The organism is Acinetobacter sp. QJM3NY_42, from assembly GCF_056173745.1.
Genome location: NZ_CM149689.1, coordinates 115,343 through 1,038,088 on the forward strand (window position 1 = coordinate 115,343; position 922,746 = coordinate 1,038,088).

The window sequence follows — 922,746 nt, forward strand, 5'->3', positions numbered from 1 at the left end:
GTTCTTGTAAAATAGTGGCGGTTGCCTGAAGCTGATGCGGATCTTTCTGTTCAATGGCCTGCTGTAAGTCAGTCTGAGCCTGCTGTAACTTTGCTACATAGCCTTGGGTTTTATATTGCATATCTGCCACATCGCGGGCCATATAGAATATATTGCCGTTTGCGAGTTCGGAAGATGGGGCAGGTTTTGTTGCAGGAGCCTGGCTGTGTTCACTATACACTGCTTCAGATTCATCCTGTTGCATCTGGTCACAACCTAGTAATAGCAGACCTGAAGTAAAAATAATAAAAGGAAGTAAAGCCCCTTGCAGTAACTTTTTCATGTTCCACGGTATTTCCATTAAATATTGTTTTTTAATATATGGATAAAATGTGGAGATAAAACTTATTGTTGCAAAGCGATAACACTTTTATTAACCCTCAAAGTTAAAAAGATGCCGAAGCACCTTTTTTGTAGAACCTATTAAATAAAGCTTAATGATGAACTACTTTAATAACCTGATGTGAACGGGTATTAATCAGTACATAATCTCCATTAACTTTAATCCATTGCTGGTTTCTTGCGGGCTTGGATAAGTTTTTATAACGTTTATGGTCAATCTGGTTCGCATGAGAGTAATATTGTGCAGGAACTTTATCACCTGTTTTCCAGTTTACATGGGATGAAGCATGCCGGTTTACTTTAGCTTGATGCTGATAATGAGACTGGCTCTGATCTTGATGAGTATGATGGGCACGTTCAGGGGCAGCCATAGCCACTGTGGCACTTAGGCCGGTAACTAGAGCAAATAGGGTGGTCTTAATATAGTGTTTCACGTGGAACCCCGGTTTCAATAAATATTTTGATAGTTATATTAAAAGCTTTGAATTCCCAGTGAAGATGAAGGATGAATAGTAGATTTATTAAAACTATGGATAAATATAAAAATTAATTTTTATTGAAGAATTCTATCCTGATCAGTGACATTTTCTAAAAAGAGGGAGTCGCTGCTCTCCCTCATATTTTTTAATTATCGTTTTAGTTCCGTCTCAATCGCATCAATTAGGCGCGGGTCATCTGCAGTGATATCTGGTGCGAAACGAGCTATAACTTCTCCATTTTTATTGATTAGAAATTTTTCGAAATTCCAAAGTACTTCCGGTTTAGGATTTGGAGTCAGGCCATAATCTACCAGATCTTTCCACCAAGGGCCTTCACCAATCCGTTCTGGCTGTGCCGTAGTCAGCGTCTGGTAAAGCGGATGTTTATCTGGGCCGGCTACTGAAATTTTGGCAAACATTGGAAAAGAAACATCATAAGTGAGTGAACAAAACTGCTGAATTTCTTCGTTAGAACCCGGCTCCTGTTCTAAAAAATTATTAGCTGGAAAACCCAGCACTTCGAATCCCTGATCTTTTTTCTCACGGTAGAGCTTTTCAAGTCCTTCATATTGCGGAGTCAGTCCACATTTTGAAGCAGTATTGACAATGAGTAAGACTTTACCGGCAAATTGATCAAGTGTAATTTCTTCACCTTGTATGGTTTTAATAGAAATATTAGAAATAGAGGTCATATAGGCATCCCTAAATAAAATAAATTAAAGTTTTAACCTATTCTTTTTAGCCGCAAATTTATCTGGCAGCAAGCTGTTTTATTAATTGTTAAACAGGGCAGGCTATTTTAGCCTGCCCTTAAATTATTATTGAGCTGATTGAGCTGATTGAGCTGATTGAGCTGATTGAGCTGATTGAGCTGATTGAGCTGATTGAGCTGATTGAGGGTCTACTTTTGCCTGAAGTTTCTGTACATCATGCATAATCTCTTTTTGTACATCCATCACCTGCTGTTGTAGCTCTTTAATCTTGGCTTCATCTGGTTTAGCTTCAGTACTTAACTTGGTTAATTCCAGTCCAAGTTCATTTGAATGAATAAACTTATTGCGCAGTTCATGAACTTCCTGACTTTTTAGTGACAGCTTTTTAAGCTCACCATTAAATTCAGTCATAAAACCCTGCATTTTCTTCATTATATCCATAACCTGCTCACGGTTATTAGCTTGAACTGCCTTCATCATCTGATCTTGGTAATCTATAGCAGCTTCAGCTTTAGAATTTGCCAATGCTTGTAATCTGTTCAGGTCATTACGGATATCTTCATGATTATCTTTTGTCATGCTGCCTGTAGTTGCAGGAGCAGTAGTATTGGCTGTATTAGTTGCGGTAGTTGTCTGCGTGTTTTCTGAAGCAGCTGGTTCAGTTTGTTTATTACAGCCAGCAAAAGCTAAACATGCCATACAGGCAGTAGTAAGAAGTAATTTTTTCATTAAAATAGATATCCTGTTTAGAAAATAATATTAAATTTTGAATCATCAACTTTCTTATTAAAAAAGAAGTGTTGTATTAAAAACTAATCACTTATTTAAACATGCTTTTATTATAGGAAAGACCAAGTTTACTTTTTATACTTAAAAAATATACGTTAAGTTAAAAGATCTTAAAATAGCTTAGATTATAAAATATTATTCCTACAGTTATTAATCAGGACCTCAGCTGTAAGGGGGTATGTTGCGTGTAGCGTTTAAAAAAGGCAATAAAGCTAGAACTATGTTGGTAGCCGAGCTCATAAGCAAGACGCTTGATAGAAGCACCTTGGCGAATCTGGCTGATTGCATAAATAATTTTGGCGCGGTTACGCCACTCAGAAATTGACAGGCCAAGTTCCTGCTGGCTTAAACGTAAAATCTGTCGTTCACTCAAGCTGAATCTTTTAAGCAAGGTTTGTAAGCTATACTGAAAAAGTTTCGGATCTGCCAGTTGCTGGAGTACAGGAAGCAGTACTGTATGATGACTTTGAGGCAAATAGTCATCATAAATCTTGGCCTGTAGCAACTGGTCAAACAGTACCTGTATAAGATGAGAATAAACCGGACCAGGGGCGCCGGAAGACTGTTCTAGAATTTCTCTAACCAGAGCTAAAAGAAAAGGACGAATACTTAAAGTTTTAACCTCTCGGGGTAACTGGTCACACAAACTTGGATGCACCCGTATACAAATAAAATGGGTTACGCTGTGGTCCAGTGCAATAGAACAATGTTCAGTCTGGGGAGGAAGCCATAAAGCATAATTAGGCGGCGCTAAAAAAGTCTGTTTCCCGGTCTGGATTTCCAAAATACCATCTAGGCTAAAATTAAAATCTCCCCAGAGTGAAGAGTGAGAAGCCACAATTTCATTTTTCTCATAAAAAAACTGATCAATCTCGATTAACTCATCCAGGGCAGAATACTGTCTTTTCATTTTTTGAATACCGAGCCAAGATGTCCTCTATACAGTATAGATGTCTGAAAAACAGTATTTCAATTATTTCAGACTTCTAGAACAATACTGGATTGAATGATTAAAGAGCATAGAGATGTCAAGTGTTTCCCGTAACCCGGCGTGGGCATTTGTTTTGCCAGTCATTGCTGTCATGATCTGGTCATTAAATATTGTAGTTACACGCTATGCAGCAGATTTGATTTCTCCTGTCAGTATCAGTTTTTATCGCTGGCTTATTGCATTTCTCATTCTGACACCATTTATGCTGGGCAAGGTCTGGGAACAGCGTCAGCTGATAATGCAGCACTGGCTACAGCTGGCGGTACTGAGCGCTTTTGGGATGGTACTGTATCAGGGACTGGCATATACCGCGGCACATTATACCACTGCTACCAATATGGGACTGATTAATGCTTTCATTCCCGTATTCACCATTCTGGTTTCTTTTTTTATTCTCAAAGATATACCCAATCGCTTCGCGATTATGGGCAGTATCCTGTCATTTTGCGGACTGATTTATGTAATGGCTCAGGGGAACCTGTCGGCACTCTGGCAAAGTGGCGCGCACTGGGGTGATCTGCTTATGGTAGTTGCCGTGTTCTTCTATGCCTTTTATGGTGTTTTCCTGAAAAAATGGCAATTAAAGATTCCTTTATTGATCAGCCTTTATATTCAGATCGCTTTTGCGCTGATCTATCATTTACCTTTTATCGCGTGGCTAGGTCTGGACAGCTTGAATACAGCTAACTTGGGCAGCGTGCTATATGCAGGTATTTTCCCTTCACTGATTGCGCCTTTTGTCTGGATGCTGGCTGTACAGCAGATTGGCCCTAACCGCACCAGTATTTTTATGAATTTGATGCCAGTTTTTACCGCAATCATTGCCAGTTTATGGCTGGCTGAAAGCTGGACAATTTATCATACGCTGGGCGGAGTCCTGATACTCATAGGTGTTGTGATGGCACAGAAAAAAACCTGTCGAACATGAGCGTTGGTCATTCTCTGGTCATATTTGATCTTTAGATTATTAAGTAGTGCCTAAAAGTTAAACATACGAGAGATTTTATCTAAGCTTAGACTAAGGTCTGATCAGATACTGAGCCCCAGTATAATTGTGGAGATTTTTTTATATTTAGAAAAAGCCTTAAATAAATAAAGACATATTTTGAATTGTTTAGCCATATTGATTAGTATTGATCATAAAAAGCTCTATGTACAAGATAAATAATATATTTGTTTTATTTTAAAATTATATTTATAATACACATTAAGCAGTATTGTTAAGTTTTACTTCACATTAAGTGAATATAAAGTTGTAATAGACCCTCTGGATGTGTCAACACATCCCTTTTTATACTCAGCCATTCCTATCTATATGGCTGAGTTTTTTTTGTCTTAAATTTAAGTAGAAAGCTTGCACAGTTCTTAAAAAGCTTGGGGCTTATCTCAGGCTCTAATAATTTCACCTGTAATCGCATCAATAATACGGCTAGGTTGCTGGCTTAAACCGAGATCCCCATTGAGATAATTCAGCTCAGAACCAAAATACTGGCTGGCTTCCTGTAAGGTACGTGCCGGTTCTAGACCTGCAGGGTTAGCACTGGTAGAAACAATAAAACTGTTAAAAGCATTACAGAGGGCTACACATAGCGGGTGATTGGTGACCCGTACTGCAACTTTAGGATGCTGGCCACGTATCCATACAGGAATCTGCTCATCCGCTGGAAGCAGCCAGGTAGTTGCCCGCTCGGTCACTGAGCGCTGGGTCCATTGCTGGATAACTTGCTGTTGACGCTCCTGGTTTAATGACACTAATAAGTGTTCAACCTGCGAGAGCTGGCCAGCCAGCAAAATAACTCCTTTTTCAATAGGACGTTGTTTCAGGCGCAATATTTCATGGAAGGCCGCTTCATTATATGGATCACAGCCGAGCCCCCAAACAGCTTCGGTGGGGTAGGCTAAAACTTTGCCCTGGCTGAGACATTCTGCTGCTTCTGTCACAGAGGTGGTGATCATATATTCTATTTACCTTAGAGCTGAAAACAGGGTTATTGTGAACCTTAAAAGCCCGGACGGCAACGCAGATAGCGCCCAGATTGCTGAACACATAGTCCAAGTAACTCAAGTTCCATCAGATGTCCGGTCAATTCAGCCGCAGATAATGGCAATTTAAGAGCAATCTGGTCTAGATCCAGTCCTACCCAGTCTAGTTGTTGGTACAGTTCAAATAGATGTTCAGGTACCTGTGCCGGCTCGGGTACACTGCTTACCTTTTGTTGCTGGCTATGCCACTGGGTCGGTAAAGCCAGATCTTCAATCAGCTGTTCCGGATGATCTACCAGTATGGCGCCTTCACGGATGAGTTGATGACAGCCTTGATGATGCTCGCTGTAGATATGGCCGGGAATGGCAAAAATAATCTTACCCTGATCGGCGGCACGCTGTGCAGTAATCAATGAACCACTTTCTAAAGCGGCTTCTGCCACCAGTACACCTAGACTCAAACCACTAACAATACGGTTACGGCGTGGAAAATGATGCTTGAGTGGTTGGGTTCCCGGTAAAAACTCACTGACGATTGTACCGCCGTATTGAAGTATCTGTTCTTGAAGCTTACGGTTATGGGCTGGATAGACCAGATCCAGTCCGGTTCCGACTACAGCAATAGTACGCTGATGCTGCAATGCCCCTTGATGTGCTGCCTCGTCAATTCCCAAGGCAAGTCCACTGGTAATATAAAACCCTTTTTCACTCAGATAATACGCAAAGTCGTAGGCTACTTGCCGGCCATGCGGGCTTGGTTTGCGACTGCCTACAATCGCGATCTGGGGTTGACTTAAGGCTTGAGCAGAACCTTGGCCAAACAGGATCGGAGGCTTATCTGTATAAGGGTGCAGCTGCTGCGGATACAGTATATCTTCCGGCACTAAAATAAAATCGCAACTTGCCAATACCCGTTGGGTCAGTTGCTCAAACTCAGCCTGACCGGTTGCGCTATAAAATTCCTGTGCCCGCTTGGAATGATTGGCATGCAGTTTTAAATTGCCCCAGCGCGCTAATGCTGCCGGAGTGGTTGCCTGTTCAGCACTGCCAAAATACTCAACCAGCTGGTTAAAACTTGAAACTGAATGCTGGACCAAATACCACAGCTTCAGACTGTGATAATGAAGCTGCGATAATTCGGCAATCATAATAATGCTCCAGCCTTACTCTGCCATTGGCGGCGCCTGGATGCCAGAACCTACTTTGATAGGTAGGGCGCTGTCCAGTACATAAGCATAGCTCAACTGGTCAAAAGTACGGAAAATCATAATATTACCAACTTTTTGACTTGGCAGTTTGATTTGTTCACGGGTTTTCGGATCACGTACAACTTCACCCTGCTGATAGACACTAAATACCTGACCGGACTGAACACCATGAATATTGCCCCGGTTAACAGTTACCACACTGTGTCTGGCTGCCGTACCGATTGATCCCATCACCCGAATCACCTGACCGCCTTCAGTTACCTGATGGTCAATTGTTGGATAGAACAGGGTAGGCAACATAGGATCATATTCTGGCATGACCCGATCCCCACGACGGACTTCCCCATTATAACTTTGCGTTAATTCTAGCGTAGTAATATCCTGTTCATTCTGCACAGCTACGCCGGAAGCCACCTGAAGCAGCTCTACACCGGCATTATATGACTTGCCATTAGCATCGGTGAATATGTAAGGCTCACCCTCACGATAAACTGCATAACGCTGACCAACTTGCAGACCATTACCGCGTGCATAAACGGTTTGACCGGCAGCAGCCAATACCCGGTTATCAGCCGTGCCTAAAATATAGGGGGTATTGATCACTGAATCTGGTGACATTATCAGGGTGCGTTCCAGCCAGACCCGAATATGTTCAAGTGGAATAACTGGAATAGCATTATTTAGGGATTCAACACGAATTTGTGGCTGCATACTGGTCTGGCCACCATAACGGCGAATAATGCCTTCACAGCCGTCACCTTCATCTTTACCGATCAGCGGTCGTCCGTCTAGAGTACACAGCAATAAACGGTCGCCCGGATAAATCCAGTGTGGATTCTTGACATGTTTGTTGCTGGCCCAGATTTCTGGCCAGCGCCACGGCTTACTCAAGAATTTTCCGGCGATATCCCATAAAGTATCCCCTCTTTTGACCACATAAACATTAGGAGCACTGGCTTTTAAAGAGGGCGGATTTATATTACGGCTGGCTGCTTCAGCCATGCCAGGCATGATTATTCCCAAACTTGAACAGATTGCGAGAGCAATAAACTGCTTTTTAAACCCCAAGGCACGAAGTGCGCTGCCTTTGAAAACTTTTTTCATTATCATAATTCCTAAAAATTATGTCTGTAGTTGCGTTATAATAACGACCTTACACACATTTTTTAATGAAGTTTTCCTTCATTTATTTGGTTTTGCAATACTGGCAACAAAAGAGGACGACTGTATGGCCTTATTACCTATTTTAAGTTTCCCAGACCCGCGTCTTCGTACCCTTGCCAAGCCAGTCGAAGAAGTGACAGATGAAATTCGCCAGCTTGCTGCAGATATGTTTGAAACCATGTACGAAGCGCCGGGCATTGGCTTGGCTGCAACACAGGTTGACCGTCATATTCAGTTAATCGTGATGGATTTATCTGAAGAAAAAAATCAGCCAATGGTTTTTATTAACCCTAAAATTACACCGCTTACTGAAGATACCCAGCCTTATGAAGAAGGCTGTTTATCTGTGCCACAAATATACGACAAAGTTGAGCGTCCGTCACGTGTCAAAATTGAGGCCCTTAACCTTGAAGGTAATGCCTTCGAGATCGAAGCTGACGGATTGCTGGCTGTGTGTATCCAGCATGAAATGGACCATCTGAACGGTAAGCTTTTTGTAGATTACCTTTCTCCTCTTAAACGGCAGCGTGCCCGTGAAAAAGTTGAAAAACTGGTGCGTTCAAGACAGAAGGAAAAGGTTGCAGCAAGACGCTAGTGGTTGAACTGTCTGAATAATCTTTTAATAAGGCCCAATTTAATTTGGGCTTTGCTATACTGGGGCTCCAGTAAAATTTTGAGATTCAAAATTTGTTGATGCGTCATGGGTTACTGCTGTCAGTCATAGCAGTATGTTTACAGATCGCGGTATTTTTACAGCCTCTGCTGCCCCAGCAGTATCAGGTTGCGCCTGTCTGTGAAACGATTACCCGTGCATTGTTACTGAACCATACCGTACCTCATGCTGAGCATTCAGCCGCATCTCATAGTCATCAGCATAATCTTCAGAAAGATTCAGCTTCTGAACACCATCACCATGATGCTAATCATCAATGCCAGTATTGTACTGTCTATAGCAATCTGGTATTGCCGCCTGAACTGGATATAAAAGAAGTCCTGGATCGTATTCAGGTTCGGCTGCTCGCTTTCCAGAAGACATTCAGTCATGTCTGGTTTGTACTCCAGCGGCTATTTTTATTACCTCAGGGGCGAGCTCCTCCAATCTCTGCATAAACAACTTTTTCTCTGGGCCTCACTGGTCCAGGTCACTGTTTATTTGTATTTTTAGAGAGATTGATATGGCTCGGCCAAAATTCTTTTTACAGCCTTTATCGGCTGCAATTTTCATTGCCTGCTATTCAGGTACATTATTTGCCGAAACCGAGACCAGTGTGCAGACTCTGGCCCCTATTATAATAACTGCCCAGCAGGGTAATGAGGCTAGTGGACTGATTGTGCAAGCTGATCCTAAAAAGCCCATTCAGCCTGTACCTGCGACAGATGGTGCAGATTATCTACAAAGTATTGTTGGCTTTAGTGCCATCAAAAATGGGGGAACCAATGGCGATGTGACCTTTCGGGGCATGTTTGGCTCACGCATCAAGATTCTGACTGACGGTACGGAAAATCTGGGAGCCTGTCCGTCACGTATGGATGCACCAACTTCTTATATTCAGCCGGAAAGTTATGACCAAATTTCGGTCATTAAAGGGCCGCAGACCGTACAATATGCACAGACCGGTTCAGCAGCCACTGTAATTTTTGAGCGTAAGCCAGTCCGTTTTAATGAAGATCAGCATTATCAGGGTCAGGCCAGTACCATGCTGGGTTCATTTGGCCGCCTTGATCACAATGTAGAGGCAGCAGTTGGTGACGAAAATAAATACATTCGTTTAAATGCTAACCGCTCAAAGTCAGACAGCTATAAAGATGGGGATGGTAATACTGTACCTTCCGCATGGGAGCGCTGGAATACAGATTTGGCCCTGGGCTGGACACCAGATGAACAGACCTGGCTTGAATTGACAGCTGGAAAATCAGATGGCGAGGCTTTATATGCCGGCCGTGATATGGACGGTTCCCAGTTTGCAAGGGAAAGTTTAGGCCTGCGTTTTGAAAAGAATAATATTAATGATGTGATTAAGAAAATTGAAGGGCAGGTAAATTATAGCTATAACGACCATATTATGGATAACTTTAGTTTGCGTACGCCTCCATTGGTTGAAATGACCCATAGTGGTATGACCATGCTGATGCCGGATCCGCAAGAGATGCAGGTGACTCGCCGTACTCTGAATACTCGCCTTGCAGTCACTACGGCATGGAATCAGGCAAATATCATCAGCGGTATAGATTCTCAGCACAATCATCATGCAGGCGGCATGACCTCCATGATGATGAATATGCCATTGACGACCAATATGAAGTTTCAGTCTTATGGTGCGTTTAGTGAGCTGAGTTATCCCTTCAATGAACATTACAAGCTGGTTACCGGTGCACGGATTGATCAGATCAAGATAGATGCATTAAAACTTGATGAGAACCGCAAGGAAACTCTACCAAGTGCTTTTGTCCGGCTGGAAGGCCAGCATCCAGAGCATGATGCTAAAACTTATATCGGTCTGGGCTATGTCCAGCGTGCACCGGATTACTGGGAGCTGTTCAGTACTGCTCACGGTAACACAGGTATGGGCAAACCAACCTTTAATGATTTGGATACTGAAAAAACCTTGCAACTGGATCTGGGCTATCAGCATCAGCATGGTGCTTTCAGCTCATGGCTTTCTGCTTATACCGGTCTAATTAATGATTATATTTTAATTAGCTATCATGACCATCCAGCTGCTGGCGCACATGGGCATGGTTCAAACTTTAGTGCAGGAGCAAAAAATATTGATGCAGTGATTGCAGGGGCTGAAGCAGGAGTTGGTTATCAGCTTACTGATGCAGTACAGGCTGATTTAAGTACCATGTATGCTTGGGGTAAAAATACTACAGATCATACCCCATTGCCTCAGATAGCTCCTTTAGAAGGACGCTTTAACCTTCGCTATGTTCAGGATAAATATACTTTGGGCTTACTTTGGCGGATGGTGGCGCAGCAGGACCGGATTAGCCTGAACCAAGGGAACATCGTAGGATATGATCTGCAAAAAAGTAAAGGTTTCAGCACGTTGTCATTAAATGGCTCTTATAGCCTGATGCAGCATGTCGATCTGGCTTTAGGTATAGATAATGTGCTCAATAAAACTTATACCGAGCATTTAAATCGGGCTGGAAGTTCAGGCTTTGGTTTTGCCAGCCATGAACAGTTTAATAATATGGGCCGCAATTATTGGGCACGTGTGAGTATAAAGTTCTAATCATTTCGCATCTATAAAAGTAAATGAAGACAAAAAAGCCATTGCTGTAAAACAATGGCTTTTTACTATTTGGAGGTAAGCAAAGATACTTTAGGAAAGGCTTTTATAAAACTTGAATAGTAAGAAATTGAGCTTTATAGCGTATTTTGTATGTTTGAACAGCACTTTGGCGAATAGGAAGACAAAAATAGAATTAATATTGAACAATAAGCTTGATATTGAAAGTAATTTTTTAAATAAAATATATATAAAACAATATCTTAATATTAATTTGGCTAAATTTTAAATAGGAGTCTTTATAAAATAAAAGAATAATCAAAATAAATTATTATTAAATAACAATAACTTATTTTTTTATTGGTTTGAAAAATAAACACACGATAAAAAATGTTTTTTAGAAGTGTTGCAACGATACTGAAATGCTGTAGAATGCACATCCATCGGCGGTGATGAAGATTAAAACTTCTGATAAAACAGCAACTTAGTTAAATATAGTTAAGTCGGGTTTTGTTAGATAGGTTTAAAATAATCTGAATTACCAGTTGACTTTCTGAAAAGAAAGCGTAATATAGCCGACCTAGCTTGCTGCTGACGAAGCAGTAAGAAGATCATTAAGAGAATATGAAGAACAACTTGTGTGGATTTTTACTGATTGATCGATCGAAATAATTTTCATTGATTGAATGGTAGAAATTTCTCGAAGTTTATTTGAGTAAATTTTTAGTCAGAAGATTAATGAGCCAGAATTGGTACCTTGTCTATAAATAAGGTACAAATGATTTTAACTGAAGAGTTTGATCATGGCTCAGATTGAACGCTGGCGGCAGGCTTAACACATGCAAGTCGAGCGGATGAAGGTAGCTTGCTACCGGATTCAGCGGCGGACGGGTGAGTAATGCTTAGGAATCTGCCTATTAGTGGGGGACAACGTTCCGAAAGGAGCGCTAATACCGCATACGTCCTACGGGAGAAAGCAGGGGACCTTTGGGCCTTGCGCTAATAGATGAGCCTAAGTCGGATTAGCTAGTTGGTAGGGTAAAGGCCTACCAAGGCGACGATCTGTAGCGGGTCTGAGAGGATGATCCGCCACACTGGGACTGAGACACGGCCCAGACTCCTACGGGAGGCAGCAGTGGGGAATATTGGACAATGGGGGGAACCCTGATCCAGCCATGCCGCGTGTGTGAAGAAGGCCTTTTGGTTGTAAAGCACTTTAAGCGAGGAGGAGGCTACCTAGATTAATACTTTAGGATAGTGGACGTTACTCGCAGAATAAGCACCGGCTAACTCTGTGCCAGCAGCCGCGGTAATACAGAGGGTGCGAGCGTTAATCGGATTTACTGGGCGTAAAGCGTGCGTAGGCGGCCAATTAAGTCAAATGTGAAATCCCCGAGCTTAACTTGGGAATTGCATTCGATACTGGTTGGCTAGAGTATGGGAGAGGATGGTAGAATTCCAGGTGTAGCGGTGAAATGCGTAGAGATCTGGAGGAATACCGATGGCGAAGGCAGCCATCTGGCCTAATACTGACGCTGAGGTACGAAAGCATGGGGAGCAAACAGGATTAGATACCCTGGTAGTCCATGCCGTAAACGATGTCTACTAGCCGTTGGGGCCCTTGAGGCTTTAGTGGCGCAGCTAACGCGATAAGTAGACCGCCTGGGGAGTACGGTCGCAAGACTAAAACTCAAATGAATTGACGGGGGCCCGCACAAGCGGTGGAGCATGTGGTTTAATTCGATGCAACGCGAAGAACCTTACCTGGCCTTGACATACAGAGAACTTTCCAGAGATGGATTGGTGCCTTCGGGAACTCTGATACAGGTGCTGCATGGCTGTCGTCAGCTCGTGTCGTGAGATGTTGGGTTAAGTCCCGCAACGAGCGCAACCCTTTTCCTTATTTGCCAGCACTTCGGGTGGGAACTTTAAGGATACTGCCAGTGACAAACTGGAGGAAGGCGGGGACGACGTCAAGTCATCATGGCCCTTACGGCCAGGGCTACACACGTGCTACAATGGTCGGTACAAAGGGTTGCTACACAGCGATGTGATGCTAATCTCAAAAAGCCGATCGTAGTCCGGATTGGAGTCTGCAACTCGACTCCATGAAGTCGGAATCGCTAGTAATCGCGGATCAGAATGCCGCGGTGAATACGTTCCCGGGCCTTGTACACACCGCCCGTCACACCATGGGAGTTTGTTGCACCAGAAGTAGGTAGTCTAACCGCAAGGAGGACGCTTACCACGGTGTGGCCGATGACTGGGGTGAAGTCGTAACAAGGTAGCCGTAGGGGAACCTGCGGCTGGATCACCTCCTTAACGAAAGATTGACGATTGGTAAGAATCCACAACAAGTTGTTCTTCATGACGATGTATCTGAGGGTCTGTAGCTCAGTTGGTTAGAGCACACGCTTGATAAGCGTGGGGTCACAAGTTCAAGTCTTGTCAGACCCACCACTACTGACGAAAGCAGTAATGCAGAAAAACAGATATGTTGACTTATTGATAAGCTGGGGACTTAGCTTAGTTGGTAGAGCGCCTGCTTTGCACGCAGGAGGTCAGGAGTTCGACTCTCCTAGTCTCCACCACGAATCAAACATGATTTGATTCGAAGCTAAAGATTACAGAATTTAGTAAATGGAAGGTTCAAGAATCCTGGTTTATTAACTTCTGTGATTTATCACAGTTGACTGCAGTCCGACGAGGATGCAGTGAATCATTAACAGATTGGCAAATTTGAGTCTGAAATAAATTGTTCAACTCATTCAATAGACGTTACAGGGTAACCTGTTAACTAACGTAGATTGAACTGAGAACTAGCAAATTAACTGAATCAAGCGTTTTGGTATATGAATTTAGATTGAAGCTGTACAGTGCTTAAATGCACAGTACTCTAAACTGTAATGTTGAAGTTGCTCCTTGTAGGTAACGTCGACTGTTTGGGGTTGTATAGTCAAGTAATTAAGTGCATGTGGTGGATGCCTTGGCAGTCAGAGGCGATGAAAGACGTGATAGCCTGCGAAAAGCTTCGGGGAGGTGGCAAATATCCTGTGATCCGGAGATGTCTGAATGGGGAAACCCACTTACCATAAGGTAGGTATTGCATGATGAATACATAGTCATGCAAGGCGAACGAGGGGAAGTGAAACATCTCAGTACCCTCAGGAAAAGAAATCAATTGAGATTCCCTCAGTAGCGGCGAGCGAACGGGGATCAGCCCATTAAGTTATGTGTGTTTTAGCGGAATGCTCTGGGAAGTGCAACCGTAGAGGGTGATAGTCCCGTACACGAAAGGGCACACATAATGATGACGAGTAGGGCGAGGCACGTGAAACCTTGTCTGAATATGGGGGGACCATCCTCCAAGGCTAAATACTCCTGACTGACCGATAGTGAACCAGTACCGTGAGGGAAAGGCGAAAAGAACCCCTGTGAGGGGAGTGAAATAGATCCTGAAACCGCATGCATACAAGCAGTGGGAGCACCTTCGTGGTGTGACTGCGTACCTTTTGTATAATGGGTCAGCGACTTATATTCAGTGGCGAGGTTAACCGAATAGGGGAGCCGTAGAGAAATCGAGTCTTAATAGGGCGTCTAGTCGCTGGGTATAGACCCGAAACCGGGTGATCTATCCATGAGCAGGTTGAAGGTTGGGTAACACTAACTGGAGGACCGAACCCACCGTCGTTGAAAAGCCGGGGGATGACTTGTGGATAGGGGTGAAAGGCTAATCAAACTCGGTGATAGCTGGTTCTCCCCGAAAGCTATTTAGGTAGCGCCTCGGACGAATACCATTGGGGGTAGAGCACTGTTTCGGCTAGGGGGTCATCCCGACTTACCAAACCGATGCAAACTCCGAATACCAATGAGTACTATCCGGGAGACAGACTGCGGGTGCTAACGTCCGTAGTCAAGAGGAAAACAATCCAGACCGCCAGCTAAGGCCCCAAAATCATAGTTAAGTGGGAAACGATGTGGGAAGGCATAGACAGCTAGGAGGTTGGCTTAGAAGCAGCCACCCTTTAAAGAAAGCGTAATAGCTCACTAGTCGAGTCGGCCTGCGCGGAAGATGTAACGGGGCTAAAACTATGTGCCGAAGCTGCGGATGCACATTTATGTGCGTGGTAGGGGAGCGTTCTGTAAGCCGATGAAGGTGGATTGAGAAGTCTGCTGGAGGTATCAGAAGTGCGAATGCTGACGTGAGTAACGACAAAACGGGTGAAAAACCCGTTCGCCGAAAGACCAAGGGTTCCAGTCCAACGTTAATCGGGGCTGGGTGAGTCGACCCCTAAGGCGAGGCCGAAAGGCGTAGTCGATGGGAAATTGGTTAATATTCCAATACTTCTGTGTAATGCGATGAGAGGACGGAGAAGGTTAGGTCAGCCTGGCGTTGGTTGTCCAGGTGGAAGACAGTAGGCATGCATCTTAGGCAAATCCGGGGTGCTCTATGCTGAGAGTCGATAGCAAGCCAGTTTACTGGCGAAGTGGCCGATACCATACTTCCAAGAAAAGTCTCTAAGCTTCAGTTACACAGGAATCGTACCCGAAACCGACACAGGTGGTCAGGTCGAGTAGACCAAGGCGCTTGAGAGAACTCTGCTGAAGGAACTAGGCAAAATGGTACCGTAACTTCGGGAGAAGGTACGCTGCTGATGGTGATAGGACTTGCTCCTTGAGCTGTCGGCAGCCGCAGAAACCAGGCCGCTGCAACTGTTTATTAAAAACATAGCACTCTGCAAACACGAAAGTGGACGTATAGGGTGTGATGCCTGCCCGGTGCTGGAAGGTTAATTGATGGGGTTAGCGTAAGCGAAGCTCTTGATCGAAGCCCCAGTAAACGGCGGCCGTAACTATAACGGTCCTAAGGTAGCGAAATTCCTTGTCGGGTAAGTTCCGACCTGCACGAATGGCATAATGATGGCGGCGCTGTCTCCAGCAGAGGCTCAGTGAAATCGAAATCGCTGTGAAGATGCAGTGTACCCGCGGCTAGACGGAAAGACCCCGTGAACCTTTACTGCAGCTTGACACTGAACTTTGACCTTACTTGTGTAGGATAGGTGGGAGGCTTTGAAGTAGGGACGCCAGTTCCTATGGAGCCATCCTTGAAATACCACCCTGGTAATGTTGAGGTTCTAACTCTGACCCATAATCTGGGTCGAGGACCGTGTCTGGTGGGTAGTTTGACTGGGGCGGTCTCCTCCTAAAGAGTAACGGAGGAGTACGAAGGTGCGCTCAGCGTGGTCGGAAATCACGCGTAGAGTATAAAGGCAAAAGCGCGCTTAACTGCGAGACCCACAAGTCGAGCAGGTACGAAAGTAGGTCTTAGTGATCCGGTGGTTCTGTATGGAAGGGCCATCGCTCAACGGATAAAAGGTACTCTGGGGATAACAGGCTGATACCGCCCAAGAGTTCATATCGACGGCGGTGTTTGGCACCTCGATGTCGGCTCATCTCATCCTGGGGCTGAAGCAGGTCCCAAGGGTATGGCTGTTCGCCATTTAAAGAGGTACGCGAGCTGGGTTTAGAACGTCGTGAGACAGTTCGGTCCCTATCTACCGTGGGCGCTGGAAATTTGAGAGGATCTGCTCCTAGTACGAGAGGACCAGAGTGGACGAACCTCTGGTGTACCGGTTGTGACGCCAGTCGCATCGCCGGGTAGCTATGTTCGGAAGGGATAACCGCTGAAAGCATCTAAGCGGGAAGCCTACCTCAAGATAAGATTTCCCCGTGACTTTATGTCACCTAAAGAGCCGTTCAAGACCAGGACGTTGATAGGTTGGATGTGGAAGCATAGTGATATGTGAAGCTGACCAATACTAATTGCTCGTGAGGCTTGACTATACAACACCCAAACAGTTGTATACAAAGCATCAATCGATTCATAAATATGCAATATCCCTTGATTCAGCCTGATGCTGGAACATACAATTCAGACCCAGATCTGCCCTCTGTTAATAACTCATTTGGACTAAAGTACGGCATATACTGCACCGCAGTTAAATCAGACCCGAACAAGTCCATCAACAGTTGTGCTGGCGACCATAGCAAGAGTGAACCACCTGATCCCTTCCCGAACTCAGAAGTGAAACCTCTTAGCGCTGATGGTAGTGTGGGGTTACCCATGTGAGAGTAAGTCATCGCCAGCTCATTATTCCGAAAAGCCCCCTCATTGAGGGGGCTTTTTTTATACTTAGAGGGTTTATATAAAATAATAGTTAATTTGAGATATCATTTTTCAGTTCAATATCTCTTTAGTCTTATAAATTTGGCTTATATCCTTAAGTAACTGTTAAAATTCATAAATTTAAATATAGACTGGGTAGTTTTTTAAATTTTTTGATTTAAATGTTGATTTTTTATTCAAGTCAAGCTGACATTTTATATCACATCTTCGTTTTAATGCTTTTAGGGTATGTTTTTATACCTTTAGGGTTTTAGACAAAAAGTGAATCATAATTCATTTTAGTTGAAATTATAAACTCACAGTGGAGGTGAGAACTAATGTCAACTAACATAATAAATGTCAATACGGTTATTGATCATGCCAAATTTAAGCCCTTTCATATGACTATAGTATTGTGGTGCTTATTTATTGTCATTTTTGATGGTTATGATCTGGCAATTAATGGTGTTGCTCTACCTTTATTAATGCAAGAGTGGAATATGACTGCTGTACAGGCAGGCATGCTGGCCAGTACTGCTTTAGCGGGGATGATGTTTGGTGCAATGCTGTTTGGAATGCTAGCCGATAAGATTGGCCGAAAAAAAGTTATTTTGATCTGTGTCACTTTATTTAGCGGATTTACTTTTTTAGGTGGTTTTGCTTCAAACCCGACTGAATTTGGTATTTTACGTTTTATTGCCGGGCTGGGTATAGGCGGAGTGCTGCCTAACTTGGTTGCGCTTACATCAGAATATGCGCCTCAAAAATTAAGAAGTACTCTGGTTACTACCATGTTCAGTGGCTATGCCATGGGCGGTATTATGGCAGCATTATTGGGGGCTCAGTTTACGCCGACCTTTGGTTGGGAGATCATGTTCTATATTGCAGGTATTCCTTTACTGATTTTACCAATCATATGGAAGTTTTTGCCTGAATCTTTAACTTTTCTGGTTAAAAAACAACAGCAGGATAAAGCCCGTAAGATTGTTCAAAAGATTATGCCTCAGGAAAGTATGACCTTACAGACCCAGCTGGTCTTAAATGAAGTTAAAGTTCCAGATGCCTCAGTTGCAGCTTTATTTAGACAGGGACGTGGTATGAGTACACTACTGTTCTGGAGCTGTTTTTTCATGTGCCTGCTTATGGTATATGCATTAGGTAGCTGGTTACCGAAACTAATGATGGCTGCTGGTTACTCTCTGGGAAGCAGTTTAATATTTCTGATGTCTATGAACATTGGGGCAGTAATTGGTACGATTGGCGGGGGGATTCTGGCAGATAAATTCCATCTGAAACCGGTAATCATTGGAATGTTCTTGATGGGGGCACTGGCTTTGGTTGGATTAGGATTTAATTCACCACCAGCCGTAATTTATTTACTGGTAGCTTTAGCGGGCGCTTCAGCAATTGGCAGCAGTATTCTTCTCTATAGTTATGTTGCTCAGTACTATCCGTTAGCAGTACGTTCGACTGGAATTGGCTGGGCTTCAGCAGTTGGGCGGATTGGTGCAATTGTTGGTCCGATTTTGATTGGTTTCCTATTGGGTATGGAATTACCACATAAAATGAATTTTCTTGCAGTTGCTATACCGGCAGTCATTGGAGCAATAGCAGTGGCTTTAATTAAAGTTGTACCGATGAGTGATGAGGTAACGGAGCCTGTTATTCCGATTAAAAAACCGCGTCGCATTGTAGAGCTCTAAAACTGTGATTAAAAAGCCTCAACTGAGGCTTTTTATTTTTATTAAATATTTAGAATAAAATAGAGCGGCCCGATCATCCTGACCGGGCCGCTCTATATATCTGTTTAGATAGTATCATTCGGTACAACCGGAAAAGTTTCCTGTCTATTACTTTATAACTGTTGTTTTATGCATTAGAGATATTCTATCTCTATATATTTATATATTAGTTTAAAGCTGATAAAGACTATAGCTGTAGAAAGCCTTATATCCTCTAAGCCAGAGATGACAAAAATTTATTATTTTAAAGATAACCAAGTTTTTATGTGACTGGAGATAATTTTCTCTATTTCATTTTCTGTAATAAGATCGTCATTAACTTTTCATCTTATTGTCGTTAGATTTTCATAATTGATTGCTTTAATTAAACAAAAATTTTTATAAGTACATATGATGAATAAGAAACTTCTATCTCTGCTTTGTCTTACAGCTCTCAGTTTAAGCGCCTGTAATGATGATGATCATGATCAGTTCTCTTCACCAGAAACCCTTACAGTACCTACCCTGATTTCATTTGCCAAACTTCCAGTTTCAACTTATGCAGAAGGCCCCGACTCAGGCGCTGCCGTATCGGGGGCTAATGGAATTTATCCGCCCTTTAAAGGGCAGCCTGTACAGGGTTTCTCAGCTGCAGTTAAAAATAATGATGGCAGTTATATGGCCATGTCAGATAATGGTTTTGGGACTCAAAACAATTCAGCTGACTATTTGCTAAGAATTTATAAAATTAAGCCTGATTTTAAAACCAAGACCAAGGGAACAGGGCAGGTGTCTGTTCAGGATTTTATCCAGCTACGTGATCCGAATAAGTTGGTTCCTTTTGAAATTGTAAATAACAATACACCAGATCGTCTTTTAACTGGGGCGGATTTTGATCCGGAATCAATGCAGCGAGTAGCCGATGGGACTTACTGGATTGGTGATGAGTTCGGACCTTATTTACTGCATTTTTCTGCAGAAGGCGTACTGCTTGATGCCCCTATTCCCCTTCCGCATCCTTTAATTAAAGGACAGGAGCTACGATCACCACAGAATCAGCTCAACAAGGCAGGAATTAACTATATCGAACCACTGATTCAGCAAAGTGGCGGATTTGAAGGCATGGCACTTTCTAAGGATGGCCAATATCTTTATCCATTACTGGAAAAACCATTAAAAGGTGATGCCAGCGGCCAATTGATTATTTCCCAGTTTGATCTAAAGACTAAATCCTATACCGGAAAATACTATCTGTTCACGCTGGATAGCAAGGCTTCAGCGATTGGAGACTTTCAGCTCTTTAATAATCAGGAAGGCATAATTATTGAGCGCGATGCCAGCCAGAATAATCTCGGTAGCTATAAGAAGCTGATCAGGATCAAGCTGGGTGAGTCCGGCAAGGTAATTGAGCGTGAAGAACTGCTGGACTTAATTAAGATTGCAAACCCGAACCAGCTTTATACTTCGGTACGTGATGGAGACATTGGTACAGGCACACAGTTTGCTTTCCCATTTGAAACTATTGAAGATGTCGTTATTGAAGATGGCCGTACCCTGACCGTGTTAAATGATAACAATTTTCCGGGTTCGAGCGGTCGTAATGCTAAACTTGCCGATGATAATGAAATTATCCAGATCCGGTTGCCGAAAGCTTTATATTAGTCTGGAAAAAATATGTAACGCTCATCTATGTGAAAATCAAGTCACTTTAAACTGATTTAAACAGGCGTATACTCATCAGGCATAAGGAGCTTTTATGTCTGAATCTGTAGAGTCGCAGTCTTATATCGAGTATGGGACGCGACCTTTTTTTGCTATTCTACTTTCATTATTTCTGGCAGGCTTTGCCATATTTTCATCATTGTACTGTGTACAGCCAATGATGCCTTTCCTTGCCAAGTTCTTTGCTATCAGCCCGACCCATAGCAGTTTCCCGCTCTCATTCTCCACTATTGCACTGGCACTTGGCCTGTTGTTTGCCGGACTGATTTCAGACCGTTATGGTCGTAAGCAGGTTATGGCAATTTCCCTATTTTCGACCTCAATATTGTTGCTGGTCAGTTCCTTTCTGCCTTACTGGGAAGTTTTTTTAAGTACCCGAATGTTAATTGGCCTGGCTGTAAGTGGTGTTGCTTCAGTAGCCATGACTTATATCGGTGAAGAAATTGCACAAAAAGATGTCGGCTTTGCCATGGGGCTATATATTTCAGGGACAGCAATTGGTGGCATGAGTGGTCGTCTCATTGCAGGCGTACTGCTAGATTTTATTTCTTGGCAAACTGCCACAATGATCATTGGTGTGCTTAACCTTATCATTGCTATTGTATTTTATATTGCCTTGCCCGCTTCACGGCACTTCAAGCCTTATCCGATCAATTTTTCGAGGTTTAAGCAGTCATTCACCAAAAATTTATCAGACTCAAAACTTAGGCTCCTGTTTGCAGAAGGCTTTTTATTGATGGGCTGTTTTGTAACGGTCTTTAACTATATTAGCTATCATTTACTGGAAAAACCGTTTGAACTCTCTCAGACTTGGATTGGCCTGATTTCAATTGCCTATCTTTCAGGCATCTATAGTTCACCGCGGGCTGCAGGTTGGGGTCGTAAATATGGTCGGGGTAAAGTTTTACCAGCCATGTTTATCTGTATGATCCTGGGGTTATGGATTATGCTGATTCCCTCAATCTGGTGCATATTGCTGGGTCTGCTGATTTTTACCTTTTCTTTCTTTGCAGCACATTCTACAGCCAGTAGCTGGGTATCTGTACAGGCTTTACAGTATCGGGCAGTCGGCTCTTCACTTTACCTGTTCTGCTACTATCTGGGTTCAAGCGTATTAGGCAGTAGTGGCGGGCTGGTTTGGGAAAACTGGGGCTGGGGTGGTTTAACGGTGATAATTACCCTGTTTCTTGGTCTCGGTCTCATCATCTCATTAGGTTTAAACCGCAGCTGACCCTCTTTTATTATTCTTATTAAAACTGCGGGTATGAGTATTTTAATTTCAAAAAATCGTTTTTGTACAAAGATTAGCCGATCGAAATTGTATCTCCTTGTTTATACAATTCTTATAGTCGAGAAAGATGAACAGGTTTCATGTTAAAATGATCGGCTTTCATCTTTGATCTTTTTTTTGATCTTCCATCTGCCAGCCGAGAATTGCTAGCCATGTCTACTGCTTATACCGCTCAGACTGCGCCAAAAGCGTTGTTTGATTACGACAAATATTGGGCGTCATGTTTTGAACCTGCGCCATTTTTGCCGATGTCACGCGAGGAAATGGATCAACTCGGCTGGGATAGCTGCGACTTTATTTTAGTTTGTGGCGATGCCTATATTGATCATCCTTCATTTGTGTCCGGAATTATCGGACGCGTATTAGAGGCACAAGGTTTTCGGGTTGGTATTATTGCGCAGCCAGACTGGACCAATGTCGATGCCTTCCGCGCGTTGGGTAAACCGAATATTGCCTGGGGTGTAACAGCAGGTAATATGGATTCCATGATCAACCGCTATACGGCTGACCGTAAAATCCGTTCAGATGACGCCTATTCTCCAGACAATGTACCTAACAAACGTCCAGACCGTGCAGCAACTGTTTATTGCCAGCGCTGCCGTGAAGCTTTTCCAGATGTTCCGGTCCTGTTAGGCGGAATTGAGGGGTCACTACGCCGCATTGCACATTATGATTACTGGTCAGATAAAGTCCGTCGCTCTATCTTAATGGATTCGAAAGCTGACCTGCTCATGTACGGCAATGGTGAGCGTTCAATTATCGAAGTAATGCATCGTCTGGCCAAAGGCGAAAAGATTCACGAGATTACTGATGTTCGTGGTACAGCATTTATTATTAATAAACATAATCGTGCCTCCAAGGCCCAGTTTATCGAAATTGCCTCGAATGACGTAGATACGGTGGGTCGTGTTGATCCTATCATTAACCCGTATGTAATGACTGAAGATATTGATGGCTGTGAAATTGAAAAAGATAAGGGGAATTCACTAACCCAATATCAGAATTTCCAGAAAGAAATTGTTCATAATCCGATCGTGCGTGAAGGGGACCAGCTTGAACCGGATACACAAATTGTGCAATTGCAGCCAGCATCCAAAGCCATTAAACACAAGTTACCTCCACGTGAGCTGGCAGTAATTCGCTTGCCTTCATTTGAACAAGTTGCAAATGATCAGGTGCTGTATGCCCATGCTAACCGGATTCTGCACTTGGAAACTAATCCTGGCAATGCGCGTGCACTAGTGCAGCGGCATGGTGAGCGTGACGTATGGCTAAATCCGCCGCCGATTCCATTGACTACTGAAGAAATGGATTATGTATTTGACCTGCCATATGCACGTCTGCCACATCCATCCTATGCCGATGCACGCTTCCCGGCTTTTGATATGATCAAGTTTTCGGTAAACATCATGCGTGGCTGTTTTGGAGGTTGTACGTTCTGCTCAATTACAGAGCATGAAGGACGGATTATTCAAAACCGTTCGGAAGAATCAATTCTGCGTGAGGTTGAAAAGATTCGGGATACCGCGCCGGGCTTCACAGGTATTATTTCAGATTTAGGTGGCCCTACTGCAAATATGTACCGTTTGCACTGTAAAGACCCTGAAATTGAGAAAAACTGCCGTAAACCTTCATGTGTCTATCCGGGCGTTTGTCAGAATCTGCATACTGACCATGCTCCATTGACTCAGCTTTACCGCAAAGCACGGGTGATTAAAGGAATTAAAAAAATTCTTATCGGTTCGGGACTGCGCTATGACCTTGCCGTACTCAATCCCGAATATGTGAAAGAGCTGGTACAGCACCATGTGGGCGGCTATCTGAAAATCGCACCAGAGCATACTGAGAAAGGTCCATTATCGAAGATGATGAAACCTGGTATTGGTACTTATGACCGCTTTAAACAGATGTTTGACCGCTTTAGTAAAGAGGCAGGTAAAGAACAGTACCTGATACCTTACTTTATCGCTGCGCATCCGGGTACAACTGACTATGACATGATGAACCTGGCGGTCTGGCTGAAAAAGAACGGTTTCCGTGCCGATCAGGTCCAGACCTTCTATCCGTCACCTATGGCGACGGCTACGACCATGTATCACACCAGTAAGAATCCACTGGCAAAAGTGGCACGTTATACTGAAGATGTTGATATTGTAAAAGGTGAAAAGCGTCGCCGCTTACACAAGGCTTTCTTGCGTTATCATGATCCAAATAACTGGCCAATGCTTCGTGAAGCTTTAAAAGAAATGGGACGTCAGGATCTGATTGGTAATTCCAAACAGCATTTGATTCCAACCTATCAGCCGCAAGGGACGGAGGGCGAATATAAATCGGCGCGCAAAAAGAACTCGACAGTAGCTGGTGATTCACAAAAACGTGTTACCGGTGTAAGAGGACAAGGACAAAATCAGGGTCAGGGGCAGAACCAGCGGCCGAAAAAAGGGCAGATGCTGACCCAGCATACAGGTTTACCGCCACGTGAAACAGGTGAGAAGCGCCCTTTTGAATTGACCAAAAATAAGCGTAAAGGTAAATTCAAAACTCCCCATTAATTGATCAAGGCACTTCGGTGCCTTTATTTTTACACTCGATATAATTCTGATACGGATAACATTCGGTAAAGAAAAAACTGTATAAATAGATTGCTTACTGTTTATATCTATTTAAGATAAAACAGATAGACAGGAATATGACCAACTGACTTGCTCTTACCACCAAAATCATTTAAGTTGGACCGGTGAGTTTTAAATTTTTAACTAGAATAAAGCGGTTATAAACCGAGCTGATTATAAAAATAGATTAAAGGATTAATATTATTATGTTTTACCTGATTATAGCAGGCCTTATTGCACTGTGTGTTATAGCAGTCATGCTCTTTAACAGACTCAAGCCCCGTGACAAATATGATAGTGCGCTCAAACGCCGTGCAATTTTCAGTCCTGCCCAACAGTTGACTTTTAACCGCCTGCAACAGGTATTACCAGACTACTATATTCTGGCTCAAGTTTCTTTCGATACATTACTCACCACTAAATATAATCATACCCGTATAAAATATCAGCATATGATTGCTGACTTTGTGATTTTAGATCGAGAAAGCCAAATTTTTGCAATTATTGAGATTGATGATGCATTGAGTTTAAAAAAATTAAAATATCAGCATTATCAGTGTAGTTTACTTGAAACGGCAGGTTATAAGGTGGTGCGTTATAAAGGTGTACCTGAGTATGAGCAGCTTCGTTCTGATTTTTTGGGAAAGCTACTGCTAACAGGAGTAGCTTCCTCCCGGTCTCCCCGGTTTGAAAATATTATGCACTACCGAGATTGTGTAAGACAGTATTAGTAATATTAAGCTGTGATTTTTAATAAATTCTATAAAACTGTATTAAGACACCCGATAGACGTCAGGTGCCTGTACTGGTGATCATGAGGTTAGGGTAAAACTGCCGTAACAGTCATTTCAACCAATACATCTGGAGCATAAAGTTTAGCTTCAACACAGGTTCGTGGTGGAGCGGCCCCTTCTGGTACCCAAGCATCCCATACTTCATTCATGGCAGCATAATCCTGCTCAATATCCTTGAGAAATATAAGTACTGACATAATATGGGATTTGTCTGTACCTGCCTCAGCCAGTAGCTTGTCAATCAGCTCTAGTGTTTGGCGTGTCTGTCCCTGTATATCTAGACAGGTATCTTCAGCCAGCTGACCGGCCAGATGTACCAGCTGGCCACTAATAGTCACTTCACTAAAGCGTGGAGTGGTATGCAGACGTTGTACAGGCATGTTTTACTCGACATTTAATTCATGAATGATGAGTTACCATAACATGCAGCTATTTCTCAGTAAAATTGGAAATGAAAAGTAAATTAAAATCGAATTATTAAAAACAAAAAATGAATGGGAGGAGTTATAAGAAAATATTGTGCAGTTTTACGTGTTATACCCTGACTGTCGAGTTGCCCTGTAACATTCGGATTTGATCGTCACGCCAATCACAGGACAGCATGCTAAAAGTAAAGGTGATTTCTAGCATCTCAAAGTACATGGATAAATGTACTGCACTGTCTAGAGTACCTTAATCTGTAGAAAAAGCGAGCACAAGTTGCCGGATTTTTCTTCGGTTGATGAAAGAATAACCAGAAATAGACCTCACCATAAACTCAATTGGTTTTCCTGTTGTGCTTGTTGCAGCTGGTATACGCCTACACCAACCAGACGGAACAGTGAATTTTCACCAATATGCATTTCTTGTAATAGCAGCTCTACGGCTTGGGCAAACTCTAGGACAGAACGTAGTGGCAGGCGGAAGCTTTTACTGTGTTGCAGGGTCTGAAAATTTTTAAGTCGCAGTTTTAAACTGATCCCGCAGGCAACCAGATTCTTATTGATGAGGGATTGCCAAACTTTTTCAACCAGTATTGGCCAGTAAGAATTACATTCCTGCAAACTTAAGTCTCGATCAAAGGTAATTTCCTTGGAAATCTGTTGGCGCTGTCGATTGGCCTCTACCGGACGATGGTCAATCCCTTGGCCATAGAGATAAAGCTGCCGGCCATATTTACCAAAATGCTGAATAAGAAGACTTTCTTCAACCTGCTGTAAGTCTCCCAAGTTATCTAGCTTTAACTGCTGCAGTTTTTGCTGCATGACTTTACCAACACCCGGGATTTTCTTTAGGGGCAGGTCTTGAATAAAAGCCTGAACCTGATGAGGTTTAATTACACAAATGCCATTAGGCTTGTGCCAGTCGGAAGCAATTTTAGCCAGAAATTTGTTAGGAGCGACGCCAGCTGAAGCAGTCAGATGAAGTGTTTTAAAAATATCTTCACGAATCTGCATTGCTACAGCCGTAGCACTAGGCAGGTTTTTCAGATTTTCAGTGACATCCAGATAAGCTTCATCTAGTGAAACCGGTTCAATTACCGCAGTGTATTGCTGAAAAATGTGATGTATCTGGGCTGAAATAGCCCGATATTTAGCAAAGTCCGGCTCAATCACATACACATCAGGACATAATTTTCTTGCTTGAGTCATCGACATGGCTGAACGCAGACCAAAACTGCGGGCTGGATAAGAAGCAGCCGCCACTACAGCACGGGGGTGGTGGGAGGCAATGACCACAGGCAAATGTACTAGTTCCGGCCGCTCCCGCAGCTCAACTGACGCATAGAATGCATCCATATCGATATGAATAATCTTGCGCATCAGAGTTCAGGACTCAGACCGATATTTTTCAGATAACGCTGCCATTCTGCGGGACTGCCCCGGTAGGCATTCAAATCTACCGGTTTGGGAATTCCCTTAATTTTCCCCTGACGGCTGTACTGCCAAAAGCTCCAGGCACGTTTATCCTTCAGCTCGGGCATTCCATCATAATCACGAATCCAGAGTGGGGTATGTGGAAAACTGTCGGTTAGTACCAGATGATAAAAGTTTTTGGATACATAAAATATGGGCGGCTTGCCATAGTGTGTTTTCAGGCGGTCATGCATCAGCTGGATTTCTTTAAGTAACTGCTCCTTGGTATAGGTATTAATACAGTTACTATCGTATTCAAGATCAATTACCGGAGCAAGCGCGTCTGCTTTATGCGGTACAGTCTGTATAAAATTATCGGCCTGTACTGCGCCATTACGGCATAGGCGGTAAAAATGATAGGCGCCTACGCGTAAGCCTTGTTCGCGTGCAGCCAGCCAGTTGTGCTGGAATTTACGGTCCTGAAAATCTCCTCCTTCTGTCGCCTTTAAATAGACAAACTGATAGCGCTTGGGAGAAATTTGCTTCCAGTCAATATCACCCTGATGATGCGAAACATCAAAACCCTGAACAGGGAATTCTTCTCCCGCCTGTGGCCGGTTGCTAAATACACTCAGCAGTACTAAACCCAGTAGCAGCAGGCTTCCAACAACGGCCAGCATCCATGACCAGGCAATTTTTGGCGAAATAGTCTGAGGCATAACTTAGCAGGTAATAGGCAGAAGGCTTAAGCATAAACTGCTTCTACTAAAAGTTCGAGTCAAATTCAGGACCCCGGCTGTATCTGCTTTTCATCTGGAACACGCCAAAAGATCAGCATTGCCAAGATATTGATCAGACCCAGGCAGATCAAGGCAGAATGAAAGGCCTTGCTAACATCAACTGGACCATAGTAATTACTAAAAATATTAATCAGTGTACCAGCCAGCGCTACCCCGATACTCATGGAGACCATCTGAATCATGGAAAGAAAGCTATTACCTTTACTGGCATCCTGCTGGGGCAAATCTTTTAGGGTCAGAGTATTCATTGATACAAACTGCAGGGAGTTAAGCAGACCCATTACCAGAAAATGTAAAGTTCTTAACCAGATGGGTGTATCGGCAGTAGTCAAGGCAAAACTGGCAATAGTTAAACCGACCAGACAAGTATTGGCAATAAGAAAACGGCGATAACCAAATCTTGAAATCAGCGGCCTGATCAGTGGTTTAGAAATCAGGGAACCCAAAACCAGTGGAATCATCATCAGACCGGTCTGTAGCGGACTGATATCAAATGCAACCTGTAACATTAAGGGCAATACAAAGGGAATTGAATTTCCACCGAGCCGTGCAAAAAAGTTACCTAATATTCCAATTGAAAATACAGGATTTTTTCGGAACAGGCTGCTACGGAACAGGGCATTCTGATGCCAGTGTGCATGCGTAGCATATGCCATCATAGCGATGGCTCCTACAGCAAATAATATCCAGCCTAAGCTATTGGAGTAGTTTTCATTAGAAATCACTTCAATAGACAGTGATATACCGACCATACTCAGCACAAGCAGAATAAAACCACTAAAGTCAAATGAACTGACATTGGCTTCGGTGACATTCGGCATGGCTTTAAAGGTCATGATACAGCCGAGCAGACCAATCGGAACATTAATCAGAAAAATCCAGTGCCATGAAAATGCTTCAACAAACCAGCCACCGAGAGTAGGGCCCATCAATGGCCCAAGCAGCCCTGCCAAGCTCATCAGGCTCATGGCTGAGAGGAATTGTGTGCGCGGAATAATTTTCAGCATAGATAGCCGGCCGATGGGCAAAAGTAAAGCAGCACCAGCGCCCTGAATTACCCGGAAAAACAACAGCTGGTTCAAGTTTTCAGACAGACCACAGCCCAGTGAAGCTAGGGTAAAAATTACAATGGCTGAAAGATAAGTATTGCGCACACCAAAACGGTCAGCCAACCAGCCACTTAGTGGAATACAGGCTGCTGAGGCCAGTACATAGGCCACCACTACACTATGCATCTTGAGCGGGTCTTCATTCAGCTGCTCGGCCATTGACGCAATTGCCGTATTGACAATGGTGGTGTCCAGACCTTGCATGAAGAAGCCGATCGATACCAAAAAAACTAAAAGACGGTATTCAGCTTGTACAGGTTGATGCTCAGCGGTAACAGCCATAATATTATAAATAATGATATTTTTTGATAGTTTATCGAATCTAGAATAAAAGTCCTGTAGTGCTCTGTACTTTCTCAGTAATGATTAATTTGCAAATAAGCCTCACATTAAAATATTTTATTTATTCTTTAAAGGTAAATTTCTCAAAAAATTCTCGTCATCAGAATGTTATGAAGCTGCAATAAAAATGTCATAATCTTGTCACAGCCGACCGCTTGGGGCAGTCGTGATACTTATTTTTCAAGAGAATCCTGACCTCTATGACAATCGAAATTTTTATGATTGTAGGCTTCTGTCTAGCAGCTTATTCAATTGTCGGAAATGATGTGCCGCAAACCTTAGGTACGTTTATTTCATCCAATACACATCGTCCCTGGTGGGTACTGTGGTTATATACTAGCAGTATTCTAGCGGTAGTGCTGATGTATGGCTGGTGGACTTCGGGTATCGGCGATGCTTCTTATGGACGTCTGGAAACCATTCCCTTTCCTGAAGAAGGAATTACCTGGTTATATATAGTTCCTCCCATATTACTGATTCTGCTCACGCGCTACGGTATTCCGGTCAGTACTACTTTTCTGGTTCTTACTATTTTCTCGCCAAGCAGTCTGGGTTCAATGCTGACCAAATCGATGATGGGTTATGCAGTGGCTTTTATTGTGGCAATTTTGGTTTATCGATTTGTCATTAAAAGAATCTCTGTTTATTTTAGCCAGACCCGGCATCATCCTACCCCCAAATTCTGGGTTGGTCTGCAATGGGTCTCGACTGCATTTTTATGGAGCCAATGGCTGATTCAGGATCTGGCCAATATTTTCGTTTATGTTCCCCGTGTAGTTCCTTTTGGTTTTATGATATTTGCCATTTCAGTCTTTATTATTTTGCTTGGCGTTATTTTTTACCAGCGCGGCGGGAAAATCCAGAATATTATTGATACCAAAACAGGTGTAGCAGATATTCGCTCAGCCACCATTATTGATTTTATCTATGCCTTTATTCTGCTGGTGTTCAAGGAATGGAGCAATATTCCGATGAGTACCACCTGGGTCTTTTTGGGTCTCCTGGCCGGACGTGAGTTTGCCATGTCAATGCACCTGGTTGAAGTAAACCGGCACCGGACTTCACGCAATGTCAGTAAAGATGCCATGAAGTTGCTCTTCGGACTGGCTGTAAGCGTACTTTTGGCAACCACCTTACCTTGGCTCTATCAGCTCATTTCGGGGACATAATATTAAAAAAACGGGCCTAAGCCCGTTTTTTACAGTTAGTTGACTAAATTGCAAAGCGGCTTGGACTGTTCAGGTTCTTCATTGCATTAAAGATGGCTTTACTGTGTTCACACACTACAATTTTGGCGCGATGCTGAGCAGGCAGAAAACCTTCTTGTACTGCATGATCCAGCTGGTTGATCAGTGCATTATAAAAACCATTTACATTATATAAAATCATCGGCTTCTGGTGCTGATTCAGCTGCCCCCAAGTGGCAATTTCCAGAATCTCTTCAAAGGTACCCAAACCACCCGGCAGGGCAACAAAAGCACTGGCTCGTTCTGCCATGAGTGCTTTACGTTCATGCATGCTTGCAACAATATGCAGCTCTGTTAGCTGGTTATGGGCAATTTCATAATCCAGCATAAATTCTGGAATTACCCCTACGACTTCACCGCCAGCTTCCAATACGCTGTCAGCCACTTGACCCATCAGGCCGATACTGGCACCGCCATAAACGATGCCAAACCCATGTTGTGCCAGTCCTTGGGAAAGTTCAATTGCTTTTTCACGGTAAATTGGATTGTTGCCCGGACGCGAACCACAATATAAAGCTACCAAATGCTGAGTTGTTCTTGGTTCAGGATTAACTGGGGCATTTCTCATTTCTAGTACACTATTCATCATTATATTTTTACCTTAGCATGTTCTTTTTTCTCGCTCTAGCTCTAGCTTAAGTAAAAAATATGACATCTTCAGTAGAAGGCTATAATGGTTTTAGATAGGGTTTGTATCAAGTTGGTGAAGAGCACAAGATTGAAAAACAAAAAAGATGAATTTCTAAAAAATCTTGCCTATACTGAAAATCTGTTAAACAACATATTGATCAACATGGGCAGTGGTTGTAGTCGCTCCGAATATCCTGACTTTTATAAAGAAAAAATAGTGACCCGAATCCGGGACTTCAGTAACAGTTCTCCAAGAGAAAGTGTAAGTCGCCAGCAGGAGCATGTTCAATGATTTTTGAATGGATGTCTGATCCTTCTGCTTGGGTAGGCCTGGTTACTCTGGTCGTTCTGGAAATTGTACTGGGTATTGATAACCTGGTATTTATTGCCATTCTGGCTGAAAAACTGCCGCCACATCAGCGAAATACCGCGCGTATTTTGGGTCTGATCCTGGCTCTGGGGATGCGGCTGATCCTGCTTGCTTCTATTGCCTGGGTGGTCACCTTAACTGATCCTCTCTTCCATATTTTTGATCATCCGTTTTCCGGCCGTGACTTGATTCTGCTGTTCGGTGGGGTATTCCTGCTCTTTAAGGGGACTATGGAACTGCATGAACGGATTGAAAGTAATCATGCACATAAAGAAGAAAATCCAGTACATGCGGCTTTCTGGATGGTTATTGTCCAGATTGTTGTGCTTGATGCGGTATTCTCGCTTGACAGCGTGATCACGGCAGTAGGCATGGTGAAAGAGCTTTCGGTCATGATGATTGCAGTCATTATTGCTGTGGGAATCATGTTGTGGGCATCTAAACCACTCATGGAGTTTGTCAATCGCCACCCGACCGTAGTGATCCTGTGTCTAGGCTTCCTGATGATGATCGGCTTTTCGCTGGTGGTTGAAGGCTTTGGCTTCCATATTCCAAAAGGCTATCTGTACGCTGCAATTGGCTTCTCGGTGCTGGTAGAAATGGTCAACCAGACCATGCGTCGTAACCAGGAAAAGCTGGTAACCACCACCGATTTACGTTATCGCACTGCCTCAGCAGTGATGCGGATGCTCGGTGGTAAAAATACCAGCAATAGTAATGAGTCACCATCAAACGAGCCGGAAGATGTGCTGGCAACACGCGCTTTTGCCGATGAAGTCTTTGATGAAAAAAATGGTGTATACCACAGTGTAATGGTACAGGGCGTACTTGGACTTGCCGAAAGACCGGTCAAATCCGTGATGACTCCACGTCCAGAGCTTGAATGGATTGATCTGGATGAAGATGCTGAAGTCATTAAAGAGCGTCTCTTAAGCATGACACATTCCCGCCTGATTGTGGCGCATGGAGAGCTTGATAATATTGCCGGTATTGCATTGACCCATAAGGTCCTGAATGAATACATTGAAACCGGGACTCTAAATTTCGAAAAACATCTGCGTGAACCGGTGATTGTGCATGAAAATGCTCAGGTTCTGATGGTAATGGAACAGTTACGTCAGGCACCCTTACAGATGGCAATTGTTTTAAATGAATATGGTTCTATTGAAGGTATCGCTACACCGATTGATGTACTTGAAGCCATCGCCGGTGAATTTCCAGATGAAGATGAGCTGGAAGCGGCTGCAGAGAGCCTCGAGGATGGTTCACTGATGCTGGAAGGCTCAACCGATATTCGACATGTTTCCTTATTGCTGGGCCGTAATTTGGTTGACGAAAGTGAGCAGTATTCAACGTTATCGGGTTATATGCTGTATCACTTGGGCCACTTACCTGTAAATGGTGAAAAGCTACTGGCAGATGGGCATATCTTTGAAGTGGTCACCATGGACGGTCATAAAATTGAGAAAATCCATATTATGACCAGTGACCAGCCGGCATCTGATGAAGAATATCGTTAGAAGCTGCATTAGAAAATTCGCTACAATAGCCCCTTCATAAGGGCTATTTTTTTTGGATTCAGCTTATGTCAGGCGCATCATGTCCATGCGGTAAAGGCTTATATAAAGATTGCTGTGAACCTCTGCATAGTGGCAAAACCCGAGCGGTACATGCTGAACAGCTCATGCGTTCGCGCTACAGTGCTTTTGCTTTGCAGCAGATTGGCTATATCGTAAAAACTACAGCATCTGGTCAACAGCCTTATCTCGAAGTGGCTGCTATACAGCAGTGGAGTGAGACAAATCGCTGGTTAGGACTTGAAGTAATCAACTTTAAAGAAAAGCTGACCAAACATCATGCTGAAGTCGAATTTAGAGCTCATTATCATGATGGCCAGCAGCCACAACTTCATCATGAAATATCGTATTTTGCGCAGCAGGCTGGGCAATGGTTTTTTCTGGACCCGACGGTTGATATGCCAGTTACCATGAAACAGCCATGTATTTGTGGTTCAGGTAAAAAATTTAAGCAATGCTGTGCCCCTTTTCTGGCAACTTTAACTTAAAATAGCGCTATTTTTAGCCTGGACGGAACACAGGGCAATGCTTCTCACTATAATTTATATTATTGCAATTACAGCCGAAGCTATGACTGGCGCTTTATCTGCCGGGCGACGCAGCATGGACTGGTTTGGTGTAGTGCTGATTGCCTGCGTGACGGCATTAGGAGGAGGTTCGGTCCGGGATGTGCTGCTGGGTCATTATCCTCTCACCTGGGTGAAACATCCTGAATATTTGGTACTGACCTGTGCAGCGGCTTTTTTTACCATTTTGATTGCTAAATGGATGCGTCATTTACGGAATATCTTTCTGGTTCTGGATGCCTTGGGTCTTATTGGTTTTACTATTATTGGCTGTCAGATTGCCCTGCAAATGGGACATGGTTTCGTAGTTTCGGCAGTTGCAGGAGTGCTTACCGGAGTCTCTGGTGGTATTTTGCGAGATATTCTATGTAACGACGTGCCTCTAGTATTCCGCCGTGAACTGTATGCCAGTATCTCTTTTGTTGCAGTGATCTGCTATTGGAGCTGTCTGAATCTGGGTTTATCGCTTGAACTGACAGTGATTGCAACTCTGGTATTTGGCTTTACCTTGCGGTTGATTGCTATTTATTTTGGTCTGGAAATGCCAAAATTTATTTATAAAGATGAAGATGATAGTTCAGCATCCTCTAAAGATTTGTCCTGACCATCAATCAAAACTTGAATTACCAGAGTACTGCAGCATGGATTTAGTCTCACGAGTACAGCGCCTGCCGATTGGCAGATTTCATTATACCCTGTTATGGGTAGTGGGTCTGGGCTGGATGTTTGATGCCATGGATACCGGAATTATTGCTTTTATCATGGCAACTCTGGTCAAGGACTGGGCACTGACACCGGTACAGAGTGGCTGGATTGTCAGTATCGGCTTTGTAGGAATGGCTATTGGTGCTGTCTTTTCAGGAGGGCTGGCTGACCGTTTCGGACGACGTACAGTATTCGCGACTACGCTGGGAGTTTATAGCGTGGCTACCGCACTTTGTGCTGTAGCACCGAATCTTACCTGGTTGCTAATTTTTCGTTTTATTGTGGGCTTGGGGCTGGGAGGGCAGTTACCGGTTGCAGTAACACTGGTCAGTGAATATGTACCGGCACATGTGCGTGGCCGTTTTATTGTACTGCTGGAAAGCTTTTGGGGTTTAGGTTGGCTGGTAGCAGCTCTGATATCCTATTTTATTATTCCCAGCTTTGGCTGGCATGTGGCTTTCTTAATTGGTGGACTGCCTGCTTTATATATTTTTATTATTCTTAAAAAAGTACCGGAGTCTGTCCCTTATCTGATTAACCGTGGCCGGATTAATGAGGCGCATATATTAGTACAGCAACTGGAACGCCAGTGTGGTGTAGAGGTAGTAGAAACACTAGAGGTTCAACCGGTTGCTAGCCAGAAAAGTGTTTCGTTCAAACAGCTCTGGTCAGGGCAGTTTGCGCGTCGCAGTCTGATGTTATGGCTAATCTGGTTTGGGATCGTCTACTCTTATTATGGAATTTTTACCTGGTTACCTAGCCTGCTGGTTAAACAGGGTTATAGTATTGTCCAGTCCTTTGAATATGTCCTGATTATGATTTTAGCCCAGCTTCCAGGTTATATTGTGGCAGCCTGGCTGGTCGAGAAATTAGGCCGTAAAATCACTCTGGCGGGTTTTATTGGGTTTTGTGCAGTCTCGGCCTATTTCTTCGGTCAGGCTTCTAGTGTCAGTATGATCATGTTCTGGGGCTGTCTGATGTCTTTCTTCAACCTCGGCGCATGGGGCGTACTCTATACATATACCCCGGAACAGTATCCGGCCAATATCCGGGCTTTTGGTTCAGGCTGGGCTTCAGCCGTTGGCCGCATGGGCGGCATACTGGCGCCACTGGTAGTGACACAAATGATGGTAGCAGACCATGGCTTTAGCCATGTGTTCCTGATGTTTACATTGGTCCTGGTTACTGTAGCGCTGGTGATCATTATTCTGGGTGAAGAAACCAAGGGTAAAACACTGGAGTCAATTGGCCTGTAAAGTTGGGCTATCTCATGGTTTTCCGGTTGCCTAAAAATTCTAAAACGTTTAGTTTCACATCATAAGACATAAATTGTCGCACTGTATTCCGGCATACTCTTGTGTATCTGGCAGGTGCGGCATAGCATAAGAACCCAGATAAAAACGATTGATTTAGGATTATAGGTTGTTATGACAAGCCTTGCGCATCATGCGACAGAAAACCGCTCAGTAGCAGAATTTACCGAACAGGCTTACCTGAACTATGCCATGTATGTAATCATGGATCGTGCCTTGCCGCATATTAGTGATGGCCTTAAACCTGTTCAACGCCGTATCGTTTATGCCATGAGTGAACTTGGTCTGAAACACAGTGGCAAGCCAAAAAAATCCGCGCGTACAGTGGGTGATGTGCTGGGTAAATATCATCCGCATGGTGACTCGGCCTGTTATGAAGCTATGGTATTGATGGCACAACCGTTCAGCTACCGTTATCCGTTTATTGAAGGCCAAGGTAACTGGGGTTCACCGGATGATCCAAAATCATTTGCAGCCATGCGTTATACCGAAGCGAAGCTGTCCCAGTATAGTGAAGTATTATTATCTGAACTTGGGCAGGGCACAGTAGAATGGCAGGATAACTTTGATGGCTCGCTTAAAGAACCGGTAACCTTGCCTGCCCGCGTACCTAATATTCTTATGAATGGTACTACAGGCATCGCGGTTGGTATGGCAACAGATATTCCGCCGCATAACCTGCGTGAAGTCATTAAGGGAACTATTGCATTAATCCGTAATCCGAATACCAGCGAGGCCAAACTGGCCGAGTATATTCCAGGGCCTGACCTGCCGACTAAAGCTGAAATTATCACCTCAAAAGATGAACTGCTAAAAATCCAGTCTACCGGGCGTGGCAGTTATCGTATGCGTGCAGTGTATACGGTCGAAAAAAATGAAATTATTATTACCGAGCTGCCTTATCAGGTCTCAGGCTCCAAAATTATTACCCAGATTGCTGACCAGATGCAGGCCAAAAAGCTGCCATTAGTTAGTGATCTTCGGGATGAGTCTGATCATGTCAATCCGACCCGCCTGGTCATTGTCCTGCGCTCTAACCGGGTAGATGCCGACACCGTGATGAGCCATCTGTTTGCTACTACGGATCTGGAAAGTAGTTACCGCGTCAATCTGAACATGATTGGTGCCGATGGGCGTCCACAGGTTAAATCTATCCGGAAAATCCTGCTGGAATGGATTGGAATCCGTAAAGAGACAGTTACCCGCCGACTGCAGTATCATCTCAACAAGATTGAAAAACGTCTGCATATATTGGCCGGACTTTTAATTGCCTATCTGGATATTGATACTGTAATCCGCATTATTCGTGAAGAAGATCATCCTAAGGCCGTACTGATTCAGACCTTTAAAATTGATGAAACCCAGGCTGAGGCAATTCTTGAATTAAAACTGCGGCACTTGGCCAAGCTTCAGGAAATGGAAATCCGTCAGGAACAAGATGAGCTTTCAGCACGTGCTGCTCTTATTCGTGAACAGCTGGCTAATCCTGAGTCATTAAAGAATCTGATTATTGGTGAATTAAAAGAAGACGCCAAAAAATTTGGGGATGAGCGCCGTTCTCCTATTGTGGAGCGTGAAGGTGCGGTTCAGATGCGTGAGCAGGACCTGATTCCGGCAGAACCAGTCACTGTAATTCTATCAGAAGCAGGCTGGATTCGCTCTGCTAAAGGTGCAGATGTCGATGCAGAAAAACTTAACTATCGTGCTGGAGATCAGTATTTAAGTCATGCTTCTGGTAAAAGTAACCAGCGTGTTTATATTCTGGATGAAACCGGCCGGAGTTATGCACTGGCTATCAACAGCCTGCCTTCTGCAAGAGGTCTGGGAGAACCGCTCAGTTCTAAACTTTCTCCAGCGAATGGTGTTTCCTTTATTCAGATACTGGTTGAAGAAGATGATCAGGAAATTATCGCGATCAGTTCTAAGGGTTATGGCTTTAAAACCCAGGCAAAACAGCTGGATACTAATGCCAAAGCCGGTAAGGCATTTCTCAGTATTCCTGAAGGTGGCAAAGCTTTACCGTTACTGGTAAATCCAGATTGCTCTCATCTGGCCTTATTAACTGATACAGGCCGCTTGCTGGTCTTACCCGTGTCAGAATTGCCAAGTCTGAACAAGGGTAAAGGAAACAAGTTGATACAACTTGAGCAGGACGAGCAGCTATTATCTATGACAACTTTGAATTTAAATGAAATAATTCAGGTAATTGCAGGTCAGAAAATTCTTAATATAAAACCGGGCGATTTAGATAAATACTTAGGAAAAAGAGCGTCTAAAGGGCAACTTCTGCCAAGAGGATATCAAAAAGTAAATAGACTCCTGATTCAAAGATAATACTAGCATCCATGTTCATAAATACGTTATATATGTGAATGTATTCGTGAAGATGGATGCAATGATCGAGCATAAACAAGTTAAAAAATAGGCTCGTCATTGAAAAATATTTGACTAAGGATATTGATTGGAGAAAATGGCATTATGGAAAAGATTTGGTTCGCTGAATACCAAAAGACAGGGATACCGGAAACTGTAGAATTACCCCCAGAAGATACCTCGCTGGTCGATATTTTCGAACGTAATTTCCAAAAGTTTGGTACACGTGATGCCTTTATCTTTATGGATAAAGCCATGTCCTTTAATGAACTTGAGGAAGCAAGCCGCAAGTTTGCTGCCTATTTGCAAAGCTTGGGGTTAGCAAAAGGCACACGTGTTGCGGTTATGATGCCAAATGTCCTGCAATATCCTGTTGTTGCACTCGGTGTATTCCGTGCCGGCCTCATATTAGTCAACGTCAACCCGCTTTATACGGCGCGTGAACTTGAACATCAGCTGAATGATTCAGGTTCTGAAGTATTGGTTATTGTAGAAAACTTTGCTTCTGTCTATCAGGCAATTATCGGTAAAACACCGGTCAAGCATGTGGTGGTTGCTTCGGTAGGCGATATGCTGGGTACCTTGAAAGGCACACTGGTAAACTTTGTCCTGCGTAAAGTACGCAAGCAGATTCCAGAATGGAATATTCCGGGGCACATCAAGTTTAATGCAGCACTGGCAAAAGCTAATCCAAGCAATTATAAGCGCCCCAATCTGACCTTAAGTGATACTGCTGTTCTTCAGTATACGGGCGGAACTACAGGGGTATCCAAAGGCGCCGAACTGACACATCGGAATCTGGTTGCCAACATGTTGCAATGTGACGGTATTTTTCAGAGCAAATTTGGTGCAACAGATGGGGACAAAAATGACCGTATTTTCTGTGCGCTACCGCTTTATCATATCTTTGCATTTATGGTTTGTGCCCTGTATGGCATGTATAAAGGCCAAGCAAACGTTCTGATTCCTAACCCGCGTGATCTACCAGGCGTTATTAAAGAGCTGCGTAAATATCAGCCATCATTCTTCCCGGCGGTTAACACACTGTTCAATGCACTGGTGCATAACGAAGAGTTCAAGCAGCTTGACCATAGCAAAATGAAAATGGCTATGGGGGGCGGTATGGCTGTACTGCCATCTACGGCTGAAGCCTGGAAACGGGTTACCGGAACTACTATCATTGAAGGTTATGGCTTGTCTGAAACCTCGCCAGTGGCAACTGCTAATCCACCAGCCTCTACAGAATTTAGCGGCACGATTGGTATCCCACTGCCATTAACAGAAGTGGCTATTCTGGATGATGATGGTAATGAAGTTGCTTTGGGTGAGCAGGGAGAAATCTCGATCCGTGGTCCACAGGTAATGAAAGGCTACTGGAATCGTCCGGAAGAAACTGAAAAAGTCATGACTAAAGACGGCTTTTTCCGTACCGGTGATATCGGCATCATGAATGACCGGGGCTATGTAAAAATTGTAGACCGTAAAAAGGATATGATTCTGGTTTCTGGCTTTAATGTTTATCCATCTGAAATTGAAGAAGTGATTGCTAAACATCCTAAAGTACTGGAAGTGGCTGCTATTGGTGTGGCAGACGAGAAATCAGGTGAAGTGCCTAAACTGTTTGTGGTTAAAAAAGATCCTTCCTTAACAACTGAAGAAGTTCTGGCATTTGCTAAAGAAAATCTGACCGGTTATAAACGCCCGCGTTATGTGGAGTTTATGGAAGAATTGCCAAAATCAAATGTTGGTAAAATCCTGCGTAAAGATTTACGAAAAACTGCTTAAAATAAAAGCGCCTTCGGGCGCTTTTTTATTGTCCTAAAATTATTTTTTCATTAACCACCGGTCAAAATAAGGCCGTCCAATACCCACTATACCGAGAAAAATAAACATCGTACCAAACTGACGACTTAAACCTGAAATATGAAGAGTTTTATAGGTCAGAAAGTTATCAATCAGACAGTAGATGAGTACAATGACCAGCCAGTGCCAGAGTGGTAAACGTTTAATACCAACTGCATAAAAGGCTATAGTCAGGATAATAAAAGTACCCAACCAGGATGCCCAGTTCATATTGGCACAGATAACACTCAGTAAAAATGCAGTAATAGGCAGTACGATCTTAAAAACGCGGTCAACTTGACGCTGATGCTGCTGCTGTTTCTCCAGCACTTCAAACATATCTTTTTCATCAGGTGCTAACATGCCGTGTTCACTCATCAGATTTATAAAAACACTATATTTAACAAAATTTGTCGCTAAAACACCATGCTATGATATATCTTTCACTGGGAATTGATGAGAACAATATTCATGCATGGCATAAGCGGGATCATTTATATCATTTTAGCAGCTTGTCTTTTGCCCTATGTATTTACAGGCATTGCCAAGATGGCTGGTGGATTTAAAGCCAGAGATAACCAGAATCCACGTGAATTTCTTGCCCAGACCAAAGGTGTTGCTGCCAGGGCCAATGCGGCACAGCAGAACGCTTTTGAGAGTTTACCGCTTTTTATTGCGGCAGTGTTAATGGCAGAGTACATGGTCGTACCACAGAGTATTATTATGACCTTAGGTTTGGCCTATCTGGTGTTACGGGTCATCTATGGTATTTGTTACCTGGCCAATCTGGCTATGTTGCGCTCGATCATCTGGTGCCTTTCACTACTTTGTCCAATATTTCTACTGATTATTACCATCAAGATTAGTTGATTAAAGCATTGCTCAGATAAATCTTCATTTTTAGTGAGCTGGCGTTATAATTTCATCGGTTTGATCCTGTCCGTAATAGTGACAGGATCTGAAGACTTCACTGTTAAAGAGTACGGCTATGAGCTACAGCAATATCCCAGCGGGTAAAGATGCACCAAATGACATCTATGTAATTATTGAAATTCCTGCAAATGCAGCACCGATCAAATATGAAATTGATAAAGACTCTGATGCACTATTTGTAGACCGTTTTATGGGTACCGCCATGTTCTATCCAGCGAACTATGGTTATGTGCCAAATACTTTATCGTTGGATGGTGACCCACTAGATGTCTTGGTTGTTACACCATATCCGGTTGAACCAGGTTCAGTTATTCGTTGCCGTCCAGTCGGTAAATTGAACATGGAAGATGACGGCGGTGTAGATGCCAAACTTGTTGCTGTACCACACGAAAAGTTAACACCAATTTATAAAGACGTTCAAGAATATACCGATCTGCCACCTTTATTGATCAGCCAAATTGAACATTTCTTCCAGCACTATAAAGATCTTGAACCAGGTAAATGGGTTAAGTTAAGTGGTTGGGAAGGTGCAGATGTAGCTAAACAAGAAGTGTTGAGCTCAATTGCTGCCTATGCTGAAGCAAATAAATAATTTGTCTTAGGCCCAGCGTTCTTATTCTGATAATTAAGGGCGCAATAAAAAACCTGCATAATGTGCAGGTTTTTTTCACTTAAATAGTTCTAAAAATTAAAATAATTTCACAGGAACATCTAAGAATATACGCCATTCATTAGTATCACCAATGTACATACCTTGGTATGCATCACTTGCTCGATAGTACGAGTTACGGATACGAAGGCTTGCATCTTTAGCAAAACCAGATTGAACGGTATATTTTACCTGATTGAAGAATTCACGTTCTTGAGCATCATCCGTAGTTGGAGTTTTGATATCCCAGCCGTAAACAAATGCAGTCGTCCAGTTTAATCCCGGTATACCGTAGTCATTGAGGTTAAGATTGTATTGAACTTGAGCTGACTTTTCATGGTTTCCAATGAAGTCAGAAAGGTATGAGTTTGGCAAATAGATACTTTGGAAACCATCAGCATTATAAGCATAGTCATAACCAGTATTGCCTGTATTTTGCTGATAGGCGAGCATTACCGTATGCGCGTTCTGGTTATAAGTTCCAGAAATTGCCCAAATATTATTTGAACGGTCTGCCGGATTACTTGCTGTCGTATAACCAGTTACTGCATCTCTATCCCATTCAGTGTGATAACCACTGAAGTCATAAGTAATAGAACTGTCATTAGCTAAAGGCAACTTGTAATTAGCATTTACATAGTGACGCTCTAATTTATCCTTAGAGTCTAAACCATAATATGAAGCATTCAGCTGGTCATTAAACTTGTACTTGGCGCCCCAAACTACTGCACGATCAAGGTTATTTCCGTCTGTAGAAATCTGATCCGACATCTGGTCTTTAGTAAATTTACCGGCAATCAGTTCCAGATTTTCAATTTCACGGCTGTTTGCCAGTACACCTGTAAAGTATTCAGGGACCAAGCGTGCAGTGTTACTTGCCAGTACTGGCAAATCCAGAACTTGAGTACCATAGCGGACTGTGGTGTTAGACATACGGGCTTTCACATTTGCGCCACCACGAGCCCAGTGGTCATAAGGTTCCCCATTACTGTCACGAGGAATCATATTGTTAGCAGAGTTTTTATTATCCCCGATTTTAAATGATAAATCACCGACAGCTCCTACCCCAAAGCCAACGATACCTTTAGTAAAACCAGACTCTAAATTAAAAATGGCTGTTTGTGCCCATGAACTTGTGTCATGAACACCATTTTTTTTATCACGGTAAAGATAACCGTTACGGAATAAAACTGATCCTTCAGCATCTTCGACAAATCCTTTCGCTTCACTTTGTTCGCTAGCGTAGACTGAGGTTAGGCCAATAGCATGAATTAGAACTGCTAAAGTAAGTTTTTGGACTTTTAGCATTGGAGCCTCATAAATAAGATAAATTACTATTTTGTTTAGAAAAAACACAAAATCAGGTTAGATTTTATATAAAGTTTATAAAAAAATAACGTTTTTATTATCTTTATTACACTAAAGTTATGCAATATTTACATTTATAATAATTTAAGTAATCTTTTAAAAAACTCATTATAAGATGTTTTATTTTAAAATTTACTTTCAATATCAGAATATTATTTTAAGAAGAGAGTTAAATAAAAGTACTTTTATATAATAATAATCATTATTACTAACTTGAATTATTGTCTTTAATAAAAAGTGTATCGCTTTATCTGAATTAAAATTCAAAACCAAAGTCGCAGTATTCTGTTTACATTATTAAAAATAATAAGGCCCACTGAAGTAAATTTTGTTATTTAGACATTTGTTTGATTTTTTAAGTAGATCCCAGTCCAATAGCAAACTTTAATTTATTATTATTTGATCATTCTAAAAACAATAAATTGGCATAACTATTGCTAAGTCTTAGGCGTGAATTTTAAAAACAAACCAAACAATACACGCCACTCTCTAAAGGGGATACAAGATGTCAAAAAATATTCTTAAAGCTGCTCTTTTTACAGTTATCAGTGGAGTTTCTGGCTTAAGTCTCGCAGAAGAAACCCGGCCTTTTCCTTTTCCGGGAGAGGTTACCGGAAATATCGGAGTATTTTCCAGCTATAACCTGCGTGGTCTGACGAATGTTCCTGAGAACTCGGATGCAACTATACAAGGTGGGCTGGATTATAGCCATCCATCTGGGTTTTATGCGGGGTATTGGGGTTCCAGTCTGGACTATTCTTTGGCTGATTACGAACCACTGACTGAAAGCTATGAGGGTGGTGACTCCTTTGAGCATGATTTTTATCTGGGTTATAAAGGTTCAATCAATGAAGATACCGGCTTCACGATAGGCGGTACTTACTATTATTACTATAACTCAGATGTTGACTCTGACGGCTTTGAAACACTGCTTGGCTTAAATTATAAAGATTTTGGTATTACTGCCCAGACGCTGACCCAGAATACCACTTGGGGTAATCAGGGTGATACCTATCTGCTAGCCACTTACAGTCGGGCTTTACCACAAGCTTTTACTGCAAATTTTGCTCTAGGCGCTTATTACTATGGTGATGATGACGAATTTATTACGACGACAGAAGATTTCAATTTCAGACATTTTACTGTCGGTTTAAGTCACCCTTTAGGAGATACCGGAGCCAATATGAGTCTGGATTATATTATTGGTGGATATGACCGTATGGATGATAAACAAAAGAATAAAGTGGTACTTGGCTTAAAATACAGTTTTTAAGCATTCTCAGAAATAAAAGCCAAGCTGATCTGAATCTGTCTTGGCTTTTTTAGTTCAGGACTGACTGCGGTAAGAAAGCGCTTCACTTAAATGACTTGTCTGGATTTCTTTGGAAAGTGCCAGATCAGCAATGGTTCTGGCTACACGTAAAACCCGGTGATAAGCACGGGCAGAGAGATTGAGTCGTTGCTGTGCCATTTCAATTATACGTAGTGAGCTTTGGTCCAGCTGTGCATGCAGTTCGAGCTGTTTAGGGGAAAGCAGCTGGTTAAGGCAACCTTGGCGTTGGAGCTGCTGTTCATAAGCTAAGATGACACGTTTCCTGACTGTGTCTGAATTCTCAGCAGGTGTGGTTTGCTGGAGTTCATGCGCCTGCAAGGGTGGCACATCAATATGCAGATCAATCCGGTCCAGCAATGGACCGGAAATACGGTTCTGATAGCGCTTGATTGCATCGGCTGAACACTGGCAACGGTTATCCTGATTAAATGCATAACCACATGGACAAGGATTCATAGCTGCTACCAACTGGAAGTTGGCCGGAAAAGTCATTTGCCGGGAAGCCCGAGAAATAACAATTTCTTTAGACTCGAGTGGCTGACGTAAAACTTCCAGTACTTTGCGGTCAAATTCAGGAAGCTCATCTAGAAATAAAACACCTAAATGTGCCAGAGTGATTTCACCAGGCTTGGGTTGCGAGCCGCCGCCGACCAGCGCAATAGCAGATGCAGTATGGTGTGGAGCCCGAAAAGGCCGTTGTCCAAAGGGATGCTGAACATTGGCAATTGAATAGATACTGGCAACTTCAAGATTTTCCTGGGCATTGGGCGGAGGTAAAATGCTGGGTAACCTTGAAGCCAGCAGGGTCTTTCCAGTTCCAGGAGGGCCCTTAAAAAGTAGAGAGTGACCGCCTGCTGCTGCAATTTCCAAAGCACGCCGTGGGCGCAGTTGCCCCTTAATATCTGCCAAATCCAGTTTATAATCTTGAGCAGCTTCAGGTAGTTTCCTTTTAACCGGTAATAATGGCTGTTGCTGTAGTAAATGCTGGCAAACCTGTTTTAGGTGCTGTGCTCCGTAGACCTGAAAGTCAGGGAGCTGCGCTGCTTCCATTGCATTTGCTTCTGCCAGTATCAGCTGATGCCGTACTTTTTGACATGCCATGGCAATTGCCAGTGTGCCGCTTACCGGACGCAAGCAGCCATCTAAAGCCAGTTCACCAATAAATTCAATCTGTTCTGTACTTTGTTCAGGGAGCTGGCCTGAAGCAACCAAGATTCCCAACGCAATCGGTAGATCTAGACGTGATCCATCTTTGGGCAAATCGGCAGGAGCCAGATTAATAGTAAGACGTTTGGTGGGAAACTGAAAGCCGCTATTAATGATCGCCGAGCGAACCCGATCTTTACTTTCACGTACCGCAGCTTCAGGAAGCCCTACAATAGTCAGGGAGGGAAGCCCCTGACTCACATGAACTTCAACTTCAATAGAAGGCGCATGTAGCCCCAGCACCCCCCGGGTGTAAATTTTGGCAAAAGACATTTTATTGTTCCGTTATGATCTTATTTTTGTTGATTATGGTCTTCAAGTGCACTGTTAAGGTGCTTATTTTTTGTTCTTTAAAGTCTCTTCCAGCATATTGACCTGTTGCGTAAGCTGTTCGAGACGCAAATTGGCATTTTGTAGGGCAACACGCTGCCGTTCCATTTCCTGTTTAGAAACCAGATCCATTTTTTCTACAGCTTCATTTAATAAAGCCCTTAGATTTTTCTCAATATCTTTTTTAGGTTGGTCTATCTGCTCAAGAATGGCCTGTAATAGGGTTTCAATCATAGGGAATCCAGAAAATTATAAATGTATGGGCATACTTTAACACTGCTGAGGGGTATACCCTAGCCTGTTGAGTACATATAAAATTTTATATATTGAACGAGTTAAAATTACATATAAAAATGTTTATTTTTTAAAGTTTAGTCAAGCTGATCAAGTATAATCAAGCGTACGTCTCATGCCAAAAAATTCTATTTTCCCCAACCTTTAGAGATTCTTGGCATGAAAATTGAACATAAAACCTTACTGGTGAAACAAGCCGAAGGAAACTGAAATGAAGCTCGTAACTGCAATTGTAAAACCATTTAAATTGGATGACGTGCGTGAAGCCCTGTCTGACATCGGTGTTCAAGGTATTACTGTCACTGAAGTCAAAGGCTTTGGACGTCAAAAAGGCCACACTGAACTATACCGTGGTGCAGAATATGTTGTTGATTTCCTGCCAAAAGTAAAAATTGAAATTGCGATCAGTGATGATCTGGTGGATTCAGTGATTGAATCTATTACCCGTGTTGCCAGCACAGGAAAAATTGGCGACGGGAAAATTTTTGTGACCAATCTGGAACAGGTCATCCGTATTCGTACTGGCGAAACAGGACCGGATGCTGTCTAAGTTGGCATAAAGTTTGCTGAGTAACTGATAACTCAGAAATAAAGGTTGGGGGACACAAATGAAAAAAATGCTGCTTGCGCTCAGTCTGTCGGGCGCACTTTTAGGTGGATCAGCGGCTTGGGCCGAACCAACACCAGCTGATTCCGCCGTTACTGAAACTGTGGTTTCAACTTCATCTGACTCTACAATAATAACTCCGGCCGAACAGCCGGCTAATATAGCGCCTGCCGAAGAAGAGGCGCAGGCCGATTCAGGTGATACCGCTTGGGTGCTTATCTCTACTGCACTCGTCCTGCTAATGACAATTCCAGGCTTGGCTCTGTTCTATGGCGGTATGGTCCGCAAGAAAAATGTTTTAAGTACAATGGCACACAGCTTTGTGGCTACTGCCGTAGTAAGTATAGTCTGGATTGTGATTGGTTATAGTCTGGCATTCAGCGAAGGTAATGCCTTTGTTGGTGGACTGGACAAGCTCATGCTTATGGGAATCGGGCCGTCTGCTGTGCAAGGCACTATCCCGGAAATTCTGTTTATTGTATTCCAGATGACCTTTGCCATTATTACGGTAGCTATCATCAGTGGTTCGATTGCCGAGCGGATGAAATTTGGCGCATTTATTACTTTTGTCGCATTCTGGGTGGTGCTGGTCTATGCCCCGATTACCCATTGGGTATGGGGTGGTGGCTGGTTAGCCAATGATGGTGCGCTGGACTTTGCTGGTGGTACTGTAGTTCATATCAATGCTGGTGTAGCAGGTCTGGTGGCTGCCTATATGCTGGGTAAACGGATGGGATTAGGCCGTGAATCTATGGCGCCACATAATCTGACTCTCACTATTCTGGGCGCCAGCCTGTTGTGGGTAGGCTGGTTTGGTTTCAATGCCGGCTCTGCACTGGGTGCAAATGGAGCAGCAAGCTACGCTATGATCGTGACTCAGGTGGCAGCAGCCGCAGCTACAATCGCCTGGCTGGTGGCAGAAAAATTTGTACGTGGCAAGGCCTCAGTACTGGGTGCTGTTTCAGGAGCGGTAGCTGGTCTGGTGGTTATTACTCCGGCCGCAGGTTTTGTGACAGTAAGTGGCGCATTAATTATGGGGCTGATTGGTGGAGTATCATGTTTCTGGGGCACTACAGCTCTTAAACGGTTACTCAAAGCCGATGACTCGCTGGATGCCTTTGGCCTGCATGGAGTAGGCGGTATTGTCGGGGCAATTTTAACCGGTGTATTTGCCAGTGAACTGATTATGGGTGATGCAGTTCCTACCGACATGATGAAACAGTTGTGGGTACAAGTAGAGGGTGTGCTGGCGACTATTGCTTATAGCGGCATCTTGACCTTCGTGATTCTAAAAATTATTGATCTGGTGATTGGCCTGCGTGTCTCTTCTGACGATGAACGTATGGGTCTGGATTTAAGCCAGCATGGGGAACGCATCGAATAAGCGGAAACATAATGACAGGCAGCCCTACGGGGCTGTTTTTTTATGGCAGAACTGGCGAAAGTGCAGCAACATGCAGAATTTTTGCTACACTAGGTTAAGTTGATCATTTCTATTCAAGTCTATGCATTGTCCATTTTGTAATGCCGCAGACAGTAAAGTCATTGATTCGCGTCTTGCTGCCGAGGGCTGCCAGATCCGCCGGCGAAGAGAGTGCATCAATTGCGGTGAGCGCTTTACCACGTTCGAAAGTTATGAAGTCGTCATGCCGCGTGTCATTAAATCCAATGGAAAAAATGAACCGTTTGATGAGGCCAAGCTTCGTCGTTCCCTGATGCATGCCCTGCAAAAACGCCCGGTGACTCAAGAGCAGATTGAAACGGTACTGAGCGATATTCAGCTTCAAATCCGTCGCTTGGGTGAACGTGATGTTAAATCGCAGACTATCGGTGAAATCGTCATGCAGTCTCTGTTTGCACTGGACCATGTAGCCTATGTAAGGTTTGCATCGGTATATCAGGATTTTCAGGATGTTGAGGCATTTCGGCGCCAAATTGAACAGATGCAGCAACGTTAACAGAAGCGGAGAAAGGTAGTGAATAGTGGACTTGACCAAGACTATTTTTATATGCGGCGTGCCATTGAGCTTGCGCGTCTCGGTCAGTATTCAACCAAGCCCAATCCGAATGTTGGCTGTGTAATTGTCAAGGATGGCCAAATTATTGGTGAAGGCTATCATCCACGCGCGGGACAGCCTCATGCCGAGGTATTTGCGTTGCGTCAGGCGGGTGAGCAGGCTCAAGACGCAACTGCATATGTTACGTTGGAACCCTGTGCACATTATGGCCGTACTCCTCCATGTGCAGAAGCATTGGTCAAACATCAATTAAAAAAAGTAGTAATTGCCTGCCCTGATCCGAATCCGCTGGTCGCAGGTAAGGGTATAGCCATTTTAAAACAAGCTGGTATCGAGGTGGAGAGTGGTATCTGTGAAAATGAAGCGGCACAGCTTAACTGCGGCTTTTTGAAAGCCATGGCTGTAGGCATGCCTTATGTACGTCTTAAAGTAGCTTCCAGTCTCGATGGTCGTACAGCAATGGCTTCAGGTGAGTCAAAATGGATCACAGGTAAAGCTGCCCGGCAGGATGTGCAACATTGGCGTGCAATTTCAGGAGTAGTGATTACCGGTATACAGACCGTGCTGACTGATGACTGCCAGCTAAATGTACGTTGTTTATCCGGGACTGATTTGCAGACCGTTGTGCAGCCCAAACGGCTGGTACTGGACCGTCAGGGGCAGTTACCGTTAACGGCCAGAATATTGGCTAGTCCGGAACAGCTTATGGTAATGGGTCCCTTCCGGCAGGAACTTGCCGACTTAGGCGTGATACAATTACCGTTACAGCCTTTAAAAGGGCTATTACAGACCTTATGTAACCAGTATCAGATTTTTGATGTGCTGGTTGAAGCGGGAGCAACGCTTTCTTCGGCCTTCTTGCAGGAAAAACTGGTTGATGAGATGATCAGCTATGTTGCACCCACTTTTTTGGGGCAATCTGCCCGTGCGATGTTTAATGCTGAATTTATCAGTATGGCTGAGCAACTTCGTTTTAAGCTGGAAGATGCTACAATTGTAGGTGATGATCTCCGCTTAAGGTTAATCCCTACTCAAGAGACAGTATGAATTCAGAGTCTTCGGTTTATCACAAGCGTCGTCATGCCGCCCGCACGACAGATGAATATCTTTTTCATCAGCTGGTTCCTTATCTGGGTAACAAGCGCCGACTACTCCACCTGATTTTAGAAGCACTTGAAATTACTGGTACCCTGAATCAGGGTAATAAACGTGCCCCGATTTTTGCTGATTTCTTCGCTGGCAGCGGAGTGGTTTCACGTCTGGCCCGACAAAATGGCTATCGTGTGATTGCCAATGACTGGGAACCTTATAGTCATGCACTGAATCATGCAATCTTGTCCTGTGTAGAGGCGCCTGCTTTTAAAGAGCTGGGCGGCTATCAAAAAGCAATTGATTATTTAAACCGTTTGCCTGAAGTCAAAGGCTGGGTGACCCATAATCTGTGTCCGCGTAATGACGAAGTTTATGATCCGACTCGTGATAGACTGTTCTTTAAGCGTCGCAATGGTATGCGTATTGACGCTATTCGCCAGCAGATTGCAACCTGGCAGGCACAAGGTGCAATTGATGATGTTGAGATGAGTGCCCTGCTTGCGCCATTACTTTATTCTGCCAGTTTTGTCAGTAATACCAGTGGTGTATTTAAAAGTTTTCATCAGGGCTGGGGAGGAAAGACCCAAACAGCCCTGGAACGAATTGAATCATTATTGTGGCTAACGCCTGGCCGTTTCTGCGAAGTAGGTGAGCCGAACAAGCCGGCTGCTGAAATGTGGTGTGTAGATGCCCAGCATCTGGCTAATCAGATGAGTAGCTTCGAGGTCGATGTCGCCTATCTGGATCCGCCTTATAACCAGCATGCCTATAGCAGTAACTATCATGTATTAAATGCATTAACTTTATGGGACCAGGTGGACTTGCCGAGCCCGGATACCAAAGGCTATAAAAGTGGGATTGACCGTGCCTGGCGCAAAGAACGTCCAAGTCCATACAATTCATCTAAACATGCTAAAAAAGCTTATGAAAAGCTGCTGTCAACGATTAATGCACGCTATATTCTGACCAGTTATTCAACTGATGGTAATATAGAAGCCAAGGATTTGCTGAAGGCCAATCTAGAGCGTGGCAAAGTGACACTGCTCACGCAGGATGTACCACGTTATCGGGTCAGCAAGCAGCGTCAGTCAGAGCGGGCACGTGTACTTGAGTTTATTGTCATTACCGATACCCATGCCAAATCCGGTCCGCCTTTACGTCAGCTGCTCAGCCAGCTTTATCATTTTGCTGAACTTGGTGGTGTAGATACCTCCGGCGTCAGTACGCAATTAGCCCTGTGGTAAATTATTTAAGAGAAGAGATCTATGTTTACAGGCATTATTGAAAGTCTTGGTAAAGTACAAAGCCTGCAGAGCGTAGGCGGAGATGTACGGTTACGGATTCAGACTGACCTTGATATGTCTGATGTAAATTTGGGAGATTCGATCGCGACCAATGGTATCTGTCTGACCGTGATTGAATGGGGCGAGAACTGGTATGCAGCGGATGTTTCACGAGAAAGTTTAAACCGTACTACATTAGGGCAATGGAAAGTCGGACAACCGGTCAATGTTGAAAAGGCTATGCTACCGACTACGCGTTTCGGTGGCCATATTGTCAGTGGCCATGTTGATGCGGTTGGTGAAATCACCTTGGTCCGTGAAGATGCACGTTCTGTTTACTATGAAGTGACTGCTCCAAAAGAAATTGCCAAGTATCTGGCCGAAAAAGGCTCGATCACTGTAGACGGTATCAGCCTGACCATTAATCATCTGCGTGGTAATATCTTAAGCCTGAATCTGATACCGCATACTGCCGAGCGCACCAATATCAGTACCTGGAAAACAGGCAGCAAAGTTAATCTGGAAGTAGATGTGTTGGCACGCTACATTGAACGTTTGTTGCTAGGTGATAAAGCTGCTGAACAGAAACCTGAGTCTTCTATCAGTATGGCATTTCTGGCAGAAAATGGTTTCTTGAAATAAGCTTAATAATTTGCTTTTAATATAAAAAACCGGCCATTATGACCGGTTTTTTATATTAAAATTTGATCATAGTGAGTACAGGATATATTGCTGGGCTTTTTAAAATGGTAGTTTCTTTCAGTCTAAATCAGCCTGTTTCAGATGCATGAGATAAAAATACAGATATAGAGAGAAAATCTGCACGGCTGATCAATAAATCCTGTGTGGAGACAGTCCACTGTTCACCCATAGAAATTTGTGAAATATGAGCAGAGAGCGGGCTGGTTGAGTGTATCCATAAATCTTCCTGAGCATCTGATAACTGGTCCTACTGCTGTAATGAGCACGATTCCGGCAGTATATGTCTATTGCACTACCTTGTTGCTAGCCAGTCTTATGAGAGCTCACCAGCCTTACCGGTTTTAAGCATCTAATCTTGGATAGATGTCTTAAACTTTGTATTTTTCAGGATGTATTCGATCTCTTCATGAGCTGCTGCCTGTAACCTGGCACGAAAGGCACTCACTGCCTGTTCAATCTGGGTATCTGCTTCAAGCTCTAAACGCAGGCGTACACTTTCAAGTTCAGTGAGAATTTGTTCATCCTGAACTTTCAGAAAATATTTCTGGGCGTAATCAATGGCTGGAAGCTCAGGATTTTTATGATAACGTGAACTGTACTCCAGTGTTTCCTGACTCAGCATCTGGTTCAAAATATACAGCTGCTCAGTCTGTTGATGAAACTGACGAGCTTCATCTTCATATAGCCCGGCATTATAAGCAGTTTGGTCGGCGCGTTTTTTCGCCAGAGATTTTTCTAGAGCCCGTTGTTTGCGAATACGGGCCTGTTCCAGCAGTTCTGCTTTGAGTTCAGCGTAAGCAGTTTCAATTCTCTGCTGTGATTCAAGCTGAGCTCTCTGCTCTCTTGCCTGCCAGTTCTGGATAGAAGTTTCTGGTCGCAGTAATTCACAGATTCGCTTGAGGTCATCTTCATATACTTGCCGGACAGGTTCCGGAGTATCCAGCCAGCGCTTTTTAAAGTCTTGACCAATATTAAGGGCCACCTGATTCTCCTCTAGATCATTTCATGTATATGGTACAAAGCTGATTTACAGTTTAAATGTGCGGGGTTGAATACCCAGTTGCCGGTAAGTTTTATATTTTTCCCGACCAGTTTGCTTGGCAGTTTCATTGTTTTCAATAATTTCAATTATATGTCCAAATTTTTCAACTGGACCAAGCGCTTTGTCAGAAAAATTAAACACCAGCCAGTCTAATTCAGCAGGCAGCTCAGCAGAAATACACACCGATGCATTAACCTGGTCAATGCCATGACCAATAAAACTGGCTGTATCGAAACTCCATAATGCTTCATCCAGCTGCTGCAGCATACTTGGATCGGGGCAATATAGCCAGATTCTGGCAGGCTGGCGCAAGATCTTACGGCATAAACGGCAAGCACTTTCTACTTGCCGTTCCTGACTTTTTTCGAACAGATAAAAACTGACCTTAGCCATTAGCCGCTGCACGGTTTGCTAAAAATTGCATCAGCATTGGAACAGGGCGGCCAGTTGCGCCTTTTGCTGCTCCAGATAACCACGCAGTACCGGCAACATCAAGATGTGCCCAGCGGTAATCTGTGGTAAAGCGCTGCAAAAAGCAGGCTGCAGTCACTGAACCGGCCTGTGGCCCGCCAATATTGCCCATATCTGCAAATGGTGAGTCAAGCTGTTCCTGGTAATCGTCCAGAACCGGCATACGCCATACACGGTCATGGCTCTGCTCTCCGGCACGGGTAATTTCGGCTGCCAGTTCATCATCTGGTGTAAACAGGCCAGAAAGTACTTTACCCAGCGCTACAACACATGCTCCGGTTAAAGTAGCAATATCAATCACCAGTGCAGGATTAAAGCGTTTTACATAAGTGAGGGTATCGCAGAGTACAAGACGGCCTTCAGCATCAGTATTCAGGATTTCGACAGTCTGACCACTCATGGTGGTAACGATATCACCCGGACGGGTAGCGTGTCCGGAAGGCATATTCTCAGCAGCAGCAACTGCTCCAATAACATGAATTGGCAGTTTTGCTTCACACAGTGCACGTATGGTCCCCAATACCGAAGCGGCACCACACATATCAAATTTCATTTCATCCATGCCTAAACCAGGTTTAAGTGAAATACCGCCCGTATCAAAGGTAACGCCTTTACCCACCAGAACTACTGGTGCCTCTTCGGTTTTCACTTTATATTCCAATGTGATGACACGGCCCGGACGGTCTGAACCTTTACTTACAGCCAGAAAAGCATTCATACCCAGATCAGCCATCTGCTGTTCATTAAGTACAGTGACTTTTAACAGATCAGGATATTGAGCCGCCAGTGCCTGTGCCTGTTCAGCCAGATATTCAGGAAAGCAGATATTGCCCGGACGGTTACCTAAATCCCGTGCAAAATTTTGTCCCGACTGTACAGCATGTAAAAGCGTTAGCTGTTGCTGGCTCAGGCTGCTCTGAGGTGCAACCAGTTCAATATGTTCCAGCTGGAACTCATTTTTCTTTGATTTAAATTCATCAAACTGATAAGCCGCCTGAGTCAGTCCAAGAGCAAAAAGGTAGTGAAATTCATCAGGTAGTGCTGAAATATCAATAGTGATGTGCTTGAATTTTTTTTGTGTAGATTTAATAACAGTTTGTGCGATTTTTGCTAACTTGGCTGTTTTGAACTCACTTACCTTATCGAGCCCCAGCAGTACAGCATTCTGATGAGCTGAAGTCTGAGCGATTAATGGCAGGCATTCATTCAAACTACCCTTGAACTGTGTCGCGTCTATTAAAGCCTTTAGTTCATTGAACTGGTAGCCTGTGGCAGGCTGTTCAAGGTTTTCAGCATCAGTCAGAATGATCAGATGTTGACTGGAAGTCAGAGTAGAGGAAGAGGTATTAATTGTCAGTTTCATATGTCTTTCATGCCTATTCAATAGCTTGATTTATTAAACCATTGAAACATTTCCTTTGATAGCATTTCAATGAGCAAGTCCGTGACAGGTTTTATATTTTTAACATTCGGGTAAACTAGCGCTAGTTCCGATTGGCCTTTTTGGAAGATTAACTTTGATTATCCGGCGTTATCTCGTCAAGCAAGTAGTTTCGACTTCATTGGTGGTCATTGCCTTATTGACCCTGATCATGATGGGCGGGCGTCTGATCAAGTATTTCGGCGTCGCAGCGCAAGGACGGCTTGATGCCAGTATTCTGCTGAGTATTATTGGCTACCGTTTACCGGAATTCTTGACCCTGATTCTTCCACTGGGGTTTTTTATTGGTTTAATGCTGGTTTTTGGCCGTCTTTATGTTGACCATGAAATGGCAGTGCTGAACGGAAGTGGTATTAGCCGTAACCGGCTAGCACGTCTTCTAATTCCCCTGACACTGGTTTATATGCTGGTACAGAGCATATTGATGCTGTGGATGTCGCCATGGGGAATCCGCCAGTTTGAGCAGCTGACCACTAGTCAGGCTGTGCGTACCGGTTTTGATCTGGTCAGGCCTAAAGAATTTATTTCTTCAGGTCCTTATACGATTTATGCCGGTTCACTTTCAGAAGATCATAAAAACCTAAAAGAGATATTTTTTTATCAACGGGCAGAAAAGCCGGGTAAACCTGATGTCATGATTCTGGCCAAGGAAGCTACCCGGGTAGAAATGATGGATGACAGCGCCAATGTTGTTGATCTGGTGCAGGGTCGCCGTTACGAGATTTATCCGGGTCAACCGCGCTATTCACAGGCAGAGTTTGAAAGTTACCGGTTACGTTTGGAAAATGACAAGACTGCAAATTTTGAAAGTGATGATGTTGCTGCACTTACCACCAGTAAACTCTGGGAGCAGCGGGCTGACCCGGTGGTGGAAAGTGAACTGGGGTGGCGGATATTTGTACCGTTTGCCATTATGGTCGCATTAATTTTGGCGATGGCGCTTTCTGAGGTCAGCCCACGCCAGGGACGCTACATGAAGTTATTTCCGGCTTTGCTTATTTTTGCCAGTCTGATTGTAGCGCTGATGGCCATTAAAACCCGGGCCAGTAAGGATGAAATCGGAATCTGGGCCTATCCGGCAGTTTTGCTGGTATATGCTGTTGCTGGCGCTCTCTTTTCCAGAAAGCAGAAACTGGCCCCTAAACTTAAGAAACAGATCAAGCGAGTAAGATCCTAATGCTGGCACGTAGAATTGTTGCAAAACATGTTACCAAAACCACAGCGCTCGCCATGCTGGGGGCAACCGTCGTGCTGTCTATTTTGCAGGTCCTGTTTACTTATCTGGGGGAGCTGGGAAATCTGAAAGAAGGCTATAATGCCTGGCAGGCACTATTGTATGTGTTATGGAGCGCACCACGTTATATTTATGAAATTCTACCGATTTCGGCATTGATCGGTGCAGTTTTAGGTTTAGGGACGCTAGCTTCAAACAGTGAATTAATTATCATGCGTGCCGCCGGTATCAGTCTCTGGCGGATTGTTGGCTGGGTAATGCGTTCAGCCTTATTACTGGTGATTTTATCTTTTGCCTTGAGTGAATGGGTTATTCCTGTAACTAATGAGCGTGCCGAAAGTGTAAAAAGTCACCGTTCAGTTGCACAGCTGGGCGAAGTCAAGGGCTACTGGAGCCGGGAAGGCCAGCGTTTTATTTATATTGATTATGCTAACTCGCAAGGAAATCTGCGTAATGTACAGGTAGTCGACTTCGATCAGGATTACCGTTTGCAGGCTTTACTGAATGCTGACTCTGGCCAGTTTGAACAAGATGGCCAATGGCGTTTACAGAACTCTGTACAGGTAGACATTCTGGAAGCCGGTAATGCAGTACAGCATATTGCTGAACAGCAGCCTCTTGCACTGGCGTTAAAACCTAAATATGTCCATATGGTAACACTAGACCCAGAAGATTTATCTCCGAGTCAACTAATAAGCTTCATGCGTTATATGGAAGAATACAGTCAAGTACCCAAAACTTATCAATTGGCCTTCTGGCAGAAACTGGCTTCACCATTTGCCCTGATTACCTTGGTACTGATTGCCTGCTCATTTATTTTCGGTCCTTTACGTCAGCAATCGATGGGCTTCCGGCTGGTTATTGCGCTGTTTATCGGTCTCGGCTTTTACTATCTGCAAGATTTTCTTGGCTATGCCAGTCTGGTCTATTCACCTTCTCCAGTCTGGTTTGTCTTTTTCCCGATTCTGCTGATGTTTATCGGTGGTAGTTATTTGTTATATCGGGCACGCTAGACCAATTGAAGGAACTGATAGACGGGATCGTCTAAACTCATCTCGACTACATAGAGTCTTAAGCCAAAATTGGTTAAGATAGCCTGATGAATTTGCAAACAGAAAAGAGTGTAAAAACATGACGGATGCGACAACAGGCAAAATTCCACACGTACTGGTCATCATGGATGGCATAGGTCATCGTGAAGCGGTTAAGGACAATGCCTTTCTTGCGGCAAAAACACCCAATCTGACCGCTATGAAGCAAAAGCATCCGCATGCCCTGATTTCTGGATCTGGAGAGGACGTGGGGCTTCCAGATGGACAAATGGGTAATTCAGAAGTGGGCCATATGAATTTGGGTGCTGGTCGAGTGCTATATCAGGACTTTACTCGTATTACCAAGGAAATCCGTACCGGAGCATTCTTTGAACATGAAGTGCTGGTTGATGCCGTAGAGAAAGCGAAGAAAGCTAACGGTGCAGTACATATTATGGGGCTGCTATCCGAAGGTGGAGTGCATTCGCATCAGGACCATATTATGGCTATGTGTGAACTGGCGCTTAAACGTGGTGCACAGGTCTATCTGCATGCGTTTCTAGATGGCCGCGACACGCCACCAAAAAGTGCCGAACCATCTTTGCAGAAGCTGGATGCCTTATTTGCCCAATACCCGGGTCAGGGGCGTATAGTCAGCCTGATTGGCCGCTATTATGCTATGGACCGTGATAACCGCTGGGATCGTGTGGAGCAGGCCTATCGTCTGTTAACTGAAAGTGAAGCACTGCGCGTAGCAGCGACTGCAACTGAAGGACTGGAGCAGGCCTATGCAGCAGATGAGACAGATGAGTTTGTAAAAGCTACTCGTATTGGTGAGCCTGTAAAAATTCAGGATGGTGATGCAGTGGTCTTTATGAACTTCCGTGCAGACCGCGCACGCGAACTGACCCGTGCTTTCGTGGAAAAGAATTTTCAGGGGTTTGAACGGAAGGTTGTGCCAGCATTATCCAAATTTGTGATGCTGACCCGTTATCAGGCCACTATTGATGCACCGGTTGCCTATATGCCGGATGCTCTGGTTAACTCTCTGGGCGAGTACCTGTCCAATCTGGGCAAAACCCAGCTCCGTATTGCCGAAACTGAAAAATATGCTCATGTGACTTTCTTTTTTAGTGGCGGCCGTGAAGAAGAATATCCGGGTGAAAAGCGTATCCTGATACCTTCTCCAAATGTGGCAACTTATGACCTTAAGCCTGAAATGAGTGCCTATGAAGTCACGGATGAACTGGTCAAGGCTATACATTCAGGTGAATATGATCTGCTGGTAGTAAACTATGCAAATGGTGACATGGTCGGCCATACCGGTATATTTGATGCCGCAGTAAAAGCGGTTGAAGCAGTAGATACTTGTCTTGGCCGGGTCTATGAAGCAGTAATGGCCAAGCATGGACACATGCTGGTAACAGCCGATCATGGTAATGTTGAACAAATGCAAGATTACCAAAGTGGTCAGGTCCATACCCAGCATACCACTGAACTGGTTCCTTTCATCTATGTCGGACCGACCTCTGCAGAGATTATCGAAGGGGGAGTACTTGCCGATGTTGCACCTACTTTGCTGAATCTTATGAAATTACCTGTACCGGCAGAAATGCAGGGACGTAATCTGGTTCAGTTAAGTACCTCTTAAACAACGATAGGTGAATCATATGCTCCAGCACTGGAAATACAGGGCAGTCATTGCCGGCTTATTAGGGTGTTGGAGTAGTACTATTCTAGCCGCAAATATGGCTAATGATGCATTTGTGCCTGAGTTAAATTCACCAGTGACACAAGAGGATTTTGCTGAGATTCCGGTTGAGTCCATTCAGCAGTTTGTCGAGATTTACGGAATTGTAAAAGATAATTATGTTTCCGATAAGACTGATGATGAACTGTTCCAACAGGCAATTAGAGGATTGGTCAGTGGGCTGGACCGTTACTCACGCTATCTTTCAGCAGAGGATTACCGTGAACTGATTCAATATACTGAAGGAGATATTGCTTCAGTTGATTTTAACTTAAATTATGATGTGCATGATCGCCAGTGGCGGATCCGTGATTTAAAAGATGGCTCGGACTCTTCTAAACTGGGGTTACGCAACGGTGTATCTGTCTCGCGTATTGATAACCAGGAACTTAAGAGTCTAAACCACAGCCAGGTCAATAACCTGTTATATGGTACTGTCGGTTCAACGCTAGAAATGCAGCTGGGCAATAACGCCACACCGATCAGTTTGGTCCGTAACAAGAAGATTGAAGCCGATATTGAACCGATATTGATTCATAATCAGCAAGTTCTAGTACTCAAAGTACATGTATTCCAGCAGGATACTGCTAACCAGATTAAATCACTTATTGAAGAGAACCAGTCGCCACGTTTGAAAACAGTCCTGATTGATCTGCGCAATAACCCGGGTGGATTGCTCTCGGCTGCGGTTGAGACTGCAGATCTATTCCTGAATCAGGGCGTTATTGTTTCCACCAAAAGTCGTTCAGAAGGCAGTCAGCAGTTTCAGGCTTTACCGGGCAATGAGTTCCAGAACCTGAAAATGGGTATTCTCATTAATAACCGTTCTGCTTCTGCGGCTGAGGTGTTTACAGGAGCTCTAAAAGCTCAGAAACGAGCTTGGGTTATTGGTGAAAAAAGCTATGGTAAAGGTGTAGTCCAGAAGTTATTTCCCTTACCTAATGGTGCAGCACTACAGATGACGGTGTCACATTATTACACTCCAGACGGCAACATGATTGAAGGCCGTGGTATTCAACCGGATCAGCTATTTCCGATGAGCCCAAGTATTAAAGAAGAAACTTATCTGGACAATGTGGCAGAATTACTATTAAAGAAATATCCCTGACTACTCATCATCGGTATCCAGCCCAAATTTTTTAAGTCGATAACGTAAAGAGCGAAAACTCATTCCAAGTTTTTTAGCAGCCAAAGTCCGGTTCCAGTGTGTCTGGTTCAGTGCAGTGAGCAGAACTTCTTTTTCAATATTTTCCAGATACTGCTCCAGGCCTTCGGCAGGAATTTTCCTGTGAGGGCTCAACGGAATAACTTGGTCCGTTAGCGGTTCATGATTAATTTGGCCTGCTACAAAATTTTGGACATTGCGCAAAGGTGCACTTTGTAGTTGCGGTAAATCAATATATTCATTATCACTTAATGTGATCGCACGTTCGATAATATTACGCAGTTCACGCACATTCCCCGGAAAATATTGCTGCATCAGAAATTGCTGGCCGCGCTCGGTCAGAATTTTATTGGGAATATCCCACTCCTTACATACTTCCTGAATAAAATGTTTAGCCAACAGAAGAATATCATCTTCACGTTCACGCAGGGGAGGCAGAACAATATCCATGACATGAATCCGAAAGAAGAGATCCTGCCGGAACTTACCTTGCTGTACCAGTATTTCCAGGTCCTGATGACTGGCACTAATTACACGAAAATCCACATCAATTTCCTGATCACTACCAATCGGACGGATTTTCTTTTCCTGTACGGCACGGAGTAATTTAACCTGCATGGCCAGAGGCAGTTCAGCAATTTCATCCAGAAACAAGCTACCGCCATGGGCAGAATAAATTAGTCCCTGTTTGTCCTGACTTGCGCCGGTAAAACTACCCTTTTTGTGTCCAAACAGCTCACTTTCCATGAGATCGCTTGGAATAGCGCCACAGTTAATAGCAATAAATGGACCATCACTGCGGTTACTTAAGCGATGCACCAGATTAGCCACTACCTCCTTGCCTGTACCGGATTCACCAGTAATAAAGACAGGTGCCTGTGAGCGGGCAATTTTTTTCAAGGCAATTTTGAGCTGCTGGATTGGCAAAGAAGTGCCAATCAACATCCGATTTTCCAAAGCATCTTGAACCAGTTGCTGAGCAGATTGAGGTGTATTGAGTGCTTTTTGAACCAGTTGCTGTAGATGGGCCTGATTGACAGGTTTACTGACAAAATCAAAAGCGCCAGCCTTGAGTGCTGAAATAGCAATTTCCATATTGCCATAGGCGGTCAAAACGGCGATTGGTGTACAAGGATAAAGTTGTGAAACATACTGGACTAATTCCAGCCCATTGCCATCTGGCAAATTCAGATCAGTCAGGCAGGCATCATAAGCATGTTGCTGAAAAAGTTTTTTTGCCTGCTCCAGTCCATGTGCAATGTGGGTCCTGATATTGATTTTGGCCAAAGACATTTGCATTAAAGTACAAAGGTCCTCCTCATCATCGACCAATAATATAAGTGCCTGCTGATTTGTCATGATGTTCGAAAAACCTGGTTAATTCTAATAAATAATGGAGCATTCGATTCGAAAACATGCGCCTTGTTGTTGCTTGACATAAGTAAGTTTTGCATGATTAGCCTCACAAAAACTGTGAGATAAATATAATCCTAAACCAGTTCCATTGATTTCGGTACTAAAAAAGGGTTTAAATAATTGTGAAATATCGCGCTCTGCTACGCCTTGACCAAAATCAATAACATCAATCCAGCCGCGTTCTTCTGTGCCATGTACCCGTATAATTATAAAAGACTGCTCTGCTGAATTATGCCTTAATGCATTACGGATCAGATTAATAAGCACTTGACGTAGCTGGAGTTCATCAAAATAAATCCAGATATCCTGCTCAATCTGTAGCTGTACAGCCTGTTTTATATCGATCAGGTCTTCATTTAAAACTTGGGAAAGAAAACCTGATAACCTGATTTTAGCAGGCTCAGTCGGACTGTTACGTGCCATATTCAAGGTATCATGAATAATCTTGTCAATACGTTGTGACTGCCGGTCAATCATGCCTGTGAGCATCTGCAACTGTTCTGGCTGGCTGTCAGCTAATAATTCATTAGCCTGAACAATAGCTGCCAAAGGATTACGAATTTCATGGGCAATACTGGCCGAAAGCTGTCCCAGTGCCATCAGTTTTAATTGTTGTACCTGCTGCTTGATTTTCTGGGCATCCTGCAATATCAACAAGGTTAAAGCTTGATGAGGCACAAGAAGTTTCTGAACCTGTATATCGACACTGTAAGGTGAAAGCTGTGATTCAAACAGGAACCTTTCACCATCTTTTAAGTCACTAAACCGGATAAGCGTATACAGGTCTGGCTGGAGTTTACGTAGAAAATACTTTTCATCAGTAAAAATCGGTGGAATACCTAGTAATGAACAGGCTGCCGGATTATTTAAAATCACCTGCTGCTGCTCATCTAAAACTAAATAGCCTACCTCAATTTGCTCCAAAATAGCCCGGTTAATATTCTGTAGCTGGTTAAGCTCAATGGACTGATAAAAATTCAGGTTTTCCAAAAGGCGAAACCGCTGTACAGCAATCTGTCCAATGCCATACATCACAAAAAATAAAAAAGCTAATAAAGCACTATTACTGATACTGTTGAGATGGGAGCTGTTAAAAAAACTTCCTACTACCTGCTGGTAAATCACACTAATTACAGCAACCAGTGTGATAATTAAAGCAAGCTGGGGCCTGAGTAAAATTGTTGCGGCAAAGACCGTCACCACAAAAAGTAGACTTAAGTGCAGATTGGGTCCACCCAGTGCAAAATTTAGTAGGCTAAAACAGCATACATCTACTATAAACAGTAAAATAAGCTGCTTCGAAATTTCAAAAGGTAGAATTTTATAAAAAATCAGCTGGATACAGCTGATCAGGGCATAACCTACAATACTATAAAAGTACAGGTCAGGATGCTGGTAGTCTTGAGCAACAGTCTCAAGGGTTAGTGCAAAAATAATATTAAGACTAAGTGCTAGAACAAGACGATAAGCACTGTACCACTCTCCCAGACGGTAGATGGTCTGAAGCAGTGAGGCAGGGCGTAGAGAGGCCATCTTTACGCCTATACTTAAGGTTTAATCAAGCCATAACGGATCGCCAGATGGGTGAGTTTCACGTCACTATCAATATCAAGTTTTTCAAATATACGATAACGGTAAGTATTGACTGTTTTAACACTGACAAAGAGCTTGTCTGCAATTTCCTGAGCACTGATACAGTTCACTACCATCATGGCAACCTGCATTTCCCGTTCAGACAAGGCATCAAAAGGAGACTGCTGTGTATCAGAAAGATAAGAACTGGCCAGCTGTTCGGCAATATCAGCACTAAAATACTTGCCTCCTTGCATGACCTTATTAATAGCACGTACCATTTCTGTAATAGGTGCACCTTTAGTGATATAACCTTTGGCGCCAGCTTTAAGTAACAAAGACGGGTAAGGTTCCTCAGCTAAACCGCTGACCGCCAGAACCTTGGTTTCAGGGGCAGTCTGTAAAAGACGACGGGTCGTTTCTACTCCGCCAATACCTGGCATGTTTACATCAAGTAAAACTACATTAGGATGAAGCTGCCGGACCAAGGCAATGGCTTCTTCTCCAGACTCTGCTTGCCCGATCACCTGTACATCTGCATGATCTTCTAACATACGACAAATGCCAGTACGTACCAATTCATGGTCATCGACGACTAAAATAGTGATCAACTTGGCTCTCCTTAAACTAAAAAATCATGATTTTTGTTACATAAAGCAAAATTAGCTTGCAATGAAACGACAAAATTAGCAATCCTATCTCTAAAATTGAACGAATAGATATGCACAATTACCTAAGCGATAAAAAGCTACGGGTTTTGTACAAATGTAAGGCATATTTGAGGTAATTAGCAAATCGCGTTTTGCCTCTCCAAGACGAGTATACCGCCGTGAAAAATTCTAAAAAGTCTTTAATGCATGTGCTAAGCATGTCTGTCCTGCTTGGCCTGAGTTCAACGAGCTTTGCAGAACTCATTGTGAACTCCTCTCCGGGGGGCAGTAACTCTGCATCACTTAACTGGTCATCAGAAGATGTCAGCCAGTTTATGAATGCTGATGAACCATCCCCACAAGGTTCTACCAGCGTTACTACCACTATTCGTCAGCAAAATAGTCCAGCAGCTACTCTGAAACCTAAAACGGTTCAGATTATTAACTCAACCTCGTATGTGAACCAACCTTCAGTGAATGCCCGTGCAGCACTGGTCATGGATGCACAAACAGGTGAGGTACTGTTCAGTAAAAACACCAACACGGCATTACCGATTGCATCAATTACCAAATTGATGACCGCCGTAGTGACTTCTGATGCACGTCTAAATATGTCAGAAGAAATTACTTTGCAACCTATTGACTTTATTGGTCCTAAAAAAGCCAGTTCTACTCTGCGTGCCGGTGACAAAATGAACCGTGCAGAAGTTCTGCTTTTTGCTTTAATGAAGTCTGAAAACCCGGCAGCGGCGGCTCTGGCACGGACTTATCCAGGCGGAAAACCGGCATTTGTAGCAGCAATGAATGCCAAGGCACGCGAGCTTGGCATGCATAGTGCCAAGTTTTATGAATCTACGGGTCTGGATGCACGTAATGTCGCATCTGCCCGTGACTTGGGTATTTTGGTAAGTGCTGCTTCTCAGTACGGCCTGATCCGCCAGTTTTCAACAACACCCACCTATGATTTTAATCTAGGCTACCGTGTGCTTAAATCGAATAATACCAATGCACTGGTACGTAACGGGGGCTGGAATATTAACCTGTCTAAAACCGGATTTATTAATGAAGCAGGCCGTTGTGTAGTTATGCATGCAACTGTAAATCAGCGTCCGGCTATTGTGGTGCTATTAGGTGCGTCAGATACCCAGTCTCGTAATAATGATGCAACCCGTTTATTTAGCTGGCTTAATCAGCTTCCTAAGAATATTTAACCCAAACCTCAAGAGCTGATGATAGAATTTAGCTCTTAAGTATATAAAAAGCCCTGTAGAAACAGGGCTTTTTATATTCAGGCCAGATTATTTTTCCATATTGGAGAGAATAGAGGTCTTAACATCATTCATTGTGGCATCAATCGTCAGCATGACCGCATCAGCACATTGCTTGATTGCTGTATCTGGATCTTTCAAACCGTTTCCTGTTACTGTGCAGACAATAACTGAACCTTCAGCAATTTTACCCGCCTTAATATCACGGATCGCACCGCCAATTGAAGCAGCTGAAGCAGGTTCTACAAATACACCCTCATACATTGATAACATACGCTGTGCGTCTAGAATTTCGCTATCTTGCAGTTCATCAAACCAGCCCTCAGAATCACGTACAACTGCTTTAGCATGGTTCCAGCTTTGTGGATTACCAATGCGGATGGCTGTAGCCACAGTCTCTGGCGCAGCTACGGGAGCACCACGCAGGAAAGGAGCAGCCCCTGAAGCCTGATAACCCACCATAACAGGTAGGCCTTCAGGCTTAGGTCCAGTAAAGGTATCTGTTACGGCATCATAAATCACTTGCTCGAACTGGTCAGCAGGCTGATTGGCAACAGCTTCAGTATAGCCCATCCAGTGTGCAGTAATATTTCCGGCATTACCTACAGGCAGGCAGTGATAATCCGGTGCACGGCCAAGAGCTTCTACAATTTCATAAGCAATGGTTTTCTGGCCCTGTAAGCGGAATGGATTAATTGAGTTAACAATAGTTACTGGTGCCTGATCGGCAACTTCTTTTACCAGACGCATACCATCATCAAAATTACCACGGATTTGCATAGTGATTGCACCATACATCATGGCCTGAGCCATTTTACCCATCGCAATTTTGCCTTCAGGAATCAAAACAAAAGCTTTGATGCCGGCACGTGCTGCATAAGCAGCCGCAGCTGCCGAAGTATTGCCTGTAGATGCACAGATAATCGCTTTAGAGCCTTCCTCAACCGCTTTGGTCACTGCCATGGTCATGCCACGGTCTTTAAATGAACCAGTCGGGTTAAGACCTTCATACTTCACATAAATTTCAACATCTTTACCAATAATACGTGGAATATTCTCAAGCTTGATCAGCGGCGTATTACCTTCGCCCAGAGAAATAGCACGAGTCGTTGCTGAAACGGGCAAACGGTCACGATAACGGTCTACAAGACCGGTATAACGGTTGGCATTAGACATGATGATGTTCCAAATATGAGGTAGAGCTGGTGAGAGGGTTAAACCCTCTCCACCTGATTAACTATCAAGCGATTCTAAACGAATTCGCACGATTTCGCCACGAACGGCAGATAAAGCCTGAATTTTTGCAAGAGCTTCATCCATTTTTGATTCTACAATCGGATCAGTCATGATGACGATTGGAATAATATCTTTAAGGCGCGGTTGCTGCATGATGGCATCAATACTAATACCGTCACGACTTAATATGGTGGTGATATCGGCCAGAACACCAGTCTGGTCTTCAGCATCAACACGGATATAATAGCCTGTAGTCATTTCTTCGCGGCTCAGGATTGGCAGGTCAGTCAATGCCTCAAAAGCCAGCTGCGGAATAGTACCTGCACCATCTTCGGTATAGGAAATGTCCCGCACGATATCAACTACATCAGCCACTACTGCAGAGGCTGTTGGTCCGGCACCGGCACCGGCACCATAGTACAGGGTAGGGCCAACAGCATTGGCCTGAACCAGTACAGCGTTTTTCACACCATTTACATTTGCAATAAGCTGTTCCTGAGGAATCAGGGTTGGATGTACCCGTAACTCGATACCAGCACTGGTACGGCGGGCAATACCCAGATGTTTAATACGGAAACCTAGTTCTTCAGCATATTTGACATCTTGAGCAGTAATCTTGCTGATACCTTCGGTATATACCTTATCAAACTGCAGTGGGATACCGAATGCAATTGAGGCCAGTAAAGTCAGCTTGTGTGCAGCATCGATCCCTTCGACATCAAAGGTCGGGTCAGCTTCTGCATAGCCCAGATCCTGTGCTTCTTTCAGTACATCAGCAAAAGCACGGCCTTTTTCACGCATTTCGGTCAGGATAAAGTTGCCTGTACCGTTGATGATGCCAGCCAGCCAGTCAATACGGTTAGCAGCTAAACCTTCACGAATTACCTTAATAATCGGAATACCGCCCGCAACCGCAGCTTCATAAGCGATCTGTACTGCATGATCATCGGCTGCCTTGAACAGTTCATTACCATGTTCGGCCAGCAGCGCCTTATTGGCAGTAACCACCTGTTTGCCATGTTTAATGGCTTCCATGATGACTTCATAGGCCGGATGAATGCCGCCCATAAGCTCTACCACTACATCAACATCAGGCTGACGTACAATTTCAAGCAGATCAGCGCTTTGCTTGACTGCAGCCGGTAAATCCAGGTCAGGACGTGGACGGCGGGTACCGACGTGGGTGATTTGAATTTCTCGACCGGTGCGACGTTTAATTTCAGCAGCGTTTTGTTCTAATAGTTTAAGGGCTCCACCACCCACGGTCCCAAGACCGAGTATCGCCAGACGAACTGGTTTCACGTCACACTCCATACATCATTAAAAACTTGAATAGGCCTAGATCATAGCTAAAAAAACCGCCAGACTCTAGGGTGAAGATTAATTATCTTCACCTATAAAAAATATTTAGGTTTTATATAAAAATTAATTATTTAAGCGTTTTAACAGTTCGTCTGGTGCAAGGTAACCTCCTAAGTATTCACCCTCACTGTTATAAATCGCTGGTGTTCCATTAACTCCCATACGGTGGCCCAATTCATACTGTGCACGAACTGGAGTTTTACAGGTTGCAGCAGGAAGCTGTACTCCCTGAATAGCCTGCTCAAATGCAGCAGCGCGGTCTTTACTGCACCAGATACTTTCCATCGCAGGGAAAAGCTGATCTCCACGTGGCCAGGCAATATAACGTACTTCGATGCCCTTGGCGGTGATTTCATCCATATGCGCATGCAGTTTCTGGCAGTATGGACAGCTAACATCGGTAAATACGTAAATTATGTGCTGGGTTTTATTTTTAGCGGGGTAAACGATCAGATCTTCAGTTTTCAGTTCCTGTAGATAGCGTTTATTCTCAACTGATTGCAGGTTTTCACTCACACTATGCAACTCCTTGTCCCCTAGACGGATCACATCACCTTGAATCAGATATTTACCATCACTGGTGGCATAAACTGACGGCATTCCCTCGAGTGAAACCCAGTACAGGTTTGGCACTTCTGTTGCCTTGACATCAACCACTTTGGCATTAATGTTGGCCTTCTTGAAATGCTGTTGCAGTGTCTTGATCAGACGTTGCTGGGCATTACGCTCGGATAGGTTGGATGCTTCACCTGTTGCAGGAGCAGTTGCAGTTAAGGTATTGGTATTGCCTTGGTTATTCTTGTCATTAGAACAGGCGCCTAGCAGGAGAGTAGTACTCATGGCACACGCCATAAAAATTTTCGAACGGGTAAATAACATAGACAACCCTTATTTTAAACATTGTGTTATTTGAAGATGTTTAGCATAACAAAAATATGGGGCGTGAGTTCAATCTTCATGTGCTGTTTTACCAGCTTATTCTCAAGCCCTAGGATGATGAGCTGCATGCAATTGCTGCATACGGATCTGAGCTACATGAGTATAAATCTGGGTAGTGGATAAATCACTATGGCCCAGCAACATCTGTACTACACGAAGATCAGCACCATGATTAAGTAAATGTGTGGCAAAAGCATGTCTTAATGTATGTGGGGAAAGCTCTGCCTGTATACCGGCCTGAAGAGCATAACGCTTAATGGCATACCAGAAATTTTGCCGGCTCATAATTCCGCCATGCTGAGTTAAAAACAGATAGTCTGTTGCACTTTTATAGAGTTGTGGCCGTGCTTCATTGAGATATTTCTCGACCCATTCAATGGCGACCTGTCCCAAAGGAACTAAACGTTCTTTGTTGCCTTTACCGGTAATACGTAGATAGCCCTGTTTCAGATTAATCAGCTCCAGCCTTAAATTTAACAGTTCGGTGACCCGCAGTCCGCAGGCATATAGAACTTCCAGCATAGCCCGGTCTCGCAGTCCTAGTGCAGTATTGATGTCAGGTGCATGTAGCAGGTGTTCAACATCGAGTTCAGACAGATCTTTAGGAAGCGCACGGCCAAGCTTAGGCGTTTTGTGTGTAGCAACCGGATTATCGCTTCGTAATTGCTGTTCACGCATAAATTTGAAAAATGAACGTAAGGCCGACAGTGTCCGTGCAATTGAACGGGGACTTTTGCCCTGTTTGGTGAGTTCAAACAGAACATCGGCAATATCTTCACTGTTCCAGAGCGGTAGCGGAGTAGAGGGACAATATTCACTACACTGGATCAGATCGGATAAATAAGCATTCCGGGTATGCGGACTAACAGTCTGTGCAATTAAAAAATCACGAAAACCCTGTAAAAAACTTAAATGTTCCGGAATCTGCACCGGAGAGGGGATACGTGGTTTTTTATTGAGCATTTAATCTGTTCCAATCCATCTCTTTATTACTTGTCAAACTGTAGTTTAAAACAGGGTGATTGTCGATTTGTGCAGAAAAATAGAATTGAAATCGATCCCTATTTGTTAATTATTCTCATTTGTTTGTTATACTGGCCGGGCAAAAAATATTAGGATTAGATGCGGTGCGTTTATCAGAGCTAAAAGTTAAGCAAACTGCCATCATTACCAAGGTCAACCGGACTTTGGATGGCACTTCAGAGCAGTCTGACCTTGTAGCAAGCCGATTGGAAACCTTGGGCTTTGTTCCGGGAACTCAGGTTCAGGTCATTACTAAAGGGCTATTCGGTGGTGATCCAATCCTGATCCAGATTGGTTTTACCCGTTTTGCCCTGCGTAGAGCCGAAGCAGAGAAAATTGAAATCAGTAAAGAAGGAACACCTGCATGAGTGAGCCCTTACGTGTTGCCCTTGTGGGAAATCCTAACTGCGGAAAAACTTCTTTATTTAATCATTTGACCGGTACCCGCCAGAAAGTAGCCAATTATGCCGGGGTAACGGTTGAACGGAAAACCGGGTTTTTCGAGCTGCCTTCGGGTCAGCAGGTGCGTGTACTGGATTTACCTGGAACCTACAGTTTAAATGCCACCAGTCCGGATGAAGCCATTACCCGCGATGTAGTGCAAGGCAAAATTACCGAAGAAGGCCAGCAGGATGTATTTCTGTGTGTGGTGGATGCAACCAATCTGAAATTGCATTTAGGACTGGTCATGGAAATGATCGAGCTTGGCCGTCCGATTCTGCTGGTTCTAAACATGATGGATGAAGCACGTCGTCGCGGCATGCAGATCAACACACAAAAGCTCTCTGAACGCCTGGGTGTAAATGTGGTTGAAACTGTGGCTGTACGTAATGCCGGGGTTGAAAGCCTGATCAATTCACTGGATCAGCGCAAGTTTGATGTGCCACATACCGAACTCAGTGGCTTATCAGGCAGTACTCATCAAAAGATCACCCATATTTTAAAAGATGTGGTGAACTATATTGATGAGGAAGATAAACGTACCGACTTTTTTGACAAGATTTTCTTGCATCCAGTCTTGGGGCTGCTGAGTCTTGCCTTGATGATGTTTGTGATTTTTCAGGCGGTTTTTGCCTGGGCTGCGCCCTTTATGGACGGGATCGAAACTTTCTTTGGCTGGCTGGGTGAAACTATCAGTCCTTATATTTCTCAGCCACTTCTCAACAGTTTGGTGGTTGACGGTATTATTGCCGGCGCAGGCGGGGTTGTGGTGTTCTTGCCACAGATTCTGATTCTGTTTTTCTTTATTTTAGTACTGGAAGAGTCTGGATATTTACCTAGAGCAGCATTTTTGCTAGATAAACTGATGTTCAAGGCAGGACTGAGTGGCCGGGCATTTATTCCTTTACTGTCCAGCTTTGCCTGTGCAGTTCCTGGTATTATGGCAACCCGCAGTATTAGTGATCCACGTGACCGTTTAACCACTATTCTGGTGGCGCCACTGATGACCTGCTCGGCGCGACTGCCAGTTTATGCATTGTTAATTGCTGCCTTTATTCCGGAGCAGACAGTCTGGGGCTTTATGAATTTGCAGGGCTTAGTCCTGTTTGCTTTATATATGGCTGGTATTGTTAGTGCGCTCTTGGTGGCGACCATCATGAAGTTCTTCTATAAAGATAAATCTCAGCATACCTTGCTAATGGAGTTACCAAGTTACCGCTTTCCGGATATTAAAAATATCTGGATTGGTCTGCTGGACCGTGGCAAGATTTTCTTGAAGCGCGTGGGTGGCATTATCTTTGCACTGTCGGTTCTGCTCTGGTTTCTCTGTACATTTCCGCAGCCACCAGCAGGCGCGACTATGCCAGATATTGACTATAGTTTTGCCGGGATGCTTGGCCACTTGATGCAGCCAATTTTTGCCCCACTTGGCTTTAACTGGCAGATTTGTATTGCCCTGATTCCGGCCATGGCTGCGCGTGAAGTAGTGGTTGCAGCTCTTGGAACCGTTTATGCCCTGTCTGCAACCGATGAAGATGCGGTATCACAGGGACTTTCACAGCTGATCAGTGCAGATGGTAGTGGCTGGTCACTGGCCACCGGTCTGTCTCTTCTGGTATGGTTTATTTATGCCCCGCACTGCCTGGCAACACTGGCAACAGTACGCCGTGAAACCGGTTCATGGAAAACAGTGGCCTTTATGACCACATATCTGTTTGGTCTGGCATATTTTATGTCATTCCTGACCTATCAAATTGCTTCACATTATTTTGCTTAAGTGAAGAGAGGAGGTTGAGATGGTTGAAATGATTATAGTCGCGCTGGTAGTGATCTGGAGCGTAGTGGTTGTCTTCAAAAAGGTCTTCCCAAAAACTGCCAATTCGGTCTTCCTCAGCCTTTCTCGTTTCTGTGAGCAGAAACAGTGGCATACACTGGCAAAATGGTTAAAACCAAAGTCGACCAGTAGTGGCTGTGGAGGAAGCTGTGGTTGTGAGGCCAAACCAGATATGAAACAGATAAAAAATGATGAGGTAAAGCCTGTAAAATGGCACTAATCTTTAAATAACAATAACTGAAACTATAAAAAGCCGTCCAAGATGACGGCTTTTTTACGCGCTGACACAAAAAAATGAGGTTAAAAGCAAAACAGAAAAAGCTTTCAAAATCTCAAAGTGCTACCATTTCGTCAGTTTCTAAATACACATAGATGCGGGGCAAAAATGTTAATACAGCGTGGCGGATTAAAAGTCGTGGCCGGTTTGGGCATCTCGGGCGTATCTGCCGTGAATTTTCTTCATGAGCGTGGTTATCAGGTGGCTGTGACAGACTCACGGACCCATCCACCAGGACATGACCAAATTCCTGCAGGTATCCAGACCAGTTTCGGACAACTAGATACCGAGTTACTGCTACAGGCTGAAGAAATCATTTTAAGCCCCGGTCTCGCGCCACAGCTTCCTGAAATTCAGCAAGCTATAGCAAAAGGAATTCCAGTAGTAGGTGACATCCAGTTGTTGCGCCGCGCCACCGAGGTGCCAATTGTAGCGATTACCGGATCGAATGCTAAAAGTACCGTGACCACACTGATTGGTTTAATGGCAAAAGAGGCTGGGAAAAAAGTTGCAGTGGGCGGGAATTTGGGTCGTCCAGCGCTTGATTTACTTAAAGATCAGCCAGAACTGATTATTCTGGAACTATCAAGTTTTCAGTTAGAAACCACTTCACTGTTAAATGCCGAGGTGGCAGTCGTGCTTAACATGAGTGAAGATCATCTGGACCGGCATGGTGATATGCTGGGTTATCATGCAGCCAAACACCGGATTTTTCAGGGCGTTAAAAAAGTCGTCTTTAACCGTGATGATGCCTTGAGCCGCCCTTTAGTTCCTGATGCTGTGCCAGTACAAAGTTTTGGGCTGAATGCACCAGATATGAACCAGTATGGTGTACTGCGTGATACAGACGGTACACTCTGGCTAGCTCGTGGCCGCGAGCGCCTGCTGAAAAGCACAGAAATGTATATCCAGGGTACGCATAATATTGCAAATGCACTAGCCTGTCTGGCTTTAGGTGAAGCTATCGGTTTACCTTTAAATTCTATGCTAGAAACATTAAAAAGCTTTAAAGGCTTGGCTCATCGCTGTGAATATGTCGATACGGTGAATAACGTACGCTATTACAATGATTCTAAGGGAACCAATATCGGTGCAACTCTAGCGGCAATTGAGGGCTTAGGCGCAGCCATAGCACCTCGTAAAGGTAAGGTTGTGGTCATTTTAGGCGGACAGGGCAAAGGGCAGGATTTTAAGGCTCTTCGCGCAGCAGTTCAGCAATATGTCAAAACAGTGGTACTGATTGGTGAAGATGCACTGAAGATTGAACAGTCAATTGAAGGCAGTACTGAAATTCTGAAAGCTGCAACTTTACAAGAGGCGGTACAGCTATGCCATGCCAAGGCAGATGCAGAGGATGTGGTCCTGCTGTCTCCTGCATGTGCCAGCTTTGATATGTTTAAAGGTTATGATGATCGAGGTCATCAGTTTGTTGCTTGTGTAAAAGCATTGGTCTAAAAGAAAAAAGATAAGGAAAGGTCTATGGCTGGGTTTGCTCAGACAACCATTAACAAGGTCCAGCAGTGGTATGAGCGTTGTGCACCACGAATACCGGCTGAAATTACAGCGCGTAATGTTCTGATTTTCTGTGTTGTGGCATTGCTATGTCTCGGGTCGGTGATGGTTGCATCCGCCTCGATGCCCTATGCCGAGTATCTGCATGAAAATCCGTTTCATTATATTATACGTCACGCTCTTTCAATTGTAGTTGCAGCGATTGCAGCATTTCTGACTTATAAAATTGCCCTGAATGTCTGGTTTAAAAATACATTCCCATTATGGCTTATTACCATTGTATTACTAGCCGCCGTGCTGGTCATCGGGACTGAGGTAAATGGTTCTACCCGCTGGATCAGGCTGGGCGGTTTTACTTTGCAACCCACCGAAATTGCAAAGGTAATGATGGCAATTTTTACCGCAGACTATGTGGTACGCCGTGCTGAAGAAGTGCGAAATCACTGGAAAGGTCTGGTGCGTTTAGGTGCAATCATGGCTATTACTGTAGGCCTGATTGTGGCAGAGCCAGACCTCGGCGCCACGGTGGTTATTGTCATGATGATGCTGGGTATTTTCTTCTTGGCCGGTGCACCGCCACGAACCTTCCTGATCTTTTTAGGTGCCGTAGTTGCAGCAATCGTATTCCTGATCTTGTTTGAGCCTTATCGATTCCAGCGACTGATTTCTTTCGCCGACCCTTGGGCAGATCCGCTCGGTGCCGGTTATCAGTTGTCTAATGCATTGATGGCATTTGGCCGGGGGGAGTGGTTTGGAACCGGACTTGGGCATAGTGTACAAAAACTGTCTTATCTACCAGAAGCGCATACTGACTTCATGCTGGCCGTCTTGGGTGAAGAACTGGGTTTTTTTGGTATTTTTGTAGTCATTGGCCTCTCTTTTACCATGCTTGCCTGCTGTATCAAAATTGGCCATCGTGCACTGCAACATCAATACCTGCGTGCAGGCTATCTGGCTTATGGTATCAGTATTATTTTTCTGTTGCAGATTCTGGTTAATGCCGGCATGAACATGGGCCTTATGCCAACCAAAGGACTAACGCTGCCTTTCATTAGTTATGGAGGAACCTCACTCATGATGTGTGCTGTAATGATTAGCCTGATTTTAAAAATTGATGCCTCTACTCAGGTCCTCAATCCAAACCGTGAAGAATCCAGCTTTTAAATTTTCTAAATCCGGGCATGCTCCAGTACCATGCCCGGCATTTCATGGCCACAATGCAGGCATTTTACAAGTTCTCCTTTAGCCTTTGACAGGGGCAGGAGAGGTATAAAAAATAAGGAAAAATACTGACGTTGCTGCTTCAGTTCATAAGCGCTGCGTGTACGGCAAACTGGACACACAAACTGTCCATTTTCAATTGTTTTTGTTTTGGGACCGATACCGAAAATAAAAAACATCTTGCTGCTCCACTGATCTGTTCTGCTCCATTGCAGCTTACTTTTCAGATTCAAGCAATCTTTTCATGTTACAGATAGTGACCATTTAGCATCAAGCTGTGAGGTATGGCCTCAACACTCCACTGGCTAATTGCCTGTTTGAGCATTAAAGAAGGCGTATCCAAATCAACAGCAGGCTGATTTAGAGCATTTAAAGCTTTTTGTAGTAAGACAGAGGGCTGGCTTAAATCCAGTGCTAATGCCAGATTCTGTTTGGAGAGCTTTTGTCCTTGACTATTCATTGCAAGCGGAAGGTGCATATAATGCAGTACAGGATAACCCAGCACTGAACCCAGCCACATTTGCCGGACCGTATTGTCGAGCAAATCGGCACCGCGTACCACGTGAGTAACGCCCTGTAAGTAGTCATCCACTACTACAGCCAGTTGATAGTTAATAATCCCATCACGACGTTTGAGCACAAAATCACCCAAATCATAAGCCAAGTTAGAACAATGCTTGCCTTGCAGTCGATCTGTAAAGCACAGTTCTTCGTCACTTACCTTAATACGGATGGCCTGATGCTCAAATGGCAGATTGAGATGGCGGCAGGTACCTGTATAGATATGATTGGAGCCTAATATTTTACGGGTACACTGGCAGGCATAAACTAGGCCCTGCTTTCGCAATTGTGTCAAAACCGACTCATAAATATCAAGGCGGTCTTTCTGGAAAATAATATGTGAATCTACTTCGAAACCAAAGGCCTCAACGGCACAAAGGATATGCTGTTCACTACCAAGAGAGATTCTCGGGATATCTGTATCTTCAATCCGGACCAGCCATTTACCCTGTCGGGCTTTGGCATCACAGTAACTGGCCACCGCTGTAATAAGTGAGCCGAAATGTAAAGGGCCGGTTGGCGATGGCGCAAACCGACCCACGTAATGCTCTTGAACTGACATTTTCCTTTGTAAAGAAGAGATCAGAAAGGAATCACTGCTCACAGAATTAGCCGTTATTCTGCTTCTCTTTGATTTCCGCCAGTGTTTTGCAATCAATACATAACGTAGCAGTCGGACGCGCTTCTAAGCGGCGTAAACCGATCTCAATCCCGCAGGTTTCACAGAAACCATAGTCTTCATCTTTAATGGTCTGTAAAGACTGTTCAATCTTGCGGATCAGTTTACGTTCGCGGTCACGGGTCCGTAACTCGATTGCAAATTCTTCTTCTTGGGTAGCGCGGTCATTTACATCAGGCAGGGCAGTATTCTCATCTTGCATGGTGTTTAGAGTACGGTCTACTTCCGACATCAATTCAGCTTTCCACGCTTCTAGAATCTGGCGGAAATGCTCAAGCTGCCCTTCAGACATGTATTCTTCATTTTTTTTAGGCTGATAAGGCGCTATACCAAACAAGCTTGCTGTTGTACCTGCCTCTGAAGTTTTAGCTTTCGGCTTACGGGTACGTTTTGCAGCAGTTTTTTCACTATCTGCAGCTTCTGTATGTTCGTCTAAGACTTGATTGTGGTTGTCATTCGCCATATAGGGCATTCCTCATCATATACGTATATCTATACGCAAAAAATATGGTGATATGCAAGTATTATATCCATCCCCCTAGGGTGAATTTTCCCATCAGGGGCGGTCATCATATAGATATTTTAATTAAGATGATAGTCACACTCTCTCAGACTATCGGCTTAATACTAAATTTAAGGGTCTTAAATTAGCCCAAAATTTAAGAAATGAAAAGTTAATAGCCTGAAATTTCTGTCTCAATTCTGTGATGAAAATCTTTTAAGCGATGTACTTGCGTATCTAACTGGCCACTGCTGTGCAGCTTGAGTATCCGGTAGCCTGGAGCCTGCTCATCTAGCGCAAACTGGTCACTGAGTGGCTTAAACTGAACAGAGGTAGATGGGGTCGATAAAAACTGGATATTATTCCAGATATGGATGGAGTCCTGATGTACATGACCACAAATTACAGCCTGTATATTACTATGCTGAGCCAATATTTCTGTCAATTCCGGGGTATTCTTGAGTTTATGCTGGTCGATCCATCGGGATCGCATCTCGAAAGGGTGATGATGGCAGGCAATTAAGACATGCTGATGCGCATGTTGCTGAAGTTGCTGTTTAAGTGCCTTAAGCTGTGTCTGGCTAATGTGGCCATCTACTCGGCCATCCACTGCACTATTTAATAAAAACAAGCACCAGTTTCCAAGCTCGACAATACCCGGTTCATGATAACTCTGCTGAAACGGAAAATAATCAAGATCATCATGATTGCCTGGAACCTGAAAAAAGGGTATTCCTAAACCCTGCATATAGCTGAGATAACGCTGGTATGTGATGTGTTCGGGTTCCTGGGCCAAGTCTCCTGTATGAATAATCGCATCAATGTGGGGATGCTGGAGAAGAATCTGCTGTATGACTGCATGAAAGCTTTGTTCGGGGTTCATCTGTACAAATTCTTTTTCAGCTTGCCCCATCAGATGCGTATCGGTGATTTGTATGATCACCCAAGTATCTCGATGCTCCATTGAATGAGAGACTATCATCGTTATCCTTCAGTTCTTTATTATTGTGACTACATGCTGCCTAAGCCATTGCAAGGCCATGATGACTGGGGCATTACATAACCGATTCTGCTGAAATAGCGGGTCAATGTCCTGATAGTCCAAAATATGAAGACGAATATTTTCGCCTTCATCGGGCATACCAAAGATTCCTCCATTTAGATCGAGCTTTGCTTGGGCTGTATATAGATGAAATAACTCGGAGCAGGCCCCTGCAGAAGGGTAAAAGCTAAAAAGATGTTGCAGGGTGTGAATTTTGCAACCTGATTCTTCAAGACTCTCACGGTACAGACACTGTTCAGCAGATTCACCTGCATCAAGAACACCCGCAATTACTTCAAGCTGCCATGGTGATTCATGGTCATCGACAGCACCAATACGGAACTGCTCAATCAAAGCAAATTTCTGCTGTTCATCATTATAAATCAGGACACCTGCCGCCTCTGGACGATGAATCAGCTCGCGCTGTAATACAGGAGTGTAGGTATTCTCGCCAAACAGGCGATGACGCAAGGCGACTTTCTCGATCTGTATAAAACCTTGGTATACACTTTCACGTGCTTCAATCTTAACATCGGTTGCAGAATAGCTGGCCTGTTCAATGATGGTCATACGTTCAATCAGGATGAAGAAATGTTTACTTCATCCTAACTGAGATTAAGACTTACTCAAATATTTTTTTAGAAATTTAGACTTTATGATAAAGCTTCTGGCCTGCCTCATGGTAAGCCGCCTTCATCGTTTCAAAGCCTTCTTCTACCTGCTGTGCTATTTCGAGTTCTTGGTTCTTTGCCTGATTCTGAGCATAATCCCGGACATTCTGGGTAATTTTCATTGAGCAGAATTTTGGACCACACATTGAGCAAAAATGAGCTGATTTATGTGCCTCTTTGGGTAGGGTTTCGTCATGCATACTGCGGGCAGTATCAGGGTCCAGACTCAGATTAAACTGGTCATCCCAGCGAAATTCAAAGCGGGCTTTGGACAGCGCGTTATCACGCACTTGGGCTCCGGGATGGCCCTTAGCCAGATCTGCTGCATGCGCTGCAATCTTGTAAGTGATAATCCCGTCTTTTACATCTTTTTTATTTGGAAGCCCCAAGTGTTCTTTTGGCGTGACATAACACAACATGGCAGTACCGTACCAACCAATCATGGCAGCTCCAATAGCCGAGGTAATATGGTCATATCCCGGAGCAATATCGGTAGTCAGCGGCCCTAATGTATAAAATGGCGCCTCCTTACATACTTCAAGCTGCAAATCCATGTTTTCCTTGATCATATGCATAGGTACATGACCCGGGCCTTCAATCATGACCTGCACATCATGCTCCCAGGCACGTTGAGTCAGCTCGCCTAGAGTTCGTAGTTCATTAAACTGCGCTTCATCATTTGCATCCTGAATACACCCCGGACGCAAGCCATCTCCCAGACTGAAAGAAACATCATAGGCTTTCATGATTTCACAAATTTCATCGAAATGGGTATACAGAAAATTTTCCTGATGATGGGCCAGGCACCACTGTGCCATAATCGAGCCGCCACGCGATACAATACCGGTCAGACGCTGAGCAGTCAGTGGAACATATCGCAGTAATACGCCAGCATGAATAGTAAAGTAATCAACACCCTGTTCAGCCTGTTCAATCAAGGTGTCTTTAAAAATTTCCCAAGTCAGGTCTTCGGCTACTCCATTTACTTTCTCCAGCGCCTGATAAATTGGAACAGTTCCAATCGGTACCGGTGAGTTACGGATAATCCATTCCCGGGTTTCATGTATGTTTTTACCAGTCGACAGATCCATAATGGTATCGGCGCCCCAGCGGGTTGCCCATGTCATTTTAGAAACTTCTTCATCAATTGATGAGCCCAGAGCCGAATTCCCGATATTGGCATTGATTTTGACCAGAAAGTTACGACCGATGATCATCGGTTCAATTTCTGGATGATTAATATTGGCAGGAATAATGGCCCGACCTGCTGCTACCTCCTGACGCACGAACTCTGGCGTGATTTCACGTAAATTCTGTGCACCGAAGTTCTGGCCACTATGCTGTCGGGTGTCAACGCCGTGACACTGACGCTGATTTTCACGAATAGCAATATATTCCATTTCTGGCGTAATAATACCCTGTTTTGCATAGTGCATCTGGGTAACATTTTTACCTGCTTTAGCACGACGGGGCTGTGAGATATGGGCAAAGCGGATTTCGGCAGTAGTAATATCTTTTAAGCGCGCCTGTCCGAACTCTGAAGAAAGCTGGTTCAGGACTTCGGTGTCTGCACGCTCTTCAATCCATCGTTTACGTACATCTGGCAGGCCCTGCTTCAGGTCAATCTTGATTCTCGGATCGGTATAAACACCCGATGTATCGTAGACCATAACTGGTGGGTTGTGTTCACCGCCTAGACCGGTTGGGGTGTCGGTCAGACTGATTTCACGCATGGGAACCTGAATGTCGGGACGTGAACCTTGTATATAGACTTTTCTTGAAGCAGGCAAAATACGGGTCAGTTCTTTGGCTTCTTGCTCATGCTGACTAGATAAAGGTAAAGAAGAATGATTCGTTAACTGGTTCATGTACATGATCCTTATGAATGATATCAACGAATCAAGCACGACCAAAAACGGTGGCAGATTTATCCTGTAAGAATAAAAGAAGAGCTTCAGTTTTTAGATGGCTTGATTCCTACGCAGGTCTTAACCTGATCAGGTTCAACGGTACTCATGATCAATTCCTGAAAAAAGGAATTACATGATCTCAGCGAGTAATTACTCGCGCTCCGTCAAGCATGTAAAGATCTTAGCATGGATTTTCAGAATGAACAGCCATGCTTGAAGTAACAATGTAGTTCTTTGGTCTTAATAACTTATACAGACAGCATCACTAAAACAGTCACGATATTGGTCACGTGGGGAGTTAGCATAAGGGTCACGTAACTGAACATATTTTTCCAGCTGCCGTAAGGTCAAAATATTTTCCTGTCCTGAAAGACGTTCCGGTGCAGTCAGCTGAACTTTTATTTTCTGATTACGCTGGGCGGGTGACATCTCTACAAATTCTAAAAAACGTTTGGCCTGGGCGGCCAGTTCCGAGTCGCGCTGTTTAGCAACTTGCTGAATTACAGTCAGTGCATCTGGCCGTATAGAAAGCTCACCAGTATAGGTATCAGAGATTGGGGTGTTATTCATACCTTTAAATAGGAATGAGGTATAAAGTGAAAGCAGCAGTCTGGCATCATCTATAAAGCTGCTATTCGGATATTGCTTGACATAACTTTCCCAGAACTGTGCACGCTGTGCGATTTCATCCCAAGAAATTGTCAGTGCGCCATCACGCAGAGGACTCTGCTGGTTCTGGCTAGCCAGTTTTTCAATAAAGATTCGCTCGGCAGTCGGTAAATAGGGGGCAAAAATCTGTGCCAGATATTGTGGCTGGCGGCGATAACTGAACATGCCTTCTCCACCATCATATAGCTCATAATATACTTTGCCCTGATGCTTGAGCAGGTACTGATCACGCGGTGAAAATTTTTCGGTATAACTCTGCTGTAACGTCGGATGAGGGGACTGGTTAAAAGCATAGTCTTCAAATGCTGTCTGCTGTTCAGGAGTACGCTTAACTGTCAAAAAGCGCTGATACACGGCATTCGAGGCTTTGAGAATCTGTTTTTGCTGTTCAAATTTTAGCTGTGGCAAACAGGTTTTAATTTGTGCATTGACTTGATCTAAGGACTCTACTGTACTTTCCGAATTAATTTTCTGCATCTGTTCTGCCAGGTTCAGGCAGCGGGTATCATCCTGTTGTGGAGCAATACGGGTAGGAGGCGGCGTTTCTTGCTTGGCTGTTTTCTCCATTTCGGGCTTCTGGCAGCCAGCCATAGCTAACACCAGCAGGGAGAGAGAAAGATAAGCAAGAGGCTTCATACGTTTTTTCCTCCAAGGCGGGGGACTACTTGACTCAGGTTGTATGATGCGTGAGCAAGACAACAGCGTACTAAGAGCGAGCAAACTAGCAGAATATGGTTGATGATGATTATCTTTAAAAACCCAGTAAAAGCTGTAGTATTGTTTAAATTATTTGTAAGCAATATGTAGTATGGATTTAGGCAAGATAGCTGGATTTTACTATATTCTTACTCTATTGAAACTGCCTGAAGTCAAGAACTGGGAAAATTTAATAAAAATCATACTTAAACTTGGCTATTCATGAGTAATATGGCATACCTGAAAACTGTCCTGAAAAAGATAGTTCGGTTTTTTGCGGTGTAGATGGGCATTTAAAAAAATGAAGAAAAAAATTTTCCTGAGCCTGTTTTTTCTAACTACAAGTTCACAGCTTTATGCACTTGATCTGGTAGAGGCTTATCAGCGTGCCAAACAGTCAGACCCAAGCTGGCAGGCTAATCTTTACCAGTATCAGGCAGATCAGCTTAATCTGGGTATTGCGCGTACTAATTTTTTGCCGACAGTCAGTGTCAGCGGTAATATTACCCGTAAACATCAGGGAAGTAACCAAAGCAATAGTGTGACCATTCCAGGTTTTGAAAATTTTGGTGATGCCTTGATGTCATCGACCTCTACCACGAAGCAAATTTCGATTACGGCACGTCAGCCCTTATTCCGTAAAGATGCCTGGGAGGGTTATAAACAGGTACAAACCTCCGTACTGCTGAGTGAAGTACAGTTACGCCAGCGCCAGCAGGACCATATTCTCAATGTGGCTGAGAGTTATTTTAATGTCTTACGTCAGCAGACACTGACCAGCTCTCATTTACAGGAAGAGAAAGCATTATTGGAGCAGCTGGAAATGATGAACGCCAAGTTACGTGAAGGACTGGTTGCCCGTAGTGATGTCAGTGAAGCCAATGCCCAGTACCAAAATGCCCGGGCCAACCGGATTTCAAGTAATGTACAGTTGCTCTTGGCTCAGGAACAGCTGGCACAACTAATTGGGCCATATCAGGAAAGTCTGGCGGTGCTTCAAGAAAATTTTAGCTATCAGCAACCTTATCCGGCTAATTTACAAGAATGGACTACCTTGGCACAAAATCAGAATCTTTCAGTACAGCAGGCACGTTTGCAACAAAAATATAATGATGACCAGCGCCGGATTGAACGGGCAGCCTTATATCCACAGCTTGAAGCAGTAGCTACCTATGGCTATACCAAACAGTCACCGGAAACACTTATCTCTGGTGATGGTCAGTTTGACCAGATTGGCGTGGAAATGAACTGGAATCTTTTTAATGGGGGACGCACGCAACAAAATATACGAAAGGCTACAGTCGATATCCGGCGTGCTGAAGCAGAGCTGGAAGCTGCTGTCCGTAAAAGTACAACTGATGCCAAACAGGCCTACCTGCAGGTTCAAACTGACCAGAATAAATTAGAAGCCCGTAAGGCTGCGATGCAATCATCCGAGCTGGTATCACGCGCTTCACGTGCCCAATATAATGAAGGTTTAAAAACTATAGTAGATGTATTGCTGGCTCAGCGTAATGCTTTTTCTGCCCGGCAGGATTATGTAAATGCACAGTATGATCATCTGATTAATATATTGCGTTTAAAAGCCGCCGCAGGTCAGCTCAATGAACAGGATTTGCAGGAAATGAACAGCTGGCTGGTTGAAAAGTTTTGACAGCTATTCATAAATGAACTGTCATCAAAGTTTCATCATAGCTATGCTTTAATACAAGATGCATCAGAATTTTCTTTTTAGCTGGCTGGAGTCTTTATCTTGAGCTTGAATAACCCTGTATTAAGTCACCATATTTCTTCACAGTTTAATGAAGAACTGCAAGGTGTTACGACTAAATTTATGACTATGGGCGGTCTGGTCGAGCAGCAGGTGGCCAATGCAATACGGGCTTTGCTGGATACAGATACCAATATGGCTATCGACGTACAGTTTCAGGATAACGTAGTAAACCGTTATGAACGGGAAATTGATGAAGGGTTAACCCTGATTCTGGCACGCCGTCATCCGGCTGCAATTGACCTGCGTATGGTGATCGCGATGAGCAAAGCAAATACTGACCTGGAACGGATTGGAGACGAAGCCGCAAAAATCGCCCGTATTGCCCAAAACTTATGTGAAGAAGGCGGATCGCCACGGGGTTATATGGAAACCCGGCATATTGGCAATCAGGTGCGGGTTATGATTCATGATGCACTGGATGCTTTTGCTCGGGTCGATGCTGAGCAGGCGCTTAAAGTACTTTTAGCCGATGCCGATATCGATCGTGAATACCAGTCAGCCACCCGTACTCTGATGACTTATATGATTGAAGATCCTCGCCATATTTCCCGGGTACTGAACGTGATGTGGGTATTGCGCTCACTTGAACGTATTGGTGATCATGCCCGTAATATTTCGGAACAAGTAATTTATATTGCAAAAGGACTTGATGTACGTCATACCAGCCTGGATGAAATTGAAGAACACGTACAACGCCGCTAAACAGACGTTTTAAATAGTGAAAAGGCCCGGGGAAAGTTTCCCGGGCCTTTGAGTCAAGAGTAAGGAAAAATCATCACATCCTGTACCCATTGCAATTTTTAATTATTTTTCTATGCTCACCTAGCTTCCTGCTTGGCTACAACTTTAGTCTAATGGAGTTAAGTAAATATCGTAGAAGTAAAAATCTGATATCACTGTAAGCTAAAGCTTATACAAGAGTAAGCAAAAAATTAAATATAGAATAAAAAAAGTCCCAGACTTTGGGGGAAATCTGGGAACGAAAGAGGAGCTCATTCAAAATTTCACTTATGCAGAATTCATCAGAGCTTTATATAAGTTTTCTTAAAATCAGTATAAGAAGTTCAAGTTTATTACTCATTATAGTTCATGTGTTTTGATGTGGAGGGCATGTAAATTAAGTTAATATAGTGTAATTAATTGCTTTAAAAATAAGCTTTGTCTTTATTTATTAAAAGTATAAATTGAACAGCAATATTTTGACCCACTCTAAAGTGGGTCAAAACAAAGATTAATTTTCAGGTTTCCAGCCCTCAGCTTTTTCTACACTCGCATCATTACTGAAAAATTTTTCACGTTGCTCTTCAAGAAATTTTTTTGCATCGGGCTCAAATACATTCAAACGTTTTTCATTAATGAGGGTGGTCTGATGCTGTAACCATTCCTGCCAGGCCTGTTTAGAAACCGTGTCAAATAGTTCCTGACCTTTTGGGCCTGGGAAGGGTGCAAATTCTAACCCTTCCATTTCTTTTTGATATTTACGGCAAAACACCTGTCGAGACATATCAATACTCCAAAGTTAAGATATAGCGTTTAAGCATAAAGTTTTTCTAAACGCGCATGGGCACGATCAATAGCTGCTTCTACTTGAGCCGGGGCCGTGCCGCCAATATGGTTACGCGCATTTACTGAAGCTTCCAGAGTTAGTGCTTTTTCAAAGACATCTGTCTGAATCAGGTCAGAGAACTGCTGAAGCTGTTCAAGGCTAAGTTCAGATAAGTCTTTACCTTCCTGAACGCCCAGAGCCACTGCTTTACCTACGATTTCATGTGCATCGCGAAAAGCGACTCCATTTTTTACCAGGTAGTCTGCAAGGTCTGTTGCAGTAGAAAAACCGCGAAGGGCTGCTTCACGCATGATATCGATATTGGGTACCAGAGCTGGAATCATGTCAGCAAATGCCATCAATGAACCACGTACGGTATCAATCGCATCAAATAATGGCTCTTTATCTTCCTGATTGTCCTTGTTATAGGCCAGTGGTTGGCCTTTCATTAGGGTCAACAGGCTCATCAGGTCGCCATAGACACGACCGGTTTTACCACGTACCAGTTCAGGAACATCGGGATTTTTCTTTTGTGGCATGATTGAAGAACCCGTACAGAAACGATCCGGGATATTGACGAATTTGAACTGCGCTGAAGTCCATAGAATCAGTTCTTCGGACATGCGTGATAAATGCATCATGATTAAAGATGCAGCAGCATTAAATTCAATCGCAAAGTCACGATCCGATACGGCATCTAACGAATTTTCAGCAACTGCTTCAAAACCCAAAAGTTCAGCCGTATAAGCACGGTCAATTGGATAAGTTGTACCAGCAAGTGCCGCAGAACCTAATGGCATGCGATTAACGCGCTTACGGCAGTCAATAAGACGTTCAGAGTCACGAACCAGCATTTCAAACCAGGCCAATAAATGATGACCAAAAGTCACAGGCTGTGCAGTTTGTAGATGGGTAAAACCGGGCATGATGGTTTGGGTGTTTTTAGCCGCCAAACCCAAAATACCTTTTTGTAATTTTTCCAGTAGATCTAAAATGGCATCAATTTCATCACGGACATAAAGACGGATATCAGTTGCGACCTGGTCATTACGGCTACGGCCGGTATGCAGTTTTTTACCTGTAATGCCGATACGCTGGGTCAGGCGTGACTCGATGTTCATATGTACATCTTCAAGGTCAATGCGCCACTCAAAATTTCCTGCCTCAATATCTGCTTTAATGGCAGTTAGACCTTCAATAATGTCATCACGTTCCTGTTCGGTCAGTACTCCTACTTTGGCAAGCATGGTCGCATGAGCAATTGAACCGGCAATATCCTGTTTATAAAAACGTTGGTCAAATTGTACAGATGCGGTAAATTCAGCCACAAAAGCATCGGTAGCTTCGGAAAAACGGCCGCCCCACATACCGGAAGTCTGATTCTGGGCAGGCGTATTGGAGGAATGAGAAGATGTGGTCATGTCGGCTCAGCAAAATAAAAAAGAGTATAGCAAATTCAACAGCGCTTGCCGAAGCACAGCGTGATAATTCCACAATACCATCAATAAATAACCGGAATAATTTATATTCTTTTACAAAGCGTGGACGCTGGCAATATCTAATCGAATTATTTCTGGTCAGTACGCTGTTGTCACTGATCCTTATTCTGGCAAAAGCGGGGACATGGCAAAACCTTCAGCTTGACCAATTGGCACAGTACATTTTTTTTATTCAATGGGTAGTATTGTGTTTTACTGCTTTGGTAGATACCTGGCAAAACCAGTTCAGACAGCTCAGCCATTTTTATGCCTTACTGTTCGGTTTTCTGCTACTTCAGTGCATTGTTCTGGTATCTACCTTCAGTCTGAATATGCTGAACTATTGGGGTAGTCATTTGAGCTGGACGGGAATAGATTCCGATATTTCATTTAAAGATATAGGTTTAAATCTCAGTTTTGGGATATTGATGGGAGTTATCTTTCTACGTTATCTGTATATGCGGGAACAATGGTTCAGACAGCAAAGTAGTGGATTAAACGCCCGTATACAGGCCATGCAGGCACGTATTCATCCGCATTTTTTATTTAATAGTATAAATAGTGTAGTAAGTCTCATCAATACAGACCCTGACAAGGCTGAAACAATGCTGATCAGCTTGTCTAAACTTTTTCGTGCCAGCCTGCAAGACCTCAAGCTGGTCAGCTTACAGCAGGAAATTGATTTGTGCCGGCATTACCTTTCAATTGAGCAGATGCGTCTGGGTGAACGGCTCCAGGTAGAGTGGAAAATAGAAAATACTCACTCTTTAAATCAGGTTTATATTCCACTTCTGACCTTACAGCCTTTGATTGAAAATAGTATTTTCCATGGAGTTGAAAGTGTCTATACTCAAGGTACCATCGGTATACTGGTTGAAATACTTCAAAATCAAGTTACTATAGTCATTACCAATCCTTACTCTTTAGATAAAATAACATTACGTAAAGGTCATGGTATTGCTATAGAAAGTGTACGGGAGCGGTTACAGGCCTATTTTGGACAGTCTGTACAGTTTCAAACTTTTGCCGGTGAGGGGATTTATACCACTATCGTGCAGTACCATTATAAATAAAAGAATAAAACCAGAGTCCAGATCAACATATATAAATTAAATGAAGTTGGTCTAGACAAGGAGAAAAAAATGGATATCCTGATTTGTGATGATGAGCCATTGGCCGTCGAACGCTTATCTCGTCTGGTTACCCAGCTCGGGCACCATGTAGTCGCTACAACATCAAGTGGTCAGCATACGATTGAACTGGTCCAGCAGTATCAGCCTGATGTTGTATTGCTTGATATTCAAATGCCGGAAATGGATGGTTTGCAATGTGCTGAACAGCTAAACCAGCTGGACCTTATGCCGGCGATTGTCTTTTGTACGGCTTATGAAGATCATGCATTGGAAGCTTTTAAATCAAGTGCGGAAGGTTATCTGCTCAAGCCCATAGAGGTCAGTGAGCTGCAGCAGGTTCTGGACAGGCTGACCCGTTTGAACCAGGCACAAATGTCGGGCCTGAAGCAGAAAGATATAGATACGGCAAAATTACAGCGCCAGCAAATTACTGCAAAAAGTTATCGAGGTGTTGAGCTGGTGCCTGTGGAGAACATTTACTATTTCTTAGCTGACCAGAAATATGTCACAGTACGTCATAAACATGGCAGCATTTTGATTGATGAGACCTTAAAAGAACTTGAACAGGAATTTTCGGAGAAGTTTATCCGGATCCATCGTAATGCACTGGTATCTGTTGACTATCTGGATGGGCTTGAGGTTGTGACTTCGGGACAGTATCAGGTGCGCTGCCGTGAACTTGACGAGCGGCTGGCCGTAAGCCGTCGCCATTTACCTGGTCTGCGTGAGCGGATACAAAAGCTTTAAAGAACTAAAATAGGACGGTTTTATCGGCTTTGGACGATAATTTACTTGCATTTTTAGGGGATCACGTTAAGTTTAAAGGGACTTTTTAACGCCTGAATTATGATGATGACCTTAAAAATTGCAACCCGTAAAAGCCCTCTAGCGCTCTGGCAAGCTGAACATATTCGTGCCTGTTTGCAGGAACTTCACCCTGGCTTGACGGTAGAACTGGTCACGTTTGTAACCCAGGGCGATAAGATTCTTGATACTCCTCTGGCAAAAATTGGGGGTAAGGGCCTGTTTGTAAAAGAACTTGAAGCTGCCTTGCTGGATGGACGTGCTGATTTGGCAGTGCACTCGATGAAAGATGTGCCTATGCATTTGCCAACAGGGTTATCGTTACCTGTGATCTGTGAACGTGAAGATCCATGTGATGCTTTTGTTTCAAATCGTTTTGAAGGCTTTGAGCAGTTACCAAAGGGGGCAACAGTCGGAACGTCAAGTTTACGCCGTAAAACCCAGATTTTGAAAGCCCGTCCAGATCTGAATATTCTTGATTTACGTGGTAACGTGGGTACCCGTCTGTCTAAACTTGATGCAGGTGAATATGATGCGATTATTCTGGCTAGTGCTGGTTTGAAACGTCTGGGATTGAGTGAGCGCATTAAACATACCCTGTCTCCGGAATTAAGTCTGCCCGCTGTTGGCCAAGGTGCGCTGGGACTAGAATGCCGTACAGATGATCAGGCCATACTTGATCTGATTTCTCCACTTCAGCATGAGCAGACAAGTATATGTGTACGGGCAGAAAGAGCATTTAATAGTCATTTGGAAGGAGGGTGTCAGGTTCCGATTGCTGCTTACGCGACTCTGGAAAATGGCCAGCTCCAGCTTGAAGGCCGTGTAGGAAGTGTGGATGGCTTAATATTACTTTCATCTCAAGTTTCAGGACAGCCGGAACATGCTGAACAGTTGGGGATCGAATTGGCAGAAAATTTATTGTCACAAGGTGCTGGCGAGCTGTTGAAAGCCCTTTATAAGTAAGTTTTATGCTATTTATTAATACCCGCCCGCAAGAACGCAGTCAGGCATTAAGTCTTGCCTTACTGCAAGCAGGTCATCAAGTACTTGAGTTGCCTTTACTTGAACTGACACCAACTGCTTACTCACTCCAGCTACAACAACTCTATCAGAATCTGCCATTCTGTCAGGTAATTGTGGTAGTGAGTCCTGCAGCAGCAGATGTTGGGATGCAGTATCTTCAGCAAAGTGGCATCAGCCTGAACGATTTAAGACAATTACAATGGATAGCGGTAGGCCAAACTACAGCTGAACACCTGAAGCATTACAGTATTTCCAGTCAGGTCCCTAAACTTGAGACCTCAGAGGGGATGCTTGAGCTTGATGTATTCAGACAATTTAATGACCTGCACAGTGTAGCATTCTGGCGCGGAGAGGGGGGGCGCCAGTTTATGATGCAAAATCTGCATCAGCAGGGAATAAAGGTTTTAAACTTTATTTTATACGAACGGTCCTGCCCGACACAAAGCATTCATGATTTTTCTAAAGTTGCAGCACAGATTATACAATACGGAAATCAGGTGCTGGTCCCTATTACTAGTGAAGCCAGCTGGTCTAACTGGCTGGATTTATGCCAGAATCAGCAGTCTGTTTTGCAGCTATGTCATTATCTGGTGCTGGGAGAGCGTTTATATCAGTTGATACACGGTTATAAAATCCAGCATCAGGCCAAATTTCAGGTTTCAAAAATAGAATATTTAAAACCTGAGGTCATACTCCAGTATATTGCAGAGTTGCAAGGGAAACTATGAGAAAGTTTTTATTCTGTATAATCATTCTGGCGTTGGCTTGGTTGGCAAAAATTAGTTATGACCTGTTTCAGGTTTCCCGCCAATTACCGGAAGTAGAAGTTAGTTTGCATCGAACTGAGCAGCTCAATGCAAGCCTCAACGACCAGGTAGTAGCTCTGCAGCGCCAGATTAGCCAGATAGCAGTGACTACCTCCACTAATCCCTCTCAGTCTCCCCAGCAGCAGTCAAGTCCGGCCGTTTTGGCAGAATTTAGCCCGGTCGCATTAATTGGTGAACGTTTAGAGCTGGTTCAGTTTGCTGTCCGGCAGCAGCAGTATGTGTATGCGCTGGAAAAATTATCAGAACTGGATCGTGATTTACATGGCTATGTACTGGCACCTGAACTCAAACAAAGTCTACATCAGGCGATTCATACAGATCAGTTAGCGATTCAACAGTTCGTGCAGGCTAAAACTCGGCAACAAGAATCTTTAGAAGCACTGTTGTTAGAAACTGACCAGTTACTGAAGCAGGCTATACAGCAAAATAATTTAAGTCCTGCCAAGAATCAGCCACAACATTTCTGGCAGCGCTGGTTGCAGATTGAACCGGTTCAGCGTCCAGGAGCTATATTGATGAATCGGCAACTGGTTCTCAAAGAGGTACAGCTAAGGCTGTTACTGGTAAGACAGTCACTTATGCAGGGGCAATATGCAGAATACCAGCAGGGCCTGGATGATGTAATTAAACAGCTGAATCAGTTACCCGACTATGACAGCCAGCAGTTAAAAAAACGTTTAATGAATATGAAGTATCTGCCAGTCATACCAAATCCGAAACTTGGTGCTATGACATTACTGGGTTAAGGGGGCAGTATGAAACAGATTTTTCTTGCTTATACACTGGTTAGCTTACTGGTTTTGGCCTTATTAAGTGTACTAAGTTATGGCTACGGTGCTGGTTATGTTTATGTGCAATGGCGCAACTGGCAAATGCAGACCAATTTATGGATATGGCTAGCTTTACTGGCAATATTCGGTTTGATTATCCAGCTGGTCTGGCTACAACTAAAACGTTATCTGACTCGGGAACAGCGTAAAACAGAAACTGTACTTGACTTCAAAACCTTACATCCTTACGAGCAGTTGGGAGTGATTTGGCTGTTACAAGCTGAACGGGACCAGCAGTTATTTATTCAACGGGTCTTTTCTCAATCAGGTTTATTAAGAGGAGTGATTGAATCACGCTTATTCTTAGGTAATGCTGAGACAGACCTTGCATTGAAAAGCTTGAACCAGGCATCTCCCCATGCATTTGAACTGGCAGAGCTACAACGGATTGAAATTTTTTTGCATCAGCAAGATCCTGAACAGGCATTAACTCATCTTGAATTTCTGAGTCAACATGCTTTATCTCCCTGGTTACAACAAGTGGAAAGTGCCTATCAATACAGGATTAATGAGCTCTGGGGGGAATTCGCAGTTCAGTATCCATGGCTCTACTTGCGCTCCAGCAAATATGGTCACTTAAGTCACGACTATAAAGAACAGTGGCTACAGCAACTGCTGGGCCAGTTTGACCAAGCAACTCTTGATGATCTGCAAGCATTGCAGCAACGTTATTTGGACATGGCAGGTCAGATACAGAACCGTACACCTGATATTCAGATTCTATGGCTTAAGTTACTGGCACGTATGCCTGAAATGAGTCAGCAGCATGAATCACTAGCCAATTTACTGCTGGCTGATAATTTTGATCAAGATGTTTTCTATTTATGGTTTCAGCAACAATTACTTAAGCAGCAACCTGACTATGAATATGTCGAGCAGCGTATTTTATTTTTAGAAAACAAGTACCCAAGTATCCCTATATTAAGTTTTGCAAAATGGCACATATATCAAGCAACTGACCGTGCATTGGAGGCAGAGCAGTTACTTGAACTCTATCCAGATAATATATTGATGATTTATTTAAGGATCAAAACAGTATTTAAAGGAAATGAGGATTTAATTCAGCAATTAAATCTGGTTTTTGAAAATGACGCTAATTTTATGCAGTTAAAGATTTAAGGAATTAATATGACCAAGTTAACAGATTACCCAGTAATTTATGAACAGAATGTTGCTTGGGGAGATATGGATGCATTTGGGCATGTCAATAATGTAATTTATTACCGTTATATAGAAAGTGCCCGTATTTGTTATCTTGATGTCTTGAATATATTCAAGCTTGATATTAATACTGTTGTGGCTTCAAGCCAGTGTAAATACCTTAAACCGGTATTTTATCCAGATCAGTTAAAAATTGGCGTCAGGGTTGAAGAGATTAGGAATAGTGCCTTTCGCATGAATTACTTGATATGGAGTAGTGCCCAACAACAAAATGTCGCTTTAGGAGAAGCAGTAATTGTTTGCGTAGATAAAGAGAGTATACAAAAGACACTCATTCCTGAAATAATAAGAGAAAAAATTATTAAGATTGAAAAAACTGTTGAACATGATTTAAATAACCGATGATTAGTTTTATTAAATAAAACCTCCTATTTCATATTAATTTGGCTATGTTGAGTTATTGTTATTAATTTAATTAAATAGTCTTGATAATTGTATTTAAAATACATAATATGAGTTTGAATATTAATTCAAATAAATATGATTAACCTGTGTTGCGGAGCCAATATTAATGAAGCCAGATATTAGTGAACTTTCGGTAGAAGATCTCAAAAGATTACAGCTTGAAGCCGAAGCATTAATCGCCAGCAAAAAAGATCAAGCAGTAGATGAAGCTTATGAACAGGTTTTAGAAATTGCTGAAAATGTGGGTCTGACTATTGAACAGTTGCTAGAATTTGGAGCGCAAAAGCGTAAGAAAACAACACGTAAATCAGTAGAGCCACGTTATCGTAATACTGAAAATCCTGAAGAAACCTGGACAGGACGTGGTAAGCAGCCACGCTGGTTAGTAGCAGCCCTTGAAAAAGGTGCAAAACTTGAAGATTTTCTGATCTAAGTTTCATCGAACTGTCATTCGACTGCCTTAGAATGTTAAAAAAGCCAAGCATGAATGCTTGGTTTTTTTATAGCAGTGAATTGGCGAGGTAGAAAAATTATGCATAATGGGACGCAGGGGAGAAATATAGTTATAGGAAAAAAATTAAATGTTGGTTATTGCTGAATGAATAAAAGAACGAAGCAATTAACGTGGTGGATATTTGCAGTCCTGGCGTTTTTATTATTTGTAGTGTTACAGATACCTGCTGCCTGGATTATTTCAAAATTTTCAAAAGATAATCAAACCTTGCAAAATGTCAGCGGTAATATCTGGCAGGGCCAGGCAGACTGGCATAAAGATAAACTGCGTGGATCAGTCAGCTGGAAAACCAGGCCTCTCGACTTATTGCTATTACGCTTGGGAGCAGACCTGGAAATTCATAGTGCCAATACAAAGCTAAATGGTACAGTGGCCTATGGTTTAGGTAAAAAAATAATTATTCAAGAGATGAAGGGCCAAATAGCGCCAGAAACCTTAAAGACCTTAGTAGACTGGCAATGGCCAGCCAATAGTATTCAGCTTCAAAATATTAATTTACGTTATCAGAAAAATGATGGCTTTAGTGATGCAACTGGCCAGCTGCAATGGGCAGGCGGACAACTCCTGTATAGCTTGGGCTCACGGCAGGACCGAATGAATATACCCTCTTTAAAAGGAGAGATTCAAGACGACGGTGGAAAGCTCATCTTTAATATACAAGATCAGCGTGGACAGAAAATGGCAAATCTGGTTCTTGATCCGGATATGATGTTGGATGTGCAACTAACCCAGCGTCTACTCTTGAATGTCCCTTCTTATGACGGTAAAGCTGGACTCGATACCTATGTGATTAGCTCCCGTCAGCCTCTATTACGGGGCAACTGGTGATGAAAACCTATCTGAATAAACTCCAGGATATTTCCTGGTCTAAACTGGACCGGGCTGGACCGTTCGTGCTGGCATTATTAATTCTGATCTTTTGCTGGAAGCTGGCAGCATTGTTTTGGTGGGTGGCAGCACCGCCACAAGGCATACAGTTTGAGCGCGTCATGCTGGGCTCACAGCAGCCACAAATTCCAAATATTTCTTCATTTTCCCTGTTTTACGAGCCAGGTCAAAGTGCTGCGGCGAATACATCTGCTGAAAGTTTAAATATAGAATTGCAGGGTGTGGTCATTGGTTATCCAAACCGTTATTCCTCAGCTGTAATTAAAGTAGACCAGATGGCAGAGCGTTATCGGGTTGGGGAAACCATTGCTAATTCTTCATTTCAATTGGCAGAGGTTTACTGGGACCGGGTGATATTGCGTCAACCCAATGGTACATCTCGTGAAGTTCAGTTTAAAGGAATTGAAAATGGCCTGAACCAGCCGATTGTGCCACCTGCTGACTCTGCCACTTCGGCAGCTCCTTCGCCATCACCTGCAAATTCTTCTCAATCTGCTTTAGGACAGGCGATACAAAAAATTCAGGAAGACCGTGAACAATATTTGCAGGAAATGGGTGTAAGCTCGACCGGTAACGGTTATGAGGTCACCAGCCGTACACCGGCTGCACTGCGCAGTAAGCTGGGTTTACGCCCAGGTGACCGGATTATGTCTTTAAACGGTCAGCCTGTCGGCCAGGGACAAAGTGATATTCAGTTACTTGAACAAGCCAGACGTGAAGGGCAAGTCAAAATAGAAATAAAACGTGGTGATCAGGTGATGACCATCCAACAAAGTTTTTAAGTGGGAATACCTCACAGTAGTGTTAGGAAAAATAACAGGCTATGGCTTTATTACAACATCATCGTCCACTTTGGGCTTTAGTGGCTGCAGCACCAGTCATCGCTGCTATAAGCACGGCAGCCTATGCACAAACCTGGAAAATTAATCTGCGTGATGCAGACCTGACTGCTTTTATCAATGAAGTCGCCGATATTACAGGGAAAAATTTTGCAGTTGATCCACGGGTCCGCGGTAATGTGACGGTCATCTCTAATAAGCCACTCAATAAAAATGAAGTTTATGACCTGTTCCTGGGTGTATTAAATGTCAACGGTGTAGTGGCAATTCCATCAGGGAATACTATTAAACTGGTTCCAGATAGTAATGTAAAAAGCTCAGGTGTTCCTTATGATGCACGACGTAATGCACGTGGTGATCAGGTGGTCACCCGGGTAATCTGGCTGGAAAATACCAATCCCAATGACCTGATACCGGCTTTACGTCCATTAATGCCACAGTTTGCACATCTTGCTGCAGTAGCAGGAACAAATGCTCTCATTGTCTCTGATCGTGCCAGTAATATTGCGCAATTAGAAACAATTGTCCGCAATCTCGATGGTACCGGGCAAAATGACATTGAAGCAATTACCTTGCAGTCGAGTCAGGCAGAAGAAGTGATTGGACTGTTGGAGTCCATGAGTTCAACAGGCGCTGCTAAAGATTTTAGTGGGGCACGGGTAAGAATTATGGCAGATAACCGGACTAACCGTATTTTGATTAAAGGCGATCCGGCAACACGTAAACGTATCCGGCATATGATTGAGATGCTGGATGTACCCTCAGCAGACCGTCTGGGGGGACTTAAAGTATTCCGCTTGAAATATGCCAGTGCCCAGAACCTGTCCGAGATCCTGCAAGGACTAGTGACCGGGCAGGCAGTAAATAGCAACAGTAATTCAAATAATTCTGGTTCCAGTAATTCTATTAATAACCTGATTAATAATACTGCCAATAATAATCAGGGTAGCACCGGCTCTGGAATTTCTACACCGGGTATTAATCTCAACGCTAATACTAATTCTGGGCAAAATCCGATCAGTAGTTTTAATGCGAATGGGGTTAGTATTATTGCAGATACTAATCAGAATGCTCTGGTGGTTAAGGCTGATCCCCAGCTGATGCGTGAAATCGAATCAGCAATTCAGCAACTGGATATACGTCGCCAGCAGGTTCTGATTGAAGCCGCAATTATTGAAGTTGCTGGTGATGATGCAGATCAGCTTGGAGTGCAGTGGGCACTCGGTGATATCAGCAGTGGAATTGGCTTGGTTAATTTTACAAATGTAGGAAGCAGTCTCGCCAGTCTTGCTGCTGGTTATCTGGCTGGTGGTTCAGCACTTGCTAATGCAGCCAGTAATTTAAGAGGTTCATCACTTCTTTTAGGTGACTATCGTGAAGGTGCTGATGGCTCACGACGTTTGTATGGCGCCCTGATTCAGGCCTTAAAGGATAATACCAAGTCTAATCTGTTGTCCACACCCTCTATTGTTACCATGGATAATGAAGAGGCTTATATCGTTGTCGGCCAGAATGTCCCGTTTGTTACCGGTTCAGTGACAACAAATGCAAATGGTGTGAATCCTTATACAACTGTGGAACGTAAAGATGTTGGTGTGACTCTAAAAGTTATTCCACATATTGGTGAAAATGGTACTGTCCGGCTGGAGGTGGAGCAGGAAGTATCAAATGTACAGCCTAATAAAGGACAGGCTACAGACTTGGTTACCAGTAAACGTGCAATTAAAACAGCAGTCTTGGCTGAACATGGTCAAACAGTCGTACTCGGTGGACTAATCTCAGATAATTCTATTTACAGTCGACAGGCTGTACCAGGTTTGGGGGCTATCCCGGGCATAGGCCGCTTGTTCCGGTCTGACAGCAACAGTAATGAAAAGCGAAACCTGCTGGTATTTATCCATCCGACCATTGTCGGCGATGCTAGTGATGTACGCCGATTAACGCAACGCCGTTATGATCAGCTTTATAGCTTACAGCTGGCTATGGATAAAGACGGAAATTTCGCCAAATTGCCTGAAAATGTAGAGGATGTCTATCAGCAACGTTTGCCGGTTCCTGCTACCTCTGATAAACCTAATGTGTACAAGCAGCTTTCTTCAGGGGGTGTTACTCCTGTGGTAACGACGACTCCTGTAGCGATTGAACTTGGTATTGGACAACGTAGTGTAGCTTTGCCTCAACCGGAGGTAGAACGTACTAAAAATACAGTAACTACAACTACTCTGCGTCCGGCTTCTTAACAGACAAGGCACGGAACATGAAATAAGGCATGTTATGATATAAAAAAATCACAAGAGATGAGTTTATGACTTGGAAATTACAAGCAATTACAGGTGATATTACGGGGCAGGAAATCAGTATTACCCATGACATGCTGGTGGGCCGCCATCAGGACGCTGATGTATTGTTACAGTCTGCGGAAATCTCCCGCCGCCATGCTGCCCTGCTGTTAAAAGATCAGGGACTTTGGGTACAGGACCTTAATTCATCCAATGGCACTTTTGTTAATAATGTCAGGATTGACCATGAAACCTTGCTAAAAGATGGTGACATTCTGCAATTTGCCAGTCTTAAGTTCTCAATTTTAGCACCTGTAGCAGATGCAGTGCAGGATGATGAGCCAGAAGTTGAAATGGAGCCAGTGGTTGAGTCCACCCAGTCAGTTGTGGTTGAAAAAACTGCTACAGAGCAGATGAACGAGCAAGGTATGCCGAGCCTGACTGAACGTGCAGAAGTTCCGGTTAGCCGTGAAGGGATGCCGCAGCGAGTAGATATTCCTAAGCCCGCGCCAATTCCTGAAACTGTCCAGCCTAAAGTGCAGCCAGAACCTCAGTCCGTGCCACTGGAACAGCCTGTATCACGTGTTGCTGAAGAAAAAGAGCAACAGAAAAATGCATCAGTAGGCTTAATGACAGTGATCGTGCTGATTATTCTGGCAGTGATTGCATGGGTATTCTTTAAATAATTATATAGTCACATTCATGGGCATGCTCGCATGCCTTTTTATCCGGATAAAAAATATGACAGTTGCTCAACTTACAACACGCAATTTAATCCTGTTTGATCTGGATGGAACGCTGGTAGATTCAGCCACTGATCTGTTTAGAGCGATGAATATTAGCTTAAATACCCTGCAACTTCCGATGGTTACAGAACAACAGATTCGGCAATGGGTAGGTAAAGGTGCATCTAAACTATGTGAAGACGTATTACTTAATCTTCTGGGTGAAGTTGAACCGAGTCAGCATCAGCAGCTTTACGCAGAATTTTTAGAAGTATACGCTGCTGGTATTTGTGTGGACAGTAAGCCATTTCCTGGAGTAATTGATTTTCTTGACTATGCCGTCCGGCAAAATATTACTTTAGCTTGTGTGACCAATAAACCACAAAAACTGGCTGAGGCCTTGCTCTATGAATTAAGGCTGGACCAGTATTTTAAACTGGTGGTCGGTGGTGATAGCTTGGAACATAAAAAACCGCATCCTCTACCTCTACTGCACTGTATGGATGTTCTCAAGAGTAATACGAAACAGACACTATTAATTGGTGATTCAAGCAATGATATTGAGGCAGCGCGCCGTGCAGGGGTTGATTGTATTGTCGTAAGCTATGGTTATAATCATGGTGAAGATATTCATGACTCGGCTCCACAGCAGGTCGTAGATGATTTAAGAGAATTAATTGATCATTGAAAAAGTTTAGAAAGTGAAGGATACAGCAATGGACGACAGTATGGTTTTTCGATGGCGACATAACATAGCTTTAAAGCCTGATGCCTAACTTACCGAAAAACAATCAAGAGTCCCCGTATGACCACCCTAAACCAGTTTGAATCACTTAAACATGCCGGCTATAACCTGATCCCTGTTTACCGTCAGCGTCTGGCAGATACCGAAACTCCACTGTCCGTATTTGCGCGTTTAAAACACCATAGTCAAGCTTATCTGTTTGAATCGGTTGAGGGGGGTGAAAACTGGGCCAGATATTCAATGATTGGCTTGGGTGAATCTGTAGTATTTTCTTGTAATGAGGGAGAACTCACTGTAAAAGCTACTGATGGCCAGCTTACCACCCAGCTGTGTGATGACCCGTTCCAGTTTATTCGAGACTTCCAGGCTCAGTTTAAAGTACCTGATGCGCAGTTGTTACCCGGATTACCCGGTTTTACAGGAGGGCTGGTCGGTTATTTTGGCTATGATGCAGTGCGCTATATTGAACCCAAGCTCAATAATATGCCGCAAGCAGATCCAGTGGGCTTGCCAGATATATGGATGATGCTGTCAAAAACAGTCATTATTTTTGATAATCTTAAAGATACGCTGTTTTTGATTGTACATGCAGATATCAATGATCCTGAAGCCTATCAGCGTGCGCAGTTACAACTCGATCATCTGGAACAGATACTGAATACACCAATCAGCTTGCAGGCTTATCCACACACCCCACCACATTTTGAGTCTCTTACCGGGAAAGATAGATTCCTTGAGTCGATTGAGACAGTTAAGGAGTATATCCGGGCTGGTGATGTAATGCAGGTAGTGCCAGGTCACCGTATGGTATCTGAGTTTGATGGAGAGGCATTGCAGGTTTATCGTGCATTACGTCACCTTAATCCGTCACCTTATTTATTTTTAGTACAAGGCCAAACTTTAACTGATGGCAAGCCATTTCATATTGTAGGTTCATCGCCTGAAATTCTTTCTCGTCTGGAAAATGGGATAGCAACTGTACGGCCACTTGCAGGAACCCGTCCGCGTGGTAAAACTAAGGAAGAAGACTGGGCGCTTGAACAGGACCTTTTATCTGATGAAAAAGAGATTGCCGAACATTTAATGCTGATTGATCTGGGGCGTAACGATATCGGTCGAGTCTCACAAATCGGTAAGGTACAGGTGACGGACCGCATGGTTATTGAGCGTTATTCACATGTCATGCATATTGTTTCAAATGTGCAAGGTGAAGTAAGTGAAGGTATTGATGCACTAGATGTATTTAAAGCTACTTTTCCGGCTGGAACACTCTCTGGCGCTCCTAAAATCCGCGCAATGCAAATTATTGATGAAGTCGAACCAGTTAAACGTGGGATTTTCGGTGGGGCTGTAGGTTATTTGGGATGGCATGGTGAAATGGATATGTCGATTGCTATTCGAACTTGTGTGATTCGTGAAAATAAGGTTTATGTGCAGGCTGGAGCGGGGCTGGTCGCTGACTCGAATCCTGAATCTGAATGGAATGAAACTCAAATAAAAGCTCGCGCAGTGATCAAAGCGGTTGAATTATCATCAAACGGATTGATTTTATGAGTTTTTGAGGGTTTTTTTAAAAAAAACTGTTGCATGCCTGCGAAGTTTTGCTAAACTGCACACCGTTCCGATACGAAACGTACGAAACACTAAGAAGCGCCGGCATAGCTCAGTTGGTAGAGCAACTGACTTGTAATCAGTAGGTCCACAGTTCGAATCCGTGTGCCGGCACCATCTAAAGTGTGTAATTTTGTAGAGGAAAGCACTGAAATAAGTGCGATTGGTGGGATTCCCGAGCGGTCAAAGGGAGCAGACTGTAACTCTGCCGCGTAAGCTTCGAAGGTTCGAATCCTTCTCCCACCACCAACTTTTACTTTAAATGTAGTGGTCAATTACCAACAATGCGGGAGTAGCTCAGTTGGTAGAGCGGTAGCCTTCCAAGCTGCATGTCGCGAGTTCGAACCTCGTCTCCCGCTCCATTTAAAGCTAAATTTCGCTCTTATAGCTCAGTGGTAGAGCACTCCCTTGGTAAGGGAGAGGTCTCCAGTTCAAATCTGGATAAGAGCTCCAGATACAGTTTAGTAGATTTTTCTACAAAGTTTTTAAAAAGCAGGCTTTTAAGTCTGCTTTTCAAGTATTGGGTGTCTGTTTTTAGACAATGGGTCGATGAGCTGAGTTATCTCAGGGCTGTTTTCTTAAGCTGGTTTCGACGTAAACGAGGAAGATCATCATGGCTAAAGCCAAGTTTGAACGTAATAAGCCACACGTAAACGTGGGCACAATCGGTCACGTTGACCATGGTAAAACAACTTTAACCGCTGCGATTGCAACAATCTGTGCAAAAACTTACGGCGGTGAAGCGAAAGATTACGCAGCAATTGACTCTGCACCAGAAGAAAAAGCGCGTGGTATTACCATTAATACTTCACACGTAGAATATGACTCTCCAACTCGTCACTACGCTCACGTAGACTGCCCGGGCCACGCTGACTATGTTAAAAACATGATCACTGGTGCTGCTCAGATGGACGGCGCGATCCTTGTATGTGCAGCAACTGATGGCCCAATGCCACAGACTCGTGAACACATCCTGCTTTCTCGTCAGGTTGGTGTACCTTACATCATCGTGTTCCTGAACAAATGTGACCTTGTTGATGACGAAGAGTTACTTGAACTGGTAGAAATGGAAGTTCGTGAACTCCTGTCTACTTATGACTTCCCAGGTGATGACACTCCAATCATCCGTGGTTCAGCTCTTCAAGCACTGAACGGCAACGACGGTCAGTATGGCGAGTCTGCAGTTCTTGCTCTGGTTGAAGCGCTTGACACTTACATTCCAGAACCAGAACGTGCAATCGACAAAGCATTCCTAATGCCAATCGAAGACGTATTCTCAATTTCAGGTCGTGGTACAGTAGTTACTGGCCGTGTTGAGTCTGGTATCGTTAAAGTCGGCGAAGAAGTTGAAATCGTTGGTATCAAAGATACAGTTAAAACGACTGTAACGGGTGTAGAAATGTTCCGTAAACTGCTTGACGAAGGTCGTGCAGGCGAGAACTGTGGTGTTCTGCTACGTGGTACTAAACGTGAAGACGTTCAGCGTGGTCAGGTACTGGCTAAACCAGGTACAATCAAGCCGCACACTAAATTCGATGCAGAAGTATATGTACTTTCTAAAGAAGAAGGTGGTCGTCACACTCCATTCCTGAATGGTTACCGTCCACAGTTCTACTTCCGTACAACTGACGTAACTGGTGCGATCCAGCTGAAAGAAGGCGTTGAAATGGTTATGCCAGGTGACAACGTTGAGATGTCAGTTGAGCTGATCCACCCGATCGCGATGGACGCTGGTCTGCGTTTTGCGATTCGTGAAGGTGGTCGTACAGTAGGTGCTGGTGTTGTTGCGAAAGTAACTGCATAATATATAATAGTTGAATCTTCAAGCCGTGAACCCTGATTTGCGGCTTGTCTTACAGGCCAGTAGTTCAATTGGTAGAGCGTCGGTCTCCAAAACCGAATGTTGGGGGTTCGAGTCCCTCCTGGCCTGCCACTTTTTCTGAATAAAAAAGCTTGATGCTGGCTGAATTGTCATATAATAAGTCGCGAATCCTACGACGAGTACAAAAATGTCGAATGATAAATCGCGTGACGCATTGAGCGACGCGCCAATTCCTCAAAGAAATAATCCTGCTGAAGTTGTCCGTTCCGGGTCTGTGCTAGATGTTGTGCTATGGCTTATTGCTTTAGCCTTATTAATCAGTGCGACTTTGGTGAACCAGCATCTGCCAGCGTATTGGGCGCCTGCAAATGATATTTGGGTGCGCGTTGGGGTAATTTTGGCTTGTATCATCGTGGCATTCGGTTTATTATACGCCACCCATCAAGGCAAAGGCTTTGCTCGTTTGTTGAAAGACTCACGAATTGAGCTGCGTCGAGTGACTTGGCCAACGAAGCAAGAGACCATGACCACATCTTGGCAGGTGCTTGCGGTTGTAGTTGTTGCATCCATTTTATTATGGTGTTTTGACTACATTTTGGGCTGGTTAATGAAGTTTATTATCGGGTAAGAGAGCTATGAAACGTTGGTACATTATTCATGCCTATTCAGGTTATGAAAAACAAGTGATGCGTTCACTTAATGATCGAATCCAGCGTAGCGCTGTAGCCGATAGCTTTGGTGAAGTCCTTGTTCCTACCGAAGAAGTGGTAGAAATGAAGGATGGTAAGAAACGTAAATCTGAACGTAAGTTCTTTCCAGGCTATGTGTTGGTCGAAATGGAAATGAATGATGAAACTTGGCACATTGTTAAAGAATGTCCAAAAGTTTTAGGTTTTATTGGTGGTACGGCTGAGAAACCGGCGCCAATTACCCAACGTGAAGCAGATGCGATTCTTGCTCGTGTACGCAATACTGGTGAAGCACCACGTCCGAAGACGATGTTTGAACCAGGCGAAGAATTACTCGTAATTGACGGTCCATTCACCGACTTTAAAGGTGTGGTGGAAGAAGTTCTATACGAAAAGTCACGTTTAACGTTGACCATCAATGTATTTAACCGACCTACACAGGTTGAACTCGAGTTTCGACAAGTCGAAAAATCAGTTTAAGCTAGGTTGGTGTTAAAACGCCCGATTCGTCGGGCATTGTTATGGTAACGATTACTGTTACATGAATAAGTCGGGGAGCCTGACGGCGTTTGTACCCAGAGGTATTTAATAATGGCTAAGAAGATTGACGGCTATATCAAGCTGCAAGTTCCAGCTGGTAAAGCGAATCCATCTCCACCGATTGGTCCTGCACTAGGTCAACGTGGTGTAAACATCATGGCATTCTGTAAAGAATTCAATGCTGCTACACAAAAGGTTGAACCAGGTCTGCCAATTCCTGTCGTGATCACTGTGTACAATGATAAATCGTTTACTTTTATCATGAAAACTCCACCTGCAGCAATTCTGCTTAAGAAAGCTGCTGGTATCCAAAAAGGTTCAGCTATACCTAACAAAACTAAAGTGGGTAAGTTGACTCGTGCTCAATTAGAAGAAATTGCGACTACTAAAGAACCAGATCTAACTGGTGCTGATTTAGACGCACGTGTACGTACCATCGCTGGTTCTGCGCGTTCTATGGGCTTGGAAGTGGAGCTATAAGACATGGCAAAGTTAACTAAACGTCAAAAAGCCATTGCTGCTGCTATTGAAGCAAACAAAGTTTACACTTTAGAAGAAGCAGTACAGGTTCTAAGCAGCCTTCCAGCAGCGAAATTCAAAGAATCTTTGGATATCGCAGTAAACCTGGGTGTAGATCCACGTAAATCTGACCAGGTTGTTCGTGGTGCGACTACGCTTCCTGCAGGTACTGGTAAAACTGTACGTGTTGCAGTTTTTGCTCAAGGTGCACAAGCAGAAGCAGCTAAAGCAGCTGGTGCTGATATTGTTGGTTTTGATGACCTTGCTGAGAGCATCCAAGGTGGTGATCTGAACTTTGATGTTGTGATCGCTGCGCCTGATGCTATGCGCGTTGTAGGTAAATTGGGTACGATCCTTGGTCCACGTGGCTTAATGCCAAACCCGAAAGTGGGTACTGTAACTCCTGACGTGGCAAATGCAGTTAAAAATGCAAAGTCAGGTCAAGCACGTTACCGTGTAGACAAAGCAGGTATTATCCATGCTGCAATCGGCCAGATTGGCTTTGAAGCATCTGCTGTTCGTCAAAACGTTGAAACTTTGATTGCTGATTTGAAAAAACTTAAACCAGCGACCTCAAAAGGTGTATACATCAAGAAAATCACACTAAGCTCTACTATGGGTCCTGGTCTGGTTGTTGATGTAAGCAACGTTTCTAACTAAGTTTATTCTTAGACAGAATTCTTAAAATCTCCAGTAGCTTGGAAATATAAATTTTTAGCAACTGGAGTGGACTTTGAATTGATAGGTTAAAGCCTATTAGCGTCAAAGACCTCAGGCGAGGGAAGGTCTTGTACCTGAACTCTTAATAGCCCAGCCTGCGTAGACGCGGTGGTGTGATTTATTCCTCCTCCGCGTGTAAGTCCAGTGATTGGATTTACGAATTGGGAGTGTACCTGTTTGGGTACATAAATCACCGTTAGGAGGTTTTACAATGGCTCTTCTTATCGAAGACAAAAAACAGATCGTTGCAGAAGTAAGTGAAGTTGCTTCTAAAGCGTTCTCAGCTGTTGTTGCTGACTACCAAGGTCTGACAGTTGGGCAGTTAACTGCTCTTCGTGTTGAAGCTCGTAAGCTTGGTGTTACTACACGTATCGTGCGTAACACTCTGGCTAAGCGTGCTCTTCAAGATACTCAATTCAATATCTTGAATGACAACCTTGTTGGCCCAACAATCTTGGCTTTCTCAACTTCTGAAGATGACATGGGTGCAGCTGCACGCTTGTTTGAAGAATTTGCTAAAACTAACAAAGCATTTGAACTTAAAGCTGCTGCCTTTGATGGCAAGGTTTATGAAGGTGCTGAAGTTAGCGTAATCGCGAATCTTCCAAACCAAGAAAAAGCACTTACTATGCTTGCCAATGTTCTTCAGGCTCCTATCTCGAAACTGGGTCGCCTTATTACTGCGCTCAAAGAGAAAAACGAGTCAGAAGCTGCTTAAGCTTAAATCTACTTTCACACCATTCAATATCCATTTGGAGTTACTCTCATGGCTTTAACTAACGAAGAAATCTTAAATGCAGTTGCTGAAAAAACTGTTCTTGAGCTTGTTGAACTGATCTCTGCTTTCGAAGAGAAATTCAATGTATCTGCTGCTGCTGTAGCTGTTGCTGCTGCTCCAGGTGCTGGCGCTGCTGCTGCTGAAGAACAAACTGAATTCAATGTTGAGTTGACTTCTTTCGGCGCAAACAAAGTTGCTGTAATTAAAGCAGTTCGTGAAGCAACTGGCCTTGGTCTTAAAGAAGCGAAAGATCTTGTTGAAAGCGCTCCTTCAGCTGTTAAAGAAGGCGTTTCTAAAGAAGAAGGCGAAGAGCTTAAGAAAAAACTTGAAGAAGCTGGTGCTACAGTTACTCTTAAGTAATTCTTTAAGGAGTCGATTTTTTAATCGGCTCCATAAAATGGCTGATGGCTCTTGGGTCATCAGCCTTTTTGCGTTACAATAATCGGCTCGATTTTTGTTAGTTTGCTGAATATATCAGTTAATTTAATAATAAATCAAATAAATTCAAACGCTTACCAATATTTTTTGATTTGAAAATATTGATAAGCGTTTTCATACCACTCAAGATTGCAGCTTTTGTAAAAAGTGGTGGCCATATCGGCCTGCGTAATTCCTTCTAAGCCCGTTCTGCAGGCGGGCTTGGTTTACTTTCCGAGGACTCCAGATGGCATACTCATATACCGAAAAGAAACGGATCCGTAAGAATTTTGGTAAATTGCCCCAAGTCATGGAAGCACCGTACCTGTTGTCTATTCAAGTCGACTCGTACCGTACTTTCCTGCAAGACGGCAAAACTCCAAAAAACCGCGAAGATATCGGTCTCCAAGCCGCATTTCGTTCAGTTTTTCCTATAGAAAGTTATTCTGGCAATGCTGCTTTAGAATTTGTTGAGTATAGCCTTGGTAAACCCGAGTTTGATGTCCGCGAATGTATTCTTCGTGGCTCAACCTATGCGGCACCAATGCGCGTAAAGATTCGTCTGATCATTAAAGATCGCGAAACAAAATCAATCAAAGATGTTCGTGAACAAGAAGTCTATATGGGTGAAATTCCACTCATGACTGAAAATGGTACCTTTGTCATCAATGGTACCGAGCGTGTAATCGTATCTCAGTTACATCGTTCACCGGGTGTATTCTTTGACCATGACAAGGGTAAAACCCACTCAAGCGGTAAAGTGTTGTATTCAGCACGTATTATTCCTTACCGTGGTTCATGGCTTGATTTTGAGTTTGATGCCAAAGATCTGGTATATGTACGTATCGACCGTCGTCGTAAATTACTTGCTACTGTAGTTATGCGTGCGCTGGGCTATAACAATGAACAGATTCTGGATCTGTTCTATGAGAAAGTCCCTGTGTATCTGGATATGGGCAGTTATCAGATTGATCTCGTGCCTGAACGCCTGCGTGGTGAAATGGCGCAGTTCGATATTGCTGACAATGATGGCAAAGTGATTGTTGAGCAGGGTAAACGTATCAATGCACGTCATGTACGTCAAATGGAAGCTTCTGGCCTGACTAAACTGCCAGTTCCTGATGAGTACCTGTACGAACGGATTACTGCTGAAGATATTAGCCTGAAATCAGGAGATGTAATTGCTGCGAATACCTTGCTGAGCCATGAAATCATGGTGAAGATTGCTGAAGGTGGCGTGAAGCAGTTTAATATCTTGTATACCAATGATATTGACCGTGGTTCATTCGTGGCAGATACCTTACGTGCAGATACAACAAGTGGCCGTGAAGAAGCCCTGGTTGAGATCTATAAGGTAATGCGTCCAGGCGAGCCGCCAACAAAAGAAGCTGCTGAGAACCTGTTCAATAACCTGTTCTTCTCTTCTGAGCGTTATGACCTGTCACCTGTTGGTCGTATGAAATTCAACCGTCGTTTAGGTCGCCCATACGAAGTAGGAACTGACCAGAAGTCACGTGAAGTTGAAGGTATTCTCTCGAATGAAGATATCATCGATGTGTTACGTACTTTAGTTGAAATTCGTAACGGTAAGGGTGAGGTCGATGATATTGACCATCTGGGTAACCGTCGTGTCCGTTCTGTAGGTGAAATGACTGAGAACCAGTTCCGTGTAGGTCTGGTCCGTGTTGAACGTGCAGTTAAAGAGCGTCTGTCACAGGCAGAAACTGACAACCTGTCTCCACAGGACCTGATCAATGCTAAACCGGTAGCTGCTGCAATCAAAGAATTCTTTGGTTCAAGCCAGTTGTCCCAGTTTATGGATCAGAATAACCCGCTATCTGAAATTACACATAAGCGTCGTGTATCGGCACTTGGACCAGGCGGTTTGACCCGTGAGCGCGCAGGCTTTGAGGTGCGTGACGTACACCAGACCCACTATGGTCGTGTGTGTCCGATTGAAACCCCTGAAGGACCAAACATCGGTCTGATTAACTCGCTGTCTGTATACGCAAAAACCAATGAATTTGGTTTCTTGGAAACGCCTTACCGTAAAGTGGTAGATGGCCGTGTAACAGATGAAGTTGAATATCTGTCTGCAATTGAAGAAGTAGGAACTGTGATTGCTCAGGCCGACTCTGCACTCGATAAAGATGGTTATTTAACCGAAGAGCTGGTTTCTGTACGTTACCAGGGCGAATTTGTGCGTATGGCTCCAGAGCGTATTACGCATATGGATGTTTCTGCACAGCAGGTAGTTTCTGTAGCAGCATCCCTGATTCCATTCCTTGAGCACGATGATGCCAACCGTGCATTGATGGGTTCAAACATGCAGCGTCAGGCTGTACCGACACTGATTGCGGACAAACCGCTAGTAGGGACAGGTATGGAAGCGAATGTTGCACGTGACTCAGGTGTATGTGTAATTGCAAAACGTGGCGGTACCATTGAATTCGTAGATGCGTCACGTGTAGTTATTCGTGTTAACGAAGACGAGATGATTGCGGGTGAAGCGGGTGTAGATATCTACAACTTGATCAAATACACACGTTCAAACCAGAATACCTGTATTAACCAGAAAGTTCTGGTGAATCTGGGTGATAAAGTTGGTCGTGGTGATGTACTGGCTGATGGCCCGTCTACGGATGGTGGTGAATTAGCGCTTGGTCAGAACATGCGTGTTGCATTCATGACTTGGAATGGTTACAACTACGAAGACTCAATCCTGCTTTCTGAACGTGTACTTCAGGAAGACCGTTTAACTTCTATTCACATTCAGGAATTGTCATGTGTAGCACGTGATACCAAACTGGGTGCAGAAGAAATTACTGCAGATATTCCAAACGTAGGTGAAGCTGCGCTTTCTAAACTGGATGAATCCGGTATTGTTTATATCGGTGCAGAAGTAACGGCTGGCGATATTCTGGTTGGTAAAGTGACACCTAAAGGTGAAACTCAGCTCACACCTGAAGAAAAACTGCTTCGTGCTATCTTCGGTGAGAAAGCAGCTGATGTAAAAGATTCATCTTTACGTGTTCCATCAGGTACCAAAGGTACGGTAATTGACGTTCAGGTGTTTACACGTGATGGTCTGGAAAAAGATGACCGTGCACTGGCGATTGAGAAAGCACAACTTGACGCTTATCGTAAAGATTTGAAAGAAGAATATAAAATCTTTGAAGAAGCGGCTCGTGAACGTATTGTACGTTTGCTGAAAGATCAGGTGTCTAACGGCGGTGGAAATACCAAACGTGGTGAGAAACTGTCTGAAGAATTGCTCTCTGGCCTTGAACTGATTGATCTGCTCGAAATCCAGCCAAGCGATGAAGCGATTGCTGAACGTTTAACCCAGATCCAGGTGTTCTTGAAAGAGAAAAGCACCGAGATTGACGAGAAGTTTGCCGAGAAGAAACGCAAGCTTTCTACGGGTGATGAGCTGACTCATGGCGTATTGAAAGTTGTGAAGGTTTATCTGGCAGTTAAACGTCGTATCCAGCCGGGTGATAAAATGGCGGGTCGTCACGGGAACAAGGGTGTGGTATCACAAATCCTGCCTGTAGAAGACATGCCACATGATGCCAATGGTGTTCCGGTTGATGTGGTATTAAACCCGCTAGGTGTACCATCACGTATGAACGTGGGACAGATTTTGGAAACACACTTGGGTCTTGCTGCAAAAGGTTTGGGTGAGCAGATCGACAAGATGCTTAAACAGCAGCGTGCTATTGCTGAACTGCGTGATTTCCTTGATAAGATTTACAATAAAGTCGGTGGTGAGCAAGAACAGCTTGATACACTGACTGATGATGAAATCTTGAAACTTGCAGGAAACCTCAGCAAGGGTGTGCCACTGGCAACTCCAGTATTTGATGGTGCCGAAGAAGGCCAGATCAAAGAGTTACTTGAACTTGCAGAACTGCCACGTTCTGGCCAGCAGATCCTGTTTGATGGACGTACAGGCGAACAGTTTGACCGTCCGGTAACTGTAGGTTACATGTATATGCTTAAACTCAACCACTTGGTGGATGACAAGATGCATGCGCGTTCTACCGGTTCTTACTCTCTTGTAACGCAACAGCCGCTTGGTGGTAAAGCACAATTCGGTGGTCAGCGTTTCGGTGAGATGGAAGTCTGGGCACTTGAAGCTTACGGTGCAGCATATACTCTTCAAGAGATGCTGACCGTGAAGTCGGATGACGTTGAAGGCCGTACCCGCATCTATAAGAATATTGTAGATGGAAACCATTATATGGATCCGGGCATGCCTGAATCGTTCAACGTATTGACCAAAGAGATCCGTTCTTTAGGTATCAACATTGAACTGAAAAATGGTGACTAAGGTCTAGGACCTTTCACCTTTTCAGGTAAAAACAATATTTGTGACCCAGCCGGGCGGGCAATGTGCCCACCGGCACACGGAGAAAAAAATTGAAAGACTTGCTCGATATCATGCGTAAGAAAACGGATTCAGACGGTCATGCACCGGTTGAATTTGACCGTATCCGTATTGGTCTTGCGTCACCAGAAATGATTAAGTCATGGTCTCACGGCGAAGTGAAAAAGCCTGAGACAATTAATTATCGTACCTTTAAACCGGAGCGCGACGGTTTATTCTGTGCCAAAATTTTTGGTCCAGTAAAAGATTACGAATGCTTGTGTGGTAAATACAAGCGTATGAAGTACAAAGGCGTCATCTGTGAAAAATGTGGCGTTGAAGTAACAACTGCGAAAGTTCGTCGTGAACGTATGGGTCACATCGAGCTTGCCTCTCCAGTGGCACACATTTGGTTCCTGAAATCATTGCCGAGCCGTATTGGTCTGCTTCTTGACATGACCTTGCGTGATATTGAACGTGTACTGTATTTCGAATCTTATGTAGTGACTGATCCGGGTATGACTCCGTTTGAGAAATACCAGTTGCTTACTGATGAAGAATACTACAACGCACTTGAAGAACACGGTGATGAATTCACCGCAAAAATGGGTGCGGAAGCTGTTCAAGACCTGTTAAAAGATATCGATCTTGAAGCAGAAATCTCTCGTTTGCGTGAAGAAATTCCACAAACTACGTCTGAGACCAAGCTCAAGAAAGCATCAAAACGTCTTAAACTGATGGAAGCTTTTAAAGAGTCGAACAATAAGCCGGAATGGATGGTGATGAATGTACTGCCAGTACTTCCACCAGATCTTCGTCCGTTAGTTCCACTTGAGGGCGGCCGTTTTGCGACTTCTGATCTGAATGATCTTTACCGTCGTGTGATCAACCGTAACAACCGCTTAAAACGTCTTCTTGACCTGGCTGCTCCAGATATTATCGTACGTAATGAAAAACGTATGCTTCAAGAATCTGTAGATGCATTGCTGGATAATGGGCGTCGTGGTCGTGCCATTACTGGTTCTAACAAACGTCCTTTAAAATCTTTGGCAGACATGATCAAAGGTAAGCAAGGTCGTTTCCGTCAGAACTTGCTGGGTAAACGTGTTGACTATTCTGGCCGTTCAGTAATTACGGTAGGGCCGTCTCTACGACTGCATCAGTGTGGTCTGCCTAAGAAAATGGCACTTGAACTGTTCAAGCCATTTATTTTTGCAAAATTGCAGGCTTCAGGCCAAGCAACCACCATTAAAGCTGCCAAGAAAATGGTTGAGCGCGAAACTCCAGAAGTTTGGGACGTTCTTGCTCATGTTATCCGTCAGCACCCGGTTATGCTAAACCGTGCGCCAACACTTCACCGTCTGGGTCTTCAAGCGTTTGAACCGATCCTGATTGAAGGTAAGGCAATTCGTCTGCATCCACTGGTATGTACCGCATTTAACGCCGACTTTGACGGTGACCAAATGGCTGTACACGTACCATTGACGCTTGAAGCCCAGCTTGAAGCACGTGCACTGATGATGTCGACTAATAACATCCTGTCTCCTGCGAACGGTGAACCGATCATTGTGCCGTCTCAGGACGTGGTCTTAGGTCTTTACTACATCACCCGTGATGCAGTGAATGCCAAAGGTGAAGGCATGGTGTTTGCTGATACGCATGAGGTAAACCGTGCACTGGCTACCGGTCAGGTAGCGATGCATGCCCGCGTAAAAGCACGTGTACACCAGACCATTATCAATGAAAATGGTGAGCGCGAGCAGCAGACAATCATTGTACAGACCACGCCAGGCCGCTGCCTGCTATGGGAAGTTGTGCCGGAAGGTTTAAGCTTCGAGCAGATCAATGTAGAGATGACCAAGAAAAATATCTCGAAACTGATTAACTCTTGCTACCGTAAGCTGGGCCTGAAAGATACTGTTATTTTTGCTGACCAGTTAATGTACTTGGGCTTCCGTCAAGCGACTCGCTCTGGTGTATCTGTTGGTATGGAAGACATGGTTATTCCGCCACAGAAACAGGCAATTATTGACAAGGCGGAAACTGAGGTTCGTGAAATTGAACAGCAGTTTGAACAGGGCTTTGTTACCGCAGGTGAGCGTTATAACAAAGTAGTGGATATCTGGGCACGTACTAATGACCAGGTTGCAAAAGCGATGATGGATAACCTGTCATTTGTAAGTGTAACCAACCGTGAAGGCCAGGAAGAAAAGCAGAAATCATTTAACTCGATTTATATGATGTCTGACTCTGGTGCGCGTGGTAGTGCAGCGCAGATTCGTCAGCTCGCAGGTATGCGTGGTCTGATGGCAAAACCGGATGGTTCGATCATTGAAACACCGATTAAAGCAAACTTCCGTGAAGGTTTGACTGTACTTCAGTACTTCATCTCGACTCACGGTGCACGTAAAGGTCTGGCCGATACTGCATTGAAAACTGCGAACTCGGGTTACCTGACGCGTCGTCTGGTTGACGTAGCGCAAGATTTGGTCATTACTGAGCCGGATTGTGGCACTGTGGGTGGCTTGACGATGACTCCACTCATTCAGGGTGGTGACGTGATCGAGCCGTTACGTGATCGTGTACTAGGCCGTGTGATTGCTGAAGATGTGATCCGTCCAGGCAGTGAAGAGGTTCTCTTCCCGCGTAATACGTTAATTGACGAAAAAATTGCTACTCAGCTTGAAGAAGCAGGTATCGATGAAATCCGTGTACGTTCAGTGATCAGCTGTGACTCGGCATTTGGTGTATGTGCAAAATGTTATGGTCGTGACCTTGCACGTGGTCATCTGGTGAATCCAGGTGAATCTGTTGGTGTTATGGCAGCGCAATCGATTGGTGAGCCAGGTACACAGTTAACCATGCGTACCTTCCACGTGGGTGGTGCTGCAAGCCGAACTTCTGCTGCAAACAGTGTTCAGGTACGTAATAAAGGTACTGTACGTTTCCATAATGTGAAAACTGTACAGCATGCTAAAGGCCACTTGGTTTCAGTTTCCCGTTCGGGTGAAGTTGGTATTGCTGATGAGCTGGGTCGTGAGCGTGAACGTTACAAACTGCCGTATGGTGCAAGCATTCTGCTGAAAGAAGGTGAAGCTGTAGAAGCTGGTGGTATTGTGGCAACTTGGGATCCGCATACCCATCCGCTGGTAACAGAAGTGGCTGGTAAGGCGCGTTTCTCGCAAATTACTGATGGTGTGACTGCAACATCGAAAACAGATGATGCAACAGGTATGACTACTGTTGAGATTCTGCCAGTGACTGCTCGTCCTGCATCAGGTAAAGATTTGCGTCCAGCGATCGTACTTGATACAGCAGATGGCAGTGAACAGTTCTACTTCCTGCCACAGAACACGATTGTGACTGTACGCAGCGGTGAAACAATTGGTGTAGGTGATGTTATTGGCCGTGTACCACAGGAATCTTCACGTACTCGTGATATTACCGGTGGTCTGCCACGTGTTGCCGACCTGTTTGAAGCACGTAAGCCAAAAGAGCATGCGATCTTGGCAGAAGTATCAGGCGTAGTAAGCTTCGGTAAAGAAACCAAAGGTAAAAACCGTCTGGTAATTACTCCGGATGATGGCGCTGAAGTTTATGAAGAGCTGATTCCTAAATGGCGTCAGATCAACGTGTTCGAAGGCGAGCATGTGAATCGTGGTGAAGTCATTTCTGATGGTCCACAAAATCCACATGATATCTTGCGTTTGAAAGGCGAAGTGGCATTGACCAACTACATCGTGAACGAAGTTCAGGACGTTTACCGTCTTCAGGGTGTAAAAATCAATGACAAGCATATTGAAGTCATCGTACGTCAAATGCTGCGTAAGGTTGAAATCACTGATGGTGGTGATTCAAGCTTCATTAAAGGTGAACAAGTGGATTATATCCGCGTGGTTCAAGAGAACCAGGCAGTTCTGTCTCAGAACAAGTTTCCTGCGAAGTTTGAACGTCAATTGATGGGTATTACCAAAGCATCATTGTCGACTGACTCCTTCATTTCTGCTGCATCGTTCCAGGAAACTACTCGTGTGTTAACTGAAGCAGCTGTAACAGGTAAGGAAGATGATCTGCGCGGCCTGAAAGAAAACGTGGTAGTAGGCCGTCTGATTCCGGCAGGAACAGGCTTGGCTTATCACTTGGAGCGTCGTCGTCAGGAAGCAGAAGCTGCAGAATTCGCTTTGGCTAATGACTTCTCTGAAGTAGATCAGGCATTTTCTCAAGCACTGAATGAAGAGCTTTAAGTTCTAGAATTTAAAAAAAGCACCTAAGGGTGCTTTTTTTATAGCTGCGAAATGATATTTCTTGATAAATCATACCTGATAAAGTGCATGAGTTTTTTACATAAATTACTGAATACTTACTTAGTTCATAACATATTCATCAGAATTGCTGCATAAATTTAAACTAAGCTAATAAAGCATAGAAGCAGGGGATAATAACCTTGAAAAAATTAGTTAGCGTATTGGCAGTGACCACTGCATCAGTATTTATGTTGGCAGGTTGTGAAAACATGTCACCTCGTGAGCAGCGCATTGGTGCGGCGGCTTTAGGTGGTGCGGTAGGTGGTGGAGCAGGGAATGCAGTAGGCGGTAAAGTCGGTGCTGGTTTAGGTGCAGCGGCTGGCGCAGGCGTAGGTACTAATTCTCAAGGTGGCACGCGCGGCAGTACCACAGGTAGTGCAATTGGTGCAGGTCTGGGAGCAGTCGTTGGTGAAGCAGTCATTGGTGGTAATGCTGGCGCTGCAATTGGTGGGGCGCTTGGTGGTGGCGCCGGTGTAGTTATCCAGGAAAGACGTCGCTAACAGCACAGAAAAAATAAGCGCTAGATGCGCTTATTTTTTTGCATAGATTAAATTTGAGTATAGGGTTTAATCAGCGTTTTAGATTTTTTACGGCGGATATATAAGGTTTTTTGCACTTCAGCAATTCTGACGCCTTGATCATCCAGAATATTTAAGGTGTAGTGACGAAGGACAGGTTCATAATTGTGGGCCAGCCTTCTGATTTCTTCAAGTTCTTCCTGGCTTAGACGTATATCGGCATATACAGTGCTGCGTCCTGGCGAAAGGAAACTGATAGAGGCTGCTTTATCCCATACAATATATTTATTGCCTAAGTGGTGCATAAGCATGAGCATATAAAATGGGTCGACCATGGAATAAAGGCTACCACCGAAATGAGTTCCTACGATATTCTGGTTTTTACGAGTCAGTGGCATTTTAACCCGGATATGATAATTGGGCAGATCAATCTGATCGATCATAATTCCGGCACCGCGATAAGGGGAATAGCGGTTAATCATGAATTTGGACACTGCAGGAATATTCTGGAGTTTCTTTAAAAGATTCATACGGACCTATAATTTTTGTCTTTATAAAATAATATTAAGTTAACTAAGATAAACTCGCATTGATCATATACTGTTCTCGTCTGAATAAATGGTCAATCTATATAAATTTGCAACCAGATTAGTTAAATTATCAATAAAAACTCTAGAGTAAATAAATTCAAAATAACTATAAATATTTGAAAAATATTGACTAAATTTGGTTCTTATCTGCATGGTCCCTATGAGTTTTCTATAGCAACTGATAGTAAGCTTGCGACTGAAAAAATTCTGTTAAAATGAGGCACTTTTTGTTTCTTCATTAAATTCATGAACGCAGTCGTAATCGCAATTGCCGTGATGTTTATTTTATCCATCGCGCGAGTTTCTGTTGTTTTGACACTAGTCATTTCAGCAATGATTGGGGGCCTGGTTGCTGGTTTAAGCCTATCTGATACAGTAAGTGCATTTAATGCAGGCTTGGGTGATGGTGCCGAAGTAGCACTCGCTTATGCAGTATTAGGTGCTTTTGCCCTGGCTTTATCTAAATCAGGTTTACCAGATTTACTGGCACATAAACTGATCGGCTTGCTCGGAGCAGAAGTCTCTCAGGCACGTGCTAAGAAAGTAAAGTTTTTGCTGTTAGGAATATTACTGATTTCAGCTATCTGTTCTCAAAACCTGATTCCAGTTCATATCGCTTTTATTCCGGTCTTGGTTCCGCCTTTACTTAAGGTCATGAATCATCTTAATCTGGATCGTCGAGCAGCTGCTTGTGTCTTAACACTAGGTTTAGTGGGGACTTATATCTTCCTGCCAGTCGGTTTTGGTGCGATTTTCCTTGAGCAGATTCTCATGGGAAATATTAATAAGATTGGGGCCGCCTATAATCTGCATGTGGACCGCTGGATGATGCCTATGGGTATGGCTATTCCTGTATTAGGTATGCTTCTTGGTACTTTAGTGGCTGTATTCATCAGTTACCGTAAACCACGCCATTACGTAGATAAAGCGGTTACCCGTGTCACCACTATTGATTTAGATAAACCTGTTCGCATTGGTGAAGTAAAACTTGAAGAAGATGCTAAAGAATTACAGCAGGTTGCGAGTGAAGCTCCAGTTATTTCAAAGAAAACCATGATCATGGCTTTTCTGGCAATTGCATTAACTCTGGCTGCTCAACTCTATTCAGGTTCAATGATTCTGGGTGGTCTAGTCGGTTTTGCAGTACTTTCTGCTTCAGGTATCTTTAAGTGGCAAGATGCTGATGACGTATTTGTACAGGGTATGCGTATGATGGCCTTGGTCGGCTTTATCATGATCTCGGCTGCTGGTTTTGCTTCAGTGATGACCCATACCGGTGACATTAATAGTCTGGTTAATGGGGTTGTGCATCTAATTGGAGATAACCATGCACTGGCTGCATTTCTTATGCTGTTTATCGGCCTATTTGTCACCATTGGTATTGGTTCATCGTTCTCGAGTGTGCCAGTACTGGCAGTAATTTATGTTCCGCTATGTGTACAGTTCGGTTTTAGTCCTTTAGCCACAGTTGCATTGATTGGTACAGCGGCTGCTCTAGGTGATGCCGGTTCTCCTGCTTCAGATTCTACTTTAGGGCCTACTGCCGGTTTGGGAATAGATGGTCAGCATGATCACATTTGGGATACAGTGATACCTACATTTATCCATTTTAATATTCCGCTGCTTATCTCCGGCTGGATTGCTGCGATGGTACTTTAAATCCATCTGGTTATTAGCTTCTTTTAAGGCTCCGATTTATCCTCTTAAGCTCATCTTAAAAATGAGCTGTTTAAAGAGATAATCTGGAGCCTATTTTATTTTAATATAAAGTTAAAATTAAAATAAATCCGATTAAATTAATATGAATAATTAAGTCTATAAATAATTATATTGATAATATATATTTTAAATAAACTATATTGTATTACTCGGATTAATATTTTTTCTTATAATTTAAAACCTAGTATTTTAGTAAATTTAAAATAAAAGTAATGTAAATCAATATATTAAAAATAAAATAAAATTTATATTATTTATGCTATTGCATATTATTAATACACAAGATTATTATAAAAATGTTAATTGTTGAGGTGATTTAAATATGTTAAAAAATATACTTGTTTTTGCTTTGCTGGGATTATCTACTTCTGTGTTTGCTGGGGACTGGCAAGTGAAAATGGGCGCTAGTGTATTGGCTCCTCAAAATGATGATAATGGGACGATTGCAAACACAACAGCAACCGTGAGCAATGAAATTGGTTTTACTCCATCGGTAGAATATTTCTTTGCAGATTCCCCTTTTTCTGTAGAACTTCTGCTTGCTACACCATTTAAACATGATGTTATTCTGGAAAATGTAGGGGAAGCCAGTTTTAAACATTTACCACCAACGCTTACTGCAAAATATAATTTCAAGAATGCCAGCCGTTTTACACCTTATGTTGGCATCGGTGCCACAGTAGCCGTGCCATGGGATGAAAAACTCAAAGGTTCTGATGCAAAACTTGAAGCTGATGTGACCTATGGTGTAGCCGGACAGGTGGGCTTTAATTTCCAGCCTGCTGATGCACAAAACTGGGGAGTATTTGTCGATGTACGTTATGCACAGGTTGAATCTGACTTGAGTTTAAATGGTACAGATATTGGTACGCTGGATATTAATCCGTGGGTTTATACACTCGGCTATAGCTATAAATTCTAAATTTTTGAAATATGTAAAACCCATATACCCAGACAGGACGTCAGGGTATAACACAATAAAAAGATTAAAAATCATTCAGAGCTTTTATTCATTTTATTCTTATTAAAAATCACTGCCCCTAATCTATAGAGTTTCTTTTTAATCCGGTTTTAAATTAATTTCAGATAAGAGGCGGTTAAATTGAAATATGTGATTGCAGTCTGACTATTTTTAGAAATATCAGTTTTACACTACTGCCATAGTTCTTTTTATGAAAAAACTCAGACTTCAAGTGAGCCTATCATCTGCCAATACCAGACTCTACCTGATGCGAATAATAAAATAGCGATAATTTATTCTGTTGTGAAGCAGTGAGTACTGATGGCTATTCCTGCCATTATTTAGAAACAATAGGTGAAATAGTTGTATCTGCGTGACCAGTATGTTGCCTCTATCGCATGCTTTCAGGACGTATACAAGTTACAGCAACCGGAGGGCTACAGATTATAGTCATACCCACAAAGACCTTTTTAAAATAAAAATATTTACCCGGATCTATTGAAAAATATAAGCCACACTCCATTGATAAGGCATTCAATAAAAATGACTGCTTATCTGAAGGAGTGAATCATGAGTGAACAAAGCACATCACAAAACTATAGCTTTCAGGCTGAAGTAGCCCAGTTATTACATCTGGTTACTCATTCTCTCTATTCCAATCCTGAAATTTTTCTTCGCGAACTGATCTCTAACGCATCAGATGCCTGTGACAAGTTGCGTTTTGAAGGTATCAACCATCCTGAATATTATGAAAACGATCCAGATCTGCATGTACGTATCAGTTTGGATAAAGACAATAAAACCATAACCATTTCTGATAACGGTATCGGTCTGAGTCAGCAGGAAGCGATTGATAATCTGGGTACGATTGCCAAATCAGGTACGAAAGACTTTATGTCTAAACTGACAGGCGATCAAAAATCTGATGCTCAGCTGATTGGACAGTTCGGTGTCGGTTTTTATTCGGGTTTCATTGTAGCAGACAAGATTACAGTAGAATCGCGCCGTGCTGGTGCCGAAGCAAATGAAGGCGTACGCTGGATTAGCGGTGGTACTGGTGAATTTGAAGTTCAGCAAATTGAAAAAGTATCTCGCGGTACAGATATTATTCTGCATTTGCGTGAAGATGCGTTGCAGTATCTGGAAAGCTATAAAGTTAAACAGATTGTGAATAAATACTCTGACCATATCAGCCTGCCAATACAGATGCAAAAAGAAGTCTGGCAGGAAGAAGAAGCGACCGAAGGTGAAGAAGCCAAGGGTGGCAAGATGGTCAAAACTGATGAATGGGAAGTTATCAACTCAGCCAGCGCACTTTGGACCCGTAATAAAAACGAGATTACCGAAGAGCAATATATCGAATTTTATAAAAATTTAACGCATGACTTTGAAGCTCCTTTAGCATGGGCACATAACCGGGTTGAAGGCAGTACCGAATATACCCAGTTGTTATATGTACCGAGTAAAGCACCACATGATATTTTCACTCGTGAGGCCAAAGCTGGTATCAAGCTCTATGTAAAGCGTGTCTTTATTATGGACGATGCAGATAACCTGATTCCAAATTATCTGCGTTTTGTACAGGGCGTGGTAGATAGTGCTGACCTTCCATTAAACGTGAGTCGTGAATTGCTACAGGAAAGCCGTGATGTTAAAACCATCCGCGAAGGCAATGCGCGCCGTATTTTGACCATGCTTGATGCCTTGGCTAAATCTGAAGATGAAAAAGACCAGGAAAAATTTAAGCAGTTCTATACTGAGTTTGGTGCAGTGCTGAAAGAGGGCTTAGGAGAAGATTTCAGCAATCGTGAGCGTATTCTTAAACTATTACGCTATGCAACTTCAAACAATGATGAAATCACCACTTCTCTGACAGATTATAAAGCACGCATGAAGGATGGTCAGAAGGCAATTTATTATGTTACTGCCGATAGTCTAACTGCTGCCAAAAACTCACCTCAGCTGGAATTATTCAAAAAGAAAGGAATTGAAGTTCTGCTGATGTCTGAGCGTGTTGATGAATGGGCTATGAACTTTGTAAATGAGTTCGATGGTATGCCGATGCAGAATATCTCCAAAGGGGCAGTGGACTTGGGTGATCTTCAGGATGCAGAAGAGAAAAAAGCTCTTGAACAGGCACAGGAACAGCTTAAGCCGGTGGTAGAAAAGCTGAGTGGAGCCTTGAAAGATAAAACCAAAGAAGTCCGTGTAACTACGCGTCTGGTTGATTCACCGGCCTGTTTGGTTACAGCTGAAGGTGAGCTTTCTCCGCAACTTGTTCGTATGCTGAAACAGGCCGGGCAGCCTATTCCAGAGAGCAAACCAATTCTGGAAATTAATCCTGAACATCCGCTGGTACAAAAGCTTGAAAATACTGAGCAGTTTGATGAATTGGCAAACGTAATCTTTGATCAGGCCATGATTGCAGAAGGGGGCTTACCGGAAGACCCGGCAGCCTATCTAAAACGTATCAATAGTCTATTACTGAAATAAAATTTTTATAAAAAAGCCTCCTTTGGGAGGCTTTTTTATATGGTGTGGTTATAAATCTGTTTATTTAAAACTTTCATTCAGCTTAGGCTTAAATAAATAATCTATAAAATCAATTCAAATTATAGAATTAACTGGGGTAATATAATCTTAGTGATTACCTTATCATTTTGGCCATACTAATATCTATTAATATGACTAAAAAACTAAACCTTTAAGCTCTATAAACTGGATATTTAAATAAGTTTCTATGAGGACTCATAATATATTGGAATACACTCCTATATAGCAGCGTATTGTATTTAATGACTCTGTAGATCTATACAATATCTTTCTACCTATTAATTTACTGTTAAATTAAAAAATTGCTTCCAGACGCACCAGTGTACTTAAGTAATGACTCCGGTCTTCACGTTGATCATTTTGATAATTCAGGTCTCCCTGTACATAGAACCATTCACGCCAAAGCGGTTGACGCCATGAAATAAAGGGTCCCCAACTGTTTAAACGCAGGTCGCTATTATTATAAAAACCGCCCGTATAAAGACCATAGTTAAAACGGTTTCCCGCAAAGAACTGGTGTTCGCGATAGGCACGGTTGTCCCAAGTGAGGTCATCATCCTGTTCATCGGCATAGACCAGTGAAAACTGGTTAGCAAGCACAGGTTGCTCTGGACGGGCATGCACCAGTTCCAGATTGGTCCTTAAATAATTTTCACTGTCGATACCATAACGATAGATTTGTTCAGCATGGAAAGTAAAATCATTACGCAGTTGCCAGTCACGTTCGGCCTTTATCCGCGCATAGATATCATCACCTGAGCGGATACCCAAGTCAGCATCAATTTCAAAGGGTAGGCGCTTGGCAAAATTTGACCAGCGTAAAGCAAGAGAAGAATTTTCTTCACGGGTACGACGCGTATCAAGAGATTTACCCGGCTCATTACGGTTTTCATTACTAATTGCGACATTATTACGAATCTCGTTATCAAGAGATTCATCACCAAATACAATGCTTAAACGTTTTTCCAAGGTGGGCAAATTAATTTTACCCCGAATACGCGGTTTAATTTCATAGCCATCATGTTTATCCCAGCGGTTATCAATTAAAATTCGTAGTGTTGCATCTGCTGGTTTGTTTGGATCTGTCTCACCAAACCAGTTATCAATTTTATTTGAAGATCTATCAGCCCAGTTGCGGATCTGACGTTGTTTGCGGTCGGCCCAACTTTTGTCTTCAGTTACCTCTGTTGGAGGCACAATAGGTTCATCAGACTGCTTGGGTAACAGAGTAGGCGTTTTATCTACCCATGATGGGATATAGTCCAGCCATTCTGGTCCCCGCTCTTCAACAGGCAAGTCAGCTTCATTATCCTGGCTTTTATCGCCTAGATAATTGGCGTAGGGAAGAGTGGCTGTTTTAGTTTCAGCAAAGCTATATGCACTACCTAATGCCCCAGCCGTAAAGATTAGCCCTTGTAAAAATAAATTTAAAACCTTAAGTTTTTTCATTGTAAAATCATTATTGTTACATTTGTCGGCTAACACTTTTGTTGATTTGTCCTATAAATGCAAGATATAGCTACAAAATAAAAAAAAATCCTTTATTATTTTAACGTTAGAGTATTTAGACTAATTTATACTGTTATAGACTGTCAGATTAAGCCCATTTTATGAGCCTATTAGCTGAAAGTATAGAATGCTAAATTTAAAGACGCTTGTAAAAAGAGCCAATACTATGGCTCTCTTTAACAATTTTCTAATAACTAGACAGCAGACTTCTTAAACCATTGAAAAAAGCCTTTTCTAGGTGAGCTTTCAGCAATTGTTTTTTCTTTCATCTTTTCTAATTGTTCTTGAGCCGCAGCTCTCTGTTTTTCCTGTTCTGATTTGCTCAAAGGAGCTTGTGCTTCTTGCTTGGTACTTTCAACCGAAAGTTCAGATTTGGCCGCTGAACGGGGTTTATTCTGCAGTTGATTATCGGATACCTTGCCTTCTGTTGTTATGGGCTGAGTATTCATAGCTTCGCCTGCAGCCAATACCTGTCCCGATACTATAATTATGGCAACAGCAACTACAGATTTCATAAAGCCCATGAAAAATTCCTTTATTAAAAAAAACGGTCTGTATAAGAGTGACTATCTTAACAGTAAGGTTTATTTTAATACTTCATTATCTGAATTGCTGTTTTAAAAAGCCGCAACTTTATAAAAGTGTCTAAAAAACAGGCATTAATTACATTTGCTCTACAGATGCTGATGCTAGCTATGTTCGCGTGGGAAGTTATATAAAAAACAAACTGCTCTGAAAATGGCTAACTAGATAAAAAGAACTCCTCATGGGGGAATGAGGAGTAGGAAAGAGATACAGCTGATTTTAAATTATTATTCAGTTTACAGAATTAAGAGTGAGATAGTTTCATCTTGCAGCGACGGTCATACATTTTACCTGCAATACCACCAATAATCGCACCACTAAATGTGCCAAATACAGGTAATACACTACCGGCTACAGCACCAATCATTACACCTTTAACTGTAGGGGAAAAACGTGATTTTTTGCCTGCAGAGGTGTCATAGCCAGATTTGCCTTTACTATTTGTTTGACCACCAGCGTTATCCATCATATGAGTTACTTTATCTTTAACCATATTGGTTACACCACCATGCTCTGCTGCATCTTTATTGATCTTCTCTAGGCTATCTTGTGCCTTTTCTTTAATTTGATCTACTTTTTCCATGACATTGTTCATTACGCTTGAGTCTTGCTGATTGTCATGTTGTGTAGATGCATGAGTATTTGAAGTATTGCTATCATTTTTTGCAGTAGTCATATATTTTCCCTCATGTAAAAATAAAACAGGTTAGTCATCTATATTAAGGAAAATAGAAAATTTTAATGTTGAAGTGCTGTTATATTGACCTTGCTTTTAGTTAATAAAAAGTGTCTCTTGTAGCTATATTAAAGTTATTTTAAACTTTGGTAAGTAATATATGACTTATTGAAATCAGGATAAATTATAATTTAAATATATTTAAGTTTAAGTTGTTGTTTTAATATTAAAATAAATTTAAAAATTAGAAATTTAATTTATATTATTAGATTTTAATCTATATTAGAAAATAAAAATTATTAAATATTATAAATATCTTAAGTATTTTTAATAATTTATTTTTAAAAGTTAGTAAAATAAATTAAATCTATAAAATTTTATGTAAAAATCCCCAGCTTGTGGGGATTTATTAATAAAATTATTTTTGGTCAGGTATCTCGCAGTTCTCATCGGTACAAACTACGCCATCTTCTGGCTGATTTATACTTGTTTCCTGCTGTGTCTTTAAGACCTGGTCAAAAACTTTTATGAACACATCACGTGGCTGTGCACCTGCCAGAGCAATACGCTGGTCAAATACAAAAAAAGGAACGCCCGTAACTTTAAGCTGTTCACGAGCCAGCTTTTCATCATGCTGCACAAAATCTGCGAAGGTATCAGTATCTAGTACATATTCGACTTCCGCTGCATCTAACCCGATCCGCGCTGCCACATCTTCTACTGTTTCGCGCTCGCCAATGGCTAAGCCCTGTGTCATATAAGTATAGAAAAATGCTTCTTCGGCCTGATTGCCTAAACCTTTACTCTGGGCCAGATGGATAATACGGTGAGCATCAAAGGTGTTACCTGAGTTGGCCTGTTTCCAGTTAAATTCAATTCCTTCTTCTGCGGCCATAGCAGCAATTTTTTGCTGCATTTCTTCCATTTCTTCAACTGTACGCCCGTATTTCTGGGCCAGACGCTCTGTATTGGACTGTTCATGCTTGACTGGTGCTTCTGGATCAAGCTCATAGCTATGCCAATAGACTTCAAGTTCGACTCCTGCCTGTTCAGCTGCCGACTCTAAACGTTTCTTTCCGATATAGCAGAAAGGACAGACTACATCTGACCAGATATCTACACGCATGTTGTTTCTCTTTTCTATGTTTCATTTCAAATGATAAGGGCGACATGAGCGCTTTTAAAGAGAGAGGCTGTAATAAAATGCAAGTCAGCCCGGATTCCTTTATTTTTTAAAATATAAAGAACTGTTTTTAGTCATAAAAGTCAAACAGTGCTGTGTTCTGATTCAGGTTAGTATAAAAATGAAGCGGTCACTGGAGCTAAATATGCCACGTATATTCATGATTTTAGGTGTAGTGACCTTTGCGGTATTTGCTCTATTATTTTATCAGTACTCAGCACAGCGTCGGGATGAGGTACAGGCACAGCAGTTTGAAACAGTGATGACTGAAAAAATGCAGCAGCTGTATCTTCAGGCTCAAGATTGGACCACCCCTATACATCTACAAACGAAAGATCAGCGTTTGTCCGGAGATTACCAGCTCATGGCTGATACTTTGCTCAGTTATTGGGTAAATAGTGCAGAGGCACGTAACCGTTATTTACGTGAACTGGAGAAATCTGACTGGGTTGATTTTTTGGATGTAGTCCGGCTCGATAAAGACCGGAAACAGAATTATAAGGAAACTGAGCAAATGCTGGTGCAGGTTCGCAAGATTTCGCAGCAGTATCAGCAGCATACCAGCCAGATTAAACAGCAGACTTTAGAAAAAGTAGAGCAGTTACCCATTCGTACTGATTTGCGTAAAGCTATGCTTACCAAGCTCGAACGTAGCCAGAAAAGTGACGAAGATCAGGCAATTTTTCAGTTAGAACTACAAATTCTAGAAAAAGCAGAAGCCATGTTTGAAATGCTGAAAAAGTACAAATGGGTCAAGCAAGGTGAAACAATTCTGTTTTATGAAGATGAGCAGGTAAAACAGTTCAACACTTTATATCAGGAAGTATTACAGCTTAATGCTGAAATCGAAAAGATTGAACAGAAAAATGTCAAAGCCCTGAAGCAAGAACTATAGCTTAAGAGCCTCGAAATCATGTTATTTCTAGCTCGAATCATCCTTGTAGTGTTCAGGGATGATTCTTTTTTAGGGTTAAAATAAAAGGCGATTTATTTTTTCGCGACTGTAGCAGGGAAAAGAGGATCCAGGAAATTAGGTGCAACAAAGTCCACTTGCTCTACTTTATAAAGTTTTCCAGCAAAGTTATTTTGTTGATGCCACACTATCTGATTTTTACTGAGATCTATCAGATTTAAAGCATAACGTTGACCTTCAACCGGCATTGAATAATAAATTAGTCCAGCGCCTGCTCCCATGGTTGCCAGTGATACGCCTGCACTCAAGGTCGCTTGTGAGAATTTACGCCCGAAAGACGGCTGAGCTCCGGAAATATTCACAACAAACATTTTATCTGCCTGAGTAAAGGTTTTAAGCGTACTTAAATCTTCAGCAGATAAATCCAGATTGACTGATTGAAAAGTATTCTGGTTGGGTGAAACAGTGGTTTTATTCAATTTTTCAAACAGACGTAAAAGGGTGTCTTGTTGAGATAGATTGGGCGTAGTGTGATTTAAAGCGTTAAGCACAGGAAACTGATTAATTTCCTGCCGTTTATCCTTTGGATGTAAACGGATGTCATACCCTATTATCTGTTTCTTTGGCATAAAACCGCAAATGAAGGGTGCTGATTTCACAGTTGTATTAACCGAAACTTCTTTTAATTGCTGGGCAAGAGCCTCATTAAAGCCTAGGGCCAGTTGAGCACTTTCTTGACCAATAATGTGAGAAGTCCCTAACTCTGCACGCGATAAACAGCTATCAGTTAAAATTGCTACAGAAGATTGTCGGAGCTCATTTTGTTGACGGTCTAAAGCGCTACGTGTTTCGGGTTTAATCGCCATAGTATTACAACCTGTAAGTACTACGGCACAGCTTAACCTGAATAAAATTTTTTTCATTTGAGAAATATAAGATTAATTGTGAAAGAAGAATGTGCAATAAGTTATTATTCGTCACATTGAGTATTGATATTGATTATTTTTTGTTGCAGAGCCAAGTTTTTTATTCAAAAAATTGTAAAAAACCCTGCATTGAGCAGGGTTTCTTTAAGTTTAGTATTTTAAGAATTAAACACGTTCGATAATGGTAGCAATACCCTGACCTAAACCGATACACATGGTCGCAAGACCGATTTGTGTATCTTGCTGTTCCATAATGTTCAGTAGAGAAGTGGTAATACGCGCACCAGAACAGCCCAGTGGATGTCCTAACGCAATTGCGCCACCACTTAAGTTTACGATGTCTTGTTTGTCATAAAGGCCTAAACCTTTCAGTACAGACAGACCTTGTGCGGCAAATGCTTCATTTAGCTCAACTGTTTGCATGTCAGCAATCGAGAGACCAGCACGTTTTAGTGCTTTCTGGGTTGCTGGAACCGGGCCATAACCCATGATCGCAGCATCACAGCCTGCAACTGCCATAGAGCGAATTACGGCACGTGGTTTCAGGCCGAGAGACTGAGCTCGTTCAGCAGACATCAGTAACATGGCAGATGCGCCATCAGACAATGCAGAAGAGGTTGCAGCAGTGACTGTACCGCCTTTAGGGTCGAATACTGGGCGTAAAGCACGGAAAGATTCAATATTGGCATCCGGACGGATTACTTCATCGATATCACACAATACTTTATAACCGTCAGCATTATGACCTTCAATACCCACAATCTCGTTCTGGAACAGACCATTTTCAGTCGCAGCCCAAGCACGACGGTGTGATTCCACACCAAAGGCATCCTGTTCTTCACGGGTAATACCGTTCATACGGCCCAGCATTTCAGCAGTCAGACCCATCATGTTAGATGCTTTAGCATAATGCTTAGAAGCAGCCGGGTTCAGGTCGATACCGTGCATCATACCTACATGGCCCATATGCTCTACACCACCGATGATAAAAATATCACCCTGGTTGGTTGCAATCTGTGCAGCTGCTGTATGAATGGCCTGCATGGAAGAACCACACAGACGGTTAACGGTTTGACCGGCAACAGTTTTTGGAAGGTCCGCCAGCAAAGCAATATTACGGGCAATGTTCATACCTTGTTCAAGGGTCTGGTTTACACAGCCCCAGATCACGTCTTCAACTTCATTCGGGTCGAATTCGTTACGTACCATTAGTGCACGGATAAGTTCAGCAGACATGGTGTCGGCACGTACATTGCGGAACATACCGTTTTTCGATTTGCCCATGGCTGTACGTACACCATCAACAATCACAACGTCACGTGGATTTAAAGTAGCCATTCACGTCACTCCTTAACCGTAGAATTTTTTATTGTTAGCTGCCATGTCACGCAACATTTGTGGCGCTTCATAAGCTTTACCTAGGTGCGCATATTTATCGCAAAGCGCTACATATTCAGCAACACCGGTCTGATCAATGTAACGGCATGGGCCACCACGGAATGGCGGGAAGCCTACACCCATGATCATCGCCATGTCTGCTTCAGCAGGAGTAGCCACAATGTTGTCTTCCAGGCAACGAACTGTTTCATTACAGAAAGCCAGCATCATGCGGTCAATGATTTCCTGAGGATCAAATTCGCGTTTTTCACCTGACACTACCGGAGCAATGACATCATAGGCAGTCGGGTCAACAGTTTTGGCTTTCTTGCCTTTACGGTCGAGCTCATATTTGTAGAAACCGACATCATTTTTCTGACCCAGGCGTTTTGCTTCATACATGGTCTGGATAGAACCTTTGTAATCTGGCTTCATACGGTCAGGGAAACCTTCAGCCATGACTTCTGCACCATGTACGCCGGTATCAATACCAACTACATCCATCAGGTAGGCAGGGCCCATCGGCCAGCCAAATTTTTCCATGACTTTATCGATTTGCTGGAAGTCAGCGCCATCTTTAAGTAACAGATCAAATGCACCGAAGTAAGGGAATAATACACGGTTAACCAGGAAGCCCGGACAGTCGTTAACAACAATTGGCGTTTTACCCATTTTCTGGGCGAGAACTACTGTTGTTGCGATTGCTTCTTCAGATGTCTTTTCACCCCGGATGACTTCAACCAGTGGCATCATGTGTACCGGGTTAAAGAAGTGCATACCAACAAAGTTTTCCGGACGCTGTAAGGCTTTTGCCAGGCGCGTAATCGAAATTGTAGAAGTATTGGATGCAATAATCGTATTCTCACGTACCGATTTTTCAGTATCTGCCAGAACCGCTTCTTTAATTCTTGGGTTTTCAGTGACTGCTTCAATCACGATATCTACTTCTTTAAACTCTTCATAGCTTAAAGTCGGGCGAATACGTGCCAGGGTTTCACCCATTTGCGCAGGTTTCATTTTCTTGCGTTCAACCTGCTTGGTCAGCAGTTTGTTTGCCTCAGTCATACCTAGGGCCAGTTGCGGGTTACCAATATCTTTCATGATAATTGGTGTACCTTTGCTTGCCGCTTGGTAAGCAATACCGCCACCCATGATCCCCGCACCCAGAACAGCTGCCTGATTTACAGGATGTGCACCTTTTTCATGCTGTTTAGAAGCTTTTTTCACAACTTGGTCATTTAAGAACAGACCAATAAGTGCTCCTGCTTGCGGAGTAATAGCTGCTTTGGCAAAACCTTCAGCTTCAGCTTTCAAAGCTTCGTCACGATGTAAGCTTGCACCTGCCTGCAAAGAATCCAATAATAGTTTTGGAGCAGGATATTGAGCCGGATTAGCTTTAGCCAGTACCGCACCCTTAGCTGTATTAAACGCCATCATTTGCTCAAGTGGACTCAATTTTACAGGGTCGAGCTTTTCCTGACGCTTGGTTTTCCAGTCCAGACGGCCATGAATAGCCTGCTTAACCAGATCAACTGCAGCATCTTTGAGCTTATCAGCTGACACAACAGCATCAACAGCACCGTCTTTTAGTGCAGCAGCCGGTTTTTTCGGTGCAGCAGTTGCCATCCATTCAACAGCATTATCAATACCAATAACACGACTTAAACGAACTGTACCGCCAAAACCCGGGAAGATCCCCAGCTTGATTTCAGGTAAGCCCACCTGTGCCTGTTCTGACATGACACGGTAGTCACAGACCAGACACATTTCAAAACCACCACCTAGTGCCATGCCATTAATAGCAGCCACTTTAGGAATGTCCAGGTCTTCAAAGCTGTTAAAAATTTCATGGACAGGCATCGCCCAATCAACAATTGCCTGCTCACCTTGTGCAAAGTTATCACCGAATTCAGTGATATCAGCACCAACGATAAATGTAGATTTGCCTGAAGTAACGATTAAACCCTGAATATCAGCAGCGGATACGGCGTCAATCGCAGCCTTGAAATCTTCAATCGTTGCACGGTTGAATTTGTTAACCGACTCACCTTGTAAGTCAAAGCGGAATTCTGCAATCCCGTCCTCAAGCATTTGGACGGTAATGGCATTGCCAGCGTGGATCATGCCCTGATCTCCTTTATTTTGGAGGACTTCTAAGTTGATGTAATGAAGCGTGTGTACATTTCCCGCACACATCGATGCTCCGCTAATCTTACGATAACTATATCCAAAAAGAACATAACAAGTTGTATCAAGCCGTGACGCAAGGGTCATCAATTTTAAAGGTCAATATTCTGTTTGTGATTCCAATAAGTAAATCTTTGATAGATTATTTGAAATAAGTCATTAATTATAATAATTATTATTTTAATCAGTTGATGTAAACTATTTATAGAAAATAAGAGAATATCTACCGTAATAGGCAGTTTAAATACCCAGGTTATGTTTTAGTAACCTGCTAAATTCAAGTTTAAAATTTCTGAATACACTGAGATTGTTATGTTTGGGAGTTATTATTGATAATACATCATTAGATAGAATTCTATTTTGGCTACCCTTTATCGTCTTTTTTATCAACATTTGATAAAATCGCCGGCATTTACAGAGCCATTGACCTGTCGAGCAGCTCTAATCTATCTCTTTTTATGTTGCAGAGTAGCTATATGATTAAATGGATCGTATTGGCGATTTTTGTGATTTCAGCGTTGTATATCCAAAATCGCGGTAAAGTGCGTCATTCGTTCTATCGTCAATTTTTTGACCATTCAACGCTTCTCGCACCGATTAATTTCTTAATGTACCTGTTTTCCAAGGTACCTAACCAGCCTTATATTGCTACCCAGCATTTTAAGGATCTGCAAACCTTGGACGAGCATTGGGAAATGATTCGGGATGAGGCCAGAGCCTTGTACCAGCAGGGAGGGATCAAGGCAGCCAGCAGTTATAACGATCTGGGTTTTAATTCGTTCTTTAAGACTGGATGGAAACGTTTTTACCTAAAATGGTATGATTCTAGCCATCCGTCTGCAGCAGAACTCTGTCCAAAAACCACGGCCCTATTAAAAACATTACCGACCATCAAAGCTGCCATGTTTACTGAGCTGGCCCCAGATAGCCGGTTAGTTCGACATCGCGACCCCTATGCTGGTTCATTACGCTATCATCTGGGTTTATTGACACCTAATGATGATCGCTGCTTTATTGATGTAGATGGTCAACGTTACTCATGGCGGGACGGGGAGAGCGTAGTTTTCGACGAAACCTATATCCATTATGCAGAGAACAAAACAGATGAAAACCGGATTATTCTGTTTTGCGATGTAGAGCGTCCATTAAAAACACGTTTGATGCAAAATTTTAATCATTGGTTTGGTAAAAAAGTGATGACTGCGGCCAGCTCGCCGAATGAGGCTGGCGACCAGACAGGCGGTTTAAATAAATTGTTTACTTATGTCTACCAGATCAGGCTTAAAGCTAAAGCATTGAAAAAGACCAATCGCCAACTTTATTACGTTTTAAAATGGTTTTTAATGCTGGGTATTTTCTTCCTGATTTTTATCCGGCCATATATTACTTAAAAATTTAATGCCCTGCGGGGCATTTTTATATTCGAATGCTTTGATAAATCAGGCGTAACTTAGAAGCATACAGGATGTACATCAAAACAGATAAATCAATTTTGATAAAAATAGAATGTGCATTTTTAAAGGTGTTTTGAACCAAGAATAATGAACCCATTGCTATAAGTCGTAAGCTATTTTACTCTGTTTAATACAGTTTCCTGTTCTATAATTGATATTTCTGAAAATTAAATAAATTTAAAATATTCAAACCATTGCTTCATAACTAATATTCAATTTTTTAAGTATAAACAAAACCGGCTAGCAAGATCAGGGATTAATATCTCTTCAAAAGTGTTTTCTTAAATAACCAGCAAAATTTGATTTTTCAAATAATATATCTATACATAATGAGTTTGATGTTAAAGGCTAGTGAATTTCTTTGAAAATTGTGAAGATGCTTGAAAAAGCCAGTAAAAGCATCACATCATGTGAAGAGCAAGATCTTGTCAATATAGGCCCCATGTGAACGAAAATGCACGCGAATATATAGAAAAAATTCTGGCAAACATGACCACTTTACCCGGGGTATACCGTATGTTGGGTAAAGATGGTGAACTCTTATATGTAGGAAAAGCCAAGAATTTAAAAAATCGTGTGTCGAGCTATTTTGTTAAAACTATCGAGCATCCCAAAACTCAGGCACTGGTAGCACGTATTTATGATATTCAGACTCTAATCACCCGGTCTGAAACAGAAGCCTTATTACTTGAACAAAACCTGATCAAGCTGCACCGTCCGCCGTACAATATCATGCTGCGTGATGATAAATCTTATGTCTATATTTTTGTGTCGAGTGATAAGCCTTATCCACGGGTAGCCAGTGGCCGGGGCAAGGGCAAGCATCAGGTTGGCAAGTTTTTTGGACCCTATCCCAGTGCATATAGTGCTCGTGACACCTTAGTCGTACTGGAAAAGCTGTTTAATGTACGCCAGTGTGAAAACAGCTATTTTGCCCAGCGCAAACGGCCGTGTCTGCAATATCAGATTAAGCGTTGTTCTGCACCGTGCGTCGGACTGGTAAGTCCTGAGGATTATCAGGAAGATGTAAAGAATACCATTCGCTTTCTGCAAGGTGATACCAAAGAGCTGAATCAGGAACTGATTGCCAAAATGGAAGAGGCCGCAGAAAAGCTCGAATTTGAAAAGGCCGTATTTTACCGGGACCGTCTGGGACTGTTGCGCGAAGTACAGGCCCAGCAAGCAGTTTATAAGGTCAAGGGTGAAGCCGATATTCTGGCAATTGCCTATCAGGCCGGAGTAACCTGTGTCCAGATTATGCATGTGCGTAATGGCCGGATGTTAGGGGGTAAAAGCTATTTTCCCGACATGCAAAATGATGACCTAGGACAGATGCTTAGTGACTTTATGGCTAACTTTTATTTTCAAGTGGCTGATGAGGTTCCGGCTGAGCTGATTGTAAATGTAGCCTTACCTAACACACAGGAACTTGAACAGGCTATTCAAACTGAATTTGGCAAGAAAGTACAGATCAAGCATAAAGTACGGGAAACCCGTGCCGAATGGCAGGAGCTTGCAGTCATGAACGTGCAGCATGCCATTAAAGGGCAGCTGAGCAACCATCTTGAACTGCATGAACGCTTTCACCAGCTAGAGCAGGTCATGGGCCGGCCAATTGACCGGATTGAGTGTTTTGACATTTCGCATACTATGGGTGAAGCACCGATTGCCTCATGTGTTGTATTTGATCAGGGAGGAGCACGTAAACGTGACTATCGGCAGTTTGCCATTCAGGATATCACCGGGGGAGACGATTACGCAGCCATGCGGCAAGCTCTGACCCGGCGTTATAAAAAAAGTCTATTACCAGACTTGCTGCTGATTGACGGCGGTAAAGGCCAGTTACATATGGCAATGGAAGTCATGCAAGACTTGGGTCTGGATGCTTTCATGGTAGGTGTTTCTAAAGGTGAAGGACGTAAACCGGGACTAGAAACCCTGCACTTTACGGATGGCCGCAAGATTCAGCTCGCTGAAGACCATAAAGCATTGCATCTGATTCAGCAGGTACGTGATGAGGCGCACCGTTTTGCCATAACCCGGCACCGTGCCAAGCGGGACAAACGCCGTGCAGGTTCGGTTCTGGAAGCCATACCTGGACTTGGTCCGAAGCGCCGGCGTGACTTGCTTACCCATTTTGGTGGGATTCAGGGTGTACTGAAGGCTTCAGAAAAAGAGTTAATGGTAGTTCCCGGTTTGGGTCCGGCACTGGCTCGAACGATTTATAAAATACTGCATGAATAATAGGCAAAAATTACCAAAGTAGAGGATGACTCCCGAGTCAGCAGCCATTCACAGCACTTAAAAAACTTGTCATGATGGCCCGAGCACAAGAATAATTGAGGCAAGGGATGTCATTAAAACAACTTTTTCAGGCTGTGACAGTTTCAGAAGAGATTGATATTCCAGCAGGCTGGTTACAGGGCCGGACCATTTATGGCGGACTGGTAGCGGGAATCCTGATGCACAAGGCTATAGCGACTGTCAATGATCCGCAAAAACGGCTGTTGAGCACCAGTGTGACCTTTGTTGGCCCGGTACAGGAGAGTCGTGCCAGAATCACCGCTGAGGTGTTACGTGAAGGTAAATCCGTAACGACGGTAGAAGTAAGGTTATGGCAGAATGATGAAGTCCAAAGTATTCTGCTGGCCAGCTTTGGTGCTGAGCGCCCATCTGCAATTGAAGTCCATCAGGAGCGTCATGCTCCTGACTATCCGTTGCCTGAACAATTAAACTGTCTGCCTTATCGGGAGGGCTTCTTACCACTGTGTTATCAGCAGTTTGAACTGTGCTGGGCCGAAGGGCAGTTACCCTGTAGTGGCAGCAAAACTCCAGACTTTGGTGGCTGGTTCCGGTTTAAGCCCGAATTTCATGATAATAGCGAACTTGAGCTGGCTCATTTGTTGACCTTGATGGATATCTGGCCACCTGCTGTGATACCGCTCTTTAAACAGGTGGCTCCTGCCAGTTCCTTGACGTGGCATATCACTTTGGTACATCCGGTCCAGCATGAGTTGCATGACTGGTTTAAATATAAAGCTTTTACAGATTTTGCAGGGGACGGCTATTCAACCGAATATGCCCATATCTGGGATGCCCAAAATCGCCTGATTGCGATTTCCCGGCAGACTGTAACAGTGTTTGCCTAGTGACACTAAATATCATTTCGTATAAAGTGACCCTACTAAAAATGGATAAATCCTCAAAATTTTCTATTACATGATCATGTGGTAGGGGGAAACACTGGCGGTGTCTATGACTACAGGTCGTATCCTGAATATTCCGAACATCTTGACTTTGGCACGTATCGGATTGATCCCGGTATTTTTGCTGGTGGTTTACTGGCCACCTGCAATGCAGGTAAGTGGGCATGAAAGCAGTATGACCCGGCATATTATTTTGACTGCAATTTTTGTGCTTGCTGCAGTAACCGACTGGTTCGATGGCTATCTGGCCCGAACCTTGAATCAGACTTCAGCCTTTGGGCGCTTTCTTGACCCTGTGGCAGATAAACTGATGGTTGCAGCGGCACTGATTGTGCTGGTGCAATGGCAACCGACAATTTCAATGGCCTTTGCTGCGATTGTCATTATTTCTCGTGAGATTACAGTTTCCGCCTTACGTGAATGGATGGCAGAACTGGGAGCTCGGACCAGCGTAGCTGTTTCTACGGTGGGTAAGTACAAAACAGCATTTCAGATGATTGCGATTTCTGTATTTCTGCTGAATTGGCCGCCGCTTGAATTAATTGCTTATGCACTGCTTTATACCGCAGTGCTTTTAACCCTATGGTCAATGTTTATTTATTTAAAGGCCGCCTGGCCTTATTTAAAGCAGCCTTAACAGTGGCCCTATAAAAAATCCCCATGATACAGGGGATTTTTTATAACTTTCTTTAAGCCAATACAGGCCTTAACTGTGAGTTTCTTCCTCAGCCTCTTCACCAAAAGTCTTGGCAATTTTTTCAATATTTAGGCTTTTCGCCATGGCATTGAAAATTTCCTTATAAACTCCGTCCTGATGATAAAGTGCATCATGTTCGCCGTGCTCGACAATTCGTCCCTCTTTCATGACATACGTATAGTCGGCGTCAATGATCTGCGACAGGCTATGTGAAATAATGATAACTGTCCGTCCCTGCTTGATCTTGTCTAGGCTCTGCTTGATCTGCTCGGAAGCAATCGCGTCCAGACTTGCAGTGGGCTCATCCAGAAAAATAATCGGTGGATCTTTAAGAAACATCCGTGCCAGGGCAATGCGCTGCTGCTGGCCACCAGAAAGCATCAGGGCATCCGTCTCATAGCTATGTTGCAACTGCATGATCTGCTCATGGATAGATGCTTTCCGTGCCGCTTCGATGACTTCATCTAGGGAGGCATCAGTCTTGCCATAACGAATATTTTCAAGAATTGAACCCTGAAAAATGTGGTTTTTTTGCAGCACTAGACCAATATGGTCACGCAGATAGGCCGTATCAATCTCTTCAATTGGAACTCCGTCGAGGTAGAGTTTACCTGGGGCTGGAAGATAAAATTTATCCAGCAGGCTGATAAGAGTGGATTTTCCGGCACCAGACAGGCCTACCAGTGCAGTAATACGGTTGGGTTGAATCTGCATATTTATATTCTTAAGAGCATGATGTCCGTTTGGATAATAAAAATCGACATTTTCTAGCTCGAACTGGCCCCGAATAACCGGCTTGCGTGTACCGCTTGATTCAATTTCATCATCAGCCTCCAGAATCTGGAAAAAACTCTCTGAATAAATCATGGCATCATTAACTTCATCATAAATACGGTGCAACGAGCGAATAGGGGCAGAAACGTTATTGAAGAGTAGTACGTGATACATAATCATCCCTATACTCATCTGGCCGGACAGAACAAAATACGCAGTCAGAATAATGATCAGAACAATACCGATCTGTTCAATAAAGGTTTTCATGCCATCAAACAAAAAGCTGGTCTGACGGGTACGCATCTGGTTTTGGGTCAGTTCTTTTTGTAGCTTGAGCTGTTTCTCTGCTTCTATCGACTCGCGATTAAAAGATTTAATTACGGTAATTGAGTTAATAATACTCAAAATGCCCTGACTCTTTTTTTCTCTTCCATCGCGCAGGTTGCGCCGCCATCCTCCCAGCTTCTGGGCTTGTTTGTAGGTTAGCCAGAAATATACCGGCACGATACACAGGGCTACAAGTCCTACCCAGACATTGGCATAAAACATGAGACCAAGCGCGACAATTGCACTGGTAAATAGAGGCAAGATATCAATAAAAAAAATCTGTACCAGTCGGGTCAAAGACCCGATTCCGCGGTCAATTCGTGTCTGTAATTTGCCTGCCTGATTATTTTCCTGGTTAAAAAAGGCCAGCCGGTATGTCAAAAATTTTTCAATAATGCCTTGGGCCAAGTCTTGTGACACCAGAATTCTAAGTTTTTCACCATAAAATTTTTGGCCAAAGGAAACCAGCGCACTAATAATTTCCTTCCCCAACAGAATTACACTAATGGTAACCAGAATATACCAGCCTGCATTCAGTCCCTGACCAGCTTCGACCAGACGGTTAATACTGTCGACAGCATACTGCAAGGTCAGTGCATTGACCTGGGCCGTAAATGCACCGATTAGCGTCAAGCCCAGTGTTGCCATAACCAGCAGACGGTACGGCCTGACAAAAGGGGAGATCTTTTTAAATAAATGCCATAAATTCATGCAAGTCGTTCTTGTTCTTAAGTTCTAAATTCAGTCTAAGGATTTAAATATATCGGCTCAACCCACCGCTCTGTGACAATTTGTGAATTGAGCAAAGTGATAAAACCATGTTTAGAATAAGTATTACCCTGATCTGTCCGGAGCAGTAATGAACCTTGAGCTCTTTGCGGCCCAGCCTCGATCAAATCTGCTGCCTTATGACGGCTCTGTTAAAGATTATGGTCAGATACTGACCGAGACAGACGCAACAGCCTATTTGCAATATTTTCTACAACAGCTGGCCTGGCAGCATGATGAAGTTATCCTTTATGGCAAGCATATACGAACCAGCCGTATGATCGCCTGGTATGGTGATGAAAAATTTGAATACCGCTATTCAGGTATTACACGAAAAGGACATATATGGGATGACAGACTCTGGAAACTTAAACAGTATATTGAAAAACTGACGGGCCAACAGTTTAACTCATGTCTGGCCAACTTGTACCAAGATGGCAGCCAAGGCATGGGCTGGCATAGTGATGATGAAAAAACTCTAGGTCAAAATCCGGTGATTGCTTCTGTCAGTCTGGGGGCAACCCGTAAATTCTGTTTTAGGCATAAAACCCAAAATGACAAGATAGAGGTCTTATTACAGCATGGACAATTGCTGTTAATGCGCGATGAAACCCAGCATTTCTGGAAACATGCCTTAATGAAAAGCACTCGGGTACAGGAACCCCGTATTAATCTTACATTTCGGTATTTCTGGCCAGAGGGCTAAAAAGCAGGGCAGACCAGCAGAGACAATAAAATAAAACAGCCCATGTGTGGAGGACATGGGCTGTTTTATTCAGAGGAGCTGTTTTCGAAAAAACAGAACAGTAATGTCATGGAACACTTTTGGCAATTACTGAAGAACAAAATCATCATATGAGAATTTATTTGAAATTACAAGAAATCTCTTCAAGTAATTTATGTAAATTATCGTATAGATTATTACTTAATAGATCAGTTCCCTTCTTCTGAGATAACAGAAAACTTCTTCTCGATTTGTGCGGCATTTTCCTTCAATGTCTCAATCAGTTTACTGACGTTAATAAACTCAAAGCGGCTTCTTGAAGCCAGTACAGTTAATGCCATAGGCGCTTCTTTAGAAGAAAACCGGATGGGTACAGACAAACCGGATACCCGTGGGTCGAGCTCACCCTGAGAAAAATAATAGCCCTGTTTTTTAATTTTTTTCATCTGCTGCATAAAGCTTTCCAGGTCCTGCGCAAATCCGACTTCAGAGAGCTGGGTAGCAAAGCGTTCATAATAATTATGGAGACGCTGTTTTGGCAGATGTGCCAAGATAACCTTGGGAGAAGACCCAACGTACACCGGACGTGGACAACCGCGGCCATAGGACAGCAGGTCGGTATTACGGAAAACCTCATGATGCACATCAATGCAGTAATCCTGATTAAGGTGAGTAAGCAGACAGCACAATTCGGTGCGTTCTGCAATTTCACTCATAAACGGACTGCTGGCCTGTACTACAGGATCAGTTGTACGTGAAATATAGTCCAGTACAGCAATTTTTGAACCCAGCGTATAATCACCTGATGTGCCACTAATACGCTGCAAAATGTCTGAAGAAACCAGTTCCTTGAGGTAACGATAACTGGTCGGTTTGGACAGGCCGAGTTCCTCACAGATAATGTCAACATTGATGACAGGCCGTGAAACTGAAAATAAATCAAGAACCGTCAGAATCTTGCCAAAACTAGAAAGTGCCATGTATACCTACTGTTGTCCAAAATCTTAATGATGAGCTATTACCTTTATAACAAATTGTAGAGACCGGTGAATATATTTTCAGGCTGGAAAACTTGGCCTATTAAAGTACGCTTAAGGAATAACTAGTAATCAAAATAATTTATTTATTATCATAATAAGATACTTTATTGACTATTTTTTGTTTATTTGAAAAAATACTCACATTAAGTATCTTATTTAGAAACTATCAAGATTAAAATAAGTGCTGTTTATTCTCTCCTTTTCTTTCGTCTGAAAGAAAACTTACCTGAACATTGATCCTGCTTTTAAAACGGAGATGTGTTGACTGCTGCAATATCTATATCAGGGCTTAAAAGCTAGGGTCCTGCTATGTGCGATATTTGGCAGGTCTAGGTAAGTTGATGTTGACTTGGAAGTACGCCTTAAAACGGATTTCTATTTTCGAGATACCACATGCTATTTAAACAAATCTTGGCCTTTCGTCCGGGCCGGATGGAACTGACTTTTGCGCTTAAAACTTTTATTGCCGGCATGCTGGCTCTATTTGTATCTTTTCGTCTGGATCTGATTAACCCGATGTGGTCGATTGGTACAGTGATGATTATTGCCAGTCCATTCTCAGGCATGGTCTCTTCCAAATGTGTATACCGGCTCATCGGAACGGTTGCCGGGGCGATAACCGCATTGCTATTGACTCCACCCCTGATCAATACGCCGTGGCTATTTTCTGTTGTACTGGCACTATGGGTCGGTTTTGCACTTTATATTTCTCTTTTGGACCGTACACCGCGCAGTTATGTATTTATGCTGGCCGGTTATTCTACTGCCATGATCGTATGTAATGCGATTGGCTATATAGACAGCTATAACATCTTTGATCTGGCTTTGGCTCGGGTACTGGAAATTTCAATCGGGGTGATTGCCCATGCTGTGGTCTCAGCGACAGTTTTACCGGTACATATTGGCTCGGTCATCAGACAGCGTGTCACTAAACTTCTGAATGATACTGAAAACCTGTTCAGTAATTTATTGAAAAATCCACATCCAGATCAGAACTATAGCGAACTACTGGCTGGCATAACCCGTGACAGTAGCGATATTCATGCACTTGCTGTGCACTTGTCTTATGAGAAGGGTGAATTGCAGGGCATGACCAAACAGTTGCAGGAAATGCTGCATCAAATGTCCATGGTAATTGCCAATCTGGTCGCCATGTCGGAAAAACGCGAACAGCTTTATCAACTTGGTTTTAAAAAATCTGAGTATCTGGAAAAACTTCAGCAGCATGTGCTGAATTTTCTAAATCAAAAGCACCCTGTAGCCGAGAGCCAATTGACTGAATTGCCTCCAGAGTTCCAGGCTGACTTCAATGAATTGCTGCGAGACGTTAACCCTGAACAATATATCGTTTTAAGCAGTATAAGAATGGATATCCGGCATTTTATTCATAATATCCGGACGGTTAAATTATTGTGGGGGCTGATTCAGGCAGGTGAGAAAAATATCCCTGAGAGTATTACTCCAATTACTACAACTTATCCGAGTTTACATCGTGATTATGGCGTGGCAGTGCGCGGAGGTATCAGCGCCTTTCTGATTACACTGATCGTTTGTGCGCTCTGGATCCTTTCTGGCTGGCGCATGGGCTTCATGATGGCACAGATGGGGGCAGTAACAGCATGTATTTTGACAGCACTTGATAACCCGGTACCCGTGCTACGTATCTTTATCTGGGGCAGTCTGGTTTCGGCTGGGCTGGTGTTTGTATATGCCTTTGGTATTTTTCCACATATTACGGCGTTTTGGGAGCTGGCACTGGTGCTTCTGCCCATGTTCCTGTTTTCTGTATCCATGATGGCCAATCCTTCTCTGATGCCAGTAGGAATGGTACTGGGTATTAATACCATGATGGGGCTAAATCTGCGTAATTCTTACAGTATGGATGCAGTGACCTATTTTGACAGCTCTTTTGCCATGATTCTGGGTGTACTGGTCTCACTGATTGTGATCTATTTTGTACGTGCCATGTCACCAGAAACCAGCGCAACACGAATACTGGCCCTGCATAGTAAAGCCATGCGCCAAGCACTTGTATTGCCTTATGGTACCCAGTTCAGGATTCATCTTAGAAGTATGCTCGACCGAATCGGTGTACTGAATACCAAAATGGTTCAGTCATCTGAGATTCGTTCTTCGATTAATGCAGCACTGGTTGAATGTAGTGCGATTGTCGATTTAAGCCGGCTGCAGGAACTGGCAGGTCAATTATCTGATCATGAGCTGCTGGTGAAACAGATTGAACAGCTGGGCCAGCAGCTCGAGCACTATTTTGAACTACGTGAACAGGTAGACCTGTGGAACGCTGTACCATCCACTGAACTTGTACGGCAGATCAAAGAGTTACGTTTACTTGCCACAAATGTTAAAGATAATGAGCTGCGACTTCGACTGCTAATTTCACTGAACAATATCCAGTGCAGTATTTGCCATATCGGGATGAGCAATACACAACTACATTTTAATATGGCAGGAGCGTGAGATGGGTGAAGTCAATATTTATGGACTTTATGTTCCGATTCTGCTGATACAGGCGATTTTGGCTTACGGATTACTCAAGCTTACAGATGTATTTACCCATCGCTGGGTTACAAATGGCTGGATTATGTGGCCAGGCATATTTCATCTTTGCTGGTATCTAGTGCTACTGCTCTGTATCCACTGGCTCTTTCTTTATTTTTCTGCTTGATTTTCTCTGGTGATAGGTTGACCGTGATGAACTCATTTGATGCGCGCAAGCTGCTTCGTCCCTTATCTCTGCTGCTGGTGGCGGCAGTTGCTCTCTATGCCATTATACATTTATGGAACTACTATAATGCTGCACCCTGGACCCGTGACGGTCGGGTGAAGGGTGATGTGATGCAGGTTTCTTCAGATGTTTCCGGGCTGGTCACAGAAGTTCTGGTACAAGATAACCAGACGGTAAAAAAAGGTCAGGTCTTGTTTAAAATAGATGTCGCCCGTCAGGCGCTGGATGTTGAACAGGCTAAATCTGATCTGGCTAAAGCCAAGGCAGGGCTGGCCGAAGCTGAAGCTGCTCTAGCCCAGTCACATGCCAACTCAATCAAGTCTCAAGCCAATATCCGGCTGGCAGAGAAAAATGCACAGCGTTATGCCAGCCTAATGAATGGTGCAATTTCCAAGCAGGAACAGGACCAGATGTTCGCAGTGCGTGACCAGGCGCGTGCCGAACATGAACAGATGCAGGCTGCTATTCAGCAGGCGCAGGCTACTATCCGCCAGCAGAAAGCATTGATTGAAGCTGCCACCAGCCAAGTACATCTGGCTGAACTCAACCTGCACCGCTCAGCAGTTATTGCACCGGCAGACGGCACTTTATCCAATTTCGATATGCGTCCTGGTAATTACGTGAAATCTGGACAGGCAGTGGCTGCCTTGGTCGACCGCCAGCAGCTCTATGTGGTCGGTTATTTTGAAGAGACCAAACTTGACAGAATACATGTGGGAGATAAAGCCACAGTACAGCTCATGGGAGATTCGAAAAAGATTTATGGTCATGTGCAGGGTATAGCAACAGGAATTGAGGACCGTGAGCGTGGCAACAGTTCTAACCTGCTGGCCAACGTCAACCCTACATTTAGCTGGGTGCGTCTGGCACAGCGGGTACCGGTCAAAATCATGATTGATAAATTGCCAGAAAACCGGTTAACCCTGGTATCAGGCCGTACTGCAACAGTACGAATTATTGAAGCCAAAGATCATATTTAACCGGTCTTGGCAAAAATCATTAAAAAGAAGAGTATTACTTTTCTTTTTTTATAGAAGATAAAATATCAGGGCTTAAGACCATCTGGTTCCCGATACCAGCTTTCAATCAGCAGGGCAGCTGCAATACTGTCAGCCGCAAGTTTACGGTTCCCACCCTGAGCCTGATACTGACTCAGTTCACTACGGGCTTCGCGAGTCGTTAGACGCTCATCCACCATCAGGGTTTCAATGTTGGTCTGATGACGCAGTCGCCGTGCAAACTTGCGGGCACGGGCAGAAAGTTCTGACTCACTCTCATCCATGTTTAAGGGTAAACCGACCAGAAACAGATCCGGTTGCCATTCTTTGACAATCTTCAGCAAATGTTCCCAATTCGGGATCCCATCCTTCATCGGGAAGAGCGTCAAGGGATTAGCACTCTGAATAGCTGCCTGTCCGATAGCCATGCCCATTTTCTGAGTGCCAAAGTCAAAAGCCATAATCAGGCCCGGATGAGAGGCATCAGGCATGACCAATCTCGGAAGCTAGCCAGGTACGGTCTAGGCCCATTTTTTTATAGGCAGCGTCCCAGCGGTCATCGTAAGGTAGATTAAAAATCAGATCCATATCTGCATCACAGATGAGCCAGTCACCGCGTGCAATCTCTTCTTCAAGTTGATTTTTGCTCCAACTGGCATAACCCAGCGCTATCTGGTAACGGTCCACTCCTTCATTGTGTGCAATTGCATCCAGAATATCTTTACTGGTGGTGATACAAACGTTTTCACCAATAGCAATAGACGAATGCCAGACGGGTTGACCAGTATGTAAAACGAAACCTGCCTCCGGGCGCAATGGACCGCCCTGAAGCACATCATGAGGTTGGACATTATCTGCATCAATTTCCAGGTCATTCAACAATTCTTTGATCTGAATGCCAGCAGGTCGGTTGATAATAATCCCTTGTGCGCCGTCTTCATCATGTCGAGCCAGATAGATGACCGTATGAGCAAAGAAATCATCGGCAATTTCTGGAGGAGCGATAAGACAACGATGCGTCAAATATTGTTTGGTCACCTAAGCTGTTCTCCTAAATTGTCAGCATAAAGTTTTGTCTGGAACAAAAATTGAGGCAAAAAGATAAATTTCAATAAAATTACAGAGTATGGTCTCTCCACTTATAAGTGACTACTGTCGAGAATACAATCCTCTGCACGTAAGCATCTGTGCCTTTCAGCAAAAAAAAGCAGAAACTTATTGGTCAGATGTAGCCTTGAATTAAATACTGACTATTCAAGGCTTGCAGAATGGGGACAGACTAGAATATAAAATCTGCTGATTGAAGATAATTGTGGCGATTTCATAAAAATCAAGAGCTCAAACTGGCTGCTGATTGCTAAAAAATATATCTATTAAGCCTGCTGGAATTTAAGCTGACGCAACTGTCTGGCATGCTGCAAGGTGGTGTTACTAATTTCAACGCCACCTGTCATACGGGCCAGTTCCTGAATCCTTTCATCTTCATCCAGTTCAATGATGGTACTGCTGGCCGGATCAGTCTGCAGTTTCTTTACCAGAAGATGCTGGTCAGATTGAGCCGCCACTTGGGCCTGATGGGTAATACACAGAATTTGTACATGCTGTGCCAGCCCGCCAAGCAGTCGTCCTACAATCTCGGCAGTACCGCCGCTGATCCCGACATCGATTTCATCAAACACCAGAACCTCAGCTTCAGTTTTCTCGGCATTCATCACCTGCATTACCAGTGCAATACGTGACAGCTCACCTCCTGAAGCTACCCGTGCCAGTGGTTGGGCCGGTATGCCTTTATTGGCGGTAAACAGTAGCTGGATAAAGCTCAGGCCTTCTGCAGTAGGCTGTTCCAGTGCATCAAAACGGAATTCAAAATAAGCTTCGGGCAGGGCCAGTGGTTTTACCTGTTCAGTCAGCTGTTTGGCAAGTGGTATCGCGGCTTCACGTCGAATCTGGTCCAGATGCTCAGCCTTCTGCAAAAAGTCCTGATGAGCGCGTTCAACCTGTTCGGCCAGCATTTCTGGGTCTTCGAGTTGTTGCAGTTTTTCCAGTTCCTGCTGCCAGAGTTCATATTCTTCTTTTAGCTGCTCTGGCTGGATTCTATACTTACGGGCCAAACGATGAAAAATCTCAAGCTGGGTATTCAGCTCTTCCATGCGTTCTGGATCAAAGCTCTGCCGGTCAATAAACTGGCGTAGCTGCGCTGTTCCTTCATCTAGTTCACTTTGCGCATTTAATAATGCATTATAAATACTGGACAGCTGTTCACTACGCCCAGCATGTGTTTCCAGCCGGCGAATTACCGAAGAGAGCTCCTGAGAAAGATTGGATTCCGCTTCATCGAGTACATTCAGGCTGTAAGCGCAGTCCTGCATAATATGTTCATGATGGCTGAGACGGTCAAATTCCTGCTCTATTTCTTTATAGTGAATAGCAACTATATCTTCAAGTTCTTCAAGCTGTAGCTCCAGCGTACTGATCCGCTGTAATCGGCTAGCCTGTGCTTCAAGCGCGGCCTGATGCTGGCGAATATTCTTCTGCCACTGGCTATATGCATCACGTACTTGCTGGGCCTCATTATAAAAATTACTGTAGCGGTCTAGCCACTTGCGTGGATAAGGGGGTTCTAGAAGCTGCTGCTGACTATGCTGGCTATAAAGCTGAACCAGAAGACGTCCAATTTCTTTCAGTTCAGATAGGCTGCTCGGGCGGCCATTGATCCAGGCTTTACTGCGGCCTGTAGCAAAAATTACACGGCGTAAATGTATTTCACCTGATTCATCATTTAACTCATGCGCACTGAGCCACCCTGCTTCAGGGCTATCTGGCTGGTAGCTGAAGACGGCAGTAATGTCGGCCTTGTCTGTGCCATAACGAACATAGTTGGTATCGGTACGTTCACCGAGGCAGGCAGAAAGCGCATCAAGTAATAAGGATTTACCAGCGCCGGTCTCACCTGTGAGTACGTTAAAACCTTGTTCAATATCAAGGGCCAGATGGTCAGCAAGCGCAAAATTGATCAGTGTTAAATGTGTCAGCATAAACGCATCCAGGCTGCGAAAGGTTTGTGTCTAAGATAGTCAAGTTTTGTTGTGGTCACAAGATGGCTTTTATTTTAAGACATTCAAAATATGATAACGCGATCTTAAAATAAATATGCGAATAAAAATTTTGTAAATACAGTTGTTCTGTTCTTGGCAAAAAGCTGTATTCGCTTTAACAATACTGAAAACTAATTAAGAGAATATATTGCCAGCAAAGATCAGTGTTCTATTGTTGTTATACCAGTCATATATTGTTGATGGTTAGAATTACAAAATGAAAAATACGGTTTGATCAAAAATGTAATGATGAATTAGATGTTTAACTCAAAATTTTATCTGTATAACCATAAGTGCAACAAATATAGCAGACACAATATCATAGTAAGTTATAGACAGAGAATGATAAAAAATGGTCGCTCACCAACCTCTATGCTGGAACTTTCAACTATTGGTTCAAGACTGCCTGTAGATCTGAATAAACTGAACAGCAAGGAATGGAAAATATTGATTTTTCCTGTTGAAACGGCAATTGATTAGTTGCGCCGCCGCAATTAAACTACCGCAATCATAACGTATATAAATGCGCATTATCTGGAGAATACGCATGTCAGCACAGTTTGATCATGTATCAGTAATAAAAAAATCAAATGTCTATTTTGGTGGTTCGTGTATTAGCCATACAATTTTATTTGAAGACGGTACTAAAAAAACTCTGGGGGTCATTTTACCGACAGAGCAGCCGCTTACCTTTGAAACCCATGTGCCTGAGCGTATGGAGATTATCTCTGGTGAATGCCGTGTTAAAATTGCCAATAATGAAGAGGCTGAACTGTTCCGCGCCGGTCAGTCTTTTTATGTACCAGGTAACAGCACCTTTAAAATTGAAACTGATGATGTGCTTGATTATGTTTGCCACCTAGAAGGCTAAGCATTCTGCAATAAATCAGGTACACTAGACTGATATAGGAGATCCTGCGAAGTTACTTTGCAGGATTTTTGTTTTTCACAAGTCACCAGCTTAGAGGTCGTTCATGGCGAAACCTGAATATTATTATGGCGTTCATGCAGTGGAGTCATTATTAGAACTGGAGCCAGAACGGGTTCTGACCCTGTTTACACTAAAAGGGCGTGAAGACCAGCGTTTGCAAAAGATTCTGGAACTGGCTGAACCTTTCGGAATTAGCGTGCAAAAAGCCAGCCGGGACAGTCTTGAAAAGCTGGCCGGGTTACCCTTTCATCAGGGGGTTGTGGCTGCTGTCCGTCCACATCCGGTTATGAATGAAAAAGATCTAGAACAGTTACTTGAACAAACACCGGATGTTCTATTGCTGGCCCTGGATCAGGTAACTGATCCGCATAACTTGGGGGCCTGTATTCGTACAGCCGCAGCAATGGGTGTACAGGCAGTTATTGTGCCACGTGACCGTTCAGCCAGTCTGACACCGACGGCACGGAAAGTGGCAGCCGGTGGGGCGGAGAAAGTCAAGTTCATTCAGGTTACCAATTTGGCCCGTACGCTTGCACAGATGAAAGAGCATTCACAAGTACGAGTAATAGGAACCATGCTCGACGAACAAGCATTGCCGCTTCAGCAATGTGACCTGACCGGACCTATAGTGATTGTAATGGGTGCTGAAGATACCGGTTTAAGACCTATCACCCAGGCACAGTGCGACCACAAGGTTTACATTCCGATGGCTGGAAATCTGCAAAGTTTAAATGTCAGTGTGGCAACCGGTATGGCGCTCTATGAAGCCTGTCGTCAGCGTAATGCTAAAAGTTTATAAGTTGATTAATTAAAAGGATTCAGTATGACTCCCCGGGTTCAAGGTTATCTGTTTGTGGCGATTACCATGTGTATCTGGGGCGGTTTCACTTTATTCTCCCGTTTAAATGCCCAGTGGCATATCAGTCCTTGGGATATTACGGCCTTACGTTTCGGTCTGGCCTTTCTCATTCTCATGCCTATTCTGCTGTATAAAAAAGATACGGCATTTTTATGGACGAGGCAGTCTGTTCTGTTGGCACTGATTGGCGGCTTAGGATACTGCTTAACAGTGTATACAGCATTTTTGTATGCTCCTGCTGCCCATGCCGCGATTTTTCTCAACGGTTGTATTCCACTAACCACTGCTGTAGCAGCATGGATTTTATTTAAACAGCCTTTTGATCAGCATACCTGGCTAAGTCTTGGCATTATGCTACTTGCTTTAGCTGTCATGAGTTATCTGATTTCACGCTCAAGCAGTCATGCATTTGGTATAGGAGATATCCTTCTATTTACCAGTGCCATCTGGTGGGGCGTATTTACTGTACTGCTCAAGCAATGGAAGCTGTCTGCGTGGCACTCTATGGCGAGCGTCGTAATTTGGTCAGCCCTTATCTATGTTCCAATTTACTTGTTATTTATACCTAAACATCTCAGTGAGCCAGAACCTCTGCATCTGGTTATCCAGACACTTTTCCACGGCGTTTTTGTGGTAATCATTGCTACCCTGACTTATGTGGCAGCCATTGAGCGTTTAGGGGCTTTTAAAACTGGAAGTATTGTAACTCTGGCACCTTTTATTGCAGCCTTGCTTGCTATACCACTGCTCGGCGAATCATTAAGTCTCTCTGTGCTTGCTGGACTAATCGGGATGAGTTTTGGAGCTTTACAGCCATGGCGCTGGTTCCGCAAAGATACTTTACAGGCGCAGCTGGAAAACCAGAAAAAAGGTTCTGGTTCAGACTCTCGCATCTCCTAATCTGCTTTTAGCTTTTCGGCCTTGATGAGGTAAAGCTGATGAAGAGGCTGTAATTGAGCATATAGATGTTCCAGGTGGCCATCATTGGTTACAATATCATGAGCGAGAGTCTGTTTTTGTGAGCGAGGCATCTGTGCGGCAATGATCTGACGGATCTGCTCCTCAGACTGCTGGTCACGCGCACAGGCACGCATAATCTGGATATCTTCGCTGGTATCGACTAAAAGTGTATGCTGGGCAAGTTCATGCTGATTGGTTTCAAATAAAAGAGGAGAAACCAGTATGGCATAAGGACTTTGGGCAGCCTGTAGCTGCTGGATTAACGCCTGGCGGATAGCAGGATGGGTAATTCCTTCCAGAGTCTGACGCGCTTCCGGTAGCTTGAAAATATGTTCACGCAATGCCCGCCGGTTTAACTCGCCATCTTCTTGTAACACCCAGTCACCAAAGGCATCATGAATTTGTGCCAGTGCTGGCTGGCCACGCTGTACCACTTCACGTGCTACTACATCGGCATCTACGACCTGTATACCTTGAGACTCAAACCACTGGCTGGCAGCTGACTTTCCACTGCCTATTCCTCCTGTTAACCCCAAGATAAATGTCATATCAGCCTCCCAGATAAATTTTCATAATTTGCTCACCCCATAAAAAAGCGATCCAGCCAGCAATCGCAATATAGGGACCAAAGGCGAAAGGCTGGTTTTCCTTGCGAATCTTGAGCAGTACGATACCAATAATTGCCCCGACTAAAGATGAAAGTAGCACAATTAAAGGCAGCATTAAAGGACCCATCCATGCTCCGAGTGCGGCCAGTAACTTAAAGTCCCCGTATCCCATGCCTTCTTTGCCGGTGATGACTTTAAACAGGTAATACACAATCCATAAGCATAAAAACCCAATCACATAACCCCAAATAGCAGAGCTTGCCGAGGTATATAATGCATAACTGTTTAGAGCTAGGCCTAAGGCGGCAAGCGGCAAGGTATACCGGTCTGGAAGCAGTTGGGTATCAAAATCGATGAAGGTCAGGGTAATTAATGCCCAAGTCAGTAACAGACCAAATAGCATTTGCAGGGTAGGGCCATAGACAGCTACTACAATAAGTGAACACAGAGCAGTTAAAAGTTCAACTAGAGGGTAACGGATACTGATCGGATTCTGGCATTGACCACATTTGCCTCTGAGTAGCAGCCAGCTGACTAAAGGCAGATTCTGATACCAGCGAATCGGCGTATGACAGTTGGGACAGGTAGAAGCCGGATAGCTGAGCGTGAGTTTTGTTTCATCAATTAGGGGCTGATCTGGATGAAGCAACAACTGACATTCATTGCGCCATTCCTGCTCCATCATTTTAGGAGTGCGAAGAATAACGACATTTAAAAAACTGCCAATACATAGACTGAAAAGCCCAACCACAATGTAGAGCGCAGTCGGGTTATTACTTAATAAGGTAATTAATTCTTGCATTAAACAACTGAACCCATCTGGAAAATTGGCAGATACATGGCGATCACAAGGCCACCCACTAATACACCCAGAATTGCCATAATCAGGGGTTCCATCATGGAAGTCAGACCGTCAACGGCATTGTCAACTTCATTTTCAAAATGTGTCGCGACTTTATCTAACATGGCATCAAGGGCACCCGACTCTTCTCCAATGGCAACCATCTGTACTGCCATAGGCGGAAAACGGTTAGAGGCACGCATAGCAAACTGAAGCTGCTGACCGGTTGCTACATCTTCCCGGATTTTCATGACAGCCTGCTCATAAATTACATTATTAGTTGCACCGGCAGTAGATTCCAGTGCATCAATAAGTGGTACGCCGGCTGCAAATGTGGTTGCCAGCGTACGGCTATAACGGGCAATAATTGCTTTATAGACCAGATCACCAAAAATTGGCAGTTTAAGAGCCATTCTGTCAAGCGCATCACGGAACTTCTGGCTCCGCTTTTTGGCTTCAAGAAAACCGAAAATAAGAGCAGCAATTGCGATAATGAGAATAAACCAGTACTTCTGCATCCAGTTCGACATATTGACAACCATCTGGGTAAATGCAGGCAGATCTGCACCAAACGAGCTAAACAGGTCCTGGAATACCGGAACTACCTTAACCATCAGAATAATGGTTACAATGACTGCAACCACAATAACTGTGGCGGGATATTTCATGGCTTTTTTAATTTTCTGCTTGAGGAGTTCACTCTTTTCTTTATAGATGGCTACCCGGTCGAGCATGGTCTCAAGTGCACCGGACTGTTCACCAGATTCGACCAGTGAGCAGAACAGGTTATCAAAATATTGGGGATATTTACGCAGTGCACCGGCAAATGTATTGCCCCCTTCAACTTCAGCCTTAATACCCAAAACCACTTCACGCATAGCCGGATTTTCGAGACCTTCAGCGACAATTTCAAAACCTTGTACAAGGGGAACACCCGCTTTCATCATGGTGGCCAGCTGACGTGTAAAGATAGTGATATCTAGTGTAGAAACCCTTTTCTTCATCAAGCCTTCTAGAATATTGCGACGTTTTTCCCGAATGGTTTTGATAGTTATTCCTTGCTTGCGCAAAGTCACCTTAGCCAACGCCATATTCTTGGCTGTCAGCTCCCCTTTAACTTTAATTCCTTTACGGTCGACGCCGTCATAAGCAAAAGTCGGCATCATTTGTGCTTTTTTGACTGCCATTGCTTTATCCTTATTTTTAAATGCTGACTTTATTCACTGGTCACACGGTTAATTTCTTGTAAAGAGGTTACACCTTGCATGACTTTCTTCAGGCCAGAACGACGCAAGTTATCAAAACCCAGGCGTGCTGCTGTTGCTGCTATTTCAAGGGCGTTACCGTCTTCCATAATAATTTTTGAAATTTCCGGTGTAACTTTCATTACTTCATAGATACCCACACGACCCCGATAACCATCACGACATTCCGGGCAACCGACAGGTTGATAAACCTGAAAATCAGGGATGGCTAGATCATCTTCGGTAAAGCCCATCTCAAGCAGACTATTTCTAGGAATCTCTGCTGGTACCTTGCACTGGTTGCATAAACGTCGAGCTAGACGCTGTGCAATGACCAGATTAACTGAAGTGGCAATATTAAATGCTGCTACGCCCATATTTCTTAGGCGTGTTAGTGTTTCAGGAGCACTGTTGGTATGCAGGGTAGACATAACCATGTGACCGGTCTGAGCTGCTTTAATGGCAATCTCTGCTGTTTCCAGGTCACGAATCTCACCTACCATAATAATATCTGGATCCTGACGCAGGAATGACTTTAGCGCGGCAGAGAAGCTTAACCCGACTTTATTGTTCACATTGACCTGGTTAATACCTTCAAGATTAATTTCTACCGGGTCTTCGGCAGTCGAAATATTGGTATCCTCACGGTTTAAAATATTGAGGCCTGTATAAAGCGATACGGTTTTACCGGAACCGGTAGGCCCGGTAATGAGTAACATACCTTGCGGCTTTTCTAAAGCTTCTATAAACAGGGCTTTTTGCTCGGGTTCATAGCCTAATGCATCAATACCCAGCATGGCGCTGGACGGATCCAAAATACGCAGAACCAGTTTTTCTCCAAATAGTGTAGGCAGTGAGTTCACACGGAAATCAATAGCTTTGGTTTTAGAGAGTTTTAATTTGATCCGGCCATCTTGGGGAACGCGCTTTTCGGAAATATCCATCTGTGACATAACCTTTAAACGTGAAGCCAGTCGGGTAGCCAGCTGTAAAGGTGGTGTTGCAACCTGTCTTAACACGCCATCGACCCGGTAACGTACCCGGTAATATTTTTCATAAGGCTCAAAATGTAAGTCTGATGCACCAATACGAATGGCATCTACCAATAACTTGTTAATATATTTAACAATTGGAGCTTCTTCTTCCTGAGGCGTATTATCTTGACTGTCGTCCTCATCTAAATTGCTGGTTGAAACATCAATATTGAGTTCTTCATCACCAAAATCAAAATTGCTTTCTTCAGAAAAATTCTGCTCAATAGTACGCTGCAGTTTGTCATGCTCGACAATAACAACTTCAATATTCAGTTTACTGTTAAACCGGACAGCTTCTAAAGCTTCAATATTGGTGGGATTACTGGTAGCAACAAACAGGGTATGACCACGCTTAATAAGTGGCAAGACCCGATGCTTGAGTATCAGTTTCTCATCAACTACATCTCGTGGAATCTGGACAGTATCGTAAACAGCCAAATCGAATAAAGCTTCACCAAACTCAATCGAGATAAATTCTGCAATCAGTAAGGGCGAAAGTTTAAAATGATCGATCAGATAAGGCACGATATCCTGCCGGTTTCTTTTAGCAGTATCGACCGCATTCTGCATTTCAGCAGCAGACACGTGGTTATCCTCAACCAGACGGCGAATAAAACCGGAAAACTTTGGAGTAAAATTAACTGTCATTGTTTATTGCGCCTTTAAATGACCGACGATTTATAGATCTCTGTAAAATTATACTTTTGTTGCCGAAAAATACCACAGTTTAAATAAAGGCTCTGGTATGAAATCATGTATTTAACCTGAACAATGGCTATCTTTAAGAAGAATTTTCTATATAGATCGTTAGGACATATCACAGAACAATAAGCTTAACTTTAAAAGCCTAATAGCAGCAATGGAGTTACGAAATTTATCTTCAAATAGATGAATTCCGTGTAGAATGTGGTGCATTTTTGATGAAAGGTTAGAAGTATGTCGGGTTCGACAATTATTCCTTGGGTTGTTGGTAATTGGAAAATGAACCCAATGCACGCAGATGCCCAGCAACTCATTGAACAATTTAAGCAATTACTTATAGAACAGCACATCAGTCCTGAGCAATGTCAGTTGGGGATAGCGCCTGTGGCAATTGCGCTGACCTCTACAAAACAGCAGCTTGAAAATGCTGCAAGTCCGGTGCATATAGTGGCACAAGATGTCTCACGTATAGCAGGAACTGGGGCGTATACCGGCGAAGTTAGTGCAGAGCTATTAAAAGACAGTCAGATTCACTGGGTGCTCATAGGCCATTCAGAGCGTCGAGAACTGTTGGGTGATGATCTAAAGATTTTAAAAGAAAAAATTAAAAATGCATTAAATGCCGGTCTAAAAATTATTTATTGTGTAGGGGAAAGCCTGGAGCAGCGTGAGGCAGGGCAGGCAGCACAAGTGGTATTGCAACAGATTTGTGACATTGCCGAAGTTGTACAGGCCGAGCAATGGCAAAATATCATGATTGCTTATGAGCCGATCTGGGCAATTGGTACGGGTAAGACTGCCTCTGCCGCAGATGCACAGGCTATGCATGAAAAAATTCGTGAAGCACTTTGCCAAATCACCCCGCTTGGCTCTAATATAACCATCCTCTACGGTGGCAGTGTTAAGCCTGAGAATGCAGTAGAGCTGGCAGCCTGTCCGGATATTAATGGGGCACTGGTTGGCGGGGCTTCCTTAAACGCCGAGTCCTTCCATAAAATTGCTCAGGCATTTGCCCAAATAAAAGAATGAGGAGTTCGGCATGCATACGTTTGTATTGGTAATACATATTATTCTGGCTGTTTTGATGATTGGACTGATCCTGGTCCAGCATGGTAAAGGTGCTGACGCCGGAGCTTCTTTTGGAGGCGGTGGTGCGGCAACCGTATTTGGTGCTTCGGGGTCTGGTAACTTCATGACCCGGCTCACCGCTATTTTAACTGCACTGTTTTTTGTAACCAGCCTGACCCTGGCAGTCTTTGCAAAAAAACAGACTACAGCTGCTTATAGCTTGCAAAGTGTACAAACCAGTGTGCCTGCGCAACCGGTTTCGCCTGAAACTTCACCAACTGCACCGAAAACTGGTGAATAATTTAAATTAAAGCTTTTCTTTTACTAGGGAAGCTACTAGAATGCGACCTGCTGCGGTGGTGGTGGAATTGGTAGACACGCTACCTTGAGGTGGTAGTGCCTTCGGGCGTGGGGGTTCAAGTCCCCCCTTCCGCACCAACGATAAACCAGATCGTTGATGCATGCAGCAGAAAACATTGATGCGGGATGGAGCAGTCTGGTAGCTCGTCGGGCTCATAACCCGAAGGTCGTTGGTTCAAATCCAGCTCCCGCTACCAATTCAATTGCAGTGTAAAGCAGTTGAGAGTTTCTTGTAAGTTAGATTGACTTTTTTTGAAATTCGTTTATAATTTTTGCACGTTGATGCGGGATGGAGCAGTCTGGTAGCTCGTCGGGCTCATAACCCGAAGGTCGTTGGTTCAAATCCAGCTCCCGCTACCAAGTTTCTAAGAGGGCTCACAAATAGGTGGGCCTTTTTGCACAGTGGACTTTAGTTTTCTGTGTAAAATATAGGGGCGATTGACGCCCTTTTTTATTGGCTATCGTGTAGTGTCGACATCAATTGGTCAAATAGTGATGCTTCACTATAACAGTCTGCATCGGTCAGAACGTACTGACCGGTTGAATGGCACGAGAAGACGAGAGTAAATGAAATTATCAAATAAAACCCAAGCCCTCCATGATTTAATTGCACCAGCGGTCGAAGCCTGTGACGTCGAGTTGTGGGGAATCGAATTCCTTCCTCAGGGCAAACGTTCTTTAGTCCGCATCTTTATTGATAAACCTGTAGATGAAAATGCAGAACCTGTGCTGAATGAAGACGGTGAGCTGGAACAGGGCCGTGGAATTGGTGTGCAGGACTGTGTCCGGGTGACCCAGCAAGTGGGCGCAATTCTTGATGTGCATGATCCAATCTCAGGTGAATATTCACTTGAAGTCTCTTCACCAGGATGGGATCGCCCATTTTTCCAGCTTGAACAGATGTCGGCTTATATTGGTCAGCAGGTGGCTCTACGTCTGATTAGTGCTGTTGATAACCGCCGTAAATTTCAAGCTAAACTGGTGAGTGTGGACCTGGAGCAAGAACAGATTCAGGTAGAAGTAGAAGGCAGCAAGGTGCTCGAAATCGATAGCAACAATATCGATAAAGCAAATTTGATCTATCAGGACTAAATTAATTCCATTAAGAAGAATTCAATTTAATAGGTGACTTATGGGCCGTGAAATTCTTACCGTTGTTGAAACGGTCAGTAATGAAAAAGGTGTTAGTCGGGAAGCGATCTTCGAAGCTTTAGAGCAGGCGCTTGTTGCAGCGACGAAGAAAAAATTCTACGAAGGTACCACCGCAGAAGAAGCACGTTTACGTGTTGAAATTGATCGTAAGACTGGGGATTATCGTACATTCCGTCAATGGGAAGTGGTTGCAGATGAAGACCATGAAATGCCGGCATGTCAAGATGCGATTTCCGATGTAGACCCAGCAAAATGGTCAATTGGCGATATTCGGGAGCTGGAAGTCGAGTCAATTGAATTTGGCCGTATCGCAGCTCAAATTGCCAAACAGGTTATTGTACAAAAGATTCGTGAAGCAGAGCGTGCGCTCATTGCAGATGCTTATGAGTCTAAAGTAGGCGAGCTGATTTACGGTGAAGTGAAGAAGCAGACCAAAGATGGCTTTATCATTGATCTGGGAGATAATGCAGAAGCTTATCTGGCGCGTGAAGAAATGATCGCTAAAGAGATTTTGCGTCCAAAACAGCGGATCAATGCCATTTTGTACAGTGTAAACCGTGAAGGCCGTGGCGCTCAGCTTCTACTTTCGCGTGCCAAGCCTGAAATGCTGATTGCCCTGATGAAAAAAGAGATTCCTGAAATCTCTGAAGAAATCATTGAGATTAAAGCAGCAGCACGTCAACCTGGTGTTCGTGCTAAAATTGCCGTAAAAACCAATGACCACCGTATTGATCCGGTGGGTGCATGTATTGGTATGCGTGGTACACGTATCCAGGCTGTTCAGCAGGAGCTCAACGGTGAGCGTATTGATGTTGTAGTGTGGTCTGATGATCCGGCCCAGTATATTGCCAGTGCCCTAGAGCCGGCTGATGTTTCTGGAATTGTACTGGATGAAGATACACATAGTGCTGATATCATTTTTGCGACCAGTGACCAGCTTGCACGTGCAATTGGTTCACAGGGCCAGAATGTACGTCTTGCTTCAGAACTTACCGGTTACAAGCTGGATATGATGCTGGAAGACGAGTATCGTGCTCGCCAGCAGAATGAGGCACAGCAATATCTGGATATGTTTGTTTCACGTCTGGATATTGAAGAAGACCTGGCGATGGCACTGGTTGAAATGGGCTTTACTTCACTTGAGGAAGTGGCTTATGTACCGGCAGAAACCTTCGATGAAATCGAGCTGGATACTGAACTGGTCGAGTTGTTGCAAAGCCGTGCCAAAGAAGCTGCTTTAGCGGATGCGTTAAAACAGCAGGAAAATATTCAAGATCCGAGTGAAGAACTTCTGAATATGGAAGGGATGACACGAGAGATTGCTTATTCACTTGCCGCTCGTGGTGTAGTGACTGTAGATGACCTGGCCGATCAGGCAACTGACGATATTGCTGATATTGAAGGTTTGGATGCTGCGAGTGCGGGTCAGCTCATTATGAAAGCGCGTGAATCATGGTTTAACTAGGAGGAAATATATGACGGACAAGTCGATTCAAGAGTTAGCGCTCAGCGTAGGTCGTCCTGTAGAAAAGCTCCTAGAGCAAGTTCGCGATGCAGGCTTACCACAGCGTCAGGCTGAAGATATTATTACTACCGAGCAGCAGGATGTACTAGTGAGTCATCTCAAAAAAGTACATGGGCAAGCGGATAGTGGCGTAGGAAAAATCACGTTGAAACGTAAAACAACTAGTACGGCTAAAGTGGCCAGTACCTCAGGTAAGGCGAAAACGATTAATGTAGAAGTACGTAAAAAACATACTTTTACTAAGCCGAACCCTGAACAGATTGCTGCTGAAGCGCGTGCTAAAGCTGATGCGCAAGAGCAGGCACGTGCTGACATGATTGCACGTCAAAAAGCTGAACAGGCAGCGCGTCAGGAAAATGACGGGCAAAAACTTAGTGGTGAAAATAAAGCGAATGCAACATTGGAAGCAATGCGTGCAGCAGCTAAGCAGGAAACTGCGAAAAGCCCGCAAAAAGCTGAAGTGGTGGTGAAAAAACGCTCAACCAATAAGCCGATTGTTAAGCCGGTAGTCAAGCCAACCGAGACCGCAGAGCAGCGTAAAGCACGTGAAGAGCAGGCAGCACAATTAAAAGCGGCTGAAGAAGCTGCGCGTCGCAAGGCTGCTGAAGAGGCACAACAGCGTACGCTTGAACAAATGCGCCAGATGGCTTCCAAATATTCAAATGAAGATGCCACCAAAACTATTCGTGTTGTAGATGATTCTCCACTCGCGGCAGGTCTGGTTGGTCAGGCATATGAAGATTCATTTGCTAAAGAAGACCGTGAAATCAAGCGTGGTACCAATACCAATAATACACGTTCACCGAAAAAAGGTGGTCGTCGTGGTCAAGAAGAGCAGTCATTTAACCAGAACCAGCATAAACGTGGTTTAAAAACCAGTCAGGCCAACAAACATGGCTTTGAAAAACCGGTTAAAAAGCAGGTTTATGATGTTGAGATCGGTTCAACCATCGTGGTGGCTGATCTTGCACAGAAAATGGCAGTTAAAGTACGTGAAGTGATCAAGTCACTCATGAAAATGGGTGAACTGGTAACTCAGAACCAGGCAATTGACCAGGAAATTGCTGCCCTGGTTGTAGAAGAAATGGGTCATAATCCGGTACTTGTTTCTGATACACAGGCGGAAGATAACCTGCTAGAAGCTGCTGAAGAGGCTCGTGGTGCTCAAACTACACGTCCTCCAGTCGTGACAATTATGGGTCACGTTGACCATGGTAAAACATCTTTGCTTGACCGTATCCGTCGCTCGAAAGTGGCTGCCGGTGAAGCAGGTGGAATTACCCAGCATATCGGTGCTTACCATGTGAAAACCGACAAGGGAATTATCACTTTTCTGGATACTCCGGGACACGCTGCCTTTACCGCAATGCGTTCACGTGGTGCACAGGCGACTGATATTGTTGTGCTGGTCGTTGCAGCAGATGATGGTGTCATGCCACAAACTGCAGAAGCAATTGATCATGCACGTGCTGCAGGAACACCGATTATTGTTGCGATCAACAAGATGGATAAAGAATCGGCTGATCCGGACCGCGTACTGAATGAATTAACCACTAAAGAAATCGTGCCTGAACAATGGGGTGGTGATGTACCAGTTGCCAAAGTTTCTGCACATAGTGGTGAAGGGATTGATGAGTTACTTGACTTGATCCAGATTCAGGCAGAGCTGATGGAGCTCAAAGCTTCTGAAGAAGGTGCAGCACAAGGTGTGGTTATTGAAGCGCGTGTCGATAAGGGCCGTGGTGCAGTTACTTCGATCCTGGTACAAAATGGTACGCTTAATGTCGGTGATCTGGTTCTTGCCGGTGCATCTTATGGCCGTGTACGTGCCATGACAGATGAAAACGGTAAACGGATTAAATCTGCAGGCCCTTCAATTCCGGTAGAAATTCTGGGTCTACCAGAAGCGCCAATGGCGGGTGATGAAGTTCTTGTGGTGAATGACGAGAAAAAAGCCCGTGAAGTTGCTGATGCCCGTATGGATCGTGAACGCCAAAAACGTCTTGAGCGTCAAAGTGCAATGCGTCTGGAAAATATCATGGCATCTATGGGCAAGAAAGATGTGCCTGTAGTAAACGTGGTACTGAAGACAGATGTACGAGGTACTTTAGAAGCCTTGCATGTGGCGCTAGCCGACTTGGCTACAGATGAAGTAAAAGTACGTATCATTGGTTCAGGTGTAGGTGCAATTACTGAATCTGACGTGACACTGGCTGAATCTTCTGAAGCGGTACTACTCGGCTTTAATGTTCGTGCAGACAACACAGCACGTCAGAAAGCTGACATTGATGGAATTGATATCCGTTACTATAGCGTGATTTATCAACTGATTGATGATGTAAAAGATGCAATGAGCGGCAAGCTGGCTCCAGAACATCGTGAAACGATTCTGGGTGTAGCTCAGGTTCGTGAAGTATTCCGTTCAAGCAAGTTTGGTGCTGCTGCCGGCTGTATGGTCATGGAAGGTACGATTTATCGTAATAAACCAATCCGTGTCCTGCGTGATGACGTTGTAGTATTCCAGGGTGAACTAGAATCTCTACGCCGCTATAAAGATGACGTAAACGAAGTTCGTGCGGGTATCGAATGTGGTCTGGCAGTTAAAGGTTATAATGACATCAAGGAACTCGATAAAATCGAAGTTTATGATGTTCAGCAAATCAAACGGAGTCTTTAATGGCGGGTAGTCAACGTCTGAAGCGTATGGGCGACAGTGTACAGCGTGAGCTGTCTGAACTGATCCGCCAAGAGCTGAAAGATCCACGTCTGGGTGGTCTGGTGACCATCTCGGCCGTGAAAGTGAGCCCAGATTTAGGTTATGCCGATGTGTATGTCACAGTTATGGGTCGTGAGTTATCTGATGACCAGAATGAACAGGCACATCAGCAGACACTTGAAGTTCTAAACAAGGCTTCAGGTTTCCTGCGCCAGGAATTGAGTCGTCGTATTAAGACACGCATTACACCAAGATTGCGTTTCCATTACGACAAGACTAATGCCTACGGCAACTATATGTTTGGGCTGATTGCTGAGGCAGTGAAAGACCTGCCTGAGCGTAAAGAAGATGAAGAATAATTTCTATTCTGAATTCTTTTAAAAAATTTTTGGCAAAAAGCGGGCTTTAAAGTCCGCTTTTTTTAATTGAAAAATTTATTTTATTTAAATTATTTATTGCGCTATTAAAGTAAAAATCTGACCTGATATTTATCACTGATGATTTAATATGAAATAAAAAGTTTGAACGTGAAGAATTAAAAAAGTTCTTTTATTACGGGTTTTACGCATATTCTATAAAGGGTGGCTCTGTTAAGCCAGAAATGAAAATTTTAGTTTATAAATTAAACTCTTTAATTATTGGACTAAACTTTATATCAATTATTTAATGATTGATTCCATGAATATTTTAATCTTTATCTAGCAATACATTCTTGGAAATTAAAAGCTCAGAATGTGGTTATAAATTCTAATAATCTATTTGATATGTGAGTAACTGATCTCAGGTCAAGTACCGTCCTTGATCATGACCTGATGATTCAGCCAGATCCTTAATATTCTGAAATAGAATCATCAGGAATCTGGGGTGTTTTTTCTTCCTCTTCGACTCTCTCTAATCCGCTTGGTTACCCGGCGTCGATAACCTTCCCAAGGCAAAGGCCGGTCCAGTGCTTCCGGTACATCACCACTTCTAGAGCGTAAACGCAGATGGAGCGCAGCCTGTGCCATCAAATTAGCGGAAACAGGTGCTGTGATAAAAGCCAGCAAGGTGATTAAAATCTCAGCAAAACCAAAGCGGCCATGGAATGCCGAGAAGATGATACTGGCAATCAAGAAGCTACCTAAGCCCAAAGTACTGGACTTGGTCGGGGCATGCAGACGCATAAATAAATCGGGTAAACGCACCATGCCAATGCCCCCAACCACCATAAAAAATGAGCCAACCACCAGGAAAAAAGAAACCAGTATTTCCATAATGAACTGTTCTTGCATTTCGTTCTCCTAGTCGATTACATGGCCACTGGTAAAATAACGGGCAAGCGCAACAGTAGAAACAAAACCCAGCATGGCCACCAGCAGTGCTCCTTCGAACAGTGAAGTGCTCATCCAGTAAATTCCGAGTACAACTACCAGACAGGTGGCATTCAGGAAAAATGTGTCCAGTGCAAGTAGCCGATCAACTATGGATGGGCCTGTAACCAGACGGTAGAGACACATTAACATCGAGACCATAATCGCGATCAGGCAGATTCCTAGTGCATAAGGTAAGATCATTCGATTTCTCCTTGAGCTGGCTCGACATTAAAGATGATCAGTAAAGGAGCTTCATAGCGTTGCTTGATAGTTTCAATTTCTTCCTCCTCACTTTCGGCACTTAAGGCATGGACTAGAATATCACCACGTTCCTGATCTATGCCCGCACTGACTGTTCCAGGCGTGGTAGTAATAATCATCGCCAGCAAGCTGTTAACCTGTTCGTGATCACTCTCTAGCGGTACCCTAAACCATTTTGGCTTAAGGTTGCGAGAGGGGCCAAGTACTAAAATGGCTACCTTGATATTGGCGGTAACAATGTCCCACAACACTACAAAAAACAGTTTTAAGGCCATACCCCAGTGAATATCCGGTGTACGAATAATAAAGGGCTGAACCAGTTTCGGTATAACAATGCCCAGTAAAACTGCCATGGCCAGGTTGGCGGCATCGGTGCTATGTGCCAGCATGAGCCAGCTTAAACCTACCAGTATTGAAACAAAGGGATGTGGAAAACACCACTCTAAAACAGGTATTTTATGCATGGATTTCTTCATTAATTAAGGCTCCATGGGTTTAAGCTGTGCATCTTCCGGAACAGCAGGTTCCAGACTATGCTGTTGCTGAATTTGTCGCCATTTATATTCCGAGATGTGTCCACCTTCTAGTGTATTTTCACTGATCATAAATGGAATCAGATTGGCATTCCGGTCTTTATTCTCGCCGCCATATTTTGTTTCTGGTACATAACTGGCATCGTAAGGTTTAACACTGATGACCTGATTAAGCGGACCACGTTTTAAAATCGTATCTGCATAAGCTTGATCATTTTGAATCTGCAGTGCCGTATTATGGTTATAGCGCTGGATCGGTGCAGCAAAAACCACATAAAGGATCAGAAGCAGAAGTAACAGGTACAAGGTTTTATCATTACGTACTGGCGCTGTTTCAGGTAAAACCTTATACGCTTCGAAAGCAATTTCACGTGGGTCCATTTCTGGTGTAGTGGCTCGCCAGAACAGGATGAAGCCGACCCGGACAAAAGCAATAATACTGAGCAGGCTGACAATCAGCAGGCTTGCAATAATAATTCCCTGCTGCGGATGATTAGCGGTTGCCTGCAAAATAAATAGCTTGCCAAAAAAGCCGCTAAATGGCGGTAAGCCAGCCATCATCATACCAATGATCAGGTAAACCAGAGCAATGGTCTTGTCCTGTTTCATTTTTGGTGACACATCCAGATGATCTTTAAACTCGCCACGTTGCGAAGTTATCCAGCCACACAGCAGATAAAAAGCAGCACCAATCAGAGTACTGTGCACCAGGTAATAAAGAGCCGCAGACCAGGCTTCGGTATTAAACATCGAAATGGCAATCAGCAGGGTACCAATTGAAGATACAATCATGAAGCCTACGAAGCGTCGTAAGCGTTCAGCACCGATTGCTCCGATAGTGCCATAAATAGCAGTAATAATAGCAAGTGGTAGAAGCCAGCTTTTAAGTGCAGTCTGGGCAAAATAATCATCAAAAATAGTGCCATTTACCCTCAGGATGGCATAAATACCTACCTTGGTCATGATGGTAAATAGAGCCGCAACGGGTGTAGTGGCTACAGCATAGGTTTTAGGCAGCCAGAATCCGACCGGAAGTAACGCCGCCTTAATGGCAAATACGGCAAACAGAAGCAAGCTACCCGCAACTGCCAGTTGATGCTGATCTGGTGGTAATGAAGGCACAATTCGCGCTACATCAGCCATATTCAGACTGCCGACACTGCCATAAATAATTCCAAGTCCAATCAGGAACAGGGCAGAAGCCAACAGGTTAATCGTGACATAATGTACCCCAAGCTGAAAACGTGCTTTCCCCTGACCATGTAGCAGCAGTACATAAGAGGCCATGAGCAGTATTTCAAAGAATACAAATAGGTTAAATAAGTCACCCGTTAGAAATGCGCCGCACAGCCCCATCAGCAAGAAGTGAACCATGGCATGAAAATAACGTCCACGGGTATCCCAGTCCTTGCTGGCATACCAGAGCAGAGGCACCGCCAGGGTATAGGTAAGCACTAGCATCATGGCAGATAACTGGTCAAGAACCAGAATAATGCCGAAGGGGGCGGCCCATTCACTTAAATTATAAACAGTAATGGTGCCTTGGCTGGCCTGTATAAAATAGCTGATGGCTGTAGCAAACCCGGCAAGTGCAGAAAAGTAACTGATACCGCGTCGCCAAGGCTGACGCCAGTCTTGCGCTAACTCTCCTGAGCCCGGATTTCCCAACAATAATAAGAGTACTGCTGTAAATAACGGAATCACGATACTGAAAATTGGCGTATGAGCATGCCAGAAACTTAAGAAATCAGACATTATGGCTCATCCCCGCGCGCATCAAGATTGGGTGACGGGTCATCCTTGGCATCGACATGGTCAGTTCCTGATTCATAGCGACTACGCAGAGCCAGCTGTACAATAAAAGCAGTTGTCGCGAAACCGATCACAATAGCTGTCAATACCAGTGCCTGAGGCAATGGATCTGTGACTCTTACAGTTTGTGACAGAATTGCCGGGGCATTAAGCTGAATACGACCAGTTGCAAACAAAAACATGTTAACGGCATAACCAATAACTGCCAGGCCTAAAACCACGGGAAAGGTACGCGCTCTTAATAACAGATAGACCCCTGTAGCAACCAGTAGACCAATCGCAGAGGCAAGTAAGAATTCTAAACTGATCATGGATAATTACTCCCTTGGCATCGGTCCTGACATACTGGAATGTCTGGAGTCACCTAATACAGAAATCATCAGCATGGTAGCGCCGACAACAGTTACATATACACCTACATCAAATGCCGCAGCAGAAGCTAAGTGCAGTTCACCTAGAACGGGTGGAGAAATATAAATGTGAGCACTGGTAAGAAATGGCCGTGCCCAGAACCAGGCAGCAATACCAGTCAGACCTGCAATTAATAGACCCACACCAATCCAGACTTCGTAGAGGCGCCCGGAGCGGACTTTAAGCATCTGTTCAGTCTGGTCCTGACCCAGGGCTATGTATTGAATAATTAAGGCCATTGCGGTAATCAGCCCGGCAATAAAACCACCACCTGGATAATTGTGACCACGTAAGAAGATATACAGACTTACCACCAGGGCAAGAGGCAATACCCAAGACGCTGTAGAGCGCAACATCAACGGTGAAGGGTTAAACCGGAAGGTCAGGCCTTGAGTCATGGTGGTGCCATGTGCCCGCATGCCATCCATCAGACAGAGCACACCAATTGCCGCAATACCCAGAACGGTAATTTCACCAAAGGTATCGAAGCCACGGAAATCAACCAGGATGACATTCACTACGTTTGATCCGCCTCCAAGCGGCAGCGACTGCTGGAGGAAAAACCATGAAATAGATTCATGATCACGGGTTAATAATAACCAGGTAATCCAGCCAATACCCAAGCCCGCTACAATGGCAATCACAGCATCACGCCAGCGCCGTGTCCGGCTTGATTCGTATGGCGTAAGCTGAGGCAGTAAACCCAGTCCCATCAGTAAAAGTACGGTAGTCACTACATCGACTGTAATCTGGGTTAATGCCAAATCAGGTGCCGAAAGTCCCACAAACACCATGGTGACGACTAGGCCAATAGCACCGCTGATAAGGACTGCCTTGATACGCTCATGATGAAACCAGAGCATCATCCAGCAGGATGAAAACAGTAATAGCCATAAAACAATAGCAATAGCAGGTGCATGAGTAAGTTCGCGTGCTCCAGTAGTCAAGCCCTGATTAAATAAAGGCGTCATTACCAGTGCGATACTGAATAAGATGATCCAGAGCAAATAATTTTGTAATGAGCCTGATTCAGTCTTGCGTTTAAATCGACGTGAGTTGATTAATAGGTATTTTAGAAAAAGATCAAACAGTACCCGGCCTTGTAATTTTCCAAGTTTCGGGTCCAGATCAATTGAGCGGATGCGACCATTTTTGGCTAGGCTAAAGTATAGTCCTGCACCGGCGGCCAGAGCGATGATACTCATAACCAGTGGCAAGTTGAACCCATGCCAGATGGCCAAATGAGCACCTTCAAATCCTGGTTGCATTAAACTGGCACGTGTAACTGAGTTAATAATATCTTCAACCAGTAAGGCTGGAGCTATACCTACTAAAATACATAAGAGGGCCAGTAGTAACGCAGGTGCCCGCATTCCAAATGGCGGTTCATGTGGTGAGCGGTTTGGTACCGCTTTACTTATCGGTCCATCGAAGAACACACCATGAACCAGCCGGACAGAGTAAGCAACTGCAAATATTCCGGCTAGGGTCGCCATGATGCCAAAAATTATTGCAACTGGGCCTGAGAGATTAGCCAGTAGCTCTGTAAAGAACATTTCCTTAGACAGAAAACCATTGGTCAGGGGGACACCAGCCATTGCTGCAGCGGTAATCATGGTTAAGGTGCCGGTAAATGGCAGGAATTGCCAGAGACCACTTAATTTGCGTAAATCACGAGTGCCTGATTCATGATCAATAATTCCAGCAATCATGAACAATGCAGCTTTGAACGTTGCATGGTTAATAATATGGAAAATAGCAGCAGCAACAGCCAGCGGTGAGCCGATACCTAGCAGGCAAACAATCAGCCCCAAATGGCTAATGGTAGAGTAGGCCAATAGACCTTTTAGATCTTCTTTAAAAATGGCAAAAAAAGCTGCCATGGTTAATGTAAACAGGCCAATAAAGGTAACAATATTATGATAAAGCGCAGCCCCCACAAAAATGGGTGCCAGTCTGGCCAGTAGAAAAATACCAGCTTTCACCATAGTGGCCGAATGTAAATAGGCCGAAACTGGGGTAGGTGCTGCCATGGCATTAGGTAGCCAGAAATGAAAGGGAAACTGGGCACTTTTCGTAAATGCACCGAGTAGAACCAGTAATAAGACTGGTACAAAAAGAGAATGGTGCTGTATCTGCTCCCGCATAGTTAAAATCTGGTCAATTTCATAAGTGCCAGTAATATGTCCAAGCAGAACAAAACCACCGAGCATTGCCAGTCCACCCATACCGGTAATCGTCAGTGCAATACGTGAACCACGCTGGGCGGCTTCATAGTTGCTCCAGTAACCGACCAGCAAGAATGATGAAATACTGGTCAGTTCCCAGAAGGTCACCAGAAGAATCAGGTTATTAGATAAAGAGATGCCCAGCATGGCTGCCATGAACAGCATGAGTAGACTGTAGAGCTTGCTGAGGGAGTTTTTAGGACTAAGATAATAATAGGCATAAATATAAATTAAGGTGCCGATACCGGTAATCAGCAAGGCAAACATCAGCCCTAGTGCGTCAAGACGCAAGCTCAGATTCAGTCCCAATTCGGGTAGCCAAGGCCAGCTTTCTAAAAAAACCTGACCATTTAAAATACTTTTTGCGTGAGTCAGTAATAAACTAAAACTGGTTAAACTGACTCCAATCGCCCCTAAAGCTGTTACCCCGCGCGAGAATCTCTTCAGCCACGAGACAAGGGTGGTGCCAAGTATTAAAGGGAGCAGTATAATAATCGATAGCACACTCGTATCCATGTCATGATTAGGTCGAGACCTAAAGGTGAACCTTATCTTTCAAGGGTTTATAGGAGATCAATGAGATATCCAAAGCTTTAAATCTTGAAAGCCGAAACTTGTATGTAAATCAGAAAAGGACAAGTTGTATTGCGCAACTTGTAAAATGCTATAGCAAAACGATCAATAATCTTACTATAAAAAATTACGTAAAATTTGATTTTATTACACGAAAATAACAACATCAAAGACTTATGTGTTACGCCTGTTTATTATACGCGACTCATTCGTGATCCCAAGATTTTTTTCATATTGCTAAGGCAATTGCCTGTTTAATAGTTTCATTACCAGGTTTATTTAAAATCAGCATCAGATATAGGAAGTGAATGGGAACCGTTTTTTATCAAACGTAAAAGCTCTTCGTATTCTGTAGCTGAAAGTTGCTTAATCAGCTCAACAATCTGGGGCAAAGCCGAGCACGCTGCCTCATTTGTATTTGCTGAATCAGATAATGTTTCTTGACCCTCTAAGTCCTGATAGAGAGTAGTGAAGCCAGTCCAGGTGGTACTTTCTGGCTTTTTATATAATTGCCTGTTGTCTAAACGCAGCGCGTATAAGGGATTGGTCTCCAGCAGCTCACTCTGGCTGGCAGTAGCAATAATTTGTAGCCTTGGAAAAGCCTCTTTCAAACCTTCAAGTATGTACTGCGAGCTTTGCAAATCTAAATGTGCATCTATATTGTCAATCAGCAAAATACCTTCTCCTTCAAGACATGGATATAGACTTAGCGGGTTTAATAAACAAAGGCGGCGTACTATATCTCCGACTAGGGCAATCCAGGTTTTTAAAGTACTGGAGAGCTGCTGGAACATCAACGTTTTTCCTGCATAGACGACCATCAGCTGTAGTTTGGGCTGATACTCCAGATAAATCTCGGTTAATTCTGGTATGACTGTCTGAAGGCTATGTTTTAAAGCACTGAGACAAGGTGCATAGAGCTGTGTCTGAAGCTGGGAGATTCCATGCTGGAACTCTATAGTGGATGCATGATATTGCTTGAGTAGCTCATGAAAAAGCTGGGTAGTCCGGGCATTTTCAACATCACTGACTTCACGTAACCATTCGAAAAATCGTATAAAAGTGGTGAAGGGTACTGATACCAGATCGTATGCTGAAGCCGCTTGAAAAATGGTCGGAATATTTTTGCTCAGCAAATTGGTTTCATTGGTAAAGCGCTCTGATGGGTAATAGGCAATTAGCGGTAAACCCAGCATTGGATCCTGTCTGATGGCCTGCTGGTACAGCATGACCATCTGCTCAAGCTGCACAGTTTCAACTTTGCTGATACCTGTACCTTGAGCATTAAGAGTTTTATACAATTGCCATGAACACAGAGACGAGCTTGTGGCTTGAACATTACTACTTTCGGCCAGGTTACCAATTTCGGCAGGTAGACTCACCTGTATATCGACTTTGGCCTGTAGCCGGTTATGCATGATATCCTGGTCCTGAATAAATACGCCTGCAGTTCTGAGATCTTTTAAGCGTGCAGGAAACCAGGTCAGTGCCTGATAGATATTTTTAAGGATCGATGTTTTGCCAGAAGCCTGATCACCAATGATCAATGTCAGTGGCTGCTCATCAAGTTCCAGCTGTAGGTCAGTAAAATGGCTGATATGTTTTAAACGGACAGACTTGAGCTTCATATGCCCCCGGCATGAGTTAACCCACGGAGCGGCGCAAACTTTGAGGAGCCTTGAGCTTGAGCTGCTGGATCAGGTCATAGATATGATGAATATTTAAGCTCACTTTAGCACGTGTACATGCGACGTATAGTAATCTTAGCTCTTCATCACTGATTTTATGTTCCAGTCCATTTATTTTAAACTGGTAATCATCTTCAATATGAACACGGTTCCACTCCAGCCCTTTTGCCTTATGTGCAGTTGAAATCACATAATCGGCCTGTTCAATCGGAGTAATTTTGGCTAGTGCCCTCTTGAGTGGATCCGTACCATGATCATCCACCAGTTTGACCAGCGGTTTAATATCACTTCCTTCATTAGTTTCGCAATATTCGTGAACATCATGCCAAGAATTAAACCAAGCCAGTTCAGGCACATCGGTAACTCGCTTGCCCTGTTTAAGCAGGCTGGCTGCATCGACAAAACGATTCAGTTTAAGATGGTCAGCCTGTAAACTGACTTTATCTCCATGTACTAAACCGGCCAATAGCAGCTCCATCGCCCGGGCATTGGTCCGGCATAAGATAGCATCCCGCATTTTAATATGAGGCTTGTTAACTACGCTCGACTTTAGTTCAGGGTTTCCAAGAAGGGGCACAGTTTCATCTAATGCACCCAGCAGATAGTTCGCAACCTGTGCGATCTCGTCTCCGAAACGGAATGAGGTGGTAAGACGGGATTCTGGCAAGGGAAGCTGCTGCATGGCGTTAACAGCACCGCGCCAGGCATAAATTTGCTGATGGGCATCTCCCACATAAATAACCTGGGTACTTTTCTGTTTAAGTAAAATTCCAAGCATCAGCGGATCAGCATCCTGAGCTTCATCAAAGAGGACATAGTCAGCTGGAATATACGGCTCAGACAAGGCCCAAAGCTTCAGGTAAATATCATGCCCGATACCTGCTTGATGATTGGGATCAATTGATTCTAACCAGCGCCGTTCTACCGCAGGATACAGATGTTGCTGTAGAGTAATAATATCATCTGCATGTAACCAGCTTGGAGCCTGAATATGCCGTGGTGCCGGATATTGTGAACTGGTTGAACAGAAAAAGCTGACTGCATTGGCAACCAGACTCGCCAGACGGCTGGGCATGAGTACATACTTCTCATAGCGTCCGCCCATTAAACGACGTAATGTAATAGGCTGTAGCCGGTATTCTTTAGCAATAAAACTGGGACTCAAACGTGGTAGACGCAGTTTATCCGTCACACCACGCGGTACGCTACGAAAAGCCAGCGAGTGAAAAGTACGGCAGTCGACATTACGGTGAAATTTTTGCTGTGCTTCAGCGGCAATTGCCTTGTTAAAAGCCAGATACATGCCACGCCTTTGCGGCATGGCATCGCTGATCATCTGTAAGGTTGTGGTTTTACCTGTTCCTGCATAGGCAATCACTTTAAAGGATTGGCCAAGACGGGCATTGTCTATGGCAACAGCCTGCTCATAAGTGGCTTGAGGTTTTTCTTGAATAGACACAAAACGCCTTAATGTTGACGGCTGGCTTTTTCAACCAGTCCGGATAAACCCTGGCGACGTGCCAGTTCATTGAGTACCAGTTGCGGCTCAAGATCAAAATAACCGAGCATTACAATAGTATGGAACCAGAGATCTGCTGTCTCATAGACCAGATCATTGCGATTGTCCTGGTTGTTTAATGCAGCGAAATCTTTTGCTGCAAGCAGGGTTTCTACACTTTCTTCACCAACTTTTTCCAGGATTTTATTTAAACCTTTATGGTAGAGCTTGGCGACATAAGATGAATCAGGATCAGCTGCTTTACGCTCACGCATCATTCCACCCAGATAAGATAAAATCTCTACCTGTTCGGATTCAGCATTTGATGCAGACATCACAGCTGTATGCGTATTCTGTGTTTTATTATTATAAATCTGCTCTGGATCTTTGAGCTGAGTATCTACAATTTCCCAGCCATTGGCTGTAAGTTTCCGATAGAAACAGGATTCACGTCCAGTATGGCAGGCAATTCCCCCATGCTGTTCAATCTGCAAAACAATCACATCAGCATCGCAGTCCAGACGGATTTCATATACAGTCTGAAAATGTCCAGACTCTTCACCTTTATGCCAGAGTTTCTGACGTGAACGTGAGTAGTACACAGCCTGCATTTTTTCAGCAGTAAGTACCAGAGCTTCGCGATTCATCCATGCCACCATCAAAATACGGCCAGTCTGATGATGCTGTGCAATAGCAGGTACTAAACCTTGATCGTTAAATTTTACTTCATCGAGCCACTGCAAATTATTCATGAATACATCACCGCAATAAAAGTTGGAACCGGTGAAAAGACCGGCAGGAATTTTTATGAGGCTATAGTGTACGGCAAAGCACGGAAGATAAGAACGTTATCCAAGAAAAAAACGACAGGATTAGACGCCATGAATGTTTGAATCTATGGCGTCAGTCAAGAAAAACTAAAACTGATTTAAAATTATTTTACTACCCGCCATAAGGCTAAGAAGCTGGCAAACGCAATAAGCAAAACCGATAAATACCATGGCGCAATAATGGCTATACTGAGAAAAATAGCTATGAGGCTGCCGAAAATCCAGCTACGTCGCTGCTGGTGTTCTATTTGCAGACGCATACCCTGTAACTCACGCAGTTGCTTTTCATGCCAGGATGACTGGTTTTTTAGTCCATTAAGACTGTCAATCAATAAGCTTGGTAAATCTTGTGCACCCAGGAGCAGGTCTGGAATTTGCTGACCTATTTCCTTAATATTCTTGACGGGATGCATATTTGCCTTGATCCAGTCGGTCAGGATGGGTTTGGCCAGTTTCCAGATATCCAGCTGTGGATACAGGTCAGTACCCAAACCCTCCACGTGAACTAATGTTTTAAGCAAAAGCATCAGTTGTGGTGGAATTTCCAGATGGAACCTGCGGGCGATGTCCATCACCTGAATAAGAATACCAGCAAAGTCCAGTTGATCCATTGGCTTGGAAACCATTGGCCCCACAGTACGGCGCATTTCACGAGCCAGCGCATCCTGGTCCGTACCTGGAGGGATCCAGCCCGCCTGATGCACAATCTGGATCAGCTGCATAAAATTACTGTTCATCACGGCCAGCAGCATTCGTGCGACAGTCATCTGGTCATGTTTGGAGAGTTCACCCATAATCGCGCAGTCCAGTGCGATAAAGCGTGGATTCTGCGGGTTGATAGTTTCCACAAAGACATTGCCCGGATGCATGTCAGCATGGAAAAAGTTGTCACGGAATACCTGGGTAAAGAAAATGGTTAATCCCTTTTCAGCCAGATCGGCCCGGTCCATCCCCATACGGTCAAAGGTAGCCGTATCTGAGATTGGAACGCCCGTAATACGCTCTGCAACCATTACATCCGGACTGTCCATATAGACTTCCGGTACATACATCATGCTAGAGCCAGTAAAATAATGACGCATACGACGCGTATTATCAGCTTCCAGAGTAAGGTCGAGTTCGTTCAGGATAATCTGGCGATAATCCTGGATAATTTCAGATAAATGCAGGGCACGTGCTGCTTCAATCCGGCTTTCCAGCCAATGACCCAGCCAGGCCAAAATTTCAAAATCCTGTAAAATCTGCACTCGGATATCGGGCCGGGTTACTTTAACGACCACTTCACGGCCATCATGCAAGGCAGCTGTATGTACCTGGGCAATTGAAGCAGCAGCCAGCGGCTGCTCGTCAAAACGCGCAAACAGGGTGTATATATCAGCTCTCAGGGATTGCTGGATTCTTGATTTAGCCACCTCAACTGGAAAAGGCTTGACTCTGTCCTGCAACAGCACCAGCTGTGCCAGAATCTCGGGTGGTATCAGGTCACGACGGGTAGAAAGCAGTTGTCCCAGCTTGATTGCTAATGGCCCCATGTCTTCTAGGGCTTCTTTTAGCTTGAGCGGGTTTTTACGTTCTTTACTCGACCATGCAGCCGGATGCAGGCGGATTAAATTTAGTACAGGACGGGCTTTGACAGGTATTTCTTCCGCGGGAACCAGGGTGTCGAGTCTGTAATGGGCTGTGATACGCCAGAGTTCGAGTAAACGTGTAACGTGCGGAATCATAGAGAGTGTTACCTAGTCTTGTTTTTGGACTGATTGAGACAAAAGCTGAGCTTGAAGCTGCTGAAGACGCGCTTCTAGACGGTCAATATTCTGGTTAAGTTGCCGAGTAGAGTGATGTAGCTCATCCATTTCCCAGCGGCCTGCAAATAGCCCGCTATCTTCTTTGAGTGCATCTTCGGCAAAAAAGAAGTGGCTTTGCATTGAACGCTTTAAAATTTTAGGTGCAAGCTGGAGTTTGCCGAGCTCATGTGCCAAGGTGGGACCTATCCATGGAGAAAGATGTGCTGCCAGATCAGGCTCGGCCTGCTGAATAATACGCTGTAACTCCTGTAGCAAGCGATAATCACCTTGTACCGGAATATTACCGATCTCTTCTGCCAGAAAAAGTTTGGCCAGTTCAACTATATTTTCAACCTTTAAGGTTGCTGTCGCTTCACTAAAAGCATGTTCTGGATCAAAAGGACGCTGTTCAAAAACAGAAGACTGCTCCGGATGCCCGGTAATGGTTGGTTCCAGTCGCACCTCATCTTCATCGAAGCAGATATCTACAGACAGCTGCGGTGAAGCAATTACAACCCTTAGCATTTTGCCTTGTAGCTGGTTAAGCTGAATACGTGTCAGCGAATCCAGCTCAATCCAGTGATGAATGACACGCTCGATAGCACCCAGTGCTAAAATCGACCACATACCGTTCTACCTTTTAAAGTTTAAATCCACGGTGTACCGCAACAATACCACCCGTCAGGTTGTGGTAATCACAGTTTTGGAATCCGGCATTTTCCATCATTGTTTTAAGTGTACGCTGGTCCGGGTGCATACGAATGGATTCAGCAAGATATTTATAGCTTTCAGAATCATTTGCAACCAGTTTGCCCATAAGCGGCAGGGCAGTAAATGAATATAGGTCGTAAAGTTTTGAAAAAGGCTCAAATACCGGTTTAGAAAACTCCAGAATCAGCAGGCGGCCGCCCGGTTTAAGTACGCGGTACATGGCTTGTAGCGCTGCATCTTTATCTGTCACATTACGCAGGCCAAAACTGATAGTCAGTAGATCAAAACTGTTATCCGCAAATGGTTCCAGTGTTTCAGCATTAGCCAGTACAAAATCGACATTAGTACAACCCGCATCTAGCAGACGGTCGCGTCCAACATTGAGCATGGATTCATTGATATCAGACAGAACAACATGACCAGTGGGGCCAACTTCACGGCTAAAAACTTTAGCCAGATCACCTGTGCCGCCTGCAATATCTAGTACATGCTGGCCACGACGCACACCTGACATGTTAATTGCAAAACGCTTCCACAAGCGATGAATGCCGAAAGACATCAGGTCATTCATGACATCATATTTGCTGGCGACCGAATGAAATACTTCTGCAACCTTTTGTGCCTTGTCTTCAGCACGTACACTCTTATAGCCAAAGTGAGTAACCTCACCTACGTTGCCGGTGTTGGCACCACGTGGCAGGTTATATTTAGGTACCTGTGTATTGGTTGAAGCATCAGTCAGCTGTTGTTGTAGGGATTGCTGCTGGCCTTGAGGCGCACCTTGCGGTAAAGGCTCGGTTAAGAACGGACTGACTTTCTCTGTATTGGATACCGACTCAGTGGCTGGGCTGGATGTAGGGTTTTCATTAGACATACGAGTCACTCCTGAACACAGAAATAATAAATCTTGCAGTAGGTTGCATGATGACAGATTCTTGCTATTTTTACAGCGTTCATCTTGTAATTGCTCGGAATAATATACAGAAAAAATCTGTTGAGTTATCTTTTATCCGGTTTCTAGCACAGATTATATTTTAAACGGATCTGCCTTGCCTGAATGAACATTGTCGATAATCTGTCGTTCTTTCTCGGTGAAACTATAAATGAAAGCAGCAGCTGATTTCATCGGTTTCATAGCCACAAACCCCTCACCAATAAAATCGTACATCAGCTGGAACTGGTATTTTTGCGCTACGCCTTTACACATTTTGAATGCGGTATGCATAACAAAAGAACGCATGTATTTATCAAGATTTAGCCCTAGTTCATCAAGTAAGGCGAGTTGATGGTAACGCGCATCTGACTGATTTAATTTAATTAACGTCAGACGCATCATTTCATCATTAATAGGCTCCTCAGCCGGGTAGTCTTCAAGAAGCTGTGCAGCCACCTGTTCATCAAGCTGCATTGCCAATACTGCCAGACTGACGGATTTCAGTCCGGTTCTGATGGCATTTTCAGGCAATAGCTTCTCTGCTTTATGTGCATACTTGAGTAAGCGTTCAATCTGTTTAGCCAGATCATCAAATTCTGGTCCGCCATATAGACGATTCAGAAAATATGTAGCCATCAGCTGGTTTTGTGGCTGACTAAAAAGTCCCTGATGCGTAGATTGGATTCGGGCTTTAAGCCAGGCTTGAGCCTCGTATAAACGTTTTTTTAAAGCAGGATCCTGATGATAACTTAAGTCATTATATTGTTTTAAAAGCTGGTCAAGGGCGTCGAGTTTAGACATGAGATAACACAACCCAGTTTAAATATAAAAAAAGAAAAGCATAGCCATAGTTTAAATCAGGTGCTATGACAACATTGTTCTGGACTTATTAAAAAATAGTCAGTCAATCTATAAAATATGCGCTAAATAAAGTGAAACAAATAATACATTAAGTTTCAGGGCGCTAGTGTAAATCACAGTATATTGAACAAAACAGAAATGATGAGGCACGCATGGCCGGACAAGAAAAAAGATCTTTTAAACTGATGAATGAAGATGAGTTATCACTTGCCCTGATCGATGCCCAGTATGCCCTGCGGGAAAGTCGGGGAACACCGCAGGCTAAAAGTCTGGTCATTTTGGTAAGTGGCATTGAGCTGGCTGGTAAGGGCGAGGCAGTCAAGCAGCTTCGTGAATGGGTGGATCCACGTTATCTGCAGGTCAAGGCTGATCCTCCACATCTATTGACCCCCAAGCTGGCTTTCTGGCAGCCATATAGTCGTTTCATACCTGCAGAAGGGCAGATTGTAGTGCTGTTCGGGAACTGGTACAGCGACCTGCTGGCAACAGCTATGCATGTTTCTGAACCGCTTGACCAAGGCATGTATGACAGTTATATCGAAAATATGCGTGCCTTTGAGCAGGACCTCCAGAATAATCATGTCGAGGTTGTTAAAGTCTGGTTTGATCTGCCCTGGAAAAATCTGCAAAAGCGTCTGGACAATATCGATGCTTCAGAATTGCACTGGCACCGCCTGCATGGGCTGGACTGGCGCAATAAAAAACAGTATGAAACTCTACAGAAGTTACGTCAGCGTTTTACTGATGACTGGCTGATCATTGATGGAGAGGATGAAAAAATCCGTGACCAGCAGTTTGCGCAATCTATATTAGAAGCTATGCAACGCCTGCCAGTCCATCAGGACAATGGAGTGACTAACTGGAAACAGGCAGCTGTTCCGCAACTATTGCTGGAGCCCCAAAATGAAGAACTGGCAGAAAATGAGTATAAGAGTCATTTAAAGGAATTAAGTCGTCAGGTTGCAACCGCACTACGTCATGATGAACGTCAGGTGGTAATCGTTTTTGAAGGCATGGATGCAGCTGGTAAAGGAGGAGCCATTAAACGGATTGTTAAAAAGCTGGACCCACGTGAATATACAATTTATAGCATTGCTGCCCCGGAAAAATACGAGCTGCGCCGTCCCTACTTATGGCGCTTTTGGAACAAACTGGATGAACATGAAGATATCATGATTTTTGACCGCTCCTGGTATGGCCGGGTACTGGTCGAGCGTATAGAAGGTTTTGCCAAGCCGGCAGAGTGGCAACGGGCCTACGATGAGATTAACCGTTTTGAAAAAGACCTAACTGACAGTCAGACTCTGGTGATTAAATTCTGGCTGGCAATCAGTAAAGACGAGCAGGCCAAGCGCTTTCAGGCCCGTGCCGATACACCACATAAACGTTTTAAAATTACAGATGAAGACTGGCGTAACCGCGAAAAATGGGATGAATATTTAAAAGCTGCTGCTGACATGTTTGAGCGGACCAGTCCTGCATGGGCGCCTTGGCAGGTAATTGCGACAAATAATAAAGAAGCCGCTCGTATACAGGTACTCGAAGGCATTCTGAAAAAACTACAGGCTGATTAGTCAGCCTGTAGTTTTTTAATATTAAGTTATAGAGATCATTTTTAAGCTTTTTGTATTTTCTGCTGAATATTTTTAGCCATTTTATAGCTTTCCTCAACATGTGCTTCGGCTATCTTCTTCATAATAATATAACCCAGACTTGCTGCAACAATCTGACCACCGAGCGGAATAAATTTGGTCACCTGTTTAGTCAATACTTTACCGACCATTCCATTTAATGACTGCTTTGCCGCAGTACGGGCAACTACCAAGCCGGAAAATTCTACGCCACGTTTACGCAGCTCATTCCAATGAATTTGTTTGGTTTTTGCGTCATACACACTGATCTGGTCAGGGGTCAGACCAAAACGATGGTTAATTTCCGGCAATAATTGCGATAAAATACCGATGTCAATCACGACATCAAAAAAAGGAATTGGAATTACGGCCGCCCCGGCGGATACGTAAGCACGTTTTTTGACCAGTTCCAGACATTCTTGACGAATCTGTTCTAAATTCAGGGTAGGATCAATGGCATCAGGAATCTTGTCTATTTTCATTATATGAATACCTTATTCAGTGAAGTGTTAATTTTCCAATTGAATCACTATTAAGATACGTATTTCAAAGAAATTTTGTACCCATGGATGATGTAAAAGTGACATGGCCAGCAGGTGTTGTACAGTGAATTATCTTTGTGATTTTGTGCACAGAACTTGAATATTTGTTATTAGGGTAAAAAGAATATGGGGATTCATGTTATTCAAAGCCAGCGTATTGACGTATTGGTACACGGGGTGCTTTCTACCTTGGGCCAGCCGGCAGTACATCCGCTTGAAGTCTTGAAAACCCAGCACTTTGTGGTACCGACTCCAGCTATCGAGCAGTGGCTGGCCCAGAAAATGGCTGAAGAACAGGGCATTAGCGCCAACCAGCTGTTTCACCAGCGTATACGCGGTTTCCAATGGTATGCCTATCAGCAGGTACTGGCTGATAAAGATAAGGTCCGTAAAGCCAATATTCCGCGCCTGATTATGAAGTGGCGGGTTTATCAGGCCTTGGGCCCTTTTATTGAAGCTGAAAAATTACAGCTAGATCAGCAGCATCCTCTATATCCGATTATTTGCCGGATTTACGATACCGCCGAAGGACTTGAACCGGGTATCATCCGGCAGCTCAAGAAACAAGGCATGCTGTACTGGGTAGCTGAGCAGGTCTCTAGCCTGTTTAGCAACTATATGGTTTACCGTGGCTATTGTACTAAAAAAGGTTGTACAGATGTTTGTCGTTGTCCAACCAACTGGCTAAAAGCCTGGGGACGGAACCAGCCACTTGATATCGAAGCATTATTTTATACAACAGGTACTGAAATCTCTGCCTTTACCTTGAACCAGGCACATGAACTGGAAGGCTGGCAGCGTTGGCTCTGGCAGGAAGTATTTCATGAAGACTTCGAGCTGATGCAGGAAATTGATACCGAGTTCTGGCAACAGCTGGAGCAGGAAGCAACGCGCAAGCAGGCGCTTAAACGTTTGCCTCAGCAACTGGTGGTATTTACATTGCTGGATCTGCCACCGATCCAGTTACAGTTTTTGCGCCGTTTGGGACAATATATTGATGTCTTCATTCTGCACTACAATCCTTCACAGGAATACTGGGCAGATAGTGTCGATCCGGTCTGGAAAAAGCGTTATGACCTGCGCGTGAAAGAGCGTTTTATCAGTAAAAATCCGCAGGCAACCGATGTCGATATCAAAAAGTTTTTTGAGGATTTCACTCTGCATTTTAATGCGGAAGTCAGAGAGTCGCGTCATCCGCTGCTGACCCGTTTCGGCAAGCAGGCACGTGACCATTTTTCATTGCTGTCGAGTTTATCCTCAGGGGAAGAAGGACAATGGGTAGATGCTTTTGTTGACGAGTTTCCTGATAATCTGCTGGGTAAATTACAGTCAGATATCCTGTATCTGGCAGAACCACAGAAACATCGATATCCACTAAATGCAACAGATGATTCTATCCAGATTCATGTCTGTCATTCTTCGCTGCGTCAGCTTGAAGTCTTAAAAGACCAGCTGACTTACTGGCTCTCGCAAAGCTCAAAAGACCAGCAGCGTAGGCCTAGCGATGTTTTAGTGCTGGTACCTAATCTAAAAGAACTTGAACCTTTAATTCGCAGTGTTTTTGCTGTTGCCCCTAAATACGGTATATCTAGCACTGATTCTAATATTTTTCAGGCAGCCACCAGAGAGCGGCAGGTTCATCTGCCTATTAAAATTGCCGGTGTGGCACAACTTGATGCCAGCAATGCTTGGCGCGCAGTTCTGGAACGAATTCAGCTGGTACGTGGCCGCTTCACCTTGCAAGAATTTTCAGACTGGTTAAATCTGACGGCAACCCAACAGTGTTACGGACTGGATGTCAATCGCAGTGAACGTATGCTGGTCCTGCTGGCTGCAGCCGGCTTTAAACGCGGACTGGATGCCCAGCATTTACAATATAGCCTGAGCCGGCATGATGAGGACTTCCGTTTTACATTCAAATTTGCACTAGACCGGCTGGCACTGGGCATTGCTATTCCTGACCATACGATTTTTAATGAAACCCTAAGCTTTGCCCAGGTACAACCGAGTGACTTTGAGCTAGTTGGCAAGCTGATCGAAATTTATCAAGACTTTGACCAGCGCCGGGACTGGCTACTGTGCCATGAGCTGGGAGAACGAGTAGTAGTTGAGAGTTGGTTACAGCGTTTAAATGAAGATATTGCAGAATTTGAACAACAGGGCATTACTGCACTGAAACCGGTACGCGAAATTATTCATAAACAGATTAGAATGCTGACACTCGCCAACTTTTATAGTGAGCAAGAAGAGCAAAATTTACGCGGTATCTGTTTACCCCTGGCATACCTCATTGAAGAAATTAATACAGCGCTCGATGCCCAGATTGAGCAGGCGGAACCTACCGGCCAGATTACCTTTAGCCAGATCGGGCAAATCCGGCCCTTACCGTACCGCTTGATTGTCATGCTAAACCTGGACAGTGGCACATTTCCAAGTCGCAGCCAACGGTTACCTTTTGACCTGATGGATATACTGCGTCCACAGCTGGGCGACCGCTCACGACTGGAAGATGATCAGGGCGCATTTCTAGATGCATTACTGTTAGCTCAGGAAAATTTATGGCTGTTTTATAATGGCTTTGATGTTAATGACGGGGAAGTACGTGAGCCATCGAGTACCCTGCAGGAATTTGTACAGCATATGGCATTGATTGTCGCTTCTGAACAGCCCGATGAGGTGATAGACCAAAAAATTTCCCTAAATGGGATTGAAGTACCCCGACAACTTGAGCAGCTTTATCACGTTCATCACCTGCAACCTTTTGACCCGGCTGGTTTTGCCACTGAAAAGCTGATCCGCTATCAGGATCAATGGTTTAATGTGGCACAGCACTTATTACAGGCGCGTGGACAACGCCAGCCGTGGGCAAACATACCATACCCGCTAAATACTGAAAATATTCAGGTTCTCCATAGCCAGCAATGGATACAAGATGTCATCTTTCCAGCGCGACTGTATTTAAAGACCTTAGGTGTTGAAAATCTGAGTTCGAGCGAAAGTACAGCTCAGCATGAACCCTTAATTCTGGATGGATTAGGCCGCTATGCTATTCGAGATTTTCTCTATCAGCAGAATAGTGTGAAAGAGCCACAAATACTGATGCACCAGCTGCCGGTTGGAAAAGTGGCGCATAGTACCTGGCAGATCAGCCTGGCTGAACAGGAAACTTTAAAGGCCCGTCTGCAACGTTATGCACCCGAGGTCACTCCAGTCACCCAGCAGATGTGGAAGGTCAGTGCTGAACTGCATATGCAGATTAATACTCCTCAAGCAGGTATAACTGACTGGGTCAGTATGGAGCCATCTAGTGCACGGGCTAAGCGCCGCGCCAAAGTCTGGCTTGAATATCTTTTATGGTTGGCTTATTTGAACCAGTCAGAAGAGACAAGCCGGAAATTACAGCGTGTGGTTGTCTTCAGTGATCAGACTGTAATCTGTGCGGGTGTCTGTTCAGCAGAAGCACGAAAGCTGCTTGATCCTTGGTTTAAGGCTTGGCAATATGGCCAAAGCCAGCCGCTGGTTTTACCGGCTGCCCTGATATTAAGTGTGGCTGAAAAAGGTAAAAAGCATGAATGGACTGAAAATGAAGCTGGCCAGAAAGTCATTAATAATTTTGATGCGCTGTTAAAAGACTGGAATGAAACCCATCAGTACGGTTCATTTTCCGCAACAGAAAATGAGGCGGTACGGCTCCACCGTGACTGGCAGTTTATCTTGCAAGAACAGGACGCCACTGCCTTACTGGAGCATTGCTGTAAAACTTTCTCTTATGAGTTATATGCACCTATTTTTGAATATCAGCGGGTTGAAACAACATGAATGAGCCACAGGCTATTTCGGAATATCCGATTGCTGATATGTGTTTCTCTGGCCTGCATTTGATCGAGGCCTCGGCTGGCACAGGAAAAACTTATACCCTGTCTAGCCTGATAGTGCGTATTCTTATTGAGAAATATCTCCCCAACCAGATTATTGCCACCACTTTCACCCGAGCAGCGGCAGCTGAACTAAAAAGCCGGATTCGTAGCCGTCTGGTAGAAGCCTATCAATATTTTAATGATTGTCAGGATTTGACAGAAATTGAAATGTTGCATAAGGCAGAACAGGAAAAAGATCCCCTGTATCAGGTGCTCTGTAAACAATTTTCGACACAGGTTGGTTATGTCTGCGAACGACTTAAACTGGTCATAGACCAGCTGGATGAACTGTTTGTCAGTACGCTGGACAGTTTTAGCCAGAAATTGCTGCGTGAGTTTGCCTTTGAAAGTGGCAAAATTGAACGGGCACAGTTAACTGAAGATGCTAAGGCCTATAGTCAGCAAATCGTCCATGACATTTTAAGAGAGTGGATTCAAGCTCAGCCGCAGCCCTTGATTGACTATTTACTGTTAAGCAAACAGCTCAAAAATACTGACGGTTATCTGGCGATTGTAGAAAACAGCCTGAATTTCTCTTCAGCCCAGTTTATGCCTGTTGCCGCACCAGTCATGGATTTGGAACAGTTTGAAGCGGAGCTGGATCTCTTGTTAAAACTGGATCTGTCTTTAGTAGAAGGGCTAGCCGATTATTATCGGGCAGATGGACAGCACAATAGTATAGTCGGAAAAAAATGGCGGACTGAGCAGTTAATGGAAACAACGCTGTGTCAGAATCTGCCAGATTTTATTAAGGCTTTACATACCCAGCGTTCTTATGCCTTATTTGCAGCACACTGGACCGATATCTTTAAGTGTATTACAGATCTGGCCACAAAAAAGGTTCTGAACAAATGTAGTGCCGAGGTACTGGAATACTTTGAAAATCATCAGATTATCCAGGGGCTGCGCCGGTTTTGCGAATGTGTAGCCAATTTAAAAACTGATCTTTCCCGGTTAGATACCTATTTACAGTTTTATATTAGTCAGGAAGTGCGTAAGCGCCTTCCACAATTACTGCAGCAGCGTGGGGAAACCACATTTTCACAGCAAATCCGGACTTTGGCTGAGGCTTTGCAGGGTGAACAAGGCCAGCGTTTTGCAGTATATGTCCAAGCCCGTTATCCCCTGATTGTGGTCGACGAATTTCAGGATACCAATCAGGATCAGGATAATATGCTGGCCAGTATCTGGCGGCATCCACAGCGACATCAGCACAGCTGTATGATTATGGTTGGTGATCCAAAACAGGCAATTTATGGTTTCCGGGGCGGAGACATGCTGACTTATATCAAGGCCCGGCAGGATGTTTTAATCAAACAGGGTAAACTCTATACCTTAAGACAAAACCACCGTTCAGTTCCTGAACTGGTAGAAGTGGTCGATGCGCTATTTCAACGTGAAGTCAACTTTGGTGAAGAGGTTATTTATACCCCGATTCAGGCAGGAGCACGTCAGCATCCGCCTTTAACCGACCGGCAGCGTAAAAACTACTGTCCACTACGCTGGGTCCAGCTTAGTGATAAAAACAAAGAGGCCGAACAGGTTGCCTGGAAGATTCGTCAATTATTAAACCACGGTATAGCCAAAGAGTTGTTATTTGACGAGTCAGGCGGTCAGCGTCCTTTAAATGAAAATGATATTGCTATCCTGTCCAAGAATCATGATGGGCTAGACAAAGCCCAGTATGCTTTAGAGTCTTTAGGTATCCGGGTTAACCGGCCCTCTAAGCGTAGCGTATTTGACTGCCAAGTGGCCCGTGATGTTGGAGCACTGCTGACGGCTATCATGCATCCGTATGATGAGGGTAAGGTTAAACGGGCTTTACTGAGCCGGTTACTCGATTTTAATTTGCAAAGTCTGGTCGAGCTGGAGCAGCGCACTGACGGTTTGAGCAGTTTTATACACAAGTTTGATGATATCCGTGAATTATGGCTGGAACGTGGTTTCCTGAGTGCCTGGCAGTACTGTCTGCAACATTTTCAGGTCTGGCAGAAACTGGTAGCCATTGCCAGTAAAGATAACGAAAGGGCTGTGGTAAATCTGCGGCATTTAACCGAAGTACTGAGCCAACATAGCGAAATTTATCCGGGTGCCAAGAATCTGTATTATTGGTATTTTAAACAGTTACAGTCACCAAGCGAACGTGAATGGGAACTGGAACGACGCCTGTCTAATGAAGCAGGTGTACAACTGATGACCATTCACCAGTCAAAGGGACTAGAATTTAAGGTGGTATTTTTGCTGGGTGCTGACAAAGCATTTAAGGAAATGAATAAAACCCTGAATTTCTCTACAGTTGAGCAGTTAAACCCTGTAACAGGTCAGCTTGAAAAGCAGCGGGTTATTGCGGTAGCAGACAAAAACCTGCTAGATGAAAATGCAGTAAACCAGCATCAGGAACGTGCAGCAGCAGAAAACCGTCGTCTCTGGTATGTTGCCTTAACCCGCGCCAGTCACCGTGTTTATGCCATGCTGCAAGATACTGAAGGTAAAGCCAGGCACAGCCTGGCTTTCTGGCGTAATCGGGCAGAACCTTTTGTACATCCTCACTGCATGGATGAGCCGCTTCTAGAGCAGCTACCGGCAAAAGTTTCTGCCAGTTCGGTCTCAAAGCAAATCAGTGTCCAAGCCTTGAATCTGCCCCAGCAGCGTTTTTATCCTCGGGCCAAAACCAGCTTTAGCTATCTGGCGCAGCATCTCAAAACTAGAAAAATCTTTGATCCGCTTGCAAATGAAGTAAAGCGACCAGAAAGTGCCGAAGACGAGTTGCATGTAGTAGATAAAGCGTACTTACCGGCAACCCAGCCCTTAAGCTGGATCAAACAGAACTTTCCGATGGGTACTGTAGCTGGTAATTTCCTGCATGAGATTTTTGAGCATATTGATTTTCAGGAGCCGGCAGACTGGATACTGGAAATCCGCCGCCGTTTTAAAAATGATTATAGTGGACTGTGGAATGAATTACGGGATAAATATCAGCGGGATTTTCCTGAACAGGCAGAAGATGAACAGCTACTGTTAAACTGGCTGGCAGAGTGGCTCCAACAAGTACTTGGGACTCCGTTACACGCAGGTTTTGAGTTAAAGCATTTACAACCGGAACAGCATTTGGCTGAATTTCCATTTTGTCTGGCACTTTCAGATCATGTACTGGCAATTCAGCGAATTCACCAGCTATTTGCTGAATACGGGATTGATATGCCTGAACTAAATCCTGCCGAATCCGCGCGTTATCTGAATGGTTCCATCGATCTGGTTTATTTTGATGGTCATCAGTATCATATTGCCGATTATAAGAGTAATTTTCTGGGTAATGATCAGTCAGACTATAATCATGCCTCAATCCGAGCCAGTATGTCACATTCAAGTTATTGGTTACAGGCTGGTCTTTATCTGGTTGCACTGCATCGTTATCTGAGTATACAGATGCAAAATTACGAGATCAGCCGGGATCTGGGCGGAGCAAGCTATCTCTATCTGCGTGGCATGAACGGTCAACCGGATCATGGCATGTATTACTGGAAACCCAGTACAGAATTTATCCTGCGACTTGATGCTTTATTAGGTTATTTTATTGAAGATAAAATGAGTAAAATTGCTTAATAAGTTATTTGAAATATTTTATAAACAAAAACTTAACTTGTGGATAAATTTGTTTATAACTCTGTAGATAACTATGAGGATAACTGTGTGGAAAATAAACAGCTTCATGAAAACTCCCAACAGCAATGGATCAGTACATGGAGCAGTTTTATTGCACAGACCCCTTTTCATGACGGTGAAAAACATGAAAATGCTACTAATATAATTGTCCAGGTTCTCGAGACTCTTCAGCAGGGCAATAGCTGTATTGAAGCTACCGAGGATCAGGTCAAGGTTTTAAATAATCTAGTAGGATTTGAGCAGCAGGAGCACTTGCCGGTTGCGCCATTTATATTTGATGGTAGCTCATTATACTTGTACCGCTACTGGAACTTGGAAACCCGACTGGCAAAGCAGATTGAACGCCTGTGGCAGCAGCAGATTCCTCCGGTTGACCTGACAGCCTATTCGGGGCTGTTACAAGATAAATATCAAAAATCTGCCCTGACAATGGTTGCTGGAAAAATACTGAGTATGATTACTGGCGGACCGGGAACAGGCAAAACCTATACACTGGCACGTATTATCGCGGTTCTTAACCAGGTTATTCCCGATATCCGTATTGCTATGGCAGCGCCTACGGGAAAGGCTGCCCAGCGTATGCAGGAAGCACTACGCCATTCTTTTCAAGATCCCAAACTGCTGGAATCTGGTTTGGTCACACAGAGCCTGCAAATGCAGACTACTCAAACCATTCACCGGCTGCTTGGGCTAGGTCAAAACCAGCAACCGCGTTTTCATAGCCGGCAGCCGTTACCTTATGATGTTATCGTTATTGATGAAGCTTCCATGCTTGACCTGGAACTCGCGACCTTACTATTTGAAGCTATACCAGATCACTGCCGGCTTATTTTACTTGGAGATGCTCAGCAGTTAGCCTCAGTTGAAGTAGGCTCGGTTCTTGCTGACCTGCAACAGATTCCCGCCTTGGCGGAACATCGGGTCCATCTGGTAAATAGCCGTCGTTTTACAGAAGATGCACTTATTGGAAAAATGGCCAAGTTTATCCAGCAGTTTCAAGCTGGAAAACCTCATACAGAGATTCTGGATTATTTCCAGCAACAGATTGTACCGGCTAACCAACTTTCAGCTATTACATTAAGTCATGATATGCAGGATCAGGTACAACTTGAATTCTTGCCTGCTTCAGCTCAAAGCCTGAATTGGACAGAATTTTATGAAAAACTGATGCAGGGTTATTTACCTTATCTTAAAGCACTTAAAAATTATTTACAGGCAGAAGAAACTTCTGAGGATACAGTCAAACCTCTGGTTCAGGCATTTGACCATTACCGACTACTTGCAGCTACCCGACACGGGGCATTAGGGCTTGAGAAACTTAATCAGTATGCTAAACAATGGCTGAATCAGGCTTTGAAAACAATTGCAGTAGGTGACTGGTATATTGGCCGTCCAGTTATGATGACCTATAACGACTATCAGCTGGGGCTTTCAAATGGTGATATCGGTATCTGTGTTCGACATCGGGAGCATCCTGACCAGTTTGAAGTTTATTTTCCCAGTCTGAACAAATGGGTGGCTGCCACACGGCTACCGAAGAATATTGAAACAGCATTTGCGCTGACTATTCATAAGTCACAAGGCTCAGAATTTACTCATACCACAGTTGTATTAGACCAGACAGCGAAAAACTTGTTAAGTCAGGAACTGATTTATACAGCCATTACTCGAGCTAAGAAAGTAGTGAGCTTACTGGTAGACCCGGAAGCATTTGTCCAGTCTTTAACAGTAAAAACCACCCGTAAAAGTGGATTGGTTAGTAAAATTAATAGAAAACTAAGTTTGTGAAATAAAAGTTAATAATAAGCCTTCTTGTAAGTTTTTGCTTACATCAATTCGAGAAATTAGCGCCTAGAGCTAATGCAGAGTTTCTGAGATGATGGCTTCACATAAAAAGCCTAGCACGGAAAGCTAAGCAATAATCGCATTATAACTATAATCAGTCGAATGACAGCGAACTTGCATGAAGTAAGTGAAAAAGAGGAAACTTACAGCCGCTAAGCCTTGTAGTTTTGGGAGAGACTACAAGGCTTTTTTATTGCCTGTTAAAATGTCAAAGGTACTCAACCATAAATACACCAATAGATAGAATTTACTCATTTGTAGGTTTTAGCTTACATATTGATACGTAAAATACGACTTTTATACATAATTAGATCTGACAAAATATTACACATAAGGAAATATACAATTATATACAGGACATTATTAATTCATTCATAATAAGATTGGCTTAAAGAAGTTAAGAACAACTATAAATTAAAGAATAATAATGAGAAAAGAAGAAACTACAGCGCAAAAAAAGCCCAAGCCTAGCTTGGGCTTTTTTTTAAATACTTATATTTTAGAATTGGCAAAATGTATTATCTTTAAAGAGTTTAATAAAGTACTAAAATAATTAAGGGATTCTATGAGTTTCAATTTTATAAAACATAAGAAATATTCATAAAAAATTTAAGGCGGAGAAAAATCATAAATCGGTCAGGGTAAAGGGTTAAATCAGAAAAACAGCCTGCAATTTTTGCAATTAGAGCGTTTTTCGCTTAAAATATGACGCTTGCTGTAGTGATGCACGGCAGTCAGTTTGGCTCGGTCAAACTGGTAGGTATCAAAACTCTTTTCAAAGCATCTCGGAGAAATCGAATGGCTTTAACAAATCAAGATCGCGCAGAGATTGTTGCTAAATTTGCTCGTGCTGAAAACGACACAGGTTCACCGGAAGTTCAAGTAGCTTTACTGACTGCTCAAATCAATGATTTACAGACTCACTTCAAAGCACATAAACATGACCATCATAGCCGTCGTGGTCTGATCCGTATGGTTAACCAGCGTCGTAAGCTGCTTGATTATCTTAAAGGTAAAGACACTACACGTTATAGCGATTTGATTGCTGCTCTAGGTCTGCGCCGTTAATCTGGCAATTCCTATTTTGTTTTCGGTAAGTCGAATGATCGATTTTTCGTTTGCTGAGAATGAAAGTGTATCTGCTTTTGCAGGTTAAAGTGAGAAGGGGCGAATAGTTCGTCCCTTCTTTTGTGTTTAAAACTAGTGAGGTGCGGCTTCTAAGCTTTGTCATTTATCATTGCTGTCGGGAATGATATGAATGTCAAACCTTAGGGGCCTCCACTAGAATAAAATCAGGATATTAAAATATATGTCGATGTTTAACATTGTCCGTAAAGAATTTCAATTTGGTCAGCATCAGGTTGTACTGGAAACTGGCCGTGTAGCACGTCAGGCGAATTCCGTGCTGATCACTATGGGTGGTGTTTCTGTACTGGTTGCTGTAGTTGCTCAACCGACTGCCAAAGCTGGTCAGGACTTTTTTCCACTGACTGTGAACTATCAAGAAAAACAATATGCTGCCGGTCGTATCCCGGGCGGCTACGGTAAACGCGAAGGCCGTGCATCTGAAGCTGAAACTCTGATCTCACGTCTGATCGACCGTCCAATTCGTCCATTGTTTCCAGAAGGTTACTACAACGAAATTCAGGTAACTGCAACCGTTGTTTCTTCTGACAAGACCATGGATGCTGATATTGCTGCCATGCTGGGTACTTCAGCTGCGTTGTCAATCGCTGGTACACCATTTCGTGGCCCAATCGCTGGTGCACGTGTTGGTTTAATTAACGGCGAATATATTCTTAACCCAAACCATGAACAGTTAAAAGAAAGTGATCTTGACCTTGTGGTTGCTGGTACTGAAACTGCGGTACTGATGGTGGAGTCTGAAGCCAAGGAGCTTTCAGAAGACCAGATGCTGGGCGCAGTACTGTTCGGTCATGATGAAATGCAGATTGCTATTCAGGCAATTAAAGAATTTGCAGCAGCAGCAGGCGCGACTGAGTCAACTTGGGTTGCACCTACTAAAAATGATGCACTGCTTGAACAGCTAAAAACTGCTTTTGAAGCTAAAATCTCTGAAGCATATACAATTGCTGTAAAACAGGAGCGTTATGCAGCTCTTGATGCCTTACATGCTGAAGCTATTGCACAGTTTGTTCCTGAAAGTGACGAGACTGGTATTGCTGACGAAGTAAACGAACTGTTCGAAGAGCTGAAATATCGTACCGTACGTGACAATATCCTGTCAGGTAAACCACGTATCGATGGTCGTGACACTAAGACTGTACGTGCACTTGATGTACAGGTTGGCGTACTGGAACGTGCTCACGGTTCAGCATTGTTTACCCGTGGTGAAACTCAGGCTCTGGTTACTGCAACACTGGGTAATACCCGTGATGCGTTGATGGTTGATACACTGTCAGGGACCAAAACTGACAACTTCATGCTGCACTATAATTTCCCAGCGTATTCAGTAGGTGAGACTGGCCGTGAATCTGGTCCTAAACGTCGTGAAATTGGTCACGGACGTTTGGCGCGTCGTGGTGTACAGGCTGTGCTTCCACCGGTTGACCGCTTCCCATATGTTCTACGTGTAGTATCTGATATTACCGAGTCAAACGGTTCATCTTCTATGGCTTCTGTCTGTGGTGCTTCACTTGCACTGATGGATGCAGGCGTACCATTAAAAGCTCCAGTTGCAGGTATTGCAATGGGTCTGGTTAAAGAAGGAGAACGTTTCGCTGTACTTTCTGACATCTTGGGCGATGAAGATCACCTGGGTGATATGGACTTTAAAGTAGCCGGTTCTGCTAATGGTATTACTGCCCTTCAGATGGATATTAAAATCGAAGGTATTACTGAAGAGATCATGGAAGTTGCCCTGAATCAGGCATTTACTGGTCGTATGCATATTTTGAATGAAATGAATAAAGTCATTTCTCGTGCTCGTCCTGAAATTAGTATGCATGCTCCAACATTTGCTGTGATTACAATTAATCCAGACAAGATTCGTGATGTTATTGGTAAGGGCGGCGCGACAATTCGTCAGATTACTGAAGAAACTAAAGCTGCAATTGATATTGAAGATAATGGTACCGTTCGTGTTTTCGGTGAAACTAAAGCTGCTGCGAACGCTGCAATTGCCAAGATTCAGGCCTTAACTGCTGAGGTTGAGCCAGGCAAGATCTACGACGGTAAAGTTATCCGTATTGTTGAATTTGGTGCATTTGTAAATATCATGCCAGGTACTGATGGGCTGTTACATATTTCACAAATTTCAAATGAGCGTATCGCTAACGTAACTGATGTTCTTAAAGAAGGTCAGGAAGTGAAAGTTCAGGTTGCTGATGTAGATAACCGTGGCCGTATTAAACTGACGATGAAAGATATTGAGCAATCTTCTAACTAAGTTTGTTATCAATTTGAAATGAAAAGAAAAGCCTGCTTGATGCAGGCTTTTTTTATGTCATGATGCATATGTAAATTTTTATAATAATTATCAGGTATGCAGGTTTATTATTTCTATCGACATCTGAGCGAACAGTGCATTTTTGTGAGTCATCAACCCGAAGAAGGCCACGAGCTTGAGTTTATCTGGATTGATTCGACCCGTGACGATGTAATTAATCATGTTAAAGACTGGCAGAATAAAATTCATGAGCTTTCGCAGCTGTCCCTGTCTGAATATCATGTCAAAGATATTTTAAACGTAGAGCATCCATGTACTTTCGATAGTACTGAAGAATACAATTTACTGATCCTTAGAAAACTGGTTACGCCAGATGACCAGATCAAAAATATTGATCTTGGACTGGAACCGCAGGAAAGTGCTTTTGGTCTGGCTACCACGCCAGTCAGTTTTATTTTTAACCCTGATCTATTAATTACAGTGCGGGAAAAAGGCAATACTATACTGGAAGTCTTTATCCACCGGCTTCAGGCCAGCCTCAGTTGCAATATTGATGATCCTGGAAAACCACAAAAACTCGCCACCTCTCCTTTTGATCTGGCATTACGTCTTTTATGTAGCATTATCGATAACTATCTCGATATCCGAATGCCATTAACACGGCGGGTTGAATACTGGCAGCGTGAGTTGCTGCAGGGCAGAAAACGTTTCAAACAGTGGCATCAATTATTTCAGGAAATGACTCTATTTCAGCAAATTGAAAATCTCTGTGAAGAACAGATTGAGGCTATGCAGGAAATCCGTGATGAAATTGTTCAGAACTATCATCATCTAATGGGAGAAGATCTGGTTGATCCTCAGGATATCCTGTTGATTCGACTGGATGATCTAACTGGCCATATTGAACGGGTACAAAAGCATACCACCCGGCTTCGAAACTCCATACAAAGTGCCATTAATCTACATTTCTCTGCTATTTCCAACCAGACCAATGAAAATATGCGGATTCTGGCGATTATTACAACTGTTTTTGCGCCTTTGACCTTATTAACCGGTATTTATGGAATGAACTTTGAATATATGCCGGGACTTAGTGTAGAGAACGGGTTCTGGCTCATGCTGGTAGCCATGCTATTCTGCACAGCCTTGCTCATTTATCTATTTTACCGGCGACATTTGCTGGGGCGGGGAGAGCGCAGTATTCTGGATCTGCTGGCTCAGCAGCATCATCAGCGTAATGTAAACCTGTCCTGGTTACTCGATGAAGAAAGGTATCATTCAGCACAGCAGCAGAGAAAACGGGCCAGATTTAAATTACGTAAATCGGTCGATTAATTTTTCTCTACTCCAGAGTTAAATTTATAGTTTATTTGGCCCAAGTTATACAGCTATTTGGGTTTAAATAAACCAATCTGTTTGCGTAAATGCTGAACTTCATCAATCAGATCTAGCATTACTGCAACTGCAGATAAACTGGCATTAAAATCACGCTGTAAACGGTAAGCCTTCCGGGCACGAGCTACATCTTCGCCCAGAAACTGATATGAAGATTGCTGAGAGCGTACTGGTAAAATATCGTATTCGAGCAATTCCAATACCCATTCCTGACTCTGTCCACACACTTGAGCAAAATGTTCAAGATCTAGCATAGATTGCTCGTCAATAATTTCAGAGTCATGTTGGCCCTGATATACAACTTCACGGTAATGAATAATCGCCATTTTCCATGCTCCTTAATAAGCGCGAGGCTGATAAGATACGAATGCTTCAGCCAGAGATTCATAAGCCTGCTGTTGCTGTGCAGTGGTTGCCGGTGGCACTACAATGTTCAGGATAAGATAAAGATGGCCCGGTGTTTTATTTGGAATTCCTTTATCTTTCAGGCGAAGTTGTTGGCCAGACTGGGCATTTTTAGGCAGGTTTACATTCAAGGAACCGGCTGGTGTATTTACGGTAATCGCTTTGCCTAGTGCAGCCTCCCAAGGAGTAACATTAATGGTATAATAAACATCCGTACCATCTACCCTGATTCGGTCAGTATCCCGATACTGTATTTCAATATATAAATCACCATTCTCGCCGCCATTAATACCGAGCTGACCTTGACCGCTTAGGCGGATTTGCTGGCCTTCTTTCATACCTTTAGGTATTTTAACCTGTAAGGTTTTGCGCTGTACCTCTGGTTCCCCATATGCATTTACAGTCGGAATCTGCAAAGTGATATTTTGAGTCGCTCCCTGATAACCGACTTCTACATCAATCTCGATCTTGGCGTGCTGGTCTTCACCACGATAACTACGAGGCTCGCGCTGGTACTGATAGTGGCCTCCACCAAATCCTGTACCAAAACGACCAAACAGGTCTTCAAAACCATTAAAATCTGAAGCATCTCCTTGAGAAAAACCTTGCCGATAGAAACGGCTGCCATCAAAGCCACCCTGACCTGCATTCTGATTAAAGCCAGAGAAGCCTTGTGGATGATCCAGCATCTGGTCATATTCAGCCTTCTTTTCCGGGTCACTTAACGTATCATAGGCAACATTAATGGCCTGCATCTGTGCTTCCGCATCTGCTTCTTTACTGACATCAGGATGATATTTACGGGCCAGTTTTCGATAACTTTTCTTGATTTCTTCAGGACTGGCATCTCGTGAGATACCCAATTGTTCATAATAATTTTTTTCCATAGATCAGCTCTACGTCTATTCATTTATCTGTTTTAATTCATTATTGGAGTTGTATAAAAAAAAGCCAGAGTAAAGCATTAGTTATATTGTTTCAAAGCGTGACAAAAAAAGCCCCGAGAACTGGAGCTTTTTGATTTAAGTTTCAATTAAATATTCTAGTATTTAACCCAAGTCACACTACGGCCTACGACGGATACACCTACGTAGCCTCTTAGCGTGAGGTGTTTGCCATTTGCATTGACCTTGGCCTTACCCTTATAAATTTTTCCTCCGATCGGATCAAGTACACGACCATCAATGTATTCATATGGATTATTTGGATTCTGTTTAAAGTTATAAATAAAGGGAAGGCCAATAAAAGGCTTACCTTTTAAATCACCTGGACAGTTTTCACATATTTCCATTTTTGGGCGGCCAGGTACTGCACGAGTTTCTACGATTGTGCCGGTATAAGTACCATCTGCATTTTTCTTGACCATTACATCAGCGCGGGAATAGCCCGTCCGGTCATCTACCGTTTTCCATTTACCGACCAAAGGATCAGCGCTTGCAAAACTTAAAGTGCTAATCGTTGTAAAAAAGATCCCCGCAGCCATGCAGGACAATAGTTTCTTCATGAAATAAACCCCAAATATAAATTAATAATTTTTTCAGTCTTGTTTTAGAGTAAAACGCCTAATTTATAACGGCTCATCTTTAAAATTTCAACCAAAAAATCAATAGGATATTGCGATAAGGAGAAAGTAGTAAGACAGTCATAAAATCTGAGTCAGGTTTGGTAGAGAGGAAGTTAAATTTTTTATTTATTAATCAAAAATTTATTTTTAGATAAAGATATAAGAACTTCAATGTTAAAGCGTGAGAAACAGGTAAGCGAATAAGGAAAATAATAAAAAAGCCCTAAGGAATTAGGGCTTTAAAATTCTGATTCTTAGTAATTTTTAACTGAGATGTTCGCCAAACAGGCCCAAGGCTTCTTCAGCAGTGAAAGTATACTGTGCCTGGCAGAACTGGCAGTCCATTACGATTGGATTCTGGAATTCTAGTGTTTCACGCACAGCACTTACGCCAATCTGTTGCAGAGCAGCAGCACAACGCTCTTTTGAACAGGTACAGCCAAAACGTAAATGTTCAACCTCAGGCAAGCGGACGTCCTCCTCGTTATAAAGACGATAAAGTATTTCCTCGGCGCCAAGTTCGGTCAGTTCTTCCGATTTTAATGTTTCAGTCAGCATGGTTAACCGTGGCCATAAGTCTTCATCCACGATTTGCTGTTCTTCTTCACTATTACGTGGTAAAAGCTGAATCAGTAAGCCACCGGAACGCTGTTCATTACTGGCCAACACTAACCGGGTCGGAATCTGGGCAGACAGGTCATAATACTGCATGAGACATTCTGCCAAAGTTGAACGGTCAAGCGGTACAATCCCTTGATAGCGTTCGCCAAATTCGGGTTCGATATTGATAAATAGCACTGGATTGACCAGAGAGCCGAGTACGACACTACTATCTGTGGCCTCGCCAAAACGTGGATCTTCTTCATACTCAGCCAAGGCACGGACCTGACCTAAATGAGTACACTCAGCCATAGCCCATTTAAAAGTACCGGCAGCCTGAATTTGTAAACTGATACGGCCCTTAATTTTCAGGGTACTGGCCAGCAGTGCAGTCGCACTTAGCATTTCGCCAATCAACAGTTGTACGGCGGGTGCATAGGGACGCTGTGCCAGAATAGTTTGTAAGGCTTCTTCAAGATGAACAACTTCACCACGAACAGGGCTATTCTCAAGATAGAAGCGTTGACGTAAATCAGACATAAATTTCTCCAAACCCTGTCTTTATGGTGTCTTTATTTTAAAATACAAGTTAATTTTGACCACCCTGTGTAACATCACTACGATAATTTTCCACATTCGGGTTTAAATCAGATTCTTCATATCTTGCCTGTACCTGCTCATTATAGGCAAACAAATGTTTGAGCTCTGCTAAAGCATTGCCATGGGTTTCATAAATTTTATGATCATCACGATTAAGACGTTGTTGCTGTTTAAGCAGTATTAAGTCGTGCTGGCGAAATGCATCTACTTGCTCATGGGCTTCTTCTAAGGATAAACCATGAGCATGTAACATATATTCTGCCATATCTAATGCAGAAAGCTGGGTTTCCCGCCAGAAATGTTCTATTCCCATATCACGTAGCAAATGTACGTGATAGCGGTCGCGAGCCCGTACCAATAGTTTTAGTTCAGGATAGTTCAGCCGTATATAGCGTACTGCATTCATACAGTCTTCTACATCATCAATGGCGATAACGAGTATCTTGGCCTGTTCAATACCGGCCTGTTGCAGGGTTTGAGAATCAGTAATATCTGCCTCAATAAACCGTCCGCCATACGCTTCAATAAACTCTGCTCCAGGCTGATTATTATCAATGATGGTAAAGGGTAGCCGCTGCTGATGGGCAACTCGGGCAATAATTTGACCAAAACGGCCAAAACCGGCAATGATCAGTGCCGGAGAGGCTTCAGTATTAACATTATCTTGTCTGGTTTGTTCGGGTCGCTGTTTTATGATGTGCTGGGCCAGTAAATAGATAAATGGGCTGAGCAACATTGACAATATAATAACTGCGGTTAGCTGGTTCATTAGAACCTGTTCAATTAACTGTTCTTTTAATGCCGCATACAGCACTAGAAAAGTTAGCTCTCCGCTCTGAAAAAGGCCTAAACCCAACAAACTTGCATTACTCCAGTTCAGGCGCGAGTAATGTCCAAGTACAGCTAATACAATTGACTTAATGATCAGTAAGGCCGCAACCAGAGAGACAATAAAGACTGGGGACTGTGTAATCACAGCGAATGAAGCATATAAACCAAGACTTAGAAAGAAAAAACCGGACATCAGGCTACGAAAAGGTTTGATCATGGTTTCAAATGCATGTCGAAAAGGAGTATCTGCCAGTAACATCCCTGCCAGTAATGCACCGATCAGCACATGCAGCCCTAAAGCATCTACGGTAAGAAAAATGGCCAGTACGGTAAACAGGGCTGTAGCGGCCATCAGTTCAATACTGTTCTGTTTGGCCAGATAATTTAAAAATGGCTGGATCAGATAACGGCCAAAAAGAAAAACGCCACTAATAGTTGCAAGAGTTGCAGCAAAATAGGCAATCCCATGCTGTGAACTTTCAGTACGGGTAAATAAGGGTAATAAGGCAATTAGGAATATGGCGACCAATGCCTGTGCCAGAGTAACTGCAAGTGTGTATTGACCAGTAGTGGTATTAAGCTGTTCATATTGTGTCTGTAACTGCAGGGCCAGAATCATGGCAGAGAGGGCTAGAGCAAAACCGACAATAAAACTGTTCAGCAGCGGTAACTGCAATACAGTTATTCCCAAGGTTACGATGAGCCCTGCAGTGATAACAATTTGAATACCACCTAGTTTAATCAGGTGTGATCGCATCAACCAGATTCGTTGCGGCCTGAGTTCCAGTCCTATTAAAAATACAAGAAGAATCGATGCATAATCTATAAAATTCTGAATCAGAGAGAATTCAATCAGATTAAATCCGCTTTGACCCAGAATTAAGCCTGTCACCAGATAGCCGAGCACTGAGGTCAAGCCTAAACGTCTGCTCAGGGCTACCAGGATTAAGGATGCTCCAAGAAAAATCGTCATATATAACATCAAAGACATAAGTTTATCCCGGGCGTTTGTTTTGTTCTTTGTACTATTAAACCTGAAAATACTGCCAAGCTGTAGAGGCCGCTCGTATCTGTCTAGCTGAGTTCCTGCGGGTCAACGTCGATACTCAGCTTTAACTGATGCTGTCGTGGCTGTTGTACTACCATCGCCCACCATTGCCGTAAATAAAAATGCAGCTGTGCCCGGTCAGCTGAAAGCAGGACCAGATGGGCCCGGTAGCGACCCGCCTTACGCTCCATAGGGGCAGGGATAGGGCCCCAGATATCAACCTGACTACCTGCAAGTTCACGTAGCTTACGAGCAATTTCAGCTAAAAATTCCTGACTGTATTGCTGGTTTCTGGAGTCGGCTCGTACCAGTACCGTATAACGATAAGGCGGCAGCTGTGCCTGCTGGCGCTCGATGAGTGCTTGTTTGGCAAAAGCACGGTAGTCTTTCTCGATCAATGTAGTTAACAGTGGATGATCAGGCCTTAATGTTTGCAGATAGACTTCGCCCCTGCGGTCTCCACGGCCAGCGCGACCAGCCACCTGAATGATGAGCTGGGCTGTACGTTCCGGCGCACGAAAATCAAAGCTGAGCAGTCCGGCATCAATATCCAGAATCGCAACCAAGGTCACGTAGGGAAAATGATGGCCCTTGGCTAACATTTGGGTACCCAGCAAAATAGCAGGCTGGCTTTGATGAATCCGTTGATAGATACGGTCCCATTGGCCAACCCGGCTGGTACTGTCACGGTCCACACGAATTACATCAAAATCTGGAAAGAGCTCGGTTAGGGTTTCTTCAACCTTGGCAGTGCCCATCCCGAGCGTTTTTAAGGTCGTTTGCTGACATTCGGGACAGCTTTCCGGTACACGATGAATGGAACCACAATGATGACAGTGCAGATGATTATAGGGCTGTGTATGCAGAGTAAAATGTGCATCACAATGGGGGCAGTTGGCCTGCCAGCCACAATGATTACAGACCAGCACCGGTGCATAACCACGCCGGTTTAAAAAAACCAGCACCTGTTCTTTTTTGTCCAGCCGCTGCTGAATCTGCTTGATGAGCTGTTCACTGATTCCATGCTGTTTTTTGGCTACTTTCAGATCTATTAACTGCATTTTGGGTAAGACCGCATTACCAGCCCGCTGGTTAAGTTCCAGTCGTGTCAGTTTATTCTGTTCTACCAGATGATAGCTATCCAGACTGGGTGTGGCTGAGCCAAGAATAATCGGACAGTTTTCCAGATGGGCACGGTAGAGAGCTACGTCACGGGCATGGTAGCGAAAGCCTTCCTGTTGCTTGAATGACAGATCATGCTCCTCATCCAGAATAATCAGTCCCAGCCGGGGCAACGACGTATAAATTGCTGAACGGGTTCCGAGAATAATGGAAGCCTTGCCGGTTTGGGCATGCTGCCATGCTTGCAAACGTTTGGATTCACTCAAACCAGAATGTAATAGTACAATATCTACATTAAACCGTGATTTAAACCGGGAAATGGTTTGAGGTGTCAACCCGATTTCGGGAACCAGAACCAATATCTGCTTGCCCTGTTTTAGTACCTCATACATCACCTGCAAATAAACTTCTGTTTTGCCGCTACCAGTCAAACCATCAAGTAAGAAGGCCTGAAATTTCTTCAAGGATTTTAAAATACGCTGAATTGCTTTGTGCTGATCTTCATTGGGGGTGAGCGGCATTTGTGCCAGCTGCACCGGTTCAGGCGTGGTATTTATTGCTGTTAATTCACAGCGGACAATTTCTTTTTTTTCAAGAGCTTTTAAAGTGGCAGTTTCAACACCACTTAAATTCAGAATATCTTCTGTTGTACCAGCTGCATGTAATTTTAAAATCTTATAAGCATCTTGCTGCTTGATTGAACGCTTGAGCAGCTGTTCTGCATCAGGCTGTACCACCTTCCAGACTCGAGCCAGCAGATTTAGCGGTTTACCCTGACGCAACAGGCCGGGTAGAGCACATTGCATTACCTCACCCAAAGGAAACTGATAATACTGGGCAGACCATGTCAACAAACTTAAAACTTTGCTGTCTATAATGGCTTCCTTGTCGAGCAGCTCAGTAATAGCCTTAAGTTTGATACGCGGATCAGGCATAACATCGGGAGAAATTTTCTCTACAATGATACCAATCAGATTCTGCCGTCCAAAAGATACTGCTACCCGCGCACCGACTTCTGCCTGTAGATATTGTTCGGCACTAAGCAGATAGTCAAAACTATCATAGAGATGAACAGGTACAGCTACCCGGACACGGTATATACAGCAGTTATTATGGGACGAGCTAGGCATATAAATTTCGTTAAAGGTTTTAGATAAAATGGCGTCATGCTATCGACTCGGTTATATTACAGTGAGCAAGCGGACAACAACATGAATATGAATGATCTGTATTGCCTGATGCAACAGCAATGATGATAAATTTTGGGAAAAACTAGAAAACTACAATGCCAGCATATCAATTTACTGCAATGGATGCTTCGGGAAAGCAGCAAAAAGGCATACTGGAAGGCGATTCCGCACGTCAGATACGACAGCAGCTGCGTGATAAGACATGGATTCCGGTCAGTGTCGAACCAGTAGAAAATAAAGAAAAAGGTCAGACCAGATCATGGCGCAAAAAAGGCTTAAATGCCTATGACCTGGCACTTATGACCCGTCAGCTTTCAGTACTGGTCGCGGCCGCAATTCCGTTAGAAGAAGCTATTCGGGCTGTAGGCAAACAAAGTGAAAAAGTACATGTACAGAATCTACTAATGTCGGTACGTTCCAAGGTGCTCGAAGGCCATTCACTGGCTCAGGCTATACAACAGTCTGGGCGTTTTCCTGATCTTTATATTGCCACCATCGCAGCGGGTGAGCGTTCAGGGCATCTGGACCTGATTCTGGATCAGCTGGCCGACTATACAGAAAACCGCTTTGCCATGCAGAAGAAAATTCAGGGGGCAATGGTTTATCCGATTATCCTGATGCTGATGTCATTTGCGATCGTAATGGGATTAATGACCTATGTAGTGCCGGATATTGTAAAAACATTTGATCAGAGCAAGCAGGCACTTCCCGCCATTACGGTTATTTTAATGAAGACCAGTGATTTTATCCGTCAGGCTTGGCCATTTTTACTGGTGATCAGTGTAGTGGGTATTATGCTGCTGATACGTTTTTTAAAGACTTCAGCCGGCCATTATACCTTTGACCGCTTTGTACTGAAGTTGCCTCTCTTTGGTAAATTGGCTCGTGGTATCAATGCTGCCCGTTTTGCCAGTACCCTGTCTATTTTAACCCGCTCCGGTGTACCCTTGGTTGATGCGCTTAAAATTGGTGCGGCGGTTAGTAATAATTGGGTAATCCGGGATTCCGTCAATCTTGCTGCAGAAAAAGTAACAGAAGGCGGTAACCTGGCGACCCAGCTTGAACGTGCCGGTTATTTCCCGCCGATGATGGTACAGATGATTCGCAGTGGCGAGGCATCCGGTGAGCTGGACCGCATGCTGGAGCGGGCATCTACCATGCAGGACCGTGAAGTGGCTACTTTTATATCTACATTACTGGCTTTGCTGGAACCGCTGATGCTAGTAGTCATGGCCGGTATTGTGCTGGTAATAGTAATTGCAGTGATGTTACCTATCGTGAATATGAACAATATGGTTTAATTTTTTAAAGACTATAAGTAAAGTGAGAAAATTTTAATGCAGAACAAGAGTTATCGAACCCGTCAGACTGGTTTTACCCTGATTGAAGTCATGGTGGTAATTGTGATTTTAGGTGTACTGGCAGCGCTGATTGTACCGAATGTAATGGGACGAGGTGAAAAAGCCAAGATTGATACCACAGTCATTACCTTAAAAGGTGTAGCAGGGGCATTGGATCAATACAAACTCGATAATGGCCAATTTCCCTCAATGCAGGATGGGGGACTGGATGCATTGGTTAATCAGCCAGCGACAGCCAAGAACTGGCTACCGGGAGGTTATGTAAAAGGGGGCTACCCTAAAGATAGCTGGGATAATGATATCCAGTATGTAATTCCTGGTTCAGAAGGCCGTAGCTATGACCTGTATTCATTTGGTGCAGATGGTAAACAGGGTGGTGAAGGTACAGATGCCGATATTTATTACCAGCCATAAGTTTTATAATATTTAATACGAGTATAAATAAAATGAGTATGGCGAAAGGAATAGAATGATTGGGTTAAATTTAAAATATAAATAGTAAATAAATAGCTTCACTTAATGTAGACAATAAATATTAAGTGAAGTGATAATAATTCTTGATATATAATATTATTTAAGTAATTGTTTTTATTTGATTTTATTATATAATTTTATTTAATATTAATAATAAGAACTATTTTCATATCGAATAGTTACAATAATAATGAAACATGAATAAAAATAAACTTCTTATTTAAAAAAAGATTGAATAATATATTTAGAGACAGTAAATGTCAGGGAGTCATAAATATGAAAGCAGTCTTATTCTCAGATAATTTAAACTCACTGCATTTAACCATGCTTAAATCTGTGCTTTTGGTTTTGAGCTTATTGCCTGTCAGCCATTTCATTTTAGACTTCTGGCAAACCGTAGAGGGCAGTAGTCAGATTATGGTGGGTTTCTTCGCAACCAGTTTAATAGGTGCTTTAATTTTTTTAAGTTTCTGGGCTGCTTTAAAAACTAGTGCTGTAGAGCTCACAATGGAAATTCCCAATCTCTGGGAGGAGTGTATGCTCAAATTATATCGCCATCTGCCAATGAGTGTTCTGGCTGTCATACTTTCTTATCTGAGTGTTCAGCTTTGACTTTAATACCTATTTAAAATGTACAAAAAACCGGATGATGAAATCCGGTTTTTTTATCTAGAATAAAAATTTAGGCCTTAGCGTCGCGATTTAAATGAAACATCTACTTTACGTGGACGATAGATCCAGCCCAAGACCAGAAGAAAAAGTGAAAAGCCCAGAATCGGCCAGTCGCTAAAACGGTTATACCAAGTTTGGCCTTGCATGGCCGGCAGTTCGCCGCGCAGTACAAACTCCTGATCAGTTGGAGCCTGTTTTACTATATGACCGGTATGATCAATAAATGCTGTTACACCTGTATTGGTTGCCCGGATAAACCAGCGTCCATTTTCTTTGGCCCGCATCTGAACCATTTGTAAATGCTGCCAAGGTCCAGCTGTACCAGTAAACCAGGCATCATTCGAGACAGTCACCAGAAAGTCACTGGTGCTGGCGTTGCGGCGAGTCAGGTTGGGGTAGGCAATTTCATAACAGATAGCTGATGCTAAGGGATGGTTTTTAATCATCAGTGGTTTTTGTTCGCTTGAACCACGGGAAAAACCACTAAGCATGACATCATTTTGTACACCTGGTAAAACCCAGCTGAGTAAGCCTGAAAGCGGAATATATTCCCCGAATGGAACCAGGCGCTGTTTTTTGTACAGACCTTCTGCTTCACTGCCAGAAGCCATAATACTGTTATAATACATCGGATAACCGGTCTGTTTGGATTCTTTCAAATCCCAGTAGGGAATACCAGTTACCCAGGCAGTATCAGTTTTTTCTGCCTGAGTCTGCATAGCTTTTAAAAACGGTTCAATATCACTCTGGAACATTGGAATCGAGGATTCCGGCCAGACAATCAAGTCACGCCCCCATTCGGTCCGGCTCAAATTTACATAAATCATGAGGGTTTTGGCCTGGTATTCAGTCAACCATTTTAGGTCCTGTGGAATATTGCCCTGGATCAGGGAAACTGATAGCGGTTTGGTTGCTTTCTGTTCAACAAAGTGAAGCTGTGCAGCACCCCAAGCTCCCAGCAATAGCACGGCAGAGGGAACCACCCAGAATACCCGTCGATTTAAAACTTCGACCAAGGCACAGGCCAGAGTAATAACAACAAAAGAGACCCCAAACACACCAAAAAGTGGGGCATAGCTGTCTAGGAAGCGTTCAGTAAAGGCATATCCGGCGAATAGCCATGGAAACCCAGTAAACACCCAAGTTTTGGCCCATTCTGAAAATACCCAAAGAGGTGCAAAAGTGAGAGGAGTTTCAGGGAAAAAGCGCCGATAAGCCCAAGCCTGCAAGGCACTAAACAGTCCCATAACCAGTGCCATAATGGCAATCATCAGTACACTGAGGATTGCATTAGTATCGCCATATGTATGGATTGAGGTAAACAGCCAGAATGCACCAACAAACCATAAGCCGAAACCATAGGCCCAGCCAAGTACAAACGCCTGCTTGGCTGAGCGATGACGTAATGACGCATACAAGAGTGCTGGTGAGAGTATCGCCAGCCACCACCAGTAATAAGGGGCCAGCGCAAAGCTAAAAATAGCGCCGGCAAATAAAGAAATTAATAAAGGAAAAATAAGGGGGAGCTGTTTTTTTTGTTCTGAAGTGGATAACAGCTTGTCAAAATATGCTCTCATTTACGTACAGCTCGAATCAGATGAATAGTGCGGGCATCTGCTTCTACAATACTGAATTCCCAGTCTCCAAGTTCAATCACCTGACCTTGCAGGTCACTCACCAGACCGATTTCCTGTAGCAGCAAACCGCCGACAGTTTCTACCTCATCATCAGAAAAATCAGCATCTAAAACTGTGTTGAAGTGTTCAATTGGTGTAAGTGCCTGAACAATCCATGCATTGGCTGTGCTATGTGTCTGGTCTGGAATAATATATTGTGCTTCTTCATCAATCTTGTCGTGTTCATCTTCAATTTCGCCGACAATTTCTTCCAGAATATCTTCAAGTGTTACCAGACCAGAAGTCGAGCCATATTCATCAATAACGATTGCAATATGGGTCTGGGTATTCTTGAGCATTCTCAATACCTGATCTGAGCGTGCACTTTCAGGTACAAACAGCGGTTGACGCATGAGTGCACGTACATCAATTTTAGGTGTTGGCGTGGTCATAAACGGGAGGAGGTCTTTGGCCAGCAAAATTCCGACTACATTATCTGGCTGATCAGATGAAAATACCGGAAAGCGCGAATGTGCCGATTCAATCAGGACATGCAGGATATCAAGTAACTGATCGTCTTCCTGCAGGCTAATAATGGCAGTACGTGGAGTCATGACTTCACGAACTTTAGTGGCTGGCAGGTCAAGTACGCCTTCAAGCATGGCGACAGTATCGGGTTCCAAAAAACGACGTGAATCTTGTACTAGTTTTAACAGTTCATCGCGGGTGCCGGGGGCGGTACCCAACCATTTGCGTAAGCCTCGCATACCCCACGACGGGCCTGATTCCTCGTGCATGATCTTTCCTAAAGACTCTTGGTAGCTAATAAAAGTAATTTAATCATACCGAAGAAAATAAACCTGTGCATCTACAAACATCAGCGAAAGGATAAAAGTTGCAAACGGCAGAGTCAGAAGTTTTATTTTAGAAAAATTCCAATTTTTATAGATAAATCTAAAAATAGCCCCGGTTTTATATAAAAAAGATTCAAAAGAGCCATAGCCCTCAAGAGCTATGGCTGGGGCATCAAATTAATAACGGGTAGCCAAAACCAGAGGGTCATGACCTTCCATCATGGTCTGATCTAGAAACATAACCTGACCACTATTTTTCCTGACCAGTTCAATGAGGTCATCAATAACATCATTAGTCTGGGGTTCTATATCGCCTGCATCATTTAGTATAACGCTCTGCTGTTCAGGAGCCAGTTGGCCCGGTAGTGTGTGACCCTGACGCACATAAAGTGTTGCAGTATTACCTTCTAATGCTGCCCGATAAATTTCCTGGAGATCTGTCCGAATTCTTGGGGTGCCATAAAGCGACTGCATATTCTGTCGTGCCTGTAATTGCCGCTGCTGCTGGTAGTGCTGTAGCGCAGGCTGAATACTGTTAACAATATGTTGGGCATCACCGTTATCCAGATAAGTTACATTATCAACAGTGGCGATTATTACATTAGGCTGGTCACAAATTTCTTTATAAAAACCGATATTACGTTTGTCACCGATCAGAATTACAGGCAAGTTACGTCTGCCTAAAACTGCCTGCAGGTTCTTGTCAATGTGATTTAAGAACTCTTTGAGATATTTATCTTCATTGATAGAACGTTCAGCAGCACTGGTAGTGGCCAAACTGTCAGTTACTACTGGAAAAGCACCATAAGGCAGATTTTCGAGTAAATCAGTATCTTCTGGGTTAAATTCGTGAATAACCCTGTCATCAATTGCCTCAATCAGACGGCCCTTTTCACGGGTAATAACCAGTGCATAATAATGCACAGCAGAAGATAGGCTTTTTAAAATATCACGTACAGCAAACTGATCATTGATTACTACACGCTCCACTGTATCAAATGGAAACCGCAATACATGCGCCTGTTCCGGCGAGGCAAAAATAGCCAGCGTATCAAGATTATAATTTGGTCTGAAGTCATCCAGCTCCTGGTGAATTTTTCGCATGACCTGCTGGGTAATTTCTGCACCATGTTTTTTCTTCAAGCAATCTTCAGCAGCTTTGAGTTGATTTTTTAAAGCAATCGGATCTTTTTCATTATCTGGAAAAGTACGGTGAGTTTTGACAAAGATACTGACCGCCGGTTTCGCCTGAACCTTTTGCAAGTCCTGTAATATTTTTTGCATTTCCTGATGAAGCATCTTATTCACTCCTGCTATTGCTATAGAGAAAAGTGGGAGGTAAGAACAATCAATTAATAATAGCGAATAATCAGCTTAGCAATAATCTAAAAAACAGTGCAGTGCTATTGCTATAAGGCTGTAACAAACTATAAGCATGTATAGCTTTGGTATATATGTTTTAAACGGTCCAGTAAAATGCACCCTATAAATAAATCAGTCAGAGTATTGAGCGCTTTATGTTAAAATAGAGCGGTTTATGTCATTCGAGATAGAGCATGTCTGAACCTGCGTTAACGTCTGATATCCAGTTAAATACTCGTGGGTTACGTTGCCCAGAGCCAGTAATGATGCTGCATCAGGCTATTCGAAAAGTAAAAACGGGTGATGTCGTCGAGGTATTCGCAACTGATCCTTCAACCTCTTGGGATATCCCGAAATTCTGTATGCACTTGGGTCACGAGCTACTGCTTCAGGAAGAATTAACAGATACTGAACATCATAAGGAATATCATTACCTGGTACGTAAGGGTTAATGATGCGTGAGTAGTTATTTATCTGGCCTGGTTTTAGGGTTCTCCTTGATTATGGCGATTGGGGCACAAAATGCCTTTGTGTTAAAACAGGGGTTGCTCCGTCAGCATGTATTTGCAGTAGCTCTAGTTTGTGCGCTGTCCGATGCACTACTGATTTCTCTTGGTGTTTTTGGCTTTGCCCATCTCTTAAGCCAGCAGGAAGGTCTCATTCAGGCGATGAAATGGTTTGGCGCCATTTTTCTGTTTGGTTACGGACTACGCAGTTTTTATCAGGCCTATAGAGCACAGGAGGGTTTACATGCTTCAAAACAGAAAACTGCTTCTCTGCGTCAGACTATACTGCTGTGTTTAACTTTCTCCTGGCTTAATCCCCATGTTTATTTAGATACCGTGGTTCTGCTCGGATCAATCTCATCCCAGTATAGTAATAAGATGGCCTTTGCCAGCGGCGCAGTATCTGCATCCTTTATATTCTTTTTCAGTTTGGCTTTTGGTGCAAGATTATTGGAGCCCGTTTTTGAAAAGCCCAAGGCATGGAAAATTCTAGATATTATAATTGGTATGATTATGTGGCTAATTGCAGTTTCACTGATCGTTAAAGCCTGATCTTTTCTATAAAAATATATATCTGTTATCAATCTCTATAAAAAAGCCCGCTTCATGAAGCGGGCTTTTCTTATTACATATTTGGGTAGTTAGGACCACCACCACCTTCCGGTGTTACCCATGTGATGTTTTGTGAAGGGTCCTTGATATCACAGGTCTTGCAGTGCACACAGTTCGCTGCATTGATCTGGAACCGCGGTCCAGTCTCTTCCTGAACAATCTCGTAAACCCCGGCCGGACAGTAACGCTGTGCCGGCTCGTCATATTTCGGCAGGTTGACCTCAACCGGAATAGACGCATCAGCCAGCTTGAGGTGAGACGGCTGGTTTTCCTCATGTACCGTGTTGGATACAAAGACAGAAGACAGACGGTCAAAGGTCAGCTTGCCATCCGGTTTTGGATAGTTGGGCTTGAAGCTTTCTGCCTCTACAGTTTGCAGGGCCTTGAAGTCGGGCAGCAGGTCATGCAGGGTAAATGGAACCTTAAACACATTCTGGTCAATAAAGTTAAAGGCACCGCCAATCCACTGGCCAAACTTGTGCATGGCCGGGCCAAAGTTACGGGAGCTGTACAGCTCTTCTTTCAGCCAGCTATGGTTGAACTTGTCGGTATAGGCAGTCAGTTCCTTTTCAAAGAAGTCTTCGCCTTCAGCCGCACGGGCATAGCCCACTTCACCACCTTTTTCTACACCGCGGGCAATCGCTTCAAACACTGCTTCACCGCAGAGCATGCCGGACTTCATGGCAGTGTGTGAACCCTTGATCTTGGCAAAGTTCAGGAAACCGGCATCATCACCGATGAGGCAGCCGCCCGGGAAGGTCAGCTTTGGCAACGAGTTCAGGCCACCTTTGGTGACTGCACGCGCGCCATAAGAAATCCGCTTGCCGCCTTCGAGGTATTGTCTGATCAGGGGATGAGTCTTCCAGCGCTGCATTTCAGCAAACGGGAACATATGCGGATTCTTGTACGACAGGTCGACAATCATGCCCAGCGTCACCTGGTTATTTTCGGCATGGTATAGCCACCAGCCCCCAGACGAACCGGTCTCTGACAATGGCCAGCCGGCACCGTGCATCACCAGACCCGGCTTGTGCTTGGCAGGATCAATTTCCCATAGCTCTTTAATACCGATGCCGTAGTGCTGCGGATCGGCATCTTTATCCAGGTTAAATTTCTGGATCAGGCGCTTGCCTAAATGGCCACGGCAGCCTTCGGCAAATAGGGTATATTTGGCCAGCAACTCGTAGCCCGGCATAAAGTTATGGGTTGGCTGTCCATCTTTGCCAATGCCCATGTCACCGGTCTGGATTCCGCGGACCGAACCATCTTCATGGTAGAGGATTTCTGATGCAGCAAAGCCCGGGAAGATCGAGACTTCCAGCTCCTCTGCCTTGGCACCCAGCCAGCGTACGACATTGCCCAGCGAGATGACGTAGTTGCCATCATTATGCATGGTTTTTGGCACCATCCAGTGCGGTGCTTCTTTGGAGGTGGTGTCAGAGAGCAGGAAAAAGGTTCTGTCTTCAGTCACCGGGACATTAAGCGGAGCACCGAGCTCTTTCCAGTCGGGGAAGAGTTCATTCATGGCCCGGGGTTCAAGTACAGCACCGGAAAGAATATGCGCACCAACTTCGGAACCTTTTTCGACGACACAAACGGAAAGATCGGGTAGGTTGTTTTCAATCGCCAGTTGACGGATGCGGATCGCAGCTGAAAGACCTGCAGGTCCTGCACCAACGATCACTACGTCAAACTCCATCGATTCACGTTCGACGTGTTCCATGTAGGACTCCTCATATCGCTAGGGGGGTGGCCACCGTAATCCTTGGAAAAATTCGGCGCTGCCATGAGTGTTCTTGATTGTGAGACACAAATTGCATAACGTGTCTTAATATAGTTTGGGCTAGTATAGTTTCAAACCTTGATCAAGCCAATTGGCTGAGTCGTATTAATTTCCCGTCAGCAAGGCATAAACCATGGTAAAACAAAATAATTCGCTCGAAGAGCTGAAAGAATCGCCACAAAAAGATGATAAAAACTTACTGATCATTGCACAATACATAAAAGATGCACAGCAAAGTCACAAAAGGTCGATTCCCCCGGTTGACCAGTGGCAGCCAAAGCGTTGTGGCAAAATGGATTTAAGCGTAAAAGCCAATGGAGAATGGTGGCACGAAGGTCAATTGATTAAGCGACAGTCACTTTTAGACCTGTTTTCAAGTGTGCTCTGGAAAGAGAATGATCAGTTTTATTTAAAAACTCCGGCCGAGCAGATTGAGATTAAAGTAGAGGATGAACCGTTATTTGTTAATCAGGTGAACCAGATCAAGCTCAATGGTAAACAATATATAGAGCTAACCACTACTAATCAGGATGTGGTAATTGTTGATGAAGACCATCCAATTTTTATGCGTGAATATGAGGGTGAGTTACGACCTTATGTACATGTGCGCTTTGGAATCAATGCCCTGATTCAGCGTCAAAGTTTCTATCACTTGGTTCAATATGGTGAACTTGAAGAAAATGCTGAGGGAAAGACTATTTTGCATCTACAAAGTGGTGATTTGCACTTGCAATTAGGCACCTGAGGTTTAAGCTTTATAGCTGAATTTCCTGAACTGCTAATAACCCGCATGACAGCCATACAGCCCCTCTATACTCTTGTTAACCCTATGCCACATGCATCGAAGGATGCACCCATTGGGATCTTTGACTCGGGAATTGGCGGGCTGTCAGTAGCCCAGGAAATAGCCCGGCATTTGCCCCATGAACAGATATTATATTATGCCGATACTGCTCATGTTCCCTATGGCCCGCGGAGTGATCAAAATATCCGTGAGCTGACTGCACAGGCGATTGAATGGCTTTACCGCCAAGGATGCAAAGCGGCAGTAGTGGCCTGTAATACTGCTTCAGCCTTCAGCTTGGATTACCTGCGTAAGCATTATGGGGAGTCTTTTCCGATTATTGGACTGGTGCCTGCCCTAAAACCCGCAGTATTACAAAGCAAAACAAAAGTCGTAGCTGTTCTGGCTACGCCGGCCACTTTTCGTGGAAACCTGATTAAAGACGTAATTGAACGTTTTGCCATGCCCACGGGAGTTAAAGTTTTACCCATTACCTGTCTGGAGCTGGTTCCGCTGGTTGAGCAGGGGCTACAGATGAGCCAGCAGTGTCTGAATACGCTTAAGAAAATTTTGCAGCCTGTAGTTGAGCAGGGAGCAGATCATCTGGTGTTGGGTTGTACCCATTATCCTTTTCTAAAGCCGGCTATCCAGGCCATATTCGGACAACAGCTTACTTTAGTTGATTCCGGACAGGCCGTGGCCCGACAAACAGCCCGTATCCTGATAAAAAATGAACTGCTTGGTGAGCAGACTTGTGAGTCTGAAACCCGGATTCAGTGTTATGTCAGTGGACACAATGCTGAGAATTTGAAACCTATCCTACAGCACTTAATTTCTCCTACATTGAGCTGGAGTGTTCAAAATCTGAAACTTTAAGAAAGATTGTTGAATTTTTGGTAATTTTTTTAAATTTTATTGGGGAAATTAGCACTCTTGCTATAGTTTAATAAAGTAAGCTGAGCGAAGATAACTATTATGAAAAAATGAGGACATGCCATGCTCGATAAGCGTTATCAAGTATTCATATCGACCTCGGGTAGTGATATGCAACCTGAGCGCATCGTCTTGGCACAAACTCTGGTAGGGATGGGTTTTTTTTCTTGGGGCCTCGAGCAACGCACACCTTTGACCACAGCATTTGCCCGCCGGCAGATTGATGATTGTGATTATGTCGTAATTTTACTGGGTAGCCAGTATGGTGAGCAGTCTGTCTCTGGCGTGGGATATATGCACCTTGAATATATCTATGCAGTAAGCAAGCAGAAACCGATTATTGTCTTTATGCACGAGCAGCCAGAAGCACGTGCAAAAGAATTGCATGACCAAAAACCAGAATTAAGGGAAAAATTTAAAGATTTTCGCAAACAGCTACAACAGGATATGGATCAGGTTTTCAGCTACCGAACTCTGCGTGATCTGGAAATGGCAGTGCGTCTGAATATGCCACAGATGCTTGAACGCTATCCCGTTGTAGGCTGGGTGCGTCCGCAAAATACTCAGCGTTTGCAGGATGAAATTGACCAGCTCAAAGAAAAAATTGCCCAGCTAGAAACTGAAATGGGGACACGTGAACATGACCCATTATTGGATTTGCCCAAAGTCGGCCCACGTGAGATTTACACTTTTGAGTACCGGTTGCATGCCTATCAGGATGGTAATTTTAAAGAACTAAAGTTGCAGCGTAAATTATCTTGGGCACAACTGCTGGCAGTTCTGGGCAATACCTTCAAATCTCCTACTCCGGAAGAATATTTTTCTAAATCTTTAAATGAGTATTTAAATGATACCGGTTTGTCGGAAGCACGCCTTGAAATGCCACGTGCTCATGCCGTTGCACGTTCACAGATTAATATCCGTGCCTTGCACAATATTAAATTACAGATGCGTCAAAATGGTTGGATTATGCCTAGCGGCCGTGATGACCGACAGCGCATGTTATGGAAACTTACTCCTAAAGGCCAAAAACTAATTGAAAATCAGCATACAGATTTTGATCGTATTTACCAATATGGATCTAGGTATTAATTAATTTTTAAGATATATAAAAAGCTGTTAAATTAACAAGATCATCGCTTTAGTCTACTTTGGAAAACCTGTTATGACGCCTGCTTCTAAAGCTAAAGTCACAATTATTCTGGCCAATCTGGGTACTCCAGATGCACCTACTGTTCCAGCAGTACGCCGTTTTCTTAAACAGTTTTTGTCTGATCAGCGTGTTATTGAGATTCCCAAACTGCTCTGGCAAGCCATCCTCAATCTTTTTGTGCTGCCATTTCGTCCCAAGCGCGTAGCAAAAGCCTATGCCCAGGTATGGAATCAGGATTCTCCTATGCGTGAAGTCCTGTTTAAACAAGTTGAACAGATGCAAAGCCGTCTTGGTAGCGTATATCCACAGTTTGAACTCAAAATCATACCTGCCATGACCTATGGTAACCCGGGTATTAATGAAGTTCTGGCTAAACTTCAGGCAGATCCACAAGATCATATACTTCTTTTTCCACTTTTCCCGCAATATTCGGCGACTTCTACCGCACCACTTTATGACGCAGTAGCCCGCTGGATACCCAAACAGCGTAATCTGCCGGGTCTGACTATTATCCGTGATTATTATCAGCATCCCTTATTTATCGAATCACTGGCAAATAGTGTACGTGAGTTTCAATCTGTATATGGACGTGCTGAAAAACTATTAATGTCATTTCATGGAATTCCACAGCCCTATGCCGATAAGGGCGACCCTTATGCAGAACGTTGCCGGATTACTGCACAGCGCTTAGCTGAAAGCCTAAATCTGCAGCCGCATGAATGGGCCTGTAGTTTCCAGTCACGTTTTGGTAAACAGGAATGGATTAAGCCCTATACTGATGAGCTACTTGCACAGTGGGGTCAAGAAGGTGTGAAATCAGTTCAGGTCATGAGTCCTGCATTTTCTGCCGATTGTCTGGAGACCTTGGAAGAGCTGGCTATGGAAAATGCTGAAACATTTAAGCATGCAGGTGGTGCAGAATATGCGTATATTCCGGCGCTGAATAATCGTGAAGACCATCTGGATTTGCTCACCAGTCTGGTTAAGGCTAATCTTGATACATTAACCCAAACCCTAGCCAACTAGAGCTATATAGCCAGAGGTATACCATGTTGCAAGTCAAAATTGTTCCAGTTACTGCGTTTGCCCAGAACTGTTCCATTGTTTGGGATGCAGAAACTAAAGAAGCCATATTGATTGATGCGGGTGGCGATGCCGAAAAGCTAAAGGCAGAGGTCGAGGCATTGGGCATAAATGTTAAAGCGCTATGGCTGACACACGGTCATCTTGATCATGCCGGTGCAGTAGGAGAGCTGGCCAATACGTGGGATGTGCCGGTAATTGGACCGCATAAGGAAGACCAGTTCTGGCTCGATATGATTCAAGAAGTTTCCGCACGTTATGGTTTTCCGATACCGCAGCCTGTTAAGGTAGACCAATGGCTGGAAGGGGGCGAAACACTTAAACTGGGTAAAAGTGAATTTGAGGTACGCTTCACACCCGGACATACACCAGGTCACGTAATTTTCTACAATGCACAGCATGGCCTGCTCTGGACGGGAGACGTGCTGTTTAAAGGTTCGATTGGACGAACTGATTTTCCAAGGGGTAACCATCGGCAACTTCTGGATTCAATCCAGCGGGAGTGTTTTACTTTACCAGATGATACACAGTTTATCTGTGGCCATGGTCCGATGAGTACAATTGGTTTTGAAAAACAACATAACCCATTTTTAGCGGGTAAAGCAGGTTAATCAAGCCAAGAAAGAAGTAAGCTTCTGCTCACTTCTTTCTAAATGGATTGGCAAGAATCTGTTTAGTTTCTAGGCCAATGAGAACTGCAACTGTAGCAAATAAGACTGCAATTAAAATAAGTGTTGTGTCTAAGGCATATATACCTAAACCAATAAAAAATATAGCCAGCAGTACAAAGATAAAAAATAGAATTTTAAGTAATTGATATAAAGACATAATAAGGAGATAAAGTAAATTTTCTAAAAGAGAAATTATGCATGTTATAACTTGAATTTAAATATATATTTGGTTTTATTAAGAAAAATATTGAATTAAAAAAGTAAATGTTTAATTTATAACCAGATGTTTAGAGTCTATTGAAATAACATAACTTTTTGTTTAAAAAGCTTAAAAGCATAGATTTTAGATATACAAAGTAGATACATTCTAAAAGTAAAATTAATTTTATGAAGCTTAGTTAAACCTTTATTCCAGCTTTATCGCTACTTTTTGAGTAAAATTTAGGGAAGAAAAAGTATATAAAACGCATATAAGTAACTTTTATAAAATATTTAATATAAGGAAACTTTATTATTATAAACTGGTTAAAGAATACAGTTTGAGCAATAGTATTAGCCAGTATTTATGACAATCAATCTATAAGAGATTTAGCTTTTATCATGCGCATCAGCTTTATTCAAATTATACTCAAACAATATTTAAATTTTTAGGTCAGTATATTATAAATCTAAAAAATATAATCAGTAGAGTGATAGAGGTTTTTGGCAGTGAAATAATTCAAAAAGCAGAATATTTATCACTACCTAAGCAAGTATTTAACTTGATTATTAAGGTAGTAACTATTTTTAAGCAGTATTTATAAAAGTAGTAGACTTATAAATATTGATAAAAATTTATTCGTTAATATCTGTTAGTTACTTTATAAACTTGCTGGAGCAACCTCATCCAAAATATTGAAACTAAAAGAACAGAATTATAAGGGCGTACTGTAGGGCAGCTTGGCTTATATTAGCAACTCGACTGGCTGTATGAGTTGATGCTTAGTCATCTTCAAAACTGGAATCCTGTCGGCTAGGCGAATCTTGTGTTGGTACACGGTATTCTTCATTGGCCCACGCACCTAAGTCAATCATTTTACATCGTTCTGAACAAAAAGGCCGGAATTCATTATTTTCCCATGTGGCAGGTTTGCCACAGCGTGGGCAAGGGAAGGTACGCTGCTGCATAATCAATATCCTTTCAGTAGAGAGCCTAGGTTTATTAGGCAAAGTAATCAGCTCTTGATAGACTTGTGTCAAATTCTCCATAGTTTGATGTGAATATGCCGATTCGTCAATTTCAAGCCCATCGTATGCATGCGCCACGTGATTTTTCAGCGCTTGATCAGCAGACACTTTGTGTTGAAATCGGGGCAGGTAAAGGAAAACACGCCTTATTATTTAGTGGTCAGTATCCTGAGCAGCGCTTGTTTGCCATTGAACGGACCCGGGAAAAATTTTTGGCCATGCAAAAGCAGCATCAGCTCGAAGGTCAACAAAATCTGACTCCTGTACATGCAGACGCTATTCCATGGATAGTTCATGCTCTGTATCCGGAGCAGGTTGAACAATTCTTTATTTTATATCCGAATCCTGAACCGCATAATCCGGCACAACGCTGGGTAAATATGCCATTTTTTGAATTTTTACTGTCGCGTCTCAAGCCGGAAGGTACGATCACACTGGCCAGCAATATTCCTGAGTATATTGAGGAAGCTGAGCAGCAGTTACAGCAACTTTGGCAGTTGTCCTATGAAAAAGAACAGATTAGACCAGAGTCAGCACGCACACATTTTGAAATCAAGTATCTCGAGCGTGGTGAATCATGCCAGCAATTGATAATTACCAAACATTGTGGTTATTCCACCCGTTTTGATGACTTTTTGCCATTACAGGGAAAAAGTGATGTCGGCTAAACGTATTGCAATTATAGGGGCAGGTCCGGCAGGGTTAATGGCGGCAGAAGTATTGAGCCGGTATGCCTATGAGATTCATGTATTTGAGCAGAAACCCTCAGCTGCGCGAAAATTTTTAATGGCGGGGAAAACCGGATTAAATATTTCTCATGCTGAGCCTCTTACTGAATTTATCCAGCGCTATGATCACCCTGAATGGCTGTATCCCTGGATACAGCGCTGGGATGCACACTGGATTCAGAACTGGATAGCTGAACTCGGTATAGCGTCCTATATTGGTTCTTCTGGCCGAATTTTTCCCGTAGAGATGAAAGCTGCGCCTCTGCTCCGTGCCTGGTTAACACGCTTGGACCAGCAAGGCATACACTTTCATTACCGTCATCAGTGTTTAGGTCTCAAGGCTAAACAGGTGCAACTTCTGGATTTAAAACAACCTGAGAATACGCCTTTTCAGCTGGAGTTTGACGCGATTATTTTGGCCTGTGGCGCGGTATCGTGGCCACAGCTAGGTAGCGATGGCAAGTGGCAGGCTTGGCTTGATAGAGAGCAAATTGAGCCTTTTCAACCTAGCAATGCAGGTGTGGTCAGAACGTGGTCCAGTTTTATGCAACCTTTATTGGGCCAGCCTTTAAAGCGGGTAGAAGCATGGGTAAGCCCTAAACACAGAGCTCAGGGTGATGTCGTAATTTCCCATTATGGTCTGGAAAGTGGCCTTATTTACAAGCACGGACCGGCCTTACGCAAGTTACAGCGGCAACAGCAGCCTGTAACTCTGTATCTGGATTTATTACCCGATGTAGATAACGAACAGTTAATAAAAAAATTACAGTCAGGAAAGCAGTCACTGAGTAATGTCTGGCGTAAGGCGGGCCTAGATGCAGCCAAAGCTGGTCTGATTCGTGAACTGGTCGATAAAACCTTATGGAAAGATCCTGTACAGCTCGCTTGGCAGGTCAAACATTTGAAAGTAGTCCTGGAGGGTTTCCGGCCGATTGAAGAAGCTATCAGTTGTGCTGGTGGTATAAAACAGAATGCCCTGACCGCAAGGCTGCAACTAAAATCAAAGCCACATGTGTTTTGCTGTGGTGAAATGCTAGACTGGGATGCGCCAACCGGGGGCTATTTACTGACAGCATGTTTTGCTACTGGTCGGGCTGCTGGTGAAGGCGTGCATACCTATCTGATGGAACAACAGAGTTCATAGTATGTACTGATAATAGAATTTATGATGGAGAACTAGAATGAGCCTAAAGGGAAGCTGTTTGTGTCAAGGGATTCGCTATGAAATTGAAACTGAGCTTGATGAAATTATTTATTGTCATTGCCAGAAATGCCGTAAAGCCAATGGTACAGCTTTTGCGACTAATGCACCAGTTCTTATCCAGCAGTTTAAATGGATACAGGGTGAGAACCTTTTAAAAAAATATCAGTCTTCATCAACGACCGAACGCTGTTTCTGTGGTGTGTGTGGCTCGCCAATTATCAGTATTAAGAGTGATACTCCTGATTTTTACCGTCTTAGAATGGGTACGTTAGATACGCCGATCCAGACGCGACCGGGGAAACATATTTTTGTTGGCTCTAAAGCAGAGTGGGAGACTATTTGTGATGAGTTACCACAATTTAATGAGCGACCAGAATAAAAAAGGACCATGAGGTCCTTTTTTTAATATTTACCTGGCTTGTAAAGCTTCGGCTTGAAACTGTACTTCATCCCAGCCATGCTGCATAAACTGCCGGATATTTTGATGATCTGTACCTTCAGGGGTTGCTAAGACTGCTGCATAGTGCTCAGCAAATAAAGCTAAGGTCTGTTCCTGACTTAGACTGTTGAGTTTGGCAAAACTCAAGACTTTGGCACTACCCTGATTTTCTGTCGCTGCATTATGCTGTGCGCCGTTACGAAAAGCAGTAGGGTTATGAATATAACGAGAGTCTATATAAGCGATGACATCTGTAAAATTTGCTTGGCCAGCTTGTAGCTGTTCAAGAAGTTCCTGGGCCATAAATCCTATTCCCTATAAAGAATTAAGCAACCTAGCATAGCGCTTTTATGAGTATTTTTCCTGATTTATGCAGAATTTAACGAGCTGTGTGTAGCCTCTCAAGGCGAATTTTTAATGAATATTTTTTGAGTTTGTGGATAAAATAGGGCTTATCCACATCAGCTATATATCATTATGAACTGGTTATTGGTTGCCTGCGGTGGGGCAATAGGTGCAAGCCTGCGTTATGGCATAACATTATCACTCAGCCAGACAGGCAGTTTATTTCCTTGGGCAACTTGGTGGATTAATCTGTTAGGTTGTTTTTGTGCAGGCATATTTTTTGCTATTAGCCAGAAATACGCAGTTCTACAACAGGAAACACGGCTTTTCCTGATGGTGGGTATACTGGGCGGCTTTACCACATTCTCAAGCTTTGGTCTGGAAACTTTTCAGTTGTTGCGACAGAATGAAATAGCAATGGGGCTTGCCTATAGTCTGTCGAGTTTAATCATGGGTGTGCTCTTACTGACAGCAGGATTCTATCTGTTCCAGTACTTATTGTGTAATCGATAATTAAAAAAAGAAGTCTAAGTGGAGGAGAGCAACGACTTAGACTTCAAATAAGAAGAATTCAATTTAAAAATTATTACTGCTTAATTGCTGCGTTTAAAACGTCCAAAACGTTTATTAAAGCTTGCAACACGGCCTTCGTTGCCGACCTGACGAACTTCACCTGTATAGAACGGATGAGAGGCACTCGAAATATCTAAGGTAACATATGGATAAGTTTTGCCTTCATATTCTTTAGTCTGCTTCGGCTTCATGGTACTACCAATGACAAAATATACATCAGCGTTAGTATCGTGAAATAATACCTCCTGATATTCAGGGTGGATATCTTTACGCATGGTAAACTCCATAGCTAAATGAAATGTTATAATATAACAATATATAGGGATTTTATAATTATTTTCAAGTCATCACCCTATTTAAATTACATATTCAAACAGGGCAATAGAACAATTTTAAAGTTTATCTTGTTGATCTGAGGCGACCAGTTCTTCAAATAAATCACTTAAATCATCATTTACTTTGAGCTGGATCAAATTCCAGTAATGCCCGGAGATTGTCCGGTTCACCATAAGAGTATCCGGTGAAGGCTTAAACAGGTCCCAGTATTTTAGCGACTTTTTCACCAGTAATACCCCGTCATGATGGGCAGAGTTTTCAGCAAAATCATACTGGGTGGTTAATGGTCTAAGTAACACATCTAGCCATTCTTCATACAGTTCTTTTGGAAATTTTCCTTTTTCTGAAAGTGCATTTAAAGTAATTAACTGGTCTTCAAGCGTATCAATATCATGTTGGCGTGCAGCATTGATCAAAGTTTTAAAGTGTTCAATAATTTCAGTATTTAAAGTCTTTACTCCGCCATAATCATAAACAATGACATGGCCATCTTCACGGAATGCAAAGTTACCCGGATGTGGGTCACAATGGAAACGTTTAAGATAGAAAATTTCTTGTCCTAGCGCGCGGACCAGGCGTCGGCCAAGTTGATTACGGACATCCTGCGGCCAGGTACTGGCAGTTTCTATGGATTCGCCCTGTTCCAGACTTAAAGTCAGTACTCGACGGGTAGAATATTGTGGATAGACACGTGGGATAATAATTTTTTCATCTAATGCTTCATGAAAGGTCTTAAACACAGTCAGGTTCTGTGCCTCAATTTCATAATTAAGTTCAGCATTTAGACTGTCTTGAATTTCTGCAAACAGCCGGTCCTGAAGTTTTTTATCGATTTTTAAAACACCCATCAGGCGTAAAGCCAGCCGAACCTGTTTTAAATCACTTTCACAGGCTTCATCCACACCTGGATATTGCACTTTGACTACGACCTGCTCGCCATTAGGTAATATTGCCTTATGTACCTGACCAATTGATGCTGCCGCAAAAGGTTCCCGATCAAAAGATGTAAACAGATTATCAATCGGTTGTCCCAGCTCTTTTTCTAGCTGTTTCTGTATGGCCGGAAAAGGCATGGGAGGAGCCTGACGCTGTAATTTTGAAATGGCCTTAGCCACCTCGGGCGGGAAAATATCTTTATATTGAGATGCAATTTGCCCGACTTTCATGACAGCGCCTTTCATCTCTCCCAAGGTATTGGCAATCTGAACTCCAATATCTTGAAACAGCTGGCTTCTGGCGGCCTGTTTTTGTTCTTCATCTGCCCGGATATTACGAATGGAGTTAGATACACTTCGGGTCGCAATACTGGCGGTCATGCCGGCAAGTTTCATAAAACGCCGGCCGGGCGAGCTTGCATTCTTAGCCATCGGTACTAGACCTCAATCATTAAAATAAAGTGAATGAATTATTTGATCATAGGGGACAATAGAAAAGTTGCCTAGTTGAAATTGTTCAGTTCCTGTAAGAACACATAACAGAAAAGAGCTGATCTTATTATTGTTTATAGATTCACTTTTTAGGTCTTAATTAAACACCTTTATAAAAACAGGCTATCTTTATTTTTAAAGTTTAAAAAACCAGCCGGTGTGGCTGGTTAAAGGCATGATGGAAATACGGTTAAGTAGAGGTACTTAATTTTAGTCGTTTATTATTCATATAAAGACGCAGCAGCAGCAGAACGCAGGCAACGCTCAAACCTACTATTAGTCCGGTCCAGACTCCAGCAGCTCCCATACGGGTAAAACGAGCAAGATAAATACCCACAGGGAAGGCAATTACCCAATAAGCCAGAAGAGTAATCCACATTGGGCCTTTAGTGTCTTGCATTCCACGCAGGCAACCTGCAGCACTGACCTGCCATGCATCCATCAGCTGATAGGCAATCGCAAACAGAATCAGATATAAGGCCATATGGGTAACAGCAAGATCCCGGGTGTAAACAGCGACAATCTCTGAGCGGAAAATCCACATAACCAGCATGGTCAATACTGCAAATACAGTCGCGGTAATTAAACCGAGGTGTTGTACCTTGCGCATGGCATGCCAGTTCTTTTCACCATAATACATGCCTACCCGGATAGTCAGTGCAATGGCCAGGGACATGGGAATCATAAATAGCTGCGAGGTCACGGAAATAGCAATCTGATGTGCGGCCACAACAGTTTCTCCCAGTGGGCTTAATATGATTGCTCCAGTACTGAAAATACTTACTTCAAAAAAAATAGCCAGACCAATCGGGAAACCCAGTTTCAAGATACGCTTGGCCCAGACCGGATTAAATTTTTCCCACTGGCTAAACACCTGGGTCTTGCGGTAAGCATGCCCCTTATAGATGTAGCCCGCTAGTGCAATCAACATCAACCATTGCAAGATAGAAGTGGCAAAGCCGCAACCGGCGCTACCTAAAGCAGGAATAGGACCCAAGCCGTACATAAAAATCATGTTTAAAGGCACCAAGACCAATAGAGCCAGCAGGCTGATTGCTGTGACTGGACGCGGATAACCTAATGCCTCCGAGTAACCTCTTAGGGCTGCATACTTGGTGACTGCTGGCATGCCAAAGCCAATGGCATGGAGAAACAGGCCAGCTTTGGGTTGCAGATTTTCAGGAACTCCAAATAGAGGCAGTAAAAATGGCATCAACTGTAACACCAGCATTGCCAGTATGCCCAGCATGAAAGCCATCCATAATGACTGGCGAGCAATGGTAGGAATATTATTAAAATCGCGTGCGCCGTTGGCCTCAGCCACCAAAGGAGTAGTCGCAATCATAATACCGCTAAACAGCAACATGATTGGAATCCATAAACCGACTCCTACTGCAATTGCTGCCAAGTCAGTAGGAGATAAATGACCTGCCATGATGGTATCGATCAGGCCAAGACCGGCCTGAGCAAACTGAGTAACCAGAATAGGCAACATCAACTGAAAGAGTTTCTTGATTTCAAAGCGTGTAGTGGTAGCAATAGACACTAATTTTACTCATATGGGATAAGCGGCAGACTAGCGTTGCAGTGTCAGTAATACACCTATGAAAATAACAATTGCACCCAGTAAACGCTGCCAGTTAATCGGATTTTTCTCTACGCCTAACCAGCCAAAATGGTCAAGTAACATTGACATGAGCAGTTGCCCGAAAATAACCAGTCCGGAGAGAATGAGAAAACCTATTTTGGGGGCAGTATAAATGCTCATGCTAATAGCATAAACCCCAATCAGTCCGCCTAACCATAAATACCATGGAATCTGGGCAAGTTCATTTAACTGAGGTTTGGGTGCAGACTGCAACATCACCATTACCGCCAGTACAATTGTTCCAATTAAAAAAGAAAAAAAAGCCGGCTGGAGTGGTGAATGCAAATACATACGCATCTGGGTATTTAATGCAGTTTGTATAGTCAGCATTACCCCGATGGCCAAAGTCAGGGGAAATAATAATAAAAGTTGACTCGATATTTTCATCATATTGAATTCATTATTTATTCTCGATGTTACAAAAGAGTGTAGGAGATTTTCATGTGAATTGCGTTAAGTACAATGATGCAGTCATGTTAAAATTGTAAGACGCTCCATCCTTCTCCGAGAAAAATTTTTGAGTAGCCTAGATCCTTCATGTATTCCACTTTCACTTTATATCCATATGCCTTGGTGTGTGCGAAAGTGTCCTTATTGTGACTTTAACTCACATGCTGTACCCGATGGAAAATTATCTCTGGAACTGGAACAGGAATATTTGCAAGCACTGGTGGAGGACTTTAAAACACAGCTCCACTTTGCACAGGGCCGCAAACTCCATAGCATATTTATTGGCGGTGGAACCCCGTCACTGATATCAGCTTCAGGTTATCAGTGGCTGTTTCAGCAGCTAAATGGTTTACTGCCTTTTGAAGAGCAATGTGAAATTACGCTGGAAGCCAATCCGGGAACAGTAGAACATGATCCTTTTGCCGGCTATCTTGCGGCTGGTATTAATCGCTTATCCATTGGAGTGCAGACGTTTAATGAGCAGCATCTGAAACAACTGGGACGGATTCATAGTGCTGAGAATGCTATAAATGCTATACATCAGGCACAAGAAGCCGGTTTTAAACGCATCAATATTGACTTGATGCATGGCCTGCCACAACAAACGCTAGAGCAGGCTCTAACAGATCTGCGCATGGCTGTTGAAAACGGAGCCACCCATATCAGCTGGTATCAGTTGACGATTGAGCCGAATACAGTATTTTTCCGGACTCAACCAGTATTGCCGGTAGAGAATGTACTAGAGCACATTCAGGAACAGGGTGAAGCATATCTTAAGGCACATGGATTCATACAGTATGAAATTTCGGCATGGCGTAAAGAAGAGCCTTCTGCACACAATATGAATTACTGGCAATTTGGAGATTACTTGGCAATCGGAGCAGGGGCACATGCTAAAGTCAGTCTGCAAGACGGAGTTTACCGTTTTCAGAAGACCCGCTTACCTAAAGATTATCTGGCCAAAATACCTGCTGAACACTTACAATTTAAAAAGATTGAGCCTGAAGACATGCCCTTTGAATTTATGATGAATGCCTTGCGTTTAAATGAAGGCGTGCCGGCCCAGTTCTATAAAGAAAGAACCGGCTATGAACTGGATAAAATACAGGCCAAGCTGGATTCATTACGGCAACGTCATTTGTTTTCAGAAAATACTGAACAACTCGCCTGTACAGCACATGGCCATCTTTTTTTAAACTCGGTGCTTGAAGAATTTTTATAAACAGATCAGGATACAGCGTATTCTTGTTCTAAAGACATGCAGGTTACAGGTAAATACATAATGTTAATTGCGCTCGGAACACTAATTTTTATCCATTTTTGTGCCCTGATCACGCCCGGACCAGATTTTTTTCTGGTTTCCCAAACTGCAATCAGTAAATCTCGGATGGAGACATTTGCTGTGGTGGTAGGTATCAGTGTAAGTGTCATGATCTGGTCATTATTGGCCTTGCTGGGTCTGAATATTTTATTTGAAAAAATGGCTTGGCTAAAACATGCCTTATTGGTCGCAGGTGGAATTTATCTATGCTGGTTAGGCTTTCAGATGCTGCGTTCAGCCTTTCGTAAAGAAGAAAATACCCAGCCTGTACAGATTTCCCTGCCTCAGAGCCCTTTGAGTTTTTTCCTCCGGGGATTATTGACCAATCTGTCTAATCCAAAAGCCATTATATATTTTGGTAGCGTATTTTCACTTTTTCTGGCCAATCCAGCTCTGGATCATGCACATGGGTGGTTACTCCTGCTGGTAACGGTCGAGACAGCAATCTGGTTTCTATTTGTAGCTTTTGTTTTCTCCCTGCCTTCCTTCAAGCGGGCATACCAGCGTGCTGCCAAATGGATTGACGGTATTTCGGGTGGTATTTTTACCTTATTTGGTAGTTATCTTATTTTAAATAAATAATTTTATTTATCAGTAACTACCATGCTGTCTTAAAATAAATTTTCATACCTGAAAAGTCCAGCTTATTGCCGGACTTTTTATTTTTATAAAAAATAAGAAGAGAAGTAGGGGGAAAAATAGAGGTTGTGAATGGTTGAGTAAAAATGCGTAAGCTTTTAAATCTTACAGGTAATTTTGGCCAATTTTTTTTACTTTCTACAATATTGCTTAACTGAAAGCTCTTTATTTAAGCCTGTTTTTTTACATAAATGCCTTCTAAGCTGAATGTGTACTTAACGAGCGAACAGGAAATCTCACCATAGCGGCAGATTTCCAGAATCACAATATTATTATAAGGAGAATGATGATGGCGACTTCAGATTATGACCGCGATCGTATTAAACATGCATCGGATGATGTAAAAAAAGATTTAAATGCTGATCCAATTACAGGTGAACCAGGTTCTCATCCAGTAGGAACAGGCTTAGGTGCAACAGGTGGTGCAGCCGCAGGCGCTGCGATTGGTAGTGCAGCTGGACCAGTGGGTACTGTAGTCGGCGGTGCAGTGGGTGCCGTCGTGGGCGGATTAGCTGGCCATGCAGCTGGTGAAGCAATGGACCCAACGGTTGAAGATGCTTACTGGCGTGAAAACAGTATAAATCAGCCTTACTACTCTGCCACACGAAATATTCATCCGGATCTGGATTATGACCGCGATTATCGTGGTGCATACCGAGTGGGCTATGAAAATCGTTCAGCTTATGGCCCAGATGCGCGTTTTGAAGATGCTGAGCCAGATTTGCGCACTAAATGGGAACAGACTAAAGCTGAATCACGCCTGTCTTGGGAAGAAGCAAAACATGCTTCACGTGATGCCTGGAACCGTATTCGCCATTAATCATATCATTCGGGAATTCAATATTTTTAATATATAATTCCTTGAAGAATAAAAAATCCCGGTCAGTAATGACCGGGATTTTTTTGGAATCTTGGTGGGTCGTCCGCGACTCGAACGCGGGACCAACGGATTAAAAGTCCGCTGCTCTACCAACTGAGCTAACGACCCATATATAAATCTTAAAGCTGATTTAGAAGCTGCTCTTTTTGAAAAGATATTCTAAAAAGATGGTGGGTCGTCCGCGACTCGAACGCGGGACCAACGGATTAAAAGTCCGCTGCTCTACCAACTGAGCTAACGACCCATCTGGGGTCTTAAGAAAATGGTGGGTCGTCCGCGACTCGAACGCGGGACCAACGGATTAAAAGTCCGCTGCTCTACCAACTGAGCTAACGACCCGTATTTTCTTGATGGAGCGTATTGTAGCAATTTATTTTTCCAGCACAAGCAAAAATTAAATTTTATTGCTTTAGTTGGTTAGAAATAAGTCGCCTGCTGTATTTTTATACGAATACGCTCTTTTTAGTCTATTTAGAAACGATACTGGTAGTCTTGAATACTTTGGTAAATCTCCATACTAATATCTTTATAGCCAGAGTTGCCTGGAAGTAAAACCAATAAACGATCGGTGGTCTTATCGGGATGAAACGCTTCTTCCTTCAACTTGTTTTTCTGGTATTTAAAAGTACCGGTAGTTTCTACTTTTTCCTGTACACGTAAAAATACCGGAACTGCGTAAGCAGGAAGATGTTTTTTAAACTCAACCACCATTGCAGTAAGGTCATGCTCATCAAGTGCTTCGCCAGCTGCCAAAGTAATAGCTGCCATTCCTGCACGACCATTAGTATGGGGAATTTCTACCCCATAGACGACTGCTTCAGCAATTTTAGGATATTCTGAAACGATATTCTCGACTTCAGTGGTGGAAACATTTTCACCTTTCCAGCGGAATGTATCTCCTAGTCGGTCTACAAACTGGGCATGGCGAAAGCCGATATGACGTACCAGGTCTCCAGTATTAAAATATTGGTCGCCCTGTTTAAAGACATTTTTTAAGATGACTGACTTGTTTTTTTCAGGGTCTGTATAGCCATCGAAAGGGGAGCGACGGGTAATTTTTCCAAGAAGTAAACCTACTTCTCCTTTTTTTACTTTCTTGCACCAGCCATGCTGATCACGTACCGGTTCATTCGTTTCTTTATCAAATTCAACGATTGCATAAGGAGTTGGAGAAAATCCAACTGTATTGTCGAAATTGAAAATATTACTAAAGCCGACATTTCCTTCGCTTGAAGCATAGAGTTCCAGAATTTCCTCTACGCCAAAACGTTGCTTAAATTTATCCCAAATATTTGGACGCATGCCGTTACCAATCATTTTTTTAACCCGGTGGCCTGTTTCCAGTTCAGTGGGTTCTGCATCCATCAGATAACGGCATAATTCGCCTACATAGCCAATGGCAGAGGCATTATATTTATGCACATCTTTCCAGAAGCTTGAAGTTGAATATTTGCGCCGTAGGGCCAGAGTGGCTGAGCCCGCAATCACACCACACCAGCATACAACAATGCCAGTCGCATGATAGAGCGGTAAGGTTACGTACATGACATCATTCGGTTTGAGATCAAGTACATGACCATAAGTGCCATAAGCCAGAGTCCAGCGGCTGTTGGTGAAAATCACAGCTTTTGGCAGGCCGGTTGTACCAGAGGTATAAATATAGAATAGACCATCTTTACCCTGTACGGATTGGGTAGTGGCTACATTGAATTTCGGAAAATTCTCAATTTTTTCTGCCAGATTTTGATAATGCTTTGGTGCTTTACCAACGTCTGCACGTGTTGCCTGATCGGCAAACCAGTAAAACCGGTCTTCTGGTAAGAGAATATCTTGACGAATGTCATCAATTGCACTGCGAACTTCCTCACCAACAATCAATGCAATCGGTTTAACCAGATTAATGCTATGCGTTAGCACTTTACCTGTTTGTGAAGTATTGACCAGAGCAATGGTCACTCCGATTTTGGCCAGTCCCAGTACAGTTGCGACCAGTTCAGAGCGGTTTTCCACCATGACAGCAATCACGTCACCTTTGCGCGCACCTATCGAGAGATAATAGTGTGCGATCTGGTTGGCCCATTCATTTAAGGCCAGATAAGTATATTTTTGATCTTCAAATAAGAGAGCATAACCACGCGGGTTACGTTTTACCGCTTTTTCAAAAGCTAGCCCCAGCCCCGCAGGGGTGTCAGGTGTACGGATATAAGCCTGTTTCAGACCAGTCAGAAGATGAGGTACTTTCGCTATAAACTGGGGTAATTTCGCAGCGACATCGGTAATACTGATGAGGTCGCTCTGTTGGGTTTGACTCATAACAATCCTATATTATTTTTTGATTAGTCCCGGTAAGGTCTGGGTCGACTAGGGTTCAGCTGAACTTAAACACAGCTTTAAGCTTCCCATGCAGCTATACAAGTGTTTTTTAATCTGTTCGGACTAGTGCATTCAACCTAATTCAACAAAATTATCAAAAAAAACCTAGCCACCGAAATGACTAGGTTTTTTTATTACGAGTAATTGTGCAAATTTACTCGGCTGTAGGTGTGGCCTTTTTCGGTGGACGGCCACGTGGGCGACGCGGACGGGCCGGTTTATCCTTATCGGCAGTAGTCGTCTTATCGTCTTCGGCAGTTTCTTCTACTGAAGCTTGTGCCGGTTGCTGATCAGCCGGCTGAGACTTTTCTACCTTGCTCGGTTTAGGTGCTTTCTTTTCTGCTGGTGCAGCTGGTTCGGCCGCTTGCTGAGCCTGTGCTTCTTCAACAATTGCACTTGGCGAGGCAGCAGCAGTTGCTTCAGACATAGCTGCAGCAGTCTGAATTGCCGGATCCTGTGCCTGAGTCTCAGCTACCACTTTGGCATGGTGAGATGCTGCATCTGCTGCGTCCTGCTCAGTACCGACTGAAGTTGTATCTGCTTGAGCATTTATTTCTAAATTTACATGCTCAGCAGGATTTTCCGCTACAGGATTTTCAGACTGTACAGCCGCAGGCTGCTCTTCTGCCTGAGATGCTGAAGCTTTACTCTGCTCTAATGCCTGCTCTGCAGCAAGTTTAGCCAGACGACGACGTTCACGCGGATCGTTTGCTACACGCGGTGTCGCATTCTGGGAAGGCGTCAGTGGTAAAACTGGCGCTGGTTCCTGTTCCTGAGCCGGTTTAGCCATAGGCGCGGCAGCATCACGGGTAACAGGCGTTTTTTCTACAGGTTCAGTGCGCTCTGTTGTAGTGGTTACTGAAAGGGTACTGATGTACTGTTCAGTAAATTTCAGCAAAGCACGATTGAATGTTGGCACCAGTCCGAACTGTTCAATCAGTACCGTACAGTCTTCACCATAAACATGACGGATCAGGCTACCTACAGTGTACTGCGCTAAGAGTGGCACTTGGGAAGGACTAAGCTTTGGTAGCACTTCCTGCTGTGGTTTCTGCTGTGAGCCACCTTGCTTGCGACGCATACGCGGATCATTACTGGCACGGCGTGGTTGCTCTTCAACTTTGGCTTTCGCTTTTGCTTCAGCCGGGGCTGGTTGAGCATTTACAGCTTCTTTCTTGGCTGGAGCAGCTGGCTCAGGTTTTACTTCAACCGGTGCCTCTTCTGCATTTACAGTTGACGCTATATCTGCAGAATTTAGCGTTATGATTTCACTTTGACCCTGATCAATATTGATTACCAATGCAGTAGCAAGAGCTTCATTGTTTGGGGTTTCAATGACATCAACTTTTACCTGGTTGCTATCTGTCACTGCAGCAGGCGCGGCAGCTGCCACAGGCTGCTCATTCAGCACACTTGGATCACGATAACGGTTCGGGCGCGGTGGGCGTTGCTGATTGCGGTCGCGGCGTGGTACAGGGTATGACTGCTCAGACTGCTGGCTTTCTACCTGATGTTCCTGCTGAGGTTGACGTTTCTGCTGTTGACGTTTCTGATCACGCTGTTCCTGACGTGATAACTGAACTACTTCCTCATGAACCTGAGTTGAAGTTTCAGATTGCTGCTCACGTGGTTCACGGTTTCTGTCACGATTATCGCGATCGCGACCATTACGTTTTTTGTTATGACGCTGCTGGCCTGAAGCTTTTTCTTCTCTTTCGAGTGGTTGTGCATCAGTTTTTGCAGCGCTATTACCTGCCGGTTGTGACAGATAAACATTATTGGCAGCAACTGGCGCAACTACCGTTTCTGGTTGTACTGCTACAGCAGTATTATTGATCTGGCCAAACTGGCCCCGGCTAACTGCACCTGTATTCACCATCTGTTCAATTGCAGCAGCGGCATTGTTGGCTGTACGCGAATGATCTACCGTGTGTGCCTGTTTTTGTACAAACAGGTTTTCCAGCCACGCACATGGACTGCTGCTAGTTGCAGTTTTTGCGGCAGGCACTTGAGCAGGTTGTTGCGGGGCAGCAGCCTGAGGCTGTGCTTTACGGTTTTGTGGTTTACCTGGCTTGTCAGCTGGGGCTGTCGTGTTCTGTCCAACCTGTTCAGCTTCTTCTAGATGCCAGTCAGCAGATTCATAACCCAGGTTTTTTTCACTCGAACGCGTAGCTTCAGTACGTTCATAGCTGGTCGGTGCAAAACCTTCAGGGTTATATGAAATTTCGTAATGTGGAGTTTCCAGGTGTGGATGTGGAAGTACAGTGACACGTGTATTTGAAGTTTGTTCCAGATAAACCAGGCTATGACGTTTTTCATTGAGCATGAAGGCCGCGATTTCTACTGGCACTTCAACCTGAACTTCACCTTGACGTTCATGTAGCGCAATTTCTTCAACTTTACGCATGATAGATAGCGACAGTGAACGCAAGTCACGTACCATACCTGTACCATGACAGCGTGGGCAGACATAGCCAGTCGCTTCTTCTAGAGAAGGGCGCAGACGCTGACGGCTCATTTCCATAAGACCAAAACGTGAGAGCTGGCCAAACTGGATGCGGGCGCGGTCACTCTGGGTAGCTTCACGTAACTTGGCTTCAACCATGCGCTGGTTACGGTCACGAGTCATGTCAATAAAATCGATCACGATCAGACCACCAATATCGCGAAGGCGTAATTGACGGGCAATTTCTTCAGCCGCTTCAAGGTTGGTCGAAAGTGCTGTTTCTTCTACATCATGACCACGCGTTGATTTTGCCGAGTTGATGTCAATTGAAACCAGCGCTTCAGTCTGGTCAATTACAATTGATCCACCTGAAGGCAGTTTTACTTCACGTTCATAAGCGGTCTGGATCTGGCTCTCAATACCGAAATGTGCAAACAGAGGCTCATTTAAAGTATAAGTTTTTAACTTGTCCAGCTGACGTGGCATGACTGCTTTGACAAAGTTATAAGCTTCATTGTAAGCCTGTTCTGAATCAATCAGGATCTCGGACACATCATCACGCAGATAATCACGGATTGCGCGTGTTACTACACCAGCTTCCTGATGTACCAGCATTGGAGAAGGGCCTGAATTAGCCGTACTCTGAATCTGGGTCCACAGGTCAAGCAAATGCTGTAAATCGGTTTGCAGCTCTTCCTGGCTGCGACCAATACCTGCCGTACGGACAATTACGCTCATGCCGCGGGGTACATCTAAAGAAGCCAGCATTTCCTTGAGTTCTTCACGGACTGCACCTGAAATTTGACGGCTGATACCACCACCTTTCGGATTATTCGGCATCAGAACCAGATAACGGCCAGCAAGAGAGATAAAGGTAGACAGTGCCGCGCCTTTATTGCCGCGTTCTTCCTTTTCTACCTGGACCAGAAGCTCGGTCCCTTCAGTAATTAGTTCACGGATGTTTGAAGTCTGGCGCGAATCAGCCTTGAAATAGGAATTTGCAATTTCACGCATCGACAAGAAACCTTGACGATTTGCTCCATATTCAACAAAGACTGCTTCAAGAGAAGGTTCTACACGGGTCACATGACCTTTATAGATATTAGATTTCTTTTGTTCACGGGTACGATTTTCGAGATCAAAATCGTATAGACGGTGACCAGTGACAAGTGCAACGCGTACTTCTTCAGCATGTGTTGCATTGATCAACATACGTTTCATGGGTGTAACACCTAATAGTGATCCACACCAACTTGTCGCAATACCGTTTCTGCGAACATCGAACATGACGGGATCAATGCTCAGATCTCAAAAAACAGATTGTGGTCTGAGCTTTTTTTACCGGCCTGCATAGGGCTGCGGTCTGATTCGCGTATTGATGTTGGCAATACTGCTTTAATCTTTTAAACGATCAAAGTTTCCTGTGCGTTTCACTGGCGGACAGGCGGTGCATTGGATGATAACTTTCACTGTCACAAAGCTTGAAGATCCCTTCTTTTTAAGAATCTTGATACGGAATAATCATCGTATCGGTGCGTTATGTGCAGATCCAATGCATCACGCTTTAGCCTGAAGACGACATCAGGAGGCGACTTGTCTGATGTGTATCAGTTTACGTTTAAAAGCCAACTTGTGCTGGCGACATATTTTTTTTAGACAAACTGATTTATGTGCACAGGCACAATTTAACGCAACAGTTTGTCAATTTACCGATATAATAAGCCTTCGGCGTCGGCATATTCTTTTAGGACCTTTCCGAGCTTGGGGTGAAATGCAAATTCTGGTTATTATTCAAAAATATTGAAGATAACCTCATTTCGATCACTTACGGCGGTATCCGTGCGCTGACTATATCAAACCTTGCATCATCTGCCTATGGGCTAAGCTTATGTTTCTTGTGAAACCACTAGCCTGAATGATCATTTTTTATTCAAATTCAACAAATTTCGAGTCTTGGTAACTGTATGAATTCTACACAACAATGGCAAAGTGTCACATGGTTTGAAGTGGATGAGCATCAAGCAGGTCAGCGGATTGACAATTTTCTGTTTAGCCGGCTTAAAGGCGTACCCAAAAGCCGCATTTATCGGCTCATTCGTGAAGGCCAGGTGCGGGTCAATAAAAAGCGCATTAAAGCAGAAAGTAAGCTTGCAATTGGTGATCAGGTTCGTGTCGCTCCTATCCGTTTTGAGCCCAAAGATGAAACACCGGTACCTGTTTCTGACAAAGTCGCTCAAGGTCTGCTAAGCCGTGTGATTTATGAAGATGAAGGCCTGATGGTGGTCAATAAACCTTCAGGTATTGCAGTACATGGTGGTAGCGGTGTGGCGTATGGCCTGATCGAGGGTTTGCGTGCAGCGACGGGTAAAAAGTACCTGGAACTGGTTCACCGGATTGACCGCGATACATCAGGCCTGGTCATGATTTCAAAAAAACGTAGTGTGTTAAAAACCCTGCAGGACCTGTTACGTGAACATAAGATTAAAAAAACTTATGCGGCAATTGTGAAAGGGCAGGTCAGTCTGGATCAACAGCTCATTGATGCTCCTTTATACCGTTACGAACTGGCCAATGGCGAACGGCGTGTACGGGTTTCTAAAGAAGGGAAAGATTCTAAAACCCAATGGAACGTAGCAGAACGCTTTATGCACGCTACACTGGTTTATGCATCTCCGCTATCGGGTCGTACTCATCAGATTCGTGTGCATGGCTTGAGTATTGGACATCCATTGGTAGGTGATGATAAATACGGACATGAAACAGAATATAAAGGACCAAAACCACGTCGGCTCTGTCTGCATGCCATGCGTCTGGAAATTCCTGGCTATCCGACTATTGAAGCGCCTTTGCCAGAGGATATGCAAAGTCTGGCTGCACAGCTTCGGGCGCAGAAGAAGGATTGAAAAAATATTTTTCTGATACCCTAAAGCCCTTAAACTGAATGATGGGGGGAGCTGATCTCCTTCCAGGCAGGATTATTATAAGCTCTTGCGGGCACACTTTACCTGTACCGGATAACTGTTTTGGAACCTAGAGAATAATATGAAAAAACCTGTGGAACTCATCATTTTTGACTGGGATGGTACTTTGTTTGATTCAGTCGGACAGATTGTAGCAAGTTTACAATTTGCAGCACGTCAGTACCAACAACCTTTAACCGACGAGGCTGCTAAAAGTATAATCGGACTGGGTCTGCCTGAAGTGGCGCAGTGCCTTTTCCCTGCAGTTCCAGAATTACATCATGATATTTTACAGTGCTACTCTGAGCACTACGTGGCCCATTCCAAGACAGATGCCTGGTTTGAGGGTGTAGCTGAGATGCTGGACGGCCTGAAACAGCAGAATATTAAACTTGCAGTTGCGACTGGTAAAAGCCGTAAAGGGCTTGACCGGGTATTAGCTCAGACCATGAGTCAGGAACTGTTTAATATAACCCGGGCGGCGAGTGAAACGCGTTCTAAGCCTGACCCCTTAATGTTGGCAGAAATACTAGAATATACCGGTGTTGATGCCGAACAGGCCATTATGGTGGGAGACACCTCTTATGATCTGGAAATGGCTAAAAATATAGCCATGCCACGGGTCGGAGTAGGTTATGGAGTACATAGTAAGGCAATCCTCGCACAGTTTGATCCTTTATTTATCGCAGATGATGTGAGTGCTCTAAACCGTTTCTTGCAGCAGTATATAGCTGATCAGCAAGCAGAACCTGTCATGGAGCTGGAAACCTAGACCGGCAGCATGAAAGTCTCGATTGCTTTTAACAGATATAGTTTGGCTATCGAGCCCAATGTTTTTCGGTTTAATTACACATAACCACTTGGTCATTTAGTCAGACACTACATAGCACCTGACCAGGCATTTTCCTCATTCCTATAATATTTTTTATATTTATTCACATACACATTTTTTTAAAAGCAATAATAGTCTTTAACTATAGCAATAAATAAAATAAGTATTGGCATTCATTGCTGCTTTTTCCCATTCTTAAACTGTCTATATATACCTGCTTTCTGGAAGTGTCCTATCCAGCCACTGTGCTGACTGATCTGTTTTGTTCAGATTTATTTTTCCTTGATGCACAGACGAGCTTCCATCTGAAACGGTATTTGAACAATCTTTGCAGTTAAGGGAACTTTGATGTCAAATTCTGCTGTCGTTGAATCAGTGGCTTTAGCACTTTATCAGGCTGAAACTACTGTCCAGGCTATTGCCCCGATCCGTCCGGAACTGGGGGGTGAAAATGCTGATGTTGATATCGCATATGCGGTACAGGATGTAAATACTGAACGGGCACTTGTCCAAGGGCGCCGTCTGGTCGGTCGCAAGATTGGCCTGACCTCTAAGGTTGTGCAGGCTCAGCTTGGAGTTGATCAGCCAGATTTCGGGATGCTATTTGCCGATATGGCGTATGGCGATGCTGAACTGATTCCTGCCGGCAAACTAATTCAGCCAAAAGTAGAAGCAGAAATTGCATTGGTAATTAAAGAAGACTTAACCAAAGAAAAACATACCTATGCAGACATCATCAGTGCAACTGATTATGCATTGCCCGCGATTGAAGTGGTCGATAGCCGTATCGAAAACTGGAAAATCAGCCTGATTGATACCGTAGCAGATAACGCCTCTTCTGCTGCATTTGTACTGGGTTCTCAGCCAGTTAAATTAGAAAATCTTGATCTGGTGAACTGCAAGATGGTGATGACACGCGCTGAAGAAGTGGTGTCTCAAGGCATTGGTAAAGCCTGCCTGGCTAATCCTTTAAATGCCGCAGTATGGCTGGCAGACGAGATGGTGCGCCGTGGTCGACCATTGTTAAAAGGTGACATTATTTTAACAGGTGCTTTAGGCCCGATGGTGGTAGCTCACCCAGGTGATGAATTCAAGGTTGAAATTGAAGGTTTCGGCTCTGTTACAGCCGCATTCGCTGCTGAATAAGCTAGATTTTGAGAGAGTACATTCATGAAAAAGATTAAATGTGCAATGATTGGTCCTGGGAATATTGGTACTGATTTGCTTTATAAACTGCAACGCAGCGAATGGTTGGAGCCAGTCTGGATGGTGGGAATCGACCCAACCTCTGAAGGTCTGGCACGTGCAGCGAAAATGGGTCTAAAAACCACGGCTGAAGGTGTCGATGGTCTGCTTCCTCACATAATCGAAGATGACATCAAGATTGCATTTGATGCCACTTCTGCTTATGTCCATGCTGAAAACAGCCGCAAGCTAAATGAACTTGGCGTACTAATGATTGACTTGACGCCTGCGGCGATTGGTCCGTTCTGTGTACCACCGGTCAACCTTGAGGCATTACTGGCTACAGGTGAGGTGCCAAATGTTAATATGGTGACATGCGGCGGTCAGGCAACGATTCCGATGGTGGCGGCAGTATCACGCGTTCAGCCTGTTGAATACGGTGAAATCATTGCCACTGTATCGACCAAATCAGTTGGTCCGGGTACGCGTAAGAATATTGATGAGTTTACACGGACCACTGCGGGTGCAATCGAGAAGGTCGGCGGTGCAAAACAGGGTAAAGCTATCATTATTATTAATCCAGCCGAGCCACCTCTAATGATGCGTGACACAGTTCATTGTCTGGTTGAAGGCGAGCCGGATCAGGCTGCAATCACTGAGTCAGTGCATGCGATGATCAAGGAAGTTCAGAAATACGTACCCGGTTATAAACTGGTAAATGGTCCGGTATTTGATGGTAACCGCGTATCAATTTACTTAGAAGTAGAAGGTTTGGGTGACTTCCTGCCGAAATATGCAGGCAACCTGGATATTATGACTGCAGCAGCTGCACGTACAGCAGAAATGTTTGCAGAACACGTGTTTAAGACTGTTGAAGCTTAAAGGAATACCAAAATGTCTAAGATTATTGTTCATGATATGACTTTACGTGATGGTATGCATCCGCAGCGCCATCAGACTACTGTTGAACAAATGATAGCGATTTCAACAGCACTGGATGATGCTGGCGTACCTTTAATTGAAGTGACTCATGGTGACGGCCTGGGTGGTTCATCAGTGAACTATGGTTTTGCTGCTGCAACGGATGAAGAATATCTGTCTGCAGTTGTGCCACGGATGAAAAATGCAAAAATTTCTGCATTACTCCTGCCTGGTGTTGGTACGGTTGACCATTTAAAAATGGCACATGAAATTGGTATATCTACCATTCGTGTGGCGACTCACTGTACTGAAGCCGACTGCTCTGAACAGCACATTACAGCTGCACGTAAGCTAGAGATGGATACTGTCGGTTTCCTGATGCTTGCGCATATGGCAACTCCAGCACAACTGCTTGAAGAAGCAAAGAAAATGGTGTCTTATGGTGCAAACTGTATCTATGTAACGGACTCTGCGGGCTATATGCTGCCACAAGATGTCACTGACCGTGTAGCATGTTTGCGTGATGCACTTGATTCAGGCATCGAACTCGGTTTTCATGGTCACCATAACCTGGGTATGGGGGTTGCCAATACTGTGGCTGCAGTTGAAGCAGGCGCTGTTCGTGTAGACTTGGCATCTGCAGGTCTAGGTGCGGGTGCAGGTAATACACCACTTGAGCTATTTATTGCTGTTGCAAACCGTATGGGTATGGACACTGGCGTTGACTTGTTCAAAGTACAGGATGTGGCCGAAGATTTAGTGATCCCAATGATGCACAACCCGATCCGAGCCGACCGTGATGCGGCAACTTTAGGTTATGCTGGTGTTTACTCTTCATTCCTGTTGTTCGCTAAACGTGCTGAAGCGAAGTATGGTGTTTCTGCGCGTGAAATCCTGATGGAGCTTGGTCGCCGTGGTACCGTAGGCGGTCAGGAAGATATGATTGAAGACTTGGCACTTACCATGTCAAAAGCCAAAGCGGCAAGTGTTTAAGCTTTAAAAAAAATCCGTTTAAAAAGCGTCCAGTTCGGACGCTTTTTTATTTATAGTAGTTTTCATATACACTGCTTCAATATATTCAATAAAACCAAAACAAGTATGAAGAAACTTCTGATTATATTTTTGTTGCTAAATTCCAGTATTATTTTGGCAAAAGTCCCGCAGTTCTCTGATTATCCTGCTCCAGTGTTTAAGGGTAAAAATGCGGCGATGCAACTGAATGAAAATACAAAAAATTATAGAACCCGTTTTGGCTATCTGAAAAATGAAAAGCCAAATTTTGCCGGACATTATGTTATTGACTTTTTTGGCTGCGGGACCAGCTGTATTATTGGAATTGCATTTAATGTGAGAAATGGTGTTACTCAGTTTTTACCTTCTGGTGCATTGACCGCATGTTATAAAGAGGCGAGCTTTACCGATTACGAAATCTACTACCGGGCGAATAGCCGTCTCTTTATTACTTCTGGCGGTTATGATAATGAGGAAGGCTGCTCTACCAAATACTTTATAGAACAGAACGGCCAGTTTAAGCTCATTAAAACTCAGCCTTTTTGACTTAAAGCTAACGGGTCTATACAAAATCTGAGAACTGAAATATAGAAAATATCGTTCAGATTAAATTTATTTCTTATAAGTATAATTTAGACATATTAAATCTGAATAAAATACTTAAACTTAAAAACACTTATAAAAATTATAATTTGAGAAAAATATCTGATTCTTCTGGGCAATATGCCAGTTAGTCAGGTTTTAAATCATATCTTAATATTTATCCAGAAAAATGGCTTATTGCTAAAAGCTCTTAAAGAATAATAAGAGAACATTAAGCTCTGTCTAAAAAATACTTTTTAATCAGAATCTTCATACTGTAGTCTGATTTTTTATCAGATTATTGTTCAGCATGATGGCACCATTGCTTTACTTGATCAATGGATTTGAGCCATGCATTCCCACAACTTATGGATAGCACTTTTTGCTACGGTAACAACCTCAGGAACTTCTATTACTCATGCAGATTTTACTGATAACAGTCAAGTTCAGCTAAAGCTGCGTAATTTTTATCTGGACCGCCAGATTAGCCAACCTGATCTGAACAAGCCACAAGATTTTGGCAGCTGGTCACAGGGAATCACGCTGGACGCAAAATCAGGTTATTTGGAGTTAGGGAAAGCTCAGGTCGGCATAGACCTGCTGGCGCAATATGCATTGCGTCTGAGTAATGACCGTGGAGATAATGATTATATCATGCCTTATGATTATGCTAGCAAAAAGCAGGCCCGCGATAATTTCAAGCTAGGTATCACTCTTAAAGCCAAAGTCAATAACACCGAATTGCGGATCGGAGAGATCCTGCCCATGACGCCAGTAGTCTACTTTGATCCTTCACGGCAACTGTTGACCACTTATCAGGGCATATGGCTTGAATCTAAAGATCTTGATAAAACCAAGATAACATTAGGTTATCTGGATGGTATTAATGCACGATATGAAAATCAGTTGCATGATTTTAAATTGTGGCCAAATGAACTGAATACAGAAAAAAACCAGATCAAAGCGGGGGACAGTCATGGCATGATCGTAGCTGGGGTGGATTACCAGCTTAGCCCCGAGCTTGGGCTCAGTTATTTCTACGGAGACGTCACTGAAATCTATCGTCAGCATTATATTGGCGTCATGTATAATAAAAAACTAGACCAGCACAACCAGCTGGCGACCCATGTCCGCTATTTTGACAATCAGGAATCAGGAGAAGCACTATATGGCCAGATTGATAGTCAGGCTCTATCATTAAAAGCTGCCTGGACTCATGGTTCGCATACATTAGATGCCGGTTATCAGCAAATGTTTGGTGAGCATGGTAGTCATGCTCCATTTTTTCCAACCTTGTCGGGTTGGGTCCCGCAACCCTACTTGGCCAACTGGTCAGTGGCGAGTTTTATCCGTAAAGATGAAAAATCATGGAGTCTAGGATACAGCTATGATTTCAAAGAAGCTGGTGTACCCGGATTAACTGCAACAGTTCGCCACTATGAAGGCTGGAATGTAGATAATGGCAACGGGACCCGGGGTAAAGAAGATGAGAATAATCTCATTATAGGTTATACAGTACCGGAAGGCAGGCTGAAAGGCTTAGGGCTGCAATGGATGTATATTGATGTGAACTATGAGCAGATTCCAGGATTTATGGATCTGGAAGAACATCGTATAGCGACAATCTATACTTATAAGTTTTAGCCACAGAGACTTGCTAGAGGATGACTTGAAACAGGCCATCCTCTTTTTGTTTACGCTATAGTGAAAATACAGGATCTTTAAATAAATATTAAAATTAATTTTATAAAAAACAAAAGGTTAAATTATCGTTTTTTTATTATTTGTCATCGTTATTAAGTATCAGTCGGTCTTTGCCGAACATGTAATATGAATAGGTAAAATCATCAAATTGAATCTTTTGACCTGTTTTATGAATGAAGCAAAAATAGGTTAAGGCTGTATGAGGAGTAAGTATGAGCACAGTACAAATCCCTGATTATAAAACGGACCCATTTTTTGGTTTGGAAGATAAGTGGATTGAGACGGCTGAAGGTGAGCTGACCCATTATCATGAGGTGGGTGAGGGAACACCTATTCTGTTTTTACATGGTTCAGGAACTGGTGTCTCTGCTGCTGCAAACTGGTGGTTAAACCTGCCCCAGCTTGGCGAGCAGGCGCGTTGTATAGCAATTGATACGATTGGTTATGGACAGACTGTAGTGGCACCGGGCACTCCATATGGTATTCGTGCCTGGGTGGACCATGCTATCCGTACTCTAGATGCACTGGGCATTGAAAAGACCTGGCTGGTAGGTAATTCACTTGGTGGCTGGCTGGCATTCCAGCTGGCGCTTGACTATCCGGAACGTGTGCTTGGAATCATATCGATGGGCACAGGCGGTGCAAAACAGACAGCAGCACTTAAAGCGCATGCCAATCCGGTGCTGACCGAAGAGGGAATCAAGAAAACCCTATCAATGTTTGTAGTCAACAAAGACCTGATTACCGATGAGCTGGTTAAGGTACGTTTTGCTTCTGCAAAAAATGATTATGCATCTGACCGTCTGATGGATGTTGTGGGCGCACGTGATCGTGATCGTTTCGAATTCCCGCTTGATTTCGAAAAAATGAAAAGTATTACAGTTCCTGTACTGCTGATTCACGGGACGCAAGATGTGGTGATTCCAGTGTCACGGACTTGGGATATCCTGAATGTAGTACCAAATGCGGATGCACATATTTTTAGCCAGTGCGGTCACTGGTCACAGGTTGAAAAAGCTGATGAGTTTAATACCGTTGTTAAAAACTATCTCACGGCACACGGTGTTTAACCGGCATAGTATTTCACTTAAAAAGGATGGCTTTAGCCATCCTTTTTATGAGGTAAATTATTTAAGAACCGCCAAGTAAGCCTGAAGCAACGTTGATACAAATAGCTAGAATCACGGTATTAAAACCGAATGATAGCAAGGCATGTAAAGTATTTAACATGCGCATGTGCCGATTGGTGATTTCAATATCAGCTGTCTGGGCGGCCGTACCCATAATATAGCTAAAGTGAATAAAGTCGGGATAGGTCGGACGTTCAGTTTCCGGAAAATTCAAGCCATCATTCTGGCCCCTGGAGCGGGCAAGATAAAAGTCATGAGCATAGTGCAGGGCAAATACACTATGCATTAATAACCAGGATGACATGATCGTTAGAAATGCTAGTAAAAGATGACCAAATTTGAGCCAGCCTGTTTTAGGCAAGTCTGAAAGTTGGGCACCGATGGCGACCATACACATGATTAAAGCCATGATGACTAAAAGCAGAATAATCCATTTACTCTCATCTTGGCGTTTTGCCTGTTCTTGCATGTCGCTATGATCTGCCTGCCACATGCGATAAGCCAGATTAGCCAGAAATAACCATATTGCTGTATTCCAGCCAATCAATAAATTGGTCGACCAAGACCAGGACGTTAACCAGAATAACAGGATACTTAATACTGCTGCTGTCAGAAAAGCCAGAAAAAATTGTGGACGATTTTTAATACCACTCATCAAAGAATGAAAAATACCGATCGTCATATATAACTCCAGTTTTTCAATTGGTTATTGTTATAACTTTAAGCTAGATTCAATTTACTATGGAGTCTGGTTCAGATATTAGACTTAAGTTGTAATTTATCGTGAGAAAAATACAGCACTAAAATTTAGCTTTTTAAGATACGTGCTAAGTAGGCTGAAATAGTAAAAAAAGAGAGCTAGTACCTGAAAAAATATGGCTGGGTAGTTAAAAAACAGACCCTAATATTTTTTTAAAAAATAGTAGGGTGAAATGTATACGCATCAGTCAGGAAAAAATTAGGCATCATTACGGTTAATATCGAGATAAAACACCTTGGTCAGCAGTTCAATAAATTTATGCGCAGTAACTAAAGCCGTGTCTTTACGATAGCTGACATATAAATCTAAAAAAGGCAGCTCTACACTGAGCGGTCGGATTACCGTATTTTCCATCATTAATGGCGCAATATAACCCGGCAAAATTGTACAGCCAAGACCGATACCGATAGAATTAATATTAAACAGGATGTTATCTGCCTTTTGTATGATATTGAACTCAATACCGTTTTGTTTGGCAAAATCGAGAATCAGGTTATGCAGGGTGAGTGACTCTTCCGCAGCTGGAATTATAAAATCTATACCATCAAGTGCTTTTACTGGAATACGCTCATATTTAGTGAGCGGGTGATCTTTAGGTAATATGAAAATCAGGGGCTCACGCAAAACAAACTGGCTTTCAATTTCGTCATTCTGAAAGTTCTGCCGGGTAAAGGTAATGTCCAGTTCACCCTTCTTAATTAACCGCATCTGTTCATTATTGTTGAGGCTGAGCAGTTCGATTTTAAGGTCCGGATTCTGAACCCTTAAGTTAGGTAGAACATAAGGGAATACTTTCATTTCAGCAACCGGAACAAAACCGATTCTGAGCATCTGCTGTTTGGCTTTAGAAACCTGACGCGCCATTGCTACGGCTTTATCTGCCTGCGCCAAGGTCAAACGCGCCTGTTCCAGAAAAACAGCACCTTCTTCAGTCAGTTCAACTTTACGTTTGGTACGGTGTAATAGCTTGACGCCAACATCTTCTTCAAGATCTTTGATCTGCTGGCTAAGAGAGGGCTGCGCGGTATACAGTTTTAAGGCTGCCTTACTAAAGTTCAGTTCTTCTGCAACTGTAATGAAATAGCGAAGGTGGCGTAATTCCATAAGACTAATCCAAAAAATGTCTTATTATGATTGGCGAAAAGTATAATCTATAAACAACTATCTCGTGAAGATTATTCTACTATTTAGAAAATAAATACTATTTGACAATATGCCCGAGTTTTACTATAGAAATTTTATCTCTTAATAATCTAAAAAATCTATTAATTAAAACAAAATAAATATTTCACTAAAAACGGTTAAAAAATCATTATCCCTGTCTAGTTGAGTCTAATAACTTTGGTTGACGCTCAGTCACAGGAGTGCTTTTCATGAGTCGCAAAATTGATGTGCGTGAAATCGATGCTTTGGTCGATGCACAAAATGGACGTATCTCGCCATCTATCTACACTGATCCGGATCTGTACGAATTGGAACTGGAACGCGTATTTGGGCGTACTTGGTTATTCCTTTGTCATGAAAGCCAGATACCTAAGGCGGGTGATTTTTTCAACACTTATATGGGTGAAGATCCAATCATTGTGGTACGTCAAAAAGACGGCTCAATCAAAGCATTATTAAACCAGTGTCGCCATCGTTCAATGCGTGTCAGTTTCGCTGATTGTGGTAATACCCGTGCATTTACCTGTCCGTATCATGGCTGGTCTTACGGTGTAGATGGCTCATTAAAAGATATTCCTCTGGAAAACCGTGCTTTTCCACAAGGTGCTTGTAAAGAAAAATGGGGTTTAATTGAAGTCAACCGTGTCGAGTCTTATAAAGGCCTGATCTTTGGCTGTTGGGATGAAACCACGCCTGATCTGGTGGACTACATGGGTGATATTGCCTGGTATCTGGATGGGGTGCTGGACCGTCGTCCGGGTGGTACAGAAATCATTGGCGGCGTACATAAATGGGAAATTGAATGTAACTGGAAATTTGCAGCGGAACAGTTTGCTTCCGACCAGTACCATGCACTGTTTTCGCATGCTTCTGCCATTCAGGTTCTGGGCGCAAAACCGGATGATGAAACTTCTAAGAAATTAGGCGCAGCACAGACTGCACGTCCAGTTTGGGAAACTGCGAAAGATGCTATCCAGTATGGCTCGCGTGGCCACGGTTCAGGCTTCTTCTTTACGGAAAAGCCAGATACAAATGTATGGGTCGATGGTGAAGTCGCCAATTATTTCCGTGAAACCTATGAAGAGGTCAAAGAGCGTCTGGGTGAAGTACGTGCTTTACGTTTGGCGGGTCACAATAATATGTTCCCGACATTGTCATGGCTAAATGGTACAGCAACACTTCGTGTGTGGCATCCACGTGGTCCAAATAAGACAGAAGTCTGGGCATTCTGTATTGCTGATGCTGAAGCCTCTCAGGAAGTTAAAGAAGCATTTGAACGCTCTGCGACACGTGCATTTGGTCCGGCAGGTTTTCTTGAGCAGGATGACTCTGAGAACTGGATCGAAATCCAGAAAGTATTACGCGGCTATAAGGCCCGTAATAATCCGCTCATTATGAAAATGGGACTGGGCAATGAAAAAGTTCGTGAAGATGGCATTCCGGGGATTACCAATTACATTTTCTCTGAAACTGCAGCACGTGGTTTATATCGCCGCTGGGCAGATCTGCTGATTCATGAAACATGGGAAGAAGTCGAGAAAGCCGCTGACGAATATGAGAAGGAGCTAATGAAATGAGTCAGATCAGTTTAGAACTTCATCATCAGATTAGCCAGTTTTTATACCGTGAAGCCAAAGCACTGGACGACTGGGATTTTCGTGCCTGGCTAGACATGCTGGCCGATGATATCTCTTATACGCTGCGTACAACTGCAAATGCGCAGACCCGTGACCGTCGCCGTTCGGTACAACCGCCAACCACCTGGGTTTTTAATGACACCAAAGACCTGCTGGAACGCCGGGTCGCACGTCTGGAAACCGGTATGGCTTGGGCTGAAGAGCCTCCATCACGTACTACCCACATGGTTTCAAATATTATTGTTGAGCCAACTGACGTAGAAGGTGAATACGATGTCTACGTTACTTATGTATTGTACCGTGCCCAGAAAGAAAAAGACGTGACGATTTATTGTGGCAAGCGTCATGACAAGATTCGCAAGGTTGAAGGTGGTCTTGGCTTCCAGATTTTCAACCGCAAGATCACGCTTGATCAAGCGACCTATACGTCACATAACCTGAGTGTATTCTTCTAATGAATAAGATTTTTGTTTGCCAGGTCGATGAGCTCGATGAAGGTGAAGCGCTAAAAGTAGACTGCGGCATAAATGGTATTGAGGCCTTGGCAGTATTCAACAATGGCGGAGATTTCTTCGCCATGAACGACCGTTGTTCACATGGTAATGCTTCCATGTCAGAAGGTTATCTTGAAGATGACGGGACGGTAGAGTGTCCTCTGCATTCAGCCCGTTTCTGTCTGAAAACCGGTCAGGCATTATGTCTGCCAGCTACCGATCCGATTCAGACTTTTCCGGTGGTGATTGAAGACGGTGCTTTATATGTAGAGATGGCAGGAGAGTAATCATGGGTTGGCTAAAAGGTGAAGTTGCACTGATCACTGGTGGCGGTTCAGGTCTGGGCTGGGCTTTAGTTGAGCGTTTTCTGGAAGAAGGCGCGCATGTGGGGGTATTACAACGTTCACAGTCTAAAGTAGATGCCCTGAAAGAACGGTTTGGTGACCAGATTGTGGCTGTCGCTGGTGATGTGGCCAACTATGAAGACAATGTCCGTGCTGTTCAGGCAACCGTAGAGCGATTTGGCAAGCTGGACTGCTTCATTGGTAATGCTGGCATATGGGATCACTATGCCGATATCGTCAATACCTCTGGCGAGCAGCTGGATAAAGCCTTTGATGAAATTATGGGTATTAACACCAAGTCACTTATTCTAGGGGCCAAGGCTGCGTTGAATGAGCTGGTCAAAACTGAAGGGTCAATTGTTTTTACCCTGTCTAATTCTGCACTGTATTCAGCAGGTGGCGGCCCGGTTTATACCGCTTCTAAGCATGCTGGTGTGGGTATCATGAAAGAACTGGCTTATGAACTTGCACCTAAAGTTCGGGTCAATGCAGTGGCCCCCTCCGGTATGAATGTCAATATCAAAGGTGCGGCGTCATTGGGACAGGAAAATATTGGGCTGCTGGATGCACGTGATCCGGAAAAAATTGCTCGCGGTATGCCGCTTAACTTTTTGCCAGAACCTGAGGAAATGACAGGTTCTTACGTACTGCTGGCCTCTCGTCAGAATAACCGGCCATTGACTGGCGTCCTGATTAATGCCGAGTGTGGATTGGGAATTCGTGGCTTGCGTCAGCCACGTGCAGGCTTCTTCGATGAATAAAATCTTTCCATACAGTAAAGGACTAAATGGCAGCCTGTTGGCTGCCTTGTGTTAAGGAGCGTCTTATGCCCGTTAAACTGATTTGTGCTTCACATAGCCCTTTAATGGAGTTTGCCTCTCCACAGGACAGTTCTCAGGAACAAAAAGTTCGTACCGTTTTTGCCAAGTTGTCTGAACAAGTCAAGGCTTATAATCCGACACTGATTATTGCTTTTGGCCCTGATCATTTTAATGGTTTCTTCTATGACCTGATGCCAAGTTTTTGTGTGGGTATCCGGGCCAGTGCAGCGGGAGACTGGAACTATGGTCCGGGTAAAATTGATGTGCCAGAGCAGACCGCCCTGAGTCTGGTACGTTGTGTATTGAATGAAGGCGTCGATGTTACCTACTCCTACCGCATGCAGGCTGATCATGGTGTCACGCAACCACTGCATTTTTTATGTGATGGTCAACTCGACCGCTATCCTACCATTCCTGTATTTGTAAACGGAGCAGCCGCTCCGATGCCTACCCCTAAACGCACTGTAGCGCTTGGTCGGGCAATTGGCCAGTTTATCAAGTCACTGGATCTTGAGGCGGAGCGTGTACTAATTCTGGGTACAGGTGGTCTGTCTCATGATCCGCCTACGCCGCAAATGGGCGCAGTACCACCCGAAGTAGAAGAGTTTCTGATCGCCGGCCGTAACCCGACTGCTGAAGCACGTCAGGCACGTCAGGCCAAAATTATTGCAGTCGGTCAGAAGCTGGCAGCAGGAGATACTTCTGTGGCAGTGCCCCTGAATGCCAAGTGGGATCAGGCATTATTAGAAAAATTTGCCCAAGCGGACTTTGCCGCGCTAGAGGCTATGACCGAAGACGAGATCCGCCGTGAGGGTGGCCGTGGCGGTCAGGAAATCCGCTGCTGGATTGCAGCCTTTGCCGCTTTTGCCGAGCTGGGGCAGTACCAGATGACAACCCATGTCTATGAAGCTATCAGTGAGTGGATTGCAGGTTTCGGTATTGTTTCTGCTGAACTGAAAGATTAAGGAAACAGACAGATGAGCATTGAAACTATTGTTATTATAGGAGCCGGTCAGGCAGGTGCGAGCGCTATCCTGGAACTTCGTGCCAATGGATACATAGGGAAAATCATACTGGTGGGTGATGAAGTCCATTTACCTTATGAACGCCCGCCTTTATCTAAAGATGTAATCTTGAAGCCTGAAGAAACCAAAGTTGAGATTCTTTCAGTGCAGAAGCTGGCAGAGCTAGGCGTTGAGGTCATCCGTGGCAATGCCGCAGTAAAAATTGATGCCGATACCCATCAGCTCATCCTGAAAAATGGTGAAGTACTTGGCTATGACAAGTTGTTACTGGCTACCGGTGGCGCGCCGCGCCGCTTGCCGGACCTTGATGCTTTAGGTAAACATGTTTATACCTTGCGTAATCTGGAAGACTCTCAGGCATTGGTGCCCGTATTGCAGTCCGAGCGCCGGATTATCTTGGTTGGTGGCGGTGTGATTGGTCTGGAACTGGCATCATCAGCGCGCTCTAAACATTGTCATGTAACTGTAATTGAAATGGGCCCTATGGTGATGGGTCGCTGCTCACCACGGTTACTCAGTGAGTTCTTGCTGGCTCAGCATCGTCAGGCCGGTATCGATATCCGTCTTGAAACTAGAATTACAGGCTGTAGTCTGCAGGGTGAAGAGGTGGTGATTCAACTGGAAAATGGTGAAGAGCTACGTGCAGATGCAGTCATATATGGCGTTGGCATTATCCCAAATGTGCGTCTGGCAGTTGAGGCTGGGCTGGACGTTGATTTTGCTGTAAAGGTGAATGAGAACTGTCAGACTTCTAATCCAGATATTTATGCAGCAGGGGATGTTGCTACCCAGCTTCGTGCTGATGGCCAGTATAGCCGGGTTGAAACCTGGGAAAATGCCAATCAGCAGGCAGGTATCTTTGCACGCCATGTGATGGGTATTGAACATCCTAAAGCAAATCCGGCCTGGTTCTGGACTGATCAGCTCGGTATCAATTTCCAGTTTGTCGGTGATATGAGCGCGGCAGAATGGCATGTGCGCGGTACTATGGATATTAGCCAAGGGCCTGCCTCATCTTTTATTCTGTACGGAGTCAGTAATGGAATTATTGTGGCTGGTATTACGGTCAATGCCGCTAAAGATATGCGCCATCTGAAAAAAATGATTAGCAAAGGTATCGCTTTTCATGCAGATACACACTTGGACCTTGCCCAAGAGCTACGTAAAATTGCCTAAATAAAACGGCTTTCTATTGAACAGACCTATAGTATGGACCCACTATAGGTCTGTTTTTTATTGGTAAAAATTCAACTTTAAAGAATGAGCGATTTTATGAGTTCAACTGCTTCTGGCACTCCATCTGCATCGTTACTGTTTACTTCATCTGTTTATGCACTACTGGTATTGATCTGGGCAACCACGCCACTGGCCATTGTCTGGAGTGTAGAAGAAGTTCACCCGATGTGGGTACTCATTATTCGCTATTTTGGCGCTTCAATACTGGCATTCCTGATTCTAAAACTGATGCGTGCTCCATTACCTTTTGATCAGATGGCCATGAAGAGTTATCTGGCCGGTAGCCTGAACCTGATTGGTGCACAGTTATTTATCTATTTAGCAGCTAATTATCTTACTTCGGGGTTGATGGCTTTAATTTTTGGTTTTTCGCCACTGGTTGCCGGGCTGATTGGTCATGTCATCTTGAAAACTCAAAAATTGGTGGCACTACAATGGCTGGGCATGGCGATAGCAGTTGCAGGGTTAAGTTTCGTTTTTGCAGATCAGGCAGAAACTCAGGTAAATCCAATTGGCGTTATACTGATGTTTATCAGTATGGTGTCCTATATCAGCTCGATTTTCTGGGTTAAAGAGATTAATGCGCCTTTGGCCCCTATGTCTCAAGCAACAGGCTCGCTTTTAGTATCAGCACTGGCTTCACTACTGCTGGTTCCTTTTATTTATGAACATATACCGACTGCTATACCGGGTACTAAAACCATAATCGGCTTCTTATTTACCATGGTTATGTCCTCTATTGTGGCGATGCTGTGTTATTTCTGGCTGATCAAGCGCTTAAATGCTTCTACAGTATCTTTAAGTAATGTGATTACCCCGGTATTGGCGCTTATGCTAGGCGCCACACTGAATAATGAACAAATTGGTTCACATACCTTTGCTGGGGTAAGTATTGTAATGTTTGGTATTGTTCTGTACTTCTGGAAGGACTGGCACAGCCAATATAGAGTAAAAAAATATTAAACTTTAAATGTTTATAGTTAAGTAGCTTCTATAAAAGCACGGGCGTGCCCTGCAACTTTAGCTGATGAAGATGTAATAACTAACAGCAGAGAAAACAACAAAAAATAAAAAAAGTCAGGCCCAAGTTTGGCTAAGATCAGGAAAGTCCATTAGAAAATTGAATCAGCCGGTCTGATAAAAATAAAATTAGGTCATTTTCCATGTCTGAATCCAATAAAGTCGTTGTTTATGCAGCCCTGATCGGGAACCTGATCATTGCAATGGTCAAGTTCGTGGCAGCTTATCTGACGAATAGTTCGGCTATGCTGAGTGAGGCAATCCATTCAGTTGTTGATACCCTCAATGAAATCTTGCTGCTCTATGGACTGAAAAAATCCCAGCAGCCAGCCAATATGCGTCATCCTTTTGGTTATGGACGAGAACTGTATTTCTGGGCTTTTATTGTGGCCCTGATGGTGTTTGCATTAGGTTCGGTAGTTTCGATCTATCAGGGGATTCAGCATATTCGTCATCCTGAAGAAATCGTTTCACCGGTGATTAACTATGTTGTACTTGGAATTGCTATTGTTGTAGAAGGTACTTCATGGTTTATCGCTTTAAAAAGCTTTCGCAAAAGCAAGGGTAAACTTGGATACTTTCAGGCATTCCGGCGTAGTAAAGATCCGACTACATTTACAGTTCTGTTTGAAGATACAGCTGCACTGCTTGGTTTGGTAATTGCATTGCTCGGTGTGTATTTTTCCCATACTTTGAATATGCCAGTACTCGACGGTATTGCTTCAATTCTCATTGGTGTGATTCTGGCTGTGGCAGCCCTATTGCTGGGCCGGGAAACCAAGGGATTGCTGCTGGGTGAAACTGCAGATCCCTTACTGCGGCAAAATGTTCTGAGTATTGCACAGCAGGACCCGGCGGTACTCTCGGCAAACGGTCTGATTACTGAACAGTTGGGTGCACATCAGGTGCTGGCTGCCTTAAGTCTTGAGTTTAAAGATAATCTGACTTCAGACCAGATTGAAGCCTGTGTAAACCGGATTGAGGCCAATACAAAAAAAGTGCATCCGGAAGTGGTGGCACTTTTTGTAAAACCCCAAACCCAGAAGGTCTGGATGGAACGTATGAAAGATCGCCTCGATGACACAGCATAATCACGGCCAGATATCAGTACTTGCACCTACAGATTTGCCGTTTTATATAAAGATTTTTATTCATGAATAAGCAAGCTCATTACTCTTACCGTTTAAAGACGGAATCCTGCTGGTTACATACCTTGAGAAAACCTGAGTTTAGTTTCAGCCCTTCTGACCATTACAATGGAGAAGAGTTCTTTAATTATGTGGCTCATCCGGCCGGTTATCGGCGCCGTGATCTGATCAAGTGGTTATATAGCCGTAAACCTTTGCCATGGGAAGAGGAAAATACACAGACAGAAATTCCGGCACATGCGGGTCCACAGAACCGGCCACATGCCAGTATGGACGACTGGCAGGTCTGGTTTATTGGTCATGCTACCGTACTGATTCAAATCGGGCCGTATAATTTTCTGACAGATCCGGTGTGGGCAGACTATGTCAGTCCGCAGCAGGGTACAGGTCCAAAACGAAGCTGTACTGCCGGTATTGCATTAGAACAATTACCGGAAATTCATGCCGTACTCTTGAGTCATAACCACTACGACCATATGGACTTGGCAACTCTACGCTGGCTGCACAAAAAATTTGCCATGCCAATTTATACCGGGCTTGGCAACAGTTTTTATCTGCCTAAAAAGTTTCAGGTAATAGAAATGGACTGGTGGCAGGCTGCGTTGTTGCATAAGTTTCAAATAGTGTACACACCTGCACAACACGGTTCAGGGCGTGGTTTGCGTGATCGTAACCGGGCTTTGTGGGGGGGCTTTTCAATCATACATGAGACCGGTCACTGTTTTTTTGCAGGTGACACAGGTTATTCACCGCATTTCAAACAGATTCATGCCGAACTGGGAGCTCCCCGGATCGCTTTGCTTCCGATCGGCGCATATGAGCCGCGAGAGTTGATGCAATATATGCATATGAATCCTCAAGAAGCATTTCAGGCACATTTGGATCTGGCACCCCGTCGTTCACTGGCAATCCATTACCGGACTTTCCAGCTCACAGATGAAGGTCGCGAGCAGCCTGAACAGGACCTGAATATAGCCATGCAGAATTCATCCAAACTGTTGGGGCCATTTTATTGCATACGGGAAGGAAGACGCCTCATTGTTTAAGGTCTTTATTCTGTTCCTGTACAATAAGCTGAACTGCCACTACAGAAAGCATCAGCATGGCAATATTCATGACTACCGGATTAAACGCAGCTGTAAGTTGAAGAGGTGCTATACATATAATCAGCAGTAGCAGTCCTATAAGTCCGATGATGTTTAAGCTATGCAAGAGAATAGATCTAGGCCATTTCAAGAAGAATAAACCGAACAGCATTTCGATGCCCCCGGACAGACCCAGCAAAATTTTAGCCAGAACCAGATCAAGGCCCATATTTTGCCAGATTATGATTTCATCAGGAGATTGAAACAGAAGTTTGGGAACAAGCCCCTGATATAACCAGAGTAAGGCTAACGTGAGCTGAATGGTAAAGAGTGGACGCATAAAAATATGCCTGGCATTTATTAGTAGTGTCTTTTCAGAAATTATTTTTAATTGATTTCTTCAGGAGCAATATTCTCGCACATGACGAGAATTTTTTGTAAAGAGTTAATGCTCTTATGCCTGACAAGCAAAAAAAGAAACCATACCAGATGGTTTCTTTTTAAAGGGTTTATTTCAGGTTAAAGAAAACCTGGCTGGCCATAGGCTGGGTCCGAATCACGTGCAGCCTGAGCATCAGCTACCTCTAATCCCAGTGCTTTAGCAACACCTTCACCATAAGCCGGGTCGCAGGCATAACAGTTACGGATATGGCGGTATTTAACAAAATCCAGCGCATCCCCCATTGCCCGTGCCGTATTTTCAAATAAAACCTGTTTTTGTTCAGTATTCATGAGAGCAAAAAGTGCACGTGGCTGACTGAAATAGTCTGCATCATCCTGACGATAATCCCAGTATGCTGCATCACCTGTAATCTTTAATGGCGGCTCTCTATACTGCGGCTGTTCCTGCCATTGACTGAAGCTGTTTGGCTCATAATGTGGCAGGCTGCCATAGTTGGCATCAATCCGGCCCTGTCCATCACGGTGGTTAGAGTGTACCGGACAGCGTGGTTTATTCACCGGGATCTGCTGATAGTTTACTCCCAGACGGTAACGTTGGGCATCGGCATAATTAAATAGGCGTGCCTGCAGCATACGGTCAGGTGATACACTAATTCCCGGAACCAGATTACTTGGCGCAAAAGCTGACTGTTCTACATCTAGAAAGAAATTTTCCGGATTACGGTTCAGTTCAAACTTACCGACTTCAATCAGTGGATAATCGGCATGTGGCCAGATTTTTGTCAGGTCAAAAGGATGATATGGTACTTTCTCGGCATCTGCTTCTGGCATGACCTGAACATACATAGTCCATTTCGGATATTCACCCCGTTCAATGGCCTCATACAGGTCACGCTGGTGGCTTTCACGATCTTTTCCGATCAGTACTTCTGCTTCAGCATCTGTCAAGTTTTTAATACCCTGCTGGGTACGGAAGTGAAACTTCACCCAAAACCGTTCACTGCTGGCATTAATAAAGCTATAGGTGTGGCTGCCAAAACCATGCATATGTCGGTAGCTGGCAGGAATACCGCGTTCTGACATAACAATGGTGACCTGATGTAATGACTCAGGCAACAAGGTCCAGAAATCCCAGTTATAAGTGGCATTACGCATATTAGTGCGTGGGTCACGTTTAACAGCTTTATTCAAATCCGGGAATTTACGCGGGTCACGCAGAAAAAACACTGGCGTGTTGTTACCGACCATATCCCAGTTGCCTTCTTCAGTATAAAACTTCAAGGCAAAGCCACGAATATCACGTTCAGCATCAGCTGCTCCACGTTCACCTGCTACAGTGGTAAAACGTGCAAACATTTCAGTTTGTTTACCAATTTCAGAGAAAATGCTGGCACAGCTATACCGGGTAATATCTTGGGTGACAGTAAATGTTCCAAATGCACCGGAACCTTTAGCGTGCATACGGCGTTCAGGAATAACTTCACGGACAAAGTTGGCAAGTTTCTCATTGAGCCACATATCTTGGGCTAAAAGCGGACCGCGTGGGCCAGCAGTCATACTATTCTGGTTGTCTACAACGGGCGCACCGAAGTCTGTAGTTAAGTGGCTGACTGGACACTTTTTGATGTCTTGACTCATGCTATGCTCCATTCTTTGAATGTCTGGTGCAGTGGTGCTCTAAAATAGGACCAGTTCTTCTGACTAAACTACTGATCAAATCACTGTATTCTAGCTGCCACTGTTTCCAGTATCGGTAAGGAACCTTATATACCGGCATGTTCACTGCGTATTGGCTCTGCCTTGAACTACGAGCTATATAAACGTTCGGTATATCTGTTCTGTTAAGCATAATTTAGAGGTTATCTGATTGATTTACCAACGATAAAAATTAATGGTTTGTATAGGTAAAAACGATTATTATTTTATTTTTAATTAATTAATTAGATTTTAAGGGCTTAAGGGTAAAAAGCCGGAGATAGCGCGCCGGATATCTTGTTTCAGTTCAAACCAGTGCTGGTATTCCGGCTCCTGAAGCAGGGTCTGTGAAATCATGCCATAAATAATCCGGTGCAGATTGAGGGCAAGACTTTCGAGTTCTTGCCTAGGACAATTGCAGAGGTGCACAAGAACCTTACACCAGCTTTCTACATGTAAGCGATAGTGTTTTTGATAGGCAGACAAACTGGAAATCTGACGTTCAAGTAAAAATAAAGTGGCCCAAATGTGCTGTTCTTGCCAAATACTCTGAATCTGGAAATTAACCAGTGCTTCAATATATAACGCTAATTCTAAAGAAGCTTCTAAGGTATTGGCATACTGTTCTAGGGCTTTGGCCTGCTGTTTAATGTACTGATGGATGCAAAGTGCGGCCAGTTCATCTTTATCACCAAAGTATTCATAAAAAGTACCCAAGCCGACACCTGCCAGCTCAGTAATATCCCGAATAGTGATATCAGGGTAATCTTGAGTATCTAAAAGCCGAACAAAGCTTTCTAGTAAGGCGGCCTGAGTCATGCGCGCACGTGACTGTTGCGGTTTGCGGCGAGCTTTAAAGGCTGGTGTTTTCATATAGGAGAAACCGAACACTATATAGAGCTGATTCTTTTATACTGAAGAAAGATAAGAATGACTATATGGAAAGAAGAATGAATACATGGGCGACTCATCAAATCCAGAATCAGTTTGATGAACTTCAAGACTATAACCTGTTTGATACCGATCCGATATTACAGGAAATATTGCAACGCCATCAAAGTCAAGATCAGGCCAGGCTAAGCCAGTTAGGTACGATAGCCGGTTCTGCCGAATATTATCAGTATGCCGAACAGGCTAACCGCTATACACCGGAGCTTAAGGCGTTTGATGCACGTGGCCGGCGCTGTGATGTAATTGAGTTTCATCCGGCTTGGCATCAGTGGATGGTACTCAACCGCAGCTATGAAGTCCATGCCTATCCTTTTAGTAAACCAGATGATGCACAAGGCTGGCTGAACTGGGCAGCACGTTTTTATTTAAATGGGCAGATCGAATGCGGTAGTCTGTGTCCAACTGCCATGACGCTTGGCAGTATTCCCTTGCTACAGCGTGAACCGGCGCTATGGCAACAGCTGGGTGATAAATTACTGTCGCAGCATTATGATGCGCGCGACCTGCGCATAAGCCAGAAAAAATCAATCTGGTTAGGCATGGGCATGACTGAAAAACAAGGTGGTTCCGATGTGCGTGCCAACCAGACCAAAGCAGTACCAGTCGGACAGCACGGACGTGGGCAGGGTTATCTGATTACCGGTCATAAATGGTTTTTTTCAGCGCCGATGTGTGATGCACATCTGGTGGTCGCCAATACCGAACAAGATGGTTTGGCCTGTTTCTTTGTGCCGCGCTGGCTGGAGGATGGTCGCAAAAACAGTATTCATGTGCAGCGCTTAAAAGATAAGGTGGGTAACCGCAGTAATTCCAGTAGTGAAGTCGAATTTCAGGAGGCTTGGGGAATCATGCTGGGTGAGGCGGGCAGAGGTATTCCGACTATTATTGAAATGGCCGCATATACCCGGCTGACCTGTGTAGTAGGCAGTAGTGCCATGTTGCGTCAGGCACTGGTTCAGTGTCTAGCCTATACCCGGCAGCGTCAGGCTTTTGGTAAACCTCTGGCAGCACAGCCTCTCATGCAATCAGTACTGACCGATCTGGCATTGGAATCTGAAGCAGCAGTACAGTTAGCTATGCATCTGGCTTCCTGCTACCAGCAAGATGATCCGCTGTCTAAAGCCTGGCAACGTCTGATGACGCCAGCTGCAAAATTCTGGATCTGTAAAAGAGTGGTAGAACTGAGTGGCGAAGCAATGGAGGTTTTTGGAGGCAATGGCTACGTCGAAACCGGAATCATGGCACGTATTTTCAGGGAAGCACCGGTAAACTCAATCTGGGAAGGTTCAGGCAATGTAATGTGCCTGGATGTATTACGTGCGGTACAGCGTGACCGCGAATCTATAGAGATTTTAATACATTCATTTGCCGGAACTATTCAGGATGAACCATTGTTACAACAGGAATTACAGCAGTTGCTACAGCTTTTCGCACAAAGTCCAGATCAGCTGCAATTTATGGCACGGACTTTAGTGAGTCGCCTGGTCATTCTGGCACAAGCAGTACTATTGAAAAAATATGCTCCAGATTTTGTAGCAAATGCCTTTATCCAGACTCGCTATACGGCATTTCATGGTCGGGTTACAGGACTGATCGATCTCCATTTAGTTGATATGCAGCGTGTACTGGAACGGGCTTTTCCTGCTTAAAGTTTCTATAATTTTAAGGGTATAAAAAAGCATCTTGATGAGAGGGTAGCGTGACTTTAAAAAATACATACTGCCCCCATCAATATCTCTTGCCAGCAGAGTAAAATAGGCGATAATCTGCTGGCACAGGCTCTGTGTAAAAATAATACTCTGAATTAATCTGACCTGATAGGTAAACACTATGGCAAAAAGCAAGAAGCAGCCAGAAGTTATTATTCATAACTTTGTTGCTAAACATATGCATGAAGTCAACCGCAGTCATGTATTTACAGACCGCAAAAAAAATGCAAAACGCGGTTATAGCAAACATAAGCAAGGGCGATATTCTGATGATTATCGTCCTTCCTGTTTCAGCTTTGCAGCTTAAGTTAAGCTGACATTTATACCACCAGACGGCTAGATTTCACCATATCAGTCAGGCCATGCGTTTTAAAGTAATGCTCAAGCCAGCTTTTTACGACCAGCGGATTATTCATTCTCAGTACTTCTTCCAGTAACTGTTCAGCATCACTAAACGGTGTATGACAGATTGCTTTTCGTACCCTTAAAATATTACTTGAACTCATGGAAAGAGTATTAAAGCCCATTGCCATTAACAATACTGCCGAAAGCGGATCGCCTGCCATTTCTCCACAAATACTGATAGGTTTGTTATATTTCCGGCATTCTCCCACCAGGCGGTAGAGGGCTCGCAGTACTGAAGGATGAAAATGTGAATAGACATTGGCAACCCGAGGATTATTACGGTCAACTGCCAGCAAATATTGAGTCAGGTCATTCGAACCCACTGAAAAGAAATCTACCAGATCGGCGAATTCATCAATCTGTAACAGTACACTCGGTACTTCCACCATGATTCCGATTTTTGGTTTAGTGATCTTGACCTGCTCTTCTTCCTGAACCGCGACCCAGTCCCGTTCTAGCAGATAAAGCACTTCTTCTACTTCACTGACACTGGTTACCATAGGCAGCAAAATGTGCAAATTGTTGAGTCCAATGCTGGCTTTGAGCATAGCACGAATCTGTGAGGAAAAAATTTCCGGATGGTCTAGTGTAAAACGCAGACCACGCCAGCCGAGCGCCGAATTTTCTTCTTCAATTGAAAAATATGGCAGATCTTTATCTGCACCAATGTCAAGCGTACGCATTACTACCGGTTTATTGGCAAAGTGGCTCAGCTGCTGGCGGTAAATTGCACGCTGTTCTTCTTCACCCGGAAAACGGTCACGCAGCATAAAGGGGATTTCAGAGCGGTACAGGCCTACACCTTTGGCGCCGCGTTGAACACCACGGACCACATCGATCATTAAACCAGTATTGACGTAAAGCGGAACCACATGTCCATCTGGCGTGATCGCATCACGAGTTTCATACTGTTTTAAATCCTTGGCGATCTGCTCTTCTTCTTTTTGCACATCTTTATAGCGCTGACGCAGGCGCCGTGGCGGATTAATAAAAACCCGACCTTGATAGGCATCTACAATCATCTCGACATCATCAAGCGTATTAACGGGTAATTCGGTTACACCGACAACAGTCGGAATACCTAATGCCCGCGCTACAATCACCATATGTGAGTTGGTTGCGCCTTCAGAGGTGACAATCGCAGCAATTTTATCGACAGGTAGCTCTACCAGTGCCGCCGTACTGATTTCTTCACCAATTAAAATACTGTCAGCACTTAGTTCGCGGTGACCAGACTCAGCCTCCTGCAAATAAGCCAGAATACGTCGGCCTAAATCTTTTAAGTCTGCCACCCGTTCACGCAGATAATCATCTTCCATCAGGGAGAACAGATTAATATGTTTATCAATTACCCGGCGGACAGCACCCTGTGCCCAGCTGCCATTACGAATCAACTCTTTAATCTCGGCCGGCAAAGCATTTTCATCCAGCATCCGTAAAAAGACACTAAACAGCGCCCGTTCATCAGAAATCAGGGAATCCTGCATTTTCTCATCCAGTGCCTTGATTTCAGTACGCACTGACTGTACCGCCTGATCAAGTAAATTCAGCTCATCGCTAATATCTTCTGCTTCACGGTCAGGCACGGCAGCCAAGTCAGCCGGAGGATATAAAATGATTGCGCGGCCTAAGGCGATTCCACCTGCACCTGAAACGCCTTGAAAGGTTTTATAAGTGGTAGAGTTATTGAATTTTCGAAAGACATCAATATTGCCTACAGCATGGGCATGAGCAATAACGCCGGAGAGCTGTGCACACAGCGTGACTAGAAAAGACTCAGCCGCTTCACTGAAATCCTGTGATTCCCGGTTTTGTACGACCAACACACCCATCACCTTACGGCGATACATGACCGGCACGCCTAAAAAGGAGTTATAGATTTCCTCACCAGTTTCTGGCAAATATAAAAATCGTTCATGTTTAGGGGCATTGTCGAGGTTGACGATTTCCTCACGTTGACCGACCAGCCCAACCAGGCCTTCACCTACCTGTAACGAAACATTCCCGACAGATTCTGGCTTTAAACCTTTTGAAGCCATAAGCAGATAACGCTGATTGCGTTCATCTAGCAGATAAACCGAACACACATCCACATTCATGGCCTCGGCCACCCGGTTCACCATAATTTCCAAGGACTCATGCAGACTGACCGACGCATTGATTTCCTGCACAATACGTCTTAGGGTGTCCAGCTGCATGTTTGACATGGATGAATGCTCCAAATATTTTTAAATCTGTTTACTCTTTATAACAGCAGCCCTGACAAAAATCATTCGCGAAAATGCTGAATTTTCAGGATGGCTGCTGTGGTAACTGCATACACAATTCCATCATGGCCCTACGGTAAACATCCCGTTTAAAGTTTACCACCTGTCCGAGCGGATACCAGTAACTGACCCATTGCCACTGGTCGAATTCTGGCGGATTGGACAGGTCCAGCTGGATATGCTCGGAAGAGGCCACTAGTTTTAATAAAAACCACTTCTGCTTTTGTCCGATACATACAGGCTCTGAATCGGAGCGGATGTACCGGTGTGGCAAACGATAACGCAGCCAGCCTTTAGTCTGCGCAATAATTTCAACGTGTTCAGGCAATAAGCCGACTTCTTCTCTCAGTTCACGATAAAGTGCCTGCTCAGGGGTTTCTCCAAACTGGATCCCTCCTTGTGGAAATTGCCATGCATTGTGTCCAATGCGTTTTGCCCATAACACCTGTCCATCATCGTTTGCCAAAATGATCCCGACATTCGGTCGGAAACCTTCTGAGTCGATCATTTGGCTACCTAAATTTATCTATTGGCTTAACTTTGAAATCGGGGATGATAAATAACTGCATCCAGCTCGAAAAAAGATCAAAGTAAAATGTTAAAAATTGCTATGATCTTAACGAATTTCTATCGACTAGCGGAGATAGATTTACATTTTTTTGCTTTAAATTTCAGTTTTAACGAGAATTTTTATGAAATTGGCTTTATTTGATCTGGACCATACGCTCCTTAACACCGATTCTGACCATTCTTGGGGAGAATTTCTGGTCAATGAGGGACTGGTCGATCCGGTACGTCACCGTCAGATCAATGACAGCTTCTATGAAGACTATAAAGCTGGTCAGCTGGACCCGATTGCTTACAATGAATTTGTTTTTGAGTTTTTGACCAAACATGATTTACCTTACCTGACCGAATTGCATGAACGATTTATGCAAAAAGTTATTCGTGCGCAAATGCGGCCTCAAGGGTTTGAAACTGTCAAAAAACATCAGGCATTGGGTCATGAAATTGTCGGGATTACCGCAACTTCAGACTTCATTACTGCGCCTATTTTCCGTGAATTCGGTATTACCGAGATTATTGCCACCAATGCAGAGCTAATTGATCATCGGTATACTGGCAAGGTAACTGGAATAGCATGTTACCAGAAGGGTAAGCTGGCTCGTCTGGAACAATGGTTAAATGGCCGTACAGTAACCGAATCGTGGGCTTATTCGGACTCAATTAATGACCGGTTTTTGCTCGAATATGCAAGCCATGCTATTGCAGTCAATCCGGATGAGCGCTTACAGGTCCTAGCCGAGGTGCAGGGATGGGAAATTCAGGACTGGTCAATCTAAGCTATATATCCGGTTTAAAATATAGCACCTCGAGGTGCTATATTTTTATTTCTGTATTCATCATGTCGATCAGTTCCAGCATGGCTCTGGACTGGCTGCGCCCCGGGTGCCATACCAGACCCAGTTTACGGCTCATTTCCAGCGGAATATCCAAGCGTTGTAAATCCTGATTAATCAGGTTTTGTGGCAGGACGGACCAACCTAGACCGATTGAAACCAGCATGCGGATTGATTCTAATGGATTATTGCTCATTGTAATTTTAGGTTTTAACCCCTTCTTTTCAAATTCCGCAAGCGTAATCTGGCTGGTATAGGTCTGAATTGAAGGTAGCAGGCTCGGATAGGCGATCAGGTCTTCCAGCTTTAAGTTACTGCGCTGGGCGAGTAGGTGAAAAGGTGCGGCTACAAAAACCAAAGGATCATTCCAGATGGTACTGTAATTCAGACGACTATCTCCCTGTGGCGGCAAGGTTAAAAATGCCAGTTCCAGATCGCCCGCGAGCACCTGTTCGTGTGCCTGTTCAGAGTCAACAAAATGTACATCCAGTGTCACATCTGGAAATTGTTGTACATATTTCTTCAAATGATGGGGTAAGTGATGCAGTCCGATGTGATGACTGGTGCCAATTTTTAGGCGTCCCTGCACCTGACTTTGTTCATGACTCAAAGTATGGTGGATATCACCTAGCTCATTTAACCAGTTTTTGACTTTAGGCAAGAGAGAGTGGGCCGCATGAGTCGCCTGTACACCTCGTCCCGCAGATTCAAAAAGTTTAACTCCGAAGTAATCCTCCAGACTGTGGATACGTTTGGTCACCGCAGGCTGGGTGATAAATAGTTGCTCGGCAGCTTGGGAAATGGAACCAGTTTCCATTACCTTGACAAAGGCTTCGAAGGCGGCAAGATTCATGTGGATACTCTATCCTATAAGGATTTTTTATATATTCAGTATTATTTATAAAATTTAAGAAATAATAAAGCAAATCCGGTTTTAAATTATTTCTAATGAATAAAATTCTTTTAATTCCAAAAAGTTTAATAATTAATAAAAATGATAAATTAGATTTATGTAAAATAGCGATTATAATTTAAAATAATTTAGGAAATACCCAGTCCTTGGAGCACGTCGACATGGCAGGCAATCAATCAGCAGCAAAAACATTATATGACAAATTATGGGATGATCACTTGGTTTTCCAGCGGGATGATGGTTCATGTCTACTCTATATCGACCGTCATTTATTGCATGAAGTGACATCTCCGCAGGCTTTTGAGGGATTACAGCTAGCAGGCCGTCAACCTTGGCGCTTAAGTGCCAATGTTGCAACACCTGACCATAATGTACCTACCTCCAAGGCAGAGCGGGCACAGGGCATTGCCGGTATCGCAGATGAAACCTCACGAATTCAGGTGCAAACCCTAGATGACAACTGCAAGACATTTAATATTGTAGAATTTGGTATTAATGATATCCGTCAGGGAATTGTGCATGTAGTTGGGCCGGAGCAGGGTCTAACCTTACCAGGTATGACAGTAGTCTGTGGCGACTCACATACTGCAACTCATGGAGCATTTGGCTGTCTGGCTCATGGGATTGGTACATCAGAAGTTGAACATGTGCTGGCAACCCAGTGTCTGGTCCAGAAGAAAATGAAAAATATGCTGATTCGTGTCGATGGCCAGCTTGGTCAGGGTGTCACGCCAAAAGATGTAGTCCTGGCAATTATTGGCAAGATTGGTACCGCAGGTGGCACAGGCTATGCCATTGAATTTGGTGGTCAGGTTTTCCGTGACATGTCGATTGAAGGCCGTATGACTGTCTGCAATATGGCAATTGAGGCTGGTGCACGTGTAGGCATGGTCGCAGTCGATGAAAAAACCATTGAATACGTCAAAGGCCGTAATTATGCCCCGCAAGGTACAGAATGGGATCAGGCTGTGGCTTACTGGAATACCCTGCATTCGGATAGTGATGCAGTATTTGATACGGTAGTTGTATTACAGGGTGAAGAGATTGAACCACAGGTCTCATGGGGTACTTCACCTGAAATGGTTATTCCTGTATCGCAGGCTGTACCTATGTTAGAACAGGCTAAAGATGATGTACAACGCAATGACTGGACCCGTGCTTACCAGTATATGGGCTTAAATGGCGGACAGCCTTTGGCTGAAATCCAGCTGGACCGTGTCTTTATTGGTTCATGTACTAACTCCCGTATTGAAGATATCCGTGCAGCGGCAGAAGTTGTTAAAGGTCGCCAGGTTGCATCAAGCATCAAACAGGCGATGGTGGTGCCGGGTTCCGGTTTGGTAAAACAGCAGGCTGAGGCCGAAGGTCTTGATAGAATCTTTATTGAAGCAGGTTTCGAATGGCGTGAACCGGGCTGTTCCATGTGCTTGGCTATGAATGCAGACAAGTTACAGCCAGGCGAACACTGTGCTTCTACTTCTAACCGTAACTTTGAAGGCCGTCAGGGCAATGGTGGACGTACTCATCTGGTAAGTCCAGCGATGGCAGCTGCTGCGGCAATTGCCGGTCATTTTGTTGATGTTCGTTCTTTCTAAGGAGCACACCATGAAAGCATATACTGTTGAACAGGGAATCGTTGCGCCATTAGATCGTGCGAATGTCGATACTGATCTGATCATTCCAAAGCAGTTTTTAAAGTCCATCAAACGGACCGGTTTTGGCGATAACCTGTTTGATGAATTACGTTATCTGGATGAAGGCTATCCGGGTCAGGATAATTCAGTGCGTCCGATCAATCCGGATTTTGTCTTGAACCAGCCACGTTATCAGGATGCCAAGATTTTGTTGGCGCGTCAGAACTTTGGTTGTGGCTCCAGCCGTGAGCATGCACCTTGGGCACTAAATGAATACGGCTTCCGTACCGTTATTGCGCCAAGCTTTGCTGATATTTTCTTTAATAACTGTTTTAAAAATGGCATGCTGCCGGTTATTTTACCCGAGTCAGTGGTCGATCAGTTATTTCAGGAAGTAAATACCCATGAAGGCTATCAGCTCACAGTAGACCTGGCCGCTCAGCAGGTGCGTACACCTGATGGTCAAAGCTTCAGTTTTGAGGTTGACCCGTTTCGCAAGCATTGTCTGTTAAACGGTTTTGATGATATCGGTCTGACCTTACAGGATGCAGATTTAATCCGTGAATATGAAGCGAAAATCCAAAAGACGCGTCCATGGGTTTTCAATAATATTCAAGGTTAAGCTCGACATTTAGGCGTAGCGCAGGAGCCCAAGTCTTGCTAACATGTTTGACTATAAAAATATTTATAGTTTCTCTATATATGAGGTTGGGCTCGGACGATGAACAGGATATTCGGCCATAGTGTTATTATCAGTTTATGTGGCGTGTTACTTAGTGCATGTCAAAGTACTCAGAACGCGGTAGACACTGTCCGTATTAAATATGCGGAAAAACCAGAATCTCAGACGAATGCGCTGATTTACTGTTCAGGAACAGAAAACTGTGAATTTGAGCGGATTAGTGATATTCAAATCGTTGATCCCTTAACACATCGGGTAAATTCGGAAGCAATCCGTGAAGGAATTGTACGTTTGCAGGGCAGTTCCCTCAGCCAGCCGAATCCGTTGTACCTATCAGTTCCAGCCAAACAGTATGAAGTGGTAATCCGTTTTTATCCTATATCGCAGGATCGGGCTGAAAAACTGCATGTCATTCATCAGTTCAAGGCTAATCAGCGCTATACCTTTCATATGTTTCGTGATCGTTCAAGCAGAACCGGAAGCTTGCTAAATGTTTCAGCACCTGATCCGCTCTGTGTCGATCTGCAACAGGAAAAACGCACGATTCGCCGGTTCTGCCGTCCTTATAATGTATTGACGGGTTTGGGCGAGTTTGTGGAAAAGAAACTTTAATCGCTCATCAGCTGTAGATATACGCTGGTTTTAAAATTATGGAAATGCATATGTCCAAACACATCCTCATTTTAGCTGGCGACGGCATCGGACCTGAAATTATTGCAGCAGCAGAACAGGTCCTTCACCGTGTGAATGAAAAGTTTAGTTTGGACTTGAGCTGGGAACAGGGACTGTTGGGCGGGGCCGCAATTGATGCACATGGTGAACCCTACCCTGAAGTTACCAGTCAGCAGGCAAAAAAGGCAGATGCGATTCTGCTTGGTGCTGTAGGTGGGCCTAAATGGGATACGATTGAACGTTCAATCCGTCCTGAGCGTGGTCTTCTTAAAATCCGTAGCGAGTTGAATCTGTTTGCTAATCTGCGTCCGGCAATTTTATATCCCCAGCTGGCAGATGCTTCAAGTTTAAAACCTGAGATTGTAGCTGGACTGGATATCCTGATCGTACGTGAGTTAACGGGTGGAATCTATTTTGGCCAGCCACGCGGAATCCGGGAACTGGAAAATGGTGAAAAGCAGGGTTATAACACTGATGTATACAGCGAATCTGAGATCAAGCGAATAGCTAAAGTCGCTTTTGAGATTGCTGGACTGCGTGGTGGAAAAGTCTGCTCGGTTGATAAAGCCAATGTACTTGAAGTCACTGAACTCTGGAAGCAGACAATAACTGCATTTCAGGCGGAGCAATATCCAGAGGTCCAATTATCACATATGTATGTCGACAATGCAGCCATGCAGCTGGTACGTGCGCCAAAACAGTTTGATGTCATCGTAACCGGTAACCTATTTGGGGATATTCTCTCTGATGAAGCTGCAATGCTGACCGGTTCGATTGGAATGTTGCCATCTGCCTCACTGGATGAACATGGTAAAGGTATGTATGAACCTTGTCATGGTTCAGCACCTGATATTGCCGGCCAGAATATTGCCAATCCGCTAGCCACTATTTTGTCGGTTGCCATGATGCTGCGCTATACTTTCCGTGAAGAAACTGCAGCTCAAGCGATTGAAGATGCAGTAGGCCAGGTATTAGACCAAGGCTTGCGTACTGCAGACATCATGTCACAAGGCATGCAAAAAATCGGAACTGCTGAAATGGGCCAGGCAGTAGTGCAGGCACTCGGCTAATTTAAAAAAGAAATAAAGAACGCAGCTTATGCTGCGTTTTTCATTTTAGTTATAGGATGAGCTAACAGGAACGGCCACGATATTGCACATCTTTGGCAATATTATTTTGAAGAATAAAACTGATCTGACAATACATATCAATTTCATAAGAGTTGGCACCTAAACTGGTAGGAGGGGCAATGACAGCTCCACCTGTGCCTACAGATTGCAGGCCAGACGGAATAGGTACAGCAAGGGGTCGCAAAATCGTATAGCTGAGCTGGTTTGCAGTCTGCACTGGTGAACCTTTAAGCTCATAGCCTAAAGCTGGCAGATTAATCTTGGCTTTAATCTGTTCAGCAGATTGCCCAATAAACTGTTCCAGATAAGTATCGAGATTTGGCTGTGCCTGATAGGTTGTAGTGCAGGCAGTCAATAAACCGGTAAAGCCCAGACCCAGGAAAACAAGTTTTAAACTGTTCATGATCTAACCTATAAATCAGAAAACAGTATCAAGCTTAAGATTTTTAAAAACCATAAAGCGTTATAGAACAGTAAAACACGATAAAAGGCGGGATCAAATACAGGAATCTATAAAGAAATTCGGATAGGTAATTTATAAAATATAAAAACAGGTATAAAAAAAGCCACGAAATAGAGGTGGCTTTTTATATTTACTCAGACTTAGCGGGCACGATAAGTAATACGGCCTTTAGTTAAGTCATAAGGCGTCATTTCAACTTTAACGCTGTCGCCAGTCAAAATACGAATATAGTGCTTGCGCATTTTGCCAGAAATATGTGCAATCACTTCATGACCATTCTCTAAACGGACACGGAACATAGTATTAGGAAGCGTTTCGGTGACAACGCCTTCGAACTCAATGAGTTCCTCTTTATTGGCCATAGCCTACCTGATGATCAAATTGGAAAGGCGCAAATTATAGCCAATTTTTGTGTCAAACACAAGACACATCAGGCCTGTCGAGGTTCCAGCTGCTAGTAAATTAAGCGAAGTCATTTCATAAATATTTTCAACAAAAAATACCTGAATAGAGTTGTCAGTTCGGCCAATCACAGTTAATCTAAAATTAATGTTTTAAGTATAAATGAATAACATACAAGGAAGGGTATTGCGTGGGTCAGCTAACTGATGCATCGGTTGTGTTGCGATTTGGCTATCAAGCGATTCGTCGTGCGGGATTACCAACCGAAGAAATATTAACAAAAGCAGGCGTTGCACTGAATCAGGTTGAAATCAATGCACGTACACCTTTAAGTGCACAACATGCTTTCTGGACAGCAGCTGAAGAAGTCAGTAAAGACGCTGATATCGGGTTACATCTAGGTGAACATCTGCCGTTATATCGGGGCCAGGTAATTGAACATCTCTTTATTAGTAGTGATAATTTTGGCGAAGGCCTGAAACGGGCTTTGGCTTATCAGCGTCTGATCAGTGATGCTTTCCATGCTAAACTTATTATAGAAGAAGACAGTTGCTATTTAACAAACGGATCAGTAGCTTCTCCTGATAATCTGGTTAACCGCCATTTTTCTGAGTGTGCGATGTCAGGCGTGCTACGCTTCTTCAAATTTATTACCGAGGGGAATTTCACCCCGATCTTCATTGATTTTAATTTTAGTGAAGGCGCATCGCCAGATGAATACCTGAGGGTTTACGGTTGTCCAGTCAGTCTGGGCCAGAAAGAAACCCGCCTGTATTTTGACCCCTCTATTCTAGATTATCCCTTATGGCAGGCCGAGCCGGAATTATTACAGCTACATGAACAGCTGGCACTGGAAAAATTGCAGGAACTGGCGCGTTATGACCTGGTCGGAGAAGTGCGGCGTGCGATCGGCTCTACACTAGAAAGTGGTGAAACAACCTTGGAAACTGTAGCTGCCCAGTTGAATATCACGCCTCGACGCCTACGCACCCAACTGAGTGAAGCTAATACCAGTTTTCAGCAAATACTCTCTGATTACCGTTGCCGACTGGCAAAAAAGCTTCTTGCCAATACCAGTGAAAGTGTAGAACGCATTGTATATCTGACAGGCTTTTCTGAACCGAGTACCTTTTATCGGGCTTTTAAGCGCTGGACCAATGAAACGCCGGTAGAGTACCGAAAACGTAAACAGCGTTAAAAAAATGCCGGTCTGAGACCGGCATTTTCTATTCTGGCAAGTTAAGCCAATGTGGGCCAAGTGGTAATTGCGGTAATGCAAACTGCTCGGGATAATAAGCCTGAATAAAATACAGTCCATCTGCAGGGGCGGTCATTCCTGCAGCACGGCGGTCTTCTGCTGCAAAAATACTATCAATATGGCCAATGTCATACATGCCTTGTCCGACTTCTAGCAAACAACCTACAATATTTCTGACCATATGATGCAGAAAACCATTGGCCTGTATATCTAGGACCAGATAACGTCCGTGCTCGAACAGCTCGCAGTGAGTTACATCACGTATCGGCTGGTTAGACTGGCAGGCAGCAGCACGAAAGCTTTCAAAGTTATGTACACCACGAAACTTTTTTGCAGCTTTCTTCATCTTTTCAATATCAAGCTGCTGATAAACATGAGTCACCTGTTTATGCAGTAAGGCAGGCCGATATGGGGCATTGTAAATGACATAACGATAGCGGCGGGCACAGGCCTTGAATCGGGCATGAAAATCTTCACCCATGGGTTGTAACCACTGTAGTGCAATATCTTTTGGTAACTGGCTGTTTGAACCCATCATCCAGCCGCGTTCCGTGCGAATGGCATGGGTATCAAAGTGTGCAACCATATTAGTGGCATGTACACCAGCATCAGTACGCCCGGCACCATGCAGAATAATTTTTTCATCGGCAATTTTACTTAAAACCCGCTCCAGAGTTTCTTGCACACTCGGGACACCGGCCTGCTGAGTTTGCCAGCCCCGATAACGAATGCCGCAAAACTCTATACCGACTGCATAACGTTGCATACTGTTCCTCTTTTAAGGCTGCGTAGACCAGTCCTGATACCGTTGCTCGCAAGATGGATATTTTAAATAGATTTGCAGGGCTTTTGCATAAAGATCTGCATTGCTATATGTGTTATTGACTAAAATATTGGCTTGTTTAACCCAGCTACTGACTGCATAGCGTTGATCCATGCTGCCAAAAGGAACCTGAGTAGCCAGAACAGGTAAGCAGCCCTTATGCTGAAATTTTTGCAAGCATTCAATAACAGCCTGGTTAACTGCCAGATTTCCTGTGCCAAAACCTTGTAGAATTAAAAAGTGTGGGGGTTCATCTTGTAATAAGCCCAAATTCTTGATGAGATGTTCTACAGGTTGAGGCTGAAGTTGCCAGCTGATCAGGTTAAAACTCATCGCCTGTTCAATTATGTCATCCTGGACGGAAATCTCTTCCTTATAAACAGGGAAATCCTGGTCAGCCTCTATTCCTTTAAAAGCATCTAGCTCGGTAGTATGCATTTTCATGACAGACTGGGCATGAAAAACCTGTTGGTGAAATGCCAGATAGACTCCGGCCGGTTTGCGGGAAACCTGTTCCAAAGCAAAATATAAATTATCGGCAGCATCTGTAAATACCCGGGGAACATTGCCCTGAATATCAAGCAACGGATACTGGCTACCTGTTAATATTACATGGCAAGACTGGCCTAAAAAACGTGCCAGCAATGCTGCAGCATAACTTAATGTATCTGTACCATGGATCACCACAAAGTAAGTGTAGCGTACTTTAAGCTGCTGTATATACTGTACAAGCAAAAGCCAGTCAGCAGCACTACAGGCACTACTATCTTTAATTACGGGTGCAGCAAGACAGTCGACCTGATACTTGGCAGGAAGAGTATTTTGCAGTTTAGGGAGAAACTCTGTTTCCGGCATGGGCGTCAATGGCTCACCTACACAGCCGAAAGTTCCTCCCATATAAAGTAAAGCAATCTTTTTCATCATAAAAAAAGGCAGTCATATGACTGCCCTATACTAAATTGAACACACTCAAGAAGCTATTTGATTGAGTATTTTTTTTGACTGTTCTTGCTGTTCAGGATTGAACTGGTCCTGATTCTGACTAAGCAGATGACGTGCAGACTCATAGGCGCCCAACTCGACATAGCGCTGTGCCAATTCTAGATCCAAATTAATGGCATTGATCTGTGCCAATTCGGGAAATGCCTGAACTACGGGATCATTCTGGTGAATATCAGTTGTTGAAACTACAGCTTCTGTCTCAGAAGCATGAACAGATGAAACTTGTGGCTCAGACAGGGCAGGTTCAGTCGAAATTTCAACGGGTTCAAGTTTGAAATCTAAACCGGATGCTGGAGCATGGGTTGCTGACGGAACCGTTTCAAAATCAAGAGTTACCGGTTTGACACTTTCAGGTTTCTCTTCCTCTTGACGACTCAGATGAAGCTCACCAAAATTGAAGTCCAGCGCAAGTGGTACGGACTGGTTTTGACTTTGCTCCTGAGCAAGAGCTGTCTTGTCTGTAGATCGCTCTTCTTGACTCTCAAGTGGGAAAGAAAAATCAACAGTTCTATCTTGATCAAGGACAGTGGCTTGTGGCGGCTGTTCGGTTTCTGTTGGTTTAGTCTTGATTTTACCGAAATTAAACTCTAAGGGCGCAAGTTCAACTACAGCTTCTTTAGGTTGTACAGATGGGGCTGGTTCTGCCTGTAACACATCAAATGAAGGCGTTAAAACGGGAATATTTACTGGAGCTTGCTGTACCAGAGCATCAAAATCAGCACTATTGTGTACGTGTGGCTGTGATGGAGTGACAGGAGCAGGTTCAGGAACATCTGTTACAGCGAACTCGATCGCATCAGGTTGTTGTTGCTGATTATAAGCTTGATACTTCTGTTCTGCCTGTCTGGCAATTTCCTCTAATCCCAAAGAGTGAAGATGCTGAATCAGCTGATTTATAGCAAATTCATCTTTTTGGTCTAGATGAATTTTAAGTAATAATAAATATAATTCATGCTGAGTGTTATCACGGTTCAGTGCCTGATTAATCTGTGCTTCAGCAGAAAAGTAATTACGCTGTTCAATCAGATTCTCAATTTTACGATGAACATCAGCAGGAATAGGGGTGGACGTTTTTTGTTGAGTTGCTATCGGATCTTCTACAATGCGAGCCGCTTTACGCTTGTGAGTAGTTTTAACTGCTTTGGTTTTTGCAACTTTTTTAGACGCTTTTTTCCGTGAACTTCCTTTTGTTGCAGAACTGTCATCCTGCTGGGCAGCTTCACGTTTTTTAAGAAAAATTGCGATGACCAAGAGCAGGACAAATGGAATCACATACAACAACATAATTTAAACCCCTTAATACTGAACCATCATGGCAGCTGATTTCTGATTGAAATCTTTTTAACTGCGTCTTGACCTATTTTTTTGTCTGCTGTGCTTTGAGTTGCTGTTCGAGCTGCGCCAGCCGGGCATTTAATAATTGGATCTTATGATCCTTTTTCTGTAATGCCAGATCCAGCTGCGTTACGTTCTTCTGTAATTTAACGGTTTTTTCACGAGCTGTCATAACTTTTAATACTAAATCCGCACTGCTCATGGACTGGTCGTTATTTCTTTTAGCATTTCCTTGAGCTGTATTTTTTGTACTTTCAGCGACCAAGCTCATTTCTGCTTCATTTAAACGGTATTTTGTCTTAGGTGAATAAGAAGGAGAAACAGCTTTGGGACGAGATTTATTCTGTGTCATCACAGGTTGAGCATTTAAATTTAAAACTGCACCACGACGTAACCGGTTCACGTCTCCCTGAATAAATGCATGCTGATTCGCTTCCTTGATTTGCTGCATTACGTTTGTAACAGGCTGTTGGGTTTGGGCTGCAACCTGTGATGCAATAGTCCAGAGTGACTCATTATTTCGAACTACATAAGTATGGGGCTGTTCTACCGGAGCCCTGCTACTGGTAGTAGAAGTGATTGCTGGTTTTACAGCTAATTTCCGTTGTTGGGGTTCAGCAGTTTTCTTGGCGCTAGGTCCTGTTTTCGCTGTTAATGCAGACTGCGTAGTGGGGTTCGGTCTGGCAGAAGCTGTTGTGCTAGGCCTTGTATTAGGTGTAGCGGAAAGCTGCGTTTTATTTCTCAGTGCCTGCTCTTGTCTATGAAGTATATCTTTTGGCTGTACGACAGAAGATGCAATCGAACTTGGCTGCTGAACGATAGAAATAGCCGAACCACTTAATGCAGGCGGACGGCTGTTATTGATTAACAATGGCCGGTCCTGCTTGCTAGGGAGCGGGCTACGGCTTTTCTGCTGGGTGACCTGATACGCCGTACTCTCTGGCAAATTCAGGGTAATATCTTTTTCAGTAACAATGACAGGCACAAGCGGTTTTTCATTAACCGAGGCTCGCAATGGCACTGTCTGGCTAGGTTTAAGTGTGGTTTTTATGTGCTGTAGCCGGGTAGCATTTCCTTCTTTAACCTTAACCACAATATTCAGTTCGGAACTGGTGAGAGGGCGAGAAGAGGTAATCACGATGACACCAGTGCCCTGACCGTTACGGCGGTTAAAAAAATTAAGATGGCCCGGTGGCTGATGCTGAATTCCCAAGCTCGCCAGATCTTCTGGGCTGGCAAGGCTGACCCGCATGTTTTCATCTGTATCGGCTTGGCTGAAAGCCATTTCTGCATACAGAAGCTCTCCAGGTGCGGACTGCACTTGAATTGGTTCAATGATGATCGCAGAAGCTGTTTGCGATGTCATGATGGCTAGGACAGCAATTTTTAATTTGTTATAAACAGTCATCTTGATCTGGAGCTTGAAAACAATGCAAACACAAAAAGTATACATGATCTTGCCATAAAGGCAGTGGAAATTATTCAAACCACAATTACAAAAAACCGGCCATGGTCGACCGGTTCTATTTATTAAAATACTTAAAATTAATTAAACATTTTTATAGTCAATTAAAATGCGAAGCATACGACGCAAAGGTTCGGCAGCTCCCCAAAGTAACTGGTCACCTACAGTAAAAGCACCTAAATATTCTTTACCCATATTCAGTTTACGCAGTCGACCTACTGGCACAGATAAAGTACCTGTAACTGCTACTGGAGTCAGATCAGTCATTGAGGCTTCACGGGTATTTGGCACCACCTTGGCCCACTCGTTTGAAGAACGGATCATATCTTCAATTTCATCAAGAGGTACATCTTTTCTGAGCTTGATGGTGAGAGCCTGAGAGTGACAACGCATTGCGCCAATACGTACACAGTGCCCGTCAATAGGTACTATCTGTGAATTTCCCAGAATTTTATTGGTTTCGGCCTGACCTTTCCATTCTTCTTTCGACTGACCATTTTCAAGCTGCTTGTCGATGTATGGAATTAGTGAACCGGCCAGTGGCACACCGAAGTTGGCTGAAGGGAAACCTTCACCACGTTGCAAGTCTGCAATCTTGCGGTCAATATCTAGAATAGCTGACTTGGGATCATCGAGCAGATCTTTACTATTATTATATAAATATCCCATGCCGGTGATCAGTTCACGCATGTTCTGTGCACCTGCACCTGAAGCTGCCTGATAGGTCATGGCACTCATCCACTCCACCAGATTATGCTGGAACAGTGAACCTAGGCCCATCAGCATCAGGGAAACGGTACAGTTGCCACCTACAAATATTTTGGTGCTTTTAACCAGCGCATCCTTAATCACGTTGAGATTGACCGGGTCTAGGACAATAATGGCATCATCAGTCATGCGCAGGGTCGAGGCCGCATCAATCCAGTAACCCTTCCAGCCTTCCGCTTTCAGTTTTGGAAAGACTTCAGAGGTATAGTCGCCACCCTGACAGGTAATAATGACATCCATCTGCTTCAGACTGCTAATGTCTGAAGCATCCATAAGTGCTGGGGCAGTTTTACCACCAAATACAGGTGCTTCACCACCTGCATTACTGGTAGAAAAATAGAATGGCTCAAAATGAGCAAAATCATTCTCTTCAACCATACGTTGCATAAGGACAGAACCAACCATCCCGCGCCAACCGACCAGACCTACTTTCATTGTCTCTTTGCCTCGGTGCGTTAAAAAATTAAAGGGGGTTTGAGTGTAACAAAAGTGTTTGCAACTTCAAGCACTACATAAATAATATTGTGAATAATTTTATAACTGTGCTACATAGAGCAGATAGTAGAACGCTAACTTGTTTGATTTATTCAAAAAATTATAAATTATTGGTGTGAATATGATCTGGATAGAAATTATGGCCGGTATGGTGATCTGGCTCAGCTTCTGGTCCTTGATCCCCCGTGACGAATGGTGGATTCGTGGTGCAGATTTTCCACGGCTACAGTTATTATCAGCAGGTATGGTTATACTTGTTTTAATGCTGGTTTGGGAGGCGGACTGGACTATATGGCGTGAAATCTGGATTGTTGGCCTGATTGCAGCGATTGCCTATCAGCTAAAAATGGTCTTGCCTTATACATTTATCTGGAAAAAACAGGTCAAAAAGGTCAAACCAGAACAGCTTGATCCTGAACGGCAGATTTCACTGATCGTTTCGAACGTTCTTACCCCTAATACTCAATATCACCTATTGATTGAGCAGATTCAAAAATATCAGCCAGACATAGTACTTACCTTGGAAACTGATGAGACCTGGCAAAATGAACTGTCAGGAATCGAAAAAGATTATCCCTTCCGGGTAGCTGTACCACTTGATAATTTATATGGCATGCATCTGTACAGCCGTTTAAAGCTTGAAGATACTGAAGTCAAATTTATTTTAAGTGATGAAATTCCTTCCATCCATACCACTGTACGTTTACGTTCAGGACAACCGGTACAGCTATTCTGTCTACATCCCAAACCTCCAAGTCCAACTGAGGCCAAAGATTCAACCTTGCGTGATGCTGAACTGCTGATTGTGGGTGATCAGATTAAAGACATGGACAAGAGCTGTATTGTAATGGGCGACCTAAATGATGTGGCCTGGTCACGTACAACACGCCTGTTTCAGCGTATTAGCGGTTTACTGGACCCGCGGGTAGGCCGACATTTTGTAAATACCTTTCATGCCAATTATCCTTTATTTCGCTGGTCGTTAGACCATGTTTTTCATAGTACTGATTTTGCTTTGGTTGATATGCAGCGGCTAAGTCATGTCGGCTCTGACCACTTTCCAGTTTATATCGTTTTACAAAGTGGCCGCGTTTTTGAGCAGTCACAGCAAGAACTGGAGCAGAGTGCAGCCGATGAGCAGGAAGCGCAAGAAGCCATCGAACAGGGAGTTGCCAAAGCTGAACAGGGAGAAAAAAATTTAACAGATGAAATTGTAGAGCCTTATAAAGAACAAGTACCTACACCTACTTTCAAGCCATAGAAAAGTGTACGAAATTGCTTACATCGATTTAAGCGCCAAACGGCTAGCAGCAACACAAAGTATAGCTTACTCTAAGTGTATCAGCACAAGGAACTGGGAATGGAAAATCCCTTAAGGATAGTTAAATGCTGATGGTATACATCAAGGATAAGATGTTGGTAGGGAAAACCACTCTATAAGAATAAAGTAAGTTGAAAGCACAACCTCATGTACCCGAGTTTTGCAGGAAGCAGAACTCGGGTTTATGTTTTAATCTAGTCTGAAATCGAGTTTAAGCCATTTGAAAGTTAAGCAACCGTATTAAAAATCTACTGGATAGCTTAAATATTATTAATCTTTTAATTTACAGTATTTCAATATTGCCGCTCTTTAGAATTGATCACCTGCTGATATAAATCTAGCGTCTGCTGACACATATCACTCAGGCTAAACAAGGTGACAGGTGCGACCTGCTGTGGCTGGTCAATATGCTGTTTAATGGTGCCAAGTAAAGTATTCATATCTTCGGAGGGAATTAGTCCCTGCGGATAAAGTTTTGCCAGAATTTCAGCCACACCACCGCGATTCCAGCCAATAACTGGTGTTCCAACTGATAAAGCTTCTAAAGCAGTACGACCAAAAGTTTCTGCCTGAGTTGAAAGTGATAACACTACATCTGAGAAAGCCAGCCATTCGCGGATATCGGAACGGTGACCGACAAACGTAATATCATCGCCCAGTCCCTTGTTTTGAATAGTGTTAGCCAGCTCTTCTAAATAGGCCTGTTTTTTTGGGTCGGCACCGCCTACAACGACAGCATGTAATTGTGGATAAAAGGGTTTAAGCGCAGCCATCACTTCAATGAGCACTTCATGACCTTTCAAGCGGGTAATCCGTCCGGGCAGACAGAGCAGAAATTTATGCTCAAGTTGAGGATAATCTACAAAAACCTGATGAATCCACTGCGCTGATGGCTGATAGCCATGTGGAAAAGCTTTTGGATCGATCCCCCGGTAAATCCGTACAATATCTTGAGGCGGGCAGTTTTTATAATGTTCAGTAATGTACTGCACCACGCTATCGGAAACTGCGATGACTTTCTCTGCCTGAGTCATGATCTCACTATAGCGGTTAACTGAATAAAATCCGTGTACAGTACTGATCAGATGTGGACGTTGTGAAGCGGGTATACCGCGTAGGGCAAAATGTGTCAGCCAAGCCGGTACGCGCGAGCGTACATGAACAATATCAGGTTGATACTGCATGATTAATCTTCGAAGTGGACGAATCTGCCATAAACTGGACAATGATTTCTTGTGAACAGGCAATGTTAAGTGAGTAGAACCCTCGGCTTCTAACTGGGCCACCAGCCGGCCACCATTGGACACGACCAGAGATTGATGACCTTGGCTGACCAGTGCCCGTGCAATTTCAAGTGTCCCACGCTCTACACCGCCACTATTGAGCTCTGGAAGCAGTTGCATTACTTTCATATTTATTCTCTTATTGAATAGAGGGCTCATTGCACTGTTGAATTACTATTTTCAATAGCTTAATAAATTTTGTCATAGCCTTCTGGACGACTTTTAAAACGGCGATGAAACCACATGTACTGTGTAGGCGCAATCTGTAGCTGTTGCGCAATAATGGAATTTACCCGGGTTGCATCAGCTACTTCGTCTTCACCTGGAAACTGCTCAAGTGCGGGCTCAAGCAAGATACGGTACTTGGGATCCTTAATATCACCATAACGATAAAAATATAAGGGGATGGCAACTGCTCTGGAAATTTTCAATAAGCGTCGATGAGCAGTCACTGTAGCGGCAGGCACTCCGAAAAAAGGCGCCATTACACCTTGTTTTAATCCAAAATCCTGATCCGGACTATACCAAATCGCACGGCCATTTTTCAGGTGTCGAATGAGGCCGCGCATGTCATCATGATCAATCTGATGGGTATAGATGGTTGCCCGGCAGCGGTAAATCAGCATATCTAAAAGCGGATTATTTTGAGGGCGGTACACCACATCTGGACTGAAATATTGAGAGCAGATATAACCGCCAGCATCTAGCAAGGTGCTATGGGTACCAAGCAGTAACACACCTTGCTGTCGGGCTTGTGCCTGGTTTAAGTATTCAAGTCCTTCAATACTCACCCGGCCATTAAACCAGGTAGGGCTATACCAGGCATTCAAGGTTTCAAAAACCCCCAGCATCATGTCAATAAATACCTCACGGGCCTGCTGCTGAACTTGTTCCTCTGTCCACTCTGGAAAGCATACTTCAAGATTACGGACAGTGGTTTTGCGACGTGATTTCAACCGTTCAAATGCTACATTGCCCAGAAGCTTTGCCATACGGTGCTGGACTGCCCAAGGTAGTATTGCCAGTAACATCAGAAAGACAATTGCAAGCCAAATGCCCCAATATTGTGGTAACAAAAAAGACCACTGAAATTCACCTGGCGTATAGTGCTGCTTCTTGCTCATAAATCCTGACAATACTGTGCCTCAAAAGTGCCGACAGTTTAGCATGAACTGTTTTTGAAAAGAAAAACCGCTGTCCGTTACCTGAAACACTTAATTGGTAGCACTTCTTATCTGGTTACATACGTGTTTTACCGCTAAATATGAAAGAACAAAAATTCAAATAAAGAAGGAGACAGTACATGAAACAGTTTCGTCTGATTCATGGAGATATTACCGGAATTAGAATTGATGCCATAGTAAATGCAGCCAATAGTACCCTGCTGGGAGGTCATGGTGTAGATGGTGCCATTCATCAGGCTGGTGGGCCTGATATAATTGAAGAGTGCAGACAGATCAGGGCACGCCAAGGAAGCTGCACAGTCGGTGAAGCTGTAATGACAACCGGTGGCCGCTTGCCAGCCCAGTATGTGATCCATACTGTCGGGCCAATATGGGAAGAGGGAAAGGCAAATGAGCGTACACTACTCTCGCAGGCTTACCAAAACAGTTTTGCATTGGCTGAACAGCATTATCTGACTGGCATTGCCTATCCCAACATCTCAACAGGTGTATATCGCTTTCCTAAGGTGGAAGCAGCTGCCATAGCTATTGATACTCTGATTCCACTATTAAAAAATTCGGAAACAGTACAGGAAGTTGCACTGGTATGTTTTGATCTGGAGAACTTTGAACTGTATGAAGAATTATTAAAGCAGCGGCTCTTGGAACAGCAGGGACTCAAATTGAAAATTGAAGCCTGAACCTATAGCTGGTAACAAGTTCAGGCTATTTGTTTAGCCGTTTTGCGACATTGCTTCAAGCTCAGTCCAGCGGTCCAGTTTTTCAAGCAAGAGCTCTTCAATTTCTGACAAACGCTGTGAAGCCTGTGTTGCTGCATCTGCATCTGTTACAAACCAGGAACCATCTGCCAGTTTTTCATTTAATTGAGCCTGTTCCGCTTCAAGCTGCTCAATTTCGGCAGGGAGCTGTTCCAGTTCCCGCTGATCCTTGTAGCTCAGCTTTGCCTTTTTAGGCATGGTTACGGTCTCTGCTTTTGCTTGAGCTTTTTTTACATCCGCTTTCTGGTCTACTACTTTCTGGTCTGGCCGCTGCATCAGATAATCCTGATAGCCACCCACATATTCTTCAATGTGGCCTTTGCCATCAAAGACCCAAGTCGATGTTACGACATTATCCATAAAGGCACGGTCATGGCTGATCAGAAGCAGCGTACCTTTATATTCAGCCAGCATTTCCTCAAGCAGCTCCAATGTAACCATATCGAGGTCATTGGTTGGCTCGTCCATGACAATCAGGTTAGACGGTTTAAGCAATAATTTAGCCAGCAATACGCGGTTCCGCTCTCCTCCTGATAGTGCTTTAACTGGTGTGCGGGCACGCTCTGGTGAAAACAGGAAGTCCTGCAGGTAACTGTAAATATGACGGCGCTGGCCATTTACATCGACGAAATCTGAGCCTTCGGATACATTCTCTGAAACTGATTTCTCTAGATCAAGCTGGTTACGTAGCTGATCGAAGTAAGCCACTTCTAGCTGGGTGCCGACCTTGACTGTACCTTGATGTGGAATATCACCGAGTATTGCCTTGATCAGGGTGGTTTTGCCCACACCGTTGTCGCCGACCAGACCAATACGGTCGCCACGCAGTACAATCGCCGAGAAATCCTTGATTAACACCTGGTCATCATAAGAAACACTGAGATGCTCAATATCAAATACCAGTTTGCCAGAACGTTGAGCTTCCTGTACCCCCATATTAACTTTACCCTGCTGGAAGCGGCGTGCCTTGGATTCTTCACGTAAAGTCTTTAATGCACGGACACGGCCTTCATTACGGGTACGTCTGGCTTTAATACCCTGACGAATCCAGGCTTCTTCTTCAGCCAGTTTTTTTTCGAACAGGGCATTTTGTTTTTCTTCTGCTTCAAGCTGTTGGGCTTTCAGGTCCAGATAACGTGAATAATTTCCTTCAAAGCTGCGCAGGGTACCACGGTCAAGTTCAACAATACGGGTAGCCAGCCGGTCAACAAAAGAACGGTCATGTGAAATAAACAGTAAGGTCAGATTATTCTGATCCATAAGAAATTTTTCTAGCCATTCAATACTCTCGACATCCAGATGGTTGGTCGGTTCGTCCAGCAGCAGTACATCCGGCTGGGTAAGCAGTGCACGGGCCAAAAGAACCCGGCGCTTACGTCCACCTGACAGATCAGCCAGATCAGCATCCGGATCTAATCCCATCTTGCTAAGAATATTATTGACCTTGTTTTCTAATGCCCAGCCATCAAGCTGATCCATTTTATGCTGTAACAGGCCCATACGGTCACAAGCTTCCATATCACCAAGTACGCAGGCATCACTGGCTTCATGATAATCCTTGAGTACCTGGGCAGCTTCGCCTGCCCCGTCAGCTACAATGTCAGCAACCTTGCCCGAATCCATCGGTACATCTTGGGCCAGCATTGAAATTGTTACGCCATTTTGTATTGAAACTTCACCACGGTCAGGTAGCAGGCTTCCCTCGATCAGCTTAAGTAAAGTAGACTTACCTTCACCGTTACGGCCAATCAAACATACCCGTTCGCCACGTTCTAATGTAAAGTTCGCGCCATCGAGTAGGGCGGGTCCACCAAATGCAAGCTGGACATCCCTTAAAGTAATATAGGCCATAGTGTTTCCTGAAAAAATCCGTGAGGAGTATTAAATGACTAAACAAACATACCATAATAATCAGGCGACATTTTCCGCACCCATTGAAGATTTGCAAGTAAGAATTGCATTTCTGGATGATTTAGTTGAACAGCTCAATGAACAGGTCACCCGACAGAGTGTCGAGATTACCCATCTGAAGCAGCAAATGCAGCTACTTTATCAGCGTGTTGAAGCTGCTGATCTTTCAGAAGGGATTGCCCCATTTGATCCTTCTACCAATATTCCTCCACACTATTAATCTGAAATTCATTTGACCTTGAACTGAAATACAGCTGTAATGCAGCGCGCTGTGTTACAACTGCTGAAATACCATGAATAAAGTCATACTCCTTGATCTTGAACAAAATAAGCCAGCTGCCAGTCTGCTGCGTGAGCTGCTTCAGCACTATTCAACCCTGTATCTGTTTAACTGCCAGAAACAGTTTGAATATGCACTGGTTGACCTGACAGAGCTGGCTGGCTGGATTCAGTCAGGCCGGATTGTGGTACTGGAAACTGCAGAAGCAGATTTTAAAGAGTTTGAATATGCGTTAGTCGTGGGGCAGTGTCTGGCTCTTCTGGAAGCTGAAGTGCATGTTGATGTTATTTCAGCAATGCCAGAAAGTGAGTTACTGGTGCAGCTGCTGGGCGCTTCGGCAGTCAGTTGCAGCCTGATAAAAATGGAAGCTTCCGCAAAACAGAAGTCAAGAACCGTAATTTACAGGTTGCCGAGCAGAGAAGCCTTTGAAAAAAAGCCTCAGCTGCAGCTCGTTAAAAAATATTGTGATCTGTTAGGGAAAATGCAGGGTAAACCGGCAACTATACAGGGCTTAAAACATTCAATTATCAGTAGTTTGAATATATTCGCTGAAACAGCACAGCAGCTGGTGGGGCTATTGATCAATCTGAAAATTGTCAGGTCACAGGATGGACACGTGTCATATCGAAAAAGAATACTGGCACACTGGCTGAACTTAAAGCTTGAAGAGTATATGCAGGCGGAAGTGCACACGATGCCTTTACCTTCACAGCCTTCTGTTGAAACTTTTGATATCCACACTACTGAAATTTCAACAAATTCATCTGCATCACTCGAAGCTGCTTTAAAACAGCAGCGCCATACGGAAGACCTGTATTCAGAATTTGCCCGTATTGATCCGCTGCAATGGCAGATTATACGTCAGCTGGATCAGGCGGGACATAAAAAACCTGACAATATCTATGCCTTGCGTGATCTGTTAAAAAGCATTTTTCCAGAGGAAAATATCCAGCTGCTACTGAAGGAAATGCTTGAAAAAGGCTATATTTATTGGGATGGATATAAAATGCATTATAGTCCGGAAATTCTACTGCATTAGTATTTTGAATGTTAAAAGTTCTGGGTTAGAACTAAGTTTAAATCAGTATTGAAACGATAGATTTAGATGAAGAGAGGGCATTTTAAACTGTTAGACGGCCTAAAATAGAAGCTAATTTGAACAGCTAGAAATCTGGTACTAAATGCTTTTTATATTGAAAAACACAAATTTATACAGAAATCATATGTTTTCTTCATTTATAGTCCCGAACAGCTCCAGCATTAATTTATTCAGTAAACTTGCGTTTTATATTGGCCTTGTGCAACTCTAATAAAGGAATAAAAAGGTTGAACTATGGAAAACGTTGGAATTTGGGTCGCAATCGTCATTATTGTTTTTGTGTTTGGATCTATTGTCGGGTTAAGAGTTAGCCCGCGAGAAAAAGCACTCGGCCTGATGCGAGAAAAAGCCCGTAAGATTGGCCTGCATCCACGACTGGTTGCAGCCCCTGCCTGGACTAAAATTCCGATGGCTACAGAAAACCGTGCCAGTATGGTGGCTTATTACAGCATCCTGATTCCAGATGCCCGTCTGCCTTTAATGCGGGCGCGTGTTGTTGACCAGAAACTTAAAGTCATTGAGGGAGATCAAAGCTTGGATGATTCTCCCATTGCATTAAAAGGGATTTATGCTATTGATATGCAGGCAAACTGTGTTGGAATTTACTGGGATGAAGAAACTGATCTCAGGGCTACACAGTTAGAAGATATCAAAGCTTATCTGCATGCTTTGGCTGCTCACTAATCTCTTAATTTATCTACAGGAATAACAGTTAATTATGGCGAATGCTCCTCGATCCACATCCAAAAGCACCTCAGCAAGTTCGTCAAGTGCTGCCAACAAGCGTGCCTTAGTGATTGTGGAGTCGCCTGCAAAAGCGAAAACCATCAACAAGTATCTGGGTTCGCAGTACATTGTTAAATCTTCTGTTGGCCATGTGCGTGACCTGCCTACCGGTGGTTCAGCCAAAAATACCGACAAGAAACCGGCTGCCCGGACCAAACTGACCGAAGCCGACAAAGCTAAAAAGGCCCAGCAGGCTCTGATCAACCGTATGGGGGTTGACCCTGAACACGGCTGGGAAGCGCATTATGAAGTGCTACCAGGTAAAGAAAATGTAGTTTCTGAGTTAAAGAAGCTGGCATCACAAGTTGATGAAATCTATCTCGCAACGGATTTGGATCGAGAAGGTGAGGCAATTGCCTGGCACTTGAAAGAAGTGATTGGTGGTGATGACTCGCGCTACCAGCGTGTAGTGTTTAACGAGATTACTAAAAATGCCATTCAGGAAGCATTTAAGCAGCCCGGTCGCCTGGATACCAATAAGGTTCATGCCCAGCAGGCACGCCGCTTCCTCGACCGTGTTGTAGGTTTCATGATCTCGCCTTTGTTATGGGAAAAAATTGCCCGTGGCCTGTCGGCGGGCCGGGTACAGTCTGTTGCAGTCAAACTGGTGGTTGAGCGTGAGCGGGAGATCCGTGCCTTTATTCCTGAAGAATACTGGCAGGTATTTGCTGATACCCTGTCTAAAAAAGACCAGATTCGTCTGGAAGCCGTGAAACAGGCGGGTAAAACCTTAAAACTAAAAAATAAGGCCCAGACTGATACGCTGCTTGAAGTACTGAAAAAGTCCGAGTTTACTGTAGCGCAGCGTGAAGACAAACCGACCAAGGTTAATCCGAGTGCGCCTTATATTACCTCTACCCTGCAACAAGCAGCGAGCACACGTCTCGGATTTTCAGTCAAGAAAACCATGATGTTGGCCCAGCGCTTATATGAAGGCGGCTTCATTACTTATATGCGTACGGACTCAACCTTCCTGAGTGATGACGCGATTAAAATGGTACGTAACCATATTGAAAGTGAATATGGTGATAAATATTTACCGGCAAAACCGAACCGCTATGGCAGTAAAGCCGGGGCACAAGAAGCTCATGAAGCAATACGTCCATCGAGTGTAGAGCTTAAAGGTGACCAGCTTGCAGGTGTAGAGCGTGATGCCCAGCGTCTATATGACCTGATCTGGCGTCAGTTTGTAGCCTGCCAGATGACACCAGCCGAATATTTATCATCTACTCTTACGGTCGCGGCTTCTGATGTCGAGTTGAAAGCCAAAGGCCGAATTCTGGTTTTTGATGGCTTTACTAAAATTCGTGGTGCAAACAAATCTGATGATGATGTACTACTTCCTGCTGTGAAAGTGGGTGAAGTGCTTAAACTGGAGAAACTTGACCCTAGTCAGCATTTTACCAAACCACCCGCCCGTTTTACTGAAGCTTCTCTGGTAAAAGAACTGGAGAAACGCGGAATCGGCCGTCCTTCGACTTATGCAGCGATTATTTCAACGATTCAGGATCGTGGTTATGTCAAACTGGAAAACCGCCGTCTGTATGCAGAAAAAATGGGTGAGATTGTTACTGATCGCTTAGATGAAAGTTTCAATAACCTGATGAATTATGCTTTTACTGCTGACCTTGAAGGCCAGCTAGATAAAGTCGCGACAGGCGAACGCAACTGGAAGGAACTACTGGACAGTTTCTATGGTGACTTTAAGCAGCGGCTGAATAATGCACAGGGTGATCAGGGAATGCGTCGTAATCAACCGGTTGAAGTGCCTGACGTACATTGTCCGGAATGTGACCGTCCGATGCAGATCCGCACCGGAACCACCGGTGTATTCTTGGGCTGCTCAGGTTATAACCTTCCCCCTAAAGAACGCTGTAAGGGTACATTGAATCTTGTACCAGTTGAGTCACTGGCCGCACTATCTGATGACGATGGAGCAGAAACAGCCGATTTGATGTCGAAAAAACGCTGTCTGATCTGTGGAACTGCTATGGACAGCTATGTGATCGATGGTGGTCGTAAACTGCACATCTGTGGCAATAATCCGGATTGTGACGGTTATGAAGTTGAAGAAGGTGAGTTCAAGATTAAGGGTTATGATGGCCCAACAATTCCATGTGATAAATGTGATGGTGAAATGCAGCTTAAGACTGGACGTTTCGGTCCATACTTTGCCTGTAATAACTGTGACAACACCCGTAAAGTTTTGAAAAACGGGCAGCCTGCGCCACCGCGTGTTGATCCGATCAAGATGGAGCATCTGCGCTCTACCAAGCATGATGACTATTTTGTCCTACGCGATGGGGCAGCCGGTCTGTTCTTGGCAGCCAGTAAGTTTCCAAAAATCCGTGAAACCCGGGCACCTAAAGTTGCCGAGCTGCGTACAGTAGCCGGACAGCTGGATCCAAAATATCAGTTTCTATTACAGGCACCTGATACTGACCCTGAAGGTAACCCGACAGTGGTAAAATTCAGCCGTAAAAACCAACAGCAGTATATCGGCTCTGAAACACCAGAAGGTAAACAGACCAAATGGAGTTTAGTCTTCCAAAGTGGTAAATGGACCGAAGCCTGATATTTAACTAAAAAGATGCCGGTTTCGACTGGCATTTTTTATGACTAAACAAAAGAAAATAATAGAATCTATAAGAGATTGATGGGGAAGCACAGCAGTGTGGAAAAGTATTCGGATTATAGCTTTATTGCTGATCTTGCTGGTGGTCGCCATAAATGCCTGGCGTGACCAGAACCAGAACTGGGACCGCCCGGTGACTGTTTTATTACATCCTATTAATGCTGACCAGCGTAGTTCCACACAGCAGTATATTGATCAGCTCACAATCGATCAGTTTAAAGATATACAGAAGTATCTCAGCAGTGCTGCCGCTCCGTACCGAATACAACCAGTTTATTTTTATTTTCAGTTGGGCCGGCCTCTACAACAGCTTCCACCTAAAGTTCCTGAACAGGCGGGTTTAATCGATGTCATATTGTGGAGTTTAAAATTCCGCTTTTATGCCTGGAAAAATTCGATGAGCCAAGAAGGCTCTCCCAGTGTAACGCTCTATCTGAACTTCTATGATCCTCAATTTAACCGGATACTAAAACATTCTACAGCACTTGAAAAAGGGCGAATCGGCTCAGTCAACCTGTTTGCTTCGAGTAAGCAGGCACAACAAAATCAGATTGTGCTGGTGCATGAGTTGCTCCATGCATTTGGAGCATCCGATAAATATGATCTCAATACTGGTTTACCTTTATATCCGCAAGGTTATACTGATCCTCATCTTCAACCTTTATATCCGCAAAAGCGTGCCGAGATTATGACTGGCCATATTCCGCTTTCAGCCGATAAAAGCAGAATGGCAGAAAACCTCCAGCAAACGATGGTTAGTCGACAAACAGCTACAGAGATTGGCTGGCTAAAATAAACTGGGGATAAAAAACAACTTATCCACAAGGCATGAAACCGGTATAAAAACTATTTATACAGACAAGTGATGACTTGTTACTTACAGTAGTTAAAGACTTAATAACTAGAAGAGTAATGAAAATGAAAACTGTAGGCAATGATCTCATCCGGCATCAATTCCATGAAAATCGTAAATGGTATTTAGGTATTGGTATCCTTTTGGTGCTATTCGGAATATTACTATTAGCCTCCTTGCCTTTCGCAACGTTGTCCGCAGTATTTTTGTTCGGTATCTTGATGATGATAGGCGGTATCTTGCACTTTGTTGCTGCCTTTAAAATTTTTAGAGGCGGTTCACGCTGGCTGTGGGCGCTGTTTGGAATTCTTTATCTGGTAGCCGGTTACTATGCTTTTAGTACACCAGTTAAAACAGCAATTGTCCTGACCAACATTTTGGCTATTTTTCTGATCATTGCGGGTGTAATTCGAAGCGTAAATGCTTTTATATTAAAACCTTTAATAGGCTGGGGCTGGATCCTGCTTTCCGGGCTGCTGACTCTGGCTACCGGTATTATCATTTTGATGTCGCCCGATGCGCCGTTTTGGGTGTTAGGCTTGTTTCTGGCTGTCGATATCCTTTTTCAGGGAGTGAACTATTTAACACTGGCAGCTGCGATTAAGCGTATTCCAAAAAGTTCGGCAGATGTTTAAAACAAGAAAGAGGCATATGCCTCTTTCTGTTCATTTAAATTTTAAATTTATCCATAAAAAGAAAAGCTTATGGCACCTACCTTTGTACTTGCTCCTGATTCTTTTAAAGAAAGTATGACTGCACTACAAGCCTGTCATGCCATGCAAAACGGACTCAGTAAAATATTTCCTGAAGCTGTATTTATAAAAGTTCCTATGGCAGATGGCGGAGAGGGTACATTAGATACCCTGATTGCCGCTGCTCAAGGACAGCAGGTTAAATGTCAGGTCACGGGTCCTCTACCTGCCCAAAAAGTTGAAAGCTATTTTGGTCTTATCGATGCTGGCCAGACTGCTGTGATTGAAATGGCTAAAGCCAATGGTATTCATCTGCTTACTCCGGCAGAACGTAACCCGCTTTTAACCACAACCTATGGTACTGGTGAGATGATTCGTCTGGCACTGGACTTAGGTGTATCCAGAATTATTATTGGGCTCGGTGGGAGTGTTACTAATGATGCCGGAGCAGGTATGGCGCAGGCACTAGGTGTACATTTTTATGATAATAATGGCCATGAAGTATCTTTAGGGGGTAGGGAACTTGATCGGGTAAAAACAATCGACTGGTCTCGACTGGATCCACGCTTGAAGACTACAGAAATTATTATTGCCAGTGATGTCAATAACCCGTTAACTGGAGCGCAGGGAGCTTCTTATATTTTTGGTCCGCAAAAGGGCGCTACGCCTGATATGGTTTTACAACTAGATCATAACCTCAGCCATTTCGCAGATATTGTAGAACAGCAGTTAAACCTGAGAAAACGCGAAGTGCCTGGCGCAGGTGCGGCAGGGGGGCTTGGATTTGGCCTGTTAGTTTTTACGGGTGCGCGGATTCAGTCAGGTGTTGAACTGGTTATACAGGAAACCCAGCTGGAAAAATATATTGCCCGGGCTGACTATATTTTTACTGGTGAAGGGAGACTGGATGAACAGTCCTGTTTTGGTAAAACTCCGGTGGGAGTCGCTCGTCTGGCTCGACAGTATGGTAAACCTGTAATCGCCTGTGCGGGGAGTATTGGCCCACAAGCTGACACTCTGTATAAAGAGGGCTTTACTGCAATTTTCGGAATTCTGGACCAGAGCAGCGATATTATCGCAGCTTGCCAAAATGGAGCCATTAATTTGGAGCGTACTTGCGAAAATATCGGTCGTATTTTAAAACTGGCTGAAAAGCAGGGTAGATGAGCCTGCCTTTCTATATTGGCTCTGCTAAACTGGTGCTTCAAGTGCGGATGAACAGATAGCATGAGTTTAAGTACCCTGAGTGATGAGTTAAATCTGAAACAGAAACAGGCGGCCACCACCACTGCCCAGAATTGTCTGGTCCTGGCGGGTGCTGGGTGTGGCAAAACCAAAACAATTGTAGCCCGGGCTGCTTACTTGATTGATCAGGGTATACCCGCTGACCAGATTCAGATCTTGACCTTTACCCGTCGTGCTGCGAGTGAAATTGTCACTCGGGTAGAGCAACACCTCGGAGCAAAAGCCCGGGGTCTGCGTGCCTCGACATTCCATACCTTTTGTATGTACCTGCTGCGCCGTAATTCTCAGGCATTTGGACTGGGCCAGTTCAGTATTATTGACCGTGATGACCAGATACTGATGTTCCGGCTGTTACGTGGCAAAGATAAAGAGAGTGTATTGCCCAAGGCAGCACAGCTTTGTGACATTTATTCATATGCCCGTAATACCCGGAACAAACTGAGTGAAGCAATTGCACAGCAATGGCCAGATGCTTTGGAACATAAGGCACAGATCGCTGAACTCATGCAAGCTTATGAACGGCGAAAGCGTGAGCGTAATTTTCTGGACTATGATGATATTCTGGCAATTGTAGCGGTGCATTTACAACATTCAGAAGCACTGGTTAACTGGGTAACCCGATTGTGTTCAGTTCTGCTGGTTGATGAAATGCAGGATACTAATCCGCTGCAATGGGCTTTACTACAGCCCTTGGTGGGTAAAATCAAACTATTCTGTGTAGGTGATGACGCGCAGTCGATTTATGGCTTTCGGGGGGCTGATTTTGAGAATATCCATCATTTTAAAGAACGTGTGCCTGATGCCGAGGTATTAAATCTGGATTTTAATTACCGCTCTACTCAGGAGATTCTGGATTTATCTAACTGGCTGCTTGATAAAAGTCCACTTCATTACGATAAACATCTGATTGCCGCTCGAGGCCGCGGAATAAAACCACAATTGCACCTGTTCAGTAATGAATTTGAAGAGGCTAACTGGATCGCTCAAGATTTGATCAAGCGTCAATATACAGGCGCCCAGTGGTATGAGCATATGATTCTGGTACGTTCTTCTTTTACTGCACGGCATTTGGAAGGTGCATTAATCAATGCCAATATCCCCTATAAATTTGTGGGTGGGGTAAAACTACTTGAATCTGCGCATGTAAAAGATATGCTGAGCATGCTGCGGGTGGTAGCTAATCCACAGGATGATATTGCCTGGATGCGTTTTCTGACGCTATGGAATGGTGTAGGGGATGTAGGTGCCAGCAAGCTCGCTCATGAACTGATTCAGTTGTCTGATATTGATATGCGTTGTGAGCGGCTGGAACAGCATGGCCGGGTGGCACTTAAAGCAATACTGATGATGAAGCAGCTAGATGTTTTACAACATGAAGTCGAGGTTTGTATCAGTCTTGCTGTAGAAGCACTCTCTGAACAGCTAGAAGATAATTACAAAAACAAAGAATGGTCCAGACGTCTGAAAGACTTTGATCTGGTCAAGCAATTAGCCCGTAAACATAACAGCCTGGCCGGTTTTCTTGAAGAATATGTACTGGAGCCTATTTCGGTGTCAGAAGTGGAGCGTAGCACTGATCAGGATCTGGTTACCCTGATTACTATCCATTCTGCCAAGGGAGCAGAGCAAAAAGTCTGTTACGTTCCTCATGTTTCACCAAGTCAGTATCCACATGCTCGTGCACAGGGTGATTTTGACCAGGTAGAAGAAGAGCGCCGTGTTCTGTATGTGGCATTGACCCGGGCGCAGGATGAGCTGATTCTGACCAAGCAGGAATTCAGTAGCTGGGCACAAGATAAATATGATGAACAGGGCCGTATTATTGAAAGTTATTTTTTAAATGACTTGCCTGAATCACTGGTCGATGTGCAGATCCATCAACCGTCATCGCGCAGTTTTGTGCAAAAACGCTGGAATAATTCAGCTGCAATAAATTTAGGTTTTGGTATAGATCTCGATTAAACTAGTCAGATTGTGCTAATGCACTCGAAAAGTAGAGTAGGCATATACTTTTTGATGTTACATACCTGCCGCTGGAAAAGGTAATTTATGAAAATTTTAGTACGCAACCTGGAACGTACCGTCACTGAAGCTGAACTGCTAGAGCTGTTTAAGGCCTATGGTACGGTTGACTCCTGCCAGCTAGTACTTGATGCACAAACTGGCAAGTCTAAAGGCTTTGCCTTTGTTGAGATGCCACATGGGCGTGAAGCTGTAAAAGCAATCAAGGGTCTCAATACCTTGCGACTGCATGGTCATGGTATTCGCGTAAAAGCTGCGGAAGACAAGCCTAAGGCTTAAATAAAGATGGAGCAGATAATGCTCCTTTTTTATACTTGGAATAATTAGAGTAAATCTGATATGCCCTATATTGTGGAAGAATACTCTCTGGCTGAGATGGATAGCGATCAATAAAATATTACTATAGAGCAATGTAGTCATATCATTCAAAAGAAAAAATCTATCTAGGTTATGTCACTCATCCATAATTCTTATTGTGAATCCCGGCTAATTCTGTTTATCTTAATCTTGTAAGTAAAAACAAAATTTAGGAAGACTTTTCATGTCCCGTGTTGCCCGCTTTCATGCTGACCGTACTAACCAGAAACTCTATTTTGCACGTCTGGCTTGCCAGCAGGCAGAGCAGATTGAGCATGTACAGCAGGCACAGGCTTATCGTGAGGCTGCTGTGTTTCATCTGCATGGTTCATTACTGGCATTTTTACAGGAACTGGCCCGTTATTACCGTTTAAATGATTCACAGCCTACCTTAAAGTCAATTGAGGAACAGATGGCAGATAAAGGACAGGTTTCGCCTGAAGTGGTCGTTATGCAGCAACTGGCCAAACATGGCTTTATTGCCGAGCTTAAGCGGGCTTATCGCTTATGCCAGTATGCACCTGAACCTAATGCTCCTGTACCTGAAGAAGAGACCTCATCCAATCTGATTATTAAAGTCACCCAAGGCCCACAAAGCTGGTTGCCAGATGTTAAAATTCTGCGAGAATGGCACCGTGAACTGACCCAGCTGATTGATGGTTTTCGTAATGAAATGGTTGAGTTCTAAAACGGTCTATTGGATAGACTTGAAATTTGATTGACCTGCTCTTATATAAATATTTCGAGATGCAAAGTATCAATGCTTTGCCACCATGTCGGAGCATGGAGGAGTTATGTCTATACAACAGTTGAAAAAATTATTTGGTAATCAGGAAGCAGTATTGGAACTGGTACAGCTCGAAGGTGGTGAATTGGCATTGCGCAATGCAGGTTCAGAAAAAGAACCCTTGGTTAAAATCCAGTTTAATGATGAAGTTAAAGCCTTGCTTGGTGATGAAACTGCTGTAGTAGCACAGCATATGATACAGGCCGCATTATTTGGTCTGCTTGAAAAACAGGTTAATCAGTGGCAGGCTCAGGTTATTGATGAAAAACCAAAATACCTGAGCTAGTAAGCACTGCAAACTTAAAATTTATACTAAAAAAGCGTACATCAAAGTACGCTTTTTTAAATATTTTAACTAGTGTGTCGGGGCTGTATGGTGCGCAATTTCGATCTGGTTCAAGATATGATTACTCATATTTTTAGCCATTTCTTCTTTGGCAAAGAATACCTCGCCAATATTTTCTGCCCGGATAACTTCAGCCTCTTCCTTACTTTCCGCACAGATCAGTACCTGAATCTGTGGATTTAGCTGTTTGGCAATATCGATAATACGATGCACATTTACAATGTCCATGGGCGACAATACTAACAGTCGTGCATGCATAATATGGGCCTGTATCAATACACCAGGCTCAGTCGCCACGCCACTGACCGCAGCAATACCCCGCTCACGTAATTTCTCTACTATTTCGCGGTTTTCTTCAGCAATAACAACTTTGATATTCTCTTGCATTAAAGTGCGAGTGATGCGACGGCCAACTTCCCCATGCCCAACAATTACCACCTGGTCGCGCAGATAGTCCTGAGATACTTCATCCGGTAGCATCGCAAGCGGGTCACCGCTACGCTCCAGTAGCCGGGCTAAATGAGATCGTTCACGAATCCAGCGCTGTGCCGGTTCAATGGCAGAGAAAATAAATGAGTTCAGGCTAATCGAAATAAGGGCCCCTGCCAAAATCAGATTCTGGCCTTCCAGGCTAAGCAGGCCTAAAGACAAGCCTAATGTGGCCAGGATAAAAGAGAATTCACCAATTTGTGCCAGTGAGGCGCCAACAGTCAGGGCTGTATTAATCGGATAACGGAAGAACAGCACCAGTGCCATCGCTGCCAGTGTCTTGCCGATCATAATAATGGCGACTACACCTAAAATATGAACAGGTTCTTCGACTAGGATCCGAGGGTCGAATAACATGCCAACTGAAACGAAAAACAGTACCGAAAAAATTTCACGCAGTGGTAAGGTTTCCTCTTCAGCACGATGGCTAAAATCTGATTCCTTAACTACCATACCGGCAAAGAAAGCTCCCAGTGCCATCGATACGCCGAAAACCGCATATGAGCCATAAGCAATTGAAACTGCCGCAGCAACCACAGTTAAAGTAAAAAGCTCACGAGAACCCAGACGTGCGACAAACTGCATAATCATTGGGACCAGGCGTTTTCCAATAATCAGCATAAAAGCAATAAAACCGGTCACTTTAAGTAAAGTCAGACCTAAAGTAAGCCAGATATTTTCATCGCCACTACCATCAGATAGTGGCGTTCCGCCTAAAAGCACTGCAGTAGCAGGAAGCAGCACCAATACCAGTACCATAACCAAGTCTTCAACCAGTAGCCAGCCTACAGCAATTTTGCCGTTGACTGATTCGAGCAGGCCACGGTCGCCCAGTGCTTTAAGTAAAACGACTGTACTGGCACAGGAAAGACTTAAACCAAAGACCAGAGCTGAGCCGAAACTCCAGCCCCATAACATGCTAATACCGATTCCCAGCAGTGTTGCTACTGTAATCTGTAAAATTGCGCCTGGCACAGCAATTCGTCTAACCTGAAGCAGGTCATTAAGCGAGAAATGCATGCCCACGCCAAACATTAGAAACATTACACCAAGTTCGGCTAACTGGTTGGCCAGTTGAATATCACCCACCATACCTGGGGTGTTGGGGCTAATAATGATGCCGGCAATAAGATAGCCAATCAGGGGAGGAAGGCGTAGACGGGCAGCAATATAGCCAAAGATCAGAGCAATACCAAAACCGACTGCCAGTAAAATAATGAGATCTACGTCATGAGGCACTACCTACTCCTTAAAGATGGAGGTGAAAAGAAAATAATAAAAATAAAGCACGAAAGATGCCAAAATCTATTGATATAAAAAGTGTAGCAAGTCAAGCAAAAAAAATGCAAAAAAAAACGACCTCTAGGGAGATCGTTTCTTGGCGCTTCATCAAGATTACTTGATTTTAGCTTCTTTAAAAATCACGTGTTGACGGATTTTTGGGTCAAACTTTTTGATTTCCATTTTTTCAGGCATTGTACGTTTGTTTTTAGTCGTGGTATAGAAATAACCAGTACCAGCAGACGAAACTAGGCGAATTTTGTCACGCATTGCAATGACTCCTTAGATCTTTTGGCCTTGAGCACGAAGATCAGCTACAACCTTTTCAATGCCCAATTTGTCGATAATACGCATACCTTTAGTGGTTAGACGAAGACGTACAAAACGCTTTTCGCTTTCTAACCAGAAACGGTGGTGGTGCAGGTTCGGCTCGAACCGGCGCTTGGTTTTGTTGTTGGCGTGTGAGACGTTGTTACCAACGACTGGACGCTTGCCGGTAACTTGGCAAACCTTAGACATGGTGGAACTCCATTGATTTAGCCAGCAGCAAATGTGTGGCCAGTCATAAAATAAACGGATGAATTCATTCAAGGGGCGTTTTATACCAAAAATCCGATTAAAAGACAAGCGAATTCGGTTAAAACACAGCATGATCTGGTGTGATAGATCATGCCTTGATCATTTAACGCAACAGTGTTTTTGAAATCAATTTGTAGAGCGGCTTGTTAAATGGTGGCAGAATAAATTTTAAGCTATAGAGCTTGGAATTTGACATCATTGAACGTTCATGCGACAAACTGAAGAAGCCTTCCGGTCCATGATATTTACCCATACCGGAGGCCCCGATCCCACCAAAAGGCAGGTCATCCTGAGCAACGTGAGTTAATACGGTATTCATACCAAAATGTCCGGAATGCGTACGCTGTGCAATATAATCAGCGCGTGCTGAATCATAGTCAAAATAGTATAATGCAAGTGGGCGTGGACGTTGATTAATAAACTCAATCACTTCATCAATCTGATCATATTCCATGATGGGTAGTACCGGCCCAAAAATTTCATTCTGCATGATTTGCATAAAACTGGTGACCCCAGTCACTAGGGTTGGTGCAATTTTATAGACATCTTCCAGCAGTTCATTTTTTGGATTAATTTCCACAATCTGCGCACCCTGTTCACGCGCATCATCTAAATAACTCTGTACCCGGCGGTATTGCTTGTCATTTACGATGGAGGTGTAATCTTGATTATCACGTAAATGAGGATACATAGTCGTGGCAATCGTACGGAATTCTGCTATAAACTCCTCTGTCTTACCTTTGGGTAGAAACATGTAGTCTGGTGCAACACAGGTCTGTCCGGCATTCCAGAGTTTGCCCACAGCGATCCGCTGTGCCAGATCTTTCATATTCATGGAAGGGTGTACTACCACTGGCGACTTGCCGCCCAGTTCTAAAATGACTGGCACCAGATTTTCAGCTGCTGCTGCCATTACAGTTTTACCCACTGCGGTTGAGCCGGTAAAAATAATCTTGTCAAAAGGCAGATGGCTAAAAGCATCTGAAATAGGCCCACCTCCATTGACTACTGCGACCAGATCTTGCGGAAAGGCTTCTGCCAGAGCTCTTTCCAGAATCTGGCCAAAATTTGAAGACGCGCTGGAAATCTTGATCATGGCATGGTTGCCTGCTGCCAATGCACAGATTAATGGGCCTATGGATAAAAGTAGGGGATAGTTCCAAGGTGCAATAATGCCGATCACGCCCATAGGCTGATATTGTACCCATGCCTTGGCAGGCTGATGAATCATGGCAACATGACGTTTAGATGGTTTCATCCACTGGCTTAAATGCTTGCTATAATATTTAATATGTTCAAGACAGGTCAGCAGCTCGCCAATTTTAGTTTCACCAATTGAACGGTTGTAATAATCATGATTGATTGCGTCTGCAAACTGGTCCTGATATTTTACCAGTACGCGTCTTAAACGGGACAGGCGGTCAATACGTTCTTTGGCCAAAGGTACCTGATGACGCTGATACGCCAATCTCTGATGTTCAAGCAAGTCTTGCATATGCTGAATATCAGGTGAATGTGGAGTCATTTGAGTTGTTTTTGTTTGACTATTCATGACACGCTACCATTAAATAAAATCTAATATTTAATTTTTTAGAGTAAATGCTCTAAATAGTCAAGTCACTTTATGTGTTAGTCCACTAACTTTTTGAAATAGATGGTTATTAAGAATGTCCCACTCCAAGACCGTGAAAACTAAAGACCGGATTTTGCAGATCAGTTTGCAACTCTTTAATGAGCGTGGAGAGCGTTCTGTAACCACCAACCATATTGCAGCCGAATTAGGAATCAGTCCAGGTAATCTGTATTACCATTTTCGCAACAAGCAGGAAATTATTAAGGAACTGATGGAACAATACCAGAAAGAGACACTCGACATGCTGTCTCTGCCAGATGACCGTCAGTTGAATGCCAATGACAAGATTCGTTATTTTCAGGTCCTTAGCAGCCAGTTATGGGAATACCGCTTTTTGCATCGGGATGTTTATCATCTGGTCGAAAACAATGATGACTTTAGAAAGATGTATCCACGCTTTGCCGGCCAGGTCATGCAGCAGGGCCAGAGAATTTATCAGGCTTTTGTCGATGCGGGGCTAATGAAAATGACTGCTTCAGAAATTGAGGCACTCATTATTAACCTGTGGATTGTGTTGACCAACTGGACCAATTTCCTGTATATGTCTGGCCACATCAGTGACAGCAACCATCTTGAAGAAAAATGGGTATGGCAGGCGCTGCGCCAGATGGTCTTTCTGGAAGGGCCATACCTGATGGGAGAAAGTCGTGAGACTTATGAGCGTCTGCTTGAAACCTTCGGCTCTTCAGAACTGTTTGCCAGCCTGTCTTCAGCAAAATAGCATGCAGCTTTTTTCATAAGTATTCTGCCCGCCGTAAAAACGCGCTAGAATATGCGGCTTGTTTTTAATTTGACTTATAAGCGATATCAACCGACATGAACATGACCACTGCCAATACAGCACGACTCCTGATTACTTGTGAAGACAAGCCGGGCATTGTGCAGGCTGTATCGAGCTTTTTGTATCATCAGGGAGCAAATATTACCGCACTTGATCAATATGCAACTGAAGCGCAGGGCGGTCGATATTTCATGCGTGTTGAGTTTGAACTTGAACATTTGCAGACCCGGAAGGAAACACTGATCCAGACCTTTGCTGTGAATGTAGCCCAGCGTTATGACATGCACTGGCGTCTGGCTTTTGTTAGTGATGTGAAAAAAGTGGGTATCTTAGTCTCTAAAGTCGACCATGCCTTGCTTGAGCTGCTATGGCGTCATGCCCGCGGAGCTCTGCCATGTGAAATTACCAAGGTGGTATCTAATCATGAGACCCTGCGTTCAGCAGTAGAGAACTTTGGTATTCCATTTGAAGTGGTGCCCGTCAATAAAGAAAACAAGCGTGAAGCTTATGCGAAGATTGATGAGTTGATGCAGGGCAATGATCTGTTGGTACTGGCACGTTATATGCAGATTCTGGACGAAGAGTTTGTCAGCAAATGGGAGATGAAAATTATTAATATTCATCACTCGTTCCTGCCAGCATTTGTAGGAGCCAATCCATATCAGCAAGCTTATGACAAAGGTGTAAAACTGATTGGTGCTACAGCACATTATGTTACTGCTGATCTGGATCAGGGTCCGATAATTGAGCAGGATGTAGAACGGGTGAGCCATGACTTTACAGTAGAGCAGTTGCGTGAGCTTGGTCAGGATGTAGAGCGCCACGTACTGGCGCGAGCAGTGAGATGGCACCTTGAAGACCGTATTATTGTAGATGGCAACAAGACTGTTGTTTTTCAGTAAAACTAATTAAAGTCTGACTAAAAAGAGGCATATCTAGGGATATGCCTTTTTTTATTACTGAATTAGAAGGGTGGTTAAAATAAATTAAATAACGGTTGCAAATGAAAACACTTCTCATTTATTATTGCGATACTTTCATTGTGCTAACCGATGAGCTTTATCTTCTTCTCCTGTTGTATTGAAGTAAAGCAATCTATTAGGTAACAGATTCTTATGAGTCATTCCTCCGTGTCCAGTATGCCCCCCTCTAACCCGATGAAAAAGAAAATTGTCGCAGCTTTAGCCGTGGTAATGGTCGGGCATATCGGTGTGCTTTGGGGTGTGAGCCATCTTAAAACTGCTGATCTTAAACCGATTGAAAAAGAACCTTTACAGGTCCGGTTTGTCAAGATCCAGCAGCCACCTGAACCTTTACCACCTAAACCAAAGGTTGAGCCAAAAAAAGCTGAACCTGCCAAGCCAAAAGAGGTTAAAGAAGTAAAAGTAGTTGAAAAACCTTTACCTCTGCCACCGAAAAAGGTTGAGAAGGTTCAGCAGGTGAAAAAAGCTGAAGCACCTAAACCTGTTGCGAAACCGGTAGAAACACCACCAGTGCCTTCACCTGTAGCTACCACAACAGTTTCAGAAACTAAAATAGCTAAACCGGCACCAGCAGCTGCACCACCACCCGCACCTGCTGCTGCACCACCGGCTCCGCCTTCGCCACCGTCTCCAAAAACTGTTTCAATTGGCGGAGCAGGAGTACAGTGGAGCCGTTCGCCAAAACCGTCTTATAGTAATAAAGACTTGCAGGGTGAAACCCGGGTAATTGTGGTACATATAGAGGCGGATGAAAAAGGTTCTATTATTAAAGAGCGGACCCGTATTACCAAATCAAGTGGGATTAGTGCACTCGATGAAAAGATTTTACGCGCAGTGCGTAGTGCAAAGTTCAAACCGTATAAAGAAAATGGTGTAGCTTATCCGATCCGGGCCGAGCAGCCATTTGAATTAACATTGAATCCTAACGGCTAACATTTTCAGGAGTTCGAGTATGAACTTTTCAGTTTATTGGCAACATGCGGATGCAGTCAGCAAAACACTGTATTTCGTGCTCTTGGCAATGTCGATTGCGACATGGACCATCTTTATTTTACGTCTGATGGGTACCCGCCAACTTAAACAGCAAGCTTATGCTCAACTCTCGCAGGCTTTGGCTAAACTTAAAACCAAACTGGCACCACTCGGTTTTGAGCAACGTAAGGCAGTCGCTGAACAGGCTCTACTGCGCCAGATTTCTGCAGAGAAAGCTTCTGCAGAAAAAGGTGTGGCAGTCTTGGGGACTATTGCTTCTATTGCACCATTTGTTGGCTTGTTCGGTACAGTATGGGGAATCTTTCATGCCCTAGTGGCCGTAGGTAAGAGTGGCCAGGCCGGTCTTGCTCAGGTTGCAACACCAGTAGGTGAGGCCTTGATCATGACAGGACTTGGTTTGGCCGTAGCGATTCCTGCAGTACTGGCTTACAACATTGCAGTACGTTTCAATCGTGGACTTGCTCATGACCTGCAAGATCAGGCACATAGCTTGCTGATTGATACTATGTTACAGCAGGACAGTAATGTATCTAAAACAGAAGTAAATAATGCTGCACAGCAGCAATATGCTGGAGGTCAGGCTTAATGGCTTTTCAATTGGGTGAAGATAACGATGCTGGCATGAATGAGATGAATCTCATTCCGCTCATCGATATTATGCTGGTTTTGATGATCATCTTTCTGGTGACAGCAACCGTTGCCAACCCATCAATTCCATTAAATCTGCCACAAACCACAGCAGAAATTATCGATCCGCCGCCTGAGGCGATTACAATCAGTATCAATGCCCAGAATCAGGTGGCATGGAATGATCAGATGATCAGTCTTCAAGAGCTTGAAACCCGGTTTGCAGAAGCTGGACAAGCTGAACGTAAACCCACAGTTCAGCTAAGAGCAGATAAAGACTCACGGTATGACACTGTAGCGCAAGTAATGTCTCGTGCGAGCGAAGCCGGGCTCAGCGATATTGCTTTCGTTAGTGATAATTAAAGTAAAAACGTTAAAAAAGCGGCCAGTATAGCCGCTTTTTTTATAGATGTTTTTTATTCAGATTTGAGTAAATCCTGGAATTTATTTCTCAACTTTAACAGTTTTGGAGGAATCATAAAGTTACAGTAGCCTTGGGAAGGGTTTTTGGCAAAAAAATTCTGATGATACTCTTCAGCCTCATAAAAAGTAGGTACCGGACTCAGTTCTGTCACAATATCTAAACCCTCAGCTTTGAGCGCATTAATCATCTGCTGTGCCTGTTGCTGCTGTTCTTCATCAAAATAATAAATCACTGAGCGGTACTGTGTACCAATGTCATTGCCTTGACGGTTTAACGTAGTTGGGTCATGAGTGGCAAAAAATACTTCAAGTAGCTGCTGATAGCTGATCTGCTGCTCATCAAACTCTACCAGAATGACTTCGGCATGATGTGTCTGTCCGCTACATACGGCTTCATAATCCGGATTCTCAGTATGACCGCCTGCATAGCCACTGACGACTTTTTCTACACCTTTGAGTTGCAGAAAAACTGCTTCAACACACCAGAAACAGCCGCCTCCAAATAATGCCTGTTGCATAGTCTTATCCTGTTGAATAGATTTCCTCCACTATAATAAATTTTCATAGAGCTACAATAGAGCTTGTGTGCAACAGACGTAAAAAAGCCCGTCTAAACGGGCAAATCAATCTATTCAATTTTTAGCGTAGTGGAGCTGGACTGCTAAGCTGCATTACTACATTGCCATGACGGTCGAGTAACTTTAAGGTTTTATGATAGACCTGATAAGCGCTTACTTTAGCGAGAGCCTCGTTATAAGCTGCAGCAACCTGCTGGTTACTCGGATTTAAACAAGCCATACGGGTGGATGCCATCTGGCCAAAAACCAGTCCTTTATTGGTAAGCTGATAGCTACCCATAATCCGGTTGCAGCCATCAGTGCCGCTAAAACGTTGTGTGGCTGATTCAAGCATCAGGCTTGGGAGAGTCTGGACAGCTTGGCTAGTTTTAACAATCTCGGTATTGCCGATATATGTTACGGTCCAGTTGCGATCCAATAATTGTGCTTGAACAACGTCGACAGTAGTATTGCCTTGATCAGGCATATTCGTACATGCAGTAAATAGAACCGAACTGCCTATCACGCTCGCCATTAAAATCTGTTTAAACATTTTAGCGTTCTCATCATTTATTATGTTATTGACATTAAAGTAAAAACATAACGCAAAATTTAGCTTCAATATGTAGCTTTAGGTGTATTTTCTAAATAAAATGAGTAAAGTCTCACTTTTCAAGGCTGAGGTGAGGGTAAACCCTGACGCATCAGTTGAGAGAACTGTTGAATCTTTTCAGGATTCTGACTGATCTGTTCAGTGCGCGGGTTAATATGCGCATGCTGATACCATTCCTGAATGCTCCATTGATGATCTAGAGCATACAGATCATACAAATACTCTGGTAGATAGCCTGAAGCCAGCAGCCGATAATCTTTGGGTAACTGATACGGGTTAATTGCCTGAACCATATCAAAAATGATGGTAGTACAATTACTGGTCAGAGTGTTATACCACTGCGGTTCTGCCCGCAGTTCATCTGCCGTCTTTAAATATTCTAAAAAAAGAGCTTTACGTTCCGAGGCACTCATCCTGATGGGAAAAAAATATACCTGTTGATGACGAATATTACTGCGAGTATAGATAATATCCTGCTCATCCGAGGCCACCAGGCTCAGTTCGTACTGTCTGAAAAAACCGCCAATCGCTGAAAACTCTTCATTTCTTTCTTTACGAATTTCAATAGAAAAGGTAAGGGGCTCCTGATTGGCAAAATCAAAACTGACCAGGGTATGAGCAATTTGTGGACCCATCCAGTAAGAGGTGATGATATTAATTCCGGTAATCTGGTTTAAATCAAAATGCCGGGTTTTCCAGCGCTCATGGACTTTACCGTCTGCTTCCCAAGCAAAGTTACGGACATTATGTAAGGTTACTTGATCACCCTGACGCTCGTATTCAAGAAGTCGGGAAACTTCCGGGTTCCAGTCCCGGTCTTGCCGGGCATCCAGTCCTATATACCAAGACAGGGCGCTCATAAAACACAAGATATAAATGATACTATTTATACGGCGGCTAAAAAAATGCTGGCTGACATAAATACCAAGCACACTAAGCGCAAAAGCGATCCAGCTTCCGATCAGAATCCGGGTAACCAGCCAGCTAACAGGTTCCTGAACCCAGAGTGCCAGACATAACCAGATAGATGAAAGAATAACAAACAAGCTAAAGATAAAATGCAGTAACCCTTTGCCTAGAGCAATAAAAAAATCACGCTTTCCAATATTGTGCATAAGTGGTCAAGTCAGTCTGAGTCCCTTCTATTTCTGATAGGTTGCAAACTCAAACTCAATTCCGCTTTTGTCATCTTTTTGTGGCGTACTTTGAATCTTTTTAAAAACTTGCGGAATTTCAGGATAATAAGCTTCACCCTGCACACTTAGTTTAACATGAGTAAGCTCCAGACGGTCAGCCATCTCCAGCGTCTGTCTAAAGATTTCTCCACCCCCAATGATGAATAAACTTTCAGGTTTTTCACTGGTTTTCACATCAGCGATGGCCTGTTCTAGAGCATCCTCAATGCTATGTGCAACCTTGGTACCTTCAAACGACCAGTCTGGATCACGGGTAATTACCCAGTTGACCCGTTTAGGTAGAGCACGTCCCATGGATTCTAGGGTCTTGCGGCCCATGATTACTACACCGCCCTGAGTAATCTCTTTAAAATGCTTGAGGTCAGCTGGAATGTGCCAAGGCAGATCATTATTTTTGCCAATACAGCGCTGCTGGTCTATCGCAACTACATGTACAACTTCTAAGCCTTGAAAACTCATACAGCCACCGGTGCCTTGATTGCAGGATGTGAGTGATAATTTATAATTTCAATATCTTCAAATTTAAAGTCAAAAATACTTTTTACTTCTGGATTCAGCTTTAACTGACACAGTTCTAGCGGATCACGACCCAGCTGTAATCTGGCTTGCTCAAAATGGTTGGCATACAGGTGTGTATCTCCCCCAGTCCAGACAAAATCACCAACTTGAAGGTCACAGACTTGAGCAATCATATGAGTGAGCAGGGCATAACTGGCAATATTGAAGGGTACACCCAGAAATACATCGGCACTGCGCTGGTAAAGCTGGCAAGACAATTTGCCATTTTGTACAAAAAACTGAAACAGAGTATGGCAAGGTGGCAATGCAACCTGGCTGGCTTCTTTAGGATTCCAGCCAGAAACAATGAGCCGGCGTGAATTCGGGTTAGTCTTGATTTCATTAATTAGCCAGGAAATCTGGTCAAACCCGTTTTGCTGATAACTGCCATCTTCATTCTGGGTCGCACCAAAGTTACGCCATTGATGTCCATAGACTGGTCCCAGTTCTCCGGTAGGACGCCCAAAGCGGGCAGTTTGTTCAGCTGTTGCCCATTCATCCCAGATTGTTACTTTATTATCCTGTAAATATTTCACATTGGTATCGCCTTTTAAAAACCATAACAGTTCAACGACGATAGAGCGAAAATGGACCTTTTTTGTGGTTAAAAGTGGAAAGCCTTTAGAGAGGTCAAAGCGCATCTGATGACCAAATACAGAACGAGTACCTGTTCCGGTACGATCACCTTTATCACCACCATGTTCAAGGATATGTTGTAAAAGGTCTAGATATTGGCGCATGGTTCTCTCACTAGGAAGGGCCTAAGAAAATCGAAGGGCTTAAGAAGATCAGAGATAAGTATCAGCTGACCGTACATATTAGCTTTTTTTAGCCTGACTGAAAACCGCTACATTAAAAGACGAGGTTCATCATGGTTTTATTTTCCAACCACGTTCCTGAATATCAACAGAACCGGATATAAAAATAATTACTGAGTAAGTTACTTTTAATAATATTTTTTTACAGAACCTGACTGAATGAAAGGTATAAGACCTCTATGAGTATCAAGTTATTCAATGTTATAAGTTTTTAATTATAAAAAATTCATCATAATCATTGAGCTCGCTGTGTTCTTTTTAAAGTAATACAGCTATATCTGGGAGTTTTATGACCACCCTGAATACTATATTGACCAAGTTTGAGCAGGATTCTTCTCATCTTTCAGACAGTTTGATCACGACATTTAAGCAACTTTGCAATTTGAGTAGCGAAATTCCTCATCCTGCAAGCGGCCAGACGTATGAACGCTGGAAAGTTCTGGCAAAAGTCGCGGCAACTAACCTGAATCTGGTGAAATGGTTTGAATCCCATCTGGATGCTTTGAGTATTTTGCATGAGCTTGGTTACAGCAAGGTGCCTGTGGGAGTCTATGCTGTCTGGGCTGCAGAGGGTGGCATACAACCACTTTATTACCAAAATGGGCAATGTTCAGGTAATAAGTACTGGTGTTCGGGTGCAGGGCTGGTCGATTATGGACTCATGACCTATCGGGATACACAGAATAATTCACAGCTGTTAATTGTTGACATGCACCAGCCAGATATTTGCATCGACCATAGTGAATGGAATGCTATAGGAATGGCTTATACCCAGACTGCAAAAATCAGTTTTAATAAAGTTGTTGCACAAACGGTAGGGCAGCCCGGACAATATCTAGACCGATCAGGATTCTGGCATGGTGCTGCTGGTGTGGCAGCTTGCTGGTATGGTGCGGCTACCCGTCTGGCCCATACATTACAACAGGCCTGTCAGGAGAAACCCAATACTTTTCGGCTAATGTATCTAGGTGAAGTAAATAGTGCGTTAGCTACTACCCGTGAATATTTCAAATATGTAGCAGCACAAATTGATCAGCATCCTGCGCAAAGTCACGAGCTGATTATTCGGATGTTGCGTATTCAGACTGAGCAGACTGCACAAAAGGTTCTGGACTTGGTTGGTAAGGCATTGGGAGCACGACCTTTCTGTGAAAACACCATGTTTGCCCAAATGGCAGCAGATTTACCGGTTTTTTTAAGACAAAGCCATGCGGCTTTTGATCTGGAACAGATTGGTGAGCGTTCGGTTATGGAGGACACTGCATGGATGTTATAAATAGTCCGGTAGGAGACCGCCTGATTTATGGAAATGGCACGACCAAACGGGCCTGGCAGCAATGGAGCGGGTTACAGTCATTGCAGACGCTTGTCCCTGAGCAAGCTTTTCCGGCAGGGCAACGTATACTGATTATAGCGCCGCATCCAGATGATGAAATTTTAGGATGTGCTGGCCTGATACAGCAGCTTAGTACACTGAAACGTGAAATTCTGCTGGTGGCTGTGACTAATGGTACACAAAGCCATCCGGACTCACAGCTTTATACACCACAGCAGCTGGATCAGCTGCGGCCTCAAGAAAGCCTGAATGCGCTTAAAGTATTAGGCGTGCAGAATCGGGTAAACCGGATTGCACTGCAGCTGACAGATGGTGAAGTAACTGCTGAGCAGCAAAAGCTGTATGCTGCTCTGAAAGAGCTGGTCAGACCCGATGATATTCTGGTGTGCACATTTGCAAAGGATGGTCATCCTGATCATGAAGCAACTGGTCAAACTGTACAGCGGCTGGCAGATCAACAGCAGCTTAGCTGTTATCAAGTCCTGATCTGGTCATGGCACTGGGCCAGGCCACAGGACAACCGTATTCCCTGGAAATCTGCCTGCAAGCTGGAACTGACAGCCGCACAGCTCAGGCTCAAAAAACAGGCGATTCAGTGCTTTAAAAGCCAGCTTGAAACAGACCCAAGCACCGGACAGGCACCTATTTTATCTTCACATACAGTAGAGCGAATCTTGATGCCCTGCGAGGTTTATATACATGCCTAAACAGGATTACTTCGATACGCTCTATCATCATAATGATGACCCATGGGGTTATACCCAGCGCTGGTATGAACAGCGCAAACGGCAGATTTGTCTGGCCTTGCTACCCCGGCAAAGGTACGGACGCATATTGGAACTTGGCTGTGCCAATGGGGTTTTTAGTCAAGAGCTAGCCAGCCGCTGTGACGAACTGCTTGGTTTAGATGCAAACAGCAAAGCAGTCGAGTTGGCCCGGCAGCGCTTAAAAGGACAGCTACATATTGATATACAGCAGAAACGGATTCCCCAGCAGTGTCCTGAAGAAAAATTTGATCTCATCGTGATCAGCGAGATTGCTTACTATTTAAATGAGAATGAACTGTTACAGCTGATTGAATGGGCACAACGGAGTTTAAATGACACCGGTACTTTGCTGTGCTGTCACTGGCGTTACCCAATTGACGGGTTTAGTTTAAACGGGAATTTAGTCCATCAGCTGTTAAAGCAGCACCTGAAACTTTATCATTATCTTGGGTTAGACGATCCGGATTTTCTGGTCGACCTCTGGACTACAGACTCTGGCAGCTTGGCACATCAGGAGGGACTAATATGATTGGTATTGTCATTCCTGCCCATAATGAGGAAGAGCATCTGTCTGACTGCCTGCTGGCCATTCAACAGGCTGTAGATGAACTGCCGGCTTCCGTTCAGGTAAGAGTTCTGGTAGTGCTGGATAGTTGTACCGATCAGTCTCTGAAACTGGTACAACGTGCAGGTATAAACTACTTGCAGTGTGCAGTGCGCTGTGTAGGCCATGCCCGCGATCTGGGTGTTCGTACTCTCATTGCTACTGGTGCCCGCTGGATTGCCTGCACTGATGCAGATTCGAAAGTAGACCGCTTCTGGCTTAAGCAGCAGCTATCGCATCAGCCTGCTGATGTAATCTGTGGCGTGGTTGAGGTAGATAGCTGGCAACATCTGTCGTCACTTACCCGGCAGCGCTATCTGCAGCATTATTGTGATGATATGGATCATCGACATATTCATGGCGCCAACTTGAGTTTTAGTGCCGAGGCCTATATTAAGTCTGGCGGGTTTGGAGCACTAACCTGTCATGAGGATGTAGGTCTGGTGAAAAGAATGTTAAACCTGCAATACAAGGTGATATGGAGTAACCGGGTAAGGGTCATGACCAGTAGCCGCTTAATAGCCCGTACACCTCAAGGTTTTTCGACTTTTCTAAAACAGCTTGAAACCACAGCTTATTGTCCTGAAACCTGAAATGCCTATAGTTCAAATATATATCTAGCGTTCTGGTTGGAGAAAAATTTATTTAAAGCGTCTGGCGCGGTTTTCATAGATCGATACAATAAATAGTCCTAATGCAGTAAACCCTAGCACCTGTAATCCTAAAATCATTTTATGTTCATCAGGCAATACATAAAGCAAAATAAGGAAAACAGCAAAAGGTACGCTATAGAGCAAAATAGAAAGGCCATTTTTATAAATATTATTTTGTTTTATTTTAAGATTCAGCTGTCTGAGTAGATGCATTGATATGCCCAAACCAAGACTAAATCCTGTCAATACAGCCGACAACGCCTGCACAGTAGAACACAGGTAAATCATGGCACAGGTCATAATACAAACTATCAGCTTAACCTGACGGGTGCAGCGTGCCGAATACCAAAAATCAAGCATTACATACTCTCTTCTGGATTTTTGTTTTTATGTAGAAGGGATAAAGGCGAGAACAGACAAACGGCCAGTGCCATAAAACCAATTCCCTGTGCACCTGGCAGTAAAATTTCGCCCTCTTTCATATTCATAAAAATCAGGGCAAGCAATAATGCTATGGGAATCCAGGTTAACAGACGATAGAGCAAGCCAGCGGGCTGCCCGGCTGCAAAGTGCATTTTGCAGTAACGGCAGATTAAAAAAATGATACCTGTGCCCGAAAACATTAAAATAGCGTCTAATGCCAACGGCTGCATCCCATACAGCACAGCAGTAATTATTGCAATAGATACAAAGATCAGCAATTTACGTGTGATGGAAACTTTAGGATCAAACCAGAACTCAAGCATAGTCTTTTGAAATCAAGCAGAACAGCTCAGAACTTTAGCATAAAAAAGAGGAGCAATTGCTCCTCTATGTATCAGGTATTTTTCTGTGGACCCCAGTCATAAATTTTTCTGTGGTAGGCGTACCACATCATCCACAGACCAATCAGTATCATTGGCAGGGTCAGGAACTGGCCTTTACTCATCCAGCCAATAAAGAGCTGGCCATTGTCCGGTTCACGGAAGAACTCAACCACAAAGCGTGCAATACCATAACCGATCAGGAACAGCGCTGAAACTGCCATACGTGGACGTGGCTTGGAACTAAACCACCACAACACGATAAACAGAATCAGGCCTTCGCCTAAAGCTTGATAAAGCTGAGATGGGTGACGTACCAAATTATCTACATGCGGAAAAACCATTCCGAAGGGATAGTCTGGATTGATAACTGGACGACCCCAAAGCTCACCACCGATAAAGTTTCCGATGCGGCCAAACATCAAACCAGTGGGGACACATGGCGCAATAAAGTCCAGTGTCTGGAACCAGGTTTTCTGATATTTACGGCACCAGAGCAGCATTGCTAGCATAACCCCCAGAAAACCGCCATGGAAACTCATGCCCCCGGTCCAGACCTCGAATAACCAGAGCGGGTTGGCTAGGAACTGATCAAATCCGTAAAAGAACACATAACCCAGCCGTCCACCGATCACAACACCAAGTGCGCCGTAGAAAACCAGATCAGATACCATATCGGTGGTCCAGCCTACACGCTGTTTAACCCGGTAGCTGGCCAGTCCCCAAGCAAACAAGAAGGCCAATAAATACATCAGCCCATACCAGTGAACTTTTAAAGGACCCAGTGCCAGCGCGACTGGGTCAATACTCGGATAGGTCAGCATTACAGCTCCTTTATGTATTCGTTTTGCACAGATTCTAGCGGAATGTTCCTAAAAATGTTGTACATTCAATGTGTAAAGATCATGAGAGATGCCTATGTGTATTGTGGCTTTAGCCTGGCAAGTGTTAGATCGTATGCCATTATGCCTGATTTCTAACCGGGATGAGTTTTATCAGCGACCTACGCAAGTCTTGAATCACTGGGAGAACAGTCCGGTTATAGCTGGCAAAGATTTACAATCTGGTGGTACGTGGATGGGTATTACAGCATCTGGACGTTGGGCAGTGATCACCAATTTTCGTGATGGCACAGACCGGCAGCATTATCCGACCTCGCGTGGTCATTTAGTGCAGGCCTTTTTGGAATCTGAGCAGAAACCCATTCGCTTTGCTCAGATGCTTGAGAAACAACAGCAGGAATATGCTGGTTTTAACCTGGTGATAGGAGATCAAACGCAGGCAGTATATATGAGTAACCGAGGCGAGGCTCCTCAGGTGCTGGCCAGTGGCGTATACGTAATTTCTAACGGGCTCATGAGCGACTCCTGGCAAAAGACCTTGCATTTACGAAAGCGCTTTACCCAAGAATTTTTACCTATGCTCCAGCGTCCTGTTGCTGAGCACATACTGGAGTCAGCTGTCTGGGATATTTTAGAAGATGAGCGCAAGGTAGATCAGAATGCCCTGCCAGAGACGGGTATCAGTCAGGATATGGAACTGCTACTTTCTTCTACTTTTATTCAAAGCCCGATGTATGGAACCCGGTGTTCAAATTTTTTAAGATTGTACCATCATACATGGAATTGGCTAGAAAAGACTCAGCAAGGAGAGCAGAGCGGACAGATTGTGCAGCAGCGGATTTCTCTGACTCAACAAAAATAAATATGCCGGTCAATAGGCCGGCATATTCATAAAAAGAGGATTAACCCGCAATTGCGCCGCCGTCTTTACGGGTAATTACGACAGTTGCCGAACGTGGGCGGGCTGTAGTGTTATTCCGGTCAGTCTGGGTTGCCGGCCAGTGACTTGCAGGAGTTGCATAGCTGGCAGAGTCTTCGCCCGGATGCTGCACATTAATGAAAATAGCTTTGTAATCAGGGGTCATGGTAATCCCGGTAATTTCACACTGTTTTGGCCCTACCAAGAAACGGCGCAGGGTTGAGTCTGTTACTTTTGCACCCATTAATGTCTGCTGTCCGCTGGAAGTAGTTGCGGTAGTACCATCACCAATCTGACCTGGCAAAGCAGCAAGCATCATACAGTTTGTGACATCGGTATAAGCTCCATCATCTGTTTGAATCCAGAGCACACCACGCGGGTCAAACCACATTCCGTCTGGTGAAGACAGATCATTGTTATCAGTCAGACCAGACAGGTTAATATTTGATGCCATAGAGGCTTCGGCACCAAACAGATAAATATCCCACTTGAAGGTCTCAGCTGTAGTTTTATCATCGGTTTCTTTAAAACGGATAATATGACCATTTACGTTGCCACTTTGAGTCTTTTTGTCTTTAAGGTCATCATAATTACGCGGGTTAGCTGCATCTGTCGGGTAACTGGTTCCCCGATTTGAGTTATTGGTCAGGGTAACGTAGATTTCGCCATTTACCGGATTAACGGTCGCCCACTCCGGACGGTCCATTTTTGTTGCGCCGACAGCATCCCCCGCTAAACGGGCAAATGTCACCACATCGGCTTGAGAGGTGAAGGGATAAGTACTGCTACTTTCATTCAGACCATTTTTACCATAGCTTAGTTCAATCCACTGGCCTGAACCATCACTGTTAAACTTGGCAACATACAGTTTTCCTGAGTTCATGTATTTATCGCCAGCAGTATAGCCGCGGTTTACATCTTTCGGGTCCCATACAGCACTCGAGACAAATTTATAGATGTATTCGCCTTTAGAGTCGTCACCCATATAAAATGCCAAAGGTTGGCCCGCTACTGCACGGCAGGCACTGTCTTCATGTGCAAAACGGCCTAAAGAAGTACGTTTGACCGGTCTATGACGGCCATCAAACGGGTCAATCTCGACCATCCAGCCAAAAGTATTGGGTCCGTTACGATAGTCCTGAGTAGGCTGATCCGCTTTTACATCAGCATTCCAGCGGTCATATAGATCCTGTGACTCAACCTGTCCAATGACAGTTTCCCAAGCATAGCGTGAGCTTGCGCCCAAATAGACTGGTCGACCCTGATCATCAATATTTGGTATTAAATTACCATTTGAATCTTTTCTATAAACAATTTTGCCATCTTTACCCTTTTTAGGAGCGCCTTGCTCATCTAGCTCATAAAGATAAGGTTCGTCTTTTTTTAGTCCCAGACCATAACGTTTTAATGCGATTTTCTCGGCATTTGTACGTTGGTACTCGTCATGTCCTGAACGCTGGAAATAGCCAATAAAGTTTTCTTCGGTAGTTAAATAAGTACCCCAAGGCGTATAGCCATTGCCACAGTTGTTATGTGTACCACGTGTTTGACGTCCGGCAGGTGAAAAACGTGTAGCAAGCAGACTGGAACCTGCAGCAGCACCGGCAAAATCCATTTCTGTTGAGGCAGTAATACGGCGGTTAAAAACAGAGTTTTTAACAATTTCTACTTTTTGAGTTGCCGGGTCCTTTTTAATATGGACTACAGATACGCCGTGCGCATTGGTTTCACGAATAACTTCATCCTCAGGACGGCGTCCTTCAACCTTGGTTGGACCTTTAGGATGAAGGAAGGTCTGGTTGATGTATTCATGGTTCATTACCAGCAAACCTTGTGCTGAGACCGTATCATCAAAGCGGTCTGTAGCGCTGTTTAAACCAAAGAAATGCATACCATCATGGCAGTCACCAGAACGGAACTGGAAGCTTGGACCAGGTGGAATATCATTATCATTCCAGTCCCCAAGCATTGGATTAATTGGGTCTCCCAATGCATAAATTACAGTAGCTTGATAGCCTTCAGGTACGGTCACAATGTCATCCAGATTTTTAGCCACTGGAGTAAATGAAAGTTTGCTAGGCTTCTGGTTAGGGTCATTCGGAGTAACTGGTGCTGTTCCGCTACTACTATTGTCGTCATCATCATTACAGCCAGTCAGTGTAGAAGCCAGCGCCAAGGCAACTGCTCCACTTGCTGTCTTGGTAATGAGACTGCGGCGCGTCATGCGTTGCTCTAAAATGTCACGGAAATGGATATTAGATGAAGTATTATTATCAAGTTCTTGATCTTCATGATATGGCGTCAGCTGCGTCATGTTTTTTTCCTAAATACAAGTAAGGTGTTGTTAAGTTGTAACTAAATTAGGTGATAAATATGACGGGACCTTGACGGTTAAGTGACATTCAGGTGAAGAAAATAAGACAGTATGATGAAAAAAGCAGACCGAAGTCTGCTGAAATAAAGTTGAAGATCTTAGACTGCTCTACGCCTTTCAATGAGTTTTCCAAAGAAAAGTCCAGCTTCGAAAAGTAGCCACATTGGAATAGCCAGCATAACCATGGAAATTGCATCTGGTGGAGTAACAAACATGGCGATAAAAAAACACCCGACAATGATAAAACGTCTTTTCTCGACCAGTTGTTGTGTAGATACAACCCCAATCAAAATCAGAAGCAAAGTAATAATCGGAATTTCAAAAGTCAGTCCAAATACCAGAAACAGTTTCAAACAGAAAGCTAGGTAACTGTTAATGTCTGTCATCGGTGCCACTGTTTCAGGCGACACACTCATGAAGAAATGCAGAATTGAAGGCAGGGCAACAAAATAGGCAAATGCAATGCCGGCATAAAACAAGCTGATACTTCCTACCAATAAGGGCAGGGCTAAGGATTTTTCTTTTTCATATAGTGCCGGTTTTACAAATGTCCAGAGCTGATAAATGATAAAGGGCATAGCAATCATAAGGGCGATAAAGAAATTCAGCTTGAAGGGCGCCATGAACGTTGCTGTTACATCGGTCGCAATCATGGTTGACGAGCTGGGTAACTGGGCCCTTAGTGGTTCTGAAAGTAACTGATAAGTCCGGTTTGCAAAAGGCAGCAGACAAAAAAATAGAGCAATTAGAATAGCAACAATTTTAAAAAGATGGCGGCGTAAAATCATTAAGTGCCGGGTAATGGGCATCTCTTCAAGTTGGACTTGCGACTGCTCATTTAATATTGGGCCTGGGAGCTGTGAAGGAGAAAGTTGACTCATACAGCCACCTTGAGTTCAGGATAAGAAGACTGTACAGGGCTTTCTGGCTGTTCAGTAATTTGGCAAAAGCAGGCCAGCCGTTCTGGTTGACGAGTCAGGACCAGAGGCGGGGCTTGTTCAATAAAAAAGTACTGCGTGGATAAATTTTTATTATGAGTATTTGCATGTTCTTGTAGAGCGTTATCTGCAAAGTTTTTCTGTTGTTGTAGTTCATGCATCTGGGCTTGCATTTTCTGTTCCAGCTCTTGAATACGGGCCATTTCCTGCTGCATCTGCTCACGGAGTTCTGAAAGGCGCAATTCACGGTCCAGATCAGCCTGTACATTACTGACCATACGTTTGATCTTGCCATACCACCTGCCAGCAAAGCGTGCTGCTTCTGGTAACTTTTCCGGCCCAAGCACCAATAAAGCAATGATGCCAAAAGCCAGCAGCTCAGTCATACCAATATTGAGCATGAAAAATACCCTAGTGTTTTACAGTTGAATTTGTGTCAGCACTAACATTCTGGTGTTCAATAGTGCGCGGTTCCTGAAGGGCTACAGTTTGCTGCTCATCTTCGCGGATAGATTTTTTAAAGTCTTTAACTGCACCACCTACATCTTTACCTAAATTTTTAAGTTTTGACGTGCCGAACAGCAAGATAACGACAATTGCAAAAATGACCACATGCCAAATAGATAGTCCAGCCATAGAAAATTCTCCTGTTTTAACTAGAAGATATCTCAACAGGTCTGTATGACAGCCTTGTGACTTATATATTGCAGTTTAAAGACAGCCTGCCATTTAGAGCATTTAATTAATGTTAGTGCTACCATAGCGCCACAACACCAGAGGAAAACCACGTGGTATTGCTTTTACCCCTCTTTGCATTTTTATGTGGTCTGGGACTGGCGACAACTGCATATGCCTCTGCATTAAAAACTATGCTCGCAACCCTGCTGGCACGAGTATTTATACCCGCTGTCATTATTTATAATATGGTGTTTTATCAGGCAGGCAGCCTTAGCCTGATGATATTTAGTTTTATTGTCGCGGTAATTCTATTTTATTTTTTCTGGCTCATTTCTCAAGACAAGCTCCAGTCTTTATGTTTTAGCTATGTAAATATGGCTTGGCTCGGTTTTCCTTTTGCGATTGCTTTATTTGGGCCTGAAATCAGTGCACCAATGGTAGCTTTATATATTGGCGGTTCAATTTTTGGCAACATCTGGGCAGTGACTGCGGTCAGTTCGGAGCAGCAGTCCTGGAAGAGTATTTTGCAAAAAGTGCTTCAATCACCACCAGTAATTGCCCTGACTATTGCTGTATTGTGCCGCTTATTCGGTTTTCAGTATATGCCTGAGCATAAATGGATTGATATGCTTTACGGTCTGGCCAAAATCGGTATGAGCTTTGCGGGGATGTGCGTGCTAGGCATGTGGCTGCGCCGGACGAAAGTTCAGCTAGACGATATAACTTATAGTTTAAAACTGGCTGTACTTAAACTGTGCTGTGGACTGGTTTTATGTAGTCTGACTTATTTTTTTATTTCTATTCCACATATCGGGCAGTATATAGGAGTCATGTTTCTACTGTTCTGTTTGCCGCCGGCGGCAAATATTGTGGCGCTAGAAACTCATTATCAGGGTACTGGAATCTCTGCCAAGTATATTGCTTCAGGTACTATGGTGAGCTGCGCAATTATTCTGATTTATGGTCTGCTACTACACATCGTTTAAAGTTCCTTTCTTAAAGAAAAGGAACTTTTCACCCTTTAAAACGAATTTAAACTGTGGCTTATTGACGATTCTGTAAACTTCGTTGAAATAGCTGCATGGCCTGCCCGCGATGACTGATTTTATTTTTCTCTTCTTTTGGCAGCTCGGCACTGGACAGGCCAAGTTCTGGTAACCAGAACAGGGGATCATAACCAAAGCCATGTTCACCACGTGGTTTTTCCAGAATCTCTCCTTGCCACACGCCCTCAAAAATTTGTGGTAGCGGGTCTTCAGCATGTTGTACTAAGGCCAAAACACAGACAAACATGGCTTCAACCGGTTCTCCAGGTCTTCGCAGAGATTTTAATTCTTCCAGTAAGCGAGCATTATTGGCTGCATCATTCCCATGTTCTCCAGCATAGCGAGCCGAGTAGATACCGGGTGCTCCATTTAAAATCGGGACACAAATCCCCGAATCATCAGCAATCGCCGGTTTGCCAGAAATACGTGCAGCATGACGGGCCTTAATAATGGCATTTTCAACAAAGCTCAACCCGTCTTCAATTGCATCAGCAATATTTAGCTGACCTTGAGGAATGACCTCAACTGGAAGTGCCAGCTGTTCAAACAGTTTTTCAAACTCGGCAATTTTCCCTTTGTTGTTACTGGCCAGAACCAGACTTCCCTGAGATAACCATGCATTTGCAGACATTTTATTGTGCTCGTCACTTTAAGAAACAGTTTAAATATTTTACCTCAAATCGAATGCTTTATTGAGACCATAAAAAAGCGCCCGAAGGCGCCTTAAATACAAGCTTCAAATTATTGGGCCTGAATCCATTTGTCTGCACGGTCACGTGCCATACGAATCTGTTCCTGGGTAAGGTTAGCTGCCAGTGCAGTTTTCTTGCCCTCAGACAGATTAATAACTTTAGTGTCGAGCATACCGTCGCGGGTAGACAGTTCATACCACTGATAAGCACCTACATAGTTCTTTTTCTGCTCTTCCATCATTGCCAGGTTAAAGCTGGCACGGTTGTCACCGCTGCTGGCGGCTTTTTCAAAATAACGGCGAGCCAGAATCTCATCTTTTTTTACGCCGATCCCGTCTGCATACATCCGGCCCACATTCAGTTGGGCAGCAGACAGACCTTGGTCAGCGGCAGCTTTAAACCAGGCAAATGCCTGCTTTTCATCCTTTTGAATATCTTTACCGTACTGGTAATGGGTGGCTAAATAGAACTGGGCACCTGGCTGGCCTGCTTTTGCAGCTTTAACCAGATCATTGATCCCCATAGTTGAATAACGCGCTGCCTGGGCTGCTGTAGATTGTTGTTGTGGAATATAGTCAGCATGCGCCTGGATAGTTAAAAGTCCAAATACCAATGTGCCAATTAAGGTCGTTTTTTTCATAGAGCGCTCACTCGATAAATAGCGACTTCACCAAACAGATTCGGAACATGTTTACTCAGTAAACTACCTTGCTGATTCCCATTCACGGCGAGTCGGTTAATAATTTGGATATCATTTTCCGCGCATAAGGCTTCAAAATCGCGGAACGTACATAAATGAATGTTTGGGGTGTTATACCACATATAGGGTAGAGCATCCGAAACAGGCATTTTCCCTTTAAGAGCCAGAAAAGAACGGGTTTTCCAGTGGGCGAAGTTCGGGAAAGTAATAATAGCCTGTTTCCCTACACGCACCATGTCACGCAGTAACACATCCGGTGCATCGACCGCCTGTAAAGCCTGTGCCATGACTACATAGTCAAAAGACTGATCATCAAAACGGCTCAAACCCAGGTTCAAATCCTGCTGGATAATATTTAACCCGCGACTGATGGCAATTGCAATCTTTTCTTGATCAATTTCTAGTCCATAGGCCTGAATTTGATGCCGGCGGCTCATATGGGCGAGTAATTCTCCATCCCCACAGCCAAGATCAAGGACTTTGGAGCCAGGTTTGATCCAACGTTCTGCCAGCTGCTGATCAATACGCATTATACCGTCTCCTTCGGGGTGGACTTCAGGTGTTCTTCGCCACCAAGAAAAGCACGCAAGGTTTTTACATAAAGCGGAATCGGGAACAAGAACGAGTCATGCCCCTGTTCAGCATCAATATCCAGATAACTGACCGGTTTATGATTGGTAATCAGAGCTTCTACAATTTCTTGTGAACGCTTTGGAGTAAAACGCCAGTCTGTAGTAAAGGAAATGACCAGAAAACGGCATTTGGTCTGGCTCATGGCAAGGGTTAGGGACTCTTCATATTCACGGGCGGGATCAAAGTAATCCAGAGCTTTGGTCATGATCAGATAAGTATTGGCATCAAAATTACGGCTAAACTGTTCACCCTGATAACGCAGATAGCTTTCAACCTGAAACTCGACATCAAAGCCATACATGAATTTCCCGGACTTTAAGTCACGGCCGAATTTTTGCATCATGGCTTCTTGCGAAAGGTAGGTGATATGGCCGACCATACGCGCTAAAATCAGACCGCGTTTTGGATAACTGTCGTGTTCCAGATAGCGCCCATGATGGAAATCCGGATCAGAGAGAATAGACTGGCGTGCGACCTCATTAAAAGCAATATTCTGTGCAGATAGTTTAGGTGCACTGGCAATCACCACACAATTCTTCAAGCGGTCCGGATAATCTACTGACCACTGTAGTGCCTGCATGCCGCCGAGTGAACCACCCACAATCGCGTACCACACATCAATTCCTAACCGGTCTGACAGGAGTGCCTGGGTTTTTACCCAGTCACGTACAGTGACCAGTGGAAAATCCGGACCATAGGGCAGGTTATCATTATCAGGGTTAGGGGAGGTTGGACCGGTTGAGCCATGGCAGCCACCAATATTATTTAGGGCCACTACAAAAAACTTGTTGGTATCAATGGCCTTGCCAGGCCCAATACAGGCATCCCACCAGCCCGGTTTTTTATCATCTTCATGATGATAACCTGCGGCATGATGATGACCAGACAATGCATGGCAAAGCAGAATCGCATTGGACTTGTCTTGGTTCAAGGTACCATAAGTTTCAACCATCAAGTCAAAACGGGGCAGAATACGCCCACATTCTAGTTCGAGTGGTTCTTCAAATTGAAACTTTTGCGGGGTGACCAGGCCCACTGAGTCGCTTGGAAAAGACACGGGAATGGTTCGCCTTAAATCTTTAAAAATGAATAATAAAAAGGATACCAAGCTCAGGGTATCCTTTCAAAAGGGAATTGTATATTAAATCGCGGCAGCAATGACCTGTTCAGGGTGTAATACGCCCTGATCAATCAGGCGGTTAGTACAGGCAAGGATGGCCTCAATTGAAGAGGTTACGATATTGTCGTGTACGCCGGCACCAAAAGCATTTTTACCCGAACCTTTGACTTGCAGTTCGACCAGTGCCAGTGCTTTTGCATTAGCACCTGAACCAATACTGCGTTCTTCATAGTTCAATACATCAATCGGCAGTTGCAAGGCATCCAGAATAGCCGAAATTGGCCCATTGCCTTCTCCACGGATCTGTTGCTTCTGGCCATTCATGGTCACTTCAAGTTCAATGACCTGATTACCATTATGGTCGGAAAGCTTATAGTTCTGTGCAATGTAGTGAGTATTTTTAGCTTCGACATAGGTCTGCTTGAACAGTGACCAGATTTCCTGGGCAGTAATCTCGGTTGCGGTCGCATCTGTGTGCTCTTGTACTACTTGTGAGAATTCAATCTGCAAGCGACGTGGCAATACAACGTTATAGTTAGATTCAAGCAAATAGGCGATACCACCCTTACCTGACTGTGAGTTGACGCGAATTACTGCATCATAATCACGATCCAGATCTTTGGGATCAATTGGCAAATAAGGCATATCCCAGATTTCTTCATTTTTCTGGAATTCAAAACCTTTCTTGATGGCATCTTGGTGCGAGCCAGAAAATGCAGTAAAGACCAGATCACCTGCATATGGATGGCGCGGGTGTACAGGCAAGCCAGTACATTCTTCAACTGTAGCAATTATTTCATTAATATTGGAAAAATCCAGGTTTGGTGCCACACCTTGAGTGTACATATTCAGGGCAATTGCTGCGACATCGACATTACCAGTCCGTTCGCCATTACCAAATACGCAGCCTTCCACACGGTCTGCACCTGCCATAATGGCCAGTTCTGAGGCAGCAATACCGCAGCCTCGGTCATTGTGGCAATGAACTGAAATAATTACGCCATCACGACGTTCAATATTGCGGTGCATCCATTCGATCTGGTCTGCATAAACATTTGGCGTAGAAACTTCTACAGTAGCTGGCAAGTTTAAAATAACCTTATTTTCCGGAGAAGCTTCCCAGATTTCAGTTACAGCATCACAAACGTCTTTAGCAACTTCAAGCTCGGTTGCAGAGAAACATTCAGGGCTGTACTGAAAAATAAAATCAGTTTCAGGATACTGCGCTGCATATTCTTTCACTTTTTGTGCTGCATTAATCGCCAACTGCTTGGCACCATTGATATCTACATTTAATACCTTGTTACGGAAAGTCGGTGAGTTGGCATTATAGATATGCACAATCGCACGTTTCGCACCTTCCAGCGCTTCAAAAGTGCGTTGAATCAAGTGGTCACGTGCCTGAACCAGAACCTCGATATAGACATCATCTGGGATATGATTTTCTTCAATCAGCTTACGGGTAAAGTCAAAATCAATCTGTGAAGCAGATGGAAAACCAATCTCAATATGTTTAAAACCGATCTTTACCAGCATCTGGAACATCTTGAATTTCTGTTCAAGATCCATCGGTTCAAAAATGGCCTGATTACCATCACGCAGGTCAGTACTCATCCAGATAGGCGCTTGATTGATTTCTTTATTTGGCCACTGGCGGTCTGGTAAATCGACACGCTGATACATACGACGGTATTTTTTACTTGGGTCAGCCAACATCATGAGGGAACTCCTTATGTAGCAAGGTGGCTCGGATCGAATTTAAGCGCAACGTACTACTTTTATATTAACTATATTTTGTTAAACTATTTAAAATTTCAGGGTATTTTTTAGCCTTAACAGGCAGGTATATATTATGCGCGCGCGAGGCGCAGCATCAGGGGCAAGCTCAGGAGGGAGCCTGTAGGGAGGAGGGCGAGAATATTCGGGTATATATTCATGCCCTTAAAATTACGTGATAAAAAATAAGCTGTCAATCGTTATCTGTAAAATAATCAGACAACTATAATTAATAGAAAAAGCCTATTAAAATAACAGTTTATTTTTTCTTTAACTGTCTTAAAGCTCTGCCCATTTACGCATCAGGTTGTGATACAGATTTGTGAGCTTGATAACTTCCTGATGCTGGTCACCCAGCTGCATGCGCAGGTTTTGTATAGTCTGGTCCAGATTAAACAGCATATGACGTTCTGCATCATCACGTACCATACTTTGTACCCAGAAAAATGAAGCAATCCGGCAGCCTTGGGTTACTGGTGTGACTTCATGCAGACTGGTTGAAGGGTAGAGAATCATGTCTCCGGCTGGCAGCTTGACTTCGTGATAACCATAAGTATCTTCTATCACCAGTTCACCTCCTACATACTCTTCCGGCTCACTTAAAAATACAGTACAAGACAGATCGGTCCGTAACCGCTCATTGGTCCCACGGATACGGCGGATAGAGTTGTCGACATGAAAACCGAAAGCCTCATTATTTTCATAGCGATTGAATAACGGAGGAATGATATCAAGAGGAATGGCGGCCGATAAAAATAATGGGTGCTGCCCTAAAGATTCTAAAATAATTGTACTTAAATGATGAGTAAGAGGATGGTCTTCTGGAAGCTGCTGATTTTGTTTGACTGTGGCTGACAGCGTCCCTGCGGTGACTTTACCATTGACCCACTCAATTTTAGCCATTTCTTCCCGAAAATGCTGGACCTGGGTTTGAGTTAATACATGAGGAATATGATGGATCACGGCTTTCACCTGTCTTAGTAAAATATGGATATAAAAATAGCCCCTATATAGAGGCTATTTTAAGCTAAAAACCATAAAAATATTATGGTTTTCGGCACAAGATTAATATTTAAAGTTTAAAGACAGTACAGCATTGCGGCCTTCTGCTTCTGTAGCATAGTGAGAAGCATAGGCTTTAGTGAAATAGCGCTTATCTGAGAGATTGTTAAGGTTCAGCTGCAGATCAACATTTTTATTTACGTTATAGCGTGCCATGGCATCGTAACGGACATAGCCCGGTACATACTTGGTATTGGCTGCATCACCATAAACTTTATCCGAATAAAATGCGCCAGCCCCTAACGTTAACTGTGGCAATACTTTATAGGTCGTCCATAAAGTTGCACTATTTTCTGGCACATTAGGTAACTGTTTACCTTTTGCAGGGTTAGGATAAGTACATACACCGGCACGGGTGCAAGATGGGCCTGGATCAGTTAACTCACTATCCAGATAAGAGTATCCTGCTGTAATATCCCACTTGTCTGTAATTTTACCGGTAGCAGAAAGCTCAACGCCATCGACCTTACTTTCACCGCCATTTGTATAGGTGCTTGCATCAAGTTGAATACGCGTATTTTGCTTTTCTGTACGGAAAATGGCAGCAGTAAGATTCAGACGGTCATTAAGAATATTCCACTTTGTACCTATTTCAAATGTACGACTTTCTTCTGGTTTTAAATCCATATAGGCTTGACCAATAGATTCTGAACCATCACCACCATCTACACCTACAGGGTTAGCTGAAGTAGCAAAGCTTGTGTAAATAGAACCGTTCTTAACAGGTTTAAAAGTTATACCGGCTTGATAAGTAAAAAAGTCTTTATCATTTTCAATTTTTTGACCAGTAGCATGAGTTACTTGTTCTGTGTCAAATTTATCCCAGCGAGCACCTAAATCAACTAACCATTTCGGATTTAATTCAATGTTATCAAGAAGGTAAACTGAAGTAACTTTGGTTTTAGTTGTTGTGGTTGCTTTATTGGCTATAGCTGTACCTAACCACTGATCTTTAGAATTCGGGTTGGTAAGAGAGGTACACCAGGCATCGTTTATGGCACAGTCACTGTTGAAACCACCTGTAGTAGTGCCTGGATAACCAGGATATGAAGTATTATAGTTGCCCTTATCAGATTTCTGATCACTATACTCAGCACCCATATTCAATTTATGCTGGATGATGCCGGTATTTAGTTTGCCGGTTAAAGCAAGTTGATCCGTGAAGATTTCTGTATCTGTAATACGAGAATTAATTCGACGCCAGACTTTATCATTGACTACATTACCTTTTGAATCATCAGACTGCGTCCATAAATAATCATTTTTAGATTTATTAAAAACAGCCGTATTAGTCAAAGTAAAGTTATCATTAATATCATGTTCTACTTTGATCGTACCAATCTGGTTTTCTTGTTTCTGGAAGTCACGATCAAGCAGCCCATAATAGATACCCTGTTTCACATTTACAGGCTTACCAACTGTAGTTTTTTTTGCAATATCATAGTTATATGGAACGCCTGAGTCTGGAGTATCATCAGATTTCAGATAGTAATAACTTAATGTTGTACGCGTATCTGTATCTAAACCAAATGTAATACTTGGTGCAATACCGGCACGTTTATATTCAGCCCCATCAGACTGGCCGGCTTTTTCATTGTGGTGCCCCATAATGGCAACGCGGGCTGCTATCCCATTACCGAAGTCTTTATTACCATCTAGCGTTATACGCTGATAATTATCTGTACCATTTTCAACAGAGCCTTCTAGAAAGTCGCCTTTTTTAGCTACTTTAGAAATCAAGTTGATACTGCCGCCCACTGTACCTGCTCCGCCCATAGCAGAAGCAGAACCTTTAGTGACTTCAACCTGTTCTACAGCAAACATTTCACGGTTTTGAGAGGTAGCGTTACGAACGCCATCAACATACATTGAACTTTCAGAGTTATAACCCCGAATAAATGGTCGGTCTCCATTTGGATTTCCACCTTCACCTGCTCCTAGGGTAATTCCAGGCACAGTGCGTAAGGCATCACTTAAAGTCGTTACTTTAGTATCTTCAATCAGCTGATTCGAAATAATAGAAACTGATTTAGGGGTATCTAGTAAAGGAGCAACAAATTTGCTATTTGCAGACTGGTCTACCTTTAAGCTTTGTTGTTCTGTGGTGGCTTGGGAGTGAATAGTTTCAAGTTGAGCAACTTGATCTTGTGCAACAGCATGCCCCGCCATCACTGAAAGTGATGAGACAATCGCAGAAGATACGATTTTCTTACGTGTTTTGATGAAAGCCATTTCTTACTCAAAATGTATAGTGTGAAATTGTATGCGAATAATAATGATTCTTATTTTTTATCACCATATTTTTGTATTGGTATTGGCAATAAATTTTCTATATTTAATTCAATAAATTAATGTTATACAGTAACTTAAAATTTATAAGTTTTTGATAATTAATGTTTTGTATTGAATATAGGAGTTTATAGCTCTTAATAGGATATTTAAATAAAAACTAAATATTCCGATAAATCTTTCTTTATAAAAATTAAAATTGATTAGCGCTTTATTAAGAGGGCAAATTTGATGGAGTTTCCAATATTTTTAATTCTCTATCAATATTAAGGAAGGAAGTTAATATTTAATTCGGCACTAAATTTAAAATAATCTTCTTAATTTCATACAAATCAGGCGAATTCAGGTAGTTTCTTCGGCGTATTTTGTATATCTTTAAATGTTGTCATATAATGTGGCACTTTTTAAAACTGTTATTACTAACACACATATCGAGGAAGCCATGCAAGTAACTTCTGAAGCGGTTTCGGGCGTTGCCCGTCGTTTAAATGTTTCTGTACCGACGAGCCGTATTAACGAGCAGTTTGAAGCTCGCTTGAAACGCACTGCCAAAACTGTGAAGATCAACGGCTTCCGCCAGGGCAAAGTGCCTGTAAACGTTGTACGCCGTGAATATGGCGCTGGTATTTATCAGGAAGTAGTGAACGATATTATTCGTGACACTGTATTTGAAGCGATTCAACAAGAAAAAATCAATGCTGTTGGCATGCCAAATATTGATAAAGTTGAAAATAAAGATGATGCGCTGGTATATGAAGCCACTGTAGAAGTTTACCCTGAAGTAGAAGTTAAAGCTCTAGATACTCTTACTGTTGAGCGTAAAACATCTGTAATTCAAGATAAAGATGTTGACCAGATGATTGAAAACCTGCAAAAACAGCGTCAAACTTGGGTTGAGACCAAAGGTATGGCGAAAAAAGACATGCAGGTCACTTTTGACTTCGAAGGAACAATCGATGGTGAAAAGTTTGAAGGCGGTTCTGCAACTGACTTTAAACTGGTCTTAGGCTCAGGCCGTATGATTCCTGGCTTTGAAGATGGCATCATTGGCATGAAGAAAGGCGAAGAGAAAGTGATTGACGTTACTTTCCCTGAAGACTATCAGGCTGAAAATCTGGCAGGTAAAGCGGCACAGTTTAAAATTACTGTAAAGCAGGTTGAAAAAGCAAAACTTCCTGAACTGGATGCTGAATTCCTGCAAACCTTTGGTGTTTCTGAAGAAGAAGGAATTGACAAGTTAAAAGCTGACGTTCGTAAAAATATGGAACGTGAAGTTCGTAACGGTCTTCGTAACCAGGTAAAACAGGCTGCATTTGATGCACTGGTTGAAGCAAATGAAGTTGAAGTTCCAAGTGCCATGGTTGCTCAGGAAATCGACCGCCAACGTCAACAGATGATCCAGCAGTTTACCCAGCAGTTTGGTGGTGCAAACGCGCAAACTTTTGACAAGAGCATGCTTCCTGATGAACTGTTTAAAGAACAGGCAGAAAAATCAGTAAAACTTGGTGTACTGGTAAGCAAGGTTTTGGCTGATGCTAAACTTGAAGTTGATCCGGCTCGTGTAGAGGCTTATATCGAAGATATGGCTTCTTCTTATGAAGACCCAACTGAAGTTATTGAGTACTTCAAAAATGATAAACAGCAACGTGCTCAAATCGAGGCTGTTGTGCTTGAAGACCAGGTTGTTGACTATATTCTTGCGGCAGCTCAGGTTTCAGATACAGAAGTGAGCTATGAAGATTTGCTAAAAGAACAGCAAGCTCGTCGTGCTTAAATCTGACTGATACAGAAAAAGGCGCTTAATGCGCCTTTTTTTATACACGTCGTAAATTTGTTAAATTAGTTTATATACACGATATTTCCCCGTTTTTTATTCAATATTCACTAGGGAAAATTTTGCATTTTTGCAAATTATCCCTCATATTGTGGCTATGAGCTGAGTCATAAGAATTTTAGGAATAAATAGCCCTATGTATGTCCCAAGTATTGAAAATGCTTTAGTTCCGGTGGTGGTTGAGCAATCATCTCGTGGTGAACGTTCTTTTGATATTTTTTCACGGCTTCTGCGTGAGCGTGTAATTTTTTTAACTGGTGAAGTTGAAGATAACATGGCCAATCTGATTGTGGCACAAATGTTGTTTTTAGAGGCAGAAAATCCTGACAAGGATATCCATCTCTACATCAATTCACCAGGGGGATCAGTCACTGCAGGTATGGCAATTTACGATACCATGCAGTTTATTAAACCAGATGTAGTGACCTATTGTATGGGACAGGCGGCTTCAATGGGGGCATTTTTATTAAATGCCGGTGCCAAAGGTAAGCGTTTCTGTCTGGAAAATGCCCGTGTCATGATACACCAGCCTTTGGGCGGTTTCCGTGGTCAGGCTTCAGACATTGAAATCCATGCACGTGAAATACTGTTTATTAAAGAACGCCTGAACCGGCTGATGGCTGAACACAGTGGTCAGGACTATGAACGTATTGCACGTGACACTGACCGCGATAACTTTATGACAGCTCAAGCTGCCAAAGAATATGGCCTGGTTGATGAAGTTCTCAGCAAGCGCCCTTAATTTTTAAGATTCAAGTATTGGAGTAAATATGTCCGAACATCCTCAAGGACAAAAGCATTGTTCATTTTGCGGTAAAACGCAGTCTGAAGTCGGGAAACTGATTGCAGGCGAGGACGCTTATATTTGTAATGAATGTGTGGACGTATGCTTGGACCTTGTACAAACCAGCCAGCAAGTCGAAACTGGTGATTGGGCAAGCCGTCCTTTGCCAAAACCGCACGAGATTCGTGCTGCGCTTGACCAATATGTGATTGGTCAAGATATTGCTAAAAAAACATTGTCTGTAGCTGTCTACAACCATTACAAGCGTCTGAAAGTCAGCCAGAATGGACATAAAACAGAAGATAAGGTTGAAATTGCCAAAAGTAATATTTTGCTGATCGGACCGACAGGTTCAGGTAAAACCCTGCTTGCACAGACTCTTGCCCGTCTTCTGGATGTACCATTTGCTATGGCAGATGCCACCACTTTAACTGAAGCCGGTTATGTGGGTGAAGATGTCGAGAATATTGTACAGAAGCTTTTGCAAAAAGCTGATTACGATATCGAGAAAGCACAGAAGGGTATCATCTATATCGATGAGATTGATAAGATTACTCGTAAGTCTGAAAATCCATCGATCACCCGTGATGTTTCTGGTGAAGGTGTCCAGCAGGCTTTGCTGAAAATGATTGAAGGTACAGTTGCTTCTATTCCACCTCAAGGTGGACGCAAGCATCCACAGCAGGAATTTATCCAGGTAGATACCTCAAATGTCCTATTTATCTGTGGCGGCGCTTTCTCCGGATTGGAAAAAATTGTACAGCATCGTCAGGAAAAAGGTGGAATTGGCTTTACTGCAGAAGTAAAAAGCAAAGATGAAACTAAAAAGCTTGCTGAGCTGTTCCGTCAGGTAGAACCGGCTGATCTGGTTAAATTTGGCTTGATTCCAGAATTTATTGGTCGTCTGCCAGTGATTGCAACTCTTGAAGAGCTGGATGAAGATGCACTGATGCAGATTCTGACAGAACCTAAAAATGCATTGACTCGTCAATACCAGTATCTTTTCAATATGGAAGATGTGGATCTGGTATTTGAAGATTCTGCCCTACGTACTGTTGCTAAAAAGGCACTAGAACGTAATACCGGAGCACGTGGTCTACGCTCTATTTTGGAAAATGTCTTGCTCGAAACCATGTATGACCTGCCAAGCCGTAATGATGTCGGGACAGTGGTCATCAATGAGGCAGTAATCAATGATGGTGCTGAGCCAGAATATCGTTCTGAGCGTTTGCCGCGTCAAGAAGGCGAAGAAGGGGCAGTCCCTAAATCTGAGCTGAAGGTTGTGAATACCAAATCTGCCTGAATCTGATTGGCTGTTCATCTGAAACGTGCCGAGTGTAATCCGCTGGGCACGTTTTTTATTTTCAAATTTACATGCGGGTGTTAAGCTCAATAGAATGTTAATGCAACATGACAAAAATTTAAAATAAGAAAAACATGGTAAGGGATAATCATGCGTTATTTATTGCTGACAATACTTGGTAGCGGAATGCTATGGGGATGTCATACTCAACCTGTTTCGCCTCTAACTCCGGCTTTGGTCTCTACGTTAAAAAATATAGATCTGAGTCAGTCGCCTTCTATACTAGAGCAGCACCGGGTTGGAATGTTTTCAGTTGGTTCCTGGGTAAACCAGAAACCGGGACAGCTTTTTCAGCGAGTTAAGCCCCAACATCCGCAAGCTGCAGTGGTATATCTGTACCGTCCGGATAGCCGCTGGAACCGGCAGGAAGTGGTAGCACCTAATTTTTTTCTGAATGGTGAGCGTATTCCCAGTCTGATCAGTAATCATTATTATTGGCTGGAACTGGCCGAAGGTCATTACCGTTTGACTATTAGCCGGCCCTTAGGCGTAATACATTTTCAGAAGCCTGTGGTGGCTGACTTTAAAGTGAGTGCTGGTCAGCAGTATTTTCTGAAGTATGAAGAAGAGAAATTTCGGGGCTCACCTGACCATAATCTTGGTTTATTGCGCGCAGGACCATTAATGCAAATGCCTGTCAAACAGGGACTCCGTGAAATTCGCACTACCCAGCTTAAAAGTCCCGGACTTAACTTCGCTGCTTTTACTGATGCACAGGGTAAATTAACTGAACCCAAGCGTAAAATTGTCAAACAAAATTATGAAGAAGGTGAAGAGCTGGCTTTAAAGAAGCGTTTTAAACTCTGGAATCCTTTAACTTGGTAAAATTAATTCTCTTTTCTTAATATGTAACTAAGCAAATAAAAGCACAGGATTAGAGAAAATATTGTAATTAAAGAAATAAAAAAGCATCCATGATTGGATGCTTTTTTAATTTATACCAGTTTAAACCGCAGCAGCATCCACCACCGGGATTTTACCAATTTTAGCTTGCCAGATTTTAGGTGCGGTTGCATGCACTGAAGTGCCGTTTACATCGACTGCTACAGATACAGGCATATCTTTTACCACAAATTTATAGATTGCCTCCATCCCTAAGTCTTCAAAAGCCACCACTTCTGCTTCACGAATAGCTTTAGAAACCAGATATGCAGCGCCACCGACTGCCATGAGGTAGGTCGCTTTATTATCCTTAATCGCTTCAACCGCAGCAGGACCACGGTCTGCTTTACCGATCATACCGTAAAGACCAGTCGCTTCTAGCACTTGTCGGGTGAATTTATCCATACGTGTTGCTGTTGTCGGACCGGCAGGACCAACCACTTCATCGCCTACAGGATCTACCGGACCAACGTAGTAAATAAACTTGCCTTTTAAATCAACAGGAAGTTCTTCGCCGTTGTTCAGCATATCAACCATGCGTTTATGGGCAGCATCACGGCCAGTATAAATTGTACCATTAAGAAGTAGGGTATCGCCCGGTTTCCAGGAATTCATCTCTTCTTGAGTAATGTGGTCGAGATCAACACGTTTAGAAGTTGAAGAATCCCAAGTTACAGCAGGATAGTCTTCAAGGCTCGGCGCCTGAATATGCGCTACACCTGAACCATCTAGTGTAAAGTGTGCATGGCGGGTCGCGGCGCAGTTTGGAATCATGCCTACTGGCTTGCCAGCAGCGTGACAAGGATAATCCTTGATCTTGATATCCAGTACTGTAGTCAAACCGCCCAGACCTTGTGCACCAATACCTAAGGCATTAACTTTTTCGAAGATTTCAATACGCAGCTCTTCCATCTTGCTTTGTGGGCCACGACGTAGCAGCTCATCCATATTGATTTCTTCCATCAGAGCTTCTTTAGCAAGCATCATGGCTTTTTCAGCAGTACCACCGATACCAATTCCGAGCATTCCAGGAGGACACCAGCCTGCACCCATAGTTGGGACAGTTTTTAAAACCCAGTCCACGATTGAGTCAGATGGATTGAGCATTGCCAGTTTAGATTTGTTCTCTGAGCCGCCGCCTTTTGCTGCAACCGTAATATCTACTTTATTACCCGGAACGAGTTTATAGTGGATCACTGCTGGGGTATTATCTTTGGTGTTTTTGCGACCAAATGCCGGATCAGCCAGAACTGAAGCACGTAAGACATTGGTATTTTCCAAATAACCCTGACGTACACCTTCATTAATGGCATCGTCCAGGCTCATGGTTAAATCGAATTTAACATCCAGACCCACTTCAAGAAATACGTTGACAATACCTGTATCCTGACAGATTGGGCGATGACCTTCAGCACACATGCGTGAGTTGATCAGGATCTGCGCAATTGCATCTTTAGCAGCTTGGTTTTCTTCACGGTCATACGCACGGCTCATTGCCTGAATAAAGTCTTGCGGGTGGTAGTACGAAATGAACTGAAGCGCATCCTTGACCGAAGTGATCAAGTCGTCTTGCTTGATAATAGTTGTCATATCAAATGTCTCTTGAGCGGGCTGTTAGCTAGCGGCCAAAATTATAAGACAAAAAGCATCCGCTGTGGGTATTTCCGGCAAGGTTTTGGGCGAAAGTTTAATAGTAAAAAGAAAGGTAGCGCAGGATGGCATAAAATGAATTCTTGGCAGGTCTTTTAAACGCGTTTTCTGTGATATGACACTCGGGTAATAGTTACATAACCTGAAAATCAAGGGTTTTTAGTCATTATTATTTGATTTATATGAAATTATTTTAGTAATATAAGTTTTAAGGAAATTGTCATAAAGTTGTCATAAAACTTTCGCATAATGCCGGTATCCACTACATAGAGTCATCAACAATGACAGTATCTAGCATTCTCATGGTTATTGCATTTATGATATTTATTGCTGCAACCTGGTTCTATGGTCAGTTAGAAGATCAAGCCTAAGCTTTATCTTCTTTCTAGATTGTTCTCTTCTTTATCTACTTTTAGCCTGTAACCTCTCTTGGCATTCTGCTATTCTTTTCCTGAATTTTAAAACTATAATCAGGTATGTCAGATCAACAATACGCAGATAATATTATTCCGATCTATAAAAAATATGCGATCGAATGGGATAAGGTACGTTCCCAGCATTTTTATGAACAAGCCTGGCTTGAACAGTTTTTAAATCTGATTCCTGATCAATCATCTATTCTTGACCTGGGTTGCGGTACTGGTATACCAACCGCTCAATATTTTTCTGCAAAAAAATGTCAAATTACAGGTATAGATAGTTCAGCTGCCATGCTCGAAATAGCTAGGAACCGTTTTCCTGAGCATAACTGGTTAGAAGCTGATATGCGACAACTGGATTTGAAGCAAAGCTTTAATGGCATTATCGCTTGGGACAGCTTTTTTCATTTGACTCATAATGACCAGAGAGCAATGTTTCATATTTTTAAGAAACATGCAAAAACCGGTACGGCATTAATGTTAACCACTGGCCCGAGTCATGGCACAGCTCTAGGGGAAATGCAGGGTGAGGTTTTATATCATGCAAGTCTGGACCCGGATGAATATAAGAATCTGTTTGAGACGTTCGGTTTTAGGGTGGTAAATATGCGGTTTGAAGATCCTGACTGCGCCCGACATACCATATGGTTGGCCCAGTGTAAAGGAAAGTGTTTTTAGAGCAAAATAAAACAGCCCCAATTGAAATACTGGGGCTGTTTTATTTAAAAATTTATACTGTCGCCTGTTGTTCTGCCTGAATGGCAGTCAAAGCAATCGTAAAAACAATATCATCAACCAAAGCGCCGCGTGACAGGTCATTTACCGGCTTGTTCAGTCCTTGCAGCATTGGGCCAACACTTACGACATTTGCAGCACGCTGTACAGCCTTGTAAGTTGTGTTGCCAGTATTGAGGTCTGGGAAGATAAAGACATTGGCGCGCCCTGCTACAGGTGACTCAGGTGCTTTCTGGCGGCCCACGCTTTCAACAGACGCAGCGTCATACTGCAAAGGACCATCAATCAACAGATCAGGGCGACGTTGACGGGCAATCTCTGTTGCTTCACGAACTTTATCAACATCGGCACCGGTACCTGAGGTTCCGGTTGAGTAACTGATCATGGCAATACGCGGGTCAATACCAAATGCTCTGGCTGAATCTGCGGACTGGATGGCAATCTCAGCAAGCTGCTGGGCATCTGGATCGGGATTAATAGCACAATCCCCATATACATAGACTTCATCTGGTAACAGCATAAAGAATACTGAAGAGACCAGCGAATATTCTGGAGCTGTCTTAATCAGCTGAAATGCCGGTCGCACTGTGTTAGCCGTGGTATGTACCGCCCCAGAAACCAGTCCGTCAACCTGATCCAGTGCCAGCATCATAGTGCCTAGCACTACAGTATCCTGTAACTGTTCTTTGGCCTGAATGTCATTGATCTTGCCTTTTCGCAGCTCGACCATACTGCTAATGTACTGGCTACGAATAGTATCCGGATCAATGATTTCAAGATCGTCTGGTAATTCAATATTACGGGCTTTGGCAATTTCTAAAACTACTTCTGGTTTGGCTAGCAAAATACAGTGAGCAATTCCGCGAGACTGGCAGATCGCTGCAGCCTGAATAGTACGAGGTTCATCACCCTCTGGTAGAACGATGCGCTTTTTCGCAGCAATCGACTTCTGGACCAGTTCATGCCGGAAAGCTGAAGGGGACAGGCGGGGAGTTGCATTGCCATTGATTTGCTGGGTCAGCCAGTCCAGATCAATATGACTGGAGACAAAACGGGTAACCTGCTCGGCACGTTCTGTATCGTCAACCGGTATTTCACTACTCAGATTTGCCAGACGCTGTGCTGTTTCCAGAGTAGTCAGCTGCGTATGTAAAATGGGTAGTCCCTGTTTGATAGCATTCTGGCAGAAATTCAGAATCTGGGCATTGGGTGCCTGACGCTCGGTTAGTACCAGGCCTGCTAGCGGTATACCATGACTGGTAGCTAAACTGCTGGCAAGCAGTACATCGGTACGTTCGGAAGCGCTGATAATCAGTTCACCGGCAACAAATTTGTTCAGCTCATATTCAATACTTGAGGTAATCAGGCTGCTATGTAATACACGACGCTGCCGTGCTTCTCCCTGATGAATCCATTCGCCCTGAATCAGACGGGCAATGTCCAGTGTACGTGGAACACTCAGGGTATTGCTAAATGGAACCAGACCAATAATCGGTAAGTCAGCAGTCCCTAAATAACGGTTATATTTTTGCAGCTCGATCGTGAAGGTTGCAATTTCTGCACTTAAACGCAGTGAAGGGTCAATGGTCACCGGAATCTGTGCAACTTCTTCAGGTAAGCCTTTAGTCCGCATGAACAGCACACCTGCTGTACGCTCTGAAGCAGCGCCACCGAACTGGCGTAGATGTGCTTCAATTTTTTCAGCGGTTTTACGCGGATTCTGTACGTCTGCAGTACTGACCAGGATTACCTTGGCATCTAGTGCCTGTGCAAGGGCGGCATTTAACTCACCTGCAAACTGGTCCTCATGATTTGGCAGTAAGCCTTCTACAATAATCACATCATGTTTGGCGGCAACACTGCGATGCAGGCTGACTGCTTCTTCAAGCAGTTCATCCATTTCTTCCAGTGCGATCAGCTGGCTAACTCTTTCATATGCAATCGGTTTAACCGTACTGGTCTGGAATAAATGTTCAAACAGGCTAGTGGTACGGTTCTGATCATTTTCCTGAAAAGATTCAGAAAAAGGTTTTAAAAATCCTGCTTTAATACCATTACAGTCCAGTGCATAGATCATTCCCAGGCAGGCTGAAGTCAGACCGACACCTTCTCCAGTTGGAATCAGTAGAATTGTATTCATAGGAGCCTTAAAAAATTAAACAAAATATAAATCACAGAAGGTTAAAGCCCGCAATTAAGCAGGCTCTACAGCAAGTTCAGACTTTTTTGATAGTAAGCTCGTCTGTGCAGCTACCTGACGGGTTTCTTGGGCGATCCGTGCCTCTTCATCGGTTGGAATCACCCATATTTGTGGGCCATGGCCTTGGTCAATCCGACCTTCAGTACCACGTTTTAATTCATTGTTTTGGGTTTTATTTAAGTTGAAGCCAAAGTGTGGCAGATAGGAGAGCGTCTTTTCACGAATATAAGCTGAGTTTTCCCCAATACCCCCAGTAAAGATCAGTCCGTCAATACGTGGCAGCCCACAGCTGATGGCAGCAAGAGATTTGGCAAGACGGTAACAGAATACTTCAATTGCCAGCGTGGCATCTTCATTGCCCTGTTCAGAAGCTTCAATTAAAGTTCGCATGTCATTAGAAAGATCAGATAAGCCCAGCAGGCCACTTTCCTTGTTCAGCATGCGGTCAATCTTATAGACATCCCAGCCAAGGTTGGCTGCTAAGAAGCTGTGCAGACTTGGATCAACATCGCCACTGCGTGTGCCCATTACTACACCTTCAAGAGGGGTAAGCCCCATTGATGTATCTACGCTCTGACCATTCCAAATGGCGCAAGTTGAACTGCCGTTACCCAGATGTGCAGTTAGCCAGCCCCCTTGTTTAAGGTTTCCAGCCAGTTCTGAACCACGCTCAGAAACGTAAGCATGACTGGTGCCATGGAAGCCATAGCGACGGACATTATGTTCTGTGTATAGGAATTTTGGTACCGCATAGCGATAAGCATGCGCCGGCATTGTCTGGTGAAAGGCAGTGTCGAAAACTGCAACCTGAGGAAGTTCTGGAAACAGACGCATAGTGGCATCGATACCTACCAGATGAGCCGGGTTATGCAATGGTGCGAGCGGAGTTGCTTCACGAATACGTTCTACAATCGTATCAGTCAGTAGTTCGGCCTTGGTTAGTGTGCCGCCGTGAACTACCCGGTGACCAATTGCTTGCGGTTTGTATTGTGACAGGCGGCTTAAAATGGTTTCTAGTGCCTGTTCGTGATCAGCATGAGGGATCGAAAGTTCAAGTGGTTGTCCACCAATGGTAACACCTTTGATGCGTGCATCAGCAGAGCCCAGATTTTCTGCCAAACCATAGATACGATCTTTTGCCTGCTCAGAGATTAAGGCATATTTAATAGATGAAGAACCGCAATTGATGACTAATACTGATGTAGACACGTTGGATACCCGAATTCTAATTGAAATAATCTTGTCCCTCTGATCTTGAACCAGTGTACAGGCTAGAGATCATGAGTATGTTTTAACACGTGTATTTTTTCTGTCCAACCTAGACTTTAGCCGATTAGACTTAAGCACTATGGATGGTCTATTCAATAATATTTAATATTAATCAGTTAATTGTTATAGCGTAGCACAGGAATAAAAAAATCATATTCGGTTTTACGCAAAGCTAAAGTATCGTTGCAAATTTCATCTATAGTTCATTTCTTTATTTATTACTCTTGCCCCTGAGATTTATATTTCATCTCGGCCCATCTCACCAGAACATAGGCAATCAGTGCCACCATAAAAAATACCAGCATCATCCAGGCTAAACCTTGCAAAGTTTCGATAATTGTCCGGTAAATTTCCAGAAACCAGCGCTCATTCGTCAGTTCAATAATAAAATGTTCATCTTTGGGGCCGTAGTTGACAGGATTAATATATTTTTCCATATCGTAGATGCGAACTCCGGAAGAGGTACCTACGACCATGCCGGCAAATTTTGTATATTTGGCCCAAGCTGTATAAATAGGATCATGAATGATACGGGCTAAAATAGTATTAATAGAGCTGGAAAAAATTCGCATCACAATGAAGGAAACCAGTAGTGCTAAAATGAAAGTACTCAACATTAAATAAAAGAACATATCCATCTCCTTGTTTTTATAATTATTAGACTGAAAAGAGAAATTTTGGAGTATTTGGGCTGTTTAGCACCAGAGTTTGATGCTAAACATCAGGATTTGTATACAGGTAATCCTAATTAAACAGGAAATTAATGACGGATTTGTCCATCACCTAAAACGATCCATTTTTGTGAGGTTAGCCCTTCGAGACCCACCGGACCACGGGCATGAATCTTATCAGTTGAAATGCCGATCTCGGCACCCAGACCATATTCAAAGCCGTCAGCAAAACGGGTCGATGCATTGACCATCACTGAACTTGAGTCTACTAAGGCCAGAAACTTACGTGCCAGAGAGAAGTTTTCAGTAATAATGGCATCAGTATGATGCGAGCCATATTTATTGATGTGCTCAATTGCTTCATCAATACCACTCACGACTTTTACTGCCAGAATTGGCCCAAGATATTCGGTGTACCAGTCTTCTTCAGTGGCGGCCTTGACTGAAGTACCCAAAATACGACGGGTTTCAGGACAGCCACGTAGCTCAACCTGCTTTTCCTGATACAGCTCGGCAATATGGGGTAGAAAGTCATCAGCAATCTGTTCATCGACCAGCAGGGTTTCCATGGCATTACATACGCCGTAACGATGAGTCTTTGCATTTAAAGCAATTGGCAAGGCTTTATGCAAATCTGCCTGTGCCTCTACAAATACATGGCAGTTACCGTCTAAATGCTTGATCACAGGAATACGTGCCTCTTCTGTGATTCGTTCAATCAGGCTCTTGCCACCACGTGGCACAATAACATCGACATATTCGGTCAAGGTAATCAGTTGGCCTACAGCAGCCCGGTCGGTGGTTTCCAGTACCTGAACCGCATGTTCGGGCAGTCCGGCAGTTTTTAAACCATGTTGAATAGCCGCTGCAATCGCCTGATTCGATTCGAATGCTTCAGAGCCACCACGTAAAATGATGGCGTTGCCTGATTTAAGCGCAAGAGAGGCAGCCTCTAGGGTAACATTCGGACGGGATTCATAAATCATACCGACTACGCCTAAGGGTACGCGCATTTTACCGAGCTGGATGCCTGAAGGACGATACGACATGTCAGTAATTTCACCAATCGGATCTACCAGACCGATGACATCCTTTAAACCCTGCAGCATTCCTTTGAAACGGCTGGGAGTCAGTTCCAAGCGATCGAGCAGTGCACTGTCCAAATTATTGTTACGGCCTTTGGTCATATCTATCTGGTTAGCCGTGAGAATTTGTGTTTCACTGTTCTCAAGCGCTGTGTAGATTGCGGACAAGGCATTGTTTTTAGTATCGGTAGAAGCACTGGCCAGCAGACGCGAAGCCTGACGAGCCTGTTGTCCGACCGTCTGCATATACTGTTCAATCGAATTGTGCATAGCGGTTTGATCACTCAGAATTTTCTTTGATAGTAACAGTCTCCGCCTGCGCAATGAAGGCTTGTCTCAAAAAAAACTGTCATGTAGTGCAGTATAAAAAAGTTTTGGAAATACTTTCAGCGCTAAAACTAGATGAACGGTAACGAAAGCAGTTGCCCAAAAATAAAGCATTTGTATACTATGAAATGCATTCTATAAAATGAATAAAAAATTATAGAAAACAAAACGTCTATAAAAGGTAGAGGAATACCTTGGTTTTAAAAACCGACTTGCACAATAAAAAATAAAGCAAGCGTTGAGGAGGGAGTATGAATTCTATTATCCAAGTGGGCATGGATGCTGAAGGGAAGCAACACCGTCATTTTTTTGATTTTTACCATAAGGATATTTTTAAACAACCTCCACGCATGACCTGGATTGACGGCTGGAAAGTTGAGTATATGGCTATCGCCCAACCTGCGACAGTGCATAAAACTCCTATTGTTATTGTGGGTGGAGCATTTCAGAATTTCAATTCCTACAAGTATTGTGTTGAACAGCTTTTTGCCAGTGGTCCGATTATTCTGATTGACTTACCTTCTATGGGGGCTAACCAGCAAATTATGAATCATGACAGCGGTGTGTCTGCCGGAAGTCTGGAATTGCCAGACCTGGCGGCTATGCTTGGTCGATGGCTCGACATTGAAGGACTGGAAAAAGTATCAGTTATGGGCATGTCCCTTGGGTCTGTAGTAGCGGCTTATTTTGCTGAGCAGCGACCTGAACTGGTAGAGCGTATGATTCTGATGGGCGTAATGCAAAAAACCCGGAAAAGCTGGCGCATGATTTTAGAAGAATCACTCAAACTTATGCAGGAAGACCGGATGGAAGAGTTCGGCCAGGCGGTGATTCTGTATCTGGTTAATCATGCCAAGCTAGACAAGACCCGTATGTCACCTACTGCCAAACGTCTGTTCTTTCGACAAATGGCTGAGTTTCAGTCTACTGAACGTGAGCGTTATGCGATTAATTGCAGTCGATTACTCAGATTACAGCATGTTCCTGCTCCTGCCTGTAAAACACTTGTTGCAGCTGGACAATATGACAGTTTTACACTACCTCATGAAAACGCATATTTTGCCTTGCAATGTCCGGATATGGAGTTTGCCCTGATTGCCAATGCTGACCATGTTCCACAGTTACAGCGGCGTAAAGAAACTATGCGTCTCTTTTCAGCCTTCCTAAATGCCGAAGCGCTGGAAGGACTCGAAGGCATTATTCCTATGACTCGTGAAGAAATTCTGACGATGGAGCGACGTGGAGAAAGACGTATCTCTATGTACGGTCAACTTTCACAACTGTCACACCGTTACCTGCCTGTAGAATTTCAAGTGAATATTTCTGACATCAGCTTTTTTGGTGTGTATTTAAAAATTCCTGACCCGCAGCAACTAAACCTGATACAGCAATATCCACGTGATCTGGCACTTCACCTTGAAGATGATCAGGGAGTGTTTCAAATAGAGTGTCTGATTTTTGAAGCAGAACAGCAGGGTATACGTGCACTGTTCAAGCATGGCAGTTTTGAACTGGCAGAACGTTTACTTCATTTTATTGCCTGTCAGCAGGAAGCTATGACTTTAGCTTGATTTAAAATATTAAAAAAACAGCGTCATATACGCTGTTTTTTTTGTGCATGAACCATCCAGACAATATCGTGTGACCGGGCCTCTTGAGCAGGCTTAGAGCCTTTTGAATAAAGAGAATCTGCAGGTTGAATAACCTCGCCCTCATCAAAACCTGCGTTCTGTATAAATTGCTGTACTTCAGCCGGATTTTGAAAATGGAAAGTAAAAGCACTACGTGACATCCATTTTAATAATTTACTGCTGCTCCACATGACCTTTGCCAGACATCTGCCTTGGGGCTGGGGATAAAGGTCGGTCAGATAATGTAATGTTCTAAACTTACTGCCATAAAGAGAAATACTGCTGATCAGCTGTTTTAAGTGAGTCAGGTCAAAATAGTTGACTAATCCTTCACTGATAACAACTAAAGGACGTTTAGGATCAAAAATTTCAAAAACCTGTTTAAAGTTTTCACTAAATAAATCAACAGATAAAACTTCTGGGCTATTAGGGTCAATCTGTTGTAGTGCTTGTTGTTTGATGTGTGCCATTGCTGGCAAGTCCAGTTCACGATAGTCGATTTGTGGATAATGTTTTCTAAACCACCAACCACGTGGTGATAATCCACAGGCAATTTCCAGAACCTGTAAATTTGGTGTTTGCTCAAGCAACTGTTTAAGCGCATCATCTAGCATTTCATGACGCTGTTTCAAAGAGCTGCGCATACTGGCGCCTATAAACTTCTCTGCCCAGCTTTCTACCGGTTTAACCAGCATCGCCAGACTTTTACCCTTGGACGTAGCAAGTTCAGGATGTGAAATTCCCATCTGATACCAAATATAACCAGTATAATGAGCAGTAAAAGAAATATGCCGGTGTCTAGACAGCTCTCGTGTCATGAATAAATCCTCATTTTTATTTTAATCAGTTGCTATTTATATAAGAAAAAAGAGCATGTGTAATGCTCTTTTGACTTTAACCGCTTAATGGCAGCTATTGGCTTTAAATGCTTCAATTTCCTGTTTGATTTGTTGCCATTCGGTACCCAGTTCAAGTCCTGATTTAGGTAAAATATCTGGGATTTTACCGCGCATCCGTTCCAGGCGTTGCTGGTCTGGTAATGGGAAATCCTGAATAGCGCTCAGTGCCAGACGGGCAGCTGTACGGTCATTGCAAACCAGACCCATATCACAGCCAGCTTGCAGTGCAGCTTGTATACGCGCATCAGCACCACCAGCTACACAAGCGGCCTGCATGGTCAGGTCATCTGAAAATAATACACCATCAAATTTAAGTTCTTTACGCAAAATATGTTGTACCCAAAACTCGGAAAAACCGGCTGGTTTAGAATCAACCTGTTCATAAATCACATGAGCCGGCATGAGTGCATCCAGTTTGGACTGTAATTGAATAAAGGGCTGCATGTCATTCTGATAAATTTCATCATAACTACGGTTATCAATGGCAGCGGCCACGTGAGAGTCTGCTTTGACATTACCGTGGCCTGGGAAATGTTTACCTGTAGTGGCCATACCGGCACGGTGCATACCTTGAATAAAAGCGTGTGCGAGAGGAATAATATCAGCCTGGGTCAAAGCAAAACCCCGGTCACCAATGACATCACTAATGGCATTGATATCGAGCACGGGCGCAAAACTAAAATCGATCCCTACAGCAAGAACTTCAGTTGCCATAAGCCAGCCACATTTTTCTGCGAGGTCCAGAGCGGCTTCTGGATTCTGCTGATAGACTTCACCAAAACGGCCCATGGCAGGTAGCAGGGTGAAGCCGGTTTTAAGGCGCTGTACCCGGCCACCTTCCTGATCTACCGCAATTAAAATATCTGGACGAATCAGACGCATATGATCAGTCAGCGTACGGACCTGTTCAGGAGACTCAATATTCCGTGAAAATAAAATCATGCCGCCGACTTGCGGAGCCTTTAATAGTTCAATATCTTCTAAGGTCAGGGTTGTACCGGCGATATCGAGCATTAGTGCGCCAATCATATGGGGTTCCGTATTAAGATCTTTAATTAAAACAATACCTGAATTCAGCAATGTTTTGCTACATTTTGTGGGTACAGAATATGATAAAACTACACGATACAACTTTTCGGCCTGTTTAAGATATTGAATTCGCTTTGTTCATTTCGGAAACATCGTGGTGTAATTGGGAATATCCAAGGAAGTATTAATTATTTATGAAACTTCAAATGCTCGCTTGTGCAGTTGCAGTGGCAACTGGGGGACTGTTCTTTTCACATGCCATTAGTCAGGCAACTGCTGCAACCAATCAAACGGCTGTTTCTTCTGTATCGCTTCAGCCGACCCAGGAACAGGCTCTGGTTTCACGTCAGTTGGCAACTTTGGTAGACCGTCAGCATTACTTAAATATGCGTCTTGATGCCCAGACATCCAATCGGATTCTGGAGATGTATCTGGACAGCCTTGATCCAGACCATTCACTATTTCTACAGCCGGAAGTCGAGCAATATAAAAATAAATACGGTTCAAATTTTGGCGCATCCTTAAAGGCGGGAGATCTGTCTGGTCCCTATACAATTCATGCGCAGTACCGTCAGCGTCTAGCTGCGTTTTACCAGTTCATGCTTAATGAACTCAAGAAACCGCAGAATTTGAAACAGCCGAATGTCTTTATCGAAACAGACCGAGAGAAGGCACCTTATTTTAAAACAACTGCCGAGCAGCAAGATTTTTGGCGGAAAATGCTGGTGTCCCAGCTGATTAACCTGACTATCACTAAAGAAGAAGAACTGGCCAAGCAAAAAGCGATTAAAGATAACCCGGAGCTGGCAAACGGTCAGGATCTTTCCAGTTTTGAGGACTTGTCCCCGGTTCAGACCCTCACCAAACGTTATACCCGTCAGCTGGAACGTATCAGTCGCATTAAGAGTGACGATGTACTGGACAAAACCTTGAATGCTATGCTGGCAACTTATGATCCGCACAGTAACTATTTTCCGCCAATTGATGCAATGGAGCTGAACCGTCAGACCACTTTACAGCTTGAAGGCATCGGGGTATCAATCCGGCCGGAACGTGGTAATGAAGACTACACTAAAATTGAAACAATTGTAGAAGGTGGTCCGGCTGGTAAATCGGGACAAGTGAAATCTGGTGACCGAATTATCGGGGTGTCACAAGATGGCGGCAAAATGATTGACGTCATTGGTTGGCCAAGTGCAGAAATTGTTGGACTGATTCGAGGCAAGCGTGGCACCAAAGTAACCTTAAAGCTTTTAGGTAGTGGAGCTTCAATGGGCCAGGCCCGTACCGTCACTTTAGTTCGTGATGTCATTCAGGAAGAAGATGCAGGAGTCCGTTCACGGACGGTTGAAATCAATCGTGATGGTAAAAAACATGTGTTTGGTGTAATTGAAATTCCGTCATTCTACCTGAACTACCGCGCACGCCGTGCAGGTACGGAGTATCGCTCGGTTTCAGAGGATACCAATAATGCATTACGTGCACTTTCTGCTAAAAATGTAGAAGGAATAATTATTGATCTGCGCAATAATCCTGGAGGCTCACTAGAAGAAGTTGCACGTATGCTGGGTCAGGTCATCAAGGAAGGCCCGGTAGTGCAAATCCGTGATGGTAACGGTAATGTCAGCGTCTTTGAAGATAATGATGGTGGATTACAAACCTATGCTGGCCCATTGGCGGTACTGGTCAATCTGGCTTCTGCTTCAGCAAGTGAAATCTATTCAGCAGCTATTCAGGATTATGAGCGTGGTATTGTAATTGGCAGTACTACCACAGGTAAGGGGACTGCTCAAGTGCAGCTGGATACTCTGGCATATGGACAGGCTACACTGACACAGCGTAAATTCTACCGCGTTACAGGTGGCAGTACCCAGAATAAGGGCGTCATTCCTGATATTAAACTGGTCGATATTTATGATGAGGAGTTTGGCGAGCGTAAAGCTAAAAATGCCTTAAAGTGGGATACTATTCCAACTGCACCTTTCAAGCGTGAAGGATCTATTCAGCCTTATGTTGCTCAACTGGCCCAGTTATCCAGCCAGCGCGTAAAGCTTGATCCGCAATTTAAGTATCTGGATCAACGTAAAGCCATCTCTCAGGCCGGCAAAGAGAAAAAACAGCTTGCGCTGGACATTGATCAACGCAAGGCTGAGTTAAAGGATCTTGAACAGAAAACCTTGGCTGCTGAAAATGCCCGTCGCCAGATCGCAGGCCAAAAACCTTATGCTAATTGGGAAAGCTATCAGGCTTCACTGGAAGCATTAGCAGAATCACGTGCCAAGATGAAAGCTACTCAACGCCCACCATTACCCGAGGAAGAAACCTTCGTTTCTGAAGCTGCAAATGTGCTTTTAGACTATGCCAAGTTAAAAGGTCAAGCTTAAAACACTAGGGTGTATCAGTGAAAAAAGCACGCTTCGGCGTGCTTTTTATATGGTCTGTCAGAAAACTGTCATGCCCTGATCATATTTCTGTCAAGCATGACTTCTATAGTGAATATATGAGAATAATTAGATCAGTCAGGTGACGTATGTCTAATCCATACGCTACAGCCTTCAAGCAGCAGGATTTTCCAGAAAATTTCAGGTTCTATTTTAAAAACCAGCAGCTTAATTCTACCTCTGAAGTTGAGCTGATTCAGGGAATAGTCCGTCCACGCCTGAAAATTGCTTTGGTCACCGAAACTTGGCCACCCGAAATTAATGGCGTAGCTTTATCTTTGCTACAGCTTTGTAAAGGTCTGCAACAGCAAGGCCATAAAATTTTACTCATCCGGCCACATCAGCATCAGCCATGTCCACATTTTACTCCCAACCGGGAATGTCTGGTGGTTTCGCAAGCGATTCCACGCTATCCGGGACTACATTTTGGCTGGCCCCAGTATTTAAAGGTCTCCCAGGCACTAGATGATTTCAAGCCTCATGTGGTGCATATTGTGACAGAAGGGCCGCTAGGATTAACAGCGTTACAGGCGGCAAAGTCAGCTGGTATTCCTGTTTCAAGCGGTTTTCATTCTCCTTTTCAGGATTTTAGCCGTTTCTTTGATTTGGCTTTTCTGGTCAAACCTGTCCAGAAATATTTATGCTGGTTTCATAATAGTACCCAACTGACCTGTATACCCAGCAAGGATACCGAGCAGTTGCTAAAAGATATGGGGGTCTCTTGCCCTTTAAAAGTGATCGCGCGTGGAGTAGATCCACAACAATTTAATCCGGAGAAACGCTCTGAGCAGTTGCGCAAAAGCTGGGGAGTAACTGCCGATACGAAAGTTCTGTTATATGTGGGGCGGCTTTCTCCTGAAAAAGAAGTGGATGTACTGATTGAAAGTCATGCACGGCTCTATAGCAATAAAGAGTCATCACCTAAATTAGTCATTGTTGGCGATGGACCGGACCGTTTACGCTTACAAAAAATGGTCCAGAATTCGAATGTGATCTTTACTGGTAATTTAAGTGGAGAAATATTGGCGACTACATACGCTAGTGCTGATGTATTTACTTTTGCCAGCCAGGTCGAAACATTTGGAAATGTAGTTTTAGAAGCAATGGCTAGCGGTTTACCTGTAATCGCTTATGATTATGCTTGTGCCCATGTATATGTTGAACACGGACAAACGGGGTGGCTCAGCCCTTTAAAAGATATAGATGGTTTAAGCAGGGCAATTGAGAACCTGCCTGAGAATGCTGTTTTAAGAACAATGGGCCTAAACGCCCGCAAGCGGGTTCAGCATGCAGGCTGGCAGCAGCCAGTACAACAGCTTGAGCAGGCGCTCTACCAAGTCGTGCAGGAGTCCGTCATGACCACCTAGCATCCTTTTTCTAAAGAGGAGAATAATAATGAGATTTAGAAATGCCAAAATTAGAATATTAGACCTTGATTTAAAAGGTTGCCTATATCTTAATCACTTTTCCCATTCACAGCGTATAGCCCTGTTTTTCAAAATAATCAGCCGGCTAGGCGATGGAGCTTTCTGGTATGTAATGCTGGCAGCTGTCTGGATGCTTAAAGGATTGGCTTATAGTCTGCAAATTATCTATTTATCATTGGGTGGGCTGCTTGGAACAGGTCTCTATAAATTCTTAAAATGTAAAACTACTCGACCCAGACCTTATCAGGTACATCAGGTCATCATTCTGGGTGAGCGCCCTTTGGATCACTTCAGCTTTCCTTCAGGACATACGCTACATGCAGTATTGGCGACGGTAAGTTTGGGCTATGTACAACCTGTACTCATGATACTTATGCTGCCTTTTACGGTATTGGTAGCTGTTTCACGCATGGTTCTAGGACTGCATTATCCGAGTGATGTACTGATTGGCGCTATTCTGGGTGCAGGCGTTGCAGGAGTATTGATCTACTGTGCTCCTTGGTTTGAGCTTATACTTTAAGTTATAAGTTTTTATTTCCAGACTATCTCTACCCAGATGGAATTGATAAAGTAGCGTAACAGTAAATAAATGATGGAAACTTGGATTATGGGTTTACGCTGGACAGATACCATTGATATTGCCATTGAGCTCTCTGAAGCACACCCTGAAGTTGACCCACAATGGGTACGCTTTACTGACCTGCATGCCTGGGTTTGTGCATTACCTGAGTTTAGTGATAATCCAGAAAAATCAACTGAAGGACTACTTGAAGCGATTCAAATGGCCTGGATTGATGAAGTCCGCTAAAAATAGCTAAAAAAACCTAAACTTTTTACATATTCAAAGCTGCTTATCGCGTGTGACCTCAGGTATAATGCGCCAAATTTTTTGACGTTTAAATTTTCAGTTAAGGAGCCAATCATGGCAGTTGAACGTACTCTATCTATTGTTAAGCCAGATGCAGTAGCTAAAAACCACATCGGTGATATTTTTGCTCGTTTTGAAAAAGCTGGCCTAAAAATCGTTGCAACTAAAATGAAACACCTGACTCAAGCTGAAGCTGAAGGCTTCTATGCTGAACATAAAGAACGCGGTTTCTTTGGTGACCTGGTTGCATTCATGACTTCTGGTCCAGTAGTTGTATCTGTACTTGAAGGTGAAAATGCAGTGCTTGCTCACCGTGACATTCTAGGTGCAACTAACCCGAAAGAAGCAGCTCCTGGTACTATCCGTGCAGATTTCGCAACTTCTATTGATGAAAATGCTGCTCACGGTTCAGACTCAGTTGCATCTGCTGAGCGTGAAATTGCTTACTTCTTTGCTGACAACGAGATCTGCCCACGCACTCGTTAATTGACAGCATTTAAACCAGATAAGTGTTATTATACTTATCTGGTTTTTTTATTCTCTAAAGAATTTATTGCTTGAATATTGAGCAACTCCCATTGATCTCTGACATGAGTTAGGTAATACACATGAGTTCTGAAGTGGTCGTTTCATCTCCGTCAACAGATGAACAACAGCCTTCACCTGCTACTCAAGCCTCAAATAGTGCGCTGAAAAAGGTGAATCTGCTGGGCATGTCTCGTGCTGAGCTGGAAAATTTTTTCGAAAAGCTTGGAGAGAAAAAGTTCCGTGCCGGTCAGGTGATGAAATGGATGCATCAATATTTTGTGACCGACTTTGCCGAGATGACCAATATCTCTGGAAAGCTGCGTGCCAAGCTAGAACAGTTATGTGAAATTAAGGCACCTGAAGTGGTGCATCGTCATTATTCTAAAGACGGTACGCGTAAATGGGTTTTTCGTGTTGGAGATGGCGCAGGCTCACTGGTAGAAACCGTACTGATTCCAGCAGAAGATAAGACCGGTTTGCGCAAAACCCTATGTATTTCTTCACAGGTTGGTTGTGCTTTGGACTGCTCGTTTTGCTCTACCGGTAAACAGGGTTTTCAGCGTGATTTAACACCTGATGAAATTATCGGGCAGTTATGGGTAGCTAACCAGTCTTATATGGAAGATGTACCGGTAGCTGAACGCACCCGCTCCGTGACCAATGTGGTCATGATGGGAATGGGCGAACCGCTTTTAAACTATGATGCGGTTTTAAGCTCCATGTATATTATGCTGGATGATTTTGCTTATGGGATGTCCAAGCGCCGTGTCACATTGTCGACTTCAGGCGTAGTGCCTAAAATTGATCAGCTGGCACAGGATATTGATGTAGCCCTGGCAATTTCTTTACATGCGCCAAATGATGAACTGCGTAATGAGCTGGTTCCCATCAATAAAAAGTATCCGTTGGCGCAGCTGATTGCTGCCTGTCAGCGTTACATCAATAAAGATGGCAATGAAAGTGCACGCAAACACGTTACGATTGAATATGTCATGCTGGACGGGGTAAATGACTCACTTGAGCATGCCCAGCAGATGATCAGGCTGTTAAAGAACCTGCCAAGCAAAATTAACCTCATACCGTTTAATCCGTTCCCGCATGCTCCTTATGGCCGCTCTAGCCGCAACCGTATTATTGCTTTTCAAAAAGCTTTGTCGGATGCGGGTTTTGTGTGTACGATTCGTCAGACTCGTGGTGATGATATCGATGCAGCCTGCGGCCAGCTGGTGGGACAGGTTGCAGACCGTACTCGTCGTGCTGAACAGTGGAAAAAGAAAGTAGCAGAGCGCAATGAAATTATGCGCTCTCATGGATAGATAAACCTGAGAGGAGAAAAGCAGTTGAGAAAGCCGGTGTATAAAACATTTGTATTACTTACAGTGACTTTGTCGGCCTTGCTTGTTACTGCTTGCCAGACTCCTGATACCCTCAGTAAGGATCCAGAAAAGGCAGTCAAAGTTCGAACCCAGCTGGCAGCGGAATATATTAAATCGGGTGATCTGGATGCTGCTAAACGAGCACTTGACCAGGCACTTGAAGTTGATTCCAGAGACGCCACTGCGAACATGATGATGGGAGTACTGCTCCAGCAAGAGGGAAGTCAGCTAAATCTGGACAAGGCTGAGAGTTATTTCAGACGCTCTATTTCAATTGAGCCTAAAAATGCACAGGCGCGTAATAATTATGGTGCCTATTTGTACCAGATCGGTCGTTATAAAGATGCGATCGAACAACTGGAAATTGCTGGTGCAACTTTAGGCTATGAGCAGCGTTACCAGGCGCTTGAAAATCTGGGACGAATTTATCTTAAGCTCGGCAATGTTGCGAATGCTGAAAAAACATTCAAACAGGCATTGCAAGCTAACCGCGATTCTTCCATTTCAATGTTAGAGTTAGCGGAAATTTTCTATTTGCGGCAACAGATTCCTGCTGCTACACAGCTTTATGAACAATATGTGCGTCGTGTAGGGCAAAAGAATCAGGGTGCGCGTGCTCTTTGGATCGGAATTCGAATTGCGCGTGCCAATGATGATAAAATGGGAACACAAGTTTTGGTGAACCAGTTACGTGCCTTGTTCCCGGACAGCCAAGAATATCAACGTTATTTGCAATTACAGCACAGTACTGAGGCCGTATGGAAGTAAATCCTAATTCACAGCAACCTACTGGTTCTAGCTCTAACGTAGCGCCGAATGCGTTAGGAAATGTTCAACGTCCTGGTGAGTATTTACGCCATATCCGTATTGCAAAAAACCTTGAACTTGAAACTGTGGCGGCTGACCTTAAAATACCTTTAAAGACTTTGAAGGCGCTTGAGCAGGATGATTATAAAACCCTGCCTGAGGCAGCATTTATTAAAGGTTATTACCGCTCTTATGCTAAATATCTGGGTACGGATGCAACTGCTATTATCCAGCGGTTTGATGAGATTTATGCCAATGATACCGGCCTGCTGCCAAATCATGCACTGAATAACTCCCCGATTAAAATTATGGGTAAATTGCCTGGTTCTAACAGTGACCGTAACCGAAAATGGATAAAACGGGCTATTGTGGCAGCTGTGATTCTACTGCTAGTCTGGCTGGTGGTGGCTGCTATCCAGAACTGGACATCAGGTAAAAAGGGCGAAACTGAGCGGCCAGCTGTAGCCCAGTCAGAGGTTCAGATTGTTGATCTGGATAACAGTCCGAATGCAGCAGCATCTGGTGATCAGCTGGTCTTGAATTTTACCCGGCCTACCTCTGTTTATATAGTTGATGCGACAGGTAAGGTGCTGGCGACAGGACGTCAGGATTCCACTCTGACACTAAGCGGTGAAAGCCCATATCAGATCCGTCTTGATGATGCGACCGCAGTATCACTCAGTTTAAATAGTGAGCAGATTTCATTGTCTCCATATACGGTGAACGGAAAAGCAGAATTCCGTTTGTCTCGCTAATTCGCAACAGTAGAGCGATGCAATGATTGAAAATCCGATTAAACGCCGGCCGACACGTAAAATCCGTGTCGGTTCAGTGTATGTGGGAGGTGATGCTCCCATCAGTATCCAGAGTATGACCAATACCGAAACCTGTGATGTGGCTGCAACAGTTGCACAGATTCAGCGCTGTGTAGATGTAGGAGCGGATATCATGCGGGTTTCAGTGCCAAGTATGGAAGCGGCAAAGGCATTTGGTGAAATCCGTAAGCAAGTAAGTGTGCCTTTGGTGGCTGACATTCACTTTGACTATAAAATTGCCTTGGCTGTTGCTGATTTTGGCGCAGATTGCCTGCGTATTAATCCTGGAAATATTGGTTCTGAAGCCAAAATCCGTGAAGTAGTCGCTGCAGCCAGACATCATGATATCTCTATGCGTATTGGAGTAAATGCTGGTTCACTGGAAAAGGACATTCAGAAAAAATATGGTGAACCGACCGGGCAGGCATTGCTTGAGTCAGCGATGCGCCATATTGACATTCTTGATCGCCTGAATTTTCAGGAGTTTAAAGTTTCGGTTAAAGCTTCTAATGTATTTCTGACTATGGATGCTTATCGCCTCTTGTCACAGCAGATTGATAATCCGCTGCATCTAGGTGTGACTGAGGCAGGTGTCTACCGGACAGGCTCTGTCAAATCCGCCATTGCGCTAGGCGGTTTGTTAATGGAAGGCATCGGAGATACCATGCGTATTTCCCTGGCGGCTGAACCTGAAGAAGAAATTAAAATCGGTTTTGATATTTTAAAATCGCTCAGTCTGCGCTCCAATGGTATCAACTTTATTGCCTGTCCAAGCTGCTCACGTCAGGAATTCAACGTGATTAAAGTTATGCAGGCTTTAGAGGAGCGTCTGGAAGATATCCGTACACCTATGGATGTTTCCGTAATTGGCTGTAAGGTCAATGGTCCGGGCGAGGCTAAAGAAGCCGATATTGGTGTAGTGGGTGCAAGTCCACGTTCACTGGTGTACCGTAATGGTGAAAAAAGTCATTTAATTGATACCAATCAGCTGGTTGATGAAATCGAAACTATGGTTCGTCAACGTGTTTCCGAGCTTGAAGAAGCTAAATCTAAAGAGATCATTCGTAGTTCATCATGAGTTCAATTGTCGCAATCAAAGGTTTTAATGACATTCTTCCAGCACAGACCCCGGCCTGGAGACGTCTAGAGCAGCATCTGTTATCTTTGATGGATGCATATGGCTATCAACAAATCCGTTTGCCGATAGTTGAACAGACGAATCTGTTTAAACGTTCGATCGGTGATGCAACCGATATTGTTGAAAAAGAGATGTATACATTTCTGGACAAAGGTAATCCACCGGAGTCTCTGACATTACGTCCTGAAGGAACGGCAGGCTGTGTGCGTGCAATGCTTGAGCATAACCTGCTGCGCGGAGCGACGCCTCGTGTGTGGTATATCGGTCCGATGTTCCGTTATGAAAAACCGCAAAAAGGCCGCTATCGTCAGTTTCATCAGTTTGGGGTCGAAACTTTTGGTGTAGCAACGCCAGATATGGATGCAGAGCTGATTCTGATGACTGCACGTCTGTGGAAACGTATGGGGGTGGCAGAGAAAGTTCAGTTAGAGCTAAATACCTTGGGTGAAGCTGATGAACGTGCAGCTTACCGTGCAGCACTGGTCGGATTTCTAGAATCACATAAAGCAGATCTGGATGAAGATTCACAGCGCCGTTTAACCACGAATCCCCTACGAATTCTGGATTCCAAAGATGCTAAAACTCAATCTATTTTAGAAAATGCGCCAAAACTTCATGACTTTATGGGTGAGGAAACATTGGCGCACTTTAACCTGTTGCAACAGTATTTGACTGATGCAGGCATTAGTTTTGTCATTAATCAAAAGTTGGTACGGGGCCTCGACTATTACAACAAAACTGTCTTTGAATGGACCACCACTCATTTAGGCTCACAGGGCACAGTGTGTGCCGGTGGCCGTTATGACAGTTTAGTAGGCCAGCTTAAAGGTAAAGCAGACCAGTCTGTACCGGCTGTGGGTTTTGCTATGGGAATGGAGCGTTTATTACTTCTGCTTGAACAGGTTGAAGATAATACTGCCGTGCGTGACTGCGAGATATTCTTGCTGGCAGAACCTGCTTATCAGGGGAAAGCCCTGGTCATGGCAGAACAGTTCCGTAACCAGTTTGAGGCAGCTAACAGTCCATTCCGCCTAAAAACTGGATCACAGGGCAGCATGAAAAGCCAAATGAAAAAGGCCGATCAGTCTGGAGCAATTTTTGCCGTGATTCTGGGGCAGCGCGAATGGGAAAACCGGAAGCTGACAGTAAAACGTCTGGAAAATGCAGAGCAGGTTGAAGTTGAAATAGACAATCTTACGCCGTACCTGATTGAACAGCTTGCCTCTGAATAAGCCGAGAATATAAACAAAAAAGGATAATCACATGAACGCATTAAGTGATGAAGACCAGCTAGATAATTTAAAGTCATTTACCAAAAAATATGGCTCTGCCATTATTAGCGGTATTTTAATTGCGTTAATTGCCTTTTTTGGCTGGGAATACTGGCAAAAGAAAACTCTGGCTGAGAATCAGATGCGTACTGCCAAGGTGCAGCAGCTTATGGATGAAGCCAGAAATGTAAATAGTCAGGATATTAATGCCCTGAATGCACTTTCACAATCTGCTGACAAGATTGTGAAAGAAGCGCCTGATTCTGTACACGCACTTCAGGCCCAGTTTGTAATGGCTAAGCAGGCTTATGACCGTGGTGATTATGCTGCAGCAGAAAAAGCACTCAAGCGGGTAGAAGCCACTAAACTCAAGGATGAAGGTCTGGTTCATGTATTGAAACTGCGCTTGGCTTATGCCCAATTGGCTCAAAACAAATATGATGCGGCACTTAAAACTCTGGCTGATGTAACTGATCCGGCTTTTAAAGCTACTGCTGAAGAAGCACGTGGCGACGTGTATGTGGCAAAAAATGATATTGCCTCAGCAAGAAAAGCTTATCAGAGCGCATGGGATGCACTTGCTGAGCGTAAAAAAGAACGACAAATTTTACAAATTAAACTCGAAAGTGTAGGCGTTTTAGTTGATGATCCTGAAATCGAACGCCCTATTTTGGAAACACAAGTGGATGAGTCTTAATGGATAGAAAATATAAAATATCATTTGCAATGGCAGTATTATCAGCTGCGCTGATCGGTTGCTCAAGTAATAAAATTAAAGTAGAAGAGGCCAAACCGAATCCACTGCCAAAGCTTGCGCAAGCAAAAAGTCTGGTGCCTGTATTTTCGCAAAATGTTTCTTCTACCGATGAAGCTGATCCACTCCGGTTACGACTCGCAGTCGATAACGGCGTTATTTTTACAGTAGATCCTAAAGGCGAAGTAGCAGCTTTTCGTGGTAAACAGCGTCTCTGGCAGACTCGTGTCAGCAAGCAAGGGTTAAGTGCCGGAGCTGAGGCAGCTGATGGCGTGGTTATTGTTGGTAACCGTAAAGGTCAGCTGTTTGCCCTGGAACAGGCAACAGGCAAGCAATTATGGACTGCGCAGTTATCAGGGGCTTTACTCAGCCCCTCACTGATACAAGCTGGTCGTGTTATTACTGTGGCAAATGATGGGAATGTCTTTGCACATGACCTGGCCTCTGGGCAAGAGGTCTGGGCATACCGGTTGCCAAATGCACAGTTTAGTCTGCGTGGCCAGGCAGCCCCAGTTTCTGCTGATCCGCGTACAGTACTGATTGCTTCATCTAATGCCTATATTTATGCTTTGGATGTATTAACGGGTGTGCCGCGTATGCAGCGCCGTGTAGCGGTCAGTAGCGGTCGCTCGGATGTGCAGCGCCTGATTGATATTGATGGTGATCCTGTGATGGCTGGCCAGTTTTTGGTGACGACCAGTTATCAGGGGCAAGTTACTGTAACTGATCTGGCATCACAACAGGTAGTCTGGAGTGAAGATGCCAGCAGTACACAGCGTCCGGAAGTTTTTAACAACACAGTTTTTGTTGCACAAAACGATGGTAAAGTGACGGCATTTAATCTCACGACAGGTGAACAGCTCTGGCAGAATGATAGCCTGCTCAACCGTCGTTTAAGTAATCCGGTGATACTTGGTCAAGACCTGGTGGTTGGTGATCTGGATGGCGTATTACATTTGATTGATCCAGCCTCTGGGCAACTGGTAGGTCGCTCTAAAACCGGTGGCGAAGTACGTTCACTACAGGTAATTGATGGGCAGCTCTACGTTTCTACCAGAAAGGGAGCGTTAAGCGTCTGGCAGAATCGTTAATTCTTCTCTGCTTGTGCTAAAATAAACCCAACCGTATTTTTTGAAACGCGGGGTAATTGAAATTTCAATGCCCCGTGTTTTTATTTAGATCTGTGATCTATTATTTTCTTCCAAAGTTTCTGATGTTCAGACCAGACCAACTGGCTGATCTTGAATAAAGGTTAATCTATGAAACCCGTAATTGCGCTCATTGGTCGTCCGAACGTCGGAAAATCAACGTTGTTCAACCAGATTACCAAGAGCCGTGATGCCCTTGTAGCCGACTTCGCCGGCCTAACACGTGACCGCAAATATGGCGATGCTGTGTATCAAAACAAATCCTTTATCGTAGTCGATACAGGTGGTATTGGCGAAAGCGAACAGGGAATTGACTCTTACATGGCAGAGCAGTCTAAAACTGCAATTCATGAAGCCGATCTCATTATTTTTGTAGTTGATGCGCGTGCGGGGCTATTGGCCTCTGATGAACAGATTGCGCGTGAACTACGCACACTTGGCAAAAAAGTCTTTCTGGTAGCCAATAAGGTAGATGGCGTACATGCAGAAGCAGCTGTGGTCGAGTTTTATAAACTCGGTCTTGGTGAGCCCATGCATGTTGCAGCAAGTCATGGTCGCGGTGTGGCACAAATGCTGGAAGAAGTGCTGGCAGATGTACCTGAAGATGAGAATCCGGAAGAACATGATAAAGCTACAGGCCTGCGTCTGGCTATTATTGGCCGTCCGAATGTCGGTAAATCTACTCTGGTTAACCGGTTGCTTGGTGAAGAGCGCGTAGTTGCATATGATGAGCCTGGAACTACACGTGATTCGGTTTATATTCCGTTTGAGCGTGATGGCCGTCAATATACTCTCATTGATACTGCTGGTGTGCGCCGTAAAGGTAAAGTCGATGAAATGATCGAGAAATTCTCGGTAGTAAAGACTTTGCAAGCCATGAAAGACGCACATGTAGTGGTAGTAGTACTCGATGCCCGTGAGGGCGTGGTAGAGCAGGATCTACACCTGATCGGTTATGCACTTGAAGCTGGCCGGGCCATGGTAATTGCGATCAACAAATGGGACAACATGTCTGAATATGATCGCAAGCAGTGTAAACTGGATGTAGACCGCCGTTTTGATTTTATTCCTTGGGCGCGTATCCATCTGATTTCAGCATTACATGGTACTGGTGTAGGTGATCTTTATCCTTCAATCCATCGGGCTTACGATTCATCTCACCTGAAAGTATCACCAGCTAAATTAACACAGATACTTAATGATGCAACCGAAGCACATCAGCCACCTATGGTTGGTGGCCGCCGGATTAAAATGCGTTATGCTCATATGGGTGGACAAAATCCGCCAACGATTGTGATTCACGGTAACAAGGTCGACAAGACTCCTGCAGATTATCGCCGTTATCTGGAAAATGTTTTCCGTAAAGTTTATAAGCTTGAAGGTACACCAGTTAAAATCGATTTTAAAACTTCAGAAAATCCATTCGAAGGACGTAAATCACAGCTTGATGAGCGCACTGCTGCACGTCGCCGTCGTTATATCCAGAAATTTAAAAAAGCTGAGAAAAAATTCAAGCGTTAAGCTAAATAGTGCTTTAACAGAATTTAAAAACCCAAATTTCGATTTGGGTTTTTTTGTTTAATCATGAACCGTTATACTGCTTCTAGTTTAGTGAACCGGATAAAATATGCTGCGTGTTGATATCTGTGCTATGAAGCATTTCGAACAGGTTGATCCACAACAGGAACTGCGCCAGCAAATCCAGCAGCGTAAGCAGGCTATTTACGCTTATCGAAATCGTCTGCTTAGTGAAATACTAGGACAGCCCGTCACTGCCTTAAGTTTTGCTTATACATGCCACGGTAAACCGTACTTAAAAGAACATAATCTGGCAATCAATCATACCCATAGTAAAAAAATCTATGCATTAGTAACCAGTTCTGAGCAGCAGGACATAGGAATTGATGTTGAAGATCTGGAACGTCAAGTAAGGCTGGATGCTTTGGCACAACATGCATTTCATGAAGAAGAATATCAAACCTGGAAGTCTATGGATGAAGACAGGCTATACTGGTTTAAAGTCTGGACAGCAAAAGAAGCAATTTTAAAGGCCAGTGGTTTAGGCATCCGTTTAAGTCTGAAAGATATAAATACCAGAGTCCATCCCATGTATGATAACTCACAGATGCAGCATGAATCTCTTGGGTATTTTGCTTACCAGCATTTTGAAGTTGCCCAGAGCCTGATTACCATCGCTTGGCGTACCGGACAGGGCTGTGGTGAATTTATTTTCCCGCGTATTCAGATTTATCGGCATTAAAAAGCCTATCCGGAGATAGGCTTTAATGAAATATTGCTCCGGGGTGAAATTATGGAATTTCATCCTCGAACTCTGGTTTTACCTGTACGATAAAGTCCTGACGGTTCAGACCACGCCACAGTGCAAATGAAGTACCAATATAAATAGAAGAATAAGTACCTACAAATACGCCTACGAACATGGCTACAGAGAACCAGTGCAGACCTTCACCACCCATGAGCATCATGGCGATAACCACGAGTAACAGGGTCATTGAGGTGTGAACGGTACGGCGCAAGGTTTCGGTAAGCGCAATATTAACAATCTCGCGTGGCTCGGCACCACGAATTTTACGGAAGTTTTCCCGAATACGGTCAGAGACTACAATATTGTCATTTAGCGAAAAGCCGATAAGTGCCAGAAGTGCTGCCAGTACGGTCAGGTCAAATGGCCACTGCATCATGGCAAAAATACCGATTGTCACGATGATATCGTGGAACAAGGATAATACTGCCCCGATTGCCAGTTTGAACTCAAAACGGATGGTGACATAAATCAGCATCAGGACAAGTGCTAGCGCTACTGCACCTGCTGAGCGTACATACAGTTCATTACCAACCTGACCCCCTACCGAATCAATCTTGCTAACTTCAGCAGGGTTATTTGGCAGTTGGGCTGCTTTAGTCAAGGTACTGTTGAGGTCTTCAACATTTATGTCTTGTGCGGGCATACGTATCAAGAGATCACTATTGCTTCCCAAGGTTTGTACAACTGCATCTTTAAAACCGGCATCATTTAACGCACGGATAACTTCTCCCTGATTGGCTGCCTGTTTATAGTTCAGCTCGGCAGAGATACCGCCTGTAAAGTCCAGCCCGAGATTTAGGCCTTTAGTAACGATAAAAAACAGGCTACCGACAGTAAGGATTATCGAAATAATAGCTGCCGGTAAGGCAATTTTCATAAAGTCGATAACGCGCTCATTATCAGGACGGCCGTACTGTTTTTGCTTTGGTTGAGTATTCTCAGTCATCATCGATCTCCTTAAATGCTCAACTTCTTCAAGTTACGACGCTTGCCATAAATGATCTGTACGATCGCACGCGTTACCGTAATTGCAGTAAACATCGAACAGGCAATACCAATCATGAGTGTTACAGCAAAACCTTTGATTGGACCAGTACCGATCGCAAACAGGATAAAGGCGACGAGGAAGGTGGTCAGGTTTGAGTCAAAAATGGTGTTATAGGCTCGATCATAACCTGCCACAATGGCCTGTTTGGGCGAGGCCCCCCATTTCATTTCTTCTCTGATTCGCTCACAGATCAGTACGTTCGCATCGACGGCCATACCGATTGTAATAACAATACCTGCAATACCCGGCAAGGTTAGTGCGGCACCAATCCATGACATGATGCTTAAAGTCATTGCCAGGTTAAAAACCAAAGCAAAGTTAGCAATCAGACCAAATAAACGGAAGAAGACCACCATCCAGATAGCGACCAGCAAGAAACCGATTTGAGTAGAAAGCACACCCTTGTCGATATTTTCCTGACCTAATGACGGGCCAACTACACGCTCTTCAACAAAGTACATCGGAGCAGCAAGTGCACCTGCACGTAGCATAAGTGCCAATTCAGACGCTTCTTGTGGAGAATCGAGCCCGGTAATACGGAACTGCGAACCTAGTACGGCCTGAATGGTTGCAGCGTTAATCACTACAGATTCTGCATAAGGTGTACGTACTTCGGTCTGTGTGCCGGTAACCGGATCAGTGACATAGCTGATACGCTGTTTGTTTTCGATAAACAGTACAGCCATGCGTTTACCCACAGCATTACGGGTGGCATCTGCCATCAGTTTGCCGCCAGCGCTGTCTAAAGTAATATTAACTTCAGCACCACCTGTATCCTGACTAAAGCCTGAAGAGGCATTTTGGACCCGTTCACCTGTCAAGATACGGTTACGCTGTAACAGTAATTGACGACCGCTGTCTAGCGATTCATAAGCAAACAGTTCTGTGCCAGGAGGTAACGGCTGGCCATTAGATTTCCCGGTATAGGGATCAATATACTGATCATTTAAGTCGGAAACTAAGCGGAACTCCAGGTTAGCTGTGCGGCCAAGTACCCGTTTTGCTTCTGCTGTGTCCTGTACACCTGGCAGGTCGACTACGATACGATTACTGCCTTGGGTCTGAACCAGTGCTTCCGCCACCCCCAGTTCGTTAATACGGTTGCGCAGTGTGGTTAAGTTCTGGTTAACAGCATATGACTGGATTTCCTGTCTGCGTGCATCAGTATACGTGAGGCGCAACATAGGACCAGTACTGCTAGCCAGTGCTTGCTGGGTGAACTCATTGCCATTGCGGCGTAAAAAGTCCATTACAGCTTCACGGTCGTCATTTTGTGCAAACTGGAGATTGATCTGATTATTATTCAGAGTCAGGCTGTTAAACTTGAGATTATTTTCACGAAGCTGACGGCGCAAGTCGGTCGCGGATGTTTCCATACGCTGTGACAGGGCTTTATCCATATCCACTTCTAACAGGAAGTGTACACCACCACGCAAGTCCAAGCCCAGTTTCATTGGTTTTGCGCCAATTTTCTGTAGCCACTCAGGTGTAGTAGGCGCCAAATTCAGGGCCACAACATATTCTTCACCCAGAGCGCGGCGTAGCACATCTTTTGCTTTGAGTTGTGCATCAGTAGAGTCTACACGCAATAGGGCAGCGTTATTGGTAAAGGTATTGTCATGAGACGGAATGTTCGCCTCTTTCAATATTTGCTCTGCTTTTTGTATCACACTCTGATCAATTTGAGTGCCGGCTTTTGCACCAGAAATCTGGACCGCCGGTTCATCGGGATACAAGCTAGGCAGTGCGTACAGGGTGCTGATCACCAGAACCACCAGGATCAGCAGATATTTCCATGCAGGGTAACGCATTTGCTGTCTTCTTAAAATGAAAAAGCCGTGCGGGGTGCACGACTGTTTTTATGATTAAAGGTTATTCAGGGTGCCTTCAGGCAAAACTGAAATGACACTAGCACGCTGGATTTTTACATCTACACCGCGGCTTAGTTCTACTACTGCAAAATCGCCTTCAAGCTTGGTAATACGACCCATCAAGCCACCGGCAAAAACCACTTCACTGCCTACACCCAGACTTTCAACGAGTGTACGGTGTTCTTTGGCACGTTTGGCCTGTGGACGCCAGATCAGGAAATAGAAAATTGCAATAAATACTGCAATCATCAATAAGTTAGCCATCATGCTCGGGCCTTGCTGAGCCGCCGGCGCAGCGTGAGCAGTAGAGATTAAAAAGCTCATGTCGATTTCCTATTAAATATTAAAACTGTTGCCATTGTCATGACATTTAAATTGAGTTGACCTGCAATTTACCTTGTCTTTTTGTTGAGCGCAAATACTGCTTTCTCAATCTTCAGGGCAAGGCGGCACTTCCATTCCACGACGTGTATAGAAGTCCTCAACAAAAGCTTCAAAGGTACCATTGTCGAGTGCATCACGGATGTCTTGAGTGAAGCGCTGGTAATAGCGCAGGTTATGAATGGTTCCTAGCATGGAGCCCAGCATTTCACCACATTTCTCGAGGTGGAACAGATAAGCCCGGGTAAAATTCTTGCAGGTATAGCAGTCACAGTGCGGGTCAAGCGGGCTCTGATCATGACGGTATTTGCTGTTGCGAATACGGACTAGACCATCTGTCACAAAATAATGACCGTTCCGCGCATTTCGGGTAGGCATGACACAGTCAAACATATCAACCCCACGGCGGATACCTTCAACAATATCTTCAGGTTTACCAACACCCATGAGGTAGCGCGGTTTATCATGCGGCATTTTGTTAGGAAGATAATCCAGCACTTTGATCATCTCTTCTTTCGGCTCACCAACAGATAAGCCACCAATTGCATAGCCATCAAACCCGATTTCAAGCAGGCCTTCTAGTGATTCATCCCGAAGATCTTCATACATGCCACCCTGAATAATACCGAACAACGCATTTTTATTGTCCAGAACTTCATGATGGTGGGTCTTGCAACGTTTAGCCCAGCGTAAAGACAGCTGCAATGATTTCTGCGCTTCTTCATGAGTCGCTGGATAAGGCGTACATTCATCAAAAATCATGACAATATCGGAGTTCAGAACTTTCTGAATTTCCATAGAAACTTCAGGCGAGAGAAAAACTTTTGAGCCGTCAATAGGTGAGCGAAAAGTCACACCTTCTTCTTTGATTTTGCGCATGGCGCCCAGACTAAATACCTGAAAGCCACCAGAGTCAGTTAAAATAGGCTTATCCCACTTAATAAATTCGTGCAGACCGCCGTGTTCTTTTACAACATCCAGGCCCGGACGCAAATACAAGTGAAAGGTGTTTCCTAAAATGATTTGTGCCTGAATTTCTTCAATATCACGTGGAAGCATGCCTTTAACAGTACCGTAAGTACCCACTGGCATAAATACCGGTGTTTCAACCACCCCATGTTCAAGTGTTAAACGGCCACGGCGGGCACGACCCGACTGACCCAATTTTTCAAACTTCATACCATGTCCAAATCAAGGCGAAAAAACAGTTCGCTGATGTGCAAAATAAAAAAGAGGTCTATTGTCCTTGATTCTGTCATGGAGTTCTACTGTTAAATGTAGCCGCAGCATATGAAAAACTAGACAGACCGATATGTTGCAAAACGGTGCGTGTTTAAAAGTTTGGACGATAGTCAAAGTTTTGTAGGGTAGACTGGTCACGAAACGGGCGAATAGCCTTTTTACCTGTAGTCAGCGTATTGATCATATTATTTGGAAATATCTGGATATGATTATTAAACAGTTCCACATTACGGTTAAAAATACTGATAGCGGCACTGACATTTTCATTTTGCTCATCAATTTCATTTATCATGCGCAGATAAATTTCATTAGCTTTAAGCTCAGGATAGTTCTCAACTATAACATTCAGATTACGCATGAGTTCATGACTCAAGCTTTCTACCCGTTGTAGCTGAGAGATATCAGTGCTTTTAAGATTAAGTTGCATAATCTGCTGACGTAGTTCAGTGACCCGCTCTAAGGTACTTTTTTCAAAGCCTGCGTATTGTTCGACTAAAGGGGCCAGTCCGTCAAGAACCTTGACTTTCTGCCGTTCATAGGTGGCTACATCTGCCCAGGCGCGCTGCGCAGCATTATAATGCCGGATAATCGAGTTCCGGATATAGATCACTGCAATGATCAAAACCACAAAAAATAAAATAAAGAGCCCTAACCCCATCATTATTTTCCTCAAGTCTATTTATTGTAAAAGTTGCTCTAAGTTATTTAGCAGTTTTTCATAGGCGCCTAAACGCAATGTTCGCAGGTGCCCGCGCAAACTGGAGATATCTTCTCTATTTTGCGCTTTTGTATGAATTTTAAAAAGGTTCTGCCGGTTTAAAAAGCACATTATATGATGTTCATGATGAAACAGCAGCTCGCCAGAATGTTGTGTAAAGAACTGATCTAAACGTAAAGTCATAGCTGGAGTCATGGTTTTAGCGAGCTCAAGCGGTTCAAGACCATAAATACGTAATTTCTGGTTAATCTGTAGGTCACTGCTATACCAGGCAGAGCTATACGGAGGACCAAACTCTTTATTGGATGTTGTTACTGCCAGCCCAAGTGCGGGAGCTTCAAAAACAAAGATTCCCCATAAAGTCTTCTGCGTTCTTTGTACCGCTACTTGCTGTGTATCTTGCCCGGCGATTTTTATTTCATTGATGAAATCGTACTGAAAAAGCATGATTGGCCGCTCTCGGCCCTGTTGGTCTTTCCAGGTAGTGCTGGCATATACAGGTAGCATATTTGATACAGAACCCTGCTGAAATACAGGAAACAGGTTTTTAAGCCGGGCGATAAAGAAAAAAGGCTGCGTAGAATCTGGAAAATGAGGGGGTAATTCCTGAAAGTTGAGTTGATATTTTTTCTCGAGTATCTGCTGTTCCAGAAACTGAATCACTTCAGTGAGTGGCTGATCCGACTCATAACAGAGATAGGCAAATAGTCCCAAAGCAAAGGCAGTTAAAAAGCTTAATCCGGCAATAAGGCCGTGCTGTATAAAAAATATTCCAAATAATGTAAAGCCACTTGCTATAACGAGCAGTATGAAAGGTAATACATTATTGAATTTCAGGCCAGGATGATCTCCCCAAGGATGGAGTCCATCTAGAATATCCTGATAGGTCTTTGCCTGTTGGCCCACTTGCCACAGCCGGGCGATATTATCCAGAACCTGCCGGTTGATCTTGCGATGAATACGTAGCGTATATTTAACAGTTTCAACCGGCATAACTATTTACCTGTTCACTGTTTTATCGATCAGCATGGCATCACCATAACTGAAGAAACGGTAATGTTCTCTTACGGCATGCTCATACGCTGCCAGAATATAATCACGTGTTGAAAGTGCTGAAACCAGCATCAGCAGGGTAGACTCCGGCAAATGGAAGTTGGTGATCAGCCGGTCTACTACACAGAACTGATAACCCGGATAAATAAAGATCTGAGTATCTCCAGTCCATGCCTCAATTTTACCATTATGAGCCTGCGCTGCGCTTTCAAGTGCACGTGTAGCAGTAGTACCTACTGCAATAACTTTATTACCGCGAGTTTGTACCTGCTTAATCAACTCTACCGTATTCTCGGGCACTTCACACCATTCACTGTGCATAATATGATTTTCAATGTCTATACTACGAACAGGTAAAAAAGTACCAGCGCCTACATGCAGGGTAACAAATGCTTGCTGTACACCTTTTTCTGATAATTTGTTTAAAAGTACTTCATCAAAATGCAGACTGGCAGTAGGTGCAGCAACACTGGCAATTTTCTCTGGATCGTGAAATACCGTCTGATAACGCTCGCTGTCAATCGCCTCTGCTTCACGGTTAAAATAAGGCGGAATGGGTAATTGCCCGTGCTGATCCAGGACCTGCAAAATCGGTTGTGAAAACTCGACAACGAACAGGTTCTCATGGCGGCCTTGTACAGTGACTTTAACCTCATCTGCACCAATAAACAGCTCTGCACCAGCTTTAGGTGAATTACTGGCTTTAATATGACAGTGGGCAATAGTCTGATCAAAAATACGTTCTACCAGTATTTCAACTGCTCCACCAGTTGCACGCCTGCCTTTAAGTCGAGCCTTCATAACTTTGGTATCATTCAGGACCAGCAGATCACCGGGTTCAAACAATTCCAGAATATCGGTAAAGTGACGATCGCTATATTGGCCCTCACTATTTAAGTGTAAAAGCCTTGAAGCACTACGCTGTGCTAGAGGGTAACGTGCAATTAATTCATCGGGGAGGTTAAAAGAAAAGTCAGAAAGTTGCATGACACAAAACAATTAAAAAATTGTACCTAGTATAGTGCTTTTTGATTAATGATGGAAAAAATACGGTTTTGTTCAGCTATTGCTTTTATTGTGATTTAAAAATAGGCAAACAGTCAGTACTTTACATTGACAACATTTGGAAAGACGCTATTATACACACACCCACTCTTCTTCCCGAGGTGGTGAAATTGGTAGACGCGGCGGACTCAAAATCCGCTGTCAGAGATGACGTGTCGGTTCGAGTCCGACCCTCGGGACCAGTTACCTAAAAAGGCTCTAAGCACATTAAGACTTAGAGCCTTTTTTATTGTCTAAAATCAATAATCTGCGTTTACCAGTCGTTAAAAACTCAATGATCTTATTAGCCTGATTTCAGGTGGTCATTCTGGCAAATAAGTCCCTAAATGAGTACCTGATTTTCCCTTGTTTTCATGGTGAAATCAGATGGCTAAAATTACAAAACCTTTAACAGCAAGACAAGTTGAACGAGCTAAACCAACAGACAAAGAATATAGTCTCTTTGACGGAGATGGGCTCTATCTTGTAGTACGTCCTTCGGGTGCAAGAACATGGATGCTTCGTCTGCGAGATGATTTTGGTAAAACTCACAAGATCAAGTTAGGAACATTTCCTGAATTACCATTGGCTCTCGCTCGAGAGAAGAGTGCTGAATATAGGCGATCAATTGCTTTAGGTAAAGAGGTTGATGAAGTTCTTGGGAGGGGAGAGTACAAAATCGATAAGGTACGGCACTCTCTTGAATCTGTTGCAAGAGAATGGCTTGAACAATATGCCAAGCGAAAACCATTAGAAGAACATACAAAGCATAAGCGCATTCGTAAACTAGAAAATCATCTATTCCCAATGTTAGGTCATTACCCAATTGATGATCTTCGTCCCAAGCATCTTCGTAAAGTGCTAAACCATATCTATGAAAAGAGTGCTGATAATGCTCAACGAATTAGAGCTGACCTTATTCTCATCTTTAGCTATGCAGTGCAATACGGTTTAATTGAAGTAAACCATGCACGAGAAATGGAGAGTCTTGATCTTTCGGCTCCTAAGAATCATAGGCCTGCATTACCACTACACAGATTACCTGAGCTAATACGACGCATTAGAGCTGATTCAGGCGATGAGTTGACAAAGCTGTGTATGGAGCTTGGCTTACATATTTTCATTCGTTCATCTGAACTACGATTTGCTCGTTGGGATGAAATTGATTTCAGTAAACAACAATGGGTATTGCCTGCAAAGCGAAACCTAGTAAATGGTATCAAGCATTCGGATCGTGGGGCTAAGATGAAAGAGCCGCATATTGTTCCATTATCTGAACAAGCTATTGCTTTGCTGTATCAGGTAAAGAAGCTAGTTGGAAACTCTGAATTGGTTTTTCCAAGTCCTTTTAGCAGTACAGTATTCTTGAGTGAGAATACCTTTAATGTTGCTTTACGACGTATGGGATATGACACACAGAAGGATGTTTGCTTTCATGGTTTTAGAGCCATGGCACGTTCAGCTTTAGGGGAAAGTGGTCTATTCCAAAGAGATGCAATTGAGAAGCAAATGAGCCATCAAGAGCGCAATGATGTAGTAGGTGCTTACACTCATGTGGCTGAGTATCTCTACGAGCGTAAGCGAATGATGCAGTGGTGGAGTCAATACTTGGTGGATATTGAAACCAAGGGTTATGTATCACCTTATGATTATTCTTATCAGCAGGTAGTGAAAGAGACTTCTTAGATGAAAAAAAGCTCCCATCCTTGGGAGCTTTTGTTTAAGCAACTTCGTCAATAAATGATTCTATGTCTATATCATTGAGATAACCGTCATTAAGGTAATTGCGTAAAGCCTTTGTGTAAATCTCTTGTTTGGTTAAACCTAATAATTCACTAACCACTTCAAGCTTGCGATGCAATTTTGGTTCAACAAAAAATGTTGATTTAGCATCTTCTTCACGAAAAGGTCCCATAGCACAAATCTTATTTACACAGTTAGCTATGGTATTAAGTATGACAGTATATGCAGATATGGGTTTCATTGCGGACCTCCTTGTCCTTTAATCACATATGACTATTTTATATGGAGATAATGAGCTATACCAAATTTCATATAAGTACGTGAGTACGTACGTATTCAAATGGGTAAGTGAGAGATATTGTGGTTAAAGTATTGATTTTTATTGAAAACTAATTTGACAAGATCTTCTTGTTGAGTGTAATTTCGATTCCATTCAAAATGAGTGGAGCTTAATATGTCACAGCAAACTGTTCTTCAAATTATCAAAGAATTGCTTCAAGAGGGGATGAGAACAGACCCCCAAACGACAACTCAGCTACTGCTGCAACTTCTTAAGGATTTAGCCATTACTGAACCACAGCAAGATGAACACGACTTATCGGTTTTTGAACAATACCGTCATGTTCTATATCAGATTGTTAAAGAGTTAGAGCATATTAAATCATTTATTGCATCAAATGGGCTAGGTGGTGTTACCACTAAAGAACTTTACGATTATTTAAGCCTAAGTAGCGAGCTTAGTTCTGCCCTTATAAGGGAACGGTTAGAGATGTTGATTTTTAATAAGAGCATTAAACAAGGAAAGAAGAGAATGGGTGCGTATGTAAGTAATGTCTATTACATCATTTGAGAGTAGTGGGCACCTCCGGTGCCTAGAAGGGTTTGTACTTAAAGAAAATAGCTTTAGTGTGAACCTTCCTTTGTAAAAACCAGCAAGTCTTACTGATCAACTGATATAGCCCTGAATAGGATCTGCAGAATTTTTGGGAGAATATGATGTAGATGCAGTTGATTGGTAAGACGTGTTTAATGAATAGTAATATGATGAATGGAGCTGAGAGCCAACCAACTTGAACCCAAGGTCTAATGTATAGGAAAGATGTCACTTTCGATGTCCCAGACACGCCCGAAAGGGGCAGTGTCGCAAGGACAAAAGGAAGTGACACTACCCATTAAGATTTGAATAAGTTAGCCCTGTGCCAAGCTAAGTAAGGTAGATGCTTAACATCAACTTTTCGTAAACGAAGAGTTGCATCCAAATGTAATAGCTCTAGATCAGTCTTACTCAGTGCTGAGCTCAATAGGATCAAGCCATCATCTTTGAAGCTGATCAAACCATTGTCAAAAGCTCGGTCTAGTGTAGGTGTAAGAAGTAAACCATTGAATGGATCAAGACGAGCCTCTTTATCCTTGCTCCATGGGATAATATGTGAAGAAATGAGAAATGCCTTTCTTGTACAACCAGTTACTGCACAACCATTCCAATAATCTAGTAAGGCTTTCCTGTAAGCTCCTTGTCCAATTCTAGCTTTGATGATTGCGTCCTTTTCTGTAGGTGGTGTTGACTCATCAAAGGAGTCATCTACATCTTCAGGGCTCACCTTGGCCATTGGGTTAGCTTTAACAATCGGGGCAAGATGCTTCTAAAAATTTTTGAAGTGCATTGGTGTTTGCAAATCCAAAATCCAAACCAAATTTAGTTGGAGTGGGGTTTTTTGATGAGCTATTAGGATTTATCTTCGTGTTAAATTCCTTCATATTCGAGTTGTAATACTCTTTACCAGTGTCGACGTGTACTCCATCAATTTTCAGCAATTTAGGTCTGATAGCATCATATGTGTCATGTATCACCAACGGGAAATTGTTGGTTGCTTTTACATAGATTGGATGATGTAAGTGTGGCTTTTTGAATCCAATGACTTTGTAGTTATTGGGGTCTTTGGGGGGGATTTTAGTAAAACCAGAACGTAATAGATGATCTTGAATTTGATGGTTTGATAAAGATTGCATTTTCAATGCTTAGCCTTGTTAAATTGATGACCTACTATAATTAGGCAAAAGAAAAGCGGGGAAATGTCAATAACCCCGCTTTCCCCCACTTAGCGCTTATTTTCCAAGAGATCACTTGCGGTAAAACTCTTGGTTCGAAACAAACAATCGCACCAACTGAAAAGGTCTAATAAATGTAATTTGTGGGAATAGGAAGTGCAATAGATAGGCTAAGCAATTGATCTTTGATTGATCAGTTGAGCTAGACTGCATCCATTTTTTTTTAACTAATGATAAAGGAGGCGAGTCCTTAAATACTCAGGTTACTTAATAAAGCCCTTCCTAGGATTCCTAGTTACAAGTAACTGTATTACCGATATTGATGCAGGTACCAATATTTCCATCTTGGTCACGAGTAACAGAGGAGTTAGGACTTATGCGAGTGGAGCTGTACCCACGATTGTCATATCCAGTACCGTATGTGGTATTGCCACTTCTTCTATAGCTTTCGCCTAAATTGTTAGGGCTTGTACCGTATGTGTAGTTACCATTACTACGATAGCTTGAACCATCACTACCATAAGTATTGTTGCCAATGTTGTTATAGCTCGTGCTACGGTATCTATCTGATGAATTAGAATTAGATCCATAAATAGATGAATCAGATACATATGTTGATGAATCAAGACTGCTACCTGGATAAGCAACTGCTACAGTTGAAATACTAGCAAGCAATGTTAAAGCCAAAAATTTCATAAATTTACCCCTCTATAATAAGTATTTCATTATATGCTAAATACTCGCTAATACTAGCTGTCATTGGGCTATACCCGAATGAGAAACAACGAAACGGTAAATAGCTACTATCATTAGACTTAAAACCATAATCAAATGACAGTATTATCATAGTACTTGATAATCTAAGTACAAATGACAAAACATGAATACACGAATCTATCTTCGAGCCTCTACCAAAGATCAAGATGCACAAAGGGCATTGGCTGAACTGAATACTCTCAACGACTCGTTAGAATTGGGGAAACCAATTATCTATGTTGAGCATTACACTGGTACCAAGCTCGAACGACCAGAGTTGAATAAGTTGCTGCAGGAAGCAAACTAAGGAGATGTGTTGCTTGGTGAAAGTGTGGAACGGCTATCACGACTAACTCAACACGACTTCAATGAACTCAAACGAAGAATTCAAGAGAAAGGACTCCGATTAATTGTCGCGGATCTTCCAACCACTCATCACCTAATCCAAGTGAATGACAATATCACAAGCTCTATTTTGGGGCTGATTAACAACGTGCTGATTGACCTCCTGGCGACCATGACTCGCTTAGACAACGAGAAGCGTATTGAGCATATCAAACAAGGCTTAGAGCGTTCAGGCTATAAACCATCAGGTAAGAAACTAAATGAAGCCAAGCACAAAAGGATCAAAGAATTGCTAGTATTGAAAACAATGACGAAGCATGAAATTGCAAAAGCAGTTAATTGCGGAATAGCAACAGTATATCGGGTAGCTAAAGAAGCGTAAGGTATCATTCACTTTGCTACATTTTTCAGTTCTAAATAATGACCAAATAAATGCCTAAATTTTCGTTAGGCATTTATTGTCTGTGATATACGATTTAACCTAGATCAGGAACATAGATTCTTCTTAAAGGAATTAATGCTCGATATTGCGGGCTAAAACTATCGTAGTACTTGTAAATTAAGCTAACTAGCTCTTTGCCATCAATCAAGCGCAATCTGGACTTATTGGTTGCCTTATTTCTTGCTTGAATTGTATAGCCACCTAAATTGACGAATAGAGCATATTCGTCATCACTTAACGTTCCTAGAAGTTGATTAATTTCAGGTAAGCCATTTACTGACTGTGTTCTCTTACATTGAACTTTGATGATTGGTGGCTCAAATCCAAGTACATCTTTATGAGCAATAATATCAACGCCCCCATCACCTGATCTTTGGGTAATTCTTGCAACATAGCCCATACATTCAAGGAGGTGTGCTACGAACTCTTCAAACTGATACCCATTTAAGTTTGAGTATAGCTGCCCGATAATGAAGTCTTCTGTGGAAGTTTTAGCTGTCTCATTAATTGATTTGGCTAAGTATTCTTTGTCATCTACAGTTTCAGCCAATTCATCTTCGAGAACAGATGAAACCTCTATATCCAATTGAATATCATCAGTTAAACCAAGATGTTGGAAGATTTCATTTGATGTTTTTGGTTTGATACTAAAGATGGTAATGAAAGCCCCTAACTCATTTAATGTTGATTGGGAAAAGCTATTTCTTGGAATTCCATTAGATGTAATCCAAGTCACTTTTCTTCTATTTTGATATTCATCATCTGCTATGACTCCATCAAAATAGTAGTCACTTGAGATGGTTCCAACATAAATCATGCGATCAGTTTTAGATGGGTAAACAACATAATCACCTACCTTCATTTCATTAATGAATCTGAATAAAGGACTTGATTGGCTTCTTATTGATGACTCAGTAGCTATTGGTTGTGCTTCCTTCAATGCCAATTTAAGGCTGTCTCTATCGGTAAATTTTGACAGATCACCTAATTCAGGCCAACCAATTCCAATAAAACCATGTTCAATAGGTGTTAAGCCTACTGAACGGTCCATATGAATTCCCCATACATTTTTCGTCATTTACAGTCTCTTTAACCTGTTGGAATGTTTCTAATAATTGATATGCATCATTAGCTTGAGCTTATTCTATAGGAAATCGGATATAGCTGAATCAGCGTTTAAGAATAGTAACTACGCATTTAAGGATTTACCGCTCTTTTGTATTCATTTAGGTTTCTTGTAGGAGTTCTTAAGTACATTTAATTGCACTCTTGAGTACGCTATTGTGCCTGCATTACTTGTAGTAATTCACCCAGATGCTAAACCCTAATTCTATAGAGGCTTAAATATGACTCAACTCATCCATGCACGAATGACTGCAAGTATTACTGAACTCAAAAAGAGTCCGATGGATACAGTGTTGGCAGGCAAAGGCGAACCTGTCGCAATCCTCAATCGTAATACACCAGCGTTTTACTGTGTTCCAGCTGATCTGTATGAAACGATGATGGAACAACTTGAAGACCTGGAACTGAATAAGATTGCAGATGCTCGTGCGAACCAAAAACGCGTTCGAGTGAATATTGATGACCTATAAGTTAGACTTTTTAGAAGAAGCATTAGCAGAATGGAGCAAGCTGAATCCAAGTATTAAGCAACCATTGAAGAAGTTGATCAAGGTTTTGGAGAATCCTCGTATTCCCAAAACAAGTTGTCAGGAAATCCTAACCGCTACAAGATCAAACTTCGTAGTATTGGTTATCGTCTGGTTTATGAGGCCATTGGCGAGATAGTTGTCATCGTGATTGCTGTAGGCAGACGTGAAAACAATGCCGTCTATTATTAGAGGGCAATTATTTTATACAAAGCAGTTGATCCCACTTAAAGTAGTTTTGGGTCAGACGATCTCGAGTCATCTTCCAGTTTCGATTCGGCAGCATACTAGCACCTAAGGCAAGTTTGCTTTTACCAAACTTGGTATGAATGCTTTCCATAGAATCCATCAAAGCATCATTGATCTCGATATATTTCATATCAGTGAACATGTCATACACATGGTTTTCCTTTGGTTCGAGACACGTCAGAATCACGCCACATTTCTTGAATGTTATATCCTTTGCATACAGGCCATCAATCATCGCTGTAGCGAGTTTGGAGAGCACTAATAGGTTGTTGGTAGGTTCTGGTAAAGCCAAGGATAAAGACTTGTTGTAGAAGGGCTTTGAGCTGTCAAATGGATTTGATTGAACGAAACCAATCAGACAACCACACAGTAGATTATCATCTCTCAGTCTGCTAACCGCATCCATGACATACAATGACATGGCTTCTTTAAGATCATCAATGTGGTAGATACTCTCTGCCCAAAAGAACGGCTAGCAATGATTTGCTTCTTTGCAGGTGGAGTATGTTCCAGTTCAATGCAAGCAATTCCATGTAGTTCCAATAAGGTTCTGTGCATCACTATAGAGAATTGGTCCCTGATCATCAGAGGAGAAGCCATGACAAAGTCCATTACAGAATGGATGCCCATACTGTTGAGCTTCTTCGTATGTTTACGTCCTACACCCCAAATCTCATTTACTTCAATTGACTGATAAAGCAATTCTGTCGAGCAATGATCCATTGAAATCAAGTTGCAGATACCATTGAAGTAATCGTTCTTCTTGGCAATATGGTTCGCCAGTTTCGCTTCAGTCTTTGAGCGTCCAATACCAATACATACAGGTAAACCAAGCCAAGAAAACATACGCTGACGAATCTGATGAGCATATTTATTCAAGTCGTAATTCCCTGAATGAGTTGTCAGATCGAGAAAGCACTCGTCAATTGAGTAAATCTCCTGCTCTTTTGGCGATACAAAATCGGCTAGGATTTTCATGAATCTGCGAGACATCTCGGCATACAGTGCATAGTTGCTCGATAGCACCTGTACCTGATGCTGTTCGACGATATCCTTGATCTGAAATAGAGGAACACCCATCTTGATGCCCAAGTCTTTGGCTTCCTGGGAACGTGCCACAGCACAGCCATCATTGTTGGATAGCACAATGACAGGCTTATTGTTCAGGCTAGGGTTGAAGATACGCTCACAACTGACATAGCAATTATTGATGTCTACCAGCGCATAGATTTTCTGGTGAGATGCTTGCATGAGCATGAAACCAATCAAGTATTAACGCTTTCTGAATGGCTTGATGACAAAAGTCACTACACCCCAAATTACCATTTCCTGTCCATCTTGCAGATGAATGTCGGAATACTCAGGGTTCTCTGCTTTAAGCCAACGATTATCATTACCTTCGATCATGAGGCGTTTTACAGTGAACTCATTGTCGATTAGTGCAATCACGATGTCTTCATGCTTGGCTTCAATGCTTCGGTCAACAACGAGCTCATCGTCAATCTCAATACCTGCATCTCTCATAGAAAGTGAAGCGACTTTTACAACAAATGTGGCAGCTTCATTTTTGATGAGGTGTTCATTCATGTCCAAGGTTTTGTCTACATAGTCTTGTGCAGGAGAAGGGAAGCCAGCTGCAACCTTCTCTGAAGCCAAAGGAATATGCATGGAGGTACTTCGATCAACCAACGTGATCGAAGCTACATCATTGAATCTGGCTTCCTTGGATTGGACCAGGTAATTCTTGATCTCAATGACACGAGACTCAGGAACACGTACAACCTTTGTTGGTTCGTCGTACAAAGACTTTCTTCCGGCACCTTCTCTACTACCACCACGTTGTCCAACCATACAATTCACTCCCCAATAATTGAATATGTAACATAATCAAATGATATGGGATGAGCTTAATCTAAAACAATGAAATTACGATGAATAGTTAAGGCAGCTTATCGGAGAATGTTCCATCTATCAGATCGCTACTGTGTCAATGGAGAAGTCAAACCAATAGGAATGAAGTGTCGCCCTCCTGGGCGGTGGTTTGGGATAACCCATTAACTCAAACCCAAATCAAAGGAAACCAACATGAAAATTACGCCTACTCATGTCAGATTAAGCCAAGATGAAATTTACGATGCAATTATGATGTACCTCAATGAATCAGGTATTCACACGTCTAACCAAATTGACATCATTGGTCTTCTGCCAAGATCCATAACTGTGTCTCGAGTCAGAGATGACGGAGTGTATCTGCAGCATCCATTGGACCTAAGGGTAAACCAAAAGTTTTGAGAAAATTGCTCACATTAGTATGAAGGCAGGATTCTTACATCTGAACACACCATGGGGGAGACTACCCCCCGGGTATGCTATCTGGAAAAGGATTCTTACCCAACACAAAACACATCAGTATTTTGAGACAGTTTTTAAGATAGGATAAATTGTCTGATCTAGTTCTGATGCTATTGCTTCAACTCATGAAATGCTCAACTCACTTTTGTACTTCAATGTGGTGATCTTCACAGATGAAGCCATGAGTGTTAGGTGTAGTTGATCTAGCCATTGGATAGGATAACCTTAGATAGGATAAACCAAGATGAGATAAACCAAGATGAGATAAACCAAGATAGGATAAAACAAGAAAGGAGTAATCGTCCGATAAGCCCTACTTTTTCTAATTCATTAATATCGCGATAGTGTCCATTACATTTTAAGTGGACACCTATTTATGGATTTAACGACGGTTATAGACAGCACACTAGTGATGTGCTGAGAAGGTTGCAGACACATAAAGTGACCAAGATTGAGGAATTACTACCCCATCGCTGGAAATCCAACCTAAGTTAAAAAATAGCGATGGGGCTTAGCGGATGCTCAAGATAGGATAAAATGTGCTGCAAAATCCTTAGATCTATGTTGTAACCTCTTACAGGGTTATTCTATGTTGAGTCTATATAGCATATGAACGAAAAGTCTTAAGTTCAGTAGTGGTAAGTTCCTGGATATCTGGTCTGTACTATGTTGGGGGAATAGCTAGTGAGCGAAAGACTACTATGTTGTCACTATGATCTGATCAGGTTTTTGATTGGTTAAAAAGTAGCTAAACGATTGATTGTTATGTTGAATATATGAATATATTATATAATTATACTATTAATTAATGGTAGGGGTAGCTATATTCTAAATGTAGGTATTTAGAACAATTCCTATAAAAGTGAAAGATATAGTATAAGAAGAACAATTCTCTTAAAATCCATGAAATTTGAGTATTCTGGTTTCATTTATGGATTATTCACATCTTCAACATATTGCTTTAAAAGTTTGTCAGCAAGCAGACAAATTCAATATTCCTTATAAAGTGTATTGGTATTCACCCGATTCAAGAAAAGCTAACCCTAAGACAAAGATAGGTCACTATGTACAACCAAACGGAAAGTGTTCGTTTACTCATGGTTGTAAATGCATCATTTTGTTTAAAAGGGAACACTTTAAGCAGATTCAAGTCATTTTCAACCTATATCGAGGACAGGTTCCTAGAATCAAAGAGCTTGAGAATTTCAAATGTAAAGATGATATAGGCTTTGATGTCTATCAAAGAGTAAATGAGCTTCATCTGTTTATTGAGCCTGACAATGTTTCTTCTAAAGAATTTACAGTCGAAGGGATTAAGAAGAAGATAGATTATTGGAAGAAATGTCAGCTTCAAGTGCTGGAGAACATTCAGCCTCCTATGACCCAAAGAAACATTGATAGTTATATGAATAGTCTCACGCATGTTTTTGATCAGGCAATCGCTTACTTACAAGCCAAGAATAATCCCAATGCAAAACTCAGAGTAAGACGAAATAGTGGCGTTAGACACAGAATGGTTAGAGTTGATCTAGCTGATAGAAAGTCAAAAAAAGAGGGATTCTCTGATTTGGTTTTTGTATTTAGTGCAAGACGTAACTTCTCTCATGTCCAATTACCTAAAGAACCAAGCCCGACAAGAAAACCAAGATCAGACAGTATTAAGGCTCAGTATTATGCTAATCCATTGGCTTTCAAATATTACGATAATTTTGGCATCTTTGAGATCTATGATCGCTAGGTAACTAGCATATCAATGTGCTTCGTATCTATAACTCGTCGCATCTTCGCACGCTCGATGCTCCTCATTGATACGAAGCACGCTTCGCACTTCTTCTCTTGGTTTATTGGTCTTTCATTCGCTGGCCTTCACTTAAGCATATACCCTCGTCACAAATACTGCGTATTTGCTCCTCGGTATATGCTTAAGTGAAGGGAACAGAGCATCCTCAATCTTCATTCATTGGTTTCAAGGAATAAAAAGAACGTCAATTCATGTCACGCACGTACTTACACACGTACTCAATATTGGTTACTATTCACCTAACTAAAACTAGATAAGCTATTCATTGCAGGTTGATTTTATGGCTCGTGCTCCAAAGAAAGAAACCAAACAAGAACCATTAGAGGTTGTACTGTGGAAAGCAGCAGACAAACTTCGCAAGAACATTGATGCTGCTGAGTACAAGCATGTTGTTCTTGGTTTGATCTTCTTGAAGTACATCTCTGACTCATTTGAAGCCCACTACAACTTACTGGTTTTAGGTGAAGGAGAGTTTGCAGGAGCTGACCCTGAAGACCGTGATGAATACACTGCATACAACGTCTTCTTCGTTCCTGAGAATGCACGTTGGTCATTCCTGTTAAACCAAGCCAAACAACCTAACATTGGCAAGTTAGTCGATGATGCAATGGAAGCCATCGAGAATGACAACCCTCAATTGAAAGGTGTACTTCCTAAAGTCTATGCACGTCAGAATCTCGATCCTACGAGCCTAGGAGAGCTGATTGATCTGATTGGTAACATTGCACTAGGTGATGCGAAATCTCGCTCTGCTGACGTTCTAGGGCACGTATTTGAGTACTTCCTTGGTGAGTTCGCTTTAGCTGAAGGTAAGCAAGGCGGGCAGTTCTACACACCTAAATCCATCGTAAGCCTATTGGTCAATATGCTTGAGCCATACAAAGGACGTGTATTCGATCCTTGCTGTGGTTCGGGTGGGATGTTCGTTCAGTCTGAGAAGTTCGTAGAGTCGCATCAGGGCTTGGTTGATGACATTTCCATCTATGGTCAAGAAAGTAACCAGACCACTTGGCGTTTGGCCAAGATGAACCTGGCAATTCGTGGCATCAACTCAGAGCATGTGAAATGGAACTCTGAGGGTTCATTCCTGAATGATGCACACAAAGACCTGAAGGCTGATTACATCATTGCCAACCCACCATTCAACGTCTCTGACTGGAGTGGTGAGCAATTGGTGGGAGATGCTCGCTGGTCATTGGGCACACCTCCTGCGGGTAATGCCAACTTCGCATGGATGCAACACTTCCTGTATCACATGTCACCTAAAGGTCAGGCAGGTGTAGTCCTTGCGAAAGGTGCATTGACTTCTAAGACCAGTGGTGAGGGTGAGATTCGTAAAGCCTTGGTTTCAGAAGCCAATGTCATTGACTGTATTGTGAATCTACCTGCCAAGCTGTTCTTGAATACTCAGATTCCTGCTGCTTTATGGTTTATGCGTCGTGATCGTGTTGGTTCAACCCAATACAAAGATCGTAGCAATGAAATCCTATTCATTGATGCTCGTAACTTGGGTCATCTCATTAACCGCAGAACCAAAGTATTGTCTGATGAAGATATTAAGCTGATTACTGACACTTACCACAATTGGCGTAACAAAGATGGTGAGTATGAGGATGTAGCAGGCTTCTGTGCATCTGTGACCTTGGATAAAGTGGCAGAGCTTGATTATGTTTTGACTCCAGGTCGTTATGTTGGTTTAGCTGATGATGAAGATGATTTTGACTTTAAGGAGCGTTTTACTAGCCTGAAAGCAGAGTTTGAGGTACAGCTTGCAGAGGAAGCTAAGCTAAACCAAGCCATTGCTGAGAATTTGGCAAAGGTGATTGTATGAGTGTTAAGTTCATCACCTTAGGGGAAACGCTAGTATCTTCAAATACTGGATTGGATGCTATTAAGAGAGCACCTATTGTAAGTTACCCAACACCAATTAGATGTCTGCGAATTCAGGATGTATCCCAATCTAAAGCTTTTGAAGATTGGGGATACACTGAAGTTGAATCTAAGAATTATGAAAAATTCCAACTGAAAGCTGGTGACATAATAGTTGCTCGAACAGGTAATACGGTTGGAGTTAATCAATTCATTAAACGTGACGTATCTGCTGTCTTCAATAATGGTTTGATACGATTAAGAGTTGATACTCAATGTTTTGACAGCAAATTTATTTATTTTAACTTCAGAACCTCTAGTTATCAGGGCTTTATTGAAAACATCTCTGGCGGTACTTCTACTCAGCCCAACATGCAAATTAATGCTTTGTTGACAATGGAAATACCTTCTTTTCCTCTCCCTGAACAAAAAGCCATAGCCTTAGTCCTTTCATCATTAGATGACAAGATTGACTTACTGCATCGTCAGAACAAGACCTTGGAAGCCATGGCTGAAACACTGTTTCGTCAATGGTTTATTGAGGAAGCGAAAGAGGATTGGGAGATATTCCAATTACAAGACTTGGCAAAGCTACAAATAGGAAGAACTCCACCTAGAAAAGAAAGTCATTGGTTTTCTGATAATACTAATGATATGAAATGGGTGTCTATTAAAGACTTAGGTGCTCATGGTATTTTTGTGACTTATTCAAGTGAATACTTACCTATATCAACTATAGACCATTTCAATATTCCAATTATTCCTGAAGGGACTGTAATGTTGAGCTTTAAGATGACAGTCGGACGGGTTGGAATAGCAATTGAGAATATGGTATCAAATGAGGCAATTGCACAATTCCAAATCAAAAAGCGTTTAACAAGTGAATTACTTTACTGCTTCTTGAAGCAATTCAATTTTGATACATTAGGTTCAACCTCATCTATCGTTACTGCTGTAAACACAGCTCTTCTGAAAGGAATTGAAATTGCTTTGCCAGAGGATGATCTTATTCAGGAGTTTACAGAACAGGTTAAGTCTTATTTTGATAAGGTCAAAGCAAATCAACTACAAATCCAAACACTTGAAAACTTAAGAGACACGCTTCTACCAAAGCTAATGAGTGGTGAAGTCAGAGTCCAATACCAAACAGAAGAAGTTGCATAACATTGAGGTGAAGTCATTTGATGGCTTCACCTTTTTTACATTCAGGGGGTAAACATGAACAAGAAGCTGCTAGGTGCTTTAATAGCAATCGTAGTCGTGATCTGTGGCTATTTGTATGCAACACCATATCTTGCACTCAACAACATCAAGAAAGCAGCACAAGCAGGCGATAGCGATACAGTATCGAAGTACATCGACTATCCAAGTGTTCGTCAGAGTTTCAAAGATCAAATGAATGCCAAGATGGCTAAAGAGCTGATGAATCAAGACAATGATGGATTTGCAGCATTAGGTGCAATGCTGGCTTCAACTATGGTCGACAAGATGGTTGATGGCTTTGTTACTCCTGAAGGAATGACCTTGATGCTCAAGGGTAAAAACTTGAAAGATGCTGAACAAAATCCCCAAGATACACAAACTGCTGAAACACAAGAACAACCTAAGCCAGAGTATGAAGCAGGCTATACCTCAATGAATGACTTTGAGGTGGTCATTAAAGATCAAGACCAATCCAAAGAAGTCAAAGTGCTCATGGTTCGTGATGGCTTAAGTTGGAAGATTCACAAGATCGCTGTGCCGATGGATTAAGTAAAAGAGAACAAAGAGGAAAAACAGAATGATAAAGCGCATGATTCAAATGGGATTTGGCTTGATTGCTGTAGTTAGCTTTGCTGCAACCGTTCAAGCAGCACCGGCTAAATTCAATCATAGCGGCATACAAAAAGGTAAAGTCATAGAAACCTGTTATCACTCTCCTTGTTCAGTAGCTAAGTTTGTCTCTTACAAACAACTGAACAAGACTGCGACAGAATCCAAGATTCAAGTCACCTTGCTGGGCGGTAGTCGTGAGTGGGAAGCCAAGAGAATTGACTGGAATAGATCGCCACATAAAGTCACTGTGAATTGCTCATACCAACGACCAACAGTTCAGATAGGTTCACAAAAGACTCTGATTCCACTCAATGATGGTTTAGGTGTTCCTGGAGTACTGATGGTAGATGCTGAACTCTATCTATATGTTTGCCATAAGTTTGAGGGCTCTATTGATAAAGCTGTGCAGAAGTATGGCTATAACGTGCAGGACGATGAATAAGGTTTCTCAGCTTTACATCATATAAAAATTAATGAGTCCAGGTTATATGGATAAGTTTAGGGGGAAGTAATCAAGTGACTAAGATGACCGAATCAGATATTGAGCTGATGGCGATAGAGCAACTGGAGGGAATGGGCTATACCTATGTGTATGGACCTGAGATCGAATCCAAAGGAAGCAATCCTCTGCGAAGCTATAAGCAGGTCATCTTGGAAGCCAAGGTGCTTGAAGCATTGCAGCGTCTCAATCCTCACTTGAATGAAGACAAGTACGTTGAAGCACTGAAGCAAGTCACCAATTTACAATCCCCTGATATGCTCAGCAACAACCAGACATTCCATCGCTTACTCACTGAAGGCATCAACATTGAAGTCAGCAAGGATGGTAACACTCAAGGTGAATATGCCTGGCTGATTGATCTCAATGAACCAACCAATAACGAATTTCTAGTCATCAACCAAGTCACCATCAAAGAAGATCGTTGGACCCGACGACCAGACCTGATCCTGTATGTGAATGGCTTACCATTGGTAGTCATCGAACTCAAGAACGCTACTGATGAAAATGCTACTGTAGATGGCGCATATAAGCAGATCCAGACTTATCAAAGCCAGATCCCATCACTGTTTACTTACAATGCTTTCAACGTCATCTCTGATGGTTTAGAGGCGAAAGCAGGGACTGTATCAGCAGACCTGAGTCGTTACATGGCGTGGAAGACAACTAATGGTCAAACCAAAGCAAAGAATACGCAGGCACAGCTTGAAGTCTTAATTCATGGTTTACTGAATCCAGTGACTTTACTGGACATGATTAGGCACTTCATTGTTTTTGAATCCAACAAACAAGAAGATGCCAATGGCTTGATCACTATTAAGACCATCAAGAAGATGGCTGCATACCATCAGTACTATGCAGTGAATGCAGCAGTCCTCTCTACTATTCGTGCGTCTGCAGTGAACTCGGACTCGAAGTCTGCAGAAGTCGCAATGCAGCATCAAGGCAGAAGTAAGCTCGAACTTGTGCAACAACAAGCAGTAGGAGACAAAAAGGCAGGTGTCGTTTGGCACACACAAGGCTCAGGTAAGTCTCTGTCCATGGTGTTCTATACAGGCAAGATTGTCCTGGCTTTGGATAACCCAACAGTAGTCGTGATCACAGACCGGAACGACCTGGATGATCAACTGTATGGAACCTTTGCTGCATCCAGTCAATTACTTCGTCAAACACCTAAGCAGGCAGAGAATCGAGAAGAACTCAAAGAGCTACTCAAGGTTGGTTCAGGTGGGGTGATCTTCACCACCATCCAGAAGTTCCAACCAGAAGATGGTGGAAGTGTCTACGAGCAACTCTCAGACCGAACCAATATTGTAGTGATTGCAGATGAGGCACATCGCTCACAGTATGGTTTCAACGCAAAGGAAGTGGATGTTAAAGATGATGATGGCAAGGTAGTAGGTAAACGTACTGTCTATGGCTTTGCCAAGTACATGCGCGATGCATTACCGAATGCTACTTACCTTGGCTTCACTGGTACACCAATTGAGAAGACAGATGTCAATACACCTGCAGTGTTTGGTAACTATGTCGACATCTATGACATCTCTCAGGCTGTTGAGGATGGTGCTACCGTTCGCATCTTCTATGAAAGCCGACTCGCCAAGATTGCCATCAGTGAGGAAGGCAAAGAGCTGATTGAAGACTTTGATGACCAGTTCACTGAAGAAGACCTCAACCAGACACAAAAAGAGCGAGCCAAGTGGGCAAGAGTCGAAGGACTCATTGGTAGTAAAGAGCGTATCAAAGCCATTGCCAAAGACATCGTAGAACACTTTGAACAACGTCTTGTTGCAAATGCAAACCAAGGTAAGGGCATGATCGTCAGCATGTCCCGCAGGATTGCTGTCGACCTCTACAACGAAATTGTAACGATCAAACCAGAATGGCATAGCGATGATCTAAACGATGGTGTGATCAAAGTGGTGATGACCTCATCTGCTTCTGATGGTAAGGAGATTGCCAAACACCATACGACCAAGCAACAACGCCAAATCCTGGCCAATCGTATGAAGGACAATGATGACAAGCTGAAACTTGTGATTGTTCGTGATATGTGGCTGACTGGTTTCGATGCACCGAGTATGCACACGCTATACATCGACAAGCCAATGAAAGGCCATAACCTCATGCAAGCGATTGCACGAGTGAACCGAGTCTACAAAGACAAGATTGGTGGCTTAGTTGTCGATTACCTTGGTATTGCCTCAGATCTGAAAGAGGCTCTGTCATTCTACTCTGAGGCAGGTGGTAAGGGTGATCCTGCACTGGTTCAAGACGAAGCTGCAACCATCCTGCAAGAGAAACTCGAAGTGCTTGATGGCATTATGCATGGCTTTAATTATCAGGAATACTTCACAGCCGATACCTCTCGTAAGTTGAACATCATTCTGGAAGCTGAGGAACACATCCTCGGTGTAGATCAGGGCGAAGGTAAGACACGATTCCTTAATGCTGTATCAGCCATGTCACAGGCATTTGCATTAGCTGTCCCTCATCCAAGTGCGATGGAAGCAGCACCAGTGGTTGCATTCTTCCAGGCTGTGAAAGCACGACTGGCCAAGTTCAGTGATGGCTCAGGCAAAATCTCAGGCCTGAGTAATGAAGCATTGGAAGCCAAGGTTAAACAAACTATTGACCAGGCACTGGTGACTGAACAGGTGGTGGACATCTTTGATGCTGCAGGAATCCAGAAACCAGACATCTCTATTCTCTCTGATGAGTTCATGCAGGAGATGAAAGGCTACAAGCACAAGAACATTGCACTGGAGACCCTTAAAAAACTACTTAGTGATGAGATCAAGGTGCGAGAGCAGCGCAGTGTGACCCAAGGCAAGAAGCTGATGGATATGCTGAGCTCTGCGATTAAGGGCTATCAGAACAAGGTACTCACCGCAGCAGAAGTCATTGATGAGCTGATCAAGTTAGCTAGAGCAATCCAAGAATCAGACAAGCTCGCTGAAGAGCTGAACCTGACTGAATATGAATATGCCTTCTACTCTGCTGTCGCGGATAACGAGAGTGCTCGAGAGTTAATGCAGAAGGAGATCCTACGCGAACTCGCTGTTGTTCTGACCGAGTCTATTCGCAAGAACGTGACCTTGGATTGGACCATTAAAGAAGCTGCCAGAGCAAAGCTGAGAGTCATCGTGAAACGACTACTCAAGAAGTATGGTTATCCACCTGATATGGCTTTACTGGCTACTGAGACTGTACTCGAACAGGCAGAGCAATTGGCAGAAGAACTGGCAAATGCAGCCTGAAAAACAGGGGTTAAATACTTGTTTTTGAATGGTTCATTTCGGCGAATGAGTACCTGAATGAGTACCTGGTTTATGGTATACTAAAAAAGTGCTAATGAAATCAAAGAGATGACGTGTCGGTTCGAGTCCGACCCTCGGGACCACTATAATTAGATCCAAATATCTATTATTATAATTTCCTTTATTTCAAATATTTACCAGTATATAACATGTTTTGTTTCTTAATTGTTATTATTGCCGTTGTATCTATGTCTAAAGTTTGCTAATTGTTTAATAAAGATTTATTTTTAACTGATTTTTACTGAAGTTGCGGTTATTACCTACAATATTTTTAATGAGGCGAGCATGACATTACAATTATTAGAGTTAGATCAGGCTGATCAGCTCAGTGCTTGTAAATTATCGTTATTACTGGGTATCTTCGAACCGCATAACCAGGTGGAATCCTGTTTACGTTTTGCTCGACGTATTTTAAGAAGTAAAAACGCTATTTTAACTTTTAAGGCAGAGCCTTATATCTGGTATCTTTCTTCAAAGGGTATGAGACTTTTTCATAGCCATCCTGATGCAGATTTAGGACCTTATTTCAATAGTCAACCTTATATAGACCAGCAACATTCTGATTATCACGGCTTTTGTCAGCATATTCGTCACTTGGGTGTAGAGCATCAGCGCATGGTTGCTTTTGATATGCTCAAGACTGATAAAGAATCAATTGGACAGATTCTGTTTTTTGATGACAGCTCTGAGCCTTTTGAAAATGAAGATATTGAGATAGTTAAAGATTACTGTGAACGTCTGGTTCGCTATTTAGAGTTAAAATTCGAGCATGCTGAACTTAAGGAATTATATGAACAGCAATCGGCATTAAATTTTAGTAAAACCAAGTTTTTCCAGATTATTGCACATGACCTGCGTGCACCTTTTCATGGGTTGCTCGGTTTCTCTGAAGTATTGTCACAAGAGCGCAATACGCTTGACGACTCCAGTATCCAGAATATTGCAGATTATCTTTATGATACTGCACAGTCGACTTATAACCTTTTAGAAAGCCTGCTCAACTGGGCAATGGCAGAAGGCGGCCGGTTTGTCTATCATCCGATCAACTTCAATTTAAAGCAGGTCACCAAAATTGTTCGTGATGTACTTAATACACTAGCGATTAAGAAAAACATTCAGTTAATTGATGAAGTGCCGGATGATCTCAAGGTATATGCAGATATTAATATGCTGACTTCGATTATCCAGAACCTGGTATCAAATGCATTAAAATTCACGCCAATGGACGGTACGGGTAAAGTGACCATTCAAGCACAGCCCGGCCCAGATGGGGTGGAAATTTATATCCGGGATACCGGCCTAGGTATGTCTGAAGCACAAATAGCGAATATTTTTCAGCCGCGGATTACTGTCAGCCTTAAAGGTACGGCGGGTGAAAAAGGAACAGGTCTGGGATTGACACTCTGTAAGCGGTTTGTAGACCTGAATAAAGGTGAAATTTGTGTCATGTCTAAGGAAGGTGAAGGTACTACTTTCAAAGTTACTTTGCCGGAAGCAACTGACCAGCATACGGTTTTGCCACTTGATATGGCGAAGTCAGACAGCACTACAAATTTAGTATAATTATTTTCCTAAAGCCAAATTCACCTGTTATAACTACATATAAATACAGGTGAAGGGTGGTTTATGAACGCGAAGCAGTTGCAAAAGACTTTAAGAGCCAGTCAATATGCTGAACAGATACTAGGTCTTTATCAAAACGAACTTGAACAAGATTATACTGTAGATCAGTTTGCAACCCCGCTATCACATGAACAGATTAAAGATCGGGTGTCTTCTGTACTTGACTCAATTCAGGATGAGCACGCATGGATGCGAGCGATCCGAATACTCCGTGCTCGTCTCATGTTTCGCTGGATCTGGCAAGATGCTAACCACCTGACTGATGTAGTTACACTTACACAAGAACTCTCAGATTTTGCTGATGCCTGTATTTGTGCAGCAAAGGCCTTCGCCCGTATTCCACTGGTATTAAAGCATGGCGAACCAATCGGTTATTCGGGCCAAGTCCAGGACCTGATTATTATTGCTATGGGAAAACTGGGAGCACAGGAACTTAATCTGTCGAGCGATATTGACCTGATTTTTGCCTTTGATGAGCAAGGCGAGACCAATGGCCGTAAATGTATTGATGTACAACAGTTCTGTATTGCGTGGGGCCAGAAAATTATTTATTTGCTGGAGCATATCACTGCTGAGGGTTTCGTCTTTCGTGTAGATATGCGCTTACGTCCCTGGGGAGATGGTTCGGCACTGGCCATTAGCCATGCAGGATTAGAAAAATATTTAAGCCAGCATGGGCGTGAATGGGAGCGCTATGCCTGGATCAAGGCCCGTATTGTGTCTGGTGGAAGGGCGGGCGAAGAGTTACTGGAAATGACCCGTCCTTTCGTGTTTCGGCGTTATGTCGATTACACCGCGTTTCAGGCCATGCGTGAAATGAAGGTCATGATTGAACGTGAAGTCATGCGCCGCAATATCGAAGACGATATTAAACTCGGTGCCGGTGGTATCCGTGAAGTTGAATTTATTGTGCAGGTTTTTCAGCTGATTTATGGTGGTTCCAAACTTGAACTACAGGAACGCCAGTGTCTGGCAAATTTGACGCATCTGAGCGAATCAGGTCTGCTTGAGCCAGAAGCTGTAGCGGATCTGGAAGATGCCTATCTGTTTCTGCGTCGTCTGGAACACGCCATTCAGGCACTGAATGATCAGCAGACCCAGTCCCTGCCGACTGAGCCGGAGCTGCGGCAGCGATTGATTGATACCTTGGGCTTTGATAGCTGGGAGAGTTTTCTGGAAGTCCTTAATCAGAAACGGTCTAAAGTCTCTTACCAGTTTGCACATCTGATTCAGGAGCGTGACAGGGAAGCACCAGTAGAGAACTTTCAGCATCTCGAAGAAGAGCTGGAGAGTGTGCTTGATTCCAATGCACAAAAGCTGATTCATGAGTTTTGGCATGGCCACGCCTTGAATAAGTTACCAGCTAAGGCCGTTCAACGTTTAAAAACTTTTTGGCCTTATCTGGTCGATGCAGTATTACAGTCGGATAAACCACAAGTTGCATTACTACGTTTAATGCCTTTAATTGAATCTGTAATGCGCCGTACGGTTTATCTGGTAATGCTGATTGAAAGTAAGGGAGCATTACAGCGTTTGGTAAAGATGGCCACAGTGAGTCCATGGATACTGGAGGAGCTGACTCATTACCCGGTATTGCTGGATGAGTTTCTCACAATGGACTTCGAGTTGCCCAAACGCCGTGATCTTGAAGATTCACTACGGCAGCAGCTCATACGCATTGAGCTTGAGCAGGTTGAAGACCAGATGCGGGCCTTGCGCCTGTTTAAAAAATCTAATGTCTTGGCTGTAGCAGCCAGCGATGTACTGGCAGAAAGTCCGCTTATGAAAGTATCTGATGCCCTGACAGACATTGCTGAAGTTTCTATTATTGCTGCATTGAATCTGGCCTATCAGATCGTGGCAAAAAAACATGGTTATCCACTAGACGCTGACGGACGACGCTGCTCCTTGGACTATCTCGGATTTTCTGTGGTGGGTTATGGTAAAGTCGGTGGTATTGAGCTGGGTTATGGCTCAGATCTGGATCTGGTGTTTATTCATTATATGAGCGAACAGGCGGATACAGATGGCCTGAGACCTATCAGCGGTTTCGAGTTTGCCATGCGAGTAGGGCAAAAATTTATATCTCTTATGACGACTCAGACCCTAGATGGACGAGTATATGAAGTAGATACACGGTTACGCCCTTCTGGAGAAGCTGGTCTGCTGGTGACCAGTTTAAAAGCCTTTGAACAATATCAATTAAAAAATGCCTGGCTTTGGGAGCATCAGGCATTGGTTCGGGCCCGTTCGATTGCTGGGGATGACAGTTTACGACAAAAATTTGAGGCGTTACGCTGCCGTATTTTAACTCTGCCGCGTGATGAAAAATTTGTGCGTACTGAAGTTTTAAAAATGCGTCAGAAGATGAAAGCCCACCTGGGTTCTTCCAAAGAACAGAAAAAAGGTGGAATTTTTCATTTAAAACAGGATGCGGGTGGTATCGTTGATATCGAATTTATGGCACAGTATATTGTGTTGGCATGGGGTGGGGCGAAACCGGATCTCGCTCACTATTCCGACAATGTAAGAATCCTAGAAGATGCTGCGAAAGCCGGTTACTTATCCAGTGACGATGCAACAGCACTGATTCAGGCTTATCTCAGTGAACGAGCCGAGAGCCACCGTTTAGCACTTGCAAATCAATCCATGCAAGTCAATGCTGCGGACTGGCACGATACCCGCGAGATCGTTTGCAAGTTATGGCAAAGATTAATAGATCCCATAGCAATACTTGCTTTGGATAGTGACTGACTGTGTAAAAATTTGGAGTGTGTGCCATGAATTTGGCTGATCGTGATGGTTTTATTTGGCAAGATGGACAACTGGTTGACTGGCGTGATGCAAAAATTCACGTCCTGACTCATACTTTACACTATAGTATGGGCGTGTTTGAGGGCGTCCGGGCATATGAAACTCCACAAGGCACAGCCATTTTTCGTCTACAGGACCACACCAAGCGCTTGTTAAACTCTGCAAAAATTTATCAGATGAAAGTTCCATTTGATCAGGCAACATTAGAGCAGGCGCAAATCGATGTGGTTCGTGAAAATAAGCTGGCATCTTGCTATTTACGTCCATTAATCTGGATTGGTTCTGAAAAACTTGGTATTGCTGCAACCAATAATACGATTCATGCGGCAGTTGCAGCTTGGGGCTGGGGTGCTTACCTGGGTGAAGAGGCAATGGCTAAAGGTATTCGTGTAAAAACTTCTTCCTTTACTCACCATCATCCGAATGTGACCATGTGTAAGGCCAAGGCTTCGGGTAACTATACGCTGTCTATTCTTGCGCACCAAGAAGTAGCACATTCAGGCTATGATGAAGCTATGCTGATGGACCCGCAAGGCTATGTATGTCAGGGTTCAGGGGAAAATGTTTTCCTAGTTAAGGATGGTGTGCTGCACACTCCGGATATTGCGGGTGGAGCATTGGATGGTATTACCCGTCAGACCGTCATTACAATTGCTAAGGATTTAGGCTATGACGTGGTAGAACGTCGTATTACCCGTGATGAATTCTATATTGCTGATGAAGCATTCTTCACCGGTACTGCAGCTGAAGTTACACCAATCCGTGAATATGATGACCGTGAGATTGGTTGTGGTGCACGTGGGCCAATCACTGAACAGATCCAGAGTACATTCTTTAATGCAGTGCAGGGTAAAGATCCGAAATATGCACACTGGTTAACTTACGTAAAATAAGTAAAGCCGATATGATTAAAAGGCGAAATTTTATTTCGCCTTTTTTTATTATGGAATTGGGTTATGCATATTCTTTATGTTAGTGATGGAAAGGCGGGGCACCGTTCACAGGCGCTGGGACTTTACCGCGCTATAGAAAGGCAATCTGTGCATAAAGTCAGTTTTGAGGAAATTTCAATTGAACAGCTGCCATTAATCAGCTTATTTCTTTCTGTTCTCAAAAAACAATCTCCTTTTTTAAAACAGACGCCTAATTATATTGTTGGGGTGGGAAGTCATACCCAGCTTCGAGTGCTGCTTTTAGGAAAAATTTACCCAAAAGCTAAAACTGTTATTTTAATGAAACCCAATTATCCATATATATGGTTTGATTATGTAGTGGTGCCACAGCATGATGGGCTAGCTAAACGGAACAATATTATTCTCACTCAAGGTGCATTAAACCCAATTGTGAATGAACAACGACATCAGACGGATCGTATTTTGATTGCGCTGGGAGGCACATCAAAACGCCATCAGTGGAATGAACAGAAAGTTCTCACAGCCATTCATGACATTGTAGAGTATAATCCGGCCTCTGAAATTATTTTAACGACCTCACGCCGTACGCCCTCAAACTTTTTGAGTTATTTGAGCAAGCAAGATTTTTCCAAGAAAATACAGATTTTTCCGGTAGAACAGACACTACAAGGCTGGATCTTTGAAGAAATGCAAAAAGCGCAGGCAGTCTGGGTAACCGAAGATAGTGTCTCTATGATCTATGAAGCATTAACTGCCGGATGCCGGGTGGGTGTAATGATGCTTGACCGCTTAAAACAGGACCGGATTACCCGATCTGTAGATAATTTACTGCAACAGCACATCATCAGTATCACTACCACTTTGCAACAGCTACCTGTACAGAATACTTTTAAAGAGGCTGAGCGTGTGGCAACATACCTTTTAGCAAAGAATTAAATTTTATATCTGAGTAAATAAATGAAAATATTGCATATTGCAAATTTTGGTTTTAATAAACAGGGTGCTCACTTTTATTGTACTGATCGCAAGATTTCGGCTGGATTAATTGAAAATGGCCATTTCGTTTATGATTTCAGTTTTCGGGATATGGCCCGAATGGGGACGATCTTTAAGACAAAAAAACTGGGGGCTAATTGGGCTAATAAAGAAGTTTTAAAAGTTGTTAATAATATTGAGCCTGATTTAGTTTTGATTGGACATAGTGACTTGATGAGTCCAGAAGTTTTAAGACAGATTAAAGAATCTTATCCAAATACTAAAATCGCATTTTGGTATGTCGATCCACTTTATCTTGAAAGCAAACTCGACTTTGTAAAATTATTTTCACCCTATCTTGATGCTATTTTTTGTACGACGGGTGGCGAATATCTTCAAAAGTTAAAGCAATCCCATTTAAGCGTAGCCTATATGCCAAATATTGGCCATCGTAATGTAGAAACGCTGCAACAGTTTTCAAATTCTAAAACTGACAAAACTTTTATTTTTTGCGGTGTGGTTTATAAAGAGCCCGAGCGTGAAAAGTTTTTAAAAGACTTAGCTGATGCATTACAGCAGGCTCGGGTCAACTATCAATACTATAGTTGTTTTGCACAGCAAGGTGTTTATGGCAAAGCGTATTATAAGGTTCTGTCTGAAACTAAAATGGGACTGAATTATTCGCGCCGTAATGATGTCACCTTATATAGCTCTGACCGTATTGTGCAGCTGACAGGTAATGGTTTACTCACCTTTAGCCCAAAAATTCCAGGTTTTGATAAACTCTACACCGAGCAGGAAGTGGTTTACTTTGATGACCAATTTGACTTGGCCAAGAAGATCCAATTCTTTGATCAAAATCCTGAGCAGGCTGAAAAAATAGCAAAAGAGGGATGGCAGAAGACCCGCAATTCTTTCAATGCTAAACGCATCACCCAATTTATGGTTGAAGTGACATTTAAGCAGCCCCTTTCAGAAGATTATGAATGGTCACATGAGGTGTATGCATGATGTGGTTTTTGTACGTTGCGGTAGGCCTGTTAGTACTTGCTGCATTGTTATATATGCTGGGTAATTATACTTTCTGGCTTCCGTTCCGTTCGAACAAATTACCACGCGTTGTCATGCTCCATCAGGTTACTCCTAAAGATGCAGCCTCTGGTATGAACATGCCTCCTGAAAAGTTTGAGCAACTCTTACAGTTGTTGACGCGTAAAAAAGCTATTTTTTGTTTTGTCTCTGAGCTTGAACAATATCGTCATCAAAAAAATGTGGTGGCTTTAAGTTTCGATGATGGGTTTATGGATAATTATCTTTATGCTTATCCATTACTTAAAAAATATAACGCGAAAGCAACTATTTATTTGGCAACTCAAATTGAAGGTATCGAAAAGCTGACTCATGAGCAAATTCATGAAATGGCGAATTCTGGTTTGATTGAGTTTGGTGCGCATACCCAGCATCATGTGAACTTACTTAAACTTGATGACCAAACTGCTTATGACGAGATGCTTCAGTCTAAGCGTGATGTTGAAGCATTAGTTGGCAAGTGCCCGAGTTTTGCTTATCCATTTGGTCGATTTAACGAAAAACACCAGAAAATGGCTCAAGAGATTGGCTTTAAAAACGCAGTATCGACTCGTAAAAAAATCGAAGCGTATGAAGTAGGTAATCAATTTAATATTCCACGTGTCAGCACGCATGGCGCCATGAATGCTTTACAGATGCGTATCGCCCTTGCTAAAGGACGTTATAAGTTATGAATAAAATTCCATGTAGTGTCTATATTGTCACTTTAAACTGTGGTGCTTGGTTAGAGCGAACTTTGCAAAGTGTCAGTGAGTTTGATGAAGTTATTATTTTAGACTCGGGCAGTACTGATAATACTTATGAAATTGCTCAGCACTTTGAAAATACGAAAATTTCTCACCAAGACTGGCAGGGTTATGCTGGGCAAAAAAGTTTGGCTTTAGCTAAATGCAGAAATGATTGGGTGCTTAACCTAGATGGCGACGAAGTCTTATCTAAGGAATTAAAACAAGAGATTGTTGAGAACATTCAACAGAACAAGTTTGATGCATTAATCACACCAATTAATGATGTGTTCTTAGGTGTTCCGAACAGTAAACATACTAAAAAACATGCAAAGGTGCGTTTTTTCCGTAAGTCTAAAGGGCATTATGACCTTGCCAATAAAGTCCATGAAAATGTGATTGTAGACGGTGAATCTCAGCGTGCTCAACACGATATTTATCATTATGGCGAGTCGAGCATTTTCGTTAAGGTCGAAAAAAATAACCAATATTCCAATCTTAAAGCATTAGAGAAATACCAAAAAGGAAAGTCTCCAAGCATTGCAAAATTGGTTTTGGTGATGCCAGTGACTTTTATGAAGTCTTATTTTATTCGCCGTAGTTTTTTAAATGGTTGGCGTGGTTTCGTAAATAGTATGATTAACGCATTTTATGCATTTCTAAAAGAAGCCAAACTGTTTGAACAGACCATGAATAAAGATAAAAATAAGTAGGCAAGCTATGAAAATTGTTCAGGTATTGGCAACAAGTGGTGGAGTTGGTGGATTAGAGCAGCACACTTTTAATCTTGTTAATGAGCTTGCTTTAAATCATGAAGTACATGTGATTGCACATCCTTGCTATGTAGACAAGTTTAGCCAACAAGTACATTTTCATGCTGTCGATTTTGCACGTAGCCGTTGGAATATTTTTTTACTTTGGCAACTTAAAAATCTAATTCAACAAATCCAACCCCCCATTGTTCATGCACAAGCAGGAAAAGCGGCTGAACTGATTGCCCGTATTAAGCCATTTTTATCTGGCCCAAAGTTTGTAACGACTGTTCATGGTACTAAAAAGAATAAATCTGCTTATTTAGCTGGTGATGCGGTTATTGCAGTAAGCCAAGCGCTCACGAAAGGTATTCCTGAGTCTAAAGCACACGTGGTTTATAACGGTGTATATCCTCAACCCGTACTTACAGTTGAAAATAAAGAAAAGTTACTCCAATCGATTCAAAAAGATTTTGCTGAGCTAGACACAAGCAAAAAAGTTGTTATGTGTATTGGGCGTCTAGAACCAGTAAAAAATATCAGTTTATTGATTGAGTCGATGCAACAGATTGATGCTAATTTATGGATTGTTGGTGACGGTTCACTTCGAGCAAGTTTGGTAAAGCAAGTCAGCGAATTGAAGATGCAAAATCGGGTCGCTTTTCTTGGGTTTAGAACTGATGCACGTGATCTGGTGCAACTGGCTGATATTGTGGTTCTATCATCAGACCGTGAAGGTTTTCCACTTGTTATGGTTGAAGCTTTACAGGCTCATAAAGCAATGGCCTCAACCAAAGTGAATGGTGTGATTGAGTGGTTGCCAGAGCAATATCTGGCACAAATTGGAGATGCAGAAGGTTTAGCAAAAGCGATTGAATATGCACTTCAACCTGAGGCACAAAATGACTTCAGCCCGCTATATGCAAAAGCCAAGGCTGAACTGACTGTGCCAGCCATGGCTGAGCAGACGCTTAATATTTATAAAGGTTTGCTGAACAGTTAATTATTTTTTGGTGTAAGGCGGATGGCATCAAGTACCACGAAGTTATCTTCGACATTAATGGTATGGCAACCATCATCTGCCTGATTCCATTCGGGTAAAACCACTTCTAGTAATTTTTCTTCATAAGCTGTTGGGCTAAGCTGAGTAATTGCCTTTAATTCAATATTGCCGCCATAACGTTTTAAAGAATCTTGGCTTGGTCGAACCAATTGTCCTTTATAAATAAAAGGTTTGCCTGCCATACGGAACTGCTGACTGCCACGACATACCGGATTCATTGGGTGTTCTTGCCAAGTAGGATTTAAAATATCTGTGGTAAAGAACAGGTCTAAACGATCACCAAACTTCTTACAATCACGACGCGTTGAGGTAAAAAGATACCATAAGCCCTCATGGTAAAAAGGGGTGCTATCGACTGCTTCAATATTTTCAATCAGATTAGAATGTTTTTCCCATTTCAGTGGAAACTCTGTACATTTCCAAAGTTCGATGGTCTTGTTGGCAGAAGTTTCTGGAATCATGTACCAAGTGTGATCTACTTTAAATACACAAGGATAGGAGAGATGATAATCGAGTTTTAATATGCTTTCAGGTGGTGTGTAAGTGCCATCCTTAAAGACTTCTAAAACCGAAAGAAAGCCTACCGGATGCTGATCATCGACTTCTTCAAAAAAAATGAAATGGCGGCCATTTTCATAAGCATGAAAGCTATCTGCAAATGTAAACTTTCTAGGGGAATGGATCTCAAAGAGTGAATCTAATTGCTCAAGTGTAGTAAAAGGTTGTTCTAACCAGCCAAAACGCATATACCAATGGGAGTCAAAAGTTTTTGCTTTTTTTGCTTGTTGGTACTTGTACCATTTTTTTTGAAGACCGCGAGTTATTAACATTTAATTACCTGTAGCTACTCATTTTTGTGTTTGGGCGGATTGGAGAAAGTATGCTAATCGAATAATTTTTTTGAAAATAAAAAGAGAAATAACCCGAGAAATTAAATCATTTTTCATTTTGTTAAAGTTCTTTTTAAAGCGATTTGGCTTTTTCATGTATATTTTTCTATCAGATGCAATATAGCTTTGCATCTCGTCGTCATGCTCAAAGCAATAGTAAAAAGGAGTGGAAATATCTCCTTCTAATAAATATTTCCAGTCATCAATATAAGTCAATTTCTTTATTTGCTTATGGATAAAATCTTGAGCAGTTTCTCGGGTTAAAGAGTAAGCATATGTGGCTGTATATAGGTCTTTAGGACCAGTCATATTGAAGTAAAGTTCATCATTACTTATGTATCCTCTTATTCGTCGTCTAGATGGTTCAGAGTGTCCTCCTAAGAATGCGAATGAAGGATCAGTCTGTAATAAAGAATGTAATCTCTGCTGTATATGTTTGGTTTGAAAAATTACATCATCTTCAATAATTATTATGCGGTCATACGCTGTATAATCACCTTGAGCTAGACGTTGCCAAATAATCATATGACTTAACCAGCAGCCTAGTTCACTTGGCCCTAATTCATGATCACATAATCCAGCAAACTGACGACTTAAATTTAAAAAAATTAAATATTCATTAGGAAGTTTTTTCCCATAAATAGCATCGAAAAATTCAAAATCAATTTGTATATCATGAATGGTTGATTGCAAATTTTGGTGTTGCTGTTTGATTTTTTCTTGGCGTTCATTACTTCCTTGCAAAGAGACACATAAGATAAGAATCTTTTTCATGTTTCAACTAACTTGATACAATACAATTTAGATATTCTATACTTCTGTATTTTTTGTTGATAGTCCTTCTACATATTCCTCTGACTTAGCTCTAAAATAATTTAGAAGTTAAAAAAGTAATATAGGTGGTTGCTTGTATCTTTGGTCAGGGCAATCAGATTATGTGAGGGTTAACAATAATTCTATGAGCAACAAGAATTTATAAAGGTTATATTTAAATGATGTCAAATAATTTATCTACCATTCATGCTTTGTGGATTGGAGAAAAACTCGGAGCAATTTCTAGATGTTGCTTACACTCTTTTGTAATGAGGGGGCATGAAGTCCATTTACATACATATGCAGATATTATAGATGTTCCAAAGGGAGTAAAGTTGGTAGATGCAAATAAAATTATTTCTAAAGACCAAATTATAAAGCATAAGGAAACAGGAAGTTATGCATTATTTTCAGACATTTTCCGTTATGAATTAATGCGTAAAGTTGATGGTGTCTATGTTGACTGTGATGTGTATTGTTTAAAACCTATTTCAATACCAGAGCATGGATACTTATTAGGCTTTGAGGATGATGAGTGGATTAACGGAGCGATTTTGCGTATTCCTAAAGAAAGCGATTTACTTAAAGAACTATTAAAAGCGGCATATGATCCATTTTTTGTACCACCATGGTTCTCTATGAGTAAACAATTTAAATTAAAAACAAAAAAAATAATGGGAATTGGAAAAAGTTTAGCAGATATGCCATGGGGAGTTATTGGTCCTAAAGCTATTACTTATTATGTTAAGCAATTGGACTTAAAAAATAATATTCAACCCATTGATATTTTTTATCCTGTTCACTATCAATGTATAAGTCAGCTTTGTGATCCTGCCCTCACTATAGATGATATTACTACTTCTCGTACTACTTGTATTCATTTATATAACGAGATGTTAAAAGGTATAAAACTAGAGGAATTAGATGATCGTACTATTATGTCACGTCTTTTAAAATGTGATATTTAACCGTTTATTAAGATAATTAAAGCAAGTTTGAATTATACATTTGATTAATGTATTGAGGGTGTTTAATGAGTGGGTATAATAGGCCAATTAGAGTTGGTTTAATTATTGATGAGTTTTTTGGTGGTGCTAATACTGCTTTTGGTGGTTATGGGTTTTTAGCGAGGAATCATATAGCTAAATATATTCCAAATGCGGATATCCAAATTGATGTGTTACTAGGTAAAGGCAGTAAAAAACTCTTTGCTGAAGAATATTTAGTAGATGACGTTAAATTATATCGACTTCCGCGTAGAAAATGGTTTGCACGTCGCTGGCTTAGGAAAAAAAATTATGATATTTATTTAAGTGTTGAATTAACATTTAGTTATGTATTGGAAAATGAATTAGATAAAACTAAAAAATTAATTTTATGGATACAAGATCCAAGACCTACCTATGAGTGGGAGGAAATTAATACAGTTAAATTATTTCCTGAAACTAATTATTATAATCAGAAAATATATGATCTAGTACATGATTGGTATATTAATGACCGTGTGAAGTTTATTTCGCAGGGATATTTTCTTAATCAGAAAGCTATAGATTTATATCAATTAGAAAAAAGTGTTCCCATAGAATATGTGCCTAATCCAATTGATATTGATTTCAATTTTGATGTTAAAACTTATGTTAAAAAGAATATAATCATTTTTTTAGGTCGTTTAGAATCTGTAAAACGGGGCTGGCTATTTTGTGAAATTGCAAAAAGAATGCCGCAATATGAATTCTATGTATTAGGACAGACATTTAGAGAGGAAAGTAAAAATAATGAGATTATGAAAAGATATCAAAATATTAATAATTTACATTTTGCGGGTCATGTTGAAGGCAGTGAAAAAGAAAAATTTTTAAAAGATGCTAAATTACTTATTAACACCTCTATTCATGAAGCCTTACCTATTTCATTTTTAGAAGCACTTTCTTTTGGAGCTTTATTAGTAAGTAACCGTAATCCTGAAGAATTAACGAGTAAATTTGGAATTCACGTAGGAGATGTATTAGGAGATGGCTTTGAAAAAGTTCATTTATATGTTGAAGCTATTAAATCTTTAATGGAAAATGAAGAACAGAGACATGTTTTAGCAGTACAAGCTAGAAAATATGTTGAGGAATATCATAACGTAGCAGATTTTACTAAAAAATTAAGAAATATCTTGTTTCAAGAAGTAAAGTCTTAAGAATAAGATCCCGTATTTATAAATACGGGTAATTTTCTTACTCTTTATCCGAATTTCCTTTCAATACCATATAAATCAGTGAAACAAAGATTAGAAGAGCGCCACCTAAACTGCTGACACAGAAATAAAGAATTCGCTGATTAGTATCAAGAGACCATAAGTCATTGGCCAAGATATAACGCATGAAAAGCCACTGCACAAATGAAAATACAATAATCACAATTGCACGACGACGGACTTCAGGACGCATAGCCATGAGCAATAACCTCAAATTTGAATGGCCTTTATTATGCCATTGCTCAGGTATGTTCACAATCCAAGAAAAAGCCCCGCAAGTCGCGGGGCTTATTTAAATCTTCAAGATATTATTCTTGAGATTCAGCTTTTGGTTTTTCACGTAAACGGATACCTAAATCACGTAGTTGATTTGCCTCAACCGGCGCAGGTGCCTGAGTCAGTGGACACTCGGCAGTTTTAGTTTTAGGGAACGCAATCACATCACGAATTGAAGATGCACCAGTCATCAGCATGACCAGACGATCCAGACCAAATGCCAAACCGCCATGTGGAGGAGCTCCATAACGAAGGGCATTGAGCAGGAAGCTGAATTTCTCTTCTGCTTCTTCTTCATTAATACCAAGTGCTTCGAAGATTGCTTTTTGCATTTCTAAAGTATAAATACGAAGTGAACCGCCACCGATTTCAGTACCGTTCAATACCATATCATAAGCAACAGATAATGCTTCACCTGGATTGTTCTTCACTTCCTCAACGCTTGATTTCGGCAGCGTGAATGGGTGGTGAACAGAAGTCCATTTGCCATCATCTGTTTCTTCGAACATTGGGAAATCAACCACCCAAAGCGGAGCCCACTCACATGTCGCAAGATTCAAGTCATGACCAATTTTCACACGAAGTGCACCCATTGCATCATTGACGACTTTCGCTTTATCCGCACCGAAGAATACGATGTCACCATTTTCAGCACCAACACGTTTCAACAGATCCAGCACGATTGGCTCAATGAATTTCACGATTGGAGATTGAAGGCCTTCAATACCTTTTTCAAGTTCATTGACTTTGATGTAAGCCAAGCCTTTTGCACCGTAGATGCCAACAAACTTGGTATATTCATCAATTGCGCTACGTGGAAGTGAGCCTGCGCCTGGGACGCGAAGTGCGACAATACGGCCTTTCGGATCTTTTGCAGGACCTGCGAATACCTTGAACTCAACGTCTTGCATTAAATCTGCAACGTCAACGAGTTTCAAGGGAATACGCAAGTCTGGTTTATCAGACGCGTAGTCACGCATTGCCTCGCTATACGGCATACGTTGGAATTTGTCGAATTTGATGCCCAGAAGTTCGTCGAACATCTTAACAGTCATACCTTCCATCAAATCCATGATGTCATCGTCACTCATGAACGATGTTTCAATATCGATTTGAGTAAATTCAGGCTGGCGGTCTGCACGCAAGTCTTCATCACGGAAACATTTTGCAATTTGGTAGTAACGGTCAATACCGCCCACCATCAATAACTGTTTGAATAGCTGTGGAGATTGTGGCAAGGCATAGAAGCTGCCATTTGAAACACGGCTTGGTACCAGGTAATCACGTGCACCTTCAGGCGTTGCACGAGTTAAAATTGGAGTTTCAACATCAAGAAAGCCATTCTCATCAAGATAATTACGGATCAGATTGGTAACTTTAGAACGGAAACGTAAACGGTCCAGCATCTCCGGACGGCGAATGTCTAAAAAGCGGTATTTCAAACGAATTTCTTCAGAGATATTCGTATTTTCATCATTCAACGGGAATGGAGGTGTTTCAGACTGAGCCAAAACTTCAATTTCTTTACCTAATACTTCAATCTGGCCACTGATCATATTGGCATTTTCTGTACCCGCATAGCGGCGACGTACACGACCAGTAATTTTCAATACATATTCAGAACGAGCTTTGTCCGCTGTTGCAAACGCTTCAGGTGTATCTGGGTCAATAACCACTTGAACTAGACCGTCGCGGTCTCGCATATCAAGGAAGATCACACCACCGTGGTCACGGCGACGGTGTACCCAGCCACACAGAGTTACGGTTTGGTCAATTTGAGCTTCGGTTAAAGAACCGCAGTAATGAGTTCGCATCATAGCGTCTAAAATCCAACTATATGGGTTAGTGAAAGCGTATACGTAAACAGCGTACCGCCTTAAGGTAATGGGAGATTATGCCTCTTAGAAGATTCTGTCACAAGAACTAGATCAAAAAACCCTGATAAATTGTGCTTATAGCTTTTAAGAGAAATATCTTGGATCGGTTCTGGTCAGATTAGTAATATTTAAGAGAAAAAATATGACTAATCCATAAGATGTTGCCGATCTATAATTAAAAACAGGATACATCCCAAGCTGAAAATAGCCAGTGAGGCCTGACTGAACTCGTTAATAGATTTACCAGTAAAAAAATAAAGCTCAGATGAGATTAACTCTGGCTTGAAATAGCTCAGGTAGTCATAAACAGACCATGCACCAGCTAGGAATGCCAAACCAAATAATATCCAAAAATAATTTTTAATTTTAGAAGACACTTTCAATTGCTGCCGATAATGCAGGTAATAACGCCAGGAAAACCAAAACAGAACAGGTAATGCCAATATTGAAGTACCAATCTGCAACACTAGATGGACAGGATAAGTATTACCAAAAAGAGTTATGTCCTGACTTAAAAAATTATAGAAGGCAAAAGTTCTGTAGTCAGCATGAGTTAGCCCGTCCCAAAGGATATGCGTTGCTGTGCCCAGTAAAATGGCAATACTACAGCTTACTAAAAAAATAAGCGCTTGCAGAGGGCTATGAATATTTAGAGGTTTCTGGATACCTAAAAAACGGTATAACGCAGGCCGGTAAATCAGATACCAAACCAGCGTGAAAGCTAGGCCAATCCATAAATTAGGATGCAGTATTGAGGCCCACTGGTGAGTATAACCTGCAGCATCTGCAACAAATAAACGGATCAGGTCAGGCACCATGCAGCCAATGGCTAATGCAGCCAGAGGCAGGCGGTTACCACTAAGTTTTGCTAGTGGTGGCGCCAAAACTGCATGAGAGAGCGTAAAAGGCATGAAAACTGATAAAGACTAAAAATAATGAACCACAGTTTACTTAAAACTTTTTATTAGAATGTTTTTTATTGCAAAAATAGTGAAATGTTATAATATAACATTTTATTAAAAGTACACTTGAGTCAACAAGATGCAGTTTTCTAAGAACTTTCTAACTTTATCGATTATGGCGGTGGTTTCTCCGGTAATTTTTGCTGAAGAAAATAGCTCTGTTCAGCAGCTGGAAACAATACAGGTAACAGCTCATCCGCTGGTACAAAGCGCTGTAGATTACGTGGCGGCAGATAATATTATTGAAAAAGAGCAACTGATCCAGGGCGGTACAACAATTGGTGAAGCTTTAAGTGATCAGGTGGGGGTATATTCCAACCAGTTCGGACCCGGTGCTAGCCGCCCTGTAATTCGCGGGCAGGAGGGGGCACGAGTGAAGGTACTGCAAAATGCCTCAGAAACCATGGATGTCTCCACCTTGTCGCCTGATCATGCTGTTATGGTTGACCCTGCGCTTGCCAAGCAGGTAGAGATCGTGCGTGGGCCATCTACCTTGCTGTATGGTGCCGGTACAGTGGGAGGGCTGGTTAATGTTACAGATAGTAAAATTCCGACACGCATACCTGATAATGGTTATGAAGGTCGTGCAGGGCTGCGTTACAACAGTGGTAATGATGAGAAGCTTGAAACAGCAGGTGTGACATTAGCTTTGGGAGAACAGGTGGCACTTCGGGTTGAAGGGCTAAAACGTGATGCCAACAATTATATTGCGCCAGACTATTATCATGAGCATAGCCACGGCGACCACAGCCATCTGGTAAAAGAACGCAGGGTTGATAATACCTTCGCACAATCCGATACAGCCAGCGTCGGACTTTCCTGGATTCATGATCGCGGGTTTACCGGCCTTTCCTATACGAACCGCCAGGACCAGTATGGTTTACCTGGACATAGTCATGAATATGAAAGCTGTGAAGCCTATTTATCCGGTAGGCCTCATCTACATTGTGGTGATGAACATCATCATGATGAAGAGGGACATGAACACGAGCACAGTCATGAAAAGGATCATGATCATGCCGGTCCTTGGGTTGATTTGAAGTCTGAACGCTATGATTTTAGAACCGAGCTGGATGATCCTTTTGCCGGATTTAAAAAATTACGTGCTCAAGCCAGCTATACCGACTATAAACATGATGAAATTGAAGAGGGTGAAGCAGCTACCACATTTAAAAGTACGGGTTATGATGCGCGTCTGGAACTGGTGCATCAGCCGGTCGCAGCATGGGAAGGCGTCATCGGTACGCAATTTGGTCGTCAGAAGCTGAATATTACTGGTGAAGAATCTTTATTTGCCGGGCCAACCACAACAGATAAGTGGAGCCTGTTTGCTTTAGAACACACCCAGTGGAATGATGTACATTTTGAGCTGGCAGCGCGTTTTGATCAGCAAAAGATTGAGATTGATTCACCACAAAAAAATTATGATGATCATGCCTTTTCTTATTCAGGCGCTGCTAACTGGGAATTCTTGCCTGATTATAAACTTTCACTGGTTGCCTCGCATCAGGAGCGTTTACCTCTGGCTCAGGAACTTTATGCCAAAGGCAAGCATTTGGCCACTAATACCTATGAAATCGGTAATGAAAATCTGGACACAGAAAAATCAAATAACATCGAACTGGGTTTTCATTATGAGGGCGACAAGCTGAATTATCATATTCATGCTTACCATAACTGGTTTGATGACTATATTTATGCTCAGACACTGGACCGCTTCGAAAACTTCCGCCTGGTTGAATATACACAAGATAAAGCACGTTTTTATGGTGCTGAAGGTGAAGTGTCCTATCAGCTGTCGCCACGCTATAAAGCCAGTCTGTTTGGTGATTATGTTCGTGGCAAGATTGAAACAGAAGGTAATGCACCACGGATTCCGGGCGGACGTCTAGGTAGCAAGATTGATGCGGACTTTGGTGATGGTTTCTCTGGTATGGCTGAGTATTACCATGTCTTTACCCAAGACAAAATTGCTGCGTATGAAACCGAAACAGAAGGCTATAACATGGTCAATCTGGGCTTGGCCTATTCGGCACGAGCGACAGATAAAACCGATTACCGCATCTATGTGAAAGCCAATAATCTGCTGGATGAAACGGTTTATAACCACGCTTCTTTCCTTTCAAATATTCCACAGGTTGGCCGTAACTTTACTGTCGGGCTGGATTTTAACTTTTAGATAAAAAGCTTGAGCTATTTAAATAAAAATGGCTCACGAAAAAGCTCTTGAAAAATCAGCTGATAAAACCTAGCCTGAACCGATTGGGTTAGGTTTTATCATATGCGTATCTTTCATCGAATTCATCATAAACTGAACTGGTCAGGCCGCCGTTATATCGCTACGATTATAGCCTTGATGGCTATAGGGTACTTTGCTTCAGCCATTTATCATACTTATAAACCTTTACCAGAAGGACTGGACTTCGAAGGCCGGTTGCGCCATGCCAATATTAAGTTTCTTGCCGATGAAACCTATATTGATATTCAGGGACGGCAGCAGGCGGACCAGCAGATATTCAATGAAATGCTGAAACTGATTCAGGAAGCCCGCACGACCATTGTGCTGGATATGTTTTTATATAATCCCGAAATTGGTGCCGCCAAGACTACGCACCGTCCTCTCACCCAAGAACTCACCAATGCGCTGATCAGTAAGCGCCGACAAATTCCGGGTATTGATATTACCGTGATTACTGACCCGATAAATTCAGTCTATGGGGGAATTGCGCCTGAACATTACCGACAATTGCGTAAAAGTGGTATTGAGGTTATAGAAACTGACTTAACACCATTGCGGGCTTCTAATCCATTATGGTCAGGTTTCTGGTATATCTGTTGTCAGGGATTAGGGAATAATCCAGAGAAAGGCTGGCTTCCCAACCCGTTCGGGCAGGAAAAGGTAACTTTACGCAGCTATTTGCATCTCATTAATTTTAAAGCCAATCATCGTAAAACACTGGTGGTTGACACTGAAGCTGGCTGGAAAGCACTGGTTACTTCAGCCAATCCGCATGATGGCAGTTCACGTCACTCCAACATTGGACTGGTCGTAACAGGCAATACTGCTATGGATGTGCTGAAAACTGAGCAGGCTGTAGCCGGAATGTCTCAAGGAGAAGCGCCAGTTGTAGTAGTCGGTGAGTTTGAAGAGGATTCAAATTATCCTCAGGTTCAGGTTCTTACAGAAGAAGCAATTTACCGGAAAGCTCTGGATTTAATCAATTCTGCCAAGGCTAATGAACAGATTGATCTGGCCATGTTCTACCTTTCGGAACGGCATATTATTAAGGCATTAATTGCTGCCCATGAGCGGAGGGTAAAATTGCGGATACTACTTGATCCGAATAAAGATGCTTTTGGCCGCCAGAAAAATGGTATACCTAACCGTCAAGTAGCAATGGAGATGCATCAGGTGGGGATTCCTTTACGCTGGTGTAATACCCAAGGCGAGCAATGTCATAGCAAAATACTGTTGAAACGTGGTGAGAATCAAAGTGAAATAATTGCCGGCTCTGCTAACTTTACTGCAAGAAATTTGAAAAATTATAATCTGGAAACAGATTTAAGAGTAGTTGGTCAGCCGCAAGCACAGGTTTTTGTTGATGCTCAACGCTATTTTGATACAGCTTGGTCTAACCTGAATGGACGGTCTATGAGCGTGCCTTATTCTCAATATGCTGATCACTCAAAATTAAAATACTGGACATATCGTTTTATGGAGTGGAGTGGTATATCCACTTTTTAGAATATCTAAGAAGGGCAGGAGGTTTATATAATCTCGTGCCCGATAAAATAATCAGTGAGTGGGGGGGATCAACTGATCAAGTTCGGCAGGTGTCAAATTCTCCAGTTCACTCAGGTCAGTTTTAATATGCCACTGACTTTCATCATCCACCGGATTCGGCAAGCGGGCTTCTAGCCAGTCACAAACCACATCAGGCGGAAAATCTACATGATTACATTGAATTACCCAAGCGAGAAAGTCCTTGGCTGCTCCATTCATGTAAGGTGGAGGTGAAACGGGTAAAAACTGTGTGGGCAGGCGTTCATTGGTCGATAGATAATTCAAAACATGGCCCAGTTCCTGTACGGTTTGCCAAGCTAGCGGGTGTTCAATATCGATGTAAAATTTGAACCACCAGGCATGTTCACCATCATTTCCATGTGCTGCAATTCGCTGTTCCTGTACACATGGAACCCTACTGAAAAATTGATAGAGCCGTTCAAAGCTTAAGTCAGACACAGACCTGTTTCCCATAGCAAAACAAAAACGCATCTTAGCATATTTTTGCTTTTACCCGATTTCAGCTAGTTCTTTCAGTTTGGAGCATAAGATATTTAAAAAATGTTTATTTTTTATTCATATTTTAGGGCTAAGATAGAAATATATGGATCTGGAGTACTGCCATGCATAACTTATTGCGTCTAGCTGTCCTTGGCAGCCTGTGTTTGGGAATGGCATTATCTGTTTTTGCTGACAGCAGTAACCGCTGGGGAAATTATCGAGGTGTAGAGCGCCCTGCGAAGCCATTGCCTCCGCCACAGTACCGTCCGCCTCATCAAAGACCTCCACAATGGGACACAGGTCCGCATCGGCCTCATCCTCAATATTCTTATCCACAGCAGAGAGGGCCTTATGTTGAGTACCGTTACGAGCTACCTAGACACTATGAATACAGTAATCAGCGACAGGTAATCTTGAATAGTCAATTTCCAACTCAGTATCAGGGAAGCCAATATATTATTGATGAGGGAAATGAGCCGAAATTACCTGCTCCACCAAGAGGTTACCGCTGGGTGCTATCCTCTGGTTATTATCAGCTGGTTCCAGTTCAATAACTGTGTATAAATTCAGAGACCAGTAGTTTTTATGAGTATTAAATAGAGATAAGTAATTCAAGTGCTTATTTTGATAACTTTAATAAAAGATAAATCTATTTATAATGAAATAGCTTAAATTAACAAAAATAAGCAAGCTCTTCATCAGCACAAAAGAAATTCGGTTTAAAATTTGATTATCCCTAAATTACAATAAATGTTGAGTTCAATTATGCAAAGTAATAACCCTGTATTAACCCGGGTTGAAACCTATAGTGATTTCAACCGGCCTATGACCATCCGTGGCGCAATTCAAAAATCAGTGATGCTGACTGTTGTATCTGCTGTAGTCGGTATTACGCTGTTCTTTTACTGCGCTATGACTGCCAATGCCAACCTGGCCTATTCAGCAGCCTTGGTCGGTATGTTCGGGGGGCTGATTCTGGCATTGGTGACAACGTTTAAGCCTAATACTGCTCCCACACTGGCCGTTCCTTATGCTTTATTTGAAGGTGCTTTCTTGGGTGGTATTTCTTTTGTATTTCAACTGAAATACCCAGGCGCACCACTTCAGGCCTTACTGGCTACCTTTGTGACTACACTGGTCATGTTTGCCCTGTACCGTATGCAGATTATCCGTGCGACTGAAAAATTTAAAGCAGTGGTAATGTCTGCAACCTTGGCGCTGTGTATTGTTTTCGTCATTCAGCTCATCATGCAGTTTGCCTTTGGTTCGGCCATTCCTTACCTGTTTGAGAGTAACTGGCTAGGTATTGGTTTCGCCGTATTTGTTGCAGTCATTGCTTCATTAAACCTGATTCTGGATTTTGACCTGATTGAAACAGCCGCAGCCCAAGGTGCACCAAAATCCATGGAATGGCTGTGTGGTATTGCCTTACTGGCTACTCTAGTCTGGATGTATATATCATTCCTGCGTTTGATCGGTCTATTATCGAATGACTGATCTTCTCTATAAAATTTGCAAAAATTGCCTCATGTATTGAGGCAATTTTTTATAAAAAGAAAAAATACGAAAAAAGGTGCTTTATGCAATTTCACAATTAGTCAAGACTTGGCATTATGCAGACAAATTATTTAAAGTGAGAATCCCATGGCACAAGGATTATTGGCAGGTAAACGCTTTTTAATTGCGGGTATTGCGAGTAAGTTATCGATTGCATTTGGTATTGCACAGGCACTGCATCGTGAAGGGGCTGAGCTGGCTTTTACCTATCCGAATGAAAAATTAAAAAAACGTGTGGATGATTTTGCTGAACAGTTCGGTTCTCAACTGGTATTTCCTTGTGATGTGGCGAATGATGCTGAAATCGAAACAGCCTTTACCGAGCTGGCAAAGCACTGGGATGGTCTGGATGGTTTAGTGCATTCAATTGGCTTTGCTCCGGCACATACACTCGATGGCGATTTTACCGAGGTTACAGACCGTGAAGGTTTCGGTATTGCACATGACATTAGTGCTTACAGCCTGATTGCCATGGCACGTGCTGCCAAGCCTTTACTGCAGGCACGTCAAGGCTGTGTACTCACGCTAACCTACCAGGGTTCAGAGCGCGTGATGCCTAATTATAATGTCATGGGTATGGCTAAAGCTTCATTAGAGGCTGGTGTTCGTTACCTGGCATCAAGCATGGGTCCTGAAGGTATTCGTGTCAATGCCATTTCTGCCGGTCCAATCCGTACACTGGCAGCTTCCGGAATTAAATCTTTCCGTAAAATGCTGGATGCCAATGAACGTGTTGCGCCATTACGCCGTAATGTCACTATTGAAGAAGTCGGAAATGCGGCTTTATTCCTGTGTTCTCCATGGGCATCTGGTATCACTGGCGAAATCCTGTATGTTGATTCTGGTTTTAATACAGTTGGCATGAGCCAGGCTTTACTAGAAACTGAATAAAAAATATTCACTTAAAAACGGCCATTACAGGCCGTTTTTATTTTTATAGTCCTATTTTCATTAAATCTAAAAAGGGCTAGTCTTAAGTTCTTAAGGGCGTTTATAAAAGTAAGTTTTTCTAGAATCGAATGGGCTGATGAAATAAAAATTTATGGCTAAGTTTAAATACTGAATAATATATAAATACTTGAGAAATTAAAAACTGATTATTAACGAAATTCAAAACAACAGGTATTAAGCAGTAAAAAAGCCCAACAATGAGCTTTTTTAAAGTTTTTCTTTGTTCAAGGAAGCTGTTGAATGGGACTGCCGCCTAAAGCCTGCATTAAGGTAACATAAGCATTATATTGGTTCTGTTTAGCCTGAACCAAGGCAATACGAGCATTACGAGTAGTTTCTTGAGCATCCAGATAGTTGCTTAAAGCCACAGCACCATTGCGATAACGTACCTCATATAAACGTTCAGTCCGTTCCGCCAAAGCCAGATTCTGTTCCTGATAGCGAACCTGTTTATCCAGTTCAGTCCGGGCTGAGAGTGCATTTTCTACATCAGCGAAAGCTTGATAAAGAGTCTGTCGATAGTTCAAGATACTTTTTTCATAATCCAGTTCACTGATAGCTAAATCACGCTTCATATCATTCCACTGCAAAAAAGGCAGGCTTAAATTCGCTCCCAGCGTTAGCGCAGGATTTTGTAAAAGCTGGGTCAGGGAAGTACTAGTTGAACCTAGATTTCCAGTCAGGCTGATTGAGGGATAATAGCTGGCTCGAGTTGCATCTTTGGTTGCCAATGCCTGATGTAAACGTAACTCGGCAGCGCGTAAATCTGGACGACGCGCTAAAATTTCTGCAGGTAGACCCGCGCCAATAACAGGCAGGCGAATGACAGGTAAGCGCTGCGGTTCCTGAATATTTAATTGCTGTACTGGAATCTGTAGAAGTATAGCGAGTGCAGTGCGTGTCTCCACTAGCTGTTGTTGTAACTGGCTCAAACTGGCCCGCTGACTTTGTACAGCCTGTTCTGCCTGGGCTACTTCCAGTCCAGACACAGCACCTGCACGGTATTGTACCCGGACCAGATCTAAAAGCTTTTGTGAACTTTGCAGGTTCTGGTTCTGTACCACTAGGCGCTCATTCAGATAGCCTAACTGCCAGTAAAGATTTGCTGTGTTACCAATCAAGCTTTGGGCAGTAGCCTGTAAATCTTCAGCCGTTGCTGCGGCTTCCCAGCGTGCAGCTTCAGTCTGCCGGTCTAAGCGACCAAACAGATCCATTTCATAACTCACTCCACTGCTAAGGGATACCCCCTGCGCCTGGTCATCACCTGAATTCAGATCAATCCGATGTCCTGTCGAGACACCTGCATTTACCCGGGGTAACTCGGCATTACGTGCCAGCTCGGCACGTAAACGCGCCTGACGTAGAGTTAGTCCCGCGACAGCTAGATCTGTGTTGCTAGCTAAAACCTGATTTACCAGAGTGTTTAACTGCTGGTCTCCAAACAGTGTCCACCATTGATCTGCATAAACATCGGCATGAATTTGCTTACCATTTACCGGGCTGTTCTGAAAGCTGCCCGGAATTTGTATATTTGGCTGCTCATATGGTGTTTTTACTATTGCCGCACAGCCGACCAGAGAACTTGTCAGAAAAAGTGCGGCAGCAAGTTTAGTCAACTGCAAAGACATGAAATTCTCCTTATTCTCTTGAAAGGGCGGCAACAGGATCAAGCTGTGCAGCATTACGTGCCGGTAAAAATCCAAATACAATACCAATCATGCTGGAGCAGACAAAGGCTGCAATCATGGAGGTGGTGGAGTAAGCCATCTGGAAAGACCCGTTAGAGAGCTTGGTAACCAGCTGGCCTAAACCGAGGGAAAGCAAAACGCCCAGAATCCCGCCCAGAATACAGACTAGTATGGCTTCAATCAGGAACTGTTGCAGAATATCACTCTGGCGTGCTCCTACCGCCATCCGTACCCCGATTTCCTGGGTACGTTCGGTGACTGAAACCAGCATAATATTCATAACCCCTATTCCGCCCACGACCAGAGAGATTACTGCAATTGCAGACACCAGCAGGGTCATGGTTTTGGTTGTATTCTCAATGGTTTCGCGGATGCTATCCGAGTTCTGACTATAAACGTCCTGAGCACCATGACGCTGTTCCAGCAATGACAGAATGGCATTTTCAGCAGCCGAACTGGAATATTCATCTTTTACCCGTACAATAATACTGCGCACATTGGACTGACCCAGCATCCGGCTCATTACAGTAGAGTAGGGCAGATATACATTCAAACTGTCGGAACCAAACATACCAGCATTGGCTTCGACTACACCAATCACTCGACTTGGTACGCTTCCGAGCAGAATGACCTGTCCAATCGGATCGGAACCATCTGCAAACAAGGTCTTTTGAGTATTACTATCAATGACCACATCCTGTGAGCGTTCATTAATAGCAAATTTATCAAATGCCTGCCCTGCAGTGAAATTTAAACCGCGCACATCAAAGAACTGATCACTGACTCCATTTACAGTAATCGAAGCCTCAGTATCCTTAAAACGGCCAGTGACACTGTTATTGACTGTCGGAGAAACCCCCTGGACATAAGGCTGATCTGCCAATGCGTCGGCATCAGCCGGAATCAGGGTTCTTACCTGAGAAGAGCGCGAATTATCGCCAAATCCACGACCCTGATAGATGGTAATAGTGTTGGTACCCAGACTGCTGATATTTTCTAAAATCTGTTTTTGTGAACCATTACCGAGTGCTACCACTGACACTACCGAAGCAATCCCAATAATAATACCCAGCATAGTCAGAAAGGTCCGCATCCGGTGCGCATTCATGGCCAGTAAGGCCATACGGAATGCTTCACCTAAACGGTCCAAGGCCGAGCGCCAAGATGAAATTTTCGCTTGCGGTTCTTTTACTAAGGTTTGTACTGGCTCTAGCGCTGCTTCATTTTCCTGATATTCCGGTATGTTTGGCCGGTCATCAATAATCTGTCCATCACTGATTTCGATAATTCGTGTAGCATTTTTGGCAACATTGATATCGTGTGTTACCAGAATAATTGTATGGCCTTTGGCGTTCAGTTCACGCAAAATGCGCATTACTTCTACACCGCTATGCTTATCCAGCGCGCCAGTTGGTTCGTCAGCCAAGATGACATCACCGCCATTCATGAGCGCACGGGCAATTGAAACACGCTGCTGCTGTCCGCCAGATAACTGGCTTGGACGGTTTTGGGTCTTATCCCCTAAGCCTAAATCTGTCAGTAATTTCTGTGCGCGTTCATGCCGTTCAGTACTGTCTGCACCTGCATAAATTGCTGGAACTTCTACATTCCCTGCTGCACTCAAATCACCCAGCAGATGGTAGCGCTGAAAAATAAAGCCAAAATACTCACGGCGCAACTGAGCCAGCTCATCTGGTTCCAGTTTGCGGGTTTCTTTACCATTGACCTTGTAACTACCCTGGGTGGGCTTGTCCAGACATCCCAGAATATTCATCAAGGTCGACTTGCCGGAACCGGACTGACCAATAATAGCCACCAGTTCGCCTGGATAAATTTTTAGATCAATGCCTTTAAGAATCTGGACAGTGCCTTCACCCGCCGGAAATTCACGAGTGAGCTGGCTGACCTCCAGTAAAGGTTGCTGCTGATTCTGACTCATGCTTACATTCTCATTGGGCCGCCACGGTTACTGCGTTTGGCATTTTCATTCGAGTTGTCGGAACCATCTGCAATGATGACCTGATCACCCTGTTTGAGCCCTGCAATAATTTCTGCAGTGACTCGGTTATTCAGACCCACCAGTACCTGTTGTGGGCGGCTACTACCATCAGCTTGTAATACCCTGACACTCGAGAGTTTGGCTTTGCCTTGTGCCACCAGTTGACGCTGCTCGGCAGTCAGGTTAAGACGTTGCGGGCGGTTCGGGTTTGCAGATTTACTATCAGTATTTCTATCTGGGCGTTTATCACCGCCTGCTGCGCTACTGCCTTCACCACGTGTACGTTGTGGACGGTTGGCAGTTGTAAGGGCAGAAGCCGGTACAGTTAACACGTTATTGGCTTCTGCCAGAATAATGTAGACCTGTGCAGTCATATCAATACGCAGCTTGCCATCTTCATTGGGCACATCAAATAGTGCGTTATAGTACACCGCAGTACTGGATGAGCTTGAAGTGTTATTGGTAGTTTCTGAATTGATTGAGGTTGGCGCAGGCTCAACCTGACGCAGGCTGGCATAGTGTTTAGTTTCACTATCACCTAGTGTCGTAAAATAGACTTTTTGGCCAGGCTCTACTTTCATTACATCAGCTTCAGAAATTTCAGCCTTAATAGTCATATTGTCGAGTTTTGCCAGCTTAACAATGGTAGGTGCACTCTGGTTTGCGTTTACGGTCTGACCTTCTTCAGTCACGATCGCAACGACAGTACCATCCATTGGTGCCACAATGCGGGTATAGCCTAAATCTTCACGCGCGGTAGCTAAGGTTAAACGCGACTGTTCAATCTGGGCATTAATTGCTGCAATTTCTGCCTGAGCAGTACGATAACTGGCGAGAGCAGATTCATATTCAGCACGTGAGGTAGCATCCTGTGCGTACATGTTCCGCTGGCGCTGGTACTCAGCTTCAACTTTAGCCAGATTGGCCTGTCTGACCGCCAGCTGCGCCTGCTGGTTTTTGATATTCGCCTCAGCAGTCTTAACTTCATTTTCTTGACGAATCGAATCAATCTGTGCAATCAGCTGGCCTTGCTTTACCTGATCTCCCAGTTTCACATTCATTTTTTTGACCTGACCAGAAACCTGGGCCCCGACATTAACCATTTGAGTCGCTTCCAGGATACCTGTTGCCAGTACCGAATCTTCAATATTGCCGCGTGTGACCTCAGCGGTAATATATTGCGGCTGTTCAGGTTCCGGCTTCAGAAAATACCAGGCAAGGGCTGCAATTATGGCAATACTGACTGCGATGATAATCGCTTTGGTTGGCTTTATTTTTCGCATGATGATTCAGGTTAAGGGAAAAAATTTGTTTAAGTATAAGAATAAAATGAGGATAAATATTGAATTTTTTTTAAATATCTGATAATGAGTTACATTTACTCAACTGTTTTAATCAGGCTGAGTATTCAAATAGGCTAACACCGCATAGTTCGGCAATTGCCTGCTGACAGAGATGCTCGGCATTTTCTTCACTCATGCCCTTAATTGCAGCATCAATGTGCAACAGCAAACCCGGCCAGGTTAAAAACTGTCTCGGATTAAGACGGCGTAAAGCCTGCTGGTAACTGGAGATTTTAGTCTTCCAAATGCCCAGTTGCAGTGCATTCTGTGGTTGCTCAAATAACTGCATCAATAGCCGCATTTCACGGCTAATAGTCCAGAGTATTAGACTCATGGGTTCACCTGAGGCCAGCAGATACTGGAAAATACGGATTGACTGTGCCAGATTGCCAGCTAACAAAGCGTCGCTCAGATCATAGGTGCTATAACGTGACTGGTCCTGTAAACAAGCATATAAATGTTCAGTGAGAATTAACCGCTGTTCGGGAAACGTATCACTAACACGCATCAGGCTGTTTTTTGCAGCAAGCAGATTATGTTCATGGTGCTGCATGAGCCACTGCCAGGCTTCCTGATCCAGCTGGATACCTAGCTTTTCTGCCTCAATGCTTAAAATCTGCTGGCGTTCCTTAGGATAATTCGCCACTAGCGGCACCACTACACCATTTGCCTCAACTACTTGAAAAAAGGCAGATTTGAGACTGCTACTGTCCTGCTTTGGCATCACCACTAACAGTAGGTTAGACTCATTATGCTGGATATAGTTTTTCAGCTGCTTGAGGGCGCCAGCATCTGGTTTGATATTGCCGTGTACTTCAACAGCAAGATGCTGTGAAAATAATGACAGGCTATTAAGCGCATTAAAGACATGCTTCCAGTCAGAAACACTGGAAATATCATAACGCTGCCGTTCAGTTTCCTGTACCTGCCATGACTGGCGAAATGCATCAAGCAGGTTCTGTTCCAGTAATGGTTCCTGCCCGTGCAGGATCCAAGTACCGCGAGCATCCGCGACACGTTTTAAAGCCTGGAGGTAATCAATTTTCATAAACTGTATTTACAGGCTGTCAGGATACATTCTGTATACGCGGCAAGCGGTTAGAGCTGATCTGGCGACTGATTTGCTGGGCAATATCATCAATTAGTAGCCGCTGTAAATAGCCTTCTTCCTGATTATCTGTATTTACAGTTTCCACATCATACTGGTAGCTGCGTGATGCAGTAAGGGTACGTGGTTCGGTGACCGGATTACCCTGATGATCTTCAATCTGGATGGTGACAGTCAGACGCAGTAAAACCTCGGTGAGCTTACCATTAAGCAGTTGGCGTCTTGGTGTATATTCTACTACCCGAAGTACATAAGCATCTGGTGAATTGGTCAGCTGAATGCCTGCGGCAGTCAGATAAATACTTAACTGACTCTGTAGCTCTTCAGCATTTGCAGGTAAGACAAGACTTAATTTTTGATAGGCCAGAGGCATTGCTGTAGGTTCTGTTCCCTTGAGATGAAACCCACAGCCAACCAGGCCTGCACTTAAGCCTAAAGTTAAAACAATTGCTGCTAAACGTTGGGCCAGGTGCATGCCATTTCCTCTTTGCTATATATTTAATTAAACGACCAAGTTAACCAGTTTGTTTGGCACAACAATTTCTTTTTTGGTTGGTCCTGTCAGGAACTGCTGGATATCTGGCAGGGCTTTGGCCTGAGCCAACAGTTCCTCTTTAGAAATATCGACAGCAACTTCAAGTTTGCCACGAAGTTTACCGTTTACTTGTACCACAATAGTTTGCGTATTACGAGTCAATGCAGACTCATCCACAACAGGGAACAGTGCAGCAGTTAAATCACTTCCAAACTTGGCCAGTAGTGTCTGACTTAAGTGTGGCGCAAAAGGGGCAAGCAATGTAAGCAGTGCCATGATAGATTCACGTGCAACTGCCACATCATTATCATCTTTTGCCTCAAACCTGTTATTGGCATTCAACAGTTCCATCATTGCCGCAATGGCTGTGTTAAATGCATGACGACGTTCAATATCATCACTAACTTTCTGGATGGTTTCATGTGTTTTACGACGCAAGTCTTGCGCGGCAGCAGACAATGCAGTTTTGTCGATGTTTGATGCATTGTTACCTTTTTCAAGGAAGCCAGTGGCTAAACGCCATACCCGTTTCAGGAAGCGGTTTGCACCTTCAACACCTGCATCCGACCATTCAAGTGACTGATCTGGTGGGGCAGCGAACATCATGAATACACGAGCTGTATCTGCGCCGTACTGGTCAATAATCGCTTGCGGGTCGATACCGTTATTTTTCGACTTGGACATTTTTTCTTGTCCGCCGATAATCACTTCTTGACCATCCCCTGTATATTTTGCAGAAATGATGCGGCCTTTCTCATCACGTTCGAGTTCGATATCAGCAGGATTAAACCAAGTTTTCTTACCATTTTCTGCTTCACGATAGAACGTATCTGCAAGTACCATACCTTGAGTTAACAAGTTGGTAAATGGTTCATTACCTTGTACCACACCTTCATCACGCATTAATTTGTGGAAGAAACGCGCATAAAGTAAGTGAAGAATCGCGTGTTCAACACCACCAATGTATTGGTTTACAGGTAGCCAGTTTTGAGCTGCTTCAGGTTTAACCATGCCGCCAGTAAAATCTGGAGAAGCATAGCGTGCGTAGTACCAAGATGACTCTACGAATGTATCTAAAGTATCTGTTTCACGGCGTGCATCGCCACCACAGCAAGGACACTTGGTCTCGAAAAACTCAGGCATTTTATTAAGCGGGTTACCTGAACCATCTGGAACAACGTCAGTCGGCAATACAACCGGAAGTTGATCTTCTGGAACTGTGACTTGACCACAAGTATTACAGTTAATCATTGGAATTGGACAACCCCAGTAACGTTGACGAGAAACACCCCAGTCACGTAAACGGAATTGAACTTTAGAATTTGCTAAACCTTGTGGTTCTAATTTCGCAAGGAATGCATCGAATGCAGCTTGGAATTCTAGACCGTCAAACTCACCAGAGTTAACAAGTTTACCTTCTTTAGAACCGTACCATTCTTGCCACTCGGTAGCAGAGTAGTCTGCATCGTCAGCACCTTTGGCATCAATCACTTGCTTAATTGGCAAGTTGAACTTGTTAGCAAATTCAAAGTCACGTTCGTCATGTGCTGGTACAGCCATCACTGCGCCAGAACCGTAAGACATTAATACGTAGTTTGCGATCCAGACAGGAAGCTCTTCACTAGTTACAGGGTGTTTTACAAACAAGCCTGTTGCCATGCCTTTTTTCTCGGCTGTTGCCAAGTCTGCTTCTGCAACTGAACCCATGCGGCACTCTTCAATAAATGCAGCCAATTTAGGGTTATTTTCAGCAGCTTTAAGCGCAAGAGGGTGCTCTGCTGCAACCGCCACGTATGTCACGCCCATAAGCGTGTCAGCACGTGTTGTATAAACAGTTAGGCCGTCAGCATAAATTTCGGTATTGGCAGATGGGAAGGTAATTTCCATACCAGTAGAGCGACCGATCCAGTTACGTTGCATGGTCAACACTTGTTGAGGCCAGCCGTCTTTAAGCGTGTCCAGATCATCTAATAATTCTTGTGCATAATCCGTAATTCGGAAGTAGTACATTGGAATATCACGTTTTTCAACCAATGCACCAGAACGCCAGCCGCGACCATTTTCAACTTGTTCGTTTGCTAAAACTGTTTGGTCAACTGGGTCCCAGTTCACTGTTGAAAGTTTACGGTAGATCAAACCTTTTTTATAAAGCTGAACGAACAACCATTGTTCCCAGTGATAGTACTCTGGTGTACAAGTCGCAAATTCACGGTCCCAGTCTACAGACAGGCCGAGTTTTTTTAATTGGTCTCGCATATAAGCGATATTTTCAAATGTCCATTTTGCCGGAGCAACTTTATGTGCAATTGCCGCGTTCTCAGCAGGTAGGCCAAACGCATCCCAACCCATAGGCTGAAGCACGGTTTCGCCCTTCAGACGATAAAATCGGCTAATGACATCGCCAATCGTATAATTACGCACATGACCCATATGGAGTTTGCCACTTGGGTAAGGGAACATCGAAAGGATGTAACGGTGCTTACCTTCAACCGTATCGGCAACTTTAAATACTTTACGATTATCCCAGTCTTGTTGGACTTGAGGTTCAATCGCGCTCGCTTGATATTCAGGGTCAATGTGAGTAGTCATAAACGTCTAATGAACAGCAATAAAAATTTTGTGGAAAGCATAGCGCAAAATATACCTAAATGTGAATTTTGCAGGTGCTTTCTTTATGAAAAGTTGTACTTTAATCAAAGATTGGCTTAACGAGGCTGCTGATTCACATTTTCTGAAGGAGTTGCCAGTGTTTGAGGGGCAGTAGCAGGAAGAACTGGAATAGCCTGCGTTTGTCCATTTTGCTGAGAATTACTGGATGGTACAGAATTAACTTGTGGCGTCTGCATATTCTGCGGCAATGCTACAGCTTGGCTATCTTGAGTATTAGGCTGGTTTGTATTGAGTGGGGCTGAATTATGCCAGCCATAAGTTTCCACTTTGCCTTTTTTCTTGGCTGTTTTGGGCGGTGGAGTGGTTGTATAGTGAGTTGTCCCTTTACGGTCTACCCATTTATAATATTGCTGTGCTAATAACGGCTGGCTAAGACCTGCACCCGTACTGATAATAATCAGATGTATCAAGATTTTACGCTTTAATGAACTCAATACCATGGCTTTCATCCTTATAAAAATCAGAGAAGGGTTTAGCGTTTCCAAGCAATAGATACTATTAAAATACACCTGTTTAAATAGGTAGTAATTATCAGTGACTAATCTGCCTCATTATATTTAATTTAGAAAGAAGAATATGGGTAATTTTTTATACAGAGAATTATACATATAACTTTTTATATTCAATTTTTTTAAGAGAGCTTAAACTTTTTTTTATAATTAAAATACTGATTCTATTTGTTAAAAAATATATTTATAATTTTTTTAGGAAAATAGTAGAAAAATTGTTCGAACTATTTATTGAGCAAAAAAAGCCAATCTTTCATCTTGACTTTACAGTCTGAAACAAGAAAAATGCTTGCTCAGGTTTTATATGCATCTGTTCGATCACCCTTCGAATAAATGACATGATACGCAATGGGCATTTCCTCTAGCCGAGGAGATGTACAAAACCGTAAAATATGTTTATCCCAGCATGTTTTAGATCACTTTGCCGCTCAAACAGCAGCCCGATCAGAATTTTTTCCTATTGCGGCAAAAACTATGAAATATGTGTGCTATAACAGTGCAGACAGTTAATGAATTAAGCACTTATCTATGCCTTCCATATGATAATGCAAATAAGATTAGGGTGAATCACGTTGGAACTTTTATCTGGTGGTGAAATGCTCGTTCGCGCACTCGCGGATGAAGGCGTTGAACATGTTTTTGGATATCCAGGCGGCGCAGTTTTACATATCTACGATGCGCTATTTCAACAAGACAAAGTCAAGCATTACCTCGTGCGCCATGAACAGGCTGCAGGTCATATGGCTGATGCTTATTCACGCGTTACCGGCAAAACAGGTGTAGTTCTGGTTACCTCAGGTCCAGGCGCAACCAATACTGTAACTCCAATTGCAACTGCTTATATGGATTCAATTCCAATGGTCATTCTGTCTGGCCAGGTTGCAAGCCATCTCATCGGTGAAGACGCATTTCAGGAAACAGATATGGTCGGTATTTCCCGTCCAATCGTAAAACACAGTTTCCAGGTTCGTCATGCCAGTGAAATTCCGGCAATTATTAAAAAAGCGTTCTACATTGCAGCTTCTGGTCGTCCGGGCCCTGTTGTTGTTGATATTCCTAAAGATGCGACCAATCCGGCTGAAAAATTTGCCTACGAGTATCCGGAAAAAGTGAAGATGCGTTCTTATCAGCCGCCTTCACGTGGTCATGCAGGTCAGATCCGTAAAGCAATTGACGAACTGATCTCGGCCAAACGTCCAGTAATTTATACTGGCGGTGGCGTAGTACAGGGCAATGCTTCTCATCTGCTGACTGAACTGGCGCATACTCTGGGTTATCCGGTGACTAATACCCTGATGGGACTGGGAGCATTCCCGGGTAATGACCCTCAGTTTATTGGTATGCTAGGCATGCACGGAACTTATGAAGCCAATATGGCGATGCATAATGCTGATGTAATTCTGGCGATTGGTGCACGTTTTGATGACCGTGTTACCAATAATCCGGCAAAATTCTGCCCAAATTCTAAAGTTATTCATATTGATATTGACCCTGCGACCATTTCAAAAACGATTATGGCGCATATTCCAATTGTAGGTGCAGTAGAGCCGGTACTACAGGAAATGCTGGCCCAGTTGAAGCAGATGAATGTTTCCAAGCCGAATCCTGAGGCAATTGCTGACTGGTGGAGCCAGATCAATGAATGGCGCAAGGTGCACGGCCTGAAATATCAAATGGCCAATGACGGTTCAATGAAACCGCAACAGGTAGTAGAAACCCTGTGCAAATTGACCAATGGAGATGCCATTATTACTTCTGATGTAGGGCAGCACCAGATGTTTGCTGCACTTTATTATAAGTACAAGCGGCCACGTCAATGGATCAACTCTGGTGGTCTGGGTACCATGGGCGTAGGTTTGCCATATGCCATGGCTGCCAAACTGGCCTGTCCAGAACAGCAGGTGGTTTGTATTACTGGTGAAGCTTCTATCCAGATGTGTATTCAGGAATTATCAACCTGTAAACAGTATGGCCTGAATGTCAAAATTCTCTGCCTGAATAACCGTGCACTTGGTATGGTAAAACAGTGGCAGGATATGAATTATGAAGGTCGTCATTCTAGTTCTTATGTCGAGTCGTTACCTGATTTTCCAAAACTGATGGAAGCGTATGGTCATGTTGGGATCCAAATTGATCATGCAGATGAACTGGAGTCTAAACTAGCCGAAGCGATGGCGATCAATGACAAGTGTGTCTTCATCAATGTCATGGTAGACCGTACTGAGCATGTATATCCTATGCTGATTGCAGGTCAGTCTATGCAAGATATGTGGTTGACAAAAGGAGAGCGCACGAAATGAGACATATTATCTCTGTACTCGTAGAGAATGAAGCCGGCGCGCTTTCCCGTCTGGTTGGTTTGTTCAGTCAGCGTGGCTACAATATTGAAACCCTGAACGTGGCACCAACTGAAGACCCAACCTTGTCACGTTTGACTTTAACAACTTATGGTGATGACCATAAAATCGAACAGATTACCAAGCAGTTGAATAAGCTGGTTGAAGTAGTAAAAGTGGTCGACCTGTCTGAAGGTGCTCATATTGAACGCGAGCTGATGCTGATTAAAGTCAAAGCATTAGGTGCAGCGCGAGCCGAGATCAAGCGTACTGCAGACATCTTCCGGGCTCAGGTAGTGGATGTAACCCCAACCACCTATACCATCCAGATTGCAGGGACAACAGAAAAAATAGATGGTTTTATTGATGCACTTGCAGAGAATACCATTCTTGAAGTGGTTCGCTCTGGTGTATCAGGCATCGCGCGTGGCGAAAAAGTTTTAACCATCTAACTGAATTTAAAAAGCATTATAGCGGAGATAACAAATGCAAATTTTTTATGATAAAGACTGTGATTTATCAATCATCCAGAGCAAAAAAGTAGCGATTATTGGTTACGGTTCACAAGGCCACGCACATGCACTGAACCTGAAAGATTCTGGCGTAGACGTTACGGTTGGCCTGCGTGCAGGTTCTACCTCTTGGAAAAAAGCAGAAAATGCTGGCCTTAAAGTTTCAGAAGTTCCTGAAGCAGTCAAACAGGCTGATCTGGTTATGATCCTCACTCCAGATGAATTCCAGTCACAACTTTATCGTGATGTTATTGAACCAAATATTAAAGAAGGTGCAACACTTGCATTTGCCCACGGGTTCTCTGTTCTTTATAACCAGGTTGTTCCGCGTAAAGATCTTGATGTCATCATGATTGCACCGAAAGCACCAGGCCATACCGTACGTTCAGAGTTCCAGCGTGGTTCAGGCGTTCCTGATCTGATTGCGATCCATCAGGATGCTTCAGGTAATGCACGTAATGTTGCGCTGTCTTATGCTTCGGGTGTAGGTGGCGGCCGTACTGGTATCATTGAAACTTCTTTCCGCGAAGAAACTGAAACTGACCTGTTTGGTGAGCAAGCTGTACTTTGTGGCGGAGCGGTTGAACTGGTTAAAATGGGATACGAAACACTGGTTGAAGCAGGGTATGCACCAGAAATGGCTTACTTTGAATGTCTGCATGAACTTAAACTGATCGTAGATTTGATGTTTGAGGGTGGTATTGCAGATATGAACTATTCAGTATCAAATAATGCTGAGTATGGTGAATATGTGACTGGTACTGAGGTTATTAATGAACAGTCTCGTGAAGCAATGCGTAATGCATTAAAACGTATTCAGTCAGGTGAATATGCGAAGATGTTTATTCAGGAAGGTGCCTTAAACTATCCGTCTATGACCGCACGTCGCCGTCAAAATGCTGCTCATGGTATTGAAGTAACAGGCAATAAACTTCGTGCAATGATGCCGTGGATTCAAGCTAACAAGATTGTTGATAAAGAGAAAAACTAAGTTTCTGTCTTTATTTATAAAAACCCTGCATTATGTAGGGTTTTTATTTTATGAGTGAAAAAATTAGAATACCTATTTAGTGATTATTAAATATTCTGTTTTTAATTTTTTATTAAGTACTCTTTCTTAAATTCTACTTCATGATAAACAGCTTGAGACTTAAAATTGTTGAATAATGATCTGTTTTAATTGTTCTCAAGACTTATAAAATACCAAATTTAAAAATAACTTCAGGCCAAGTTAAGGAAAAAATTTACCGGATTCCAGAATACGTATTTCATATTGGATGTATGGCTATTATGAGTTTTAAAATGATGAGCTAAAAGGACTGGAAAATAAATTATCTATTATTTCATGCTGTTTTTCTGGTCATTTATTTTTATTTTAAGGTTATATAGAATTTTCCAGATAAAAGGTAATTTTTAAAGCATTATTTAAGAAATTATTTAATTGATAATGAAAATAAAAAGAATTAACCTAAATGCAGGAATAAATAATCTTACCAATTCTTTACGCTACTCATAACAGGTATGCTTTAAGGTACTTAAATTGCAAGAAGAATAATTATCATTTTGTTTTGGATTGTTTATGGTTCATATGCATTATAACAGCATACTGGTGTTAGGCTCGGTCTTGGTGGCCGTAGCCGTCTGTTATATTGCAATCTCGCTACGTGAATTTTTAATTCAAAATACTTTTCCTAAGTATCATAATGTAGTTCTTGCCGGGAGCGGTTTGTTTTTAGGCCTGGCGATCTGTTCAATGCACTTTGCCGGGCTTCTCGCTGTGCATCTTTCCCAAGAGTCAGTATTTGACCCTGCCTTAACCATCGTTTCATATTTAGTTGCTTCAGCTGCTTCTATCTTTGCACTCTGGTTAACTTCTCGTGAATTTCTGTCCCTACCACGTTTGGTACTTGCTGCAGTAGTGATGGGGCTTGGAATCTCTGGTATGCATTATACCGGGATGATGGGTCTCATCCTGCATGGCTATATGATCTATTACCAGCTTTTGCTGGTAATTCTTTCAGTGTTAGTTGGAATACTGGGAACAGGATTGTCATTCTGGTTGGCTTTTAAATATCAGCATGCTACTAAATACCGGTTCTGGATTAAACTGGGTGTAGCACTGGTATTTGCACTCAGTATTTCCAGTGTTCATTATATTGCCATGGCTGGTGTCGTTTTCTATACCGGTGGACAGATTGAAGTTCTGGAACATTACCAGGCAGGACGTACACTCTTATTATTTACTATTGTTTTTATTACCTGTCTGGTACTCATGACAGCATTTCTGGTAGCGATTCTGGAAGAGCGTCTGGAAGAACGTAACCGGCGCCTTATGGAAATTAATAAAGAACTGGCCAACCTAGCTGTTCAGGACAATTTGACCCGGCTTCCTAACCGCCTTTTTCTGCTAGATTATGCCCAATATTTATTTATTGAGCATAAAATAAATAAAAAGAGTTTTGCCTTTTTATATATTGATCTGGACCGTTTCAAGGCAGTAAATGATGCTTTTGGCCATCAGGTAGGTGACCAGTTATTGATTCAGGTAGCTGCCCGTATTCATCAAAATCTTGGCCCTGAGGCTAAACTGTTACGTGTAGGGGGAGATGAATTTCTCCTGATCATTGAAAATACTGGACGTAAACGTGCCATTTATTATGCTGAAAAAGTTTTAAGCCTGATTCAGGCAAGCTATCTGATCGCAGGCAAGGAAATCAATATTTCGTGCAGTATCGGTATTGCGATTTATCCAGAGCATGGTACTAATTTGCAGGATCTGTTGATCAATGCAGATGCTGCTATGCTGGCTTCGAAAGAACAGGGTCGCAATACCTATGCTGTCTTTAGTTATTCTGTGCATCAGTATGAAGCTCAAAGTCAGTCTAAACTGATTAATGATATGTATAAAGCTGTAGAAGAGCGGCAATTTATCCTGTTTTATCAACCCAAATTTTCAGCTAAAACCTATGAAGTTTGTGGGGTAGAAGCTTTAATTCGTTGGAAGCATCCTACCTTGGGCCTGCTTAGCCCTAATATGTTTATAGAAGGGGCTGAAAAAACCGGTCTGATTATTCCGATGGGATATTGGGCGCTTGAGGAAGCTTGCAAACAGATCCAGTATTGGGAACAAAATGGAATCAGCCTCTGTCCGGTTGCTGTTAATCTCTCTGCAATCCAGTTCGAGCATCAGAAGCTGTTTGATACCTTGGAAAACCTCTTGGAAAAGTACAGGATCCAGCCAAATAACCTGATTATTGAAATTACTGAATCTACTGCCATGCATCATATTGAACTGAGTATTCGTAGTTTTGAGCGACTCAGAAAAATGGGAATCCGTCTTGCGATTGATGATTTTGGTACCGGACATTCAAGTCTGCTGTATTTAAAAGATTTACCTGTAGATGAATTGAAGATTGACCGGGGTTTTATTGTCGGGTTAAAGCCGGGGAATAAAGAAGAAATTATTCTAGAAAGTATTATTCAGTTAGCGACAAAACTTGGCTTGATTGTCACTGCCGAAGGTGTGGAGACACCACTGCAGGCGGAAATTCTGACACGTTTAGGTTGTCAGCAATTACAAGGTTATCTATTAGGTGCGCCTGTTGAGGTTGAGCGCTTAAAAGTTTATAAACAAAGCGTTCAACTCTAAAAGATAAAAACTCTCAAAAATAAAACTGCCATACAACTACCGATTTAAAAGCAGTCTTGATCTGCTACAATTGCGCCAATTTCAAATTTTTCTCTCACATGCTTTCAGAACATCACGTTGATGTTTTAGACAGGATGTGTACAAATGCAGATTTTTATCAATGTTTAAAGATGAATTAATCAGTCAGGTAAAGGCGCGCAGGACTTTTGCCATCATTTCGCACCCCGATGCCGGTAAGACGACCATGACCGAGAAACTCCTGTTATGGGGTAAAGCTATTCAGGTAGCAGGTATGGTTAAAAGTCGTAAGTCGGACCGTGCAGCGACTTCTGACTGGATGGAAATGGAAAAAGAGCGGGGAATTTCGATTACTACATCGGTGATGCAGTTTCCCTATAAAAATCATGTAATTAACTTGCTTGATACGCCAGGACATGAGGATTTCTCGGAAGATACCTATCGTACACTGACAGCCGTTGACTCTGCATTAATGGTGATTGATGGGGCGAAAGGTGTAGAAGAGCGAACCATTAAATTAATGGAAGTCTGTCGGATGCGTGATACACCGATTATTTCTTTCGTCAATAAAATGGACCGTGAAATCCGTGAGCCCCTAGAATTGCTTGATGAAATTGAAAATGTTCTCAAAATCCGTTGTGTGCCAATTACCTGGCCCTTGGGTATGGGGCGTGATTTTGCCGGGGTATATCACATTGCGGAAAATAAGCTGTACCTATACAAGCATGGCTTCGGCTCAGTGATTACTGAGATTGAAGTACGTGACGGCTACGATCATCCCGATATTCGTGAAAAAGTAGGTGATTTGGCCTTTGCTGCTTTTGAAGAGTCGCTGGAGCTGGTACAAATGGCGAGCGATCCATTTGACCGTAACCTGTTCCTGCAGGGTAAACAGACACCTGTGCTGTTTGGTACTGCATTGGGCAACTTCGGTGTAGATCACGTGCTGGATGCATTCATTGGTTGGGGACCTGAGCCTAAGGCACATCCGGCACAGGAGCGTGTAGTTGAAGCGACTGAAGAAGAATTCTCTGGTTTTGTTTTCAAGATTCAGGCAAATATGGATCCCAAGCATCGGGACCGGATTGCCTTTATGCGAATCTGTTCAGGTAAATATGAAAAAGGTCTGAAGATGAATCATGTCCGCATTGGAAAGGAAGTGCGGATCAGTGATGCACTGACCTTTCTGGCAGGTGAACGTGAGCATCTGGAAGAAGCATGGCCGGGTGATATTATTGGCCTTCATAATCACGGGACTATTCAGATTGGTGATACTTTTACCTCGGGCAAAAGTCTGCATTTTACCGGTATTCCACACTTTGCACCTGAAATGTTCCGTCGAGTCCGTCTCAAAGACCCTCTAAAATCCAAACAGTTACAAAAGGGGCTGAAAGAACTTTCTGAAGAAGGTGCGACTCAGGTATTTATGCCACAGATCAGTAATGACCTGATTGTGGGAGCAGTCGGGGTACTACAGTTTGATGTAGTGGCTTATCGCCTCAAGGAAGAATATAAGGTGGACTGTATTTATGAGCCGGTCAGTATTAATACGGTGCGCTGGATTTACTGTGATGATGAAAAGATCTTGAATGAATTCAAGAAAAAAGCTCATGATCAGCTCTCTGTAGATGGTGGTGGACATCTGACTTACCTGGCGCCGAGCCGGGTGAATCTGCAACTCATGCAGGAACGCTGGCCAGATATTGAATTCCGCAATACACGTGAACACTAAATAGTCATGATATAAAACAGCTTCTTCGGAGGCTGTTTTATTATAAAGTTCATTGAGCAGAAGGAATATAAAATGCGTAACAAGCCCTACTTTACACTTATCCTGATCTGCTCGGTACTAAGCCTTATGGGCTGTGAAGAAAAACATAAGGCCCCTGAGTCAAAAGGCCAGCAACATTATGCTGAAAAAGTAATAGATCAGGCAGATGTGCTTCCTTATTTAAATATTAAAGAGCAACGTGCTGAGTATGCTTTGCCATTTTGTGAAAAGAAAAACTGTATTGATATCGATATTCAAACTATCAATACTCAGGATGTCTGGCTAAATCAATGGATCGCTAAAAATCAGGCACAGATTATTCAGCAGCAGATTGATCTGAATCAGAATTTGAGTTTACAACAGGCAGTCAATGCTTTTATAAAAGCTTCAGATCAGTGGCAGGCGAAATATTCTAAAAACCGTGCATACGAGCTGGAAATGAAGACTCGTATTGCATCACAGCGTAATCAATATGTACTGTTGCAAATAGGCATAGACAGTAAAATTGAAGAACTAACTATTAAAGACCGGCAATATTTTTTTGTAGCAGACCGCAAAGTCCAGAAAGCTTTGAGTTTAAATGATATTTTAAAGCCTGAGCAAAAAACTACATTAAACACCCTAGTTCAGCAGCATTATCAGGACTGGTTAGAAAAAGAGACAGCCGAGGTTCGTAAAGATGCTCCTAAAAAATTATCTTGGTCTCAGTCAGACTGGTTTTTTGATGGAGAGGGGATAGGTATACATTATCGTGCACATGAGATAGCGCCTGAAGCCAGCCAGCTGGATATCTATCTGAACCGCAAACAGACTCAGCAGATACTTAAACCTGAAATATATCAACAAATGTTTTAAGTTGAGATACAAAAAAAATTGTGAATTACTGAATGAAGCCATTAGGCTAATACAAGGCAGTCTAAAGTAAGACGAAAATGGGTGGGGAGCAATGTTAAGAACTCAACAGGTATTAAGCTTAAGTTTATTGGTCGGAGTTATAGGTTTAACGGCATGCCAGCCGAAGGATAAACCGGAACAAAAGCCACAGACTGAACAAAAGTCTGCGGTGCCTCAACAGAAAGAACCGGTTCTAGAGGCGAAACAGGTTGATGTGATTGTCACTATGCCGGAATGTAAAGGTAATACCTGCCCACAGTTCGATGTAAAACGCCTCAGCTCTAATTACGCCTTTGTAGATGATGCAGTAGATCAGGCTGTTTTAAGCAGTCTGGGGCAGATTCTTGACGTTAATGAAATGGTAAAAAAACCGGTTAAAAATTCAGAAGTTCAATCAAAAAAAGATACTGCTGAAAGCCAACCTGAAACCAGCCAGACAAATTCAACCACTACTCCAATTGATCAGCAAAACTTTGATGCTCAGGTGCAGCGTTATGCCGATGTCTTTTTAGATCTAGACCGTGAAATCAAGACATTAAGCGCCAACCAGCAGATCAGTCTGACCGTGGCGCCCAAGGTACTTCAAAGTAAAGGTCCCTTGGTGACAGTTGTGTTAAATACTAGCAGTTACTTGGGCGGTGCACATGGCTCAGCATCTCAGCAATATTATAATTTTGATCTTGTGAAAAAGCAGCAGCTACAGCTAAAAGATATTTTAAATGGCAATCAACAGGCAGTACTCGAAAAGAAATTTTATAGTGCCTTCCAGAACTGGGTGATGGAGAACAAGCTCGCCAGTAGTGTAGAAGAATATGAACAGGTCTGGAAATTCAAGCTCTCTAATAATTTCTTTTTAGCCAAGCAGGGATTGATTTTACAATATGGAGAATATGAAATTGGCCCCTATGTGGTTGGCCTGCCACGTCTTGTAGTACCCTACAGTGAGCTACAGGATGTGATCAAAACAGAATACTTGCCACCAGATGTCAAAACTACTGCAGTTCCGGCTACGCCCGAAGCGGACAAATAATTTATGGACAGGCTGGCGCTATTTGATACTCACACACATTTTGATGTGCCAGATTTTGACGCAGACCGTGAACATCTGGCTTATGAAGCTAAAGCAGCCGGAGTTGAAAAGCTGGTATTAATCGGCTTTGTGGAGTCGCGCTTTAATGACCTGGTTGATACCCATCATTATATAAATAGTTTAAAAGATGCACCAGAGAGTTATCTCGCACCAGGTTTGCACCCTTTTTATATTGAACAGCATCAGTTTTCAGATCTGGATCGGCTGGAAAATCTACTAAAAACTCATGAGAGTGTCGCTGTAGGGGAAATTGGACTGGATACTTTACTTAAACAGCATAAGCAGCCAGAAGTTTTTCAAAAGCAGCAGGATTATTTTTCTGCACAGCTCGAGCTGGCAGCACAGCATCATAAACCGGTGCTGTTACATATCCGTAAAGCACATGCTGATGTACTGAACTTGCTCAAGAAACACAAGTTTAAACTGGGCGGTATTGCCCATGCGTTTAGTGGCGGTATTGAAGAGGCAAAAGCATTTGTAAACTTGGGTTTTAAACTGGGTATTACAGGGCAGGTGACTAATCCCAATGCAAAAAAATTAAGAAAAGTGGTGCAAGATATAGGACCTGAACATCTGGTTATTGAAACAGATTGTCCTGATATGACGCCCCTATGTTGCCAGACTTCAACCGAACAGCGTACCCGTAATGTACCTGGTAATTTAACTTATGTACTGGATGAACTGTCTGTAATATTTGGAATCTCGCATGAGGAATTAGCCAAAACTTTATGGCATAACTCATTCACTGCCTTGCATATAAGCCAGAAACCGACGAAGAACTAGAAACGTAAAATCAGATATTAACTAATCAATAACACTGTATTCCTATTCTTGGCATACATTAAATGGAGCATGATTGACAAGAACAAAGTTGAAGCCGGAGGATTGCCGTATGGCTAAGTACAGTACAATTAATAGTTTTAATTCACTGACGACTTTAAAAACAACAAAAAAAAATTATCAGATCTTCAGTTTAAGACAGGCCCAGCAGCATCTGGATGATTTTACCAGGCTACCTAAATCTTTAAAAATATTACTCGAGAACCTGCTACGTTTTGAAGATCAGATTACAGTAAAGCAGGAACATATACAGGCTTTAGTTGCATGGCAGCAGAATCGCAGTTCGGTTCAGGAAATTCAGTATCGGCCAGCGCGGGTTCTAATGCAGGATTTTACTGGAGTACCAGCTGTAGTTGACTTGGCTGCCATGCGTGCAGCAGTCGAAAAGGCAGGAGCTGATCCAGAAAAGATTAATCCGCTAAGCCCTGTTGATCTGGTGATTGATCATTCTGTTATGGTTGACCATTTTGCAGATGAACATGCTTTTGAAGCCAATGTTGCTGTAGAGATGCAACGCAATGGCGAGCGCTATCAGTTTTTGCGCTGGGGGCAATCTGCTTTTAATAATTTTAGCGTCGTTCCTCCAGGCACAGGAATCTGTCATCAGGTCAATCTTGAGTATCTCGCACAGACTGTATGGACTGGTGAATCAGATGGAAAAGAATTTGCTTTTCCAGATACGCTGGTAGGAACAGATTCCCATACAACCATGATCAATGGTTTGGGAGTGCTGGGCTGGGGCGTAGGTGGAATTGAAGCAGAAGCAGCCATGCTAGGACAGCCCATTTCCATGCTTATTCCTGAGGTGATGGGTTTTCAGCTCACCGGAAAACTGCGCGAAGGAATTACAGCTACAGATCTGGTACTGACGATTACCCAGATGCTACGCCAGAAAGGGGTAGTTGGAAAATTTGTCGAGTTTTATGGTGACGGGTTGGCTGAACTGCCACTGGCGGACCGTGCCACCATTGCCAATATGGCCCCCGAATATGGTGCAACTTGTGGTTTTTTCCCGGTTGATGAGGTCACCTTGGGTTATTTACGCCTGACCGGCCGAGATGCTGAACGGATTGAACTGGTTGAAGCCTATTGTAAAGAGCAGGGCCTATGGCGCGAGACAGGAGATGAACCGGTCTTTACTGATACGTTAACCCTGGATATGAGTACAGTCGAAGCAAGCCTGGCTGGACCAAAGCGCCCACAAGACAGAGTGGCACTTTCTGATGTGCCTCATACTTTTCAGGCACTAATGGATCTGCATTTAAAGCCTGCTAAAGCTGAGAAGGAACGACTGGAAAATGAAGGGGGCGGTGGAACAGCTGTTGAGGCAGAACAGGCCAATTTACCCCATTCTAATCCTTGCTGTGTAATAGAGGGTAAAAATTACTTCCTCTCTCATGGTGATGTGGTGATCTCAGCCATTACCTCATGCACCAATACATCAAATCCGAGTGTCATGCTGGCAGCAGGTTTGCTGGCTAAAAAAGCAGTAGAACAAGGCTTGCAACGGAAAGCATGGGTAAAAAGCTCTCTGGCTCCAGGCTCCAAAGTTGTGACTGATTATTTGAAAGCATCTGGACTGATGCCTTATCTCGATCAGCTGGGTTATAACCTGGTAGGGTATGGGTGTACCACCTGTATTGGAAATTCAGGCCCTTTGCCAGAACCTATCGAAGAGGCAATCCAGAACTTTGACTTAAATGTAGCCGCCGTACTCTCTGGGAACCGTAATTTTGAAGGGCGTGTTCATCCACTGGTAAAAACGAACTGGCTGGCATCTCCCCCTCTGGTGATCGCCTACGGCTTGGCTGGAAATATTCGCACTGATTTAAGCTCTGAACCAATTGGTGAAGGAAAAAATGGCGAAAAAATTTATTTGAAGGATATCTGGCCGACCCAAGCTGAAATTGAAGAGGCTTTGCAGTATGTAAATACCCAAATGTTTCATAAAGAATATGCGGCTGTTTTTGAAGGTGAAGAAAACTGGAAATCTCTGCAAATTCCCGAAACTAAAACTTATCAGTGGGATGAGCACTCTACCTATATCCGTCATCCACCGTTTTTTGAAAAAATTGATCAGCCCCCACAAGCGGTTAAAAATATTGAAAAAGCACGAATACTGGCTGTTCTGGGTGATTCAGTCACTACAGACCATATCTCACCGGCGGGAAATATTAAGCAAGACAGTCCGGCAGGTCGTTATTTGCAGGAACTGGGTGTAGAGCCAAAAGACTTTAATTCGTATGGATCACGCCGTGGTAATCATGAAGTAATGATGCGCGGAACTTTTGCCAATATCCGGATTAAAAATGAAATGCTGGGTGGTGAAGAAGGTGGCAATACACTCCATATACCCACTCATAAGAAAATGTCTATTTATGATGCGGCCATGCAATATCAGGCAGAAAACACACCCTTGGTTATTATAGCAGGCAAGGAATATGGCACAGGTTCATCACGTGACTGGGCAGCTAAAGGAACTAATTTACTGGGAGTGAAAGCTGTTATTGCCCAGAGTTTTGAGCGAATTCACCGCTCCAATCTGGTGGGTATGGGAGTGTTACCTTTACAGTTCATGCCAGATGAAAGCAGGACTTCACTCAATATTAATGGTGATGAAATTCTGTCAATTCATGGTTTATCTGATGACTTGTCACCGCAGCAGATCCTAAGGGTAGAGCTGGAACAACCTGATGGAACGCAGTCAAGTTTTAAGGTTCTGTGCCGTATCGATACTGTTAATGAGGTCGAGTATTTTAAGGCCGGTGGCATTCTCCATTATGTGCTGCGGCATTTGATCGCTTCCTGAAGAGTAGTTGCCTGAGCTTCATATCATTTGTATGGTTTAGGCAGCAGAATTTTTTTGGATCTTATGAGCTGTCACACTGAGGTCATTCCCGTTAAAATAGAGTGATCTGTAATATTTTCATGGAATGTAATGACTGAACTTCTCCAAAACGATGAATATGAGCGCCGATTTGCGGCTGTGGCCAAAATCTATGGAGATGAGGCATTTAATTACTATGAACACAGTCATGTTATGGTGATTGGAATCGGCGGTGTAGGTTCTTGGGCGGTAGAAGCTTTGGCCCGTTCCGGCATAGGTGAATTAACATTGGTCGATATGGATGTGGTAGCTGCATCTAATATTAATCGACAGTTACCTGCTATGACCGCTACCTTGGGACAGGAAAAAATTGCTGTCATGGCTGAACGTTGCTATTCCATTAACCCCAGAATTAAGGTCAACCTGGTTGATGACTACCTGTTTTCGGACAATGTAAAAGAGATACTTGCCATGGCGCCTGATCTGGTACTGGACTGTATTGATGATGTCAAAGCTAAACTGGCCCTCATGCTGCATTGCCGCTTTAATAAAATCCCTCTGATTGTTTCTGGTGGAGCAGGAGGCAAGCTTGACCCGCTTAAAATCAGAGTGGCAGATCTGTCAAAAACCGAACAGGATCCTATGCTGGCTAAACTACGTACCCAGTTACGCAGTAAAGGAATTTGCAAAAAGCCAAAAGAGAAATTCGGCATTACTTGTATTTATTCAATTGATAATCCGTTTTCCAGTAGCGAAGTTTGTACTAGTGCAGGGCTGCGCTGTGGAGGATATGGTTCTGCTGTGGTGGTAACTTCAAGTTTTGCCATGGTGGCAGTCGCAGAGGTTTTGAGAAAACTTGAAGCAATTAAGGCAAAACAGTAACGCTACTGCTTGTATTTTATAATATGCTTTTAGAAATAAAGCCCCTTAAACAGGGGCTTTAACGTTTAAAAAATATGTTGTTCTTTCAGGTAATCTTCAGTGCGCTGCATGGCAGCCTTAATATTCTGAATCGCATTTTCGACATCGGCATAAGTTTTGGCATTTCCTCCACTTAAAGCCTGACGCCATTTTCGGGCTCCAGGTAAATACTGGAATAAACCCAAAATATGCCGGGTAATCACAGATAGTGGTGCACCCTCTTCTAGCCGTTTGGCAATATAAGGAAGCATCTGTTCCATAATTTCAAAACGGTCTGGCATGGGTAAATTCCAGAGCTCACCTAATTCGGCCAGCAGATAAGGGTTATGGTAGGCTTCACGGCCAATCATGACACCATCTACATGTTTCAAGTGCTCTTGTGTCTCAGCTAAAGTTTTAACGCCGCCATTAATTTCAATCGTGAGGTCAGGACGTTCCTGTTTTAACCGGTAGACATCTTCATAACGCAAAGGTGGAACTTCACGGTTTTCTTTTGGAGATAATCCTTGTAATAGGGCAATACGGGCATGCACAATAAAGTTATTACAACCAGTTTTTGCTACTGTATCCACAAAATGCAGCATCTCTTCATAAGATTGCATGTCATCAATTCCGATTCGATGTTTAACCGTAACCGGAATATTAACTGCTTGGCGCATCGCTGAAATACATTCAGCCACCAGCTCAGGCTCTGCCATCAGGCAGGCACCAATTTTATTATTCTGTACCCGGTCACTTGGACAGCCGACATTCAGGTTGACTTCATTATAACCCCAGTCCTCAGCCATCTTTGTACATGTGGCCAAATCTTTTGGACTGGAGCCACCGAGTTGGAGTACAACCGGATGTTCTTCCTGATTGTAATTTAGATGGCGGCCAGCATCTCCAAATAAGATCGCTCCAGTCGTGACCATTTCAGTATAAAGGATCATATTTGGATTAAACAGGCGAGCAAAGAAACGGTAGTCACGGGTCGTCCAGTCCATCATAGGCGCAACGGATATACGTGGAAGCCTTGATATATCTACCTTTTGTTTCAAATCAGTCATTTATGCACCTATTAGACTAGCAACTTTTTACCTCTTTTCCCTTCTTTTTCCCACTTTTTATATTTCTTGCTACTATAATTGCAACCAAAATTATCTATTAGAAAAAATAGTTGCAAATATGGGATATATCACAGAGCTTAAATCTAAAACTAAAGGTACTAGATATAAGGCCGTCATTAATATTCGCAAGAAAAATGAAGGTGTCGAGTATTTTGATACTCAAACATTCAGCACGAAAGCCCTGGCAAAACTGTGGCTAAAGAAAGAAGAGGACAGATTAGAAAAGAATCCTCACTTGTTGTCAACGGGCAAAGCCTCTGCAGTGGAATATATGACACTTGGAATGGCTCTAACTAGATACAGAAAAGAAATAACTGATTATGGCCGTACCAAAGCCTTTACCCTGGAAATGCTCACAAAATTTGATATAGCCGATATTCCTTTGCTTAAGATTAAACGTCCAGATTTTGCTAATCATGCTTTGCGTCGGCGGGACGGTTATAAAAATAAAAACTATGAATTAGCTCCAGTAGCTCCTAGTACTATCTTATTCGAGTTCCAGTGCATCAAGTCTGTGTTAGATCATGCCGAGCTAGTATGGGGTATTGAGATTGATTTTAACGAGTATGAGAAGGCTGTTAAGGGTCTACGTAAAGCACGTGTACTCAGTGAGTCTGAAGACCGGCTGCGGCTCCCTACATCGCAAGAACTGCAAGATATAACCACATTAGCATATATTGATTTCAACTTTAAAAATTATGCAAATACGCCTCTCTATTTGATTATGTGGCTAGATATTTATACAGGCCGTCGTTTAGGTGAATTACCACGGTTAGAAATTAAGAACTATGACCGCCATAACAAGAAATGGTTCCTGGAGGGAATTAAGCATCCGAATGGGTCTAAAGGCAATGATAAATGGTTCGTTGTCAGTGATGCTGCAGCAGCTATCATTGAAGAGCTTTTAAAGCCTGAAATTAGAAAAAAGATGCTTTTACGTGGTGGTGATGATAGATATTTAATTCCGTGTCATGAAGAATCAATTTCTAGGTCATGGCAGAAAATTAAGAAACAGGCCAAAATCCAAGATCTCCATTTTCATGATTTAAGGCATGAAGCCGCAACCAGATTGGCAGAGCAGGGCCTAACAATACCGCAGATCCAGCAATACACTTTGCATGATGACTGGAATAGCTTAAAGCGTTATGTAAACTTAGATATTATTAGGAAAGATCTATTAGATTTTGATGAAGCAATAGAGAAGTCTAAAAATATAGAAATTAATAAACTATTAAAAATGAATAGTTAAATCATTTTTGTACTAAGTAACCTCATAAATTAATGATTTTATTGAATTAAAAAATATTAAATTAAAGTTGAGATTAAAGCTAAGAATGATTAAAATACGTTCTGCTTAAAAATCTAGAAGGGGGAACTCTTCTAGTTTTTTTTATCTGAAAAGATAAGGAAAGGTATTTTTTTGTTATCTGTGGATAACTTGGTTGACTTTTGCACAACTGACCTAATATAAAGGATATGAGACATGGTTCATAATGTAACGCTTGACGACTTAAGCCCCGAAGAAAGATTAGGTCTTGAGAAAATTGTGAATGATGCTTATGACAAAATTTTAAGCGCTGCAAATATTGTCTTAAGCCGTTGTCTAAAATCTTTAAATATTAATTATCTACGTAAAGAGAACCCAACTTTAAGTGAGATTTTGAAGCAAATGAAAGAAATTTCAGGTCTTATGCAAAGTCTTAACCAAGCGGGTTATGTTACCTTTAAAGCAGAAGAATATGTGAAACACGTACAAGATATTGTTGAAGCTGTAGAGTCTGGCCACACAGAGAATCTAGAGCGTCATGTACGTGAACTTAACCAAAGGAGCTTCCTATGAGTCGTTTAGAATTGCAACTTACCCTTGCTAAATTACAAGCTGCTACTGCTAAATTAGATCAGCTAACCAAGCAGTGGGATGCCGCTATGGCATTGCATGATAAGCAGCATAGCAAAGCCGCATAAATTTATCATTGCCTCTAATAATAGGGGCTGATATGTAAAAAAAGCCTCTTATCTAAGAGGCTTTTTTTAGTTTAATTTTAAAATTAATTATAATTTTTAATTTTTTCAATTTCTTTCAATTCTATAATTCTAAAATTTTTTTCATGATTTTCGTAATTGATTAAAATAGCTTTATCAGAGAATTGATCCAATATATACCATTGCTTTTGTTCATTTTTATCTTTTATAACTGCCTCTGGAAGTTCTTGTATTTTTATATTTTTAGCCTGGGTAAAGCCGTAATGATAAGGAATCCCAAGAAGAATTAATAATATACCAATAATCTTTCCTGCATAGCCTCTATAAATAATCATATAAATAGCAATAAAGCTGGAAACTATCATTAAAAAGTAAGTTAGTGGCATATCTACAATAAAGTAATAAAAAAATCCTAATCCTAAGAGAGTTGCAATCGCGGTAATTGCACCCTTCCATCTATCTTCATCTTTTTCATCAAATACATAACTCATATAAAGAGTGGCAACGCTGTAATATAGATAAATTTCCATATTGGCCATTATAAGATTAACAGGACTAAAGGTTGGGATAATCCAGTTTGCATTTATATTAGCTGAACCATAAAAGCCAAATTTATAACTAATACCAATAAGGATAAGACTAGGGGTAACTACACCAACTAGCTCAGTTAATGTAGATCTTTTTAAAATTTCTAAGATTTTCATTAGCAAAATCCATTTTAATTTTTAATACTATTTACTTAGTACAAATAAATAAAGCCGAATAATCGGCTTAAAGTTAATAGCACTAATGCTTAATATACAACTTCTTAAAGAATTTATCTCTGCTGATTATCATCCATCAAAGTGGCTATTAATACGGCCCCTGTCCTGAGTCGATTAGCCAAGCGTGTAACCTTTGGATCATCATAATGGTACATGCCCTGGCGTAATTTAGGTAAAGGTGGTTCTTGGCCACATCTGAGATATTCTTCAGTAATATGGCCAGAGATTCTGTCCTCCAGTTGCCGTTTAAACTCTGGAGTCTGGAGTAATTTCATATATTCCATTTCGCTACTCCTTTATCCCACAAAATGTAGACTTTATGCTTACTTTTAATTTGCTGCATACTGTCCACCATTCATTGCTTTATGGTCGTGCTGAGCCAATTGCGTTTGCTTATCAATATAAACAGCAAGATCTGTAAGGTTGACCATCCAAGAGGCTTTCTGTTTGTCCCCTAAGCGAACAACAGGGAATGGTAGTTCCTGATTAGTCGCCTTCTGTTTTGCGGTCTTTAAAGACATATTTGAAAGGTAGTCATTTACTACAGTCTCTAAAGGAACCACTGGAGACATATAGCGCATAAAAAGCATTGTGAAAGTATTTATGCCGTGAGTAGATGTATTCATAGCTTTTCTCCAGTGCATGGTTCAGCATCGGTTAGAATCGCCTCAATACGCTTGGCCGTTTCTTTATCTACTTGAACCATCAAAGCATGATGACCAGAAAAATGGAAAGAAAAGCGTGTACTACCATCACTAACAGCATTAATAACCACATTATTGACGTTATATAAATTCACTACATGCTTAGTTAAATGTAGATCAGTAAATCGAAGCATTGTTCTCACTCCTTTGATCCGTTTTCAAGTTTTGCATATGCCTGATAACATTCATGCGCTACATTCGGATCGTCTAAGTCAATCTTGATTGAATAGCTTCTTTCACGAATATTTTCTTTCGCATATTCCCAGCCACCCAAGTAGACATAAATGAGAATTTCTTTTTTCTCTGTATACATCTTCATGACGATTTCATAGTCTGGACGCGAATAAATCAGACATGCTTGAAGTAAGTTTTTAAGACTTGGTAAAAGATGGTTTTTAGTCCTCAAATCATGAATCATGAAATTTCCTTTTTAGCTTCAGTCGCCAGCCGTAGAAACTTTTCTTCATCACTTGTTGGCGTTTTTATTGCTGGGGAGATTAAACAGTGGCAGCACTGTTCATCTTGGTATTCAGGACATTTATCCTGGCATGGATGTTCAATCATGCTGCTTCACCTGTAATCTGTTTTCTGTAGATATTGCGGACCTTACGTTCCAATATCTGCTTTTCTTTTTGATCAAGATGTTCAACTTCAAAAGCAGCTTGAATAAAAGCGTTGCACTGACCGTGTGCATAAAGCAGTGCATCACGGTTTTGGGCGTGTTCTAAAGCTGAAATAGCGGCTTCAATTTGTTTCATACTGTTTTCAATACACATAACTTTCTCCAGGCACGTTGTAGAAAATTAAGTTTCGGTTGAGCAAAATCTTGAGCTATAAGACGCTGATGAACTAAAGCATCAAAGTTTGATTTTTTCATTTAATCACCTTTTTGGTTAAAACTAATTGAATTATTAATCAAATAAAAATCAAAAGTCAATAAATAATGATTGATTTAATCAAAGAAAGATTAATTATTATTTTGTTAATTTTGTTAATTTTGTTTATTAAATAATCATAAATATTTTTTAGACGAAAAAAAAGAGTGATTAACTCACTCTTCTTTTTAATTTTTTCTTTATAAATTGATCATTCTGCTAGGTGGAAGCATTGCAGCAATCGGGGAAATTTTGGAGATATTATCTTTCAAAATAGAGTCTCTAGAACCATCAATAGAAATTATTTCAGTCATTGTATTGGTAGAAAATAAGAATTCTCCTGCATAAACCTTGTTATCATGTGTGAAAATTAAAGCATCTTCACCAGGCACTGGCTCCCCGCTATCTTCACAGATAAGGATATGACCATCACGGTAGGGTTTTGCATAACCAGTACCACTGATTTGATATGCAACAGGATTTTCTACAAAATCTGGTCCATAGACAGCTTTTGTTTGTTTTAATGCATTTGTAACTTCCAAATCTTCTCCTTTAAATATTCTTAAAATTTTAGTGATTAAAAGAATATTATCTTTGTGAAGAAGTGAATTACTAGGGTGAGTTTCTTTATTTACAACATTATTAGCATCTTGTGCGACAAGTTCTGTCTTGCGCTCAAAACTCGATCTAACGATATTTCTTATTACATCTGTATCATGTTCATGATCTAACCAAGCATCTGGCAAATTAAATGATGTAGTAATACGTTTAACTAAAGTTTTACCAATATTCTTAGGATTCTTTTTTGCTAAATATTGATTGAGATTGTTGTATTCAACACCTATTTTTTCAGCGAATGAATGACGATCTGTATACTCAAGCATTTTCTCTAAATTTATTTTTCTAATTTCAGTTACGCTTAACATCTGCTTATCCCCACAAAGTTATGGCTATAGCCATCTATATACAGTCACCACTGACTGATTTTTTTGATTATCGAGTATATTTAAATAATTAAAAATCAATGGTTCTCGTTAAAAATCAATAAAAAATCAAAAAAGTACTTTCTATAAATCACCAAAATGGTTAATAATAAATTGATTAAATCAATATAGTGATGATTTTGATGGCTACTGTATTTAGTTTTCATAAATTTATTTCCGATATGAGTCCTGCTGAACTTGAGCGGTACGCGCTAAAAGCTGGTACTACAGCAAGATATCTAACAGTTCACTTAATTTATCGCTCTAGGATTCCTCGTCCAGAAATGATGGAGGCATTAGTACATGCAAGTGAAGGAGCTTTTACTAAGGTTCAGCTTGTCCATTGGCTGTACAACTTGGAATAAATATATCCATTAAAAAATTCCCAAAATATGAATAATTAAAGGTTTTTTAAACATGAATCTTTCAAGTACTCAACGTAAAGTAATGACGGTTATGTCTTTAGAAATGGCTTTAAAAGCCGCGGTATATCGTCCTAATGATGACTCTCTAATGGCTTTAATTGCCGAGAAAAACTGTTTCAACATAAATACTTTTCGTAGTTCATTAAATCCAACCACAACTACTCATAAAGCAAATATTTATCACCTGGAGGCAGTACTCTCTGAAACCCAGGATTCTAGAATCATGGATAGCATTTGCGCTATTCACGGTAACGCTGCTTGGTTCGAGCTGCCTAAAATTGATTGTCTTGCTAGTACAGATTTTTTAAATAAGATCGGAAAATTAGCCAAAGAGCAGGGCGATTTGGCACAGAGCATTTGTATGGCTATAGCTGATAACAAAGTTACAGAGGATGAATATAGCGTTATACAAAAGGATGTTCTGGATTTAATCCGTGTTGCATCAACATTACTAGCAATGGTTGAAAGCCAAAAGAATTAAATATTTTTAAATGCTGAGGTTAGTGTGAGTAAACCAAGATTCCAATTAGATGACGTAAAGCAGAAAGCTTCTGGCCTATGGCAAGACGTTATCTTTCCACGTTTCAATATTGATGTTCGGTTTAAAAAGAAAACACCATGTCCTGCTTGCGGTGGTACAGATCGCTTTCGTTATGATGATAAAAAAGGCTCTGGTGATTATATTTGTCAGCATTGTGGCCCTGGTGACGGCTTTAATTTAATTAGCAAAGTTACTGGATTAAGTTTTCCTGAGGTTCTTTCTGAGGTTGCTTCTATTGTAGGGCTTGACGCAACATCAAATATTACAGATGAAGATAGGGCACGTTGGAAAAAAGAACAGGAATGGCGTGAAAAAGAGCGTCTTGAAATGGAACTTAAACGTCAAGATCAGATAGCACGTAAAGCAGAGGGAATATGGCGCGGTGCTTATTTGGGTGAGGAAAGTCCTTATCTAAAGGCAAAACAGGTTGATAAAGATCCTAAAGTTAAAATCACACATGACGGGAATGTACTTATTCCTGCCTATGATGCCTCTGGCAAAATGTGGAACCTGCAGACTATTGAGTCAGATGGTCATAAGTATTTTATTACTGGTACTGAAAATGCTGACGGTTCAGTGGAATATGGTGGAGGCCGGACTGGTGGCTGTTTTTTTATAATTGGCGAAATTCAGCCAGATCTTTATGACAATCATATTATTTGTATTGCTGAAGGTTATGCCACTGGTATGAGTATTCATATGGCTACTGGTCATCCAGTCGCATTAGCATTTGTAGCCAATAATATTCCTAAAGTCGGTATAGCGTTAAAGCAAAAATATCCAAAATCAACTTTAGTTTACTGTGCAGACGATGATTCTGCTAAGCAAGATACTGGGCTTAAATGTGCTAATCAAGCACATGCAGCTACAGGCGGTATTGTTATTTTGCCTGATTTTACCCAGGTTAAGGGGTCTAGTTAATGAATAGTAAGGTCTATACAGACTTCAATGATTTGCATGTTGCTTGTGGGTTGAAAGAGGTGAGTAGACAGATCCAGGCTGCTATTTCCTCTTTGCAGTTCTCCCCCGAACCCCCTGAAAAGCCAGCCAACAATTTTCAGGGTCAAGACCTGGCTGAGTCTGAAAATCTTGTTGTTGTGGAGAAAGGGGACGCGGGTATTTCGACAGAAAATACTGATCTATCTGAAGAGGAGCTATTGGCAAAATGGTTAGCTCGTTTTTGCCTGATTGAAGGAGAAACTAACATATGGGATGAATATGGAAAGAAAATCTGGAAAAAATCAGCATTTACTACAATGCTCGGTGGTAAAAAAGTCTTTGATCAGTGGAATGGACACTTACATCGTAAAACTATTACCCGTGATGACGTTGATGGCCGGCTGGAGGATGGCGGACATAAAAAAGCTAAGGAAATGATTGATCGTTTCATCATGCTTGAGGGTAAAAAAGCATGTTGGGATACGTTTCGTCGTGAACTGGTTGGCACAGATGTTATGAAAGATAACTGGGCAGGTGCATATGATTTATGGGTCAAGTCCAAAGAAAAACGGATGATCTGGCATGAAAATCTTGTTTTTGATCCAACGATGAAAACTAAGGAAGGTCAAATTAATACATATGATGGAATGATCATTTTACCGTTGCTAGATACTAATAATCAGATGTTGGGTGCTGGTGAAGCCTTTGAGTCTTGTATACCTATTATCAACTTACTGAAATTTCTTTGCGGCAATGAAAATAATGCATATGAATGGATTCTGAAATGGTTGGCGTATCCTCTGCAGCATCCAGGTGCAAAGATGAATACCTCAATATTAATGTGTAGTGCCGTTCAAGGTTCAGGTAAATCACTTTTTTTTGAAAAGGTTATGACTCGTATTTATGGGGAAAAGTACTCTGTAACTTTAGGACAGAATGGACTTGAATCTATCTATACCGATTGGGCTGAACGTAAACTCTACTGCTTATTTGAAGAGATTTTTAACAATAAATCTAAGTTCGGCATGATGGGCTTGATTAAGCACATGATTACAGGAGAAAAAATCCGTATTGAAAAGAAATTTATGTCCGGCTACAGCCAGAACAATCATATTAATTGTGTGTTTTTATCCAATGAAGTGCAGCCACTTGCGATTGAGGAAAGAGATAGACGCTTCTTGGTATTGGAGCCAAATCAAAAGTTAAATGATGATTTAAAAAAACATATTGAGCTGTGTCTTGAGCCAGATAGCCAGGCTATTAGTGCATTCTATACTTACTTGTTGAACTTAGATTTAACAGATTTTAATGAATATACTGAACCACCTATGACGAAAGCTAAACAGAAAATTATTCAGTTCGGTTTACCTGGCTGGAAGTTATTTCTGGATGACTGGAGAGGCGGCTATCTTAAATATCCTTTTGTCTGCTGCTTATCAGACGATCTATATACAGCTTATAGGGAATGGTGCCATAAGAATGGAGAGAAAATTATTGCATCAAATAAATTCTTAAACTTGGTTGCATCAGAAAGGGTGGTCGCTAAAGGGCATGGCCGGATCTATGAGAGTGTACTCAATGGTCCAGGTACTGGATATGCGGATAAACCTAAAGAAGTGCAGAGACGTATTGTTTTTACTTCTAATCCACCTGAAGGGATAAAACAAGCCGACTGGCTATCTTCCCAAGTTGAGCAATTTCGTGCTACTTTAAAAGGAGTTCATGATGTACCGCCTGTACTCTAATAATTCAAATATAAATGTTACGGGTGTTACGGGTCTGTTACGGGCTTTTCTCTTACCCCGTAACAGTGTCAAAGCCTTACCACACAATACTTTCAGACACTCTGTTACGGCTGTTACGGGCTTTTGTACGCGCGCGCACGTGAGAAATATTTTTTATTTCTTTTCTATTCTTTCTAATCTTTCTTCTCAATCTTTAAAAAAACTTCTCGCGCGAGATGATTTACCCCGTAACACCTGTAACACCCGTAACAATCATTGTTTTATATACATTTTTATTTTATTTACCCGTAACAAATCAGTATTTAGCCGTAACAAATGCAGCTCTACCCGTAACAATAGTTTAGTTTTTCAACAAGGATGATGATCATGGAAAAATATTTACGGTTATTAAATCCTAAAACTACAAATTTTGATGCTATGCCTGGTTCTGGTCATGATGTACTGACTGCTTCAGATGTATGTGTGGCTATGAGTTTTGCAAAATTAACTCCGGTGCAAGACGAATTGATTCGCTTAAAAGCCCTAAACCAGAATACGTTTGATGATATTGAAAAAGCTTTAACTGTACTTCGTCCTTACTTTGATAAATGTATTTTTGAAAAGATAAACCAACTATGCTGCGATAGTGTTGATAAAGCAGTTGTATTATCGCTCATTGAACATTGTAGAGTTCCAGCAGGTTACAGACCTTCAGTTCGTTCACGTGCTGCCATACTTGGTGTATCAGCATCTGAAATACAAAGAAAAATTAAGGGGCTGGCTGATGAATTAAATAAATTAATCCAGTTAGAAATGGAAATTGGTTTATCTAAAATCAACAATCAACTAAAAAATCAAAATAAATATGATTTAATCACTTGACTGTTGAAACAGTTTTAACCTATATTTCTCCACAATGAGTAATTGTATTCAGAGCTGTAGAAACCCTCAGAACCGTTAGGTTCTTTTACCACCGGAAACGGTGGTTTTTTTTGGCTGTATGTTTCCAGAGAGACATACAGCTTTTTTTTATGGTTATAGGAAATGAGCAAACGTCCACCTCAACGAGCTAAACGCCCTTGTCTTGTGGGCAGTTGTAAAGAATACGCAACCAATCAAGGCTACTGCAGAAATCACCAGGATAAGATCAGAAAGAAAGATCGTGAGCGTGGTACTTCACATAGCCGCGGCTATGATGCCCGCTGGCGTAAAGAACGTGAAGAGTTCTTGGATCTGCATCCGCTTTGTATCGAATGTAAGAAAAAAGATTATATCAATCCGGCCACAGTCGTTGACCATATCCAGCCGCATAAGGGAGACCAGAACCTGTTCTGGGATAAAGCAAACTGGCAGCCACTATGTGAGACACATCACAATATTAAAACGGCTACAGAGGATCGGGGCGGTTGGTCACTCATGGTCAAACAGATCAATAAGGCTAATCGCGAAAGTAAGAATGAATTTCAGGTTCATGATCGTTTGTTGGTTGTGACTGAGTACGCTCAGGAATGCTTACTCTGCGATGACAAGACAGTGTTCACCGTAATTGAAGTTCATGACAAGACTGTATTTGTCCAGGATGAAGAAGGCAGCGGTGGGCGGTTGCATCACTCACACTTTAAGGCTGTAGAACATGGATAGAGAAGCATTTGAAGAATTTGTAAGATCATCATCAAATTTTCCTACCCTTATCTTTTGTTACGGGGAGCGCTTATTTATTTTTGAAAATGGTGAATATCGCATCTTAGCAATTCAGCTAGCTTGGACAGCATGGCTTCATGAGCATCATTATTCAGCTAGACCAAATAAACTGACTGATTGGCGAAACTGGCTAATTAACCTTGTGCTTTGGTTAGTCGCTATCATCACCTTATTAGTATTCAAAACCAAGTTGGGTTGAAGCTATGAGTAGTCAAGAAATCATTCTGCTGGGTGATCCGGTGGTCTATCGCGATGACATTCACGGATTTGATAGTGTTGGGGTCGTGACTGAGGCATGTATCAATAATTTTAAAGTTATGTGGGACGGTGAGAATCAATCACGTACTGAAATTTATAACCGGTTACGTCCGGCCAGACTTGACGAGGTTGATGCTCAGTGTCGATTGATAAGAGATAGATAAAATGACTCACTCAAGACGATGCGGAAATTGTAAAGCATGCAAAAAATTTAATGGAAAAAACGGCAATGGTTATCAACCTTGCCATCGACCAATTCCTCCATACATCGAACCGCCACGGATTGAATACATTGGAGGTGATGATTCTGAAGATGATTCGTTGTTATTCAACTGGTGTTTTTGGTTCTTTGGAATTTGTCTTGGAATTGCTATCGGCCTTCAGTTAGCAAAACATTTGTAAATAGGGGATAGGGGGTCAAAAGTCAAAAATGACCTTCCGCTAAAGACCGTACCCCCGTCAAATTTTCTTATGGTCAAAATTCGGTAGGGGGGTATACCTCCAATAAATAAAGATTTTTTAATTTTTGGAGGTTCTTATGTCTGCTGGCCGTCCGCCTAAATCTCTTCAGGAGAAATATTTAACCGGTTCCCGTATTCGGGATGACCGAGATTCAGATGCTCAGGTGGCCAATGCTGCTGTGGCTCTAGGAATGCCGCCTTGCCCCACTTGGCTAAATGCAAAAGCAAAAAAGCACTGGAGTACTTTAGGTCCAGTATTGGTACAGGCCGGATTATTGTCTGTAGTCGATGGTGATGTTTTCGGATTGCACTGTGACAACATGGCAGCTTATGAAGAAGCTCTTTCAAGATTAAAAAATATTGAAGAATGGGTAGCTAAAACTCCGAACGGTTTTGAGGTACAGGCAGCCTGGCTGCAGATCCGAAATAAACTGCAAGAACAGATTATTAAAACAGCCCGTGAATTTGGGCTGACTCCAGCAGCGCGCTCCAGTGTGAAAGTAAATAAACCACAGCAACTTAACTTGTTGGGAGCAGCAGCTGGAGCAAGTGAAGAAAATGATCCTTACGCCGGATATGGTATTCGTCAAAGTTAATTGTATGTGAGTTTTTATGCGTGATTATTTCAAGATTACGCTCCAGTATTGTCTTGATGTTCGCTCTGGAGTACGTACAGCAGGGCAACTTGAAAAGCTTGCTGTTAAAAGATTTTTAAGTGATTTAAGCCGGTCAGGTTTTGATACTGGATCGGTTGATGAAGAAACCGAAGGATTACTTAAAAAACTAAAATTTAAAGCCGAGCCTGATGTGGCTTTTGAATATGAATTGAATTTAGAGAGAGCGCACCATGCGCTCTTTTTTATTGAAACTTGCCCGCATGTTAAAGGGAAGCTGGCAAAGCTAAAACCAGACGGAACCCGACACACTCTAATTTTAGAGCCGTGGCAAGTTTTTGCGACTCTGAATATGTTTGGTTGGGCCGATTTAGAAGGCAAAAGACGATTCATATATGTCTATATTGAGGTCGCGAAAAAGAATGGAAAATCTACTTGGCTGGCTGCAATCGCTTTATACCTGGGCTTTCTCGATGGGGAAATGGGGGCAGAAGTCTATACGGCTGCCACATCAGCAGAGCAGGCCAAAATCGTATTTAGTGATGCAAAAAAGATGGTGGAATACTCGCCAAAAATGCGTACTCGCTTCGGTATTGAATTTTCGCAATACACAGTGTTCCAGACAGAAACAAACAGTGTGCTTAAAGCGTTATCACAAGATAGGGCGGGAACAAAAGACGGTCTAAATGTGCATGGTGCCATTATTGATGAATTACATGCCCATAAAACGGCAGATATGTATGACATTCTTTCTAATGGTATTGCTGCCCGTGAAGAGCCACTAATTGCTGCGATTTCTACGGCTGGTGATGATACAACTTCAAAGTGTTATCAAGAGCGTCAGGTGGTTGTTGATATTCTGAAAAATAAAGCAGTCCATGATCAGTATTTTGGAATGATCTTTTGCCTGGATCGTGGTGATGACTGGCTTGATCCGAAGGTCTGGCCTAAAGCAAATCCTAATTACGGAATTTCAGTCACGGAAAAGTACCTGCATTCGGTATTTGAAAAGGTCAAAATCAGTCCGAAGCAAGAAAGTATTACCCGACAAAAGCATTTAAATGAATGGGTCGGGGCAATCGATGGATGGATCTCACCAACTGTTTGGGAAAAAGCTGAAGACAGTAAGGTTATTGAAGAATCGTTTGAGGGTCAGCTCTGTTTCGGTGGTTATGACCTTGCAAGCCGGTTAGATCTGGCATCCTGGGGCCGTCTCAGACCAAGAATGAAAGATGGAAAAATTCATTGGTATGCATTTACAAGTAACTATATCAGTGAGCATGTGGTTGATACCAAAGAAGCAATTAATGGTGAAAAGCGTCCTGATGAATATCCGGTCTGGCGTGATCAGGGCCATTTGATTGTAACAGAAGGAAATTCAACAGATTTTAACCGTATTCAGCGGGATATAGAGGATTTCCACTGTAATAATCCTTTTTATGAGTTAGGTCATGATCCATATCATGCAGAACAGCTCACTGGAAATTTGTTATCTGAAGGCATCAATGTTGTTGAAGTTCCTCAAATTACTAAATTTCTGTCTGAGCCTATGCGCTGGCTGGAGCAGTTATTAGCTGAAGGCCGTCTGCATCATAACGGTGATCCGGTTCTCAAATGGTGTATATGTAATGTCACAGTACGGCCAGATGTAAATAACCAGATCTTGCCACGAAAAAATTCACCAGGGAAAAAGATTGATGCTGCAGTCGGTGTAATCATTGCGGCATCACGGGCCATGCATTGGGATCGTGAAGAAGTTTTTGAACTGGTGCCTGGTGAGGATGCCGGAAATATTGATGACTGGTTACAAGACATGATTAAGGTAGCGAAGCGATGAGTAAAAAACGCGATAAACCAAAAATTCGTGATAAAACAAATCGCGATAAGCTGAAGGTTCGCGGAACGGGACCAAAGCAGGATAAAAGGGGGGCGACATTACATGATCGTCCCCTTTCTACTTTGAGAACGGCAAAGCCTGTCAATTTCGATAGTGCAATGACGCTCAGTGCTGTTTTTGCCTGCGTTAAGATTCTTGTCGAGTCTGTGGCCACATTGCCTTTGCAAATGTTCGAGATCAATAAGGATGGAACGCGAACACAAGTCAAAGATCATGACCTGATTCGATTGCTAAACAATAAGCCGAACCGTTATCAGACCCGTGTTGAGTTTTTTGAGCAGTTGATGCTGAACCTTGTCGCAGGCAATAGCTTTGGCAAGCGTGATTACATCGGCAAAAAGCTCACCAGTATTCAGATTATTAACTCAGGATCTGTGGATCTGAAATTAGATGATAAAGGTAATCCAATTTATCAGTGCCAAATCAACGGTCAAAAAGTTGAATATTCTGAAAAGGACATTTGGCATGTCAAACTTTTTGGTACGGGATTGATGGGGATGTCACCCATTGCTTATGGAGCTCAATCCATCGGCATTGGTCTTGCTGGAAATGATAAAACATCGCGATTGATGTCCAACGGTGCAAAGCCAACAGGGGCATTGAAAACTGATAAATATCTGAAAAAAGAACAGCGTGATGTTTTGCGTGGTGAATTGGATATTTTGATCAATGGTGATGATGGTGATCTGGCAGTACTCGAAGGCGGGATGGAGTTCGAGCCGATTAGTTTGACTCCTGAAGATCTTGAACTGATTGCTATTCGTAAGATGTCAGTTGAAGAAGCCTGCCGATACTTTGGTGTGCCACCAATCTTGGTGTACTTGACTGAAGGCGCGACAGCATGGGGCAGTGGTATTGAACAAATTATTGATGGGTTTTACAAATTTGGTTTAAGGCCATATTTGGAACGTATCGAAGAAAGTATCCGTATTCATTTGCTTCCGCGTGAAGATTGGGATGATTACGAATTTGAGTTCAAGACCAAAGACTTGTTGAGAGCTTCTTATCTGCAACGGATCGCCTCGAATAAAGATCGAATTCTTAGCGGTCAGGCATCGCCTAACGAGATCCGTCGTGAAGAGGGTGATGCACCAGATGCAAATGGTGATTTCTTATTGGTTCCAGTGAATATGACCACTGCTGAACGTATGAAAAAAGGTACTTATGGAGCGAAAGCTGATGAAAAATAAACTGCATGTGCGGAATAAGTTTTCGCCAAACATGCCAAAAGTGAATTGTCGTCGAATGCCTGTCGTTGCGGATAACTTACGATTTATCAACAAGGACGAAAAAACCGGCATCGTGAAGATCAGCGGTTATGCGGTGAAATGGGATTCAATCAATTATCATGGTGAAAAATTCATTCGTGGTGCATTTGCTGAAGTCTGTGCTGCATTTGCAGCAGGAACCAAGAAAATTCATGCGTATTACAACCATGGTTGGCGACTTTGGTATGTTGATGCACAGCTGGCCATGCGTATTGGTAAATATACAGTTCTTAAAGAAGATGATGTCGGTCTTTATGTTGAACTTGAATTTACACCAGGTTTAGCGATAGCTCGTGATGTGGCTGCAATGGTCCAGCATGAAACAGTAGATGGATTCTCAATTGCTTTCTATCCTATTGGTGATTTGGACTATGACGACAAAGGCACGCATATTGAAATCCGTCGAGCAGACATGTATGAAATCAGTGTGGTGGATGAGCCTTCAGATAATGCAGCGCGCGTGATCAATGATCAGACCATTGAGGCGATTGAATCAGAAGATGATGCTGAAGAACTTTTGCGTTCACTAGGTTTGGCTGGGGATTACTCGAAAAAATTGATTGCACGATTAACAGATGTGCATAAACCAAAAGAAAATCCACCACCAAAAACAGAACCAGATCCTTTGGCATTCTTGGATCAAATATCTTAATTTTTGTTTTATATCCTGACCCGCTTTAAGCGGGTTTTTCATTTTCTATGCATGGAAAAAAATATGAAAGCACTTTCAAAAACTGCAGTTGCTTTAGCAATGGGCGCAATGGCAACTCAAACAGCTCAGCCACTTTCTCCATTTATGGGTTTGAATGCCCGTGATCGTCAGACGGCTGAAGACTATAATCGGGCATGTGCTGATCTTAAGACACGCATGGCCACTTTGGATGGATTGATCACACGTTACAATGAGGCTTTAGGCCGTCTTGAGGGTGTGCCTGAAGATCTTAAAACTGAATTAGAAACACGCGCTAAAGAAAACAAAAAATTGGCAAGTGAAATTGAGGAGTTGCAGCAAAAGCTGATTAATGGTGTTCAACAGCGTGGTGCAGATCCTCACACTGTTGCATCTTTACTGATTCGAAATAAGGAAGTTGCAGATCAAGCCAATGCCATTTGTCGTGCTCGTGGTAAATTCAGTTTGGATGGCGTTCAGGCACGTAACATCGTGACCTTGGCAGGAATGGGTGCAACAGCATCATTGGCTCAAAATGATTTGAGCCGTACTGTGGAACGTCCAATGACCATTTTGGACTGGATTAGCTTCATACCAATTACAGCTGAATTGGTGCCATTACTACAAGAATCTGCTTATGACATCATGGCAGAACTTACGCCTGAAGGTACTGAAAAGAAAGAATCTAACTTAACTTTTGAAGTGGTTGATCTTAAAGCGGGTACCGTAGCGCATTGGATTGTCATTTCATTACAAACGATGGCAGATATGCCTACATTGGCATCATATATTGAAGGTCGTTTGGCGTATGGTGTCCGCCTTAAACTTGAGGCCTATATCGTTGCTGGTGATGGCGTTTCAGGTGGTACTGCTAAATCATTCAGTGGCTTACTTGAAGCGGGCAACCATGAAACAGTGACTGCAGAAGCAGATGACACGGCAGTTGATGTGATCAGCCGTGCAAAATATAAAGCAGGTTCAACTGGCTTACTGCCTGAAGCGGTGATTTTGAATCCTGAAGATTGGGGCAAAATTGAACGTTTGAAAGGTGATGATGGCCATTATATTTTTGGTTCACCTGGTGCAGCAGTTCAGCCTGTGCTTTGGGGCTTGCCAGTGGTGCTTTCAGCAGCAATGACATTGGGTAAATATTGGGTTGGTAATATCTCATTAGGTATTGCGGGCTTTATTCGCGAAGATGTTGCGGTTGAACTTTCAACTGAAGATAAAGATAACTTCCGTAAAAACTTAGGTACTTTGCGTGCAGAAATGCGTGCATGTTGTGGCGTGCAAATTCCTGATGCATGTGTTGCAGGTGATTTGCCAGCAGATCCTATTGTTCCTTAATTGGTAGCCATGAAAAGCGCCCTTCGGGGTGCTTTTTTATTCCTCTTTTTATGTCAAGAAAAGGCTTTTTTTATGGATGAACTGGTCACTCTAGCAGAGGCTAAACAACAGTTAAGGGTACTGCACAGCCGTGAAGACGATTTAATCAGCTTATTCATCAAAGCAGCTTTAGATAATGTTCTGCATTTTATTGATCGTCCGCTTGATGAAGATTTACTAGAAAAAGACGGTGCATTACCTGCGAGTTTAAAAGCTGCTGTCTTGTTGATTGTCTCGGATTTATACGCGAACCGTGAAGCACAGCAGGCAACAGATTTGAAGATTAATCAGACCTGTATACGTTTGATGTGGCCATATAAAAGGATGGGCCTGTAAATGCAAACCTCTGGTGAACTTGACTGTTTTATTGAAATTATTGCGATGGGCAAAGACCGTGATTCAGCTGGTGGCCTTATTCCCCAGGCAAAAGTGATTGGTCAGGCATGGGCAGCAATTAAACCGGTCAGCACAAATACCTTTCGGCAGGCCGGAACTTTAGGCTCTGCATTAGTCGCAAACTTTATTATTCGGGATCTGGATTTTGAAATGAGAGCAGATTATCTGATCAGGGATGTGGACAAGAATATGGTCTACAAAGTTCAAGGGGTGCTGCCTGTTCGTGAGGATCATAAGCAGCGTTGCCTCTGCTCATATGGAGAACTTGCTGATGGAATCTTCACTGAAAGTTGAAGGGCTGGATGACATGCATAAGCAGCTGCAGATTCTGTTGGGTCTGGGCAATGAAAAAGAAGTTCAATCAGCACTAATGTATGCCTCTACTCCGATGTTTAAGCAGGTTAAAGAAGCGGCTCCAGCAGCAGACCAGGCTTATTACCGGTATTACCGTGGATCAGCTAAAAAGCGTCGGGCAGGTAATGCTGATAACAGTCGGCGACTGGTCACGCCAGGTACATTGAAAAAGGCTGTAGCCCGAAAACGTGTTCGCCTGGAGCGAAGTGTAGGCGTAGGGATTTATATCAGATCCAAAGCATTTTACTGGCGCTTTATTGAATACGGTACACCTACCATCACGGCTGTACCTTTTATCAGGCCGGCTTATGACTTTAATAAGGAGCTTTCTGTAGAGCGTTTTAAAACAAAAATGCGGCAGAGGTTAAAGCAGGTTGTGAACCGTCAACTTAATCAGCTTGTGGATGAAGACTAATGCTTGCCAGTGAAATTGTTTATACAACATTAAAAGACCTGTTCAAAAATGAGGTTTGGCCAGATCCAAAGCCAGAGTCTGGAAAGACAGTACTCCCGTACATGACGTATCTCAAAGTTTCCGGTGTAGCTGAAAACACAATTGAGGGATATACCGGTCATGACCTGGTGCGGATGCAGCTCAATATTTATGCCTCAAGTGAGCTTGCGGCTGAAAAGCTCGCCAGCCAAGTTAAATACCTTATGTCAGAACAAAATCTGGCAGCGTGTGAATCTTTGGGGGATCGCTCAGATTATGACGAGCCTACAAATTTGCATTATCAGCAACTGGATTTTTATATATTTCAATGCTTATAGGAGCATTTCATGACTGTTAAAACAGGACTGGTGGATAACCAGAAAACAAAGCTGCAGATGCAGAACCCTGCAACAAAAGCATGGGAAAATGTGGCTGAAGTAGTCACATTACCCTTGCCAGGCTCAACTGTTGCTGAAGATGATGTCACCACACTAGATGATGATGACACCGTAGGCGTGCCCGCCGGCCCATTTCAAAATGAAGCCCTGGAAATACAGATGTTGCAAATTTCTGGCAGCTCACAGCAACGTGATATGTACCGAGCTTTCCGTAACAAAGAAGTTCGAACCTATCGAATTATGTGTCCAGATGCTAAAGCATTAACCTATCAGTTTGATGCTTCAATTCTGAGCTGGAAGCCAGGCAGTGAGAAATCCAAGAAAAACCGGATTACAGTTTCACTCAAGCCAAACGGTACAGTCATTATCAGCAATACAGATGGTCAGATCTGGCCAATTGTTTAAAACAGAACTTTTATTTTAAAGCCTGCAAATATGCCGGCTTTTTTTATTCCTTAAAACTCTAAATACTGGATTTTATTATGACTAATTTCGCAAATCTAACAGCAATTCTGGCTCTGGCTGACCAGGTAAAGGTTGAATATGTAGATATTAAAAAGGTGGGACGTATTGGCGTTAAGTCACTATCTATTGAAGAAAAAGAAGCCTATGAAGAAGCTTTACCTAAAAAAGAAGATGCTGGATTTATGACAATTCGCGGGCCTTTAGTGAAAGCCTGTGCAGTAGATGAAAGCGGTAATGAATTCTTCAAAGATGTTTCTCTTGAGCAGGTTCGTAAATTACCGTCCTGGTTGATTGAGCCTTTATTCCGTAAAGCATTGGATGTAAACGGAATGCGTGAAAATGCAGTGGAAGAAGCTGAAAAAAACTGATTGAACGCCCTGATTTGTTGTTCAAGTTTCGGCTTGCATTGCAGTTAGGGCGAACGGTTAAAGAGCTTAATAAAACAGTGTCTGCCCAGGAACTGGTGTATTGGATGGCGTTCTACAAGATAGATCCATTTGGTGGCTACCGCCAGGATATTAATTTCGCTGATTTAAAAACCTTAATCGCAAATATTAATCGGTCAAGCAGTCAGGAGCCTTATAAAACTGCAGACTTCATGCTGTATGAGCGTTTACCTAGCTTATCTGATTTCAGTTCTGATGATGAAGAAATGACGGCTGAAGATATAAGCCAGAATCTTTTAGCCTTTTTTGGTGTACCGCCAGACGTTATTGGAGAAATATAAATGTCGAGTGATCCTTTAGCTCGTGTCCGTATTCTATTAGAAGGTGACAGTGCCAGTTTTGAACAAAGTGTCAGAAATGCAGATGAGAGCGCAGAGAGTCACTTTGACAGTATCAAATCCAATGCTGCAATGATGGGAACTGCTATTGCAGCTTCTGCCACAGCAGCAGCTTTTGGGCTGATTACTATGGCCAAAGATAGCGCCCTGGCAGTCATCGAAACTGAAAAACTGGCGCAAATGGCGGGTGTGACTGCCAGCGAAATGTCAGTTTTGCAGTTTGCTGGCCAGAAAATTGGGATGGAATTTGACCGCACCGGCGATGTGGTCATGGATTTTAACGAGCGTATTGCCGATGCGCGCCTTGGCAATACCGATGCTGCTAATGCTTTTGATGCATTAAATGTAAAAATTGTTGATTCTAAAGGAAATTTACGTGATGCCGTCAGTGTTATGGCAGACGTGGCAGACCGTTTTTCAGAAATGGAAGACGGGGCCACAAAAAACCTGATTGCTACCCGACTAGGTGGTGATGCCTTTCGTGAGTTCATTCCATTTTTAAATCAAGGTGCCCAGGGTTTAAGTGAAGCACGCCAGGAAGCTGAAAGGCTTGGTTTTACATTAAAGGATGAAGCAGTATCAGCGGCACATAATTTTAATGATGCATTGAATGTTACTCACATCACAACGCAGGCATTTAAAAATCGCTTACTGACAGAATTAATGCCGTCAGTCACAGGTGTAATCCAGGAGTTTAATGCCTTGGCTGTGCAAAGTAATACGCTGGATAATTTTATCTCCGGTGTTTCTGGTTCATTAGAATGGCTTGCACGTAATCTGGATCTCGTTTCTGATGCGGCAATGGTTGGTGGAATCGTGATTGCGACAACCAGAATTCGAGCCTTAACAGTAGCAACTTATGAAGGCGTAAAAGCCTCCTTTGATAAAGCCGCAGCGGATGCACGTGCTACAGCAGCTGAAGTTGCCCGTACCGGTAGCCTGTTACGTATTGCACGCGCCCAGGCTGGTGCAGCAGCAGCAGATCTGGCAGCAGCACGTGCTGCCGTGGCTTCGGCTACTACTACTTCACAGCAGACAAGTGCGGCTGTCCGCTTGGCTGAAGCTAAACTTGCAGATGCAACTGCTACACGGGTTGCGACTGCTGCCGAGAATGCCCACACTGCCGCAAAGACCGCTGGCCGTATGTCGGTTATGGGCTTGTTGGGCGTTTTAACGGGGCCGGTAGGCTTGGCTGTTACAGTTGGCACTGTGGCGGCTGGTTATCTGTTAATGCGAAATAATTCAGAAAGCGCCCGTGGTGCTGTTGAGCGTATGACTGGCTCAGTACGTGAACAGGTCGCCGAGCTGAAAAAGTTGAATTTGGCAAGACGGCAGGCGGCACTCGAACATGCACAACTGACAATTCAGGAAACAAAAGCCAATCTTGAAGCAGCTTCAAAAGAGCGGCAGGATACTTTCGGCTATCGTACCCGTGGTACTCGTACACGCGGTAACGTGGATCTGTTTGATTATGGATTTGCTACAAGTGCTGATAAAGCTGCCGAGCTTGATGCCAAGTTAAAAGCTGGCCAGATTACACGTGACAGATTTTATACTGAAGTGCGTAATTTGCCAGGCTTAACGGCTAAGGGTAAACAGGCTGTAGATGAATATTACAATGCATATGATGACGGCATTGGTTCAATGCAGAATGCTTACACGACAATTAAAGCGGTAAATCAACTTAAAGAAGAATCTGGTGCCAAGTCTGCTGCTGTGGCCAGTCGGGTTACTTCAACTTTAAATGCACTTGATAATGCTGAAACTAAGAGTGCAAAGAAGGTTAAAGAAAAAGCTGAAAAAGTTGATAGCCTCACCAGTTCATATAACTCACAGATTGCCAGTTTAAATGAACAGATCGCTTTAGTAGGTCAGACAGGAGACTTGGCCAAGATCTCTTATGATCTTCAATATGGCTCTTTATCCAGGCTTAATACAGAGCAAAAGCAGCGGATCATGCTTTTAGCCCAGGAGCTGGATATACGAAAAAATCAGCAGGCATACCAGGATCATCTGAAAGCTTTAGATCAGGAAATTGCTCAGTTAAGAATACTTGATCCAATTGCACGCCAATTGAAAGATCTGGAGCAGAAAAAGTATGCAGACATGCTGCCTGCACAACAGCAAGTACTTCTGTCTAAAGAAAATGAAATACTTGTAATGCAAGAATATCGGTCTCTTGCTGAAGGTATGAAAAATCCTGAACTAGCAGCGTATGATCAATTGGTTGATTCAATTCGTATTGTTAACAAAGCTTATGCAACTGGCATTATTGATGCTCAAAAGTGGAATGAGCAAAATGCTACTTTACTAATGCAATCAACCAATCTTGGTGATTTTTCTTATGAGGCACCTTCTACTGAAGATGAAAGAATTGCTAAAGCTGCTACAGATCTCGAAATTGCTTACCTTCGTGAGAAAGAGATACGTCAGACTTTAAAAGATGAGACCTTTTTGAGTGAACAGCAATTTAGGCTTTCATTACTTGCACTGGATCAGCATTATTATGATCAGAAGCGACAAATTGAAGCAGCTTCTGAGGCTCAAACGCAGGCTAAAACCAAGAAAGATAGAGCGACAATGGTCGGTTTTTATCAGCAAGGGCTTGATGCCATTGCTAACAGTAACTCTAAGCACGCGAAAAAAGCTAAAGAAGTGCAAAAAGCTATGGCACTTTATCAGATTGGTAAAGATACCTATGCTGCTGCGATTGCTTCATATAAGGCTCTTGCAGGTATTCCTATTGTCGGGCCAGCTTTAGGTTTTGCCGCTGCAGCCGCTGCAGTAGCATTTGGTGCTGCCCAGGCTAAAGCAGTAATGTCTGATAGTGATTCAACAGCTGCTGTTGGTAGTGCAAGTACTCCATCAACGTCAGTTACGCCGAATGCTGAACAGCCGAGTTTGCCGACTCAGACCACAACAATTCAGATTCCATCTGATACCTTGTTTACGGGTCGGCAGATGATAGATTTACTTAATGAGGCTATCTCTGATGGTAAACGGCTGAATGCTGATGCAATTTCTTTTATAGGCACTTAGAATATAAGTGCCTATAAGGGGGGCCTATGAAAAAATTATTATTAGCAACAATGTGTGTTATTGCTCCAGTAGTGGTTACTGCTGCTGAAGTCTCAAATGTTTATGAAGTACCTGGCAAAACTCAGGCACAGCTTTTTAATGGAGCTAAGGAATGGATTGCTTTAAATTTTAAATCTGCAAATGATGTTATCCAGTCTGCAGATAAGGACACAGGTACTATCATTGCAAAAGGTAATACTACTTATCAATGTAATGGGGTGGGTGACTGCTTGCTGAATCTGGCTGATAGTACGCTAGAATTTACTTTGAAAATTGATACCAAAGATGAAAAAGCTAGGCTTACTTTTAGTCATTTCAATTTATATCGTATTGGTATTACGGACCATAAACGTACTGAAGGCTATATAGGGAAGAAACAGGAAGAAAATATACAAAAACAAATGACAGCCTGGTCTCAACACATCATAGATTCATTGAAAAATTCTCAGTCTGCTGAATGGTAGAACTAAATATTTAAGAAGCCCGCTTTAAGCGGGTTTTTTTATGGGTGCAATATGCCAACTTCATCATCATCTTATGTGCTTTACGAAAATGTATTTTTGCATTCTTCACTTGTCGCCAGTGCTACAGCAGCCGGATCTCATGTACGTAATGCAGTAGATTGGCGCACACAAACATTTTGGCAATGTGACAGTCCTGAAACTCAAACTTTATCTGTACAACTTCCAACTGCAGTGAGCTGTAGTGCATTTGCGATTGCCAGGCATAACCTCAAAACTGCTTCAGTAGATCAAAAAATACTTTTGCAGTACTTGAACGGTAATACCTGGACAACTGTATGCACATTAACAGCCAATAACGATGATACAAGCCTGTTCTCACGTTTTAATGCGGTGGCTGCAACACAATGGCGCGTTATTATTAATATCAAACCAGGCGCTATTTTCCACATGGCTATATGTATGGCTGGTCAGGCAATCCAGATGCCTTTCGGTATGCCTAAAGGCTTTGTACCACCTAGACATAATATTCAGCTAACGACTCTAACAAATCAGTCAGAGAACGGGGCATTTGTCGGACGTTCAGTAATTCGTGAAGGTTATAAAACAGAAATAAAACAGCCAAGAGTACCTACAGACTGGCTTAGAAATGAAGGCATGAAGTTCGTAAATCATGCCATTAAAAAGCCATTTTTCTTTCAATGGTCAGATCGTTATTTTCCAACGGATTCAGCATATTGCTGGCTTGATGGGAACAATGCCGTTTCAGCTTTTCAGATGCTTGATCGGCAATGGCAATCTTTCAGTATGAAAATTGAGTGCATCTAATGAGCTATGAAGATCAGTCAAAACAGATAGGCCGTTCGCCGATTGAATTTGTCGAGCTGGCCTTGGATCAATGTCAGAATGAGTTCAATACGGCAACTTGCAGTGCCACTGGTGAGCCTTGCTATAAAACCTGGGCAACGTGCAAGTCTAAAAAGGACTATAAGAAAGGTACTAAATCTTATTACTTTGTAAATCAGCGTTCAGATGTGCCGGTTGGCTTTGATGCTTTCTCATTGCTGCAGTCTGTCCAGTATGCACCACAGCAGCTTACACCAGGTAAAGGCTTGGGTGTACGTGGGGCCGTTACAGTCAAAATGACAGATGCAGTTTGGCCAGATCATTTACTAGATCCATATTTCGATAAACGTCCAGAATATGATGAAGAAAAGTTGGGCACGTTCTGGGGCCGGTTTATGGCCAGGAATAAATATCATCAAAACCGGTTTTTAAAAGTGTTCACTGGCTATCTTCAGGATGATGGCCGCCTGTCTTTTTCAGATTTTAAAAGCAGGGCTTATATCGTTGAGAAGATAACTGGCCCAGATCGAAACGGATCTATTTCCATTGTTGCCAAAGATGTTTTAAAGCTGGCTGATAATGATCGTGCTAAATGTCCTCTCGCCACTTCAGCGCGGCTTGATGCGGAAATTACAGCAACTCAAACAAGCTTTAAGATTTATCCGGCAGGAATTGGTGATAAGGAATTTAAGTTATCTGGATATTTGCGGATCTCTGGTGAAATTATGGCGTTTACCCGCGCCGGTGATACGTTCACAGTCCAACGCGGGGCCTTGAATACTGAAGCAAAAATTCAGGATGTAGATTCTACGGTACAGCAAGCCGCTGTTTTTACTGAGCAGCGCGTGCAGGACATTATTTACAGTCTGCTTGTTGATTATGCAGGCGTGCCAGCACAGTACATTAATAAGCCTGTATGGGATGCTGAAAGCAGTAAATATTTAAAGGGAGTATTCAGCGCAAAGATTACTGAACCTGTCGGCGTAAACACTTTAATTGCTGAACTGTGTGAGCAAGGCCAGTGCTATATCTGGTGGGATGAAGTAGAACAGCAGATCCGCTTTAAGGCGTTACTGATTCCAGCAGATGGACTGGTGACTTATAACGATGATGAACATTTTCTGGCAGACAGCCTCACAGCCAGTATTGATACTGAAAGCCGTCAGAGCCGTTTCATTGTCTATTTTGATCTGATTGATCCAACAAAGAAGCTCGATGAGGCAAGCAACTATCGGCAACGGCATATTGGTGCGGATCTGCAATCTGAAATGGATGAAGAATATGGCGCTGCCAAGTCAAAGATCATCTATTCACGTTGGTTTAATGGGGGATCATTTGGACGGGTGCAGGCACTGACCACAGCACTTTTAACCCGTTATCGTGATCCGCCACGGTTACTTAATTTTGATCTGGATGCTGCCGAGCCATTAAAGACCGGTGACTATTTTTATGCCATGACCAGGACAATTCAGGATGTACGTGGTAAGCCTGCAGTACTGCCCATGCAAGTCATGGAAATGCAGGAGAATAAGGCTGGCTCAATCATAAAATTCAAGGCAACGGAACTGATTGCAGTTGAACAGCAAGAACAGCCAGACGGTGATGTCATCATTACTGGTGATGTGTTCGATGTGAATTTACGGGCCATGTATGAAGCAGAGTTTGGTCCACCTCCGGAGACTGGTGAAATTACTTTTTACGTCAGTCCAACTGCCTTTATCTGTAGTTCTAGTGCATATCGGCCAAAACTCACGAACAGATATAAGCTGACATATGATGCCCAGGAAGTTGTTACCGTTTTTCCGGAAACTGTGGAAATTGCTGCTATTGATACTGGTGTTTTTCCTGCCAATCTCACGGTAAACCTGATTATTGCAGGTATAACTGTGGGCCGTGGTGGTGATGGTGCCTTGGGCAATGAAGCTTATTATGGAGGCGGTTCAGTCCCTTCAGACATTGGGCAGCGTAACGGCTATGCAGGCGCACCAGGCTTGCGTAACCGTCACGGTAAACTAAAGGTTGTTGTCGATGGTGGTGTGCTTGCACGTGGCGGATCTGGTGGTGGTGCTGGGGCCAATGGTAAAAGTTCTTATCGTTTTAACGGTATTGAAGGCACCTCTGGTGGTGGCGGTGCGCCTTTTGGACGGGTTTTGTCAGGAATGCAGCCTACTTATGAGACTACTTGGGGCAGAGCATTTAACAATACCAGGGTTCCGTCTAGTACTGATGCAACAAGAGATACACCAGGCACAGGATTTCTGTTTTCTCCAAATCGGGCTGACAGTACAACTACTTCTGGTAATGGTGGCGGTTGGGGGAAAAGAGGTACTGCCGCTGATCCGACTACAGCAGGCTCAGAATGGATTTCTATGAATATTCCGAATGGACAGCCTGGCCCTGGTGGGCCAGCAATTATAGGCATAGCTCCACTTTCTGTAGAAATTAAGAATGGTGGCCAGATCCTGGAAACGGTCTAGGCATTAAATTAAATACAGGCTCGCTTTATGCGGGCTTTCTTTTTGTTAAAAGGAAAATCTTATGGCTCACGCTCCAATCTTTAAAGCGGGTGATACCTTTAATTTACCGGTCTGGCTGCATGATGCTGATCCATCACTGAATATACCTATCAATGATCCATCACGGGGTATTAATGTGGCTGCAGCAGTCGGCTATACATTTGCATGTCAGATTAAATCAATGATTGACCAGTCCTTGATTGCTGATTTGACCTGTACCCCTTATGCAGATCAAAACGCTCAGAAAGGCTGGATACTTTTAAAAAGTGCTGGCGCGACAACCGCTTGGAAACGTGGTTTAGCACAAATGGATATTAAAGTAACTTTGGGGGGTGTGACCAAACATTCAGCCTCTTTTGAGTTTTATATTACAGATGGAGTGACTGCATAATGGCTCAAATTTTAAGTTTTGGCTTTGACTGGTCTCATCAGCCATATCCGATTGCACCAAAGATCAGTCAAATGGCTTTTGCCATGCCTTTAGGTGCTTTTCTTCACAATTTAGATCTCACTCCTGAAACATTTAAAGGCATTTTACCAATTGATAAAGGCGGTACAGGTGGTAAAACAGCGACAGAAGCTCGGAGTAGCTTGGGTCTGGGTGATGCTGCTACGGCAACAGTTACAACTTCAAGTTCTGATACAACCGCTGGTCGTGTGTTGAAGGTGGGTGATTTCGGGCTGGGTAGTACATCACCTTTAATGGGAGAGACTCCGTTACACCAAATTCCAGCAGGCTTCTTTAGATATCCAGATGGCTCAAGCGAAAGACCGCCCGGGCTGGGTAGTTATGATACATATGGGATTATTGTCAAAAAACATACTTTAGGTTACGGTGCGGCAATATGGCTCCCATATGTGTCCCTGGGTAAACAAATTGCTATAACAGCTTTTAGTTCTACACAAAGAGTTCACTATATTCTTAGAACCGATCAAAATACAATGGTTGACTCAAATGGCTTCATTAAAGCTGCCTCTCCAATTGCAAATTTATTTGCTAATTCTATAGAACTGAATGACGAAGCAAAGCAACAGCAAATTACTTTTGAACGTGTAGATCGTGGCCATTATTTAATTAAAGGCTCTAGTGGATTTGCTCAGGAAGGCTGGTATATCGAACTTCCAAAAGATGCTAATGGTAATGTTAAATTCGCGGTTGAATATCAGACATTAGAGAATGGTGATATTGAAATCAAGACGTATAAAAAAGGCTTTGATTTTGAAACATTCTCTATTGTTGCTGATCGTGGCCATCCGATAGATATTGAAGATGGGCGTTTTATCAGCTTACGTTTGCAAGAGCTACCGCAACCAGAGATTGAAGATCCTGAAGAACCTTCACTTGCTCCAGCAGACTTTCAACCTACCAATCTGGCGCAAGCAGTTGCTGAATATATGGAAGCAGATGTACCAAGTGTATTAACCGAACAAGAACCCGCTGAATAAAGCGGGTTTTTTATTGCCGAAAAAATGGGGGCCGGCATGTCTGAAAGTAAAGCAGCAGCAGTTATGGAAATGGCCGCAACGGTATCGTCTGCAGCAACTAAAACAACCTATTTTGGAGGAGCGTCAAGTTTTTTTGCCTTTCTAATTTCTAACCAGGTGATTGCTGTTTTAGGTGTGTGTATTGCATTAGGTGGCTTCATTGTGAACTGGTACTACAAACGGCTAGAAAATCGGCGTGCAGATGAACTGCACAAACTACAAATGAAAAAATTCGGAAATGAATTATGAAACTTATAGAAAACTGGAAGGAGAGCTATAAGCTCTTAACTGTAAAAATCGGCGCTTTACTAAGCGCCTTTTTTACACTCTTAATTTTGTTCTCAGATCATCTGGTAACTGTCTGGAACCAGATCCCGCAAGCCTGGAAAGACCAGATTCCTGAGACTTGGGGGTTTTGGATTGGTGGCATTGTTTCAGTGGCTATGATCTTGGCCCGATTAAAATCACAGCCAAAACTACAGCAACAGCCATTAGGTTTTGTGACAGTTACAGCTGGACATTCAAATTTTGATCCTGGAGCAGTCAATGGCAAGTATAAAGAAGCCGAGCTGGTGACTAATTTCCGTAATGCGGTCAATTTCTACTTGAACCAGGCAGGCATTAAAACGCGGACAGATGGAATAGGTTCTAAAAATGAGCCATTAAGTTCAGCAGTTAAACTCATTAAAGGTTCATCAGTTGCAGTTGAATTTCATCTTAATGCTGCCGGATCTAGCCAGGCAAACGGTATTGAAACGATTGCTTTGCCAGCAGATAAACTTCTGGCCCAAAAATTGTCGAATGCTGTAGCATCAGCACTTGGTTCGCGAGTACGTGGACAGAATGGCTGGATTGATCAAAGCGATTCCGCACGCGGAAAACTGGCTTTTGTAAATGGTGGCGGTTTAATTTTAGAACTTGGTTTTATCTCTAATCAGGATGAACTAGCCCGCTTTAATGCACGTTACTGGTTAGCGGCTCGTGCTGTGGCTAATGTGCTAATTGAACATGAAAAAGGTAATTAGCCTTTTATGCTGTGTGGCTTTAGCAGGCTGCACAGCACATACAGTTAATAGTAATGTGCATGTCACGATATGTGTGCAATGTTTCCCTGGTATTAAAAGCGGATATGCAGATTAATCACTGCATATTCTTCTTGTCGTCCAGTTAAGTTGTCCAGTTATTAGAATTAATGGTTTTAGAATATCTTGCTACTTTATTGCAACCATGATAATTATTAAATTGCGTAAGTTATTATAATTATTAACAATATATAAGTATTAAATCCAGTCCATCATTGGCGCAACCGAAATACGAGGCTGAGGTGACTGAAGAATTTGCATATCCGGACCTGAAGCTAACAGAAAAACGAAGAGGCGTATTATACGGGGTTTAGATCTGATACAACAGGGTAAGCTTTTAACTGTAGGGCCAAATCACGAGGTATAAAATAAAATTAACCTCTGGTCACAATAAGTATTTGAAGTAACCTCAGCTTTAGCGCTATTTTAAAAATATAGACAAGATAAAATAATCATAAGTGGGGTAGGCAATGTTAGTGCTAGAAGAGGTTTTCAGAGCAAAAAAAGCCGAATATCCTGAGCATTTTAATTTGCGGATGCAGCGTAGCATCAGCTGGTTGAAGCAATCGATTGATCTCGATGAAAATCTCGAGCTAAAGATCCTTAGCCTGTGGATTAGCTTACAGGCCCTATATGTGACTTCAAAAATAAACCAAATTTCACATCAAGAAGAACTCTGCCTATTTTTAAAATCACTCTTGCAACATGATGTAGAAGGGAAACTTGAGCGAACTTTATGGGGAAGGCTTTATCCAGCTATACAGACTTATCTGATGAGCCAATATAGCCGGCAGTCCTACTGGCAATATCGTCATGGCCAGCTAACACAGCCAGAATGGCAGATGCAAGATTTACAGGAGCAGCAAAACTGTGAACAGATATTCAGACATAAAGACACTGCTGCATTACTAGAAATAGTATTTGCAAGATTAATAACGCTACATACTCAAATTCTGCAAGGTGGCATCACCTGCAAAAGCCAGTTACAGGCTGAGCTGAATGAGCTGGCTTCCCGTATCCTGACTACATTGCTTCCTGTGTTAATTTTAATCATGCTGGAACATGGAGAATGTTTTACCCATAGCCAGCAGCCTTTTTATCCTCAAGTTGCAGTTTGCTAGCTTCTAGGTGATCAAAATTTTTTAAACCTGCTGCGGCTCATGCTTGATCAACTGGTCAATCAGGGCAAATATTGTTGCAGCTAGAGCCAAAGAGAAACCAGCCAGACAGGTCATCAGCCATCCCCCATGATGCCAAGCATAAATTCCTAATGCAGAACCGCCCGCAGCTCCAATAAAATACATGGTCATGTAAATGGCATTTAAACGGGATTTGGCATCTGGGCGTAGCCGGAAAACAATATTCTGGTTGCAGCTATGCACTATTGCCAAACCCAGATGGATTATACCGAAGCCAGTGACATAACTTATTAAGCTATGCTGGGTAAAATAAAATGCAATCCAGCTGATACCTAATAGCCCGCAACCGATCCAGGTAAGAATCCGGGTATAACCTTTATCTGCCTGTTTACCAATCCACTGGGTGGATAAGGCACCAAATATGCCCATAAGAGGTATCAAGCCAATCATAAAGTCAGGTAGCTGGAATGCAGGCCCTGAAAGTAATACTGCAATTGTTGAAAAAAGTGTACTGACCGAAGCGAATGCGCATCCACCGACGAGTGAGCGTAAGACCAAACGGTTTTCTTCTTTAATCAGGCTGGCCATCGAACTAAAGATTTGCAGATAGCCCATCTTGAAACGCATGACATAAGGCAGCCGACTTTTTAGCAGGTAAGCCAGGCATAACATCATGACCGCGCTAGCCAAATAAATAATGTTCCATTCAAATAGATTGGATAATACGCCTGCCAGACTCGTTGAAAGAAGTATCCCGATTAACAAGCCACTCATTAAAAAACCAACGACCTCTCCGGTCTTTTCCGGTTGAACCGCCATGGTAGCCAGTGGAATGAGTACCTGAGCAGCAACTGAAAACAGACCTGCTATAACAGTGCCAACCCAGAGCATAGGCAGGTTGATAGCAAAACCACAAAGAAGCAGACCAATAGCAGCAAAAAACATGAGTAAAGGAATAAATCTGCTTTTATTGAGAATATCCCCTAAAGGTACAATAAACAGCAAGCCTAGCGCATAAGAGACCTGAGCAAAAGTAACAGTTAAAGCTGCTTGGGCCTCAGTTACGGCAAAATATTGCTGAATAGAATGTACCAGTGGCTGACAATAATAATTTACTCCTGCACATAGCCCACATGCGATTGCCATTAGCCAGAGCAGTGGTCTGTTCTGGCTAATATCCTGAGAGTTATCCATTTTACTTTTCCGGAATTAAAAAATGGCCAAATCTGGCGGTTACTTTTCTGAAACTGTATTTGCTATAGAGATGCAGGGCAGCTCCAGCTTACATCAAGTTGCTGCTATTCTACTTTGATACGCAGTTATTTAAGATTCTTCATGCACTCTTTTAGCACATTATGAAAATAACTATTATAGACAAGCAGAATATCTAACTTCCATAAAAGTAAAATTCAATGCTGCAGCTTTCGCTTACTTAATGTAATTATCATTACACCAACAATATTTAAGATACATCCTAGCCACTGCCAGCCATTCAGGTATTCGTCTAAAAATACTACGGCCAGAAGCAGTGTCAAAATTGGTCCAATAGAGGCAATCATGGCTGATTGCGCTGCACCCAATCGCTCTATACTCTGCATGAGTAAAATAGTGGGCAATACTGTCACCAGAATTCCTAGTGCAATACCGTACCAGATCACAGAGGCAGGTAACTGTGTAATCAGTACTAAAGGTTGGGGGGTAGCAAGAAAATAATGTATTAAAGTACCACTACAAGCCACACTCAGGGCTAGGCCTGTAAAATTCCAGGAACCAAATTTATGGATTAGGTGCGGTGTAAGCAAAAGGTAAGCTGAAAAGGCCACAGCACTGGCAAAAACCAGTCCTGCACCTAACCATAAAGAGTTTTCAGGACCAGACTGATGTTCCTGTAACATCACTAAAACTGTACCACTATAGCTGAGTAAAATTGCAAAAAGCATTTTTGGAGCGAGCTTTTGCCGGTAAATCAGACTAGAAGCCAGTACCGTTAGAGTTGGATATAAAAACAGGATAATCCTTTCCAGTGAGGCACTGATAAACATTAATCCTAAGAAATCAAGCCAGCTGGCAAGGTAATAGCCAAGTATGCCCGCCAACACCAGTAATAACCATTCTCGCGGTCTGATATCCTGATTACGGTGACGATTCAGCCAGCAAATAACAAGAAAAAAGGGTAAGGCACTCGCCATTCTCAGGGCCATTAATAGCGTAGCGTCAACCAGTGGAGAAAGAGCATAAGTCTGCTTGATAAAAATTGCTTTGGTACTAAATAGAAAAGCAGAGCAAATGGCAAACAGGGAGCCAAGCTGTATCCGGGTAATGGAGAATTTCATTTTATAGTCTTGTTTAATCATTTTGCCTGATGCAGCCAGAGCGGCAAACGTATCGATACTTGAATTATAAAGTTTTACCGTAGTGAGAGAAAATATAAAAAAGTCATTAATCCTTAAAGCTTAGGGAATAAGTTAATTTGTTAAGATCATCTATTAGAGAAAGATTTGCTTGATTAGAACACAGCAGAATAATCACTATGTATAGAAATTTAATTTATACAGTCTTAACTCTTGTTCTGTTTATGCCCAAAAATAGTGCAATTTAAATCAAAAAATAGAAATGGATCAGCTGTTCATCATCAGATAAAATGATGAAAAAACTTTTTCTGTAAATTTCTATATTTTTTCAAACTATGATAAAGCTCTAGATTTAACAAAATATCTATCACTACTAAGTGTAGCTAACCAGTTTAATATGCTTTATCCATGATTCACTTTTTTGCCTAGAACTTTAAAGATTACTGCTATTTTCTTATTTTGATGAACTCACTATTCTGTCAGAAAAGCAAAATATGCCGTCATGTAGAATTAAATTGAGCACAGGTTACTGGAAAATAAAGTCGGCAAGTGGCGTGATGAATGTTTAAAAGTGTTCCATTCATTGTCAGAAATGCCATTCAATGTTGCTATAGAAAATTATAAAAAATATATAACAAGGAAATTAAAAGAAAGAACGGAGAAAAAATAAACAGAATGAATAAAAAATATTCATTTAATGTATAAATAATAATTATATTTTATGTTTGGATTTTTTATATTTATGAATCATCAGTTCAAAATATAGGTATTTATTAAATAAATATTGGGTAGTATTTTAAAACGGTTCAATTAGAATCCAGAAATTCAACAAGAATACATCCTGGGGGAAACATCGTTTTTGGCGATGTTTACTTAAGAAAAATTAGCTTGAGGAACGCTCATGCAGATCGGAATCCCAACCGAAACTGTTATCGGTGAAAATCGTGTGGCTGCTACGCCAGAGACAGTAAAAAAGTTGATCAATGCTGGTCATAGTGTCGTTATTGAACGTGGAGCAGGGGTTAAAGCTGCTTATATAGATAGCGCTTATGAACAGGTTGGTGCAACCATAACCGATGATGCCTATCAGAATAGCCAGATTATTTTAAAAGTTCGGGCACCTAAAGGGGAGGAGATTCAGAAACTTTCTCCTCATACAACGGTTGTGGCAATGTTTGATCCATATCGTAATACTGAGCTTGATCAGTTTGCATCACAACAGGTTTCTGCATTTGCCCTTGAGTTGTTGCCCCGTACTTTGTCTCGTGCACAAAATATGGATGTACTGTCTTCACAGGCCAACTTGGCCGGTTACAAATCGGTATTGCTGGCGGCCAATGAATATCAACGTATGTTCCCAATGCTGATGACCGCGGCTGGTACTGTAAAGCCCGCCCGTGTAGTAGTCATGGGAGTGGGTGTTGCAGGCCTGCAGGCAATTGCAACAGCGAAGCGCCTGGGTGCAGTAGTTGAAGCAACTGACCTGCGTCCAACTGCAAAAGATCAGGTTGAGTCTTTGGGTGGCAAATGGCTGGATGTACCCATGTCTGCAGAAGAGCAGCAACGTGCTGCGGAAGCTGCAAAAAATGGTTACGGCTGGATGCCTGGTGAACAATATATTAAAGATCAGGCCGCTATTGTTGATAAAGCTGTTTCCAATGCCGATATTGTAATTACTACGGCACTGCTACCTGGCCGCGATGCGCCGCGTCTTATTAAAGCTGAAACTGTGGCCAAGATGAAACCGGGCTCAGTCATTCTGGATATGGCAGTTGAGTCAGGCGGTAATGTAGAAGGCTCAAAATGTGGTGAGACAGTCACGACCAGTAATGGTGTAAAAATTCTGGGTGTGCCGAATATTCCTGCCACTGTGGCGACAGAAGCTTCGGCATTGTATGCCCGTAATGTATTCAATTTTGTCGAAACCATGTTTGATCAAGAAAAAAACTTTACGGTTAACCTGGAAGACGAAATTCAAAAAGCTCTGCTGGTCACTCACAATGGCCAAGTCCTACTTAAACGTGGTTAAGGAGACTGCTCATGGTTGAAACTATTACAATTTTTGTCCTGGCCATCTTTGTGGGTTATTACGTGGTATGGGGCGTTACTCCGGCATTACATACACCGTTGATGGCAGTAACCAATGCACTTTCCTCAATTATTATTGTAGGTGCCATGATTCAGACAGTAGGTATGCCTGTGTTTGGTGTGGACGCAAATGTAGCGTTCCAGAGCATCAATGTAGTGAGTGTACTTGGTGCAATCGCAGTCTTTCTGGCCAGTATTAATATTTTTGGCGGTTTCGCTGTAACGGCACGCATGCTTGAAATGTTTAAGCCAAAGCAAAAGAAAAAAGAGGGCTAATAAATGGAATTTATTCGAGCAAATGCGGATTGGTTCTACCTGATTGGTGCCATTCTTTTTATTCTGACCTTACGCGGTTTATCAGGCCCTAAAACAGCGATTGCTGGTAACCGTTATGGCATGATTGCTATGGCGATTGCGGTAATCACTACATTCTTTGTTGCAGATCATCCAGTCATCTGGATGATTGTAGGAGCAATGGTACTGGGCGGGTTAATTGGTATCGCCCGGGCACGTACTGTACCGATGACTCAGATGCCGGAAACTGTAGCTTTAATGCATTCTCTGGTGGGTCTGGCAGCAGTTCTGATTGCGATAGCAGCCATTCTGCATAATAACCAGTTCAGCGCATTGTTTTTACAAAATGAAGCGGCCCTGACTGCTGCTGGAGTTGAACATGCCCATATGAACAAGGTTCACCTGTTTGAACTGTTTGTGGGTTGTTTTGTAGGTGCAATCACCTTTACAGCCTCAGTATTTGCTTACGGTAAATTGGCTGCAAAGAAATGGGCTAAAACGATCTCTGGTGGCTGGGTAAAACCAGTACAGGCGATTATCTTTATTGCCATGTTAGCATATGGTTTTTACTTCTTTACAACAGGAAACATGCAGGCGTTCTGGGCAATGACTATCTTGGCACTGGTCTTTGGCTGGGTATGGATTGCACCGGTTGGCGGTGGTGATATGCCGGTAGTGGTTTCGTTACTTAACTCTTTTTCTGGCTGGGCGGCTGCGGGTATTGGTTTTACCCTGGAAAATAATATGCTGATAGTGGCAGGTTCACTGGTGGGTTCATCAGGTGCTATTTTGTCTTATATCATGTGTAAAGCCATGAATCGCTCTATCATTAATGTACTGTTTGGTGGCGCAATGGGCGGTACTGCGGTCGCAGGAAGTGCAGCCGCAGGTGAGCAGATGCAGCGTAACCACCGTTCAGGTTCAGCTGATGATGCTGGCTTCCTGATGTCAAATGCAGACAGTGTAGTAATTGTGCCAGGTTATGGAATGGCGCAAGGTCGTGCGCAAAATGCAGTCAAGGAGTTAGCCAATCTGTTAAAAGAGCAGGGTGTTACTGTACGGTTTGCAATTCATCCGGTTGCAGGCCGCATGCCAGGGCATATGAACGTTTTACTTGCTGAAGCTGATGTACCTTATGAAGATATTCTGGAAATGGATGAGATTAACTCAGATTTCCCAGCAACTGACGTGGTACTGGTAATTGGTGCAAATGATGTGGTCAATCCGGCTGCTAAAGATGATCCAAACTCGCCAATCTATGGTATGCCAATTCTTGAAGCGCATAAGGCACGTACTATCATGGTAATCAAACGTTCAATGGCAACTGGTTATGCTGGCCTCGATAATGACCTGTTCTACAACGAAAAAACTATGATGATTTTCGGTGATGCGAAGAAAGTGGTCGAGGATATGACCAAAGCAATTAATGGCACGGGTCACTAATTTCTAAAAAATAATCAAAGCCACCTTAGGGTGGCTTTTTTATAATCTTATTTAATGTAGGTAAACAAAATTTATTCTAAGCTACTATATAGTATTCAATTTAGCTTTCCTCATCTGTTTTATAGTATTTATTAAAAACTAAAGAAATCATTTATAACTCTTTCTATTATTTATATTGAATCTACTGTCTTATAGACTGGCAGGGTTAAGCCTGCAGGTTTAATTTAAATTGCTATTTCTTTTAGGAAAAATATATTAAAAATAAAAAATAATTGATCTGCTTTACGTTTTATATCCTCTATCTTTCATTCATATCCGCTACTTAATAGGAGTAGTAATGCATAGTATATTTGCTTGAAATAAGTACTTTTAAGATGGTGGGCAATATGCTGCCTCACCTTTTCATATTGAATGCGGGAGACTAGGGAATTTTAAATATTGCTATTTAGAAGGATTTAACCGGTTTGAAATTTTATGCATTATTCAACTTAAACTGATCAAAGAAACAGATCATATCCGAAAAAAATAAGTGGAATATCGGTTTTTTAAGAGCTTTATATGATGAATTATTAAAAAGATCCTAAATGTAAAAAAGCGACCGAAGAGGTCGCTTTTTCAGGGAGTTTTACGCTACAGATTCAGGTGCATTACGCCATAAGCTTTCTAGATCGTAGAACTTACGTGCAGTAGGCAGCATCACATGTACCACTACATATCCTAAATCAATCAGGATCCATTCTGCATCACGTTCGCCTTCAATACCTATAGGACGGAAACCGGCTTTACGTGCTTCATCAGCAACATTATCAGCCAAAGCTTTTACATGACGTGTTGATGTACCACTTGCGATTACAATTGCATCAGCAACATTACTAATTGAACTGACATCAAGTTCAATAATATCTTTAGCTTTTACATCGGTTAAAGCATTGTGCACAACTTTTAAGCATTCCTGCACACTCTGGCTTTGAGAATTCATGGCGAGATCGTAAGAATTAGACACGCTGGGCGATGGTTCTAAATTCATAAAAAACATATTTTCCAAACTATTATTCAGTATCTAATATAGCGCTTTTGTGAACAGATTTCAAATTATCGCGCGTAACATTTTATGTATTAAATTTGATCAGGAAAATATTTATTTTTCCAGTGAAAAGAAGTGCTTGAGTGAGCTCTTGGTTTATATTCTGCGGCAATAAATCCTGAATATTTACTTTGCTTTAACCAAGTGAAAATCTCTGAATAAGAAATCTGGGCCGTATCAGGCTCATGTCGTCCCGGGCAGTCAGCAAACTGAATATGTCCAATTGAAGCAATGTTTTCTTGCAAGGATGCCAACACATCTTCACCCATCATTGCCATATGGTAGCAATCATATTGCATTTTTAAGGCTGGATGGTTGACTGCTTCAAGCATTTCCTGAGCCTGTGCTATGTTTTGTACCAGGAAGCGTGGCATGTCTGTGCCATTGATCATCTCAAAAACTGGCTGAATTCCCTGCTCTGTCGCAAGGTGACAGGCCAGTTTCAAGTTGTGTGCCAAGGTGTTCAGACAAGGCAGTAAATCTGCATCTTCTGGCTGTTTGCCGGCCAGTATATTTATACTAGGTACTTTAAGTGCTATGGCATAATCAATGGCCTGTTCAAGAGCACGATGAAAGGCAATTTCCTGCCCCGGGACTCCTGCTAGGCCATTACCGCCTTGCATCAGGTCGCCAGCCGGTACATTGATCAGACATAGACCCAATTTGTATTTGTGCAGCTGTCTGGTAATCTGTTCTATTTCGAGCTCATAAGGAAACTGGATTTCGACATGCTGGAAGCCATGCGCATGAGCAAGTGCAAAACGCTCAATGAGTGGCACTTCAGTAAAGATCATGGACAGATTAACTGCAAGCTTACACATGTTTTCATTCCTTGAACAATTAAGATTTGACCTGCTGAATCACGGTAGCCAGGTCTTTTTCCGCAAAACCATTTTGCTGGTGTGAAGTTAACTGTGTTAAGGCCTGCTTTGCTACAGGTATATCAAGTTTGAACTGTTCTGCCAGCTTAACTGCATTGCCCAGATCTTTTGATAAAGTCTGCACTTTCCATTGTACCGGTTCAAATACATGAGTAGCCATACGCGGAGCAAGAATCTGAAACGGTTTTGAGTCGGCAAAACCACCTGCAAGTGCAGGAGCTAATAGTCGGGTATCAACACCAGCCTGTTCTGCTAGCGCAACTGCTTCGGCAATTAATATACTGTTGGCCGCAACGATGAGCTGGTTGCAGATTTTGGTCGCCTGACCTGTGCCTGTTTCTCCCATACGAGTCACACGTTGTGACAAAACATTGTAGACTAAGGTGAGGTCCTGAATTTTTTCAGCATTTCCACCAACGAAAATCACTAGTGTTCCCTGTTCGGCTCCTGCTGTACCCCCTGATACGGGAGAGTCAATCCAGTTGACATGTTGCCGTCGGGCTGCCTGTGCCAGTTCCAGGGTTTTATCTACTGATAGACTGGAAAAATCTACAATGGTCTGGCCGGGTTTTAAATAGGGCTGGATCTGGTTGAAAACTTGCTGGACAGCCTGATCATCTGCCAGACAAGTCAGAATAATTTTATAACGTCCCAGTTGCTCCAGATCTAATGCTTTTGCACCTGTGTCAAGCAGGGGGGCGCAAGCAGAAGCTGTCCGGTTCCAGACTGCGACCTGAAAGCCGGCATGAATCAGGCGTGCAGCCATGCGGCTTCCCATCAGTCCCATGCCTAAAAATGCTATTGGAGTGTCACGGTTAAAACTCATCAGTCTCGCTCTCTATTATTTGTATTGACGCGGCAGATATTCAATTTCAGGACGTTTATCTTTTTGACGGGCAAGACGTGTGTTTTTTGCTAGTAATAACTTGAATTGCCAGATTTTTTCTAGCCGTAATGACTGTTTTGGCTGATGTTGCATTGCTTCCAGAACCCGTTTTGCAGCCAGTAAAGCATCAGGTGAGCGTTGCAGCATTTCTTGTGCCAAAGCTTGAGCCCGTACTAGAGGCTGTTCATCCAAATGAGTTACTAAACCAATTTCTTTGGCATATTGAGCTTTGAAAATCCGTGCGGTCAGTGTTAATTCCTTAGCCAGATCTATACCCACCAGACCTTTTAAAGAACGTGACAGACCCATATCAGGAACTAGGCCCCAGCGACTTTCCATGATCGACATCTTTGTTTCAGGGTGGGCAATGCGAATATCGGCAGCCAGTGCAAGCTGCATTCCAGCACCAAAACAGAAACCTTCGAGGGCTGCAATTACCGGAACTGGCAGGTTTTGCCAGACCAGAAAGGCTTTCTGGAAAAGGCTTTGACCGGGTTTGAGCAGCTCCCAAACAGCATAGGCCCGGTTTTTAGGATTATTGAGGTCACCCAGATCAATACCCGCGCTAAATACATTGGCCTCACCTGTTAGAATAACACAGCGGATGGAACGATCTTTTTCTATAGTTTTGGCTGTACTGACCAGTTCACGTAACAAAGCAAAACTCATTGCATTACGTTTCTCTGGCCGGTTCAGATAGACTATCGCTATACCATTATTTTTTTCTATATGCAGTAGTGCCATTTTTCTAACTCTTATTTTCTCTCTTGAGGCTGAGCATACCATCGCATGACCTCAGATGCATGACAGCCGAGTCACGTAAATGAGCGGTGTCTTTCATTTAAGTCAATTTATTTACTTTAAGAAGCATCCAGAATGTGCCGGGCAGCAGTCTCAACTTCATGAATGATTGCTGTTAGTTCATCAAAACGGTTTAAGGTTTCCTGAATAAAAGCTTCATCTGCCTTACGGCATTCTTTGCGCAAGGTGGAGACAAACTGTTCAAAACTTCCGCTGGTCTCCTGTAACTTGGGCGTACCTACATAACGGGTGGCGCCATATAGACGGTGCAGTACATGTTCAAGTTGGGGGAAATCTTCCAGCTCAATCAGTTGCTGCATTTCAGCCAGTTCAGCCGGAAAACTGTCCACCAGCATCTTAAGCAGATCATGGGCCAGGTCTTCCTTGTTCGCTGCCAGCTGCAGGCTCTGTTGCCAGTCCAGAACTTCAGGGTCTAGAGCATCAAGTAAAATACCGCTTTCAATTGCGGGAGGCTGATTAAACTGATTATTGGTCCACTGCGTCAGGATATGAATCAGCTGATCAATCTGAATGGGTTTGGTGACATAGTCATCCATCCCTACTTTCAGCAGTTTATTTTTTTCATCGGCTAAAGCATGAGCAGTCAGGGCGATAATCGGTAGATGGACTTCTCCCTCTAGCGTTGACTCCAGTGAGCGGATAGCCCGGGTGGTGTCAATTCCCGACATTACCGGCATCTGGATATCCATAAAGATCAGGTCAAATAGTTTTTCTTTGCGCTCAATCTGATGATGCAGGATATCTAGTGCTTCCTGCCCACTGAGCGCTTTGGTGGTTGTAACGTTAAGCTCGCCTAGTAATGCCTCAAGTACAATCAAATTTGGTAAGTGATCATCGACAGCCAATATATGCAAGCCACGGCCATTAAAACTTTCAAGGCTATCCTGTTCAAATACTGGCTGGTTGCTGAGTAGCTGAATTAATGCGGTACGGCTAAGAGGCTGATACAGAGGACGTGCACGATATTCAGTAAGAATATTCGGCTCAAGCACCATCTGGTATCCATAAACAGCAAGATGTCCCGAATAGCGGCTACGAATTTCTTTTAGTAATGCTTCACTGTCACCACTATGGTCTACAATGAGCCAGGTATTCTCACTCTGGTCTTTTAGCTGGTTCAGGCGGCTGAACAGATCCAGAATTGACTGTGTCTCAGTATGTTTAACCTGATAATTTTCCAGATAATGACGCAATACGTTAGCAGTAGCTGGATGGGCCAAGAAGGATAAAACATGAATATGTTCGAAATTCGGATGTTGCTGTTCATGCTCATCTTCTACGCCAAACATGGCGGTAAACCAGAATGTTGAGCCCTTTTCTGTAGGTGCACGCTCCTGATTATCTTCAAATCCGATTTGTCCCTGCATCAGGTGTACTAACTGTTTAGAGATTGCAAGCCCTAGACCTGTTCCTCCAAACTGGCGTGTTACCGAAGTATCACCCTGTGAGAAAGACTCAAACAGTTTTTTGCGATCAGTACCGCTCAGACCAATGCCGCTATCCTGCACACTGAAATGTAAGAGACATTGTTCCATACCATCTTGTTCCATCCGCGCCCGGACAATAATCTCACCATCTGGGGTGAATTTGATTGCATTGGAAATCAAATTGGTCAGAATCTGCTTGAAGCGCAGTACATCACCTACAATATATTGCGGAACATCATCACCATAATAAAATGCCATATCGATCTGTTTTTGTGCGGCAAGGGGTGACAGCATATCCATTACATCAAAAATAGCTTCCTCAAGATCAAATGGTGCAGTTTCAAGCTCAAGCTTACCGGCATCAATTTTAGAAAAATCCAGTACATCGTTAATCAGGGCCAGCAGGTGAGCAGAAGATTTACGGATAGTCTGCAAATACAGGTTCTGCTCATTGCTAAGATTATCCTGCCTTAGCATCAAGTGAATAAAACCGTCAATACTGTTTAGCGGGGTACGTAATTCATGCGAGATATTGGCTAGAAATACTGACTTGGCCTGATTTGCAGAAATTGCCTGATCGCGTGCCTGGCGATAAGTAATATTCTGAACCTCTAAGGTGTCCAATGTCCGGCGCAGGTCATCTTCAGTCTGTTCGGTATGTTCTTTTAGCTCCAGAAAGCTAAAATGTAGGCGTTTCACTACATTGGCAATATCGCGCTGTAAGAGTCTCAGCTCGCCAGTACTATTAATAATAATGTGCTGGTCTAAAGTATCGACATTTAACCGCTGTAGCTGCATGCGGATCTCATACATCGGCGCAATCCAGCGCCGTGAATAAAAATTCAGGCACAGTAACAGCAATAATAAGGTTAAAAGCCCGGTAGCGATCAACACTATCATGACCCGGTAACGCGCAATTTCCAATGGCTGGTTGTCCATTTCAATAACCAGCCAGGCTTTATTGGCTGGATCAGAGGATATCTGCAAGCCATAAAGATGATTGTGATGATAGGAAACAGGTCCAAAAAAGATAGAGTTTTGTGGAGGCTTTATTTGGGATGGCTCGCTTTGGAAGCCTATATCTAAATAGCTTTTACCATTTTTATCAATAATCATGGCACCTTGCAGGTGCTGCTCAATAAACATGTACTGTAGAATGTTACGTGCTTGAGTGTAACGGTCGGGGTTTTGACTAAGCAAATAAAACAACTGCTGGGCTACATGCTCATAGCGAGTCAGAATTGCAGTGGCTGTATGGCGCTGCTGGGCCTTAGCCGCATTCGAAGTTTCAGTTAAAACCAGTGCCGCGCCAACACATGCAAGAACCATAATGGGGACAAAAATCAAGGCAATAAGCTGCCCATAGGCATGATTTAAATGTAGGCGCTTGGATAGTTTCTTATTCAGATTCGACATGGCTTGAGCTGTTCATTCCCCATGCAGGCATATTAGCATGCTTTATATAAAACTGGCCGTGCATTAAGCGGTTTTAAGAAAACCACGTTAAATGAGTGCAGGCGCAAGCATTTTTTCATACAATACTGATCACCTCGATATAGGTGCATACAATGACAACGATGACCCCTGACTTTACCGCGGATGAATTTCTGCTGGACTATTATGTTGGAAAAACTCCACTGGTACGTTTACAGCGCTTGGCTAGCCACACTCGAGCGACTGTACTGGCCAAGCTTGAAGGAAATAATCCAGCTGGCTCGGTAAAAGACCGCCCTGCTTATAATATGATTATGCAGGCTGAAAGGCGTGGACAGATCAAACCGGGTGATACGCTCATTGAAGCCACAAGTGGAAATACCGGTATAGCGCTAGCAATGGTAGCGGCTATGCGTGGTTATAAAATGAAGCTGATCATGCCGAGCAATATGAGTCAGGAACGTAAAGATGCCATGCTGGCTTATGGTGCTGAGCTGATTGAGGTGACACCACAGCAGGGAATGGAAGGTGCCCGTGACCTCGCGCTGCAAATGGAGCAGGACGGTAAAGGTTTGGTGCTTAACCAGTTTGGAAATCCGGACAATGTAGAGGCCCATTATCTCACCACAGGACCAGAAATCTGGAAACAGACGGGGGGTAAAATCACCCATTTTGTTAGCTCTATGGGTACGACCGGTACCATTATGGGGGTATCAAAATATCTTAAAGAGCAGAACCCGGATATCCAGATTGTGGGCTTGCAGCCATCTGAGGGTTCAAGTATTGCAGGTATTCGCCGTTGGCCCGAACAATATCTTCCTACAATTTTTGACCGTAGCCGTATTGACCGCACGATCGACATTCCACAGATTGAGGCTGAACGCACTATGCGCAGATTGGCTCGGGAAGAGGGAATCAGTGCCGGTACTTCATCAGGTGGAGCGGTCTGGGCTTCTTTACAGCTTGCAGAAGAAAATCCGGATGCCGTCATCGTCTGTATAATTTGTGATCGTGGTGACCGTTATCTGTCTACCGGTTTGTTTTCAGCTGAAGATAAATAATTATTCAAGAGAATTACATGCGCTTACCTGTCCTGATTTTTGATATCGAAACACTGACCGACTTGAAGGCAGGTGCGCACCTGTACAATCTGGATTTACCGGATGATGAGCTTGAACAGGCTTTGATTAAGCTGCGTCGTCAAGAAGCAGGGACTGATTTTCAGCGCCTGCCTTTACACGAGATTGTCTGTATTTCAGGCCTCTGGGTTGATGAACATGGCATGCGGCTATTTTCTTTTAGTCAGGAGCAGTATGCTGAGGCAGAAATTCTCAGAAAGTTTCTTTCCATTTTTGAAAAGCGCCATCCCACTCTGGTGAGCTGGAACGGGTCACAGTTTGACTTACCCGTTATTTTATTTCGCACCATGTATCATGGTCTTTCTGCTCCGAGCCTGTTTGATCAGGGCGAAATTGATATTCAGAAGCGCTATAATAATTACCAGAACCGTTATCATCACCGTCATGTCGACCTAATGGACGTGATGGCCATGTTTAATGGCCGCAATTTTCAGAAACTTGATGACGCTGCACAATTGCTGGGTTATCCGGGCAAGCGTGCAGAAGGTTACCGAGTGCCTGAGCAGGTACAGCATGGTGAATGGCTAGAGCTAAGCCAACACTGTGAAGGAGATGTGCTAAATACTTGGCTGATCTATCTGCGTTGGCTACTGTTGAAAGGTCAATTGCTTGCAGAAGATCATCGTTTCTGGATTCAATCCACAATTGCGTATTTAAGCCAGCAGCCACAACAAGCGGATTTTGTTCGCCTGTGGCAAGACAGTTCGCAGCATACCGAATTTACTTCACATTATATTTTTCCTACAGTTAGAGATTAGGTTATTTCCTTGAGACACAAAGCTAAACCGCGTTCGGCTCAACCTGCGCATTATGTATTTAAGGTTGAGGTGTTTTCCCATGAAGGACGGGGTATTGCTCACTATGGAAATGAGCCGGGACATCCGGTAGAAAAGCAGGGTAAAAAGGTTTTTATTACCGGTGCCTTGCCAGGAGAAACTGTTCAGGCCCGAATCACTCATCACACCAAAAGATTGGAAGAAGCAGACAGTGTTCAATTACTGAGTGAGCCATCCTCATATCGTATTGAACCCGTCTGTCCGCATTTTGGTCTATGTGGAGGATGCAGTCTTCAACATATGCACCCAGATGAACAGATCCGTTTCAAGCAAGACGTCCTGGCTTCACATCTTAAGCATTTTGCTGCCATTGAACCTGAAGAGTGGCTACCCGCTTTACGTTCGACTCGAGAAGACTACCGTCGTAAAGCCCGTATAGGGGTGCGATTTTTAGCTAAAGAGCAAAAGCTGAAATTTGGTTTTCGTGAGCGTCAAACTAATCATCTGGTCTCTATTCAGACTTGCAAGGTACTGGACCGAGCTATGGCTGGCCACTTAAATGAGCTACAATTGTTACTCGAAAGTCTAACAGCCAAAGCAGCCATTGGGCATATAGAATTGGCCATGGGTGATCACGATATTGCTTTGGTCATTCGTAATATAGAGAAATTACCTCAAGTCGATGTCAACCAATTAACACAATATGCGTTAAGCAGGCAGTGGCAACTGTATTTGCAGCCTGCTGGACCAGAGAGTTTGTATCGGGTAGATCAGCCGGATGCATCAAAGTATTTGCATTATCGTCTGGAAGAGTTCGATATCGATTTTGCTTTTTCTCCACTAGATTTTACTCAGGTTAACTCTACAGTGAACTCGCAAATGGTCAGTCTGGCATGTAATTTGCTAAATCTACAGCCAGGTGAGCGTGTACTTGACCTGTTTTGTGGATTAGGAAACTTTTCTTTACCTCTGGCTCGCTGTGTAGGTGAGACCGGTCAAGTAATTGCTGTAGAGGGAAGTGAAGACATGGTTAAACGCGGTACTGAAAATGCCCGTAGCAATAAATTATTGAACGTGCGTTTCTATTCACAAGATTTAACAAAAGATTTTTCTTCTCATTCTTGGGCAAAGCAGGGTTTTGATGCATTATTAATTGATCCTCCGCGGGCAGGAGCAGAAGAAGTAATGCATTATCTTCCTAATTTTAATGCGAAAAGAATCGTTTATGTTTCATGTAATCCAGCAACTCTGGCAAGAGATGCAGGTATTTTGGTAGAGCATGGGTATCGGTTAAAAAAAGCTGGTGTGATGGATATGTTTACTCATACCGGGCACGTAGAATCAATTGTGTTATTTGAAAAAATTAACAAGATAAACGATTAAAAAACATGAGTTACATGTGTATAGGAGAAGGGTATGGTCACAGTACGTGAGCAGCTTCCTGGACGACTAACCGAGTTGTCTGATGAAGCGACTGTCGAGCATGCCGAAGAAGCACAGCTGGATTTAGTCTCATGGCTAGACCGCGTGCGTGATATTCTAGGTGGGGCAGAGCTGAAGCAGCTAGAAGAAGTCGCTCAGCTAACATTAGAAAAAGAGCTGGAAACCAACGTCAATCACCGATCCAACACCTTTTATACCGGTGTGGAAATGGCAGATATTCTGGCGCATCTGCATGTAGATGAAGATACGCTCTCAGCGGCTATGCTGTACCGCAGTGTACGTGAAGGGATTACCAGTCTTGAACTGGTGCAGGAACGATTTGGTGAGAATGTCTATAACCTGGTCAAGGGCACCTTGGCCATGGGTAAACTCTCTGAACTGATTGAAAAGAATAAACGTCTCGAAGATCATTTTAATAATAATCAGCGCGAGCATTTGACCGGCATTTATAAAATGCTGATTTCAGTCACTGAAGATGTGCGTGTGGTGTTGATCAAGCTGGCTGAACGTACGTATGCCTTGCGTGAACTGGCTAAGTCTTCTAAAGAGCGTCAGGAGCGGGTAGCACGGGAAATTCTGACGATTTACTCGCCACTGGCGCACCGTTTGGGCATTGCACAGCTTAAGTGGGAGCTTGAGGATCTGGCATTTCGCTACTTGGCTCCTGAGCGTTATAAAGAAATTGCATCTTTACTCAATGAAAAACGTCTGGAACGTGAACATTATATTCAATTTGTCATCGATAAACTGAAAAATGAACTGGCTGATTACGGGATCGAGGCAGAGATTACCGGCCGTGCCAAACATATTTATTCAATTTACCGTAAAATGAAAAGCAAGAGCTTAAGTTTTGATCAGCTCTATGATATTCGTGCTTTGCGGGTACTCGTGCACAGCGTACCAGAGTGTTATCACGCTCTCGGGATTGTGCATCAAATCTGGCGACATATACCGCATCAGTTCGATGACTATATTACCAACCCTAAAGGCAATGGTTACCGCTCCTTGCATACCGCAGTAATTGCAGAAAATAAGTCTCTAGAGGTTCAAATCCGGACTTATGACATGCATGAAGAAGCTGAGCTTGGTGTATGTTCACACTTTAACTATAAGGAAGGTTCTAAAACCACTGACCATTCCTTTAATCATCGCTTGCATTCTTTACGGGCGGTTCTTGAGCATTATCAGGAACGTAATGAAAGTAGTGGTTATCAGCAGAGTGATGAAACCGAAAATTTTGAGCATATTCAAGAATTTGAGGATTTTGAGAAAATCTATGTCTTTAGCCGTGATGGTGACATTAAAGAATTACCACGGGGTTCGACCGTACTTGATTTTGCCTATCATGTACATACTGAAGTCGGGAACAAATGCTATGCCGCACGGGTCAACCAGCGTTATGTCCCTTTAACCTATAGCCTGAAAACAGGTGAGCAGGTAGAAATTCTTACCAAAAAAGACCGGGAACCGAACCGGGACTGGCTGGTGAATTCGCTAGGTTATATTCGCACCGCGCGAGCACGCGATAAGTTGCGTCACTGGTTCAGACAGCAGGACCGGAGCAAAAATCTTGAAGTGGGGCGTGATCTGCTGAATAAAGAGTTATCGCGTCTGGCAATTCATCCAAAGAGCATTGATTTAAGTGATTATTGCAATCATTTTAACGTTAAAAGTGGTGATGATATTCTGATTGGGCTGGTGAATGGAGACCTGAGCCTGCATGCCCTGATTAATCAGGTGAACCGCCACATGCATCTCGATCAGGACGAGCCTGAGCTGGTACTCAAACCGACACTGAATCCACGTGCCAGTCATACTTTATCGGCGCATGGTATCCTGATCGACGGGCTGGACAATGTCGAGTTGCATATTGCCCAATGCTGTCAGCCAGTACATGGTGAAAGTATTGCGGGCTATATTACCTTAAACCGAGGAGTCAGCATTCATAAGGTGGGATGCCCGGATTATATGCGTATGATCAGTCAAGAGCCTGAGCGTGCAGTTGAAGCAGACTGGGAAATGCAGCCTACTCGTGGTCAGAGTGTGCAGATTGTGGTAGAAGCCTATGACCGTCGTGGTCTGCTTAAAGATCTGACTCAGGTCATCTTTGCAGACCAGATCAATATCCGGCAGGTCAATACTATCTCTGAAGCTGATGGTATTGCCAATATGAAGTTGTTAATTGAGGTTAAAGGGCTGGCACAATTATCACGTTTGCTTGCCCGTTTGGAGCAGCAACCAGGAATTATCAGCGCACGCCGTCTGGTTCAGGGTAATTAGATCTAAAATTTCTGAAAAAATATGCTTCCAGTGAGAAGCATATTTTTATTTTAATCGGTAGAAGTAGAAATTTTTTAATCTATTTTTTCCGGCTTAAAGCTAAATTGGTCAGGCGGTTTATAAATTGCGGGCTGATTTGTGAAAGCTGAAAAAGAAATTTGGTTTTTAGGCCAACTGGCTGATGTGTAGGAGTCAAAAAATTAGTTTTCATATTGGCAAGCTGATAAATTTTTTGAGCAACATCTTCTGATGTCAACGAAATACCCATATTCTGGATGGTGCCGGCATCCATATCTTTTACCATAGCAGTCTGTACAAATAACGGCATAACATCTAAAACACGAATTCCAAATTTTTGCCACTCTACATCAAGCCCTTCGGTAATACCGCGTACTGCAAACTTGCTGGCTGAATAGGAAACCAGGTCAGCCTGTCCATAAATAGCTGAGGCAGAAGAGAGGTTGATCACGCGGGCAAAAGAGGTTGTTTTTAAGTGAGGTAACGCTGCATGGCAACCATTTATTACACCCTTAATATTAATGTCAACTGTACGGTGATGGGCAGAAATTGGTGTATTTTCAAAAGCACCAGAGTATAAAACTCCTGCATTATTAACCAGAATATTGAGCTCTCCAGCCCAGCTAACAAAGTCGTCTAATGCCATGTTCCATTGATGATAGTCAGAAACATCCAGTTGCCCTGCCATTGCATTGGGTCCAAGGGCTTGTGCCAATTGCTGTGCTTGTGCGTAGTTAATATCATACAGACCAACTTTGTAACCCTTCTGGTAGAAGAGCCGTGCAATTGCGGCGCCAATTCCTTGAGCTGCACCACTGATCAATATACTGTGTGTCATACTTATTCTCTTTATTGATATTTTAATTATTAACAATCAGCCTGACTGTTATTGCAGGCCTATCTTAACAAAAGCCACATGATTTGGCACAGGTGAATGTAAAGCAGGACAAAAGATGAAAAATTCAGAGCAGTCAATTAAAGAGCTATTGGCGATTATGCAGGAACTCCGGCAAAAATGCCCATGGGATCGCGAACAAACACCTTTAAGCCTGACACGCTATGCAATTGAAGAAGCTTATGAAGTCGAAGCCGCAGTACGTGAAGGCGATATAAGCGAAATCCGTGATGAACTAGGAGATCTGCTGCTACAGGTAGTATTCCAGGCGCAGATGTACAGTGAACAAGGTGCATTTGATTTTCAGGATGTGGTCCAGGCGATTTCTCAGAAACTTGTGCGTCGTCATCCCCATGTGTTTAAGGCTGAACAATCTGATCGTCTAACTCAAGAAGATGTCAGCCAGCTCTGGCAACAGATTAAGCAGCAGGAAAAACAAGGTAAGCCTGCTGCCCAGCTAAATGAGATCAAGCATGGCCCAGCATTAGTTCAGGCCGAACAAATACAGAAGAATGTGGCAAAAATCGGTTTTGATTTTCCGGATGTAAATAGTGCTTATAGGAAGCTTGAAGAGGAGTTGCTCGAACTGAAAGAGGCGATATATCATCAAAATTCCGATGAAATTATGGATGAGTTTGGCGATTGTCTATTTTCACTGATCAATGTAGGCCGTAAACTTCATGTTTCCAGTGAGATGGCTTTACTTTCAACTATCCATAAATTTAGAACCCGTTTTGCTTTTATCGAGGATCAGGCCATACAGCAACAGCGAACTTTAGAACAGCTGAGTCTGGAAGAAATGGATCAACTCTGGGAGCAAGCTAAACAACAATTAAAATGAAGAGCTCTATATCGTGATGAAAAACAGCAATAAATTTTTCCGGTTAAAAGAAATATTATCTTTAATGTTGGGTTTGCTGGCATGTCTCTGGCTAGCAAGTGCCGGTCAGGTACAGGCACAACAGTTTGATGATTCTTATTTGAAATGGAAAAACCAGCAATTGGATCACGACCGCCGCCTATTGCAGCAAACTGGTTCAATGACGATGTCATCGGGACCAGCAGCCCAGATCAGTACAGAAAAAGTGAGCCTGAACCGTGGCAGTGCTGATCAGTTACAGCAGGTACTGAGTGGCGTGGGCGAAAAGAAAGCTCAGGCAATTGTGGAATATCGTAACAAAAATGGAAAATTCAATAGCATCGAAGATTTGCAGAAGGTCAAAGGCATTGGGCCCAAGCTATTTGAAAAAAATAAATCGCGTCTGACATTGTAAGTTGTTACGCTAGTTGATATAAGAACTCAACAAACAATAGGGCAATATTGAGATTCAAATTGCCCTTTAATCATGTTGGAGCTATGATTACAGCATCTTAGCAAATTTACGTCCTGACGTAGGAGACAGCGTCTTTTGCAAACTTTGCACGCGTCAAAATGTGGTTTATCAACCACTCAATTACCTTCTTCTATTTTAGATGTTATCGAAAGTTTAACCAAGGCCGGTTATGAAGCTTATATCGTTGGTGGCGGTGTAAGAGACCTGATGCTGGGGTTAAACCCTAAAGATTTCGATGCTGTAACCAATGCAACTCCTTCACAGATCAAGGATGTATTTGGGCGTCGCTGCCGTATTATTGGCCGCCGTTTTGAATTGGCTCATGTGTATTCTGGCCGTGAACTGATTGAAGTGGCAACTTTTCGTGCTCCTCCTAAAAAAGCTGTGACCAGTGCCTCAGGCATGATCCTGCGTGATAATAACTGGGGCAGTATCGAACAAGACTTTTCCCGCCGTGATTTTTCTATTAACGCCCTGTATTATCAGCCGCATAAAGGTATTGTGCTTGATTTTTGTGATGCGGTTCAGGATATCAAAAATAAAACCTTGCGTTTGCTTGGTGATCCGGTACAGCGTTTTGAAGAAGATCCAGTACGGATGCTACGCACTTTGCGTTTTGCAGCTAAACTGAATTTCAAAATTGATCCAGCTATTCTGAAAATTTTTACAGCCGAGCTGGCACAACTGCTCCGTGATGTGTCTCCGCACCGTTTGTATGACGAATCACAAAAGCTGTTTACTATGGGGCATCTGGCACGTGTGCTACCGATGCTTATTGATTTTGATATCTGGAAGCAGTTATTTGCAGATATCCGCCCGAATATTACTGCCTTTATAGAGTTGGCTGCGAAAAATACTGATCATCGTATTCAGATCGGTAAAACTATTAATCCAGCATTCTTCTATGCTGTACTACTTTGGGAGCCCTTCCTGGAGCGCTATGAGTTTTATAGCGGTAAGGGTATTGTCGCTGCTGAGGCGCGTGCTCAGGCTGGGCTGGATGTACTTAAGCGTCAAGCCACACGTACTGTTATTCCACGTTTTGCAGAAACCTTTATTCGTGAAGTCTGGGAAATGCAGAGCCGGTTGCTAAATCCGAAACCTCAGCAAATTGAAGCCTTGGCCAGCCATGCGCGTTTCCGTGCCGGCTTTGACTTTTTATTATTGCGTGAGAAGGCAGGGGACCCAACGACTCAGGGAATGGGGCAATGGTGGGATGCTTACCAGAATATGGGAGCTGATGAAAAAGAAAAAACTATTAGTCAGTATAACCGGCAGCGTGCCAAGAATCGCCGTAAACAGAACGAAGATGTACTGGATGAAGTAAAGCACCTGGAAATTGAACCCTTAGTCGATATCCCCGAACCGCGTAGCCGACGTGCTAGAAAAGCACGTAAGCCGGAGGTTGATCATGAAGCGGTTAAAGCAGCAGAATCTGTGGGAGACTTCAATAGTGATCATCCGATTATGAAGCGCAAACGGGTAAAGCGTGACCTCAGTCAAGTGGTATTTGGACCAACACAATGAGTACCATTGCTTATATTGGCCTAGGCAGCAATCTCGGTGACTCACGCCAGATTTTAACTCAAGCTGTATCAAGACTTAGTACCTTGGGGCCGGTAAAAGTTTCCAGGTTATATCAGAGTCCGCCTATGGGGCCTCAAGACCAGCCGCATTATTATAATGCCGTAGCACAGCTTGAAACTGTGCTTGAGCCTTTGCCTCTATTAGATCAGTTGCAAGCTTTTGAGCAGGAAGCCGGGCGGGTGCGTCTACGCCGGTGGGGCGAGCGGACACTAGATTTGGATCTTTTGCTTTATGGTCAGCAGTCTATACAACATGAACGGCTGAATGTGCCACATATTGGACTGCTGGAGCGGGATTTTGTTGTTATTCCACTGCTTGATCTGGATGTGAGTCTCAGCGTAAATGGACAGCTACTTCAACAACTGGATTTGGTCCAGCAATCAGAACTTACTGTTTTGGCCGATGAACAATGGGCCAGCATTTAATCTATATATTTAAGATACTGTGCAAGAGGATATCTTCATGATTAGTCTGAGTGATTTAAGACAGTTCAAAGCTCAGGGGCGTAAATTTTCTTGCCTGACTTGCTATGATTCCAGTATGGCAAAAGCCATGGAGCTTGCTGAAATTGATTCTATTCTGATTGGTGATTCACTGGGAATGACAGTTCAGGGTCATGACTCAACATTACCGGTACTGGTTGAAGATATGGCTTATCATACTGCCGCAGTGCGTCGTGGTAATCAGCATGCCATGATTATGACTGATCTTCCTTTTATGAGTTACGCCACTCTGGAAGATGCGCTCAAAAATGCTCGCATCGTAATGCAGGCCGGTGCTCAGATGGTCAAAATTGAAGGTGGGGCATGGTTATCTGAAACGGTACAGAATCTGACCCGTAATGGTATTCCAGTTTGTGTACATCTTGGTCTAACGCCGCAGTCTGTTCATGTTCTAGGTGGCTACAAGTTACAGGCAAAAAGTCGTGAAGCCGCTGATCAGCTAATTGCTGACTGTAGAGCAGTAGTTGAAGCAGGGGCAGCGGTATTATTACTTGAATGTGTGCCTGCCCAGCTGGGTAAAGAAATTACTGAACTGTTTCCGCATACTCCAGTGATCGGTATTGGTGCTGGTGCAGAGACGGATGGCCAGGTATTGGTCGTACAGGATATGTTGGGACTGTCTTTTGGGCGTGTAGCACGCTTTGTGCGTAATTTTATGAAAGAGCAAAGTGGTGAAACTGCAATTCTGGATGCTTTCAAGGCCTACCATCAGGCAGTACAGAATCAGTCTTTTCCAGCTAGAGAACATACTTTCCAGGTTGAGTTGTAATTTATGAAAACTGAAGTGACCATTCAAGGATTAAGTGCCTCTCTAAATCCTGCTCGTACAGCGCGTAAAATTATCGGTTTTGTACCGACTATGGGAAATTTACACGAAGGTCATCTGAATTTAGTGCGTGAGGCACGTAAATTATGTGATGTTGTTGTCGTCAGTATTTTCGTAAATCCAATCCAGTTTGGACCGAATGAAGATTTCGAAAATTATCCGCGTACCCTGGAGCAGGATAGTCACCTGCTGGCAGATGCTGGCTGCGATATAATTTTTGCACCAAGTGTAGAGCAAATGTATGGTTCACAACCTCGTCTGACCAATATTAGCGTGGGTAAAATTACGGATGATCTGTGTGGGAAATCACGTCCGGGTCACTTCGATGGTGTAGCTGTAGTCGTAACCAAGCTGTTTAATATAGTACAGCCGAATTATGCATTTTTTGGCCAGAAAGATTATCAGCAATTGGCAGTCATTCGCCAGCTGGTACGTGATTTGAATTTGCCTCTCGAGGTCATTGGAGTGCCAATTACCCGAGCTGCAGATGGACTGGCTTTGAGTTCACGTAATGGTTATCTGAGTACTGAAGAACGTCAGCTTGCTCCGTCAATTTATCAAAGTTTAAAAAATGCTGAACTCGAGTTACAGCAGGGCCAAGCTTTGTCACAAGTGTTAGATCATGTGAAAAGTCAATTGACACAGGCGGGTCTGGTTGTGGAGTATGTAGAGGCGCGCACGCCTGAGCTCCAGGCTGTACATGAGTTTAATCAGAGTCTTGTATTGTTTGTAGCAGCCAAGCTTGGAAATACACGTCTGATTGACAACTTGCAGGTCAATTATTCTCACTGAAGCATAAAGATATAATAAGGACAGTTATTGCCATGAAGCGTATTTTGATCGTGACAGGACAATCCGGTTCAGGAAAATCATCTGCATTGCAGGTTCTTGAAGATTTGGGTTATTACTGTATCGACAACCTGCCATTGGCATTGCTGACAGAAATTGTTTTAAAATTAGATCGTGAAAATAATCTTGAGCAGCTGGCACTTGGTGTAGATGTACGTAGTACCCGGGCCGATTTACAAGAATTTGATCAGGTTTTTGAGCAGTTACAACAGCATGGGTCAGTTGATGTCATTTATCTGACTACACAGGATCAGGAACTGATTGCGCGATTTAGTGCTTCACGACGTCCGCATCCTTTGGCGAGCCGGTTTAAGAGCCTGAATGAATGTATTCAGGAAGAGAAACAGCTGCTCATGCCTATTCAGTTTCGTGCCACTGTACATATTGATACGACTGATAAAAGTGTACATGACCTGAAACACACCTTGCTTTCAAAATTGGGGCAAGCTAACCGTTTAATCCTGATTTTACAGTCATTCGGTTATAAGCATGGTATTCCATTAGACGCAGATTATGTATTTGATGTAAGGCATTTGCCCAACCCGCATTGGGACCTGGAATTACGCAAGTATTCGGGACTGGATGAGCCGGTAAGAAAATTCCTTGAATCAAGTGATCAACCCAATGAGATGTTCTTGGATATTTACCACTTTCTCAACAAGTGGCTCCCGGCCTTCGCCAAAGGCCATCGTCATTATATGACAGTATCAATCGGATGTACGGGTGGGCAACATCGTTCAGTTTATATCGTGGATAGACTAAAAAAATCGCTTGAGGCACAATGGTCTATTCAGGTCTTACATAGAGAAATGAAGCACTGGTCATGATTGATACAACAGTTGACGTAATTAACAAACTAGGTTTACATGCGCGTGCATCAGGTAAGTTGATTGAGGTTACGACCAAGTTTCGTTCTTCAATTCAGATCGGTAAAAATGATAAACTGATTGATGCAAAAAATATTATGTCCTTACTCATGCTTGGTGCAGGTAAGGGTACTACTTTGCGAATTGTGATTGACGGTCCGGATGAAGAAAAAGCTTTATCGGAAATTCAGGCATTATTTGCAGCAAAATTTTATGAGGCTGAATAACTGTGGCGCGTCGTCCAACACGTTTTACTGAAGAAGACTTTGAAGTTTTAGAGGGACGTGCAAGTAAAACTGAACAAAAAAAAGCAGTTCAGCGCATGGCTGCTTTAGGTGCACAACTGGCAGAGCTGCCACGTAAGCAAATTGAGAAGCTGCCGGTAGAAGAGCGTTTAATAGACGCTTTACTGGAAGTTGAATCAATAACTTCACATGAAGCCCGTCGGCGTCAATTCCAGCGGATCGGTAAGCTGCTGCGTAATGAAGATGAAACCATGATTCTCTCTTACCTGACGCCACAGCAAGGTGCAAAAAAACAGGCACAGCTCATGCGTTGGGTAGACCGTATTATTGACCAGGGTGATCCGGTTATTAATGAGTTTGTAAAACTTTATAATGCTGCTGAACGCCATACTTTACGTCAACATCTGCTGCGAATTCAGCGTGATGTTGCCAAGCAGGTAAGTGAAGAAGAATTGCTTGAATCTAAAAACAAACTGGTCAACTATATCCAGCAGGTTGCTTTAATCTCGGATCAGAGATAACACAGTTAAGCAAAAGCGGTATATATGCCGCTTTTTTATTATAATCACTGAATGCATTATAATTTTTTAACTGAATCTTCATGCAGTGATTCATTGAGCTGGTCAATGACAATGGCCCAGTCATCGTCTGACTTCATGTGTTCCCGAATAAACTGGCTTTGTGCAGTGGTCCAGAAATTAGCTTCACTGATATAGACAGGAGCAGCCAGTTGATGCTGTTCAATAAATTGAGCAATAGCTGCTTCAGAAGAATCAAGCCCGAGCTGCTGAAATAAATGGGTCATGCGCGTAGTAGTTTTACTGCTCACTGCTATTCTCCTTATGTAAATAGGATTTTTATAGTATTTAAAATAATGAAATAGATAAAGTTTAATAATTTATCTAACTTGCTATGTATATAACTATATAGAGATTTATATCTTTACTTCAAGAATGAGATAAAAGCTGCAACGTTCGCTGATCTTCAGCTCCCTGAAAATATTTATCTAGCAAAACTTGAAATAAAGGATTTTTGTGCTCACTGGCTCTCTTGAACACTGTTAAAGAGGATTTTAATTTCATGTCATCAGGCGAGCCGAAAATTATATGAATATCTGTTTCAGATAAGTCAGCTAGAACTTGGCAGAGTTCCAGATAACGCTGGCCCAAAATTGGATGACGCAGAAAAGCTTGGGCTTCTTCCAGGTTATTGATACCGTAATAGGTCGCGGCATGGCTATGCCCTAATCCTTTAAGCTGTGGAAAGATAAACCACATCCAGTGGCTGCGCTTATGTCCGGTTCTAAGCTCATCCAGTGCTTGATTATAATATTGTGCCTGAGCTTGTATAAAACGGTTTAAATCCGCCATTTTACTTACTCCTATTTTTAATGGAAGCCAGCAGTTAAGCTGGCTGGTATGGAGTACGTCATTTAGAATTGGCTATTTTAGCCAAATTCACCTACTGAGCGCTCCTTGGCCCATTCACGTAAAATAAATTTTTGCAATTTTCCGGTGGAGGTCTTCGGAATATCAGTGATGATGATCTCTTTAGGCACCTTGAAGCGGGCTAGTCCCTGTTTACAGTGTTCAGTAAGTTCTTCCGCAGAAATACTTATACCCTCTTTTAACTCCACAAAAGCACAGGGTACTTCCTGCCAGCGTGGGTCCGGTTTGGCAACTACTGCAGCAGTTAGCACTGCCGGATGCTGATAAAGCACCTCTTCAACCTCAAGTGATGAAATATTTTCTCCGCCCGAAATAATTACATCCTTGGCACGATCAGTAATCTTGGCATAGCCATCAGGCTGACATACGGCGAGATCACCGGTATGGAACCAGCCCCCTTTAAACGCCTCTGCTGTTGCTTCCGGATTTTTTAAATAACCCTTCATGACAATATTACCGCGGAACATGATTTCCCCCATGCTCTGTCCATCATTTGGCACAGGTAGCATGGTTTCTGGGTCAAGTACCTTCATACCATCTTGAAGCGGATATGGAACACCTTGACGTGAATGTAATTGTGCCTGCTCCTGTATGGTCAGGTCACTCCAGCCTGCCTGTGATGCACAAAGTGCAGATGGGCCATAAGTTTCTGTCAATCCGTAAACATGCGTAACATTGATACCAATATTACGCATGCCTTCAATAATTGCAGCAGGTGGCGCAGCACCAGCCACCATGACTTCAACGCGATGATCAAAATAAGTTCGTTTCTCTGCTGGTGTATTGATCAGCATGGAAAGCACTATTGGAGCTCCACAGAAATAATCCACCTTATGCTCGGCAATCAGTTTAAAGATCAGTTCTGGGTCAACTTTGCGCAGGCAGACATTGGTCCCACCATTTGCTGCCATGGTCCAGGCAAAACACCAGCCATTACAGTGAAATAAGGGCAGGGTCCATAAATACGTTGCACGTGGCGTCATGCCACAGGCAATGATATTACTTGCAGCATTGATATACGCACCGCGATGATGATAAACCACTCCCTTGGGGTTGCCGGTAGTGCCTGAGGTATAGTTCAGACTAATAGCATCCCATTCATCTTGCGGTAGATGCCATTCAAAATCAGCATTGCCTTCAGTCAGCCAGTCTTCATATTCAATTTCACCAATCGGTGCATTAAAGCAGTTTTCATATTCGGCATCATCCACATCTATGACATAAATATCTTGTGAAACCAGTGCCAGCGCTTCTTTTGCTAAAGTAGAAAACTCAGGGTCGACCAGTAAAACTTTACTCTCTGCATGTTCGAGCATAAAGGCTAAAGTTTTGGCATCCAGGCGGGTATTTAAGGTGTTCAGAACTGCCCCTGCCATTGGTACAGCAAAATGTGCCTCAATCATCGCAGGCACATTTGGCAAAAGCACCGATACAGTATCGTTTTTCTGGATACCCAGCTTTTGCAGCTGATCGGCAAACTGCCGACAGCGCTGATAGGTTTCCCGCCAGCTGATCTGGCGTGAACCATGAATAATCGCTGCCTGATGAGGGTAGATATATGCTGCACGTTCTAGATAACGTAGAGGAGAAAGTGCCACGAAATTTGCAGGGGTGCGCGGTAATTCATCATAAGCACTCACCATTTTTATAACTCCCTTTCATCATTGTTTTATTCTTTCAGCTTATGAAAAGATAGGTCTTTCAGGTCCGGACTTCATTTATGCTTTAGTCTTAGTTCCTGTTTAATTGCTATATAAATCAAATATTTAATTTTGATTCTAAAACTAAAATATTATTCTTTCAAATTATGGTGAAAGCTGTTTTGTAGGTTCAGTTCATTATGTACAATAAACTAAATCACTCACAATACAGGATTTTATCGTTTTTGCTGTTTCTTCATAAAGCCAAGACGTGTAAAATTCTTAACGAAATTTGTTCTATCCACCGTTTTTATATTTTTGAGGTTTTCCTCGATCATAATCTCGCGGTGAAATGCCCTATGGTACGGGGCATCACTCCTTAAGGATTCATTTTATGCCAATTATCACGTTGCCAAACGGCGATCAAAAACAATTCGATCAAGCTGTTTCTGTTATGGACGTTGCCCAAAGCATTGGACCCGGGCTTGCAAAAAATACAGTTGCCGGTCGTGTAAACGGTCAACTGGTTGATGCTTCTGACCTCATTACAGAAGATGCAACCTTGCAAATCATTACCCCGAAAGATGAAGAAGGCGTCGAGATTATCCGTCATTCTTGCGCACATTTAGTGGGTCATGCAGTTAAGCAGCTGTTTCCAGAAGCGAAAATGGTGATTGGTCCGGTCATTGAAGAAGGTTTCTACTACGACATCTGGATGCCACGTCCGTTTACTCTGGATGATATGGCAGCGATTGAAGAGCGTATGAAAAAGCTCATCGATCAGGATTATGATGTCATCAAGAAAATGACCCCCCGTGATGAAGTAATTGCTGAATTTACTGCACGCGGAGAAGAGTATAAATTACGTCTGATTGCAGACATGCCAGAAGAAACCCAGATGGGGCTGTATTATCATCAGGACTATCTGGATATGTGCCGTGGACCACATGTACCTAATACCAAATTCTTGAAATCATTCAAACTGACTAAAATCTCTGGCGCTTACTGGCGTGGAGATGCCAAGAATGAACAGCTGCAACGTATCTATGGTACTGCATGGGCAGACAAGAAACAGCTTGCGGCTTATATCAAGCGTATTGAAGAAGCTGAAAAGCGTGATCACCGTAAAATCGGTAAAGCGCTCGATCTGTTCCATATGCAGGAAGAGGCACCAGGCATGGTGTTCTGGCACCCGAATGGCTGGACTATTTACCAGGTTCTTGAGCAGTACATGCGTAAAGTACAGCAGGATAATGGCTATCTAGAAATCAAGACTCCACAGATCGTAGACTTTACACTCTGGGAAAAATCGGGTCATGCGGCTAACTATGCCGACAATATGTTTACGACCCACTCTGAAAGCCGTAACTATGCCGTAAAGCCAATGAACTGCCCATGTCATGTTCAGGTGTTTAATCAGGGCCTGAAATCTTATCGTGACCTGCCGATCCGTCTGGCTGAATTTGGTTCGTGCCACCGTAACGAGCCGTCTGGTTCACTTCATGGTATTATGCGTGTTCGCGGCTTTACTCAAGATGATGCACATATCTTCTGTACCAAAGAGCAGATCGGGCCTGAAGTTGCAGACTTCATCAAATTGACTCTGGACGTCTATAAAGATTTCGGTTTTGAAGATGTACAGATGAAGCTGTCTACACGTCCAGAAAAACGTGTAGGTGATGATGCACTTTGGGACATGGCTGAAAAATCTCTGGCAGATGCACTCGATGCGGCAGGTTTAGAATGGGAGCTACAACCGGGTGAGGGTGCATTCTATGGTCCGAAGATTGAATTCTCACTGAAAGACTGCTTAGGCCGTGTCTGGCAATGTGGTACAATCCAGTGTGACTTTAATTTACCAGAACGTTTAGATGCTTCATTTGTGACTGAAGATAATGAACGTGATCAGCCGGTTATGTTACATCGTGCAATTCTTGGCAGTTTTGAACGTTTTATTGGTATACTTATTGAACATTATGCGGGCTTTATGCCACCTTGGCTTGCGCCAGTTCAAGCATGTGTCATGAACATTACCGATTCTCAGGCACAGGCCTGCGAGCAGGTAGTGGCCAAACTTAAGGAAAACGGAATTCGTGCAATTTCTGACTTGAGAAATGAGAAAATCGGCTTTAAGATTCGTGAACGTACACTTGAGCGCATTCCTTACTTGCTGGTTCTAGGTGATCGGGAAGTAGAGGAAGGTACGGTCAACGTGCGTACCCGCTCAGGAAAAAATTTAGGTACTATGTCTATTGATGCCTTCAATGACCTAGTGAAAGTAGCCGTAGCCGAACGCGGCCGGTATATTGTGGAGTAATAAAGATTAAACAGCCTGACCGTAACCAGCAACAAGGTGCTAAGAGTAACCGTCCTGCCATTAATGACGAGATCCGTGCGAAAGAAGTACGCCTCGTTGCTGCGGATGGTGAACAAAAAGGAATCGTTTCACTTGCTGAAGCGTTGCGTGCTGCAGAAGAATCAGATCTTGACCTGGTCGAGATCGTTGCTAATGCAGAACCGCCTGTTTGTAAAATCATGGATTACAACAAGCACTTGTTTGACCTAAAGCAAAAGCAAAAAGATGCAAAGAAAAAACAGCATCAGGTGCAAGTCAAAGAGATCAAGTTGCGTCCAGCTACTGATGTTGGTGATTACCAAGTTAAATTGCGTGCAATTATCAAGTTCTTGGAAGAAGGAAATAAAGTAAAGATTACTTTACGTTTCCGTGGCCGTGAGATGGCTCACCAGCAACTTGGTTTGGCTCAATTGCAAAAGATTGAAGCAGATGTCGCTGAAATTGGTGTAGTTGAACAGGCACCAAAAATGGAAGGCCGTCAAATGGGTATGTTACTTGGACCGAAAAAGAAAAAGTAATTATCTCATATCAAAAAGCACCGCGAATGCGGTGCTTTTTTATTGAAGAGTTAAAAATTTAACCCTTTATTCTTGAGAAGCAGGAATCTCATAAACTTTGCCAGCTTCACTTTCATTAGCTTTACGGCCAATTGCAATCTGGCGTGGCAGTTTCTCTTCAGGCACAATTCGCTGCAATTCGATGATCAATAAGCCATCTTCATAATCAGCTTGTTGTACTTCAATATGCTCGTCCAGACGTAATGAAAGCTTGAAGGAACGACGTGCAATTCCTTTATGCAGGTACTCAACACTATGATCGCCTGTTTCATTGTCTGGCTTGCCGGTAATAGTCAGAACCCGGTTTTCCAGATTAATCGCCAATTCCTGCTGTTTAAAACCGGCAGTTGCCACCACAATACGGTACTGATTATCGCCCAGCTTTTCAATATTGTAAGGTGGATAGTTCGGTGCCTCACTTTGCATGGCGTAGTCGAATAAATCATTTAAACGGTCAAAACCAATACTACGACGGAAAAGTGGACTAAGGCTTACGCTACTCATTGATATAACCTCCTGATGAGTTCAGCAAAGTTGTATAAACAAGAACTAGTGTTACGCTTGGCATCAACAGTAATTACCAGCAATATCCGGAAGATCATTGCTGTACTAGATATATCGGTATGCCAGTAAAAAAAATCAAGAGAGATTTTTAAAAAATTCTCAAATCTCTTGCTATGAGAATTTGTGCACTTTAAATAGGGTTATTTCAGTCATAAACTTCAAACTTTTAATGGTGCAGTCACAGAAGTTATTTATAAAACTGTGTTATAAAGACAGATATAATGCGTTTGTTCATGACAATAACTATAGCAGTGAAAGGATAACAAATGATTGATCTGTATTATTGGGCTACGCCAAATGGCCATAAGATTACGATTGCCCTTGAAGAAATGGAGCTGGATTATCAGATTTTTCCGATCAATATTATGGAAAATGACCAGTTTCAGCCAGACTTTCTGAAAATTTCTCCTAACAATAAAATTCCGGCAATTGTTGATCAGGATGGGCCACGTGGTGAACCTATTTCTGTTTTTGAATCAGGCGCAATTTTGCAATATCTGGGCCGCAAAACAGGCCTTTTCTATTCACAGGATGAGCAGGAACGGGTAGAGGTTGAACAATGGTTAATGTGGCAAATGGGCGGACTTGGCCCGATGCTTGGGCAAAATCATCATTTTAGCCGTTTTGCGCCGGAAAAAATTCCATATGCCATAGAGCGCTATCTAAATGAAACAAAGCGCTTGTATAACGTATTAAACAAACAGCTCATCGGCCAAAAATTTGTAGCTGGGGAATACTCTATTGCAGATATGGCAATTTTACCCTGGATTTTACGCTATGAATGGCAGGGAATTCAGTTAGAAGACTATCCATATGTGAAAGAATATGTAGAGCGCCTGACAGCACGTCCTGCCATACAGCGGGCTTTATCTATTCAGCTTTAATTTATTGTAGAGTAGATAACCCAGCCATAGAGACAGTTTATACTTCAGTCCTTATCTGGGACTGATCTTCAATGGCATACCTTCTACTGTTTATATCTGCATTTGGTGCAGCGACTCTATTGCCCTTGCAGTCTGAGGCAGTATTACTTGGTTTGCTGGCGCAACAACATTATTCAGCTCTATTGCTATTAATGGTTGCCAGTGCCGGAAACATTTTAGGTTCATGTATAAATTGGTGGCTGGGAATTCATATTGAACACTATAAGTATAAGAAGTGGTTTCCGGTATCTGAAGCCAAGATACAAAAAGCACAGAACTTTTATTATAAATATGGATATTGGTCACTGTTACTTAGCTGGTTACCAGTCATTGGTGATCCGATTACCCTAATTGCGGGGCTGTTAAAAGAAAAATTTTTAAGATTTCTGTTGATGGTGACCTTGGCCAAAACAGGACGTTATCTTTTTATTTATTTAGCTTATATTTTATTTTAATACAGGAAGTAGAATAGCTACTCCCTGTATTTCTGGAAATTTACTGGCATTCTTCCAGCTTAAAATGAATCTGGTCTTTAAAGTGTGACTTTTTATAAATCCAGAATTTACGCGGAGCAGAAATTTGTACCTGTGAAACCGCCTGTATTACTGCCTGGTCAAGTGCGTAGGTTCCTGAACCCTGCTGTATTTTTACTTTTTTGATATTACCGTGTTTATTGCTTTTAAAACTAAATTTAATGCTACGATCATAACCATTCAACTGGTCGCGATTAATTTCCAGTTGAGGCTGATTTAGATACTGGAAAGGAACTTTTTTATGCTGTTGCTGAGCCAACCAGTTTTCTGAATTAAAATTATAAAGACAGTCCTGATCGGCATTATCGTCTAATTTCAGGCTAAAAGCCTGATAGCCAATCACTGGCAAAGCTGTGTCATTTTCAGTATAGGCTTTGACTTGAGCTTGTTGCACAGCATTCAGCAGGATGTCATCAAGAGTTTTAATACCCGTACTTTCCTGAATTGCAGCTTTATTAACCTTACCTGTTTCATCTGCATAAATACGAATGATGGCGTGGCGATCTTGGCCCTTTAAATCCTCATCTTTATAAACTGGCTGAGGAAAACGGACCCACTGAATGCGTGTTGTTAAATGTGCAGGTAATGCAGAACTGGTTTGTGGGGTAAGTTTCATGGTTGCTGGTGCCGCAGCATAACTTGTACTTAGCGGCAGACCCATTAGAAATAGAACAGGAAGAGCATATTTCATAAGTTCATTCATTTCATTATTAGATAAAGTGAGCCGTTGCCCGTTCGGCCAGCTCTGGCGGCTAAGTATTATCTGTTTCTATCCAGATGACAATATAAAAGAAGTCTGAAAAGGCCTAGGCGCCCCAAGCCAAATATCTATTTGAATTGATTATCTGAACTCTGGGTTATATCTATACCAAATAGATCTTTGGTTTTGGCCCAACTAACTACGACTACAGCCATGGTCATGCAGCCGCCAAATACTGTCGCCATAACTGTACCCATATATTTGGCCGCCAGGCCCGATTCAAATGCGCCCAGTTCATTTGAAGATGAAACAAACATTCCATTTACGGCAGCTACACGGCCCCGCATATTTTCGGGAGGAAAAATCTGTAAAATAGTCTGTCGGATAACTACAGAAATACTGTCACAAGCTCCAGTCATGGCAAGAGCGAAAAGTGAAAGCCACACATGATCTGAAAAGGCAAACAGCAGGGTAAATATACCAAAACCAGCAACTGCCAGTAACATGTTGCGCCAGGCATGCTGAGTGGGAGGGAATTTGGTTAAAGCTATCATGGTAACTAGGGCGCCAATTGAAGGAGCAGCGCGCAAGTAGCCTAGGCCCTCGGGTCCGACCTTCAAAATATCTTCTGCAAAAATGGGCAGCAGTGCGATGACACCACCGAACAGGACTGAAACAAGGTCCAGAGAAATGGCCCACAGTACAATTTTGGTTTTCCAGATAAAGCGAAACCCCTCACCCAGTGAATCCAGCACTCGATGTTCTTCCATCACAGGAAAATTACGTTTTTGAAGCAGATTAATAAGCATAAAACACAGGGCAAGTAATATTGAAACAGCAATCAGGCTGGTTTCACGGCCAAGAAAGGCCAACATAAAACCACCTAGCATCGGGCCTAAAATCACACCACTTTGCCAGCCAATGGTGGTCCATGTTGCACCATTGGCATAGATGGCTTTGGGAATCAGAAAAGGTTTTAGGGAGGTCGCAGAAGGGTTGTAAAAACCGCGAATGGTGCCTAGTCCAAAAATAACTGCATAGATTCCCCAAGAAAGACTGTTAATTGTGATCGAATCTATTGCATAGGCATGAAAGAGCCACCATAAGATAAGCGGCAAGGGGGCTGCAAAAAACAGGCAAACTTTCATAATCGTCTGCTTATTAAAGCGGTCAGCAAAATAGCCACCCCATAAGGAAAGTGCAATAAATGGTATGGCTTCTGCCAGTCCAATCAGCCCCAACGTGAGAGGATCTTTGGTAATTTGATAAAGAGAATAGGCAACAATAATTTCTTGAATCAGAATGGCAAGAGTGAGACAAAACTGGTTGAGTGTAATAATCGAGAAGTCTCGATACCGCAAGGCGGCAAAAGCATCATGCTGGTTAGACATATAACAGGGTTCTACATATTTTTGTAGTGATTATACTCCTGAATAAAAGCTGAAATTTCCATCATTTCTAAATTATTCAAGAAATATATCTTCTGTATTGAAGCCCGATTAAAATTATGAAAAGCCAATTAATTGCTTTTGTTTTAGGCAGAGTTGCTATAAAATGTCGCCTTCCTTACCTGCAGGTCGTTATTGCAATGGTGCAGACGAGCCGAACAGGTGCTTAAAGAGGTTGTTATGGCAAAGTTAAAAACTCGCCGTGGTGCAGCTAAACGTTTCAAAGCGACTGCAAACGGTTTCAAGCGTAAACAAGCGTTCAAACGCCACATTTTGACCAAAAAATCTGCTAAGCGTATCCGTCAATTGCGCGGCTGTGTAATGGTTCACGTAAGTGACGTTGCTTCAGTTCGTCGTATGTGCCCATACATCTAAGGAGATTATAAATGGCTCGTGTAAAACGTGGTGTACAGGCTCATCGCCGTCACAAAAAAATTCTTGCTCGTGCTAAAGGTTACTATGGCGCTCGTTCACGCGTTTACCGCGTAGCGTTCCAAGCAGTAATCAAAGCTGGTCAATACGCTTACCGTGACCGTCGTCAGAAGAAACGTCAGTTCCGTTCTTTATGGATTGCACGTATCAATGCTGGTGCGCGTCAAAACGGTCTGTCTTACAGCCGTATGATTTCTGGTCTGAAAAAAGCTCAGGTAATCATCGACCGTCGCGTACTTGCTGACATCGCTATGCATGATGCAGTTGCTTTTGCTGCTTTAGCTGAAAAAGCTAAAGGTGCGTTAGCTGCTTAATCATCTTCGATGATCTAAAAAAGACTGCTTTTGCAGTCTTTTTTATTATCTTTAAAAACATCTGGTCGTAAGTAAAGTAAGCCTTTAAATTGTTGAAAATAGTTAAAATATTTTATTTATTACTATAAGGCCCAAAATTATTCTTCCAGCACTAATTTTTATCATGAGCGGGAGCAACTCGCTTATAAATCTTGTATAAAACTTTAAATTTTTATTTTGACTGATAATAATGATGAGTAAATCTAAAAATAGAAACTGATTTAATTCATAAATTGCGTCAAGTTTCTCTAAGCTGATTATTAGAGTTATGACATTGTGTTCATACTGGGTCATAGACTCAATATGAACACAACTTTGGGTTAGATAGTAGAAATATCTAGCTGTTACAATCCAAAATAATAGGCGACGACACAAATTACGATTGTTAAAAGAAGCAATTTAATCACATTTCCCATGCCGGCTTTATGTGTACCTGCTGGTACTTTTTCTTTACGTACGGGTTGTGCCAGGGTAACTGCTGGACTATCTAGTGGGGTTGCTACCGGTTCTACATAAGTTAACTGTGCAGATTTATAGTGATTGGCAACTTTAACGATCAGCTTGCTGAGCAGGTCATCAATTTTTTGAGAAAAATGTCTCAGGTTAATCTGTTCTTCAGGCGTTAAAGTCGTACCCTGCTCATCAAAAGGATGTTTACGCTTATACTCGACAAATTCTGACAGTGCAGTTACCCGGTGTAATAGTTCATGTGCAATATCGGCAGAATAGTCAGTTGGAATTAAGGCCAAATATTGTAATGATATACTGTCAGACGCTACTTGGGATGCTGGCTCACTGACACCGTAATATGGTAGGTGGCGGTTTGCAGGCTCTACATAACCTTGGGCAAATTGGGTTCTGAAAAGTTCCTGTTCAATGAACTGGTGTATTTCATCCCAATTGGCATCTTGCAGGTCAATATCAACCAGTTTGGATAAACGCCCTGGTAACTCATAGCTCCAGAATGTTTCATGACGCTTATCCAGACGTTGTCCAGCAGGTGCTTCAAAATCGTTTTCAGCAATATACCATTCAGCCAGTTCCTTTCCGAAAATCCATGCTGTCTTTTTTTGATGCTCATGACTGACAATAAAATGAGCAAATGGCAACAGCTCAACATTTGCATTCGGGTTTTTCTCATCAATCAATAAATTTGAACTGTGCAGACTTAAACGGTAAACCCCACGTTTCTTTAAACCCTCCAGCCAGATTTGAAAATGCTGGGCTAGCAAGTGCTGTGTATGCAAGTTGCGAAAACTGAAGATATGTTGCTGAAAAATAGAATGATGTAGCCAGCGGCTAAAGGGCAGGTCATGACTTAAATATTCATTGCCATAAGTAACAAGACTTAATTGTTGTTTCCAGATTTGATCGAGTGCCATTGGGGTTGATCTCATTGTCATTCACCTTATCTTATACTTTTTATAAATCATCCTGCCAATCTAATTTTCCTGCCTGATGGCTTCATCAATCCAGATAAAAACTGTTAGAATGCAGAGTTTTATTATATTTCCAACTTTGATGCTTTGAGAGTTAATATGTCACTGGAAGCCCTGACCACTGAAGCGCTGGCTGCAATTGCAGCGGCTCAAGACCTTGCTACACTCGACCAAGTACGCGTTCAATTTACGGGTAAAAAAAGCCAGCTAGCAGAACAGTCCAAGGCACTGGGCAAAATGGACCCTGAAGAACGTAAGATTCAGGGTGCTGCCATTCATGCCGTACGTGAAGCGATCAATACTGCGCTAACAGAACGTCAGAAAGAATTACAGCAGGCTGCATTACAACAAAAACTTGCCAGTGAGACTATTGATATTACTTTGCCGGGCCGTGGCCAGCGCATGGGCAGTATCCATCCAGTGACTCAGGTACAAGAGCGCATCTGTCAGTTCTTTACTAAAGCCGGTTTTACTATTGCAACCGGACCAGAAGTTGAAGATGACTATCATAACTTTGAAGCATTGAATATTCCTGGCCACCATCCGGCACGTGCCATGCATGATACTTTCTATTTTGATGCCAAGCATTTATTGCGTACCCATACTTCGGGTGTACAAATTCGCACTATGGAAACGTCTGAGCCACCTATTCGTATTGTATGCCCGGGCCGCGTTTACCGTTGTGATTCAGACCAGACCCATTCACCAATGTTTCACCAGATTGAAGGATTATATGTCGCAGAAAATACCAGCTTTGCAGAACTTAAAGGCCTGCTGATTAACCTGCTTAATGAGTTCTTTGAAAAGGACTTGAAGGTCCGTTTCCGCCCTTCATATTTCCCGTTTACTGAGCCTAGTGCGGAAGTGGATATTATGGATGAACGTGGCCGCTGGCTGGAAGTGCTGGGCTGCGGTATGGTACATCCGAACGTACTGCAAGCTGCTGGTATAGACCCTGAAAAATATAAAGGCTTCGCATTTGGTCTGGGAGTAGAGCGCTTCGCTATGCTGCGTTATGGCATCAATGACCTGCGGATGTTCTACCAGAACGATGTGCGTTTCTTGCGCCAATTTGCTTAAGACAAGATTTGAAAATTTGTAAGGTTTAATCGATATGAAAATTAGCGAAAATTGGTTACGTAGCTGGGTAAATCCGGCCATCGATAGTGAAACGCTGTCAAATCAACTGACAATGCTCGGTCTTGAAGTCGATGATATGTCACCGGCAGCAAAACCTTTTACCGGAGTTGTCGTGGGTGAAGTTCTAAGTGTAGAGCAGCATCCTGATGCAGACCGTCTGCGTGTAACGACTGTTAATATTGGTTCGGATGAACCTTTACAGATTGTATGCGGTGCACCTAATGTGCGTGCAGGTATGAAAGCAGCAGTCGCAACAATTGGGGCAGTTTTGCCTGGTGATTTCAAAATTAAAAAAGGCAAACTTCGTGGTGTTGAATCTCAGGGAATGCTCTGTGGTGCCTCTGAAATTGATCTTGAAGATAAACTTGATGGACTGCTTGAGCTGCCAGATGATGCACCGATTGGTATGAACGTCCGTGAATATCTTAATCTTGACGATCATGTCATTGATATCAGTATTACACCTAACCGTGGTGACTGCTTCAGCATTCGCGGTATTGCCCGTGAAATTGGAGTAATTAACCAGTTGGCAGTTACTGCACCTGAAGTTGCAGACGTTGCAGCCACTATTGCCGATGAAAAGAAAGTGATTGTGGACACTGCTGGCTGTCCACGTTACCTGGGCCGGGTTATTAAACATGTAAATACCAAAGCAGCTACTCCACTCTGGATGGAGCAGGCTCTGGCCCGTTCCGCAATTCGTCAGCATAGTATTCTGGTCGATATTACCAACTATGTATTAATGGAGCTAGGCCAACCATTACATGCTTTTGACGCTGGCAATGTACAAGGTGCGGTACATGTCCGTCAGGCAAACCCGCAAGAAAAACTGGTCTTGCTCAATGAGCAGGAAGTTACACTTTCTGAGGATATAATGGTCATAGCTGATGATGAAAAAGCATTAGCAATTGCCGGAATTATGGGAGGCCTGTCTTCTGCAGTTTCTGATGAAACTACGGAAATCTTCCTTGAGTCTGCATTCTTTGCACCACTTGCTATTGCTGGACGTGCCCGCCGTTTCGGACTGCATACGGATGCTTCACAGCGCTATGAACGTGGCGTGGATTTTGAGTTGCCAATACTGGCCATGAACCGCGCATCTCAATTGATTCAGGAACTGGCAGGTGGTGACTTCGGTCCAATTACAGTGGTGGAACAGTCTGAGCTTTTACCAACACGTGATGCCATTGAGCTGAAACAGACACAGGTTGACCAATTACTGGGTTATCAGCTTGATGGAGAGTTCATTACAGACGCTTTAACGCGTTTAGGCTGCCGGGTTGAAATACGAGCTGAAGGACACTGGATAGTTGTGCCACCTTCACATCGTTATGACTTGGCCATATATCAAGACCTGATCGAAGAAGTCGCTCGAATAGATGGTTATGACAACATCCAGATCAGTCTACCGGTCATTGATGTCAAACTGGCAAAATATCAGGATCAGCTTGAGCTTGGTCAATTACGTCAGACTATCGCAACCTTGGGATACCAGGAAGCCATCAGCTTCAGTTTTGCTGATGCTAAACTTGAAAAGCAGCTTAATCCACAGGTACATCCATTAATGTTGGCGAATCCGATCTCAAGTGATCTCGCTGCCATGCGAAGTACTTTATTATCGAGCCTGATTCCATGTGTACAATATAACCTGAACCGTCAGCAAAACCGTGTGCGCCTGTTTGAACTGGGTTTGCGCTTTGACTATCAGAATGCAACTGATATCTCTGGCCTTCAGCAAATTCCAACTCTGGCCCTTATTGCAGTTGGATCCCGTGTACCTGAGTCTTGGCATGCTAAAGCTCAAGTGATGGATTTCTTTGACTTAAAAGGTGATGTAGAAGCAATTTTGGCAGCAGCCCGGATTAAGGTCGAGTATGTTCCTTCAGAACGATCATGGTTACATCCTGGGCAGTCAGCCGAGATTCTGGTGGATGGAAAAACCGTGGGTTATCTGGGACGTTTGCATCCTTCACTTGAAGATGAGCTTGATTTAGGTATCACTTGGGTTGCCGAACTGGATCAAAAGGCTGTTTTGCAATCTTATGTATCTAATTTTACAGAATTATCACGTTTTCCATCGGTTCGACGTGATATTGCGCTTTTAATTAGTGATAAGATAAATGTTAGTGAAATTCAGCAGTTAATCGAACAAACAGGCAGTGAGCTGCTTCACTCAGCTTGGCTGTTTGATGTGTATACGGGTCAAGGTGTTGAAGAGGGCAAACGCTCACTAGCATTTGCGCTGTTGTGGCAACACCCAACACGTACGCTTGAAGATGCTGAAATTAAATCAGGTATGGATAAAATTATTGAAGTGTTGGAAAACACTTATCAAGCGACATTGAGGGCCTCATGACAGCATTAACTAAAGCAGAAATGGCCGATCATCTTAGTGAGCTTACGAGCCTGAACCGCCGTGAAGCGAAACAAATGGTTGAGTTATTTTTTGATGAGATTAGTCAAGCTTTGATTGCCGGTGAACAGGTAAAACTCTCCGGTTTTGGTAACTTTGAGTTACGCGATAAGCGCCAGCGCCCAGGTCGTAACCCAAAAACAGGTGAAGAAATTCCAATTTCAGCACGTCGTGTAGTGACTTTCCGAGCAGGACAGAAATTTAGACAACGTGTGGGGAATGAGCAGGTCGATTGACCTGCTTTTTTTAATTATTTTTAGGTCGGCTCTGGATTGTAAGACACTGGAGCAGAAATTTTTAAAAACTATAGAAGAAGAGAGGAAAGCCTGAAATATAATAAAAATGTTAGATAGAAAGATAACTTATAATTTTTTAAAGATTTAGACAATAAAAAAGAGAGCCAAAGGCTCTCTTTTTTGACAAATAATCGTATAGATTATTGAGCAGCTTTTTCAGTAGCTGGAGCGTCAGTAGCTGTAGCATTAGTTGCATTAGCATCAGCAGCTGGAGCTTTAGTTGCAGCGTCAGCAGCATCAGTAGCAGCGCCAGCAGCATCAGTAGCAGCGTCAGCAGCTTGGTCAGCAGCTTGAGCAGCATCAGTAGCAGCTTGTTCAGCAGCAGGAGCAGCTTCTACAGCAGCAGCGTCAGCAGCAGTTTCTGCTTCGTTTGCAGCAGCAGTAGCTTCAGTAGCAGCAGCGTTTGCATCAGCAGCAGCATCTTCAGTTTTTTTAGCACAACCAACGAAAGCTAGGGTAGTAGCAACTGCAGCAGCAATAGCGATTTTCTTGAATAACATGGCATCACTCTCATAAAAAAGTTGAGATTAAAAAAAACCTGAGCCAGCCTGTTTTGTGCTTTTATTATTCCTAACGTTAGATAGGTAACAACGCATGGAGCAGACTAACTGGGCTGTAAATATGCTATCACTGCCATTTTTTAATTACTACTGCCTAACCTTAAAAAAAGATCAAAAAATGCAAAAAAACGTCTGATTTTTAACAGAAAATAACAATGGAAAATGAAGAATACATTGGACAAGTACTAAATAAATGCTTAAAAGTTATAGGTTTTTTTAAATGAAGGCTTTATTAATCAAAAGCTTGTAATCAAATTAAACATGAAGTTAAGTCGTTTGTATCAATATGTAAAACTTGTCAACTAAAATATAAAGGCCATCGTTATAGATGGCCTTTATATTATAAGTACTTACTTTACAGTTCTATACTTATTGCTTGCGTTTCATCTGATCAAAGAAATCATCATTGGTCTTGGTTTCTTTCATACGGTCAAGCAGGAATTCCATAGCTGCCAGTTCATCCATAGGATGAAGAAGTTTGCGCAGAATCCAGACTTTACGCAGATTCTCTTCACTCATCAGGCGCTCTTCACGACGCGTTCCTGATTTCTTGATATTCATAGCAGGGAAAACACGCTTTTCTGCAATACGGCGGTCTAGGGTAATTTCTTGGTTACCTGTACCTTTAAATTCCTCATAGATGACGTCATCCATCTTGCTGCCAGTTTCAATCAGGGCAGTTGAGATGATCGTCAAAGAGCCGCCTTCTTCGATATTACGTGCAGCACCGAAGAAACGTTTAGGACGTTCTAAAGCATGTGCATCTAAACCACCAGTCAGTACTTTGCCTGATGATGGAATTACCGTGTTATAAGCACGGGCCAGACGGGTAATCGAGTCAAGCAGGATTACCACATCTTTTTTATGTTCAACTAGACGTTTAGCTTTTTCAATAACCATTTCAGCTACCTGAACATGGCGAGCAGGTGATTCATCAAAGGTAGATGCTACTACTTCACCACGAACCGTCCGCTCCATTTCAGTTACTTCTTCTGGACGTTCATCGATGAGCAGCACGATCAGAAAAACTTCCGGGTTGTTACGAACAATTGACTGAGCAATATTCTGCAGCAACATGGTCTTACCGGCTTTTGGTGGCGCTACAATAATTGAACGCTGACCTTTACCAATCGGAGCAACCAGGTCAACCACACGTGCTGTCAAGTCTTCCGTTGTACCATTACCAAGTTCCATTACCAGCTGTTCGGTTGGAAAGAGTGGGGTCAGGTTTTCAAAGAGAATCTTGTTACGTGAGTTTTCAGGTGTGTCATAGTTAATCTGGTTAACTTTAAGCAGGGCAAAATAACGTTCACCCTCCTTTGGCGGGCGAATAGTACCTGTAATGGTATCACCCGTACGTAAATTAAAACGGCGAATTTGGGATGGACTGACATAGATATCGTCTGGGCCTGCGAGATACGAACCCGCAGCTGAACGTAAGAAGCCAAAACCGTCAGAGAGAATTTCAAGTACACCATCACCAAAAATTTCTTCGCCATTCATAGCATGACGTTTCAAGATGGCAAAAATAATATCTTGCTTGCGGTTACGAGCCATTCCTTCAAGGCCCATAAACTCAGCAATTTTAATAAGTTCGCCAATCGGTTTTTTCTTGAGTTCGGTTAAGTTCATAGATGGTCAGATAGGTCTAAAAAGGGACATATGAAGTGGAAGTTAAGAAGAAGCAAAAGTCGGCCGCATGCAATATGAGTAAGTCCGTCGTAATTGCACAATAACAAACTCAGATGACTGATTAGTTGTATCGAAGAGAAATGTATAAAACACTTTCTGTTGCCGAGCGGCGATCTTATGTTTTGTATCTTTTAAGAAAGTGGAGAGCGAGAATTGCTCCAACGTTTCTTGAGCATGAAATATAAGTCAGAACAGGAAGTTTGTCAATTTAAGCATGAAAAAAATACGCTATTTTATAACAGCGTATTTTTATAACGGATGTTTAAAACCAGATTAGATATTTTCGTCAATAAATGCAGCCAGTTTCGAGCGTGGAGCAGCACCTACCTGTTGACCTACAACTTCGCCATTCTTAAACATCAACAGCGCTGGAATATTACGGATATTGTATTTTACAGCCGTATCTTCGCATGAAGTCACGTCAACTTTAACGATTTTAACCTTGCCTTCGTATTCACGTGATAAATCTTCAAGTACAGGAGCAATTGCTTTACATGGGGCACACCATCCTGCCCAGAAATCTACCAGCACTGGAGTTTCAGCGTCCAGAACATCTGCCTGGAAGTTTTCATCAGTTGTATTAACAATATTAGCAGACATGGGTATGACTCCAAAAGTATTTTAAAGATAGCATTGTAATTTTGCGAATATTACACAGCCATCAGGTTCAATGAAAGAGTTAAAGTTATTTTTCCTCTTATCTGTTGTTTTGTCTAATGGAAGCTCGCGATACTGACAATCGTGATACACAATCATTAAGTAAAACAAAAAATATAAACTCGAGTAAATGTTGAGTAAACGTCTTTTAAATTCATAGCATGTGAATTACTCTAAGCGACAATTCGGTGAAGGTATGTGTAAAGAATGTCTGATTTTTTGATCGATGAAGAATTGCTTGCTGCCATAGACATGGGGTCGAACAGTTTTCATCTTGCAATTGCCAGAGTTGATCATGGGGAAGTCAAAAAAGTTGCCTCAATGTCAGAAAAAGTTCAACTGGCAGCCGGCCTTGATGAAAATAAAAACTTGACTGAAGCTGCACAACAGCGGGGTTTAGCCTGCCTTGCCCGTTTTGTGGCGCGTTTGGGTTCAGTACAACCTACCCGCATGCGAATTGTAGCAACCAATGCCTTGCGTCAAGCGAAAAACGGGCATGAATTTATTCAAAAAGCTGCCGAAATCTTGCCAAAGCCGATTGAAATCATTGCAGGGCGTGAAGAAGCCCGTCTGATTTATCTGGGAGTTTCACATACTATTGCTAATGGTGGCCGCCGGCTAGTCGTCGATATTGGTGGCGGTTCAACTGAGCTGATTATTGGTGAAGAGTTTGAACCCTTGCATACTGAATCTTTACAGATGGGTTGTGTGGCCTATACCAAAGCCTATTTTGCTGACGGCTCTATTTCTGTAAAAGCTTTTGATAAAGCTGTGGTTGCTGCACGTAAAGAGCTCTCTGCAATAGCTAATACCTATAAAACTGAAGGATGGGATACTGTCGTAGGCTCAAGTGGAACCATTAAGGCCTGCCGTCAGATTATGGTTAATATGGGGTTGAGTGACGAGCAGGAAAAAGTTACCCGTGAAGGTCTATATAAATTAAAAGAGAAACTGCTTAAGTTTAAGCATGCTTCTGAAATTGATTTCGAAGGTTTAAAAGATGACCGGCGTGCTGTTTTACCTGCCGGGATTGCCATCTTGTATGCTGTTTTTGAAGTTCTGGAGCTAGATAAACTGGTATATTCAGATGGCGCACTCCGTGAAGGGGTGATGTATGACCTGTTGGGGCGTTTTAAGCATGAAGATATTCGGGACCGTAGTGTACAGGCATTGATGGGACGCTATAACGCTGATCCGAAACAGGCAGAGCGTGTAGTAAAAACTGCCCAGCAACTATTTGATGGCGTGGCAGAATCATTAAATCTGACTTGTGATGACCGTGACCTGCTACGTCGTGCCGCCTATGTGCATGAAATTGGTCTTGCAATCAGTCATGGTGGATATCATCGTCATGGTGCCTATTTACTTCAACATTCCGATATTCCGGGATTCTCCCAGATTGATCAAAATCATCTGTCTCGGCTGGTGGGCTTTCATCGCCGCAAGTTGCGTCATGAAGCAAAAATTGAAGTAACGCGGGCAGGAGGCGAAAAACTGGCCTATCTTTGCTTGTTATTACGTTTAGCAGTTTTAATCAATCATAGTCGCAGTGATCAGGTGCTTCCTGCCATTGAACTGTCTGTAGTAAATGATCAACAATGGCAACTCAGTGTTTCGGGTGATGCCAAACAATGGCCTCTGCTGATTGCAGATTTGCAGGATGAGCAAGTGCAGTTCAAGCATTGGGATATTGAGTTGAATATTCAGTCGGAAAAATTTATCAATTAACTCAATTTTGTTAATTCAGGAATAATACTCGGCCTATGAAGAACAAAGCTGCTCAATCTAAAGCATGGAAAACAGTTCAAATTGCACGTCACCCGGAACGTCCGCAATTTCTGGATTATGTGGGCGAAATTTTTACAGAGTTCGATGCGTTGCATGGTGATCGCGTTTTTGGCGATGATGGCGCGATGATCGGCGGATTGGCTCGTTTCGATGGTCAGCCGGTGATGGTGGTAGGACAGCACCGCGGTCGTAGCACCCGTGAAAAATTGCAACATAATTTCGGGATGTGCAATCCTGAAGGCTATCGCAAGTCACAACGTCTACTCGATATGGCAGAGCGATTCAATCTGCCAGTATTTACGTTTATTGACACTATGGGCGCATACCCAGGTGTAGGGGCTGAAGAGCGGGGACAGGCTGAAGCTATTGCCAGTAGTCTTGCCCAGCTTTCAAGCCTGAAAGTTCCGGTTATTGCAACGGTACTGGGTGAAGGCGGCTCTGGCGGTGCGCTGGGGATCGGGGTTGCAGACCGCGTGATTATGCTGTCACACAGTATTTATTCGGTAATCTCGCCAGAAGGATGTGCCTCTATTTTATGGAAAACTGCTGAAAAGGCAGAACAGGCCAGTGAAGCGTTATCATTAACAGCAGATAAACTTCAGGCACTGGGTATTGTAGAATATGTCGTCGATGAAGGTGAGGGAGCACATTTACATCCCGAACTGGTTATGGACCGTCTTCAAGAAGTGCTTAAACAGGCACTTGATGAATTGAAAGGAATGGATGCTAGCGAACGATGCGAGGCACGTTACCAACGTTTAATGAAGTTTGGCAGCGAGAATTCAGGTCTGGTTGCTTAAAACAGCTTGAGCAGTTTCCACCAGAAACTTCTTTCCTGATCGGATGTAGTGGGGGCATGGATTCCATGCTCCTATTATATTTTATGGCGGCGCTTTGCCCTGGACGGATCAGGGCTATCTATGTTGATCACCAGTTACAGGCTCAGAGTAGGGACTGGGGTATTCATGTGCAAGCTGAATGTATGAAGCTTGATGTTCCATGCATTGTGCAGCCTGTACATGTAAATGCAGGTAATCTTGAACGTCAGGCCCGTGAAGCGCGTTATCAGGCTTATCATCAGCATATTAAATCTGGCGAAGTACTTGTTCTTGCCCATCATCAGCAGGATCAGGCAGAAACCGTATTGTTAAGATTGTTTTCTGGCACGGGTATTTCTGGACTCTCTGCTATGAAACAGCTGGATCAGCGTCATGAAATGCCAATCTGGCGTCCGATGCTGTCCCTCTCTCGTGAGCAGATTTGCCAATGGGCTGAACAATTAAACATCAGTTTTATTGATGATCCTTCAAATAATAATACCCATTACGACCGTGCCTGGTGCCGAACAATGCTCTGGCCGCTCTTAGCTTCCCGCTTTTCTAAAATGCAGCAGGCAGTCACCCGCACAGCTTCATTAATGCAGGATGCCGATGAGATTCTGCAGGAAGTATTACAAGAGGATTTAAAAAATTGTGGCAATGCACAGCAGCTTGATCTCGCAAGATTAAAACTACTTTCAAAACCCCGACAGCGACAACTGCTTTCAGCATGGATGAAAGGTGAAGGTATATATCGGCCAGCTTTTGAAATGGTTGAGCGGATTCAGCATGAAGTTATTGCTGCCAAAGCCGATGCACAGGCGGCGCTACACTGGAACAAGTATTATTATGTTCGTTATCACGGGCAGCTTTACCGGTTACAGACAGATGAATATCTGGCTGAGAGAAACAGTCAGCTCATTTTTGAACAAAGTCTTATTCCCGAGCTTTCTCATGTTTACCAGACTGCTTCTGGCCATTATCAGATTCAACCGCAAGCAGTCGGTTTATCAGCAGATTTATTGAAGCAGAATCTTGTATTAACATCGCGGCAAGGTGGGGAAAGAATTCATCTTTATGGCCGGGTAGGTGCATGGCCGCTCAAAAAGGCTATTCAGGAAGCGCAAATTTTTCCTTGGCAGCGTCATCAGATTCAAATATTAAGCCGAGATAATGTTATGCTTGGGGTTTTTACGCCCAAAGGGTTTTGGTTGGCGCAATCTCCATATTGTGAGCGAGGTGGCTGGCAACCGGTATTAATCACTCAGCAACAACAAATGTAAATGATGAGCATTAAACATGAGCACAGCTTTAAATTGCAATATCTGTTTTATTGGTGGTGGCAATATGGCACAAGCCTTAATTGGTGGCCTGTTAGCACGTGGGTTGCCTGCTACCCGTATTACAGTAGCTGATCCGGTTGAACAGATTCGTTCATTGCTTCAGGAAAAAGATATTCATGTGACTGAAGACAATATTGCAGCTATTCATGATGCCAATGTGGTCGTTCTGGCTGTTAAACCACAGGTATTGGCTAAGGTATTGCAACCTTTAAAAGGTCTGTTTGCTGGAAAACTGCTTATTTCAATTGTAGCAGGTGCTCAGATTGCAACTATCGCTGAGCTGGTCGAGAGTGATCAGGTGGTACGGGTAATGCCGAATACACCGGCACTGGTACAGACTGGCGCACACGGATTGTATGCCAGCCCTGCTGTGCAGCAGGCGGACCGTGATCTGGCTAGTCAGATTCTGGCATCGACCGGTTTGACCTTGTGGGTTAATACCGAAGAACAGATTGATGCTGTTACTGCGGTCTCTGGGTCTGGCCCGGCATATTTTTTCTATATGATGGAAAGTATGATACAGGCGGGTAAAAATCTTGGTCTGGATGAGAAAGTAGCCACCGCACTGACTTTACAAACAGCTTTAGGTGCTGCACAAATGGCAATTACCAGCTCCAGCTCACCGTCTGAGTTACGTAAAAATGTAACCTCACCGAACGGCACGACACAGGCTGCACTGGAAATGTTTGATCGTGCACAGATTTCCCAAAATATTCAGGCTGCACTTGCTGCAGCGAAAAAACGCAGCCAGGAACTCGCACAAGAGCTGAGTGAAAGCACTAAATAATTTGATTTGATTAGGAAAGTTAAAGTATGGGTGCAAATTCTGCGCTAATTTTTGGCATTATCATTAACGTAGCGATTTTGCTCGTCTTCTTCCGTTTCTTGGTCCAGTTGGCTGCGGTGAATCCTTACAACCCGGTAGTAATGTCTACGGTCAAGGCAACCAAGATTGTTGATGTGTTCGGCCGTATCCTGCCAACACTCGGTAAAGGCCGTGTAAATCTGGCAGCTCTGGTTCTGATCGTGGTATTATATCTGCTCAAGATTTTCGGCCTGATGTATCTGTCTGGTGTTATGCCAAACAGCCCTGTGCATCTGGTGATCTTGACTTTTGTGACCATGATTCAGGATTTATTACGTTTCTGTCGCTATCTGATTTTTGCAACGATCATCTTAAGCTGGGTGGTGATGTTTACCCAGTCGCGTGGGCCTTATATTGAAGTCATTCAAGATCTGGCTGAACCTTTATTGGCACCGTTTCGCCGCTTGATGCCTAATATGGGGATGATTGACCTGTCTCCAATTCTGGCATTCCTGGCGCTCTATATTGCCGAGATTTTGATGAATGAAGTTGCCCGGATTTTGTTAGTGGGTTTATAAAGCGCTAAAATAAAAAAGGACCGTTAGGTCCTTTTTTATTTTCTGGTGATTAAGTAAAGCAAGTGGTAGCTTAGTGTGCTTCTTCCCAGTTACAGCCTTTACCTACTTCTACCAGTAAAGGTACAGAGATTTCGACTACCGACTCCATAACCTCAGCCAGTTGAGGGGCCAACTCATCTGCAATATTTTCATCAACCTCGAATACCAGTTCATCATGAACCTGAAGTAATAAACGTGCCTGATCTTTCGGCAAGATTTTATCTACCGCAATCATGGCCAGTTTAATAATATCTGCTGCGCTTCCCTGTAACGGTGCGTTAATTGCAGCACGTTCAGCTGCTTTACGTACCATCATGTTACGGGCATCAATATCTGGTGTGTATAAACGGCGACCAAATAGCGTGTCTACAAAGCCCTGTTCCAAAGCCAGTTGACGGGTACGTTGCATATACTCATAAATTCCCGGGTAACGGTGAAAATACTGTTTGATATAATCCTGCGATTCCTGACGGGTAAAACCAAGCTGACGAATCAGACCGAACTCAGACATGCCATACAGTAATCCAAAGTTTACAGCTTTAGCTTGGCGGCGCTGGTCATTGGTGACGTCTTCAAGGGCGATACCCAAAACTTCAGCTGCTGTACGGCGATGAACATCCTGACCGTGGCGGAAAGCATCTAGCAGGGCATCATCTTGCGAGAAATGGGCCATTAGTCGCAATTCGATTTGCGAATAGTCAGCAGCCAGCAAGACACGACCAGCCGGAGCAATAAAGGCTTTACGAATCTGTCGGCCAATTTCTCCGCGAATTGGAATGTTTTGTAAGTTCGGATCAGATGATGACAGACGTCCGGTGGCAGTAAGTGCCTGATGGTAGCTGGTATGTACCCGATGGGTAGAATTATTGGACTGCTTGACCAGAGCATCTGTATAGGTGCTCTTCAATTTAGCAAGACTGCGGTGTTCCAGAATTACAGCAGCAATCGGATGCTCTATTTTTTCCAGAATACTTTCGCTGGTACTGAACTGGCCTGTGGTAGTCTTTTTACCACCTTTAATGCCGAGCTTTTCAAAAAGCACTTCACCTACCTGTTTCGGAGAAGCAATATTGAACGTTTCACCAGCCATTTCCATCGCTTGCTGTTCTAGCTCCTGCATGGTTTTGGCAAACTCTATGCTGAGCTGGTCCAGAAAGCCGTGGTCTAGACGTATACCATCTTCTTCCATACCCGTCAGAATACGGGCAACCGGCATTTCAATATTATATAAAATATTGCAAAGTTCCGGATGAGCTTTTAATTTTTCAGCCAGTACTTCATAGAGGCGATAAGTAACGTGAGCATCTTCGGCTGCATAAGGTGAAGCCACTTCCAGCTCAATCTGGTTAAAACTCTTCTGCTTGGCACCTTTCCCTGCCACCTGCTCAAAGGTAGTGGTCAGGTGACTTAAATATAGGCGCGCGACATCATCCATACCATGACGGGTAGCCACCGAGTTCAGCACGTAAGAGGCCAGCATGGTGTCAAAAAACCAGCCCTTGAGTTCAATTCCATGATTGGCAAAGATATGGGCATCATATTTAAGATGATGGCCAATTTTTTCAACCTGATCATTTTCCAGGATAGGCTTGATTTGAGCCAGAACCTGTTCACGGTTCAGCTGCTCAGGTGCACCTGCATAGTCATGTGCCAGAGGAACGTAATATGCATCTTTTGCATCAAAGGCGACAGAGAAGCCGACCATTTCTGCTACACGGTAGTCCAGACTTGTTGTTTCAGTATCAATAGCAAAACGGGTTTCGCTAGACATACGCTGAAATAGCAGTTCCCAGTCTGTCTGGGTCAGCACGGTATGATAAGTTGCTTCACCCAGCCGGTCTTCTTCACTGCTCAAAGTAGCATGTTCATCTGGTATGTCTTTATTTGCAGGTAAAGCCGTAGCTTGAGCTGAAGCCTGTTTATAAGTAGTGTTATTTGGATTATGGGGGTGATCTAGGGATTGTAGCTGATTACGGAACTCAAGTTCGGTATACAGATTGCGCAAGGTTTCTACATGTGGATCTGCCAGTTTTAGATCTTCCCAGCTTATATTCAAGTCAAGATCACATACAATAGTAGCCAGCTGATGGTCAATGGTTATACCTTCGAGATTGTCCTTAATACTCTGACTGACTCTACCCTTAATATGTTCTACATTTTCTAGGATGCCCCCGAGTGAACCATATTCATTGAGTAATTTAGCAGCAGTTTTTGCCCCTACACCTGGTACACCCATAATACCATCTGAGGCATCACCCATCAGGGTCAGGTAGTCAATAATCTGGTGAGGCCATACTCCAAACTTCTCAAAGACTCCCTGAATATCCATCGGTTTGTCTTTAAAACTGTCTTCCAGTGTCACTTTATCTGTGACCAGCTGTGCCATATCCTTGTCACCAGTAGAGATCAGGACCTGATGGCCGGCAGCTTCAGCGCGTTTTGCCAGTGTTCCAATAATGTCATCAGCTTCGGCACCCGGCAGGGAATAAAGGGGAATACCTAAAGCCCGGATCAGGGCATGCAGATAAGGAATTTGCTGGGAGAGTTCACTTGGCATGCTTGGGCGGTCACCTTTATAAAGTGGCGACAGCTCATGGCGGAAAGTAGGCTCGGGTGTATCAAAAATTACAGCCATATGGGTGGGCTGGATGCGGCGCATCAGTTTTTGTATTGCAGAAATCGCGCCACGGATTGCATTGGTATGTAACCCGGTTGAAGTGGTTAATTGAGGCAGCGCATGAAATGCCCGGAATAAAAAATAGGACCCATCAACCAAGACAAATGGTGGCATTGAATACTTCCTTACAATCGAATGGCTTTATTCTACGTGAATTTTCTCTGCAATGCAGAATATGAATTTTGCAGCAGTTTGTATGCAAATTCTTTTATCTGATAAGAGATCGGTTAAGATAGCCAAAATTGGACAGGAATACTCAATTTGCCCATGTATAACAAAGATAAGCAGGGATATTTCATTTTTCTTCTGATCATACTTGTCGTTATTTTTGCTGGCTCTGCAGTTGTTAATTTTGAGCTTGGCATGGTCGGCGCCAGTTTATTTTTCAGCATATTACTCATCCAGCTGGTTTCAAATATGCAACAGCGTTTGCAGCAGCTAGAACAGCGGGCGAAATTTATACAGCCAGCAGCCGATCTGGTTTGGCAAAAAGCAGGAATGTATGCAAGTGTGCTGTTTGGGGCAGTGATTTATTTAAGTGACTGGCGCAGTATGCTCTGGCTTGCAATTATAATTTTTATCATTTGTCTGATTCATTTGCTTAACCGGTTGCAACAACGTTTGGCTAATCTGGAGCAGCATCATTCACTGGCTGAACCTTCTTTACTTCCGTTACCCGCCCGGCAACTGCAAAGCAGGCAAGAAGCAGAAATACTTTCCGAACAGATTTTCCCTTCAGGGCCAGCTCATACCGGATCTTCTGTTACCGAACCAGATAGAGTGCCAGCAGTAGCACCAGAACCGGCTGCTGCAAGCTGGTGGCAGCCTGCCATTAACTGGATGGTACATGGCAATCCAATCTTGCGAGTCGCTGTGGCAGTGCTGATGATCGGAGTCATATTATTACTCCGCTTTGCCAGTGAACACTGGCAACTCAGCTTGGGTTTTCGCTTAGGGTTTATTGCTTGTATTGGTGGTGCTATTACATTTTTTGGCTATACCCTGCAAAAGAGAAATCTTTTATTTGCTGTTGCATTACAGGGGGTAGGACTCGCTGTTATTTTCCTGACACTGGTATTTGCCCATCATTATGGAGTTATTGCCAGCCTGTCTATAGCCAGTATGCTCTTTGCAGCACTGTTGATAGTGACCAGTTATTTGAGCCTCAAACAGCATGCTGTTTATCTGGCTATACTAGCTTTAGGAATGGCCTATGCGGCGCCCCTGGTCATTCCACAGTATCATCCGGATACAGTGTTTTTACTGGGCTATTATTTATTAATTAATCTGGCAGTGGCTGTAGTTAATTTTGTTCAGTCCTGGAAAATTCTTAATCACATTGCATTCTTTGTCACCATGCTGTTAGGTGGCAGTGTCATCGTCATATATAGCGAAGCAAAACAGTATCTCATCCTTGATCTCATCATCTGGCTGCATATTCTGCTCTTTATCTGGCTAAGCATTCGCTACAGCCAGTTAATTGCACGTAAACACGCATTAAGTTTAAGACAATTGCTTAGTCATCCTGAGCAAGAACAGGGCCGTTTACAGCCATTGCTTGATGTGAGCCTGATCTTTAGTGTACCCGTGCTGGGTTTTTCCCTGCATGCCTGGTTGATGCGCGATAATACATTGGCTTTGACTCTAGGTGCTGCCTTGCTGGCGCTCATCTATGCCGGATTGACACTCTGGATTCGTCAGCGACAGCAGGAGTTATCTTTACTCGCTAAAAGTTTTTTTATTTTATCGGTTGCTTTTATTGCACTAATTTTTCCGCTGGCCCAAGGGGCACACTGGAGCACCATTGGCTGGGTCGTACAAGGCGCCGCTCTAATTGTCTGGGGCGTAACTGAACGCTACCGATTTAGCCGTTATATTGGGGTAGCATTACTTTTGCTAAGTTCAGTGACCCTGTTTTATCAAATCTGGAGCCAAAGCCAGTTTCCGGTTTTAAGTACAGCAATTTATGCGTTTGCCCAGCTGATATCAGTATATTACCTGTTACAGCATGAGTCCTCTGAAGAAAAGTATTTTAGTAGCAGTGTATTAAGCTGTATTTTACTGGCTTTAGGTCTTTATGCGGGAGCCGCCGCCGCTGTACACAGTCTTGGCCTGCAAGGGCAGGGTTTAAGCCAATATCTGGCTATGGCAGCTCTTTTATCTGCAGCATTTACAGCATTTATGCACTGGAAAACCCAAGTAAATTGGTTGCTGGTACAGTTATTTATCAATACGCTATTTTTATTATTTTTAGGTGCTGCGATCTGGCAGGAAAATTTGTGGACTAATCTGGCATGGAGTACATCGGGGTCTCAATATTCGTTCCTGTTTGCTTCGGCCGTTACTGCTTTTATAACATTATGGGCAAAACCTGAACATAACAGTCAATCAGTAAAAGAATTTTGGGCTGCGGTTAGCTGGTTATTGTTGGCTGTTACTGGTTTGGCTATTTTGCCAACAACGCCACTTCTGGCACTGGGCTTAATTCCTGCATTGTATGGCGCTTGGGCAATTTACTCAAAAATATCTTTTCTGATGCATTCTATTACAGTGTGGTGTTTAAGTCTGTTGTGGCTGACTGGCCTGAGCATTGATGTTCAGGTTGCTGAGTATGCCTACTGGACAGTAATTCTTAATCCTGCCGATCTGCTTTCGATTGGAGTAATGGCTGGTTTACTCTGGGCGATTTATCAATATCGATTCCATGATAAAAATCTGGAATGGACATTCAAGATTGGTTCGATTCTGGTGAGCTTGCTGGTTATGAGCAGTATCATGGTACGTGGCTTACATCATTACCTTGGTACGCCACTTTGGGGAACAGCAATTTGGAGTAATGGGACAGTTCAGCTCAGTTTAACCCTGTTGTGGGTTATCCTTGCTTTTATCCTGATGACGCTGGCCAGTCGCCGCTTGTTGCGACAGATCTGGTTTATCGGTGCAGCCTTACTGGCTATTGTAGTGGCAAAACTGGTCTTTCTGGATCTATCGCAAAGTGGCACTATTACCCGGGTGTTCTCGTTTATTGGGGCCGGAATCGTGATGCTGATTATTGCTTATCTGGCACCTCTGCCACCTGCCATACAACAGTCGACAGATGATGAGCCTAAAGTTTAGGCTCACGTTTTATTTCTCTGGCATTGGCATATGTATCAATATCTTCATTAGCCAATGCAGCAGTGAGAGGGGGGCGGTCAACAAAGCCCATTTTGGGAACAGGAATTTCAATCTGATTATCGACAAAGCCATTACGGATCAATTCCTGCATTTCATCACGGACCTGCAGATAATTTTCCCGGCTACACCATACGGCGAACAATAGTTCAATTGATGATTCTCGAAATGCCGTTACTGTCACTGCCGGTTTAGGTTCGTCCAAAACCAGAGGATACTTATTGGCAACTTCCAGCAGAACTTCCCGTACTTTAATAATATCTTCATGGAAACTAATCGCGAGGGTAATGGGGATACGCCGTATGGGAAATTTTGACAGATTCATAACCGGTGCCCGAATCAGCTGTTCATTCGGCAAACGCACATAAACATTATCGAGGGTGAGCAATTTGACCGAAAGCAGATCAATTGACAGGACCTCGCCTTCAATTACATGGCCACGGATGAGAGTAATCTGGATGGTATCACCAACCTCAAAGGAGCCTTCACCAATCAGGAATAGACCGCTGATCAGGTTGGTCGCAGAAGTCTGCGAAGCAAAACCTAAAGCTACTGTTAAAATGCCGGCGGCGCCAAGAAAAACGCTAAGTTTGAAACCGGCTTCCTTCAAACTGGCAATTACAAAAAGCAGAAAGATAAAATAAAAAATACCGCGGCGCCAGACGAGGCGCTGATGAGCATTAAAACGTAAACCTACCGTACGGATAAAAGTATTGGAAATTACCCGGGCAATCAAGAAACCAATCAGGCAAAGTACCAGTCCTACCAAGATTTCACTTAAACGGTCCAGATTAATATTGGTAAAGATTCCTTTGAGGCTTTGGGTCACTTCTTTTGGAATATTTGTATCAGCCATGACCACCTCTTAGAAGAATGAATCAAACATGTTAAATAGTGCTCCACCTGGAGAGCGCGGGGGATGAATATACTGAACCTCGCCAGCCAGAGGCGGGGTCTGGTTTTCAATTCTTACCCGCGGAGGACGGTCCAGTCCTTCATGCAGAACTTTAATCTGTGAAGTCCATAAACGGCCAGTTTTTTCGCTATAAAACAAAGGCAAGGCAGGTACAGGCACATTCATGCGGTCAAAACGCAGCTGCTGATTGCTGGTATTATGAAAATGGATAGGGGTTACGGCGCGAAAAGCACGCGGTTTAAGCTGGCTTAGTTCAGTACGGCCATCCACTGCGGTGGCATAGCACATTTCACCGGTACGCTGGTCTGGGCCAAACCAGGTATCTTTAGAAAGAATGACCGGTAAATCGAATAAAGGATCTCGCTGACTTTCTACAAAACCGGCAATCCATAAGGGAGTGCTGATATAAAGCGTACCGCGTTGCCCTGCTGGGATGTAAATCGGATTGACCGGTTTAATTACGACAGAGCGGTCAGCCAGACGAGGCATGAGCTGGAATTTGCTATGTGTTTTTTTAAACATATAACGTTCAATCTCAACCGGCTGTGGAAAAATAAAATCTGGTTCTTCAATGATACGCCATTCCTGCTCATCATCATGCTGAAACTGTGGTCGATGATATTCAAGTTGCCACTCGCGCTGACTGCGAGTCAGACGAAAAAATAATGAACCGAACTGCCAGGCTTTATTCTGGTTCATATCAAATTGCTGTTCACCCCACCACTTGATAGTAGAAGATTCAGGCTCGAAATTTTCATTGTAATTTGTCAAGACCAGTTATTCCTTTCATCACATCTTTAGCAAAAAACAGACTTCACGCTGTCATATGCATAGAGTACACTCAAAACCAATTTTTCTATTATTATAAGTTGTGATGCAAATACTTAAACAATTACAAATACCTTACAGTTTTGCAAAACGTCATGGCGTCATCTTGCGTTATGAAGGGGACCAAGTCTATATCATGCGTCGTGAAGACACGACTCCTCTTGCTTTGCAGGAGGCTCGTCGGCTACTGGGCCGCCCGGTACATTACCAGTTATGCAGTGCGCAAGAGTTCAATAGTTTATTAGGATCCAGTTATGCCGGTGATACCGGTGAATCACAGCAGGTAGCTGCAGGGCTCGAAGACCATCCGGACTTGCTGAGCCTGGCAGATCAGGTACCTGAAGCAGAAGACCTGATGGATCAGGAAGATGATGCACCCATCGTTCGCCTGATTAATGCCTTGCTGTCTGAGGCAATTCGTGTCGGCGCGTCCGATATCCATATTGAATCTTTTGAGAAAAAACTTTCAGTTCGTCTGCGGGTCGATGGACAATTACGAGAAATCGTTCAGCCACGGCGGGAGCTTGCACCTTTGCTGGTGTCCCGGATTAAAGTAATGGCCCGTTTGGATATTGCCGAAAAACGTATTCCACAAGATGGCCGTATTTCGCTTCGTCTTGCCGGACGCGAAGTTGATGTTCGTGTTTCGACCTTACCTTCTTCGCATGGTGAGCGGGTTGTTATGCGTCTGCTCGACAAACAGGCGGGTCGTCTTAATATGACGCATCTCGGCCTGATTGCAGAAGATTATGAACGGTTAAAAACTTTGGTGCACCGACCCCACGGTATTATTCTGGTGACCGGTCCAACCGGTTCTGGTAAAACCACGACTTTATATGCGGCTTTGTCTGATCTGAATGATGGTAGCCGTAATATCCTGACAGCCGAAGATCCTATTGAATACCAACTTGAAGGAATTGGCCAGACCCAGGTTAACACCAAAGTAGATATGACTTTTGCGCGGGCTTTAAAAGCTATGCTGCGTCAGGACCCAGATGTGGTTATGGTCGGGGAAATTCGTGATCTGGAAACAGCTGAAATCGCAGTGCAGGCCTCTTTGACTGGCCACCTTGTACTTTCTACACTCCATACCAATACAGCCATTGGTGCAGTAACACGTCTAAAAGATATGGGCATTGAACCTTTTTTACTTTCTAGTTCTTTAATTGGTGTGGTGGCTCAGCGTCTGGTACGTACTTTATGCGCACACTGTGTCGATTGGCGTGAGGCTGACAGTTTTGAGCAGCATATCTTTAACTCTTTTGAACAGATAGAACCGGTTCGTTTACCTGTACCTAAGGGCTGCGAATACTGTGCCCATACCGGCTTTACTGGACGTACAGCTATTTATGAGATTGTTCCGATTGATGAGCAGATGCGCCGTCTGATTCATGGGAATGCAGCAGAGTATGAGCTGGAAAATTTTGCCCGCAGACATGCAGGTTCAATTCGCGAAGACGGCTTGCGTAAAGTATTGCAGGGTAAAACAACTTTAGAAGAAGTGCTTCGCGTTACCAATGAAGCAGCCGAATAAGTCATTTTATAAGAATATTAATCAGGACATTATAAAATTCTGTTTTTGAATTTTATAATGCCCTTTTACTTTTAAGTCGTAATTTTTAAATCAACATTAATATTATTGCGAGTCGCGTTTGAATATGGACAGACAATATGAGCAGCTTCAACCAGTTTTTCCGCTTCAGTCTGGTCCATTCCTTCTAAATGAATATTGAGTGTGACTTCAATACCAAAACCGGTCGGTATCGGCCCAATTCCTACTTCGCCGTCAATATAAGCATCTTTAGGCATGCTATATTTATCACGGCCCGCAACAAATTTCATTGCACCCAAGAAGCAGGCAGAATAGCCAGCCGCAAATAATTGTTCAGGGTTAGTGCCACCACCAGGACCGCCCATTTCCTTTGGTACAGCCAGTTTTACATCTAAAATCTCGTCAGATGAGGTTGCGCGACCATCACGGCCACCTGTTGCTTTTGCATGTGCACGATAAACTACTTTTTCTAAAGCCATTTTATTACCTATAAGCGAATAGTTGTAGTGTTATCGTGGCGTATTAAAGACCAGAATAAATTGGTTTTTTTGTAAAAAAATCTAAAACCAAATTAAATCAGAACGTGACCAGTTTTCGATGTTGCATGAGAGGCATAGAGTTACGTACAGACTGCTGTTCTTGCAGGTCAAAAGGAACGGTAATCAGGCCCGGACCTTCATTGTTAACCATAGCCAGCAGCTGGCCGCGTGAGTCTGCTGCGGCTGCATGTCCCCAAGTCTGGCGCTTTTCACCATGCCAACCCTGCTGCGCTGCACCTAAAACCTGACATTGGCTATCCATTGCGCGAGCTTGTAAAAGTAACTGCCAGTGTAGCTGGCCTGTAGTGTAAGTAAAAGCAGCTGGCGCAGTTAAAATATTGGCACCACGCTGACGTAGGGTTAAAGCCAGCTCTGGAAAGCGAAGGTCATAACACACCATAAGCCCGATTTGGCCAAATGGTGTATGAATGACTACAGGCTTGTCACCAGGTTCAAATACTTTAGATTCCTGGTAACCACCTACAGCATCCCCAACCTGAACATCAAAAAGATGAATTTTGTCATAACGTCCTTCGGTTTTTTCCGGACTGATACATAAACTGGTCGTACGTACCCGACCATCTTTTATGGTAGAGCCATCAGGACGAAACGGGCAGGGCAATGTACCTGCAATGATCCAAAGATTATAATGATGTGCCAGCTGCTCTAGCCGGCGCTGAATATGTTCAAACTGTTCAGCCGTTTCACGCTGCTTACCTGCTGCAAAACAGACAAAATTTTCCGGAAATACAATAAGCTCGGCACCTTCAGCCTTACTCTGCTGCATCAAACGTTCAATCTCAATGAAGTTATCTTCAATCAGATTTTGGGAATTCATTTGAACAACAGAAAGTAATGGCATCAGTTACTCCGTTTGTTTAGGCTTCAGGTCGAAGGCGCATTTTTACGTTCAGATACCTGATCCAGTGTATCCTGTTCTTTTTGCAACTGTTTTACCAGAGGTTCAAACATATTCTGGTTATTCTGGTTGAGTTTCATTAAAGTTCGGTGAGCATCGAGTACAGTCGTCAACATAGCACCATGAGTTACATGCTCTTCAACAAGTGTACGTGTGCAAACGTTTGGATCACCGCAGTAATTTAAAATTACAAAAACCTGCCCCAGCCCCATACTGTTGGCCAGAGTCGTAATATCGGAATTGGTAGAGAGCATGACAGCCTGAATATTATGGGTCTGCTTAAGTTTTAAGCCCAGCTTCGCCAAAATACCTAATACAGTACTGTCAATAAAAGTAGTCTGGGTCAAATCGACGATTGCACCCACGACACCTGCTTGTTGCTCAATTTTACCAAGTAATTTGTCTAGACTTATACAAGATTGGGCTCGCACTTCACCAATAAGTTTGAAAATATGCGTTCCATTCAAGCTTGCATATTCAACATGACCTGTTGACATATAAATGCCATTTGCAGAGAAGGATATGAAAATTATCACATAGGGGGGCTACAGACTCAAGTGGCCGATAGTCATCATAGCTATAGCTAAAGAGTATTATATTGATAAATCAGTTAATTCTTTCGACATAGACTTAAGATAGCAATGTCATCTGCAACATGACTCGGAGGCTCAAATGACTGTTTTTCCAGATGTTGGACCAGTTGTTCAAACTGTTCATTCAAACGCCCATCAAAGGGTTCAAGGGCGCCATCTGAACAGATAATGAACCGTGCATGCTGGTTCAGATAACATTCAAACTCTTCAACTTCTAGATCATCTGTCAAGCCTAATGGAAAGCTGCTCGTACTTAAAATTTTCGGTGGTTTATGTGGTTCAAACAAAATAGCGGGCGGATAATGTCCCGCGCTGGACCAGCGGAGTTGATGGGTTTCGAGGTTTAAAATTCCGGCAATCATGGTGATATGCTTTTCAATATTTTCTTGCATCAGCATACCGTTTAGTTTCTTGATCAGTTCACAGGGTGTTTTAGAGCGTCCATGAAAGGCAGCCATCCATGAGGTTAACAAGCTGCTGGTTACCCCATGGCCTGAAACATCTGCTAAATAGAAAATAATTTCTTTATCATTCAGCTTCCAGTAGTCATACCAGTCACCGGACAAATAGGCTGAAGGTTGAAAAAAAGTTTCTATTTCATAATCTTTTAAGGCTAAAGGATTAGGTAAAAGACGTTTTTGCAGTTCTGCGGCTGAGGGCAGATCACGACTATCCTGATTACGTTTATACTGTGCATCTATTTTTAACAACGCCTGATCAGGCTGATCCGGTAGATCATTCCAAATCCAGCCAGCTAACGCTCCCTGTTCCCAAGCTTTGGCAAGTGCAGCCCCCTCATGCTGAAAAGCAATAACTACAGTAGGTAAATTCCACTGATAAACCAGGAAATCTTCTACATCTGCAATTGCAATAATTGTCGGGTCGTATAAATCGATATCCTCAATATGAATCATTTGCAGATTCGGAAGCGCATGTAAAGCCCGATCCAAATAAGGAATAGGGCGAGTGGGCTGAATAAAATACATAAGAGGCGTTGATTTACCTGTTTTAAACAAATTTTAAGTTCATCATAATAGATATACTAATTATATAAATCAAAGTGTTGCTAGAGTAACTAGAAAGGATCTAGCAAAACTATTTATCAATTAGTTAATCCGAGATAATTTCAGGATTCGCATTTTCATCTGCTTCATCATCAATAAAAGTGATTTCAGCATCAGTGCCTTTTTTCTGGGCAATCTCATAGTTTTTACGCTGTAAATAAATATCACGGATGGCCGCATAACGGTCGCCCTGTAAGACATCTTCAACATCAAGTAGCTGGGAACGAATATCGATACCACGTAGCATCTGGTCCCCCCAGTAAAGACCCTCGTGATCTTCAAAAATATATTTTTGTGGTCGCGCCTGACTGTCTACTACGCGACCTACAGTATCACGAAAAGTACTCGGACCTAAAACAGGTAATACCAGATAAGGCCCGGACGGCACTCCCCAGTAACCCAAAGTTGTACCAAAGTTCTCGTCTTCACTCTCTAAACCTACACGTCTCGCTGGATCAGCAAAACCTAAACTCGATAGGGTATTTACTGTAAAACGACCGAGAGTTTTTGCTGCGCGGGCCGGACGTCCTTGCATAAGCTGGTTTACTGCGTTCCAGGGTTCACCTAAATTCTTGCGGAAATTGCGGTAGGTTCCCCGCACATCAGTAGGTATCTTTTCTACATATTGCACAGCAACTGGTCGGATAATAGTGCGATCAAGTGCATCGTTTAATTCATAGATCTGACGATTCAGAGGTTGTAAAGGATCTTTGACCTCCTCAGGCTGTGCTGCATTAGCATTTACCTTTAAGTCTTGACGGGTAACATTCTTGAGCTGCTTTAAAGCTTCTAAACGAGAAGGATGAGACGGATGGTCCGGATCAATCACCTCAGCATCAGGAACCTGTTCTGTTGAAGCCGAAACAGGCTGAGCAATCTCCTGAGCGAAACTAGAAGAAGCAAAACCGGCAGCCAGTAAGCTTGCCCATAAAAAATGAAAGTGAGGCATAAAAATTCCTAAAACTTCTACAAGCAGTCAAATGGTCCACAAATTTGATGAGAACTTATTTAAACAGTTCCTTGAATCACACTATTAAAGCAAATTTGTTTGAAATATGGTGAAAAAAAGATGTTTTGTTTAAGAATTATCCAGATGAACGATATTTTATAAAATACCCCTTGCGTTAGGAAATAAATGGCCTATAATGCACATCCATCGGCGGTGATGAAGATTAAAACTTCTGATAAAACAGCAACTTAGTTAAATATAGTTAAGTCGGGTTTTGTTAGATAGGTTTAAAATAATCTGAATTACCAGTTGACTTTCTGAAAAGAAAGCGTAATATAGCCGACCTAGCTTGCTGCTGACGAAGCAGTAAGAAGATCATTAAGAGAATATGAAGAACAACTTGTGTGGATTTTTACTGATTGATCGATCGAAATAATTTTCATTGATTGAATGGTAGAAATTTCTCGAAGTTTATTTGAGTAAATTTTTAGTCAGAAGATTAATGAGCCAGAATTGGTACCTTGTCTATAAATAAGGTACAAATGATTTTAACTGAAGAGTTTGATCATGGCTCAGATTGAACGCTGGCGGCAGGCTTAACACATGCAAGTCGAGCGGATGAAGGTAGCTTGCTACCGGATTCAGCGGCGGACGGGTGAGTAATGCTTAGGAATCTGCCTATTAGTGGGGGACAACGTTCCGAAAGGAGCGCTAATACCGCATACGTCCTACGGGAGAAAGCAGGGGACCTTTGGGCCTTGCGCTAATAGATGAGCCTAAGTCGGATTAGCTAGTTGGTAGGGTAAAGGCCTACCAAGGCGACGATCTGTAGCGGGTCTGAGAGGATGATCCGCCACACTGGGACTGAGACACGGCCCAGACTCCTACGGGAGGCAGCAGTGGGGAATATTGGACAATGGGGGGAACCCTGATCCAGCCATGCCGCGTGTGTGAAGAAGGCCTTTTGGTTGTAAAGCACTTTAAGCGAGGAGGAGGCTACCTAGATTAATACTTTAGGATAGTGGACGTTACTCGCAGAATAAGCACCGGCTAACTCTGTGCCAGCAGCCGCGGTAATACAGAGGGTGCGAGCGTTAATCGGATTTACTGGGCGTAAAGCGTGCGTAGGCGGCCAATTAAGTCAAATGTGAAATCCCCGAGCTTAACTTGGGAATTGCATTCGATACTGGTTGGCTAGAGTATGGGAGAGGATGGTAGAATTCCAGGTGTAGCGGTGAAATGCGTAGAGATCTGGAGGAATACCGATGGCGAAGGCAGCCATCTGGCCTAATACTGACGCTGAGGTACGAAAGCATGGGGAGCAAACAGGATTAGATACCCTGGTAGTCCATGCCGTAAACGATGTCTACTAGCCGTTGGGGCCCTTGAGGCTTTAGTGGCGCAGCTAACGCGATAAGTAGACCGCCTGGGGAGTACGGTCGCAAGACTAAAACTCAAATGAATTGACGGGGGCCCGCACAAGCGGTGGAGCATGTGGTTTAATTCGATGCAACGCGAAGAACCTTACCTGGCCTTGACATACAGAGAACTTTCCAGAGATGGATTGGTGCCTTCGGGAACTCTGATACAGGTGCTGCATGGCTGTCGTCAGCTCGTGTCGTGAGATGTTGGGTTAAGTCCCGCAACGAGCGCAACCCTTTTCCTTATTTGCCAGCACTTCGGGTGGGAACTTTAAGGATACTGCCAGTGACAAACTGGAGGAAGGCGGGGACGACGTCAAGTCATCATGGCCCTTACGGCCAGGGCTACACACGTGCTACAATGGTCGGTACAAAGGGTTGCTACACAGCGATGTGATGCTAATCTCAAAAAGCCGATCGTAGTCCGGATTGGAGTCTGCAACTCGACTCCATGAAGTCGGAATCGCTAGTAATCGCGGATCAGAATGCCGCGGTGAATACGTTCCCGGGCCTTGTACACACCGCCCGTCACACCATGGGAGTTTGTTGCACCAGAAGTAGGTAGTCTAACCGCAAGGAGGACGCTTACCACGGTGTGGCCGATGACTGGGGTGAAGTCGTAACAAGGTAGCCGTAGGGGAACCTGCGGCTGGATCACCTCCTTAACGAAAGATTGACGATTGGTAAGAATCCACAACAAGTTGTTCTTCATGACGATGTATCTGAGGGTCTGTAGCTCAGTTGGTTAGAGCACACGCTTGATAAGCGTGGGGTCACAAGTTCAAGTCTTGTCAGACCCACCACTACTGACGAAAGCAGTAATGCAGAAAAACAGATATGTTGACTTATTGATAAGCTGGGGACTTAGCTTAGTTGGTAGAGCGCCTGCTTTGCACGCAGGAGGTCAGGAGTTCGACTCTCCTAGTCTCCACCACGAATCAAACATGATTTGATTCGAAGCTAAAGATTACAGAATTTAGTAAATGGAAGGTTCAAGAATCCTGGTTTATTAACTTCTGTGATTTATCACAGTTGACTGCAGTCCGACGAGGATGCAGTGAATCATTAACAGATTGGCAAATTTGAGTCTGAAATAAATTGTTCAACTCATTCAATAGACGTTACAGGGTAACCTGTTAACTAACGTAGATTGAACTGAGAACTAGCAAATTAACTGAATCAAGCGTTTTGGTATATGAATTTAGATTGAAGCTGTACAGTGCTTAAATGCACAGTACTCTAAACTGTAATGTTGAAGTTGCTCCTTGTAGGTAACGTCGACTGTTTGGGGTTGTATAGTCAAGTAATTAAGTGCATGTGGTGGATGCCTTGGCAGTCAGAGGCGATGAAAGACGTGATAGCCTGCGAAAAGCTTCGGGGAGGTGGCAAATATCCTGTGATCCGGAGATGTCTGAATGGGGAAACCCACTTACCATAAGGTAGGTATTGCATGATGAATACATAGTCATGCAAGGCGAACGAGGGGAAGTGAAACATCTCAGTACCCTCAGGAAAAGAAATCAATTGAGATTCCCTCAGTAGCGGCGAGCGAACGGGGATCAGCCCATTAAGTTATGTGTGTTTTAGCGGAATGCTCTGGGAAGTGCAACCGTAGAGGGTGATAGTCCCGTACACGAAAGGGCACACATAATGATGACGAGTAGGGCGAGGCACGTGAAACCTTGTCTGAATATGGGGGGACCATCCTCCAAGGCTAAATACTCCTGACTGACCGATAGTGAACCAGTACCGTGAGGGAAAGGCGAAAAGAACCCCTGTGAGGGGAGTGAAATAGATCCTGAAACCGCATGCATACAAGCAGTGGGAGCACCTTCGTGGTGTGACTGCGTACCTTTTGTATAATGGGTCAGCGACTTATATTCAGTGGCGAGGTTAACCGAATAGGGGAGCCGTAGAGAAATCGAGTCTTAATAGGGCGTCTAGTCGCTGGGTATAGACCCGAAACCGGGTGATCTATCCATGAGCAGGTTGAAGGTTGGGTAACACTAACTGGAGGACCGAACCCACCGTCGTTGAAAAGCCGGGGGATGACTTGTGGATAGGGGTGAAAGGCTAATCAAACTCGGTGATAGCTGGTTCTCCCCGAAAGCTATTTAGGTAGCGCCTCGGACGAATACCATTGGGGGTAGAGCACTGTTTCGGCTAGGGGGTCATCCCGACTTACCAAACCGATGCAAACTCCGAATACCAATGAGTACTATCCGGGAGACAGACTGCGGGTGCTAACGTCCGTAGTCAAGAGGAAAACAATCCAGACCGCCAGCTAAGGCCCCAAAATCATAGTTAAGTGGGAAACGATGTGGGAAGGCATAGACAGCTAGGAGGTTGGCTTAGAAGCAGCCACCCTTTAAAGAAAGCGTAATAGCTCACTAGTCGAGTCGGCCTGCGCGGAAGATGTAACGGGGCTAAAACTATGTGCCGAAGCTGCGGATGCACATTTATGTGCGTGGTAGGGGAGCGTTCTGTAAGCCGATGAAGGTGGATTGAGAAGTCTGCTGGAGGTATCAGAAGTGCGAATGCTGACGTGAGTAACGACAAAACGGGTGAAAAACCCGTTCGCCGAAAGACCAAGGGTTCCAGTCCAACGTTAATCGGGGCTGGGTGAGTCGACCCCTAAGGCGAGGCCGAAAGGCGTAGTCGATGGGAAATTGGTTAATATTCCAATACTTCTGTGTAATGCGATGAGAGGACGGAGAAGGTTAGGTCAGCCTGGCGTTGGTTGTCCAGGTGGAAGACAGTAGGCATGCATCTTAGGCAAATCCGGGGTGCTCTATGCTGAGAGTCGATAGCAAGCCAGTTTACTGGCGAAGTGGCCGATACCATACTTCCAAGAAAAGTCTCTAAGCTTCAGTTACACAGGAATCGTACCCGAAACCGACACAGGTGGTCAGGTCGAGTAGACCAAGGCGCTTGAGAGAACTCTGCTGAAGGAACTAGGCAAAATGGTACCGTAACTTCGGGAGAAGGTACGCTGCTGATGGTGATAGGACTTGCTCCTTGAGCTGTCGGCAGCCGCAGAAACCAGGCCGCTGCAACTGTTTATTAAAAACATAGCACTCTGCAAACACGAAAGTGGACGTATAGGGTGTGATGCCTGCCCGGTGCTGGAAGGTTAATTGATGGGGTTAGCGTAAGCGAAGCTCTTGATCGAAGCCCCAGTAAACGGCGGCCGTAACTATAACGGTCCTAAGGTAGCGAAATTCCTTGTCGGGTAAGTTCCGACCTGCACGAATGGCATAATGATGGCGGCGCTGTCTCCAGCAGAGGCTCAGTGAAATCGAAATCGCTGTGAAGATGCAGTGTACCCGCGGCTAGACGGAAAGACCCCGTGAACCTTTACTGCAGCTTGACACTGAACTTTGACCTTACTTGTGTAGGATAGGTGGGAGGCTTTGAAGTAGGGACGCCAGTTCCTATGGAGCCATCCTTGAAATACCACCCTGGTAATGTTGAGGTTCTAACTCTGACCCATAATCTGGGTCGAGGACCGTGTCTGGTGGGTAGTTTGACTGGGGCGGTCTCCTCCTAAAGAGTAACGGAGGAGTACGAAGGTGCGCTCAGCGTGGTCGGAAATCACGCGTAGAGTATAAAGGCAAAAGCGCGCTTAACTGCGAGACCCACAAGTCGAGCAGGTACGAAAGTAGGTCTTAGTGATCCGGTGGTTCTGTATGGAAGGGCCATCGCTCAACGGATAAAAGGTACTCTGGGGATAACAGGCTGATACCGCCCAAGAGTTCATATCGACGGCGGTGTTTGGCACCTCGATGTCGGCTCATCTCATCCTGGGGCTGAAGCAGGTCCCAAGGGTATGGCTGTTCGCCATTTAAAGAGGTACGCGAGCTGGGTTTAGAACGTCGTGAGACAGTTCGGTCCCTATCTACCGTGGGCGCTGGAAATTTGAGAGGATCTGCTCCTAGTACGAGAGGACCAGAGTGGACGAACCTCTGGTGTACCGGTTGTGACGCCAGTCGCATCGCCGGGTAGCTATGTTCGGAAGGGATAACCGCTGAAAGCATCTAAGCGGGAAGCCTACCTCAAGATAAGATTTCCCCGTGACTTTATGTCACCTAAAGAGCCGTTCAAGACCAGGACGTTGATAGGTTGGATGTGGAAGCATAGTGATATGTGAAGCTGACCAATACTAATTGCTCGTGAGGCTTGACTATACAACACCCAAACAGTTGTATACAAAGCATCAATCGATTCATAAATATGCAATATCCCTTGATTCAGCCTGATGCTGGAACATACAATTCAGACCCAGATCTGCCCTCTGTTAATAACTCATTTGGACTAAAGTACGGCATATACTGCACCGCAGTTAAATCAGACCCGAACAAGTCCATCAACAGTTGTGCTGGCGACCATAGCAAGAGTGAACCACCTGATCCCTTCCCGAACTCAGAAGTGAAACCTCTTAGCGCTGATGGTAGTGTGGGGTTACCCATGTGAGAGTAAGTCATCGCCAGCTCATTATTCCGAAAAGCCCCCTCATTGAGGGGGCTTTTTTTTATGCAGGGGATGGAAAAGTGGAAGTACCTTTAGTAGGGGCTGACTATTAAAAAATTATTTAAACTTATGAAAAATTAACTAACTAAAAAATTATGAGGATAAAGAAAAAGGGCAGTTCAGCCCTAATTCTTATAAGTTTTATATTAGTTAACCCATCAGATTATGATAAGCACTAAACAGAATCCAAAGAATCACAAGTGCTACAATTGGCTCAAGGACTCGTGCCCACCCAGGCACAAGTGGATTAGACTCTGTAGTGGATTGTAGTGCTTGTACAGGCTCCTGATGAGGGCTCTCTTGAATATTTTGCTGATTTACCATTTGATTAAACTCCTTCATGGTTTCTTCTAATGATAACTCTTCTTGCTCAATTGGTTTAGAACCTATCAACTCAGTTAGCTCACTTGTTGCCCAAACCCAGTCATCTGCCTGTCCGGATAGGTGTTCAATTTGTCCTAGTAAGAGTTCTTTTAGTCCTGAAGGACCGAAATTCCCCGTATCATCTAACTGTTTAATTTCAGAGAACTGTACTGATAATACCTGTGTAATCGCATCTTCCAGCTCAAATTTACTTAAATTGGACTGATTCTTAGGGCAGGTGGTTAAATGCCGGGCGATTTCCTGTATATACAGCTGATCTTGAGTACGAATTTCTTGATAAACCTTATTGGCATCATAACGCCATAAAGTAATCAGCTTTGCTAAAGCAAGCGTATTAATTTCACAAATATACTTTTTTCTTTGGTCAGCTGGGTATTGTTTAAGCAGCTGAGGCTTTTGAATTTGTATTTGCTCAGCGAAATATTGGACTAAATCAAAAGCCATGGTGAACTCCCTAATTTTTTTAATCTAAAAGTCTCAAACTCGGTTTTTTCTTAGGTGAATCAGTTGTTTCTTGTTCAGCAGATTTTAAAGTATCTTTTTCTGTTTGGGTATCTGGATATTCTGCTGGATCGAAAAATAAGCCCTGACCATTTTCACGTGCATATAAGCCTAGTACTGCCTCAATAGGAACATAGAGTTCGCGAGATGCGCCGGAAAAACGTGCGGAGAAAGTAATAGCCTCATTACTCATATGAAATTGATGTACTGCATGAGGTGCAATATTAAGCACAATCTGTCCGTCTTGAACAAACTGTTCTGGAACCATCGCTTGAGGATGGGTTGCATTGACCAGCAAGTGTGGTGTTAGCTGGTTATCACAAATCCATTCATATATTGCCCGGGCCAGATAAGGACGGGTAGGGGACAAGTTAAGTTCTTGTTCAGTCATAATCGAGCTCTATTGATTAACTAGAATTTCATTGAAACGGTTTTTTTCTTGCTGGGTCATCGATTTGACAAAAGCAGGACGGCTAAAAATACGCTGACAATAAAGCAGGATTGGCCGGCAATGCTGTCTTGGCAGTTCAATTCCCATAGATTTTAACCGTATAAAAATAGGTGCCAGCATACAATCTAATATTGTAAAGTTTTCAGACATAAAATAGGGAAAATGTTGAAAAAGCGGAGTTAATGAAACCAAGGTATCTTTAAGCTCCTGCCGTGCCTGTTTTTGTTCTGGCTGGCTCAATGTGTCGCTATGGCATAGCAGGATGTCTGCAAGTCTGAGCCAGTCCTGTTCAAGACGCCAGATATATTGACGCTGCTCTGCACGCTGCATAGGTGCATCCGCATAAAGCTTATTTTGTCTATAGCGATCATCAATATATTCAGAAATAATGACTGTATTGAAGAGCTTAAGATCTTGTTCAACCAGCATTGGCAAGCGGTTATAAGGATTCAGGCTGGCTAGGTCTTCATCTTCATGATCAACCAATACCAGATGGTATTTAATCTGTTTTTCAGCCAGTACCAAGCGAATCCAGTGTGAGCGGAAGTCATCTGCATGACTATATAACGTAATACCCTGTAGTGGTGTATTTTCCAAAGACATAAACCAGCAAGAAGCAAAGTGGATAAATTAGGATACTAAAATTCAACCTAAAAAGCACGAACCATAAAGGACTAATCCTATTAAGACGGGATAGATTATAAGAAAAATGACAGGAGTGGGATAAAATGATGATTAAATTAATGCTATTAATATTTTTTATTATGATCGGGGTAATTAATTACTATTTAAACAAGTCATTCTGGTGTCATGAAGGAATCTGGGGTAAGGATGTTCATGAGCAATAAAAACCTAATCGTCTGCTTTAGAATAGAAGGATGAATCAATAAAAAAGCCCTGATAAAAACCAGAGCTTCTTTGACCGATTCAGTAAACGAATTAACGTTTAGAGAACTGAGGACGTTTACGTGCTTTACGTAGACCAAGTTTCTTACGTTCAACTTCACGAGCATCACGAGTTACGAAACCAGCCTGACGAAGAGACGGTTTTAGTGTTTCGTCAGCAGCGATCAGAGCACGGGTAATACCGTGACGGATTGCACCAGCTTGACCACCGATACCACCACCTTTAACAGTGATGTAAAGGTCATATTTTTCAGTAGCTTCAAGAAGCTCTAAAGGCTGACGTACAACCATACGAGCAGTTTCACGACCGAAATATTGCTCTAAAGAACGGTTGTTGATCACGAGTTTACCAGTACCAGCTGATAGGAAAACACGTGCAGTTGCGGTCTTACGGCGACCTGTGCCATAGTTAGTAGCCATGTGCTGTATCCCTTAGATATCCAAAACTTGTGGCTGTTGAGCAGCGTGTGGATGCTCGCTACCAGCGTACACTTTCATCTTCTTGATCATTGCATAACCAAGAGGACCTTTTGGCAACATACCTTTAACAGCTTTTTCTAGAACTGCTTCAGGTTTGTGAGCGATTAACTTTTCAAAGTTAGTCTCTTTTAAACCGCCTGGGAATTCAGTGTGGCGATAGTATTTCTTGTCAAGTGCCTTGTTACCAGTTACTTGAACTTGCTCAGCGTTAATCACAACGATGTAATCACCAGTGTCAACGTGAGGAGTATAAGAAGTCTTGTGTTTACCGCGTAAACGACGAGCGATTTCAGTCGCTAGACGACCAAGAGTTTTGCCAGAAGCATCAACAACGTACCAGTCGTGTTGTACTTCAGCTGGCTTCGCGCTGAGAGTTTTCATTCAACCACTACCTATTATAGTTGGTTTGGACAAAGAAGCTGTCCAAACAAAAAGGAGACCGAATTCTACCCGATAATCAGGAGAACCACAATAAAAAAATCGAGTATTAGGCTTCTAATGTTACGCTTTAAATTATAAAAAGAGAAGGTTGTTTACTGGATCCTTCTAAAGCAAATTTGTATAAAGATATCTTAGTTAAAGAAAGGTAGGCCTTTTTAAAAATACGGCACTAAATTTGTGTGAAGTGCTTGTACTTCATAAAGAATGAAGGGATTCAAAAAGGGCTAGTCAGTTTATAGTCTGTATTAGCACTATATGACGAGCCCTAATATTTTAAATATTAATTTTACTGCTAGTATTCTCTATATCTATAGAGTTTTAAATAAAATTGATGAAGCTATAAAATCTTTTATCTGGAAGCTTCTTTATTTTAATAAGCATAACGCTGCTACATACAATTTAAGACCCTATACAATGCTCTCAGCTGTACAATATAAATTAAAGATGATTAGGTCTGAAGTTAATCATCCTTAAAACTCAGGAGTCGTTAAGTATGCTGCCTTTATATGTGACCAGTGGTGAGCCGGCAGGAATTGGTCCAGATATTTGTCTCAGTTTGGCAGAACGTATGGATCGACGGCCGATTGTTATTCTGGCTGACCGCACATTATTACTCGACCGTGCGGAACAACTGGGCTATAGCCTTAAACTGATAGACTATACAGGACAGCAGCAAGCTTGTGTTCCCGGTGAATTATATGTCGAACATGTTCCTCTAAAAGTACCTTGTAAAAATGGTGAGTTAAATCCCCAAAATTCAGCATACGTACTTGAGCAGTTACAGCGCTCGGCGGCTTATGCCATGACAGGAAAAAGCGCGGGGGTAGCGACTGCACCTGTACAAAAATCTGTAATCAATGAAGCTGGAATAAAATTTAGTGGACACACTGAGTACTATCAGGAGTTTGCCGGAGTAGAGCGTGTAGTGATGATGCTGGCAACCAAAACCTTAAGAGTAGCACTGGTCACTACTCATTTGCCCTTGCGTGCTGTTCCAGATGCCATTACAGAAGAACGCCTGCATCAAGTGATCAATATTCTGCTTCATGATTTAAAAACTAAATTTAAGATTGAGCAACCGAAGATTCTGGTTTGTGGACTAAATCCGCATGCAGGTGAAAATGGTTATCTGGGCCGTGAAGAAATTGAAGTAATTAACCCGGTGTTAGAACATTACCGTGCACAAGATATTAATATGAGTCTGAGCCTGCCCGCTGATACATTATTTACGCCAGAAAACCTAAAGGATGCTGATGCTGTTTTGGCCATGTATCACGACCAAGGGCTACCTGTGTTAAAATCTCAAGGTTTTGGTGAAGCCATCAATATTACATTGGGTTTACCGTTTATTCGTACTTCAGTTGATCACGGCACTGCATTATCGCTTGCCGGAACTGGTCGGGCAAAAAGTTCAAGCCTACAGGTTGCGGTTGACCTGGCGCTTGAGTTAGCTCACTAATTTTTGTTGGAAATCGTTCTATGTATCATATTAATGCCCTAAACCCTAAAGATGAAGGGCATAAGGCGCGAAAACGCTTTGGCCAAAACTTCCTGCATGATCAACGGGTAATTGAAAAAATTGTACGTTCAGTCAATCCTCAGCCGGGTGATAATATTGTAGAAATTGGTCCTGGACTGGCTGCGTTAACTGCACCTCTTATTGCCGAGTGTGAAGCACTGACCGTGGTGGAACTGGACCGTGATCTTGCAGCAGGTTTGCCTGGACGGGTACCTTATCCTGAGCGTTTGACCATTATAGAATCCGATGCATTAAAATATGATTTCAGTCAGCTTTTTAAAGAAGGTCAGCCATTACGTGCAGTAGGCAATCTGCCTTACAATATTTCTACGCCATTATTGTTTCATCTCCTGGAGTTTGGCGATAAAGTCAAAGATATGCATTTTATGCTGCAAAAAGAAGTTGTAGATAGAATTACCGCTGAACCAAATACTAAAGAATATGGGCGCCTGTCAGTGATGATTCAGTATTATTGCAAGCCGACCTATTTGTTTGAAGTGCCACCCGGTTCATTTAATCCACCACCAAAAGTGACATCTGCAGTATTTCGTCTGGAACCCTACAAAGACAAACCGATCGTAGCCCAGAATGAAAAGGCTTTGGCACGTTTAGTTTCGCATGTTTTTACCCAGCGTCGTAAAACTCTGCGTAACAGCTTAAAAGGAATGCTGGCAGAAAATGGTTTTGAAAAAGCCGGGGTTAATCCGATGGCACGTCCGGAAACATTAACACTTGCCGAATTTGTTGCTCTTTCTGACAATATGGTGAACTAAGATATGGCAAAACGCTATAACTATATTATCGGAGACATACAGGGCTGTTTTGAGGCTTTAAAAGCATTACTCAAGCATATTCAGTTTGACGCTAGCCAAGATTTTATCTGGTTTGCTGGTGATATTGTCGCACGTGGTGAAAACTCACTGGGTGCATTGCGCTTTGTCAAAAAACTGGTTGAGAATGGGGCAGCAGCTACAGTTCTGGGAAATCATGATCTGAATCTTTTGGCCTGTGCCCGTGGTTTGAAAGAAACCAAACCTAAAGATAAAACTCAGGAAGTGATTGATGCTATAGATAGTGACGAGCTGATTGACTGGTTGCGAAAACAGCCCCTGTGTCTATTTCCTGACGAGAAAACAATACTAACCCATGCCGGCGTGCCTTGTATCTGGACCGCAGAACAGGCTGCCTGCTTGGCCCATGAGGTGGAGGCTATACTGGCTCATGAAAATTTTACAGTATTGGATGACTTTCTAAGCGCGATGTACGGCACAGAACCAGACATATGGTCAGATAAATTGCAGGGTAATGCGCGTTTACGCTGTATTACCAATTATTTGACCCGGATGCGCCTTAGCAATGCAGAAGGCCGTCTTGAGTTCAGCTTCAAGGATTCTTTAGATGATCCAATGCCGGCAGGCTTTCAGCCTTGGTTTGAATTTGATTCTAAAGCCGCAGAAACACATCAGATTGTATTTGGTCATTGGGCAGCCTTACAGGCTAAGACTGTCAGTACGAATATTCAGAATGTTGATGGAGGCTGTGTCTGGGGAAATCAGCTGGTTGCATTTCGTCTAGAAGATCAGCAATTATTTAAAGTCGATAATCCTTGCGTTGACTAGAGGCTTATTAATTTCTTAATGAGCAATATGCTAGAAAAAATTGTTAGAAATAATCTATAAAAAACCACTCGGTATGAGTGGTTTTTTAATGAAAAGATTTTATAGATTGAATTAGTCCTGACGAATCCAAGTCTGATTACGCCCCAAAGCAGAAACGCCAACATAACCACGTAACTGAAGACGTTTACCATTCGAACTCAGTTTGGCTTTCATGCTGTAAATTTTTCCACTTAAAGGATCGATAATACGGCCGCCCGTATAATTTTCACCTTCAGTATGTTTGAGACCAGTTAATACATCCATACCAAGAATTGGTTTATTGGTATAAGGCGCTGGACAATTTACACATGTTTCTTTAGGTGTATAACCTGGACGTGGTGTAACTTTGATAATACGACCAGTAAATGAACCATTGGCTTCCTGCCTGATCTCAATCAATGCTTTAGATGAGCCAGTTTTATCGTCAATATTTTTCCAGGTCCCCGAAATATCCTGTGCAAAGGCTGCACTCGACAATGCGGAAAAAATGATGGCGCTGGCAAACTTAATTTTCTGCATCATTCAAATCCTTTTTGTATGAAAATGATCACAAATGTTATAGTAAGGTTAAACTTTAAACTCTTCAATCTTTATTTATGATTACCAGGTCACATTTATTGTAAATAAAGCAAGAATGTTGGAAGCCAGATTGCGGTAAATACACCATTGACAGCCATTCCAAATGCTGCATAACGACCGGCAACCTGTCCACGTTGCCAAGCTTGAGCTGTACCAATTGCATGTGCTGCTAACCCCAGTGCAAGGCCAGACGCCCGTTCATCATTAATGTGTCTCAAGAGCAAAGGTGAAAAAGCAGCCCCAATCACACCGGATAGAATTACAATCAGGGTGACGAGAGTCAAAGGTGCATGTAACAAGGTAGCAATGTTCAGTGCAATTGGTGTTGTGACTGCCCGGGTTGCAAAAGCTAAAACAGTGGGCTCAGACATGTGCAATAAATAAGCAAGAGTCATGGGTAATGCAACCGCACTAACACTGGCAAAGACCAGAATGCCGACCATTGTTTTTAAGGGAAGATCGTCATAACGCATGGCCGCCAGCGGGACAGCTAAAGCAACAGTTACATAACCCAGCAGTCGATTAAAAATTGGATTGACATTCTGCATGTAATCTTCATAAGGCTGCTGAAGCAAGGCTAGCAGTCCGACCACAATGAACATACCAAAAACCAGTAGAGGGACCTGAGGAAATCGTTGATTCAAATATTTTGCACAGAAGTAGCTGACTGTAGTTAGCAAAAAGCCAAAAATAATCATGAGCATCGTTTTTATTCCTTATAACCAGCGTTTTGCCATTTTTGCATAAACCCATAACGGGAACAGGGTACTGATCACCAGCACTACCAGAAATAACGGAATATCTTTACCCATATGTATCAGCATCATAAGTGAGCCGGCACAGATGGGTAAAAAGGCAAAAGCGCTTTCTTTCATGATCTTATTATTGGTATCCACCAGACGGTGTGGCAATTTTTTAAATCTACGCCAGATCAACAGGATAATCAGCAGGCTGATCAGTCCAGTCAGATTACCCAGTTCAGGATGATTCCAGATTGACATGACCCAAACAGCAGCTTCACGGAAGATAACAATCAGGGCAAGCGTACCTGCCCAAGCGGCCCAGTCTATATTTTTAATTCGGTCCATGTCTTATTCAGCTTTTTTAAAACGTTATTTATCACGTTTTAACCTATCTGGTCCCTGATTTCAAACTCTTCCAGTGGTCGTTTGAACTGTTGAGAGTTCTGACCAAGTATTTCATCAATGGGTAAATGAGCTTGCTTGATCAGTTGCTCGAGTTTGTGGGGGGCCATATTCACAGTCAGATGAAGTTGACCTTCATCATCATAGGCTTCTGATTGGATCACATTCAGAGCATAAAGCTGTGTACGTAGCTTGCCATAAGCAGGATTGAGGACCAGTTCAAATTGCTGGAGTTGGCCCATCAGGCATTCCTGAACAGCCTGACGTAGCAGTTCAAGTCCCTGGCCTGAATGTGCCGATACATACACCCGTTCCGGCATGTGCGGTTTGGCATAGATAATTTTGGCTGCTTCACCACTTACATCGATCTTATTGTATACGCGCAGTACAGGTACATCAGCTCCAATTTCTTTAAGCACTGACTCTACGGCATCAATCTGTTCCATCATATCAGGGGTGCTGCTATCAATCACATGCAGCAACAAAGTCGCTTCCAGTGTTTCTTCGAGCGTAGCCTTAAATGACTCTACCAGAGAGTGGGGCAGGTTACGTACAAACCCTACCGTATCAGCCAGTACCAGACTGCCAATACCATCCCATTCCAGTCGCCGTAAGGTTGGATCTAATGTGGCAAAGAGCTGGTTAGCCGCATAGACTTCAGTATTTGCCAATATATTAAACAGGGTAGACTTACCGGCATTGGTATAACCCACTAGTGAAACAGTTGGAATAGCAGCTTTCTGACGTGCAGCACGACCTTGCATGCGGGTCTGGCGTACTTTTTCAAGTTTGTCTTTTAGCTGGCCCATACGGATCCGCAGTAAGCGACGGTCTGTTTCTAGCTGTGATTCCCCCGGACCACGCAAGCCGATCCCGCCTTTTTGTCGTTCTAGGTGAGTCCAGCCACGCACCAGACGGGTAGACAAATGTTCAAGTTGTGCCAGCTCAACCTGCAGTTTACCTTCATGAGTCCGAGCACGCTGTGCAAAAATATCCAGGATAAGGCCAGTCCGGTCAATGACACGGCACTGCATGACTCGTTCGAGGTTACGTTCCTGTGCAGGAGACAGGGAATGGTCAAAAATAACCAGATCAATCTCTTCAGTCTTGACCAGTTCAGCAATTTCTTCTGCTTTACCTGAACCAATAAAAAGTTTTGGGTCTGGCTTAATACGTTGTGCAGTTACATGGTGTAGGATTTCAGCGCCTGCTGATTGAGCTAAAAGGCGAAACTCTTCGGTATCGATATCTTCCAATAACTGGACCGAAACACTGACCAGGATTGCTCGTTCACCACCTTGATGTCGCTCAAAATATTCCACTAATCTGTAGACTCTCTAGCATTAAAACTTCATTTTAAATAAAAGCTGTATCCTACGCGAGCTTAATTAATTAAATTCGGTAACAAGCTTTAGATCATGCTGGAAAAGGCCTGAGCTGTTAAGATCATTCCACCGGCATACAGAATTGACCAGCCTAAAATAGTTTTTAAGGTAGAAAACATTTCAATATGTTCTACAGGGGGGCTGCTGCTGGTTAGATACTTTCATCACCTTACCTCTATTTATTAATCCGATGAATATATAATATTTGATTGGATAAAATAATTAAAATTGAATTTTTTTATCCTTATGTTCGGTTTTTATCATCAATGCAAGGAGTGCTTTAAAAGTATAGAATGGAGCTGCAATTGAAATTGTTAAAATATGATCAGTTTTAGTGATAACTCTATGTCTCAGCTTTCCACTCAGCCTGTGCCGGTCTCCGGGCTTTCTAAAATCTGGCTTTACAGTAAAAAAATCGTCACGGGTATAGCACTTATCATAGAGGGCTTTTATCTGGTTTATCGTCACAGGTTATATAAGCATCCTAATAAAGTAGAAAATACCCGTTATGTACAGTATTTCTGTCGCCGTCTTGGCGAGGTATTTAATGTCGAGGTGCGGATTCATGGCACTATTCCTCGCCAGCCAGCACTTTGGGTCAGTAATCATATTTCATGGTTGGATATCGCAGTAATTGGTTCAGCAGCACGGGTATTTTTCTTGGCCAAGGCCGAAATTGAACAGTGGCCAGTGCTGGGTAAACTGGCTAAAGCAGGCGGTACGTTATTTATTAAACGGGGTTCTGGTGATTCAACCAGAATTCGTGAGCAGCTTACCGATTTTTTGAAACAGGATATTCCGGTTCTATTTTTTCCTGAGGCCACTACATCTGATGGCAGTTATATCAAGCGGGTATATGGCCGTTTGCTGGGCGCCGCATTGGCTGCACACAAACCGGTACAGATTGCGCTGATCTGTTATGTTAACCAGCAGGGAAAGTTAGATACGATTGTTCCGTTTATTGATGATCTGACTTTTGCTGAACATGTGCGCCGTGTACTTGAAATGCCACCTGTTACAGCCCACCTGATGGCTTTACCCGCTATTTCAGTAGAAGGCCATACGCTTGAGAGCTTAACTGCTGAAGTCCAGCAGGCTATGGTCAACGGTCTGGCCGAACTACATCAAAATGTTTTAAAAACTACTGCTATATCTTAAATTGAATAGCCAATTTGAAAATAAAAAGCTCGGTCGTCTGAGCTTTTTATTTTCTGTTCTGAATACTTTACATAAAGCCTTCTAGAGGTAACCAAGACAGGGCCTTAATGCCGGCACGTTCCCACCATTTCATTCGTGGCTCTTTATGATAGATCTTTCCACCCGGCTCTTGTGGCTGGAATTCCCAGGTCAGTTTATTATTGGCATCTAAAACCAGTTTATATGCATATTTTTTAAGATTTTCATCCATAGTTTTATGCACAGCGTTCGCCAGTTGAGGGCTGTTAAGAATGACTCCAATTTCAGAGTTTAAATAGGCTGAACGGGGATCAAAATTAAAAGAACCAATAAATACCTGTTTTTCATCTAGTGCCATCATTTTGGCATGCAGGCTGGAGCGACTGAGTCCTTTCATGCTGACTTTGGCTTTTTTTGAAATCTCCTGATTTACTTCATTTAGTTCTTCATCCGTGACAGCAGGTAGAAACTCATAAAGCTGTACACCATTTTCGAGCAACTGTTGACGGTACTTGGCATAAAATGCGTGTACAACGGCGACGTCATTTGCTGCATAAGAGTTAGTGAGTACCCGAACTTTAATACCGTCTTCTGCCAGCTGGCTCAGCATTTTCGCACCTTGCTTTTCAGGAACAAAATAGGCCGAGATCAGATCAACACTCTGTTCTGGTTTATCCAGATATTTTAATAACTGAAAATTGAGTAAACCTTCCTTTTTTGCTTTTGCTTTAATTTTTTCAGGTGGATCTTTAACGACCTCTGCTTTTACCCAGTCAAAACCAATTTTGTGATAAAGCCATTCATCAAATGCTTTAGAACGGTTCGTCAGATCCAGATAGTTTTGTACACTCACTTCCTGATTATGGATGTCGAGCTGACGTTTCAGGCTTTCATAGCGTAAATGATGCCGCTGTGCACTGACAATTTCCTTAACCGGATAGGCATAATCATCATTCCAGTAGTCATCAAAGGAATGCACAATATCATCAACTGCTGACCCTACCAGCATGACATCAACATCTGAGAACTGATAGGTTTCACTAACGTTATAGTACTGGTTGCTCATGTTACGTCCACCGATCAGGGCAATTTGGTGGTCAGCAATAAAACTTTTATTATGCATACGTCGGTTGATGCGTTTTAGGTCAAGCACCATGTCCATGGCACGGTATTTCCGGAAGCGATACGGATTAAATAGTTTAATTTCAATGTTTTTATGTTGTGATAACGCTAAATAAATTCCTTCCATGTTCTTGGCATTGTTATCATCTATCAGGAGCCTGACTTTAACACCGCGGTCTGCAGCACGAATCAGGGCATGCAGAGCCAGTGCACCAATCCGGTCGTTGTCCCAGATGTAGTATTGCAGATCTAAAGATTTTTCAGCTTTATCGATGAGACGTAGACGTGCTGCCAATGCTTCAAGTGGATCATATAGCACATGGTAACCAGTCAGGCCCGGATTCTGTTCACGTAGTGGTGTAACGATCTGCGAAAGGCTGGTTTGGCTTGCATCAATATCATGGGCGTACTGAGGAACTTGAGGCATTTGTCGAGGTAGCGTGGTACAAGCCGGAACAGTGAGCAGTAAACTGCAGCTCGCTAATAGCACAGCGCCAGACGAAGATTTCAAAGATCGTAAACGCATAAATAAGAGTGACCGATAGGACAGAAGAAACCGTAGCAATATGCTTACGAGTACAGAACTGAGCTAGAGTATAATTGGGTCGTAACAAAATATAAATATATAGCCCATTCGGGGCGATATGGATCAGAGATAGAGTATGCTGAAACTGACATCCCTAGTATTTTACTTTTATCTGAGCTTTGGACTCATTGCGCTCTGGGCAGTCTCTCAAGCCTGGATCAGCCAATCGCGTACCGAAACGATTCATCCTTTTAAAGCCTTTGTGCATCTATTGGCTTTCTATCTTTCTTATCTGCTTTTTCCCTTATTCTTTTTTAGCCTGTATGCAGGCTGGAGTGGTTATTTCAGTATCCATGAAGCTGTATTTGTCTTTCTTCTCAGCAGTGTGCTGATCTATGCACGTTTTATTGAGCCTCATTTAGTGCATGTACATCGGCACCGGTTCTCTTTAAATCCTGAAAAACCTTTTCAAAAACCGGTTAAGGTTGCTCTGGTTGCTGACTTGCATATAGGTTTATTTTCCGGACATGAACGCCAGCTTAAGATTATTGTAAATAAAATTAATCAGGAAAATCCTGATATTGTTGTGGTTGCCGGAGACTGGACATATGAACCTGAAAACCAGCTGGCAAAAGAACTTGAGATGTTGCGTGAGATTAAGGCACCCGTATATTCGGTGACCGGCAATCATGACGAACAGTATCCGGGACCGCCTATTCAGGAATTATTACGACACGCATTAGAGAGTAACAATGTCATCGACATTGAGGGGAAGATTGTTGAATTTGATGAATTCCGACTGATTGGAGTAGGTGACTTGTGGGCAGGTAAAACAGACATGCGCTTACTTCCAGAGTTACCTCAAGACAAGCCTTGGTTAATTTTGTCGCATAATCCAGATACAGTAGATATGGTACCTGCTTTACCGACACGTCCCCTCATGCTTTCAGGCCATACTCATGGTGGACAGGTCGAACTGCCTTGGGTAACCAACTATATTATGAAGAAAGTCTCGATACTGGGGCATAAACGCGGTTTGTACAAGCACGAACATGCAGATGTATTTGTAACGGTAGGGACTGGAATGGTTGGGGTACCTTTTCGTTTTCGTGTACCGCCAACTATTGATATTATTGAATTAATTTGATGCAGGCAGTTTCATCACCTGATATAAAAAAGACGGGCTTCTCCCGTCTTTTTTATAACTGCTTCAGCTTAGATCTGGTTATTTACATCTTCATTTTTAGTTTCACGGATTAGCATAAACGCAATCAGTGAAAGAATAGAAGCGGCTGAGAGATAATAACCAACTGCTGCCAGACCATAATTTTCAGCCAGTTTAGTCGCAATCAGCGGTGCAAATGATGCACCGAAAATACCTGCGAGGTTAAATGTTAAAGCAGAACCGGTATACCGTACTGAAGTCGGGAACAGCTCAGATAAAACCGTACCAATTGGCCCATAAGTCATTCCCATAATTGCAAGGCCGGTACATAAGAACAGGAATACGACCAAGGTACTACCTGATTCCAGCATGGAAGAAAATACCAGACCAAATAAGGCAGCCGCTATACATACCCCAATAGAAGTAGCTTTACGGCCAAACTTTTCTGCAAATACTGCAGAGAGTGGAATAAAAGCAGCAAAACATAAAGTTGCAATCAGTTGCAGTTCAAGAAACTCACCCCGTGAATAACCTAACTGTGTTGTGGCCCAGTTCAATGCAAATACGGTGGTTAGATAAAAGACAACAAAGGTACAGATCGCAGCCACAGTACCTAAAACCAGCATTGAAAAGTGCTTGGTAAACACTTCTTTAAATGGAATATTAACTTCTTTCTGTTTATCAAGCACCTTCTGAAAAGCAGGGGTTTCATGTAATTTCAGTCGGATATACAGACCTACAATAACCAGTGCCGCACTTGCAATAAAAGGAATACGCCAACCCCATTGCAAAAATGCTTCTTCAGACATCAGAGCGCCTAGGAGCAGAAATGAGCCAGTCGCCAGAATAAAGCCAATTGGAGCACCAAGCTGAGGAAACATGCCATACCAGGCACGCTTGCCTTCTGGTGCATTTTCAGTAGCCAGCAATACTGCACCACTCCATTCACCCCCCAGCCCCAAACCTTGGCCCAGACGGCAAAGTGCCAATAATAACGGAGCTATAATACCAATCTGTGCATAGGTAGGTAATAAACCAATACAGACTGTGGAGATACCCATCGTCAGAAGGGCAGCTATCAGTGTTGCCTTACGGCCAATCCGGTCACCGAGATGGCCAAATAGTGCTGCACCAATTGGGCGGGCAATAAACGCAATAGCAAAAGTCGCTAAAGACTGGAGTACTGCCGCGCTACCGCTTCCTGCCGGAAAAAACAGGTGAGGGAAAACAATCACTGCGGCAGTCGCATAGATATAAAAATCAAAAAATTCAATCGTCGTGCCGACGAGGCTCGCGAATAAAACACGAGCCTTAGAGTTAGTCGCTACTTCGGTGGTAGCAGCTGTAGTAGTTGATGACGCCATGGGTAACCTTACACTTCGTAAAAATAAATATTAGTTTTAAAAGCGTAATCTTTTTAAAAAAGGCGTAATTTCTTAAAAAAACAACGAAAATTAATCCATTAATCTCGTTCAGGGTCACTGAAAAGTGAGTACAAATGAATTAGATTACGTAAAGATAGATCGCCAGGAAGTGTAATCCTGCGCCTAACAATACAAAAATATGCCAGATAGCATGAGTATATCTTACTCTTTTTAAGGCATAAAACAATGCACCAATCGTATAAGCCAAACCGCCTGCAATTAAAAGGGTTAGGGTCTGTTTTGACAGGTACTGCCGCATGTCATCCATAACTAGCAACGCCATCCAACCCATCAACAGATAGGCCAGCAGGGAAATCTTTTGAAAACGGTGAATAAAAATTAATTTAAATATTGTACCAATACCAGCAATGACCCATAAGGCAATAAGCAGGTTATGTGCTTTAGTGGTAGGCAATGCAATACTTAAAAAAGGCGTATAAGTACCTGCAATGAGATAATAAATGGCTGTGTGGTCCAGTTTCTTGTACCAGAATCTGCGCTGCTCGGTTCTGGAAAAGTGATATAACGTTGAACTGGTGAACAGTAATACCATGCTGCCTGCATATATCCATAATCCAATCCACTGACCAGTCGGGAGATCACTGCCTTTTATGACCATCAGGACACCGGCGATCACGGCAAGTACTGCACCGACTGCATGGCTATATGCATTAAACTGTTCTTCTCTCGGATGATAAGATTCCGCAAGTGAAGAAGTCATAAACCAACCAATATATTTAAAAGTACAAGTGTATATTAATACAGTTTTGCTTTTCAGGTAAGAACATTTAAAATTATTACTAATTTATCCAGGATTCTTTCCATGACATCTCCTGAAAGCTTTTCTGAACAGGAACAGCAATTTTTAAAAGAATTTCAGCAATCCCTTGATTTAAATCATTTTGAACGTCTGATATTAAGTCAATATCAAGGTAAGCTTGAGGGGCTGCAAAAGATTACTTTCCGTCTGGTTGAGCTGCAAAATCAAGTAAAACTCTCTGGGCTGTATCATTATCAGACTCAAGATGTCACAAAAAACTATACTCTAGAAGAGGCGGTGCTGCACATTACATCTCTGCTTCATGACTGTAAACAGGCTAACCTGCTGATTGCATCTCATGAACTACAGCTGAAGAAAAACAAGAAAAAGGTCATGCTTACCCGTACAAAAAGAAAAGACATAATCAGCAAAGATACACCGCTTATTAGTCATGACCGGGAAAAGCAGCGTTATGTTGCACAAGATCGCCTATTTTTAAAATATTTAGGAATTACCGACGAAAAGGCCCAGATTATTCCGAGCATGGCGCGTAAATGGAAACAGATTAATAAGTTTATTGAAATTTTCTCAGGTGCTTTTGAACAGATTACTACACAAGATAAAGTACGAATTGTTGATTTTGGTTCAGGCAAGGGCTATTTAACCTTTGCTCTATATGACTATCTGCAAGAACAGAAACAGAAATTGCCTTTAATTACCGGAGTAGAACTGCGGCCTAATCTGGTCAGTTTCTGTCAGGAAATCGCACAGAAATCTGGATTTGAACATCTTGATTTTTTTGAAGGAGATGTGCGGACCTATCATCCTGAGCATCTTGATGTCATGATTGCCCTGCATGCCTGCGATGTGGCAACCGATTTTGCCATTCATACCGGTATCCGTTTAAATGCATCCATGATTATGTGCGCACCATGCTGTCATAAAGAATTACGCCCTCAGCTAGAAAGTCCTGAGGTTCTCCAGCCAATGCTGCAATTTGGAATTCACGCCGGACAACAGGCCGAGATGCTGACAGATACTATCCGTGCCTTATTACTCAAAGCTTATGGCTATGATACCAAAGTCTTTGAATTTATATCTTTAGAACATACCAGTAAGAACAAAATGATACTCGCGACCAAGCGCAAGAACTTCAAGCAGCCTGACCAGTCTGTACTGGAACAGATCAGGGCTTTAAAGGAGATGTATGGTATCCGCAAGCATTCTCTGGAACTGTTGTTAAATGACCAATGGGATCAACAGGATATTGGTTGCAAATGTTAACCTGGAAAATCTGTTCAGTCTTTAACTAAGCACTAGTGCACTGTGAACCAGAATGAAATAGCGCAAAACTGAAAATATTATAAAAGCCTTGGACTATCTCAAGGCTTTCCATGCCTCAATAGCCTGCAGACCCACATCTAATCCCACTTCATAGGTATATTGCAGTTTTCGTTTATCCTTGCAGAGACGGTTGGCAAGCCGTTTGTCATCTGGTGGGCAGATTTCCAGAATCTTTTGTGTCACCGGTGCAGTTTGAGCCTGTCGAATGAACTTTACCGACTGATTATAGCGTTCACAGCGTTCTTGCAAACTTAAGGCAAATCCTTGATTCTTTTTAACTATATATTTTGCCAGAAACTGGTCACCCTTACTGCTGGCTTTAAAATAGTTTTTTGGCCGGGTACGAATCACCATTAGTTGCGTAACATCAGGCTGGGCTGCTGCCCACTGTATTGGCAGGGCATCTGCTACGCCACCATCGAAATAAGGTTCACCATTTACCAGTACGGGTTGACGGGTCAGTACCGGGATGGAACTAGACGCACGTAATCCGTCGAAAATGTTCTCTTGACTAGCGCGTACATATTCAGCATGGCCATGAATGGCATGAGTCAGAACCATATAAAAATCTGGATTTTGCCTGAACAGTGCATCCTGATCCAAAGGTGATTCCTGTTCAACAACATCCCACATCCACTGCATGTCTAGCAGATCACCCCCTTTAAGAAAACGGCCATAGTGGATGAACTCACGGCGCAGGGAATGATCCAGATAAATATCAATATTCCTTCCTATCTGGCCTGCAAGATAGTTAGCTACATTGGTTGAGCCAGAAGAAACCCCCACAAATAAACTGAAAGGATTAAAATCATGTTTTAAGAAAGCATCGAGCACACCACAGGTGAAAGAGCCGCGCATACCGCCGCCCTCTACTACAAGTGCATTACGTGTTAGATCTGTCATATGCTTTTAATTCATCAGTTTAATGAGAATGTTCCTGATCACCGTGGCTATGTTCAATATGTTCGCCCGGAGCGGTTGAGGTTTCAGTAGAGGGCTGATCCGGCTGCTGAGTTGCATTAGCCTTTTGCTGGTTAGCCTGTGCTGCCTGCATGGCTTCAGGTGACATGGCCGGTGCATTTTTAAAGGCATGCTGCTGAGTATTTTTTTGCTGCTGACTTGGCATATAGTCTGGCTCATTGGTTACAGCCAGATAAAAAAAGCCCATAAAGAAACAGCCTAGAATCACGGCAACAATCAGTGCTTTCCAGCCCCATGGAGAATGCTCAGGAGAAGAATGATCTACCATAATAAATATCCAAAGTAAGAAAAAATACTGACTAAACTGGGTATAGTTATAGCATAAAACTGTCAAGAAATAGACTGGGGATTTCTAATATACTGAAAATGAAAAAAGAATTTTTTGTTTAAAATATAAAAGCTAAAAATGGTTAAATATGAAATGTCTACATGAGAAACAAAAAAGACGCGCAATCGCGTCTTTTTGTTCTGATCATTAAGCAGCGATTGGTAGTCCAGATTGTGCATGTTGTCTTAACCGCTGTGGTGGAGCAAAACGCTCGCCATATTCTGCAGCCAGCTGTTCAGCACGAGCCAAGGCACGTTCCAATCCGTAGTGGTTCAGGTACTGTATGGCACCACCAGTCCAGGGTGCATAACCGATGCCAAAGATAGAACCTACATTGGCGTCGACTACAGATTCCAGCACACCTTCCTCTAGACAGCGTAAGGTATCTAGAGCCTGCACAAAAAGAAAGCGCTCAATCAGCTCCTGCTCTGGCACTTCCTTATTTTTATTCCAGCGGCTCAAGCCTTTCCATAAATATTTTTTACCTTGGGCCGGATATTCATAAAAACCCTGACCTGCGGCTTTACCCTTACGGTCAAATTCATGAATCATGGTTTGAATCACTTCATCAGCCGGTGTCAGGGGTAAATCTTGACCTATGGCCTGTAACGCTTTACGGGTTTCTTTTGCGACGTGCTCGCTTAAAGTCAGTGAAACTTCATCCTGAATTGCGAGTGGACCGACGGGCATACCTGCCTTGAGCGCTGCCATTTCTATACGTGCCGGATGGATTCCTTCAGCCAGCATGCGCAGACCTTCCTGTACAAACTTGCCAAACACCCGACTGGTAAAGAAACCACGACTGTCATTGACCACAATAGGAGTTTTACCAATCTGCTGCACAAAGTCATAGGCTTTAGCCAGTGTGGCTGCCGAGGTCTGCTGTCCCTTAATAATTTCGACCAGTTGCATTTTGTCGACCGGACTAAAAAAATGCAGACCAATAAACTGCGCAGCATTACGACTGGCCTGTGCCAGATCAGAAATGGGCAGGGTCGAGGTATTTGATGCCATCACACCCGTTTCATTTAAATAGACTTCTGCTTGCTGGGTAACCTGTGCTTTAAGCTGTTGATTTTCAAATACAGCTTCTATCACCAGATCACAACCTTCCAGGGTGCTTATATCAGCTGTAGGATGGATCAACTGTAAAATCTGGTCACGTTTTTCAGCACTCATACGGCCTTGACTAACTTTCTTATCAAGCAGTTTCTGGCTGTAGGCTTTACCCTTTTCAGCATTTTCTATAGATACATCTTTGAGTATTACTGAAATTCCTTTAATTGCAATAGCATAAGCGATTCCTGCTCCCATCATGCCAGCGCCTAAAACAGCTACCTTTTTAGCCTGCCATTTTTCATATCCTGCCGGACGGCTAGCCCCTGACTTGATGGCATTTAAGCCATGCCAGAACGTTCCGATCATATTTTTAGACACCTGTCCGGTGGCCAGATATGTAAAAGCGCGTGATTCAATCGTAAGTGCAGTATCAAAGTCGACCTGCGCACCTTCAACAGCTGCTGCCAGAATCGCTTCAGGGGCAGGGTAGCAGCCTTTCGTTTTATCAATCAGTATGGCTGGAGCAATCGCCAGCATCTGGGCAACCGCAGGGTGTTTTGGATCTCCGCCCGGAATCTTGAAGCCTTTAACATCGAAAGGCTGCTGTGACTGCGGATGAGCCTGAATCCAGTCAAAGGCCTTTTGTAATAGTTCTTCTTCATGATCTGCCGTATCATGAATTAGACCCAGTGATAAAGCTTTTTCTACACCAAACTGTTTTCCTTCAATTAAATAAGGCAGGGCAGTTTGGATGCCCAGCAGTCGGATCATCCGGACAATACCTCCACCTCCCGGTAACAAACCCAAGGTCACTTCAGGTAAGCCGAATTTGGTTTCAGAGTCTTTTAAAGCGATACGGTAATGGCAGCCAAGTGCCAGCTCCCAGCCACCACCTAAAGCTGTACCATTTAAACAGGCAACCACTGGAATACCCAGAGTTTCGATATAGCGCAAATCTGCTTTGAGTTTTTGTACCATATGAAAAAATTCAGTTGCCTGTGCCGGTGTGGTAGTCACCAGCTCGTCAAGATCTCCACCGGCAAAGAATGTTTTTTTGGCTGAACGGAAAATAATACCTTTTACTTCAGTTTCAGCTCTGAGCTGCTGAACAACTTTATCTAGCGATTCACGGAACTCGGCATTCATGGTGTTAGCTGACTGGCCGCTGGAATCTAGGGTCAGCACTACAATCTGGTCTGTATTCTTTTCGTATTGAATTGCGCTCATGTTATTCTCCTTATACGCGCTCGATAATAGTAGCAATTCCCATGCCGCCGCCGACACATAAAGTCGCCAGGCCACGTTTTTTATCCTGACGCTCCAGTTCATCTAGTAAGGTCCCAAGAATCATGGCGCCAGTTGCACCTAGTGGATGTCCCATTGCAATTGCACCGCCATTGACGTTTACTTTGGCTGGGTCAACCTTGAGCTCATGAATAAAGCGCATGACCACTGCTGCAAAAGCTTCATTGACTTCAAACAGGTCAATATCATCAATACTCAGTCCAGCCTTTTCTAGTGCTTTACGTGCAGCAGGTGCTGGCCCGGTTAGCATGATCGTCGGATCGGTGCCAACCAGAGCGGTCGACAAGATTTTAGCTCTAGGTTTCAGATTCTGTTCTTTCACTGCTTTATCAGAGGCAATCAGTACCAGTGCAGCGCCATCAACGATACCAGAAGAGTTTCCGGCATGATGTACATGATGAATCTTTTGTGCTACCGGATATTTTTGTAGGGCTACTGCATCAAAGCCCATTTGGCCCATCATTTCAAAGCTCGGATTAAGTTTGGCTAGCCCTTCAGCCGTGGTATTCGGCTTGATAAATTCATCTTCTGCCAGAATGACAACACCTGCTTTGTCCTTAACCGGTATTACAGACTTTTTGAAATAACCACTGGCCTGGGCTTGTGCAGCTTTCTGCTGTGAATGTAGCGCAAAGTGGTCTACGTCTTCACGGGTATAGCCGTCCAGTGTAGCAATCAGGTCAGCTCCGATACCCTGTGGGACAAAACCACTGTGTAAATTGGTTTCCGGGTCAAGTGCCCAAGGACCACCATCTGAGCCCATCGGTACACGTGACATAGACTCGACACCACCTGCCACCACCAGATCCTCCCAGCCAGAGCGAACCTTCATTGCCGCCATATTGACCGCTTCAAGGCCTGAAGCACAGAAGCGGTTAATTTGTACACCGGCAACGTCATCATTCCAGCCCGCTGCGACAGCTGCGGTTTTGGCAATATCTGCCCCCTGGTCACCTACAGGCGTTACACAGCCCAAAACAATATCATCAACTTTAGAAGTATCAAGCTGATGACGATGCTGTAATTCGTTGAGTAATCCGGTGAGCAGACTGATCGGTTTAACTTCATAAAGTGAGCCGTCTTTTTTCCCTTTTCCTCGCGGGGTGCGAATGGCATCAATAATATAAGCCTCGCTCATAATTTTTCCTTTTTATATTGAATGACTGGTTTTTCTAATTTTTGAGTGTACTGCAAAGCAAACAGAGTGCAATGACGAGAACGAATCAGGCTAAATGTTGGTTTTTGCCAATACTGAATATAAATAATTATAAAAAAGCCCAAGTGTTTACACCTGGGCGGAGGAAAATTCGGAAATTGAGTTAAGACTTAATGATAACCATGTAATTGGCGGTACAGACCCGGGGTGACGCCAGTCCATTTCTTGAAAGCGCGGTGGAAGGTGCTGGTTTCACTAAAACCGACCTGCTGTGCAACATCTTCCAGGGTTAATTCCGGATTAAGCAGCAGGTGAATGGCAGCATCGCGGCGTAAGGCATCTTTAACTCCCTGATAGCTTTTACCTTCTGCGGCCAGACGGCGGCGCAGGGTCTGCGGTGACAGATAAAGCATGGAAGCAACATCGTTTAAGGTTGGCATCTCTTCGCCAATCTGGCTCTTTAACACATCACGAATACGCGATGTAAGAGAATTTACATTTTTGAATTTCACCAGCAGTTGTGCTGGCGCAGTTTTCAGGAACTCTTCCAATGACTCATCATTCTGACGAATGGGCAGGTCCAGATAGTCGGCAGCGAAAGTTACTTCAGTACGTGGTGCATCAAACTGCATGACCGGCGCAAAAAATAGCGCATCATATTCATCTGCATGGGCAGGGCGGGCATAACCAAAATGTACCCGTTCTAGCGGTATGCGGCGTCCGATCAGCCAAGAAGCCAGACCATGCCAGATCATCAGCATACTTTCAGTAATAAAGTGGTCCGGGTCCATACTTTTAGGAATTAATGGCACCAACCGTGCTTCATGCTTGTCACGCTCTAGCGTAACTGACCATTCATCACCAAACAGCTTATAAAACTGTGAAGAAAGTTCTAGTGCATCACCGAGAGTTTTGGCATGTATAATCAGCTGGCACATAATGGCAAAGGTGCCGAGCCGACGTGGCTGTACGTCAAAACCGACGTGTTCATCCTGAGTGACCATCCATAGCATTTTAATGAAACGGGTGTACTGTTCAGGCGAGATACGAGCTTTCGGCTGGCGTAGCAGTTCGGCCTCGATACCGACATGTGAAAGTAAGGTTTCTACATCCATGCCGAGGCGTTTTACACCAGTCAGAGCCGCATTAACGAAATGGATACTAATCGTATCACGGCTCATGTTAAATCCTTCAGTCTCTTTTATGTTCACGTGTGGTTGACCTAAATGACGCTAAAAATTATTTAATTGGCAATTTACAATAGGTAGACTACCATTTTTACATGATAAATTGCCGAAATGATCAAGGTAAATGGCTGAACATGACATTGTTTACCCGATTTTATCTTTTTAAGATGAAATGAAACCTTATCTGGATAAAACAATAATGACTACCCCCTTAAATGGACTGAAGGTACTGGATTTCTCGACTTTATTGCCTGGACCTTTTGCCAGTTTGTATCTGGCCGATCTCGGTGCAGAAGTTATTCATGTCGAGTCTGCAACTCGCCCCGACTTGATCAGGCTTTTACCGCCTTATGCTAATGGACAGGCAACTGCACACAGTTATTTAAACCGGAATAAACAGTCAGTAACTCTGGATTTGAAAGATAAGACCAGTATTGAACTGATCAGGCAAAAAATAAGTGAATTCGATATTGTAGTGGAGCAGTTCCGGCCAGGCGTAATGAAACGTTTAGGCCTAGACTATGCTGTACTGGCCGAACTTAATCCGCGACTGATTTATTGTTCAATCACTGGCTATGGTCAAGATGGTCCTTATAGGGACCGGGCAGGACATGATATTAACTACCTTGCTGTTGCTGGTATCGCAGGCCATAGCGGACGAGAAAAAGATGGTCCACCCCCTCTGGGCATTCAGGTGGCAGATATTGCAGGAGGCTCACTCCATGCAGTCATCGGTATTCTCACTGCAGTGATCGAGCGTCAGCAAAGCGGACTCGGACAATATATTGATATTTCCATGACAGACTGTGTAGCGACTTTAAACAGTATGGCTGCTTCCGCTGCTCTGGCCGGGCAAACTCCGCAGATGCCAGAACAGGAACACTTAAATGGCGGGACATATTATGACTATTACCAGACTAAAGATGGCCGTTATCTATCTGTCGGCAGTCTGGAACCGCAGTTTATGCAAGGTCTGGCCCAAGTCTTGGATCTTCCTGTTCTGCTAGAAAAAGGTGCTTCTTTTGATAGTGATGACCGAAAACAAGTCAAACAGGCTATTCAAGCTAAAATCTTAAGGAGAACCTGGGCAGAGTGGAGTAATACTTTTGCAGCACTGGATATTTGTGTCGAACCGGTGCTGAGGCTGGATGAAGCCCTAAATTCTCCTTTAGCACAAGCCCGTAAATGGATTGTTCAAGTGCCTGTAGCAGCAGACCTGAAAAAAACCGAACCGCAGCTGGCTTGTCCTATCAAGTTCTCCCGATCACAAGCACGCTATACATTTAGCGGTCAGAGCCTAGGAGAGGGAAACTGGCCTGAATCGTCTCAGTAAATTGCACAGGAACAGGTAGAATAACAACTGATCATCGTGTTTTGGCTCTTTATCAATAAAACCGCTATTAAATATGTAAAAAACGCATTTTGTTGATGAACCAAAGCTCGTTATGCTATCAGCCGTTATAATGAATCTAGCCGTACGCCATGTATTTATATACTGATTTCGATCAACAGCTGGTCAATGAACGCGTTGCACAGTTCCGTGATCAAACAGAACGTTATTTAGCCGGTAAACTTACCGAGGATGAGTACCGTCCACTGCGCCTCCAGAATGGTCTATATGTACAACGTTACGCACCTATGCTGCGTATGGCGGTACCTTACGGCCTAATGAATTCCAAGCAGTTAAGAAAAATTGCTGAAATTTCAAAAAAATATGACCGTGGTTATGCACATGTTTCTACCCGTCAGAACATCCAGCTGAACTGGCCGGCACTTGAAGATGTGCCTGATATTCTGGCTGAACTGGCAACAGTACAGATGCATGCGATCCAGACTTCGGGTAACTGTATACGTAATACGACGACTGACCAGTATGCCGGTGTGGTTGCAGGCGAGATTGCTGATCCGCGACCAACTTGCGAGCTGATCCGCCAGTGGAGTACATTTCACCCGGAATTTGCTTTCCTGCCGCGTAAATTCAAGATTGCTGTTTCAGCACTTGCAGAAGTTGACCGCGCTGCGACTGCGTTTCACGATATTGGTGTTTATATTATACGTAATGCACAGGGCGAGCTGGGTTATAAAATTATGGTAGGTGGCGGTCTGGGCCGTACTCCTATCATTGGCAGTGTAATCCGTGAATTCCTGCCACGTGAAGACCTGATTGCGTATCTGGAAGCAGTATTACGTGTCTATAACCTGCATGGACGCCGTGACAATAAATATAAAGCACGGATCAAGATTCTGGTTAAAGCCCTGACACCACAAGTATTTGCAGAGAAAGTCGAAGCCGAATTTGCACATACTCGTGAAAGTCTGAAAATTCAGCCAGAAGTTCTTAAAAAGCTGGATGAAGAATTCACACCATTTGATTACCAGAATCTGGCTGATGAAGACTTTGCTGAACTGTTTGAAGCTCATCCTAAGTTCAAGCACTGGTTTAATATCAATACCCATGCTCATAAAGTGCAGGGTTACCGTATTGTAACCATTTCGCTCAAGCGTGCTGGTGTGGCGCCTGGTGATATGACTACGGAAGAGATGAATCTGATTGCTGACCTGGCAGACCGTTATACCTTTGGTGAACTGCGTACTACCCACGAGCAGAATATTGCGCTGGTCGATGTGCCACAAAAAGACCTGTTTGAATTATGGCAGACTCTTGATGCACAGAACCTGGCACGTGCACATATCGGATTCCTGACAGATATTATCTGCTGTCCGGGCGGAGATTTCTGTTCACTGGCAAATGCCAAGTCTATTCCGATTGCTGAAGCGATTACCCGCCGTTTTGAAGACCTGGATACGCTGTATAATCTGGGTCAGCTTGATCTGAATATTTCAGGCTGTATGAATGCCTGTGGTCATCATCATGTCGGTAATATCGGTATTTTAGGGGTAGACAAAAAAGGCGCTGAGTTTTACCAGATTACACTCGGTGGTAATGCTGACCATGACGCTTCTATTGGCGACATTCTCGGGCCTTCATTTGCAGCTGAAGTGGTACCAGATATTATTGAAGAAATCTTAAATACATATCTGGATTTGCGTACAGACAATGAAAAATTCATTGATACTTACCGCCGCGTAGGAATTCAGACCTTTAAGGAGCGTGCATATGCTTAATACAGCATTACCTGTGCTTTATAAAGATAGCACGATTGCGGATAATACCTATCAGCTGATTGGTGAAGATGGTCAGTTACCTACGGGGGATGTCCTACTGACTACAGCACAGCTGGAGCAGCTGGCACAAGTACAAGGTAAAAAGGCACTTTATTTGACAGTCAATGACTCACCAGAAGATCACCAGTTTCCGTTAAATGCACTGGATGCCATCTTTATTGAGTTTGCCGGTTTTAATGATGGCCGTGGTTATTCCTTTGCAGCGTTACTGCGTCGTCAGGGCTTTCAAGGTGAACTACGTGCAGTAGGTGATATTTTTAAGGACGTTTTGAACTATATGAAACGTTCCGGCTTTGACAGTTTCGTGGTTAAGGAAGGTAAAGATGTTGAGGAAGCTGCGGCTGGTCTGCAAGACTTTACTCATCCTTATCAGGCCTCGACGGGCGTAGGACAGGCAAATTATCAGACGGGCCTTTTCCGTTAATTTCAAAACTTGTAAATAAAAACCGGGCTATATGCCCGGTTTTTTACATCTAGTCTAAAGTTTAATAAACATCACGGCGATAGCGGCCATTTTGGCGAAGATCATCCACACAGCATTCACCCAAAATATCGATCAGGGCCTGATCTACATCGCTTGCCATTCCGTTAATACTGCCGCAGACATAAATTACTGCGCCACGTTCAATCCAGTTTTTTAGCTCTTCGCTATGTTCACGTAAAATATGGTGTACATAAATACGCTGCTCCTGATCACGTGAAAAGGCCAGATCCAGACGTTGCAACATACCTGTAGTTTGCCACGCTTCTAGGGTAGACTGATAGAAGTAGTCACAGTTGCGTTGGCGCTCACCAAAAATCAGCCAGTTTTGCGTATAGTCTTGGCGTACACGGCTGTGCAGCAGGCTCATCAGTCCTGCGATACCTGTTCCATTACCAATACAGATAATTGGACGATTATCATCGATCAGATGGAAAGATTCATTGGTACGAATGCGTAGTGCCACCGGTGAGTGTAAGGGTACATGCTTGGTCAGCCAGCCTGTCCCCAAACCAAGACCATCTGCTCCTTCACACTGACGTACCACCAGACGCAAAACCTGCTGTGAAGGTATACTGGCAATCGAATACTCGCGTGAAGGCAGGGCAGGTAACTGTTCCAGTAACTGATCAACGCTATTAAAGACTTCAACCGTTCCGGTCAGGTCACGATCCCATAAAGCCTCTGCAAGGCTCATATTTATTGAATTTACTTGCGTATTGCCATCCAGCTGATGCTGGTTCAGAAAGTCTTGAATACGTGCTTGGCTATTGCCCGGCTGTATCTCGGCAATATCGCCCGCCTGCCAGATTACATCATGCTTGGCTTTCAGCTCGACATTATAGGCCGGACGACCCAAGCTGCCCGGATTAAGCAGCTCGCGCTTATCCAGTATCCACTGGTCAAATACTTTTTCAATATTCATGTTGCTTAAATCAAGCCGGGTAGCCCGAGCCAGGGCCTGATTCCAACGCTGAATATCTTCATTACTGCCATTATTAATTTCAATGACATCAAATAGGGGATGAGCACCAGAGCGTTTTAACCAGTGATTCACCTCATGCCCAAAGCTGCAATAACTGTCAGGATATTCCTGTGAACCCAAGGCCAGAACAGCATAGTTCAAGTGGCTTAAATCCAGATCACTCTTCATTAGCTTTTTAACAAAACCAGTGGCCAGATCTGGAGCTTCACCAGTACCGTAGGTACTCACTACAAATAATACATGCTCTGCCTGTTTAAGGTCAGCCTCATGCAGCTGCTGTATCGGTTTGACAGTAACCGGTTGTCGGGCTTCTTGTAAGCTGGTTGCAGTACGCCACGCCAGCTGTTCAGACATACCGGTTTGAGTAGCATAGGTAATGAGCCAGGATTTTGCATTCGGATCAATAGAATGAGCAGTACTGCTGTTACGTGCAGCCTGTGTCAGTTTTTTCTGCTTGCGGCGTTTTAAATACAGCATCCAGCCTGTAACAAAGAAGAGTGGCATGGCCAGTGCTGCCAGCATAACCAAAAACTGATAAACCGATCCAAAGAAACTGCCCCGGTGCACGGGTAACATGCTGCTCATGATTTTTTCATTCAGCTTTTTATCTTCATAAAGCTCAAGATTTTCAAGTTGAGACGTCCGATAATCGAAGACTGCTTTATTGCGGGCGCGCTCATGTTGAGGCACAGCATCTGTAAAGGACAGCTCAATTTTACCATCCGGTTTTTTAGGTAATGTCAGGGTCAGACTTGAATATTCACGTCCAATTTGTGTATTAAAGCCTGTCCAGGCTTGAGTCAGTGCCAATTGTACCTGTTCGGGAGGAAGGCCCTGACCACGCTTACGATCAGCTTCACGGTCACCTGTCTGCTGTCCACCGCTTCTACCGGTAGACGCTTGCAATTCTTTTTCTTGCCCTCGTGGCTGGTTACCTCCCTGTAAAGCAGGCTGTTCACGTTCTACACCCAGTACCTTAAACATACCATTACGCCACCACTCATATGACCAGAATAAGCCGGTACAGGCCAAAATCAGATAGAAGATCACTACCCAAGTCCCAACTACGGCATGCAAATCCCAGATAAAGTTGCGTCCCTTTAAGCGGGGTTTAATGAAAAACCACTGACGCCATGAATGTTTTTTGGGCCAGCGCAAATAGAGTCCGCTTAGCACAAAGAAAATCAGCATTAATGTACAGGCACCGGTAATCTGTTTGCCGACCGGGCCTACTGTTAGATTACGGTGCAGCTGCTGAATAAACTGGAAAAACTTGCGTCCTTGAATTTCAGGTAGAACTTCTGCGGTATAGGGGTTTACCATCATGTTATAACCGCGGCGCTCTCCTTTTTTCTCGATATTGACTGTAGAAGAAGCAGCTGGATCAGTGTCGACTGTAATACTGTTAATTTTAAGCTCAGGCGACTGCTGATGGAAATGTTGATACAGCTCGGCAGGTGTCAGCTTGTCACGTTGTTCGGCCTGAACTACATAACTGTCCTGATTAATCCATTTTAAGATTTGCTGTTCATAGGAGTAAATTGCTCCCGTTACTCCCATAATCGAGAGAATCAGCCCCGCAGTAATCCCCAGAAACCAGTGAACTTGGAAAAATGTTTTTTTAAACATGTGCGTAGTGGAATTATCATGTGCCAAGAATGGCACCGATTATAAACAAAAATTAAGTAGATAAAATGGATTTTGCGATTAATAGACATTCTCATTATCATTTATTTTAAGTAATTTATAAAAAACCTCCATAAGCAGGAGGTTTTTTAACTCTGAATTTTAAAATACTCAGATGGTTTTAGGTTCACCCACCGCTTCTTTGAGATGCTTGCGAATAACGGCAAAAGAGAAATTCTTGCTGTCCATACGCTTTGGCAGGATATATGCACCTGGCTGATCTTTTACTTTAAAATTCATCAGAATAAAGTCCGGCGCATCATACCATTCATAAACATCTTTCCAGCCGATGGTTCCTACACCTTCCTGCATACCCATTTTCTGGCGCATAACAATGCCATGTGGCTGAACGCCCAAACGAATTCCCTTGATTTCCTGAACCGGAAATTCAGTCATTTTGCGCTTAACATACCACTCCAGACCATATTTGCGTACCAGCAGGTAAAGCGCTACACCAACCAGAGCTACCCAGCAGAAAATGGTTGAGTAGTTTTTAAGAAAGATAATCCCCAAAATAGCCAGAACGGCAATTACGCCCATAATGGCCCAGGCTTTCATACCGATCTTGTTGGTACTACGCCAGATCAGCAACTGAACCTGACGCTGTTCGGCTTCTGAAACTTCGTAATTGACCGGCTGTAAAGTATAGCTATAAGTATTTTTCGCGTTCATAGTGCAAATAATGAATGGTAAACTCTTCAAAGTTTAGCATTAATTCTGCCCGTTCAGGGAGTATATTGTGCCAATTTAAGACTGAATTACAAGGAAGCCAATTCGGTCGCAGCATTATCCTGCTCATTGCTAAGGCTTTGCTTGAGCGTACTGAGCTGTTGCAAAATACTGAGCATTAGTGAAAGTTGTTGCAGAATAATCAGAGACTTTTGATCTTCTTCATGATTTTGTCTGAGACGTTCGCGAGTTGCAATGAGTATATTCTGGGCACTCAGGTCTGGTGTCTCATCACGTAACAGAGCGCCGCGTATGTCATCTAAAGCCTGATCTAGCAGTTTAAGAATCTCTTGGTCTTTTACCTGTTCCCGATGAGCACCTAATGCTGCGATGTAACTTAAAAAGGTATGGCTCAGACATAAAAATTCGAATGCCCGACTTTTCTGTAACGGATCAAAATCGGGTTCAGTTGCCAAGGTAGAAATGAGAGATGCCATTTCAGCATCGGTATTGTGCGCGCTACGGCGAACAATCCGATAGGTTAAACCATTGTTACGGCCCTCATGATATTGCTGAACGACTTCATTTAAATAGTCGCACTGTGCACTGAGTGCTCGCTGAATACTGCGTGGCAATCGGCGAAATTTCCAGTCAGGCCAGATAAAGCTGACACCGAACCATGCCAGCGCGCAGCCGATTAGGGTATCTATCATACGCGGTAAGGCGGCGGTAAATCCCATTCCGTCCAAGTTGAAGTTGATAAGGGCTAAGATGGTAATGAATGCAGTAGCTTGGGCATATTGTTTACTGCGCAGCTCAAAAAACAGAACGCCGCTTAATACCAGTAAACAAAGCTGGCCTTCTATTGAAGGTACAAAATATAAAATGGCATATCCAATAATAATACCGACCAGTGTACCTACAATACGCAAACGTAAGCGGCGCTTGGTAGCATTAAAGTTGGGCTGGCTTACAAATAGGGCGGTGAGCAAAATCCAGTAACCATATTGAATATTGGTGAGTTGTACGAACACATACCCTATAAACAGTACAATTGATAAACGCACAGCATGGCGAAACAGGACAGATTCTGGTGTCAGATGCTGCTTGATACGAATTACAATATCATCCCAGCCTTTTAAATCATCATCTTTAAGCTGGTTTTCAAGGTATCTGCTTCTTTCAACTACATAACGTTCAGTTTCAACATTACGCAGCTGGGCATCAATCGATTTTAGGTTGCGATACAAGGCAAACAGTGCATTTACCCAAACCTGATCATAATACTGTTCGTCCCGCAGCTTCTCTAATGAAATACGCAGGTTTTCAAATGCATGCTTGAAGCGGCGGTTATGCTGGTACGTCGTCCGCTTTAAAATACTTTCACCCAAGTCTTTACAGGCCTTGCCCTGAATAGTGAGAATGCGCTGAAAACGAAACAAGATGTCACTATGTTCAAAGATTTTCGCAAGTTTCTGATAGTCAATATGAGCTGAGTCAACCCGCTCATGAATATCTTGGGCCGCAAAATAATAGTGCAGACTGCGACGGGTATCACGTTGACCCCGGTCACCTTTTAATCGGGTGAGCAGGGCAGTTTTCATTTCATTGAAAATACCCACAAGCTTGCCGTTTTCAAGTGACAGGTCAATCATACTTTGCTGATAGCTGTCGGATGTCATATCAACATCAAACAGGGCAGATTTGGCAAACAGGAAATCACCCAATGCCGAATAGCATTGGGAAAGTTTATCCTGTACCTGACGTACTGGAAACAGCAGGAAACTGATGGTGGAAATCACTCCATACCAGACTGCGCCTGCGACCAAGAGCAAAGGCTGGTTATACCAGTGATCAAACAGGTGTACTCCCAGCATTGAGTAAACTGAAATAACCAGACAGCCATATGAAATAGTGGCATAACGCCGGCCCAGAGAACCGAGCAATATCCAGCCAATACAGGAAATGATCAGCCCGATTGCAAACAGGACTGGATAGGGAAACAGAAACTGGATAGAAGCAGCCGTGATAAAGAACCCGATATAGGTATAGACTAGATTCATAATCCTGACTGAAAAACGGTCATCAATATCACTTAGTGCAGCCGCGACTACACCCAAAGTTAAAGGAATGGTCGCCAGTTGCTGACCCAGCAGATAAGGCACAAATGCGGTTGCAGTAAAGGCAATAATCATGCGCACGTTATACATGAAGGACGTATTATACGTGGCCTGCTGAACACGGGTAAGCCAAGCTTTCAATCGACACCTTTTTAAGAACAGGTTGTATAAAAATTATTCAAAGGCACTGCATAATGTGAAACTTCACGAATCACTATGACAAATCATACTATGGAGCGTGTAAGCTTGTCTTTAATCTTATAAATTCATCAATCATCTATGGACCTATCCAAGGATAATAGCCGTTCGCACTACAGCTTGCCGTGGCTGATGCTGCTGGCCTCGCTGACTGCTTTAGGCCCGCTTTCGATCGACATGTATCTGCCGGCTTTACCCGGCATGGCAGAGGAATTTGGCGTCAGTACACAAATGGTGGCCAATACCTTGCCAGCCTATTTCTTGGGACTTGCTGTCGGGCAGTTGATTTATGGTCCGGTCAGTGACCGTATTGGACGGAAAAAACCTCTCTATTTTGGTTTGCTTCTGTACGTCGTGGCCAGTCTGCTATGTGCATTCGCTACCAGTGAATGGAGCCTGATTTTCAGCCGAATATTACAGGCTCTAGGCGGATGTGTGGGTGTTGTGATTGCCCGTGCTGCAATCCGTGACCGGCTGGATGTTCAAGCTTCTGCACAGGCTTTTGCCAGTATGATGATTGTGATGGGAATCGCGCCTGTTATGGCACCGGCCTTAGGCGCCTGGCTCCTCATCTATTTTGAATGGCATGCTATTTTCGTTGCCTTAGCTCTGATTGGGATAATTTGCTGTATTTGTGTCGCTTTATTTTTTAAGGAAACCCTGCAACCTGAACGTCGTTTAAAGTTAAGTGCGAGACAGGTGCTCAGTTTATATAAAACAATTTTTCAGGATAAAAGTTTCCGTGGTCCGATGGTGATTGGCTGTTTTACTGGCGCAGTACTGTTTTGCTATATCAGTTCAGCTGCATCCGTCCTGATTGATCAATATCATCTAAGTCAGCAGCACTTTGCCTATGCTTTCGGATTTAATGCTGTAGGGATTACCCTATTTTCATCCATTAATAAACGCTTGGCCCGAAATATGTCGATCATACAGCGTTTAAAGCTTGGTGGAATTCTCCAGTTAATGGGTGTTTTTATTCTGCTTGGTGCAGGACTGTATGACGATACTGCACTTGCTATTGTGATGTCAGGACTGTTTCTGGCTGTATCGGGTATTGGTTTTACCGGACCAAATGCAATGGCCTTGGCGATGGCCGAGCAAGGCAGTCGTGCCGGTACAGCCAGCGCAATCATGGGGAGTATGCAATTTGCCTGTGGCCTGGTTGGCGGATTAATCCTGAATTTTCTGTTCTGGAGCCCCCTGCTAAATATGGCACTGGTAATGCTGTTCTTTATCGTAATTGGTGTGGCCAGTATATTTAAAACTAGAAACTCTCTAGCTCTTTAAGGATTAAAGTTAAAGGAATCTATAAAAGATCTCTTGTGGTTTAATCCAGAAAAACTGCAAAATTTTCTACCGGTTCGCGTGGAGTAATAAACGTATTAACCAGTGCTTCTGGGTCTGCGTAACCTAGCGCAACTGCGCAAACCAGTTCTTCATCTTCCGCAGCGCCCAGAATTTCTAAAACCAGGGGGTGAAAATGATTCCAGGCAGCTTGCGGGCAAGTATCTAAACCGCGAGCTTTAGCGGCAACCATCACATTCTGAATCATCATGGAAATATCCATCTTCGACCCGATTCCCATAATTTTATTAACGGTAAAAAACAGGCCAACTGGTGCATCGAACAGTTTGAAATTACGTAACTGCTGCTCAGCCATTTTTTCTTTTTCTCCTTTTTGAATGCCTAGCAAACCATATAGTCCCCAGCCATTCTCACGACGCCGGTCAATAAAAGGGGAAATCCAGGTAGAGGGATAATAGGCAAAAGTTTCTTTATATTGTGCTGCCAGTTCTGGATGTTGACTGCTTTCAATCTGGGCCTGACATACGGCTTCAACTAGAGCATCACGCTTTTGGCTATAAACAACATATACTTTCCAAGGCTGAGTGTTGGTACCGGAAGGCGCATGGCTGGCTACTGAAAGAATATCCCGAATCAGTTTTGGGTCTACTGGAGTGGATAAAAATGCGCGGACTGAATGACGGGAAGTGATGGCTTCATCGACATGGCGAACTTGCTCAGGGTTCATAAAAATACCGGGTTCAGGCTGATTTATAGTTACTTCTACTATATACAATAGTCTTATAAATAAAATAATAGCTTTATATACCGGTTTATAACCTTAAGAATAATAAGGTATTTGTGTTTTATATCACAAAAAACGATCGTAAATTTAAAAATAGACGTTAAAACTGATTTTAATAACAAAGAGAACTTGTTACATTAGCCCTAGGTAATACACATTATGTTACTAACAACGGAATTTTAGCGTTTTTATTTTAATTTTTGTAAGCATTTAAGTGCAGTACTTTTAAAAGAGTTTGGCAATACTTAAGGAATAGCATAATTGAACTTGCAGGCTGACCTGGCCAACCTTGCACGGATGCGAACATAATAATATTTCTGGAGATTAGGATGAGCAAAGTATCTAGCCGAAAAGCTTTTCTGCCACAGGGACTCGCGGTTGCAGTTGCTGCACTGATGATGAACTCGGCACATGCCATGACAGAACAACAAGAACTTCAACAGCTTCGTGCTGAGGTTAAAGAACTCAAGGCATTGATTCACCAGCATTTACCTCAAGCTTCCAATCAGGGGCAAAATACTGTAGCAAGTTCTTCAGCACTGCAAGCTACACCTCAAGTTGTCCCTTTATCTCAGCAGTCTGGTAATAATGCCAGCCCGCCGGCACCTGCTACGCCTGCAACCGGTTTAACAGCCCGCACAGCAAATGGTGCGGAAGTTAAGCTTTACGGTTTTGTCCGTGGTGATGCAGCTTATCAGTTTGAAGGTGGAAGAGGGATCTTTAACCGCATTAATACAGTAACTCTGGACAATGCGCCAGATAAGGAAGCCACTGAAGATCGGTTTGATGCAACTGCGACTACTACACGTGTCGGAGTGGATTTTAAAACTCCAATCCAGGGTGCAGATATTGGGGGTAAAGTTGAAGTCGATTTCCGTGGTGGAAGCAGCAATGACACAGTACGTATTCGTCATGCCTACCTGACTTATAATGACTGGCTGTTTGGTCAGACTACTTCATCATTCCTTTCTTCTGAAACCACACCAGAAATGCTCGACTTTAATGCACCGCTGGGTATCGGAACCTACCGTACTCCAATGGTGCGTTATAGCCATACTCTAGATGCCAATACCCGGTACTTCCTGGGTCTGGAAAAAGGTAATGATGATAACCGTCTGCCAGCAGCTACTGCTAAAATTAACCATAAATTTGCTGATGGTGCAGGCGTAGTAACTGGTCGTGCGCTGTTACAGGAAGTTCGTGCTAGAAATTTAACTGGCAAAGAAGGTGATAAAGATCGTGTACCAGAGCCTTATTTCGATGAAACAGAATTAGGCTGGGGTCTGGCAGTGGGTGCCAACTTTAAACCAACTGACCAGTTAACCTTAAATGCTGATTATTCTCATGTTAAGGGTGATGACAAGTTCCTGCTTTACACAGAAAACCGTTATACCGCTAAGGGCGATAATATTGAGCTGAATGAATTCAATGCTGTGTCTTTAGGCGCGACCTACAAGTTCACACCGCAGTGGCGTAGTACCTTGGGATATGGCGCAATATTCTATGATGATGCAACTGGCTCGGATGATAATGATCAGCTACAACAAGGCTGGTTAAACGTAATGTTTAATCCGGTTAAACCAATCACTTTTGGTGCTGAATATGTCTATGGTGAGCGTGAAACCGCTGCCGGTGTAAAAGGTAAAGATAATCGCATTGGCATGATGGCTAAATACGATTTCTAAATCATTGTAAATAAACTAAAAACTGAGGCACATGCCTCAGTTTTTTTATATTCAAATAAGAATTCTTCTTATATTTTCGACTAATTCCAATAAAAATGAAGTAAAAAGGTCAGACTAAGGTCGTAGATAAATTTGCAATCCCCCCAAGACATCCCTTAAAAAAAACTGCATAATCAGCAAATTTTTTAATCTGTACACCCAAGATAATTTAACTTCCATCGAGTCAACTTCTAGGTAGTATTCTATAGAAGAACTCATTCAACAGTTTGGAGCTTATAATGAGTTTATCTCTCAGTATTAAGCCTGTTCAGCAGTTTCAACATGTATTTACCCATACATTAAAGTTGCTGTGTTTTGCATCCCGGATGGGGGTCCAAATGCAAAGGCCATGTTTCTTCAATATAAGGCAAGATGTAATACAGTCGAGTTTTGATACTTTCCGTTCTTAGATAGAACAGTTCATGTATTCTTAACTTAAAGACGCGATACATTCTTGTGATTACAGCATGCTTTAATTTATTTGAAGTAAAGTTGCCTATAGATTATAAAATCGGCATTTTATATAAAATAAAGTATGAAGAAAGACATTAGCCATATTTGATGGATCTTCTTATGGAATTTACCTTTAATGCGTTTTACACGCTTATTGCAGCAGTAATTGTTTTACTTCTTGGCCGCTTCCTTGTAAACAAGATCGGTTTTCTGAGTCGTTATAACATTCCCGAACCTGTGGCCGGTGGTCTGGTTGCTGCGGTAGTCTCGTTACTTGTGCATTCCCTCTGGGGTTACAGTATTACTTTTAGCAGTGAATTACAGACCAGCTTCATGCTGATTTTCTTTGCTTCCATTGGCCTAAGTGCCAACTTTATGAAGCTAAAAGAAGGTGGTATCGGTTTGGTGGTATTCCTGATCTGTGTTGCTTCATTTATTGTAGTACAAAACGCAGTCGGTATGAGTCTGGCCAGTTTGCTGGGGGTTGATCCGCTGATCGGTCTGATAGCAGGTTCAATTACTCTGACCGGCGGGCATGGTACAGCGGGTGCCTGGGGCGAAATCCTGGAAGTTGAACACGGTATTCAAGGCGCACTTGCTCTGGGGATGGCCAGTGCAACATTCGGTCTGATTATTGGCGGTATTATTGGCGGCCCATTGGCTAAACTTTTAATTAACCGATACAACCTGTCTCAGCCACGCACCGTGCGTCAGATTAATGATCGGGATACACATCCTGCACCCGATTTTCCCGAGCTTGCACCTTTTGAAAATCCGCATCAGGTACGCCTGATTACTGCTGACAATGCGATTACGACCTTGGGCATGTTCGCTGCCTGTCTGGCCTTTGCTGAGTTTATGACAGGTTACAGTAAAGGTACCTGGTTTGAACTGCCAACCTTTGTATGGGCCTTGGGCGGTGGGGTAGTTCTGCGTAACGTTCTAGAAAGTATATTCAAGGTTGATATCTTTGATCGTGCAATTGATGTCTTTGGTAATTCTTCACTGTCACTTTATCTGGCTATGGCACTGCTGTCTTTAAAACTGTGGCAACTGGCTGATCTGGCAGGCCCACTGGTAGTGATTTTAGGCGCACAGACTTTAACTATGGCATTGTATGCAGCTTTCATTACTTTCCGGGTAATGGGCAAGAATTATGATGCCGCAGTACTGGCTGCTGGCCACTGTGGCTTTGGTATGGGCGCAACCCCAACAGCGGTTGCAAACATGCAGGCGATTACCAATATGTATGGTCCATCACATAAAGCCTTTTTGATCGTACCATTATGTGGTGCTTTCTTTGTTGACCTGATCAACGCAACCGTGATTCAGCTGATTCTAAAATTCTTTGCTTAACAGGCATTCATAAAAAAGTCCCCCTCATACGGGGCTTTTTTATTGAGGTTGAAGTCGGCGATATTTTACAAATTTGAGTAGCAAGAGATTGTATGGATGAACAACTAAATACCCGTTTAATGGCTTGGGTAAGTTTCTTTAATGATCCTTTATGGGATTTTTTGGTGGTCTTTCTGGTGGTGGTTGGAGTGTTTTATACACTTCTAACCGGCGCAGTTCAGATTCGCCTATTCTTACACAGTATCCGTGTAATGAAGGGCAGCCGTAAAGAAGGTGACGATCAGCATGGTATTACCCCGTTTCAGGCTTTTGTTACGGGTCTAGCGAGTCGGGTTGGGGTAGGGAACGTTGCAGGTGTCGCAATTGCAATTGCAATTGGCGGTCCGGGCGCCGTATTCTGGATGTGGTTTACTGCATTTCTGGGGATGAGTTCAGCATTTGTTGAGTCCTCATTGGCACAGCTATTTAAAGTACGTGATCATCAGAACCAGCAATTCCGTGGAGGGCCAGCTTATTACATTACCCAAGGTTTAAAGCAGAAATGGTTAGGCGTTGTATTCGCACTCTCTCTTATTTTAGCTTATGGCTTTGTATTTAATGCAGTACAGGCTAACTCGATTGTAGATGCAACTGCTCATGCCTGGGGCTGGGACCGTGCAAATATTATGCTTGATCTGGGTGGACTGGGTTTTGAAGTTTCTTGGGTTGGCGTAGTACTGGTCATTATGACCGCAGCAATTATTTTTGGTGGAATCAAGCGTATTGCGGTCGTGGCAGAGCGTATGGTGCCATTAATGGCTGTGCTCTATCTGGCAGTTGCACTTTATATTGCCATAATAAATTTCAGTATTCTTCCAGATATATTCAAACTAATCTTTACTGAAGCCTTTAAGTTTGATGCTGCTGCGGGTGGTTTTTTTGGTGCAATGGTATCGATGGCTATGATGCAGGGTATTAAACGTGGCCTGTTTTCAAATGAAGCCGGCATGGGGTCTGCACCGAATGCTGCAGCTGCTTCAGATGTAAAACATCCGGTAGACCAGGGGCTAGTACAGATGCTTGGGGTATTTGTAGATACCTTTGTAGTGTGTTCATGTACTGCGATTATCATTCTGGCTTCCGGTCTGTATCATGAAGCAGGTTTTGAGGGCGTTACGCTCACCCAGATGGCATTGGTCAGTCAGATCGGTAGCTGGGGTGATGATTTTCTGGCCCTGATTTTATTCTTGTTTGCTTACTCTTCTATTATCGGGAATTACGCCTATGCTGAGAGTAACGTTCAATTTATCAATAATCAGCCAAAAGTCATGTTTGTATTTCGTCTTCTGGTATTGGCAATGGTATATTTTGGCGCGATTACCAGCGTACCACTGGTCTGGTCAATGGCGGATCTATCCATGGGCTTAATGGCAACAATTAACCTGTTTGCTATTTTACTCCTGACGCCTTTCTTGCGAATGTTATTGAAAGATTATAGCTCTCAGCTTAAAAAAGGCATTAAGGAGCCGGAATTTAAAATAGATAAGTATCCGGAACTCAAGAAGAAAGTCGATTCAGATATTTGGTAAAACTTGTTTAAAGCTCCTTGCGAGGAGCTTTTTTATGATCAGAAATAAAGTGAAAATAAAAAATAGCCTAAACATGAGAGTGGTAAACTCAATAGAACCGGAATTTTACTGTTCAGTAAAGCAATAACAAGACCAACAAAAATTATATCACTCCAGTGCTGGATACCTTTTTGTCCGAGCTGCAATACCATCGCCAGCAGTAAACCGACTACTGCGGCATTGATTCCATAAACTGCAGCCTGAATTTTTGTCTGCCTTAATAAGATAGACCAGTAAGGCAGTGTTCCGAAAATCAGTAAAAATGAAGGAAGGAAAATGGCGGCTGTAGTAATCGCTGCATTAATTAATGGAGAAGAAGTAACCGGTAAGAATGCACCCAAGTAAGAAGCAAAAGTAAATAAAGGTCCAGGTACAAGCTGTGCAAAGGCATAACCTAGTTCAAAATTTGATTCTTCAATTAGTCTGGACGTTACCAGTTCCTGATATAAGAGAGGAAGCACAATATGTCCTCCGCCAAATACCAGTGAGCCTGAACGGTAAAAACTTTCAAAAATCTGTATAGCAAAAGAAGGTGCCCACCATTGCATAATAAAAAGTAATATAAACAGGCCAACAAATATCAACAGCCAATAATAGGCACGAAAGGATGTAGAGACAGTTTTCTGTATTTCTGGCTGATCTTTTACAACTATTGGTACAGCAAGTTTCGCTGTATGAACGCAGTATAATCCTGCCACGCCACCCAAGATAATCACCAGCAGCTGGCTCATGGCTAGCGGTATAAAATAAATAATAAGTGCTGAAGCCAGCATCAAAATAAATTGCCAGACCGTACTGCAGAAGTTTTTTAACATTTGCCAGAAAGCAAAAATTACGACGGCCAGTACGATAAGTTGTACTATATGAAAAACTGATGAAGAAAGCCAGGAAGACAGGGAAACACTCAGTAGTGCACAGCCCAGCATTAAAATTATAGAGGGTAAGGTGAAACCAAGCCAAGCCAGAAGAGCGCCCCCATAACCCCTTTGTAAGTAACCGATACCGAGTCCAACCTGACTGCTGGTAGGGCCGGGAAGAAGCTGGGCTAATGCGACCAGTTGCGTATATTCATCGCTGGTCAGCCAGCGATATTTTTCAACAAAGGTGCGGTGAAAAAAGACCAGGTGTGCAGCTGGTCCTCCAAATGAGGTACAACCCAGTTTTAAAAAAATAAGAAAAATAGTGAGATACTGAACAGATAAATTCATGATCGATATTCTTCTCACAAATGGCTTGAGTTTAGAGTCCAATCATGACAATTTAAATAAATTTTATACAGCAATTTCTGAAATGTACTTCTACAATTCCTTTTTCAGAAAAATAACTCAGATCTCTCAAGTGCCCATGAAACAGCTCACATTCTGCTTACTCTGGATGAGTCTGGTCGGCCTGACCGGCTGCCAACATTTTAAAACATCTGAGCCACAGGCTGCACAGATGGTCACTGATGCACGGGCACAGTTTGAAAAGGTTCCTTTTGCTCAGATTAAAACAGTAGAGCAGCGGCCAGTTGTGGCTTTGGTCTTGGGTAGCGGCGGTGCCCGGGGCTATGCGCACATAGGGGTAATTGAGGTTCTGGAGCAGCAGGGAATCCGTCCAGATTTTATTGTGGGAACCAGTGCAGGCAGTATTGTAGGTTCTATATATGCCAGTGGAAAATCTGCAAAAGAGCTGCGGAGTATTGCTCTTAATATGAAAGCCACCGATGTACGCGATATTACCCTGGATATGAAAGGCTTTTTTGATGGCAAGAAAGTTGAAGACTATATTAATCAGCAGGTTGATAACATGCCGCTGGAAAAAATGAAAATACCTTTTTATGCAGTAGCCACTGAACTCAAAGAGGGTGCCCGTACTGTATTTAACTATGGAAATACCGGACAGGCAGTACGCGCATCCGCATCTATTCCGAGCATGTTTATTCCTACCCGTATTGGTGATAAAGAATATGTTGATGGGGGACTGACCAGTCCGGTGCCGGTTGAGGTGGCACGTGATCTGGGCGCTGATATTATTATTGCAGTTGATATTCTGGCACAGCCCACTCATACCGAAACGTCAAATGTCTGGGGGCTGTTTAATCAGAATATTAATATCATGCAGAACCGGCTAGCTAATGAAGAGTTGAAGTATGCTGATATAGTAATCCAGCCTGACTTACGTGAAAAAGCCCATATTTTTGATGTGCGTGGGCGTGAAGCCAGCATGCAAGCTGGTCGGGAGGCTACTTTGGAAAAACTGGAAATGATTGAGCTGGCTATTGAGACTAAACATAACAACCAGCAGAGAGACGACCAGAAAAATCTTACTGCGCTTAATGATACGGCTGCTGTCAAAACTAATAGGTAAAAAAAGAGCCCCTGGTTGGGAGCGAGAGTGAAGGGGCCCTAAATGGGAGCTAAGAAAGCCATTATCTGACTTTCTTATCCCAGCTGAGGAGAACAATGACCTTGAGATCTCTGGAGTGAAATAAAAGGGTCATTGATAAGCTCATGATCAGTTTGCAATATGCTTAGCAAACTGTATATTGAAAAATGCATCTAATTCGAGAACTTATGTAAAAATTGTCAGTATAAATGCAGGCTAAATAAAAACTTTTATAAGTATTTAATTTATATATAAAATTAGCTGAATAGAGATAATTTTTATATTCTGTAGAAATTATAGGCAATTTTATAGATTGATTTAAAAGAGAATAATTCTTATTATTTGGATTCCTTTCTTATATGTAATATAAAAAAAATATATTATAGATACACTCTTAATTTTTTTTTACAAAGTTTAACACGTCCTTAATAGCTAATTATTCACTTTAAATTTATATCTCAATTGAATTAAATTTTTTAGTTCCTAAAACTTATTAAAGTGGCTGTTTACAACCACTTTAAAATTTGTATTCAAATATTTTAATCTGCCAGTTCTGTAGAAATTGTATTGATGAGCCTGACTCCGGTTACAGCCTGAATATCTTCAAAACTTACCTGTTCAGCCAGTTCAATCAGCTCGATTCCCTGTTTGGTGACATCCATTACCCCTAAATCTGTAATAATCCGGTGGACTACACCTTTACCTGTAAGTGGCAGGCTACACTGTTTTACAATTTTTGGTGTTCCATCTTTCGCACAGTGTTCCATCAACACCACGACTTTTTGTACACCTGCAACCAGATCCATGGCTCCGCCCATGCCCTTGACTTTCTTGCCCGGAATCATCCAGTTGGCCAGATCTCCCTGTTCGGAAACTTCCATTGCTCCTAAAATCGCAATATTGATGTGTCCACCACGAATCATGGCAAAGGATTCGGCACTTGAGAAAAATGCAGCGCCGGGCCGGGCTGTTACGGTCTGCTTACCCGCATTGATCAGATCAGCATCCACCGTTTCTTCAGTCGGAAACTCCCCAATCCCCAGTAAACCGTTTTCAGACTGGAGCCAGACATTGACCTGTTCTGGAATATAGTTGGCGACCAGGGTCGGCAATCCAATACCCAGGTTGACATAAAATCCGTCTTCGAGTTCCTGTGCGGCACGCTGTGCCATTTCATTACGTGACCAGGCCATATTTATCCCTCCGCCGTTTTCAGTGTCATCTGTTCAATCCGTTTTTCAGGTGTGGCATTGAGTACAATACGGTTAACATAGATTCCCGGCAGGTGAATAGCATCCGGATCCAGCTCACCAATCTCGACAATCTGTTCAACTTCAGCCACGGTAATTTTTCCGGCCATGGCACAGACCGGATTAAAGTTCTGCGCGGTTTTACGAAAGACCAGATTTCCGGCTTTGTCGGCTTTATAGGCTTTAACCAGCGATATATCGGCTGTCAGTGATTCTTCCATGATATAGGTTTTGCCGTTGAACTCTCGCTCTTCCTTCCCTTCAGCAATGAGAGTGCCTACGCCGGTCTGGGTAAAAAATGCTGGAATACCAGCACCGCCGGCCCGCAGTTTTTCGGCCAGCGTACCTTGAGGGGTAAGTTCAACTTCAAGTTCACCACTCAGGTATTGACGCTCAAATTCTTTATTTTCTCCCACATAGGATGAAATCATTTTCTTGATCTGACGGGTAGCCAGCAGCTTTCCTAAACCGAAGTCATCTACGCCTGCATTATTGGAAATACAGGTCAGGTCTTTTACTCCGGTTTCTTTTAGAGCTGAAATCAGAGCCTCAGGAATACCACATAGGCCGAATCCGCCTACAGCAATCTGTTGACCATCCTGTACAATATCTTTTAACGCATCGGATGCTGAGGGATAAACTTTATTATTCATAGGACCTCATCCTTAATTTTTTATAGACTTTATACTGTGCAAAGTTTTTGTTTATAGGCCTGTGCAAATTTAGACGGATTAGGCCGATGCAATACCTCTGCAATATAGTCTGCGGCTGCCATCAGTTTTTCGAGCTGTATACCCGTATCAAAACCCATCTGGCTAACCAGATAATAGACATCTTCAGTTGCAACATTACCTGAAGCACCTTTGGCATAAGGACAGCCACCAAGTCCCGAGATTGAAGAATCAAAGCTACGGATTCCTTGCTGAATCGACTCATAGATATTAGTAATTGCCATACCATAAGTGTCATGAAAGTGCCCAGCCAGAGCTTCTTTTGGCAGGAGTTCAAGGCATTCTTTCCAGACTGCGCGAACCCTTAATGGTGTAGCGGTTCCAATAGTTTCACCTAACGATACTTCATAACAGCCCATGTCATATAAAGTCTTTGCAACTTCTGCAACTTTCTGGGGGGAAATTGCACCCTCATAAGGGCAGTCCACCATACACGATACATAACCACGCACCCGAATATTATGCTGTTTGGCCTGTTGCATAATATCTTGAAAGCGTTCAAGGCTCTCCTGAATCGAACAATTAATATTTTTCTGAGTGAAGCTTTCTGAGGCTGCCGTAAAAACTGCAATTTCCTGACACTTCACCTGAAGGGCGGCTTCAAAACCTTTCAAATTAGGAGTTAGCAGACTCAGTGAAATATCATCCTGTTTCGGGAGCTGTGCATAAAGTTCATCACTGTTAGCCATTTGTGGAACCCACTTTGCCGATACACAAGAGCCCACTTCTATCGCTTTAATCCCCGTTGCCATCAGGCGAGTAAGAAACTCGTAACGCTGCTGAAAAGTGATCACACTTTTTTCATTTTGCAGGCCATCACGTGCACCGACTTCAACAATCCTGATACTTTCATTCATGCAGAGGCCTCCGCTTCAATACAGAAATCCAGCAATTCATCACCCGCAGCGACCTGATCACCAGACTGGAAGAACAGATTGTTAATGATACCGTCCTGTGGTGCCCGGATGGTATATTCAATTTTCATAGCTTCCAGTGTCATAAGCGGTTCATCTTTTTTGACCTGAGCAAACTGCTCTACCAGTACCTGAGTAATAATGCCTGGCATAGGTGCCTTAAGATTACCTGCTTCTTCAGCCTCACCTTCTACATGGGCATACGGATCAATAATTTCAAACTCATAGGGTTGTGCCTGTTCAAAGAGCACCAGACTTGAGTCACACTTTACAAAGCATAGCTTATGTTGATGATTATCTATCTGGAGATGGGCTGTATTAGATGCAGTCAGTTCGCCAGAAATTTTAAAATCTTGATTATGGACCTTAACCAGATAGCCCTGTTTTAAGATAGCCAGTTCAATATCATAAATTTCCTGCTGATGGCGTAACTGAACATGGGTTTTAGCCTGCTGGTTCAATCGCCAGAAGTTAGGCTGTTGCCAAGGATCATGCGGCAGGGAGTGCTTTAACGTCTGCTGAAGCAGATGGAGGACAGCAGCTTGTGCCAGTAGAGATGGTTTAATCTCAGGCTTTGAACTGAACAGCTGGATATTTTCACGCTCGATCAGTCCAGTATCTAAGTTTGGCTGGCTAAATGATCCAGTCCCCACCAGACGGTGCAGGAAAGCTACATTATTACCCACACCCTGAATATAAAAGTTTTGCAAGGCATGCTGCATCTGGCGCAGTGCATCCTGACGGGTTTTGCCCCAGACAATCAGCTTGGCAATCATCGGGTCATAAAAGCTGCTGATGCTGTCGCCCTGAATAATGCCGCTATCTACCCGCACATGTGCATTCTGCTGTGGGTATTGCAGAAAATGAATTTTACCAATCGAGGGTAAAAAGCCATTATCTGGATCTTCTGCATAAATCCGAGCTTCCAAGGCATGACCTTGAATAGAAAGATCCGCCTGAGCTTTAGGTAGAGGTTCACCATAGGCAACCCGTAGCTGCCACTCGACCAGATCCTGTCCGGTAATCATTTCAGTCACCGGATGTTCGACCTGCAGGCGAGTATTCATTTCCATAAAATAGGCCGTACCATCCTGCTCGACAATAAATTCGACTGTACCGGCACCTACGTAGTTGACAGCGCGTGCGGCGTCAATCGCAGCTTGGCGCATGGCCTCCAGTTTTTCTTCTGGCATCAGCGGAGCAGGGGCTTCCTCCAGAACCTTCTGGTGACGGCGCTGTACTGAACAGTCACGCTCAAACAGATGAACATAATTGCCATGCTTGTCACCAAAAACCTGAACCTCAATGTGTCTTGGGCGCGTGACATAACGTTCAATTAATACATCTTCATTACCAAAACTTGATCGAGCTTCGCTCTTGCATGAGGTCAGAGAACTTAAGAAGTCTTCACTGCGTTCCACCAGACGCATGCCTTTACCGCCACCACCTGCACTGGCTTTAATCAGCACCGGGTAGCCAATCGCATCGGCCTGCTGTTTTAAAAAATTCGGCTCCTGATTTTTGCCATGATAACCTGGTGTCAACGGCACACCGGCCTTTTCCATGAGTGCTTTAGAGGTAGCTTTTAGACCCATTGCCCGGATTGCTTCCACCGGCGGCCCAATAAATTCGATACCATTTTGCTGGCAGGCTAGTGCAAAATCATCATTTTCAGATAAAAAGCCATAACCCGGATGGACCGCTTCTGCACCGGTTAGCAGTGCTGCTTCTATAATCCGTTCAATTTGCAGGTAACTTTCACTGGCTGGAGCACGACCAATACAGATGGCTTCATCTGCCTGTTTAACATGCTGTGCCTCGGCATCAGCTTCAGAATAAACCGCAACAGTTTGAATGCCGAGTTCCTTGGCAGTACGGATGACACGACAGGCAATTTCACCACGGTTCGCAATTAAAATTTTCTTAAACATAATCCTTTATCCTGCTTTTTATGATTTTGTGGAAAATGGCCTTAAGCGCACCAGTGCGGTGTACGTTTTTCCAAAAAGGCACTCAGGCCTTCTTGTGCCTCTTCGCCCAGCCGTAATCTTGCAATATGAGCTGCGGTCTGCTGCATAAGTTCAGCAGTCAGTTCCTGTTCGGCTACAGTGTCGATCAGTTGTTTGGAAGCCGTTTGTGCCTGCGGACTACCTAATAGCAGCTGTTCAATTATTTGTTGAATGCCTGTATCCAGTGCTTCGGCACTATAGACTTCATGAGCCAGTCCGATGGCTTTAGCCTGCTGTGCTGAAAGCCGCTCAGCAGTTAAAAAGTAACGTGAAGCCTGACGCGCACCAATGGCCCGAATCACATAGGGACTGATGGTAGAGGGAGCCAGTCCCAAACGTACTTCAGAGGTTGCAAACATTGCTTTTTCGCTGGCAATACATATATCACAGGCCGAGGCCAGGCCTAACCCGCCTCCTAGTGCTGCACCATGCACACGGGCAATGGTGGGCTGTCTAAGATGAGCCAGTTTATGCAGCATGGTGGCCAGCTTCATGGCATCCTGCTGGTTCTCTTCACTACTAAAATGACGGGCTGCTTTCATCCAGTTCAGGTCTGCGCCAGCAGAGAAATTTTTGCCGCGGCCTGCCAGTATTACCACACGAGTATTAACGTTTTGCTCTAGCGCATCAAAACACTGGCTGAGCTCGGCAATTAATTGTGCATTAAAGGCATTGTGCAGTTCTGGACGGTTTAGCCAGATATAGGTGGCTCCATTAGGCTGCTCTTTAATTTCAATCAGTTCAAAATGCTTCATGAATCTCTCCTACATGCGGAATACGCCAAAATGGGTTTCTTCAATTGGAGCATTCAAGGCCGCGGACAAACTGAGTGCAAGTACCTGACGGCTTTGTGCAGGATCAATTACCCCGTCATCCCACAGTCGGGCAGAGGCATAATAAGGATGGCCCTGGCGCTCGTACTGTTGTCGAATCGGATTTTTGAACTCGTCTTCCTGCTCGGCAGTCCAGTTTTCGCCTTTGCTCTCAATGGCATCGCGGCGTAAAGTGGCAAGAACACTAGCAGCCTGCTCGCCACCCATGACCGATATACGTGAATTAGGCCATGTCCACATAAAGCGCGGTGAGTATGCACGGCCACACATGCCATAGTTTCCGGCGCCAAATGAGCCGCCAATTACCAGCGTGATTTTAGGAACTTTGGCTGTAGCAACTGCCATGACCAGTTTGGCGCCATGTTTGGCAATTCCTTCATTTTCATACTGGCGGCCAACCATAAAGCCGGTAATGTTCTGAATGAATAGCAGTGGAATTTTGCGTTGTGTACACAGTTCAATAAAATGTGCGCCTTTCTGGGCAGATTCGGAAAAGAGAATGCCATTATTGGCAATAATTCCGACCGGCATACCATACAGATGAGCGAAGCCTGTAATAAGCGTAGTTCCAAACCGTGCCTTAAATTCATCGAAGCGTGAACCATCAACAATTCGTGCAATGATTTCCCGTACATCAAAAGGTTTGCGGCTGTCACTCGGAATAATGCCATATAGCTCTTCGGCATCAAATAATGGTGATTCAATCTCTTTTAGCTGAAGCTGTGCTGCTTTTTTCCAGTTCAGGTTGGCTACAATCCTGCGGGTGATTCCAAGTGCATGCAGATCATTTTCAGCCAGATGGTCGGCAACACCGGAAAGACGGGTGTGGACATCGCCACCGCCGAGATCTTCGCTAGTAACCACTTCGCCTGTGGCTGCCTTGACCAGTGGCGGGCCACCGAGAAAAATTGTGCCCTGATTACGCACAATAATGGTTTCATCCGACATGGCCGGTACATAGGCACCCCCTGCGGTACAGCTGCCCATGACCACTGCAATTTGCGGTATGCCTTTGGCAGACATCTGTGCCTGATTATAGAAAATCCGGCCAAAATGGTCGCGGTCTGGAAATACTTCATCCTGGAGAGGCAGGAAAGCTCCTCCCGAGTCTACCAGATAGATGCAGGGCAGCCGGTTCTGCTCGGCAATTTCCTGGGCCCGAAGGTGTTTTTTGACTGTAAGCGGATAATAGGTACCACCTTTAACTGTGGCGTCATTGGCAATAATCATGCACTGTACACCATGCACCTGACCAATACCGGCAATTACACCGGCAGAAGGTACATCATTGTCATACAAGCCATAGGCAGCCAGCTGGCCAATTTCCAGAAAAGGGCTGCCTGTATCTAGAAGGCGTTCGATACGTTGACGTGGTAGCAGTTTACCCCGGGCCAGATGTTTTTCTCGGGCCTTTTCTCCGCCACCCAGCTGGATTTTGGCAGCCAGCTGGTTCAGGTCATCGACCAGTTCCTGCATGGCCTGCTTATTCTGTTTGAATTCTTCACTGCGGCTATTCATCTTGATTGCAATCTGGTTCATGGCAGTCATCCTTGTGCATTAAGGTTAAAGGGATCAAGCTGTTTCGTTGAACAGCTCACGGCCAATCAGCATGCGTCGGATTTCTGAAGTGCCGGCACCGATCTCATACAGTTTGGCATCGCGCCATAAACGCCCTGTAGCAAAGTCATTGATATAACCATTACCACCTAAAGTCTGAATTGCTTCACCGGCCATCCAAGTGGCTTTTTCAGCCGAATATAAAATGGCGCTCGCTGCATCTTTACGCAGAGCACGGCCATGATCAGCACGGTCACAGGCTTGACCTACGCTGTATACTAGAGCCTTGCAGGCCAGCCAGGTCGAATACATGTCGGCAATTTTGCCTTGCATTAACTGGAACTCGCCTAGTGCCTGACCGAACTGCTTACGTTCATGCAGGTAGGGCATCACAATATCCAGACAGGCATCCATAATGCCAAGCGGACCACCGCTTAGTACAGCGCGTTCATAATCAAGTCCACTCATGAGTACCTTGACACCATTGCCCACTCCACCCAGTACATTCTCGGCGGGTACTTTACAGTCATCAAAAAATAGAGGGTAAGTGTTAGAGCCGCGCATCCCCAGTTTGTCCAGATGCTGGCCATGACTAAAGCCTTTCATGTCTTTTTCAATTAAGAAGGCCGTCATGCCTTTGGCACCTGCCTGCAGATCGGTTTTGGCATAGACCACCAATACGTCAGCATCACCACCATTGGTGATCCACATTTTTGAACCATTTAATACATAGTGGTCGCCTTTCTGGTCAGCACGAAGTGTCATACTTACCACGTCTGAACCGGCATTCGGTTCAGACATTGCCAGCGCTCCTACATATTCACCAGATACCAGTTTTGGCAGGTAACGCTGTTTCTGTGCTTCAGTACCATGACGGTGAATCTGGTTGATACAGAGGTTAGAATGTGCACCATAAGACAAGCCAATAGATGCACTGGCCCGCGAGATTTCTTCCATGACCAGAATGTGAGCCAGATAACCCATATTACTGCCGCCGTACTCTTCAGAGACGGTCATGCCCAACAGGCCCATGTCACCCATTTTTTTCCACAGTTGCGCTGGAAACAGATTATCCTGATCGGCCTTGGCCGCAAGAGGCGCCACTTCCTTTTTGGCAAAGTTCTGAACCGATTCCTGTAGGGCTTTTAGGGTATTATCTATTCCAAAATCAATTGTTTGTAAATTCATTCTCTACCATCCTGTAGAACTGTATTTGTTATTTCGCAGCTGTATTTGTTGTGACCTGAGTTCACAATACAATTATTTTTTAAAAAAGTGAACCTTTATTCATAAAATGATTTATAATTCATTTTAAGGCGTGAAGTAAATAATATTTTTCTTATGAACTATAAAAGATCTTCTCTGATGGAAGAACGGATGGCGCAGAACCGGCTGGCCATTTTACAGGCTACACGTGACCTGACTGCTCGTGGGGGATTTAAAGATGCCCAGATTAATGCCATTGCAGAACTGGCCGGTATTTCAAGCGGTCTGGTCTACCGTTACTTTAATTCAAAAAACCAGTTACTGGTGGAAGTCCTGACCGACGCTGCCATGCAGGAAATCCGCATTCTTGAGTCCATTTACCGGGAAGACCTGCCGCCAAAAGAAAAACTGTTTAAGGCAGTTACAGCCTTTGTAAAACGCGCACTTACCGGACCGCAGCTGGCTTATTCACTCATCTTCGAACCAGTCGATGTGGCTATCGAAATTGAGCGTGTACGGGTTAAGCAGCTAATCAAGAATGCCATTATTGATATTTTGAAAGAAGGTCAGGAAAGTGGAGATTTCAGTTTTGACGATGTCAATACCGCAGCCCTGTGTATTGTTGGTGCCATGACTTTTGCTGTAGTCGAGCCGATTGACCCGGCTCGCCGTAAAAAGTTTGATAAGCAGGACTTTGTCCGTTATGTAGCCGAGTTCTGTCTGCAGGCAGTCGTTCGTGCACCTCAACCGGTACAAGGAGAAAATTAACACCTAAACATGCCTGTTGTATGGATAAGAAAGAACTGAACAAAGAATTGCACATAACAATACGTAAAACACAATGAAAACCGGGGTCATGTATCGACCCCTAATAACAATCTGAAAAACACAATGACAATGAATCAAGGAGTAGGATTCAATGACAGATACACAATTAAGTTATGCATCTGGTGCAAGTGAGCAACCTTTACTGGGCATGACCATTGGACAGAAATTTGATCAGGCATGTGCGCAATATACTGCACAGGATGCCGTTGTCTCGGTTCACCAAAATCGTCGCATCAGTTATGCAGAATTGAGAACACTGGTTGATGCCTTTGCCTGTAATCTGCTTGAGCTGGGACTAAAAAAAGGTGATCGCCTTGCAATCTGGGCACCCAACTGTGTGGAATGGACTATTGCACAGTTTGCCACGGCTAAGGCAGGTATCATTCTGGTCAACCTGAATCCATCTTATCGCAGTCATGAACTTGAATATGTGCTCAACAAGGTATCCTGTGTTGGCCTGATTATGGCAGTACAGTGCAAAACAAGTAACTTTAAGGAAATTTTACTCAAGATTGTTCCTGAGCTGCATGAAACTCAAAGCCGTGAACTGTCTTTACAGCGACTGCCGCATTTAAAACATCTGATAAAAATTGATGATCAGGCTCATCCTGCTTTCCACTGTTTCGATGACTTACTGACTTCACCTACCTCAGAGCAGTTGCAGGCGCTGCAAAATATCGGTCAGGAATTACAATTCGATGAAACTATTAATATCCAGTTTACATCTGGTACTACCGGTAACCCCAAAGGGACCATGCTGACCCATAACAATATTCTGAATAATGGCTATTTTGTTGGTGAACGAATTTTACTTACCCCGCAGGACAGAGTATGTATTTCGGTACCACTATTTCACTGTTTTGGTATGGTCATGGGAAATCTGGCCTGTGTAACTCATGGTTCTGCAATGGTCTATCCATGTGATGTGTTTAATCCACTTAGCAGTTTAAAGGCTATTGAACAGGAAAAATGTACGGCTGCTTACGGTGTGCCTACCATGTTTATTGCCATGCTGGAACATGAGCAGTTTAACGAGTTTGACCTGAGCAGCCTGCGTACCGGAATTATGGCGGGCAGTCCGTGTCCGCGTGAGATTATGCAGCGTGTGATCGACCGCATGCATATGTCACAAGTGACCATATGCTATGGCATGACTGAAACCTCGCCGGTAAGTGCCCAGAGTATGGTAGATGACCCGATTGAAACCCGGGTCAATACAGTGGGACGCATACATCCGCATGTAGAAATCAAGATTATCGACCGTAACGGCAAGATTGTACCGCGCGGCAAACTTGGCCAACTATGTACCCGGGGCTATTCAGTCATGCTGGGCTATTGGGAAGATGAAGAAAAAACTAAAGAAGTGATTGATCAGACTGGCTGGATGCATACCGGAGATCTGGCGGAAATGGACCAGCAGGGCTTTATCCAGATTAAGGGCCGTATTAAAGATGTCGTCATTCGGGGAGGGGAAAACCTGTTCCCTAAAGAAATAGAGGATTTTTTATATACTCATCCCGATGTGTCTGATGTACAGGTTGTAGGTGTGCCTGACCAGAAATATGGTGAGGAACTTTGCGCCTGTATTATCCTGCATCCGCATAGTAATACCAGTGAAGAAATTATCCGACAGTACTGCAAGGAACATATCTCGCACCAGAAAGTGCCGCGTTATATCCGGTTTGTAACAGCTTTTCCTTTAACTGCTTCAGGCAAAGCCCAGAAATATAAAATCCGTGAAATGATGCAACAGGAACTCAATTTAAAGGTTTCCTAATCTGGTGCACTTATAAAAAGCAGGGCACTGGCCCTGCTTTTTGTGATATTTAGCATCTTAAATACTGATGCTGACAGTCAAAGAAGAACTGCTGGAAACCTGCTATAGAAAAATAATAAACTAAAAATGACCGGTCCATTCATCAAGAGACTGGTACTTGACCAGCCACACGTGTAATTTATCAGTTCAATGCCGTTTATAAAAAATAAAAGGAATCACAGGTTGCATGTTTAAATCTTTTTTTCCACAACCCAAAGTATTTTTTCTGTCATTGCTGTTCTGGTTCATAGTCAACCTGCTGCTCTGGTATGTAGCAGGCGGACGGGAGTGGGGAAGCTGGCTGGGCTTTCCATCAGATTATGCTCAGGCTGAACTGCCCATTGGGGTTAGCCGGTTCTGGTCTCCGGCATTTCTCTGGTTTTACCTGTGGTTCTTCGTAGCTACTGCGATCTTTGCCATTTTTTGGCGATTTAAAGCAAATCATCCCTGGCAGCGCTGGTCGGTATGGGGCTCGGCATTTATTCTGTTTAATATCTGGTTTAGCGTACAGGTCAGTGTAGCCATTAATGCCTGGTATGGGCCATTCTGGGATTTAATTCAGCGAATGCTGAGTAGCGGTGGCGGTAATATCCGTGACCTGTATATGGGTACCTTGACCTTTTTATATATTGCCATGGTAGCAGTGACTATTATGGTCATTAATGCTTTCTTTACCAGTCATTATATCTTTCGTTGGCGTACCGCAATGAATGAATACTATACCGCGCATTGGGACCGGTTACGTCATGTTGAAGGAGCATCACAGCGGGTTCAGGAGGACACCATGCGTTTTGCCACTATTATGGAAGATTTAGGGGTCGAGCTGATTAAAGCGGTTATGGTTCTGGTTGCATTCCTGCCAATCCTATTTGAGCTCTCCCGGCATGTACCGGAATTGCCGCTGGTGGGGCAGGTAGAACACTCACTGGTCTGGGCAGCCATTGTCTGGGCTATCTTTGGTACGGTTCTGCTCATGGTGGTGGGTGTCAAGTTACCGGGCCTTGAGTTTAATAACCAGAAAGTTGAGGCAGCTTACCGTAAAGAGCTGGTATATGGTGAAGACTATGCAGACCGAGCCCAGCCGGCAACCTTAAAAGAGCTGTTTTCCCGAGTACGCCAGAACTATTTCCGTTTATATTTTCATTACGCCTATTTTAATCTGGTGGCAACCTGGTACCGCCAGCTTGATATCCTCTACAGTCTGGTCGTGCTTTTCCCTGCTATTGCAGCCGGCAAGATGACTTTGGGCCTGATCAACCAGATTGGTAATGTTTTCGATAAAGTCCGTGAATCATTTCAGTATCTGATTATGTCCTGGAAAACGATTATCGAGCTGTTATCGATCTATAAACGTCTCAAGACCTTTGAAGCCGTATTAGATGATTAAAGCTGCTTTTACTCCACCCGCTTCGGCGGGTTTTTTTAATATAAAGAATCTGGTCAATTCCCTATATACCGGTTTTGCTGACTATAAGCCGCAGTCTGTTATTACGCTACAGTTCCCTGCTTATTGTTATTAAGGAATTAGAAAACTTTTGATGTCTACGGAACATTGTCTTCATGGTTTCTCTATAAACTTTCTAATGCACCTATTTACACAGTCATAACAGGTAAACCAACAGCCGGTATGCTACAAATAAACGGTTTTATGTAATTGGCCCAATATTAAAAAGCAGGGAAATACTATGGCGCTTATATCCTTGAGCAAGTTTCGCGGACTTTTTATAGGGGCAACCTTACTAGGGGCCTCTCAGATTGCATTGGCTGGCCCAACGGTGGATCAGCTCAGTAACTGTTTGATGAAATCGACCACCCCCACCGATAAAACCGTAGTTCTGCAATGGACCTTTGTGGCATTGGGCAATCATCCCGACTTAAAGGCCTTTAGTAATGTGACGGCGACACAAAAGGAAGCATTAGATAAGAATCTGGCCACTGTGCTGCAACGCATACTGGTAGAGCAATGTTCGGCACAGACCAAGGCGGTGATTCAGACTGAAGGTTTGCAGGCGGTGGGAGATAGTTTTCAAGAGTTAGGCAGTATTACAGGTGAAGAAATTCTTAAAACGCCTGAAATTAAACAGCAGCTTAATGGTGTTCTGAAATATGTAGATTTGAATAAGCTGGTAACAACTTTCTTGACGCCGGATCTTTGGAATAAGTTGGGTGTTACCCGTTAAAATCTCGGATAAAAATAAGTTGTATAAGTAAAAAGCTGCGGTTCAAGTTTGTCTTAACCGCATCGTGATAAAACGTTGTTTAAGCTCATGCCAATTGGTCGAAATCCAGCACACAAAAGAACCCAAAGTCACCATGATTGCCCCAAGCCAAAAGGTTTTCGATAGAGGTGTTTGTAAAATCCACATCGACATGATGGATGAAAATATTGGGCTGAAATAAGACAGCGTGACCAGCATGGTGATATTGCCTCGGTTAATGCCAATATTCCATGCGGCATAACCTAAACCTGTCACGGTAGAGACCATCAGCATATACATCAATGTTGTGGCATCAATCTGAACGATGTGTACAAATTGCTCAGGATGTAGTACGAGCATTTTGAGCCACAGCACTAGACTGGTGGCAATAAAAAAGAGGCTAATCGGGTTATGTCCCTGACTGTATTTTTTAGTCATCACACAATACAGTGACCATAAACTTGCGCCTACAAATGCCAGTCCATAACTCAGCGGATTACTTTGCATATGGCTAATCACCGCAGCAAGATCAATCGTACCATTCCCGGTTTGAATATAGAACACGCCTGCAAGGCTAATCCCTAAACCTAAAATCACCCACTTATTGAAGTTCAGTTCTTTAAATAGAATCAGCATCAAGATGGTCATACTTGGCCACAGGTAATTGACCAAGCTGATTTCTATGGCTTGTTGTGCGTTTTGGGCAAGGGCAATGGCATAGGAAAAGCAGATTTCATAGACCACAAATAATGCCGTTGCACCAAAGAGATATTTGCGTGGAATGATTTTCAAGTTGGGAATGCGAAATAGGGCAAACAGCAGTACCGCACTTAAGCTATACATAAACAGCACAGCTAAATCTGCACCAATATTTGCACTAACTTTTTTGAGTAAACCCACGATAGACGACCACTGTAAGATGGCACTAAAGCCGATCAGGGTGGCGAGGTTCTTGGACATGTTAGTGAGCGGGATGGGAGAATGCGCAGATTCTATTCTAATTAATCAATTTCCAATATGGGAAAAGTGGCATTTTCTGAGCAGATTTCAAATTTCCGTTAAGAATAGCTTTATGATTTGAATATCCCGATGATGAGTTTAATGATCCAGAAAATCGGTGTAAAAATTAGCTCGATACCATTGGAAAGGTTGGCTAACTTGGAGTCTCGACTGCTTCGAGTTTTAGAGGGTGTAGTGATTTTGCTACGGGACTTGGGATGAAGCAGAAGCAAGATAATGAGCAGAATAAAGATCCCAAGACCAAAGAAAATATAGAGCTGTAATTGTTCAGGTGTCATTTTTATTTTTCTTCGGTTTGTTTTTGATTTTATAGCATGTTTTAAATCCTCTCCCTAGTCCTCTCCTTTAAAAAAGGAGATGGAACATCACGTATCGATTTGATTACACGACAAAATCCCCTTTTTTCAAAGGGGGATTTAGGGGGATTTAGGGGGATTAGCGAACTTTGGTAAGTCCTAAGTCTTCGAGTTTGGCGATAGAGGATACTTTTTTGAAGGTCATTATTTAATATAAAGCAGTAAATGAATATTGGGGATTCAGGAAACTTTCTATAATTACCACAAGATTTTGATATAAAATAATTTTATTTGATAATTAAACGAAGTAGTTTGAAAATTTTATATCTGTTAGTCGCTATTGCTTGGGTTTTGACAGTAGGCAGCGCAATTTATTTTAAAATTGATTGGATAGGTTATGATTACAACACATGGGCTATTATATTCTCGGCTTTACATGGCTTGTTGGCAGCTATAATTGCGATGTTCGGAAGCAATTCGGGAGTTAGAAATTCAGCGAAAGCTTCTAACGGCTCAACAGTTATTCAGGCAGGCCGTGATATAAAATTAAAGGAAAAAGTTAAAAGTAAGAGTGAAAAGTAAGAATGTTAGAAAAGGTTAAAATGGAGGCAGAGGCTTCAGAAAATAGTACTGTTCAGCAAGCAGCTCGAGATATTTATAATGGCCCAACTTTATTGCAAATTATAGAAACTATTGACTACCAGATAGAAAAAAGAGTTCCTGAACTGTTACTAGTACATGGCCCACAATTAATAGAAGCTGAAAATCAAAAAGTACAAGCAGAAATTCAACAATTTAAGCAAAGTATAAATACAATGCTAGAGTCAAAACTCACCACTAGTTCTAACTCTGATCAAGAAGCGATAAAAATTCTTTCAAAAGTGACAGATGCAAATTTTCAATATCTATTTCATGAGGGACTAAAAAATATTATTAGGAGAAAAGAGAATTCGTCTAAGCAACTCTTAATTGAACTATTATCAAAAAAATTAGATTCAGATGAAGCAGATGATAATAGCTATATTCTTGATGATGCAATTGAGACATTAAGTAATATTTCAAAAAATCAAATCAATTTTTTAGGTTTTTTAACTGCTATTAGAAATTTGACTATTAATATTACATATCAAGGAGAGGATTTTAACTGTCGAAATTTGGTAAGTATGTTAAATCAAAAAGGCTTACAACAAGATGAGATCGAAAAGATTAAAAATCTTTCTTTTACAGAGTATTTGAAAGGCTTAAATACTTTAACTGAATATTTTTTAAGTCTTTATCCCGCTTCTGTTGATGTTGATTATTTGGCATCAAAGGGTCTAATATTTACGGAAACTAAATCATTTACATTAAAGAGTACTGATTTAATTCTTCAAAATCTATATGGGACTGAAAATTTCGAAAATCTCGAAAAAAATCTGGATATTTTAGTTCCTCGACTATCTATGTTACTTAACCACTATGGAGTTAAGAGTGTCGATGAATTACCCGCTTATAGTAGTAAAGGGCTAATAATCGGAAATATTATTTTTAATAAATTTCTAAAAAACCCGCTCTAAAGCGGGTTTTTTTAGAAAAAGATCAGATTAACCAATCAATTTTTTCATTAATTCATTTACTTGTGCAGGGTTGGCTTTACCCTTAGACGCTTTCATCACTTGACCAACAAGACCGTTGAAAGCTTTCTCTTTACCAGATTTATACTCTTCAACCATCTTCTCGTTGGCAGCAAGTACTTCCTTAATAATTGCTTCAATCGCGCCTGTATCAGTTTCCTGTTTCAAGCCTTTTTCCGCAATAATTTCGTCCGCAGTTTTGCCTTCTTCCCACATAAAGCCGAACACTTGTTTTGCGATCTTACCGCTAATCGTATTGTCTACAATACGCGCGATCATGCCGCCAAGTTTCTCAGCAGTCACAGGAGAGTCAGCAAGATCTAAGCTGGCTTTATTTAAAGCCCCTGAGAATTCACCCATCACCCAGTTTGCAGCAATCTTACCTTGCGCAGCACCGCCAGCAGCCTTAACGACTTCTTCGTAGAACTCTGACATTTCACGAGTCAGCGTTAATACGTGTGCATCGTACTCAGTCACACCAAAGTCAGCTACGAAACGCGCACGACGTGCAGCAGGAAGCTCAGGCATGGTCGCTTTAATTGCTTCGATTTGCTCATCAGCAATAATGACAGGTAACAAGTCTGGGTCAGGGAAGTAGCGGTAATCGTTCGCTTCTTCTTTTGAACGCATTGAACGCGTTTCCATCTTCACAGGGTCAAATAAACGTGTTTCTTGGTCAATCGTGCCATCCCATTCAAGGATTTCCATTTGACGTTCGATTTCCACGTTAATCGCTTGTTCAATGAAACGGAATGAGTTGAGGTTTTTCAACTCACAACGTGTACCGAACGGTTGACCCGGACGGCGTAAAGACACGTTACAATCGGCACGGAACGAACCTTCTGCCATGTTACCGTCAGAGATCCCTAACCAACGCACTAGCGTGTGAATCGCTTTAATGTAGGCAACCGCTTCTTCAACTGAGCGCATATCCGGTTCAGATACGATCTCTAAAAGTGGCGTACCTGCACGGTTCAAGTCAATGCCTGACATGCCTTCAAACTGGTCATGGATTGATTTACCAGCATCTTCCTCAAGGTGCGCACGCGTCACGCCAATGCGTTTAACTGTACCATCTTCAAGCTGGATGTCGATATGACCCAAGCCCACAATCGGATTGTCCATCTGGCTAATCTGGTAACCTTTTGGAGAATCCGGGTAAAAGTAGTTTTTACGTGCAAACACAGATGCTTGGTCAATGTAGGCATCAATACCCAAACCAAAGCGAATCGCTAAATCCACTACTTCTTTGTTGAGTACTGGCAATACGCCCGGCATGGCCAGATCAACCAGGCTGGCTTGTGTATTTGGGTCTTGACCGAATTCAGTCGATGAACCTGAGAAGATTTTCGATTTGGTCGCAAGTTGAGTGTGAATCTCGATCCCAATAACGACTTCCCAACCATCAATCAGGTTGGACTTCGGTTTAGCCGATTTTTGAGCTTGAGCCATTATGCATTCTCCTCAGCAATTGCCGCACGTTGGGTGTGCCAGTCGGTTACCTGCTGATACTGGTGTACTACAGACAGCAGTTGTGACTCAGACCAGTAATTACCAATCAGTTGCAGGCCTACAGGCAGCTGGTTGGCATCGAAACCAATTGGCGCATTAATAGCTGGCAGACCGGCAAGGTTGACCGCAAGGGTATAGATATCGCCCAGATACATGGCTACCGTATCTTGTGCAGCACCCAGCTGATAGGCAGTAGTTGGCGCACTTGGAGCTGCAATCACATCGACCTGTTCAAAGGCTTTCAGAAAATCCTGCTGAATCAGGCGACGAACTTTCTGGGCTTTGACATAGTAAGCATCATAATAACCGGCTGACAGGGCATAGGTTCCAATCAGGATCCGGCGCTGGACTTCTGTACCAAAACCTTCCGAACGCGAACGTTTGTAAAGATCCATCAAGTCCACCGGATTTTCACAGCGATAGCCATAACGCACGCCGTCATAACGTGACAGGTTGGATGAGGCCTCGGCCGGAGCAATCAGATAATAAGTTGGAACGTAAGCCTCAGTCATGTTTAGGTCAATTTCAACCAGAATCGCGCCCATTTCTTCGAGCTTTTTCAATGACTCTTCAACACGCGCTTTCACTTCAGCATTCAACCCATCAACCTGAAAATACTGCTTAGGAATACCAACACGTAAACCTTTAACAGAAGCTGTATTCAAGTTGGCTACATAATCATCGACTTCCTGATTCATGGAGGTCGAGTCTTTTTCATCATGGCCGGCCATGACATTCATCAAATAAGCACAGTCTTCAGCAGAACGTGCCATCGGGCCACCTTGATCCAGTGACGAGGCATAGGCAATCATTCCGAAACGGGATACACGGCCATAGGTAGGTTTCAGACCAGTGAGACCACAAAAAGATGCAGGCTGACGGATTGAACCACCGGTATCGGTGCCGGTGGCAAACGGAGCAAGATCTGCTGCCACAGCCGCTGCCGAACCACCCGATGATCCACCCGGTACACAGCTTAAATTCCACGGGTTTTTGGTCGCACCGTAAAATGAATTCTCGGAGGTTGAACCCATAGCGAATTCATCCATATTCACTTTACCTAGTGTGACCAGACCGGCTGCTTTGCCCTTAGCAACTACGGTAGCATCGTAAGGGGAAATAAAGTTGTCCAGCATTTTAGAGCCGGCAGTGGTTTTAATACCTTGAGTACAGAAAATATCTTTATGTGCGATAGGTACGCCGGTAAGTACAGTTGCGGTACCGGTTTTAATCGCAGCATCAGCAGCATCAGCTTGAGCCAGTGCCTGTTCGGCAGTTACAGTGACATAGCTGTTAACCTGCGCATCAATTTTTTCAATACGGTTTAAATAGTGCTGAGTCAATTCGCGCGAGGAAAACTGGGCTGTTTTTAAGCCTTCGGCAAGTTCACGAATCGATAAACGATGCAAATCAGTCATGAGTTAAATTCTTTTAGGTTCAGTTTTGAAGTACAGAAGTTGACCAGATAATTATTCAATTACACGTGGAACCAGATACAGCCCCGCTTCAGTAGCTGGGGCAACTGCCTGATATTCTTCACGATGATTGGTTTCAGTCACAACATCCTGACGTAATGGCTGAGGGTGATCAAATGGACTTTTTAGCGGTTCAACACCCTCAGTATCGATTGCCTTTAAGGTATCCATCATGCCTAAAATTTTATTTAGACTTTGAGCATATTCAGCAGATTGCGTATCATTGAGCGAAAGACGTGCAAGATTGGCGATTGCTGAAACTGTTTGTGCATTTAAATCTGCAGAATGCTGAGCATCCGGTGTAGACATACCATCACCTAATCAGTATTAAAAAATTCAAAATATCGTGCGTTATAATAAGCGATTGACTTGTTCAACGCACTACATTTAGTTAAAGTTGCCACCTTGCGTCCACATAAAGTTTAACTGAGAACGACCCGTGATTCTAAAACGACTAATTGGCTTGTTTTCGCCGGATCTAGCCATTGATTTAGGTACAGCAAATACACTTATTTATGCACCAGGGCGGGGCATCATTCTGAATGAACCGACAGTTGTCGCGATCCGTCACAGTGGTTCACAGAAAATTGTTGCCGCCGTAGGCCTGGATGCGAAACAGATGCTTGGACGTACCCCGGCAAATATTTCTGCCATACGTCCGATGAAAGATGGCGTAATTGCCGACTTTGAAGTAACTGAGACCATGCTGAACCAGTTCATTGGCAAAGTCCATGAGAAGCGCCTGTTTCCACCTGCACCACGTGTTGTGGTGTGTGTACCATGCAAATCGACACTGGTTGAGCGTCGTGCTATTCGTGAAGCGGTATTTAATGCAGGTGCGCGTGATGTCCGCCTGATTGAAGAGCCGATGGCGGCTGCAATCGGTGCAGGTATGCCGGTTGAGCAGGCGTGTGGTTCTATGGTGGTTGATGTTGGTGGCGGTACCACTGAAATTGCGATTATTTCCCTACAGGGTTGTGTGTACGCAGATTCTCTACGTATTGGTGGTGATGTTTTTGATGAGCAGATCATTAATTATGTGCGTAAAGCACATGGTTGCGTGATTGGTGAAACGACTGCGGAACTGATCAAGAAAGAAGTGGGTATGGCGATCGGAGACGGTACAACACTTGAAATCGAAGTGCGTGGCCGTAACCTGGCTGAAGGCGTTCCCCGTTCAATTACCGTAACCTCTGATGAAATTACTCAGGCCATTGCTGATCCGCTTTCCAATATTGTCAGTGCAGTAAAATCGGCACTTGAACAGACTCCACCAGAGCTGTCCTCTGATATTGCCGAGCGCGGAATTGTGCTTACAGGCGGTGGTGCATTGCTGCGTAATCTGGACAAACTGCTGGCTCAGGAAACCGGACTGCCTGTTATGGTTGCAGAAGATCCACTGACCTGTGTGACTCGCGGTGGCGGTAAGGTACTCGAATTCTTCGATAATCCGAATCATGATATGCTGTTTGTAGGTTAAGTTAGGAACCAGGCGGTGCAACCGAATCTTTTTTCAAGACAACCGCCATCTTTTCGCTCATTCATCATAGCGGTGATCACCTGCCTTATTGTGCTGTTTTTTGACTGGCGCATGCCGCATGTGGTGCAACCTGCCAGGGAAGTCCTGTACGCTGCATATAATCCTATTTATGCACTGGCAAGCTATCCCGTGTTGTCGAGAGAATGGCTGAGTCAACAAACCAAATCTGAAGCCCAGCTGCGCCGTGAAAATACTGCGATGCAGGCCGAGCTGTTACAGGCTCAGGTGCGTCTACAAAAATTGTCAGAAGCTCTCTGCCGAGAATACACGTTTACGCGGTCTGCTCGATACACCACTTATTATTGATGGTCGTATGGAAATTGCAGAAGTCATCGGTACTGATGCTGATCCCTTACGGCATATCATTATTATTAACCGGGGAGCCAGCAATCAGCTCAAGGTGGGGCAGACTGTGCTGGATGACCGTGGAGTAATGGGGCAGATCATTGATGTCTATCCACATTCTAGCCGTGTAATGTTGCTCTCGGACAAGGAACATTCGCTATCTGTACGTCTGGAACGGACCGGTATGCGTGCTATTGTGGCAGGAACAGGTGATCTCGGGCTGCTGAAAATGGAATACGTGCCGACCAGTGCAGATATCAAACCAGGAGACAAAATCTATACTTCAGGTTTAGGTGAACATTTTCCGGCAGGTTATCTGGTGGGTACCGTATCTAAAGTCAGACGCCATAATTCAGGTGAGTTCGCCCAGATTCAGGTGGTTCCAGCTGCACAGCTGGCTGGTGGACATCATGTGGTGATCCTGTTTTCGGACTCTCTGGCGATGGAGCAACCCTATGCCAATCGCTAAGTTGCGTTATGAAAAGCGTAAAGATCCATTGATTGTCATTATCCTGTCAGTCATAGTCGGGTCAGTATTAATGGTCTATCCATTGTCTTATGACATTTCTGGATGGCGGCCATTATTTATGCTGATGATCATGCTGTTCTGGATATTGTGTCAGCCAAGCTGGACAGGTGTCTGGTTTGCCTTTGCAGTAGGCATTTTTACAGACTTGCTACGTGATGCGCCCCTGGGAATGAATGCACTCAGTTTTGTGCTGATCACCTTTGTCGTACGTTGGTTTACCCGTGAACGCCGGATTTTAACCTTTGGCAATTTATGGGTACTGACAACGCTAGCAATTTTTGCCCATCTGCTATTTACCTGGTTCACCCAGGTTATGGCGGGGCTGCATTTTTCAATTGCACGGCACTGGCAGCCATTGCTTAGCAGTATTTTGTGCTGGCCCATCCTTTATTACCTGCTGCGAAAATGGCGCATCTGATTCTGGCCTCAAGTTCGCCAAGGCGACAGGAGCTGCTCAGGCAATTAGGACTGGAATTCGATATTCACAGTCCTGATATTGACGAGAGCACAAGAGCAGGTGAAAGTGTCCCTGAGTATGTAGAGCGTCTGGCTCGTCAAAAAGCACAGGCAGTACTCGCACAATATCCTGAATCTGTAATTATTGCTGCTGATACCAGTCTCGGGCTGGATGGTACCATTATTGGTAAACCTGAATCGAAGCAGCATGCCTTTGAAATCTGGTCAAAATTATCTGGCAGACACCATGATGTTTTTTCAGGGGTCTGTATTGCCACATCCCGGCAGATTTCGAGTATAGTGGTACATACCCAGGTTGAATTTCAAACACTCAGTCCAAACGACATGGAGCATTATTGGGCGACCGGAGAGCCAGAAGGCAAAGCGGGTGCATATGCCATACAGGGCATTGCAGCGCAATATATTCCCCGAATTTTTGGCAGCTACACCAATGTAGTCGGGTTGCCGTTACATGAGACAATACAGTTATTAAAAGCAGTTAAGGCACTAAATTAACCGCTGGAAAGAATTTTTATAATGTTTTGAGTTTTAGTATGTCTGATGAGCTACTCATTAATGTCACCCCTATGGAATGTCGGGTCGCATTAGTTGAAAATGGTACGGTCAATGAACTGTTTGTTGAACGGACTGTCAAGCGTGGTCTGGTGGGAAATATCTATAAAGGCAAGGTAGTCCGTGTATTGCCTGGCATGCAGGCTGCTTTTGTCGATATTGGCCTTTCACGTACAGCTTTTTTACATATCAATGACATGATCTGGCCCCGCAACCAGTCTACTCCCAATGTATTTGAATTATTACAGCCCGGCCAGATTTTGACGGTACAGGTTATGAAAGATATGCTGGGTACTAAAGGCGCGCGGCTGTCTACTGACCTTTCAATTCCTTCCCGCTATCTGGTACTGATGCCATTTGGAAATCACATTGGGGTTTCACAGCGAATCGAATCAGAAGAAGAGCGTGACCGGCTGCGTTCACTGATTGAGAAAATTCAGCAACAGCACGATTTACCAGGTAGTGTAATTGTGCGTACGGCAGCTGATGGCGTCGATGAAGCAGATATTGCCCAAGATATGGCCTACCTTGCCAAGCTTTGGGAATATATTCAGCGCAAACAGCGTGCTACCACTGTCCCATCTCTGATTTTTGAAGAATTACCTTTGCCTCAGCGTGTTATCCGTGATCTGGCCAATGAAGAAACTGCCAAAATCTATATTGATTCGCGGGAAATCTATACCAAACTGAGCGAATTTATTGAAGAGTTCGTACCGGGTATGCAAGATCGTCTGATTCACTACCCAGGTGAGCGCCCACTTTTCGACTTGTATAATGTCGAAGAAGACCTGCAAAAAGCCTTGCAGACACGAGTGGCCTTAAAATCAGGTGGCTATCTGATGATTGATCAGACTGAAGCCATGACTACTATTGATGTTAATACAGGTTCCTATGTGGGCGGCCGTTCACTTGAAGATACGGTCTTTAAAACCAATATGGAAGCCACTCAAGTGATTGTCCGGCAGTTACGACTACGCAACTTGGGCGGCATCATTATTATTGATTTTATTGACATGCAGGAAGCGAACCACCGCAATGAAGTCATGCACCAGTTTGAAAAAATGCTGGAACGGGATCATGCCAAAACTAAAATTACACAAGTTTCCGAATTGGGACTGGTAGAAATGACCCGGAAACGAACTCGGGAGTCTTTAGAACATCTATTATGTGAAGCTTGCCCAACCTGTCAGGGACGGGGATATGTGAAAACAGCAGAAACAGTATGTTACGAGATATTTCGAGAAATTATGCGCTATGCTCGGGCATTTGAATCACAAAGTGGCTTTACAGTAGTTGCACATCCTGCAGTCATAGACCGTCTATTAACAGCAGAAGCACCAGCAGTGGCGGATTTAGAGCATTTTGTAAATCGGGTAATTAAGTTCCAGGTCGAAAATCTGTATACGCAAGAGCAATATGACATCATCTTAAGCTAAAGTTGTAACAGAATTTCGCTTAATCCTTGTTACAACTGAAATTTTACTTTCATGCATGAATTTTCAATACTAGATGCATTGGGTAGCCAAAGACTTTTCTCCCCTATGTAGTCTTAGCAAATGAGGTAAATGACATGAATGTTAGCGAAAGAATTATTCATAAAGGTTTTCAACACGTACTTGATTCAAAAAAAGTGAATACATGCTATATGCTTGATGATGATGGTCGAGAAATCCAGATTACTACTGCGATGATCCGCTCGGTTTGTCACCAGCTTTTAAAACAGTGCCGTACTATTAAAAAATAAGGGGCCTAATTTAGCCCCTCAATTTTCTATTGTTCTTTAACCTGTTACAGTCAGATTTTTCTCAAACGTTTCAGCTTCAATCAGTGATTCAAAACGTTGTATTTCATCTTCCAAATGGGTAAGCAGATTCTGCATTTTGGGTAATGCATTGCGACAGGCGATTAAGCCGACCTCGAGTTTGTCCAGATAACTGGTCATGGTAATATTTAAAGCTTGTCCATCTAGTACAATCGAAGCAGGAAAAAGTGCATCCAACTTTGCACCATTCCAGTACAAGGGTTCACGTGGACCCGGCACATTAGAAATTACCAAGTTAAAGGCCTGACGTTTAGGCATCATTCCTGAAAGTATATTAAGTCCTGCGGCAGAGTATACCAATGCGCTGTAATTCAGAATCTGACCTGATGTCATCCGTTTAAAGCGCTGTTTAGCATTTAGTACACTCCGGCGAATAGTTTCCAGCCGTTTCAGTGGATCTGCCTGATGTGTACCCAGATTGGCCAGAATCATGGTGATCCGGTTGCTCACATCTGAGTCATCATCCCGGATAGAAGCTGGAACCATGGCAATTAATGGCTTGGCCGGTAAACTGTTCTGGCTAAGAAGATATTCACGTAAAGCACCCGAACACACTGCCAGAATTACATCATTAATAGTTACATCCAATGCACTTGCGATACTACGCAAACGGTTCAACTCAAAAGATTGTGCTGCAAAACGTCGTGAAGCACTGACCCGCTGATTGAGTATACTTTTCGGTGCCTGAAAGCTAGAAACATAGTGCGGATTACGGCCCATATCTTTCATCACTGTCTGTGACAGTTCATACATTACTTTAGGTACAGCTTCAAACTGGTCTTTAAGTAATCCAAGAATTTTCTTTGTACTTCCTTTTTTAGCTTCTTTAAGGCGTTTGGCTCGTGGGCCTTCTACACACCATGGCGGTACAATACTTTTAGCCTGCTGGTCTTTAGATAGTGATTTTTCAACCAGTCGCATTCCTGCAATTCCATCAACCATGGCATGATGAATTTTGAAGTACATAGCAAATCGGTTGCCTTCAATACCTTCAATAATATTACAGGTCCAGAGCGGTTTTGCGCGATCAATAAGTGTACTATGTTCTTGAGAAATATAAGCTAATAGTTCGCGAATACGTCCTGGATGAGGCAGTGAAATATGGCGGAAGTGATGATCCAGATCAAACTCTTCATCTTCATCCCAAAACAGGCCACTTAGCCGGTTATTAAAGGGTGGTATCGGAATTGATTTTGAGTTACGAATATCCTGTACCAAATCTTGTATAAAAGTCGCGGGTGCATGTTCAGGAATTTCAAACAGGAATAGACCGCCTACATGCATGGGCTGTTGACGTTTTTCTAATGATAAAAAAATGAAATCAATTGGGTGTAATGGACGCATAGCGTTGATTGCCTCACTGCAATGGATCTGTCAGCTCTTATTGAGCTGCTCATTGTTAGAATTATAGAACACGCGTTACAGTATATAATCTTTCAGTCCAGACGCAGCATAAATTTATGTGAATTCATCAGTTAAATAAAAAACCGCCCAATCAACTGTTAAGACTCTCAGTTAGGTATGAGCGGTTTTTTGACTGATATTACTTCTTTAAATTACCAGCATGCAGACCACATTCTTTATGGGTGGCTTCTTCCCACCACCAGCGCCCTTCACGTTCATGCTGATTTGGTAAAACAGCTTTAGTACAAGGTTCACAGCCGATTGAGATAAAACCACGTTCATGCAGGGCATTATATGGAATTTCCATTAAACGGATATAACTCCAGACATCACTGCTTGACCAGTTGGCCAGCGGGTTATACTTGATTAACTGTTTACCCGGCCCAGAAAAACCTGTGTCTGCCTGAACTACTGGTATTTCAGTACGGGTTCCCGGACTCTGGTCACGACGCTGACCGGTAATCCAGCCATCTAAAGTCGCTAGTTTCTTGCGTAATGGCTGAACTTTACGAATACCACAGCATTCCTGATGGCCATCAACATAGAAGCTAAACAGGCCTTTACGATTTACCATATCGAGTAAGGGTTCTGCTTCAGGAAAACAAATTTCAATTTCAATGTTGTAATGATTGCGGACTTTTTCAATAAACTGATAGGTTTCTGAATGCAGCCGGCCAGTATCCAGACTGAATACCCGAAATGGTTTTCCCAAGCGGGAGGCCATATCAATCAGGACTACATCTTCAGCCCCTGAAAATGAAATAGCAATTTCACCTTCCTGACTCAAGGCAAGTTCCAGAATCTCGCTTGGAGATTTGTCAGCATATTCAGATGCCAAGGCATCCACTATATCAATGGTTGGGATAGCAGTCATGAAGGCTCCTGGCTCAAAGGCTTGGACGCTGTAAAAATATATATTCACTAAAGTGCAATACATTTTAAGGGAAATGAAATAAGCTGCTTAGCACATTAACTACAAAGCTTATGAATAAAACTGATTAATAAACAGTTGCACAAAATATATCGGGTTAATGCTATGATAATCCGATTTTTTTATGATGCTTGGAGAATTCATGGAAATTGTATGTCTCGATCTTGAGGGGGTATTAGTCCCGGAAATCTGGATTAACTTTGCAAAAAAAACAGGGATTAAAGAACTAGAAGCCACTACTCGAGACATTCCTGACTACGATGTCCTGATGACTCAGCGTTTAAATATCTTGAAGCAGCATGGTTTAGGCTTAAATGATATTCAGGCCGTAATTGCAGATATGGGTCCATTACCCGGCGCCAAAGAATTTGTAGAGTGGGTCCGTACCCATTTCCAGCTGATTATTTTATCTGATACTTTCTATGAATTTGCCCATCCATTGATGCAACAGTTGGGCTGGCCTACTATTTTTTGTCACAAGCTGGAAACAGATGAAAAAGGCATGATCACTGCCTATAAATTACGTCAGCCAGACCAGAAACGTGAGGCAGTAAAGGCACTCCACAACCTGAACTTTCGTGTAATTGCAGCAGGGGACTCGTATAATGATACAACCATGCTGGGTGAAGCAGACCATGGTTTCCTGTTTGATGCGCCAGAAAATGTAATCGCTGAGTTCCCGCAGTTCCAGGCAATTCATGGTTACGCTGCTTTAAAAGAGGCAATCCGTTCAGTGTCACTGCGCGATATTCCAGCTTAAGATTTTATAAATAAGCTTAAAAAAGGGCACTTGAAGCGCCCTTTTTCTATAAATTGTCTAATGAGATTTTTAGAATTTGTAACCAATATTTAGACCATAAGCGATAGCATGATTACTTTCAAAAGTACCTGCCGCCGTATGAGCACCTGTTACTGCATCAGCATCACCTAACCAGAAGTATTTTACACCTGCACCAATAAAGTAATTTTCAGCCGGTGAAAAACGTACGCCTGTACCTATACTCCAGTAACCTTCAGTTGGGCCTAGAGTTGTTACAGGATTACCTGCACCAGAATCCCAACCTACTGATACATTACCTGCCCACAGATCATTAAATTTACGACCTACACCGACCGTTGCTGAAATCTGATCATCTTTATAGTCAATCAGATTAAAGCCATTTGGTTTGCCAAGAGCTGGAGTTGATTGACCAAGGACTTGCGATAACTTGCCGAATTTATAAGGTTGAACTGCAAACTTGGACCATTCTACCCATCGTACATTGGCAAATGCGACAGTATTTTCCATAATGCCCGTTTGAAAATCGATATTAACTGACTGTGGCGTGGTTAATTCAGTACGTCCAGAAGTAGCACTAATCTGGTTCATTGCACCATCAAGTCGAGGATTACCAGTGAGTCCTGCCGCGCCAAAATTCTCATAAGCATTCATATCATGCTCAATTTCAGAACGATAGGTTATAGCAGCTTTTAGGGCAATCTCAGGAATTTGATAAGCAATACCAGCCAGCCAGCCTACCGATTCGTCTTCACCTGTTTTTAAATCATATCCATTGAAGGCGCTATAAGCATTACCGCGTAATTTCACCGTACCATCAACTGTCTGATAAACAGCACCTGCATACAAATTCCAGTTTTGAGTAGGCTGATAGCCAATCAGAAAATTCAGGTTTTGAGTATCTACTTCAACGGTAGTACCACCTTTAAATGGAACCATACGGTTTTCAACAAAGTTATTATTTCCTTTGTACTCGGCATCAGCACCAAATGGCTGATCATAGATCAGACCAAGTGAAATTTTATCAGTAGCCTGAATTTTCAAAGCCGCTGATGGGAAATAGTAGTCACCAGCCATATCACCAGCAACATTCCCATTTGCGTCAGTACCTGAAACATCAGGATCAAGGATAGAAATACCTGCCTCAAAATAGTTTCCAGGCTGTAAAAATGCCTGAATAGATTGACCTGAACGGTCTAAACCACCCGCATTAACCGCAGTGAGAGGGAGTGAGCTAAGAAGAATAGCGGAATAAATTTTATTGAGCTTCATGGTCTTTCCCTGATGCCATCTGTAACAAAAAAGTTGAAGGAAAGTAACACAAAACAAAAAAGAGTAAATGCTCAGCTCGGTCTAAAAAATGAACTGATGAATGCAAGAAATATACTTGATTAGAGTAAAAAGACTAAGAATACTGATGTATATAAATGATTTATAAATAAAAAATTAGAGTAAATGTTTTAAAAATATACCAAGTAAAACCGAATTTTTTTGGCTAAATTAGCAACACTTGAAATTTGTATAGTAGAGCAGTAATAGAAAGGCTACCGCAAGCGATAGCCTTTCTAAAATAATTTACCTTAGAAACGATAACCAATTTTTAGACCATAACCCCAAGCATCGTTATCTTCAAAATCAGCTACATATGAATTAGAACCGAAATCAGATGCAGCTTGAGCTTTTGCATCGCCTAACCAGAAATATTTCACACCGCCCGCAATAAAGTAGTTTTGTGCAGGGCTAAATTGTAGACCTAAACCAAGATTCCAATAGCCTTCTGTTGGGCCTAAAGTAGAAACTGGATTACCAGCACCTGAATCCCAACCTACAGAAACGTTACCTGCCCATTGTTCAGAAAATTTACGGCCTACGCCTAGAGTAGCTGAGATTTGATCATCAGTATAAGAAACAATATCAAAGCCATTTGGATTATTAGGAGTAGCACCTGCCGCGCCTAAAGCTCTTGAAACTCGTTCAAACTGCTGTGGACGAATTGAGAAATCCTTCCAGTTGACCCAGCGTACGTTAGCAAAGGCTACTGTATCTGCCATAATACCGCTTTGGAAATCAAGGTTTACAGACTGAGGAGTAGAAATTTTAGTATTTGTATTTACATTATAAAGCGCAGCAGCAGGGTTTTGCGTTACTAAAGCTAAAATATCACTATGACCATATTCATTTGTTTTCAAATCATGATCAATTTCAGAACGATAAGTTAGTGATGCTTTTAGAGCAATTTCAGGAATCTGGTAAGCAATACCCGCTAACCAACCTACAGCACTATCGTCTTCCATTGTAGCATTGTATTGACCTAATGCAGTTGTACTGCCATATGCTAGACCACGTAATTGAACATTACCTTCAACTGACTGGTATACAGCACCACCATAAATATTAAAATTTTCAATAGGTTGATAACCTACAAGCATAGTAATATTTTCTGATTTAACTTCTACTTCTGTACCTTCTGTTCCATTATGGAAAACACCACCAGCTAAAGGATTTAAATAAGTATCAGTAGGGTAAGTTGCTTTCGCTCCAAATGGCTGATCATAAATTATACCAAATGAAAAATTATCAGTTAACTGAAATTTTAATGCTGCACTTGGAAAATAATAATCATCACCCATTTCGCCAACTGAGGTGCCTCGATAAGCAGGAGCTAATGGTGCGGCAGCTCCTCCTGGCGTCCAATTATTTTGAACTTTACCAGAAACTGATGGATCAAGAACAGAAATTCCGGCTTCAAAATAATTACCTGGCTGTAAGAATGCAGAGATCGACTGACCTGAACGATCTAAAGCTGCTGCAAATACCCCAGTTGCAGGTAGCATTGCTAAAATCATTGCTGTGCTAAGAGTTTTTAATTTCATTCTAGTCTTTCCTTGAGATACGGGAAGTTTTACGTGCATGATCTATGCTTTTTAATTTTGGAGATCATCCTCTTCCGGGATAAAATCTAACTTAACTCCATGTGACAAAAATAGCACAATTAAACTAAGAGTAAATGCTCTATTTGAACTTAAAAATAAAAAAAATATGTTGAAAAAACATGCTAACTGGAGTAAATGTTCTATAATTTAAAAAGAATAATAAATTAAGTAATTGAAATATAAAAATATTAATTTATCGTTATTATGTAATAATCGCTTTTTTCAATTAAAATTTAAAATTTGACTATTCAGATTTTTAAAAATAATCAAGAAAATCAAGAGCAAAATTTAAGCAAATAATTAATTTAAGTGAATTCATTGTAGGGAGGAATGGGTTAATTTTCTTTAAACAAGATTTTAAGTAGGAAGTAGTGGGTCAGTTTAAGATGATTTTAAGTAATATCTGTTCAGATAAAGAGGATATTTATTTAAATTTTCTGTGATGCAAAACTCAAACTATTTTTTGTCTTATCAGTACATTTTATTATTTATAAATTTCTTTATCTTAAAAATTTTTTTCCCTGTAGGCGGGTTAATCGATTTATCTCTTATACAACCGTGGGTAAGCCACTCGGGAGAATTCCTATTTCGTGATAGCTGGTATTTGGCGAAACTCAACCATAGCTATATAAAAGATATAATTATGGCTGTTTATATCTGCTATTTTATGGGCTGGTTAAGCTCATTTAAGTGCCAAAAACTTAAAATGTATCAAATGAAGTGGGGCTATTTTTTTCTGGTCTCCCTGTTATGTACCAGTATCGTTGGTCTCATCAAGTCGCAGTCTGCATATGCTTGTCCATGGAATATGACTATCCCTTCTATTTCAGGGTTTACTTGGGATTTTTCAGCAAAAAATGGGCATTGCTTTCCAGGCGGCCATGCTTCAACAGGTTTTGCTTTATTAACAGGTTATTTTGTTTACCGCTTATCTAATATAAAAAAGGCCTGTTTCTTTCTTGTGGCTGGCTTAATACTTGGTTTTGCAATGGGCTGGGCACAGATGATGCGTGGTGCCCATTTTTTAAGTCATAATCTATGGACATTGTGGATCTGCTGGTGTGTAAATGTTCTGATATACCAGATTATCCTCAAATTTTAAGTACTGACTAGAGATTCTGGCTCACTACTTTCTACAGGTTTTTAAAGAATATTATCTGGTAAAAATATATTGACCTGTAAGCCACCTAATGTCTGGCTGTGTGTAAAACTAAGCCGTCCCTTTAAACGTTGGGTTGCCTTATGAACAATGGACAGACCTAAGCCACTCCCAATTTCTGTATGCTGATAAACACGGTAAAAACGCTGAAGCACCTTTTCGTATAGCATAGGGTCAATACCTGGTCCACTGTCTTCTATCTGTATCAGTGCTCCATTTTCTCTGGCATATACGGAAACATTAATTACACCATTCTCTGGCGTGTATTTAATGGCGTTATCAATCAGATTAAAAATGATTGAGTGTATGATAGCGGGTTCCGACAAGATACTCACCGGATCCTGCTGCTCCATGCCCAGATCGATATTCTTTTGTATTGCCAGCTGGATGAGTTCCTCTACACAATTTGTAGCGATATCGCTCACTCTGACCTGCACACCATGCTCAGTTTCTAAAATATTTGCATCCTGTTGAGCCAGGCTAAGTAATTGACTGACCAGATGCTGGACACGCATTAAACCTTTATTGAGGTTCTTTAAAGCAGGATGGTCAGGAAACTCTTGTAACAGAATCTGTATTTGCAAATTTAATGCAGTAATCGGTGTTCTTAACTCATGAGCTGCATTTGCTATAAATTGCCGCTGCTCTTGCTGTGAATATTGAATTCGGCTAAATAGAGAGTTGATTTCATTAAGGACTGGTACAATTTCTTGAGGATATTTAAATATTTGAACCGGTTCTAATTCATGTGGCTCACGCTTTGCAATTTCTTCTTTAAATTCGTCTAAAGGTTTAAGATTGTGGCTGATGATCCAGCCTAATCCCCAGAGCACCAAGGGCATAAACAGCAAGTAGGGAATAAACATATTGCCCGCAAGTTCTAGTGCCAGATGCCGGCGGACAGAAAGCTGCTGGCTAACCTGTATCTGGTCATGCTCAAGTGGGAGCACATAAGTCCGCCAGATATCACTTGCAGTCTGGTGTGTATAAAAACCGGCTTTTTCTACCGGTGCAACCAGCCGCTTTGACTGGCTTTGATGATCTTGATCAGTATATGCCCATACATCTACAAATAAATCTTCTTCATGGTAGCGCTGATGTTCATCAAACTGGCTTTGGATCTGCTCTGGACCATGAGTGGCAATACGTTCAGCCAGATTCTGCATCTGGGCATCCAGAATTTCATTAATTTCTTCAAGCGCAATACGATAAGCTGAAAAGACCAGTACACAGCCCAGACTGATACTAAAGAATGAAATATAGAGTATGAGCCGTTTTTTTAAGGAGTAATTTGATGACATAAAAACTTCGCTGTTTAAGCTTAGGCCTGACCCAGACGGTAACCTAAACCACGAATAGTCCGGATAAAGTCCTTGCCGAGCTTGGTGCGTAAATGGTGTATATAGACCTCAATGGTATTGCTGTTGATTTCAGAATCTATATCGTAGAGCTTATCTTCCAGACTGCTTCTGGAAAAAATTTTATAGGGATAACTCATCAAGGGAATAAGGATAGCCCATTCACGCTTGGACAAGTCAATATGTTCATTTTTAAACAGGGCAGAATGCTGTTCCAGATCAAGTATCAGGTCGCCATGTTGTAGTATCTGTACGGTTTCGGTCTGAATGCTGGTTATAGTGCTGCGACGTAATAGAGCCTGTATACGTGCCAGTAATTCATCAAATTCATAAGGCTTAACCAGATAATCATCTGCACCTTGATTCAAGCCATCTACCCGGTTGTGTAGCTGGTCGCGTGCAGAAATAATTAAAACTGGAAGAGCCGGTTTTTGCTGCCGGATCTGCTTGAGGACCTGCATTCCATCCATAAGAGGGAGGCCCAGATCTAGCAGGACAATATCAAATTCCTGTGTTTTAAGCAGTTTTAGGCCATCAATACCGTTATTTACCCATTGCACTGCGAACTGCTGATATTGCAGCAGTGTAATGGTGGATTCGGCAATCATAAAATCATCTTCAATAATCAGGATTTTATTCATTTTTTATATCCTCAGGCCCGATAGATGATGGCATTGTTGCAGCATATCATGCTGTGGCTGTATCACTGCACTCTTAATGTTGAGCAGACTGAGCAGGGTAGGAAATAAATTATCCTGGCTCAGATTTTGCTGTTTCTGGTTGGCCAGACAGGCGAACTGCACAGGGTGCTGCTGTTTCCAGCTCTCTGAAAACCACATTAACATTGGAATATGGGTTTGCTGGCTGGGTGCAATGGCATAAGGCGAACCATGTAAATATAAACCATGCTCTCCAGTAGATTCACCATGATCCGACAAATACCATAGCGCGCTCTGATAGTGTTGGTTTCCTTCTAAGGTTTGTATAAGCTCGGCAAGCACATGATCGGTGTAAACTATTGAATTATCGTAGCTGTTAATTAAAGACTCGGCACTACAACCCTGAATGGCATTGGTATTACATGTCGGTTGGAACGGCTGGTATGCTGCTGTTGAGCGCTTAAAATAAGCCGGGCCATGACTTCCTGCCTGATGCAGAACAATCAGGCGTGGTGTCTTATCTGTCTCTGGAATACTGGCCAGATAAGCCTGGAGTGCCTCAGGCAAGATTTCATCATGACATTCTCCCTCTATACACCACTTCTGTTTAAGGGATTTATTGAATTCATATTGTTCTATGCGGTTGCAGACGCCTTTACAGCCTGAGTTATTATCTACCCAGGTTACTTTGTAGCCCGCACGCTGGGCAATATCTAGCAAGCCTTCCCGGTGTGATGCGAGCTGTTCATCATACTGCTGGCGCGGCATACCGGAAAACATGCAGGGAACTGAAACTGCCGTGGCTGTTCCACAAGAACTGACCTGACTGAAATTTATAATATCCAGTTTAGATAGTTCTGGATTGGTCGCTCTGGTATATCCGTTTAAAGCAAAGCTTTCGGCACGGGCAGTTTCACCTACTACCAGAACCATAAGCTGGGGTTTTTTCGAATCTGATACCGGTAAAATTAAATGTGCATCTTCTCCATATTTAATAAGCGGCAAATTCTGTCTTGGCGCTTTCTTTTTATAATACGAAATGCTAGATGCGATTACATTTTGTGGGCTGATCATACCTTTTAGATCACGATGTTCACGAAAGATAGCTGCATAATCAATATAGAAGGTAAATAGCATCAAGCCGGCCAGAACCAATGAGGTAAGCGCACCGAACATTTTAGAAATAAAAACTTTAGATAAAGCTTCAGTTTTTATTTTGACTAAGCCTAGCAATGATAAAGGCAGCAAGACAAAGCCAAGACTCCACAAAACAAATTGCCAGGAGAGCAGATCCAATACTTCGTGCTGATCGGTCTGTAATGCATTCTGAATTTGGTCAGCTGATATACCTATGCCCAGACTGTTAACAAAATAAGCTGAAAAACCGCCTAAAAGAATGAAGATGACAGCAAAGAATCGAATGTTCCATTTCCACTGCAGCAACTGAAAAATCAGGTTGTAGATACTCACCACTACAATGACTGTTGCCATTAAAAATAACCATGCCTTGATTCCCTGGTAAGGTGTGAGCTGCATCATCTTCATATAAAAAGAAAGATTCAGGGCAACGCCAAACCATATAGACAGGATTAAATTGAAGATATTAAGTGAAATAGGCGGAAACTTGTTCTGGAGTCGTCTGAATATCATAAAGGCATTGATACTTTCAGCTTGTATGGAATTTTAATGTAAAAGCTGAAACTTAAATGATACTTAAATCAGGGAAGAGGAGAGACAAAATATGCAAAAGACTTTGCAATCATTAAAGAGATGTATACTGATTTAAAAGGATGTGTGCCCTGCGGGACTCGAACCCACGTCGGTCGCTTAGGAGGCAACTGCTCTATCCAGTTAAGCTAAAGGCACAAAGAAGACTTATTATAAATGAAAAAGTTACTGTCTCAACAATAACTTTTTCAAAATAGAATTTTATGGACTTTACACACGAGGTTTAAGTATTTTATAAAGCACTAGCATCAGAACCACCCAGATTGGTAGCATCAGCACAGACTCTTTAAAGCCTTGTGTCCACATAATGTAGAGTACAACAGCAATAAATACTAAAACGATATAGTTGCTCAGAGGTGAAAACAGTGCCGGAAATTTGGATAAAATTCCATTTTTCTGAATATAGTCTTTAAACTTTAAGTGGGTTAACGTAATCATGGCCCAGTTCAGTACTAAAGCTCCTACTACCACATACATCAGATGACCTAATGCATCTTCTGGAATCAGATAGTTTAGTAATACGCAACCGAAAATCAGAAGTGCAGAAAAAAGCACAGCAGGAATCGGTACACCTTGCTTATTAACCTTCAAGAATATTTTTGGCGCATTACCTTGCTGAGCCAGACCATACAGCATACGGCTATTGGCGTACATGCCGCTGTTATAAACTGACAGGGCTGCAGTCAGAATAATAAAATTCAGCAGATGAGCTGCCCAGCCAATACCTAACTGGCTAAAAATCATTACAAATGGACTTTTATCCAGACCACCGAGTTCCAGCTGGTTCCATGGTACCAGTGACAGTAAGATGGTGAGTGAACCTACATAAAACAGTAAAATTCGGAAAACTACCTGGTTAATAGCCTTAGGAATAGTTTTTTCCGGGTTTTCTGCTTCTGCAGCTGCCATTCCGATCAGTTCAATCCCGCCAAAGGCAAACATCAGGAAAGCCAGCATATAAAACAGGCCGTCAAAACCATTCGGGAAAAAGCCGCCATGACTCCACAGATTGCTAAAAGATGCACCAGAACTGGCATCTGCAGTAAAGATCAGATAAAGGCCAAACACAATCATGGAAATGACTGCTGCCACCTTGATAATGGATAGCCAGAATTCTGATTCACCATAAAACTTGACATTACCCAAGTTAACTAAAGTAATGATTACAAAAAAGAAGAGTACCGAAGCCCACGCAGGAATATGCGGCCACCAGTAATTGATATATTTGGCAACAGCAGTCAGCTCTGTCATTGCAACTAAAATATAAAGAATCCAGTAGTTCCAGCCTGCCAAGAAGCCCGGAAAGTTACCCCAGTATTTATGCGCAAAATGACTAAAAGAGCCAGCAACCGGCTCATGTACAATCATTTCACCTAGTTGGCGCATAATTAAAAAAGCAATTAATCCACCGATCGCATAACCTAAAATAATGGATGGACCAGCAGACTGTATAACCTGCGCAGAACCTAAAAACAGACCGGTACCAATAGCTCCACCCATGGCAATAAGCTGGATATGACGGTTTTTTAAGCCACGCTGAAGTTGCGATGTATTATTGTTCAAAGTGCTCAGCTCGACGATGACTAAGTCAAGTATTGTAATGTATTGCAACTTATTAGCCTAGTCAGACTAATTGCTTGCTGCTGAATCTTAAGCTCTTTTATAAATTTAATAAAAATAAATAACTTAGCGAGATGTAAGGCTGTTATTTATAGAATCGGGATGGTTGAGTATTTAAATTTAGTCTGACTAGTCTATAAAATAATTCTGCCGGTTTCAGACTCGAACAGGAATAGCCTGCACAGCAGTTTAAAAAACCTTTAATATGAACCGGGATTGGATAGCCCACATTTGCCCAGCAATAATCATAAAGAATGACAGGAATTAAAACAGCAATGAGTTCAGTACCACAAATTAAAGTCGCCGCTACCTATATGCGTGGCGGAACCAGTAAAGGTGTATTTTTTAAACTTGATGATTTACCTGAGAAGGCTCGCGAAGCAGGTCAGGCGCGTGATCATTTTTTACTGCGTGTGATCGGCAGTCCAGACCCTTATACCAAACAGATTGATGGGATGGGTGGAGCGACCTCAAGCACCAGTAAAACGGTGATCCTGTCTAAAAGTACCCGCGCAGAACATGATGTCGACTATCTGTTTGGACAGGTCTCAATTGACCAGCCTGTCGTTGACTGGAGTGGTAACTGTGGCAATTTGACCGCAGCAGTTGGGTCTTTTGCTATTAGTAACGGACTGGTCGATGCTAATCGTATTCCTGAAAATGGTATATGTACCGTAAAAATCTGGCAGGTCAATATTGGTAAAACAATTGTTGCACATGTACCTGTAACGCAAGGGCAGGTTCAGGAAACTGGAGATTTCGAGCTGGACGGTGTGACCTTTCCGGCAGCCGAAGTTCAAATTGAGTTTTTAGATCCTTCCGATGATGATGGTGAGGGGGGCAGTATGTTTCCTACCGGCAATGTCATCGATATGTTCGAGGTTCCTGGAGAAGGCAGTTTTCAGGCTACATTTATTAATGCAGGCATTCCCACTATTTTTTTAAATGCAGCAGATTTAGGGTATACCGGCACGGAGTTACAAGAACAGATTAATACTGACCCTTTAGCGCTAGCACGTCTGGAAACTATTCGTGCCTTTGGTGCTCTTAAAATGGGACTGATACAGGATATAGCTGAGGCAGCCTCCCGTCAGCATACGCCGAAAATTGCTTTTGTGGCGCCCCCGCTTACTTATATGGCCTCCAGTGGAAAGCAGGTCAAGCAGGAAGATATTGACCTGCTGGTCCGTGCGATGTCGATGGGTAAACTACACCATGCTATGATGGGTACTGCTGCAGTTGCTATAGCAACAGCGGCGGCAGTCCCAGGCACTGTGGTAAATCTCGCTGCTGGTGGGGGAGAGCGTGAAGTCGTCCGTTTCGGACATCCTTCCGGGACCTTACGTGTGGGCGCACAAGCTGAACAGCAGCAGGGAACATGGACTGTCAGGAAAGCCATTATGAGCCGGAGTGCCCGTGTGCTGATGGAAGGCTGGGTTCGTGTACCGGGCGACTGTTTTTAACCAAAGACATTAAATTAAAAAATACCAGTCTTCAAAGTCAGGCTGGTATTTTTTATATTTCCTCTTTTGATTATAAAGAGCCAATGTGATTTTCTCCCTAAAATAGGGGGTGCTATAATACTTTCGAACTGAGCCATAGAGAAAACAGGCGGAAAGCAGTATGATGCTCTTACTTTTGATAAGGATAACCTCATGACTGACCAACTTCCTGCGTGCCCACAGTGTCACTCTGAATTTACCTATCAAGACCAGGAACTTTATATCTGTCCTGAATGTGCGCACGAGTGGCCAGCATCCAACATGATAGAGACCGAAACTTTTACAGTTAAGGATGCGGTAGGTAATCTGCTTCAGGATGGGGATACAGTCAGTGTGATCAAAGACCTGAAAATTAAAGGTTCCTCACAGATCGTAAAAATAGGTACAAAAGTTAAAAATATTCGCCTGATTGAGCATAGTGATCATAATATTGATTGTAAGATTGACGGAATTGGAGCCATGAAACTTAAATCCGAATTTGTTAAAAAAGTCTAACCGAACAGAAGATATTGAGGCTATTTGTGTCAGCAATACCCGCAGTTAAAGCAGAGATATTAAAACAGGCGCAAGAACGTATCCAGCAGGACCTGCTCAGTGCGCTGGAGGCGTTTTCCTTACCAGAGCCTTTAAAAAGTGCGGTATATCATGCAGTCATGCTCGGAGGTAAACGGGTCCGTCCTGCACTCTGTTATGCAACAGCGGCCCTGCAGCCCAACTCCAATTTTGCAGCTGTGCGCCGTGCTGCGGTCGCGATCGAAATGATCCATTGCTATTCGCTGGCACATGATGATTTGCCATGTATGGATAATGATCTGCTGCGCCGCGGTCAGCCTACCTGTCATGTTGCTTTTGGTGAAGACACTGCATTACTGGCTGGTGATATATTACAGTCAATGGCATTTGAAGTTCTGGGTAGCCGCCTGTTTGATCAAGGTGTGGCGGTAGACCAGGCAGTTGTATTAAGACAGATGCAGATATTGGCTACTGCAAGCTCAAAAATGGTTTGTGGCCAGGTGATGGATTTACAGGCTGAAGGCAAGCAGGTAGACCAAAGCCAGCTGGAAAATATTCACCGCAATAAGACAGGCGCATTGATTCAGGCGGCGATCATGATGGCTGCGGTGACTATATTTAATGGTACGGATCAGGCTATTCCACAACTTCGCCAATATGGACAGGCAATTGGTCTGGCATTTCAGGTACAGGATGATATTCTGGATATTGTGTCTGAAACAGAAGTACTGGGTAAAACGGCCGGTAAAGATGAGCAGGTCGAAAAGTCAACTTATCCTGCTTTGATGGGGCTTGAACAGGCACAGCTTTATGCCAAGCAACTCCATGATCAGGCTTTTAGTGCGCTTGAATATTTTGGAGAGGCTGCTGAAGAGCTCAATACAATATCCCGCTTCTTACTGTCACGTAAAAGCTAGATCTGGCCAATAAAACCCTGTAATTAAAAAGGAGCATGTTAAGCTCCTTTTTATATAAAAAATGCGCTCATAAAACTATTTTTTCTAACTATCAGTCTGTTTAAAGCAGTTTTTATTGAGTAATTTATGGGTGTTTTGCTCAAAGTCTTTCTGCCGAGACTCAAGTTTTACTTCCGTTATTTGTTATTAAACTCTATTTAATATTAATAAAATAAGAACAGGCGGCTATTAAGCAAGCCACCTGTTTTAATAAAATCAGTCAAGATTAGTTATGACGACCCATAATTCCGCGGATGGTATTGAGTACATCAGCCGGTAGAACCACCGTTTTAGCATTGTTGGATTTTGCCATATCCTGCATGGCTTTTACATATTGTTCACCGAGCAAATAAGCTACCGGTATTTCCTTGTCACCTACTGCTGAGGTGACCATATCAATAGCTTTTTGTGAGGCTTCGGCCAATACGACCTGTGCCTCTGCATCACGGCGAGATGCCTCCAGACGACCATCAGCTTCTAAAATGGCAGCCTGTTTTTCACCATCAGCACGCGTTACGGTTGCACGGCGCTGACGTTCAGCCGCTGCCTGCGCTTCCATTGCAGCCTGCATGGTTGCAGAAGGCTGAATATCTTGGATTTCTACAGTTTTTAAAGTGATACCCCAATCTGAAATATCATCAGAAATGGCTGCTTTAAGTTTGGCCTTGATATGATCACGTGAAGAAAGTGCATCATCCAGATCCATTTCACCAACAATTGAACGTAAAGAAGTCTGTACCAGATTCTGAATCGCCCAACTATAGTTTTCAATACCATAGACGGCTTTTTCTGGTGTAGTCAGATTGATATAAGCTACTGCATTCATCAGCAGTACGGCATTATCTCGGGTGATCACTTCTTGTGAAGGAATATCCAGAACAATATCTTTGGTGGTCACTTTATAGGCGACTTCATCGACGTAGGGAATTACAAAACTCAGACCCGGATTCAAAGTAGTATGGTATTTACCCAGACGTTGAACAATCCACTTATAACCTTGAGGAACAATACGCACCCCTTTAAAAATAGTTACGCCTACAAAGAGTAAAAAGACTAAAACAATAATGGTGCTGACTGACATGATGGTTTCTCTTTATATTTTCATAATAGTAACGTGCAGTTAACCGTGTCGCTGCACGACCAGGTTATTTCCCGATATATCCGTCACTTGTACCCGATCACCGACTTGAACAATATCTTGCGTACGGCAGTTCCATTCATCCGACCCTAGTAACGGCATGGGAAAACGGACTTTAATCTGGCCATGTTCCATACCGGTCTGAATAACCATGCCTATCTGGCCGATAGTGGCCTCCCTTGAGAGCCCGGCCTTGGTTTTATCGATAGACAGAGGCTTGATAAACTTGAACCAGAGCAGGGTACATAGAATCGACAGGACAATCCACATCACGATCTGAGTGGTCAGGCTCATCATTGGAAAAAGCCAAAACAAAATACAGACCATGATTGCAGCAATACCAAACCATAATGCGGCAAAGGCAGGAAGAATTAACTCGGACAGAATCAGTAAAATGCCGAGTACAAACCAGTGCCAAGGTTCAATTACAAATTCCATAATTTTGTCCGGTGATTAAAGTTACAGCAAAAAGATGAGTCTTCACTGTAACAGATCAATAACTCAATGAAAATTTAAAAATTTTCAGCTGTTCAGAATTTTGGGCGTGGGGCTGGCTTAAAGGCCGCAGGTGACTTCTTAAATTGCTGAATCGCACCTTGAATAGCCCGTATCTTAAGCTGCGCCGCTTTCTCGCCTTCTAAAATAGATTCATTGCTGGCTTTTAAGTCAAGTACGCCTAAGTGCCCGACTTTAGGTTGGATGACCACATTAGCCTGTGCAAGTTCTTCATTAATGCTTTGCTGGCCCATGATATTAATGGTCTGGTCCAGTAAACCCCACATATTTACCGGGCGGCTGGCATCTGGTCTGGCTGAAATATCAACCGCAATAACAATGTCCGCTCCCATATCCCTGGCAGTTTTTACCGGAATCGGGCTCACCAGTCCGCCATCAATATATTTGGTTTTACCAATAGTTGCCGGCACAAATACATTCGGGATACTGCATGAGGCCCGTACAGCCTGTCCCGCATTCCCCTTAATAAAGTCTGCTTTTTGACCATTATCAAGACGTGTTGCGACTGCAGCAAAGCGGATTGGAAATTTTTCAATTGGTTTATTGCTGACCTGATTATTCACATAGTTCTGCAATTTTTGGCCTAAAATAATACCCTGGCTATTAAGGGTTAAATCACGGATATCAGCCTCTTTAAGCTGAAGTGCCAGCTGCTGTAACTGATATGGGGTTTTACCACTGGCATAAATACTACCGACAAAGCTACCGGCACTGGTACCTGTAACAATTTTAGGTTTAATACCGTGAGATTCGAGTACTTTAATTACACCGATATGAGCAAAACCTTTAGCACCACCACCACCAAGTGCTAAGGCAATAACGGGCTCACGAGCCTTTAATTGTGTTGTAACCGGTGGAGTCTGGGCGGTCTTGTCACATCCAGCAAGAGCTAGTGCCAGTATTCCTGCAAAAGTAAGCTGTGCAAATTTCATCTTTAGTTTAGTAGTGACTTGGATCAGAAAAGATATGTCCATCACAGCAGATTTGCTTAATTTTTGCCAGCATTTTCCAGCAGTTTTTGTAAGGGTAGGGCCAGCCACTCTGGTTTTTTGGGAAAGAATTTCCCCTGATATTGTTTCAGGATATACTCCAGATCTGCTTCATAGTTGCCTGTAGGCTGCATGGCGCCTAGGCAATAAACTTTTTTGTGCTTGTAGTCGAAAGAAAACATGACTATTGGAATATCTGCCTGATAAGCAATCCAGTAAAAACCGCTTTTGATTTTCTCGGCACGTTTTCGGGTGCCTTCTGGGGCGAGGGCAATCCAGATTTTGTCAGTAGAGTGGATTTTTTCCACTGCCTGTACAGTCAGGCCATTGTTACTGTTACGCTTGACTGGAATAATACCTATCCATTTGAGTAAAGACTTAAAAGGGAATCTGAATAGGCTATCTTTTCCAAACACGTTTACTTTTAATCCCAGTGCCCCAATCACCAAAAATCCGTACCAGCCATCAATATTGGAAGTGTGGGGTGATACCACTGCAACAGCTTTAGGCAGATTGGGAAATTTACCCTCAAAAGTCCAGCCCTGTGCCAGAAACAGTTTCTGGCATAAAAGCCGAGTAGCTGCTGTACCGCGTGAGGGAACCAGATTGGGAAGACGGGGAAAATGTTGTAACATGCTTTGGTTTTTTAAGTAGTGGCGTATTTTAAATCTTAATCCGATGTCACAGCTGATACATTGGCAAAATATCTGAAGCTTGGTTTATGGGAATGAGCATCATGGACAGTGTGAGCAGCACAAAAATACTCCTGAATAACCGAGTAAAGTAAATGTCCCGGCATCTTTATCTGCTGCTGTTTTCGTTGTACTGGGCGCAAGGCCTACCTGTTGGTTTTATGACACATGCCTTACCTGTCATTCTTCGTATGCAAGGGGTATCATTGGCACATATTGGCGGCTTTGGCCTGTTGATGCTGCCGTGGTCAATCAAAATTCTCTGGGCACCCTGGATTGACCGTTATGGTACTCAACGGTTTGGACATTATCGTAGCTGGATTATCCCTACACAGTTATGCAGTGTTTTAATATTAATTGCCCTGTCATTCTTGCCGATTCAGGCACTCGACCAGCCCGTTTTTTTACTCACTTTTTTTGCTGCCTTGATGCTGCTAAATCTGGCAGGTGCCACCCAAGACGTAGCTACAGATGGACTGGCTGTTCATTTGCTTACCCTCAAACAACAGCATTGGGGTAACACTTTTCAGGTCATTGGCTCACGTTTGGGCTTTATAGTAGGAGGCGGAGCTTTGCTCTGGGCATTGGACTGGTTAAGCTGGCAACCTACATTTTTAGTACTGGCAGCTTTGGTTCTTTTAAATACGCTACCCATTGTTTTATTTAAAGAGCCCGCAAAAGAAGTATCGGTCTTTTACGAAAAAATATCCTGCAAGCAAAGCATCAGACAGTATTTTAACTATTTCCTGAATAACCGGATTTTAAAATCCTGGTTAGGCGTGTTAGTCACTTTTAAAGTGGCAGATGGACTATCCGGACCGCTGTTAAAACCACTGATGGTCGATCTGGGACTCAGCCTTTCACAGATTGGTATTTACATTACAATATTAGGTGCTGTTGCAGCACTTTTCGGAGCAGTATTGGCTGGTACGCTATTAAGATGGATGCGTCGTACACAGGCTTTATTCCTGTTTTCTTTTTTCAAGGTTCTAAGTTTAATCGCATACGCTTGGCTGGCTTATTGTTATCACCAGCGGTATAAGGTAAGTCACTGGTTAATCTATTGCATTAATGCAGCTGAAGACATGATTTCTGCCATGTTACTGGTGGTCATGCTCACACTGGTAATGCAATATTCAAGAAAACAATATGCCGGTACAGATTTCACTTTTCAGGTTGCCGTTATGGCAACAATCAGTGGGCTACTGTACACGTTAAGTGGTATCGCCGGAGACTGGCTAGGTTATGCCTATTATCTGAATATTATTATAGGCATTTCAATATTGTGTATGTATCCAATTTGGCTCTGGACGAAAGCCAGTTAGCATCCTTCGGATGTATAAGGACTATTTGTTGTGCTGTATTCAGGTGATAGAAAAAAGTATATGGTTTTATTCTTATAAGAACTTTAAACAATAAAAGTTATATAAACCAAATTTAGTATGGTGTGTGAAAATTAAATATTTTCATTTTGCCTTATAAATAATTTTTATTAATTAATAAATTTAGAAAAGATTCACTGCAATCAAGGCAACAAGGGCAGGTAGTGCTTGAATATATATAATTTTCTTACTTGCGGTCAGTCCACCGTATATTCCTGCAACCAGGACGCAGCCTAAGAAGAAATTGGCGAGTGCCAGTGCATAGCTCTCAGGTGCATACAATGACCAGAGCAGGCCAGCTGCCAAGAAACCATTATATAAGCCTTGATTTTGCGCCATGACTTTAGTCAACCGTGCTTTTTCAAGAGTATTACCAAATGCTTTTAAACCAGAGGGCTTATCCCATAAAAATATTTCTAAAACTAAAATATAGAGATGTAGCAGTGCAATCAAAACAATCAGAATTTGTCCGATCATATACTTTATCCTTATTATTGATGAATAACGCCAGATCAGCCTCGTAGCTGATCTGGGATAAAAAATTACGGTTTAAGAAGTACTTTGCCCTGACGTGCACCTTGAGTGGCTTTCAGTGCAGCTTCTTTAATTTGTGCAAAGCTGAATATACCTTCAACAGGAAGTAGTAATTTTTTTTGCGCTGCAAGCGTCAATAATTCTGTAATTAGCGCCTTTTTGCGTTCAACAGATAACTGCTTGTTGACGACGCTTGCCCAAAAGCCTTTGACAGTGGCCTGTTTAAAAATCAGATCTCCTGAGGAAATCTGCATGGTTTCACCTGTCATACTGCCAAATGAAACCAATAGGCTATTATCGCTCAGTAAAGCGAGCATTTCACCACTGGCTTGACCACCAATTGAGTCTACACCGGCTATAAGAGGCTGATCAGCATGAATGGCTTTCACCTGATTTTTCCAATCTGCCTGGTCTGTTGCGACTACATTCTTGATACCCAAGGCTTGCATTTCAGTGACTGCTTCGTGCCGACGAACCAGATGAATTACCTTCTGACCACGCGCTTTTGCGATCATAGCCACAGTTTTACCCACCGCACCATTTGCAGTATTTTGAATTAGCCATGAATCTGCAGGCAGATTGATAAAGTCTAAGAGCATTAATGCGCTGATTGGCATCCCAATTAACTGAGCCGCAGTTTCGTCATCAATTGCATCAATTAAAGGGACGAGACCCTGCACTGGCGCAATAAAATATTCGGCCCAGCTACCATGAACTCCAGCAACTGCCACACGCTGACCCACTGTTACACCTTGCACACCTTCACCCAGTGCGTCGATTATCCCTACAGCTTCACTACCACCAATTGCGGGAAGTGTGGGCTTATAGCCATAACTGCCACGCACAGTCCATATATCATGGTTATGCATTGGAGATAAAATTGTTTTAATACGTACTTCGCCAGCTTTCGGCTCGGGTTGTGGCATATCGGCAGTTTCCAAAACCTCAACGGGTTCGCCAAACTGATGATGAATAATACTTTGCATTTGCTATTCCTTTAAAGGTTTTAATAATTGTTGGGTGGTTTCCAAGGCGAGATAGAGTGGTTGCTTATCTTGTGCAAGTTTTGCCAATAAAGCTGCACCCAACCATAGTTGATACATTGTTTGCGCCAGTTTTTCAGGTTCAATATGTAAGGAAATTGAACCGTCTTGTTGTCCTTCTTTAAGTAGACTCGTAATACGTTCTGTTAACTTATGCACGCCAAAGTTCAAAATTTGACGCATATCTTCAGATAAATCTGAAACTTCTGCTGCTAACTTGACGATCAGACAGTTTTCTGCCCAGCCTCTGCCATGAATACTTTCTTCAACATGAGCAGGAGGGTTAATCCATGCTTTCCAAAGTGCCAGAAGACGTAGGTAAGCGCTTCCGCCTTTTTGCTGCATCAACTGGTCAATCCTGACCGTGTAATCAGCCAGATACTGTTGTAGAAGTGCGCAGCCGAAAGCCTCTTTTGAAGCAAAGTAATAATAGAATGAGCCTTTAGGCACATCGCAATTCTTGAGAATTTCCTGTAAGCCCACTCCAACAAAGCCTTTATGCAGTACCAATTCAAAACTACTGCTTAAAATATGTTGGCGCGTTGCTTCACTTTTGTCTGATCGTTTCATACTTTTACTATAAATTAATAATAGACCAGTCGTCTACTTAATAATAAATTATTCTAGTGTTTTATATTGAAGCATCTTAATAAATAACTATATGCAGCCAGTATTTATCTGTAATACCGCTCATTCAGTTGTTTTCTATATTCAGATACTATTAGCAGTTGATCTAACTTAATGGACCTCATGCGGAGATAAAAGGTATCAGGTACAACTATACCTTTCTTGAGCAGACAACTAAGCTTTTAATAAAAAAATAAATAATAAAATCAGATTTTTAAATAAAAAATAATTGATTTTATTCAATCACAGGGCTCGCTAAGATCCGTTACAAACCAATCACGAGTAAATCATGAAAATGAAAATTTTAACGGGGCTAATCTTGAGTCTGGTTACAAGCACATCTTTCGCTGCACCAGCCATTTATGGGGAGATCGATGTAAGTCTGGATTATCTTCCAGAAAATAATGGTTCGGGTGTTTCTGATAAAGACGTTTGGGAAATTAATAGTAATAGTAGCTTTATTGGAATCAAGGGCGAGGAAAAACTGAACGAGCGTTTAAGTGCAATCTATGCTGCTGAATGGACCTTTTATGCAGATGGTGATAACACCGATTTTGACCAGCGTAACCGCTTTATAGGCTTAAAAGATATCAGACTTGGTACACTCAAGCTGGGCAAACATGATACACCCCTTAAGCAGCTGTCCGGTGTGGTAGATAGCTTTAATAATTATGTGGCTAATAAGGCAGATGTTGCCGGTATTTTTACTGGTGAAAACAGGGTAGACAATGTGCTGGTTTATGAATCACCCGCTATTCCTGTAGCGGAAGGAAATCTTAAAATAAATACGCTACTGGCAACTGGAGAAGCTTCAGGTATTAAAAAATCCAGTGGCGGTGTTAAAACAGCTGGGCGTGGTTTAGGTGATGCGTTCTCTACAGCGATCATCTATGACCATCAACTGTTTAATGCAGGCATTGCCTATGATAAAGCTATCCCAAGTAATTTTCTTGGACGAGGTATTTTAAATGCTTCCGAGCCGGAACCCTTAAGCAGCGGTATATTCGCAGCAGCAAATACCGTTCGGGCAGTGGGACGGATTCATTTGAACCAGCCTCTGTATCTGAAAGTACTCTATCAGAGTTCAAAAGTGGCGGATGCAGCCGGAAATGCAACGAGTGCGGCGACAATTGATGATGCACAAGGCTGGCTGATCGGAGCAGAGTATCAACTGCCTCAGGCCCAAGACTGGATTCTAAAGGCACAATATAGCCAGAATACCACCTCATTTAAGAATGCCACACCAGATTACGAAGCACAGCAGTATATGGTAGGTGCGGACTATACCCTAAATAAACAGGTCAAAACCTATGGTTATGCGGGTTATTTAACGCTCGAGCAGGGTGAAAGTAAAAATAAACAGCCTCTAGGGGGTATAGGACTTGAATATAAATTCTAAAATTCTATGTATGAACAGGACCAATGAATAATATGGTTCGCACTGTTGAGCCCGGTTTTTTACCAATATCGAATGAAGCGTATGAGCAGCAGTTTGCTAAATCAAGTGAAAAAACCGGTTAATTACGTTGAGGTAAATCAGGCTGAAACTGAGCCTGACACACCCCTTTAATTTTTTGTCTATTCACTACGACATAAATTGACTGTCCTACTTTTTTATCTTTACAGAGCTGTTGGTATTTTGAATATATTCCCAAACGGCTGGTAGGATCAGCGCTTGTATTGTAGAACTGATGCTGCTCCAGACGTGACCAGTCACGAGGGTTATTCGGTTTGAAGCTGAGCCGGCATGTGCCAGACAGACGATAACTGTTACTGGTAATTTTCTCTCCCATTATTTTTCCCTGACAAAGTTTATCCAAAGCAGTACGATTAGGACCATTCATCACGTGCATATTATCATTTAGGGTCTGCTTTGCACTGTTCATGGGGGAAACCGTTTCAGCTGTAGATGCAGTAAAACTTTCAGCAGTTTGATGCGGAGTTGATGTAGCCATCATGTTATAAACTAAGGGCATATTTAAAGTTGAGTCTGAAGCTGTCGTCTTGGAAACAAGTTCGGCAAAACTTGAATTCATCCATATTGAGGCTAAGCTAATACTGAAGGCAAATGCTCTTTTTTTCATCATGTAACTCATTCTTGGCAAAAGATAAATGATTTAAATTATTGTGATGACTAATAGCCCTGTCATGATCGAGCTGGTTGTTATAGTTGCAATTGCTGTATGTTTTTAACACAAATTAGTATAACGCCGATTCTCAATTAGGCTACTCTAATTTTCTAAATTTTAAGTTATGAATATGATGTATGATTCAAGCCATCCTTTTTGATCTGGATAATACTCTGACACACCGTGACCAGAGTGTAGAGGCTTATAGTTACTATTTGGCCCAATATTATCAGCGGCACCTGGGAGAGGTGGATGTAATGCAGATTAAAGCTATCATCAACCGGATTGATAATGGCGGCTATCCCAAAAAGGAATTGCTAACTCATCCGAGTATTGCTGCTTCCGTTGCACAGGCATTACAACATGAACTTAAATGGCATCATGCTGTAGATTTTGATGAGTTGACGGCATTCTGGTTTGAACAGTTTGGCCTGCATGCAGTACCGATGGAAGGCTCTGAACAAGTATTGCAAGAGCTAAAACAGCAGGGTTTTAAACTGGCAATAGTGTCAAATGGCGGTCATGACACACGACTCAAAATTATAGAGGGTTTAAATATCGCTCACTATTTTGACCTGATTGTCAGTTCGGAGCTAGCAGGTTCTAAAAAGCCGGAGCCAGAAATTTTTCAATATGTATGTCAGCGGCTGAATGTTATGCCTGAAGAATGTCTGTTTATTGGTGACCATCCCATAAATGATATTCAGGGCGCACAAAATGCAGGAATGCATCCGGTCTGGATGGAAGGCTTTCATGAAGTAGATCCATATGACGCTCAGTTAATAAGCCCCAGAATTAAAAAACTTGAGGAAATCTGGCAATTTATTGGTTAATAAAGCTAAAAAGCGGCCTGGATGGCCGCCACATATAAGCAGAATTTTAAAACATACTATCATCCGAATTAGCAGAAATTTTATGGATAGAGAGGTCTGCACCAACAAACTCATCTTCCTGACTTAATCGGATACCCACAGTCAGTTTAAGTACGCCATAGACTAAAAAACCACCGCCCAGTGCAATAACAATTACCAGCAAAGTACCGAATAACTGTGAAATGAATGAAACACCGCCCAGACCACCCAATATCTGCTGTCCAAATATTCCCACTGCTATTCCACCAAAAGCGCCACATACGCCGTGTAATGGCCACACACCGAGTACATCATCTACCTTTAGACGGTTTTGGGTATAAGTAAACAGCTTGACAAAAATAATACCTGCCAGTGCTCCAATAATTAAGGCACCTACTGGATGAACAATATCTGACCCGGCACAGATAGCCACTAATCCGGCAAGTGGTCCGTTATGCAAAAAACCAGGGTCATTTTTACCTATAAAGTTGGCAGCCAGCGTTCCACCTGTCATGGCCATCAGGGAGTTAATGGCCACCAGACCGGAGATAGCATCCAGACGCTGGGCACTCATAACATTAAAACCAAACCAGCCCACAATCAGAATCCAGGAACCCAACGCCAGAAAAGGAATTGAAGAAGGGGGATGTGCACTGATCCGTCCATCTTTTTTATAGCGGCCACGACGCGCGCCTAAAAGGATTACAGCTGCCAAGGCAATCCAGCCGCCCATCGCATGGACTACCACTGAACCGGCAAAGTCATGAAAGCTTGCACCAAAACTGGACTTGAGCCAGTCCTGGAGGCCCAGATTCCCGTTCCAGATCATACCTTCAAAGAACGGGTAAATTAAGGCAACCAGAACTAGAGTCGCAATTGCTTGAGAGCGCATTTTGGCACGTTCAGCAATACCGCCAGAGATGATGGCAGGTATGGCTGCCGCGAAAGTCAGCAGAAAAAAACAGCGCATCAGGTTATAGCCATGATCTTCAGCCAGCGTTGCACCTAGGTGAAAAAAATGATGACCATAGGCAATATAATAACCAACAAAAAAATAAGCCAAGGCAGAAATCGAGAAGTCTGTCAGAATTTTACTTAAGGCATTCACCTGATTCTTATGACGTACAGTTCCCAATTCTAAAAAAGCAAATCCGGCATGCATGGCAAGTACCAGAATTGCACCAAGAAGGAGAAAAAATAAATCCATATTCTGCATAATGAGGTTCCAATTCGGTGCAACTGACCTAAAACTCAGTCAGTATAACCATGCCAAATTTAAGTAAAAGAGAGGAGAAGACGGAAAATATTGATTAAGTTTTGCTAAGAAATAACAAGACTCGATATAAAGCAATTACTTAGGTTTAAATTATAGTTTTGCGCCAAGATGGGGCAGGAGAATATAGTCTATTTATGATTTAATCTATTGATAAATATATACTATTTTTTATGAATATAAGGCTGGTTATGAAATTGTGCTATGAAAAAGTGCATTTTCAAGCTAAAGATAAACAGTAGAGAATCAGGTTGAAAATTTAACAAAACTAACTGTAAACCTGGATTTAATCTTAAACACTATAAAAAAGCAGATCATATGATCTGCTTGTTCTCATCAATTTTTTTAATGCAGAATCTTGTTCAGGAACTGCTGAGCACGTTCACCCCGAGGCGTTGTGAAAAACTCCTGCTTGCTACAGTCTTCCACGATTTTACCCTGATCCATGAAAATAATCCGGTCTGCGACCTGACGGGCAAAACCCATTTCATGAGTTACGCACATCATGGTCATACCTTCTTTAGCCAGTTCAACCATTACGTCCAGTACTTCATTAATCATTTCCGGATCAAGAGCAGAGGTGGGTTCATCAAATAGCATGGCAATTGGGTCCATGCTTAAAGCACGGGCAATTGCCACACGTTGCTGCTGGCCACCGGAAAGCTCGGCCGGGTACTTGTTTGCCTGAGTACTTAAACCGACACGGTCCAGATATGCCAGGCCTTTTTTCTTGGCCTCAGCTTCACTGCGACCCAATACCTTAATCTGGGCAATAGTCAGATTCTCAGTAATGCTGAGGTGAGGAAACAGTTCAAAATGCTGAAATACCATACCAACCCGGCTACGCAATTTGTTCAGATCGGTTTTGGGGTCATTAATCGCAATACCATCAACCAGAATCTGTCCCTGCTGGATAGTTTCCAGACCATTGACTGTTTTGATTAAAGTGGATTTCCCGGAACCTGATGGGCCACAGACTACTACCACTTCACCTTGACGAATCTGGGTGGTACAGTCTGTGAGTACCTGAAACTTGCCATACCACTTGCTGACATTGTGCATATCAATCATGATCTTTTGATCATTCATACATGTAACCTTTTTTGTAATCTTCTTACGGTATATGTTGCCAGTGCACTAATGGTGAAATAGACCAGACCGGCAAACAGGATGTATTGAGTGAGCAGTGACATCAGGTCACCGCGGACATAATTGCTGCGGAAGAAATCCAGCAGACCAATGGCATAAACCATGGTTGAATCCTGAAACAGGATAATAGTCTGCTGTAGCAGTAAAGGAGTCATCTTGCGAAAGGCCTGAGGCAAAACAACCAGCCGCATGTTCTGGCTATATGTCATTCCTAGAGCATAAGCCGCAGCACTTTGGCCTCGTGGAATTGACTGTATGCCTGCACGTACAATTTCCGAGAAATAGGCTGCTTCAAACAGCATGAAGGCTACGATACTGGAAACCAAAGCAGTATCTATAGTCAGGAAACGTCCGGTTATTGTGGTGTAAATGAATGGAACTGCAAAGTAGAACCACATCAGCACCAGCAGCAGGGGAATGGAACGGAACAGATTTACATACGCCTGTGCCACCAGATTAAGTATTCTAAAAGAAGACAGGCGCATCAGGGCCAGCAGGGTACCAATCAGAATTCCGCCAAGGGTGGCAATACAGACAACTTTCAGGGTGATGGTCATGCCGTACCAGAGTGCCGGACCAGAAGCCTGTAAATCCTGTAGAAACGAAGTGAGCCATTCCATATTATTTGCCTCCTGCAATCAGGCCCGGAACACGTAAACGGTGTTCCAACAGGGTCATCAGTAAAATGAGGCAGACATTGATCACAATAAAAATCAGGGTCACAAAGGTATAAATTTCAATAGTATTTTGGGTATATTCACTAATGGTTTTCATCTGTGAAATGATTTCCGCTACCCCGACCAGTGAAGCAACTGAAGTGTTTTTAACACAGTTGGTCAGCTCGGAACTGAGCGGCGGCAAAATCGTCCGGAATGACTGTGGCAGAATGACATAGCGGTATAACTGTGATGTACTAAAGCCCATGGCATAACCTGCATTGATCTGGCCACGTGGCAATGCCTCAATACCGGTACGTACCTGTTCACAGACACGTGCGGCAGTAAACAGGCCCAATCCGACACTGGCCGAGATGAGTGCACTGGCATTTGAGCTTAAGTCGTTCATCCACCAGTCCTTGACCGGACCAGGCAAAAAGTTCGGGACTACATAGAACCAGATAAACAGTTGAATCAATAAGGGAACATTACGAAAAAGTGTTACATAAGCAGTGCCGATAGTACGTGCAGTCTTACTGGGCAGGGTGCGCATAATTCCTAGGATGCTCCCCAGCACCATGGCAATACTCCAGGCCACCAGCGCAATGACCAGTAACCAGCCCAGACCGATTAATACCCATTGCAAATAAGTGCTGTCACCTACACCAGTCGACTGAAACAGTACTGACCAATTCCAGCTATAATTCATGAAAACTCCTGACAGAAGCAGGTCAGAAGATATCTGGCCTGACGATGACTGTCTAAAATCAGGACTTACTGATCCCGGTCATGCGGATTGCTGATCAGGGCTTTTACTTGTTCCGACATTGGGAAGTTCAGGTTAATATTTTTTGGTGGAATTGGCTGCTGGAACCACTTTTTATACATATCGTTGATTTCACCAGAGGCATAAGTGGCCTTGATTGCGTCATCAACTACCTGTTTAAATTCTTTGTCACCTTTACGCAGCATACAGCCATAAACTTCCTGAATCGGTGGTGTACCTACAATTACCCACTTGTCTGGTTCTTTGGCTTTAGACTTTTCACCAGCCAGCAGAATATCATCCATCATAAAGGCTGCCGCACGGCCGTTTTGCAGCATTAAGAATGAATCAGCATGGTCTTTGGCAGAAATAACTTCACCAATCCCCAGTTCCTGTGCATGCTGACGGATATAACGTTCAGAAGTTGTGCCGGCGGTGGTTACGACCTTTTTGCCTTTTAAGTCAGAAAAATCCTTAATACCTGAGTCTTTCGCTGTAAGCAGACGAGAACCGACCTGGAAGAAACCAACCGAAAAGTCGACCTGTTGCTGACGTTCCTTATTGTTGGTGGTTGAGCCGCACTCCAGATCGACGGTACCATTTGAAACCAAAGGAATACGGTTCTGGCTGGTCACCAGGTTATAACGCACTTTCAGATCCGGTTTGTTCAGTTTCTGCTTGAGAGCTTCTACGACCTTCATTTGCAAGTCATGAGCATAACCCACCGGCTGGTTTGGATTATCTGCAATATAAGAAAATGGAATAGATGAATCACGGTGTCCTAGTACTACAGTGCCAGACTGACGGATCTTCTCCAATGTCCCCGAACCTGCTGAACCTGTATTTGCAGCATTCCCCGATGCAGCATTATTTTCACTAGCAGGAGCATTATTATTGTTACTACAGGCCACAAGGCCGAGCATCAATGTACTCAGGCACAGCACTGAGGCTGCACGTACTTTATTTGACATGGTAAAACTCCTTTTCTATTGTTGTGAGCTTGCTGTTCCTGCCCAAGATAAACACTTGAATGTTTACCTGTTTTAAACGATTAAATATTTTTATATATCTTTCAACTTATCTTTTAGCATGTTAATAATCGGTGTGGAAGATATCCACGACTGAAGTTGTAGGGACTTTTATCCAAATGTTTGTAAATAAAAGAAATTATGGTGAAAAAAGCATCATTTTAAAAGGATGTGGGTGATTAGTTTTACTTACAACTGACGGCTGTAAGAGGAGCTTGATCGCGTATAGTATTTCAACTCTATACTCCATTTCTCTCATGATGAGACTGGCTTGTTTTTATGAAGCAGGAAAAATAAAAAACTATTTTTTTACTTAGGGCTAAAAATACAGATTGTGTATCCTTTGCAGAGCTTATATGTTGTTTAAAACATTATTCATTTTTGCTGCTTGGATCAAAAATTAATTTGATACTTTTTAATGCGGCCCCAGCATATAGTATTTCACATGACACATATAATTCTGGCCCTTTTTCCGTTGGTTGCATTCATTGCTACGGGCTACCTGTTTAGAAGATACCATTTTTTAAGTATCGAGTTTTGGTCAGGCGCTGAAAAGCTGAATTACTATATCTTGTTTCCGGCGCTGCTGTTTCACACTTTAGCGACTGCAAAAATTGAATTTGACAGTCTGAAAATGCTGCTGGCGGCAATGTTCATTACAGTGCTGACTGCCACGATTGTCTTGTACCTGCTGCGCTATATAAAACACATTCAGCCTGCCCGCTTTGGCGTACATACACAAAGTATTGTCCGTTTTAATACTTACATCGGGCTGGCACTGGTGGCAGCACTGTTTAAACAGGAAGGTATGGCCATACTGGCGGTTCTGCTGGCAGTCTGTATACCACTGGTTAATATCATTTCTGTGCTGTCACTGACGTCTAGCGAGCAGATGAGCTTACGACCTGTCATTATTTCTCTGTTGAAGAATCCCTTGATCATGTCTTGTCTGGTAGGGGCGATCGTAAATGTATTAAAGATTCCTGTCTGGGAAGGAGTATTTAACCTGATCAAACTGTTTTCTGCTGCAAGCCTGCCACTGGGCCTACTCTGTGTCGGTGCAGCCTTACAGTTTATGGAAATGAAAAAAGATATTCTTACCTTAATGCTGGATACTTTTGCCCGTTTGCTGGTAATGCCGGCGTTGGCTATAGGAATTTGCTGGTGGATGCAGCTTCCTGTGTTACAAACGCAGATTCTGGTGATTTTTTTCGCATTACCGACAGCCTCGGCAGCTTATATTCTGACTAAAGTGTTAAAGGGTGATAGTCAGCTTATGGCAGCTGTTATCAGTTTACAGACCTTATGCGCTGCCATAACGTTGCCGCTTGTAATTGCTTGGGTGATGTAAAGTAAAGGATCAGATGATGGACTTTAAATCAGGTATAATTTTTCTTTTGCTGCATTATTCATATGGCACTTGAATTAAAAAACACGCTTCAGCCCGATGTCGGGCTTTCACCGCAGCAGAGAAAGCTGAACCGGCTAATTGATAAAATTGAGAAGCAACAGCTTGAACTGAAGCAGTGGCAGCAGGCGCAGGAACAGATTCAGCAATATACCCGTCAGACTTTAATGCCGGTCTATCAAGAGTTGCATGCAGTGCTGTTTCAACAATTGGAACAGCTATGGAAACATTTGCATGAGGCAGAATTCTCCAAGGCAGAGGCAACGCAACTGGATGTTAAAATTCAGTATCTTGCAGCTTACTTAAAAAACTCTCAATCTTTATCAAGGCAGCAAACCGAGATTATTGACGACATTTATAATTACTATCAACAGCATATTGAACATACGCAAGCCAGAAAAAATAGAAAGCAAAGTGCAGAGGAAATAGAGCTATTTTTTGATGAAGAAAATAATTCGGAACAGATAGCATCTGAAGATTTTGAAGAATGGGATAGCGAAAAGTACAGCCAGACACGAGAGCAAGCCAAGCTTAAACGCCAGCAGGAAAAACTGGAGCAGGCTACAAAGCTGGCCGAGCAGTCTTTAAAAACAGTGTACTTAAAAATTGCTGCAACTATTCACCCAGACCGTGAACCGGATGAAAGCAAAAAAGTTGAAAAGACTGAGTTACTGCAGCGAGCGAATGAGGCTTATGCAGCGCAGGATTTGTTTTATTTACTGAAACTGCAAATCCAGATTGAGCAGAATCGGGGTACTTCACAAAAGGGTCTAAGTGCGGAACAAATGAAGTTTTACCAATTGGCCTTAGATCTGCAAAGTCAAAAGTTGGATGATCAGATAGAAGAAATTATTCAATCATTGAGCTGGAATAAAAAAGCATATATAGGCAAAGTGAAAATTACAGATTTATATAAGCAGGTAGATGCGGATACTTCAGCAATGAAAAAGCAGTTAAAAGGGGAAAAGGAACGGTTGAAGTATATGAAGAAGATGAGTGGGGTAGAGATGTTGATGGAGAATGGAGTGCTTTAATGCGTTTCTCCCTCTCTTGCGCACTCAGAATATATTTTGAGGATACTCATTACTTGCGCTTCGTTTTAAAGCATTACTTTAAAGCTTGCTCAGGATAGGGAACATCCATTGTGAAAGCTATGCAGGAATAAAATTAAATTACGTTCTCTTTCTGTAGAATATATTAAATTTTATAAAAAACAGTGGTATAGTGAATATTGTAAAAAAATGATGATTTATTGTTGAAAAAATGTATTAAGCCCATATTTATAAAAAATGTACGCAGGAATAAGAGATATAAAAATGGCTAGAACGATTAATGGTGCGCTTAATGAATTAGTACAAGATAAAGTTAATTTATTGAAAAGTCGCACTGATGCTGGCAGAAGAAGTCGAGATCATTTGCTTGCACAAATAAAGTTATTAAATGCAAATAGTGCAGAAAAGTTAGATTTTGCTGAAACCTACAATTTGCCATTTGGCTCTTTTTCTAGAAGAACTAAAGTGAAGCCACTTGATGATATTGATCAAATGATTGGTTTGAATGGTGGAAAATTCGTATGGAATGAAGCTAGTAATTATGATGAAGCCATTATTTCGATTAGTAATCCATCGGACAAAGGCATTTGGTCACAACTTTTGAATGATGACGATACTTTGAGTCCTATTAAAGTTCTTAATAGATTTAAAAGGATGCTAAGTAATATGAGTGGCTATCAAAATCCTCAATTAAATAGACGTCAGCAGGCAGTCACATTTCAAATGACCAGTAATGAATGGAACTTCGATTTAGTTCCATGTTTTTATACTCAAAGTGGAGTCTATTTAATCCCAAGTGGTAATGGAAATTATTGGATGCAAACGGATCCAAGAAAGGATCAAACTCTAGCAACAGAAGTGAATCAAAAATACAATGGGCAAATTTTAGAAATTATTCGCTTAATCAAATATTGGAATAAGATAGATAGAAAGACTTCGATCCCCTCATCTTATTTACTAGAAGTTATGCTTCTAAATTTTTATAAGAATAGATCTAATATTTGGCAACCATGTGGAACGTTGCAAGTTGAAGTACAACAATGTCTGAATTACATAAAAGATAATATCTATTATGATGTGACCGATCCCAAAGGTATTGAAGGTAATATCAATCGCTTGGATAGAGATCTTCAAAATAAAATTTATGTACGCACTAGTAATGACCTAGAGAATATTCAGAATGGTAATTACTATGAAGATATTGGGGAAAAAGAGAAAGCTTTCGAGTATTGGGAAAACGTATTGGGTTCATTTTTTCCTGCTTATGGGTGAGTTAGATGTCTAATATCTTATATAAGCAGAATTTAGAAGAAAATCTAAGATTATTAGCTGCTCAGAGACAAAGTTATAATGAGGCTAAGTTATATCGATCAGGTTATCGAATTTTGGTCTTTGTGCCATTTTTAATAAGCTTCTTAGTTCTTAATTCTTATATTGATGCAACAGATCAATATTCTGTTTTACGTTTCTTGATAGATCTATTTGTTTTAGTAATGGGAGGTTTTTTGATGAAAAAATCTTCTCAATACCAAATTTTGGGTGCAAATATACAGCAAAAATTTGACACTAATATTTTTGACTTATCCTTTGAATGGAAAATTAAACAAGATAAAACTGAAATAGAGCACCTATATTGCAAGCATAAAAAAGATGAAAATATCGAAAAGCTTCGCAATTGGTATAACGATGAAATTCAAAATTTAACTTACCCGAAAGATATATTGGCGGCTCAAAAACAGAATCTATTTTGGACGGATTCAGTGCGTAAAGATTACATACTTTTTAATGTATTGATTTTTATAAGCTTACTAATTTTTATTGCATTAAGTATATTCATGTTTATCACTTACAGTGAATATCCAATGTGGAAGAAAATTTATGAAATCTTTGTAATATTATTATCGTTGTATTTTTTCTTAGGAGAAAATATTTTAAGTAATTATAAGACCATTGTATTGTTAGAAAATGCTAATAAGAAATTTAGTGCTTTACAAAAGCATATAGTGGATTCAGATGACCCTAAGTGTATTAATAACATGTTAAAAGATATCCAAGAAGAGATATTTGAGTATCGGCAGCACGGTGTATCAGTTCCAAATTATTATGATCGGATGAAAAAATTTAAGCTTGAATCTAGTTCTAGACGTATTATTAGAGACTTATTTAACTAAAAAAATCCCCTCAACTATGAGGGGGTTTTAGCTTTATTTTTAATAATTTAGCAATAAATTAAAGCGCCGCAATCTGCTCCATATTCGCTTTAATCTTCGCTAACTGATCAGCAAATTCAGCAAGTTTCACTTTCTCGCCTTCAACCACAGCAGCAGGTGCTTTCGCTACAAAACCTTCGTTTGCAAGTTTAGTTGCAATTTGGTCATGTTGCTTTTGAACCTTGTCTAAGTCTTTTTGTAGACGACCCAATTCCGCTTTAGGATCAATTAAGCCCTTCATTGGAACGAATACAGATACATGACCGACTACAGATGAAGAAGACAATGGTGGTTGTTCGTCATCAGTTAAGAATGTAATGCTCTCAACTTTTGCCAATGCTTTAAACAACGGCTCAATACGGTCAATACGTGCTTTTTCAGCATCAGTAGTATTTTGCAGAAGAACAGGCAACAAACGCGCATTCCCTAAACCCATCTCACCACGGATGTTACGAACCGCACCAATCAAACCTTGAAGCCATTGCATATCTGCTTCAGCTTGGTCATTGATAAGTGCTTGGTCAGCAACAGGGTACTGTGCAAGCATAATCGTTTCGCCCGAAATGTTAAGTTTCGGTGCAAGCGTTTGCCAGATTTCTTCTGTCAAATACGGCATTAACGGATGTGCAAGACGTAAAGACGCTTCCATCACCGCAAGAAGAACACGACGAACTTCAGCTTTACGCTCATCAGATACGTTCGCATCGTTCAATACTGGTTTAGTTAACTCTACATACCAGTCGCAGTATTCGTTCCAAATGAACTCGTAAATCGCTTGCGCAGCCAAGTCTAAACGGTAGGTTGCAAATGCTGTTTGCACTGCTTGTTCCGCTTTTTGCAGACGGCTTACGATCCACTGTTCAGGCAATTCCCAAAGGTCTTGACGTGCTTCTGAACCAATGGTTTGACCTTCGACATTCATCATCACGAAACGCGTTGCGTTCCAGATCTTGTTGGCAAAGTTACGGTAGCCTTCAACACGCTTCATGTCGAACTTGATGTCACGTCCGGTGTTGGCAAGCGCACAGAATGTGAAACGAACTGCGTCAGTACCGTAAGCTTGAATACCTTCGGGGAATTCTTTACGCGTCGATTTTTCAATCTTCGCCGCTTGTTTCGGGTTCATCAAACCTGTAGTACGTTTTTGTACCAAAGTTTCAAGATCCACACCGTCAATCAAGTCTAATGGGTCAAGTACGTTACCCTTAGATTTAGACATCTTCTGACCTTCGCCATCACGTACCAGACCATGTACATACACAGTTTTGAACGGCACCTGAGGCGTACCATCTTCATTTTTCATGAAGTGCATGGTCAGCATGATCATGCGGGCAACCCAGAAGAAGATGATGTCGAAACCTGTCACCAGTACATCAGTCGGGTGGAAAGTATTTAAGAAATAGTTGGCTTTATCTTTGGCTTCATCGCCAGTCCAGCCTAAAGTCGAGAATGTCCAAAGACCAGATGAGAACCAGGTATCCAGTACATCTTCGTCTTGGTCTAACTGAACATCGGCAGGGATATTGTTTTTTGCTCGAACTTCTGCTTCATCACGGCCCACATAGACATTGCCTTCAGCATCGTACCAGGCCGGAATACGGTGACCCCACCACAGTTGACGCGAGATACACCAGTCTTGAATGTTGTTCATCCACGCCATGTACATATTGCTGTACTGCTCAGGAACAAACTTGATCCGACCGTCTTGCACTGCTTCGATGGCCGGCTTCGCAAGAGGGGCAATTTTTACATACCATTGGTCAGTCAGCAATGGCTCAACAATAACGCCTGAACGGTCACCACGTGGTGCTTTGAGGTCATAAGGCTGAATCTGGTCTAACCAGCCTTCGGCTTCGGCGTGTGCAACCAGTTTCTTACGTGCTTCAAAACGCTCTAGACCAATATAATCTGCTGGGGCAGGGATGGTTTTAGAAATTTGTTCCCCAGCTTTGGCAATATATTCAAACTCAGCCAGTACTTCTGCATTTTTGTTGAAGATATTGATAATGGGCAGTTCGCAGCGCTTGCCTACTTCATAGTCATTGAAGTCATGTGCAGGGGTGATTTTTACGCAGCCGGTCCCAAAATCTTTTTCTACATATTCATCGGCAACCACAGGTACTAAACGGCCAGTAATCGGTAATACGATATTTTTACCAATCAGGTGCGCATAGCGTTCATCTTCAGGATGTACAGCAACTGCCGTATCACCCAGTAGGGTTTCTGGACGTGTGGTGGCGACCACTAGGTAATCATGGCCGTCTTGGGTACGCAGCGTTTTATCTTCAAAGAAATATTTAAAGTGCCAGAGAGAACCTTTTTCCTCAACCGATTCAACTTCAAGATCAGACAGGGCCGTTTGCAGTTTCGGGTCCCAGTTCACCAGACGTTTACCACGGTAGATCAGGCCTTCTTCATGCAGTTTTACGAAGACTTCTTTAACTGCATTGGATAAACCGTCATCCATGGTAAAGCGTTCACGTGACCAGTCCACCGAAGAACCCAGACGACGGATCTGACGGGTAATATTGCCACCAGACTGTTCTTTCCATTCCCAGACTTTCTCGATGAACTTGTCACGGCCCAGGTCATGACGGCTAATATTTTGTGCTGCCAGCTGGCGCTCAACCACCATTTGGGTTGCGATACCAGCATGGTCCGTACCTGGCTGCCAAAGCGTATTTTTACCTGACATACGGTTATAGCGAGTCAGGGCATCCATAATGGCATTATTAAAACCATGACCCATGTGCAAGCTACCAGTGACATTTGGCGGCGGAATCATAATACAGAATGACTCACCTTTTTCAGATGGCTTGAAATAGCCACGCTCTTCCCAGGTCTGGTACCATTTTTTCTCGATCTCGGTTGGATCGTAGGTTGTTGCAATATTCTGAGCTGAATCGGTCATAGTTTTAAGAGATCAAAAGCCAATAAAAAATTGTACTCATTGTAGCAAAAAAATATCTGTTTTTAATGCAGTAAAACCCGACAAATAATTTTGTATTTATGCTGAAACACGGTAGATTTAAGCTGCTTTAAGGCCGTATCGAGGCCTTTAAGCATTCAGATAGAAAATATAAGTAGTGAAAAATAAGGAAACAACCTTCATGAGCTATGCTGTATTTCTCAAATTGAGTGAATCCTCTTACAGCCGTTTTGAAGTTATTCGCATGCAGTTAAATGCCGGGGTAAAAGCAAGTCAGGCTGAAATGCTGGGTGGGGTACTCAGCGAAATTGCCTGTGAAATTATTGAGCAGGCCTTTAGTGAACTGATTTTAAAGCAGGCCAATAGCATAAACGCTGAGGATACAAAAGAAATTAAAGAAAACCGGCAGGTGGTCAGGCAAATACTGGAAACTTTACGTAAATACCTGCCTTGGGCGATTTCATTTTTTAGTAATGAGCGCCTGCTGCCACTGGTCAACTATTTTGCAGGACTGATCTGTGAACATGACCGGCAAATCTGGATCCGCTATGACGTACATATGCAGCTCATGCAGGATGTACTGGAGACCGTTGAACAGATTCGTGCAGGCCAGCTGAGTGCAGTGCCACGAGCTTTTGCCTTGCTTATTCATATTATTGATCTTGGCGTGACCTGCCTGATCCGTGAACCGAAGAAGCAGCTTAAATTTAATGTATTTATTGACAAGACCTTAAGTGGCGTAATTCATATGACTACCCATTTAGGCTATAAACGTCTGGAAAAAATTGGGACTCAGCTCCAAAAGGAACAGGCCAATGCATATATTGAACATTTCATGGACTTTATGCAAAAAGCCTAATAAAAAGTTGTTAACTGACCAGCAATAAAAGGCAGAGAAAAATGGCAAGTCCGCAATTAAACAATAAAATCGTCTGGATCACTGGCGCATCTTCAGGTCTGGGTAAGGCGCTGGCACAAGAATGTGCAGCTTTAGGAGCAAAGCTGGTCCTGAGCGCGCGCCGTTATGATGAGCTGGAAAAAGTTCGTCTGGCTTTGCCCAATGCACAAGATCATCTGGTTGTTCCTATGGATATAACAGATGAAAGACAGGTACGTCATGCTTATGATCAGGTATTGGCCGCTAAAGGCCGCATTGACTGGCTCATCAATAATGCAGGCCTCAGCCAGCGTGCCTTGATTCAGGATACCACTATGCAGACCGAACGTGCCATCATGGAAGTCGATTATTTCTCACAGGTATTTCTGACCAAAACAGTCTTGCCCACTTTTATCCAGCAGAAGTCTGGACAGATTGCCTTTGTCTCAAGTGTAGCAGGACTACTGGGTACTCAGTATCGCGCGTCCTATTCGGCGGCCAAGGGAGCAATCCATATGTGGGCCAATAGTCTGCGTGCTGAAGTTGCTCAGGAGGGTATAGGCGTTTCTGTAATTTTCCCCGGTTTTGTGAAAACCAATGTGTCATTTAATGCCTTAAATGGAGAAGGCAAGCCACAAGGTCATCAAGATGAAGCCATAGAAAATGGTCTGGAACCACAACAGTTTGCCAAAATTACGGTTGAGGCCTTATTGGCCGGGGAAGAATATATTGTCGTAGGAGGCCACAAGGAAAAGCTGGGCGTACTGGTATCTCGCCTATCACCCAAGCTGCTATATAAAATGATCCGTAAAATGAAAGTAAAGTGACCTGTGCTTCTTTTTTGGAGGGCTGGGAGAGAACTGCAAACCCTGTTCAGTCCCCCTGCTAAAAATGATTTATGTGGTTTTAATTGCTGTGCCGTAGGCAAATACTTCAACCATGCCACCCTGCATTCCGAGTTCAGTGGTACTCAGGCGTAAACCCATGATATGGGTTGCTCCTGTACGCTGAGCTTCTTGCTTTAAACGTATAATTGCCTCACGCCGAGCTCTTTCTACAATACTTTCATAAGCAGTGAGCCGGCCACCAAAAAAATTCTGAATATTGGCAATCACATATTTAAAATAGTCGTGTGAGATGACTACATTGCTCGAGACGAGCTGTCCGGTATTCAAGGTGGTATGAAAGCGCTGATTATCAACAGTAATATGTGCCAGCATATTTTCTTTTTCTTCGAGTTCACGCAGATGTTTGTATTCGACATGGCGCCCAAATGCCCAGCCAACCACGAACAGCACTATAAAAATTCCGATCTTAAAAATCAAAGCGTCCATAACCCGGCATCCTGTGTGATTTTATGAAGAGAACGGATCTGGAATTGAAGGTGCAACTGGAGTTACGGTGACTGCAGTCCCATATACGAACAGTTCAGAAGCACCTTGTGCTATATTTGAGGTAGAAAAACGAATCCCGACAATTGCATTGGCACCCAGATTTTGGGCTTTTTCAATCATGCGGTTCATGGCTTCCTGACGGGATTCTTCTAATAATTCGGTATAACCTTTAAGTTCTCCGCCTACAATATTTTTCAGACCAGCCATAAAGTCACGTCCGACATGCTTAGAACGGACCGTGCTGCCATAGACCACATCAATTTGCCTGGTAATGTGGTGACCCGGAACAGATTCTAGATTGCTTAATAACATCTTATTTTCCTTTTGTTCATAGTTGAAGATAGAAAATTTGGACTTGAAAAGCAATAAAAAAGCCCACCGAAGTGGGCTCTCTTATAAATTATGCTTACTGTACAGCTTTCGCTTCACGGTTTGCTTTTTGTTCAGCAGTTGAAGCCGGGCGAGCAATCAAATCAGAACTGGTGGTTTTAACCCCACCACCTAGAGATTTATACAGTTCTACCTGATTATTCAGATTGGCCTGTTCAAGGAGCAACAAGCCTTGCTCGGCTGCATATGAAGCACGCTGTGCATCAAGTACAGTCAGATAGCTGTCAATACCGGCACGGAAGCGTGCATTTGCCAGACGATAGGAAGTATTGGTGGCTTCTACCAGACGACGCTGTGCAGCGACACGGTCACCAATATTTTTACGAACAGCCAGTGCATCATTAACTTCACGGAATGCAGCCTGAATTGAACGCTCATAATCTGACAGGGCAATCTGCTGATCTGTTTCAGTAATAGCAATATTGGCACGACGCGTACCCCAGTCGAAGATTGGAATATCCAGACTTGGGCCAAGCGACCAGACAAATGCACCTGATTTGAACAGGTCACTCAGGTCAGTTGAGGCATAGCCAGCCGAACCAGTCAGGCTGATCGTCGGGAACAGACGTGCGCGTGCAGCCCCAATATTGGCTCCAGCGGCACTCAGCTGATATTCAGCAGTACGGATGTCCGGACGGTTAACCAGCAGATCACTTGGCAGACCGGTTGACAGGACATTCTGGTTCGTTACACGGCTAATACGCTTTGGTGGCAACAGGTTGTCAGGAACCTGTTCACCCACCAGTAAATTGAGCAGGTTACGGGCTTGTGCAATCTGGGTGCGATAATTCGCTACGTCATTACGAGCAGTCTCAACAGAAATCTGTGCCTGACGGACGGGTAATTCAGAATCAATCCCGACATCAAAACGTTTCCGGTTCAGATTGTAGGATTCAAGCTGGGCAGCCAGTGTACGTTCAGCCAGGTCCAGATTGGCACTGGCAAATGAATAGTTGAGCCAGGCTTGTGACACCTGACTGATCAGGCTGATTTGGGTAGAGTCACGAGCAGTCTGCGTAGCCAGGAAGGTGTCTAGTGCTGCATCTCGCAAGCTACGGACACGACCCCAAAAATCCAGCTCATAAGCTGTTACACCCAGCCCTACATTGTATGAAGTAGTCGGACCACGACCCTGACTGTTCAGGTTGTCCTGGCGTAGTACACTACCACTGGCACCAATGGTAGGGAGCTGGTTATTTTCAGAGATCTGGAACTGCTGCTGGGCTCGCTGAATGTTCAGGGTCGCCGTACGCAGGTCACGGTTATTGGTCAGGGCCAGATCAATCACCGATTTCAGGCGTTCATCTGAAAAAAAGTCTTTATAGCCCTGTGCCGCAATCGAGGTTCCACTATCTGCTTCAATATAATTGTTGGGAATATTGGCATTAGCGACTGGCTCCGGACCGCGCATGCTCTGACATGCAGTCAGGGCAAGCGCTAGAACAGACAAAGCAAAACCGCGACCTGTTAAAGTCCAGAAATTTTGCATCACGATATTTGCTCCTGATTATTTCTGTTTTTTGGTTTCTGTTTAAAAATGCTACGGATCCATACATAGAATACTGGAATAAAGAAGATACCCAGTAATGTTGAGCTGATGACGCCACCCAAAACACCGTAACCCACCGAGTGCTGGCTGCCTGCACCGGCGCCTGAAGATAGGGCAAGCGGCAGTACACCAAAACCAAATGCTAATGTGGTCATGATAATTGGACGCAAACGCATTCTTGCGGCATGCAGCGTAGCTTCTAACAGTTCTTCACCTTCTTCTTGCAGGTCTTTTGCAAATTCGACAATCAGAATAGCATTTTTCGCAGCCAGACCAATTACCGCAATAATTGCAACTTTAAAGTAGATGTTATTCGAGAGGTTAGGATCTTTCGAAATCATCATACCTAAGAACGTCAGTATTACGGCACCCACAATACCCAATGGAATAACCATGAGTACCGAGAATGGAATAGACCAGCTCTCGTAAAGTGCAGCAAGACACAGGAATACGATCAGGATTGAAAGGGCAAGCAATGCAGCAGTTTGCGAGCCGGCTTCATTTTCTTCAAGTGATAAACCGCTCCATTCATAATCATATCCCTGCATACCCATACTTGGCAGCTTGGCCATGATTTCCTGCATTGCCAGCATGGCATCACCAGAACTCACACCCGGGGCAGGTGTACCCTGAATATTAACCGATGAGATACCGTTATAACGTTCAAGACGAGGTGAACCATAAGTCCATTCACCAGTTGCGAAGGCTGAGAATGGGACCATCTGGCCCTGGTTATTACGCACATACCACTTGTCCAGATCTTCAGGCATCATCCGGGTGTCTGCCTGACCCTGTACATAGACACGTTTTACACGGCCACGATCTACGAAGTCATTAATATAAGACCCGCCCCACGCAATACTCATAGTACTGTTGATATCAGCAATACTTACTCCCATTGCACCGGCCTGAGCCTGGTCAATCGAAATTTTATATTGTGGCGTATCTTCCTGACCATTTGGACGCACACCCATCAGGCGCGGGTCTTGGGCAGCCATACCTAAAATTGCATTACGGGCAGCCATCAGTTTTTCATGGCCATTACCACCTGCATCTTTCAGCATGAAGCTAAAGCCCGCAGTCACACCCAGTTCAGGCATGGCAGGTAATTGTAAAGGCATAACGTAGCTGGCATCTTTAGCAATAACGTTCAGTGCCATACCACGCTGGATAATTGCACCAATCTGTGCTTCAGGGGTAGTACGCTCACTCCAGTCTTTTAATCTGATAAATGCCAGACCCGCATTTTGTCCTACACCAGTGAACGAGAAGCCTGCAACACTAAATACAGACTGGACATATTCCTTTTCATTCTCAAGGAAAAAGCCGGTCATGGTGTCAACTACCTGTTCAGTACGGCTTAGTGATGCATTAGGTGGAAGCTGTACCAGCGTCATGACTACACCTTGGTCTTCATCTGGAAGGAATGAAGAAGGCAGTTTCTGGAACAGCAGCACCAGTATGCCAATCACCACAACATAAAACACGCCAGAAATAATACGGTGATGCAGGAGTTTGCTTACACCATTCTGATAACGGTGAGACATCCGGTCAAACTTATGGTTAAACCAGCGGAAGAAGCGGGCAAAAATATTATTGCTTGGTGCTTTATTTGGATCGTGCTGTTTGAGCAGTGTCGCACAGAGCGCCGGCGTAAAGGTAAGCGCTACAATTAACGACAGGATCATTGCGGTAACCAGAGTAATCGAGAACTGCCGATAGATGACCCCGGTAGTGCCCCCAAAGAACGCCATGGGTACGAATACTGCGGTTAGCACTGATGTAATACCAATCAGGGCACCAGAAATTTGTTTCATTGAAAGTTCTGTGGCAGTAACCGGATCAAGATGCTCCTCTGCCATAACACGTTCAACGTTCTCCACCACAACAATCGCATCATCTACAAGCAGACCGATTGCTAGTACCATGGCGAACATGGTGAGGGTATTAATCGAGAAACCAAAAATATTAATTACAGCAAAAGTACCTAGAACAACAACCGGAACAGCAAGTGTTGGAATAATAGTGGCGCGCCAGTTCTGCAAGAACAGGAACATCACGATAAAGACCAGAATGACTGCTTCAACCAGTGTATGAACCACACTTTCAATTGAAAGTTTGATAAACGGAGTAGTATCAAATGCCAGCACGTCTACCATCCCTTGAGGATAGCTGGTACGTAACTCTTTTAAGCGTGCCTCGACTGCTTCAGCAGTGTCGAGTGCGTTGGCGCCTGTCGCAAGTTTAATGGCTACACCGGCCGCTGGTTTATTATTATATTTTGAAATAAAACCGTAATCTGCGCTGCCTAGTTCCACCTTGGCGACATCACCAATACGGACTTGTGCACCACTTGCAGTATTTTTCAAAAATACATTGCTAAATTCTTCAGGAGTCTGCAACAGGCTTTGTGCAGTAACTGTAGCATTTAGCACCTGATCTTTAGTCAGTGGCGCACCGCCTAACTGACCCACTGCCACCTGAGCATTTTGGCTACGGATGGCGTTAGCTACATCACTTGGAGTCAGCTGAAAACTGCTTAGTTTGGCAGGATCGAGCCAGATACGCATGGCATAAGAGCCACCAAATACCTGTACCTCACCCACACCTGCAACACGTGATAAAGGTTCAGAAATATTTGAGTTAACGTAGTCTTTAATATCAGCATCTGACAGGGAATCATCAGGTGAATAAAATGCAATGACCTGCAAGAAGCTGGCACCAGATTTGGTTACCCGCACGCCTTGGCGCTGTACATCTTCAGGAAGCAGAGCCGTTGCAGACTGCAGTTTGTTTTGAACCTGAACCTGTGCAATGTCCGGATCAATACCTTGTTCAAAATTCAGCTGGATAGACGCTTGACCATTCCCGGCACTACTTGAAGAAATGTAGCGTAACCCGTCCAGACCGTTCATCTGCTGTTCAATAATCTGGGTCACTGTATTTTCAACAGTTTCAGCAGAAGCGCCCGGGTAAGTTGCCGCAATCGTCACGGTCGGTGGAGCAATCGTCGGATACTGTGCAATCGGCATTTTGGTGAGAGTAAGTACCCCCGCCAGCATGATCACCAGCGCAATCACCCATGCAAATATGGGGCGATGAATAAAAAATTGAGCCATTCAGTCTACCCCTTATGTATTTGAAGTAGCATTTTGTTCAGCTTGTGGTTTGGCCTGTTGAGCTGGTTTTGCGTTATTGCTTCCCTGGGCCGCTGCCTGAGGCTGTAGAGGTTTAGGGTTCACTTTTTGGCCTTCTTTAACTTTGGCAATGCCTTCTACAATGACACGTTCACCTGCCTGAATACCGCTAGTCACAATCCAGTCTTTACCTTGCACACCGGCAGTTTGTACCGGACGGCTTTCTGCAAGGCCTTTAGCATTTACGATCATGGCAACCGCCTGTCCTGTCGGAAGACGGGTAATTGCAGCCTGTGGAATCAGCATTGCATTTGGAATCACTGCCTGTACGATTTTTGCAGTCGCATACATACCCGGTAACAGCAAGTGATTCGGGTTGGAGAATACTGCACGTAGAGTCACTGTGCCGGTTTCTGGATCAACACTGGCGCCAGAAAATGCAAGATTCCCTTCAATCGGATACTCGCTTCCATCTTCAAGGCGCAGTTTAACTTTAGTGTTGTTACTGCTGCTCAGGTTACCCTGGTTCAGCTGTTGACGCAGACGCAGCAGTTCAGCACTTGACTGGTTAATATCGACATAAATTGGATCAAGCTGCTGAATGGTAACTAAAGGTTCAGTCTGGCTGGCCGTCACCAGTGCGCCTGCTGTAACTGAAGAGCGGCTAGATTGACCTGAAATTGGAGCCCGTACAGTAGAGTAGCCCAGATTAATCTCTGCATTACGCAGTTCTGCCTGAGAGGCGTTAACATCAGCTTGTGCCAGTTTTACCTGAGCTACAATATCATCATATTCCTGTCTTGAAATCGCATTGGTACCTACCAGCTGACGATAACGGCCTTCTTTTACACGCAGAACATTCAGGTTTGCCTGCTGGCGGTTCAATGTAGCACGAGCACTTGCTACATTTTCGCGGTTGGTACGCGAGTCAATTTCATATAAAGCCTGCCCCTGACGGACATAGCTTCCTTCAGTAAACAGACGTTTCTGGATTACACCGCTTGCCTGTGGCCGTACTTCAGAAATCTGATAGGGTGAGGTACGTCCAGAGAGTTCAACAGACTGTTCTACACTTCGTGGCTGAGCAACCAGGACACCTACTTCAGGTGGTGGCATTTGTTGAGCAGCCGCGCCTGTTTGTGCATCCTTTGGATCTTTGCTACAACCCACAAGTGCGATACTTGTTGCTAAAGCACAAGCGGTAAGGGCCGGTGCCCAAAGCTTTGCCGATGTCATTGTTCCACCTCATTTAGATTTTTATCTAAAAATAAATTATTTTTGCCTGACTGATTATGACGAAACCATAGCCAAAGCAGAGAGATCCAAATAAAACTAATACTCCAACCCGTTAAAACATCGGTTGGGTAATGAACCCCGAGATAAACCCGTGAAATTCCCATAATAATCCACCAGCTATTCGCAGCAAGGAAAATCCAAACATAATAACGATGCTTGCGAAGTAAGAAGAGCAACAGACAAGCGAAGCTTGCAGCATATGCACTATGGGCACTTGGAAATGAGGCGCCGTAGCTCTGAACCAGGTGATATATTTCTAAGGGTCGGGGCCTTGCAATCCACCATTTCAATAACCAGACCAGCGTGCCGCTGCCGATCATTCCGAAACTAATAAAAATAACGGTTTTATATTTTTTATACCATGCCAGTCTTGAGCACCAAAGCAGTACAACAAATCCTATGACAACTGAACCACCTATTTTAGATAAGAACATTGCAACAATATTAAGGGATTCTGTTCGGTGCTGGCTGAACCACTTTACTTGTGCCACATCCCATTCCTGAAGCGCAGGGATGTAAGATACCAGTCCGCTAAGGACAAGCATAAGGCAAGCAATAAGCAAGAACAGGTAGGGCATGCAGCAACCTTGTATTCTAACTGATCAGTTAGGAGCCATAAATTGAAGCAAAGTGTACTGACTGGTACACTTTTTTTCAAGTCTCTAGAATTATCTTATTTTTAACTGAGCAGTTAGAAGCAATATCACATAAACGCAACAAAATTAAGTTATTTTTCTGGTTTAGACAGCGAGTTATCTACAGAATTTGCCGCTTCCTCAATTTTAGGGGGCCAGAAAAAATCACTAGGACGGGTCATAAAATGTGTCAAAACTAACTTTGCCAAAGGTTTCCATTGCTCAAAACGAACCCGTCGTGCACGTAAAGCTACAATAATGGTGAGACTAAAACTGACAAACAAGTTAGTTAAGCCAATAAGCAGGACGCCCAGAAAAGAAACAATGATGAGGCCAAGATCTGGCCCGCCATTAATATTCATCAGACCCTGAATAAAATTGGCCGATGCAAAGGCAATATGCCGGATATCTAGGGGTAATCCTAAAATAAAACCCAGTGTTCCCATACTGCCCAGCATAATCCCAAATAGAAAGTTACCGGCAAGTGCTCCTAGATTACGTTCAATATAGGCAGAAAAACGGTCTAGGCGGTCTTGTCCCATCAGATTTTTTAATTGGGGATGCGCTTTCAGGCGTGGTCCTACTTTACGGTAAACTGCCATATTGTCGAAATAGCCGGCAATCAGTCCCGAGAGGAACAGGCAAACACCGGCAATTGCTGCATGGGGCAGAGCAAGGGAAGTAAAGGGATTCAAGTCATGCAAAAGCTTGGTAGCTTTCATATGGGTCATTAGAGGTTCTTGCATCCCGGCTTCCCATAGCAGGGTAATCAGCGCTGCGGTTGGTATGGCTATCGAGATATTACCCAAGATTGCAATAAACTGAGTCCGGATAATATTAATAATCAGGGCTGCCAGTTCTGCAATTTGTGCGGTGCGAGAGCCTTTCTTATGCTGTACCGTGGCAGCGAGCGCTGCTGCGGTCATAGCTGGCTGTTTGGTCGCTACTGTAAAATGCAAGACATGAATCAGTACGAAGCCTAAAGAGTAATTCATGCTGAACATAAAGGCCTGCATGAGCGGAGCCATGGCCAGACGCGCCATCAGGATTTTAAGGGTTGCCATTGTGGCAATAATTACCCCTGCACCTGCTGCGGCCTTATACATTGAAAAAAAGCCCTTTTTATCGGTACTTACATAATGCTCACCGGTCCGGCTGGCATTCTCAGTTACCTGTAAGGCAATCAGCTCACTGGTAGTGGTCAATAAAGCCCGTACACTTTTTTCACTATAATGTGCCTTGACCAGCTCACTCAGCAGCTGGCTGAGTGCATCATAAGTATAAATATCTTCTACAGTGACGATATGCAGCAGCAATTCAATCCGGTCCACACATTGCTCAAGCAGGGAAAGCAGATAGGCGAGGCTTAAACTTACCCCAATACGCTTGGTAGACCGGCGAATCTTGAGCACGACATCCCGGCACTGTTCAAACATCACAAATGCCTGTGATGCATCTGGTGGCTCCATCACGGCAAACTGGTCCAGATTTTGAAGCAGCTTTTTATAGCGGACAATAAATTCCACGACTTCCCGATTCTGGACCAGAAAGGGGGATTCGTATTCGGTCAGTTCAGGATAGGCATTAATAAACTCCGGATAGAGTCCAATACCACTAATCCGGTAAGATAAAACGGTAATCGCGCGGATCATTTCATCACGGACTGACTGCTTCTCTGCCATATTGCCATTACTGCGGCTAATCAAGCTAAAGAACAGTTGCCAGTCCTGGCTATCAATATTTTCTAGCCAGTATTTGTCAGTACGCTGATGAAAGACACGGTGCAGCAGATCGGTCAGCTGGGTTTCATCATTGATCAGCGGCAAAAAGTGTGCACCTAAACGCTGGGTAAACTGATTCCAGAAACCATCTAACGATAAAATGCCGCTGTCAGCATAAAGTGCGGTTTGCCGGTAATGATTAATAATACGTAGAACAAAAGTTTGAAATGTACAGGCAGCGGCCGGTGTAATTAAAAGCGACTGAATAAATGCCCGAAATTTTCTTTCAATTTCTTCGGTATTTTTGGTATCAGCGGGGCGTAGACGGTTAACCAGCTCAATAAGAATATTTTCATCTAATACAGCTTGAGGTTGCTCAAGCTGCTGGTGCATTCTGAGAAAAAGATCTTGAAAGTTTAAATGCATAAAATTTTTAATAATATTATTGGATTCGGTCTAAAGCTAAGCGGGTCAAGTTAACCAGCGCCTGCCGGTAAGTACTCTCAGGTAATATTTCTAGTGCCTGTAATGCTCGCTCGGTTTCTTCAGTAGCACGCTTATGGCAATAATCCAGCGCTCCCGAATTTTGTACAATCGCAATAACTTGTTCAAGCTGTGAAGTACCGCCAGTGGCAATGCTGCGACGGATTAGGTCGCGCTGTTCACCTTGAGTATTTTGCATTGCTGCAATCAGCGGCAGGGTGGGTTTGCCTTCCATCAAGTCATCGCCAATATTTTTGCCGAGCGTATCAGCATCTGAAGTGTAATCCAGAATATCATCAATAATCTGAAAAGCATTGCCAAAGTGTCCGGCAAAACGACGTAAAGGTTCACGGTATTCAGGTTTGCCTGCTAGTATTGCAGCGCCTTCGGTCGCCAGTTCGAACAACCGTGAGGTTTTACCGTGAATAATCTGTAAATAAACAGCTTCTGTCGTATCTGGCTGATGCTGTGCCTGCAACTGCAATACTTCACCCTCAGCAATCTCACAGGTTCCTGTAGAGAAGTCCTTTAACAAGATCATATTGTCCAGATCAACCAGCAGATCAAATGCCCGGGCAATCAGAAAATCCCCCACTAGTACCGCAGTCTGGTTATTCCATGTCGCATTTGCTGTTGGTCTGCCACGACGTAAGCCAGACTCATCTACCACATCATCATGTACCAGAGTCGCCGTATGCAGCATTTCAATAATGGCCGCCAGCTTCTGTGCATGCTTTAAATTGGTTTCACCACAGGCATAAGCGGCCAGTAAGCACATAATCGGACGCATGCGCTTTCCGCCTGCTTCAACGACATGCTTGCTGACTGACATGACCAGTGCGACCTTGGAGCTGATTCCTTCATTAATAAACTGGTCCATCGCTGCAAAATCTTGAGCAACAGGAGCGAGAATATCTTGCTTGAAATCGATGGCCATATGAAGAAGAACCTCTTGCGAAAGTAATCGGATGCACAGTTAAACAGTGAGACGTCTAAACACCGTGACCAGCCTTTAGATAGCTGATACTTAAAAAATTAAAGCTATTGTATCCTAAAGCAGCCAGGAAGGTAGCCAAAATTCTAGGGCTTAAACCAGACGGGAGCCTTTAGTTTAAGGTCCGCTGCCTTTGAGTATATTCTTCTAAAGAACTGCTGCCATGATGCTGTTGCGCCAGACAAGATACAGCGTGGCCTTAAAAATGCAAAGAAAAATCACTGAAAATACCGGTAAGGGAAAAAGAATAGTGTGTATACAAATGTCGTCTGAATATTTTGGGTAAATTACTTGTTGTTTGATCGGTTTTCACTTAAAATCTTTGGCCTTGTATAACCCCAGTGGCGCTCGTCTTAAGATCGGTATATCCCTTTGCCGGCACGACGACACGGGCATGATTGGAGTACATTATGTACGCAGTAATCCAAAGCGGTGGTAAACAGCACCGTGTAGTTGAGGGTGAAACCCTTAAAGTTGAATTGTTGAAAGCTGAAACTGGCTCAACTATTACGTTTGACGACGTACTAATGGTTGTGAACGGCGAAAGCATTCAAATCGGTGCTCCAGTAGTCGCTGGCGCTAAAGTAACTGCAGAAGTAGTTGGCCATGGTCGTCACGACAAAATCCGCATCATCAAAATGCGTCGTCGTAAACATTACCGTAAACAACAAGGTCACCGTCAATGGTTTACCGAGTTGAAAATTACTGGTATTTCAGGCTAATTACGAGGAGTAAGAGACATGGCTCACAAAAAAGCCGGTGGTTCGACACGTAACGGTCGTGATTCAAACCCAAAAATGTTAGGTGTTAAAATTTATGGTGGTCAAACTGTGACTGCTGGTAACATCATCGTTCGTCAACGTGGTACAGAATTCCACGCTGGTGCAAATGTAGGTATGGGCCGTGACCATACTTTATTTGCTACTGCTGATGGCGTAGTAAAATTCGAGGTGAAAGGTCAATTTGGCCGTCGCTACGTAACAGTTGAAGCTGTATAAGTTTAAACTGTTTGAGAAAAGCCCACTGTAAATGTGGGCTTTTTTTATATCTAAAGTTATAGAAAAAATCTTCATCATGATGGATAAATTTCAACAAACTGCATGAAGAACATAACAAAATATCTTATATTCTCAATGATTAGGCCAGAGTTTGTCAGTTAAGATGAAACTCAAATAAATGAGATCAGGCAAATATAAAGGTGATTATATGAATATGCTTCGTAAAACCATATGTGCTATGACAGTGGGTGCAGCCACCTTGGCGCCAGTAATCAGTACCTCTGTTATCGCTGCGCCTGTGGCGGCATCGGAGCAGCAGGCAACTGCAAATCTGGTTCAGCAGCTCAAAGGCCTACAAAGTCTGAGCGCCAATTTTGAACAGACCACTAAAGTTAGTGGCAATGCGCCTAAAAAGCAGAAAGGCCTGACAGCTCAACATATGAACCAGACCTTTAAAGGTACAATGAAAGTTGAGCGTCCTGGAAAATTTTTCTGGGAAACCAGCAGCCCGTCTAAACAGACAATTGTTACTACCGGTAAAACAGTCTGGATTTATGACCCTGATCTTCAGCAGGCAGTCCGTCAGTCTTTAGATGAACAGGTCTCAAATACACCAGCGTTACTGCTCTCTGGTAATACCAGTCAAATTATGCAGTCTTATCGGGTAACGCAACCAAATAAAGCCAAAACCTATTACACCCTTTATCCAAAGAATAATGAAGGGGCTTTTCAGAGCCTGACTATTAGCTTTGGTACTAACAAAGCTCCAAGCCTGATGATTTTAGAAGATTCACTTGGCCAGACCACCTATGTAAAATTTAGCAATGTAAAAGTTAATGCTTCTATTCCGGCCTCTACCTTTAATTTCACTCCGCCAAAAGGCACCGATATTATTGACCAGTAAATAAATTCTTTTAAATTTAAAAAGCTGCCTTGTGGCAGCTTTTTTATTATAGTTTCTCTTATATATCCGCTATAGAAAGGAAGGGCACTATAGTTGAAATTGTGGGCTTATTATGCGAATCATCCGAACAACTTCCTGTGCTGTCTGTATTTTTTGCCTTGAAGAGCTTACACTATAGCCAGTTTTTTACCTTATTTATGATTGGCTATGATTGACCCGAAATTACTCAGAAATAATATTGAGGCTGTAAATTTAGCATTGGCAAAACGCGGTGTTCAGCTTGATGTGGAAGAATGGGCAGCTCTGGAAGTGCGCCGTAAGGAAATCCAGCAGAAGACTGAAAATTTGCAGGCAGAACGTAATGCCGGAGCAAAGCAGGTTGGTCAGCTTAAAAAAGCAGGTGAAGACGCATCAGAGATTATGACACGTATGTCAGCAATTGGTGATGAAATCAAAGCTGCTGAACTGGCACTGGCTGAACTGCAAGCCGAGCTTGAAACCAAATCAATGAATATTCCTAATCTGCCAGATGAGTCTGTACCAGCAGGCAAAGATGAAAGTGACAATGTTGAAATTTTAACATGGGGTACTCCACGTCAGTTTGACTTTGAAATCAAGGACCATACAGACCTGGGCGAGTGGATGGGTGGACTGGAGTTTGAAACAGCCACCAAATTAACCGGCTCACGTTTTAGTGTACTTAAAGGTCCTCTGGCGCGGCTGCAACGTGCTTTAACCCAGTTTATGCTCGATACGCACACCCTTAAAAACGGGTATACCGAAGCGTATGTGCCTTATCTGGTAAATGCTGATTCCCTGCGTGGCACAGGCCAGCTACCAAAATTTGAAGAAGACCTATTCAAATTGCAGGGGGAAAAAGAATATTACCTGATCCCGACTGCAGAAGTACCTGTAACGAATTTTGTGCGTGACGAGATTATTGATACTGCTCGCCTTCCATTGAAATATGCAGCGCACACGCCATGTTTTCGTAGTGAAGCCGGTTCTTATGGCCGTGATACCCGAGGCCTGATCCGCCAGCATCAGTTTGATAAAGTGGAAATGGTACAGATCGTTAAGCCTGAAACATCCATGCAGGCACTTGAAGAACTTACTGCCCATGCAGAGAGCATTTTGCAGGCACTGGGTTTACCATATCGTAAAATTTTGCTATGTGGTGGAGATATGGGCTTTGGTGCCACTAAAACCTATGATCTGGAAGTGTGGGTGCCTAGCCAAAATACCTATCGCGAGATTTCCTCTTGTTCTAATATGGGGGATTTTCAGGCTCGTCGTATGAAGGCCCGATACCGTGTAGACCAGAAAAAAACCGAATTTGTGCATACATTAAATGGTTCAGGTTTGGCTGTTGGACGTACGCTATTGGCTGTGATGGAAAATTACCAACGTGCTGATGGCTCGATTGAAATTCCTGAGGTATTACGTCCATATATGGGCGGACAAGAATTTATTGATTAATTGATCAATTCAAAAAGCTAAATCATCTGATTTAGCTTTTTTTATGAATCAATAAATTCGAATTAATACCTAAGTTATGATGTGCTAATTAGCGTTCTATAATTTTCTTTAAAGTCTCGCTAGGTTTTTCACCAAATGCTTCTTTATATTCAATAGAAAAGCGACCTAAATGCGTGACTCCCCATTTGTATGCAATCTCAGTAATATTAATCTTATAGCTTGATTGGGAAATTTCATTATAAATACATTTAAGTCGGTAATGTCGGATATAGGCATTCGGGCTGCATTTTAAATATTTTTTAAAAATTGTATTTAATTTCTTTTTACTTAAACCCGAAGCGTATTCCAGATCTGAAATTTCAATTTTTTGCTGTATATTTTTTTGAATAAATTCTAATAACCGATTAAGAAAATCGGGGTAGTCCAGAGTATTTTTATAAATCAAATCACTGTAATTGTTTGGCTGTGACAATAATAATGATTTGACAATAATATATTCAAAATCTGACCGCATTTCTTGAAAGAAAGAGGCATTGGTAAAATTATACGTAAAGTTCTTGATGCTGTCGATTAAATCCCACCAGGCTTTAATTTTGGGATTGTGACTATCCATTACATTCTCAAAAATAAGAGGTTGTATTACGGGTTGAGAAATTAAATCAGATAAGATTTTTTCAACAAAAGTTTTTGAAAAAGAAATGAAGGTTTGAATACAGTTTTTATCGATGATTAATTCAAATTTATCTTCAGGAGAAACAATTGAAGCCTGATCATGACATGCATAGAAAATAGCACCATCTTTTTTAAACAAGGGACGCCCATTTTTAGGGCGCGTAATACAAAAATAGTTCATATCCTCTTGGTCATGGGTTTTAAAAATAATATCTTTACCGTAAGTTAAGTCACCAATAATCATACGACCGATCTGTGAACCATGAAAACTAAAATCTAGAGGTTCATATTTATTCGAGTCAACTAAATCATGTGGACCAATAATTAAATCAAGACAGTGCCTGGCATCATGAATATTCTGCGAGTGAGACTGAATTCTAGAAATAGACCTATGTTGCTGACTATACATAATTACCTCTATCCTTAGCTTGCTGATATTTTCTATGCAAAAATCAATCCATAATCTTTGCTTTTGTGTTTTATCTCATCTTAAATAAAATTATTTAAATCAAAATAATATAAAAATACTGATCTGGTAATTCATTAGAGTTCAGGTAAGTTATCATTTAAAAGTGATAGGCAAGCCTAAGCATGGGGCTACTTGCTGTTGCTCCCCGTCCTGCTACCCCTGATTCATTATTACCATACTTGTTTTTCCAGTATTGATAGGGAACTCCAGCTTTCAATTTTGGCTGGTGAACAGATTTGTCTTTCAATAAAGAATACATGAGTGACATATCGACAAAAATTTCACTTGCCGTCTTGCCACCGGTTTCATTTTTGCCTTTAGGACTCATCCAAACACCAATTCCCTGGTAATTCCAATTACTTTGCATTACTGGAAAATCCCAAAGTACTTGTAAGGCAAGATATGGATCATACATGTATTTACTGGTTAAAACATTGGCATCATTGCTTTCATAATAGCCCAGTAAACTTAGATTTAAATAACCAGGTACATTTAGGGTGATACTTGGACCGGCAACATACATTTGACGATTAGAACCATAGTCATCATTTTTGGTATTCCAGTCAAAACCAACAGTGAAACCATAGCTTTTTAACCAGGCAGAATCTTCGATTTTGTGTTGTGTAATACTTGGAATATCCAAGGTGTGCCGATAAATAACATAAGCTTCTTGAGCTCCATGACCAGATGCTTTATTGGTATTTGGATGATTGGTGCATATTTAATTGGAAAAAATTGGTCCCATAGGTATAGCCACTTAAGTGAACCAAACTAAATATGTACTTTTCAATATCAATCGCATTACCTTGTGCATCATTTTTAAAAGGTTCAGAAAAGTCTCTTCCATAACTGGCTGCTAAAGAGGTATTGCTCCAATTAGCCGCCAATGTAGTTGTCGTAAGAAAGCAGCATAAGACACCTGCACTTAACTCATGTAATAAAAATTTCACAATAAAATCCTCCTTAAAAAAATAAACCGACAGTAAATGTGTCGGTTTAGGGGGTTAACGAATATTATATTTTTCTAGTATGGGTAAAACATAGTCACGGAAGTATGGAAACTCGCGGCTATAATCAAGGAAAGAAAGCGTTGTACCCCTGAAGCCTGCTTTATGTAAGTCAATAATGCCTTGAGCAACGTGTTCTGGGGTCCCTACCAGAGGAAACCCCCCATGGCCAACACTCATGGCCTCACGAATCGATTGTTGAACTTCTTTTGGAAAACTTTGAGCATGCGCGAACATTAGATTCATCAAGTTATCGACAGCTACCACGTCGGCATTGTTGAGTTGACGATCCCATTCAGCCTGGGCTTCTTCTTGCGTTGGACGGCAAATCACGTGTGAAAAGGTCATCACATTAACCTTGCGATTCACTTTAAGACCTGCTTGTTTTAATTCTTCAATTTCAGTTTTACTCCGGCCCAAATCAGAGGCTGGCGTAAACAGGAAGTCTGCATTGTTTACTGCAAACTCACGACCATTTTTAGAGCCTGCTGCATTAAAAATTGGAGGGTGGACTAGGGGTTTCGGTTTTCCATAAGTTCCTTTAGTTTTGAAAAAGTTGCTTTCGAAATCAAATTTTTCTTCACTGGTCCATACTTTTTTAATTAAATCGTACCAGTCTTGTGCATACCCATAGCGTGTTTCATGGTCGTCGGGTAAATATAATCCTAAAGCTTCATATTCAGGTTTGTTCCATCCGGCGACAATATTTAAACCAATACGACCTTGGCTGATTTCAGATAATGTTGCAATCTGTTTGGCAACAACTACAGGATGGTTAGGTACTGTCTGAATTGTGGCAAAGACAGTAATGTCTTTTGTCAAGGCTAGTAAAGCAGCTGCCCACGTCATGGTTTCCAAAATTGTACCCTGGAAATCTGTCTGCCCCCCATAGCCAGTAAAGCGTGCAATCGGTAGCATGAAGTCGATCCCCGCCTCATCCAGCATTTTACCAAGTTCTAAATTCTTCTCCCAACTTGCATTCCAACGATCTTCAAGTGTTGAAACGGTCATGCCACCTGAACAGTTTGAAGCAAATGAACCTAATAAAAACCGGTTATTATTAAAAAAGTGATGTTGTTTCATTTTGAAAATCCTTTAAACAAATGAGTCGGGTTACACACCAGCAAAAGTTTGGTGTACATTGGCCTGTTTATACTGTCCGTTATGGAATACCAGTGGATTACCCATTTGATTACGGCACGCTTCAATTTGGCCAACGATGATGTAATGATCACCCGCTTCATGCAGTTCATACTGACGACACACAAAAGTCGTGAGGGACTTGTTTAAAATTAGTATGCCCATGTACTCTTCTACATCATCGAGTCCCTCGAATTTGTCATCCGCAGATTTAGAAAAATGTTTTGATTCTAAATACTGATCTTCATTAAGAATATTGATTGCAAAGTATTCTGCCTGTTTGAAATCTTCAAAATGGGTTGCTGACTTTGCGATATTCCAGAGAATAAGCGGGGGGCCAGTGAAACTGATGTGAAGGAGTTGGCTGTCATTCCTATTTTTTTTGATTCACATCTAGGGCAGTCACTACCGTAATACCTGTGGCGTATTGACCAAGTAGTTGGCGAAGTGACCGTGGTTCAAGTTGTATTACTGGGGTCATTACATTCAGCATAATCATATTCCTTCATAGAGGCTCGAAGAGTCAGAACCTTATTCCTTATTCGCCAACAGATTTGTTTTCACTTGATGGCCAAGTGGGCATCAATTCATTTGAGGGGAACGTTTCGTCCAGAAGTTTCTTCGCAGTTTCAATACCTGCAACTGGTAGGCCGGTTGGGTCTAGTACCCCGATTTGTACAAGCAGGCTTGCCTGATCCCAGTAGATATGCTCATGGCAAAGTTTTGGTCCACGGAATTTGATAATTCCGAGCATCGGAATCTCGACATATTTGCCTGTTGGCTTAATTCCTGGAATTAACCAATCGATTTCTTCATCATGGGTAAAGCTCATGATGAATTCATCCACCACTTGCGTAGAGCCGATAGTGCGTGAAATTGGAGTTAATTTCATGTCTTTCGGATTGTTATGTATAAAGTGATACTGATAAAAACGTGCAAGTTGTTTATAACCCACACCACCTGTTAAGGTTGGGATATGATTTACATAAGGTTCAGCAACCATGGTTGCCATCGTATCTGGCACATTTCGCGTATCAAATTCGAAACGGACGTGTTCTTCCCATAGGGCAGCGAGGTCATAGTGTGGACCAATCGCTTTGCGGAGTGCCGTAATACTGCGCTCATGTGCCATTAATGCACTTGGTTTGTCATAGTGCATACTGTTCGGACGAGCAAATGCATGATCTACGCCTGGGTAGACATAGGTTTCGATCTTTGTATTATCTTTTAATGCAGAAAGAATTTTTTCCCGTGTGTTGGTATCAGAGAATTGGTCAAGTTCTGCAAAATGCGAAACCAGCTTAGACTTGATATTCTTCGCTTCATCAAGATTCTGTTCAATACCTACGCCGTAGTACGACACTGCACAACCTAATTCCGGAATACGGCAAGCAGCTAGATAAGCGAGTTTCCCGCCTAAGCAATAACCGACTAAACCTATACTTGTTTCCTGATTTACAGTTTCTAAGTGTTTAAGGGTATTGATAGTAGACTGAATATCTTCAATACCTGTGTCTTGATCAAATTTGGTATATAAGTCGAAGGCCTTCTGGCAATCGTCATCGGTATAACCGAGTTCAACATTAGGCCGAATGCGCCAGAATAAGTCTGGCACAATTACGGTGTAACCTTCTTCTGCCAGAAAGTCTGCTTTTTAGCGCATCACTTCATTTACACCAAAGATTTCCTGGCACAAAACCAGGCCTGGGCCTTGGCCTGCTTCTGGAACGGAAAGATATGCTTTAAACGAACCTGTTGCTGTTTGGACGTCAATATAAGATCCAGCCATGATAGTAATCTCCTGAATAATTAGATCTATCATCGACATCATCAGTAAATTTGACTATCCAAATTGAGTTCAAGCTTTATCCATTTTTGCACCAGCTGATAAACCAAAAATGGCAAGTTTTTTGCTATTTATTTACTTTTTAACATCCCGGTTCAAAGGGATGATGATAAAATATTGCAGTGATATGAGGGTAAAATTTGTGGATATTTTTCCAATCTCTTTAAAGTTGCAGCAGCAACCTTGTCTGATTGTAGGAGGAGGAAAGATTGCTTACCGCAAAGCGGTCTTGCTCTCTCAGGCAGGTGCCATCATTGATGTACTGGCACCCGATATTGACCCGGCACTAGCAGAGATTGTCATGCAAACAGCCGGACAGCATATTGCACTAAGTTATCCGGCTGATATTAAATTAAAGCAGTATCGTCTGGTTATTGCCGCAACCAATGTTGCAGAGGTAAACCGGCAGGTTTTTCTGGACTGTGAGACAAATCATGTTTTAGTGAACAGTGTCGATGACCCTCCACATTGCCGTTTTATGGTGCCAGCAATTATTGACCGTTCACCCTTGGTAATATCGATTGCCAGTAACGGAACATCACCAGTATTATCGCGCCAGATTCGAACCCAGCTCGAAGCGGCTATTCCCTATGGAATGGGTAAACTGGCTGAATTCTCTGGAAAATGGCGTAGTCGCGTTAAGGAAGTAATAGTCAATCCTGATGAGCGCCGGATATTTTGGGAAGAGCTGTATGCCAGTCCGCTTAAAGAACAGGTGTTTAATGACAGGTTGACCGATGCAGAGCAGCTAATCGAGCAGGCCCTCTCAACCTGGAAAACGCCAAAAGGTGAGGTCTACCTGGTCGGGGCAGGTCCCGGTGATCCAGAATTACTTACTTTAAAAGCCCTGCGTTTGATGCAACAGGCCGATGTAGTCATTTATGACCGTCTGGTCTCTGGACCTATTCTGGAACTTTGTCGACGTGATGCAGAAAAGGTGTATGTTGGTAAAGCGCGTTCCAACCATGCCGTACCGCAAGAAGGAATTAATGCCTTATTGGTAAAGTATGCACAACAAGGAAAGCGGGTTTGCCGTCTTAAGGGAGGTGACCCGTTTATTTTTGGACGTGGAGGTGAGGAAATTGAAGAGCTGTTTGCAGCAGGTATCGCATTTCAGGTCGTGCCGGGTATTACTGCGGCATCTGGTTGCTCTGCTTACGCCGGTATTCCATTAACTCATCGCGATTATGCTCAAAGTGTGCGTTTTTTGACGGGGCATTTAAAGGAAGGTTCACCGGAACTGCCATGGTCAGAGTTGGTGTATGAGAATCAGACATTAGTATTGTATATGGGTCTGGTAGGACTTGAAAAAATCTGTGAAAGACTGATAGAACATGGCCAGCGCCCAGATATGCCGGTTGCACTGGTTTCTAAAGGCACTACACCAGAGCAGAAAGTAGTAATCGGCACACTGGCAGATATTGTCTCTAAAGTTTCAGAACATCAGATTCAGGCTCCGACCTTAACCATTATTGGTGAAGTTGTTCGTTTACGTGAACAGTTGCAGTGGCAGTAATACTTAACTGTACCATTTTAAAGAGTAGATATTTGTGATTCATGTTGTGTTATTTGAGCCCGAAATTCCTGCAAATACAGGAAATATTATCCGTTTGTGTGCCAATACTGGCGCTCAACTGCATTTGGTGAAACCGTTAGGTTTTGAACTTGATGATAAAAAGCTTAAACGTGCAGGTCTGGATTATCATGAATGGGCTCGTATGCAGATCTGGGAAAATATTGAAGAATGCCTTGCACACTTGCAGACCAAAGGAATTGGTATAGATGCGGTTTATCCATTAACCACTAAAGGCTTTGAAACGCCGCATACCGCTGATCTTAACCGTCCGGTAGCTTTGCTGATGGGGCCGGAAACTCGTGGTTTGCCTGAGCAGGTACGCCTGATGTTTCCAGAACAGCATTGGATTCGTTTACCAATGGCACCCGAATCACGCAGTTTAAATTTATCAAATGCGACTGCTGTTATTGTATATGAAGCATGGCGCCAGCAGGGGTTTCAACCGCTTTAACCTAAATTAACCTATAAAAAAGAGGCGCTCAATGCGCCTCCTTTTCTTATATTTTATGATCAGCGATCATCATATTCATTATGCTGTGGAGCAGGGTATTTAAAGCCTTTAGTTTTATAACCTAAGTATAAAATACCAAACATGGCCCACCATAAACCATATTTCAATGCTGTTTCTTCAATCTCTAGCCACATTGCAAAAATGCTGATAAAACCGAGCATTGGAATAACTACAAAGTTAAAAATATCTTTGAGGTTCTTGCTGCGGCCATCACGTAGTGCGTAACGCGAAATTACGGACAGATTGACAAATGTAAATGCTGTCAGCGCACCAAAGCTGATCATTGAGATCACAATATCCAGGTCCATGAACCCAGCAGTTAAGGCAACTGCACCTACAATCATAATATTGTAAGACGGAGTGAAGCTTTTAGGACTGATATGACCAAAGATCTTTTTATTGATTACCCCATCACGTCCCATCACATACATCAGGCGGGATACGCCAGCATGTGCTGAAATTCCTGAAGCCATGACTGTTACAATTGCAAAATAAAGGACAACAGTCTTGAAAGCCACGCCGCCTACAGCTTGCAGGATATCTGGCTGGGTTGCCGCTACATCTTCAAAGTAAGTCTTCGGATCATTCGGGAAATAGATTTGCATGAAGTAGGTGCTGATAATAAAGATCACACCTGCAATTAAAGCTGTCAGGAAAATTGCTTTAGGCAAAGTGCGTTCAGTATCTTTTGTTTCTTCAGCCAGTGAGCTTAAGGAGTCAAAACCGGTAAATGAGAAGCAGAGTAAAGTTGCACCGGTAATTAAAGCACCCAAGCTAGTCATCTCGTTCCAGAACGGTTCCAGACTCCATAACTGGTATTTTGCATTGACCAGAGTACCATCAGCATTTACTCCACCAATCAGGAGGTTGTAGACCATCCAGGTGAAATAGGCAATTACGCCCAACTGTATAAACACGATTATACTATTGAAGTTCGCTACAAATCTGGCACCACGCAGATTTACACCGGTCATAAAGGCAGTTAAGCCTATTACCCATACCCAGTGATTCACATCCGGAAATAAAGCTTCCAGATAAATGACCGCCAGAATAATATTTACCATCGGTGACAATAAATAGTCTAACCAGGATGACCAGCCCACCATAAAGCCGACATTCGGATGAATGGATTTCTGGGCATAAGTATACGCAGACCCGGAAGACGGATAGCGACGGATCATATGACCATAACTGATCGAGGTAAACAGAATTGCGATCAGGGCAATAATGTAGGAAGTAGGTACATGATAATGACTTTCTTCAGATACCAGACCGAATGTATCAAACAAGGTCATAGGCTGAATATAGGCCAAACCAATAATAATAATGTGCCAGAGGCCTAGCGTTTTTTGCAGTTTGGCTGCCGATTGCGTCCCAGTGAAATTAGTCAACGGCGTTATCCTCATAATCGTTGATCAAGGATCAGCTATATTTAAGGATCGTTTGAGACGAACGATCCCCCCTACGAAATAAAGCAAAGTGCGCGCCAATCTATCTTAAATGATTTATATTGTCAGTAGCTTTGCAGGATTTTTTAGCATTTTTTTGGTTAGTTAAACTATTACCAAGATAAGTCGTCTTCTGTTTTAAAAGAAAAACGTCCAAAATTGGTCTAAATTTTGGACGCAAAAGTTATATAAACCAGCCTTTACCAAGCTTTTTGTAAAATCGCACGCAGGTCATCTAGAGTGGCTTCTTTCGGATTAAAGATAATCGAGCCATCATTTAAGGCTTTTTCTGCCACCTCATCGAGCTGTTCTTCAGTGACTTTACCAGTTTCACGTAGGGTTCTCGGGAGTTTAGTCAGGCTATATAGATGGTCACGCATGGTCAGGATAGTTGCAATAGCTTTGTCTGCACGCAGCTCTGCTGGTGTCTGGGCATAGGTATCTGCACCTGCAAGCGGTAACAGCAGCTCACCGATTTTATTGCCATTAATGCTTTTGTTATATTCCAGTACATAAGGCAGAAACAGATTCATACATAAACCATGCGGTAAATGAGCTACCGCGCCCAGTGCATGCCCAAGCGAGTGAACCAGACCGACCATAGAGTTAGAAAATGCAATACCAGCCATGGTAGAGGCTTGTGCCAATTCCAGACGACCTTGTGCATTATTGGGCTGATCCAGAACTTTAAACAGGTTTTCACTAATTTTTTTGATACCGGCGACAGCATAAGCATCACTTAGAGGATTGGAGGCGAGACAGGTGTATGCCTCGACACAGTGTGTAAGTGCGTCCATACCGGTCATGGCCGTCAGATGGGGCGGCAAGCTGGAAGTCATGCGCGGGTCAAGAATAGCTGCATGTGGCATCAGATAATAAGAAGCAAAAGCCAGTTTTACATTCTTTTCTGTGTCAGATACAACAGCTACCATGGTTACTTCAGAACCTGTACCTGAAGTAGTAGGAATTACAAAAAATGGTTTTAAAGCTTTCGGCAGATTGTGTGCACCGGAATATTTCAGCAGGTCATCGCCACCTTCAGACACTAAAATATTGGTAGCTTTGGAGGTGTCGATCACTGAACCGCCACCAACAGCAATGATGGCATCACAGTTATTGTCACGGTATGCCTGTGCCGCATTACGCACAGTCTGCAGACTTGAATCCGGTGGCACATCATCAAAAATACATCCAATCACAGCATCAGTTGACTCAAAAGCTGCTTCAATCGGCTGTAATAAATTATTAGCCCGTACGCCTTTATCAGTGATGATCATCGGCCGCTTGGCGCCTAAAGTAGCCAGTTCAAAAGGAATATGTTCTAACGCGGCATTTCCTGCAATTACTTTAACTGGACAGAAAAATTCATAATAAGGTTTAGCCATGTTAAGTACTCCGTTTGAAATAGGACTGGGCAACTTTTAAATAAATATTGGTAGCGCCACTAAGTTTTTCTTTTAAGCCAAGTTTGGCCGGATATTGTTTTACTGCAAACTCTGCAACCAGTTTTGGCAAGATCAGAGATTCCATTTTGTTGAGGCAACGTACCAGACGAATTGCATAACTTACATCGCCATCGGCAACCATACGGTCATTTGCAAACGATTGTGCAGTACTTTCCTGAAAGGAAAAAACTAAGAATGCATGACTCAGGTGTTTAAACATGATGGTCAGGTCGGGTTTGCCATTAAAATCATTTAACAGTTTAAGTTGCCGTTCTGCTGTCACTTGTGCCACAAAGGCCGGACCATGCGGATATACTGTCATCGACAACACAAATCCTTCTGGAAATTTTGCAACTTCCTGCTGAATTTCATGGTCAACCTGACTGGCCATGACCAGTCCGCGTCCAATGATATCCATCATCAGCCTGACATAAGCCTGCTGCAAAGCGGGTTTTACAGAGTTTATAGAAATCACTCGCTTATCCCTTTATTCAAAAATATTATTATTTAGAGTAAATACTCTAATGTATTTTATAACATTCGCAAAGTCATTTATTCATTATTGACTTGCAGTTCACTAAAGTAGTGGGTGTTGTCTAGATATTCAATGAAGTCTTGGCACAGTTTTTCAAAGCTAGGGTAGTCATCCAGCAGATCATTTAACCGTACCATTTCCAGACCGGCATAACCACAAGGGTTAATGCAATGAAAGCCGTCCAGTTGACAGTCAATATTTAATGCCAGTCCATGATAGCTACGGCCACGACGAATCTTGAATCCTAAAGAACCGATTTTACGGTCAGCAACATAGACACCCGGCGCATCTGGCTTGGCATATGCGTCAATTCCATACTTTTTAAGCAGATCGACCATGAACTGTTCGGCAAAACTGACCAGTGTACGCACGTTCCATTTCAATCGATTCAAATCAAACATGAAATAAGCTACCAGCTGACCTGGGCCATGCCAAGTTACCTGACCGCCACGATCACTCTGCACTACTGGCATATCTGGACGCTGGAGGATATGTTCAGGTTTCCCAGCCTGTCCCTGAGTAAGAACATTATTATGCTGCAATAACCATAATTCATCGGGCGTATTTTTATCCCGCTGCTCGGTGAAGCGCTTCATGGCTTCAAAAGTTGGGGTATAGTCCTGTAATCCTTTAAAACAGCGTACAGTTAATGCGGGCTTAGATTCAGTTACTTGTTCCGCCATAGTAAAATGACCCTATCAGAAAGTAAAAAACCAGATATTGTTCATATCTGGTTTTGAATTAAAGCGCGGTTTTAATATAAGGGCAAGCGGCCAGGTCTGCATAAAGTGCATGAACCTGCTCCAGTTCATCAAAACGTAACTGGGCAGTAAGAGAGTGGTATTTTCCTGTACGTGATGGCTGTATCTTTAAGGTTGCTTCATCAAAATCAGGGAAATGTTTAAGCAGAATTTCAATTACTGCTATGCGCAGTTCATCGCCAGCATTGCCGATGAGCTTGATAGGATAATCCATCGGGAAAACCCAAAGTTCTTCACGCAGCTCACGCGATGGGGTACGGTCAAGCATAAGACACCTCAAAATGATAGAAAACGCCTGCTGAAGCAGGCGTCTTGAACAGTTAGTTAAAATATGAGGGCAGCGGGTTATATTTCAAACCGGTCCCAGCCCGGTTAGTCATTTTCCAGGAATGAACGTAAGTGCTCAGAGCGGGATGGATGACGCAATTTACGTAAAGCTTTAGCTTCAATCTGACGGATACGTTCACGGGTAACGTCGAACTGTTTACCCACTTCTTCTAATGTATGGTCAGTTGGCATGTCGATACCAAAGCGCATTTTCAGAACTTTAGCTTCACGTTCAGTTAAGTTTTCTAAAACTTCACGTGTTGCTTCTTTTAACCCTTCTGAAGTTGCAGCATCTACCGGAGAGGTAATGTTCTGGTCTTCAATGAAATCTCCCAGATGCGAGTCTTCATCATCACCAATTGGTGTTTCCATTGAAATAGGTTCTTTGGCAATTTTAAGTACCTTACGTACCTTCACCTCATCCATTTCCAGACGTTCACCCAGCTCTTCCGGTGTTGGCTCGCGGCCCATTTCCTGAAGTAACTGACGTGATACACGGTTGATCTTGTTAATTGTTTCAATCATGTGCACCGGAATACGGATGGTACGTGCCTGATCGGCAATTGAGCGGGTGATTGCCTGACGAATCCACCAGGTAGCATAAGTTGAGAACTTATAGCCACGACGGTATTCAAACTTGTCTACGGCTTTCATCAGGCCAATATTACCTTCCTGAATCAAATCCAGGAATTGCAGTCCACGGTTGGTATATTTTTTGGCAATCGAGATTACCAGACGCAAGTTGGCTTCAACCATCTCTTTCTTGGCACGACGAGCTTTAGCTTCACCAATTGCCATACGTTTAGAGATATCTTTAATATCAATAACGTTCAGACCAAGTTCTTTCTCAATATCAGCAATCTTCTGCTGGAATGCCAAAACATCAGGACGAACTTTTTCTAGATGACCTTTAATATCTGGAGATGCTTTTGCCATTTGTTCATCAAGCCAGCCCGGGTTTGACTCCTGTCCTGGAAAGGAGGTGCGGAACTGGGTACGGTCCATACGGCCACGACGAACTGCGTAGCGCATAATTTCACGTTCGGAAGTACGGATTTGCTCATGCGTACCACGAATCATTTCAGAAATAATATCAAAGAGGCGCGGAGTAAACTTAAACATCATAAATACAGATGCCAGAGCCTCAAGTGCAGCCTTTGCTTCTGCACTATCACGACCATGCTTTTCAATTACTGACTTAGTTTCTTGCCAGACTGTCTCAAGCTCGGTGAAACGAACTTTGGCAATTTCAGGATCCGGGCCCGAATCTGCTTCTGAATCATCATCTGATTCAGATTCTTCCTCTTCTTCTTCATCGTCATCAAGTTTAACTTCCTTGGTCGATTTCGAAGCAGTTTCATCTTCATCTTCTTCCAGTACAGCATCTTCTATCACTTCAGGAATTTCTTCATCAGATTCCGGATCAAGATAGCCTGAAAGAATATCGGCCAGACGACGTTCGCCTTCTTGATAATCTTTATATTCTTTTAATACAACTTCAACTGCATTTGGCCAGTAAGCAATAGAGTGAAGAACGTCGCGAATACCTTCTTCAATACGTTTAGCAATGCTAATCTCGCCTTCACGGGTTAAAAGCTCGACAGTACCCATTTCGCGCATATACATACGTACAGGGTCTGTAGTACGGCCTGGCTCATTTTCAACTGAAGCAAGAACAGCTGCAGCTTCTTCTTCGGCTACCTCATCGGCAGCTTCGGCGTTATCCTCAAACATCGCATCATCAGATTCAGGAGCACGTTCGTGTACAGGAATACCCACATCCTGAAGCATCTGGATAATATCTTCAATCTGTTCACTTTCAGTGATTGAGTCTGGGAGATGATCGTTAACCTCAGCGTAAGTTAGGTAACCTTGTTCTTTGCCTCGGCTAATCAGAGCCGCTACTTGAGAAGTAGGGGAATGCATATCGCTCATCTTTGCTTACTCTTCGTTGAATCTGTGGCAGTGAAAAACCGTGCATGATAGCACAAATCGCATCAAAATTTTCTGATTTGATCAGTCAAGCATGATTTTATAAATAGATTTCATTTCACAATTATTGTTGAATGTTGGGCTAAAATTATTTTTTTCAAGTGAATGGCCTAAATTTTGTCAGGTTAAACCCATCACTCAGTTAGTCCTCCATAAATACACAATTTTGCCGTTAAAAAAAAGAGTTATTTAACTGGAATTCTCAAAAAAAACAAATAAATCTTGACAATTAAAATGAAGAAAGATAAATAGCGCCTAGGCCCATTCACATTTTTCTACTACGAGGTAGTTTTAGTGTCTTCTACAGATTTTGAATTAGATGATAACTACGGTGATGATGATGTCAGCTTTGATGAGGCGTCGAGTAAAATCAGCGCAAAAGAATCATTGGAAAAACGTCGTCTGATCGATGACCTGCTAGCTCAACGTCGCCTGGAACGAGAACTGAAAGATTTTGATTACGATTTTGATGACGATGATCTCGACGATGACGAATAAACCCGATTGGGCATCCCGTCGAGAAATGCTATTCTAGGCTTAATTTATTAATTTGGATTCAAGATGAGTGCTTTAGATTTAGACCTGTTGAGCGAGTATCTAGATGGTGACCAAAATGAGTATGGTCTAGATTTTGCAGCAACTCACGGTTTTTTATGTGCTATTGCGGTTGGCCCGAAGTTTGATCGCTGGCTTGAAGAGCTGTTTGATAATAATCACAAGAAAGTGCCAGCAGAAATTATTACCCAAATCAAGCTCTGGTTGACTTCACTTCAGCAAAATCTTGCCAATGAAGAGGGTATCGAGTTTCCCTTTGAAATTGAGGAAGCTGATGTAGAATCCAGCTTGGGCGACTGGTCAGTTGGTTTTGTCGATGCCATGTTCTTAAATGAGGAAGCCTGGTTTACGCCAGAGTTTGAAGATCAGTTGGTGGACTTAACCTTGCCGATTATGGTGTTCAGTGGCGTTGATGAAGAAGATCCGCAGATGGAATCTTTCCGTCGTAATGGCCAGTTGATGGATGAATTGGCAGAGGAAATTCCAGAGAATCTCAATGAACTCTATCTGATGTACCATACGCCAGAATAGTTTCTCTTAAAGAAAAACACCCTCATGCAGGGTGTTTTTTTATAGTTTTTTACCAGAATCAGATAATTATCATGAGTATAATTATAATTCACAGGGAATTTCGTCAAAATTTAGCAGACTAAAATTATAGCTGTGAAGTTCGACTATGATAAGAAATGCTGCTAAGAGAAATGTTTTTTCTTCCAGTAGCGCTTAAATACAAAACAGAGTGCAATAATTACAACAATAGCCAAGACCATATTGCCGACATTACTCATCAGCGCATGCATCTTGTCCTGATTTTCACCCAGATAGAAACCCACACATGCAAGAAATGTCGTCCAGATCACTGTGCCCAGCCCACTATAAAGCATGAACTTCCAGAATGGCATTCGGCTCATGCCTGCGGGAATGCTGATCAGTGAGCGTACAGCAGGCACCATGCGACCCAAGAATACAATCCGATGCCCATAATGTTCAAACCATTTCAAGGCTTTAATAACATCAGCTCTCTTGATGAAAAGATATTTACCGTACCGGTCTACCAGATTAAGCAGTCTGTCCTGAGGAATTTTTCTGCCAATCCAGTAGAGTAGGGCCGCTGCCAGTAATGAACCACAGCTACCAGCAATAATGATACCCACTAGAAGCAATTCACCTTTTGACGCCACATAACCGGCAGACGGCATAATAACTTCAGAAGGGATAGGAGGAAAAATGTTGTCCAGAAACATCAGTAAGGCTATTCCCAGATAGCCTAACTGTTCCATGATTGAAATAACCCACTCATCAAGATTCATAGATCAGCTCACGCCATTCAGTTTAGGTATTTATACTTTGCAGTGAAAACCAATCTTTTATTTTATTCTGTCTAAATCATGTAAGTAGATGAGTTTATTCCTGATAATTGACTAAAGTATGAATATAGACTTTTCGCAAGAAGTAGGCAAAACACAAAGGCAGCGTACCAATACAGAGTAAGGAAAGAAACATTCCTTCCAAATGATAGGCAATAAACAGCGCAAAGATGATACCGATCATTGCACCTAATAAGACTATAAAAATATGGGGTTGTTTTTCTAGCTCAGCCTGAATCTGATTAGACTGTAAAGAATGGATGCTTGAAGAAGCTGGATATTCAGTATGCTCACTAATTTCCATAAATCTGGCCTTCCTGCAAATGAATCTAAATGGTTTTATTCACATATTTGCCTATAAGAGTAATATCTATAGACTTATAAATTTTTTATGGTGAATAGAAGGTAACAAAACCTAACAGTGTGTAGATTAGCAAGATCAATGAGCAATACAATAAGCTTCAGATAGTGAAAATGTAGAAAACTATAGCGGGTTTGCGAGTGAATGTGATAAAACGTAAAAACCGCATCAAAACTAATGCGGTTTTTAACATATAGATTACATTAAAGAATTATAGACGTTTACGTTTTGCTGCAGCAATTTGAGACTGTCGCATACGGAAACCTGCCTTCTGTTTTTCTGTCGTTTTATCTATACAGTACTTGCAAGATACGCCATGTTCATAGCTGTGCAGTTCAATTTCCTCAGGCGTTAATGGCCATCCACATGCATGGCATTTACTGTGCTGTCCTTCTTCTATGCCATGAGTAACTGCAGTACGCCCATCAAAGACAAAACATTCACCTTCCCAGAGGCTTTCTTCCGGTGGTGTTTCTTCTAGATATTTTAAAATACCGCCTTTGAGATGGTAAACCTCATTGAAACCTTCTTGTAAAAGTAATGAAGTTGATTTTTCACATCGAATGCCCCCGGTACAGAACATCGCAATTTTTTTGTCTTTATGCTGTTCAAGGTTCTTTTTTACGTACTCGGGAAATTCACGGAAAGTTTCAGTTTTAGGGTCAATTGCGCCCTTAAATGTACCCGCCTTATACTCATAGTCGTTTCGTGTATCAATCAGAATTACATCATCGCGTGCAATGAGCTCATTCCATTCCTTCGGGTCAAGATAATGGCCGACCAGGTCACGTGGTTTTACCGGTACACCGAGCGTTACGATTTCTTTTTTTAGCTTGATTTTCATTTTACGAAATGGTTTGTCCGTACTATGGGACTCTTTATATTCCATTTCGTTAAACCCTTCGCCTAGCAAAAACTGATGAAGAGTATCAATAGCATTGCGGTCGCCTGCTACAGTCCCGTTAATACCTTCTCCTGCTACAATAAGAGTCCCACATAAGTTCATAGCTTGCACCAGATCAAGAAGACGCTGCTGAAGATCGGCTGGATCTTGAACTTCTTTAAATTGATATAGTGCGGCAACAACCCAGTCAGTGGTCGCTTGCTGTTCTACAGGTGCAAGCTGTTCTACAGTAGCGTTCATGGAAGACTCCAAATGTATTAAGATAGGAAATTAAGGCGCGTATTTTAGCGCGAATTTTATGAAGAAGCGAGAAAACCATATGGCTGTTATGGTTTTTATTGAAAGGAGCATGTCTTGAATACTGAACGCCGTATCCCATCCCTGACACCATGTGCTGGACGTTGTTCAACTGTATTTGGTGATCAGGTCTGTCGGGGATGCCGGCGTTTTAATCATGAAGTGATCCAGTGGAATACGTATACAGTTGAAGAGCGTATGGCAGTGTGGCAACGACTTGATGCCCAGCTGGACCAGATTTTAGTACCTATGCTCCCGATGGCCCAGCTGGCACAAGTCGAGGAGTTTGTTTTATCAAAACGGGTACGTCTGCTGGAAAATGCAAGTCAGGGACGCAAGTTATACCATGCACTTAAAATCTGTGAAAAAAATAAGAATCTGGCTGAAGAGAGTGGTTTGGGTATCAGTGCTGAGCAGATCAAACCATTATGGCAACTATTTGAGCAAAAAGTATTGGCTTTGGCTAAAGCCAGTTATGAACTGGCTTGGTTACGGGCAGGGGATATACGACAAAATCTGCTGTATATGGAAGATGATGAGTAAGCCTCCTGAGAGGCTATTCTAAAAGTCTGTTAAGTTTTAGATTTGATGTTGCATGCGGTATTGAACCAGCTCTTCTATGGTAATTACGGTAAGGTGATGAGTCTGGGCATATGCCAGTACCTGAATACCTGTAGCCATAGTTCCGTCAGGATTGGTCAGCTCACATAACACCCCTGCCGGTTTAAGGCCAGCCATACGTGCCAGATCTATACTACCTTCGGTATGTCCGCGACGAACCAGCACACCGCCGTCTCGTGCGCGCAAGGGAAAAACATGGCCAGGACGATTTAAATCACTTGCCACAGCGCCGTCTTTAATTGCAGCATTAATAGTAGTTACCCGGTCTTTTGCTGAAACGCCAGTCGTCACCCCCTGAGCTGCTTCAATAGTTACTGTAAAAGCAGTATGAAAATGGCTGGAATTGTGCTTCACCATTGGCGAAAGTTCTAAGTGATCTGCAGCTTGTTCGGTAAGACATAAACAGACGATGCCAGAACCATCGCGAATCATGCGAGCCATGGTTTCAACATTGAGGGTTTCAGCAGCTACAATCAGATCAGCTTCATTTTCCCGGTCAAAATCATCCATGACCAGTACAGGCTTACCCTGGCGAATATCTTCTAGAGCTTGCTGAATACGTTGCTCAGCAGGAGATAAAGCGGAAAAAAACAGTTCGGGTTGAATTAAACTAGACATATGAAACGCTCACGTAAATGAAAATACAGTGGAACATTTCAGGACAGATATGAAATATATAACGACCCCTATATAAATATACATAAGGGTAATCTCGTCTTCTTTCATCCGGACTATACCGTCGGCTTTGGAATTGCACCAAATCTGCGTAGTACTTTAAATAGGTAATACGCTCGTGGGCTTGCTGATTTTATATTGAAACAACTTTACCACCGGTGGGGAATTTCACCCCGCCCTGAAGCGATGTAGCTCAATTATAATGCAATTTTAAGTGAATAATCATGTTTTTCTATAGAACGATCGGTTCTATATTTAGAATAAATTAGTCTAAATGCCTTTTGGGTATGTTATTACTGTATGAAATTTAAGATACTTTTTCTGTAAAGTGCAGCTATAAATATAAAAAAGCCCATACATGGGCTTTTTAAGATTATCTTTTTTACTTTAAGCGACCTGAACCGGTATACAGTTAGCAGTGTGATTTACCGTATTGTCAGGATTGGCATAGACGAGACGCGGTTTATGCGCATTGGCTTCAACTTCGGTAAAATCACCAAAGGTGGCAATGATAACTAAATCTCCAACATCTGCCTGATGGGCTGCACCGCCATTTACAGAGATAATCCCTGAGTTTTCTTCACCACGAATTGCATAAGTGGCAAAGCGTTTGCCATTAGTTACGTTCCATACATGGATTTCTTCATATTCGCGGATGCCAGCTAGATCCATCAGAACGCCATCAATTGCACAAGAACCTTCATAATGAAGTTCAGCATGAGTTACTACCGCACGATGAATTTTGCATTTTAATAAACGAGATAGCATGGCTAGCGTCTCCTTGGTCGACCAGGATAGGTCTTAGGGTTAAATCAATCACTTGATACAGAGTGCAATAAAGCAACTGCTGCGCATTTTGCTCTTAAATGAGCGTCAAGGCAAGATGGATTATTCAGTAATGCAGGTTTTTATCAGCCCGGTTTGTAAGCATTAATCTGGTTCATGGCCTGCTGTATTTCACCATTAACCAGTAACTTGATTTTACTTAATGTATGGCTAATCGCATCATCCATAAGCTCTTGCTCACTGCGCGGGGCTTTGCTGAGGACATGTCCTGAAACACGCTCTTTAGAACCTGGATGTCCAATACCAATACGCAAACGATGGAAGTCAGGACCGGTATGCGGAGTAATGTCCCGAAGCCCGTTATGTCCGCCGTGGCCACCACCTGTTTTCAGCCGGATAATACCAGGATTCATATCGAGTTCGTCATGCGCTACTAGCATTGACTGGGGAGTAATTTGATAGAATTTTGCGAAGGGTACCACACTCTGCCCCGAACGGTTCATAAATGTAGTGGGTAACAAGAGTCGGATATCTTGTCCTTCGATTTGACCACGACCGCTAATTCCATGGAATTTAGGATCATTTTTAAGAGTAATACCATATTGTTCTGCCAGACGTTCGACAAACCAGAATCCGGCATTATGGCGGGTTTGGGCATACTCAGTACCTGGGTTGCCCAAACCAATAATCAGTGAAATGTTAGACACTAATTTTGCCTTTTAGCACTTATGCGCGTTTAAAATCAGCGTGCATAGGTGTATTTTTAGCTGGGTGACGCTGAAGCGCTTGAATTTTTACGCTTTCAGTTTTGTCGCCTACAACAATTTCAATAACTTCTTCAAAAAAAGCATTGTTTTCTAAAGCTTTTACAAGCTGACGAAGTTCTAGGGTAATTGCTACAGGTTCAGCATCACCACCATAGATAATTGCTGGAAGTTGAGCAGCATGACGAAGGCGGCGGCTCGCACCTTTCCCTTGTACGTCTGCAGCACGCGCTTGAGCGTTTAATGTAAAATTAGCCATGAGATATTCCTCATTGAGTTTAAGTTAAACCAGACTTGCGACCAGTCTGGTGAATAGAAAACCCCAGCTTATGCCAGGGTTTATAAAAAATCTGCGCTATTATAAGTAACTATCGAACATTGCGCTAATAGATTCTTCGTTATTGATACGACGAATTGTTTCAGCAACCATGCTAGCTACCGATACCTGACGAATTTTGCCAAGCTCAAGTGCTTCTTGTGAAAGAGGAATTGTGTCACATACGACCAGCTCATCAATCACAGAGTTCTTCAGGTTTTCAAGTGCCTTACCAGATAATACCGGGTGAGTTGCATAAGCAACCACTTTACGGGCACCGAAAGTTTTCAATGCATCAGCTGCTTTACAAAGCGTACCGGCAGTATCAACCATGTCATCAACAATGACACAATCACGGTCTTTTACATCACCAATCAGATGCATTACCTGTGATTCATTGGCTTTTTGACGACGCTTATCAATAATGGCCAGATCGATATCACCCATCTGTTTTGCAACTGCGCGTGCACGTACAACACCACCTACGTCAGGTGAAACCACCATCAGGTTATGATGTGACTGTTGACGAAGATCAGCAAGCAGTGCAGGGGTACCATAGATATTATCTACAGGAATATCGAAGAAACCCTGGATCTGGTCGGCATGCAGGTCAATCATCACTACACGGTCTATACCGACAGTGGTGAGCATGTCAGCAACAACTTTAGCAGTAATAGGCACACGAGCAGAACGTGGACGACGGTCTTGACGAGCATAACCGAAGTAAGGAATGACAGCAGTAATACGACCAGCGCTTGCACGGCGCAATGAATCAGCCATAACCAGAATTTCCATCAGGTTATCGTTGGTCGGTGCACAGGTAGGCTGAACAATAAAGACGTCTTTACCACGTACATTTTCAGTAATTTCTACTGCAATTTCACCATCAGAGAAACGGCCTACAGAAGCAGCTCCCAACGGAATGTGTAAATGGCTTACGACTTTTTGAGCGAATTGTGGATGAGCGTTTCCACTAAAAACGACAAGATTGGGCATGAAGCACCCTTGGCGGTTGGCATGTATGGAATGAGATGGCAGGGGTAGCTGGATTCGAACCAACGAATGGCGGGATCAAAACCCGCTGCCTTACCACTTGGCGATACCCCTAATGCGGCAGAACTTTAATATTTTTGCATGGTTATGTCAAGGTAAATTAACACGAACTTGCAAATGAACGTTCTATCTTTTTACAGGAAAATGGCAGGGGCGGCTGGATTCGAACCAACGGATGGCGAGATCAAAACCCGCTGCCTTACCACTTGGCGACGCCCCTAAAATGGATGATTGTATTGATGGCAGGGGCGGCTGGATTCGAACCAACGGATGGCGAGATCAAAACCCGCTGCCTTACCACTTGGCGACGCCCCTAATACAAACATCTACAGGTAAAATTGATGGCAGGGGCGGCTGGATTCGAACCAACGGATGGCGAGATCAAAACCCGCTGCCTTACCACTTGGCGACGCCCCTATCAATTTACTTTCAACTGACACAATGGAGACTCATCTAAACTATGAACCAGGTAAGCTTTACATGGTGCATTCTTTAAAATATCGTCTGGCTTCATGTCAGAAGTCAGTTCAGTGAAAACACAAGCACCTGTACCTGTAAGCCGTGCAGTACCGAATTGATCGAGATAACGCATGGCTTCATCAACCTCTGGATATAAACTTCTGGCCAGTGGCTCAAAGTTATTTCCGAAAGCAGATGGCTTTAACTGATAGGCGCAAAATGTAGTGGGCTTCGTATTTCTTGTCAATGTTTTTTGTGAAAAAAGCAGTTGAGTGCTGATAAAACAGTCAGGTTTGAGCACTATGTATTGTTTCGGTTCTAAGTTAATGAAACTTAACTGTTCTCCGATTCCTTCTGCCCAAGCATTGTGACCATATACAAAAATAGGTACATCCGCACCAAGATGTGCACCATATTCAGCCAACTGTTCAATTGTTAAACCGCAATCCCAGAGCTGATTTAATATAATCAGTGTAGTGGCAGCATTGGATGATCCTCCACCTAATCCTGCACCCATTGGAATATTTTTCTCAATTTTGATCTGTACACCAGAAGAATTTTTAGTGTGTGATTTAAGTAATAATGCAGCTTTGTAGATTAAATTCTGTTCAAGCTGTACGTTACCTAAACCTTCAATGTGAATTTTTCCAGTCATGTTGACTTCAAATTCCAGCCAGTCATATAGGTCAATTAGTTGAAAAATACTCTGTAACTCATGGTAGCCATTTTCACGACGACCTGTAATATGTAAAAACAGATTAAGTTTAGCGGGTGAAGGAACTCGGATCATACTAAATACCACAGCTGAAAACAGATTAGCGATTCTGGATCAGCATTGTAATACGGTTTTCTTGGCCATCAGCAAGTGACTGTTTTAAAATCAGTTTACTAGGTTGTTGGGCATTGCCATTATAGCTTAATTCGACATTCCAGTCCTGTTCCTGAATGGTACTGATCCGTTGCTGTTCATCTTTTTTAATTTTAGCATTCAAGCTTGCCGGTCTGCCTTGGACCCAGTGTACGAGGTGAGTAATCGGTGCCTGCCATCCAGTAGCACGCTCCAGTAGCTCTTCAGGTGTTGTTGCGCGAATCAGGCCTGTCTTTGCACTATTCAGCGTGACTTCTCCCGGACGGCCTTCAATTTGTGTTTTGCCTACGCCTAAGATTCCCGTCAGTTCAATATCAAAATTATCCTGCTGCTGTTCCCAGTTAAAAAATGCACTCCCTGACTGCTTGGGAGTTTTTACCCCAATTTTTCCCTGTAGATTAAATTGATTGTTTTCTGGCTGGGTGTTAACCGGATTTTGAGGTTGTGTATATTGCTGACAGCCGGTAAAAGCCAGAGTTGCCGTAGCGCACAAAGCGAGTCCCAGTTTAGAAAAAGAACGCATAAAAGTTTAACTCTGTTTAAATTGTTGAGGTAACAATAACGCATCTAACTGATCCAATTGCGGATCATTATGATATTTTTGTTTAAGCTGTTTTAACACTTCACTAAATTTTGTGAGTGAACCCTGCATATAAAGTGCTTTAGCGTAGCGTACACCAATTTTCAGGTTCTGACTTAGACTGTAGGCCTTGGCCAGTACCCGGACGGCAGTATCATAATCATTTTGCAATATGCAGACGTACCCGAGTGTGTCGAGTATTGAGGCTTGTTCCGGAGCATACTCAAGTGCATGCTCTGCATACTGGCGCGCTTCATTTAGACGCCGGTTTTGCAGAGCGAGAGTGTAAGCATATGCATTCAGGTAAGTTGGACTGTTTGGTTCTATTTCCAGCAAATGTTTGAGTGTCTGGTCCAGTTTTTCCCGGTCTTGAAAAGGATCAAGCAATAAGACTTGGGCATAGATCAGCTCCGGGTCATCTGGCAGGTTTTTGACTGCTTCATCAAGTAAGGCTAGCGCTGCTTTTTTATTTCCCGTCTTTTTCAAGATTTCTGCCTGAACCTGGTATAAAAAACTGGCATGCTGTGGATAATTGACACGTTCCTGAGTAAGAAAACGCAAGGCATCATTCAGCTGGTTTTGCTTTTCAAAAATAGTGACCAGATTCCGTCGTGATACAGTGTATAGACTACCGTCCACCAGACGATAATAAGCTTTCGCTGTTTCGTAATGCTGTTTCCGCTCGGCATTTACTGCCAAATAGTAATAGGCCTCATTCTGATACTGATCAGAATAACGTAGCTCTACCAGATATTTTTCTGCCTGCTCATATTGTTTGAGGTCAATACTGGTTAATCCGGCAATAAATAATGCTTCTTCAGCATCTGGCCACTGTTTTAAAATACCTTGAAGCTTTTTTAAGGCTGATTCGGCCTGATTGGATTTGACCAGAAAGCGGACCTCTGCCAGCCGGATATCTAAATTATATTTCTGTTTACGGCTTGATTTTTCCAGCCATTGCTGGGCTGCTAGCTGGTCATTCTGAGCCATTAACAGGTTGGCCTTCATCAGAATAAAACCAGTCACTTTGGGCCGCTTGCGCAGTGCCTGATTGATAGTCACTAAAGCCTGCTCTAGCTGACCATTTTGTGCTTCCAGGCCAGCGATTAAAACCAGAATAGAAGGATTATTTTTTTCCTTACTGCTACGTAAGGCATTTAAAAGTATCTCGCGATCTTCTGGAAGCTCTGGGGCAATCCCTGCCAGAATCTGTTCCAGATCAGCATTTGGATCAATATTAAGAATTTTATTCAGGGTATCGGCGGCAAGCTCATATTCATGCGCTTTCAGAGAAATATGGGCCAGATAAAATAAAGCCGGAACATCTTGAGGTTCCTGAACCACCCAGTGTGTCGCGATGTCTAAGGCTGCTTTCAGATCATTCTGTTCGAGGGCAACATTCAGGGCACGCTGTTTGATAGTGGTTGAATTACTTTTAATGGCCAGTACAGTATAGTTATGCAACGCAGTAGGAATATCACCGTAAGCGAGTGCAAATTCGGCAATCATGCTTTGTTTTAAGGCATTATAGTTAGGATTTTCATGATAAATATCGCCCGATGCCCTAAGATGAGCCGTCGAGGCTATGCTACCTACCAGTAAGACTGTGGTAGAATATCGCCGTATAGTCATGCCGGATAGTCGGCTATTGATTTGACGCAATTTTTATTGATCCAGCTAATGCTTTTTATGACACCGATGTTGCACAATAACATAAATTTAGTGAAATGATGATCTGATATGTCTTTCTTTGCATTAGGGGTCAACCATCAAACTGCTTCTGTAGAGTTGCGAGAACAGATCGCTTTTAACCCTGAGCGGTTAAACGCTTTATTTGCCGAGCAAAGTCAGCATCCTGTCTTGAATGATATGGTGGTGGTCTCGACCTGTAACCGAACAGAAGTCTATGCCATGGCAGAGCATGCTGATATGGTATTGGACTGGCTCGCCCATGCAAATGGTTTAGATGTCAATCAGCTCATCAAACATACTTACCGTTATGAAGACGCTCAGGCGATTACTCACTTGATGCGTGTTGCCAGCGGTTTAGACTCTTTAATGCTGGGTGAACCGCAAATTCTGGGTCAAGTAAAACAGGCACTATCGATTGCAAAAGAAGCCCATATGGTTTCACCGGCACTAAACCGCATTTTTGAATATGCCTTCTATGCAGCTAAACGTGTACGCTCAGAAACTGCTGTAGGTAGTCATGCAGTCTCTATGGGTTATGCAGTTGCTCAGCTTGCCCTGCAGGTCTTTAGCCAGCCACAAGAGTTGACTGTAATGGTAGTGGCTGCTGGAGAGATGAACAGTTTAGTAGCTAAACACCTGGCTGAAATGGGTGTAGGTAAAATCCTGATCTGTAACCGTAGTCGCGAGCGAGCAGAGAACCTGGCGCAGGAGATTGCTCATCAGGTAGAGGTCGAGATTCTGGAATTTTCGGAACTGGCCAGTAACTTGTACCGTGCTGATGTAATCTCAAGCTGTACAGGCAGTCTGTATCAGGTAATTTCTTATCGTGATGTGAAAACAGCATTAAAAAAACGGCGCTACCAACAGATGTTAATGGTAGACCTGGCTGTTCCGCGTGATATTGAGCCAAAAGTCGCGTCACTAGATGGTGTATATCTGTATGGCGTTGATGACCTGCAAAGTGTTATTGACGAGAACCTTGCCCAGCGACGTCAGGCTGCGGTTGAAGCTGAAATTATGGTTAACCAGCTGGCGACCCAGCTTATTACCCATCAAAAGGTCCAGCAGGCTGGCAGTACTATCGCTGCTTATCGTGAACAGGGCCAGCACTTGACTGAATATGAGTTGCGGTTGGCGCTGGAGCATTTGCAGGCCGGAAAAGATGCAGCTGAAGTCCTGCAAAACTTTTCCCATCGTCTCACTCAGAAATTATTACATCCGACTTCAATTCTGCTAAAGCAGGCAGCTCAGGAAGAAGATCCCTCATGTTTTGAGTGGTTACAGGACGGTTTGCAGGGGATATTTGACCGTCAGCGTAAACTTAAAAAATAATTTGAAAACAGCTTAAACCTTATGAATGCAATAGTCTTAAGCTGATTTTCTTGGTCAGTTCATTGAGTTGCTGCCGCAGATTGCGTGATTCAATAAGTGAAATGGGTGATTTTAGTTTCTGTTTTAAGTATTTTTCCTGCAGGCCCAAGGCATATTCTTTAGCAAGCTTGTCTGCCATTTCTGGTGCCGGAATCAGGCTTTCAATATTGGTACGCTGTAAAATATCCGCAACCGCATGACAATACATACTGCACGCGCCAAGCACATAATAGACAGCCAGTTCCTGATCATCCGGTAGTTCATCAAAGATTTTATCTAATATTGCCAGTATTTGTGCCAGCAATTCATCCGGATGAATAAAAGCACGCAGAGTTTCAAAGTGAATATACAGATAAGGATGCCGTATCAGCATAGCGATGGCGAAATCTTCATCCTTGGTGCGGATATTAAAAGAGAGTGATGCATCATTGCTAAGTTTCGGAGTAAAACGCTTGCCTAGGCCGAGCTTTTCTTTAAATGACTGAGTGAGCAGATAGCGAAATGATCCCTGTTTAGGTAACAGGTCGGTAAGCTCCCTGAGCTCGCCCATTACCTGACTTTTACCCTCAGGTGAAGAAACATCTCGCTGTTGCGTGAGATGTGCAAATACAAAATCGGATAATAGGGGAGCCTGTTCAAGTAAACGCTGAAAATTTTCCAGTCCTTCACGACGGATCAGAGAATCGGGATCATGCTGGTCGGGTAAAACAAAAAATTTCAGTTCACGGCCATCATTTAATAAAGGCAGGGCAATTTCCAGTGTTCGCCGGGCTGCCTTTTGACCTGCAGCATCCCCATCAAAGGCAATCGTAATCCGGTTATTCTGTCTGAATAAAATATTAAGATGTTCAGTATTGCTGGCTGTTCCAAGAGTTGCTACTGCACCGCTAATCCCGTATTGCTGCAATGCGATAACATCCATATAGCCTTCGACTATTAACCAGTCTTGAGCTTTTTGCTTGCGACCTTCGTAAAGGCCGTACAATAACTGATTCTTATGGAAGACTTCAGAATCTGGCGAGTTAATATATTTGGGTTTGATCTCATCATTTAATGCACGCCCCCCAAAACCGACTACACGGCCCTTACTGTCCCGGATTGGGAAAATGACCCGGTCACGAAGTAAGTCAAAGTCACGACCGCTCTCACTAGAGCGAATCAGCCCTAGCTGTTTCAGACCTTCAATATCATAGGGGAATGCCTTTTCCAGATGCTGCCAGTCCTCTGGTGCATAGCCCAAGCGCCAGAACTGGACTGTATCTTGGCTTAAACCTCGCTGTTTAAAGTAAAATTGTGCACTTTGACTTTTAGGTAACTGCTGTTCATAAAACTGAGCAATATTTTCTAGCAGGTCATACAGGTTACCTTCCTGTACAGGCACATCTGTCACATTTTCAAATTGTTCAAACGGATCAAAACTCTGAAATTCAGCGAAAGGATCAATCGGAGTATAAGGTGTATTTGTGATAGGAGACTGGATCTGTTCTTTAGCCTGCGCGGCAGGAGCCTGAACCGGCTTGCTAACTTTTTTGATTTCACGTTTATAGGACAGGCGCTTATTGTCCTGATTGTCTTTTGGCAGTTCAATACCAGTCTGGCTTGCCAGGTCTTTCATAACATCAACAAAATTACGGCTGTCGATATCCATTAAAAAACGTATGGCATTACCATTGGCCTGACAGCCAAAGCAGTGGTAATACTGCTTGTCACGGTAGACATGGAAAGAGGGTGACTTTTCCTGATGAAAAGGACAACAGCCAGAATAAGTCCGTCCGGTTTTTTTAAGTTTTACGCGTTGGCCAATCAGATCAACAATATCAGTACGATCCAGGATCTGATCAATCGTATGCTGTGGAATTGCCATAAGAAAAAGCCATTATTTTATATACTTTAACCATAAAAACGCTGACCTGAAGTCTTGCTTTAAGCACTATTCAGTTGCTATCACTTGAACTAAACAGTCCTGTACAGAATTTAGCCGTCTTTACTGAAAAAGAGAAGGGGGAAAGTATTTTAACTTTCTCCCCCGAAAAAAGCGACCATCTGGTCGAGATTATTCGTTTGGAGTTTCTGTAGCTATATCAGCCGGTGGTTTGGCAAGCATTGGTGTATGTTGCTGTCCATTTTCAGATTTACCGAGCATACCTAAGCTCAGACGGTTGAGCCAGCTACGTTCTTCTGAAGAATAACTAGAGGTTTCCTGCGATACTTCACTTGCAGTACTGTTTTTGGCTTCACGGCCAAAAATTCCCAGTGTGGCGCGGTTAAGCAGGCTGGCATCCCTGCGGGCGGCACGCAGGTTTACACTGCCATTACTACGCACCAGTTCTGGATAGTTTAGTTTTAAGACCTCTACATACTGCTGTGATGAAGCCTGATCGCCCAGCTTGTCATAAGCGTAAGCCATGGTAGCTAGAGCTTCTGGAATTTGAGGAGTCTGCGGGTAGTGTTCAACTACCCACTGCGCCCGCTCCAGAGCGGCAACCCAAGCTTTACGCTTTAGATTATAGCGTGCTACGTTCATTTCATTTTCAGCCAGTTCCTGACCAATAAACTTCATGCGCTGTGCAGCATCTACTGCATACTGACTGCTTGGATAGCGACGAATAAAATCAACAAAGTTCTGGTAAGCTACCTTCAAATAGCTAACATCACGGTGTGATTGCTGCAAAGAAGTATAACGCAGCAAGCCATCATAATTCTGTTCCATGTTGGCTACACCACGTACGTAATAAGCGTAGTCAACATTAGGGTGCTGTGGATTTAAACGGATAAAACGTTCAGCCAGAGCAATTGCCCCTTCATAATCTTTTTGCTGGAATTTAACGTAAAGCAGCTCAAGTTGTGCCTGCTGCGCATATTGTCCGGTCGGGAAGTAGGTGTCCAGTGCCTCTAGCTGTTTTGCAGCATCAGAATATTGACCACGTTCAAGCGCACGTTCGGCTTTATTGAAATAAACCTGTTCGCTTGACTGTGGGCCAGTATCGACAACTTCTTTTTTTGGATTGCTGCTACAGCCCACTAATGCAGATGCTATGCCTAAAGATAAAGCAAGCATCGTAACTTTATAACGTGGTAGCGACATAAAAACTCCTCTGTTAATCGGGCAATGAGCTACAATTGCGCTATTAAACCACTTTTGTCTCGATGATCAAATGACTTCAGCACAATCTTCTAATTCTACTTTCCCTGAAACTGATTTCAATTTACTTGAAGATTCTGAGGATGCAGATAACCATACTTCAGAGCCGACTGCAACACGTTTATCGTTGCAGTTTCAATTGGATGAAAGCTATCTCGGGCAGCGTATTGACCAAGCAGCAGCACTGGTCTGGAATGAATTTTCCAGAGAGAAACTTAAGCAATGGATTAAAGACGGCCATTTGTTAGTAAATGGTAACAATGTCAAACCTAAATACAAGTGTGAGGGCAATGAGCTGCTTACGCTTGAGGCAGAGCTGGAAATTCAGACTGCCAGCCAGCCGGAAAATATTCCGCTTGATATTATTTATGAAGATGATGACATTATTGTCATTAATAAAACCGTAGGAATGGTCGTACATCCAGGTGCAGGAAATGGGTCGGGTACTCTGGTCAATGCGCTGCTTTACCATTATCCGAAATCTAATGAACTGGCCCGTGCCGGACTGGTCCATCGGATTGATAAAGATACTAGCGGTCTGCTGGTAGTTGCAAAAAACCTTGAGGCCCAGTTCTCTTTAAGCAAACAGTTGGCAAAAAAGACTGTCTACCGGATTTATGATTTAGTTGTTTATGGAAATATTGTAGCCGGTGGAACCATCGATGAGCCAATCAAACGCCATCCTGTCGATCGCGTTAAAATGGCCATATTACCGGGTGGTAAAGAAGCGGTTACTCACTATAACGTGAAAGAGCGATTTAAAGACTTTACCCGTGTTCAGGCGCAGCTTGAAACTGGTCGTACTCACCAGATCCGGGTCCATTTTAGTTATATCGGTTATGGCTTGGTTGGTGACCCGGTCTATATGAGCCGGGTACGTGTACCTGCCGGAGCTTCTGAAGAGCTGGCTGATACTTTGCGCAGTTTTAAGCGGCAGGCATTACATGCTGCCAAGCTTGGTCTGGTTCATCCGCGTACAGGCGAGAATATGATGTTTGAGGCGCCGTGGCCTGAAGACTTTAAGCATTTAATTGAAGTACTTCGTCAAGAGAATGCTGCTTATTAATTGATTAACACGGGAAATTTAACATGCAGTTTGTTTCAGGGCTTCCATCAGGTGTATATGCAGGACAGACACGTATCCGGCATCCAGGTACATTAGCTTCAGAAAAACCGGAACTTGCGGGCTTTAATCTGGCTTTGCACGTGCAGGATGATACGCAGCGAGTACAAGCTCACCGGATGATCTTGCTGGAAGAACTGGCAAGCTATGGTTTAGATAAAATCACATGGATGACTCAAACTCATAGCATGATCTGTCATACGGTTAATGAAGCACTTCCATTCGAAGCTCTTATTGGTGATGGTTTAATTACCCAGAAGAAAGCACATGCCTTGATGATGATGACAGCAGACTGCTTGCCTGTAGTGATGGGAAATGCACAAGGCACTGAAGTTGCTAATCTGCATGCGGGTTGGCGTGGACTCGCAGGTGGTATTATTGAAAATACCATTACCGCCATGCAAGACAAGCCTAGTTGGGCCTGGTTAGGTGCGGCGATCAGTCAGTCCTATTTTGAAATTGGTGCAGAGGTCAAAGCAGCATTCTGTCACAAATATCCGGAAGTTGAATCGGCCTTTATATCAGAGCGCTCAGGGAAGTATTATGCCGATCTTTATGCAATTGCCCGTTATATTCTGCAACAGCAAGGTGTAAAGATGGTACTGGGAGGCGACCAGTGCTCATATCAGCAGTCTGATCAGTATTTTTCATATCGGCGAAACGCCCAGACCGGACGTATGGCAACATTTGTTTTTATGCAGTCATCAGGATAAGCCGGTCAGGTCCTTTGTGTTCGCTACTTCAAACTCATTTGTAAATTTTTCCGGTATGAAAAAACCTCCAGTTGTGGAGGTTTTTTTCATTGCAGGGTACTTATTTGTGGAAGATACGTGCCTTGTCGCGCTGCCAGTCACGGTCTTTTTCGGTTGCACGTTTATCATGAAGCTGTTTACCTTTAACCAGCGCGATTTCAAGTTTGACTAAAGGTCCTTTCCAGTAACAGGCCAAGGGCACACAGGTATAACCTTTCTGGTTAACTGCACCCATTAATTTCTCGATTTCACGCTTAGATAAAAGCAGCTTGCGGGTACGGGTTGCTTCAGCAACAATATGGGTAGAAGCAGAAAGTAAAGGCTGAATCTGGGCACCAAACAGATAAGCTTCCCCATTTTTCAAAAGGATATAGCTTTCTGTCAGGCTCATACGTCCAGCACGTAATGATTTAACTTCCCAACCCTGTAACGACATGCCGGCTTCAAACTTTTCTTCAATAAAATAATCGTGGCGTGCGCGTTTATTCTGCGCAATTGTTCCACCATTATTTTTTTTCACAACTTTTACGTTCGCCATAATCATTAAATTCCAAAGTTGTACTTATTGTGCCGTAAAGTGCCAGCAAGAGAAAGTTTTTTCAAAAAGATGGGGATACTTCGCTAAAAAATCAAGTTTTTGTTAAACTAGGGCCCTGCACAATAAATTAGAGTATCAAGCGATGTCTAAAGCTCGCGTTATTTACCCGGGAACCTTTGATCCAATTACTAATGGCCATATTGATCTGGTAACCCGTGCAGCCAAGATGTTTGATGAAGTGGTGGTTGCCATTGCGATAGGACATCATAAAAATCCGGTATTTAGTCTGGAGGAGCGTGTAGCACTGGCGAAAGCTTCCTTAAGTCATTTAAGTAATGTCGAGTTTGTGGGTTTTGATGGGCTGCTGGTCAATTTCTTTCATGAGCAGAAGGCAACTGCAGTACTACGTGGACTGCGTGCGATTTCCGATTTTGAGTATGAATTTCAGCTGGCTAATATGAACCGGCAGTTAGACCCCCAGTTTGAAGCGGTTTTCTTAACACCTTCTGAACAATATTCCTTTATTTCATCGACACTGGTTCGTGAAATTGCCCGCTTAAAAGGTGATGTAAACAAGTTTGTACCCCCGGCAGTCGTTGAAGCCTTTAAACGTAAACATCAGCAAGGTTGGTAGCGTGTCTTTATATATTACTGATGAATGTATTAATTGTGACGTATGTGAGCCCGTATGTCCCAATGAAGCTATCTTTATGGGGGAGATGATTTATGAAATTCATCCTGACCTCTGTACTGAGTGTGTCGGACATCATGAGCAGCCTCAGTGCCAGCTGTTCTGTCCGGTTGACTGTATTCCCCATGATCCAAACCATGTGGAAACAGAAGATGAGCTGATGCAGAAATATAAAATGTTGACTGCTCAAAAAAGTGCGAGCAATTAACAGATAAATTTGATACTATGCGCGACGAAGTGAGCCGGACGGTCGCTGCTGTGGAGGTCTTCGTGACTAAAGCAGGGGAGGAAAGTCCGGGCTTCATAGGGCAGGGTGCCAGGTAACGCCTGGGCGGCGTAAGCCGACGGAAAGTGCAGCAGAGAGTAGACCGCCTCATTCGTGAGGTAAGGGTGAAAGGGTGCGGTAAGAGCGCACCGCGTATCTGGTAACAGTATACGGCATGGCAAACCCCACCAGAAGCAAGACCAAATAGGAATCCTGAGGTACGGCCCGTACTGGATTCGGGTAGGTCGCTTGAGCGTATGAGTGATTGTACGCCTAGAGGAATGACCGTCCTCGACAGAACCCGGCTTACAGGCTCACTTCAACAATTTTCCTGTAAATAAAGCTTGACCTGCTAAAGATAAATGCAGATAATGCGCGCACAGTTTTTGGCTATGTAGCTCAGTTGGTTAGAGCACCGCACTCATAATGCGGGGGTCACAAGTTCAAGTCTCGTCATAGCCACCATTTTTATAGACCACGTTCTCTAAAACGTGGTCTTTTTTTGTCTGTGTGTTCATCGTTTGAGTAGTGAGTAGAGGACTTTACTAGTCACAGGTTATTGAGCTGGTATCCAGTTTGATTTGTGGAAACTTTTCTGTATATGTATTTAAAATCTGTTGGCGTTGATCTTTGCCAAAGACCTGTTCCTGTAGCTGTGTAATTTTCTTTTCACTTAAATATTGTCTGGCACAGTGCAGTGCTATCTGATTCTCCTTGGCAATACTGAGTTTTTGACTCTCTGTGATTTCATCAATTCGATAAAGCTTCTGTTGTGCCCGACTGAGCTGTGCCAAGCTGCGCTTTTGCTGCATGCTAAGTAATTGCTGGTGATTAATCCATTTGGCTACATCCATATGTACGCCGTTATAATCTACAAAGATTGGACTAATCGCACTGCAGGCTGTAAATGCGGACAAGACAGTACTGGCGATCATCATTTTAATTTTCATGTTGTGTCCTGATAAAGTTCTCAAATTATTTTCTACGTAAAATCAAATATGTGTATTATTTTTCAGCAAAACGCATCTTTTTGCTTAAAGACTGAGCATTCATTAAAGATAGTTCTTGACGCTGGGCAATGAAGTTTAGATAATGCGCACACAGTTTACGGCTATGTAGCTCAGTTGGTTAGAGCACAGCACTCATAATGCTGGGGTCACAGGTTCGAGTCCCGTCATAGCCACCATTTTAAAAGACCAGACTCTCAGTCTGGTCTCTTTTTTTGTGCCTAAAAATTATTGCCGAATATTTTTGATTAATGATCAGCCTAATCTTATAAAAATTAAGCTTTAATATATTTATTGGTTTACCTGATACTGCCGGATGAGCTCTATTGTGTGCGGTGCTGCATAAAATGGTGATAACAGCTGATGTAATAACGGGTCAAGTATGTCATTTTGATCGAGCGCTTGCAGTACAGATGGAATAAAGCGTAAACCTTCATTCATTAAGTCATCCTGGGTCAATCCTACGGCATTCAGCAGTTCTTTTAATGAATGTTCCTGGAAGTATTGATAAAAAATATTTACACCTTCGAGGATCAGTTGCTGTAAATAGCTGCTTTCACGTAATTCCCGCCAGGATTCATAAAGTAATACAAAGAACTCTTCTATATCAATTGCAGTAAATTGCGACATACTGTCTTGCAGACTCTTGTATTTGAATTCCTGCCATACATGCATTGCAATATCATACAGATCTTCTGAAGGAAGCAGCAGAAGCTCACTGAACTGTTCTTTAATTATATTTGCGAGCCTGAATTCGAGCTTGGCTTCAATAGTCTGCTGCTGTTCCTGCATAAACTGTAAAACCCGTTGCTGAATACCTAGCACTTTATATTTGCTATGACGTAACTGGTTTAACCATGGGGTCTTGCTTTCAATAATATGAGTCGCCATTTGCAGACAGACTTCATCTACCTGCTGACTCTGTAGTAATAAATCGCGTAAATATAAGCGGACATTTGTCAGCTCGACGAGCTTTGTAAGCCAGAATTGATATTGCTGATCTGAAATAAGATCTTGAAGTTCAGTATCCGACTGTAGGGCGTACTGATGCAGCTTTTGTGACATTATTCCGATCAGTTCCAGTATTTCTGCGCCCAGATTCATTTCAAAGGCGTAACGTTGTACCACAGCATGGAGCTGAGACACATTGATTACCTGTTTAAGCTGCACTTTTTCCGAATAATGATAAAGCTGCTGAATCAAAATTTTTAAAGCTGGATAATCTTTAGAATAAATATAGTGTTGTTTTAAAAACTTCACCTGCTCAAGCAAAAGTGCTTGAGCAAGTTCATTTGGAGCGATTTTATAAGTCTTTTGATTATTAGACACCAGGTTTCCAGCCATTTACTATCGGATAACGTCGATCCCGTCCGAAAGCACGTGAGCTGATCCGCGGACCAATCGCACCTTGTCGGCGTTTGTACTCATTACGGTCGACCAGTTTAATTACCTTCTCGACGGTTGCCCGTTCAAATCCTTTGGCAATAATATCTTCCTGACTCATATCTTCTTCGATATAAGCATAAAGAATTGCATCCAGAATATCATAAGGCGGCAAAGAGTCTTGATCTTTCTGATCTGGACTTAATTCTGCTGAAGGTGGACGGGTAATTACACGTTCAGGTATAACTGGTACTTCACTTAAACTGTTTCGATATTTGGCCAGTTCGAAAACGATAGTTTTATAAACATCTTTTAATACCGAAAAACCACCTACCATGTCACCATACAATGTACAGTAACCTACAGCTACTTCAGACTTGTTACCGGTAGATAGAACCAGATTACCAAACTTGTTAGATAGTGCCATGAGCAAAGTGCCACGGGCACGTGCCTGCAGGTTTTCTTCTGTCGTATCTGCCGGACTGTTTCCAAAGAATGGATATAGAGTCTGCAAGAAGCCATTCACAATCGGATTGATTTCAGCAATGCCAAAAGTTACACCCATAGTCTTGGCCTGTGCTGCAGCATCTTCAACAGAAATTTGTGCGGTATAAGTATAAGGCATCATTACTGCCTGGACCTTGTCGGCTCCAATCGCATCAACAGCAATAGCCAAGGTCAGGGCAGAGTCGATTCCACCAGATAACCCGAGAATAACGCCGGGGAAGCCAGAGCGCTGGATATAGTCACGGGTTGCCATTACCAATGCCTGATAGATCTCGGCCATAGTGTCAAGCTCAGGTGCGATTTCCTGAACTATAAAGGCGTCTTTATCTGCACTATATTCGGCGTAGTGCAGGCATTCTTGAAAGCTAGGTGCACGTGTAACCAGTTCGCCTTGCGGGTTTAATACAAAACTTGACCCATCAAAAATAATATCGTCTTGGCCGCATACCTGGTTCACATACACCAGATTAAAATTGAGCTGTTTGACCAGCTGCTGCATGGTCTGAATACGATGCTGTGGCTTGCCTACTTCATATGGCGAAGAGTTAAGTACCAATACGGTCTGCGCCTTAAGCTGGGTTAGCTGCTGTACTGTATTAATTGACCAGATATCTTCACAGATCAATACAGCAAACTTGTGTTCCATATATTCAAATACAAGTTGCTGGTTACCAGAAGCAAAATATCGTTTTTCATCAAATACGCTATAATTCGGCAGGTTTTGTTTATTATAAACCCCCAGTACTTGACCATCTTTAACCACAGCAGCCGAGTTATATCGCTGCCCGGTTTCAGCCTGATTAACAAAGCCAAATACCATGACGATATCTTTAACTTGTCCCAGAATTTCAAAGACCTTTTGTGTACGTTTGCTCAGACTTGGACGCAACAATAAATCTTCAGCTGAGTAACCTACTGTGCACAGTTCTGGAAAAACAATAATATCAGCACGCTGTTTTTTCGCTTCATTTGCCTGCTCAACCATTTTCTGAGCATTAAGTTCAAAGTTACCAGTATGTGGAGAGAACTGAGCCAGGGCGATCTTAAAACTTTTCATTCACACCTAATCCTATTTCTATAGGGTATAAAATACACAACATGTTGATTTAGAAGTTATAATTTTCCAACTTCGTGTACACATATTAAAAACAATTAAATAAATAAAATTTAATAGGTTGATATAACACACTTGTCTGCTATACAACGAAAAAAGAACAAGATTTTGCCGTATTGTAGTCGAAAAAAATACATATTCTAGTATTTAAATATGTACTTATAAAATATCTTATTTCAGGCAAAGGTTTATGGCACTTTTTTTACAGCATGTAGCTAAACGTTTAACGAATATATTTATTATTAAAAGACGCTTGCTTACTCCGGGAGAGCGTGAATTAGCCTATTCTGTATTTCACTCCAGTTTGAAACTTGATCATATTGAAATCATTGCTCATCACGCGATTTTAAAAAACTATGCAATGAGCCCAAATGGTCATATCTATTTTAACATTCAGGACTGGCGCGAAGATTTTTCTATGGCTCCATTGTCCATACAGTCCTGGCTGATCCATGAACTTACTCACGTTTGGCAATACCAGCAGGGAATGAACGTGATCCGTAATGCCGTATTTAACCGTCGTTATCAATACATACTGCAACAAGGAAAGCAGTTTTTTGAATATGGTATAGAGCAGCAGGCACAGATGGTACAGGATTATTTTTTAAGGCGAGTCAAAGGGCAGGAGTGTTCGGCTTATGAAGCCTGTATCCCTTTTTTAAATAAACAGATAGCATAAAAAAAGCCACCCTAAGGTGGCTTCCTGAAGTCTAATTCATGTTGAGATGAATTAACGACCTTCGATGTCGCGTTGAGTTTCGCCAGTATAAAGCTGACGAGGGCGACCGATTTTGTATGGACCAGAATGCATTTCTAACCAGTGGCTGATCCAGCCTACGGTACGTGCAAGTGCAAAGATCACAGTAAACATTTCAGTCGGGATGCCAATCGCTTTAAGGATGATACCTGAGTAGAAATCTACGTTAGGGTATAGGTTACGTTTAATGAAGTATTCATCAGACAGGGCAATACGTTCAAGTTCCATAGCCAAAGCGAGCTGTGGATCATTGATGCCAAGTGCGCCCAGTACTTCGTCACAAGTTTCTTTCATGACTTTAGCACGTGGATCGAAGTTTTTATAAACTCGATGACCGAAGCCCATGAGTTTAACTTCTTTAGTTTTCACTTTCTCCATGAAGTCAGCAACGTTTTCTACCGAGCCGATTTCATCAAGCATCTTAAGAACAGCTTCGTTTGCGCCACCATGAGCTGGTCCCCAGAGCGCAGAGATACCAGCAGCGATACATGCATACGGGTTAGCGCCAGTAGAACCTGCCAGACGTACTGTAGACGTTGAAGCATTTTGTTCATGATCTGCATGCAGCGTGAAGATACGGTCCATTGCTTTTGCAAGGATCGGATCAACTTTATAATCACGGTCAGCTGGAGTCGCAAACATCATGTGAAGGAAGTTTTCAGCATAGCTCAGATCGTTACGTGGGTAAACGAAAGGCTGTCCGATGGTGTACTTGTAGCTCCACGCAGCAAGTGTAGGAATCTTGGAGATCAAGCGGATCGCAGTGATTTCACGGTGATCAACATTTTCAATATCCAGATTGTTGTGATAGAACGCAGACAGCGCACCAACCACACCTACCATAATGGCCATCGGGTGTGCATCACGGCGGAAACCATTATAAAAACGGCTTACCTGATCATGAACCATAGTGTGGTTACGAACTTTTGCATCGAACTCTGCTTTTTGTTCAGGAGTTGGCAGTTCACCATTTAGAAGCAGGTAGCAAGTTTCAAGATAGTCAGCTTTAGTTGCCAGCTGATCAATCGGGTAGCCGCGGTGCAAAAGAATGCCTTTATTACCATCGATGAACGTGATCTTAGATTCACAAGAAGCTGTCGCCATGAAACCAGGATCAAAAGTAAAGTGACCTGAGGCCAACACATCTTTAACGTCGATTACATCTGGGCCCAATGTGCCGCTGTAAATTGGTAATTCAATTTCTTTGCCATCAAGCTTAAGAACGGCTTTTTTGCCAGTTGCTTCAGACATTCAATAGATCTCCTGTCCTGGTGGATATTTTATCTGATTCGTTACTAATCTTTTAATGCGAACCAGACGGATCAAAAATTGCTACTAAGATTAGTGAGTACTGAAATTTTGTCAATTATACTTATGGATAAAAAATGACGTGCCCACATGGGTTTAGTCATTATAATCAAGTAAGGAAAGTATGAATAAAATCACAGCACCAGCTGGCTATAATAAGTCAAATTACAGGGCAGGTGCAGAAAAAAATAGGATGGTTGCCGTAAATGTAAGCAAATTTTTATCCTTAAAATGTATTTTATTTCCTTCTTAAGAGAAACATGATTGTGAAAAAAGATGATGAAACCTTTAACTTATTTAGTTTAGTGAGATTTAAAAGACTTTTATGGGTCATAGAAAAAACAAATAAATACTTTCGAAAAAAACGTTTGATTGTATAAAAAATGACTCATAAATTAATCTAAAATCGTTTATAAAATAGTCATTTTAGATTTTATAATCGATTGAGCTTATCCATTTCTAAACAAAGAAAGGCATTTAAAAAGTTTAAATTATGACTGTTTAAGCCATAAATAATGGAGTCACTAAACGTGTAGTTTGCTTTTATCAATTGTTCTAAGAGCATTTCAGCCTATAATTACTTTAAAAGCACATAAGGTTTAATAAAAATATTAATTAATATAAGTATTTGCTTTTATTCATCTTTAGTCTAAAACATTTGTTTTATCTTTTTATATTTTCCGATCAGGTTAAATTGTATATTAATTTAAATGAATGAGTGACTTAGCTTGAATTTTTCTGCTCTGTGGTAAGCTATAATTACTTATTTTATTGTTAATGATTCTTATTTAATGAGATTTTTATAGAAAAGCGCCAGTTGATTGTTTGTATTTTGACAGACCACGTTTTATAATTCGATGTCGTTTATAAGTCTTAGGCATTTGCTTGCCTGACAATGCCAGCTTTCCTTCGAATTAATTCCAACAAACTCCAGCTGGAGTTTTTACCTACAGGATGCCCGCTGTGAAAAGCAACAGACCTGTCAATTTGTCCATGGGTCAGGTGTTAGCAGTAAACTTACGCTCACCCGTGGCTATTGCATCAATTTTGCACCGTATTTCCGGTGTGATCGTATTCTTACTCGTTCCAGTTCTTTTATGGCTCTTAGATAAGTCATTATCTTCACCGGAAGGTTTTGCTCAAGTTCAGGAAATCTTTAGCGGTTTCTTCGTACGTTTTATCGTATGGGTATTTGTAGCTGGTTTGATTTATCACTTCTTCACTGGTCTTAAGCACTTGCTTGCTGATATCGGTGTGGGTGAAGGCCTGCAAAGTGGTCGTACTGCAGCTACAATTTCATTGGCTCTGTCTGTGATTGGTATCATCGCAGCCTTTGTATGGATTATGTTCTGATGAAAAGTGCTACAGGATTAACAGGTTCGGGTTCTCGCGACTGGTACATTCAGCGTATTAGTGCTGTGGTACTGGCAGCTTATACTGTTGTGGTTTTAGGATGGATCCTACTAAATGGCGGATTCACTTACGAGCAATGGTCTGGCTTTATGATGACAGTGCCAATGAAAATATTTTCATTGTTGGCGATCTTATCACTTATCGGACACGCATGGATTGGCATGTGGCAGGTGTTTACAGATTATGTAACTACCCGTCAGATGGGACCTTCAGCTAATGGTTTACGCCTTGTGCTTACGTCTGCAGTCATTATTGCTGTGTTTGTGTACGCAATCTGGGGTATCCAGATTTTCTGGGCGAATTGATAGGAAGATATCATGGGCGCGATAACCCCTAAAGAAGATTATTCAAATATTCAAAACCTCACTTTCGATGCAGTCATTGTAGGTGGTGGTGGTTCAGGTATGCGTGCTTCTTACCAGCTTGCTCAAGCAGGTTTGCGAGTTGCAGTACTGACCAAAGTATTCCCGACCCGTTCCCATACAGTTGCAGCGCAAGGTGGTATCGGCGCATCACTGGGTAACATGCAGGACGATAACTGGCATTACCATTTTTATGACACTGTAAAAGGTTCAGACTGGTTGGGTGACCAGGATGCAATCGAGTTCATGTGCCGTGAAGCACCGAAAGTTGTTTATGAACTTGAACACTTAGGTATGCCTTTTGACCGTAACGCAGATGGTACAATTTATCAGCGTCCATTTGGTGGTCACTCTGCAAACTATGGTGAAAAGCCAGTTCCACGTGCCTGTGCAGCAGCTGACCGTACTGGTCACGCACTTTTGCATACGCTATATCAAAGCAATGTGAAAATGGGAACTCAGTTCTTCGTTGAATGGATCGCTCTTGACTTGATCCGTAATGAAGAAGGCGAGGTACTGGGCGTAACAGCAATTGACCAGGAAACAGGTAATATTGCTGTGTTCCAGGCAAAAGCAACACTGTTTGCTACAGGTGGTGCTGGTCGTGTTTACCGTGCATCTACTAATGCCTATATTAATACAGGTGATGGTCTGGGTATGGCTGCTCGTGCTGGTATTCCGTTACAGGATATGGAATTCTGGCAATTCCACCCGACAGGTGTTGCGGGCGCAGGTGTATTGCTGACTGAAGGTTGTCGTGGTGAAGGTGCAATCCTTCGTAATAAAGACGGCGAACCATTCATGGAACGTTATGCACCGACTTTAAAAGACTTGGCACCACGTGACTTTGTATCACGCTCTATGGACCAGGAAATTAAAGAAGGCCGTGGCTGTGGTCCAAAGGGTGATTATATCTTGCTTGATATGACTCACTTGGGTGCGGATACAATCATGAAGCGTTTGCCGTCTGTATTCGAGATTGGTAAAAAATTCGCAAACGTTGATATTACTAAAGAGCCGATTCCGGTGGTACCCACTATCCATTACCAGATGGGCGGTATCCCAACTAATATGCATGGCCAAGTTGTACTGCCTGAACCAGGTACAGACAACTACACCAAGCCAGTAAAAGGTTTCTATGCTATTGGGGAATGTTCTTGCGTATCTGTACATGGTGCAAACCGTCTAGGTACAAATTCATTGCTTGACCTGGTGGTATTTGGTAAGGCTGCGGGCGAACATATTATTGATTACGTGACTAAACATCACGGTGATGAATATGCTCCGCTGCCAACTAATGTTTTACAGCAGACCGTAGCCCGTATACGCAAGCTGGACGAATCTACTGCTGGTGAAAATGCACAAGAAGTAGCTGATGCGATTCGTGATATTGTTCAGGATCATGCAGGTGTATTCCGTACTCAAGCCTTGCTTGATGAGGGTGTTAAGCAGATTCTTGCGATTGAACCACGCGTTCGTAATATTCACTTGAAAGACAAATCTAAAGTATTTAACACTGCGCGTATTGAAGCTCTGGAAGTTGAAAACTTGTATGAGGTAGCAAAAGCCACCTTAATTTCAGCAGCTGCGCGTAAAGAATGTCGTGGTGCTCATACTGTGGTTGATTACGAGTTACCAGCAGATCACCCGACCTATTCATATGGTCGTCGTGATGATGAGTGGATGAAACACACTCTGTGGTACTCGGTAGATAACCGTTTGGAATATAAGCCAGTGCGTTTCAACCCGCTGACTGTTGATCCAATTCCACCAGCACCGCGTACATTCTGATCAGGAGTATAAAGATGAGTAGAGGTACTCGTACATTTCACATCTACCGCTATGATCCTGATAAGGATAAAGCGCCGTACATGCAAACTTTCAAGCTTGAGCTGACTGATAAGCACCGTATGTTGCTTGATGCTCTGCTGGCGTTAAAAGTACAGGACGAAAGTCTGACTTTCCGCCGCTCTTGCCGTGAAGGTATTTGTGGTTCGGATGGTGTAAATATCAATGGTAAAAATGGTTTGGCTTGTCTTGAAAACTTGAATGACCTGCCAAATGAAATTACTATTCGTCCATTACCGGGTCTGCCAGTAATCAAAGATCTGGTTGTTGATATGAACCAGTTCTACGAGCAGTATAACAAGATCCAGCCATTCCTGATTAATAATCAGCCTGCACCGCCAAAAGAGCGTTTGCAGACTCCGGAAGAGCGTGATCATCTGAACGGTCTGTATGAATGTATTTTATGTGCATGCTGTTCTACTGCATGCCCATCATTCTGGTGGAATCCTGATAAATTCCTGGGACCGTCAGCATTGCTAAATGCTTATCGTTTTATTATTGACTCGCGTGACACAGCGACTCAAGACCGTCTGGCACGTATGGATGACCCGTTCAGTCTTTTCCGCTGTAAAGGTATTATGAACTGCGTATCTGTTTGCCCTAAAGGTTTGAATCCGACTAAGGCAATTGGTCATATCCGTAATATGCTACTTGATCAAGCCGGTTAATTAATCCCTAAAAAAGAGCGTACATCATAGGTGTGCGCTCTTTTTGTTCATTTGTGTAAAAGACAGGGGACTTTATTTGTAATTCACTCTATTTTTTATATAAAGCACCGTATGTTAAAGCATAAAATTTTTAATGTATTTAGCCAATTTATAGGAGGTATGTGTCAAAAAAATCAATCCAATCTGGAGTTCATGTTACGATATAACACACAGTTATATTTGAAAAAAATGATCATTTTATTGTTTATTTATTAAGCAGATCGAGGGTGGTTGATTAAAATTTTACTAAAAGTTGCTTTAGAAAAGCTAATTCGCCGATTTATCTTTTCTAAGACGATTTTGCAAAAAAATTGCTCGGTATTGCCGAGTATATAAATGAATGATGATGCAGGTAAGAGCGTTATGATTCATAACACACACCGGTCAATTCTGGTGTGATTATAGCGCCCGTGGTCTGAGTACCGAGTGGGTATTAATGTCATTTTACCAATTTGGCATTATCAAGCATGGGTATGCTTAACAAGCAACCTGTAATGTTTTTGCAATAGGAAATGGGTCCACAAATGCAAGAAGTTGCTGACGCATTGCGTCTTGACACTGAACTTTCCGCTGATAGTGCAGCGTATATTGAAGAGCTTTACGAGCAGTACCTGACTTCTCCGACCTCAGTAGGTGAGGATTGGCGCCAGTATTTTGATAAATTCCCTAAAGGTGATCAGCCTCACAGCAATGTACGTGAGCAATTCCTGTTATTAGGACGTAATGGTAGCCGTGGACAACCAGTTGCGCAAAGTGCAGTAAGCTCTGAACATGAACGTCGTCAGATTGGGGTGTTGCAATTAATTGCAGCTTACCGTAACCGTGGGCACCAGAAAGCCAAATTGGATCCGTTGGGCTTGGCAAAACGTGAAGATGTTCCTGATCTTGACCTGTCTGCACATGGCTTGACCAAATCTGATCTGGATACTGTATTCAATACAGGTAATCTGGCAATTGGCAAGACTGAAGCTACCCTTGGTGAAATGATTGAAGCAATGGAGGCGACTTATTGCGGCTCAATCGGTGCCGAGTATATGCACATTGTTGATACCAAGGAAAAGCGCTGGATTCAGCAACGTCTTGAAGGTGTACGCGGTAAATATGATTTTACTGCTGACCAGAAAAAATTATTTCTTGAGCGTTTAACTGCAGCTGAAGGCCTAGAAAAATTTCTGGGTAATAAATATGTAGGCGCTAAACGCTTTGGTGTGGAAGGTGGTGAATCTTTCATTCCTATGGTCAATGAACTGATCCAGCGTGCCGGCTCAGTAGGCTGTAAAGAAGTTGTGATTGGCATGCCGCACCGTGGCCGTTTAAACCTCCTGGTCAATATTATGGGTAAAAACCCAGCTGACCTGTTTGGTGAGTTTGAAGGCAAAATGCTGAATAAGAAAGGTTCTGGTGACGTTAAATATCACCAAGGCTTTTCTTCAAACGTAATGACTCCAGGTGGTGAAGTACACCTTGCCTTGGCATTTAACCCATCCCATCTTGAAATTGTTGGACCTGTAGTTGAAGGTTCAGTGCGCGCGCGTCAAGTGCGTCGTAAAGATATTGGTGGTGACGATGTATTGCCATTAATTGTACATGGTGATGCTGCATTTGCAGGTCAGGGCGTGAATATGGAAACTTTCCAGATGTCACAGACCCGTGGTTATACTGTAGGTGGTACGGTTCATATCATTGTGAACAATCAGGTTGGTTTTACAACTTCTGACCCGCGTGATGCGCGTTCAACTGAATACAGTACTGACGTTGCCAAAATGATTCAGGCACCTATCTTCCATGTGAATGGTGATGACCCTGAGGCAGTAATTTTTGCTACTCAATTGGCGCATGATTTCCGCCATACTTTCCGTAAAGATGTAGTAATTGACCTGTTCTGTTATCGTCGTCGTGGCCATAATGAGGCGGACGAGCCAGCAGCAACTCAGCCAATCATGTATCAGGTTATCAGCAAGAAACCGACAACCCGTACTTTATACGCAGACAAACTTGTTCAGGAAAATGTTCTGGACCGTGCTGCTGCTGACAAGATGGTTGAAGATTATCGTGCTGATCTTGAAGCAGGTAATCATGTTGCCAGTGCACTGGTTCTTGAGCCAAATACCAAAATGTTTGTGGACTGGGCTCCATATCTTGGCCATGACTATACCGATGACTGGGATACCTCATTTGACTTGACTCGCCTGAAACAGTTGGGCGAAGGCATGCGTAAACTTCCTGAAGGTTTTGTAATGCAGCGTCAGGTTCAAAAAGTAATTGATGACCGCCTGAAAATGCAAACTGGTGAAATGCCATTAAACTGGGGTGCTGCTGAAACTCTGGCTTATGCAACATTGCTAGACGAAGGCTATCTGGTACGTATTACCGGTGAAGATGTAGGTCGTGGTACCTTCTCACATCGTCATGCCAAACTTCATAACCAGACAGATGGTTCCACTTACATTCCGCTTTGCCATGTAAAAGAAAACCAGCCACGTTTTGCATTATATGATTCGTTGCTGTCTGAAGAGGCTGTACTTGCTTTTGAATATGGTTATGCAACTACTATTCCGCACGGCCTAATTATTTGGGAAGCACAGTTTGGTGACTTCGCAAACTGCGCCCAAGTCGTGATTGACCAGTTTATTGCTTCTGGTGAAACTAAATGGGAACGTGTATGTGGTCTGACCATGTTACTTCCACATGGTTACGAAGGACAGGGCCCTGAGCACTCATCTGCTCGTCTTGAGCGTTTCTTGCAGCTATGTGCAGAAGACAACATGCAGGTGATTACTCCAACAACGCCTGCACAGATTTTCCATGCGCTGCGTCGTCAGGCAGTACGCCCGATCCGTAAACCAATGATCGTTATGTCTCCTAAGTCGCTGCTTCGTCATAAACTGGCAACTTCGACTCTGGAAGAGCTAGCAACGACTTCATTCCAGACAGTGATTGATGAGATCGATACACTTAACAAGGCCGATGTTACCCGTCTGGTGCTCTGTGGTGGCAAAGTCTACTATGATCTGCTTGAAAAACGTCGTGAGCAGGAACTGAACAATACTGCAATCGTTCGTATTGAACAGTTGTATCCATACCCAGAAAAACGCCTTGCTGAAGTTCTTGCCTCTTATCCAAACGTGAAAGAACTCGTGTGGTGTCAGGAAGAGCCGAAAAACCAAGGGGCCTGGTTATTTATTGCGCCACGTTTGTATGACGACGTAATGAAAACAGGTAAGCAAGTCCGTATTAGTTACGCAGGACGTGAAGCATCTGCAGCACCTGCATGTGGCTCACCTTATTTGCACGCAAAACAACAAGCTCAGCTTATCAATAATGCTCTAGCAATCGAAGCTGAACAATCAGGAGATTCTAAATAATGGCAACCGAAATTAAAGCCCCGGTATTCCCAGAGTCAGTTGCTGACGGCACGATCGCAACTTGGCACAAGAAAGTCGGTGAAGCTGTTTCACGTGATGAAGTTATCTGTGATATCGAAACTGACAAAGTTGTTCTAGAAGTGGTTGCCCCTGCAGACGGTGCTCTGGTTGCTATTGTTAAAGATGAAGGCGACACAGTTCTTTCTGATGAAGTAATTGCACAGTTTGAAGCAGGTGCTGGAGCTACAGCAGAGCCAGCTCAAACAGCAGTAACTTCTGATGGAAATGTGGAAAATGCATCTGCTAATACAGAAGCTGGTCCAGCTCCTGTAGTTGAGCGCAGCCAGCCTGTACAGGATCAGGCACCTGCTGTACGTAAAGCTTTGACTGAAACAGGTATTAACGCTTCTGATGTTTCTGGTACAGGCCGTGGTGGTCGTATTACTAAAGAAGACGTAGCAAACCATCAGTCTAAACCAGCTGCTGCAGCTCAGCCTCAAGCGCTTAGCGTAGCTGTAGGTGAGCGTATTGAAAAACGTGTTCCGATGACACGTCTGCGTAAACGTGTTGCTGAGCGCCTGCTTGCAGCAACACAAGAAACAGCAATGTTGACTACGTTTAATGAAGTTAACATGAAGCCAATCATGGATATGCGTAACCAGTATAAAGATGCGTTTGAAAAACGTCATGGTGCGCGTCTGGGCTTTATGTCTTTCTTTGTGAAAGCAGCAACTGAAGCGTTAAAACGCTATCCGGCAGTCAATGCTTCAATTGATGGCGACGATATCGTATATCACGGTTTTTATGATATTGGCGTAGCAGTTTCTTCTGATCGCGGTCTTGTAGTACCTGTACTGCGTGATACTGATCGTATGAACTACGCTGAAGTTGAAAACGGTATTCGTGCATATGCTGGCAAAGCGCGTGAAGGTAAACTTGCAATTGAAGATATGACTGGTGGTACTTTCACAATTACCAACGGTGGTACTTTTGGTTCGCTACTTTCTACTCCGATTTTGAATACGCCACAAACTGCGATTCTGGGTATGCATAAAATCCAAGAGCGTCCTATGGCTGTAAACGGACAGGTGGAAATTCTGCCAATGATGTATTTGGCATTATCTTACGATCACCGTTTAATCGATGGTAAAGAAGCAGTAGGCTTCCTTGTGACAATCAAAGAATTGTTAGAAGAGCCAGCTAAACTTATCCTTGATCTTTAATATTTACCAGCAAAATAAACCAGGATAAAGTCTCCCTTTATCCTGGTACTTGGAGATAAATATGTCTCAACAGTTTGATCTTGTTGTGATCGGTGGTGGCCCAGGCGGTTATGAAGCAGCAATTCGTGCTGCACAGCTGGGCTTCAAAGTTGCTTGTATTGAAAAACGTATTCATAAAGGTAAACCATCCTTGGGTGGGACCTGTCTAAACGTTGGCTGTATCCCATCTAAAGCATTGCTTGACTCTTCTCATCGTTATGAAGATACCGTTCATCATTTGGGTGATCATGGTATTACAACAGCTGAAGTGAAATTTGACCTTGAAAAGATGCTTGCTCGTAAAGACAAAGTGGTAGAGCAACTGACCGGTGGTGTAGCTCAGCTACTTAAAGGTAATGCGATTGAGTGGTTGCAAGGTACAGGTAAACTGCTGGCAGGTAAAAAAGTTGAGTTTGTACCATTTGAAGGTGAGACTCAGGTTCTAGAACCTAAATATGTAATTCTGGCATCTGGTTCTGTACCAGTAAATATTCCTGTTGCTCCTGTAGATCAAGATCTGATTGTAGATTCTACCGGTGCACTTGAATTCCCTGAAGTTCCTCAGCGTTTAGGGGTAATCGGTGCAGGTGTAATTGGTCTTGAGCTAGGTTCAGTATGGCGTCGTCTGGGTTCAGAAGTTGTTGTATTTGAAGCTATGGATGCATTCTTACCAATGGCCGATAAAGCACTGGCTAAAGAATTCCAGAAAATCCTGACTAAGCAGGGTTTGGACATCCGTATTGGTGCGAAAGTTTCTGGTACTGAGATCAATGGTCGGGAAGTAACTGTTAAATACAGCCAAGGCGGTGAAGAAAAAGAACAGACTTTTGATAAGCTGATTGTGTGTGTAGGCCGTAAAGCTTATGCAGAAGGTCTGTTAGCTGAAGACTCAGGTATAAAACTGACAGAACGTGGTCTGGTAGAAGTAAATGATCATTGCGCAACTTCTGTTGAAGGTGTTTATGCGATTGGTGATTTGGTTCGTGGTCCAATGCTTGCACATAAGGCAATGGAAGAAGGCGTAATGGCTGTTGAGCGTATCCATGGCCACGCTGCGCAAGTAAATTATGACACTATCATCAGTGTAATCTATACCCATCCGGAAGCAGCATGGGTCGGTTTAACTGAAGAGCAGGCAAAAGAAAAAGGCCACGACGTTAAAACTGGCCAATTCCCGTTTGCTGTGAATGGTCGTGCACTTGCTGCAGGTGAAGGCGCAGGTTTTGTAAAATTTGTTGCTGATGCTAAAACTGACCGTCTACTGGGTATGCACGTAGTAGGTCCGGCTGCCTCTGACATCGTTCATCAGGGTATGATTGCCCTTGAATTTGTATCAAGTGTTGAAGACTTGCAGTTAATGACTTTTGGTCATCCAACTTTCTCTGAAGTTGTGCATGAAGCAGCTCTTGCAGTCGATGGACGTGCAATTCACGCAATTCAGCGTAAACGTAAATAAGATTAAAGAAAGAGCGGTTCAAGAGCCGCTCTTTTTTGCTTCATGGGTTGCAATGATTGGAACAACCCTCTAAATATAAAGACAAGATTAAATAATTGCTAATGTGTACCGTGATGGAAGGGTACATAGAAGTATGGATAAGAAAGTAGAACTAGTAAAAGGTAAGTAAATGAATTTACATGAGTATCAAGCCAAAGCGCTATTAAAAAAATATGGTATGCCTGTTCAGGAAGGTATTTTAGCAACCAATGCTGATGAAGCTGTTGCTGCCTTTGAACAGCTTGGTGGAAAGTTTGCAGTCATTAAGGCCCAGGTGCATGCAGGTGGCCGTGGTAAGGCCGGTGGTGTACAGGTTGTTAAGTCAAAAGAAGAAGCCGCAGATTATACCAGTCGTATTATTGGTACACGCCTAGTCACCTACCAGACAGATGCCAATGGCCAGCCAGTCAATAGCGTACTGGTCTGTGAAGACGTTTATCCTGTGGAGCGTGAATTATACTTGGGTGCTGTGGTTGACCGCTCTACTCGTCGCATTACCTTTATGGCATCCACCGAAGGTGGTGTTGAAATTGAAAAAGTTGCAGAAGAAACACCTGAAAAAATTATTAAAGTTACAGTAGACCCTCTGGTCGGCCTGCAACCATTTCAGGCACGGGAGGTAGCCTTTGCACTGGGTTTGAAAGATGGCCAGATTAATCAGTTTGTTAAGCTGATGACAGGGGCTTACCATGCTTTTGTAGAAAATGATTTTGCCCTGTTTGAAATTAACCCGCTGTCTGTGCGTGAAAATGGTGACATTCTTTGTGTAGATGCCAAAGTGGGCATTGATTCCAATGCACTGTATCGCTTACCAGAGGTCTCTGCGCTACGTGATAAGTCTCAGGAAAATGAACGCGAGCTTAAAGCTTCTGAATTTGACCTGAACTATGTAGCCTTGGAAGGCAATATCGGCTGTATGGTAAATGGTGCCGGTCTTGCTATGGCAACCATGGACATCATCAAATTATATGGTGGACAACCAGCCAACTTTCTAGATGTAGGTGGTGGTGCAACGAAAGAGCGGGTGATTGAAGCATTTAAAATTATCCTTGCTGACAGCTCTGTTCAGGCAGTATTAATCAATATTTTTGGTGGTATTGTACGCTGTGACATGATTGCAGAAGCAATTATTGCTGCGGTTCAGGAAGTGAACGTAACTATTCCTGTAGTCGTACGACTTGAAGGTAACAATGCCGAGCTTGGCGCCAAGTTACTGGATGAATCCGGCCTAACACTTATTTCTGCTCAGGGTCTAGCTGATGCTGCAGAAAAAGTTGTTGCAGCAGTAAAAGCATAAGGAGTATCAATCATGAGCGTATTAGTAAATAAAGACACCAAAGTATTGGTACAGGGTTTTACGGGTAAAAACGGAACTTTTCATTCAGAACAGGCTATTGCATACGGTACAAAAGTAGTCGGTGGTGTAACGCCAGGTAAAGGTGGCCAGAGTCATTTAAATCTTCCTGTATTTAATACCATGCGCGAGGCGGTACAGGAAACACAGGCAGATGCGTCTGTGATTTATGTGCCTGCACCATTTGTACTAGATTCTATTGTAGAAGCAGTAGATGCAGGGATTGGACTTATTGTAGTCATTACCGAGGGTGTACCTACTCTTGATATGCTTAAAGCCAAGCGTTATCTGGAAACCAATGGTAACGGTACGCGTCTGATTGGACCAAACTGTCCAGGCATCATTACACCGGGTGAATGCAAAATTGGAATTATGCCGGGGCATATTCATCAGCCAGGCCGTATTGGAATTATTTCCCGTTCTGGTACGCTAACTTATGAAGCGGTATCACAAACTACCCGTCTGGGATTAGGCCAATCTACCTGTATTGGTATTGGCGGAGATCCAATTCCAGGAATGAACCAGATTGATGCGCTTAAATTGTTTCAGGATGACCCCGAGACTGATGCGATTATTATGATTGGTGAAATTGGTGGGACAGCCGAAGAAGAAGCTGCTGAATATATTCAATCAAATGTGACCAAGCCAGTTGTGGGTTATATTGCCGGTGTAACAGCTCCAAAGGGCAAACGTATGGGCCATGCAGGTGCAATCATTTCTGGTGGTAAAGGAACAGCAGAAGAAAAATTTGCTGCTTTTGAAAAAGCGGGTATGGCATATACACGGAGTCCGGCAGAACTAGGTTCTACTATGTTACAGGTGTTGAAAGATAAAGGCCTGGCTTAAGTAGACAGCAAAAAAGCTCCAAAAGGGGCTTTTTTATTATGAGAATGATGGAGAGAATAAATTCTTCTTCAACGCTATTAGGATTGTAGGTTTAACTTAAGCTTACTTGACTCTATAGTTGTTCACTTTGAAGCAAACTACTTTAAGTGGACTAGATGAGTAATTTACTTTAATTTAAGTCTATAACTTGTAGATTTTGATATATCATATTTTTTATAGACAAAAAAATACGCAATGATTGGGGTGATCATTGCGCAGAACAACGAATCTGTATACACAGCTTCGGTTAAGGAGAAATGTCATGAATTTAGAAGCTTTCTAAATCATGAAAGTATAATATTTGAATACCTGAGTAACTTCCTTGGTATTCACGTTAACAAGTGTTAAATCACGTTAAACTATGGGTTATATTGTAATTTTTTGAACTATGATATTTTATGCAGTTGAATTTTAAGAAATTAATATTCCAATTAAAAAGGCCCTTAAAGCAGGGCCTGTATTAATACTACAATTTTAAAAGTGGAACATTCCTAGACCGCTTTTAATTTCATCTAGAGTTTGCTGGGTAATAACCTGACATTTTTGAGTGCCTTGACGTAAAACATCCATAATATAGTCCGGATCTTTTTGCAATTCTGCACGACGTTCACGAATTGGACCGATCAGCTCTTTTAAAATACCTTCTAGACGCTTCTTCACAGTGCCATCACCTAGACCACCACGACGATAATGGGCTTTTAATTCTTCTAATTCTTCTTTATTGGTATCGAAAGCATCAAGATAGGTAAAAACCACATTACCTTCTACCTGACCCGGGTCTTCAATACGCAAATGATTAGGATCAGTATACATGGCATTAACTGCCTTTTTAATATCCTTATCTGAAGCATCCAGAACAATGGTATTACCCAGAGATTTAGACATTTTGGCCTTGCCATCAAATCCCGGTAAACGGCTCATGTTAGAAAGTAAGGCTTTACATTCAGGCAAAAGCTCGCGGCCAATCTGACGGTTAAGACGACGAACAATTTCATTCGTTTGTTCAATCATTGGAATCTGGTCTTCTCCTACCGGCACAACAGTAGCTTTGAATGCCGTAATATCGGCAGCCTGTGCGACCGGATAACATAGAAAACCTGCCGGGATATCGCGCTCAAAACCTCGCATCTGAATTTCAGACTTGATCGTTGGGTTACGTTCCAAACGCGACACCGTCACAAAGTTCAAATAGAGCATGGTCAGCTCATTGAGTGCCGGTAATTGAGACTGCACACAGATGGTGGTTTTTTCCGGATCAATACCCACTGCTAAATAATCTGTAGCGACTTCCAGAATATTCCGACGTACTTTTTCAAAATTATCGGCATTGTCAGTTAAAGCTTGAGCATCGGCGAGTAACAGGTGCTGGTGATGGGAGTCTTGCAAGCCTACACGAGAACGTAGTGAACCTACAAAATGTCCTAGATGGAGCTGTCCGGTCGGGCGGTCACCAGTCAAAATAACTGGACGGGTATCTTGATCACTCATGATGCATTCCAAAGCGTTTGTAAATTAAGCAAAATATATTAATTGATGAAGTCTATTGTAAGGCATAAATACTGGTAGTGCCTCTTTACAATAAACTCCAGCTGGTAAAAAGTGAGAAATTTAATAGATAAACATATAAAGCTTATACACTTTCTCTGATTAAAGCGATTTAAACTAGCTACATAAAGATAAGACTGGGAACATAAAATGGCGAGCAGCTTGCTTTTATTATTAGATGATATTGCCACAATTCTGGATGATGTCGCAGTCATGAGTAAAATGGCTGCAAAAAAAACCGCAGGAGTGCTAGGTGATGACTTGGCTTTAAATGCCCAGCAAGTCAGTGGCGTCCGTTCAGATCGGGAATTGCCAGTGGTCTGGAGCGTAGCAAAAGGCTCATTTGTGAATAAAGTTATTCTAGTACCTTTAGCGTTGCTTATCAGTGTAGTTGCTCCATGGTTAATTAGCCCATTGTTAATGATTGGTGGCTTATTCTTGTGCTATGAAGGTATAGAAAAAGTCTTGCATTCACTACAGCGTAAAAAGCCACATAGTCCTGAAGAAGCAATTGCCAAGCTCGAACAGGATGACATTGATTTGCATGCCTATGAAAAAGATAAAGTCAAAGGTGCAATTCGAACAGATTTTATTCTTTCTGCTGAAATTGTAGTAATTAGCTTGGGTACAGTTGCAGCAGCCAGTTTTATGACCAAAGTTACAGTACTAAGTATTATCGCTATTGTAATGACTATAGGCGTGTATGGACTGGTAGCCATGATCGTAAAAATTGATGACTTGGGCCTGCATTTGACTGAACAGGTTTCAAATTTTAAACAGCGTATTGGCCAGGCTCTTTTGAGCTTTGCCCCGATTTTGATGAAGACTTTATCAATCGTCGGTACCATTGCTATGTTTCTGGTCGGGGGAGGCATTATTAATCATGCTGTTCCTTTAATACATCATTTTACTGAAGATACTGTTGATCATGTTGAACTGATTCCTACTTTGGGGCATATCGTAGGAGCAATTACACCAACTTTAATAAATTTAGGAATCGGCATAGTAGCGGGTTTTATTGTTCTGCTTTTAGTCAGTGGAGTTAAAAAAATCTGGCCAAAATCTAAACAGAAATCTGCTTAAGCTATCAGCTTTTGCGACATCGTAATAATAGGGAAGGGGTAAACTATGCGTTGGAAAGGTCGCCGTGTCAGTACTAATCTGGAAGATCGCCGGGGTGGAGGCGGAGCAAAAGCAGGGGGTATCAGTATATTAGGTCTGATTGTTGCCTTTGTCGCCTGGAAGTTTTTTGGTGTAGATCCGCAGCAGGCTTATCAGGCAACAAAACAGGTAACCGCCGGAGAGCAGGTAGAAAGCGTCGGCCTGGAAAATCCAACGCCCCAGCAGCAAGAAGCCGCAGATTTTGTCGGGACTGTTCTTGCTGATACCGAAGACACCTGGCAGGCAATTTTTCAGGAGCAGGGGCAAAATTATACCCCTCCTAAACTGGTCCTGTTCAGTGGCGTGGTTAATTCACGTTGTGGTACTGCACAGGCGGCAATGGGGCCATTTTATTGTCCAGCTGACCAAAAAGTTTATATAGATACCAGTTTCTTTAAAGATATGCGCCAGCAGATGGGAATTTCTGGTGAGCAGAACCAGACAGAACTCTCTCGACAAGACCAAGCCGGAGACTTTGCTCAGGCTTATGTAATTGCACACGAAGTGGGTCACCATGTACAGAACCTGTTAGGTATCTCTTCTCAAGTGCAACAGGCTCGCAGCCGTGCTAGTCAAGTACAAGGAAATCAGCTTTCAGTCCGGCAAGAGCTTCAAGCAGACTGTTTGGCCGGAGTGTGGGCACATCATAACCAGCAGCGTACCCAGTTTCTAGAGCAGGGTGATGTTCAGGAAGCAATGGATGCTGCCCATAAAATTGGTGATGACTATTTGCAAAAAAGTGCAACTGGACAAGTTGTACCTGATAGCTTTACGCATGGAACCAGTGCACAACGTATGCAGTGGTTCCAGACCGGCTTGAAGAGTGGTGATCTTAACCAGTGCGATACTTTTAACCAGCCAGTTTAAGGCAGTTAAAAGAATTATTGAGTACAGATAAGGTTATTACTGTACTCAATAATCTATTTTGTTAAAAAACTGCGAAAATTTTTCAAGATACGAATACTTGAAATTAATGCAATGATCGTAAACAGAAAAACTCCTAACAAGTAATATTTAAGGGCTGACATATCCTGTTGATAGAAATCAACCACTTGCTGTTGTTTTAAGGTTAGGTTGCCTGGCATGTTAGTCTGAGTATCTACATAGTTTATAGACTGAATATATTGATAAGGGCCAATAATTTGTAGAACTGCTTTTTGAACCTCTCTATACGGACTTTTATCATAGCTAGAAAGACAGAGCGTAGGCTGATAATGCTCACAACTGATTTTACTGATATATCCTTTGCCTTTTAAAACAATAAAAATTGCTCGATCTGGCTTTTGGCTATTAGACAGGAGCAGGTAAGACTGTTGATTGCTTGAAACCAGCTCAATCTGTTGGCGGTGCTCTAGCCATGTATTCGCCTGTGCCAGTGTGTTGAATTTGCTGTAACAGGTCAGTAATAGTGCCAGAGTTACAGTAAAAATGATTAAAGCCAGGATAAGACGAAAAATGAATTTTAAAGATTGATGCATGAAAAGAAATATACAGCCAGTATTTATGAGAAATATTATTATAGTTTGAAATGATCTGGAAACGGCAAAAGCCGAATTGTTTATGCGAGAACCAGGTCTATTTAAAATGAAATAAAATTATCCATGACCTACCCCTAGAAATGGGAGTAAAATTCCCAGTTAAGAGTTTTATAACTGATATTCATCTAGAAGTGACTGATTGGATGCGTTTTAAGAAAGCCAGCAGTTATATTCAAGGATTCGCATGGGCAATTTTTTTCTTCTTCAAGCTTTAACGGTTATTTTTGCACTTTCAATCGCAACTACAATTTTTAATAAACGTATTTTAGACTTTCCTCAGGCGATTGGTGTGCCAATTGTCTCGGCAGTTTTTGTATTTATTTTGCAGTGGGGTGCGAGCTTACTTAATGGTAACCAGTTTATAGTCATTAATATTCATAATATTGAAGAAGCTGTACGCGGGATTGATTTCTACGACTTTCTTATTAATGGCGTAATCTGTTTTATCCTGACCTCGTCTGCGCTTAAATTCAAAATTTCTGACTTAAGAAGTCACTGGAAACCCATTGGAATTCTAGCCACGATTGCACTGGTAATCTGTGCTGTATTTTTCGGTGGCATCCTTTATGGTTTTCAGGCATTAATTGGAAATCCGGTCCCTATTTTAGTCTTGCTGTTATTGGGATCTGCTTTAGGTGCAACAGATCCAATCGGAGTTAAAGGGGTGTTAAGTTCGGTTAGAGCACCTCATCATTTGATTGTGAAACTCGAAGGTGAGTCACTGTTTAATGATGCAATGTGTATCGCCGTCTTCATGACTTTACTCAATGTATTACAAGGCGAACATTTTACCTTATTGGGCACATTAGAAAATTTTCTCTATGAAATTGTAGTGGCTGTAATTATCGGTTGGGGGTTCGGTTTAGGAATTTTACGCTTATTGCGCGGCAAGCATGAAATGGAGTCCCTGATCCTGACAACTGCGCTGCTGGCCTGCGGTTCTTACCTGGTTGCCCTTTTTGCTCATGCTTCTGCACCAATTGCTTGTGTTATTGGTGGTCTCATTGTTGGGAATAAATGGAAAGAAATCCTGCATGATCGTGAAATTCGTGAAGTAAATCACTTTTGGCATACTGTAGAAGGCATTATTAATTCATTTCTGTTTACATTAATCGGATTGGAGCTGTTCATTCTGGACTTGAGTAGTAGCATGATCCTTGGAGGAATATTTGCATTTTTTGCCCTGCATATTTCACGGTTTGCCGCAAATTTCTTATCTTTCGCCTTTTTCCCATCTTTTCGCAAAAAGAGTTATAACGGTAGCTTAACCATTTTATCGTGGGGAGGAGTGCGGGGTGGTATTTCACTGGCACTCATATTAGCTGTGGCTAATATTCCACAACTACGTGAATATAGCAGTATTTTGATTGGCTATACTTTCATTAGTGTATTGCTTTCAGGTGTGGTTTGCGGTTTAGGACTACCAGCCGTTATGAATGCTTTTTACTATAATCCAAATGAAGAGACTCAAGGCTTTAAAGGATGGTATCAACGTTTATGCCACAAAATGAATCGTAAAGGTTTTAAATATATTGTAGGAGAAGATGCGAATGGTAATGAAACCATTACTGTGTATCAGCCCGAGGAAATAATGGACCAGAAAACTGATGATGGCATCGCGGCTGTCCATCATCCGATAAAAGCACAAGAAGTCAAACGTCTGGAAAGTCCTGATAATTTTTAAAGGCAATTTGATATGCAGACTATTTTAAGAATAATAAAAATCAAGATACTAGATTGACTATTTTTAATAAATTTATTCTAAGTGTTACCGTGTATTTCAGTGTTGTTTTTATGTAAAACATGAAAATATTTCTTATTTACATATCTTTTTTTTATCTCTTTAAAACAATCACTTAATAAAATAAAAAATATATGTATTTGATTTATATATTTTAACTTTAAAGCAGACTTGTTTACTCAACTTAATAAAAAACTTACTTGTTTCATGCTATTTATTTATAAAGCTTATTAAATTTTCTAGGAAGAAAATAGTTACAAAGCAAAATCTAATAAAGCTAATTTTTAATAAAAAATTCAGGAAATTAGCTCCTCTAATAATATGTAAGGAAGAATATAATGGCGGATATTTCTATAATTTCAAAAGAAACAGCTCAGCAAGTAGAGCATATAGGTAATAGTTTTAAATTAGGGGAGCCTGTAGTTGTCGTTATTGATGTTGCTCCAGAGGAGGTAGCATCTATTGATCGTAGTGGAAATAACCTTACTATCACCTTGAAAAATGGTGAGCAAATCTATATAGAAAATTATTTTGCCGCTGATACTGATAATAGTCTGGTCTTTAAAAATAATCAGAATCAGCTTTTACTGGCTCAAGTTACTGATGCCAGTGGTGCAATATTAGATCCAATTTCTTATTTAAACTTAGAAGAAGTCACACCACTTTTATATGGAGCAGAGAGTGAAGCTTTTGTTCCCTGGTTAGTTGGGGCAGTAGGAATAGGAGGATTGGCTGCAGCGGTAACCTCTACTAGCGATTCTTCCGATGATACAAGAAGTGATATTACACCACCACAGAAACCAATTATTACTAAAAATAATGGTGATGGTTTAAGTGGTACAGGTGAAGCCGGCAGTACAGTAATTGTTAAAGATAGCCAAGGCAATCAGACTGAAATTAAGGTGGGAGAAGACGGCAAGTGGAGCATTGAGCCGAATCCGTTAAATGAAGGAGAACAGGGGACAATTGAAGCAGTAGATCCTGCTGGCAACAGTTCAGGGCAATCTCCGGTTACAGGAGGCGACCAAACTGTCCCACAAGCTACATTAGACACATTGTTAACAAATGACACCACCCCGGGCCTGAGTGGCACAGTGAATGACCCGACGGCCCGGATTGAAGTCAGCATTAACGGCAGCACCTACTAGGCCATCAACAATGGCGACGGCAGCTGGAGCCTGGCCGACAACATCATCTCGGTCCTGCCGGAAGGTCTGATTAACGTAACCGTGACAGCCACCGATGCGGCGGGGAACCGCAGTGCAGTGACCGGCAGCATCCGCATTGATACCACCGCCCCGGCAGCACCGCTGCTGGATGCCGTCAATGCCACTGACCCGATCAGCGGCACGGCAGAGGCGGGTGCACGGATCGTGGTGACCTATCCGAACGGCACCACGGCCAGCACCGTAGCAGATGCTGCGGGGAACTGGAGCGTGGCCAACCCGGGCAACCTGAGCGATGGCCAGCAGATCAGCGTGGTGGCCAGCGATGCGGCCGGCAACAGCTCGGCCCCGGCCAGCGCGACGGTTGATGCAGACATTACAGCTCCAAGTTTAGAATTTATAGTAATCATTAATACCGATGGCAGTGCCACCCTCAGCGGTACCACCGAACCGGGCGCCAGTGTAACTGTACGGGGCCCGAACGGAGCAGCAGTGCCGGTCACAGTGACGCCAGATGGCAGCATCAGTGGCAGCATTGCCGCGCCAGCTCTCGCCGGTAGCTACACCGCTACCGCAACCGATATTAATGGCAACACTGCCACCGATACCGCGACCGCAACAGATAGCACGCCACCGGCCGTAGAGCTGAATGTGGTGATCAATACTGATGGCAGTGCCACCCTCAGCGGTACCACCGAACCAGGCGCCAGTGTGATCGTACAGGGTCCGGACGGAGCAGTAGTACCGGTCACAGTGGCGCCAAATGGCAGCATCAGTGGCAGCATTGCCGCGCCGGCTCTTGCCGGTAACTACACCGCCACCGCAACCGATATTAATGGCAACACTGCCACCGATACCGCAACCGATATCAACGGCAACACTGCAAGCGGTACTGCAATCGCAATAGATAATATTGCACCAATTCCTGGAAGCCTGAGTCTGGCAGATTTCTCCGATACAGGCATCAGCCTCTCTGATGGAATCAGTAATGACAATACATTTAATTTGACATTAACGGGTCAGGAAACAGGTTCTACCGTGGTCTACCAGATTTCTACAGATGGCGGAAATACCTGGGTGGCAACAACAGCAGCACAGACTGGAGTCGCAGATAACACCTATCAATACAGAGCTGTCGTGACTGATGTTAATGGCAACAGCAGTATAACCAATGCGGTAGGCGTTACTATAGATACTATTACTACGGTTACTGCGCGCTTTGCTTTAGATTCAGATAATGGCAATCCAGATCCGACGACTGTCATTGTGAGTGGCACAGCAGAGGTAGGATCTACTGTTACTTTAACCACAAATACAGGTGTAGCAATTGTAGATAATTTGGGCAATCCTGTTAGTACGATAGTAGGTTCAACCGGCACTTATACATTTAATATTCCGACAGTTTCTGTAGTGGATAACCAGCTGCTTAGCGTGAATTCTACAGATATTGCCGGAAACGTTGCTACAGCCCCAGTAAGAATAGATTTGACGCCACCAAATGCCATAGATGATGTCGTAAACCTGGACATTGTAAGTCAGATCACTACAGTCTATCCCGAAGTGACCGATACAGATGTTCAGGTATTGGGTTTATTAGAATCGGATAATGGCACTGACAATGGTGTGACTGTAATTGTAGGACCTGATCAATTTGGTGTACTCAATATTGAAATAAGCCAAACTGCACTCGCCGCAGTTGCAGATGCCTTCCGGTTAGATGTTGTTGATGCAAATGGTAATGTTGTCTATTCTGCAGTAACACAAAACTCGCTAGTAGGGGATGTTCTTGGTTTAAATGTCTTAGGTGTAACAGGAGATAATACTTTAACTGCTACAGTCAGAGGCTTGCAACCAGGTACATATCGTGTTGTGGTTCGTAATGACGAGAGTACATTAACTGACTTGCTAGATTCAGATAATAGTGGTGGAGTATCTTTACAAGAGCTTGGAAATTCAGGCGTCATTTTAGGGCCTGAAAATCAGACGCTGGTACTCAATACAGTTTCTAATGCATTAGGTCCAGTTTTGGGGCCAACAGTTACTACGCTGTTATCTCCTGTTTTAACTACATTGAATGGTTTGCCAGTTGATGAGATTATTAATCCATTAATCACTATTTTGAATAATGTTGGTGCTACCGGACTACTCAATACAGTCTTGAGTTCACTAGCAGATGCTCTTTTAAGTAATACACTTACACTATTGCAAGCTACTGATATTACGACCCAGCTTACCGAAACCGATTTTGCTAATGAAGCCTTAACAGGTGGTAATGTGATTACAGGTGCGGGTAGCAGTAATGGCGGTACAGATGATGCACAGGGAGGTGTAATTACTCAGGTACAAATTGCTGATGGACCTATCGTAGTCATTCCATCAAATGGAAGCAATGTTACAGTCGAAGGACTATATGGTGTACTTACCATTAATTCGTCAGGAGCCTATACTTATACAGCTTATGGAGATCCAGCGTCTATAGGCGGTTCTGAAGTATTTACTTATACATTATCTGATGGAAATACAGTAGATACAGCAAAACTTACTATTAACATTGCAGATACTTCTACAACAGCCCCTAGAGTTACTTTAGTTAATGATACGGGTAACAGTAATACTGACCTGATCACCCAAGATGGTCGCATCGCGGTGACCGCAGATCCGGATGTGACCACAGTAGTGGTAAGGTATACATCTGCTTCCGGTACTGGAGTGAACGTCAATGCTGTGTACGACACCGCAACTGGTAGATGGATTGCTACGCCTCCAGCTGGTTTTGCAGATGGCACTTATAATGTAACAGCTACCGTAACAGACACTACCAATCATACGAATACCTCTTCTTTAGGTAATATTACTGTAGATACTACACCGCCAGTAGTTACAATCGTAGGTTCAGGCGATAATGCAGGTAATGTTCAAGGCAATATTTATTCTGGCGCAATTACTGATGATAATACGCCAACAATCTTTGGCAGGGCAGCGCCGAACAGTACCATTACGCTTATTCAGGACGGTGTAACAATAACTACGCCAATTACTGTAGATGCTAGTGGTAACTGGAGTTATACGCCTGCCCCAGCACTGTCTTCATCTGCGACCGGTGTAAATCATACTTGGCAGGCTAGAGTAACAGATACGGCAGGTAATATTACAACTGCTAACTTTAACTTGAATATTATTGGACAGGTTGCACCTGTTGCAGCTGTTAACAGTAATGCTCTACTGGGCGTGGTAGGCGCAGATGTAGCAGGTCTGATTGATTTGAATCAGCAACTATTTGCAGCGGCAGATGCAAATGGCGATTTAAGAAGAGTAGAAATTACATTAAATTCTGCAGTATCACTGGGTGGAGAGAATTTTAGCTTCTCAACAGGGTTAGCTAATCTATTTGGTTATAATGTTACTACGCAAAGCAGTCAATTAGCTTTACCATTAGTTCCTAGCCGTCCGGCGCGTATTACGATTGAAGCTGCACAAGGGCAGGTACTTGATAATCAGGAAATTAATGAATTCTTGGCATCAGTCAAATTATCGGGTAGTTTGCTAGGAGGCCTCTTAAATCTGAATTTACTGAATAATCTGAATGTAGTTGCTACAGATAGCCAAGGCTCATCTACCTCATATAGCCGAGGTGAGATTGCAAGCGTAGATCTGTTGGGTGGACTACTTTCAGGAAGCGCTTCACCGATTGTTGAGGGTAATGCTAATGCTAATATCTTGGGTAATAGCAATAGTACTGTATCTCAACGCCTCTATGGTTATGATGGAAATGATACGTTAAATGGCGGTTCAGGAAATGATATCCTGCTAGGTGGTAATGGTGATGATACTTTAAATGCAGGGGCAGGTAATGATTATATTAATGGTGGTGCAGGCAACGACACCATTACTGGTGGTCCAGGCGCTGATACTGTAGTGTTTGATTTGCTAGTTGCTGCTAATGCAAGAGGCGGTAATGGTACTGATACCTGGACAGACTTCCATGTAGGTAATATTCGTACCGATAACCAGGCTGACCGGATTGATGTGTCAGATCTGCTAGGAGGCGAGGTTAATGCTAATAATCTGGGACAATATATCCAGCTAAACTATAATTCAACGTCATCAACTGTAACCTTGTCCATCGACCGGGATGGAACCGGAACTACTTTTATTGCCACTCCATTATTACAGCTGACCAATCAGCCAAGTGCCATTACATTGGATGAACTGTTACAGAATGGCCAAATTATTTTCTAAATATATAAGGTAACAAAAAAGGACCTTCGGGTCCTTTTTTGTCTTTAGTTAAAATTTTTTTAAACTTAAGTGATAGTCTATTTAGAATTTTGAGTTTTCTTATACTTTATAAAGTTATAAATTTTAAGGAGGATATTATTTCTTCTGCACATGAATTATATGGACAGATTTTAGAAGTTATTAGTCTGATTCCTTGTGGTAAAGTTGCAACTTATGGGCAGGTTGCGCGTCTTGCCGGGTTGCCAAAACATGCACGATTAGTCGGCTATATACTCAAAAATCTGCCTATAGGAACTGATATTCCATGGCATCGTGTAATTAATAGCCAAGGTGGAATTAGCCTAAGTAAATTAAATACACAAGGTCAAAATATACAGTCTGTTTTATTAATTGAAGAGGGCCTAACAGTCATAAATGGAAAGATAAACTTAAAAAAATTTCAGTGGCTACCCTGAATTTCCAAATCAACTTAAGATCCCCAATTCTCTCTGTCTGGAAATTAGCAAGATAAAAATTAATATACAGTCTCTATCAGATGCGGATTAAAATTCATTTAAAAATGCTATTAAAGATGAAACATTATCTGTCTGTAGTTGCCCGCGTATTTTTAATAACTGCTTTTCGTCCATATCATAAAGCTTAAGGTAAAGCAGCTTCTGGATGTCTTCTTGAGAAAAACGGTATTTAATAATTCGTGCAGGTACACCACCGACAACTGCATAAGGTGGAACATCTTTAGTTACTACAGCACCTGTTGCTATTACTGCGCCTTCTCCCAGCTTTACACCTTGCATAATCATGGCACGACTACCAATCCAGCAACCATCACTAATAATTGTATCTCCTGCTGGCACAAAACTACGGGTATCAAAGGGAAATACTGAAATCCATTCTGTACGGTGTAGCTGATTACCCCCCATCATAATGACACTTTCAGCACCAAAGCAGACAAAATTACCAATATAAAGCTGATCAATCGGTTTATCTGGGGTAACAGGTTTATCATGAAGATAACGCACTACACAACGTTCAAACCCTTGATCCCAATAGGCTGAGTAATAGCTATAATTGCCTTTAATATGAATATTCGGATTCTTTACTGTCTTCGAGATGAATTCGAACTCACACCAGTGTTTAACCGGAGAGTTGATCAGCTGATCCATAAAAAAAATTAAATACTGAAGAGCAGCAGATTATATCTGAAAAATTTTAAAATTTGAGATGAGCGAAAATAATATTGTCAATAAAAAGCCCCTGATGAAAGGGGCTTCATGTGTATCGTGTTTGACTAAATATATTCAACACTCACAATTTCATATTCTACTTCACCTTGAGGCGTAACAATTTTTGCTTCATCACCTTCGCTTTTGCCTAAAAGTCCGCGTGCAATAGGTGAGTTCACAGAAATTTTATTAATTTTAAAGTCAGCTTCATCATCACCAACGATTTTATAAGTTTTCTGTTCTTCAGTATCAAGATTTTCAATAGTTACTGTTACACCGAAAACTACACGGCCATTCTGCTCAAGATCTTTAATATCGATAACCTGAGCTGCACCCAGTTTACCTTCGATGTCCTGAATACGACCTTCACAGAAACCTTGCTGTTCACGTGCAGCGTGGTATTCTGCATTTTCTTTCAAGTCACCATGTTCACGTGCTTCTGCAATCGCTGCTGTAATACGTGGACGTTCTACAGTTTTAAGCTGGTGTAATTCTTTCTCTAAGGCAGTTTTGCCTTCAGGAGTCATAGGATAACGTTGCATGTTGTCCCTCAAAAGTCAGTGGAAGGATGTAAAATATATAAATAAAAAAAGCCCGCCACCAAGAAGGTAGCGGGACTTCTTGGAAGCGAATTAACCTTTAGTTAGGTCTTGCAAACGATATACATCCATTGGCAATTTAATTGCTAGGGCTTGGCATACAGCGTCCGCACCATTCAATGTAGTTGTATTATACACTTTACCTTGAAGTGCTGAACGACGGATCGAGAATGAGTCTTCTTGTGCCTTTTTGCCTTCAGTCGTATTAATGACAAGGTGGATTTCACCGTTTTTGATACGGTCCACAATGTTAGGACGACCTTCAGTCACTTTATTCACGCGTTCACATTCAAGACCAGCTTCGCTAATCACTTTAAATGTACCATCAGTCGCAAGAATCTTGAAGCCTAGGTCAATTAATTGTTTCGCAATACCGACAGCACGCGGTTTATCTGAGTCTCGTACAGAGATGAATGCATGTTTCACTTCGCCTTCAGTTGGAAGACCAGGTAAACGTTCATTTGCACCTAGCACTGCTTTATAGAATGCTTCACCAAAAGTTTTACCCACACCCATTACTTCACCTGTCGATTTCATCTCAGGGCCAAGGATCGGGTCAACACCAGGGAATTTGTTGAATGGGAACACTGCTTCTTTGACAGAGAAGTGCTCAGGGATAATCTCAGCCGTGAAGCCTTGTGACTCAAGAGATTGACCTGCCATACAACGTGCAGCGACTTTCGCTAAAGATTCGCCGATACACTTAGAAACGAACGGCACAGTACGTGATGCACGTGGGTTCACTTCCAAGATGTAAACGTCGTCGCCTTTCACCGCAAACTGTACGTTCATCAAACCGATTACGCCAAGCTCCTTTGCCATAGCAATCGTTTGACGGCGCATTTCGTCCTGAACTTCTTTAGATAAAGAGTACGGAGGAATAGAACATGCTGAGTCACCTGAGTGAATTCCCGCTTGTTCAATATGCTGCATGATCCCGCCGATCACAACGTCTTTACCGTCAGACACGCAGTCAACGTCAACTTCAATCGCGTCATCCAGGAAGCGGTCAAGCAGAACTGGCGCTTCGTTAGATGCCTGAACCGCATCACGTAAGTAACGTTTGAGTTCTTCGTCGTTGTATACGATTTCCATCGCACGGCCACCCAGAACGTAAGAAGGACGTACCACAAGCGGATAGCCGACTTTCGCTGCTTCAGCCATACCTTCTTCAGCAGATTTTACGATACTGTTGTTTGGTTGACGCAGTTGCAAACGTTGAATCATTTGCTGGAAACGTTCACGGTCTTCTGCACGGTCAATCGCGTCAGGTGATGTGCCGATAATTGGCGCACCCGCTTCTTCTAAAGCACGAGCCAATTTAAGCGGCGTTTGACCACCGTATTGTACGATGATGCCTTTAGGCTTCTCTGTACGAACGATTTCAAGTACATCTTCCAAGGTAATTGGTTCGAAGTACAAACGGTCTGATGTGTCGTAATCCGTAGAAACAGTCTCAGGGTTACAGTTCACCATGATGGTTTCATAGCCATCTTCACGCATTGCAAGCGCCGCGTGTACACAGCAGTAATCGAACTCGATCCCTTGACCAATACGGTTAGGTCCACCGCCGATCACCATAATCTTGTCACGGTTCGATGGGTTAGACTCACACTCTTCATCGTAAGTTGAGTACATGTATGCTGTATCCGATTCGAATTCAGCTGCACATGTATCGACACGTTTATACACTGGAGTTACGCCCAGGTTCCAACGGTGTTTACGGAATTGTTTTTGTGAAATACCCATCAAGTTCGCAATGCGCAGGTCCGATAAACCTTTACGTTTGAATGAACGGATATTGTCCGCGTTCAAGTCACCGAAACCTAAAGTTTTGATCTGGTTTTCAGTGTTGATGATATCTTCGATCTGGACTAGGAACCAGCGGTCGATATTGGTCGCTGCAAATACTTCGTCTAAAGTGAAACCATGACGGAATGCATCCGCTACATACCAGATACGTTCTGGACCTGGAACTTTAAGTTCCTGAAGAATCTTCTCGCGTGCACCTTCAGTACCCACTTCGATTTTTTCATCAAAACCGGAAGCGCCCACTTCTAATCCACGAAGTGCTTTATTCACAGATTCCTGGAAGTTACGGCCAATGGCCATGACTTCACCGACAGATTTCATCTGAGTTGTTAAAGTCGCGTCAGCTTGCGGGAATTTTTCGAAGTTGAAACGTGGAACTTTAGTGACGACATAGTCAATTGCTGGTTCGAAAGATGCTGGAGTTGTACCACCAGTAATATCATTTTTCAGTTCATCAAGGGTATAGCCAACTGCCAGTTTCGCTGCGATCTTTGCAATCGGGAAACCTGTTGCTTTCGATGCAAGCGCAGAGGAACGTGATACACGCGGGTTCATCTCGATGATCACCATACGACCATCTTTTGGATTGATACCAAACTGAACGTTAGAACCACCTGTTTCAACACCAATTTCACGAAGAACTGCTAAAGATGCATTACGCATCAATTGGTATTCTTTATCAGTCAATGTTTGTGCAGGTGCAACCGTGATCGAGTCACCGGTGTGTACACCCATTGGATCAAAATTTTCGATCGCACATACGATGATACAGTTGTCGTTTTTGTCACGAACAACTTCCATCTCGTACTCTTTCCAGCCAATTAAAGACTCATCGATCAATAACTGTTTAGTCGGAGAAAGGTCAAAACCGCGTTCACAGATTTCAAGGAATTCTTCGCGATTATAAGCAATACCGCCACCAGAACCACCCATGGTGAATGACGGGCGGATAATCACTGGAAAGCCAAAACGAGCTTGAATTTCAAGTGCTTCTTCCATTGACTCTGCAATCGCAGCTTTTGGACACTCAAGACCAATCTTACGCATTGCTTGGTCGAAGAGTTTACGGTCTTCTGCTTTTTCGATCGCTTCTTTGGTCGCCCCAATCAATTCAACATTGTATTTCTCTAATACACCATTTGCGTCAAGTGCAAGCGCACAGTTCAACGCAGTTTGACCACCCATGGTTGGAAGGACCGCATCCGGACGCTCTTTCTCAATGATCGCGGCAACAGTCTGCCAAGTGATTGGCTCGATGTAAGTAGCATCTGCCATTGCAGGGTCGGTCATAATGGTTGCCGGGTTAGAGTTCACCAAAATAACACGGTACCCTTCTTCACGCAGCGCTTTACATGCTTGTGCACCTGAATAGTCAAACTCGCATGCCTGACCAATTACAATAGGGCCAGCACCAATAATTAAGATGCTTTTAATATCCGTACGTTTAGGCATTATTTCGCTCCTTAATTACTTCTTAGATGCTTCGATAAGTTCAATGAAATGATCAAACAGCGGTGCGCAATCATGCGGACCAGGACTCGCTTCAGGATGTCCTTGGAAACTGAAAGCCGGTTTATCAGTACGATGAATACCTTGGTTTGTACCATCAAACAGCGAACGGTGAGTTACACGTAACACTTCAGGTAAGGTACTTTCATCTACCGCAAAACCGTGGTTCTGCGAAGTGATCATCACTGTACCATCTTCAATATTCTGTACAGGATGGTTGGCGCCATGGTGACCATGACCCATCTTGAGGGTAGCTGCTCCACTTGCAAGAGCCAGAATTTGATGCCCTAAACAGATACCGAAGACCGGTAGTGTAGTTGTTTCGACAATAGTTTTTACAGCTTCAATTGCATAACCGCATGCAGCCGGGTCACCTGGTCCATTGGACAGGAAAACGCCATCAGGATTAAGTGCCAGTACTTTTTCAACAGGGGTCTGAGCAGGTACAACGGTCAATTTACAGCCGCGATCTGCAAGCATACGCAAGATGTTGGTTTTGACACCATAGTCATATGCTACTACATGATATTTTAATTCAGGCTGGGTAAAGCCTTGACCTAATGCCCATGAGCCTTCGGTCCATTCAAAACCTTCTGGATCACAGCACTCTTTTGCCAGGTCTAGACCTTCAAGACCGCCAAAAGCCCGCGCTTTTTCTAATGCTTCTTCAGCAGTAATATTTTCACCTGCAAGAATACAGCCATTCTGCGCGCCCTTATCCCGCAAGATACGGGTCAGTTTGCGGGTATCAATATCTGCAATCGCAACAACATTATTCTGCTCAAGATATTCACCAAGAGACATATCTGCACGGAAGTTGCTATGCAATAAAGGCAGGTCGCGAATAATCAGGCCATTGGCCCAGACTTTCTGAATACGGCCGGACTCGGCATCTTCAGTATTACAGCCAGTATTGCCAATATGAGGATAAGTTAATGTCACAAGCTGTTGTGCATAACTTGGGTCAGTCAAAATTTCTTGATAGCCAGTCATGGCGGTGTTAAAAACGACTTCACCAGTCGTACAACCCGATGCACCGATAGACTTACCTTTAAAGATAGTTCCGTCTGCAAGGGCTAAAATGGCGGGGATGCTCAAACCAAAGCTCCTGAATTTTAGGCTGTAAAAAAGCGAGTAGACATAAAAAAAGGGTGGCTGTCTAAAAAAAACACGCCCTCCTTTTGGTCTGCTCGCTTGTAACTTAACAGCGTATTGTACGCATGAAGAGTCTAAAAGTCCACGCTAATTATGATGTTTATATCAGATAGGGAGCTTGTAACTTCAAATAAACACAAGTGCAAGCCTTCCATGAGAAAACAATGAGAGAGCAAGCAAGGTTTTTAATAATTGTCAGACAATAAATAGATCATTTTTTATTCAATAAATTAAGATGATTTTATAATTTTCATCAAAGCAGGAAATATTATTATGACTAATTCTTCTCAGAAAGCTAAAAAAGCAGCTCAGCCATTGGCTAAAGAACAAAAGAATGAAGTAATTGAGACTACACCAGTTGTCAACACAGCATCAGAAGCGTTAACACAGCAGGAGCCTGCGCGTGAATCCAACCAGGCGTTATGGGCGCGTTTAGAGTCATTAAAAAGTCAACTAACCTTTTCGGGCCAAGAAATTTCTGAATTAAAAAATCTGGTTAAAAGTGAATTTACTCATCTGGTGGATGAGCTTGCCAAATTAAGCCAAGATTTGAAAGCAGACATCAGCCAGATTTCATTAAAACATAAAGAAAACCTGACCGAGACATTTAAACGTTCTAAAGCAAATGCTGTTGAAGTGTGGAATAAGGTTCAGCGTCATAATTAAGTTGAATAAATAATAAAAAAGTGAGTATAAACTCACTTTTTTAAATTATTACTGGAAGTTTCAAAACTGATGTAGCCAGTCACGCTTATTATGAAAATCTGGTTGCGGGCTACTATGCTGCATAGCGAAATAATGTACTTCTTGTGAAGTCTTAAGTACTGCCGACAAGCCAAGATATAAATCTGACCACTTCAATTCATGGTCTGCCATAAACCCTCCCAGATCCAGACTCACATTTAAACCATAATGTGTCCGCTTGAGCTGATTTAACTCAATATCATAAGCTGGTTTTGGAGGAATATCTTCCGGATAGCGATACTCTTCGAACTGGTAGGCTTGCCAAGCTTCAGAAGGGGAAAGGTTAATTTCCCGATAAAAATCTTGATCTTTTACACCAATGAAAATTTCATAACAGGTATTTTCCCATAGATAGTCACGGCGTGGATTTGATGCGACTTTATCTGGCCAAAGGATTAGCTGGTTTGGGTCACTAATCCAGAAACCGATATTTAAAGAAGCCTGATCTTGCTGTTCAACTGCACCTACCAAGGAAATAGCAGAAAACCTTTTAAAAGGATTAAGTTCGTAACTAGCCATAAGAGAAAATGATCAGCTTGAAAGATGCGCGTGACGAACCAGATTCGACAAATGCTGATTCTGTTTGGCTGCCTTTTTATAAAGCAGAACAATTTTACCAATTTTCTGTACTGCTTGAGCACCAGTAGCTTCTATTAACGCATCAATAACCTGTCCACGTGCTTCACGATCTTCGCCAGCAATCTTCACTTTAATTAGTTCATGATCGTTTAATGCGCGGTTGGTTTCTTCAATCACGCCTTCGGTCAGGCCTTGCCCCCCGATCATTACTACTGGATTAAGAGCATGTCCAATTTGACGTAAACGCTTGCGTTCTTGAATAGAGAGAGCCGCCATGAAATATAACCTAAATTTAAAAACGCCCCAGTATAGCAAAAACCGAATTCAAACACTCTAAAACTCTTAAATTATCGATGAAGCTTATTAAAAATATCCGTTGGGGAGGGCGCTTTAGATACAGATGTATACTGCAAGCTGCACATTTTTCACGTACAATAAAAAAATAGAAGTTATTTCAATATTTAGTAGTTATGGCAACACGCATTACCAACCAGAAGTTATCTAAAAGTAGTCGTGCGTGGATGAGAGAGCATCTGGACGACCCTTTTGTAAAAAAGGCGCAAAAGGAAGGCTATCGTGCACGCGCTGCCTATAAACTTCTTGAGATCCAGGAAAAATATAAGCTCATCAAACCGGGTATGACTGTAGTTGATCTGGGAGCGGCTCCAGGGAGCTGGTCGCAGATAGCGGGTAAACTGGTAGGGGATAAAGGACTGGTAATTGCGTCCGATATTCTTCCGATGGATGCTTTGGCAGATGTCACCTTCTTGCAGGGTGACTTCCGTGAAGAAGAAGTATTCGAAAAATTGTTAAATATTTTAAATGGGCGTCAGGTAGACGTTGTAATTTCGGATATGGCCCCCAATACATCTGGTAATAGGGCGGTTGATCAGCCCCGCCAGATATATTTGTGTGAACTTGCTTTAGATTTTGCACAAAAGGTACTCGGACCCAACGGACAGTTTGTGGTAAAAGTATTCCAAGGGGCTGGCTTTGATGAGTTTCGCAAGCAGGTGGTTGATAGTTTTGATGTGTTAAAAACTGTTAAACCCGCCGCGTCACGAGCCCGTTCGAAAGAAGTGTTTTTAATTGGACAAGGCCGTAAAAAAGCGTTGCAATAAACTTTACTTGCCAACCCGTCAAAAATTGTGCATTTTGTACTTTTTTAGACATTGCATGCTGTTTTACAGTTTTTTGTTAGGGTCACCCCAGAAATTTTGGGCATGATCAAATTAGATTGATATGGGAATAAAGCTTTGAGCGATCTCTTCAAGAATGCCGTATTGTGGCTAATAATACTGGGTGTTCTGATCTTGATTTTCAGTAACATCAGTGACCGCAACAAGCCGACTGCGATGAATTATTCCGAATTCGTGGCAGCGGTTAATGCCGGTCAAATTAAGCAAGTCACAATTGATGGCGAGCGTATTAATGGCGAAAAAGTCAACGGTTCAGAGTTTGAAAGCATTCGTCCTGCGGTTCAAGACCCTGAGCTTATGCCGAGCCTTATCAAAAATAATGTTGTCGTTGAGGGTACAGCACCGCAACGTCAAGGTTTATTGATGCAATTACTCATTGCAAGCTTTCCTGTACTTCTAATCATCTTGTTATTCATGTTCTTTATGCGAAATATGGGTGGCGGTGCAGGTGGCAAGAACGGGCCAATGAGCTTTGGTAAATCCAAAGCAAAAATGTTATCTGAAGACCAGATTAAAGTAACCTTTGCCGATGTGGCGGGCTGTGATGAGGCCAAACAGGAAGTGGTTGAAATTGTCGATTTCTTGAAAGATCCGGCAAAATTTAAGCGTCTAGGCGCGACCATTCCTAAAGGTGTTTTAATGGTAGGCCCGCCGGGTACAGGTAAAACTTTGCTCGCCAAAGCTATTGCCGGCGAAGCAAAAGTACCGTTTTTTAGCATCTCCGGTTCTGACTTTGTTGAAATGTTTGTTGGTGTGGGTGCCTCGCGTGTACGTGACATGTTTGAACAGGCTAAACGTCATGCACCTTGTATCATTTTCATTGACGAGATTGATGCAGTGGGTCGTCATCGTGGTTCAGGTACAGGTGGCGGACATGATGAACGTGAGCAGACTCTTAACCAAATGCTGGTTGAAATGGATGGTTTTGAAGGAAATGAGGGTATTATCGTAATTGCAGCCACTAACCGTGCTGATGTACTCGATAAAGCTTTGCTTCGTCCAGGTCGTTTTGACCGTCAAGTAATGGTGGGTCTGCCAGACATTAAGGGTCGTGAACAGATTCTGAATGTTCATTTAAGAAAACTGCCTTCAACTACCGGTGTAGATGTTAAAGTGTTGGCGCGTGGTACACCTGGCTTTTCGGGTGCCCAACTGGCAAACCTGGTCAATGAGGCAGCTCTTTTTGCGGCACGTCGCAACAAGAACACAGTCGACATGCATGACTTCGAGGATGCAAAAGATAAACTGTATATGGGGCCAGAGCGTAAATCGATGGTTCTTCGTGAAGAAGAGCGCCGTGCTACTGCTTACCATGAAGCAGGACATGCAATCGTTGCTGAGATGCTGCCCGGTACTGATCCGGTCCATAAGGTAACAATTATGCCGCGTGGTTGGGCTTTAGGCGTAACCTGGCAGTTACCAGAGTTTGATCAGACCAGCCATTACAAGGACAAAATGCTGAACGAGATATCTATTTTGTTCGGTGGCCGGATTGCAGAAGAGATCTTTATTCATCAGCAGTCAACGGGTGCATCTAACGACTTTGAACGTGCAACAAAAATGGCACGCGCGATGGTCACTAAATACGGTATGTCTGACAAATTGGGTGTAATGGTCTATGAAGATGATTCACAGCAGTCATTTATGGGCAGTATGAATAGTCGCACTATTTCTGAAGCTACCCAGCAACAAGTCGATCAGGAAGTGCGCCGTATTCTGGATGAGCAATATAAAGTTGCTTGGGATATTCTTGAAGGTAATCAGGATATTGCACATAAAATGGTGAAAGCTCTGATGGAATGGGAAACTATTGACCGTGAGCAGATCCGTGACATTATGGAAGGTCGTGATCCTCAGCCCCCTAAAGTTTATGTTGCAGATAATCCGGTTGCAGACTTAGAGCCACCTAAAAATGGTCCGTCTACACCACCCCCATTGCCAGCAATGAACTAAATATAGTTATTTAGAAAAGAGCCACTTTAAGTGGCTCTTTTTTATTATTTAAAAATAAAAACATGAAAATAACTTAACACTCAGCCTGAAGTTAACTTGTTAAAATGTATCAATCATAAGATCAGGAGAGACCAATGCGGCTAATGCCATTACCTAAACAGACTTTACAATGCAAGGATGTAAGTCTGGATTTAGCTCGCCCGCATATTATGGGGATTTTAAATGTTACTCCTGACTCTTTTAGTGACGGCGGAAAATATAAGCATAAAGAACAAGCTCTCCAGTATGCTTTGCAGATGATAAGAGATGGGGCAACTATTATTGATATTGGAGGGGAATCTACTCGGCCAGGTGCTACTCCAGTATCGGTTAAAGAAGAGCTTCAACGTGTAATTCCTGTAGTGGAAGCTTTGGCGCAACATGATGTAATTATATCTGTTGATACCAGTGAGCCTGAAGTAATCCGCCAGGCAGTGAAGAAGGGAGCCCATATCTGGAATGATGTGCGGGCATTGAGTCGCCCAGATGCACTTGCAGTGGCGGCAGAGCTGGATATACCGGTAGTCATCATGCATATGCGTGGTGAGCCTACCACAATGAACCAGCTGGCCAATTATGAAGATGTAGTTGAAGAAGTGCTTCGTGAGTTGACTGTAAGAGTTGAGGCGGCTATCGCAGCAGGAGTGCGGGCAGATAATATCATTATTGATCCAGGCTTTGGCTTTGCCAAGAATGTTAGCCATAACCTGAAACTGTTGCAGGATTTCTGGCGGCTTAATGAATTAGGTTATCCGATTCTATCTGCACTGTCACGTAAGCGCTTCATTGGTGAGGCCCTAGAGGGTGCAGAGGTGAAAGATCGTGTAATTGGCAGTGTCACAGCGCATCTTCTGAGTATACAGCAGGGGGCATCTATCGTAAGGGTACACAACGTGAAGGCTACCAGTGATGCGATTAAAATCTGGTGTGCTACACTATCTGCCTGATGGTTTCTATATTTGACTGAATCCGGGTTCTTTAGGCTCGGATTTTTATTTTTGAGAATAAGTAATGAATGATGAATTATTAACTCCTATGTTTGAGGATGAATACTATCCTGATGAGCTGGTATCACGTATTAAACAGTTGCTGCTACAGTTTTCTGAAAAAATTACAGCAAGTTCTTTGAGTCAGACTGATATATATTCTTCCGCTCAGGAGATCATAGTTCAAATCAATAAAATGAAACCCAAGTTTGAGCAGATGGATTCATCTCTAGATGATGCAGCAGCTGATTATATTGCTGAGGCTATGATGATGGTGGTACAGGAGGCTGGTTATCTAGATATTGATATGGAAGAACTGGTTGCCAATAGGGAGTGGTAAGATAATTTTATTGCAAGGCCTTATGGTTTTTTGAGGACATTCTATAGTTGGCAGTATTGTCCTGAATGTTTTTCTGCAATCCTGTCATCGTTAAATATAATATTTGCTCCACTTAAGGGTATACATCCTTAACTTTTGCCGGAATTATCACTCTTGTTTTCTCATGGTTATTTATTTCCTTAATTATTAAATTTTAAAGCACAGTAGCTGTGACTGAGAGTACAGCACTGTGATATGCGATGATTATCTACTTGATGAGCTATTTTTTAAATAATTCCAGAACTTATATTTAAAAATGTCTGAATACTCAAGCTACTAAACTGTTGAGGTACAAGAGCAGGAAATCGTAATTTGAATAAACTTGATCATTGTAAAATTTATATTTTTATATTCAAGAATTACAGGCATAAAAAAACCAGCTTGATGCTGGATTCTTTATTGCACCATTTTATATTAGCTTTAAAATGGTGCCCGGGGCCGGACTCGAACCGGCACGCTTTGTGGGCGGGGGATTTTAAATCCCCTGTGTCTACCTATTTCACCACCCGGGCGTTATACAAGATTGGAGGCGGAGGTCGGAATCGAACCGGCGTACACGGAGTTGCAGTCCGCTGCATGACCACTCTGCCACCCCGCCATCTCTTGGTGATGCACATATTAGCAATCTTTGAAAAAAAAACAATAGGATGTATGGTGAATATGCACATAAAAACAGCAACTAAAATAAAAACGGTTAAATAATCATGTATTATGTGCAAAATTGATTCATATCCACTTGGGAGATGTGCTGTGGCATTGGTTTTAGACGGTCGTACACTGGCGAAACAGATAGAAGCTGACTTGTTGCAACGTGTAGAGGCGTTAAAGACAAAAACAGGTCGTACGCCAATTCTGGCAACTATCCTGGTAGGAGATGATGGTGCTTCAGCTACTTATGTACGCATGAAAGGGAATGCCTGTCGTCGTGTTGGTATGGATTCTCTTAAAGTGGAACTGCCAAAAGAAACAACTACCGAGCAGTTACTGGCAGAAATTGAAAAGCTAAATGAAAACCCTGATGTACATGGTATTCTGCTTCAGCATCCTGTTCCGGAACAGATTGATGAACGTGCCTGTTTTGATGCCATATCGCTAGAAAAGGATGTAGATGGCGTGACTTGCTTGGGTTTTGGTCGTATGGCAATGGGAGAGGCTGCCTATGGCTCTGCAACACCTGCTGGAATCATGGCGATCTTAAAAGAAAATAATATTGAAATTGCAGGTAAACATGCCGTTGTTGTAGGCCGCTCTGCTATTTTGGGCAAGCCAATGGCAATGATGTTGCTTCAGGCTAATGCTACAGTGACGATTTGCCATTCACGTACACAGAACCTCTCTGAATTTGTTAAGCAGGCTGACATCCTTGTAGGGGCTGTTGGAAAAGCCGAGTTTATACAAAAGGAATGGATCAAGCCGGGTGCTGTGGTGGTTGATGCTGGTTTTCATCCGCGTGATGGCGGTGGTGTAGGGGATATTCAACTAGCAGGTATTGAAGAGCTTGCTTCTGCTTATACTCCTGTTCCAGGTGGCGTAGGGCCAATGACAATCACGACTTTAATTCGCCAGACAGTTGAAGCTGCTGAGAAAGCATTGGCTTGATTTTAAGAGCATTATTAAAAGCTATGTAAATATCAAGTTTGCATGGCTTTTATTTTAATAAAGCTTTTAAAACTATTTTCATCGCCTGTTTATCCTGATCTTTATTTGAATTAATCGGCTGTTCACTTTATTTCTGTTTTGAAAAAGGCAGAAAAACTATCTGCGAAACTCTTTAAAAAGTATTAAAAAAATTATAGGGCGCAGAATTATTCTTTTATTATAAATTCTGCCTTTAAGCAGTGGGGTATGGACCAGAGTGCGTATCATATTAAGCTTTAATAACTTTGAATCGCTTTAATAAAGGTTAAATTTTTGATGAGTTGTACTTTTCAACTGGCTAAGGCTCCTGAGCATCTTCTTCAAGCTTTACATGAGGTTATACCACAGTGTGAACTACAGGCACAGCAATTACCTGAAACCCCTATTTTATTATGGTTAATACCGCCAGTTTTTCCTACTGGCCGCCTCGATGATGAGGTTATTCGACGTATCTGGAATGATACGCCTTACTGGATTTTCTGCTGGGCTTCAGGACTTGCTATGGCACAGTGGTTGCTTGCCGAGCCACAGCATGTCAAAGATAAAGTGGTATTGGATTTTGGTGCCGGTTCTGGAGTAGTAGCTATTGCCGCTAAAATGGCAGGTGCCAAACAGGTAATCTGTTGTGATATCGATCAGGTCAGTCTGGCGGCTTGTCGCGAGAATGCAAAGCTTAATGATGTCGAGCTTGAGTATTTGGATGACTTGTATAAGGCAGAGCAGGTTGATGTGCTATTAGCGGCTGATGTACTTTACGATCAGAGTAACCGCTTCTTTCTGGATGAATTTCTGAAATTCACTTCAACGGTCTGGGTGGCAGATAGTCGGGTAAAAAACTTTAGTCACTCTCGTTACTGCAAAACTGAAGAACGTAGTGCCACCACCTGGCCAGACCTGGATGAAGCTAAAGAATTTCGCAATGTCAGCTTTTATAAGACGTTATAAGTTTAAATAACGTCTGAGCTGATAAAACATAAAATATTACGAACAGGTATAGCGAATGACGCGTAGAGTTGCAGGCTTGGCTTCAAGCGCCTGTCGAGTTGCGTAATCTTCACTGTTATTTAAACTTGGGGTATCAGATAAACTGAATGAGGCCCGGCTCTGGCCGAGTTGTATACCATAATTGTCCTGCTGGGTAGCAGCAGGATTTGGAATCTCATTGGCGCTTAATACTGAAATTTTATAAGTTTTACCAGTACCTAATACTTGCTGACAAGCCATCTGCAATTTATTTTCATCTATAGACTGGTTGGCACGTAGTGCCAAAGTATAGGCAATAGTCGCTGATTGGGCAGACTTGTTCTCGATCTGATAGCCTGTAATACCATTGTACTGGCGAGGGCTAGTCTGGCATGCCGTTATAATAAAACATAATGGTAAAGTAACCAATAAAGTTATTTTCTTCATAATTAGAAAGCCTTTTATCCTTATAGGTTCAAGTATGGCATAGAACTAGCGGAAATAAGCAATCTTAGGGCTGATATGCTTCAGTAAGCTGAAGAAATTTTAAGTAAATGTTAAAGACATCAATTTAATGGGTAAATGATAATAGCAATTTTTCTCTGGTAATTGATCAATAGAGCTTGGATGAAATTAAAATAAAAAAGGCCGCAATTGCGACCTTTTTTTTCATTGATTTAAACTGATTTTACAGCATCAAGCAGCTGATTCTGACGGTCTTTCAGTGCTTGTGGTAAACGGTCACCTAACTTGCTGAATAGCTCAGTATGGCTTTCCAGTTCTTTAATCCACTGGTCTTTATCTTGAGAAGTTACAGTATCAAACTGTTCTTTGCTAAAGTCTAGACCAGTCCAGTTGAGCTGTTCATAAGTTGGAACATAGCCAATTGGAGTTTCAACTGCACTTGCACGACCTTCACAACGGTCAATAATCCACTCTAGAACACGCATGTTCTGGCCAAAACCAGGCCATACAAAGTTGCCTTCAGCATCACGACGGAACCAGTTTACATTGAAGATTTTCGGTAAATGGTTGCCATGTGCTTCAGCTTGCGCAGCAACTTTTTCGCCCATGCTTAGCCAGTGGCCAAAGTAGTCGGCCATGTTGTAACCAGCAAATGGAAGCATTGCAAACGGATCGCGGCGTACGATGCCTTGTTGACCTACAGCTGCAGCAGTGGTTTCTGAACCCATGGTTGCTGCTTTGTATACACCATCTACCCAGTCAAAAGCTTCTGAAACTAAAGGTACTGTATCGGCACGACGTCCACCAAAGATAAATGCAGAAATAGGTACGCCTGCCGGGTTTTCCCAGTCTGCATCAATAGAAGGGCACTGAGCTGCTGAAACAGTAAAGCGGGCATTCGGATGCGCAGCTTTTTCGCCTTCTGCATGAGGCTGTCCTTTCCAGGTCGTAAGATTTGCTGGAATTTCTTTAGACAGACCTTCCCACCATACTTCGCCATTTTCAGTCACAGCAACGTTAGTATAGATGACGTCTTTATGCAGCGTTGCCATGCAGTTCGGGTTAGTTTTAGTATTGGTTCCAGGTGCTACACCAAAGAAACCAGCTTCTGGATTAATTGCATACAGGCGGCCATCTTCACCTGGTTTGATCCAGGCAATATCATCGCCTACAGTTTCAATTTTCCAGCCTTCATAACCCGCAGGTGGAATCAGCATGGCAAAGTTCGTTTTACCACAGGCTGACGGAAATGCTGCAGCGATATAGTGTTTTTCGCCCTGAGGGTTGGTTACACCCAGAATAAGCATATGTTCTGCTAGCCAGCCTTGGTCACGACCCATGACAGAGGCAATACGAAGTGCCAGACACTTTTTACCAAGTAATGCGTTACCACCATAACCAGAACCGTAAGACCAGATTTCACGGGTTTCTGGGTAATGAACAATGTATTTCTCTTTATTGCATGGCCAAGAAACATCTTTTTGACCTTCTGCAAGCGGTGCACCTACTGTATGCACACATGGAATAAATTCGCCATCAGTACCTAACACATCATAAACGGCTTTACCCATACGAGCCATTTTAGTCATGCTCACTGCAACATAAGGAGAGTCGGTCAATTCAATACCGATATGTGCAATGTGGCTGCCCAGCGGGCCCATAGAGAAAGGTACGACATACATGGTACGTCCAGCCATGGCACCGTCAAACAAACCATTTAGTTTGGTACGCATCTCGGCTGGAGCTTCCCAGTTATTGGTCGCACCGGCATCTTCTTGCTTTTCAGAACAGATGTAAGTACGGTCTTCAACACGAGCAACGTCGGAAGGATCAGAATTTGCAAGATACGAACCAGGATGTTTTTCTTGGTTTAATGCTTTCATAGTGCCGTTAGCAATCATCAGGTCAATTAGACGTTGATATTCTTCGTCGCTACCGTCACACCATTCAATTTTTGCAGGTTTCGTTAATTTTGCAATTTCTTCAACCCATGCAATAAGCTTAGGATGACGAACGAATTCTGGTGCGTTCACTTGGGTCATGGTGAGGCCTATTAAAAATATGTACAAAGTACAAGTACAAATTCGTCTGTCTAAACAAGACAAACAAAATGAATAAAAAAAGTGGCAGTATTAAAGCATAAATTAATAAAAAAAATAAGACTAAAGGCTGAAAGTAATTACATAGATATCTTTATATAAATATCCTTAAAATCAATATATTAAATTAGATTAAGAAATTTATATCAAATTATTTTTAATAAAAATATATGGTATTTTTTTAAAAAATTTTATTAAAAATAAAATGATTACGTTAAAAAAAATTGAATTTACTATTATTGGTAAAATAAATCATACTCATTTAAATTTTACATAATGCCTATTTTAATTGTCTATTAATTGGACGAAATTAGAGCAACTACTTTAATTTTTATTGTTTATGAATGAGCAATTGCGCCCTTTAACCATTATTTATAACAGAAATTCTGGTTTTCATGCAGCCCGTCGCGATGAGCTTTATGAAGAAATATTAACTCAACTCAGTACACATGGCTTCGAAATTCAGGTCTTGGAATTACATTCAAACTCAGATTTTGACCGGCTGATGCAGGATGTACTGGATCGTCATTTAAATGGGCCAGATGTAGGGGTTGTGGTCGCAGCTGGGGGGGATGGTACTCTAAATGCAGTAGGGGCAAAGTTATTGCATACTGACATACCGCTAGGCTTATTACCTTTAGGGACATTTAATTATGTCGCGCGGGCCCTGAATATTCCTTTAGATTTGCTTGAAGCTACAAAGGTAATTATTTCTGGTCGGCCTCAGGCGATTCATGTGGCAAAACTTAATAATCAGATTTATTTGAACAATGCAAGTCTAGGATTATATCCACTCTTTATTAAGCGAAGGGAGGCATATAACCAGCGGTTTGGCCGCTTTACATTTAATGCATATGCTTCAGCTCTGGATGTTATGATTCGAGATCGCAAAGCTTTAAAACTGACTTTAGAAGTGGATGGTAAAAGATATCCCTTAAATACGCCGCTGGTCTTTTTTGGTAATAATCAACTTCAGCTACAGGAAATGCGTCTGCGTGTTGCTAACTGTGCGGCAGCTGGCCGGGTTGCCGGTGTGGCTGTAGCAAATACTGATAAAAGAACTTTGTTTAAACTGCTATTTCAACTGATACAAGGCAAGCTTGAACAGGCTTCACAGGTCTATAGCTTCTGCGCAGATCAGGTTCAGGTACATGCAGCTAAAAAAAATATTAAAGTGGCGATTGATGGAGAAATTGTCGAGTTGCAGACACCTTTAAAAATTACAGTTGAAAAAAATGCGCTTAACATAATGGTGCCCTATGCTGCTCCATCTCTCTGATCTGCATTTTGGTACCGAGCGGCCAGAATGTATAAAGGCCTTACGAGTATTCTGTAAAGAGCAACAACCTGAAGCTCTCGTGGTAAGTGGGGACCTGACTCAACGTGCCCGGTTTACGCAGTTTTATTATTGTAAGCAGTTTTTAGAGAGTCTCCAGATTCCTTATCTGGTTGTACCTGGCAATCATGATATACCACTTTATCATTTGTGGAATCGTGTCTTTAGCCCGTTTACCTGTTACCAGTATTTTTTCGGTAATTTGGAAAATGTACTAGAAACCGAACACTTTTATGTTATTGGAATCAATAGTGTAAGACGGCGTTATCATACACGTGGTCATGTCTCACTAGAGCAAATTCATGAAACCCGTGAGAAACTAGAACAGGCCCCCTTACATAAACTTAAAATTATTACGTCACATCAGCCGTTTTATACTGAACCTGACGACCCCCATGGTTTAAAAGACTGTCCGGTACTCGGCCGTATGGCTCTAGAGGTTTGGGGACAATATAAATTGTTTGGTATTTTACATGGCCATTTACATAAAACCGCGATCTATGATCTGACCCGACTGTATAATTTAAAAGTTGATCATCCTATTTATAATATTCATGCCGGTACTGCGACTTCCTGGCGCTTGCACAAGAACCTGCCGAACAGTTTTAACACTGTTTCAATATCTGGTGAAATTCTGCAATACTGGTTTAATGAAGAGAGTCAATCATTTGTTTTACGGACAGATGTGATTAAATAATTACCCAAGATCTGTCGAGCGGTTAAAAAAAATACAAAAATACAAATTTTTTTTATTTTCCCCCTTGAAGCGTTTTTTTCTATCCCCACAAAAGTGTCATCAAAACACTTTAGGTTATTACTTAGACTTATAAATAAAGTAATAACTGATTACTTAAAAAAGACTTAGTCTGATGGAGTTAATTATGAGCAATATTCGTCCATTACATGACCGTGTAGTAGTTCGTCGTGTAGAAGAAGAAACAAAAACTGCTGGTGGTATTTTATTGCCAGGTTCTGCGGCAGAAAAACCTTCTCAAGGTGAAATCATTGCAGTGGGTAATGGTCAAATTACTGATAATGGTGTACGTGCACTTGACGTAAAAGTTGGCGACAAGGTTCTGTTTGGAACTTATGCCGGTACAACTGTAAAAGTAAATGGGGAAGAGCTTCTTATTATGAAAGAGTCTGACATCCTTGCGGTGTTAGAAGGCTAATTTACGTTTAACTCATTTGTGATCAGATCAAGTATTTCTTAAAAAATTGGAGTTAAAAATGTCAGCTAAAGACGTAAAATTCGGTGATTCAGCCCGTACAAAAATGATTGCTGGTGTAAACACTCTGGCAGATGCTGTTAAAGTAACTTTAGGTCCTAAAGGCCGTAATGTAGTGATTGACCGTTCTTTTGGTGCACCGCATATTACTAAAGACGGTGTAACCGTTGCTAAAGAAATTTCTCTAAAAGATAAATTCGAAAATATGGGCGCACAGCTCGTACGTGAAGTATCTTCAAAAACCAATGATATCGCGGGTGACGGTACAACAACCGCAACTGTACTTGCGCAAGCAATACTGAATGAAGGCATTAAATCAGTAACTGCGGGTATGAACCCAATGGACCTGAAACGTGGTATTGATCTTGCAGTGAAGACTGTAGTTGAAAATATCCGCGCTACAGCGAAGCCAGCAGATGATTTTAAAGCTATTGAACAAGTGGGTTCAATTTCAGCAAACTCTGATGAGACTGTAGGTAAGCTGATTGCTCAGGCAATGGAAAAAGTCGGTAAAGAAGGCGTAATTACCGTTGAAGAAGGTTCAGGCTTTGAAGACTCACTTGATGTTGTAGAGGGTATGCAGTTTGACCGCGGTTATATCTCTCCATATTTTGCAAACAAGCAAGATACTCTGACGGCTGAGCTGGAAAATCCGTTCATTCTTCTGGTTGACAAAAAAATCAGTAATATCCGTGAACTGATTACTGTACTTGAAGCTGTTGCAAAAACAGGTAAGCCGTTACTGATCATTGCAGAAGACGTAGAAGGCGAAGCGCTGGCAACTCTGGTCGTAAATAACATGCGCGGTATTATCAAAGTGTGTGCAGTGAAAGCTCCTGGCTTTGGCGACCGCCGTAAAGCCATGCTGCAAGATATTGCTATCCTGACTGGTGCAACCGTAATTTCTGAAGAAGTGGGTATGTCTCTTGAGCAGGCTAACCTTGAAGATCTGGGTACTGCACATAAAGTTACTGTATCTAAAGAAAATACAGTGATTGTTGATGGTGCAGGTAATGCTGATGCAATTGCTGAGCGTGTACAGCAAATCCGTGCACAGATCGAAGAATCTACATCTGAATACGATAAAGAAAAACTTCAGGAACGCGTTGCTAAGTTAGCTGGTGGTGTAGCAGTGATCAAAATTGGTGCTGCAACTGAAGTTGAAATGAAAGAGAAAAAAGACCGTGTAGATGATGCATTGCATGCAACGCGTGCTGCGGTTGAAGAAGGTGTAGTTGCTGGTGGTGGCGTAGCGCTGGTTCGTGCTGCAAAAGCACTTGATGGCCTAACTGGTAACAATGATGACCAGAATGTAGGTATCAATATTCTGCGCCGTGCTATTGAAGCACCACTTCGTCAAATTGTTTCTAATGCAGGTGATGAGCCTTCAGTAGTAATCAATGCAGTGAAGAGCGGCGAAGGTAACTATGGTTATAACGCAGCTTCAGGTGAATATGGCGACATGCTGGAGATGGGTATTCTTGACCCTGCAAAAGTAACGCGTTCTGCGCTTGAACATGCTGCTTCTGTTGCTGGCCTGATGCTGACCACTGAATGCATGATTACTGATATTCCAGAAGACAAACCAGCTGTGCCAGATATGGGCGGTATGGGTGGCATGGGCGGCATGATGTAATCTGCCTATGCTGTGATTAATGCTTTGTAATTTATATATTTATTCATAAAATTTTTATAAGTTACTCACAGTGTTACTCACAAAATAATTTGTTGTAAAAAAAGGTCGCTATTTTAGCGACCTTTTTCAAATGGGCTCAAGATAAGTTTCTGAGCTTGTGATGCAAGCAAGTACATAACTATTCAGCCAAAAATTTTTACGACCATCCTTGATCGGTGACTGTATACGTCCATCTTTGATACGTTGATAGAGCTCTTTTTCACTGATATTCATGCGTAGTGCAAATTCAGCGGTAGAAACCCGTCGTTCAGTATTGGTGAGGTCTATTGTAAATCCCATACCATTCCCCTGAATTAATGACTAATAACAGAAAACAAATGATGTTTGAGAGATAGATTAAAGTAATCTATTAAAAATATTGCTAAATCAAGCATTTCAATTCCTATATGCTAGTGTTTAAAGTTTTTAATGCACATCATTTCTTTATGAATTCATCATATGAAATATGTCATTTAGATAAACATATCAGGATTAAATTTTGAAAAATGGTATTTATGCAAAACTTCAAAAAAATGGTTTATCTAAAAACTTGACTGAAATTTTAAAATGTTTGTAGTGATTGGTAATTTAGTTATTTAAGTAAATCCTCCAAGAAGTTGACTTGTAAGATCTATGAAGTTGATTGAAATGAAGAATAGAGGTTAATTTCTGGCGAAGAAAGGTAACTTTTTATGTTTAATAAAAAAATAGGTAGTCTATTCAAAATTATAAATTAAAATGCAATTAAGTCTACTGTGATGAAGCTTAAGTTTTGAAAGTAAAAGCATATTTTGAAAATATACATAATATTATTCTTACCTATCTACGTGCTGCTGAAAAAGAAATAAAAGTTGCTGTTGCTTGGTTTACAGATCCAGAATTATTTAATGAATTATGTAAGAAAGCACAACAGGGTGTAAATATAAAGGTAATACTTATAAAGGATCAGATAAATTGTGGGCAAGGTAAGCTCAACTTTTTTAGATTGAAAAATTATGGTTGTCAGGTTGAATTTTTAGACGTTGAAAAGTTCAATAAGATGCATCACAAATTTTGTGTGATTGATGAAAGTGTTGTGATCACTGGCTCTTATAATTGGACGAATCAAGCACGAAAAAATAATGAAAACATTACTGTAATTGAGGGAAATATTCAGATTTGTCAGGATTATCTAGATATTTTTTCAAAATTAATAAATCCATCTTCAAACCACATAGCAAATAACGTATCACCAAATGCAGTTAAAACTAGGTTAGAAATTATAAAGAATAGTATTTTACTTAATGAAATTGAGAGTGTTGCAGCACAGATAGTAAAGTTAAAGCCAGTGCAAGCCATATACTCTCTAGATAATATTATAGATTGCTTAGATCATCATGAGTACAAAAAAGCAGTGGAGGAAATAACCCTCTATCTTAAAAACTTCACCGCATTAACTGTCAGTGAAGATAATGAAATTCATGAATTAAAATTCGAATTGAAAATTCTCGAACTCCGACTCGAATCAATCACGAACGAACAGGCTGATATTGAGCGTGATTTAGTCCTATTCAATCGTAGACAGCATGAAATTCTAGGATTTGTCACAAAACAAATTCTTCAGGCCAAGGCTGAATATTTCAAATACATTTCTGATTGTGCCGAGAAAAACAATGATGAATCGGCTCGTTCAAAAAAAGATGAAGCCGATGAAGCGGAACAGGACTTTAATGACTATTCTCATGAGTATGAGGAACTAAGCCAAACAAGAGTTGATAAATTGGATGAAGTATCAGAAAAAGAGCTGAAAAGCATGTTTAGGAGAGCATGTAATCTCTGTCACCCAGATAAAGTTCCAGAGCATCAAAAAGCAGAAGCTAGTGAAATCTTTATAAAACTTAAAGAAGCTTATGATAGTAATAATGTAGAAGAAGTCGAAATTATTTATTCCAACTTGCAAAAAGGTCAATTTAAGCATACCAAAGCCAGTATCTTGAAAGAGAGTGAGCTATTGCGTACAGCTATAATGGAAATAAAGCATAAAATTAAAACTAATCTAAATATTCTTAATAATTTAAAACGAGATAGTGTTGTGATTGCTATGCAGAAAATTGGCAATCATGAGGATAAGTGGATAGAGTTTTTTGAAAGAAAACAAGCTAGCCTTGAAGCAGAATTATTAAATTGGCTTTGCGCTTTAGATAATTTAAAAAAGGGGAGTCATTATGAATAATGAATTAATTCTGAGTGCTTTCAATCAAGTTCAGTTCGGCAAAATACACAGGCAAGCATCTTTGGCTTTAGATCTCATTGAAGAAGACGATGCCACTAGATTTGCAAATATACTTAGAGGATTAGACAGCCAAATTGTCTTCGACTATTTTTCTAATAATAGTCAGGTCGATTGGACTATAGATTTAATTGAACGATATAAAGATCAATGGAATTGGTCTTATCTTAATTATAGTCGTGCTATACCATGGACAATTGAACTAATTGAGAAATATAAGACCAAGTTATATACAAGAGAAATATCATCTAATGAATCACTTCCATGGTCAGTAGACTTTATTGAAAAATATAAAGATAAATTTCATTGGGAGAGTCTTTCTTCTAATAATGCATTACCGTGGTCGATAGATTTTCTTGAGAAGTATGCAGATAAATGGGATTGGTTTAATTTATCAACGAATAAATCATTGCCATGGTCCGTTGAACTCATAGAAAAGTTTATTAATAGGTGGGATTGGGGGTGTCTTTCATTAAGTGAAACATTACCGTGGTCGAAAAAATTAATTGAAAAGTTTATCAATAATTGGGATTGGGAAGCCCTTTCACAAAATGAAGATTTGCCATGGTCTATTGAGTTACTTGAAAGCTGTTTAGATAATTGGGATTGGTATCATATTTCTTGGTGTTCATCACTTCCATGGTCTATTGAATTTATTGAGCTATATATAGAAAAGTGGGATTGGGAGTGCCTTACACAAAACGAAAATTTGCCATGGTCAATCGAACTTATTGAAAAGTACGCTGATAAATGGAATTGGAAATATCTTACCCAAAATGGTTCATTGCCTTGGTCCATTGAACTTATTGAAATGTACGCCGATAGATGGGATTGGGCGCATATTTCAGAAATGACTAATCTACCGTGGTCAATGGAGTTTATTGATAAATACTTAAATAATTGGGATTGGCTTAAGCTCACACAAAACCTATCGGTAATTTGGTCAGCAGAGTGGCTTGAGAAATACCAAGACCATTTGGATTGGAGATTAATTTCATTTAATCAAGATCTGGTTTGGTCGATTGAATTGATTGAAAAATTTAAAGATAGATGGAATTACAATGCACTTTCTCGCAACAAGTCTTTACCGTGGTTATTAGAATTAATCGAAATTTACAAGGATAGACTTGAATGGGGAGAGTGGACTACAAGTCGTGAGTGTCCTTTCCCGCATTTTACGGGGGGGCTTACGGGTAATACGTCTTTGCCGTGGTCTAATGAGTTTATTCAGAGATATGAAGATAAGTGGTGTTGGAGAGAGCTTTCAAAAAACGAATCATTACCGTGGTCTATTGAACTAATTGAAAAGTTCATAGACAGATGGGACTGGAAAAATCTTACTTACAACGAATCATTACCATGGTCTATTGAGTTAATACAGAAATTTCAAGACCATTTGTTTTGGGGGGGGGGAGACATTCATGAATGGAAGTTGTATTTATAGGTACTACGATGGGCTTTCTGAAAATAAGTCGATACCATGGTCTATTGATTTAATAGAAACATTCAAACACAAATGGGACTGGAAGCATTTTTTAAAAAATGATTCTGAAGTTACATTTCCAGTTCTGAAGAAAGAAATTCTTTGTAGTGTTTTGGATCACCATAAGCGAATGATTCAACTTGATAATAGTCTGGGTAACGGCTGAATTTTGTGGAGGGGAATACTCCCCTCCAAATAAAAAATCAAGTTCACTGTCCTATAATTGTTGGAAACAGCTCTTTAGCAATCGTCTCAAGTAGTAGGCAGTATATTTTACTGGTCGTATTTGGAGCCTCAACCATACGTTGATAATAAAGTGTGATTGAATAATTGAAATTAGGACACTCTGGAGAATATAGTGCGAGAGATTGTGTGCTTTCGCTCTTTTTTACAGTGTGATTTACCAATCTACTCACAACTGAACTATTACGTTGACCGATATATAAGATTTTTTGGCAATCCTTACCATGTTTGTTGAAATTAGAGATTTTTTTACCAGATTTGAATTCCGACCATGTAGATTCATTAATGGTGCTTTCATCTTCAAGAATGAAAAAATAAACGCCAATAAGTGACTTCTTGGTGATTGTTCCCTCTATTTGTAGATTCAATTTCTCTTTTGGATATGAATCTAGTTCTTCAATGAATTTATTTTTTGAACGAGAATGAACTTTGGAAAATATGACTTTGCTAAATCCAAGTAATTCAGCTTTTTCCTCAAAATGTTTCATGCGAGCTTGGAAGTCTCGCCCCAGGACAGAGCTAACATCAAGTAGGTAATCTATGTCTTTGGAATTGTATTCCGGCATAAGGATAGTACATTGGTATTAGAGTAGAATGGTAATTCTCTCATAAATAACTGAAGTAAAAAGTAGAGTTGGGGATTGAGTCCCTTAAATTGAACTTTAATTGGTATTTCAGCGATCTAAGTACCATATAGGTGACTTTACATGACACGGCATAATTCTAAGACAGCGCATGCTCTTGCTATTGAGTTAGGGCAAAGGTTACAAAGAGCTAGACTCAACTTAAATCTGACACAACTGGAGGTAGCTCAACACACAAGAGTTTCTAGAAAAGTTGTGATGAATGCAGAAGCGGGACAGGTCACATTAGAAAACTTGATCGCGATTTTGATGACATTAGACCTAGTTGATCATTTAGATTTATTTTTACCAGAACAGCTAATTTCACCAATTCAGCTATGGAAATTACGAGGCAAGATTCGACAAAGAGCAAGTCGTAAAACTGATCAAAATCTACCAACAGATGATGACTTGGGTTGGTGAATAGCTGTGGGAGTTAGGGTAAATGATTTGATAAATAAAATTTTTCAATTTTTTATATTTCAAAAAAAATCTATTTTGATTTATATGATTGTAATTTTCAAAAAAAATGTTAAATTAAAACAAGGTCGCCTACCGTACTTACGCATGAGTAGAAAAGGGATTGAGTTTTATAGGTTTAATTTTACAAACCACATTTATATTTTAATTTTCTTAAGCATCAACTCGTTTGGTTCTTAGCATTTAAACATGCGTTGCTATAAGTCATATGACACCAAGAAATTCTTTGAATAAAAGAATTTAGAGTTGGCTGTAGAGAAAATTATGTCTATTCAAGATTTCGCATTTAAATTATCAAAAAAAATTCAGGAACAGCATTCTGTAAAGATTAGTCGTTCGCATATTTACGAATTAATCGCTTTAGATCAAGGCTATAAAACGTACAATGCATTTGTAAGTCAAAATTTAATCATCCAAGTCCAATATGATGATTCTGAAGAATATTATCAGAATGAGCTCATCAACGCATTAAGCTTAGAAATATTTAAAAACCCACCTGAATCAGACTATTCGAATTACGATGAAGATGATCTGCATTGGGATGACTATGAGGGTCGTCACTTGCTAGATCAAATCAAAAACCTTATCACTCGTTTGCAAAGTTTATCGAAATTAGATATTCCAGAAGAGATTCACTTTTCGATTGCTAAAACTGTCTATCAGGAGCTTTTATATCTAAATATAGAAGTTATAAATTTTAGAGTGATGCGAGAAAGTTTAAGTCATGTTTGCTTTGATGATGGATTACTAAATACATTTGAACTTGGGTATGAGTCTGACTATGGGTATTTTGAAGATGAGGAATTTGAGTTCAATACAATAGGAGAGCATTTTGAGGCTATATTGTCTTATGCAAAAGATCGTAAGAATCTAGATGCTTATGCGTTAGTTGCTGGATATTATCGTTACCTAGCTAATCAAATTGCGCCTTATGGTCGAAGTGGTTCTAATTTCGGTAGTCGTTGGGATAATGACAAACAAAAATATATAAAATCCAAGGAAACCACAAAGAATGAAGAAAAATATGATGAATATATAAAGCAAGCAGAATTATACGAATCGTATATCAAAAATTGTCCATTGAGTCTTGCGGAAATAAATTTTGATGCAGATGAGGATGAGGTCTATCAGCAGATGTTGTATTTATGCAATCAAGGTGACACTGAGGCAATTGAGTACTTCCTTTACCAAAGACTATTTAAGAATACTGGTGAAGCATGGTTATATATTTATCTAGCTCAGTTATTTGATGTAGATTTCACGCAAGATGATTACAGAGCTATAAATGCTTATACAGGTGAAGAATACGATGACTATGGACCCATGGATATTGTAGGTCGTGAAGCAATTCAACATGCTATTGATTTACCTGATTTATCAGAAGCTCAAGATGAGTTAGCAAGAAAAATTGCAAATGAACTATTTGAGAAAATTTAATTTTTAAACAGGCTTCATAGTTAATAAAAATCCCATTTTTTAAATGGGATTTTTTTAATTGGATTGCCGCTTTTTAATCAGTCTATAAAAAATAGCGAAAAAATTCCAAAACATCACCAAAACGGATCCGTAATTTTGTTCTTTGCTAATGTCATAAAAATCCGTGATGGGAATAAGCAAGCCTACCTGTATATACAAAATTCTTCGAATTTTGACATACAGGGCTTGTTAGGAGGGAAACCCTCCTAAGACCTCCCAGCCCATCACTGATGGGCAAGTCAACTTCGTTGACTTAAAAGCAAAAAGCAAAGAACGGTTAGCGTGATTGTATATGAGAAGTAAAACCAAAATTTTTAGACTTACTCCATTGCAGCTAGAGCAGTTGGAGCTGCACATTGAAAAAGAACGTACTAACTTTACTGACTTTATTCATTCTTTGATTCAACGTGAAGTGATGCATGATGCTGTTACAGTTCGAGGGATGATTGAAGAGGAGAAGGAGCCGAGACTCAAAATTAAAACCGAAGTTGAAATCGTTAAACTTTATCAAATCACTGATCCTGATTTGTTACTGGCCTTATCTAAAATTGGGAATAACCTGAATCAAATAGCCCGTGCTTTAAACATCATCAAAAATGCGGATCCAAGAGATCAGCGTAAGCTTGATATTTTTCATGTGTTATTGGTCTTAAAAGGTATTCAAAATGAGTTAGAACAAATATTTCCTACTTTACCAAAAATCAGTAGGCAACGTCCGAATAGGCTTCGCAAGCAACTCGAAAATCTAAACGTTGATCAGACACAACCTTCTATCGTGTTAGCGGAGAAGGATGAAAGTGCATATTAAATTTTTAGAGCATGGCAAAGGGTCAGCTGCACATGCTTCCGCATACCTTTTAGAGCGACTTGATCATCGTGGAAATGTTCGTGCAGGTGTTCAGGTTTTACTGGGCGATGCCACCACATTCAATGCTATTTGTCATGCGAGTCCACACCTATGGAAATATACGAGTGGAGTCATCGCTTGGTCCAAAGATGATGATCCGACTGATGCTCAGATTATGGAAGTTTTAACGGACTTTGAGGAGCATTCATTTGCAGGATTGGAACAATCACAGTATCACCTATTTGCTGTGTTACACACAGATGATGATGGCTCAAAGCACATTCATGTTTTAGCACCACGGCTCGACATTCAAAGCGGGAAATCACTCAATATTGCTCCCCCTGGGCATGAAAAACACTTTGATGCATTAAGAGATTACTTCAATACAAAATATCAGTGGTCACGGCCAGATGATTTGCTTTTGATGCAGACCACACAGGAGCCAAATCATGTGGCCAAAATCAATGCACAAGCTGAAAAACTCTACGCAAGGGAAGACTTTATTGCACTTATAAAAAAACAGTTTTGCAAGACGATTGATAATCACGTCAAAACGCTGTTAAAGACACAAACAATTCAAAACAGAGCGGATATTGTCAAATGTATATCGCAACTCAAAGCTGTTAAGTCCGTTGACCAAAGCAAAGAGTATTTAGCAGTTGAACTTATCAACGGAAAAACACACAGACTCAGAGGTGATTTTTATCATGAACAATTCGAAATTGGACTTTATTCAGAGCGTCTCCGAGCAGCAGCAGAAAGCCGAAAAGCTCCAAATGAGCTTGCAGCAGCTCTCTCAGACGCTGATCAATTTCGAGAAACTTATAGAGCAAAGCGAGCAGCCTATAATCGAAAGCACTACGCTTTTGCACAGCGTACAGGGGACGACAATAGCATTGGAAATGCATCTCAACTCATTTTTGAAAGAGATAGGGAATCTATCACCCCAAGCCATACAAACACTGACAGAGGACTACACAGCACAAATCAATCAACTCCAGTCTCAACTTGCCAATATAGATATTGCGGAAGTTTCAAAAGTGAAATCGAGCATAGATTCATTTTCAATATCAATTCAAGAATTACAGACCAAAATAAACACCCAATTGCAGAAGATCTCAATAGACCAACCCAGCTTACAAAAGAGTATTCAAGTCCAGATACAGCAAGCGATCGCCAACCAAAGCAAGCCGATAGAGAGCAGTATAGCGATGTTGATTACGGAAAAACTGGATACGCAAAAAGCGACATACATGTTGGGTGGGGGGATCTTGATTGGACTGCTGAGTCTTTTAATCGCTTTATTTACGGCTTATCAAACAGGTACAAACGTCAATACCATCAAAGCACAACAACAGGTGATTCAACAGAATTCAGAATCAATCACCGCCCAAATCGAGTATTTGAAGAGATTACAAAGGTAAGTCATGCAGACCGAAATAGATCAATATTTGATAGAACAAACAAACTTATTGCAACAACAAAACAGCTTGTTAGCAGAACAAAACGAAGCCTTGAGCAAACAGGTCAGTTCATTAAAAAGCATTTTGATCAGCTACAACGAAGTAGAGCAGAGTTTAAACAACAAAATCAAAATATTGAACGTAGAGAAAGAAGCTCAACGCGCTTTGATTTCAGCAATGAAAGCAGAACTTTCAAATCTAGAACAGGGCGAATTTTCGGAGCAATTACAGCGAGAATTTCAAGAAAACTTGAATATCCAATTGCACAGGCAATTAACGATAGTATTAAGTCAGCTGAATTTGAAAAACACTGTCAGAGACTTAGTGCAGAGCGAATTGAGCCCTTTTCAACAGGTCATCAGCAAACAACAGATAGATTTGGAGAAAGCACTCTCGGAAATATTGCAATTTCAGCCACCAAACGACTTTTACGAAGACTTAGAGATGCAAAGCAAGCAGATCAATATGCTTGGGAAAACTGTAGAACGCTTGATGGCCTTAATCAAAAACTTGAGCAATTAGAACCTATCGTTGCTGAAATTCGAGGCAAGCCAAAGCCAGCAACAGATTGGCAGCTAAGATTTGATGGATACTATCCTGGTTATATTAGAGCTTATCAAGAGCTATCAGCACAGCAACAACAGGCTTATGAGGATAAAAAAGCGTTGTGGCTAATTGAGATCACGGAGCAAAAAACCGAAAAACTCCTAGCATACATGACGGAAGCCAGAAGACATATCAACAGTCATGACTATGAAAGAATCGCAGAAATCATCAAAAATGATGAAAGGATGCTGAACTACTTAAAATGTGATTCAATCCTCTCCCATAAAAATAATCATCTTGAAGGTCAAAGAGTTTCATATCTCTCGTGCCTCAAAAACTTCGGCGAAATCAAAGAGCGAATTAAAACCTTCACATTTACTATCTATCAAAGTTCTAATGAAGCTCAATTGAAGATCACAGATATTCAACCTCAACCTGAATTAAAAACTAAACAGGAAAATGATTCGAATGCCGATTTTGATTTTTAGGAAAACCTAGCAGTGAAGCAAGCTACTTTTAGCGCATACCATTATGCGGTTGTCGATGTAGGCAATAATCGTTACATCATTAGTTTAATTCTTTAAGAAAATGGTTTGATATCAGCTGATCCTAAACAGTAACGTAAACAACCGATCTCTAAATCGAATAACCCACTCAAGTTTTGAAATGTAAAACTTTAGACCATTATTAAAAAGCCTTGGCAGTACCAAGGCTTTTTTGCTACTTTATTCTGTAGTCAGACCAATAACAAGGCACTGTGATTAATTGATTTTCATGTAATCTTGACCAAAGCCTCATACCTAAATCAGTCTCAAGCGCATCAAGGATAAAATTAGAAATAATCACGGTTGGCTTCATCATGTCATAGCGTTTGTATAGCACTTTATGGATAAGCTCTAAACGAGCTGAATGACGATCATTTAGCCCATATTCATCTAAGACCAGTAAATCAAAATCAGCAAAAAATTGAATCCATTGTTCTTCAGATTGGTCTTCAATGCTCTATGAATTCATAATGGTTTTTGCTATCTGAGCACTCGTTATATAACGAGATGACATTTTGGTTTTACAGATAACATTGCGAATGATCGCTGATCCTAGGTGAGTTTTTCCAGTACCTGGTGTGCCATAAAGGATAAGATTGGATTTCGATCCGTTTAATAATTGCTGTGTGAAATTCTGACAGCATTCGACAACTTGCTGCTGTTCAGTAGTACTAGCACTATAATTAGAAAAGCCACATTCCAAATAGCGTTGATTTAACCCTGAGCTATGAATACGGTGTTGTAACAGCTTTTGCTGTAACTCTTCCTGGTGTTGTTTATTCGTTTGTTCAAGATTTTCTTTCGCACAGACTTTGCATAACTGATGGTTACCAACTTTTATTAATGGGTAACCATGTTTTGAGCACAGGGTAGTTAAAACTTCATTAGGAGTTTTTAATAGATCAATAGCTATATTCATTATCTACTCCTAGATCCATTTTTGATTTATTGGTTTCGCTTCATTTTTATCATCCTGTCTTTGAGGTGAAGATGAAGATGAAGATGAAGATGAAGATGAAGATGAAGATGAAGGGCATTCTTCAAGTAATGCTTGTGCATTGCTAGAGCATTGCGAATTTGATGCATTAGCATTACTTGTGCTTTTATTCCAGCGAGCTTCTGCTGCGACTTTGCCACGTTCAGATTTCATTTTTTGATTCTGAATAGCCTGTTCTTTTAAAGCGGTGAAATAATGAGATTGAATGAAACCATTCGCTTCTTCAAAAAGATTCAGAGTTTTTAAAGTAGACATCAAACTTTTGGTTTTAGGACTTGTTAGTTTGGTCACACTCATCAAAATGTGAGTTTCGTTTGGTATAGGACCATTTTTCCAAAAGTCCATCATAAGAAAAAGGGTAGCACCAACTTGCTCACTCGAGAGGCGAGTAAATTTCGCTTGAAGATCACCAATGTACAACGGCATCCAGATTGTTGCGTCAGTATTCATTTTGAACCTATTAAAGGCAGGGGCATTGCAATCATGACCCTGCATAGAATTAAGAAAATAGTTTTAGAAAACGTGTACGAGCTGTTTGGATGAGATCTTCTAAGTCGTATATGGTGAAGTCATGAGTTATAGGATAGCTTTCACATAAACGGTCAGCCCACAAACGAAGTGCCTGATGATCATTGAAGCAGCTGTTTACTTTAAGTTTGGGAGCGAGTTGATCTAAACGAGGGATTTCAAACTCATGAATGATATGATTTGCCATCGCATCGGCAGCTTTACAAACAACGACACCATCGAATATTGATTTATCCAACATATTGAATCTCCTGACAGCCAAAATTAGGTAGTACAAGGAAATAGGGATGTTGTTTATGCGTTATTTTCTTTATCATTAGTAAATACCTCATGATTTACGTCTTGGTGGTATCTCAGGCTTGTTTGCACGACTTATGTTTCACTTTGGCGAGAGAGGTATAAGTTGTTTGGACAGGCCTGAATTTTTTGTTCTTCGTAAAATGTATGGGGAATTATCTGCAGCTATGGCATAATTAACCTCATAAAAAGTACTAGGAAAGTAGGAAAATTTATTCCTTAGACGTAAATTATCATATTTTTACGGCATTTCAAGTATTTTTTACTATTTAACTAGGAAAAAATATGATTAAGTCAAACTTGGCTGTATTATTAGCTGAAAGAAAGATGCGCGTTGCAGATTTGGTAAAAGAGACTGGAATCAATAAAAGTACGCTCTATAAGCTGTATAATGATGAGTCTGTACGCATTGATTTTGAGACGATTGACAAGATTTGTTTGGCTTTAAATATAGAAGTTGGGGATTTATTGGTTTATAAAGATGACAATAAGTAATCAATAAAATTAAACTAATATTAAATTTTTTATTTTAATTAGTTCTTGTTAAATACTTTACGTAATAAAGAGGTAAGGAATAAATTATGGATATAATATTTTGAAAACATAATTTATTCCTTTTAATCTTTAATTAGTTATTTGAGATCTAGTCAAATCCTCTTAACATTTTTTCTTCAGCCTCTCTCTTAGTTTCATAATTAATCTTGTTATTAATATAATCTATAAATTTCTTTGACCATTTTTTAACCCTTAGATTTTCGTGGTCAATTAAAGGTTCTATCAATTTTTTATCTTCTTGTAAGTAAGGAATAAGGGAACCCATCCAAGACCTGCTCGAAAAGTTTGCTGCAACTGTACTGTTAAAAGATTCATTATCACCATATTCAGATATTAATCTTAGGAGTAATGGATTAAAAAATTTATTTTCTCCATCTGAAATAAACATACTTATTGCTTTAGTTGTAATTATCAGTGCAGTTTCATCTTTACACCACTCCATAACACTATCAGCATCTAATAAATCAAAAATGCTTTTATCACGCTTATGGTAAGACTTTCCACTTCCTAGTAAATCTAATAATCTATATGATTTTTTATAATTTCCATCTAAAAACTTGGATGAAATATTCAGCCATAGGTATTCTCCATGAAGCTCAAACGCTTTAAAGAATGCTTCACCAATATAGTCCCACAAATCATTATAATTGATGTCGTAATTACCTACTTGATCAATTAAATGTAGGCATAGTTTTAAAGCAAATTCTTTGTGTTCAGTTGCTAATAGTTTTTCTACAGAATTTAACCAATGATGACTATCGAATTGATATAATTTATCACTTTCTTTAAACGATACATTAAGAACTAAGATAGTTAAAGTTTGATTAATTAATTTTAAATCAAGGTCTTTTCGTCCAAACATGTACATACTCAAATTATCTAATGCAACCCAAACTGCGGTAGCATCAACTTTTCTTAGAGATAAACAAAAGTCGGTAATTTCTTTTTCAGTAAGGTGTCTAGTTACACTTCCATAATTGAGTATCGATGCAGCGCTACTTGATAGACTACCTGTTTTAATTAATTCAAGAAAAATATCTAAATGATGTGCGTTGAATTCACCTGTTCGTACTGCGTCTGGATAGTATTGAATTAAAGCTTTATCTGAAGAAATCAGCTCAATTATTTCCTTCCATTTGTTGATATCATTATTATTAATACCGCATAAAAAACCTGCAAAGAATTGTATGTTGTTTGGCGTATCATTTCGTAAAAAGTTTACAAGTTTGTCCAAAATTACATTTATGGCGTCATTATCCAATTGCATGGCTAGATGTTTACCAAAGATCCAGCTTTGTTTATGTTCCGGAAAGGTTAACAACATCTCAAGATGAGGGATTAAATCGTTATAAGTCTCTTTAATAGATTCCGCTAAAGCTTTAGCATCCTCAGCTGCAACATCAATATAATGACCATCTTTATCTTTAACATATTCTCTAGAAGGGTTGAGAATAATTAATTTCAATTTTTCTTCAAGGTTATTATCATCTGGTGACAATAGTTGTTCCCAAGACTTTAAAAGCTCAATTTGTTCAGTTTCCAAACTTTTAGTATCAAATTGAAAAGCATGAGTAATTGCTTGAGAGGCTGAAGGCCAATATTTCCCTGAAAGTCTAATTACTTCCTTGAATACGGAATCTAATTGTTGTTGAATAGGGTACTTTATTAATCCTCTGAGTTCATGCCCAAATACATTCTTAACTTGCTCAGTTATCTTGTCATGCTTAATAAGATCAATTAATGTATTCAGATGATGTTGCCAATAAGCATATATTTCTGTGTATGTTTTCGGTTGCCATTCTATCAGTTCTGGCTTAGTACCTTGATGTTCAGCTCCGACTATTCTAGTGCCTCCTTGGGAGCTAATAGCTGATTTGACAGCTTGTAGGATGACAAAGTGCGATTTTTCAGTATTAATTTCCATAGCTTTATCTAGTAAAGCTAATCTTTTTTCAAAGCTTGCCTCAGTACCACACAAGTTTGTTCTAAATAATTGTGCGAATTGTCCTGTAGCATTATTACCATAACTTTCGTTTTCAAATTGAGCAAACTTAAATAAACACCATGCAGCTTTATCGAAGCAAGAATCATGAAATACCAACATTTCTAATGACCAGATAAAGTTACGTCTAACATCTCCACAGATAGATAATATATCAGTATCATTTAAACTATTAATAATGCGATATATAAGTTGAGTTGTAACGACAGGGTTCACTTCAACTAGTGCGCGGAACAGTCTTGAACCCGCTTTAGTAAGCAACAGTTCCGCTTGGCCGAAAGGGCGATGAGATTCACAAAAGTTTTCAATAAACTCGTTAACATTCTTTGATGAATCTAAATATTTAATTTGCTTACAAAAGCTTTCTAACAATGATGCGGGTAGTTCACTTACTAAAGCTGCTTGGCTATCGAATAAACTATTATTCCACCATTGCATAGCTAAATTAAGAGCGAGTGGTTTTGGAACTATTCGAGCAAAGTTGCTAGTGCAGTTAATTAATTCTTTTTGACTAAAAATAGTGATGGTTCTGTCAAAACACTTTTGATCTGTTTGAGCTATTCGATTAATGAAATCTGCATCAATATTAGAAGCTTGACCACTGTCTTTTTGAAATTTGAAATAATCAAATAGCGAAAAAACAATTAAGAGTTCTTTAGACTCATGGGTAAGAGTACCATCGCCATTAATTAATTTTTCAACTAGCTCGGGCTCAGTGAAGTGTGTTGTTAAAGCCCCATTTTTTGTAATTCATGTGTAGCCATTTGTGCTAATAATGGAAATCCTTCAATAAATACCTCTAACTGTTTTCTTAAAGGTGGATCCAATTGAGGTAAACGTTCATGAATGATTTCATCAATTTTTTCGGATGCTAACTTTTCTAATTTAATCGGAATGCTATTTTTAAGATGTATTGGCTCATCATGATAAAAATAAGTTGTTATTAGCTTAAGATTAGAGTGATTAATTTCAATTGCATTCACTGCATAATTGTGTAATTCAACCTTACAGTTATCAATAATAATGTATCCTGTTATCCCACTCTCAGAGAGTCTTGATATCTCACTTTGTATGGTCGATCTGAGATCTGCACCATTAATAACTAAAAACTCTTTATCATCAATTTTTTTATTATTTTTATATTCTAGGATTAATCTAGATTTACCTAAACCAGACAGACCAGTTATCCTTATATAAGGTGTTTGAGACTCAAGAGCATTAGTTAAAGCCTCAAATGCTGATTGTCGAGCATTATCAGTTTTGTAAGGTAGTTCGTGTTTGCGTTCGTCGTATTTAAGCCATTGATCTATGGGTTTACCAATTTGCGAATTAAATTTTCCTAATGAAGGCTTTGATTTTATAAATTTTTTTAAATGAATAACTACGCTATCCATTTCTGTTTTAGGTTTGACAATTGAAGAATGATTTACATTATTTATAGTTTCAATCTGATGATGTCTGAAGATGCTTTTAGAGCTCATGGCTGAAACTATAGTTTCGTCAGCATCAATAATACTTAAGATGTTTAAATATTGATCGATACTTTTATCCACCCATTGATCGTTAATATCATCTAGGTCGCTAGCATTACTGACTAGTGATTTTAAATGTCTATTTCTCCAACTAATGTATTTGCCAATGTTAGCCAAGCCTGACCCTTCATGTGGTACATCGAAAAAACATACTTTGCTAATATTATGTTTTGTACCTTTAGCATTCAGCTTTAATAACATTTTTTTAATAACTATGCCGCCCATGCTATGACCGACTAAGATTATGTCATCATTTTCTATATCACAATGAGCTTTGATATCGCTTAGTACGCCATTTGCGATACTAGAAATTGACGGAGCTGACTTAAAGAATAGCCAAGCGAGATGAGGGGAGGTATATCCAAATTCCTTCACTTCATATTCAATGGATTGGTCCTCATCCAAAAACTTAGGAAAATTACCCCATGTAGTACCGACCTGTCCTGTTAAACCATGAACAAACATTATATATTTATTCATTAATCCATCTTTTGGTTAAAATTGTCTTGAAGGAATAATAGTTAAAATATGATTTTTTTCCAATATAATTATTGAGTTACTAATTTATTTGAAAATATAAAATAAATGAAGGTGTATTTTCTTAGTCTTCATCTGATTAAACTCAATATAAAATCTTTATTCATAGTAAGAAGCATGAACCAATCGCCTAAAGTTATTGTTTTTGATGCTTTCGGTACACTTATCAAAATTAGTGAGAGTCGATCCCCATATCGTAAGTTGATGAAGTGGCTAAAAGCTAATGGTAGAAAACCAAGTGCACAAGATGCAAAGATCATCATGTCAAATCCTGTTGATGTTGCACAATTAGCGATGAAGTTCGGAGTAGAACTACCAGGGCAACTTTTGAGGGAGATCAACAATGATCTTCAGCTTGAATTAAGCACAATTCAACTGTATGAAGATACAGTGCCTACGCTGCAAATTTTAAAAGAAAGAGGTTTTAAAATTGCGCTTTGTTCCAACTTGGCGATGCCTTATGGTGAACAACTTAGAAAACTACTCCCTGATTTTTTGATGCTGTTGTATTTAGTTATGAGGTTGGAGCCATAAAGCCTGAACATCAAATTTATAAGGTGATTCAGGCACATTTTGGCTGTGATTTTCCAGAAATGCTCTTTATTGGAGATCATCCCATTTTGGATGTTGAAACGCCTATTTCCTTAGGGATGAAGGCAAGGCTCATCGAACGTCATAAAAACCAAAGACTGTTAGATGTCATGGGTGATTTAATCTAACAGTATTATTTTTGATGTCATTCATGCCAATGATCAATAGTATCAGCTAAATGCTGCATCATCTGTCTTCGATCTTTTAACCAACTTGCATGGTTGTAAGAAGCTCGGGACATGTCGCCATCTACATGGGCTAACTGTAATTCAATCCAGTCCTTACTGTAATTCTGTTCGTTTAAATAGGTGGATGCAGTTGCACGGAAGTCATGCATGGTAATATGGCCTAGACCCATGTTAACGAGTGCTTCATTGAGTGTATTTTTCCCCAACATTGATATGCCATCATCCCCAGGGAATAAGTAAATACTGTCAGGGTAAAGCTGTAACTGCTCTTTTATAATTTCTAGCATTTGTGTAGATAAAGGTACAACATGCGTCCTATTCTTCTTCATATTCCTTTTACCATCCTTAATCTGTGCATTTGATACACGAGGAATAGTTAAGGTCGCATCTTTTAGATTAACAAAAGACTTTTTAGCCCTGCGTATTTCTATCGTACGTAGCATACTGTACAAGGCAGTCCTTAAAGCATTCTGTGTGCCAGTAGTTCCACCATATTGATTGATCAAAGCCAGAATCACTTTCTTATCTTTTTCTTCTAAAGGGGTAGCGTGATTAACAGGAGGACGTCTGATATAGCTGCGTAGCGCGATTGTAGGATCATTGATTATCTTCAGTGTGATAATTGCGTATTGCATGACTTCAGCGCAGATTTGTCTTACATAGATTGCTTTAACTTCACCAGTACCTCTTTTGCTTTTGCGAATTCGTGTAATGGTATTATCCAAAATCACTCGAATATCATTTGAATTCACTTCTTTGATTGGCTTATTGCCAATGACGGGGTTGATATCTTTTTTAAAGTATCTCAGCCTGTTTTCATACCATTCTTGTGAGTGAGTGTCCTTGTACTTTTCTAAATATTCATTCGAGATACTTTTAAAAGTATGCTGTATTGCATCCATTGCGGAATCAAGCGCTTTCTTTTGCTCTGTTACAGGGTCGAGATTTTTAGCAAGCATCCCACGATATTCCCTTGTCTTATCACGTGCGTATGACAAACTGATCTCAGGGTAGGGACCTATAGTTAACATTTTAGGAATGTTTAGGTATCGATAACGGTAGCGCCAAAATTTACTCCCTGTAGTTCTTACTTCAAGGCATAGCCCCGCATGGTCTGCAACACGATACATTTTATCTTTGGCTTTTAATTGCTTGATTTTAAGATCATTTAACATATGGATGTGAGTAAGGCCTTATAATTGATTTCGTTACTCACAAGGTTACTCACAGATTTTAGTAATGTCACGTGTACTAAGGTGACGCATGGTAATTCCGGAACATTATTAAAAACAATTGGTTAAGTATCGTAGTAATGCAAGGTTATACGTGCGGACATGGTTGTGAAGCATGATGTAATCTGTCCAAGCTTTATTTAAGCCATTGATATTTCATATATGGATATGGCTTGAATATATTTATCGCTTCACTACAAAAGTTTTCTTGATATAGTGGAGTGAATAAAAAAGGTCGCTTTGTGCGACCTTTTTTATTTTCTGAAATATTTACTCTATGAATCTTTAGTTAAAACAGAGAGGCTTACCTGAAAAATATTTAATTTAAGAGTTCAGTCCTATGGTTTATTCCTATTGCTAAAAAATTTTTAATATATAAAATTTTAGAAAAATAATTAAATTTGGAAAAAAATACCATAGAGATAATTTAAAAAATTATTGCGAAATTAAGCTCATTTTAAAAAAAGATTTTAAAAATAATTAAAACCCTTATAAATAGTAAGGGTATAAGCTAAATATAAAGAAATAGTCCAAGATACCTAGATTTAAGTTTTTTATAAAAGTGTAATGTGTTGCCAGTGTAACTATTTAATTGAATTATAAAATAATTAGCTGGATATAGATTTAAATTTTTAATTTTTTAAAATTAGCTTGTCTCAAGGCAAACGTCCTGGTTATTTTAGAAAAAGCAGATTTTTTACTAGATTTTCTCTATGAGAATAGATTTTCAGGTTTGCGAAAGCGAGAAAGAGTGGTATGCATAATTTTAAATTAAAAGGTGCACCGGGCTCCAAATCAGGTGACCAGCTTTATCGAGAGTTCAAGCAATTTGAACAGGATATTCTAATTGAAGATAGACGAGCTGCTGAATTTCAAAAAAAGATGATTTTAATTATTTTAGGACTATGTATAGGGTTGTTCATTGCTACTTTAACAATGTTTCTATAGAACCTATAGGATAAAAATCGGTTGATAAAAAATATAATGTTCTTCCATATTATAAACTAAATCAGTATAGAACTTTTTGTAACGAGCTTATCGGTTATCAGAAGGGTATAAAAATTGGCGAGTGCCCAAAAACAGACTCGCTTAATGGGGTAAAATATATTAAAAACAGTTCATGCTCTTAATTAATATAGCAGGTAAGCAGTGAAAATATTTAAAACACTCATCAGTTTGGTTAGTTTTACAGTGCTTTCTTCAACTGGCATGGCTTCAACAGCTACACCAACTGAACAGGTGCCGGGTTATTATCATCAGCAGTGGGGTAAATATACAGTTACCGCTTTACTGGATGGCACCAATTATATGTCACCTAGTCTATTTAAAACGCTAAATAATTCTCAGGTAAAATATATTCAGCAGATTTTAAAAAAATACCATAATGATCAGCAACAGGGTGTACAAACATCGGTAAATGCTTTTCTAATTAATACTGGAACAGCGCTAGTTTTAGTAGATAGTGGTGCTGCTAGCTGTTTTGGTCCCCATCTCGGTTCAGTGAGCAGTAATCTGGTCAAGGCAGGCTATCGGCTTGAGGACGTGAATGTAGTGTTACTGACGCATTTACATCCTGACCATGTCTGCGGTTTAACTAAAGAGGGCCAAAAAGTTTTTCCAAACGCTAAAGTCTATGCTCATGAACGTGAAGTAAATTACTGGTTAGGTCAGACACCAGTAAATTTGTCTAAAGAACAACTGGAAAATTATCAGTCAACCCGCAACAAAATTCAGGACGCGATAGCACCTTATCAACAAGATAAACAATTTATAACTTTTAAAGAGGGGCAATCGATTGCTGGCCTTCAGGTGATGGATACACGTGGCCATACACCCGGCCATCACAGTTTTGTGCTGGAGCAGAATAAAGATAAAATGGTTTTTATTGGAGATACAGTGCATTCGCACAGTGTGCAGTTTGAAGCGCCGCGTACTGCTATTGAGTATGATATCCAGCCAGATGAGGCTGTAAAAACCCGACTTAAACTGTTCAGTAAAATTGCAGATGAAGGTAGCTGGGTGGCTGCACCACATTTACCTTTTCCGGGTATTGGACATATTTCTAAGGTTGCCAATGAACAGTATCTCTGGATACCTGTCTATTTTAATAATGTCTTGCAAAAATAATTTCTAATAAATGGCTTCATGTGAAGCCATTTTTAATTTTTATTACCTTGTAAATTGGCAAGGTCGTTATATCCAAAATTTCGCTAATTTTATTTTCATAATGATCTCTTAAATAACTATTCTAATTAGCAGCAGCTCAGAATAAGAAAGTGTTCTATAAGCCTCAATAACTTCAATTACATCTATAGTAATAGTGTTTAAACTACTTTTCTTCATATTCTCTCCTCATTTAATAGGTTATATAAATTTATGTAAATGCGTAAGAATAATGAATTTTCGTCATACCTGTTCAATGTTATAACTTTAATCTGCCAGACTGTGGTCCGCCATATTCTTTTTTCGTTCACTCTAGCCGAGCAGGTGGCCTGAACATTTATGTTGTCGAAATATTTCATTGAACGTCCCATCTTTGCAGGAGTACTGGCCATTATTGTAATGGCATTTGGTATTTTCTCTGTCATAAACCTGCCTGTAGAACGCTATCCGGATATTGCTCCACCGCAGATTACAGTAGCGGCTACATATAATGGCGCTTCTGCAGAAACCGTAGAAGAGAGTGTAACGCAGCTGCTTGAACAGCAAATTAAAGGCATTGATCATCTTTTATATTTTAGCTCCAGCAGTGATTCATCGGGACGTAGCCGGATCAGTATTAGTTTTGAGAATGGTACAGACCCAGATACGGCCCAAGTTCAGGTACAAAATAGTATTAATGGCGTACTCAGCCGTCTGCCGGAGGATGTACAGCGGCAAGGTGTTAATGTATGGAAATCACTAGGCGATACGCATATGGTCATAGGCCTTTATGACCAGACTGGCAAAAGTAATAATATCGAATTATCTGATTATATGATGACCCATCTGGAACAGGAAATTTCCAGGATTGAAGGAGTTGGTGAAGTCGATGTTTTTGGCTCGCAATATGCAATGCGGATCTGGCTAGATCCAGATCGTTTAAAACAATATAATTTAATGCCAAGTGATATTCGTGCAGCTGTAGAAGCACAAAATACTCAGGTGGCAGCAGGGGGTATTGGAGACTTGCCTACAGCCAGTGAACAGTATCTGAATGCTAAAGTCAGCTCGGGTTCACGTTTAAAAACGGTTGAAGAGTTTGAAAATATTATTATTAAATCTTCTGCTAATGCCGGTTTTGTATATTTAAAAGATATTGCCCGAATTGAACTTGGGGCAGAGAACTACCAGTCATTTAATACCATTAATGGTTATCCATCAGCAGGTCTGGGCATTTCACTGGCTACAGGCGCAAATGCTTTGCAGACTTCCGCCTTGATTAAACAGACCATAGACCGTCTTACCGAGAAGCTACCAGCCGGTTATAAAATTGTTTATCCACGTGATAATACACCTTTTGTTCAAGAGTCAATTAAAGAGGTAGTTACAACTCTGATTGAAGCAGTGATTCTTGTAATTTTGGTGATGTTCCTGTTTTTACAAAGCTGGCGTGCAACCTTAATTCCTACCATTACTGTACCTGTAGTAATTTTAGGAACCTTTGCCATACTGTACGTATTAGGTTTAAGTGTAAATACATTGACTCTATTTGCTCTGGTACTGGCGATTGGCCTGCTGGTAGATGATGCGATTGTTGTGGTTGAAAATGTCGAGCGGTTGATCGAAGAGAGGCAATTCAGCCCAAAACAGGCTGCCTTAGAGTCAATGCAGGAAATTAGCGGTGCACTAGTGGGTATTACGCTGGTTCTCACTGCTGTCTTTATTCCGATGGCATTTTTTAGTGGCTCAACTGGTGTCATCTACCGGCAGTTTTCAATTACCTTGGTGGCAGCAATGGCATTGTCATTGCTAGTCGCCTTGATTTTGACTCCTGCTTTATGTGCATTGATTTTAAAACCCAAGCAGCAACATGCTCGCTGGGCTAATGGGTTCAATAAAAAACTGGAGCGACTTAGACAGTATTATCTCAAAGTGATCCAGAGTTCCATGCAGCACAAAATGATTTATTCAGTCGTATTTATAGCCTTGATTGCTGTATTTGCGCTATTTTATCGTGCACTACCTAGCAGTTTTATTCCAAGTGAAGATCAGGGCACGCTTAATATCCAGTTTAGCTTGCAAAATGGCGCTCCAATGGCTAAAAGCCAGCAAGTAGGAGAAGAGATTCAGCGTTATTTCCTGAGTAAAGAACAAGAAAATGTTGAACTGGTACTTATCCGCTATGGCCGTAACTTTTCTGGTACAGGTCAAAATCTTGGACAGGGTTTCATTGCGCTCAAGCACTGGGATGATCGTCCGGGGCAGGAAAATTCTGCGCAGGCAATTCGTGAGCGTGCTACAAAGTATTTCAGTAATAATCCTGATGCCAGAATCATGGTCAATATGCCGGGAGCTGTTCGTGGTCTCGGGCAGACAGATGGATTGGAATTCTGGATTCGCGATATTAACGGCCAAGGCCGGACTTATCTAGAACAGCAGTTTAAGTCATTACAGACCAAAACTAATCGATATGACAGTTTTCAAAATCTGGACAAAAAAGCTAATCCGGACAAGGCTGAGTTGAAGGTCAATATTAACCAGAAACAGGCAATGGCAGCAGGCTTAAGTCAGCCTGCGATTAACAGTACTCTGGCGGCTGCTTGGGGTGGTAGTTATATTAATGATTTTATTGACCGGGGACGGATTAAGCGGGTCATTATGCAAGGTGATGCAGCTTATCGGGCACAACCTGAAGATTTATATTTCTGGTCTGTCCGTAATGATCTTGGTCAAATGGTTCCATTTTCTACATTTGCCAGTTTTGAATGGACTGGCGGGCCAGAAGTAGTTAACCGTTTCATGGGCTATACTGCATTACAAATGGAAGCAGATGCAGGATCTGGTTTTAGTACCGGTGAAGCGATGCAGGATGTCCAGGCCCTGATTGATCAATTTCCTGACATTGACTTAGCCTGGAGCGGTTTATCTTTTCAGGAACAGCAGTCCAGTAATCAGGCAATCTGGTTATATCTGGTGTCGATTGGCTTTATTTTTCTGTGCCTCGCTGCCCTTTATGAAAGCTGGAGCATACCGACAGCGGTTATGGCAGCAATACCACTTGGTATTGGTGGGAATATCCTGTTCAGTTATCTAGCTGGCTTTCCTAATGATATTTACTTTCAGATTGCATTGCTGACAACAATTGGTCTGTCATGCAAAAATGCCATTCTTATTGTTGAATTCGCTGCACTGGCCCAGCAACGTGGCAAAGATGCAGTAGCAGCAGCTCTGGAAGGCGCCAGCTTGCGCTTGAGACCGATTTTGATGACTTCTCTGGCTTTTGGTGCCGGTGTAGTGCCGCTAGTGTTTGCCTCCGGTGCAGGAGCTGCCAGCCGTCAGGAAATTGGTACCAGTGTTCTAGGTGGAGTCATATTTGGAACGGTCTTGGTAGTGATATTCATTCCATTCATGTATGTTTTGGTCCGGAATCTGATGACAAGAAAACAGCACCTTGGTTAGTTGATTTATCTTGATTTGTCTTTCGAAAAACCTGACGAGATCAGGTTTTTTTACTTTAAAGACCGCCCTCAGTTTATGACTTTATTCGATAAATGTAGGCGTATTGCAAAATTATAGTGAAAACTCTCCAGAGCATGATAGAAGTAGTTTAATCCCCCTGATCAAAAATAAATTTTTATTTAATCAATAAATTATCATGAGACAGGCATGCCGCAGATTGCAGAGAAAATACAATATGTTCACCAACAGCTCCGTTCTGAAAAGTTCAATACGGCTATTGGCCTTTTAAATGAATTAAATATTGCTGATCAGGCTAGTGTATTAAAAGGATTGACCCCTACAGAACAGGTCAAGATCCTACAGAAACTGGATGAGCCAAGTGAGGTGTTTGCATATTTGCCGCTCAGCCAGCAAGCTGTTTTGGCTGAATTTATACCTGTTCCTGATCTCATCCCTATTCTTGATAATATGTATTCTGATGACTTTGTCGATATTTATAAAAAACTGTCACCAGAATTACAACAACAGCTTATAACACTGCTATCTGAGGAGTCTCAAAATACCTTAAGAAAACTGGCGCTTTATCCTGAAGGTACAGCTGGTGCGATGATGAGTTCCAGCTTTGTTACCTTACACCACGACTTATGCATGGATGAAGCCATCCAGGCGCTGCGTATAATCGCCGCAACACGGGAAACCCTTTATCTGGTTTATATTGTAAATGAGCAGAATCAGCTGATAGGTGTCATCTCTCTACGCCAGATTATTCAGGCCAGGCCCGAAGCTACAATTGCAGAGGTAATGGAAAGGGATGTGATTTATGTCTATACCTATGATGATCAGGAAGTCGTTGCTAAAACTCTGGCTTACTATGATTTAATCGCTCTACCTGTAGTGGATGAGCAGGAAAGAATGCTGGGCATTATCACTTATGATGATGTGATGGATATTGTAGAGGCAGAAACTACCGAAGATATTTTAAAATCCGGTGCAGTCAGTCCGTTAGCTGAGCTCAGCCTGAAAACTGCTCCCATCATAACCTTATACCAAAAAAGGGTATTTTGGCTGGTTATTCTGGTCTTTGGCAGTTTACTGTCGGGAATTGGAATTGCACATTTTGAAGAGATTATTTCAACTCACATTGTATTGGTATTCTTTCTCCCTTTACTGGTGGGCAGTGGGGGAAATGCCGGATCGCAGTCTGCTACTCTCATGGTGCGTGCCTTGGCGACCGGAGATGTACAGTTTAAAGACTGGTTCAGCTTGCTCGGCCGTGAAACTGTGGTGGCACTTTGTTTAGGCGTAACCATGGCTTGTGCCGTATCCATGCTAGGTTATATTCGCGGTGATTTCATGGTCGCGATTGTACTGGCAATTAGCATGGTAGGGATTGTACTCATGGGTTGTCTGACGGGTATGAGCTTGCCTTTTATTTTAAATAAGTTGAAACTGGACCCTGCCAGTGCTTCAGCACCTTTAGTTACCTCAATCTGTGATGCTACAGGCGTGATTATCTACTTATTTGTAGCATCCAAATTATTGTTTTAGTACACAGATTAATACATCTCGTGTTTTAATCTGTTTTATGCTGATGACTCTCTAATGACTGGAATTGGTAATGCCCGGGCTTGAAAAACAAAAAAAACTTACTCAGCAAGAAGTGATCCGTCTGGAGCGTGATCTGGCCAAGTTTGCCAATATCATGGACTCTTTAGTTCGTATTCCTTTTACCAAGCAGGGAATCGGTGCGGATGCAGCCTTGAGCACGGTACCAATTGCAGGAGATCTGGCAGGCTTTGCCCTGACTTGTTATGCAGTTTACAAAGGGCGCCAGATTGGCGTGCCTTCCCATAAATTGCGGCCAGTTATTAAAATGGCTGCCCTGGATGCAGTGGTCGGTTTTGTGCCTGTAATCGGTACGGTATTTGATATATTTATCCGGCCGAGCCGCAAGGCACTTGATATTGTGCATGAACATATCCGCACAGAATATCAGATGACTACAGATATTCATTTAAGGCATCCCTATCTGCATGAGAAGTTAGAACGTAAACAGCAACATTCTACTTTCTGGCGCCAGCCAGTGGTGGCCTGGTTATGGCTACATATACCTGACTTGGTCGGAGTTCTGTTCCTGATTCTATTTGCAGCCGGTTTGTGGTTTGCTATCAGGCTGGCACAGCAGTATTTTTAAAATATACACTGCATTAGCTTAAAAGGTTAAATGTAAAAAAGCCTCCACGCAGGAGGCTTTTTTGAATCTGGATGAATCAACAGAAAAACTTATGGACAGTTGAGACGCTGTAAAGCAGCTACCCGGTCTTCAATAGTCGGGTGTGTCATAAACAGAGCAGCCAGACTAAAACCACCTTCTTTACCAGAAGAGATTGCAAAGGCTTTCATTTCTTTAGGCATCTGATCTGGCATGTCAGACTCTGCCTGTAGACGTAACAGGGCAGAAATCATAGCCTGTTTTCCGGCAAGCTGTGCACCCGCTTCATCGGCCCGATATTCACGGTAACGTGAGAACCACATGACAATTGCAGAGGCAAGAATACCAAATACAATATCCAGTACAATCGTAATTGCAAAGTAAGCCAGCCCAGGTGCTTCACCATCTTCACGGCCAAATACGTTACGGTCAATGAAGTCGCCTACTACACGGGCAAAGAACATGACAAAAGCATTCACTACCCCTTGAATCAGGGCAAGTGTAACCATATCGCCATTAGCGACGTGGCCGATTTCATGCGCCAGTACTGCACGCAGTTCATCCTTATTCATACGTTCAAGCAAACCGGTAGAGACCGAGACCAGTGCATCATTTTTGTTCCAGCCTGTTGCGAATGCATTAGACTGATAAGACGGAAAAATGCCCACTTCTGGCATTTGAATGCCAGAACGCTGTGATAATTCAGCAACGGTCTGCAATAACCAGGCTTCTGCCTGATTTTGAGGAGCATTAGGGTCAATAATTTGTGTACCGGTCGCCTTTTTAGCCATCCATTTGGACATAAAGAGGGAGATGAGAGAACCCACCATACCAAATACAAAACAGATGACTAAAAGGTTGCCCAGATTAAGGCCACCCGCACCATGATAACTTCCGACTCCGAAGAGCGACAAAATAATGCCAGCTACTACCAGTACCGCGAGGTTGGTTAGCAAGAACAAACCAATCCGCATCATTGAGATAATCCTCTTTTGATAGAAAAAATAAATCGATTTTGAAATATAAATCGTAAAACTAATATGCGGTGATGCTCGTTAAAATTCAAGAAAAACTTGAAAAATATATATAGAAAAAATGAATCAAAAGATCAGTTAGAAATATGAATACGTGCTGAGGCGGTAGCGTTAGAGCTGACATAAGTGCCTGGTGCATCTGTATAGGAGCCATCTGCCAGCGTAATAATTTGCCGGGGTGCATAGCTCCGGCCTGCAGCTTGAGTATTTGCAGCAGAATTCACTGTTTCCTGAACCAGCAACCCGTTTTCCGGATTATTACTGGCAGTAAGGTTTAGAGCTCCGCCCGAGTAAAGGTTGCTATAACGACTGGTGACTCGACGAACATAATCCTGGGTTTCACGGAATGGGGGAATACCACCGTATTTAGCAACATTACCTTCTCCTGCATTATAGGCTGCAAGAGCAAGATGCGTGTTGCCTTTAAAACGTTTCAGGAGCCAGCTTAAATATTTGGCTCCTCCTAGAATATTCTGATAAGGATCATATGCATTTGAGACATTAAAGCGCCGTGCTGTTGCAGGCATTAATTGCATCAAGCCCTGTGCACCTACAGGAGAGCGGGCATTTACATTAAAGCCTGATTCAGTGTGCATAACTGCTTTAATCAGACCTTCACTGACACCATGCTGCTGAGCCGCCTGTTTGATTATATGATCAAAAGCATCACGATTTTTGCTATAGCTTGGCAATACCGCCGCTTCTGACTTTCCCCAGTTACTATAACTGTGAATATTACTCTCAGGATAATAAGTAACTTTAACTTTCTTTAATGAACTGTCATTCATTTTACGGTTAGTCAGGAGGGTGCTGCCACTTTGGTCTTTATAGACATACATTTGACCTGCACTACTATAGCTTGAAGTCAGTACAAGTACGGCACATCCCCAGATACCCAAGCGTGAAATATCAAAGTAAGTTTTCATAGTAATCTGTAAGCAACTTGGAGCTCAAAATTCAGTCTGAGTTTAACAAAAAACTCTACAATGGAAACCAAAAACTTGAGTTTCTTTAACAAAAAAAATTGAAAAAAAAGCAAGACTATTTGTTTTGAAAATAACCAAATAAATAAAAAAATTTTTTTAAAAAGTATAGCTTGACATATATAAGTAATTGTAATTATTAATAAATATTAATTGATCAAAAAATGATCAATTTAAATAAAACCCTTAATAGGCCGATTACACCCCCTGTCAAGCCTAGAGAAATCCACAATTTTATCCACAGGTTTTGTGGAAAACTGTGGAAAAGTCCAAAATATAAGCATTTTGATACAATTTTGAACGCGAGCGTCTATTTTTTATACAAAGGCTTATTTTTTTCTGACCAGTGGTGTTCCACATTAATTGTAATTCGGTGATGCGAATCGGAGGGAGATCGGCTAAAATCGCGCGGTATTTCTTTTATGGGTAATTCTGTTCTATGTACTCGCCAGTTGAGTCCAACCAGGGATTTAATTTCAAGCCAGAACTGCCAACCAGTTCAGCCTATTATCGTCTGCTTAAAAAGCTGCGTCGCCAAGTTGGCCATGCTATTCGTGACTTCAAGATGATTGAAGATGGCGACAAGGTAATGGTGTGCGTATCGGGTGGTAAAGACAGTTATACCTTGCTGGACATTTTGCTACAGTTCAAGCGTATTGCACCAATTAACTTTGATGTAGTTGCTGTCAACCTAGACCAGAAGCAGCCTGGCTTTCCGGAGGATGTCTTGCCGCGTTATATGGAAGAAAACAATATTCCATATTACATTCTGGAAAAAGACACCTATACCATTACCAAACGCTTGACACCGGAAGGTAAAACATACTGTGCTGTGTGCTCGCGTTTACGCCGTGGATCCCTATACGGTTTTGCCCAGGAAATCGGCGCAACCAAAGTTGCTCTTGGACATCACCGTGATGACATTCTGGCAACCTTCTTTTTAAACCTGTTTCATGGTGGCAGTCTAAAAGCCATGCCACCAAAACTGCTGTCATCAGACAAAAAGAATATTCTGATTCGTCCACTGGCTTATGTGGAAGAGAAAGACATTATAAAATATGCGGAGCTGCGCCAGTTCCCAATTATTCCATGTAATCTCTGTGGGTCTCAGGAAAATCTGCAGCGCGCAATCATTAATGATATGTTGCGTGATTGGGATAAAGCCCATCCGAAACGTCTGCACAGTATTTTCGGCGCTTTGCAGAACGTATCACCATCTCAGCTGGCTGACCGTGAACTGTTCGATTTTGAGATACTTGATTCGCAACGTGAGTATGACTTCAAAGAACCGGAAAAAACTAATCGTCTGGATGTAGTTAATTTGAGTTTTGCTGCTGAATAAAACCAAATATTAGGCATCTTGCCCAGTTAAGGTGCCTATTTAATTCAGTAATACATAAAAACATCAAAAACTGAATGATCAGTACAAAAAAATTGTTCTAATTGCCTCATTACATGCTATAACAAAATAAAAGCTCACAGCTTCATGAATATGCTGTCTGGAAAGGCAGCTCTATAAATTGAAAAATATACTTGAGGAAAAATTATGCCTGCGTTACTCACTGATGATTGGTTTGCAACTGTTGATAAATTAACTGCTGAAGCAGGTGATTTGAACCTGCCACCAGCCTTGGCTAATCTGGCAATTAATCTTGTAGTTGTAAATGCAGACAATAATACGACTGAACTTTCATTAGATGGTGGAAAAATCCAGAAAGGTCTGTCTTCAAATGCTAAAACTACTTTGAATATGGATGGCGAAACCCTGCGTAAAGTCTTCCTTGAATTTGATATGGCAGCTGCGATGCAAGCATTTATGACAGGCAAAATCAAGGTGCAAGGCGATATGTCACAATTGATGGCATTACAGACTGTAAAGCCAAGCCAAGAGCAGAAAGACCTGTTTAAGAATATCCTTGCGCAAACTTCTTGAAAAAAAGAAGCTTAAGAGCAAAAAAAGCTTACCGTGAAGGTAAGCTTTTTTTATAAATTAAATTGTTTGTACTACATTCTATATTACATATAACGCTTTTGTCTAAATTGTGACCAGATCGGACTTCTTGATATGTTCAAGATAGGCTCGAATACGGGTAACATACTGCACAGCCTGACGATAACGACCATTACTGGTCTGATGGCGTTCCAGATAATCATAAAGATTTACCCAATTATTTGGATTACGACCTTGGATTTCAATACGTTTTTGAATCTGGCCAACAGCACCAGGACCCATATTATAAGCTACCAAGGCGTACCAATTACGGTCCGGATAAGGAACGTCAGAAAACTTGTCGAGCATTAAATCATAGTACTTGGCCCCGCCTTGAATACTCTGATGGGGATCTGTACGGTTCTGTACTCCCATAGCTTTAGCTGTACTACTGGTGAGCATCATCAGGCCACGTACGCCTGTAGGTGAAACTGAATTGGGCTTTAGATAAGATTCCTGATAGCCAATTGCAGCCAGCAGGTGCCAGTCCAGGTCATAACGTTCAGCACTTTGCTGAAAACTCGCTTTATAAATCGGCATACGTTTTGACAAATCACGCTGAATAGTTTTCCAGGCATCAGGCTGTACTACATTACGGTTGTAAAAAGAAGCCAACTGACGAATGGCCCCATTTTGTTTACCTTGGCAGATATAGCCACTTGCAGTAGCAGCTAGCGGTTCTTCGGCCTGTTTGAATACCCAGTTCAATGCTGGGTTTAAACCATTTTTAACTAGGCTGGTTGTATCTCCACAGCTTGCAGAGAAAGACGTCAGCTGGTGCTTTTCAATAGTATTAAAGTCAGCCGTAGTCATTGCCATATTGGCTTTGCCTTGGGCGACCCATTTTAAAGCTGTTGCGTTGTCTGCCACTGTCTTTAGTTCGAGCCTGACATTCAAGTTTTGAGCATAGTTACGGACAAGATCATAGCCGAAGCCATACATAATCTTGCCATCTTTAAATAAGGTCGTCGGGCTTTCTACCGTGACCACAGTTAACGTATTGGTATTCACAACGGAATTATATTGTGAAGCTTTACTTGCATTAATATTATGCCAAGGTACAAGAGCTGTGCTTAATACAAGTAATCGAACAGGGAGAGTAGAAAATAAAGAGTTAAGGCTAAGCCTTGACCCAGAAGTTGAACTACTGTGCATGGTGTCTCCGCTAAAGTAACTTATGCCCTAAAAGGCAGACAAAAACGGGTCTGCAACTTTTATAAGTTGATAAATTCAATAAGAGGATGGGCAGTCATGAAGTCATTTAAAATGACAGGGATGGAATAAAACTGTGTAGTTTAACTACATAGATAAAAATAACATAAATACTAAAAAGTGAACGGATAATAAAGTGCAAATTTTATTATGTCAAATTTTGATCAAAAATAGATGAGTGATGCTTATATAAGTAATTGATATTAATAAATTTTAAATTAATATTATGACAATGTGTTGAAACTATATGGCATAATAGATAATTATATAAATTGAATACGTGTTTAAACTGAATATTCATAATGAAATCTAACTTAATTACTCGAGCCGGCCATGACCGGTTGGTGGCTGAATTACAACAGCTCTGGCACGAAGAACGTCCAGAAATAACCAAGAAAGTTAACTGGGCTGCCAGTCTGGGCGATCGTAGTGAAAATGCCGATTATCAATATAATAAGCAGCTCTTACGCAAGATTGATCGTCGGGTAAGATATTTAGGAAAACGGCTGGAAGAGCTGAGAATTGTTGACCATTCACCTGAACAGGACGGGCGCGTTTACTTTGGTGCCTGGGTAGATATTGAAAATGAATATGGTGAACAGAAAACTTTACGAATTGTCGGGGTAGATGAGATTTATGATCATCATCCTCAACATATTTCAATTGATTCACCTATGGCTAGGGCATTACTTTCAAAACAGGTGAATGATGAGATTGAAGTGATGACCCCTTCAGGAAAGAAGCAGTGGTATATCAATGCAATTCGTTATGAAAAACCATGAAATTTATAATATCTGGTTCTATTTTGAACACTTGTCCAATTAAATCTACAAAATGATTTGCCAATTTTACGAATAGTTTATATGATAACGCTCGTTGGAAGCGTGGCAGAGTGGTTTAATGCACCGGTCTTGAAAACCGACGAGGGTTCACGCCCTCCGTGAGTTCGAATCTCACCGCTTCCGCCAGAATTCTAAATAAGCCGCTTATCTAGTGGCTTATTTTTTTATCATTGTCTCTTTAATAATAGCCATTTATTAATAAGAGTAGTGTAGACAATGAAAAATATTAAAATTAATGTAGTAAAATAATTTCTATTTAATCCTTATTATTGAATGTTAGAATTTGTTAAAAAGATTAATCTTCTTATTATTTAATTCCCTGTTTTAAATAAAATTAGTATGTAATCAATAAATAATTTTCTCACAGTACTATCGGTTTTATCTGTATTTTTATTTTAGAGAATATAAGATAATCATTATCTCGGTGACTTTTATAGTATTTATAAAACAATGAAAAAAATCTACTTAACGATTTTTGGGTTTGTGATAAGTTTAGGGGTACAGGCTCAAAATGGCCCAATGGATACCGCTGACGTTTATCCATTGTGGGAGCAGTATTACCAGGTTGAAAGTCAGGATACTAATAAAGCAGACAGTTTACTTAACCAGATTGCCCTAAAGACACCAAATGATCCTAAAGTCTGGAAAACTTGGGCATACTTGGCCTTGCGTCAAAATGATAATAATAAAGCTTTAGAATATATTAATCGTTCGCTTGCCTTAGACTCATCTGATGATCAGCTTCTCATGCAAAAAGCTTATTTGTTAAATGTGGCGCATAGAAATGATGAAGCACTCGTTATATTCAAGCAATTACAAAGCTCTTCCAATCCGGAAATTGCATCCCAGTCTAAACAGGCGGTACAGAACCTGTCAGGAACAGGTAATACGCCAGCCAAGAAAACCTTTGCTGATGTTTATTCCTCACCTTCTTATGAAGGACGCTATGACACTACAATTTTACCGTTAAAGATTCGTTATGGCCGTTATTTAGATAAAAACAATCAAGGCCAGATCTATGGATTTGCCAGTGTCAATCGTGATACCCGTTCCACAGGCGGCGCCCGTCCAGAAATTATTGACCAGAATGCCGCCATAGTAGGTTTGGGGGTAAATTACCGTCCGTGGAAATGGCCTGTTTACCTATATCTGGAAGCGGGTGGTAGCTATGATCTGATTGATCTGAACCGGAAAAAATTTAGGGAAAGCATTAATGGTGGTTTAACAGGCTATCAGGAGTGGTACTGGGGGATGGATCAGACCAGCCATATGCCAGCTCAGCAAAGCAATCAGTATTTTGCTGAACTTTATGGTAATGCCGCTGCTTATTCACGTGAGGATTATAATCTGATCGGTGATTTGCGATTACGGACAGGCTGGAATTTTAACTATAATGATTGGGGTAATATACAGGCTTATGTGAAACTGCATACCATTAATGATAGTGAACAGGAATATTATAATAACATAGCAGAAATAGGGCCTGGCATCGCATGGCAACCCGTAGGGCTGCCGTTAAAACTACGTATTGAACAAATGTACGGGAAATATGTTAATGGAACCCCGGCATCTGTAGATAGTAGCTTTGATAATACCCGTGTTGAATTAACGTTTTACCGGAGTTTCTAATAATGCCAATACATATTTCTTTTATTTTCGGGACTCGCCCTGAACTGATTAAGCTGGCTCCAGTAATTTTACAAGCACGACAAGATTTCCGTTTCGAAGTAAGTGTAGTATTTACCGGGCAGCATCTGGAATTGGTACGTGATGCTATAGATTTTTTCCAGATTGAAATTGACCATCATCTACAGGTCATGCAGCCAGGCAAAAGCTTGAATATTTTATTGAGCACGGCTCTAACCGAACTGGACCGTGTCTATACCCAAATGTCAAAATGTGATGCTATTGTGGTGCAGGGCGATACGACAACAGTACTGGCTGGTGCTTTAGTCGCATTTAATTTAAATATTGGACTGGCTCATGTAGAAGCTGGTTTGCGCTCTTTCGATTTGCTGCATCCTTTTCCAGAAGAAGGAAATCGTCAGTTAGTATCTCGTCTGGCACGCTGGCATTTTGCCCCGACTGCACTTTCGGCCAGTAACTTGTTACAGGAAAATGTGCCTGAAGAACATATTTTTGTCACAGGTAATACGGTAGTAGATGCCATATACAGTGCGCGTGAGATTATGCAGGCTTCTTCACAACAATCTCAACAGCGTTTAAAAAGACTTAGCTTAAATCCGCAGGAAAAAAATAAACTGGTTCTAATTACTGCCCATCGACGTGAAAATTTTGGGCAGGGTATACAGAATATATGTCAGGCCATACATGAGCTATGTCAACGTTATCCAGAGTTGCATTTTGCCTGGCCAGTTCATCTTAATCCGCATGTGCATACAGTTGCTCATCAGGAGTTCGCTCAACATCCGCAGGTACATTTACTTAGTCCATTAGATTATCCTGACCTGCTTGCTATTTTGCAGGCCTCATATCTGATTATGACAGATTCTGGAGGGATTCAGGAGGAAAGTCCAACCTATCAAAAACCAGTTCTTATTTTACGGGATGTCACTGAACGTCCAGAAGTAGTGGAGGCTGGTTGTGGTGTTCTGGTTGGCACAGATGTGACTAAAATCGTTCAGGAATTTTCACGACTGATGGATGATCATTCATATTACCTTCAGCATGCTGAAGTTGAAAACCCATTTGGTGATGGCCGGGCATCGGGTCGCATTCTTGAGCAGATTATCAAAGATTTAAACCCTGTTTCCTCTTAAAAATTGATTTTCATCCATAAATAGAGCCATAAAACACTGGCTCTATTTAAATAGTGGGGACCATCAAAAATGAAGATTCGCTGTCCGGAATAGGCTTTAAGCTGTTTACTGATTTCCCAAGGATAGGCAGCTCTGAATGTTCCATCTTTTTTTAGTCGAAATGCCTCTAAAATAATTACCACCCGGTCTTCACCAAATTGCTCTTTTAAAGTTCCATAAATTTGTGCAGCTTCTTCAGGACTGCGCGTTCCTACACCGACGCCATCCTGGAAAAAAACTTTTGCATTGGGGGGCAGCCAGCTTTCTAACCAATATTCTAGAAATGGGGCTTCAGGTTCTGCACTATAAATACTTACCCAGACAGGTAATTTAAACTGAGCAATATATTGTCCTAGAGTATGGACACCATTCCATGTAGGGTCAGCTTCTACAGGAAAATAGTAGCTTGTGACTGGTACAGGTAATTTGGCTTGAATAATCTGCCTAGACTGCTGATAAAGCTGATCAATATTTTCACGCGCTACAGGTTCCTGAAATCTGCCGGCCAGCCCTAAAATTACATGTTTTGCCCAAGGCTGTTTGCCAATATGTTGCCAATCGGGTTGCATATCCCATGGCTGCACCGGAATTTCATTAAAAAAAGACCGTCCGTCTACAATACTCCACTGGTTAACCAGCGTATCTACACCCAAAAGCTGCCAATTACCAGAAGGCTGACTCATCTGGTCGACTTGCCAAAAAATACCCTCAATTTTAGGTGCTGCTGTATTGGCATCTGCCTGCTCCATTAATAAAGCAGAAACTATAAACACGGCCACAGGAAAACATATAAATATCAGTAAACCTACAAATGCATACTGCCTTATACTCATTCACCTGTTCCTTTGACTTTACGACGGCTTCTGCGCCATAGAATTAAAGCGATAATAATCAGTGTAATTATGGTGAGAACAATAACAAGAGTACGGGTAGAGACTTGCTCGACAACGGGCGCCTTAGCTTTATTCACCGAATTTTTACTCAAAACCGTAATCTGGCCTTGTGCTGAAACAAATAGTACTGCTGTATTGTTGGGAATGCTTTGCTGGATTATGGGCCAAAAACGGGTAAAAGTCTGTGCTCCGGCTGCACTGTCCGTATTAATCCAGAATCTGCCATCTTTCACAGAAACAATAAATCCGCCTGCCGTAGCAGGTAAGTAAAGTAGCTGGCTGTATCGCTGTAATTCATCATTAAAACGGGCTGTATTAACTAATATATTGATTTTTTTAGGCCTATTAGCATTCAGCTCAGTAATGTTTACAGGTACAGGCTGGTCGCTTAACAGCATTGTTTTCGCAACATTTGCTACAGTAATGGCCATACTGGTCGCAGCCGGATTGTTGATGGCGATCTCTGGAGTACTGGCGAAAATGGTAGAGAGATTGATTACGCCCTGTTTCATCTGATGGGGGAGGTTAACAAGTGATTTATTTGCATCAATCCATAGTGCAGTGCCCGCATTTGGCAAACAGGCTTCATTGTTTAATTGAGAGTTTATTAAAGTCATATTGTAATTGTTGACATAAGGATAATCCGCACCAACAAAATCAAAACGACGCTCAACCGGATTTGAATCCAGTTTAGCCAGACTTAAGCTGCCGGCCAAATATTCGTTTAACCAGACCTGTAAAGTTGAGCCTTGTAATAAGCCACTTTGTGCCCGAAAGGCTAATTTTCCCTTTAATACGTCTGTTGCTTCCCATACAGGCGGGAAAATTAGAGAAATATTTTTAGATGAACTGTCGAGAGCAAAATCAGAAATACCCAAGTCAGCCAGCGTCTCGAATTTGCGTATTACCGCCCATGCTGGCTCGGCAACCGGTTCGCTTAATGTAGCAGTAGTTGTATTAAGCTGCTGCAGATAATTCTGGTTTATTAAAGCATTAACTGCCATAAGCAGCTGGGATTCTGATGAGTATTCAATATTTAGCCGGGGAATCTCATTATTCTGGCTTAAACTGATTCTTGCACCTGCTAGAGGCTGTTCTACCTGTTGTATGCTAATTACAAAATCAGGTGCTTCTTGCGGGGTAGACTCAGTAACTTGCCACTGAACTGGGGTGTTAAACTTCCATGCTGTAGCCAGGCGGGCAATCATGGATGCTTCTAAACGGTTCTGGTTATTAAATTGCAGTAAAGCCTTAATTGGCGCTGTACGGCTCAGCTGTGTATTAAACAGGGCATCGGGTAGTTGATTGAGCTGTAATATGCCATGCTGAGCCTGATAGTTTAAAGTCAGTTTAGTCAGGGCTGTATAAAGATTAGTGGACTCTACACAGTAATTATTGCTGATGGGCCCGTTAACTGACGGCTTTTGTAAAAGCATGACATCGAGGCGATGAAAACCGGCAGTACTTGCAGGTAAGGTAAAGCTCAACTCACCTTTACCATTTAAACTCTGTCTATGAATCATCTGATTATCATAACGGACTACCAGCGTGCTTTCGCCCTGACTGTCAAACTGGCTATTGAACTGTATGTTTTGCCAGGTTTCACCCTTGCCCACATAAAAGAAATAAGGAGACTGGTACTGGGCAGTACGTGATATCAGGTCATCTAGCTGCCAGGTATCAGCATAGACCTGAGAGCCATATAAGGAAAGAAGGACAGAAGATAACACCGTAAAACGGGATTTTTTAAAGTGACTGATCATTTTTTTTCCTTTTTTCGCTCTGTTTTATACCAGGTTATACCTTCACCTTTAATTTTACTTTTAAGCATATCCCAAGCAGCTTTAAACACGATCAAAAGAAACACCTGTGAGTAAGTAAAGTAAGCGATGAACGCGTAAAAATAAAAACGTTTTGGAACTTCTTTTTCCAGACTTAGAGTAAACCAGATTTGTGTAAGGTAAAGAATGAATGCAAGAATAAAGAGTAAAGTAAAAGGCCCAGGTATAGTTGTGCCATCAATACCGAGCAGTCCTACGACCAGTGTCATATGGCTTAAAAATAAAGCGGGCACAAACATGATATAACACATGATATTGTTGCCAATTTCCATGCCAATCGGGAAAGGATGACGTATTGCCGTACTTAGATACTTGCGTGTGACATAAAAATTTCCTTGTGTCCAGCGGGAGCGTTGTTTAATAAAAATATTTAGATCACCCGGGTCTTGCTGCCATCCAATTGCATAAGGTACCCATTTAATGCGTTTATGGCCCAGAAAAATGCGATAACTCATTTCGGTATCATCAACCAGGGATTTTTCATCAAATCCCCCTAGAATATCCAGCGCATCACGCCAGATTACATAATTGGTTCCCATGAGGGTAGAAAGACGGAAGCGTAACCAGCGACCACCTTGAAAAATCCACTGGAAATAAATAAATTCTATGGCAATAAATGTACTTAGCGGGCTGTCTTTCCAGTTGCGGGTCCGAACTTTACCATTAACCGCAACCAGATTTGAGTCAGCCAGAAGGGTCTGAGCAATAAGTCTTACACAATCTGGTTCAGGGGTACTGTCTGCATCATAAACTGCAATCAGCTCACCATGGGCATGTTTTAGGCCATTATTCAGAGTGCGGGACTTACCTTTACCACCTTGGCCTTTAGGAACATTGATGACACGAATTACCGGGTACTCGGCTGCCATCCGGTCAGCAATTTCCTGTGTCCTGTCTTTGGAAGCGTCATTAATCAGCAGTACTTCATAGCTTTCTGGCGGGTAGTCCTGTGCTGCTAAAGCCCGCAATGTATCTTCAATAACTACTTCTTCATTGTAAGCCGGTATCAGTACACTCAGCATTGGCCAACGTTCGGGTACAGGTAAATTCGAAAGTTCCTGATTGGCCCGAATCGAATAACGCCAAGCCGAAAAACTCAGCCAAGCCCAAAAAGCTTGGGGAATCCAGATACCAATAAAGCCAACAATAAAACAGATATCAATTGTATTCATGATTTCTTGAATATCCTCCATAGCATGGTACTTACAAGGATAATCATTAATACAATAATCATGAATACAGATAACCAGGATGTGGATGTACCCCAGAAACCCAGTAATTCAGGATAATGAAGAGACAAGATCAGATGGAGCGGTAGAATCATTAGACCAGCAGCTAGCAGCATACGCCCAGCAATACTGGTATGGATCCGGTCGGGCTGACTGTAAAAGGAGACATTCAGGAATTTCCAACCAATTCCTAACACCGGATAATTAATATCTTCATTTGAAAGATTGCCTTCCGGATTTAATAAAATCCCCGTCCCATTAAAACCATATGAATTGGGATAAGCGGTATAAAATAAATGCTGTCCGCTCTGAATTGGTAAAGCAGGTAGGGGAATCTGGCCTTCGTTGGCCTGAATAATATATAACCCTTTTGGAAGAGTTTTTAATAAAGGATTCCAGCCATCATGAACATAAGCACCCATAGGCCGCAGGCCGGCACTGGTCGCTAGAGTAGCCAGGCTATTAAAACGTGATGGTTCCACGCTACTAAAGTCGAGTAAAGGTATGGCACCTCTATTTATCTGTCTTTTTAACTGGAAATAAATGAGAGGATTCATAAAATTTTCTGGAATCAATAACCCCGGTTTAATGCCCTGATCCATGATCTGTTTAAAGTTTTTTGAATGCACCTGATCAACAGTAAATACAGGCCATAATTTTCTTTCAGTAGGAAAGTGTTCTGGTATCTGATAAATACTGGAAACATTTTTGGATTCTAAAGTATTCGCAGGCCGCAACGGACAATCATAATAGGTCTGATAGTAAGATGAGAGAGTAGGATCCGGTAAGGTACTGACCGAAAGCAATAGGCCGCAAACATAGATTAATGTGCTCATTGGAGAACCTCCGAGGAGGATTCTTCTACCGTATGCGTGTTTATTGTGATTTGCATCTTAAGCAGGTCAAGTACTCTGAGCTGTTCAGCCAGTTCTTTAACCTTGCTAAAATCTCCATCTGTAATAATAATAATCCGAATAATGGAAAGTCGGGTATCTGTGAAATAAAAGTGAGGTAAAGTACGCTGGGTTTCCAGTACATCAAAAATCTTTTGCTGTACTGCTTTAAACTCGTCAACTTGCAGCATGTCACGCAATAATTCGTGATTGGTAATATCCACCCTAATTTCAGCATAATTTTGAATCATGTTAAGTGAAAGCATACGCTGAAATTGTAGATGGTTATATTGGTAGCTACCAATTGGTAAAATGCTATAGGTCAAATTTTTTCTATAAGCATCCAGTAAATTATCTGTCTCCTGATTAGTCGACATAATTTCATAATAGATACTTAGAAATAACGGGGCGATAGGTAAAATAAAAAGTTGTAGAATTTTAGTACTGGTATCAAAGTTGGTATTTTGAATATCAAATAAAAGATAAATAAAGAACAGTAGAAATATCAGTACACTAAGAATAACAGCTTGAACCAGATTAAGAAAACGTCCTAATAATAACAAGGCAATAAAAAGCGCCCAGCTACCTACTAACTCGGCACGCAACCATTCATAGCCAATTAAACCTATAAATATAACAATGATCATAGGTAAAAAGGTAATAGACTGATTTGTTCTTATAAGCCAGTTCTTCGCCATATAGTATTCATTTTTCTAAATATGTATTCATACATAGAAGTATAAATAAATAGGAATGAAATTTTAACTTTTGATAAGATAATTTAGATGTAATTAGTCACTATTTATGTAATCAATTGGTCTTAAAGAATATAAAGATCCTAATTATTTCGTTTTATTAAGCCATAATGATAAAAAATAATAATTGCTATGATTTATATATAAAAACAGTCATTAAACTTCTCGAAAAGCTAATTTTATTATTTAAAATATTGGATATAAATTAATTTATTTCAAAAATTATGTTTTATCAGGTTTTTTAAAGAGAAGTGATTAAGCCTGTAATTTCTGATCATGAGTCTGTTCTATCTGCCTGGTAACAGGCTTGATTCTTAATTTGAGAATTCTAGAGCCTGACCTATAGGAGAAAGTTGAGAGAGAAAGGTTTCTATATTAAACAGGTTTAAATTTAAATTTTGATCAAGTCATAAAGAAGCGCAAGAATCAGAGCCCAGAAAGCTATCCAGAACTCACTAAAAATATAGTTTAAAATAGGCTATCTTTCATATATTTATCGCGAGAATTTAGCGGAAAATCTGTATTTAATAAAAATTTCACTAAACCCTGTCAAGCAAATAAAGCATTTCTACATCATCTTCAGAATGCTCCCCAAAGATCTTTATTTTTATTCAAGATATATTTTACCAATTTATAAATAGAAATTATTTCTCTATCTCTACAGGCTTTAGTAATTAAACCCATTTTATCGTTGAATATTTCTAATTCAGGGCTGCTTTAAATTAATCCAGTTGATGACTCTGAGTTTTAAATACGAGTCTAAGAATTGACCCTATTAAAATGTTTGAAAAAGTGCACATACACTTATCAGCATTACAGCCTTTATCAAGCATCAACTCAAGAGTTGTTTGTATATAGTGCTCAGTAACAGTGCATCATTATCGAAACGCACTACAAGTGTTATAGAAAAGTATTACGAAATACCAAATCCGTATGATTAAGTTGGCATACCCTTTGCATTTACCTCTACAGCATAAAGTGATCTAGGGTTCCGGCAGTTATTTTTTAAAGCCTGCGTCTGAGACCGAGAGTTCACGGCTAGGTTTTCCAAAACCAAAGCTACACGGAGGGATAAAAGCCCGGGAGGTAAACCGTACAAGTTAGATGCAGAGGCTGTTATGAGCACGACTACTTATCACGAAGATTCCGCACTGTGGACTGAACTTTTAGCGGGTGGCCATCACTGGTCTGCGCGCATTCAACGTGGCGCAGTTTTACAACTCAAATCCTTGGGCGCAAATGCCAATGTTTCGCTGTTCTGTGTCAATGCAGAAGACAAGCTGGAAGCCTATAACATGCCAGATAGCTTAAAAGGGCAACATACGGCATTTTTAAGTAAAGGTCACATTTTGGCGTCTGATCTTGGACGTGCGATGGTTTCAATTGTCAAAGATGATCACGGCTGGAATGATGCCTTTTGTGCGCCTAGTACCGCCCAGCAAATTGAACAACAATTTGGGACTCAAACTTTTCAAGATGCCCGTAACGATATGTACCGTAATGGCAAAGACAGCCTACTTTTAGAGATGACCAAATTTGGTTTATCGGCAACAGACCTAAGTAATAGCTTAAACCTATTCTCAAAAGTTCAACCCGATGACAACGGTAACTTGTCTTATGTGGCATCTGACAATACTGATCAGGTGATTGAACTACGTTTTGAAATGGATTGTTTGGTGTTCTTATCGAGCGCACCACATGCCTTAGATAATTCGACTGAATACACACCTGCTGATATTCAACTGTCATTATTTAAAGCGTTGCCTTTGGGCGAAACGGATATCTGCCGTGATTCGTGCCCGCAAAATCAGCGTGCGTTCCAAAACAACAACCGTTACTACGCTTTAAGCGCTTAATTGGGGGAATACAACATGACAGCTTTAGTCCATTTAGAAAAATCTGTGTTAAGTGAAGTGTGTCCTGCTGGTGAGGCATGGATGTGCGAAGTCAAAAAAGGACAGTATTTCCGTATTGTTGATCTTGAAGGCAACCAGGCGGTGGATACCTTATTTATTTCCGCACATAACCCTGAAGAGCGCTATAGCGCAACCGATACTTTGGCAATGAACCGTCAAATTTATCTAGAAAAAGGTACAACTTTATATACCAATTTTGGCAATAAAATCGCCACTATTCATGATGACAACTGTGGTCGCCACGACACCTTAGGTGGCGCATGTTCATGTGAAAGTAATACGGTGCGTTATGCCCATGATACATATCCAATGCACAGTTGCCGTAATAATTTCATGATCGCATTGTCACAACATCCGATTGCGAAAAAGCATGGCTTAAACGTGCGTCATATCAGTCCAAACATTAACTTCTTTATGAATGTGCCGGTGACATCTGATGGTCACCTGAAATTTGATGATGGTATTTCTGCACCCGGTAAATATGTCGAAATCAAAGCAGAGATGGATTTGATTGTACTGATCTCGAATTGTCCACAACTGAATAACCCATGTAATGCCTATAACCCAACCAAAATTCAACTGATTGTCCGCGAAGGTGAGGAATAAGCCATGTTTAATAAAGTTCTCATCGCCAACCGTGGTGCTATTGCCTGCCGTGTAATTCGTACCTTAAAAAAACTCGGTATTCAATCGGTTGCAGTGTATTCAGAAGCAGACCGTGATTCACTGCATGTCACTTTAGCAGATGAAGCGGTGTATATCGGTGAAGCACCTGCCAACCAAAGCTATTTAAATGTCGATAAAATCTTAGAAGTTGCCAAGCAAACGGGCGCACAAGCGATTCATCCGGGCTATGGCTTCCTCTCTGAAAATGCGGAATTCTGTAATTTGTGTGAAGCCCAAGGCATTGTCTTTTTAGGGCCAAATGCCGACCAGATGAAAGCCTTTGGTCTTAAACATACGGCACGTGAACTCGCGATTCAAGCCAATGTACCGTTACTTCCGGGTAGTCAATTGTTGGCTGATGAAGAGGAAGCACTGCTGGAGGCTGACCGTATTGGCTATCCTGTGATGCTGAAAAGTACCGCAGGCGGTGGCGGTATCGGCATGCGCTTGGTGTGGAATGCGGAAGAACTGAAAGATGCTTATGTAACGGTGTCGTATTTAGCGCAAGCCAACTTTAAAGATGCAGGCTTATACCTAGAAAAATTCGTACAAAATGCCCGTCATATTGAAGTGCAAATTTTTGGTGATGGTAACGGCTTAGTCTTGGCACTTGGTGAGCGTGATTGTTCGGTGCAACGTCGTAACCAGAAAGTGATTGAGGAAACACCTGCGCCACATTTAAACGATACACAACGTGCCTATATCCAAAATGTCGCAATTCAATTAATGCAGTCGGTGAATTATCGCTCGGCAGGGACGGTTGAATTCGTCATGGATACCGACACACAAGAGTTTTACTTCTTGGAAGTGAATACCCGTCTACAAGTGGAACACGGTGTGACGGAACAAGTCTTTGGTGTGGACTTGGTGGAATGGATGGTCACTCTAGGCAGTGGTGATTGGGTTACACCTACATCGAAACTTGAGTCTCAAGGACATTCGATTCAAGTGCGTCTCTATGCCGAAGATCCAATCAAAAACTTCCAACCAAGTGCAGGGCTGTTAACGCATGTTGAATTTGATGCCAATGCCCGTAATGAAACGTGGGTGGAAACAGGCTCAAATGTTTCATCATTCTATGACCCGATGATTGCGAAAATCATTGTGACGGCGGAAGATCGTAGCTCAGCCATCCAAGCCATGACCGACACGCTCGCTAAAACCCAAGTAGCAGGCATTGAAACCAACCTTGAATATCTACAAAACATTATCGACTGCGATGTATTTAAAGCCGGTACGCAAACCACTCGCTTCTTAAATAGCTTTGAATGGAAAACTCAAAAGATTGAAGTCTTACAAGCCGGTATTCAAACCGCCGTGCAAGATGTGAAAGGTCGTTTAGGTTATTGGGATGTTGGTGTACCACCATCAGGTGCGATTGATCCGCTGTCTTTAAATGTCGCCAACCAACTGTTAGGTAATGCACCGAATACCGCAGGTCTGGAATGTACCTTGCAAGGACCAAGCTTAAAATTCCATTGTGACAGTCAAATCGTGCTTGCAGGTGGCGATATGCCATCGACTTTGGATGGCGTAACTGTACCAATGTGGCAAACCGTGAATGTGCGTAAAGGTCAGGTGCTGAAGTGTGGCAAGATCGCCACAGGTTGCCGTACCTATATTGGGATTAAAAGTGGTCTGAATGTCCCTGAATATTTAGGCTCACAAGCGACCTTTACTTTAGGTCAGTTTGGTGGTCATGCAGGGCGTAACTTACTGATTGGCGATATGCTTCCAATCACGGCATTTACATCAAGTGATGGCAAAGCATTAAGCGAAGATCAAATCCCTGTATTCTCAAACTCTTGGGAAATTGCGGTGATGTATGGTCCACATGGCGCACCGGATTTCTTTACTAAAAACGACATTGATACTTTCTTTGCTAACGAGTTTGAAATTCACTTTAACTCAAGCCGTACCGGTATCCGTTTGATTGGTCCAAAACCTGAATGGGCACGTGAAGATGGTGGTGAAGCCGGTCTGCATCCATCCAATATTCATGACAATGCTTATGCGATTGGTGCGATTGATTTCACTGGTGATATGCCAATTATCTTGGGCCCAGATGGTCCAAGCCTCGGTGGTTTCGTGTGTCCCGCGGTGGTGATCAATTCTGAACTGTGGAAATTGGGCCAGCTCAAAGCCGGCGATAAAGTCAAATTTGTGCCTGTGAGCTACCATCAAGCTAAATTGCTGAATGAAAAATATCATGCACAATTATCAACAAATGATACTGAAAATGTGACGTTTGATGAGTCGTTTTACCCTGAAATCAGTACGCTGAAAACCGCCATTTTAGACACTTTGAAAGGTCAAAATGGTACGCCTGATGTGGTGTATCGTCCTGCGAGCAACAACTATATGCTGGTGGAATATGGCGATCTGGTTTTAGATTTAAACCTGCGTTTCCGTATTCATGCGCTGATGCAATGGGTCAAAGAGCAAAATATCCAAGGCATTATTGACCTGACACCGGGTATTCGTTCACTGCAAATCCATTTTGATTCGACCAAGCTCGATCAAATTGATTTATTGCATATGCTTCAAGTCGCAGAAGAACAATTGCCTGATGTGACGGAAATGCAAGTGCCATCACGTACTGTGTATTTACCACTGGCTTGGGAAGATTCACAAACACAGCTTGCAACTGAGCGTTATATGCAAACCGTACGTCCAGATGCACCGTGGTGTCCGGACAATATCGAATTTATCCGCCGTATTAATGGTTTAAAAGACAAACAAGCCGTGAAAGATGTGGTGTATAACGCGAGTTATTTGGTTATGGGCTTGGGTGATGTGTATTTGGGTGCGCCTGTGGCAACACCGCTTGATCCACGTCAGCGTTTAGTCACCACCAAATATAACCCTGCACGGACTTGGACACCTGAAAATGCCGTCGGTATTGGTGGTGCGTATATGTGTGTTTACGGCATGGAAGGTCCGGGTGGCTATCAGTTTGTGGGTCGTACTTCGCAAATGTGGTCACGCTACCGTAAAAACCCTGATTTTGAACAAGATATGCCGTGGTTATTGCGCTTCTTTGACCAAATTAAGTTTTATGAAGTGTCTGAGTCCGAGTTGATGCACATGCGTGAGGACTTTAAAGCAGGGCGTTTAAAACTGCGCATTGAAGAAGGCGTACTCAACCTTAAAGAATACAACGAATTCTTAACTGAAAACCAAGAATCTATTTCAGCATTTAAAGCGGTGCAACAAGCTAATTTTGATGCAGAGCGCCGTCGCTGGCATGAAGCAGGACTGGCGGAATATGTCTCTGAAAGCCTAGATGCTGTGGATGATGGTGAAGGTGTTGAAGTGCCTGAAGGTGGTTGTGCGGTGGAATCGCATATGCCCGGTTCAATCTGGAAAATTGAATGTCAGTCAGGTGATATTGTGGAAGAAGGTGCGACGCTTGCGGTGATTGAAGCGATGAAGATCGAGATTCCAATTATTGCGCCTGAGCGTATGCGTGTCGATGCGATTACGATTGAAAAAGGGCAAACGGTGAAAACGGGGCAGGTGTTGTTTACGTTGGCGCCAGTGGCTTGATGAGATAGGAATAAAAAGACCGCTTAAGCGGTCTTTTTATTTGGTAAAGGGTTTTCAGAAATAATGTGTTCGAAAATTTTTTCACATAGTTCTTTGGCAGATTCGGTTAATTCCCATTCAACATGATCCATAACCGTTAGAACTAAGCGACAAAATTTAAGTTTTTCTTTAATAGTGCCTGATTGATCAGAAAAACATTTTTTAGGCTTGTCATCAGTGGTTCTAGGATTACCCACTCTAATTTGGTCATCAAGAATTTTACCAATACCATTTTTTGCATGAAAATAATCATGTTCTTCTATTAGAGTGACAATATCAAAACCTTCTTTGGTATCTGCTTGCATACCATCCATGGATAGATGATTGGAAAGAGCATTTCTTTTTGTCTCATCATCCTGAAAAGCACCATTTAAGCCTAAAAATTTAATACGGCAAGCATGATAAATAATGTTTGATGGCAGGGTATTTTCAGTTTCTTTACACTCTAAAAGGAAAAACTTTTCTCCTAGTTTTTCTTCTAAACTTGTAGCTCTCATGCCTTTATTTTTAGTTTTAATATCACCATCAGCTATAAGAAACACACTACTAGAAGTTAAGAGAGCATTCATACCGCAATCATCTAAATGATCAGTAAATTCGTCACTAAAATCCCAATGCGTTAAGTTGCTACCAGCATATTCTACAAATGTCTAATGGTAATTCGGCATTAATCTTTGAATATCTGATGACCTAAATTTATATAAATCTAAATTATTAGGTTTTCCTTCAACCACTAAAGTTTCTTCTTGTTTTAATACATCTAAATATTTCTGCATATATTTAGTGATATACAGTCGATCTGTAATGCCTTCCACCCAAATCGTACAGTTAGCCAAATAAATAGAAGAAGGACGTACACCTAATGAAGCAAGTAAGTCACGATCTCTGTCACAACGATGAATTTTAAAATCAAATTTACTTGGATTATCTACTTTGGGTTGCTTTACAAATTTCTGAATCATGACTTGATCAGATTCATCAGCCATATCGAGTAAGTGGTTTGAGTGCGTTGTAAAGAAATAATAATGAGGTGTTTCGTTTAGGTAGAAGTTCATCAGTTGACGAACCATACCTGCGTGCATATGCAGTTCAGGCTCTTCTATGAAGAAAGCATGTATTTCTTCTTTTTTAATAAATGCTTCGTATGTCAAAATGATTGCTTGCTGAAGACCATCGCCTAATCTATGAATTGGAAACTGATCATCTTCTCCAATTTTAATATGTACAACATCATTGACATGACCGTTATCATCTTTACCTATGAATGGAATGAGCGTGATGGGTTCATTGTCAAAAAAATACTGACTTAATTTTTCTTCATAATTTTTTATTAACTCACGCTGTTTTGGTTTACCTAACAAGTGAATTTGAAGTTCATGGTATAAGCATTCACCTGTAATAATATTTTTAGAATCAAATTTGTCTTTATTTGGGAAATAATCTTTTTGAGCACGTTCTATATAAGGTTGTTTATTCTCTTGCTCGGTAACAGGGCGCATTCCACGTAAAATAGGGATATAAAATTTATTGTTAAAGGAATTTATTGTTAAAAAATTCCTATTTTCTCTAGAGTAAATAGATGAAATTTCTGAAAACCGAGTCGCATTTCCTGTTATATGGAACTTTGAGATTTCTTTTAAATGAGTATCTAAAATATTTTTAAATTGGTTTTTAGAAGCTACAGATTTTTCATTGATAAGGAGATTAACTTTATCTAAAAAAGAGTCTTTTAAATTTCCTCCATAACTATTTTGAAATCCAAAATTTCTAGGGTAAACATCAATTGCTTTTTCCTTTAAGCTTTCTAAGTAGGGTGTAGGGTCTATATAATTAATATCAGAGAATTCTAAGGGAGTTGCAAATATTGACCTAAGAAATCGACTTTTTCCCGCATTATTTTTACCAATAAAAAAGTTAAGGCGTTTTATTTCTATGATTTGATCATAGTCAGCTACATTGTCAGAACGATAAGTTTCTAAGTTTTCAGCCCAATAATATAATTTTTCTGTCATAAAAATGCCCCAAATATGGGAGCTAATTTAGCAGTAATTCCTTACTTTTCAAATGAGTTATGAAATAGTGAGTGATTCAAATCTTGCTGTCTTTATTTTAGAAGTATACCACTTAGATAAATAACGGCCTGAATCACTCAGCCACACTTTGATGCACACTCGAACCCCAATGGTGCAAAATGAGCTATTTTTTAGGCATACTTAAAAAATAAATCATTCTTGTTTTGCCTCTATTTACGTATGTAATTAATTTCCCACGCATTATGCTTAACTCTATTCTATTTTTATATTGTGGCACGCTTAATGCATTTATTTATATACAACATAAATAGAGGAGAGCAATACACTTGATCACTCATAATCACCAACATCGGTTAACCATTCATGTATAAAAAGAATAGCAAGGACATGAGCAATCAAAATGGAATAAACCGGTGAAATACAAAACTTACTTTTGCTTTAGAACAAGCCCCATTTCAATGTTATGGGGCTTTTTTTCGCCCTTTTAAGCAAGTTTATTTACCTCATCCAAATAACTAAAAATTGGCACGCTTTCTGCATTTTCCTAAGTAATACGAAATTCTGGTTTTGTAATATCCCTAGGAGATGCACATGAACAATCCGACATCAAATAAAAAAATGCATCCATGGCTTCACTTTCTGGTTGAGCTGCTCAGTGTACGTGCAGGCTTTCACATTAAACAGTCTTCCCAATATCAACCCAAGGATCAACATCGTGCCTAAACAAAAATTGGCACGGATCAGTATTACCGTGCCAGAAACCACGCTACATGCGATGGATCAAAAAATTGTCGAGCAGCACTATGAAAGCCGTTCGCAGGCCATTGTCGACATGATTAACCGTCACCTGATTGATGATCTGGTGATTCGCGATGAAGTCATGGTTGGCACACTTACTTTGCTCTATGACGTCAGCCTTAAACCGCTACGCAGTCAGCTGGTCGATCTGCAACAGCAGTATCTGGCGCAAGTGATCAACTCACTTCATATCCAGCTGGATGATGAAAAAATCCTGCAAGTCATGCTGATGCAGGGCGCGAGCAGTGATCTGAAAGAAATAAGCGAACAATTTATTGCACTGAAAGGCGTGATTAAAGGCCATCTCGAACTGATGGATGCCGTCATGCCACCTATTCCACAAAATACCGAACACACTTAAGGAGAACAGCTGTGCACAACTTATGGACTGTACAGGACTGGCAACACGCCTACCAGAATAACAATATCCAGCTTAGTGACCTGATTGAGTATGTAGCCGAGTTGAATAATGACGATCATGCCTGGATATCAATTGCGACAGCAGCACAATTACAGGCACAAATTGATGCATTGACTGGTGCAGATATTGAAAGCTTGCCACTTTATGGGGTGCCATTTGCAGTCAAGGACAATATTGATGTTGCAGGGTTCTATACCACAGCAGCATGTAAAGAGGCAGCTTATCTGGCGACTTCCGATGCAACAGCAGTAGCCAAATTAAAAGCTGCCGGCGCGATTGTCGTGGGAAAAACCAATCTGGACCAGTTTGCGACGGGTCTGGTCGGTGTGCGCTCCCCATACGGCGCGGTGAAGAACAGCTTTAATCCTGAATATATCAGTGGTGGTTCGAGTTCGGGTTCCAGCGTGGTGGTAGCCAATGGATTAGTACCATTTTCACTGGGTACAGATACTGCAGGTTCAGGACGTATACCAGCAGGGCACAATAACATTGTCGGACTCAAACCGACCAAAGGCTGGTTTTCGACTACAGGCCTGATTCCGGCTTGTCGCACCATCGATGTGATTTCGATTTTTGCATTAACGGTGGATGATGCCTGGCAGGTGGCGCAAGTCATGCAAGGCTATGATGCTAGCGATGATTATTCCCGGGTACATCCTCAAAATGTACCGAGCCAATTTTCAAAAGGGAAAATTGGCATTCCGGATACACTGGAATTTTATGGCGATGCTGAAACTGAAAAAGCATTCCAGCTGGCGATCGCACGTGTACAAAGCTTGGGTTATACGGTTGAGCCGATTGATTTTGTTCCATTTCAACAGCTGGCGACTGCACTTTACAACCGCTCTTGGGTGGCTGAACGTACCAGTGCCGTGGAAAAAATGGTGCAACGTGAGCAGACCCATCCGGTCATTGGCCAGATTATAGCGCAGGCAGACCGGTTCAGTGCGGTCGATGCCATGCAGGATGAATATGAACGCGCCCGCCTGAGCCGTGTTATTCAAAATACACTGGCAGATTATGATGCCTTGATGGTGCCTACTGCACCCACCATTTATCGCATTGCAGAAGTAGAAGCGGATCCTCTGGTCAAAAACAGCCATATGGGCGCTTATACCAATTTTGTCAATTTTGCCGATCTGTCGGCTTTGGCGCTACCAAATAGCATTCGTGCTGATGGTTTGCCAACGGGCGTGACCTTTATTGCGTCAGCCTGGATGGATGAAGCACTGGCCAAATTCGGGCAAAAATGGCAGCAAGCAAGCCAGTTAAAGTTGGGCACATCTGAACTTAGCTATGAAAAAATAACTGAAATCTCATCGGGTCACAGCGTCAAACTGGCTGTCGTCGGAGCACATCTGACCGGTATGCCACTGAATTTTCAGCTGACCACACGCAGTGGCACCCTGATCAAGCAGACCCGGACTGCTTCGCATTACAAACTCTATGCTTTAAAAAATACCACACCGCCAAAACCTGGCCTGCAATACAACGCGAAAGGTTTTTCAATTGAAGTAGAGGTCTGGGACATTCCGCGTGCACTGTTCGGAGACATTGTTGCAGAAGTTCCGGCACCTTTGGGGATCGGTAATGTCCAGCTGATTGATGGTACTTGGGTCAAAGGCTTTATCTGTGAAGGCTATGCACTTGAGGATGCAACAGATATCAGTCATTTCGGTGGCTGGCGCGAATTTATAAAATCTAAACAACTTTCAAATACCAAATTTAAATGTGAATGCATAGGGGAAGTCGCAAAATGATCAAAAAAGCACTGATGTCCGTTTCCGTACTGTCTGCAATCCTTTTAAGCGGTTGTGACAATACCGCTAAAGTACCTGAACCAAATGCCAAGGCAGAAGGACGTGTGACTACTCAGCCCATCCGGATTGGTTATAGTGACTGGCCGGGATTTGTCGCCTGGCAGGTGGCGATTGAAAAAGGCTGGCTGGAAGATGCCGGAGTTAATGCCGATTTTAAATGGTTTGACTATTCTGCTTCACTCTCTGCATTCGCAGCGAATCAGCTGGATGCGGTCATGGTCACTAATGGTGATAATCTGGTCACTGGCTCTGGCGGGACCAAGGGCGTGATGATCATGGCGACCGATTATTCAGCTGGAAATGACGTGATTATTGCCAAGAATGGCATTAATTCGATTCAGGATCTGCGCGGTAAAACCGTAGCCACTGAAAAAGGTCTGGTCGATCACTTGTTACTGTCCACTGCACTGGATGATGCCAAAGTTGGCCTGAATGAGGTCAAACTGGTCAATACCATGACCAATGAATTGCCACAGGTTTTTGCCACTCCCGATATTGATGCGATTGCAGTATGGCAGCCGGTGGCAAATCAGGCTTTATCTGCTGTTGCCGGTTCCAAGATTATTTTCACCTCTAAAGACAAGCCTGGATTAATCTACGATACCTTGACCGTGAATCCAGCCCATCTGGAAGCCAATAAAGAGCAATGGAAAAAGGTGATTCAGGTTTGGGATAAAACTGTCAAATACATCAATGACCCGGCGACTCGTGAAGATGCTGCACAGATCATGTCCAAACGTGTCGGGGTCGATGCGAAAACTTATATGCAGTTTCTTGACGGCACCCATTTACTCGATTTAGCAGCGAACAAGAAAGTCTTTACCAAAGGTGATGGCTTCGACTCGATCTATGGTTCCAGCTACCATGTGAACAAGTTCAATGTGGCCAACGGCATTTATACGACTGAAATGAATGTGGATGGTGTGATTGTTCCGACTCTGTTACAAGAACTCAAATAGAGCATGCCGCCTCATTGGGGAATGTAATCTAGACCCATAAAAAAATCCCCGGATTGGGGATTTTTTATTGTTAGATGAATATTAAAATATTAAAGCTGCGTACTTTTGGAAAAGACATTGATAAAAATAATGCCAATGATCATAAACGCCAGACCGATCAGCGCGGGAAGATCCAGTTGCTGTTTAAACACCAAGAGGCCAACCGTTGAAATCAGGATAATGCCGGCACCAGACCAGATTGCATAGGCAATGCCCATCGGAATAGTTTTCATGGTCAGTGACAGGAAAAACAGGGCAACGGCATAACCGGCAATGGTGGCAAGTGAAGGCCAGAGCACGCTAAAACCATTGGAGGCTTTCAATGCAGAAGTTGCAATGACTTCTGCAATAATGGCAATCGAAAGATATAAAAAAGACATATTTCTCCCTATAACACCCGTTCTGCATGCTGCATCAGGTGACCCTGTTCTGACTTCAGCCAGCTTTCAGCTTGTGTAGTCGTGGGGGTTGCATATTGAAATTGGTAATCCGGCTGGTATATATCCAGCTCAAAAATCAGGTCAATATTGCGACCATCTAAAATGACATGCTGAGCCAGACTGCTTTCATTGAGAACTTCAAAATTTTCCAGGTTAAAGAGTTTGCCTGTCTCACTGCTGCGGGTGCTGTAAGTTTTAGCTTGACCATCAGTCCCGATAGAAACTTCAAAACTTTCCACCAAGGCAAACACGGTCGGATCGACAGCTTTCAAATCCATTTGAGCTACTGTACTTTGCACTTCAGGCAAACGCGTCAGGGCATAGGCAATATGATCAGCACAAATGATCAGGCCACCATCCATTTCCAGTTCCTGACCAGATTGAACATCAAGCGCAGACTGAAGCCGCAGCCCTAAAAATAAACCGTGCTGTACCTGCTGGCGCCAGTCTTCGACATACACATTACTTGGAGAAAATTCCAGAATGCAGTTGCCAATCGCATGCAACTTGGCTGGTTCCGGCCACTGCACATGATTCTGGTAATTGGCGTAGTCTTTCACTTCCCAGGACAAGAGCTGGCTGGCGTTATCCCAAAGCGTATTGCCAATCCAGCCTTGGCGTTCCTGAACAGCAGTTCCCGTCTGGCTTTTTAGACGAAGATCAATGGTAAAACTGCGCGACTGAAACCAGTACACAATAGTATTTTCATCGGTCAGGCCATTATAAAAACTGATGCTTTTACGCCGAAATGCCCCATATAAAAAGCCTGGAATAATCTCTGGCTGAAAAGTCACAGGCTTTAAAGTTTTAATTACTTCAAACAGATTCATGATGCTGTCTCCGCCTGTTCTTCAAGTCCAAAAGAGGAAAGTGGTACAGCATTTTTCAAGACCAGTTCACCGCTAGCAATGCGCTGTTTTAAATATTGAAAGGTCTGGGCGGTCTGATTAAACAGATGCTCACCCCCGATCAGGGCAGAATATTTGGAATTTTCAGTGTGAATCACCGGTTCAATCACGGTGTCATAATTGCAGGCGCAAAACAGCGGGAATGAATAACGTTCTTCCGAGACCTTTTTCACGCGGTGCTTGGTGGCGAGATATTTACCATTCGACAGAATTTCCATCATGTCACCGATATTCATTACCAGAGTATTTTCAATCAGGGGAATGTCGATCCATTCACCGACTTTATTTAAAACCTGTAAGCCGGGTGCGGTGGGTAACAGCAGGGTAAAGCATTCATAGTCGGTATGCGCGCCAATCCCTTCAGCATCTTGTATTTCCGGATTATAAGGATAATGAATCAAGCGTAGCTGACTTGGTGCATCAGTAATTTTGCTTTCAAAAAAGTCCTCGCGAACGCCCAATGCCAGTGCAAAGGCAGAAAAAATCTGCTGGCTGATCTCACGCAGATGGCTGTAGTACTGGCTGACGACAGACTTGAAATCCGGATGGTCTGGCCATAAGGTAGGGCCAAGTAAAGGACAGTTTTTTTGTGCACCCTGATAATCATAATTGACATCATAGGCTTCTTTTAAGTCATAGCTGTTACCCGCAAACTGTTCTTCACCAATCGGCACATAGCCACTATGGTTCTTTGATTTGCCAATATAGTGCTGCATCTTGGTGTTTAGATCCTGAGAAAAATAGGATTTGGCCATTTCAATCAGAGCTTTGGCGTAGTCAAAATTAAACTGGCTACCTTGCAGATAGAGAAATCCGACTTCTTTACAGGCATGATCCAGAGTATGAGCAACTTCAATACGATCAGCTAAATCCGGACTTTGCAATTTTGAAATATCAACCAGTGGGAGTACATATTGCGCTTGCATGACAATCACCTCTAATGTTGGTCGTCCAACACAGCGATTAAAACCTTCAGGTCGTCCCAAAGGCATTTTGAATAAGATTATTTCTTGCTGCTGACCTTGGTCATACGCGGAATGACCGGCAGTTCTGCCAGTGCCGGATCCAGTTCATCTTCTTCAGCATGCACCAGATGATCGACATGCTGTCTTAACTGTTTAAATTCTGGAGTCAGCATCAGTTCCGGGTGGCGTGGACGAGGGAGATCTACTTCAATAATTTCCTTGATTTCACCCGGATTGGCTTTCAGTGCCACAATCCGGTCAGCCAGTAAAATGGCTTCATCCATATCGTGAGTCACAAAAATGATGGTGATATCAATGTTTTGCCAAAGATCCATCAGGTGACGCTGCATTTTTTGCCGCGTATGCGGATCAAGTGCCCCAAAAGGTTCATCCATCAGCAGGATTTTCGGTTCATTGACCAATGCACGGGCAATCGCGACACGCTGTTTCATCCCGCCAGACAGCTCATGCGGATACTGGTTTTCATACTTTTCCAGACCAATAATATTGATCCATTCACGGGCCTGTGCTTCGGCTACTGCACTACTTTGGCCTTTCATGCGCGGACCAAACATGACATTTTCCTTGACGGTTTTCCATGGAAACAGGGTATAGCCCTGGAACACCATGCCACGCTCCGGACTTGGGCTGGTAATCGGCTGGCCATCCACCAGAATCTCACCACTGCTATAAGGGTCAAGTCCTGCAACTACACGGCTAAAGGTTGACTTGCCACAACCGGAAGGCCCAATCACACAGATGAACTCCCGCTTATGAATTTTCAAATTGAGTGCATTTAAAACCGTACGCTCGGTTTTGCCATGACTGAATTTTTGCGTCAGTTGCTTTGCTTCAAGAATCACCGGACGGGCGTAAATTTTGTCAAAGTATTCACGGGTATTAAATTCAGTGTGTTGCATTAGTTTGCTCCCGGTTTCCATTTAAATAAGCGTTGTCCCAGTTTCATTAAAATCACATCACACAGCAGACCAATCACACCGATAATCAGGATCGCGGCAAAGACATTATCAAAGTTTTGATAGCGGGCTTGCTGGGTAATGAACCAGGTAATCCCGGAGGTACTGCCGATCAGTTCTGCTACGATCAGGTAAGTCCATGCCCAACCCAGCAGCACGCGCAGATTACGATAAATTTCTGGCATGGCTGCCGGAATCACCACATGAAATAGACTTTTAATTTTATTAGTACCCAAAGTGAAACCGGCCTCAATCAGACTACGATCGACCAGACGTGTGGTATTGGCAATAATTAGAATTTGCTGGAACAGGGTGCCGATGACAATGATGGCTATTTTGGGTGCATCATTGATTCCTAAAATAGCGACGGCAAGCGCGCCAAAGGCCGGGGCAGGCAGGTAGCGGAAAAACTCGATAAAAGGTTCGGTCAACTGGGAAAGTTTATTGGAAAAACCACATAAAATACCGAGTGGAATACCAATCAGTGAAGAAATAAAGAATGCCGTAAACACCAGCTTGATACTGTGCCAAAGGCTTTCATGAAACCAGGGAACATTGGCCTGAGCAGGTGCAGTGGTAAAAGCTGTGACCAGTGCAGTTGCAACTTCGTGCGGTGCGGGCAAATAAATTGGATTGACGAGTATACCTTGCGGTGGAGCAAGACCTTGATCTATTGCAGACTGGGCAGCAGAAAAAAAGGTATTTTTATCAATACGACTATCAACCTGTAAATAGGCAACACTACCTGAATCCGTAATTTGGACTTGTGGATGCCAGATCCAGGGTAAATAACTGACTGCACACCAAATTAAAACTGGTATTAGAAAAGACCCCAAGCCAAATAGCAGTTTGTTTCTTGAACTGAGTTCATGTGCAACGTAACTCATAGTGTTGCCCCTCAATATTACAAATTTTATAAAACGTAATACTGATTAAGCAAAATGAATGCCAAGCCTACAAAGCAGAAGAGTAATTATAGAATTTCAAGCTAAAACTGGTTTATATTTTTTAATTTAACTATATGTTTTAAAATAATAAATATAATTATATTTAAGGCGGTGAAAAAACAGATTACAAGGCTAATCAAAACCATCATATTAAACAAATAATGCATTTATTTAGGGCTTTATTCTTCTAGAAATAAAATAATTCTAGATTAATTAATTTTTTCATTAACTTATTAAAACTACCAACAGGAATACTTAGAGATAAAACAAGTTAAGGTATAAAATTATACTTAAAAAGTTATGGAAAATTACAGATAAAAAGCAAATAATTATTCAGTATAGAGGGGGAGTACTTTTCATAATATAGACCCGGAGCTCAGCAGCAATTTAGCTCAATGAATAACAATAATTTTGAATAATAAGGCTTACATTCACTAGATTTTGTTATTCAAGCGCCACGGATCAGGTGTAGAGCACAGTATGAGAAGAAGATTATATAAAAATGATAAGTACTGAACAGAAAAATGGTCCTGAACCGATACACAGGACCGACATGGAGGTAAGTATATGAGTAATCTCAATATACAGACAGAAGGAAGTATAAGTAAATCAAGTGTATATACCTGGTACGTCGTACTGCTGTGTATGCTGGCCTATATTTTTTCGTTTATTGACCGGCAGATTCTGGCACTGATGATCGAGCCGATCAAGGCTGACCTGAATCTGACTGACACCCAGTTTAGCCTGCTGCATGGTTTGGCTTTTTCCCTGTTTTATGCCTTTATGGGATTGCCACTTGCCTATATTGCTGACCGTTTTTCCCGGCCAAAACTGATTTCTATCGGAATTATTTTCTGGAGTCTGGCTACAGCATTCTGCGGACTCAGTAAAAACTTCGTGCAGCTTTTCTTGAGCCGTATGGGGGTCGGAATTGGTGAAGCTGCTCTGTCACCTGCTGCTTACTCAATGTTTAGCGACATGTTTAGCAAAGAAAAACTGGGACGTGCAGTAGCAGTTTATTCGATTGGTTCTTTTGTTGGAGGCGGCATTGCCTTTCTGGTCGGTGGCTATGTTATTGGATTGCTGAAGGACACAAGCCTGATTGATGTGCCATTTTTTGGTATGTTAAAAGCCTGGCAAATGGCATTTATTATTGTTGGATTACCCGGCATTTTTATTGGCCTGCTGTTTATACTCACTGTGAAAGAGCCAAAGCGTAAAGGTCAGCGTCTTAATGCTCAGGGTGAAGTAGAAAAAGTCAGTTTTAAATCCAGCTTCAGTTTTATTGGAAAGCACCGTAAAACTTTTACTTGCCATTATCTGGGTTTTACATTTTATGCGATGGCACTGTACTGTTTAACCAGCTGGACACCTGCTTTTTATATGCGGAAATATGGAATGACCCCGACAGAAGCCGGTTATATGCTAGGTAGTGTATTGCTGGTAGCTAATACTTTAGGTGTATTCTGTGCAGGCTGGTTAAATGACTGGTTTGTTAAAAAAGGCCGTAAAGATGCCCCTATGATTACAGGTGTTATTGGAATCACAGGGTTAATTTTGCCGATCATGTTTTTTACGCAAGTTGAACCATTATGGCTCTCTGTTACCTTGCTGGTGCCTGCAATGTTCTTTGCGTCATTTCCAATGCCTATTTCCACTACGGCGATGCAAATGCTGGCACCAAACCAGTTACGTGCTCAGATCTCGGCAATTTTTCTGCTAATCAGTAATCTGGTTGCAGTAGGAATTGGAACGACACTGGTTGCATTAATTACTGACAAAATCTTTGAAAATCCATTGATGGTAGGCATGTCTTTATCAATTGTTGGCGCAATTTCATGTGTAGTGGCTTTTCTGCTGCTGAAATTTGGCTGTAAAGCGTTTGCCCAAAGTATGCAAAAGGAACATGCAGCTTAGGAAGAGAACATATCATATTTATGCCTATTGCTTGCAGTAGGCATTTTTTATTTAAAAATAAATAAAACTTAGATGGAGCTGGAATATGAGCCTGATTTCACAACTAGACCGTCTGCATTATCTTGATCATTTTTTATTGTTCAGTTCGACCGACTATCACACTATTAAACAGCAGATCAGCCATTATCTGTGCCCCCATCAGTTTGAGGTAGATTCCAGCCAGATTCTAAATACGCGTCTTAATGGTTTTAGCTTTGGCACATCAGCACTCTATGATCTGAAATACAGTGCGCCTGTGGCAATTACTATAGATGAATCTTCTGCCCATTATCTGTTCAGAGTTACGCTTGAGGGCGAGTGCAAGATCGAACATGATGCCCGGCTGATTATACAGTCAGCTGGTATTATGACGGTTTCACATCCCCATAGTAAAAATCGGATTATTACCAGCCAGCACTGTCGTAATATTATTCTGAAGCTGTCCAGACAGGAGGTTGATACACAGCTCTACAAAATGCTCGGCCATATGGTAGCAGAGCCACTACTGTTTGACTGCGGTATATCCTGTACGACAGAAGGTGTCGAGGCGATTATCGAAACTCTGAACTATCTTTGTCATGCCCATTACAACATCCAGCATTGGGATACTATTTCTGAAAGCTTCGGCCGATATCTGATTGAGCTGATTTTACTGAAGGTTCCGAATAATTATACTGCGCAACTGCAGCAAAGGGGGAAAGTTATATTACCTGGCTATATGAACAAAGCCAGACAGTATATTGCCCGGCATATCCGAAATAATATTGTACTGGCAGAGCTGGGCAAGCAGTGCGGAGTATCGGTGCGGACCCTGCAAAAAGGCTTTAACCAGTATTTCCATCAAACCCCAATTGACTATATTCGAGACTTGCGTATTAAACTCATCCATCATGAGTTACAGCATAGCCAAGCGCATGAAACTGTAACTGATATTCTGCTGCGTAATGGTATTAACAGTTTAGGGCATTTTTCTACACTTTATAAAAAACGGTACGGTTGTCTGCCATCACAGACTTTGAGGCAGGCACATCCGCATTGCTCATCTTATTTCGTAAACTGAACAATCTGTTCGTAATCGGGTAAGACAGCCCGATTTCTCCTGTTTAGCATCAAGTAAAAGCAGATCAGGAAAATTACCAATGAAAATTACGGTACTGGGCGGTGGCCATGGCTGTTATGCAGCAGCAGTAGAAATGGCTGAAAAAAATCACGAGGTAATATGGTGGCGCCGTGATACACAGGCTCTAAAGCGGCTAGCAGAAGCAGGCAAGTTAAAAATCAAGGACTATCAGGGTAATCGTTCAGTCAGTGTCGGATTTCAGAATAGTCAGATCACTTTATGTGAGGATTTACAGCAAGCGGTTCAACAGGCAGCGCTTATCGTTATACCTTTACCAGCGACAACTCATGAGGATCTGGCCCGACAGATAGCGCCCTATTTGCAGGAAGGGCAAGTGGTTTTTCTGCCGCCGGGGACTTTTGGAAGTTATATCTTCGCGCAAGCCATGAAAGAGGCAGAAAATTATACCCAAGTCGCATTTGCAGAAACAGGTACGCTACCTTATCTGGTCCGTAAACACGCTGCTGACCAGATTGTGGTGAGTGGCTACGCTACCCGATTACCTACCGGTGTTTTTCCGAGCCAGTTATCTGAGCGGGCTTTTCAGATACTTCAGCAGGCTTATCCGAGTATTGAGCCACTTGAGAATAGCCTAAGTGGAGCACTGATGAATGCCGGACCAGTAATCCATCCACCCCTGATACTAATGAATGCCGGAGCACTAGAGTATTTTGAAACCTGGGATATTCACAATGAAGGGACTCAACAGTCTATTCGCAGGGTGACTACTCAGCTGGATACTGAACGTATTCAAGTCCGTGAAGCGCTTGGTTATAGTGCACCACATTTTCCTCTGGCAGATCATTATAATAAAGAAGGAGAAGGTGATGAGTGGATGTATGGCCGTGGGGCACATGGAAAATTGACCGACAGTGGAGACTGGCGTGAAGATATCGATCTGCATACCCACCGATATATGCTCGAAGATACCAAGTTGGGGTTGTCTTTTCTAGTTTCTGTTGGGCGCTGGGCTGGAGTACCGACACCAGTTGCCGAGGGTTTACTGAATCTTGCCTCGGCAGTCACAGGAGAGAATTTCTATCAAACTGGTCGTACCTTAGAAAATCTGCAGCTAGCCCAAAAAAGCCGTCAGGAAATGACTGCCATTCTACAGCAGGGAGCCTGATATGCAGTTAATCAAACAAATTGCTGTGGTTGGAGCAGGGCGTATGGGGAAGGCGATTTCGATTGCTTTTGCCTATGCAGGATTAAATATTCAGTTGATAGATGCCAGAGAACGCGATCCAGAAGACTTCCATATATACAGGCAGAAGATTATTAGCGATATTTCTCAGGAGTTGAAGCTCTTGGTTAGTATCAACTTTATTCAGGCAGCATACGTTGAAACTATTTTAAAACGTATTGAAGTAACCAGCAGAAATAAATCACAGAATTTTTTAAGTCACTGTGAGCTGGTAATGGAAGCTGTTCCTGAGCTTAAAGAGATTAAACAGGAAATATTTAAATGGCTGGATCATTATCTGCCATCAGAATGTATTGTTGCGTCTACTACTTCGACTTTCTTGGTGAGCGAGATTGCCCAGATGCTTTCTGTACCGGAACGGGTAATCAATGCACACTGGCTAAATCCGGCTTATCTGATGCCTCTGGTAGAGTTAAGCCGGACAGCAGAAACTTCAGATTTAGTGGTGGAGCGCCTTAAAGCATTCTTGAAAATTATTGGTAAGGTACCCGTCGTATGTCAGGCCAGTGCGGGCTATATTGTGCCGCGTATTCAGGCACTGGCCATGAATGAAGCTGCCCGTATGGTTGAAGAAGGCGTAGCTTCGGCAGAAGATATTGATATTGCGATTAGAACCGGATTTGGCCTGCGTTTTTCTGTACTGGGCCTGCTTGAGTTTATTGACTGGGGTGGAGGTGATATTTTGTTTTATGCTTCACAATATCTGGAAAAAGAACTGGGTACACGTTATAGTGCCCCGGCTATTATTGCTGAAAACATGCAAAATAAAAGAAATGGGCTACGTGAAAAACAGGGCTTTTATAATTATCATACGGTAGATATTGATAGCTATAAATTACAGGTATTGAAGGCCTTTACCACTCGCATTGCTGTAGCAGGTCTACAGCCTGAACCGGATATTTTAAAGCATCCGGTATCAATCAATAAGACTGGCATCAATTAGAAGGCATCAGATCAAACAATTTTTTTAACTGCTTGTTTAAGTCATGCAGCTCATCCTCTTCAAAAGCATGCAGAATTCCGGCCAAGGTTACCTGGCTGATCTGGTTGATCTGTTCAACCATCTGCTGCCCTTTTTCAGTAAGTTTCACCATAGACACCCGCTCATCAAGTTGTGAGGAAAAAACTTCCACAATATCGTCTTCAACCAGACGATAAACAGCTTTGGTTGCGGTCGTCAATTTAATTGTTGAAAGATTGGCAATTTCAGTAATACTGGCTTCACTTACTGCATTTACACTTAAAATAATTTTACGTCGGGTATTGTCTATTCCTAATTTTTTTATAGATTTTTCAATAAGTTGAGTATATTTCCCATTAATTTGAGAAATCCAGAAAAATGGGAAATTTTTTAAGCTATTTGGATCTTTATTAGGTAAAAACTGTTCTAGCTGACTCAGCATGACAAAGCCATATCTTTGAAAAAATGTAAATTCATTATAAACAAAATTATGAAATATTTTCTTTCTTATCATTCATAAAAGTTACTTGACAATTACATTAAATTTTCAGATATTAAGCTTATAAAATAAAAATACATGGAAAAGTGAATGAATATTATCGCACAGGAAGTCCATGAAGGTACAGGTGCACTGAAAGTCATGGTTAAGGACTCTATCGACATTCGGGGCCTAAGAACTATGGCAGGAAGTAAGGCACTCATGGAGGTAGAGCCTGCATTGGCAAATGCAGAAGTTGTAGACCTTATTTTGAAAGCTGATTGCGTCATAACTGCAAAAACCAATCTGCATGAACTGGCATTTGGTATTACAGGAATTAATCCTGTATTTGGTACACCTGTTAATCCAAAGTATCCAGATCTGATTCCAGGGGGATCATCCAGCGGTTCGGCTGCCGCGGTGGCTGCTGGCCTGGCCGATTTTAGTCTGGGCACAGATACGGGCGGTTCTATCCGCATGCCGGCAGCCTGCTGTGGCGTATTTGGTTTTAAACCCAGTTTTGGGCGGGTAAGCCGTAAAGGTGTTTATCCTGTGCAAAGCTCACTGGACTGTGTCGGGCCATTTGCCAGTTCAGTCGAAATGATTATTACCGCAATGCAGATTATTGACCCTACTTTTAAGTCTTCAGAAAAAATCCAGCATCAACCTAAACTGGCGGTACTTAATGTAGAAGCGGATTCAGCAGTCTGGGATTGTATTAAAGATTATCTGACTCAGACAAATTTAAAAGTAGAGCCAGTACAGGTAACTACCTTTAGTGAAGCCTTTCAAGCCGGGATGCAGATTATTAATTATGAAAACTGGCAAGCTTATGGAACGCTTACAGAAAGCGGAAAAATCAGTCCGGATGTTCAACAGCGACTACTTAACGCGGCCAAAACGACTTTAGAGCAGGTTCGGCAGGCAGAAGATGTAAAAGCCAGGTTTACTCAGGAAATTGATGAGCTACTTGAACAGTATGATGCCCTGATTCTACCTACCTTACCGCAGATACCCCCTAGAGTAGCAGAGGCTGAAAATACTGTAGCATTTTTAAATCTTACCGCACTGGTGCGTCCATTCAATTTATCAGGTCATCCTGCTTTAAATATTCCTTTGCAAACTATGACAGGTATGCCAGTGGGCTTGCAGTTGGTAGGCAGGAAAAATGCAGACGAGCAGCTATGTGCGGTCGCGGATTTTATTATTAAGGCAGCGCATTAAATAACAAGGAGTTAGCTAATGAATCAATTATCTGCCAAGGAATTGGATATAAAAGTCAGGCCAGTGGTCAATCTGGATGCCTTATGTCAGGAAATTCGTGAGCGCGCCTGCACTGGAGAATTTGATAATCAGGCGTATGTCAGCCAAGATATTATTGAGCGCTTAAAGCAGTTGGGCGTATATCGTGCCTTGGTACCACGACGTTTTGGTGGAGATGAATGCTCACCACGTCAATTTTGCGAACTGATTGAAAAGCTGTCTATGGCAGATGGTTCAGTCGGTTGGGTCGCAAGCTTCGGCATGAGTCCGGCTTATTTGGGCAGTCTGCCTGAAACCACTCTTCAGGAACTTTACAAGGATAGCCCTGATATAGTTTTTGCAGGGGGGATTTTTCCACCTCAGCCGGCAGAAATTACGGATGACGGGGTTTTGGTCAAGGGCCGCTGGAAGTTTTCAAGCGGTTGCATGGGCGCTGATATTGTCGGTGTAGGTATTGCACCACGAAAAGATAATGAAGCACATGGCCTGCCACGTATGGCAGTTATGCCAGCCAGTAAAGCTAAAATTGAAATGACTTGGGATACTGTGGGCCTGAAAGGAACGGGCAGTCATGACCTGGTTGTGGAAAATGTACTGGTACCCAAGGAATGGACCTTTGTTCGTGGTGAGCCTTCAAAATTATCCGAGCCATTTTTTAAGTACCCATCATTATCTTTAGCCACTCAGGTATTAACAGTGGTAGGGATTGGAGTGGCTGCTGCAGCCCTAGATGAATTTAAAAAGCTTGCACCGGGTAAGGCATCAATTACGGGCGGGGCAGAGATTGCTCAGCGACCAGTCACCCAATATGAATTTTCCCAGTCAGAAGCCGAATTTCTGGCTGCCCGAACCTGGTTTTATCAGACTATGGATGTGGTATGGAAGGAAGTAAGTGAAGGGTGCAAACCAACCGCCCAGCAGATTAGCGATATGCGGTTGTCATGCACACATGCTGCCCGTATAGCAGCCAAAGTCGCCCGAAAGATGCAAATGCTTGCCGGTATGACCGCCATCTATACCAATCATCCGTTTAGTCGCTTTGTAAATGATACCAACGTGGTCACCCAGCATGCCTTTATGGGAGACGCTACTTTACAAAATGCAGGTGCAATCAGTTTTGGGCTGAATCCGACACCCGGCTATTTATAAACTTAACGCATTATTTAAAAAAGGAATCTTGAAATGGAAGCGAAAAAGACTTTACGTGTGCTGTTCTGTATGGGGATTAACCAGAACTTTTTTGATGCAGAGCCAGCAGAAGCTAAGGCAGTCTGGGCTGCTTTTGGTGAAATGTGGCACGGTATTCATGACCTCCCGGGCGTAACCGTATATGGAAGTTTAGACGACGACCAAAGTATGGTAGGGCCAAGTGCTGGCTGGCCATGGACAACCTACTTGCTGGCAGATGTGCCAGATATAGAAACGGTTCATGCAGCCTGCAACCTGTTTAGAACCACAGTGGTAGGAGAAGGGCCATTCAAGCTCTGGAAATACTGCAAGGTTGAAGCACGTGTAGGCCGTGAACTGGTGATCCAGCGTTAAGGATGAACATAAATGACTGATGGAGTAGTCTTGGCCTCTTTATTAATGCGGCTTGAACAGCTTGAGGCACAAAATGCGATTCGTAACTGCATAAACCGTTATATGGAAATCTGCGATGCTCTAGATGCAGATACTGATCTGAATGAGTTAATGGGGCTGTTTGACCGTCACAGTATCTGGGAAGGAATCGGAGAAAAATACTCCAGGTCCTTTGGTCAGTTTGAATCATGGCAAGCAATCTATGACATGTTCAAAAGCTATACCCAGAAAGAATCACATTTTGTCTTGAATGCACACTTTGTCAGCTCAGAGCAGATTGATATCAATGGCCATGAGGCGACAGGTCGCTGGCTGATGTTACAGACCTCGACCTTCCGTGATACCCATAGCCACTTAAATGCAGCCAAGCTCACTGTGAAATTTAGAAAACAGTCTGACGGATTGTGGAAAATTAAGCATTTCCAGACTGAAAATATATTTAGCCGTCCTGTTTCACATTGGAACAGTGAAGCTGAACTGCCAGTACCGGCTCAGGAATGAAGACAGGAAAAATTTAAAAGGACAGTTACCATGAATAGTATTATTCCGATGCATAATATTGATACCGATTATAATGAACTGGTCCAGCATGACCGTGTCCATACTTCTTTGTATAAAGATGAAAAAATCTTTGAAGATGAAATGGAAAAAATTTTTTATAGCACCTGGGTATGGGTAGCCCATGCTAGCGAAATTCCTGAGGCGGGCAGTTATAAAACGATTAATATTGGTAAGCAGCCAGTCGTGGCTGTACGGGACCGTAAAAAGAAAGTTCACGTTTTATTAAACCGTTGCCGTCATCGTGCCGCTACCGTGTGTGAACATAAAAAGGGCAAAACCAATAGTTTTGTCTGTCCTTATCATGGCTGGAGCTATGCCCTGGATGGCAGCCTGCGTGGTGTGCCCTCACCAGAGAGTTATGGCGAATGTCTGGATAAATCTGAATTCCCTCTGATCAGCCTGCGCGTTGAAGAATATAACGGTATGATTTTTGCCTCATTTAAGCAGGACATTCAATCTCTGGAAGAATTCTTGGGGCCAGCCAAGAAATGGATCGACCTGTTTATGAAACAGGGTGCCGGTTATCCGGTCAAGGTGCTGGGCGAACATCGTTTCCGCTTTCCGGGTAACTGGAAAATACAGCTGGAAAATACAACTGATGCTTATCATTTTCCATTAGTGCACAAGTCATTCTTAAGCTCGGTTGATGATAAAACTGAAGAGTTATTTAATTTTGAAAATCAGCCAGGTTTTGTAGAAGATTTAGGCAATGGCCACAGTGTTATGGTCATGATACCTGAGCTGGTTGACCTTGAAGAAGACCTGATGGAACGTCCGATTCAGGAACGTTTTGAAGAATTGGCACAGGCCCTGCGCAATGAAGGGCATGAAGAACTACAAGTGCGACGTATTGTCCGTGCAGTAGGAGGCTCGGGTTTTAACCTGAACCTGTTCCCTAACATTGCCTGCTCTATGGCATTTTTCCGCGTTTTACAGCCAGTTTCAGTCAAGGAAACTGAGATTCATCATTCGGTTATTACCATGGATGGCGGCCCACAGATTGCCAACCAGTATCGCTTGCGGTTGCATGAACATTTTCAGGGACCATTTGGATTTGGTACACCTGATGATGCAGAAGCATGGGAGCGTGTACAGCATGGAGCCAGTGCCGGAAATGATTTATGGATCATGTTAAACCGCGGCTTGCCAGGTGAAGTTAAAACTGAGGATGGTTTAAAAAGCGATGTCAGTGCTGAGACCGGTATGCGTGGCGCCTATCAGCAGTGGAAAAAGATGATGACGGCTTAAGGAGAGAGCAATGAAAATCAATTTAAACCTGTTAAATGAAGTCACTGCTTTTATCTGGACTGAGGCAGATATGCTGGATCATGCTGAATACCAGCAATGGCTTGCTCTCTGGGATGAAGAAGGTAGATATATTATCCCGATTGATCCGGCATTGACTGATTATGAAAATAACCTGAACTATGCCTATGACGATCATTATATGCGTACATTACGTGTTCAGCGTCTGATTAATGGTGAAGCCATTTCAACTTCACCTAAAGCCAATACGGTGCGCAGTATCTCACGGATACGGATTATTGACGAGCAGGATGACCAGATTGTCCTGCGCTGTGCCCAAAATCTGCGTGAGTTCCGTAAAGAAAACCTGCGTCACTATACGGCAGATGTAACCTATCATCTGATGCGCGATCAGGATAGCAGCTTTCGTATCCATCGAAAGATTATCAGCTTGGTCAACTCAACTGATACCTTGGCTGGTATTAGCTATATCCTGTAGGAGCATACAGATGAAACAAGTGGTTTTAGTGACAGGTGCTGCTTCCGGCCTTGGCAATGTAATTGCGGAGCATTTTGCCGGGCAGGGCCATCAGGTTATTCTTTCTGCCAGCACACTGGAAAAAGCTGAAAATGCAAAAAAAAATAGCCGCTTTCCGGAAAATATCTTTCCCCTGAAACTGGATATCTCTGTAGAAATAGATTTTCATAAAGCAGTTGAGTGCATCAGACAGCAATTTAACCAGCTTGATGTCTTGATTAATAATGCCACTGTAACCAAAGCTACTCCTGTACTGGAGATTTCTGCTGCGGATTTTGACTGGATCACCCAGGTAAACCAGCGCGGGACTTTCCAGGCTTGTCAAATTATTGGCAAATACATGGCTGAACAGGGCTATGGCCGGATTATCAATATGGCTTCACTGGCGGGTCAAAATGGGGGGACGGCTACAGGCGCACATTATGCGGCAAGTAAGGGGGCAATCGTAACGCTGACTAAAATTTTCGCCAAGGAGTTCGCGGCCAAAGGCGTGACCGTAAATGCGGTAGCGCCTGGACCGATGGAATCACCCATTGTGCATAGCGTAGTGCCGGATGAAAAGATAGAGCAGTTCATCCAGAATATTCCGGTCAAGGCACTCGGCAGTATGGAGTTTATTGCTGAAACCTGTGCCTTGCTGGCCAGCCCGGATGCCCATTTTGTCACAGGTGCTACTTGGGACATTAATGGTGGATTATTTATGCGATAGCCCTGCGGCTGATGAAGTAAAAGGAGTTTGGAATGACAGCACTTTATGATGTAGTCGTGAAACATCGGTATATCGAAGGCGGTGATATTGCAGTCATGGAATTTGAATCGGCAACCGCCCAGCCTTTACCTAAAGTGGAAGCAGGCGCACATATTGATGTACACCTGCCTAATGGGATGATCCGTCAATATTCACTGTGTCAGGACCCGGCAAAGAAGGGTGTTTTTCGCTTGGGTATATTAAAAGATCCGGCATCACGTGGTGGCTCGGTCTCGGCATTTGACGATATTCAAAACGGCATGCAAATTCAGGTCAGTGAACCACGTAATTTATTTCCGTTGGTACAGGCTAAACATACTGTGCTGATTGGTGGGGGAATTGGCATTACGCCTCTTATTACCATGGCTTATGAATTGCTGCATCAAGGCGCATTGTTTGAACTGCATTACTGTGGCAGCAGCCCCGAACGCTGTGCTTTCGTGAATGAAATTCGAAATGGCGAACTGGCTGCATTTACCCGGTTTCATTTCAAATCTGAAGGTGCCAGTCACCGCGAATTTTTTCAGTCAGCTATAAAGGATCTTGATCGACAGAGCCATATTTATACCTGTGGTCCGTCCGGGTTTATGGACTGGGTGATTAATCTGGCACAAACCCAGAATTTCCCAGAGCAGCAGATCCATAAAGAATATTTTCAGGTTGATACTGACACCAGCGGCGAAGCGTTTGAAGTTATGGCTCAGCGTAGTGGTAAAATTGTTCTGGTCAATGCCGAAGAAACCATTTTACAAGCCTTGGCCAGAGAGGGTGTTGAAATAGAAATGTCCTGTGAGCAGGGTGTATGCGGTACCTGTATGTGTGATGTAATTGAAGGAGAGCCGGATCATCGGGATGTCTATTTTACCGATGAAGAAAAGGCAAGTAATGAACAGATTCTGGTGTGCTGCTCGCGTTCTAAGTCGGCTCGCCTGGTACTGGATATCTGATGACAAAGGAGACAGTCATGGTAGAAACAACAGATTTTCGTAATGGCATGTCATTGCTGACGGGCGCAGTCAATGTAATTACCACAGCAGGGGAAACAGGACGGTTCGGTTTTACCGCATCGGCTGTGTGTAGCGTAACTGACACGCCTCCCACACTTTTGGTCTGCATGAATCGTTCATCAAGTTCTCATTGCCATTTTAAGGATAATGGAATTTTATCGGTCAATGTGCTGGGTGCACATCATCAGCAGATTTCTCAAGCTTTTGCTTCCAGAATACCTATGGACGAACGCTTTACCCATGGAGAATGGACTACACTGCTGACCGGGTCTCCAGTTCTTTCAGATGCGCTGGTCAGTTTCGACTGCCGGATCAGACAAATGAATGATGTTGGGACACATACAATTTTTTACTGTGAGGTTGAGGCCATTAAAATGAATGAGAATAAAGAGAGTTGTCATGGCTTGATATATTTCAATCGCTGTTATCATCATATTGGTCAGCAGGAATACAAGCTTTAATTTGCCTTAAACTTGAAAATTACATGGAATAATGAATTTAAATAAGGGTGAAAACTAGTATGGTTACGGGTAATTGTGAATGAAAAAAGTCACAACGAATTCCTGGAAAAACTGATAAAAAAGTATAGTCCTTACCCTAGGGTGATCCTGCTCAAGAGAGCACCTTAACTGGGCCAATCATCAACGGTAAACAGGTTGAAAATATCGCACCTGATGGATAAAGGTATATCCCAAGGTGCAAAACTGGCTTTAAAAGGGAAAATTCAGGATAATATTATATCTCGGCATATTTTTACTGAAGTTGATCCTGAGTCTGTACGTGCCAAGGAAGAAAGCTTTGGTCCGATACTTCCAGTACTCAAAGCTCAAGACGAAACTCATGCACTGTTTCTGGCAAATTATACAGAATATGGCTTATCGAGTGTTGTATGCACTCAAGATTATGAGCGAGGCTCGAAGTTTACTTTAGGTATAGAAGCAGATATGACTCATATCAATGATACTTCAGTAGATGATCAGACCATTGCACCATTTGGTGGAGAAAACATTCAGGATAGGGACGCTTTAATGACCAGTAGGTAATTGAAGAGTTTACTCCGGTTCACTGGGTAACTTTACAAAAAACACCAAAACAGTATTCTGTATAGATAAGACAGATTTATAGAAGAGGATGATATATTTTTTCCTCTTCTTATTTATAAAATCATTAACCGTCTGTACTGATATTAACTTGGGCTTCAGCAATTAATTTCTCAGCCATCTCACGTGTTTTCTTCAGCCCTGGCATCCGGTATTCTGTATGGCCATAATCCTGAATGGACTTCCAGCGACCTCCCCAGGTAAGCCCTACAGATTCCGCAACCTCTCCATAAATCTGATAACCTCGCATTGCCCAGGGGTCACGTTCGGAAATAACTACTTTACCATTACGTTTGAATGCTACATCTGCGGCTAGGCCAAACTGATGATAGCTTTGGTAGCCTTTAGCGCGTGTTGTGTTCGGATTTCCAGCAAGTAAATTCTGTCTTGATGGGCTACGGTAACCTTCCAGCAGAACCAGTTCATAATTGTGCTGCTCTTTCATGATTTTAAAAACCATCAGCAAGCGCTGCTTGTAACGCGGATTCATTTTCTCCCATTTACGATTAACCATCGTGGTATCCAATAATCCATGATGATGATCAGCTGGATTTTCTATATTAGCAGCACTGACAGAGTTACTGTTCTGTGCCATATAGGCTTGTTCTAGTTGAGAGGCTTCTATAATAGCTTCCTGAATTAATATTTCATCAACTTCAGGGGGAGAACTCAGCATTTCACCATTGAGCAAAGCATAAATCTGTGGATCAACTTCTTTTAAATAATCCGCTTCTATCCGTGTTGAACTGACAGGTCGGGTAAAGGCAAAAATTAAAATACTGGAAAAAAGTAAAAAACCTGCAAAAAGTATCCACCATTGTTGCAAGTACCAGTGTGACTGTAATTTGTCTGGTGCAGCAGCATGGTGCATATGATGGGCGAACTGTTGAACGCTTAAAAGTTTTTTTCTGCCTTGCGGTAAAAGCATTTTAATAAACTGTGAACCTTGTGCCCGTAGTTCATAAGACATTAAAAAGCCCAGTCCGACTGCTAGGCAAATAAAACAGAAGAAAATTAGAAAAATCATACTAGTTAGGATTCATCTAAGGAAAATGGTTTTTGAGTTACTTTAATTTGTAACGACGCTTTAGGTAGCTCAGGTTCATTTTCCTTAACAGGTATGATTTCCGATTTAGCTTCAATTTTTGCATTAGCAGGAGCAGTTTCTCTTTTTTTAGTTTCCAGATGAGGTGCGGTTTTAGGAATTGTATGAAGATTTTTCACCTCAGCAGCTTTATGTTCAAAAGGTGAAACTCGCGGTGGAGTAGCAGTTGGAGTAACCGGAGGGGGAGTAAATAGCTTGCTGAGTTCACTCTCTTTAGGCTGTATAAAATCATTATCATTATCATTATCATTATCATTATCATTAGCTGAGGCTGGTTCTTCTTCAGTAGCCTGAATCTGCTCTTGTGTAACTAACAAAGTTGGCGCGGATTCTGCATGGGCAGTATGCGCTGCTAAAGAAGAGTTACTCTGGGTAAAAGCCTTTTCAGAAGATTCCACTACTGCGGGTGCAGAAGAGTCTCTAAATAAAAAGAGCATGGCTATACCACTGAATAAAATACCTAAAATAAATCCGATCAGAATATATAGAGCAGGTGATAGAGAATTTTTCTTGGATGGCTGCAAGATTCGTAAGGAGGTCGGTTTCTCTTGAATCATTTTAATCTACTAAGGTAAATGGATAGTAATATGAGCTTCTTCTGCAGGTGCTGAAATCACATTCTGATAGGGCAACAAAGCCTGCTGATTTTGTTTGGACAGCATAAAACGTAAACCGGCAAAGGTTAACAGTGCAAAAAGCAGCAGAAAAAACAGAATCCAGAAAAATGGGAGTTCGCGGTGAATAATATGCCTGATCTGGTCTGGAATAGCCGAGAAAGGTGAAAAAGCTGCCTTTTTTCCTTTGAGATAATCGATTTCGTCACCCACCCTGGCTACCAGATGATTGAGACTCTCAATGGATTCAATCCGGTATTTACCCTGAAACCCCAGTAATAGGCAATAATGAAAAACTTCCAGAGCCGCAAGGCGGTCTTTACCTCGTCTGCGCAGTTCTTCCAGTATTTCAAAAAAACGGTAACCAGCTAGCTGAGAACCAAATAAGCTCAGCTGTAAGGGGCTAATTAACCATGCATTTTGCAGATTAAAATACGCAGGATCCTGCTGGGTTACAATAGTTTCATCAATCAGTGCGCAAAAAGCATATTTCGCATCTTGAATGTCATCAGCAGAAAAATGCAGTTTTTTGGCCTGCTGTTCAAAGCGGTTAAGCAGGTCCAGAATTTTCTGACGGAACTCAGCCGGATCCCCAGGTAAGTATTGATTTCGAATTAGAAATACAATGTAAAAACCGTCATGCATTAAATCAATCAGGTTAATAGTCTGGACTTTACTCTGTAGCTGACTGGAACTTGGTATACCTGTGCCAATTTTACCATCATCAAAAAGTGAAGGTGCCCCCATAGGATGTTGTGTCATAGCCAGCCTCTCTAAGCGTTTACAACAGCAATCAGTTCAATACTGATGTCTTGAAAGCCAGCAGGAACATAAATACAGATTGCTTCAGACTCAATCATGCGCTGATATAATTCATGATGAGCTTCAATTTCAAAATAACTTACCCCTGAGCGTACTGGAATTGCAGTCGGGACCTGTACAAGATGATGCAGTGGAATAGCCGGTAAGGCTGCAACCACGCGCTGTTCTACATCAACAGTACTACCTACTTTAAATCGTAAAGGAACAATTTGAATCAACTCATGTGTCTGCATCATGCTGCTTGATACAGCAATATAGAGTCGTGTGTCACGATTAATTTTGTCTGATTCCAGGCTACCCAGCCAATAAGATGGGCGAATTTCCTTGAGGGCAATACTAATGTAACGATTAGAAATAATGGTATCGAGTAAATCTCTTAAAATAACATCGAGCTGCTGGAAACTTTCCTGCAGCTGATGGTGTTTATATTGTGGTAAATGATCAACTTCATAAGCAGTAGAAAAAGTCAGCAATGAGCCTGTCAGCCGTAATAATTCAAAAAAGAGCCGCTCAGGATGAACCTGTGGGTTCTGCAATAGGTGGTTTAATCCTGCATGTGCAGTATTTAGTGCATTTACCAGCCAGAACGAAACAATATCACCCGAACGGAATTCAATGAGTTTCTGCTCATTTTCACGATTATTGTTCTGAATGGTTTTAATCTTGGCTTTAATTATATTTAGAGTTCGTCTTAAATTAGAAATTAAGGTTTCTGAGGCCTCAACCTGTAGAATTGGAGGAATAAATTTTCGGTCCAACTCAAATATACCGGAACTTTGTCGTTTTAATTTTCCAACAGGCAAATATAAAAAACCTTCTAATTCTTGATTCGGATGAACATGTGTCTCAAGCAGTTTAAATTCTGCACGACGCCGTAACAAAGTAATATCTGCTGGCATAGCGGTAGTAAACAAATCATGTGTTTCTACCAAATAGTCATGATAACGGCTGGACTGTGACGCCTGTTCATCTGAAACATTCTTCTTGTTTGCCTGTAAGATAGGTAAAGCCAGATAAATTGTCATCTCTCCACGTAGACTTAATTCGTCGAGTAGTACAGGAGCAGGTAACAGATCCTGAGCTGGTGCTTGGTAAATCTCGCCATCTTGCCAGATCATTTCAATATTTTCTAAAGCCAGCACATGCGTGCTGAGCTGAACTTCATCAAACTGCAATTTTTGTATGCCATACGCAAAAGGAATAGTGGCACGAATCGTATGGTTTAAACGTTGCTCATGATAAGAGTCCTGTAGCTGGAAATGCTGAGGGCGTAAAAATAGACCCTCGCCCCAAAGAACTTTTTCTGCTTTAAACATAATTAATTACCAATCTTATTCATATTCATTCTTTGGTTGTACACCTAGTATGTCCTGTACCATCTGTAACGGCTGGTCATCTTTAATCACTTGTGCCAGCCACTCATGTAATGGCATCTGGCTCCATTTAATTGTTTTTTGCAGCATATAGCTGACAGGACTGTGCGGTTCATTAGCTTGAAAATAATCAGCAATATCCTGTAAAACCCGCATAGCATGCTCACGGTTTGCTATGTGAGATTGAATCTGAGGCTGAAAGGCCAGTGAGTTCTGCAGCACAGCTGGCTCCTCAGATATAATCATATGAGAAGTCAAGGGGACAGATTCAGTGACTGTATCTGGTACAGAATGGGTCATGATGCTACCAAAAGCTTCTGCTTTATAGATTTTTCTTAATGTTGCATGAATATCAGCCAAACTTGAGTCAATTGCAGCAAAACTTGGAGCATCTAGCCCCATCAAATTATCTAATACCTGTTTGATTATGTTCCATTGCAGTAAAATCTCACTAAAATGCTGATAATTCTGGTATTGAAAGCTTTTGGAGGTATTAAAAAGTGCCTGTTCGAACTGTTCCAGTTCAGCAGCATGCTCTGTAGAGTAATCTTCATCTACCTGCTTGCGACGAATATTCTGATGATATAAAAAATTTTCATAGTCCAGCAGAGTGTAAAATGGTGCAGTATTGACCAGCGGAACTTTTTTAATTAAAGGTATTAACTGGTTAAGAAGACCCTGTAATAAACCGATACGCTGGTCCAGATCATTATCTTCAATTTCAGGATGTATGGACTGCCAATATTGCTCAAGCATGCGGTGGCTTAATTCCAGCCCTTTCGAAATACCTTCGAAACCAAAAAGATACGCCCAAGCTTCATTAATCCAAGTTAATAGACGAATATCCTTACTTTTGCTTTGTAAAAGATCACTACATTTATTGGATACAAAGTCCCAGTCTGCTTGCTTGCGTTCGGTAATCCAGTCACCCTGATCCAGCAAAAAGTCATCTTGAGTTTTTGCCTTCTTGATTTCGTGAAAATCATTAGAAAAGGAAAAATCCTCTCCACAAGATTTATCTTCACTAATGGGCTCAAGAAAATTTGAGATATTGATACTCATATAATACGTGACTCTTAATTTTTTAAGCTTCTATCTTGGTTTTCTTTACTGTACGTTTCTTTTTTACTTTCTCAATCGGATCAAATCGATAAATAATTTCATCATTTTCAACATCGATTGTAATTTTTTTAGGAAGTTGATGCTCCGCTAATGCTATTAATAAATGGGTAGCCAGAGCCGGTAATATGCTAGAATTCAAAATGTTATCTACATTACGCGCTCCACTATCGACTTCGGTGCACCGGCTAAGCAGTAACTCAATCAGATCATTTGAATATTGCACCACAGTTGCATACTGTTTCTCGATGCGGGCAGTAACTTTATTCAGCTTGTGTTCAATGATCTGAACCAGTAAATCATCATGCAGTGGGAAATAGGGCACGATGCGCATACGTCCAATAAATGCAGGCTTAAACTGTTTATACAGGCTTGGTTTTAAATATTCGACCAGTTCTTCGGTACTTGGCCATTGCTGGACTTCCTGACTCAGACAGGCCTGCATAATCGCACTAGATCCTATATTTGAAGTCAGTAAAATAATAGTATTTTTAAAATCGATTACACGGCCTTCACCATCTTCTAGTGTGCCTTTGTCGAAGACCTGATAAAACAATTCCTGCACATCACTATGCGCTTTTTCAATTTCATCAAGTAGGATCACACTATAAGGATTACGACGCACTGCTTCAGTTAGAACTCCACCCTGACCATATCCGACATATCCCGGAGGAGCACCTTTGAGAGAAGAGACGGTGTGGGCTTCTTGATATTCTGACATATTAATAGTAATTAGATGCTGTTCACCACCATAGAGTTCGTGAGCAAGAGCTAAGGCAGTTTCAGTTTTTCCTACACCACTTGGACCGATAAGCAGAAATACACCCTGAGGTTTATTGGGATCTTCAAGTTTAGCTTTTGAAGTTTTAATTCCTTGTACCAGCTGCTCAAGTGCACAACTTTGCCCCATAACACGCTGCGCAAGTTTGTTTTCTAAGGTCAAAATCTGCTTGATTTCGTCATTGATCATATTGCCAACTGGTATACCGGTCCAGTCAGAAATAATTTCATTAATTATCTGGGCGTTAACACGTTCAAAGACCAGAGGCTGTTGTCCCTGCAATGCGTTTAAATCTGCACGTAATCTGGTAATCTCATTTTGAACAGCAGTCTGTTCATCAGTATCCTGTTGTTTAAGCCTTTGAATATTTTTGACCAGTTTCAGCTCTGCTTGCCACTGGTCTTCTGTCTCCTGAATTTCCTGTTGCAGTCTTACCAAACACTGTTCAAGCTCATCTAGGCGTTCATGGTGTATAGGGATCTGGCGATGTTCATTTTGCAGAATCTGTTGTTCCAGTGTCAAATTGTGCAGTTGAGCCTTTAGCTGATCTAGTTTCACTGGCTGAGCATTATGTGTAAGAGCCACCCGTGCCGCAGCAGTATCTAGCACACTAATAGCTTTATCAGGAAGCTGCCGACCACTAATATAACGATGAGATGCCTGTACCGCAGTAATAATTGCCTGATCATCAATTTGCAGGTTAAAGTGAGCCTGCATAACGGGAATCATGGCGCGCAGCATATCAATTGCTACTTCTTCACTGGGCTCTTCTACCTTTACGACCTGAAAACGGCGGCTTAGTGCTGCGTCCTTTTCAAAATACTGTTTATATTCGGCCCAGGTCGTAGCTGCAATTGTACGTAACTCTCCTCGGGCTAAAGCCGGTTTTAAGAGGTTCGCTGCATCATTTTGCCCAGCTTGGCCACCTGCACCGATAAGGGTATGTGCTTCATCAATAAATAAAATAATAGGATGGGGTGAGGCTTGTACTTCCTGAATAACCTGTTTTAACCGGTTTTCAAATTCTCCCTTAACACTTGCTCCTGCTTGCAATAACCCCATATCAAGAACATGAAGCTGTACATTACGTAGCGCCTCTGGAACCAGTCCTTGAGAAATTTTTAGTGCCAGACCTTCCACTACAGCAGTTTTTCCAACTCCCGGTTCACCAGTTAGAATGGGATTATTCTGGCGACGACGCAATAGGATATCCAGCATTAAACGGATTTCATGTTCACGCCCAATCACAGGATCAATTTTACCGGTCTCGGCTTTTACAGACAGATTAATGGTGTACTGATCGAGTGCTGGTGTTTTAATAGCAGGTGATATAGAGGGTATGGTCTCTTGTTGAGTATGGAGATGGTTCTGCTCTGTAGAGCAAGACCGCTCAACTTTATGTTCTGTACTTGATGTACATACTTCCAGAAATTTGTGTTTCATACTGTCGATTGGCAGTAAATCAAACAGACTTGAAGCTCGAGTTGCAATCTGATAAAGATCAGGCGCCGTTAATAGAGCTACCAGTAAGTGTCCACTACGAATAACTGGAATTTGGTCAGCTGAAGCGATTAACCATGCCTGTTCAAATAATCGGATAATTGACTTGGCAAAAATAGGAGTACGAGTATTTCCTTTCGGTAAAGAACAAATAGTTTCCTTTAAATCATTGATTAGATTATCATTAGAAATGTTATATTTTTCTAATAATAACTGTATATCATTGGGCACTTCCTGATTTAATAATTCTATAAATAAATGTTCAATTTCAATTTCATAGTTCTGTAACTTAATACAAAAATTTGCTGATTTTTCTAAGGCTGTACGGGTAGGAAAAGATAATTTTGTAATTAGAATTTTTAAATTACTCATCTATAACTCGCAAATTTTTTGAATATCAAAATCTAGAAAATAATATTAATTTGATATTCTTTTAATATTTTAAATGGATAAAATTATATATTTCAATAACTTGTATGCCATGGCTGAATTCTCTTATTATTCTACAATAAAAATGTGAAGTTTGTGTAAAAAAATATACATGTATATTACATAAAATAGCTTGTGGGCAGTTTTCTAGAGGAAATATGGAGATTGTTTAATAAACGTAACTCAACTTGACATTAATCGTAGTTTTTTTGTTAAATTCGGCAAATCTATTTTGTTAATGTATAAAGATTGATAGGTAAGTATTTTTTAAAAATAATTTTTAGCCTATCAATTAAAAACTTAAATAAAAAATGAGGCATGTTTTGAAGAAAGGTATTTTAATAGCGCTCCTATTTACAGGTATAAATTTACCAAGTGGAATTAATCTAGCTTATGCAGCAGATAATGTGAACTCCATCAAATTAAAAAGCAAATGTGTTAAGCAGAATCCACTGGCTGCAGGGCAAACAGATCCTAAGTTATTATCAATTTATCAACAAGTTTGTGATAAAAATAATGCTGCGCGTAAAAATGACCTGCTTGTTCAGGCTGCCTTGCGTATGTACGAGTTGAATCAGCCCGTAAATGCACTAGCGCTTGCACAACAACTCAAACAGCAAAATGTTCGAGGTGCAGGTTTAACAGATGTTACCTTTCTTGCAGGAATAGGAATTGCCAAACAGGCCTTACAGGATATGCGTACTAATGAAATGCGGTTCTTGAGTAATGACTTGACTTACCCACCTGCCAAAGAGTTAAGTGATACGATCCGTATGGCTATGCCCGTACCTGAGACGATAAATACCAAAGCTATTACTGATGAGACGATAAAAACTCGCGAAGCGCGTTCAGTAGTAAAGTCAACCAAACGTACCACCACAGCAAAGCCTTCCCGTAATAGCAACATTCGTACAGCGCCGGTGAAAGCCCGCCAAAGTACAGCAACTAAACAGCCAAATTCAGCAAGTATAAGTAAAACTGGCACGAATCCATTTGAATCACTTAAATAAATTATTCGGAATACAACATTATGGCGAAAAGAGAAAGCGTACAGAAAAAGCTTCAGCGGATTCGTCCACCACGCGTTCAGCTCACTTACGACGTTGAAATTGGTGATGGTAAAGAAGCCAAAGAATTACCTTTTGTAGTTGGAGTAGTAGGGGATTTTTCTGCTGCTTCTGAACTGGAAAAGACTAAATTAAAAGATAAGAAATTCATTAATGTTGATCTGGATAACATTGATGAAGTCATGGAGTCACTTGCTCCACGTGCTGCTTTTCAGGTAAATAACACTCTGACTGAGGAGGGCGGCCGCATGTCTGTAGAATTGATATTTAAGTCTATGGAGGATTTTCGGCCGGAGCAGGTGGCTCAGCAGGTAGAACCTTTGCGCAAACTTGTGGAAGCGCGTGAACGTTTGACAGATTTGCGTAACAAGATATCCAATAGTGAAAAGCTTGAAGACTTACTGGATGAAGTACTTAAAAGTACTGACCAGATACGTAAACTGAGCGCGGAGGCTGAACATGAATAATACTCAGGCAGCTACTGCATTTGCTCTGGAAAATGAACCGGTCAATTTGCTGGACTCTATTGTTGAACAAAGCCGCATTGCGCGAAATGAAGAAGAACATGACCGTGCTAAAAGCCTGATTGGCGAGCTGGCAAAAGAAGTAATGGCAGGAACCATTACAGTATCTGAAAATATGACGCTTTCAATTGACAAGCGTATTGCAGAAATTGATGCACTGATTTCCGGCCAGCTTAGCCAGATCATGCACAATGAACAATTTCAGAAGATCGAGTCGACTTGGCGCGGGTTATATTATTTTTGCCAAGAAACACCTTCTAATCCGATGATCAAAATCCGGATGCTGAATACTACTAAGAAGGAACTGGTAAAAGATTTTCAGGGTGCAACTGATTTTGACCAGAGCACATTGTTTAAAAAGATTTATGAAGAGGAATATGGCTCCTTCGGTGGTGCTCCATATGCAGCCCTGATCGGTGATTTTGAATTTGACCGTACTCCTTCAGACATGTATCTGCTTGAGCAGATCTCTCATATCGCTGCTGCAGCACATGCACCTTTTATTTCCGCAGCCAGTCCAAGTATTCTGGGTCTTGAGTCATTTACTGATATTGACCGTCCAAGAGATGTCTCCAAAATTTTTGAAACTGCTGAATATGTACAATGGCGTTCCTTTCGGGATAGTGAAGATGCGCGCTATGTTGCTCTAACTATGCCACGCGTATTGGGACGTTTGCCTTATCATCCTAAAGAGGGTACTGCAACAGAGGGTTTTAATTTCGCTGAGGAAGTATCTGGTCAGCATCATGACGAATATTTATGGATGAATGCAGCCTATGCATTCGGTACGCGTCTGACAAATGCTTTTGATTTATATGGCTGGTGTGCAGCAATTCGCGGTGTAGAAGGCGGTGGCCTGGTAGAAGGACTACCTGTGCACACTTTTAAGACCCCAGATGGCGAAGTGTTACTCAAGTGCCCAACAGAAATAGCCATTACTGACCGACGTGAAAAAGAGTTAAGCGACCTTGGTTTTATCCCGCTGGTTCACTGCAAAAATACAGATTATGCAGCTTTCTTTGGTGCCCAGTCAGCTCAGAAACCAAAAAAATATGACAACGATACAGCTAATGCAAATTCTGCACTGTCTAGCCAGATCCAATACATCATGGCCGTATCACGTATTGCTCACTATCTAAAAGCAATGATGCGTGACAAGGTCGGCAGCTTTGCTTCAGCAGGTAATGTAGAGGCATTTCTAAATGAATGGCTATCGCAGTACGTATTACTTGATGATGGTGCATCACAAGAAGCCAAGGCACAGTATCCGCTTCGTGAAGCATCAGTAAAAGTTGTAGAAGATCCGGCGCAACCGGGACACTACAAGTCGGTGGTCTTTTTAAGACCGCATTTCCAGCTGGATGAGTTGTCTGTTTCTTTGCGACTCGTGACTGAATTACCCCAGTCTTCCAACTAAAAAGAACCTAACCACATAATAACTTTAAATTAAAAGAGGAAGTTTATTAAATGAAAGATATTTATATCGAATTTAGAGGTAAATATAAAGTAGATGGTGAGTCACGTGACAGTGAGCATAAGGGATGGCTTGAGGTTAACTCTTGGTCTCATAATATTCGTCAGCCTAAATCTGCAACTTCAAGTAGTGTAGGGGGGCATACGGCTGAACGTGTTGAGCATTCAGATATGATATTTGTAAAAGATCTGGATGCAACCAGCCCTAAATTATGGGAAGCATGTTCTGCGGGCTATACCTTTGATGAAGTACAGATTGACTTTTATCGGGCCAATGGCGATAAACGTATTAAATATCTGCAAATCAAGTTAAAGCATGTACTTGTTTCAAGCGTAACACCCACTGTAAATGAAGAGGGGGTGCCAACAGAAGCGTTTGGTCTGAAATATGCCGCTGTTGAGTGGACTTATAACCAACAGGATATTAATGGTACAGCAAAAGGCGCAGTTACTAAGAAATGGTCACTTTCTAATAATACAGCATCTTACGCTGCATAATAGTCAAGTGATTACCCTGAATAGAGGTTAACACCTGGTTAACCTCTATTTCTATTAAGCTTTTATTTATAACTAAAAAATGAATCTAGACCATTTATACCCTTATGGATTCCGTTCGACATTGTTTGATCGCCTGATTCCAGAGCAAGACCGCTATTTACAGGGACTTTGAATCCAGCAGTTACGGGAATCTGTTGCTCATGATCTAGAAGATTTATTAAACAGCCGTGTGGCAAAATTTGATCAAGAGATGACAGCTTATCCACTGGCCCGTAAATCTGTTTTACAGTTTGGGATTATTGACTTTGTGGGTCTTTCTACCGCTAATCCACTGGATCGGGAGACAATTTGTCATTCTATCGAGCAGTCTATTGAAGCACATGAGCCACGTCTTAAGCAGGTCAAAGTAGAAATGTTACTTGATGGGCATAATATGGGGTCACTTTGCTTGAGCATTCAGGCTTATTTAAATATTTATCCTCTATATGAACCTGTACTTTTTGATGCTTTATTAAAACCAACAACACAACAATACGTTATCTCTGCAAGAACTTAATGTGGGCCTCCTGTGATAGAACAACTCTTACCCTATTATGAAAAGCAATTACAAGAATTCAGTCAGCAATCACGAGAGTTTGCACAGAAGTATCCTAAAATTGCCCAGCGTTTATCATTAAACCAGGAACAGATTGATGATCCGCATATTGAACGGTTAATTCAGGCTTTTTCTTTAATTGCAGCTCGGATTGATAAAAAGCTTGAAGATAGTTATGACGTATTTACTCGGGCATTATTTGAAGTAATGTTTCCGCAGTATTTGCGGCATTTTCCAGCCTGTACGATAGTAAGTTTTGAAGACGAAAATAAAATCAGGCAGTTGACTGGCCGACATATTATTCCTAAACAGACAACCCTGAAGTCGCGCAGTTTTAGAGGGGTACAGTGTGAGTTTAATACCAGTCAACAGGTAATATTGCTTCCTGTTGCCTTAAGTCAACTTGAATTTAAAACATCACCAAGCGCACATATACATTTAAGCCAGAATGCAAGCTTGAGCTTAAAATTTGACATTTTTAATAATGCACAAGCTGTTCTGATACAGGAAAGATTACCTATCTACCTGGATGCAATCTCAAATTTCCCTTTACAGGTTTTAGACAGTATTTTTAGGCCTGAGACTGGATTTGCCTTGCGAATTGGTCAACAGATCTTAAAAATAGATAACCCCTTTAGTATCATAGGTTTTGCAGAAGAAGAATGCCTGTTACCAGTAGACCAGCATACCCATCATGCCTATCGTCTACTGATGGAATATTTTTGTTTTCCTGAAAAATTTAATTATTTAAATCTTGATCTTGGTATTTTAAAAGGCCGTATTCAGCAGTATGAGAGTTTTGAGGTTCTAATTTATTTTAAGCTGAACCTGAATGACCAATCAATGATTCGTAATTATTCTGAACTGAATGTTGCAAATTTTAAGCTGTTTACTTCACCAGCCATCAACCTGTTTGAAAAGCAAGCTGAACCACAGAAAATCACTCATACCCAGCTATATTATCCATTAATTACGGATACACATCATCCTGAATCTTATCAAGTATATTCAATTCTTGAAATGAATATGGTGCGTGAGAAAACCAATCAGGAGCAGGTCTATACTAGTGTTTTACCATTTTTTGCTATCAGTCACTATAAAAATGAACAGGTACAGTTTTTTTATGCGCTGGATTATCAGCCAATACAAACCAATTTTGTCGAGATGCGCTACTCAATCATCTCTAAACATTTAAAACCCTTTGAGATTAAATCTGATTTTATCAGTATCCGTTTATTATGTTCGAACCGTGATTTAGCTCATGAGGCATTAAGCCAGTCTAATAATATTTTAAATCTGAATGATAGCAGTCTGGCACGCCGGGCATTAATACTTAAACGTCCAACGGTACCTTATAGTTTCGATCAGAATAAAACTGAACAGTGGCGTATTATTTCTCATCTTTCACTGAATACGCTAGCTTTAATGAAAGGCGACAGCCTAAGCCATGTTAAGGAATTGCTTGCATTATATAATCTGCCGTCTTCTAAAGAAAATCACTTAATTATTAATGCAATTGATCAATTAGAGTTTTCATTAACCCATAAACTGGTTGATGCAAAACCTTTTCCCATGTTTATTCGGGGTGTTAAAGCAGAGTTAAGTATAAATAGCAGTGTCTTTAAGGGCCATAGTTTATATATATTCAGTTATTTACTTAGTCATATCTTTAATTTGAAGGTCCAGATCAACAGCTTCGTTGATGTGGTAATCACAGACAGTTTAAGTCAGCAGGAGTTATACCAATGCGTGCAGAACGTTGGTGGCAAAACTCTTCTGTAATTGACCAGTTATTTAATAAAGCAGGTACTTTTGAGTTTATTCAGACAACACGTCTGTTGAGACATGTTCCGTATTTACGCGACAATTCTGCGTGGGCAGATACTTTTAAGTTTGAACCTGCTTTTAATCTAAGTTTCCCTGCGTCCGAAGTAGAGCAATTGGAATTTAAAGAGCAGCACCTGCATTTGACTAATCTGGTAGTAGGACTTACTGGTATCCAGGGTGCTTTACCTTATGCCTATACCTGTAAGGTTAAACAGGGTACCCGGCAGCAACGTCTGGAAGTTAAAGAGTTTTTGGGCTTATTTAATCATAAACTGGCCGCACAGTACGTAGACTCGAGTATTAGCTATAATTTACCTGTACGTTATGAAGTTGAACAGGAAAACCGCTATCTGGATATCTTGCATGCATTAAATGGTTATATTCGTACCCAGCATCAGCAAACTGAGCTGGACGAGTATTTTGCGGAATTCGCGGGCCTGATGCAGGGACAGAATAATACTCCTCATGCGCTGAAAACCATGCTGAGCTGTATCTTTAAGCAGAACATACATATACGGGAATTTATCAGGGAAACCTTTAAATTAGCCGATGAACAAAAAACCTGTCTCAATAGTCATAAACCCAGCCTTTTAGGACTGAATACATTTTGTGGCGATACCGTTCAGCAGGTTGATGGAAAAATTGAAATACAGATAGGCCCTATGAAACGGGCACAGTATCTGGAATTTTTACCACAGCAGCCGCTTTATATAAAACTTAAACGTCTGGTGCAGTCTTGGTGTAGTCCAACATTATTTATTGATGTGCGATTAATCTTGGACCGGAGTGAAATTGAGGCCACGCATCTGGAGCATCAACAGTCTGCTGGTCTGGGACAAGGTAGTTTTCTGATGCCACCGGAGCAACCCCAGCATAACTATGAAACCTGCTATAGTCTGATAGGAGCGGTTTCATGTTGAAAAAAATCCTGGCGACTTTTATTGGTGTATTTTTAACGCTAAGTAGTTTGATCATTCTGTACTGGAGAGATGTTCAATATGAGCCAGAACGTCAGGATTTCCTGATCTATTTCGGGCTCTTACCTCTTGCTATAACATGTCTTTTACTCTCGCCATGGTTGATTTATCTAGCTTATCAGGCCTATCAGAGTAAAAAAAATCAGGCTGAATTGGCACAACAGAAAGCACAAGAAGCACCAAGTACTCAGGTGACGCAACAGATTGAGTGGCTAAAGCTGAACATTTATGCTGCGCATGTTTACAGTGCTTTAGGTGAAGATGGAGCCATTCTTGAGCAGTTAAAAGAATATACAAGTCCTGAACTGGACCTGAAATTACAAAATAGCAATGGGCTGCCAATTCTCTCTTACCGTATTGAAAAGCTGGATGAAAAACTTGGACCGGAGCAAGATGCAGATGGGCTTACCACATTTTCGGTACGCCAACAACGTATTATGGCTTTAGTAGAGCATCAGCTTGAAAAAAATTTTGAGGTACTTCGTCAGGTTGCTGAACATCTAAAATACTCCAGTCTGTTCTATGAAACTCAACAAATTCATGACTACCGTATGCATCCTGCCTGGATAGACCCGGGCGCAGAATATGATCCAGATGAAGTTGCTGTACCAGAACTTAAACAGGTGGAAAGACTCGATCGTCTTAATCTGCATATTCTTTTATCTGAAGATTTACAGCACGTCTGGAACGAAACGGCTCACCAAAACCGGTTACAGGAGTTTTTCAGTAACCTTGGCATTATTCCGCAAAAAATACATCTGGAATATCATTTTCTTGGCGCAGAAACGGTAGTATATGATTTTTTAATTTTATTGAAACAGCAGCAGGATCAGACCCAGGAAATTTCTCTGATCATTAGTGCTGATTCTGAAATTGATCAGGAGATAATTGATGAGCGCATCTGGATCTCTGACCATTATCTGCCAGCAGAATTTTCGAGCAGCTGTTGTATAGCATCTACAAAGGTCAATTTTGAACAGCTCTTACCTTTAAAAAGGTTAGTGCTGGCTATAAACCAGAATCAGGTCAGACATATTCTGAAAGAACTGAATATTGATGAACTACCACAGTATAAAAATGAAGAACCTTTTGTGGTGGTACTTGATGATATTACACAGATCAAGACATTAAAGAGAATAGAGCAATATTTTGAGCAGAGTCCGATTGAGCCACACCACTATTTATACTGTAGAGCAAGTTTAGGTCATACACAAAATCTGGAAAAAATTTATGGAATGATGCTTGGTATGTTACTGCCGCCGGAACAGGTCGCTGTGGTATTTGGACAGGATATACAGGCAATTATCCAAGATATTCCTGAGGAGATAGGACCTCGGGAAGCAATAACTGATAGCTGATTAATTATTTTTAGAAATACGAGAACTCAATGTATATCATTTTAGGTTACTTGTGGCAGTACATTACCAATCCTAGGGCTATTATTGCCTTATCATTGTTTGTTGCTCTGGTATCATCTTACTCTGTTTTACCACGACACATTTTCTGGGCACTGGCAGCCAGCTACATGCTGGGACTTATTTGCTATGGTATTTACTGGCTGGTACAGCGCAGACGTCATACGGTGCAAGGGGAAGAACTTGCTAATGCAATTCAGCAGGATACAAAAGCCGAGTATGGCCAGCAAAAAAATAAAGAAGAACTTCAACTGATTAACCAGCAGATGAAAGATTCTATCCAGTTAATTCGCAAGTCAAAGCTGGGAGATAAAAAAGGTAATGCCGCACTTTATGAATTACCTTGGTATATGGTTATTGGTAATCCGGCAGCAGGCAAGAGTTCAGCAATTTACAATTCGGGGTTAAAGTTTCCATTTGAGGAGACGCACCAGAAAATGATTTCAGCAGGTTTAAGCGGCACACGAAACTGTGACTGGTTCTTCTCTACTGAAGGCGTTTTACTGGATACTGCTGGACGTTATTCTGTCTATGCAGAAGATCATTCTGAATGGCTGGGTTTTCTTAATATTCTCAAAAAGAATCGCTCTAAGGCACCAGTAAATGGGCTCATTGTTATTGTCAGTATTGCTGAATTGATTGGTCAGAGCCCAGAAAATTCACTTAAACTGGCAAAAAACTTGCGCGCCCGAATTCAGGATTTAACCGAGCGTTTGGAAGTAGTGGTGCCAGTATATCTGGTCTTTTCAAAAATGGATCTGATTGCAGGTTTCACTGAGTTTTTTGATTGTTATGAAGCACAAGAATATAACCAGGCTTGGGGTGCAACTCTGCCGTATGAACAGAATTCATCACAAAATGCGGTTGAGCTTTTCGAATACCATTACAATTTACTTTATGATGGATTAAAGGGGGTCAGTACGACGCATCTGAGTCGTCGTCATTCACAGAATATTTCACCAAGTGTAATGACATTCCCGCTCGAGTTTAAAACTTTAAAACCGGCATTAAAAAGCTTTATCAGCACATTGTTTGAAGATAATCCTTATCAGTTTCAGCCCGTATTCCGGGGGTTTTATTTCACCAGTGCCTTGCAAGAAGGTATAATTGAAAGTCCAATGACAAAGCAGATTGCACAGGAATTTCATCTTTCTCAAATTCCTCAAGCTGAACCTGGTGATCATAACATTGCTCCACAGAATCATGGATATTTTCTGAAGGGACTATTTTCTAACATTATTTTAAAAGATAAAAATCTGGTAAAACAGCATATTAATCCAGGCAGAAAACGTCAGCGCTATCTGGCATTTATAGGAGCTCTGCTTGGTGTATCTATTATTCTCGGTTTATGGGTATGGTCATATCGTAACAACCAGCAGCTGATTGCAGATGTGCAGGCTGATTTAGATAAAGTGGTACATTTAGAAAAGGCTTCTGGCCAGCAGCTTCCTACGCAGCTTGAGGCTCTACTCATCTTGCAGGAGCGTTTACAGCAGCTCGATGAGTTTGATGAACATCGCCCTTTAAAGTTCCGCTTTGGCCTGTATCAGGGAAACCAACTCCGTGAGACTTTAAAGGCTGAGTATTTAAAAGGTATTCGTCAGATTGTGTTGCAGCCCACCCAGCAAAATATTGCGCAATATTTGCAGCGGGTTAAAAATAATGAAGAAACACTTAAAGCTAATCATATCAATGTTGAAGTCAAGCAGGTGGCTAAGACTGGGCAATATCTGGAACCTTTAGATACCAATCCACAAGATGCTTATAATGCTTTGAAAGCTTATCTGATGATGAGCAACCCGCAATATATGGATGCAGGGCATTTAAGTGATCAGGTTACGCGTTTCTGGCGGTCATGGGTGGATGCTAACCGTGGTCAAATGTCTCGGGGAGATATGATCCAGCAGGCTGAACAGGTACTCTCTTATGCTATGACATTAACTGGTGATCAGCAGTTTCCGGTACTTGATGCAGATACTCAGCTAGTAGATCAGACCCGTCAGGTCTTATTGTCTGTCATTCGCGGTATGCCTGCACGTGACCGTGTCTATAATGAAATCAAGATGCGTGCGGCTGTACGCTTTCCTGCCTTAACAGCGGGTCAGATTGTTGGCGAAAATAATAAAGGTGCTGTGCTCGGCAGTTATGCTCTTCCAGGCGTTTTTACCCAAAAGGCATGGGATGAATATGTTAGTAGTGCAATTGATGAAGCAGCCAATAAACCGACAGATAGTAAAGACTGGGTACTCAACAGCCGTCAGTCAGATGACCTGACTTTCTCTGGCAGTCCAGAGCAGATCCGTAAGCAGCTAGTTGCTCTCTACAAGCAGGAATATATTGCAGAGTGGAGAAAATTCCTGAATGGTATTTATTATGCAAAAGCTCCCCAGTTCAGTCAGCAGTCTAAAAATATTGACATACTGGGTGAACCACAGAACTCACCAATTCGTATTCTATTTGAGCGTATTGCTATTGAAACAAATTGGGATAACCCGGTAGTACAGGCTGAACTGGCTGTGCCACAAAAAGGTTTTATTGCCTGGTTTAAACGTAAAGTGCTAAACCGCAGTGATGCGCAAATGTCACAACAGGTATCAAATAAAGCTCAAGGACCAATCTCACAGGAATATCAGATGTTCTATCAACTGGTACGTAAACGTGACGATCAGCAGAATAAATCCTTGCTTGATGAATACATGCAGAATCTTGCCCAGGTGCGAAGTAAATTTAATGACCTGAAGAATGCTGGTGAAATTGGTCCGAGTGCTATGGCACTGGTTAAACAGACTATCAGTGATCAGAACTCAGTTTTTAATACTGCACAAAAGCATATTGATGAGAGAATGCTGGTAGGACTGAACGATATTGATCAGCAGATGATACAGAAACTTTTAGTGAGTCCTTTGACCCAGTCTTTTGCTAGCTTAATTACACCTGCACAAGAAGAGCTTAATAAGCTTTGGATAATTCAGGCATATCAGCCATTTCAAGCGAACTTAAGCCAAAAATATCCATTTAATTCCTCTGTCTCATTACAAGCTACCAGTAATGAAATCGGGCAAATTTTTGGGGATACCGGTAGTATTGCCCGTTTTGTAAAAGAAATATTAGACCCCTTGGTCATTCGCCGTGGTTATACTTTAACGTCCAAGACCTGGAAAGATTTGGGTATTAGCCTGAATCCACAATTTGTCATGAACTTCCAGCGTTATGTTGCTCCAATCAATGGTATGGCAACAGGTACACTTGACCAGCCGACTGCTACGCCCGCAGCGAACCAGTCGAATTTCCAGTTCTATCCGTTACAGAATCCACAGCTTCTGTCCTATACCATCGATATTGATGGTCAACGTATGCTCTATGAAAATGGAATTCAGCAGTGGGTAAACTTTGTCTGGCCGAACCGTAGTGCAATTCCTGGAGCGCGTATTACTGCTGTAGACCTTCAAGGGCAAACCCATACAATTTTTGATGAGCCAGGTGAATATGGCATTAACCGCCTGATCGATTCTGCTCAGCGTAAGGAGCAAAATGGCAGCTTTGAAATGGTATGGCGCAGTAAAACCGATCCATCGGTATTTGTAAAAGTGAATTTCCGCCTGATTAGTGGAAGCAGTTCAGGAGGAATCGGTTCAAGTCGTGGATACTCAGGTTTGCAGCTGGTCGATAAAGTCACAACTGACAAGGCAGTACGAGTTGTTTCTGCACAGCCTGCACCGGCAGTATCTGCTGTCGTACCGCGGACAGGAGGTACTTCCTGATGCAAGAGAATAAGGATATTCAAGGGGCGAAACAATGCAGTATTTAAAAAGTACGCCTTTATATTATGGAAAAACTCCTGCACGCGGCGACTTCCTGAAATCAAAGGGGCAGTATGCACTGATACAGGTTATTGATCAGTGGATTACAGAAGCTCTGGAACAGGCCATGCAGAATACTGGTTTTAAGCAGCACTATGCAGCTTTACCATCTTTAGATTTTTTTATCGCTAACCCTCACGAAAAAATGTTTTTGGTGGCTAATCTCATCACCAGTGAAGATAGCTCGGGCCGGCCTTTTCCTATGGTATTAAGTCACTTACTGGAAGTTGAACAACCCTATCAGAATCTACTCCTAGCACCTTATTGTTATAAACCGGTTTTAGTTGACCTATTCCAGAGAAACAGGGTACTAAGAACAATTCATAATAGCGATATCATGCTGAATAAATTGGCAAATCTCCCTGACCAGATTCAGTCATTTACCATAGCTGAAGCACAGGCATTTTATGAAAATCATACGATGCATACATTTGCTCAGTTAATGAAAATTAGTGTATATGAACTGGTACAAAGTATGATTGGTTTAGGTCTGTTATTACAGCCCATTTTGAAAAATGGAACCAGTCGATTAAATAAGATACTGATTCTTCCAATTAATAGCCATATATATTGTTATGAAGTGGCGACCCTATGGGTAAGTATGATCGGGCATTTTTTAAAAAAAGCCCAAACTGAAGTTCTCATTGGTATTTTGCATCAAGAAAAGCCAGTCCTATTATTTGGCTTTCAAGGTGCTGACATATTGGCCCTCAGTGATATTTTTGTTAACAATATGCAGAGTGAACACTGGGTATCATTAGTTCAGGCCCAATGGATTGATCCATATCTGGAGCAGAATGCTGGTTTAGCTACTCTAGAACAGGCTTTATGCCAGCGGCAATTAAGTTTAAATCAAGGCTTAAAACTCTTTCGCCAAACTTTTTTAGATGAATAAATATGCGATCTTATAAAAAATTAAAATATGCTGTAGTCTGTGTTATTGGCTTGGGAGGAGGTTCGCTAGTCTGGGCAGAACCTGTAGTTGTAGAGGGAGTGGTACCAAATGAAGCCAGTAAACAGGCGATTCTGATGAGAATGCAGTCTGTATATGGTGCAAACCAAGTGATTGACAAAATTCAGGTGCGGCCTGTAGCAGCCCCAAATGGCTGGAGTGATTCTGTGGCTCGTGTAATTACGCCAGAACTTAAAAAAGTCAGACAGGGACAGCTGCGCGTACGAGGTACACAAATCGAGCTTAATGGTAAGGTTAGTCATCTAAATGATATTCAACCTACTACTGCAAATTTTCAAATGCTTATACAGCAACCATATCGCTTTAATGCCCAATTATCTGTAAATCAGGCCGAGCAGAAAATTATTGATGATGCTTTAAAAAACCGGATTGTTGAATTTGAATCAGGCAGTGCGGTGTTGACAGCGGCTGGACGTCAGATTCTGGAAGAAATGGCAGTAGCCTTACATAAGGTAGGCGGAAAAAAAGTTAAAATCATTGGTCATACAGACAGTTCGGGAGATGGCAATAAAAACTTTTTACTAAGCCAGGAACGTGCGATGGCTGTATGCAATTATCTTATTGCTAAAAATATTAAAGCAGAAAATCTGAGTACGGAAGGTATGGGTTCAAGCAAACCGGTTGCTGATAATACAACTGCAGAGGGCCGCAAGAAAAATCGTCGTATTGAGTTTGAGGTACTTTAGTACCTCTTAAAAAATAAAGGAAAACTAAAATGGCAACTCCTTATATTGTAGTTGGTTGTCCGACCACTGGTGGTGGAAAAGTTATCAGCGGAAATAATACTTTTCTGGTGGAAGGTATTCCAGTAGCGTGTGTAGGAGATAAAGCAACTTGTCCAAAACATAAAACCGTTACTACAATTATATCAGGTGACTCGCACATGCAAGTCATGGGCAAAGCTGTAGCACGTGCAAATGATGCATTAGCATGCGGATGTAAACTATTGCCAAAACAGAATAGCGTAATAGGAGAAAATTAAAGTGCTACAAATTAAACCTAAAACTGCCTAAAGAGTAAAAGAATAAAAATAAATAACTGTGGCAAGATTCACATAATAAGCCCAGAAAATTACAATTAGATCAAACTGGACCGTGTCTTTATCGTTAATAATCATCCTAAGTCTAGGAAAGACTCAAAGTCGGCCCGTTATAAGCGGCGGGTGACAAAGTAATAGCGTTCTTACTAATAAAAAAGAGATAAGGAGCCTGCTATGTTACACCTACAATTAAATACTCAGTCTCTGTATGAAAAATTAAACACGGTAACCCAGCTTTTTGAAAATTTTAGTGGAGCTGCACAACCCACTTTATACTATAACCCTACAGGACAGGCCAAGAGATGGGCCGAGCAGATTGCTCTCCTGAATCAGCCCTATATACCTACACCTTGGCTATTTAATACTCATCTACAGCTCTTCTACTTTGATATGATCCGCAAAAAAACTACCCAACTAGAATATGATCATGAAGAACTTCTTACCATGCAAGATGGAGGTACAACCGCGCTTTACTGGTCGGGTTATGATTTACCGGATGATGTACCTACGGTTTTTGTACTGCACACTATAATGGGAACGCCACAAAGTATGCGAGAACTGGTACGTGATCTGCGTTTGATGACAGGATGGAGGGTAGTACTATGTTTACGGCGAGGACATGCTGACTTAAAATTGACTACTCCACGTTTAAGTATTGTCGGCTTTACCGATGACTTGCGTGAGCAAATATCTGTTGTGCGGGAACGTTTTAAAACGTCCTCACTTTATTGTGTTGGCGTGTCGGCAGGAACAGGTCTGCTGGTCCGGTATTTAGGAGAAATGGGCAAGAAATCTGCCTTTAAAGCTGCCTTCGCCTATTGTCCCGGTTATAACTTAAATGAAGTATTTAAAGTTGCACATAAAGCTTACAGTCAATATATGACGCATCAGCTTATTAAAACATTTGTTTTAGCTCATCAGGATCAAACCTCTCAGCTTTCAACTTATCAGGCGCTAATATCCGCCAGAGATTTGCATGAATTTCAACTTGCGGTTTATGAGCTGGCAGGGTTTGAAAGCTATGAAGTTTATGAGAAAGCATCAAACCCAATTTATGTTTTTGATCAGGTAACCAGCCCGCTGATGATGCTCAATTCAGAAGATGATCCGGTCTGCCGCCTGGAAAATGCTCAAGCCTATCTGGATAAAATTTGCGATAAAGATAATATCATGCTGGTCACTACACCAAAAGGAAGTCACTGTGCCTATTATGAAGGCTGGAAAGCCAGCTCTTGGGCCCATCGCTTAATCGCAGATTTCTTTACACAGTTTGGTGATACGCAAGACAGACTATCTGGTCAGCAAACTGTACAGGCTGCTTGATGAAAGAAATAATATTAAAACTCTCCTGCATATAAGGCCTTAGCTAAACAGCTTATGCAGGAGAGTTTTTCTATCTTAAACTGAACTTTTAAGTTGATTCTAAATTTGTCTGGTCACTTGCTGTAGATATGCCAGAATCTGATCTTTGTGCTGCTGGAAAGTATCCATTCCAATATCCTCGGTTTCACCATTAAAGGTGATATAAGTAGTTTCACCATCACGGTGGAAGGAATAAGGCATGCCTTGGGTAATCAGATAATAATCTTCGTTATCTTCACTAATTTCAGCTTTAGCTGTCATATCTAGGTGATCAGGTTGATGACCAATAAATTCTTTAAATTTTTCATATACATTTCTCATGGCTGACCTCTTCTATATCTAGGATGAGTCATTTCTACTGCTTGAATAACCATTTTGATAACTGGTTAATCAAGAGTCATTATGAAATATTAAGCATCAGGTGCAGTATTCTAATTACTATAGGTTTAGGTCTAATCTAGCATCAAAGCATTTTAAAAAAATTACCAAGTTGTCTAAAAACGTGAAAGTTGATAGCAGTTTTGTAAGAGAATACATCTGGTGTCTGTAGCTATGTTCTTTAAACAAAAAACCACCCGAAGGTGGTTTTTTTAACTGATAGCGATTACTCAAGGAATTTGACAGTAACGCCAGAGCGTACTTTTTTACCTAAATCATTAGCATCCCAGTTGGTCAAACGAATACAGCCGTGTGAAGCTGTTTTAGAAATGAGTGATGGATTCGGGGTGCCATGAATACCAAAGGACTTTTTGCTCAAGCCAATCCAGATATTACCTACAGGGCCGTTCGGACCAGGCGGCAATGATAAAGGCTTTTTGTTATTACCCTGAACGAAGTTGCTTGGTGAATAGCTATACCATGGGTTCGGTGCTACACCTGTAACTTTATAGGTACCTGCTGGAGAAGGAGTATCCGTACTACCAATAGTTGCCGGGAAAGAAGCAATCATCTGATTACGGCTATTAAACAGATACAGCTGTTTTGCACCTTTATGGGCAACGATTAAGTGGATATCTTCAGGCAAGTCATTACGTACATTTGCTACAATAATTTTCTCACCAGCTTTTTTAAAAGTCGCTTTTGGATTAAGTTTCTTTAAGAAATCTTCATCCATGTGAAACTTTTCGCCCAGCATTTCAGAAACACGTACATAATATAAACCTTTCATTTTCGCTTGTAGCGCGTAGTCTGAAGGTATTGAGCTGGCGTATGGACCTTTTAGGTCATCTTCCGTAATTGTATATTCAACAAAAGCTGGTTTACCGGCAGTTTTAGCAACTAATGCATCCCAAGTTTCTTTGGTTAAAACACCTGTAGGTTTTAGACCATTCATTTGCTGAAAAGAGGCAATTGCTTTTAATGTATTTTTACCACTCATACCATCGATTGCACCAGGTGAAGCATGTGCATTATTCAACATGACATGGGCACGGGCATAGACTGGAAATTGGCCCTTGCCAATTGCATCATACCACTCGGCATTATTCAGTCCTTCTAAAGTCCACGAAGCAGTTTTAGCAGCTTGACTTACGTTAGCTGGAGTACTGGTGGTCTTGCTTGCAGCAGAAGGAGCGGTACCAACATCCGCCTTTTTATCTTCAGTACGGGCCAGATTTTGCAAGGTGGTTGAAGCGCGGTCCAGATCACGCTCTTCTTGAGCAGTAATGCGGGAATCGGTCGTTGCAGTTTCTGTTTTATTCGCTGGTGTATCTTCACCGACTTCTAGAGGGTCGATTGGATCTTCGACCGTATTTGTTGCGGCAACTTTAGGATTGAGCGGCTGTTCAGCAGTTGGAGCAGCCAGGGCTGTACCAGTAATAATACAGCTTAAACTCATAGCGAGTAATGAGCGAACAAACATGGAAATCAACCTTAAGAATTATTCATATGCTGGGTGTAAATTTAGTTAAGTATTGCAGAAAAATTACGGAGATGCAGTATTTGTTTTGTGTAATTCATACTTTTAAAACTGTTTTTAAGTGATTTTATGAAAGTGTATAAACATGGCAAGAAGTTATTCAAAATGCGGCCTTTTTGCTATGATGGCAACAAGACCAAGACCATGTTAGGAAAGTAAATGACGACCCTGAAAAATGATCGTTTTCTCCGTGCCCTGTTACGTGAGCCTGTAGATTCTACGCCAGTATGGATGATGCGTCAGGCAGGTCGCTATTTACCTGAATATCGTGAGACCCGGGCCAAGGCTGGCGATTTTCTGTCTTTATGTAAAAATACCGAGTTTGCCTGTGAGGTAACCCTACAGCCTTTGCGCCGTTATGAACTTGACGCAGCGATTTTATTTTCCGATATTTTAACTGTTCCTGATGCTTTGGGACTAGGGCTGTATTTTGAGGCAGGTGAAGGGCCAAAATTTAAAAAGACAGTACGTACAGAACAGGATGTGGCAAATCTGCCCGCATTTAATGCCAAATCGGATTTAGACTATGTCATGAACGCAGTCAGTGCTATCCGTTCTGCTCTAGGCGGCCAAGTGCCTTTAATCGGTTTTTCGGGAAGCCCATGGACGTTAGCAACTTATATGGTAGAGGGCGGCTCAAGTAAGGATTTTCGTTTTACCAAACAGATGATGTATGCGCAGCCAGAGGTATTACATGCTTTGCTGGATCGTCTGGCAGTAGCAGTCACTGAATATCTAAATGCCCAGATCGACGCTGGGGCACAGGCGGTTCAAATTTTTGATAGCTGGGGCGGGGCTTTAGCACATCGTGAATATCTTGAATTTTCGCTAAATTATATGCAGAAGATTATCACTGGCTTGCAACGTGAAAAAGATGGCCGACGTATTCCGGTGATCTTGTTTACCAAAGGCGGCGGACAATGGCTTGAACAGATGGTTGCAACTGGCGCAGATGCATTTGGACTGGACTGGACCACGCCACTTCATGTAGCACGTCAGACTGTAAATGGCCGGGCTGCGCTACAGGGAAATCTTGATCCGGCGACGCTATACGGTTCAGCAACTACAATTGAGAAAGCCACCAAAGCTATGCTGGATGATGCCTATCTGAATGGTGAAAAAACGGGTTATATTGCAAATCTTGGACATGGAATTACCCAGTGGGTAGACCCAGCACATCCGAAAGTATTTATTGATACTGTACACGAGTACAGTGCTAAATATCTGGGATAATATGTACGGATGATTCTGCTTCTTAAAAACATACTTGAATTTCTTTATAAGGCAGCTTCGGCTGCCTTATTTGGAATTTTATTGCTATTGGCTTTTATGTTGACGGCAAATATGGGAAGTGAGGCTTTCTATGGTTTGTTCCGGTATGACTATCTGCTGTTATATGCCCTGATCATTCAATTTTGTCTGCTGTATTTAAAGCTTGAATCTTGGGCAGAAGCTAAAGTAATAGCCTTGTTTCATGTCATGGCAATGCTGATGGAAATTTTTCTTACCCATCCTGCGATTGCTTCTTGGCAGTATCCACAGCCAGCTGTTTTTAAAATATTGACTGTTCCACTGTTTGCCGGGTTTATGTATTCTGCCGTAGGTAGCTTCTTTGCAAGATCGTTACGATTATATCAAGTCGTCTTTACACATCTGCCAGGCTTTTTACCTATGCTGGTTTTAGCTCTCTTGTCTTATATTAATTTTATGAGCAAGTTTTTCATTCCAGATATTCGTTATCTTCTGTTTTTCTGGAGTATAGCCTTATTCTGGAAAACCCGGGTGTATTTCCAGTTGAGCTATAGCCGTTTTGAACTACCGATGTTGCCAGTTCTTCTGATTTTGGCTTTTATTATCTGGATTGCCGAAAATATCAGTACATTTTATAAAATCTGGTTATATCCGAGCCAAGTCGATGCATGGCATATGGTAGGGTGGGGCAAGCTGGGTTCTTGGTATTTACTGCTACTGTTGAGTTTGGTACTGGGATTAAAAATACTGGGCAACAGAGATGGTCAAGGCCGATGGCAATTAAAAAAAACAGCAGATAAATGAATTGTTATCTTTCTGTTTAACAGTGCATTTTTTTAATTGCGAAGCGCTTCACTTCCGGATAATCTCACTACTGTGTAATAAAATTTACACATGTATAGCGATAACAACACTGCATGAGAATAACTGGAGAATAAGTATGTTAAAAAAACTGATGTTGGCTGCTGTATTAGCGGCAGGTTCAAGTGTAGCAATGGCTGACAATGATGTTGGTTGTGGTGTAGGTAGTCAGGTTTGGCAAGGTCAGAGTGGGATTATTCCTAAACTGTTCGCTGGTACCACAAACGTGATTTTTACCAACCAATGGCTCGGGATTACTTTCGGTACATTAGGTTGTAGCCAAGGCGGTACAGTAACTGCTCAGGTCGTGACTTTTACTAATGAAAATGCCGAGACGCTAGCTCGTGATATGTCTGTAGGCCAAGGTGAAAGCCTGAATGTGCTGGCTGAACTAATGAATATTAAACAGGAAGATAAAGCACGTTTCTTTGCGGTATCTAAACAGAATTTCTCTGAAATTTATTCGGCTGATAACCAGAATACTTTACAGGTACTGGCTTCCCTTCAAACCGTAATGGCAAAAGATGAAGTTCTTAAAGCTTATGTCTAATTAGATATTCAAAAAACCCTGTCTTAAAGACAGGGTTTTTCTTATATAAAGAGAAAAAGATTACTGCATGAAACTTGTTTTTTTGATCCTTGCCCTGACGGTAGCTGGCCTGAGCCATGCAGCAGATACGACACCAGATGTATCCTACTATTTAAATCTTGCTCAACAGAAAAAGCTGGCCCAAGATATCACTTGGCAGCGCTTAATGTATGCCAATACTGCCGGCCATAGTGAGGTGAGCTATAAAGGATATTTTCTTGCGCCAGATGGACAGAAAAATCTGCAACAGGAAATGCAGCAGGATATTCAGGCCCTGTTTCAGGTCGCTGAACCGAATCAATCTGTCCGATGCAAATTTCCCGCCCGTAGCCGCTGGTTAATGCAGCAACTACAAATTTCCGAACACCAGTTGCCTCAAGCCAGCTGTCCTGAATTTGAAAGCTGGATCGGGCAGGTTAAGCCTTATAAGGCTACCCTTATTTATGCTACAGACTTTATGGGCAACCCAAGCTCCATGTTTGGGCACACTCTATTGCGGTTGGACCCTAAAGACCAGAAACAGTTAAATCTGGTCTCTTATGCAGTCAACTATGCAGCTACAGTAAACGGTACAGATAACTGGTCTTTTGCCTGGAAAGGCTTAACTGGCCGGTATCCTGGCGAATATTCCCTCATGCCGTATTACCGTAAGGTAAAAGAGTATGGAGATTTTGAAAGCCGTGATCTATGGGAATATGAACTGGATTTAAATCCAGAAGAAACCCGGTTTATGGTTGAACATATCTGGGAAATGCAGAAAGTGACATTCCCCTATTATTTTGTTAGTGACAACTGTGCTTACCGTTTATTAGGCTTAATTGATCTGGTACGTCCAGAAGCTAATTTACAGGAACAGTTCGGTTATGCTGCGATACCGGTAGAAACCTTGAAAGCAATGGATGAGCAGGGGCTTGTTAAAAATAAAATATATCGTCCGGCTTTAGAAACCCAATTATTGGCACAAGCACGGCAACATGGTAAAACCCTAGCTAAAACTGCTCATCAGGTTGCTTTTTCCGGAACTGAAGAAATGCCTGATCTTGTAAAGGACTATCCAGCGAATGATCAGGCTAAAATCCTGGAAATGGCTTATGATGATCTCTATCTACAATTTTTAAGACGCAAGGTTGATGAAAGTTTTGCCCAGCCACGTTTTCGTCAGCTGTTGGGCCTAAGAAGCCAGATCAATCTGGATAAACAGCGTCAGGAACCTGAACGACCGAAAATTGATCCTACTCAGAGTCATAAAGCACGTAATATTTCAATTAAAACCGGTGAGGTGCAGGGCCAGTCTTTTATAGAACTTGGTCACCGTCAGGCTTATCATGATCTTATTGATCCACAGGGCGGATTTCGCACCGGCACGCAGTTAAATTTCTGGGATGGTTCAATACAGTATCGGAATGACCAGTTAAAATTGGAGCATTTTGATTTTTTATCAGTAAACTCATATAACCCGATTACCCCTTTTAAAACGCCGTTATCATGGGGATTCAATTTTGGTTGGCAACAAGAAAGTGTGGAACAAGATGGACAGTTTAGTGAAGACCGTCAACACGGTGTATTAAACTTTAATGTTCAAGGTGGATATAGCTATGCTGATCAGGCCCGTGAACATTTATGTTATGTACAAGCTCAGACACATTTACAAGCTGGGAAGGCTCTAGATAAAGGATGGCGCATTGGCGCCGGACCAACGTTAGGATGTCAGAATATCTGGACAGAACAAGTGAACAGCTTGGTACAGGTAGCCTTACCCTACTGGGAGGATGCGCACCAATGGCAGTTAAAACTCAACACCCAGTTGCAATATGCCTTTACTCCACAAAATGCTCTGCGTTTGGGTTGGGAATATCAACAGCAGCACCATAAAAACTGGACTAAGACCAGTTTAGGATATATCAGATATTTCTAAATCCAATTAAAAAGACAGGTTTTAGTAGACTACATCTAAAATACCCTGAAGCGCATCATACGATAATTTGTTATATTGGTGGGCCTGTTAAAGGATAATTTAGGCCCTCTGGAATCAATTGTATGAATGAACAATGTATTACCATGCTTGCCGAGCAATGGAAGGATATATGCGGGCAATATTCTGCAACTGATTTAAACTATACTGCCCAATTTATCCAAGATAACTCGTTTTTACTGGTCGATGAGTTTTATAAAAATATGATGCAGGAGAAAGAGGCATCCTATTTTTTATCTGATGAGATTGTACAAAGCCGCCTGAAAACTACATTAAATCAGTGGTTACTCGATTGTTTTAATATGCCGTTTAAACAAAATTATGAAGAAGTTGTACAACGTCAACTGGTGATTGGCAATGTGCATGCGCGTATCGGTATTCCATCTTGGCTAATCATGCGCGGAATACGTGAAATTGAAAAAAAAGTCTTTTCTTTGCAAGCTTCTAGAACCCAGCAAAATATTTATGCTGTAACCAACTATATTGTACAGAGCATTGGTTTTGCCTCTGAAATTATGTGCCGTTCCTACGAAGCAAATATTGAAATTAATAATGATATTAAACATACCTACCGTTTATTTTCTGCGATGCAGGATGTATCGATTCAAAAGGATAAACAGCGCAGTTCCTTGTTAGACTGGGAAAATGAGCTGATGTTTAAAGTATTTTCAGACAGTGCTAGCTTTAATCATCTGCTATTGTCCAAATCAGAATTTGGTCTCTGGTTTATTCATAAAGCAGCCTATGCTTTTTCTGGCACAGACCAGGTACAGATTATTATTGATCGCATATATGAGGTAGATAAACTTAATCTGGCGGTACTTGAGAGCCAGGATAAAGCCAATGCGATTGCCCTAATACAGCGGATTCGTGAAAAAAATCGTGAAATACAGCATCTGGTTGATCAGTTATTTCAGGTTTCCGAGTATATCGGCTCGGGTAATGATTCTTTAACCCAGCTACTTAATCGTCGTTATTTAAATACGATTATTAACCGGGAAATTAATTTTTCCCGTAAAAATGGTTCACCCTTAACTTTACTGGCAATTGATGCTGACCATTTTAAAGGAATTAATGACAAGTTTGGTCATGCAGCAGGGGATCTGGCCTTACAGTTTCTGGCTGAAGTTTTACTCGAATGTACCAAAGGCAGTGATTATGCTTTTCGTATAGGGGGTGAGGAGTTTTTGCTGTTATTGGTCGATAGCGACCTGAGCCGGGCTCAAAGCGTTGCTGAAAATATCCGTATGCGGATTGAAGAAACCGTTATACGGTCTACTATGGGTGTCAGCTTTAATTTTACAGTCAGTGTAGGCGCCGTATTATATGATGGGCATCCTGATTACCAACGCTTTTTAGATGCCGCAGATTCGGCTTTATATGCGGCTAAAAACAATGGTCGAAACAATGTATATATGGGATAAATAACGGCATTACCTATACAGCAAGAGATAAAAAAAGCCCTGCGTTTGCAAGGCTTTTTAATTTTAAGCTTAGTAACTTTCAGGCACAGCACTCAAGAATTCACGGCGAGCTTCTTTATCTGTTTTAAAGTCACCTATAAAAGAAACTGTGCGTGTAGTAGATTCCTGTTTACCTACGCCACGCATCATCATACACATATGTGCAGAGTCAATCATGACCGCAACACCTCGTGCTTGAGTCACTTCTGCTACTGCTTCAGCAATTTGTTGGGTCAAATTTTCCTGAATCTGTAAACGACGGGCAAACATTTCAGTAATGCGGGCGAATTTGGACAGACCCAAAACGTTACCTTCTGGCAAATAAGCAATATGTACACGGCCATAAAATGGCAGAAGATGGTGCTCACAGAGTGAATAAAATTCGATATTTTTAACCAGTACCATTTCACGGTTATCCGAAGGGAAAACCGCATTATTGGTCACTTCTTCCAGTGTCTTGCTATAACCTGACGTGAGGTATGAGAACGCTTTGGCAGCACGCATCGGCGTATCTTTAAGACCGGGACGATTCAGGTCTTCACCAACGGCGGTTAGGATATTTGCGTAGGATTGCTGCATAGACATAAGGCGTGTTCACTTACACTGGTTGAACAAGGGCGACATTGTAACAGAAAACTATCAAAAGTCTGAGAGTTAATAAGCATGCCAATTACTGTTTAAATTTCAGATTTTTTTCAGCACGCTTAAGTAGTACCAACACTGCGCCTGTACCGCCCTGATTTTCAGGTGCACTGACAAAGGCCAGTACATCACGGTGCTGACGCAACCAGCCATTTACATAGGTTTTAAGCACAGCTTCTGGACCTTTACCATGCACTATTTTGATGACATTCTGATTTTCATCTTTTGCCATCTGAATAATTTGCAAAACTGCTTCACGTGCTTCTTCTACCGTGCAGCCATGGAGGTCGACCGCTTCAAACCAGCGTAAATTTCCCGCTTTTAAGTCTTCAAATACCTTATGTTGCAAGGTCGCGATACGATAGCTCAGTTTAGACTGGCTTCCAACCGGATTTAATACAGCTTGGGTATCTGAGAGTTCAGCCAGCTCAACTTCACGCGGCCCCTCAGCAGCTGCACGTTTAGCCAAGATCTGGGCATTGGGTTTAAACTTTCGTGTTTTTTCCACCTGAGCAATATTACTACCCTGCAGAGGTTGTACACCCTGCAAGGCTTTTTTAAACAGATCCAAGTCTTCACCAGAGTCTTTGTCATCCCGGGCTGATTGAACTTCAGTCTGCTTCGCTTCAGGTGAAGACTGAGGAATAGAAATCTGCTTTCTAAACTGTTTCAGCAGGTTTTGCTGGTCTTTAGAAAGTGTAGAGTCTTTTTTACTCATAAGATAAGGTTTCAACTCTCTGTGGCTGACCGAACAGGGCTGTGAAAGCCTGATCAGGATATGGCTGCTTCATAAAACTCTCCCCAACCAGAAATGCATGAATATCATGTTCCTGCATTAGCCGTACATCATCCGGACTGGCAATACCGCTTTCTGTGACTAAAAGTCGAGAAGGGTCGAGTAGTTTCTTTAAACGTAATGATGTATTGAGGTCAACCTCAAAGGTTTTCAAGTTACGGTTATTTACGCCAAGCAAACAACGGTTTGAAAGCTGTAAAGCACGTTCCAGTTCATATTCATCATGTACTTCTACCAGTACATCCATTCCCTGTTCAAAAGCGGTTTGAGACATTTCTTCAAGTTGCTGGTCAGATAATGAAGCAACAATCAGTAAAATACAGTCAGCATGAAGAGCACGAGCTTCAATAACATTGTAGGGATCAATCAGAAAGTCTTTACGTAATGCGGGCAGGCCACAGTGCGTGCGTGCAATCTGGATATTTTCATCAGCACCCTGGAAAAAGTCGACATCAGTTAGTACTGAAAGGCAGGCTGCACCTGCTTGTTCATATTGCCGAGCGATTTCTGCAGGATTAAAATTTTCACGAATGATTCCTTTAGATGGAGAAGCTTTCTTGATCTCTGCAATTACACCAGGATACTTGCATGACAGTGCCTGCACAAAACTACGCACAGGTGTCGCGGCCTGTACCAGTTCTTCTATATCTTTTAAACTGCGCCGTTTTAAACGCGCAGCCAGTTCTTCAGTTTTACGGTTAACAATTTTACCAAGAATTGTGTTTGCAATATCTACCATGACTATTTATTCCTGACCGTTATACTTCGTACTGTTTCAAGGTTTTAGTAAATTCTGATAATACGCTCATTTTTTCAAGTGCCTGACCACCATAAATAATGTCATGTGCTAAAGCGACACCCTGTTTATAACTTTGGCTCAACCCGGAAACATACAGTCCCGCACCTGCATTTAGAGCAATCATCTGGGCAGCTTTTTCACCTACCGGTGTTTTCTTTTTGCCTAATGCGTTTTTAATTAACGCTAGACTTTCATCAGAACTGTTTACCACAAGACCAGTCAATGTCTGAGATTCTATCCCCACATCTTCAGGATTCAGTATCCATTCGGTAACTTCACCATTCTTCAGTTCAGCGACTGTAGTTGGTGCTGCAAGACTGATTTCATCCAGGCCATCTTTGGAATGTATCACCATGACATGCTCGGCACCTAATTGGTTCATTACTTCTGCAATTGGGCTACAAAGTTCATCAGAAAATACCCCAATTACAAAACGTTTGACACCGGCCGGATTCGTAAGCGGGCCAAGCAAGTTGAAAATACTGCGAATACCCAGTTCTTTACGTGGGCCTACTGCATATTTCATAGCTTTATGATGGTTAGGTGCAAACAGGAAACCTATTCCCATTTCACGGATACAGCGCTCAGTTTGCTGCATATTCAGATCAAGATTGATCTCTGCTTTTTCAAGCAGGTCAGAAGAACCAGACTTACTTGATACACCGCGGTTGCCATGCTTGGCGATTGTAGCGCCCGCTGCTGCAATAACAAATGCAGATGCTGTAGATACATTAAACAGATTCTGACCATCTCCACCTGTACCCACAATATCAACCAGATAAGGGATATCACTTACATCAATCTTAATAGCAAACTCACGCATAACTCGTGCGGCAGCAGTAATTTCATCAATACTTTCACCTTTCATGCGCAAGCCCATCATCAGTGCACCAATTTGGGCCTCTGTTGTACTACCTTGCATAATGCTACGCATGACTTCTTCCATTTGCGGCTGAGTCAGATGAATATTTTTTGTAATATGATTAAGAGCTTGTTGAATGTTCATATAAATCACTTAAGCGTAAATTTCTAAAAAGTTCTGGAAAATTTTATGGCCATGCTGACTCAAGATTGATTCAGGATGAAACTGCACACCTTCTACTGGTAATGTCTTATGTTTTACACCCATGATCTCTTCCATCGAGCCATCTGCTTCCTTCGTCCAGCAATTCACTTCCAGGCAGTCTGGTAAACTCGCTTGATCAATCACCAGAGAGTGATAACGAGTTGCTGAAAAGGGTGAAGGTAAATGACTGAAAATTCCAGTATCATTGTGATACATGTCAGATAGACGGCCATGCATGACAGTTTTTGCTCGTATAATCTTTCCACCAAATGCCTGTCCAATACTTTGATGCCCCAAACACACACCGAGTAAGGGAATTTTACCGGCAAAATGCTGGATGGCTGGAATAGAAATACCAGCTTCTGTTGGAGAACAGGGACCAGGACCGATCACAAGATACTTGGGTTGCCATCGCTCAATATCATCTAATGTGACACTATCATTGCGAACGACTTTAACTTCTTGATTTAACTCGCCAAAATATTGGACGATGTTATAAGTAAAGCTGTCGTAATTGTCGATCATTAGAAGCATGAGCTTTTAACCTTTTGAAATGTATACACCTACGTGTCTTTAATTCGGATGAACTCTAAGAAAATATTTAACTAAAAACAGGAAACCCAGATTTAGAAATAAATACAAAAGAAAAATTAGAGCGAACAATATCATAGCAAAAAATCATGAATTGCTGCTGAACTATTTCTATTATAGTGTTGAGGCTTATACTTAATATTAAAAAATCTGGTAAATTCTCTTAAATCAACAATTAAGGATGGCCTAAGACTTAAAAAAATCATGCATAGGAGGAATATAAAATAGTGAGTAACTAAGCTACAGCTACTATGAATTAAAAATAAACAGTAACTGTTGAAAGCTGGCTATGGCTATCATCAAAACTTTTGAGCTAACTTCCCGCTAGAAATTAAAAAATAAATAATTTATTAAATTTAGAATATCTATTAGAGCTCCTTAAAAATAAAATCATACAAAAATAACTAAACACAGTCTTAACTTCTAAAAAAATGCACTATTTTGGTTCAATAATTCTATTATTATGAATAAAGTAATTTAAGAATGATTGATGATAGTGCAATTCAATCTGCACACAGTATAATACCCGCATAGCTAAGGTTTTTTTAATCTTCACACTATTAAGAAATTCAAAGCATTAGCTTAGTATTCTAAAGTTGGTATGGGAATTGCTTTATATTGAGCAACTACTAACATGCACTCGATAAGTGCAACAAAATTTCATCGGAGCAAAATGAGCATGGCGAACAAGGTCCTTCAACTCATAGAAGAAAGTGGCGCAAAATGGGTCGATTTTCGCTTTACTGATACCAAAGGCAAGGAACAGCATGTTACTTACCCGGCAGACAGTATTGATGAAGATACATTTGAAGATGGCAAAATGTTTGATGGTTCTTCAATCGCTGGCTGGAAAGGGATTGAAGCATCAGACATGATTTTACGTCCAGATGCAGAAACTGGCTTTATCGACCCGTTCTTTGCAGAGCCAACAGTTGTAGTAACTTGTGATGTGATTGAACCATCAACTGGACAAGGCTATGAACGTGATCCACGCTCCATTGCTCGTCGCGCAGAAGAATATTTAAAATCTACCGGTATCGGCGATACTGCATTCTTTGGCCCTGAACCAGAATTCTTCGTATTTGACGAAGTAAAATGGGACATCGATATGTCTGGTGCACGCCATACATTGATCGCTGAAGAAGCTGCCTGGTCTACAGGTAAGGATTATGAAGCAGGTAACTCTGGCCATCGTCCACGTGTAAAAGGTGGTTACTTCCCAGTTCCGCCAGTAGATTCTTCACAGGATATGCGTGCAGATATGTGTGCAAAAATTGAAGATATCATGGGACCAGGCCGTGTAGAAGTACATCACCATGAAGTTGCATCATGCCAGTTAGAAATTGGTGTGAGCTTCAATACCATGGTGCGCAAAGCAGATGAAGTTCAACAGTTCAAATATGCAGTTTGGAATGTTGCACATCAGTATGCAAAAACTGCTACTTTCATGCCTAAACCAATGGTAGGTGACAACGGTTCAGGTATGCATGTGCATATGTCGATCTCCAAAGATGGCAAAAACCTGTTCGCTGGTGATGAATATGCAGGCCTTTCAGAAATGGCATTGTATTTCATCGGTGGTGTGATCAAGCATGCTCGTGCACTGAATGCAATCACTAACCCTTCTACAAACTCGTACAAGCGTTTAGTGCCTCACTTTGAAGCACCAATTATGCTGGCTTACTCAGCACGTAACCGCTCTGCTTCTATCCGTATTCCTTACGTGTCTAGCCCTAAAGGCAAGCGTATTGAAGCACGTTTCCCAGATCCAATGATGAACCCGTACTTGGGTTTTGCAGCATTGTTGATGGCAGGCCTTGATGGTATTCAGAATAAAATCCATCCGGGTGAAGCGGCTGACAAGAACCTGTATGATCTTCCTCCTGAAGAAGAAGCAAAAATTCCTACAGTTGCCCATAGCCTCGATATGGCTCTTGAAGCACTAAAAGAAGATCACGAATTCCTGCTAAAAGGTGGCGTGTTTACTAAAGATATGTTAGATGCATATATCGAACTTAAAACTGAAGATGTGCGTCGTCTTAATACGACTACTCACCCAGTTGAGTTTGATATGTACTACAGCCTGTAAATCTATTCTGAATTTCACTGTAAAAAGACCCGCCTTTGTGCGGGTTTTTTTGTATGATGCTGTAATTGATAAACGATATGATGTTATGGCACCACGCAAAAAAAATACTGGATTTTTTCCATGGATTGATCCTCAGGATCACAATAAAGGTTTTAAACTGAATTTTTCTGAAGTGACTTATATAGAAATAGGACGTACACCTGAAGGTTATAAACAGGCAGAATTTGTTGCACTGCGACATCCTGAATTCGCTCTGGACTATGATTATCCAAAAAGTTTTTATCTCACTACCGAGGGCTTGATCTTAAAGAAATTACCGAGCGGGACATATGTAGTCATTGCTAAAACAGATAATGGTTAATTATGAAGTTGGGAAAGTTGTGAGTTCAAAATATAAAAACAAGCATGCTGAGCAGATTCCTGCAGTATTAAAAACGTGGTTATATGCATCAGGTTCCTTAACCCGACAATTAACCGATCTGGCTGGTGGACAGTTTAGGGTCGAGACGCTTAATGAATATTTTCAACGCCCTAACTTCGCTGACAGCCAGTGGATGAAAATGCCAGCTCAGCATACTTCCTGGGTACGTGATACTTATTTATATGGCTGTGAGACACAGCCTTGGGTCAAGGCGAAAAGTATCTTTCCGATACTGAGCCTGCAAGGGCGGGCACGTTTATTTCAACACATTGGTCAAAAGCCAATTGGACATTTTTTATTTCAGCGTACCCGGCCTGCCTGTGAGCGGCGTGTAGTTTATCTGGAAGAGGGGTGGACCCGCCAGAGCTGCTATACTTGGCATGGCTGCAAATTTATTGTGCAGGAGACATTCCTGCCAGCTTTTGAGTACTTTATTCAGCAATAACCTCGTTAAGGACAGTCATGGCAACTGTGCATCAGATTACTTGGCGTGAGCGCCTGGAAGCTTATTACTATTTATGCCGTTTTGATAAACCGATTGGTACCGAACTGGTTTTCTGGCCAACCATGTGGGCACTCTGGATAGCTTCAAAAGGTATACCGGACCTAAAAATTCTCTTTATTATGACTTTAGGCGTAATTTTTATGCGTGCTGCCGGTTGTGCTATTAATGACTTTGCTGACCGGAAGGTCGATGCACATGTAGAGCGTACCAAATCCCGGCCTTTGGCAACTGGTATAATTAGTGCTAAAGAAGCGGTTTTAGTATTTCTGGTTCTGGTTGCTGCCAGCGCGTGTCTGTTATTTTTCCTCCCTGTTCAAACTTTTTACTGGTCATTTGGCGCTTTATTGCTTGCATTCATATATCCTTTCATGAAGCGCTATACTCATTTGCCACAAGTCTTTTTAGGTGCAGCTTTTTCTTGGTCTATTCCCATGGCCTATACCGCAGTGGGCCAGACACCAGATTTAATCTGCTGGCTGCTTTATTTTGGAAATCTGTGCTGGACTGTTGCCTATGATACGCAGTATGCCATTACTGACCGTGAATATGATTTAAAGATTGGTGTAAAATCTACAGCCATCCTTTTTGGTCGTTATGACATTCAAATTATCGTACTTTTACAGTTATGCAGCCTTATTCTAATTGGTACAGCACTGTATTTAGAAAATATTTTATTCCCATGGGCGATGATTGCTTTAGTTGTGGTTGCATTCGATTTTATATATCAAACAATTAAAACCAAGGACCGCAATCCCCAAATATGTTTTTGGGCATTCCGTCATAATCGTTGGGTTGGATTCATAATTTTTCTGGGAATATTGTTAAATTTTATATCGTAAAAACAGTACTCAGGTTGAAAAGTGTTCTATGCAGGACACTTTTTTTGTGTCTTAATATTTGTGCATAAATTTATGCAGAATAAATAATTGATAAAAAGGATATTTTATGAGACGTTCAAGAATTGCTTTAACTATAACAAGTTTAGTTTCGGCTTTATTTCTTACAGCCTGTAATGATGAGAATGACGATTATAGAGGGGTAAATCCGGATCAGACATTTATTTCTGAAAAGTCTTATTCTAAAGATAGCTTGAGTGGCGCTTCATCTATAAAAATCATGTCCTATAATATGGTCAATGTACAAGGAAAAACAGCGGAAGCCACTGCGCTAGTGATGTTCCCTAAAGTTACTCAACCTAAGGATGGTTATCGAGTAGTGGTTTGGGAACACGGTACTGTAGGCGTAGGGGATAGCTGTGCACCAAGCAATAATACTATTAATCCACGCTTCAAAATTTTAGCTGATACATTATTGGCAGCTGGTTATGTGGTGATTGCTCCGGACTACGAAGGTTTAGGTACTCGAGGAATCCATCCATACCTTAATTTGGGAAGTGAAGCTAAATCTGCAATTGCAGCAGTAAAAGCTGCTAAAGATCAGTACGGCAGTCAGTTGAATAGTTCATGGATGTCGATTGGGCAATCTCAAGGTGGGCATGCCTCATTAGGAACAGCTGAGTTTGCTAATAATGACAGTAACTATAAAGGAGCGGTTGCAGCAGCACCAGCTTCTAGCCTTGGCTATATTATTTCTGTAGTTGCACCACAGGCAATTCAAGATATTCTTGGGAGAGAACAGGCGGGTACTGCGCCTGTTGGCACAGCTGTAGAAGTATATGCCGAGTTACTTGCATATGCTGCATATACCACAGTGGGTATTACTGCTTATGAACCTAGATTTAATTATCGTGAAATCTTCCAGCAACGTTCTCAAAGTATAGCCGAGTTTGCAGAAGGCACTACGGGCGAAAATGGAGTGTGTTTAACTGATTTGCATAACAAATTCGCAGATGATATTCGTGATTTTCTTGCGACTAATGCTGGTAAAACAGTTATGGACTATCCTGGTCTCGCTGGTAATTTTCAAGAGAATCCAACAGTGAAGAAATTTTTGGCTGATAATCAGCCTGCTACCAAAAAAATTAATTCACCTGTCATGATTGTTCAGGGAACTGCTGATATGGCTGTACCATATCCTGTTACTAATACCTTACAAGAGGGACTTAAAAAAATGGGAACTGATGTGACATTTGTCCCTGTTAACGGAGCCGCTCATACTCAGGCGATTGTATGTAGAAATGCTGAAATTTATCAATTTGTACAATCTAAGATGCCAGCTAGAACCAATATAGTGCTTGATCCATCAATAATAGATGCAAGTAAAAATGTTGAATGTACTGGAGTAGCCCAATAATTTTTTATATTTAAAATATTCAAATTAAAAGGGTCTTAAAGAAGGCCCTTTTTTTGTTATATTGGGTCAGTTTTAAATTATTTATCTTTGATATTTCTATGACTAAAGAAACGGTGCAATCGAAAGCTAAATTATGGGTATTGATGGGACTGGGTTTATTGATTCCAATTTTTCTGGTCAGTATGGCTTATATTGCAGTAAACAGTGATGCCAAGAATCAGGAAAAGTACCGACAGCAACAAGCTGAACAACTGGCAAAAATCAAGGCACGTGAAGAAGCAGAAAAATTAAAGAAAGAATGAAATTTCAGGCAGAGTTATTAAATATATTCTCAAAAGCTTAAAGTATATCTTTTTGAAGCTGTCGAATAGTTGGAATTTCTGTATATCGTATAATCCTGTAGTCCGCTTCTTTGAGCATCGCATCCCGTTGTCGGTCTTCTTCTTCTTTATAAAGATGTGTAGGGTCATCAAGTTCAATTATGGCAATCACTTCAAACTGAGTGTTTAGAATGACAAAATCTGTAACTTTGCGATTAAATTTCTGACGGATTTTATAGTCATCGCTCGTAATGAGTGCACTAAATGCCACTTGAGCCAGTATATGCTGCTGTGGGAGAGCCTCTTTAAGGCGAATAAACATGCGCTTCTCAAAGGCAGTAATGACCGGTTTAGCCGAAAACTGCTTTTTAGAAGTAAGGTACTGCTGAAGACTTAAATATAGGAGTCCAAGACTTGCCAAGATACCAATAATTAGAAATGAATTATGAATAAATTCTGACACAGTAAGATCTTTCTATAAGAAAAAAGCCCACTTAAATAAGCGGGCTTTTTAGAATCTTGGCTCTCCCACCTGGGCTCGAACCAGGGACCTGCGGATTAACAGTCCGTCGCTCTACCGACTGAGCTATGGGAGAATCTGTGGGCTATTCTATGGAGGAAGAGATAAATGGTCAAGTGGAAATAGCTAAAAAATCATTAGATTTAAAGCGTTTGTTTTAAAAATATTCAGTAAGTGAATCTTGGCGAACAATAAGACCTATCAATAGGAATAACTTGAATATATTCTTGGCGTAATAAAAAAAAGCCCACTTAAATAAGCGGGCTTTTTAGAATCTTGGCTCTCCCACCTGGGCTCGAACCAGGGACCTGCGGATTAACAGTCCGTCGCTCTACCGACTGAGCTATGGGAGAATCTGTGGGCTATTCTATGGAGGAAGAGATAAATGGTCAAGTGGAAATAGCTAAAAAATCATTAGATTTAAAGCGTTTGTTTTAAAAATATTCAGTAAGTGAATCTTGGCGAACAATAAGACCTATCAATAGGAATAACTTGAATATATTCTTGGCGTAATAAAAAAAAGCCCACTTAAATAAGCGGGCTTTTTAGAATCTTGGCTCTCCCACCTGGGCTCGAACCAGGGACCTGCGGATTAACAGTCCGTCGCTCTACCGACTGAGCTATGGGAGAATCTGTGGGCCATTCTACGGATCAATTATATAGGCGTCAATTAAATAATTTATAAGAATAAACTGATTGATCTATAAATATTCATTTATAAAATAATGTAATAAAAAATCACCCCGCAGGGTGACTTTTTAAGGCAAGAGAAAGATTATTTCTCAACTCCAGCAGGCTGGCCTGCAAGTTTTGCATTTACATATTCCCAGTTTACCAGGCTTTCCAGGAAAGTAGAGATATACTTAGGGCGCGCATTGCGGTAGTCGATATAATATGCATGCTCCCATACATCAATGGTCAGAATCGCTACTTTACCATGAGCCAATGGCGTATCTGCATTTGAAGTTTTCATGATTGACAGGTTGCCATTTACTTCATCAGCCACTAACCAAGCCCAACCTGAACCAAATTGTGTAGTAGCCGCAGTTGCGAATTCTTCAGCAAATTTTTCATAAGAACCGAAAGCTGCATCAATTTTCTCGGCAACAGGACCAGTAGCTTTACCGCCACCATTTTTAGTCATACAGTTCCAGTAGAATGTATGATTCCATACTTGGGCTGCATTGTTAAAAATACCTGCTTTAGATGCATCACCCGCAGTTGCTTTGATGATGTCGTCCAGCTCTTTACCTTCGAGGTCAGTACCTTCGATTGCTTTAACCAGATTCACCACATAAGTGTTGTGATGTTTGTCATGGTGGAATTCTAAAGTTTCTTTACTAATGTGCGGCTCAAGCGCATCGTAGTCATAAGGAAGAGGAGGTAAAGTAATGGTTGTCATGTTCTAATTCCTTGCATTTGCTGGGTTATACAATTAAGTGCCTCTATTGTAATTGATTATCTGCATGGTAGGCCACGCTTTTTAAATAACAATACATAATAAAGGCCGAATTTATAAACTTGTAAACGATTCCAATCGTAACATAAGGTTCAAACCGGATTGTTCAGTTCATGATAATGATATTCGAGGGCAAACTGTTCAGCCAGTGCTTGACCTAAGCATTGTACACCATAACGTTCAGTCGCATGGTGCCCACAGGCATAGTAATGCACATCTAATTCCTGAGCCTCATAATAAGTTCGCTCACTAACCTCACCGGAAATATAAGCATCACAACCCTGAACAGCTGCTTTAGTAATGAAATCCTGAGCAGCTCCAGTACAAAAACCTATTTTTTGCACAGATAACTTTTCCGCAGGTAGATGAAGTACCTGGGTGTTTAAACGTTCTGCCAGATAATTTCTAAATGCTTCCGGACTTAATGCTTCTGGTAAATAACCAATGTTACCCACCGGATGCCGTTCAGATGGATCAAGTGCTTCAAGATGCTCAAGGCCAAGTAAATCAGAAATGGCAGCATTATTACCCAATGTTGGGTGTGAATCTAAAGGTAAATGAAAAGCGACAAGAGAGATGTTATTCTGTATTAAAGTTTTAATACGTTTGCCGCGCATACCGGTAATCGGATAGGGTTCGCCTTTCCAGAAATAACCATGATGAACCAATAACAGATCTGCTTTTTGTGCAATCGCCGCATCAATAGCTTCTTGTGATGCAGTAACTGCACACAAAATTTTATTTACTTCCTGCGAGCCTTCAATTTGCAAACCGTTCGGCGCATAGTCACGAAATTCGGAAGTTTTCAATGTCTGATCACACCATTGAAGAATATCAGTCAACCTGGCCATGATTTACCTTAATAATTAAACTGGACAATGGGATATAGAAACATATTTTATCTTGTAACTAAAGCCAGACAAAACTTTAGTGTGTTTTAAAGCGTATATTTTGTATTTGTATTACAATCACCTAGATCTATTACGCATTAACAAATCAAAAGAATCTAGAGGATAATAACGTGCGCCGAACCTTTGCCTGGTTACCTTGGGTACTGCTGGTCATTGTGATTATCAGTTTTATTGGCTGGCAGAAATTCCATCAGCCCAAAGCGCCAGTCGCTGCTGATGGCGTAAAAATGCCTGCTGAAAAAGTTGAACCTTTAATTGATACCTCCCGTTCTGGAGGAGTAGTCTCTTATAATGCGGCAGTAAAAGTTGCTGCACCTGCGGTGGTTAATATTTTTACCACGCAAAAAGTTCGGCAGATGAATCATCCCTTATTAAATGATCCGGCATTTCGTGAATTTTTTGGGGACCAGCTACCAGACCAGTTTAATAGCCAGCAGAATGAAAACAGTCTTGGCTCAGGTGTTATTGTACGTCCTGATGGATACATCCTGACTAATAACCATGTAGTGGCACAAGCAGAACAGATTGTGGTGGCTTTAAATGATGGTCGCCGTGCTGAAGCAAAAATTATTGGTACTGATCCTGATACTGACCTTGCCGTTATCAAGATTGAACTGGATAAATTACCTGTTTTACCTTTTAAACTCAGTGGTAATGAAGTCGGTGATGTGGTGTTGGCAATTGGTAACCCGTTTGGGGTAGGGCAAACGGTAACACAGGGAATTATCTCTGCAACTGGCCGTTCTGATTTGGGAATAAATACCTATGAAGACTTTATCCAGACAGATGCTGCAATTAACCCGGGTAACTCAGGCGGTGCATTAATCGATGTTGCAGGTAATCTGATTGGGGTAAATACGGCAATTTTCTCACAGACCGGTGGCTCACTTGGAATAGGTTTTGCCATTCCGGCTAAAGTCTGTCAGCAGGTGTTAAATGCCATTTTGAAAGATGGCCGCGTGGTAAGAGGATGGCTAGGAATCAGTCTGGTTCCACCTGCACAAACTGATGTACTGGCACCACGTGAGCCAGGTGTCGTGGTTGCGGGAGTACTGGGTAATGGCCCAGCTGCCAAAGCCGGTGTAAAGGTAGGGGACCGCATTTTAAAAGTGAATAATGAGCAGATTACCTCAACATCGCATTTAATCAATTATGTCGCTCTGCAAGCACCGAACAGCACTATTCAGCTTCTGGTGGAGCGCGAAGGCAAGCAGCAGACCTTAAACGTAAATGTAGGAGAGCGGGAAGTTCAGAATCAGGACTCCCAGTTTATTCCATTACCTCGCCGTTAATCTTCCAATAAAAAGCCTCCATATGGAGGCTTTTTTTATATTTATTTTAAAACTACAACTGGTTAGAGGATGGAGAAGAAAGAAACTCAGCCTTAAATGTGGCAATAGCTTCAATTCGGCGCTGAATCAACATTTCTCCAATATCCGGCCCTTGTATTTCCGGAGGTAAGTCTTGTGCCTTGATTGAACGGACAATCTCGATGACTTGATACATGTAGCTGGCTTGCGGATAAGGACGGTTTTCTAGACCTAAGCGGCCTCTAGAGTCACATTCACATGCCTGTACAAAAGCTTCGACCCGTTCCGGACGGCGTAAAACGTCTAAACGTTGCAGCAGGCGCCATAAGGTTCCAGGTTTTAGAGTTAAAGCCTGATGGCATTTTAAGTGTTCTTTGCAGACTGCCAGAGCCAGTTGCTTGGTAGTAGCAGGAACTTTTAAACGATCGCATACAGCAGTTACGGGTTTTACACCACGTTCTTCATGCATGATATGGCGGGGTAGAATATCTGTTGGCGTAAGAGCTTTGCCAAGGTCATGAACCAGTACCGCAAAACGTACATCAAGTGAATAATTCGCCTGACATGCCTGCTGTAAGGACATCAGCGTATGAATACCACAGTCAATTTCAGGATGATATTCTGGCCGTTGAGGAACTCCAAACAGGGCATTCAGTTCGGGTAACAGGATATTTAAGGCGCCACATTCACGTAAAACTTCAAAATAGACATCAGCGCGCTGTTCCATTAAGGCACGAGAGGTTTCTTTCCAGACCCGCTCTGGGGTCAAAGTATCCAATTCGCCCGTATTGACCAGTTGCTGCATGAGGCTCATGGTCTCTTCAGCAATCTTAAAACCGTAAGGAGCATAGCGAGCAGCAAAACGGGCAACACGTAATACACGAAGCGGATCTTCAATAAAGGCATCGGAAACATGGCGTAAAACTTTATTTTTGAGATCTTGCCGGCCTTGATATGGATCATATACCTGACCTTGTTCATCCATGGCCATAGCATTAATCGTTAAATCGCGACGGATTAAATCTTCTTCCAGAGTCACGCTGCTATCCGTATGGAATTCAAAACCGTGATAGCCCTGACCGGATTTACGCTCAGTACGCGCTAAAGCATATTCATCCTTAGTATCAGGATGCAGAAATACTGGAAAATCCTTACCAACTGGCATAAAACCCTGAGCGAGAAGCTGCTCAGGCGTTGCTCCTACCACAACATAATCTTTTTCTTGATAGGGATGGCCAAGCAAATGGTCCCGGACAGCACCGCCTACTAAATAAACTTGCATGAAAAAACCTCTATTCTTCAAGCAATCATGCAACAGAATAGAGGTTTTCTCAAGTAAAGAACTTTAGCTTTTATTCAGTTGAAGCTTATACCTCAGCTTGCTGAATTTCAGCAACAGTCAGTGCAGTCATATTAACCAGACGACGGGTGGTGGCGGTTGGGGTTAAAATATGCACCGGTTTAGCAGCACCGAGCAGAATCGGGCCAATTGTTACGTTATTGCCTGAAGTAGATTTAAGCAGGTTAAACGAAATATTGGCTGCATCCAGATTTGGCATAATCAGCAAGTTGGCAGAACCTTTGAAGCGTGAATTCGGGAATGCAAAATGACGAATATTTTCATCAAGTGCTGCATCACCGTGCATTTCGCCTTCAACTTCTAGCTCTGGTGCAATGCGTGACAGAATTTCATATACCTGACGCATTTTTTGTGCACTTGCATCCGTCTGGTCAGAACCGAAGCTTGAATGTGATAGCAGAGCAATGCGGGGCGCGATCCCAAAACGGCGTACTTCTTCAGCTGCCAGAATTGTCATTTCAGCGAGCTGTTCGGCAGTCGGATTAGTATTGACATAGGTATCTGCAATAAACAGGGTGCGGTCTTCAAGCATTAATGCATTTAAAGTAAAGAACGTACTACGACCTTCACGTAACCCAATGACATTTTTAACAAAATCTAGGTGAATGTCATAGCTTGAATATGTACCGCACAGCATACCGTCTGCTTTGCCATGACGTACCAGCATGCCTGCAATCAAAGTGGAGCGGCGACGTGCCTCACGCTGTGCATATTCGGGTGTTACACCTTTACGCTGCATTAACTGATAGTAATCGTCCGCAAACTTTTCATAGTCAGGATTCTTTTCCTGATCTACGATTTCAATATTTACGCCCTGTTCAAGACGCAATCCTAGTTTTTTGATATTAGCTTCAATAACCGCAGTACGTCCAACCAGAATCGGCTTAGCCAGACCTTCATCTACTGCAATCTGAACAGCACGTAATACACGAAGGTCTTCACCCTCAGCATAAGCAATGCGTTTCGGATCAGTCTTCGCCTGTGCAAAAATTGGCTTCATGATAAATGCCGAGTTATAAACAAACTCGGACAAGCGCTGACGATAAGCTGAGAAATCTTCAATCGGGCGGGTAGCTACACCAGAATCCATCGCTGCCTGAGCGATAGCAGGAGCAATTTCCAGAATTAGGCGTTGATCCAGTGGACGCGGAATTAAATATTCACGGCCAAATGAAGCTGATTTTTCGCCATATGTCGCTGCATCTGCTTCAATATGTGCCATACGTGCAATCGCATGTACACAGGCAATTTTCATTTCTTCATTAATTGTAGTTGCACCCACATCAAGTGCGCCACGGAAGATATACGGGAAGCACAGGGCATTATTGACCTGATTCGGATAGTCTGAACGGCCTGTTGCCATAATGACATCAGGACGGACCTCGTGAGCATGTTCAGGCAGAATTTCAGGGTCCGGATTGGCAAGTGCGAAAATAATCGGGTTCTCTGCCATTTGCTTGACCATTTCTTTGGTCAGGATACCTGCGGCAGAAAGCCCCAGGAACATATCTGCACCGGCCATGACTTCATGGAGCTGGGTTTGCGGAATGTCCTGTACATAGCGTTTTTTAGACTCATCCAGCCCATCACGTGAGGTGGTTAGCAGGCCTCGAGAGTCAGCAACAATAATATTGTCTTTGTTTACGCCCAGCGCACACAGCAGATCAAGACAAGATAACGCAGCAGCACCGGCGCCTGAGGCTACAATCTTGATCTCATCAATTTTTTTATTGATCAGTTGCAAGGCATTTAGCAGGGCAGAACCTACAATAATACTGGTACCATGCTGGTCATCATGAAATACCGGAATATTCATGCGCTCACGGAGTTTGCGCTCAATATAAAAACATTCTGGTGCTTTAATGTCTTCAAGGTTGATACCGCCGAATGTAGGCTCAAGTGCTGCCACAATATCAACAATCTTGTCGGGATCATTTTCAGCAATTTCAATATCAAATACATCGACACCGGCAAATTTTTTAAAGAGTACACCTTTGCCTTCCATTACCGGTTTAGAGGCTAATGGACCAATATTCCCCAGTCCTAAAACAGCAGTACCATTACTGACCACAGCAACCAGATTGCCCCGTGCCGTATATTTTGCGGCAGCTGAAGGGTCACGTTCAATCTCAAGACACGGAGCTGCAACACCTGGAGAATAGGCTAAAGCCAGATCACGCTGGTTGACAAGCTGTTTGCTTGGAGTGACGCTAATTTTTCCTGGTGTTGGGAATTCATGATAGTACAAAGCTTGCTGTTTTAATGATTGATCGTCCATTTGAATCTCGATTGTTACATGTGTTGGCCCAGCAGCATGCTGGTCGGTTTTGGCTAAATTTTATCGAATATACCATTACTTGAGCGCTTATCCCAGCGTAAAACCAGGCTTTTTCCATTCACTCAAGTTATAGTCATAATGTCTGGCTTTATAGTTAAAATATTTTAAGAAAAAAGCGAGCTGAAAATAAAAGCTCACAATGCCCAGAGGATATAAGAGCTTATATCAAAATGATTACGGGTTTTTTTAAATACGAATATAACTGAAACTAGTCATTAGTTAATCACGTATTTACAAGCTTGAGTTAAAAGTGATGAATAATGACTTAATTTAACTTCGTATATTGGTATAAGTCTAGTGTGTTGAGAAATGGTGATTTAAGATAGACAAAGCGACTACAGGCGCTGTTTCAGTACGCAGTATGCGTTCTCCAATGCACCAGTTTTTAAAGCCAGCATGATTGGCCATGTCTATTTCTGCTTCACTCAACCCGCCTTCCGGACCGATTAACAGTGCCAGATCTGTTTGAGCATCGGTTAAAACATTCTGCTGACGCTTATTGGGAGCAAGCACTAGCCGGGTTGCTGGTAAATTCTGCTGTAGCCAGTCTGTGAGTGGAACAGGGGGTAATATCTCTGGAATCCGGTTCATGCCACATTGCTCACAGGCTGCAATTACAACAGCTTGCCAGTGATCGAGCTTTTTTTGATCGCGATCGTATTTTAAGCGCATTTCACATCGTTCTGATGTTAACAGCTGAATGGTCGTAACACCCAGTTCTGTGGCTTTCTGAATGACATAATCCATTCGGTCACCTTTGCTCATGACCTGACCCAATACTGTTGTAAAAGGTGGAGTACGATCTGCCGGGTTAGACGACCTGATTGCAACAGATGCAGTTTTCTTGCTGATTTCTGTCAAATTCGCTTCAAATTCACCACCCCGTCCATTGAACAGGGTGGCACTGTCACCAATCTGTGCACGTAATACCTTCACCCAATGATGAAACACTGTTTCTGTAAGCTCAACTGTTGTTCCTACAGTTAAATCAGCTTCAATATAAAAACGTGGCATGAATGTATTACTCTTCAAAAAAGCAGATGATTAATTTAGCTCAGGCTAAACCCAGGTCAAGTACAAGCTGGCGGGTGGGTTCGGTCTGGTTCATTGAATAGAAATGCAGACTTGGTGCACCACCAGCAATCAGACGTTCGCAAAGCTTTAGCACGACTTCATGACCAAAGTCCTTAATTGCCACACTGTCATCGCCATAAGCAGAGAGCTGTTTACGAATCCAGCGAGGAATTTCTGCACCTGTGCCGTCAGCAAAGCGGATCAGGTTGCTGGCGTTAATGATGGGCATAATACCTGGTGCAATAGGAATATGAATCCCTTCCTTTGCAAGGCGATCCAAGAAATAAAAATAGGAATCCGGATTGAAGAAAAACTGGGTAATACCCGCATTTGCGCCAGCATTAACCTTTTCAATAAAGCGACGAATATCAGCATCAAAGCTTTCTGCCTGAGGATGCATCTCCGGATAGGCTGCAACTTCAATATGAAAGTGATCACCTGAATGTTCACGAATAAAACGTACCAGATCCTGTGCATATGGAAGTTCGCCCAGACCGACCTGACCGGATGGCAAATCACCACGCAGGGCAACAATACGTTTAATGTTTTGAGATTTATACAGATCCAGCAGCTCTGCTATACGTGCCTTATCATCCCCGATACAGGAAAGGTGAGGTGCTACCGGTGTACCCTTGCCATTAAACTCTTCAATTGCAGCCAAGGTGCGTTCACGGGTGGAACCTCCGGCACCATAAGTCACCGAAAAGAATTCCGGGTTCAAATATTGAAGATCCTGGTGAACCAGTTTGAGTTTTTCTGCGCCAGCATCAGTTTTTGGCGGAAAAAACTCAAAAGAAATCGGAACACGTTTAGTCATTTTTCAAATCCTTTGTTTAATTTATAAATATGCCAGACAAAGAAAAGGGCAGGATGCCTAAACATCTGCCCTTAAGATATCTTAATATTTATAAGCGTCAGACTTGAACGGACCTTCTACCGGTACACCAAGGTAAGTTGCCTGCTCAGTGGTCAGTTGTGTCAGTACTCCACCAAAACCTGCAACCATTGCGGCAGCAACTTCTTCATCCAGTTTCTTCGGTAGCAGTTCTACACGGATTTTTGCTTGTTTTTGATCTTCTGGAAGATCAGCAAATTTCTCGGCAAACAGGTGCATCTGGCCTAAAACCTGGTTGGCGAAAGAACCATCCATCACACGAGATGGATGGCCTGTAGCATTACCCAGGTTCACTAAACGACCTTCAGAAAGAAGAAGCAGATAATCGTTTTCATTTTCTGAACGATATACCTGATGTACCTGAGGTTTGACTTCAACCCATTTATAGCCACGCAGGTAAGCTGTATCGATTTCAGTGTCAAAGTGACCGATATTGCAAACCACTGCACCTGCTTTTAGTGTATCCAGCATCGCAGCATCACATACGTGGTAGTTACCGGTTGTAGTAACAATCAGATCAGTATTTTTGAGAAGATCTACATTAATATCTTCTTTATTACCGGTCTGAACACCATTTTTATATGGAGATACTACTTCATAACCATCCATGCAGGCCTGCATTGCACAGATTGGGTCAACTTCAGTTACGCGTACAATCATGCCTTCTTGACGAAGTGATTGTGCAGAACCTTTACCTACATCTCCATAACCGATGACAAGTGCACGGCGGCCAGAAAGCAGCATGTCTGTTGCACGTTTGATGGCATCGTTAAGTGAGTGACGACAGCCATACTTGTTATCATTTTTAGACTTGGTTACGGAGTCATTGACATTGATGGCAGGAACTTTCAGTGAACCGTCTTTCCACATTTCGAGTAGACGTGCAACACCCGTAGTAGTCTCTTCAGTAATACCATGAATTTTTGCAATCAGTTCAGGATACTTTTCATGTACAACAGCCGTTAGGTCACCGCCGTCATCCAGAATCATGTTGGCATCCCAAGGTTTGCCGTTTACATTGATTTGCTGTTCAAGACACCACATGTATTCTTCTTCAGTTTCGCCTTTCCAGGCAAAAACAGGAATACCAGATGCAGCAATTGCAGCAGCAGCGTGGTCTTGAGTCGAGAAGATGTTACATGAAGTCCAGCGAACTTCTGCGCCCAATTCAACCAGTGTTTCAATTAAAACTGCAGTTTGAATAGTCATATGGATACAGCCGAGAATTTTCGCGCCTGCCAGTGGTTTTGCTGCTGAATAACGCTTACGCAGACCCATTAGGGCAGGCATTTCAGCTTCAGCAAGTTTAATTTCTTTACGGCCGTAATCAGCAAGTGAAATATCGGCAACTTTATAATCTGTAAATGAAGCAGTAACCGCGTTCATCAGGATCTCCTAGAAAAAATAGTATGGATCATTCAGTTCGCGGATGCCGTTGTTGGTAAGCTTGAACAGACATACCGATCGTCGAGCCTGGCGATTTTACATTTAGTGCCTGTAAAACGTCGCAGCATCCCTCGACTAGCGCAGTATTGTACTTGGATTCTAAAAACGTTCCAAGTTATAAGATGCAATATTATTTATTTTCCTTATACCAAGGTTTTGACTGGTCAAAAGTCTGCCTGTTTTGGTTGTAGTTTTAAAAATTGCATTACAGTTTTTAATCTTATTACCAGTTAAAAGTCATGATGCAATTTGCACTTAAATAAATATTATTTTTAATCTGAATAGTGAATACCCGACATGCAATTTTTTATATCAGGTTTTAAAGTCCAGACGTGAAATCTGCTGTCAAAAAGCATCAATATTATCTCTGCAAAATACATATATCTGCATAATATCCAGTCTCTTTTTAAGAGTAGAAGTTCTACAAATACTGTTTAAAGTGGTCAATAGCCCGAGCACGACTGTATTTTAAATCTACTATGGGTTTTGGATAGTCCAGTTGCTGGACAGTTTTACTTTCATAGGGTGCGTGAATTGTTTTAGCATCCAGATGTGCCAGTTCCGGTATCCATGTACGGATATATTGACCTTCAGGATCAAACTTTCTGGACTGACTGACCGGGTTGAAAATACGGAAATAGGGCACTGAATCCGTGCCGGTGGAAGCACACCATTGCCATCCCCCATTATTTGCCGCCAGGTCACCGTCAATCAAATGCTGCATAAACCACTGTTCACCTTGGCGCCAGTCAATCAGAAGATTCTTACACAAGAACATGGCTGTAATCATGCGGACCCGGTTATGCATCCAGCCAGTGACCAATAACTGCCGCATTCCTGCATCTACAATTGGAATACCAGTTTGGCCTTGCTGCCAGGCAGTTAATGCAGTTTTATCATCTTGCCAGGGAATATTCCGAGCATTGGCTTTGAAAGGTAAATATTTTGAGACATTTGGAAACAGATAAAGAATATGCTGATAAAATTCACGCCATAGCAGCTCATCTAGCCAGATGCTCTGGCCCTCCTGTTCAGGCACAAAGTACCCGCTTTGATGCCGGAATAAAGCCTGTATACATTGGCGTATAGAAAGTACGCCAATATTCAAATAGGCAGAGAGCTGACTGGTTCCGGAGTGTGCAGGAAAGTCTCGCTCAATATGATAATGCTGAATATGATTTTCAAGAAATTGTTCAAGTAATGTATGAGCATGGTTTTCGCAAGCAGGCCAGAGCTGTTGAATGGATTCTGGAACAGGTATGTCACAAAGCTGCCTGATATCTGGCACTGTCTGCTGAAACTGATCAAGAGCAGGGAGAGTTATAGGATTTTGAGCTGTAATTTCTGTATAACATTTTGGTAGCGCTATTTCTAAACGGCTATAACAGGCTTTTTTAAAGGCACCAAAGACCTGATAAGGCTGTCCATTTTGATTGGTAATACTACCGAAAGGGAATAGAGTGCGGTCTTGGTATAAAGTCAAAGCAATACCGGATGTATCGAGCAGTTGCTGACAGTCCTGATCACGTTGCTGCTCGTTTATACCTGCCTCAATATGGGCATGTATTTGCTGAACGCTTAAACTTTGACAGCATTCAAGCAAAAACTCAGGAACTTCCTTCCAGAGAGGAATAGTTTGTATAATGATAGGGATATTGAGCTGTTTTAACTGTTCTTTTAAAACTTTAAGCTGTCTTAAATAAAGATCAATTTTGATCACGGCATCATCATGTTGCCGCCATTGAACTGGTGAAAGGGTAACAAGCGCAATGCAGGGACCAGTCTGTCTGGCATGCCATAATGCAGAATGGTCAACAATACGTAAATCCTGACGGAACCAGACCAGTTGATATACAGACATAAAAGCCAGTAATTAAAATAACATTATGTTTATCATTAAGAAAAATATTTAAAAAATCAAGCTGAAGCTATTTCTAATACTGAAAAATAACTATAAAAAAAGCAAAGCCTGAGCTTTGCTTTTTTGATCAGACGATCTTAGTGGTGGTGACCACCCGCGCCATGAACATGCCCATGATCAAGCTCTTCTTGAGTTGCATCACGGATATCAACAATTTCAACTTCAAAAGTCAGGTCTTGACCAGCTAGCGGGAAGTTCGCATCAACCAGTACGTTTTCGCCTTCAACTGCTTTAACAGTCACGATCTGAACACCGTCATCAGTTTGTGCTTGGAACTGCATACCAGGCTGGATATTATCTACACCTTGGAACATTTGAGCTGGAACTTCCTGTACAAGGTCAGGATTATATTCACCGTAACCTTCAGCAGCAGGTACATTTACAGTAAATTTCTCGCCTACTGTTTTACCAGCCAACGCATTTTCCAAACCAGGAATAATGTTACCCGCACCGTGCAAATAAGCCAGTGGTTCACCCTGAGATTGGTCGAGAGTCTCGCCCTCTGCATTGGTCAGTGTATAGTGGAATGAAACCACATGATTATTTGCAATAGCAGTCATATTATTGATCCAGTCAATTTTTTGAAGGGTACATCATAAGATGAAACACAGCGCTTTTAGAAGAAAAATCCTAAAAAAACTGTGATTTCGATCTTTTTGAAGCCAATTTATTCAAATATGGGGTTGTGTGATGAAATTTCAATGCAATTTTATTTTCGGCCGAATTCTTCGTGTAACAAAATCTCTCACTGTGAGTGCACCAGCCTGGTTGTAGCCATATATATTAGCCTGATGTAAGCGGTATAGTGAGATATACAAGCCTTTGGCGACCGATCCCTGGACATTTACCTGGCCCAAGAGTTGGCCCACAGCCTTATTCTGGCTTAATGAAATCAGTGAGCCCTTATCGGAAAAATGGAACATGGGTATTGGCCGCTCCGCAATACGGGCTGTTAAAGCTCTAACCAGAAAATTTGCTTGCTGGCTGGCAACCTGAGCACGGGGCCCAAGGGGTGGCTGGTCTGCTTCAAGTTGACAATGTGCACAATCACCGAAAGCAAAAATATCCGGGTAATTATAAGTCTGCAGGGTGGCATAGACTTTAATACGGTTTAAGTGATCTTTTTCAAAGCTTTCTAGCTGTTCAATGACCTGCGGTGCCTTGATACCGGCTGCCCAGATATTCAAATCAGTTTGCAAGGCACTTCCATCCTGAAAAGAGATATGGTCTTTAGCGACATGTTGTACTTTATGGCCAGTCAGGACTTCAATGCCTAGCGTTTTAATTTGTCGTAATGTATTTTCGGCCACTTTTTCTGGAAGGGCAGGCAAAATTCGGTCTGCTGCTTCAATCAAAGTAATTTTAACCAGATCAGGGTGTATATGATTCAGGCCATAACGGTAAAAATTTTCTTTAGCCTCGACCAGTTGTGCTGCAAGCTCTACACCCGTTGCACCAGCACCAATGATTGCAATATTAAGATGATTGGGCTGTTGGGAATACTGTGCATCCAGATAAGTGTTCAATAAATCTTTCTGAAACTGGTCAGCCTGAGCACGGTTGTCCAGGAAATAGCAATATTCTTTAGCTCCTTCGGTATTGAAATCATTTGATACCGAACCCACAGCAAGTACTAGCGTGTCATAGCTTAATGTTTTAAGGTTTTTGCCTGTAGCGGAGCAAAGCTGAATCTGTTTTTTCTCGGGTAATACATTACATAGACTGCCTGATACAAACTGGTAGTGATGTCTGGCGGCATGAGCAAAATAATTGACTTCCTCGCTATATGGGTCCAGCGTACCGGCAGCGATTTCATGAAGAAGAGGCTTCCAGATATGAGTAAGGTTCTGGTCAACTAGCGTGATTTTTGCTTTAGCTTGCTTGCCCAGACTATTGCCTAACCGGGTCACCAGTTCGAGGCCACCTGCGCCACCGCCGACCACGACGATATGATGTAATTCTTGAGCCATTTTATACCTGTTTATATTTTATTTCTAAGGAAACATAAAAAAAGAAGATGGCAAAACTATGCCATCTTCCTGATTGATTCTTTGTTATATTTATATGGGTTTATAGATTTTAACAGTTAAGAATTAAATACTTCTGGTGCAGTTTTCATCTCATCATTACTCATAAACGGAAATAAGCTGACCAACCATAAAAAGATTCTCTGAAAAAAATTAGCTTCTTCAATATGCACTTCATTTTCAATATCAAATGTGCTGATCAGCTGGTTATTCTGATAGACATGCACAGTTGCAAGTTTCATGACCTGCATTAACGGGGCAGTTAACTGCTTGGTATTCAGTTCAATATTGATATGAGTGTTGGTCGTCTGCAAGGGTTCGATGGTTTGCAATATACCATTACCCGTATTAAGCATAATACGCTGGGTTGCATTATCAAAAGTCTGTAGGTCAATTGCATAAGGCTGGTTATATAAAGAGGTCGTTATAATCTTCGGTTGGGCTGATTTTACCTTAAACATTTTTAAGGTTGACTTGACTACCGGCAGTTCACCAAGTAGTTGTTTATCTTTGATCGCAACTTCATCTCGCGTATATGCATAGCCCAGATTCAGCAACTTATAAGCTACCTCGGCACGTTTTACAGCACTGGTTGTACCCATAACTACCACAATCAGGCGGCGGTTAGGTAAATCTGCATTCATGGTAGGGCGACTGGCTGTAAGCGCAAGGTTATAACCCGCAGCTTTGGTAAAACCGGTTTTTAGTCCGTCTACTGTTGCATCCTGCTTGAGTAACAGATTGGTAGCACGATGAAAATGATTGTTATAGGTAAAGCTCTGCTGTTTGGAGTAATTTAGATAATCCGGTGTGTCATTTACCAGTGCCTGACCCAGCAGTGCCAGATCATGCGCAGTTGAATAATGCCCATCCATAGTAATGCCAGCTGGGTTGGTAAAATGAGTATTTTTCATTCCAAGCTTTTGAGCTTCCTGATTCATGCGTTCAATGAATGCAGGCACATTTCCAGAAATTCGCTCTGCTAAAGTCACCGCAGCATCATTGGCTGACATCACAATAAGACCAGCCAGAAGCTGATCAACTGAAATCTGCTCGCCTTCCTTCAGATACATCTGAGATTCATCCCACATGACCATTTTTACCACCGGGGTCGCAGTCAGAATTTCATTTCGATTCAGTTTCCCGTTCTCAATTTCCTTGAGGGCAATATAAGCCACCATCATCTTGGTAAGTGAAGCAGGTGAGCGCTGTACCTCACTATTATATTCGGCAATTATCTGTCCCGACTGCGGGTCCAGAATGCTCCAGGCTGCGGCTTCAACTGATTCAGGGACCACCTGAAGCAGGCGGGCGTTAGCCAGACTGGCACAGCACAAGCTAAATAAAATAAAGAGGTAAGCAAATATTCTCAACGGGAAATACCTTTATATGCCGGATTGATCGCAGATGATGCGAAAAACACAGGCATGCTATGCCTTTTTTTTTCTGAATGCTAGCGACTTTTAAGGACAAATAAGACTTATCCGCATCACTTTGTAAAAAAATGCTAAGCTAAATGCTAATTTTTTTCTGTTGATCTTTTATTACGACTTATGTTGCATTATCAAATCGAGTTCGATGACTATCGCCAGCACCTGATTCACGTAACTTTACGCTTCTTGGCCAATCCAAATCAGGTCCTGTGGTTACCGACCTGGATTCCGGGCAGTTATTTGATTCGTGAGTTCTCAAAGCATATCGAAGCAGTGAAAGCCTATGATGAAGCAGGCCGGATTTTAAACATCAGTAAGACTGAAAAAAATAAATGGCGCCTGTTTAATACAGACCATGAGCTGATTACGGTTGAATATGATGTGTATGCCTATGATCTTTCAGTTCGCGGAGCTTATGTTGACCAAACCCGTCTTTACGTAAATCCGGCCTGTGTTTGTCTGGGGCTGGAGGGGCAAGAAGACACAGCTATTGAGGCTGAGGTATTTTTACCGGAAGAGTTGAAACACTTTCAGCTTGCCACCGCTTTAAGCTCTAAGACACTAGTTCGAGGCCGTTATACCTTAAAAGCCAAGAATTATATGGAGCTTATTGATGCACCATTTGAACTGGCAGAGCAGACCCGTTTCAGCTTTAAAGCACAAGGCATTCCACATGAGTTTGTGGTATCCGGCAAACATGCAATGAATGTTGAGCGCATGCAGCAAGATATTGAAAAAATCTGTGCGACAGAAATTTCCATGTTTGGCTCAGCGCCGTTTGAACATTATACCTTTATGACCATGGCTACAGGTAACAGTTATGGTGGTCTTGAACATCCGAACAGTACCAGTTTAATTACTCCACGTGATGATTTGCCTAAGGCTGATGAGCCTGAAGAACCCTCCAAGGATTATCAGCGCTTTTTAGGACTGTGCAGCCATGAATATTTTCATTCATGGCTGGTCAAATTTATACGTCCAGAAAACTTTACTGACTATGATCTGAACAAGGAAGGTTACACTTCACTGTTATGGATTTTTGAAGGATTCACTTCTTATTATGACGATCTCATTTTATTGCGTAGCGGCGTAATCAAGCAGGAATCCTATTTAGAATTACTCAAAGCCCAGATAGACCGCTATTTACAAAATCCGGGCCGTTTTGTGCAGACCGTGGCAGAGTCAAGTTTTGATGCCTGGGTGAAATTTTACCGTCAGGATGAAAATTCAAACAATGCGGGCACCAGCTATTACAATAAAGGCTGCCTGGTAGCACTATGTCTGGATCTGGGCCTGCGTTTACGTGGTTCGAGCCTCGACGCTTTAATGCGTAAGTTGTATGAAAACACTCAAAACGGCATACAGGTAAATGAACGTACTATTTATGATTTGTGCGAGCAGTTGACTGGTGATAAGTGGATTGAACAGATTAATCATCTGATTAACACGACTGATGAATTGCCACTTGAGCAGCTCTTGCCGGAGTTTGGTCTTAGTTACAGTTTGAAAAATGACAAGTCTCTGCCATTTGGTTTAAAACTGGCAGATAAAGCCGAAGGGGTAATTGTGCAGACTGTACGCCGTGATGGAGTCGGTGCAAAAGCAGGACTTTCTGCCCATGATATTATCATTGCAATTGATGGTTTAAAAGCCACCACTAAACTGATTGAAAAATATGCAAAACAGCAAGGAAATTATAGCTTGCTTGCTTTCCGTCGTGATGAGCTGATGCAGTTTGAAGTGCAAGGTGGTTCTACAGATCTAACTGCTGTAGAGCTAAAAGTAGATAATCAAGCCAAGATTGAAACTTGGTTAAATGCCTAACAAGTGCTACATATCACTTGAACCGGTACTCATGTACCGGTTTTTTATATTCTGTAATTTTAAAATTAGATATAGTTCGTTTTATCTTATAGAGAGAACTTATTGTTTAGTAGAGCAAATCTTAAAATAGGATCTGCTTGATATAAACTATAAGAAATAGCTCATCATTTTATAAATAGAGTTTAGACATCAAGCCATAATATATTTGCTCTAGCTTGTAAGCAACTTAACTTGATAGTATTTCTTGGCGAAATAACAGTTTTGATGAATTGTATAAAAAGTAGTCGGTGCTTAGGAAGGTAATATTATATTTTACCTAAACTAACCATATTTCATAGTAAAGCTTTTAAGCTATACACTACTATTTCGTATCGAAATGTCGTTATCACAAGATCTTGCGTTGACTGAAAGGTCATGAGGGCTGATACTCTCAAGGTTTATTTAAGCATTTCGGTTTAAAGGGGCAGGGCCAAAAGCTCAATCCTTAAACACTCAATCCAACGCAAGGGGCTATATATGGCTGGTGGAAAGTCAACTATCATTTACACACTGACTGACGAGGCGCCACTGCTGGCGACCTATTCGCTACTGCCGATCATTGAGACCTTTACTAAGCCGGCCGGTGTTAAAGTTGTTAAAACTGACATTTCTGTGGCTGCACGCGTGCTCGCTGAATTCTCGGACTACCTCAGTGAAGAGCAGAAGGTAGTAGACAATCTTGCAGAGCTAGGTCGTCTTACCCAAGATCCAGATACTAATATTATCAAGCTTCCAAATATCAGTGCCTCTGTTGCGCAGTTGATCTCGTGTATCAAAGAGCTTCAATCAAAAGGTTATGCAATTCCGGATTATCCAGAAAACCCGGTAACCGAAGAAGAAAAAGCAATTAAGGTACGTTACAGTAAATGTTTGGGTTCTGCAGTAAACCCTGTACTACGTGAAGGTAACTCTGACCGTCGTGCACCAGCTGCAGTCAAAAACTATGCGAAAAAACACCCGCACTCTATGGGTGAATGGAAGCCTTGGTCACAAACCCATGTTTCACATATGCAGGAAGGGGACTTCTACCACGGCGAAAAGTCAATGACACTTGACCGTGCGCGTAATGTAAAAATGGAATTGATCACCAAGTCTGGTGAAACCATTGTTCTGAAGCCAAAAGTAGCGCTTCAAGATGGCGAAATCATCGACTCAATGTTCATGAGCAAAAAAGCGCTTTGTGACTTCTATGAAAAAGAATTAGATGATTGTAAAGAAGCTGGCATCCTGTTCTCTTTACATGTAAAAGCGACCATGATGAAAGTATCACACCCGATCGTATTCGGTCACTGTGTGCGTATTTACTACAAAGATGCATTCGAAAAGCACGGTAAACTGTTTGACGAGCTAGGCATTAACGTTAACAACGGTATGGCCGGTCTTTACGAGAAAATTGAAACTTTACCAACCTCTGTACGTGAAGAAATTATTGCTGACCTGCATGCTTGTCAAGAGCACCGTCCAGCGCTTGCGATGGTTGATTCTGCAAAAGGGATCACTAACTTCCACTCACCAAATGATGTCATTGTCGATGCTTCTATGCCGGCAATGATCCGCGGTGGCGGTAAAATGTGGGGCGCTGATGGCAAACCTTATGACTGTAAAGCAGTAATGCCTGAATCGACTTTTGCACGTATCTATCAGGAAATGATTAATTTCTGTAAGTGGAATGGTAATTTCGATCCACGTACGATGGGTACGGTACCTAACGTTGGTCTGATGGCGCAAAAAGCTGAAGAATACGGTTCCCATGACAAGACATTCGAGACTCCTGAAGCGGGTATCGCAAACATCACTGATCTTGAAACGGGTGAAGTGCTGATGTCTCAGAATGTGGAAAAAGGTGATATCTGGCGTATGTGCCAAGTGAAAGACGCGCCAATCCGTGACTGGGTAAAACTGGCTGTAAATCGTGCACGTAACTCAGGTATGCCGGCTATCTTTTGGCTTGACCCATACCGTCCACATGAAAATGAGCTGATCAAGAAAGTCCAGAAATACTTAAAAGATCATGATACGACTGGTCTGGATATCCAGATCATGTCTCAAGTACGTGCAATGCGTTATACGCTTGAGCGCGTAGCTCGCGGTCTGGATACTATTTCAGTAACAGGTAATATTTTACGTGACTACCTGACTGACCTGTTCCCGATTATGGAACTGGGTACATCAGCGAAAATGCTGTCTATTGTGCCATTAATGGCTGGTGGCGGTATGTATGAAACGGGTGCTGGCGGTTCTGCACCAAAACATGTTCAGCAGTTAGTTGAAGAAAACCACTTACGCTGGGATTCTTTAGGTGAATTCTTGGCACTGGCTGTTTCTTTAGAAGAAATGGGTATCAAGGAAGGTAATGACCGCGCCAAGCTGTTAGCCAGAACACTTGATGAAGCTACTGGTAAACTGCTCGATAATGATAAATCTCCATCACGTCGTACTGGTGAACTGGATAACCGCGGTAGTCACTACTATTTATCACTATATTGGGCTCAGGCACTTGCTGCACAGGACGAAGATGCTGAACTTAAAGCAAAATTTGCTCCACTGGCCCAAGCCTTAGCTGAAAATGAAGAGAAGATTATTGCCGAGCTTGCACAAGTGCAGGGTCAACCAGCTGATATTGGTGGCTATTACGCTATTGATCAGGCAAAAGTAAATGCAGTAATGCGTCCAAGTACCACATTCAATAATGTAATTTCGAGCGTTGCTGTTTAACATTGTATAAAGCCGGATAACCTGCTGATAATATAAAAGCCAGTGCACATGCACTGGCTTTTTTAATCAAATACTAAAAAAACTTTTATAGAATGAATTTTTTTACACGCTAAGAATATCATTGTTATTTTTAGCTTTTATGTTTTAATCAGATTTATAAGATAGAACTCTAAACATTATTACTCTTATCTTTATTCCCTAAATGCTTGAGTCTGTAAATTGTTTTTAAGCAAATTTCCTGCGCAGATCATAAGGCGCATAATGATCATCAAATAATAAATAATTGCGGAAATGACTACCCAGTGGGCAGATCAGATCTAGATCGGCAATATAAGGAAAACGTTCATCTGTATAAAAGGGCTGATTTGCTGGCTGGCGCTGTATAAGATGATTGTGTAAATACTTTTCAATCAACAAGTTATTGTGTTCGGGATTCAGGCAGACTGACCGTACAATCCGACCGCTCTGAATTGCTTCAGAAAGCATGGTACTACTATCTTCAGTCACAAAAATATATTTGCTTCTCGCAACCAGATGTTCAATTGGTGTAGTGTCATTTATAGACACAAATTGTAGTCCTGAGGTCTTGAGATATTTTTTAATTCGGCTATTAAAGGCAGGCGTACGCCTCGAGCAAACAATATAGCCCTGGATATTATAAGCCTGCACAAAAAAATCAAAATGACGGATAATGTTAAGATAGTCTGCTTGTGTAAAGGGATATTCGTGGGTAGGGCCGCCCAATAGCAAACTTGCCTCACCACAGTGAGGTTGAGCACGGAGTTCAATAAATTTTTTCCTGACCGGAAGGGTAGGTAAAATAATCTGTTCAACCTGAGTAGGTTGAGCCAATGCGCTAATGGTCCAGTGAATTAAGTGTTCATTAAAACTACCTATATCACCTGAAAATGCCAAAGGGATATCGAACTCTTGCGACAGATAAGCTGAATACAACAGATTGGACATACCTGAACACACAATCAACCGATACTGGGCAATATGCACTGGGGCCGCTCCAAATATTAGCTTTGCCATTACACCAAATAATCTAGGAAACCAAGAAAGACGCTTTAATAGGCTGACCATAGAGTTGCCCAGATTTACTGGAACTTTTAAGGTTTCATAAGAATTTCTAAACTGTTGTTCAAGAATCTCTCCAATTGCAAGAGAGGGGTTTAAATGACCAGTACGACCATCATGCACTACCAAAATTTGGGATTGGCCCGAAAGTTCTCTGATCATCCGTTCTATCCTGTGATTAATCTATTGAGCACAGAATAAACAAAAAAATGGTAGCTAGATGCAGGAAAAATTTATATAAATGTCAGATTTAACAGACTATTGTATCTCAAATTACAATTTTAAGAGTTTTAGATTGCAACAATCCAGCCTTTTGTAAGTACTGCATATATATGTAGCTCAGCCTTTATCATTATTCTCCGTGTCTATAGCAGTGATATGTTTCAACAAGAAATTTTTATAGAATAGCGCTATAAAATACAGCTTCTAAAATAATTTATAAAATTAAAAAAGAGCAGAGAATTATATGATTATTCAACTGCTCTTAACTCTAATTAACCAAAGCGGTTAGATCGACGAATTTTTCCTGGACGGGTAGTCCCATTAGTCTTGCGACGTGGCTTCGCCTCACCTTCTTCTGTTTGCCATACGCGTTTTGTTCCGCCGGATGGTAACTTTTTACCTGCTTTGTTTGCCCCTTTGTCTTTAGGCTGTTCTTTATTAAATTTGGACTTGCCATCTTTCTGTTCAAAGGGCTTTTTTGCTGCACTACGTGGTGCACTGCGGCCTGTATAAGGTTTATCTGCAGGCACATCTTTAAAGTCCGGATAAAGCAGAGGCTCAATTTCAACCTGCTCACCTGGTTGGAGACCAAGTTTTACCAAGTCAATAGTGCCAATTTGTGTGCGAATCAGACGTAAAGTCGGAAAGCCTACTGCAGCTGTCATACGGCGTACCTGCCGGTTTCGGCCTTCACAGATTTGCAGCTCAACCCAGGTGGTAGGAATGCTGGCACGAAAGCGCACAGGAGGATCGCGGTCCCATAACCATTCCGGCTGCTCAACCTTACGGGCTTTGGCTGGTAAAGTCATACCATCTGCCAGTTCGACCCCTCGACGTAACTGCTCAAGAGCTTCTTCTGTAATATCGCCATCAACTTGTGCCAGATAGGTTTTAAACTTTTTATTCTTGGGATTAGTAATGAACTGATTCAAACCACCATGATCGGTGAGAAACATTAAACCTTCTGAGTCCAAGTCTAAACGACCGGCCAGCCGTAATTCAGGATCATGAATAAAATGGGAGAGTGTTAAATGCTTAGAGTCTTCACGAAACTGTGAAAGCACATCATAAGGCTTATTAAAAATGATAATTTTCATAGGGAATTTCAACTTCAGTGTATACAACAAAAAATAACGACGTTTTATTTAATAGAGAAATGTTGTTATTTCTCGTATAAATCTCAACCAAGCCCTAAGATCGATTAAAGTATATCATGTAAGGAAAGTTGAAGAGTGTGCCTGCATGGCATACATTTTATTCGTCAGCTACATAAGGGAGAACCTGCACAATGGGTTATCAGAAGATCGTAGTTCCTGCAGATGGTAATAAAATTACAGTCAATGCAGACCTGTCACTGAATGTACCAAACCATCCGATCATTCCTTTCATTGAGGGTGACGGTATTGGTGTGGATATTACACCAGCAATGAAAGCAGTGGTAGATGCTGCGGTTTTAAAAGCTTATGGTGGCAAACGTTCGATCGAGTGGATGGAAGTATATTGCGGTGAAAAAGCCAATAAAATTTACGGCACTTATATGCCTGAAGAAACATTCGAAGCCCTGCGTGAATTTGTTGTCTCAATTAAAGGCCCTTTAACCACGCCGGTTGGTGGCGGGATCCGCTCACTAAACGTCGCATTACGCCAGGAACTGGACCTGTATGTCTGTGTACGTCCAGTACGCTGGTTCGAAGGAGTACCTTCACCTGTCCAGCATCCTGAATTAACAGATATGGTGATCTTCCGTGAGAACTCGGAAGATATCTATGCCGGAATCGAGTGGAAAGCCGGTTCTCCGGAAGCTAAAAAAGTTATAAAGTTTTTAAAAGAAGAAATGGGTGTAACCAAGATCCGTTTTGAAGAAAATTGTGGTATCGGTATTAAGCCTGTTTCTAAAGAAGGTACGCAGCGTCTGGTACGTAAGGCTATTCAGTTTGCAATTGATAATGATAAACCGAGTGTAACGCTTGTGCACAAGGGTAATATCATGAAATATACTGAAGGTGCATTTAAAGAGTGGGGCTATGAAGTTGCACTTGAGCGCTTTGGTGGTGAACTGCTAGATGGTGGTCCGTGGGTTAAAATTAAGAATCCTAAGACTGGTAAAGATATTATTATTAAAGATGTCATCGCTGATGCATTCCTGCAACAGATCTTAATGCGTCCGGCAGATTATTCTGTGATTGCTACGCTGAACCTGAATGGGGACTACATTTCTGATGCACTTGCAGCAGAAGTTGGAGGCATTGGTATTGCGCCCGGTGCAAATATCGGTGGGGCAATTCAAGTATATGAAGCGACTCATGGTACTGCGCCTAAATATGCCGGACAGGATAAAGTCAACCCGGGTTCAATCATTCTTTCTGCTGAGATGATGCTGCGAGATATGGGCTGGATAGAAGCTGCTGATCTGATTATTAAAGGAATTGCTGGCGCTATTGCGGCCAAGACTGTGACTTATGATTTTGAGCGTCTAATGCCAAATGCAACACTTCTGCGCTGTTCTGAATTCGGACAGGCAATTATTGAAAATATGGGCGAGTAATTTCTATTTTCCCCAATAAAAACCCGCGACAATCGCGGGTTTTTACTAGAAATCTATAACTCCAGATTTGCTTCTTCTACAGAGACTGCTTTACCGATACTATAAAAGTGTCCTCCTGCTACATGGTGAATGGTTCGCCACTCTTCATCTGCATCTTCAAAATGCCAGCGGCCCTGACTGAAAACCCTATTATCTGCATAGGCTGCAATAACCTTTCCAATAAACAGATCATGTGCCTGCTGGATATGGGGTTCCGGAATTAATTCACACAGTAACCATGCTGAACAGTCTGCAACCACGGGAAGATCGGAGTTTTCAAACTGGAACAGCTCAACCTGACAAATCTCCAGCTTATTAGGTTCAGTCATCTTGCTGGTAGTGCCGAGTTTGTATACGAGTTCCAGTTGTTTAAGAGTGGGAATCTGTAAGGCGAAATAACCCGAATTCTCAATAAGCTGCCGGGTTTTTGTGCTTTTATCCAGCACTACAGTCACTTTAGCTGGATCGAACTCAAGTGCACATGCCCATGCAGCAGCCATCACATCTGTCTCTTTATGGTCTTTACTCGAGACTAAAACAGTAGGACCATGTGTCAGCAGACGATAAGCTTTCTCTAGGGGAACATGTTGAATGTGTGGATTTAACATCTGCATTCTCAGTAAAACAATTTTGCCCAGCCTAGCAGAAAAAGCCTTAAGATACAGAGCAAAGAACGTAGGAAAAATCTTATGAAAATGTATCAGGTTGATGCTTTTAGCACAGAACTTTTTAAGGGAAATCCGGCTGCTGTGCTTGTATGTGAAGAGTGGTTAGATGACAGGATTATGCAAAACATTGCATTGGAGAACAACCTTTCAGAAACTGCCTTCGTCAAAATAATAAATGATGAAAATTATGAGATTCGCTGGTTTACCCCAAGTGTTGAAGTGGATTTCTGTGGTCATGCTACCTTAGCCAGTAGTTTTGTTCTTTTTAAAGATTTTACCACCACAAAAACGATTCATTTTCATGTAAAAGACCTAGGAGTCTTTATTGTCACACAAGGACAAGATGGCAAAATCACCATGAATTTTCCAGTACGTGTACCTGAGCCCTTGCCAGATTATCCTGTCTTGTTAAATAAGGTAGTAGATTGCCCTTTTAATGAAGTTTATGTAAACCAGCAAGCTTTTATTTTGGTCTGTGAATCTGAACAGGCTGTACGTGATGCAAAACCAGATTTTAATAAAATTAAAGAATTGGCAGTAGCCTATCAGCGCAGCACAGCAATCACTGCCGCTGACCTTGATATTTCCATTACCAGCAAGGCACAGCATTATGATTATATTGCTCGTTATTTTGCACCGCATAAAGGGATTGATGAAGACCCTGTAACAGGTTCCATGCATACTGGTCTTGCTCCACTCTGGGCCGATAAACTTTCAAAACGGCAACTGGTTGCCTATCAGGCTTCTGCTCGCGGCGGATTACTGTACTGTGATTTAAAAGATAATCAACGTATAGAAATTTCTGGTTATGCGAAGCTATATATGGTTGCAGAAATCTTTTTAGACTAGAGATATACTTTTCAACCTGGAAATTATCATTCAAGGTTCTCGGCCTCGGGAACCTTTTATTTTTATATTTTGCTTGTTTAATAATTTTTACTGTAGTAATTAAAAAATGCTTTTATTTATACCGCAGACTGAACAGATTAAATAAAGGGTAAATATAGGCTCTATAATAAATGCATGAAAATAGCTTGGTTATTAATATAGTGATTAAAATCATTTGTCTATAATTTTTATTCCAATCTAATATCTAAAAAACCGAAATAGCCAGCTAGAGCTTTAAATAGATTCTTGATATCAGAATTTACTAAAACTATCAGGAAGATAAATAAGTATAGCGATTTGATCCTTTCATCAAATTAGTCTTCATTTAAACTGCTAATTATATATTTAAACATAATTAAGCATTACAAACAGATCGGTAGTAATTTTGATGCTATAAAATTGTTAAAAAGGCTAGGTGTTTAAGACAGACTATAGTCAAATATGCCACCTTAAAAGAATGCACCGGCAACTAGATGGAGTTTGGGAATGAATATACCCCTAATCATTAATATTGTGGTTTTTATCGGGTTGATATTTTTGCTTGCCCAAACACGCAAAACTACATGGAGCCTGTCTAAAAAAGTACTTGCTGGTCTTGTTCTGGGAGTTATATTTGGACTCGGATTACACGCCGTGTATGGCGCAAACCACCCAATTCTAGCCGAATCTATCAGTTGGTTTAATATTGTGGGCAATGGCTATGTGAAGTTTTTGCAAATGGTCGTGATGCCACTGGTCTTTGTTTCTATCTTAGGAGCTGTGGCAAAACTACATCAGGCTTCGTCATTAGGTAAAATCAGTTTCTATTCAATTGGAACTTTATTGTTTACCACTTTAATTGCGGCCCTAGTCGGGGTTTTCGTAACCAATCTATTCGGTTTAACTGCTCAGGGTCTGGTACAGGGAGCGGCCGAAACGGCCCGTTTAAATACTATTCAGTCTGATTACGTTGGAAAATTAACCGATTTAAGTGTGCCACAATTGATTTTATCGTTTATTCCGAGTAATCCTTTTGCCGAGTTGACCGGAGCTAACCCGACCTCAATTATCAGTGTGGTGATTTTCGCCATATTCTTAGGTATGGCTGCATTAAACCTGATGAAGGATGATGTGGTAAAAGGCCAGCGAATTCTGAATGCTATTCAGACTTTGCAAGCTTGGGTAATGAAACTGGTACGTTTGGTTATGACTTTAACACCGTATGGCGTTTTTGCTTTAATGACAAAAGTAGTAGCCAGTTCTAACCTTGCTGATATTCTGAATCTGGGTGGTTTCCTGATAGCCTCATATGTGGGCTTGGCCATCATGTTTGCTGTACATGCTGTTATTTTACTTCTTACTGGCATTTCTCCAGTAAAATTCTTTAAAAAGGTAGCACCTGTACTGACATTTGCCTTTACCAGCCGATCAAGTGCGGCCAGTATTCCTTTGAATATTGAAGCGCAGACTCGCCGGTTGGGCGTTCCAGAGTCGATTGCCAGTTTTTCAGCCTCCTTTGGAGCCACGATTGGTCAAAATGGCTGTGCAGGTTTATATCCAGCCATGCTGGCAGTGATGGTCGCACCAACTTTAGGAATCAATACTCTAGATCCCATGTGGATCGCATCACTGGTCGGAATTGTGACTTTAAGTTCAATCGGTGTAGCCGGAGTGGGTGGCGGGGCAACTTTTGCAGCGCTGATCGTATTGCCGGCTATGGGCCTGCCAGTAACTTTGGTGGCGCTCCTGATTTCTATCGAGCCTTTAATTGATATGGGCCGGACTGCATTAAATGTAAATGGTTCAATGACAGCCGGTATTGTTACCAGTCAACTGATGGGCCAGACCGATAAAAGTATTTTAAATAGCCGTGAAGAAATTGAACTGGCACATCATTAATATTGCTATACCAAGATATTTACAGGCATATTTTCTATACACTGAGCCGTTGAAATAAGCGGCTATTTTTTTAGAATAGGCTGTTAAATATAACAATCATTACCTATGATGATGAATAAATAGCTTCACTGAGCTGAAATAATTGGAATAATTATGTTAACGCGGTTTAAGACTCTTACTCTCTCATTATGTCTTCTCGGTTTAAATACAGCAGTATTTGCACAGCCGGTTCTGGTTAAATCCCAACAAAAAATCGAGGAATACAAACTGGACAATGGCTTCCGTGTTGTACTTGCCCCGAATGATAAAGAAAATAAAGTTTATATCAACACAATTTATTTGACCGGTTCCCTGAATGATCCGCAAGGAAAAGGAGGGCTGGCTCATCTTTTGGAACATTTGGCTTTTAAAGGTACTCAAAATGTAAAAGGTGAGGAGTTTCAGCGGCGTCTGGACCAATATACATTAATGACAAATGCCAGTACTGACTATTACTCCACTCGTTACCTTAATATTGTCCGACCTGACAGCAAAGCCCTGAATGAAGTTTTGTATCTTGAAGCAGAGCGAATGGATAAGCTGGTACTACAGCAAAAGTTTGTTCCCTCTGAAATCGAGATTGTAAAACGTGAGCGCGAAATCCGTCTGGACCAGCCCTTCGCCGTGCTCATGGACCAAATGTGGAAATCTGCTTATGGCAACCAGTATCTTGGGCGATTACCAATTGGAGATCTAGAAGAACTTAAATCAATCCGAATGGATGAGCTTAACCGCTTTTACCGTACCTGGTATGCGCCTAACAATGCAGTCATGGTCATTGCCGGAAAATTTGACAAGGCAGCCATATTAAAAACGATTGATCAGCAGTTCAGTCCAATTCCAGCACGTTCAGTGCCTGAGCAGGTTAAAGTGCCAAAACTGGACTCGACCCAGATCAAGAACCGTAATTTTATTGTCAGAAAAGGCAGCGATCTGGCCAAGTTCCATATTTATATGGATGGAAAAAATACCAAAATTCAGCCGGCACTGGCATTGGCACCATATTTGTATACCATGCAGCCAAGCGGTCATCTTTACCAGAGTATGGTCGAATCCGGATTAAGTACTGCTGTCCAGTCTACTACCTGGTTAGATCAGGATTTTAATCTGGTCTTTATGGGAGCTATTTATGCGCCAAGTCATGATGAAAATAAAGTTGAAAATACTTTGCTTTCCAGTGTAGAGAAAAACCAGAATTTCAATGATACAGAGCTAAAACGGGTTCAAAGTCTGATGCAGAATCAGGCAGACAGTATTATGAACAATGCGACTGCTATTGGTTCACGGCTCAGTGATTATGTTGTTTCAAGTCAGGGTAACTGGAACCAGTATTTCAATGATTTACAGGCCGTGCGTAATTTAAACACTGCCGAGCTGAACCAGACCCTGAAAAGCTTTCTGGTACCGCAACACCGGATTTCAGGTGACATCAAGCCTACACCAGAAGAACAGAAAAAGGCACTGGAACAAAAGCAGGCTGTCGAGCAGCCAAAAACACTTAATCAGCAGGCAGTATCAGCTGAACCCTTGCTTGATGCCAGTGTTTACAAGCAACAGGTTACCCAGTATCTGACTAACTCGAAACAGCTTCTGGACCAGGCTGAAAAGAAAATTCAGCGGGGAACCCTCAAAAATGGCATGCAATATGCGCTGTTTCCAACCGCTACTCGTGATGACAAAACTTACGCCACTATTACCCTGCAATTCGGTGATGAGAAAACGCTTTTTGACCGTGGGGAAACTCTGGAACTGATGGCTTATCTGCTACTAAGAGGAACAGATCAGTACAGTTTACAAGACATTGCAGACCGTTCGATAGAAGCCGGAGGTCAGGCCAGTGCCAGTGCGGATGAAAACGGTATTGTGATCCGGATACAGGCAAAAAAAGAAAAATTTGATGATTTTTTCAGATTTGTAATTGAGTTGCTGAAGAAACCTAAATTTGAACAGTCACAGTTTGATCTGATCAAATCACAAACTCTCGCTACTCTGGACAGGCCTTATACTGAACCTGATACCGTTGCTGCTTTAACTATGGCACGTTTAATTGAAATTTATCAACCGGGCGACCTGCGCTATCATTTTGAACCCGAACTGGCGAAATCCAAAATACAGACCGCCAAAGTAGAGCAGGTCAAACAGCTATATCAGCAGTTCTTTGCTATGGACCATGCTCAGGTCGCAGTTACTGGTGAATTTAAGCCTGAACAGATTAAAAAACTGTTGCAGCGTGAACTGGGTAACTGGAAGGGGGGCCAGCCTTATAAAAAGCTGACCTCTGAACATAGGGTATATCAAGCACAAAAAGTACATGTGCTTTCTGAGCAGCGTGAATTTGGCAACTACCAGAGCATACTGACTTTTCCGGTAGGGGTGGACCATCCTGATGCACCTGCACTGATCATCTTTAGCCATATTTTGGGCAATTCTCAGTTATCATCACGCTTGGCACAAGAGCTACGTGAAAAGAATGCACTGGTCTATGGTTTTGGTAGTGATTTACAGCTTGATCCGGATGCAGCGGTTGGAGGTTTAAGTATTGAAGCAAATTATACAGCCGGCCGTTCTGCACAGGTGTCACAGTCGGTACATAAAGTACTGGATGATCTTCTGAAGCAGGGCGTAACCGAGCAGGAACTTGAAGCAGCCAAAGCTGATATTATGAAACAGCGCGTTACTGCACTGGAAGATGAACGTAATATCCATGGCATGCTAAATAGCCAGCTGGAGCGCGGCAAAAGAATGGAAAGCCGTGCAAAGCGTGATATGGCTATTGCCGGTTTGAATAAAGCTGATATTGATGCAGTAATTCGTAAATACATCAAGCCGGAGCACTTGGTTGAAGTGATGGCAGACCAGTATGGTCAGCCTCAGAAAGGCTCCTAAATGAAATATGAAATAAGCCGGTTATGGCTTATTTCATCTTAAAGAATATAAATGTATACGCAGGTTGGCTATCAAAAGCCAGCCTGTTTTTTACAGACGGTAGAATTGCCGTGCATTATCATAAAAAATATTTTTCAAAGCGCTAGCATTATAACTTGCCACAATATCACTATAAGCATCGATCAGATTAACCAGACTGGTGCTTACTTTATCCATGGGAAAATTGGAGCCAAACATTACCCGGTAGGTCCCGAAACTCTTGAGTGCGTGTAGAATCATTGGACTAAGCAGATCGATCATTTGCTGTTTGGTGGCCAGACGTTTATTTTTATGAAATTGATGTCCTAAAACCGGCATCATTAGTCCGGACATTTTGGTATAAACATTTGGGCAGGTAGCAAGTTCTGCAATATCTTCCTGCCATTGATAAAAAATATTGTCACGACCGGTCTGGGTCAGTCCGGTATTTTTTCCGACTTTTCCAAATATACCCGCAGGTGTTCCAAGATGATCCAGAACAATCGAAGTTTCTGGAAACTGGCGTGCCAGCTGAATCAGGTCTTGAAGCTGGGTAGAGTAGACCCAGGCATCAAAACTGAGCTGGTGTTGAGCCAACTGCTCAAATCCCTTTAAGAATTTTTTATCAGTATAAAGATGGGGCTGATCTGCCCATGCCAGAATACCTTTATCTTCATGTACAGCTCCCATTCGGCGTATACCGCGCAGCCGTGAAGAATTCTTTGCATGGAGTTTGAGAATCTTTTTAAAATTACTCTGACACGGATCAGCTGTTGCCACAATGGCACCGAGTTGAGTACGGGTTGTATCAAAAGGCAAGGATTCAATAAAACGGGTTTCGCCGACTACTCCTTTACCTCGGTCATCATGCCAGTGAGCTTCGATATGTACCACCTGCTCAGCCTGGTAGGGACCAAGATCCTGCTGGTAATTCTGGGGGAGGTAAGGAGAAGTTACATAGACAGTTTGACCTAAACTCTCGATCAGTTCTTTAGGTTTAACCAGGCGTATAACTTTGTCGAGTACAGCCGGATACCTACCAAAAACTTTAACTGCCATACGGGCACTATGTGGAGTGTTGAGTGGATCCCACTGGTGAATATGTGAATCAATAAAATTAAAACCCAGATCTTGCATAATCATTCCATGTTGTTTTTATTTCTGAATATCCTGAGCACAGATTATGATGAATCATCTTTTTATTCTAGATAAATCTGTAAATATAAAAAAAGCCCCGCAGGGCCTAAACAATGATTTCAATGGTCATGCTTGTGATCATGTTTATGAGTATGAAACTCCTCATTTTTACGAAAACGCAAATAGTTTTCAAACTGTTCGCAATATTCATCAAAGTTATCTTCCAGCATCATTTGAAACTGCTGAATCAGATAAGACATAACCTGTTCTTTCGCTTCACGCATCTCGTTGCCATCTTTAAAATTGTTAGCTGCAACCCATGTGTTAAAACGGGCCGCAGCAAATAACATGGCCGCACTAACCTGACCACGAAGTTCTGCAGGATTGGCTTTTTCACCTTTGGGAGGACGGCAAAATTCATTGGCCTGTCTAATAAATTCATCGGCACGTTCAAAGAAAGCAGCATTTAACACTTCTTCTTCGGTAACATCCGTTGCTTGAATCTTTTGAGACATGACATTTTCCAACTCAAAAATTTAATGTTCTATTATAGGCAAAGCCTTGCAGAAACTGAACCTTTGTCTTAATCTAAAAATAGCCTAAGCCTAGAATGAGGTAAACTCATGCAAGATGCCATTGCTGTACAAAGTCTGAAAAGTGACATAGCTTTATTACGCCAGCATATATGGCCACCTAATCACCTAGAACATGTGGAAAGCTTGCCTATTTACTATGGTTCAAAATCTGAAGTGGCAGAATATTATCAGCAGTGGCGAGGCTTAATCGAGCGTGCTCAAGAAATGTTCCAGCCTTTTATGGAAGATGAAATCTTAGATGCAATTCATCTGCCCAGTCATTTAAATTTACCGCTTTTTTTCTTTCATGTAGACCGGATCCGTATTAATAAAACCCGCGCCAAAGAGTCTAAAACGTTTCGCGGTGTTGCCAGTCTGGTAGAGAAATGTGGCCAGTTCGAACCTGAACAGGTATTCGCTATGAAAGAGTGGCTGGAAAGTGATGATACCGCTGCACTGGTAGCACATCGTGAGTTTATTGACCTGCGTACCTATGTATTTCAGCACGGCCAGAGTGAATATACCCGTACCCGGTTTTATGTAAATGGCATTGTGCTGAGTGTAGAACCTGACTTTAAACTGGTAGATGCCCGTGACAAGCCACGCAAACAGCGCAGTGACAGCTATAGTGATCCACTGGCTGATAACGGGGTGTGGAAAATCTACGGAAAATATCGCTAGTTAATACATGCTGCCCAATCCTGAGCAGCATTTAAAATCAATATGATATAAAAAATTTATCTCAAGACTATGACCAGAAGGTTTGAGCAGTGCAGAATTTTTCTAAAGCTTGAGCTGCCTCACGTAAAGCAGATTCCTGTCTGGCCTTAACCCAGCCAGCGGCATACCAGGCAGTAGGTTGCTGTGCAGCTGCGTTACGGAAAACCTCTTCTGCAATAATTAGATCATTATAATGCCCGAGAGCCTCCTGCACCGGACGTAGCTGCTTTAGATAGTGCTGGACCTCTTTTTCAGAATATAAGCTGCTCACAAATTCAATACCATAACGTAAGCGTTTAGCGCGTTTGCGGGTACGGTGCCGTTCTTCAGCTTCGAGCTGCATAAATTGCGATGCATCATGTACGATCTGCTGATGCATTTTCTCCAAACGTTTTTTAATCTTTTTCTTTACTTTAGTGGACTTATGCTGGTTTTCATTAGCAGAGCTGCCTGTATATGCAAAAGCCATCAGGTCGAGCAATGTGTTCATTACCATGGCTGAACGTACCACTGATCCAGCAGGATGTTCTGAATCATCAGATGCTGAGGGTAATTCAATAGTAATTAAACCTTCCTGGACAATCTGAGGCAGAATGTCTGCTTCTACTACATCGCGGTCACGTGCTGAACCAAGCTGGCTGAAGAGCTTACTCAGATTTTCTTCCCAGACAGGGTCTACAGCATCAGACCAGTTACTAAAAATCTTGAGAGCACTACGCAATCTGCGGATACCTACACGCGCCTGATGAGTATGTTCGGCATCAGCAACCTCTGCAGCAACTGCTGCCAGGTTCGGTAAAATTTGATCGAGACAGTTGGCCACGATTTTTCTTAAAACAGTATCAGTACTGTCTTCTTTCGATAATTCAATAGACTTGGCATGTACTGCTTTGGAGGCTTTTTGACCGAGCGCCAGTAGCGTGCCCCGTTCAGCTTTACTTCTAACATCGAGCCAGAGTTGATATTTCTTGATCCAGCCTTGTGCAAAATGAATCAGGCTTTCAGCAGGACCCTGTTTAAGTTCGAATTCAACTTCGTGAATAACATCAATATCATTTTGGGTACGGACTTCTCCCTGGTCGAGACAAACTTCAATTTCTGCATTATTAAAGTTAAAAATCCGGTAGATTCGCTGCACATCAGTTTCAAACTGTAATTCTAGCTCGGTTACCTGGTTCCCCAGTATATTTTCCAGAAGAGTTTGAGCTTCAGGATGTTCTGCAAAAAAATTCAGATCAGGAAGTTCAGGCTCTTCACTACATATACCAAGATCAACTTCTGCTTCAATACGATGCAGATGATTTTTACCAGCTGCCTTAAAAGTTTGAACCCAGTCTTCACCTTCCTTACGTAGCCGCAGCGCCATCCCATTTTTAGAAAGTAATCGTTCTGGTGTATCAAAGTATTTGGCTTGCAGATGAATAGACTGTGCAGTATCTGGTTGCAAAGCCTGCTTGAGTGATTTTTGTTGAGCCTCAGGAATTTGAAATTTTAATTCGATTTCCAGCATTGAACAGTCTCCGAGTTCTCAATCACGCTAAAAAAATAGTGATGTAAAATTTTAATCAGATCAGCTCTACCAGCTGAACAGCTATAAACATGAATTTTGACTATGACATAAAAAAAAATAAACTACCAAATTTCCGGATTTAAAATAATATTATTAATTATTTGATTATAATAATTTATTTTTATTCATATATAAGCATATTGTATCTTTTTGCTATCTTGAATCTATGAAAATTACAATTCAAAACGCTCAGCTTTATTTTGCTCAAGAAATGCAGTAACGTGAAAGAAAATAAATAACCGGTATCAGGATGATTCCATGACAACAACACATTCACCCCATGAACTAAGTACAGAAATCAAATATCAGCTGCCAATACGTAATTATCACGAATTTTATAGGTTCTATCTGACAGAGCACCGTAATATTATGAGCCGACGTCTACATGTAGCTGGGAGCAGTACAGGTTTATTGCTGCTCGGTGTAAGTTTGGTTAAATCTAAAAAACGTTATCTTCCACTTGCTTTGCTGGCTGGTTATGCTTGTGCCTGGGTAGGGCATTTTATGTTTGAGAAAAACAAACCTGCCAGCTTCAAACAGCCCTTATACAGCTTTATTTCAGACTGGCGTATGTTTGCCGATGTCGTGCGTGGTAATTTAAGTCTAAAAGATCGCCGCTACGATAAAATTGACTCATAAGCAGAGCTGATAAAAGTCTGAAATTTGTTATACTTTATTGATATTTTTATTTAAATTTAAAAGTGAGGTTTTATGCGCGGTCTATATCTCATTACCAATGATGATCCAATTGAGCTCTTACTGGAAAAATTGGAGGCTGCGCTAGCCACTCATCAAATTGAAATATTGCAGTACCGTCGTAAAAAAGTAGAAAAAGCTGACCAATTGCATGAAGTGGAACGGATTAAAGCCCTATGCGATTTTTATAAGGTTCCTTTGGTGATTAATGATGATATTAGACTGGCAGCACAGTGTGGTCTAGGTGTGCACTTGGGGCAGACCGATGGTGAAATTATAGAGGCGAAAACTCAGTTACCAGAAAATATGATCATTGGCCGGACTTGCGCTAACTCTATTGAACTGGCTGAACAGGCAATTGCAGATGGGGCAACCTATATTGCATTTGGTGCAATTTATGCGACTTACAGCAAACCTGAAGCAGGTAATATCGGGCTGGAAACTTTAAAGCTGGCACGCCAGAAGTTTAGTCTGCCTATTTGTGCCATTGGGGGGTTAAAGGTTGAAAATGCTCAGCCTGTGATTCAAGCTGGAGCAGATCTTTGTGCAGTCATTAGTGATATATTGGCATTGCCGGCCGAAGAAATTCCAAGCCGCGTACAGGCATGGGCTATTTTATTTGCAGAGACCCAGCCTGCTATATAAGCTGAATATTTTAATTTTATTGTGATTATTAGTTGAGACCTTCCATGAGCTTATCTCCAAAGCAAGAGCAGTTATTCAAGCAAGCCAGTAAACATATTCCGGGTGGCGTAAACTCTCCGGTGCGTGCATTTAATGGTGTAGGGGGAACGCCGGTCTTTATTAAAAAAGCTGCAGGTGCTTATCTTTGGGACGAAGATGATAAGCGTTATGTTGACTATGTAGGCTCATGGGGTCCAATGATCCTGGGTCATGCACATCCAGATATTATTCAGGCAGTACAAAATGCCGCTCAGGATGGTTTGAGTTTTGGCGCGCCTACTGTTCATGAAACTACACTGGCAGATATTATCTGTGAGATTATGCCATCTATTGAAATGGTGCGTATGACCAACTCAGGTACAGAAGCTACCATGACCGCGATCCGTTTAGCTCGCGGTTATACCGGTCGAGACAAGATTGTTAAATTTGAAGGCTGTTATCATGGCCATTCGGATTCATTACTGGTAAAAGCAGGTTCAGGTTTGTTAACCAAAGGAGAAGGTGAGCCAACCTCTAAAGGTGTACCAGCAGATTTTGCCAAACATACCTTAACTCTGCCTTATAACAATATTGCTGCTTTAAAAGACTGTTTTGCAAGATTTGGCCATGAAATTGCTGGTGTCATTGTAGAACCGGTTGCAGGGAATATGAATCTGGTTAAGCCTATTGATGGTTTCCTGCAAGCAATCCGTGATGTCTGTGATGAATACAAGTCCGTATTTATCATTGATGAAGTAATGACAGGTTTCCGGGTTGCTCTAGGTGGTGCACAGGCTTATTACGATGTTAAGCCTGACCTGACTACACTGGGTAAAATTATTGGTGCCGGGTTACCCGTAGGTGCTTTCGGCGGAAAGCGCGAAATTATGCAATGCATCGCGCCTTTGGGTGGGGTATATCAGGCTGGTACATTATCTGGTAATCCGCTTGCCATGCGTGCTGGTATTGAAATGTTTAAAAATTTACGCCAACCGGGTTTTTATGAAAATCTTACAGTTAAACTCGAAAAACTGTTAACAGGTTTACAGCAAGCCGCAGATGAGATTGGTATACCTTTTAAAACCCAGCAGGCCGGCGGTATGTTTGGTCTGTACTTTACTGATCAGGAAGATATCACCAGTTTTGATTCAATGCTGGCCTGTGATGTAGAAGCTTTTAAAAAGTTTTTCCACGGTATGTTAAAACGTGGTGTTAATCTTGCACCTTCTGCTTTTGAAGCTGGATTTATCTCGGCAGCCCATAGTGATGAAGATATAACTTTTACTATTCAGGCAGCAAAAGAAACATTTGAAGAAATGAAAGCTTAACAGTTTTGAAGTCATGCAGGAACAACCCGACTCTGGTCGGGTTGTTCAACCTATTTGCTCATGTGTATTCTCAGTAAAGCAGAAATAATAGATTTTTTATTTAATCTATTCGTCAAAATCAAAAATTTCTAACGACTCTACGTAGGGTAAAATAAGATATTGATGAGCAAGTAAATGCTGTTTTAATTGTATATAGCCTATTTGACTAGACTGATAAATTTTCTTTAGTTCGTTCAGAAGTTCATCTATTTTGCTTTCATTAAACCTTGTGGTTTTAATAAAAAATAATAAACTTGCGCCTAGACCTATATACTCTAAGCCAAAATTTTGATCTAAGTGCTGAATCAGGCTAAAGGTCTCAAAAGGATTTAAATCACCAGCAAAGTAGCCATTAAGTTGTGCTGCAAATTTATAAGTTTCATTGGTAGTATCCACCAGTTTTACTTGAATAATTTCATCTAGAATCTGTTCAGGATATTTGTTGATTTTAATTAGAAGAGATAAATCCTGCTCACTATAATTGAACTTATTATATAGCCTGTTAATCTCTATTAGATGTTCAGGTTTTAAAAGTTGCTGGATATGATATTGAAACTCAAAGGGTTTGACATTATCCCAACTACTGTCCAGATCATCTTTAACAAGTTCAGTGGTATCGAAATATAGTCTGTCTTCCATGGACGCATGCATGGAAGTGTATTCACATTGTCCAATATCTTCTAAAAGAAAAAGTACTTTTTTGACAGAATTTTGTCTTTTAAGTTGGAAATATAGATCAAAGAGAGCTTGCCAGGATTTAACTTCATGAACAGTAGCAAAGCATATTAATTCCTGCGCCTCATCATTTATAAGAGGATCCTTTTTATTTTCAATATAAAGCGTGACCATAATAATATTTTTAAATTAATCTGTTTGCTTGAGAGATTTATATCATAAAAATAATGATCTCTAACTGAATAATACTAGCGTAAAAAATCCTCAAATTTATTAAATAACTGATATCTGAAATTTCTAAATTCTAATCCGGCCCATCAGTTATTATAATGAATGCTTAATTCTTCTAAAGAGTCCTTAATGCTGTACGCGATGCCCAAGAAAATCCAGCTTGCCCGATCTCAAGCCAAATGGCAAATTTCATCATCAGGCTCGGTTTTGGTACTGGTTGGACTACATAATTTAAAAATGCAGGCTATGGTTCAGAAAACTGATCTTATGAGTAATCTTGTTCAAATCAATAATAAGGCTGTAACTTTAAATATTCCTGTGGTCGACCTGTATGGCGATGACCTGATACAAGGTATGCAGCAGCTTGGTGAATATACTTCCACTCATCCCCAGTTAGTCTTCGCAGGACAGGTAACACCGATGCTCAAACAGATTCTGCCGCATCTGCAAAGTGTGACGGATCAACTCTGTATTGTGGATGATGCCATCTTGCTGGCTAATCAGGAACAGCATATTCAATGGATAGAAAATATCTCGAAAGAAGGTTTGCACCATATGAACAGTTATAGTTTAACCCGGCTTTGGGATTTGAGTGCTCCATCAAGTTATATAGTTTCAAGCTGAGAAGTCATAGCTACAGTAAAGGCGCTGGAGACAAAATGGCTCAAAAGGAAGGCGCTGAAGATTAATCCATAGACTGATTTAAAATATAATGGCTTGAATGCTGTTAACATGATGAGGTTATTAAATATATGGTGTGCATGAGGATGCGAGCGTTTGTCAGGCAGATCTATTTAAATATAGTTTCCTAAGTGAATTGCTCGATTATATTTTGCAGTTAGCAAAAATTTTGGCTCTGATTGAGCAGTTTTCTTAACATAATCGGAAATTTCATCACCAATTGCTTAAATGCGCATTGTAATTATTCGCCAAGATTTCTATTATTGCCGGCTTGTTTTTAAATTCGCGATCGGAATAAAGCATTGGGTAATTTTCTAGCCGAACACCTGATTCATCGTGATGAAGACTTTATGGTAATTCATAAACCATCAGGCATACTCAGTGTTCCCGGTAAAGGTGAAGCATTGTCTGACAGCGTTCTGACACGTCTGGTCGCAATTGAACCTAAAACACTTTTAATTCATCGTCTGGACCGGGATACCTCGGGTATTCTGGTTTTCGGTTTATCCCGGCGTGGACAAAATTCAATTGCCAGACAATTTCAGGAACGCCAGACGACAAAAACCTATCAGGCGCTGGTAGCAGGGCATCTGCAAGGTGAAGGAACTGTAGATGTTCCTGTTGTTTATGATCCAGCTCATCCGCCTTTGCATATTGCAGATGCTCATCATAATAAGCCAGCATTGACACATTGGCAGGCAATTGAGCAATTCGAAATAAACGGTCAGCAGGTGACGCGTGTCAAACTGGTTCCAGTTACCGGTCGTTCGCATCAGCTTCGTGTACACATGCAGTATCTTGGCCATGCTATTGTTGGCGATACCTTATATGCAGATCTGGAGCAGCAACAGTTGATGCCCCGTTTATGCCTGCATGCCGAGCAGCTGGGATTTGCGCATCCGCAGACCGGTGAGGCTTTAAATTTCTATTGCCCGGTCCCATTTTAAATAAAATACAGATTTTCGAGATTTATTAGAGTTCTCCTTCGGGCGAGCTTTATGCCAAAATACATTGCTTAAAGACTACATAAACATACTCAAAAACTATCGGGTTTGAGTTTTAAAATGTAGTGCTAACTTGAAATAAAGGTGGAAAAATTGCAGCAGTTCGCTATTGGTCAACGTTGGTTATCAGATACAGAGACAGAACTCGGTTTAGGTGTTCTTATTGATGTTGATGAGCGATCGATCAGCATTTTATTCCCAAAAAGCGATGAAACTCGTGTTTATGCGCGAAATAATGCACCATTGTCCCGTATCATTTTCAATATTAATGATGAAATTCAGGATCAGGAAGGCCATAAATGGCTGGTCGAGTCGCTTGAAGACCGCCACGGGGTAGTTCGTTATAATGTTGTCCGTACCTTGGAAAATGGTGAACAGGAACGCAAAGCGCTGAATGAAACCCGTGTAGGTGCCCAGATTCAGCTTTCCAAGCCTTTAGACCGACTGCTGGCTAGTCAGATTGACTATAAAGAGTGGTATGACCTGCGTATTGAAGCACTCATCATGCAGGCACAAATGCAGACCAGTCCGTTACGAGGGCTGATTGGGCCCCGAGTCGGGCTTATTCCTCACCAACTCTATATTGCCCATGAAGTAGGACAACGCTTTGCACCACGTGTTTTACTGGCCGATGAAGTCGGATTGGGTAAAACAATTGAGGCTGGCCTGATTATTCACCAGCAGCTTAAAACTGGTCGTTCTGAACGTATTTTAATTCTAGTACCGGATTCACTGCAATATCAGTGGATGATTGAAATGCGTCGCCGTTTCAATCTGCAATTTTCGCTATTTGACTTAACCCGTACTGCCGCGATCAAGGAACATGATCCTGAGTTAAATCCGTTTCTGACCGAACAATGCATCATTGCCAGTATTGATCTGATGATTGACCATGATGACCTGCGTGAACAGGCGGTAGAAGCCGGCTTCGACTTACTGGTTGTCGATGAGGCACATCACCTGATGTGGAGCGAGGAAGAAGGCGGGAATGACCGTTACGACCTGATTGAGGAACTGGCTGAAAAGACCCCGGGCGTGCTGCTATTAACCGCAACACCTGAGCAGTTAGGGGTAGAGAGCCATTTTGCTCGCCTACGTCTGCTTGATCCTCAACGTTTCAGCTCACTTGAACGTTTTCTGGATGAAGAAGCGCAGTACCAGCATACAGCCCAGATTGCTGAAGTCTTAATGTCTGATGAGCCGCTTTCTGAACAGCATTTAAATGCTGTTCAAGACCTGTTGGGCCACCAGATTGAAGACCAGCCTGAACAGCGTTTCCGGGCCATTCACGAGTTACTTGACCGGCATGGCACTGGCCGTATTCTGTTCCGTAATACGCGGGAGGCCATCCAGGGCTTTCCTGGTCGTGACTGCCGTCCGGCACCATTGCCAGCACCTGAAACCTGGTCAATGGACGGTAAACTTCGCGAACAGATGTGGCCGGAAGAAGGTCAAATCGATGGCGCATGGATGGAAAGTGATCCGCGCGTTGCATGGTTAATGGAAATGCTGCGCAAAGATTTGAAACATAATAAGGTGTTGCTCATTGCTCGCAGCGGACCTGTAGTTGAAGCGTTGGAAAATGCGTTACGTCTACATGCAGGTATTCGTACAGCCATGTTCCATGAAGGCATGAGCCTGCTGGAACGTGACCAGGCTGCTGCATATTTTGCTGAAGAAAGCTATGGTGCGCAGATTCTGCTCTGTTCAGAGATTGGTTCTGAAGGGCGGAACTTCCAGTTTGCATCTGACCTGATTTTATTCGATTTGCCTGCGAATCCCGATGTTCTGGAACAGCGAATTGGTCGTTTGGACCGGATAGGTCAGCAGAACCGTATCCAGATTCATGTACCTTATCTGGTGGGTACAGCTCAAGAGCGTATGTTCCGCTGGTACAATGAAGCATTGAATATTTTTAGTAATATTTCACCAGCTGCACAGACTCTGCAGGAAAACTTTATTGTTGAGCTGAAGGATTGTTTACTGTCTGATCAGGGGCAAACCTTTGAGGATTTACTGGAAGAAGTGAATGTACAACGTCAGGCACTGGAGAGTGAACTGCAGGCTGGTCGTGACCGCTTGCTGGAATATAACTCTTGTCGGCCAATTGTTGCACAGGAAATTGTTCAGGCACTTGAAGATTATGATGACAATACCACTTTGCCAATGTTTATGAAGCGTTTTATGGCTTCAACCAATATTGATTTTGATGAGCAAAGTAATGGTACAGTAATCATTAAACCAACTGACCAGATGCAGGTTCAAGGTCTGACTCTAGATGAAGAAGGCATGACTGCAACCTTCTATCGCGATCAGGCCCAGATCCGTGAAGATGCTCAATATCTGACACTTGAGCATCCATTTACTGAAAGTGTAATGGAAGTGATCCGTACACAGTCTTTCGGGAGTACCAATGTTGCAGTACTTAAGTCGAATGCATTAAAGCAGGGCTCAGTATTGCTTGAAATATGGTTTAAGGTCGATGTAGTAGCGCCAAAGGCATTAAATTTACAGTCAAGCCTGCCAAAACAGTTAGTACGTGTATTACTGAGTGAAAATGGCCAGGATTTATCTGAAAAGATTGATCCTTCGATTTTGAAACCTTATCTACATCATCTGGATGGTAATAGTTGCCGTCAGGTGGTCAAGGCACGCCGTGAAGTCATTGATGCACGTTATAAACAGGCGCTGGATATTGCCAGAGTTGCATTGCCTGAGCTTAAGCAGCAGGCAAAAGAAATTTATGGTAGCAAATGGCAGTATGAAATTGACCGTCTGAGTTATCTGAAACAGTTTAACCCTAGTATCCGGCAGGATGAGATTGAACGATTGCAAAAACTGCAGAGAGAAGGCTTGAACTTGCTTGATGGCCTATCGGTTACGCCAGAAGCAATTCAGGTGCTGGTTGTAGTTAAACCTTAAAAATATTTAAAGAAAGAGCTTCCTTGGTAGAGGCTCTTTCTTTGTATAAGTATTTTGTATTTATGTCTGAGGTAACTGAAACAGGCAACGCCCCAGCTGCTCTATTTCATGGTCAAATTCATATTCACTATTTAGCATGCGATAACGGTTCTTTAGACCTGCATAGGCAGGATGAGCTGCATCTACATACACCCAGACATGTGATCGGGCTGGAAGGGTTGCTAAATTAACTGCTTCTAATGCTGGCCGTTTGATGGCTATAGCTATAAAAGGATTAATATAGGCATAGGACAGGGCATAATCTGCCTCCTGTTCAGAAGCAACAATAATATCTGCGTCAAATTTCTCACAGTTTTGATGGATAGTTTCTAAAATACAGGATTGAGGCTGAGATAAATCCAGTTGTATATACTGCTGCCGAAGTTTAGGGAAAGTATTGATCAGGCGCATTTCAGCTCCTTTAAAACTCACCAGATGGATTTTTTATAGCTGTTTTTACCGCAAACAACTACAAGGAAAGCGTAAATAAATGCAGTAAATATTTTAAATAACCAGACTTAAACTGAATTTTCGGAAAGAAGAAAGCGGCCTATTTAGCCGCTATTTTCACTGCTCTATAAAAAGATTATCGAATTTTTGATTCATCCAGATGACGGGCACCTTCAAGAATCATTCTGATCATGATCATAGTTTGCTCGGCAATTTCCTGCCGGTCACTTGATGGCAAATTAATAACCTGTGCACCCATATTAAACACCAGCTGTGTTATAGCTTTTGCTGCTATATCTGGATGTGCCATATTGCTATGATTTAAGCGTTCCAGTCGCACCAGATCTTCCTGGAGTTCTTGCTGGAAAAAGTTGAGCTGTCGGTCAACTGCTGCCTTATAAGATTGTGAACCGGTATAACCTTCGCGTAATAGCAGGCTGAGGTTACCTTCATCTGCATCTAACTGCTCTATAAATACGTTCACTGAACTTCGAATAATACTGCTCTGTTTCAGAGCCTTAAGACGTGCCTGGTGTAGAATCTGACGTAATACAATACCCGAACGTTCAATCAGGGCAATTGCCAGTTCATCAATATCCTTGAAATGCCGATAAAAACTGTTAGGTGCAATTCCTGCTTCACGCGCAACTTCGCGCAGACTTAAAGAAGAAATACTTTTTTGTGGACCAATCAGATTTAAAGCCGCCTGAAACAGTTCTTCCTTGGTAATGGTTGCTTTTCTCCCGACCGTACGTACAGGCATTTTTTCATGCAGAACAGTTTCTGCATGAGTATCTAGCTCTAGTTCGGCCGAAATTGAAGATGCGCTCATATATTTCAATACATTGAAAGAGTGATTCTATTATAGCGGTAGAGCGTAACGTTGTGAAACGAATACAGCAGATAAACTTATATACAAATGTATATACATGTGTATAATAATTAAAAACCACAGAGTTCAGATGTACTATGCAAGCTCTAAAAAAGCAACATTCGCCTTTATCCTTTTTAACTAGTTCCGTATTCGATACGGATGCAGCAAATTTCTGGCTAAAGAAACTAAATCCTTTATGGTCAGTTAACCAGTCATTAGGCCAGATTGTGTATAAAGAAAAAGCGGCAAATGGCATATTCAGTCTGAAAATAAAATGTAACCGACATTTTCGTATGGGGCAGGCGGGTCAGCATCATCCCGTATTTATAGAAATAGATGGGCGACGTTATGAACGTAGTTACAGCCTGCACCGTATAGATGAGCAGCATGTCTTATTAACTGCAAAACAGGTTGAACAGGGCGTAGTGAGTAACTGGCTGGCTGAACATGCTCAAGTAGGCGATCTGGTCGAATTCGGCCAACCCTATGGCGATATGATATTACCCGAAGCTTCAAATTTGGTGCTGCTGGCAGCTGGTAGTGGTATTACTCCAATGTTAAGCATGATTGAAACGTGGGCAAAGCAGCCTGATGCTCTAGCTAAAGTTCAGTTGCTGTATTGGGTTAAAGATTATGAAGATGCAGCTTTTGAAGAAAACTTTAAAAAAGTTGCTGAGAACAATGACAATTTCAGCTTTCAGATTTTTTATACTCAGCAGACAGACCAGCGTTTAAATACTGAACATTTGTCTTTGGTAAGCCAGCCTGAACAGAGCGCGGTATACGCATGTGGTCCATCAGGTTTTGTCTCTCTGGCTGAAGAGCTATTCAGTCAGGCAGTGCTATTCAAAGGTGAGGCATTCAGTTTAAGTCAGGCTGATTCTTCTGATACAGGTTTCGTAAATATTACTTTGCTACAAAGCGAGAAAACAGTCGCCATCCCAAAAGGTCAGTCTATTTTGGCAGGTTTGGAACAAATGAACCTTAAACCAAAACATGGATGCCGTATGGGTATTTGTAATAAATGTGCATGTAACAAAGTGCAAGGTTCAACTAGAAATCTTGTGAATGGTGCTGAAAGTACCGAGCCTGGAAACCTGCTGAAACTTTGTGTGAATTCCGCACAGACTGACCTTGTTATTGATCTTTGAGTGAGTTTGCATTATGAATATGTCAGTAAATTTTTCTACAGCAAAACCTATAAAAAACCAGTTTTTTAAAAATCCTAAAAATAGAGAGTTAACTGCAGATGAAATGAATCAGCTCGCCAAAGAGCTGGATGCCATCAAGCAGGAAGTATTAGATGATATTGGCGAGAAAGATGCCAAATATATTCGTCGTATTTATTCAACTATCCGCTATACCGGTGCAGCTGGACGTGCACTATTGTTTGCTGGCTGGTTTCCACCTGCTTGGGTATTGGGCACTGGCTTGTTAAGCCTTTCCAAAATTCTGGAAAATATGGAACTTGGCCATAATGTTATGCACGGTCAGTATGACTGGATGAATGATCCGAAATTCAATGGTCCAAAATATGAATGGGATATTGTAGGGACTTCTGAAAACTGGCGTCAGACACATAACTATAAACATCACACCTATACCAATATTAAGGGTATGGATGATGATATCGGATATGGCTTGTTGCGGTTATTTCCAGAACAACGCTGGAAACCAGGCTTTTTATTACAGCCCCTATATAGTATTCCATTCTGCCTGTTGTTCCAGTGGGGTGTCGCTATCCAGAATCTTGAGATTGGTAAAGTCTGGATGAAGCGCAAATCAAAAGAAGAGTTTAAAGAAGAGTGGAAACCGTTACAGAAAAAAATTACTAAACAGTTGTTCCGAGATTATGTATTTTTCCCGCTAATTGCCGGACCAGCAGCATTACCTGTATTTACAGGTAATCTGGTAGCGAATGGTGTGCGCAACATCTGGACCTTCAGTGTAATTTTTTGCGGACACTTTACCAAGGATGTGGAAGTTTTTCCAAAAACTGTTCTGAAAGATGAGAGCCGTGGCCATTGGTATATGCGTCAAATTCGTGGCTCATCAAATCTTAAAGGCTCAGAAGCATTTCATATTTTAACAGGCCATTTAAGCCATCAGATTGAACACCATCTGTTTCCAGACGTACCTGCACGCCGTTACCGTCAAATGGCGCCTAAGGTTGAAGCAGTCTGTAATAAGTTTGGTCTGAATTATAATAATGCCAGTTTAGCCAAACAGTTTGGTCAAGTGGTGGGGCGTATAGTTAAATATGCTTTTCCCTTTAAGAAATAAAGTTAAAACAGTTAGTCCCAGATATTGTAAAACCAATTCAAGCGTCTGTTTAACTCTTACAAAGGCTATCTAAAGATAGCCTTTCTTATTTTCTGAAATTCAAGTTTTATTTTCTGTAAATAGAGAATACTGATGAATATATTCAAGGTTGAGAAGTATGACGAATTAACCTTCAATGACTCTTTAATTCATTTATATTTTTTAAAGTTAATATAGGAATTTTCAGATATTTATATAAGCCTTAGTTTTCTTGGTCTCTATGTAAAAATAATTTTTAAAATTTAATATCTAGAAAGAAAAAACCGGTGTTAGTGTATAAAAAAATGCCCGAAAGAAATTAACTTTCAGGCATTGTTAGCAAAAAATAGATTATCTGAACTGAATGGTACCGTTAGCATTAACTGTAACTTTAGATTCACCAGCGGCAACATCCTGTACAGGAGCTGCCTCAGCTGTAGCAAATTTTGCCATACTGCTGCGCATTAAAGGCTGGGGGAAATAATTATTGGTATTCAGGTTTAAACTAACCAGATTATATGAGCCTTTATTCCATGCTTGCGAGAGCAACTGTGCACGCTGCTGAAAGTTTTTGGAAGCTTCTACCATCAGCTCATTTTCAACTTTTTTGCGCTGCGCATCGGATACCGTAAAATTAATTGATTCTGTCTGGAATTGTTGCTGCAGTTCACTAATGAGCTGGCTGGTCATACGAAAATCTGTACCTTCCAGCTGAATTTCTGCACGACCACGCCACTCTTTGAGTTTACGACTATCATTGTCATATACCGGATAGGTTGTTTGTGAACCTGTTTCTACCTTAACCTGCGGATATTTACGCGCAATATTCATGGCCCAGTTCATTAACTGATTAATCTGTGCTGAAAGCTCGGCAGGCTGTTTATTACTTTTTTCTATAAAAAGTATGGCATGCATTTCATCATTTGAGATTTGACGGCTCGCTTCGGCCTGAATATTGACCAGGTTATAATTCAGTTTCTCATTTTCCTGAGCGAAAATATGAGTACTAAGAGCAGCAGTGGTAACTAAGGTGGCAAGAGCAAGATAACGCATGAGAAAGCCTTTTGTTCGTTTTAGAAAGTTTTATTGCTTTATATAAATATATTAATGATAACAAATGTTGAATTTTTGAAGAAATCGTAGTGGCTTTGTAATAGCCTATTCAACATTTTATAAAAAATATTTAAGGATAAATTTTTTATTATCAGTATTTTAGTAAAGTAATAGCTTGCAATCATGAGTTGACCATTATATATAGTTGATTTGGTAAATTCTTGAGCGTGTCACATACTCAATAGATAATTTTATTTAGTGCTTAACCTCTACGTTTTTTCCAATAAAACGCGGTTATGAAAGTACACAAAAAATGTTTTTTTTCTTTAAAAATTAGGTATCATCGCGCTCCTAGTAATAAGATATTAAAACCTTGTGTCTTCACTAGATTCTTAACAAGCACCGAGTCAAAGGACCAAAAGTCACCAGACTTATTTTCTTTTACCCTTATCAGAGATGGTAATCCGATATGAGCGTTACTTCTGTAAACCCTGCCACCAATTCCACCAACGAATATTATTTGACTCGCCAAAGTCAGATGGAATCGAATGTACGTAGTTATCCGCGCAAATTGCCGTTAGCGATCGCACAAGCACATGGTTGCTGGGTTACCGATGTGGAAGGTACAAAGTACCTTGATTGTTTAGCTGGGGCAGGTACATTGGCTTTAGGTCATAATCATCCTGCGGTGATTCAAAGTATCCAGGAGACACTTGCAAGTGGTCTTCCATTACATACACTGGATTTAACGACTCCTTTAAAAGATGCTTTTACTGAAGCACTACTGGCATCTCTGCCAGGTGGTCAGGAAGCTTACTGTTTACAGTTCTGCGGTCCATCAGGCGCCGATGCAACTGAAGCAGCGATTAAACTTGCAAAAACCTATACTGGTCGTAGCTCTGTTATCAGTTTTTCTGGTGGCTATCATGGCATGACACATGGTTCACTTGCCATGACAGGCAACCTGTCTGCTAAAAATGCAGTCAATGGTTTAATGCCGGGTGTACAGTTTATGCCGTATCCGCATGAATACCGTTGCCCATTGGGTCTAGGTGGTGAAGCGGGCGTAGACGCTTTAACTTATTACTTTGAACAGTTTATTGAAGATGTTGAAAGTGGTGTTACCAAGCCGGCGGCTGTTATTCTTGAAGCAATTCAGGGTGAAGGTGGCGTAGTTGTTGCCCCAACTAAATGGTTGCAAAAGATTCGTGAAGTGACTGAAAAACACAATATCGTGTTGATTCTGGACGAAGTTCAGGCAGGCTTTGCGCGTTCAGGTAAGATGTTTGCCTTTGAGCATGCTGGAATTGAACCTGATGTTGTGGTGATGTCTAAAGCAGTTGGCGGTAGCTTGCCACTTGCAGTTTTAGGTATTAAGCGCAAGTTTGATGCATGGCAGCCAGCAGGCCATACTGGTACATTCCGTGGTAACCAATTGGCCATGGGTACAGGCCTTGCGTCACTTCAGGTTATTCAAGAGCAAAATCTTGCACAGAATGCTCATGATCGTGGTGAGTTCTTGCAGTCTGAACTGAAAAATCTGGCAGCTGAATTTCCATGTATCGGCCACGTACGTGGTCGCGGCTTGATGATCGGTATTGAAATCGTTGACGAGCGCCAGCAGCCAAATCATATTGGTGCTTATCCTGCTGATGGTCAACTGGCTGCTGCAATTCAGGCAGCGTGTTTTAATCATAAACTGCTGCTTGAAAAAGGTGGTCGTAACGGTACAGTAATTCGTTTACTTTGTCCGCTGATCATTACTCAGGAAGAATGTGTAGAAGTAATTGCTCGCTTTAAGAAAGCAGTTGCTGAAGCTCTTGTTGCAGTTCGAGGCGTATAATTCATGGTAGATTTTGCAGAACACCGTAAAGCGTTACTCTGCAATGATGCTCAATCCATTGCTGACTATGAGTCAGCAATGGAACAGGCGACTAAAGCCGTAGCAGCATGGTTGCAAAACGATAAAATGTATACTGGCGGCAGTATCAAGGAACTCCGTGAAGCAATCGCCTTTCATCCTTCTAAAGAAGGGTTGGGTGTACAGAAATCGCTTGAACGTATGGTTGAGCTTTTTCTGAATAAAAGTCTGAAAGTACACCATCCACATTCGCTGGCGCATCTGCATTGCCCAACTATGGTGGCAAGCCAGATTGCTGAAGTACTCATCAATGCAACTAACCAGTCAATGGATTCATGGGATCAAAGCCCAGCCGGATCATTGATGGAAGTGCAACTGATTGACTGGTTACGCCAAAAAGTAGGTTATGGTTCAGGTCAGGCAGGTGTATTTACCTCAGGTGGTACACAATCAAACTTGATGGGCGTATTACTTGCGCGTGATGCCTGTATCGCGAAAAACTGGAAAGATGAAAACGGTAATCCGTGGTCTGTTCAGCGTGATGGTATTCCTGCAGAAGCAATGCGTAATGTCAAAGTCATCTGTTCTGAAAATGCACATTTCTCTGTGCAGAAGAACATGGCAATGATGGGGATGGGTTTCCAGTCAGTAGTCACTGTTCCTGTGAACGAAAATGCCCAGATGGATGTCGATGCACTGGAAAAAACCATGGCTCACCTTCAGTCTGAAGGCAAGATTGTGGCATGTGTAGTGGCAACCGCAGGTACAACCGATGCCGGTGCAATCGATCCTTTAAAACAGATCCGTGAAATTACCAATAAATATGGTGCGTGGATGCATATTGATGCAGCATGGGGTGGTGCACTGATTCTGTCTAATGATTATCGCTCTATGCTAGATGGTATCGAGTTGTCTGATTCTGTGACACTCGATTTTCATAAACATTATTTTCAAACCATTTCTTGTGGCGCGTTTTTGCTTAAAGATGAAGCGAACTACCGTTTCATGCACTATGAAGCAGAATACCTGAACTCAGCTTATGATGAAGAGCATGGCGTGCCGAACCTGGTGTCTAAGTCTTTACAAACAACACGTCGTTTCGATGCGTTGAAATTATGGATGACGGTTGAAGCACTGGGTGAAGAGCTTTATGGTTCAATGATTGATCATGGCGTGAAATTGACACGTGAAGTAGCAGACTACATCAAAGCAACTGATGATCTGGAACTTCTGGTTGAACCACAATTCGCATCAGTATTGTTCCGTGTTGTTCCAGCAGGATATCCAGCTGAATTTTTAGATGCATTGAACCAGAATGTAGCAGATGAGCTGTTTGCCCGCGGTGAAGCTAATATTGGCGTAACTAAAGTGGGGCAGGTTCAGTCTCTGAAAATGACGACCTTGAGCCCGGTAGCAACACTAGAAAATGTAAAGAATTTACTTGATCTGGTTTTAACCGAAGCTGACCGAATCAAGGAATCAATCCAGCAGGGTAGTTATACTCCGCCGATTGCCTAAACATTGTTCCTATAAAAAGCCGGTGTCTATGATACCGGCTTTTTATTATGGTGGATTAATAATCTGGAGTTTCTCTCGTCATAGATTTTTTCGTATGGAGTAATTTAGGAAGTATAGGAGGGAACTTTATTCTTGAGCATAAATTGATTCTGTTCTTTAAATTTTTTCAAAACAATGTAAGATTTTATGTGACCAATAAAATCACAAGATAATAACTTTTCTGTCACAAAGTGCGAAAGTTGCTCCAGATTTTCTGCTACTACTTTTAAAATAAAATCTGCATCACCACTTAAAGAAAAAGCATCCTGTATGCATTCTTCACTTTCAATCAGCTCCTGAAATGCTAGCTGGTTTTTGGCCTCATGTACTCTTAAATTTACATGTACCATTGCGGTAACTTCAAGGCCTAAAGCTTGCTGGTGAATACGCGCGGTATACCCGATGATGATTCCTTTCTGTTCTAGAAATTGCCGTCTGCGCGAGCATTGTGATGCTGACAGTCCAATAAGCTCACCCATTTCCTGATTGGTCAATCTGCCATTTCTCTGCAGCGCCTGAATGATTTGCCAGTCAAATTTATCCATTATATGCACCTTATTCCTTTATGATACACATATCATGTATTTTTATTAAAATCCGTTTCGATTATGCATGAAATATAAGTTTTAGATGAAATATTATCTTTCTATGGAATAAAAATAGATGAGAAGGATGATAAAAATGTTCATGGAAATCGGTAATTTTTTAAATAAACGGTTAAGCGAACTGGGTATCAAGCATATTTTTGGTGTGCCAGGTGATTTCAACCTATCTTATCTGGAACAAATTGAAGCTGACTCGAAAATTGAATTCATTGGTAACTGTAATGAACTTAACGCAGCATATGCTGCTGATGGTTATGCGCGTATTAATGGTTTCTCTGCATTGGCCACCACTTACGGTGTTGGTGACCTGAGCGCCATTAATGGAATTGCGGGGGCCTATACAGAGAATGTACCCCTAATCCATATTTCAGGCATTCCACCACTGCATGCTGTTACTCAGGGTGCTTTAATACATCATACCTTGGTTGATGGTAATTATGACAATATTATGAACTGCATGCGTGAGTTTACGGTAGCCCAGACCCGTCTGACACCTGCTAATGCTGCTTCAGAAATTGACCGGGTACTGCGCCAGTGCGCGCTAGAACGCCGTCCAGTACATATTCAGCTGCCTTCCGATATTACCCATGTGAAGATTCAGATAGATGATCAACCGCTGTGTCTGGAACGTCCGGTAAGTGATCCTGAAATACTTGAACAGGCAGTAGACGAATTATTTAAATGCTTATCTCAAGCAAAAAAACCTGCTCTACTAATTGATAATGAAGCCGATATTTTTAATGTCACAACATTATTAGCTGAACTTTCTGCCAAAACAGGTATCTCTTATGCCTGTCTTCCCACAGCTAAAAATATTATGGATGAATCATCGCCACATTATGCAGGTGTGTATGTTGGTGCGGCCAGTCAACTATCTGTAAGAAATCTGATCGAATGTTCAGACTGCCTGATTGGAATCGGAGCCAGATTTACCGATATTGGTACGGGTATGTTTTCACATAAAATCAATAAAGACAGCTATATTGAAATTAAACGGTATGAAGTCAATACTGCACGTAAAAACTTCCCGGGAATTGAAATTGGCGAATTGCTGACAGCACTGAATCTACGGGTCACAGCTAAAAAGTCACTTAAACCTACACTTGAGACGCCAGCCACTGAGCGAATTCAGGTATCAGAACACCAGAAGCTGTCGCATGAAATCCTTTGGAAATATATTGGTAATTTCTTTAAAGCAGATGATGTAATTCTGGGTGAAGTGGGAACATCAAATACAGCATTATCTGGGCTACGTTTACCGGTAACTGCCAAGTATATCTGCCAGCCTATATGGGGCTCAATCGGTTATACCTTACCTGCATTACTCGGCAGTTTACTCGCTGCACCAAAACGTCGGCAAATTTTATTTATTGGTGATGGTTCATTACAACTTACAGTGCAGGAGCTTTCTACGATTATCCGTTATGGTCTCAAACCCATTATTTTTGTACTCAACAATGGGGGTTATACGATTGAACGATTAATTCTGGGTGAAAATGCCAGCTATAACGATATTCAGAACTGGAAATATACTGAATTGGTACAGGTGTTCAATGGTAAAGAAAAATATCAGACCTGTATGGTCGAGACCGCTGGCCAACTAAAAAATGCGTTAGATCAGGTAGGGGCATATGATGGGTTAAGCCTGATTGAACTTAAATTACCGGCAATGGATGCTCCGGTGAGCCTGCTTAAATTTGCTGATGTCGTAGCGCGTTATGACTATGGTAATTTCGGCTACCAAAAACTTAAAACAGAACAGCACTACGTAGAATGCAAAAATGCAATATCTTTCTAATTTTTTAAAAATCAATCGGTTATTTTTTTATAAATTATTTTAATCCGACCTTGAGGAGCACTGGTTTTTACTCGGTGCTCCTGACTTAATTTCTCTAAACAATGATAAAGGGTGTAAAGGATATTACGCCTTCAATGGAGATAAAACTGTGGACACAAATCAAAATACATTGAAGAAAGGTCTCTCTAACCGGCATATACAGCTGATTGCACTAGGAGGCGCTATTGGAACCGGATTATTTCTGGGAATTTCACAAACCATTAAACTTGCTGGCCCTTCAGTTTTACTGGGGTATGCAATTGCAGGCATCATCGCTTTCCTCATTATGCGTCAACTGGGAGAAATGGTGGTAGAGGAACCTGTGAGCGGTTCATTTAGCTATTTTGCCAATAAATATTGGGGCCGTATGGCAGGTTTCATGTCTGGGTGGAATTACTGGGTTCTATATGTACTGGTAAGCATGGCTGAATTGAGTGCTATTGGAACATTTATACAGTTCTGGTGGCCTGAAATACCCACCTGGATTACTGCAATGGGGTTTTTTATACTAATTAATGGCATTAACTTTATTAATGTCCGTTTTTTTGGAGAAACAGAATTTTTATTTTCCTGCATTAAAATTATTGCCATCTTGAGCATGATTGGTTTTGGTGCCTATTTATTGTTTTCAGGTGCCGCTGGGCCAGAAGCCGGAATAGCCAATTTATGGCAGCACGGCGGATTTTTCCCAAATGGTATTTCTGGCCTGGTAATGGCTATGGCAGCTATTATGTTTGCATTTGGCGGACTAGAGCTAATAGGAATTGCAGCCGCAGAAACACAAAATCCTGAGAAAAATATTCCAAAAGCTACAAACCAGATTGTTTACCGTATCTTGATTTTTTATATTGGCGCAATCGGTATTCTGTTGAGTTTATATCCCTGGAATCAGGTGGCGCAAGGGGGGAGCCCATTTGTACTAATTTTCCAGTCTTTAAATAATCATAGTGTAGCCAATGTCTTGAATCTGGTCGTACTGATCGCAGCAGTTTCAGTTTATAACAGTTGTATTTACTGTAATAGTCGTATGCTGCACGGACTGGCAGAGCAGGGCAATGCACCGCAGTTTCTAAAAAAAGTGAATCGCCGTGGAATTCCAGTCGCAGCCTTGGCTGTATCCGGTTCGATTACTGCACTTTGTGTAGTCATTAACTATATTATTCCAGAAAAAGCGTTTGGTTTTCTTATGATGCTGGTGGTTGCTGCATTAGTAATTAACTGGCTTATGATTTCAGTCACTCATTTGAAGTTTGTAAAAGTGATGAAGCAGCAACACAGGCTGACTGCATTTAAAGCTATTGCCAGTCCTTGGACAAATTATTTAACGATTGCTTTTATGTTTTTCATTTTAACGATCATGAGCCTGACACCAGATATGCGCTCAGCCGTTATTTTGGCACCTGTATGGCTCAGTGCACTGGCCATTATGTATTTTGTCTATTATCGCAAAAGAAATGTTGTATTGACTGGCGGGATCCAGCCTAATCCTTAAAAACAATTATTTAAATATTTTGTTTTCTATATAAAGAGAGATCGAATGATCTCTTTTTATCAATTTAAGAGGAGGTTTGAAAACTGGAGTAAGCCCTGATTTTAAAGTGGATTTTATATTTTTATGCTAGAACTATAACTTAATGAAAAATAAATATTTTAAGATAAATCTATAAACCAATAGTCCAGTTTTTAGATTTCAGGTATTAAACACTTTCTTTAAAATTTTTTTAACTGAGGATATTAGAATACTTCAATCTATAAATTTCTATTTATAGGTCTGGAGAAGGTATACAAATGCTCTGCTTGATCGCACTCCCATAGCAGGGGACTCATTGATAAAATTCTTATTAGGCTTAAATATCTGTTAGCTAGTACACTATTTATGTAATGAGCTATATCACCTCTTCTAAATATAGAAAGCTTAATTCTAACTTTTATAGATTAGTCCCACTGAAATTTTTTAAGATAGTTCAGAATCTGTAGAGATCTATTACAGTGAAAAACTACCTTAATAAAAGTGATACAGAATTAATTCTTGTTTATGAGACGTAGGGATTAAATTTTTGACCCAATCTTTTTAATATAATTTTAAATGCTTAATCTTGTTATTTAAAAAAAATTAAAATAAAAAATCTAATATAATTATATAGTTAATTTAATGCATGAAATGCTGTAGATGAGATCATGAAAGTGTCATAAAGGTGTAACTTATTTGTCATATTTTAAACTCAAAATGCACTTATCCAAAATGTACTAACACTGTAAACAAGTGGAGTACGGAAAAATTGCAAAATTAAGAGAGAAGAGAATGCACTTAAATCCACGTCATGTTGGCATCATTTTAGCAGTTACTGGGGCAGCTGCAGCAACAACCGCGAATGCGGCTCGCGATACCATTCAGATTGCCGGTTCTTCAACCGTCCTTCCATATGCGAGTATTGTTGCTGAAGAGTTTGGTAATACTTTTCCACAATTTAAAACACCAGTTGTAGGTTCTGGTGGCACTTCGGGCGGACTAAAACAGTTCTGTCAGGGTGTAGGCGACAATACAATTGATATTGCAAATGCATCACGTGAAATTAAAGATACTGAACTTGCTAGCTGTAAAAAAGCTGGTGTAAACAAAGTTCAGGAAATCAAGATCGGTTATGACGGTATTGTATTTGCATCAAATGCCAACAAGGCAGCCTTCAAGTTAAAGCCTTACCATGTATATGCGGCACTGGCAGAAAAACTGCCTTCTAAAGGTAAACTGGTTGCTAACCCGTATACTCGCTGGAACCAGATTGACAAGACCTTGCCAAATGAACCGATTACTTTAGTTATTCCAGCATCTAACCACGGTACACGTGAAGTGTTCCAGGAAAAAATGGTTGATCTGGGCTGTAAAGCATATGAGTACAACAAGAATCTAGATAAAGATACTCAAAAAACTGTATGTTCGACTTTCCGTAAAGATGGTCGTGTCATTGAAATCTCAGGTGACTATACTGAAACACTCAGCCGTCTGAAAACAAATCCGAGCGCAGTTGGTGTATTTGGTCTAGGTTTTTATGACCAGAACCGTGACCGCCTGCGTGTAGCAACAGTAAATAATGTAACACCGTCTGAAGCAACTATCCTTTCTGGTAAGTACCCTGTTTCCCGTCCACTGTTCTTCTATGTAAAAGGTGAGCACCTGAAATCAGTCAAAGGACTTGAGCAGTATGTAGAATACTTCCTGAATAAAAAGGTTTCAGGTAAAGGTTCTAAACTTGAAAAGGCTGGCTTGATTTCACTGTCTGACTCAGAACGTGCCAAAGTACTGGCAAATTTTAAAGCAGGTAAAACTGTTCAGTAAGGTGGACTTATTCAAGACTGATGGCAGGGAAGACCTGCCATCAGCTTTCGCATAAATAAGATTTTTTCATGCGGTCATGTGAAAGAATTGTGGAGAATACATGAATCTGCTGCTCATTGGAGTGTTACTGGCGCTGATTGCAATTGCTTATCAGGTTGGGCTCACCAAAAGCCGTAAACTGGCAGGTAAAGAGAATAATTCTGCCAGTCTGCATTCGCGTCCGGGCTATTATGGCGCACTGGTTGCATTATGGTGTGGTATACCGGCTTTTATAATTTTAATTGTGTGGAATCTGGTTGAGCCAAATATTCTAAAGCATATTATCCTCAATAATATACCGGCAGCGACTGTAGCGGCACTGGACCCTGCTGGACTGGATGTTATCGTTGAGCGAATCAGGGCAATTGCATCAGGTTTTGGGGTAAGTGATCAACCAGCAGCTTATGAAGTTGCAGCGGCAGAGCAGTTAGCCAAATTCCAGATGATTGGTAACTTTGCCAAAATGGCTGTGGTTATTGCTGTAGCGCTAGGTGGTCTGGTCTGGGCAAAAAAACATGTAAGTCAGCAGTACCGAGCACGTAATCAGGTCGAAAAAGCCATTAATATTGGCCTGATTTTATGTTCAGGAGTTGCTATTCTGACCACGATTGGCATTGTACTTTCGATGTTTAGTGAAGCAATGCGCTTTTTCCAGTTCGTCAGTCCTCTGGAATTCTTTTTTGGAACAGAGTGGAATCCGGGCTTTAGTACATCAGGTGGCGCAGAAGGCAGTTATGGTTTGTTGCCACTGATCTGGGGCACACTCATGGTCAGTGCTATCGCTTTGCTGGTAGCTGTCCCAATTGGACTGTTAATTGCGATTTATCTGGCTGAATATGCATCTCCAGGTTTACGTTCCTGGGCGAAGCCCACTATTGAGATTCTGGCGGGTATTCCTACGATTGTTTATGGTGTCTTTGCTTTAATGGTCATTGGCCCGTTCTTTAAGATGCTGGGAGATACGGTTGGCCTGCATATCAATGCAACCAGTGCACTGACTGCCGGTTTTGTGATGGGAATTATGATTATTCCTTTTGTTTCTTCACTGTCAGATGACATTATTACTCAGGTGCCGCGTTCACTACGGGACGGTTCACTGGGACTTGGAGCGACCAAGTCTGAAACCATTCGGCAGGTGGTACTTCCAGCAGCTTTACCCGGAATTATTGGTGCCTTTTTGCTAGCTGCTTCACGTGCCATTGGCGAGACCATGATCGTGGTGCTGGCTGCGGGTAACAGTCCAATCCTGCACGGTAACCCACTAGAAGCTGTCTCTACAGTAACAGTTACTATCGTTAACCAACTTACTGGTGACACTGATTTCGCCAGTCCACAGGCACTGGTGGCGTTTGCCTTGGGCTTAACCCTGTTTGTAATTACTTTGGGTCTTAACATTGTTGCACTTTACATTGTGCGTAAATACCGCGAGCAATACGAATGAGTACATCCAATACTTCTCCGCTGGGCCAAAAAGATATATTCGATGCTCAAGCTGCTGCCGATTTGCGCGCAAAACGTAAAGACAGAATTGCCAAATCACTCAGTAAGCGTCATCGTAAAGAGAAAATCTTCCGTATTGCTGGCTTTAGTGCAGTAATGGCCGGGCTATTCTTTGTGGCTTTACTTTTTGGCAGTATTCTGATTAAAGGTTTGCCCGCGTTCTGGCAAGCTGGTATGTCGGTACCTGTATATTTTGACCCTAATATTATTGACGCCGGACCACGTCCAGTTCAAAAAGCAGGCGAAAGTCCAGCCCAGTTCCAGGGGCGTTACATTGCCTGGCAAACAAAGATGGGTATGGTAGATTGGGATGCCTTGATCGTAAATGGTATTATTTCTAAAGCACCTGCACTGGCGCCACAGCGTGATGAGCTAGGGGAGATTTATACCAGCTCGGAATCTTACCGATTACGCGATATGGTATTTGAAAATCCCGCTTTAATTGGTAAAACTCAAGATATCAAGATTTTGGCTGATGCCAATGTGGATGTCTGGGTGCGTGGCCAGATTGACCGTGATCTTCCGGATGAGCAGCAGCAGTTAAGTCCAGAAGTACGCAAGCTTGCAGATGAAATGGAAGCACAAGGTGTATTGACCACTTCATTTAATACTCAAATCTTTACGAATCCCGATTCGCGTAGTTCTCCTGCAACGTCAGGACTGGCTGGCGCTTTTATGGGTTCGCTGTTTATGATGCTGATTGTCATCTTTATCTCGATTCCAATCGGTGTGGCAAGTGCGATTTATCTGGAAGAATTTGCGCCAAAAAATTATATTACCGATATTATTGAAGTAAATATCAATAACCTGGCCGCTGTACCTTCAATTGTATTTGGTTTACTAGGTGCTGCGATCTTTATTGGCTGGATGCATCTGCCATTATCGGCACCGTTAGTGGGTGGTCTGGTACTGAGTTTGATGACATTGCCTACGGTTATTATCACAACACGGGCCTCGTTAAAAGCTGTACCTCCCTCAATTCGTCAAGCTGCATTAGGTTTGGGTGCATCCCGTGTACAAACTATTTTTCATCATGTGTTACCTCTTGCATTACCAGGAATTTTAACCGGTGCAATTATTGGGGTAGCGCAGGCACTAGGCGAAACAGCTCCTCTATTATTGATTGGTATGAGTGCCTTTGTGGCCAGTGTGCCAACCTCCCCATTAGATCAATCCACGGCTTTACCTGTACAGATTTTTCTGTGGCAGGGCAATGAATTACGTAACTTTTTTGAAGGGCGTACAGCAGCCGCCATTATTGTACTGCTGGCACTCATGATTGGCCTAAACAGCTTGGCCATCTGGTTACGTAAGAAATTTGAAGTACGCTGGTAATTGAGGACAAGATATGAATACTAATGTTATGAATGCTTACAAGCAGGAACCGTCCGTGAATTCAGAACCAACCCAAATACCTGTCACCGGATCAGGCAAGACATCTGCAACTTCGTTTGTATCCCAGTTCGATACATCTGCAGCGTCTAAAAAAGAAACAGCACACAAAGTCAAAATCTGCACTGATGATGTCCATGTTTATTATGGCGAAACAGAAGCGATCAAAGGAATTGACCTTGAAATTTATGAAAATGAAGTGATTGCATTCATTGGACCATCAGGCTGTGGTAAATCAACATTTTTGCGTACTTTGAACCGCATGAACGATACTATTGACAGCTGCCGGGTTACAGGAAAAGTAACACTGGATCAGCAAGATATATATGATCCAAATCTGGATGTCGTATTACTGCGTGCACAGGTCGGAATGGTGTTCCAGAAGCCGAATCCGTTTCCAAAATCGATTTTTGATAATGTTGCTTATGGGCCTAAACTGCACGGTCTGGCACGTGACAAATACGACCTTGAAGAAATTGTCGAAAACAGCCTACGTAAGGCTGGACTTTGGGATGAGGTCAAAGACCGTTTGAATCAGCCTGGTACAGGACTTTCAGGTGGACAGCAACAGCGCTTATGTATTGCCCGTACTATTGCGGTAAGTCCAGAAGTGATATTAATGGATGAGCCATGTTCTGCACTTGACCCGATTGCGACTGCAAAGGTAGAGGAACTGATTTCGGAGCTTTCGAATCAGTATACTATTGCGATTGTAACTCACTCGATGCAGCAGGCAGCGCGTGTATCTGACCGGACAGCTTATTTCCATTTAGGTGATCTGATTGAGGTCAACTCTACAGAAAAGGTTTTTACACAGCCTGATCATCAATTGACTGAAGCTTATATTACAGGACGCTTCGGCTAATTATTTAACCTGAGATTTTAAAAAAACAGAGTCTTGATACTCTGTTTTTTTGTTATGATGCGAGATATAAAAATTTCATGCTAAAAAAATAATGCAATTGACGCCGGAAGAACGAGAATACGCAAAAATTTCGAAACATGCTTTAAAAGACTTATTCCAGGTTCTGTTTGGCACCAAATATATAGATCAATATTTTGCTATGCTGATGGTAGGATTGAGTATAGCTCTTGCAACTTTAATACCCCATCATGGCTTGTTTGCAACATCTCAAAGTCCGGGAATGACCAATTATCATCGCTGGTTATACGACATCTTTGTAGTTGTATCGAGTCTAATCGGCTTTGTACTTTATTTTTGGTTAAAACGACAAAAAAGTAATATTAAGGTTGGCCAAAAATGGCGAGCTTATATTAAGGCAAATTCTGATTTTAAAATGTATCGTTATTGCATTGCTCAACTTAAAGGTAAAGAACCTTTTATGCATACCCCTTTTAAAGAATATTGCTTTATTCTTCTGTTCCTGGCCTTATTTATTCTGATGTACTCACTGCTTACCCCTTTTGAAAATGGCCGACGTGGTAACTTCTGGATTCAAACTTGGTGGCCAGTAAATGCCTTCATTATAGGTGTATTATATTCAGGATTATTTTGGATATATTTCCGTTTATTCGCCATCAAAGCAATCATGAATCAATATGCTTTATTGATCAGACAAGAACGAGCAAATAACAAACATAATAAGGCTATTGAAAAATGCCAGTAGTGACCTAATCTAAAGATACAAACCGAATTAAACTGAGAATAGATTTTTTATGTTATTTCATACGCCAAAGTTACCCGCAGAGATTCGTATTAGCCATCTTAATGCGCGTGTCAATGAACAACGAAAAAAAATTGCGCAGACAACAGTGTCTAAACTCGAATTATTGCAACTTGCTCAACAACTGGCAAAAGAAGGGCGGGCACGTAAAAAAAATAACCAGAAAATTTATGTCATCGATTTTAAAGGCGACGTACAAGCTTCAGCTGTTGAAAATCTGCGTGAAGAAATCACCTTGATTCTGGCAACGGCTAAAGCAGGAAAAGACCGTGTAGTGGTGCGTCTGGAAAGTCCGGGTGGAATGGTACATGGTTATGGACTCGCAGCAGCACAGCTGGTGCGTTTACGTGATGCAGGATTTCACTTAACTATCTGTGTAGACAAGGTTGCTGCCAGCGGTGGTTATATGATGGCCTGTATTGCAAATGAAATTATTACCGCACCATTTGCTGTTGTTGGTTCAATTGGTGTTGTGGCTCAGGTACCAAATTTTAACCGTTTATTAAAAGAACATAATGTCGATTTTGAGCTTTATACTGCAGGCGAATATAAGCGTACTGTTACTATGTTCGGCGAAAATACGCCAGAAGGTAAAGCCAAATTTGAGCAGGAACTGCAACAGACCCATGCTTTGTTTAAGCATTTTGTAGAAAAATACCGCCCAAAACTAAATGTTGAGAAAGTAGCAACAGGTGAGCATTGGTATGGTCAGGATGCTCTAGATTTAAATTTAGTAGATGAGCTGAAAACTTCAGATGAGTATTTACTGAGTGCTCTACCACAGCATGATGTGTATGTTATTTCAACTCGCCGTAAACCAACCTTAGGCGAAAAACTGGGTCTTCAGGCCGCGCAAATGGCAGATGCACTGGTGCCAGCAGTACTAAATAAAGTAATGGATACCTTGGCTAAAGCCAGTTCCAATCTGGTACAGATGCGTGATCCAGAACTTTAAGATTATTGTGAAGTCGGATTAAAAAAGCTCACTAAAGTGAGCTTTTTTAATAGGAAATTATATTGATGTAAAAACAGGACAATTATACAGAGAAATTATTTAGCATGCTCACGATGGAAATGGGATTTAAAAGCTTCCCATTTAGCTTGACGTCTTGCTTTATGCTCAGCTTTCTTCTGTTCTTTCAAAGTCAAGTTTGCAATACGTTGAGTTTCTTGCCAGGTTTCAATACTGGCTTCAATTTCTGCCTGTACATCTTCATAATCCCAGCGATAAATTGTTGCTCCGGTTTTTTCAAAAAGCGCATCAATAAAATCTTCAGACTCTTCATGAATATCAATGAGTATACCCACAGTGCCGAGGGGCAATGCTTGGCTAATTCTAGCCAGTACAGCTAAATCATCTTGTTCACGATTAATATCATAGGTTCCACCAATTAATGCACCTGTGGTAAAACCTAAAAGTAAGCCAAGTGGGCCACCCAATATTCCAATTAAAGAACCCAGTAGGCTGCCACTTAAAATCCCATTATTTTGTTTGGGATCTATTTGTTCTTCAATTTTAAAACTACCATTTTCTTGGCGTTTTAAAAGCGTAACTTCATTAATATCCTTAATACGGGAGTCTTTAAATTTACTAAAATTTTCAAAGGCCTGTGCTGATTCATTCCAAGTAACTAAAATAATATTATGTGCCATTTCTTCACCAGTATTAATTATAATGTGTATAATATTTATACAGTATTAAAATAAGAGAAATAGTTAACTTTTGTGAATATAATAAAAATTATATTGTATTAATTTGATTTTTATAATATTTAATTTTATTAAAAATTAATACTAATATTTTGTTTCTTATTTTTTATAAAAGTGAATAGTATTCAGCTTCTAATAAAACATTTTTAATAAAGTTAGCTTTAATAATGGATAGTACATAAGTTGTGATTATTTTTAATAAAATTAAAGATAATCAAAGAAAAATTTAAGCGTATTTTTAGAGTAAATAGTAATTACAGAGAAAAGGGTTATAATCTCAATAAAATATAATTATTGCTCGTAATATACAAATTAGAATCTTATTAAGGGTAGATTGTAATTATTTATAAACAGTGAATTTAATTTTTCAAGCTTAATTTTTATTTACATATTAATATGTATAGATTTATTTCAGCTAAGTAAAATAAATTTTTGTTTAAAAGAATATTACTATAAATCTAGATAACTACATTTTATAAAAATATTAAAAAAAATTATTTAATAATATTTCAAGATCTATTTAATAAAGTTTTATAATTCTCCTTAATTAAAACGATGATACCTGTCATTATTGCTCCGAGAGTTGCAAGCAATATATCTTTATGTGCATCCCAAATATCACCTTGCTGGCCATTATAGTTTTCTGCAGCTTCAGGTGATAAGTTAATTGCTATCAGCCATTCTATCCATTCGTAAATCAGGCTGGTACTCATGACAGACTCAATCACAAGGATAAACCATATCCAAGGTTTCAAATCTGGTAGCCAAACCTGATGTAACCTTAAAAATACCGGATAGAGTAGTAAACCATAAGCAAAGTGTACCAGACGGTCATACATGTTACGTTGCCAGCCCATCATCTGATTCAAATCTATCCCTGATAACTGAATGAACCATTCATTATAAGGAACATAAGAATAGAGATAATGGGCACCTAATACATGAATCAGCAGAAAGATAATATAAGAAGTTACGCTACCAAAGCCAAGTCCGATTTTCTTAATAAGAATAATCAGAGCAATCCACATCAATAGGGTGCCGAGTTGATGGAGAAGATAAGAAGATAGCTCCATTGGATGAATGCTGGCAATCATCACAGCCAAAGCTAAAATTATAAAGACACCCCAATGTTTCGCATGTAAATGGTAATCAATCATTTTAATTTTAGAAAACTTTAAGTTTAAATATATAAGTTAAAGTCATCATAATAAAAAAGCGGAGCCAAAGCTCCGCTTTTTTATTTTTTCAATTAGATTTTTTCAATCAGCTCTTTAAGCTGTTTTGCCTGTTCAGCAGCATTGCCGGTATAAGTTGCGGGGGTCATTTCAGCAAGACGGGCACGATCAGCAGCAGGCACGGCTTCCAGCTCATTGCCATTTACAAAGTTTACCATCATCTCTCGCGTCATAGCCTGACCTCGAGTCAATGCTTTTAACTTTTCATAAGGTTTTTCTACGTTGTAACGACGCATTACTGTTTGAATCGGTTCTGCCAGTACTTCCTGTGCCTGATCAAGATCTTCAAGCAGGCGGTTAGCATTTAGCTCAAGCTTACCTACACCTTTAAGACATGCATCAAACGCAATCAGGCTTTGTGCAAAACCTACACCCATATTACGAAGTACGGTAGAGTCCGTCAGGTCACGCTGCCAGCGAGAAACAGGTAATTTTTCACCCAAGTGAGCCAGTACTGCATTAGCGATACCGAGGTTACCTTCAGAGTTCTCAAAGTCAATCGGGTTAACCTTATGTGGCATGGTGGATGAACCAACTTCACCTTCTTTAAGTTTTTGCTTGAAATAACCTAGAGAAATATAGCCCCATACATCCCGGTTAAAATCGATCAGGATGGTGTTGAAGCGGCGTAGGGCATCAAAGAGTTCCGCCATGTAGTCATGCGGTTCAATCTGAGTTGTATACGGATTAAAGGTGAGACCTAGAGACTCAACAAAAGCCTGAGAGTGTGCTGGCCAGTTGATATCTGGATAAGCTGAAAGGTGGGCATTATAGTTACCTACTGCACCATTGATTTTTCCAAGCAGTTCAACATTTTCAAATTGCTTGATCTGACGCGCCAGACGATAGGCAACATTTGCCATTTCTTTACCCAAGGTAGTCGGACTGGCTGTCTGGCCATGAGTACGGGACAACATTGGCTGGTCTGCGTGCGTTTCAGCCAGTGCAATAATTGAATTTAATAACTGTTGCATGCTTTTCAGTAGCACATCGCGGCCATTTTTCAGCATTAATGCATGAGACAGATTATTTATATCTTCAGATGTACAGGCAAAATGAATAAATTCACCTGCATTCTTCAGCTCATCAATACCGGCAATTTTTTCTTTCAAGAAATATTCGACTGCTTTGACATCATGGTTAGTAGTGCGCTCTATTTCCTTGATCCGGTTAGCATCGGCTTCAGAAAACTCTGTAACAATCTGGTCAAGAGCAGCATTGGTTGCAGCACTAAAATCAGCAACTTCAGTAATTTCAGGATGTTTTGCGAGCGCTTGTAACCAACGCACTTCAACAGTAACACGGGCATGGATCAGGCCAAACTCAGAAAGATAAGGGCGTAATGCATCGCATTTGCTTGCGTAGCGCCCGTCGAGTGGTGAAAGTGCAGTTAAAGCGTTCATAGTGATTCCTTGAAGTCTGGAATTAAAGCTAAAGCAGCAAGCCCATTTTGCATCAGTTAAACCGCCTGATACTGTAAACGAGCGAGATCCTGAATATCCTGTAGTAATTTACGTTTCCTGAAAATCATATTCCAGGAGCTGCCACCGAGCTGACGCCACAAATGTGCCATTTGCAGACCAGTAAACAGGCTGGCGCGAATCCGGTTAGTATGTTGTGTGTCTTTAAATGCTTCAGCGTTACCACGAACTAAAATACGCGGATTAATCTGTCCTGCTGTATCGACATAGGTCTGGGCAAGATTGGCAAGAATACTGGGGTGTAAATAATTATTATCGAAAAAAGAAAGCTGTTTTAATATTTTTTGCTGGGATTTTTCAATAATCTGGACATATTCCGGATTCCGATAAACCTTCTTTTCTAATTGCAGCAAGGCCATAGCATACGACATGGGCAGTTTAGCTGCCGAGATTTTAGGAATACGAGATTTGGGGGTGCTTGAAAAAGGCTGGATTATACTGCTTTCCAGCGTTTTTAAACCTAAAGATATATCGGCAAGGTGATTAAAAAAATCGAGTGTCTGGCTAGAATGATTAACAGTTGGGCGAATATTCAAACTGGCTTTAATCAGCTGTTCGAAATAGAAATTGCCACTTTCGCCCATACTTTTTTGACCGGACATGGCGGTCATATGAGTAAGCTGAGTAGCCTGGAATACGGCTGCCAAGGCTAAAGCCCTGTTTTGGCGCTCACTCAGGGTTTGAGGCTGTTGAAAGGGGAAATCAACCATGCCTGATCACTTCCTTGTTAAATAAAATCGGGAACAGGTGCATTGGTATGATGAATCACGCCACCACCTAAGCAAACTTCACCACTATAAAATACTACACTTTGTCCTGGTGTAACTGCGCGTTGGGGATCATCAAATTCAACCCGTACCCCTTGCGTACTAGAATCATCTTTATAAACCGTACAATCCTGGTCAGCTTGGCGATAACGAGTTTTTGCTGTACAACGTAATCCGGATGCAGGAATTTCCTGTTCACCCGCAACCCAGTCAATCGCTTCACTCCAAAGAATTGTACTCTGCATAAGAGGATGCTCATGGCCTTGGCCTACTACCAGACGGTTACCTGCAATATCTTTATACAGCACAAACCACGCACCTTCAGCCGCACCTTTTAAGCCACCAATTCCAATACCGCCGCGCTGGCCGAGTGTATAGTACATTAACCCGTGATGCTCACCAACCTCTTTACCATCATCGAGAACGATTTTCCCCGGCTGTGCTGGCAGATACTGTTTAAGAAAGTCATTAAAGCGGCGTTCACCAATGAAGCAGATACCGGTTGAATCTTTCTTTTTTGCTGTGGCCAGACCAAGCTCTTCTGCGATTTTACGTACCTGCGGTTTTTCTATTTCTCCTACTGGAAATAGAGTCTTGTTAATTTCACGGCCATGAACAGCATGCAGAAAGTAGGTCTGGTCTTTATTCGTATCTACGCCACGCAATAGTTCTGCATAAGCTTCACCTTGCGAATTATATTTAGTTTCACCACGGCGAGCATAATGACCAGTAGCAATAAAATCTGCACCCAGTTTTACGGCATGATCTAGAAATGCACGGAATTTAATTTCCTTGTTACAAAGAATATCCGGATTAGGCGTACGGCCTGCAGCATATTCGGCCAGAAAATGTTCGAATACACGATCCCAATATTCCATTGCAAAATTTGCGGTATGCAGCTTGATGCCGATTCTGTCACAGACAGCCTGTGCATCAGCCAGATCTTCCATTGCAGTACAGTACTCCGTGCCGTCATCTTCTTCCCAGTTCTTCATGAAGAGACCTTCAACCTGATAACCCTGTTGAAGAAGAAGTGCTGCAGAAACAGAAGAATCTACACCACCAGACATACCGACGATGACACGTTGTTGCATAGGATTAAGCATCCAGATTTGAAATAAGGGGAGAATTTTGGTGCTCATAGATGAGCGATAAAGGAAATTTTTGCCCTGACAGTGCGTCTTGAACTGCTTTGATGACCAGTGGACTGCGTGCACGGGCTGTCTCGGTCAGCTCGTCTAGAGTCATCCATACTGCACCGATAATACTAGTGTCTAGTGGTGCATCAGCATGGTAAGTGCCTGCCTTGGCAAGAAAGCAGAAACGATAATAAGTACGATCAGGAAACATGGGAGGGGTATAAGTATAGATGCCTAGCAAAGAGTGTATTTCTACCTCATAACCAGTTTCTTCCATGGTCTCACGCACAGCAGCCTGAACGACTGTTTCACCTGCTTCGACATGGCCTGCAGGCTGGTTAAATACAGTATGAGTTACGCCTTCAGCCTGTTCTTCAACAAACAGAAATTTACCATCTTTTTCTACGACGGTTGCGACAGTCACATGTGGTGTCCAAGCAGTCATTTAAAAGCACCGGAAGGTAAAAGCCGTATTCTACAAAATTTAGGCGAATATGGCTATGCTCATGCCAGACTAAGTATTGAATAATATTTTATTGCTTATTATCTGTGCTGGAAAATATCGATCAATTATTGAAATTTTTTCGTTTGGCTACCTGTCCATATTACAGATCACAAACGTCATTTACAGTCAGATCTCTCAAGATCCGGTGTTCCAAAGCCACCAGTCTTATATCTTCAATTAATATTAATCCCTTAAATTTTATTTATTTCTGAACTATAGATATAACTAAATTTTTAGATTTAAAAAATTGATAGCTGTATTATTCCGGTCAAGTAGCGGCTGATCATACAGAATTTTTATATCAGAGCTAACCTTTCAAACAAATCTGCTTTTACAGATGGCCCAGGTTGATAAAGTGCAGGATAAAAGCACTGTTATAGTAGCTGAGTGCTATACCAAAATAGTCTTTAAATTTTTTTTCATCAATCAATAAAAAATTAGATCGACTTTTCTTAAAAAATGATTATAGCTTTTCTTCCAGTTATAAAATTCACCTTGCTCAACTGGCTCAGTTTCATGGCTGATTATGCTACTGACGACAGACAAGCTCAATCATATAATTTTCGGAACGCTGATAAGTCTAAAAAGCCTAATACTATATAAAAGAGAGCTGTCCGTGGCATTTACTGAAATGCCTTCGAAGCTATACTTTTTAATATCATTTTTAGTCTTTTCTCATAGCTGACTATGTTTAGGTTAGTGTTGATCTTAAGCAGAGTTCATAGATTTTTTCTTGGACAAGATAATTTTAAACCTAAATGATAGAAGAGATATCATTAGGCTATAAATTAATTTTCCTGATAATTATTTGCGACTTTCACATAGTGTCTTGCTGAGTATGGAAGAAATTCTTTTTCTTTGTCTGTAAGTGGTCGAACTTTTTGTACAGGACTCCCTACATATAGATAACCGCTCTCCAGTCGCTTGCGTGGCGGTACCAGACTGCCTGCCCCAATCATTACGTCATCTTCAATGATGACATCATCCAGAATCACGGTCTTGATGCCAACCAGTACCCGGTTTCCTATAGTACAGCCATGTAATATTACATGATGTCCAATCGTCACATCTTCACCAATAATTAGTGGAGAACCTTCAGGTTTATCAGCTTTTTTATGGCTAACATGCAGCATGCAATGGTCTTGTACATTACTGTTCTTTCCAATACGAATACTGTTTACATCGCCACGTACCACTGCAAAAGGCCAGACAGAAACATTTTCAGCCAAATGCACATCTCCAATAACGACTGCCATGCTATCGATGTAGCAGCTGTTATCAACTTGTGGTGTATGTTCGAGGTAGGAGCGAATATTGTTATTCATTTCTGGGGAACCAATCAAAAATCAGGTCAGTATAAAATAAAAAGCATCCATACCGCAGTAAAGATGCCCTAACTTTAGCATAAGCTTAAAAAGTGTAATTAGAACAAGTTGCTAAAGAACTGTTTAATATGATCAATCATACGTGAAAAGAAACCTGCTTCTTCTACCGATTTTAATGCGACTAATGGCTTTTCTGCAATAACTTTACCATCTAGGCTAGCCACCAGTTTACCTACTACTTGGCCTTTTTGCAGGGGAGCATTCAGTTTAGGCTGAACCACCAGCTGGGTTTTAATTTTGTCGGCCTGACCTTTTGGCATAGTCACGTTAAAGTTCTCGGCAAGACCTACTTCAACCTCATATTCCTGACCAAACCAGACTTTTGATTTAGCCAGAACCTGTTTTGCAGGTTGTACATTGGCAGTTTCAAAATTGGCATAACCCCATCCCAGCAGATCACGGGTCTGAGTTGCGCGTTCCTGCATGGTTGGCGCACCAAAGATTACTGAAATCAGCCGCATTGGGCCACGTTTTGACGAAGTAGTCAGACAGAAGCCAGCTTCATCAGTATGGCCTGTTTTCAAGCCGTCCACACTTGGGTCAGTATAAAGCAGGGCATTACGGTTACCCTGTTTGATACCGTTAAAGGTAAATTCTTTTTCTGAATAGATCGGATAATATTTAGAGCTGTCTTTAATGATGTGCTGTGCAAGTATGGCCATATCTTTGGCCGTAGAAACATGACCTTCAGCTGGCATACCTGTCGAGTTAACGAAATGGGTATTTACCATGCCAATACGTTTTGCTTCCTGATTCATCATATGGGCGAAGGTACCTTCATTCCCAGCTACGTGTTCAGCCACGGCCTTTGATGCGTCATTACCAGATTGTACGATGATACCTCGCAGCATTTCCAGAACAGAGGCTGTTCCATTTAAAGGAACATACATACATGATTCAGAACTGCTTCCCCGGCACCAGGCTGACTCGTTCATACGAACCTGTTCGTTTTCGGTGAGTTCACCTTTTAATAATTTTTGCTCAATGATGTAGCTGGTCATCATTTTAGTCATTGAGGCAGGTGCCAGCTTTTCATTTTCATTTTTTGCAGCCAGGATTTGCCCGGTCTCATAGTCCATCAGAACATAGGATTTATTATTCAATTCTGGTGGAGAAGAGAGGACTGTTGCTGCATATGAGAAAGATGGTAATAAGAGTAGGGCAGCAATGGCACTTTTTCGGGTCATTCTAGGAGGTTCCAATACTTAATATGAGCACAAAAAGAGGCTAGCATTTTAGGCCAAAGCACAGCTGACTTCTACCAGGAAGCCAGCTTATTTCATACAGTATTGTAACTATCGGGTATTAGGCACCGTAACTAGCGACGTCACGGCAAACTTGGGTGTTTTTAGATTTGCCTGCATTTTTAGCATCCTGACGTGCTTCTTTCAGAACACTCTGAAAATTTTTTGCTTTACTGCGTTTTTCTAGGGCAGAAACTGCATTTTTCTCGCCAGGCATATGTGCCTGAGCTAGACGGCTATATCCCTCATTAAATTTCTGGTCTTTACCAATCAGTCCCGGACAGATCTCAGAAAGCACATAAATAGCGGCGAGCTCTTCTTGGGTAACCTGCTGCTGTGGTGTTACATCAATATTTTCAGAACCAGCTTTGTTGTTTTCTGCCGCATAAGTACCAGGCGCAGTTAACATAAGAGCTGTTAACAAACCTAAACCCATTTTAGAGAAGTGTTTTAATTTCATTCGGTTTTAGTCTCATAATACAAGCAATTAGCAAATCAGCTTAATCAAAAATCATGGAAAGAAAATAGATAAAGTGTATCTAGCCTGTACATGCACCATAAAAATCCCGGCTTGGAAAAGCCGGGATTTCTAAAACAGTTTATATTTTTAAGTCGATGTCTTACTCAAAGTCCAGAACATCCTGACATACTGATTTCTGTTCTTCCTGATCAGCTTCTTTTGCAGCTGAACGTGCTTCAGCAAGCACACGTTTATACTCTATATCATTTTGCAAACGGGCATAAGTCATTGAGGAATCAGAGTATTCTCCCAGATAGCTATTAATCAGCTTTTGGATGTTAGTGTCCAGACGAGTATTTTTCCCCAAGATTGCTGGACATACCTCTGCCAGTACCTGAGTGCCTGCAATATCTTCTTTGACCAGTGTATCAGCCTCTTGCTGAGTCAAGCCCTCATGGGCCAGTGCCACCTGAGACATGACTGCAACAAACCCCAGACTCATTAGTCCCCGTAATAAAAATGAATTAATCATTGTTTTCACAAATTTATAGGTAGATGTAGAGAGTCAAATATATATAATTTATTGAATAATTCAATTTAATGTCCTCTACAGTCATTTTTTTAACCGAGATTTTTGTGTGAATATTCTAATTGCCAATGATGATGGTGTGTTTGCTCCAGGCCTACAGGCGCTTGCACAAGCCTTGAAACCTTTAGGTCGTGTAGTTGTGGTTGCTCCTGAAGCCGAGCGGAGTGGTTATTCGAGTGCGTTAACCCTAGACCGTCCTTTAAGACCGGTACCTATTGCTGAAGATGTTTGGGCTGTTAATGGCACACCTGCAGATTGTGTTTACCTGTCTATGAATGGCCTGTTTGATTTCGAGTTTGATCTGGTCGTCAGTGGTATCAATAGTGGAGCTAATTTAGGCGATGACGTACTGTACTCTGGCACAGTAGGTGCTGCTTTTGAAGGCCGTCTCATGAAGCAGCCGGCTATTGCCGTTTCACTTGCTGGCGGTAATGTACGCTCATATGTACATCCTGATGAGTTCAAAGTTGCTGCTCGTTGGGTTCATGATTTTATTGCTCGTGGTTTGCCCCAGTTACCACCACGTCATATCTTGAATATTAATATTCCAGACCTACAGGAACTTAAAGGTGCCCAGATTACCTATCAGGGGCAGCGTTCTCAATCTAAACCGATTACCAGCCATGTAGACCCACGTGGCCGCCAAGTGTACTGGATTGGTCTGGCTGGTGAGGCAGTAACAGAACCGCGAGAAAATATTCACCAGATTCAATCGGATTTTTTTGCAATTGCCAATGGTTATGTGAGTATTACGCCAATTCAGATGGACGCCACCAACTATGCAATACTGGAGAGTTTACAAACAGATCTTGAGCTCAGCTAAACACGGACAAACCAGTTATGTTATAAGTTTGTGAAAAAGGAAAGGTGAAATGATTTTCACCGGACTTTTTTGATACCCTTAGCGCAGTTGTTTTTTGAGTCTATATAAGAGAGGGAGATCAATGCAATTGGTTCCACAACACCGCCTATTTCCTGTTCCAACTACAACAATCATGAAAAAAATAGTGTTGTCGGTTGCTGTTGTTTCTACCCTGATTCTTACAGGTTGTGCTTCTAAACCTCAGATCAATAATCCGACTCGTTATGCAACTGCACCAGATTACTATACAGTACGCTCTGGTGACACCTTAAGCGGTATTGCAGCGCGTTATGGTCTGAGCTATTTAAGTATTGCTGAAATGAATGATATTTCAGCCCCTTACCGGATTTATGTAAACCAGTCACTGCGCCTGAAAAATTCAGGTACACGCCGTAGTCAAACCCAGTCGATGACCCAGGCTGCCCCAATTCAGCGTCAGCGTGTTGCTCTGCCAACACCGCCGCCTGTAACGACAACTACTCGTACGACTGTCCAGCCAACCAGCCCTACACCGAGCATACCGGTTCGTAGTACGACATTACGATGGGTGAAACCGGCCAATGGGCCTGTACTTCAGGCTTATAATCCGGTAAGTAATATTAAAGGAACCCGTTTTTCAGGAAATCTGGGCGATCCGGTATTTGCAGCAGCAGACGGACAGGTGGTTTATGCGGCAGATGGCTTGAAAGAATATGGAAATCTGGTCCTGATTAAGCATATAGATGGTTATATTAGTGCTTATGCACATAATAGTAAAATGCTGGTAAAAAGCGGTGATAATGTAACAGCAGGACAAAAAATTGCTGAAATGGGTTCTAGTGGTACGAATCAGGTTATGCTGGAATTCCAGATCCGTCTGGATGGTAAACCGATCAATCCGGCAAGCATTTTACCGATTAATTAATAAATTAATGCAAAACTAGAAAATCCCCGTATAATACAACGAGTTGTTTTTATCAAATATTGAATAATAAAGACAGCTCAAAGTTCAGAGGGAATTTTATGTTAGATCAACTCCGGGCAATGGGAGTATTTGCTTGCGTTGTTGAAAAAAGCTCGTTTAGCGGTGCGGCTCGTGAACTTGGTATTACGACTAGCGCCGTCAGTCAGCAAATCCGCTCATTAGAAAATGAAATGGAAGTAATTCTTCTACATCGTTCTACCCGGAAGTTGAGTCTGACCGAAGCGGGACAAGCTTTTTTCCACAGCTGTCGAGAAATGCTCGCTGCTGCTGAACGTGGAAAGGTTCGAATTAATGAACTGCGCGATGAACTGGTCGGTGACCTGCGCATTGCGACCACGCCAGAAATAGGTGCCATGCATCTTGTACCTGCTCTGTCTCACTGGATATCTGCACATCGCGGTTTATCTGTTCATTTTGAGGCTGAGAATAAATATATTGACCTGATTGAAGGCCGTATTGATATTGCTGTACGCATGAGTTCAAAAATAGAGGATTCTAATCTGACCGCCGTGCCGCTGGCCCGTGTTGAGCAGATTCTGGTTGCTTCTCCAAGTTACCTGAACCAGTCTGCTCCAATATCACGTCCTGAAGATTTAAAAAATCATGATCTTATTCCAATTAATGTCATGAATAATTATCAGCAGTTTTCATTCCAGCATGGTGTGACAAGTGAAGTTGTTGACCTGGAAATGCGTAGCCGTCTGTACAGTAATAATGTGCTGGTTGCGAAATCATTATGTCAGCATGGACATGGCTTGGCGCGTATTCTTTATCTGGATGTGCAGAAAGATCTGATTAATGGATCTTTGGTTGAGGTATTGCCTGAGTGGAAACTGCCTGCTTTTACTCTTTATGCAATTATCTCTCGACGTGAACAGCAGCCAATGAAAATTCATCGCTGTCTGGATGCTCTGAAACAGTATTTTAGTCAACTTCCCGGTGGCAGAGTCTATCAGGAAGCATCTTAAACAAGAGTATAAAAAAGCCGCACTGAGCGGCTTTTTTATATTACTTTCTTATCTGTTAAGCCTCAAGAAAACTCTTGATTGCCGGAATTAGACGCTGAATCAGATCATCGGCTTGCTCTTGTGTCATATTAAGTGGCGGCAATAAACGGACCACAGAACCAGCAGTTACATTAATAATCAGTTTGTACTCGTCGCGTGCAATATTTACCAGTTTGCCACAGTCTTTCGGTAATTCAATACCAATCATCATTCCGAAACCGCGGACTTTAACCTGATATTCTTTCAGCTGTTCACGAATCTGGTCCACAATATATTGACCGATTTGAGCTGCGTTCTCCAGCGCATTTTCCTTTTCCAAAAGTTCAAGTACGGTATAAACCACACGTGAACCCAGTGCTGAACCACTATAGGTTGATCCATGATTTCCAGCAGCAAGTACGCCTACACCACGGCCTTGAGTCATTACCGCACCAATTGGAAAACCGTTGCCTAGGCCTTTAGCAGTCGTCAGTACATCTGGAATAATATTGGTATGCTGGTAAGCAAAATATTTGCCGGTACGTCCATTTCCGGTTTGTACTTCATCCAGCATCATCAGCCAGTTGTGCTGGTTGCAAATTCGACGGATATCTTCCAGATAGCTAAAGCCTTGTGCTGCAGTATTCACGCCACCTTCACCCTGAATAGGCTCAATCAGGATAGCGACAATATCCGGATGCTGAAGTGCAGCCTCTTCAATGGCTTCGAGGTCGCCAAATGGTACACGGATAAAGCCTTCTACCAGTGGAGCAAAGCCTTCCTGGACCTTTTTATTACCTGTGGCAGATAAAGTTGCCAAAGTCCGTCCATGAAAAGACTTGTCCGCTACAATAATTTTAGGGGTAGCTATACCTTGCTGATAACCGTATTTACGTGCAATTTTGATGGCACCTTCATTGGATTCAGCACCACTGTTTGAAAAGAAAATCTCTTCCATACCAGAGACCTGGGCCAGTTTCTGCGCAGCAGCTGTTTGCCAAGGCACTTCAAACAGATTGCTGGTATGAATGAGAGTCATCGCCTGTTCGGCAATTGCTTCGGCCAGTACTGGGTGAGCGTGGCCTAAACCGCATACGGCAATACCAGTAAGTGCATCCAGATACTCGGTGCCATCTTCGGTATAAAGATACGCTCCTCGACCTCGGACAAAACTGATCGATTGACGGCCAAAGACTGGCATCAGATGCGATGGTTGATCAGCTTGTACGGGGGCGAGGGTAATATTATTCATGGCTAACTCTTGATGTTAGGTGGATTAAAAAGTTTATATAAGCAAAAACAGCCTCAGAATAAAAGGCCAAAAATCAAATTAACATAGAAATATCTTTGACACGGACCCAGTTTTCCTCAGTTTTAGGTATAATGGCCGATAGAATAGTTGAGGATTGATCTATGACTGAACAAGCACGTGATACTGAAGCGTTAATTCGCGATCAAATCGCTAAACATGCTGTACTTCTTTATATGAAAGGCACTCCACAATTTCCGCAGTGTGGTTTCTCAGCGCGTGCTGTAGAAGCACTCAGTCAAATTGGCCGTCCATTTGCGTATGTAAATATTCTGGAAAATCAGGATATTCGTGCAACACTGCCTAAAATTGCTAACTGGCCAACTTTCCCACAACTCTGGGTAAATGGTGAGCTGGTAGGCGGAAGTGACATTATGCTGGAAATGTTTCAAAATGGTGAGCTCAAGCCATTGGTCGAGCAGTATAGCCCAGCTCCAGAAGCTTGAGTAACTGCCCAACCATAAAAAAGCGCCTTGTTAAAGGCGCTTTTTTATTAAGAGGTCAGGGCTGACCAGAAAGTTCGGCAGATATATTACCTGCTGGTATTTGATCGACTGTATTCCCTTCAATGGCAATCTTTACTTCATTTTTCTTCTTTTTTTTCTTCTTTTTTTTCTTCTTCTTAGGTTCCTCACTCATTTCTTCACCATCTTCAAGTGCTTGCCAGTATTCAAGCTGCTCCATAACTGCCGCATAGATGGAACCTTTACTATAACGGCCTTTTTTATCTAATGTACCTACAGGTTGGGCCATTAAAATCTCTAGCGCCTGATCAATCGTGCTAATAGCATGGACATGAAACTGGCCGGCATTGACGGCATCAATCACATCTTGGCGTAGCATCAGGTGCTGCATGTTTTGGCGTGGAATAATGACGCCCTGCTTTCCAGTCAGACCTTGCAGTTTACATGCATCAAAGAAGCCTTCGATCTTGGCATTGACGCCACCCACCGGCTGTACCTGACCAAGCTGGTTCATAGAGCCTGTAATTGCCCAAGACTGGTCAATCGGAATCTGACTAATAGCAGAGAGCAGGGCCGATAACTCTGCAACAGTGGCGCTATCTCCATCTACTTGTCCATAACTCTGTTCAAAAGCCAATGCTGCCGAGAAATGAAGCATTTGCTCGCGGCCAAAATGTGCTTTCAAAAAGCTGGACATCAGTAGTACGCCTTTAGCATGCAAAGAACCACCAAGTTCAACACTGCGTTCGATATCAAGAATATCTCCACCGCCTTGGTATACCGATGCAGTCAGGCGGGAAGGCAGACCAAACTCTACATCTGCATAATGAATTACAGATAAGGCATTAATCTGGCCCAGGCGGTGCCCAGACGTTTCAATCAGCTGAGTACCGCGGGACAGGTCCTGCCAATAAAGCTCCCTTAAATAACCTAAGCGATATTTACGGTGGTCAAGTGCCATATTGATGTATTTGGCAGAAACCACCTTGTCACCCGCCTGATGGGCATGATGATGAGCTTCACGTATCAGGTCACCTAAAGTCAGTGCATGTAAAGACAGAGAACTTTGATCTTCTGCCTGGCGGCTTGAGTCTGTTAGGAGCGCAGCAAGTGCAGAGCGGTCAAAGGGTAATAACTTATCTGCCTGTACATAATCTGCAATGAGCTGCATGTAAGCC

The 922,746-nt window shown here is 42.5% G+C and carries 811 protein-coding genes, 29 tRNA genes, 6 rRNA genes, 1 other RNA gene, 10 pseudogenes and 3 riboswitches (2 of these 860 only partly in view); of the genes and pseudogenes, 473 read left to right on the top strand and 384 right to left on the bottom strand.

Annotation, left to right across the window (positions count from 1 at the left end):
- The 5 genes from AC0VYT_RS00535 to AC0VYT_RS00555 all read right to left on the bottom strand — a co-directional run.
- Positions 1 to 322, bottom strand: the 5' portion of a protein-coding gene (locus AC0VYT_RS00535) for a hypothetical protein (RefSeq protein WP_005017266.1). Its footprint begins 266 nt before the window's first position; 322 of the gene's 588 nt are visible here — the first part of the coding sequence; it begins with the start codon at positions 320 to 322; the stop codon falls past the left edge of the window.
- 151 nt (positions 323 to 473) lie between these two features.
- Positions 474 to 815, bottom strand: a complete 342-nt coding sequence (locus tag AC0VYT_RS00540; RefSeq protein ID WP_005017265.1) for an RcnB family protein — start codon at positions 813 to 815, stop codon at positions 474 to 476.
- Positions 816 to 1,009: 194 nt separating this feature from the next.
- A complete protein-coding gene (locus AC0VYT_RS00545; protein WP_005017263.1) occupies positions 1,010 to 1,552 on the bottom strand; it encodes a glutathione peroxidase in 543 nt (180 codons plus the stop codon).
- 126 nt (positions 1,553 to 1,678) lie between these two features.
- Entirely contained in the window at positions 1,679 to 2,302 is a 624-nt protein-coding gene (locus AC0VYT_RS00550) for a hypothetical protein (protein ID WP_005404743.1), read from the bottom strand.
- Positions 2,303 to 2,516: 214 nt separating this feature from the next.
- Entirely contained in the window at positions 2,517 to 3,272 is a 756-nt protein-coding gene (locus AC0VYT_RS00555) for an AraC family transcriptional regulator (protein ID WP_005017260.1), read from the bottom strand.
- A 115-nt stretch (positions 3,273 to 3,387) separates the two neighbouring features.
- Between AC0VYT_RS00555 and AC0VYT_RS00560 the strand changes: the two genes are divergently transcribed.
- Entirely contained in the window at positions 3,388 to 4,281 is an 894-nt protein-coding gene (locus AC0VYT_RS00560; RefSeq protein WP_005017258.1) for a DMT family transporter, read from the top strand.
- Between the two features lie 458 nt (positions 4,282 to 4,739).
- On the opposite strand, the gene tsaC is transcribed toward AC0VYT_RS00560, so the two are convergent.
- From tsaC to AC0VYT_RS00575, 3 genes are read right to left on the bottom strand one after another with little or no spacing between them, the layout of a single operon-like run.
- The gene (gene tsaC, locus AC0VYT_RS00565) at positions 4,740 to 5,309 is read right to left on the bottom strand and encodes an L-threonylcarbamoyladenylate synthase type 1 TsaC (protein ID WP_005017257.1); all 570 of its coding nucleotides are present in this window, start codon (positions 5,307 to 5,309) and stop codon (positions 4,740 to 4,742) included.
- A gap of 44 nt (positions 5,310 to 5,353) precedes the next feature.
- Complete coding sequence (dprA, locus tag AC0VYT_RS00570; RefSeq protein WP_005017255.1) at positions 5,354 to 6,484, bottom strand: DNA-processing protein DprA; 1,131 nt, start codon at positions 6,482 to 6,484, stop codon at positions 5,354 to 5,356.
- Positions 6,485 to 6,499: 15 nt separating this feature from the next.
- The gene (locus AC0VYT_RS00575) at positions 6,500 to 7,648 is read right to left on the bottom strand and encodes a LysM peptidoglycan-binding domain-containing protein (protein ID WP_005017253.1); all 1,149 of its coding nucleotides are present in this window, start codon (positions 7,646 to 7,648) and stop codon (positions 6,500 to 6,502) included.
- 124 nt (positions 7,649 to 7,772) lie between these two features.
- On the opposite strand from AC0VYT_RS00575, the gene def reads away from it, so the two are divergent.
- From def to AC0VYT_RS00640, 13 genes are all read left to right on the top strand, one after another.
- Positions 7,773 to 8,303, top strand: a complete 531-nt coding sequence (gene def, locus AC0VYT_RS00580) for a peptide deformylase (protein WP_005017251.1) — start codon at positions 7,773 to 7,775, stop codon at positions 8,301 to 8,303.
- Between the two features lie 98 nt (positions 8,304 to 8,401).
- Complete coding sequence (locus AC0VYT_RS00585) at positions 8,402 to 8,818, top strand: DUF2946 family protein (RefSeq protein ID WP_005017249.1); 417 nt, start codon at positions 8,402 to 8,404, stop codon at positions 8,816 to 8,818.
- A gap of 65 nt (positions 8,819 to 8,883) precedes the next feature.
- Positions 8,884 to 10,947 carry a TonB-dependent copper receptor gene (locus AC0VYT_RS00590; protein WP_005017248.1) on the top strand — a complete coding sequence of 688 codons (2,064 nt, stop codon included), beginning with the start codon at positions 8,884 to 8,886 and terminating at the stop codon, positions 10,945 to 10,947.
- A gap of 782 nt (positions 10,948 to 11,729) precedes the next feature.
- Positions 11,730 to 13,266 (top strand): 16S ribosomal RNA (locus tag AC0VYT_RS00595).
- Between the two features lie 61 nt (positions 13,267 to 13,327).
- Positions 13,328 to 13,404, top strand: a tRNA-Ile gene (locus AC0VYT_RS00600).
- Between the two features lie 55 nt (positions 13,405 to 13,459).
- Positions 13,460 to 13,535, top strand: a tRNA-Ala gene (locus tag AC0VYT_RS00605).
- A 363-nt stretch (positions 13,536 to 13,898) separates the two neighbouring features.
- Positions 13,899 to 16,788, top strand: a 23S ribosomal RNA gene (locus tag AC0VYT_RS00610).
- A gap of 190 nt (positions 16,789 to 16,978) precedes the next feature.
- A 5S ribosomal RNA gene (gene rrf / locus AC0VYT_RS00615) occupies positions 16,979 to 17,093 on the top strand.
- The 16S, 23S and 5S rRNA genes sit together here with 2 tRNA genes alongside, the layout of an rRNA operon.
- Positions 17,094 to 17,448: 355 nt before the next feature.
- Positions 17,449 to 18,813, top strand: coding sequence for an MFS transporter (locus AC0VYT_RS00620; RefSeq protein ID WP_005017246.1), 1,365 nt, complete (start codon positions 17,449 to 17,451; stop codon positions 18,811 to 18,813).
- A gap of 429 nt (positions 18,814 to 19,242) precedes the next feature.
- Positions 19,243 to 20,493 carry an esterase-like activity of phytase family protein gene (locus AC0VYT_RS00625; RefSeq protein WP_005017242.1) on the top strand — a complete coding sequence of 417 codons (1,251 nt, stop codon included), beginning with the start codon at positions 19,243 to 19,245 and terminating at the stop codon, positions 20,491 to 20,493.
- A 94-nt stretch (positions 20,494 to 20,587) separates the two neighbouring features.
- The gene (locus AC0VYT_RS00630) at positions 20,588 to 21,784 is read left to right on the top strand and encodes an MFS transporter (RefSeq protein WP_005017240.1); all 1,197 of its coding nucleotides are present in this window, start codon (positions 20,588 to 20,590) and stop codon (positions 21,782 to 21,784) included.
- Positions 21,785 to 21,996: 212 nt separating this feature from the next.
- Entirely contained in the window at positions 21,997 to 24,396 is a 2,400-nt protein-coding gene (locus tag AC0VYT_RS00635; RefSeq protein WP_005017238.1) for a YgiQ family radical SAM protein, read from the top strand.
- A gap of 266 nt (positions 24,397 to 24,662) precedes the next feature.
- Positions 24,663 to 25,187 carry a DUF2726 domain-containing protein gene (locus tag AC0VYT_RS00640; protein ID WP_005017235.1) on the top strand — a complete coding sequence of 175 codons (525 nt, stop codon included), beginning with the start codon at positions 24,663 to 24,665 and terminating at the stop codon, positions 25,185 to 25,187.
- A gap of 89 nt (positions 25,188 to 25,276) precedes the next feature.
- On the opposite strand, the gene AC0VYT_RS00645 is transcribed toward AC0VYT_RS00640, so the two are convergent.
- From AC0VYT_RS00645 to mdtD, 4 genes are all read right to left on the bottom strand, one after another.
- On the bottom strand, positions 25,277 to 25,630 hold the full coding sequence (locus tag AC0VYT_RS00645; protein ID WP_005017234.1) for a RidA family protein: 354 nt from the start codon (positions 25,628 to 25,630) through the stop codon (positions 25,277 to 25,279).
- 366 nt (positions 25,631 to 25,996) lie between these two features.
- On the bottom strand, positions 25,997 to 27,052 hold the full coding sequence (dinB, locus tag AC0VYT_RS00650) for a DNA polymerase IV (protein WP_005017231.1): 1,056 nt from the start codon (positions 27,050 to 27,052) through the stop codon (positions 25,997 to 25,999).
- Positions 27,052 to 27,804 (bottom strand): glycoside hydrolase family 25 protein, encoded by a 753-nt coding sequence (locus AC0VYT_RS00655; protein WP_005017227.1) that lies wholly within the window; start codon positions 27,802 to 27,804, stop codon positions 27,052 to 27,054. The genes dinB and AC0VYT_RS00655 overlap by 1 nt, the downstream gene beginning before the upstream one ends.
- 65 nt (positions 27,805 to 27,869) lie before the next feature.
- Positions 27,870 to 29,276: a multidrug transporter subunit MdtD gene (gene mdtD / locus AC0VYT_RS00660; RefSeq protein ID WP_005017226.1), complete on the bottom strand. Its 1,407-nt coding sequence runs from the start codon at positions 29,274 to 29,276 to the stop codon at positions 27,870 to 27,872.
- 260 nt (positions 29,277 to 29,536) lie between these two features.
- Between mdtD and AC0VYT_RS00665 the strand changes: the two genes are divergently transcribed.
- Positions 29,537 to 30,505, top strand: coding sequence for a hypothetical protein (locus AC0VYT_RS00665; protein WP_005017223.1), 969 nt, complete (start codon positions 29,537 to 29,539; stop codon positions 30,503 to 30,505).
- A gap of 43 nt (positions 30,506 to 30,548) precedes the next feature.
- On the opposite strand, the gene AC0VYT_RS00670 is transcribed toward AC0VYT_RS00665, so the two are convergent.
- Positions 30,549 to 31,172, bottom strand: coding sequence for an LOG family protein (locus AC0VYT_RS00670; RefSeq protein ID WP_005017221.1), 624 nt, complete (start codon positions 31,170 to 31,172; stop codon positions 30,549 to 30,551).
- Positions 31,173 to 31,501: 329 nt separating this feature from the next.
- Here AC0VYT_RS00670 and AC0VYT_RS00675 point away from each other — a divergent pair, with 329 nt between their 5' ends.
- The 6 genes from AC0VYT_RS00675 (at position 31,502) to AC0VYT_RS00700 (ending at position 39,902) form a co-directional block, all read left to right on the top strand.
- The gene (locus AC0VYT_RS00675) at positions 31,502 to 33,103 is read left to right on the top strand and encodes a TerC family protein (RefSeq protein ID WP_005017213.1); all 1,602 of its coding nucleotides are present in this window, start codon (positions 31,502 to 31,504) and stop codon (positions 33,101 to 33,103) included.
- Positions 33,104 to 33,168: 65 nt separating this feature from the next.
- On the top strand, positions 33,169 to 33,648 hold the full coding sequence (locus AC0VYT_RS00680) for a YchJ family protein (protein WP_005017211.1): 480 nt from the start codon (positions 33,169 to 33,171) through the stop codon (positions 33,646 to 33,648).
- Between the two features lie 37 nt (positions 33,649 to 33,685).
- A complete protein-coding gene (locus AC0VYT_RS00685) occupies positions 33,686 to 34,330 on the top strand; it encodes a trimeric intracellular cation channel family protein (protein WP_005017209.1) in 645 nt (214 codons plus the stop codon).
- A gap of 37 nt (positions 34,331 to 34,367) precedes the next feature.
- Positions 34,368 to 35,687 (top strand): niacin transporter NiaP, encoded by a 1,320-nt coding sequence (gene niaP, locus AC0VYT_RS00690; RefSeq protein WP_005017207.1) that lies wholly within the window; start codon positions 34,368 to 34,370, stop codon positions 35,685 to 35,687.
- 171 nt (positions 35,688 to 35,858) lie between these two features.
- Positions 35,859 to 38,078, top strand: a complete 2,220-nt coding sequence (gene parC, locus AC0VYT_RS00695) for a DNA topoisomerase IV subunit A (protein WP_005017204.1) — start codon at positions 35,859 to 35,861, stop codon at positions 38,076 to 38,078.
- Between the two features lie 144 nt (positions 38,079 to 38,222).
- Complete coding sequence (locus tag AC0VYT_RS00700) at positions 38,223 to 39,902, top strand: long-chain-fatty-acid--CoA ligase (protein WP_005017202.1); 1,680 nt, start codon at positions 38,223 to 38,225, stop codon at positions 39,900 to 39,902.
- Positions 39,903 to 39,941: 39 nt separating this feature from the next.
- Here the strand turns inward: AC0VYT_RS00700 and AC0VYT_RS00705 are convergent, their stop codons facing one another.
- Positions 39,942 to 40,322: a membrane protein gene (locus AC0VYT_RS00705; RefSeq protein ID WP_005017201.1), complete on the bottom strand. Its 381-nt coding sequence runs from the start codon at positions 40,320 to 40,322 to the stop codon at positions 39,942 to 39,944.
- A gap of 108 nt (positions 40,323 to 40,430) precedes the next feature.
- On the opposite strand from AC0VYT_RS00705, the gene AC0VYT_RS00710 reads away from it, so the two are divergent.
- The gene (locus tag AC0VYT_RS00710; RefSeq protein WP_005017197.1) at positions 40,431 to 40,829 is read left to right on the top strand and encodes an MAPEG family protein; all 399 of its coding nucleotides are present in this window, start codon (positions 40,431 to 40,433) and stop codon (positions 40,827 to 40,829) included.
- Between the two features lie 118 nt (positions 40,830 to 40,947).
- On the top strand, positions 40,948 to 41,484 hold the full coding sequence (gene ppa, locus AC0VYT_RS00715; protein WP_005017195.1) for an inorganic diphosphatase: 537 nt from the start codon (positions 40,948 to 40,950) through the stop codon (positions 41,482 to 41,484).
- A gap of 96 nt (positions 41,485 to 41,580) precedes the next feature.
- Here ppa and AC0VYT_RS00720 read toward each other — a convergent pair whose 3' ends face one another.
- Positions 41,581 to 42,849: an OprD family outer membrane porin gene (locus AC0VYT_RS00720; RefSeq protein WP_005017192.1), complete on the bottom strand. Its 1,269-nt coding sequence runs from the start codon at positions 42,847 to 42,849 to the stop codon at positions 41,581 to 41,583.
- A 565-nt stretch (positions 42,850 to 43,414) separates the two neighbouring features.
- Here AC0VYT_RS00720 and AC0VYT_RS00725 point away from each other — a divergent pair.
- Entirely contained in the window at positions 43,415 to 44,182 is a 768-nt protein-coding gene (locus tag AC0VYT_RS00725; RefSeq protein WP_005017188.1) for a TorF family putative porin, read from the top strand.
- A 54-nt stretch (positions 44,183 to 44,236) separates the two neighbouring features.
- Here the strand turns inward: AC0VYT_RS00725 and AC0VYT_RS00730 are convergent, their stop codons facing one another.
- Both AC0VYT_RS00730 and AC0VYT_RS00735 read right to left on the bottom strand, forming a co-directional pair.
- A complete protein-coding gene (locus AC0VYT_RS00730; RefSeq protein ID WP_005017186.1) occupies positions 44,237 to 45,721 on the bottom strand; it encodes a YifB family Mg chelatase-like AAA ATPase in 1,485 nt (494 codons plus the stop codon).
- Positions 45,722 to 45,784: 63 nt separating this feature from the next.
- Complete coding sequence (locus AC0VYT_RS00735) at positions 45,785 to 46,012, bottom strand: accessory factor UbiK family protein (RefSeq protein ID WP_005017183.1); 228 nt, start codon at positions 46,010 to 46,012, stop codon at positions 45,785 to 45,787.
- Positions 46,013 to 46,283: 271 nt separating this feature from the next.
- Between AC0VYT_RS00735 and glnK the strand changes: the two genes are divergently transcribed.
- From glnK to AC0VYT_RS00765, 6 genes are all read left to right on the top strand, one after another.
- Positions 46,284 to 46,622, top strand: coding sequence for a P-II family nitrogen regulator (glnK, locus tag AC0VYT_RS00740; protein WP_005017180.1), 339 nt, complete (start codon positions 46,284 to 46,286; stop codon positions 46,620 to 46,622).
- 58 nt (positions 46,623 to 46,680) lie between these two features.
- Positions 46,681 to 48,063: an ammonium transporter gene (locus tag AC0VYT_RS00745; protein WP_005017177.1), complete on the top strand. Its 1,383-nt coding sequence runs from the start codon at positions 46,681 to 46,683 to the stop codon at positions 48,061 to 48,063.
- Between the two features lie 121 nt (positions 48,064 to 48,184).
- Positions 48,185 to 48,637: a transcriptional regulator NrdR gene (gene nrdR, locus AC0VYT_RS00750; RefSeq protein WP_005017176.1), complete on the top strand. Its 453-nt coding sequence runs from the start codon at positions 48,185 to 48,187 to the stop codon at positions 48,635 to 48,637.
- Positions 48,638 to 48,688: 51 nt separating this feature from the next.
- Positions 48,689 to 49,744 (top strand): bifunctional diaminohydroxyphosphoribosylaminopyrimidine deaminase/5-amino-6-(5-phosphoribosylamino)uracil reductase RibD, encoded by a 1,056-nt coding sequence (ribD, locus tag AC0VYT_RS00755; RefSeq protein WP_050762828.1) that lies wholly within the window; start codon positions 48,689 to 48,691, stop codon positions 49,742 to 49,744.
- Positions 49,741 to 51,033 (top strand): DNA adenine methylase, encoded by a 1,293-nt coding sequence (locus AC0VYT_RS00760; RefSeq protein WP_005017173.1) that lies wholly within the window; start codon positions 49,741 to 49,743, stop codon positions 51,031 to 51,033. The genes ribD and AC0VYT_RS00760 overlap by 4 nt, the downstream gene beginning before the upstream one ends.
- Before the next feature lie 21 nt (positions 51,034 to 51,054).
- Positions 51,055 to 51,714, top strand: coding sequence for a riboflavin synthase (locus AC0VYT_RS00765; RefSeq protein WP_005017171.1), 660 nt, complete (start codon positions 51,055 to 51,057; stop codon positions 51,712 to 51,714).
- A 409-nt stretch (positions 51,715 to 52,123) separates the two neighbouring features.
- On the opposite strand, the gene blhA is transcribed toward AC0VYT_RS00765, so the two are convergent.
- The 3 genes from blhA to AC0VYT_RS00780 are packed head-to-tail and all read right to left on the bottom strand — an operon-like array spanning position 52,124 to position 54,650.
- The gene (gene blhA / locus AC0VYT_RS00770; RefSeq protein ID WP_005017169.1) at positions 52,124 to 52,756 is read right to left on the bottom strand and encodes a cell division protein BlhA; all 633 of its coding nucleotides are present in this window, start codon (positions 52,754 to 52,756) and stop codon (positions 52,124 to 52,126) included.
- Positions 52,757 to 52,801: 45 nt separating this feature from the next.
- Complete coding sequence (locus AC0VYT_RS00775) at positions 52,802 to 53,209, bottom strand: DNA polymerase III subunit chi (RefSeq protein ID WP_005017167.1); 408 nt, start codon at positions 53,207 to 53,209, stop codon at positions 52,802 to 52,804.
- Positions 53,202 to 54,650 (bottom strand): leucyl aminopeptidase, encoded by a 1,449-nt coding sequence (locus AC0VYT_RS00780; protein ID WP_005017165.1) that lies wholly within the window; start codon positions 54,648 to 54,650, stop codon positions 53,202 to 53,204. Before AC0VYT_RS00780 ends, AC0VYT_RS00775 begins: the two co-directional genes overlap by 8 nt.
- A 154-nt stretch (positions 54,651 to 54,804) precedes the next feature.
- Here AC0VYT_RS00780 and lptF point away from each other — a divergent pair, with 154 nt between their 5' ends.
- The 4 genes from lptF to AC0VYT_RS00800 all read left to right on the top strand — a co-directional run bounded on the left by lptF (position 54,805) and on the right by AC0VYT_RS00800 (position 59,851).
- On the top strand, positions 54,805 to 55,905 hold the full coding sequence (gene lptF / locus AC0VYT_RS00785; protein ID WP_005017162.1) for an LPS export ABC transporter permease LptF: 1,101 nt from the start codon (positions 54,805 to 54,807) through the stop codon (positions 55,903 to 55,905).
- Positions 55,905 to 56,975: an LPS export ABC transporter permease LptG gene (gene lptG, locus AC0VYT_RS00790; protein ID WP_005017161.1), complete on the top strand. Its 1,071-nt coding sequence runs from the start codon at positions 55,905 to 55,907 to the stop codon at positions 56,973 to 56,975. The genes lptF and lptG overlap by 1 nt, the downstream gene beginning before the upstream one ends.
- A gap of 118 nt (positions 56,976 to 57,093) precedes the next feature.
- Complete coding sequence (gpmI, locus tag AC0VYT_RS00795; RefSeq protein WP_005017159.1) at positions 57,094 to 58,644, top strand: 2,3-bisphosphoglycerate-independent phosphoglycerate mutase; 1,551 nt, start codon at positions 57,094 to 57,096, stop codon at positions 58,642 to 58,644.
- A gap of 19 nt (positions 58,645 to 58,663) precedes the next feature.
- Positions 58,664 to 59,851: a S41 family peptidase gene (locus AC0VYT_RS00800; RefSeq protein ID WP_005017158.1), complete on the top strand. Its 1,188-nt coding sequence runs from the start codon at positions 58,664 to 58,666 to the stop codon at positions 59,849 to 59,851.
- On the opposite strand, the gene AC0VYT_RS00805 is transcribed toward AC0VYT_RS00800, so the two are convergent.
- From AC0VYT_RS00805 to gacA, 3 genes are read right to left on the bottom strand one after another with little or no spacing between them, the layout of a single operon-like run.
- Entirely contained in the window at positions 59,852 to 61,267 is a 1,416-nt protein-coding gene (locus tag AC0VYT_RS00805; RefSeq protein WP_005017156.1) for a sigma-54-dependent transcriptional regulator, read from the bottom strand.
- Between the two features lie 24 nt (positions 61,268 to 61,291).
- Positions 61,292 to 62,857, bottom strand: a complete 1,566-nt coding sequence (locus AC0VYT_RS00810) for a sensor histidine kinase (RefSeq protein ID WP_005017153.1) — start codon at positions 62,855 to 62,857, stop codon at positions 61,292 to 61,294.
- 14 nt (positions 62,858 to 62,871) lie between these two features.
- A complete protein-coding gene (gene gacA / locus AC0VYT_RS00815; protein ID WP_005017150.1) occupies positions 62,872 to 63,507 on the bottom strand; it encodes a response regulator transcription factor GacA in 636 nt (211 codons plus the stop codon).
- 218 nt (positions 63,508 to 63,725) lie between these two features.
- Between gacA and pbpG the strand changes: the two genes are divergently transcribed.
- Positions 63,726 to 64,757: a D-alanyl-D-alanine endopeptidase PBP7/8 gene (pbpG, locus tag AC0VYT_RS00820; protein WP_005017149.1), complete on the top strand. Its 1,032-nt coding sequence runs from the start codon at positions 63,726 to 63,728 to the stop codon at positions 64,755 to 64,757.
- 87 nt (positions 64,758 to 64,844) lie between these two features.
- Here pbpG and thrC read toward each other — a convergent pair whose 3' ends face one another.
- The 4 genes from thrC to xerD all read right to left on the bottom strand — a co-directional run bounded on the left by thrC (position 64,845) and on the right by xerD (position 69,314).
- Positions 64,845 to 65,990 (bottom strand): threonine synthase, encoded by a 1,146-nt coding sequence (gene thrC, locus AC0VYT_RS00825; protein ID WP_005017146.1) that lies wholly within the window; start codon positions 65,988 to 65,990, stop codon positions 64,845 to 64,847.
- Between the two features lie 57 nt (positions 65,991 to 66,047).
- Entirely contained in the window at positions 66,048 to 67,352 is a 1,305-nt protein-coding gene (locus AC0VYT_RS00830) for a homoserine dehydrogenase (RefSeq protein WP_005017143.1), read from the bottom strand.
- A 123-nt stretch (positions 67,353 to 67,475) separates the two neighbouring features.
- Complete coding sequence (locus tag AC0VYT_RS00835) at positions 67,476 to 68,291, bottom strand: DsbC family protein (protein ID WP_005017141.1); 816 nt, start codon at positions 68,289 to 68,291, stop codon at positions 67,476 to 67,478.
- A 102-nt stretch (positions 68,292 to 68,393) separates the two neighbouring features.
- Positions 68,394 to 69,314 carry a site-specific tyrosine recombinase XerD gene (xerD, locus tag AC0VYT_RS00840; RefSeq protein WP_005017135.1) on the bottom strand — a complete coding sequence of 307 codons (921 nt, stop codon included), beginning with the start codon at positions 69,312 to 69,314 and terminating at the stop codon, positions 68,394 to 68,396.
- A gap of 164 nt (positions 69,315 to 69,478) precedes the next feature.
- On the opposite strand from xerD, the gene AC0VYT_RS00845 reads away from it, so the two are divergent.
- From AC0VYT_RS00845 to ftsW, 5 genes are all read left to right on the top strand, one after another.
- Positions 69,479 to 69,742 (top strand): FeoA family protein, encoded by a 264-nt coding sequence (locus AC0VYT_RS00845; protein ID WP_005017133.1) that lies wholly within the window; start codon positions 69,479 to 69,481, stop codon positions 69,740 to 69,742.
- A complete protein-coding gene (gene feoB, locus AC0VYT_RS00850; protein WP_005017131.1) occupies positions 69,739 to 71,592 on the top strand; it encodes a ferrous iron transport protein B in 1,854 nt (617 codons plus the stop codon). Before AC0VYT_RS00845 ends, feoB begins: the two co-directional genes overlap by 4 nt.
- Before the next feature lie 19 nt (positions 71,593 to 71,611).
- Positions 71,612 to 71,869: a DUF6587 family protein gene (locus AC0VYT_RS00855; RefSeq protein ID WP_005017129.1), complete on the top strand. Its 258-nt coding sequence runs from the start codon at positions 71,612 to 71,614 to the stop codon at positions 71,867 to 71,869.
- 165 nt (positions 71,870 to 72,034) lie between these two features.
- The gene (gene murD / locus AC0VYT_RS00860; RefSeq protein ID WP_005017127.1) at positions 72,035 to 73,381 is read left to right on the top strand and encodes a UDP-N-acetylmuramoyl-L-alanine--D-glutamate ligase; all 1,347 of its coding nucleotides are present in this window, start codon (positions 72,035 to 72,037) and stop codon (positions 73,379 to 73,381) included.
- A gap of 24 nt (positions 73,382 to 73,405) precedes the next feature.
- On the top strand, positions 73,406 to 74,602 hold the full coding sequence (ftsW, locus tag AC0VYT_RS00865; protein ID WP_005017125.1) for a putative lipid II flippase FtsW: 1,197 nt from the start codon (positions 73,406 to 73,408) through the stop codon (positions 74,600 to 74,602).
- A gap of 5 nt (positions 74,603 to 74,607) precedes the next feature.
- Here the strand turns inward: ftsW and AC0VYT_RS00870 are convergent, their stop codons facing one another.
- The 7 genes from AC0VYT_RS00870 to AC0VYT_RS00900 all read right to left on the bottom strand — a co-directional run bounded on the left by AC0VYT_RS00870 (position 74,608) and on the right by AC0VYT_RS00900 (position 81,329).
- Entirely contained in the window at positions 74,608 to 74,838 is a 231-nt protein-coding gene (locus AC0VYT_RS00870) for a zinc-ribbon domain-containing protein (RefSeq protein ID WP_005017124.1), read from the bottom strand.
- Positions 74,839 to 74,906: 68 nt separating this feature from the next.
- Positions 74,907 to 75,782 carry a tRNA glutamyl-Q(34) synthetase GluQRS gene (gene gluQRS / locus AC0VYT_RS00875; protein WP_034430610.1) on the bottom strand — a complete coding sequence of 292 codons (876 nt, stop codon included), beginning with the start codon at positions 75,780 to 75,782 and terminating at the stop codon, positions 74,907 to 74,909.
- A 46-nt stretch (positions 75,783 to 75,828) separates the two neighbouring features.
- Positions 75,829 to 76,362 carry an RNA polymerase-binding protein DksA gene (gene dksA, locus AC0VYT_RS00880; RefSeq protein WP_005017118.1) on the bottom strand — a complete coding sequence of 178 codons (534 nt, stop codon included), beginning with the start codon at positions 76,360 to 76,362 and terminating at the stop codon, positions 75,829 to 75,831.
- A 211-nt stretch (positions 76,363 to 76,573) separates the two neighbouring features.
- Positions 76,574 to 77,383 (bottom strand): 3',5'-cyclic-AMP phosphodiesterase, encoded by an 810-nt coding sequence (gene cpdA, locus AC0VYT_RS00885; RefSeq protein ID WP_005017116.1) that lies wholly within the window; start codon positions 77,381 to 77,383, stop codon positions 76,574 to 76,576.
- A 9-nt stretch (positions 77,384 to 77,392) separates the two neighbouring features.
- Positions 77,393 to 78,013: an NUDIX domain-containing protein gene (locus AC0VYT_RS00890; RefSeq protein ID WP_005017114.1), complete on the bottom strand. Its 621-nt coding sequence runs from the start codon at positions 78,011 to 78,013 to the stop codon at positions 77,393 to 77,395.
- Positions 78,014 to 78,089: 76 nt separating this feature from the next.
- Entirely contained in the window at positions 78,090 to 79,982 is a 1,893-nt protein-coding gene (thiC, locus tag AC0VYT_RS00895) for a phosphomethylpyrimidine synthase ThiC (protein WP_005017112.1), read from the bottom strand.
- 89 nt (positions 79,983 to 80,071) lie between these two features.
- Positions 80,072 to 80,198: riboswitch (TPP riboswitch) on the bottom strand.
- 66 nt (positions 80,199 to 80,264) lie between these two features.
- Positions 80,265 to 81,329: a hypothetical protein gene (locus AC0VYT_RS00900; protein ID WP_005017110.1), complete on the bottom strand. Its 1,065-nt coding sequence runs from the start codon at positions 81,327 to 81,329 to the stop codon at positions 80,265 to 80,267.
- Between the two features lie 361 nt (positions 81,330 to 81,690).
- On the opposite strand from AC0VYT_RS00900, the gene abuO reads away from it, so the two are divergent.
- Positions 81,691 to 83,043, top strand: a complete 1,353-nt coding sequence (gene abuO / locus AC0VYT_RS00905; RefSeq protein ID WP_005017109.1) for a multidrug efflux outer membrane protein AbuO — start codon at positions 81,691 to 81,693, stop codon at positions 83,041 to 83,043.
- Between the two features lie 99 nt (positions 83,044 to 83,142).
- The gene (gene phoU, locus AC0VYT_RS00910) at positions 83,143 to 83,865 is read left to right on the top strand and encodes a phosphate signaling complex protein PhoU (RefSeq protein ID WP_005017107.1); all 723 of its coding nucleotides are present in this window, start codon (positions 83,143 to 83,145) and stop codon (positions 83,863 to 83,865) included.
- A 529-nt stretch (positions 83,866 to 84,394) separates the two neighbouring features.
- On the opposite strand, the gene AC0VYT_RS00915 is transcribed toward phoU, so the two are convergent.
- Both AC0VYT_RS00915 and argH read right to left on the bottom strand, forming a co-directional pair.
- Positions 84,395 to 84,667 (bottom strand): oxidative damage protection protein, encoded by a 273-nt coding sequence (locus tag AC0VYT_RS00915; protein ID WP_005017105.1) that lies wholly within the window; start codon positions 84,665 to 84,667, stop codon positions 84,395 to 84,397.
- 29 nt (positions 84,668 to 84,696) lie between these two features.
- On the bottom strand, positions 84,697 to 86,130 hold the full coding sequence (gene argH, locus AC0VYT_RS00920; RefSeq protein WP_005404528.1) for an argininosuccinate lyase: 1,434 nt from the start codon (positions 86,128 to 86,130) through the stop codon (positions 84,697 to 84,699).
- Here argH and AC0VYT_RS00925 point away from each other — a divergent pair.
- The 29 genes from AC0VYT_RS00925 to AC0VYT_RS01065 all read left to right on the top strand — a co-directional run bounded on the left by AC0VYT_RS00925 (position 86,121) and on the right by AC0VYT_RS01065 (position 114,695).
- Positions 86,121 to 87,260, top strand: a complete 1,140-nt coding sequence (locus AC0VYT_RS00925; RefSeq protein WP_005017101.1) for a sensor histidine kinase — start codon at positions 86,121 to 86,123, stop codon at positions 87,258 to 87,260. The two genes, argH and AC0VYT_RS00925, sit on opposite strands and share 10 nt — an antisense overlap.
- Positions 87,261 to 87,329: 69 nt before the next feature.
- Entirely contained in the window at positions 87,330 to 88,067 is a 738-nt protein-coding gene (locus AC0VYT_RS00930; RefSeq protein ID WP_005017100.1) for a LytR/AlgR family response regulator transcription factor, read from the top strand.
- 102 nt (positions 88,068 to 88,169) lie between these two features.
- Positions 88,170 to 89,090, top strand: coding sequence for a hydroxymethylbilane synthase (gene hemC, locus AC0VYT_RS00935; RefSeq protein ID WP_034430615.1), 921 nt, complete (start codon positions 88,170 to 88,172; stop codon positions 89,088 to 89,090).
- A 5-nt stretch (positions 89,091 to 89,095) separates the two neighbouring features.
- The gene (locus AC0VYT_RS00940; protein ID WP_005017096.1) at positions 89,096 to 89,878 is read left to right on the top strand and encodes a uroporphyrinogen-III synthase; all 783 of its coding nucleotides are present in this window, start codon (positions 89,096 to 89,098) and stop codon (positions 89,876 to 89,878) included.
- Positions 89,875 to 90,723, top strand: coding sequence for a hypothetical protein (locus tag AC0VYT_RS00945; protein WP_005017093.1), 849 nt, complete (start codon positions 89,875 to 89,877; stop codon positions 90,721 to 90,723). The genes AC0VYT_RS00940 and AC0VYT_RS00945 overlap by 4 nt, the downstream gene beginning before the upstream one ends.
- 9 nt (positions 90,724 to 90,732) lie before the next feature.
- Positions 90,733 to 91,926 (top strand): membrane protein, encoded by a 1,194-nt coding sequence (locus AC0VYT_RS00950; protein ID WP_005017091.1) that lies wholly within the window; start codon positions 90,733 to 90,735, stop codon positions 91,924 to 91,926.
- Between the two features lie 9 nt (positions 91,927 to 91,935).
- Positions 91,936 to 92,373 carry an acyl-CoA thioesterase gene (locus AC0VYT_RS00955; RefSeq protein WP_005017088.1) on the top strand — a complete coding sequence of 146 codons (438 nt, stop codon included), beginning with the start codon at positions 91,936 to 91,938 and terminating at the stop codon, positions 92,371 to 92,373.
- A 166-nt stretch (positions 92,374 to 92,539) separates the two neighbouring features.
- Positions 92,540 to 92,866, top strand: coding sequence for an H-NS histone family protein (locus AC0VYT_RS00960; RefSeq protein ID WP_005017085.1), 327 nt, complete (start codon positions 92,540 to 92,542; stop codon positions 92,864 to 92,866).
- Positions 92,867 to 93,031: 165 nt separating this feature from the next.
- Positions 93,032 to 93,775: a type II secretion system protein N gene (gene gspN / locus AC0VYT_RS00965; RefSeq protein ID WP_005017083.1), complete on the top strand. Its 744-nt coding sequence runs from the start codon at positions 93,032 to 93,034 to the stop codon at positions 93,773 to 93,775.
- On the top strand, positions 93,775 to 94,617 hold the full coding sequence (locus AC0VYT_RS00970; RefSeq protein ID WP_005017081.1) for a type II secretion system protein N: 843 nt from the start codon (positions 93,775 to 93,777) through the stop codon (positions 94,615 to 94,617). Before gspN ends, AC0VYT_RS00970 begins: the two co-directional genes overlap by 1 nt.
- A 41-nt stretch (positions 94,618 to 94,658) precedes the next feature.
- Positions 94,659 to 96,914: a type II secretion system secretin GspD gene (gene gspD, locus AC0VYT_RS00975; RefSeq protein ID WP_005017079.1), complete on the top strand. Its 2,256-nt coding sequence runs from the start codon at positions 94,659 to 94,661 to the stop codon at positions 96,912 to 96,914.
- 65 nt (positions 96,915 to 96,979) lie between these two features.
- On the top strand, positions 96,980 to 97,639 hold the full coding sequence (locus AC0VYT_RS00980; protein WP_005017077.1) for an FHA domain-containing protein: 660 nt from the start codon (positions 96,980 to 96,982) through the stop codon (positions 97,637 to 97,639).
- A 55-nt stretch (positions 97,640 to 97,694) separates the two neighbouring features.
- Complete coding sequence (locus tag AC0VYT_RS00985; RefSeq protein ID WP_005017075.1) at positions 97,695 to 98,366, top strand: phosphoglycolate phosphatase; 672 nt, start codon at positions 97,695 to 97,697, stop codon at positions 98,364 to 98,366.
- A gap of 117 nt (positions 98,367 to 98,483) precedes the next feature.
- Positions 98,484 to 99,977 (top strand): anthranilate synthase component I, encoded by a 1,494-nt coding sequence (gene trpE, locus AC0VYT_RS00990; RefSeq protein WP_005017073.1) that lies wholly within the window; start codon positions 98,484 to 98,486, stop codon positions 99,975 to 99,977.
- A 98-nt stretch (positions 99,978 to 100,075) separates the two neighbouring features.
- Positions 100,076 to 100,151 (top strand) — tRNA-Thr (locus AC0VYT_RS00995).
- 48 nt (positions 100,152 to 100,199) lie between these two features.
- A tRNA-Tyr gene (locus AC0VYT_RS01000) sits at positions 100,200 to 100,283 on the top strand.
- A gap of 37 nt (positions 100,284 to 100,320) precedes the next feature.
- Positions 100,321 to 100,396: transfer RNA gene (locus AC0VYT_RS01005), tRNA-Gly, on the top strand.
- A 16-nt stretch (positions 100,397 to 100,412) separates the two neighbouring features.
- Positions 100,413 to 100,487: transfer RNA gene (locus AC0VYT_RS01010), tRNA-Thr, on the top strand.
- A gap of 160 nt (positions 100,488 to 100,647) precedes the next feature.
- Positions 100,648 to 101,838, top strand: a complete 1,191-nt coding sequence (gene tuf, locus AC0VYT_RS01015; RefSeq protein ID WP_005017071.1) for an elongation factor Tu — start codon at positions 100,648 to 100,650, stop codon at positions 101,836 to 101,838.
- 53 nt (positions 101,839 to 101,891) lie between these two features.
- A tRNA-Trp gene (locus tag AC0VYT_RS01020) sits at positions 101,892 to 101,967 on the top strand.
- Positions 101,968 to 102,043: 76 nt separating this feature from the next.
- Positions 102,044 to 102,484, top strand: a complete 441-nt coding sequence (gene secE, locus AC0VYT_RS01025) for a preprotein translocase subunit SecE (protein ID WP_005017069.1) — start codon at positions 102,044 to 102,046, stop codon at positions 102,482 to 102,484.
- A gap of 7 nt (positions 102,485 to 102,491) precedes the next feature.
- The gene (gene nusG, locus AC0VYT_RS01030; RefSeq protein ID WP_004692772.1) at positions 102,492 to 103,025 is read left to right on the top strand and encodes a transcription termination/antitermination protein NusG; all 534 of its coding nucleotides are present in this window, start codon (positions 102,492 to 102,494) and stop codon (positions 103,023 to 103,025) included.
- A 111-nt stretch (positions 103,026 to 103,136) separates the two neighbouring features.
- Entirely contained in the window at positions 103,137 to 103,565 is a 429-nt protein-coding gene (gene rplK / locus AC0VYT_RS01035) for a 50S ribosomal protein L11 (RefSeq protein ID WP_005017067.1), read from the top strand.
- Positions 103,566 to 103,568: 3 nt separating this feature from the next.
- Complete coding sequence (rplA, locus tag AC0VYT_RS01040) at positions 103,569 to 104,264, top strand: 50S ribosomal protein L1 (RefSeq protein WP_005017065.1); 696 nt, start codon at positions 103,569 to 103,571, stop codon at positions 104,262 to 104,264.
- Positions 104,265 to 104,535: 271 nt separating this feature from the next.
- Entirely contained in the window at positions 104,536 to 105,042 is a 507-nt protein-coding gene (gene rplJ, locus AC0VYT_RS01045) for a 50S ribosomal protein L10 (protein WP_005017063.1), read from the top strand.
- A 48-nt stretch (positions 105,043 to 105,090) separates the two neighbouring features.
- A complete protein-coding gene (gene rplL / locus AC0VYT_RS01050) occupies positions 105,091 to 105,462 on the top strand; it encodes a 50S ribosomal protein L7/L12 (protein ID WP_005017060.1) in 372 nt (123 codons plus the stop codon).
- A 304-nt stretch (positions 105,463 to 105,766) separates the two neighbouring features.
- Positions 105,767 to 109,855: a DNA-directed RNA polymerase subunit beta gene (rpoB, locus tag AC0VYT_RS01055; RefSeq protein ID WP_005017058.1), complete on the top strand. Its 4,089-nt coding sequence runs from the start codon at positions 105,767 to 105,769 to the stop codon at positions 109,853 to 109,855.
- Positions 109,856 to 109,944: 89 nt separating this feature from the next.
- Positions 109,945 to 114,135 carry a DNA-directed RNA polymerase subunit beta' gene (gene rpoC, locus AC0VYT_RS01060; protein ID WP_005023025.1) on the top strand — a complete coding sequence of 1,397 codons (4,191 nt, stop codon included), beginning with the start codon at positions 109,945 to 109,947 and terminating at the stop codon, positions 114,133 to 114,135.
- Between the two features lie 248 nt (positions 114,136 to 114,383).
- Entirely contained in the window at positions 114,384 to 114,695 is a 312-nt protein-coding gene (locus tag AC0VYT_RS01065) for a DNA transfer protein p32 (protein ID WP_228131036.1), read from the top strand.
- 47 nt (positions 114,696 to 114,742) lie between these two features.
- Here the strand turns inward: AC0VYT_RS01065 and AC0VYT_RS01070 are convergent, their stop codons facing one another.
- Positions 114,743 to 115,243 carry a DUF4442 domain-containing protein gene (locus tag AC0VYT_RS01070; protein ID WP_005017053.1) on the bottom strand — a complete coding sequence of 167 codons (501 nt, stop codon included), beginning with the start codon at positions 115,241 to 115,243 and terminating at the stop codon, positions 114,743 to 114,745.
- A 306-nt stretch (positions 115,244 to 115,549) separates the two neighbouring features.
- Here AC0VYT_RS01070 and AC0VYT_RS01075 point away from each other — a divergent pair, with 306 nt between their 5' ends.
- The 3 genes from AC0VYT_RS01075 (at position 115,550) to htpG (ending at position 120,476) form a co-directional block, all read left to right on the top strand.
- Positions 115,550 to 116,962, top strand: a complete 1,413-nt coding sequence (locus tag AC0VYT_RS01075) for a Na+/H+ antiporter family protein (protein WP_005405221.1) — start codon at positions 115,550 to 115,552, stop codon at positions 116,960 to 116,962.
- A gap of 382 nt (positions 116,963 to 117,344) precedes the next feature.
- Positions 117,345 to 117,944, top strand: coding sequence for an OmpW/AlkL family protein (locus tag AC0VYT_RS01080; protein WP_005017049.1), 600 nt, complete (start codon positions 117,345 to 117,347; stop codon positions 117,942 to 117,944).
- 609 nt (positions 117,945 to 118,553) lie between these two features.
- Positions 118,554 to 120,476 (top strand): molecular chaperone HtpG, encoded by a 1,923-nt coding sequence (gene htpG / locus AC0VYT_RS01085; RefSeq protein ID WP_248130403.1) that lies wholly within the window; start codon positions 118,554 to 118,556, stop codon positions 120,474 to 120,476.
- A 354-nt stretch (positions 120,477 to 120,830) separates the two neighbouring features.
- Here htpG and AC0VYT_RS01090 read toward each other — a convergent pair whose 3' ends face one another.
- The 4 genes from AC0VYT_RS01090 to AC0VYT_RS01105 all read right to left on the bottom strand — a co-directional run bounded on the left by AC0VYT_RS01090 (position 120,831) and on the right by AC0VYT_RS01105 (position 124,432).
- Positions 120,831 to 121,985, bottom strand: coding sequence for a hypothetical protein (locus AC0VYT_RS01090; protein ID WP_005404530.1), 1,155 nt, complete (start codon positions 121,983 to 121,985; stop codon positions 120,831 to 120,833).
- Between the two features lie 254 nt (positions 121,986 to 122,239).
- A complete protein-coding gene (locus AC0VYT_RS01095; protein WP_005017043.1) occupies positions 122,240 to 122,569 on the bottom strand; it encodes a hypothetical protein in 330 nt (109 codons plus the stop codon).
- 305 nt (positions 122,570 to 122,874) lie between these two features.
- Positions 122,875 to 123,096, bottom strand: a complete 222-nt coding sequence (locus tag AC0VYT_RS01100; protein ID WP_372410743.1) for a DUF456 domain-containing protein — start codon at positions 123,094 to 123,096, stop codon at positions 122,875 to 122,877.
- Positions 123,097 to 123,724: 628 nt separating this feature from the next.
- Positions 123,725 to 124,432, bottom strand: coding sequence for a DsbA family oxidoreductase (locus AC0VYT_RS01105; protein ID WP_005017040.1), 708 nt, complete (start codon positions 124,430 to 124,432; stop codon positions 123,725 to 123,727).
- A gap of 202 nt (positions 124,433 to 124,634) precedes the next feature.
- Between AC0VYT_RS01105 and AC0VYT_RS01110 the strand changes: the two genes are divergently transcribed.
- On the top strand, positions 124,635 to 125,384 hold the full coding sequence (locus tag AC0VYT_RS01110) for a hypothetical protein (RefSeq protein WP_034671075.1): 750 nt from the start codon (positions 124,635 to 124,637) through the stop codon (positions 125,382 to 125,384).
- A gap of 92 nt (positions 125,385 to 125,476) precedes the next feature.
- Here the strand turns inward: AC0VYT_RS01110 and AC0VYT_RS01115 are convergent, their stop codons facing one another.
- The 3 genes from AC0VYT_RS01115 to fadB form a co-directional block, all read right to left on the bottom strand.
- Positions 125,477 to 126,325, bottom strand: a complete 849-nt coding sequence (locus AC0VYT_RS01115) for a lipoprotein (protein ID WP_005404533.1) — start codon at positions 126,323 to 126,325, stop codon at positions 125,477 to 125,479.
- A 168-nt stretch (positions 126,326 to 126,493) separates the two neighbouring features.
- The gene (fadA, locus tag AC0VYT_RS01120; protein ID WP_005017032.1) at positions 126,494 to 127,666 is read right to left on the bottom strand and encodes an acetyl-CoA C-acyltransferase FadA; all 1,173 of its coding nucleotides are present in this window, start codon (positions 127,664 to 127,666) and stop codon (positions 126,494 to 126,496) included.
- A gap of 12 nt (positions 127,667 to 127,678) precedes the next feature.
- On the bottom strand, positions 127,679 to 129,829 hold the full coding sequence (gene fadB / locus AC0VYT_RS01125) for a fatty acid oxidation complex subunit alpha FadB (RefSeq protein WP_005404534.1): 2,151 nt from the start codon (positions 129,827 to 129,829) through the stop codon (positions 127,679 to 127,681).
- Between the two features lie 539 nt (positions 129,830 to 130,368).
- Here fadB and lpxO point away from each other — a divergent pair.
- The 4 genes from lpxO to pgsA all read left to right on the top strand — a co-directional run bounded on the left by lpxO (position 130,369) and on the right by pgsA (position 135,189).
- Positions 130,369 to 131,283, top strand: coding sequence for a lipid A hydroxylase LpxO (gene lpxO, locus AC0VYT_RS01130; protein ID WP_005017026.1), 915 nt, complete (start codon positions 130,369 to 130,371; stop codon positions 131,281 to 131,283).
- 507 nt (positions 131,284 to 131,790) lie between these two features.
- Positions 131,791 to 133,590: an excinuclease ABC subunit UvrC gene (gene uvrC / locus AC0VYT_RS01135; RefSeq protein WP_005017023.1), complete on the top strand. Its 1,800-nt coding sequence runs from the start codon at positions 131,791 to 131,793 to the stop codon at positions 133,588 to 133,590.
- Positions 133,591 to 133,697: 107 nt separating this feature from the next.
- The gene (locus AC0VYT_RS01140; RefSeq protein ID WP_005404535.1) at positions 133,698 to 134,495 is read left to right on the top strand and encodes an acyl-CoA thioesterase; all 798 of its coding nucleotides are present in this window, start codon (positions 133,698 to 133,700) and stop codon (positions 134,493 to 134,495) included.
- Between the two features lie 106 nt (positions 134,496 to 134,601).
- Positions 134,602 to 135,189, top strand: coding sequence for a CDP-diacylglycerol--glycerol-3-phosphate 3-phosphatidyltransferase (gene pgsA / locus AC0VYT_RS01145; RefSeq protein ID WP_005017019.1), 588 nt, complete (start codon positions 134,602 to 134,604; stop codon positions 135,187 to 135,189).
- Positions 135,190 to 135,258: 69 nt separating this feature from the next.
- Here pgsA and AC0VYT_RS01150 read toward each other — a convergent pair whose 3' ends face one another.
- On the bottom strand, positions 135,259 to 137,061 hold the full coding sequence (locus AC0VYT_RS01150) for an ABC transporter ATP-binding protein (protein ID WP_005404536.1): 1,803 nt from the start codon (positions 137,059 to 137,061) through the stop codon (positions 135,259 to 135,261).
- A gap of 148 nt (positions 137,062 to 137,209) precedes the next feature.
- Here AC0VYT_RS01150 and AC0VYT_RS01155 point away from each other — a divergent pair, with 148 nt between their 5' ends.
- Positions 137,210 to 137,824: an alpha-ketoglutarate-dependent dioxygenase AlkB family protein gene (locus tag AC0VYT_RS01155; protein WP_005404537.1), complete on the top strand. Its 615-nt coding sequence runs from the start codon at positions 137,210 to 137,212 to the stop codon at positions 137,822 to 137,824.
- A gap of 227 nt (positions 137,825 to 138,051) precedes the next feature.
- Here the strand turns inward: AC0VYT_RS01155 and AC0VYT_RS01160 are convergent, their stop codons facing one another.
- Positions 138,052 to 138,822, bottom strand: coding sequence for an IclR family transcriptional regulator (locus AC0VYT_RS01160; RefSeq protein WP_005404539.1), 771 nt, complete (start codon positions 138,820 to 138,822; stop codon positions 138,052 to 138,054).
- 453 nt (positions 138,823 to 139,275) lie between these two features.
- Here AC0VYT_RS01160 and AC0VYT_RS01165 point away from each other — a divergent pair, with 453 nt between their 5' ends.
- The 3 genes from AC0VYT_RS01165 to AC0VYT_RS01175 are packed head-to-tail and all read left to right on the top strand — an operon-like array spanning position 139,276 to position 142,608.
- Positions 139,276 to 141,360 (top strand): FUSC family protein, encoded by a 2,085-nt coding sequence (locus AC0VYT_RS01165; RefSeq protein WP_005404540.1) that lies wholly within the window; start codon positions 139,276 to 139,278, stop codon positions 141,358 to 141,360.
- A 1-nt stretch (position 141,361) separates the two neighbouring features.
- On the top strand, positions 141,362 to 141,568 hold the full coding sequence (locus AC0VYT_RS01170) for a DUF1656 domain-containing protein (RefSeq protein WP_005017009.1): 207 nt from the start codon (positions 141,362 to 141,364) through the stop codon (positions 141,566 to 141,568).
- A gap of 26 nt (positions 141,569 to 141,594) precedes the next feature.
- Entirely contained in the window at positions 141,595 to 142,608 is a 1,014-nt protein-coding gene (locus AC0VYT_RS01175; RefSeq protein ID WP_005405136.1) for an HlyD family secretion protein, read from the top strand.
- A gap of 65 nt (positions 142,609 to 142,673) precedes the next feature.
- Here AC0VYT_RS01175 and ruvX read toward each other — a convergent pair whose 3' ends face one another.
- From ruvX to recN, 3 genes are all read right to left on the bottom strand, one after another.
- Positions 142,674 to 143,117 (bottom strand): Holliday junction resolvase RuvX, encoded by a 444-nt coding sequence (gene ruvX / locus AC0VYT_RS01180; protein WP_005017006.1) that lies wholly within the window; start codon positions 143,115 to 143,117, stop codon positions 142,674 to 142,676.
- Positions 143,110 to 143,664 (bottom strand): YqgE/AlgH family protein, encoded by a 555-nt coding sequence (locus AC0VYT_RS01185; RefSeq protein ID WP_005017002.1) that lies wholly within the window; start codon positions 143,662 to 143,664, stop codon positions 143,110 to 143,112. Before AC0VYT_RS01185 ends, ruvX begins: the two co-directional genes overlap by 8 nt.
- A 335-nt stretch (positions 143,665 to 143,999) precedes the next feature.
- Positions 144,000 to 145,661, bottom strand: coding sequence for a DNA repair protein RecN (recN, locus tag AC0VYT_RS01190; RefSeq protein ID WP_005017001.1), 1,662 nt, complete (start codon positions 145,659 to 145,661; stop codon positions 144,000 to 144,002).
- A gap of 402 nt (positions 145,662 to 146,063) precedes the next feature.
- Here recN and AC0VYT_RS01195 point away from each other — a divergent pair, with 402 nt between their 5' ends.
- The 4 genes from AC0VYT_RS01195 to AC0VYT_RS01210 all read left to right on the top strand — a co-directional run bounded on the left by AC0VYT_RS01195 (position 146,064) and on the right by AC0VYT_RS01210 (position 148,411).
- The gene (locus AC0VYT_RS01195) at positions 146,064 to 146,201 is read left to right on the top strand and encodes a hypothetical protein (protein WP_005405135.1); all 138 of its coding nucleotides are present in this window, start codon (positions 146,064 to 146,066) and stop codon (positions 146,199 to 146,201) included.
- Between the two features lie 67 nt (positions 146,202 to 146,268).
- Positions 146,269 to 146,592: a pyrimidine/purine nucleoside phosphorylase gene (ppnP, locus tag AC0VYT_RS01200; protein ID WP_005016998.1), complete on the top strand. Its 324-nt coding sequence runs from the start codon at positions 146,269 to 146,271 to the stop codon at positions 146,590 to 146,592.
- Between the two features lie 103 nt (positions 146,593 to 146,695).
- Entirely contained in the window at positions 146,696 to 147,451 is a 756-nt protein-coding gene (gene rlmB / locus AC0VYT_RS01205) for a 23S rRNA (guanosine(2251)-2'-O)-methyltransferase RlmB (protein WP_005016996.1), read from the top strand.
- Positions 147,452 to 147,475: 24 nt separating this feature from the next.
- Positions 147,476 to 148,411 (top strand): DMT family transporter, encoded by a 936-nt coding sequence (locus tag AC0VYT_RS01210; RefSeq protein ID WP_005016993.1) that lies wholly within the window; start codon positions 147,476 to 147,478, stop codon positions 148,409 to 148,411.
- Here AC0VYT_RS01210 and coaE read toward each other — a convergent pair.
- From coaE to pilB, 4 genes are read right to left on the bottom strand one after another with little or no spacing between them, the layout of a single operon-like run.
- On the bottom strand, positions 148,408 to 149,019 hold the full coding sequence (gene coaE / locus AC0VYT_RS01215; RefSeq protein ID WP_005016991.1) for a dephospho-CoA kinase: 612 nt from the start codon (positions 149,017 to 149,019) through the stop codon (positions 148,408 to 148,410). The genes AC0VYT_RS01210 and coaE overlap by 4 nt on opposite strands.
- 1 nt (position 149,020) lies before the next feature.
- Positions 149,021 to 149,881, bottom strand: a complete 861-nt coding sequence (locus AC0VYT_RS01220) for a prepilin peptidase (RefSeq protein WP_005016989.1) — start codon at positions 149,879 to 149,881, stop codon at positions 149,021 to 149,023.
- On the bottom strand, positions 149,881 to 151,107 hold the full coding sequence (locus AC0VYT_RS01225) for a type II secretion system F family protein (protein ID WP_005016988.1): 1,227 nt from the start codon (positions 151,105 to 151,107) through the stop codon (positions 149,881 to 149,883). The genes AC0VYT_RS01220 and AC0VYT_RS01225 overlap by 1 nt, the downstream gene beginning before the upstream one ends.
- Before the next feature lie 29 nt (positions 151,108 to 151,136).
- A complete protein-coding gene (gene pilB / locus AC0VYT_RS01230; protein ID WP_005016986.1) occupies positions 151,137 to 152,846 on the bottom strand; it encodes a type IV-A pilus assembly ATPase PilB in 1,710 nt (569 codons plus the stop codon).
- Between the two features lie 288 nt (positions 152,847 to 153,134).
- On the opposite strand from pilB, the gene tpiA reads away from it, so the two are divergent.
- The 9 genes from tpiA (at position 153,135) to AC0VYT_RS01275 (ending at position 160,080) form a co-directional block, all read left to right on the top strand.
- Entirely contained in the window at positions 153,135 to 153,929 is a 795-nt protein-coding gene (gene tpiA / locus AC0VYT_RS01235) for a triose-phosphate isomerase (protein WP_005016984.1), read from the top strand.
- Positions 153,930 to 153,939: 10 nt separating this feature from the next.
- A complete protein-coding gene (secG, locus tag AC0VYT_RS01240) occupies positions 153,940 to 154,269 on the top strand; it encodes a preprotein translocase subunit SecG (RefSeq protein WP_005016983.1) in 330 nt (109 codons plus the stop codon).
- Positions 154,270 to 154,321: 52 nt separating this feature from the next.
- Positions 154,322 to 154,406 (top strand) — tRNA-Leu (locus tag AC0VYT_RS01245).
- Between the two features lie 42 nt (positions 154,407 to 154,448).
- Positions 154,449 to 154,525 (top strand) — tRNA-Met (locus AC0VYT_RS01250).
- Between the two features lie 86 nt (positions 154,526 to 154,611).
- Positions 154,612 to 154,688 (top strand) — tRNA-Met (locus tag AC0VYT_RS01255).
- A 207-nt stretch (positions 154,689 to 154,895) separates the two neighbouring features.
- Positions 154,896 to 155,420: a ribosome maturation factor RimP gene (gene rimP / locus AC0VYT_RS01260; RefSeq protein ID WP_005016981.1), complete on the top strand. Its 525-nt coding sequence runs from the start codon at positions 154,896 to 154,898 to the stop codon at positions 155,418 to 155,420.
- 40 nt (positions 155,421 to 155,460) lie between these two features.
- A complete protein-coding gene (gene nusA / locus AC0VYT_RS01265) occupies positions 155,461 to 156,945 on the top strand; it encodes a transcription termination factor NusA (RefSeq protein WP_005016980.1) in 1,485 nt (494 codons plus the stop codon).
- Between the two features lie 10 nt (positions 156,946 to 156,955).
- On the top strand, positions 156,956 to 159,682 hold the full coding sequence (gene infB, locus AC0VYT_RS01270) for a translation initiation factor IF-2 (RefSeq protein WP_005016978.1): 2,727 nt from the start codon (positions 156,956 to 156,958) through the stop codon (positions 159,680 to 159,682).
- Positions 159,682 to 160,080: a ribosome-binding factor A gene (locus AC0VYT_RS01275; RefSeq protein WP_005016973.1), complete on the top strand. Its 399-nt coding sequence runs from the start codon at positions 159,682 to 159,684 to the stop codon at positions 160,078 to 160,080. The genes infB and AC0VYT_RS01275 overlap by 1 nt, the downstream gene beginning before the upstream one ends.
- Before the next feature lie 492 nt (positions 160,081 to 160,572).
- On the opposite strand, the gene AC0VYT_RS01280 is transcribed toward AC0VYT_RS01275, so the two are convergent.
- The 13 genes from AC0VYT_RS01280 to AC0VYT_RS01340 form a co-directional block, all read right to left on the bottom strand.
- Positions 160,573 to 160,992: a Na+/H+ antiporter subunit G gene (locus tag AC0VYT_RS01280; RefSeq protein WP_005016970.1), complete on the bottom strand. Its 420-nt coding sequence runs from the start codon at positions 160,990 to 160,992 to the stop codon at positions 160,573 to 160,575.
- A 9-nt stretch (positions 160,993 to 161,001) separates the two neighbouring features.
- On the bottom strand, positions 161,002 to 161,274 hold the full coding sequence (locus AC0VYT_RS01285) for a monovalent cation/H+ antiporter subunit F (RefSeq protein WP_005016968.1): 273 nt from the start codon (positions 161,272 to 161,274) through the stop codon (positions 161,002 to 161,004).
- Complete coding sequence (locus tag AC0VYT_RS01290; RefSeq protein WP_005016965.1) at positions 161,271 to 161,810, bottom strand: Na+/H+ antiporter subunit E; 540 nt, start codon at positions 161,808 to 161,810, stop codon at positions 161,271 to 161,273. The genes AC0VYT_RS01285 and AC0VYT_RS01290 overlap by 4 nt, the downstream gene beginning before the upstream one ends.
- 3 nt (positions 161,811 to 161,813) lie before the next feature.
- Positions 161,814 to 163,622 carry a monovalent cation/H+ antiporter subunit D gene (locus AC0VYT_RS01295; RefSeq protein ID WP_005016963.1) on the bottom strand — a complete coding sequence of 603 codons (1,809 nt, stop codon included), beginning with the start codon at positions 163,620 to 163,622 and terminating at the stop codon, positions 161,814 to 161,816.
- The gene (locus AC0VYT_RS01300) at positions 163,622 to 163,990 is read right to left on the bottom strand and encodes a Na+/H+ antiporter subunit C (protein ID WP_005016960.1); all 369 of its coding nucleotides are present in this window, start codon (positions 163,988 to 163,990) and stop codon (positions 163,622 to 163,624) included. The genes AC0VYT_RS01295 and AC0VYT_RS01300 overlap by 1 nt, the downstream gene beginning before the upstream one ends.
- Positions 163,991 to 163,996: 6 nt before the next feature.
- Entirely contained in the window at positions 163,997 to 166,834 is a 2,838-nt protein-coding gene (locus AC0VYT_RS01305) for a monovalent cation/H+ antiporter subunit A (RefSeq protein ID WP_005404545.1), read from the bottom strand.
- Between the two features lie 332 nt (positions 166,835 to 167,166).
- Complete coding sequence (locus AC0VYT_RS01310) at positions 167,167 to 168,519, bottom strand: ATP-binding protein (protein ID WP_005016956.1); 1,353 nt, start codon at positions 168,517 to 168,519, stop codon at positions 167,167 to 167,169.
- 16 nt (positions 168,520 to 168,535) lie between these two features.
- On the bottom strand, positions 168,536 to 170,038 hold the full coding sequence (locus tag AC0VYT_RS01315) for a UvrD-helicase domain-containing protein (RefSeq protein WP_005016954.1): 1,503 nt from the start codon (positions 170,036 to 170,038) through the stop codon (positions 168,536 to 168,538).
- 8 nt (positions 170,039 to 170,046) lie between these two features.
- On the bottom strand, positions 170,047 to 170,829 hold the full coding sequence (gene hisIE / locus AC0VYT_RS01320) for a bifunctional phosphoribosyl-AMP cyclohydrolase/phosphoribosyl-ATP diphosphatase HisIE (RefSeq protein WP_005016950.1): 783 nt from the start codon (positions 170,827 to 170,829) through the stop codon (positions 170,047 to 170,049).
- A 182-nt stretch (positions 170,830 to 171,011) separates the two neighbouring features.
- The gene (locus AC0VYT_RS01325; RefSeq protein WP_005016948.1) at positions 171,012 to 172,631 is read right to left on the bottom strand and encodes an ABC1 kinase family protein; all 1,620 of its coding nucleotides are present in this window, start codon (positions 172,629 to 172,631) and stop codon (positions 171,012 to 171,014) included.
- A 12-nt stretch (positions 172,632 to 172,643) separates the two neighbouring features.
- On the bottom strand, positions 172,644 to 173,318 hold the full coding sequence (locus AC0VYT_RS01330) for a ubiquinone biosynthesis accessory factor UbiJ (protein WP_005016946.1): 675 nt from the start codon (positions 173,316 to 173,318) through the stop codon (positions 172,644 to 172,646).
- Between the two features lie 13 nt (positions 173,319 to 173,331).
- Positions 173,332 to 174,276: a bifunctional demethylmenaquinone methyltransferase/2-methoxy-6-polyprenyl-1,4-benzoquinol methylase UbiE gene (gene ubiE / locus AC0VYT_RS01335; protein ID WP_005016944.1), complete on the bottom strand. Its 945-nt coding sequence runs from the start codon at positions 174,274 to 174,276 to the stop codon at positions 173,332 to 173,334.
- Between the two features lie 153 nt (positions 174,277 to 174,429).
- The gene (locus AC0VYT_RS01340; RefSeq protein ID WP_005016942.1) at positions 174,430 to 175,137 is read right to left on the bottom strand and encodes a DUF8198 family protein; all 708 of its coding nucleotides are present in this window, start codon (positions 175,135 to 175,137) and stop codon (positions 174,430 to 174,432) included.
- Positions 175,138 to 175,349: 212 nt separating this feature from the next.
- On the opposite strand from AC0VYT_RS01340, the gene pap reads away from it, so the two are divergent.
- On the top strand, positions 175,350 to 176,771 hold the full coding sequence (gene pap / locus AC0VYT_RS01345; protein ID WP_005016940.1) for a polyphosphate:AMP phosphotransferase: 1,422 nt from the start codon (positions 175,350 to 175,352) through the stop codon (positions 176,769 to 176,771).
- A gap of 41 nt (positions 176,772 to 176,812) precedes the next feature.
- Here the strand turns inward: pap and AC0VYT_RS01350 are convergent, their stop codons facing one another.
- Positions 176,813 to 177,310, bottom strand: a complete 498-nt coding sequence (locus AC0VYT_RS01350) for a hypothetical protein (protein ID WP_005016937.1) — start codon at positions 177,308 to 177,310, stop codon at positions 176,813 to 176,815.
- 186 nt (positions 177,311 to 177,496) lie between these two features.
- Here AC0VYT_RS01350 and AC0VYT_RS01355 point away from each other — a divergent pair, with 186 nt between their 5' ends.
- From AC0VYT_RS01355 to AC0VYT_RS01380, 6 genes are all read left to right on the top strand, one after another.
- Positions 177,497 to 181,189 (top strand): exodeoxyribonuclease V subunit gamma, encoded by a 3,693-nt coding sequence (locus tag AC0VYT_RS01355; protein ID WP_005016935.1) that lies wholly within the window; start codon positions 177,497 to 177,499, stop codon positions 181,187 to 181,189.
- Entirely contained in the window at positions 181,186 to 184,890 is a 3,705-nt protein-coding gene (locus AC0VYT_RS01360) for a UvrD-helicase domain-containing protein (RefSeq protein WP_005016933.1), read from the top strand. Before AC0VYT_RS01355 ends, AC0VYT_RS01360 begins: the two co-directional genes overlap by 4 nt.
- 87 nt (positions 184,891 to 184,977) lie before the next feature.
- A complete protein-coding gene (gene recD / locus AC0VYT_RS01365) occupies positions 184,978 to 186,738 on the top strand; it encodes an exodeoxyribonuclease V subunit alpha (protein ID WP_005404547.1) in 1,761 nt (586 codons plus the stop codon).
- An 855-nt stretch (positions 186,739 to 187,593) separates the two neighbouring features.
- On the top strand, positions 187,594 to 187,863 hold the full coding sequence (rpsO, locus tag AC0VYT_RS01370; RefSeq protein WP_005016930.1) for a 30S ribosomal protein S15: 270 nt from the start codon (positions 187,594 to 187,596) through the stop codon (positions 187,861 to 187,863).
- A gap of 247 nt (positions 187,864 to 188,110) precedes the next feature.
- Positions 188,111 to 190,204, top strand: a complete 2,094-nt coding sequence (gene pnp / locus AC0VYT_RS01375) for a polyribonucleotide nucleotidyltransferase (RefSeq protein WP_171053900.1) — start codon at positions 188,111 to 188,113, stop codon at positions 190,202 to 190,204.
- 96 nt (positions 190,205 to 190,300) lie between these two features.
- A complete protein-coding gene (locus AC0VYT_RS01380; RefSeq protein ID WP_005016925.1) occupies positions 190,301 to 191,539 on the top strand; it encodes a magnesium transporter CorA family protein in 1,239 nt (412 codons plus the stop codon).
- Positions 191,540 to 191,592: 53 nt separating this feature from the next.
- Here the strand turns inward: AC0VYT_RS01380 and AC0VYT_RS01385 are convergent, their stop codons facing one another.
- The 6 genes from AC0VYT_RS01385 to AC0VYT_RS01410 all read right to left on the bottom strand — a co-directional run bounded on the left by AC0VYT_RS01385 (position 191,593) and on the right by AC0VYT_RS01410 (position 198,899).
- Positions 191,593 to 191,925: a chaperone modulator CbpM gene (locus tag AC0VYT_RS01385; RefSeq protein ID WP_005016922.1), complete on the bottom strand. Its 333-nt coding sequence runs from the start codon at positions 191,923 to 191,925 to the stop codon at positions 191,593 to 191,595.
- A 12-nt stretch (positions 191,926 to 191,937) separates the two neighbouring features.
- Positions 191,938 to 192,891, bottom strand: a complete 954-nt coding sequence (locus tag AC0VYT_RS01390) for a DnaJ C-terminal domain-containing protein (protein ID WP_005016920.1) — start codon at positions 192,889 to 192,891, stop codon at positions 191,938 to 191,940.
- A 155-nt stretch (positions 192,892 to 193,046) separates the two neighbouring features.
- Complete coding sequence (locus tag AC0VYT_RS01395; RefSeq protein WP_005016918.1) at positions 193,047 to 193,508, bottom strand: DUF2147 domain-containing protein; 462 nt, start codon at positions 193,506 to 193,508, stop codon at positions 193,047 to 193,049.
- A 324-nt stretch (positions 193,509 to 193,832) separates the two neighbouring features.
- Positions 193,833 to 194,708, bottom strand: a complete 876-nt coding sequence (gene hslO, locus AC0VYT_RS01400; protein ID WP_005016915.1) for an Hsp33 family molecular chaperone HslO — start codon at positions 194,706 to 194,708, stop codon at positions 193,833 to 193,835.
- A gap of 49 nt (positions 194,709 to 194,757) precedes the next feature.
- On the bottom strand, positions 194,758 to 196,590 hold the full coding sequence (locus tag AC0VYT_RS01405; protein ID WP_005016912.1) for a cation:proton antiporter domain-containing protein: 1,833 nt from the start codon (positions 196,588 to 196,590) through the stop codon (positions 194,758 to 194,760).
- A gap of 83 nt (positions 196,591 to 196,673) precedes the next feature.
- On the bottom strand, positions 196,674 to 198,899 hold the full coding sequence (locus AC0VYT_RS01410) for a primosomal protein N' (RefSeq protein ID WP_005016910.1): 2,226 nt from the start codon (positions 198,897 to 198,899) through the stop codon (positions 196,674 to 196,676).
- A 155-nt stretch (positions 198,900 to 199,054) separates the two neighbouring features.
- Here AC0VYT_RS01410 and gspF point away from each other — a divergent pair, with 155 nt between their 5' ends.
- From gspF to AC0VYT_RS01425, 3 genes are all read left to right on the top strand, one after another.
- A complete protein-coding gene (gene gspF / locus AC0VYT_RS01415) occupies positions 199,055 to 200,260 on the top strand; it encodes a type II secretion system inner membrane protein GspF (RefSeq protein ID WP_005016908.1) in 1,206 nt (401 codons plus the stop codon).
- A 36-nt stretch (positions 200,261 to 200,296) separates the two neighbouring features.
- Positions 200,297 to 200,734, top strand: a complete 438-nt coding sequence (gspG, locus tag AC0VYT_RS01420) for a type II secretion system major pseudopilin GspG (protein ID WP_005016907.1) — start codon at positions 200,297 to 200,299, stop codon at positions 200,732 to 200,734.
- Between the two features lie 336 nt (positions 200,735 to 201,070).
- A complete protein-coding gene (locus tag AC0VYT_RS01425; RefSeq protein WP_005016905.1) occupies positions 201,071 to 201,406 on the top strand; it encodes a hypothetical protein in 336 nt (111 codons plus the stop codon).
- A 77-nt stretch (positions 201,407 to 201,483) separates the two neighbouring features.
- Here the strand turns inward: AC0VYT_RS01425 and lnt are convergent, their stop codons facing one another.
- The 3 genes from lnt to AC0VYT_RS01440 form a co-directional block, all read right to left on the bottom strand.
- Positions 201,484 to 203,043, bottom strand: coding sequence for an apolipoprotein N-acyltransferase (lnt, locus tag AC0VYT_RS01430; RefSeq protein ID WP_005016902.1), 1,560 nt, complete (start codon positions 203,041 to 203,043; stop codon positions 201,484 to 201,486).
- Positions 203,040 to 203,879 (bottom strand): HlyC/CorC family transporter, encoded by an 840-nt coding sequence (locus AC0VYT_RS01435; protein WP_005016900.1) that lies wholly within the window; start codon positions 203,877 to 203,879, stop codon positions 203,040 to 203,042. Before AC0VYT_RS01435 ends, lnt begins: the two co-directional genes overlap by 4 nt.
- A gap of 234 nt (positions 203,880 to 204,113) precedes the next feature.
- Positions 204,114 to 205,235: an AOC03_06830 family ribosome hibernation factor gene (locus AC0VYT_RS01440; RefSeq protein WP_005016898.1), complete on the bottom strand. Its 1,122-nt coding sequence runs from the start codon at positions 205,233 to 205,235 to the stop codon at positions 204,114 to 204,116.
- A gap of 257 nt (positions 205,236 to 205,492) precedes the next feature.
- On the opposite strand from AC0VYT_RS01440, the gene tusA reads away from it, so the two are divergent.
- Together tusA and AC0VYT_RS01450 are read left to right on the top strand one after the other, a co-directional pair.
- Positions 205,493 to 205,750, top strand: coding sequence for a sulfurtransferase TusA (gene tusA / locus AC0VYT_RS01445; RefSeq protein WP_005016897.1), 258 nt, complete (start codon positions 205,493 to 205,495; stop codon positions 205,748 to 205,750).
- A 6-nt stretch (positions 205,751 to 205,756) separates the two neighbouring features.
- Positions 205,757 to 206,356 (top strand): LysE/ArgO family amino acid transporter, encoded by a 600-nt coding sequence (locus AC0VYT_RS01450; protein WP_005404550.1) that lies wholly within the window; start codon positions 205,757 to 205,759, stop codon positions 206,354 to 206,356.
- A 73-nt stretch (positions 206,357 to 206,429) separates the two neighbouring features.
- On the opposite strand, the gene AC0VYT_RS01455 is transcribed toward AC0VYT_RS01450, so the two are convergent.
- Entirely contained in the window at positions 206,430 to 208,139 is a 1,710-nt protein-coding gene (locus tag AC0VYT_RS01455) for an electron transfer flavoprotein-ubiquinone oxidoreductase (protein WP_005016889.1), read from the bottom strand.
- Between the two features lie 193 nt (positions 208,140 to 208,332).
- Here AC0VYT_RS01455 and AC0VYT_RS01460 point away from each other — a divergent pair, with 193 nt between their 5' ends.
- The 5 genes from AC0VYT_RS01460 to AC0VYT_RS01480 all read left to right on the top strand — a co-directional run bounded on the left by AC0VYT_RS01460 (position 208,333) and on the right by AC0VYT_RS01480 (position 212,763).
- Positions 208,333 to 208,944, top strand: coding sequence for a DUF1285 domain-containing protein (locus tag AC0VYT_RS01460; RefSeq protein WP_005016881.1), 612 nt, complete (start codon positions 208,333 to 208,335; stop codon positions 208,942 to 208,944).
- 45 nt (positions 208,945 to 208,989) lie between these two features.
- On the top strand, positions 208,990 to 209,859 hold the full coding sequence (gene murI, locus AC0VYT_RS01465; protein WP_005016879.1) for a glutamate racemase: 870 nt from the start codon (positions 208,990 to 208,992) through the stop codon (positions 209,857 to 209,859).
- A 120-nt stretch (positions 209,860 to 209,979) separates the two neighbouring features.
- Positions 209,980 to 211,008, top strand: coding sequence for a DUF4062 domain-containing protein (locus AC0VYT_RS01470; RefSeq protein WP_005016874.1), 1,029 nt, complete (start codon positions 209,980 to 209,982; stop codon positions 211,006 to 211,008).
- Positions 211,009 to 211,081: 73 nt separating this feature from the next.
- Entirely contained in the window at positions 211,082 to 212,095 is a 1,014-nt protein-coding gene (gene hemH / locus AC0VYT_RS01475) for a ferrochelatase (RefSeq protein ID WP_005016868.1), read from the top strand.
- A gap of 23 nt (positions 212,096 to 212,118) precedes the next feature.
- Positions 212,119 to 212,763: an MBL fold metallo-hydrolase gene (locus AC0VYT_RS01480; protein WP_005016867.1), complete on the top strand. Its 645-nt coding sequence runs from the start codon at positions 212,119 to 212,121 to the stop codon at positions 212,761 to 212,763.
- Between the two features lie 1,041 nt (positions 212,764 to 213,804).
- Here AC0VYT_RS01480 and AC0VYT_RS01485 read toward each other — a convergent pair.
- A complete protein-coding gene (locus tag AC0VYT_RS01485; RefSeq protein WP_005016860.1) occupies positions 213,805 to 213,990 on the bottom strand; it encodes a DNA gyrase inhibitor YacG in 186 nt (61 codons plus the stop codon).
- 89 nt (positions 213,991 to 214,079) lie between these two features.
- On the opposite strand from AC0VYT_RS01485, the gene AC0VYT_RS01490 reads away from it, so the two are divergent.
- From AC0VYT_RS01490 to AC0VYT_RS01500, 3 genes are read left to right on the top strand one after another with little or no spacing between them, the layout of a single operon-like run.
- The gene (locus tag AC0VYT_RS01490) at positions 214,080 to 214,718 is read left to right on the top strand and encodes a class I SAM-dependent methyltransferase (RefSeq protein ID WP_171053897.1); all 639 of its coding nucleotides are present in this window, start codon (positions 214,080 to 214,082) and stop codon (positions 214,716 to 214,718) included.
- Complete coding sequence (locus AC0VYT_RS01495; RefSeq protein WP_005016858.1) at positions 214,708 to 215,922, top strand: TIGR03862 family flavoprotein; 1,215 nt, start codon at positions 214,708 to 214,710, stop codon at positions 215,920 to 215,922. Before AC0VYT_RS01490 ends, AC0VYT_RS01495 begins: the two co-directional genes overlap by 11 nt.
- Before the next feature lie 37 nt (positions 215,923 to 215,959).
- On the top strand, positions 215,960 to 216,361 hold the full coding sequence (locus AC0VYT_RS01500) for a GFA family protein (protein ID WP_005016856.1): 402 nt from the start codon (positions 215,960 to 215,962) through the stop codon (positions 216,359 to 216,361).
- A 30-nt stretch (positions 216,362 to 216,391) separates the two neighbouring features.
- On the opposite strand, the gene AC0VYT_RS01505 is transcribed toward AC0VYT_RS01500, so the two are convergent.
- Positions 216,392 to 216,724, bottom strand: coding sequence for a HopJ type III effector protein (locus tag AC0VYT_RS01505; protein WP_005016849.1), 333 nt, complete (start codon positions 216,722 to 216,724; stop codon positions 216,392 to 216,394).
- A 174-nt stretch (positions 216,725 to 216,898) separates the two neighbouring features.
- On the opposite strand from AC0VYT_RS01505, the gene crcB reads away from it, so the two are divergent.
- Positions 216,899 to 217,279, top strand: a complete 381-nt coding sequence (crcB, locus tag AC0VYT_RS01510; RefSeq protein ID WP_005016848.1) for a fluoride efflux transporter CrcB — start codon at positions 216,899 to 216,901, stop codon at positions 217,277 to 217,279.
- Positions 217,280 to 217,359: 80 nt separating this feature from the next.
- Here crcB and AC0VYT_RS01515 read toward each other — a convergent pair whose 3' ends face one another.
- The 4 genes from AC0VYT_RS01515 to AC0VYT_RS01530 all read right to left on the bottom strand — a co-directional run bounded on the left by AC0VYT_RS01515 (position 217,360) and on the right by AC0VYT_RS01530 (position 221,140).
- Positions 217,360 to 217,614: a type B 50S ribosomal protein L31 gene (locus tag AC0VYT_RS01515; RefSeq protein WP_005016847.1), complete on the bottom strand. Its 255-nt coding sequence runs from the start codon at positions 217,612 to 217,614 to the stop codon at positions 217,360 to 217,362.
- A 117-nt stretch (positions 217,615 to 217,731) separates the two neighbouring features.
- Entirely contained in the window at positions 217,732 to 219,042 is a 1,311-nt protein-coding gene (locus AC0VYT_RS01520) for an ABC1 kinase family protein (RefSeq protein ID WP_005016846.1), read from the bottom strand.
- A 250-nt stretch (positions 219,043 to 219,292) separates the two neighbouring features.
- Entirely contained in the window at positions 219,293 to 220,597 is a 1,305-nt protein-coding gene (locus tag AC0VYT_RS01525; RefSeq protein ID WP_476496674.1) for an MATE family efflux transporter, read from the bottom strand.
- 81 nt (positions 220,598 to 220,678) lie between these two features.
- Positions 220,679 to 221,140: a DMT family transporter gene (locus tag AC0VYT_RS01530; protein ID WP_005404552.1), complete on the bottom strand. Its 462-nt coding sequence runs from the start codon at positions 221,138 to 221,140 to the stop codon at positions 220,679 to 220,681.
- A 127-nt stretch (positions 221,141 to 221,267) separates the two neighbouring features.
- On the opposite strand from AC0VYT_RS01530, the gene hemW reads away from it, so the two are divergent.
- From hemW to AC0VYT_RS01545, 3 genes are all read left to right on the top strand, one after another.
- A complete protein-coding gene (hemW, locus tag AC0VYT_RS01535; RefSeq protein ID WP_248130369.1) occupies positions 221,268 to 222,422 on the top strand; it encodes a radical SAM family heme chaperone HemW in 1,155 nt (384 codons plus the stop codon).
- Positions 222,423 to 222,482: 60 nt separating this feature from the next.
- Positions 222,483 to 223,103, top strand: coding sequence for a threonine export protein RhtC (rhtC, locus tag AC0VYT_RS01540; protein ID WP_005023184.1), 621 nt, complete (start codon positions 222,483 to 222,485; stop codon positions 223,101 to 223,103).
- A 343-nt stretch (positions 223,104 to 223,446) separates the two neighbouring features.
- Positions 223,447 to 223,980 carry a glycine zipper domain-containing protein gene (locus AC0VYT_RS01545; protein ID WP_392390378.1) on the top strand — a complete coding sequence of 178 codons (534 nt, stop codon included), beginning with the start codon at positions 223,447 to 223,449 and terminating at the stop codon, positions 223,978 to 223,980.
- Positions 223,981 to 224,072: 92 nt separating this feature from the next.
- On the opposite strand, the gene AC0VYT_RS01550 is transcribed toward AC0VYT_RS01545, so the two are convergent.
- From AC0VYT_RS01550 to AC0VYT_RS01570, 5 genes are all read right to left on the bottom strand, one after another.
- Positions 224,073 to 224,148, bottom strand: a tRNA-Lys gene (locus tag AC0VYT_RS01550).
- Between the two features lie 60 nt (positions 224,149 to 224,208).
- A tRNA-Lys gene (locus AC0VYT_RS01555) sits at positions 224,209 to 224,284 on the bottom strand.
- 19 nt (positions 224,285 to 224,303) lie between these two features.
- Positions 224,304 to 224,379: transfer RNA gene (locus tag AC0VYT_RS01560), tRNA-Lys, on the bottom strand.
- 132 nt (positions 224,380 to 224,511) lie between these two features.
- Complete coding sequence (locus AC0VYT_RS01565; RefSeq protein ID WP_248130368.1) at positions 224,512 to 226,353, bottom strand: long-chain-acyl-CoA synthetase; 1,842 nt, start codon at positions 226,351 to 226,353, stop codon at positions 224,512 to 224,514.
- A 214-nt stretch (positions 226,354 to 226,567) separates the two neighbouring features.
- Positions 226,568 to 230,080, bottom strand: a complete 3,513-nt coding sequence (locus tag AC0VYT_RS01570) for an Rne/Rng family ribonuclease (protein WP_248130370.1) — start codon at positions 230,078 to 230,080, stop codon at positions 226,568 to 226,570.
- Positions 230,081 to 230,823: 743 nt separating this feature from the next.
- Here AC0VYT_RS01570 and AC0VYT_RS01575 point away from each other — a divergent pair.
- From AC0VYT_RS01575 to AC0VYT_RS01610, 8 genes are all read left to right on the top strand, one after another.
- Entirely contained in the window at positions 230,824 to 231,762 is a 939-nt protein-coding gene (locus tag AC0VYT_RS01575) for an RluA family pseudouridine synthase (protein WP_005023192.1), read from the top strand.
- Positions 231,763 to 231,901: 139 nt separating this feature from the next.
- Positions 231,902 to 232,591: an HAD-IA family hydrolase gene (locus tag AC0VYT_RS01580; RefSeq protein ID WP_101160005.1), complete on the top strand. Its 690-nt coding sequence runs from the start codon at positions 231,902 to 231,904 to the stop codon at positions 232,589 to 232,591.
- A gap of 408 nt (positions 232,592 to 232,999) precedes the next feature.
- Positions 233,000 to 233,797, top strand: a complete 798-nt coding sequence (locus AC0VYT_RS01585) for a 2-keto-4-pentenoate hydratase (protein ID WP_026443935.1) — start codon at positions 233,000 to 233,002, stop codon at positions 233,795 to 233,797.
- A gap of 24 nt (positions 233,798 to 233,821) precedes the next feature.
- A complete protein-coding gene (locus AC0VYT_RS01590) occupies positions 233,822 to 234,718 on the top strand; it encodes an acetaldehyde dehydrogenase (acetylating) (protein ID WP_005016823.1) in 897 nt (298 codons plus the stop codon).
- A gap of 12 nt (positions 234,719 to 234,730) precedes the next feature.
- Positions 234,731 to 235,750 (top strand): 4-hydroxy-2-oxovalerate aldolase, encoded by a 1,020-nt coding sequence (gene dmpG, locus AC0VYT_RS01595; RefSeq protein ID WP_005016820.1) that lies wholly within the window; start codon positions 234,731 to 234,733, stop codon positions 235,748 to 235,750.
- A gap of 153 nt (positions 235,751 to 235,903) precedes the next feature.
- On the top strand, positions 235,904 to 236,314 hold the full coding sequence (locus tag AC0VYT_RS01600) for a hypothetical protein (protein ID WP_227592456.1): 411 nt from the start codon (positions 235,904 to 235,906) through the stop codon (positions 236,312 to 236,314).
- Positions 236,315 to 236,701: 387 nt separating this feature from the next.
- On the top strand, positions 236,702 to 237,994 hold the full coding sequence (locus AC0VYT_RS01605) for an OprD family outer membrane porin (protein WP_005016816.1): 1,293 nt from the start codon (positions 236,702 to 236,704) through the stop codon (positions 237,992 to 237,994).
- A gap of 272 nt (positions 237,995 to 238,266) precedes the next feature.
- Entirely contained in the window at positions 238,267 to 239,124 is an 858-nt protein-coding gene (locus AC0VYT_RS01610; protein WP_005016815.1) for an alpha/beta fold hydrolase, read from the top strand.
- A 61-nt stretch (positions 239,125 to 239,185) separates the two neighbouring features.
- On the opposite strand, the gene AC0VYT_RS01615 is transcribed toward AC0VYT_RS01610, so the two are convergent.
- Complete coding sequence (locus AC0VYT_RS01615) at positions 239,186 to 239,866, bottom strand: DUF1345 domain-containing protein (RefSeq protein ID WP_005016810.1); 681 nt, start codon at positions 239,864 to 239,866, stop codon at positions 239,186 to 239,188.
- Between the two features lie 276 nt (positions 239,867 to 240,142).
- The gene (gene hcaR, locus AC0VYT_RS01620) at positions 240,143 to 241,048 is read right to left on the bottom strand and encodes a DNA-binding transcriptional regulator HcaR (RefSeq protein ID WP_005016808.1); all 906 of its coding nucleotides are present in this window, start codon (positions 241,046 to 241,048) and stop codon (positions 240,143 to 240,145) included.
- Between the two features lie 269 nt (positions 241,049 to 241,317).
- Here hcaR and hcaE point away from each other — a divergent pair, with 269 nt between their 5' ends.
- The 9 genes from hcaE to AC0VYT_RS01665 all read left to right on the top strand — a co-directional run bounded on the left by hcaE (position 241,318) and on the right by AC0VYT_RS01665 (position 249,879).
- A complete protein-coding gene (hcaE, locus tag AC0VYT_RS01625; RefSeq protein ID WP_005016805.1) occupies positions 241,318 to 242,685 on the top strand; it encodes a 3-phenylpropionate/cinnamic acid dioxygenase subunit alpha in 1,368 nt (455 codons plus the stop codon).
- Positions 242,682 to 243,200 carry a 3-phenylpropionate/cinnamic acid dioxygenase subunit beta gene (gene hcaF / locus AC0VYT_RS01630; protein WP_005016802.1) on the top strand — a complete coding sequence of 173 codons (519 nt, stop codon included), beginning with the start codon at positions 242,682 to 242,684 and terminating at the stop codon, positions 243,198 to 243,200. Before hcaE ends, hcaF begins: the two co-directional genes overlap by 4 nt.
- Positions 243,200 to 243,526 carry a 3-phenylpropionate/cinnamic acid dioxygenase ferredoxin subunit gene (hcaC, locus tag AC0VYT_RS01635; RefSeq protein ID WP_005016801.1) on the top strand — a complete coding sequence of 109 codons (327 nt, stop codon included), beginning with the start codon at positions 243,200 to 243,202 and terminating at the stop codon, positions 243,524 to 243,526. Before hcaF ends, hcaC begins: the two co-directional genes overlap by 1 nt.
- Before the next feature lie 2 nt (positions 243,527 to 243,528).
- Positions 243,529 to 244,344 (top strand): 3-phenylpropionate-dihydrodiol/cinnamic acid-dihydrodiol dehydrogenase, encoded by an 816-nt coding sequence (hcaB, locus tag AC0VYT_RS01640; RefSeq protein WP_005016792.1) that lies wholly within the window; start codon positions 243,529 to 243,531, stop codon positions 244,342 to 244,344.
- Between the two features lie 65 nt (positions 244,345 to 244,409).
- A complete protein-coding gene (locus tag AC0VYT_RS01645; RefSeq protein WP_005016790.1) occupies positions 244,410 to 245,369 on the top strand; it encodes a 3-carboxyethylcatechol 2,3-dioxygenase in 960 nt (319 codons plus the stop codon).
- 12 nt (positions 245,370 to 245,381) lie between these two features.
- On the top strand, positions 245,382 to 246,605 hold the full coding sequence (gene hcaD / locus AC0VYT_RS01650) for a 3-phenylpropionate/cinnamic acid dioxygenase ferredoxin--NAD(+) reductase subunit (protein WP_005016789.1): 1,224 nt from the start codon (positions 245,382 to 245,384) through the stop codon (positions 246,603 to 246,605).
- Positions 246,606 to 246,701: 96 nt separating this feature from the next.
- Positions 246,702 to 247,628, top strand: coding sequence for a DMT family transporter (locus tag AC0VYT_RS01655; RefSeq protein ID WP_005016786.1), 927 nt, complete (start codon positions 246,702 to 246,704; stop codon positions 247,626 to 247,628).
- 200 nt (positions 247,629 to 247,828) lie between these two features.
- Positions 247,829 to 248,776 carry a cation diffusion facilitator family transporter gene (locus AC0VYT_RS01660; RefSeq protein ID WP_005023221.1) on the top strand — a complete coding sequence of 316 codons (948 nt, stop codon included), beginning with the start codon at positions 247,829 to 247,831 and terminating at the stop codon, positions 248,774 to 248,776.
- A 62-nt stretch (positions 248,777 to 248,838) separates the two neighbouring features.
- Positions 248,839 to 249,879: an MBL fold metallo-hydrolase gene (locus AC0VYT_RS01665; RefSeq protein WP_005023224.1), complete on the top strand. Its 1,041-nt coding sequence runs from the start codon at positions 248,839 to 248,841 to the stop codon at positions 249,877 to 249,879.
- On the opposite strand, the gene AC0VYT_RS01670 is transcribed toward AC0VYT_RS01665, so the two are convergent.
- The 3 genes from AC0VYT_RS01670 to AC0VYT_RS01680 all read right to left on the bottom strand — a co-directional run bounded on the left by AC0VYT_RS01670 (position 249,869) and on the right by AC0VYT_RS01680 (position 252,888).
- Positions 249,869 to 250,258 carry a DoxX-like family protein gene (locus AC0VYT_RS01670; protein WP_005023226.1) on the bottom strand — a complete coding sequence of 130 codons (390 nt, stop codon included), beginning with the start codon at positions 250,256 to 250,258 and terminating at the stop codon, positions 249,869 to 249,871. The two genes, AC0VYT_RS01665 and AC0VYT_RS01670, sit on opposite strands and share 11 nt — an antisense overlap.
- Before the next feature lie 179 nt (positions 250,259 to 250,437).
- Positions 250,438 to 251,958, bottom strand: coding sequence for a catalase (locus tag AC0VYT_RS01675; protein WP_005023229.1), 1,521 nt, complete (start codon positions 251,956 to 251,958; stop codon positions 250,438 to 250,440).
- Between the two features lie 309 nt (positions 251,959 to 252,267).
- Positions 252,268 to 252,888, bottom strand: coding sequence for a TetR/AcrR family transcriptional regulator (locus AC0VYT_RS01680; protein WP_005023232.1), 621 nt, complete (start codon positions 252,886 to 252,888; stop codon positions 252,268 to 252,270).
- 77 nt (positions 252,889 to 252,965) lie between these two features.
- Between AC0VYT_RS01680 and AC0VYT_RS01685 the strand changes: the two genes are divergently transcribed.
- Both AC0VYT_RS01685 and AC0VYT_RS01690 read left to right on the top strand, forming a co-directional pair.
- Positions 252,966 to 254,615 carry an acyl-CoA dehydrogenase family protein gene (locus AC0VYT_RS01685; protein ID WP_005023235.1) on the top strand — a complete coding sequence of 550 codons (1,650 nt, stop codon included), beginning with the start codon at positions 252,966 to 252,968 and terminating at the stop codon, positions 254,613 to 254,615.
- A gap of 181 nt (positions 254,616 to 254,796) precedes the next feature.
- On the top strand, positions 254,797 to 254,982 hold the full coding sequence (locus AC0VYT_RS01690; RefSeq protein WP_005023237.1) for a DUF7230 family protein: 186 nt from the start codon (positions 254,797 to 254,799) through the stop codon (positions 254,980 to 254,982).
- Between the two features lie 13 nt (positions 254,983 to 254,995).
- Here the strand turns inward: AC0VYT_RS01690 and ptsP are convergent, their stop codons facing one another.
- Both ptsP and AC0VYT_RS01700 read right to left on the bottom strand, forming a co-directional pair.
- A complete protein-coding gene (ptsP, locus tag AC0VYT_RS01695; RefSeq protein ID WP_005023238.1) occupies positions 254,996 to 257,287 on the bottom strand; it encodes a phosphoenolpyruvate--protein phosphotransferase in 2,292 nt (763 codons plus the stop codon).
- 85 nt (positions 257,288 to 257,372) lie between these two features.
- On the bottom strand, positions 257,373 to 257,855 hold the full coding sequence (locus AC0VYT_RS01700) for an RNA pyrophosphohydrolase (RefSeq protein ID WP_005016769.1): 483 nt from the start codon (positions 257,853 to 257,855) through the stop codon (positions 257,373 to 257,375).
- 184 nt (positions 257,856 to 258,039) lie between these two features.
- Here AC0VYT_RS01700 and AC0VYT_RS01705 point away from each other — a divergent pair, with 184 nt between their 5' ends.
- Complete coding sequence (locus tag AC0VYT_RS01705) at positions 258,040 to 258,690, top strand: HAD family hydrolase (RefSeq protein WP_005016758.1); 651 nt, start codon at positions 258,040 to 258,042, stop codon at positions 258,688 to 258,690.
- A gap of 37 nt (positions 258,691 to 258,727) precedes the next feature.
- Here the strand turns inward: AC0VYT_RS01705 and AC0VYT_RS01710 are convergent, their stop codons facing one another.
- A complete protein-coding gene (locus tag AC0VYT_RS01710) occupies positions 258,728 to 259,600 on the bottom strand; it encodes a LysR family transcriptional regulator (RefSeq protein WP_005016757.1) in 873 nt (290 codons plus the stop codon).
- A gap of 221 nt (positions 259,601 to 259,821) precedes the next feature.
- Here AC0VYT_RS01710 and leuC point away from each other — a divergent pair, with 221 nt between their 5' ends.
- The 4 genes from leuC to leuB all read left to right on the top strand — a co-directional run bounded on the left by leuC (position 259,822) and on the right by leuB (position 263,718).
- A complete protein-coding gene (gene leuC, locus AC0VYT_RS01715) occupies positions 259,822 to 261,255 on the top strand; it encodes a 3-isopropylmalate dehydratase large subunit (RefSeq protein ID WP_005016756.1) in 1,434 nt (477 codons plus the stop codon).
- A gap of 10 nt (positions 261,256 to 261,265) precedes the next feature.
- Positions 261,266 to 261,916, top strand: coding sequence for a 3-isopropylmalate dehydratase small subunit (leuD, locus tag AC0VYT_RS01720; protein ID WP_005016755.1), 651 nt, complete (start codon positions 261,266 to 261,268; stop codon positions 261,914 to 261,916).
- 99 nt (positions 261,917 to 262,015) lie between these two features.
- Positions 262,016 to 262,588: a hypothetical protein gene (locus AC0VYT_RS01725; protein ID WP_005016754.1), complete on the top strand. Its 573-nt coding sequence runs from the start codon at positions 262,016 to 262,018 to the stop codon at positions 262,586 to 262,588.
- A gap of 50 nt (positions 262,589 to 262,638) precedes the next feature.
- A complete protein-coding gene (gene leuB / locus AC0VYT_RS01730) occupies positions 262,639 to 263,718 on the top strand; it encodes a 3-isopropylmalate dehydrogenase (RefSeq protein WP_005016753.1) in 1,080 nt (359 codons plus the stop codon).
- Positions 263,719 to 263,779: 61 nt separating this feature from the next.
- On the opposite strand, the gene AC0VYT_RS01735 is transcribed toward leuB, so the two are convergent.
- Positions 263,780 to 264,181: a hypothetical protein gene (locus AC0VYT_RS01735; RefSeq protein ID WP_005016730.1), complete on the bottom strand. Its 402-nt coding sequence runs from the start codon at positions 264,179 to 264,181 to the stop codon at positions 263,780 to 263,782.
- A 200-nt stretch (positions 264,182 to 264,381) separates the two neighbouring features.
- Positions 264,382 to 264,603 (bottom strand): translation initiation factor IF-1, encoded by a 222-nt coding sequence (gene infA / locus AC0VYT_RS01740; RefSeq protein WP_001284370.1) that lies wholly within the window; start codon positions 264,601 to 264,603, stop codon positions 264,382 to 264,384.
- Between the two features lie 230 nt (positions 264,604 to 264,833).
- On the opposite strand from infA, the gene AC0VYT_RS01745 reads away from it, so the two are divergent.
- A complete protein-coding gene (locus AC0VYT_RS01745) occupies positions 264,834 to 265,841 on the top strand; it encodes an AraC family transcriptional regulator (RefSeq protein ID WP_005016726.1) in 1,008 nt (335 codons plus the stop codon).
- A 28-nt stretch (positions 265,842 to 265,869) separates the two neighbouring features.
- Here AC0VYT_RS01745 and truA read toward each other — a convergent pair whose 3' ends face one another.
- The 5 genes from truA to asd all read right to left on the bottom strand — a co-directional run bounded on the left by truA (position 265,870) and on the right by asd (position 271,729).
- Positions 265,870 to 266,667 carry a tRNA pseudouridine(38-40) synthase TruA gene (truA, locus tag AC0VYT_RS01750; protein WP_005016725.1) on the bottom strand — a complete coding sequence of 266 codons (798 nt, stop codon included), beginning with the start codon at positions 266,665 to 266,667 and terminating at the stop codon, positions 265,870 to 265,872.
- Positions 266,668 to 266,679: 12 nt separating this feature from the next.
- Positions 266,680 to 267,645 (bottom strand): asparaginase, encoded by a 966-nt coding sequence (locus AC0VYT_RS01755; protein WP_227592459.1) that lies wholly within the window; start codon positions 267,643 to 267,645, stop codon positions 266,680 to 266,682.
- 48 nt (positions 267,646 to 267,693) lie between these two features.
- Positions 267,694 to 269,010, bottom strand: coding sequence for a hypothetical protein (locus tag AC0VYT_RS01760; protein ID WP_005016721.1), 1,317 nt, complete (start codon positions 269,008 to 269,010; stop codon positions 267,694 to 267,696).
- Positions 269,011 to 269,083: 73 nt separating this feature from the next.
- On the bottom strand, positions 269,084 to 270,469 hold the full coding sequence (locus tag AC0VYT_RS01765; protein ID WP_005016719.1) for a type IV pilus assembly protein FimV: 1,386 nt from the start codon (positions 270,467 to 270,469) through the stop codon (positions 269,084 to 269,086).
- A gap of 141 nt (positions 270,470 to 270,610) precedes the next feature.
- Positions 270,611 to 271,729, bottom strand: a complete 1,119-nt coding sequence (gene asd / locus AC0VYT_RS01770; RefSeq protein WP_005016718.1) for an aspartate-semialdehyde dehydrogenase — start codon at positions 271,727 to 271,729, stop codon at positions 270,611 to 270,613.
- Between the two features lie 181 nt (positions 271,730 to 271,910).
- Between asd and AC0VYT_RS01775 the strand changes: the two genes are divergently transcribed.
- A complete protein-coding gene (locus AC0VYT_RS01775) occupies positions 271,911 to 273,050 on the top strand; it encodes an endonuclease/exonuclease/phosphatase family protein (RefSeq protein ID WP_005405430.1) in 1,140 nt (379 codons plus the stop codon).
- Positions 273,051 to 273,403: 353 nt separating this feature from the next.
- Here AC0VYT_RS01775 and AC0VYT_RS01780 read toward each other — a convergent pair whose 3' ends face one another.
- Both AC0VYT_RS01780 and AC0VYT_RS01785 read right to left on the bottom strand, forming a co-directional pair.
- Positions 273,404 to 274,522, bottom strand: a complete 1,119-nt coding sequence (locus AC0VYT_RS01780; protein WP_005016684.1) for a glycosyltransferase family 4 protein — start codon at positions 274,520 to 274,522, stop codon at positions 273,404 to 273,406.
- A gap of 59 nt (positions 274,523 to 274,581) precedes the next feature.
- The gene (locus tag AC0VYT_RS01785) at positions 274,582 to 275,517 is read right to left on the bottom strand and encodes an LpxL/LpxP family acyltransferase (protein WP_005404559.1); all 936 of its coding nucleotides are present in this window, start codon (positions 275,515 to 275,517) and stop codon (positions 274,582 to 274,584) included.
- A 179-nt stretch (positions 275,518 to 275,696) separates the two neighbouring features.
- Between AC0VYT_RS01785 and AC0VYT_RS01790 the strand changes: the two genes are divergently transcribed.
- Positions 275,697 to 276,257, top strand: a complete 561-nt coding sequence (locus AC0VYT_RS01790; protein WP_005016682.1) for an O-acetyl-ADP-ribose deacetylase — start codon at positions 275,697 to 275,699, stop codon at positions 276,255 to 276,257.
- A 33-nt stretch (positions 276,258 to 276,290) separates the two neighbouring features.
- Here AC0VYT_RS01790 and AC0VYT_RS01795 read toward each other — a convergent pair whose 3' ends face one another.
- Positions 276,291 to 278,186 (bottom strand): ATP-binding cassette domain-containing protein, encoded by a 1,896-nt coding sequence (locus AC0VYT_RS01795; protein WP_005016681.1) that lies wholly within the window; start codon positions 278,184 to 278,186, stop codon positions 276,291 to 276,293.
- Positions 278,187 to 278,220: 34 nt separating this feature from the next.
- On the opposite strand from AC0VYT_RS01795, the gene AC0VYT_RS01800 reads away from it, so the two are divergent.
- The 11 genes from AC0VYT_RS01800 (at position 278,221) to AC0VYT_RS01850 (ending at position 289,288) form a co-directional block, all read left to right on the top strand.
- The gene (locus tag AC0VYT_RS01800; RefSeq protein WP_005016680.1) at positions 278,221 to 278,466 is read left to right on the top strand and encodes a SlyX family protein; all 246 of its coding nucleotides are present in this window, start codon (positions 278,221 to 278,223) and stop codon (positions 278,464 to 278,466) included.
- A gap of 73 nt (positions 278,467 to 278,539) precedes the next feature.
- Positions 278,540 to 279,565 carry a hypothetical protein gene (locus tag AC0VYT_RS01805; RefSeq protein ID WP_005016679.1) on the top strand — a complete coding sequence of 342 codons (1,026 nt, stop codon included), beginning with the start codon at positions 278,540 to 278,542 and terminating at the stop codon, positions 279,563 to 279,565.
- Positions 279,566 to 279,859: 294 nt separating this feature from the next.
- The gene (locus AC0VYT_RS01810; RefSeq protein WP_005016678.1) at positions 279,860 to 280,309 is read left to right on the top strand and encodes an ammonium transporter; all 450 of its coding nucleotides are present in this window, start codon (positions 279,860 to 279,862) and stop codon (positions 280,307 to 280,309) included.
- Positions 280,310 to 280,343: 34 nt separating this feature from the next.
- The gene (topA, locus tag AC0VYT_RS01815) at positions 280,344 to 282,986 is read left to right on the top strand and encodes a type I DNA topoisomerase (protein WP_005016677.1); all 2,643 of its coding nucleotides are present in this window, start codon (positions 280,344 to 280,346) and stop codon (positions 282,984 to 282,986) included.
- A 97-nt stretch (positions 282,987 to 283,083) separates the two neighbouring features.
- Positions 283,084 to 283,842: a hypothetical protein gene (locus AC0VYT_RS01820; protein WP_005016671.1), complete on the top strand. Its 759-nt coding sequence runs from the start codon at positions 283,084 to 283,086 to the stop codon at positions 283,840 to 283,842.
- Positions 283,843 to 283,964: 122 nt separating this feature from the next.
- Positions 283,965 to 284,534: an HdeD family acid-resistance protein gene (locus tag AC0VYT_RS01825; RefSeq protein WP_005016669.1), complete on the top strand. Its 570-nt coding sequence runs from the start codon at positions 283,965 to 283,967 to the stop codon at positions 284,532 to 284,534.
- A 69-nt stretch (positions 284,535 to 284,603) separates the two neighbouring features.
- Positions 284,604 to 285,758 carry a glycerate kinase family protein gene (locus AC0VYT_RS01830; protein ID WP_005016667.1) on the top strand — a complete coding sequence of 385 codons (1,155 nt, stop codon included), beginning with the start codon at positions 284,604 to 284,606 and terminating at the stop codon, positions 285,756 to 285,758.
- Positions 285,759 to 285,818: 60 nt separating this feature from the next.
- Complete coding sequence (locus AC0VYT_RS01835) at positions 285,819 to 287,798, top strand: ATP-dependent helicase (protein ID WP_005016665.1); 1,980 nt, start codon at positions 285,819 to 285,821, stop codon at positions 287,796 to 287,798.
- An 87-nt stretch (positions 287,799 to 287,885) separates the two neighbouring features.
- Complete coding sequence (locus AC0VYT_RS01840; protein WP_005016663.1) at positions 287,886 to 288,137, top strand: RNA recognition motif domain-containing protein; 252 nt, start codon at positions 287,886 to 287,888, stop codon at positions 288,135 to 288,137.
- 262 nt (positions 288,138 to 288,399) lie between these two features.
- On the top strand, positions 288,400 to 288,903 hold the full coding sequence (locus AC0VYT_RS01845; protein WP_005023301.1) for a DUF6586 family protein: 504 nt from the start codon (positions 288,400 to 288,402) through the stop codon (positions 288,901 to 288,903).
- A gap of 106 nt (positions 288,904 to 289,009) precedes the next feature.
- Positions 289,010 to 289,288 carry a hypothetical protein gene (locus AC0VYT_RS01850; protein ID WP_005016657.1) on the top strand — a complete coding sequence of 93 codons (279 nt, stop codon included), beginning with the start codon at positions 289,010 to 289,012 and terminating at the stop codon, positions 289,286 to 289,288.
- Between the two features lie 69 nt (positions 289,289 to 289,357).
- Here the strand turns inward: AC0VYT_RS01850 and AC0VYT_RS01855 are convergent, their stop codons facing one another.
- From AC0VYT_RS01855 to AC0VYT_RS01870, 4 genes are all read right to left on the bottom strand, one after another.
- Entirely contained in the window at positions 289,358 to 291,076 is a 1,719-nt protein-coding gene (locus AC0VYT_RS01855) for a cation:proton antiporter (RefSeq protein WP_005016649.1), read from the bottom strand.
- Between the two features lie 156 nt (positions 291,077 to 291,232).
- Positions 291,233 to 291,388: a 50S ribosomal protein L33 gene (gene rpmG, locus AC0VYT_RS01860; protein WP_001205031.1), complete on the bottom strand. Its 156-nt coding sequence runs from the start codon at positions 291,386 to 291,388 to the stop codon at positions 291,233 to 291,235.
- A gap of 12 nt (positions 291,389 to 291,400) precedes the next feature.
- The gene (gene rpmB / locus AC0VYT_RS01865) at positions 291,401 to 291,637 is read right to left on the bottom strand and encodes a 50S ribosomal protein L28 (RefSeq protein ID WP_000048256.1); all 237 of its coding nucleotides are present in this window, start codon (positions 291,635 to 291,637) and stop codon (positions 291,401 to 291,403) included.
- Between the two features lie 163 nt (positions 291,638 to 291,800).
- Positions 291,801 to 293,249 carry a coniferyl aldehyde dehydrogenase gene (locus AC0VYT_RS01870; RefSeq protein ID WP_005016647.1) on the bottom strand — a complete coding sequence of 483 codons (1,449 nt, stop codon included), beginning with the start codon at positions 293,247 to 293,249 and terminating at the stop codon, positions 291,801 to 291,803.
- A gap of 115 nt (positions 293,250 to 293,364) precedes the next feature.
- Between AC0VYT_RS01870 and AC0VYT_RS01875 the strand changes: the two genes are divergently transcribed.
- The 5 genes from AC0VYT_RS01875 to AC0VYT_RS01895 all read left to right on the top strand — a co-directional run bounded on the left by AC0VYT_RS01875 (position 293,365) and on the right by AC0VYT_RS01895 (position 297,077).
- Positions 293,365 to 294,051 (top strand): TetR/AcrR family transcriptional regulator, encoded by a 687-nt coding sequence (locus AC0VYT_RS01875; protein WP_005016645.1) that lies wholly within the window; start codon positions 293,365 to 293,367, stop codon positions 294,049 to 294,051.
- A gap of 95 nt (positions 294,052 to 294,146) precedes the next feature.
- On the top strand, positions 294,147 to 295,013 hold the full coding sequence (gene purU, locus AC0VYT_RS01880) for a formyltetrahydrofolate deformylase (RefSeq protein ID WP_005404562.1): 867 nt from the start codon (positions 294,147 to 294,149) through the stop codon (positions 295,011 to 295,013).
- 213 nt (positions 295,014 to 295,226) lie between these two features.
- Complete coding sequence (locus AC0VYT_RS01885; protein WP_005016642.1) at positions 295,227 to 296,027, top strand: TonB family protein; 801 nt, start codon at positions 295,227 to 295,229, stop codon at positions 296,025 to 296,027.
- Between the two features lie 19 nt (positions 296,028 to 296,046).
- A complete protein-coding gene (locus tag AC0VYT_RS01890; protein ID WP_005016640.1) occupies positions 296,047 to 296,673 on the top strand; it encodes a MotA/TolQ/ExbB proton channel family protein in 627 nt (208 codons plus the stop codon).
- Positions 296,673 to 297,077: an ExbD/TolR family protein gene (locus AC0VYT_RS01895; protein ID WP_005016638.1), complete on the top strand. Its 405-nt coding sequence runs from the start codon at positions 296,673 to 296,675 to the stop codon at positions 297,075 to 297,077. Before AC0VYT_RS01890 ends, AC0VYT_RS01895 begins: the two co-directional genes overlap by 1 nt.
- Before the next feature lie 53 nt (positions 297,078 to 297,130).
- On the opposite strand, the gene msrA is transcribed toward AC0VYT_RS01895, so the two are convergent.
- The 5 genes from msrA to thyA all read right to left on the bottom strand — a co-directional run bounded on the left by msrA (position 297,131) and on the right by thyA (position 300,801).
- Entirely contained in the window at positions 297,131 to 297,655 is a 525-nt protein-coding gene (gene msrA / locus AC0VYT_RS01900) for a peptide-methionine (S)-S-oxide reductase MsrA (protein ID WP_005016635.1), read from the bottom strand.
- A gap of 121 nt (positions 297,656 to 297,776) precedes the next feature.
- Positions 297,777 to 298,247: an META domain-containing protein gene (locus AC0VYT_RS01905; protein ID WP_005016633.1), complete on the bottom strand. Its 471-nt coding sequence runs from the start codon at positions 298,245 to 298,247 to the stop codon at positions 297,777 to 297,779.
- A gap of 119 nt (positions 298,248 to 298,366) precedes the next feature.
- On the bottom strand, positions 298,367 to 299,422 hold the full coding sequence (locus AC0VYT_RS01910; protein ID WP_005016631.1) for an Lnb N-terminal periplasmic domain-containing protein: 1,056 nt from the start codon (positions 299,420 to 299,422) through the stop codon (positions 298,367 to 298,369).
- Between the two features lie 27 nt (positions 299,423 to 299,449).
- Positions 299,450 to 299,962 carry a dihydrofolate reductase gene (locus AC0VYT_RS01915; protein ID WP_005016628.1) on the bottom strand — a complete coding sequence of 171 codons (513 nt, stop codon included), beginning with the start codon at positions 299,960 to 299,962 and terminating at the stop codon, positions 299,450 to 299,452.
- A complete protein-coding gene (thyA, locus tag AC0VYT_RS01920) occupies positions 299,959 to 300,801 on the bottom strand; it encodes a thymidylate synthase (protein ID WP_005016627.1) in 843 nt (280 codons plus the stop codon). Before thyA ends, AC0VYT_RS01915 begins: the two co-directional genes overlap by 4 nt.
- A 367-nt stretch (positions 300,802 to 301,168) precedes the next feature.
- On the opposite strand from thyA, the gene AC0VYT_RS01925 reads away from it, so the two are divergent.
- Genes AC0VYT_RS01925 through AC0VYT_RS01940 form a run of 4 tightly spaced genes read left to right on the top strand, consistent with a single transcriptional unit; the run spans position 301,169 to position 304,179 of the window.
- Entirely contained in the window at positions 301,169 to 302,155 is a 987-nt protein-coding gene (locus AC0VYT_RS01925; protein WP_005016625.1) for an acyl-CoA/acyl-ACP dehydrogenase, read from the top strand.
- Positions 302,143 to 302,922, top strand: a complete 780-nt coding sequence (locus AC0VYT_RS01930) for a PIG-L deacetylase family protein (protein WP_005016623.1) — start codon at positions 302,143 to 302,145, stop codon at positions 302,920 to 302,922. Before AC0VYT_RS01925 ends, AC0VYT_RS01930 begins: the two co-directional genes overlap by 13 nt.
- Complete coding sequence (locus tag AC0VYT_RS01935) at positions 302,915 to 303,511, top strand: class I SAM-dependent DNA methyltransferase (protein WP_005016621.1); 597 nt, start codon at positions 302,915 to 302,917, stop codon at positions 303,509 to 303,511. Before AC0VYT_RS01930 ends, AC0VYT_RS01935 begins: the two co-directional genes overlap by 8 nt.
- Positions 303,508 to 304,179, top strand: a complete 672-nt coding sequence (locus AC0VYT_RS01940) for a glycosyltransferase family 2 protein (protein ID WP_005016618.1) — start codon at positions 303,508 to 303,510, stop codon at positions 304,177 to 304,179. Before AC0VYT_RS01935 ends, AC0VYT_RS01940 begins: the two co-directional genes overlap by 4 nt.
- 48 nt (positions 304,180 to 304,227) lie before the next feature.
- Here the strand turns inward: AC0VYT_RS01940 and AC0VYT_RS01945 are convergent, their stop codons facing one another.
- The 3 genes from AC0VYT_RS01945 to lgt all read right to left on the bottom strand — a co-directional run bounded on the left by AC0VYT_RS01945 (position 304,228) and on the right by lgt (position 305,866).
- Positions 304,228 to 304,599: a hypothetical protein gene (locus tag AC0VYT_RS01945; RefSeq protein WP_005016615.1), complete on the bottom strand. Its 372-nt coding sequence runs from the start codon at positions 304,597 to 304,599 to the stop codon at positions 304,228 to 304,230.
- A complete protein-coding gene (locus tag AC0VYT_RS01950; protein WP_005016614.1) occupies positions 304,599 to 304,985 on the bottom strand; it encodes a hypothetical protein in 387 nt (128 codons plus the stop codon). Before AC0VYT_RS01950 ends, AC0VYT_RS01945 begins: the two co-directional genes overlap by 1 nt.
- A gap of 71 nt (positions 304,986 to 305,056) precedes the next feature.
- Positions 305,057 to 305,866: a prolipoprotein diacylglyceryl transferase gene (gene lgt, locus AC0VYT_RS01955; RefSeq protein WP_005016611.1), complete on the bottom strand. Its 810-nt coding sequence runs from the start codon at positions 305,864 to 305,866 to the stop codon at positions 305,057 to 305,059.
- A 94-nt stretch (positions 305,867 to 305,960) separates the two neighbouring features.
- Between lgt and AC0VYT_RS01960 the strand changes: the two genes are divergently transcribed.
- On the top strand, positions 305,961 to 306,746 hold the full coding sequence (locus AC0VYT_RS01960) for an NRDE family protein (RefSeq protein WP_005016608.1): 786 nt from the start codon (positions 305,961 to 305,963) through the stop codon (positions 306,744 to 306,746).
- 40 nt (positions 306,747 to 306,786) lie between these two features.
- Here AC0VYT_RS01960 and AC0VYT_RS01965 read toward each other — a convergent pair whose 3' ends face one another.
- From AC0VYT_RS01965 to tatA, 4 genes are all read right to left on the bottom strand, one after another.
- Positions 306,787 to 309,117 carry a PhoX family protein gene (locus tag AC0VYT_RS01965; RefSeq protein ID WP_005016597.1) on the bottom strand — a complete coding sequence of 777 codons (2,331 nt, stop codon included), beginning with the start codon at positions 309,115 to 309,117 and terminating at the stop codon, positions 306,787 to 306,789.
- A gap of 158 nt (positions 309,118 to 309,275) precedes the next feature.
- Entirely contained in the window at positions 309,276 to 310,058 is a 783-nt protein-coding gene (gene tatC, locus AC0VYT_RS01970; protein WP_005016585.1) for a twin-arginine translocase subunit TatC, read from the bottom strand.
- Positions 310,055 to 310,516 (bottom strand): Sec-independent protein translocase protein TatB, encoded by a 462-nt coding sequence (tatB, locus tag AC0VYT_RS01975; RefSeq protein ID WP_005016583.1) that lies wholly within the window; start codon positions 310,514 to 310,516, stop codon positions 310,055 to 310,057. Before tatB ends, tatC begins: the two co-directional genes overlap by 4 nt.
- A 10-nt stretch (positions 310,517 to 310,526) precedes the next feature.
- Complete coding sequence (gene tatA / locus AC0VYT_RS01980; protein ID WP_005016581.1) at positions 310,527 to 310,751, bottom strand: twin-arginine translocase TatA/TatE family subunit; 225 nt, start codon at positions 310,749 to 310,751, stop codon at positions 310,527 to 310,529.
- A 152-nt stretch (positions 310,752 to 310,903) separates the two neighbouring features.
- On the opposite strand from tatA, the gene AC0VYT_RS01985 reads away from it, so the two are divergent.
- Positions 310,904 to 311,779 carry an AEC family transporter gene (locus AC0VYT_RS01985; protein ID WP_005016580.1) on the top strand — a complete coding sequence of 292 codons (876 nt, stop codon included), beginning with the start codon at positions 310,904 to 310,906 and terminating at the stop codon, positions 311,777 to 311,779.
- 58 nt (positions 311,780 to 311,837) lie between these two features.
- On the opposite strand, the gene rdgB is transcribed toward AC0VYT_RS01985, so the two are convergent.
- The 7 genes from rdgB to AC0VYT_RS02020 form a co-directional block, all read right to left on the bottom strand.
- Positions 311,838 to 312,470, bottom strand: coding sequence for an RdgB/HAM1 family non-canonical purine NTP pyrophosphatase (gene rdgB, locus AC0VYT_RS01990; protein WP_005016578.1), 633 nt, complete (start codon positions 312,468 to 312,470; stop codon positions 311,838 to 311,840).
- 110 nt (positions 312,471 to 312,580) lie between these two features.
- Positions 312,581 to 313,171: a tetratricopeptide repeat protein gene (locus tag AC0VYT_RS01995; RefSeq protein ID WP_005016576.1), complete on the bottom strand. Its 591-nt coding sequence runs from the start codon at positions 313,169 to 313,171 to the stop codon at positions 312,581 to 312,583.
- Positions 313,168 to 313,761 carry a methionine biosynthesis protein MetW gene (gene metW / locus AC0VYT_RS02000; RefSeq protein WP_005016574.1) on the bottom strand — a complete coding sequence of 198 codons (594 nt, stop codon included), beginning with the start codon at positions 313,759 to 313,761 and terminating at the stop codon, positions 313,168 to 313,170. Before metW ends, AC0VYT_RS01995 begins: the two co-directional genes overlap by 4 nt.
- Positions 313,761 to 314,921, bottom strand: a complete 1,161-nt coding sequence (gene metX / locus AC0VYT_RS02005) for a homoserine O-succinyltransferase MetX (RefSeq protein ID WP_005016567.1) — start codon at positions 314,919 to 314,921, stop codon at positions 313,761 to 313,763. Before metX ends, metW begins: the two co-directional genes overlap by 1 nt.
- Before the next feature lie 84 nt (positions 314,922 to 315,005).
- On the bottom strand, positions 315,006 to 316,703 hold the full coding sequence (leuA, locus tag AC0VYT_RS02010) for a 2-isopropylmalate synthase (RefSeq protein WP_005016564.1): 1,698 nt from the start codon (positions 316,701 to 316,703) through the stop codon (positions 315,006 to 315,008).
- 336 nt (positions 316,704 to 317,039) lie between these two features.
- The gene (locus tag AC0VYT_RS02015) at positions 317,040 to 317,723 is read right to left on the bottom strand and encodes a Fe2+-dependent dioxygenase (protein WP_005016563.1); all 684 of its coding nucleotides are present in this window, start codon (positions 317,721 to 317,723) and stop codon (positions 317,040 to 317,042) included.
- Between the two features lie 102 nt (positions 317,724 to 317,825).
- Positions 317,826 to 320,054, bottom strand: a complete 2,229-nt coding sequence (locus AC0VYT_RS02020) for a TonB-dependent receptor (RefSeq protein WP_005016561.1) — start codon at positions 320,052 to 320,054, stop codon at positions 317,826 to 317,828.
- 499 nt (positions 320,055 to 320,553) lie between these two features.
- Here AC0VYT_RS02020 and tig point away from each other — a divergent pair, with 499 nt between their 5' ends.
- From tig to AC0VYT_RS02040, 4 genes are all read left to right on the top strand, one after another.
- A complete protein-coding gene (gene tig, locus AC0VYT_RS02025) occupies positions 320,554 to 321,885 on the top strand; it encodes a trigger factor (RefSeq protein ID WP_005016558.1) in 1,332 nt (443 codons plus the stop codon).
- 196 nt (positions 321,886 to 322,081) lie between these two features.
- A complete protein-coding gene (clpP, locus tag AC0VYT_RS02030) occupies positions 322,082 to 322,687 on the top strand; it encodes an ATP-dependent Clp endopeptidase proteolytic subunit ClpP (protein ID WP_005016556.1) in 606 nt (201 codons plus the stop codon).
- Between the two features lie 28 nt (positions 322,688 to 322,715).
- Positions 322,716 to 324,032, top strand: a complete 1,317-nt coding sequence (gene clpX, locus AC0VYT_RS02035) for an ATP-dependent protease ATP-binding subunit ClpX (protein WP_005016553.1) — start codon at positions 322,716 to 322,718, stop codon at positions 324,030 to 324,032.
- Between the two features lie 150 nt (positions 324,033 to 324,182).
- Positions 324,183 to 324,917: a DUF2846 domain-containing protein gene (locus AC0VYT_RS02040; RefSeq protein ID WP_005016552.1), complete on the top strand. Its 735-nt coding sequence runs from the start codon at positions 324,183 to 324,185 to the stop codon at positions 324,915 to 324,917.
- Positions 324,918 to 325,037: 120 nt separating this feature from the next.
- On the opposite strand, the gene AC0VYT_RS02045 is transcribed toward AC0VYT_RS02040, so the two are convergent.
- Positions 325,038 to 326,564: a fumarate hydratase gene (locus tag AC0VYT_RS02045; RefSeq protein ID WP_005016550.1), complete on the bottom strand. Its 1,527-nt coding sequence runs from the start codon at positions 326,562 to 326,564 to the stop codon at positions 325,038 to 325,040.
- A 536-nt stretch (positions 326,565 to 327,100) separates the two neighbouring features.
- On the opposite strand from AC0VYT_RS02045, the gene AC0VYT_RS02050 reads away from it, so the two are divergent.
- Positions 327,101 to 327,721 (top strand): class I SAM-dependent DNA methyltransferase, encoded by a 621-nt coding sequence (locus AC0VYT_RS02050; protein ID WP_005016547.1) that lies wholly within the window; start codon positions 327,101 to 327,103, stop codon positions 327,719 to 327,721.
- A 52-nt stretch (positions 327,722 to 327,773) separates the two neighbouring features.
- Here the strand turns inward: AC0VYT_RS02050 and pta are convergent, their stop codons facing one another.
- The 4 genes from pta to AC0VYT_RS02070 form a co-directional block, all read right to left on the bottom strand.
- Positions 327,774 to 329,918: a phosphate acetyltransferase gene (gene pta / locus AC0VYT_RS02055; protein ID WP_005016545.1), complete on the bottom strand. Its 2,145-nt coding sequence runs from the start codon at positions 329,916 to 329,918 to the stop codon at positions 327,774 to 327,776.
- Positions 329,919 to 329,972: 54 nt separating this feature from the next.
- Complete coding sequence (locus AC0VYT_RS02060) at positions 329,973 to 331,187, bottom strand: acetate/propionate family kinase (RefSeq protein WP_005016542.1); 1,215 nt, start codon at positions 331,185 to 331,187, stop codon at positions 329,973 to 329,975.
- A gap of 278 nt (positions 331,188 to 331,465) precedes the next feature.
- Positions 331,466 to 331,879, bottom strand: a complete 414-nt coding sequence (locus tag AC0VYT_RS02065; protein ID WP_005016539.1) for a hypothetical protein — start codon at positions 331,877 to 331,879, stop codon at positions 331,466 to 331,468.
- A gap of 128 nt (positions 331,880 to 332,007) precedes the next feature.
- The gene (locus AC0VYT_RS02070) at positions 332,008 to 333,273 is read right to left on the bottom strand and encodes a glutamate-5-semialdehyde dehydrogenase (protein WP_005016536.1); all 1,266 of its coding nucleotides are present in this window, start codon (positions 333,271 to 333,273) and stop codon (positions 332,008 to 332,010) included.
- A 308-nt stretch (positions 333,274 to 333,581) separates the two neighbouring features.
- On the opposite strand from AC0VYT_RS02070, the gene AC0VYT_RS02075 reads away from it, so the two are divergent.
- Positions 333,582 to 334,901 (top strand): alpha/beta fold hydrolase, encoded by a 1,320-nt coding sequence (locus AC0VYT_RS02075; RefSeq protein ID WP_005016533.1) that lies wholly within the window; start codon positions 333,582 to 333,584, stop codon positions 334,899 to 334,901.
- Between the two features lie 23 nt (positions 334,902 to 334,924).
- On the opposite strand, the gene AC0VYT_RS02080 is transcribed toward AC0VYT_RS02075, so the two are convergent.
- Positions 334,925 to 335,779 (bottom strand): class I SAM-dependent methyltransferase, encoded by an 855-nt coding sequence (locus tag AC0VYT_RS02080; RefSeq protein WP_005016531.1) that lies wholly within the window; start codon positions 335,777 to 335,779, stop codon positions 334,925 to 334,927.
- 84 nt (positions 335,780 to 335,863) lie between these two features.
- Positions 335,864 to 336,889 (bottom strand): beta-N-acetylhexosaminidase, encoded by a 1,026-nt coding sequence (nagZ, locus tag AC0VYT_RS02085; RefSeq protein WP_005016530.1) that lies wholly within the window; start codon positions 336,887 to 336,889, stop codon positions 335,864 to 335,866.
- 194 nt (positions 336,890 to 337,083) lie between these two features.
- Between nagZ and AC0VYT_RS02090 the strand changes: the two genes are divergently transcribed.
- From AC0VYT_RS02090 to AC0VYT_RS02155, 14 genes are all read left to right on the top strand, one after another.
- Positions 337,084 to 339,273 carry a carboxy terminal-processing peptidase gene (locus AC0VYT_RS02090; protein WP_005016527.1) on the top strand — a complete coding sequence of 730 codons (2,190 nt, stop codon included), beginning with the start codon at positions 337,084 to 337,086 and terminating at the stop codon, positions 339,271 to 339,273.
- A gap of 146 nt (positions 339,274 to 339,419) precedes the next feature.
- The gene (locus tag AC0VYT_RS02095) at positions 339,420 to 340,697 is read left to right on the top strand and encodes a glycosyltransferase family 4 protein (protein ID WP_005016524.1); all 1,278 of its coding nucleotides are present in this window, start codon (positions 339,420 to 339,422) and stop codon (positions 340,695 to 340,697) included.
- Between the two features lie 28 nt (positions 340,698 to 340,725).
- The gene (locus AC0VYT_RS02100) at positions 340,726 to 341,277 is read left to right on the top strand and encodes a phosphatase PAP2 family protein (RefSeq protein ID WP_005016522.1); all 552 of its coding nucleotides are present in this window, start codon (positions 340,726 to 340,728) and stop codon (positions 341,275 to 341,277) included.
- Positions 341,278 to 341,364: 87 nt separating this feature from the next.
- Positions 341,365 to 341,565: a Fe-S cluster assembly protein IscX gene (gene iscX / locus AC0VYT_RS02105; RefSeq protein WP_005016518.1), complete on the top strand. Its 201-nt coding sequence runs from the start codon at positions 341,365 to 341,367 to the stop codon at positions 341,563 to 341,565.
- Between the two features lie 114 nt (positions 341,566 to 341,679).
- A complete protein-coding gene (gene ndk, locus AC0VYT_RS02110) occupies positions 341,680 to 342,111 on the top strand; it encodes a nucleoside-diphosphate kinase (protein ID WP_005016515.1) in 432 nt (143 codons plus the stop codon).
- Positions 342,112 to 342,233: 122 nt separating this feature from the next.
- Positions 342,234 to 343,469 carry a dual-specificity RNA methyltransferase RlmN gene (gene rlmN, locus AC0VYT_RS02115; RefSeq protein WP_005016509.1) on the top strand — a complete coding sequence of 412 codons (1,236 nt, stop codon included), beginning with the start codon at positions 342,234 to 342,236 and terminating at the stop codon, positions 343,467 to 343,469.
- A 24-nt stretch (positions 343,470 to 343,493) separates the two neighbouring features.
- Entirely contained in the window at positions 343,494 to 344,297 is an 804-nt protein-coding gene (gene pilW / locus AC0VYT_RS02120) for a type IV pilus biogenesis/stability protein PilW (RefSeq protein WP_005016505.1), read from the top strand.
- Complete coding sequence (locus AC0VYT_RS02125; protein WP_005016503.1) at positions 344,288 to 345,091, top strand: helix-turn-helix domain-containing protein; 804 nt, start codon at positions 344,288 to 344,290, stop codon at positions 345,089 to 345,091. Before pilW ends, AC0VYT_RS02125 begins: the two co-directional genes overlap by 10 nt.
- A gap of 22 nt (positions 345,092 to 345,113) precedes the next feature.
- Complete coding sequence (gene ispG, locus AC0VYT_RS02130) at positions 345,114 to 346,229, top strand: flavodoxin-dependent (E)-4-hydroxy-3-methylbut-2-enyl-diphosphate synthase (RefSeq protein ID WP_005016500.1); 1,116 nt, start codon at positions 345,114 to 345,116, stop codon at positions 346,227 to 346,229.
- Positions 346,226 to 347,521: a histidine--tRNA ligase gene (hisS, locus tag AC0VYT_RS02135; protein WP_005016497.1), complete on the top strand. Its 1,296-nt coding sequence runs from the start codon at positions 346,226 to 346,228 to the stop codon at positions 347,519 to 347,521. The genes ispG and hisS overlap by 4 nt, the downstream gene beginning before the upstream one ends.
- Positions 347,522 to 347,552: 31 nt before the next feature.
- On the top strand, positions 347,553 to 348,257 hold the full coding sequence (locus tag AC0VYT_RS02140) for a YfgM family protein (protein ID WP_005016495.1): 705 nt from the start codon (positions 347,553 to 347,555) through the stop codon (positions 348,255 to 348,257).
- On the top strand, positions 348,257 to 349,405 hold the full coding sequence (bamB, locus tag AC0VYT_RS02145; RefSeq protein ID WP_005016494.1) for an outer membrane protein assembly factor BamB: 1,149 nt from the start codon (positions 348,257 to 348,259) through the stop codon (positions 349,403 to 349,405). Before AC0VYT_RS02140 ends, bamB begins: the two co-directional genes overlap by 1 nt.
- 168 nt (positions 349,406 to 349,573) lie before the next feature.
- Positions 349,574 to 350,983, top strand: a complete 1,410-nt coding sequence (der, locus tag AC0VYT_RS02150) for a ribosome biogenesis GTPase Der (RefSeq protein WP_005016493.1) — start codon at positions 349,574 to 349,576, stop codon at positions 350,981 to 350,983.
- Positions 350,984 to 351,089: 106 nt separating this feature from the next.
- The gene (locus AC0VYT_RS02155) at positions 351,090 to 351,722 is read left to right on the top strand and encodes a 4'-phosphopantetheinyl transferase family protein (protein WP_005016492.1); all 633 of its coding nucleotides are present in this window, start codon (positions 351,090 to 351,092) and stop codon (positions 351,720 to 351,722) included.
- 49 nt (positions 351,723 to 351,771) lie between these two features.
- Here AC0VYT_RS02155 and secF read toward each other — a convergent pair whose 3' ends face one another.
- From secF to queA, 7 genes are all read right to left on the bottom strand, one after another.
- Complete coding sequence (gene secF, locus AC0VYT_RS02160; RefSeq protein ID WP_005404573.1) at positions 351,772 to 352,737, bottom strand: protein translocase subunit SecF; 966 nt, start codon at positions 352,735 to 352,737, stop codon at positions 351,772 to 351,774.
- Positions 352,738 to 352,745: 8 nt separating this feature from the next.
- Entirely contained in the window at positions 352,746 to 354,647 is a 1,902-nt protein-coding gene (gene secD / locus AC0VYT_RS02165) for a protein translocase subunit SecD (RefSeq protein WP_005016490.1), read from the bottom strand.
- 54 nt (positions 354,648 to 354,701) lie between these two features.
- Entirely contained in the window at positions 354,702 to 355,031 is a 330-nt protein-coding gene (gene yajC / locus AC0VYT_RS02170; protein WP_005016486.1) for a preprotein translocase subunit YajC, read from the bottom strand.
- A 105-nt stretch (positions 355,032 to 355,136) separates the two neighbouring features.
- Complete coding sequence (tgt, locus tag AC0VYT_RS02175; protein ID WP_005016483.1) at positions 355,137 to 356,267, bottom strand: tRNA guanosine(34) transglycosylase Tgt; 1,131 nt, start codon at positions 356,265 to 356,267, stop codon at positions 355,137 to 355,139.
- 154 nt (positions 356,268 to 356,421) lie between these two features.
- Positions 356,422 to 356,988, bottom strand: coding sequence for a LemA family protein (locus AC0VYT_RS02180; RefSeq protein WP_034433146.1), 567 nt, complete (start codon positions 356,986 to 356,988; stop codon positions 356,422 to 356,424).
- A 21-nt stretch (positions 356,989 to 357,009) separates the two neighbouring features.
- A complete protein-coding gene (locus AC0VYT_RS02185; protein ID WP_005405417.1) occupies positions 357,010 to 358,041 on the bottom strand; it encodes a hypothetical protein in 1,032 nt (343 codons plus the stop codon).
- Between the two features lie 6 nt (positions 358,042 to 358,047).
- Entirely contained in the window at positions 358,048 to 359,088 is a 1,041-nt protein-coding gene (gene queA / locus AC0VYT_RS02190; protein ID WP_101160140.1) for a tRNA preQ1(34) S-adenosylmethionine ribosyltransferase-isomerase QueA, read from the bottom strand.
- Positions 359,089 to 359,261: 173 nt separating this feature from the next.
- Between queA and AC0VYT_RS02195 the strand changes: the two genes are divergently transcribed.
- Together AC0VYT_RS02195 and AC0VYT_RS02200 are read left to right on the top strand one after the other, a co-directional pair.
- Positions 359,262 to 359,348, top strand: a tRNA-Leu gene (locus AC0VYT_RS02195).
- Between the two features lie 184 nt (positions 359,349 to 359,532).
- On the top strand, positions 359,533 to 360,831 hold the full coding sequence (locus tag AC0VYT_RS02200) for a tyrosine-type recombinase/integrase (RefSeq protein WP_248130367.1): 1,299 nt from the start codon (positions 359,533 to 359,535) through the stop codon (positions 360,829 to 360,831).
- A gap of 34 nt (positions 360,832 to 360,865) precedes the next feature.
- Here the strand turns inward: AC0VYT_RS02200 and AC0VYT_RS02205 are convergent, their stop codons facing one another.
- Complete coding sequence (locus tag AC0VYT_RS02205; protein ID WP_248130366.1) at positions 360,866 to 361,129, bottom strand: hypothetical protein; 264 nt, start codon at positions 361,127 to 361,129, stop codon at positions 360,866 to 360,868.
- A 213-nt stretch (positions 361,130 to 361,342) separates the two neighbouring features.
- Between AC0VYT_RS02205 and AC0VYT_RS02210 the strand changes: the two genes are divergently transcribed.
- Positions 361,343 to 361,738, top strand: coding sequence for a hypothetical protein (locus tag AC0VYT_RS02210; RefSeq protein WP_248130365.1), 396 nt, complete (start codon positions 361,343 to 361,345; stop codon positions 361,736 to 361,738).
- Between the two features lie 322 nt (positions 361,739 to 362,060).
- On the opposite strand, the gene AC0VYT_RS02215 is transcribed toward AC0VYT_RS02210, so the two are convergent.
- The 3 genes from AC0VYT_RS02215 to AC0VYT_RS02225 form a co-directional block, all read right to left on the bottom strand.
- Complete coding sequence (locus AC0VYT_RS02215) at positions 362,061 to 362,498, bottom strand: HNH endonuclease (RefSeq protein WP_476496669.1); 438 nt, start codon at positions 362,496 to 362,498, stop codon at positions 362,061 to 362,063.
- A 10-nt stretch (positions 362,499 to 362,508) separates the two neighbouring features.
- On the bottom strand, positions 362,509 to 362,904 hold the full coding sequence (locus AC0VYT_RS02220; RefSeq protein WP_476496670.1) for a hypothetical protein: 396 nt from the start codon (positions 362,902 to 362,904) through the stop codon (positions 362,509 to 362,511).
- Between the two features lie 324 nt (positions 362,905 to 363,228).
- Positions 363,229 to 363,633, bottom strand: a complete 405-nt coding sequence (locus AC0VYT_RS02225) for a hypothetical protein (protein ID WP_152342542.1) — start codon at positions 363,631 to 363,633, stop codon at positions 363,229 to 363,231.
- A gap of 184 nt (positions 363,634 to 363,817) precedes the next feature.
- On the opposite strand from AC0VYT_RS02225, the pseudogene AC0VYT_RS02230 reads away from it, so the two are divergent.
- Positions 363,818 to 364,420: pseudogene (locus AC0VYT_RS02230) on the top strand (recombinase family protein).
- 94 nt (positions 364,421 to 364,514) lie between these two features.
- Here the strand turns inward: AC0VYT_RS02230 and AC0VYT_RS02235 are convergent.
- Positions 364,515 to 365,531, bottom strand: a complete 1,017-nt coding sequence (locus AC0VYT_RS02235) for a restriction endonuclease (RefSeq protein ID WP_248130363.1) — start codon at positions 365,529 to 365,531, stop codon at positions 364,515 to 364,517.
- A 295-nt stretch (positions 365,532 to 365,826) separates the two neighbouring features.
- On the opposite strand from AC0VYT_RS02235, the gene AC0VYT_RS02240 reads away from it, so the two are divergent.
- Both AC0VYT_RS02240 and AC0VYT_RS02245 read left to right on the top strand, forming a co-directional pair.
- Positions 365,827 to 366,075, top strand: coding sequence for a type II toxin-antitoxin system Phd/YefM family antitoxin (locus AC0VYT_RS02240; protein ID WP_005021145.1), 249 nt, complete (start codon positions 365,827 to 365,829; stop codon positions 366,073 to 366,075).
- Positions 366,065 to 366,324: pseudogene (locus tag AC0VYT_RS02245) on the top strand (type II toxin-antitoxin system RelE family toxin). Before AC0VYT_RS02240 ends, AC0VYT_RS02245 begins: the two are co-directional and overlap by 11 nt.
- A 7-nt stretch (positions 366,325 to 366,331) precedes the next feature.
- On the opposite strand, the pseudogene AC0VYT_RS02250 reads toward AC0VYT_RS02245, so the two are convergent.
- Both AC0VYT_RS02250 and AC0VYT_RS02255 read right to left on the bottom strand, forming a co-directional pair.
- Positions 366,332 to 367,638 (bottom strand): annotated as a pseudogene (locus AC0VYT_RS02250) (Y-family DNA polymerase).
- A gap of 15 nt (positions 367,639 to 367,653) precedes the next feature.
- Entirely contained in the window at positions 367,654 to 368,232 is a 579-nt protein-coding gene (locus AC0VYT_RS02255; RefSeq protein ID WP_248130362.1) for a LexA family protein, read from the bottom strand.
- A gap of 1,432 nt (positions 368,233 to 369,664) precedes the next feature.
- On the opposite strand from AC0VYT_RS02255, the gene AC0VYT_RS02260 reads away from it, so the two are divergent.
- From AC0VYT_RS02260 to AC0VYT_RS02325, 14 genes are all read left to right on the top strand, one after another.
- Entirely contained in the window at positions 369,665 to 370,471 is an 807-nt protein-coding gene (locus tag AC0VYT_RS02260) for a hypothetical protein (protein WP_248130372.1), read from the top strand.
- Positions 370,472 to 370,814: 343 nt separating this feature from the next.
- Positions 370,815 to 372,365 (top strand): type I restriction-modification system subunit M, encoded by a 1,551-nt coding sequence (locus AC0VYT_RS02265; RefSeq protein ID WP_248130373.1) that lies wholly within the window; start codon positions 370,815 to 370,817, stop codon positions 372,363 to 372,365.
- Positions 372,362 to 373,567, top strand: a complete 1,206-nt coding sequence (locus AC0VYT_RS02270) for a restriction endonuclease subunit S (protein WP_248130374.1) — start codon at positions 372,362 to 372,364, stop codon at positions 373,565 to 373,567. Before AC0VYT_RS02265 ends, AC0VYT_RS02270 begins: the two co-directional genes overlap by 4 nt.
- 54 nt (positions 373,568 to 373,621) lie before the next feature.
- Positions 373,622 to 374,155, top strand: coding sequence for a DUF2939 domain-containing protein (locus AC0VYT_RS02275; protein ID WP_248130375.1), 534 nt, complete (start codon positions 373,622 to 373,624; stop codon positions 374,153 to 374,155).
- 28 nt (positions 374,156 to 374,183) lie between these two features.
- Positions 374,184 to 374,660, top strand: coding sequence for a hypothetical protein (locus AC0VYT_RS02280; RefSeq protein WP_248130376.1), 477 nt, complete (start codon positions 374,184 to 374,186; stop codon positions 374,658 to 374,660).
- An 83-nt stretch (positions 374,661 to 374,743) separates the two neighbouring features.
- Positions 374,744 to 377,980 (top strand): type I restriction endonuclease subunit R, encoded by a 3,237-nt coding sequence (locus AC0VYT_RS02285; RefSeq protein ID WP_265776561.1) that lies wholly within the window; start codon positions 374,744 to 374,746, stop codon positions 377,978 to 377,980.
- Between the two features lie 345 nt (positions 377,981 to 378,325).
- The gene (locus AC0VYT_RS02290; protein ID WP_005023400.1) at positions 378,326 to 379,603 is read left to right on the top strand and encodes a sensor histidine kinase; all 1,278 of its coding nucleotides are present in this window, start codon (positions 378,326 to 378,328) and stop codon (positions 379,601 to 379,603) included.
- Between the two features lie 63 nt (positions 379,604 to 379,666).
- A complete protein-coding gene (gene glnE / locus AC0VYT_RS02295) occupies positions 379,667 to 382,417 on the top strand; it encodes a bifunctional [glutamate--ammonia ligase]-adenylyl-L-tyrosine phosphorylase/[glutamate--ammonia-ligase] adenylyltransferase (RefSeq protein WP_101160147.1) in 2,751 nt (916 codons plus the stop codon).
- 26 nt (positions 382,418 to 382,443) lie between these two features.
- A complete protein-coding gene (locus AC0VYT_RS02300) occupies positions 382,444 to 383,370 on the top strand; it encodes a branched-chain amino acid transaminase (protein ID WP_005023402.1) in 927 nt (308 codons plus the stop codon).
- Positions 383,371 to 383,433: 63 nt separating this feature from the next.
- The gene (locus AC0VYT_RS02305; protein WP_101160150.1) at positions 383,434 to 384,327 is read left to right on the top strand and encodes an ELM1/GtrOC1 family putative glycosyltransferase; all 894 of its coding nucleotides are present in this window, start codon (positions 383,434 to 383,436) and stop codon (positions 384,325 to 384,327) included.
- Positions 384,328 to 384,348: 21 nt separating this feature from the next.
- Entirely contained in the window at positions 384,349 to 385,377 is a 1,029-nt protein-coding gene (locus AC0VYT_RS02310) for a glycosyltransferase family protein (RefSeq protein ID WP_101160153.1), read from the top strand.
- Positions 385,374 to 386,129 carry a polysaccharide deacetylase family protein gene (locus tag AC0VYT_RS02315; RefSeq protein ID WP_005016460.1) on the top strand — a complete coding sequence of 252 codons (756 nt, stop codon included), beginning with the start codon at positions 385,374 to 385,376 and terminating at the stop codon, positions 386,127 to 386,129. The genes AC0VYT_RS02310 and AC0VYT_RS02315 overlap by 4 nt, the downstream gene beginning before the upstream one ends.
- Positions 386,126 to 386,893: a glycosyltransferase family 2 protein gene (locus tag AC0VYT_RS02320; RefSeq protein WP_005016449.1), complete on the top strand. Its 768-nt coding sequence runs from the start codon at positions 386,126 to 386,128 to the stop codon at positions 386,891 to 386,893. The genes AC0VYT_RS02315 and AC0VYT_RS02320 overlap by 4 nt, the downstream gene beginning before the upstream one ends.
- Positions 386,894 to 386,900: 7 nt before the next feature.
- Positions 386,901 to 387,935, top strand: coding sequence for a glycosyltransferase (locus tag AC0VYT_RS02325; RefSeq protein ID WP_005016447.1), 1,035 nt, complete (start codon positions 386,901 to 386,903; stop codon positions 387,933 to 387,935).
- On the opposite strand, the gene AC0VYT_RS02330 is transcribed toward AC0VYT_RS02325, so the two are convergent.
- Together AC0VYT_RS02330 and AC0VYT_RS02335 are read right to left on the bottom strand one after the other, a co-directional pair.
- Complete coding sequence (locus AC0VYT_RS02330; protein ID WP_005016446.1) at positions 387,932 to 388,825, bottom strand: glucosamine inositolphosphorylceramide transferase family protein; 894 nt, start codon at positions 388,823 to 388,825, stop codon at positions 387,932 to 387,934. The genes AC0VYT_RS02325 and AC0VYT_RS02330 overlap by 4 nt on opposite strands.
- Positions 388,826 to 388,843: 18 nt before the next feature.
- A complete protein-coding gene (locus tag AC0VYT_RS02335) occupies positions 388,844 to 389,659 on the bottom strand; it encodes a glycosyltransferase family 25 protein (protein ID WP_005016445.1) in 816 nt (271 codons plus the stop codon).
- Positions 389,660 to 389,877: 218 nt separating this feature from the next.
- On the opposite strand from AC0VYT_RS02335, the gene AC0VYT_RS02340 reads away from it, so the two are divergent.
- Positions 389,878 to 390,666, top strand: a complete 789-nt coding sequence (locus tag AC0VYT_RS02340; RefSeq protein WP_005016431.1) for a glycosyltransferase — start codon at positions 389,878 to 389,880, stop codon at positions 390,664 to 390,666.
- A gap of 65 nt (positions 390,667 to 390,731) precedes the next feature.
- On the top strand, positions 390,732 to 391,883 hold the full coding sequence (locus AC0VYT_RS02345; RefSeq protein ID WP_005016428.1) for a glycosyltransferase family 4 protein: 1,152 nt from the start codon (positions 390,732 to 390,734) through the stop codon (positions 391,881 to 391,883).
- A 37-nt stretch (positions 391,884 to 391,920) separates the two neighbouring features.
- On the opposite strand, the gene AC0VYT_RS02350 is transcribed toward AC0VYT_RS02345, so the two are convergent.
- The 3 genes from AC0VYT_RS02350 to AC0VYT_RS02360 all read right to left on the bottom strand — a co-directional run bounded on the left by AC0VYT_RS02350 (position 391,921) and on the right by AC0VYT_RS02360 (position 395,004).
- Positions 391,921 to 392,139, bottom strand: coding sequence for a hypothetical protein (locus AC0VYT_RS02350; RefSeq protein ID WP_005016427.1), 219 nt, complete (start codon positions 392,137 to 392,139; stop codon positions 391,921 to 391,923).
- Positions 392,140 to 392,248: 109 nt separating this feature from the next.
- Positions 392,249 to 394,033, bottom strand: coding sequence for an aspartate--tRNA ligase (aspS, locus tag AC0VYT_RS02355; RefSeq protein WP_005016423.1), 1,785 nt, complete (start codon positions 394,031 to 394,033; stop codon positions 392,249 to 392,251).
- Between the two features lie 206 nt (positions 394,034 to 394,239).
- Positions 394,240 to 395,004: a DUF4184 family protein gene (locus AC0VYT_RS02360; RefSeq protein ID WP_005016422.1), complete on the bottom strand. Its 765-nt coding sequence runs from the start codon at positions 395,002 to 395,004 to the stop codon at positions 394,240 to 394,242.
- 130 nt (positions 395,005 to 395,134) lie between these two features.
- Between AC0VYT_RS02360 and znuD the strand changes: the two genes are divergently transcribed.
- Together znuD and AC0VYT_RS02370 are read left to right on the top strand one after the other, a co-directional pair.
- The gene (znuD, locus tag AC0VYT_RS02365; RefSeq protein ID WP_005016419.1) at positions 395,135 to 397,234 is read left to right on the top strand and encodes a zinc piracy TonB-dependent receptor ZnuD; all 2,100 of its coding nucleotides are present in this window, start codon (positions 395,135 to 395,137) and stop codon (positions 397,232 to 397,234) included.
- A gap of 102 nt (positions 397,235 to 397,336) precedes the next feature.
- A complete protein-coding gene (locus AC0VYT_RS02370) occupies positions 397,337 to 398,800 on the top strand; it encodes a phospholipase D family protein (RefSeq protein WP_005016417.1) in 1,464 nt (487 codons plus the stop codon).
- Between the two features lie 51 nt (positions 398,801 to 398,851).
- On the opposite strand, the gene AC0VYT_RS02375 is transcribed toward AC0VYT_RS02370, so the two are convergent.
- Positions 398,852 to 399,298 (bottom strand): hypothetical protein, encoded by a 447-nt coding sequence (locus tag AC0VYT_RS02375; protein WP_005016416.1) that lies wholly within the window; start codon positions 399,296 to 399,298, stop codon positions 398,852 to 398,854.
- A 164-nt stretch (positions 399,299 to 399,462) separates the two neighbouring features.
- Here AC0VYT_RS02375 and AC0VYT_RS02380 point away from each other — a divergent pair, with 164 nt between their 5' ends.
- From AC0VYT_RS02380 to AC0VYT_RS02390, 3 genes are all read left to right on the top strand, one after another.
- The gene (locus tag AC0VYT_RS02380; protein WP_005016415.1) at positions 399,463 to 399,894 is read left to right on the top strand and encodes an RcnB family protein; all 432 of its coding nucleotides are present in this window, start codon (positions 399,463 to 399,465) and stop codon (positions 399,892 to 399,894) included.
- A gap of 211 nt (positions 399,895 to 400,105) precedes the next feature.
- Positions 400,106 to 400,837, top strand: coding sequence for a Bax inhibitor-1/YccA family protein (locus tag AC0VYT_RS02385; protein ID WP_005016414.1), 732 nt, complete (start codon positions 400,106 to 400,108; stop codon positions 400,835 to 400,837).
- Between the two features lie 147 nt (positions 400,838 to 400,984).
- Entirely contained in the window at positions 400,985 to 401,788 is an 804-nt protein-coding gene (locus tag AC0VYT_RS02390) for an enoyl-ACP reductase FabI (RefSeq protein ID WP_005016413.1), read from the top strand.
- A 284-nt stretch (positions 401,789 to 402,072) separates the two neighbouring features.
- On the opposite strand, the gene AC0VYT_RS02395 is transcribed toward AC0VYT_RS02390, so the two are convergent.
- The 7 genes from AC0VYT_RS02395 to AC0VYT_RS02425 all read right to left on the bottom strand — a co-directional run bounded on the left by AC0VYT_RS02395 (position 402,073) and on the right by AC0VYT_RS02425 (position 411,631).
- Positions 402,073 to 403,476, bottom strand: a complete 1,404-nt coding sequence (locus AC0VYT_RS02395) for an efflux transporter outer membrane subunit (RefSeq protein ID WP_005016412.1) — start codon at positions 403,474 to 403,476, stop codon at positions 402,073 to 402,075.
- 10 nt (positions 403,477 to 403,486) lie between these two features.
- Positions 403,487 to 405,475 carry a MacB family efflux pump subunit gene (locus tag AC0VYT_RS02400; RefSeq protein WP_005016409.1) on the bottom strand — a complete coding sequence of 663 codons (1,989 nt, stop codon included), beginning with the start codon at positions 405,473 to 405,475 and terminating at the stop codon, positions 403,487 to 403,489.
- A gap of 2 nt (positions 405,476 to 405,477) precedes the next feature.
- Positions 405,478 to 406,818, bottom strand: a complete 1,341-nt coding sequence (locus AC0VYT_RS02405) for a MacA family efflux pump subunit (protein ID WP_005016408.1) — start codon at positions 406,816 to 406,818, stop codon at positions 405,478 to 405,480.
- A 112-nt stretch (positions 406,819 to 406,930) separates the two neighbouring features.
- The gene (holA, locus tag AC0VYT_RS02410; RefSeq protein ID WP_005016405.1) at positions 406,931 to 407,926 is read right to left on the bottom strand and encodes a DNA polymerase III subunit delta; all 996 of its coding nucleotides are present in this window, start codon (positions 407,924 to 407,926) and stop codon (positions 406,931 to 406,933) included.
- A gap of 19 nt (positions 407,927 to 407,945) precedes the next feature.
- Complete coding sequence (locus tag AC0VYT_RS02415; RefSeq protein WP_005016402.1) at positions 407,946 to 408,461, bottom strand: LPS-assembly lipoprotein LptE; 516 nt, start codon at positions 408,459 to 408,461, stop codon at positions 407,946 to 407,948.
- A 27-nt stretch (positions 408,462 to 408,488) separates the two neighbouring features.
- Positions 408,489 to 411,110 (bottom strand): leucine--tRNA ligase, encoded by a 2,622-nt coding sequence (leuS, locus tag AC0VYT_RS02420; protein WP_005016398.1) that lies wholly within the window; start codon positions 411,108 to 411,110, stop codon positions 408,489 to 408,491.
- A gap of 116 nt (positions 411,111 to 411,226) precedes the next feature.
- Positions 411,227 to 411,631, bottom strand: coding sequence for a DUF4124 domain-containing protein (locus tag AC0VYT_RS02425; RefSeq protein WP_005016396.1), 405 nt, complete (start codon positions 411,629 to 411,631; stop codon positions 411,227 to 411,229).
- 641 nt (positions 411,632 to 412,272) lie between these two features.
- Between AC0VYT_RS02425 and AC0VYT_RS02430 the strand changes: the two genes are divergently transcribed.
- The 10 genes from AC0VYT_RS02430 to AC0VYT_RS02475 all read left to right on the top strand — a co-directional run bounded on the left by AC0VYT_RS02430 (position 412,273) and on the right by AC0VYT_RS02475 (position 426,519).
- On the top strand, positions 412,273 to 414,000 hold the full coding sequence (locus tag AC0VYT_RS02430; protein WP_005016394.1) for an acetolactate synthase 3 large subunit: 1,728 nt from the start codon (positions 412,273 to 412,275) through the stop codon (positions 413,998 to 414,000).
- Positions 413,997 to 414,488 carry an acetolactate synthase small subunit gene (gene ilvN, locus AC0VYT_RS02435; RefSeq protein WP_005016393.1) on the top strand — a complete coding sequence of 164 codons (492 nt, stop codon included), beginning with the start codon at positions 413,997 to 413,999 and terminating at the stop codon, positions 414,486 to 414,488. The genes AC0VYT_RS02430 and ilvN overlap by 4 nt, the downstream gene beginning before the upstream one ends.
- Before the next feature lie 34 nt (positions 414,489 to 414,522).
- Positions 414,523 to 415,539 carry a ketol-acid reductoisomerase gene (ilvC, locus tag AC0VYT_RS02440; protein ID WP_005016389.1) on the top strand — a complete coding sequence of 339 codons (1,017 nt, stop codon included), beginning with the start codon at positions 414,523 to 414,525 and terminating at the stop codon, positions 415,537 to 415,539.
- A gap of 588 nt (positions 415,540 to 416,127) precedes the next feature.
- Positions 416,128 to 418,197, top strand: a complete 2,070-nt coding sequence (locus AC0VYT_RS02445) for a putative bifunctional diguanylate cyclase/phosphodiesterase (RefSeq protein WP_005016387.1) — start codon at positions 416,128 to 416,130, stop codon at positions 418,195 to 418,197.
- A 160-nt stretch (positions 418,198 to 418,357) separates the two neighbouring features.
- Positions 418,358 to 419,947, top strand: coding sequence for a peptide chain release factor 3 (locus AC0VYT_RS02450; RefSeq protein ID WP_005016385.1), 1,590 nt, complete (start codon positions 418,358 to 418,360; stop codon positions 419,945 to 419,947).
- Positions 419,948 to 420,019: 72 nt separating this feature from the next.
- Entirely contained in the window at positions 420,020 to 420,841 is an 822-nt protein-coding gene (locus AC0VYT_RS02455) for a hypothetical protein (protein WP_005016382.1), read from the top strand.
- Positions 420,842 to 420,932: 91 nt separating this feature from the next.
- A complete protein-coding gene (locus AC0VYT_RS02460; protein WP_005016381.1) occupies positions 420,933 to 421,910 on the top strand; it encodes an RsiV family protein in 978 nt (325 codons plus the stop codon).
- Between the two features lie 3 nt (positions 421,911 to 421,913).
- Positions 421,914 to 422,753: a TatD family hydrolase gene (locus AC0VYT_RS02465; RefSeq protein WP_005016378.1), complete on the top strand. Its 840-nt coding sequence runs from the start codon at positions 421,914 to 421,916 to the stop codon at positions 422,751 to 422,753.
- A 109-nt stretch (positions 422,754 to 422,862) separates the two neighbouring features.
- Complete coding sequence (acnA, locus tag AC0VYT_RS02470) at positions 422,863 to 425,619, top strand: aconitate hydratase AcnA (RefSeq protein ID WP_005016376.1); 2,757 nt, start codon at positions 422,863 to 422,865, stop codon at positions 425,617 to 425,619.
- Between the two features lie 129 nt (positions 425,620 to 425,748).
- Positions 425,749 to 426,519, top strand: coding sequence for a tRNA threonylcarbamoyladenosine dehydratase (locus AC0VYT_RS02475; RefSeq protein ID WP_005016374.1), 771 nt, complete (start codon positions 425,749 to 425,751; stop codon positions 426,517 to 426,519).
- Positions 426,520 to 426,584: 65 nt separating this feature from the next.
- Here AC0VYT_RS02475 and dusA read toward each other — a convergent pair whose 3' ends face one another.
- Positions 426,585 to 427,607, bottom strand: coding sequence for a tRNA dihydrouridine(20/20a) synthase DusA (gene dusA, locus AC0VYT_RS02480; RefSeq protein WP_005016371.1), 1,023 nt, complete (start codon positions 427,605 to 427,607; stop codon positions 426,585 to 426,587).
- Positions 427,608 to 427,725: 118 nt separating this feature from the next.
- Between dusA and AC0VYT_RS02485 the strand changes: the two genes are divergently transcribed.
- From AC0VYT_RS02485 to AC0VYT_RS02495, 3 genes are all read left to right on the top strand, one after another.
- Positions 427,726 to 428,916, top strand: coding sequence for a site-specific integrase (locus AC0VYT_RS02485; protein ID WP_005016369.1), 1,191 nt, complete (start codon positions 427,726 to 427,728; stop codon positions 428,914 to 428,916).
- A 234-nt stretch (positions 428,917 to 429,150) separates the two neighbouring features.
- Positions 429,151 to 429,507: a hypothetical protein gene (locus tag AC0VYT_RS02490; protein ID WP_005016367.1), complete on the top strand. Its 357-nt coding sequence runs from the start codon at positions 429,151 to 429,153 to the stop codon at positions 429,505 to 429,507.
- Complete coding sequence (locus AC0VYT_RS02495) at positions 429,504 to 429,632, top strand: hypothetical protein (RefSeq protein WP_005016365.1); 129 nt, start codon at positions 429,504 to 429,506, stop codon at positions 429,630 to 429,632. The genes AC0VYT_RS02490 and AC0VYT_RS02495 overlap by 4 nt, the downstream gene beginning before the upstream one ends.
- 83 nt (positions 429,633 to 429,715) lie before the next feature.
- On the opposite strand, the gene AC0VYT_RS02500 is transcribed toward AC0VYT_RS02495, so the two are convergent.
- From AC0VYT_RS02500 to AC0VYT_RS02540, 9 genes are all read right to left on the bottom strand, one after another.
- Entirely contained in the window at positions 429,716 to 430,354 is a 639-nt protein-coding gene (locus AC0VYT_RS02500; protein ID WP_005016363.1) for a hypothetical protein, read from the bottom strand.
- Positions 430,355 to 430,467: 113 nt separating this feature from the next.
- Positions 430,468 to 430,698 (bottom strand): hypothetical protein, encoded by a 231-nt coding sequence (locus tag AC0VYT_RS02505; protein ID WP_005016361.1) that lies wholly within the window; start codon positions 430,696 to 430,698, stop codon positions 430,468 to 430,470.
- A gap of 45 nt (positions 430,699 to 430,743) precedes the next feature.
- Positions 430,744 to 431,040 (bottom strand): pyocin activator PrtN family protein, encoded by a 297-nt coding sequence (locus tag AC0VYT_RS02510; RefSeq protein WP_005016360.1) that lies wholly within the window; start codon positions 431,038 to 431,040, stop codon positions 430,744 to 430,746.
- Positions 431,037 to 431,252 carry a hypothetical protein gene (locus tag AC0VYT_RS02515; RefSeq protein ID WP_005016349.1) on the bottom strand — a complete coding sequence of 72 codons (216 nt, stop codon included), beginning with the start codon at positions 431,250 to 431,252 and terminating at the stop codon, positions 431,037 to 431,039. Before AC0VYT_RS02515 ends, AC0VYT_RS02510 begins: the two co-directional genes overlap by 4 nt.
- 5 nt (positions 431,253 to 431,257) lie before the next feature.
- Positions 431,258 to 431,437 (bottom strand): hypothetical protein, encoded by a 180-nt coding sequence (locus AC0VYT_RS02520; RefSeq protein ID WP_228127342.1) that lies wholly within the window; start codon positions 431,435 to 431,437, stop codon positions 431,258 to 431,260.
- A gap of 95 nt (positions 431,438 to 431,532) precedes the next feature.
- The gene (locus tag AC0VYT_RS02525) at positions 431,533 to 431,682 is read right to left on the bottom strand and encodes a hypothetical protein (RefSeq protein WP_005016339.1); all 150 of its coding nucleotides are present in this window, start codon (positions 431,680 to 431,682) and stop codon (positions 431,533 to 431,535) included.
- On the bottom strand, positions 431,679 to 431,876 hold the full coding sequence (locus tag AC0VYT_RS02530) for a hypothetical protein (RefSeq protein WP_227592500.1): 198 nt from the start codon (positions 431,874 to 431,876) through the stop codon (positions 431,679 to 431,681). The genes AC0VYT_RS02525 and AC0VYT_RS02530 overlap by 4 nt, the downstream gene beginning before the upstream one ends.
- Entirely contained in the window at positions 431,873 to 431,995 is a 123-nt protein-coding gene (locus tag AC0VYT_RS02535; RefSeq protein ID WP_005016332.1) for a hypothetical protein, read from the bottom strand. The genes AC0VYT_RS02530 and AC0VYT_RS02535 overlap by 4 nt, the downstream gene beginning before the upstream one ends.
- A gap of 198 nt (positions 431,996 to 432,193) precedes the next feature.
- A complete protein-coding gene (locus tag AC0VYT_RS02540; RefSeq protein ID WP_005016330.1) occupies positions 432,194 to 432,919 on the bottom strand; it encodes a hypothetical protein in 726 nt (241 codons plus the stop codon).
- A gap of 200 nt (positions 432,920 to 433,119) precedes the next feature.
- Between AC0VYT_RS02540 and AC0VYT_RS02545 the strand changes: the two genes are divergently transcribed.
- From AC0VYT_RS02545 to AC0VYT_RS02685, 29 genes are all read left to right on the top strand, one after another.
- Positions 433,120 to 433,341 (top strand): hypothetical protein, encoded by a 222-nt coding sequence (locus AC0VYT_RS02545; RefSeq protein WP_050775271.1) that lies wholly within the window; start codon positions 433,120 to 433,122, stop codon positions 433,339 to 433,341.
- A gap of 52 nt (positions 433,342 to 433,393) precedes the next feature.
- Positions 433,394 to 433,882, top strand: a complete 489-nt coding sequence (locus AC0VYT_RS02550; RefSeq protein ID WP_005016324.1) for a phage regulatory CII family protein — start codon at positions 433,394 to 433,396, stop codon at positions 433,880 to 433,882.
- 24 nt (positions 433,883 to 433,906) lie between these two features.
- Positions 433,907 to 434,863 (top strand): primase-helicase zinc-binding domain-containing protein, encoded by a 957-nt coding sequence (locus AC0VYT_RS02555; RefSeq protein ID WP_005016322.1) that lies wholly within the window; start codon positions 433,907 to 433,909, stop codon positions 434,861 to 434,863.
- Positions 434,863 to 436,626 carry a DUF5906 domain-containing protein gene (locus AC0VYT_RS02560; protein WP_005016318.1) on the top strand — a complete coding sequence of 588 codons (1,764 nt, stop codon included), beginning with the start codon at positions 434,863 to 434,865 and terminating at the stop codon, positions 436,624 to 436,626. The genes AC0VYT_RS02555 and AC0VYT_RS02560 overlap by 1 nt, the downstream gene beginning before the upstream one ends.
- Positions 436,627 to 436,992: 366 nt before the next feature.
- Positions 436,993 to 437,487, top strand: coding sequence for a hypothetical protein (locus tag AC0VYT_RS02565; RefSeq protein WP_005016313.1), 495 nt, complete (start codon positions 436,993 to 436,995; stop codon positions 437,485 to 437,487).
- A gap of 162 nt (positions 437,488 to 437,649) precedes the next feature.
- Positions 437,650 to 438,246 carry an HNH endonuclease signature motif containing protein gene (locus tag AC0VYT_RS02570; RefSeq protein WP_005016310.1) on the top strand — a complete coding sequence of 199 codons (597 nt, stop codon included), beginning with the start codon at positions 437,650 to 437,652 and terminating at the stop codon, positions 438,244 to 438,246.
- Positions 438,239 to 438,505 carry a hypothetical protein gene (locus AC0VYT_RS02575; protein ID WP_005016307.1) on the top strand — a complete coding sequence of 89 codons (267 nt, stop codon included), beginning with the start codon at positions 438,239 to 438,241 and terminating at the stop codon, positions 438,503 to 438,505. The genes AC0VYT_RS02570 and AC0VYT_RS02575 overlap by 8 nt, the downstream gene beginning before the upstream one ends.
- Before the next feature lie 4 nt (positions 438,506 to 438,509).
- Positions 438,510 to 438,728 carry a hypothetical protein gene (locus tag AC0VYT_RS02580; protein WP_005016305.1) on the top strand — a complete coding sequence of 73 codons (219 nt, stop codon included), beginning with the start codon at positions 438,510 to 438,512 and terminating at the stop codon, positions 438,726 to 438,728.
- A gap of 374 nt (positions 438,729 to 439,102) precedes the next feature.
- Complete coding sequence (locus AC0VYT_RS02585) at positions 439,103 to 439,621, top strand: phage terminase small subunit P27 family (protein ID WP_005016304.1); 519 nt, start codon at positions 439,103 to 439,105, stop codon at positions 439,619 to 439,621.
- Positions 439,622 to 439,637: 16 nt separating this feature from the next.
- Entirely contained in the window at positions 439,638 to 441,476 is a 1,839-nt protein-coding gene (locus AC0VYT_RS02590; protein ID WP_005016302.1) for a terminase large subunit, read from the top strand.
- Positions 441,473 to 442,726 carry a phage portal protein gene (locus AC0VYT_RS02595; protein WP_005016300.1) on the top strand — a complete coding sequence of 418 codons (1,254 nt, stop codon included), beginning with the start codon at positions 441,473 to 441,475 and terminating at the stop codon, positions 442,724 to 442,726. Before AC0VYT_RS02590 ends, AC0VYT_RS02595 begins: the two co-directional genes overlap by 4 nt.
- A 55-nt stretch (positions 442,727 to 442,781) precedes the next feature.
- Positions 442,782 to 443,456: an HK97 family phage prohead protease gene (locus tag AC0VYT_RS02600; RefSeq protein WP_228725419.1), complete on the top strand. Its 675-nt coding sequence runs from the start codon at positions 442,782 to 442,784 to the stop codon at positions 443,454 to 443,456.
- Positions 443,457 to 443,519: 63 nt separating this feature from the next.
- Positions 443,520 to 444,821 carry a phage major capsid protein gene (locus AC0VYT_RS02605; protein ID WP_005016296.1) on the top strand — a complete coding sequence of 434 codons (1,302 nt, stop codon included), beginning with the start codon at positions 443,520 to 443,522 and terminating at the stop codon, positions 444,819 to 444,821.
- 72 nt (positions 444,822 to 444,893) lie between these two features.
- The gene (locus AC0VYT_RS02610; RefSeq protein WP_005016294.1) at positions 444,894 to 445,196 is read left to right on the top strand and encodes a head-tail connector protein; all 303 of its coding nucleotides are present in this window, start codon (positions 444,894 to 444,896) and stop codon (positions 445,194 to 445,196) included.
- Positions 445,197 to 445,550: a head-tail adaptor protein gene (locus AC0VYT_RS02615; protein WP_005016291.1), complete on the top strand. Its 354-nt coding sequence runs from the start codon at positions 445,197 to 445,199 to the stop codon at positions 445,548 to 445,550.
- Positions 445,528 to 446,025, top strand: a complete 498-nt coding sequence (locus AC0VYT_RS02620; protein WP_005016290.1) for an HK97-gp10 family putative phage morphogenesis protein — start codon at positions 445,528 to 445,530, stop codon at positions 446,023 to 446,025. Before AC0VYT_RS02615 ends, AC0VYT_RS02620 begins: the two co-directional genes overlap by 23 nt.
- On the top strand, positions 446,025 to 446,381 hold the full coding sequence (gene gp17 / locus AC0VYT_RS02625) for a tail completion protein gp17 (RefSeq protein WP_005016288.1): 357 nt from the start codon (positions 446,025 to 446,027) through the stop codon (positions 446,379 to 446,381). The genes AC0VYT_RS02620 and gp17 overlap by 1 nt, the downstream gene beginning before the upstream one ends.
- 9 nt (positions 446,382 to 446,390) lie before the next feature.
- Positions 446,391 to 446,846 (top strand): phage tail tube protein, encoded by a 456-nt coding sequence (locus AC0VYT_RS02630; protein WP_005016285.1) that lies wholly within the window; start codon positions 446,391 to 446,393, stop codon positions 446,844 to 446,846.
- Between the two features lie 77 nt (positions 446,847 to 446,923).
- Positions 446,924 to 447,274 (top strand): hypothetical protein, encoded by a 351-nt coding sequence (locus tag AC0VYT_RS02635; protein ID WP_005016283.1) that lies wholly within the window; start codon positions 446,924 to 446,926, stop codon positions 447,272 to 447,274.
- Positions 447,275 to 447,288: 14 nt separating this feature from the next.
- The gene (locus AC0VYT_RS02640; protein ID WP_147392470.1) at positions 447,289 to 447,633 is read left to right on the top strand and encodes a phage tail assembly protein T; all 345 of its coding nucleotides are present in this window, start codon (positions 447,289 to 447,291) and stop codon (positions 447,631 to 447,633) included.
- Positions 447,634 to 450,729, top strand: a complete 3,096-nt coding sequence (locus AC0VYT_RS02645) for a phage tail tape measure protein (protein ID WP_005016279.1) — start codon at positions 447,634 to 447,636, stop codon at positions 450,727 to 450,729. It abuts the gene before it with no gap.
- A 26-nt stretch (positions 450,730 to 450,755) separates the two neighbouring features.
- Positions 450,756 to 451,232, top strand: a complete 477-nt coding sequence (locus AC0VYT_RS02650) for a DUF4468 domain-containing protein (protein ID WP_005016278.1) — start codon at positions 450,756 to 450,758, stop codon at positions 451,230 to 451,232.
- 51 nt (positions 451,233 to 451,283) lie between these two features.
- Positions 451,284 to 452,057, top strand: a complete 774-nt coding sequence (locus AC0VYT_RS02655; protein ID WP_005016277.1) for a hypothetical protein — start codon at positions 451,284 to 451,286, stop codon at positions 452,055 to 452,057.
- Positions 452,057 to 454,552 carry a hypothetical protein gene (locus AC0VYT_RS02660; RefSeq protein ID WP_005016275.1) on the top strand — a complete coding sequence of 832 codons (2,496 nt, stop codon included), beginning with the start codon at positions 452,057 to 452,059 and terminating at the stop codon, positions 454,550 to 454,552. Before AC0VYT_RS02655 ends, AC0VYT_RS02660 begins: the two co-directional genes overlap by 1 nt.
- A 61-nt stretch (positions 454,553 to 454,613) precedes the next feature.
- Positions 454,614 to 454,982: an RNA methyltransferase gene (locus tag AC0VYT_RS02665; RefSeq protein WP_005016274.1), complete on the top strand. Its 369-nt coding sequence runs from the start codon at positions 454,614 to 454,616 to the stop codon at positions 454,980 to 454,982.
- Positions 454,982 to 456,037 (top strand): phage tail fiber protein, encoded by a 1,056-nt coding sequence (locus AC0VYT_RS02670; protein ID WP_005016273.1) that lies wholly within the window; start codon positions 454,982 to 454,984, stop codon positions 456,035 to 456,037. The genes AC0VYT_RS02665 and AC0VYT_RS02670 overlap by 1 nt, the downstream gene beginning before the upstream one ends.
- Positions 456,038 to 456,073: 36 nt before the next feature.
- Positions 456,074 to 456,325: a holin gene (locus AC0VYT_RS02675; RefSeq protein ID WP_005016272.1), complete on the top strand. Its 252-nt coding sequence runs from the start codon at positions 456,074 to 456,076 to the stop codon at positions 456,323 to 456,325.
- A complete protein-coding gene (locus tag AC0VYT_RS02680) occupies positions 456,322 to 457,101 on the top strand; it encodes an N-acetylmuramoyl-L-alanine amidase (RefSeq protein WP_005016271.1) in 780 nt (259 codons plus the stop codon). Before AC0VYT_RS02675 ends, AC0VYT_RS02680 begins: the two co-directional genes overlap by 4 nt.
- Before the next feature lie 527 nt (positions 457,102 to 457,628).
- The gene (locus AC0VYT_RS02685) at positions 457,629 to 458,279 is read left to right on the top strand and encodes a HEPN domain-containing protein (protein ID WP_005404580.1); all 651 of its coding nucleotides are present in this window, start codon (positions 457,629 to 457,631) and stop codon (positions 458,277 to 458,279) included.
- Between the two features lie 21 nt (positions 458,280 to 458,300).
- On the opposite strand, the gene AC0VYT_RS02690 is transcribed toward AC0VYT_RS02685, so the two are convergent.
- Both AC0VYT_RS02690 and AC0VYT_RS02695 read right to left on the bottom strand, forming a co-directional pair.
- Entirely contained in the window at positions 458,301 to 459,491 is a 1,191-nt protein-coding gene (locus tag AC0VYT_RS02690; protein ID WP_005016267.1) for an MFS transporter, read from the bottom strand.
- Between the two features lie 215 nt (positions 459,492 to 459,706).
- Entirely contained in the window at positions 459,707 to 460,630 is a 924-nt protein-coding gene (locus AC0VYT_RS02695) for a DMT family transporter (protein ID WP_005023465.1), read from the bottom strand.
- A 919-nt stretch (positions 460,631 to 461,549) separates the two neighbouring features.
- Between AC0VYT_RS02695 and AC0VYT_RS02700 the strand changes: the two genes are divergently transcribed.
- From AC0VYT_RS02700 to AC0VYT_RS02710, 3 genes are read left to right on the top strand one after another with little or no spacing between them, the layout of a single operon-like run.
- Positions 461,550 to 462,677 carry a Re/Si-specific NAD(P)(+) transhydrogenase subunit alpha gene (locus tag AC0VYT_RS02700; RefSeq protein ID WP_005016259.1) on the top strand — a complete coding sequence of 376 codons (1,128 nt, stop codon included), beginning with the start codon at positions 461,550 to 461,552 and terminating at the stop codon, positions 462,675 to 462,677.
- An 11-nt stretch (positions 462,678 to 462,688) separates the two neighbouring features.
- Complete coding sequence (locus tag AC0VYT_RS02705) at positions 462,689 to 463,012, top strand: proton-translocating transhydrogenase family protein (RefSeq protein WP_005016254.1); 324 nt, start codon at positions 462,689 to 462,691, stop codon at positions 463,010 to 463,012.
- Between the two features lie 3 nt (positions 463,013 to 463,015).
- Entirely contained in the window at positions 463,016 to 464,473 is a 1,458-nt protein-coding gene (locus tag AC0VYT_RS02710) for an NAD(P)(+) transhydrogenase (Re/Si-specific) subunit beta (protein WP_005016243.1), read from the top strand.
- Between the two features lie 625 nt (positions 464,474 to 465,098).
- Here AC0VYT_RS02710 and rsfS read toward each other — a convergent pair.
- From rsfS to AC0VYT_RS02735, 5 genes are all read right to left on the bottom strand, one after another.
- Positions 465,099 to 465,500, bottom strand: a complete 402-nt coding sequence (rsfS, locus tag AC0VYT_RS02715) for a ribosome silencing factor (RefSeq protein ID WP_005016239.1) — start codon at positions 465,498 to 465,500, stop codon at positions 465,099 to 465,101.
- Positions 465,501 to 465,589: 89 nt separating this feature from the next.
- A complete protein-coding gene (locus AC0VYT_RS02720; protein WP_005016237.1) occupies positions 465,590 to 466,378 on the bottom strand; it encodes a hydroxypyruvate isomerase family protein in 789 nt (262 codons plus the stop codon).
- A gap of 19 nt (positions 466,379 to 466,397) precedes the next feature.
- On the bottom strand, positions 466,398 to 467,264 hold the full coding sequence (locus tag AC0VYT_RS02725; RefSeq protein WP_005016234.1) for an NAD(P)-dependent oxidoreductase: 867 nt from the start codon (positions 467,262 to 467,264) through the stop codon (positions 466,398 to 466,400).
- Positions 467,265 to 467,279: 15 nt separating this feature from the next.
- Complete coding sequence (locus AC0VYT_RS02730; RefSeq protein WP_005016232.1) at positions 467,280 to 468,068, bottom strand: crotonase/enoyl-CoA hydratase family protein; 789 nt, start codon at positions 468,066 to 468,068, stop codon at positions 467,280 to 467,282.
- A 116-nt stretch (positions 468,069 to 468,184) separates the two neighbouring features.
- Positions 468,185 to 470,989, bottom strand: coding sequence for a GacS-like sensor histidine kinase (locus tag AC0VYT_RS02735; protein WP_005016230.1), 2,805 nt, complete (start codon positions 470,987 to 470,989; stop codon positions 468,185 to 468,187).
- Positions 470,990 to 471,141: 152 nt separating this feature from the next.
- On the opposite strand from AC0VYT_RS02735, the gene cysM reads away from it, so the two are divergent.
- The 4 genes from cysM to AC0VYT_RS02755 are packed head-to-tail and all read left to right on the top strand — an operon-like array spanning position 471,142 to position 476,645.
- Complete coding sequence (gene cysM, locus AC0VYT_RS02740; RefSeq protein WP_005016228.1) at positions 471,142 to 472,068, top strand: cysteine synthase CysM; 927 nt, start codon at positions 471,142 to 471,144, stop codon at positions 472,066 to 472,068.
- Between the two features lie 17 nt (positions 472,069 to 472,085).
- Positions 472,086 to 472,904, top strand: a complete 819-nt coding sequence (locus AC0VYT_RS02745; RefSeq protein ID WP_005016226.1) for a 3'-5' exonuclease — start codon at positions 472,086 to 472,088, stop codon at positions 472,902 to 472,904.
- A gap of 9 nt (positions 472,905 to 472,913) precedes the next feature.
- Complete coding sequence (rlmD, locus tag AC0VYT_RS02750; protein ID WP_005016225.1) at positions 472,914 to 474,305, top strand: 23S rRNA (uracil(1939)-C(5))-methyltransferase RlmD; 1,392 nt, start codon at positions 472,914 to 472,916, stop codon at positions 474,303 to 474,305.
- A gap of 33 nt (positions 474,306 to 474,338) precedes the next feature.
- The gene (locus AC0VYT_RS02755; RefSeq protein ID WP_005016224.1) at positions 474,339 to 476,645 is read left to right on the top strand and encodes a RelA/SpoT family protein; all 2,307 of its coding nucleotides are present in this window, start codon (positions 474,339 to 474,341) and stop codon (positions 476,643 to 476,645) included.
- Between the two features lie 79 nt (positions 476,646 to 476,724).
- Here the strand turns inward: AC0VYT_RS02755 and AC0VYT_RS02760 are convergent, their stop codons facing one another.
- A complete protein-coding gene (locus AC0VYT_RS02760) occupies positions 476,725 to 477,501 on the bottom strand; it encodes an SDR family oxidoreductase (protein ID WP_005016223.1) in 777 nt (258 codons plus the stop codon).
- A 136-nt stretch (positions 477,502 to 477,637) separates the two neighbouring features.
- On the opposite strand from AC0VYT_RS02760, the gene mazG reads away from it, so the two are divergent.
- From mazG to yjgA, 9 genes are all read left to right on the top strand, one after another.
- Complete coding sequence (gene mazG / locus AC0VYT_RS02765; RefSeq protein WP_034430597.1) at positions 477,638 to 478,399, top strand: nucleoside triphosphate pyrophosphohydrolase; 762 nt, start codon at positions 477,638 to 477,640, stop codon at positions 478,397 to 478,399.
- Positions 478,400 to 478,415: 16 nt separating this feature from the next.
- Positions 478,416 to 478,832 carry a ComEA family DNA-binding protein gene (locus tag AC0VYT_RS02770; RefSeq protein ID WP_005016221.1) on the top strand — a complete coding sequence of 139 codons (417 nt, stop codon included), beginning with the start codon at positions 478,416 to 478,418 and terminating at the stop codon, positions 478,830 to 478,832.
- A gap of 135 nt (positions 478,833 to 478,967) precedes the next feature.
- Entirely contained in the window at positions 478,968 to 480,419 is a 1,452-nt protein-coding gene (gene pcnB / locus AC0VYT_RS02775; protein WP_005016220.1) for a polynucleotide adenylyltransferase PcnB, read from the top strand.
- Positions 480,416 to 480,904 carry a 2-amino-4-hydroxy-6-hydroxymethyldihydropteridine diphosphokinase gene (folK, locus tag AC0VYT_RS02780; RefSeq protein WP_005016218.1) on the top strand — a complete coding sequence of 163 codons (489 nt, stop codon included), beginning with the start codon at positions 480,416 to 480,418 and terminating at the stop codon, positions 480,902 to 480,904. Before pcnB ends, folK begins: the two co-directional genes overlap by 4 nt.
- 37 nt (positions 480,905 to 480,941) lie before the next feature.
- Positions 480,942 to 481,751, top strand: coding sequence for a 3-methyl-2-oxobutanoate hydroxymethyltransferase (gene panB / locus AC0VYT_RS02785; protein WP_005016216.1), 810 nt, complete (start codon positions 480,942 to 480,944; stop codon positions 481,749 to 481,751).
- Positions 481,752 to 481,754: 3 nt separating this feature from the next.
- Positions 481,755 to 482,600 (top strand): pantoate--beta-alanine ligase, encoded by an 846-nt coding sequence (panC, locus tag AC0VYT_RS02790; protein ID WP_005016212.1) that lies wholly within the window; start codon positions 481,755 to 481,757, stop codon positions 482,598 to 482,600.
- 32 nt (positions 482,601 to 482,632) lie between these two features.
- Positions 482,633 to 483,484 carry an RNase adapter RapZ gene (gene rapZ / locus AC0VYT_RS02795; RefSeq protein ID WP_005016211.1) on the top strand — a complete coding sequence of 284 codons (852 nt, stop codon included), beginning with the start codon at positions 482,633 to 482,635 and terminating at the stop codon, positions 483,482 to 483,484.
- Entirely contained in the window at positions 483,481 to 483,750 is a 270-nt protein-coding gene (locus AC0VYT_RS02800) for an HPr family phosphocarrier protein (protein ID WP_005016209.1), read from the top strand. Before rapZ ends, AC0VYT_RS02800 begins: the two co-directional genes overlap by 4 nt.
- A 2-nt stretch (positions 483,751 to 483,752) precedes the next feature.
- Positions 483,753 to 484,289 carry a ribosome biogenesis factor YjgA gene (gene yjgA, locus AC0VYT_RS02805; RefSeq protein ID WP_005016207.1) on the top strand — a complete coding sequence of 179 codons (537 nt, stop codon included), beginning with the start codon at positions 483,753 to 483,755 and terminating at the stop codon, positions 484,287 to 484,289.
- A gap of 56 nt (positions 484,290 to 484,345) precedes the next feature.
- On the opposite strand, the gene AC0VYT_RS02810 is transcribed toward yjgA, so the two are convergent.
- The 3 genes from AC0VYT_RS02810 to AC0VYT_RS02820 form a co-directional block, all read right to left on the bottom strand.
- Positions 484,346 to 484,573 carry a DUF2789 family protein gene (locus AC0VYT_RS02810; RefSeq protein WP_016801106.1) on the bottom strand — a complete coding sequence of 76 codons (228 nt, stop codon included), beginning with the start codon at positions 484,571 to 484,573 and terminating at the stop codon, positions 484,346 to 484,348.
- 142 nt (positions 484,574 to 484,715) lie between these two features.
- Positions 484,716 to 485,138, bottom strand: a complete 423-nt coding sequence (locus AC0VYT_RS02815; protein WP_005016200.1) for a DUF1810 domain-containing protein — start codon at positions 485,136 to 485,138, stop codon at positions 484,716 to 484,718.
- A 77-nt stretch (positions 485,139 to 485,215) separates the two neighbouring features.
- A complete protein-coding gene (locus tag AC0VYT_RS02820; RefSeq protein WP_005016197.1) occupies positions 485,216 to 486,859 on the bottom strand; it encodes an acyl-CoA synthetase in 1,644 nt (547 codons plus the stop codon).
- 391 nt (positions 486,860 to 487,250) lie between these two features.
- Here AC0VYT_RS02820 and thrS point away from each other — a divergent pair, with 391 nt between their 5' ends.
- Positions 487,251 to 489,173, top strand: a complete 1,923-nt coding sequence (thrS, locus tag AC0VYT_RS02825; RefSeq protein ID WP_005016194.1) for a threonine--tRNA ligase — start codon at positions 487,251 to 487,253, stop codon at positions 489,171 to 489,173.
- Positions 489,174 to 489,178: 5 nt separating this feature from the next.
- The gene (gene infC, locus AC0VYT_RS02830; RefSeq protein WP_080548202.1) at positions 489,179 to 489,730 is read left to right on the top strand and encodes a translation initiation factor IF-3; all 552 of its coding nucleotides are present in this window, start codon (positions 489,179 to 489,181) and stop codon (positions 489,728 to 489,730) included.
- Between the two features lie 66 nt (positions 489,731 to 489,796).
- Here infC and AC0VYT_RS02835 read toward each other — a convergent pair whose 3' ends face one another.
- The gene (locus AC0VYT_RS02835; protein WP_005016188.1) at positions 489,797 to 490,273 is read right to left on the bottom strand and encodes an Hsp20 family protein; all 477 of its coding nucleotides are present in this window, start codon (positions 490,271 to 490,273) and stop codon (positions 489,797 to 489,799) included.
- Between the two features lie 326 nt (positions 490,274 to 490,599).
- Here AC0VYT_RS02835 and AC0VYT_RS02840 point away from each other — a divergent pair, with 326 nt between their 5' ends.
- On the top strand, positions 490,600 to 491,217 hold the full coding sequence (locus AC0VYT_RS02840; RefSeq protein ID WP_005016186.1) for a glutathione S-transferase N-terminal domain-containing protein: 618 nt from the start codon (positions 490,600 to 490,602) through the stop codon (positions 491,215 to 491,217).
- Positions 491,218 to 491,288: 71 nt separating this feature from the next.
- A complete protein-coding gene (locus tag AC0VYT_RS02845) occupies positions 491,289 to 491,711 on the top strand; it encodes a YqaA family protein (protein ID WP_005016183.1) in 423 nt (140 codons plus the stop codon).
- A 40-nt stretch (positions 491,712 to 491,751) separates the two neighbouring features.
- On the opposite strand, the gene AC0VYT_RS02850 is transcribed toward AC0VYT_RS02845, so the two are convergent.
- Together AC0VYT_RS02850 and AC0VYT_RS02855 are read right to left on the bottom strand one after the other, a co-directional pair.
- Positions 491,752 to 492,480: a TonB family protein gene (locus AC0VYT_RS02850; protein WP_005016180.1), complete on the bottom strand. Its 729-nt coding sequence runs from the start codon at positions 492,478 to 492,480 to the stop codon at positions 491,752 to 491,754.
- A gap of 137 nt (positions 492,481 to 492,617) precedes the next feature.
- A complete protein-coding gene (locus tag AC0VYT_RS02855; RefSeq protein WP_005016179.1) occupies positions 492,618 to 493,880 on the bottom strand; it encodes an MFS transporter in 1,263 nt (420 codons plus the stop codon).
- Between the two features lie 237 nt (positions 493,881 to 494,117).
- On the opposite strand from AC0VYT_RS02855, the gene rpmI reads away from it, so the two are divergent.
- Both rpmI and rplT read left to right on the top strand, forming a co-directional pair.
- Entirely contained in the window at positions 494,118 to 494,312 is a 195-nt protein-coding gene (gene rpmI / locus AC0VYT_RS02860; protein WP_001096359.1) for a 50S ribosomal protein L35, read from the top strand.
- A gap of 11 nt (positions 494,313 to 494,323) precedes the next feature.
- Positions 494,324 to 494,683, top strand: a complete 360-nt coding sequence (gene rplT, locus AC0VYT_RS02865; protein ID WP_005016178.1) for a 50S ribosomal protein L20 — start codon at positions 494,324 to 494,326, stop codon at positions 494,681 to 494,683.
- Positions 494,684 to 495,066: 383 nt separating this feature from the next.
- Here the strand turns inward: rplT and AC0VYT_RS02870 are convergent, their stop codons facing one another.
- Positions 495,067 to 496,104: a hypothetical protein gene (locus AC0VYT_RS02870; RefSeq protein WP_005016177.1), complete on the bottom strand. Its 1,038-nt coding sequence runs from the start codon at positions 496,102 to 496,104 to the stop codon at positions 495,067 to 495,069.
- A gap of 156 nt (positions 496,105 to 496,260) precedes the next feature.
- Between AC0VYT_RS02870 and pheS the strand changes: the two genes are divergently transcribed.
- Genes pheS through AC0VYT_RS02885 form a run of 3 tightly spaced genes read left to right on the top strand, consistent with a single transcriptional unit; the run spans position 496,261 to position 499,950 of the window.
- Entirely contained in the window at positions 496,261 to 497,241 is a 981-nt protein-coding gene (pheS, locus tag AC0VYT_RS02875; RefSeq protein WP_005016174.1) for a phenylalanine--tRNA ligase subunit alpha, read from the top strand.
- Positions 497,242 to 497,275: 34 nt separating this feature from the next.
- Positions 497,276 to 499,657, top strand: a complete 2,382-nt coding sequence (gene pheT / locus AC0VYT_RS02880; protein ID WP_476496671.1) for a phenylalanine--tRNA ligase subunit beta — start codon at positions 497,276 to 497,278, stop codon at positions 499,655 to 499,657.
- On the top strand, positions 499,654 to 499,950 hold the full coding sequence (locus AC0VYT_RS02885; protein ID WP_005016170.1) for an integration host factor subunit alpha: 297 nt from the start codon (positions 499,654 to 499,656) through the stop codon (positions 499,948 to 499,950). The genes pheT and AC0VYT_RS02885 overlap by 4 nt, the downstream gene beginning before the upstream one ends.
- Before the next feature lie 200 nt (positions 499,951 to 500,150).
- Here the strand turns inward: AC0VYT_RS02885 and AC0VYT_RS02890 are convergent, their stop codons facing one another.
- The 3 genes from AC0VYT_RS02890 to trxA all read right to left on the bottom strand — a co-directional run bounded on the left by AC0VYT_RS02890 (position 500,151) and on the right by trxA (position 502,862).
- On the bottom strand, positions 500,151 to 500,510 hold the full coding sequence (locus tag AC0VYT_RS02890; RefSeq protein ID WP_005016168.1) for a hypothetical protein: 360 nt from the start codon (positions 500,508 to 500,510) through the stop codon (positions 500,151 to 500,153).
- Positions 500,511 to 500,939: 429 nt separating this feature from the next.
- Entirely contained in the window at positions 500,940 to 502,202 is a 1,263-nt protein-coding gene (rho, locus tag AC0VYT_RS02895; RefSeq protein WP_005016165.1) for a transcription termination factor Rho, read from the bottom strand.
- 333 nt (positions 502,203 to 502,535) lie between these two features.
- Positions 502,536 to 502,862: a thioredoxin gene (gene trxA / locus AC0VYT_RS02900; RefSeq protein ID WP_005016162.1), complete on the bottom strand. Its 327-nt coding sequence runs from the start codon at positions 502,860 to 502,862 to the stop codon at positions 502,536 to 502,538.
- Between the two features lie 264 nt (positions 502,863 to 503,126).
- On the opposite strand from trxA, the gene ppx reads away from it, so the two are divergent.
- From ppx to AC0VYT_RS02925, 5 genes are read left to right on the top strand one after another with little or no spacing between them, the layout of a single operon-like run.
- A complete protein-coding gene (gene ppx / locus AC0VYT_RS02905; protein ID WP_005016160.1) occupies positions 503,127 to 504,647 on the top strand; it encodes an exopolyphosphatase in 1,521 nt (506 codons plus the stop codon).
- Positions 504,648 to 504,682: 35 nt separating this feature from the next.
- Positions 504,683 to 505,507: an acetyl-CoA carboxylase carboxyltransferase subunit alpha gene (locus AC0VYT_RS02910; protein ID WP_005016159.1), complete on the top strand. Its 825-nt coding sequence runs from the start codon at positions 504,683 to 504,685 to the stop codon at positions 505,505 to 505,507.
- The gene (tilS, locus tag AC0VYT_RS02915; RefSeq protein WP_005404585.1) at positions 505,444 to 506,808 is read left to right on the top strand and encodes a tRNA lysidine(34) synthetase TilS; all 1,365 of its coding nucleotides are present in this window, start codon (positions 505,444 to 505,446) and stop codon (positions 506,806 to 506,808) included. Before AC0VYT_RS02910 ends, tilS begins: the two co-directional genes overlap by 64 nt.
- 16 nt (positions 506,809 to 506,824) lie before the next feature.
- Positions 506,825 to 507,655, top strand: coding sequence for a pyrroline-5-carboxylate reductase (proC, locus tag AC0VYT_RS02920; protein WP_005016152.1), 831 nt, complete (start codon positions 506,825 to 506,827; stop codon positions 507,653 to 507,655).
- Between the two features lie 26 nt (positions 507,656 to 507,681).
- The gene (locus tag AC0VYT_RS02925) at positions 507,682 to 508,251 is read left to right on the top strand and encodes a YggT family protein (RefSeq protein WP_005016149.1); all 570 of its coding nucleotides are present in this window, start codon (positions 507,682 to 507,684) and stop codon (positions 508,249 to 508,251) included.
- Between the two features lie 70 nt (positions 508,252 to 508,321).
- Here AC0VYT_RS02925 and polA read toward each other — a convergent pair whose 3' ends face one another.
- The gene (gene polA / locus AC0VYT_RS02930) at positions 508,322 to 511,081 is read right to left on the bottom strand and encodes a DNA polymerase I (RefSeq protein WP_005016146.1); all 2,760 of its coding nucleotides are present in this window, start codon (positions 511,079 to 511,081) and stop codon (positions 508,322 to 508,324) included.
- 153 nt (positions 511,082 to 511,234) lie between these two features.
- On the opposite strand from polA, the gene AC0VYT_RS02935 reads away from it, so the two are divergent.
- Entirely contained in the window at positions 511,235 to 514,084 is a 2,850-nt protein-coding gene (locus tag AC0VYT_RS02935; protein ID WP_005016143.1) for a DUF2339 domain-containing protein, read from the top strand.
- On the opposite strand, the gene AC0VYT_RS02940 is transcribed toward AC0VYT_RS02935, so the two are convergent.
- Both AC0VYT_RS02940 and AC0VYT_RS02945 read right to left on the bottom strand, forming a co-directional pair.
- A complete protein-coding gene (locus AC0VYT_RS02940) occupies positions 514,074 to 514,997 on the bottom strand; it encodes a mechanosensitive ion channel family protein (protein ID WP_005016142.1) in 924 nt (307 codons plus the stop codon). The genes AC0VYT_RS02935 and AC0VYT_RS02940 overlap by 11 nt on opposite strands.
- Positions 514,998 to 515,006: 9 nt before the next feature.
- On the bottom strand, positions 515,007 to 515,828 hold the full coding sequence (locus AC0VYT_RS02945) for a hypothetical protein (RefSeq protein WP_005016140.1): 822 nt from the start codon (positions 515,826 to 515,828) through the stop codon (positions 515,007 to 515,009).
- Positions 515,829 to 515,931: 103 nt separating this feature from the next.
- On the opposite strand from AC0VYT_RS02945, the gene gspE reads away from it, so the two are divergent.
- On the top strand, positions 515,932 to 517,419 hold the full coding sequence (gene gspE / locus AC0VYT_RS02950; protein ID WP_005016139.1) for a type II secretion system ATPase GspE: 1,488 nt from the start codon (positions 515,932 to 515,934) through the stop codon (positions 517,417 to 517,419).
- Between the two features lie 71 nt (positions 517,420 to 517,490).
- Here gspE and AC0VYT_RS02955 read toward each other — a convergent pair whose 3' ends face one another.
- The 5 genes from AC0VYT_RS02955 to AC0VYT_RS02975 form a co-directional block, all read right to left on the bottom strand.
- Positions 517,491 to 517,916, bottom strand: a complete 426-nt coding sequence (locus tag AC0VYT_RS02955; RefSeq protein WP_005016136.1) for an organic hydroperoxide resistance protein — start codon at positions 517,914 to 517,916, stop codon at positions 517,491 to 517,493.
- Between the two features lie 97 nt (positions 517,917 to 518,013).
- Positions 518,014 to 518,838, bottom strand: a complete 825-nt coding sequence (locus AC0VYT_RS02960) for a carbon-nitrogen hydrolase family protein (RefSeq protein WP_005016134.1) — start codon at positions 518,836 to 518,838, stop codon at positions 518,014 to 518,016.
- Between the two features lie 23 nt (positions 518,839 to 518,861).
- Complete coding sequence (gene gigB, locus AC0VYT_RS02965; protein WP_005016131.1) at positions 518,862 to 519,392, bottom strand: anti-anti-sigma factor GigB; 531 nt, start codon at positions 519,390 to 519,392, stop codon at positions 518,862 to 518,864.
- A gap of 113 nt (positions 519,393 to 519,505) precedes the next feature.
- On the bottom strand, positions 519,506 to 520,474 hold the full coding sequence (gene gigA, locus AC0VYT_RS02970) for an RsbU family protein phosphatase GigA (protein ID WP_005016128.1): 969 nt from the start codon (positions 520,472 to 520,474) through the stop codon (positions 519,506 to 519,508).
- A 124-nt stretch (positions 520,475 to 520,598) separates the two neighbouring features.
- Positions 520,599 to 521,501, bottom strand: a complete 903-nt coding sequence (locus tag AC0VYT_RS02975; protein WP_005016125.1) for an MlaA family lipoprotein — start codon at positions 521,499 to 521,501, stop codon at positions 520,599 to 520,601.
- Positions 521,502 to 522,050: 549 nt separating this feature from the next.
- Here AC0VYT_RS02975 and AC0VYT_RS02980 point away from each other — a divergent pair.
- The 5 genes from AC0VYT_RS02980 to rrf (AC0VYT_RS03000) all read left to right on the top strand — a co-directional run bounded on the left by AC0VYT_RS02980 (position 522,051) and on the right by rrf (AC0VYT_RS03000) (position 527,414).
- Positions 522,051 to 523,587 (top strand): 16S ribosomal RNA (locus AC0VYT_RS02980).
- 61 nt (positions 523,588 to 523,648) lie between these two features.
- Positions 523,649 to 523,725, top strand: a tRNA-Ile gene (locus AC0VYT_RS02985).
- Between the two features lie 55 nt (positions 523,726 to 523,780).
- Positions 523,781 to 523,856 (top strand) — tRNA-Ala (locus AC0VYT_RS02990).
- Positions 523,857 to 524,219: 363 nt separating this feature from the next.
- Positions 524,220 to 527,109, top strand: a 23S ribosomal RNA gene (locus tag AC0VYT_RS02995).
- A gap of 190 nt (positions 527,110 to 527,299) precedes the next feature.
- Positions 527,300 to 527,414: ribosomal RNA gene (gene rrf / locus AC0VYT_RS03000) — 5S ribosomal RNA — on the top strand.
- Positions 527,415 to 527,602: 188 nt separating this feature from the next.
- Here rrf (AC0VYT_RS03000) and AC0VYT_RS03005 read toward each other — a convergent pair.
- The 5 genes from AC0VYT_RS03005 to rplM form a co-directional block, all read right to left on the bottom strand.
- Positions 527,603 to 528,280, bottom strand: a complete 678-nt coding sequence (locus AC0VYT_RS03005) for a hypothetical protein (RefSeq protein WP_005016122.1) — start codon at positions 528,278 to 528,280, stop codon at positions 527,603 to 527,605.
- A gap of 19 nt (positions 528,281 to 528,299) precedes the next feature.
- Entirely contained in the window at positions 528,300 to 528,728 is a 429-nt protein-coding gene (locus AC0VYT_RS03010; RefSeq protein ID WP_005016118.1) for a ClpXP protease specificity-enhancing factor, read from the bottom strand.
- 9 nt (positions 528,729 to 528,737) lie between these two features.
- A complete protein-coding gene (locus tag AC0VYT_RS03015; RefSeq protein ID WP_005016115.1) occupies positions 528,738 to 529,391 on the bottom strand; it encodes a glutathione S-transferase N-terminal domain-containing protein in 654 nt (217 codons plus the stop codon).
- Positions 529,392 to 529,727: 336 nt separating this feature from the next.
- A complete protein-coding gene (gene rpsI / locus AC0VYT_RS03020) occupies positions 529,728 to 530,114 on the bottom strand; it encodes a 30S ribosomal protein S9 (protein WP_005016111.1) in 387 nt (128 codons plus the stop codon).
- Positions 530,115 to 530,126: 12 nt separating this feature from the next.
- On the bottom strand, positions 530,127 to 530,555 hold the full coding sequence (gene rplM, locus AC0VYT_RS03025; RefSeq protein WP_005016108.1) for a 50S ribosomal protein L13: 429 nt from the start codon (positions 530,553 to 530,555) through the stop codon (positions 530,127 to 530,129).
- Between the two features lie 553 nt (positions 530,556 to 531,108).
- On the opposite strand from rplM, the gene pdxA reads away from it, so the two are divergent.
- The 3 genes from pdxA to AC0VYT_RS03040 are packed head-to-tail and all read left to right on the top strand — an operon-like array spanning position 531,109 to position 533,753.
- On the top strand, positions 531,109 to 532,074 hold the full coding sequence (gene pdxA, locus AC0VYT_RS03030; protein WP_005016104.1) for a 4-hydroxythreonine-4-phosphate dehydrogenase PdxA: 966 nt from the start codon (positions 531,109 to 531,111) through the stop codon (positions 532,072 to 532,074).
- 20 nt (positions 532,075 to 532,094) lie between these two features.
- Complete coding sequence (rsmA, locus tag AC0VYT_RS03035; protein WP_005016100.1) at positions 532,095 to 532,907, top strand: 16S rRNA (adenine(1518)-N(6)/adenine(1519)-N(6))-dimethyltransferase RsmA; 813 nt, start codon at positions 532,095 to 532,097, stop codon at positions 532,905 to 532,907.
- Positions 532,908 to 532,910: 3 nt separating this feature from the next.
- Positions 532,911 to 533,753, top strand: a complete 843-nt coding sequence (locus tag AC0VYT_RS03040) for a symmetrical bis(5'-nucleosyl)-tetraphosphatase (protein ID WP_005016098.1) — start codon at positions 532,911 to 532,913, stop codon at positions 533,751 to 533,753.
- A 111-nt stretch (positions 533,754 to 533,864) separates the two neighbouring features.
- On the opposite strand, the gene AC0VYT_RS03045 is transcribed toward AC0VYT_RS03040, so the two are convergent.
- The 4 genes from AC0VYT_RS03045 to hflX all read right to left on the bottom strand — a co-directional run bounded on the left by AC0VYT_RS03045 (position 533,865) and on the right by hflX (position 536,838).
- Positions 533,865 to 534,311 (bottom strand): DUF2147 domain-containing protein, encoded by a 447-nt coding sequence (locus AC0VYT_RS03045; protein WP_005404335.1) that lies wholly within the window; start codon positions 534,309 to 534,311, stop codon positions 533,865 to 533,867.
- A 95-nt stretch (positions 534,312 to 534,406) separates the two neighbouring features.
- Complete coding sequence (locus tag AC0VYT_RS03050) at positions 534,407 to 535,075, bottom strand: LrgB family protein (RefSeq protein ID WP_005016095.1); 669 nt, start codon at positions 535,073 to 535,075, stop codon at positions 534,407 to 534,409.
- Between the two features lie 12 nt (positions 535,076 to 535,087).
- The gene (locus tag AC0VYT_RS03055) at positions 535,088 to 535,459 is read right to left on the bottom strand and encodes a hypothetical protein (protein ID WP_005016094.1); all 372 of its coding nucleotides are present in this window, start codon (positions 535,457 to 535,459) and stop codon (positions 535,088 to 535,090) included.
- Between the two features lie 38 nt (positions 535,460 to 535,497).
- Positions 535,498 to 536,838, bottom strand: a complete 1,341-nt coding sequence (gene hflX, locus AC0VYT_RS03060; protein WP_005016093.1) for a ribosome rescue GTPase HflX — start codon at positions 536,836 to 536,838, stop codon at positions 535,498 to 535,500.
- Between the two features lie 408 nt (positions 536,839 to 537,246).
- Here hflX and AC0VYT_RS03065 point away from each other — a divergent pair, with 408 nt between their 5' ends.
- The gene (locus tag AC0VYT_RS03065; RefSeq protein WP_005404334.1) at positions 537,247 to 538,059 is read left to right on the top strand and encodes a lysophospholipid acyltransferase family protein; all 813 of its coding nucleotides are present in this window, start codon (positions 537,247 to 537,249) and stop codon (positions 538,057 to 538,059) included.
- Positions 538,060 to 538,126: 67 nt separating this feature from the next.
- Here the strand turns inward: AC0VYT_RS03065 and AC0VYT_RS03070 are convergent, their stop codons facing one another.
- Positions 538,127 to 539,725: a phospholipase D family protein gene (locus AC0VYT_RS03070; protein ID WP_005404333.1), complete on the bottom strand. Its 1,599-nt coding sequence runs from the start codon at positions 539,723 to 539,725 to the stop codon at positions 538,127 to 538,129.
- Between the two features lie 136 nt (positions 539,726 to 539,861).
- Here AC0VYT_RS03070 and AC0VYT_RS03075 point away from each other — a divergent pair, with 136 nt between their 5' ends.
- Positions 539,862 to 540,872, top strand: a complete 1,011-nt coding sequence (locus AC0VYT_RS03075) for a metallophosphoesterase (protein ID WP_005016086.1) — start codon at positions 539,862 to 539,864, stop codon at positions 540,870 to 540,872.
- Positions 540,873 to 540,940: 68 nt separating this feature from the next.
- Here the strand turns inward: AC0VYT_RS03075 and AC0VYT_RS03080 are convergent, their stop codons facing one another.
- Both AC0VYT_RS03080 and trhA read right to left on the bottom strand, forming a co-directional pair.
- Positions 540,941 to 542,254 carry an MFS transporter gene (locus tag AC0VYT_RS03080; protein ID WP_005016084.1) on the bottom strand — a complete coding sequence of 438 codons (1,314 nt, stop codon included), beginning with the start codon at positions 542,252 to 542,254 and terminating at the stop codon, positions 540,941 to 540,943.
- Positions 542,255 to 542,393: 139 nt separating this feature from the next.
- Entirely contained in the window at positions 542,394 to 543,035 is a 642-nt protein-coding gene (gene trhA / locus AC0VYT_RS03085) for a PAQR family membrane homeostasis protein TrhA (protein ID WP_005016082.1), read from the bottom strand.
- 102 nt (positions 543,036 to 543,137) lie between these two features.
- Between trhA and AC0VYT_RS03090 the strand changes: the two genes are divergently transcribed.
- Positions 543,138 to 544,358, top strand: a complete 1,221-nt coding sequence (locus AC0VYT_RS03090; RefSeq protein ID WP_005016080.1) for a class I SAM-dependent methyltransferase — start codon at positions 543,138 to 543,140, stop codon at positions 544,356 to 544,358.
- Positions 544,359 to 544,451: 93 nt separating this feature from the next.
- On the opposite strand, the gene AC0VYT_RS03095 is transcribed toward AC0VYT_RS03090, so the two are convergent.
- From AC0VYT_RS03095 to AC0VYT_RS03115, 5 genes are all read right to left on the bottom strand, one after another.
- Positions 544,452 to 545,321 carry a patatin-like phospholipase family protein gene (locus AC0VYT_RS03095; protein WP_005016077.1) on the bottom strand — a complete coding sequence of 290 codons (870 nt, stop codon included), beginning with the start codon at positions 545,319 to 545,321 and terminating at the stop codon, positions 544,452 to 544,454.
- Positions 545,322 to 545,340: 19 nt separating this feature from the next.
- Positions 545,341 to 545,667: a hypothetical protein gene (locus tag AC0VYT_RS03100; RefSeq protein WP_005016067.1), complete on the bottom strand. Its 327-nt coding sequence runs from the start codon at positions 545,665 to 545,667 to the stop codon at positions 545,341 to 545,343.
- A 207-nt stretch (positions 545,668 to 545,874) separates the two neighbouring features.
- On the bottom strand, positions 545,875 to 548,013 hold the full coding sequence (locus tag AC0VYT_RS03105; RefSeq protein ID WP_005016065.1) for a 3-hydroxyacyl-CoA dehydrogenase NAD-binding domain-containing protein: 2,139 nt from the start codon (positions 548,011 to 548,013) through the stop codon (positions 545,875 to 545,877).
- A gap of 10 nt (positions 548,014 to 548,023) precedes the next feature.
- Positions 548,024 to 549,229, bottom strand: a complete 1,206-nt coding sequence (locus AC0VYT_RS03110; protein WP_005016063.1) for an acetyl-CoA C-acetyltransferase — start codon at positions 549,227 to 549,229, stop codon at positions 548,024 to 548,026.
- Between the two features lie 188 nt (positions 549,230 to 549,417).
- Positions 549,418 to 550,428, bottom strand: coding sequence for an AraC family transcriptional regulator (locus tag AC0VYT_RS03115; RefSeq protein ID WP_005016061.1), 1,011 nt, complete (start codon positions 550,426 to 550,428; stop codon positions 549,418 to 549,420).
- Positions 550,429 to 550,633: 205 nt separating this feature from the next.
- Here AC0VYT_RS03115 and AC0VYT_RS03120 point away from each other — a divergent pair, with 205 nt between their 5' ends.
- The 3 genes from AC0VYT_RS03120 (at position 550,634) to AC0VYT_RS03130 (ending at position 554,044) form a co-directional block, all read left to right on the top strand.
- Positions 550,634 to 551,767 carry a CaiB/BaiF CoA transferase family protein gene (locus tag AC0VYT_RS03120; RefSeq protein WP_005016060.1) on the top strand — a complete coding sequence of 378 codons (1,134 nt, stop codon included), beginning with the start codon at positions 550,634 to 550,636 and terminating at the stop codon, positions 551,765 to 551,767.
- Positions 551,768 to 551,916: 149 nt separating this feature from the next.
- The gene (locus AC0VYT_RS03125) at positions 551,917 to 553,560 is read left to right on the top strand and encodes a nitrite/sulfite reductase (protein ID WP_005016058.1); all 1,644 of its coding nucleotides are present in this window, start codon (positions 551,917 to 551,919) and stop codon (positions 553,558 to 553,560) included.
- Positions 553,553 to 554,044: a DUF934 domain-containing protein gene (locus tag AC0VYT_RS03130; protein ID WP_005016056.1), complete on the top strand. Its 492-nt coding sequence runs from the start codon at positions 553,553 to 553,555 to the stop codon at positions 554,042 to 554,044. Before AC0VYT_RS03125 ends, AC0VYT_RS03130 begins: the two co-directional genes overlap by 8 nt.
- Before the next feature lie 61 nt (positions 554,045 to 554,105).
- Here the strand turns inward: AC0VYT_RS03130 and AC0VYT_RS03135 are convergent, their stop codons facing one another.
- The 3 genes from AC0VYT_RS03135 to yccS all read right to left on the bottom strand — a co-directional run bounded on the left by AC0VYT_RS03135 (position 554,106) and on the right by yccS (position 559,702).
- Positions 554,106 to 556,715 carry a PepSY domain-containing protein gene (locus AC0VYT_RS03135; RefSeq protein ID WP_005016054.1) on the bottom strand — a complete coding sequence of 870 codons (2,610 nt, stop codon included), beginning with the start codon at positions 556,713 to 556,715 and terminating at the stop codon, positions 554,106 to 554,108.
- A 168-nt stretch (positions 556,716 to 556,883) separates the two neighbouring features.
- Positions 556,884 to 557,444, bottom strand: a complete 561-nt coding sequence (locus AC0VYT_RS03140; protein WP_005016053.1) for a hypothetical protein — start codon at positions 557,442 to 557,444, stop codon at positions 556,884 to 556,886.
- 86 nt (positions 557,445 to 557,530) lie between these two features.
- Complete coding sequence (yccS, locus tag AC0VYT_RS03145) at positions 557,531 to 559,702, bottom strand: YccS family putative transporter (RefSeq protein ID WP_005016050.1); 2,172 nt, start codon at positions 559,700 to 559,702, stop codon at positions 557,531 to 557,533.
- 138 nt (positions 559,703 to 559,840) lie between these two features.
- Between yccS and AC0VYT_RS03150 the strand changes: the two genes are divergently transcribed.
- A complete protein-coding gene (locus tag AC0VYT_RS03150) occupies positions 559,841 to 561,049 on the top strand; it encodes a multidrug effflux MFS transporter (RefSeq protein WP_005016040.1) in 1,209 nt (402 codons plus the stop codon).
- Between the two features lie 40 nt (positions 561,050 to 561,089).
- Here the strand turns inward: AC0VYT_RS03150 and AC0VYT_RS03155 are convergent, their stop codons facing one another.
- Positions 561,090 to 561,794 (bottom strand): nitroreductase, encoded by a 705-nt coding sequence (locus AC0VYT_RS03155; RefSeq protein ID WP_005016039.1) that lies wholly within the window; start codon positions 561,792 to 561,794, stop codon positions 561,090 to 561,092.
- Positions 561,795 to 562,180: 386 nt separating this feature from the next.
- Here AC0VYT_RS03155 and AC0VYT_RS03160 point away from each other — a divergent pair, with 386 nt between their 5' ends.
- The 3 genes from AC0VYT_RS03160 to AC0VYT_RS03170 all read left to right on the top strand — a co-directional run bounded on the left by AC0VYT_RS03160 (position 562,181) and on the right by AC0VYT_RS03170 (position 566,952).
- Positions 562,181 to 563,536 carry a DcaP family trimeric outer membrane transporter gene (locus tag AC0VYT_RS03160; protein WP_005016038.1) on the top strand — a complete coding sequence of 452 codons (1,356 nt, stop codon included), beginning with the start codon at positions 562,181 to 562,183 and terminating at the stop codon, positions 563,534 to 563,536.
- Between the two features lie 612 nt (positions 563,537 to 564,148).
- Positions 564,149 to 565,384 carry a sodium/glutamate symporter gene (gene gltS / locus AC0VYT_RS03165; protein ID WP_005016037.1) on the top strand — a complete coding sequence of 412 codons (1,236 nt, stop codon included), beginning with the start codon at positions 564,149 to 564,151 and terminating at the stop codon, positions 565,382 to 565,384.
- Positions 565,385 to 565,476: 92 nt separating this feature from the next.
- A complete protein-coding gene (locus AC0VYT_RS03170) occupies positions 565,477 to 566,952 on the top strand; it encodes an alanine/glycine:cation symporter family protein (protein WP_005016036.1) in 1,476 nt (491 codons plus the stop codon).
- Between the two features lie 38 nt (positions 566,953 to 566,990).
- On the opposite strand, the gene chrA is transcribed toward AC0VYT_RS03170, so the two are convergent.
- On the bottom strand, positions 566,991 to 568,199 hold the full coding sequence (gene chrA, locus AC0VYT_RS03175) for a chromate efflux transporter (RefSeq protein WP_005016035.1): 1,209 nt from the start codon (positions 568,197 to 568,199) through the stop codon (positions 566,991 to 566,993).
- Positions 568,200 to 568,335: 136 nt separating this feature from the next.
- On the opposite strand from chrA, the gene AC0VYT_RS03180 reads away from it, so the two are divergent.
- Positions 568,336 to 569,340, top strand: a complete 1,005-nt coding sequence (locus AC0VYT_RS03180; RefSeq protein WP_005016034.1) for a patatin-like phospholipase family protein — start codon at positions 568,336 to 568,338, stop codon at positions 569,338 to 569,340.
- A 557-nt stretch (positions 569,341 to 569,897) separates the two neighbouring features.
- Here the strand turns inward: AC0VYT_RS03180 and AC0VYT_RS03185 are convergent.
- From AC0VYT_RS03185 to AC0VYT_RS03215, 7 genes are read right to left on the bottom strand one after another with little or no spacing between them, the layout of a single operon-like run.
- Positions 569,898 to 570,551 carry a CoA transferase subunit B gene (locus AC0VYT_RS03185; RefSeq protein WP_005016032.1) on the bottom strand — a complete coding sequence of 218 codons (654 nt, stop codon included), beginning with the start codon at positions 570,549 to 570,551 and terminating at the stop codon, positions 569,898 to 569,900.
- A 2-nt stretch (positions 570,552 to 570,553) separates the two neighbouring features.
- Positions 570,554 to 571,261 carry a CoA transferase subunit A gene (locus AC0VYT_RS03190; RefSeq protein WP_005016029.1) on the bottom strand — a complete coding sequence of 236 codons (708 nt, stop codon included), beginning with the start codon at positions 571,259 to 571,261 and terminating at the stop codon, positions 570,554 to 570,556.
- 29 nt (positions 571,262 to 571,290) lie between these two features.
- On the bottom strand, positions 571,291 to 572,196 hold the full coding sequence (locus tag AC0VYT_RS03195; RefSeq protein ID WP_005016028.1) for a hydroxymethylglutaryl-CoA lyase: 906 nt from the start codon (positions 572,194 to 572,196) through the stop codon (positions 571,291 to 571,293).
- Entirely contained in the window at positions 572,193 to 574,184 is a 1,992-nt protein-coding gene (locus tag AC0VYT_RS03200; RefSeq protein WP_005016026.1) for an acetyl-CoA carboxylase biotin carboxylase subunit, read from the bottom strand. Before AC0VYT_RS03200 ends, AC0VYT_RS03195 begins: the two co-directional genes overlap by 4 nt.
- Before the next feature lie 41 nt (positions 574,185 to 574,225).
- On the bottom strand, positions 574,226 to 575,017 hold the full coding sequence (locus tag AC0VYT_RS03205; protein WP_005016022.1) for an enoyl-CoA hydratase-related protein: 792 nt from the start codon (positions 575,015 to 575,017) through the stop codon (positions 574,226 to 574,228).
- Between the two features lie 9 nt (positions 575,018 to 575,026).
- On the bottom strand, positions 575,027 to 576,634 hold the full coding sequence (locus tag AC0VYT_RS03210) for a carboxyl transferase domain-containing protein (RefSeq protein WP_005016020.1): 1,608 nt from the start codon (positions 576,632 to 576,634) through the stop codon (positions 575,027 to 575,029).
- A gap of 33 nt (positions 576,635 to 576,667) precedes the next feature.
- Positions 576,668 to 577,840, bottom strand: a complete 1,173-nt coding sequence (locus AC0VYT_RS03215) for an isovaleryl-CoA dehydrogenase (RefSeq protein ID WP_005016014.1) — start codon at positions 577,838 to 577,840, stop codon at positions 576,668 to 576,670.
- A 153-nt stretch (positions 577,841 to 577,993) separates the two neighbouring features.
- On the opposite strand from AC0VYT_RS03215, the gene AC0VYT_RS03220 reads away from it, so the two are divergent.
- From AC0VYT_RS03220 to AC0VYT_RS03235, 4 genes are all read left to right on the top strand, one after another.
- Entirely contained in the window at positions 577,994 to 578,626 is a 633-nt protein-coding gene (locus AC0VYT_RS03220) for a TetR/AcrR family transcriptional regulator (RefSeq protein WP_005404936.1), read from the top strand.
- 151 nt (positions 578,627 to 578,777) lie between these two features.
- A complete protein-coding gene (locus AC0VYT_RS03225; RefSeq protein ID WP_005016010.1) occupies positions 578,778 to 580,463 on the top strand; it encodes an AMP-binding protein in 1,686 nt (561 codons plus the stop codon).
- A 226-nt stretch (positions 580,464 to 580,689) separates the two neighbouring features.
- Positions 580,690 to 581,889 (top strand): peptide antibiotic transporter SbmA, encoded by a 1,200-nt coding sequence (sbmA, locus tag AC0VYT_RS03230; protein ID WP_005016009.1) that lies wholly within the window; start codon positions 580,690 to 580,692, stop codon positions 581,887 to 581,889.
- A 298-nt stretch (positions 581,890 to 582,187) separates the two neighbouring features.
- Positions 582,188 to 582,682 (top strand): hypothetical protein, encoded by a 495-nt coding sequence (locus AC0VYT_RS03235; RefSeq protein ID WP_005016006.1) that lies wholly within the window; start codon positions 582,188 to 582,190, stop codon positions 582,680 to 582,682.
- A gap of 42 nt (positions 582,683 to 582,724) precedes the next feature.
- Here AC0VYT_RS03235 and yddG read toward each other — a convergent pair whose 3' ends face one another.
- A complete protein-coding gene (yddG, locus tag AC0VYT_RS03240; protein ID WP_005016001.1) occupies positions 582,725 to 583,660 on the bottom strand; it encodes an aromatic amino acid DMT transporter YddG in 936 nt (311 codons plus the stop codon).
- A 110-nt stretch (positions 583,661 to 583,770) separates the two neighbouring features.
- Positions 583,771 to 583,998 carry a hypothetical protein gene (locus tag AC0VYT_RS03245; RefSeq protein WP_005404938.1) on the bottom strand — a complete coding sequence of 76 codons (228 nt, stop codon included), beginning with the start codon at positions 583,996 to 583,998 and terminating at the stop codon, positions 583,771 to 583,773.
- Positions 583,999 to 584,328: 330 nt separating this feature from the next.
- On the opposite strand from AC0VYT_RS03245, the gene AC0VYT_RS03250 reads away from it, so the two are divergent.
- Positions 584,329 to 584,598, top strand: a complete 270-nt coding sequence (locus AC0VYT_RS03250) for a hypothetical protein (protein ID WP_144745098.1) — start codon at positions 584,329 to 584,331, stop codon at positions 584,596 to 584,598.
- Positions 584,599 to 584,600: 2 nt separating this feature from the next.
- Positions 584,601 to 585,572, top strand: a complete 972-nt coding sequence (locus AC0VYT_RS03255; RefSeq protein ID WP_005015999.1) for an LPO_1073/Vpar_1526 family protein — start codon at positions 584,601 to 584,603, stop codon at positions 585,570 to 585,572.
- 27 nt (positions 585,573 to 585,599) lie between these two features.
- On the opposite strand, the gene gatB is transcribed toward AC0VYT_RS03255, so the two are convergent.
- The 3 genes from gatB to gatC are packed head-to-tail and all read right to left on the bottom strand — an operon-like array spanning position 585,600 to position 588,925.
- Entirely contained in the window at positions 585,600 to 587,081 is a 1,482-nt protein-coding gene (gene gatB / locus AC0VYT_RS03260; RefSeq protein WP_005015997.1) for an Asp-tRNA(Asn)/Glu-tRNA(Gln) amidotransferase subunit GatB, read from the bottom strand.
- Positions 587,081 to 588,559, bottom strand: coding sequence for an Asp-tRNA(Asn)/Glu-tRNA(Gln) amidotransferase subunit GatA (gene gatA, locus AC0VYT_RS03265; protein WP_005015992.1), 1,479 nt, complete (start codon positions 588,557 to 588,559; stop codon positions 587,081 to 587,083). The genes gatB and gatA overlap by 1 nt, the downstream gene beginning before the upstream one ends.
- A 51-nt stretch (positions 588,560 to 588,610) precedes the next feature.
- Positions 588,611 to 588,925, bottom strand: coding sequence for an Asp-tRNA(Asn)/Glu-tRNA(Gln) amidotransferase subunit GatC (gene gatC, locus AC0VYT_RS03270; RefSeq protein WP_005015990.1), 315 nt, complete (start codon positions 588,923 to 588,925; stop codon positions 588,611 to 588,613).
- 130 nt (positions 588,926 to 589,055) lie between these two features.
- On the opposite strand from gatC, the gene AC0VYT_RS03275 reads away from it, so the two are divergent.
- The 6 genes and pseudogenes from AC0VYT_RS03275 to AC0VYT_RS03300 all read left to right on the top strand — a co-directional run bounded on the left by AC0VYT_RS03275 (position 589,056) and on the right by AC0VYT_RS03300 (position 593,803).
- Positions 589,056 to 590,096 (top strand): rod shape-determining protein, encoded by a 1,041-nt coding sequence (locus AC0VYT_RS03275; RefSeq protein WP_005015988.1) that lies wholly within the window; start codon positions 589,056 to 589,058, stop codon positions 590,094 to 590,096.
- Between the two features lie 15 nt (positions 590,097 to 590,111).
- Positions 590,112 to 590,970: pseudogene (gene mreC / locus AC0VYT_RS03280) on the top strand (rod shape-determining protein MreC).
- Positions 590,957 to 591,448, top strand: coding sequence for a rod shape-determining protein MreD (gene mreD, locus AC0VYT_RS03285; protein WP_005015983.1), 492 nt, complete (start codon positions 590,957 to 590,959; stop codon positions 591,446 to 591,448). The pseudogene mreC and the gene mreD overlap by 14 nt, the downstream one beginning before the upstream one ends.
- Positions 591,436 to 592,002, top strand: a complete 567-nt coding sequence (locus AC0VYT_RS03290; protein WP_034430080.1) for a Maf-like protein — start codon at positions 591,436 to 591,438, stop codon at positions 592,000 to 592,002. Before mreD ends, AC0VYT_RS03290 begins: the two co-directional genes overlap by 13 nt.
- A 38-nt stretch (positions 592,003 to 592,040) precedes the next feature.
- Positions 592,041 to 593,495, top strand: coding sequence for a ribonuclease G (gene rng, locus AC0VYT_RS03295; protein ID WP_005015970.1), 1,455 nt, complete (start codon positions 592,041 to 592,043; stop codon positions 593,493 to 593,495).
- A gap of 134 nt (positions 593,496 to 593,629) precedes the next feature.
- Positions 593,630 to 593,803 (top strand): PA1571 family protein, encoded by a 174-nt coding sequence (locus AC0VYT_RS03300; protein WP_005015969.1) that lies wholly within the window; start codon positions 593,630 to 593,632, stop codon positions 593,801 to 593,803.
- Between the two features lie 36 nt (positions 593,804 to 593,839).
- On the opposite strand, the gene AC0VYT_RS03305 is transcribed toward AC0VYT_RS03300, so the two are convergent.
- Both AC0VYT_RS03305 and AC0VYT_RS03310 read right to left on the bottom strand, forming a co-directional pair.
- Positions 593,840 to 595,225: a WS/DGAT/MGAT family O-acyltransferase gene (locus AC0VYT_RS03305; protein WP_005015966.1), complete on the bottom strand. Its 1,386-nt coding sequence runs from the start codon at positions 595,223 to 595,225 to the stop codon at positions 593,840 to 593,842.
- A 199-nt stretch (positions 595,226 to 595,424) separates the two neighbouring features.
- A complete protein-coding gene (locus AC0VYT_RS03310) occupies positions 595,425 to 596,159 on the bottom strand; it encodes a phosphoadenylyl-sulfate reductase (protein WP_005015964.1) in 735 nt (244 codons plus the stop codon).
- 199 nt (positions 596,160 to 596,358) lie between these two features.
- Here AC0VYT_RS03310 and thrH point away from each other — a divergent pair, with 199 nt between their 5' ends.
- Positions 596,359 to 596,976, top strand: a complete 618-nt coding sequence (thrH, locus tag AC0VYT_RS03315; RefSeq protein WP_005015962.1) for a bifunctional phosphoserine phosphatase/homoserine phosphotransferase ThrH — start codon at positions 596,359 to 596,361, stop codon at positions 596,974 to 596,976.
- Positions 596,977 to 597,045: 69 nt separating this feature from the next.
- Here thrH and AC0VYT_RS03320 read toward each other — a convergent pair whose 3' ends face one another.
- On the bottom strand, positions 597,046 to 598,266 hold the full coding sequence (locus AC0VYT_RS03320; protein ID WP_005024893.1) for an OmpP1/FadL family transporter: 1,221 nt from the start codon (positions 598,264 to 598,266) through the stop codon (positions 597,046 to 597,048).
- Positions 598,267 to 598,574: 308 nt separating this feature from the next.
- Entirely contained in the window at positions 598,575 to 599,867 is a 1,293-nt protein-coding gene (locus tag AC0VYT_RS03325) for an OmpP1/FadL family transporter (protein ID WP_005015959.1), read from the bottom strand.
- 502 nt (positions 599,868 to 600,369) lie between these two features.
- Here AC0VYT_RS03325 and AC0VYT_RS03330 point away from each other — a divergent pair.
- The gene (locus tag AC0VYT_RS03330; protein ID WP_005015957.1) at positions 600,370 to 601,029 is read left to right on the top strand and encodes a phosphatase PAP2 family protein; all 660 of its coding nucleotides are present in this window, start codon (positions 600,370 to 600,372) and stop codon (positions 601,027 to 601,029) included.
- 41 nt (positions 601,030 to 601,070) lie between these two features.
- Here AC0VYT_RS03330 and AC0VYT_RS03335 read toward each other — a convergent pair whose 3' ends face one another.
- From AC0VYT_RS03335 to AC0VYT_RS03355, 5 genes are all read right to left on the bottom strand, one after another.
- Positions 601,071 to 602,387: an ATP-binding protein gene (locus AC0VYT_RS03335; protein ID WP_005015955.1), complete on the bottom strand. Its 1,317-nt coding sequence runs from the start codon at positions 602,385 to 602,387 to the stop codon at positions 601,071 to 601,073.
- Between the two features lie 20 nt (positions 602,388 to 602,407).
- On the bottom strand, positions 602,408 to 603,085 hold the full coding sequence (locus tag AC0VYT_RS03340) for a response regulator transcription factor (protein ID WP_005015954.1): 678 nt from the start codon (positions 603,083 to 603,085) through the stop codon (positions 602,408 to 602,410).
- 3 nt (positions 603,086 to 603,088) lie between these two features.
- Entirely contained in the window at positions 603,089 to 604,753 is a 1,665-nt protein-coding gene (locus tag AC0VYT_RS03345) for a phosphoethanolamine transferase (protein WP_005015953.1), read from the bottom strand.
- Positions 604,754 to 604,896: 143 nt separating this feature from the next.
- A tRNA-Arg gene (locus AC0VYT_RS03350) sits at positions 604,897 to 604,969 on the bottom strand.
- A gap of 72 nt (positions 604,970 to 605,041) precedes the next feature.
- Positions 605,042 to 606,394, bottom strand: a complete 1,353-nt coding sequence (locus AC0VYT_RS03355; RefSeq protein ID WP_005015952.1) for an amino acid permease — start codon at positions 606,392 to 606,394, stop codon at positions 605,042 to 605,044.
- A 332-nt stretch (positions 606,395 to 606,726) separates the two neighbouring features.
- Between AC0VYT_RS03355 and prpF the strand changes: the two genes are divergently transcribed.
- The 3 genes from prpF (at position 606,727) to AC0VYT_RS03370 (ending at position 609,383) form a co-directional block, all read left to right on the top strand.
- Positions 606,727 to 607,914 (top strand): 2-methylaconitate cis-trans isomerase PrpF, encoded by a 1,188-nt coding sequence (gene prpF / locus AC0VYT_RS03360; RefSeq protein WP_005015951.1) that lies wholly within the window; start codon positions 606,727 to 606,729, stop codon positions 607,912 to 607,914.
- Between the two features lie 192 nt (positions 607,915 to 608,106).
- A complete protein-coding gene (locus tag AC0VYT_RS03365; protein WP_005015946.1) occupies positions 608,107 to 608,448 on the top strand; it encodes a zinc ribbon domain-containing protein YjdM in 342 nt (113 codons plus the stop codon).
- Between the two features lie 26 nt (positions 608,449 to 608,474).
- Positions 608,475 to 609,383: a polyprenyl synthetase family protein gene (locus AC0VYT_RS03370; RefSeq protein WP_005015945.1), complete on the top strand. Its 909-nt coding sequence runs from the start codon at positions 608,475 to 608,477 to the stop codon at positions 609,381 to 609,383.
- A gap of 265 nt (positions 609,384 to 609,648) precedes the next feature.
- Here AC0VYT_RS03370 and AC0VYT_RS03375 read toward each other — a convergent pair whose 3' ends face one another.
- From AC0VYT_RS03375 to AC0VYT_RS03390, 4 genes are all read right to left on the bottom strand, one after another.
- Complete coding sequence (locus tag AC0VYT_RS03375) at positions 609,649 to 610,503, bottom strand: SPFH domain-containing protein (RefSeq protein WP_005015943.1); 855 nt, start codon at positions 610,501 to 610,503, stop codon at positions 609,649 to 609,651.
- A 39-nt stretch (positions 610,504 to 610,542) separates the two neighbouring features.
- Complete coding sequence (locus tag AC0VYT_RS03380; protein ID WP_005015941.1) at positions 610,543 to 610,998, bottom strand: NfeD family protein; 456 nt, start codon at positions 610,996 to 610,998, stop codon at positions 610,543 to 610,545.
- A 92-nt stretch (positions 610,999 to 611,090) separates the two neighbouring features.
- A complete protein-coding gene (locus AC0VYT_RS03385) occupies positions 611,091 to 612,008 on the bottom strand; it encodes a patatin-like phospholipase family protein (RefSeq protein WP_005404309.1) in 918 nt (305 codons plus the stop codon).
- A 56-nt stretch (positions 612,009 to 612,064) separates the two neighbouring features.
- Positions 612,065 to 612,700, bottom strand: coding sequence for a 1-acyl-sn-glycerol-3-phosphate acyltransferase (locus AC0VYT_RS03390; protein ID WP_005015935.1), 636 nt, complete (start codon positions 612,698 to 612,700; stop codon positions 612,065 to 612,067).
- Between the two features lie 152 nt (positions 612,701 to 612,852).
- Between AC0VYT_RS03390 and AC0VYT_RS03395 the strand changes: the two genes are divergently transcribed.
- Positions 612,853 to 614,082, top strand: a complete 1,230-nt coding sequence (locus tag AC0VYT_RS03395; RefSeq protein WP_005015931.1) for an MFS transporter — start codon at positions 612,853 to 612,855, stop codon at positions 614,080 to 614,082.
- Positions 614,083 to 614,262: 180 nt separating this feature from the next.
- Here the strand turns inward: AC0VYT_RS03395 and AC0VYT_RS03400 are convergent, their stop codons facing one another.
- From AC0VYT_RS03400 to AC0VYT_RS03410, 3 genes are all read right to left on the bottom strand, one after another.
- A complete protein-coding gene (locus AC0VYT_RS03400) occupies positions 614,263 to 614,616 on the bottom strand; it encodes a DUF1304 domain-containing protein (protein WP_005015929.1) in 354 nt (117 codons plus the stop codon).
- Positions 614,617 to 614,681: 65 nt separating this feature from the next.
- Positions 614,682 to 615,659, bottom strand: coding sequence for a zinc-binding dehydrogenase (locus AC0VYT_RS03405; protein WP_005015927.1), 978 nt, complete (start codon positions 615,657 to 615,659; stop codon positions 614,682 to 614,684).
- 3 nt (positions 615,660 to 615,662) lie between these two features.
- Positions 615,663 to 616,286 carry a TetR/AcrR family transcriptional regulator gene (locus AC0VYT_RS03410; protein WP_005015924.1) on the bottom strand — a complete coding sequence of 208 codons (624 nt, stop codon included), beginning with the start codon at positions 616,284 to 616,286 and terminating at the stop codon, positions 615,663 to 615,665.
- 346 nt (positions 616,287 to 616,632) lie between these two features.
- Between AC0VYT_RS03410 and AC0VYT_RS03415 the strand changes: the two genes are divergently transcribed.
- Complete coding sequence (locus tag AC0VYT_RS03415) at positions 616,633 to 617,742, top strand: porin (protein ID WP_005015922.1); 1,110 nt, start codon at positions 616,633 to 616,635, stop codon at positions 617,740 to 617,742.
- 118 nt (positions 617,743 to 617,860) lie between these two features.
- Here AC0VYT_RS03415 and AC0VYT_RS03420 read toward each other — a convergent pair whose 3' ends face one another.
- The gene (locus AC0VYT_RS03420) at positions 617,861 to 618,427 is read right to left on the bottom strand and encodes a hypothetical protein (protein ID WP_005015917.1); all 567 of its coding nucleotides are present in this window, start codon (positions 618,425 to 618,427) and stop codon (positions 617,861 to 617,863) included.
- Between the two features lie 182 nt (positions 618,428 to 618,609).
- Between AC0VYT_RS03420 and AC0VYT_RS03425 the strand changes: the two genes are divergently transcribed.
- Positions 618,610 to 619,305, top strand: a complete 696-nt coding sequence (locus AC0VYT_RS03425; RefSeq protein WP_005015915.1) for an HAD family hydrolase — start codon at positions 618,610 to 618,612, stop codon at positions 619,303 to 619,305.
- A gap of 46 nt (positions 619,306 to 619,351) precedes the next feature.
- Here the strand turns inward: AC0VYT_RS03425 and AC0VYT_RS03430 are convergent, their stop codons facing one another.
- From AC0VYT_RS03430 to AC0VYT_RS03450, 5 genes are all read right to left on the bottom strand, one after another.
- Entirely contained in the window at positions 619,352 to 620,539 is a 1,188-nt protein-coding gene (locus tag AC0VYT_RS03430) for an ammonium transporter (protein WP_005015913.1), read from the bottom strand.
- A 402-nt stretch (positions 620,540 to 620,941) separates the two neighbouring features.
- Entirely contained in the window at positions 620,942 to 621,667 is a 726-nt protein-coding gene (locus tag AC0VYT_RS03435; protein WP_171053876.1) for an amino acid ABC transporter ATP-binding protein, read from the bottom strand.
- 14 nt (positions 621,668 to 621,681) lie between these two features.
- Positions 621,682 to 622,365, bottom strand: coding sequence for an ABC transporter permease subunit (locus AC0VYT_RS03440; protein WP_005015907.1), 684 nt, complete (start codon positions 622,363 to 622,365; stop codon positions 621,682 to 621,684).
- Between the two features lies 1 nt (position 622,366).
- Positions 622,367 to 623,110, bottom strand: coding sequence for an amino acid ABC transporter permease (locus AC0VYT_RS03445; RefSeq protein WP_005015905.1), 744 nt, complete (start codon positions 623,108 to 623,110; stop codon positions 622,367 to 622,369).
- Positions 623,111 to 623,175: 65 nt separating this feature from the next.
- Entirely contained in the window at positions 623,176 to 624,138 is a 963-nt protein-coding gene (locus tag AC0VYT_RS03450; RefSeq protein ID WP_005015903.1) for a transporter substrate-binding domain-containing protein, read from the bottom strand.
- Positions 624,139 to 624,640: 502 nt separating this feature from the next.
- Between AC0VYT_RS03450 and AC0VYT_RS03455 the strand changes: the two genes are divergently transcribed.
- From AC0VYT_RS03455 to AC0VYT_RS03470, 4 genes are all read left to right on the top strand, one after another.
- Positions 624,641 to 625,546: an AEC family transporter gene (locus tag AC0VYT_RS03455; RefSeq protein WP_005404306.1), complete on the top strand. Its 906-nt coding sequence runs from the start codon at positions 624,641 to 624,643 to the stop codon at positions 625,544 to 625,546.
- Between the two features lie 62 nt (positions 625,547 to 625,608).
- Positions 625,609 to 626,637, top strand: a complete 1,029-nt coding sequence (locus tag AC0VYT_RS03460) for a molecular chaperone DnaJ (protein WP_005015898.1) — start codon at positions 625,609 to 625,611, stop codon at positions 626,635 to 626,637.
- A gap of 282 nt (positions 626,638 to 626,919) precedes the next feature.
- The gene (locus tag AC0VYT_RS03465) at positions 626,920 to 627,927 is read left to right on the top strand and encodes an SMODS domain-containing nucleotidyltransferase (RefSeq protein ID WP_005015896.1); all 1,008 of its coding nucleotides are present in this window, start codon (positions 626,920 to 626,922) and stop codon (positions 627,925 to 627,927) included.
- A 5-nt stretch (positions 627,928 to 627,932) separates the two neighbouring features.
- Positions 627,933 to 628,826: an S-4TM family putative pore-forming effector gene (locus tag AC0VYT_RS03470; protein WP_005015894.1), complete on the top strand. Its 894-nt coding sequence runs from the start codon at positions 627,933 to 627,935 to the stop codon at positions 628,824 to 628,826.
- A gap of 58 nt (positions 628,827 to 628,884) precedes the next feature.
- On the opposite strand, the gene AC0VYT_RS03475 is transcribed toward AC0VYT_RS03470, so the two are convergent.
- On the bottom strand, positions 628,885 to 631,776 hold the full coding sequence (locus tag AC0VYT_RS03475) for a valine--tRNA ligase (protein ID WP_005015891.1): 2,892 nt from the start codon (positions 631,774 to 631,776) through the stop codon (positions 628,885 to 628,887).
- A gap of 199 nt (positions 631,777 to 631,975) precedes the next feature.
- Here AC0VYT_RS03475 and AC0VYT_RS03480 point away from each other — a divergent pair, with 199 nt between their 5' ends.
- Together AC0VYT_RS03480 and AC0VYT_RS03485 are read left to right on the top strand one after the other, a co-directional pair.
- The gene (locus AC0VYT_RS03480; protein WP_005015890.1) at positions 631,976 to 632,653 is read left to right on the top strand and encodes a hypothetical protein; all 678 of its coding nucleotides are present in this window, start codon (positions 631,976 to 631,978) and stop codon (positions 632,651 to 632,653) included.
- Between the two features lie 41 nt (positions 632,654 to 632,694).
- Positions 632,695 to 633,498 (top strand): SDR family oxidoreductase, encoded by an 804-nt coding sequence (locus tag AC0VYT_RS03485; protein ID WP_005015888.1) that lies wholly within the window; start codon positions 632,695 to 632,697, stop codon positions 633,496 to 633,498.
- Positions 633,499 to 633,567: 69 nt separating this feature from the next.
- Here AC0VYT_RS03485 and AC0VYT_RS03490 read toward each other — a convergent pair whose 3' ends face one another.
- The 8 genes from AC0VYT_RS03490 to sdsA form a co-directional block, all read right to left on the bottom strand.
- On the bottom strand, positions 633,568 to 634,005 hold the full coding sequence (locus AC0VYT_RS03490) for a YbjQ family protein (protein WP_005015886.1): 438 nt from the start codon (positions 634,003 to 634,005) through the stop codon (positions 633,568 to 633,570).
- 21 nt (positions 634,006 to 634,026) lie between these two features.
- A complete protein-coding gene (locus AC0VYT_RS03495) occupies positions 634,027 to 634,377 on the bottom strand; it encodes a YbjQ family protein (protein WP_005015884.1) in 351 nt (116 codons plus the stop codon).
- A gap of 94 nt (positions 634,378 to 634,471) precedes the next feature.
- Entirely contained in the window at positions 634,472 to 635,944 is a 1,473-nt protein-coding gene (gene adeK, locus AC0VYT_RS03500; RefSeq protein WP_005015880.1) for a multidrug efflux RND transporter AdeIJK outer membrane channel subunit AdeK, read from the bottom strand.
- A complete protein-coding gene (locus AC0VYT_RS03505; RefSeq protein WP_005015879.1) occupies positions 635,944 to 639,123 on the bottom strand; it encodes an efflux RND transporter permease subunit in 3,180 nt (1,059 codons plus the stop codon). Before AC0VYT_RS03505 ends, adeK begins: the two co-directional genes overlap by 1 nt.
- A 12-nt stretch (positions 639,124 to 639,135) precedes the next feature.
- Positions 639,136 to 640,377, bottom strand: a complete 1,242-nt coding sequence (locus AC0VYT_RS03510) for an efflux RND transporter periplasmic adaptor subunit (RefSeq protein WP_005015877.1) — start codon at positions 640,375 to 640,377, stop codon at positions 639,136 to 639,138.
- On the bottom strand, positions 640,374 to 641,015 hold the full coding sequence (locus tag AC0VYT_RS03515; protein WP_005015876.1) for a phosphatase PAP2 family protein: 642 nt from the start codon (positions 641,013 to 641,015) through the stop codon (positions 640,374 to 640,376). Before AC0VYT_RS03515 ends, AC0VYT_RS03510 begins: the two co-directional genes overlap by 4 nt.
- A gap of 149 nt (positions 641,016 to 641,164) precedes the next feature.
- Complete coding sequence (locus AC0VYT_RS03520; RefSeq protein WP_005404305.1) at positions 641,165 to 643,219, bottom strand: site-specific recombinase; 2,055 nt, start codon at positions 643,217 to 643,219, stop codon at positions 641,165 to 641,167.
- Positions 643,220 to 643,235: 16 nt separating this feature from the next.
- Complete coding sequence (sdsA, locus tag AC0VYT_RS03525) at positions 643,236 to 644,213, bottom strand: All-trans-nonaprenyl-diphosphate synthase (RefSeq protein ID WP_005015869.1); 978 nt, start codon at positions 644,211 to 644,213, stop codon at positions 643,236 to 643,238.
- A 467-nt stretch (positions 644,214 to 644,680) separates the two neighbouring features.
- On the opposite strand from sdsA, the gene rplU reads away from it, so the two are divergent.
- The 4 genes from rplU (at position 644,681) to serS (ending at position 647,651) form a co-directional block, all read left to right on the top strand.
- Positions 644,681 to 644,992: a 50S ribosomal protein L21 gene (rplU, locus tag AC0VYT_RS03530; protein ID WP_005015865.1), complete on the top strand. Its 312-nt coding sequence runs from the start codon at positions 644,681 to 644,683 to the stop codon at positions 644,990 to 644,992.
- Positions 644,993 to 645,010: 18 nt separating this feature from the next.
- A complete protein-coding gene (rpmA, locus tag AC0VYT_RS03535; protein ID WP_005015863.1) occupies positions 645,011 to 645,268 on the top strand; it encodes a 50S ribosomal protein L27 in 258 nt (85 codons plus the stop codon).
- A gap of 208 nt (positions 645,269 to 645,476) precedes the next feature.
- Positions 645,477 to 646,172 carry an outer membrane lipoprotein periplasmic chaperone LolA gene (gene lolA, locus AC0VYT_RS03540; protein ID WP_248123088.1) on the top strand — a complete coding sequence of 232 codons (696 nt, stop codon included), beginning with the start codon at positions 645,477 to 645,479 and terminating at the stop codon, positions 646,170 to 646,172.
- 207 nt (positions 646,173 to 646,379) lie between these two features.
- A complete protein-coding gene (serS, locus tag AC0VYT_RS03545; RefSeq protein WP_005024948.1) occupies positions 646,380 to 647,651 on the top strand; it encodes a serine--tRNA ligase in 1,272 nt (423 codons plus the stop codon).
- 88 nt (positions 647,652 to 647,739) lie between these two features.
- Here the strand turns inward: serS and AC0VYT_RS03550 are convergent, their stop codons facing one another.
- The 6 genes and pseudogenes from AC0VYT_RS03550 to AC0VYT_RS03575 all read right to left on the bottom strand — a co-directional run bounded on the left by AC0VYT_RS03550 (position 647,740) and on the right by AC0VYT_RS03575 (position 652,728).
- Complete coding sequence (locus tag AC0VYT_RS03550; RefSeq protein ID WP_005015857.1) at positions 647,740 to 648,732, bottom strand: AraC family transcriptional regulator; 993 nt, start codon at positions 648,730 to 648,732, stop codon at positions 647,740 to 647,742.
- A gap of 157 nt (positions 648,733 to 648,889) precedes the next feature.
- Entirely contained in the window at positions 648,890 to 649,435 is a 546-nt protein-coding gene (locus tag AC0VYT_RS03555; protein ID WP_005015854.1) for a hypothetical protein, read from the bottom strand.
- Between the two features lie 49 nt (positions 649,436 to 649,484).
- Entirely contained in the window at positions 649,485 to 649,742 is a 258-nt protein-coding gene (locus AC0VYT_RS03560) for a hypothetical protein (protein ID WP_005015852.1), read from the bottom strand.
- Between the two features lie 54 nt (positions 649,743 to 649,796).
- The gene (locus AC0VYT_RS03565; protein WP_248130371.1) at positions 649,797 to 650,882 is read right to left on the bottom strand and encodes an LLM class flavin-dependent oxidoreductase; all 1,086 of its coding nucleotides are present in this window, start codon (positions 650,880 to 650,882) and stop codon (positions 649,797 to 649,799) included.
- A gap of 30 nt (positions 650,883 to 650,912) precedes the next feature.
- Positions 650,913 to 651,326, bottom strand: coding sequence for a flavin reductase family protein (locus AC0VYT_RS03570; RefSeq protein ID WP_005404301.1), 414 nt, complete (start codon positions 651,324 to 651,326; stop codon positions 650,913 to 650,915).
- 151 nt (positions 651,327 to 651,477) lie between these two features.
- Positions 651,478 to 652,728: pseudogene (locus AC0VYT_RS03575) on the bottom strand (dienelactone hydrolase family protein).
- A gap of 199 nt (positions 652,729 to 652,927) precedes the next feature.
- Here AC0VYT_RS03575 and cysG point away from each other — a divergent pair.
- Both cysG and AC0VYT_RS03585 read left to right on the top strand, forming a co-directional pair.
- Entirely contained in the window at positions 652,928 to 654,301 is a 1,374-nt protein-coding gene (cysG, locus tag AC0VYT_RS03580) for a siroheme synthase CysG (RefSeq protein ID WP_005015838.1), read from the top strand.
- A gap of 34 nt (positions 654,302 to 654,335) precedes the next feature.
- The gene (locus AC0VYT_RS03585) at positions 654,336 to 654,812 is read left to right on the top strand and encodes a tRNA (cytidine(34)-2'-O)-methyltransferase (protein ID WP_005015835.1); all 477 of its coding nucleotides are present in this window, start codon (positions 654,336 to 654,338) and stop codon (positions 654,810 to 654,812) included.
- Positions 654,813 to 654,871: 59 nt separating this feature from the next.
- On the opposite strand, the gene AC0VYT_RS03590 is transcribed toward AC0VYT_RS03585, so the two are convergent.
- The 6 genes from AC0VYT_RS03590 to rpoD form a co-directional block, all read right to left on the bottom strand.
- A complete protein-coding gene (locus tag AC0VYT_RS03590) occupies positions 654,872 to 656,263 on the bottom strand; it encodes an APC family permease (RefSeq protein ID WP_005015833.1) in 1,392 nt (463 codons plus the stop codon).
- Positions 656,264 to 656,520: 257 nt separating this feature from the next.
- Positions 656,521 to 657,705 (bottom strand): iron-containing alcohol dehydrogenase, encoded by a 1,185-nt coding sequence (locus AC0VYT_RS03595; RefSeq protein WP_005015831.1) that lies wholly within the window; start codon positions 657,703 to 657,705, stop codon positions 656,521 to 656,523.
- Position 657,706: 1 nt separating this feature from the next.
- A complete protein-coding gene (locus AC0VYT_RS03600) occupies positions 657,707 to 658,240 on the bottom strand; it encodes a hypothetical protein (protein WP_005015830.1) in 534 nt (177 codons plus the stop codon).
- A 77-nt stretch (positions 658,241 to 658,317) separates the two neighbouring features.
- Positions 658,318 to 658,983: a lipoyl(octanoyl) transferase LipB gene (gene lipB, locus AC0VYT_RS03605; protein ID WP_005015827.1), complete on the bottom strand. Its 666-nt coding sequence runs from the start codon at positions 658,981 to 658,983 to the stop codon at positions 658,318 to 658,320.
- A gap of 58 nt (positions 658,984 to 659,041) precedes the next feature.
- Positions 659,042 to 659,329: a YbeD family protein gene (locus AC0VYT_RS03610; RefSeq protein ID WP_005015824.1), complete on the bottom strand. Its 288-nt coding sequence runs from the start codon at positions 659,327 to 659,329 to the stop codon at positions 659,042 to 659,044.
- Positions 659,330 to 659,433: 104 nt separating this feature from the next.
- On the bottom strand, positions 659,434 to 661,323 hold the full coding sequence (gene rpoD, locus AC0VYT_RS03615; protein ID WP_005015823.1) for an RNA polymerase sigma factor RpoD: 1,890 nt from the start codon (positions 661,321 to 661,323) through the stop codon (positions 659,434 to 659,436).
- 351 nt (positions 661,324 to 661,674) lie between these two features.
- On the opposite strand from rpoD, the gene AC0VYT_RS03620 reads away from it, so the two are divergent.
- Positions 661,675 to 661,878 (top strand): PA3496 family putative envelope integrity protein, encoded by a 204-nt coding sequence (locus AC0VYT_RS03620; protein ID WP_005015822.1) that lies wholly within the window; start codon positions 661,675 to 661,677, stop codon positions 661,876 to 661,878.
- Between the two features lie 63 nt (positions 661,879 to 661,941).
- Positions 661,942 to 662,466: a YecA/YgfB family protein gene (locus tag AC0VYT_RS03625; protein ID WP_005015821.1), complete on the top strand. Its 525-nt coding sequence runs from the start codon at positions 661,942 to 661,944 to the stop codon at positions 662,464 to 662,466.
- A 161-nt stretch (positions 662,467 to 662,627) separates the two neighbouring features.
- Here the strand turns inward: AC0VYT_RS03625 and AC0VYT_RS03630 are convergent, their stop codons facing one another.
- The 3 genes from AC0VYT_RS03630 to trhO all read right to left on the bottom strand — a co-directional run bounded on the left by AC0VYT_RS03630 (position 662,628) and on the right by trhO (position 664,807).
- On the bottom strand, positions 662,628 to 663,245 hold the full coding sequence (locus AC0VYT_RS03630) for a DedA family protein (protein WP_005015819.1): 618 nt from the start codon (positions 663,243 to 663,245) through the stop codon (positions 662,628 to 662,630).
- A 94-nt stretch (positions 663,246 to 663,339) separates the two neighbouring features.
- On the bottom strand, positions 663,340 to 663,606 hold the full coding sequence (locus AC0VYT_RS03635; protein WP_005015809.1) for a hypothetical protein: 267 nt from the start codon (positions 663,604 to 663,606) through the stop codon (positions 663,340 to 663,342).
- A 268-nt stretch (positions 663,607 to 663,874) separates the two neighbouring features.
- The gene (gene trhO / locus AC0VYT_RS03640; RefSeq protein WP_005015807.1) at positions 663,875 to 664,807 is read right to left on the bottom strand and encodes an oxygen-dependent tRNA uridine(34) hydroxylase TrhO; all 933 of its coding nucleotides are present in this window, start codon (positions 664,805 to 664,807) and stop codon (positions 663,875 to 663,877) included.
- Between the two features lie 114 nt (positions 664,808 to 664,921).
- Between trhO and AC0VYT_RS03645 the strand changes: the two genes are divergently transcribed.
- A complete protein-coding gene (locus AC0VYT_RS03645; RefSeq protein WP_005015805.1) occupies positions 664,922 to 665,407 on the top strand; it encodes a DUF1289 domain-containing protein in 486 nt (161 codons plus the stop codon).
- Between the two features lie 36 nt (positions 665,408 to 665,443).
- Here the strand turns inward: AC0VYT_RS03645 and ribB are convergent, their stop codons facing one another.
- From ribB to AC0VYT_RS03705, 12 genes are all read right to left on the bottom strand, one after another.
- Complete coding sequence (gene ribB / locus AC0VYT_RS03650; RefSeq protein WP_005015803.1) at positions 665,444 to 666,103, bottom strand: 3,4-dihydroxy-2-butanone-4-phosphate synthase; 660 nt, start codon at positions 666,101 to 666,103, stop codon at positions 665,444 to 665,446.
- A gap of 92 nt (positions 666,104 to 666,195) precedes the next feature.
- Positions 666,196 to 666,349, bottom strand: a riboswitch (FMN riboswitch).
- A 198-nt stretch (positions 666,350 to 666,547) separates the two neighbouring features.
- On the bottom strand, positions 666,548 to 666,928 hold the full coding sequence (gene panD, locus AC0VYT_RS03655; RefSeq protein WP_005015800.1) for an aspartate 1-decarboxylase: 381 nt from the start codon (positions 666,926 to 666,928) through the stop codon (positions 666,548 to 666,550).
- 143 nt (positions 666,929 to 667,071) lie between these two features.
- Positions 667,072 to 667,653, bottom strand: a complete 582-nt coding sequence (pth, locus tag AC0VYT_RS03660) for an aminoacyl-tRNA hydrolase (RefSeq protein WP_005015797.1) — start codon at positions 667,651 to 667,653, stop codon at positions 667,072 to 667,074.
- Between the two features lie 19 nt (positions 667,654 to 667,672).
- Entirely contained in the window at positions 667,673 to 667,969 is a 297-nt protein-coding gene (gene rplY / locus AC0VYT_RS03665; RefSeq protein ID WP_005015793.1) for a 50S ribosomal protein L25, read from the bottom strand.
- A gap of 99 nt (positions 667,970 to 668,068) precedes the next feature.
- Positions 668,069 to 669,022, bottom strand: coding sequence for a ribose-phosphate pyrophosphokinase (locus tag AC0VYT_RS03670; protein WP_005015785.1), 954 nt, complete (start codon positions 669,020 to 669,022; stop codon positions 668,069 to 668,071).
- 36 nt (positions 669,023 to 669,058) lie between these two features.
- A tRNA-Gln gene (locus AC0VYT_RS03675) sits at positions 669,059 to 669,133 on the bottom strand.
- Positions 669,134 to 669,224: 91 nt separating this feature from the next.
- Positions 669,225 to 669,299 (bottom strand) — tRNA-Gln (locus AC0VYT_RS03680).
- A 20-nt stretch (positions 669,300 to 669,319) separates the two neighbouring features.
- Positions 669,320 to 669,394, bottom strand: a tRNA-Gln gene (locus tag AC0VYT_RS03685).
- Positions 669,395 to 669,421: 27 nt separating this feature from the next.
- A tRNA-Gln gene (locus AC0VYT_RS03690) sits at positions 669,422 to 669,496 on the bottom strand.
- 1 nt (position 669,497) lies between these two features.
- Positions 669,498 to 670,328, bottom strand: coding sequence for a 4-(cytidine 5'-diphospho)-2-C-methyl-D-erythritol kinase (gene ispE / locus AC0VYT_RS03695; RefSeq protein ID WP_005015782.1), 831 nt, complete (start codon positions 670,326 to 670,328; stop codon positions 669,498 to 669,500).
- 25 nt (positions 670,329 to 670,353) lie between these two features.
- Complete coding sequence (lolB, locus tag AC0VYT_RS03700) at positions 670,354 to 670,929, bottom strand: lipoprotein insertase outer membrane protein LolB (RefSeq protein ID WP_005015779.1); 576 nt, start codon at positions 670,927 to 670,929, stop codon at positions 670,354 to 670,356.
- Between the two features lie 6 nt (positions 670,930 to 670,935).
- A complete protein-coding gene (locus tag AC0VYT_RS03705; protein ID WP_005015776.1) occupies positions 670,936 to 672,618 on the bottom strand; it encodes a tetratricopeptide repeat protein in 1,683 nt (560 codons plus the stop codon).
- A gap of 108 nt (positions 672,619 to 672,726) precedes the next feature.
- Between AC0VYT_RS03705 and hemA the strand changes: the two genes are divergently transcribed.
- Positions 672,727 to 674,010: a glutamyl-tRNA reductase gene (gene hemA, locus AC0VYT_RS03710; RefSeq protein ID WP_005024988.1), complete on the top strand. Its 1,284-nt coding sequence runs from the start codon at positions 672,727 to 672,729 to the stop codon at positions 674,008 to 674,010.
- 19 nt (positions 674,011 to 674,029) lie between these two features.
- Here hemA and AC0VYT_RS03715 read toward each other — a convergent pair whose 3' ends face one another.
- Positions 674,030 to 675,913 carry a DNA primase gene (locus AC0VYT_RS03715; protein WP_005015773.1) on the bottom strand — a complete coding sequence of 628 codons (1,884 nt, stop codon included), beginning with the start codon at positions 675,911 to 675,913 and terminating at the stop codon, positions 674,030 to 674,032.
- Between the two features lie 189 nt (positions 675,914 to 676,102).
- The gene (locus AC0VYT_RS03720) at positions 676,103 to 677,134 is read right to left on the bottom strand and encodes an outer membrane protein assembly factor BamD (RefSeq protein ID WP_005015772.1); all 1,032 of its coding nucleotides are present in this window, start codon (positions 677,132 to 677,134) and stop codon (positions 676,103 to 676,105) included.
- Positions 677,135 to 677,204: 70 nt separating this feature from the next.
- Between AC0VYT_RS03720 and rluD the strand changes: the two genes are divergently transcribed.
- The gene (gene rluD / locus AC0VYT_RS03725) at positions 677,205 to 678,257 is read left to right on the top strand and encodes a 23S rRNA pseudouridine(1911/1915/1917) synthase RluD (RefSeq protein ID WP_005015770.1); all 1,053 of its coding nucleotides are present in this window, start codon (positions 677,205 to 677,207) and stop codon (positions 678,255 to 678,257) included.
- Between the two features lie 23 nt (positions 678,258 to 678,280).
- Positions 678,281 to 679,027, top strand: coding sequence for a peptidoglycan editing factor PgeF (pgeF, locus tag AC0VYT_RS03730; RefSeq protein ID WP_005015767.1), 747 nt, complete (start codon positions 678,281 to 678,283; stop codon positions 679,025 to 679,027).
- A 100-nt stretch (positions 679,028 to 679,127) separates the two neighbouring features.
- Here pgeF and smpB read toward each other — a convergent pair whose 3' ends face one another.
- A complete protein-coding gene (gene smpB, locus AC0VYT_RS03735; protein WP_005404295.1) occupies positions 679,128 to 679,604 on the bottom strand; it encodes an SsrA-binding protein SmpB in 477 nt (158 codons plus the stop codon).
- A gap of 142 nt (positions 679,605 to 679,746) precedes the next feature.
- Here smpB and coaD point away from each other — a divergent pair, with 142 nt between their 5' ends.
- The 4 genes from coaD (at position 679,747) to AC0VYT_RS03755 (ending at position 681,025) form a co-directional block, all read left to right on the top strand.
- Positions 679,747 to 680,238, top strand: coding sequence for a pantetheine-phosphate adenylyltransferase (gene coaD, locus AC0VYT_RS03740; protein ID WP_005015762.1), 492 nt, complete (start codon positions 679,747 to 679,749; stop codon positions 680,236 to 680,238).
- 1 nt (position 680,239) lies between these two features.
- Entirely contained in the window at positions 680,240 to 680,503 is a 264-nt protein-coding gene (locus tag AC0VYT_RS03745; protein ID WP_005015756.1) for a YfhL family 4Fe-4S dicluster ferredoxin, read from the top strand.
- Between the two features lie 26 nt (positions 680,504 to 680,529).
- An RNA gene (gene rnpB / locus AC0VYT_RS03750) (RNase P RNA component class A) lies at positions 680,530 to 680,885 on the top strand.
- Positions 680,886 to 680,948: 63 nt separating this feature from the next.
- Positions 680,949 to 681,025 (top strand) — tRNA-Met (locus tag AC0VYT_RS03755).
- A gap of 80 nt (positions 681,026 to 681,105) precedes the next feature.
- Here the strand turns inward: AC0VYT_RS03755 and AC0VYT_RS03760 are convergent.
- Entirely contained in the window at positions 681,106 to 681,510 is a 405-nt protein-coding gene (locus AC0VYT_RS03760; RefSeq protein ID WP_005015754.1) for a hypothetical protein, read from the bottom strand.
- A 159-nt stretch (positions 681,511 to 681,669) separates the two neighbouring features.
- Here AC0VYT_RS03760 and AC0VYT_RS03765 point away from each other — a divergent pair.
- Positions 681,670 to 681,746: transfer RNA gene (locus AC0VYT_RS03765), tRNA-Met, on the top strand.
- A gap of 112 nt (positions 681,747 to 681,858) precedes the next feature.
- On the opposite strand, the gene AC0VYT_RS03770 is transcribed toward AC0VYT_RS03765, so the two are convergent.
- The gene (locus AC0VYT_RS03770; protein WP_005015752.1) at positions 681,859 to 682,896 is read right to left on the bottom strand and encodes a hypothetical protein; all 1,038 of its coding nucleotides are present in this window, start codon (positions 682,894 to 682,896) and stop codon (positions 681,859 to 681,861) included.
- A complete protein-coding gene (locus AC0VYT_RS03775) occupies positions 682,889 to 684,514 on the bottom strand; it encodes an NAD+ synthase (protein ID WP_005015749.1) in 1,626 nt (541 codons plus the stop codon). The genes AC0VYT_RS03770 and AC0VYT_RS03775 overlap by 8 nt, the downstream gene beginning before the upstream one ends.
- Positions 684,515 to 684,761: 247 nt before the next feature.
- Between AC0VYT_RS03775 and AC0VYT_RS03780 the strand changes: the two genes are divergently transcribed.
- A complete protein-coding gene (locus tag AC0VYT_RS03780) occupies positions 684,762 to 685,250 on the top strand; it encodes a hypothetical protein (RefSeq protein ID WP_005015747.1) in 489 nt (162 codons plus the stop codon).
- A gap of 51 nt (positions 685,251 to 685,301) precedes the next feature.
- Here AC0VYT_RS03780 and gltA read toward each other — a convergent pair whose 3' ends face one another.
- On the bottom strand, positions 685,302 to 686,579 hold the full coding sequence (gene gltA, locus AC0VYT_RS03785; protein WP_005015746.1) for a citrate synthase: 1,278 nt from the start codon (positions 686,577 to 686,579) through the stop codon (positions 685,302 to 685,304).
- A 1,011-nt stretch (positions 686,580 to 687,590) separates the two neighbouring features.
- Here gltA and sdhC point away from each other — a divergent pair.
- The 9 genes from sdhC to sucD all read left to right on the top strand — a co-directional run bounded on the left by sdhC (position 687,591) and on the right by sucD (position 699,288).
- The gene (gene sdhC / locus AC0VYT_RS03790) at positions 687,591 to 687,989 is read left to right on the top strand and encodes a succinate dehydrogenase, cytochrome b556 subunit (protein WP_005404293.1); all 399 of its coding nucleotides are present in this window, start codon (positions 687,591 to 687,593) and stop codon (positions 687,987 to 687,989) included.
- A complete protein-coding gene (gene sdhD / locus AC0VYT_RS03795) occupies positions 687,989 to 688,354 on the top strand; it encodes a succinate dehydrogenase, hydrophobic membrane anchor protein (RefSeq protein ID WP_005015742.1) in 366 nt (121 codons plus the stop codon). Before sdhC ends, sdhD begins: the two co-directional genes overlap by 1 nt.
- A gap of 12 nt (positions 688,355 to 688,366) precedes the next feature.
- Positions 688,367 to 690,202 carry a succinate dehydrogenase flavoprotein subunit gene (sdhA, locus tag AC0VYT_RS03800; protein ID WP_005015740.1) on the top strand — a complete coding sequence of 612 codons (1,836 nt, stop codon included), beginning with the start codon at positions 688,367 to 688,369 and terminating at the stop codon, positions 690,200 to 690,202.
- Between the two features lie 14 nt (positions 690,203 to 690,216).
- Positions 690,217 to 690,927, top strand: a complete 711-nt coding sequence (locus AC0VYT_RS03805; protein ID WP_005015737.1) for a succinate dehydrogenase iron-sulfur subunit — start codon at positions 690,217 to 690,219, stop codon at positions 690,925 to 690,927.
- A 563-nt stretch (positions 690,928 to 691,490) separates the two neighbouring features.
- Positions 691,491 to 694,331 (top strand): 2-oxoglutarate dehydrogenase E1 component, encoded by a 2,841-nt coding sequence (locus AC0VYT_RS03810; protein ID WP_005015736.1) that lies wholly within the window; start codon positions 691,491 to 691,493, stop codon positions 694,329 to 694,331.
- The gene (gene odhB, locus AC0VYT_RS03815) at positions 694,331 to 695,554 is read left to right on the top strand and encodes a 2-oxoglutarate dehydrogenase complex dihydrolipoyllysine-residue succinyltransferase (RefSeq protein ID WP_005015734.1); all 1,224 of its coding nucleotides are present in this window, start codon (positions 694,331 to 694,333) and stop codon (positions 695,552 to 695,554) included. The genes AC0VYT_RS03810 and odhB overlap by 1 nt, the downstream gene beginning before the upstream one ends.
- 61 nt (positions 695,555 to 695,615) lie before the next feature.
- Positions 695,616 to 697,049 carry a dihydrolipoyl dehydrogenase gene (lpdA, locus tag AC0VYT_RS03820; RefSeq protein WP_005015732.1) on the top strand — a complete coding sequence of 478 codons (1,434 nt, stop codon included), beginning with the start codon at positions 695,616 to 695,618 and terminating at the stop codon, positions 697,047 to 697,049.
- A 169-nt stretch (positions 697,050 to 697,218) separates the two neighbouring features.
- Positions 697,219 to 698,385, top strand: coding sequence for an ADP-forming succinate--CoA ligase subunit beta (gene sucC, locus AC0VYT_RS03825; protein ID WP_005015729.1), 1,167 nt, complete (start codon positions 697,219 to 697,221; stop codon positions 698,383 to 698,385).
- Positions 698,386 to 698,397: 12 nt separating this feature from the next.
- Positions 698,398 to 699,288: a succinate--CoA ligase subunit alpha gene (gene sucD, locus AC0VYT_RS03830; protein ID WP_005015727.1), complete on the top strand. Its 891-nt coding sequence runs from the start codon at positions 698,398 to 698,400 to the stop codon at positions 699,286 to 699,288.
- A 513-nt stretch (positions 699,289 to 699,801) separates the two neighbouring features.
- Here sucD and trpS read toward each other — a convergent pair.
- Entirely contained in the window at positions 699,802 to 700,815 is a 1,014-nt protein-coding gene (gene trpS, locus AC0VYT_RS03835; RefSeq protein WP_005015726.1) for a tryptophan--tRNA ligase, read from the bottom strand.
- A 207-nt stretch (positions 700,816 to 701,022) separates the two neighbouring features.
- Between trpS and AC0VYT_RS03840 the strand changes: the two genes are divergently transcribed.
- Both AC0VYT_RS03840 and ypfJ read left to right on the top strand, forming a co-directional pair.
- Positions 701,023 to 701,955, top strand: a complete 933-nt coding sequence (locus AC0VYT_RS03840; RefSeq protein WP_005015724.1) for a DUF808 domain-containing protein — start codon at positions 701,023 to 701,025, stop codon at positions 701,953 to 701,955.
- Between the two features lie 45 nt (positions 701,956 to 702,000).
- Positions 702,001 to 702,900 carry a KPN_02809 family neutral zinc metallopeptidase gene (gene ypfJ / locus AC0VYT_RS03845; protein WP_005015720.1) on the top strand — a complete coding sequence of 300 codons (900 nt, stop codon included), beginning with the start codon at positions 702,001 to 702,003 and terminating at the stop codon, positions 702,898 to 702,900.
- Positions 702,901 to 702,953: 53 nt separating this feature from the next.
- Here ypfJ and AC0VYT_RS03850 read toward each other — a convergent pair whose 3' ends face one another.
- Positions 702,954 to 703,511 carry a hypothetical protein gene (locus AC0VYT_RS03850; protein WP_005015718.1) on the bottom strand — a complete coding sequence of 186 codons (558 nt, stop codon included), beginning with the start codon at positions 703,509 to 703,511 and terminating at the stop codon, positions 702,954 to 702,956.
- Between the two features lie 244 nt (positions 703,512 to 703,755).
- On the opposite strand from AC0VYT_RS03850, the gene AC0VYT_RS03855 reads away from it, so the two are divergent.
- The 4 genes from AC0VYT_RS03855 to AC0VYT_RS03870 all read left to right on the top strand — a co-directional run bounded on the left by AC0VYT_RS03855 (position 703,756) and on the right by AC0VYT_RS03870 (position 711,172).
- The gene (locus AC0VYT_RS03855; protein WP_005015707.1) at positions 703,756 to 705,255 is read left to right on the top strand and encodes a cation:proton antiporter; all 1,500 of its coding nucleotides are present in this window, start codon (positions 703,756 to 703,758) and stop codon (positions 705,253 to 705,255) included.
- Positions 705,256 to 705,650: 395 nt separating this feature from the next.
- On the top strand, positions 705,651 to 706,460 hold the full coding sequence (locus AC0VYT_RS03860) for a BapA/Bap/LapF family prefix-like domain-containing protein (RefSeq protein ID WP_005015705.1): 810 nt from the start codon (positions 705,651 to 705,653) through the stop codon (positions 706,458 to 706,460).
- Between the two features lie 81 nt (positions 706,461 to 706,541).
- Entirely contained in the window at positions 706,542 to 710,717 is a 4,176-nt protein-coding gene (locus tag AC0VYT_RS03865) for a beta strand repeat-containing protein (protein WP_005015703.1), read from the top strand.
- A gap of 89 nt (positions 710,718 to 710,806) precedes the next feature.
- Positions 710,807 to 711,172: an MGMT family protein gene (locus AC0VYT_RS03870; protein WP_005404291.1), complete on the top strand. Its 366-nt coding sequence runs from the start codon at positions 710,807 to 710,809 to the stop codon at positions 711,170 to 711,172.
- Between the two features lie 87 nt (positions 711,173 to 711,259).
- On the opposite strand, the gene AC0VYT_RS03875 is transcribed toward AC0VYT_RS03870, so the two are convergent.
- The 4 genes from AC0VYT_RS03875 to carA all read right to left on the bottom strand — a co-directional run bounded on the left by AC0VYT_RS03875 (position 711,260) and on the right by carA (position 716,958).
- A complete protein-coding gene (locus AC0VYT_RS03875; protein WP_005015699.1) occupies positions 711,260 to 711,880 on the bottom strand; it encodes a CatB-related O-acetyltransferase in 621 nt (206 codons plus the stop codon).
- A 125-nt stretch (positions 711,881 to 712,005) separates the two neighbouring features.
- Positions 712,006 to 712,482 (bottom strand): transcription elongation factor GreA, encoded by a 477-nt coding sequence (gene greA / locus AC0VYT_RS03880; RefSeq protein ID WP_005015697.1) that lies wholly within the window; start codon positions 712,480 to 712,482, stop codon positions 712,006 to 712,008.
- Between the two features lie 90 nt (positions 712,483 to 712,572).
- A complete protein-coding gene (gene carB / locus AC0VYT_RS03885) occupies positions 712,573 to 715,803 on the bottom strand; it encodes a carbamoyl-phosphate synthase large subunit (protein WP_005015696.1) in 3,231 nt (1,076 codons plus the stop codon).
- Between the two features lie 15 nt (positions 715,804 to 715,818).
- Entirely contained in the window at positions 715,819 to 716,958 is a 1,140-nt protein-coding gene (carA, locus tag AC0VYT_RS03890; protein WP_005015695.1) for a glutamine-hydrolyzing carbamoyl-phosphate synthase small subunit, read from the bottom strand.
- A gap of 330 nt (positions 716,959 to 717,288) precedes the next feature.
- Here carA and AC0VYT_RS03895 point away from each other — a divergent pair, with 330 nt between their 5' ends.
- A complete protein-coding gene (locus AC0VYT_RS03895; RefSeq protein ID WP_005015692.1) occupies positions 717,289 to 717,681 on the top strand; it encodes a hypothetical protein in 393 nt (130 codons plus the stop codon).
- A 60-nt stretch (positions 717,682 to 717,741) separates the two neighbouring features.
- Here the strand turns inward: AC0VYT_RS03895 and AC0VYT_RS03900 are convergent, their stop codons facing one another.
- Together AC0VYT_RS03900 and yhbY are read right to left on the bottom strand one after the other, a co-directional pair.
- On the bottom strand, positions 717,742 to 718,278 hold the full coding sequence (locus AC0VYT_RS03900) for a DOMON-like domain-containing protein (protein ID WP_005015690.1): 537 nt from the start codon (positions 718,276 to 718,278) through the stop codon (positions 717,742 to 717,744).
- 12 nt (positions 718,279 to 718,290) lie between these two features.
- The gene (gene yhbY, locus AC0VYT_RS03905; RefSeq protein WP_005015688.1) at positions 718,291 to 718,614 is read right to left on the bottom strand and encodes a ribosome assembly RNA-binding protein YhbY; all 324 of its coding nucleotides are present in this window, start codon (positions 718,612 to 718,614) and stop codon (positions 718,291 to 718,293) included.
- 194 nt (positions 718,615 to 718,808) lie between these two features.
- Between yhbY and rlmE the strand changes: the two genes are divergently transcribed.
- From rlmE to AC0VYT_RS03925, 4 genes are all read left to right on the top strand, one after another.
- The gene (gene rlmE / locus AC0VYT_RS03910; RefSeq protein ID WP_005015686.1) at positions 718,809 to 719,459 is read left to right on the top strand and encodes a 23S rRNA (uridine(2552)-2'-O)-methyltransferase RlmE; all 651 of its coding nucleotides are present in this window, start codon (positions 718,809 to 718,811) and stop codon (positions 719,457 to 719,459) included.
- A gap of 135 nt (positions 719,460 to 719,594) precedes the next feature.
- Positions 719,595 to 721,490: an ATP-dependent zinc metalloprotease FtsH gene (ftsH, locus tag AC0VYT_RS03915; protein ID WP_005015684.1), complete on the top strand. Its 1,896-nt coding sequence runs from the start codon at positions 719,595 to 719,597 to the stop codon at positions 721,488 to 721,490.
- A gap of 134 nt (positions 721,491 to 721,624) precedes the next feature.
- On the top strand, positions 721,625 to 722,476 hold the full coding sequence (folP, locus tag AC0VYT_RS03920; protein ID WP_005015682.1) for a dihydropteroate synthase: 852 nt from the start codon (positions 721,625 to 721,627) through the stop codon (positions 722,474 to 722,476).
- A gap of 64 nt (positions 722,477 to 722,540) precedes the next feature.
- Complete coding sequence (locus AC0VYT_RS03925) at positions 722,541 to 722,855, top strand: DUF5713 family protein (protein ID WP_005015680.1); 315 nt, start codon at positions 722,541 to 722,543, stop codon at positions 722,853 to 722,855.
- A gap of 465 nt (positions 722,856 to 723,320) precedes the next feature.
- Here the strand turns inward: AC0VYT_RS03925 and AC0VYT_RS03930 are convergent.
- Positions 723,321 to 723,406: transfer RNA gene (locus tag AC0VYT_RS03930), tRNA-Leu, on the bottom strand.
- A gap of 12 nt (positions 723,407 to 723,418) precedes the next feature.
- Positions 723,419 to 723,492, bottom strand: a tRNA-Cys gene (locus tag AC0VYT_RS03935).
- A gap of 152 nt (positions 723,493 to 723,644) precedes the next feature.
- Here AC0VYT_RS03935 and folD point away from each other — a divergent pair.
- Together folD and AC0VYT_RS03945 are read left to right on the top strand one after the other, a co-directional pair.
- Positions 723,645 to 724,493 carry a bifunctional methylenetetrahydrofolate dehydrogenase/methenyltetrahydrofolate cyclohydrolase FolD gene (gene folD, locus AC0VYT_RS03940; protein WP_005015677.1) on the top strand — a complete coding sequence of 283 codons (849 nt, stop codon included), beginning with the start codon at positions 723,645 to 723,647 and terminating at the stop codon, positions 724,491 to 724,493.
- A 315-nt stretch (positions 724,494 to 724,808) separates the two neighbouring features.
- Positions 724,809 to 725,477 (top strand): class I SAM-dependent methyltransferase, encoded by a 669-nt coding sequence (locus AC0VYT_RS03945; RefSeq protein ID WP_005015675.1) that lies wholly within the window; start codon positions 724,809 to 724,811, stop codon positions 725,475 to 725,477.
- Positions 725,478 to 725,513: 36 nt separating this feature from the next.
- Here AC0VYT_RS03945 and AC0VYT_RS03950 read toward each other — a convergent pair whose 3' ends face one another.
- Together AC0VYT_RS03950 and AC0VYT_RS03955 are read right to left on the bottom strand one after the other, a co-directional pair.
- On the bottom strand, positions 725,514 to 725,942 hold the full coding sequence (locus AC0VYT_RS03950; protein ID WP_005015673.1) for a hypothetical protein: 429 nt from the start codon (positions 725,940 to 725,942) through the stop codon (positions 725,514 to 725,516).
- Positions 725,943 to 726,172: 230 nt separating this feature from the next.
- A complete protein-coding gene (locus AC0VYT_RS03955) occupies positions 726,173 to 728,002 on the bottom strand; it encodes a phosphoenolpyruvate carboxykinase (GTP) (RefSeq protein ID WP_005015671.1) in 1,830 nt (609 codons plus the stop codon).
- Positions 728,003 to 728,399: 397 nt separating this feature from the next.
- Here AC0VYT_RS03955 and AC0VYT_RS03960 point away from each other — a divergent pair, with 397 nt between their 5' ends.
- From AC0VYT_RS03960 to groL, 4 genes are all read left to right on the top strand, one after another.
- Entirely contained in the window at positions 728,400 to 729,338 is a 939-nt protein-coding gene (locus tag AC0VYT_RS03960) for a diacylglycerol/lipid kinase family protein (protein WP_005015668.1), read from the top strand.
- Positions 729,319 to 730,092, top strand: coding sequence for a metallophosphoesterase family protein (locus AC0VYT_RS03965; protein ID WP_005015666.1), 774 nt, complete (start codon positions 729,319 to 729,321; stop codon positions 730,090 to 730,092). The genes AC0VYT_RS03960 and AC0VYT_RS03965 overlap by 20 nt, the downstream gene beginning before the upstream one ends.
- A 184-nt stretch (positions 730,093 to 730,276) precedes the next feature.
- Positions 730,277 to 730,567 carry a co-chaperone GroES gene (locus tag AC0VYT_RS03970; protein WP_005015665.1) on the top strand — a complete coding sequence of 97 codons (291 nt, stop codon included), beginning with the start codon at positions 730,277 to 730,279 and terminating at the stop codon, positions 730,565 to 730,567.
- 58 nt (positions 730,568 to 730,625) lie between these two features.
- Positions 730,626 to 732,260 (top strand): chaperonin GroEL, encoded by a 1,635-nt coding sequence (gene groL, locus AC0VYT_RS03975; RefSeq protein ID WP_005015664.1) that lies wholly within the window; start codon positions 730,626 to 730,628, stop codon positions 732,258 to 732,260.
- A gap of 126 nt (positions 732,261 to 732,386) precedes the next feature.
- Here groL and AC0VYT_RS03980 read toward each other — a convergent pair whose 3' ends face one another.
- On the bottom strand, positions 732,387 to 732,599 hold the full coding sequence (locus AC0VYT_RS03980; RefSeq protein ID WP_005015663.1) for a hypothetical protein: 213 nt from the start codon (positions 732,597 to 732,599) through the stop codon (positions 732,387 to 732,389).
- 472 nt (positions 732,600 to 733,071) lie between these two features.
- Here AC0VYT_RS03980 and AC0VYT_RS03985 point away from each other — a divergent pair, with 472 nt between their 5' ends.
- The gene (locus tag AC0VYT_RS03985) at positions 733,072 to 734,511 is read left to right on the top strand and encodes a phospholipase D-like domain-containing protein (RefSeq protein ID WP_005015662.1); all 1,440 of its coding nucleotides are present in this window, start codon (positions 733,072 to 733,074) and stop codon (positions 734,509 to 734,511) included.
- Positions 734,504 to 736,012, top strand: coding sequence for a hypothetical protein (locus AC0VYT_RS03990; RefSeq protein WP_005015661.1), 1,509 nt, complete (start codon positions 734,504 to 734,506; stop codon positions 736,010 to 736,012). Before AC0VYT_RS03985 ends, AC0VYT_RS03990 begins: the two co-directional genes overlap by 8 nt.
- A gap of 248 nt (positions 736,013 to 736,260) precedes the next feature.
- On the opposite strand, the gene AC0VYT_RS03995 is transcribed toward AC0VYT_RS03990, so the two are convergent.
- Positions 736,261 to 736,860 carry a hypothetical protein gene (locus tag AC0VYT_RS03995; protein WP_005015655.1) on the bottom strand — a complete coding sequence of 200 codons (600 nt, stop codon included), beginning with the start codon at positions 736,858 to 736,860 and terminating at the stop codon, positions 736,261 to 736,263.
- A gap of 141 nt (positions 736,861 to 737,001) precedes the next feature.
- On the opposite strand from AC0VYT_RS03995, the gene AC0VYT_RS04000 reads away from it, so the two are divergent.
- The 4 genes from AC0VYT_RS04000 to AC0VYT_RS04015 all read left to right on the top strand — a co-directional run bounded on the left by AC0VYT_RS04000 (position 737,002) and on the right by AC0VYT_RS04015 (position 742,217).
- Entirely contained in the window at positions 737,002 to 737,340 is a 339-nt protein-coding gene (locus AC0VYT_RS04000; RefSeq protein WP_005015645.1) for a helix-turn-helix domain-containing protein, read from the top strand.
- A 321-nt stretch (positions 737,341 to 737,661) separates the two neighbouring features.
- Complete coding sequence (locus AC0VYT_RS04005; RefSeq protein WP_005015643.1) at positions 737,662 to 738,834, top strand: hypothetical protein; 1,173 nt, start codon at positions 737,662 to 737,664, stop codon at positions 738,832 to 738,834.
- Positions 738,835 to 739,165: 331 nt separating this feature from the next.
- Positions 739,166 to 739,681: a plasmid mobilization relaxosome protein MobC gene (gene mobC, locus AC0VYT_RS04010; protein WP_005015641.1), complete on the top strand. Its 516-nt coding sequence runs from the start codon at positions 739,166 to 739,168 to the stop codon at positions 739,679 to 739,681.
- Complete coding sequence (locus tag AC0VYT_RS04015; protein WP_005015639.1) at positions 739,665 to 742,217, top strand: hypothetical protein; 2,553 nt, start codon at positions 739,665 to 739,667, stop codon at positions 742,215 to 742,217. The genes mobC and AC0VYT_RS04015 overlap by 17 nt, the downstream gene beginning before the upstream one ends.
- Before the next feature lie 232 nt (positions 742,218 to 742,449).
- Here the strand turns inward: AC0VYT_RS04015 and AC0VYT_RS04020 are convergent.
- From AC0VYT_RS04020 to AC0VYT_RS04030, 3 genes and pseudogenes are all read right to left on the bottom strand, one after another.
- Positions 742,450 to 743,193, bottom strand: a pseudogene (locus AC0VYT_RS04020) (ATP-binding protein).
- A 9-nt stretch (positions 743,194 to 743,202) separates the two neighbouring features.
- Complete coding sequence (locus tag AC0VYT_RS04025; RefSeq protein WP_005015635.1) at positions 743,203 to 743,721, bottom strand: DUF1376 domain-containing protein; 519 nt, start codon at positions 743,719 to 743,721, stop codon at positions 743,203 to 743,205.
- Between the two features lie 49 nt (positions 743,722 to 743,770).
- On the bottom strand, positions 743,771 to 744,040 hold the full coding sequence (locus tag AC0VYT_RS04030) for a hypothetical protein (protein WP_005015632.1): 270 nt from the start codon (positions 744,038 to 744,040) through the stop codon (positions 743,771 to 743,773).
- 341 nt (positions 744,041 to 744,381) lie between these two features.
- Between AC0VYT_RS04030 and AC0VYT_RS04035 the strand changes: the two genes are divergently transcribed.
- On the top strand, positions 744,382 to 744,591 hold the full coding sequence (locus tag AC0VYT_RS04035; RefSeq protein WP_005015630.1) for a helix-turn-helix domain-containing protein: 210 nt from the start codon (positions 744,382 to 744,384) through the stop codon (positions 744,589 to 744,591).
- Positions 744,592 to 744,739: 148 nt separating this feature from the next.
- On the opposite strand, the gene AC0VYT_RS04040 is transcribed toward AC0VYT_RS04035, so the two are convergent.
- A complete protein-coding gene (locus AC0VYT_RS04040; RefSeq protein ID WP_005015627.1) occupies positions 744,740 to 747,091 on the bottom strand; it encodes a hypothetical protein in 2,352 nt (783 codons plus the stop codon).
- Positions 747,092 to 747,381: 290 nt separating this feature from the next.
- Positions 747,382 to 748,665: an esterase/lipase family protein gene (locus tag AC0VYT_RS04045; protein ID WP_005404289.1), complete on the bottom strand. Its 1,284-nt coding sequence runs from the start codon at positions 748,663 to 748,665 to the stop codon at positions 747,382 to 747,384.
- Positions 748,666 to 748,839: 174 nt separating this feature from the next.
- Here AC0VYT_RS04045 and AC0VYT_RS04050 point away from each other — a divergent pair.
- Positions 748,840 to 749,441: pseudogene (locus AC0VYT_RS04050) on the top strand (HAD family hydrolase).
- Between the two features lie 17 nt (positions 749,442 to 749,458).
- Here AC0VYT_RS04050 and AC0VYT_RS04055 read toward each other — a convergent pair.
- On the bottom strand, positions 749,459 to 750,676 hold the full coding sequence (locus tag AC0VYT_RS04055) for a tyrosine-type recombinase/integrase (protein ID WP_005015621.1): 1,218 nt from the start codon (positions 750,674 to 750,676) through the stop codon (positions 749,459 to 749,461).
- A gap of 813 nt (positions 750,677 to 751,489) precedes the next feature.
- Between AC0VYT_RS04055 and AC0VYT_RS04060 the strand changes: the two genes are divergently transcribed.
- The 5 genes from AC0VYT_RS04060 to AC0VYT_RS04080 all read left to right on the top strand — a co-directional run bounded on the left by AC0VYT_RS04060 (position 751,490) and on the right by AC0VYT_RS04080 (position 758,528).
- Complete coding sequence (locus tag AC0VYT_RS04060; RefSeq protein ID WP_005015619.1) at positions 751,490 to 751,681, top strand: hypothetical protein; 192 nt, start codon at positions 751,490 to 751,492, stop codon at positions 751,679 to 751,681.
- Positions 751,682 to 751,882: 201 nt separating this feature from the next.
- Positions 751,883 to 752,860, top strand: a complete 978-nt coding sequence (locus tag AC0VYT_RS04065; protein ID WP_005015616.1) for an MBL fold metallo-hydrolase — start codon at positions 751,883 to 751,885, stop codon at positions 752,858 to 752,860.
- Positions 752,861 to 753,235: 375 nt separating this feature from the next.
- The gene (locus tag AC0VYT_RS04070; protein WP_005015611.1) at positions 753,236 to 756,334 is read left to right on the top strand and encodes a multidrug efflux RND transporter permease subunit; all 3,099 of its coding nucleotides are present in this window, start codon (positions 753,236 to 753,238) and stop codon (positions 756,332 to 756,334) included.
- Between the two features lie 207 nt (positions 756,335 to 756,541).
- Entirely contained in the window at positions 756,542 to 757,882 is a 1,341-nt protein-coding gene (mgtE, locus tag AC0VYT_RS04075) for a magnesium transporter (RefSeq protein ID WP_005015608.1), read from the top strand.
- A gap of 70 nt (positions 757,883 to 757,952) precedes the next feature.
- Positions 757,953 to 758,528 carry a DUF4112 domain-containing protein gene (locus AC0VYT_RS04080; protein ID WP_005015606.1) on the top strand — a complete coding sequence of 192 codons (576 nt, stop codon included), beginning with the start codon at positions 757,953 to 757,955 and terminating at the stop codon, positions 758,526 to 758,528.
- A gap of 89 nt (positions 758,529 to 758,617) precedes the next feature.
- Here the strand turns inward: AC0VYT_RS04080 and htpX are convergent, their stop codons facing one another.
- Together htpX and AC0VYT_RS04090 are read right to left on the bottom strand one after the other, a co-directional pair.
- Positions 758,618 to 759,523: a protease HtpX gene (gene htpX / locus AC0VYT_RS04085; RefSeq protein ID WP_005015604.1), complete on the bottom strand. Its 906-nt coding sequence runs from the start codon at positions 759,521 to 759,523 to the stop codon at positions 758,618 to 758,620.
- A gap of 337 nt (positions 759,524 to 759,860) precedes the next feature.
- Positions 759,861 to 760,434 (bottom strand): annotated as a pseudogene (locus AC0VYT_RS04090) (lytic transglycosylase domain-containing protein); the annotation flags it as partial.
- 568 nt (positions 760,435 to 761,002) lie between these two features.
- Between AC0VYT_RS04090 and ttcA the strand changes: the two are divergent.
- Both ttcA and AC0VYT_RS04100 read left to right on the top strand, forming a co-directional pair.
- Positions 761,003 to 761,905 carry a tRNA 2-thiocytidine(32) synthetase TtcA gene (gene ttcA, locus AC0VYT_RS04095; protein ID WP_005015602.1) on the top strand — a complete coding sequence of 301 codons (903 nt, stop codon included), beginning with the start codon at positions 761,003 to 761,005 and terminating at the stop codon, positions 761,903 to 761,905.
- Positions 761,906 to 762,109: 204 nt separating this feature from the next.
- Positions 762,110 to 762,496, top strand: a complete 387-nt coding sequence (locus tag AC0VYT_RS04100; protein ID WP_005015601.1) for an SCP2 sterol-binding domain-containing protein — start codon at positions 762,110 to 762,112, stop codon at positions 762,494 to 762,496.
- A gap of 102 nt (positions 762,497 to 762,598) precedes the next feature.
- Here AC0VYT_RS04100 and AC0VYT_RS04105 read toward each other — a convergent pair whose 3' ends face one another.
- The gene (locus AC0VYT_RS04105; RefSeq protein WP_005015599.1) at positions 762,599 to 763,708 is read right to left on the bottom strand and encodes a transglycosylase SLT domain-containing protein; all 1,110 of its coding nucleotides are present in this window, start codon (positions 763,706 to 763,708) and stop codon (positions 762,599 to 762,601) included.
- A 359-nt stretch (positions 763,709 to 764,067) separates the two neighbouring features.
- Between AC0VYT_RS04105 and greB the strand changes: the two genes are divergently transcribed.
- From greB to wecB, 4 genes are all read left to right on the top strand, one after another.
- The gene (greB, locus tag AC0VYT_RS04110; protein WP_005015597.1) at positions 764,068 to 764,547 is read left to right on the top strand and encodes a transcription elongation factor GreB; all 480 of its coding nucleotides are present in this window, start codon (positions 764,068 to 764,070) and stop codon (positions 764,545 to 764,547) included.
- Positions 764,548 to 764,643: 96 nt separating this feature from the next.
- Positions 764,644 to 764,733 (top strand) — tRNA-Ser (locus AC0VYT_RS04115).
- 324 nt (positions 764,734 to 765,057) lie between these two features.
- Positions 765,058 to 766,236 (top strand): tetratricopeptide repeat protein, encoded by a 1,179-nt coding sequence (locus AC0VYT_RS04120; protein ID WP_005015308.1) that lies wholly within the window; start codon positions 765,058 to 765,060, stop codon positions 766,234 to 766,236.
- A 2-nt stretch (positions 766,237 to 766,238) separates the two neighbouring features.
- Positions 766,239 to 767,387, top strand: a complete 1,149-nt coding sequence (gene wecB / locus AC0VYT_RS04125) for a non-hydrolyzing UDP-N-acetylglucosamine 2-epimerase (protein WP_005015306.1) — start codon at positions 766,239 to 766,241, stop codon at positions 767,385 to 767,387.
- On the opposite strand, the gene AC0VYT_RS04130 is transcribed toward wecB, so the two are convergent.
- Genes AC0VYT_RS04130 through AC0VYT_RS04150 form a run of 5 tightly spaced genes read right to left on the bottom strand, consistent with a single transcriptional unit; the run spans position 767,384 to position 772,980 of the window.
- Positions 767,384 to 768,259, bottom strand: coding sequence for an alpha-amylase family protein (locus tag AC0VYT_RS04130; RefSeq protein ID WP_005015303.1), 876 nt, complete (start codon positions 768,257 to 768,259; stop codon positions 767,384 to 767,386). The genes wecB and AC0VYT_RS04130 overlap by 4 nt on opposite strands.
- Positions 768,256 to 770,082, bottom strand: coding sequence for a hypothetical protein (locus tag AC0VYT_RS04135; protein ID WP_005015302.1), 1,827 nt, complete (start codon positions 770,080 to 770,082; stop codon positions 768,256 to 768,258). The genes AC0VYT_RS04130 and AC0VYT_RS04135 overlap by 4 nt, the downstream gene beginning before the upstream one ends.
- Positions 770,079 to 771,332, bottom strand: coding sequence for a glycosyltransferase family 2 protein (locus tag AC0VYT_RS04140; RefSeq protein ID WP_005404254.1), 1,254 nt, complete (start codon positions 771,330 to 771,332; stop codon positions 770,079 to 770,081). Before AC0VYT_RS04140 ends, AC0VYT_RS04135 begins: the two co-directional genes overlap by 4 nt.
- Complete coding sequence (locus tag AC0VYT_RS04145; protein ID WP_005015293.1) at positions 771,329 to 772,225, bottom strand: hypothetical protein; 897 nt, start codon at positions 772,223 to 772,225, stop codon at positions 771,329 to 771,331. Before AC0VYT_RS04145 ends, AC0VYT_RS04140 begins: the two co-directional genes overlap by 4 nt.
- Complete coding sequence (locus AC0VYT_RS04150) at positions 772,222 to 772,980, bottom strand: hypothetical protein (RefSeq protein WP_005015290.1); 759 nt, start codon at positions 772,978 to 772,980, stop codon at positions 772,222 to 772,224. Before AC0VYT_RS04150 ends, AC0VYT_RS04145 begins: the two co-directional genes overlap by 4 nt.
- A 1,029-nt stretch (positions 772,981 to 774,009) precedes the next feature.
- Positions 774,010 to 774,125: riboswitch (guanidine-I (ykkC/yxkD leader) on the top strand.
- A 30-nt stretch (positions 774,126 to 774,155) separates the two neighbouring features.
- Between AC0VYT_RS04150 and AC0VYT_RS04155 the strand changes: the two genes are divergently transcribed.
- From AC0VYT_RS04155 to uca, 3 genes are read left to right on the top strand one after another with little or no spacing between them, the layout of a single operon-like run.
- Entirely contained in the window at positions 774,156 to 774,893 is a 738-nt protein-coding gene (locus tag AC0VYT_RS04155; RefSeq protein ID WP_005015288.1) for an urea amidolyase associated protein UAAP1, read from the top strand.
- 15 nt (positions 774,894 to 774,908) lie between these two features.
- On the top strand, positions 774,909 to 775,559 hold the full coding sequence (locus AC0VYT_RS04160) for an urea amidolyase associated protein UAAP2 (protein WP_005015287.1): 651 nt from the start codon (positions 774,909 to 774,911) through the stop codon (positions 775,557 to 775,559).
- Between the two features lie 3 nt (positions 775,560 to 775,562).
- The gene (gene uca / locus AC0VYT_RS04165) at positions 775,563 to 779,168 is read left to right on the top strand and encodes an urea carboxylase (protein WP_005015285.1); all 3,606 of its coding nucleotides are present in this window, start codon (positions 775,563 to 775,565) and stop codon (positions 779,166 to 779,168) included.
- Between the two features lie 23 nt (positions 779,169 to 779,191).
- Here the strand turns inward: uca and AC0VYT_RS04170 are convergent.
- Positions 779,192 to 781,219: pseudogene (locus AC0VYT_RS04170) on the bottom strand (AAA family ATPase).
- Positions 781,220 to 781,831: 612 nt separating this feature from the next.
- On the opposite strand from AC0VYT_RS04170, the gene AC0VYT_RS04175 reads away from it, so the two are divergent.
- The 4 genes from AC0VYT_RS04175 to AC0VYT_RS04190 are packed head-to-tail and all read left to right on the top strand — an operon-like array spanning position 781,832 to position 785,238.
- On the top strand, positions 781,832 to 781,963 hold the full coding sequence (locus AC0VYT_RS04175) for a hypothetical protein (protein ID WP_004647016.1): 132 nt from the start codon (positions 781,832 to 781,834) through the stop codon (positions 781,961 to 781,963).
- A complete protein-coding gene (locus tag AC0VYT_RS04180; protein WP_004280384.1) occupies positions 781,956 to 782,399 on the top strand; it encodes a CopG family ribbon-helix-helix protein in 444 nt (147 codons plus the stop codon). The genes AC0VYT_RS04175 and AC0VYT_RS04180 overlap by 8 nt, the downstream gene beginning before the upstream one ends.
- An 11-nt stretch (positions 782,400 to 782,410) precedes the next feature.
- A complete protein-coding gene (atzF, locus tag AC0VYT_RS04185; RefSeq protein ID WP_005015269.1) occupies positions 782,411 to 784,219 on the top strand; it encodes an allophanate hydrolase in 1,809 nt (602 codons plus the stop codon).
- On the top strand, positions 784,216 to 785,238 hold the full coding sequence (locus tag AC0VYT_RS04190; RefSeq protein WP_005015267.1) for an ABC transporter substrate-binding protein: 1,023 nt from the start codon (positions 784,216 to 784,218) through the stop codon (positions 785,236 to 785,238). Before atzF ends, AC0VYT_RS04190 begins: the two co-directional genes overlap by 4 nt.
- 89 nt (positions 785,239 to 785,327) lie before the next feature.
- Here AC0VYT_RS04190 and AC0VYT_RS04195 read toward each other — a convergent pair whose 3' ends face one another.
- The 5 genes from AC0VYT_RS04195 to AC0VYT_RS04215 all read right to left on the bottom strand — a co-directional run bounded on the left by AC0VYT_RS04195 (position 785,328) and on the right by AC0VYT_RS04215 (position 789,454).
- Positions 785,328 to 785,657, bottom strand: a complete 330-nt coding sequence (locus AC0VYT_RS04195; protein WP_004280373.1) for a DMT family transporter — start codon at positions 785,655 to 785,657, stop codon at positions 785,328 to 785,330.
- Positions 785,658 to 785,665: 8 nt separating this feature from the next.
- Positions 785,666 to 786,547 (bottom strand): hypothetical protein, encoded by an 882-nt coding sequence (locus tag AC0VYT_RS04200; protein ID WP_005015265.1) that lies wholly within the window; start codon positions 786,545 to 786,547, stop codon positions 785,666 to 785,668.
- Positions 786,544 to 787,551, bottom strand: coding sequence for an isopenicillin N synthase family dioxygenase (locus AC0VYT_RS04205; RefSeq protein WP_005015264.1), 1,008 nt, complete (start codon positions 787,549 to 787,551; stop codon positions 786,544 to 786,546). Before AC0VYT_RS04205 ends, AC0VYT_RS04200 begins: the two co-directional genes overlap by 4 nt.
- Before the next feature lie 77 nt (positions 787,552 to 787,628).
- Positions 787,629 to 788,510: an ABC transporter ATP-binding protein gene (locus AC0VYT_RS04210; protein WP_005015262.1), complete on the bottom strand. Its 882-nt coding sequence runs from the start codon at positions 788,508 to 788,510 to the stop codon at positions 787,629 to 787,631.
- Positions 788,510 to 789,454 carry an ABC transporter permease gene (locus AC0VYT_RS04215; protein WP_005015255.1) on the bottom strand — a complete coding sequence of 315 codons (945 nt, stop codon included), beginning with the start codon at positions 789,452 to 789,454 and terminating at the stop codon, positions 788,510 to 788,512. The genes AC0VYT_RS04210 and AC0VYT_RS04215 overlap by 1 nt, the downstream gene beginning before the upstream one ends.
- A gap of 627 nt (positions 789,455 to 790,081) precedes the next feature.
- Here AC0VYT_RS04215 and AC0VYT_RS04220 point away from each other — a divergent pair.
- The 4 genes from AC0VYT_RS04220 (at position 790,082) to AC0VYT_RS04235 (ending at position 794,737) form a co-directional block, all read left to right on the top strand.
- Entirely contained in the window at positions 790,082 to 791,431 is a 1,350-nt protein-coding gene (locus AC0VYT_RS04220; RefSeq protein ID WP_005015253.1) for a spinster family MFS transporter, read from the top strand.
- An 85-nt stretch (positions 791,432 to 791,516) separates the two neighbouring features.
- Complete coding sequence (locus AC0VYT_RS04225; protein ID WP_005015250.1) at positions 791,517 to 792,530, top strand: AraC family transcriptional regulator; 1,014 nt, start codon at positions 791,517 to 791,519, stop codon at positions 792,528 to 792,530.
- A gap of 79 nt (positions 792,531 to 792,609) precedes the next feature.
- Entirely contained in the window at positions 792,610 to 793,716 is a 1,107-nt protein-coding gene (locus tag AC0VYT_RS04230; RefSeq protein WP_005015248.1) for an NAD/NADP-dependent octopine/nopaline dehydrogenase family protein, read from the top strand.
- A 1-nt stretch (position 793,717) separates the two neighbouring features.
- The gene (locus tag AC0VYT_RS04235) at positions 793,718 to 794,737 is read left to right on the top strand and encodes a 3-hydroxybutyryl-CoA dehydrogenase (protein WP_005015245.1); all 1,020 of its coding nucleotides are present in this window, start codon (positions 793,718 to 793,720) and stop codon (positions 794,735 to 794,737) included.
- Here AC0VYT_RS04235 and AC0VYT_RS04240 read toward each other — a convergent pair.
- Positions 794,730 to 795,197 carry a MarR family winged helix-turn-helix transcriptional regulator gene (locus tag AC0VYT_RS04240; RefSeq protein ID WP_005015243.1) on the bottom strand — a complete coding sequence of 156 codons (468 nt, stop codon included), beginning with the start codon at positions 795,195 to 795,197 and terminating at the stop codon, positions 794,730 to 794,732. The genes AC0VYT_RS04235 and AC0VYT_RS04240 overlap by 8 nt on opposite strands.
- A 147-nt stretch (positions 795,198 to 795,344) precedes the next feature.
- Between AC0VYT_RS04240 and AC0VYT_RS04245 the strand changes: the two genes are divergently transcribed.
- The 10 genes from AC0VYT_RS04245 (at position 795,345) to AC0VYT_RS04290 (ending at position 803,219) form a co-directional block, all read left to right on the top strand.
- The gene (locus AC0VYT_RS04245) at positions 795,345 to 796,457 is read left to right on the top strand and encodes an amidase (RefSeq protein ID WP_005015242.1); all 1,113 of its coding nucleotides are present in this window, start codon (positions 795,345 to 795,347) and stop codon (positions 796,455 to 796,457) included.
- Between the two features lie 18 nt (positions 796,458 to 796,475).
- Positions 796,476 to 797,645 (top strand): acyl-CoA dehydrogenase family protein, encoded by a 1,170-nt coding sequence (locus AC0VYT_RS04250; protein WP_005015240.1) that lies wholly within the window; start codon positions 796,476 to 796,478, stop codon positions 797,643 to 797,645.
- Between the two features lie 33 nt (positions 797,646 to 797,678).
- On the top strand, positions 797,679 to 798,038 hold the full coding sequence (locus AC0VYT_RS04255; protein WP_005015237.1) for a hypothetical protein: 360 nt from the start codon (positions 797,679 to 797,681) through the stop codon (positions 798,036 to 798,038).
- A 12-nt stretch (positions 798,039 to 798,050) separates the two neighbouring features.
- Positions 798,051 to 798,578: a nuclear transport factor 2 family protein gene (locus AC0VYT_RS04260; RefSeq protein ID WP_005015234.1), complete on the top strand. Its 528-nt coding sequence runs from the start codon at positions 798,051 to 798,053 to the stop codon at positions 798,576 to 798,578.
- Positions 798,579 to 798,608: 30 nt separating this feature from the next.
- A complete protein-coding gene (locus AC0VYT_RS04265) occupies positions 798,609 to 799,886 on the top strand; it encodes an aromatic ring-hydroxylating oxygenase subunit alpha (RefSeq protein ID WP_005015231.1) in 1,278 nt (425 codons plus the stop codon).
- A gap of 10 nt (positions 799,887 to 799,896) precedes the next feature.
- Positions 799,897 to 800,382, top strand: a complete 486-nt coding sequence (locus AC0VYT_RS04270; RefSeq protein WP_005015227.1) for an aromatic-ring-hydroxylating dioxygenase subunit beta — start codon at positions 799,897 to 799,899, stop codon at positions 800,380 to 800,382.
- Positions 800,383 to 800,392: 10 nt separating this feature from the next.
- Positions 800,393 to 801,130: an SDR family NAD(P)-dependent oxidoreductase gene (locus AC0VYT_RS04275; RefSeq protein WP_005015225.1), complete on the top strand. Its 738-nt coding sequence runs from the start codon at positions 800,393 to 800,395 to the stop codon at positions 801,128 to 801,130.
- 32 nt (positions 801,131 to 801,162) lie between these two features.
- A complete protein-coding gene (locus AC0VYT_RS04280; RefSeq protein WP_005015223.1) occupies positions 801,163 to 802,116 on the top strand; it encodes a PDR/VanB family oxidoreductase in 954 nt (317 codons plus the stop codon).
- A 17-nt stretch (positions 802,117 to 802,133) separates the two neighbouring features.
- Positions 802,134 to 802,637, top strand: coding sequence for a flavin reductase (locus tag AC0VYT_RS04285; protein ID WP_005015221.1), 504 nt, complete (start codon positions 802,134 to 802,136; stop codon positions 802,635 to 802,637).
- A gap of 195 nt (positions 802,638 to 802,832) precedes the next feature.
- Positions 802,833 to 803,219 carry an aldehyde dehydrogenase family protein gene (locus AC0VYT_RS04290; RefSeq protein ID WP_005404892.1) on the top strand — a complete coding sequence of 129 codons (387 nt, stop codon included), beginning with the start codon at positions 802,833 to 802,835 and terminating at the stop codon, positions 803,217 to 803,219.
- A 124-nt stretch (positions 803,220 to 803,343) separates the two neighbouring features.
- On the opposite strand, the gene AC0VYT_RS04295 is transcribed toward AC0VYT_RS04290, so the two are convergent.
- The 6 genes from AC0VYT_RS04295 to tssH form a co-directional block, all read right to left on the bottom strand.
- Positions 803,344 to 804,303 carry a M15 family metallopeptidase gene (locus AC0VYT_RS04295; protein WP_005404247.1) on the bottom strand — a complete coding sequence of 320 codons (960 nt, stop codon included), beginning with the start codon at positions 804,301 to 804,303 and terminating at the stop codon, positions 803,344 to 803,346.
- A 5-nt stretch (positions 804,304 to 804,308) separates the two neighbouring features.
- Positions 804,309 to 804,818 carry a hypothetical protein gene (locus AC0VYT_RS04300; RefSeq protein ID WP_227592529.1) on the bottom strand — a complete coding sequence of 170 codons (510 nt, stop codon included), beginning with the start codon at positions 804,816 to 804,818 and terminating at the stop codon, positions 804,309 to 804,311.
- 129 nt (positions 804,819 to 804,947) lie between these two features.
- Complete coding sequence (icmH, locus tag AC0VYT_RS04305) at positions 804,948 to 805,757, bottom strand: type IVB secretion system protein IcmH/DotU (RefSeq protein WP_005015206.1); 810 nt, start codon at positions 805,755 to 805,757, stop codon at positions 804,948 to 804,950.
- 11 nt (positions 805,758 to 805,768) lie between these two features.
- A complete protein-coding gene (tssK, locus tag AC0VYT_RS04310) occupies positions 805,769 to 807,133 on the bottom strand; it encodes a type VI secretion system baseplate subunit TssK (RefSeq protein ID WP_005015205.1) in 1,365 nt (454 codons plus the stop codon).
- Positions 807,134 to 807,148: 15 nt separating this feature from the next.
- Positions 807,149 to 808,252 (bottom strand): type VI secretion system protein TssA, encoded by a 1,104-nt coding sequence (gene tssA / locus AC0VYT_RS04315; protein WP_005015203.1) that lies wholly within the window; start codon positions 808,250 to 808,252, stop codon positions 807,149 to 807,151.
- A gap of 22 nt (positions 808,253 to 808,274) precedes the next feature.
- Positions 808,275 to 810,962, bottom strand: coding sequence for a type VI secretion system ATPase TssH (gene tssH, locus AC0VYT_RS04320; RefSeq protein ID WP_005015202.1), 2,688 nt, complete (start codon positions 810,960 to 810,962; stop codon positions 808,275 to 808,277).
- 380 nt (positions 810,963 to 811,342) lie between these two features.
- On the opposite strand from tssH, the gene AC0VYT_RS04325 reads away from it, so the two are divergent.
- From AC0VYT_RS04325 to AC0VYT_RS04385, 13 genes and pseudogenes are all read left to right on the top strand, one after another.
- Positions 811,343 to 812,029 carry a hypothetical protein gene (locus tag AC0VYT_RS04325; RefSeq protein WP_005015200.1) on the top strand — a complete coding sequence of 229 codons (687 nt, stop codon included), beginning with the start codon at positions 811,343 to 811,345 and terminating at the stop codon, positions 812,027 to 812,029.
- Between the two features lie 20 nt (positions 812,030 to 812,049).
- The gene (gene tssB, locus AC0VYT_RS04330; RefSeq protein WP_005015198.1) at positions 812,050 to 812,553 is read left to right on the top strand and encodes a type VI secretion system contractile sheath small subunit; all 504 of its coding nucleotides are present in this window, start codon (positions 812,050 to 812,052) and stop codon (positions 812,551 to 812,553) included.
- A complete protein-coding gene (gene tssC / locus AC0VYT_RS04335) occupies positions 812,546 to 814,027 on the top strand; it encodes a type VI secretion system contractile sheath large subunit (protein ID WP_005015197.1) in 1,482 nt (493 codons plus the stop codon). Before tssB ends, tssC begins: the two co-directional genes overlap by 8 nt.
- Positions 814,028 to 814,077: 50 nt before the next feature.
- Positions 814,078 to 814,581, top strand: coding sequence for an Hcp family type VI secretion system effector (locus AC0VYT_RS04340; protein ID WP_005015188.1), 504 nt, complete (start codon positions 814,078 to 814,080; stop codon positions 814,579 to 814,581).
- A gap of 79 nt (positions 814,582 to 814,660) precedes the next feature.
- Positions 814,661 to 815,137 (top strand): annotated as a pseudogene (tssE, locus tag AC0VYT_RS04345) (type VI secretion system baseplate subunit TssE).
- Between the two features lie 12 nt (positions 815,138 to 815,149).
- Positions 815,150 to 816,958 (top strand): type VI secretion system baseplate subunit TssF, encoded by a 1,809-nt coding sequence (gene tssF, locus AC0VYT_RS04350; protein WP_005015185.1) that lies wholly within the window; start codon positions 815,150 to 815,152, stop codon positions 816,956 to 816,958.
- The gene (tssG, locus tag AC0VYT_RS04355) at positions 816,922 to 817,923 is read left to right on the top strand and encodes a type VI secretion system baseplate subunit TssG (RefSeq protein ID WP_005015183.1); all 1,002 of its coding nucleotides are present in this window, start codon (positions 816,922 to 816,924) and stop codon (positions 817,921 to 817,923) included. Before tssF ends, tssG begins: the two co-directional genes overlap by 37 nt.
- The gene (locus tag AC0VYT_RS04360) at positions 817,917 to 819,338 is read left to right on the top strand and encodes a hypothetical protein (protein ID WP_005015174.1); all 1,422 of its coding nucleotides are present in this window, start codon (positions 817,917 to 817,919) and stop codon (positions 819,336 to 819,338) included. The genes tssG and AC0VYT_RS04360 overlap by 7 nt, the downstream gene beginning before the upstream one ends.
- A 29-nt stretch (positions 819,339 to 819,367) precedes the next feature.
- Positions 819,368 to 823,156, top strand: coding sequence for a type VI secretion system membrane subunit TssM (gene tssM / locus AC0VYT_RS04365; protein WP_005015161.1), 3,789 nt, complete (start codon positions 819,368 to 819,370; stop codon positions 823,154 to 823,156).
- 34 nt (positions 823,157 to 823,190) lie between these two features.
- A complete protein-coding gene (gene tagF, locus AC0VYT_RS04370) occupies positions 823,191 to 824,150 on the top strand; it encodes a type VI secretion system-associated protein TagF (RefSeq protein WP_005015160.1) in 960 nt (319 codons plus the stop codon).
- 2 nt (positions 824,151 to 824,152) lie between these two features.
- A complete protein-coding gene (locus AC0VYT_RS04375) occupies positions 824,153 to 824,914 on the top strand; it encodes an OmpA family protein (protein ID WP_005015159.1) in 762 nt (253 codons plus the stop codon).
- Positions 824,915 to 824,943: 29 nt separating this feature from the next.
- Positions 824,944 to 825,210, top strand: coding sequence for a PAAR domain-containing protein (locus tag AC0VYT_RS04380; RefSeq protein ID WP_005015158.1), 267 nt, complete (start codon positions 824,944 to 824,946; stop codon positions 825,208 to 825,210).
- A gap of 231 nt (positions 825,211 to 825,441) precedes the next feature.
- Positions 825,442 to 826,590: a YheT family hydrolase gene (locus tag AC0VYT_RS04385; protein ID WP_476496672.1), complete on the top strand. Its 1,149-nt coding sequence runs from the start codon at positions 825,442 to 825,444 to the stop codon at positions 826,588 to 826,590.
- Positions 826,591 to 826,689: 99 nt separating this feature from the next.
- On the opposite strand, the gene AC0VYT_RS04390 is transcribed toward AC0VYT_RS04385, so the two are convergent.
- Both AC0VYT_RS04390 and AC0VYT_RS04395 read right to left on the bottom strand, forming a co-directional pair.
- The gene (locus tag AC0VYT_RS04390) at positions 826,690 to 826,950 is read right to left on the bottom strand and encodes a hypothetical protein (protein ID WP_005015149.1); all 261 of its coding nucleotides are present in this window, start codon (positions 826,948 to 826,950) and stop codon (positions 826,690 to 826,692) included.
- A gap of 283 nt (positions 826,951 to 827,233) precedes the next feature.
- Entirely contained in the window at positions 827,234 to 828,490 is a 1,257-nt protein-coding gene (locus AC0VYT_RS04395; RefSeq protein ID WP_005015147.1) for a L,D-transpeptidase family protein, read from the bottom strand.
- A gap of 216 nt (positions 828,491 to 828,706) precedes the next feature.
- Here AC0VYT_RS04395 and hemE point away from each other — a divergent pair, with 216 nt between their 5' ends.
- The 5 genes from hemE to AC0VYT_RS04420 all read left to right on the top strand — a co-directional run bounded on the left by hemE (position 828,707) and on the right by AC0VYT_RS04420 (position 834,644).
- The gene (hemE, locus tag AC0VYT_RS04400; RefSeq protein WP_005015145.1) at positions 828,707 to 829,780 is read left to right on the top strand and encodes a uroporphyrinogen decarboxylase; all 1,074 of its coding nucleotides are present in this window, start codon (positions 828,707 to 828,709) and stop codon (positions 829,778 to 829,780) included.
- Positions 829,781 to 829,789: 9 nt separating this feature from the next.
- The gene (locus AC0VYT_RS04405) at positions 829,790 to 830,602 is read left to right on the top strand and encodes a DUF817 family protein (RefSeq protein ID WP_005015143.1); all 813 of its coding nucleotides are present in this window, start codon (positions 829,790 to 829,792) and stop codon (positions 830,600 to 830,602) included.
- 136 nt (positions 830,603 to 830,738) lie between these two features.
- Complete coding sequence (locus AC0VYT_RS04410) at positions 830,739 to 831,209, top strand: DUF3015 family protein (protein ID WP_005015141.1); 471 nt, start codon at positions 830,739 to 830,741, stop codon at positions 831,207 to 831,209.
- A 67-nt stretch (positions 831,210 to 831,276) separates the two neighbouring features.
- Entirely contained in the window at positions 831,277 to 833,163 is a 1,887-nt protein-coding gene (locus AC0VYT_RS04415; protein WP_005015139.1) for an Lnb N-terminal periplasmic domain-containing protein, read from the top strand.
- 122 nt (positions 833,164 to 833,285) lie between these two features.
- Positions 833,286 to 834,644 (top strand): diguanylate cyclase, encoded by a 1,359-nt coding sequence (locus AC0VYT_RS04420; RefSeq protein WP_005015137.1) that lies wholly within the window; start codon positions 833,286 to 833,288, stop codon positions 834,642 to 834,644.
- Positions 834,645 to 834,713: 69 nt separating this feature from the next.
- On the opposite strand, the gene folE is transcribed toward AC0VYT_RS04420, so the two are convergent.
- The 5 genes from folE to AC0VYT_RS04445 form a co-directional block, all read right to left on the bottom strand.
- Positions 834,714 to 835,262 (bottom strand): GTP cyclohydrolase I FolE, encoded by a 549-nt coding sequence (gene folE / locus AC0VYT_RS04425; RefSeq protein WP_171053875.1) that lies wholly within the window; start codon positions 835,260 to 835,262, stop codon positions 834,714 to 834,716.
- 91 nt (positions 835,263 to 835,353) lie between these two features.
- A complete protein-coding gene (locus AC0VYT_RS04430) occupies positions 835,354 to 836,043 on the bottom strand; it encodes a Smr/MutS family protein (protein ID WP_005015133.1) in 690 nt (229 codons plus the stop codon).
- Positions 836,036 to 836,860 (bottom strand): indole-3-glycerol phosphate synthase TrpC, encoded by an 825-nt coding sequence (gene trpC, locus AC0VYT_RS04435; protein ID WP_005015130.1) that lies wholly within the window; start codon positions 836,858 to 836,860, stop codon positions 836,036 to 836,038. Before trpC ends, AC0VYT_RS04430 begins: the two co-directional genes overlap by 8 nt.
- A 19-nt stretch (positions 836,861 to 836,879) precedes the next feature.
- Complete coding sequence (trpD, locus tag AC0VYT_RS04440) at positions 836,880 to 837,926, bottom strand: anthranilate phosphoribosyltransferase (protein ID WP_005015126.1); 1,047 nt, start codon at positions 837,924 to 837,926, stop codon at positions 836,880 to 836,882.
- Between the two features lie 9 nt (positions 837,927 to 837,935).
- Entirely contained in the window at positions 837,936 to 838,520 is a 585-nt protein-coding gene (locus AC0VYT_RS04445) for an aminodeoxychorismate/anthranilate synthase component II (protein ID WP_005015125.1), read from the bottom strand.
- Between the two features lie 730 nt (positions 838,521 to 839,250).
- Between AC0VYT_RS04445 and glnA the strand changes: the two genes are divergently transcribed.
- The 6 genes from glnA (at position 839,251) to AC0VYT_RS04475 (ending at position 844,147) form a co-directional block, all read left to right on the top strand.
- Complete coding sequence (gene glnA, locus AC0VYT_RS04450) at positions 839,251 to 840,666, top strand: type I glutamate--ammonia ligase (protein ID WP_005404245.1); 1,416 nt, start codon at positions 839,251 to 839,253, stop codon at positions 840,664 to 840,666.
- An 85-nt stretch (positions 840,667 to 840,751) separates the two neighbouring features.
- Positions 840,752 to 841,027 carry a hypothetical protein gene (locus tag AC0VYT_RS04455; RefSeq protein ID WP_005404889.1) on the top strand — a complete coding sequence of 92 codons (276 nt, stop codon included), beginning with the start codon at positions 840,752 to 840,754 and terminating at the stop codon, positions 841,025 to 841,027.
- Complete coding sequence (locus AC0VYT_RS04460) at positions 841,020 to 841,532, top strand: chorismate--pyruvate lyase family protein (RefSeq protein WP_005015119.1); 513 nt, start codon at positions 841,020 to 841,022, stop codon at positions 841,530 to 841,532. The genes AC0VYT_RS04455 and AC0VYT_RS04460 overlap by 8 nt, the downstream gene beginning before the upstream one ends.
- 17 nt (positions 841,533 to 841,549) lie before the next feature.
- The gene (gene ubiA / locus AC0VYT_RS04465) at positions 841,550 to 842,431 is read left to right on the top strand and encodes a 4-hydroxybenzoate octaprenyltransferase (protein ID WP_005015117.1); all 882 of its coding nucleotides are present in this window, start codon (positions 841,550 to 841,552) and stop codon (positions 842,429 to 842,431) included.
- Between the two features lie 106 nt (positions 842,432 to 842,537).
- On the top strand, positions 842,538 to 843,845 hold the full coding sequence (locus AC0VYT_RS04470; RefSeq protein ID WP_005015115.1) for an alpha/beta hydrolase family protein: 1,308 nt from the start codon (positions 842,538 to 842,540) through the stop codon (positions 843,843 to 843,845).
- Positions 843,846 to 843,943: 98 nt separating this feature from the next.
- Positions 843,944 to 844,147 carry a hypothetical protein gene (locus AC0VYT_RS04475; protein WP_034428789.1) on the top strand — a complete coding sequence of 68 codons (204 nt, stop codon included), beginning with the start codon at positions 843,944 to 843,946 and terminating at the stop codon, positions 844,145 to 844,147.
- A gap of 37 nt (positions 844,148 to 844,184) precedes the next feature.
- On the opposite strand, the gene AC0VYT_RS04480 is transcribed toward AC0VYT_RS04475, so the two are convergent.
- The 6 genes from AC0VYT_RS04480 to AC0VYT_RS04505 form a co-directional block, all read right to left on the bottom strand.
- Complete coding sequence (locus AC0VYT_RS04480; RefSeq protein WP_005015110.1) at positions 844,185 to 844,628, bottom strand: DUF2726 domain-containing protein; 444 nt, start codon at positions 844,626 to 844,628, stop codon at positions 844,185 to 844,187.
- A 57-nt stretch (positions 844,629 to 844,685) separates the two neighbouring features.
- A tRNA-Asn gene (locus tag AC0VYT_RS04485) sits at positions 844,686 to 844,761 on the bottom strand.
- A 201-nt stretch (positions 844,762 to 844,962) separates the two neighbouring features.
- Positions 844,963 to 845,038, bottom strand: a tRNA-Asn gene (locus AC0VYT_RS04490).
- A 201-nt stretch (positions 845,039 to 845,239) separates the two neighbouring features.
- A tRNA-Asn gene (locus AC0VYT_RS04495) sits at positions 845,240 to 845,315 on the bottom strand.
- 145 nt (positions 845,316 to 845,460) lie between these two features.
- Positions 845,461 to 846,087, bottom strand: coding sequence for a superoxide dismutase (locus AC0VYT_RS04500; protein ID WP_005015109.1), 627 nt, complete (start codon positions 846,085 to 846,087; stop codon positions 845,461 to 845,463).
- A 149-nt stretch (positions 846,088 to 846,236) separates the two neighbouring features.
- A complete protein-coding gene (locus AC0VYT_RS04505) occupies positions 846,237 to 846,995 on the bottom strand; it encodes a Nif3-like dinuclear metal center hexameric protein (RefSeq protein ID WP_005015107.1) in 759 nt (252 codons plus the stop codon).
- Positions 846,996 to 847,165: 170 nt separating this feature from the next.
- Here AC0VYT_RS04505 and AC0VYT_RS04510 point away from each other — a divergent pair, with 170 nt between their 5' ends.
- The gene (locus AC0VYT_RS04510) at positions 847,166 to 848,347 is read left to right on the top strand and encodes a S1C family serine protease (RefSeq protein WP_005015106.1); all 1,182 of its coding nucleotides are present in this window, start codon (positions 847,166 to 847,168) and stop codon (positions 848,345 to 848,347) included.
- A gap of 52 nt (positions 848,348 to 848,399) precedes the next feature.
- On the opposite strand, the gene AC0VYT_RS04515 is transcribed toward AC0VYT_RS04510, so the two are convergent.
- From AC0VYT_RS04515 to AC0VYT_RS04555, 9 genes are all read right to left on the bottom strand, one after another.
- Positions 848,400 to 849,647: a multifunctional CCA addition/repair protein gene (locus tag AC0VYT_RS04515; protein WP_005015105.1), complete on the bottom strand. Its 1,248-nt coding sequence runs from the start codon at positions 849,645 to 849,647 to the stop codon at positions 848,400 to 848,402.
- Positions 849,648 to 849,732: 85 nt separating this feature from the next.
- Entirely contained in the window at positions 849,733 to 852,003 is a 2,271-nt protein-coding gene (locus AC0VYT_RS04520) for an NADP-dependent malic enzyme (RefSeq protein ID WP_005015102.1), read from the bottom strand.
- Positions 852,004 to 852,357: 354 nt separating this feature from the next.
- A complete protein-coding gene (locus AC0VYT_RS04525) occupies positions 852,358 to 853,077 on the bottom strand; it encodes a 16S rRNA (uracil(1498)-N(3))-methyltransferase (RefSeq protein WP_005015100.1) in 720 nt (239 codons plus the stop codon).
- Between the two features lie 40 nt (positions 853,078 to 853,117).
- Positions 853,118 to 853,954, bottom strand: coding sequence for a methylenetetrahydrofolate reductase [NAD(P)H] (metF, locus tag AC0VYT_RS04530; RefSeq protein WP_005015099.1), 837 nt, complete (start codon positions 853,952 to 853,954; stop codon positions 853,118 to 853,120).
- A gap of 81 nt (positions 853,955 to 854,035) precedes the next feature.
- Positions 854,036 to 855,418, bottom strand: a complete 1,383-nt coding sequence (gene ahcY / locus AC0VYT_RS04535) for an adenosylhomocysteinase (protein WP_005015098.1) — start codon at positions 855,416 to 855,418, stop codon at positions 854,036 to 854,038.
- 481 nt (positions 855,419 to 855,899) lie between these two features.
- Complete coding sequence (locus AC0VYT_RS04540) at positions 855,900 to 857,339, bottom strand: cryptochrome/photolyase family protein (protein WP_005015097.1); 1,440 nt, start codon at positions 857,337 to 857,339, stop codon at positions 855,900 to 855,902.
- Between the two features lie 137 nt (positions 857,340 to 857,476).
- The gene (locus tag AC0VYT_RS04545) at positions 857,477 to 857,959 is read right to left on the bottom strand and encodes an FKBP-type peptidyl-prolyl cis-trans isomerase (protein WP_005015096.1); all 483 of its coding nucleotides are present in this window, start codon (positions 857,957 to 857,959) and stop codon (positions 857,477 to 857,479) included.
- Between the two features lie 138 nt (positions 857,960 to 858,097).
- On the bottom strand, positions 858,098 to 859,369 hold the full coding sequence (locus AC0VYT_RS04550; protein WP_005015095.1) for an NAD(P)/FAD-dependent oxidoreductase: 1,272 nt from the start codon (positions 859,367 to 859,369) through the stop codon (positions 858,098 to 858,100).
- 116 nt (positions 859,370 to 859,485) lie between these two features.
- Entirely contained in the window at positions 859,486 to 860,799 is a 1,314-nt protein-coding gene (locus AC0VYT_RS04555; RefSeq protein WP_005015094.1) for a D-alanyl-D-alanine carboxypeptidase PBP6B, read from the bottom strand.
- 180 nt (positions 860,800 to 860,979) lie between these two features.
- Here AC0VYT_RS04555 and AC0VYT_RS04560 point away from each other — a divergent pair, with 180 nt between their 5' ends.
- Positions 860,980 to 862,683, top strand: a complete 1,704-nt coding sequence (locus AC0VYT_RS04560; protein ID WP_005015093.1) for a M61 family metallopeptidase — start codon at positions 860,980 to 860,982, stop codon at positions 862,681 to 862,683.
- A gap of 516 nt (positions 862,684 to 863,199) precedes the next feature.
- Positions 863,200 to 865,437, top strand: a complete 2,238-nt coding sequence (locus tag AC0VYT_RS04565; RefSeq protein WP_005015088.1) for an NADP-dependent isocitrate dehydrogenase — start codon at positions 863,200 to 863,202, stop codon at positions 865,435 to 865,437.
- Positions 865,438 to 865,662: 225 nt separating this feature from the next.
- Here AC0VYT_RS04565 and AC0VYT_RS04570 read toward each other — a convergent pair whose 3' ends face one another.
- Positions 865,663 to 866,679 (bottom strand): ELM1/GtrOC1 family putative glycosyltransferase, encoded by a 1,017-nt coding sequence (locus tag AC0VYT_RS04570; RefSeq protein WP_005015087.1) that lies wholly within the window; start codon positions 866,677 to 866,679, stop codon positions 865,663 to 865,665.
- Positions 866,680 to 867,011: 332 nt separating this feature from the next.
- Entirely contained in the window at positions 867,012 to 867,836 is an 825-nt protein-coding gene (locus AC0VYT_RS04575) for an rRNA large subunit pseudouridine synthase E (protein ID WP_005015086.1), read from the bottom strand.
- A gap of 191 nt (positions 867,837 to 868,027) precedes the next feature.
- On the opposite strand from AC0VYT_RS04575, the gene icd reads away from it, so the two are divergent.
- Positions 868,028 to 869,284 (top strand): NADP-dependent isocitrate dehydrogenase, encoded by a 1,257-nt coding sequence (gene icd / locus AC0VYT_RS04580; protein ID WP_005015085.1) that lies wholly within the window; start codon positions 868,028 to 868,030, stop codon positions 869,282 to 869,284.
- A gap of 53 nt (positions 869,285 to 869,337) precedes the next feature.
- Here icd and AC0VYT_RS04585 read toward each other — a convergent pair whose 3' ends face one another.
- Positions 869,338 to 869,931 (bottom strand): flavin reductase family protein, encoded by a 594-nt coding sequence (locus AC0VYT_RS04585; protein ID WP_005015084.1) that lies wholly within the window; start codon positions 869,929 to 869,931, stop codon positions 869,338 to 869,340.
- Between the two features lie 81 nt (positions 869,932 to 870,012).
- Between AC0VYT_RS04585 and AC0VYT_RS04590 the strand changes: the two genes are divergently transcribed.
- The 3 genes from AC0VYT_RS04590 to AC0VYT_RS04600 all read left to right on the top strand — a co-directional run bounded on the left by AC0VYT_RS04590 (position 870,013) and on the right by AC0VYT_RS04600 (position 875,682).
- Entirely contained in the window at positions 870,013 to 870,840 is an 828-nt protein-coding gene (locus tag AC0VYT_RS04590) for a PhzF family phenazine biosynthesis protein (RefSeq protein WP_005015083.1), read from the top strand.
- 525 nt (positions 870,841 to 871,365) lie between these two features.
- Entirely contained in the window at positions 871,366 to 872,757 is a 1,392-nt protein-coding gene (locus tag AC0VYT_RS04595) for an L-cystine transporter (RefSeq protein WP_005015082.1), read from the top strand.
- A 153-nt stretch (positions 872,758 to 872,910) separates the two neighbouring features.
- Positions 872,911 to 875,682 (top strand): M16 family metallopeptidase, encoded by a 2,772-nt coding sequence (locus tag AC0VYT_RS04600; protein WP_005015080.1) that lies wholly within the window; start codon positions 872,911 to 872,913, stop codon positions 875,680 to 875,682.
- Between the two features lie 90 nt (positions 875,683 to 875,772).
- Here AC0VYT_RS04600 and AC0VYT_RS04605 read toward each other — a convergent pair whose 3' ends face one another.
- Positions 875,773 to 876,837: an amidohydrolase family protein gene (locus AC0VYT_RS04605; RefSeq protein WP_005015079.1), complete on the bottom strand. Its 1,065-nt coding sequence runs from the start codon at positions 876,835 to 876,837 to the stop codon at positions 875,773 to 875,775.
- Positions 876,838 to 876,956: 119 nt separating this feature from the next.
- A complete protein-coding gene (locus tag AC0VYT_RS04610; RefSeq protein WP_005015077.1) occupies positions 876,957 to 877,352 on the bottom strand; it encodes a DUF3144 domain-containing protein in 396 nt (131 codons plus the stop codon).
- Positions 877,353 to 877,460: 108 nt separating this feature from the next.
- Between AC0VYT_RS04610 and AC0VYT_RS04615 the strand changes: the two genes are divergently transcribed.
- On the top strand, positions 877,461 to 878,093 hold the full coding sequence (locus tag AC0VYT_RS04615; protein ID WP_005015075.1) for a hypothetical protein: 633 nt from the start codon (positions 877,461 to 877,463) through the stop codon (positions 878,091 to 878,093).
- 67 nt (positions 878,094 to 878,160) lie between these two features.
- Here AC0VYT_RS04615 and AC0VYT_RS04620 read toward each other — a convergent pair whose 3' ends face one another.
- Entirely contained in the window at positions 878,161 to 879,642 is a 1,482-nt protein-coding gene (locus AC0VYT_RS04620; RefSeq protein ID WP_005015073.1) for a CYTH and CHAD domain-containing protein, read from the bottom strand.
- A 318-nt stretch (positions 879,643 to 879,960) separates the two neighbouring features.
- Between AC0VYT_RS04620 and AC0VYT_RS04625 the strand changes: the two genes are divergently transcribed.
- The 3 genes from AC0VYT_RS04625 (at position 879,961) to hemL (ending at position 882,389) form a co-directional block, all read left to right on the top strand.
- Positions 879,961 to 880,341, top strand: a complete 381-nt coding sequence (locus AC0VYT_RS04625) for an Mpo1-like protein (RefSeq protein WP_005015072.1) — start codon at positions 879,961 to 879,963, stop codon at positions 880,339 to 880,341.
- A 72-nt stretch (positions 880,342 to 880,413) separates the two neighbouring features.
- Complete coding sequence (thiE, locus tag AC0VYT_RS04630; protein WP_005015071.1) at positions 880,414 to 881,043, top strand: thiamine phosphate synthase; 630 nt, start codon at positions 880,414 to 880,416, stop codon at positions 881,041 to 881,043.
- A gap of 44 nt (positions 881,044 to 881,087) precedes the next feature.
- Complete coding sequence (gene hemL, locus AC0VYT_RS04635; protein WP_005015070.1) at positions 881,088 to 882,389, top strand: glutamate-1-semialdehyde 2,1-aminomutase; 1,302 nt, start codon at positions 881,088 to 881,090, stop codon at positions 882,387 to 882,389.
- 105 nt (positions 882,390 to 882,494) lie between these two features.
- On the opposite strand, the gene AC0VYT_RS04640 is transcribed toward hemL, so the two are convergent.
- A complete protein-coding gene (locus AC0VYT_RS04640; RefSeq protein WP_005015069.1) occupies positions 882,495 to 883,277 on the bottom strand; it encodes a hypothetical protein in 783 nt (260 codons plus the stop codon).
- A gap of 186 nt (positions 883,278 to 883,463) precedes the next feature.
- Between AC0VYT_RS04640 and AC0VYT_RS04645 the strand changes: the two genes are divergently transcribed.
- The 3 genes from AC0VYT_RS04645 (at position 883,464) to rapA (ending at position 887,941) form a co-directional block, all read left to right on the top strand.
- Complete coding sequence (locus AC0VYT_RS04645) at positions 883,464 to 883,958, top strand: hypothetical protein (protein ID WP_005015068.1); 495 nt, start codon at positions 883,464 to 883,466, stop codon at positions 883,956 to 883,958.
- Between the two features lie 359 nt (positions 883,959 to 884,317).
- Positions 884,318 to 884,962 (top strand): RluA family pseudouridine synthase, encoded by a 645-nt coding sequence (locus AC0VYT_RS04650; protein WP_005015067.1) that lies wholly within the window; start codon positions 884,318 to 884,320, stop codon positions 884,960 to 884,962.
- A gap of 141 nt (positions 884,963 to 885,103) precedes the next feature.
- The gene (gene rapA, locus AC0VYT_RS04655; RefSeq protein ID WP_010700104.1) at positions 885,104 to 887,941 is read left to right on the top strand and encodes an RNA polymerase-associated protein RapA; all 2,838 of its coding nucleotides are present in this window, start codon (positions 885,104 to 885,106) and stop codon (positions 887,939 to 887,941) included.
- A 60-nt stretch (positions 887,942 to 888,001) separates the two neighbouring features.
- Here rapA and AC0VYT_RS04660 read toward each other — a convergent pair whose 3' ends face one another.
- Together AC0VYT_RS04660 and fabR are read right to left on the bottom strand one after the other, a co-directional pair.
- Complete coding sequence (locus AC0VYT_RS04660) at positions 888,002 to 888,391, bottom strand: hypothetical protein (protein ID WP_005025291.1); 390 nt, start codon at positions 888,389 to 888,391, stop codon at positions 888,002 to 888,004.
- Positions 888,392 to 888,566: 175 nt separating this feature from the next.
- The gene (gene fabR / locus AC0VYT_RS04665) at positions 888,567 to 889,262 is read right to left on the bottom strand and encodes an HTH-type transcriptional repressor FabR (protein WP_005025294.1); all 696 of its coding nucleotides are present in this window, start codon (positions 889,260 to 889,262) and stop codon (positions 888,567 to 888,569) included.
- A 137-nt stretch (positions 889,263 to 889,399) separates the two neighbouring features.
- Here fabR and AC0VYT_RS04670 point away from each other — a divergent pair, with 137 nt between their 5' ends.
- Together AC0VYT_RS04670 and AC0VYT_RS04675 are read left to right on the top strand one after the other, a co-directional pair.
- Entirely contained in the window at positions 889,400 to 890,455 is a 1,056-nt protein-coding gene (locus tag AC0VYT_RS04670; RefSeq protein ID WP_005015062.1) for a flavin reductase family protein, read from the top strand.
- A 19-nt stretch (positions 890,456 to 890,474) separates the two neighbouring features.
- Positions 890,475 to 891,587 carry a fatty acid desaturase family protein gene (locus AC0VYT_RS04675; RefSeq protein ID WP_005404239.1) on the top strand — a complete coding sequence of 371 codons (1,113 nt, stop codon included), beginning with the start codon at positions 890,475 to 890,477 and terminating at the stop codon, positions 891,585 to 891,587.
- A 369-nt stretch (positions 891,588 to 891,956) separates the two neighbouring features.
- Here the strand turns inward: AC0VYT_RS04675 and AC0VYT_RS04680 are convergent, their stop codons facing one another.
- Complete coding sequence (locus tag AC0VYT_RS04680; protein WP_005015057.1) at positions 891,957 to 892,658, bottom strand: SIMPL domain-containing protein; 702 nt, start codon at positions 892,656 to 892,658, stop codon at positions 891,957 to 891,959.
- 469 nt (positions 892,659 to 893,127) lie between these two features.
- Here AC0VYT_RS04680 and AC0VYT_RS04685 point away from each other — a divergent pair, with 469 nt between their 5' ends.
- The gene (locus tag AC0VYT_RS04685) at positions 893,128 to 894,501 is read left to right on the top strand and encodes a diaminobutyrate--2-oxoglutarate transaminase (RefSeq protein ID WP_005015055.1); all 1,374 of its coding nucleotides are present in this window, start codon (positions 893,128 to 893,130) and stop codon (positions 894,499 to 894,501) included.
- Between the two features lie 3 nt (positions 894,502 to 894,504).
- The gene (locus tag AC0VYT_RS04690; protein ID WP_005015054.1) at positions 894,505 to 896,037 is read left to right on the top strand and encodes a pyridoxal phosphate-dependent decarboxylase family protein; all 1,533 of its coding nucleotides are present in this window, start codon (positions 894,505 to 894,507) and stop codon (positions 896,035 to 896,037) included.
- Between the two features lie 104 nt (positions 896,038 to 896,141).
- Here the strand turns inward: AC0VYT_RS04690 and AC0VYT_RS04695 are convergent, their stop codons facing one another.
- Complete coding sequence (locus AC0VYT_RS04695; RefSeq protein ID WP_005015053.1) at positions 896,142 to 896,621, bottom strand: Lrp/AsnC family transcriptional regulator; 480 nt, start codon at positions 896,619 to 896,621, stop codon at positions 896,142 to 896,144.
- Between the two features lie 136 nt (positions 896,622 to 896,757).
- Here AC0VYT_RS04695 and AC0VYT_RS04700 point away from each other — a divergent pair, with 136 nt between their 5' ends.
- The 8 genes from AC0VYT_RS04700 to sohB all read left to right on the top strand — a co-directional run bounded on the left by AC0VYT_RS04700 (position 896,758) and on the right by sohB (position 907,423).
- The gene (locus AC0VYT_RS04700) at positions 896,758 to 898,479 is read left to right on the top strand and encodes an alpha-keto acid decarboxylase family protein (protein ID WP_005015052.1); all 1,722 of its coding nucleotides are present in this window, start codon (positions 896,758 to 896,760) and stop codon (positions 898,477 to 898,479) included.
- Between the two features lie 148 nt (positions 898,480 to 898,627).
- Positions 898,628 to 900,010, top strand: a complete 1,383-nt coding sequence (locus tag AC0VYT_RS04705) for an amino acid permease (protein WP_005015051.1) — start codon at positions 898,628 to 898,630, stop codon at positions 900,008 to 900,010.
- A gap of 810 nt (positions 900,011 to 900,820) precedes the next feature.
- On the top strand, positions 900,821 to 901,852 hold the full coding sequence (locus AC0VYT_RS04710; protein ID WP_005015050.1) for a substrate-binding domain-containing protein: 1,032 nt from the start codon (positions 900,821 to 900,823) through the stop codon (positions 901,850 to 901,852).
- 100 nt (positions 901,853 to 901,952) lie between these two features.
- A complete protein-coding gene (gene pstC / locus AC0VYT_RS04715) occupies positions 901,953 to 903,332 on the top strand; it encodes a phosphate ABC transporter permease subunit PstC (protein ID WP_005015049.1) in 1,380 nt (459 codons plus the stop codon).
- Positions 903,329 to 904,726 (top strand): phosphate ABC transporter permease PstA, encoded by a 1,398-nt coding sequence (pstA, locus tag AC0VYT_RS04720; protein ID WP_005015047.1) that lies wholly within the window; start codon positions 903,329 to 903,331, stop codon positions 904,724 to 904,726. The genes pstC and pstA overlap by 4 nt, the downstream gene beginning before the upstream one ends.
- A 13-nt stretch (positions 904,727 to 904,739) precedes the next feature.
- Entirely contained in the window at positions 904,740 to 905,648 is a 909-nt protein-coding gene (pstB, locus tag AC0VYT_RS04725) for a phosphate ABC transporter ATP-binding protein PstB (RefSeq protein WP_005015045.1), read from the top strand.
- 91 nt (positions 905,649 to 905,739) lie between these two features.
- Complete coding sequence (locus tag AC0VYT_RS04730; protein ID WP_005015044.1) at positions 905,740 to 906,411, top strand: hypothetical protein; 672 nt, start codon at positions 905,740 to 905,742, stop codon at positions 906,409 to 906,411.
- Between the two features lie 49 nt (positions 906,412 to 906,460).
- Positions 906,461 to 907,423, top strand: coding sequence for a protease SohB (sohB, locus tag AC0VYT_RS04735; protein WP_005015043.1), 963 nt, complete (start codon positions 906,461 to 906,463; stop codon positions 907,421 to 907,423).
- Between the two features lie 95 nt (positions 907,424 to 907,518).
- Here sohB and AC0VYT_RS04740 read toward each other — a convergent pair whose 3' ends face one another.
- From AC0VYT_RS04740 to AC0VYT_RS04785, 10 genes are all read right to left on the bottom strand, one after another.
- On the bottom strand, positions 907,519 to 908,121 hold the full coding sequence (locus AC0VYT_RS04740; RefSeq protein WP_005015041.1) for a DUF1269 domain-containing protein: 603 nt from the start codon (positions 908,119 to 908,121) through the stop codon (positions 907,519 to 907,521).
- Positions 908,122 to 908,687: 566 nt separating this feature from the next.
- Entirely contained in the window at positions 908,688 to 909,335 is a 648-nt protein-coding gene (locus AC0VYT_RS04745) for a DUF2238 domain-containing protein (RefSeq protein WP_005015040.1), read from the bottom strand.
- Positions 909,336 to 909,427: 92 nt separating this feature from the next.
- A complete protein-coding gene (purB, locus tag AC0VYT_RS04750) occupies positions 909,428 to 910,816 on the bottom strand; it encodes an adenylosuccinate lyase (RefSeq protein WP_005015038.1) in 1,389 nt (462 codons plus the stop codon).
- A gap of 56 nt (positions 910,817 to 910,872) precedes the next feature.
- Positions 910,873 to 911,604 (bottom strand): high frequency lysogenization protein HflD, encoded by a 732-nt coding sequence (hflD, locus tag AC0VYT_RS04755; protein WP_005015036.1) that lies wholly within the window; start codon positions 911,602 to 911,604, stop codon positions 910,873 to 910,875.
- A 17-nt stretch (positions 911,605 to 911,621) separates the two neighbouring features.
- A complete protein-coding gene (gene mnmA / locus AC0VYT_RS04760) occupies positions 911,622 to 912,755 on the bottom strand; it encodes a tRNA 2-thiouridine(34) synthase MnmA (RefSeq protein ID WP_005015034.1) in 1,134 nt (377 codons plus the stop codon).
- A 4-nt stretch (positions 912,756 to 912,759) separates the two neighbouring features.
- Positions 912,760 to 913,245 (bottom strand): NUDIX hydrolase, encoded by a 486-nt coding sequence (locus tag AC0VYT_RS04765; RefSeq protein ID WP_005015029.1) that lies wholly within the window; start codon positions 913,243 to 913,245, stop codon positions 912,760 to 912,762.
- Between the two features lie 848 nt (positions 913,246 to 914,093).
- On the bottom strand, positions 914,094 to 914,630 hold the full coding sequence (locus AC0VYT_RS04770) for a gamma carbonic anhydrase family protein (RefSeq protein ID WP_005015027.1): 537 nt from the start codon (positions 914,628 to 914,630) through the stop codon (positions 914,094 to 914,096).
- 98 nt (positions 914,631 to 914,728) lie between these two features.
- Positions 914,729 to 915,877, bottom strand: a complete 1,149-nt coding sequence (gene dacC, locus AC0VYT_RS04775) for a D-alanyl-D-alanine carboxypeptidase PBP5/6 (RefSeq protein ID WP_005015025.1) — start codon at positions 915,875 to 915,877, stop codon at positions 914,729 to 914,731.
- Between the two features lie 118 nt (positions 915,878 to 915,995).
- Positions 915,996 to 916,394, bottom strand: coding sequence for an MCR_0457 family protein (locus tag AC0VYT_RS04780; protein WP_005015023.1), 399 nt, complete (start codon positions 916,392 to 916,394; stop codon positions 915,996 to 915,998).
- A gap of 160 nt (positions 916,395 to 916,554) precedes the next feature.
- Positions 916,555 to 916,926: an MCR_0457 family protein gene (locus AC0VYT_RS04785; protein ID WP_005015020.1), complete on the bottom strand. Its 372-nt coding sequence runs from the start codon at positions 916,924 to 916,926 to the stop codon at positions 916,555 to 916,557.
- A 106-nt stretch (positions 916,927 to 917,032) separates the two neighbouring features.
- On the opposite strand from AC0VYT_RS04785, the gene surE reads away from it, so the two are divergent.
- The 3 genes from surE to AC0VYT_RS04800 all read left to right on the top strand — a co-directional run bounded on the left by surE (position 917,033) and on the right by AC0VYT_RS04800 (position 919,777).
- Positions 917,033 to 917,806, top strand: coding sequence for a 5'/3'-nucleotidase SurE (surE, locus tag AC0VYT_RS04790; RefSeq protein WP_005015018.1), 774 nt, complete (start codon positions 917,033 to 917,035; stop codon positions 917,804 to 917,806).
- Between the two features lie 121 nt (positions 917,807 to 917,927).
- Positions 917,928 to 918,749 (top strand): peptidoglycan DD-metalloendopeptidase family protein, encoded by an 822-nt coding sequence (locus AC0VYT_RS04795; protein ID WP_005015016.1) that lies wholly within the window; start codon positions 917,928 to 917,930, stop codon positions 918,747 to 918,749.
- A 98-nt stretch (positions 918,750 to 918,847) separates the two neighbouring features.
- Entirely contained in the window at positions 918,848 to 919,777 is a 930-nt protein-coding gene (locus AC0VYT_RS04800) for a LysR family transcriptional regulator (protein WP_005405327.1), read from the top strand.
- A gap of 55 nt (positions 919,778 to 919,832) precedes the next feature.
- Here the strand turns inward: AC0VYT_RS04800 and AC0VYT_RS04805 are convergent, their stop codons facing one another.
- Positions 919,833 to 921,047: an aspartate aminotransferase family protein gene (locus AC0VYT_RS04805; protein WP_005404836.1), complete on the bottom strand. Its 1,215-nt coding sequence runs from the start codon at positions 921,045 to 921,047 to the stop codon at positions 919,833 to 919,835.
- Positions 921,048 to 921,208: 161 nt separating this feature from the next.
- Here AC0VYT_RS04805 and grxD point away from each other — a divergent pair, with 161 nt between their 5' ends.
- Entirely contained in the window at positions 921,209 to 921,550 is a 342-nt protein-coding gene (grxD, locus tag AC0VYT_RS04810) for a Grx4 family monothiol glutaredoxin (RefSeq protein ID WP_005015011.1), read from the top strand.
- Positions 921,551 to 921,605: 55 nt separating this feature from the next.
- Here grxD and AC0VYT_RS04815 read toward each other — a convergent pair whose 3' ends face one another.
- Positions 921,606 to 922,746, bottom strand: the 3' end of a protein-coding gene (locus tag AC0VYT_RS04815) for a Lon protease family protein (RefSeq protein ID WP_034429925.1). The gene runs 1,493 nt beyond the window's last position; the window shows 1,141 of its 2,634 coding nt (coding positions 1,494–2,634); the start codon falls outside the window, past its right edge; the stop codon is at positions 921,606 to 921,608.

Bases quoted from the DNA above. Each gene is read 5' to 3' on its own strand.
- AC0VYT_RS01930 (WP_005016623.1), top strand. From the start codon at position 302,143: ATGGATGTTATAAATAGTCCGGTAGGAGACCGCCTGATTTATGGAAAT.
- AC0VYT_RS03565 (WP_248130371.1), bottom strand. From the start codon at position 650,882: ATGAAACAACATCACTTTTTTAATAATAACCGGTTTTTATTAGGTTCA.
- rsfS (WP_005016239.1), bottom strand. From the start codon at position 465,500: ATGAATTTAGAACCATCGCCCAGCGTGTCTAATTCTTACGATCTCGCC.
- AC0VYT_RS04240 (WP_005015243.1), bottom strand. From the start codon at position 795,197: ATGCTGAGTCAGCTAGAACAGTTTTTACCTAATAAAGATCCAAATAGC.
- pap (WP_005016940.1), top strand. From the start codon at position 175,350: ATGGCCGGACAAGAAAAAAGATCTTTTAAACTGATGAATGAAGATGAG.
- AC0VYT_RS01905 (WP_005016633.1), bottom strand. From the start codon at position 298,247: ATGTTTAAACAGATTTTAATGGCGAGCGTGATAGGCAGTTCGGTTCTA.
- hslO (WP_005016915.1), bottom strand. From the start codon at position 194,708: ATGTCTGATTTACGTCAACGCTTCTATCTTGAGAATAGCCCTGTTCGT.
- AC0VYT_RS04200 (WP_005015265.1), bottom strand. From the start codon at position 786,547: ATGAATCTGTTTGAAGTAATTAAAACTTTAAAGCCTGTGACTTTTCAG.
- AC0VYT_RS02955 (WP_005016136.1), bottom strand. From the start codon at position 517,916: ATGGCTTTAGAAAAAGTAGTTTATCGTGCACATGCAAAAGCAACAGGT.
- AC0VYT_RS02705 (WP_005016254.1), top strand. From the start codon at position 462,689: ATGGTTGAAACTATTACAATTTTTGTCCTGGCCATCTTTGTGGGTTAT.
- rng (WP_005015970.1), top strand. From the start codon at position 592,041: ATGTCTGATGAGCTACTCATTAATGTCACCCCTATGGAATGTCGGGTC.
- AC0VYT_RS03065 (WP_005404334.1), top strand. From the start codon at position 537,247: ATGTCTCAGCTTTCCACTCAGCCTGTGCCGGTCTCCGGGCTTTCTAAA.
- AC0VYT_RS01580 (WP_101160005.1), top strand. From the start codon at position 231,902: ATGAAAAAACCTGTGGAACTCATCATTTTTGACTGGGATGGTACTTTG.
- AC0VYT_RS03495 (WP_005015884.1), bottom strand. From the start codon at position 634,377: ATGTTATTAAGCAATCTAGAATCTGTTCCGGGTCACCACATTACCAGG.
- AC0VYT_RS02275 (WP_248130375.1), top strand. From the start codon at position 373,622: ATGAACAAGAAGCTGCTAGGTGCTTTAATAGCAATCGTAGTCGTGATC.
- rhtC (WP_005023184.1), top strand. From the start codon at position 222,483: ATGTTAATTGCGCTCGGAACACTAATTTTTATCCATTTTTGTGCCCTG.
- AC0VYT_RS02065 (WP_005016539.1), bottom strand. From the start codon at position 331,879: ATGTTCTTTTATTTAATGTTGAGTACTTTCATTTTAGCACTACTGGTT.
- AC0VYT_RS00775 (WP_005017167.1), bottom strand. From the start codon at position 53,209: ATGGCTAAGGTCAGTTTTTATCTGTTCGAAAAAAGTCAGGAACGGCAA.
- AC0VYT_RS04235 (WP_005015245.1), top strand. From the start codon at position 793,718: ATGCAGTTAATCAAACAAATTGCTGTGGTTGGAGCAGGGCGTATGGGG.
- AC0VYT_RS01075 (WP_005405221.1), top strand. From the start codon at position 115,550: ATGAACGCAGTCGTAATCGCAATTGCCGTGATGTTTATTTTATCCATC.
- rpoB (WP_005017058.1), top strand. From the start codon at position 105,767: ATGGCATACTCATATACCGAAAAGAAACGGATCCGTAAGAATTTTGGT.
- pdxA (WP_005016104.1), top strand. From the start codon at position 531,109: ATGCTGCCTTTATATGTGACCAGTGGTGAGCCGGCAGGAATTGGTCCA.
- AC0VYT_RS00655 (WP_005017227.1), bottom strand. From the start codon at position 27,804: ATGCCTCAGACTATTTCGCCAAAAATTGCCTGGTCATGGATGCTGGCC.
- AC0VYT_RS03425 (WP_005015915.1), top strand. From the start codon at position 618,610: ATGATTCAAGCCATCCTTTTTGATCTGGATAATACTCTGACACACCGT.
- pnp (WP_171053900.1), top strand. From the start codon at position 188,111: ATGTTTAACATTGTCCGTAAAGAATTTCAATTTGGTCAGCATCAGGTT.
- AC0VYT_RS00555 (WP_005017260.1), bottom strand. From the start codon at position 3,272: ATGAAAAGACAGTATTCTGCCCTGGATGAGTTAATCGAGATTGATCAG.
- AC0VYT_RS02800 (WP_005016209.1), top strand. From the start codon at position 483,481: ATGATTGATACAACAGTTGACGTAATTAACAAACTAGGTTTACATGCG.
- AC0VYT_RS02645 (WP_005016279.1), top strand. From the start codon at position 447,634: ATGTCGAGTGATCCTTTAGCTCGTGTCCGTATTCTATTAGAAGGTGAC.
- AC0VYT_RS03070 (WP_005404333.1), bottom strand. From the start codon at position 539,725: ATGCGTTTACGATCTTTGAAATCTTCGTCTGGCGCTGTGCTATTAGCG.
- tssC (WP_005015197.1), top strand. From the start codon at position 812,546: ATGAATAATACTCAGGCAGCTACTGCATTTGCTCTGGAAAATGAACCG.
- AC0VYT_RS04005 (WP_005015643.1), top strand. From the start codon at position 737,662: ATGTCTATTCAAGATTTCGCATTTAAATTATCAAAAAAAATTCAGGAA.
- AC0VYT_RS02935 (WP_005016143.1), top strand. From the start codon at position 511,235: ATGTATAACAAAGATAAGCAGGGATATTTCATTTTTCTTCTGATCATA.
- lgt (WP_005016611.1), bottom strand. From the start codon at position 305,866: ATGCTGACCTATCCGAGTATTGACCCAGTCGCGCTGGCACTGGGTCCT.
- AC0VYT_RS02925 (WP_005016149.1), top strand. From the start codon at position 507,682: ATGGGTGCAAATTCTGCGCTAATTTTTGGCATTATCATTAACGTAGCG.
- rplU (WP_005015865.1), top strand. From the start codon at position 644,681: ATGTACGCAGTAATCCAAAGCGGTGGTAAACAGCACCGTGTAGTTGAG.
- metF (WP_005015099.1), bottom strand. From the start codon at position 853,954: ATGACTAAACGTGTTCCGATTTCTTTTGAGTTTTTTCCGCCAAAAACT.
- AC0VYT_RS02380 (WP_005016415.1), top strand. From the start codon at position 399,463: ATGCATAACTTATTGCGTCTAGCTGTCCTTGGCAGCCTGTGTTTGGGA.
- yhbY (WP_005015688.1), bottom strand. From the start codon at position 718,614: ATGGCGGCTCTCTCTATTCAAGAACGCAAGCGTTTACGTCAAATTGGA.
- AC0VYT_RS03465 (WP_005015896.1), top strand. From the start codon at position 626,920: ATGGCTAGAACGATTAATGGTGCGCTTAATGAATTAGTACAAGATAAA.
- AC0VYT_RS02675 (WP_005016272.1), top strand. From the start codon at position 456,074: ATGTCTGAAAGTAAAGCAGCAGCAGTTATGGAAATGGCCGCAACGGTA.
- AC0VYT_RS04540 (WP_005015097.1), bottom strand. From the start codon at position 857,339: ATGTCTGTATATCAACTGGTCTGGTTCCGTCAGGATTTACGTATTGTT.
- grxD (WP_005015011.1), top strand. From the start codon at position 921,209: ATGACTGAACAAGCACGTGATACTGAAGCGTTAATTCGCGATCAAATC.
- AC0VYT_RS02570 (WP_005016310.1), top strand. From the start codon at position 437,650: ATGAGCAAACGTCCACCTCAACGAGCTAAACGCCCTTGTCTTGTGGGC.
- AC0VYT_RS03195 (WP_005016028.1), bottom strand. From the start codon at position 572,196: ATGAATGAAAGTATCAGGATTGTTGAAGTCGGTGCACGTGATGGCCTG.
- pgsA (WP_005017019.1), top strand. From the start codon at position 134,602: ATGACTACAGGTCGTATCCTGAATATTCCGAACATCTTGACTTTGGCA.
- AC0VYT_RS03550 (WP_005015857.1), bottom strand. From the start codon at position 648,732: ATGTATAGTCAGCAACATAGGTCTATTTCTAGAATTCAGTCTCACTCG.
- AC0VYT_RS02595 (WP_005016300.1), top strand. From the start codon at position 441,473: ATGAGTAAAAAACGCGATAAACCAAAAATTCGTGATAAAACAAATCGC.
- clpX (WP_005016553.1), top strand. From the start codon at position 322,716: ATGTCCGAACATCCTCAAGGACAAAAGCATTGTTCATTTTGCGGTAAA.
- gatB (WP_005015997.1), bottom strand. From the start codon at position 587,081: ATGGCTCAAGCTCAAAAATCGGCTAAACCGAAGTCCAACCTGATTGAT.
- ttcA (WP_005015602.1), top strand. From the start codon at position 761,003: ATGTACTCGCCAGTTGAGTCCAACCAGGGATTTAATTTCAAGCCAGAA.
- gspF (WP_005016908.1), top strand. From the start codon at position 199,055: ATGCCAGCATATCAATTTACTGCAATGGATGCTTCGGGAAAGCAGCAA.
- rpoD (WP_005015823.1), bottom strand. From the start codon at position 661,323: ATGAGCGATATGCATTCCCCTACTTCTCAAGTAGCGGCTCTGATTAGC.
- AC0VYT_RS02745 (WP_005016226.1), top strand. From the start codon at position 472,086: ATGCGCTTACCTGTCCTGATTTTTGATATCGAAACACTGACCGACTTG.
- AC0VYT_RS02770 (WP_005016221.1), top strand. From the start codon at position 478,416: ATGAAAAACAGCAATAAATTTTTCCGGTTAAAAGAAATATTATCTTTA.
- AC0VYT_RS00665 (WP_005017223.1), top strand. From the start codon at position 29,537: ATGACAATCGAAATTTTTATGATTGTAGGCTTCTGTCTAGCAGCTTAT.
- fadA (WP_005017032.1), bottom strand. From the start codon at position 127,666: ATGGCTACTTTAAATCCACGTGACGTTGTGATTGTTGATGGTGTACGT.
- AC0VYT_RS03715 (WP_005015773.1), bottom strand. From the start codon at position 675,913: ATGGCAATTCCACAGCATACGATTGATCAGATCCTGGATCGTACTGAT.
- AC0VYT_RS02975 (WP_005016125.1), bottom strand. From the start codon at position 521,501: ATGCCTCACTTTCATTTTTTATGGGCAAGCTTACTGGCTGCCGGTTTT.
- thiC (WP_005017112.1), bottom strand. From the start codon at position 79,982: ATGAACCAGTTAACGAATCATTCTTCTTTACCTTTATCTAGTCAGCAT.
- secG (WP_005016983.1), top strand. From the start codon at position 153,940: ATGCATACGTTTGTATTGGTAATACATATTATTCTGGCTGTTTTGATG.
- AC0VYT_RS03460 (WP_005015898.1), top strand. From the start codon at position 625,609: ATGGCACTTGAATTAAAAAACACGCTTCAGCCCGATGTCGGGCTTTCA.
- AC0VYT_RS03105 (WP_005016065.1), bottom strand. From the start codon at position 548,013: ATGAGCGCAATTCAATACGAAAAGAATACAGACCAGATTGTAGTGCTG.
- AC0VYT_RS04460 (WP_005015119.1), top strand. From the start codon at position 841,020: ATGGTTAATTATGAAGTTGGGAAAGTTGTGAGTTCAAAATATAAAAAC.
- AC0VYT_RS01675 (WP_005023229.1), bottom strand. From the start codon at position 251,958: ATGAGTCAAGACATCAAAAAGTGTCCAGTCAGCCACTTAACTACAGAC.
- AC0VYT_RS02285 (WP_265776561.1), top strand. From the start codon at position 374,744: ATGACCGAATCAGATATTGAGCTGATGGCGATAGAGCAACTGGAGGGA.
- tatB (WP_005016583.1), bottom strand. From the start codon at position 310,516: ATGCTCAATATTGGTATGACTGAGCTGCTGGCTTTTGGCATCATTGCT.
- AC0VYT_RS02940 (WP_005016142.1), bottom strand. From the start codon at position 514,997: ATGGCTGATACAAATATTCCAAAAGAAGTGACCCAAAGCCTCAAAGGA.
- lnt (WP_005016902.1), bottom strand. From the start codon at position 203,043: ATGAGAGCATATTTTGACAAGCTGTTATCCACTTCAGAACAAAAAAAA.
- pstB (WP_005015045.1), top strand. From the start codon at position 904,740: ATGAATACTAATGTTATGAATGCTTACAAGCAGGAACCGTCCGTGAAT.
- AC0VYT_RS02820 (WP_005016197.1), bottom strand. From the start codon at position 486,859: ATGGTGAGTGCTTATGATGAATTACCGCGCACCCCTGCAAATTTCGTG.
- AC0VYT_RS03235 (WP_005016006.1), top strand. From the start codon at position 582,188: ATGGCGCTTATATCCTTGAGCAAGTTTCGCGGACTTTTTATAGGGGCA.
- parC (WP_005017204.1), top strand. From the start codon at position 35,859: ATGACAAGCCTTGCGCATCATGCGACAGAAAACCGCTCAGTAGCAGAA.
- sdhA (WP_005015740.1), top strand. From the start codon at position 688,367: ATGGGCGCGATAACCCCTAAAGAAGATTATTCAAATATTCAAAACCTC.
- AC0VYT_RS01500 (WP_005016856.1), top strand. From the start codon at position 215,960: ATGAGCCTAAAGGGAAGCTGTTTGTGTCAAGGGATTCGCTATGAAATT.
- AC0VYT_RS01755 (WP_227592459.1), bottom strand. From the start codon at position 267,645: ATGAAAAAGATTGCTTTACTTTATATGGGAGGAACTTTCGGCTGTGTA.
- AC0VYT_RS00985 (WP_005017075.1), top strand. From the start codon at position 97,695: ATGACAGTTGCTCAACTTACAACACGCAATTTAATCCTGTTTGATCTG.
- AC0VYT_RS04475 (WP_034428789.1), top strand. From the start codon at position 843,944: ATGACTAAAGAAACGGTGCAATCGAAAGCTAAATTATGGGTATTGATG.
- AC0VYT_RS03190 (WP_005016029.1), bottom strand. From the start codon at position 571,261: ATGAATAATAAAGTTTATCCCTCAGCATCCGATGCGTTAAAAGATATT.
- AC0VYT_RS01275 (WP_005016973.1), top strand. From the start codon at position 159,682: ATGGCGGGTAGTCAACGTCTGAAGCGTATGGGCGACAGTGTACAGCGT.
- AC0VYT_RS02050 (WP_005016547.1), top strand. From the start codon at position 327,101: ATGTCAGATCAACAATACGCAGATAATATTATTCCGATCTATAAAAAA.
- AC0VYT_RS01945 (WP_005016615.1), bottom strand. From the start codon at position 304,599: ATGCTTGATTTTTGGTATTCGGCACGCTGCACCCGTCAGGTTAAGCTG.
- AC0VYT_RS01390 (WP_005016920.1), bottom strand. From the start codon at position 192,891: ATGGAAAAAAATTATTATGAACAATTGGGTATCTCACGAGATGCCAGT.
- AC0VYT_RS02155 (WP_005016492.1), top strand. From the start codon at position 351,090: ATGCTGCGTGTTGATATCTGTGCTATGAAGCATTTCGAACAGGTTGAT.
- lpdA (WP_005015732.1), top strand. From the start codon at position 695,616: ATGTCTCAACAGTTTGATCTTGTTGTGATCGGTGGTGGCCCAGGCGGT.
- AC0VYT_RS00575 (WP_005017253.1), bottom strand. From the start codon at position 7,648: ATGAAAAAAGTTTTCAAAGGCAGCGCACTTCGTGCCTTGGGGTTTAAA.
- AC0VYT_RS04045 (WP_005404289.1), bottom strand. From the start codon at position 748,665: ATGAATAAATATATAATGTTTGTTCATGGTTTAACAGGACAGGTCGGT.
- AC0VYT_RS01150 (WP_005404536.1), bottom strand. From the start codon at position 137,061: ATGAATTTATGGCATTTATTTAAAAAGATCTCCCCTTTTGTCAGGCCG.
- AC0VYT_RS03875 (WP_005015699.1), bottom strand. From the start codon at position 711,880: ATGGATCAGCTGATCAACTCTCCGGTTAAACACTGGTGTGAGTTCGAA.
- infA (WP_001284370.1), bottom strand. From the start codon at position 264,603: ATGGCCAATAAAGAGGAACTCATTGAGTTCGAAGGCGTTGTCACCGAA.
- AC0VYT_RS04585 (WP_005015084.1), bottom strand. From the start codon at position 869,931: ATGTTAAATCCACACATTCAACATGTTCCCCTAGAGAAAGCTTATCGT.
- AC0VYT_RS02635 (WP_005016283.1), top strand. From the start codon at position 446,924: ATGACTAATTTCGCAAATCTAACAGCAATTCTGGCTCTGGCTGACCAG.
- gigA (WP_005016128.1), bottom strand. From the start codon at position 520,474: ATGTATTTTATTCAGCCCACTCGCCCTATTCCTTATTTGGATCGGGCT.
- tatC (WP_005016585.1), bottom strand. From the start codon at position 310,058: ATGAGTCAACTTTCTCCTTCACAGCTCCCAGGCCCAATATTAAATGAG.
- acnA (WP_005016376.1), top strand. From the start codon at position 422,863: ATGGCTAAGTACAGTACAATTAATAGTTTTAATTCACTGACGACTTTA.
- AC0VYT_RS03485 (WP_005015888.1), top strand. From the start codon at position 632,695: ATGGCAAGTCCGCAATTAAACAATAAAATCGTCTGGATCACTGGCGCA.
- AC0VYT_RS01910 (WP_005016631.1), bottom strand. From the start codon at position 299,422: ATGCACAATATTGGAAAGCGTGATTTTTTTATTGCTCTAGGCAAAGGG.
- AC0VYT_RS01160 (WP_005404539.1), bottom strand. From the start codon at position 138,822: ATGGCACTTTCTAGTTTTGGCAAGATTCTGACGGTTCTTGATTTATTT.
- AC0VYT_RS04560 (WP_005015093.1), top strand. From the start codon at position 860,980: ATGTTGCATTATCAAATCGAGTTCGATGACTATCGCCAGCACCTGATT.
- AC0VYT_RS02670 (WP_005016273.1), top strand. From the start codon at position 454,982: ATGGCTCAAATTTTAAGTTTTGGCTTTGACTGGTCTCATCAGCCATAT.
- AC0VYT_RS04430 (WP_005015133.1), bottom strand. From the start codon at position 836,043: ATGAGTAAAAAAGACTCTACACTTTCTAAAGACCAGCAAAACCTGCTG.
- AC0VYT_RS04680 (WP_005015057.1), bottom strand. From the start codon at position 892,658: ATGCGTTATCTTGCTCTTGCCACCTTAGTTACCACTGCTGCTCTTAGT.
- AC0VYT_RS04100 (WP_005015601.1), top strand. From the start codon at position 762,110: ATGCCTGCGTTACTCACTGATGATTGGTTTGCAACTGTTGATAAATTA.
- purU (WP_005404562.1), top strand. From the start codon at position 294,147: ATGAACATGACCACTGCCAATACAGCACGACTCCTGATTACTTGTGAA.
- rdgB (WP_005016578.1), bottom strand. From the start codon at position 312,470: ATGTCTGCAAATGCATGGTTATCTCAGGGAAGTCTGGTTCTGGCCAGT.
- AC0VYT_RS02070 (WP_005016536.1), bottom strand. From the start codon at position 333,273: ATGCACAATTCGATTGAACAGTATATGCAGACGGTCGGACAACAGGCT.
- AC0VYT_RS04505 (WP_005015107.1), bottom strand. From the start codon at position 846,995: ATGGCCAGGTTGACTGATATTCTTCAATGGTGTGATCAGACATTGAAA.
- AC0VYT_RS00960 (WP_005017085.1), top strand. From the start codon at position 92,540: ATGAAGCCAGATATTAGTGAACTTTCGGTAGAAGATCTCAAAAGATTA.
- AC0VYT_RS00735 (WP_005017183.1), bottom strand. From the start codon at position 46,012: ATGATTGAAACCCTATTACAGGCCATTCTTGAGCAGATAGACCAACCT.
- AC0VYT_RS02400 (WP_005016409.1), bottom strand. From the start codon at position 405,475: ATGAGTCAGAATCAGCAGCAACCTTTACTGGAGGTCAGCCAGCTCACT.
- AC0VYT_RS01765 (WP_005016719.1), bottom strand. From the start codon at position 270,469: ATGACTGTTTATAACAAATTAAAAATTGCTGTCCTAGCCATCATGACA.
- AC0VYT_RS00925 (WP_005017101.1), top strand. From the start codon at position 86,121: ATGTGGTCATGTCGGCTCAGCAAAATAAAAAAGAGTATAGCAAATTCA.
- AC0VYT_RS02350 (WP_005016427.1), bottom strand. From the start codon at position 392,139: ATGGCTATGCGTCCTGAAGTCCGTCGTCGTGCAATTGTGATTATTGTA.
- trpC (WP_005015130.1), bottom strand. From the start codon at position 836,860: ATGGTAGATATTGCAAACACAATTCTTGGTAAAATTGTTAACCGTAAA.
- AC0VYT_RS03610 (WP_005015824.1), bottom strand. From the start codon at position 659,329: ATGCTTGACCGTACCCCATCGCGTGAGCTGCGTGAAGAACTTTGGGTT.
- AC0VYT_RS04745 (WP_005015040.1), bottom strand. From the start codon at position 909,335: ATGATTGATTACCATTTACATGCGAAACATTGGGGTGTCTTTATAATT.
- AC0VYT_RS03100 (WP_005016067.1), bottom strand. From the start codon at position 545,667: ATGGTAGATCATTCTTCTCCTGAGCATTCTCCATGGGGCTGGAAAGCA.
- ispG (WP_005016500.1), top strand. From the start codon at position 345,114: ATGATTGAAAATCCGATTAAACGCCGGCCGACACGTAAAATCCGTGTC.
- AC0VYT_RS00685 (WP_005017209.1), top strand. From the start codon at position 33,686: ATGCTTCTCACTATAATTTATATTATTGCAATTACAGCCGAAGCTATG.
- rlmN (WP_005016509.1), top strand. From the start codon at position 342,234: ATGAGTTCTGAAGTGGTCGTTTCATCTCCGTCAACAGATGAACAACAG.
- leuS (WP_005016398.1), bottom strand. From the start codon at position 411,110: ATGACTACTCACATTGACCCTGAATATCAAGCGAGCGCGATTGAACCT.
- AC0VYT_RS03415 (WP_005015922.1), top strand. From the start codon at position 616,633: ATGAAAATGAAAATTTTAACGGGGCTAATCTTGAGTCTGGTTACAAGC.
- AC0VYT_RS02445 (WP_005016387.1), top strand. From the start codon at position 416,128: ATGGTTCATATGCATTATAACAGCATACTGGTGTTAGGCTCGGTCTTG.
- AC0VYT_RS03780 (WP_005015747.1), top strand. From the start codon at position 684,762: ATGGCACTTTTTTTACAGCATGTAGCTAAACGTTTAACGAATATATTT.
- rpsI (WP_005016111.1), bottom strand. From the start codon at position 530,114: ATGGCTACTAACTATGGCACAGGTCGCCGTAAGACCGCAACTGCACGT.
- secE (WP_005017069.1), top strand. From the start codon at position 102,044: ATGTCGAATGATAAATCGCGTGACGCATTGAGCGACGCGCCAATTCCT.
- AC0VYT_RS03990 (WP_005015661.1), top strand. From the start codon at position 734,504: ATGAATAATGAATTAATTCTGAGTGCTTTCAATCAAGTTCAGTTCGGC.
- AC0VYT_RS04670 (WP_005015062.1), top strand. From the start codon at position 889,400: ATGCAAGCTCTAAAAAAGCAACATTCGCCTTTATCCTTTTTAACTAGT.
- AC0VYT_RS00980 (WP_005017077.1), top strand. From the start codon at position 96,980: ATGACTTGGAAATTACAAGCAATTACAGGTGATATTACGGGGCAGGAA.
- AC0VYT_RS02755 (WP_005016224.1), top strand. From the start codon at position 474,339: ATGGTCACAGTACGTGAGCAGCTTCCTGGACGACTAACCGAGTTGTCT.
- AC0VYT_RS03135 (WP_005016054.1), bottom strand. From the start codon at position 556,715: ATGTTTAAAAAAACATTTTTCCAAGTTCACTGGTTTCTGGGGATTACT.
- dksA (WP_005017118.1), bottom strand. From the start codon at position 76,362: ATGGCGAATGACAACCACAATCAAGTCTTAGACGAACATACAGAAGCT.
- AC0VYT_RS03960 (WP_005015668.1), top strand. From the start codon at position 728,400: ATGAATGAGCAATTGCGCCCTTTAACCATTATTTATAACAGAAATTCT.
- AC0VYT_RS01355 (WP_005016935.1), top strand. From the start codon at position 177,497: ATGGGGATTCATGTTATTCAAAGCCAGCGTATTGACGTATTGGTACAC.
- AC0VYT_RS01140 (WP_005404535.1), top strand. From the start codon at position 133,698: ATGTCATTAAAACAACTTTTTCAGGCTGTGACAGTTTCAGAAGAGATT.
- hcaR (WP_005016808.1), bottom strand. From the start codon at position 241,048: ATGGAATTACGCCACCTTCGCTATTTCATTACAGTTGCAGAAGAACTG.
- AC0VYT_RS04055 (WP_005015621.1), bottom strand. From the start codon at position 750,676: ATGTTAAATGATCTTAAAATCAAGCAATTAAAAGCCAAAGATAAAATG.
- coaE (WP_005016991.1), bottom strand. From the start codon at position 149,019: ATGACATTTATCTTGGGGTTAACAGGAGGAATAGGCAGTGGAAAGTCA.
- AC0VYT_RS01890 (WP_005016640.1), top strand. From the start codon at position 296,047: ATGAACTTTTCAGTTTATTGGCAACATGCGGATGCAGTCAGCAAAACA.
- AC0VYT_RS01195 (WP_005405135.1), top strand. From the start codon at position 146,064: ATGATAAAAAATGGTCGCTCACCAACCTCTATGCTGGAACTTTCAACT.
- AC0VYT_RS01885 (WP_005016642.1), top strand. From the start codon at position 295,227: ATGAGTCATTCCTCCGTGTCCAGTATGCCCCCCTCTAACCCGATGAAA.
- hcaF (WP_005016802.1), top strand. From the start codon at position 242,682: ATGAGTCAGATCAGTTTAGAACTTCATCATCAGATTAGCCAGTTTTTA.
- AC0VYT_RS04080 (WP_005015606.1), top strand. From the start codon at position 757,953: ATGCCCGGGCTTGAAAAACAAAAAAAACTTACTCAGCAAGAAGTGATC.
- AC0VYT_RS01165 (WP_005404540.1), top strand. From the start codon at position 139,276: ATGCTATTTAAACAAATCTTGGCCTTTCGTCCGGGCCGGATGGAACTG.
- bamB (WP_005016494.1), top strand. From the start codon at position 348,257: ATGGATAGAAAATATAAAATATCATTTGCAATGGCAGTATTATCAGCT.
- AC0VYT_RS04445 (WP_005015125.1), bottom strand. From the start codon at position 838,520: ATGCTTCTAATGATCGACAATTACGACAGCTTTACTTATAACATCGTC.
- pilB (WP_005016986.1), bottom strand. From the start codon at position 152,846: ATGACAGTTAATTTTACTCCAAAGTTTTCCGGTTTTATTCGCCGTCTG.
- cpdA (WP_005017116.1), bottom strand. From the start codon at position 77,383: ATGATAGTCTCTCATTCAATGGAGCATCGAGATACTTGGGTGATCATA.
- AC0VYT_RS00670 (WP_005017221.1), bottom strand. From the start codon at position 31,172: ATGATGAATAGTGTACTAGAAATGAGAAATGCCCCAGTTAATCCTGAA.
- AC0VYT_RS03475 (WP_005015891.1), bottom strand. From the start codon at position 631,776: ATGACCGATTCAGCTCAGAATATTGCAACAACCTACGATCCAACCGAG.
- AC0VYT_RS04565 (WP_005015088.1), top strand. From the start codon at position 863,200: ATGGCTGGTGGAAAGTCAACTATCATTTACACACTGACTGACGAGGCG.
- AC0VYT_RS03450 (WP_005015903.1), bottom strand. From the start codon at position 624,138: ATGTCAAATAAAGTACGTGCAGCCTCAGTGCTGTGCCTGAGTACATTG.
- AC0VYT_RS04395 (WP_005015147.1), bottom strand. From the start codon at position 828,490: ATGTTTGTTCGCTCATTACTCGCTATGAGTTTAAGCTGTATTATTACT.
- AC0VYT_RS04410 (WP_005015141.1), top strand. From the start codon at position 830,739: ATGTTAAAAAAACTGATGTTGGCTGCTGTATTAGCGGCAGGTTCAAGT.
- AC0VYT_RS02620 (WP_005016290.1), top strand. From the start codon at position 445,528: ATGGAATCTTCACTGAAAGTTGAAGGGCTGGATGACATGCATAAGCAG.
- groL (WP_005015664.1), top strand. From the start codon at position 730,626: ATGTCAGCTAAAGACGTAAAATTCGGTGATTCAGCCCGTACAAAAATG.
- sdhD (WP_005015742.1), top strand. From the start codon at position 687,989: ATGAAAAGTGCTACAGGATTAACAGGTTCGGGTTCTCGCGACTGGTAC.
- AC0VYT_RS02655 (WP_005016277.1), top strand. From the start codon at position 451,284: ATGCCAACTTCATCATCATCTTATGTGCTTTACGAAAATGTATTTTTG.
- AC0VYT_RS02580 (WP_005016305.1), top strand. From the start codon at position 438,510: ATGAGTAGTCAAGAAATCATTCTGCTGGGTGATCCGGTGGTCTATCGC.
- AC0VYT_RS01470 (WP_005016874.1), top strand. From the start codon at position 209,980: ATGCTCGATAAGCGTTATCAAGTATTCATATCGACCTCGGGTAGTGAT.
- AC0VYT_RS03705 (WP_005015776.1), bottom strand. From the start codon at position 672,618: ATGACTATACGGCGATATTCTACCACAGTCTTACTGGTAGGTAGCATA.
- AC0VYT_RS01615 (WP_005016810.1), bottom strand. From the start codon at position 239,866: ATGACGATCGGTATTTTTCATTCTTTGATGAGTGGTATTAAAAATCGT.
- mreD (WP_005015983.1), top strand. From the start codon at position 590,957: ATGCCAATCGCTAAGTTGCGTTATGAAAAGCGTAAAGATCCATTGATT.
- hisS (WP_005016497.1), top strand. From the start codon at position 346,226: ATGAGTTCAATTGTCGCAATCAAAGGTTTTAATGACATTCTTCCAGCA.
- AC0VYT_RS03110 (WP_005016063.1), bottom strand. From the start codon at position 549,229: ATGAGCGAGGCTTATATTATTGATGCCATTCGCACCCCGCGAGGAAAA.
- AC0VYT_RS02075 (WP_005016533.1), top strand. From the start codon at position 333,582: ATGAATTCTATTATCCAAGTGGGCATGGATGCTGAAGGGAAGCAACAC.
- AC0VYT_RS02315 (WP_005016460.1), top strand. From the start codon at position 385,374: ATGATGTGGTTTTTGTACGTTGCGGTAGGCCTGTTAGTACTTGCTGCA.
- AC0VYT_RS01710 (WP_005016757.1), bottom strand. From the start codon at position 259,600: ATGAATCTTGCCGCCTTCGAAGCCTTTGTCAAGGTAATGGAAACTGGT.
- AC0VYT_RS00940 (WP_005017096.1), top strand. From the start codon at position 89,096: ATGCTATTTATTAATACCCGCCCGCAAGAACGCAGTCAGGCATTAAGT.
- purB (WP_005015038.1), bottom strand. From the start codon at position 910,816: ATGAACGCTTTAACTGCACTTTCACCACTCGACGGGCGCTACGCAAGC.
- AC0VYT_RS00870 (WP_005017124.1), bottom strand. From the start codon at position 74,838: ATGTTTTTTATTTTCGGTATCGGTCCCAAAACAAAAACAATTGAAAAT.
- ppa (WP_005017195.1), top strand. From the start codon at position 40,948: ATGAGCTACAGCAATATCCCAGCGGGTAAAGATGCACCAAATGACATC.
- nrdR (WP_005017176.1), top strand. From the start codon at position 48,185: ATGCATTGTCCATTTTGTAATGCCGCAGACAGTAAAGTCATTGATTCG.
- tsaC (WP_005017257.1), bottom strand. From the start codon at position 5,309: ATGATCACCACCTCTGTGACAGAAGCAGCAGAATGTCTCAGCCAGGGC.
- AC0VYT_RS04340 (WP_005015188.1), top strand. From the start codon at position 814,078: ATGAAAGATATTTATATCGAATTTAGAGGTAAATATAAAGTAGATGGT.
- leuB (WP_005016753.1), top strand. From the start codon at position 262,639: ATGTCCAAACACATCCTCATTTTAGCTGGCGACGGCATCGGACCTGAA.
- nusA (WP_005016980.1), top strand. From the start codon at position 155,461: ATGGGCCGTGAAATTCTTACCGTTGTTGAAACGGTCAGTAATGAAAAA.
- AC0VYT_RS02270 (WP_248130374.1), top strand. From the start codon at position 372,362: ATGAGTGTTAAGTTCATCACCTTAGGGGAAACGCTAGTATCTTCAAAT.
- argH (WP_005404528.1), bottom strand. From the start codon at position 86,130: ATGACCACATCTTCTCATTCCTCCAATACGCCTGCCCAGAATCAGACT.
- AC0VYT_RS02590 (WP_005016302.1), top strand. From the start codon at position 439,638: ATGCGTGATTATTTCAAGATTACGCTCCAGTATTGTCTTGATGTTCGC.
- AC0VYT_RS02335 (WP_005016445.1), bottom strand. From the start codon at position 389,659: ATGAAAAAGATTCTTATCTTATGTGTCTCTTTGCAAGGAAGTAATGAA.
- AC0VYT_RS03365 (WP_005015946.1), top strand. From the start codon at position 608,107: ATGACTGACCAACTTCCTGCGTGCCCACAGTGTCACTCTGAATTTACC.
- htpG (WP_248130403.1), top strand. From the start codon at position 118,554: ATGAGTGAACAAAGCACATCACAAAACTATAGCTTTCAGGCTGAAGTA.
- AC0VYT_RS01435 (WP_005016900.1), bottom strand. From the start codon at position 203,879: ATGCACGAGGAATCAGGCCCGTCGTGGGGTATGCGAGGCTTACGCAAA.
- AC0VYT_RS01225 (WP_005016988.1), bottom strand. From the start codon at position 151,107: ATGGCAGTCAAAAAAGCACAAATGATGCCGACTTTTGCTTATGACGGC.
- smpB (WP_005404295.1), bottom strand. From the start codon at position 679,604: ATGGCGAACGTAAAAGTTGTGAAAAAAAATAATGGTGGAACAATTGCG.
- murI (WP_005016879.1), top strand. From the start codon at position 208,990: ATGACAGCCATACAGCCCCTCTATACTCTTGTTAACCCTATGCCACAT.
- AC0VYT_RS03120 (WP_005016060.1), top strand. From the start codon at position 550,634: ATGACTACCCCCTTAAATGGACTGAAGGTACTGGATTTCTCGACTTTA.
- AC0VYT_RS01870 (WP_005016647.1), bottom strand. From the start codon at position 293,249: ATGAATAGTCAAACAAAAACAACTCAAATGACTCCACATTCACCTGAT.
- AC0VYT_RS04375 (WP_005015159.1), top strand. From the start codon at position 824,153: ATGCGATCTTATAAAAAATTAAAATATGCTGTAGTCTGTGTTATTGGC.
- AC0VYT_RS02475 (WP_005016374.1), top strand. From the start codon at position 425,749: ATGACTGAACTTCTCCAAAACGATGAATATGAGCGCCGATTTGCGGCT.
- AC0VYT_RS02870 (WP_005016177.1), bottom strand. From the start codon at position 496,104: ATGGCACTCGATCAAATCTGGAAACAACAATTAAGTCTTGTTACTTAT.
- AC0VYT_RS01735 (WP_005016730.1), bottom strand. From the start codon at position 264,181: ATGAACAGTTTAAAACTTGTTTTCCTGGGTCTGGGCTTTACCGGTTTA.
- AC0VYT_RS03290 (WP_034430080.1), top strand. From the start codon at position 591,436: ATGGCGCATCTGATTCTGGCCTCAAGTTCGCCAAGGCGACAGGAGCTG.
- AC0VYT_RS01405 (WP_005016912.1), bottom strand. From the start codon at position 196,590: ATGTCTTTGATGTTATATATGACGATTTTTCTTGGAGCATCCTTAATC.
- AC0VYT_RS04160 (WP_005015287.1), top strand. From the start codon at position 774,909: ATGACAGCTTTAGTCCATTTAGAAAAATCTGTGTTAAGTGAAGTGTGT.
- prpF (WP_005015951.1), top strand. From the start codon at position 606,727: ATGAGTTCAGTACCACAAATTAAAGTCGCCGCTACCTATATGCGTGGC.
- AC0VYT_RS03310 (WP_005015964.1), bottom strand. From the start codon at position 596,159: ATGACTGCTATCCCAACCATTGATATAGTGGATGCCTTGGCATCTGAA.
- AC0VYT_RS00970 (WP_005017081.1), top strand. From the start codon at position 93,775: ATGAAAACCTATCTGAATAAACTCCAGGATATTTCCTGGTCTAAACTG.
- AC0VYT_RS02890 (WP_005016168.1), bottom strand. From the start codon at position 500,510: ATGTTATTCAAGAAAATCGCTATTGCTGCTGCAGTTGCTACTACCCTA.
- infB (WP_005016978.1), top strand. From the start codon at position 156,956: ATGACGGACAAGTCGATTCAAGAGTTAGCGCTCAGCGTAGGTCGTCCT.
- trxA (WP_005016162.1), bottom strand. From the start codon at position 502,862: ATGTCTGCTAATATTGTTAATACAACTGATGAAAACTTCCAGGCAGAT.
- AC0VYT_RS03040 (WP_005016098.1), top strand. From the start codon at position 532,911: ATGGCAAAACGCTATAACTATATTATCGGAGACATACAGGGCTGTTTT.
- AC0VYT_RS04195 (WP_004280373.1), bottom strand. From the start codon at position 785,657: ATGTCTTTTTTATATCTTTCGATTGCCATTATTGCAGAAGTCATTGCA.
- tusA (WP_005016897.1), top strand. From the start codon at position 205,493: ATGTCTGAACCTGCGTTAACGTCTGATATCCAGTTAAATACTCGTGGG.
- AC0VYT_RS01685 (WP_005023235.1), top strand. From the start codon at position 252,966: ATGAATACATGGGCGACTCATCAAATCCAGAATCAGTTTGATGAACTT.
- folK (WP_005016218.1), top strand. From the start codon at position 480,416: ATGAGTACCATTGCTTATATTGGCCTAGGCAGCAATCTCGGTGACTCA.
- AC0VYT_RS01810 (WP_005016678.1), top strand. From the start codon at position 279,860: ATGGAAAACGTTGGAATTTGGGTCGCAATCGTCATTATTGTTTTTGTG.
- AC0VYT_RS02960 (WP_005016134.1), bottom strand. From the start codon at position 518,838: ATGCCATTACTTTCTGTTGTTCAAATGAATTCCCAAAATCTGATTGAA.
- AC0VYT_RS01285 (WP_005016968.1), bottom strand. From the start codon at position 161,274: ATGATCTTACCTTATGCACTAGGAATCTGCCTGATCGCGATTATGGTC.
- AC0VYT_RS02405 (WP_005016408.1), bottom strand. From the start codon at position 406,818: ATGCGAAAAATAAAGCCAACCAAAGCGATTATCATCGCAGTCAGTATT.
- xerD (WP_005017135.1), bottom strand. From the start codon at position 69,314: ATGCTCAATAAAAAACCACGTATCCCCTCTCCGGTGCAGATTCCGGAA.
- AC0VYT_RS01105 (WP_005017040.1), bottom strand. From the start codon at position 124,432: ATGCGTGTAGATATCTGGTCAGATGTAGTCTGTCCTTTCTGCTATATC.
- thyA (WP_005016627.1), bottom strand. From the start codon at position 300,801: ATGCGCCAATATCTAGACCTTTTACAACATATCCTTGAACATGGTGGT.
- AC0VYT_RS03150 (WP_005016040.1), top strand. From the start codon at position 559,841: ATGGACCTATCCAAGGATAATAGCCGTTCGCACTACAGCTTGCCGTGG.
- AC0VYT_RS03470 (WP_005015894.1), top strand. From the start codon at position 627,933: ATGTCTAATATCTTATATAAGCAGAATTTAGAAGAAAATCTAAGATTA.
- AC0VYT_RS01425 (WP_005016905.1), top strand. From the start codon at position 201,071: ATGAAAGCAGTCTTATTCTCAGATAATTTAAACTCACTGCATTTAACC.
- folP (WP_005015682.1), top strand. From the start codon at position 721,625: ATGCGGCTAATGCCATTACCTAAACAGACTTTACAATGCAAGGATGTA.
- AC0VYT_RS03205 (WP_005016022.1), bottom strand. From the start codon at position 575,017: ATGAAGCATTTTGAACTGATTGAAATTAAAGAGCAGCCTAATGGAGCC.
- ptsP (WP_005023238.1), bottom strand. From the start codon at position 257,287: ATGTCAAACATGCAGCTGGACACCCTAAGACGTATTGTGCAGGAAATC.
- ftsW (WP_005017125.1), top strand. From the start codon at position 73,406: ATGGCTGGGTTTGCTCAGACAACCATTAACAAGGTCCAGCAGTGGTAT.
- dprA (WP_005017255.1), bottom strand. From the start codon at position 6,484: ATGATTGCCGAATTATCGCAGCTTCATTATCACAGTCTGAAGCTGTGG.
- gluQRS (WP_034430610.1), bottom strand. From the start codon at position 75,782: ATGTCAGTTCAAGAGCATTACGTGGGTCGGTTTGCGCCATCGCCAACC.
- AC0VYT_RS03390 (WP_005015935.1), bottom strand. From the start codon at position 612,700: ATGTTACAACATTTTCCCCGTCTTCCCAATCTGGTTCCCTCACGCGGT.
- AC0VYT_RS01070 (WP_005017053.1), bottom strand. From the start codon at position 115,243: ATGAATCTTTTAAAGAAACTCCAGAATATTCCTGCAGTGTCCAAATTC.
- AC0VYT_RS04390 (WP_005015149.1), bottom strand. From the start codon at position 826,950: ATGAGAAATGTATATGAAAAATTTAAAGAATTTATTGGTCATCAACCT.
- AC0VYT_RS00645 (WP_005017234.1), bottom strand. From the start codon at position 25,630: ATGCCTGTACAACGTCTGCATACCACTCCACGCTTTAGTGAAGTGACT.
- tpiA (WP_005016984.1), top strand. From the start codon at position 153,135: ATGTCGGGTTCGACAATTATTCCTTGGGTTGTTGGTAATTGGAAAATG.
- AC0VYT_RS02545 (WP_050775271.1), top strand. From the start codon at position 433,120: ATGGCTACTGTATTTAGTTTTCATAAATTTATTTCCGATATGAGTCCT.
- AC0VYT_RS01330 (WP_005016946.1), bottom strand. From the start codon at position 173,318: ATGTGGTCGATTTTAGCACTGGGTGCTATCGAGCGTGTCATTCATCAC.
- abuO (WP_005017109.1), top strand. From the start codon at position 81,691: ATGAAGAAAAAAATTTTCCTGAGCCTGTTTTTTCTAACTACAAGTTCA.
- AC0VYT_RS02680 (WP_005016271.1), top strand. From the start codon at position 456,322: ATGAAACTTATAGAAAACTGGAAGGAGAGCTATAAGCTCTTAACTGTA.
- AC0VYT_RS02665 (WP_005016274.1), top strand. From the start codon at position 454,614: ATGGCTCACGCTCCAATCTTTAAAGCGGGTGATACCTTTAATTTACCG.
- AC0VYT_RS03300 (WP_005015969.1), top strand. From the start codon at position 593,630: ATGAATGTTAGCGAAAGAATTATTCATAAAGGTTTTCAACACGTACTT.
- AC0VYT_RS03215 (WP_005016014.1), bottom strand. From the start codon at position 577,840: ATGAATTTACAAACAATTGATTTTGGAATAGATAATACCCTAAAAGCC.
- AC0VYT_RS02855 (WP_005016179.1), bottom strand. From the start codon at position 493,880: ATGTCTAACCAGCATGATGCTTTTGCCGCCTTGCGGTATCGAGACTTC.
- AC0VYT_RS02360 (WP_005016422.1), bottom strand. From the start codon at position 395,004: ATGCCTTTTACGCTCTCTCATGCAGTTTTGGCGCCACCACTAGCAAAA.
- AC0VYT_RS02490 (WP_005016367.1), top strand. From the start codon at position 429,151: ATGGTTCATAATGTAACGCTTGACGACTTAAGCCCCGAAGAAAGATTA.
- AC0VYT_RS01305 (WP_005404545.1), bottom strand. From the start codon at position 166,834: ATGGATACGAGTGTGCTATCGATTATTATACTGCTCCCTTTAATACTT.
- AC0VYT_RS03255 (WP_005015999.1), top strand. From the start codon at position 584,601: ATGTTAGAAAAGGTTAAAATGGAGGCAGAGGCTTCAGAAAATAGTACT.
- icd (WP_005015085.1), top strand. From the start codon at position 868,028: ATGGGTTATCAGAAGATCGTAGTTCCTGCAGATGGTAATAAAATTACA.
- AC0VYT_RS03850 (WP_005015718.1), bottom strand. From the start codon at position 703,511: ATGCATCAATCTTTAAAATTCATTTTTCGTCTTATCCTGGCTTTAATC.
- AC0VYT_RS02815 (WP_005016200.1), bottom strand. From the start codon at position 485,138: ATGGCGGATTTAAACCGTTTTATACAAGCTCAGGCACAATATTATAAT.
- AC0VYT_RS01220 (WP_005016989.1), bottom strand. From the start codon at position 149,881: ATGCAAGAATTAATTACCTTATTAAGTAATAACCCGACTGCGCTCTAC.
- AC0VYT_RS04610 (WP_005015077.1), bottom strand. From the start codon at position 877,352: ATGTCTCAAAAGATTCAAGCAACGGATGTTACCGAAGAAGAAGTGTTA.
- AC0VYT_RS01525 (WP_476496674.1), bottom strand. From the start codon at position 220,597: ATGTTGCCTATTCTGGTTACTCAGTTTGCTCAGGCCGGTCTTGGCCTG.
- AC0VYT_RS01835 (WP_005016665.1), top strand. From the start codon at position 285,819: ATGAGTTTAAGTACCCTGAGTGATGAGTTAAATCTGAAACAGAAACAG.
- hemE (WP_005015145.1), top strand. From the start codon at position 828,707: ATGACGACCCTGAAAAATGATCGTTTTCTCCGTGCCCTGTTACGTGAG.
- lipB (WP_005015827.1), bottom strand. From the start codon at position 658,983: ATGGCGGAACAAGTAACTGAATCTAAGCCCGCATTAACTGTACGCTGT.
- gigB (WP_005016131.1), bottom strand. From the start codon at position 519,392: ATGTCAACAGGTCATGTTGAATATGCAAGCTTGAATGGAACGCATATT.
- AC0VYT_RS03635 (WP_005015809.1), bottom strand. From the start codon at position 663,606: ATGGAAATTAGTGAGCATACTGAATATCCAGCTTCTTCAAGCATCCAT.
- AC0VYT_RS03090 (WP_005016080.1), top strand. From the start codon at position 543,138: ATGACATCTCCTGAAAGCTTTTCTGAACAGGAACAGCAATTTTTAAAA.
- AC0VYT_RS02565 (WP_005016313.1), top strand. From the start codon at position 436,993: ATGGAAAAATATTTACGGTTATTAAATCCTAAAACTACAAATTTTGAT.
- AC0VYT_RS03970 (WP_005015665.1), top strand. From the start codon at position 730,277: ATGAGCAATATTCGTCCATTACATGACCGTGTAGTAGTTCGTCGTGTA.
- tuf (WP_005017071.1), top strand. From the start codon at position 100,648: ATGGCTAAAGCCAAGTTTGAACGTAATAAGCCACACGTAAACGTGGGC.
- AC0VYT_RS00955 (WP_005017088.1), top strand. From the start codon at position 91,936: ATGACCAAGTTAACAGATTACCCAGTAATTTATGAACAGAATGTTGCT.
- AC0VYT_RS03130 (WP_005016056.1), top strand. From the start codon at position 553,553: ATGCTTAATACAGCATTACCTGTGCTTTATAAAGATAGCACGATTGCG.
- AC0VYT_RS04500 (WP_005015109.1), bottom strand. From the start codon at position 846,087: ATGACAACCATTACTTTACCTCCTCTTCCTTATGACTACGATGCGCTT.
- tssM (WP_005015161.1), top strand. From the start codon at position 819,368: ATGTATATCATTTTAGGTTACTTGTGGCAGTACATTACCAATCCTAGG.
- AC0VYT_RS02040 (WP_005016552.1), top strand. From the start codon at position 324,183: ATGCGTTATTTATTGCTGACAATACTTGGTAGCGGAATGCTATGGGGA.
- hisIE (WP_005016950.1), bottom strand. From the start codon at position 170,829: ATGAATAATTTGCAGTGGCTCGATGAAGTAAAATTTAACGATCAAGGT.
- AC0VYT_RS01795 (WP_005016681.1), bottom strand. From the start codon at position 278,186: ATGGCCTATATTACTTTAAGGGATGTCCAGCTTGCATTTGGTGGACCC.
- AC0VYT_RS01100 (WP_372410743.1), bottom strand. From the start codon at position 123,096: ATGGATAACGCTGGTGGTCAAACAAATAGTAAAGGCAAATCTGGCTAT.
- AC0VYT_RS04640 (WP_005015069.1), bottom strand. From the start codon at position 883,277: ATGGTCACGCTTTATATTGAAAATAAAAAGGATCCTCTTATAAATGAT.
- AC0VYT_RS02760 (WP_005016223.1), bottom strand. From the start codon at position 477,501: ATGACACACAGTATATTGATCAGTGGTGCAGCTCAAGGAATTGGCGCC.
- AC0VYT_RS02505 (WP_005016361.1), bottom strand. From the start codon at position 430,698: ATGGAATATATGAAATTACTCCAGACTCCAGAGTTTAAACGGCAACTG.
- AC0VYT_RS04230 (WP_005015248.1), top strand. From the start codon at position 792,610: ATGAAAATTACGGTACTGGGCGGTGGCCATGGCTGTTATGCAGCAGCA.
- rpmA (WP_005015863.1), top strand. From the start codon at position 645,011: ATGGCTCACAAAAAAGCCGGTGGTTCGACACGTAACGGTCGTGATTCA.
- AC0VYT_RS00700 (WP_005017202.1), top strand. From the start codon at position 38,223: ATGGAAAAGATTTGGTTCGCTGAATACCAAAAGACAGGGATACCGGAA.
- thrH (WP_005015962.1), top strand. From the start codon at position 596,359: ATGGAAATTGTATGTCTCGATCTTGAGGGGGTATTAGTCCCGGAAATC.
- lptG (WP_005017161.1), top strand. From the start codon at position 55,905: ATGCTGGCACGTAGAATTGTTGCAAAACATGTTACCAAAACCACAGCG.
- AC0VYT_RS00915 (WP_005017105.1), bottom strand. From the start codon at position 84,667: ATGTCTCGACAGGTGTTTTGCCGTAAATATCAAAAAGAAATGGAAGGG.
- ispE (WP_005015782.1), bottom strand. From the start codon at position 670,328: ATGATCCGAGTTCCTTCACCCGCTAAACTTAATCTGTTTTTACATATT.
- AC0VYT_RS03005 (WP_005016122.1), bottom strand. From the start codon at position 528,280: ATGGCTTTTGATTTAGTCCAATATTTCGCTGAGCAAATACAAATTCAA.
- icmH (WP_005015206.1), bottom strand. From the start codon at position 805,757: ATGACACAACATCCTATGGGGGCACCTTCACTTTTTGATGATGGTAAA.
- AC0VYT_RS01705 (WP_005016758.1), top strand. From the start codon at position 258,040: ATGAAATTGGCTTTATTTGATCTGGACCATACGCTCCTTAACACCGAT.
- AC0VYT_RS03330 (WP_005015957.1), top strand. From the start codon at position 600,370: ATGCAAAACTCAAACTATTTTTTGTCTTATCAGTACATTTTATTATTT.
- feoB (WP_005017131.1), top strand. From the start codon at position 69,739: ATGAGTGAGCCCTTACGTGTTGCCCTTGTGGGAAATCCTAACTGCGGA.
- AC0VYT_RS03430 (WP_005015913.1), bottom strand. From the start codon at position 620,539: ATGCAGAATATGGATTTATTTTTTCTCCTTCTTGGTGCAATTCTGGTA.
- AC0VYT_RS02125 (WP_005016503.1), top strand. From the start codon at position 344,288: ATGGAAGTAAATCCTAATTCACAGCAACCTACTGGTTCTAGCTCTAAC.
- AC0VYT_RS01895 (WP_005016638.1), top strand. From the start codon at position 296,673: ATGGCTTTTCAATTGGGTGAAGATAACGATGCTGGCATGAATGAGATG.
- AC0VYT_RS02495 (WP_005016365.1), top strand. From the start codon at position 429,504: ATGAGTCGTTTAGAATTGCAACTTACCCTTGCTAAATTACAAGCTGCT.
- panC (WP_005016212.1), top strand. From the start codon at position 481,755: ATGAAAACTGAAGTGACCATTCAAGGATTAAGTGCCTCTCTAAATCCT.
- AC0VYT_RS02450 (WP_005016385.1), top strand. From the start codon at position 418,358: ATGTTTAAAGATGAATTAATCAGTCAGGTAAAGGCGCGCAGGACTTTT.
- AC0VYT_RS02530 (WP_227592500.1), bottom strand. From the start codon at position 431,876: ATGAAACAAATTGAAGCCGCTATTTCAGCTTTAGAACACGCCCAAAAC.
- AC0VYT_RS01300 (WP_005016960.1), bottom strand. From the start codon at position 163,990: ATGATCAGTTTAGAATTCTTACTTGCCTCTGCGATTGGTCTACTGGTT.
- AC0VYT_RS00780 (WP_005017165.1), bottom strand. From the start codon at position 54,650: ATGAAACTGACAATTAATACCTCTTCCTCTACTCTGACTTCCAGTCAA.
- AC0VYT_RS04550 (WP_005015095.1), bottom strand. From the start codon at position 859,369: ATGGCTCAAGAATTACATCATATCGTCGTGGTCGGCGGTGGCGCAGGT.
- AC0VYT_RS03895 (WP_005015692.1), top strand. From the start codon at position 717,289: ATGACTAATTCTTCTCAGAAAGCTAAAAAAGCAGCTCAGCCATTGGCT.
- AC0VYT_RS01360 (WP_005016933.1), top strand. From the start codon at position 181,186: ATGAATGAGCCACAGGCTATTTCGGAATATCCGATTGCTGATATGTGT.
- AC0VYT_RS01480 (WP_005016867.1), top strand. From the start codon at position 212,119: ATGTTGCAAGTCAAAATTGTTCCAGTTACTGCGTTTGCCCAGAACTGT.
- AC0VYT_RS03095 (WP_005016077.1), bottom strand. From the start codon at position 545,321: ATGACAGATCTAACACGTAATGCACTTGTAGTAGAGGGCGGCGGTATG.
- AC0VYT_RS02630 (WP_005016285.1), top strand. From the start codon at position 446,391: ATGACTGTTAAAACAGGACTGGTGGATAACCAGAAAACAAAGCTGCAG.
- rimP (WP_005016981.1), top strand. From the start codon at position 154,896: ATGAAATTATCAAATAAAACCCAAGCCCTCCATGATTTAATTGCACCA.
- AC0VYT_RS04710 (WP_005015050.1), top strand. From the start codon at position 900,821: ATGCACTTAAATCCACGTCATGTTGGCATCATTTTAGCAGTTACTGGG.
- AC0VYT_RS04175 (WP_004647016.1), top strand. From the start codon at position 781,832: ATGAACAATCCGACATCAAATAAAAAAATGCATCCATGGCTTCACTTT.
- AC0VYT_RS01875 (WP_005016645.1), top strand. From the start codon at position 293,365: ATGTCCCACTCCAAGACCGTGAAAACTAAAGACCGGATTTTGCAGATC.
- AC0VYT_RS02710 (WP_005016243.1), top strand. From the start codon at position 463,016: ATGGAATTTATTCGAGCAAATGCGGATTGGTTCTACCTGATTGGTGCC.
- AC0VYT_RS01065 (WP_228131036.1), top strand. From the start codon at position 114,384: ATGTTGGCAGGTTGTGAAAACATGTCACCTCGTGAGCAGCGCATTGGT.
- AC0VYT_RS02610 (WP_005016294.1), top strand. From the start codon at position 444,894: ATGGATGAACTGGTCACTCTAGCAGAGGCTAAACAACAGTTAAGGGTA.
- AC0VYT_RS01605 (WP_005016816.1), top strand. From the start codon at position 236,702: ATGCATTCCCACAACTTATGGATAGCACTTTTTGCTACGGTAACAACC.
- AC0VYT_RS04265 (WP_005015231.1), top strand. From the start codon at position 798,609: ATGAATAGTATTATTCCGATGCATAATATTGATACCGATTATAATGAA.
- AC0VYT_RS01290 (WP_005016965.1), bottom strand. From the start codon at position 161,810: ATGAAGAAATCCATGCATAAAATACCTGTTTTAGAGTGGTGTTTTCCA.
- AC0VYT_RS03200 (WP_005016026.1), bottom strand. From the start codon at position 574,184: ATGTTTAAGAAAATTTTAATTGCGAACCGTGGTGAAATTGCCTGTCGT.
- leuC (WP_005016756.1), top strand. From the start codon at position 259,822: ATGGCAGGCAATCAATCAGCAGCAAAAACATTATATGACAAATTATGG.
- trpE (WP_005017073.1), top strand. From the start codon at position 98,484: ATGACCACCCTAAACCAGTTTGAATCACTTAAACATGCCGGCTATAAC.
- AC0VYT_RS03345 (WP_005015953.1), bottom strand. From the start codon at position 604,753: ATGATATTCAGACGACTCCAGAACAAGTTTCCGCCTATTTCACTTAAT.
- sucC (WP_005015729.1), top strand. From the start codon at position 697,219: ATGAATTTACATGAGTATCAAGCCAAAGCGCTATTAAAAAAATATGGT.
- AC0VYT_RS03420 (WP_005015917.1), bottom strand. From the start codon at position 618,427: ATGAAAAAAAGAGCATTTGCCTTCAGTATTAGCTTAGCCTCAATATGG.
- pheT (WP_476496671.1), top strand. From the start codon at position 497,276: ATGAAAATTAGCGAAAATTGGTTACGTAGCTGGGTAAATCCGGCCATC.
- AC0VYT_RS01800 (WP_005016680.1), top strand. From the start codon at position 278,221: ATGACTAAACAAACATACCATAATAATCAGGCGACATTTTCCGCACCC.
- AC0VYT_RS03775 (WP_005015749.1), bottom strand. From the start codon at position 684,514: ATGAAAAGTTTTAAGATCGCCCTGGCTCAGTTCTCTCCACATACTGGT.
- AC0VYT_RS01530 (WP_005404552.1), bottom strand. From the start codon at position 221,140: ATGATGAAAATATCGAGTCAACTTTTATTATTATTTCCCCTGACTTTG.
- AC0VYT_RS00640 (WP_005017235.1), top strand. From the start codon at position 24,663: ATGTTTTACCTGATTATAGCAGGCCTTATTGCACTGTGTGTTATAGCA.
- AC0VYT_RS04740 (WP_005015041.1), bottom strand. From the start codon at position 908,121: ATGGCACATAATATTATTTTAGTTACTTGGAATGAATCAGCACAGGCC.
- AC0VYT_RS03670 (WP_005015785.1), bottom strand. From the start codon at position 669,022: ATGCCCAATCTTGTCGTTTTTAGTGGAAACGCTCATCCACAATTCGCT.
- AC0VYT_RS03955 (WP_005015671.1), bottom strand. From the start codon at position 728,002: ATGACCCAAGTGAACGCACCAGAATTCGTTCGTCATCCTAAGCTTATT.
- AC0VYT_RS01295 (WP_005016963.1), bottom strand. From the start codon at position 163,622: ATGTCTGATTTCTTAAGTTTCTGGCATGCTCATACGCCAATTTTCAGT.
- AC0VYT_RS03860 (WP_005015705.1), top strand. From the start codon at position 705,651: ATGGCGGATATTTCTATAATTTCAAAAGAAACAGCTCAGCAAGTAGAG.
- AC0VYT_RS02510 (WP_005016360.1), bottom strand. From the start codon at position 431,040: ATGAATACATCTACTCACGGCATAAATACTTTCACAATGCTTTTTATG.
- msrA (WP_005016635.1), bottom strand. From the start codon at position 297,655: ATGCAACAGGCATTATTTGGAGGCGGCTGTTTCTGGTGTGTTGAAGCA.
- hcaD (WP_005016789.1), top strand. From the start codon at position 245,382: ATGAGCATTGAAACTATTGTTATTATAGGAGCCGGTCAGGCAGGTGCG.
- AC0VYT_RS03490 (WP_005015886.1), bottom strand. From the start codon at position 634,005: ATGGACGCTTTGATTTTTAAGATCGGAATTTTTATAGTGCTGTTCGTG.
- AC0VYT_RS04785 (WP_005015020.1), bottom strand. From the start codon at position 916,926: ATGATTAATTCATTTTTATTACGGGGACTAATGAGTCTGGGGTTTGTT.
- AC0VYT_RS04155 (WP_005015288.1), top strand. From the start codon at position 774,156: ATGAGCACGACTACTTATCACGAAGATTCCGCACTGTGGACTGAACTT.
- AC0VYT_RS02345 (WP_005016428.1), top strand. From the start codon at position 390,732: ATGAGTGGGTATAATAGGCCAATTAGAGTTGGTTTAATTATTGATGAG.
- AC0VYT_RS03080 (WP_005016084.1), bottom strand. From the start codon at position 542,254: ATGGCGTCATCAACTACTACAGCTGCTACCACCGAAGTAGCGACTAAC.
- AC0VYT_RS02225 (WP_152342542.1), bottom strand. From the start codon at position 363,633: ATGAAATTTTTGGCTTTAACATTGCTTGCTAGTATTTCAACTGTAGCA.
- AC0VYT_RS00745 (WP_005017177.1), top strand. From the start codon at position 46,681: ATGAAAAAAATGCTGCTTGCGCTCAGTCTGTCGGGCGCACTTTTAGGT.
- AC0VYT_RS04700 (WP_005015052.1), top strand. From the start codon at position 896,758: ATGTTCATGGAAATCGGTAATTTTTTAAATAAACGGTTAAGCGAACTG.
- AC0VYT_RS03455 (WP_005404306.1), top strand. From the start codon at position 624,641: ATGACACATATAATTCTGGCCCTTTTTCCGTTGGTTGCATTCATTGCT.
- AC0VYT_RS00900 (WP_005017110.1), bottom strand. From the start codon at position 81,329: ATGAAGCCTCTTGCTTATCTTTCTCTCTCCCTGCTGGTGTTAGCTATG.
- tssG (WP_005015183.1), top strand. From the start codon at position 816,922: ATGCGTGCAGAACGTTGGTGGCAAAACTCTTCTGTAATTGACCAGTTA.
- AC0VYT_RS00810 (WP_005017153.1), bottom strand. From the start codon at position 62,857: ATGGCCTCTCTACGCCCTGCCTCACTGCTTCAGACCATCTACCGTCTG.
- AC0VYT_RS02485 (WP_005016369.1), top strand. From the start codon at position 427,726: ATGGGATATATCACAGAGCTTAAATCTAAAACTAAAGGTACTAGATAT.
- iscX (WP_005016518.1), top strand. From the start codon at position 341,365: ATGGGTTTACGCTGGACAGATACCATTGATATTGCCATTGAGCTCTCT.
- pstA (WP_005015047.1), top strand. From the start codon at position 903,329: ATGAGTACATCCAATACTTCTCCGCTGGGCCAAAAAGATATATTCGAT.
- AC0VYT_RS04040 (WP_005015627.1), bottom strand. From the start codon at position 747,091: ATGCAATGGTGGAATAATAGTTTATTCGATAGCCAAGCAGCTTTAGTA.
- AC0VYT_RS04105 (WP_005015599.1), bottom strand. From the start codon at position 763,708: ATGCACAGTAGTTCAACTTCTGGGTCAAGGCTTAGCCTTAACTCTTTA.
- AC0VYT_RS02720 (WP_005016237.1), bottom strand. From the start codon at position 466,378: ATGTGTAAGCTTGCAGTTAATCTGTCCATGATCTTTACTGAAGTGCCA.
- AC0VYT_RS01840 (WP_005016663.1), top strand. From the start codon at position 287,886: ATGAAAATTTTAGTACGCAACCTGGAACGTACCGTCACTGAAGCTGAA.
- pgeF (WP_005015767.1), top strand. From the start codon at position 678,281: ATGCAGTTTGTTTCAGGGCTTCCATCAGGTGTATATGCAGGACAGACA.
- AC0VYT_RS02525 (WP_005016339.1), bottom strand. From the start codon at position 431,682: ATGATTGAACATCCATGCCAGGATAAATGTCCTGAATACCAAGATGAA.
- AC0VYT_RS00725 (WP_005017188.1), top strand. From the start codon at position 43,415: ATGTCAAAAAATATTCTTAAAGCTGCTCTTTTTACAGTTATCAGTGGA.
- uca (WP_005015285.1), top strand. From the start codon at position 775,563: ATGTTTAATAAAGTTCTCATCGCCAACCGTGGTGCTATTGCCTGCCGT.
- AC0VYT_RS01485 (WP_005016860.1), bottom strand. From the start codon at position 213,990: ATGCAGCAGCGTACCTTCCCTTGCCCACGCTGTGGCAAACCTGCCACA.
- AC0VYT_RS02240 (WP_005021145.1), top strand. From the start codon at position 365,827: ATGACTCAACTCATCCATGCACGAATGACTGCAAGTATTACTGAACTC.
- AC0VYT_RS01505 (WP_005016849.1), bottom strand. From the start codon at position 216,724: ATGGCCCAGGAACTTCTTGAACAGCTACAAGCTGGCCAAGCAAATTTT.
- leuD (WP_005016755.1), top strand. From the start codon at position 261,266: ATGAAAGCATATACTGTTGAACAGGGAATCGTTGCGCCATTAGATCGT.
- AC0VYT_RS02330 (WP_005016446.1), bottom strand. From the start codon at position 388,825: ATGTTAATAACTCGCGGTCTTCAAAAAAAATGGTACAAGTACCAACAA.
- crcB (WP_005016848.1), top strand. From the start codon at position 216,899: ATGAACTGGTTATTGGTTGCCTGCGGTGGGGCAATAGGTGCAAGCCTG.
- AC0VYT_RS01830 (WP_005016667.1), top strand. From the start codon at position 284,604: ATGGCACCTACCTTTGTACTTGCTCCTGATTCTTTTAAAGAAAGTATG.
- AC0VYT_RS03965 (WP_005015666.1), top strand. From the start codon at position 729,319: ATGCTGCTCCATCTCTCTGATCTGCATTTTGGTACCGAGCGGCCAGAA.
- znuD (WP_005016419.1), top strand. From the start codon at position 395,135: ATGCAGTTTTCTAAGAACTTTCTAACTTTATCGATTATGGCGGTGGTT.
- rluD (WP_005015770.1), top strand. From the start codon at position 677,205: ATGACTTCAGCACAATCTTCTAATTCTACTTTCCCTGAAACTGATTTC.
- AC0VYT_RS02370 (WP_005016417.1), top strand. From the start codon at position 397,337: ATGCGTATCTTTCATCGAATTCATCATAAACTGAACTGGTCAGGCCGC.
- AC0VYT_RS02455 (WP_005016382.1), top strand. From the start codon at position 420,020: ATGCGTAACAAGCCCTACTTTACACTTATCCTGATCTGCTCGGTACTA.
- sdhC (WP_005404293.1), top strand. From the start codon at position 687,591: ATGCCCGCTGTGAAAAGCAACAGACCTGTCAATTTGTCCATGGGTCAG.
- rplM (WP_005016108.1), bottom strand. From the start codon at position 530,555: ATGAAAACTCTCAGCGCGAAGCCAGCTGAAGTACAACACGACTGGTAC.
- AC0VYT_RS01825 (WP_005016669.1), top strand. From the start codon at position 283,965: ATGAAAACTGTAGGCAATGATCTCATCCGGCATCAATTCCATGAAAAT.
- AC0VYT_RS02415 (WP_005016402.1), bottom strand. From the start codon at position 408,461: ATGCACCTGGCCCAACGTTTAGCAGCAATTGTTTTAACTTTAGGCTTA.
- AC0VYT_RS02850 (WP_005016180.1), bottom strand. From the start codon at position 492,480: ATGAAATATGCTCTTCCTGTTCTATTTCTAATGGGTCTGCCGCTAAGT.
- AC0VYT_RS00730 (WP_005017186.1), bottom strand. From the start codon at position 45,721: ATGTCTTTTGCCAAAATTTACACCCGGGGGGTGCTGGGGCTACATGCG.
- dacC (WP_005015025.1), bottom strand. From the start codon at position 915,877: ATGACCCGAAAAAGTGCCATTGCTGCCCTACTCTTATTACCATCTTTC.
- AC0VYT_RS01590 (WP_005016823.1), top strand. From the start codon at position 233,822: ATGAAAAAGATTAAATGTGCAATGATTGGTCCTGGGAATATTGGTACT.
- AC0VYT_RS03395 (WP_005015931.1), top strand. From the start codon at position 612,853: ATGTCCCGGCATCTTTATCTGCTGCTGTTTTCGTTGTACTGGGCGCAA.
- gatC (WP_005015990.1), bottom strand. From the start codon at position 588,925: ATGTCTACACCGGATGCTCAGCATTCTGCAGATTTAAATGCACAAACA.
- AC0VYT_RS03900 (WP_005015690.1), bottom strand. From the start codon at position 718,278: ATGGCTAGTTACGAACTTAATCCTTTTAAAAGGTTTTCTGCTATTTCC.
- AC0VYT_RS02660 (WP_005016275.1), top strand. From the start codon at position 452,057: ATGAGCTATGAAGATCAGTCAAAACAGATAGGCCGTTCGCCGATTGAA.
- AC0VYT_RS03185 (WP_005016032.1), bottom strand. From the start codon at position 570,551: ATGGCCTGGTCACGTAATGAAATGGCACAGCGTGCCGCACAGGAACTC.
- AC0VYT_RS02695 (WP_005023465.1), bottom strand. From the start codon at position 460,630: ATGAAATTCTCCATTACCCGGATACAGCTTGGCTCCCTGTTTGCCATT.
- sohB (WP_005015043.1), top strand. From the start codon at position 906,461: ATGTTATTTCATACGCCAAAGTTACCCGCAGAGATTCGTATTAGCCAT.
- AC0VYT_RS01690 (WP_005023237.1), top strand. From the start codon at position 254,797: ATGGCAAAAAGCAAGAAGCAGCCAGAAGTTATTATTCATAACTTTGTT.
- ilvN (WP_005016393.1), top strand. From the start codon at position 413,997: ATGAGACATATTATCTCTGTACTCGTAGAGAATGAAGCCGGCGCGCTT.
- AC0VYT_RS00625 (WP_005017242.1), top strand. From the start codon at position 19,243: ATGATGAATAAGAAACTTCTATCTCTGCTTTGTCTTACAGCTCTCAGT.
- AC0VYT_RS02385 (WP_005016414.1), top strand. From the start codon at position 400,106: ATGCAAAGTAATAACCCTGTATTAACCCGGGTTGAAACCTATAGTGAT.
- AC0VYT_RS01915 (WP_005016628.1), bottom strand. From the start codon at position 299,962: ATGAGTTTTCAAGGCTTAGAAGTTGTACATGTAGTTGCGATAGACCAG.
- AC0VYT_RS03225 (WP_005016010.1), top strand. From the start codon at position 578,778: ATGACAGATACACAATTAAGTTATGCATCTGGTGCAAGTGAGCAACCT.
- AC0VYT_RS04415 (WP_005015139.1), top strand. From the start codon at position 831,277: ATGAAACTTGTTTTTTTGATCCTTGCCCTGACGGTAGCTGGCCTGAGC.
- AC0VYT_RS02885 (WP_005016170.1), top strand. From the start codon at position 499,654: ATGACAGCATTAACTAAAGCAGAAATGGCCGATCATCTTAGTGAGCTT.
- AC0VYT_RS00675 (WP_005017213.1), top strand. From the start codon at position 31,502: ATGATTTTTGAATGGATGTCTGATCCTTCTGCTTGGGTAGGCCTGGTT.
- ubiE (WP_005016944.1), bottom strand. From the start codon at position 174,276: ATGTCTAATGAAAACCCTACATCCAGCCCAGCCACTGAGTCGGTATCC.
- pstC (WP_005015049.1), top strand. From the start codon at position 901,953: ATGAATCTGCTGCTCATTGGAGTGTTACTGGCGCTGATTGCAATTGCT.
- AC0VYT_RS03245 (WP_005404938.1), bottom strand. From the start codon at position 583,998: ATGACACCTGAACAATTACAGCTCTATATTTTCTTTGGTCTTGGGATC.
- AC0VYT_RS04245 (WP_005015242.1), top strand. From the start codon at position 795,345: ATGAATATTATCGCACAGGAAGTCCATGAAGGTACAGGTGCACTGAAA.
- AC0VYT_RS03170 (WP_005016036.1), top strand. From the start codon at position 565,477: ATGGATGAACAACTAAATACCCGTTTAATGGCTTGGGTAAGTTTCTTT.
- AC0VYT_RS04455 (WP_005404889.1), top strand. From the start codon at position 840,752: ATGGCACCACGCAAAAAAAATACTGGATTTTTTCCATGGATTGATCCT.
- AC0VYT_RS00590 (WP_005017248.1), top strand. From the start codon at position 8,884: ATGGCTCGGCCAAAATTCTTTTTACAGCCTTTATCGGCTGCAATTTTC.
- AC0VYT_RS03515 (WP_005015876.1), bottom strand. From the start codon at position 641,015: ATGCCCTACCTGTTCTTGCTTATTGCTTGCCTTATGCTTGTCCTTAGC.
- AC0VYT_RS03210 (WP_005016020.1), bottom strand. From the start codon at position 576,634: ATGAACCAGATTGCAATCAAGATGAATAGCCGCAGTGAAGAATTCAAA.
- greA (WP_005015697.1), bottom strand. From the start codon at position 712,482: ATGCAACGTTATCCTATGACTCCTGAAGGCAAAACTGCCTTAGAGAAA.
- rplK (WP_005017067.1), top strand. From the start codon at position 103,137: ATGGCTAAGAAGATTGACGGCTATATCAAGCTGCAAGTTCCAGCTGGT.
- AC0VYT_RS02465 (WP_005016378.1), top strand. From the start codon at position 421,914: ATGGACAGGCTGGCGCTATTTGATACTCACACACATTTTGATGTGCCA.
- AC0VYT_RS04800 (WP_005405327.1), top strand. From the start codon at position 918,848: ATGTTAGATCAACTCCGGGCAATGGGAGTATTTGCTTGCGTTGTTGAA.
- ilvC (WP_005016389.1), top strand. From the start codon at position 414,523: ATGCAAATTTTTTATGATAAAGACTGTGATTTATCAATCATCCAGAGC.
- AC0VYT_RS03760 (WP_005015754.1), bottom strand. From the start codon at position 681,510: ATGAAAATTAAAATGATGATCGCCAGTACTGTCTTGTCCGCATTTACA.
- AC0VYT_RS04215 (WP_005015255.1), bottom strand. From the start codon at position 789,454: ATGAGTTACGTTGCACATGAACTCAGTTCAAGAAACAAACTGCTATTT.
- AC0VYT_RS04035 (WP_005015630.1), top strand. From the start codon at position 744,382: ATGATTAAGTCAAACTTGGCTGTATTATTAGCTGAAAGAAAGATGCGC.
- AC0VYT_RS00705 (WP_005017201.1), bottom strand. From the start codon at position 40,322: ATGTTAGCACCTGATGAAAAAGATATGTTTGAAGTGCTGGAGAAACAG.
- AC0VYT_RS04190 (WP_005015267.1), top strand. From the start codon at position 784,216: ATGATCAAAAAAGCACTGATGTCCGTTTCCGTACTGTCTGCAATCCTT.
- rlmE (WP_005015686.1), top strand. From the start codon at position 718,809: ATGGCAACACGCATTACCAACCAGAAGTTATCTAAAAGTAGTCGTGCG.
- rplT (WP_005016178.1), top strand. From the start codon at position 494,324: ATGGCTCGTGTAAAACGTGGTGTACAGGCTCATCGCCGTCACAAAAAA.
- AC0VYT_RS01080 (WP_005017049.1), top strand. From the start codon at position 117,345: ATGTTAAAAAATATACTTGTTTTTGCTTTGCTGGGATTATCTACTTCT.
- gltA (WP_005015746.1), bottom strand. From the start codon at position 686,579: ATGTCTGAAGCAACTGGCAAAAAAGCCGTTCTTAAGCTTGATGGCAAA.
- AC0VYT_RS02180 (WP_034433146.1), bottom strand. From the start codon at position 356,988: ATGGGGTTAGGGCTCTTTATTTTATTTTTTGTGGTTTTGATCATTGCA.
- AC0VYT_RS01680 (WP_005023232.1), bottom strand. From the start codon at position 252,888: ATGAAAACACCAGCCTTTAAAGCTCGCCGCAAACCGCAACAGTCACGT.
- AC0VYT_RS01850 (WP_005016657.1), top strand. From the start codon at position 289,010: ATGTCTATACAACAGTTGAAAAAATTATTTGGTAATCAGGAAGCAGTA.
- AC0VYT_RS04120 (WP_005015308.1), top strand. From the start codon at position 765,058: ATGAAAAAAATCTACTTAACGATTTTTGGGTTTGTGATAAGTTTAGGG.
- AC0VYT_RS03180 (WP_005016034.1), top strand. From the start codon at position 568,336: ATGAAACAGCTCACATTCTGCTTACTCTGGATGAGTCTGGTCGGCCTG.
- AC0VYT_RS02020 (WP_005016561.1), bottom strand. From the start codon at position 320,054: ATGGCTTTCATCAAAACACGTAAGAAAATCGTATCTTCTGCGATTGTC.
- AC0VYT_RS02235 (WP_248130363.1), bottom strand. From the start codon at position 365,531: ATGGACCGTTCAGTAGGCTTAACACCTATTGAACATGGTTTTATTGGA.
- AC0VYT_RS02045 (WP_005016550.1), bottom strand. From the start codon at position 326,564: ATGACAACTATTATCAAGCAAGACGACTTGATCACTTCGGTCAAGGAT.
- dusA (WP_005016371.1), bottom strand. From the start codon at position 427,607: ATGACTGATTTGAAACAAAAGGTAGATATATCAAGGCTTCCACGTATA.
- aspS (WP_005016423.1), bottom strand. From the start codon at position 394,033: ATGATGCGAACTCATTACTGCGGTTCTTTAACCGAAGCTCAAATTGAC.
- ppnP (WP_005016998.1), top strand. From the start codon at position 146,269: ATGTCAGCACAGTTTGATCATGTATCAGTAATAAAAAAATCAAATGTC.
- AC0VYT_RS03445 (WP_005015905.1), bottom strand. From the start codon at position 623,110: ATGAATTATAGCTGGAATTGGTCAGTACTGTTTCAGTCGACTGGTGTA.
- AC0VYT_RS00630 (WP_005017240.1), top strand. From the start codon at position 20,588: ATGTCTGAATCTGTAGAGTCGCAGTCTTATATCGAGTATGGGACGCGA.
- AC0VYT_RS03805 (WP_005015737.1), top strand. From the start codon at position 690,217: ATGAGTAGAGGTACTCGTACATTTCACATCTACCGCTATGATCCTGAT.
- AC0VYT_RS03045 (WP_005404335.1), bottom strand. From the start codon at position 534,311: ATGCAGAAAATTAAGTTTGCCAGCGCCATCATTTTTTCCGCATTGTCG.
- ppx (WP_005016160.1), top strand. From the start codon at position 503,127: ATGTCTGATTTTTTGATCGATGAAGAATTGCTTGCTGCCATAGACATG.
- AC0VYT_RS00855 (WP_005017129.1), top strand. From the start codon at position 71,612: ATGGTTGAAATGATTATAGTCGCGCTGGTAGTGATCTGGAGCGTAGTG.
- AC0VYT_RS01325 (WP_005016948.1), bottom strand. From the start codon at position 172,631: ATGATTCCGCACGTTACACGTTTACTCGAACTCTGGCGTATCACAGCC.
- AC0VYT_RS03440 (WP_005015907.1), bottom strand. From the start codon at position 622,365: ATGGAATGGCTCACTTCGTTTCTACAGGATTTACAGGCTTCTGGTCCG.
- AC0VYT_RS02550 (WP_005016324.1), top strand. From the start codon at position 433,394: ATGAATCTTTCAAGTACTCAACGTAAAGTAATGACGGTTATGTCTTTA.
- AC0VYT_RS02700 (WP_005016259.1), top strand. From the start codon at position 461,550: ATGCAGATCGGAATCCCAACCGAAACTGTTATCGGTGAAAATCGTGTG.
- tig (WP_005016558.1), top strand. From the start codon at position 320,554: ATGCAAGTAACTTCTGAAGCGGTTTCGGGCGTTGCCCGTCGTTTAAAT.
- mdtD (WP_005017226.1), bottom strand. From the start codon at position 29,276: ATGGCTGTTACCGCTGAGCATCAACCTGTACAAGCTGAATACCGTCTT.
- AC0VYT_RS02690 (WP_005016267.1), bottom strand. From the start codon at position 459,491: ATGGATAACTCTCAGGATATTAGCCAGAACAGACCACTGCTCTGGCTA.
- AC0VYT_RS02255 (WP_248130362.1), bottom strand. From the start codon at position 368,232: ATGGTTGGACAACGTGGTGGTAGTAGAGAAGGTGCCGGAAGAAAGTCT.
- rpmB (WP_000048256.1), bottom strand. From the start codon at position 291,637: ATGTCTAAGGTTTGCCAAGTTACCGGCAAGCGTCCAGTCGTTGGTAAC.
- gspG (WP_005016907.1), top strand. From the start codon at position 200,297: ATGCAGAACAAGAGTTATCGAACCCGTCAGACTGGTTTTACCCTGATT.
- tssK (WP_005015205.1), bottom strand. From the start codon at position 807,133: ATGTTTAAAGCAGAAAAAGTTCTTTGGGGCGAGGGTCTATTTTTACGC.
- AC0VYT_RS01310 (WP_005016956.1), bottom strand. From the start codon at position 168,519: ATGAAGCTCAAGTCTGTCCGTTTAAAACATATCAGCCATTTTACTGAC.
- AC0VYT_RS01725 (WP_005016754.1), top strand. From the start codon at position 262,016: ATGAACAGGATATTCGGCCATAGTGTTATTATCAGTTTATGTGGCGTG.
- AC0VYT_RS03625 (WP_005015821.1), top strand. From the start codon at position 661,942: ATGAGTGCTTTAGATTTAGACCTGTTGAGCGAGTATCTAGATGGTGAC.
- truA (WP_005016725.1), bottom strand. From the start codon at position 266,667: ATGCAACGTTATGCAGTCGGTATAGAGTTTTGCGGCATTCGTTATCGG.
- thiE (WP_005015071.1), top strand. From the start codon at position 880,414: ATGCGCGGTCTATATCTCATTACCAATGATGATCCAATTGAGCTCTTA.
- AC0VYT_RS00760 (WP_005017173.1), top strand. From the start codon at position 49,741: ATGAATTCAGAGTCTTCGGTTTATCACAAGCGTCGTCATGCCGCCCGC.
- serS (WP_005024948.1), top strand. From the start codon at position 646,380: ATGATTGACCCGAAATTACTCAGAAATAATATTGAGGCTGTAAATTTA.
- AC0VYT_RS02080 (WP_005016531.1), bottom strand. From the start codon at position 335,779: ATGACACGAGAGCTGTCTAGACACCGGCATATTTCTTTTACTGCTCAT.
- AC0VYT_RS01940 (WP_005016618.1), top strand. From the start codon at position 303,508: ATGATTGGTATTGTCATTCCTGCCCATAATGAGGAAGAGCATCTGTCT.
- AC0VYT_RS03015 (WP_005016115.1), bottom strand. From the start codon at position 529,391: ATGTCTTTGGAAAATACACCACTACAGGGTATTACGTTATATAGTCAT.
- glnA (WP_005404245.1), top strand. From the start codon at position 839,251: ATGAGCATGGCGAACAAGGTCCTTCAACTCATAGAAGAAAGTGGCGCA.
- AC0VYT_RS02140 (WP_005016495.1), top strand. From the start codon at position 347,553: ATGAACGCATTAAGTGATGAAGACCAGCTAGATAATTTAAAGTCATTT.
- AC0VYT_RS01845 (WP_005023301.1), top strand. From the start codon at position 288,400: ATGTCCCGTGTTGCCCGCTTTCATGCTGACCGTACTAACCAGAAACTC.
- AC0VYT_RS01610 (WP_005016815.1), top strand. From the start codon at position 238,267: ATGAGCACAGTACAAATCCCTGATTATAAAACGGACCCATTTTTTGGT.
- AC0VYT_RS02320 (WP_005016449.1), top strand. From the start codon at position 386,126: ATGAATAAAATTCCATGTAGTGTCTATATTGTCACTTTAAACTGTGGT.
- AC0VYT_RS01645 (WP_005016790.1), top strand. From the start codon at position 244,410: ATGCCCGTTAAACTGATTTGTGCTTCACATAGCCCTTTAATGGAGTTT.
- mgtE (WP_005015608.1), top strand. From the start codon at position 756,542: ATGCCGCAGATTGCAGAGAAAATACAATATGTTCACCAACAGCTCCGT.
- AC0VYT_RS04295 (WP_005404247.1), bottom strand. From the start codon at position 804,303: ATGATTTTTCTAATTTTCTTCTGTTTTATTTGCCTAGCAGTCGGACTG.
- AC0VYT_RS03325 (WP_005015959.1), bottom strand. From the start codon at position 599,867: ATGAAATTAAAAACTCTTAGCACAGCAATGATTTTAGCAATGCTACCT.
- AC0VYT_RS04605 (WP_005015079.1), bottom strand. From the start codon at position 876,837: ATGCAAGATCTGGGTTTTAATTTTATTGATTCACATATTCACCAGTGG.
- AC0VYT_RS04150 (WP_005015290.1), bottom strand. From the start codon at position 772,980: ATGGCGAAGAACTGGCTTATAAGAACAAATCAGTCTATTACCTTTTTA.
- AC0VYT_RS01410 (WP_005016910.1), bottom strand. From the start codon at position 198,899: ATGCCTAGCTCGTCCCATAATAACTGCTGTATATACCGTGTCCGGGTA.
- tssA (WP_005015203.1), bottom strand. From the start codon at position 808,252: ATGAGTATCAATATCTCAAATTTTCTTGAGCCCATTAGTGAAGATAAA.
- clpP (WP_005016556.1), top strand. From the start codon at position 322,082: ATGTATGTCCCAAGTATTGAAAATGCTTTAGTTCCGGTGGTGGTTGAG.
- AC0VYT_RS00950 (WP_005017091.1), top strand. From the start codon at position 90,733: ATGAAACAGATTTTTCTTGCTTATACACTGGTTAGCTTACTGGTTTTG.
- rplY (WP_005015793.1), bottom strand. From the start codon at position 667,969: ATGGCTAATTTTACATTAAACGCTCAAGCGCGTGCTGCAGACGTACAA.
- AC0VYT_RS02210 (WP_248130365.1), top strand. From the start codon at position 361,343: ATGTCACAGCAAACTGTTCTTCAAATTATCAAAGAATTGCTTCAAGAG.
- AC0VYT_RS04225 (WP_005015250.1), top strand. From the start codon at position 791,517: ATGAGCCTGATTTCACAACTAGACCGTCTGCATTATCTTGATCATTTT.
- glnK (WP_005017180.1), top strand. From the start codon at position 46,284: ATGAAGCTCGTAACTGCAATTGTAAAACCATTTAAATTGGATGACGTG.
- AC0VYT_RS00560 (WP_005017258.1), top strand. From the start codon at position 3,388: ATGTCAAGTGTTTCCCGTAACCCGGCGTGGGCATTTGTTTTGCCAGTC.
- AC0VYT_RS04360 (WP_005015174.1), top strand. From the start codon at position 817,917: ATGTTGAAAAAAATCCTGGCGACTTTTATTGGTGTATTTTTAACGCTA.
- AC0VYT_RS00550 (WP_005404743.1), bottom strand. From the start codon at position 2,302: ATGAAAAAATTACTTCTTACTACTGCCTGTATGGCATGTTTAGCTTTT.
- AC0VYT_RS00805 (WP_005017156.1), bottom strand. From the start codon at position 61,267: ATGACAAATCAGCAGGCACTTATATTATTGGTCGATGATGAGGAGGAC.
- AC0VYT_RS04770 (WP_005015027.1), bottom strand. From the start codon at position 914,630: ATGAATAACAATATTCGCTCCTACCTCGAACATACACCACAAGTTGAT.
- lolB (WP_005015779.1), bottom strand. From the start codon at position 670,929: ATGCGTTCTTTTTCTAAACTGGGACTCGCTTTGTGCGCTACGGCAACT.
- AC0VYT_RS00585 (WP_005017249.1), top strand. From the start codon at position 8,402: ATGCGTCATGGGTTACTGCTGTCAGTCATAGCAGTATGTTTACAGATC.
- AC0VYT_RS01935 (WP_005016621.1), top strand. From the start codon at position 302,915: ATGCCTAAACAGGATTACTTCGATACGCTCTATCATCATAATGATGAC.
- greB (WP_005015597.1), top strand. From the start codon at position 764,068: ATGAAATCTAACTTAATTACTCGAGCCGGCCATGACCGGTTGGTGGCT.
- AC0VYT_RS02575 (WP_005016307.1), top strand. From the start codon at position 438,239: ATGGATAGAGAAGCATTTGAAGAATTTGTAAGATCATCATCAAATTTT.
- AC0VYT_RS04405 (WP_005015143.1), top strand. From the start codon at position 829,790: ATGATTCTGCTTCTTAAAAACATACTTGAATTTCTTTATAAGGCAGCT.
- AC0VYT_RS01965 (WP_005016597.1), bottom strand. From the start codon at position 309,117: ATGACGCAGCTGACGCCATATCATGAAGATCAAGAACTTGATAATAAT.
- AC0VYT_RS03055 (WP_005016094.1), bottom strand. From the start codon at position 535,459: ATGGACCGAATTAAAAATATAGACTGGGCCGCTTGGGCAGGTACGCTT.
- fadB (WP_005404534.1), bottom strand. From the start codon at position 129,829: ATGATCCACGCTGGCAATGCCATTACCGTCCAAATGCTTGAGGACGGG.
- AC0VYT_RS02515 (WP_005016349.1), bottom strand. From the start codon at position 431,252: ATGCTTCGATTTACTGATCTACATTTAACTAAGCATGTAGTGAATTTA.
- AC0VYT_RS00765 (WP_005017171.1), top strand. From the start codon at position 51,055: ATGTTTACAGGCATTATTGAAAGTCTTGGTAAAGTACAAAGCCTGCAG.
- mobC (WP_005015641.1), top strand. From the start codon at position 739,166: ATGAGAAGTAAAACCAAAATTTTTAGACTTACTCCATTGCAGCTAGAG.
- AC0VYT_RS03945 (WP_005015675.1), top strand. From the start codon at position 724,809: ATGAGTTGTACTTTTCAACTGGCTAAGGCTCCTGAGCATCTTCTTCAA.
- AC0VYT_RS00890 (WP_005017114.1), bottom strand. From the start codon at position 78,013: ATGACCATCATTGAACAGGCCAGCTATTCTGCAACCGATGTTAAGATT.
- AC0VYT_RS04270 (WP_005015227.1), top strand. From the start codon at position 799,897: ATGAAAATCAATTTAAACCTGTTAAATGAAGTCACTGCTTTTATCTGG.
- gpmI (WP_005017159.1), top strand. From the start codon at position 57,094: ATGACGGATGCGACAACAGGCAAAATTCCACACGTACTGGTCATCATG.
- AC0VYT_RS01790 (WP_005016682.1), top strand. From the start codon at position 275,697: ATGAAACAGTTTCGTCTGATTCATGGAGATATTACCGGAATTAGAATT.
- AC0VYT_RS04675 (WP_005404239.1), top strand. From the start codon at position 890,475: ATGTCAGTAAATTTTTCTACAGCAAAACCTATAAAAAACCAGTTTTTT.
- AC0VYT_RS04515 (WP_005015105.1), bottom strand. From the start codon at position 849,647: ATGCAAGTTTATTTAGTAGGCGGTGCTGTCCGGGACCATTTGCTTGGC.
- pta (WP_005016545.1), bottom strand. From the start codon at position 329,918: ATGAATACAATTCTACTGATTCCAACTGGAGAAGGTGTCGGTCTGACT.
- recN (WP_005017001.1), bottom strand. From the start codon at position 145,661: ATGCTGACACATTTAACACTGATCAATTTTGCGCTTGCTGACCATCTG.
- hflD (WP_005015036.1), bottom strand. From the start codon at position 911,604: ATGGTTGATTTCCCCTTTCAACAGCCTCAAACCCTGAGTGAGCGCCAA.
- AC0VYT_RS01340 (WP_005016942.1), bottom strand. From the start codon at position 175,137: ATGTCTAAACTCGACGCCCTTGACCAGCTTTTAAAACAATATAATGAC.
- AC0VYT_RS04525 (WP_005015100.1), bottom strand. From the start codon at position 853,077: ATGCCACGTTTTTATATTGAAGCTGATTTAACTGTAGGAACAACAGTT.
- AC0VYT_RS04285 (WP_005015221.1), top strand. From the start codon at position 802,134: ATGGTAGAAACAACAGATTTTCGTAATGGCATGTCATTGCTGACGGGC.
- AC0VYT_RS02540 (WP_005016330.1), bottom strand. From the start codon at position 432,919: ATGTTAAGCGTAACTGAAATTAGAAAAATAAATTTAGAGAAAATGCTT.
- rpmG (WP_001205031.1), bottom strand. From the start codon at position 291,388: ATGCGTGACAAAATTCGCCTAGTTTCGTCTGCTGGTACTGGTTATTTC.
- ndk (WP_005016515.1), top strand. From the start codon at position 341,680: ATGGCAGTTGAACGTACTCTATCTATTGTTAAGCCAGATGCAGTAGCT.
- AC0VYT_RS03405 (WP_005015927.1), bottom strand. From the start codon at position 615,659: ATGCAAAGTATTATTCATCATCAGTTTGGCGAACCCGTTGAGGTTTTG.
- AC0VYT_RS04145 (WP_005015293.1), bottom strand. From the start codon at position 772,225: ATGAGCACATTAATCTATGTTTGCGGCCTATTGCTTTCGGTCAGTACC.
- hcaE (WP_005016805.1), top strand. From the start codon at position 241,318: ATGAGTCGCAAAATTGATGTGCGTGAAATCGATGCTTTGGTCGATGCA.
- AC0VYT_RS02265 (WP_248130373.1), top strand. From the start codon at position 370,815: ATGGCTCGTGCTCCAAAGAAAGAAACCAAACAAGAACCATTAGAGGTT.
- sbmA (WP_005016009.1), top strand. From the start codon at position 580,690: ATGTTTAAATCTTTTTTTCCACAACCCAAAGTATTTTTTCTGTCATTG.
- odhB (WP_005015734.1), top strand. From the start codon at position 694,331: ATGGCAACCGAAATTAAAGCCCCGGTATTCCCAGAGTCAGTTGCTGAC.
- AC0VYT_RS04380 (WP_005015158.1), top strand. From the start codon at position 824,944: ATGGCAACTCCTTATATTGTAGTTGGTTGTCCGACCACTGGTGGTGGA.
- AC0VYT_RS01515 (WP_005016847.1), bottom strand. From the start codon at position 217,614: ATGCGTAAAGATATCCACCCTGAATATCAGGAGGTATTATTTCACGAT.
- AC0VYT_RS03855 (WP_005015707.1), top strand. From the start codon at position 703,756: ATGGGCAATTTTTTTCTTCTTCAAGCTTTAACGGTTATTTTTGCACTT.
- AC0VYT_RS00620 (WP_005017246.1), top strand. From the start codon at position 17,449: ATGTCAACTAACATAATAAATGTCAATACGGTTATTGATCATGCCAAA.
- cysM (WP_005016228.1), top strand. From the start codon at position 471,142: ATGACAACGATGACCCCTGACTTTACCGCGGATGAATTTCTGCTGGAC.
- hemL (WP_005015070.1), top strand. From the start codon at position 881,088: ATGAGCTTATCTCCAAAGCAAGAGCAGTTATTCAAGCAAGCCAGTAAA.
- ypfJ (WP_005015720.1), top strand. From the start codon at position 702,001: ATGCGTTGGAAAGGTCGCCGTGTCAGTACTAATCTGGAAGATCGCCGG.
- dmpG (WP_005016820.1), top strand. From the start codon at position 234,731: ATGTCTAAGATTATTGTTCATGATATGACTTTACGTGATGGTATGCAT.
- AC0VYT_RS02325 (WP_005016447.1), top strand. From the start codon at position 386,901: ATGAAAATTGTTCAGGTATTGGCAACAAGTGGTGGAGTTGGTGGATTA.
- AC0VYT_RS02685 (WP_005404580.1), top strand. From the start codon at position 457,629: ATGTTAGTGCTAGAAGAGGTTTTCAGAGCAAAAAAAGCCGAATATCCT.
- AC0VYT_RS02725 (WP_005016234.1), bottom strand. From the start codon at position 467,264: ATGAGTTTTAACCGTGACACTCCAATAGCATTTTTAGGCATGGGACTG.
- AC0VYT_RS02730 (WP_005016232.1), bottom strand. From the start codon at position 468,068: ATGGCACTACTGCATATAGAAAAAAATAATGGTATAGCGATAGTCTAT.
- AC0VYT_RS04645 (WP_005015068.1), top strand. From the start codon at position 883,464: ATGCTGTACGCGATGCCCAAGAAAATCCAGCTTGCCCGATCTCAAGCC.
- yddG (WP_005016001.1), bottom strand. From the start codon at position 583,660: ATGTCCAAGAACCTCGCCACCCTGATCGGCTTTAGTGCCATCTTACAG.
- AC0VYT_RS02840 (WP_005016186.1), top strand. From the start codon at position 490,600: ATGATTGATCTGTATTATTGGGCTACGCCAAATGGCCATAAGATTACG.
- secF (WP_005404573.1), bottom strand. From the start codon at position 352,737: ATGATGACTGAGAATACTCAACCAAAGCAAAAACAGTACGGCCGTCCT.
- AC0VYT_RS01395 (WP_005016918.1), bottom strand. From the start codon at position 193,508: ATGAAGAAACTATTGTCCTGCATGGCTGCGGGGATCTTTTTTACAACG.
- dinB (WP_005017231.1), bottom strand. From the start codon at position 27,052: ATGCGCAAGATTATTCATATCGATATGGATGCATTCTATGCGTCAGTT.
- AC0VYT_RS03320 (WP_005024893.1), bottom strand. From the start codon at position 598,266: ATGAAGCTCAATAAAATTTATTCCGCTATTCTTCTTAGCTCACTCCCT.
- AC0VYT_RS02910 (WP_005016159.1), top strand. From the start codon at position 504,683: ATGAAGAACAAAGCTGCTCAATCTAAAGCATGGAAAACAGTTCAAATT.
- AC0VYT_RS04780 (WP_005015023.1), bottom strand. From the start codon at position 916,394: ATGAAATTAAAACACTTCTCTAAAATGGGTTTAGGTTTGTTAACAGCT.
- leuA (WP_005016564.1), bottom strand. From the start codon at position 316,703: ATGATGTTGGCTGACCCAAGTAAAAAATACCGTCGTATGTATCAGCGT.
- AC0VYT_RS04070 (WP_005015611.1), top strand. From the start codon at position 753,236: ATGTTGTCGAAATATTTCATTGAACGTCCCATCTTTGCAGGAGTACTG.
- rlmB (WP_005016996.1), top strand. From the start codon at position 146,696: ATGGCGAAACCTGAATATTATTATGGCGTTCATGCAGTGGAGTCATTA.
- AC0VYT_RS03950 (WP_005015673.1), bottom strand. From the start codon at position 725,942: ATGAAGAAAATAACTTTATTGGTTACTTTACCATTATGTTTTATTATA.
- AC0VYT_RS04220 (WP_005015253.1), top strand. From the start codon at position 790,082: ATGAGTAATCTCAATATACAGACAGAAGGAAGTATAAGTAAATCAAGT.
- AC0VYT_RS04685 (WP_005015055.1), top strand. From the start codon at position 893,128: ATGAGCGTTACTTCTGTAAACCCTGCCACCAATTCCACCAACGAATAT.
- asd (WP_005016718.1), bottom strand. From the start codon at position 271,729: ATGAAAGTAGGTCTGGTCGGTTGGCGCGGGATGGTTGGTTCTGTCCTT.
- AC0VYT_RS03075 (WP_005016086.1), top strand. From the start codon at position 539,862: ATGCTGAAACTGACATCCCTAGTATTTTACTTTTATCTGAGCTTTGGA.
- AC0VYT_RS02300 (WP_005023402.1), top strand. From the start codon at position 382,444: ATGAATTTGGCTGATCGTGATGGTTTTATTTGGCAAGATGGACAACTG.
- AC0VYT_RS04620 (WP_005015073.1), bottom strand. From the start codon at position 879,642: ATGCTGGAAATCGAATTAAAATTTCAAATTCCTGAGGCTCAACAAAAA.
- AC0VYT_RS02535 (WP_005016332.1), bottom strand. From the start codon at position 431,995: ATGAAAAAATCAAACTTTGATGCTTTAGTTCATCAGCGTCTTATAGCT.
- def (WP_005017251.1), top strand. From the start codon at position 7,773: ATGGCCTTATTACCTATTTTAAGTTTCCCAGACCCGCGTCTTCGTACC.
- AC0VYT_RS01440 (WP_005016898.1), bottom strand. From the start codon at position 205,235: ATGCTTCATCAGGAAATGCAAAAAATATTACAGGACTTGCAAAAGGTT.
- AC0VYT_RS01565 (WP_248130368.1), bottom strand. From the start codon at position 226,353: ATGAGTCAAACCCAACAGAGCGACCTCATCAGTATTACCGATGTCGCT.
- AC0VYT_RS03220 (WP_005404936.1), top strand. From the start codon at position 577,994: ATGAACTATAAAAGATCTTCTCTGATGGAAGAACGGATGGCGCAGAAC.
- AC0VYT_RS02650 (WP_005016278.1), top strand. From the start codon at position 450,756: ATGAAAAAATTATTATTAGCAACAATGTGTGTTATTGCTCCAGTAGTG.
- AC0VYT_RS04250 (WP_005015240.1), top strand. From the start codon at position 796,476: ATGAATCAATTATCTGCCAAGGAATTGGATATAAAAGTCAGGCCAGTG.
- glnE (WP_101160147.1), top strand. From the start codon at position 379,667: ATGAACGCGAAGCAGTTGCAAAAGACTTTAAGAGCCAGTCAATATGCT.
- AC0VYT_RS02280 (WP_248130376.1), top strand. From the start codon at position 374,184: ATGATAAAGCGCATGATTCAAATGGGATTTGGCTTGATTGCTGTAGTT.
- AC0VYT_RS01115 (WP_005404533.1), bottom strand. From the start codon at position 126,325: ATGAAAAAAATTTTATTCAGGTTAAGCTGTGCCGTAGTACTTACAGGT.
- AC0VYT_RS01950 (WP_005016614.1), bottom strand. From the start codon at position 304,985: ATGCTTGAGTTCTGGTTTGATCCTAAAGTTTCCATCACACGTAAATTG.
- rpmI (WP_001096359.1), top strand. From the start codon at position 494,118: ATGGCAAAGTTAAAAACTCGCCGTGGTGCAGCTAAACGTTTCAAAGCG.
- AC0VYT_RS01460 (WP_005016881.1), top strand. From the start codon at position 208,333: ATGGTAAAACAAAATAATTCGCTCGAAGAGCTGAAAGAATCGCCACAA.
- panD (WP_005015800.1), bottom strand. From the start codon at position 666,928: ATGCTATCTCGTTTATTAAAATGCAAAATTCATCGTGCGGTAGTAACT.
- mnmA (WP_005015034.1), bottom strand. From the start codon at position 912,755: ATGCAACAACGTGTCATCGTCGGTATGTCTGGTGGTGTAGATTCTTCT.
- AC0VYT_RS02520 (WP_228127342.1), bottom strand. From the start codon at position 431,437: ATGAAGATGTATACAGAGAAAAAAGAAATTCTCATTTATGTCTACTTG.
- AC0VYT_RS01350 (WP_005016937.1), bottom strand. From the start codon at position 177,310: ATGAAAATAGACAAGATTCCTGATGCCATTGATCCTACCCTGAATTTA.
- AC0VYT_RS04570 (WP_005015087.1), bottom strand. From the start codon at position 866,679: ATGATCAGAGAACTTTCGGGCCAATCCCAAATTTTGGTAGTGCATGAT.
- AC0VYT_RS04625 (WP_005015072.1), top strand. From the start codon at position 879,961: ATGACAACAACACATTCACCCCATGAACTAAGTACAGAAATCAAATAT.
- holA (WP_005016405.1), bottom strand. From the start codon at position 407,926: ATGAAAATTGATTACCTCCAGGCTTTAAAACGTGTCGCGGATGCTCGC.
- hcaC (WP_005016801.1), top strand. From the start codon at position 243,200: ATGAATAAGATTTTTGTTTGCCAGGTCGATGAGCTCGATGAAGGTGAA.
- AC0VYT_RS02310 (WP_101160153.1), top strand. From the start codon at position 384,349: ATGAAAATATTGCATATTGCAAATTTTGGTTTTAATAAACAGGGTGCT.
- AC0VYT_RS03160 (WP_005016038.1), top strand. From the start codon at position 562,181: ATGAGCAAAGTATCTAGCCGAAAAGCTTTTCTGCCACAGGGACTCGCG.
- hemC (WP_034430615.1), top strand. From the start codon at position 88,170: ATGATGACCTTAAAAATTGCAACCCGTAAAAGCCCTCTAGCGCTCTGG.
- sdsA (WP_005015869.1), bottom strand. From the start codon at position 644,213: ATGGCCATCGATTTCAAGCAAGATATTCTCGCTCCTGTTGCTCAAGAT.
- thrS (WP_005016194.1), top strand. From the start codon at position 487,251: ATGCCAATTATCACGTTGCCAAACGGCGATCAAAAACAATTCGATCAA.
- chrA (WP_005016035.1), bottom strand. From the start codon at position 568,199: ATGAATTTATCTGTTCAGTATCTCACTATTTTTCTTATTTTTTTAAAA.
- topA (WP_005016677.1), top strand. From the start codon at position 280,344: ATGGCGAATGCTCCTCGATCCACATCCAAAAGCACCTCAGCAAGTTCG.
- AC0VYT_RS03375 (WP_005015943.1), bottom strand. From the start codon at position 610,503: ATGTCAGTCAGCACCATTATTGTTTTAGTCTTTTTACTCTTTGTAGGC.
- AC0VYT_RS03505 (WP_005015879.1), bottom strand. From the start codon at position 639,123: ATGGCTCAATTTTTTATTCATCGCCCCATATTTGCATGGGTGATTGCG.
- proC (WP_005016152.1), top strand. From the start codon at position 506,825: ATGAGCACAGCTTTAAATTGCAATATCTGTTTTATTGGTGGTGGCAAT.
- AC0VYT_RS01655 (WP_005016786.1), top strand. From the start codon at position 246,702: ATGAGTTCAACTGCTTCTGGCACTCCATCTGCATCGTTACTGTTTACT.
- AC0VYT_RS00945 (WP_005017093.1), top strand. From the start codon at position 89,875: ATGAGAAAGTTTTTATTCTGTATAATCATTCTGGCGTTGGCTTGGTTG.
- AC0VYT_RS02585 (WP_005016304.1), top strand. From the start codon at position 439,103: ATGTCTGCTGGCCGTCCGCCTAAATCTCTTCAGGAGAAATATTTAACC.
- murD (WP_005017127.1), top strand. From the start codon at position 72,035: ATGTTAATACAGCGTGGCGGATTAAAAGTCGTGGCCGGTTTGGGCATC.
- trhA (WP_005016082.1), bottom strand. From the start codon at position 543,035: ATGACTTCTTCACTTGCGGAATCTTATCATCCGAGAGAAGAACAGTTT.
- AC0VYT_RS04140 (WP_005404254.1), bottom strand. From the start codon at position 771,332: ATGAATACAATTGATATCTGTTTTATTGTTGGCTTTATTGGTATCTGG.
- AC0VYT_RS04280 (WP_005015223.1), top strand. From the start codon at position 801,163: ATGACAGCACTTTATGATGTAGTCGTGAAACATCGGTATATCGAAGGC.
- AC0VYT_RS01785 (WP_005404559.1), bottom strand. From the start codon at position 275,517: ATGAGCAAGAAGCAGCACTATACGCCAGGTGAATTTCAGTGGTCTTTT.
- AC0VYT_RS03520 (WP_005404305.1), bottom strand. From the start codon at position 643,219: ATGCATTTAAACTTTCAAGATCTTTTTCTCAGAATGCACCAGCAGCTT.
- AC0VYT_RS01545 (WP_392390378.1), top strand. From the start codon at position 223,447: ATGATGGCGACTTCAGATTATGACCGCGATCGTATTAAACATGCATCG.
- ruvX (WP_005017006.1), bottom strand. From the start codon at position 143,117: ATGCCTGATGCCTCTCATCCGGGCCTGATTATGGCTTTTGACTTTGGC.
- AC0VYT_RS04030 (WP_005015632.1), bottom strand. From the start codon at position 744,040: ATGTTGGATAAATCAATATTCGATGGTGTCGTTGTTTGTAAAGCTGCC.
- AC0VYT_RS01455 (WP_005016889.1), bottom strand. From the start codon at position 208,139: ATGGAACACGTCGAACGTGAATCGATGGAGTTTGACGTAGTGATCGTT.
- gspE (WP_005016139.1), top strand. From the start codon at position 515,932: ATGCAAATACTTAAACAATTACAAATACCTTACAGTTTTGCAAAACGT.
- trpD (WP_005015126.1), bottom strand. From the start codon at position 837,926: ATGAACATTCAACAAGCTCTTAATCATATTACAAAAAATATTCATCTG.
- AC0VYT_RS03115 (WP_005016061.1), bottom strand. From the start codon at position 550,428: ATGAGCCGTGATACGATTAGTATCCATTTCGTTAATGCGGCTCTGACT.
- AC0VYT_RS01660 (WP_005023221.1), top strand. From the start codon at position 247,829: ATGTCTGAATCCAATAAAGTCGTTGTTTATGCAGCCCTGATCGGGAAC.
- AC0VYT_RS01385 (WP_005016922.1), bottom strand. From the start codon at position 191,925: ATGGCGATTATTCATTACCGTGAAGTTGTATATCAGGGCCAACATGAC.
- AC0VYT_RS03995 (WP_005015655.1), bottom strand. From the start codon at position 736,860: ATGCCGGAATACAATTCCAAAGACATAGATTACCTACTTGATGTTAGC.
- AC0VYT_RS04590 (WP_005015083.1), top strand. From the start codon at position 870,013: ATGAAAATGTATCAGGTTGATGCTTTTAGCACAGAACTTTTTAAGGGA.
- AC0VYT_RS00710 (WP_005017197.1), top strand. From the start codon at position 40,431: ATGCATGGCATAAGCGGGATCATTTATATCATTTTAGCAGCTTGTCTT.
- AC0VYT_RS02260 (WP_248130372.1), top strand. From the start codon at position 369,665: ATGGATTATTCACATCTTCAACATATTGCTTTAAAAGTTTGTCAGCAA.
- AC0VYT_RS03140 (WP_005016053.1), bottom strand. From the start codon at position 557,444: ATGAACGCGAAAAATACTTATAGCTATACTTTACAGCCGGTCAATTAC.
- AC0VYT_RS04660 (WP_005025291.1), bottom strand. From the start codon at position 888,391: ATGCGCCTGATCAATACTTTCCCTAAACTTCGGCAGCAGTATATACAA.
- AC0VYT_RS00720 (WP_005017192.1), bottom strand. From the start codon at position 42,849: ATGCTAAAAGTCCAAAAACTTACTTTAGCAGTTCTAATTCATGCTATT.
- AC0VYT_RS01805 (WP_005016679.1), top strand. From the start codon at position 278,540: ATGAATAAAGTCATACTCCTTGATCTTGAACAAAATAAGCCAGCTGCC.
- AC0VYT_RS03925 (WP_005015680.1), top strand. From the start codon at position 722,541: ATGAATGATGAATTATTAACTCCTATGTTTGAGGATGAATACTATCCT.
- AC0VYT_RS03480 (WP_005015890.1), top strand. From the start codon at position 631,976: ATGAGCTATGCTGTATTTCTCAAATTGAGTGAATCCTCTTACAGCCGT.
- AC0VYT_RS03510 (WP_005015877.1), bottom strand. From the start codon at position 640,377: ATGACATCGGCAAAGCTTTGGGCACCGGCCCTTACCGCTTGTGCTTTA.
- gspD (WP_005017079.1), top strand. From the start codon at position 94,659: ATGGCTTTATTACAACATCATCGTCCACTTTGGGCTTTAGTGGCTGCA.
- AC0VYT_RS01700 (WP_005016769.1), bottom strand. From the start codon at position 257,855: ATGATCGACTCAGAAGGTTTCCGACCGAATGTCGGGATCATTTTGGCA.
- queA (WP_101160140.1), bottom strand. From the start codon at position 359,088: ATGCAACTTTCTGACTTTTCTTTTAACCTCCCCGATGAATTAATTGCA.
- yajC (WP_005016486.1), bottom strand. From the start codon at position 355,031: ATGAGCTTTTTAATCTCTACTGCTCACGCTGCGCCGGCGGCTCAGCAA.
- rplJ (WP_005017063.1), top strand. From the start codon at position 104,536: ATGGCTCTTCTTATCGAAGACAAAAAACAGATCGTTGCAGAAGTAAGT.
- AC0VYT_RS01780 (WP_005016684.1), bottom strand. From the start codon at position 274,522: ATGAAAGTAATGCAACTGCTTCCAGAGCTCAATAGTGGCGGTGTAGAG.
- rho (WP_005016165.1), bottom strand. From the start codon at position 502,202: ATGAACTTAACCGAACTCAAGAAAAAACCGATTGGCGAACTTATTAAA.
- AC0VYT_RS02100 (WP_005016522.1), top strand. From the start codon at position 340,726: ATGAGATTTAGAAATGCCAAAATTAGAATATTAGACCTTGATTTAAAA.
- AC0VYT_RS01175 (WP_005405136.1), top strand. From the start codon at position 141,595: ATGAACTCATTTGATGCGCGCAAGCTGCTTCGTCCCTTATCTCTGCTG.
- adeK (WP_005015880.1), bottom strand. From the start codon at position 635,944: ATGCAAAATTTCTGGACTTTAACAGGTCGCGGTTTTGCTTTGTCTGTT.
- AC0VYT_RS02340 (WP_005016431.1), top strand. From the start codon at position 389,878: ATGATGTCAAATAATTTATCTACCATTCATGCTTTGTGGATTGGAGAA.
- AC0VYT_RS02735 (WP_005016230.1), bottom strand. From the start codon at position 470,989: ATGTCGAATCTGAATAAGAAACTATCCAAGCGCCTACATTTAAATCAT.
- tssH (WP_005015202.1), bottom strand. From the start codon at position 810,962: ATGAGTAATTTAAAAATTCTAATTACAAAATTATCTTTTCCTACCCGT.
- lpxO (WP_005017026.1), top strand. From the start codon at position 130,369: ATGATTAAATGGATCGTATTGGCGATTTTTGTGATTTCAGCGTTGTAT.
- AC0VYT_RS04000 (WP_005015645.1), top strand. From the start codon at position 737,002: ATGACACGGCATAATTCTAAGACAGCGCATGCTCTTGCTATTGAGTTA.
- AC0VYT_RS03435 (WP_171053876.1), bottom strand. From the start codon at position 621,667: ATGATTGATATGCACAATGTCAGCAAGTGGTATGGCAAGTTTCAGGTA.
- AC0VYT_RS02200 (WP_248130367.1), top strand. From the start codon at position 359,533: ATGGCTAAAATTACAAAACCTTTAACAGCAAGACAAGTTGAACGAGCT.
- AC0VYT_RS01280 (WP_005016970.1), bottom strand. From the start codon at position 160,992: ATGCAAGAACAGTTCATTATGGAAATACTGGTTTCTTTTTTCCTGGTG.
- AC0VYT_RS04690 (WP_005015054.1), top strand. From the start codon at position 894,505: ATGGTAGATTTTGCAGAACACCGTAAAGCGTTACTCTGCAATGATGCT.
- AC0VYT_RS01520 (WP_005016846.1), bottom strand. From the start codon at position 219,042: ATGGCTAAGAATGCAAGCTCGCCCGGCCGGCGTTTTATGAAACTTGCC.
- rplL (WP_005017060.1), top strand. From the start codon at position 105,091: ATGGCTTTAACTAACGAAGAAATCTTAAATGCAGTTGCTGAAAAAACT.
- AC0VYT_RS00835 (WP_005017141.1), bottom strand. From the start codon at position 68,291: ATGTTATTTACCCGTTCGAAAATTTTTATGGCGTGTGCCATGAGTACT.
- pheS (WP_005016174.1), top strand. From the start codon at position 496,261: ATGTCACTGGAAGCCCTGACCACTGAAGCGCTGGCTGCAATTGCAGCG.
- gspN (WP_005017083.1), top strand. From the start codon at position 93,032: ATGAATAAAAGAACGAAGCAATTAACGTGGTGGATATTTGCAGTCCTG.
- AC0VYT_RS03810 (WP_005015736.1), top strand. From the start codon at position 691,491: ATGCAAGAAGTTGCTGACGCATTGCGTCTTGACACTGAACTTTCCGCT.
- AC0VYT_RS01095 (WP_005017043.1), bottom strand. From the start codon at position 122,569: ATGGGCTTTATGAAATCTGTAGTTGCTGTTGCCATAATTATAGTATCG.
- AC0VYT_RS01760 (WP_005016721.1), bottom strand. From the start codon at position 269,010: ATGTTGTTGTATGTGATTCCATTTGTCCTGCTCTTGGTCATCGCAATT.
- AC0VYT_RS01210 (WP_005016993.1), top strand. From the start codon at position 147,476: ATGACTCCCCGGGTTCAAGGTTATCTGTTTGTGGCGATTACCATGTGT.
- AC0VYT_RS01960 (WP_005016608.1), top strand. From the start codon at position 305,961: ATGTGTATTGTGGCTTTAGCCTGGCAAGTGTTAGATCGTATGCCATTA.
- AC0VYT_RS02390 (WP_005016413.1), top strand. From the start codon at position 400,985: ATGGCACAAGGATTATTGGCAGGTAAACGCTTTTTAATTGCGGGTATT.
- gltS (WP_005016037.1), top strand. From the start codon at position 564,149: ATGGAATTTACCTTTAATGCGTTTTACACGCTTATTGCAGCAGTAATT.
- AC0VYT_RS04130 (WP_005015303.1), bottom strand. From the start codon at position 768,259: ATGAGTATAAGGCAGTATGCATTTGTAGGTTTACTGATATTTATATGT.
- AC0VYT_RS02605 (WP_005016296.1), top strand. From the start codon at position 443,520: ATGAAAGCACTTTCAAAAACTGCAGTTGCTTTAGCAATGGGCGCAATG.
- AC0VYT_RS03305 (WP_005015966.1), bottom strand. From the start codon at position 595,225: ATGCGTCCATTACACCCAATTGATTTCATTTTTTTATCATTAGAAAAA.
- AC0VYT_RS02460 (WP_005016381.1), top strand. From the start codon at position 420,933: ATGTTAAGAACTCAACAGGTATTAAGCTTAAGTTTATTGGTCGGAGTT.
- rapZ (WP_005016211.1), top strand. From the start codon at position 482,633: ATGAAGCGTATTTTGATCGTGACAGGACAATCCGGTTCAGGAAAATCA.
- folE (WP_171053875.1), bottom strand. From the start codon at position 835,262: ATGCAGCAATCCTACGCAAATATCCTAACCGCCGTTGGTGAAGACCTG.
- tagF (WP_005015160.1), top strand. From the start codon at position 823,191: ATGCAGTATTTAAAAAGTACGCCTTTATATTATGGAAAAACTCCTGCA.
- AC0VYT_RS04520 (WP_005015102.1), bottom strand. From the start codon at position 852,003: ATGGACGATCAATCATTAAAACAGCAAGCTTTGTACTATCATGAATTC.
- AC0VYT_RS01670 (WP_005023226.1), bottom strand. From the start codon at position 250,258: ATGCGTCCACTCTTTACCATTCAGCTCACGTTAGCCTTACTCTGGTTA.
- AC0VYT_RS03155 (WP_005016039.1), bottom strand. From the start codon at position 561,794: ATGAACCCTGAGCAAGTTCGCCATGTCGATGAAGCCATCACTTCCCGT.
- ahcY (WP_005015098.1), bottom strand. From the start codon at position 855,418: ATGAACGCGGTTACTGCTTCATTTACAGATTATAAAGTTGCCGATATT.
- AC0VYT_RS04615 (WP_005015075.1), top strand. From the start codon at position 877,461: ATGCAAGATGCCATTGCTGTACAAAGTCTGAAAAGTGACATAGCTTTA.
- thrC (WP_005017146.1), bottom strand. From the start codon at position 65,990: ATGTCTAATGCCAACCGTTATACCGGTCTTGTAGACCGTTATCGTGAC.
- AC0VYT_RS01665 (WP_005023224.1), top strand. From the start codon at position 248,839: ATGAATAAGCAAGCTCATTACTCTTACCGTTTAAAGACGGAATCCTGC.
- trpS (WP_005015726.1), bottom strand. From the start codon at position 700,815: ATGAGTGATCAAGATACCCGTCCAGTTATTTTGACTGGTGACCGCCCG.
- AC0VYT_RS01110 (WP_034671075.1), top strand. From the start codon at position 124,635: ATGCCACGTATATTCATGATTTTAGGTGTAGTGACCTTTGCGGTATTT.
- AC0VYT_RS03125 (WP_005016058.1), top strand. From the start codon at position 551,917: ATGTATTTATATACTGATTTCGATCAACAGCTGGTCAATGAACGCGTT.
- AC0VYT_RS04260 (WP_005015234.1), top strand. From the start codon at position 798,051: ATGACTGATGGAGTAGTCTTGGCCTCTTTATTAATGCGGCTTGAACAG.
- AC0VYT_RS02290 (WP_005023400.1), top strand. From the start codon at position 378,326: ATGACATTACAATTATTAGAGTTAGATCAGGCTGATCAGCTCAGTGCT.
- tssB (WP_005015198.1), top strand. From the start codon at position 812,050: ATGGCGAAAAGAGAAAGCGTACAGAAAAAGCTTCAGCGGATTCGTCCA.
- AC0VYT_RS02560 (WP_005016318.1), top strand. From the start codon at position 434,863: ATGAATAGTAAGGTCTATACAGACTTCAATGATTTGCATGTTGCTTGT.
- AC0VYT_RS01925 (WP_005016625.1), top strand. From the start codon at position 301,169: ATGACCACCCTGAATACTATATTGACCAAGTTTGAGCAGGATTCTTCT.
- AC0VYT_RS02835 (WP_005016188.1), bottom strand. From the start codon at position 490,273: ATGAGTAGCGTAAGCCTTAGTCCACTTTTCCGTCGTAGTATTGGTTTT.
- AC0VYT_RS04015 (WP_005015639.1), top strand. From the start codon at position 739,665: ATGAAAGTGCATATTAAATTTTTAGAGCATGGCAAAGGGTCAGCTGCA.
- AC0VYT_RS01155 (WP_005404537.1), top strand. From the start codon at position 137,210: ATGAACCTTGAGCTCTTTGCGGCCCAGCCTCGATCAAATCTGCTGCCT.
- AC0VYT_RS03595 (WP_005015831.1), bottom strand. From the start codon at position 657,705: ATGGCTAAACCTTATTATGAATTTTTCTGTCCAGTTAAAGTAATTGCA.
- rpsO (WP_005016930.1), top strand. From the start codon at position 187,594: ATGGCTTTAACAAATCAAGATCGCGCAGAGATTGTTGCTAAATTTGCT.
- AC0VYT_RS04205 (WP_005015264.1), bottom strand. From the start codon at position 787,551: ATGCAAGCGCAATATGTACTCCCACTGGTTGATATTTCAAAATTGCAA.
- AC0VYT_RS02305 (WP_101160150.1), top strand. From the start codon at position 383,434: ATGCATATTCTTTATGTTAGTGATGGAAAGGCGGGGCACCGTTCACAG.
- hcaB (WP_005016792.1), top strand. From the start codon at position 243,529: ATGGGTTGGCTAAAAGGTGAAGTTGCACTGATCACTGGTGGCGGTTCA.
- AC0VYT_RS02500 (WP_005016363.1), bottom strand. From the start codon at position 430,354: ATGAAAATCTTAGAAATTTTAAAAAGATCTACATTAACTGAGCTAGTT.
- AC0VYT_RS04255 (WP_005015237.1), top strand. From the start codon at position 797,679: ATGGAAGCGAAAAAGACTTTACGTGTGCTGTTCTGTATGGGGATTAAC.
- AC0VYT_RS03410 (WP_005015924.1), bottom strand. From the start codon at position 616,286: ATGAAACGATCAGACAAAAGTGAAGCAACGCGCCAACATATTTTAAGC.
- AC0VYT_RS02095 (WP_005016524.1), top strand. From the start codon at position 339,420: ATGTCTAATCCATACGCTACAGCCTTCAAGCAGCAGGATTTTCCAGAA.
- AC0VYT_RS04135 (WP_005015302.1), bottom strand. From the start codon at position 770,082: ATGATCAGTCACTTTAAAAAATCCCGTTTTACGGTGTTATCTTCTGTC.
- AC0VYT_RS01090 (WP_005404530.1), bottom strand. From the start codon at position 121,985: ATGAAAAAACTTAAGGTTTTAAATTTATTTTTACAAGGGCTAATCTTT.
- hemA (WP_005024988.1), top strand. From the start codon at position 672,727: ATGTCTTTCTTTGCATTAGGGGTCAACCATCAAACTGCTTCTGTAGAG.
- AC0VYT_RS04545 (WP_005015096.1), bottom strand. From the start codon at position 857,959: ATGACTGCTATTGCAAATAATCATGTGGTTTCATTCCACTATACACTG.
- trhO (WP_005015807.1), bottom strand. From the start codon at position 664,807: ATGAACGCTACTGTAGAACAGCTTGCACCTGTAGAACAGCAAGCGACC.
- AC0VYT_RS04470 (WP_005015115.1), top strand. From the start codon at position 842,538: ATGAGACGTTCAAGAATTGCTTTAACTATAACAAGTTTAGTTTCGGCT.
- AC0VYT_RS04805 (WP_005404836.1), bottom strand. From the start codon at position 921,047: ATGAATAATATTACCCTCGCCCCCGTACAAGCTGATCAACCATCGCAT.
- panB (WP_005016216.1), top strand. From the start codon at position 480,942: ATGATTAGTCTGAGTGATTTAAGACAGTTCAAAGCTCAGGGGCGTAAA.
- AC0VYT_RS01585 (WP_026443935.1), top strand. From the start codon at position 233,000: ATGTCAAATTCTGCTGTCGTTGAATCAGTGGCTTTAGCACTTTATCAG.
- AC0VYT_RS04420 (WP_005015137.1), top strand. From the start codon at position 833,286: ATGAATGAACAATGTATTACCATGCTTGCCGAGCAATGGAAGGATATA.
- carB (WP_005015696.1), bottom strand. From the start codon at position 715,803: ATGCCTAAACGTACGGATATTAAAAGCATCTTAATTATTGGTGCTGGC.
- AC0VYT_RS04575 (WP_005015086.1), bottom strand. From the start codon at position 867,836: ATGAAAATTATCATTTTTAATAAGCCTTATGATGTGCTTTCACAGTTT.
- AC0VYT_RS02600 (WP_228725419.1), top strand. From the start codon at position 442,782: ATGCCTGTCGTTGCGGATAACTTACGATTTATCAACAAGGACGAAAAA.
- AC0VYT_RS03050 (WP_005016095.1), bottom strand. From the start codon at position 535,075: ATGCTCATGATTATTTTTGGCTTTTTGCTAACTACAGTCAGCTACTTC.
- rsmA (WP_005016100.1), top strand. From the start codon at position 532,095: ATGTATCATATTAATGCCCTAAACCCTAAAGATGAAGGGCATAAGGCG.
- gp17 (WP_005016288.1), top strand. From the start codon at position 446,025: ATGCTTGCCAGTGAAATTGTTTATACAACATTAAAAGACCTGTTCAAA.
- der (WP_005016493.1), top strand. From the start codon at position 349,574: ATGAAACCCGTAATTGCGCTCATTGGTCGTCCGAACGTCGGAAAATCA.
- AC0VYT_RS03720 (WP_005015772.1), bottom strand. From the start codon at position 677,134: ATGTCGCTACCACGTTATAAAGTTACGATGCTTGCTTTATCTTTAGGC.
- AC0VYT_RS01575 (WP_005023192.1), top strand. From the start codon at position 230,824: ATGAATTCTACACAACAATGGCAAAGTGTCACATGGTTTGAAGTGGAT.
- tatA (WP_005016581.1), bottom strand. From the start codon at position 310,751: ATGGCTGGACTATCTATTTGGCATGTGGTCATTTTTGCAATTGTCGTT.
- AC0VYT_RS04795 (WP_005015016.1), top strand. From the start codon at position 917,928: ATGCAATTGGTTCCACAACACCGCCTATTTCCTGTTCCAACTACAACA.
- AC0VYT_RS03380 (WP_005015941.1), bottom strand. From the start codon at position 610,998: ATGGAATTTGTAATTGAACCTTGGCACTGGTTTGTACTCGGCATTTTA.
- AC0VYT_RS03385 (WP_005404309.1), bottom strand. From the start codon at position 612,008: ATGAAATTTGCACAGCTTACTTTTGCAGGAATACTGGCACTAGCTCTT.
- ubiA (WP_005015117.1), top strand. From the start codon at position 841,550: ATGGCAACTGTGCATCAGATTACTTGGCGTGAGCGCCTGGAAGCTTAT.
- AC0VYT_RS04025 (WP_005015635.1), bottom strand. From the start codon at position 743,721: ATGAATACTGACGCAACAATCTGGATGCCGTTGTACATTGGTGATCTT.
- tgt (WP_005016483.1), bottom strand. From the start codon at position 356,267: ATGAAGTTTGAAAAATTGGGTCAGTCGGGTCGTGCCCGCCGTGGCCGT.
- AC0VYT_RS01170 (WP_005017009.1), top strand. From the start codon at position 141,362: ATGGGTGAAGTCAATATTTATGGACTTTATGTTCCGATTCTGCTGATA.
- polA (WP_005016146.1), bottom strand. From the start codon at position 511,081: ATGCCACCATTTGTCTTGGTTGATGGGTCCTATTTTTTATTCCGGGCA.
- AC0VYT_RS01995 (WP_005016576.1), bottom strand. From the start codon at position 313,171: ATGAAAAAAACGACCTTAATTGGCACATTGGTATTTGGACTTTTAACT.
- rplA (WP_005017065.1), top strand. From the start codon at position 103,569: ATGGCAAAGTTAACTAAACGTCAAAAAGCCATTGCTGCTGCTATTGAA.
- AC0VYT_RS02615 (WP_005016291.1), top strand. From the start codon at position 445,197: ATGCAAACCTCTGGTGAACTTGACTGTTTTATTGAAATTATTGCGATG.
- sucD (WP_005015727.1), top strand. From the start codon at position 698,398: ATGAGCGTATTAGTAAATAAAGACACCAAAGTATTGGTACAGGGTTTT.
- AC0VYT_RS04695 (WP_005015053.1), bottom strand. From the start codon at position 896,621: ATGGATAAATTTGACTGGCAAATCATTCAGGCGCTGCAGAGAAATGGC.
- secD (WP_005016490.1), bottom strand. From the start codon at position 354,647: ATGCGTTACCCTGCATGGAAATATCTGCTGATCCTGGTGGTTCTGGTG.
- AC0VYT_RS04300 (WP_227592529.1), bottom strand. From the start codon at position 804,818: ATGCTCTTTTTATTTAGAGACTCTTCTGCACCCGCAGTAGTGGAATCT.
- AC0VYT_RS02425 (WP_005016396.1), bottom strand. From the start codon at position 411,631: ATGGTATTGAGTTCATTAAAGCGTAAAATCTTGATACATCTGATTATT.
- AC0VYT_RS01380 (WP_005016925.1), top strand. From the start codon at position 190,301: ATGCAGGTTTATTATTTCTATCGACATCTGAGCGAACAGTGCATTTTT.
- AC0VYT_RS04060 (WP_005015619.1), top strand. From the start codon at position 751,490: ATGCATAATTTTAAATTAAAAGGTGCACCGGGCTCCAAATCAGGTGAC.
- AC0VYT_RS00635 (WP_005017238.1), top strand. From the start codon at position 21,997: ATGTCTACTGCTTATACCGCTCAGACTGCGCCAAAAGCGTTGTTTGAT.
- AC0VYT_RS04385 (WP_476496672.1), top strand. From the start codon at position 825,442: ATGTTACACCTACAATTAAATACTCAGTCTCTGTATGAAAAATTAAAC.
- AC0VYT_RS04595 (WP_005015082.1), top strand. From the start codon at position 871,366: ATGAATATACCCCTAATCATTAATATTGTGGTTTTTATCGGGTTGATA.
- AC0VYT_RS02215 (WP_476496669.1), bottom strand. From the start codon at position 362,498: ATGGCCAAGGTGAGCCCTGAAGATGTAGATGACTCCTTTGATGAGTCA.
- AC0VYT_RS03400 (WP_005015929.1), bottom strand. From the start codon at position 614,616: ATGATCGGACAAATTCTGATTGTTTTGATTGCACTGCTACATCTCTAT.
- ribB (WP_005015803.1), bottom strand. From the start codon at position 666,103: ATGTCTAGTTTAATTCAACCCGAACTGTTTTTTTCCGCTTTATCTCCT.
- AC0VYT_RS00930 (WP_005017100.1), top strand. From the start codon at position 87,330: ATGGATATCCTGATTTGTGATGATGAGCCATTGGCCGTCGAACGCTTA.
- gatA (WP_005015992.1), bottom strand. From the start codon at position 588,559: ATGACTGATTTGCATCGTTTATCGATTCGTGAACTTGCCGAAGGCTTA.
- AC0VYT_RS01570 (WP_248130370.1), bottom strand. From the start codon at position 230,080: ATGAAACGTATGTTGATCAATGCAACACATGCTGAAGAAGTACGCGTT.
- ribD (WP_050762828.1), top strand. From the start codon at position 48,689: ATGCGGCGTGCCATTGAGCTTGCGCGTCTCGGTCAGTATTCAACCAAG.
- AC0VYT_RS03335 (WP_005015955.1), bottom strand. From the start codon at position 602,387: ATGTCATCAAATTACTCCTTAAAAAAACGGCTCATACTCTATATTTCA.
- htpX (WP_005015604.1), bottom strand. From the start codon at position 759,523: ATGATGCGGATTGGTTTGTTCTTGCTAACCAACCTCGCGGTACTGGTA.
- hemH (WP_005016868.1), top strand. From the start codon at position 211,082: ATGACGCCTGCTTCTAAAGCTAAAGTCACAATTATTCTGGCCAATCTG.
- nagZ (WP_005016530.1), bottom strand. From the start codon at position 336,889: ATGATTGGCGCACTAATGCTCGATATCGCCGGTACAACCCTGACCTTA.
- AC0VYT_RS04600 (WP_005015080.1), top strand. From the start codon at position 872,911: ATGTTAACGCGGTTTAAGACTCTTACTCTCTCATTATGTCTTCTCGGT.
- AC0VYT_RS02185 (WP_005405417.1), bottom strand. From the start codon at position 358,041: ATGCCGGTTGAAACTGTTAAATATACGCTACGTATTCATCGCAAGATC.
- AC0VYT_RS02810 (WP_016801106.1), bottom strand. From the start codon at position 484,573: ATGACCCATTTATTTCAGCAGCTCGGGCTTGATTCTTCTGAAGCAGCT.
- AC0VYT_RS04210 (WP_005015262.1), bottom strand. From the start codon at position 788,510: ATGCAACACACTGAATTTAATACCCGTGAATACTTTGACAAAATTTAC.
- AC0VYT_RS02845 (WP_005016183.1), top strand. From the start codon at position 491,289: ATGGCATACCTTCTACTGTTTATATCTGCATTTGGTGCAGCGACTCTA.
- AC0VYT_RS00545 (WP_005017263.1), bottom strand. From the start codon at position 1,552: ATGACCTCTATTTCTAATATTTCTATTAAAACCATACAAGGTGAAGAA.
- AC0VYT_RS01495 (WP_005016858.1), top strand. From the start codon at position 214,708: ATGTCGGCTAAACGTATTGCAATTATAGGGGCAGGTCCGGCAGGGTTA.
- AC0VYT_RS03840 (WP_005015724.1), top strand. From the start codon at position 701,023: ATGGCGAGCAGCTTGCTTTTATTATTAGATGATATTGCCACAATTCTG.
- AC0VYT_RS04730 (WP_005015044.1), top strand. From the start codon at position 905,740: ATGCAATTGACGCCGGAAGAACGAGAATACGCAAAAATTTCGAAACAT.
- AC0VYT_RS02090 (WP_005016527.1), top strand. From the start codon at position 337,084: ATGAAACTTCAAATGCTCGCTTGTGCAGTTGCAGTGGCAACTGGGGGA.
- AC0VYT_RS03630 (WP_005015819.1), bottom strand. From the start codon at position 663,245: ATGAATCTTGATGAGTGGGTTATTTCAATCATGGAACAGTTAGGCTAT.
- AC0VYT_RS04275 (WP_005015225.1), top strand. From the start codon at position 800,393: ATGAAACAAGTGGTTTTAGTGACAGGTGCTGCTTCCGGCCTTGGCAAT.
- nusG (WP_004692772.1), top strand. From the start codon at position 102,492: ATGAAACGTTGGTACATTATTCATGCCTATTCAGGTTATGAAAAACAA.
- metW (WP_005016574.1), bottom strand. From the start codon at position 313,761: ATGCGTATTGATCAGCAGCTGGCAGAACGTTGGATCAAACCTGGCTCC.
- AC0VYT_RS02395 (WP_005016412.1), bottom strand. From the start codon at position 403,476: ATGTCTTTGCAGTTGACTAAACTTGCTGCCGCACTTTTTCTGACAAGT.
- fabR (WP_005025294.1), bottom strand. From the start codon at position 889,262: ATGAGCGCATCTTCAATTTCGGCCGAACTAGAGCTAGATACTCATGCA.
- lolA (WP_248123088.1), top strand. From the start codon at position 645,477: ATGAATATGCTTCGTAAAACCATATGTGCTATGACAGTGGGTGCAGCC.
- AC0VYT_RS04765 (WP_005015029.1), bottom strand. From the start codon at position 913,245: ATGACTGCTTGGACACCACATGTGACTGTCGCAACCGTCGTAGAAAAA.
- AC0VYT_RS03340 (WP_005015954.1), bottom strand. From the start codon at position 603,085: ATGAATAAAATCCTGATTATTGAAGATGATTTTATGATTGCCGAATCC.
- tilS (WP_005404585.1), top strand. From the start codon at position 505,444: ATGCGAGGCACGTTACCAACGTTTAATGAAGTTTGGCAGCGAGAATTC.
- AC0VYT_RS03980 (WP_005015663.1), bottom strand. From the start codon at position 732,599: ATGGGATTTACAATAGACCTCACCAATACTGAACGACGGGTTTCTACC.
- wecB (WP_005015306.1), top strand. From the start codon at position 766,239: ATGCCAATACATATTTCTTTTATTTTCGGGACTCGCCCTGAACTGATT.
- AC0VYT_RS03010 (WP_005016118.1), bottom strand. From the start codon at position 528,728: ATGACTGAACAAGAACTTAACTTGTCCCCTACCCGTCCTTATCTGGCC.
- AC0VYT_RS02205 (WP_248130366.1), bottom strand. From the start codon at position 361,129: ATGAAACCCATATCTGCATATACTGTCATACTTAATACCATAGCTAAC.
- AC0VYT_RS00680 (WP_005017211.1), top strand. From the start codon at position 33,169: ATGTCAGGCGCATCATGTCCATGCGGTAAAGGCTTATATAAAGATTGC.
- niaP (WP_005017207.1), top strand. From the start codon at position 34,368: ATGGATTTAGTCTCACGAGTACAGCGCCTGCCGATTGGCAGATTTCAT.
- AC0VYT_RS00800 (WP_005017158.1), top strand. From the start codon at position 58,664: ATGCTCCAGCACTGGAAATACAGGGCAGTCATTGCCGGCTTATTAGGG.
- coaD (WP_005015762.1), top strand. From the start codon at position 679,747: ATGTCTAAAGCTCGCGTTATTTACCCGGGAACCTTTGATCCAATTACT.
- AC0VYT_RS01775 (WP_005405430.1), top strand. From the start codon at position 271,911: ATGATCTGGATAGAAATTATGGCCGGTATGGTGATCTGGCTCAGCTTC.